The sequence below is a fragment of the Azoarcus olearius genome (genome assembly GCF_001682385.1).
Lineage (GTDB): Bacteria > Pseudomonadota > Gammaproteobacteria > Burkholderiales > Rhodocyclaceae > Azoarcus > Azoarcus olearius.
This window is the reverse complement of sequence record NZ_CP016210.1, coordinates 3,054,053-3,964,043: the sequence shown is the minus strand read 5'-3', so window position 1 is coordinate 3,964,043 and position 909,991 is coordinate 3,054,053. Positions and strand designations below refer to the sequence as shown.

The window sequence follows — 909,991 nt, the reverse complement described above, 5'->3', positions numbered from 1 at the left end:
CGGCCGCGAAGCGGGCGGTTTCGGCGGCGCGGATTTCTTCCACCAGCGAGGGCGGCGCGCCGATCTCGATCGCGGCGCCGGCGATCAGCTCGCGGTCCACCTCTTCGCGCCAGGCGTGGGTCACCGACAGGCCCTGGGCGATCTTGGTGAGCTTGCCGACCATGGCGCCGACGATGATGTGCCGCATGCGTTGCTTCAGTGCGGTGGTGAAGGCGGCCTTGACGAAGTCGCCCATCTGCACGAAGCAGGCTTCGTCCAGTTCGGGGAATTCGCGCATCGCGCACTTCTCGGTGCGCCCGCCGGTGGTGAACACCACGCTGGTCTGGCCCTGGTTGGCGGCGACGTCGACGGCCTGGATCACGCTGGCGCGGAAGGCCGCGGTGGAGTAAGGCCGCACGATGCCGGTGGTGCCGAGGATGGAGATGCCGCCGAGGATGCCGAGGCGCGCGTTGAGCGTCTTCTTCGCCATCTCCTCGCCGCCCGGCACCGAGATCGTCACTTCCAGGCTGTCGCCGGCGGCGAGGATGGCTTTGCCGGCGGCGGCGACGTTGGCGGCGATGTTGCTGCGTGGCACCGGGTTGATCGCCGGACCGCCGACCTCCAGCCCCAGCCCCGGTTTGGTGACCACGCCGACGCCCGGCCCGCCCTTGAGGACGATGGCACCGCCGCCGCCGGGGATGCGGCGCACGTCGGCGGTGAGGTGGGCGCCGTGGGTGGCGTCCGGGTCGTCGCCGGCGTCCTTGATGCTGACCGCGTGGGCGCGGTCGCCGTCCACACAGCCGTCGGCGATGGCGAAGCGCACGATCTGGGTGTTGGGCAGTACGCACTCCACCGTGTCCGGCACCGCGCCGCGCACCAGGCCGAGCGTGGCCGCGGCGGCGGCGGCGGCGGAGTTGGCGCCGGTGGAAAAGCCGCTGCGGTTGCCGCGGTCGCGCTTGGGGTCGCCCTTGCGGATCTTCTCCTGGGACGCCGGCGAAAGCGCGTGGCCAGTGCTCATCGGCTCAGCGCCCCGCGCGCTGGCGTGCTTCGGCCAGCCCGAGCAAAGCGTGGATCGCCGCGACCACCAGCGTCGAGCCGCCCTTGCGGCCGCGGATCACGATCCACGGCACGTCGTCGAGTCCGGCCATCAGGTCCTTGGATTCCGCCGCCGAGACGAAGCCCACCGGCATGCCGACCACCAGCGCCGGGCGCGCGCCTTCCTCGCGGATCAGCCGTACCAGCTCGATCAGCGCGGTGGGGGCGTTGCCGATGCCGACGAGGGCGCCGTTGATCAGTCCCAGCCGGTGCGCCTTGCGCATCGCCTGCACCGCGCGCGTGGTCTCCTCCGCCTTCGCGCGGGCGATGACGTCGGTATCGGAAATGAATTGGTGGGTGCTGATGCCGAAGTGCGCCAGGCGCGAGGCCGACAGGCCGACGCAGATCATCTCGACATCGGCCACCACCCGCGAGCCGCCGCCGAGGATGGCGGCGAGCCCGGCTTCGACCGCCGCGGGGTGGAAGTCGGTGAGGCCGTTGAACTCGAAGTCGGCATTGGCGTGGATCATGCGGCGGACGATCGGCCACTGCTCCGCGCTGTAGGCATGGGCGCCGACCTCGGCATCGATGATGGCGAAGGAGTCGTGCTCGATGGCGCGGCCGGCGGCGGTGAGCTGTTCGGTGACGGTGTTGGCGGTGCTCATGCTTCAGGCGTGGGCGTGATCGCGGTGGTGATGGCCGTCGTGACCGTGGTCATGGCCTTGGTGGGCGTGACCGTGATCGCCATGGTCGTCATGCACATGGGTGTGGCTGTGGTCGTGCAGGTGTTCGGCCTCGGCGGCGAGCCGGTACTTGCAGCCGTCGCACTCCAGCAGCGGGCCTTCGGCGCAGTCGATGCCGCTGACGCGGGCGTCGAGCAGGTCGAAGACACCCTTGTCGAAGCCGAAGTGGCTGCCGAGCGCGAAGGCGATCTGCGGGTACTGGCGCTGCAGGCGCTCCACCTGGGCCTGGATGCGCTCGATCAGCACGCCGGTGAAGAGGTACACCGGCACGATGCAGATCTGCGCCATGCCCAGCTTCACCTGGCGCTGCACCACGGTTTCCAGCCGCGGCCAGGTGATGCTGGTGAAGGCGAGGTCGACCAGTTCGTGGTCGCCCTCTTCGAAGATCCAGCGCGCCATCTTGGCGAGTTCGCCGTTGGCGCCGGCGTCCGACGAGCCGCGGCCGAGCAGGATCACGCCGGTGGTCTGCGGATCGGGCATCGCCAGCGATTTCATCAGGCGTTCGAGCTGGCCCTGCAGCACCGCGAAGATCTCGCGCCCCATGCCGAGGTGGCGCACGCAGGAGAAGCCGACGCCGGGGTGGCGGGCGCGGGCGCGCTCGATCGCGGCCGGCAGCTCCATCTTGACGTGGCCGGCGGCGTTGAGGATGAAGGGGATGGCGACCACGTTGCGGGCGGCGCGGGCAGCGCGGTCCAGGCCTTCGTCGAGCAGCACCTCGGCGTGCTCGATGAAGCAGACCTCGATGCGCCAGGCGGGGTGGCGTTCGCGCCACTGGGCGGCGAAGTGCAGGATCTCCTTGTTGCCTTCGCGGTTGCGCGAACCGTGGCCGATCAGCAGCAGGGTGGTGTCGTTCATTGCGGTGCCTCGCTGGCGGGGGCCGCGTCCGCAGGCGCGACGGCGCGGCGGAAGCGGTGGGTGAAGGCGGGGTCGTAGAGCTTGGAGCGGGCGATCCCGGGCCAGTCGCGGGCGCCGAGCGCCGGGCTGGCGATGATCATGGCCTGGCTGGCGATCTTCTCCGCCTGGCAGCGTTTCTTGATGTCGGCGAGCGTGCCGCGCACCACCTTTTCCTCGCCCGGCCAGCTCGCCTTCTGCACCACCACGATGGGCGCGTCCTCGGGCCAGCCGGCGGCGCGCAGCGCGCGCAGGACTTCGTGCAGCAGGGTGATCGACAGGAACAGGCAGAGCGTCGTGCGGTGGGCGGCGAGGGCTTCGAGCTCCTCGCCCGGCGGCATCGGCGTGCGGCCGGCGACGCGGGTGAGGATCACCGTCTGCGTCACTTCCGGCAGGGTCAGCGTTTCGCCGGCGGCGGCGGCCGAGGCCATCGCCGACGACACGCCCGGCACCACCTTCCAGGCAATGCCGGCGGCGTCGAGCGGGCGCGTCATCTCGACCAGCGCGCCATACAGGCCGGGGTCGCCGGTCTGCAGGCGGACCACCGTCGGATGGCGGCCTGCAGCCTCGACCAGCCAGGCCGTCATCTCTTCCAGCGTCATGTCCTTGGAATCGCGGATGGCGCAGCCGGGCGGCGCGTACTGCGTCGCCGCCTGGTCCACCAGTGAGCCGGCGAACAGGATGGCGCCGGCCTGCTCGAGCAGGCGACGCCCCTTGACGGTGATCAGGTCGGGGTCGCCGGGGCCGGCGCCGACGAACCAGATGGTGCCGGGCATGGCGCTCAGGCAGTGCGCAGCGTGGTGCACAGACGCAGCGCCGGGTGCGCGGCGTGCGGGCGCAGCAGGCCGACCAGCGCGATCGTCACCAGCGGCTCGATCAGCACTACCGGCAGGTAGTGGGCGGCGAAGCCGGCCCAGGCCGCGAACGGCGTGGCGGTGTCGCCCAGGCTGAGCCAGAAGCCGACCATCAGCGCGACGCCGGCGTAGTAGATGGCGTCGAGCTTGAGGATGTTGCGCACACTGAGTCCATCGACGCGCCTGCCGGCGGTGTGATGCAGCACCAGCAGCGGCAGCGCCAGCGACAGGGTGTTCACGCCGAGGTTCACCAGGTCGGTGGGCTCGAACAGGATGCCCTGCGCCAGCAGGCCGGCGGCGAAGCCGACCAGCGTGGGGACGAAGCCGAGGATGAGGTAGATCGGCATCGCGCCGATGAAGTGCAGCTCCGACGGCCCGGCGGGCAGGTGGAAGCTCTGCATGAAGAGCGAGAAGAACAGCGCCGCGAGCAGGCTGCGGACGACGAGTTGCGGCTGACGGACGAATTGCAGCGCGTGTGCGCCGACCAGCGCGACGGCGGCGACGTTGGCGACGGCGACCTTGGCGGCGGAAACCAGACCGGGTTCGATATGCATGATGACTCCCCTCGAGTGCCAGACCATGGCGTGAAGCGGAGCGTGCAGGCGCAGGCGCGGAACATGGCTGTGCGGCCATGAAAAGCGAACGCGGTCATGCAAAACGGATTCGGCTGGACGAGCGGCCGCGTGGTGCTGAAAGCGGAAAAGGACGGCTGCCGTTGAACCAGTCGGATCGAACCCTCACCCCGGGATTCACACCTCTCGTTCGATCGGGCCGGTCTTCTGGCTCGCCTTCTTCCTCGTCCGCCGGCCTTCCCGAGCGCGAGGCTCAGTGGCGTGTGGCGGAGTCGTCAGGCTTACAGCAGCGGGGGCTGCGCCGGACTGGTCGGAAGCTGAACTTCCGACGTCACCGGACTTCCCGTTTCACCCTGTCATGCGGTTGCATTCCAGGGCACCCGGATCGAATGCAGCGCGAGGATAGTCGAGCGCCGCGGCGGCGTGCAAGCTGCCGTTACGTCAACCGGCAGCCATCGCGCATCATTCAGGCGACATCGGGCATCTGCGGCAGCGGCATGCCGATGTGGTAGCCCTGGACGTAGTCGATGCCCATCTCGCGCAGCATCTCGAGGATTTCCTCGGATTCGACGAACTCGGCGACGGTGAGGATGCCGATTTCCTTGCACAGGTTGGTGAGGTTGCGCACCAGCGCGCGGTCGATCGGCGATTCGACGATGCTGCGCACGAAGGCGCCGTCGATCTTGACGAATTCGAAGTGCAGTTCGCGCAGGTAGTGGAAGGAGTTGTAGCCGCTGCCGAAGTCGTCCAGTGCGAACGCGAAGCCCTTCTTGCGCAGGTTCGCGAGGAATTTGCGCATGTTCGTCATGTCGCCGATGGCGTCGCGTTCGAGGATTTCGAACACCACCTGGCTGGGCGGGATGCCGAGTTCGTTGCACAGCTCTTCGGCATAGCCGAGGATGCCGCGGCCCTGGATTTCCTGCGCCGACAGGTTGATGAACACGCGCAGCGGCGGTGCGCCGGTGCGGGCGCGCGCGGCCGCGGCTTCGAGCGTCTGGCGGATGATGACGCGGTCGAGTTCGCGGCCGAGGCCGTATTTCTCGATGGTGTCGATGAAGGCGCCGGCGGCGATGGTTTCGCCGGTCTTCTCCTTCAGGCGGGCGACCGTCTCGCAGGCGAAGGGCACGCCGGTGTGGCAATCGACGATGGGCTGGAAGTACGGAACCATGCGGTTCTCGCGCAGCGCCTCGCGCAGCTTCTCGGCGTAGTCGCGGGTGACGCGGGTGGCCTTCAGCTGGCCGGGCATCGAGGCCAGCGTGCATGCGCTGTCCTTGCCCAACTCCTTGGCGCGGTACATCGCGATGTCCACGCCGGCGAGCAGGTCGTGCTCGGTGCGCGCGTCGCGCGGATAGACCACCACGCCGATCGAGGTGGTGATGTGGAAGCGCTTGCCATTGGGGCTTTCGAAGCTGGTGGCGCGCAGCGCGGCGCCCAGCTTTTCCGCCACCGATACCGCGCCTTCGGTGCCGGTTTCCATCAGCATGATGGCGAACTCGTCGCCTCCGATGCGGGTGGCCAGATCGCCCTTGCGGATGTGGCCGCGCAGGATTTCGGCGACCCGCACCAGCACGCTGTCGCCAGTGGGGTGGCCGTAGGAGTCGTTGACGTCCTTGAAGTCGTCGAGGTCGAGCAGCAGCAGCGCGAATTCGTGCTCGTGGCGTTCCGAGCGGCCGATTTCGTACTCCAGCATGTTGTTGAAGTGGCGCCGGTTGTACAGGCCGGTGAGCGGGTCGTGCATGGAGTAGTACTCCAGCTCGGCCAGCGTGCGCGACAGCACCTTGCTGGAACCGACCACCATCACCATCACCGCGAGGATGGAGCGGATGACGCTTTCCTCGCGCGCGTTCAGCTCCTGCGACGACAGGAAGGTGACGCCGAGCAGGCCGGCGAGCTGCGAGGAGTGCTCCGGCACCCGCACCGTGATCATCTGCTCCGGCCGCACCGGGCGGATGCTCTGGTTGCGCTGGACCTGGAATTCCTCGTAGTCCAGCGGCGAATCCGCCGGCAGGCCGAGGCTTTCGATCATGCTGCGGGCGAGCTGCTGGCGCGTGGCGAGGCGGTAAGCCTCGTCGCATTCGCCGAAGTAATACACGTTGAGCATCAGCCCGTTCTCTTCGGCGAAGGCGACGAAGAAGAGGTCGAACGGGAAGATCGCGTGGAAGTCGCTGAGGATGGCCTGGACGAAGGCCTTCCACTGCCCGATGCGCTCGTGCGACAGGATGATCTGCTCGAGCACCTGGCTCTGGCGTTCGAGCAGTTCGCGCTCGACCAGGGTGTTCGACAACAGCGTGAACATGTCGTCGAACTCGCTGATCAGGTCGCGCAGCCCTTCATGGCTGGCGGCCGACTGGCGGTTGCGCTCGGCCAGCAGCAGGTCGAAGCTGTCGGACAGCCGCCCGCAGATGTCGCGCGCCTGTTCCAGGGTTTCGACGAAGTGCGGGCTGCTGGTCTCGCCGATCGCACTGGTCAGGCGCTCCATCGCTTCGGCGTGCATCGCGCGCGTGGTGCCGACCAGCGCCTCGCTGAAGTAGCGCGTGCGGGTCTGCGATTCGAGCAGGCGCGCGAGTTCGCCGATGACCCGCAGGCGGTGCGGCGTGAGCGTCGAGTCCTGCGAGGTCGGCGGAATGAGCGGTGGCATGCGGCTTAGGCCTTCCGGAAACGCCCGCCGGCTTCGAGCAGGTCGATGCCGCATTCGAGCTTGCCCAGCCAGGCGAGGAAGTCGCCCACCGCCTTGCCGCGGTAGATCGGCCCGTGCTGCGGCGCGATCATGTCGATGTCCAGCCCGGCGATGGTGTCGAGCCAGCAGCGGATCGCGCGGTTGGAGCCCATGTAGCGGCGGTGGAAACCCTCGATGTAGGGCAGATGGGCGGCGAAGTCGTCAACAAAGGCTTCGTCGCGGTCGATCGGCATCATCGCGGCGCCGATGTCGCCGGTGAAGAGGATGCGCGAGGCCGGGTCGTAGACGTTGATCTGGCCCTCGGAGTGCAGGAAGTGCGCCGGCAGGATGCGCAGCTTGAGTCCCGGTGCGAGTTCGCACTCCATGCCTTCGTCGGGCACGCCGCGGAAGCGGCTCATGTCGCGCAGGCCGTAGTGCGGCAGGAAGCGCATCCAGATGCTGGAGACGTAGATTTCGGCCGGGGTGAGTTCCAGCCAGGTCGACAGGCCGCCGACGATGTCCGGGTCCTGGTGCGACAGCACGATCGCCTCGATGCGGTCGGGCTTCACGTAGCGCAGCATTTCGGCCAGCACCTGCGGCATCACGCCGAAGCCGCCCGGGTCGAGCAGCACGCCGGCGCCGTCGCGCACGATCAGGTACTGGTTGGAGCGGATGCCGTCTTCTTCGCCCGGCTCGCTTTCATTCAACAGGATGAACCTGTGGCCCAACGCGCCGAAAAGTTCGACGTTACGCATCCGACATTCTCCAATTCGATTTTGACGCGACAGCACCGGACCGGGTGCCTTGCATCCGTACCAGGAGGCAGACGGAAGGGCGTAATACGGCTGTCACAACGCGGGGGGAAACCTTAGCTTGGAAATGGGATTTTTTCAAACCCCACACTGCCAGCGCCCGCGCAGCTTTCAGGCTGGTGTGACGCAGTAGGCGTCGTGCCGGCGCGACACTCGGGCATATCGCATTCGGAATAGCCGGCGGGCCGCGCAGGGCGGCGATGCACGCATGTCGGGCGCGAGGCGCCGCCGGCTCGGTTATGCTCGCGGGCATGGAGCCGATACCCGACGATCCCGCGTTGCTGTCCCCCGCCAATGACACCGGCGCACCGCTGCCGCTGTACCTGCGGCGGACCTATTCCTGGGCCTACCTGGACCGCCGCAACCTGCGCTGGCTCGATTCGCAGGGGGTGGTCAATGCAATCCTGTGGGGCAATGCGGCGCGGCTGACGGAGGCCGCACTCGCCGCATTCCATCCCGGCGGGCGGGTGCTGCAGGCCGCCTGCGTGTACGGCCGGTTCTCGCGCGGGCTGGCCGCGCGGGTGGGGCCGCAGGGCGCGCTCGACGTGGTGGACGTGGCGCCGCTGCAGGTCGCCAACGCGGCGCGCAAGCTGGCGGACCTGCCGCAGGTGCAGGTGCGTTGCGCCGATCTGTCCACGCCGCTTGCCGCCCGCTACGACGGCGTGTGCTGCTTTTTCCTGCTGCACGAGGTGCCGCCTGCCGTGCGCCGCCGCATCGTCGGCAACCTGCTCGCGGCCGTCCAACCCGGCGGCACGGCGGTGTTCGTCGATTACCACCGGGCGCGGCCGCTGCATCCGCTGCGGCCACTGATGGCGATGGTGTTCCGCGCCTTCGAACCCTACGCGCCCTCGCTGCTGGCGGTGGAAATCCGCGACCTCGCGGGCGCAGCGGGCGATGGCTTCGAGTGGGAGAAGCAGACCTTCTTCGGCGGCCTCTACCAGCGCGTCGTCGCCCGCCGGCGGGCACCGGGCGGCGCGGCTGCGGGCGCCGGCACCTCCGGGTAAACTGCAGGGCCGCATCGTCTGTCGAGCCGCACCGCGCATGTCTACCGCTCCGTCGCACGCCTTCTCCGCCGTCGAAACCGAAGCCGTCTATCGCGCGATCGCCGAGCGCCGCGACATGCGCCACTTCCGCCCGGGCGCGGTGGACCCGGCGGTGCTGCAACGCCTGTTGTGGGCCGCCCACCAGGCGCCGAGCGTGGGCTACATGCAGCCGTGGCGCTTCGTGCGGGTCACCGACGATGCGCTGCGCGGCGCCCTGCGCGCCCTGGTGGAGGAAGAGCGGCTCGCCACCGCGCGCGCGCTCGGCGAGCGCGAGGATGCGTTCATGCGGCTCAAGGTGGAAGGCATGGGCGAAGCGGGCGAGGTGCTGGTGGTGGCGCTGGCCGACGGCCGCGAACGCCACGTCTTCGGCCGCCGCACCTTGCCCGAAATGGACCTCGCGTCGGTGGCCTGCGCCATCCAGAACATGTGGCTGGCGGCGCGCGCCGAAGGATTGGGCATGGGCTGGGTGTCGCTGTTCGACCCCGCGCGCGTGGCCGCGCTGCTCGGGATGCCGGAGGGCGCCAAACCGGTCGCCATTCTGTGTCTCGGCCACGTCGATGCCTTCTATCCAAAGCCGATGCTGGAACTCGAAAGCTGGGCCGAGCGCGTGCCATTGGCCGGCCTGATTGGCGAGAACGGCTGGCCGGCCGCTTGACGCCGCCCGGGTTGGCCGGTTACGTTTCAACCCCATGAACGCGAACCCGGCCGCTCCGGCCCTCTCCTTCGCTCTCCTGCTCGCACCGGCGCTGCTCGCGCTGGGCCTGCTGCTGCGCGCCCCGCGCAGCTAAATCCTTCCCCCCTCCTGTCGTTTTCCTGTGCCGCCTTCCGGGCGAGGTCCGTCTTGTCGACCTGTTCCGGCGGTGGCGATGCCGTGCCCCCTGGAGTTCATCATGATCCTCGCCCTTCTCGACACGCTACGACTGCGACCCGGTTGCCGGACCACGACCTTGCGGCCGTCCGGCAGCCTCCGCGCCCATCACGCGCCGGCCGCCGCCGCTCCGATTTTCGATCCCCGAACACGAAGGAAACGAACATGTTGAAGAACCCGCACACCAAGTACCGTCCCGCCACCCCCTTTGCCGGCGTCGTGCCCGGCGGCCGCGGCCTTACCGACCGCACCTGGCCTGACAACGCGATCACCCGCCCGCCGGTGTGGATGAGCACCGACCTGCGCGACGGCAACCAGGCGCTGTTCGAGCCGATGAACAGCGAGCGCAAGATGCGCATGTTCAAGATGCTGGTGGAGATCGGCCTCAAGGAAATCGAGGTCGCCTTTCCCGCCGCGTCGCAGACCGACTTCGACTTCGTGCGCGAACTCATCGAAGGCGGCCACATTCCCGACGACGTCACCATCGAGGTGCTCACCCAGGCGCGTCCGCACCTCATCGAGCGCACCTTCGAATCGGTGCGCGGCGCCAAGCGCGCCATCGTGCACGTCTATAACGCGGTGGCCCCCAACTTCCGCCGCATCGTGTTCGACACCGACCGCGCCGGCGTCAAGCAGATCGCGGTCGACAGTGCGCGCTACTTCCTCGAGATGGCGGCGCGCCAGCCCGGCACCGACTTCACCTTCCAGTACAGCCCGGAAGTGTTCTCCGGCACCGAACTCGACTTCGCGGTCGAGGTTGCCAACGCGGTGATCGAGGTGTGGCAGCCGACGCCGCAGCAGAAATGCATCATCAACCTGCCGGCGACGGTGGAGATGAGCACCCCCAACGTCTATGCCGACCAGATCGAGTGGATGCACCGCCACCTCGCCCGGCGCGACAGCGTGCTGCTCTCGGTGCATCCGCACAATGACCGCGGCACCGCGGTGGCCGCGGCCGAGCTCGCGGTGATGGCGGGCGCCGACCGCGTCGAGGGCTGCCTGTTCGGTAACGGCGAGCGCACCGGCAACGTCGACCTCGTCACCCTGGCGCTCAATCTTTATAGCCAGGGCGTGCATCCGGGACTGGACTTCTCGCGCATCAACGAGGTGGCGCGCACGGTGGAGCACTGCACCCAGTTGCCGATCCATCCGCGCCACCCCTATGTCGGCGATCTCGTGTTCACCGCGTTTTCCGGATCGCACCAGGATGCGATCAAGAAGGGCTTCGCCGTGCAGCAGCCGGACGCGGTGTGGGAGGTGCCCTATCTGCCAGTGGATCCGGCCGACCTCGGCCGCAGCTACGAATCCATCATCCGGGTGAACAGCCAGTCGGGCAAAGGCGGCATCGCCTACCTGCTCGAAGCCGAATACGGCCTGGTGATGCCGCGCCGCCTGCAGGTGGAGTTCTCGGCGGCGATCCAGCGCATCACCGACGAACGCGGTACTGAACTGAGCGCGGGCGACATCTGGCGTGCGTTCGAGGAAGAGTACCTGGCGGTGGCTGCGCCCTATGCCTACGTCGAGCATCACCTCGCCGAGCATGGCGGCCAGCAAGGTATCAGCCTGACGGTGGAGGAGGCGGGCGTGCGGCGGGTGTTGCGCGGTGTCGGCAACGGCCCCATCGACGCCGCGCTGCATGCGCTCGACGCCGGTGCGGTGTTGCTCGGCTATGAGGAGCGCGCGATCGGCCAGGGCGGCGATGCACGCGCGGTCGCCTACATCGAGCTGGCCGACGGCGAGGGCGGCGGCAGCACCTTCGGCGTCGGCATCCACGCCAACATCGTCACCGCCTCGGTGCTCGCCATCGTGTCGGCGCTCGACCGGCTGGCGCAGCGGCGTGAGCGCGCCGACGGTGTCGGCCGGCAGGTGGCAGCGACCCGCTGATGTGACTGCGGCCCCGTGAGGGGCCGCAGCGTTATTCCGGGCAGGATGTTGCCGGCGGGTGCCGGGAAAGGCTTCAGCGATTGCCGCCCGGCTTGGCGGAGAACAGCGCCGCGCGCTGCTGCGCGGGACGCCCGCCGCGGTTGTTCTGGCCTTGGCGCGGCGCCGGCTGGGCGCGGTTGCCGTTGACCTCGCCGCGGCGCGACGGCGCCGGCATGCGGTTGCCGTCCACATCCGGGCGCGGTGCCGGCATGCGGTTGCCGTCCACCTCGCGCTGCTGCGTCGTCTGGGCGCGATTGCCATTCACCTCGCCGCGCGGCTGGTCCCGGCGCTGGCCGCCGTTGCCCTGGCGGGCCGGCGCGCCCGGGCGTCCTCCCTGTCCGCGGCCGCCGCCATTGCCGCCTTCACCGCCGCGGCGGGCCTGGCCTTGCGGCTGTCCCTGGCTGCGGTTGCTGTCGCGGCCCTGGCCCTGCCGGCCGCGGCCGCGATCCTGGCCGCGGCGTTCGTCGCGGTCGTCGTCGGCGCTGGTGTCCGGCACCGCCGAGGGCACGAAGCCTTCCGCGGTGGCGCGGTCGATCTTGCGCCGGATCAGGCGTTCGATCGCCGTCAGCAGCTTCACTTCCTCGCCATCGACCAGCGAGATCGCGTTGCCGTCAGCGCCGGCACGGCCGGTGCGGCCGATGCGGTGCACGTAATCCTCCGGCACGTTGGGCAGCTCGAAATTGACCACCTGCGGCAGCTGGTCGATGTCGAGGCCGCGCGCAGCGATGTCGGTCGCAACCAGCACCGGCAGCGAACCATCCTTGAACTGCGACAGCGCGCGGGTGCGGGCGCTCTGGCTCTTGTTGCCATGGATCGCGGCGGCCGGGATGTCGTGCTTGGTGAGGTATTCGGCGAGCTTGTTGGCGCCGTGCTTGGTGCGGGTGAACACCAGGGCCTGGAACCACTGCTTTTCCTTGATCAGCCACGCCAGCAATTCGCGCTTCTGCTTCTGGCCGATCATGTAAACCGTCTGCTCGACGCGCTCGGACGCGGTGTTGCGCGGCGCCACCTCGACGCAACCCGGGTTGTGCAGCAGGCCGTTGGCGAGGTCGCGGATCTCGTCGGAGAAGGTCGCCGAGAACAGCAGGTTCTGGCGCTGCTTGGGCAGCAGCGCGAGCACCTTGCGGATGTCGCGGATGAAGCCCATGTCGAGCATGCGGTCGGCTTCGTCCAGCACCAGGATCTCGACGCCGGAGAGGTCCAGGGTCTTCTGGCCGACGTGGTCGAGCAGGCGGCCGGGGGTCGCCACCAGGATGTCGACCCGCTTCTTCAGCGCGCTGATCTGCGGATTGATGTTGACCCCGCCGAACATCACCATCGAGGTGAGCGCGAGGTGCTTGCCGTAGGTCTGCACCGATTCTTCCACCTGGGCCGCGAGTTCGCGGGTGGGGGTCAGGATCAGGCAGCGCGGCTTGCCCGCGGGGTGCGGGTGCACATGGGTGGCGGCGAGCTTGTGCAGCACCGGCAGCGTGAAACCGGCGGTCTTGCCGGTGCCGGTCTGCGCGGCGGCGAGCAGGTCGCCGCCCGCCAGCACCAGCGGGATTGCCTTGGCCTGGATCGGAGTCGGCGTGGTGTAGCCGGTGTCCGAAATGGCGCGCAGCAGGGGTTCGGCCAGCCCGAGGCTGGCGAAGGTGAGTTCGGTGGTCATGCGGCAGTGCTCCGGCGACAGCCTGTCGCTCGAAGCCGAGTGACACCAATCGAGGCGTGCGGAAAGAGGGACCGATACGGTCGGTGGGACAAAATTCCGCGGCCGATTGGCTGGGCGCGCGGCAAGGCGCGGACTATAGACGCATCGCGCGGAGAAAGCGAGCCTTCCACGAAAGCCATAGCCTTTGCAGGGTCTATTCCTTTTGGTCAATATCATCGTGCGGTGCCGCACGTTATAGTCCTGCGGTTCATGGCTGTCGTGGAGCCAAAGCCCGTGAAGCACCCGCGTACTCCGCCCTTAGCCCGCATGTTCCATTTGCGGCCGCGTCTTGCCCGGCGCCTCACCCTGGTGGCCGTGCTTGGCGTGCTGGCGCTGGCGATGCTCGTGTCGGCGGCCTTCGCGCTTGCCGCATTTGCCTTTTCGCACAGTTGGGACGCCTTGACCGACGGTGTGCCGCTCAACGCCGGCGGCTGGAGCCTGCTCGCGGTGGCCAGTGCCATCACCTGCGGCCGGCTGGTGGCGCTGTTCGGCGTTTCGCCTTCGCCGGCCGGCGTGCGGGTGCCGCGCGAGGCGGCGCCTGCCTTCTATCAGCTCACCGACGACCTCGCCCGTCGCCTGTCGGCGGCCCGCATCCACGGCGTCTGGGTCACCGGCGACATGAATGCGATGGTGATGCAGCGGCCGTGCTGGGGCTGGATCGGGCGCATTGAAACCCACCTGATGATCGGTCTGCCGCTGGTGCACAGCGTGTCGCGCAGCCAGCTTGCCGCGGTGCTCGCGCACGAATTTGCCCACCTCGTGTTGCAGCGCGGCGGAGGCAGCGCCCTCGGCGCCCACGTGCGCGCATGGTCGATGCGCATCCTCGACCGGGCCTGCGAGGCCTTTCCGACCATCGGCGGGATGATCGACCGCCGTCTGCGCCGTTTTTATCTGGACATGCTGCGGCTGAAGCGCATCGAGGAGTTCGAGGCCGACCACATCGCCGCGCAGCTGGTAGGGGCCGGTCTGCTCGGAGAAACCCTGGTCGAGGTCAACCTGAAGGAGCGCTTCCTGCGCCAGGATTACTGGCCCAAGGTCATGGCGCGCAGCTCGGGCCGGTCGCGTCCGTCCATCCGGCCGTTCCGCGAAATGGGGCTGGGCGTCGAGGCTGGTTTCTCGCGCCTGTCGATGGCCGCGCTCGACATCGCCGCGTTTGCCGATGACGAAGCGGAGGCCACGCCCTTCCACCCATCGCTGCGCGAACGCTTGCGGGCGCTGCGTGTGCCGCTGCGCGCTTCGCAGGTCGACCGTCCGTCGGCGGCGCGGCATTACTTCGCGCCGCTGCTGCCCAGTCTGGCGCGGGTGTTCGATCGCGTGTGGTGGCTCGAGGCGCGGCAGCACCGCCGCAGTCAGGGGCGTTCGCGCACGCCCTGATGCGGCTTAGCGCGGCGGGCGTTTGGCGCGTGCTTCCTCCAGCTGCTCGCACAAGCGCTGGGCGCCATCCAGGATGCGTGGCGTGTGGCGCTGCACCAGTTCCGGCGGGATGAAGTAGAGGTTGTTTGCGGCGTTCGCGGTCAGTGACGGCCAACGCTTCCATTGTTCCAGCCATTCCGGCCGGGCTTCGCCCATGCCGCTTGCCACGACGACCTCCGGGTTCGCCGCCAGCACCGCTTCCACGCCTATCGTCGGCGCGAGTTGAGGCAAGCCGGCGAACACGTTGTCGCCTCCGCACAGCCGGATCACGTCCGAAATCAGGTGCTCGCCATTGACCGTCATCAGCGGCTGGTTCCAGATCTGGTACAGCATCCGCACCTTCGGCCGCTCGGCGTAGCGGTTCCGCAGTGCGTCGCGCCGCGCGGCAAAGGCGCTGGCGGCGCGTTCGGCCACTTCGTCGGTGCCCGCGAGGCGGCCGAGCGAGCGCAGGCTGCCGGCCACATCGTCCAGGCGGCGCGGTTCATTGATGAATACCGGAATGCCGAGAGCGGTCAGGCGGTCGAGGTGCGTGTTGCGGTTGCCGCTCTTCCACGCGATCACCAGGTCCGGCCGCAGCGCGACGACCGCTTCGAGGTCGACGCTCGCATAGCCGCCCACCTTCGGTAGCTGGCGCGCGGCATCGGGGAAGTCGCTGTAGCTGACCACGCCCACCACGCGCGGCCCGGCGCCGGCGGCAAACAGGAGTTCGGTGACGTGCGGCGCGAGGCTGACGATGCGTTGTGCCGGCCGCGGCAGCACCACCTCCCGTCCGGCATCGTCGGTGATGCGGATGTCCGCGACGGCGGCGGCGGGGAGTCCTGCAAGGGTGCAGGCAAGGGCGGTTGCGGCAAGTCGTCGGTGCATGTTCATCCTTGTCGGATCAGGTCGTGCAGACTGCCCAGCGCGGTGTCGAGCCGGCGCCACTCGGTTTCGGTTGCGGGAAGGCCGAAGCGCAGACTGGCGGGGGCGTCGAAATGGCGTACCAGGATGGCTTGCGCGGCGAGCGCCTGCTGCAGGGCAGCGGCCTGGGGGTGACACAGCCACTTGAACAGCGCCGGGCCCCGGCTGCCAGCGAGACCGTGGGCCGCCAGCAGTGATTGCAGCCGCTCGCCGTCCCGCGCGAGCCGGTGGCGGGTTGCGGCCTGCCACGCGGTGTCGGCAAGCGCAGCCGTGGCGGCGTAGCGCGCCGGGCCGCTGAGCGCCCACGGCCCCAGCCGTTCGGCCAGGGCGTCCCGTAGCCCGCGCGGGGCGAACACGAAGCCCACGCGCGCGCCCGCCAGTCCGAAGAACTTGCCGAGCGAGCGCAACACCACGAGGCCGGCAGCGCCAGCGCGCGGGAGCAGGCTGGCGTCCGGCGCGCAGTCGAGAAAGGCCTCGTCCACCAGCAGCCAGCCGCCGCGGCGCGCCAGGCGCGCGTGCCAGTCGTGCAGGCGGTCGCGCTCGAAGCACAGGCCGGTGGGGTTGTTGGGATGGATCAGCAGCACGATGTCGCTGGTGTCCACCGCGGCCTCCAGGTCCGCGGCGTCGCGGCAGTGCCGTAGCCGGCGGTCGCGCCAGGCGTGCGCGTGTTCGGCATAGCCGGGTTGCAGCAGCGCGACGCGTTCGCCGGGCAGCAACTGCGGCAAGGCCTGGATGGCGGCCTGCGAACCCGCCACGGGCAGCAGCTCGGCGCTGCCGTAGTACGCGGCGGCCGCGGCTTCGAGGCCATCGTCGTCCTCGGGCAGGCGGTGCCACGCGGCGGTGGGCAGCGGCGGGACCGGGTAGGGGTGGGGGTTGATGCCGGTGGACAGGTCCACCCAGTCGGCCAGTGGAATGCGGAACTGCGCGGCGGCGCGGCGCAGGCGGCCGCCGTGCTCAAGCACCCGCCAGCTCCAGCACTGCGGCGACGCAGGCCGCCGCGGCCAGCCACAGCAGCATGCCGCGTCGGACGAGCGCGAGGGCGGCGCGGATGGTGCCGGCATCCGGCGCGCCACCTTCCCCGAGTGCCGGGCGGCTTTCCTCGCGGCCGTGATAGATCGCGCTGCCGCCGAGCGCGACGCCCAGCGCACCGGCGCCGGCCGCCATGACCGGGCCGGCATTGGGGCTATCCCAGGCCGGCGCCTGCCGCCGCCAGCAGTGCAGCGCGCGCCGGGTGCGGCCGAGCAGCGCGTAGGTGAGCGCGGTCAGGCGCGCCGGGGCCGCGTTCAGCACGTCGTCCAGGCGCGCGGCCGCCCAGCCGAAGCGAAGATAGCGCGGGCTGCGGTAGCCCCACATGGCATCCAGCGTGTTGGCGAGCCGGAACAGCAGCGCCCCGGCACCGCCGCCGACCAGAAACCAGAACAGGGTGCCGAACACGGCGTCGTTGCCGTTTTCCAGCACGGATTCCGTGCCCGCGCGGGCGACGCCGGTGCTGTCCAGCGCGCGGGTGTCGCGGCTGACGATCCAGCCGACGCGTTCGCGCGCTTCGTCCAGCCGGCCGTCGGCCAGCGGTGCTGCCACGGCTTCGCCATGTTCAACCAGGCTGCGGGCGCCGAGCGCGAAGTACAGCAGCGCAATGTCGACCACCCAGTGCGCCTGCGGGTGGGCGCTGCGTAGCGCGAATGCAAGCGCCACCCAGGGACCGACCGCGAGCAGCCAGGCAAACAGGCCGCCCGGGCGCGAGGCGCCGACGGCACCCGTCCCGCGCACCAGGCTTTCGACCGCGCGCGCCCAGCGACCGAAGCCCACCAGGGGATGAAAGCGCCGCGGCTCACCGAAGACGCGGTCGCAGGCGATGCCGGCGGCGAGTTTGGCGACGAGCAGGACGGTAGCGGACATGGATGGCAGCGATGAAAAGCCCGGCGGAACCGTGGGGGCGGGAAACAGGGCGGCAGCGGGACGCCGGGCGGCCGGCACTGTGGTGGATAATCACGGCCCCGAACAAGGCGACGGATTTTACGCGATGTCCAAGGCTTCCGCCCTGATGGTGCAGGGCACCACCTCCGATGCCGGCAAGAGCACCCTGGTGGCCGGGCTGGCGCGCGCGCTGGTGCGCCGCGGCGTGCGCGTCGCCCCTTTCAAGCCGCAGAACATGGCGCTGAATTCGGCGGTCACCGCCGACGGCGGCGAGATCGGGCGCGCCCAGGCGCTGCAGGCGGTGGCCGCACGCATCGCGCCGCACACCGACTTCAACCCGGTGCTGCTCAAGCCCTCGTCCGACATCGGCGCCCAGGTCATCATCCACGGCAAGGTCATGGCCAACCTGTCGGCGCGCGATTACCACGCCTACAAGCCGACCGCGATGGCGGCGGTGATGGCCTCCTTCGACCGCCTTTCCGCGCAGTACGAGCACGTGCTGATCGAAGGCGCCGGCAGCCCGGCCGAGATCAACCTGCGCGACCGCGACATCGCCAACATGGGCTTTGCCGAAGCCGCCGACGTGCCGGTGGTGCTGGTCGCCGACATCGACCGCGGCGGCGTGTTTGCCCACCTGGTCGGCACCCTGGAACTGCTGTCACCGTCCGAGCAGGCGCGGGTCAGGGGCTTCGTGATCAACCGCTTCCGCGGCGACATCGCGCTGCTGCAGCCGGGGCTGGACTGGCTGACCGAGCGCACCGGGCGGCCGGTGTTCGGCGTGCTGCCCTATCTCCATGGCCTCTTCCTCGACGCCGAGGATGCGCTGGCCAACGGCCAGGTCGCGGCCGACCGCGACGGCGCGGTGCTGAAGGTGATCGCGCCGGTCTATCCGCGCATCTCCAACCACACCGACCTCGACGCGCTGCGCCTGCATCCGCAGGTGGATTTCCGCTGGGTGGGGCCGGGGCAGGCGATTCCGCCGGCCGATCTGGTAGTGCTGCCGGGCTCCAAGAGCGTGCAGGCCGACCTCGCCTGGCTGCGCGCGCAGGGCTGGGAGCCGGCGCTGCGCCGCCACCTGCGCTACGGCGGCAAGGTGATCGGCATCTGCGGTGGCTTCCAGATGCTGGGCAGGACCCTGGCCGATCCACATGGCCTCGAAGGCGCGCCGAGCACCGTCGCCGGACTGGGCGCGCTCGACATCGACACGGTGCTGGAGCGCGAGAAGCAGCTGGTGAATGTGGCCGGCCGGCTCTGCCTCGACGGCGAGGCGGCGGTCGCTGGCTACGAGATCCACATGGGGGTGAGCCGGGGCGCCGATCTCGACCGCCCGGCGGTGCTGCTGGAAGATGGCCGTGCCGACGGCGCGCTATCGGCCGACGGCCAGGTGCTCGGCACCTATCTGCACGGTCTGTTCGACACCCCGCAGGCGGTGGCGGCGCTGCTCGACTGGGCAGGGCTGAAAGGCGCGGCGGGCGTCGATCTCAACGCCCGCCGCGAGGCCGACCTCGACCGCCTCGCCGATGCGGTCGAGGCGCATGTCGACATGGCGGCGCTGTTCGGCGCCGCGTGGCCGGACGCCGCTTAGCCGCGCAGCCGGCGCGCGATCTCGCTGACGCGTACGCCGTAGAGGCGGGCAGTTTCGAGGTCGCCGGCGGAGATCTCGTCCGCGCTCGCGTCCGACGGGCTTTGCACCAGCACGCCAACCGAGCCGCCAAGGTTGTTGGCGTCGGTGCGGCTCGCGGCCTTGGTGTTGGAGGGCAGCTGGCCAAGACTGACCCAGATGCCGCCATGCTGCGAGGCCAGCGTCTGCAGCGTGATCAGCGTGACCTGCTTGTCGCCGTTGAGGCTGGCACTGTTGGTGAAGCCACCGAAAACCTTGTCCTGCCAGGCGCGGGTGAACCACTTCTTGGAGGTGGCATCGGCGAACTTCTTGAACTGCCAGGGCACGGTGCCCATGTAGGTCGGCGCACCGAACAGGATGGCGTCGGCGGCGTCGAGCGCGTCCCACGCGGCGTCCGGGATGTTGCCTTCGGCGTCGACGGCGATCAGCTGGGCGCGCGCGCCTTCGGCCACGCATTCGGCAACGCGCTTGGTGTGGCCGTAACCCGAGAAATACACAACGACGGACTGGGTCATTTCGAGACTCCTTGAGGATGAGGGGGAGGTGCTGGTAATTCCGCGGCACAAGGTATATTTTTGAAACCTAGGCCACAAGAAGGCACCTTGAAGTCATCTGGTTACCCTGGAGATACCGTGAAGACCGCAGACGCTGTGCTGGACCCGCTCGCCGACGAGGACGGCGGCTTCGATGTTTACGCCAAGGACTGTCCGGCCCGCATGGTGCTGAACCGGCTGGCGGACAAATGGGCGCTGTTGATCGTCAAGCTGCTGAAGGGCGGGCCGCTGCGCTTCAACCAGTTGCGGCGCGAGATCGAGGGGGTGTCGCAGAAGGCGCTGAGCCAGACCCTGCGCCGGCTGGAGCGTGACGGCCTGGTGGACCGGCGGGTGTTTGCGACGGTGCCGGTGACGGTGGAGTACTCGCTGACCGAACTCGGCCGCACGCTGGCCGAGGCCTTCGAACCCCTCGCCGACTGGGCGCACAGCCACATCCGGGAGGTGCTGGCGGCGCAGAGCCGCTATGACGCGGTGAGCGAGGCGGCGTAGGGGGTGTGCGCCTGCCCGCGAGAAGGCGTGGCTTCAGTGCCGCTCTCCTGAAGCGGCGCGGAGCTTGGGGTGGTTCCGGTTCCTCCCCCTTCAAGGGGGGCGTAGCAGGGGTTTCGGTGAGCACTGCTCGCCGCCTGCGGAGCGGCGAGGCGAAGCTGAGACTACTGGCCAGGAGGGGGATGGGGTGGGCGCTCGCATGGAGGTGGCCCCCCATCCCCACCCCAACCCGGTAGCCAGTGCCAAGACGCACTGTCGTTCGGCCGGCGGCGAGCAACGCTCGCCGAAACCCGGTCCTCACCCCCTTGAAGGGGAGGGGAAAAAAGACTCAGACCGGGCGTCGCCGCCCACTTCTCCCGCCTACATCGCCCCATTCGGATTCCGGTGCGCCCACCCCGTGAGCCTGCGCTCGACGAAGGCGAACAGTTCGTACATCACGACCCCCATCACGCCGATCACGATCAGCCCGGCGAACACCAGCGCCATGTCCATGGCCGAACTCGCCGCCATCATCAGGTAGCCGATGCCGAGGTTGGAGGCCACCGTCTCCGAGATTACCGAGCCGACGAAGGCGAGCGTGATCGCCACCTTGAGCGAGGCGAAGAAGTAGGGCATCGCGCGCGGCAGGCCGACCTTCTTCAGGATGTCCAGCCGCGAGGCGCCGAGCGAGCGCAGCACGTCTTCCAGTTCCGGCTCCAGCGTCGCCAGCCCGGTGGCCACATTCACCACCACCGGGAAGAAGGAGATCAGGAAGGCGGTGAGGATGGCCGGGATGGTGCCGATGCCGAACCACACCACCAGCACCGGCACGAAGGCCACCTTGGGAATCGAGTTGAAGCCCACCAGCAGCGGGTAGAGCGCCTTGTACACGACCGGCGACGAACCCACCGCGGCGCCCAGCGCCAGGCCGAACACCACCGCGATGCCGAAGCCGGCCATGGTGGTAAGGAATGTCTGGGTGGCGTGCATCATGATCGGGTCCCAGTGCGTGAGCGTGGCGGTCCACACCGCGCTCAGCGAGGGGAAGAGGAATTCCGGCACCTTGAAGCCGACCACGATCGCTTCCCACAGCACGCCGAGGAAGAGGATGACCAGCCAGGGCGCGAGCCGGATCAGTGTTTTCTGCGACAGCATTGCTCGGACTCCCGGTCAGGACGCGCGCACATGGCCGATGTGCTCGCGCAATTCGTGCACATGGGCGGCGAAGGCTTCGGTGTAGGTGACATCGAGGTCGCGCGGGCGCGGCAGGTCGATTTCGCGCTTGACCAGGATGCGGCCGGGGCGCTTGCTCATCACATATACCGTGTCGGCGAGGAAGACCGCCTCGCGCAGGTCGTGGGTCACCAGCACCACGGTGAAAGGCTCTTCCTGCCACAGGTCGCGCACCATGCACCACAGCTCCTCGCGGGTGAAGGCGTCGAGCGCGCCGAAGGGCTCGTCCAGCATCAGCAGGCGCGGCTTGTGGATCAGTGCGCGGCAGATCGAGGCGCGCTGCTGCATGCCGCCGGAGAGTTCCCACGGGAACTTGTCCTCGAAGCCGGCGAGGCCGACGCGCTTCAGCAGTGCGCGCGCCTGTTCCTCGTATTCGGCGCGCTTGGCCCGCAGCGTCGAGCGGTAAGGCTCGACGATCTCCAGCGGCAGCATCACGTTCTGCAGCGTGCTGCGCCAGGGCAGCAGGTTGGAGGCCTGAAAGGCCATGCCGACGCACTTCTGCGGGCCGCCGACCTCGCGGCCATCGACATACACATAACCCTGCGACGGCGGCTTGAGCCCGGTGACCAGCTTCATCACGGTGGACTTGCCGCAACCCGAGGGCCCCACCAGCGCGACGAACTCGTTCTCGCGGATCGACAGGCTGACGTCCTCGATCGCGAACGGGGCGCCGGCCTGGTAGGCGAGGCTGACATTCTCGAAACGTACGAAATCCATGGCGTGTTCGCGGCGCCGCCCGCCTTGCCGGCAGGCGACGGCCGCATCGTCCTTACTTGATGGCGCGGTCGGCGGCGGGGGGCAGGAAGGCGGTGGAGAACAGCGTGCCGGCCTCCGGGGTCGCCGGCAGCGCGAAGGCAGCGGCGACTTCGCTGACCGAGCGCTTGAGGCGGGCGGCATCCACCGCGCCGAGACCGATCGCCTTCGTTTCCGGCGTGACCACCACGCTGTCGAGCGCGAGCTTGAGGCGGCGGGTTTCCAGCGGCAGATTGATCAGCGGATCACGCTCCTTCACGTAGGCGACCGCCGCTTCGGGGTTGGCGATGGTTTCCTTCAGCGCCTTGTTGAAGGCGCGCACGAAGCCTTCCACCGCCTTGGGCTGCTCGGCCAGCATCTTCGGGCTGGCGATGATGGTGTTGCCGTACAGCTCGACGCCGTGGTCGGGGAACTTGAGTGCGACGATGTCTTCCGGCTTCACGCCGCGTGCCTCCAGGTTGAGCACGCTGGTGAAATAGAAGCCGGTGATGCCGTCCACGTCGCCGCGGGCGAGCAGGGTTTCGCGGATCGCCGGCTCCACCGTCTGCCACTTCACCGCCTCGGCGCCCAGGCCGTTGGCCTTGGCGAAGGCCGGCCAGGCCTTGCGACCGGCGTCGAACACCGGCGCGGCCAGCGTCTTGCCGGCGAGATCGGCCGGCTTGGTCACGCCGGATTTCTTCAGCACGAAGACCGCCGCCGGGGTCGAGTTGTAGACCATGTAGACGCCCTGGATCTTCGAGCCCGGCGTCTTGGCGTCGTATTCCACCAGCGCGTTGAAGTCGGCAAAGCCCATCTCGTAGGCGCCAGTGGCGACGCGGGTGACCGCGCCTGCGGAACCGTTGCCGGCGTCGATCTCCACGTCCAGCCCTTCGGCGGCGAAATAGTTTTTCGCCTTGGCGAGCAGGAAGGGCGCCGCGGGGCCTTCGAAGCGCCAGTCGAGCGTGAACTTGATCTTCACCGGGGCGGCGGCGTGCGCGACCGGCGCGGCGCAGGCCAGCGCGACGGCGGCAGAGAGGAAGAGACGGCGGGACAGCGAGGTCTTGCAGGTCATTGGGAAAGGCTCCGGAACGGATGGTGTCGATGACGATGTCCCGGTATGGCAAGCGACGTGCCATGCGATATGGGGGTGATTCGGGCGATTTTTGCCCGCCACCCGCTTGCGGCCGCCGCCCCTTGGTGCGCGGCTTTTCGCGCATTCCGCCAAGTCACTGTTCCGGCGGTGTTTATGTTTGCCCTGTTGTGGTGCATTGAGTCGCGCGATGCGCCACAACGGTGAATGACATTTCGATATATGCGAGCACGCATCGCCTTTATAAACAAAGGGATGGTGTTTCAAGTAATATATCGAAAGTGTAATGACCGGTATTCGCCAAAGGGCGGTCGTCTCCTGTTAGGTTCGAAAAAGGCGGGCAGAAATCGTGCGCGCAGACCGGTTCAAACCATCATCCCGACAGGAGCAGGACATGAAGCTTTCCCCGCGTTGCAGGACGCTCTTTGCATGCTGTGCGCTCGCGCTGGCCCCGGCCGCGCAGGCCGCCACCTGGAGCGACACCTTCATCGGCTACCGCTACGGCACCGGATTCCGCGAGCCGACCAACCGCGAGGAGGTCGAAAAGCACGTGCTGCAGTTCACCCACGCCAGCGGCTATTCGGTGGGGCAGAACTTCCTCAATCTGGACGTGCTGCAGTCCGACGACAAGGACCCGGCGAGCGGCGGCGATACCGGCGCCACCGAGTTCTACCTGACCTATCGTCACCAGGTGCACCTCGGCAAGCTGTTCGACCAGAGCCTTGCCTTCGGTCCGGTGAAGGAAGTGGCGCTCACCGCCGGCTTCGACCTCAACACCAAGAACACCCGCTTCGCACCGCGCAAGCGCCTGCTCGTCGTCGGGCCGACGTTGAAGTTCGACGTGCCCGGCTTCCTCGACGTCAGCCTGCTGTACGGGCGCGAATGGAACCACTGCGGGCTGGGCTCCCCCGCCTGCCCCAAGAGCGAGATCGCGTTCGATCCCCAGCTGATGCTGAGCGTGGCCTGGGGCATCCCGTTCGAGGCCGGTCCGGTGCCGCTCAAGTTCCAGGGCTTCCTCAACTACAACAGCGAGAAGGGCAAGGACTACGCCGGCGTCAGCACCCGCCCGGAAACCCTGATGCGAACCTCGCTGATGGTGGATGTGGGCCAGATGGTTGCCGGCAAGAAGAACACCTTCCTGATGGGCGTGGGCTACGAGTACTGGCGCAACAAGTTCGGCAACCACAACTACGCCAACGGCAACACCAAGCCCGGTATCGACACCACCACGCCGACCTTCCAGATGGAATTGCATTTCTGACCCCGCCGGGCCGCCGCGGCGGCCCATCCCGGCGGTGTCGGGCGTCTGGCGCCATCGGGTTGCGACCCTATCAGCAACAGGGTTTTCGGTTCGTAAAGCAAGCTGACAGCGCGCGTCCTTCGGCGCTAGACTGCCCCGCTTTTGCGCCTTTCGCGCGGGCGACGACGGCCTTCGGGGCGCGGTCCGTCGCCGATCGAACCGAGGACACCCGATGTCGAGTCTCCGCTACCCGCGCCTGCGCTATCTGCTTGCGGGCGTAGGTGTGTTTTTCGCGTTCTTCGCGCTGTTGCGCGCCGGCTTTTACCTGTGGTCGTCGGAAGTCTCGATCACGGAGGGAGCCGATCCCCATGCGGTACTGAAGACCCTCGGCGTCGGCCTGCGCTTCGACCTGCGGCTGGCGATCCTGTTGATGCTGCCTGCCGCGCTGCTGCTGGTGCTGCCACGCTGGAACGCACTGCGCAGCCGTGTCGCGCGCGCGCTGCTGCGGCTGTGGCTGATCGTCGCCACGCTCGCGGTCACGCTGATCTACATCGTCGATTTCGGCCACTACGCCTATCTTGGCCTGCGGGTGAACGCGAGCATCCTGCGCTTCCTCGGCGACGCGCAGATCTCGGCGGACATGGTGCGCCAGAGCTACCCGGTGGGTTCGATCAGCGCGCTGTGGCTGGTGCTGAGCGCGGCGCTCGTCTTCGTGCTGCTTCGTCTCGAGCGGCGCACGCTCGACCGCGTTGCCGCGCCCGCCGGCTTCCTCCGCGTGGCGGGGGCCCTTGCGGCGACGGTGGTGCTCGGCTTCCTCGGCATCCTCGGCCGGGTGGATAACGTCAATCTCGAAAACCCGGTGCCGCTGCGCTGGAGCGACGCGTTTTTTTCCGGCAGCACCCAGATCGGTGCGCTCGGCCTCAACCCCGTGGTCTTCATCTGGGATACCTGGCGCACACCCACCGAGCACTACGACGCCGAACAGGTACGCCGTCACCAGGCCGACGTTGCGGCCTACCTCGGCGCCGACCTGCCCGCCGCCACCGACGAGATGCCGCAGTTCGAGCGCAGGATCGGGGTGCAGCCGCACCGGCTGGCACTGAAGCGCCAGCCCAACGTCGTCTTCATCATGCTGGAGTCCTTCGGCGGCAGCGTCACCGGCATCCACGGCAATCCGCTCGACCCCACCCCCAGCCTGGACGCGCTCGCGCGCGAGGGCTGGCTGCTGCGCAACTTCTACGTGCCGGTCACCGGCACCGCGAAGACGGTATGGGCCAGCATCACCGGCATCCCGGACGTGTCGCGGGTCGAGAGCGCGACGCGCAACCCCTTCATCGTGCCGCAGCGCACCGTGCTCAATGCCTTCAAGGGCCACGACAAGCACTACGCGATCGGCGGCAGCGCGGGCTGGGCCAACATGAGCGCACTGATCAGCAGCAGCATCGAAGGGGTGCAATTGCACGAGGAAGGCGAATGGACCTCGCCCAACGTCGATGTGTGGGGCGTTTCCGACCTCGACCTGTTCAAGGAAGTGGATGCGATGCTGCGCGCGCAGCCGAAGGACCGCCCGTTCTTCGCGATCGTGCAGACCGCCGGCAACCACCAGCCCTTCACGATTCCGCCCAACAGCGACGGTTTCGAGGTGAAGACGGTGCCCGACGAGCAGTTGCGGCAGGCGGGCTTCCGCAGCAACGCTCAGTACAACGCGGTGCGCCTGCTCGACTACAGCGTCGGCCGCTTCATCGAGATGGCGAAGCAGGGCGGCTATTACGACAACACCCTCTTCGTGCTGTACGGCGACCACAACGGCCGCATTTCGACCTTGCCCTTCATGCCGCCGGCCTACGAGGCGCTGAATCTCGAAAGCCTGCACGTGCCGGCGATCATCCACGCCCCCAAGCTGGTCGGCCAGCGCGTAACCGAGGAGGCGACCAGCCTGCTCGACCTGCTGCCCACGGTGGCTGGCCTGCTTGGCGTCGAGTACCGCAACACCACGATGGGCCGCGACATCCAGACGCCGGCCCCGGAAGGCGAGCGCGCGGTGCCGGTGCTGCTGCGCGAAGGCACCTTCCCGCTGATCGGCGTCGTCACCCGCCACCACCTGCTGCGCATGAATGCCGACGGTAGCGACGCGAGCCTGCACGAGATCGCCTCGAAGACGCCGCTGGAGAATATCGCAGGGCGTGATCCGGCCGAATTCGAGCGCCTCTCGCGGCTCGCGCGCGGGCTGCACGAAACCGCGCGGCTGATGCTCTACAGCAACAAGGTCGATGCCGATTGAGCGCCCCGCGCTGCGGCCCCCAATGCCTGCCATGAACGATACGCAGAACCCGCTCCACGGCGCCGAAGCCTCCCCGCTCGGCAAGCCCGTGGCCTACCGCGACACCTACGCGCCCGAGCTGCTGTTCCCGATCGCCCGCCAGCTCAAGCGCGACGAGATCGGCGTGCGCGCCGACGCCTTGCCCTTCTGCGGCGAAGATCTGTGGAACGCCTACGAACTCTCCTGGCTCAATCCGCGCGGCAAGCCGGTGGTGGCGCTGGCGGAGTTCCGCGTGCCCGCCGATACCCCCCGGCTGGTGGAATCCAAGTCGCTCAAGCTCTACCTCAACAGCTTCAACCAGAGCCGTTTCGATGACGCCGCCGCGGTGCGCACGGCGATCGCGCGCGATCTTTCCGCGGCTGCCGGCGGCGCGGTGGGGGTCGCCGTGTGGCCGCTCGGGGGTCAGGCTGAACGCCGGTTCGCCGCGCCCGAGGGTGTCTGCATCGACGATCTGGACGTCGCGATCGACACCTACCAGCCCGACCCGACGCTGCTTTCCGCCGGCGACGAGGTGGTCAGCGAAACGCTGTACTCGCATCTGCTCAAGTCCAACTGCCTGGTCACCGGCCAGCCCGACTGGGGCATGGTGGCGGTGCGCTACACCGGGCCGCGCATCGACCGCGCCGGCCTGCTGCGCTACATCGTCTCCTTCCGCGAGCACAACGAATTCCACGAACAGTGCGTCGAGCGGGTGTTCTGCGACATCACCGCGCGCTGCCGACCGCAGCGGCTGGCGGTGTGGGCGCGCTACACGCGGCGCGGCGGGCTGGACATCAACCCCTTCCGCGCCAGCGACCGCGACCAGCGCGCGGACGAGGCGATGGAGATCCGCCAGTAAGCGGGCTGCCCCGCCGCGGGCAACGCCCGGGTACGCATGCCCCATCCTGGTGCGATGGGTGGGCGATCGACCCGCCGACGGGCCAAGGTGCCCCGCCGAGCGCGGCGATATCGCTTTCGAATCAACCGTGCGGCATCGTCCACCGGTTCTGGAACAGCGCTTGCTAACGATTTCGACATGAATGCAGTCAGCGATCTGCGCGCCTTGCATGCTGCCCAGCCGGGCTGGCAGGCGGCGCTGTCCCTTGGTTTCGAACGCCGCGGCGCGCGCACCGTGCTCGCCACCCGCCGCCACGTCGGTCCGCTGGTGGTGCAGCGCGCGCTGTACCCGGAGGGCGACGGCGTCTGCCATGCCATCGTGGTGCATCCGCCGGCGGGCATCGTCGGCGGCGACGCGCTGCGCATCGACGTCGGCCTCGGCGCCGGCGCCCATGCGCTGCTCACCACGCCGGGTGCCGGCAAGTGGTATCGCAGCGCCGGCGCGCGCGGCAGTCTGGTCCAGCGCATCGCGGTCGGCGACGGCGCGGTGTGCGAATGGCTGCCGCAGGAAAGCATCGTCTACGACGGCGCTGCCGGCGATCTCGCCACCGAGGTGGACATTGCCGGCGACGGCGTCTTCATCGGCAGCGAGATGACCTGCTTCGGCCGCAGTGGTGCGGGCGAGCGCTACACCCGCGGGGATTTCGCGATGCGCACCCGCATCCGCCGCGACGGCCGCACGCTGTGGCTGGAGCGCGGCCGCGTCGAAGGCGGCGGCGTGCTGCTCGATTCGCCGGTCGGGCTGGCAGGGTGGCCGGTAACGGCCACCCTGCTGGTGGCGGCGAAAACGGTGGACGCAGCGCTGCTCGAAGCCTGCCGTGAGGTCCCGGCGGAGGCCGGCGAGGGCGCGGCGACGCTGCTGCCCGGCCTGCTGGTGGCGCGCTACCGCGGCCCCGCCTGCGAACCCGGGCGCAACTGGTTCAACCGGCTGTGGACGCTGCTGCGTCCGCCGCTCGCCGGCCGCGCGGCGACGCTGCCGCGCATCTGGCACACCTGACCCGGCGCGGGCGGCCGGCCCGCGCGCACAAGAGGAACAACAATGGAACTGACGCCACGCGAGAAGGACAAGCTGCTGATCTTCACCGCCGGCCTGCTGGCCGAGCGCCGCAAGGCCCGCGGCCTCAAGCTCAACTACCCGGAGGCGGTCGCCTTCATCACCTGCGCCATCCTCGAAGGCGCGCGCGATGGCCGCAGCGTTGCCGAGCTGATGAGCTACGGCGCCACCCTCCTGAGCCGCGAGGACGTAATGGACGGCATCGCCGAGATGATTCCCGAGATCCAGGTCGAGGCCACCTTCCCGGACGGCACCAAGCTGGTCACCGTGCATAACCCGATCGTCTGACGCCACCACCGATTTTCCGCACTTGCCGCATCCGACAGGGGAGAACATGAGCGAAATCGAACTCGAAACCGCAAGACTGCTGGCCCGCTTCAAGTTGCAGGTGCGGCGCAGCATCGACATGGCGGTCGATCTGGCCGCGCTGGTCGATGACGCCAGCTACGCCGAAAAGCTGCTGCGCGAAGTCGAGGACCGCGCCGAGGACGAGGACCTGCTGCTGATGGTGATCCGCCTGCGCGAGCGGCTGCGGGCGCTGCAGATGCCGGCACCGGCCGCGGCGCCCGCCAACGACGACGCCAAGCCGCAGCGCGCCGGGCGCGACTACCGCTTTGGCGCCCGTGGCGGCTGACGCCGCGCCAACGAACAACAAGGAAAACGCGATGATTCCAGGTGAAATCCTGCCGGCCGACGGCGACATCGAACTCAATGCCGGCCGCGCCACGCTGACGCTGTCGGTGACCAACACCGGCGACCGCCCGATCCAGGTGGGTTCGCACTACCACTTTGCCGAAACCAACGCCGCGCTCGCCTTCGACCGCGCCGCGGCGCGCGGCTTCCGCCTCAACATCGCCGCCGGCACCGCGGTGCGCTTCGAGCCCGGCCAGGCGCGCACGGTCGAACTGGTCGCGCTCGCCGGCGCGCGCAAGGTGTATGGCTTCAACGGCGATGTCATGGGAGCGCTCTGACATGGCCAAAATCACCCGACGCGCCTATGCGGAAATGTTCGGCCCCACCACCGGCGACAAGCTCCGCCTCGCCGACACCGAGCTGATCATCGAGGTCGAGAAGGACTACACGATCTACGGTGAGGAAGTGAAGTTCGGCGGCGGCAAGGTCATCCGCGACGGCATGGGCCAGGGCCAGCAGCTCGCCGCCGAGATCGCCGACACGATCATCACCAACGCCCTGATCGTCGACGCGGTGGCCGGCATCGTGAAGGCCGACGTCGGCCTCAAGGACGGCCGCATCTGGAAGATTGGCAAGGGCGGCAACCCGGACATCCAGCCGGGCGTCACCATTCCGGTCGGCGCCGGCACCGAGGTCATCGCCGGCGAAGGCATGATCCTCACCGCCGGCGGCATCGACAGCCACATCCACTGGATCTGCCCGCAGCAGATCGACGAGGCGCTGATGAGCGGCGTCACCACCATGCTGGGCGGCGGCACCGGCCCGGCCACCGGCACCTACGCGACCACCTGCACGCCGGGGCCGTGGCACATCCACCGCATGCTGGAAGCGGCGGACGCCTTCCCGATGAACATGGGCTTCTTCGGCAAGGGCAACGCCAGCCTGCCGGGGCCGCTCAAGGAGCAGGTCGAGGCCGGCGTCATCGGCCTCAAGCTGCACGAAGACTGGGGCACCACCCCGGCAGCCATCGACAACTGCCTGACCGTGGCCGACGAGATGGACGTGCAGGTCGCCATCCACACCGACACGCTCAACGAATCCGGCTTCGTCGAGACCACGCTGGCCGCCTTCAAGGGCCGCACCATCCACACCTTCCATACCGAAGGCGCGGGCGGCGGCCACGCGCCGGACATCATCAAGGCGGTGGGACAGGCCAACGTGCTGCCGTCCTCCACCAACCCGACCCGGCCCTACACGGTGAACACCATCGACGAGCATCTCGACATGCTGATGGTGTGCCACCACCTCGACCCCGCGATTGCCGAGGACGTCGCCTTCGCGGAATCGCGCATCCGCCGCGAGACCATCGCCGCCGAGGACATCCTGCACGACACCGGCGCGTTCTCGATGATGTCGTCCGACTCGCAGGCAATGGGCCGCGTCGGCGAAGTCGTCATCCGCACCTGGCAGACCGCGCACAAGATGAAGGTGCAGCGCGGCGCGCTCGCGGAGGATGCCGGCAAGGGCAACGACAACTTCCGCATCAAGCGCTACATCGCCAAATACACCATCAACCCGGCGATCACCCACGGCATTGCGCACGTGGTCGGCTCGATCGAGGAGGGCAAGCTCGCCGACCTGGTGCTGTGGAAGCCGGCGTTCTTCGGCGTCAAGCCCAGCCTCATCCTCAAGGGCGGCATGATCGCCGCCGCGGCGATGGGCGACGCCAACGCCTCCATCCCGACCCCGCAGCCGGTGCACTACCGGCCGATGTTCGGCAGCTACGGCAAGGCGCTCAAGACCTCGGTGACCTTCGTGTCGCAGGCCGCGCTCGCCAACCCGGCGGTGGCCGCGCTGCAGCTGTCCAAGCCGCTGGTGGCGGTGCAGGGCTGCCGCACCGTGCAGAAAGCCGACATGGTGCACAACGGCGCCACCCCGGCGATCGACGTCGACCCCGAAACCTATGTGGTGCGCGCCGACGGCGAACTGCTGGTGTGCGAACCGGCCAGCGAGTTGCCGATGGCGCAGCGCTATTTCCTGTTCTGACGCGGGGGATCATGATGCTCGTGGAACCCTCCGACTCCGCTGCCGCAGACACCCCCATGCTCCTGATCGAATCGTTTTACGAAGGCGTGCGTGCCGCCACCGACCAGCTCGAACTCGACTTCGGCTACCGCACCAAGAGCCGCCTGCGCGCCAAGCTCGCCAGCGGTGACGAAGTCGGCCTCTTCCTGCCGCGCGGCACCGTCCTGCGCGGCGGGCAGAAGCTCCAGGCGCGCGACGGCCGCGTCGTCGAAGTCGTCGCCGCACCGGAAGACCTGCTCGAAGTGCGCTGCGCCGACCCGCTCGAACTCGCCCGCGCCGCCTACCACCTCGGCAACCGCCACGTCGCGGTCGAACTCGGCGACGGCTGGCTGCGCATCCAGGCCGACCATGTGCTCGAAGGCATGCTGATCGGGCTCGGTGCCGAAGTGCTGCCGCTGCGCGCGCCCTTCGAACCCGAAGCCGGCGCCTACGCCCACGGCCACCAGCACCCGGGCGACGGCAGTGGCGCGCGCATCCACATGATGGGCGGCCAGTGAGCGCAGCCGGCGGCGGCCTGCTGCCCCTGATCCGCCTGCTGCAACTCGCCAGCCCCGCGCTGCCCGTCGGCGCCTACACCTATTCACAAGGGCTGGAGTGGGCGGTGGAATGCGGCACGGTGCGTACCGAGGCCGACGCCCGGCGCTGGATCGGCGACGTGCTGGAATGGAGCCTCGCCCGCTTCGAGGCCCCGCTGGTCGCGGGTCTGGTGGCAGCGTGGGCCGACGGCGACGACGCCGAAGTGGCCCGTCTCAACGAGGACTTCCTCGCCAGCCGCGAAACCTCCGAACTGCGCGCCGAGACCGTGCAGATGGGCTATTCGCTGGTCCGCCTGCTCGCCGACCTCGACGCCTTCGCCGGCCTGCCCGGCTGGAAGGCGCGGCTCGTCGCGCTCGACACGCCGGCTTTCCCGGTGGCCTGGACCGCTGCCGCCGCGGCCTGGCAGATTCCCGCAGACCAAGCGCTTTCCGCCTACCTCTGGGCCTGGCTGGAAAACCAGGTGATGGCGGCGGTGAAGGCGGTGCCGCTCGGCCAGAGCGCCGGCCAGCGCCTGCTCGCCGATCTCGGCGCCGCGGTGCCGGCGCTGGTGGAGGCCGCGCAGCGCCTGCCGGAAGCGGAATGGAGCAACTTCACGCCCGGCCTGGCGATCGCCAGCAGCCGGCACGAAACCCAGTACACCCGGCTGTTCAGATCATGAGGCAGGATTCGGACCCGCGCTGAGGTCAAGCCGGACGTGTCGGGTATTCGTGGAGCCGGCGAGGACTGTCCGAGCGAAGCGAGTTCCGCAGCCTGCGGAGGGAATACCCGGCGCGGCCGGCGGTGGTGCGCACCGGTTTCCGGACGCCAGAATCCGCCTTGCCGTGCGAGTCGACGAACCAAACACATAGCCCGGGCGACACTGGCCCGCTTCTAAACCCGACCTATCCCGTATCCGGAGCAAAACCCCGTGACCCAATCCCAAGCCCTGCGTGTCGGCATCGGCGGCCCCGTCGGATCCGGCAAGACCGCGCTCACCCTCGCGCTCTGCCGCGCCCTGCGCGACAAGTACAACATCGCCGTCGTCACCAACGACATCTACACCGCCGAAGACGCCCAGTTCCTCGTCCGCAACGAAGCGCTCGCCCCCGACCGCATCATCGGCGTCGAAACCGGCGGCTGCCCGCACACCGCCATCCGCGAAGACGCCTCGATCAACCTCGAAGCCGTCGACCGCCTCAACCAGCGCTTTCCCGGGCTCGAAATCATCTTCGTCGAATCCGGCGGCGACAACCTCGCCGCCACCTTCTCGCCCGAACTCTCCGACCTCACGCTGTACGTCATCGACGTTTCCGCCGGCGACAAGATCCCGCGCAAGGGCGGCCCGGGCATCACCAAGAGCGACCTGCTCGTCATCAACAAGATCGACCTTGCCCCCATGGTCGGCGCCTCGCTCGAAGTCATGGACCGCGACGCCCGGAAGATGCGCGGCGAGCGCCCCTTCATCTTCTCCAACCTCAAGACCGGACAAGGGCTCGCCGAGATCATCGCCTTCATCGAAACCCAGGGCCTGCTCCGGCCCCACGCCGGCTGAGCTTCGCCCGCCGCGTGCCCGCAACGACACGCCGCGTTACGCATCCTCCGGCGCCGGGGCGCCCCCTCGGTAGGCAAAGCGCCACCCTTGGGGGTAGTATCGCCCGCGTGTAATCACACACAACGAGAGGAAGAGAATATGAAAGTGTTCGTCGCCGCCGCCGTCGCCGCCGGTCTCCTGTCCGCCGCGCCCGCCTTTGCCAATGCCGACCTCGCCAAGGCCAAGAACTGCCTGGCCTGTCACGCGGTGGACAAGAAGCTGGTCGGTCCCGCGTACAAGGAAGTCGCTGCCAAGTACGCCGGCCAGAAGGACGCTGCCGCAATGCTCGCGACCAAGGTGCAGAAGGGCGGTGTTGGCGTCTGGGGCCAGGTTCCGATGCCCCCCAACCCGCAGGTCAATGCCGACGAAGCCAAGAAGCTGGTCGACTGGATCCTGAGCCAGAAGTAAGCAAGTCCCCGCCCGCCAGTGGGGCGAATGTAAAAAGGCCGGCGTAGCATGCCGGCCTTTTTGTTTTTGGTTGGGCGCCATTCCTCGGACGCCCGCGCTCAGGCGTCCTCAACATAAACCGCTTCGAGGCGGAAACGTGCATCCGCACACCCGCCAGGGCCGCGACCCGCGCGCGGGCGGGTTCAGTGCAGCGCCGAGGCGTCCGGTGCGTCGTAGAGCCAGGCGGTCGCCTCGGCCGCGGGCGCCGGGCGTGCATACAGAAAACCCTGCATCACGTCGCAGCCCAGGGTGCGCAGCGTTTCCGCCTGCTCCGAACGCTCCACCCCTTCCGCGATCAACTGCAGGCCGAAACCGCGCGCGATACCGGTGATCGCCGAGATGATCGGGTTGGTATTGGGCCCTTCCAGCTCACGCACGAAACTGCGGTCGATCTTCAGCGTGCTGACGGGAAACTTCTGCAGATACGCCAGCGCCGAATAGCCGGTGCCGAAATCGTCGATCGCCACGCTCAGCCCCGCCTCGCGCAGCCCGCGCACCTTGGCGGCAACGCCGGCGGCGTCCTGCATCATCATGCTCTCGGTGATCTCCAGTTCCAGCTGCGACGGTGGCAGCCGGTGGCGTTCCACGCATTCGGTCACCATCGTCACCACGTCCTGGCTGTCGAAGTCGTGCGGCGACAGGTTCAGCGACATCCGCAAGTCGTTGTGGCCGGCCTCGCGCCAGCGCGCAAGCTGGCCGCAGGCCTCTTCCAGCACCCAGCGGCTGATGTCGCCGATCAGGCCCATCTCCTCGGCCACCGGAATGAAGGTGGCCGGGCTGACCAGCCCGAGGTTGGGGTGGTTCCAGCGCAGCAGCGCTTCCATGCCGACCACCCGGTGCTGGGTCAGGCTGATCTGGGGCTGGTAGTGCAGCTCGAACTCGCGCCGCTCCAGCGCAGTGCGCAGATCGTTCTCCAGCACGATGCGCTCGCGGTAGTGCGAGTTGAGTGCGATGTCGAAGAAGCGGAAACCGTTCTTGCCGGAGCGCTTGACCTGGTACATCGCAATGTCGGCATGGCGGGTCAGATCCTCGGCGCCATCGCCGTCGCGCGGGAACAGCGCGATGCCGATACTGGCCGTGGCACGGAAGTCGCCGTGGCTGAGCGGGAACGGTGCCGACAGCGAGTCGAGAATCTTGCGCGCGATGACCTCGGCGTCCTGCGGGCCGTTGATGTCGGGCAGCAGCACGGTGAATTCGTCCCCGCCCAGGCGCGCCAGCGTGTCGCCCCGCCGCAGCGTGCCCGCGAGGCGGGCAGCGATGCCGCGCAGCAGCATGTCGCCCTCGGCGTGGCCGAAGGTGTCGTTCACCAGCTTGAAGCGGTCGACGTCGATGAACATCACCGCGAGTGCGCCCGTGCGGCGCTGCGCCTGCGCGATCGCGAGTTCGAGGCGGTCCTTGAACAGCACCCGGTTGGGCAGACGGGTGAGCTGGTCGTGGTAGGCCTGGAAGGAGATGATCTCCTCGGCGCGCTTGCGTTCGGAGATGTCGCGCGCCACCCCGTACAGGCCGCCGCCGCGACGCCCGTCCTCGCGCGCCGGCATCGGGATGCCGGTGAGCGCGACGGTGATCCACTCCGGGCTGTCGCCGGCGAGCAGCTCGCGGTTGCGGCGCAGCCGCAGCTCGACGTGGAAGCTCTCGCCCGGGCCGGCGACCGGGGCGTACAGCAGCGTGGCGATGCGATCGACATCCTCCGGCATCACCAGCGTGGTGAACGGGCGCCGCATCAGCACGTTGCGGTCGTAGCCGAGCAGCGCCTTGACGCGTGGATTGAGGTAGCTGAAGCGGCCTTCGGCGTCGAGCGTGAAGATCAGGTCGGGGGAGCTTTCGACCAGGTAGCGATGCAGGCGCTCGGAGGTGCGCAGGCGCTGGCTCATCGCGCGGTTCGCGCGCTCCAGCGCCGCCTTGTGCAGCGCGCTTTCCACCGCGCGCTGCAGCTGCGCCACGTGGTAGGGCTTGCGCAGGTAGTCGTCGGCGCCGCCGCGCAGCGCGCCGATCGCGGCGTCGAGGGCGTCTTCACCGCTGATCATGATCACCGCTTCCTCGCGCTGATGCTGCGCGAGCCAGTCGAGCACCGCGAGTCCTGTGCCGTCGGGCAGGCGATAGTCCAGCAGCACGAGGTCGAACGGCTCGCGTTCGAGCAGCGCGATGGCGCCGGCCACGGTATCGCTTTCGGAAAACTTGCGCCCATTGCGGGCGAGGGCCCGCGGGAGCGATTGCCGCAGCGCAGGATCGTCGTCCACGACGAGGATGCGGCAGACGAGTTCCGGTGCCGGCGAGGTCTGCTCGGAGCGCACCTGGAACGGCTGGTCTGCTGGAATAACCATGAGCCCCCTGGAGGTCGGGTCGCGTTATGGGTCTTGTGAGATGAATATTGCTACAAATCAGGGCCTTTGTTCCAGCGGAACAAAGATCTGGAAGCTCGTTCCGCCGCCGCTCTGGCTCCGACAAAGGATAGAGGCGTTCCATTGCGCGAGAATGTCGCGGACGACGCTGAGCCCCACGCCTTGATGACTGCCTCCCTTGGTGCTGGGGCGCGGCGCGAAGAGGTCGGCGAGCCGGTCCTCCGGCAGCCCGGGGCCATTGTCCACCAGGCGGATTTCCGCACAGCTGCGCCCGTTTGCATTGGCCTGACCCGCTAGCGCCACCGCCAGCCGGCCGCCGGGCTGCAAGGCCTCCGCGGCATTGCGGAACAGGTTCAGCAGCACCTGGCGCAGCGCCGAGGGCGGGATCGCCACGGGTGGTACGCCGCTGGCCGCGCGTAGTTCGAACGTAATGCCCTTCGCGGTGAACAGCGTGTCGGCATACATCGTGCGCATTTCCAGCAGCAGTTCGGTCAGGTTGCAGCGCGCCAGCTCGGTTTCGTCGGCGGGCAGTTCGCCGGCGCCGCGCAACAGCCGGGCGACGCGATCGAGTTCCGTATTCAGCAGCGCCACCTCGCCGTGCAGCGCGCTGCCGGCCGCCTGCTGCTGGCCCAGCATGTCCAGCCGCGTGCGGATGACCGTCAGCGGATTGGCTGCTTCATGCGCAATGCGCCGGGCATGGGCGTGGAAGCGGCCGCGCAGGGCGGCTTCGCGCGCCGCGCTGGCCTCGCGCGCCGCGTGGTGTTCGCGCAGTCGCCTGCTCGCCGCACCGAGCAGCTCGGTGAGCAGCCAGCGCGTGCTGGCGGCACCGTCGGCGTCCGGCTCCATGGCGACCATCGCCACGCCGAAGCGGCCGCCCACCGCCAGCGGCAGGCAGTCGAAACCGCGCCCGCCCAGCCAGCGCGCGACCTGCCAGTCCGCCACGCTGCGTGCCGGCCCCTGGGCGTTGTCGGCAAAGGCGGCGGCGCGCCCGCTGCGGGCGGCGAGCGCAATGCAACTGGCGGGGTCGTCTTCGGCGAGCGCCAGTTCGTTGAAGGCGGTCCGGGTGAGGTCGGGGCCAAGCACCGCCTGAAAGCAGCCGTCCTCGCCCGCGAGTGCGACCAAGGGCAGGTCGCGTCCGGCAAGCAGGCGGGTGGCCAGCGCCGCGCGCGGCGCCACCGCGCTTTCGTCCAGTTCGGCAAAGGCCGCGAGGATCAGGCCGCGCAGCGCCGCCGCGTGAAAGGCATCGGCAGGGTCGGCCGCCACGATGACGGGCAGGGCCTGGCCCTCGGGGCGGACGGCGGCGGGCGGGTAGGCCGCGTGGCCGGCGACGATGTAGCCAACGTCGGTACGCAGGCTGCGCAGCGCCGCGGAGTCCAGCCGGGTCAGCGCCTCGATGGCCGGCAGGTGCCGCGGCCACGATTCGCTCGCCAGCAGGCGCGCGGCGTGCACGATGCGCAGCAGCGGATGCGCCCGGGCAGCTTGCTCGTCCAGCAGTTGGCCCGCCTCCAGCACATCGCGGACCGCGGCCGAAAGCCCGCAGCGCCCGGCGGCCTCGGCGATTGCGGCGTGGAGCACGTGCCGCGCCGCTGCTTGATCGGCCGGCAGCAGGGGGACGTCGGCGTCGGCGGCCTGGGCGGGCAGGCAGAACGTCGAGGGCGTCAGCCACAGGCCGGCGAGGTAGGCTTCGTCGGGGCGGGGGTAACGCGTTTCGAGCGCGAGATGGAGCGCGCATTCGGCCGTCAGCAGCACGGCGGCGTCGGCGCGGCCGCTGGCGCTTTCGGTGTGGCACAGCCACGCGCGCAGGAGATCGGCGCCGAGCGTTTCCAGGCGGGTTTGCAGCGCCGAGTTGAGGCCATCCTCCAGGCCCTTGCCGCCAGCCAGCGGGGAGGCGGACAGCAGCGCAAGGCACAGCGCCGGGTCGCGCGCGGCCACCAGCGCGACCTCGCCCCACGCGGGCAGCCCATGCCCCAGCAGGGCCAGGATGGCGCTGGCGTTGGCGGCGCGCGGACGCGGGCTGAGAACGCGGGGAGGGTTGGAGGTCATCCTGGCGGCCGGCGCCGAAGTCGTTGTTTTGCAGCCGATTCTAGCCGGCGCCGGGCGACAGGGATGTGACCGAAGTCGCGTGCGGTCTCCGCGTGGCGGAAACCGCCGCGCTCAGGCCTGCAGGCTGTCGGCGAAGCCGAGCGCGACGAGCTGGGCGCGGTTGATCTGCTCGTGCGGCAGGTGCAGTTCGTCCGCCGCCTTGGCAAGCGCGGTGCTGTCGAAGTTCTCGCACTGGCGCGCGAGGCGCAGGAAGGGGGCGAACTCGCCCTGGTCGTGCAGCAGCGCGTCGGAGACCGCGGGCGGCAGGTGCATCTCGTCGAGCAGGCTCTGCATCGAGGTGCCGAGCAGCACGTTCAGCAGCGAGAAAGCGCCGGTGATGAAGAGGTTGTCGCGCTCGCTCTTGTCGAAGAACGAAGCGCCCACTTCCTCCATGAAGCGGCCGCGCGCGATCGCGGTCTGCATCATCGCGGGGGCGCCCGGGTCGCGGCTGGCGGTGACGAGCAGCAGCGACAGCCATTTGTTGAGCGCCTGGTAGCCGAGGATGCTGACCGCGTGGCGGAAGGACTGGATTTCGCACATCAGGCCGAAACCGGCGGAGTTGATGTAGCGCAGCAGCTTGTAGGACAGCGCCACGTCCTGCTTCAGCACCGCTTCGATGTCGCGGATTTCGCCGTTGTTGCGCACCAGGTTGAGCAGGCGGACGAGCTGGGCGTGACCCGGCTGCAGTTCTTTCGCGGGCGGGTTGCCGTGCAGGAAGAACCAGCCGGAGGCGCCGTCGTAGCCCGCGCCCACCGCGCTGCGGAAGGCGTTGACGTCGGCCAGTCCCCAGGCCAGCGTCAGCCCCGGGGAGCCGGACGGCGATGGATGCTTGCGCGCATCCATCAGCACGAAGCGCCAGTCGATGCCGGCCGGCAGCGCGGTGCCGGGCACGAACCAGGGCAGGCACACGCTGATGCCGGCTTCCTGCAGCTTGGGCAGCAGCGCCTGGGTCTGCGGGTGGGCCAGCGCCTGCGCGGGGATTTCGATCATCGCGTTCTGCGGCACCTCCCACTCCAGCAGTTCGGGCGTCGGCACCAGGCGGCCGAGGCTGACGAACACGGGATGGTGAGCCGGCCACACGTCGGTAAGCCCGTCCAGCGTCTCCACCACCGCCGCGATGTTGGGGCCGTGGGCCACGATGCGGTTGGCCGTGATGGCCCGGCTCTTGTTGACGACCGGTTCGCGGGTGAGGAGGGCGGTCTGGCTCATGCGTGGCTCGTTTTCTTGTTCAGGTCGGAGTGGCGAAGGTGAACGCGTCGGCGAAGAAGTGCTCGCCCGCCAGGCCGCGCTCTGCAGTGAGGCTGGTGCGCGCGGCCTCGATCATGGCCGGCGCGCCGCAAGCGTACACCGCATGGCCGGAGAGGTCGGCAAAGTCTTCGAGCACCGCGGCGTGGACGAGACCACTGCGACCGCTCCACGCGTCTTCCGCGGTGGCCTCGGACAGCACCGGAATATAGCGGAAGCCCGGCAGCTGCTGTGTCCAGCCGCGCGCGAGTTCGTCCATGTAGAGGCCGGCCCGGTTGCGCGCGCCCCAGTAGAGCGTGATCGGGCGCTGGATGCCGGCTGCAATGCAGTGCTCGATGATGCCCTTCAACGGGGCGAAGCCGGTGCCGCCGCCGACCATGACGATCGGACGGGCGTCGTCCTCGCGCAGCCAGAAGGTGCCGAGCGGGCCTTCGAAGCGCAGGATGTCGCGCACCTTCATGGTCTCGAACACCTGGCCGGTGAAGCGTCCGCCGTCGATGCGGCGCACATGCAGTTCGACGTGGTCCGCGCCCTCGGGCGCGTTGGCGATCGAGAAGCTGCGGCGCTGGCCGTCCGCCAGCAGGATGTCGATGTACTGGCCGGCGCGGAACTGGAAGGGTTCGCTCGCCGGCAGCTTGAGTTCGATCACCATCACGTCGGGCGCGGCGAGTTCCAGCTTCTGCACGCGCGCCGGCAGCTTCTTGACCGGGATGTCACCGGCGCGGCTGACGTTGCGCGCCTCCAGCACCAGGTCGCTGCAGGCGTGGGCGCGGCAGAACAGCGTGAGTCCGGCAGCGGCATCGGCGGCGCTCAGCGCGCCGGGCGAGTGGCTGCCCAGGCGCACCTCGCCGCTCACCACCTTGCCCTTGCAGGCGCCACAGGCGCCATCGCGGCAGCCGTAGGGCAGCAACAGGCCGGCGGCGAGCGCGGCTTCGAGCACGGTCTGGTCTTCTCCGGCGGTAAAGGTCTGGCCACCGGGCTGGAGCGAAATCTGATGCGGCATGGTGCGTGAGATAATGCAGTAATGAAAAGAATACTTGTTGTCGGCAGCGGCGACGTCGCCCGCCGCGCGATTCCGTGGCTGGCGCGCCGCATGCGGGTGTTCGCACTCGCGCGCCGGCCCGAAGCCGCGGCCGAGCTGCGCGCGCTTGGCGCGGTGCCGCTGCGCGGCGACCTCGACGATCGCGCGAGCCTCGACCGCCTCGCCGGCGTGGCCGATGCCGTGCTGCACTTTGCGCCGCCGCCGGCCGAAGGCGATGGAGACCCCCGCACGGCCCGCCTGTTGGCGGCGCTGGCGAAGCGCCGGAGTCTACCACAGCACCTGATATACATAAGTACGACAGGGGTTTACGGCGATTGTGCCGGGGCCGAAGTGGACGAAACCGCGCCTTGCCGGGCCACGACCGCGCGCGCCCTGCGGCGCGTGGATGCGGAGCGCAGGCTGCGCGCTTTCGGTCGTCGCACCGGCGCGGTCGTCGGCGTGCTGCGCGCGCCCGGCATCTACGCCGCCGACCGCCTGCCGCTGGAGCGCCTGCGCCGTGGCGATCCGGTGCTCGCCGCAGCGGACGACGTGTGGACCAACCATATCCACGCCGACGACCTCGCCCGGCTGGCGCTTGCCGCGCTGTTTCGCGGGCGGCCGGGACGGGTCTACAACGCGGTCGATGACGGCCGGCTGAAGATGGCCGACTACTTCGACGCGGTGGCCGATGCCTGCGGCCTGCCGCGTCCGCCGCGCTGCCGCCGGGCCGAGATCGCGTCGCGGCTGTCGCCCTTGACGCTGTCCTTCATGTCCGAATCGCGCCGGCTGGCCAACCGCCGCATCCACACCGAACTGCGCGTGCGTCTGCGCTATCCCACCGTTGCCGATGCGCTGCGTGCGCTGCCGGCGCCCACCGCCTGATCCCCGGAGCATTGCCGATGCTGGTCCTGAAGTCGCTGCACATCGCGTTTGTCGTGAGCTGGTTTGCCGGGCTGTTCTACCTGCCGCGCCTGTTCGTCAATCACGCCATGGTGGAGGACGCCGCCACGCGCGAGCGTCTGGCGCTGATGGAGACCAAGCTCTACCGCTTCATGACCCCGCTCGGCATCCTCGCGGTCGGGCTCGGCCTGTGGCTGGCGCTGGGCTACGGCTTTGCCGGCGGCTGGCTGCACGCCAAGATCGCGCTGACGCTCGGGCTCGTCGCTTATCACCTGTACTGCGGCAAGCTGATGCGTGACTTCGCCGCCGGCCGCAATACGCGCAGCCATGTGTGGTTCCGCGTGTTCAACGAGGTGCCGGTGCTGGTCCTGTTCGCGGTAGTGTTCCTGGTGGTGATGAAACCGTTCTGAGGCTGCGATCGGCAGCACGAGGGCGGGGCGGCAAGGAGACAGCATGCAGCACGAGACTGCAGCGGCGGCAGCCGGCGGCGACAGCGCAGAATTCAACTGGCAGGCCCATTCCATCCTCATCGTCGATGACGAGGAAGGCATGCGCAACTTCCTCGAACGCACGCTGAAACGGCGTTGCGGGCTGGTCGAGGCCGCCGCCGGCGTCGAGCAGGCGGAGGCGCTGATGGCCCGGCTGCACTTCGACCTGCTGGTGCTGGACATCGCGCTGCCGGGCAAATCGGGCGTGCAATGGCTGCACGAACTGCGCGCTCACGGCTTCGCCGGCGACGTGATCCTGATCACCGCTTTTGCCGACATGGACACCGCGATCGGCGCGCTGCGCGCGGGGGCCTCGGACTTCATCCTGAAGCCCTTCCGCGTCGATCAGATCCTCAACTCGATCAAGCGCTGCTTCGAACGCGCCGGGCTGGCGCGCGAGAATTTCGTGCTGCGCCGCGAACTCGCCGAACGCTCCACCGATCTCCTCGGCCTCATCGGCCACTCGCCCGCGATCCAGCAGTTGCGGGGCCTGATCCGGCGCGTCGGGCAGATGCCGAGCACGGTGCTGCTGCTGGGCGAATCCGGCACCGGCAAGGAGGTAGCGGCGCGCGCGCTGCACCAGATGAGCCCGCGCGCGCACCGGCCCTTCGTGCCGCTCAACTGCGCCGCGATCGCGTCCGAGCTGATCGAGTCCGAGCTGTTCGGCCACGTCAAGGGCGCTTTTACCGGGGCCACCGAAACGCGCAACGGGCTGTTCTACTACGCCCATGGCGGCACGCTCTTCCTCGACGAGATCAGCGAACTTCCGCTGGCCATGCAGACCCGCCTGCTGCGGGTGCTGGAAGAGCGCAAGCTGCGGCCGGTGGGCACCGAACGCGAGGTGCCGGTCGATGTGCGCATCATCGCTGCGTCCAATCGCGACCTCGCCGCCGAAGTCGCCGCCGGTGGCTTCCGCCAGGACCTCTATTTCCGCCTCGCGGTGGTGGAAATGCGGGTGCCGGCGCTGCGCGAGCGGGTGGAGGACATCCCGGACCTGGTGAGCCACTTCATGACGCTGCTGTCGATGCAACTCGGGGTGGCGCCGCTCCCGCTGTCGCACGAGCTGGTGACCCGGCTGGCGGCCTATCCGTGGCCGGGCAACGTGCGCGAACTGCGCAACCTGGTCGAGCGTTCGCTGATCCTCGGCGCCTTTCCCGCTGCCACCGGCGCCCCCGCGCGGCGCGAACCGTCGCCTGCGGCACCGGGCGAACTCGAGCTGACGCTGGAAGAGGTGGAGAAGCGCCACATCTTGCGCGTGGTCGAAGCCTGCGCCGGCAACAAGGCAGAGGCCGCGCGCCGGCTGGCGGTGTCGCGCAAGACCCTGGACCGCAAGTTCGCCGAATGGGGTGAGGCCGCAACCCCCGGCAGCGGCGACTGACCCGCCCGATGCGTCTGCCCCGCTTGCTGCGCCCGCTGCTCGACTACTTCCCCGGCTCGGTCCGCGCCAAGCTGCTGTTCCTGGTGCTCGCCCCGTTGATGCTCGGTTTCCCGATCATCATGGGGCTGACCTGGTACTGGAGCCACACCTACTACCACAAGCTGCTGGTCTTCAAGGTCGGCAGCGACCTGGTCAGCGCGCACGAGTACTTCGACCGCGTGGTCGCCGACGTCGGCAACCGGGTCGAGGGCTTCGCCGATTCGCGCCGGCTCGCCGCGGCGCTTGCGCACGAAGCGCCGTCTGCCGACCGCTCCGCCCCCGGCGCGGCGCACCAGGGCGTGCCGGGCGAATTGCAGGTGCTGCTGGAGCAGGTGCGCGGCGAGCGCGGGCTCGACTATCTCAACGTGCTGGATGTGAACGGCCGCGTGCTGCGTTCGTCCGGCACCCTGCCAGCCGGTGCCGAGCGCGCCCACTGGCCGCTGGTGATGCGCGCGATCCGCGAGGGCGCCGCGAGCGGCGTGGAGGTGTTCGAAGCCGCCGAGCTGGGCGCGATCGCTCCCGCCCTGCGCGAACGCGCCCGGCTGGCCTTGCGCGACACGCCGCGTGCGCGCGCCGACGACCGTGAGGAGGAAACGCGCGGCATGGTGATCCAGGCTGCGGCGCCGGTAGTGGATGCGCGCGGCAACCTGGTCGCGGTGGTCGAGGGCGGGCTGTTGCTCAACGGCAATCTCGCGATCGTCGATACGATCAACGCCATCGTCTATCGGGACGGTTCGCTGCCGCTCGGCAGCAAGGGCACCGCCACGCTGTTTCTCGGCGACGCCCGCATCGCCACCAACGTGCGCCTGTTCGCCGGCGAACGCGCGCTCGGCACGCGCGCTTCGGCCGAGGTGCGCGAGCACGTGCTGGAGCAGGGCCACACCTGGCTGGAGACCGCCTTCGTGGTAAACGACTGGTACGTGTCCGGTTACGAGCCGGTGCTCGACAGCGCCGGCGAGCGCGTCGGCATGCTCTACGTCGGCTTTCTCGAGGCGCCATTCCGGGTGGCCAAGACCGTGGCGCTGCTGGTGATCTTCTGCCTGTTCCTGCTGATCAGCCTCGCCGGCGCGGTGTGGTCGCTGCAGTGGGCGCGCAGCATCTTCCGCCCGATCGAGCGCATGCACGGCACCATCGGCCGCATCGAGGCCGGCGAGGGCGCGGCGCGGGTGGGCGAGGTGGGCAGCCGCGACGAACTCGGCCTGCTCGCGCGCGAGTTCGACCGCCTGCTCGATACCCTGGCGGGCAAGCGCGAGCAATTGCAGCAACTGGCCGAGTCGCTGGACCGCAAGGTGGTCGAACGCACGCGCGACCTCGAGGCCGCCAACGCGGAACTGCGCACCGCGCAGCGCCAGCTGGTGATGACCGAGAAGCTTGCCGCGATCGGCGAACTGACCGCGGGCGTCGCGCACGAGATCAGCAACCCCACCGCGGTCATCCAGGGCAACCTCGAATTGCTGCGCGAGGAACTCGGCGAACACGCGACGCCGGTGCTGAACGAGATCCGCCTGATTGACGAACAGGTCAACCGCATCCGCAAGATCGTCACCAAGCTGCTGCAGTTCGCCCGCCCCGGCGAGTTCGCCGGCTATGCCGCCGCGGTGGATGTGAATACGGTGCTGGCGGATTGCCTGGTGCTGACGCGCCAGCATCTGTCGCGCCAGGGCGTGACCGTGCGGCACGAGCCGGGCACGCTGCGGCTGGTCGAGATCAACGAGCAGGAGTTGCAGCAGGTCTTGATCAACCTGATCGTCAACGCGGTGCAGGCGATGCCGGCCGGCGGCACGCTGACGTTGACCACCGCGGACTGGGACGAGCGCGGGCCGGGCGGAATCGTGGCGCGCGGGGTATGCGTCACGGTGCGCGACACCGGGCAGGGTATCCGCGACGAGGATCTCGCGCGTATATTCGACCCCTTTTTCACCACCAAGAAGACGCAGGGCACCGGACTCGGACTGTCGATCAGCTACTCGCTCGTCGAGCGCTATGGCGGCCGCATCACGGTGGAAAGCGTGCCCGGCGCAGGCGCGGCCTTCACCGTCTGGCTGCTGACCGAGCCCGAATATCACGTCGAGCCGGTAGAGCCGGCGCGCAACGGCGGCGCCTGACGCAGCCCACCCCGCACCCACTGCAACGGAACATGAACGTCATCGGATTCGCCGGCTGGTCCGGCAGCGGCAAGACCACTATCGTCGAACAGGTGGTGGCGCTCCTCAGCGCACGCGGACGCGTCGTCTCGCTGATCAAGCACGCCCATCATCGTTTCGACATCGACCACGAGGGCAAGGACTCGTGGCGCCATCGCCACGCCGGCTGCCGCGAGGTGCTGATCAGCTCCGGCGTGCGCTGGTCGCTGATGCACGAACTGCGCGGCGAGGACGAAATGCCGCTGACGGCGCTGCTCGACAAGCTGTCGCCCTGCGACCTGGTGCTGGTCGAAGGCTTCAAGCGCGCCCGTATTCCGAAGATCGAGGTGCGCCGTACGGAGGTGACCGAGCCGGCGTTCTACCCCGACGACGCCGACATCGTCGCGGTCGCGACCGACGTCGCGCTGCCCACCCCGCTGCCGCAACTCGACATCAACGACCCCGCGGCGGTGGCGGACTTCATCGAAGCCTTCTTCGCCCTTCCGGCCGCGCGCTGAAAGCCGCGGCCCTCAGCCCGCCGCGACCAGCCGTCCCAGCGGCGCCAGGTCGTAGCCGCCCAGCCGTCCCGCCAGTGCCTGCATCTCGGCCCCGCCGTAGCGGGTGAGCAGGCGCTGGAACAGGTCGCGGAACAGGATTTCGCGTGGCAGCGCGAGATCGAACGCCTCCCATCCCAGCGCGACGAAGCCGAGGCCGAACTCCGCGGCCGCCGCGCGCGTACCGGGGGCGCAGTCCGCCTCTTCGCGCGCCACGATGCCGGCGGCTTCCCGCTCGGAGCGCGCCTCGGCCACCACGGTGCAGTCCTCGGGCCGGAAGCCGCGGCTGGCGAGGGCGGATTCGAGAAAGTGGCGCGAGCCCGCGCCGTGCTGGCGCATCGCCCAGCGGTAGTCGAATGCCGCCAGCGTTTCGATGCCGTCCACCTCCAGCCCGCGGCGCAGGATCACGCCCTGTTCGCGGTGCGCCAGGCGCAGCAGCGTCCATTGCGGGTGCTGGGCGAAGCGGCGCAGCAGCAGCGCGTGCTGCGTCGCGCTGGTTTCCACGCTGCCCCAGTGCAGCGCGCAGACGTTGGTGCGGCGGCGCGCCAGCAGTTCCAGCCCGGCCAGAGTCCCGGTCGGGCTGTAGGCCACGCAGGCTTCGCTGCCGAGGTCGGCGGCCAGTGCGCCGACGGCCGCGCTCAGCAAGGGGTCGTCGCTGCCGCTGATCAGCAGCCGGTCGGTGAGCACGCCGCCGTGGGCCTGCTCATGCAGCCATTCGAGCAGCAGCGCGCGCGGAAACAGCCACTTGCCACCGATCCGCACCGCGGGAATGTCGCGCTTGTTGGCGAGTTCGTAGAGCTTTTTCTCGTTGAGCTGCAGCCATGCCGCCGCCTCGCGCGCGTTGAGGCAGGGGCCCTCGGCCTCCGCCCCGGGCGCGACTTCCCGCTCAGCGGCCACGCTCGGTCCGGGCCCGGGGCAGTTCCGCGGTGGCCGCGGCCAGCTCGTCGCGGGTGTTGATGTTGCGGAAGGCCGCCTCTTCATCGTCGAAGGCGACTTCCACCACCGCCAGCGTGCCGTACCAGCGGTCGATCTTGCGTCCGCCGCCCTGCAGGAAGGCGAGCAGGTGATCGGCAAGATCGCGCCGGCACAGGCAGAACACCGGGTGCGCCTGGTCGAAGGTCTTGGCCACCGCGAGCTGCGCATCCGCGGCCAGCAGTGCGGCATGCAGGCGGCCGACCAGATCGGCCGGCAGGAAGGGCGAATCGCAGGGCGCCGTCGCCACCAGCGGATGGCTGGCGCGGGCGAGCGCCGCGTGCAGGCCGGCAAGCGGGCCGGCATAGCCGGGAATGTCGTCGCCGAACACCGGGTAGCCGAAGGCCGCCCACGCCTCCGGGTTCTGGTTGGCGTTGATGATGATTTCGTCCACCTGGGGCGCGAGCCGCGCGAGCACGTGGGCGGCCATCGGCTGGCCGGCGAGTTCGACCAGACCCTTGTCGACCCCGCCCATGCGGCTGCCCTGGCCGCCGGCCAGCAGCACCCCGGTGATGCCGGTCTGGCCGGCGGCCGTATTCGCGTTGTGCGTGCTCATCGCGTGAAGTGCTCCTCGCCGGAAAACAGCAGGTAGTGCTTGCCCTGGGCGCGGCCGATCATGGTGATGCCGATGCGGCGCGCGATGTCCCAGCCCATCTGCGTGAGCCCGGAGCGCGACACCAGGAAAGGGATGCCCATCTGCGCGGTCTTGATCACCATCTCGGAGGTCAGCCGCCCGGTGGTGTAGAAGATCTTGTCGCCGCCTTCGAGGCCGTCCAGCCACATCCGCCCGGCGATCGCGTCCACCGCGTTGTGGCGGCCGACATCCTCGACGAACATCAGGATCTCGCAGCCGTCCGGCCGTGCCTGCGCCAGCGCGCAGCCATGCACCGCGCCGGCCTGCTTGTAGATGGATTCGTGGTGGCGCACCGCGTCCATCAGGGCGTACAGCGTCGCCTGTGACAGCGTGCGCGTCGCCGGCAGGCGGATGCTGTCGATCTCGTCCATCAGCCCGCCGAACACCGTGCCCTGCCCGCAGCCGGTGGTCACGGTGCGGCTGCCCAGGCGTTCGTCGGCGTCCTGCAGGCCGTGACGGGTGGTCACCGCCACCGCGTTCACCTCCCAGTCCACCTGCACCGCCACGATGTCCTCCAGCGTGCGCACCAGGCGCTGGTTGCGCAACCAGCCCAGGGTCAGCGCCTCGGGCGCGGCGCCCAGCGTCATCAGCGTGACGATCTCGCGCTTGTCGACGTAGATCGTCAGCGGATGCTCGCCGGCGATCGCGGTGGGCACGCTTTCGCCGTGCTCGTTCACCGCCGGGATGGTGACCGTGAGCGGACGGCTGGCCTGGCTCAGGACGGGACGGTAGGAGGGTGGGGCCATGGTCTGCGGCAGTAGGAGAATGCGGCGGATTGTAGCGGCTTCGGCGCCCCCGGCCATGCGCGCCACCCGCAACGGCCGGGCGGGTTTGCCGACGTGTCGGCGCGGCCAGGGCTGACGTATGCTGTAAACGCAACCCGCCGCCGTCAGGATTTCTCCCATGCAACAGTTCCCCCTCGCCGTGATCATGGAGCGCCGCCGCCTGCAGAACCGCTGGGTGGACGAGGCCTGGGAAGCGGTCGGCGCGGTCCCTGCGTTCGACGGTGCCGGCGCTGCGGCGGCACCGCGCCAGATCCTCGCCGAGACCGACCGCGATCAGTGGCTGGTTGGCGGCTTCGCGCTCGAACTGTTCCGCGACGAGGCCGACAACTATTTCCTCAACATGAGTTCGCCGGTGCCCAAGGTGTTCGTGATGTGGCGCAAGGAAGGCGAGGTCGCGCTGCCGGTGGCGGTGTCGGCCAGCTACGGCGAAGCGGCGCGTTGGCTCGATTCCGGCGAGCAGGTGGATGGCGTACCGATGTCGCGCGAGATCGCCGACTGGGTGGGAGATTTCGTCAATACCCACTACAAGCCCGCGCCGCGCAAGAAGGTGCGGCGCAACGACCCGCTGGCGCAGAACCGTGCCGGCGAGGGAGGGCGGCAATGAGTGGCGGGCGTTTCCTCGCGCGCTGGTCGCGGCTGAAGCGCGGCGAGGGCAGCGTGCCCCCGGCCGCGCCTGCGACGGTGCCCGAGCCCGTACCCGCGGCGACGCCGTCCGCACCCCCCGGGGCAGCCGCTGCCGACGCCGCGCTGCCGCCCACGCTGGCGCCCGGCGAGGCGCTGCCTCCGCCCGAGGCGCTGACGCTCGAATCCGACTTCACCGCCTATCTCAAGGACGAGGTCGGCGAAGCCCTGCGGCGCCAGGCGTTGAAGAAGCTGTTCAGCGATCCGCACTTCAACGTCATGGACGGGCTCGATATCTACATCGACGACTACTCGGTGTCCGCGCCGATTCCGCCGGACGTGCTGGCGCGGCTGCGGCACGCGCAGGAGTTGCTGATGGAGCATGGCGGGGTGGAGGCCGAGGAGGCGTCTGCTGTCGACGTCGGCGCGGCCGCGCCGGTCAGTGTCGAGGCGGCGGATGAGGGAGCGGGAGCGGTTGAGGGCGATGCAGAAGCAGAAGCCGACCCGGACGCGCCGGAGACGCTTGCCGCCCGCGGTCCGGGTTCTCAACGGCCAGGCTGAGTCGGCCTAGAGCCGTAGTGACTCTTGAGGTAGCACGCTCGCTTCGGGGCCCGGCCGGTTGTAGTCCCTCCCCCTTCAAGGGGGAGGTTAGGAGGGGGATGGGGTTGAAGTGCGCGCTGCACCTGACGCCATCCCCACCCCAGCCCGGTAGCCTCCGCTTCGCGTCGTCGCTCAGCTGACGGCAAGCAGTGCTTGCCGAAGCCCCCAGCTTCACCCCCTTGAAGGGGAGGGGGCAAAACGGGCCGGCCTCATAGCGGGTGTCAGGCGGCACCGTCGTTCGGCCGGCGGCGAGCAGTCGCCGCCCAATCCCGTCCTCACCTCTTTGGAGGGAGTGGGTAGACCGCACCCCGCTTCATACCCGTCCGTAGGAAGCGCTTCAGCTGCCGGCTTTCGCCGTCAAACCCCGCCGGTTTTGCGGCAACGCAACATTTTGCGCAGATGAGACATATTGGCGAGTGATAGACATTTTGTCCTCGTTGCCGTCTTGGTTGCGTTTTAGCGCGCCATTTCGGTTTTTATGGGGTCTGATCGTTCCGTAGTTCCTGGCCTGCCTCGTGCTAAGTCTTCTGGGTTACCCAGGACACGGTTAGATGCGCGACTCCGGCAAACAGATCAGGCTCTGCGACTGCAACCACAGCTATTCCCTCGACGAGGCGGCCAGGGCCGCGGCCGGCGGTGACGCCGCGCTGCCGGTGCATCATGCGCTGTGCGGCCGGGAACTGCCTGTGCTGGAAGCCGACCTCGCCGCCGGCTGTGAAGTCGCGGTGTCCTGTACCCAGGAGACCGCGCTGTTCGGCGAACTCGCCGCCGAGGCGGGTGCCACCCGTCCGCTGCGTTTCTTCAACCTGCGCGAAACCGCCGGCTGGTCGGCCGAGTCGGCGCAGGCCGCGCCCAAGCTCGCCGCCCTGATCGCAGCCGCTACCGCGCTGCCGGAGATCGAGCCGGTGCCGGGTGTGCAGATCAAGGCCGGCCGCGGCCTGCTGATCGTCGGCGAAGCCGGCGTCGCCCTTGGCTGGGCAGAACGGCTGGCGGCCAGCTTCGAGGTGTCGGTGCTGATCACCGAACGCGCCGGCGAGGTCGAGCTGCCGGCGCAGAACGCCTACCCGGTGTGGAGCGGACGACCGCATTTGCTCACCGGCCATCTCGGCGCCTTCGAACTCGCCTGGGAGCAGCACAACCCGATCGACCTCGATCTGTGCGTGCGCTGCCATGCCTGCGTCAAGGCCTGTCCGGAAGGCGCGATCGGTTACGACCTGCAGGTCGATCTCGGCCGCTGCGCCGGCCATCGCGCCTGTGTTGCCGCCTGTGGCGAGATCGGTGCGATCGACTTTGCCCGCCGCGACACCGCGCGCCGCGAGCGCTTCGACCTGGTGCTGGACCTTTGCGCCGAGCCGCTGCTGAAGCGCGTCGAATACCCCGACGGCTACGCTGCGCCCGGCCGCGACCCCTTCGATCAGGCGCTGGCGGTGCAGGCGCTCGGCGAATTCGTCGGCGAGTTCGAGAAGCCGCGCTACGTCGCCTTCGAAGCCGGCCTCTGTGCCCACAGCCGCGCGAAGAAGCCAGGCTGCAACAACTGCATCGAGGTCTGTTCCACCGAGGCGATCCGCGCCGACGGCAACGTCATCGCGGTCGATCCCTACCTGTGCAAGGGCTGTGGCACCTGTAGCACGGTGTGCCCGTCGGGCGCGCTCGCCTTCCAGTATCCGCGCGTCGCCGACCTCGGCCTGCAGGTCAAGACCCTGCTTGCCGAATACGCCGCCGCCGGCGGCCGCGATGCCTGCGTGCTGTTCCACTCGGCCGAGGCCGGCGGCAAGCTGATCGAACGCCTTGCCCGCCGTGGCCGCGGTCTGCCGGCGCGGGTGATTCCGGTCGAGGTGTGGAGCGCCGACGCGATCGGGCTGGACCTGCTGCTCGGCAGCGTCGCGCTCGGCGCCTGTCAGGTGGCGGTGCTTGCCGCCGGCAGCCACGACGCCGCACCGCTGAAGGCCCAGGCCGGCCACGGCGCGGCCATCCTCGCCGGCCTCGGCTACAGCGGCGAACACCTGCGCATCATCGAGGCGATGGACGCCGACGACTGGCGCCAGCTCGAAACCGCGCTGTGGGACTGGGTACCGGCTGCCGGGGTGGCGCGCGCGGCGAGCTTCCGCCTGCTGCCGAAGAAGCGCGAAACCCTGGATCTCGCGCTGCGCCACCTGATCGCCGAGGCGCCCGCCGCCCGCGCCGAGGGCGGCCTGCCGGCGCAGATCGAACTCAAGGCCGGCGCGCCTTTCGGCCAGGTGCTCGCCACCGAAGCCTGTACCTTGTGCATGGCCTGTACCGGCGCCTGTCCGGCCGGCGCGTTGCGCGCGGCGGGCGACAGCTACCGGCTCGACTTCATCGAGAAGAACTGCCTGCAGTGCGGGTTGTGCGTCAGCTCCTGTCCGGAAACCGCGCTCAGCCTGCAGCCGCGCCTGCTGCTCGACGACGCCGCGCGGCGCGCCCGGCCGCTGCGCGAGGCGGACATCTTCCACTGCACCAGCTGCGGCAAGCCGATGGGTGCCGCGCCGATGATCCAGGCCATGATCGCCCGCCTCGCCGGCCATTCGATGTTCGCTTCCGATGCCGAGCGCGCCCGCCTGTCGATGTGCGGCGACTGCCGGGTGGTCGATCTGATGAAACACGAGAACAGCCTCAAGGCCTGGGACATGAAGGAATGAGGACGGCCAGCGCATGAATGCCCCGATGACCCAATTGCAATCCCTGCCGACCTGGAGCGAGGAAGACCGCGCCCGCGCCGACCACTACGCGCTGCTCGCGCGCCTGTTCTACGCGCCGGCCGATGCCGCGCTGCTGGGCGCGATCGTGCAGTCGGCGCGCAGTCTCGGTGCTGGCGACGGCGCGTTTCCGCAGGCCTGGGCCGCGCTCGGCGAGGCGGCCGGCCGGCTGGACGCCGCCGCGGTGGGCGACGAGTTCGCCGCGCTCTTCGTCAGCGTCTCCAAGCCGGTAGTGATCGCCAACGCCTCCTGGTACCTGACCGGCTTCCTGCAGGAAGAACCGCTCGCCGAACTGCGCGACGACCTCGCCGAGCTTGGCCTGGGCCGCCGCGGCGGGGTGGCGGAAACCGAGGACCACATCGCCGCGCTCGCCGAGGTGATGCGCCACCTGGTGCTCACCGGGCCGGACGAGGCGGGGCTGGCGCGCCAGCAGCACTTCTTCCATCGCCACCTGGCGCCCTGGTACGAGCGCTTCGTCGATGCGGTGGCGGCGGCCCCGGGGGCGGATTTCTATGCAAGGGCGGGCAGCTTGCTGCGCGCCTTCTTCGACATCGAGCGCCAGGCGTTCGACATGGTGTAGGCCGCGCCGGCGCGCGGAGCGCGCCGACTGCGGCCGGATGATCTGGAATAGGCGGGAGAACAAGGACATGAGCGAAAACAAGACCAAGCTGTCGCGGCGGCATTTCCTGCTGTCGCTGGGTGCGGGCGGCGCGGCCGGTGCCGCGGCGGTGGCCACGGTGGCCAGCGGCGGCGCGGCGCCGGTTGTCGAGCAGGCGGTGAAGGAAGCCGCCACCGACAAGCAGGCGGGCGCCAGCGAGCACGCGCGCAATTACTACCGCACCGCGCGGATCTGAGAGGAAGGACACGATGCTGACCAAGAAGAGTTCGACGGCCGCCGGCAGCGGCCGCCGCCTGCGTAGTTCCGCCGCCCGCAGCCTGGGGCAGACGATGGACCGCCGCACCTTCCTCAAGCGTTCCGGCCTCGGCGTGGGTGCCGGCGCGATCGCCGCGCAACTGCCCTACAACCTGATCGGCAGCGCCGAAGCGGCGGCTTCCGCCGACAACCGCCTGGCGGGCGGCGAGGAAGTGAAGCGCACGGTGTGTACCCACTGCTCGGTGGGCTGCGCGGTGGATGCGGTGGTGAAGAACGGCGTCTGGGTGCGCCAGGAAGCGGTGTTCGATTCGCCGATCAACCTCGGCTCGCACTGCGCCAAGGGCGCCTCGGTGCGCGAGCACGGCCACGGCGAGCACCGCCTGAAGTATCCGATGAAGCTGGTCGACGGCAAGTACCAGAAGATCAGCTGGGAACAGGCGATCAACGAAGTGGGCGACCGCCTGCTGAAGATCCGCGAGGAATCCGGCCCCGACGCGGTGTACTGGATCGGCTCCTCCAAGCACAACAACGAGCAGGCCTACCTGCTGCGCAAGTTCGTGTCCTTCTGGGGCACCAACAACTGCGACCACCAGGCACGCATCTGCCACTCCACCACGGTGGCGGGCGTCGCGAACACCTGGGGTTACGGCGCGATGACCAACTCCTACAACGACATGCAGAACGCCAAGGCGATGCTCTTCATCGGCTCCAACGCCGCCGAAGCGCACCCGGTGTCGCTGCTGCACATCCTGCACGCCAAGGAAAACGGCGCGAAGATGGTCGTGGTCGATCCGCGCTTCACCCGCACTGCGGCCAAGGCCGACTACTACGTGCGCATCCGTTCGGGTACCGACATCCCCTTCATCTGGGGCGTGCTGTACCACATCTTCAAGAACGGCTGGGAAGACAAGCAGTACATCCATGACCGCGTCTTCGGCCTCGAGAAGGTCAAGGAAGAGGTCATGAAATGGACCCCGGACAAGGTCACCGAGGTCACCGGCATTGCCGAGGAGCAGGTGTTCAAGGTCGCCGAGACCATGGCCAAGAACCGGCCCTCGACCGTGGTGTGGTGCATGGGCCAGACGCAGCACACCGTGGGTAACGCCAACGTGCGCGCAATGTGCATCCTGCAACTGGTGCTGGGCAACGTCGGCGTCTCCGGCGGCGGCACCAACATCTTCCGCGGCCACGATAACGTGCAGGGCGCCACCGACGTCGGCCCCAACCCGGATTCGCTGCCGGGCTACTACGGGCTGGCCGCCGGCTCCTGGAAGCACTGGGCGGCGGTGTGGGGCGTGGATTACGAGTGGATCAAGGGCCGCTACGCCTCGCAGGCGATGATGGAGAAATCCGGCATCACCGTGTCGCGCTGGATCGACGGCGTGCTCGAACAGAACGAGCTGATCGACCAGGATTCCAACCTGCGCGCGGTGGTGTACTGGGGCCATGCGCCGAACTCGCAGACCCGTGGCATCGAGATGGTCGAGGCGATGAAGAAGCTCGACACCCTGGTGGTGATCGACCCCTATCCCTCGGCCACCGCGGCGATGGCGGCAATGGTGAGGAAGGACGGCGTCTATCTGTTGCCGGCCGCCACCCAGTTCGAGACCTACGGTTCCTGCACCGCCTCCAACCGCTCCATCCAGTGGCGCGAGAAGGTCATCGAGCCGCTGTTCGAGTCCAAGCCCGACCACACCATCATGTACGCCTTCGCCAAGAAGTTCGGCTGGGCCGAGCAACTGGTGAAGAACATCAAGGTCGCCAAGGACAAGCAGGGCTGGGAAGAGCCGGACATCGAGGACACGCTGCGCGAGATCAACCGCGGCACCTGGACCATCGGCTATTCCGGCCAGTCGCCGGAGCGCCTGCAGGCCCACATGAAGAACATGCACACCTTCGACGTGAAGACGCTGAAGGCGGTGGGCGGCCCCTGCGACGGCGACTACTTCGGCCTGCCGTGGCCCTGCTTCGGCAACCCCGAGATGAAGCACCCCGGCACGCCCAACCTGTACGACACCTCCAAGCACGTCATGGACGGCGGCGGCAACTTCCGCGCCAACTTCGGCGTGGAAAAGGACGGCGTGTCGCTGCTCGCCGAGGACGGCTCCGCCTCCAAGGGTGCCGACCTGCAGATGGGCTACCCCGAGTTCGACCACGTGCTGATGAAGAAGCTCGGCTGGTGGGATGAGCTGACCGAGGACGAAAAGAAGGCGGCCGAAGGCAAGAACTGGAAGACCGACCTGTCGGGCGGGATCATCCGCGTGGTGATGAAGAACCACGGCTGCCACCCCTTCGGCAACGCCAAGGCGCGCGCGGTGGTGTGGAACTTCCCCGACCCGGTGCCGCTGCACCGCGAGCCGATCTATTCGCCGCGCCCGGATCTGGTCGAGAAGTACCCGACCCACGCCGACAGGATGGCCTTCTGGCGTCTGCCCACGCTGTACAAGTCGCTGCAGGACAAGGTCAAGGACATCTCCAGGGACTACCCGCTGGTGATGACTTCCGGCCGTCTGGTCGAGTACGAGGGCGGCGGCGAGGAAACCCGTTCCAACCCCTGGCTGGCCGAACTGCAGCAGGAGATGTTCGCCGAGGTGAACCCGAAGGACGCCAACAACGCCGGCTTCCGCAACGGCGACTACATCTGGGTCGAGACCCCGTCCAAGGCCAAGCTGAAGGTGCGCGCGCAGGTGACCGAGCGCGTCGGCGCCGGCACCGTGTTCCTGCCTTTCCACTTCTCCGGCTGGTGGCAGGGCAAGGACATGCTCGAGCACTACCCGGAAGGCGCCGCGCCGATCGTGCGCGGTGAGGCGGTCAATACCGCGACCACCTACGGCTACGACTCGGTGACGATGATGCAGGAAACCAAGACCACCCTGTGCCGCGTAAGCAAGGCCTGAACAGGTAAAGAGAGAAACCATGGGACGCATGAAATTCCTGTGTGACGCCGAGCGCTGCATCGAGTGCAACGGCTGCGTCACCGCCTGCAAGAACGAAAACGAAGTGCCCTGGGGCGTGAACCGCCGCCGCGTGGTCACCATCAACGACGGCGTGCCGGGCGAACGCTCGATCTCGGTGGCCTGCATGCACTGTTCGGACGCGCCCTGCATGGCGGTGTGCCCGACCGACTGCTTCTACAAGGCCGAAGGCGGCGTGGTGCTGCACGACAAGGACCTGTGCATCGGCTGCGGCTACTGCTTCTTCGCCTGCCCGTTCGGCGCGCCGCAGTTCCCCAACGGGCCGGCCGCGTTCGGCGCGCGCGGCAAGATGGACAAATGCACCTTCTGCGCCGGCGGCCCCGAAGAGACCGGCTCCAAGGAAGAGTTCGAGAAGTACGGCTCCAACCGGCTCGCCGAAGGCAAGCTGCCGGCCTGTGCCGAGATGTGCTCGACCAAGGCCCTGCTCGCCGGCGATTCCGCGGTGGTGTCCGACATCTTCCGCGACCGCGTGGTGCGCCGTGGCAAGGGCCTGGAAGCCTGGGGCTGGATGACCGCCTACGGCAACGATCAGAAGGGGGACGGCAAATGAGGCGTCCTCTGAATGCCGTCCGCGCCGGAATGTGTGCCGCGGTGCTGGCCGTCGTGCTGGCAGGCTGCGGCGAACGCCCGCAGGTGGTGGCCTACGAACAGGGCAAGTACCAGGGCAAGGCCGACGCCCAGCCCTGGGACAACCCCATCTTCAAGGGTGACAAGGCCGAGTGGGAAAAGGCGGTGAAGAACCGCGGCCGCAACCTGAACGAATACAACCGCACCCAGTGAGGAGACAGCCATGATGACGAGCTATGTGCGTCGCGGCGGTGTCCTGGCGCTGGCCGCGTTGTGCTGGCTGGCCGCCTTGCTGGTGGGGCTGGTGCCCGCGCACGCGGTCGAAGTCCCCGCCGACGCGGCCGCCCAGGTTCAGCAGCAACAGGCGCAGCCGCTCAACAACGCCCCGGTGTGGCGCGAGGTGCGCTCCGGCGAGTCGCACTTCACGCTGGCGCGCGGGCCGGAAGCGGGCGTGCTGATCCAGAGCGAAGGCAATACCTGGCGCGCGCTGCGTAACGGGCCGGTGACCCAGATCGGCGGCTGGGCGCTGCTGCTGGTGCCCACCGCCATCCTGCTGTTCTGGAAGCTGAAGGGCACGATGCGGCTGCACGACAAGCCCACCGGGCGGCTGATGAAGCGCTTCTCCGGCTTCGAACGCTTCGCGCACTGGGGCACGGCCATCACCTTCGTGCTGCTGGCTCTGACCGGCGTTGCGATCCTGTTCGGCAAGTACGTGCTGGCGCCGGTGTTCGGCCACGCGTTCCTGTCGTGGGTGCTGACGCTGGGCAAGCTGGTGCACAACTACGTGGGCCCGGTGTTCGGCGTGTTCGTGCTGATCATGATCGGCACCTTCCTGCGCGACAACGTGTGGCAGGCCTGCGACGCGATCTGGATCCGCAAGGCGGGCGGCCTGCTGGGTGGCGACCATGTGCCTTCGAGCCGCTTCAACTTCGGCGAGAAGACCTGGTTCTGGTTCGGCGTCACCTTCCTCGGCCTCACCGTGACCATCTCCGGCCTGTTCATGGACTTCCCCAACCTGGGGTGGACGCGCTCCGACATGCACATCGCCAACCTGGTGCACGCGATCGGCGCGCTGGTGCTGCTGGCTGCCTCGTTCGGCCACATCTACATGGGCACGATCGGCGTGGAAGGCGCCTACCAGTCGATGAAGACCGGCTATGTGGACGAGACCTGGGCCCGGGAGCACCACGAGTACTGGTACGACGACGTCAAGGCCGGCAAGTCCGGTCATCCGCAGGATTCCGTTTCAGGAGCACGTGTATGAAATCCATCGTTCGCGCCGGCCTGGCGGCGCTGGCCCTGGGTCTGGCCCTCGGCGCGCAAGCCAAGCTGCCGGAGCCATCCGAAGAGGCCAAGGTCAAGGCGGCCGAGGCCAAGCTGAAGGCCGACGAGGCCGCCAAGGTGGCCGCCGAGCAGCTCGCCGCCGCACAGGACCGTGTCGCCGCCGCCTGGAAGGCGAAGGCACACAAGTAGTTTTTGCCGGGGTCCGGACCACCCCTCACTCCCTCCCCGGCCCGGATCTCCCGCCCGCCCCGCCCGGCTCCCGCCGCGCGGGGCTTTTTCATCGCCGCCTGCCGGACTGCGTTTACGGGATAGGGCGGGTGCGGCCGGCACAGTACAATGCGCCGTTTTTCGCCCCGCTCCCGGCGCTGCGCCGCGGTGGCGCCCCGTGTCGCCGTCTTCCGCGAGGAGACCGCGCCCAATCCGGTTGTCTGCGGAGTCTCCTATGGCCGAAACGTTTTTTTCCCCCTGTCCGCGCGGTCTCGAAGCGTTGCTGGCCGACGAGTTGCGCGCACTCGGCGCGGCCACGGCCGAGGCCGTCCACGGCGGCGTCAGCTGGTCGGGCGACTGGCAGGCCTGCTACCGCGCCAATCTCGAAAGCCGGCTGGCGACGCGGGTGCTGTGGCGGGTGGGCAGCGGCCGCTATCGCGCCGAGGTGGATATCTACAAGCTGGCCTACAGCGTCACCTGGGCGAAGTGGTTTACGCCCGACGACACCATCCGGGTGTTCGTCACCGCGCAGAAGTCGCCGCTGAAAAGCCTGGAGTTCATCACGCTGCGGATCAAGGACGCGGTGTGCGACCACTTCCGCACCGTGGCCGGCAAGCGGCCGAGCGTGGATACCGCCAATCCCGCGGTGCGCATCCATGCCTTCCTGACCGCCGACACCGCCACGCTCTACATCGATACCTCCGGCGAACCGCTCTACAAGCGCGGTTTCAAGCCGGCCGCGGTGGAGGCGCCGCTGAAGGAGAACCTGGCCGCCGGCATCCTGCTGCTGTCGGGCTGGCGGCCTGATGAAGCCTTTGCCGATCCGATGTGCGGCAGCGGCACCTTCCTGCTCGAAGCCGCCCAGATGGCGCTGGACATCGCGCCCGGGCTGGGCCGGCGCTTCGCCTTCGAGCGCTTCAAGCATCTCGACCGGGCCGCGTGGGCGGCGCTGCGCAAGGCGGCCGAGAACCGCCGTCAGCCCGCGCGGCCGCTGGCGGTGTACGGCTCCGACATCGTTGCCGACCAGGTGCGCCGCAGCCGCAGCAATCTGGAAGCGGCGGGCCTTGCCGAGTGCGTGACGCTGGAGCGCGCCGACCTGCTCGAACGCGTCGCCCCCGCCGCTGCCGGCGTCATGGTCACCAACCCGCCGTACGGGGTGCGGATCGGCGAGGCCGAGGAGCTGGCGGCGCTTTATCCGCGGCTGGGCGACGCCCTCAAGCGCAACTGGGCCGGCTGGCGCTGCCACTTCTTCAGCGCGGACGTGGCGCTGCCGAAGCTGATCGGGCTCAAGGCAAGCCGGCGCACGCCGCTGTTCAATGGCGCGCTGGAATGCCGCCTGTACGAGTACCGCATGGTGGCCGGCAGCGCGCGGCGCGAGAAGGACGGCTCAAGTTCCTGAAAACAGTGCCGAGAATTCCCGCAAAGGGAACAGGGTGAGGAGAACAGCGTGGCGAAGTACAAGGTGACACCGACAGGTGTCGAACGACTGATGCGGGAGAGCGATTTCATCGTCTCCAAGACCGACCTGAAGGGCCGCATCACCTACTGCAACCGGATCTTCATCGAGTTCTCCGGCTACACGGAGCACGAGCTGCTGGGGGCGCCGCACAACATCATCCGCCACCCGGACATGCCGCGCGGCGTGTTCAAGTACCTGTGGGATTGCCTGCAGGCGGAGCGCGAGTGCTTTGCCTACGTGAAGAACATGTCGCGCGATGGCGGCCACTACTGGGTGTTTGCCAACGTCACCCCGTCCTATGACCAGAACGGGCGCGTCGAAGGGTACTTCTCGGTGCGGCGCAAACCCCCTGCCGACGCGGTGAAGGTATTCAGCGACGTGTACCGCGAAATGCTCGCGGCGGAGCAACGGGCCGGTGCCCGCGACGCGGTGGATGCGTCGCTGGCGCTGCTGACCAGTGTGTTGAACAGCAAGGGCACGAGCTATGAAGAATTCGTCCTTTCTTTCTAAGGCGCGCAACCAGATCCTGCTGCTCAACGTGCTGCTGCTGGTCGGCGGGATCACCACCCTGGCACTGTACGGCTGGCAGATCCGCGATCTGGTGTGGGTGGGGCTGCTGCTCGGCGTGGGCTTCGGCACCAGCCATCTCTACATGCGGCACGTTGAAACCACGCTGCGTCCGCTCAACGAGATTTCGCGTGTCGCCCGGCTGATCGCCGCCGGCCACGTGGGCGACCGCATCACCGGCATCGACCGCGTCGATGAACTCGGCCAGGTGTGCTGGGACGTCAATGACATGCTCGACCAGCTCGAAACCTGCTTCCGCGAGCAACGCACCGCGCTGGCCTATGCCGGCGAGGGCAAGTTCTTCCGCCGCGCCCAGCCGGTGGGCCTGCATGGCGTGTTCCGGGTGGCGCTGGAGGGCGCGAACCAGTCGTTCGAATCCATGGCCCACACCTGGCGCGAGGATCGCCGCAATGCATTGCTGTCCCGCACCGGCCAGCTCAACTCGGTGACGCTGCTGCAGAACATGCGCACCAACCAGCAGGACATGATCAACGTCGTCGCCGCCACCGAGGAACTGGAGCGGCTGGCCGCGCAGACCGCCAACGAGGCCGACTCCAGCCGCGAATCCATGCATCAGGTGGCGCAGGATCTGGGCAGCATCGCGCACAAGGTGGAGCGGGTGTCGGGCGAGATCGAGGCACTCAACGCCAAGAGCGGCGAGATCACCCATTCGGTCGAGCTGATCAAGAGCATCGCCGACCAGACCAACCTGCTGGCGCTGAATGCCGCGATCGAGGCCGCGCGCGCCGGTGAGCACGGCCGCGGTTTCGCGGTGGTGGCCGACGAAGTCCGCAAGCTGGCGGAGAACACGATCCGCGCGTCGTCCGAGATCGGCGGCGTGATGGGTGCGCTGCGCGAGGAGGCCGGCAACATGCTGCAGGACGCCAGCGAGATGAAGACAATGGCGACCGCTTCGCTGGCGAGCGTGGCCGAACTGGAGCGCGCTTTCAGCGCGTTTGCCGATTCTGCCCGTCAGTCGCTGGCGCGGATCGACTACGTGCACGACGTCAGCTTCACCTCGCTGGCCAAGGTGGATCACTTCGTCTTCAAGCAGAACGCCTACCTGACGCTGGACCTCGGCGTTGCCTCGGCCGAAGCCCAGGCCGCGCGCGAGGGCGAACACGAATGCCGCTTCGGCGCCTGGCTTACTTCGCCGGCGAGCGCCAGCTTTGCCGGGCTGGACGCATTCCGCCGGTTGGCCGAACCCCATGCCACGGTGCACCGCAAGGTGGCTGAGGCGGTGGGGTTGATGGCGCAGGGCTGGGAGGGTAGCCCCAAAGTGCAGGACAGCATCTTCGCTGCCTTCCAGCAGGCCGAGAAGGCGAGCGATCAGGTGGTGGATTTGCTCGACCGCATGGTCAAGGAAAAACACCGCAACACAGCGAACGCCTGAATCTTTCCGCCGGCCCACGCGTGTAACCGCACCGCCCCGTCGCGGCGAAGCGTGGGCGTCCCTGTCACAAGGCGCCGTTCGGCGCGCTGTTCCTCTGCCGCGGGGTGGTCGCCGTACCGCATCCCTGCGCTTTAATCCGACCACCCCTGCAGGTTGGGTGGCTCCACCCCATGACGGCGTCCCCACCAGGGCAGGTAGGCGTTGCCGTGTCCAGAGGCACGGAACCACTTGCGCTCCGGATCGAACGGCGTGGGATGGGCGGGGGGGCGCACCAGGACCGTCGTGACCGCGGGGGCGTCGCCGTCCCGTTCTCCGTTAAGGGTTTCGCGGGTGCCGGCGACGACGACCGGGGTGTTGCGGTGGTGAGCGTAGGCGATGGCGAGCACGAGGTTGGTGGCGGCGGTGCCGGCGTTGAGATCGCCGAGCAGCGCGGCGGTGTTGAAGCTGTGAGCGGCGATGTCGCGCTCGGGGAAGGTCTCCGTCATTGCCTGGGCCAGCGGCCCGAGGCGCCGTGCAGCGGCATCGTCGCCGCTGCCGGCGTCGTGGATCACGTAGCCGATCTGGGCCGGCTCAATCCGCCCGCGGGCGGCCGCATCCGCGAATCCGGTCTTCCATGCTGACACTGCTTTGCCGTCCTCGATTTCGGTGCGTTGCGGGCGATGGAGCCAGGCAAGCGGTTCGCGTCCGGCGGGGTAGTCCGGATGGGCGAGAATCAGCAGCGCACCAGTTTCGTCCAACTGCTTGTACTTTGGAAAGCTGGGGGCATCGAAGGCGGCGACCCAGACGGTCTTGTCGGGATGGGTTTCGAGGTAATCCAGGGCGGCGTCGAGCGAGCGGAAGCCGGCGGCGGGGCCACCCACGTGCGGGCGGACGTCGGGCGGGAGTTTGGTGCTCGAGTACTTGGGGTCATTGGTGCCGAAGGCCGATGTGATCTCGGCCTGCATGAAGCGCACGCTTTCGGCGGTATCCAGACGACTGGGTAACGCCGTTTCGACCCGGATGGCACCCACTTCGCGGCGGGGGCTGCGCCCCCGCGCCACCGAGTAGAAGTAGTGCTTGTTCATGAAGTAGCGCTCCCAGAGCTTGCCAAACAGGTCTATGACATAGACCTCGTAGTAGCCGGTGAGCGTCTGGTTGCCGGAGAGGTTAAACGCAATTCCTGCGACGGGCAGTACCTGCGAGTACAACTCCGGGTTCTTCCGGACCTGAGCGTCGTCCTTATTGGGCTTGGCAAGGCCGAGGGTCCAGAGCGTGTTCCACTCCGTCGGGTAGTCCATCCACGCCAGTGGGTTAAGCCATTGCAAACCGACCACCTGGGCAGCGAAGTGCCGGTGTTCTTCTGCGGGTTTCCGTGCAGCGGCGGGATCGGGCAAGCCCGCGCACCCGGCGCCGAGCGCTGCCAGCCATGCGAGCAAGACCGCGCGCAGGCCCCATTTGCCTGCGTTGTGAGGCCGATGAGACGCCTTCAATCGGACCACCCCTGCAGGTTGGGCGGCTCCACCCCATGACGGCGTCCCCACCACGGCAGGTAAGCGTTGCCGTGTCCAGAGGCACGGAACCACTTGCGATCCGGATCGAACGGCGTGGGATGGGCGGGTGGCCGCACCAACACGGTCGTGACCGCGGGGCTGTCGCCGTCCCGTTCTCCGTTGAGGGTTTCGCGGGTACCGGCGACCACGACCGGGGTGTTGCGGTGGTGGGAGTAGGCGATGGCGAGCACGAGGTTGGTGGCAGCGGTGCCGGCGTTGAGGTCGCCGAGCAGCGCGGCGGTGTTGAAGCTGTGGGCGGCGATGTCGCGCTCGGGGAAGGTCTCCGTCATTGCCTGGGCCAGCGGCCCGAGGCGCCGTGCAGCAGCATCGTCGCCACTGCCGGCGTCGTGGATCACGTAGCCGATCTGGGCGGGCTCAATCCGTCCGCGGGCGGCCGCATCCGCGAATCCGGTCTTCCATGCTGACACTGCTTTGCCGTCCTCGATCGCGGTGCGCTGCGGGCGGTGAAGCCAGGCAAGCGGTTCGCGTCCGGTAGCGTAATCCGGATGGGCGAGAATCAGCAGCGCACCGGTTTCGTCGAGTTGTTCGTCAAGCGGAAAGGACGGAGCATCGAAGGCGGCGACCCAGACGGTCTTGTCGGGATGGGCTTGGAGATAGTCGAGGGCGGCGTCGAGCGAGCGGAAGCCGGCGGCGGGGCCCCCGACGTGCGCAATGATGTCAGCCGGCTGTAGCGTGCTGGAGTACTTGGGATCATCGGTGCCGAAGTAGCCGACAAAGTGGTCGCGAGCGAGGTCGGTTCCTTCTTTCGTGTCGAGCTGTGGCGGAAGGGCGAATTCGATGCGCATCCCGGAAACTTCACGACGGGGGCTGCGCCCGCGCGCTACCGAGTAGAAGTAATGCTTGTTCATGAAATAGCGCTCCCAGAACTTGCCGAACAGCTTTCGGACATAGGTGTCGTAGTAGCCGGTCCAGGTCTCCCTGCCGGAGAGGTTGAAGGCAATGCCGGCAACAGGACGAACCTGCGAGTAGAGTTCCGGATGCTTCCTGACTTGGGCGTCGTCGCTGTTGGGCTTGACCAGCCCCAAGGCCCAGAGCGTGTTCCACTCGGTCGGATAGTCCTTCCAGACAAGTGGGTTCAGCCATTGGAGACCGACCACCTGGGCAGCGAAGTGCCGGTGTTCTTCTGCGGGTTTCCGTGCAGCGGCGGGATCGGGCAAGCCCGCGCACCCGGCGCCTAGTGCCGCCAGCCACGCGAGCAAAACCGCGCGCAGGCCCCATTTGCCTGTGTTGTAAGGCCGATGAGATGTGTTCAATCGGACCACCCCTGCAGGTTGGGCGGCTCCACCCCATGACGGCGTCCCCACCAGGGCAGGTAGGCATTGCCATGTCCGGAGGCACGGAACCACTTGCGCTCCGGATCGAACGGCGTGGGATGGGCGGGTGGCCGCACCAACACGGTCGTGACCGCGGGGCTGTCGCCGTCCCGTTCTCCGTTCAGGGTTTCGCGGGTGCCGGCGACCACGACCGGGGTGTTGCGGTGGTGGGCGTAGGCGATGGCGAGCACGAGGTTGGTGGCGGCAGTGCCGGCGTTGAGGTCGCCGAGCAGCGCGGCGGTGTTGAAGCTGTGGGCGGCGATGTCGCGCTCGGGGAAGGTCTCCGTCATTGCCTGGGCCAGCGGCCCGAGGCGCCGTGCAGCAGCATCGTCGCCACTGCCGGCGTCGTGGATCACGTAATCGATCTGCGCGGACTCGAGTTGCCCACGCGAAGCGGCATCCGCCAGGCTGGCTTTCCAGGCCGATACCACTTTGCCCTCCTCGATCTCGGTGCGCTGCGGACGGTGGAGCCAGGCAAGCGGTTCGCGCCCGGTGGCGTAGTCTGGGTGGGCGAGGATCAGAAGGGCACCGGTTTCATCGAGCTGTTCGTCAAGCGGAAAGGACGGGGCGTCGAAGGCGGCGACCCAGACGGTTTTTTCGGGATGGGCTTGGAGATAGTCGAGGGCGGCGTCGAGCGAGCGGAAGCCGGCGGCGGGGCCGCCGACGTGCGGGTGGACATCGGGCGGGAGTTTGGTGCTCGAGTACTTGGGGTCATTGGTGCCGAAGGCCGAAGTGATCTCGGCCTGCATGAAGCGCACGCTTTCGGCGGTATCCAGACGACTGGGTAACGCCGTTTCGACCCGGATGGCACCCACTTCGCGGCGGGGGCTGCGCCCGCGTGCCACCGAGTAGAAGTAGTGCTTGTTCATGAAGTAGCGCTCCCAGAGCTTGCTGTAGAGCACGTTGACGTATGTCTTGTAGTAGCCCCGGAAAGTCTGGTTGCCCGAAATGTTGAAGGCAATGCCTGCTACCGGGCCGACCTGGGCATAGAACTCGGGATTCTTTCTGACCTGAGCGTCATCCTCGTTGGGTTTGGCGAGCCTGAGGGCCCAGAGCGCGTTCCACTCGGTCGGGTAGTCCTTCCATACGAGCGGGTTCAGCCATTGCAGGCCGACTACTTGCGCTGCAAAGCGATGCTTTTGATCGTGCGCTTCCTGTAGAGCACGTTCTTGTTGGGAGCGAAGCTCTGCTTCGCGGACCTCCTTTCGATGTTCGATCTGAGTGGCACAACCGTAGGCGCCCCCGACCAGGAGTCCAATCGTCAGCAAGAGAGTTGGTATTTCAGACCAGTTCATCATGAGCAGTTTGTACCGAGATTTTTGAGGAGCGGCTGTGCTAGGTTCGACAAGGAAGCGGCCTGCGCTAGATGTAGCCGTTGGGTGGTGACGGGCTGCGGCTACGTTCGTCCACGATCCCCGGCGGGATTGCCGTTGGGTTGGCATGAGTATTGAAGTCTGGATGGTGGTGCAGGTGCCGTTCGACACCGTTGTCGTTCCACACGCCTTTGTCGAAGTAGAGTCCAAATGCCGCATGAGCGCTGTCCTCCGATAGCCCTAACTGCAACTGCCAATCTGCCGCTATACGAAGGTCTTTCCAGTCCTTTTGCGTAAGCCGACTCACCCCCACGGTAACGTCATACGCGAGCACCTTCTCTATGTTCGCCGCGCAGGTCATGATGGTGCTGTGGTCGGTGGCGTGCTGGTCCAGGCTTTGGTCCAGGAAGGACTTGATCTCTTTGCGGGCCCAGGCGTCCCAGCGCTTGGTCGTCTCTCCCGGTGCCTGGTTGGCGCCTTCGCCGTCGCCGCCGCGGCGGCGGTCGTTCATGCGCAGGCGGGCGCGATGTTCGTATTTGAGGCGGCCTTCGGTGTCGGCGTCAGCCTGAGGCGCAGCCTCGGTCACTTCTGTGGCATCTCGGCGGTAGGCTTGGTATGAATCGTCTGGTTCGCTGCCTCCGTCATTCAACCGGGGCCTTAACCGGTCGTGATCGGGATCGTCGTCCTGGTCGAAGGCGGTCGGCTGACCCAGGCGGCTGCCTTGCGGCAGGTGCGGTTCGGGCAGGACGGGGGCGTTGACCGGTACCCGCCATTCCGGATCCGGCATTGCATTGACACGGGGTGATTTGTCGAACGCGCGGACTGCGAGCACGATGAGCCATATCAGGGGCGTGGACACCACCGTCATGACCTTCCCGATGATGCTCGCCCCGGCCTCGACTCCTTGCTTGAGGCTGTAGCGCGCCTTGCGCGGCGGCGGGTGCCAGAACGCCGATTCGCCATCCCAGTAGCGATATTCGCCATCCGCCGACGCGCCCACGGGATTGCCTTGCGCCCACACGCGCTGAAAGAGCACTCCGTGCGCCTGAGTGGTTTCGAAATCCTCGGCGTTCATCCCGCGCCAGCCGATGCCCTGAACGGTCAGCGAGGAAATGACACGGTCGTGGGGGTTGCAGTACACGGTGACGCGGCCGTTGCGGCATCGAAGGCTGCGGTCCGTCGCGACGTCATATGCCTCGCCGTTGCCGCACACGCGCTGCACTTCGTCCTCTGGCTGGTCGCTGCCGATGCGGGAGCGGATCAGTGCGAAGAAGTTCGCCAGCGTCTGTTCGCGGGCGTTCCGCGTTTGTCGTCCCCACTGCCCTTTGCTGTTGACGCTGTAGCGCTGGGCCCAGTCGTCGGTACCCATACCCTTTTCGACGAGGCTGTAGGGCGCGTTGGCGAGGACATAGTTGTCGGCGATGGCTGGAGCACTCTTGCCTTCGCTATCGGTTACGGTGCCGATACGGGCGCCGTAGAAGGCCGCCGCCAGCCCCACCATGTTGCCCTGGCTGTGGCACACGATCGTGATCGGCACATCGGCCTGCTTCTGCCGGATCGAGCGGACCAGTTCGGCCAGGCGCAGCGCGGCGAAGGCGTAGTAATGCCGCGGCGGACAGGCATACACCTGGCGCCCCGTCTCGGGGTTGAGGTGTTGCACGGTGAACCAGAGGAATAACCGATCATTGACACCCGCACCCCACAGGTCGCCGAGCGAGGTACACCCGTTGGCGAACGGACCGCCGCCCCAGTAGTTGTGCTCGTTGAGCCAGATTCCGCTGCCGTACTCGGCGAGTTCATCCTTGTTGGCCTTGTAGCCCCAGCGGAAGCGGATTACGGGGGAGTGGTTGGGTTGTGCGGTGATAAAGGTCTTGGAAGATCGGCGACGATCGAGAAAACCGTTCTCATCAATCTCTGGCGCGTATGTCGTCGGCACCATCTGTCCGCCGGCAACGCCCTTGATCGCGAGGTCCTCGTCGCGTCGTCCAAGGCGGGTGTTGAGCCCGGCGCACAGCCCCTGTTCGGTGGCCTCATACCACTCGCCGTCGGAATTCACACCGTGGACCAGGATGATCACGCCGGGCAGCGGCAACTGCGCGACGCAGGTGGCGGTGCCCTTGTCGGGCTGCAACACCGCCTCGCGGACGGCGATGAAGTCGGACGTGTTCATGAGGACGCTGTTCCTGCTGCATTGGCGCGGTGGAATTCGACGCGGGCGATGCGGAAGCGGTCGCCTTCGAGCAATTCGGTCTCGCCTTCCGCATTGGTGGTGCCACGCATGACGGTGCCGTCGTCGAGCGTGATGGTGTAGGGGAGGTCGGCCACGCCGCCGCCGTCGGTTGGGCGGACCAGGCGGAAGCGGCGGCCGAGTTCACCCTCGCCGAAGGCGGGCAGCGCCGTGTCCACGGATGCCGGGCCGCTCATGCTGTGGCGCGCGGCCTTTACGCTGAAGGCGCCGGGGCAGACCAGCTCGATGTCGCCGCCGTGCAGTCGCAGCCCTGCGCCGCCACTGACCGCGAGCACGATCTCCTGTTGCGCGAAGCCGACGATGCGTCCCTGGCTGGCGGTGAGCTTGATGCTCTGCTCCGCGGCAAGCTCGGTATCGCCGTGCTGGCTCTGCAGTTCCAGCTTTCCGTGATGGGCGATCGCACGCAGGCCGTCACCATGGGCGAAGAGCGAGATGCCCTTTCCGGCATTGACGTTGAAACCCTGCCCGGCGGTCAGCTGGAGGTGCTGCTGCGCGACGCAGTCGAGGTTGCGTCCCGCATACGCGGCGATTGATTGCGGGGTATTCAGCGCCAGCCCGGCGGGGGCGCTGATGCCAATGATGCCGGCCTTTTCCGTGGCCGCGGCGCCGGGCGCGGTGTTGCTGCCGCTTTCCCAGTTGCGCACCGCCTCGTTCAGCGTCGCGTGGCCCTCGCTGTCGGCCGGAAGCGCATGGTGGCGGGCGGCGTAATCGCCGAACTGCTTGAACAGCGTGAGGCTTTCTTCCATCAGTGCCAGGGTTTCATCCCGCGACAACTGGCGGTCGGTTGCGTTCAGGCGCTGCCACGCGGTCAGCAGCAGGCCGCGTGCGGCCCGCAGGGCACCCGCGGCATCGGTGCGCAGTTCGAAGCCTTCGCCTCGCGGCTCCGCCTTGCCTTGCTGGCGCGGGTGGGTGAGATAGCCTTGGTTGAGTTGCGTCTTTGCGTGTTCGGACGACAGCTTGGTGCGCAGTTGCCCGCTGCTGTCGTCGAACAGCAACTCGTTGTAGCCCTGGCCGCGGTACTCCCGCGACTGGATGCCGGACAGTGTCTTGTTTGCCGGCAACTGCCCGGCACCCGAGAAGGTGGGCGGCGGGTGGCGGCCGTTGTACACCACGCCGGTGACGAGCGGTCGGTCCATATCGCCCTCCAGGAAGCTGACGACGACTTCCTGGCCGACGCGCGGGATGAACTGGTGACCCCATTGCGCGCCCGCACCGGGAAGCGCGACGCGCACCCAGGTGGAGGCGTGTTCGTCGAGGGCGGCGCCGCCGTCCGGATGATCCTGGGGGCGCTGCCAGTGGAACTGGATGCGGATGCGGCCGTGTTCGTCGGTGTGGATTTCCTCGTTCGCCGGACCGACCACGGTGGCGGTGGTGGCGCCGGGCGAGGTGGGGCGCTGGTGGCGTGAGTGACGGAACGCGGGAACCACCGGCACGTGGCGGCGGATGGCCTGGAAGTGATTGCGGTAGGGCGGCACCCCGGCGTTTCCATCGGCGGCGAGGTTGTTGAACGCTTCGAAGCTCAGTTCGGTGACCAGGAACTGCCGTTCTTCTGCCGCCTCCCCGCCGTGCGCCGGGTGGTCGTGCAGTTCGAACCAGGTGCCGGGCTCCAGCCCCGCAGCATTGCCCGCGCCGACGAAGTGCTTGCCGGCGCGGTCGAGCGCGCTCTGGTGCTGGCTGGCGTAGCGCTCAGCTTCGTGCATTCCGGCGGCGTAGTAGAGCGTCTGGGGGTCGTAGTCTTCGAGCGCGCTGGCGACGCCGTCCGCGCCAGCGTCGCCGCTGGCGCGCCCATGGGCGGTGGCGGCGTGCGGGGCGGCCTGCTTGTAGTCGAAGCTGAGCAGGCTCGTCCTGCCGGCCTGCAGGCGCCGCACTGCCTGCCATTTGTCGACAGCATCGACGCTCTCGGGGCCGGCGGTCCGGTGAAAGCGCAGATGCGGCGTGTGGTTGCACGGGTGCGGGTGGTCGGCGCAGAACAGGATCAGCGTGTGGTGTCCGCAGGCGTCATCCGCCGCGTTGCTGCTGACCGATAGTTCCCCGCTGCCGTGGCTGAAGCGGTAGGAAAGGCCTTCCTCTGCTGCGAGGCGTTCGATGAATGCCAGATCGGATTCGCGGTACTGGACGCAGTAGCTGCGCCGGGAAAGCGGGCGTATGACCTCGGAGCGATGCGAGAAGCCCGCCCAGGCAGGGTTGGCCGCGCTGTGTTCGTCGAGCACGGCGGCGATGATTTCGACAACGTCCTTGTCCTGGAATACCCGGCTGTTGTAGCGCTGCGCGAGCATGGCCAACGCGGGTTCGACCACCAGCCGATAGCGCGCAAAGCCGCCGTCGGCGCCGGTCGCTTCCACCTCGGTGATCACGCCGCAAAACAGCCGGGCCGCGCCGTCGGCAAGGCGCAGGCGGATTTCCACGCGGCGCCCGAGCAGCGTCTTCAGTTCGATCGCAGCGTCCGGCGACAGGCAACTGAGTTCGTAGCGATAGCAGCGGGACAGCGCTTCGCGGCCGTCGAGCCGTTGGGGCAGCAGCAGGTGTACGGGAAACGGGGTGTCGCCGACGACGTGGAGTTCGAGCAGGCGGGTGGCTTGGGCGAAGAGGCTGATGCCATTCGCCTGAAGCGCGCCGAGCACGTCGTCTGCGTTCATCGCCTTCCTCGTATCGGGAAAGCCGAGAGTTTATGACAAAGGAGAATTCCGGAGCAATGATATTGGCATTAATAGCCGCCGTCGAAGGGCCGCTGCGTCGGTCCCGCCAACGCCCTGGCGAAAGCGCGGACCAAAAAAAAGCGGCACCTGAGGTGCCGCTGTCGCGGGGCTGCGCTGGCGCGCGGAATTCAGACGATGTCGAGGTTCTGGATACCCGAGACGAGGTCCTTGTCGCCCAGCTTGCTGTTGAGCTTGATCTGCAGCCGCAGGTCATTCACCGAATCGGCATTGCGCAACGCGTCTTCGTAGCTGATCAGCTCGGCTTCGTAGAGGTCGAACAAGGCCTGGTCGAAGGTCTGCATGCCCAGTTCGCGGGAGCGCTTCATGATCTCCTTGATGCCTGGCACCTCGCCCTTGAAGATCAGGTCTGACACCAGCGGGGAGTTGAGCAGCACCTCGACGGCGGGCACGCGGCCCTTGCGCCCCTTGAGCGGCAGCAGGCGCTGCGAAACCATCGCCCGCAGGTTCAATGACAAATCCATCAGCAGTTGCTGGCGGCGGTCTTCCGGGAAGAAGTTGATGATGCGGTCGATCGCCTGGTTGGCGCTGTTGGCGTGCAGCGTGGCAAGGCAGAGGTGGCCGGTTTCGGCGAAGGCGATCGCGTAATCCATGGTTTCGCGGTCACGGATTTCGCCCATCAGGATCACGTCCGGCGCCTGGCGCAGGGTGTTCTTCAGCGCCGCTTCCCAGTTGTCGGTGTCGATGCCGACTTCGCGTTGCGACACGATGCAGTTCTTGTGCGGGTGCACGTACTCGATCGGATCTTCGATCGTGATGATGTGGCCGTAGCTGTTCTCGTTGCGGAAATCGACCATGGCCGCCAGCGAGGTGGTCTTGCCGGTGCCGGTGCCGCCGACGAAGATCACCAGGCCGCGCTTGGTCATGCCGATGTCGCGCAATACCGGCGGCAGGCCGAGTTCGTCGATGGTCGGGATCTTCTGCGCGATCGTGCGCAACACCAGCGCCACGCGGCCTTGCTGGATGTAGGCATTGGCCCGGAAGCGGCCGATGCCCGCGGGCGAGATCGCGAAGTTGCACTCCTTGGTGGCTTCGAATTCGGCCGACTGGCGGTCGTTCATGATCGCGCGCGCAAGTTCCGCAGTGTGCTGCGGCGCCAGCGCCTGGTTGGATTGCGGCACGATACGTCCGTCGACCTTGATCGCCGGGGGAAAGCCGGGATTGATGAAGAGGTCGGAACCGTTCTTCTGCAGCATCAGCCGCAGCAGGTCGTGCATGAATTTCAGGGCCTGGTCGCGTTCCATGGCGGACTCCTGGCGGGGGCGGGCTGCCTTGCGGCGGGCGGTTGATCTTTAGGGGTGCGGGTCGGGCGGCAGATGCCGGACCGCGCTCAGGCGAAGTTGTCCTTGTTCTGCGCACGCACGCGCGCTTCTGCCGCGGAGACGACGTTGCGGCGGACGAGGTCGGCGAGGCACTGGTCCAGCGTCTGCATGCCCAGATTCTGGCCGGTCTGGATCGCCGAGTACATCTGCGCGATCTTGTTCTCGCGGATCAGGTTACGGATGGCGGGCGAGCCGATCATGATCTCGTGGGCGGCCACGCGACCGCTGCCGTCCTTGGTCTTCAGCAGGGTCTGCGAGATGACAGCGCGCAGCGACTCGGAAAGCATCGAGCGCACCATGTCCTTTTCCGCGGCCGGGAACACGTCGACGATACGGTCGATGGTCTTGGCGGCCGACGAGGTGTGCAGGGTGCCGAACACCAGGTGGCCGGTTTCGGCCGCGGTGAGCGCGAGACGGATGGTTTCGAGGTCGCGCATTTCGCCAACCAGGATCACGTCCGGATCTTCGCGCAGGGAAGCGCGCAGCGCGTTGTTGAACGACTGGGTGTCGCGGTGCACCTCGCGCTGGTTGATCAGGCAGCGCTTGGATTCATGGACGAATTCGATCGGGTCCTCGACCGTGAGGATGTGGCCGTATTCGTTCTCGTTGATGTAGTCCACCATCGCCGCGAGCGTGGTTGATTTGCCCGAGCCCGTCGGCCCGGTGACCAGCACGATGCCGCGCGGCTGGTTCGCGATGTCCTTGAAGATCTTCGGGCAGTTCAGTTCTTCGAGCGTCAGCACCTTGGACGGAATGGTCCGGAACACGGCGCCGGCGCCACGGTTCTGGTTGAACGCGTTGACCCGGAAGCGGGCCAGATTGGGCACCGCGAACGAGAAGTCGCACTCCCAGCTTTCCTCGAACTGCTTGCGCTGGCCGTCGTTCATGATGTCGTACACCATGGCGTGCACGTCCTTGTGCTCCATGGGCGGCAGATTGATGCGGCGCACGTCGCCGTGCACCCGGATCATGGGCGGCAGCCCGGCGGAGAGATGCAGGTCGGAAGCCTTGTTCTTGACCGCGAAGGCGAGCAGTTCGGTGATGTCCATGGAGTTCGATCGTGAAGGCAGCGGGGAGGGCTGAGGCGGTGGGAGCAGGGCGCGCCGGGGCGGGCGTGCAGGGGGCCGGTGCTATACTTTCGGCGCAATGCTCCAAGGGACTGAGGCTCCGGCAATATGACATCAATCTCCGCCAACTTGCAAGCCGTGAGCGAGCGCATCCGTGACGCAGCGCGCGCTGCCGGACGCGACCCCGCAGCGGTGCGTCTGCTGGCGGTGAGCAAGACCTGGCCCGCGCAATCGGTGCGCGAAGCCGCCGCCGCCGGACAGCGCGCCTTTGGCGAAAACTACGTGCAGGAGGCGCTTGCCAAGCTGGCCGAAGTGGACGACCCGGCGCTGGAGTGGCACTTCATCGGCCCCCTGCAAAGCAACAAGACCCGCGCCGTCGCGCAGCACTTCGCGTGGGTGCACAGCATCGACCGGCCCAAGCTGGCCGAACGCCTTTCCGCCCAGCGCGACGTCCATCTGCCGCCACTCAATGTCTGCCTTCAGGTCAATGTCAGCGGCGAGGACAGCAAGAGCGGAGTCGCGCCCGACGAGGTGCTGCCCCTGGCGCGCGCGGTGGCGGCACTGCCGCGCCTGGCGCTGCGCGGCCTGATGTGCATTCCCGAACCGACCGACGACGTCACCCTTCAACGGCGCCGTTTCGCCACGCTGCGCGGCCTGCGCGACACCTTGGCCGCCGAGGGCATCGTGCTCGACACCCTTTCGATGGGCATGTCGCACGATCTGGAAGCCGCGGTGGCGGAAGGGGCTACGCTCGTGCGCGTCGGCACCGCGATCTTCGGCGCGCGCCCGCGGTCCGAGTCGGCAGCCGTGGCGGGCGGTTGAGTCCGGCGGTCCGGCGTGGCCCGGCGCGCGTCCTGTCAATAATCAGTTCATCTCATCTGGCGGTGGAACCGACATGAAAATTACCTTCCTCGGCGGCGGCAACATGGCTGCAGCCCTGATCGGTGGTCTGGTGGAACGCGGCTTTGCGGCCGCAGATCTGTGCGCGATCGACCTCGATGGCGCAACCCGCGAGCGCCTCGCCGCACGTTTCGGCGTTCGCACCGCAGATGCGGCGGACGACGCCGCGCTCGCATGCGACGTGCTGGTGCTGGCGGTGAAGCCGCAGCAGATGAAGGCGGCGCTGGCACCGATCGCGGGGCGCCTGTCCGCACAACTGGTGGTCAGTATCGCTGCCGGTCTGCGCGTTGCCGACCTCGGGCGCTGGCTTGGTGAGGCGGGCAAGCCCTATGCGCGGATCGTGCGCTGCATGCCCAACACCCCGGCGCTGATCGGCGCTGGCGTCACCGGTCTGTACGCGGGTACGGCGGTGGATGCGGCGGGACGCGAGGCGGCCGAACGGGTGCTCGCCGCGGTCGGCAGCACCGTATGGGTGCAGGACGAAGCACAGATCGACGCGGTTACCGCGGTTTCCGGCAGCGGTCCGGCCTACGTCTTCCATTTCATCGAGGCGCTGGAGGCGGCCGGGCGTGCGCTCGGCTTCGACGAGGCGATTGCGCGCAAGCTCGCGCTCGACACGACCCTGGGCGCCGCGCGCCTCGCGGCCGGTTCGGACGAGGCGCCGGCGGTGCTGCGCGAGCGCGTGACATCCAAAGGCGGTACCACCGCCGCCGCGCTTGCCAGTCTTGCGACCGCTGGCTGGCATGACGCGCTGGGTGTTGCGGTGGCTGCCGCCGCTGCGCGCGGACGCGAACTGGGCGACGAGTTGGGCCGGGATTGAGCCGCCGGGACCGAACCGATGCTGACCAACATCTTCCTGCTGATCCTCGACACCGCTGTCGGCTTTCTCACGCTGATGCTGCTCGCGCGCTTCTTCATGCAGTGGCAGCGGGTGTCGTTCCGCAACCAGATCGGGCAGTTCGTCGTCCGCACCACCGACTGGATCGTGCGCCCGCTGCGGCGCTTCGTCCCGGGGCTGTTCGGTCTCGACATGGCCAGCCTGCTGCCGGCGTGGGCGCTGCAGACGCTGTTCGTGTTCATCGAACTGACGATCCGCGACGTGCCCTTCGGTGCCAACCCCGGCGCCGTGCTGCTCGGCTTGTGGGGCCTGGGGCTGGTCGAGCTGCTGCGCATGATCACCTACCTGATCTTTGCGGTGGTGCTGGTGTCCGCCGTGATGTCCTGGGTGGCGCCGCATTCGCCCGCTGCGCCGGTGTTCAACGCGCTGGCGGCGCCGTTCCTGCGTCCGTTCCGCCGCGTCGTTCCGGCGATCGCCAACGTCGATCTGTCGCCGCTGGTGCTGTTGCTGGTGCTGCAGATCGTGCTGATGGTGCTGGCCGGCCTGCGCGGCGGCTTCATGCCCCTGTTGTTCGGCGGCTGAAGCGGTGGCGGACTGGGTGCGCGAAGCGGCCGATGGCAGCCTCACGCTGACGCTGCACATCCAGCCCGGCGCGCGCCAGACGGGCTTCGCCGGACTGCATGGTGAGGCGATGAAGATCCGCCTCGCCGCGCCGCCGGTCGATGGCAAGGCCAATGCGGCGCTGTGCGCCTTTCTCGCCGACTTCTGCGAGGTGCCGAAATCGGCGGTGACCCTCGTCAGTGGCGAGACCTCGCGCGCGAAGCGGGTCAGGGTGGAAACGAAAACGCCCGGACTGGCCGGGCGTCTGCGTGCGCTGGGCTGAGGCGGCTCAGTCGGCGCGCGCGAACATCACCTGGCCTTCGACCAGCGTGTAGCGCACCTGCCCCGGGAGTTCGAGCCCGAGGAAGGGCGTGTTCTTGCCCTGGCTGCGCAGGCCTTCGCGGCTGATCTTCACGTAGGCGGCGGGATCGAACACGCAGATGTCGGCGCGCGCGCCCACGCCCAGATGTCCGGCCTTGGTGATGCCGACGATGCGCGCCGCATCGGTCGTGATGCGGCCCAGCGCCAGCGGCAGCGGCACCCCCGCCTCCTGCGCCCATTTCAGCGTCAGCGGCAGCAGCAGTTCCAGCCCGGTGGCGCCGGCCTCGGATTCGCTGAACGGCGTCAGCTTGCCGTCGTCGTCCACCGGCGTGTGGTCCGAACACAGCGCGTTGATGCGGCCGTCCGCCAGGCCGCGGCACAGCGCCTCGCGATCGCGCTGGCTGCGCAGCGGCGGGACCAGATGACAGTTGGCGTTGAAGTAGCCGATGTCGGTGTCGCACAGATGCAGGTGGTTGATCGACACGTCGCAGGTCACGTCCATGCCGTCGGCGCGGGCCTGTTCGATCAGCGCGAGGCCGGCCGCGCTCGATAGGCGGGTGATGTGCAGGCGCGCACCCGTCATGCCCGCCAGCTGCAGGTAGGTGTAGAGCGCCACCGTCTCCGCGGCGACCGGGACGCCCGGCAGGCCGATGCGGCTGGCGAATTCGCCGTCGTGGGCGTAGCCGCCACGCGCGAGGAAGGGCGCGATCGGCTGCAGCCAGACGCGAAACCCGAAGGTGGCGGCGTACTGCATCGCCCGCATCAGCACCGCATTGTCCACGATGGGCACGTTGGCCTGGCTGAAGGCGACGCAGCCGGCTTCGACCAGTTCCGCCATTTCCGACAGGCGTTCGCCCTTCAGCCCGATGGTGAGCGCGCCGACCGGGTACACGTGGGCGCGGTTCAGTTTCTTGGCGCGGTAGCACAGCATTTCGACCAGGCCGGGCTCGTCCAGCGCGGGGTCGGTGTCGGGCGGAATGGCGAGGCTGGTGACGCCGCCCGCCATCGCCGCGTCCATCTCGGATTCCAGCGTGGCGCGGTATTCGAAGCCCGGCTCGCGCAGGCGCGCGGCGAGGTCGATCAGGCCGGGGGCAACCACCAGGCCGCTGGCGTCGATGACGCGGTCGGCCTGGAAGCCCTCGGGAGCACGGCCGAGGCCGGCCACGCGCCCGCCGACGATGTACACGTCCTGCTGCGCGTCGATGTTGTTGGCCGGGTCGATCAGCCGGCCGTTGGTGATCTGAATCTTCATCCGTGATTCCTTGTGAGTGCGCGTGCCCGCCGCCCTGCGCAGACGGCCGGCCTGTGCCCGCGAGGCGCGATCAGTGGCTGCCGAGCATGCTCATCACCGCCATGCGGACGGCGATGCCGAAGGTGACCTGCGGCAGGATCACTGCCTGCGTGCCGTCGGCCACCGCGGAGTCGATCTCCACACCGCGGTTCATCGGCCCCGGGTGCATGACAATGGCGTCGGGTTTGGCGAGCGCGAGCTTTTCGGCGGTGAGGCCCCAGATCTTGTAGTACTCCTGCGGCGTGGGCAGCAGCGCGCCGTTCATGCGTTCGTTCTGCAGCCGCAGCATCATCACCACGTCAACGTCCTTCAGGCCCTCGCGCATGTCGTGGAAGACGCGCACGCCCATGCGCTCGACCTCGGTGGGGAGCAGGGTCTTGGGGCCGATCACACGCACTTCGGGCACGCCCAGCGTGGTCAGCGCGGCGATCTGCGAGCGCGCGACGCGGGAATGCAGCACGTCGCCGACGATCGCCACCACCAGGTTGGTGAAGTCGCCCTTGTAGTGGCGGATGGTGTACATGTCCAGCAGGCCCTGCGTGGGGTGCGCATGGCGGCCGTCGCCGGCATTGACCACGCGGATGTGGTCGCGCCCGGTCGCGAGCAGGTGCTGCGCGATCAGGAAAGGCGCGCCGCTGGCGGCGTGGCGCACCACGAACATGTCGGCCTGCATCGCCGACAGGTTATCGACCGTGTCGAGCAGGCTTTCGCCCTTGTTCGACGAGCTGGTGGCGATGTTGAGGTTCACCACGTCGGCCGAAAGCCGCTTGGCCGCGATCTCGAAGGTGGTGCGGGTGCGCGTGGAGTTCTCGAAGAACAGGTTGAACACGCTCTTGCCGCGCAGCAGCGGCAGCTTCTTCACCTCGCGCTCGGCGACCTCGGTGAAGGGCGCAGCGGTGTCGAGGATGGCGGTAATGATCTGGCGCGGCAGTCCGTCCAGCGTCAGCAGGTGTTGCAGTTCGCCGTGTTCGTTGAGCTGGGGATTACGCATCGATCAGCCTCAGGTCGAGAGCGCCTTCGGGCGAGCGCTCGAGTTGCAGGTTCTGCGAGGCGGGCAGCGCTTCGGGCAGGGTGTGGGCGCAGTAGCGCGCCGCGACCGGCAGCTCGCGCCCGCCGCGGTCGACCAGCACCGCGAGATCGACGCGCGCCGGGCGCCCGAAGTCGAACAGTTCGTTGAGCGCGGCCCGCGTGGTGCGGCCGGTGTAGAGCACGTCGTCCACCAGGATCACCGGCCGCCCTTCCACCGAGAACGCGATTTCGGTGCGCTGCGGCTGCGGGTGCAGGCCGCGCGCGGAGTAGTCGTCGCGGTAGAAGGACACGTCGATGGCGCCCAGCGGCTGACTGATTCCGAGTTCGGCGTGCAGCCGCTCGGCCAGCCACAGGCCGCCGGTGTGGATGCCGACCATCGCGGTGTCGGCAGTGAGCTGCGGGCGGATCTGGTCGGCGAGCTGCCGTACCAGCGCCTCGGCGTCAGGCAGGTGCATGGGCGTTAAGGTCCAGGAAGTGTTGCAGGATGAGTTGCGCCGCCACCGCGTCGAGTACCGGCTTGCGCGCTTGCCAGCCGCTCAGTCCCGCGTCGTGCAGCTGGCGTTCCGCGGCCGCGGAACTCAGTCTTTCGTCCACCAGATGCACCGGGATGCCGAAGCGGCCGTGCAACTGGTTGGCGAACCGGCGGCAGCGCGGCGCGAGTTCGTGTTCGCGGCCATCGAGATGGCCCGGCAGCCCGACGACCAGCGCAACCGGCTTCCATTCGTCCAGCAGGCGGGCGATGACCGCGAAGCGCGCCGCGTTGGCTTCTTCGTGCACCGTAAGCAGCGGGTTGGCGTGACGTGTTTCCAGTTCGCCCACCGCAACGCCGATGCGGGCGAGACCGAAGTCGAACGCGAGAAGGGTGCCGCGCGCCGGCAGTCCGGCGGCCGAAGCCGCCGCGGCTTCAGGCATGCCCGGCGACCTCGCTGAGCTTGGCGAAGTCGACGCCGAGTTTCTGCATGGCCGCGACGAGGCGCTCCTCCGGCGGCAGGTCGAAGATGATGCCGAGGTCGGCGGGGACGGTGAGCCAGGCGTTCTGCGCCAGTTCGTCCTCGAGCTGACCTGCGGTCCACCCGGCGTAGCCCAGGCTGATCAGCACTTCCTGCGGTTCGCCGCTGCTGCCGATGGACTGCAGGATGTCGCGGCTGCTGGTAAGCGCGATGTCGTCGTTGACCCGCAGCGTGGAGTGCCAGTCGCCCGCCGGGCGGTGCAGCACGAAGCCGCGGTCGGTCTGGACCGGCCCGCCGAAATACACCGGCTGGCCGGCAAAGCCGTCGGCTTCCAGCGGCAGTTCCACGCGCTCGAACAGGGTTTCCAGTGTCATGTCCAGCGGGCGGTTGATGATCAGCCCGAGGGCGCCCTGATCGCTGTGTTCGGCGATGTAGGTCAGGGTGCGCGCGAAATGGGGATCGGCCATGTTCGGCATGGCGATCAGGAAGTGATGCGTGAGGTTGGCCGATCCGGTATCCATGGCTGCATTTTACGCGCTGATGCGCCGCCCCGCGAGGCCGCTTTGTCCGCCACGGCCGTTCCGGCCGGTGTCTGCGGCGTGCGTTCTGCCGCTGGGCGATAATCCGCTCCCGTCCCTACCGATCACGCAGTGCCTCATGACCGTTGCCCTTGTCTGGTTTCGCCGCGACCTCCGCTGCGTCGACCACGCCGCGCTGTATCACGCCCTGCGCGAACATGAGCGCGTCTATTGCGCGTTCGTGTTCGACACGGACATTCTCGATGCGCTGCCGACGCGGGCCGACCGGCGGGTCGAGTTCATTCACGCCGCGGTGGTCGAGCTTGACCGCGCGCTCGAGGCCCTGTCGCGCGAAGCCGGCGGCAGTGGTAGCGGGCTGATCGTGCGCCACGGCCGCGCGCAGGAGGCGATCCCGGCGCTCGCGCAGGCGCTCGGCGTGGATGCCGTATACGTGAACCGTGATTACGAGCCGGCCGCCATCGCCCGCGACCGCGCCGTGGCGGAGCGCCTGGCCGAACACGGCCGCACGCTGCGGGACTTCAAGGACCAGGTCATCTTCGACCGCGACGAGGTGCTGACCCAAGCGGGCCAGCCCTTCAGCGTGTTCACGCCGTACAAGAACGCCTGGCTGCGCAAGCTCGATCCGTTCTACCTGCAGGCCTATCCGATTGCGCCCCGTGCGCGCCGGCTGGCGCCGAAGCCCGCAGGGGAGGGGGTGCCGGCGCTGGGCAGGATCGGCTTCGAACCCACGGATCTTCGCGGGCTGGCGCTGCCCACCGGGGCAAGCGGTGCGCGCGCGCTGTTCGGGGATTTCTGCGGCCGCCTCGAAGACTACCGCATCGCGCGCGACTTCCCGGCGGTGAAAGGCGTGTCCTACCTGTCGACGCACCTGCGCTTCGGCACGATCCCGGTGCGTGAACTGGCGGCCTACGCGGTCCACCAGGGCGGTGCCGGTGCGCAGACCTGGCTGTCGGAGCTGATCTGGCGCGACTTCTATCAGATGATCCTGTGGCACCACCCGCGGGTCGTCGATCAGACCTTCAGGCCGGAGTTTGACCGCGTACGCTGGGATGATGCGCCGGCGCTGTTCGATGCCTGGCGCGAGGGCCGCACCGGCTACCCGATCGTCGATGCCGGCATGCGCCAGCTGCTGCGCAGCGGCTACATGCACAACCGCCTGCGCATGATCGTCGCGTCCTTCCTGACCAAGGATCTGGGTGTGGACTGGCGGTTGGGCGAGCGGCATTTCGCCGCCCATCTCAACGACTACGACCTTGCAGCCAACAACGGAGGCTGGCAGTGGGCCGCGTCCACCGGCTGCGATGCCCAGCCCTATTTCCGCATCTTCAATCCGGTGACGCAGTCGCAGAAGTTCGATCCGGAGGGGCGCTTCATCCGCCGCTACGTGCCGGAACTGGCGCGGGTGCCCGACCGCCACATCCACGCCCCGTGGCAGATGGATGCCGCCACCCAGTCCCGCGCTGGCGTACAGATCGGGCGCGATTATCCGGCGCCGGTTGTCGACCACGCCCTGGCCCGCGAGCGCACGCTGGCGCGCTTCGCGGTGACCAAGGGGGGTGAGGCGAGCTGAGCGGCCGAGGGGCGACCCCCGGCCGCTCAGGCGTGCGCGGCTGCGGCGGTGTAGCCCGCGATCAGCGCAAGCAGCTCCTCTTCCTGGTAAGGCTTGCCTAGGTAGTGGTTGGCACCCACTTCCTGCGCGTAGCTGCGGTGTTTGTCCGCCAGCCGCGAGGTGATCATGATCACCGGCACGCCGTGGGTACGGGCATCGGCGCGGATGTTGCGGACCAGATCGAAACCGTCCATGCGCGGCATCTCGATGTCCGACAGCACGACGTCTGGAATCGTGTCGATCAGCTTTTCCAGCGCATCCACGCCATCCTTCGCGGTGATCACGCGATAACCCTCGCGTTCGAGCAGGCGGCCGGTGATCTTGCGCACGGTCAGCGAATCGTCGACCACCATCACCGTGGGAACACGTGCCGGCGCGGGCGCCGCAGCAGTCCCCGGCGGCAGCGCCGCCGTGTCGGGGTGGCCCAGCTGGCGGCTGGCCAGCGCCACCGGGTTCAGGATCAGCACGATCTCGCCGTCGCCCAGCACGGTGGCGCCGGACATGCCGATGATGCGGGCGAGCTGCGGCCCCGCGTTCTTGACCACGATTTCCTGGTTGCCGCGCAGTTCGTCCACGTGCAGGGCCAGCGTCTGCGCACCGGCGCGCAGCAGCAGGATCCAGTTGTAGCGCTGCACCACCGGCTGCGTGACGCCGTCGCCCAGTAGCCGGGGCAGGTAGCTGTAGTCGTAGCGCTGACCCAGCCATTCGCTCCCGCCGTCGGTGATCAGGCGGCCGAGCGCGTCCGGCTTGAGTTCCATGACCTGCGCGACCATGCTCGACGGAATCGCGTAGGTGCGTCCCCCGGCGCGCACCAGCAGCGCCTGGGTTACCGCAAGCGTAAGCGGCAGGTAGATGCGGAATAGCGCGCCCTTGCCGCGTTCGCTGCTGACGTCGATGCGTCCGCCCACCGCGGCCGTTTCCGCTTTCACCACGTCCATGCCGACGCCGCGGCCGGCGACGGCTGAAACGGCGCCCGCGGTGGAGAAGCCGGGGACGAAGATGAGGTTGGTCAGGCGCCGCTCGTCGGGCGCCTCGTCGGCGCCGAGCAGCCCGCTCTCGCGTGCCCGTTGCGCGATGCGGCCGAAGTCCAGGCCGGCGCCGTCGTCGGCCAGTTCGATCGCGATTTCGTTGCCTTCCTGGCTTACGGTCAGCGTGATCTGGCCGAGGTCGGGCTTGCCCGCGGCGCGGCGCGCCTCGGGTGTCTCGATGCCGTGAGCGAGCGAGTTGCGCAGCAGGTGCTCCAGCGGCGCCACCATGTGCTCCAGCACCCCGCGATCGACCTCGATGCGGCCGCCGCGGATGTCGAGGTTGGCACGCTTGCCGAGATCCTTGGCTCCTTGCCGCACAACGCGGTACAGGCGGTCGGCGAGACTGTCGAACGGGAGCATGCGCACCCGCATCAGCGCCTGCTGCAACTCGCGTGACAACCGCGCCTGCCCGTGCAGCGCGATGTCGGCGCCGTCGAGGTTCTTCAGCAGGTTCTGCTGCACGGTGGTGACGTCGTTGACGCTCTCCGCCATCATCCGGGTGAGTTCCTGCAGCCGGGTGTAGCGGTCCATTTCCAGCGGGTCGAAGCTCGCGTGGCGGGTTTCGGCGTGCGCGATGCGCGACTGCATCTGCACTTCGGCCTGGATTTCGACCTCGCGCAGTTGATTGCGCAGGCGGATGACGTTCTCGGTGAGGTCGAGCAGCGAGCGCCGCAGCGTGCGCAGCTCGCCCTCGATACGGGTGCGGGCGATGCCGATTTCGCCGGCCTCGTTCACGAAGCGATCCACCAGATCGGCGCGCACCCGCAGCGTCGCGGAGGTGGCCGCGCCTTCGCTCTCCGCGGCCGTCTCGGCGGCCTCGGGGCCGCCGGCAGCACTTGCTGCGGGCGCCGCCGGCACCTCGACGCGGCCGCCGCTCGCGATCGCGTCGATCATCTGCTCGGCGTGGTCGACCCCGTTGGCCAGCTCTTCCAGCAGGGTCTCGGCCGGGTCCTGGCCGCCCTTCAGCGTGGCTTCGAGACGGGATTCGAGCAGATGGACGTGCTCGCCCAGCGTCATCGCGCCGGTCATGCGCGCGCTGCCCTTGAGGGTGTGCAGCAGGCGTGCGGTGGCCTTCGCCGGTTCGGCCGCGGCGGGGTCGGCTTGCCAGCTACGCAGCGTGGCGTGCAACTGGCTGACGAGTTCGGCCGCTTCCTCGAGGAAGATCGGCAGCAACTGTGCGTCCACGTCGTCGTGGACCGGAGGCGGCGCAGAGGGCGGTTCGGCCGCCAGCGGGGGCAGCGAGGGCAGTTCGGGTTCCGGCGCGGTTTCCGGCTGGGCGCTCAGTTCGACGCGACGGCCGATCTGTTCCAGTTGCTCGACCATCTCCGGCACGGGCAAGGGCATGCGCCGCAGCGTCACCTCCGCGAGCATCGCCTCCAGCGTATCGACCACGCTGCCAAACAAGGCCACCTCGTCTTCGGCGGGGCGCTGACCGAGGTCGGCGAGCCGTTCGAGCGCGTGTTCGAGTGCGCGCGCCAGCACATGGAGCGGGCTGAGCCGTGCGGTACCCGAAATCCCCGCCAGCGTATGCGCGGCGCGCACCGCCGTTTCCGGCGGCAGCAGCGTTGGGTTGGCGGCCAGGCGTGCAAGCTCGCCATGGAGGACGCCGATGTGGTGGCGCGCCTCTGCAAGGTAGAGGTCGAACAGCGGGCGGGAAATGTCGACGTCGCCGATGCGGACCTGGTCGGCCGGGTTGAGCGCCGGCATGGCTGTCTCGTAGACCGGCGCGGGGGCTGGCGGCGGAGGCGCTTCATCGGTCAGCTCGGCGCCCGCGTCGGGCAGGGCAGGGGGTTCCGCTGGCGCGGCGCCCGCTGCTGCGGCTGGCTCGTCCTCCTGGGGCGATGGCGGTGCTAGCGGCGGAATGATGCCAGCATCTGCGAGTTCGCCTGCGTCGGCCTCCGCCGCGGCTTCGGCGGGCGTCGCGTCGAAGGCGGGCAGCAGCGCCGAAGCGGTCGCGTCGTCGAGATCGGGGATCTCGAGCGCAAGGTCCTCCAGCTCGACTTCCTCGATGGCTGCCGCGGCGGCGACCTCCGCCGGCTCCGGCAGTAGTGCTTCGGGGGGCGAGGGCTCGGCTTCCAGGGCGACCGGCTCCGGCAGCAGCAGTTCGTCCTGCGGCGGCAGCGCGGTGGCGCCCGGGAGTTCGTCCACTCCGCCCGCCAAGGGGGTCAGTTCCGGCTCGGGCAGCAGCAGTTCATCCAGCGAGAATTCCGCATCCAGTTCGAGGAGCGGCTCCGCAGCCGGCGGCTCGAGCGCTGCTTCGTCGCGCGCGGGTTCTTCCAGCGCAGGCTCTTCCAGTGCGGGCGCGGAGGGCGCTTCCTCGGCCGTCAGCGGCGTCTCGAAACCGGCGGTCAGCGTCAGCTCTTCCACCTCGACGGCGGGAGGCGGCGCCTCGGTTGCGGCGTCGTCGGGTGCGATGAGTGCCTGGAAATCGAGCGTGGTGCCGGTGACCACGTCGATCTCGTCCTCGAGGTGGTCGAGGCGGCCGTCGAGCAGCGTGTCTTCGGCGTGGAACGCCGGCGTCGTCTCGCGTGGTGCCTCAAAGGGCAGGATTTCGCCGTTGTCGGCGAGGGCGAGATCGGGGAATTCGAGCGCCGTTTCGAGCGAGATTTCTTCGATGGACGGCGCGGAGGGCGCGTCGGCGGGCTGCGACACCGCGGCGGCGGGTTCGGTCACGGGTTCGCCGCTTTCGCGCAGGCGGGCGGCTTCTGCCAGCAGGGCGGTAGCGTCGCGGCCGAGGGGGCCACCGCTTTCCAGTTGGCGGACCCAGTCGGCAAAGAGGTTGCGGCCGGCGTCGATCAGGTGATGCAGCGCCGGGGTCGGCGGCCATTCGAGCTGCAGCCAGCGGTTGAGCGTCTGCTCCAGACCCCAGGCGGCTTCGCCCAGCTCGCGCAGGCCGACCATGCGCCCGCTGCCCTTGAGCGTGTGGAAGCCGCGGCGGATTGCGGTGAGGTTGTCGCGCTCGGTGGGCGCAGTGCGGGACAGTTCGAGATGCTCGCCGATGGTGTCGAGCACCTCGTGGGCTTCCTCGATGAAGATACCCAGCAACTCCGCGTCGATCTCCGCTTCGCTGGCTTCTTCGATGAGTTTGCGCGTTTCGGCCGGCGGGGGCGGAATCGGCACCGCCTCGGGTGTCGTCGCTTCGAAGGCTTCGGCCGTTGCTGCGGGCTCGGCGGCGGGCACCGGTTTCGTCGCCGCTTCCACAACCGGTTCAATCGGCGGGGCGACCGGCACCACCGGGGCTTCCACAACGTCCGCAGCGGGTGTGACGGGCGCCTCGGGCGCCGGAGGAGGCGCTTCGCCGGCCGCTTGCACCGGCGCTTCCGCAGCGCGCGGCGTTTCGGGAACGGCGGGCGCGGCTTCGATTTCAGCGGGCTGCTCGGCGGCGCTCTCGGGGGCGAGGAAGGACTGCAGGCTGCGGCGGCCGCGCTGCAGCGATTCCACGAAGAAACCCAGCGCGGAGAGCTTGTGCGCCAGATCCTGGAATTCCGCCGGGTCGGTTTCGATGGTCTCGTCGGCGAAGCGCGCGATCGTGGCGCCGGCTTCGTGCACCAGCGCGATCGCCTCGTCTTCGCCCAGCAGGGAGAGCAAGCCTTCGAGCTGCTGCAGCGGGGCGGCGAGCTGCTGCAGGGGCGCGCGCTTGGACTGGTCGCGGAAGAAGTCGTCCAGCGCCTGCTCGATATGGGCGAGGCTGCCGAGAATCTCGCGCGAGAGCTGGCCCAGCGCTTCCTTTTCCTGATTGCGGCGGGCCGCGTCGAGCGCGGCACTGGCGTCCGCACCGCTCAAGGTTTCGCCGCGTGCAAGCGCCGAGAGCCGGGCAAGCGCGTTGTCTACCTGCGCGGCGAAGCCGCCATCGGTGGTGCCGCGTTCGAGCGCGGCGTCGGCCAGCAGCAGCGCGGTTGCGAATTCGAGCGCGACCGTGTCGGAAAATCGCAGCGGGTCCTTGCGCAGCCATTGCGCGAAGCTGCTCATGCCGGCGAGCAGGCGGTCGAACGCGGGGTGGCCCAGTTGATGGGCGGGGCCGCGCAATTCGGTCAGGCCGCTGTCGAAGCGGGGCAGCGCGGCCGCGGTGCCGGCGCTGAATTCGTCCCACAGTTCGCGCAACGCGGCGAAACGGCTGCGTAGCTCCTGGCGCAGCGGTGCCAGCGGCGTTTCGCTGATCTCGGTACCGGGCGCGGGGAACAGCGCCTCCAGTTGCCACAGTGCTTTGACCGCGCGCTGGTGTTCGGTGGTGGCCGGCATGGTGGCGATGCGGTAGAGCAGGTCGCGCATCAGCCGGTCCGGCACGACGGTGTTGCCCGCCATCAGGCGCCGCATCTGGGCGTCGAGCTGGGTGCATTGCCGCTTGATGGTGGGATCGACCGGCACGCTGCCGGCGGCGAGCCCGTCGAAGAACGCGATGCTGGCCCACCACAGGGCGCGCGCGGGAGCGCTGGTCTGCAAGGCTTCGATGCCGCTCACCGCTTCGCGCATCGCCTGCGCGCCGCCCGGGTTCTGCGGCGCCTTCAGCCATTCCAGCAGGCCGCGCTCGAAGCGCGCGCGCAGTGCACGGAGCTGGGGCTGTACGTCGAGCCCGATCGCGGGTTCGACGCTGCGCCGCGGCGGGCGCACGGAAAGATCGGGGTAGAAGAGATCGGCGGCGGAGGCGCCGGTGTCGCCGCGCGCCGCGGCGAGTTCGGCATACAGGCGCGCCAGCCGCAGTGGCTGGTCAGGCACCCCGTGCGCGAGTTCTTCCAGATAGTTGCCGAGCGCGGCCAGCGCACGTTTGCACAGCGCCAGCGTATCTGCGCCGAGCGCGCATTCGCCACGCCCCATCGCGCCCAGTAACTGGCCCAGCCCGTCGGCAAACTGGGTGAGGCCGTCGAGGCCGACGATGGACAGCGCCCCGCGGGCCTGGTGCAGATGGGTCTGGGCGAAGGCGAGGCGCGAGGCGTCGTTGTCGGCGCGGGCCGCTTCGTCGAGCGCGGCGGCGGCGCGGCCGAGGGCCGCGTCGATCTCGCTCTTGACCCAGGTGAGCGGACCGAGGTCCGCTTCGGTGGCGTGCGTCATGGCGGCTTTCCTAACTGCTGGTGCGACGGTGGTTTCAGACCTTGAAGCCGGAAACGGAACCCTTCAGTTCGACCGCGAGGTCGGCGAGCTGGCCGATGGAGACCGCGGTCTGCTTGGTGCCGAGCGTGGTCTGTTCGGTAATCGCGAGAATGTCCTTCATCGTGCCGGCCACGCGCACGGCGGTGGAAGCCTGCTGCTGCGTATCGTTCGAAATCTGCTCGATGAGGCGGGCGGTTTCCATCGACACCTCGCCGATCTCGGCCAGCGCCTTGCCGGCGGCATCGGACAGCTGGGCGCCCTCGACCACGTCGCGGGTGGCGTTTTCCATTGCGCCGACGGCGTCCTGGGTGTCGGTCTGAATCGTCTTCACGATCGCCGCGATCTGCTTGGTTGCTTCGGCGGAACGCTCCGCCAGCCGCTGCACTTCTTCCGCAACCACCGTGAAGCCGCGGCCGGCTTCGCCCGCCGAGGCAGCCTGGATGGCGGCGTTGAGCGCGAGCACGTTGGTCTGCTCGGTAATGTCCGAGATCAGTTCCACGATTTCGCCGATCTCCTGCGACGATTCGCCGAGGCGCTTGATGCGCTTGGAGGTCTCCTGGATCTTCTCGCGGATCTCGTTCATGCCCTTGATGGTGTTCTCCACCGCATCCGCCCCCTTGCGCGCCGAATCGAGCGAGCGACGCGCGACCTGCGCGGACTGCAGGGCGCGCTCGGAGGATTCCGCCATCGACTGCGCCATCCGCTCGACGGTGTCGCCGGCTTCCTCGATTTCGCGGGTCTGGCGCTCGGTGGCGCCGAGCAGTTCGTTCGAGGTCTTCTGCGCGGACTGCGTGGCCGCGGTCACCCGCACCGCGGCGTCGTTGATGCGGCGGACCAGCACCGAGAGTTCTTCGATGGTGTAGTTCACCGAGTCGGCGATCGCACCGGTGATGTCTTCGGTCACCGTGGCGCGGATCGTGAGGTCACCGTCCGCGAGGTCGCCCATCTCGTTCATCAGCCGCAGGATGGCCTGCTGGGTCAGGTTGCGTTCGTTCTCGGCGGCCTGGCGCTGGGTTTCGGATTCGGTACGGCGCGAGGCAAGGTCGTCGCTGTAGATCTTGGCCATTTTCGCCAGCACGCCCAGTCCGGCGAGCGCAGTCAGGGCGATCAGCGCGGACAACGGGTTGAAGCCGCGCGAACTGCTGTTGAGCGCGTCGGCAAGTTCGCCGGTGCGGGCGAGCAAGGGCGTGGCGTCGCGGAAGATGCGCGCGCCGGCCTGCTTGGCCTGCACCAGCAGCTGGATGTTGCCCAGCATGTTGGTGACGGCGGTCATCGTCCCCTGGGCCGCTTCCTCCAGCGCGGCGACGCGGTTGCGCAGGTCGGCGTCGCCGGACATGCGGCCGAGCAGTTCGATCTGCTCGCGGAAGGTGTTGGTGTCCTTGCCGAGCACGAACGCGGTTTCCGGGTCGATGGCGTCGGCGACCAGCAGCGCATTGGCGTTCTTGGCGATGCGCTGGGTCAGCATCACCGCGTGGTTGGCGGTGGCGATCTCGCGCGCCGGCGCACCGGCCTGGAGCTTGAGGGAGGCAATCTGCTCGGTGAGGTCGAGCAGGTTGGCGTTGCCGGCATTGATCGCGTCGACTGCCGCGTCGAGGGTGATCAGGTTCTTTTCCTGGGCCAGCAGTTGTTCCGTGTCCTTGGCCGACTTGCTCCAGGTTTCGGCCAGCGCATCGAGCTGGGCGCGGCTGCTGTCGGGAATGGACGGCACGCCCACGCCGTCGATGTCGCCGCCCTGGTCGAGCGCCTGCAGCAGGCTGGTGAAGCGCGCGCTACCGCTGCGCAGTTCGGCGAAGGACGCCGGGCTGCCTTGCAGCGCAAGCTGCGCCGACTTGGCGATCTGCTGCGACAGCATCTGCATTTCGCCGGCGGCCGCCACGTAGGTGGTGGCGTGTGCAGACTGGCGGCCCTGATAGATGACGAGGCCCGCGGTGACGGCAACGAGTCCGGCGAAGAGGGCGCCGAGAACCTTGATCTGGTCACCGACCGGGCGGTTGGAGCGCGGCTTGGCCGCTTTGCCTTTCCGCGGAGGGGTGCCAGGCGCTTCCATGATGGTGGTGTCGGAGACAAGGTCGTCCGCAGCCAGCATTTTCTTGCCGAAGGTGAGCTTGAAAGCCATAACGCGTGCTCCGCCGCAAATGGATGTGAGTGTTTGGAGTCCGGCCGGCACTCAGTCGAGCCCGGCGTCGAGGAAGCCCGGATGGGCAAGCAGTGCCGGCACGTCGAGGCGCAGCCACAGCCGGTTCTGCAGGTCGCGCAGGCGGGCCTTGACCCACGGCCGCTCGTCGCTGGCGCGATCGTCCGGCTCGAAGTCTTCCTGGCTGCGCAGCCCGGCCGTGCGGTTGACCAGCAGCGCGCAATGGACGCCGTGGCGCGCGCCCACCAGCAGCAGACGCGACTGGCCGCCGGGGGCGGTCAGCGCGCCCTGGTGGAAGGCGGATAGGTCCACCACGCCGTACAGCGTGCCGCGCACGTTGGCGAGGCCGCGATACCAGGGGCGGGTGAGTGGAACCGTGGACAGGGGCGGCGGCGGCAGCACCTCGCCGGATTCGGCAAGGTCGATCAGCCAGTTCTCCTCGCCCGCCTGGATGCCCAGCAGGCCGCGGCGCTCGCCGGTGCGGGCCTCGGAGAGGCGGCGCACCAGGTTCTCCTGGAATTCGCGCAGGCTGATCCGCTTCGACATGTCGTGTTCAGCCGATGGACTTGATGCGTGCGAGCAGTTCGTTGTGCTCGACCGGCTTCACCAGGTAGTCGTAAGCGCCCTGGCGCATGCCCCAGATCTTGTCGGTTTCCAGCCCCTTGCTGGTGCACATGATGATCGGGATGTTGCGGGTGGCGTCGTCGCGCGAGATGGTGCGCGTTGCCTGGTAGCCGTTCATGCCCGGCATCACCACGTCCATCAGGATCAGGTCGGGCTTTTCGCTCTTGCTCTTGGTGATCGCCTCTTCACCGCTTTCGGCGGTGGCCACCTGGTAGCCGTGGCGCGTCAGGAGTTCGGTAAGGGCGAGACGTTCGGTCGGCGAGTCGTCGACCACGAGGATCTTGTTGATCGGCATCGTGCGTGTGCTTCCGTACGGGTTCAGGCCGGTGCGCGGCCGGTATAGGTGGCAACCGCCTTGAGCAGGCTGTCCTTCGTGAAGGGCTTGGTGAGGTACTCGTCGGACCCGACCATGCGCCCGCGGGCGCGGTCGAAGAGGCCGTCCTTTGACGACAGCATGATGACCGGGGTGGCTGACAGGCGCGGGTTCTTCTTGATCAGCGCGCAGGTCTGGTAGCCGTCCAGGCGCGGCATCATGATGTCGACGAAGATGACGTCGGGGTGGTGGTCGGTGATCTTGGCGAGTGCGTCAAAGCCGTCTTCCGCAAGCAGGACCTGACACCCGGCCTGGCCCAGGAAGATCTCGGCGCTGCGCCGGATCGTATTGCTGTCATCGATGACCATGACCTTGAGGCCGGTCAGATCCATGGTTCAACCCTCGGTGAGGTGGCCCGGCCCGCGACGCCGACGGGCGGCCTGCCCGGTGCGACGAAAGGCGGACGTAAACGTCATATTTCGACGAGTTCGAAGTCCTCTTTGCGGGCTTCGCACTCGGGGCACGTCCAGTTGGGGGGAATGTCTTCCCAGCGGGTGCCGGGAGGAATGCCTTCATCGGGCAGGCCTGCCGCTTCATCGTAAATAAAGCCGCAGATCAGGCACATGTAGGTCTTGTAGGGCGTGTCGGCCATCGTTCGGGTACGGAATCCGGCATAAATCTGCCGTCGCGATTGACGGTAGAATCCGGGCCATCTTACCCCATTTCGAGGGCGTTCCAGAAGCGTCCCGGCCTCTCGCTTGTCATGCCTATTGCCATACCTGAAACGCCTCCTGTCGTGCTTTGTTTCGCCGCCGGAGATGCGACCGGCGGCGGCGGTCTGCCGTCCGACGTGCTGACCCTCGGCAGCATGGGCTGCCATCCCCTTGCGGTCCAGACCGCCGCCGTGGTGCGCGATACCCGCGGGGCCGATGAAATCTGGCCGCAGGACGCCGACGTAGTGGTGGCCCAGGCCCGCGCTGTGCTCGAGGACATTCCGGTGCATGCGTTTAAGCTCGGCTACTGCGGCAGCGTGGAGAACATCGCCGCGATCGCCGAGATTCTGTCCGACTACCCGGACGTACCGCTCGTCGTCGAGCCTGCGCTGTTTCCGGGCGTGGACGACTCCCCGACCGAGGACGTGATCGCTGCGCTCGCCGAACTCATCCTGCCGCAGACCACCTTGCTGGTTGCGGGGGCGCACGAGGTCCTGCGGCTGGCGGGACTCGATGCCGATGACGAAGACGACACCACCCTGCTGTCGGCCGAGGAGGCTGTGGCGCGGCTGGTGGACCTGGGGGTCGCGCATGTGCTGCTGACCGGCGGCGGAAGCCACGGTCCGCAGGTCGTCAACCTGCTGATCGGCGAGGGCGGCGTGGTGCGGACCGACGCGTGGGAGCGGCTGCCCGGGCGTTTCCTCGGCGCCGGTTCCACGTTGGCGGCGGCGGCTGCGGCCGCCCTGGCGCATGGCATGGACATGGACGAAGCCGTGGCCGAAGCCCAGGATTTCGCCCAGCAGGCGCTCAAGCATGCCTACCGCGCGGGGATGGGGCTGGCGCTGCCCGACCGCTTCTTCTGGGCGCGCGGAAAGGGCGTGGGCGATGGCTGAGCGCATCCGCGGGCTTTATCTGGTGACGCCGGACGCCGCCGACAGCGCGACGCTGCTGGCGAGTGTGGAGCGCGTGCTGCCGGCCAGGCCGGCCTTGCTGCAGTACCGCAACAAGCTTGCCGACCCGCTCCGGCAACTCGACGAGGCGCGCTCGTTGCGGCAGCTGTGCAGCAGCGCCGGCGTACCGCTGATCATCAACGATGACGTCGCGCTCGCCCGCGCGGTGGCCGCCGACGGGGTGCATCTGGGCCGGGATGACGGCAGTCCCGCAGCCGCCAGGGCGGTCCTCGGCGCCGACGCGTTGATCGGCGTCTCCTGCTACGACGAATGGGCGCGGGCGGAGGATGCGGCGGCAGCTGGCGCCGACTATGTGGCTTTTGGCGCAATGTTCCCGTCGTCCACGAAACCCGGCGCGGTACGCGCGCCGCTGACGCTGTTGACCCGCGCCCGCGCGGCGCTCGACTGTCCGGTGGCAGCCATTGGCGGCATCACCCTGGACAATGCACCGGCCCTGATCGAGGCGGGTGCCGATCTGCTTGCCGTCATATCGGATGTATTCGCCGCCGCCGACCCGCTGCAGCGCGCGCTCGCCTATTCGGCCCTGTTCGCCTGAAACTGCCCGCGGTGGACCGGCGCCGGTGGGCGCGCGACAATCCCGCCCTTTCCATAGCAGTCGCGAGTCGCAGCCATGACCAGTCGCAATGAAGCCCTTTTCAGCCGCGCCCAGCGCAGCATTCCCGGCGGGGTGAATTCCCCCGTGCGCGCCTTCCGCTCCGTTGGCGGCACGCCGCGCTTCATCGAGCGCGCGGAAGGGGCGAGGGTCTGGGATGCGGATGGCAAGGCCTACATCGACTACGTGGGGTCCTGGGGTCCGGCGATCGCCGGTCACTCGCACCCGGCGATCGTCGAGGCGGTGCGCGAGGCGGCGCTGCGCGGGTTGTCGTTCGGGGCGCCGACCGAGAGCGAGGTCGAGATGGCCGAACTGCTGTGCGCGCTGCTGCCGTCGATCGAGATGGTGCGGCTGGTGAGTTCGGGCACCGAGGCCACGATGAGCGCGATCCGGCTCGCCCGCGGCTTCACCGGGCGTGACGACATCATCAAGTTCGAGGGCTGCTATCACGGCCACGCCGACAGCCTGCTGGTGAAGGCCGGGTCGGGCCTGCTGACCTTCGGCAATCCGTCGTCCGGCGGCGTGCCGGCCGACTTCGCCCACCATACCGTGGTGCTCGACTACAACGATCTCGATCAGGTCGAGACGGTTTTCAAGGCACGTGGCGATCAGATTGCCGCTGTCATCGTGGAGCCGGTGGCGGGCAACATGAACCTGATAAAGCCGCGCCCGGGCTTTCTCGAAGGGCTGCGCCGCTTGTGTACCGAGTACGGCGCGGTGCTGATCTTCGACGAGGTGATGACCGGCTTTCGCGTCGGCCCCCAGGGGGTGCAGGGGCTGTACGGCATCACGCCCGATCTGACCACGCTGGGCAAGGTGATCGGCGGCGGCATGCCGATGGGGGCGTTCGGCGGGCGGCGCGACATCATGAACTGCATTGCGCCGCTCGGGCCGGTGTACCAGGCGGGCACGCTGTCAGGCAGCCCGGTGGCGGTGGCGGCGGGCCTGGCCTCGCTGCGCCTGACCCAGGCGCCCGGCTTCTACGATGCGCTGGCGGCCCGCGCGCGGTCGCTGGTGGATGGTCTGTCAGGCGTGGCGCGCGAGGCTGGCGTGCCGTTCAGCGCGGATTCGATCGGCGGCATGTTCGGCATCTACTTCAGCCCCTCGGTGCCTGCGTCGTTTGCGGAGGTGATGGCCTCGGATCGCGAGGCCTTCAACCGCTTCTTCCACGCCATGCTCGACGCCGGCCATTACTTCGCCCCGTCGGCGTTCGAGGCGGGTTTCGTGTCGGCCGCGCATGGCGAGGCCGACATTCAGGCTACCGTGGCTGCCGCGCGCGCCTGCCTGCGCTGAGCGCTTGCGTCAGCGCTTGCCGCGGCGGCGCAGGGTGAAGCCCAGCAGGCCGACGGCGGCAAGGGCGAGGCCGCCGGCGGGCGGTTCGGGGACGACCTGAACCGTGGCGAAGCCGCTGTCGCGCACGAGGAAGGCGAATTGCGTGGGCAGGAAGGGCGTGCCGTCGCAGCCCGCGCCGGTGTGACCTGCCATCTCGCAGACGATTTCGCTCACCAGCAGCGGTTCGGGCGCCGCGAACTGGTTGCGCAGGTTCATCGAGAACAGGACCCGCGCGAAACCGGCCAGGTCGTTGCCCGCGGCGTCGAAGAAATAGCCCGCCAGCATGCTGCCGGGAATCACGCCGGCGCTGATCGTCACGGCGCCGGTCGTGGTGTCGGTGTTGCCGCCCACCACGCTCAGCTTCGCGATCAGGGTGCCGTTGTCGGCGCCATAGGTACCGTTGGAGGTGCCGTAGTCGAATGCGGCATCCGAATAGATCTCCACGCTGCCCGAAGAGAAGCCGATGGAGGCCGGATTGAGAAAACTGCCGCTGCCGCTGACGGTGTAGCGGATCGTCAGGTCGTTGCTGCCGTACGGGGTCGTGCCATCGCCCTTGACTGCGCGGTAGGCACCGTATTCCACGAAGGTGAAATTGGCCGGATTGGCGGCGTCCGGCGTCAGTTGCACGAAGCCGACGCCGGCGACGCCCAGCGTCTGCAAAGCGCTCGCCCCCGCTGCTCCGGTGCCCTCTGGGTTGACCATCCAGACCGGCGCCGCCTGCGCTACGGGCGCGATCGCCGTCAGCGCGAGCGCCGCGAGTCCAAACAGGGTCTGTCTTGCCGTCTTCATCGTGCTCATCCTTCCCTTCTCCCTCGTCATCAGCGGAATCCAGCGGGACCCTCGTTTCCCGCTGTCGTGCGACGCAATGCTCGCGTCATCAATGACATTCTAGTATCGAGGGGTGCGGGGTCGCCAGTGAGGGTTGTCCTCGTGCCGCCGGCCCCCGCTCGCCCTTCTGGCCGGAAAGAGTCCGCAAGCCGTTGTAGTTCAAAGAGAAAGTCTCCGGGGCTGGGGGTGCAATAATTGACTACATTCGAAAAACAGTTGCGCAAACATGCCCTGCGAAACTGAGCTTCATCGTCGCTGGCTCTCGGGTCGCGACGTGCGGGCCGGAACACAAAAAACCAGCGGCGCGCGAGGAGACAGGAACAACCGGAGGAGGATAGGGGCATGTCCGAAGTCCATGGACGCTCCCCGCGCTCGGGCGCGGTGGAGAGCGCAATCGAGGTCGGCGGCGAAGGGCGCGACACCTTTCCGCGTCTGCTGATGCATCACGCCCGTGTGCGTCCTGCCCGCGCTGCGATGCGCGAGAAGGAGTACGGCATCTGGCAGACCTACACCTGGGCGCAGGTGGCCGAGAACGTGCGGGCAATCGCCTGCGGCCTGGCCGAACTCGGTTTCAAGCGCGGCGACCGTCTGGCGATCATCGGCGACAACCGGCCGCGGCTGTACTGGTCGGTCGCGGCCTGCCAGTGCCTCGGCGGCATCCCGGTGATGCTGTACCAGGACGCCGTTGCGCAGGAAATGGTCTATGTGCTGCAGGACGCCGAGATTCGCTTTGCCGTGGTCGAAGACCAGGAGCAGGTCGACAAGATGCTCGAAATCCTGCCCGAGGCGCCCTTTCTGGAACACGTCATCTACGACGACCCGCGCGGCCTGCGCCATTACACCCAGACCCTGCTGATGGGCCTGGACGAGTTGCAGGAGATGGGGCGCATCCACGACCGCAACCAGAGCGACTTCCTCGACGGCGAGATCGCCAAGGGTGCGCCGGACGACATCTCGGTGATGCTCTACACCTCGGGCACCACCGGCAAGCCCAAGGGCGTGTGTCAGACGCATCGCGCCTTCATCGCCGCGGCGCAAGGGGCCATGCAGGTCGATGGGCTCACCGACCAGGAGGACATCCTGTCCTACCTGCCGATGGCCTGGGTGGGCGACCACCTGTTCTCCTTCGCCCAGGCGATGGTGGCCGGCTTTACGATCAACTGCCCGGAATCGGGCGAGACGGTGATGACCGACCTGCGCGAGATCGGTCCCACCTACTATTTCGCGCCGCCGCGGGTGTTCGAGAACCTGCTGACCCAGGTGATGATCCGCATGGAGGATGCCGGCGCGATCAAGCGCAAGCTCTTCCACCACTTCCTTGGTGTCGCCCGCCGTTGCGGCGCGGACATCCTCGACGGCAAGCCGGTCTCCGCGGGCGACCGCCTGCAGTACGCGCTCGGCAAGCTGCTGGTGTACGGCCCGCTGAAGAACGTGCTGGGCATGAGCCGCATCCGCGTGGCCTACACCGCCGGTGCCGCGATCGGGCCGGATCTGTTCCGCTTCTATCGCTCGATCGGGGTGAACCTGAAGCAGTTCTACGGCCAGACCGAAACTTGCGCCTACGTCTGCCTGCAGCCCGACGGCCAGATCAAGTTCGACTCGGTCGGCCGCCCGGCGCCCTTCGTCGAGGTCAAGCTCGCCGACAACGGCGAGATCCTGGTGAAGGGACCGATGCTGCTGAAGGCCTACTACAAGCGGCCCGACGCCACCGCGGAGTCGATCAACGCCGACGGTTACTTCATGACCGGCGACGCCGGCTTCTTCGACGAGGACGGCCACCTCAAGATCATCGATCGCGCCAAGGACGTCGGCAAGCTCAACGACGGCTCGATGTTCGCGCCCAACTACATCGAGAACAAGCTCAAGTTCTTCCAGCACATCAAGGAGGCGGTGACCTTCGGCAACGGCCGCGACTATGTCACCGCCTTCATCAACATCGACCTCGAAGCGGTCGGCAACTGGGCCGAGCGGCGCGGCCTGGCCTACGCCGGCTACACCGATCTGGCGGCGCAGGACGCGGTGTACGACCTGATCCGCGAGTGCGTGGAACAGGTCAACGCCGACCTTGCCGCCGACCCCAACATGAGCGGCTCGCAGATCCGGCGTTTCCTGGTGTTGCACAAGGAGCTCGATGCCGACGACGGCGAGCTGACCCGCACCCGCAAGGTGCGCCGCAACTTCGTTGCTGAGAAGTACGCGGTGCTGGTCGAGGGCCTCTATGGCGGCAAGCAGCGCCAGTACATCGAGACCCAGGTGAAGTACGAGGACGGCCGCACCGGCAAGGTGGCCGCCGACCTGCGCATCGAGGAGGCCAGGACCTTCTCGACGCAGGGTGCGAAGAAGGCTGCCTGACGCGCCGTTCGAGCGCGAAGGCTGCAGGAGGAGACCCATGATGATGAACGACATGCCGCAGCAGGCCGCGGGGCAGGCCGGCGGCCGCCGTATCGGCGACGTGATCCTGGATCTGCAGGGCATTTCGCTGTCCTTCGGGGGCGTGAAGGCGCTCACCAACATCAGCTTCGACGTGCGCGAGCACGAGATCCGCTCGATCATCGGCCCCAACGGCGCCGGCAAGAGTTCGATGCTCAACGTGATGAACGGCGTCTATCACCCGCAGGAAGGGAAGATCCTGTTCCGCGGCGAGCAGCGCCAGAAGATGGAGCCGCACATGGCGGCCAAGCAGGGCATCGCCCGCACCTTCCAGAACATCGCGCTGTTCAAGGGCATGAGCGTGCTCGACAACATCATGACAGGGCGCAACCTGAAGATGCGCTGCAACCTCTTCCACCACGCGCTGTTCTGGGGGGCCGCGCAGCGCGAAGAGATCGAGCACCGGCGCAAGGTGGAGGAAGTGATCGACTTCCTCGAGATCCAGAGCATCCGCAAGACCCCGGTGGGGCGCTTGCCCTACGGCCTGCAGAAGCGCGTCGAGCTTGGCCGCGCGCTCGCCGCCGAGCCCAGTCTGCTGCTGCTCGACGAGCCGATGGCGGGCATGAACGTCGAGGAAAAGCAGGACATGTGCCGCTTCATCCTCGATGTGAACGACCAGTTCGGCACCACGATCGTGCTGATCGAGCACGACATGGGCGTGGTGATGGACATCTCCGACCGCGTGGTGGTGCTCGACTACGGCAAGAAGATCGGCGACGGCCCGCCGGACGAAGTCAAGAACAACCCGGATGTGATCGCCGCCTATCTCGGCACGGCGCACTGAACAGGCAGGCGGGAGACAAGCATGAGTTTCTTTTTCGAAGTGCTGATCGGCGGGCTGCTGTCCGGGGTGTTGTACGCCCTGGTCGCACTGGGCTTCGTGCTGATCTACAAGGCCTCGGGCGTGTTCAACTTCGCCCAGGGCGCGATGGTGTTCTTCGCAGCGCTGACCTTCGTCGGCTTCCAGCAGGTGTTGCCCGGCTGGACCGGACTGGAGGCGGGCGGGCGCGCAGTGTTCTGGCTGGCCTTCGTGCTGGCGCTGGCGTCGATGGTGGTACTCGGCATCCTCACCGAGAAGGTGGTGCTGCGGCCGTTGGTGAATCAGCCGCACATCACGCTGTTCATGGCCACGATCGGCCTCACCTTCCTGGTCGAGGGCATCGCCCAGGCGATCTGGGGTGCCAACGTGCACGGTCTGGATCTGGGCATCGCCGACGAGCCGATCGAATGGGTGATGGACAGCGCCGACATCATCGTCTCCAAGTTCGACGTGTTCGCCGCCACGCTGGCGGGCGTGCTGGTCGCCTCGCTCGCGCTGTTCTTCCAATACACCAAGGTCGGGCGCGCGCTGCGGGCGGTGGCTGACGACCACCAGGCGGCGCTTTCGATCGGCATTCCGCTGCAGCACATCTGGGCGATCGTGTGGGCGGTGGCGGGTTTCGTGGCGCTGGTCGCGGGCCTGATCTGGGGCGCGCGCAGCGGCGTGCAGTTCGCGCTCACCTTTACCGCGCTGAAGGCGCTGCCGGTGCTGATCCTGGGCGGCTTCACCTCGGTGCCGGGCGCGATCGTCGGCGGGCTCATCATCGGCGCTTCGGAAAAGCTGGCCGAGGTCTACGTCGGGCCGATGGTCGGCGGCGGCATCGAAGGCTGGTTCCCCTACGTGCTGGCGCTCGGCTTCCTGCTCGTGCGACCCGAAGGTCTGTTTGGCGAACGGCACATCGACAGAGTGTGAGCCCCGCGACCGGGGCGCGGCCCCGACCCTCCTTGCCCCGCAGGCGGGGGCTGGGCGACGCAGCGCGGCGCGCCCGCCGGAACGGAGCGGCAATGCGCAGCCGATCCTTCAGGCCTGCCCCCGGGCAAGGCCAAGGCGCTAGAAAACGATTGGAGACAACCCATGCTTTACCGTGAGGCCGGCCAGTTCAAGGCCAGTTACCAGGAAGACCAGCAGATTTTCCCGATCCGCCAGGACCGGATCGGCTTCGCGGCCATCCTGGTGTTCTTCTTCGGCGTGGTGCCGCTCGTCGCCAACCAGTACTGGCTGCAGGCCATCCTGATCCCGGTGCTGATCTTCTCGCTCGCTGCGATCGGGCTGAACATCCTCACCGGCTACGCCGGCCAGCTGTCGCTCGGGTCGGCCGCCTTCATGGCGGTGGGAGCCTTCGGCGCCTACAACTTCATGTTGCGTATCGACGGCATGCCCTTCCTGGTGGGCATCGTGCTGGGCGGGCTGTGCGCGGCCGCGGTCGGGGTGGCCTTCGGGCTGCCGTCCCTGCGCATCAAGGGCTTCTACCTGGCGGTGGCGACGCTGGCGGCGCAGTTTTTCATCGTCTGGGCGCTGGTCAAGTTTCCGTGGTTCTCCAACCATGCCAGCTCGGGCGTGATCACCGCGCAGCGGGTCGAGATCCTCGGCTATGCCTTCGACAGCCCGGTGAGCAAGTACCTGCTGACGCTCGCGGTGGTGGCGGTGCTGGCGCTGCTCGCCAAGAACCTCGTGCGCAGCACCACCGGCCGCAGCTGGATGGCGGTGCGCGACATGGACGTCGCGGCGGAAGTGATCGGCATCCGCCCGATGCACGCCAAGCTCACGGCCTTCGCGGTGTCGTCCTTCTACTGCGGCGTGGCCGGTGCGCTGTATGCCTACACCTACCTCGGCACCGTGGAGCCGGAAGGCTTCAGCCTCGACCTGTCGTTCAAGATCCTGTTCATGATCATCATCGGCGGCGTTGGTTCGATCATGGGTTCCTTCTTCGGCGCGGCCTTCATCGTGCTGATGCCGATCTTCCTCAACGTCGTCATGCACTCGGTGTTCGGCGGGGCGATGCCCGCCGGCATGGGCTCCAACCTCGAACTGATCATTTTTGGCGGGCTGATCATCTTCTTCCTGATCGTCGAGCCGCACGGCCTCGCCCGCCTGTGGCAGCTCGGCAAGGAAAAGCTGCGGCTGTGGCCCTTCCCGCACTGAGCACGTCCGCACACGCGGCCGCCGTCACGGCGGCGGCCCGGCACCGCGCAACACGCAGCACCACACACACAAGGAGGAGACAAGTCATGCAACTCAAGAAAACCGCACTCATCGGCGCAGCGATCGCCGGGCTGCTGGCCAGCGGCTACGTGGCGGCGCAGGAGCAGTTCATCGGTCTGCCGAGCTACCGCGTCGGCCCCTTTGGCTCCAACGGCGCGTCGCTGTACGGCGGCTGGATCGACTACATGATGATGGTCAACGAGCGCGACGGCGGCGTGAACGGCGTCAAGCTGAGCTGGGAAGAGTGCGAGACCGAATACAACAACGCGCGTGGGGTGGAGTGCTACGAGCGCCTGAAGAACAAGGGCCCCACCGGCAACAGCACCTTCCAGCCGCTGTCGACCGGCATCACCTACTCGGTGCTGGAGAAGGTCGCGCAGGACAAGATTCCGATGGTCACCATCGGCTACGGCCGCACCGACGCCGCCGATGGTCGCGTGTTCCCGTGGGTCTTCCCGATGATCTCGACCTACTGGACGCAGGCCTCCGCGATCGTGAACTACATCGGCCAGAAGGAAGGCGGCATGGCCAAGCTGAAGGGCAAGAAGATCGGCCTGCTGTACCACGATTCGGCGTATGGCAAGGAGTCGCACGCAATCATGGACAAGCTCGCCGAGAAGCACGGTTTCGAGCTGACCAAGGTGGCCGTTGCCAATCCGGGCAATGAGCAGCAGGCGCAATGGCTGCAGATCCGCCAGCTCAAGCCCGACTACGTGGTGCTGTGGGGCTGGGGCGTGATGAACGCCACCGCGCTGCGCACCGCCGCGAAGACCGGCTATCCGCGCGAGAAGGTCGTGGGCGTGTGGTGGTCGGGTTCCGAGGAGGACACCATCCCCGCCGGCGACGCGGCGAAGGGCTACACCGCGGCCGGCTTCAACGTGGCCGGCACCAACTACCCGGTGGTGCAGGACATCCAGAAGCTCGTCTATGCCAAGAACAAGGGCAACATGGAAGACAAGAGCCGGGTCGGTTCGGTGCTCTACAACCGCGGCGTGGTGCACGGGATCATCACCGTGGAAGCCATCCGCAAGGCGCAGGAGAAATTCGGCAAGGGCAAGCCGATGACCGGCGAGCAGATGCGCTGGGGCTTCGAGAACCTGCACATCGACAACAAGCGCCTGGCCGAACTCGGCGCCGCCGGCTTCATGCCCGACCTCAACATCACCTGCGCCGACCACGAAGGCGCCGGCAAGCTCAAGTTCCAGCAGTGGGATGGCGCCAAATGGACCGTCGTCACCGACTGGATCGAAGGTGACCGCCAGCTGGTGCGCGGCATGATCGAGGAGTCCGCGATGGCCTACGCCAAGGAAAAGGGCATCACCCCGCGCGACTGCACCAAGGAGATGTAAGGCGGCAGGCCGCCGGCCTGGCGCCGGCGGCCGCCCGCGTCCGCACGTCGCGGGCGCGCTCCGGCTTTCGAGAAACAGGGCAGAACGATGACGATCAACGCAGCCACCGCAGACGCAACAAGCCGCCCGGCGCCCTACCTCAGCATCAACAACGTCGAGGTCATCTACGACCACGTCATCCTGGTGCTGAAGGGGGTGTCGCTCGAGGTGCCGCAGGGCAGCATCGTTGCCTTGCTCGGCGCCAACGGCGCCGGCAAGTCGACCACGCTGAAGTCCATCTCCAACCTGCTGCGCGCAGAGCGCGGCGACGTTACCAAGGGCAGCATCGAGTTCAAGGGCGCGCGTGTCGACCAGATGACGCCCAACGAACTGGTCAAGCGCGGCGTCATCCAGGTGATGGAAGGGCGCCACTGCTTCGGCCACCTCACCATCGAGGAAAACCTGCTCACCGGCGCCTACACCCGCAGCATCTCGCGCGCCGAGCTGAAGGAAAACCTGGAAAAGGTCTATCACTACTTCCCGCGCCTGAAGACCCGGCGGACCTCGCAGGCGGGTTACACCTCGGGCGGCGAACAGCAGATGTGCGCGATCGGCCGCGCGCTGATGGCCAAGCCCGAGATGATCCTGCTCGACGAACCGTCGATGGGCCTCGCGCCGCAGATCGTCGAGGAGATCTTCGAGATCGTGAAGGACCTCAACAGCAAGGAGCGGGTGAGCTTCCTGCTGGCCGAACAGAACACGATGGTGGCGCTGCGCTATGCGGATTTCGGCTACATCATGGAGAACGGCCGCATCGTCATGGAGGGCGCCGCGAAGGACCTGGCGACTAACGAGGACGTCAAGGAGTTCTACCTGGGGCTGTCCGGCGAAGGCCGCAAGAGCTTCCGCGAGGTCAAGCACTACCGCCGGCGCAAGCGCTGGCTGAGTTGAACGGCCCACAACACAGACGACAGCGCGGGGCGGCGTCTTCCCCCGCGCGGTATCCGGCAGGCTGATCCTGTCACCCGGTACGGGGAACGCTTCGATGAGCTACTACGACGCCCGAGAAACCCGCGATCCCGCCGCGCGCGAGCAGGATTTGTTCGCCCGCCTGCCGGCACAGATCGCCCATGCACGCACGCATGCGCCGGCCTTCGCGCGCCTGCTGGCGGATATCGATCCGGGCGCGGTCACCGGCCGCGAAGCGCTGGCGCGGCTGCCGGTGATCCGCAAGTCCGAACTGCTGGAGGCGCAGAAGGCCGCCCGGCCCTTCGGCGGATTTGCCGCAGTGGGCTGGGGCGCGAGTTGCCGCCGGGTGTTCGCGTCGCCGGGTCCGCTGTACGAGCCGGAGGGCAGCCGGGCCGACTACTACCGTATGGCGCGCGCCTTTCATGCCGCCGGCTTTCGCGCGGGCGACCTGGTGCACAACACCTTCTCGTATCACTTCACGCCGGCCGGTTCGATGATGGAAACCGCTGCGCACGCCCTTGGCTGCACGGTCTTTCCGGCCGGCGTCGGGCAGACCGAGCAACAGGTGGCGGCGATCGCCGACCTGGCCCCCAATGCCTACGCCGGCACGCCGTCCTTTCTGCGCATCCTGCTCGACAAGGCGGCGGAGCTTGGGGTGAAGCCTGCCTTCACCAAGGCCTTCGTCTCCGGCGAGGCCTTCCCGCCCAGCCTGCGCGACGCGTTTGCCGCGCGCGGCGTGGCCGCCTTCCAGGCCTACGCCACCGCCGATATCGGACTCATCGCCTACGAAACCGAGGCGCGTGAAGGGATGGTGGTGGACGAGGACATCATCCTCGAGATCGTGCGGCCCGGCACCGGCGATCCGGTGGCCCCCGGCGAGGTCGGCGAGGTGGTGGTGACCACCTTCAATCCCGACTACCCGCTGATCCGCTTCGGCACCGGGGATCTGTCGGCCTTGCTGCCCGGTGCTTCGCCCTGCGGGCGCACCAACCTGCGCATCAAGGGCTGGATGGGGCGCGCCGACCAGACTGCCAAGGTCAAGGGCATGTTCGTCCATCCCGGCCAGATCGCCGACGTGGTCCGGCGTCATCCGCAACTCGGCCGCGCCCGGCTCGTGGTCGAGAATCCGGATCTGACCGACCGGATGACCTTGCACTGCGAAACCCAGGCGGGCAGCGATGCGCTTGCGGCCGCTGTCGCTACCAGCATTCGCGAACTGACCAAGTTGCGCGGCGAGGTCGTGTTCTGCGCGCCGGGAACGCTGCCCAACGACGGCAAGGTCATCGACGACCGGCGCACCTACGAATGAGCGCCGTGCTTCCCGGGTTCGTTGTGTGTTGGGGATACCGGCCCGGTTCCGGGCCGGTTTTTTTCCGCACCGTATCCCGGCGCCCAAGCAGGGTCCGCCGCTGCCGTGGGTGACAGCGCCCGTTCCAAGCCGCTCGCCGGCGTGCGTGTGCTCGACCTCACACGCCTGCTGCCCGGGCCGCTCGCCACCCAGCATCTGGCCGACTACGGCGCCGACGTCATCAAGGTGGAGGACACCGGGGCCGGCGACTACGCCCGCACGATGGGGCCGGGCAACGCAGCGGGCAGCTACTTCCATCAACTCGTGAATCGCAACAAGCGCAGCCTGCGGCTGGACCTGAAGCAGGCCGAAGGGCGGACGCTGATGCTGCGTCTGGTCGAGCACGCCGACGTGCTGGTGGAGGGGTTCCGGCCGGGCGCGATGGCGCGTCTCGGGCTCGACTACGAAACCCTGGCCGCGCTGAATCCGCGCCTCGTCTATTGCAGCATCAGCGGCTATGGCCAGCAGGGGCCGTACGCGGAGCGGGCCGGGCACGACATCAACTACATCGGCTACGCGGGGGTACTCGATCAGATCGGCTGTCGTGGCAGCGCGCCGGCGCTGCCCAACCTGCAGATCGGCGACCTGTTGGGCGGCACGATGGCCGCCGCGATGGGGATCCTGGTGGCACTGGTCGACGCCCGCAGCACCGGGCGGGGCCGCCACGTCGACGTGGCAATGACCGATGCGGTGCTCGCGCATGCGATCTTTCCGCTCGCCGAGGTGCTCGCCCGCGGCACCGTGCGGGATCGCGGGGATGACCTGCTGACCGGTGGGGTGCCGTGTTACGGCGTTTATGAGACCGCGGATGGCCGCCACATGGCGGTGGGCGCGCTGGAGGAGAAGTTCTGGCACCTGTTGTGCGACACGCTGGGCCGGCCAGATCTCAAACCCGCGCATCTCGCGCGGGATGCTGCCGGCGAGCGCGCCCGCGCCGAGCTTGCCGCGGTCTTCCGCACCCATTCGCAGGCCCACTGGACGGCTCTGTTCGGCACGGTGGACTGCTGCGTCACCCCGGTATTGCGGCTTGAAGAGGCCTTGTCGGACGAGCAGGTCCGGCGCGCCGTGGTCGAGGCCAACGGGCTGCGCCAGTTCGCGCCGCCGGTGGCCATGTCGGAGTTTTCACTCGGCGAGCCCGGTCCGGCACCGGCGCAGGGCGCGCACAGCGCAGAGATCCTGGCCGAACTCGGGCTGGATAGCGGGGAAATCGAAACCTTGCGGGCGCGCGGTGTGATCTGAACGCCCGCCGGGGCGCTCAGCCGCGCGCGGCGTCTTCGCGCGCCGTGGCCGGCGCGGCGCCTGCGGCCGGTTGAGCCCCGGCTTGTGCCGCCTGGGCGTTCATGAAATTCCAGGGCCACATCGCCGCCGCGGCGAACGGGTTGCCCTCGCCTTCGGCTGCGCCTTCCTTGGCGTGCTGGCTCATTGCCTTCACGGCCGCAATGGCGGCGCGCTGGATCTCCAGCCCCTGGGTGGTCATCTGCAGCATGTTGAGGTTCATCTTGAGCCAGCCCTCGACCGCCTTCAGGTCGGCGATCCGCTTGTCGAGTTCGTCGACATCAAGCGTGGGGGTCACCATGCCCGGCAGCGAGAACCCCATGTTGCTCCACATGCTGCGCACGAATTCCAGAGGGTCCTGGGCGGAATGCTCATGAGACATCGAGGTGCTCCGGCTGGCTGGTGGTGTTGGCATCTTAACCGACGAACCGGGCGACCGCACCCGGCCCGTGCGGGTCAATCGTTATGCAGCAGGCGATGCAGCAGCGCCCGCAGCCGGGCCGGCCGTACCGGTTTGTGCAGCAGCGGCACCCCGGCGTCCTGCGCGAGCCGTTGCGCCTCCGGGCCGGTGTCCCCGCTGATCAGCACCGCCGCGAGGCCGGGGCCGACCTGCTGACGCAGCGCCGCGATGATGTCGACTCCGTTGTGCGAGCCGTGCAGGCTGAAGTCGCTGATCACCAGTTGCGGCGGCCGATGGGCAGAAAGAGCAGCCAGGAGATCGGCTGGCGTCTCCGCCGCGATCACTTCGCAGCCCCAGGCGGTAAGCAGCCCTTCCATGCCGCTGCGGGCAAGCGCGTCGTCGTCCACCACCGCGATTACCACGCCACCGAGGTCGCCCGGCGCGCGCGTGCCGTCTTCGGCGGCCAGCGTCGGCTGTGGCGGTGCCAGCGGCACCTCGATCGCGAATACCGAGCCGCGTCCGGGCGCGGAGCGCAGATCGAGACGGTGTCCCATCAGGCTGGCCAGCCGGCGGACGATCGCCAGCCCGAGGCCGAGGCCCTTGTCGCGCGCGCGTTCGTCGTTATCGAGCTGGACGAACTCCTGGAAGATGATCTCCTGCGCTTCCGGTGCAATGCCGATGCCGCTGTCGCGGACTTCCACCCGCAGCCGGTTGCGGCGCCGGCGGCAGGCCACCAGCACGCGGCCTTGGGGGGTATAGCGCAGCGCGTTGCTGACGAGGTTGGTGAGGATGCGCTCGAACAGCACCGGATCGCTTTCGATCCAGGCCGCGCAGGGACGGACCTTGAAGGCGAGGTCGTGTTCGGCCGCTGCGGAACTCATCTGGGTGGCGAGCCGGTCGAGCAGCGGCTCGAGCGCGAACGTGCGGATATTGGGTTGCAGGACGCCGGCGTCGAGCTTGGAAATGTCGAGCAGGCTGTCGAGCAAGTTCTCCATCGCCTCCGCCGACGCAGCAATGCGCTGCACGAGGCGGCGCTCGTGGTGCGAGCTGGATTGCTGCGCGAGTTCCGAGATGAACAGCCCCAACGCATGCATCGGCTGGCGCAGATCGTGGCTGGCGGCGGCGAGAAAGCGCGACTTGGCGAGGTTGGCGCGCTCCGCCTCTTCCTTGCGGGCACGCAGTTCTGCCGTGGCTTCCTCGATCTTGCGCGCCATTTCCTCGTGGGAGGTCGCGAGCCGCCAGGCCATCTCGTTGACGCCTTCCGCCAGCGTGCGCAGGCTGCCGCCGCCGATGACCGGCACACGTTCACCGAGCCGCCCCTGGCCGATGCGGGTGACCGTTTCGGCGACGATGCGGATCGGGCCGCTGACCCCACGGCTGAGGTGGCTGGCGAGCAGCAGGCTGCCCACGAGTACCAGCAGCACCGAGCCCGCGCTGGTCCACAGCAATTCGTCGCGGCGGCTGTTGAGGCGCTTGAGCGATAGCTCCAGTACCACGCTGCCGAGCTGCGCACCGCCGAGCTGGGCGGCCGAATCCGGGCTGATCGAGGTGAAACCATCGTCCAGCTCGAGTCGGCTGGGGCGGATCGGTTCGATCAAGCGCAGTGTCGGTCCCTGGACCAGGCGGGCGGGCGCGGCCACCGCGCTGACCGGCAGCGGCGGCAACTGGGCGTCGAGGATGCCGCTGCGCGCCAGCGCGTCGCCGTTGTGGTCCACGATGCTGACGCCGACGACGTCCTCTTCCGACAGGACGGCGCTCGCGAGTTGCTGCAGCGCTTCGCGGTTGCCGGAGAACACCGCGTACTCGCTCGCGGCAGCGAGCTGGCGTGCATAGGCCTGGCCGCGCGCAGTGAGGGCGGCATCGAGATCGGCCAGCCGGGAATGGGTGAAGGAGACGGTCAGCACCAGCGCAAGCACCAGCATCGGCAGCACCGCGGCCAGCATCACCCGCGCACGCACTCCGGAACGCAGCATCATGGCGTGCCTCCTTCCAGACGCTGGAGTTCGGCCGTGAGCCGCTCTCCGCTTTCCAGCGGAATGCCGAGCGAGCGTGCAACGTTGGTGTTTATCGCGACCTCGAACTGGCGCGGCGGCCGTGGGGGTGGCAACGGTTCACCCCGGACCACGCGGAACACCACGTCGCTTGCCTGGGTGGCGATCTGCGCCGGGGTGGAATAGAGCGCGAACAGCGCGCCCGCGCGCACATAGGACGACGAGAAGCCGACCACCGGCGAGCGCTGGCGGTAAGCCGTGAGCAACACGTTCTGCACGGTATAGCTGTTGAAGACCTGTGGGTCGGGCGTCGCCACCAGTACGGCAGGGTCGCCCAGCACCTGCTGGAGCGCCGTGTAGAGGTCGCGGTCGGCAGCAATGGTGGCCTCTCGCACCTCCATCTGGCGTTCGCGCGCGAGTTCCGCGAGCCGCCGCATGCTGCGGTCGCCGCCGGGACTGCTCAGGATGGCGATGCGTTTCCAGTCGGGCAGCGCGAGGCGGATCAATGCGAGCTGACGCTCGGGGGGCTGATCCAGGTAGATCGCGGAAACCGGCGAACCGCGCGGCGGCGGCAGTTTCTCGAAGCTGGAGGCCGGCAGCAGGATATGCAGCAGGGGCTGGGCGATGCCGAGGTGGGCGACGACCCGCGCCGCCTGCGTGCCGACGGTGACCACGATGCGGGCATCGGTGAAGCTTGCCGCGGAGGCGTTTTCCCAACCCCGCACCTCGACTCCGAGCGAGGGCATGGCGGACTCGATCAGGCTGCGCAGCGTCGCCGCCGCTTCGGCGTGGACCCCTTCGGCGGTCGACGTGACGATCACCACGCGCTGCGCCGCCGCGACCGGCAGCGCCAATGCGACGAGCAGTGCGACCACGCACCAGCGAAGCGGAGCCAGCGCCCGCAGCATCATGTCCGCCGCATTTCCTGCGGCGGGCGTGCGACTGCGCCGCGGGCGAGCTGTTCGGCGCAGCAACAACGGGGCGCAGCAAGGCACCGGAAGGTGTCGGGAGGGGAGGGCATCGGGAGGGAGGCAATGACGACGTGCTTATCGTACCGCCGATTTTCCCCCGTTTTTTCCGCGCTCGATAGGGGGGAGGGGCGCCCCGGCGATCGTGCTATGCTTCACGCATGCGTGGGAAGCCGCGCAATATAAAAGCACGGAGTGAGCAGTGACAAAGATCCTCATCGTTGAAGACCATGCCCTCGTGCGCGAGGCCATGGCGCAAACGCTGTCCCGTCTCGAACCCGGTATCGATTGTGTGGAGGCAAAGGGCGCAGACGATGCGCTGGCCAAGCTGGAGGGCGCGGCCGACTGGGACCTGGCGATCATCGACCTGATGCTGCCGGACATGAACGGGTTTTCGCTGCTGGCGGTACTGGCCAAGCGCTTCCCCGACATCCCGGCCATCGTGGTGTCGGCAATGGATGACGAAGCCTCGGTGCGGCGGGCAATCAAGGGCGGCGCCTCGGGCTTCGTTTCCAAGGCCAGTTCGGGAGATACGCTGCTGCAGGCGGTGCGGGTGGTCCTCGATGGCGGCGTGTGCACGCCTGAGGCCGCGACCCAGTCCGGCCGCCGCAGCGCCGCCCCGGTGTCCGAACGTTTCGGCCTTACCGCCGCGCAGACCCGGGTTCTGGAGTTGCTGGCGCAGGGCAAGACCAACCGGGAGATCGCCGATCTGCTGGGTTTGTCGGAAGGCACGGTCAAGGTGCACATGTCCGCGATCTTCCGCGCGCTTGGCGTCTCCAACCGCGCTCAGGCCCTGGTGGTGATCGCGCGCCACGGCGCGCGTCTGTAGGCGAACCGTTCCCGGCGTCACTACCGGGGCGGTTTTTCCCCTGTTCTGTTTCTAGTGCGAGCGACTCTGTCCCAGCCGCATCGGCATGTCGGCCGGCGACAGCTTTTCTTCCACGTCGATGTAGTCGTCGACCGCGTCGCGGGCGTCGGCAAAATCGATCTCCAGCACTGACAGAACCTGGCGCGCGAGCGAACGGCAAGCGTTCGCAAGCGGCGTGGGCAGTTGTTCCGGCACCTGCTTTTGCAGCAGCATCTTCGAAGATGACAGCGCGCCCACCGGCTTCAGGATGCGGTGGCGGAAAGCGCCCATCAGTTGCGCGACGTTGCGGTCGGCCGCTTCCCGCTGCCATGCGTTGCTGGGCCACTGGGAGGGGACCGCGTATGCGCGTGGAAACATCTCGAGGTCGCGCAGCACCGTCCGGATGTCCTCGTGCGATTCGCGGAAAGGCAGCAGCACGATGTCGGACAGCGCGTAGAGCTTGCGGTCCATTTCGGTCCGGTTGCCGCCGCCGTCGATGACGCCGACCCAGTCTTCTAGCGTGCGCAGCTTGTCCACCACCTTGGTCAGCGCGTCGCGGGTGCGCGCGTCGGCAGTGATGTAGCGCCGACCCTCGGGGGTCAGCGGTTCGCGGGAAGTGTCGGTCAGTACGCAGGCGGAACGCTGGCCCAGCAATCCAAGCCCCTGGCACAGCATGTGCGAAAGGGTCGTCTTGCCGGTGCCGCCCTTGTTGCCGATCACGCAAATGATCTCAGCCATGAATCCTGTCCTCAACGCGCGGTGGTGATACCGCATGAGTGCATTATTGCGCCCGCCGGCTGCCTGCAAGGGGTGGAATAAGGGCGCTTCGTGGCGCTAATTCGCGGCTTCTCGCGGGCGAATCCGATAGCCATAGACGACGGTCCCGCGCGCGTCGCCGATTTCCACCGCGAGGTCTGCCTTTCGCCCTGGCACCGCAAAGCTGTTGCTCAGCAACAGCGCACCGGGGCGCAGCTCGGCGCACGCTTTGCGCCACACCTCGGGCATCGGCGCAGGCGACAGAAACGCGTACACCACATCGTAGTCGCCCCATGGGAGGGCGAAAAGGTCGCCCCGCAGCCATTCCAGATTGTGCAGGCGTGCGCCGAGCAGGCGGCCGAGCAGCCATGGGCCGGGCGCCGTTTCCACCCCGCAGAAGCGGCTGTCCGGGCGCAGGCGGGCGAGCGGCCGCACTAGCGATCCCGTCCCGCTACCGACGTCGAGCAGGCTCAAGGGGGTGGCCGGCAGGATGGCTGCGACTGCCGCGACGGTGCGGCGATTGGTCAGGAACAGCGGCGCCTGGGTGCGAAAGCTCGTCCAGTAGAACGCAAGCAGCACCAGGAACACCGCGAGGTAGAGCCACGGCGGGAGGCCAAGGCCGCGCGCGGCGACGAGCGCAGGCAGGAAGACGAGGTGAATCGGCACCCACCAGCGCGCGCTGTGCAGCATGACCGCGAGCAGCGCGGCACCCGTGGCCTGGCACATGACGAACGACCACAGGCCGGCGGGGAAAACGCCGCTGCGGGCGGCAAGGATGGCGAACACGGCGCCGCCCGCCTGGGCGATCAGCGCCTTGAGCTCGGGGGGGAGGGCTGCGAGCACGGGCAGGAGCGGCAAGTGGGGCGGAGCCGCATCTTAACGTTATCGACCGGGCCCAAGCCGGGGCGAGTTACGCGGCGCTGCGCCCCAGATCTCGTTCAGCCCCGCGCCAAGTGGCGAGGAGCGCGGCACGCCGCCGCGCGGCTTCCTCCATATTGCGGGCCTTGATGGGGCCGAAGCCGCGGATGGCGTCAGGAATGCCGGCGATGTCCACCGCGAGCGCAAGCCGGGGTTCGGAAAGGGATGCCAGCAGTTCGGCGACGTCCGCTTCGTACTGTGTGATCAACGCGCGCTCGGCGCGGCGTTCCGCGGTGTAGCCGAAGATGTCCCAGCGGGTGCCGCGCACCCGGCGCAGACGTGCGAGCCAACGGAACACGTGCAGCATCGCCGCGCCGAACGCCTTCTTGGGGATCCGCCCGGTGCGCGGATCGAGCCGGGCGAGGAACGGCGGCGCGAGGTGGAAGCGAACCTCGTAATCGCCCTCGAAGGTTTCGTCGACCCGGGCCCAGAAGGCCGGATCCACGTAAAGGCGCGCCACCTCGTACTCGTCTTTGTAGGCAAGCAACTTGAAATAGTTGCGCGCAACGGCCTCGGCGAGGCGGGTGCTGGCGGGCGAGACCGCGCGCGCTTCCTGTTCCCGCACCTGACTCACCAGGCGGCGGTAGCGGTCGGCGTAGGCGGCGTCCTGATAGGCGCTGAGGAAGTTCGCCCGGATACTGACGACTTCGTCCAGCGTCGGTGGATGCAGGCGCACGGGCGGCGCGGGATGCGCCAGCGCGAGCACCGCGGCGGGGTCGTGTGCGGCGCGACGCCCCCACAGAAAAGCCTTGCGGTTCAAGGCCAGGGCGACGCCGTTGAGGGTGATCGCCTGCATCAACGCTTCAAGGCGCACCGGCACGAGACCCTTCTGCCACGCGTAGCCCAGCAGGAAAAGATTGGTGGCGATGGCGTCGCCGAGCAGCCGGGTGGCGATGGACTGGGCGTCGATGAAATCCACGCCGCCCGGCCGGGTGGCCTCGCCGATCGCGGTCTTCATCTGGTCGAGCGGAAAACGCCAGTCGGGGTTGCGGGCGAAGTCGGAGGTCGGCGTCTCTGCGAGATTGACGACGGCGCGCGTGCGCTCGGCGGACATCTTGCCCAGGGCCTCCACGCTCGCGCTGACGATGATGTCGCCCCCGATCACGGCGTCGGCTTCGCCGGCGGCGATCCGTACCGCATGTAGGTCTTCGGGGCGCTCGGCGATGCGGATGTGACTGAATACCGAGCCGCCCTTCTGCGCGAGGCCGGTCATGTCGAGCACGGTGACGCCCTTGCCGTCCAGATGCGCTGCCATGCCGATGAGGGCACCGATCGTGACGACGCCGGTGCCGCCCACGCCGGTAACCAGGATGCCGAAGGGTGTTTCAGTGGTGGGTAGCCGCGGCGGCGGCAACTCGCCGAAGCGGCTTTCGTCGGTTTCCAGCGCCTGGCCCTTGCGCGGCCTGCCGCCTTCCACCGTGATGAAGGAGGGGCAGAACCCGTTGAGGCAGGAATAGTCCTTGTTGCAGGACGATTGATCGATTGCCCGCTTGCGGCCGAATTCCGTTTCCACCGGGAGGATGGACATGCAGTTTGACTGTACCCCGCAGTCGCCGCAGCCTTCGCACACGGCCTCGTTGATGAATACCCGCCGGGCCGGGTCGGGGAAGGCGCCGCGCTTGCGGCGGCGGCGCTTTTCCGCTGCGCAGGTCTGGTCGTAGATCAGCGCGGTGACGCCGCCAGACTCGCGCAACTCACGCTGGATTGCATCGAGTTCATCGCGATGGCGGATCGGCACGTGCGGGAGATCGGCCGCCCCGTAGCCGCGTTCGGTGCCGTCGGTGACGACGACGATGTTATGCACCCCCTCGGCCTGCAACTGGCGCACGATCTTCGGTACGGTCAGCCCACCCTCCACCGGCTGGCCTCCGGTCATCGCCACGGCGTCGTTGAACAGGATCTTGTAGGTGATATTGACCCCGGCGGCCACCGCCTGGCGGATCGCCAGCAATCCGGAGTGGAAGTAAGTGCCGTCGCCCAGGTTGGCAAAGATGTGCCGCTCGTGGGTAAAGGGCGCCTGCCCCACCCACGGCACGCCCTCGCCGCCCATCTGGGTGAAGGTGCCGGTGCGCCGGTCGGGCATCCAGGTGACCATGTAGTGACAGCCGATGCCCGCCATTGCGCGGCTGCCTTCCGGCACGCGGGTGGAGGTGTTGTGCGGGCAGCCGGAGCAGAAGGTCGGCACGCGGTCGATCGAGAACACGCGCTGGGCGAGGGTGTGGTCCTTGGCTTCGAGGAAGGCGAGCCGCGCGCGGATGCGCTCGGACACGAAGAAGCGTTCGATGCGACCGGCGATTACCCGGGCGATCAGCGCCGGGTTCAGTTCGCCGGCGGCCGGCAGCAGCCAGTCACCGTGGTCTATGGTGCCGTCGCCGCGTGCGATGCGGGCCCATTCGCCCTTCTCGTCGAACTTGCCGATCACCCGCGGCCGCACGTCCTCGCGCCAGTTGTACAGCTCTTCCTTCAACTGGTATTCGAGCAGTTGGCGCTTTTCCTCCACCACGAGGATTTCGTCGAGGCCTTCGGCGAACTGACGCACCCCGTCGGATTCCAGAGGCCACACCATGCCGACCTTGTAGAGCCGGATGCCGATCTCGGCGGCCAGGGCGTCGTCGATGCCGAGGTCGTCGAAGGCCTGGCGCACGTCGAGATAGCTCTTGCCGGAAGTGATGATGCCCAGTCGCGGCGCCGGCGAATCGATCACCACCCGGTTGAGCCGGTTGGCGCGCGCGTAAGCGAGCGCAGCATAGAGCTTGAAGTGCAGCAGGCGCTTTTCCTGCACCAGCGGCGGATCCGGCCAGCGGATGTTGAGACCGTCCGGGGGCAGCGGGAAGTCTGTTGGGATCGCCACCTGCACGCGCTGCGGATCGACATCGACCGAAGCGGAGGTTTCCACCGTGTCGGCCAGCGCCTTGAAGGCCACCCAGCAACCCGAGTAGCGCGACAGCGCGTAGCCGTGCACGCCGAAATCGATGTACTCCTGCACGCCTGCCGGGGCCAGCACCGGCATCATCATCGACTTGAAGAAGTGATCCGTCTGGTGCGGCAGCGTGGATGACTTAGCGGCGTGGTCGTCGCCTGCGATGACCAGCACGCCGCCGAAGCGGGCGCTGCCGGCGGCGTTGGCGTGGCGGAACACGTCGCCGCAACGGTCAACGCCCGGCCCCTTGCCGTACCACATCGCGAACACGCCGTCGTACCGCGCCTGCGGCGACAGATTGACCTGTTGCGACCCCCACACCGCGGTGGCGGCGAGGTCTTCATTGACTCCCGGCTGAAAAACGATGTCGTGGGCGGCGAGGTGCTGCTTTGCCTTCCACAGCGTCTGATCGAGGCCGCCGAGCGGCGAACCGCGATAGCCGGAAACGAAGCCCGCGGTGTGCAGACCGGCTGCCGCGTCGCGTTCGGACTGGATCATCAGCAAGCGGACCAGCGCCTGGTAGCCCGAGAGGTATACCCGCCCACTCACCAGCGTGTATCTGTCGTCGAGATTGCCGAGCGGCCGCTGCGCCTCAGGAGCGGGATGCGCGCCTCCGGCAGCTGCGGACGTCGGCGCGGGCGGGTACGCCCGGGGATCGGCTTCGGCCATGGATGTCTCCTTGCTCCACAAAAATCGTGTTTTTGGGTGCTACTGCTGCGCCTTGTGGGCGCATCGCGCAGTCCTCGCGCGACGGCTCCGCGGCGAATACGGCGAAGCCGGCAACATCGTGGTCGCCTGCGGGCGACGGCTCAATCCTTGGATACCCTAAGCCAGCGCGGGTTCGTTCAATCCGCAGGCCACGGCACCACCTTGCCTGGATTCAACAAATTGTGCGGGTCGAGCGCCTGCTTGATCAGTCTCATCGTGCGAACCGCGTTTTCGCCGTGCTCCGCGGCAAGGAAGTGCTGCTTGCCCATCCCCACGCCGTGCTCGCCGGTGCAGGTGCCGCCTAGCGCCAGTGCGCGCTCGACGATGCGGTGGTTGAGCGCTTCCGCATGTTCGATCTCGGCCGGGTCGTCCGGATCGACGAGGATGATGGTGTGGAAGTTGCCGTCACCCACATGTCCGACGATGGGCGCGATGAAGCCGGAGGCCGCGATGTCGTCGCGCGTGCCGGCGACGCACTCAGCCAGCCGCGAGATCGGCACGCACACGTCCGAAGTGATGCCGCGGCTGCCGGGGCGAAGATTGAGGCTGGCGAAATAGACGTCGTGGCGGGCCGCCCACAGTCGGCTGCGCTCCTCGGGGCGGCTTGCCCACTCGAAGTCGAGTCCGCCGTGGTCGTGCGCCAGCGTCTGCACGATCCCGGCTTGCTCCTCGACCCCGGTAGGCGAGCCGTGAAACTCGAAGAACAGCATCGGCGCTTCGCGCAGGGTGGTCTTGCTGTAGCGATTGACCGCGCTCACCGTCAGCGCGTCGAGCAGTTCGATCCGCGCGACCGGAACACCGAGCTGGATGGTAGCGATGACGGTACGAACGGCGCTATCCACGTCGGGGAAGGCGCACACGGCGCTGGAAACCGCTTCCGGCAGCGGGTGAAGGCGTACCGTCAGTTCGGTGATGATGCCGAGCGTGCCTTCCGAGCCGATCAGAAGACGTGTGAGGTCGTAACCGGCGGAAGACTTGCGGGCCCGTCCTCCGGTGCGAACGATGCTGCCGTCCGCCATCACCGCCGTGAGGCCCAGCACGTTATCGCGCATCGTGCCGTAGCGGACCGCGTTGGTTCCCGACGCCCGCGTCGCGGCCATGCCGCCAAGGCTGGCATCGGCGCCGGGGTCGATCGGGAAGAACAGGCCGCTGCCGTGAAGCGCGGCATTGAGCTGCTTGCGGGTGACGCCCGGCTGTACGACCACGTCCATGTCCTCGGCGCGAATCGCCAGCACCTTGTTCATTTCGCTGAAGTCGAGGCAGATCCCGCCGCGGATCGCGAGGACGTGTCCCTCCAGCGACGTCCCGGCGCCGTAGGGGATCAGCGGAACGCCGTACTGCGCGCACCGCATTACCACCTCCGCAACCTCCTCGGTGGTGTGGGGAAACAGCACCGCCTGGGGCGGCGCGTCCGGGAAATGCGACTCGTCGTGCCCATGGTGGGCGCGAACACCGCCCGAGGTGGTGTAGCGGCTGCCGAATTTCGTCTGGAGTTCGGTGTCCAGCGCCTCGGGGAGCGCGGCGTTCGCGGGGGCCTGCTGTGTCATCTGTCGTCTCCTGGATATCGTTGTTATCTGGGATGGTGGTGCATTGTGGGCGACCGCCCGCGCGCGGGCCAGCGCCCAAGCGGGCGCTGTTCGCGGGAAATTGCACAAAGTGTTTGACAGCCGTTTGGAACGCCTCTATAGTGCGGCGCTTCTCGCAGGAGGGGTTCCCGAGCGGTCAAAGGGATCAGACTGTAAATCTGACGGCTCTGCCTTCGAAGGTTCGAATCCTTCCCCCTCCACCAAGTTTTTGCGTGTGTGCCTAGCGCGCCACGCGGCGGTAGATGCGAGTCGGCTGCGAGTCGGTGTCAGGTGTTTTGGCATGCGCGGGCGGGTGTAGCTCAATGGTAGAGCAGAAGCCTTCCAAGCTTACGACGAGGGTTCGATTCCCTTCACCCGCTCCAGGTTGCGTTGTTGTGTGCAGTGCCCATGTAGCTCAGTGGTAGAGCACTCCCTTGGTAAGGGAGAGGCCACGTGTTCAATCCACGTCATGGGCACCATTCTTATGCCGCGTCAGGCGTGCGGTTCCGGGTTCGTCCCTGGGATTTCTGATTCTGATTAAAAGGTGTCGATATGGCTAAGGGTAAGTTCGAGCGGACGAAACCGCACGTAAACGTTGGTACGATCGGTCACGTTGACCATGGCAAGACGACGCTGACGGCGGCGATCACCACGATTCTGTCGAAGAAGTTCGGCGGTGAAGCGAAGGCCTACGACCAGATCGACGCGGCGCCGGAAGAAAAGGCGCGTGGCATCACGATCAACACCGCGCACGTCGAGTACGAAACCGCGACCCGTCACTACGCCCACGTCGATTGCCCGGGCCACGCCGACTACGTCAAGAACATGATCACCGGCGCTGCGCAGATGGACGGCGCGATCTTGGTGTGTTCGGCCGCGGACGGCCCGATGCCGCAGACCCGCGAGCACATCCTGCTGGCGCGTCAGGTCGGTGTGCCGTACATCATCGTCTTCCTGAACAAGTGCGACATGGTCGACGACGAAGAGCTGCTCGAGCTGGTCGAAATGGAAGTGCGCGAGCTCCTCTCCAAGTACGACTTCCCGGGCGACGACATCCCCATCGTCAAGGGTTCGGCGCTGAAGGCGCTCGAAGGCGACCAGTCCGACATCGGCGAGCCGGCGATCTTCCGCCTGGCCGACGCGCTGGACAGCTACATCCCGACCCCGGAACGTGCGATCGACAAGCCCTTCCTGCTGCCGATCGAAGACGTGTTCTCGATCTCCGGCCGCGGTACCGTGGTGACCGGTCGTGTCGAGCGCGGCATCGTGAAGGTTGGCGAAGAAATCGAAATCGTCGGCATCAAGCCCACCGTCAAGACCACCTGCACCGGCGTGGAAATGTTCCGCAAGCTGCTGGACCAGGGTCAGGCGGGCGACAACGTCGGCGTGCTGCTGCGCGGCACCAAGCGTGAAGACGTCGAGCGTGGCCAGGTGCTGTGCAAGCCGGGTTCGATCACCCCGCACACCCACTTCACCGGCGAAATCTACGTGCTGTCGAAGGAAGAGGGCGGTCGTCACACCCCGTTCTTCAACAACTACCGTCCGCAGTTCTACTTCCGTACCACCGACGTGACCGGTTCGATCTCGCTGCCCGAAGGCACCGAGATGGTCATGCCGGGCGACAACGTGTCGATCACCGTGAAGCTGATCGCCCCGATCGCCATGGAAGAAGGTCTGCGTTTCGCCATCCGTGAAGGCGGTCGTACCGTCGGCGCCGGCGTCGTTGCCAAGATCATCGAGTAAGGGTGCGCTTTGTAGTCTCTGCCGCAGGGGCATAGCTCAATTGGCAGAGCGTCGGTCTCCAAAACCGAAGGTTGGGGGTTCGATTCCCTCTGCCCCTGCCATACTTTCCGGAAGTCACGACCCAGATGGCCGATAAGTTGAAGGTTGCGCTGGCGATCTTTTTGGTTGCAGCCGGCGTGGTCGGCTTTTACCTGCTGTCCGATCAGGCGCTGGTTCTGCGTGTGCTTTCCGTGCTCGCCGGTCTTGCTGCAGGCGTCACGGTTGCCTGGTTTTCCGAGCCGGGCCGCCGCTTCGCCGAGTTCGCACGCGAGGCCGTGGTCGAGACGAAAAAGGTTGTCTGGCCGAGCCGCAAGGAAACGGTGCAGACCACCGGTATGGTGTTCGCCTTCGTTGTCGTGATGGCGATCTTTCTCTGGCTGACGGACAAGAGCCTGGAGTGGGTGTTGTACGACCTGATTCTGGGCTGGAAATGATCATGACGAAGCGCTGGTATGTCGTGCATGCGTATTCGGGCTTCGAGAAGTCCGTGCAGCGTGCGCTGGTCGACCGCATCAATCGCGCCGGCATGCAGGATGCGTTCGGTCAGATCCTCGTGCCTGTCGAGGAAGTAATCGAGATGAAAGGCGGGCAGAAGAGCATTTCTGAACGCAAGTTCTTCCCCGGCTACGTGCTCGTCGAAATGGAAATGAACGACGAGTCCTGGCACCTCGTCAAATCGACGCCCAAGGTCACCGGTTTTGTCGGCGGTACTGCCAACAAGCCAACTCCGATTTCCGAAAAGGAAGTCGAGAAGATCATGCAGCAGATGCAGGAAGGCGTCGACAAGCCGCGTCCCAAGGTGTTGTTCGAAACCGGCGAAGTGGTGCGCGTGAAGGAAGGCCCTTTCACCGACTTCCATGGTTCGGTTGAAGACGTGAACTACGAAAAGAGCAAGCTGCGGGTGTCGGTGACCATCTTCGGTCGCGCGACGCCGGTAGAACTGGATTTCGCTCAAGTCGAAAAGACTTGAGTGATAGGGCGGGTGCGCTGCACCCGCCTTTGCCCGTTCACGCGGGCATTACGAGGAGCGCCGGATTTCCGGTGCGCTTGTACTCAACTCAGGAGTCAGCCTAAATGGCAAAGAAGATTATCGGTTACATCAAGCTGCAGGTGCCGGCGGGCAAGGCCAACCCCAGCCCCCCGATCGGTCCGGCGCTGGGTCAGCGCGGTCTGAACATCATGGAATTCTGCAAGGCCTTCAATGCCAAGACTCAGGGCTTGGAGCCTGGTCTGCCGATTCCGGTGGTGATCACCGCGTTTGCCGACAAGAGCTTCACCTTCATCATGAAGACGCCGCCGGCGACCATTCTGATCAAGAAGGCGGCTGGCATCCAGAAGGGCTCTCCGAAGCCCCATACCGACAAGGTCGGCTCGATCTCGCGCGCCCAGGTCGAGGAAATCGCCAAGACCAAGATGCCTGACCTCACCGCTGCCGATATGGAAGCCGCCGTGCGTACGATCGCCGGTTCCGCCCGCAGCATGGGCATCACCGTGGAGGGTCTGTAATCATGGCCAAGATTTCCAAGCGTGTTCAGGCGCTCCGCGCCAAGGTCGACCGCAACCGCATCTACCCGGTCGCGGAAGCGCTGGCGCTGGTGAAGGAATGCGCCACTGCCAAGTTTGACGAATCCATCGACGTCGCCGTGAATCTCGGCGTCGACGCGCGTAAGTCCGATCAGGTGGTCCGCGGCTCCGTCGTGCTGCCCGCCGGCACCGGCAAGACCGTTCGCGTGGCGGTGTTCGCCCAGGGCGACAAGGCCGAGGCGGCCCGCGCCGCGGGTGCCGATGTGGTCGGTTTTGACGATCTCGCCGAGCAGGTCAAGGGCGGCACCATCGACTTCGACCTCTGCATCGCCACTCCGGACGCCATGCGCGTTGTCGGTCAGCTCGGCCAGATCCTCGGTCCGCGCGGCCTGATGCCGAACCCGAAGGTCGGTACCGTCACGATGGACGTGACCACCGCGGTGAAGAACGCCAAGGCCGGTCAGGTCCAGTACCGCACCGACAAGGGCGGCCTGGTGCACGCCACCATCGGTCGCGCCTCGTTCGGTGTCGAAGCGCTGCAACAGAACTTGAATGCGTTTATCGAAGCGCTGGTCAAGGCCCGTCCGGCCGCCGCGAAGGGCGTCTATCTGCGCCGCGTCGCGGTCTCCAGCACGATGGGCGCGGGCGTCCGCGTCGAGCCGACCACCGCTTCGGCTTAACGCAAAGCAGGAACTTTGGGACGTCCCTGCGGCTCTCGCTGCAGGGGCGGATCGTCAAAGACCGCAGGTGCGGATGGTCGAGCATCCGTTTAAGCGTCCGTGAGGAAGGCCTGCGCAGACGGTGAGCCCAGAACAGGATTTTGGTCCTCCAGACCGCACTCCTGATCCAGGTCGCCGTGGGTGTGAGGTGCCAATCGGCATCTCGCGTGTGGACTTGAAAGGAGGAAAGACCCGTGGGTCTCAATCTCGATGACAAGAAAGCCGTAGTGGCAGAGGTGTCGGCACAGGTTGCCAACGCCCAGACCATCGCGGTGGCCGAGTATCGCGGCATTGCAGTGGGCGATCTCACTGCGCTGCGTGCCAAGGCCCGCGAATCTGGCGTGTACCTGCGTGTGCTGAAGAACACCCTGGTGCGTCGTGCGATCGCGGAAACCCCGTTTGCCGGCTTGGCCGACCAATTGACCGGTCCGCTGATCTACGGCATCTCCGAGGATCCCGTCGCCGCGGCCAAGGTGCTCAACGACTTCGCCAAGGGTAACGACAAGCTGGTGCTGAAGGCCGGTTCCTATGCGGGCAACGTGCTCGACAAGGCCGGTGTGCAGGCGCTGGCTTCGATCCCGAGCCGCGAGGAACTGCTCGCCAAGCTGCTGGGCGTCATGCAGGCGCCGGTCTCCGGCTTCGCCGGTGCGCTCGCCGCCCTCGCCAAGAAGCGCGAGGAAGAAGGCGCGGCTGCCTGAGCTTCCGCTACTACCGTTTTCAGAATACGTTCGATTTTGGAGTGATTTGATATGGCTATCAGCAAAGACGATATCCTCGAAGCCGTTGGCTCGATGACTGTGATGGAACTGAACGACCTGGTGAAGGCGTTCGAAGAGAAGTTCGGTGTGTCCGCTGCCGCGCTGGCCGTGGCTGCTCCGGGTGCCGGCGGCGCTGCTGCTCCGGCTGCCGAAGAGAAGACCGAGTTCGACGTGATCCTGACCGCCGCCGGCGAGAAGAAGGTCGAAGTCATCAAGGTCGTCCGTGCCGCTACCGGCCTGGGCCTGAAGGAAGCGAAGGACGTCGTCGACGGCGCCCCGAAGGCTGTGAAGGAAGGCATCGCCAAGGCCGACGCCGAAGCGCTGAAGAAGCAACTGGAAGACGCTGGCGCCAAGGTCGAGATCAAGTAATTCTCGCTTTCGCCGCAGGGCTGGCGCTCTCACGAGCGCCAGCCCTTTCGTGCTTTGTATCAAGCGTGAAGCCAGAACCGAGCGCCTTTCGTCATCCGAGGCCCTTCGTTCTGTCTTCCCGACGTTCGACCCCTAGTTCGACCTACTAGCCGGAGCATTCATGGCGTATTCCTACACCGAAAAGAAGCGTATCCGCAAGAGCTTCGCCAAGCGCGCGGCCGTGCTTGATGCGCCTTTCCTGCTCGCCACCCAGATTGAGTCGTTTGCCTCCTTCCTGCAAGCCGAGACTCCGCCGGAGTCGCGTTTCAACCAGGGCCTGCAGGCAGCGTTCACCTCGATCTTTCCGATTTCGAGCCACAGCGGCAACGCCCGGCTCGAGTTCGTCCAGTACATGCTGGGCGAGCCGGCCTTTGACGTGAAGGAATGCCAACAGCGCGGTCTGACGTTTGCTTCGCCGCTGCGCGCCCGCGTGCGGCTGGTGATCATGGATCGCGAGGCGCCGAAGGAGACGATCAAGGAAGTCAAGGAGCAGGAGGTGTACATGGGCGAAATCCCGCTCATGACCACCACCGGATCCTTCGTGATCAACGGGACCGAGCGTGTCATCGTGTCCCAGCTGCACCGTTCGCCCGGCGTGTTCTTCGAGCACGACCGCGGCAAGACGCATTCGTCGGGCAAGCTGCTGTTCTCGGCGCGCATCATCCCCTACCGCGGTTCGTGGCTCGATTTCGAGTTCGATCCCAAGGACTACCTGTATTTCCGCGTCGACCGTCGGCGCAAGATGCCGGTCACCATCCTGCTGCGCGCAATCGGCATGACGCCGGAAGAGATCCTCGAAACCTTCCACGACTTCGATGCCTTCCACCTGTCCGCCGAGGGTGCCCAGTTCGAACTGGTGCCGGATCGCCTGCGTGGTGAGGTTGCGCGCTTCGATATCGTCGACCCCACGGGCAAGGTCATCGTTGCCCGCGACAAGCGCATCACCGCCAAGCACATCCGCGAACTCGATCAGGCCGGCATCAAGATGATCGGCGTTCCGGATGACTTCGTCCTGGGCCGCATCATCGCCCGTAACGTCGTCGACCCCGAAACCGGCGAACTGCTGGCCCGCGCCAACGAGGAGATCACCGAGGACCTGCTCGGCAAGCTGCGCGACGCGGGTGTCCGCGATCTGGTGACGCTGTATGTGAACGACCTCGATCGCGGCGCCTACATCTCGTCCACGCTGCGTATCGACGAAACCGCCGACCAGTGGGCGGCGCGCGTCGCGATCTACCGCATGATGCGTCCGGGCGAGCCGCCCACCGAGGAGGCGGTCGAAGCGCTGTTCCAGGGCCTGTTCTACGCGCCGGAGCGTTACGACCTCTCCACCGTTGGCCGCATGAAGTTCAACCGTCGCGCCTATCCTGAGAAGATCGACGACAAGGCGCCGGGCTGGCTCAAGCGCTTCTACGACAAGGTCGGTCCGCATGGCGAGGAAGGCGAAGGCGTGCTCGCCAACGAGGACATCCTCGCGGTGATCGGCGTGCTGGTCGAGCTGCGCAACGGGCGCGGTGAGATCGACGATATCGACCACCTCGGCAACCGTCGTGTGCGTTCGGTTGGCGAACTCGCCGAGAACCAGTTCCGGGCCGGTCTGGTGCGCGTCGAGCGTGCGGTCAAGGAACGCCTGTCGCAGGCTGAATCCGACAACCTGATGCCCCATGACCTGATCAACGCCAAGCCGATCTCGGCCGCGATCAAGGAGTTCTTCGGCTCGAGCCAGCTCTCCCAGTTCATGGACCAGACCAATCCGCTGTCCGAGATCACCCACAAGCGCCGCGTCTCGGCGCTCGGCCCGGGCGGTCTGACGCGTGAGCGTGCCGGCTTCGAAGTGCGCGACGTGCATCCGACCCACTACGGCCGCGTGTGCCCGATCGAGACCCCGGAAGGTCCGAACATCGGTCTGATCAACTCGCTCGCGGTGTATGCCCGCACCAACCGCCACGGCTTCCTCGAGACGCCGTACCGCAAGGTGACCGACGGCAAGGTCACGGACCAGATCGACTTCCTCTCCGCGATCGAAGAAGGCCAGTACGTGATCGCCCAGGCGAACGCGGAAATCGGCGGCGACGGCGCGCTTGAAGGCGACCTGGTTTCGTGCCGCCACAAGGGTGAGTTCATGCTGGCGACCGCCGATCAGGTCCAGTACATGGACGTGGCGCCGGGCCAGATCGTGTCGGTTGCCGCCTCGCTGATTCCGTTCCTGGAACACGACGATGCGAACCGCGCGCTGATGGGCGCCAACATGCAGCGTCAGGCGGTGCCCTGCCTGCGTCCCGAAAAGCCGCTGGTCGGTACCGGTATCGAACGCACGGTCGCGGTCGACTCCGGCACCGCGGTGCAGGCGATGCGGGGCGGTGTGGTGGACTACGTGGATGCGCAGCGCGTTGTGGTGCGGGTGAACGACAACGAAGCCCTCGCGGGCGAAGTCGGTGTCGACATCTACAACATGATCAAGTACACCCGCTCCAACCAGAACACCAACATCAACCAGCGTCCGGTGGTGCGGGTGGGCGATCTGATCGCCAAGGGTGACGTGATCGCAGACGGCGCTTCGACCGACCTCGGCGAACTTGCCCTCGGCCAGAACATGCTGGTCGCGTTCATGCCGTGGAACGGCTACAACTTCGAAGACTCGATCCTGATCTCCGAGCGCGTGGTGGCGGATGATCGTTTCACCTCGATCCACGTCGAAGAACTCACCGTGGTCGCACGCGACACCAAGCTCGGGCCCGAGGAAATCACCCGCGACATCGCGTCGTTGGGCGAAGCCCAGCTGTCGCGCCTGGACGAATCCGGCATCGTCTACATCGGTGCCGAAGTCGAAGCCGGCGACGTGCTGGTCGGCAAGGTCACGCCGAAGGGCGAGACCCAGCTGACGCCGGAAGAAAAGCTGCTGCGCGCGATCTTCGGCGAGAAGGCGTCGGACGTGAAGGACACCTCGCTGCGCGTGCCGTCCGGCATGACCGGCACCGTGATCGACGTCCAGGTCTTCACCCGTGAAGGCATCGAACGCGACAAGCGCGCGCAGTCGATCATCGACGACCAGCTGCGCAGCTTCAAGACGGACCTCGCCGACCAGATGCGCATCGTCGAGCGCGACGCGTTCGCCCGTATCCAGCGCATGATCGTTGGCCAGAAGGCCAACGGCGGTCCCAAAAAGCTGGCCAAGGGCGCGGCGATCACCGCCGAGTACCTGGAAACCCTCGAGTTCTATCACTGGTTCGACATCCGCATGGCGGATGAAGAGCTGGCGATCCAGCTCGAAGCGGTGCGCGAAGGTCTGGAGAAGACGCGCAAGGACTTCGAGCAGGCCTTCGAGATCAAGAAGAAGAAGCTCACCCAGGGCGACGAACTGCCCCCGGGCGTGCAGAAGATGGTCAAGGTCTATCTGGCGGTGAAGCGTCGTCTGCAGCCGGGCGACAAGATGGCCGGCCGTCACGGTAACAAGGGTGTGGTGTCCAAGATCGTTCCGGTCGAAGACATGCCTTACATGGAAGACGGCACCCCGGTCGATATCGTGCTCAACCCGCTCGGCGTGCCCTCGCGGATGAACATCGGTCAGATTCTCGAAACCCACCTCGGCTGGGCGGCGAAGGGCCTGGGCCAGAAGATCGATCGCCTCCTGCGCGCCAACGCGGCGGCGGGCGAAGTGCGCGGCCTGCTCGAGGAAATCTACAACGGCAGCGGCAAGCCGGAGGATTTCAGCGAATTTACCGACGGCGACGTGATCGAACTGGCTACTAACCTGAAGAAGGGCGTGCCGTTCGCAACCCCGGTGTTCGACGGCGCGAAGGAAGAGGAGATCGCCAAGATGCTCGAACTGGCCGGACTGCCGGTGGGCGGTCAGGTCACGCTGTTCGACGGTCGCACCGGCGAGGCCTTCGAGCGCAAGGTGACGGTGGGCTACAAGCACGTGCTTAAGCTGCACCACCTGGTCGATGACAAGATGCACGCCCGCTCGACCGGCCCGTACTCGCTGGTTACCCAACAGCCGCTGGGTGGCAAGGCGCAGTTCGGCGGCCAGCGTTTCGGGGAAATGGAAGTCTGGGCACTGGAAGCCTACGGCGCGGCTTACACGCTGCAGGAAATGCTGACGGTGAAGTCCGACGACGTGACCGGCCGGACCAAGGTGTACGAAAACATCGTCAAGGGCGAACACAAGATCGATTCCGGCATGCCGGAGTCCTTCAACGTGCTGGTGAAGGAAATCCGCTCGCTCGCGATCGACATCGATCTCGACCGCGAGTGACCCGGAAGCCAAACCTGCCTGCGATTGAATCCCGGGGACGCGGCTTCGCCGCCGCGTCCCGGATGGAGTGATACATGAAGAGCCTGCTCGCTGACCTGTTCAAGCAAACCCTGCCGAACGAGGAAGAGTTCGACGCGATCACCATCGGTCTCGCGTCGCCGGATAAGATCCGCTCGTGGTCCTACGGTGAGGTGAAGAAGCCCGAGACCATCAACTACCGTACCTTCAAGCCGGAACGCGACGGCCTGTTCTGCGCCAAGATTTTCGGCCCGGTGAAGGACTACGAGTGCCTGTGCGGCAAGTACAAGCGCCTCAAGCACCGTGGTGTGATCTGCGAGAAGTGCGGCGTCGAGGTGACCCTCTCCAAGGTGCGCCGCGAGCGCATGGGTCACATCGAACTGGCCAGCCCGGTTGCCCACATCTGGTTCCTGAAGAGCCTGCCGAGCCGCCTCGGCATGGTGCTCGACATGACCCTGCGCGACATCGAGCGCGTGCTGTACTTCGAAGCCTTCGTCGTGGTTGAGCCGGGCATGACCCCGCTCAACCGCGCCCAGCTGCTCACCGAAGACGACTACCTCGCCAAGGTCGAGGAATACGGCGACGACTTCGACGCCGTGATGGGTGCCGAGGGCATCCGCGAGCTGCTGCGCACGCTCGACGTGAACCAGGAGATCGAACGCCTGCGTTCCGACCTGGAGACGACCGGTTCCGAAGCCAAGATCAAGAAGTTCTCCAAGCGCCTGAAGGTGCTTGAGGCCTTCCAGCAATCCGGCATCAAGCCGGAATGGATGATCCTGGAAGTGCTGCCGGTGCTGCCGCCGGATCTGCGCCCGCTGGTGCCGCTGGATGGTGGCCGCTTCGCGACGTCCGACCTGAACGACCTCTACCGCCGCGTCATCAACCGCAACAACCGCCTGAAGCGCCTGCTCGAACTGAAGGCGCCGGACATCATCGTCCGCAACGAAAAGCGCATGCTGCAGGAGTCGGTGGACTCCCTGCTCGACAACGGCCGCCGCGGCAAGGCGATGACCGGTGCCAACAAGCGTCCGCTGAAGTCGCTGGCCGACATGATCAAGGGCAAGGGCGGCCGCTTCCGCCAGAACCTGCTCGGCAAGCGGGTGGACTACTCCGGTCGTTCCGTGATTACCGTGGGCCCGCAGCTCAAGCTGCACCAGTGCGGTCTGCCCAAGCTGATGGCGCTCGAGCTGTTCAAGCCCTTCATCTTCAACAAGCTCGAACTGATGGGGCTGGCGACGACCATCAAGCAGGCCAAGAAGATGGTGGAGTCGCAGGAGCCGGTGGTGTGGGACATCCTCGAAGATGTCATCCGCGAACACCCGGTGATGCTGAACCGCGCGCCCACGCTGCACCGTCTCGGCATCCAGGCTTTTGAGCCGGTGCTGATCGAAGGCAAGGCGATCCAGCTGCATCCGCTGGTCTGCGTGGCGTTCAACGCCGACTTCGACGGTGACCAGATGGCCGTCCACGTGCCGCTGTCGCTGGAAGCGCAAATGGAAGCGCGCACGCTGATGCTGGCCTCCAACAACGTGCTGTCGCCCGCCAACGGCGACCCGATCATCGTTCCGTCGCAGGACATCGTGCTCGGCCTGTACTACGCGACCCGCGAAGGCGTGAACGTGCCGGGCGAAGGCATGCTGTTTACCGACGTGGGTGAAGTGAAGCGCGCCTACGAGTCGGGTCAGATCTCGCTGCACGCCCGCGTGACGGTGCGTCTGAAGGAGTTCGACCGCGGTCCGGAGGGGGAGCGCATCGAGCGCGTGGTGCGTCACAACACCACCGCCGGCCGTGCCATCCTGTCGGAGATCCTGCCGGCAGGCCTGCCTTTCAGCGTGATCGACAAGCCGCTGAAGAAGAAGGAAATCTCGAAGCTGATCAACGCGTCGTTCCGCCGCTGCGGCCTGCGCGCGACGGTGATCTTCGCCGATCAGCTGATGCAATACGGCTACCGTCTCGCGACCCGCGCCGGTATCTCGATCGCGGTCAAGGACATGCTGGTGCCGGATCTGAAGGAAGACCTGATCCGCGCCGCCGAAGCCGAAGTCAAGGAAATCGCACAGCAGTACACGTCGGGTCTGGTGACCGACGGCGAGCGCTACAACAAGGTCGTGGATATCTGGGGGCGCTGCGGCGACCAGGTGGCCAAGGCGATGATGGAGCAGCTCGGCCAGGAGCCGGTGGTCGACCGCAACGGCAATACCGTTAAGCAGGAAGCGTTCAACTCCATCTACATGATGGCCGACTCCGGGGCCCGTGGTTCGGCGGCGCAGATCCGTCAGCTGGCCGGCATGCGCGGCCTGATGGCGAAACCGGACGGCTCGATCATCGAGACGCCGATCACGACCAACTTCCGCGAAGGCCTGAACGTTCTGCAGTACTTCATCTCGACCCACGGCGCCCGTAAGGGTCTGGCGGATACCGCGCTGAAGACCGCGAACTCCGGCTACCTCACCCGCCGTCTGGTCGACGTGACGCAGGATCTGGTCGTCATCGAAGACGATTGCGGCACGCGCGAAGGCTTCAACATGAAGGCCCTGATCGAGGGCGGTGAAGTGGTCGAACCGCTGCGCGAACGCATCCTCGGCCGCGTCTGCGCCGAGGACGTGGTCAATCCGGATACCCAGGAAACCGCCATCGAGGCCGGCACCCTGCTCGACGAGGACATGGTCGACCTGATCGAAAGCCTCGGCGTCGATGAGGTCAAGGTCCGCACCCCGCTGACCTGCGAAACGCGCTACGGCCTGTGCGCCAAGTGCTATGGCCGCGACCTCGGCCGCGGCGCGATGGTCAATGCCGGCGAGGCCGTCGGCGTCATCGCGGCGCAGTCGATCGGCGAGCCGGGCACGCAGCTGACCATGCGTACCTTCCACGTCGGTGGCGCGGCCTCCCGGGCGGCTGCGGCGAGCGGTGTCGAAGCCAAGTCGAGCGGTACGATCCGCTTCGCCGGCAACATGCGCTACGTGGCCAACGCCAAGGGCGAGAAGGTCGTCATTGCACGTTCCGCCGAAGTGGTGGTGGCCGACGACATGGGCCGCGAGCGTGAGCGTCACAAGCTGCCGTACGGCGCGATGCTGCTGGTCGATGACGGCGCCCAGGTCAAGGCAGGCGCCCAACTGGCGTCGTGGGATCCGCACACCCGCCCGATCGTCACCGAGTACTCCGGTACGGTGAAGTTCGAGAACGTCGAAGAAGGCGTGACGGTTGCGAAGCAGATCGACGAGGTCACCGGCCTGTCGACGCTCGTGGTCATCGATTCGAAGCGTCGCTCCAGCTCCGGCGCCGCCAAGGGCGTGCGTCCGCAGGTGAAGCTGCTGGACGAGAACGGCGAAGAGGTGCGGATCGCCGGCACCGACCACGCGGTCGCGATCACCTTCCAGGTCGGCTCGCTGATCACCGTGAAGGACGGCCAGCAGGTCAGCGTCGGCGACATCCTGGCCCGTATCCCGCAGGAATCGGCGAAGACGCGCGACATTACCGGCGGTCTGCCGCGTGTGGCGGAACTGTTCGAAGCGCGTTCGCCGAAGGACGCCGGCCTGCTGGCCGAGTACACCGGTACGGTTTCGTTCGGCAAGGACACCAAGGGCAAGCAGCGTCTCGTGATCACCGAGCCGGACGGCACGGTGCATGAGTTCCTGATCCCGAAGGACAAGCACCTGATGGTCCACGACGGCCAGGTGGTGAACAAGGGTGAGCTGATCGTCGACGGTCCGGCGGATCCGCACGACATCCTGCGTCTGCAGGGCATCAACGAACTTGCGCGCTACATCATCGACGAGGTGCAGGACGTCTATCGTCTGCAAGGCGTGAAGATCAACGACAAGCACATCGAGGTGATCGTCCGCCAGATGCTGCGTCGCGTCGTCATCACCGATCCGGGCGATACCAAGTTCATCCGCGAGGAGCAGGTCGAGCGCTCGGAAGTGCTGGACGAGAACGATCGCATCGAGGCGGAAGGCAAGCTGCCGGCGCAGTACGAAAACGTGCTGCTGGGTATTACCAAGGCGTCGCTGTCCACCGACTCGTTCATCTCGGCGGCCTCGTTCCAGGAAACCACCCGCGTGCTGACCGAAGCGGCGATCATGGGCAAGCGCGACGAACTGCGTGGCCTGAAGGAGAACGTCATCGTCGGTCGCCTGATCCCCGCCGGTACCGGCCTGGCCTACCACCGCAGCCGTCGCTCGCAGTCGGCCGGAGAGGACCTCGGCATCGAGCACGCGTGGGCGCCGATCGAAACGCCCGCCGAGGAGCAGCACGACATTTCCGCGAGTTGACTCCGGCGGGATAATCGGAATAAAATCCGGCCTCTTTTTGTGGACTGACCAATCGTAGTCAGTCGCAGCCGGAATAATCCGCCCGAGGCGGCCCGTGGTGGGCTGCCTCGGTTTTTTGGGAAATTCTTAAGCTATGCCAACAATCAATCAGCTTGTCCGCAAGCCGCGTCAGATGGACGTCGTCAAGAGCAAGGTTCCTGCTCTCGAAGCCTGCCCGCAGAAGCGCGGCGTCTGCACCCGTGTCTATACCACGACCCCGAAGAAGCCGAACTCCGCGCTGCGTAAGGTTGCGAAGGTTCGTCTGACCAATGGTTTCGAGGTCATCTCCTACATCGGCGGCGAAGGTCACAACCTGCAGGAGCACTCGGTTGTCCTGATCCGCGGCGGCCGTGTGAAGGACTTGCCTGGTGTGCGTTATCACATCGTGCGTGGTTCCCTTGACCTTCAAGGCGTCAAGGACCGGAAGCAGTCGCGCTCGAAGTACGGCGCCAAGCGTCCGAAGAAAGCCTGATTGTCGGCACACGAAAATTATTGAGAGGTTGTCATGCCGCGTCGTCGTGAAGTACCGAAGCGTGAAGTTCTCCCGGATCCGAAGTTCGCTTCCCAGGATGTTTCCAAGTTCATCAACGTGATCATGCAGTCCGGCAAGAAGTCGGTTGCGGAGCGCATCGTCTACGGCGCGTTCGATCACATCACCGCGAAGGCGAGCAAGGATCCGCTCGAAGTGTTCGCGGCCGCCGTTGCCAACGTGAAGCCGGTTGTTGAAGTGAAGAGCCGCCGCGTCGGTGGTGCCAACTACCAGGTTCCGGTCGAAGTGCGTCCGTCGCGCCGCATGGCGCTGTCGATGCGCTGGTTGCGCGAAGCTGCGCGCAAGCGTGCCGAAAAGTCGATGGCTCAGCGCCTCGCTGGCGAGCTGCTCGAGGCGGCGGAAGGCCGCGGCGCCGCGATGAAGAAGCGCGAAGAAGTGCACCGGATGGCCGAAGCCAACAAGGCGTTCTCGCACTACCGCTTCTGATCTGTACGGTCGGCGGTAATTCGGGCCCTGTGAAGGGCTCGATTGTTTTGTAACGCAACAATCAGATCATCGCGCTTTTCAACGCGATTACCGGAAGGCAGGAATAACATCGTGGCTCGCAAGACTCCTATTGAGCGCTACCGCAATATCGGTATTTCCGCTCACATCGACGCCGGCAAGACGACTACCACCGAGCGGATCCTTTACTACACCGGTGTGAACCACAAGATCGGTGAAGTGCATGACGGCGCCGCAACCATGGACTGGATGGCGCAGGAGCAGGAGCGCGGGATCACGATCACGTCCGCGGCGACGACCTGCTTCTGGAAGGGCATGGATCTGAACTTCCCCGAGCATCGCTTCAACATCATCGACACCCCGGGGCACGTCGACTTCACCATCGAAGTCGAGCGTTCCATGCGCGTGCTCGACGGCGCCTGCATGGTGTATTGCGCCGTCGGTGGCGTGCAGCCCCAGTCGGAGACCGTGTGGCGCCAGGCGACCAAGTACAAGGTGCCGCGTCTCGCGTTCGTCAACAAGATGGACCGCTCGGGCGCCAACTTCTACAAGGTCGTCGACCAGATGAAGATGCGTCTGAAGGCCAACCCGGTGCCTATCGTGCTGCCGATCGGCGCGGAAGAAGGCTTCAAGGGTGTCGTCGATCTGATCAAGATGAAGGCGATCATCTGGGACGAAGCCTCCCAGGGCATGAAGTTCGAGTATCAGGACATCCCGGCCGAACTCCAGGGCGATGCCGAAACCTGGCGCGAGCAGATGGTTGAAGCGGCCGCCGAGGCCAACGAAGACCTGATGAACGAGTATCTCGAGAACGGCGATCTGTCCGAAGAGAAGATCAAGCTCGGTCTGCGCACCCGTACGATCGCGTGTGAAATCCAGCCGATGCTGTGCGGTACCGCCTTCAAGAACAAGGGCGTGCAGCGCATGCTCGACGCGGTCATCGAGTTCCTGCCGTCGCCGGTCGATATCCCGCCTGTTGCCGGTGTGGACGACAACGAGAAGGAAGTCACCCGCAAGGCGGATGACAAGGAAAAGTTTGCTGCGCTCGCGTTCAAGCTGATGACCGACCCGTTCGTCGGCCAGCTGACCTTCGTTCGCGTCTATTCCGGCGTGCTGAATTCCGGTGAGACCGTGCTGAACTCGGTCAAGAACAAGAAGGAGCGCATCGGCCGCATCCTGCAGATGCACGCGAACGAGCGCGAGGAAATCAAGGAAGTGCTCGCTGGCGACATCGCTGCGTGCGTGGGTCTGAAGGAAGTGACCACCGGCGAGACGCTGTGCGATCCGTCGGCGCCGATCATCCTGGAGCGCATGGTGTTCCCGGATCCGGTGATCCACGTCGCTGTCGAGCCGAAGACCAAGGGCGACCAGGAAAAGATGGGTATCGCGCTGGGCCGCCTGGCTGCGGAGGATCCGTCCTTCCGTGTGCGCACGGACGAAGAGTCTGGCCAGACCATCATTTCCGGTATGGGTGAGCTGCACCTCGAGATCATCGTTGACCGCATGAAGCGCGAGTTCAACGTCGAAGCCAACGTGGGTGCGCCGCAGGTTGCGTACCGCGAGGCGATCCGCAAGGCGGTCGAACAGGAAGGCAAGTTCGTCAAGCAGTCCGGCGGCCGCGGTCAGTACGGTCACGTCTGGATCAAGCTGGAGCCGAACGAAACCGGCAAGGGCTACGAGTTCGTCGACGCGATCAAGGGTGGCGTGGTGCCGCGCGAGTACATCCCGGCGGTCGACAAGGGTCTGCAGGAAACGCTGCCTAATGGCGTTCTGGCCGGCTTCCCGGTGGTTGACGTCAAGGTCACGCTGTTCGACGGCTCCTACCACGACGTCGATTCGAATGAAAACGCGTTCAAGATGGCTGCTTCGATGGCCTTCAAGGACGCGATGCGCAAGGCCAATCCGATCCTGCTCGAGCCGATGATGGCGGTGGTGGTCGAGACGCCGGAAGATTACATGGGCAACGTGATGGGCGACCTGTCCGGTCGTCGGGGCATTGTCCAGGGCATGGACGATCTGCCTGGCGGCATGAAGGAGATCAAGGCCGAGGTTCCGCTGGCCGAGATGTTCGGCTACGCGACCCAGCTGCGTTCGCTGACTCAGGGCCGCGCCACCTACTCCATGGAATTCAAGCACTACTCCGAAGCGCCGAAGAGCGTCGCGGAGGCGGTGATCAGCAATCGCAAGTAATCAACCGAAACCTCACGAGGACAAGCAATGGCTAAGGGTAAGTTCGAGCGGACGAAACCGCACGTAAACGTTGGTACGATCGGTCACGTTGACCACGGCAAGACGACGCTGACGGCGGCGATCACCACGATTCTGTCGAAGAAGTTCGGCGGTGAAGCGAAGGCCTACGACCAGATCGACGCGGCGCCGGAAGAAAAGGCGCGTGGCATCACCATCAACACCGCGCACGTCGAGTACGAAACCGCGACCCGTCACTACGCCCACGTCGATTGCCCGGGCCACGCTGACTACGTCAAGAACATGATCACCGGCGCTGCGCAGATGGACGGCGCGATCCTGGTGTGTTCGGCCGCGGACGGCCCGATGCCGCAGACCCGCGAGCACATCCTGCTGGCGCGTCAGGTCGGTGTGCCGTACATCATCGTCTTCCTGAACAAGTGCGACATGGTCGACGACGAAGAGCTGCTCGAGCTGGTCGAAATGGAAGTGCGCGAACTGCTCTCCAAGTACGACTTCCCGGGCGATGACATTCCCATCGTCAAGGGTTCGGCGCTGAAGGCGCTCGAAGGCGACCAGTCCGACATCGGCGAGCCGGCGATCTTCCGCCTGGCCGACGCGCTGGACAGCTACATCCCGACCCCGGAGCGTGCGATCGACAAGCCCTTCCTGCTGCCGATCGAAGACGTGTTCTCGATCTCCGGCCGCGGTACCGTGGTGACCGGTCGTGTCGAGCGCGGCATCGTGAAGGTTGGCGAAGAAATCGAAATCGTCGGCATCAAGCCCACCGTCAAGACCACCTGCACCGGCGTGGAAATGTTCCGCAAGCTGCTGGACCAGGGTCAGGCGGGCGACAACGTCGGCGTGCTGCTGCGCGGCACCAAGCGTGAAGACGTCGAGCGTGGCCAGGTGCTGTGCAAGCCGGGTTCGATCACCCCGCACACCCACTTCACCGGCGAAATCTACGTGCTGTCGAAGGAAGAGGGCGGTCGTCACACCCCGTTCTTCAACAACTACCGTCCGCAGTTCTACTTCCGTACCACCGACGTGACCGGTTCGATCTCGCTGCCCGAAGGCACCGAGATGGTCATGCCGGGCGACAACGTGTCGATCACCGTGAAGCTGATCGCCCCGATCGCCATGGAAGAAGGCCTGCGTTTCGCCATCCGTGAAGGCGGTCGTACCGTCGGCGCCGGCGTCGTTGCCAAGATCATCGAGTAATATCGTTTCAGGGGCGGGCCATCGTGGCCCGCCCTCTCGCTCTTTGGGAATTTCCTCATGCAAAACCAGAAGATCCGTATCCGCCTGAAGGCTTTCGACTATCGCCTGATCGACCAGTCCGCGCTGGAGATCGTCGATACCGCCAAGCGCACCGGCGCCGTGGTTCGTGGGCCGGTGCCGCTGCCGACTCGTATCGAGCGCTTCAACCTGCTGCGTTCGCCGCACGTCAACAAGACTTCGCGCGACCAGATGGAGATTCGCACCCATCAGCGTCTGATGGACATCATCGACCCGACGGACAAGACCGTCGATGCGCTGATGAAGCTCGATCTGCCGGCGGGCGTGGACGTCGAGATCAAGCTGCAGTAAGCTTCTCCTCTTGCAGTGAAGGTGAAAAGGCCGGTATAATCCGGCCTTTGTGCCTATTGGCGCATTAATTTGTGTTACCCCCGGTCAATCGCAACCGGGACTCAGGAGAAAAAAATGAGTCTAGGCCTTGTTGGTCGCAAGGTCGGCATGACTCGCATCTTTGCGGATGATGGGCGTTCCATCCCCGTGACGGTGCTTGACGTGTCCGATAACAAAGTGACCCAGATCAAGACGCCTGAAGCCGATGGTTATTCCGCGGTTCAGGTCGCCTTTGGCAAGCGCCGCGCAAGTCGCGTCGTGAAGCCGATCGCTGGTCATCTCGCCAAGGCGGGCGTCGAGCCCAGCCGCGTGCTGAAGGAGTTTCGCGTGGAGCCGGAAGGCCTCGCGAGTCTGAAGGCGGGCGATCAAGTCAGCGTCGAAATTTTCTCGGTTGGGCAGAAGGTCGATGTGACCGGTGTGTCGATCGGTAAGGGTTTCTCCGGTCCGATCAAGCGTCACAACTTCTCCTCGAACCGCGCCTCCCACGGTAACTCCGTGTCGCATAACTCGCCGGGTTCGATCGGTATGGCGCAGGATCCGGGTCGCGTCTTCCCGGGTAAGCGCATGGCTGGTCAATACGGTGCGGTTCAGCGCACCACGCTCGGGCTCGAGGTCGTGCGCGTCGATGCCGAGCGTCAGCTGCTTCTCGTCAAGGGTGCCGTTCCGGGTGCCAAGGGCGGCGACGTGGTCGTTCGTCCGGCTATCAAGGCGTAAGGGAGCGAGGCGTAATGGAACTCAAATTGTTGAATGAACAGGGCCAGCCTGCTTCGACGCTCGATGCGTCGGATGTGCTGTTCGCCCGCGAGTACAACGAAGCGCTCGTTCACCAGGTCGTCACTGCCTATCTCGCCAACGCGCGCTCGGGTAATCGCGCCCAGAAGGGGCGTTCCGAGATCGCGAAGTCGACCCGCAAGCCGTTCCGGCAGAAGGGTACCGGCAATGCGCGCGCCGGTATGGCGTCGAGCCCGCTGTGGCGTGGCGGCGGCAAGATCTTCCCGAACAGCCCTGACGAGAACTTCTCGCAGAAGGTGAATCGGAAGATGTATCGCGCCGGTGTTGCCGCAATCCTGTCGCAACTCGCCCGCGAAGACCGTCTCGCCGTGGTCGACAACTTCAGCGTCGAAGCGCCGAAGACTCGTCTGCTGGCCGAGAAGCTGAAGGGTATGGGGCTGGATTCCGTGCTCGTGATCACCGATGGTCTCGACGAGAACCTGTTCCTGTCGTCGCGCAACCTGCACAAGGTGCTGGTGCTCGACGTGCACGAAACTGATCCGGTGTCGCTGGTGCGGTTCCCGAAGGTGCTGGTCACCAAGGGTGCGCTGGCCAAGATGGAGGAAGCGTGGCAATGAGCGCGATCAGCCAGGAACGTCTGCTGCAGGTGCTGCTCGCCCCGCAGATCTCCGAGAAGGCGACCTATGTCGCCGACAAGAACGAGCAGGTGGTCTTCAAGGTCGCCACGAGCGCGACCAAGCCTGAAGTGAAGGCCGCCGTCGAGCTGCTTTTCAAGGTCGAGGTCAAGTCGGTTCAGATCTCGAACGTCAAGGGCAAGTCCAAGCGTTTCGGCAAAATGATGGGTCGCCGCAAGGACTGGAAGAAGGCCTTCGTCTGCCTCAAGCCCGGCCAGGAAATCAACTTTGTGGCTGGGGAGTAATCGATCATGGCACTGGTAAAACTGAAGCCTACCTCGGCCGGCCGTCGCGGCATGGTCAAGGTGGTCAATCCTGATCTGTACAAGGGTCGTCCCCACGACGCACTGACTGAGAAGAAGACCAGCAAGGCCGGTCGGAACAACAGCGGGCGCGTGACTGTTCGCCACCAGGGCGGTGGTCACAAGATGCACTATCGCGTCATCGATTTCCGTCGCAACAAGGACGGCATCGCGGCGAAGGTCGAGCGCATCGAGTACGACCCGAACCGTTCGGCCAACATCGCCCTGCTGTGCTACGCCGACGGCGAGCGTCGCTACATCATCGCTCCGCGCGGTGTTGAGGTCGGGCAGCAGCTGATGTCCGGCGCCGAAGCGCCGATCAAGGCCGGTAACGCACTGCCGATCCGCAACATCCCGGTCGGCTCGACGATCCATTGCGTCGAAATGATGCCCGGCAAGGGTGCGCAGATTGCGCGCGCTGCGGGTACGTCGGTTCAGCTGCTTGCGCGCGAGGGCGCTTACGCCCAGTTGCGCCTGCGGTCCGGCGAAATCCGTCGTGTGCACGTCGAGTGTCGCGCGACGATCGGCGAGGTTGGCAACGAAGAGCACAGTCTGCGCAAGATCGGTAAGGCGGGCGCCAATCGCTGGCGCGGTATCCGCCCGACGGTTCGCGGTGTCGCGATGAACCCGGTGGATCACCCGCACGGCGGCGGCGAAGGCCGTACCGGCGAGGGTCGCGTGCCGGTGAGCCCGTGGGGTACGCCGGCGAAGGGTTACCGCACCCGTCGCAACAAGCGCACCGACAACATGATCGTGCAGCGTCGTCATAAGCGTTAAGGGGTAACAGATGGCACGTTCTATCAAGAAAGGCCCGTTTATCGACGCGCACCTTCTGAAGAAGGTTGACGCCGCGCGGGCGAGCAACGACAAGCGTCCGATCAAGACTTGGTCGCGCCGCTCCACGGTCCTGCCGGACTTCGTGGGTCTTACGATTGCGGTCCACAACGGCCGCCAGCACATCCCGGTGTACGTGTCCGAGAACATGGTCGGTCACAAGCTCGGCGAGTTTGCCCTGACCCGTACGTTCAAGGGTCACGCGGCGAGCAAGAAGGCCAAGAGGTAAGCCGACATCATGGAAACTAAAGCTATTCTCCGTGGCGTCCGCCTGTCCGCTCAGAAGGGTCGGCTGGTTGCAGACCTGGTGCGCGGCAAGTCGGTCGACCAGGCGCTGAACATTCTGGCCTTCTCGCCCAAGAAGGGCGCGAAGATCATTCGCAAGGTGGTCGAGTCTGCGATTGCGAACGCCGAGCACAACGACGGCGCCGACATCGACGCGCTGAAGGTCAAGACCATCTACGTGGAAGAGGGCACTACCCTCAAGCGTTTCACCGCGCGTGCGAAGGGTCGTGGCAACCGCATCCTCAAGCCCACCTGCCACGTCTTCGTGACGGTCGGCGAGTAAGGAGTAGATATGGGTCAGAAAATCCATCCGACTGGCTTCCGCCTCGCTGTCACGCGTGATTGGGGTTCGCGCTGGTTCGCATCCAGCCGCGACTTCTCCAAGATGTTGCACGAGGACCTGAAGGTCCGCGATTACCTGAAGAAGCGTCTTGCTCACGCCTCCGTCGGTCGCGTCGTGATCGAGCGTCCGGCGAAGAACGCCCGCGTCACGCTGTTCAGCGCGCGTCCCGGCGTCGTGATCGGCAAGAAGGGCGAAGACATCGAGGCGCTCAAGCGCGACCTGCAGAAGATCGTTGGCGTGCCGGTGCACGTGAACATCGAAGAGGTCCGCAAGCCCGAGATCGATGCCAAGCTGATTGCCGACTCGATCGCGCAACAACTCGAAAAGCGGATCATGTTCCGTCGTGCGATGAAGCGCGCGATGCAGAATGCCATGCGCCTGGGCGCGCAGGGTATCAAGATCATGAGCTCCGGGCGTCTGAACGGTGCGGAAATTGCCCGTACCGAGTGGTACCGCGAGGGTCGCGTGCCGCTTCATACGCTGCGCGCCAACATCGACTACGGTGTCTCGGAAGCCCAGACCACCTACGGTGTGATCGGCATCAAGGTGTGGGTATTCAAGGGCGAAATGCTGGGTCGCAACGAGCAGCCGGTCGTTGCCGAACCCGAAGCCGACAACCGTCGCGGTCGTCGCGGTGCGCCGCGTAACGACGGTGGCGAGGGTCGTCCGGGTCGTCGTCCCGCTCGCCGCGGTGACGGCCAGGGTCGGCAAGAAGATAGCAGGAGTGAATGATGCTGCAGCCGTCGAGAAGGAAATACCGCAAGGAGCAGAAAGGTCGCAACACCGGCCTGGCGACGCGCGGCACCAAGGTCAGCTTCGGTGATTTCGGTCTGAAGGCGATTGCCCGCGGTCGTCTGACTGCCCGTCAGATTGAATCCGCGCGTCGCGCGATGACTCGCCACATCAAGCGTGGCGGTCGGATCTGGATCCGGATTTTCCCGGACAAGCCGATTTCGAAGAAGCCCGCGGAAGTGCGGATGGGTAACGGTAAGGGTAACCCCGAGTACTGGGTCGCTGAGATCCAGCCCGGCAAGGTGCTCTACGAGATGGACGGCGTGGACGAGGCGCTCGCCCGCGAAGCTTTCCGGCTTGCCGCCGCCAAGCTTCCGCTCGAGACCGTGTTTGTCACTCGTCAGGTGGGGTAAGCATGAAAGCGAGTGAACTTCGCGCCAAGAGCGTGGACGAATTGAACGGAGAGTTGCTTGAGTTGTTGAAGGCGCAGTTTTCGCTGCGCATGCAACTGGCTACCCAGCAACTGAGCAATACCAGTCAGATTGGCAAGGTGCGCCGGGACATCGCCCGGGTGCGCACCCTCCTTCGGGAAAAGGCGGGCCAGAAATGAGCGAGCAAGTTGAAAAGGTTCGCCGCGCCCTGATCGGGCGCGTGGTGAGCGACAAGATGCAGAAGACGGTGACCGTGCTGGTCGAGCGTCGTGTCAAGCACCCGCTTTACGGCAAGATCATTACCCGCTCCGCCAAGTACCACGCCCACGTGGAAGACGGCGGTGCTGGCGAAGGCGATCTGGTCGAGATCGAGGAGTGCCGTCCGATTTCGCGCACCAAGACCTGGCGCGTGACGCGAGTAGTGGAAAAGGCGCGGGTCATCTGATCCGCGGCTGCAGAAATTCTGCAAAGACAGCTTGGCGCCTCGGTGCCAGGCTGTTATACTTTTAAATCTTTGCTCCGGTGCTCGCTCGGGGCATTCCGCCCTGACGGGTTCCAAGACTGACCGCGTAGCGGGATAAGTTGGAGATATATCCATGATTCAAATGCAGTCCAAGTTGGACGTTGCTGACAACACCGGTGCGCGTTCGGTTATGTGCATCAAGGTGCTGGGCGGCTCCAAGCGTCGGTACGCCAGTATCGGCGACATCATCAAGGTCACCGTGAAAGACGCCGCCCCGCGTGGTCGCGTCAAGAAGGGTGACGTCTACAACGCAGTCGTTGTCCGTACTGCCAAGGGTGTTCGTCGTCCGGACGGCTCGCTGGTGAAGTTCGATAACAACGCCGCGGTGCTTCTGAACAACAAGCTCGAGCCGATCGGCACGCGCATCTTTGGGCCGGTGACGCGCGAACTGCGCTCCGAGCGCTTCATGAAGATCGTGTCGCTTGCGCCGGAAGTGCTCTGAGGAGTCTTACTGATGAACAAGATCCGCAAGGGTGATGAGGTTGTTGTCCTGGCCGGCAAGGATCGCGGTCGTCGGGGTGCCGTGTTGCGCCGCGTCGATGACGAGCGTGTCGTTGTGGAGGGTGTGAATCGGGTGAAGAAGCACGTTCGTCCGAATCCGCTCAAGGGTGAAGTGGGTGGCATTGTCGAGAAGGAAATGCCGATCCACGTTTCTAACGTCGCGCTGTTCAATCCCGCTGCGCAGAAGGCTGATCGCGTCGGGATCAAGGTGCTTGAAGATGGTCGCAAGGTGCGCTTCTTCAAGTCGAACGGTGAGCTGGTGGACGCTTAAGGAGTGGCAATGGCTCGCTTGCAACAGTTTTACAAGGACGAAGTTGTTCCGCAGCTGCTGAAGCAGTTCGGTTACAAGTCCGTCATGGAAGTGCCGCGCATCACCAAGATCACCCTCAATATGGGTGTCGGTGAGGCTGTCGGTGACAAGAAGGTGCTGGAGAATGCGATTGGCGACATGACCAAGATCGCAGGTCAGAAGCCGGTTGCCACGAAGGCGCGCAAGTCCATCGCTGGCTTCAAGATCCGTGAAGGCTATCCGATCGGCTGCATGGTTACGCTGCGCGGCCCGCGCATGTTTGAGTTCTTCGATCGTCTCGTGACCGTGGCGCTGCCGCGTGTGCGCGACTTCCGCGGTATCGCCGCGAAGGGTTTCGACGGTCGGGGTAACTACAACCTGGGCGTCAAGGAGCAGATCATTTTCCCCGAAATCGAGTACGACAAGATCGACGCGCTTCGCGGGATGAATATCAGCATTACCACGACGGCGAAGAGCGACGACGAGGCTCGTGCTCTGCTCGCGGCGTTCAAGTTCCCGTTCAAGAATTGAGGTTGAAATGGCGAAACTCGCTCTGATCAATCGCGAAGAGAAGCGTCGCAAGCTGGTGGAGAAGTTTGCTGCCAAGCGTGCCGCCCTGGTCGCCCAGGTCAAGGATACCAAGCTGTCGGAAGAGGAGCGCATGGCTGCTCGCCTGGCGCTGCAGCAGCTCCCGCGCAATGCAAATCCGACTCGCGGCCGCAATCGCTGCAGTCTCACCGGGCGTCCTCGTGGCGTCTTCCGCAAGTTCGGTCTGTGTCGTAACAAGCTGCGCGAAATCGCTTTCCGCGGCGAAGTGCCGGGCATGACCAAGGCGAGCTGGTAAGGAGAATTCGAAGATGAGTATGTCCGATCCTATCGCCGACATGCTGACGCGCATCCGCAACGGCCAGCAGGCCCAGAAGGCGAGCGTCACGATGCCGTCCTCCAAGGTGAAGGTTGCGATCGCGAAGGTGCTGCAAGACGAAGGTTACATCGAAGGTTTTTCCGTTCGCGAAGGCGAAGGCAAGGCCGTTCTCGATGTGGCGCTGAAGTATTACGCCGGCCGTCCGGTGATCGAGCGTATCGAGCGCGTCAGCCGTCCTGGTCTGCGCGTCTATAAGGGTACCGACGATCTGCCGCGTGTCATGAACGGCCTCGGCGTTGCGATCGTTTCCACGCCGAAGGGTGTGATGACCGACCGCGCCGCGCGTGCCAGCCACGTCGGTGGCGAAGTCATCTGCCTCGTTGCCTAAGGGGGAGTCATGTCTCGTGTAGCTAAGAATCCGGTCGTGATTCCGAAGGGTGTCGAGGTGTCGATCTCGGCGGCGGAAATCGCGATCAAGGGGCCGTTGGGCACCTTGGTGCGCTCGCAGCACCCCGCCGTTACCGTGGAGCAAGATGGCGAAGCGCTGGTTTGCAAGGCCCGTGACGGCCAGGTGAATGCGCGTGCCATGTCCGGTACCGTTCGTGCGCTGCTGAACAACATGGTTGTCGGTGTTTCCAAGGGCTTCGAGCGCAAGCTCCTGCTCGTTGGCGTCGGCTATCGTGCGCAGGCACAGGGCGACAAGCTGAATCTCTCGCTGGGTTTCTCCCATCCGGTCGTGCATCAGATGCCTGCCGGTGTGAAGGTGGAAACTCCCTCCCAGACCGAAATCGTGATCAAGGGTGTCGACAAGCAGCAGGTCGGCCAGGTCGCGGCTGAGGTGCGGGCCTACCGCGCTCCCGAACCCTATAAGGGCAAGGGCGTCCGTTATTCGGACGAAGTGGTGGTGCTCAAGGAAACCAAGAAGAAGTAAGGCGGTTCGTCATGAACAAGAAAGAAACTCGTCTTCGCCGTGCGCGCAAAACCCGCGCCAAGCTCGCGGAGCTCAAGGCGGTGCGCCTCGCCGTGTTCCGTACCAATTGCCACATCTACGCCCAGGTGATTTCGGGCTGCGGCTCGCGCGTGCTCGCCGCGGCCTCCACCGTGGAATCCGCGGTGCGGTCCCAGGTTGCGAACGGTGGCAACAAGCAGGCAGCGGAAGTGGTCGGCAAGCTGATTGCCGAGCGCGCCAAGGCTGCCGGGATCGAGACGGTTGCGTTCGACCGCTCGGGCTTCCTGTATCACGGTCGCGTCAAGGCGCTGGCCGAGGCTGCCCGCGAAGGCGGCCTGAAGTTCTAAGCGAGGATACGAATGGCTAAGCAGCAAACGAAGCGCGCACAAGCCTCCGAGGAGCGTGACGACGGCCTGCGCGAGAAGATGGTGGCGATCAACCGCGTCACCAAGGTTGTGAAGGGCGGTCGTATCCTCGGTTTCGCGGCGCTGACGGTGGTCGGCGATGGCGACGGTGGCATCGGGATGGGCAAGGGCAAGTCCCGCGAAGTTCCGGTCGCTGTCCAGAAGGCGATGGACGAAGCGCGTCGCAAGATGGTCAAGGTTTCGCTCAAGGACGGCACCCTGCAGCACACCGTCGTCGGCAAGCACGGTGCCGCGTCGGTGCTGATGCAGCCGGCGCCCGGCGGTACCGGCATCATCGCCGGCGGGCCGATGCGCGCGGTGTTCGAAGTCATGGGCGTTACCGACATCATCTGCAAGTGCATCGGTTCGACCAATCCCTACAACGTCGTGCGTGCAACGCTCAACGGTCTGATGGCGGTGAACACCCCGGCTGAGATCGCGGCTAAGCGTGGCAAGACGATCGAAGAGATCCTGGGGTAAGCCATGTCCGACAAGAAGATCAAGGTCACGCTCGTCAAGAGCGTGATCGGCACTAAGCAATCCCACCGCGCTACTGTGCGTGGTCTGGGTCTGCGTCGCCTGAACCACACCGTCGAGCTGGTTGATACGCCGGCCGTTCGCGGTATGGTCACCAAGGTGGCGTATCTGGTTAAGGTGGAGGCATAAGATGCGCCTGAATACCATCAAGCCCGGTGCGGGTTCCAAGTCCGCCGGCAAGCGTGTCGGTCGTGGCATCGGCAGCGGTCTGGGCAAGACTTGCGGTCGTGGTCACAAGGGTCAGAAGTCCCGTGCCGGCGGTTTCCACAAGGTCGGCTTCGAAGGCGGTCAGATGCCGCTGCAGCGTCGCCTTCCGAAGCGTGGCTTCGTCTCGCTGACGCGCGGCCGTTGTGCCGAAGTTCGCCTTTCCGAACTGGCCCAGTTGCCGGTGGAAGATGTTGATCTGCTGGTTCTGAAGCAGGCCGGCGTCATCGCCGCTGATGCTTTGTCCGCGAAGGTTGTGCTGTCCGGCGCGATCAGCAAGAAGGTCGTGCTGCGCGGCATCGCTGCTACTGCTGGCGCGCGCGCCGCGATCGAAGCTGCCGGCGGCAGCTGCGGCGAGTAAGTCAGGACCGGGTCGTGGCAAATCCGTCAGCCGCTCTCGGGAATCCGGGCAAGTTCGGTGACCTCAAGCGCCGCCTGCTGTTCCTGGTCGGCGCCCTGATCGTCTATCGAATCGGTGCGCATATCCCGGTGCCCGGTATCGACCCTGCCCGTCTTGCGGAGCTGTTCCAGTCGCAGGCGGGTGGGATCCTCGGCGTGTTCAACCTCTTTTCCGGCGGGGCGTTGTCGCGGTTCACGATCTTTGCGCTCGGGATCATGCCGTACATCTCGGCGTCGATCATCATGCAGTTGATGACCGTCGCAGTGCCTCAGCTGGAGGCGCTGAAGAAGGAAGGCGAAGCCGGTCGGCGGAAGATCACGCAGTACACCCGTTACGGGACGCTCGTGTTGGCGGTGGCGCAATCGCTTGGTATCGCAATTGCGCTGGAAGGGCAGGCGGGTCTGGTGCTCGATCCGGGGCTGATGTTCCGCTTCGTTACGCTGGCGACGCTGGTGACCGGAACCATGTTCCTGATGTGGCTGGGCGAGCAGATCACGGAGCGCGGTGTCGGCAACGGGATCTCCATCATCATCTTCGCCGGTATTGCGGCCGGATTGCCCAGTTCCATCGGTGGGCTGTTCGAACTCGTACGCACTGGCGCGATGCATCCTTTCACCGCATTGCTGATCTGCGTATTGGTGGTGTTGGTCACCGGCTTCGTGGTGTTTGTGGAACGGGGGCAGCGGAAGATCCTGGTCAACTACGCCAAGCGCCAGGTCGGCAACAAGATTTATGGTGGCCAAAGCTCCCATCTGCCGTTGAAGCTGAACATGGCTGGTGTGATTCCGCCGATCTTCGCGTCCAGCATCATCCTGTTCCCGGCAACCCTGGGGCAGTGGTTCGGCAGTTCCGAGGGCTTGTACTGGCTGAGGGATCTCGCCTCCACGCTGTCGCCTGGTCAACCGGTGTACGTGTTGTTGTATGCGCTGGCGATTGTCTTCTTCTGCTTCTTCTATACCGCGTTGGTGTTCAACGCGCGGGAGACGGCGGACAACCTGAAGAAGAGCGGGGCGTTCGTGCCCGGGATTCGCCCGGGGGATCAGACGGCGAGGTACATCGACAAGATTCTCGTGCGGCTGACGCTGGCCGGAGCGGTGTACATCACCCTGGTTTGTCTGCTTCCGGAGTTTCTGATCCTCAAGTGGAATGTTCCTTTCTACTTCGGCGGAACTTCGCTGCTGATTATCGTCGTGGTGACGATGGACTTCATGGCCCAGGTTCAGGCCTACGTGATGTCGCACCAGTACGAGAGTCTGCTGAAGAAGGCGAACTTCAAGGGAGCGGGTCTCCCGACCAGGTGATTCATGGCCAAGGAAGACGTAATTGAAATGCAGGGGGAGGTTACCGAGAACCTTCCCAATGCAACCTTCAGGGTAAAGCTCGAGAACGGGCACATGGTTCTGGGGCACATCTCCGGCAAGATGCGCATGCACTACATCCGCATCCTCCCCGGTGACAAGGTGACGGTCCAGCTGACGCCGTACGATCTGACCAAGGGTCGGATCGTCTTCCGGACCAAGTAAGAAACAAGGAAACAGGAGCAAGAAGATGAGAGTCCAGGCTTCCGTGAAGCGGATCTGCCGCAACTGCAAGATCATTCGTCGTAAGGGTGTGGTGCGCGTCATTTGCACCGATCCGCGGCACAAACAACGCCAGGGTTGATGTTGTCGACTCTAGGTACTAGAATTTAATGTTTCGCGTTTTGGGGTAAACGGATGGCCCGTATTGCTGGGGTAAACATTCCCAACCACAAGCATGCCGAGATCGCGCTGACCGCCATCTATGGGATCGGCCGTTCGCGTGCTCAAAAGATTTGTGATGCTGCTGGTGTGGTTCGTTCGGCCAAGATCAAGGATCTGACCGAGTCCGACATGGAAAAGCTTCGTGACGAGGTCGGTCGCTTCGTGGTCGAGGGTGACCTGCGCCGTGAAGTCACGATGAACATCAAGCGCCTGATGGACCTCGGTTGCTACCGTGGCGTCCGTCATCGTCGCGGCTTGCCGCTTCGTGGTCAGCGCACCCGCACGAACGCCCGCACCCGCAAGGGACCGCGCAAGGCGATCGCCGGCAAGAAGTGATAGGAACGGATCATGGCCAAGACTGCAACTAAGGTTCGCAAGAAGATCAAGAAGAACGTTGCCGAGGGTATCGCCCACGTGCACGCGAGCTTCAACAACACGATCATCACGATCACCGATCGCCAGGGCAACGCCCTGTCGTGGGCGACTTCCGGGGGCGCCGGCTTCAAGGGTTCGCGTAAGAGCACCCCGTTCGCCGCTCAGGTCGCCGCCGAGGCGGCCGGCAAGGTGGCGCAGGAGTGCGGCGTCAAGAATCTCGAGGTTCGCATCAAGGGGCCGGGCCCCGGCCGCGAATCCGCCGTTCGCGCGCTGAACGCGCTGGGGATGAAGATTTCCAGCATCACGGATATCACCCCCATTCCGCACAACGGCTGCCGTCCGCCGAAGAAGCGCCGTATCTGACAAGGAGTTGAAACGTGGCTCGTAATCTCGATCCCAAGTGCCGTCAGTGCCGTCGCGAAGGCGAAAAGCTGTTTCTGAAGGGCGAAAAGTGCTTTACCGACAAGTGCGCCATCGAGCGCCGCGCCTACGCGCCGGGTCAGCATGGCCAGCGCTCCGGTCAGCGTCTGTCCGGCTATGGCGTGCAACTGCGTGAAAAGCAGAAGATCCGTCGTCTGTACGGTGTTCTGGAACGTCAGTTCCGCAAGGTCTACGCCGAGGCCGACCGCCGTCGCGGTCAGACTGGCGAGAACCTGCTCCAGCTGCTCGAAGGCCGCCTGGATTCCGTTGCCTACCGCATGGGTTTCGGCGCGTCGCGTGCCGAGGCGCGTCAGGTGGTGCGTCACAACGGCGTGCTGGTCAACGGCAAGCGCGTGAATATCCCGTCGTACACCGTTCGTCCGGGCGATGTCATCGAACTGGCCGAAGGCACCAAGGGTCACCTCCGTGTCAAGGCTGCGCTCGAGGCCGCCGAATCGCGCGGCTTCCCGGAGTGGATCGAAGTCGACGCGAAGGCGGGCAAGGGCGTGTTCAAGGCCTACCCGCAACGTTCCGAGCTGTCGGCGACGATTAACGAAGGCTTGGTGGTCGAACTGTACTCGCGCTAAGCGCGAGCTGGTTCCCACTGGTTCCCGAGGGAATGCTGATGCAAAGCAATGCACTGCTGAAACCGCGCATTATCGACGTCCAGAGCATCTCGCCGGTTCAGGCGCGGGTGACGATGGAGCCGTTCGAGCGTGGTTTCGGCCATACGCTGGGGAACGCGCTGCGGCGCATTCTCCTGTCGTCGCTGCCCGGCCACGCGCCGACCGAAGTGTCGATCGAAGGCGTGCTGCACGAGTACTCCACCCTGGATGGCATGCGGGAAGACATCGTCGACCTGTTGCTGAACCTTAAGGGTGTGGTGCTGAAGCTGCACAACCGCAGCGAGGCGATGCTGACCCTGTCGAAGTCCGGCGAAGGTGTGGTCACGGCGCGCGACATCGAGGGCGGTCATGATGTCGAGATCATCAATCCTGATCACGTCATCGCCCATCTGGCTCCGGGCGGAAAGCTCGAAATGCAGATCAAGGTCGAGCAGGGTCGGGGCTATGTGCCCGGCAATGCACGTCCGGTGTCGGCCGAGAACAAGACCATTGGTCGTATCGTCCTGGACGCTTCGTTCAGCCCGGTGCGCCGTGTCAGCTACCTGGTCGAGAGCGCTCGCGTCGAGCAGCGTACCGACCTCGATCGGCTGGTGATCGACATCGAGACCAATGGTGCGGTCGATCCTGAAGAGGCGATCCGTTACGCCGCGCGCGTGCTGATGGACCAGTTGTCGGTGTTCGCTGACCTCGAAGGTACGCCGGTTGCCGTCGTGCCCGAGAAGACGCCGTCGATCGATCCGGTGCTGCTGCGTCCGGTGGATGATCTCGAGCTGACCGTTCGCTCGGCGAACTGCCTGAAAGCCGAGAACATCTACTACATCGGTGATCTGATCCAGCGCACCGAGACTGAGTTGCTGAAGACGCCGAATCTGGGCCGGAAGTCGCTCAACGAGATCAAGGAAGTGTTGGCCTCCCGCGGGCTGACCCTGGGTATGAAACTGGAAAACTGGCCGCCGGCCGGGCTTGAGAAGCTCGGTTAACGGTAGCAGTGAAGTGAGGAATTGAAATGCGTCACCGTCACGGTCTTCGCAAGCTGAACCGGACCAGCAGCCACCGTCAGGCCATGTTCCGCAACATGGCCAACGCGCTGCTGCGTCACGAGGTCATCAAGACGACTCTTCCGAAGGCGAAGGAACTCCGCCGGGTGGTCGAGCCGATGATCACGCTGGGCAAGAAGCCCAGCCTCGCCAACCGCCGTCTGGCTTTTGACCGGCTGCGCGACCGTGAAATCGTCGTCAAGCTGTTCGACGAGCTGGGTCCGCGTTACGCCACCCGCAACGGTGGTTATCTTCGCATCCTGAAGTTCGGTTTCCGCGACGGCGACAATGCGCCGATGGCGCTGGTCGAACTGCTCGACCGCCCGGAAGCTGAAGTGGCGGAGCAGGAAGCCGTGGCGGCGTAAAGCTGCCCGGGAATGAAAGAAAGGCCGGAGTTTCCGGCCTTTTTTTCGTCTGTCCGATCCGGACATGCAGACGACATCTGAGGACGCGTGATGACAGTGCTGGTGACGGGTGGTGCGGGTTACATCGGGTCGCATACCGTGCTCGAGTTGCTCAACGCAGGCGAGCAGGTTGTGGTGATCGACAACCTTTCCAATGGGTCGGAGGAGGCGTTGCGGCGCGTCGAGGCGCTCGCCGGGCGCCGCCTGGCGGGCTTCGTCAATGCCGACGTGCGTGACGTTCAGGCCCTGGACGCGTTGTTTGCGCGCTACACGGTAAGCGCGGTGATCCACTTTGCGGCGTTGAAGGCGGTCGGGGAATCGGTCGCGAAGCCGCTGGCGTATTACGACAACAACGTCTGCGGGCTACTCGGACTGGTGGATGCCATGCGTCGCGCCGAGGTCCGGCGCCTGGTGTTCAGTTCCTCGGCAACGGTGTATGGCGATCCTGCGAGTGTTCCTATCGTCGAGGATTTTCCGACCAGTGCGACGAACCCGTATGGGCGCACGAAGTTGATGTGCGAACAGATTCTGGCGGATGTGGCGCATGCTGATCCGGCGTGGCGCATTGCGTTATTGCGCTACTTCAACCCGGTCGGCGCCCACCCCAGCGGGCGGCTGGGTGAGGACCCGGCGGGGATACCCAACAACCTGATGCCCTACGTCAGCCAGGTTGCGGTCGGGCGTTTGCCGGCGCTGCAGGTTTTCGGGGGGGATTACCCGACGCCCGATGGCACCGGGGTCCGCGACTACATCCACGTTGTCGATCTTGCGCTGGGTCACCTCAGCGCGCTCAGGCGGCTCGACTCGCTGCCTCCGGTAGATGCGATCAACCTGGGGACCGGGTGCGGGTACAGTGTGCTGGAGGTCGTGGAGGCTTTCCGCAAGGCGAGCGGGCGCGCGGTGCCGTTCCGTATCGTCGACCGTCGTCCCGGCGATGTCGCCGCGTGCTGGGCGGACACCGCGAAGGCGCGGCGCGTGCTGGGGTGGCAGGCCGAGCGGGGCATTGCTGAAATGTGTGCCGACGCATGGCGGTGGCAGTCCGCCAACCCGTCAGGCTACCGCTAGCCGGTGCCTACCATTCGCGCTTGATGCGGTTGCGGTACTGGACGTCGTGCGGCAACAGCGGCTGCATCGCCTCCAGATGCGCGCGCAGGGTCTCGCCGGCGGTGTGTAGGGTGGCGGCATCGAGGTGAGGCAACTCGCTCTGACGCGCGGTGGTACGCACGATCTGTTCGATGGCCTGGCGCCGGGCGCGCTCGTCGGGTGGGAGATAGACACCCAGTCCGCATGTCTGCAGTGTCTTCAGGAAGCGCGCCCGCCGGTCGATCCGCTGCAGGAAGGCTTCTTTCGGGGTGCTGGGTTTATCGGCCATGATCGATGTCCTCCTCGGCGCAATCCGGCATCGTGACGCGCTGCTCCGGTGTCTGCAACGCCGGTCGTAGGCCTCAGCCCTACCGGCTGTCGGCCGCCCGGGCGAGAAGCGGACCCAGGTAGCGACCGGTATAGCCCAGCCCGGATGCGGCCACGGTTTCAGGCGTGCCAGCGCACACGATGGTGCCGCCGCCGGCGCCGCCCTCGGGGCCGAGATCGACGATCCAGTCCGCTGTCTTGATGACATCCAGGTTGTGCTCGATGACGACGATGGTGTTGCCGTGGTCGCGCAGGCGGTGCAGAACCTTCAGCAGCAGCTCGATGTCCTGGAAGTGCAGCCCGGTGGTGGGCTCATCGAGGATGTACAGCGTGCGGCCGGTGTCGCGCTTGGAGAGTTCGAGTGCCAGCTTGACCCGTTGGGCTTCGCCGCCGGAAAGCGTGGTGGCGCTCTGGCCGAGGCGGATGTAGGCCAGCCCGACGTCGATCAGGGTTTCGAGCTTGCGGGCGACCGCGGGAACGGGGCGGAAAAATTCGAAGGCCTGCTCGACCGTCATTTCCAGCACCTCGTAGATCGTCTTGCCCTTGTAGCGGATCTCCAGCGTCTCGCGGTTGTAGCGGCGCCCGTGGCAGATGTCGCACGGCACGTACATGTCGGGCAGGAAGTGCATCTCCACCTTGACCAGCCCGTCGCCCTGACAGGCTTCGCAGCGTCCGCCCTTCACATTGAACGAGAAGCGGCCGGCGCCGTAGCCGCGGGCGCGTGCTTCCGGCACGCCGGCGAAGAGTTCGCGGATCGGCGTCAGGAGTCCGGTGTAGGTGGCCGGGTTGGATCTCGGCGTACGACCGATCGGCGACTGGTCGACATTGATGACCTTGTCGAAGGCGTCCAGGCCTTCCACGCCGTCGAACGGTGCGGGCTCGGTGCTCGCCCCGTACAGGTGGCGGGCCGCGACCGCCGCCAGCGTTTCGTTGATCAAGGTCGACTTGCCCGATCCTGACACGCCGGTGACGCAGGTGAAGAGGCCGAGCGGTAGATCGAGGTCGACCCCGCGCAGATTGTTGCCGCGCGCGCCACGCAGACGCACCCAGCGGTCGGCTGCCGGCGCGCGACGCTCCGCCGGCAGCGGAATCGCCCGCCTGCCGGACAGATAGGCGCCCGTCAGCGAGTTCTCATCCGCAAATACCGCGGCGGGGGAGCCGCTGGCGATCACGTGCCCGCCGTGCTCGCCTGCACCCGGGCCCATGTCGACCAGATAGTCGGCCGCGCGGATCGCGTCCTCATCGTGCTCGACGACGATCACCGTGTTGCCGAGGTCGCGCAGTGTCCGCAAGGTCGCCAGCAGGCGGTCGTTGTCGCGCTGGTGCAGTCCGATCGACGGCTCGTCGAGCACATACATCACGCCGGTCAGGCCCGAACCGATCTGGCTGGCCAGGCGGATACGTTGGGCTTCGCCGCCGGACAGCGTGTCGGCGGAGCGGTCGAGCGAGAGATAGTCGAGGCCGACGTTGATCAGGAAGCTGAGGCGGTCTGCGATCTCCTTGACGATCTTCTCGGCAACCTGCGCGCGCTGTCCGGTCAGGCTCAAGCCGGCAAAGAAATCGCGGCAGCTGCGCAGCGGCATGCGGCTGACCGCTGCGAGGGGCTGGCCGCCGACCAGCACGTGGCGGGCTTCGCTGCGCAGCCGGGTGCCGCCGCAGCCGGGGCAGGCGCGGGTGGCGCGGTACTTCGCCAGTTCTTCGCGCACCGCCAGCGAATCGGTCTCGCGGTAGCGGCGCTCGAGATTGGGGATGATGCCCTCGAACGGGTGTTCCTTCAGCACCGTCTTGCCGTTGTCGCCCAAGTAGCGGAACGCGATCTTGTCGCGTCCGGAGCCGTGCAGGACCGTCTGCTGCACCTTGGGTGGCAGCGCGTCGAAGGGGGTGTCGAGGTCAAAACCGTAGTGGGCGGCCAGACTTGCCAGCATCTGGAAATAGAACTGATTGCGCCGGTCCCAACCACGCACCGCACCCGCCGCGAGCGACAGATCGCGGTGCGCGACGACCCGGTCGGGGTCGAAGAAGTCCACCTTGCCGAGCCCGTCGCACTTGGGGCAGGCACCCGCCGGATTGTTGAAGGAGAACAGACGCGGCTCCAGTTCCCCCAGCGCAAAGCTGCACACGGGGCAGGCAAACCGCGCCGAGAACAGGTGTTCGCGGCCGGAATCCATTTCTACCGCGATCGCGCGGCCGTCGGCGTGCGTCAGCGCGGTTTCGAACGATTCCGCCAGCCGGCCGCGCAGGTCGGGGCGCACCTTGAGGCGGTCGATCACCACCTGGATGTCGTGCCGACGCCCCTTCTCCAGCGGTGTCATCGCGTCGAGTTCCATCACCTGCCCGTCGACCCGGACGCGCACGAAGCCTTGCGCACGCAGTTCGCCGAACAGATCCTGTTGTTCGCCCTTGCGTCCGCTGACAACCGGCGCAAGGATCATCAGCCGGGTGTCCTCCGGCAGCGCCAGTACGTGATCCACCATCTGCGCCACGCTCTGCGCTTCGAGCGCGTGATCCGGGTGGTCGGGGCAGTGGGGCGTGCCGGCGCGCGCATAGAGCAGGCGCAGGTAGTCGTGGATCTCGGTCACCGTGCCGACGGTGGAGCGGGGGTTGTGGCTCGTCGCCTTCTGCTCGATCGAGATCGCCGGAGACAGCCCTTCGATCAGGTCGACATCCGGCTTTTCCATCAACTGCAGGAACTGCCGGGCATAGGCCGACAGGGACTCAACGTAGCGGCGCTGGCCTTCCGCGTACAGCGTGTCGAATGCCAGTGAGGACTTGCCCGAGCCGGAGAGGCCGGTGATGACCGTCAGGCGGTTGCGGGGCAGGTCGAGGCTGACGTTCTTGAGGTTGTGGGTGCGCGCACCGCGGATGCGGATATCGTCCATGTCGGGAAGGTGCCGGAAGCGGGCCAACGCATGACTATAAGAGAGAAGCCTGCGCCGGGCCAATGCTAGAATCCTTCCCCCGCCCGACCCGATATCCCCTGGAAGTCACATCAGCATGTCTGCCCCTTTGCGCGATCCGATGACGCCCGCCGAGCGCCGCGCCGGCGTCAGTCTGGCGGCCATCTTCGCGCTGCGCATGCTTGGCCTGTTCCTGATCCTGCCGGTGTTCGCAGTCCATGCCCACGAGTTGCGCGGCGGCGATAACCTGACCCTGGTCGGCCTTGCGATCGGCGCCTACGGTTTTACCCAGGCCTGTCTGCAGATCGCCTACGGCGCCGCGTCCGACCGCTTCGGGCGCAAGCCGGTGATCGTTTTCGGCCTGTTGCTGTTCGTGTTCGGCAGCGTCGTCGCGGCGCTGGCGGACGACATCTTCGGCGTGATCGCCGGGCGCGTGCTGCAGGGCTCGGGCGCCATCTCGGCCGCGGTCACCGCGCTGGCGGCGGACCTGACCCGCGACCAGCACCGCACCAAGGTGATGGCGATGATCGGATCGAGCATCGGTCTGGTGTTTGCCGGCTCCATGGTGGCCGCGCCGCTGCTCTATGCACGCATCGGGCTGGATGGCCTGTTCTGGCTTACCGCGCTGCTTGCCGCCGCTGCCATCGGCGTGCTGCTCTGGATCGTTCCCGCCGCCCCGCCGGTGCCGCGGGGCAGCCGCGGCAGCCTGGGTGAAGTGCTGCGCAACGGACAGTTGATGCGGCTTAATTTCGGCGTCTTCGTGCTGCACCTCATCCAGACCATGATGTGGGTGGTAGTGCCGTCGGGCCTGGTGGCGGGCGGCCTCGCGGTCGAGGCGCACTGGAAGATCTACCTGCCGGCGGTGCTGCTGTCGTTCTGCGCGATGGTCCCTGCGGTCATCGTGGCGGAGCGGCGCAACCTGGTGAAGCGGGTGTTCGGCGCCGCGGTGCTGCTGCTGCTGCTGGTGCAAGTGGGGCTTTATCTCAGCGTTGGCAGCGTGATCGCACTCGCCACGGTGCTGACGCTGTTCTTCGTCGCCTTCAATGTGCTGGAGGCGACGCAGCCGTCGTGGATTTCGCGGGTGGCACCGCCGCACGCCAAGGGCATGGCGCTCGGGGTGTATAACACGCTGCAGTCGATCGGGCTGTTCCTGGGTGGCGTGCTCGGGGGCTGGCTCGCGCAGCATTTCGGCACCGCCGGCGTCAGCCTGTGTGCGGCGGCGCTGGCGCTGGCATGGCTGCTGGTGGCGGCGACGATGACGCCTCCGCCGCCCCGGCCGCAGGTCGCGACGGCACGAAACTGACCGAAATCAGCGCCGGCCGCGCAGGCCGGCACGCACTCAAAGGAGAACCGGATGGCATCCGTCAACAAAGTCATTCTGATCGGCAACCTCGGCGCCGATCCGGAAAGCCGCTTCGCCCCCTCGGGCGATGCGATCTGCAACATCCGTCTCGCGACGACCGAAAACTGGCGCGACAAGTCCACTGGCGAGCGCCGCGAAGCGACCGAGTGGCACCGGGTGTCGTTCTACGGCAAGCTCGCCGAAATCGCCGGCCAGTACTTGCGCAAGGGGAGCCAGGTCTATATCGAAGGCAGCCTGCGCACGCGCAAGTGGCAGGACCAGAACGGCCAGGAGCGCTACACCACCGAGATCCGGGCCGACGAGATGAAGATGCTCGGCCGCCGCGAAGGTGGCGATGCGCCGATGCGCGGTGGCGACGATGGCTACAGCGCGCCCGCGCCGCGCCAGCAGGCCGCCCCTGCGCCCGCGTCGCGCCCGGCGCCGCAGCGCGACAGCGGCGGTTTCGGCGATTTCGACGACGACATCCCGTTCTGACATCGTTCCGCGGGCCGCGCACTCGCGTTGCGGCCCGGTTGGCAGGTAGCGCGGCCTCGCAGGCCACGGCGCTATGCCGACGTACTCAAGTCGGCGCACAATGTGTCGAAAGGTAAGCGGCGGTCCCGGTCGGTGCGGGCCGTCGTCCTGCCTTAACCGCCTTGGGAGCGAGCGCCGTGAGACGCCGTCGTTTTCTGCAGTCGATGTTGATGCCGGCGCTGCCGGTGGCGCTGGCACAAGGCTGTGCGCTACGCGAGGACCCCTTGCGCATCGGCGCCAACCTGTGGCCCGGCTATTCGCCGCTGCGGCTGGCCGTGGCCACCGGGGCGCTGGCGCCCGAGGTTGCCGTCGTGCTCGACTTTCCCAACTCGTCGATGGTGCTGACCGCCTTTCGCAACGGCGCGGTGGATGCGGCAGCGCTGACGCTGGACGAGGTGGTCCTGCTGGCGGCCAACGACCAGGCGCCGCGCGTCATCCTGGTGTTCGACTTCTCCGACGGCGCGGACGTGGTGATCGCGCGCGGCGAACTGCGCCGGCTCGACGGCCTGCGGGGCAAGCGCATCGGGGTCGAGACTGAAGCGCTGGGCGCCTACCTGGTCGCGCGTGCGCTTGAGCGTGTGGGCCTCACGCTTGCCGAGGTCGACATCGTTCCGCTGCCGGTGGACCGCCACGAAGCCGCATTCGAGAGCGGACAGGTGGATGCGGTGGTGACCTTCGAGCCGGTGCGCTCCCGCCTGCTCGCGATGGGCGGCCGCCAGCTTTTCTCGTCGTCCGAAATTCCCGGCGAGGTTGTCGATGTCCTGGTGGTCCGCGCCGAAACCCTCGCCCGCCGCCGTGCCGACCTGCAAACCGTCGTGAATGGTTACTTCGGCGGGCGTGCCCTCGCGCTATCCCAGCCCGATGAGGCGGTGCGTCTGCTCGGGCCGCGGGCCGGCGCGGAGCCGGAGAGCTACCGCGCCGCGCTTGCGCTGATGAACCTGCCCGACGCCGCAACCAATCGGCGCCTGCTCGCCGGCCGCGGCGAAGGCTTGAGTGCCACCCTCGAGCGCCTGGCGCAGACCATGGTGGCGCTGCGGTCGATCGAACAGGTGCCGCCCCTGGGCCACCTGCTGGTCCCCGATCTGGTCAACGGGGTCCGCGAGTGAGCGGCCATCTGTCCCTGCGCCGGCTGCTGCTCGGCATCCTGATCGGCTTCGGCTTCATGGTTGCGGCCGGCCAGTTCACCTTCATGCTGCGCACCTACCATGCCGACGCCTTGTCCGAGGTGGCGGCGCTGGCGCGGCACTCCGGCGGCACCCTGGCCGCCAATCTCGAGGCCGCGCTGGTGGAGGGCGATTCGCGCTTTGTCGCGCACCTGGTGGCGCAGAAGATCACGCTGCCGCACCTGTACTACGCCGCCTACGTGGGGCCGGACGACCAGGTGGTGGCCGGAAGCCGTCCGGGGCTCGAGCGGGTCGGATTCGCCCGTCTGGGGCTCGAGACGCCGCCGGCGGACCTCGTCACCGCGGCGCGCCGCACGCTTGCTGGCCAGGTGCGCGAGGAGCCCGATCGCGACCGGCTGTGGGCGGTATTCCCCGTCCGCCTGCCCAGCCTGGGAGAAGTCGCGCGTCAGACCGGTTATACGGTGTTGGCAATGGACACGCGGACCTTGCGCCGCAGTGCCCTTCGCCAGGCGCTCGGGCAGAGCCTGATCGTGTTCGTGCCCATCCTGTTGCTCTCGCTGGGTATCGGGGCGCTGGTCAAGTTCCTGCTGACCGACCGCATCGAGCAGCTGCTCGCCTACGCGCGGTCGCAGGCGCGCGGCAGCAGCCTGCCGAGACCGGTAACCGGCGCCGACGAACTCGGTTTGCTCGGCGTGCAGCTGGCCGCGCTGATGAAGGAAGTGGTGGCCTCGCGCGACTACCACATCCGTTTGCTCGACCGTCTGCCCAACCTGATCTGGCGTACCGGCGCCGACGGCCGGGCCGACTACTTCAACCGCGCCTGGCTCGGCTTTACCGGTTGCAGCCTGGAGGACGGCCAGGGCATGGGCTGGCTGGACTGCATCCACCCCGACGATCGCGAACACTTCGCGCGAACCTTTCGCGCCGCACTCGACGAGCGCTCGCCGTTCTCGGTCGAGTACCGGCTTGCCCACCGCAGCGGAGGCCATCGCTGGGTGTCCGACCACGGCGAGCCGGTGTTCGACGCCGAAGGGCGCCTGCAGGCCTATATCGGCAGCGGCTTCGACGTGCAGCAGGAAAAGGACGCCGCGGCGGAAATCGCGGCCAGCGAGCAGCGCTTCCGCAGCCTGGTCGAACGCACGCTGGTGGGCGTCTACCTCATCCGCGGCGGTCACATGGTCTATGCCAACCCCCGCCTCGCGGAGTGGTTCGGCTATACCCCGAAGGAACTCGAAGGCATGCCGGTGGCGGCGCTGGTCCATCCGGACGACCTGCCGTTGGTGGCCGAAAAGCTGCGCCAGCGTGAAAGCGGCGAACTGGAGTGCGTCCAGTACACCTTCCGTGGGCGCCGCCGCGACGGCAGCTACTTCCCGGTGGAGGCCTACGGCACCCGGATCGAGCAGGCCGGCGGTGCCGCGGTCATCGGCACCTTGCTCGACCACACCCAGCGCGCCCGTTACGAGGCGGCGCTGAAGGCCGCCTCCGAGGTGGTCGAGGCCAGCCCCACGGTGCTGTTCCGGTGGCTGCCGCGCCCCGGCTGGCCCGTGGCCTATGTGTCCGAGAACGTGGATCGATGGGGCTACCGCGCGCGTGACATGCTGCAGCCGGCATTCCGCTTCACCGACCTGATCCACCCCGACGAGCGGGACCAGGTGACGCAGATGGTCGACGGCTTCATCGCCGGGGGCCAGGGCGAATACACGCTGGAGTACCGGATCCGGACCAGCGACGGCCACTACATCTGGATCGAGGACCGCACCGTGGTGCAGCGTGACGACGAGGGGGGCGTGCTCCATCTCGCCGGACTCGCCACCGACATCACCGAGCGGCGCTGCGCCGAGGATGAGGTGCGCGCGCTCAACGCCGAACTGGAGGCGCGCGTGGCGCAGCGCACCGCCCAGCTCGCCGCGTTGAATCAGGAACTGGAAACCTTCGCCTACTCGGTGTCGCACGACCTCAAGGCGCCGCTGCGCGGCATCGACGGCTACAGCCACCTGCTGCTGGAGGATCACAGCGACCGGCTGGACGACGAGGGACGGCTCTTCATCTCCCACATCCGCACCGGGGTGCGGCAGATGGCACGGCTGATCGACGACCTGCTCGCGTACTCGCGTGTGGAGCGTCGCACACTGCAGCGTACCGCCGTAAACCTCCAGGACATGGTGCGTGGCATACTCGCCGAGCGTAGGGCGGAACTCGAACAAGGGCCCGCGCAGATCGTGCTGGAGGTGCCGCCGTTGCGTGTGCAGGCCGACCCGGAAGGGCTCTCCCAGGTCTTGCGCAATCTGATCGACAACGCCCTCAAATATTCACGCGACGCTCAACCGCCGCGCATCGTGATTTCGGCGGCCGAGCAGAACGGCGTCTGTCATATCCGCGTCCAGGACAACGGGATCGGCTTCGACATGAAGTTCCACGACCGCATCTTCGAAATCTTCCAGCGCCTGCAGCGTCAGGAAGACTACGCCGGAACCGGCATCGGCCTGGCCATCGTGCGCAAGGCCGTGCAGCGCATGGGTGGCCGCGTGTGGGCCGAAAGCGCCCCGGACGAAGGCGCGTGCTTCCATCTGGAGCTGCCCGCATGACCAGGCCGGCAGCGCCGCGCGTGCAGCGGTCACCCACTCACCCATGCGCTGCCGTGCAGCGGCGGGAGCAGGAACTGTGAGCATGCAGCGTGAACCTTTCGACCCGCCGGTCATGAGCACGGAGCGTTCCATCCTGCTGGTCGAGGACAACCCCGCCGATCTTGACCTGACGCTGCGCGCGTTTCGCCGCCGCCATCTGCTCAACCCCTTGCTGGTCGCGCGCGACGGCCAGGAAGCCCTCGATTTCATTCCCCGCTGGTCGGCCGGCGAGCCGCTGCCGCTGGTGGTGTTGCTCGATCTCAAGCTGCCCAAGGTGCCGGGGCTGGAGGTGCTGCGCACCTTCAAGGCCAACCCCCTGACCCGCCCGGTGCCGGTCGTGGTGTTGACGACCTCCGACGAGGATGCCGACATCGAGTCGGCCTACAGCCTCGGCGCAAATTCCTACATTCTCAAGCCTGTCGATTTCGACAAGTTCACCCAAGTCGCCAGCCAGATCGAACTCTATTGGTGCGCCCTCAACAAGCCGGCCCGACAGTGACCGCCGAGGGCGGGGAGACGATGAAAGCACTGTACGTAGAAGACAATCCCGCCGATGCCGACCTGCTTCGGCGCAGCCTCGCGCGGGGCATGCCCGCGCTCGCGCTGGAGATCGTCACCAGCATCGGCGAGGCGATGGGCAGGCTTGCCGCCAGCAGCGACTTCGACATCGTGCTGGCTGATCTCGCCCTGCCCGACGGCAGCGGCATCGACCTGCTCAATTGGGTGCGCGAACGGCGGATGCCCGGTGCCTTCGTCGTGCTCACCGGCTCGGGCGACCAGGAGGCGGCGGTCGGCGCGCTGAAAGCCGGCGCCGACGACTATCTGGTGAAGGACGGCGACTACCTCGAGCGCCTGCCGCACACCATCGTCGCCGCCATCGAGCGCGGCCAGGCCGAAGTCGCCGGGCGCGGGCGGCCGATCCGCGTGCTCTATGCCGAGCACCACCGTTTCGACATCGACTTGACGCTGCGTCAGCTGGCCCACTCGGCGCCGCATCTGCGCTTCGAAACCGTCAGCAGCGCGGAAGATGTGTTGCGCCGGCTGCCGGCGTCAGGGGCCGAGCCTTGCGCCGTCGACGTGCTGTTGCTCGACTACATGCTGCCGGGGCTGAACGCGCTCGACCTCACCAAAGTGCTGCGCCAGCAGCGCCGGCTCGACATTCCGATCGTGATGGTGACCGGGCAGGGCAGTGAGCAGACCGCGGCCCAGGCGCTGCGGCTGGGTGTGTCGGATTATCTGGTCAAGCACGAAAGCTATCTGCACGAGTTGCCGCTGGTGCTCGACAAGGCGTTTCGCCAGGCCGAACTGGTGCGCGAACGGGCCGCGCTGCGGACGATGACCCAACGCCTAGAGGAGGTGCTGGACTGCAGCCCTTCCGTCAATTACACGCTCACCCGCGGTGAAGAGGGATGGGTGGGCACGTGGATGAGCCACAACCTCACGCGGATGACCGGGTTCAGCGTGGCCGAGGCGCTCGCGCAGGGATGGTGGGCACGCACTGTCCACCCGGACGATCTCGAGCGGGCGTCGCGCGCGGTCCGCGCGGTGGAGGAGGACGGTCACTATGTCCACGAATACCGCATCCGTTGTGCCGACGGCGGGGTGCGCTGGATCCGCGATGAACTGCGCGCGGTGCGCGACGAGGGCGGGCGCGTGGTGCGTGTCGCCGGCGTGTGGATCGACATCACCGAGCAGCGCCAGGCCACTGAACTGCTGCGACTGAACTCCGCGGTCATCGAAAGCACCCACGACGGCGTGGTGCTGACCGATCTCGACGGTGCCATCGTCGCGGTCAACCGCGCGTTTACCGAGGTCACCGGCTACAGCCGTGACGAAGTCGTCGGGCAGAATCCGCGTTTCCTGCAGTCCGGCCGCCACGATCGCGGCTTCTACCTGTCGATGTGGGCCGCGCTCAAGGAGGCAGGCCACTGGCAGGGCGAACTGTGGAACCGGCGCAAGAACGGCGAACTGTTCCCCGAGTGGCTTACGCTCAACGCGGTGCGCAATGAGGTCGGCCACGTCACCCACTACGTGGGCGTGTTCACCGACATCAGCAAGCTCAAGCAGACCGAGGACCGGCTGGACTACCTTGCCCACCACGATCCGCTGACCGACCTGCCCAACCGCCTGCTGGTGCTGTCGCGGCTGGAGCACGCGCTCGACGGCGCGCAGCGGCGGGGATGCCGGGTGGCGGTCATGTTCCTCGATCTCGACCGCTTCAAGACGGTCAACGACAGCCTCGGGCACGCGGCCGGCGACGAACTGCTGCGCGCGGTGGCCGCCCGGCTGCGCGGTGCGCTGCGCGAGGAAGATACCCTCGGCCGGCTCGGCGGCGACGAGTTCATGGTGCTGCTCGAACACGTGGAGGCGCCGGCGGACGCCGCCGTGGTGGCAAAAAACCTCGTGGAGGTGCTGGCGGCGCCGTTTGCGCTATCCAACGGCCACGAGGTATTCATCCGCGCGAGCATCGGCATCAGCTTCTATCCCGACGACGGCGACGACTTCATGACCCTGGTGCGCAACGCCGACGCGGCGATGTATCGCGCCAAGGCCCAGGGCCGCAACACCTACGGCTTCTACACCGAAGACCTGATCCGCTCCGCGACCGAGCGGCTGGCGCTTGAAACACGCCTGCGCCGGGCACTCGAGCACGACGAGTTCGTCGTCTATTACCAGCCTGTGCTGGGCGTGAAGGATGGCCGTCTGCTCGGCGCGGAAGCCCTGGTGCGCTGGAAACCGCAGGGCGAACCAATGGTGTCGCCCGCCGCGTTCATCCCGGTGGCCGAGGAAACCGGCCTGATCGTGGCACTGGGCGAATGGGTGCTGCGCGACGCCTGCAGGCAGGTCCGCGAGTGGATCGACGCCGGTTACGCCTTCGGCCAGGTCGCGGTCAATCTGTCGGCCGAGCAGTTCCGCCGGCAGGACGTCAGCGCGATGCTGGCGACGGTGCTGGCCGAAACCGGCTTGCCGGCAACGCAGCTGGAACTCGAGATCACCGAGAGCAGCCTGCTGGAGGCGGGCGAGCATGCGGTCGGCTTGCTGGAGCGGCTGAAGCAGCAGGGCGTGGGGCTGGCGATCGACGACTTCGGTACCGGGTATTCCTCGCTCGCCTACCTCAAGCGCTTTTCCATCGACAAGCTCAAGATCGACCGCAGCTTCGTGCAGGACATCGCCGACGACAGCAACGACCTGGCGATCGCGTCGGCCATTGTCGCGATGGCGCGGGCGCTCGACATGGCGGTGCAGGCCGAAGGCGTGGAAGGCGAGGCGCAGCTCGAGCTGCTGCGCGGACTGGGCTGTGGCAGCTACCAGGGCTACTTGTGCAGCCCGCCGCTGCCGGCGGACGAGTTCGAGGCGCGCTTCCTGCGGCTGCGCTAAACCCTCAGCGCGCGGTGAGCGCGCGCCGCATGCGTGCCAGCGCTTCGTCCAGCGTCGCCCGGCTGCAGCCGAAGTTGAGCCGCACGAAACCCGGCATGCCGAACGCGCGTCCGTCGGACAGGCCGACGCCGCCGGCTTCGAAGAACGCGGCCGGGTCGTCGAGTCCGGCGTCGCGACAGTCGATCCAGGCCAGATAGGTGGCTTCCGGCCGCGTCGTGCGCAGGCCGGGCATCGTCGCCACCGCGTCGAGCACGCGCTCTCGGTTGTCGCGCAGATAGTCCAGCAGCGCGGCGCGCCAGGGGCCGCCATGGCGGTAGGCCGCCTCGGCGGCGACCAGACCCATCACATTCACGTGCGGCACGATGCCGCGCATCTCGCGCTGGTAGCGGCGCCGCAGACCGGCGTCCGGGATGACCGCGAAAGCACAGTACAGCGCGGGGATGTTCCAGGTCTTGGAGGGCGCCATCAGCGTGATGCTGCGCCGCGCGATGCGCTCGTCGAGCGCGGCGATCGGCAGGTGTGGGCGCGCCGCATCGAGGACCAGGCCGCAGTGGATCTCGTCGCTGCAGACCACCAGGTCGCGGCTTTCCGCGAGATCCGCGATCCAGCGCAGCTCCTCGCGATCGAACGCGCGCCCGACCGGGTTGTGCGGATTGCACAGCATGAAGACGCGGGTGCGCGGCTCGATTGCCGCCTCCACTGCGGCGCGGTCCCATTCCCAGCGCCCGTTGCGCTCCACCAGCGCGCAACTCACCAGGCGGCGACCGCTGTTTTCCGGTGCGGTCAGGAAGGGCGGGTAGACCGGGGTGGCGGTAAACACGCTGTCGCCCGCTTCGCCCACCGCGCGGCAGGCGAGGTTGAACCCGGTAACCACGCCCGGCAGCCACACCAGCCATTCAGCCTGGATGTGCCAGTCGTGGTCGCGCCGCAGGCCCTCGACCACCGCCTCGGCCAGCGACGGGGGAGCATCGGTGTAGCCGAACACGCCGTGGTCGAGACGGCGGCGCAGGGCTTCGAGCACGGGCGGCGGCGCACTGAAATCCATGTCGGCAACCCACAAGGGCAGCACGTCACGGCCCGCGTAGCGGCCCCACTTTTCACCGGGAACCTGGCGCCGGTCGGGGTGTCGGTCAAAGTCGAATTGCATGGCGGCTACGGCAGGTAAGCGAGGCCGGTAGTGTAACGTCGCTTGTGATGGCCCGGGACCGCCGGGTGCGGCAGATATAATTGCGCAAAATCAATCGAACGAGGGAGGAGACCAAGGTGCAAGACGTGATCGCCCATCCGGACGGTATTTACGCGGTGGACTCCGGCTACGGACGGCCACAGCTGGCGGCGATACATCTGATTGTCCACCGCGGGCGGGCCGCGGTGGTCGACACCGGCACGAACGCCTCGGTGCCACGCGTGCTGGCGGTGCTCGCGGCGCTCGGCATTGCCCCGGACAAGGTGGACTGGGTCATTCTCACCCATGTCCATCTCGACCATGCCGGCGGCGCCGGCAGCCTGATGTGCGCCTTCCCTGCCGCACGTCTGCTGGTTCATCCGCGCGGGCTGCGCCACATGGTGGACCCGGCCCGGCTGTGGGAAGGGACGATGGCGGTCTACGGGCCGGAGCGCGCGTTCCAGCTCTATGGCCGGCTTGTACCGGTGGCGGAGGAGCGCATCGTTCCCGCCACCGACGGCCTCACGGTCGAACTGGGCGGACGCGCACTGCACGTCCTCGACGTGCCGGGCCACGCGCGCCACCACATCTGCGTGCACGATGAATTCGCGCAGGCGCTGTTCACCGGCGACGCGTTCGGTATCTCCTACCGCGATCTCGACGTCGATGGGCGCGCCTTCATCCTGCCCACCACCACGCCGACGCAGTTCGACCCGGGTGCGATGCATGCGTCTGTCGACCGCATGCTGGCGTGCGAGCCGCAGGCGCTGTACCTCACGCATTACAGCCGGGTGGGCGAACCCGCCCGGCTGGGTGCGGACATGCACCGCCTGATCGACACTTTCGTCGCGGTAGCGCGCGCTGCGCGCGGCGAGGGCGTCGCGCGCCACGTCGAGATCCTCGCCGGGCTGGAGCAGGTGGTGCGCGAGGAGGCCGCGCGGCAAGGCTGGGCATTGGGGGAGGAGGCGAGCGTCGACCTGATGCAGCTCGATCTGGAACTGAACGCCCAGGGGCTGGGCATCTGGCTGGATAGTCTGCGCGTGCGGGAGGCTGCGGCGGCGTAAGCCGCCGGCTCTAGGCGGGCTGTCCGCCGCGCCGACGTAGCCCGGCGGGGCCGTGCGACGGCTTGCGTTGCACCGGGTGCCGCGGCCCCCGCCCGCCTTGTGCGCCGAGATCGCGCAGCGGTGGCTGGGTCTTTGCGCCCGCGAAGACGTCCTTGCGCAGCACGCGCGTTGGAGAAGCGGCGGACGCGAGTTCAGCCGGCCGTCCCGGCTGCGGTAACATCGCTTCGCCTGTGTTTCCGCTCACCGTCATGTCCGATTCCCCTGCCGAACTCCTTGCCCCGCTCGACGAGGCTGTCGCCGCCGAGGCCGACGGCGGCCGCCGTTTCGGCGGCATCGCGCGTTTGTACGACGATGCCGCCCTTCATCGCCTGAATCTGGCCCACGTCTGTGTGGTCGGAATCGGCGGCGTCGGTTCGTGGGCGGCGGAAGCGCTGGCGCGCAGCGGCGTGGGCCGTCTGACGCTGATCGATCTCGACCACGTGGCCGAATCCAACATCAACCGCCAGGCGCACGCGCTCGATGCCACCCTCGGGCAGGCGAAGGTCCAGGCAATGGCCGAACGCATCCGCGGCATCAATCCGCGCGCCCGCGTCGATACCGTGGAGGATTTTGTCGAGCCGAACAACGTGGCTGCGCTGCTGCGCGAGTTCGACCTCGTCATCGACGCCATCGACAACGTCCGCGCCAAGGTTGCGATGGCGGTCCATTGCCGGCGCGCCCGGTTGCCGCTGCTGATGGCCGGCGGCGCCGGCGGCAAGCGCGACCCGGGCCGCATCCGTGTTGCCGACCTCGTCGCCACCGAGCAGGACCCCCTGCTGGCCAAGGTGCGGGCCACGCTGCGGCGCGACCACGCTTTTCCGCGCGCGGCGGGCAAGAAGTTCGGCATCGAAGTGGTGTACTCCAGCGAGCCGCTACGCTACCCGGCGGCAAGCTGCGAGACCGGCCGCGGGCCGCAGGGGCTCGCCTGCGCGGGCTTTGGTTCCAGCATGGCGGTGACGGCGAGCGTCGGGCTGTTTCTCGCCGCCCGCGCAATCGACCGGCTGGTGGCGAAGCCGGTCGCGGCCGAAGCGGGAGCAAACGTATGAGCGCGACGATGCCAAGCGGGCAGGCGGCAACGCCGGCCGACACCGTGTTGCTGTTCGGCCATGGCGCGCGCGACCCGCAATGGGCCGGGCCGATGCAGCGCATCCGGGCGCGCATGCTGGCCGCGCCCAACCCGCCGCGGGTGGAGCTGGCCTTTCTCGAACTCATGAGCCCCTCGCTGCCGGAAGCGATCGCCGCGGCGGTGGCTGACGGCGCGCGCCACATCCTCGTCGTGCCGGTGTTCCTCGCCCAAGGCGGTCATCTGAAGCGGGATGTTCCGGCGCTGGTCGCCACTGCCGCCGCCGAGCATCCGCGCTGCCGCATCGAACTGGCCGGCGCGGTCGGCGAGGCCGACGCCGTCATCGACGCGATCGCGGCCTACGCGGAGCGCTGCCGGGGCTGAACGCGGCTGTCTTGAAACTTGTGCATATAAGAATATACTTATATGCATGATGATCCCGCGCCCGCTTGCCCTGCTGCTGTCCCTGCTGATTGCCACCTCGTCCGCGCATTCCGCTGATGAGGTAGAGGCCATTCCGACCGTGCGCATCGGCGCGCGTGCGCTCGCCAGCGCAATCGTCGCGGAGGCGAGTATCGAGGCGGTACGGCAGAGCACGCTGGCAGCGCAGGTGCCGGGGCGCGTGGTGCAGCTGGCGGCGGATGCCGGCGATGCGGTTCGCGCCGGCCAGGTGCTGCTGCGCATCGACGCGGCGGAAGCCAGCCAGGCGGTCGCCGCGGCCGACGCCGACGTGGCACGCGCCGAGGCCGGGTTGACCGAGGCGCGCGCCAACCTTGCCCGTAGCCGGAGCCTGTTCGAGCGCAAATTCGTGAGCCAGGCCGTGCTCGACCAGGCCCAGGCGGCCTTCGATGCCGCTGCCGCGCAGCTGCGCGCCGCGCGTGCGGGCCGCGGGCAGGCGGCAAGCGTCCAGGGCCACGCCGTGGTGGCTGCGCCGTTCGCCGGCGTGATCGCCGCGCGCTACATCGAGGCCGGGGAAATGGCCCAGCCCGGGCGCGAATTGCTCACCCTGTACGATCCCGCAGCCTTGCGCGCCGTGGTCGATCTGCCGCAGCAACGCCTCGCCCAGCTCGGCACCGGCCCCGTGAAGGCCCGCATCGAGCTGCCGGGCCAGCAGCGGGTGTTCGAGGCCGCGAGCGTCACCGTGCTGCCGGCGGCAGACGCGCGCACCCACACCGTGCGGGTGCGGGTGGAGCTGCCGCCGGGCAGTAATGACGTGGTCCCGGGCACCTATGCCCGCGTCCATTTCCTCTCGGCTGCAACCCGCCGTCTCACCGTGCCTGCCGCCGCCGTGCTGCGCAGGGGCGAGCTGACCGCGGTGTATGTGGCGGAAGGGCGGGGCGGCTTCAGCCTGCGCCAGCTTCGCCTGGGCGATACGATCAGCGACGACACCGGACGTCCCGCCGTCGAGGTGCTCGCCGGCCTGGGCGAGGGCGATGTCGTGGCGCTCGATCCGGTGCAGGCCGGCATCGTCGCCCGCGCGCGGCAGGGCAAGTGATGGCTGCGGAGCAAGGCCTTGCAGGGCGCCTCGCCGCGGCGTTCCAGCGCAACGCGATCACGCCGCTGATCGCGCTGGTGCTGATGCTGGCCGGCGTGTTCGCCACGCTGGTCACGCCGCGTGAGGAAGAACCGCAGATCGACGTGACGATGGCGAACGTGATGGTGCCTTTCCCCGGGGCCTCCGCGCGCGACGTGGAGGCGCTGGTGGCGCGCCCGGCCGAGCAGGTGCTGTCGCGCATGGCCGGGGTGGAGCATGTGTATTCGGTGTCGCGGCCCGGCATGGCGGTGATCACGGTGCAGTTCGAGGTTGGCGTGCCCAACCAGACCGCGCTGGTGCGGCTGTACGACACCGTGCACTCCAACCGCGACTGGCTGTCGCCGCAGCTCGGCGTGGGCGAACCGGTGGTCAAGCCCAAGGGCATCGACGACGTGCCCATCCTCGCGCTGACGCTGTGGAGCGCGGACGACACGCGCTCCGCGTACGACATGCAGCAGGTGTCGCGCGCGCTCGAACTGGAACTCAAGCGCCTGCCCGGCACCCGCGACGTGCAGACCCTCGGCGGCCCCGACCGGGTCGTGAAGGTCGATATGGACGTTGCGCGGATGAACGCGCACGGCATCAGCGCGCAGGATTTGCGCGGCGCGCTGCAACTTGCCAATGCCTCCCAGCCGGCCGGCAGCCTGGTGGCGGACAACCGCGAAGTGCTGGTGCAGACCGGCGCCTTCATCGAGTCCGCCGAGGACGTGCGCCAGCTCGTCGTCGGCGTCAGCGGTGGCCGCCCGGTGTATCTGCGCGATGTCGCCGAGGTCGGCGATGGACCGGACCAGCCCTCGCGCTACGTGTGGTTCGGCACCGGGGCGGCGGCTGCCGCCAAGGGCATCGACGGCGCGGGGCGTTTCCCGGCGGTGACGCTGGCGCTCTCCAAGAAGCCCGGCGCCAATGCCGCCGACGTTGCCGCCGCGGCGCTGGCGCGGGTGGAAGCCCTGCGCGGCAGCCTGATCCCCGACGGGGTGCAGCTCACCGTCACCCGCAATTACGGTGAAACCGCCAACGACAAGGCGCAGAAGCTGATCGGCAAGCTGGTGTTCGCTACCGCCGCGGTGGTGGCGCTGGTGTTTTTCGCGCTCGGCTGGCGTGAGGCGCTGATCGTCGGCATCGCGGTGTCGCTGACCCTGGCGGCGACGCTGTTCGCGTCATGGGCATGGGGCTTTACGCTCAACCGCGTCAGCCTGTTCGCGTTGATCTTCTCGATCGGCATCCTCGTGGACGATGCCATCGTGGTGGTGGAGAACATCCACCGCTGGCACACGCTGGAGCCGGATACGCCGCTGTGGCGGCTGATTCCGCGGGCGGTGGACGAGGTTGGCGGGCCCACCATCCTGGCCACCTTCACCGTCATCGCGGCGCTGTTGCCGATGGCCTTCGTGACCGGTCTGATGGGGCCCTACATGAGCCCCATCCCGATCAACGCCTCGATGGGCATGTTCATCTCGCTGGTGGTGGCTTTCGTGGTGACGCCGTGGCTCGCGCAGCGCCTGCTGAAGTCGGCGGAGGCCGGTCACCACCCCGGCGACGATGCGCTGACCCGCCGCCTGGATGGAATGTTCCGCCGCGTCATGACGCCGATGCTGGACGCAGCTCACGGTGCCCGGGCGCGGGCGCGGCTGTGGCTGGCGGTGCTGGTGCTGATCGCGGTGTCGCTGGCGCTGCCGGCGATGCAGTGGGTGGTGCTGAAGATGCTGCCGTTCGACAACAAGAGCGAGTTCCAGGTGGTGCTCGACATGCCGGTCGGTACGCCGGTGGAAGAAACCGCGCGGGTGCTGGGCGAAATCGGCGAGCACCTCGGCACCGTGGCCGAAGTCACCGACTGGCAGGCCTACGCCGGCACCGCGGCGCCGATCAACTTCAACGGTCTCGTGCGGCAGTACTACCTGCGCAGCAGTCCGGAGCTGGGCGACATCCAGGTCAATCTGACCGACAAGGCGCAGCGCACGCGCAAGAGTCACGAGATTGCGGTCTCGGTGCGCGAGGCGGTGGCGACGATCGCCCGCCGCAACGGTGGCAATGCGAAGGTGGTCGAGGTGCCGCCGGGGCCGCCGGTGCTGTCGCCCATCGTCGCCGAAATCTACGGCCCGGACTACGCCGGCCAGGCCGAGGTTGCCGCGCGGGTGCGCGCCGTGTTCGAGCGCACGGCGGACATCGTCGGCGTGGACGACACCGTGGACGAGGCCGCGCCCAAGCTGCTGCTACGGGTCGACCAGGCCAAGGCGGCGCGGCTGGGGGTGGCGCAGGCCGACATCGTCGACGTGCTGCGGCTGGGCTTGGCGGGCGAGAACGTCACCCCGCTGCACGGGGGCGACAACAAGTACGAGGTGCCGGTGCGGGTGCAACTGCCGGCCCGGCACCAGTCCGACATCGGCAATCTGCTGGCGATGAAGGTGCGCGCGCGCGGCGCGGAGAGCGGCGGCCGGCTGGTGGCGGTGGGCGAACTGGTCACCGTGCAGGAAACCCGCCGCGAGCAGGTGATTTACCGCAAGGATCTGCTGCCTGTCGTGTATGTCACCGGCGACATGGGCGGCCGGCTGGATTCGCCGCTATACGGCATGTTCGGCATCCGGGCCGAGGTCAAGGACATGGCGCTGGGCGGCGCGCCCGGGCTCGCCGGCACGCTGGACGAATGGTTCATCCGCCCGCCCGCCGATGCCTGGAGCGGCTACAGCCTGAAGTGGGATGGCGAGTGGCAGGTCACCTACGAAACCTTCCGCGACATGGGCGCCGCCTATGCCGTTGGTCTGGTGCTGATCTACCTGCTGGTGGTGGCGCAGTTCCGCTCCTACCTGGTGCCGCTGATCATCATGGCGCCGATTCCGCTGACGCTGATTGGCGTGATGCCCGGCCACGCGCTGCTGGGCGCGCAATTCACCGCCACGTCGATGATCGGCATGATCGCGCTCGCCGGCATCATCGTGCGCAACTCCATCCTGCTGGTGGATTTCATCAACCAGCAGCTTGCCGAAGGCAGCGACTTCGGCGAAGCGGTGATCCGCGCCGCCGCGGTGCGCGCCAAGCCGATCGGGCTGACAGCGCTGGCGGCGATGATCGGCGCGGTGTTCATCCTCGACGACCCGATCTTCAACGGACTCGCGATCAGCCTGATCTTCGGCGTCTTCATCTCCACCGTGCTCACCCTGGTGGTGATCCCGATGCTCTATTTCGCCGCGATGCGCCGCCGCGCCGGCGCGCTGAACGGCCAACCTCAGGGAGAAACCGCATGACCCTCACCACCGAACGCTATGTCCGCATCGTTGCAGGTGCCTTCGTGCTGCTGTCGCTCGCGCTCGGCGTGGCCGCTTCACCGCTGTTCGTCAGCCCGAATTTCCTGTGGTTCACCGCCTTTGTCGGCGCCAACCTGTTCCAGAGCGGCTTCACCGGGTTCTGCCCGCTGGTCAATATCCTGCGCCGGCTCGGCGTGCCCGAGGGCTGCCGCTGAGCCCCGAGGCGGAGCGGCCGTGTGCGGTTCCACGGCCCGCGCACACGAGCACGAGCGGTACCGCGGCGGCGCGCTACAATCGTCGGCCACACTATCGCTTCGGGCATATCCATGAACGATCGCACCGCTCCTCCGGAACGCCGTCTCGACCGCCGCATTCCGCTCGGCTGCTCGGCGTCCATCCTGTTGCGCAGCGGTGAGGCGGTGCCGGCCGAATGCGTGGAACTGAGCGTGAGCGGCATGACGCTGCGCGCGGCTTACGTGCCGGGCGAGCAGGAGGTCATCGAGGTCATGGTGGCCTCGCCGGGCGCCCGGGTGGACCGCCCGCCGCTGGTGACCAAACTGCAGGTCAAGCGCTGTCACGCGCTCGGCGACGGCCGCTACGAGATCGGCGGCGCCATCGTGCGCGTGGTCGGCTGAACCCGCTTCAGCGGACGCGGCGGCCGAACAGCAGCCACAGCGCGAGCAGCGCCGCGGCGCCGAAGTTGAGCAGCGACCAGTTGGCGAGCGACAGGCCGAGGAAGGTCCAGTCGATCGCGCTGCAGTCGCCCGCGCCGCGGAAGATCATCGGCAGCGCCGAAGTCAGCGGAAAGCTCTCCAGCATGTATTCCAGCCCTGGCCCGCACTCCGGAATTTCCGGCGGGTAGAGCTGCATCCACGTCTGGCGCGCGGCGACGCTGCCGCCGGCCAGCGCCGCGAGCAACAGCAGTCCCCCATACACGCGCACGCCCGCGCCGCGCGGTCCGTGCAGGCCGGCGACCAGCGCGATCACGCCCACCAGTGCGAATGCATAGCGCTGCATGATGCACATCGGGCACGGCTCGATGCCCTGGTAGTGCTGCAGGTAGAGCCCGAAGGCGAGCAGCGCCGCGCAGTAGGCGAACACGGCGAGAAAGAGCGGACGGCGGTTGCGGGGGAGGGCGATCATGGGTGAGAGCGGGCGTGGTTGTTCGGGGTGCGGACGCGATTGTAGGTGAGGCGCGCGGGCCGGGCTTCGTCGCCGTGGCGCGGTGAAAGTTCCGCCCTCCCCCGAGCCCGCATCGTCGGCCTGCGTTCAGCGGGGCGAGGGCGCGCGCGGCGCGTCGTCGGGCAGCGCCGCCAGCACCATGTCCAGGAAGGCGCGGGTGCGCGCCGGCATCAGCTTGCGCCCGGGAAATACCGCCCACGCGGTGTTGGCCGGCAGGCTCCACTCGGGCAGCACGCGCAGCAACTCGCCGCGGCGCACGTGGGCCACCGCGAAGTAGTCGGGCACCGCCGCGATGCCCTGTCCGGCGCGGGCGAGCTGGATCAGTGTTTCCGGTGAGTTGGCGGTGATCCGGCCCGGTGGCAGACCTTCCCAGTGCTGCTCGCCGTTGAGCAGACGCCACGGCGTCGGTTCGCCGCTGCGGCCGAACAGGCGCAGCGCCTCGTGCCGCATCAGGTCGTCCGGCACCCGCGGCGTTCCACGTTCGGCGAGGTAGTCGCGCGCGGCATACAGGCTGATCGGAAAGCTGCGGATGCGCCGCGCGGCGAGCGAGGCGTCGTCCGGCAGGTCACCGATGCGGATCGCCAGGTCGAAGTTCTCGCCGATCAGGTCCACCCGCCGGGGCGACAGGTCGAGATCCAGGCTGATGGCCGGGTGCAGCGCGACGAAGGCGGCGAGCATGTCCAGCAGCAGGTGGTTGGCGAAATCGGCCGGCATCGAGACGCGCAGGCGTCCGCTTGGCTGCGCCTGGCGGTGCTGGGCGAGGCTGGCGACGGCATCGACCTCGGCGGCGAGCTGGCGCGCGTGTTCCAGCAGATGCTGGCCGAAGTCGGTGAGCGACAGTCGGCGCGTGGTGCGCAGCATCAGCCGTTCGCCCAGCCGTTCTTCCAGCAGCGTGATCCGGCGCGACACGGTGGACTTGGGCAGACCAAGGCGCTCGGCCGCGCGGCTGAAGCTGCCGCCTTCGGCCACGCGGGCAAAGATCAGCAGATCATTGGCGTCGAATTGTTCCATGGAGGGAACAATGTTATCCGTTTGTCCGGGTTTTTAGCGGTTTTTGATCGGAATAAAGTGCATCCATCGCAGCACCCCGAACCCCGACGACACCGAGAGGCCACCGCCATGAACATCCTCCAGATCAACTCCAGCGCGCGCAGCGAAGGCGCCAACTCCACCCGCGTCGCCAACGACGTCACCACCCGCCTGCTCGCCGCCAACCCCGACGCCACCCTGACGGTGCGCGACCTGGCGAAGAACCCGGTGCCGGTACTCGACGAAGCCGCGCTCGGCGCGCTGTTCGCCCCGGTCGAGAGCCGCAGCGCGGATCAGGCGGCGCGTGTTGCCGCGAGCGACGCGCTGATCGCGGAGGTGCAGGCGGCCGACGTGCTGGTGCTCGGCGTGCCGATGTACAACTTCACCGTCACCGCCCAGTTCAAGAACTGGATCGACGCCATCGCCCGCGCGGGGGTCACCTTCCGCTACACCGCCAACGGTCCCGAAGGCCTGCTGAAGGGCAAGACGGTCTATGTCGCGCTTGCCCGCGGCGGCCAGTACCGCGGTTCGCCGCTCGACACCCAGGTGCCGTACCTGAAGGCGGTGCTGGGCTTCCTCGGCATCACCGACGTGCGCTTCATCTACGCCGAAGGGCTCAACATGGGGCCGGAGGCGGCGGCCAAGGGCTTCGCCCAGGCCGCGGCCGACCTCGACGCCGTGCTCGCCGCCTGATCCATCCACTCACCCGCGCCGGGCCTCCGTGCCCCGGCGCCCAGCGAAGGGAGTCGTGCCATGAACACCAGCGTCCGCCCCAGTGAAACCGTCCTCCGCCCGCGCGCCGTCGAGCGTCTGGTGGCCGGCATGCCGACCTCCGACGGCGCCGGGGTCAAGCTCACCCGCGTGCTCACACAGCCGCTGCAGCGCCGGCTCGACCCCTTCCTGATGCTCGACGCCTTCGGTAGCGCCAATCCGGACGACTACATCGCCGGCTTTCCGGACCATCCGCACCGTGGCTTCGAAACCGTCACCTACATGATCGCCGGGCGCATGCGCCACCGCGACAGCGCCGGCCACGAAGGCCTGCTGGAGAACGGGGGCGTGCAATGGATGACGGCCGGCCGCGGCGTGATCCATTCCGAAATCCCGCAGCAGGAAGACGGCGTGATGGAAGGCTTCCAGTTGTGGCTCAACCTGCCGGCGGCCGAGAAGATGAGCGCGCCCTGGTACCGCGACTTCGGTGCGGCCGAGTTGCCGTCTTTCCTCACCGAGGCGGGTGTCGCGGCGGCGGTGATCGCCGGCAGCAGCCACGGTGTGGAAGGCGCGGTCACCCGCGAAGCCACCGCGCCGCTGTATCTCGACCTCCACCTGCCCGCCGGCGCCCGCTTCAGCCAGACGCTGCCGGCGGCGCACAACGCCTTCGTGTATGTCTATCGCGGTAGCGTGCAGGTGGCGGAAACCCGGGTGCCGGCGCAGCGCATGGCGATCCTGGCCAACGCCGCCGAACGCGACGGCGTGGTGCTGGAAGCGGTGGGCGGCGACGCGCGTGCGCTGCTGATCGCGGGCCGGCCGCTGAACGAGCCGATCGCGCAGTACGGTCCCTTCGTGATGAACACCGAGCAGGAGATCTATCAGGCACTGGCGGATTTCCGCGAGGGCCGGCTGGGCGAGGCGGCGTAACCCGCAGGCTGCGTCACCCTTGTCCTACGCGCAAAAGGCCGTTTGTCGCACACCCGACAAACGGCCTTTTCCAACTCCTTGAAACAACGCGATTTTACCCGTGGCACCCGGCTTGCTTTCCTTGCCATGAACCCAACGCCTGCAAGGAGCGCGTCATGCCGAAGCCAAAAAAACACGTCCTCGTCTGTGTCCAGGGCCGTCCGCCCGGCCATCCCCGCGGTTCCTGTCAGCAAAAGGGCTGTGGCGAGGTCCATCAGGCCTTCCTCGAAGCCTTTCAGGCGCGCAACCTGTGGAATGAATTCGCGGTGACCAACACCGGCTGCCTCGGCCCCTGCATGGCCGGCCCCAGCGTGCTGGTCTATCCCGACGCGGTCATGTACGGCGGCGTCACCGCGGCCGACGTGGGCACCATCATCGACGAGCACCTGATCGGCGGCACGCCGGTCGAGCGGCTGAAGGTTCCGGCCGAAATCTGGGGGTGATCATGGAACAGGGCACCGAACTGCTGCCGGGCGAGATCGTCCGCGCCGCCGAAGACATCTACAACGACGGCGGCGTGCCCGACGTGCCGGAGGGCGCGCTGCTCGCCGCCGAAGGCGCGCGCGGCGTCATCGTCAAGGTCGGCCACGTCGAGGCGATGCAGGACGTCGCGATCTACATCGTGCGTTTCCAGGGCGCAGATGAAGTGCTCGGTCCGCCGATCGGCTGCCTCCGCGAAGAACTGGTGCGCGAGGAGACCGCTCCGGCGGTCGCCAACTGAGCGCGATGCGGATCGCCGTCGCCACGCAGGACTTCAGCCGCGTCTCGGGGCACGCGGGCAAGGCGCGCGAATGGCTGGTGTACGACTGCCAGCCCGGCGCGCCGCTGCCGCAGCCCGAACAGGTGACGCTGGAGAAGTCGCAGCTGTTCCACTATTTCGACGACGTGGGGCCGCATCCGCTCGATGGTGTCGAGCTGATCGTCGCCGGCAGCGCGGGCGACGGCTTTCTGCGCCACATGAGCAAGCGCGGCGCCCAGGTGCTGCTGACCGGCGAGTCCGAGCCGGAGGTGGCCCTGCAGAAGCTGATCGCGGGCGAAACGCTGGCCGACACCCGCTTCGATCCCACCCGCGCGCTGTGCGCGCTGCGCGACCTGTTCTCGCGCCACTGATCACCGGCGCCGCCGTGCTCCGCGCGCGGCGGCCTCCGTTTTTCCGCGCCGGCTGCCTCCGGGCGGCCGGTTCCACAGGGGAAGCCGCATGCCACGCTCCGTCCTAGCCGATCACGAACTGGCCGCGTTGCTGGCCGACGACGTGCCCTGCGGCGATCTCACCACCGACGCGCTGCGCATCGGCCCGCAGCCGGCGCGGCTGAGCTTCATCGCGCGCCAGCCGATGACCGTGTGCGGGGTCGAGGAAGCCGTGCGGATGTTCGAACTCGCCGGCGCCGCGGTGAAGGCCGAACTCGCCTCCGGCGACGTGCTCAGCTTCCAGTCGCCCATCCTGACCGCCGAAGGCGATGCCGACGTGCTGCACCGGGTGTGGAAGACCGCCCAGGTGCTGGTCGAGTGGGCGAGCGGCATCGCCAGCAGCGCTTCCGCCATCGTCGAGGCCGCCCAGCACGACGGCCGCCGCGTGCCGGTGGCCTGCACCCGCAAGACCGTGCCGGGCACCAAGGCGCTGTCGGTCAAGGCGGTGCGCTGCGCCGGCGCCAGCATGCACCGCTTGGGCCTTTCGGAGACCCTGCTCGTGTTCCCCGAGCACCGGCTCTACCTGGATGAGGCCCCGGCGGTCACCATCGCCCGCCTGCGCGCGGCCGAAGCGGAAAAGCGCATCGTCGTCGAGGTGGGCTCGGTGGAGGAGGCGGTGGTGTGGACCGAGGCCGGCGCCGACGTGATCCAGCTGGAGAAATTCCCGCCCGAACGGGTAGCCGAATGCCGCGCCGCGATCGCCCACAGCCGGATGCGCCCCTTGCTGGCGGCCGCCGGCGGCATCAAGGCGGACAACGCCGGCGCCTACGTGGCGGCGGGGGCCGATGTGCTGGTGACGTCGGCGCCATTTACTGCGGCGCCGCGGGATGTGAAGGTGACGTTCTTGCGGGATTGAGGACGGCGAAACGCGCTTTTTTTCGGCGGCGAGGTGATGAGCGCCTCGCTCCCGCTCCTTCAAGGGGTGAGGACGCCGTTTCGGCTAGCATTGCTTGCCGCCTGCTGAACGACGGAGCGAAGCGAAGGCACCCGGGCGGGCCCAATTTGCTCCCTCCCCTTCAAGGGGAGGGCTGGGGTGGGGATGGGGTTAGGCATGGCGCTGAAGCCAACCCCATCCCCCTCCCAACCTCCCCCTTGAAGGGGGAGGGGAAAAACCTTCCAGGTGCGGAGTCTTCGCTTCGCCTCGCAAACAGGAAGGCATCAGGTTGTGCTCGCCGAAATCCTGCTCCGCGCCCTTGAAGGGGGAGCGGAAAAACCTCTCACCCCTCGCGCGCCAACGCCGCCAGCGCTGCCACCTGCGCCGTGATCGGCTCCGGCACCGCCTGCTCGCCCGCCAGCATCGCGCGGATGCAGGCCACGTTGTCTTCAATCGACGGGCTGTCGGGCAGGCCGGCCAGCGGCGGCGCGCCGCCTTCCTCACCCGGCACGCCGATGCTGGCGATGCCGTCGCGGAACACCTGCATTTCCGGCGTGCGCCGCGGATTGGCGTAGATCTCGCCTTCGGTGCCGCGCAGCAGCATCGCGCGGCCGCCGTCCTCGCGCAGGAATTCGCCCATGCGTTCGAGGTATTCCGGGTGCGTCACCGCCACCACGCGCACGCTGTAGCCGCGGCAGGGGTCGATCAGCTTGGCCATGATGTGGCCGCTGCCTCGCAGGCCGAAGCGGGTGCGCAGCGCGAGCAGTTCGGCCATGCCCGGCAGCATCTGCTCGACGCGCAGGCAGGCAAGGCGGCCGGCGGCGAGTTGCGCGGACGCGGCGGCGGCATCGGCGGCAGGATGGATGTCGAGCGCGGCGAGCAGTTCGAACGGGCTGACGCGGGCTTCGAAGTCATGCCGGCCCTGGATCAGCACCGGCACCCCTTCCCGCGCCAGCAACAGCGCGACCAGCGGCATCAAATTGGGCTGGCGGCGCGCGCCGTTGTAGGTGGGCAGCACCACGCAGCGCGGGCCGGGCGGAACGGTCACCTGGGCGGTGCGGGCGTCCATCGCGCGCTTGAAGCCGAGCAATTCGGCGAGCGATTCGCTCTTGACCCGCAGCGCGATCAGGATGGCGCCGAGTTCGAGGTCCGGCACGCGGCCGTCGAGTATGTCGCCGAACAGGCTTTCCGCCTGGGCAACGTCCAGCGGCCGCGCGCCCTTGGCGCCACGGGCGATTTCCTTGATGATTGGGGCGTAGCTCATGCCGGCATTATCCGCGCCTGAGCAGCGCGCTGGAACCCGCGGCCGCCGCCTTTTTCTCCCTTTCCCTGTTTCTCCCGGAGCCCACGATTATGGAAGTCGGATTCATCGGACTCGGCCTGATGGGCCGCCCCATGGTGTTGAACCTGCTGAAGGCCGGCCACACGGTGCACGTGTGGAGCCGCCGGCGCGAATCCATGGTGCCGCTGCTCGAAGCCGGCGCCGGCGACTGTGCGAGCGCCGCCGAGGTGGCGAGCCGCGCCGCGGTGACCTTCAGCATGGTGGCCGATGCCCCCGACGTCGAACAGGTGACGCTGGGCGAGGGCGGCGTCGCCAGCGCGGCGCGTGCGGGGCATATCCATGTGGATATGAGCACGATCGCCCCTGCCGCTGCGCAGGCGATCGCCGCGCGGCTGGCCGAGCGCGGCGTCACCCTGCTGGATGCGCCGGTGTCCGGTGGTGAGGTTGGCGCGATCGCCGGCAGCCTCACCATCATGGTCGGCGGCGACGCCGCGGCCTTCGACACGGTCAAGCCGGCGTTCGAGGCGATGGGCAAGTCGATCAACCGCATCGGCGACTCCGGCGCCGGGCAGGTCGCCAAGGCCTGCAACCAGATCCTCACCGGCGTCGGCGTGGCGGCGGTGGCCGAGGCGCTCAACTTCGCCACCCGCAGCGGCGTCGATGCCACCAAGGTGCGCGAGGCCCTGCTCGGCGGCTTTGCCTACTCGCGCATCCTTGAAAACCACGGCCAGCGCATGCTCGACCGCAACTTCCGCCCCGGCTTCAAGGCCTGGATGCATCAGAAGGACATGCGCATCGTGATGGAAGAGGCTCACCGCCTGGGTCTGGCGCTGCCGTCCTCGGCGGCCACCGCGCAGATGTTCAACGCGATGGTCGGCAGCGGCCTCGGTGAGGACGATTCGATCGCGATGCTGAAGCTGCTCGAACGCATGAGCGGGGGCGCGGGCGAATGAAGGTCGGCTTCGTCGGCCTCGGCGTGATGGGCGTGCCGATGGCCGGCCATCTGCTCAAGGCCGGTCATCAGGTGGCGATCTGGGCGCGGCGGCCCGATGCGGCGCAGGCACTGATTGCCGACGGCACGCTCGCCGGCGCCGAGCTGTGCGCCACGCCGGCGGCGCTGGCGGCGCGCAGCGAGGTCGTGATCAGCATCATCACCGCCAGCGCCGACGTCGAGGCGCTGGCTTTCGGCGACGACGGACTGGCGGCCGGTTTCGCGCCCGGCGCAATCCATGTAGACATGAGCACGATCGCGCCGACCACCGCGCGCGCACTCGCCGCGCGCTATGCGCAGCAGGGCGTGGGCTGGGTGGATGCGCCGGTGTCCGGCGGCGGCACGGGCGCGCGCGAGGCGACGCTGGCGATCATGGCCGGCGGGGAGGCAGAAACCCTGGCTCGCGTGCGGCCGCTGTTCGAGGTGCTGGGCCGCACCGTGGTGCACATCGGCCCGGCCGGGGCGGGGCAGGTGGCCAAGGCCTGCAACCAGATGATCATGGTGGCCGCGATCCAGGCGAGCGCCGAGGCGATGCACCTGGCCAACGCCCACGGCGTCGACCTGGCGGCGGTGCAGCGCGCCTTGATGGGCGGTTCCGCGGCTTCGCGCGTGATGGAGGTGATGGGCGGGCGCATGGTGGCGCGCGACTTCGGCGCCGGCATCGAGGCCCGCCTGCATCACAAGGATTTCGCCATCCTGATGGGCGAGGCGGTGGGGCTCGGGGTGCCGCTGCCGGTGGCTGCGCAGGTGTGGCAGCAGCTGAATGCGCTGATGGCCTCGGGCATGGGGCGCGACGACACCAGCAGCCTGCTGCGCGTGCTCGAAAACATGGCGGCGCGGCCATCGTGAGCGCGCTGCGGATTGCCGCCGCGTTCGTTCTGGTCGTTGCACTGCAGGGGTGTGCGGTGTTCGCGGTGGCCGATGCGGTCATCACCGTGGGTGCCACCGCGGTGAAGGCCGGCGCCGTGGTGGCGGGCGCCGCGGTCGATGTGGTGGGCGCAGGGATCGAGGCGGCAACCTCGGATGACGAGGACGAAAAGGCGCAGCACGCCAAAGAGGGCAGCGAGCGGCGCGAGTAGGGGAATGCTGCCGCGCTGGCCGGCCGTCGGCCGTGGCCCTGTTTCCCGGTGATGGGCGCCGGGCCCGGTCAGCGGCGGGACGCGCCTCCGCCATCGCCCGCAGCGTCTTCCGCGGCGGCGCGCGGCCGCCCGTACCAGCGGAAGCGTTCGATCACCTCATCCATTTCCTCACGCGACAGCAGCACCGGCGCGCCGAGCTGGCAGGTGCGCCAGTACTGCGCGCACAGGGTTTCGAACTCGATGGCCTGCGCCAGCGCGTGCGCCAGGTCGCGTCCGAACACCAGCATGCCGTGGTTGGCGAGCAGGCAGGCGCTGCGGTCCTGCAGCGCGGCGACGGCGGCCTCGGACAGCGCGGGCGTGCCGAAGGTGGCGTAGCGGGCGCAGCGCACGGTGTCCCCGCCGAAGCGCGCGATCATGTAGTGAAACGGCGGAATTTCGATGCGCTGGCAGGCGAGCGCGGTGGCGAACGGCGCGTGCGCATGCAGCACCGCCTGCGCCTGCGGGAAGGCGGCGTAGATGTCGCGATGGATCTGCCATTCGGACGACGGTGCCCAGGCCGGCGCGCCCGCCGCCGGGCGGCCTTCGTCGTCCAGCGGCACCATGTCCTGCGGCGAACAGGCTTCGGCGGGCAGTCCGCTGGGGGTGATCAGCAGGCCGTCGGCGAGCCGCACGCTGGCGTTGCCGGAGGCGCCGACATTGAGGCCGGCTGTGGTCATCGCGCGGGCCGTGGCAAGCAGCGGCTCGCGCAGCGTATCCGGGGCGTTCATTGCGCGTCCTCCGGATACAGCGCCGCCAGCGCGTCGGCGGCGGCGATGCCGCGTTCGGTGATGATGCCGGCGATGAAGCGGGCGGGCGTGACGTCGAAGGCGGGGTTGGCCGCCGCAGTGGCGTCCGGCGCAAGTCGCAGCTCCGCCGGTTCGCCATCCGTGCCGGCGCCGCGCACGTTGCACACCTCGGCCGCGCCGCGGTCTTCGATCGGGATCGCGTCGCCGTCCGGGCAGCCGAAGTCCAGCGTGGAGTGCGGGGCCGCGATGTAGAAGGGCACGCCCGCTTCGCGCGCGGCGAGCGCCTTCAGGTAGGTGCCGACCTTGTTCGCCGTGTCGCCATTGGCGGCGATGCGGTCTGCGCCGGTGATGACCAGGTCGATTTCGCCGCGTGCCAGCAGCAGGCCGGCGGCGTTGTCGGCGATCAACCGGTGCGGCACCCCCGCTTCACGCAGTTCCCACGCCGTCAGCAGCCCTTGGTTGCGGGGCCGGGTCTCGCTGACGGTGACCTCGACCGCCAGCCCGGCAAGATGCGCCGCATACACCGGCGCCAGCGCCGTTCCGGCCCCCATGGTCGCCAGCCAGCCGGCGTTGCAGTGGGTCATCACCCGCACCCGTCCGCGTACCGCGGCGATGGCTTGCAGCAGCGGCAGACCGTGGGCGCCGATCGCAGCGCAGCAGCGCACGTCGTCAGCGCAGATCGCGGCCGCCTCGTCCCACGCGGCGGCGCGGCGCGCGCCGGGTGTCAGCGGGCGCAAGGCCGCGGCCATGCGCGCCAGCGCCCAGTGCAGGTTGACCGCGGTGGGGCGGGTGGCGGCGAGGGTGGCGAGGGCGTATTCGAGCGCGTCGTCGCCCGGGTCCGCCGTCAGCGCGAGTGCCACGCCGTAGGCGGCCGTGCCCCCGATCAGCGGTGCGCCGCGCACCCACATGGCGCGGATCGCTTCCGCCGCTTCGTCCAGCGTGCGCAGGCGGCGCTGCTCGCTACGCCAGGGCAGGCGTGTCTGGTCCAGCACCAGAACGCTATCGCCGTCGCGGCACAGGGTGGGGATGGGCTGGGTGAAGCGGAAGGGTGTCATCGCGGGGCGGTGGCCGGAGGCGGTTGGGGGAGCCGTCGAATGTGCCAGCGCGCGGCAGGGGCCGCAAGCGCGACAGGGCGCCCGCGGGCATGACGGGCGATCGCTACGGGTGCGAGAATGCGGCCCTTGTCCGCCGCCGCGAGGCCGCCATGCCGCACTTTCCCGCTCCGGTCGTTTCCCGCCTGCCGCAGGTGGGCACCACGATCTTCACCGTGATGTCGCGCCTCGCGCAGGAGTGTGGCGCGATCAACCTGTCGCAGGGCTTCCCCGACTTCAATGCCGACGACGCGCTGTTCGAGCGCGTGGCGCACTGGATGCGCAGCGGGCACAACCAGTACGCGCCGATGGCTGGCGTGCCCGCACTGCGCGAGGCGGTGGCGGGCAAGGTGGCGGCGCTGTACGGCACCGCGTACGACGTCGAACACGAGGTAACGATTACCGCCGGCGCCACCCAGGCGCTGTTCACCGCGGTGGCGGCCTTGGTGCATCCGGGCGACGAGGTGATCGTGTTCGAGCCGGTGTACGACTCCTATGGCCCCGCGATCGAGCTGGCCGGGGGGCGCGTGGTGCGCATGCAGTTGGCGGCGCCGGATTACCGACCCGACTGGGCGGCGGTGGCCGCGGCAATCACCCCGCGTACCCGCATGATCATGATCAACTCGCCGCACAACCCCACCGCCACGGTGTGGACCGCGGCGGACTACGACCGCCTCGCGGCGCTGCTGCGCGATACCGGCATCATCGTGGTGTCGGACGAGGTGTATGAACACATCGTGTTCGACGGCCTGCAGCACCGCAGCTGCGCCGCCCATCCGGAACTCGCCGCGCGCAGCATCGTGGTGTCCAGCTTCGGCAAGACCTACCACATCACCGGCTGGAAGGTGGGCTATGTGGTTGCGCCGCGCGAGTTGATGGCGGAGTTCCGCAAGGTGCACCAGTTCAACGTGTTCACGGTGAATACGCCGGTGCAGTACGCGCTGGCCGACTACATGGCGGAGGCCTCGCGCCATCTCGGCCTGGCGGCCTTCTACCAGGCCAAGCGCAACCTGTTCCGCGACGCGCTCGCCGGCTCCCGCTTCGAGCTGCTGGCGTCGCGCGGCACCTATTTCCAGCTGGCGCGCTACAGCGCCATTTCCGACGAGGGCGATGTCGCGTTCTGCAACCGGCTCACGCGGCAAGTGGGGGTCGCCGCGATTCCGGTTTCGGCCTTCTTTGCCGACGGCCGCGACGAGCGCGTGATCCGCTTCTGCTTTGCCAAGAACGACACCACGCTGAACGCTGCCTGCGAGCGTCTGCGGGCCCTGTAAACGCCCGCTGGAAGCGGTGCAGGACAGCAGGCGGATGGGCAGTGGCGCCGGGCGTGCGTGATAAACTGCCGCGGTTTTCCGGTTCGCAATTTTCCGCTTCCTTCCGGCCCCTTCCGTTCCCCTTCGAAGCCCGACTCCGCGTGCGCTACCTGATCCTCTTCCTGCTGATCCTGTTTGCCATCTGGTGGATCCGCCGTGCTGCCGGCGGCGGCGCGCGGGCGCCGCGCAAGGGGCCGCAGGATGACTCCGCCCGGCAGGGCGAACAGATGATCGAATGCGCCCACTGCGGGGTGCACGTGCCGGAGCGCGAAGGCGTGCGCGACGGCGGGCGTTTCTACTGCGGCGAGGCGCATCGCCGCCTGGGGCCGGCCCGGGGGCGCTGAGGTGGTGGGCAGCCTGTCCGCCGACGTCGATCCGTCGCGCCGCCTGTCGCTGCGCTATTTCAATCTCTTCCGGCTCATCGTCGGCGGCCTCTTCGTCGTCGCCGGCCGCGAGATCGACCTCGGTTCCTATCACCAGTTCGTCTATAACGCGGCGTCCTTCGCCTATCTGGGCGCGGTGTTGGCGCTCGGCTTTCCCGACATGCAGCGCCGCTTCGGCATCGACCGCGTCATCCTGGTGCAGGTGGTGGTCGATGTCTGCCTGCTGACGGCCATCATGTGGGCCAGCGGCGGCTACCGCAGCGGCATGCCGGTGCTGATGATGGTGATCCTTGCCGGCGCGGGGCTGGTGGCCGAGGGTCGCACCGTGCTGTTCTTCGCCGCGCTCACCACGGTGCTGGTGCTGGGCGAGAACGTCTGGCGCTATCTCAAGGGCGCGCAGCCGGCGGATTTCTTCCAGGTGGGCATGGCCTGCCTCGGCTTTTTCGGCATCGCCATCGTCGCCCGGCTGCTGGCGCTGCGCGCCAAGGCCAATGCGTCGCTGGCCGCCGAGCGCGGCCAGGCGCTGGCGCGTCAGCAGGCTCTGAACGAACGCATCATCCGCGACATGCAGGACGGCGTGATCGTCATCGGCACCGATGGCCGCGCGCGCCAGGCCAACCCGCGCGCCTGCGCGCTGCTCGGCCTGCAGTCGGTGGAGGGCCTCAACCTGGCCGACGTGGATCCCGCGTTTTGCGAGCTCTTCTCGTGCGGCGCAGTGGATAGCCGCCTGCTCCGTCTCGGCCCCGCCGGGCGGCTGCTGCGCTGTCGCACCGTGTGCGGCGAGCCGGGCAGCGCCGCCGCCGACGCCACCGTGATCTACCTGACGGACTTCGAAGAGGTGCAGCGCCAGATGCAGCAGGTGAAGCTGGCCGCGCTGGGCCGGCTCACCGCCAGCATGGCGCACGAAATCCGCAATCCGCTGTCGGCGGTGACCCAGGCCGCGGAACTGCTGACCGAGGAAAAACGCACCGACATGCAGCTGCGGCTGGCGCGCATCATCAACGACAACGCCCGCCGCATCGAACGCATGATCCGCGACGTGCTGGCGCTGGGGCGGCGCGAGCAGGCCGAGCCGGAGCCGCTGGAACTGGCCGGCTACGTCGCCGAACTGATCGAGGCGCTGGCGCTGCGCAGCGCGGACGAGCGCGCCGTGTTCGCGCAGGACATCCCGCCCGGCCTCACGCTCGCGATCGACCGGGCCCACCTGCACCAGATCCTCGACAACCTGCTCACCAATGCCCGCCGCTACTGCAGCGGACAGCCCGGTTCGGTCCGCATCCGCGCCAGCGCGCTGCCGGGCGGCCGGGTCGCACTGCATGTGCGCGACGACGGCCCCGGCATCGACGAGAGCACCCGTGCCAATCTCTTCGAGCCCTTCTTCACCACGCACCCGAAAGGCACCGGGCTGGGCCTGTATATCGCGCGCGAACTTGCCGAGGCCAACGATGCCACACTCGAACTCGGGCCGGAGCGTCCGGGCGCCCACTTCGTGCTGACCGGAGACAGCCGCGCATGAGCCACACCGAACGCCGCACGCGCCCCGCCACCAGCGAGGTGTTGGTCGTCGATGACGAGGAAGACATCCGCGAGCTGATCGCGCTGTCGCTGCTGCGGCTGGGGCTGGCCTGCGATACCGCCGGCACCGTGGCCGAAGCGCGGCAACTGCTCGATACCCGCCGCTATCGCCTGTGCCTTACCGACATGCGCCTGCCGGACGGCGACGGGCTGGAGATCGTGGAGACCATACAGGCGCGCTGCCCCGGGCTGCCGGTTGCCGTCATCACCGCGTTCGGCAGTATCGACACCGCCATCCGCGCGCTCAAGCTCGGCGCCTTCGACTTCGTCACCAAGCCGGTGGAGCTGAAGGTGCTGCGCGAACTGGTCACCCACGCGCTCAACCTCGATGCCCCCGCCGCGCCCACGGAAGAAACCGGCGGACGCCGCCTGATCGGCAACTCGGCCCCGATGGCCCATCTGCGCGCGCAGATCGCCAAGCTCGCGCGCAATCAGGCGCCGGTGTTCATCCACGGCGAATCGGGCACCGGCAAGGAAGTCATCGCCAACCTGATACACGCCCAGGGCGGCCGCGCCGCCGCGCCCTTCGTGCCGGTCAACTGCGGCGCGATTTCGCCCGAGCTGATGGAGAGCGAGTTCTTCGGCCACCGCAAGGGCAGCTTCACCGGCGCCAGTGCGGACAAGGAGGGCCTGTTCCAGGCGGCCAGCGGCGGCACGCTGTTTCTGGACGAAGTGGGCGAGTTGCCGCTCGCAATGCAGGTGAAGCTGCTGCGCGCCATCCAGGAGCGCGCCGTGCGCCCGGTCGGCGGCCATACCGAGGTGCCGGTGGATGTGCGCATCCTCTCCGCCTCCCACCGCGACCTCGCCCAACTCGTCGCCGAAGGCAAGTTCCGCCAGGACCTGTTCTTCCGCATCAACGTCATCACCTTGCGGGTGCCGCCGCTGCGCGAACGCCCGGAGGACGTCCCGGACCTCGCCGCCCACATCCTGCAGCGCCTCGCCCAGCGCGAGGCCACCGCCCCGCGCCGACTGTCGCCCGCCGCCCTGGCGCGCCTGCAGCAGTACCCCTTTCCCGGCAATGTGCGCGAGCTGGAAAACCTGCTCGAGCGCGCCTGCGCACTATGCGAAGGCGACGAGATCGGCGCGGAGGACGTGGACCTCTACCCCACCGAGTCGCTGACCCACTCGCAATTCAACTTCGACCCCACCCGCGACGCAGCGCCGGACGATACCGACGACGGCAGCGACGACGAGCGCATCCGCGTGCTGCGCGCGCTCGACGAAACCCGCTGGAACCGCTCCGCCGCCGCCCGCAAGCTGGGGATGACGCTGCGGCAACTGCGCTATCGGCTGCAGAAGTGGGGGATGGAGTAGGGGTGATGTTGACGCCGGGCAATGTCAAAAGTGGACATTGGAGGCGTGACAAATGTCATGGGTTGACCGGCTGAACGGCTCCTTCGTGAACAATTCCCTTGTTTCCACAGAGCATTTCTCGCTGGCACGGCTAATGCTCTATGGGTTGCAAGCGTCGCATCCAAGCAGTGGCGCCGGGTCAATCCAGTCGGAGATTTGAAATGAAGAAACTGCAAAAGGGCTTCACCCTGATCGAGCTGATGATCGTCGTCGCGATCATCGGCATCCTGGCGGCCATCGCCATTCCCCAGTTCAGCGAGTACACCAAGAAGGGCGAGGACAAGGCGGCGCAGTCGGATGGCCGCAACATCCTGACCCAATCGGTTGCCAACTCCAACGAGTAATAGACAAGGGGAAGAAAATGGATAAGCGAATTCTTGCTGCTCTGGCCCTGGTGGCCGTTTCGGGTTCGGCCGCTGCTGCTTCTATCTGCACGGGTGTTGCCGCCAACGGTGCGACGATTGACGGTGCTACGGACGGCAGCGCCTTTGTCCGTGTGACGTTCACTCCGAAATGCTCGGCAAACGTCCAGCTCGACTTCACCCAGACCGCTACTGGCGCTGGCGTGTGTGCCAACTCCAAGAAGGGCAAGAACAACTTCAAGGGCACCACCGCGGGCGGCGGCATCGGCGTGGATACGACCTGCACGCTCGATTCCAACTCGCAGTGCACCGCCGTGAGTGGCACGCTAGACGCGACGACCAACGCGATTACCTGCAGCTGATTGATGCTGCTGCACGCCCTTACCGCGTGGAAATCCGGCCTTCGCGGCCGGAGTTTCCACGCGGTTTTTGTTTTTGCACTGCTGTTGTTGGCGGCAGCATGGCTTGCCGCAGCCTTTTCGGCGCGACAGCCGCAGTCTGTCGCCCTTGACGTCGGTTTGTCCGGCGTCCGCCTGAGTCTCACCTTTCTCGTCCTGGTCTGGGTTCAGGAACTCGTGGGCAAGGAACTCGAACGCCGGACGGTATTTTTCGTGCTGGCCTACCCGATTCCCCGCGCTACCTACCTGCTCGGGCGCTATCTCGGCATCCTGATGCTCGCCGCCGCCGCCACGCTGGTGCTGGGGCTGTCCTTGCTGGCCGTGGTCGGGCTGTCGGCCTGGGGTTACGGCTACCCTCATGAACTGCAATTGGGCTGGCCCTATTGGGCGACCTTGCTCGGCTATCTCGTCGATGTCGCGGTTGTCGCCGCATTCACGCTGGCGGTGGCGTCGGTTGCCACGAGCAGCGTGCTGCCCCTGGCTGTGGGCGCGTGTTTTGCCATTGCCGGCCGCATGCTCGGTCCCGTGCTGGATTACCTCGGCCGCGGTGCAGATGGCGACGTTGAACTGACAAGCAGATTCGGCCCGCTCGTGGGAGCGATCCGCTGGCTTCTTCCTGATCTCGACCGTCTCGACTGGCGTCTGTGGCCCCTGTATGGCGCTGCACCCGCCGACGCCGTGGTATTTCCTGCCGCGTTGATGGCGGTGTGTTATTGCGCTTTGCTCTTGGTGGCGGCCACGCTCGCGTTCAACCGTCGCCAATTCGTCTGAGGCCCCGCTGTGCGTTTCGGGCGGCCGCTTTCGGTACTTGTCCTGCTGGCAGGCCTAGGCTATTGGGCGTCGGTCAGCCTGCTTTCCGAGCAGGTCCGGCGGCGCGGCGCCGACGATCTTGCTGTTTACCTCCCGCCGGTTGCGCAACTGGTGGCTGCAGCCGGCGATCGTTATCTGGCCGCCAATGTGGACGTGTTCCGCACCTTCATGATCGGGCCGGGGCCGTTCTCACCCGAGGTCTACGAGATTCTCGCCCGTTTGCATGCCGATGCAGCACTGCTGAATCCGGGGCATGAAGACAATTACTACGTCGCCGCGGCCATCTTGCCGTGGGCCGGGCGGGTGAGCGAGGCGCAGTACGTGTTACGCAGGGCAATGGCGCTGCGGCCCCGGGATTTTCTGCCTCCCTTTCTGTATGCATTTAATCAGCGGCAGTTCCAGAACGACCCCCTGGGGGCGGTCGATACACTGAGGACGGCGGCGCCGAAACTGCAGGACGAGCAGTCCCGGCTGGCGTTCGAGGTTCTGGCTGCGCGCTGGTACGAGAAGGCAGAGGGCGCAAACGCTGCCGAGGTTTTGAGGATCATGGCGAGCCAGACGCGCAACCCGGCCTTTGCTGCCTATCTGGAGCGTCGGGCGGGCCGGCTGGAAGCGATCTCCAGGCTGGAGGCGGCATTGGCAGAGTGGCGTCGAACGCGCGGGGGAAGCCCGCCGGATCTCGATGCCCTGGTTCGCCATCAATATCTCCCGGAACTGCCGCGCGATCCGTTCGGCGGGAGCTTCCGGCTGTCGCCCGAAGGTAATATCTCGGTCATCGAGCGTAAGCAAGGGGCATGAGTTGAGCGCGGCAATCGAACTGAGCGGCTTGAGCAAGCGCTTCTATCCCGGCTGGCGTCGGCAACCCGTCACCGCGCTTGCCGATGTCAGCCTCACCGTCGAGCAAGGTGAGGCGTTCGGTTTCGTGGGCCAGAACGGCGCGGGCAAGAGCACGACGATCAAGATCCTGACCGGGGCGTTGCGTCACGATGGCGGCGTGGCAAAGCTGTTCGGCGTGGACGTTGCGGACCATCGCAGTCGCATCGGTCTTGGCTACGTGCCCGAGAACCCATGGCTGTACGACTATCTGACTCCGCTTGAGATCGTCCGCATGGGTGTTCTCACCCATGGGCACCGTCAGCGGTCGGAGTTGAATGCCCACTGCATGCGGTGGCTGGAGCGCTTCGGGCTGGCCCAGGTTGCAAACCGTCAAGTCCGCGGATTTTCCAAGGGGATGCTGCAGCGCGTGGCGCTCGCGCATGCGCTTGCTTGCGAACCACGTTTGCTCATTCTCGACGAGCCTTTGTCCGGCCTCGACCCACTGGGGCGCCGCGACGTCGTCGACATCCTGCTCGATTACCGCATGAAGGGCGGGACGGTATTCTTCTCGTCCCACGTGCTCCACGACGTGGAACGTCTGGCCGACCGGTTCGGGCTCATCCACCAGGGCGTACTGCAAAGCGTTCAGCATCCGGCCGACGTTTTCGCGCGCTCGAGCGCCGTGTTGGTACGTTCGCTGGGTGCGGCGCCGGTGGAAGGCATGGTTGCGGACGTTGGCGAGCGGTGGTGGGCGGAAGTGAAGCCCGCCGAGTTGTGGGCGCTGCTCGACGCGCTTAGGTCGGCCGGGCACAGCCTGATCGAGGTGAAGCCGGCCATGTCCCTGGAGCGCCTCTTCCTGGACGTCGTGAAGCAGTATTCGAACTGATCGTCTCGCCCCGCCCGGATGCTACCGTCTCCGGGCGATTCAAATTCGCAAGGATCTACATGGTTGCAAGCAGGGGACGGCGCGGCGCATCGGCCAGCGCGTTGGAGCGCGACTTTGCGCAAATTGTCCGGTTGTTCGAGACGGGCCGGTTCGTCGATGCTGAAACTGCAGCACGGGAGTTTCTGCGTCGTAATCCGGGCAATCCGTACGGCAACAAGGTGCTGGGCGCCTGTCTGGTGGCGCAGAAGCGGCCTGGGGACGCGCTGCCGTTCCTGAAGGAGGCGGCCCGTAAACTGACGCGGGACGCTGAGGTGGCGTTGAACCTCGGCGTGGCTGCATGGGATCTGCACGACAGGGGCGGCGCTTCGTACCAGTTCCGGCTGGCCGTCGAGCTTGCCCCGCGCGACCCGGACCTCCGGCAGGCGTTTGCACGGTTCCTCCGCGATGGGGGCGATCTGGGCGGAGCGGCCGAGCAACTGCATGCCGGGTTGAGCGTGAAGCAGGATCATGCCGGATGCCTGATCGAGCTTGGGCGTGTTTCGCAGGACGCCGGCGCGCAGGAAGGGGCCCGCGAACTGTTCGAGCGCGTTCTGGCGGAGATGCCGTCGAATGCCGAAGTCTGGCACGACCTGGGTTCGACCCTGCACCAGTTGAAGCGTTACCGCGAAGCGGGAGTGGCTTTCCGTCGGGCCTACGAACTGGGGGCCTCGTCGCAGTCACTGCTCAGGGCGACCTACGACAATCTGCATTCGGCTGACTGGTCCCGGCTTGCTTCCGATATCGAAATCCTGGTGGATGAACTGGTGGCAGGGCGGGTTGGCGGTTCGTTTGCGTTGCTTGGCTTGCCGGGCCTGCCTCCCGATGCCGTGAGAAACGGGGTTGTTGCGCTGGCGGAGTCAAGTTGTTCCGGCGTGAAGCCGTTGGACGAAGTGTCGTTGCAGTGGGAGGAGGGCAAGCGCCCCTTGCGGATCGGTTATCTGTCCTGCGATTTTCATAATCACGCCACCAGCCATCTGCTCGTCGGTGTAATCGAACAGCACGACCGCGACCGCGTCTGGGTTTTCGGGTACTCCCATGGTCCCGACGACGGCAGCGAAATGACGCGGCGCATCCGGGGGGCGTTTGATGTCTTCCGCGATGTCGGTTCGCTCGACCTACAGCAGACCGCCCAACAGATCCGGGACGACGAGATCGACATCCTCGTTGACCTGAAGGGGTGGACGCATGACAGCAGAACTCGGGCGTTGGCGTGGAGGCCTGCGCCCATACAGGTAAACTGGCTGGGCTATCCGGGTACGATCGGTAGCCGGACTCTGGCGGATTACGTGATCGGAGACCCGTGGGTCACGCCTGTCGACCACGCCGCGCAATACGTCGAGACGTTGGCCATCCTGCCCAATTGCTACCAACCGAACGACGATCGACGTGCCGTCGGGCCGGCTACAACACGAAGCGCCGTCGGACTGCCCGAAGGGGCTTTCGTCTTCTGTTCGTTCAATCAGACCTACAAGATCAATCCGGGCGTGGCGGACCTTTGGGCGAGCGTGCTGAGATCGGCACCCGACAGTGTCTTGTGGTTGCTGGAGCATGGCGAGGACGTGCGGGAGAACCTGCAGCGAGAGTTCTCGGCACGGGGCGTTTCCGCCGACCGCTTGATTTTTGCTCCGCGTGTCGCGGCTGCGGACCATCTCAGCCGTCTGTCCCTGGCCGATCTTGCTCTGGACACCTTTCCTTACGCGTCGCATACCACGGGGAGTGACGCCCTGTGGGTGGGGGTGCCGATGGTGACCTTGCCGGGTGACATGTTTGCCAGTCGGGTAGGTGCCAGCCTCCTTGCTGCTGTTGGCTTGCCCGAACTCATTGCGCAGAGCGGTGACGATTTCGTGCGCAAGGCGCTCCGGCTTTACGAGGATCGCGCTTACCTTCGGACGGTGAAGTCGTATCTGCTCGGAGCGGGGCGACGCTCCCCGTTGTTCGACACGGCAGGCTTTACCCGCGATCTGGAAAACCTGTTCTTCGCGATGGCGGGTGGTCACGAGGCGGACGACAGAAGCCGTGTCCTGGCCGACCCGGCGGCGGGGGCGCCCCGGACGGGCGCGACCGCGGACGTCAGTGACGACGGAGAACGCAGCCGTATTCTGGCGGGGCTGGAGGATGCGTACCGAGAGGGCCGGGTGGCTGAGGTCGTCGAGGGGGCGCGCAGGTATCTCGAATCGCATCCCGCCGACGCGCGGGCACAACGCGTGTTGGGTGTTGCATTGCTGAAGCAGGAGCAATGGGCTGAGGCTCGGACGCTTCTCGCTTCTGCGGTTGCGGCTGCTCCGGGCGATGAACTGGCGGTCTTCAACCTGGGGGTGGTCGAGTTTCATCGCGGGCGCAAGGATACGGCGCGTCGTCATTTTGAAAGGGCGGTCGAACTCGCCCCCGCCAATTCGAAGTTCCGGGTGTCTTTGGCACACGCGCTCAGGGAGCTGGGGCGGGTCGGGGATGCGGAGCACTTGTTGAAGGCCGTGCTCGAAGGCGAACCCGAGCAGTTCGATGCCTTGAAGGAACTGGCGTATCTGGAGCGCGACAGGGGGCGGGTCGCCGATGCGCTTGGTCTGTTCCAGCAACTGGAAGGGTTGAAGCCCGACGACCCGGGTGTCCAGGTTGGCCTGGGAACGGTACTGCGGCACCTGAAGCGCTACGGTGCCGGCGCGGACGCGTTCCGGCACGCCTACCAGGCTACCGGCGAGACGAATTCCCTTGTAGGCGCCGTTCATCTGGAGTTGTACGCCGCCAAGTGGGACAAACTGGCTAGCGCGATCTCCACGATTCGCGCCGCGCTCGCGGCGCCACGTCCGCCGGCCGTGGAACTCTTTCCGTTGCTATCCATGCCCGGTGTCAGCAGGGCGGAGTTGTTCCGCGCCTCCGAGGCCAAGGTGGCCGAGTTCTGTGGGGGCATCGAACCGCTTCCGGCGCCGCCTGCAGCCGTTCTACCTCCCTCCGGGAGGCGGTTGCGTGTCGGGTATCTTTCATGCGACTTCCACGGCCATGCCACGGCGCTGCTACTGGCAGGCGTCATCGAGCATCACGACCGAAGCCGGGTGGAGGTTTTCGGGTACTCCCATGGTCCGGAAGACGACTCCACGTTGTGTCGACGCATACGAGGTGCTTTCGATGTCTTCCGTGACGTAACGGATCTGGACATGGAGCAGACGGCTCGCCGCATCCGGGATGACGGCATCGATATTCTCGTGGACCTGAAAGGCTGGACTTCCGCGAGCCGTACCCGCGTTCTAGCGTGGCGTCCGGCACCCATACAGGTAAGTTGGCTCGGCTATCCGGGTACGCTGGGCGCCCCTTACCTGGCCGATTACGTCATCGGTGATAGGTGGGTGACGCCGGTCGAACACGCCAACGACTACAGCGAGAAGCTCGCGCTGCTGCCCCACAGCTATCAACCAAACGACGATCGTCGCAGTGTCTGCGCACCGATATCCCGCAGCGATGCCGGCTTGCCGGAAGACGCGTTCGTTTTCTGCTCACTGAATCAGTCGTACAAGATCAATCCGGCCGTCGCAGATCTGTGGAGCGAAGTGTTGAGGGCCGTCCCCGGCAGTGTTTTATGGCTCCTCCTGGCCACCGACGAGGTGTCCGACAACATTCGGTGCGAATTTGAAGCGCGCGGAGTTGATCCTCGACGGATATTTTTTGCCCCTTGGGCAAATTGGGAGTTTCATGCCGCGCGGACCGGAGTAGCCGACGTAGCGCTGGACGTATTCCCGTACAACTCGCACACCACGGGCAGCGATGCGCTTTGGCTCGGCGTTCCGCTGGTGACCTTACCCGGCGAAACATTTGCCAGTCGGGTCGGTGCCAGCCTCCTAACGGCGGTTGGGTTGCCCGAACTCATCGCGGATACTCCTGACGCATTTGTGCAGATCGCAACGAGTCTGGCGCAGGAAAGAGGCCGGCTTGAGCGGATAAAGCAATACCTACGGGGGGAGGGCAGGCGTTCAGCGCTGTACGATTCGGCGCGTTTCACCCGCAATCTCGAAGGGCTGTTTTTTGAAATGTGCGATCGACATCGCACAGGAAATAGCGCGCCCATAGAGATGGTGGACCCTGATCCCGCAGTGGTCGGTGATCCAGTGCCGATGTCCAGGAGTCGACAGATCGAACGGATCAGGTCTTGGGTCAGGAACGGCGTTTGGGATGTTGCTGCTGCGGCCGCGCGGGAACTGCTCGCCGCGGATCCCTCTGCCGGCGAGGCTCATGGTCTGCTGGGGCAGGCGTTGCTCGCGCTGGATGATGTACCCGCTGCGTTGGAGTCGCTTCGCGCCGCTGTGAGCAGCATGCCGGACGATCTCGAAACCGTGCAGGCGCTAGCGTTTGCTGCTTGGAACGCGGGTTGTCTCGATGAGTGTCGGGCGCAGTTCGAGCGCGCCGTAAGCCTGGCGCCACAGGATCTACAATTGCGCGTCAATCTGGCCCGTTTGCTGCGGCAGGCCGATGATCTGGGGGCCGCCGCGGAGCACCTGCATGCCGCGCTCGCTATTGATATCTCGCATGTGCCGAGCCTCCGCGAACTTGCTCAGGTCACGCTCGCTGCGGGTGCCGACGACGCGGCACGGGAACTCTTCGAACGCGTTGTAGCCATTGATCGCCACGATGCCGAAGCGTGGTTTGGCCTCGGTGCTGCATTGCGGGGGCTGCGGCGTTATGGCGAGGCCGCCGCCGCCTTTCGTGCGGCGCATGATCTGGACAGTTCTCCAGAGGCGCTTCAGAACGCGATTCACGCAGACCTTTACTGTGCGAACTGGCGTTTTCTGGATCGCGAAATTCCGCTGTTGAAGTCAGCGCTGGCAGTCGATCCTGCGCCTGTCCTCCATGTCTTCCCCCTGCTTTCAATCCCCGGATTGGACGGCGTCAGTATTCGACGTGCAACCGAGGCTCTTGCTGCAGCGAATTGCATGGGGCTCCAGTCCTTGTCGAGACCTGGCGCTTCGACGCCGAACCCGGGCGGACGGCTGAGGGTCGGCTATCTCTCGTGCGATTTCCACGCGCATGCGACCAGCAGCCTTGTCGTGGGCGTGATGGAGCAGCACGATCGGACGCGCATGGAGGTTTTTGCTTATTCGTCCGGTCCGGACGACGGCTCCGACATGTGTCGTCGAGTGCGTGGTGCGTTTGACGTATTCCGGGATGTAAGCGATCTGGATATCCGCCAGACGGCGCAGCAGATTCAAGACGACCGGATCGATATCCTCGTCGACCTCAAGGGTTGGACGCACGATTCGCGCACCCGTGTGCTGGCTTATCGGGCCGCCCCGATTCAAGTGAATTGGCTGGGATTCCCGGGCACTTTAGGCTCGTCTGCGCTTGCGGATTACATCATTGGCGATGCGTGGGTGACCCCTCCGCAGAATGCCGAACAGTTCTGCGAAACGCTGGCATTGCTGCCCGCAAGCTATCAACCGAATGACCGAATGCGAGGAAATGGCAGCGTGCTGACGCGCGCGGCTGCCGGATTGCCAGAGACTGGGTTCGTGTACTGCTCGTTCAATCAGTTCTACAAGATCAATCCGCAAGTGGCCGACCTCTGGGCTGCGGTGCTTGTCGCCGCACCGGATGCGGTCTTGTGGTTGCTCGATCACGGTCCGGAGGCACGCAACAATCTGACGCGAGAGTTTGAGGCCCGGGGTGTCGCGAGCGAGCGTCTGATTTTCGCTCCTGGCGTCGGCTGGGAGGATCATGTTGGGCGTTTGGCGCTCGCCGATGCGGCCTTGGATAGTTTTCCGTATGCCTCGCACACAACCGGCAGCGATGCGCTCTGGGCCGGTGTGCCGATCGTAACGCTGCCCGGCGACACGTTTGCCAGTCGGGTGGGCGCAAGCCTCGTGGCGGCCGTTGGACTTCCCGAATTGATAGCTGACGACGAGCGGGCATTTGTCCGGATCGCCACCTGTCTCTACTCTGACCGAGAGCGTCTCCGGAGCATCAAGCAGTATCTGCTTGCAGAGGGTCGAAGGTCGGCACTTTTTGATACCGAACGGTTTAGCCGGAATCTGGAGGCTCTCTACTTCGAGATGTGGCGCCGTCGTGGTACGGGCGATGATCGCTCGATGATTGTCATGGACTAGCCGACGCGGACTTGCGCGATGGGCCGGACGCCAGCGATTGCACAAGGAAACCGGGAGGTTGCCGTCCCCGGCGCACCTCCGGGACTTGCGCTCCTGGCGGCGTTCCTGAATCCGCTGCTATCCGTATCTGCACGCGCGGGATGCCCCGTCGCAGGGCCCTGTTGTTTGCAGGTCATCCATCTCTCGCCGATTTGCGCGCCCGTGTGGAATGCTAGGTAGTGTGGGGCCGCTTTTTGGACGAAGATCGGAATCGAGTCGGAGGCGCGGTAAGGCGGGTTGCGAAATCGACGGGAAGTTATCCAAAAGAACAGCCGGGGTTTCTGCACCGCCCGGATATCAAAGCATTGCCTGGATTTGGAATGAGACGTTGGGTATGGGGTAGGTTCTTGCGGAGCGGAACGATAGACGAGCTTCCGCTGCACGTTACGTTCGGAGTCGTCTGTTTTCTGTGCTACATCTACCTTGAGCGGATAGAGCTCGAGGGGTATGGATGGGCTTTTGGCGAAGGGCTTCGGGGTCTTTTCGTCGATGTGGGTGTCATGGCCCTGGCCCTTGGGCTTTACAGGTTAATGAGGCCTACTGGTGGCATTCCGCGCTGGCTTTACATCAAGCTTGCTGTGGTCGAACTCTTCATCCCGATCGCGACCGCCTTGGTCGTATTGCTCTCGCATCACCTGTGGATGAAGACCGGTTCATTTCTGAGTCCGGAATTGCTGTCTTACAGTGTGGAGAATCTTCCGCACGTCCTTGCGATCGCCCAGCATGAGGCGGGCGGGCAGTCCACCCTGCCTTTACTGCTGGTTCCAGGGGCTGCGGTGGCGTCTCTTTGTGCTTGGCGCGTGCGCGGATATTGGAAAGGCGTTGTAGGCATTCTTCCTGTTGTTTCGGTCGGCTGGGTTTTGGGACCGGTGCTCGGTAATGAGCCGATCATCCGACCCCAGTACAGTAGTTGGCATAGTGTGGGATATTTCGCCGACTTCCTTTTTGGCACGCCGTTCAATTCCACCTTGAATGAGGCCGCACTGGGTGTGGCGCCCGAGCGTATTTACATCGCGCCCTCCGCTGTGAATGTTAAGCGCCGCCCAAACATACTCTTCATTACGCTGGAGTCGACACGGGCATCCGAGATCAGCCCATGGCGATCAGGAGACGGTGAGGCGACTCCGTTTATCGCCCAGTTGGCCCGTAACGGCGCCTGGGTGCGGCACGCCTATACGACGAATGACCATACGTCCAAGGCATTGGTCGGCATCATTTGTGGCATGTACGCTCACCCCGGGCAGTACATTGTTGAGGCTAACCCGGGTGAGTTGAAGGTCAGGTGCCTGCCGGAAATACTGAAAGATTCGGGTTACCGGTCACTGTTCATACAGTCTGCAATGGGCGGTTTCGAACGGCGGAAAACGCTGGTCGAGAATATGGGGTTTGAGCAATTCATCGCGCTGGAAGATCTCGATGCCGCGGCCTTTCATCGACTGGGCTATTTCGGCATAGACGACAAGGCGATGATTCCCGCGCTGGGGCGCTGGATCAAGGCGGGGCGAGGGCCATTCTTCGCGCATCTGCTTACCGTAGTCACTCATCATCCGTACGCGATACCCGGGGAGGAGGACATACCGGAGGATGCGTTCAGCAATGACTACAGCCTCCCGCAGGCGCCCATGCTTCTTCGCAAGTACAAGCGAACCGTCGCCTACGCAGATACGGTTGTCAGGGATCTGTTCGGAGAACTGGAACGCCTAGGCGTTCTCGATGACACGATCGTGGTGATAACCGGGGATCACGGGGAGGGATTTGGTGAGCACGGTTTGATGGGGCATAACAAGCTGCCCTACGAAGAAGGGGTAAGAGTTCCCCTCTTGATTCACTATCCGAAGCAGATTCAGTCCCAGATCATTGAAGGCGCCCGGCAGCACCTTGATATATTGCCGACGATTCTCGAACTGCTTCAGGCCGACTGGCAGGGCGTGTTGCCCGGGCGCTCGTTGTTTGGTGCCCCGCAAGAAGGCGTGCTTACCCAATGCTGGGCGCAGAATCAGTGCATGACGTGGCGCGAGGGCGACGAAAAGGTGTTGTATTTCTACGGCAAGGAGCCGCTCAAGCGCTTCGATGTCGTGGCCGATCCGTTTGAACGGAACGAGTTGCCGTTGCCGGATGAGGACGAGATGGCGGTGACGATGCGGCGCATGCTGACGAGGGCCGTTTCAGTCCGGGCTTATTGGGAGTCGGCGGGGGATTGAGAGTGGCCGCAAAGGGCCGCCGGCATGAAGGCGGGCTGAAGTCGGGGAAAGAGGACGCGGGTGGCGGAGTCCGTTCAACAATCGGAGGATGCGGTGTCGAGTAGCGATGGATGGGATGCGCGGTGGCTGCCATCGCCCAATTTCGATCCGCGTCCAGGCGGAGAGCCGCCCAGCCTGATCATCATCCACGCCATCAGCCTCCCGCCCGACGAGTTTGGCGGTCCCGGCGTCGAGCAACTCTTCACCAATCGCCTCGACCCCACCGAGCATCCCTACTACGCGACGATCCACGCGTTGCGCGTCTCCGCGCACTTCTTCATTCGCCGCAACGGCGAGGTGGTCCAGTTCGTTTCCACCGACGACCGTGCCTGGCATGCCGGGGTTTCGTGCTGGGAGGGGCGGGAGCGGTGCAACGATTTTTCCATCGGTATCGAGCTGGAAGGCTGTGACACCCAGCCCTTCGAGGAGGTCCAGTATCGGCAGCTTGCCGGGCTGGTGGCGGCCTTGCGGAGCCGCTATCCGATCGACGCGATTGCGGGCCATTCGGACGTCGCGCCGGGTCGCAAGACCGACCCTGGCCCCTGCTTCGACTGGGAGCGGCTGCGTGCGCTGCTGGACGGTGGGGTGGGAATGAAGTGGGCGTGTTTTGACAAAGATCAAAGGAATCAATAAACTCCGACCCGCTTCAACGATTTGTCGCGTTGCAGCATTGCCTTGAAATCAATTTGCACCAGTGCGACGTTGCTTCGACACAGAGGCGGCGCAAGAGTCATGGCTGTTTGCACTGGGGGGTGATGGGTCTGGTTGCGGCCCCTTGCCCGAACACCTACTGACCGGGTTCGACGACCCGGCGGCGGGGCCTACCGGCCCTGGCGCTGACCGGCGGTCGATGCGACAGGCATCGGGCGCGGGGACCGCAGTCCATCCGGCTGCGATGTCGAGGACTCCGGCTACAGCACGGAGGACACCATGAACCACGCAACTCGCACTGCTTTCCCGCTGCGTCGTGCGGGAAAGGTCTTGATTCATCTCACCCACGGCAGTCTGCTGTTTGCCGGTCTGTTTGCCGGCAGCACCATCCTCGGCGGCGTCCTGCCTTCGCTGTCTGCCGTCGATCCGGTTGCCACCGCTGCAGCGCGGAACACCACTCAGGAAGTCGCGGGGTCGATCGCCGTCGCGGAGCACGTGCCTGCGGTCGAGGTCGAAAAGGTGCAGGTACCGCCTGCCGTCGAGCCGACCGGTCTGACACGCGAGATGGTTCGTGTACGCGACTGGATTTCCCGCACCTATCGGGTATCCGGCCTGGTGCTCGAGCCGGTGTTGCTGGCCGCGCAGGATGCGGGCAAGCACTCCGGGATAGACCCGCTGCTGATCGTCGCCGTGATGGCGGTGGAGTCCCGCTTCAATCCGTTTGCGGAGAGCGAGGCGGGCGCGCAGGGGCTGATGCAGGTGATTCCGCGCTACCACATGGACAAGATCGGCAAGTCACGGGGCGAGGATGCGCTGTTCGACCCGAAGCTGAATGTCCGCGTCGGTACCCTGATCCTGCGTGAGGGCTTGCGCCGCTATGGCAGCATCCAGGGGGCCTTGCAGTATTACAGCGGTGCCATTTCGGACCCTGAGGCCGAGTACGCACGCAAGGTGATGGCGGTGAAGCAGCGCCTGCTGTCGGCCGCGGGCCGGGTGGGTGAAGCCGACGTCTGATCGAGCGGTGGCACGGGCCGCCTGTGCGGCCTTGCCGTCACTGCCAATCGGCCGCGGGGGCAGCGAAGCCCTTCTTCCCGGTTAACCGCCTGTACCTGCGCGCGCCAGGATTTCCCGCAACCCGGCGACCAGCGTCTCGCACTGCGCATCCGTGCCCACGGTAATGCGCAGGAACTGGTCGATGCGCGGCTGGCGGAAGTGGCGCACGATGATGGCGCGCTCGCGTAGCGCCGCGGAGAGTTGCCCGGCGTCGTGCGCAGGATGGCGCGCAAAGACGAAGTTGGCGGCTGACGGCAGGACCTGGAAGCCCAGTGCCGCCAGCGCGGCCGTCAGGCGCTCGCGGGTGGCGATCACTTTCGCGCAGCTGTCGGAGAAGTGCGCTTCGTCTTCCACCGAAGCGACCGCGCCGGCGATGGCGAGGCGGTCGAGCGGGTAGGAGTTGAAGCTGTTCTTCACGCGCTCCAGGGCTTCGATCAGTGCCGGGTGGCCGACAGCGAACCCGACGCGCAGCCCGGCGAGCGAACGGCTCTTGGAGAAGGTTTGTACTACCAGCAGGTTGGGGTAGCGGTCCGCCAGCGCGATCGCGCTTTCGCCGCCGAAATCGACATAGGCTTCGTCGACCAGAACCACAGCATCCGGATTGCTGGCGACGATGCGCTCGATATCGGCGAGCGGCAGCAGGCGGCCGGTGGGGGCGTTGGGGTTGGGAAAGATGATCGCGCCAGCGCGGTCTTCGCCCCGGGGAAGGTAGTCGTCGGCGCGGATCGCAAAGTCGGCGTCGAGCGGCACCACGCGCGACGGAACGCCATAGAGGCCGCAATATACCGGGTAGAAGCTGTAACTGATGTCCGGAAACCACAGCGGGCGCTCGTGGCGGAGCAGGGCCATGAAAGCGTGGGCCAGCACTTCGTCCGAGCCGTTGCCGACGAATATCTGCGCTGCCTTCACCCGGTAGCGCGCGGCGAGCGCCTGCTTGAGTGCGTCGGCGTTGGGGTCCGGATACAGCCGCAGCGCATCCGATGTGGCGGCGCGGATAGCCTCCAGCGCGCGCGGCGACGGACCGTACGGATGCTCGTTGGTGTTGAGCTTGACCAGGTTGTCGAGCTTGGGCTGTTCGCCCGGCACATAAGGGGTCAGGCCGTGAACGACGGCGCTCCAGTAGCGGCTCATGCTTGCAGTATCGGCTGGCAACGGGGGGTTTGCGGGGGCGGCGCGGCTTGCGGCCGGATCGTGCGGCGATGGTATCATGGGCCTCGATTTTCTCTGCAGCCTGTCCAGCCATGCGGCACGCCGACGTAACCCGCGACACCCTCGAAACCCGTATTTCGGTCCGCATCGACCTGGATGGCACCGGCAAGTCCGTGCTCGCCACCGGGGTGCCGTTCTTCGATCACATGCTCGACCAGATTGCCCGTCACGGCGCCATCGACCTCGAGGTGCGCGCGGAGGGTGATACCCATATCGACGACCACCATACGGTGGAGGACGTGGGCATCACCCTGGGTCAGGCGTTTGCGAAGGCGCTGGGCGACAAGAAGGGCATCCTGCGCTACGGCCACGCCTACGTGCCGCTCGACGAGGCGCTGTCGCGCGTGGTGGTCGATTTTTCCGGCCGGCCGGGCCTGCATTATTTCGTCGATTACACGCGCGCACGTATCGGCAATTTCGATGTGGATCTGGCGCGCGAGTTCTTCCAGGGCTTTGTCAACCACGCCGGGGTGACGCTGCACGTGGATAACCTGCGCGGCGACAACGCGCACCACCAGTGCGAGACGATCTTCAAGGCCTTTGGCCGCGCGCTCCGCATGGCGGCTACCCGCGACGAACGCCTGGCCGGTGCCATTCCCTCCACGAAGGGTGCGCTTTAACGCGCATCCACCCGCGCCCCTTTCTTCACTCATCTCCTCAGCGAGCGCTCCCAGATGACCGACGTGGCCATCATCGACTACGGAATGGGCAACCTCCGTTCCGTTGCCAAGGCAATCGAGCACGTTGCGGGTGACCGCAGCGTTGTCATTACGTCCGACCCCGCCGTGGTGGCGGCCGCAAAGCGCGTGGTGTTCCCGGGGCAGGGCGCCATGCCCGACTGCATGCGCGAGCTGGATGCGCGCGGGCTGCGTCCCGTGGTGCTGGAGGCTGCGGCCACCAAGCCCTTTCTCGGGATCTGCATCGGCCAGCAGATGCTGTTCGAGCATTCCGCGGAAGGCGATGTGCCGGGGATGTCGATCCTGCCGGGCAAGGTCGTGCGGTTTCCGGATGAGGGCATGGTTGCGGCCGACGGCGCCCGTCTCAAGGTGCCTCACATGGGCTGGAACGAGGTGTGGCAGAAGAAGCCGCACCCGCTGTGGGAAGGCATCCCCGACGGCGAACGCTTTTACTTTGTTCACAGCTACTTCGTCGCACCCGCCGATGCGGCCTTGACCGCGGCGGAAACCGACTACGGGCTGCGCTTTACCAGTGCGGTAGCCCGGGCTAATATCTTCGCCGTTCAGTTTCACCCGGAAAAGAGCGCCCAGGCGGGTCTGCGCTTGCTCGACAATTTCATCCGTTGGGCGCCCTGAGCGGCGGCCAGCATCTCCCTCATCTTCACTGCTTCTGTTCCCGGTATGTTGCTGATCCCCGCTATCGACCTGAAGGATGGTCAATGTGTTCGCCTGAAGCAGGGCGAAATGGACGACGCCACGGTGTTCTCCGAAGATCCTGCCGCGATGGCGCGGCACTGGATCAAGCAGGGGGCCCGCCGGCTGCATCTCGTCGATCTCAACGGCGCGTTCGCCGGCAAGCCCAAGAACGGCGGCGCCATCCGCGCGATCACCGACGAAGTGGGTGACGACATCCCCGTTCAGCTCGGCGGCGGCATTCGTGACCTCGATACCATCGAACACTATCTCGACAACGGCATCTCCTACGTCATCATCGGCACCGCTGCGGTGAAGAACCCCGGTTTCCTGCACGATGCGTGCGGGGCGTTTCCGGGCCACATCATCGTCGGTCTTGATGCGAAGGACGGGAAGGTCGCGGTAGACGGCTGGTCCAAGATGACCGGCCACGATGTCGTCGATCTCGCAAAGAAGTTCGAGGACTACGGGGTCGAAGCCGTGATCTACACCGACATCGGCCGTGACGGCATGCTGTCGGGCGTCAATATCGAAGCCACGGTCAGGCTTGCCCGGGCGCTCCGCATCCCGGTCATTGCCAGCGGTGGCATCGCTTCGCTCACCGACATCGAAGCCCTGTGCGCCGTCGAGGACGAAGGCATCATGGGGGCGATCACTGGACGTGCAATCTACGAAGGCACGCTCGACCTTTCGGCAGCCCAGTCCCGCGCAGACGCTCTCCGCGCGCCGGGCGGAGCCGCCTGATGCTGGCAAAGCGCATCATTCCCTGTCTCGACGTCAGCGCAGGCCGGGTCGTCAAGGGCGTCAATTTCGTCGATCTCCGCGACGCCGGAGATCCGGTCGAGGTGGCGCGACGCTACGATGCGCAAGGGGCCGACGAGATCACCTTTCTCGACATCACGGCCAGCTCCGATGATCGCGACATCATCCTGCACGTGGTCGAGCGGGTTGCGGAACAGGTGTTCATTCCGCTCACTGTCGGCGGCGGCGTGCGCTCGGTGGAGGACGTCCGGCGCCTGCTCAACGCGGGGGCGGACAAAGTGAGCATCAACACCGCTGCGGTCAACAACCCTTCCATCGTTGCCGAAGCCAGTGGCAAGGTCGGCAGCCAGTGCATCGTGGTTGCGGTCGACGCCAAGCAGACCGGCCCGGGTAAGTGGGAGGTGTTCACCCACGGCGGGCGCAATCCTACCGGGCTCGACGCCATCGAATGGGCGCGCAAGGTGGAGTCGCTCGGTGCGGGTGAGATCCTGCTGACGAGCATGGACCGCGACGGTACCAAGATCGGCTTCGACCTCGGTCTGACGCGAGCGGTGTCGGACGCCGTAGGCATTCCGGTCATCGCCAGCGGTGGTGTCGGTTCGCTCGAACACCTGGCGGATGGCGTCAGCGAGGGGCGGGCGGACGCCGTGCTGGCTGCGAGCATCTTCCATTTCGGTCAGCACACGGTACGCGAGGCGAAGGAGTTGATGCGGACGCGCGGGATCGAGGTGCGGCTGTGAGTACGAGCACCAAGTGGCTCAACGAGGTGAAGTGGGACGAAAACGGCCTGGTGCCGGTGATCGCCCAGGAGGCCTCCACGGGCGACGTGCTGATGTTCGCGTGGATGAACCGCGAAGCCCTGCAGCGCACGGCCGAAACCGGCAACGCCATCTACTGGTCACGATCGCGCCGTAAGCTGTGGCACAAGGGCGAAGAGTCGGGGCACGTCCAGAAGGTGGTCGAGCTGCGGATTGACTGCGACAACGACGTGGTGCTGATGAAGGTGGAGCAGGTCGGGGGAATCGCCTGCCATACCGGGCGCCATAGCTGCTTTTTCCAGAAGTATCTTGCCGACGGCCGCTGGGAGACCGTGGAGCCGGTCCTGAAGGATCCCAAGGACATCTATTCATGATCGATATCGAAGTGCTGCACCGCGTGGCCGCCACGTTGGCCGAACGCAAGAAGGCGGATCCGGATTCGTCGTACGTGTCGAGTCTGTACGCCAAGGGTACGGACGCCATCTGCAAGAAGGTGGCGGAAGAGGCGGCGGAAACCATCATGGCCGCCAAGGACAAGGACATGCTGCACATCGTCTGGGAGGTAACCGATCTTTGGTTCCACTCGATGGTGCTGCTGTCGCATTTCGGGCTGTCGGTGGACGATGTGCTGGCGGAGTTCCGCCGCCGCGAGGGGGTTTCCGGGATCGACGAGAAGAAGTCGCGCAAGAATTAGAGGCACGGCGCCAGGAACGCAGGGCGGCCGCCAGCGTCTCAGCAAAGGGCAGTGAGACGACGTTACTTCAGGCCCGAGGGCTTCCAGGAGCAGTGGTAGCGTCGGTGTATCATCTTCATCAACGCGTCTGAACGGTGGCCGCCAGCCCGATTGGTGCCGCCGGATTGCAGTATCAAGGAGAGCAGGATGGGTTCGTTCAGCATCTGGCACTGGTTGATCGTGCTGGTTATCGTCATGCTGGTTTTCGGCACCAAGAAGTTGCGCAACATCGGCCAGGACCTTGGCGGCGCGGTCAAAGGCTTCAAGGATGGAATGAAAGACGCCGACGCGGCAGCCGACGCCTCTACCCAGCAAAAAATCTCCGGCGGGCAGACCCTGGAGGGAGAGGCAAGGGAAAAGGTCGAGAAGACCCATTCCTGAGCCCGCAGCGACGTAGTACCAGGGGCGCCCGCGCGGAGCGCCCCTTTGTTTTGTCAGGCTGGGGAACATGTTCGATTTCGGATTTTCTGAGCTGGTCGTCATCGGGGTCGTCATGCTCATCGTGGTCGGCCCCGAGCGCTTGCCCAAGGTCGCCCGTACCGCAGGGCATCTTCTCGGTCGTCTGCAGCGCTATGTAAGCGACGTCAAGTCCGACATCCAGCGGGAAATGCAGCTCGAGGAGCTGAAGAAGCTCCAGCAGCAGGTCCAGCAGCAGGCACAAGCGCTCGAGAGTTCGGTCCGCACGGAGGTTGCGCAGGTCGAGTCCAGCGTCGATCAGGCCGTCGCCGCTATCAAGGCGGACGCGGCGCCCCCCGACAACACCGCCCCCGCCGAGCCGCAAGCGGCCGCGGATCCGGCCGCTGTGGACAGCAGTCAGCAACTGGAGCTACGGCTCGACACGACCCCGAAGCAGGTCGTTGGCAGCGACAAGGCATGAGCTAGATGAGCGAACAGTCCGAAACCTTCATTGCCCATCTGGTCGAGCTGCGCGACCGGCTGCTGCGGGCGATCGTCGCCGTCGTCATCGTCTTCGTGTGTTTGATGCCGTGGGCTGGAAGCATCTACGACCTGCTCGCGCAGCCGATGATGCGTACCCTGCCCGAGGGCACGCACATGATTGCCACCGGGGTGGTCACGCCGTTCTTCGTGCCGGTCAAGGTCACCATGATGGTGGCTTTCGTACTCGCCTTGCCGGTCGTGCTGTACCAGGCCTGGGCCTTTGTGGCCCCCGGCTTGTACGCTCATGAACGGCGGCTCGCGTTGCCCCTGGTGCTCGGCAGTTCGGTGCTGTTCCTGCTCGGCATGGCGTTCTGTTACTTCTTCGTGTTCGGCACGGTGTTCAAGTTCATTGCCGAATTCGCACCGAAAAGCATTGTTCCGGCACCAGACATCGAGCAGTACCTGTCCTTCGTGATGTCCATGTTCCTTGCCTTCGGGATTACGTTCGAAGTGCCGGTGGCGGTCATCCTGCTGGTAAAGGCGGGCGTCGTGGATATCGCCAAGCTGAAGGACGTGCGGCCCTACGTCATCGTCGGGGCCTTCATCGTTGCCGCGGTGGTGACGCCGCCGGACGTGGTGTCGCAGTTCATGCTGGCGGTGCCGATGTGCCTGCTCTACGAACTCGGCATCGTGCTGGCACGTTTCGTTTCGCGTCCATCGCCGGGCAAGGCGCTGGAGCCGCTAGCATCGTCCGATCCTGACGCGCAGTAGAGCGCGGATCGGGTCAAGGGAACGAGGGCCTCAGGGCCCTCTTTTTCATTGACGTCCGTTCGACTGCGGGGTGGGGCGCCGGCCCACTTCGACGTTGAGTTCGAGTTCGCCGGCGGCCCGCTTGAGGCGGAACTGCGCAGTGCGGCCCGGTGACAGCGCGGCCACTTGTTCCAGCATGTTCTTCGGATCCCGCACCGCGTGCCCATCCACCGCGACCAGCACGTCTCCCGGCCGGATCCCGGCCCGGTCTGCCGGACTGCCGCGCAACACGCCGGAGATGAGCGCGCCGCGGGTGTCGCCAAGGCCGAAGGACTCTGCCAGCTCGGGCGTGATCTCCTGTATCTCCACGCCGACCCAGCCGCGGGTGACTTCGCCCGACGCGACGATCTGCTCCAGCACGCTGCGGGCAAGCGACACCGGAATGGCGAAGCCGATCCCGAGCGAGCCGCCCGAACGCGAATAGATGGCGGTGTTGATGCCGACGAGGTTGCCGTGCGTGTCCACCAGCGCTCCCCCGGAGTTGCCCGGGTTGATCGCGGCATCGGTCTGGATGTAGTTCTCGAACGTGTTGATGCCCAGGTGCGTGCGCCCCAGCGCCGACACGATGCCCATCGTGACGGTCTGCCCGACGCCAAAGGGATTGCCGATTGCAAGCACGACGTCGCCGACTTGCAGGCTGTCGCTTCCGCCCGCGAAGGTGATCGCCGGGAGTTGCGCGTCGGTCTTGAGCTTGAGTACGGCGAGGTCGGTTTCCGGGTCACGGCCCACCAGTTTCGCCGGGAACTTGCGGCCGTCGTTGAGGGCGACCTCGATCTCGTCGGCAGCTTCGATCACATGGTTGTTGGTCAGTACGAAACCGTCGGGGCTGACGATGACGCCGGAGCCCAGGCCCGAGGTGCGCTGGTTGCCGCCGTCCGGCCGTTCGCCGAAGAAATGGCGGAACAAGGGGTCGTCCAGCAGCGGGTGGCGCTGGCTGCGCACCTCCTTGCTCGTATAGACGTGCACCACGGAAGGCAGTGAGCGTTGCGCGGCCGCGGCATAGGAGTTGGGCGCGGTTTCGCCCTCGATGCGTGGGGCCGGGGCTTCGAGGATGGAGACCACCGAACCGGGCGTGCCGGCACGCAGCCACTCCGGTTTGAGCGTATTCAGGACGAAGAGGACCGCGACGCTGACTGTAACGGCCTGCGCGAAGATCAGCCAAAGGCGGCGCATAATGGGACCACTTTGCTATTCGAGTGTCGGCGCGCGGCGCTGGGTAACCAGTGGGTCGCGGAACAATGGCCGCGCGAAACGGAAAAAGTCGGAGTGATATCGGATGCAACTCGTCGAGCTGCAAAACCATCTGGATCGGCTGCTCGAAGCCCTACGGCTGCGGGATTATTGCCCAAACGGTTTGCAAGTGGAAGGCCGCGGGGAGGTCCGCAAGGTGCTGTGCGGGGTGACTGCCAGCTTGTCTCTGGTCGAGGCCGCCGTTGCCGGCGGATACGACGCGCTACTGGTTCACCACGGCTATTTCTGGCGGGGCGAGGACGGCCGCATCAGCGGCATTCGCAAGCGCCGTCTGGCCGCGTTGCTGTCCCACGACATCAGTCTTTTTGCCTATCACCTGCCGCTCGATGTGCACCCTGAACTGGGCAACAACGCCCAGTTGGGCAAGCTGATGGGATGGCGTGAATCCGGTCGCTTTGCCGATCAGGAGCTGGGCTGGCTGGGCGAACTGCCTGCGGCAAACCAGGGCGAACCCGCGGAGCAGGTGGCCAGGGCGCTGGCTGCGCGATTGGGGCGGGACCCGCTGCTGGTTGGCGACGGCGCGCGTCCCGTCCGACGGCTTGCGTGGTGTACCGGCGGGGCCCAGGCCTACTTCGAGCAGGCCATCCTTGCCGGGGCCGATCTTTACGTGTCGGGCGAGATTTCCGAGCAGACGGTACACCTCGCGCGTGAGTCCGGGGTGCCTTACATCGCAGCGGGGCATCACGCCACCGAGCGCTACGGCGTTCGCGCACTAGCGGATTATCTGGCCCGTACGCTGGGCCTGGAGGCCGACTTCCTCGATCTCGACAACCCCGTCTGAGGGCTCAGGCGGCCTTGCGTTCGCCCGCCTCGGGCGGCGGCGCGTCGGGCTCCGCGCGGTAAGGGCCGAGGTGCTGCTCGAGAATGGCGGCGAGCAAGAGCAATTCGTCGATGATCCTGAGCGGGAAACCCTGCCGAGTGCCGTCGCGGTTATCGCGCAGCAGCGTGTGGATGTAACCCTGGCATTCGCGCGTGCCCCACAGTTTCTCCAGATTGGCGACGATGTGCGGCAACAGCTCGATCGAGGCCGGAGCGCTGCGTGCGGCGTCGAAGTTCTCCCACGTCACGGCCAGCACGTTGAAAGTCTTGTTGAGCTGGCGTGCGAGCGCGTCGAATTCGGCCCGCAACCCTGCCGCCCGATACACCTCAAGCAGTTTCAACCACGGCGTAACCGCCTGCTTGGGGTTGTGGCGGATGAACTCCGCGAGCGTTTCGGCGGCACCGTGCACGCGGCCGAAGCTCATCATGATCTCGGCCAGTTCGATGGCGGAGTCGTGTTCTTCCACCTCCTCTTCCAGAACCAGCGCCGGGGCGATCGAACGAGGTTCCTGAGTCAGCGACAGCGCTGGCAGTTCGTCCCGAACCGCGGGTGCCGGGGCCGGCGCGGGGCGGGGGGCGGAAGGGGTGGCAGGGCGTGCCGCGGGCACGGCTGTCGGGATGAAGTCCTCGGTGCCCGCGCTGTCCGCCCCGGCTGGGCGGCGCCGGCGCGCGATGAGCACCCCGGCCAGGGCCAGCGCGAGCGCCGCGAGTCCTCCAACCAGGGCCAGGCTGCGGTAGTCCCGCTCCGGTTCGGCGGGCGGGGGGGCGGACTGTACGGGGGCTGGCGGGGCTGCCGGAGCCACCGGCGCGGGCGCCGGAGCTGCGGCTTCGGGGGCGGCGGCGCTGGGCGCGGCAGGTGCAGCCGGAAGCTGGACGCCGAGCTGCGCTGCGCGGGCTTCCAGCTGGGCCTGCAACTGCTCGAGTTCCTTGATGCGTGAGAGCAGCTCCATCTGCGCGACAATCGTCCGATCCACCGCGACGGCAAGTTCGCGCTCGCGCGCGGTCCAGGTGGGATCGTTCGCTGCGGCGGTGGCACGTGCTGTGGAGGCCGGCTGGCGCGACTCGGGGTCGTTCGCCACCACCAGACGATCGGGTTCGCGTTGCGCAGCAGCTTTCGACCGCGCAGGCGCCCGCGCTTCGCCGGTTGCGGTGCTGGACGCTTCCGCCGTGGCCGGTCGCTCCGCGCTGCGTCGCATGTCGGGAATGATCAGCTCGGTTCCGGCGGGAAGCTCGCGGCCGCGGGCGGCGAGATCGGCGAATAGGGCTGGGTTGGCTTTCGCCGTGGCGGCGGCAAAGCGACGTTGCGCGGTCACGTCATCGGGGTAAAGCGCGGCGGCCAGAGAATCGAGCGATTCGCCCGGCGCGGTAGTCCACCGGTTTGCGCTCGCGGTGGCTGCGCGGCGGGATTGTGACGCGCTGCGGGACGATCTTTCCGGCTGCGGCGCGGAAGCCGGTGCAGGGGCAACGACAGCGCTCGCTGGCGGCGCTACCGGGTACGACAGCAGCAGGTTGTAGTGCCGACGAAGATGCGCGTTGCAGATGTCCTCGATGAAGAGTTGCGCAACGGGTTCGTGAAATGCAACGCCGGTGGTGAGAATGACGCGCGCGTTCGGGCCGCTGCCCGCGGCGCTGATCCGCGCCTTGCCCACGGTGGGGAGGCCGGGGTCGGCATCGGGCGGCGCGCTCACGCGCAAGCAGTTTCCGGCTTCGTCGGTGCGGCCGTCGAGGCTGCGGATTTCGATGCGAAGCGGCTCGCCGACAGCGGAAACGGAGACGATCTCGCCAAGCACGAGGGCGTGAACTTGCGGCGCAGAGGCGAATGTGAGGCCGGCGACGAGGGTGGCGAGCGTGGTGCGTCTGGTTCTCATATTCCGCTTGTCCGGCGGTCGCAGGAGGATGATGTGGTTTGTATCAGACTATGGTGTTGCATTCCAGCAATGTCGAGCAAGTGTGCAGTTGGAATGGCGCGGGTCGTGATGGATTTGACTTTTGGCGTAGCGGGTGGCGATCCGCATCGCATCAACTGGCCGGCGCTTGGCCTCTGCCGCTAAGATTCCACATCCCCGTACTGAGCCGTATGTAACATGTCTCTGCCTCCTCCTGCCGTGTCCCGCCGGCGCCTGCACGTGCGCCGCATCGAAGTCGAGGGCTTCCTGCGCGACGACGGTCTCTACGAGCTGGACGCATCGCTGCGCGACGTCAAGGATGTCGACTACCCGATCGCGTCCGGTCTTCGCCCCGCTGGCGAGCCGGTCCATCTGATGCGGCTTCGCGTCGTCCTGGATGCCGGATTCACGATCCTCGACGCGCACGCCATCTCGGAGCGCGTGCCCTACCCGGGCGGATGCGACACGATTGGACCCGCTTATCGGCGCCTGGTCGGTCTGAATCTGGTCAGGGGGTTCCGCAAAACCGTGGGCGAGATGTTCCGCGACGTGGAAGGGTGTACCCACATCTCCGAGTTGCTGCTGTCTCTCCCTACTGCCGCAATCCAGACCTTCGCCACGTTCCGGCGTGACAACGAGGACGTCGGCGAGAAGCCCTTCCAGCTCGATCGCTGCCATGCGCTCGAAACAACGTCGGAAACGGTTCGGCGCTATTACCCGAAGTGGTACCGCGGACGCGAGCCCGGGGACTGATTCCGCCTCTTGTGCAGTGCGCTAAAGCGGGCTTATAGCGCGGATAAAAACAGTTATAATCCCGCGATCTTGCGGTGACCACGCAGCCTTGCGCGCGTTCCAATAGACGGGGTCGGACAGCAGTCCGGCCGACAGCGGCGAGCGTCGGACGAGGGAGACGGCGCCCGTCGCGGAGCGAAGCTCCGAAGCGTCCCATCAACCTGCTCGCGGCGGCAAGGCACGTCGTGACTTCGATCGAAGGGCAACCATGAAGATTCATGAGTATCAGGCAAAAGAAGTACTGAGAAAGTACGGCGTCGTCACGCCGCGCGGCATTCCGTGTTTTTCCGTCGATGAGGCGGTGAAGGCGGCTGAAGAACTCGGCGGCAAGATCTGGGTGGTGAAGGCCCAGATCCATGCTGGCGGTCGCGGCAAGGGCGGTGGCGTCAAGCTCGGCAAGTCGCTGGACGAAGTTCGCACCCTGGCTGGCCAGATCCTGGGCATGCAGCTGGTCACCCATCAGACCGGCCCGGAAGGCCAGAAGGTTCGCCGCCTCCTGATCGAGGAAGGCGCCGACATCAAGAAGGAATACTACGTTGCCGCGCTGACCGACCGCGCTACCCAGAAGGTTGCCATGATGGCCTCCTCCGAAGGTGGCATGGACATCGAGGAAGTCGCGCACAACACCCCCGAGAAGATCATCAAGGTCTTCGTCGATCCGCTCGCCGGCCTGACCGACGCGCAGGCCATCGAACTGGCCAAGGGTATCGGCGTTCCTGAAGCTTCGATCCCGCAAGCGGTCGACACCTTCAAGAAGCTCTACACCTGCTACATGGAAACCGATGCCTCGCTGGCGGAAATCAACCCGCTGATCCTCGAAGGCAACGGCAACATCAAGGCGCTCGACGCCAAGTTCAACTTCGACTCCAACGCGCTCTTCCGTCACCCGGAAATCGTTGCCTACCGCGACCTGGATGAAGAAGACGCCGACGAAATCGAAGCCTCCAAGTTCGACCTCGCCTACATCAGCCTCGACGGCAACATCGGCTGCCTGGTGAACGGCGCCGGTCTGGCGATGGCCACCATGGACACCATCAAGCTGTTCGGTGCCGAGCCGGCCAACTTCCTCGACGTGGGCGGCGGCGCCACCACCGAGAAGGTCACCGAAGCCTTCAAGATCATGCTCAAGAACCCCAAGGTCAAGGGCATCCTGGTCAACATCTTCGGCGGCATCATGAAGTGCGACACCATCGCCACCGGCGTGGTCGCTGCAGCCAAGGAAGTGAATCTCTCCGTCCCGCTCGTGGTGCGCATGAAGGGCACCAACGAAGACCTCGGCAAGAAGATCCTCGCCGAGTCGGGCCTGCCCATCATCTCCGCCGACACCATGGCGGAAGCCGCGACCAAGATCGTGGCTGAGGTCAAGTAAGGAGAGTTCGAATGTCCATCTACATCAACAAAGACACCAAGGTCATCACCCAGGGCATCACCGGGAAGACCGGCCAGTTCCATACCGAAAAGTGCCAGGAATACGCCAACGGCAAGAACTGCTTCGTTGCCGGCGTGAACCCCAAGAAGGCGGGCGAGCGGATCTTCGACATCCCCATCTACGCCTCGGTCAAGGAAGCCGCTTCTGAAACCGGCGCCACCGTTTCCGTCATCTACGTGCCGCCCGCCGGCGCTGCCGCCGCCATCTGGGAAGCCGTCGAAGCCGATCTCGACCTCGCGATCTGCATCACCGAAGGCATCCCGGTCCGCGACATGCTGGAAGTGCGCAACAAGATGAAGGCCAAGGAAGCCGCGGGTGGCAAGAAGACCCTGCTGCTGGGGCCGAACTGCCCGGGTCTGATCACCCCGGACGAAATCAAGATCGGCATCATGCCGGGCCACATCCACCGCAAGGGCCGCATCGGCGTCGTGTCGCGTTCCGGCACCCTGACGTACGAAGCCGTGGCACAGCTCACCGAGCTGGGTCTGGGCCAGTCGTCCGCGGTCGGTATTGGCGGCGACCCGATCAACGGTCTGAAGCACATCGACGTCATGAAGGCCTTCAATGACGATCCGGACACCGATGCGGTCATCATGATCGGTGAGATCGGCGGCCCGGACGAAGCCGAAGCGGCGCTGTGGTGCAAGGCCAACATGAAGAAGCCGGTGGTCGGCTTCATCGCCGGCGTGACCGCGCCGGCCGGCAAGCGCATGGGCCACGCCGGTGCGCTGATCTCTGGCGGTGCCGATACTGCCGACGCCAAGCTCGCCATCATGGAAGAGTGCGGCTTCAAGGTAACGCGCAACCCGTCGGAAATGGGCAAGCTGCTGAAGTCGCTGCTGTAAGCGTCTTCATCTGTGCCGTGAAAAAGCGCCGGCTTGTCCGGCGCTTTTTTGTCTACCCGCGAAATCGTGCGCGCTAGAATGGTCCGATTCTCCCGCCGCGCGACCGTCTCCGAATGTCCGCATCCGTGCCCCCCTTGCTTCGCTGTGCCAGCCGTTCCGATATCGGTAAGGTGCGGGTGCGTAACGAAGACGCCGTCAAAACCGACGTGGACCACGGCTGGCTGATTCTCGCCGACGGCATGGGGGGGTATGAAGGCGGAGACGTGGCTGCCCAACTCGCAGTAGACGTCGTCGACCGCTGCCTGCAGCGGGACGCGATCGGCCTGGAGGATGCGGGTGGCATGTGCCGGATCGCGCGCCGCGCGGCCGAAGATGCGAATGCCGAGATCCGGCGGGTGGGGATGTTGCGGCCCGAACTCGCCGGCATGGGGGCAACCCTGGTGCTCGCGGTGTTTCTCGCCGACGCGCTGGTATGCGCCCATGTCGGCGATTCGCGCCTGTATGTCGCCGGCCCGGACGGACTGCGCCTGCTGACGCGGGATCACACCTTGTTGCAGGAGCGGGTCGACGCCGGCATGATGCGGCCGGAAGATGCACGTCGGTCGCGCTATCGTGGCATGCTTACGCGCGGCCTGGGCGTGGCGTCACTGGTGGAGGCGGATATTGCAGTCCATCCGCTGGGAGGCGCGGAAACCGTGCTTCTGTGCTCCGACGGTCTCACCGACATGCTGGACGACGGTCAGATCTGCGAGATTCTGGCCGGCGGTGGTCCCCTGGAAACCCTGGCCGACCGGCTGGTCGACGCGGCCAACGCCGGGGGCGGGCGCGACAATGTTTCGGTGATCCTGGCGCGGCGGGAAGCGGCTTGAACGAAGGGCTGCAATGCCGCGGTCCGGATCGATTCTACAGGTGTGGTGATGCCGAAGTTGATACTCAGCATGGACGGTCTGGTGCTCAAGGAGATCATCCTCAACAAGGAGCGCACCTCGATCGGGCGGAAGGCATCCAATGACATCCAGATCGACAACCTCGCCATCAGCGGCCATCACGCTGTCATCACCTGCATCCTCAACGACGCCTTTCTTGAGGATCAGAGCAGTACCAACGGAACCTATGTAAACGGGCAGCCGATCAAGAAGTACGTGCTGCAGAACAATGACGTGGTCGAGCTCGGCAAGTACCGGCTGAAGTACCTCGTGGACACAGGCACGCCCGGTTTGTCTCCGTCCGAGATGGTTGATACCGCAAGCCTGAAGCCCTTCGAGGTTTCGCTGGACATCCAGGCTGAACCGCCTGCGCGGCCCGCGCCGGCCCCGTCCGCCGCGGGCAATCCGCAGCGTACGCAGTTGATCCGGCAGGCCGCCACGGCCACTGCGCCGGCAGAGCAGGCCGAGCCGTCGAACAACCCCGGGGCCGAGCGGCTGGGGGTGATCCAGGTGCTCAACGGCGCCAACGCCGGCAGGGAGCTGGAGCTCTCCAAGTCGCTGACCACGCTGGGAAAACCCGGTCGGCAGGTGGCGGTCATCACGCGCCGTGCGCATGGATACTTCATCACCCATGTCGAGGGCGGCAACTTCCCGCTGGTCAATGGGCGTGCGCTGGATGCCCAGGCGCACCGGCTCAACGATCACGACATCATCGAACTGGCCGGCGTGAAAATGGAGTTTTTTCTCCGCCCGTGAGGCGCCCAAAATCCCGCGTGATTTATCGCACACGGGTCTTTTGCCGCGCGGTGCTAAGGTCCGCCCACTGAGCGCACGGGTGGGCCGGCGCGCCGTTCGGAACAGGTTGCCGGTCAGTAATTCGATATGAAGCTCAGGGTGCTCGGATGTAGCGGAGGGATCGGCGGCAGGACGTCGCGGACAACTTCGTTTCTCGTGGACGATGACATCCTCATCGACTGCGGCACCGGCGTGGGCGATCTGGAATACGGTCAGCTCAAGCGCATCGATCACATCTTCATCACCCACGCGCACCTTGATCACATCGCGATGATTCCGCTGCTGATCGATTCGGTGGGTGAGGCGCGGGGCGTTCCGGTTACCGTGTATGGGTCGGCGGAGACCATCCGGATCCTGCGTTCGCACATCTTCAACTGGTTGATCTGGCCAGACTTTTCCGCAATCCCCGACCGCCATCGGCCCTTCCTGCGTTTCCAGGTGATCAAGGTGGGCGAGACCGTGCGGCTGGCGCGGGGCGCGGTGACGGTGATGCCTGCGCACCACACCGTGCCTGCCGTGGCCTATTGCCTGGACAGCGGCGACGGGCAGTTGGTCTATTCCGGCGACACCGCGTATTGCCCGGAACTCATCGCCGCGATCAACCGGACGCCGCATCTGCGCCACCTGATTGTCGAGACCGCGTTTCCCAACGAGCAGCAAGGTCTCGCGCTCGCATCCCGGCACCTGTGCCCGGCGATGCTGGGGGCGATGCTCGACGAAATCACGGTGACGCCCGAGGTCCACATCAGTCACCTGAAGCCCGGTGTCGACGACCGCATCATGGACCAGTTGTCGAGCTATCGCGGGCCTTTGCGCCCGCGCCGGCTGATGCATGGCCAGGAGCTTACGTTCTGACGCGGACAGCGTTGCCGACGAGCCGTTAGAATGACGGCCCACCTTCGATCGACACGCCACGATCCACCATGAGCGCAACGCCGGGCAAGGCGCCCGCGGGCGGAGACGTCGCCCGCCGGCTGGCCTTCTTCAAGGGCCTGCAGGCCATCACCACGCGAATCCACGCCACCCAGGACATCGACGAGATCATCTTCGAGCTGTCGGCCGACATTTGCGCGCTGTTCGATGTCGAGCGCCTGTCGATCTACGTGGTGGAGGAGAACGGCACCGTCATTGCCACCAAGGTCAAGACGGGACTGCAGAGCGTGCAGAACATCCGGCTGCCGATCGCCGAGAACAGCGTTGCGGGTTATGTCGCCGCTACCGGCAAGCTGCTCAATATCGCGGACGTCTACGACGCCGACGAACTTCACGCGATCTCGCCCAAGCTGGAATTCCGCCGCGAGGTGGATGAGGCGACCGGTTATCGCGCCCGCCAGATGCTGGCGGCGCCCATCACCAACCCCGACAGCGGCAAGCTCGAAGGCGTGATCCAGCTGATCAACCTGGGCGCGGGCGCGGTGTTTTCCGGCTTCGCCGAGGAAGGGCTGCTCGGCCTGGCACAGACGCTCGGCGTTGCCTTTGGCCGTCACCAGGCCCAGGCCACGCTGCAGGCCCGCTCCCGCTTTGACGCACTGGTCGCGGACGGACGCATCACGCCGGAGGAACTGGGCAACGCCACGCGCAAGGGGCGCGAGAGCGGCATCCCGGTGGAGGTGGTGCTGATCACCGACTATCGCCTGACCGAGGCCGAAGTGGGCGAAGCGGCCGCGCGCTTCTACGGCGTGCCTTACGAGCCGTATCGTGCCGACCGCGTGAAGCCGATGGACCTGCTGCGCAACATCAAGCGCGACTACGTCCAGCAAAGTCAGTGGCTGCCGCTGGAGGAAACGACCGAAGGCGTGGTCATCATGACCACCGACCCGGAGCAGGTGCGTGCTTCCCGCATCGCCGAAAATGTCTTCCCCCGCAAGAAGCTCGCGTTCCGTGTCACCACCCGCGGTGAATTCGACCGCACCGTGAACCAGTTCTTCGAAGCCCAACTTGACACCAGCTCGGTCAACGACCTGCTGATGGGCCTGGACGACGACAACGACGAAGGTTCGCTGTCGGACGACGTCAATGCCGCTGCCGACAACGAACTCGTCAAGCTGGTCAACAAGGTCATCATCGACGCCTACAAGCAGGGCGCATCCGACATCCACGTCGAGCCGCGCCCGGGCAAGGAAAAGACGCTGATCCGGTTCCGCAAGGACGGCACCCTGGTGCCCTACATCGAGGTGCCGGCGAGCTACCGCAATCCGTTGATCACGCGCATCAAGATCATGTGCGACCTCGACATCTCCGAGCGTCGCCGCCCGCAGGACGGCAAGATCAAGTTCCGCAAGTATGCCCCGCTGGATATCGAACTGCGGGTGGCTACGGTGCCCACCGCCGGCGGCACCGAGGACGTGGTGATGCGCATCCTCGCGCACAGCGAGCCGCTGCCGCTGGGCGAACTCGCGCTCTCACCGCGCAACCTCGAACGCCTGCGCGAGACCATTACCAAGCCTTACGGCGTGTTCTTCGTCTGCGGCCCCACCGGCTCCGGCAAGACCACCACGCTGCACTCCATCCTCGGCTACATCAACACCCCGGAAACCAAGATCTGGACGATCGAGGATCCGGTCGAAATCACCCAGAAGGGCCTGCGCCAGGTGCAGGTGAACCGCAAGGCCGGGCTGGACTTCGCCACCATGATGCGCGCCTTCCTGCGCGCCGACCCGGACGTGATCATGGTCGGCGAGATGCGTGACGAGGAAACGGTGTCGGTCGGCATCGAGGCGTCGCTCACCGGCCACCTCGTGCTGTCGACGCTGCACACCAACAGCGCGCCGGAGTCGGTCATCCGGCTGCTCGACATGGGGATGGATCCGTTCAATTTCTCGGATGCGCTGCTCGGCGTGCTCGCGCAGCGCCTGGCCAAGCGCTTGTGCCGGCACTGCCGCCAGGCCTATATCGCGGAAGATGCTGAGATCGAGCACCTGCTCGACGAGTACTGCGCCGACATGCACCTCACCGCCGCCTTCCAGGCCGACCCGGAAGGCGCCCGGGCCGAGGTCCTGTCGCAATGGCGGGCGCACCATGCCGATGGCGAAGGGCGGTTTACGCTGTATCGCGCGGTGGGCTGCCCGGAGTGCAATCACGGCTACCGCGGCCGTGTCGGCCTGCATGAGCTGATGGTCGGCACGGAGGCGATCAAGCGCGTGATCCAGGGGCGCGGCCACCTCGCCCAGATGCTGGCGGTTGCGCTGCAGGACGGCATGCGCACCCTGCGCCAGGACGGCATCGAGAAGGTGCTGGGGGGCATCACCGACCTCAAGCAGGTACGCAAGGTCTGCCTGCGCTGATCGCGGGCCAGCGGCGGGGCGGTTAGAATGCCGCCCTTCCGCTTCTGGAGTTCCCCATGTTCCGCATCGCCCCCAGCATCCTATCCGCCAACTTCGCGCGACTCGGCGAGGAAGTGAGCCAGGTCGTGGCGTCCGGCGCGGACTGGATCCACTTCGACGTGATGGACAACCATTACGTCCCCAATCTCACCATCGGCCCGCTGGTGTGCGAGGCCTTGCGCCCGGTCACCACCGCGCCGATCGACGTCCATCTGATGGTGAAGCCGGTCGACCGCATCATTCCCGACTTCGCCAAGGCCGGCGCCAACATCATCACCTTCCATCCCGAGGCTTCCGAGCACATCGACCGCAGTCTCGGCCTGATCCGTGACTCCGGCTGCCAGGCCGGCCTGGTGTTCAACCCAGCCACCCCGCTGCACTACATGGACCACGTCATGGACAAGCTCGACGTGGTGCTGCTGATGAGCGTAAACCCCGGTTTCGGCGGGCAGAAGTTCATTCCCGAAACGCTCAACAAGCTGCGTGCCGCGCGTGCAAGGCTCGACGCCTACGAGGCGCAGAGCGGCCGCCGCATCCTGCTGGAGATCGACGGCGGCGTGAAGGTGGACAACATCGCGGAGATTGCCCGTGCGGGCGCGGACACCTTCGTCGCGGGTTCCGCCGTGTTCGGTGCGGGCAAGGACAGCGACCCCAACCGCTACGACGGCGTGATCGGCGCGCTGCGTGCCGAGCTTGCCGCGGTCGGCGCCCCGGGCTGAGCGAACGCGATGACGCATTTTCCCGCCCGCGCAGTGCTGTTCGACCTCGACGGCACGCTGCTCGACACCATCGGCGACCTCGCCGAAGCAGCCAACCGCATGCTCGCCGAACTCGGTCGGCCGCAACGCCCGTTGGAGGAAATCCACAGCTTCGTCGGCAAAGGCCTGCCCAACCTCGTGCGGCGTTGCCTCACCGAGAACGCGGAAGCGAGCGAAGCCGAGATCGACGCTGCGATCCCGGTCTTCCGGCGCCATTACACCGTGGTCAACGGTCTCGGCACGCGCGCCTATCCGGGGGTCGTCGAAACCCTGGAGGCGATGGCCGCGCGCGGCTTCCGGCTGGCGGTGGTGACCAACAAGGCGGGCGATTTCACCCTGCCGCTGCTCGAACGCATGGACATCGCCCGCTATTTCCAGGCCGTCGTCAGCGGCGACACGCTGCCGGTGAAGAAGCCCGATCCGGCGATGCTGGTCCATGCCTGCGAGCTGCTCGGCGTGAGTCCGCGCGAGGCCGTGATGATCGGCGACTCGGCCAACGACGCGCTCGCGGCCCGCGCTGCGGGCATGCCGGTGCTGCTTGTCAGCTATGGCTACAGCGAGGGCATGCCGGTGGACACTATCGAATGCGATGGGCTACTATCCGACGCACTTCAGGCGCTGGACCATATCATTCCGGCATGAACGCCGGACAGCGCCGCTCCAGCTGCGGTAGCTCACCTCACACAGAAAGCATCGTGACTCTCGAACAGCGGTTCCCGGAAAAGGATTTTGCGACCGTCTCCCCATGCCTCGACTGGCGTGGCGGCTGGCGTTGGCCTCTGGGCCACTAATACGCGAACCCCTCGCGGGTCCCGGCACCTGACTGCGCCTCCTGGCGCGCACCTCCGCCGGCTCCACCCGCCCAGCAGTCTTCCGGATCAACCGTTTTCGTGGAGCACCCATGCTCGAACAGGAATTCAATGCCCTGGCTGAACAGGGCTACAACCGCATCCCGGTCACGCTCGAGACCTTCGCCGATCTCGACACGCCGCTCTCCATCTACCTGAAGCTCGCCAACGAGCCCTACACCTACCTGCTGGAATCGGTGCAGGGCGGCGAGCGCTTCGGCCGTTACTCCTTCATCGGTCTCGCATCGCCGACGCGCATCGAGGTGTATGGCCGTTCGGCGCTGCTGCTCACCGGCAACCGCCTCGTCGAGCGCCGCGACTACGGCGACCCGCTCAACTTCGTCGCCGAGTTCATGAACCGCATCAAGGTGCCGCCCCGCGAGCATCTGCCGCGCTTCGCGGGTGGGTTGGTTGGTTGCTTCGGCTACGACACCGTGCGCTACATCGAGCCCCGCCTCGCCAAGACCGACAAACCCGACGCGATCGGTACGCCGGACATCCTGCTGATGCTGTCGGAGGAGATCGCCATCGTCGACAACCTCACCGGCAAGCTCACGCTGGTGGTGTATGCCGAGCCCGAGGTGCCGGGCGCCTTCAAGCGCGCCAAGAAGCGCCTGCAGGAACTGCTCGCCCGGCTGCGCGCGCCGGTGGCCATCCCGGAGGAGTCGCGCGCCGAGTCCGCGCCGGCGGTCTCCAGCTTCGGCGAGGAGGCCTTCAAGGACGCGGTGCGCCGCGCCAAGCAGTACATCGTCGACGGCGACATCATGCAGGTGGTGTTGTCGCAGCGCATGAGCAAGCCGTTCGCCGCGCATCCGATGGCGCTTTACCGGGCGATCCGCTCGCTGAATCCTTCGCCCTACATGTTCTACTTCAACCTCGAGGACTTTCATGTCGTCGGCGCCTCGCCGGAAATCCTGGTGCGGCTGGAGGACGATACGGTGACAGTGCGGCCGATCGCCGGCACCCGCAAGCGCGGCGCTACCGTCGCCGAGGATGCAGCGCTGGAAGAGGACCTGCTGGCCGACCAGAAGGAGTGCGCGGAGCACCTGCAGTTGCTCGATCTCGGCCGCAACGATGCCGGCCGGGTGTCGGAGACGGGTACGGTGAAGGTCACCGAACGCTTTACCGTCGAGCGCTATTCCCACGTGATGCATATCGTGTCCAACGTCGAAGGACAGTTGAAGGAGGGGCTGGACGCGCTGGCGGTGCTGCGCGCCACTTTCCCGGCCGGCACGGTGTCGGGCGCGCCCAAGCTGCGCGCGATGGAGATCATCGACGAGCTGGAGCCGGTCAAGCGGGGCATCTACGCCGGGTCGGTGGGTTATGTCGGTTTCCACGGCGACATGGACCTGGCAATCGCGATCCGCACCGCGGTGCTGAAGGACGGTCAGATCCACGTGCAGGCGGGGGCGGGCATCGTTGCCGATTCCGACCCGGACGCCGAATGGCAGGAAACGCAGAACAAGGCGCGCGCCATGCTGCGGGCGGCCGAGATGGCCGAGGGCGGGCTGGATACGCAGGTTTGAGGTTTGTGCCGCTGGTGGCTTGGTGAGCTGAAACCGGCGGCACGGGTGGTATTTGTTCCAGTTCTGCGGAACTCGCTCGCTCGGACAGTCCTCGCCCTTCCGCAAACACCACCCCTGTCGCCTCGTGGTGGCGAAGGCTCGAAGGCCGCGAGCGGTGATTCGTGGAGGATGTGGGGTGTTCCTGGAGCCGGCGAGGACTGTCCGAGCCCGAAGGGCGAGTTCCGCAGCCGGCGGAAGGAACTCCGCGCAGCCTCCGCAGCGCCCAAACGGTTCAGCCACTAGCCGCCCAGCGCCCACAGAAATTCCATAGCGTCGCAACCCACACCGGTCGCGACGCAGCGAAAAGGAAAACCGACATGTTGCTGATGATCGACAACTACGACAGCTTCACCTACAACCTGGTGCAGTACTTCGGCGAACTCGGCGCCGAGGTGAAGGTGTTCCGCAACGATGAAATCACCCTCGAGCAGATCGCCCACATGAAGCCCGACCACCTCGTCATCTCGCCCGGGCCGTGCTCGCCGGCGGAGGCGGGTATCTCGGTGGCGGCAATCCGCGAATTTGCAGGCAAACTCCCCATCCTCGGCGTCTGCCTCGGCCACCAGAGCATCGGCGCCGCCTTCGGCGGCCGCATCGTCCATGCGCAGAAACTCATGCATGGCAAGACCTCGCCGGTGCATCACAAGGACCTCGGCGTGTTCCGCGGGCTGCCCAATCCGCTCACCTGCACCCGCTACCATTCGCTCGCGATCGAACGCGCCAGCCTGCCCGACTGTCTTGAAGTAACCGCCTGGACGGACGATGGCGAGATCATGGGCGTGCGCCACAAGACGCTGGACGTCGAAGGCGTGCAGTTCCACCCCGAATCGATCATGACCGAGCGCGGCCATGACCTGCTGAAGAACTTCCTCGACTCGACCCGCAGCCTGCCTGCCGCCGCCTGACCGGAACACGCGACCATGACGATTACCGCCCAGCAAGCGCTCCAGCGCACCATCGAACACCGCGAAATCTTCTTCGACGAAATGCTGTCGCTGATGCGCCAGATCATGGCCGGCGAAGTCTCGCCGGTGATGACCGCCGCCATCCTCACCGGCCTGCGCGTCAAGAAGGAAACCATCGGCGAGATCACCGCCGCCGCCACCGTGATGCGCGAACTCGCCACCAAGGTGGTGGTGCCGCCGCCGCACGACCACTTCATCGACGTCGTCGGCACCGGCGGCGACGGCTCGCACACTTTCAACATCTCCACCGCCACCATCTTCGTCACTGCGGCAGCGGGGGCGCGCGTTGCCAAGCATGGCAACCGCAGCGTGTCGTCCAAGTCCGGCAGTGCGGACGCGCTCGAAGCGCTCGGCGCCAACATCATGCTGACGCCCGAGCAGGTGGCCGAATGCGTGCAGGCCACCGGCATCGGCTTCATGTTCGCACCCAGCCACCACAGCGCGATGAAGAACGTCGCCCCGGTGCGGCGCGAGATGGGCGTGCGCACCATCTTCAACATCCTCGGCCCGCTCACCAACCCGGCCGGCGCGCCCAATACCCTGCTCGGCGTGTTCCACCCGGACCTCGTCGGCATCCTGGTGCGCGTAATGGAACGCCTTGGCGCCAACCACGTGCTGGTGGTGCACGGCCTGGACGGCATGGACGAAGTCAGCCTCGGCGCCGCCACGATGGTGGGCGAACTGAAGGACGGCGAGGTCAGCGAATACGAGATCCACCCGGAAGACTACGGCCTGGCGATGGTCGGCAGCCGCAACCTGCGTGTCGAGGATGCCGACGAATCGCGCCGGGTGCTGGTGGGTGCGCTGGAAAACCAGCCCGGGCCGGCGCGCGAGATCGTCATCTTCAACGCAGGGGTTGCGCTGTATGCGGCCAACCTGGTCGATTCCATCGAGGCCGGCATCGTCCGCGCGCGCGAACTCGTCGCGAGCGGCGCGGCACGGGCCAAGCTGGACGAGTACGTGCAATTCACGCGCAAGTTCGGAGGCGCCTGATGAGCGACATCCTGCAGAAGATCTGCGCGGTCAAGCGCGAGGAAGTCACCGCCGCGCTTGCGGCCAAACCGCTCGCCATCGTGCGGGCAGAGGCCGAGGCGCAGCCCGCGGCGCGCGATTTCGTCGGCGCGATCCGCGGCAGGATCACCGCGGGCCGACCGGCGGTGATCGCCGAGATCAAGAAGGCCAGTCCCTCCAAAGGGGTGATCCGCGAGGACTTCCGGCCCGCCGACATCGCGCCCTCGTACGAGGCCGCGGGCGCGGCCTGCCTGTCGGTGCTGACCGACAAACCCTTCTTCCAGGGCGCGCCGGAATACCTGCAGGCCGCCCGCGCCGCCTGCGCGCTGCCGGCGCTGCGCAAGGATTTCCTCGTCGACGCCTATCAGGTGTACGAAGCGCGCGCGATGGGTGCGGACGCCATCCTGCTGATCGCCGCCTGCCTTTCGCTGACCGAGATGCAGGACATGGAGGCGATCGCCCACGGCCTCGGCATGGGCGTGCTGGTCGAGGTCCATGACGGCGCCGAACTCGAACAGGCCTTGAAGCTGCGCACGCCGCTCGTCGGCATCAACAACCGCAACCTGCGCACGTTCGAAGTCTCGCTGCAGACCACGCTCGGTCTGCTGCCGCGGCTGGCGGCGGAGGCGGACCGCATCGTCGTCACCGAGTCCGGCATTCTCGCGCCGGCCGATGTCGCCTTGATGCGCGAGAACGGCGTGAATGCCTTCCTGGTCGGGGAGGCCTTCATGCGCGTACCCGACCCCGGCGCCGGTTTGCGCGCCTTGTTCGGCTAAGGCATGGACGGGCCGGACGACAGCGCCAACGCGCCCCCGGCCCCGCCCGCGCCCGCACCCCCGCGGGCGCGCCGTCGCCGCTGGCCGCTGCTGCTGGCGGCCGCGCTGCTGGGGCTGCTCGCCGCGCTGGCCTGGAGTGTCTCCACCGAAGCCGGCTTGCAGGCCGTGGGCCGCCTTGCCAGCCGCATCGCCCCCGGCGAGTTGCGCATCGAGCAGGCCGGGGGCCGGCTGCTCGGCCCGCTGCGCATCGGGCGGCTGAGCTTCGTTTCGCCTTCCACCGAACTGACGGTGGATGATTTCGTGCTCGAATGGACGCCGGCCGAACTCCTGCACGGCCGGCTCGAGATCCAGCGCATTGCCGCCCGCAGCGTCGCCTTGCGGCAGCGCCCCGGTCCGCCCGACGGTACGCCGCCGACGCCGCCCGCCTCGCTCGCGCTGCCGGTCGAGCTTTCCGTCAGCCACATCGAAATCGACGCCCTGCGGCTGCAACAGGGCGAGGACGCCACCTCCGCGATCGTCCTGAACACCCTGCGTGGCGGATTCGCCGCCGACGCCGAAGCGCTCGTCCTGCGCGATTTCTCCGTCGCCAGCACCTTTGGCGACCTGCGGGCGGAAGCGCGCATCGCTGCGGTCGCACCGTTCGCGCTGAGCGCCCGCGCCAGCCTGGACGGGCAGCACGCAGGGCAGCTCTTCCAGGCGACGGTCGACGCGGACGGCACCCTGTTCGCGACCCGGCTCCAGGCCAGCCTGCACGGCAACGCGGCCACGGGGAGCGTCACGCTGGAGGCGACCCCGTTCGAGGACCTGCCCTTGCGCGGCGTCCGCCTGCGACTGGAGGGCGTCGACCCGGCGCTCTTCGTCGCTGCCGCACCCAGCGCACGGCTGACGGTCGAGGCCGAACTGGGCGCGCAGGCCTCGCCTGCCGGGGCGCTGATCCTGAGCGGTCCGCTGCGGTTGGCGAATGCCGCGCCCGCGCCGCTCAATCGCGGCGGCATTCCCCTCCGCGGCGTCGCGGGCGTCCTTCAATGGTCTGGCGACGAGGGTGCGCTGGAGCAACTCGCGATCGAATTGGCGGGACGGGCCCGCGCCACCGGCCGGCTCGGGTGGACGCAGCAGGTGGGCGCCGAAGGGCTGCAGTTCGAACTCGGGCTCAGCGAACTCGATCTGCACGCCATGGACGATCGTCTGCCGGCCCATCGTTTGTCCGGCGACCTGAGGGGCGAGGCAGGGCCGACGCGCCAGCACGCGCGCGTGGCGCTGCGCCTCGGCGGCGCCCGCATCGAAGCCGAGGGCGCCCGCGAGGTGGCGGCCACGGGTGACGGCTCGACGGTGACCGGGAAGGCGCTGGTGCGCGACTTCGACCCCGCCGCGCTGTTCCCCGGCGCACCCGGCGGGCGCATCAATCTGCAGCTCGATGTCGACGGCCAGCTCGCGGCGCAGAACGCGCTGGCCCTGCGTTTCGAACTGCCCGAGGGGCGTTTGCAGGGGCGGCCGGTGCGCGGCAAGGGGCGTCTCGACGTGGTGCAGGCGCCCGGCCTGCTGCGGCTGGAGGACGTTGCGGTCGCGCTCGACCTCGCCGGTAACCGCATCGACGCGGACGGCGCCTGGGGGGCCGGCAAGGACCGGCTGCGTTTCGTCATCGACGCGCCGGCGCTGGATGCGCTCGGCTACGGCTTCGGCGGGCGGATGGGCGCGGCCGGCGAACTGACCGGCGGCGCGCAGGGCGCGGCTGGCGAGTTCCAGCTGTTTGCCTCCGCGCTGACCCTGCCTGGCGCGATGCGCATCGACGGCGCCAACGCGAGCGGCCGGCTGAGTGCCGGGCCCAAGGGTACGCTGGTGCTGGCGGCCGGGTTCAGCGGCATCGGTCAGCGCGGCGCTCGCGACAACCAGATCGACGTGCTGCGCATCGCGGTGGATGGCCGGGTGGATGCCCACACCGTGGCGGCCGAAGCGGAGGGCGTCAGCGGCCATCGGGTCGACATCGGACTGGACGGCGGCTGGAACGGCACCACGACGCCGGGACGCTGGGTGGGCCGGCTGGTCCGCCTGCAGACGGAAGGGCGATTCCCGCTGCGGCTGCGGGCGCCGGCCGCGCTGGACCTCGGCAGCGAACAGGTCCGCCTGGGCACGGCGGAACTGACGGCCGGAGAAGCGGGCCGCATCCGCCTCGACGAAACGCGCTGGTCCCCCGCTAGCAGCGCGTTCCGCGGCTCGCTCACCGGACTTGCGCTTGGCCTGACCACGCGGCGCGACGGCACGCCCCGGCGCGGCCCCGGGCCGCTGGTGCTCGGTGCCGAGTGGGACTTGCGGCTGGCCGACAGCGTGGAGGGCGAGGCGCGGGTGTTCCGCGAGTCGGGCGACCTGAGCGTGGAGGGCGAGATCCCGACGCGGCTCGGGCTGGACGGGTTCGAACTGCGGCTGGCGGCGCGCGGAACCCGCCTATCGGGTTCCTTGGCTGCCAGCGGTGCCGAACTCGGCGAGCTGTCGGGCAGCGCGACTGCCGCGCTGAAGCGCGCCGGCGGGGTGTGGACCGTGGACATGGATGCGCCGCTGCTCGGCTCGGCCCGGCTGGCGATGCCGTCCATCGCCTGGTTCGGCCGCCTGCTGCAGGAGCGGGTGGAAACCGGCGGGCGCCTGGACGGCGAATTCACGCTCGCCGGCACCCCGGCGGCACCGTACGCCAGCGGCCGCATCCGCGGCCAGACGCTGCGCCTCGCGCTGGTCGACCAGGGGCTGATCCTGGCCGGCGGCGAATTGCTGGCCGATTTCGACCGCGAACGCCTGCGCATCGAACGCCTGTCCTTCATCTCGCCCAATCGCGTCAATCCGCGCGACAACCGCATTCCGGTCGCGGCGCTCACCGCCACCCCGGGCCGTCTCGATGCGCAGGGGGAGATCGCGCTCGCGAGCGGCGAGGGCGCCTTCCGCTTCACTGCCGATCGCCTGCCCTTGCTGCAGCGCCCCGACCGCTGGCTGATCCTGTCCGGCCGCGGCGAGGCCCACTCCACCTGGACCTCGCTGGCGCTCGACGCGGCGCTGCGGGCCGACGCCGGCTATGTCGAAATCGCCGATACGCCGCCGCCCGCGCTGTCCGACGACGTGGTGATCCTCGGGCGCGAGCAGCCCGCCGGCACGCCCTTCGCCATCTCCGCCGACATCCGCATCGGGCTCGGCGATGCCCTGTACCTGTCCGCGCTGGGGGTGGAGACGCGCCTTGCCGGTGCGTTCTCGCTGCGCCAGCGGCCGGGCCAGGCGCTGGCTGCCGTCGGTACGGTCAATACGGTGGGGGGTACCTACAAGGGCTACGGCCAGCGGCTGGAGATCGAGCGCGGCCTGGTCAGCTTCCAGGGGCCGGTCGACGATCCGGGGCTCAACATCGTCGCGCTGCGCAAGGGGCTCGCGGTCGAGGCCGGGGTGGCGATCACCGGCAGCGCGCGCCGGCCGCAAGTGCGGCTGGTGTCCGAACCCTCGGTGCCGGACCCGGAAAAACTGTCGTGGATCGTGCTCGGCCGCGCGCCGGATGCCGCCGGTGGGGCGGACCTTGCACTGCTGCTGCCGGCTGCGCAGGCGCTGCTCGGCGGACCCGGCGGGGGCATGACCGAGCAGCTCAGCCGCAGTCTGGGCTTCGACACCTTCTCGATCGGCCAGGGCGAACTCAACAGCAGTTCGCGCACCGCGACCAGCAAGGTGGCGGGTGCCGGCACGACTATTGCAAGCGATCCCACTGTAGCGGGCCAGGTGTTGAGCGTGGGCAAGCGCCTGTCGACCGATCTCTTCCTGTCCTTCGAGCAAAGCCTCGGTGGCGCGGAAAGTCTGGTCAAGCTCACTTATCAGCTCGGCCGTCGGGTTTCGGTCGTGGCACGGGGCGGAACCGACAACGCCCTTGATCTTTATTACACGTTCGCGTTCCGCTGAGGGACGTCCCGGCGCCGTCCGTCTCTATGTCTTTCGATATGTGAGGCGGACTGTGAAAAATGGCGCGAATGATGTCGGGCCCCTGCTGTCTGATTTACGGGTGCCCAGTGCGGCACATGAGGAACGATCATGACGAACACGACTGACACGTCGTTGCAGACTGCGCTGCTCGGCGGAGGATGTTTCTGGTGCCTCGAAGCCGTATTCCGCGAAGTGGAAGGGGTGGAGCGGGTGGTTTCGGGCTATAGCGGCGGCCACGTAGAGGCGCCCACTTATCGCCAGGTGTGCGCGGGTGGCACCGGGCATGTGGAGGTGGTGCAGATCCACTTCGACCCGGCGCGGGTGAGCTACCGCGACCTGCTGGAGATTTTCTTCGTGATCCACGACCCGACCACGATGGACCGGCAGGGCAACGACATCGGCCCGCAGTACCGCTCGGTGATCTACGTGAACGGCGACGAGCAGCTGCACACCGCGCTGGCGCTGATCGAGGAGCTGGGCGAGGCGCGCGTCTATCCGCGCGCCATCGCCACGCGGGTCGAACGCGCCGGCACTTTCTGGCCGGCGGAGGTGGAGCACCAGGAGTACTACGCCCACAACAGCGACCAGCCGTATTGCCAGTACGTGGTGGCGCCCAAGGTGGCGAAGTTCCGCGAGAAGTTCGCGGCCCGGCGCAAGGGCGGACGCTGACCGCGGGGCACGGCCGCGAGCGGGTAGAATCCCGGTTTTCAAACCCGGGGCGACCCGATCAGGAGAAGCGCATGACCCAGACCACCACCGCCAGCGGCCTCATCATCGAAGACCTCGAAGTCGGCAGCGGCGATGTCGCGGCGAAGGGCCAGATGGTTTCGGTGCATTACACCGGCTGGCTGACCGATGGCCGCAAGTTCGATTCCAGCAAGGACCGCAACGATCCGTTCAACTTCCCGCTCGGCGCGGGCCACGTCATCCGCGGCTGGGACGAAGGCGTGCAGGGCATGCAGGTGGGCGGCAAGCGCAAGCTGACGATTCCGCCGGAACTCGGCTACGGCGCGCGTGGCGCCGGCGGCGTGATCCCGCCCAACGCGACGCTGGTGTTCGAGGTCGAACTGCTGAAAGTGCTGTAAGCCTGCCGCGCAGGTCGTGCAAAGCGGGGCGCGCCCATCCGGGCCCGCCCCGTTTTTCTTCGGGGGTCGGCTGCCTCAGCCGACCTCGGCCACCAGATCGACGATGGCCTGGCCGTAAGCCTCCAGCTTGCGGTCGCCGATGCCGCTGATGCCGCCGAGTTCGGCCATGCTGGTCGGGCGGGCGATGGCGATTTCGCGCAGCGTGGCGTCGTGGAAGATGACGTAGGCCGGCACGTTGCGTTCCTTGGCGGTGGCGGCGCGCCACGCGCGCAGGCGGTCGAACAGCGTGGTCGGCACGCCGCCGGGGATGTCCATGCGGGCGGCCGAGCGCGACTTGCCGCGGCCCTTGCTGCGTTCGCGCTCCAGGCGCAGGTGGAATTCGGCCTCGCCGCGCAGCAGCGGGCGGGCGAGTTCGGTGAGCGCGAGCGCGTTGTAGCGCTCGTGATCCACTGCGAGGTATTCGCGTGCGATCAGCTGGCGGAACACGGTGCGCCAGCGCTTTTCGTCGAGTTCGCTGCCGATGCCGAAGGTGCTGAGCCCCTCGTGCTGGCGTTCCAGCACTTTCTCGGTGCGTTCGCCGCGCAGCACGTCGATCAGATGGCCGGTGCCGTAGCGCTGGCCGGTGCGATAGACGCAGCTCAAGGCCTTGCGCGCGGCCTCGGTGGCGTCCCAGGTCTGCGGCGGGCTGAGGCAGTTGTCGCAGTTGCCGCAAGGGCCGGACTCCTCGCCGAAGTAGGCGAGCAGATGCTGGCGGCGGCAGGTGGTGGCTTCGACCAGGCCGACGAGCACGTCCAGCCGGTTGCGCGCGAGGCGCTTGAAGTCCTCGCTCGCTTCGGACTCGTCGATCATGCGGCGCTGCTGCACCACGTCCTGCGCGCCCCACGCCATCCACGCCTGCGCCGGCAGGCCGTCGCGGCCGGCGCGGCCGGTTTCCTGGTAGTAGCCCTCGATCGAGCGCGGCAGGTCGAGGTGGGCGACGAAGCGCACGTCGGGCTTGTCGATGCCCATGCCGAAGGCGATGGTCGCCACCATCACGATGCCGTCCTCGCGCAGGAAGCGGGTCTGGTGTTCGGCGCGCACGTCCTGGCCGAGCCCGGCGTGGTAGGGCAGCGCGTTGATGCCCTGTTCCTGCAGCCAGGCGGCGGTTTCCTCCACCTTGCGCCGCGACAGGCAATACACCACGCCGGCCTCGGACGGAAACTCCTCGCGGATGAAGTGCAGCAGCTGGCGGCGCGGATCGTCCTTGTCGACGATGGTGTAGCGGATGTTGGGGCGGTCGAAGCTGGAGATGAAACGGCGCGCATCTTCCAGCCGCAGCCGGGTGGCGATCTCCTCGCGGGTCTGGCGGTCGGCGGTGGCGGTCAGCGCAATGCGCGGGATCGCCGGGTAGCGCTCCGGCAGGATCGACAGCTGCAGGTATTCCGGCCGGAAATCGTGGCCCCACTGCGACACGCAGTGCGCCTCGTCGATCGCGAACAGCGCCAGGCGGTGGGTGTCGCGCAGGTGGTCGAGCTGGTCGAGGAAGCGCGGCGTCATCAGCCGTTCGGGCGCCACGTAGAGCAGGTCGAGTTCGCCGGCATAGAGCGCGCGCTCCACCCTGCGCGCTTCTTCCGCGTCCAGGCTGGAGTTGAGGAAGGCCGCTTTCACGCCCGCTTCCACCAGCGCGCTCACCTGGTCGTGCATCAGCGCGATCAGCGGCGACACCACGATCGCGGTGCCCTCGCGCAGCAGCGCCGGCACCTGGTAGCACAGCGACTTGCCGCCGCCGGTGGGCATCAGCACCAGGGCGTCCCCGCCGGCCGCGACATGCTCGACGATCGCCTGTTGCTCGCCGCGGAACGCGGTGTAGCCGAAGACGTGTTCGAGGACGTGGTGCGGGGAGGTGTGGGTATAGGCGGACATCGGCCGGCATTTTAGCGGCAATCGCTACCCGCCCGGCCGCCGGAGCATCAGCGCGGGCCGGCGCAGATTCTCCTTGTTATTTCATAGACGATCGGTCTAATATTTTTCGCATGGACGGAGGGCGCCCCCGACCGGCTGCCGTACCTCGCGCTCGGCAGGGGCGGCGCCAAGGGCCGGTTCTCCCGAACCGCGCGCCGCACGCACTTCACTGGAGGAGAGACGATGTTCAAGGCCATCCTGATCGACAAGGACGACACCGGCTACCGCGCCACGCTGCAGGACGTCCATGAGGCTCAACTGCCCGCCGGCGAGGTGCGCGTGCGGGTCGCGTGGTCCACGCTCAACTACAAGGACGGGTTGGCGATGACCGGCAAGGTGCCGGTGGTGCGCAGCTTTCCGATGGTGCCGGGCATCGACTTCGCGGGCACGGTCGAGGAGAGCAGCCATCCCGACTACAAGCCCGGTGATGCGGTGGTGCTCAACGGCTGGGGCGTGGGCGAGGTGCATTGGGGCGGGCTGGCACAGCAGGCGCGGGTGAAGGCCGACTGGCTGATTCCGCTGCCGGCGGCGTTTACCCCGCGCCAGGCGATGGCGATCGGCACCGCCGGCTATACCGCGATGCTGTGCGTACTCGCGCTGGAACGCCACGGGGTCACCCCGGCCGCCGGCGACGTGCTGGTGACCGGCGCCGCGGGCGGGGTGGGCAGCGTTGCGGTGGCGCTGCTGGCGCGGCTGGGCTATCGCGTCGTCGCCTCCACCGGGCGCCCCGCGGAGGCCGACTACCTGACCCACCTCGGGGCTGCGGAGATCATCGACCGTGCGCAGTTCTCCGCGCCGGGCAAACCGCTGGCGAAGGAGCGTTGGGCCGCGGCGATCGACACCGTCGGCAGCCATACCCTCGCCAACGTCTGCGCCAGCATGCGCTACCACGGCGTCGTCGCCGCCTGCGGGTTGGCGCAGGGCATGGATCTGCCCGCCACGGTGGCGCCCTTCATCCTGCGCGGCGTCACGCTGGCAGGGGTGGATAGCGTGTATTGCCCGCGGCCGGAACGCCTGCAGGCCTGGCAGCGGCTCGCGACCGACCTCGATCCGGCGCTGCTCGACACCATCACCCACGAGATCGGCCTGGGCGAGGCGATCACCACCGCCGGGCTGCTGCTCGAAGGCAAGGTGCGCGGCCGCGTCATCGTCGACGTCAATCGCTGAGGGCAGACGCGGCCGCAAGGCGGCGGCGCAGTGTGCGCGTCAGCAGGCCGACCCACGGCAGGCGGTCGTACAGTGCCGCCGCGTCCCAGTAGTCGCGATGCAGCGTCACCCGGCCGTCCGCATCGAACTCGAGTTCGCTCAGGCCGTCGATCGCCAGCGGCCGCCCCTCGATCCGCAGGCTGAAGCGCCAGCCGAGCACCGCCGCCGTGGCGTTGGTATAGCGGCGGCCCACGCGGAACTGCGGCGCCTCGGCGACGGCGAACATGTGGTGGAAGATCGCGCTGATCGCCGCAATGCCGCGCACGTCGTTGAAGGGGTCGATGAAGCGCGCGTCGGCGCTGTAGACCGTGTCCAGCTGCGGCAGCGTGAGCGGGCTGAGCGTTTCGTAGAAGTGCGTGACGCGCTCGCAGGCGGCGTCGAGGTCGGGGGCCGCGGCCATCGGATCAGACTCCGGTAATCCGCCGTATCAGCGGGAAGTAGCAGCGCCGCGGCAGCAGCGCCAGGGCCTTCATCACCCGGGTGAAGCGCTTGGGGAAATGGATTTCGAACTCGCCGCGTGCCATGCCGGTGAGGATTTCGCGCGCCGCGGTGTCGGCGTCGATCAGCGCCGGCATGCGGAAGTCGTTGGCGGCGGTGAGCGGGGTCGCGACAAAGCCGGGATCGACCAGATAGACGCCGAGTCCGCGCGGCGCGAGGTCGAGGTACAGCGTTTCGGCGAAGTTGATCAGCGCCGCTTTCGAACTGCCGTAGAGCAGCGCGCGCGGCAGGCCGCGGTAGCCCGCCACGCTGGCCACCAGCACGATCGAACCGGCGCCGCGTGCCAGCATCGGTGGCAGCACGGTGGCGACACCGCACAAGGTGCCGGTCAGGTTCACCGCCATCGTCTCGTAGACCGCGGCTGCGTCCAGCTCCCACGCGCGCAGCGGGCGGTAGGTGCCGGCGACGAACATCACCACATCGATCGCGCCCCACTGCGCCAGCAGGCGTTGATGCACGGCGGCGAACTGGTTTTCGTGGCTCAGGTCGAGCGGCAGCAGCAGCGCGTCCGGGCAGGCCGCGGCCGCTTCGGCCAGCTTGTCCGGATGGCGCGCCGACAGCGCGAGCTGTGCGCCGCGTGCGGCAAGCGCCCGTGCGAGCGCCGCGCCGATGCCGGTGGATGCGCCCACCAGCCACACCCGGCGGCCGCGCCAGTCGGTCAGCGGCGGATTGAGCGGGCGTCCGATCACGATCTCACTCCGCGGGTTTGTAGAAGGACAGCGTGACCTCGCCCAGGCGGAAGCCCCACTTGCTCATCACCGAGCGGTTCAGCATCACGCGCTCGTCCATCAGGAACATCCAGTCATCGAAATCGACGTGATAGACCTTGCCGTCCACCGGCAGCGCCAGCACGTAGCGCCAGCGCAGCGCGTTGCCGGCGATCTCGCCGCGCGCTTCGCCGATCACGTCGTCGGCGCGGCCGATCCAGCCGCCGTCGGGCGCGGGCGTCAGCGTCCACACCCGGCGCTGGGTGGTGCCGTCGGAATAGGTGAAGCGCTCGTCCAGCGTGCCGGTGTCGCCTTGCCAGCTCGCGGTCATCGCCACGTGAAAGCGCTTGACGACCTTGCCGGCGCGGTCCTGGAACATGCCGTGCGCGTCGAGCCGGCCGTTGAAGTAGTGGCGCAGGTCGAGCTGCGGCCGTTCGCTGCGGTAGTCCTGCACGTCGATGCTGCTGCAGCCGGCCAGGCCGAGCGTGGCGCAGCACAGCAGCGCGCCGAGCACACGGCGGCTTCGGGAGAGTGGCGTCATCATGTTTCCTCCGGGGAGCGGGGTTCGGGTGCGGGGCAGGGGTCGAGCCAGCCGCGCCAGCGCCACAGCAGGGCCAGTGCGACGCACTTCAGCGCGACCGGCAGCAAGGCATACACGGCCCGCAGCGCGTCGCGTGCCGCCTCGTCCTGCGCCCCCGGGCTGTAGCCCAGCCAGCCGAGCAGTGGCAGTGCGATGCCGGCGGCGAGCGCGAGGCTCGCTTTGGCCACGAAGTTCCACCAGCCAAAGCAGGCGCCGGCGCCGCTGCGGCCGTCGCGTGCGAGCAGATCGCCGAGCAATGCCGCGGGCAGCGCCAGGTCGGCGCCGAAGGCGAGGCCCGAGAGCACGCACACCGCGGCAAATGCGGCGGCGTCGCCCGGGCCGAGCGCGGCGGCCCAGGCGAACACCAAGACCGCGCCGGCCATCGCCAGCGCCCATGCCCGCAGCTTGCCCAGCCGGCGCGCCAGCGCCACCCACAGCGGCAGGCCGGCGGCGGCCGCGGCGAAGTACAGCAGCAGGAACAGCCCGGCCTGGCGGTCCGCGCCGAGCACGTCGGCGACGAAGAACAGCACGGTGGCGGACGGCACCGCGGCCGCGATCGCATTGGCGGCCACCACGGCCAGCAGCCGCACGAGAACCGGGTCGGCGAGCGTCGCGGGGCGCGCGGCGGTGCCGGCCGCGGGCGAATGATGGCCGGCGCGCTCCGCGGGGCCGAACAGCAGTGTCAGCAGCGCGGCCGCCGCGAGCAGCGGCAGGAAGAGCATCCCGAGTCGGCCAAGCGCCACTGCCGCATCGCGGTCGAGCACCGTCGGCAGCGCGGCGGCGAGCATCACGCCGACCAGCGCGCAGGCTTCGCGGCTTGCCACCGCCACGGTCCGTTCATGCGCGTCCTGCCCGAGTTCGGCGCCCCAGGCGTGATACGCGATGCTGGCGAGCGAGTAGCCGAGCGACACCAGCACCAGCATCGTCGCCAGCCAGCCGAGCCCGGCGTCCGGCGGCGGGGCGAGCAGTGCCGGCAGGCTGGCCGCCAGCAGCGGCAGTGCCAGCACGATCACCGCGCGGCGGCGGAAGCGGTCGCAGGCGCGGCCGATCAGCGGGTCGCTCGCGGCGTCGATGATGCGGGTGAGCAGCAGCACCGCGCCCACCGCCGCCAGCGGCAGGCCGAGCTGGTCGGCATACAGGCGCGGCACATGCACATAGATGGGCAGCGCGGCGAAGGCCAGCGGCAGGCCCAGTGCGCCGTAGGCCAGCACCTGCGCGCGGCGGCGGGTCGCCGCGGGGAGGGCCTCGGCGGCGAGGGTGGTGGCGGGCTCGGCGGCCATCGGCTGCGGTCCGTGTCAGCGCGCTGGCGGCGCGGCGCCGAGGAGCTGCGCACGCAGCGCCGGCTCGCGGCTGCGTGCATCGAGCCAGATGGCGAAGAAGGCCTGCGCCAGCGCGGGGTCGGTGATCGCGCCGAGCGGCCGCTCGCCGTGCCAGAAATGGGCGCCGCGCCCGGGCAGGTGCAGCCCGACCAGGGTGTCGCCGGCGCTGACGTCGGGCAGCACGGCCGCCAGCGCGCTGCGCCACTGGCCGAGGCGGCGTTCATCGTCGTGACCGAGGCGACGGATCTCGTCGATGCTGGTGTCGACCAGCCGCGAGCCACGGATGTCGCGCGCGTAGCGGATCTCCAGCGCATGCGGGCCGTCGGCCATCCAGTACGGGCCGGCGGTCCACAGCGCGGCGTCATACAGCTTGAGCCCGAACCAGCGCAGTTCCGCCTGTCCGCGCGGCGCGAGCCCGCCCGCCAGCGCATCCACCGCGGCCGGCAGCCGCACGCCGGGCGTCGCCAGGCTCGCGGCGGCGCATCCCGCCAGCACGATGCCGGCCAGCGCGCGCCGCAGTGGGCCGGTCGGCGTCAGGCGGAGGCGAACCGCGGGCCACATGGTCAGCCCCGCCGCGAGAAGGTGTAGTGGCGTACGTCGAGGTCGCCGCTGCGAAAGCCGGCTTCGCAGTAGGCGAGATAGAAGCGCCACATGCGCGTGAAGCGCGCCGGAAAGCCGAGCCGTGCCAGGGCTTCGCCCTGCGCGTCAAAGCGCTGCCGCCAGCACGCCAGCGTGCGGGCGTAGTGGTCGCCGAAGCCGAAGTCGTCGGTGATGGCGAGGCCGGCGCGCGCACTGTGGCGGCGGATCTGCGCAGGCGCCGGCAGCATGCCGCCCGGAAAGATGTAGCGCTGGATGAAGTCGGTGCCGCGGCGATAGCGCGCGAACAGCGCGTCGTCGATCGTGATCGCCTGCACCACGCAGCGGCCGCCGGGCGCAAGCAGGCGGGCGATCTGGCGGAAATAGGTGGGCCAGTAAGCCTCGCCGACCGCCTCGATCATCTCGATCGAGGCGATGTGGTCGAAGCGCCCCTCGACGTCGCGATAGTCGCACAGCCGGAATTCCGCCTCGGTGGCGTAACCGCCCGCGGCCGCGCGCGCCTGCGCATAGCCAAGCTGGGCGGGCGACAGCGTGAGGCCGACCACGCGGCAGCCATACTCCTGCACCGCCACCTCGGCGAAGCCGCCCCAGCCGCAGCCGATCTCGAGCACGGTCTGTCCCGCGCGGGCGCCCAGCTGGTCGAGCACGCGGCGGTACTTGCGCCGCTGGGCCTCGGCCAGACGGTCGGCATCGGGCTGGTCGTCGCCGTCGGCGAACAGCGCGGCCGAGTAGGACATCGTGGGGTCCAGCCACAGCCGGTAGAAGCGGTTGCCGAGGTCGTAGTGGGCCTCGATGTTGCGCCGCGCGCCGCTGCGGGTGTTGGCATTGAACAGATGGGCCAGGCGGTGGCCGAGCAGGCGCAGGAAACGACCGCGGATGGCGGTGTCCAGCACCTTGCGGTTGGTGGCGAGCAGGCCGAGCAGCGCGGCCAGTTCGTCGCCATCCGCGCAGTCCCAGTCGCCCTCCATGTAGCCCTCGCCGAAGCCGATGTCGCCGTGGGCCAGCGCGGCGTCGAACATCCCGAGGTCGCGCACCCGCAGGTGGGCGCGTTGCGGCCCGCGGCCGAGGCAGTAGGTGCCGCCGTCGGGCAGGGTCAGCGCCACGCTGCCGCCTTCGATGCGGTCCAGCATGTCCAGCGCGAGGCGCGCGCCACGGGGCAGTGCGGCGTCTTGCCCGGTGAGCCCCGCCGCGCCCGCGGGCGGGCGCTCCAGGACGCCGGGGCGGGGGAGTTGCGATTCGGCGGCATTCATCGGCTGGTCTCCTCGAGTGGGGGCTGGGGCTTGCGGTGGAAGGCGGCGCCTTTGACGACCAGGCGCAGCGCCTGCCAATGGATGCGGGCAAGGACGGCGAAGGTGGCGAGCGGCTGGCGCAGCAGCCAGTGCATGAGGCTGGCGCGGCACAGCGGACGCGCGCTGCCGCTGACGCGGGTGCTCAGCCGGCGCTCGCCGCCTTCCCAGTAGTCGATGGCGACGGTATGCACCGCGCCGTGGGTGCTGAAGCGGAAGCGGTATTCGCCACGCGCCGGGAAGAAGGGCGACACGTGGAAGACCTTGCGCGCGAGCAACTGGTCCGCCGGCAGGATCGGCCGCAGGTCGTCGTGATGGACCAGGTAGTTGTGGCGTTCGCCGAAGGTGTTGTTCACCTCGGCGATGACGGCGCGCAGCGCACCGCTGCGGTCGTGGCAGTAATAGAAGCTGACCGGGTTGAACACGTAGCCGAGCACGCGCGGCATGGTGTGCAGCACCACTTCGCCGTCGCACGCGGGCGCCAGCCCGTGCTGCGCGAGCAGCGACCGCACCCACGGCAGCAAGGGGCTGCCGTCGCGCGCGCCGTGGTCCGCGTTGCGCACCCAGAACAGGTTGGCGCGTTCGGTGCCGAGCAGCGGCACCCGCAGCGTGGGCAGTGCGCTCAGCGGCAGGCGCAGGAAGGCCCCGCGATACACGAAGCGGTTGGCCGCCGCGCCGTGCCGTTCATGCATGACCGCGCCGAAGCAGACGCTGGGGGCGAGGGCGCTCACTGGAGGCCCCGCTTGCCGTCATGCGAGCGGCTTTCGGAGGGAGAGGGCGCGCGCCTGCGCGGCGCGGGTAGGGCGGCGCTCATGTGACGATGCCCGCGCGCGCGCCGGCGGCGGTGGCGGTTTGCCACGGGATGGCGACGTCCAGCCCCCGCGCCACGGCCATCGCCGACTTCAAGCCGTCTTCGTGGAAGCCGTAGCCCGTCCAGGCGCCGGCAAACCAGGTGCGGCGCCGGCCCTGCAGCAGCGGCAGGCGGGCCTGCGCTTCGATCGCGCGCTGGTCGAACACCGGGTGGGCATAGGTGTAGCGGTCGATGACGTGGCGCGGGTCCGGTGCGCGGAAGGGGTTGAGCGACAGCACCAGCGGCGTGGAAAAGGGCAGCGGCTGAAGGCGGTTGAGGAGGTAGCTGACCGACACCGGGCGGTCGTCCGCGCGGCCCTCGCCGGCCAGGTAGTTCCACGCCGACCAGGTGCTGCGGCGGCGCGGTAGCAGCGCGGTGTCGGTATGCAAGACCGCCTCGTTGTCCTGGTAGCGCACGGCGCCGAGCAGGTGACGTTCTTCCGCACTGGCGTCGCGGCCGAGCAGCGCGAGGGCCTGATCGCTGTGGCACGCGAGCACGATCTCGTCGAAGCACTGTGCGCCGCGCGCGCTGAGCACGTGCACTCCGTCTTCCATCCGTTCGATCTGCTTTACCGGCGTGCGCATCTGCAACTGCAGGTCCGGCATCCCTGCGATCAGCTTGTCCACGTACTTGCGCCCGCCACCCCGCACCGACAGCCACTGCGGCCGCCGCAGGATCTGCACCAGGCCGTGGTTGTGGCAGAAGCGGACGAAGGTGGCGAGCGGGTAGCCGAGCATCGCGCGCGTTGGGCAGGACCAGATCGCCGCCGCCATCGGCAACAGATACCAGTCGCGGAAGCCGCGCCCATAGCGCTCGCGGTCCAGGTAGTCGCCCAGGCTCAGGCCCGGCTCGCAGCCGGCGATCGCCATGCGCGTGGCCTCGCGGTTGAAGCGGACGATGTCGGCCACCATGCGGATGAAGGCGGGCCGCATCAGGTTGCGCTTCTGCGCGAACAGCGTCGCCAGGTTGCTGCCCGCCCATTCGAGCGCCGGCCGCTCCAGGCTCACCGCAAAGCTCATGTCGCTGGGCGTGGCCTCGACGCCGAGCAGTTCGAACAGCGCGCACAGATTCGGGTAGGTGCGCCGATTGAAGACGAGGAAGCCGGTATCGACTGCGGCGGGCCGGCCGTCGATCTCGACGTCGACCGTGTGGGTGTGGCCACCCAGATAGTCGCCAGCCTCGAACAGGGTGACCGCATAGCGCTGCGACAGCAGCCAGGCGCTGGCGAGTCCGGCGATGCCCGCGCCGACGACCGCGACGCGGCGGGTCGGGCGGCGGTGATCGGCGATGAAGTCCTCGCGTTGCATGACGGTTCAGCTCCCTGTTCGTACGGTAGGTGTTGCGTTTTTGTCCTGGACAAATAGAGCGAGCATCCTGAATGCCGAACGCCGCGCCAACGATCCTCCTGCACCTGTCCGACATCCCCATCCGCCTGGCGAAGCTACGGAGGAGGCAGCGGCAATCGGGATGATTTCCCGTGATGCTGGTGTTGCGACGTTTGTCCTAGACAGACTCGATTTACGTCCCTAAGATAGGTTTCAAGTGCGGGCTTGTCAATCGAAATGAAGCAGTTTGTCCAAGACAAAATGAAAGAGATGTCCAGGGTCGAAGGGGCGATGGGAATTGCTGCGGTTGAGCGCGACACCGGGCTCGCCAAGGACACGCTGCGGGTCTGGGAGCGCCGCTACGGTTTCCCGGTGCCGGTGCGCGATGCCAAGGGGGAGCGCCTCTATCCGCCGGAGCAGGTGGACAAGCTGCGCTTGATCCGCCGCCTGCTCGACTTCGGCAAACGGCCGGCGGCAATCGTCGCGGCCGACACGGAGACCCTGCTGGCGTTGCTCGACGCGGCGCGCGCGCCCGCCGCCGAGGGCGGCGCAGCGGTGGAGCCGTCGCTGCTGCAGTACGTGTGCCTGCATCGCCGCGCCGAACTCGCGGTCGCCCTGCAACAACTGCTGCTCAAGCAGGGCTTGCAGCGCTTCGTCGCCGAAACCGTCGCGCCGCTCAACGAGGCGGTGGGTGAGGCCTGGCTGCGGGGCGAACTCGATGTGGCCGACGAGCACCTCTACACCGAGCAGGTGCAGAACGTGTTGCGTGGCGCCATCGTGTCCCACCCGCTGGCTGCCGGGCAGCCGCGCGTGCTGCTGACGACGCTGCCCGATGAGTTGCACGTGCTCGGTCTGTTGATGGTCGAGGCGACGCTGGTGCCGGAGGGCGCGAACTGCGTCTCCCTTGGCACACAAACGCCGCTCGCCGACATTCCCGCCGCCGCGCAGGCCGGTGCCTTCGACGTGGTCGGGCTGTCGTTCAGCGCCGCCTATCCGCCGCGCCGTGCGCTGGAGGCCCTGCGCCAGCTGCGCGACGCGCTGCCGCCCGAAGTGGCGCTGTGGGCGGGCGGTTCCGCGCTGCGGGGCCAGCGCCGCCAGCCCGAGGGCGTCCGCCTGTTCGACGGGCTCGACGATGTCGCCGCGGCGGTCCGCGCCTGGCGGGCCGCCCGCCCTGTGCCGCCCCCCCGCTGAGTTTCCCGGGCCGCGGCGCCGCGTCTCCCGCTAATGCCGCGATCAGCTTTTTCCATACGCTACCGAATGGGCGCTTTCTATAATTCCGCGCTTGGCCGGCGCGGTGGATGACGCGCCTGTGCCGCCATCACAACACGGCCAGCAGGCCGGAATCTCCCCTTCCGCGGTCCCGTGCCGCGGACCGACAGCGCAGGGCGGGAGCGAGGAGGCAGAAGTGGCGTTCCTGGAGGGAGCGCCGTGTCAGACCTACAGGCCCAGGCCCATACCAGAATGTCCAACTCGCTTTCCAACCCGAACGCCGACCGCGTCCTCTCGCCGCGTCTGCGCAACAAGATCATGTCCGCCGAGGCCGCCGCCGCCCTCATCCCGTCCGGGGTGAATGTCGGCATGAGCGGCTTCACCGGCGCCGGCTACCCCAAGGCGGTGCCGGCCGCGCTCGCCAAGCGCATCATGGATGCCAACCTCAACGGCAAGAACTTCAAGATCGGCGTATGGACCGGCGCCTCCACCGCGCCCGAACTCGACGGCGCGCTCGCGATGGTCGACGGCGTGGAGCTGCGCCTGCCCTACCAGTCCGACCCCACCTGTCGCAAGCGCATCAATGCCGGCGAGATGGAATACCTCGACATGCACCTGTCGCAGGTCGCGCAGTTCGTGTGGTTCGGCTTCCTCGGCAAGCTCGACGTGGCGGTGGTGGAAGTGGCGGGCATCCTGGAGGACGGCCGCCTGGTGCCGTCGTCCTCGGTGGGCAACAACAAGACCTGGCTGGATCAGGCCGACAAGGTCATCCTGGAAGTGAACAGCTGGCAAAACCCGGCGCTGGAAGGGATGCACGACATCTACTACGGCACCGCGCTGCCGCCGTACCGCAAGCCGATCCCGCTGCTGAAGACCGACGACCGCATCGGCGAACCTTATCTGCGTTGCGACCCGGACAAGATCATCGCGGTGGTCGAAACCCATACCCCGGACCGCAACTCGGCGTTTTCCGCGCCGGACGAGAACTCCCGCCGCATCGCCGGTCACATCCTCGAATTCCTCGAGCACGAGGTGAAGAAGGGCCGCCTGCCGCCCAACCTGCTGCCGCTGCAGTCGGGCGTGGGCAATATTGCCAACGCGGTGATGGCCGGGCTCAACGAGGGCCCGTTCGACAACCTCACCGCCTACACCGAGGTGCTGCAGGACGGCATGCTCGACCTGATCAAGTCGGGCAAGCTCAGCTGCGCTTCCGCCACCGCGTTTTCGCTGTCGCCGGCCGCGCTGTCCGAACTCAATGCCGACCTCGCGCGCTACCGCGAGCGCATCATCCTGCGCCCGCAGGAGATCTCGAACCATCCGGAGCTGATCCGCCGCCTCGGCGTGATCGCAATGAACGGCATGATCGAGGCCGACATCTACGGCAACGTGAACTCCACCCATGTGATGGGCACGCGGATCATGAACGGCATCGGCGGCTCGGGCGATTTCGCGCGCAACGCCTACATCTCGATCTTCATGACGCCGTCGCAGGCCAAGGGCGGCGACATCTCCTGCATCGTGCCGATGGCGTCGCACGTGGACCACACCGAGCACGACGTGCAGGTACTGGTGACCGAGCAGGGCCTGGCCGACCTGCGCGGGCTGTCGCCCAAGCAGCGCGCGCGCGTGATCATCGACAACTGCGCGCACCCGCACTTCCGCCCGGCGCTGATGGATTACTACAAGCGCTCGCTGATGCACTCCGAAGGCAAGCAGACGCCGCACCTGCTGGACGAGGCGCTGTCCTGGCACCTGAAGTACCTGCGCGGCGGCCAGATGTTGTAAGCCGCGCGGCGGTGTAGAGTCGGGGGCAGGCACCCGCCCGGCGCGGCGGGGCCCACCAACAACAAGAGGCCGATCCTGGAGACGACCGCCCCCGCCCTCCTGCCCGCGCTGTCCCTGTCCGCCGCCGCCAGCGGCCTGCTCGGCGGCATCGGGCTCTTCCTGCTCGGCATGCACCTGCTGACCGACGGCCTGAAGCTGGCCGCCGGCCGCGCGCTGGAAGACCTGCTGGAGCGCTCCACCTCCACGCCCGCGCGCGGCCTCGCTGCCGGCGTGTTGATCACCTCGCTGGTGCAGTCCTCCACCGCCGTCACCGTCGCCAGCATCGGCTTCGTCAATACCGGGCTGCTGTCGCTGCGCAACGCGCTGTGGGTCATCTTCGGCTCCAACGTCGGCTCCACGATGAACGTCTGGCTGGTCGCGGCGCTCGGCTTCGGTTTCAAGATCGATGCCTTCGCGCTGCCCATCGTCGGCGTCGGCGCCGCGCTGCTGCTGGCCGGGCGCGCTCTGCGCCTGCGCGCGCTGGGGCAGGCCCTGGCGGGGTTCGGCGTGCTCTTCCTCGGCATCGACGTGCTGAAGGAGAGCTTTTCCGGCGTCGGCGCGCATCTGGACCTGGCCACGTTCATCGCGCCGGGCTGGGGCGGTTACCTGATGCTGGTCGCGGTCGGCACCGTGCTCACGGTACTGATGCAGGCGTCCAGCGCGGTCATCGCCCTCGTCATCACCGCCGCGCAGAGCGGGCTGATGAGCATCGAGGCGGCGTGCGCGATGGTCATCGGCACCAATATCGGCACCACCTTCACCGCCATCGTCGCGGCTATCGGCGCCACCGCCAACGCGCGCCGGCTGGCGGCCTCGCACGTGTTCTTCAACCTCGTCACCGGCGCGGTCGCGCTGATCCTGCTGCCCGGGCTGATCGGGCTGCTGGGCGTGGTGCGCGGCTGGCTGGGGCAGCCGCTGACGCCCGCGCTGACGATCGCGCTGTTCCATTCCGCCTTCAACGTGCTCGGCGTGCTGCTGATGGTGCCCGCGGCCGGACGCCTGCTCGACTGGCTCGGCCGTCATTTCCGTACCCCCGAGGAAGCGCTCGCGCGGCCGCAGTTCCTGGATGCGAGCACGCTTGGCCTGCCGGATCTGGCGCTGCGCGCGCTGCGGATGGAACTGGGGCGCACGCAGGCGCTGGCGCTTGCCTGCCTGCGGAACGCCGCGTCGGCCGCGCCGGATGAAGCGGCGGTGAACCGGGATGCCGCCGCGCTCGGCGCGCTCGCGGGCGCGGTGGGGGGCTACTGCGGCCGCATCAACGCCGCGGTGGTGCCGCTGGTGCTGGCGGACCGCCTGGCGCGCAGCCTGCGGGTGCTGCAATACCAGCAGAACGTGGCGGATTGCTGCCGCTACGCGGTGGCGCTGGCCGCCCAGCTGGGGCCGATGCCGACGCTGCCGCTGGCGACCGCGGCGCGCGCCTTCGCCCACTCGGCCGAACGCCTGTCGGCGGTCGCCGATTGCGGGGCGGCCGATTTCGCCGCGCTGCGGGTCGACGTGGTGCTGGCCGAGATGGAGGCGGAGTACGACCGGTTGAAGGAAGGCCTGCTCGGCGCTGGCGCGCACGCGCAACTCGGCATCCGCGAGATGCAGGAGCGCCTGCGCCTGGCCAGCTTGTTGCGCCGCGCGGTTGAACAGACCGCCAAGGCCGCCCGCCACCTTGCCGCCCTCGACGAGCGTGAAGCGGCGCCTTCCGACCCGCCGGGCGGCGACTACGAGCCGCTGCCGGCGGGCTGACCTTGCCCGCGCCCGGCTAGAATGCCGCCCTCCGCCCGCAGCTCCGGCGGCATCCCGAACGAACCGAAGGCACGCCCTATGACCACGCCCGCCGGCAGCGCCAGCTACTCCCGCCCCGATTTCGAACGCAAGATCTGCCCGCCCGAAGCCCTTGCCGAGCGGGCGTCGGGTCTGCCGCGGCCGCTGGTCTTCACCAATGGCTGCTTCGACATCCTGCACCGCGGCCACGTCACTTACCTCGCCCAGGCGCGCGCGCTCGGTGCGGCGATGGTGGTGGCGCTCAACACCGACGCCTCGGTGCGCCGCCTCGGCAAGGGTGAGGACCGCCCGATGAACCCGCTGGAAGACCGGCTCGCGGTGATGGCGGCGCTGGGCTGCGTGGACCTGGTGACCTGGTTCGACGAGGACACGCCGCTCGCGCGCATCCTCGAGGCACGGCCCGAGGTGCTGGTGAAGGGCGGCGACTGGGCGCCCGAGCGCATCGTCGGCGCGGCCGAGGTGCGGGGCTGGGGCGGCAGTGTTCATTCCATTCCGTTCGAAGTCGAACGATCGACCACCGCCCTGATCGAGCGCATCCGGCGCGGCTGAACGGCCGCTCCGGGGGCGAGGTAGCGATGTTGCGGCGCAATATCGCCGCCTCGGGGAAAACCCTGAGCGTGCCGGTACAGGCGTTGGCAGCGCGGGCTGCCTAGCGTGTTTTGCGGTGCAATATGTTGATCTGAGTCAAAAAACCGTGTTGCGACCGCCAAATTCGCTATGGCATGATCGGTTCGACTGAGCGGCGCGTCCGGCATACGCCAAACGCAAACAACGAAAAGTGCGGCGGCCGCGCCCAGAACCGTTCCGGCCCGGCCGGACCATGGCAGTACAGCGGGTGGAGGAGACATCGATCCGTTGTGGCGCCGGGATGGCAAGGTCATCCATGGCGGTCATGGCCGCAGGCTCATTGGTCGAAGCTGCATTACTCGGGGGTGCCCATGAGTCATGCCGTTCGAATCGCAGCCGCAGCCCCGGCTTTGACGCTGGCCTTGCCGCAGTGCGTCATGGCCGATGTCGGCCCGAGCCGTTTCAACCTGCAGCCGCCGGTCACCGAGATCGCGGCGCACATCTACGACATGCACACGCTGATGCTGCTGCTGTGCCTGTTGATCTTCATCGGCGTGTTCGGCGTGATGTTCTGGGCGGTGATCCACCACCGCAAATCGCGCGGCGCCACCGCCGCCCATTTCCACGAGAACACCGCGGTCGAGATCGCCTGGACGGTTGCGCCGGTGCTGATCCTGCTCGGCATGGCGTGGCCCGCGACCCGCACGGTGATCGCGATGAAGGACACCTCGGAAGCCGACATCACGGTCAAGGTCACCGGCTACCAGTGGAAATGGGGCTACGACTACCTGCAGGGCGAAGGCGAGGGCATCCGCTTCCTGTCCGCGCTGTCCACACCGCGCGATCAGATCGAGGGCAAGGCCCCGAAGGGCGAGAACTATCTGGTCGAGGTCGATAACCCGATGGTGGTGCCCGCGGGCAAGAAGATCCGCGTCATCACCACCGCCAACGATGTGATCCACGCGTGGTGGGTGCCTGCCTTCGGCGCCAAGCAGGACGCCATTCCCGGCTTCATCCGCGACACCTGGTTCCGCACCGACAAGGAAGGCGTCTATCGCGGCAGCTGCGCCGAGCTGTGCGGGCGCGAGCACGCCTTCATGCCGATCGAGGTGCACGTCGTTTCCGCCGAGGCCTACACCGCTTGGGTGGCGAAGCAGCGCGCCGGCGCCGCGGCCCTGAGTGCGGACGACAGCCGCGAATGGGCGCTGGCCGAACTCGTCGCCCGCGGGCAGAAGGTGTTCGCCGCCAACTGCCAGGCCTGCCATCAGGAAAACGGCAAGGGCCTGCCGCCGGCTTTCCCGCCGCTGGATGGCTCCGCCCTGGTGCTGGGCGACAAGAACGGGCAGATCGACGTGGTGCTGCACGGTCGCCCGGGCACGGCGATGGCTGCGTTCGGGCCGCAGCTGTCGGATGCGGATCTCGCCGCGGTGATCACCTACACCCGCAACAGCTGGAGCAATGCCACCGGCGAGGCCGTGCAGCCCGCCGACATCAAGGCCGGTCGCAAGGGCTGAGGCGCCGCGCAGGCGCCGCGCCGCTTCGAGGAGGATTTCCGCAAATGGCTGCCGTCACCCCGGAACAGTTGCATGGTCATCCCCATCCGCCCGCCGGGCTGATGCGGTGGGTGACGACCACCAATCACAAAGACATCGGCACGATGTACCTGCTGTTCAGCTTCGTGATGTTCCTGTCCGGCGGGGTGATGGCGCTGACGATACGCTCCGAGCTGTTCCAGCCGGGCCTGCAGATCGTGCAGCCGGAGTTCTTCAACCAGCTCACCACCATGCACGGGCTGGTGATGGTGTTCGGCGCGATCATGCCGGCCTTCGTCGGCTTTGCGAACTGGATGATTCCGCTGATGATCGGCGCCAGCGACATGGCCTTTGCGCGCATGAACAACTGGAGCTTCTGGCTGCTACCGCCGGCGGCGATCCTGCTGCTCGGCTCCTTTTTCGTGCCGGGCGGCGCCACCGCGGCGGGGTGGACCCTGTACGCGCCGCTGTCGGTGCAGATGGGCATGGGCATGGACATGGCGATCTTCGCCATCCACATCATGGGCCTCAGCTCGATCATGGGCGCGATCAACATCATCGTCACCGTGCTCAACATGCGCGCGCCCGGCATGACGCTGATGAAGATGCCGCTGTTCTGCTGGACCTGGCTGATCACCGCCTACCTGCTGATCGCGGTGATGCCGGTGCTGGCGGGCGCGGTCACCATGATCCTGACCGACCGCCACTTCGGCACCAGCTTCTTCAACGCCGCCGGCGGCGGCGACCCGGTGATGTACCAGCACATCTTCTGGTTCTTCGGCCACCCGGAGGTCTACATCATGATCCTCCCGGCCTTCGGCATCGTCAGCCAGATCATCCCGACCTTCGCGAGGAAGCCGCTGTTCGGCTACGCCTCCATGGTCTATGCCACCGCGTCGATCGCGATCCTGTCCTTCATGGTGTGGGCGCACCACATGTTCTCCACCGGCATGCCGGTGGTGGGGCAGCTCTACTTCATGTACGCGACGATGCTGATCGCCGTGCCGACCGGGGTGAAGGTGTTCAACTGGGTGGCGACGATGTGGCGCGGCGCGCTCAGCTTCGAGACGCCGATGCTGTGGGCGACCGGCTTCATCTTCGTGTTCACCATCGGCGGTTTCACCGGGCTGATCTGCGCGATCGCGCCGATCGACATCCAGATCCACGACACCTACTACGTGGTGGCCCACTTCCACTACGTGCTGGTGGCCGGCAGCCTGTTCGCGCTGTTCGCGGGGGCCTATTTCTGGTTGCCGAAATGGACCGGGCGCATGCCGGACGAGCGGCTGGGCAAGCTGCACTTCTGGAGTTCGATGGTGTTCTTCAACATCACCTTCTTCCCGATGCACTTTCTCGGCCTCGCGGGCATGCCGCGGCGGATTCCCGACTACGCGCTGCAGTTCGCCGATTTCAACGCACTCGCCACGGTGGGCGCCTTCGGCTTCGGTTTGTCACAGCTCATCTTCATCGCGGTCGTGGTGAAGTCGATGCGCGCCGGAGAACGGGCCGCGGCCAAGCCCTGGGAGGGGGCCGAGGGGCTGGAATGGACGGTGCCGTCGCCCGCGCCGCACCACACCTTCGAGCATCCGCCGGTGGTGGCCTGAACCGGGCCGAAAGGAGGAGAACACGTGGACAAGCCGCTGGACCGCCGCCGCGCCAATCGCCGCCTTGCGCTGGCGCATGCGCTGCTGGCCTTGGTCTTCTTCTGCGTGGTGATCGTCAAGTACAGGATGTTCGGGCTATGAAGCAGGCCCACCACCCGCTGCCGCTGACGCTGGAGAACCGCCGCCTGCTGTGGCGCCTGGGTCTGGCCGCGGTGGTGATGTTCGGATTCGGTTTCTCGCTGGTGCCGTTCTACGAAAAGATCTGCGAGGTCACCGGTATCAACAACATCGTCAAGCCCGATGCGCTGCCCGCCAACACGCAGGTGGATCGCAAGCGCAGCGTGCTGGTGCAGTTCGACGCCAACCTGCACGACCTGCCGTGGCAGTTCCGTCCGGCGCAGACCTCGGTCCGCGTCCATCCCGGCGAACTCGTGCGCGTCGACTACGAGGTGGCGAACGTGCGCGCGCAGACGGTGACCGGCCAGGCGGTGCCGAGCTACGGACCACAGCAGGCCGGGCGTTACTTCCGCAAGCTCGACTGCTTCTGCTTCCAGCAGCAGACGCTGGCACCCGGCGAACGGCGCACGATGCCGGTGGTGTTCGTGCTCGATCCGACCCTGCCCGAAGACGTGACGACGGTGACCCTGTCCTACACCTTCTTCGAAATCCAGGGCCGCAAGATGGCAGCGGTAGCGGGCGGCGGTGGTGGATGACAGGCCGCGGGCCGGCTTTTTCGCCACGCTGCGCGCGGTGCTGTGGTCCTTCCTCGGCGTGCGCAAACGGCGCGGTTATGAAGAGGACGCGCGGGCGCTGAACCCGGTCGCGGTGATCGTGGCGGGCATCCTCGCCGGCGCGGTGTTCGTGCTGGGACTGCTGACGCTGGTGTACTGGGTGGTGGGCTAGGGCGCCTTCCCTGTGGGAGGGCTGCGGCAAGGAGGCAACCATGACCGAAGCACTCGAACGTTATTTCGTGCCGGAGCCGTCGAAATTCCCGATCTTCGGCTCGGTGGCGCTGCTGCTGTTCGGCACCGGCGCGGCGCTGTGGGTCAATCACGTGCCGGCCGGGCCGTGGGTGTTCTTCGCCGGCATCGCGATCCTGATCTACATGCTGTTCGGCTGGTTCGGCACCGTCGTGCGCGAATCGGAGTCCGGCAAGTACGGGCACCAGGTGGATACCGCCTTCCGCTGGTCGATGGGCTGGTTCATCTTCTCCGAGGTGATGTTCTTCGCCGCCTTCTTCGGTGCGCTGTTCTACGTGCGCGTGCTGGCGGTGCCGGCGCTGTCGTCGGGCGACAACCTTTCCTTGTTGTGGCAGGGCTACAACGGCGCCTGGCCCAACGCGGGGCCGAACGCGGCGGAAAACTTCACGCCGATGGGCGCGTGGGGCATCCCCGCGATCAACACGCTGATCCTGCTCAGTTCCGGCGCGACCCTCACCTGGGCGCACTACGGCCTGCTGAAGGGCAACCGCGGCCAGCTCAAGCTCGGGCTGCTGGTCACGATCCTGCTGGGCGCGGTGTTTCTTGCGCTGCAAGCCTACGAATACATCCACGCCTATGCCGAACTCAACCTGCGGCTGGACACCGGCATCTACGGCTCGACCTTCTTCATGCTCACCGGCTTTCACGGCATGCATGTGACCGTGGGCGCCATCATGCTGACGGTGATGCTGGCGCGCGCGATGGCCGGCCACTTCACCCCGGATAGCCACTTCGGCTTCGAGGCCGCGGCGTGGTACTGGCACTTCGTGGACGTGGTGTGGCTGTTCCTGTTCGTCGTCGTCTACTGGCTGTAGCGGCGGGGCGGGATCACAGCTTGCTGTCGATCAGGCCCGTGGCAAAGCCCGCCATCAGCAGCGTGAACAGGGTGATCGACAGCCCGACCCGCAGCGCCAGCGCACGCGCGGTGCGCTCGCCGCGGCCGCGGTCGCGGATCAGGAAGGCGAGGGCGGAGCCGAGGCTGGCGACGATCAGGACGAGGAAGGCGATGACGACGATGCGCATGGCGGAACTCCCGGAGATTCAGCTTCAGTTTAGGGGAATCGGCGCGCGATGAAGGGCGCGTTCCAGCTTCTGCTGCCGTTGCTGGCCGGCTTTGCGCTGGCGATGCTGACGCTGCAGCTCGGCAACTGGCAGCTGCGGCGCGCCGCCGAAAAGGCGGCGCTGCAACGGGTAGCCGCCGAACGGGCCGCCGCGGGCGCCCGCGCGCTGCCGGCAACCGCCACCGCCGAGGAGTGGCAGCGTGTGCGCATCACCGGGCGGTGGTTGGCGCACGCCACGGTCTATCTCGACAACCGCAGCTACAACGGGCGCCCGGGTTTCCACGTGCTGACGCCGGTGGAACTGGCGGACGGCTCCGGCAGCGTGCTGGTCAATCGTGGATGGGTTGCGGCGGGTATCGATCGGCGCCAGCTTCCGGCGGTGCCGCCCGCGGGCGAGGATGCGGAACTGGAAGGGGTGGTGCGCTTGCCGCAGCATTCGCCCTTTACGCTGGCCGACTCGCCGGGGCAGGGCCGGCTGTGGCAATACCTTGACCTGGCGCACTACCGCGCACAGACGGGTGTGGCCGTTGCGGAGTGGATCGTGCAGCAAGCGTCGCCCTCGGCAGACGGGCTGGTGCGCGACTGGCCACAGCCGGATGCCGGCATCGAGCGCCACCGCGGCTATGCCCTGCAGTGGTACGGGCTGGCGGCGCTGGCGGCGGGCCTGACGCTGCGTTACGGCTGGCGGATTTTCCGGGGGAGGCACCGTGACGGTCATGCCGCTCGCGTCTGATCCGCTGCGCCCGGCCCCGCAGCCCTCGCCCGACGCGGTGTGGCGCGGCCGCCGCACCCTGTTGCTGCTCGCCGCGGTGTGCGTGCTGCCGGTGATCGCCTCCTACCTGGCGTTCTATCTGTGGCAGCCGGGCGGGCGCGTCAATCACGGCGAGTTGATTTCGCCGGTGGCCCTGGCGGATGTTCCGCTTGCACCGGTGGGCGAGGCCGCCCCGCTGCATCGCGCCGATTTCGAGCGCCGCTGGACGCTGCTGATGGTGGCGCCAGCGGAGTGCGACCGCCTTTGCGCCGACGCGCTCTATGCCATGCGTCAGGCCCGACTGATGCAGGGCAAGGAGCAGGGGCGGGTGGCGCTGGGGTGGCTGGTGGATGGAGAGGGGCGGGCGCTGCCGGCGGTGCTCGATGCGCATCCCGACCTGCGCCTGGCGCGCCTTCCGGACGCATGGCAGCCGCCGCTCGCCGGCACCGACGCCATCCGCATCTATCTGGTCGATCCGCTGGGCAACGCCATGTTGCGTTACCGGGCGCCCCGCTTAGAAGGCGCCGACGCGCTGACCCGGGGGATGGCGAAGGACCTGGAGCGCCTGCTCAAGTACTCGCAGCTCGGCCGCGGAGGCGCATCGCGATGAAAGCCTACCGCCGCCTCGTGCTGGCCGCGCTGTGCCTGACCGCGCTGGTGGTGGTGTTCGGCGCCTACGTGCGGCTGGCCGACGCGGGCCTTGGATGCCCCGATTGGCCGGGCTGCTACGGCCGGCTGACGCCGCACCACGCCGCCGAGGATATCGGCGCGGCGCATGCAGCGGACCCCCACGGGCCGGTGAGTCCGGCGAAGGCGTGGAAGGAGATGGTGCACCGCTATCTGGCGGGCGGGCTCGGCCTGCTCATCGTCGCCATCGCCGTGCTGGCGTGGCGCTTGCGCCGCTTGCCCGAGGTGGCGGCAGGCGCCGCGATCGGGCTGGTCGGGGTGGTGGTGATACAGGCGCTGCTGGGCAAGTGGACAGTGACCTTGCTGCTGAAGCCGGCCATCGTGACCAGTCACCTGCTGGGCGGACTCACGCTGCTCGGGCTGCTGAGCTGGGTGAGCCTGCGCGCCTGGGGGGCGGCACGGGCCAGCCGGGGCTACGGCCCGATCCTGCGCCTGTGCGCACGCGTGGGATTGGCGCTGCTGGCCGTCCAGATTGCACTCGGCGGCTGGACCAGCACCAACTATGCCGCGCTGGCCTGCCCGGATTTTCCCGGTTGCCATGGCAGCGCCTGGCCGGAGGCCGACTACGCCAACGCCTTCCATCTACGCCGCGAGCTGGGCATGACGGCAGACGGCGAGTTGCTGCCGCTCGCCGCGCTGACCGCGATCCACTGGGCGCACCGCGTGGGCGCCGCAGTGGCCGGCGGCTTCCTGCTGCTGCTCGCCGGGCTGCTGCTGCGGCGCGACGCCGTGGCCGGCCGGGTGCTGATGGCTGCGGTGCTGATGCAGCTTGCGCTGGGAGTGGCGAACGTGCTGCTGGCGGTGCCGCTGCCCTTGGCGGCGGCGCACAACGCCGGCGCGGCGCTGTTGGTGGGCGTCATGGTGTGGATCAACTGGCGGGCGGGCGGCGAGGCGGTGTCGCGCCGGTCGCCCGCGCTGCAGTTCGCGCCGCTGCGGCGCGCAGAAAACGGGAGGCCATCATGAAAACCCTGACCCTCGCACATCATGGTCTGGGGCGGCGGGCGCACGCCTTTTATGTGCTCACCAAGCCCCGCGTCAATGCCTTGATCGTGTTCTGCGCGGTCATCGGCATGTTCCTGGCGGTGCCCGATGGCTTGCCCGATCCGCTGCGGGTATTCGCCGCCACGGTCGGCATCGCGTGCGTGGCCGGCGCCGCCGCGGCGATGAACTGCCTGATCGAGCAGCAGCTGGATGCGCGCATGGCGCGTACCCGCAACCGCCCGCTGCCCCGCGGCGAACTGCATTCCGCGGAAGTGCTGGTGTTCGCGGGCGTGCTGGGCGGATTCGGGTTGAGCGTGCTGTACCAGGCGGTGAATGCGCTGACGATGTGGCTGACGCTGGCGACCTTCGTGGGCTATGCGGTGATCTACACCCTGCTGCTGAAGCCGCGGACGCCGCAAAACATCGTGATCGGGGGTGCCTCGGGCGCTATGCCGCCGGTGCTGGGATGGGCGGCGGTGTCGGGCGAGGTCACCGCCGAGGCCTTGCTGCTGTTCCTGATCATCTTTGCGTGGACGCCGCCGCATTTCTGGTCGCTGGCGCTGTATCGCACCGCGGACTACGCCCGCGCCGGACTGCCGATGTTGCCGGTGACCCACGGCGCCGCCTACACGCGCTTGTCGGTGCTGCTGTACACCTGCGCGCTGTTCGGTGTGACGCTGCTGCCCTTCGCGATCCGCATGAGCGGCTGGATTTACCTCGTGGCCGCCGTGGCACTGGGCCTGCGTTTCGTGCACTACGCGTGGCGCCTGTTGCGGGACTACAGTGACGCCTTGGCACGCCGCACTTTCCGCTTCTCCATCGTCTACCTATCATTGCTGTTCGCCGCGCTGCTCGCCGACCACTACCTGCGCTTATAGAAGACCGCCTGACGATGCTCCGAGTCCTGCTTTGCGCGGCCGCACTGGCCGCAACCGTCCTCGCCGGGGGATGTTCAGATCCGGCTCCCGCCTTCCATTCCACCGATATCACCGGGGCAGACTATGGCAAGCAGTTTGCCCTGACCGACCACAGCGGCCAGCCGCGCGCGCTGACGGACTTCCGCGGCAAGGTCGTCACGCTGTTCTTCGGCTACACGCAGTGCCCGGACGTGTGCCCGAGCAATCTCACGTCGATGGCGGAAGTGGTGAAGCGCCTGGGGGCGGACGGCGAGCGCGTACAAGTGCTGTTCGTCACCGTCGACCCGGAACGCGATACGCGGGAACTGCTCGCCCAGTACGTTCCCGCATTTGATCCGCGCTTCGTCGGCCTTTACGGCACGCCTGAGCAGACGGCGGACGTCGCGCGTGAATTCCGCATCTTCTACCGCAAGAGCGGAGATACCGCCGGCGGTGCATACACCATAGACCACTCGGCCGGCACCTATGTGTTCGACCCGCAAGGCCGCCTGCGCCTCTACGTCCGGCATGGCGAGAGCGTCGACAACATCGTTGCCGACCTCAAGCAGTTGCTCGCGGAGCCGACGGCGCGACGGTAAACGCAACGCGGCGACCAAAAGGTCGCCGCGGGTTCTTGCATACGGCTGCGCTGCTTACATTGCCGGCGCCAGCAGACCGCGCATTTTCTGCATTGCCTTCGCCTCGATCTGGCGGATACGTTCTGCCGACACCCCGTACTCCGCCGCCAGCTCGTGCAGCGTGGCGCTGTCGCCGTCGGTAAGCCAGCGGCGTTCCACGATGGTGCGGCTGCGCTCGTCGAGCGCGCCGAGCGCCTGCTTCAGCCCGGTGTCCTGCAGATGGGCCCGCTCCGCGCGCTCCAGCACCTCGGAAGGTTCCGCGGCAGGGGCGGGCAGGTAGGCGATCGGCGCGAAGCGTTCGTCCTCGTCGTCGTTGCCGCCGTCGATCGGAATGTCGCGGCCGCTCAGCCGCGTTTCCATCTCCACCACTTCTTCCGGCTTCACGCCGAGCTGGGTGGCTACCGCCTCCACCTCGTCGCGGTTGAGCGTGCCGGTGTCCTGCTTGAGGCTGCGCAGGTTGAAGAACAACTTGCGCTGCGCCTTGGTGGTGGCGATTTTCACCAACCGCCAGTTCTTCAGGATGTACTCGTGGATCTCGGCCTTGATCCAGTGGATGGCGAACGACACCAGCCGCACCCCACGGGTCGGGTCGAAGCGCTTCACCGCCTTCATCAGGCCGATGTTGCCTTCCTGGATCAAGTCGGCGTGCGGCAGCCCGTAACCGAGATAGCCGCGCGCGATCGCCACGACCACTCTCAGGTGCGACATCACCAACTGGCGTGCGGCATCGACATCGCCGTCGTCACGCAGGCGGGTGGCGAGTTCCACCTCCTGCTGCTCCGTCAGCAGGGGCACGCGATTCACCGCCTGGATGTACTGGTCGATGCTGCCGACAACAGACGGAACAGGGAATGACAAGGCTTGCGACATGGGCTGAAGTCCTCCTCGACGCCAATTTTAGCACTCGGTGTTTGAGAGTGCTAAGGCCTGACGCGAGTTCCTACGCTGCCCCAAGGCTCGCTCGATTCAGTGAAGGCCGGAGCGTTGTTCTCGTGCAACAGCGAGTACCGAAAACAACGGCCCGTCATGTTCTGTAACGAAAGCTCCGTACCTTGCCCGGGCGGTTCGCCGTGGTCATGCGGAACGTTTCCGTAACGGTGAACCTGGCCGTCGCCATGCGAGGGTCCCGTCTTCAATCAAGGGGTATTACATGCAAAAGAAACTGATCGCGCTGGCCGTGGCCGGCGTGATGTCCGCTCCGGCTTTCGCTCAGTCCAACGTCACCATCTATGGCCTGGTCGACTTCGGCTACGTCTATACCGGTGACAGCGCCCGTTCGGGCGTCAAGTCGCGCAACGCGATTGACGCGGGCAACTCCGCCGGCAACCGCCTCGGCTTCAAGGGCACGGAAAACCTCGGAAATGGTCTGACCGCGTCGTTCGTTTATGAGTCTGCCGTCCGTGGCGACGCCAACGACAACGGCCTGTGGGGCAGCACGGGTTCGCGTCAGTCCTACGTCGCGCTGTCCGGCAACTTCGGTACGGTCGCGCTGGGCCGCCAATATGCGCCGCAGTACACGCTGGCGAGCGCCGTTGACGCGTTCAGCCGCGGTACTGTCGCGACCATCGCCAACGTGTACATCCACGAGTCCCGCCTGGACAACCTGGCCGCCTATGTGTCGCCGAACTGGAGCGGCTTCTCGTTCGTGACCGCGTATACCAACAGCGCCGCCGGCGACGAAGGTATCCACAACGACTTCGGCAACCAGTCCACCAGTTCCGATGCGCGCGCCTGGGCGATCAGCCCGAGCTACAAGAACGGTCCGGTCTATGTCGCGCTGAACGTTCACCAGATCCGCGTCAATGCCAGCGACGCCACCACCAAGGTCTGGGACCTCGGCGGCACCTACGATCTGGGCGTGGTCAAGCTCGGTGCCATCTACGGCGTGCGTGATGTCAGCGACTCCGTGAAGCACAAGCAGTGGGGCCTCACCGCCGTTGTGCCGGTGGGTGCTGCGGGCAAGATCCAGGCGTCCTACCTGCATCGCAAGAGCGACTGGGATGCCGCGATCAGCGACGCCAAGGTCAGCCAGTGGGGCATTGGTTACCAGCACGAACTGTCCAAGCGTACCGCTATCTACACGGCCTTCTCCGATATCAACAACAAGGGTTCGGCCAAGGACCTCGGGTCGGGCGCCGGCTACATCGGCACCGCCCAGACCTCGTCGATCAGCGGCAACTACCAGCGCGGCTTCACGGTCGGTCTGCGTCACTCCTTCTGATCGCGCCTGAGCGCGAACATTGCGGTGTGACGAACGGGTGCTCTGGCACCCGTTCCCTTTTCGCGCCGGCGGCGGGTGGAACGCCTCTTTGCCCGCCGTTCGGCCCGTGCCGGTCTCCCCGACATATGAATGTTGCAACCATGCAACAGGAACGGTCCGATGGGTCGCGTTTGCTGTGGTGCGCGCTTGCGTGGTGGCTGCGTGGGTCATCACAATCGCTGCAACTTCTCGTGCGAGAGGTAAGTCGGGCCGGCGCCAAGGCGACGGTCTCAACTTCAAATTGAGGAGAAATACATGCAAAAGAAACTGATCGCGCTGGCTGTGGCTGGCCTGATGTCCGCTCCGGCTTTCGCTCAGTCGAACGTGACGATCTACGGTGTTGTCGACTTCGGCTACAAGTGGACCGGTGACAGCGCCATCAGCGGCGTGGATTCCCGCTCCGCCATCGATTCCGGCATCTCCGCTGGCAACCGCCTCGGCTTCAAGGGCACGGAAGATCTGGGCAACGGCCTGAAGGCTTCCTTCGTGTACGAAACCGGCATCCAGGGCGACACCAACGGCTCCAGCGGCCTGTGGGGCGGCGCTGGCTCCCGCCAGTCCTACGTTGCCCTGTCCGGCAACTTCGGTACCGTGGCCCTGGGTCGTCAGTACACCCCGGCGCACGCCCTGCTGGCTGGCAACATCGACCCGTTCGGCTTCGGCAAGGGTACCGTTGCCTCGCTGGCCAACGTCTACATCAGCCCGGCCCGCCTGGATAACCTCGCTGCCTACGTTTCGCCGACCTTCGGTGGCTTCAGCGTGGTTGCTGCCTACACCAACAGCGCTTCCGGCGACGAAAGCGCCGAGAACGGCTACGGTGTTCCCGGTGGTTCGGATGCTCGCGCTTGGGCGATCGCTCCGACCTACAAGAACGGCCCGATCTACGTCGCTCTGAACGTCCATCAGATCCGTGGCAACGCCACCTCCCTGACGACCGACACCGTGAACAAGACCTGGGACCTCGGTGGTACCTATGACTTCGGCGTCGTCAAGCTGGGTGCGGTCTACGGCGTGAGCGACTCCGAAGACATCGTCAAGCACAAGCAGTGGGCCCTGACCGCCGCTGTGCCGGTTGGCGCTGCTGGCAAGGTCCAGGCCTCCTTCGTTCGCCGCAAGAGCGAAATCGACGGCGGCGACGACGCCCGCGTGAGCCAGTGGGGTATCGGCTACGAGCACGCCCTGTCGAAGCGTACCGCGCTGTACACCGCCTACGCCGACATCAACAACAAGGGTGCTGCGAAGAACGGTTCCTACGCTTCGTACATCGGCGACGCCACCCGCAACAACACCCCGGCTGCCGGTGGTACCGCTGCGGCTACCTCGGGCGCCTACGAGCGTGGCTTCACCGTGGGTATCCGTCACTCCTTCTAATTTCGCCTACCAGCGAAATCAGGGATGACAAAAACGGGCGCTTCGGCGCCCGTTTTTTTGTTCACTCCAAGTGCGTGGAAGTGGTTTCCTGCGCCTGGATTACGGTCAGGGCGTGACGATGCAACGCTCCTCTGTCGCCTTGCGCAGCGCTGCGGTGAGGGCGGCTTTTGCCTCGCTGCTACCGTGAATCAACCGGATTTCGGCGGGAAGGTGGCGCATACGCGTAATGAACCGCACCAGGTCCCGCTGGTCCGCGTGAGCGGAATAGCCGCCTAGCGTATGGATGCCCGCGCGGATGTGGATGCGTTCCCCGTCGAGGTCGACGTAACCACCTCGCGGTCCGAAAGTCTGGATGGCGTGGCCCGGGGTGCCCGCCGCCTGATAACCCACAAAGAGCACGTCGTGCCGCGTGTCGTGCAGCATCGCCTTGAGGTAATTCATCACCCGTCCGCCCGTGCACATGCCGCTCGCAGCGATGACGATGGCGGGTTCGCCGCTACGCGCGAGATGCCGGACGTTGTCGAGATGGTCCTGGTGGTCGTCGATGGCGACGAGTTGGTCGAAACCGAGCGGCTGGCGCCCGCTTCTGACGCGCGCGAGCGCTTCATCGTCCCACCACGGTTGCAGTTCGCGGTAGAGCTGGGTGAACCGGCTCGCCAGCGGGGAGTCGAGATAGATCGGTAGGTGCGCCCAACGTGCCGCGTACCGGTCGGGACGTGCCCTTTCCCTGTGCAGGATGTCCTCGAATTCGTACAGGAGTTCCTGGCTGCGTCCGATGCTGAAGGCGGGGATGATTACCGTGCCCCCGTTATCGAGTGCGTGCTCCACGATCTTCTTCAGCCGCAGGCGGCGGTCGCGCCGACCTTCGTGCAGCCGATCGCCGTAGGTGCTTTCCAGTACGACGACGTCGGCGCGCCAGGGCGGGCGCGGCGCGGGCAGCAGTGGTGCGTGGGGTGCGCCGAGGTCGCCCGAGAACAGGATGCGCTCCGGTTTCTCGCCCGGGCGGCGGAGATCGCATTCGACATAGGCGGAACCGAGAATGTGACCAGCACGCTGGAGGCGGATGCGGCACTCGGTGCCGTCGGCGCTGACGAACCGGAGCCAGCGGCGGTAGGGCAGGGGATGGAGCCGCGCTTCCACCATGTCGATGTAGCGTTGCACCAGTTGCGGATCGCGTGCGATGCCGAGCGCGAAGGCGTCTGCGAGGACCGTCGGCAGCAGCCGTGCGGACGGCTCGCTGCAGATGATCGGCCCCTTGAATCCCGCAGCGAGCAGCCAGGGGATGCGCCCGACGTGGTCGATGTGGACATGGCTGACGACGAGTGCCCGTATCGCTGAAACCGGCATGCGAAACGCAAGGGCATCCTCAGCGCCGCGACCGTCGGCGGCGGTTTCGGCGCCCTGGAACAGGCCGCAATCGATAAGGATGCTGTCGCCGTTGCCAAACAGCAGCTGGTGGCAGGAGCCGGTTACGCCGTCGCGGCCACCGTGGTGGATGATTTCAGAGCGCATGACACGATTCTATTTGTCATGTGCGCAAAATGCCATTTGGATTTCTACTGCAGCCGGCTCATGTATTCACGGGTGAACATCCGTTCCGGGAGGTCCTTCAGGGCCATCGTTTCGTAGGTGAGTTCCGATGTCTCGCCCTTCTTGAGGGCGTCTTCCATGATCAAGCGGGTGGGGCGGACGCGGCCGGCGAGTTCCTTGAAATCGGTATAGCGGCAGGTCTTCAGCAGCCGTCCGGACAGTGCGTAGAACTCTGCCTTCAGCGGCCGGTTGTCTTTCTCGCTGACCCAGTAGCGCACCTTCGCGTAGGTCACGCCCCGGTCCACCGCCGTCAGATCGAGGACGTGGGCCGACTGGCCATCGACGGTTTCCTTGCCTGCACGCACCGGATCGTAGTCGCCACCGAAGTTGGCGCGGGCGAGGTCGCCGTTCGCCACCTGCCCGGTAAGGCGTTGGGCGAGCGAGAGCCGCACCGGTTGGGATACGCTCGGCATGAAGATCCACAGATCGCGGCCCCGCATCAGCAGGGCCTGGCCGCGTTCCACCGCCGGTTCCAAGGTCAGCACGATGGTGTTGTCGTTGCCGCGCGACAGCACGCGATAGCGGCGGGATTCTCCTGCCTCGCCGGCGCTGAAATTGCGCACCAGGATTTCGGTCTGGAAGCTCTCGCGTGGGAAGCGGATTTCGTCGGCGAGCGTGACGATACGCACCGCTTCCTCGTCGGTAGCGCGCGGAGCCGCGTCCTCCGCTGCCCGGCTCAGGGCCGGTGCGGCCAGCGTGCAGGCCAGCGTCGCGAGGAATTTCCGTCTGGATCGAATGTGCTCGGTCATGAATGCTATCCTTATGGCGTTCTCATCACGGTGCAACCGCTGCAATGGCGATCGTCGAGGTCGAAAATGTGAGCAAGCGCTATCGCCTTGGCGACCAGGATGTCCAGGCACTCACGGACGTGTCGCTGGCGATCGAACCCGGGGTCTTCCTGGCGATTGCGGGTCCTTCCGGTAGCGGCAAGTCTACTCTCCTCAATATCATCGGGTGCATCGACACTCCCACCTCCGGACGCGTCGTGGTGGGCGGGCATGATGTCTCGGGGCGAACGCCCGATCAACTCGCCGACCTTCGCGCCCGCACGATCGGTTTCATCTTCCAGACCTTCAACCTCCTCCCCGTGCTGTCGGCGGAGGAGAACGTCGAGTACCCCTTGCTGCAGTTGCGGGAACTGACCCGGGCCGAGCGCCGTGAGCGCGTACGCCATTATCTCGGAATGGTCGGTCTCACCAAATACGCGGACCATCGCCCCAATCAGTTGTCCGGCGGGCAAAGGCAACGGGTCGCGATCGCGCGCGCGTTGGCAACCCACTCGAAGATCGTGCTTGCCGACGAGCCCACCGCCAACTTGGACAGCAAGACCGGAGAAAGCATTCTCCGTCTGATGAAGGACATCAACCGCAGCTCCGGCACGACCTTCGTGTTTTCCACGCACGACCGCAAGGTCATGAGCATGGCGGACCGACTGGTGCGCATCGCCGACGGCCAGATCACCGCGCTCGGGGCGCGCGCGAACCGGCGCTGGACCTTCGTGCAGGACCGGCGCTCCCCACACAACGACAACGAACAGGGTTAGGGAATGACCATCTGCAGGATGCGGGCGCTGCTCGCGATGTCGCTGGCCGCGGCCGGCTGTGCGATGGCGGCGGACGACGACGCCGAACTGGATGCGCTGCTTGATGTAGGGCCCGCCGAGACGGCGCCTGCTCGCCCGGGTAAGCTCGGCGGCTATGTGGAGTTCGGAGGGGCGTATACCCTGCCGGACCCCGGGCATTGGTCGCGTTTGCGAGCCCGCTCGGAATTGACCGCGAGCGGCTCCGGGCCAGGGTTGCGATGGAAGCTGACCGGGCGGGCGGAAGCTGACGGCGCCTATGATCTGGAGGACGCCCACTACAGCGGCGCGGTGCGCCGTGATCAGCGCGCCGACTTCACCGTGCGCGAAGCCTACCTCGACTTTTCATCCGGCGACTGGGAGTTCCGCCTCGGGCGCCAGCACGTCGTATGGGGCGAGATGGTGGGTTTCTTCTTCGCCGACGTCGTCTCGGCGCGTGACATGCGCGAGTTCCTGCTGCCCGAGTTCGAGTCGATGCGGATTGCCCAATGGGCGGCACGCGCCGAGTACTTCATGGGCGACACCCATTTCGAATTGCTGTGGGTTCCGGTCGCCAGCTACGACCGTATCGGCAAGCCGGGAAGCGACTTCTATCCCTATCAGCTACCGGCTGGCACGCATGTCACGGAGAAGAAGCCGGGACAAAGCCTCGACAACGGCAATTGGGGCCTGCGAATGAGCCGGCTCGTCGGCGGCTGGGATCTCTCCGCCTTCTACTACGCAAGCCAGGATGTTTCCCCCACGCTGTATCGCAGCTCGGTTGCCCCGACCTACGAATTGCGTCACGACCGGATCCGTCAGCTCGGGGGTACTTTCAGCAAGGACTTCGGCGAATTCGTGCTGAAGGGTGAAGCCGTGCATACGCGCGGACGCCACTTCAACACCGCAGATCCGCTGGCGCCTGAAGGCGTCAAGGGCTCGGCCACGCTGGACTATGTCGTCGGCGTGGACGTTCCGTTCGCGGATGTCTGGCGGTTCAATGCGCAGTACTTCTCGCGCATCTACTACGGTCACGAGGCGGCGATGGGGGTGGATCGCGATGAGCGTGGTGTGACCTTCCAGGCGGTCAGGGATATCGGCTCACGGTTCACCGTGGAGTTCCTGGCAGCCTCGTCGCTCAATCGTAGCGACTACATGCTGCGGCCCAAACTGATCTGGAAAATCGCGCCGGAGTGGCGGGGCGTGGTCGGCTACGACCACTTCGAGGGGCGGCGCGGCGGCATCTTTGGCCGCTTTGACGATAGCGACCGCCTGTACCTCGAAGTCCGGCGCTGGTTCTGAGTGAAGTTCAGCCCAGCACGAGCTGATTCTGGAGCAGGGTCAGTTCGCTGGGCGGGGCGAACAGCCGGTACAGGCTGCGGATGCCGTCGTCGCGTTGGCCCGCAAACTGATCGACCAGTTCGTCGACATCCTGCTGCGACATGTGCATGAGTACCGCGGGGGCGCCGACCCGCGGACAGATCCGCTCCGGGCCCACCACTTCGTAGCCCAGCATGCGCCGGTAGAAGCCGGCGTGCCGCGGATGGACCTCGATGAACAGATCGGTCATGCGGTAGACCATGCGGGCAAGCACGTAAACGATTTGAAACATCGAAGCCATGACCTCAGGGGAACTATGTTCCGGGTCCATGGCGAGGCGGGTCACTTCACAAGAGCGGCTGCCCGCCCGGCGGAAGCTGTCGATTTCCCGGCCGTACAAGGTGTCCGCCATCAATCCTCGATCCGAGTCGAGGCCGAGCGTAAGCGTCGCGAACAGGTGGTCGCCCTTGCACGCGACGAGCGTCGTCCTGCTGTCGCTTTGCTCGATCTCCGGATGATAGGTGCGGAGACCGCGCGACGAATACATGCGGTCGATCAACTGCCGGATGCCCAGTTTGAGCGATTCGACGCCGTCGCCGATGCGAATGTGGTAACCCTCGCGAATCAGCGCGAAATTGCTGTTCAAGCGGGCCGGTGTTGCATGGCGAGCCACACGGGAAGATGTGTCGCGATGCTGCGCTCTCGGAAGGGAGGCGCGGTCGTGGGCAGCATTGAAAGTCATGCGCGAAGCCATCCTTGTCATTTTTGGGGCCCGGGCGGAGCGCACCCCGAGCGGAACCGGCCGACAGGCGTGCATATATGTTTCGGCCAATGGGTCGGCAATCTATCGCAAGCAGGATGGGCAGCCTGTAAGAGTTTGTGTATTTGTTCCTTCGGCTCTCGCCGATATCTTCGTAGCATGAAAAAATGCGCCGAGGCGTATCATTGCCGTCTTCCAGAAACAGGGGTGTTCTCGATCATGAGCGATAAAGCATCGACGATTTGGGCCGGAGTCCGCGCGTTGGGTTTGGTGTTTGGCGTGCTCGGCGGGCTCGCCGGCTGTGCTTCCTCTTATCCTCCAGCCCCCATGTCGGCGGCGGATTCCGACTACAACTACGTCATCGGGCCGGGTGACAGCGTCAACATCGTGGTGTGGCGCAACCCCGAGCTGTCGATGAATGTTCCGGTGCGCCCGGACGGCAAGATCACCACGCCGCTGGTCGAGGACCTGCCCGCGCTGGGCAAGGATGCCTCCACGCTGGCCCGGGATATCGAGAAGGAACTGTCCAAGTTCATCCGCGAACCGGTGGTCACTGTCATCGTGTCGCAATTCGTCGGCCCGTACAGTGAGCAGATCCGGGTCGTGGGCGAGGCGGGCAAGCCGCAGGTGCTGGCCTACAAGCAGAAGATGACCCTGCTCGACGTGATGATCGCCGTGGGCGGCATGACCGAGTTTGCCGATGGCAACGGTGCCACCATCCTGCGCACGGCCGAAGGCAACAAGCAGTACAGCGTGCGCATCAAGGATCTCGTCAAGCGCGGCGACGTTTCGGCCAACGTCGAGATGCGTCCGGGCGACGTCCTCATCATTCCGCAGAGCTGGTTCTAAGCCGCGTCCCTGGGAGTTTTTACCTTTGCGCCACCAGCGCCAGCGGGTGGGGTGGCGCCGTGTCACCAGGACTGAATCATGGAAGAACTAGTAGGGCAGTTGGTCGGCTACCTGCGCGGCATGTGGCGCTTTCGGTGGTGGGGTCTGGCGTTGGCCTGGGTGGTGGGCATCGGTGGATGCATCGCGATCTACATGATGCCGGACAAGTACGAGTCGACCGCACGCGTGTTCGTGGATACCCAGTCCATCCTGCGTCCCTTGATGTCGGGCATCGCTGTCCAGCCTAACGTCGACCAGCAGGTGGCCATCCTCAGCCGCACGCTGATCAACCGACCCAACGTCGAGAAGCTGATCACGATGGCCGACCTCGACCTCGGCGTCCGTACTCAGGGGCAGCGGGAAGCGCTGATCAGCGAACTCACCAACGGCCTTCGTATCCGCGGAACCGGTCGCGATAACCTCTTTACGCTGGCTTATGCCGATACGCGGCCGGATCGCGCGCAGCGCATCGTGCAGTCGCTGGTGTCGCTGTTCGTGGAGTCGGGACTCGGGACCAAGCGCCAGGATACCGACAGCGCCCGGCGCTTCATCGAGGACCAGATCCGGAACTACGAGGAAAAGCTCACCGAGGCGGAGAACCGCATGAAGGAGTTCCGTCTCAAGAACATCGGGTTGCTGAGCGAGAACGGGCAGGACCACGTCGCGCAGATCTCGCAACTGGCGTCCCAACTCGATCAGGCCCGGCTGGAGCTTCGCGAGGCCGAGAACTCCCGTGACGCGCTGCGCGCCCAACTGGTGGGTGAGGAGCCCGTCCTGTTGCCGCAGACGCCGACGCCCTCGGCGGTATCCATTCCCGAAATCGACGGTCGCATCGACGCGCTCAAGCGCAATCTCGACGACATGATGCAGCGCTACACCGACCAGCATCCGGATGTGATCGGCGCCAAGCGGGTCATCGAGCAGCTTGAGAAGCAGAAGCTCGCCGAGATCGAGATGCGGCGCCAAGCCGGTCCCGGCGCCTTCGGCGCGCTCAACACCAATCCGGTCTTCCAGCAGATGAAGCTTGCGTTGGCCGAGTCGGAAGCCCGGGTGGCGTCCCTGCGCGCCCGCGTCGGCGAGTACGAGAGCCGTCTCGCCCAGGCGCGCGCCGCAAGCCGCCTGGTCCCGGAGCTGGAGGCCGAACTCGCGCAGCTGAACCGCGATTACGCGGTGCACAAGAGCAACTACGACAGCCTGGTTGCACGGCGCGAATCGGCAAATATCGCGGTGGAGATGGATGCGCAGTCGGCGATCGCGGAGTTCCGCCTGATCGACCCGCCCAGCCTGCCGTCCAAGCCCTCCGCGCCCAACCGCCTGCTGTTGATGCCGCTGGCCGGTCTTGCCGGTCTGCTTGCGGGCTTTGCGCTGACCTTCCTGATCAGCCAGTTCCGTCCTGCCTTCAGTGATGCGCGGATGTTGCGCGAGATCACCGGGCTTCCGGTCCTTGGCACCGTCTCCATGCTCGATACGCCGGAACGTGCGCGTACGCGCATGCGGGGGCTGGCGGCCTTTTCGGGGGGCGTGGTCGCCTTCGTCGGGGCCACCGGACTGGCCACGTTTGCGCTTCACCTGATCCAGCGGTAAAGCGGAGAGCACAATGAGCCTCATCGAAAAAGCCGTTGAACGACTCGACAAGCTGAAGCAGGCGGCGGGTGAGCCCGTCACCGCGCCACGCGCGCCTGCGCCCACTGCAGACGCCGCCGCGGAGGTCGACCGGATTCTTGCCGCGGAGGTTGTCGCGCCGGCTGTCGTCCCGGAGCCGGCCGCCCCAGTCGCCGGGCCGGCGTCGCGCACCATCGAGGTCGATCTCGCCCGTCTCGGAATGATGGGCATGGTGACGCCCGACCAGCCTCGTTCTCCCATCGCCGAAGAGTATCGGGTGATCAAGCGCCCCCTGCTGCGCAACGCGACGGCAAAGGGGCAGGCGGAGGTGAAGAACGGCAGCCTGATCATGGTGACGAGTGCAATGCCCGGGGAAGGGAAGTCGTTCACCGCGATCAACCTGGCAATCAGCATGGCCATGGAACTCGACTACACCGTGCTGCTGGTGGATGCCGACGTTTCGCGCCCCTCCGTCCTCAACCGTCTGGGCCTGCCGCCCGAGCGGGGGCTGATGGACGTGCTGACCGGCGAAGTGGCGGACCTTGGCGACGTTCTGCTGCGCACCAACATCGAAAAGCTGTCCATCCTTCCGGCCGGAATGCCGCACCAACGGGCGACCGAGCTGATCGCGTCCGAGAGCATGAATCGCCTGCTCGAGCAGATGGCCAATCGCTACTCGGATCGCATCATCGTGTTCGATTCGCCGCCGCTGCTCGTCACCACCGAAGCCCGCGTCCTTGCCGGCCACATGGGGCAGATCGTGGTCGTGGTGGAGGCGGAGCGGACGACCCGCGCGGTGCTGACCCAGGCGCTTTCCACCATCGAAAACTGCCCCATCAAGCTCATGGTGCTGAACAAGGCGCGCGAACGGGGCGCGGGTGGGTATTACGGCTACGGATACGGTTATGGCGCGGAAGCCCGTTCGGAAGCGGCCTGACGTGACGGCGCCGTGCCTCGTGCTCAGGCCGCTCGCGCTCGTGTTCGCGCTCGGATTTGTCAACGCGGCGCTCGCGCAGAACGTGACCGTCACGCCCTCGCTCGAGGCCCGGCTGAGCTGGACCGACAACGTCAATTCCGAAAGCAGCGGCGGCAAGAGTGACTGGCTCGCAGAAGTGTCGCCGGGTGTCACCATCACGCGTGCTACGGGGCGAATTCACGGCAACCTCACCGCGCGCTGGCGCAACGTCGCGCATACCAACGAGTCGGGCCGGAACGCGTCTTTCCTCACGCTGCAAGGGCAGGGTGAAGTGGAGGCGGTGGATGACCTGCTATTCATCAGCCTCAGTGCCGCCTCAAATCGCAACAATCGCTCGGCCTTTTCCGGGCGCAGCACGAACGACAGCCTGAACACCTCGAGCAACGACGAGACGCGCACCTGGTCCATCGCACCCCGACTCCAGTTCCACCTGGGAGAGGCCCGGGGCTCGGTCGGCTACTCGTCGCGCTGGCTCGACAGTGGCAGCGGAACCGTGGGGCGCCAGCGGCGCGGGGAATGGACTGCGCAGTTGTCCGATCCGTCCGCACTGAGCCTGTTCGGCTGGGGCGTCAACTACAGCCGCAGCGAATCGGACTATGGCAGCGATACCACCAGTTCCGGTGGACGCAAGGCGGGGCAGGAAAACGGCCGCGCCACGCTCTACATCAATGCAAGCCCGCAGTTCCGGCTGCGAGCCATCGGCGGCTACGAGTCCAACGACTACGAAAGCGGCAACGACGAGCGGGGAACCATCTGGGGCGGTGGCTTCGACTGGAACCCCACCGAGCGCACCACGATCTCCGCCACGTCGGAAAAACGGATGTTCGGGCGGGGCTACGACGTCAGCTTCAACCACCGCATGGCCCGGTCGAACTGGCATCTCAGCTTTTCCAAGGACTTGTCCTCCAGTCTGCAGGCCCTGTCGGTGGGTGGCCCGCCGACCCAGGAGGAGCTGTTGTGCGCCCAGTTGGCGAACGTCCTGTCGCAGGACCCGGCCGAGCGTCAGCAGATCTATCTGAGCTGCCTGAACGCCCTTGGCTTCGACCCCATCACGTCGCGGCGTACGGTGCTTACCAATGCCCAGTACGTCGATAAGCGGGCACAGGCCGGTTTTTCGCTCATCGGAACCCGCAACACGCTCGGTTTCACGCTCAGCCGCTCCGACCGTTCGCGCATCGGCGCCGGAGGCAGCTTGTCCAGTGAAGATGATTTCGCCAATACCGACAGGCTGATCACGACTGCGCTGTCCGCAAACCTGAATCACCACCTGTCGGCCCGGACCTCATTGACGGCCTCGGTGACGCGCTCGCGCTCCCAAGGGGCTACTGGAACCGGACTCGATACCCGCCGGCTGCTGGCCTCGGTCGGCTTGAGTACCGAACTCGGGCCGCACACCTATGGCGGCCTCACATATCGCTACCAGCGTTCGCAGGGCAGTACCGCAGGAAGCGATTTCACCGAGAACGCCGTCATCGCCAATATCGGCATGCGATTCTGAACCGGAGGCAGGATGTACGAGGCCTACTTCAAGCTGCGCAGCAAGCCGTTCCAGCTTAACCCGGATCCCGCGTTCTTCTTCGGCAGCCGCGGTCATCGTCGGGCGATGGCGTATCTCGAGTACGGGTTGCACCAAAGCGAGGGCTTCATCGTCATCACCGGCGAGATCGGCGCCGGCAAGACGACCATCGTCCGCAGCCTGCTCGAGCATCTCGACCCCGACAAGGTCATTGCCGCCAATCTCGTCAGCACCCGCATCGATGCCGACGACATCCTGCGCATGGTGGCCGCGGCGTTCGGCATTCCAAACCGCCATCTCGACAAGGCGGGGCTGCTGCTGGCGATCGAAACCTTTCTGGTAACCACGACCGCTGCCGGAAAGCGGGCCTTGCTGATTGTCGACGAAGCTCAGAACCTCAGCCCCGCCGCGGTGGAAGAGTTGCGCATGCTGTCCAACTTCCAGCTCGAAGACCACGCCTTGTTGCAGAGCTTCCTGGTCGGGCAGCCGGAGTTCCGCGACATCATGCAGGGCGCCGAGATGCAGCAATTGCGCCAGCGGGTCATCGCCTCGTATCACCTCGGGCCGCTAGACGCGGAGGAGACGCGCGCTTACGTCGAGCACCGGTTGCGTCACGTCGGCTGGGCCGACGACCCCATCTTCACCGCCGAAGCCTTTGCCCGCATCTATACCCAGTCGGGCGGCATTCCGCGCCGTATCAACAGCCTGTGCGACCGGCTTCTGCTCGCCGCCTACCTGGCGGAGCGCCACCAGATCGGCGAAGCCGATGTGCGCGAGGTGGTCGAAGAGTTGAAGGAAGAGTTCGCGGCGCCATCGCGCGTCCGCCTCGATCCGGATGAGGGCCACAACGGCACGCGACCGGCGATTGACAACGCGGCGCTGCAGCGTCTGTACGCGTCGCCCCAACTCGTGCAGGAGGTGGCTGGAATGGCGGCCTCCTACGATCTGCAACGCATCGAAACCCGTCTTGCAAACCTGGAGCAATCCATGTCGGCGACACTGGGCGTACTGACGCAGCTGTTGCAGGCCGTACAGCGCGAGCCGGTGAATGGAGAGGAAAGCCAATGAATGCGACCGCGACGCCCGTTGCGCCGATTGTCTGCGTGGTCGGCGCGCGGCCGAACTACATGAAGATCGCACCGATCATCCGGGCATTTGCGCAACACGCAACGCCACTGCCGACGCTGCTTGTGCACACCGGCCAGCACTACGACCCGGCGATGAAGGACCGCCTGTTCGCAGATCTCGAACTCCCGGATCCCGACGTCAACCTGGCCGTGGGCTCCGGTTCGCACGCGGTGCAGACCGCCGAAGTGATGAAGCGTTTCGAGCCGGTGCTCGATGAGCACGGCGCACGCGCAGTGCTGGTGGTTGGCGACGTGAATTCCACGCTGGCGTGCGCGCTGGTGGCCGCCAAGCGCCATATTCCTGTCGTCCACGTCGAATCCGGCTTGCGCAGCAACGACAGGAAAATGCCGGAGGAGATCAACCGCATCCTCACCGACCAGTTGTCGGACGTGTTGTACACCACCGAACGCAGCGCGCATGACAACCTGGCACGCGAAGGCATTGCCCCCGAACGGGCAGTGTTTGTCGGCAACGTGATGATCGACAGTCTGCTCGCGAGCAAGGCGAAGGCGGTGCCGCCCGCCGATTTGCTGGCTGCCGCAGGTCTTGATCCGGCCCGTATCCGGGACGGCTACGGCGTGGTCACGCTGCACCGCCCGTCCAATGTGGACCAGCCCGAAACACTGGGTCCCATCGTGGACGCGCTGCGGGAAATCGCAGCTCGCCTGCCTCTGGTGTTCGCGCTGCACCCGCGCACCCGTTCCAACCTGGAGCGCTTCGGTCTGGACAGTCGCCTGGATCATCCCGGCTTCCTGGTGCTGCCGCCCCAGGGTTACCTCGAAATGCTGGGGCTGATGGCCGGGGCCAAGCTGGTGCTGACCGATTCCGGCGGGATTCAGGAGGAGACCACGGCGCTCGGGGTGCCCTGCCTCACGATACGCGACAACACCGAACGTCCGATCACCGTCGAGCAGGGCACCAACACCCTGGTCGGAACCGACCCGAGCGCCATCCTCGACGCGGCCGCCGCCGTGCTGGATGGCGGCGGCAAGGGTGGGCGGGTGCCGGAGTTGTGGGACGGTCATACCGCGGAGCGCATCGCCGCCCACCTGGCGAACTGGCTCGCGGAACGCGAACAACGCGAGGCCAGCTGATGGACGCTGCCGAGGTTTCCCCGCGCGGAGAATTGACCAATGCGCTGACGATCGACGTCGAGGATTACTTCCAGGTGTCGGCGCTGGCGCCGCATTTCCCGCGTGAGCGATGGGATTCCGTGCCCTGCCGGGTGGAACGCAACGTCGACCTGATCCTCGGCCTGCTGGCCGAGCGGGAGGCGCGCGCGACCTTCTTTACCCTGGGCTGGGTCGCCGAGCGCTATCCGCAGCTGGTGCGCCGTATCTGCGCCGCAGGGCACGAACTTGCCAGTCATGGCTACGCTCACGAGCGGGCGAGCGCTCAGACACCGCAGGCTTTTCTTGCGGACATCGCGTTGGCGAAGAGTGTCCTGGAGGATATCGGCGGTGTCGCGGTGACTGGCTACCGTGCGCCAAGCTTCTCCATCGGCCTCGGTAACCCGTGGGCGCACGACGTCATCGCCGAAGCCGGTTATCGCTACAGTTCCAGCGTCTACCCGGTCAAGCACGACCACTACGGCATTCCCGACGCGCCGCGCTTCCCGTATCGACTGTCCAGCGGGTTGGTTGAAATTCCGGTCAGCACCATGCGCTGGCTGGGGCGCAACTGGCCGGCGGGCGGCGGCGGTTATTTCCGTCTGCTGCCGTATGCAGTATCCCGCTGGCAGATCGCGCGCGTGAATCGTGACGACCGCCGTCCGGCGATCTTCTATTTCCATCCTTGGGAGGTCGATCCGGCGCAGCCGCGCGTCAGCGAGGCATCGACCAAGACGCGGTTCCGCCACTACATCAACCTCGAACGTACCGAACACCGCTTGCGGCGCCTGCTGGGCGACTTCAGGTGGGGGCGTGCGGACGAAGTCTTTCGCGACGCCGCGTGAATTCGCGGCCTTTCCGAGTCTCGTCATGGACCGTCTGAGCACCACGATCAAGACCCTGGACGCGGCGGATGCGGCGCGTTGGGATGCGTTCGTCCTGCAGTGCCCGGAAGCCACCTTCTTCCATCTGTCCGCATGGAAGGGCGTGATCGAGGACGTCTTCCGCCACCGGACGTGGTTCCTGTACGCCGAACGGGCTGGGCAGATCGTCGGCGTGCTGCCGCTTGCCGAGGTCAAGAGCGTACTGTTCGGCCATGCCCTCACGTCGCTGCCGTTCTGCGTGTATGGCGGCGTGGCCGTCAGCGAGGGGAGCGGCGAAGCGGCCGCGCTGCTCGAGGCGGAGGCGGAGGCGCTGGCGCTGCGGCTTGGGGTCCAGCATCTCGAGTACCGCAACCTCACGGCGCGACACGAAGACTGGCCACGCCAGACCCTGTATGTCACGTTCCGCAAGCCCATCCTGCCGGGCGTCGAGGACAACATGCTGGCCATTCCGCGCAAGCAACGCGCCATGGTCCGCAAGGGCATCAAGAACGGACTGAGGGCGGATACCGACAGCACGGTGGACCGTTTTTTCGCCCTGTACGCCGATAACGTCTTGCGCCACGGCACGCCGGCGCTGCCCAGGCGCTTCTTCGCGGCGCTCAAGGAACGCTTCGGCGATGCGTGCGAAGTGCTCACCGTCAGCTCGCCCGAGGGGAAACCGCTCTCCAGCGTGCTCAGCTTCTATTTCCGCGACGAGGTGCTGCCGTATTACGCCGGTGACGACCTTGCCGCCCGCGACCTCGCCGCCAATGACTTCAAGTACTGGGAGCTGATGCGTCGCGCGTGCGAACGCGGCTGCAGGCTGTTCGACTACGGCCGCAGCAAGGTCGGCACCGGCCCCTACAGCTTCAAGAAGAACTGGGGTTTCGAGCCCCAGCCGCTGTCCTACGAGTACCGCCTGTACAAGCGCGCGGACGTTCCCCAGAACAACCCCATGAATCCCAAGTACCGTGCGTTCATCGCGCTGTGGAAGCGTCTGCCGCCCGGCGTGGCCAACGCGCTCGGGCCTCACATCGTCCGCAACCTGGGCTGAGCACCATGGGCCGGCGTATGAAGAAGGTGGACGAGGCAAGGATGGGAGCGGGCCTGTGAAACGCGACATCGCTGATCTGGCGGTCGCCACCCCCCCCTCGGGGGGGGCTGCGACCCCGCCCTCGGTAGCCCTGGTGTTCCTCGCCATCCTGGGCACCTTTGCCTGGACGCTCGGCTGGTTCGCGCCAACCGCGCTGGAGATCGGGTCCATCTGGCGCCGCTCCGATACCTATGCGCACGGGCTGATCGTGCTTCCGGTGTTCGTGGGGCTGGTCTGGCGCAACCGCCATCGCCTCGCCGGCCACGCCCTGCAGCCGAGGGCTGTGTGGGCGCTGGCGGCCGCGCTCGCGGGCGCCGGGTGGCTGCTGGGGCAGGTCGCGAGTGTTGCGGCCGCCACGCATTTCTTCCTGGTCGCACTGCTCGTCGCCACCCTTGCGGGCCTGCTCGGGCCGGCGTTGATGCGTCCGCTTCTGTTCCCGGTGCTGTTCCTGTTCTTCGGCGTGCCGATCGGCGACTTCATGTTGCCGACGCTGATGAGCTACACCGCGGACGTGACCGTGTGGGCGCTGCGCGTGAGCGGCATCCCGGTGTACCAGGAAGGCCTGCATTTCGTCGTGCCCAACGGGCGTTGGTCCGTCGTGGAAGCCTGCAGCGGCATTCGTTACCTGATCGCGTCGCTTACCGTCGGGGCGCTCTATGCCTATCTCAGCTACCGCAGCCTGAAACGCCGCCTGATGTTCATGCTGGTGGCGCTGCTGGTACCGATCGTTGCGAACTGGGCGCGGGCCTACATGATCGTGCTGCTGGGCTACCTGTCGGACAACCGCCTCGCCGCCGGCGTCGATCACCTGATCTACGGCTGGGTGTTCTTCGGGGTCGTCATCTTCCTGATGTTCGGTATCGGCAACCGTTGGCACGAGCCGGCCGCAGCGGTCGTCGCCGGGCCGGTCGTGCCCGCGCCGTCCTCCCCGCGGCGTTGGCTGGCACTGCTGCCGTTGCTTGCCGTGGCGCCGCTGTTCCACACAGCCGAAAGCGTTCTGACGCGGCCGGTAGCGCCTTTCGCATTGACCCTGACCCTGCCCCCGGCGGCTGAAGGCTGGTCGTCGGCCGCGGGCCGTGAAGGTGTGATCTACCGTCCCAGCTACAGCGGCCAGCGGGCTGAAGCGGTGGCGACCTATCGTCCGCCGCAGGGTCTGCCGGTGACGCTGTATGTGGCGGTTTTTGCCGATCAGGGCGAGGGGGCGGAGATGGTGACCTGGGGCAACGGGCTTGCGCAGCCCGGCTCGCACCAGGTTTTGGTCATGGAGCGCAGCCCCGCCGAAAGCGGCGGGCGCAGTTACCGCCGCGCTACCGTCAGCGCCGAAGGCGAACGCGTCCGTGTGTGGCAAACCTATCTCTTCGATGGCCGCAGCGTCACGAACGACATCGAACTCAAGCTCCGCCTGGCAGCCGCCCGGCTGTCGGGCCGCGCGGACCTCAGCGCGGTGGTGATCGCGATGGCGCCCGAAGGCGATGACAACGGCGCGGATGAAGCCATTGCGGCGCTGCTCGCGCAGTACCAGGACGGGATTGTCACCGCCATCCGCCAAGCGGAGCGCGCACGATGAACGATCGCCGCCCGCTGATCATGCATGTGGTGTACAGCTTCGATGTCGGCGGGCTCGAGAACGGGGTCGTCAACCTGATCAACCGGCTGCCCGAAGATGATTTCCGTCACAGCGTCGTCGCGCTGACCCGCTGCGCTCCGGCCTTTTGCGAACGCGTTACGCGCCGCGATGTGGACTTCATCTCGCTGCACAAGCCGCAGGGGCACGGCATCCAGCTCTATCCCGCGCTCTACCGGCTGTTCCGCACGCGTCGGCCGGCGGTGGTGCACACCCGCAACCTGGCCGCGCTGGAAGCGGTGGTGCCGGCTTGGGCCGCGCGGGTCCCGGTCCGCATTCATGGTGAGCACGGCTGGGACGCCTCCGATCCCGATGGACGCAGCCGCAAGTTCCAGTGGATGCGTCGGCTCTACACCCCTTTCGTCAGCCGCTACGTGGCCCTGTCCGGCCATCTGGAGCGTTATCTGCACGACGCGGTGGGTATTTCCCCGGCGCGCATCGAACGCATCTGCAACGGCGTCGATACGCGCCGCTTCCAGGTCGCTCGCCCCCGCGCCCTTATCGCCGGCGCACCCGTAGGGGCGGATGGCGAGATCGTGGTTGGCACGGTCGGCCGCCTGCAGACGGTCAAGGACCAGGTCAATCTCGTCCGGGCTTTTGCGCTCGCCTTGCAGCAGGCGCCGGACGTGACGGGAGCGCGCCTGGTGATTGCCGGCGATGGGCCCCAGCGCGCCCAGGTCGAGGCCGAGATCGCACGGAGCGGCATCGGCGAGCGGGTGTGGCTCGCCGGTGAGCGCAAGGATGTCCCGGATGTCATGCGGGGGCTGGACGTCTTCGTGTTACCGTCGCTTGCCGAGGGCATTTCGAACACCATCCTGGAAGCGATGGCCTGCGGGCTGCCGGTGCTGGCCACCGATGTAGGCGGCAATGCGGAGCTGGTCGCGGCCGGGGACACCGGAGAGCTGGTGCCGCCGGCCGACAGCCAGGCGATGGCCACTGCCTTGATCGCCTACCTGCGCGACCCGGCGCTGCGCCGGCGTCACGGCGATGCCGGACGGCGGCGCGCGGAAGCAGTGTTCAGCCTGGACGGCATGATCAACCGTTACCACGCCCTGTACGACAACCTGCTTGCGGCGGCCGGCCAGCCGCGCGAAGCCGTCGGCAACCCGACCTGACGAGAGGAAGACCCTAAGCATGTGCGGAATCGCCGGCCTGTTCGATACCCGGGGCAAACGCGACTTCGACCGCGGCCTGATGTCGCGCATGAACGACATCCAGCATCATCGCGGCCCGGACGAGGGCGGATATCACTTCGAGCCGGGGGTTGCGCTCGCCCACCGGCGCCTGTCCATCATCGACCTTGCCACCGGGCAGCAGCCGCTGTTCAACGAGGACGGCTCGGTCGCGGTGGTGTTCAACGGCGAGATCTACAACTTCCAGGAACTGGTGCCGGAGCTTGAAGCCCTCGGCCACGTGTTTCACACCCGCAGCGACACCGAAGTCATCGTCCATGCGTGGGAGGCCTGGGGCGAAGCCTGCGTGCACCGCTTCCGCGGCATGTTCGCCTTCGTGCTCCACGACCGTCAGCGCGAAACCCTGTTCCTCGCGCGCGACCGTCTCGGGGTCAAGCCGTTGTTCTATGCCCTGCTGGCCGACGGCACGCTGGCCTTCGGCTCCGAACTGAAGGTGCTGATGCAGCACCCGGGGCTCGATCGCCGCATCGATCCGCTGGCGGTGGAGGAGTACTTCGCGCTCGGCTACATCGCAGAGCCGCGCACCATCTTCGAAGGCGCCCGCAAGCTCGGACCGGGCGAAAGCCTTTGCATCCGGCGTGGTCAGCCGGTCGTGGCGCCCACGCGCTACTGGGATGTCCGCTTCACGCTCGACAATCCCCTGTCGCTCGGCGACGCCTGCGCCGAACTCACCGAACGCCTGCGCGAATCGGTGCGGCTGCGCATGATCTCCGAGGTGCCGCTGGGCGCCTTCCTGTCCGGCGGGGTGGATTCGAGCGCGGTGGTGGCCACCATGGCAGCGCTGAGCGACGCCCCGGTAAACACCTGCTCGATCGGCTTCGCGGATCCGCGCTTCAACGAGTCCGAGTTCGCACGCATGGTGGCGGAGCGTTATCGCACCAACCACCATGTGGAGACGGTCGAGTCCGACGACTTCGACCTCATCGACACGCTGGCGGCGCTGTACGACGAGCCCTACGCCGACAGCTCGGCAATTCCGACTTACCGGGTGTGCCAGCTCGCGCGCAAACACGTCACGGTTGCACTGTCCGGCGATGGCGGCGACGAGAGCCTTGGGGGCTACCGCCGCTACCGCTTGCACCTGATGGAGGAGCGGATGCGCTCGGCGCTGCCGCTGGGGGTGCGCCAACCCCTGTTCGGGCTGCTCGGCCGCTTGTACCCCAAGGCCGACTGGGCGCCGCGCGTGTTCCGCGCCAAGACCACCTTCCAGGCCCTCGCGCGCGACGCGGTTGAAGCCTATTTCCACTCGGTTTCCATTCTGCGGCGCGATATGCGCAGCCAGCTGTTCTCCGCGTCCTTCCGGGCCCAGCTCGGCGGTTACGACGCGATCGAGGTCTTCCGCCGCCACGCCGCCGCGGCCGGCACCGACGACCCGCTCGCATTCATCCAGTACCTCGACCTCAAGACCTACCTGGTCGGCGACATCAACACCAAGGTCGACCGCGCCAGCATGGCGCACTCACTGGAAGTGCGCGAGCCGCTGATGGATCATCCGCTGGTGGAGTGGCTTGCAACCTTGCCCTCGGCGCTGAAGATGAAGGGCGGGGAGGGCAAGTACGTGTTCAAGCGCGCGATGGAGCCGATGCTGCCGCACGATGTGCTGTATCGGCCCAAGATGGGCTTTTCGGTACCGCTCGCGCGCTGGTTCCGGGGCCCGCTCAAGCAGCGCGTGCGTGAGGCGGTGCTGGGCGGCACGCTCGCATCCACCGGCATTTTCAACCGGCCCTATCTCGAACACCTGCTCGATGCGCATCAGTCCGGCGCGCGCGATTACTCGGCCCCGCTGTGGACGCTGATGATGTTCGAAGCCTTCGTGCGCAATCTGGACCGCGCAGCGGCGCCGGTTGCTGCCGGCGCCGATCTTGCGCTTGCCTGAGGACATCCCGGTGCGCATCCTCCACATCCTCGACCATTCGCTGCCGCTGCACAGCGGCTACACCTTCCGCACCGCGGCCATCCTGCGCGAACAGCGCGCGCTCGGTTGGGAAACCTTCCATCTCACCACGCCCAAGCAGGGTTTCTCCGCTGCAACCGAAGAGGAAGCGGACGGCCTGCTGTTCCACCGCACGCCGGCCCCGAACGGCGCGGGGCTGGTAAGCCAGATGCGGCTGACTGCCGCGCGCCTGGACGAACTGGTGGGCACGTTGCGGCCGGATGTTGTCCACGCCCACTCGCCGGTGCTCAACGTGCTGCCCGCCCTGTGGGTCGCGCGCCGCCGGGGGCTGCCGGTCGTCTATGAGATGCGGGCCTCGTGGGAGGATGCCGCCGTCGACCACGGCACCACCACCGAAGGCAGCCTGCGCTACCGGGTCTCCCGGGCACTGGAGAGCTTCGCGCTTCACCGTGCAGATCAGGTCACCACCATCTGCGAAGGCCTGCGTGGCGATATCACGGTGCGCGGCGTGGCTGCCGACAAGGTCACGGTGATTCCCAATGCCGTCGATGCCGACAGCTTCCGCTTCGGCGCCCAGGCGGACGCGGCGCTGCGCCAGCAACTGGGCCTGGAAGGTTGCACCGTGATCGGGTTCGCGGGGTCCTTCTACGGCTACGAGGGGCTCTCCCTGCTGGTGTCCGCGCTCGCGCGTCTGGTCGAACGCTTTCCCGCCGTACGTCTGCTGCTGGTCGGCGGCGGGGTGCAGGAGGCCGCGCTGCGCGCCCAGGCGCAGGAGCAGGGCGTGGCCGAGCGGGTTGTGTTCACCGGCCGTGTACCGCACGCCGAAGTGCAGCGCTACTACGAGTTGATCGACGTGCTGGCCTACCCGCGGCTGCCCATCCGCCTCACCGAACTGGTCACCCCGCTCAAGCCGCTGGAGGCGATGGCGCAGGGGCGCATGTTCGTCGCGTCCGACGTGGGCGGTCATCGCGAACTCGTCCGCCACGGCGAAACCGGCTTCCTGTTCGAGGCCGGCAAGGTCGATGCGCTGGCCGACGCGATCACCGCGGTGCTCGAAAATCGCGCGCAGTGGCCCGCGATCCGCGCCCAGGCGCGCGCCTTCGTCGAGCGCGAGCGCACCTGGAAGAACAGCGTCGCCCGCTATCGCGAGGTCTACCGCCGCGCGCTGGCCAGCCGCGGGCGCGACATGACGCTGGCGGAGGCGCGCTGAGATGTGCGGCATCCACGGTTTCTATCGCTTCGATGGCCGCGCGGTCGAGCGTGCGCACCTGTCCGCAATGGGGGATGTCACCCGACACCGCGGGCCCGATGACGAAGGCCAGCACATCGAGCCGGGCGGACGCTGCGGCATCGCGATGCGTCGCCTGTCCATCATCGACCTGGCCGGCGGCCATCAGCCGATCTCCAATGCCGACGACACCTTGTGGGTGGTCTGCAACGGCGAGATCTACAATTTCCGCGAGTTGCGCCAGGAGCTGCAGGCGCGCGGTTACCGCTTCAAGACGGGGTCCGACAGCGAGGTCCTGCTGCACCTCTACGACCAGCACGGGGACGATTTCGTCCATCGACTGGACGGCATGTTCAATTTCGCGCTGTGGGACGCCCGTCGCCAGCGCCTGCTGATCGGCCGCGACCACCTCGGCGTGAAGCCGCTGTACGTGCACCAGTCCGCGAGCCTGCTTGCCTTCGCCACCGAGGCCAAGGCGCTGCTGGCGCTGCCCGGCATGCAGCCCGCGCTCAACCGCGAGGTGCTGGGCGACTACCTCCATCTCGGCTACGTGCCCGCGCCGCATTCGATGTTCGCCGGGATCCGCAAGCTGCCGCCGGCCACGCTGCTGTCGGTGGATGCCCAGGGCGTGCGCGAGTGGCGCTACTGGCGTCTGCCGCAAACCGTGGACCGCACGGTGGGCGAGGCCGAGTGGGTCGAGCGCATCCGCGCCGGCATGGAGGCCGCCGTGCATCGGCAGATGGTGGCGGACGTCCCGATCGGCGCCTTCCTCTCCGGCGGAGTCGATTCCAGCGCGGTGGTCGCCTACATGGCGCGCCATTCCGACCAGCCGATCCGCACCTATGCCATCGGCTTTGAAGGCGGCGAGGCCGAGCAGCTGTACAACGAACTGCCCTACGCGCGCCAGGTGGCGGGGCTTTTCGGCACCGAGCATCGCGAGATCGTCGTCCGTCCGGATGTCGTCGGCCTGCTGCCGCGGCTGCTGTGGCACATGGACGAGCCGGTGGCCGACTCCGCTTTCATCACCACTTACCTGGTGTCCGAGTTCGCCCGTCGCGACGTCAAGGTCATCCTGTCGGGGGTCGGCGGGGACGAACTGTTCGGCGGGTATCGCCGTTATCTCGGCGGCCACTACCTCGACAAGCTCGCCCGCCTCCCACTGTGGTCGCGCCGACTGATGGCACGGACCGCCGGGCTGCTGCCGAGCGATCGCCACTCCAAGGTGCTCAACACCCTGCGGCTCGCGCGCGGCCTCCTGGCTTCGTCCGAACTGGCGCCCGACGACCGCTACCGCCACTACCTGCAGGTGCTGGCGCGCGACGACGTGGCTGCGCTGACGCGCGGGCAGCCGGGCGGCAGCGATGCGCTTGCCGCTGCCTTTGCCGCGGCTGGCAACGACGATGCGCTCAACCGCATGTTCGCGGTGGATGCCGAAACCCAGTTGCCGGACGACCTGCTGCTGCTTACCGACAAGATGAGCATGGCGGTGTCGCTCGAATGCCGCGTGCCGCTGCTCGACCGCGCCCTGGTCGAACTCGCCGCGTCCATTCCGGAAAGCCTCAAGGTCCGCAACGGACGCCTCAAGCACCTGATGAAGTCGGCGCTCGCCGATGTGTTGCCGCCCGACATCCTCGACCGCCGCAAGCGCGGTTTCGGTACGCCGATGGGCGCGTGGCTGAAGCAGCAACTGGCGCCGGTGCTGCGCCGCCTGCTCGCCGCCGATGTCGTGCGCGACCGCGGTCTGTTCGACCCCGCGGTCGTGGCCCGCCTGGTGGCCGACCACGAGGCCGCGCGGATCGACGGTACCGATGCCTTGCTCGCGCTGATGAATCTTGAAATCTGGAGCCGCGTGCATCTCGACCGCCACAGCGTCGACGATGTCACCGCGGAGTTGAAGAGCCTGGTCGCATGAAGATCCTCTACGTCTGCCATCGCTTTCCCTTCCCGCCCAAGCGGGGCGGAAAGATCCGGCCGTTCAACATGATCCGCCACCTGTCGCAGCGGCATCAGGTGACGGTGTGCTCGCTCGCGCGCAGTGAGGCCGAGGCCGAGGAAGGGCGCGGCATCGCGCCGCATTGCGCGGGGTACGAAATGGGGCGGGTGTCCAATCCGGTCCAGGTCATCCGCATGGTGGCGCGGCTGCCGACGCCGGTCCCCTCGTCCATGGGCTTTTTCTACTCGCCTGATCTCGCGCGTCGCATCAAGGCGCTGATCGCGCGCGAAGCCTTCGACCTGATCTTCGTGCATTGCTCGTCGGTGGCACAGTACGTGGCCGACGTGCGCGGCATTCCCAAGATTCTCGACTTTGGCGACATGGATTCGCAAAAGTGGCTCGAGTACGTCCACTACAAGCCTTTTCCGCTCAAGTTCGGCTACTGGCTGGAAGGCATCAAGATGGAGCGCGAGGAGAAACGCCTCGCCGCGCGCTTCGACCTGTGCACCGCCACGACGCGCGCCGAGTGGGAAACGCTGGAAGCCTACGGCACCGGTGTCTCTACGGACTGGTTTCCCAACGGCGTCGACGCCGAGTATTTCAAGCCGGACGGCGGTGGCTACGATGAAGACACCATCAGCTTCATCGGACGCATGGACTATTACCCCAACCAGGAGGCGATGTTCCGCTTCTGCGACACCGTGTGGCCGCTGCTGCGTGAGCGCCGCCCGGGCATGAAGCTGCTCATCGTGGGCGCCGACCCCTCGCCCGCGGTGGCCAAGCTGGGCGAACTGCCGGGCGTGACGGTCACCGGTTCGGTGCCGGACGTGCGGCCTTACGTGCTGCGCTCGGCAGCGATGGTGGCGCCGCTGGCGATTGCCCGTGGCACCCAGAACAAGATCCTCGAAGCGATGGCGATGGGCGTTCCGGTGATTTCCAGCCGCATCGCCGCCGGTGGTGTCGATGCCCTGGAAGGGGAGCATCTCCTCGTCGCCGATACCCCGGTGGAGTATGCTGAGGCGATTTTGCGGGTGCTGCAGGCACCGGCGGAGCGCGAGCGACTGGCGCGTGCCGGACGGGCCCGCATGCTGTCGCATCACGCTTGGCCGCGCTCGATGGAACGCCTGGACGGCATCATCGGGCGCTGCCTGAAGGAATTTCACGGTAACGAGGAAACGACGCAATGAAGATCAGCATTTTCGGCCTGGGCTATGTCGGCGCGGTATCGCTCGCCTGCCTTGCGCGCGACGGCCACCAGGTTGTGGGCGTGGATATCGACGCCACCAAGCTCGAACTCATCCGCTCCGGCACCACGCCGGTGGTTGAAGAAGGCATGGTGGAGCTGATGGCGAACGTCGCCGCCAGCGGCCGTGTGAGCGTCACCACCGATGTGCGCCAGGCGGTCCTCGATACCGAAATCTCGTTGATCTGCGTCGGCACGCCGTCCGCCCCCAATGGCAGCCAGGACCAGGGCGCGGTGCTGCGGCTGGCACGTGACCTCGGCCGCGCGCTGGCCGAGAAGTCTGCACCGCACGTGCTGGTGTTCCGCTCCACGCTGGTGCCCGGCACGGTCGAGGGCAGCCTCAAGCCGATCATCGAAACCGAATCCGGCAAGCGCGACGGCGAGGATTTCCACCTCTGCTTCCAGCCGGAGTTCCTGCGCGAGGGCTCGTCGATCCGCGACTACGACAAGCCGCCGTTTACCGTGGTCGGCGCCAACCACGCCTACCCGGCCGAACGCCTGCGCGAGCTGTTCGGCCATCTGCCGTGCAAGTTCCTCGAAACCTCGGTGCGCGCGGCCGAGATGATGAAGTACTGCTGCAACAACTTCCACGCGCTGAAGATCACCTTCGCCAACGAGACCGCGCGCCTGTGCAGCGCGCTTGGGGTCAATCCGTTCGAGGTCATGGAACTGGTGTGCCAGGACACCCAGCTCAACATCTCGCCGGCCTACCTCAAGCCGGGCTTCGCTTTCGGCGGTTCCTGCCTGCCCAAGGACCTGCGTGCCACCAGCTACCTGGCCAAGACCCACGACGTCGAACTGCCGATGCTGAACGGCATCCTGCAGTCCAACCGTCACCACGTCGAAGAGGCGATCCAGAAGGTGCTTGCGTCCGGCTGCCGGCGGGTGGGCATGCTGGGCCTGTCGTTCAAGACCGGCACCGACGACCTGCGTGAAAGTCCGCTGGTGACGCTGGCCGAGCAACTGATCGGCAAGGGCATGCAGCTCTCGATCTATGACCCGGATGTGCAGCTCTCGCGCCTGCTCGGTGCCAACCGGCGATTCATCGAAACCCAGTTGCCCCACATCGGCGAACTGCTGAAGCCGGAACTCGATGCGGTGATCGGCGAGGCCGAAGTGCTGATCGTGGGCGTCTCCAGCCCCGCCATCTTCGATGCGCTCGCCACCCACAGCCGGCCCGAGCAGAAGGTGCTTGACCTGGTCCGCCTGCCCAACCCGCAGGCGCTGCGGGCCGAGGTTGAAGGGCTGTGCTGGTAAGGCTGGCGCCCGTTGCGCCCCGGCCCCGTCGCGCCGCGGAGGTCTGAGTGCGTCGCGTGCTACTGTTTTCCTCGCTGTTTCCGAACGCCGAGCAGCCGCGCCACGGGATTTTCATCCAGACCCGTGCCGCCAAGCTGCTCGACAGCGGCGACGTAGACCTCCGTGTCGTCGCGCCGGTCCCCTGGTTCCCATCGAAGTCCTCGCGCTGGGGGCGGTTCGCCACCTTTGCGCGTGTGCCCCGTCGAGAACGGCGGGGCGCGCTCGATGTTCTTCATCCGCGCTTCCTGTCCATTCCCGGCAGTCCACCCGGCGCCACCGCGCTGGCGATGGCGGCGGCAGCGCTGCCCGCGGTGCGCCGCCTGATCGCGGACGGCTTCGACTTCGACCTCATCGACGCCCACTTCTACTATCCCGACGGCGTCGCCGCCGCGCTGCTGGCACGCTGGGTCGGCAAGCCCTATACGGTGACCGCCCGCGGTAGCGACATCACCTTCTGGCCCGGCCGCACGCTACCGCGCGCGATGCTGCGCTGGGCGGCGCGGGGCGCCGGGGCCAATGCTGCGGTCAGCGCCGCGCTGGCGGAGGAGATGGCGCGGCTCGGCATCGAAAGGGTGAAGGTGCTGCGAAATGGCGTGGATACCGGACTGTTCTTCGAGGAGCCGCGCGAAGCGACGCGGGCACGCCTTGGGCTGAGCGGTCGGGTGCTTCTCTCGGTGGGCAACCTGATCGAGCTGAAGGGACATCACCTCGCGATCGACACGCTGCAAGCCTTGCCGGACACCTGTCTCGTCATCATCGGCGACGGCCCCGACGCGGCGGCGTTGCGTCAACGCGCGCGCGACGCGGGCGTGGCCGAGCACGTGCGTTTCGTGCCGGTGCTGCCCCAGGCCGAACTCCGTAGCTATTACAGTGCCGCGGACGTGCTGGTGCTCGCGTCCAGCCGCGAGGGCTGGCCCAACGTGCTGCTCGAAGCGATGGCCTGCGGCACGCGTGCCGTGGCGCCGGACGTGTGGGGGATGGCCGAGATCATCACCGAGCCGGCCGCCGGAGAACTCGCAACGTCGCGTAGCGTGCCGGCGCTGGTTGCCGCGATCGGGCGCGTGCTCGCCGGTGGCGTGGAGCGCGCAGCCACGCGCGCCTACGCCTGCCGCTTCGGCTGGGAGGCGACCACCCGCGCGCAGATCGAGATGTTCGACGAGGTGCTGCGGGCATCGCAGCCGGTACGTTCGCGCGCGGGCGCGAGGGTGCCGTTCAGGGAAGGGAGTGCCGACTAGTGCCGTTGCGTGACCTGATGATTGCCGGCCTGCTGGCGATCACGCTGCCCCTGGTCTTCCGCCACGTCTATGTGGGCGTGCTGCTGTGGACATGGATCAGCATGATGTCGCCCCACAAGCTTACGTACGGCTTCATGCACAGTGCGCCGATCGCTGCGGTGGTCGGCGCGGCGACGCTGGTCGGCCTGCTCACGACGCGCGACCGGGTGAAATTCATGTTTCCGCCGCCCTTGCTGTTTGCGGCGCTGTTTCTAACGTGGACTTGCATCACAACCGCGTTCGCTTTCTTTCCGGCAGATTCGATGGGCGATCTGGATCGCTTCTTCAAGATCGTGCTGATGGTGCTGGTTTCCGCCGCGGTGCTCCACACGCGCGAACACATCCGCCTCTTCATCTGGGTGGTCGTGCTGTCGCTCGGCTTGTATGGCGTGAAGGGCGGCATCTACACCATTCTCACCGGCGGGTCGGGGCGGGTGTGGGGGCCGCCGGGGGGCTTCATCGAAGGCAACAACGAACTCGCGCTGGCGCTGATCGTGACCGTGCCGCTGATGAACTTCCTGCGCCTGACCAGCCCCTACAAGCTGGTGCGGCAAGGGTTGGTCGCGATGATGGGGCTGTCCATCATTTCCGCGGCGGGGTCGCAGTCGCGCGGCGCGTTCCTCGCGATGATTGCGATGGCCTTCGTGCTGTGGTGGCGTTCGCCCCGCAAGTTGCCGGGGGCCATCGTGGGTGTGGTTGGCGCGTTCGCGCTGCTCGCCTTCATGCCTCAGTCGTGGCATGAGCGCATGGACACGATCCAGACTTATCAGGAGGATGGCTCGGCGATGGGCCGTATCCACGCCTGGCAGACCGCGATCAATGTGGCGAACGACCGAGTGGTCGGTGCCGGCTATTCGATGTACGTTCCCTTCGTGTTCGCGATCTACTCGCCGAAGGACAGCGACAGCAAGTTCGATGCGGGCATTGCCCGGGCGGCGCACAGCATCTACTTCCAGGTGTTGGGCGAGCACGGCTATATCGGCCTCTTCCTGTTCCTGATGGTCTGGTTGACCGGATGGCGCGCGGCGGCGCGCCTGCGCAAGAATTCGAGGGACAAACCGGATATCGCGTGGCTGTTCCAACTCGGTGGAATGACGCAGGTATCGCTGGTCGGCTTCGCCGTGGGCGGCGCCTTCCTCAGCCTCGCCTATTTCGACCTGCCCTATAACGTGGTGCTGGCGGTGGTGCTGGCGCAGCGCTGGCGCGCCGAGCGCGCCACCCTGGCGGAGAAGCCGGTCGAACCTCTGCCGGTCAAGGTACGGCCGACGTTTGCGCGGCGTCTTGTCTACTGGATACGCACCGCATGAACGCCTTTTCCACGCTCGCTGCGCTGATGTCGCCGTCGGGGCCGCGCGCGCGCCTGTCCATCCTGATCTTTCATCGCGTGGCGCCGCGCCCCGATCCGCTGTTCCCGGGCGAGGTGGACGCGCGCCGCTTCGACGGCATCCTGCGCTGGGTGTCCGGCGCCTTTCGCGTGTTGCCGCTGGGCCAGGCGGTGGAACTGTTGCGGCAGGGGCGGCTGCCGGCGCGGGCAATGGCGATCACCTTCGATGAGGCTATGCCGACAACCACGATGTGGCCCTGCCGATCCTGCAGCGCCACGGGCTGAGTGCCACCTTCTTTGTCGCCACCGACTTTCTCGACGGCGGCCGCATGTGGAACGACACGGTCATCGAAGCCGTGCGCCGCGCGGAGGGCGGGGTGTTCGATCTGCGGGATCTTGCGCTCGGGTGTTTCGATCTCAAAACCCCGGAGGCGCGGCGAGCCGCGATCGACACGGTGCTGACCGCAATCAAGCACCGCCCACCGGAGGAGCGCACGCGGGTTGTGGCCGAAATCGGCGCGAGGGCGGGTGCTGCGTTGCCGGACGATCTGATGATGACCTCGGCCCAGGTTCGGCGTCTGCACGACGCGGGCATGGAAATCGGCGGACACACCTGCAGCCATCCCATTCTCGCGACGGCCCCGTCCGAGCTTGCGCGGCGTGAGATCGAGGACGGCAAGCGGCGTCTGGAGACGATCATCGGCGCTTCGGTCGACCTCTTCGCCTATCCCAACGGCCGCCCCGAGGCGGACTACCGGGCCGAACATGTCGAGATGGTGCGCGCGGCGGGTTTCAAGGCGGCCGTGTCCACCGCTGCGGGGGCGGCTCATGCGGCAACCGACCTGTTCCAGTTGCCGCGCTTCACGCCCTGGGATCGCTCGCCGATGCGCTTCGGCCTGCGCTTGATGAACAACCTGCGTCGCCTTGAACATGCCCAGGTGGGAGCATGAGCGGGGCGAACGCTCAACCGCCATTGGCGGAACGACCAGAAACCAGTTCGGGAGAGACTCCAATGCAGGGGGAAAACGAAACCAAGGCGGCGTTTCCCGTCATGGTGCTGGCGCACAACGAGGAGCGCCACATCGAGGCGTGCCTGGACAGCATTTTCCAGGCCGACCCGGGACGCAGCTTCGACGTCTACGTAATGGCCAACGGCTGCACCGATCGCACCGAGGCGATCGTGCGCGATTACGCGCTGCGCCAGCCGTCGGTGCATCTGGTGTCGATTGCGCTCGGCGACAAGTGCAACGCCTGGAACGTCTTCATCCACGAAACCGTGCAGGCCTGCTGCCCGGGCCGCCCGATCTACTTCTTCGTGGATGGCGACGCCCGCTTCGTGCCGGGTTCGTTCAGCGCAATGGAGAAGGCGCTGGCGGCTGATCCGGTGGCCAATGCCGTGGGGGCGCCGCCCGCCTCGGGCCGCAGCGCGGAGCATGACCGCCGCGAACTGCTGGAGGAGCGCGGCCTGGTGGCCAATCTCTACGCACTGCGCGGTCGCTTTGTCGAACGCCTGATCGCCGCCCGCGCACGCATTCCGCTGGGTCTCGAAGGTGACGATGGCCTGATCGGAGCACTGGTGCGCTGGGATCTGGACCCGCAGCATCCGATGGATTCGCGCTTCATCACGCCTTGCGCCGACGCCGGCTTCATCTTCGAATCCATGACGCCGGCCCGGCTTGCAGACTGGCGCGCCTACTGGAAGCGGATGATCCGCTACGCGCGACGCCGCTACGAGTTCGCCCTGCTGGGCGAGCGCCTGCGCGCGCAGGGGCTGGCGGGCATGCCGCAGCACATCCAGGAGCTTTACGCCGGCGCAAACAAGTTGCGCCTGACCTGGGACGGCATCTATACCCTGACGAGCTGGATTGCGCTGACCCAGATGCGGCGCATCGGCCGCGAGCGCGGGGGCGCACACTGAGGAGAACGCCATGCGATGCGTCGCGATCCGCTGGACCAGGCTAAACGCCCTGCTGGCAGCCCTTGCCGTGTTGCCCAATCCGGTATCCGCCGCCGATGCGCCACCGCCCATCCTCCGGATGGAAGACGGTCCCGGCGGCGCCACCTGTGAAGATTACGATGCCTCGATGCGCTTGTCCTGGGTGCGAAAAGGCGGTGACTGGGTGGATGCCAATGGCACTCTGCATGGTGCCAAACCGTTCGCCTCAGTGCAGGTCATGGGCGTGGGTAGCCGGGCCGTGGAGCTTGATCTGACAGCGCTGCTGAAACGCGCGGCGGACAAGAGCGGCTTTCACGGAGTGCTGATTTCCGGCATCGGCGGGCCTGAAATCGTGCTGGCGACGCGCGAGAACCAGAATCCCGCCCTCCGTCCCAGTCTGGTAGTGAAGACCGCTGACGGACGGGAGCAGCGACTTCCTCCGCGGGCGGATACCTATCTCAACTGCACCTCCAACAAGTCACTCGGCACCATGGAGTCGATGCGCGCGGGCGCCGGGCAGTATGCGGTGCTCGACTTCGACCTGGGCGGGGTAGGGCTGAAGAACATCCGTCAGGCGACGCTGGAACTGTACCCGCTCAACATCTACGGACGCAGCGCCTTGCTGTCCGCGTTTGCGCTCGACGGTCCGGTGCTCCAGCCGGCCCCCGCGCCCGAGTCCGGACTGGCAGCGCAGCTTGGCGAGGCGCGCCTTGCCGACAATCCTGCGGTGCTGTTTACCGAGACCTTCGAGGAGGCAGGGTGGATCAAGCGCTGGAGCATCTTCGGCGAGCAGAGCAAGGCCGAGGCGGTAACCAGTGGCCCGGGTTTTGCGCCGCTGCAGGGCAAGGCGCTCAAAGTGACGGTGCCAGCCGGCGGCAAGCTCGGCCTTGACCTGCGCTACCGTTTCCGTGAAAAGCTGGGCAAGGAGCCGGAAGAGGCCTATCTGCGCTATTACGTGCGTTTCCCTTCGGAATGGAAAACGCCTGTGGACGGCGGCAAGCTGCCCGGGCTGTCGGGAACCTACGGCCGCGCGGGCTGGGGTGGACGCACTCCCGACGGCTACAACGGGTGGAACGCGCGGATGCTGTTCCGGCGCCAGGCGCCCGAAGGCCATTCGATGCACGACAAAGTGGGGGTTGGCACCGAGTTGTCCGTTCCAGAGGTGCCCGGGGTTCAGCGCGAGGGGCACTTCACCTGGGCGGGCGGACACGCCGGCGTGCTCGACAAGAACCGCTGGTACTGCATCGAGCAGTACGTGAAGATGAATACCGTGGGACAGGCGGACGGAATTGTGCGCGGATGGGTGGATGGCCGTCTTGCGTTCGAGCGCACCGGTGTCATCTTCCGCCACACCGACAAGCTGAAGATCGAGGAGGTGTGGATGAACGTCTATCACGGGGGCGGTCAGCCCACGCCCCGCGACATACCGATGTATATCGACAACGTCGTGGCCGCCACCCGCTACATCGGTCCTGCGCGATAGCCGTGGGGGCGGCTAGCTGCCGCCACGGCGGGGACCGCCAGCGGTGTTCTTGTAAAAGAAAACATTGCTGGTGACGGAATTGACCAGGATAAACACGTTGTATTCGGGCAGGTAGCGCCAGCGGCCGTAAGTGCCGTTGCGCGCCTGCGCGGGCGGCGCGCCCGTTGCGCTGCCCGCCTTCCAGGTCTTGGTCGCCAGGTCGAGGATCATCGGCGCGCCGCCTTTCCATGCCACGAACTGGTCTGCCTTGCTGTCGTAATCGAAGCCGGGCGCCTGGGCGTCGTGGATTTCTCCGCCGCCGGCCTCCAACACTTGGTCCGGATAGGGTTTCAAACGGTGGGCATTGGAGTACGGAGCTCCCCCTTGGGTGACCCAGTCGTTGCTGACGACCCGGTTCCGGACGATATCCCATACCAGAAAGTCATTGTTTCCGACCGACCAGAACAGCTGGCGCCGACTATCGATAGCGGCCGTCTTATTGCCACCCACCTCATAGCGGGGCCAAAGGGGGCGGTAACCGAACCCGACCATTTGGGTCCAGGCGTTGTGATCGACGTCGTAGCGCCACAGGCCTCGCGCAGCACGCACGATGACTGAATGGCCCGCCTTATCGTAGGCGGCAGCGAGGCCGTAGCCTCCGGGGCGTGAACCACTGCCCGCGTTGTGCCACGTTTTCTGGGAAGGGTCGAACAGCCACGTGACCGAACTTCCACCCCCGCCGGGAGACACCGCGCCGCCCTGAGCGAACAGCCGCTCCACATGCTCAAGGTAGGCTAGGCCCCCGTAGGTGTGGCGCGAATTGGGCCTGCCGTCCGGTAGCGGGTCTCCGCCTCCTGTCTTGACGACCTCGCCCGGGCTAGGATCGGTCAGTCGCGTCCAGCGGCCCCCACGCAGATCGAACGCATAGATCTCGTTGCCCCAGTAGTCGTTGTGGCCGCCGCCCCAAACGAGCATAAGACGCGGCCCCGGAGCGTAAGCTCCGCCGCCCCATGCTTCGGTAATCCCGATACAGCCCATCGTTGCCCGAACCCCGAAGCTGTCTGGAGCGCAGACCTCCTTCATCTGGGAATTGGGGACCTCCAACCAGGAGTTGGCCGGCATGTCGAGCAAGGCCTTCTCAAAGGCAGTACCCGGCGGAGGGGTGTCTTTGGCTGACGCGACCGTCGTCAGTACGGTCAGTGTCAGCACGGGCAACAGCCGGCAGACGGTAGCGTGGACTCTCTTCACTGACTCTCCCTGGAGGCTCTGGCCCCAAGCTCGTGGGAGCCGACAACCTCCCGATAACAGCGGGCAATTGCGTCGGCCACCGCATCCCAACTGTAGTGGGCAACGGAATCGCGGCAGTGTGCTTCCGGGGGGGGCTTGTCAAAAAAAGCGAGTACTGCCCGCCGTATGCCAGCCTCATCCTGCGGCGACACCTCGCAGACAACACCCCTCATCAAGCTCAGGTCCATGCAATGCTCCCGCGTCATGACCACGGGGGTGCCGGCTGCTAGCGCCTCCATCACTGACAGTGGCATTACCTCGGATAACGCCGGCAGGCAAAACACCGAGGCCGCTGCATAAGCTGATGCGAGCAAGGGGCTTTCGTAATCAAGGGGGCCCACGTAGCGGACATGCGGGTACGCCAACAGAAGGTCGAGGTATCCACTGTCACCGCCGGGTAAAGGACCGATCAGTACGACTTGCTGGCCGGTGCCCTCCAGGGCCTTGACCAACGCAAGTTGATTCTTATGCGGACTGACAGTGGCCACCGACAGTACGTAGCCGGGGGCTACACCAAAGTCGATACAAAACTGGGCGGGATCTGCATTGAAGAAGCGACCGGGGATCCCGTTCGGTACCACTCGCACGCGTTCGGAGGGAATCCCGAAGGCGTCGACGATCGAGGTCTTTTCCATGTCGCCGAGCGCGATTACTGCATCGGCCCCCTGCAGGCAGCTTGCGATGTGGCGGTATTCGGTCTTCACATTCCATTGGGTCAGGCGGCCAACCAGCGCGTCCAGTCGCCGCGCGACCCATCCCAAACGGGCCGTCCAATGGGGGCGGATAAGCGGCGACACGACGACTGGTAGTCCCAAAGCGCGTGCCTGTTCGACTGCGCGGTGGTTGCCATTGATGGCCGAGAAGACGTGAACGATGTCAAAGTTGGCAAGCCGCTCCCGCACGGGGTCGATCAGCCGTGCCTCGATTCCTTGACGTTGGAGCGCAGCCGCGGTCTCGCTAACCTGGACCTGTAAGCCACCGCTGTTCTGGAACAGCATGGGATAGGAAATGATGGCGACTTTCATGCCGCGCATTCCTCGTAAGCCCCGCCGGGCATCGTAGCCTGATAGAAAGATTCGAGATTCCGCCTCCATACGGCGCGTGAGTAGCATTGCTCAGCGCGAGCGCGACCGGCCGCGCCTGCGACACGCGCGCGCACGGAATCCGCGAAATATGTCGCCACTGCAGTTGAGGCCGCTTCCGTATCGCCGAAGGGTACCAGCATGCCGCATTCCCCAACCACAACGTCCCGGCTGCCGGCCACATCCGTAGCGACAACAGGGATGCCACAGGCCATCGCCTCCGCGCTCGCAATCCCGAAACCCTCCTGCCGGCTCAGCAGTAGATGCACGTCTAGCGCCTGGAAAACGTTTTCCACGTCCGGACGGAACCCTAGGATGCGTATGCGGTCTGCCCACGCGCAACGCGACACTTCTGCGCGAACCTTCGCCTCAAGCGGGCCTCGGCCACATAAGATCAGATACGCCTCGGGATATAGCCTCTGCAGTCGGGCGAAAACCTCAAGTACCTGTAAGGGTTGTTTCTGCACGTCGAGGCGGCCAACGGCGCCGACGACTAGGGCCGTTTGTGGGATGGATAGTTTGAATCGAAGTGCTGCGCGCGCCGTCGGATCCGGAACAAACCGTTTGATATCGACAAAATTCGGGACGACGGACACAACCGTATTGTCCCGGATGAACTCGCCGTAGGTAGAAAGGAAGTGATCCAGTGCAGATGAGGACACGGCGTAGAGACCGCGGACGGACTGGAAAGCGTCCCGCATCAAGTCCGCATGCCACGGCGAAAACGCCGCTGGCGGGAAGGCGTTGTGGATACTCAGCACCGTCGGGATACCGAGGCGATGGCAGAGCCACACGCGGCTGCCGCCCTGTTGAGTCCAGGCATAGAACACATGTGCGAAGTCCGCTTTGAGTCGCCGGAGCCGAGGAAGCCAAAAGGTACGACTGAGGAGGTGATTGGCCCGACGCCATTGCCATTGTTCGAAGAAGGGCGGCGGGTTGAAGTCGAAGGTCGAGAACAGCGGATTCTCGTTCGACAGATCGTCCAGCCAAGGATGGCGGTCGGGGAATCGACTGGGAGCGAGTATGCAATGGTGACCGTAATCCGCAAGAAATCGCGCCTCGTCCGCCATCCGCAACTCCATCCCGCCGAGTTGCCCGGAAAGGCTCGTCAGTAATACCCGCTGCTTATTAGTGCCCGTCAATGCATGTGTGGTCATGTTAAGTATTTGAAGCGCGGTTCAACGCAGGCGCAGCGCGCTACCCAGTAGTTGCTGCCAGAGCCGCCAACCGGTGGGATAGCGCCACAGACCCACTGCGCACTCCGTCACTGCGCGACCGAACTTGCCTTCTCCACGCAACCAGCGGGCGTTCTCAATGAGTCCTTGTGGGTAGCGCTGATGGATGGTGGCGGCGATATCCGCTCCGGGCGTTTCCGAGAGGATGAGGTCCAGCATCAGACGTTCATAGTCAAACGGGGCCACCTTGGCGTGGGTCATATTCGAATCGTGCTGGCGATACAAGAATACCGATCGAGGTACCAGAATGAAGTCACTTAATCGCGCCAGTTTGAACCAGAGGTGATGATCTTCCTTGTAGCGCAGCCGTTCATCGAAGCCGCCTGCGTCAAGGAAAAGCGTGCGCCGTATCAATGTCCCGCATACGTGACAGATGGCCGTGCGAAGAACGTCCAGGTAGGGCTGTGGCAGGCTCACGGGCCGTGACGATGTGTAGGCTGGGCCGAAGTATCGGGCTGGTCGCTCGCGATTCTGGAAGAAATTGCTGTCCGTAACTCCTGTCGCCATGTCCAGAAGTTGAAAGTCCCCTGAAATTACCCCTGCGCCCGGGTTGGTCGGAGTCGCTTCCAGGCGAGTAGTGAGGCTAGTTGGCGTCCACACATCGTCGGCGTCCAGAAACGCGAGCCATTCCCCCCCTGCTGAAGCAGCTCCTGCATTGCGGGCGCCAGCGGGCCCCTTCGTACGATTGTTGATCAGGACCCTGACGCCCTCAAACCGACCACAGCGCTCCAGTACTGCGAGGCTCTCCGAGTCGGTGCTGCCATCGTCGACTAGTATGATTTCCAAAATACGAACGTCGCCCTCTTGAGCGCGTACCGACTCAACAGCCTCCTCCAGCAATGGCCCGGAGTTGAAGCACGGAATGATCACAGAAACAGTAGGTTGCATTTCGATGTGTGCAGATTGCATGTCATCGGGTTGAGGTCCCGCCGCGATAGGAGCGGGCTGCAAACGGCAAGAATGCCAGCATGCAGGCCGCCACAACCGCTCGTACGCGACCTTGCGCTGCAGTCGGTTCAAGTTTGAGTTGGCGGTAGAAGCCTTTAGATAGCGACCCCAGAGTCGCCCTTCCTGCAGGCGTATTCGCTAGTGCAAGCAAGGGTAGGAAGGCGTGTGGCTGATCGCTCAGGGCCAGCAGAAAGTACGGGTGGCTGGGTAATGTTTCGATGAAATTGATGTCCTCTGCACTTAATGCCTCAGTACTACAGACACTTGTCGCGCTTTTGAGGTCGCGCACGACTTGCCCGACATCAGCCTTGCTGGCTAGTACCCACGCTCGGCGGATCAGCGCGGCCCTGTGTTCGGCACTGCCTGGGTGTTGCGAGTATTCCGGTTGAAAGCGTTCCAAGGGTAATTGCTTGACGATTAGGTCTCCGATCATGCGGTCGTATTTCATCCACGCGCGCCGTTTGTCCGCGTGGGCGTGCACGGCCGAAGCGGGGCCCCGCGCCCCTTCGTGTTGCCGGAATATATAGGTACGGGAGCCAGTGAAAGCGAAATCTGCGAGCTGGGACAACTCAATCAAGACCGCGTAGTCCTGTGAGCGTAGCAGCGTTTCTCGAAAGCGCAGGCCGTGCTCGAATAGCCGTGTGCGAATTATGCAGCCGGTGAGCATGAACGCGCAGAAGCGCATCAAATTCAATCGTTGCTGTGCTAGGGGCGCTTCGAAAATAGGGGGAGGTGACGGGGGCGTGGTCACTACAATGCGTCCATCGGCGCCGGTCCTGCCTAAGTCGTGAAACCCAAAGGTAAAGCCAAGGTTCGAGTGCGCTGCGAGTAGGGAGAGATGGCTTTCGATGGCCCACGGGTGCGCGACGTCGTCGTCGTCAAAGAACCATACGAACTCCGTGTCTATCATGGGGAGCGCCAAGTTCAAGGCAGACGCCTTGCCGCCATTCTCCTTGCGGAGATACTCCACCCTGTCACCAAAGGTCGCCACGACCTCCGATGTGTTGTCGGTGCTCCCGTCATCGATGACCAGGATCCGGACTGGCGGAACGGTCTGCGCCAGCAGGCTTTCCAGGCATTCAGCAAGGAATGCAGCCCTGTTGTAGGTCGGAACGACGACCGAGACGGCGTTCGACCGCATGTTTCCCTGATTCGTCATCGATGCGATGTCTCTAGCGTGAGTTCTCGAAGCTTGCCAGCTTACCGAAGGGCTGTCCGTGTCATGCTTGTCATAAGCGCCATGATGCCTATCTGGCCGGCCTGGGCCGCTTCTTTGCTAGCTACTTCTGCGAGAACGTGTCTGTCATTCGGCTGTACGCGATTCGTCGGAATTTATCTAGGGCTCTGTTCAACAACTGCTCAGCACGGGCACGAACGGCCCGCGTACGTCGCAAGAGCAGCTCCCTGCGGTTGTAGAAACCATACTCGTCGATCCAGTATTCCTCGGGAATTTTCTTCCAGCGTGGATAGCGAAAGTAAGGCTTCTGCTTCTCGGTAATGAAGTGATAGAACAACCATTCCGAACCCGGTTTGAAGTCACTTTTTCCCGGAAATTGCACAGCAACCCCGTTGGGTGAGTAGTGCAACAGCATGCTCTTTGCGATTGACTCCTTTGCGAATGTCGAGAAGAAGGCGCGGAGTCCGTTGCATTGCTGGCGATGCTTCACCACGTGGGTGAAACTGACGACTTCCGTTTCTAGCGTCGCAATGCTCTGCCCTTTGGCTAGCCGCTGATATACCCCAAGCGGATCCGATCGCGGCAGTCGACTAGCTTCGTCGAAGATAAAATTGCGGTGATCGCTCAAAACGGTTGACCAATCTGGGCTGTGCTGAAAGAGGTGGCATATCTCGGCGGTGTTTCGATAGACGGTGAATGCGCCTGAAATCCATTCTTTCCGCGCCGATATAATATCGTACGCCTGAAGGAGTTCTGAGGTGATGAATTCGGAAATATTGCCGAGTATCAGGTCGATGTCGAGGTGGCCCCAGTGACTGAATGTTCGAATGTGATCTTCGAAGATCAGGCCATAAGCGGGTTTAAAGTCGCAAAGCTTATACGGGGCGCGTATATCAGGTTCTACGCCTGTCTTAGCTAAGATGAGCCGCGACAGTTCCCTCAGTGACAACTTCATTAAGCGTACGTTCGGGGGAAGATCGGCGGGCAGGGCTAGATCGGTTACGAAGCAGAACAGGTAGTCCTCGTTCTTGCGACAAGATTGTAGGAACAAGTCGAGATAGGGGGGTAGGGCCCCATAGTAAGGAATCAGAAAGCAAATCCTATAAGAACTCGTTCGCAATCTGTTGTCCTGATCAAGCAGGTGGAAACCGTCTGGTGTCATGGGGTCTCCGTACCCGGGGGCCGGGGATATTCATTCGTTGCCCATAATTGTACGGCGTTGCGTTGTGCTATCGCGCCGTGTTCCGGCCCTGTAGCACTCAGCGCGGCCGGCGGTCCGGCTCAAGAGTCGGTCCCTACCCCGCTGCACGCTACCTCCCCATCAAGGGGCTTCGCGGCGGCTCTGCAATCCTTCATGAGGGTGCCTCCACACCTGGTTCCAACTAGGGCCATATCTCAAAAGAAACACAAGGGCCGCTGTCACTTCTCGCGCCAAATCGGTCGCGGAGGTTCTTCGGAGACGCCAGTACCACATGCGGGCATACGTGGACCGGCTCGCGGGATTCAAGACATACTTGATCATGCACGAACCGAACCCTCTCCGGTACCCGTTTTCGAGTGCACGCGCCGCCTCCGCCGTCTTCCGCCCGTGGTGGTGATAAACGACGATGTTAGGGTCGTAAAAGCCACACCGGCCGAACAACGCCAGTCGTCGAAGAAGGTCCGTGTCTTCCCCGGATTTGAACCAGGTGCCGGCGCCGAGTCGCTCATCAAATCCGTGGATATCCATGAGTGCTTTTTTCCGGCAAACAAGATTTGCCCCGTGAATCAGCCCCGAAGGTATAAACGCGCGCGCGGCCACAAACTCCGGAACATTCTTCTCCTGGATTGTGACTCTCTGATCGGTCGGGTCGTACAACAACAGTCTGCCACCGCCATAGTCGATTCTGGGGTCCTTGAACATGGACCAAACAGCTTCCAGGTAGTCCTCTCTCGGATAACAGTCGTCGTCCGTGAACGCAACAATCTCGCCTGTTGCATTCTCTATCCCTCGATTTCTTGCCCGTGCAAGTCCGGGAGTCGGTTCGACGACGACCCGCAGCGGAAATGGGCTGGAGACGGCAAATCGTTTCAGAGCCTCGTCGGTGTGATCGGTTGAACCATTGTCGACGACCACCATTTCCCAGTGGCCGGCGAACCGTTGCTCGCAGAAGCTCTGGAGTGTCCGCCGAAGTTGTTCCGCGCGATTTCGAGTGCATATCACGACGGATATGCAGGCATTCTCAGAAACAGTGTTCATCGAGACTCCCTGAAATACCATCCGCTCGGAGTTCTGGGTCGATAAGCATTCCGTAGCCTCGCTTCGCCGTTCGCCGGGTGTTGGCCTCTTCGTTTGGTGCCGGCCACCTTCAGGTGGTCTGTTGACGCCCGCTGATCTGGACCGGGGACTTGGAGGCCGCACGAGTCCTTGCGGGTGGGTCGAGAGCCGAACTTCTGGCTGTCGCCGGCGCGGGCCGTTTGGAAGCGAAACGAGAGTGAACTTCGAGGGGGACGGCAGAAGGTTGTGGGGGACGCCCCCGCTTATTGCTCGACAACCCCGGGCCGGGAGGGCGTAACGTGGCCCTCCTCCCCGGCAAGTTGCCGAGCCCTGTACATCGCCTCAGAAAGATCCGTTGCGTTCCTGCAGAGGTGACTGCCGGTGTTCCACGTCGTCCTCAGGTTGGAGATCTTTCCGTACGAGTTATCGAGAACGACGTGAGGTATTCCCATAAGGCAACACAGGATATGGGCGTGTAGCCGGTCGGTTATGACGACCCGGCCGCTCGCAAGCAGGCGGCTTCCACGCCTTACGCGATCAGTGGCAAGTCGGTTGAAGATCGGGCGGTGTAGGGGCTGAAACGCCGGGCACTTGCGGGGGTAGCGACCGTGGAGCGTTGCCAGGGTTCGATCAATCGTGGTGATCAACGAGGCGGGCTCCGTCCGCCAGTCCTCTACCCGGACGTCCCGATCCTTAGAAAGGGCGCCTTCGTCCGATTTCCTCTCGTGATCTGTACGCAGAAGAGCCACAACCGCATGCTGAGGGGCTGCAGGGCGGGGATACTCTGCGAGATAAAGAGCCATGTCGGGACACAGGTGGGCACTGCCTGGGCGGATCTTTCGGGCTACCTCGAGGCTGACGATATCGCGCACCAAGAGGTGGAAGTCGGGGTGGGGTTGGAGGGCGTCGCACGTTCGCTGAAGTCCACCGTTGGATTGATAGTGGATGGACTGGGGCAGTTGAATGATGCGATTGGTCGGATATCGGGCCGCGATATCTTCCCGGTGGCGCTGGTGATGAGGCCAGAGATCACCGAAATTGCCTCCGCCCTGAATAAGAATGACGCAGTCTTCAGGGAGCTTCGGAAAACCCGCTGCGTGCGTCAGACCGATATCGGCGACAAATACGACCCTGCGCGAAATCCCGTTGTGACGCAGGAAACTGCGTAGACCGAGCCATATCGCGCTGTCGCCAACATTGGCGTAGTTAGGAAAGTCGAATATAGCCACCGGGGCACCCGGTGGAATGAGCGGCAGAAGAGCTTCGTCGATCAGAGTGGAATATCTGCTGTGAGACCTGCCGTCCATGTGCTGCCCCCTGTGGCGTCCTGGGCGGGACGCCACAGGGGCTTACGTACGGTCGCTTAGAGCCCTTGTGTAGCGTCCCCTGATCATCGCGAGAGTTCTTTCAATCTCGTAACGGAGTGGATGTCTGGTTATGAAGATAGCAACTACCCAGGACATGACAAAGAGCAAACCTGTAACACTTATCATCGCTAGATTGGGAAGCGACAACTTCTCCAGTTCATCGGCCGCGCACACGATGGCCGGTCCGATCAACGAGAGGGCGGCGATGCCGTATGCGGGGCGCACGTGCTTCCAAAGCTCGCGCGGAGAGAGCTGGATCGTCTTGCGTAAGACGTAGAGGTCTTGGGGGTACGCGAACAAGATCGATGCAGCGACCAGTGCGAAGACGGTGTAGTCAAGGGGTAGCCAAACCGATAGCAACAACGTTGAGGTTCGGACAATTTGAATGCCGGTCTGAAGGCGAAGGAGATGGCCCACCTGACCGTTGGCGATGAGTATTGGGCTGACCAATGCGAACGGGGCGCCAAGCATGGCGCCGAAACTCAGTGTGGTAGCCAGGAGCGATGAGGGCTTCCATTGCGCACCAAACATCAAGTCGATGACGGGGGCGGCCATCAGTGCGAGGTAGCCGAGCAGCGGGATGGTTATGGCAACGATCAGCGAGATTGACTTCGCATATAGATCGGCAGGTTTTTCCCCTGCTCGAATCCGGGAGGCGAGTATGGGAAAGTATGCACTGTTGATAAGTCGTGCGATCTGCGAATTTATGATGTTCAGCACCGACATGGCGCGGTTGAAGTAAGCTACCGCGGCAAATCCCAACGTGCGTCCGAAAATCAATTCCGGTGCGTTGCTGGAGAATTCCGAGAGGAGTGAGTTGATGCTGGATTTGTAGCCAAATGACACGACGTTGCGCAGTCCGGTCAGCGTCGGGCGCAACAGTGCGAATTCGGGTCGAATCAGGCTGAGGATGATCACATTCGACATCATTCCCGCGATAGATCCCCATGCCGGGCTCATGTAGCCCAGGCCTCCGAAGGCGCACGCGATCGTTGTGAGATGTTGAACGGCATTGTTCGATAAATTGACGAGTGCGACACGGCCAAATCGCATTTCCCGGTTCAGCACCGACATGATGGGGGCACCAAAGGGGATGAGAAGGAAGTTGAATGCGATCAGGCCAAGTACGTCTGCCACGCCCTTCCGCTCATAGAAAATTGCGAGCGGTTCGCGCGCAAGATAGATGCCGAGTGCGATTGCCCACGACGTCAGGAGCATTACGGTGAACGCGGCCCGCATGCGAGGCAGATCGATATCACGCGACTGGATCAGGTACTGTCCGACTCCGAAGTCGCGCAGGATGTGCGCGAAGCCGATCAGTGAGACGGAGACGGAGAAGATGCCGATCTCGTCGGGAGTCAGAAGTCTGGAGACGATGATTACGCTGCCCAGACTGAGTAAAAAGGTGGCGATCTGGGTGGCGCCGTTGATGCTGAGTGCTCTGCGGAGGGCCATGGTGCGGAGGGCGTAAGGTTGTGGCCCGCCTATTATTGGTTGTGAGTTGCCGCTCGCGCCAGTTCTGCAGTGGGTGCATCCTCGTTCAGGTAGGCGGTGAGCGGCTTCAGGACCCGGCGGGCGCCCGCTACGCTGAGGTGGTCATCGTCGAAGTACATCGCTTCATGATCGATGACAGCGCGGCAACGGTCGTTGTCGCAGAGCGCGGTCACCGGGTCGATGCGAATGAGGCGATCGCCCCAGGGAAGGGCTTCCAGGAGCGCAAGAGCATAGCGGTTGCGTGCGTCGAAGTAGGTACGCGGGGTGCCCGTTGCATACGAAGGGTCATCCTTGAATTGGCCTGCCACGATGTTTTGCTGGACGGGTCGGGGTAGCTCTGGAATCGGGCCAAGGACGAACACTCGTTTGCCGGCTTTCTGCAACCGGTCGACTATGGTGGTGAAGCTCTGCCAGATCAGTTCTCTGGATCGAAGGGCGTCCAGGCCCTGGATCTGGGGGATTCTGTCGGGTAATTGTGGATATGCATTGGCGTGGTCTCCGAAGAACGCCGCGCTGTACCGGAAGCCGAGCAACACGTTGCGGATATGCGGGGCGTTCTCGATGTGCTGCAACGCTTCGCGCTGCCAGCTGCTGCAACCGGGGGTCCGGCTCTGGTAAAGGATGGAGGGACCGCAACCCGAAAAGCTCAGGTGAAGCGCGCCTTGCCCCCGGGGCGCCAAGTATTCCGCCAGCGCATAGGCCGGTTCCACCGTGTGGCTGTCGCCAAACACCGCCCAGGTGACGTTGGCGTTGAAATACGTGCAGGCGCGGGATGGGGGCAGGTAGTCCTCGCCTTTGGCATGGCATTCGTCGCGCTTGGGGCTGGGTGTGGCGGTGGCGAGAAGCGCTTGGTGCTCGGCATCCAGGCGTGAGGGGAAGCCGGCGCTGAGCGGGCCGGTGAGGCCGACCAGGAAGAATGCCGCAGTGCCGACCAGCGACAATGCGAAGACGGGGCCACGGGCGATGCGCCGGCGGTTGCGGAAGGGGGCTTCGACGTACCGCCAGGTGACGTAGGCAAGCGCGAAGACGACGATGCTCAGCAGCAGGAAGACCGTTACCGAGGGCCGTTCGGCGCTTCGCAAACGAGCAAATGCGAACAGTGGTTGATGCCACAGATAGGCGCTGTATGACAGCAGTCCGATCATCACCACGCCGCGGCTGGAGAGGAGCCGACCCACCCGGTTGCTCTTGTGCGCGAACGCCAGCACGAGGGCGGTTCCCAGCGTGGGAACAAGCGCATAAGCGCTCGGAAAGCGGACATGCTCGTCGTAGGTGAATACTGCAGCCAGAATCATCAGCGCACCAAGGGTGGCGAGCACGGCGGATGAGCTTGACGTCACGCGATCGTGAAGCGGCCGGTCGGAAGACGCGAACGCCAGTACTGAACCGATGAGCAGTTCCCAAGCACGGGTTGGTGCAAGGTAGAAGGTGGCGTCTGGCGCGATGCGCGAACCCCATTCGCACAGCGCCAGCGAAGCGATGCCGATGCCGGCCAGCATCCACGCCTGGCGCCGCTTGCCGAATCGCCAAGTGAGCATCAGCAGCAGTGGAAACAGCACGTAGTACTGTTCTTCGACGCCGAGGCTCCAGGTGTGCAGGAGGGGCTTCTCCTCCGTCGCGGAGTCGAAGTAGCCGCTGCTGCGCCAGAACAGGATGTTCGAACTGAAGAGCGTGACCGCCACGATGCTCTTGCCGAACGCGGCAAGTTCGTCCGGCGTCATCCAGCGCCACGCGAATGGCAGGCAGCAGGCGATGACGGCAAACAGGGCGGGCAGGATGCGGCGCGCTCTGCGCTCGTAGAACCTGACCAGGCTAAAGCCGTGCCGCGCGTGATCCGAGAGGATGATGGAGGTGATCAGGTAGCCGCTGATCACGAAGAAGACGTCGACTCCGACGAAACCGCCCGAAAAGGACTCGAGCCCGGCATGGAAGAGGATGACCGGGACGACTGCGAGCGCGCGCAGTCCGTCCACCTCTGGCCGGTAGGGGAGCGCATGGAGCTGCGGCGTAGACATGAGAGGCAGCTCCTGAGCAGGGGGACGGGAGCGAAAAGTCTACTTCAAGCGCATTTCAGAATTTGCAACAAAATGCCATTGGGAACCTAGCGCGCCGCGGGTGCTTCCAGGACGAGGCGGGGGCGCCGCTTCATCCCCACATGGAGGAAAGGCGCGGCGCCCAACACCGAAATCTGCACCGGGCCCAGCACGATGAAGGTGGCCGTACTCAGATAGCGGATGCCGAGACGGCGGTGGGCGGCGAGAGAGCCCGGATTGAAAGCGGAGATGCGCGACAGGCTCCAGCGCACGCCGCGCGCCGCGAGATGGATGTTTGCCGCCTCCCATAGCCGGGAGAAGGTGCGGCCGATCCGGAATTCGGGTTCGACATACACGTCGTAGTCCCAGGCGCAGCGCTCGGGCGGACTCAGTTCGTAGCGGCACCGGACCTCGTCTTCCTCGTAGGCGTCACGCGCCAGCCACAGGAAGCCGGCAAAGCGGCCGTCGTTCTCCGCCACGAAGCAGGTTGCGCCGTCGGCAAAACGGCGTGCGATGACGGCGGGCGGGCGCGGAAAACGGGAAACCACGGGGTCGTCCGGTGCAACCCTCCTGATCTGCGACTTGGCGGAAGGGCGCGAGGTGGCGGGTTGTTCCGGTACCGGCTGGGCGAAGAACTGATAGCGGATGATGCACGCCCTGCCGGCGCTCACGCGCTGCAGCAGGCGCCCCGCAAGGTAGAACGCCGCGTTGATGTACCCGAGTTCGGCCACGGCTTGCTTGAGCGGCTGCAGCATGATCAGGCAGCGGCCCTTAACACCGTTGCATCCAGCATGCGGGCAAGTTCGGCCGTGCGGCCTCGCCGGGATGCTCCCGCGATGGCGGCGGCAGTGGCAAGCGTGCCGGCGGCCGGGTCAGTGCAGAAGCGTTCCAGGCAGCCTACGATCGCGGCTTCGTCGTCGAGGCGGGCAATCGCGCTGATTCCCGCGCTGCGGCAGGTAACGGCAGTATCCCCGGCCGGGTCCGTGAGGGCGAGGATGGGGCGTCCGGCGCGGAAATATTCGTACAGCTTGGCGGGAATCTGGGCGTTGCAGTTGGCGGCCTGCAGCACGAGCAGGCCATCCGCCCGCATCATCTCGGCCAGTGCATCGCGATAGTCGATCGAAGGGCAGGTTTCGATGACGTCATCCACACCGTGGCGCTGCGCCAGCGCATGCAGCAGATCGGCATGCACGGGTGCGCGGAAGCGGATACGGAGGCGGCCGTAGATGGCCGGGGCGGAGGCCTTCAGCCGGGCGAGCGCGGCGATGAGGTGCGTGGGATCCCGTTCGCTTGGATAGACGATGCCGCTGTGCAGCAGCGTGAGTTTGCCCGGATGAAGCGGCTCGCCGGCGGCGGCGTTGGTGAAGGTTTCTTCGTCGTACCCGTTCTCCAGCAGCGCAAGGCTGTCGGTCCGGCGCGGGTAGCGTTCGCGATACAGCTCGAGCGCGGAGGGCGTGGTGAATACGCTGAGCGACGCCTGCTCGATGGCGCGGCGCTCTATGCGGGCGAAGCTTTCCCAGGTTGCCGGGTCTTCCGGATAGTCGTCCTGCGCCATGGGGTCGCGGAAGTCGGCAATCCAGGGCAGGCCGCTGCGGGCGTGCAGGGTAGCGGCGATGCTGTGCGCGGTTGCAATGGGGTAGGTGGACCAGATCGCCGCGGGCGCGTACTTGCGGATGAGTCCCAGCCCGGCCGGCACGGCACCAAGCCACCACGTCAGCCAGCGATCCGGCCGCGCGAGAAAGCCCGGATAGCGCCCACCGATCGCCAGGTGGCGCGCGGTATCCCAGGCCGGGGCACGGACCACGACGGTGCCCGCCGGGACGTCGGCAAGCTGGTCCGGCGTGGTGTTCTCGTACGCGCGCGTGTGCGCGGTAAGGATGATCGGCTCCCATCCGAACTCCGGCAGGTAGCGGGCGAAGCGCAGGGTGCGCTGCACGCCGCTGCTGCCTTGAACAGGCGGGAAGTGGTAGGCGATCATCAGGATGCGTTTCATCGGATACGGGACTGCCGCGCGAGGGGATGACGTTGTCGGGGGTGGCCGACCAACTCAGTCATGGTCCGGCCCGAATCGGCGCCTATAATAGCAACCCGATTCAGACGGCATCGACGATTCCGTCATGGAAACAGCGGCAAGATATAGCGGGAGCAAAGAGTTGGATATCAAGAAGGAAGTGTTGGCAATCCTCGACGAGGTGCTGAGCCTGGGCGGCCGCGTGTCCGGATTCGATGACGAAACGCCGCTGCTGGGGGCTGTGCCCGAGCTGGATTCGATGGCAGTGGTCGGGGTAATCAACATGCTCGAAGAACGGTTCGGCTTCATCGTCGAAGATGACGAAATCGACGGCTCCGCCTTTGCCACCGTCGGCTCCCTGGTTGAATTCGTTGCGGCCAAGCTCGGCTGAGCGACCATGCACAGGCCCGCTCGCGAGGCGTTCTTCCTCGAAGCACAGGGCGGTGGCCGTTTTTGTCTAGCGACGCATCCCGTCGGGCCGCCCAAAGGGGCGGTGCTGTTCGTCGGGCCGTTCGCCGAGGAACTGAACAAGTCGCGGCGCATGGTGGCCCTGGCGGCGCGCGCATTCGCGTCGGCGGGCTGGATGGTGCTCCAGCTGGACTGCTATGGATGCGGGGATAGCGCGGGCGAGTTCGGCGAGGCGGATTGGGCGACCTGGGTCGGGGATGTCGGACTCGGGCGGGGCTGGCTGAGCGACTGGCTGCAGATGCAGGGGCGTGACCTCCCGCTCGTGCTCTGGGGCCTTCGAGCCGGCAGCCTGCTCATCGCCGATCATCTCGCTACGGAACCTGGCGCGCGGTTGCTGCTGTGGCAGCCGGTAACCAACGGCAAGCAGCACCTCACACAGTTCCTGCGGCTCAAGGCAGCCAGCGAGATGCTGGCGGAGAGTGATGCGAAGACCGCCATGACCCGCGTGAAAGCGGCCCTGCAGGCGGGGGAGACCGTAGAGGTGGCGGGGTATGCGGTCCGGGCGGCGCTGGCGAGCGGCATGGAGGCGGCGATGCTGCGTCTGCCGTCCGGGGGCACGCCAAGCGTGGAGATTGTGGAGGTCGGTGCGGAAGGCGGGAGCGTTTCTCCTGCCGTGGCGGTCCTCGGGGAGCGCTGGCGCGAAGAAGGCATCCGTGTCGGCATGCAGGCGCACTCCGGCCCGGCGTTCTGGAACACGCAGGAAATCGAAACCGTTCCGGGCGTGATCGAAGCGTCGCTCGCGGCTTTGGAGCGCTTGCGATCATGACGTTCCGCGAATTGGCGCTGTTGTTCGAGTGCGGCGGGGATGAACTCGTCGGCGTTCTCAGCCTTCCCGAGCGGGAGGGGGGCGAAGTGGGCGTGCTCGTCGTGGTGGGAGGGCCGCAGTACCGCGTCGGCAGCCATCGCCAGTTCGTGCTGCTGGCGCGCCATCTGGCCGCGAACGGCATCCCCTGCATGCGCTTCGACTATCGTGGCATGGGCGACGCGACCGGCGAACAGCGTGATTTCGAGCAGGTTCAGGATGATATCCGCTGTGCTGTCGACACCATGATGGAACGCATACCCGGCCTGCGGGGTGTGGTGCTATGGGGCTTGTGCGACGGCGCGAGCGCGTCATGTTTCTACGCCCGGCAAGACGATCGCGTGCTCGGCACAATGCTGCTGAACCCGTGGGTGAGAACCGCCGCTACGGAAGCCCGGACCTACCTGACTCACTATTACTGGCAGCGCCTGCGCGACCCGGCCTTCTGGAAAAAGCTGTTGGGCGGAGGCGTCTTGGTGGGCAAGGCTTTGGGGGGCTTGTTGGGCACCGCACGAAAGGCTGGCGCCGCCCGGCAGGGCGCGGGCCAAGACCCGGTACAGAGCCTCCCCGCGCGGATGGCCTCGGGTTTGGCGAGCGCGGGGAAGCCCTACCGGGTCGTTCTCAGCGGGCGTGATTATGTGGCGAGGGAGTTCGAACAGGTAGCGGCGGGAAAGCCTTGGGCGGCGCTGGAGGCCATCCGGGATGCAGTCCGGCTTGATGAGGCCGACCACACCTTCTCGACAGCCGCATGGCGGGCGGAGGTGGCGCGAGTAACCGCCGAATGGGTGGAAAGTATGGGCAGGGAGGGGGCTCGATGAATCCGGGATTTGTGCGCGTTACGTTTCTTGCGGTGGGGCTGTGTTTGGCGCCGGCAGCGGCAATCGCGGATAACGCGATGGCGACCATGGGCTGCGGTGCGCTCGAGAACGCGTACGGCCCTTTTGACTATCGTACCCATCACCACAAACTAGGAATCGTTGAGAAATTCCATTTCGGAGCAACACAGGAGCAAGCGCTTAGCAACGTCGGTGGTGATTTGGACTACACCCTGCGAGCCTCCCCCAACCATCACCGCGCACTCGCCGCTACCGTCAAGTATGGCGCTCGTACCAAGCAAACAGTGCCGCCGGGGATGCAGTTCTCGGTCGAGTGCTATCTCATCCGCGGGGAAACATTTCGGCCGGACGATGCAATGGTGAAGGTGCTGTTCGGCATGTACCTGTTCAAGGCTGGACGGGGCAAGGAGGCCATTCAGAAGCTTGAAGCCGCGCGAGAGTTGGACCAGGACAACGCGAACGTCAATTACAACCTCGGCCTCGCGTACTTCGATATGCGTGAGTACGACAAGGCGCTCGACAGCGCGCACCGGGCGTATGCGGCGGGGTTTCCGTTGCCCGGCTTGCGCGACAAATTGAAGCGCGCCGGGAAATGGGCCGAGCCGTCGGTCAAGCCGTCAACTGCCGGGCCGGCAGCTGGGGGCGCGAATACGACGGAGCCCGCGTCGCCGGCGGTCGACGCCGAGCCGGCGGCTGCGCCGGCCAGCGCCGAGGCGGGCAAGGAATAGACGCCGGCTCGACCCGGCGGTTAGACGAGCACCTCGGCCACGGCGGGGTGGCCGAGAAAGCGTTGCGGACTGGCCGAGGCGCCGTAGGCACCCGACTGATAGACCACGACCAGATCGCCGGGCGCCGCGGCGGGCAGTGACATCTTGTCTGCGAGCAGGTCCAGTGGCGTGCACAGCGGCCCGACGACCGACACGGTTTCCCGCATGGAGCCCTCGATGCGGTTGCCAATCGCCGCTGGGTAGTTCTTGCGAATGACTTGGCCGAAATTCCCCGACGCCGACAGGTGATGGTGCAGGCCGCCGTCGGTCACCAGGTAGATCTGGCCGCGGGAAACCTTCTTGTCGACGACGCGCGCCACGTAGATGCCGGCCTCGCCCACAAGGTAACGGCCGAGTTCGATCACGATCTCAGCTTCCGGAAGCTGTTGCCTCGCTGCGGCGACGATCGCGCCCAAGTTGTCTCCAATGGGCGCCAGGTCCAGCGGCGTTTCTCCCGGGAAATAGGGTATGCCGAAGCCGCCGCCCAGGTTGAGGAACCTCACCGCGGTGGGCGCATGCTCGGCCAGCCGCACTGCCAGGGCATAGCTTTTCTGCTGCGCCTCCACGATGGCCTCCGGGCGCAGGTTCTGAGAGCCCGCGAAGAGATGGAAACCCTCGAAGGCCAGGCCCGCGTTGCCGATTTCCGCGAGAAGCCGGGGGACGTCCTCTGCGTCGACGCCGAACTGTTTGGGTCCGCCCCCCATCTTCATGCCCGAGGACTTGAGTTCAAAGTCCGGATTGACGCGCACCGCCACACGTGCGGGCAGCCCGAGTGCATCTTGTGCGGCCGCCAGGATGGGCAACTCGCGGAACGACTCCACGTTGATGAGGATGCCGGCGGCAACCGCCTGCAGCAGTTCCTGTTCGCGCTTGCCGGGCCCGGCGAAGCTGATTTCCTTGGGATCCGCCCCGGCGTCGAGCGCCACCTGCAGCTCCCCGGCGGACGCCACGTCGATACCGTCGACCAGTCGGACCATGTGGCCGACCAGTGCGGGCATCGGGTTGGCCTTCATCGCATAGTGCAGCTTGATTTCCGATGGAAGCGCGGCGCGGAGCTGCGCCACGCGGGCCTCGAGCAGGCTGCGATCGTAGGCATAGAAGGGGGTCTGGCCCACCCTCACGGCTAGCCGGGTGAGCGGGACACCATTCACCAGCAACTGGCCTTCCGCGCTGCGGAACTGGGTCATGGGCGTATGGGTGGGCGTCGGTCGGGCTTCGGTCATGGCGGGGCCTTCGGTTTCCGCGAATGGGGGCGTCGTGCGCATCGTCCCCGGGGTCAGAGGGTGCTGCCGTCGTGGGCGCGCAGCCAGAACTCCAGCATCATCAGGATCCATACCATTTCGCCGTAGTAACCGGGGTGCGCTGGCAGGTGAGTGGTGAAGAGTTCGTCGATGAAACGGGGGCGGACGATGCCGCGCGCGGCAAGGCTACGCAGCGCGTCGTGCGCCTGGGCCTTCAGTCCGGTGTGGGCGCATGCCCAGACGCCGAACGGCAGGCCGAACCCGTGCTTCTTCTTCGTGATGATCTGGTCCGGCAGGAAACCGCGCAAGGCCTCCTTGAAAAACCAGCGCAGGGTCAGTCCGCGCAGCTTCCAGTCGGGCGGCAGTGTGAGCGAAAAGTCGAGCAATTCGTCGCTGAGCAGGGGAAAGGCCACATCGACGCCGGCGAGTTGTGTGGTGCCGATGACCTTCGGCAGGTCGTTGTCCGCCAGGGTGTATTTCCAGTCGTACGCCAGCATGCGATTGACCTGGCTGCGCGCCGAGCTTGCCTGCCAGACCTCGCGCTGCTGCTGCTGCGGGCGATCGACGTCAATCCGGGCCAGAAAGTCAGCTTCGAAAACCTCACGGGTGCCGAGTCGCAGCAGCATGTTGTACATGTGCATGCGATCCGGCATCGGCACGCGGGCCTGTTCGACGTAGCTCACCCCCTTCTTCATCAGCGGGATGCGGCCCATGCCGGGCAGGGCGAGCACCGGCTCGAGCATGCCGCGTCGCACCAGCCCGGGAACGCTGTCGTACCACCCGAAAACACGCTGCTTGGCGTAGCGGGTATTGCCGCCGAACAACTCGTCGCCCCCGTCGCCCGCCAGCAGTCGTGCCACGCCTTCGTCTTGCGCGCGGGACGCGCAGATCCAGGCCGGCACCGCGGAGGAGTTGCCGAAGGGCTGGTCGTAATGGACCGCGACGCGGGGAATCCCGTCCAGCAGATCGTCCGGGGTGACGTAGTACTCGTGGTGGTCGGCGCCGAAATGACGGGCGGCGATACGAGCGTATTCCATCTCGTCGTAGCCGCTTGCGTCGAACCCGATGGAGTAGCTGCGCGCGGGCCGGCCGAGGACCTTGCACAGCATGCCGGTGACGGTGGAGCTGTCGGTGCCGCCCGACAGGAAGCAGCCGACCGGGCCTTCCGCGTCGCGCCGCACGGCGTTCTCGACGATGTCCAGGAACTGCCGTTTCGCGGATTCGAAGCTGGGCCGTTCGCGTTCGTCGAAACGTGGTTGCCACCACGCCCGGCACGTTGCGCGGCCGTCTTTCCACTGCAGCACATGCCCGCCGGGCAGTCGCGCGACGCCCTCGAAGATCGTCGTGGGGGCCGGGATCATGTGGAAGAACAGGTACTCGTACACGGCCTGTGCCGACAGCCGGCGCCCGGGGCCGGGCAAGGCGTCGGCGCGGTCGGCGAAATGGAGCGCGCCGTCCTGTTCCGCATAGCACAGGGGCCAGGTGCCGAAACGGTCGGTGGCAAACAGCGCCTCGGCGCCGTCGCGGTCGATGAAGACGACGTTGAAGCGGCCGCGCACGGAAGGAATCACCGATTCGCCCTGGTCGCGCAGGGCCTGAAGCCAGGCCACGGCCGGCCCCTGCTGTGTGGCAATCGCCTGGAGCGCTGGGTCGGCAAAGCGCGGCCGGCCGAGCGCGATGCACAGTCCGGTGCCGTCGCGGGCGACGGCGATGGCGGGGCGGTATGCCACCGTGGCCCTGCCGAGGTCGACGCGTTCCAGCGCCGTGCCGGATGCGGCGCTCGGGTCAGGGTTTGGGCTGCGGCGAAGGATGCCGCTGAACTGCTCGAGCACAATGAACTCCCCCGGTCTGGCGGCCGGCCTAGGTTCTTTGGGGGCGGAATGATGAGTGATTCATGCCGCCTTGTTCGCGTGTATGGACGGCGCGCCTCAGGCCTCGCTTGCGAGGGCCTTGCGGTCGATCTTGCCGTTCGGATTGCGGGGCAGGGGACCGGAACGCACGTCGATCCTGGTCGGCACCATGTAGGCCGGCATGCGTGCACGGCACTCGGCCAGTAGCGTTGCTGCATCCACCGTGCCGCCGGACGGCGGCGTGACGATGACGGTGATGCTTTGTCCGAGGGTGTCGTGCGCCACGCCGAAGGCCGCACACTCGCCCACCAGACGGGTGGCGTAGACGATCTCCTCCACCTCGGTCGGGCTGACCCGGTAGCCCGAGGTCTTGATCATCTCGTCCCGACGGCCGATGAAGTACAGGAAGCCTTCTTCGTCGCGGCGGACGTTGTCGCCGGAGAACACCGCGATTTCGGGCAACACCAGCCCGCTCTGGCGTCCGGGCGCGTGGGCCGGCAGCGGCTTGAAGCGTTCTGCCGTCTTCTCGGGGTCGTTCCAGTAGCCCATCGCCACCAGCGCGCCGCGCTGCACGAGTTCGCCCGGTTCGTTCGGTGCGCATTCCGTGCCGTCCTCACGCAGCACCAGCACCTCGGAATTGGGGATCGACTTGCCGATCGAGTCGGGGCGGCGGTCGACTTCGTCGGGGGGCAGGAAGGTGGCGCGAAATGCTTCGGTCAGCCCGTACATCAGGAAGGGTTTGGTCCGGGGCAGCGCGGCCCGCAGGCGGGTGAGCGTTTCCAGCGGCATCCGTCCGCCCGTATTGGCGATGTAGCGCAGGTGCTCGGTAATCGAAGCCGACCATTCGAGTTGCGACAACTGGATCCACAGCGGTGGCACCGCGGTGAGGCCGGTGACGCGCTCGCGCTCGATCGCCTTCAGCACGTCGCGCGGCATCAGGTAGTTCAACAGCACGACCCTGGCGCCCGAGTGGAACGCGGTGGTGAGCTGGGAGAAGCCCGCGTCGAACGATAAGGGCAGTGCCGCGAGCAGCGTGTCGTGCGCGCCGTTGTCGAGATATTGGGCGACGCTCTTGGCGCCGGCGACCATGTTGCGATGGGACAGCACGACGCCCTTGGGGCGCCCGGTGCTGCCCGAGGTGTAGAGGATGGCGGCCATGTCCGCATCCACCACCCGATGCCCTGCGCGCGGCGCCGCGTCGAGAAGTTCGCTCCAGCGGTGGACCGACGCGCCCGGCAGCGTGGGCAACTCGGCGGCGTTGCCGACGAGCACCACGTGGCGGAGGTCGTGACACGCGGACAGGGTGTCGCGCAGCGCGGCGAAGCGTTCCACCCCGGTGACCAGCACCCGCACGTTGCAGTCCTGCAGGATGTAACCAACCTGTTCGGCTTTCAGGATGGGATTGACGGGTACGAAGACGCCGCCCGCGGCGGTGGCGCCGAAGAAGGTGGTGACGGTTTCGATCCGTTTGTCGAGGTAGATGCCGACGCGTTCGCCGCGGTCCAGGCCGAGTGCGAGCAGGCCGGCGGCGCATTGCGCCACGTCGCGCGCGAGTGCGCTGTAGGCGAGCGTCTCGCCGCCGGCCGTCAGGGCCGCGGCGTCCGAACTGCGCTCGGCGGAAGCTGCAATCAGGTCGTGGAGCAGATGGGTCGCATTCATGACAGTCGAAAATACCGTATGGATGATCAGCGCAAGCCGCGAGTTTAGCGGATCAAGTGCGAATAATTGTGTGGCGTAAGCCCGATCTGCGGCATTCGTGTGGCGCCCGATCCGGGCAGGCGGCGACGGGGCGCCCTGCGCCGCGCGTCATCGAAGCGACTGGAAGGCGCCGGGCGACCATTTCAGCGGTGGCGCAATCGGGCGGGTGCCGATGGGCAGGGTGAACTCGGCGGCGGGCTGGGCCGCAGCGTCGAGTACCGCTGCGTCGGCCCAACCTTCCAGCAGGGTGCCGATGGACAGGCTGAAATCCAGCACCTCGGGGCCGCTCAGAATCGGCGATAGCGCGGGGAAGTTGCCGCGGAAACGCCCCTCGGCGCCCAGCGAGAAGACGCCGGGCCCGACCGTGAGATTGTTGACCGCGACCACTTCGGTGTTTGCGGGCAGGCGTTCGCCGAAGGTGCGCAGGAACCAGGCGCCCTTCCAGCGTTCGCTCACCAGCGTGTTGTGGGCGAGAAGCAGCCGGTTCTCGGGCCAGGGCGAGGTGTCGGCCTCGGCGCCGTAGGCGACCACCACCGGGTTCTCGGTGTCGGCACTCTGGCCGATCACGTTGCCGACGACGGTTGCCAGCCCGCCCATGGGAAACTCCAGCTCGTAGGACGCGTGGCCTTGCGGTCCGTCGTAGATCAGGTTGTAGCGGATGTCGTTGACCCGCGCCCGCGACTTGATCAGGTGACCGTGCGCACCGCGGTGGAAGCGACTGCCGGAAATCTCCAGCCGGGCGATGCGGCCGACGTAGAGGAGGTGTGGATAGGGCAGCTGCTGCGCGACCGCACCGGCAAACACGCTGTCGTGGATGGCCAGGTGGGTGTCAGGGAAGTTGGCAGTGAGGATGCCGTGCTGGTTGTCCTCGAACACGCAGTCGCGGACTTCGAGTTCGCCGCGCTCCAGCCGGATGCCGGCGCCGTTGCCATCGGCGACCCGGGCGCCGCGGAACTCGATGTTCTCCACCTTGACGCGTCCGTTGCGGAACACCCAGATCGCCTTGTCCTCCGCGCTCTTGCCGGCCGCGATCAGCACCGGACGGCCGCCGACGCCGCGGATCTGGATGTCCTTCTGCGACCAGATGGCGACGTCGCCCTCGTAGGTGCCGGCCTTGATCAGGACGATGTCGCCGTCGCGCGCATGGCGGGCCGCGTCGGCGATGCGGAGGAAGGTCTCGCCGGGACCGACGGTGAGCACGGCAGCGTGGGCGGACCCCACCCACGTTGCCAGGAGCGCCGCATGCAGGAAGGTGCAGAGGCGGCGCATGGGCTTACTTGCTCTTGATCATCGTACCGACGCCGTGGTCGGTCAGGATTTCGAGCAGCAGGCAGTGCTCCACCCGTCCGTCGATGATGTGCACCGACTTGACCCCGTTGCGTGCGGCATCGAGCGCCGAGCCGATCTTGGGCAGCATGCCGCCCGAGAGCGTGCCGTCGGCCACGAGGTCGTCGATCTGCCGCGGGGTCAGGCCGGTAAGCAGGTTGCCGGCCTTGTCGAGCACGCCCGGCGTATTGGTGAGCAGCACCAGCTTTTCGGCCTTGAGGATCTCGGCGAGCTTGCCCGCGACCACGTCGGCGTTGATGTTGTAGGTCTCGCCGTTGTCGCCGACGCCGATCGGTGCGATCACCGGGATGAAGTCGCCCTGGTCGAGGAAGGAGATCAGGCTGGGGTCGATGGTGGTGATCTCGCCCACCTGGCCGACATCGATCACGTCGCCTGCGGGCGCATCCAGCTTCTGCATCAGCAGCTTCTTGGCACGGATGAAGCTGGCGTCTTTGCCGGTGAGACCGACCGCCTTGCCGCCCGCCTGGTTGATGAGATTGACGATCTCCTTGTTCACCTGGCCACCGAGCACCATCTCGACCACCTCCATGGTCTCGGCGTCGGTGACGCGCATGCCTTGCACGAATTCGCCCTTCTTGCCGACCTTGGCGAGCAGGGTTTCGATCTGCGGACCGCCGCCGTGCACCACCACCGGGTTGAGGCCGACCAGCTTGAGCAGCACCACGTCGCGCGCGAAGCAGTCCTTGAGGTGCGGGTCGGTCATCGCGTTGCCGCCGTACTTGATGACGATGGTCTTGTCGAAGAAGCGTTTGATGTAGGGCAGGGCCTCGGCGAGGATCTCGGCCTTCAGGGCAGGGGTAACGGATTCGGTGGAACTGGCGGCGGACATCGGGTTTCTCCGGAAACGGTGCGGCGATTGTAGTGGCCTGAGCAGCAAACAAAAAGCGGAAGGCCCGGGAGCCTTCCGCCTGTTTTGCGCGCCGCCGCGGTGCTGTCGGCGATCAGGAGATCGTCAGCCGCTTCGCCTGCGCCTCGGCCTTTTTGGGTAGCGAGAGTTCGAGCACGCCGTCGTTGAACTTGGCGCTCGCGCGGCCTTCGTCGATGTCCTGGCCGAGCTGGAAGCTGCGCGACACCTTGCCAAAGTAGCGTTCGGTCCGCAGTACGCGCTCGCCGTCCTTGACCTCGTTCTCCTGCTTGCGCTCGGCACTGATCGAAACGACCGGACCGTCGATATGGACGTGAATATCCTCCTTCTTCATGCCGGGCAGTTCGGCATGGACGTCATAACCGTCGGCGGTTTCCTTGACATCGACCCGCATCTGCGGCGCATCGCTGTTCATCGCGGTGTTGCCGCCGAATTCGACAGGGCGCACGAAGAAGCCGCGGAAAAAGTCCTCCAGGGGATCACGACGCATCAGGTTGCTCATTTGTCATCTCCTCGTTCAGCTTGAGTCGGGCTGTCTGGCCTCAACTCGAATATAGGATCGAGGCGGACCATTTCAAGGGGCCGGACTGCCCGTAGTGGACGGGCAAACCGATGAGGCGGGTATGACCGGCACGGGCTGACGAGAACGGATCAGCGCGCTTGTACCTTGCCTTCCACCGGCGGGTTGCCGAGGTCAAGGAAGACCCAGAACGGCACCGCATCCTGCGCCCAGCCGCGGCTGGCATCGCGCAGGATGTCGAGCAGCGTGTCGAGCGTTTCCGGCGAACGGGTGCGAAGGCCACTGCCCCCTTGCGCCAGCAGCAGGTAACCCGGGCGTTGGAGCCAGGACAGGTCGGCGAGGCAGTCGGACAGCGCGTCCCAGTTGTGGCCGAACCAGTCGGGCAGGGCGAACGCGGTCTCGAAGGCGCGCAGTACCTCGGCCTTGTCGGCACAGGCGGCGAGGTCGATCTCGGCCGTGTGAAAGCCGAGCTGTAGCGCGGCCGCCTTCAGGTTGGCGGCAGTGCCGGGCGGGAGCGGGCGTACGCCGGCACGGGCGGGGCTGGCGAGCAGGGCGGGGAGCGTGTCGTGCGCGGGCGCGGGCGTCATGGTGCCGGTTCGATCCGTCTGAAGCTGCGGTAGTGGTCCTCGGTGTAGTAGTACACCGCGGGTGGGTCGCCCCCGGTCACGATGCGCCGCGCGCCGCGGTCGCGGGAGCCGGGCGTGGGCACCGTGAACTCCCGGTAGTAGCCCCGCGGTTGGGCAGGCAGGCGTCCCTCGCGGTTCTGGAACACGGTTCCGTCCTTGCGGTAGGGGTAAGGTCCGCCACGGGCGATCAATTGCAGCGTGGCGACCGCTTCGGGCGGCAGCGCATTGCCGCGGGCCTCGCTGTCCGCGTAGCAGCCCGCGAGCGCGAGCGCGATGGCGAGCGCGGCGACGATGCGCTGGAACAGGGCGGTCGTGCGAGTCATCAGGTTCAGCGTGAGGTCAGGCGCGGGCGCGGCGCGCCGCTTCTTGCGTGGCGTCGGGGCGAATGCCGTAATGTTCGATCAGCGTGTGCATGAAGTCGGCGATTGCCGCGAGTTTGGGGTAGCCCGGAGCAAGCTTGGTGGCGCGGGCGATGAGGTTGCGGGCCTGAGCGGCAAAGCGCTCGTTCCAGCCGCGGTGTTCGATATGCCGCAGCAGCGCGAGAGCGGCGTTGAACAGCACGTGCGGATTTCCGGGCATTTTCCGCGCCGCGTTCATCATTTCGCTCACGGCACCGTCGTAGTCGCCGGCGCGGGCCTTTTCGGCGCCGGTGGCGACCAGGCTTTTCACTTCTGCCTGGATGCGCTGCTCGATCTGTTGCGACAGCTCCGCCAGGCCCCGCGACTTCAGTACCGCGCGGGTGGATTCCAGCGTGCGCTCGTCGCCGGCGTTGCGCAGGATGTCGAGCGCGACCTCGCTCGCCGCCTTGCCGAGGTTGTTGTCCACGCAGGCCTTGACCAACTCCTGCTTCAGCGCCACCGATAGCTCGCTGCTGCCAGCGCTGCTCTGGGCGAGCGCAAGCAGCGCTTCCTGCGCGCGCGGGATGTCGCCCTGGCGGGCGCACAGCAGGGCTGTGGAGAGCGATCGGCACAGCACCGCCTTGGGCTGGCGGCCCATGCTTTTGTCGAGGTCGGCGATCGTCGCCACCGCGTCATCCAGCTTGCCTTGCGACAATTGGGACTGAACCAGCCTGACGTGGTCTTCCGGATCGCGAAAGTCCGAATATTTGCCCTTGCGCACGACTTCGGCCATGACTGCCTCGGCCGAACTGGCGTCGCCCAGCTGCAGCGATACCGCGCCGAGATGGCGCAGGCGCGCGAGCCGGTGGGGCGAGCGCGCTGTAGCGGCCTGCAACGCGACGCGGGCAAGTTCCACCTGGCCGGTTTCCTCGCGCAGGCGGGCGAGCAGATCGTAGGCGTCGATATAGTTTTCGTTGTCGGCGATGAGCGCGTCGAGGATGTCGGCCGCGTCGTCGTGGCGCTTGCGCTGGATCAGGATGCGCGCGAGGCCGAGCCGGGCCCACGGGATCGCGCGCGACTCGAGGATCTGGCGGTAGAGCGTCTCGGCCTGTTCGACGTGACCGAGCGCGGCATGCAGTTCCGCTTCGAGGCGGAGGAAGTCGATGATGTATTGCGGGTGAGTGTCCTCGGCCTGCTTGCAGTAATCGATTGCGCCCACGGTGTCGCCGATCTCCATGAGCCGCCAGATCGGCAGGAAGGCGTCGCGCTTCTCGACGGCGCGCAGCAGCCGCACGCGCAGGGTTTCGGAGGTCAGTGGCTTCAGGATGTAGTCGTTGGGGGCGAGTTCTGCCGCGCTCACGACGCGCTCGTAGTTGCGCTCGCCGGTGATCATGATGAACAGCGTCGCCAGCGGGATGATCTCGTTGCTGCGCAGATCCTCCAGCAGATGCTGTCCGTCCTGGCCTTCGCCCAGGTGGTATTCGCACAGGACGAGGTCGTAGCGTTGCTCCCGCAGGCGACGTACCGCCATCCCTGCCGAAACGGCAAAGCTCACATCCTCGATGCCGGCCGAGCTGAGCATGGTGCGCAACTGCGTGCGCATGGTGGGTTGGCTTTCGATGACCAGTACGCGGAGTCTGTCGAGGGTGGCCATGATGGTAGGTCGCAGAGGGCGGATTTGATCCAGCTTACGGCAAGCGGGGCGGAATCCTGAAGCGTTCGGAGGCGATCAAAAAACAAAAGGCGGGACTCTCGTCACCGCCTTCCAGTTCCGGAATGATCCGACATGCAGCGTCAGGCCTTGCCGACTTCCACCTGGGTTTCCACCTTCTGGCGCAGGCGGATGTGCAATTCGCGCAGTTGCTTCTCGTCGACTTCGCCCGGCGCATTGGTCAGCAGGCACTGGGCGCGCTGGGTCTTGGGGAAGGCGATGACGTCGCGGATGGACTCGGCGCCGGCCATCATCGTGACCACGCGGTCGAGACCGAAGGCGAGGCCGCCGTGCGGCGGCGCGCCGAACTTGAGTGCGTCGAGCAGGAAGCCGAACTTGACCTGCTGCTCTTCGGCGCCGATGTTGAGCGCCTCGAACACCGTGGCCTGAACGTCGGCGCGGTGGATACGCACCGAGCCGCCGCCGATTTCCCAGCCGTTGAGCGCGAGGTCGTAGGCCTTGGCGAGGCACTCGCCCGGGTTGGTCTTGAGCAGTTCGACGTGCTCGTCCTTGGGGCTGGTGAAGGGGTGGTGACAGGCGGTCCAGCGCTTGTCGTCCTCGTCGTACTCGAACATCGGGAAGTCGACCACCCACAGCGGACGCCAGGCGTCGCCGGTGACATAACCCTTTTCGTGGCCCAGCTTGATGCGCAGCGCGCCGATGGCGTCATTCACCACCTTGGCCTTGTCGGCGCCGAAGAAGATCAGGTCGCCGGACTGGGCGCCGGTACGCTCGATCACGCCACGCAGCGCCGCTTCGGACAGGTTCTTGACGATGGGCGACTGCAGGCCGGTCTCGTTGGGCTGGCTGGCGTCGTTGACCTTGATGTAGGCCAGGCCCTTGGCACCGTAGATGCCGACGAACTTGGTGTATTCGTCAATCTCGCCGCGGGTCAGGGTGGCACCGCCCGGCACGCGCATCGCGGCGACACGGCCGCCCGAATTGGCCGGGCCGGAGAAGACCTTGAAGGCCACGTCCTTCATCAGGTCGGTGACTTCGGTCAGTTCCAGGGTGACGCGCAGATCGGGCTTGTCAGAGCCGTAGCGGCGCATCGCCTCGGCGTAGGTCATGCGCGGGAAGGGCGAGGGCAGGTCGACGCCGAGCGATTCCTTGAACACGAAGCGGATCATCTCCTCCATCAGGGCGGTGATCTCGGTTTCGTTGAGGAAGGAGGTCTCGATATCGACCTGGGTGAATTCCGGCTGGCGGTCGGCGCGCAGATCCTCGTCGCGGAAGCACTTGGTGATCTGGTAGTAGCGGTCGAAGCCGGCCACCATCAGCAGCTGCTTGAAGAGCTGCGGCGACTGCGGCAGTGCGAAGAACTGGCCCGGATGCACCCGCGACGGCACCAGGTAGTCGCGCGCGCCTTCCGGCGTGCTCTTGGTGAGCATCGGCGTTTCGACGTCGATGAAGCCGGCGCCGTCGAGGAAGCGGCGGAAGGCCATCGCCACCTTGTAGCGCAGCATCAGGTTCTTCTGCATCTGCGGGCGGCGCAGGTCGATGACGCGGTTGGTCAGGCGGACGGTTTCCGACAGGTTCTCGTCGTCGAGCTGGAACGGGGGCGTGGCCGAGGTGTTGAGCACCTCGATCTCGTGGCACAGCACTTCGATTTCGCCGGAGGTGAGGTTGGCGTTTTCGGTGCCGGCCGGGCGGCGGCGCACCTTGCCGGTCATCTTGAGCACGAACTCGTTGCGCACCGATTCGGCGGTCTTGAACATTTCCGCGCGATCCGGATCGCACACCACCTGAACGAGACCTTCACGGTCGCGCAGGTCGATGAAGATCACCCCGCCGTGGTCGCGGCGGCGATGCACCCAGCCGCACAGGGTGACGATCTGGTCGAGGTGGGCGGCGGTGACTTGGCCGCAGTATTGAGTTCGCATGATGAAGATTCCAGCTGTTCGGCTACGGCCCCGGACGGGCCGCAGCGGGACGGGTCTAGTCGTTGAGGAGAGCGGGGCGCTCGACGGGTTTGCGCACGGGTGGCGCGACGACCCCCATCGAGATGATGTACTTGAGGGCTTCGTCCACGCTCATGTCGAGTTCGATGACGTCTGCAGACGGCATCATCAGGAAGAAGCCGGAAGTCGGGTTGGGCGTGGTCGGCACATAAACGCTGACGTAATCGCCCTGCAGGTGATGGGCGGCATCGCCCCCCGGTTTGCCGGTGAGGAAGGCAATGGTCCACGAACCCTGGCGGGGGTATTGCACCAGCAACGCCTTGCGGAAGGCCTGGCCGCTGCTGGAGAACAGCGTGTCGGAAACCTGCTTGACGCTGTAGTAGATCGACTTCACCACCGGGATGCGGGCGAGGATGGCTTCCCACATCTGCACCAGCTTCTGGCCCAGCACGTTGGCCGCGATCAGGCCGGTGACCAGCAGGATCAGGATGCTGAGCAGGACACCGATGCCGGGGATGTTGATGCCGAACACCGACTGCGGTTGCATGCCGTTCGGCAGCCACAGCAGGATCTGGTCGAGGGTGTTGATGATCCAGGCCAGCACCATGAAGGTGATGGCCAGCGGAATCCAGATCAGCAGGCCGGTGATGAAGTACTTCTTCACTGAGCGCGTCCGTCAGGACGGGTGGCAGGCGCAGCTGCCGCCGCAACCGGCGGGCGGGGTGCTTTCGCTGGCGGCCGGCTTGGCGCTACTGCCACCCTTGAAGTCGGTGGCGTACCAGCCGCTACCCTTCAGCTGGAAGCCCGCAGCGGACAGCAACTTGGTATAGCTCTCCTTGCCGCAGGATGGGCAGGTGGAAAGCGGGGCATCGCTCATCTTCTGCAGGTGGTCCTTCTGGAACCCGCAGCTTTCGCAACGATATTCGTAAATGGGCATGACGACCTCCGGCAAGGCAAGTGCGCAAGTCTAACGCAACGCAGCATCGGGAAAAAGCAAGCGCCGGGCCGGCAGTGATGCAGCCGCGGCTCGACGCGGATATGTGGGCGCCGTGCTGGAAAATCAAGACCCCAGGCGCTGGGCGTATCAGAACTGGCCGAGATAGCGCGCGGTGATCTGCTCGCCCCACAACAAGGCGAGGATGCCCGCGGCGGCGAGATAGGGCCCGAATGGAATCGGAACGTTGCGGCCATGGCGGGCGAACAGGATGAGGCTGATGCCGACCGCCGCGCCGACCAGCGAGGACAGCAGGATGGTGAGCGGCAGCACTTGCCAGCCCAGCCACGCGCCGATTGCTGCCAGCAGCTTGAAGTCGCCGTAACCCATTCCCTCCTTGCCGGTGACGAGTTTGAATAGCCAGTAAACCGACCATAGCGACAAGTAACCCAGCATCGCACCGACGACGGCGGCGCTGAGCGGCACATAGGTGGAAGCAAGATTGAACGCGAGGCCGAGCCACAGCAGCGGGAGTGTGATCTGGTCCGGCAGCAGTTGTGTGTCGAGATCGATGAAGGCCAGTGCGATCATTGACCACAGGAAGATCAGGCCGCCGACGGCGGCCAAGCCCGGGCCGAAATGCCACGCGACGTAGGCGGACGCGACAGCGGAGAACGTCTCGATGAGCGGGTAGCGCTTTCCGATCGGCGCGCTGCAGTGGCGGCAGCGACCGCGCAGCACCAGATAGCTGACCACCGGAATGTTCTCGATCGCGCCAATCAGATGCCCGCAGTGGGGGCAGCGCGAACGCGGTGTCGCGAGGTTGAACGGCTCGCCGGCCTCGGGTTCTTCGCCCCGCAGTTCGGCCGCCTGGGCGTGCCACTCCCGTTCCATCATTCGCGGCAGCCGATGGATCACGACGTTGAGGAAGCTGCCGACAAAGAGGCCGAGAAGGGTCGCGACGGCAGCAAAGGCGACAGGGTCGCGAAGGTATTCAGGCATATGCGTAGGCCAGCGCCGGGCCGGCCTAGGGAAAAGTCGCGACGATCAGACGACCGAGCCGAGTTTGAAGATCGGGAGGTACATGGCGACCACCAGGCCACCGATGACGGTGCCGAGGAAGACCATGATCAGCGGCTCGAGCAACTGGGACAGACCGGCGACCGCGTCATCGACCTCCTGCTCATAGAAGTCCGCCACCTTGCCCAGCATCGAGTCGAGCTGGCCGGACTCTTCACCGATCGACACCATCTGGACCACCATCGTGGGGAACACCGCCGCGTTCTGCATGGAGACCGTAAGGCTGGTACCGGTGCTGACTTCGGTCTGGATCTGTTTGGTGGCGGTCAGATAGACATAGTTGCCAGCGGCACCGCCCACGGAGTCGAGCGCTTCGACCAGAGGTACGCCGGCCGAAAACATCGTGGAGAGCGTTCGCGCCCAGCGCGCGACGGTGGCTTTCCGGATCACGTCGCCGATGACCGGCATCTTGAGTACCAGGCGGTCTACCGCGATCTGCATCGCAGCCGAGCGTTTGTAGATAGACGCGATGCCGAGGACGACACCGATAACCGAGCCGAACAGCAGATACCAGTATTCGGTGAAGAAATCGGACATTGCAATCACGATCAGTGTCGGCGCTGGCAGGTCGGCACCGAAGCTGGTGAACACGTTCTTGAATTCGGGAATGACGAACAGCATCATCACCGACACGACCAGAGCTGCGACAACGACCACCGCGATCGGGTAGAACAACGCCGACTTGATCTTGCCCTTGATGGCCAGAATCTTCTCTTTATAGGTCGCGATCCGGTCAAGCAGGCTGTCGAGGATGCCGGCCTGCTCGCCTGCGCCTACCAGGTTGCAGAACAACTTGTCGAAATACATCGGGTGCTTTGCAAACGCCTGCGACAGGCTGGATCCCGTCTCCACATCGGTACGCACTTCGTTTAGCAGGCGGGCGAGGCTGGGATTGCCGGAGCCTTTGATGCCGATGTCGAACGCCTGCAGCAAGGGCACGCCGGCCTTCATCATCGTTGCCAACTGACGTGTGAACAGTGCGATGTCCTTGTCCTTGATCTTGTGTCCGCGCGACAGCTTCTGTTTGCGGATCTTGACGACCTGGATGCCCTGCCGGCGCAGCGTGGCCTGTACGACGGTATCGCCGGTGGCGCGCATTTCCCCGCGCATTACCTTGCCGGTCTTGTCCTTGCCTTCCCAGCTGTAGAGGTCCTCCTTGGGGCCCGTCGTGGTGCGCTGCGGGGCGCGCGTCGCTGTCGCCATGGGTTGTTTTCCGATTTGCCTATTCGTTGGTGGAGGCGAGCACTTCTTCCAGTGACGTCACGCCCTGCTTGACCTTGAGCAGCCCCGATTGGCGGAGATCCTTCACGCCCTCGCGGCGCGCCTGCTCGGCGATGTCCATCGAGTTGCCGTTGGTCATGATGATGTGGGCGATCTCCTCGGACACCGGCATGACCTGGTAGATGCCGACCCGGCCCTTGTAGCCGCTGCCCTTGCAGCGGTCGCAGCCGACCGGCCCATAGGGTTGCCAGCTGCCGTCCAGATCCTCTTCCTTGTAGCCGGCCTGAAGCAAGGCTTCGATCGGGATATCGACGGGCTTCTTGCAGGTGCACAGGCGGCGCGCGAGCCGTTGCGCGGTGATCATGATGACCGAGGATGCGATGTTGAACGGCGCGACCCCCATGTTGCGCAGGCGTTCGAGCGTGGTGGGGGCGTCGTTGGTGTGCAGCGTGGAGAGCACGAGGTGGCCCGTTTGTGCTGCCTTGACGGAGATTTCAGCGGTTTCGAGGTCGCGGATTTCGCCGACCATGATCACGTCCGGATCTTGCCGCAGGAAGGCGCGCAGCGAGGCGGCGAAGGTGAGGCCCGCCTTCTCGTTGACGTTGACCTGGTTGATGCCGGGCAGATTGATTTCGGCCGGGTCCTCCGCGGTGGAAATATTGACGCCGGCCTTGTTGAGCAGGTTGAGGCAGGTGTATAGCGACACCGTCTTGCCCGAGCCCGTGGGACCCGTGACCAGGATCATGCCGTAAGGACGTTCCACCGCATCCAGCAGCGCCTTCTTTTGTTCGGGCTCGTAACCCAGCGCATCGACGCCGAGCATCGCCGAACTGGGGTCGAGAATACGCATGACGATCTTCTCGCCGTGCAGCGTGGGCAGTGTGGATACGCGGAAGTCGATGGCCTTGGTCTTCGACAGGACGAGCTTCATGCGGCCGTCCTGCGGAATCCGCTTCTCGGAGATGTCGAGGCGCGAGATGACCTTGATCCGCGCCGCGATCTTCTCCTTCAGCACCAGGGGGGGCTGGGCGATCTCGCGCAACACGCCGTCGGTACGGACGCGAATGCGGTAGTACTTTTCATAGGGTTCGAAATGGATGTCGGACGCGCCTTCGTTGATCGCGTCGATCAGCACCTTCTGGATGAACTTGACGACCGGCGCGTCGTCGACTTCAGCGGTGCTGTCCTCGGTAGCCTGCTCGGCGGCGCCATCCTGCTGTAGCAGGTCCATGTCGAACTCGTCGCCACCGGAGAGGTCCTTCAGCGTCTGTTCGGTCGATTCGGCGAGGGTGTCGGCGAGTTTGCAGAGCTTGTCGACCTCGACGACGATGAGGTCGACCTGCATGCCGGTCTGGAACCGGATTTCGTCGAGCACCCGCATGTTCGACGGATCGGCGACCGCGAGGGTGAGGCGGTTCTGACGCTTGCCCAGCGCCACCACCTGGTGCTTGCCCATCAGCTTGCGATCGACCGCGTCGCGGGGAATCGCACCGCGGTCAATGGCGGCGATGTCGAACAGCGGATACCCGAAGGTTTCGGCGGCAAAGCGTGCGATGTCGCGGGCAGTCATCAGGCCGCGTTGCACGATCTCAAGCAGGAAGCTGTTGCTCGACCCTGTACTTTTGGGTGAACAGGAGAGAACGTCGGCTTCGGAAAGCCGACCGTGCTGGATTAGTGCGCGGGCAAGCCCGCTCAGCGCGGCCTGGGGGTTTGCTGCCATGTGCCACTCTTAACTGACTGACATGCGATCTTGCACTTGGCTCCCGGCCTTGTAAAGGGAGCGCGGGCAGCGTGAGAAGCAATCGGACGGGATATCACCATCGTCAGGTGCGGTGAAGCAGAACCTCGATGACGAAGCGGCTGCCGACATAGGCGAGCATCAAGGTCACGAAGCCTGCCAGTGTCCACCGCAGCGCCAGCCGGCCGCGCCAGCCGCGGACCTTCCGGCCGACCAGCAGGGCACCGAACAGCAGCCAGGAAATGAAGGCGAAAACGGTCTTGTGGTCGACTTGGAATGCGCGACCGAACAGGTTCTCGGAGAAGACGATGCCGGACAGCAGCGTGAAGGTGAGCAGAACGAATGCAATGCCGATCAGCCGGAAGAGCAGCGCTTCCATCGTCAGCAGTGGCGGCAGGGTTGCAAGCGCCTTCGAGAAGCGGGCGTCGTGCAATCGGCGCTCGGCGAACGCCATCAGCATTGCGTGCAGCGCCGCCAGAGTAAACAGGCTGTACGCAAGCATCGCGACGATGAAGTGGGCGCGAAAGCCTGGCGTTGCCGCGTTGGCGAGCACGTGCTGGCCGGGAAACAGGGCGGGAATCAGGCTGGCGACCGCGCCGGCGGGCATCGCCAGTGCGTGCAGACCGCCGAGCCGTGTGTAGAGCGTCTCCACCCAGTAAAAGCAGATGGCGAGCCAGACCATCAAGGACAGCGCGACGCCAAAACCGAAGCGCATTTCGTCGCCGGGAAAGAGTGCGCCGCGCAGGGCGAGTCCGTGAACGGCGAGCGCCGCGAGCAGCAGCAGCCGTTCCGGTCGGCTCATGCTCTGGCGGGCCTTCGGGTCGGACGCGCTGAGGCAGCTGCGCCAGAACCAGACACCGAGGCCGGCGTAAAGCGAGGCGGGAAGGAGATGAAGTAGAATCGGGGGCATACGTTGCTGCAGTTTACTCCAAGTCATCCCGGCCCGAAGGCTCCCCGCGAACATGCTCGACAATCTCACTCAGCGCCTTTCCAAGGTCGTTAAGACACTGCGCGGTCAGGCCCGCCTGACCGAGGACAACATCCAGGACGCCATGCGCGAGGTGCGCATGGCGCTTCTCGAGGCCGATGTGGCTTTGCCCGTGGTGAAGGATTTCATTGCCAAGGTCAAGCTCAAGGCCGTCGGGCAGGAGGTGGTGGGGTCGCTGACGCCGGGGCAGGCGCTGGTCGGTGTGGTCCACGACGAACTGAAAGCGCTCATGGGCGGGGCCCATGAAGGCCTGAATCTCGCCACCCAGCCGCCGGCCGTCATCCTGATGGCCGGCTTGCAGGGCGCGGGCAAGACCACGACGACCGGCAAGCTCGCCAAGCATCTGAAGGAGTCGCAGAAGAAGAAGGTGCTGGTCGTCTCCACCGACGTCTATCGCCCTGCCGCCATCGAGCAGCTGAAGGCAGTGGCGGCGCAGGCCGGGGTGGAGTTTTTCCCCTCGCAGGTCGATCAACGCCCGGTCGACATCGCGCTCGGGGCGGTGGATTTCGCGCGCAAGCACCATGTCGACGTGCTGCTGGTGGATACGGCCGGCCGCCTCGCGATCGACGAAGCCATGATGGCGGAAATCCAGGCCCTGCACGCCGCTGTCAAGCCGATCGAGACGCTGTTTGTCGTGGATGCGATGTTGGGCCAGGACGCGGTGAACACCGCCCGCGCCTTCAACGATGCACTCCCGCTGACCGGTGTTGTCCTCACCAAGCTGGATGGTGACGCACGCGGCGGCGCCGCGCTGTCGGTGCGTCACGTGACCGGCAAACCGCTCAAGTTCGCGGGTGTCGGGGAGAAGCTCTCCGGCCTCGAACCTTTCCACCCGGACCGGATGGCCAGCCGCATCCTCGGCATGGGCGACATCTTGGGCCTGGTGGAAGAGGCACGACGCGGGGTCGATGAAGAAAAGGCGAAGGCGTTTGCGCACAAGCTGAAGAGTGGCAAGGGTTTCGACCTCAACGACTTCAAGGATCAGATCGCCCAGATGCGCAAGATGGGCGGCATTTCCTCGCTGCTCGACAAACTGCCGGCGCAGTTCGCGCAGGCCGCCGGCCAGCTGCAGGGTGGCGTGGAGGAAAAGGCGATCGGGCGGATCGAAGGCATCATCAATTCGATGACGCCGCTCGAGCGTGCAAAGCCCGAACTGCTCAAGGCCAGTCGAAAGCGCCGGATTGCGGCCGGCGCGGGGGTGACCGTGCAGGAGGTCAACCGACTGCTCAATCAGTTCGAGCAGACGCAGAAGGTCATGAAGCAGTTCTCCAAGGGCGGGCTGCAGAAGATGATGCGCGGCATGAAGGGCATGCTCCCCGGCATGCCCCGCTAGGACGTCCGTGCGCAGCATCCTGCTTGCTTTCGGGCGCACGCTGCGCAGTCTCGCGCGGCGGGAAGTGCTGTGGCATCTGCTGTGGCCGGGCCTCGTCGCCACGGTGCTGTGGATCGCGGTCGGTATCCTGTCCTGGTCGGCGCTCGTCGCTCTGGTGATGAGGTGGCTGGTCGAGTGGTTCGGCGGCTGGCTGGATGCATCGACCGTCGCCGGCGCGGTTACGCTGATCTTCGTCAAGCTCGCGATCGCGCTCGCCTTTGTGCCGCTGATCTACCTGACGGCCGCACTCATCGTCGCAACGGTCGCGCTGCCGATGATGCTGGAGCGCGTTGCGCGGCGCGACTACCCGGATCTGGAACTACGCAGGGGCGGCAGCAACACCGGGAGCGTGGTCAACGCGCTCGGTGCCGGAGGCCTGTTTCTGGTAGGCCTGCTGGTGTCCTTGCCCTTCTGGTTGCTGCCCGGCGTGGGCCTGGTGGTTTCCGTCGTGCTCACCGGCTGGTTGAACCAGCGCGCGTTCGGCTACGACGCCCTGATGCTGCATGCCGATCCCGCCGAGATGAGGCATCTGCGCACGGCGCTGAAGATGCCGATGCTCGTGCTCGGCGGGGGCGCGGCCCTGCTGGCTTATGTTCCGCTGGTCAATATCGTGGCCCCTGCATTCGCGGGGCTCGCTTTCGTTCATTTCCTGCTCGAGGCCTTGAGGCGCGAGCGCGGGGCTGCAGGCGTTACGCTGCTCGACCCGGCGCAGCCCACCCTGCCAAGGACGACTTCATGAAATTCGGCGTGCTCATCATCGGCGACGAGATCCTGTCGGGGCGTCGTGCCGACAAGCATCTTGCAAAAGCCATCGAACTGCTCGGCGCGCGCGGCCTCAAGCTGGCCTGGGCGCGTTACGCGGCTGACGACCGGTCCGGCCTGACCGAGACCTTGCGCCAGACCTTTGCCACGGGCGACGTGGTGTTCAGTTTTGGCGGTATCGGCGCCACACCGGATGACCACACCCGCCAGAGCGCAGCCGCCGCGCTGGAGGTGTCGCTCGCTTTGCACCCGGAGGCCGAGGCGGAGATACGCGCCCGTTTCGGCGCCGAGATCACGCCCGAGCGCCTGCAGATGGGCGTGTTCCCGGTCGGCAGCGCCATCATCCCGAACCCGTACAACCGGATTCCCGGGTTCTCGATGCGCCAGCACTATTTCGTGCCCGGCTTTCCGGTGATGGCGTGGCCCATGGTCGAGTGGGTGCTCGATACCCACTATGCCCATCTGCACCATGCCGACGACTACGTCGAAGCGGCGATCACCGTCTGGGATGCTTACGAGGGGCAGCTCATGGATCTGATGGCCGAGGTGACAACGGCGTTTCCGGACGCGACGCTGTTCAGCCTGCCGACGATTGCGGGTGAGGGCGAGCGGCGCTCGATCGAACTCGGCATGAAGGGCCGCCAGGAGGCTGTCGCTGCCGCGATGGTCCGCATCAAGCGCGCGGTGGGCGAGCGAGGCTTTGCGTGGGACGACAAACCCTGACGAGGCCGCGTACGCCGGCGGTGGAGGCGGCTCACGTCGTGTGGGTGGACGGGCGGCGCGTCGACCTCGTCGTGCGGCATTCCGCCCGCCGCACGCTGGCCTTGCAGGTGGATCAACGCGGTGCCCGCGTGGCCGTACCTCACGGCACACCGATGCCGGCCGTCGAGCGCTTCGTGGCTGGTCATGGGCAGTGGTTGCTGGATCGACTGGATGCGCGCTCGCACACGTACGGGGCGCCGTTGGCGATTGAAAGCGGTGCACAGATTCCGGTGTTGGGACACCTTGTCCGGCTGCAGGTCGGCGCTGCTTTTCGCCGGGTTCAATGGTGCCATGATGTAGGCGGCGAGGTCCTGCAGGTACCGGAAGGGCCGCGCCGCGCGGCATCGGTCGTGCGGGCCCTGCGGGTACGGGCGCTCGCCTGGTTCGGTGGCCGGGTGGAAGAGTACTGCCACCGCCTGGCGGTACCGGTGCCGCCGGTCAGGCTGTCCTCGGCGCGGACGCGGTGGGGCAGTTGCAGCCGCGCCAGCGGTATCCGGCTGCATTGGCGGCTGATCCATCTCGAGCCCGCGCTGATCGACTACGTGGTGGCCCATGAGGTCGCGCATCTGCTGGAGATGAACCACTCCCCGCGCTTCTGGTCGGTCGTGGAGCGCATCTACCCCGGCTGGCGCGCGGCGCGCGGGCTGTTGAAGAAGGCGGCCGCTACGCTGCCGCATATCGAACCGGGTGAGCTGCTTCCCCAACCTGTCGAGGACTGAAGAATGAGGCTATTGCACACGATGTTGCGTGTCGGCGATCTTGATCGGTCGCTGGCGTTTTATACCGAGGTGCTCGGGATGCGTCTGCTGCGTCGTAACGACTATCCGGACGGCAAGTTCACGCTGGCCTTTGTCGGCTATCAGGACGAGGCGGACGGCGCGGTGCTGGAACTGACCCACAACTGGGGCGTGGAGCGCTATGAACTCGGCACCGCGTACGGTCATATTGCGCTCGAGGTGCCGGATGCGGCCAAGGCATGCGACGAGATCCGGGCCCGTGGAGGCAAGGTGGTGCGCGAGGCCGGGCCGATGAAACACGGTTCGACCGTGATCGCCTTTGTCGAGGACCCGGATGGCTACAAGGTGGAACTGATCGAAAGGCGCGCTTAATCGCTGCCGTCCGCCGTGGCCGTAAAGGCCGGCGCAAAAGACAAGAGCCAACCCCTGCGGGTTGGCTCTTGTCTTTGGATTGGTGGGCCCCCTGGGAGTCGAACCCAGCACCAACGGATTCCGGTTTGTGTGACTTTCGCCACTCCCTGGACTATGCCTTCACCATAGCGTTTGCCTTAGGTGGGTGCCGTCTAGTCTCTACACCTTCATCGGCGCAGGCGCCGAAGCTTGGCTCGGCGTTGCCATACGCCCGGGCGGGCGCTTAGGTTTCGCCGAATTTGACACCATCCCTTGCGTGGTTTCCCGGCGCAAGGCACATCGAAATATGAGTCCGCTGCTCTAACCAAGCATGAGCTAGAGGCCCGAGGGCGCAATGGTACAGGCATTCTTGCGCCCGGAAGAAGCATCCCGTCATTTCCGCCGCTGCCGTATGGCCCACGCGGGCTGCACGGCGACGGCGGAGCGGGCCGGGGTCAGGCGTCGCTGTCGAGGAAGCTGCGCAGCTTTTCGGAGCGGCTCGGATGACGCAGCTTGCGCAGCGCCTTGGCTTCGATCTGGCGGATGCGCTCGCGCGTGACGTCGAACTGCTTGCCGACCTCTTCCAGCGTATGGTCGGTGTTCATCTCGATGCCGAAGCGCATGCGCAACACCTTGGCTTCGCGCGGGGTCAGCGAGTCAAGCACCTCCGCGGTGGCGTCGCGCAGGCCGGAGTACATGGCAGCCTCCGCCGGTGCCAGCGTTGCGGTGTCTTCGATGAAGTCGCCCAGGTGGGAGTCGTCGTCGTCGCCGATCGGTGTCTCCATGGAGATCGGCTCCTTGGAGATCTTCATGATCTTGCGGATCTTCTCCTCGGGCATCTCCATCTTCTCGGCCAGCGTCGCGGGGTCCGGTTCGGCGCCGGTTTCCTGCAGGATCTGGCGGCTGATGCGGTTCATCTTGTTGATCGTTTCGATCATGTGCACCGGGATGCGGATGGTGCGCGCCTGGTCGGCGATCGACCGCGTGATGGCCTGCCGGATCCACCAGGTTGCATAGGTGGAGAATTTGTAGCCACGGCGGTATTCGAACTTGTCGACCGCCTTCATCAGGCCGATGTTGCCTTCCTGGATCAGGTCGAGGAACTGCAGGCCGCGGTTGGTGTACTTCTTCGCGATCGAGATCACCAGGCGCAGGTTGGCCTCGGTCATCTCGCGCTTGGCGCGGCGCATCTTGGCTTCGCCAGTCGACATCTGGCGGTTGATGTCCTTGAGTTCCTTCAGCGGAATGCCGATGCGATCCTGCAGATCGATCAGCTTCTGCTGCACTTCGAGCACGGCAGGATGAATCCGCATCAGACCTTCGGCGTAGCTCTTGCCCGAGGCGATTTCGTCCTTCAGCCAGTCGATGCTGGTTTCCTGTCCGGGGAACACCTTGATGAAGTGCTGCCGCGGCATGCCGGCCCGATCCACGCACAGTTGCAGGATCTGACGCTCATGGGTACGGACCTGCTCGACCATGTGGCGCACCGAGTCGCACAGGCGTTCGATAGCCTTCGCGGTGAAGCGGATGTTGAGCAGTTCGTCGGAAATCTGCTGCTGCGCGGCAAGGTAGGCGATGTCCTGCGACCCGCTCTTGGCCAGCGCCGCCATCATCCGCTCGTAATGCTCGCGGATCACCGCGAAACGCGCCAGCGCGTCGGTCTTCAGTTGCAGCAGAGACGCGGCATTGGCGCTTTCGCCGCCATCGCCGTCGCCATCAGCTTCCTCTTCATCGTCACCGTCGGCGTCTTCATCGGCGGCTGCGGCCACCTCTTCATCGGCCTCCGACAGCGCGGCTTCGTCCGATGCGGCGTTGGGGTCGATCAGGCCATCCACCAACTCGTCGATCCGGACCTCGTCGCGCGCCACGCGGTCGGCGGTGTCGAGCATTTCGGTGATGGTCGTGGGGCAGGCCGAGATCGCTTGCACCATGTGCTTGAGGCCGTCCTCGATACGCTTCGCGATCTCGATTTCGCCTTCGCGCGTCAGAAGTTCCACGGTGCCCATCTCGCGCATGTACATGCGCACGGGGTCCGTGGTGCGGCCGAACTCCGAGTCCACCGACGACAGGGCCTGCTCGGCTTCTTCCTCGGCGACGTCTTCGTCCACCGAGGTGGCCACGTTGTCGGACATCAGCAGGTCTTCGGCGGCCGGAGCCTCGTCGAAGACCTGGATGCCCATGTTGTTGAAGGTGGCGATGATCCCTTCGATCTGCTCCGCATCCGCCACATCGTCGGGGAGGTGGTCGCTGATCTCGGCATAGGTCAGGTAACCCCGTTCCTTGCCGAGCGTGATCAGCGTTTTCAGGCGGGTGCGACGTACCTCGGCATCGAGCGGAGCCACTTCGGGGCTATCGACCACCTGGGCGGCCTTGTCCTTGGCCTTGGAGGCTCGTCCTTTGGGGGTGTCCTTGCGCGAATCTTTGGCGGCTTTTTCGCGTGCCATGGCGCTCCTCGAATCTGGGGCAGATGAGAATGGGAAACAGGAAATTGTACTATAAATCTGAGACTTTGCCTACATTGGCGAGGTTCCGGCGCTCCAGGATGAGTTCGCTGAGGCGATGCCGTTCGGCGGTCGAGAGGCCTTGCTCACGCTCCAGGGCGAGCAGCGCGTCGATTTCTCTCGTTACAGCATCCGCGCCCAGTTTGCGCAAGGCGTCTTCGAAAAGCGTTTCGATCGCGCTGTCGTCAAACTCGGTGTCGATCAGTTCGGCGGCAACCCGCGAGAGTGTCTCCGCGTGCGGGGTGTCGCGAAAGCGTTCGATAAGTCCTCCGACGCCGCCTGCGGGCAGGGGTTCGCCCAGGCTTACGAGATCCACGATGGCGACCAGTGCGCGGCTTTCTGGGGTTTCGGCCGGCAGTAGATCGGCCGGCAGGCGCGCTGCCAACGCCGGGTGGTGAACCACGAGACGGAGAAGCGTTGCGGTGGTCGAGGGTGCGCGGCGGCCGGGGCCGCGCGGCGGACGGCTGAGGCCCGATGGGCGCCGCGGTCCCGGGCGGGGTGAGTCGGCGCGGGGCGGGCTCGTTCCCGCCTGGGGGCCAGCCAGGCCGAACGCATGTTCCACTTCGGCCTGCGTAAGCTGGCTGGCCTCCGCAACGGCTTTGATCAACTGCAGTTTCAGCAGTGGCGCCGGGATCCGGGTGACCAGCGGACGGGCGTCGTGGACCAGGCGCGCCCGGCCTTCGGCGGTCGCGAGGTCGAGGTCCTCCTGAAGCTGGTCGAGCAGGGTCCGGGCGAGCGGCGTGGCTTCAGCTGCGGCTTGGCGGAATGCGGCGGCTCCTTCACTGCGTACGAAAGAATCCGGATCGTGCTCAGTGGGCAGAAACAGGAAGGCGAGGGTGACGTCGTCGCGCAGGGCGTCGAGGGCATTCTCCAGCGCGCGTCGCGCTGCGCGGCGGCCGGCGTTATCGCCGTCAAAGCAGAACACCACGCGGTCGGTGTGACGCAGCAGCGCCTGGATGTGATGCGTCGTGGTGGCCGTGCCGAGCGTGGCGACGGCATTCTCGATGCCGAACTGCGCGAGCGCGACGACGTCCATGTAGCCTTCCACCACCAACGCAAAGCCGGCGTCGCGGATGGCCTTCTGCGCCAGAAACAGGCCGTAGAGTTCGCGCCCCTTCTCGAACAGCGGGGTCTCGGGCGAGTTCAGGTATTTGGGTTCGCCCTGATCCAGTACGCGCCCGCCGAAGGCAATGATGCGTCCGCGGCGGTCGTGGATCGGGAACATCACCCTGCCGCGGAAGCGGTCATAACGCCGACCCTGGTCGTTGTCGATGACCAGTCCGGCGTCGGCGAGGGTCTTTGCCTGGTAGTCCGGAAAGACCTTCTGCAGCGCCTGCCAGTCGTCCGGCGCATAACCGATGCCGAAGCGGGCGGCGACTTCACCGCTGAGTCCGCGTCGCTTCAGATAATCGATGGCAATGGGTGCGGCCTTGAGCGCGTCGCGGTAGAAACGGGCCGCGGCGGCTACCGCGTCGAACAGCCTGTCGTGTTCCCCGCTTTGCGCGGCGTTTACCCGTTGGTCGTCGTCAGGTACCTGCATGCCGGCCTGGTTGGCCAGTTCCTTCACGGCGTCGACGAAGCCGAGCCCGCTGTATTCCATGAGAAAGCCGATCGCGCTGCCGTGTGCGCCGCAGCCGAAGCAATGGTAAAACTGCTTGGTCGGGCTGACCGAGAACGAGGCGGATTTCTCCCCGTGAAAGGGGCAGCAGGCGAAGTAGTTCGCGCCGCCCTTCTTGAGGGGCAGGTAGCGTTCGATGACGTCGACGATGTCGATCCTGGACAACAGGTCCTGGACGAAAGCTTGTGGAATCATCGAGTAAAAAGCGATACGCCGGACGGAGGCCCGAGGGGCTTCCGTCCGGCGTGCAGACGACCGAGTGGCGGCTGAATCAGTAGAGCTTCGGCGGCAGCATCTGGCTGCGCAGGCGCTTGTGATTGCGCTTCACTGCCGCGGCCAGCTTGCGCTTGCGCTCGGCGGTGGGCTTCTCATAGAACTCGCGGGAGCGAAGCTCGGTCAGCACACCGGTCTTCTCGATAGTGCGCTTGAAGCGGCGGATCGCAACTTCAAACGGCTCGTTTTCCTTGACGCGAATACCGGGCATTGCGTACTTCCTTGGGTGTCTGGTGAGCGGAAAGTTCGCGAGTCTACCCGTTGCGCGCCGCGGGTGCAAGATCGCACCGGAAAATTCGCCCGACCCGCCGTAGAATGGCGAACTCGCAATCGGGCGCTGTCATGAAAGTACTGGGTATCGAAACGTCGTGCGACGAAACAGGGGTCGCCATCTACGATGGAAGCGTGCGGCGCTTGCTGGGGCACTGCCTGCACTCCCAGATCGATCTGCACGCCGCGTACGGGGGCGTGGTCCCGGAACTCGCGTCGCGCGACCACATCCGGCGCTTGCCGCTCCTGCTGAAACAGCTCTTTGGCGAAACGGGACTTTCCCGCCGCGATATCGACGCAGTGGCCTACACCGCGGGGCCGGGGCTTGCCGGTGCGCTGCTCACGGGAGCCAGCTTCGCGGAGGCGTTTGCCCTCGCGGCTGGCGTGCCGGCACTGCCAATTCATCACCTGGAGGGGCACCTGTTGTCGCCGCTGCTGGCGGATGACGCGCCCCGCTTCCCTTTTGTCGCGCTGCTGGTATCCGGCGGCCATACCCAGCTGATGCATGTCGCCGGGGTCGGGCGCTACGAGCTGCTCGGCGAGTCGCTCGACGATGCGGCGGGCGAAGCCTTCGACAAGACCGCGAAACTGTTGGGCCTGGGCTATCCCGGCGGGCCGCAACTGTCCGCGCTTGCTGCGCAGGGCTGCGCCGGTCGTTTCAAGTTGCCCCGTCCCATGCTGCATTCGGGCGATTTCGATTTCAGCTTCAGCGGGCTGAAGACCGCCGTGTTGAACCGGGTGAGCAGCGACGACTGGGAGCCGGGGCTGGCAGCGGATCTGGCGGCTGACTTCCAGGAGGCGGTGGTCGAGGTGCTGTGTGCCAAGGCGCTGGCGGCCCTCAAGCACACCGGGCTCGACACCCTGGTTGTCGCCGGCGGAGTAGGGGCCAACCGACGCTTGCGCGAACGCCTTGATCATCTCGCCGCACGACGGCGGTATCGGGTGTGTTATCCGGAGCCCGCGCTGTGTACCGACAACGGCGCAATGATTGCGTTTGCGGGCGCGTTGCGGCTGGAGGCCGGCGAGCGCCGAGCGGCCGCGCCGGCGGTGCGGGTGCGGCCGCGCTGGCCGCTGGTCGAACTGGACGCCCCCGGCTGCCCCTGATCAGCCCTTCTTGGCGCCGATGCGACCTTCGGTGCCGGCGAGCAGGCGGCGGATGTTGCCGTGATGTCGCCAGATGAGAACCGCCGACATTGCGGCCATGACAGCAACGACGGCCTGAGGGCCGAAAAGGTAATAAGCGGCAAGCGGCGACGCGATTGCCGCCGCGAGCGCTGCTGCCGACGAGTAGCGGGTCAGGACGGCGACGAGCATCCAGACGCCGAGCGCGGCGAGCGCGAGTGCTACATGGACGCCGCCCAGTACGCCGAGCGCCGTGGCAACACCTTTACCGCCGTTGAAGCGCAGGAACACCGAGTAGACATGACCCAGGAAGGCCGCGAGGCCGGCGAGCGCCGCCTCGAGTGGGGTGAAGCCCAGTGTGTGCGCCAGCCACACCGCAAGCCAGCCCTTCAGGCAGTCGCCGAGGAGGGTGGTCGCGGCGGCCGCCTTGTTGCCACTGCGAAGCACGTTGGTGGCGCCCGGGTTCCCGGAGCCATAGCGGCGCGGGTCTTCGATGCCGAAGAGGCGGCTCGATACGATGGCGAACGGAATGGAGCCCAGCAGGTAGGCGGCGGTCAGTAGGGCGGCGAGAGACGTCATGGCGTGTAAGCGGAAAGGCGGGGCGTGGAGTCCCGGTGTGGCGCGTGTTGCGTAATCTGCGGACAGCGCGTCATCCGGGATAAAATCCGTCCGATTCTAATCGGGAACCTGCATGGATTTCATCTTCATCGAGGAGTTGCGGGTGCAGGCGTGGGTGGGAATCTACGCCCGTGAAAAAGCTGCGCCGCAAACCGTCGAACTCAACCTCACCTTCGGTGTTCCCGACGCGGCGGCGGAGCACGACGACATCGCCGACACCATCAACTATGCCGAAGTGATAGAGCGCATCCGTGCCGAATTGGCGGGGCGGCATTTCAATTTGATCGAGACGCTGGGCGAGTTCGTCGTGGCGTTACTGTTCGACGAATTCGGCGCGCCCTGGGTGAAAATACGGATTGCCAAAATCGGCGTAATGAAAGGCGTCCGCCGCGTGGGGGTGTTCATACAGCGCGGGCGGGAGGGCGTTTCGCTTCCGGCTGGTCCGCTGTGATGCCGGCCCGGTGAAAAACACAATGCCGCCTTTAGGGCGGCATTGTGTTTCACTTCGGGCGCGGTGCCCGTCGCAGTAATGCGGCGAATATCAAACCGCCAATTCCTCGATCGACTTGCCTTGCGCGATCCAGTCGAGCGCCCACTGCGGCTTGCGACCGCGGCCGCTCCAGCCCACGCCCGGCGTTTCCGGATGCCGGTATTTCACCGTCGGCGCTTCCTTCTTCTTGCCGGCCGCGGCTCGACCGCGCTTTGCCGCGGGCTTTTTCTCCGTCGCCGGGACCGGTGCCGATCCGATCAGGTCGCTCAGTGAAAGGCCTTCGTCGGCCGCCATTTTCTGCATCTTCTTGAGGAGGTCGCGGCGGGCGGAATCGCTGCGCCGGCGGATTTCTGCTTCAACCCGCGACTGGAGGCGACGCAGCTGGGTCAGCGACAGAGTCCCTAGTTCCATTATTGCTCCTGGTGAAAATCCGCCACACGGGAGGAGGGTGGCATTTCAAAAGAGGTGGATACGGCGCAGTAAATCGAAACCAACAGACAGATTTCGTAGCGCGACGTTACCCTAAATGAAATCGAGGCGCAAATTGCTAATCCAGCGCGACCTCGACGAGTTGCGGTTTAAGGCAGCGAATCACATCCGTCGGGTTGATTTGCACCAGAAATCCGCGCCGGCCGCCATTGATGAAGATCGACGGGAGGTCGGCAATCGACCGCTCCATGAAAACCGGCATTGGCTTTCGCGTCGCAAACGGCGAAGTGCCACCGACGAGGTAGCCGGAATGGCGGTTTGCGACGTCCGGTTTGCAGGGTTCGATGCGCTTGCGCCCCGCCTGGCGCGCCAGTTCCTTGGTCGATACGGTGCGGTCGCCGTGCATCAGGACGATCAGCGGCTGGGCCTTTTCGTCCTCCATGATCAGGGTCTTAACGACCGCGTGTTCCGGAACGCCCAACTCCCGCGCGGATACTGCGGTGCCTCCGTGCTCCTCGTAAGCGTAGAGGTGGCCGGTGAATTGCACCGCGTTGCGGCGGAGATATTGGGTGGCGGGTGTCTCTGGCGTGTTGGACGATTGCTTCGACATGGGCTCGCGTGACGGGTCGGTGTATTAGCTGCGCGGATGGTGTCTGGCGTGGAGCTGCTTCAAGCGTTCCCGCGCCACATGCGTGTAGATTTGCGTCGTCGAGATATCGGCGTGGCCCAGCAGCAATTGCACGACGCGGAGGTCTGCGCCGTGATTGATCAGGTGCGTGGCAAATGCGTGTCGCAGCGTGTGGGGCGAGATCCGTTGTGCTGGAATTCCTGCCTTGGGTGCGTATTGCTTGATGATGCGCCAGAACATCTGGCGCGTCATTCCGGCGCCGCGCTGGGAAACGAAAACCTCGTCGCATGTCCGCCCGCGCAACAGGGCTGGCCGTGCCTCGCGCAGGTAGCGGCCGAGCCACTCGAGCGCGATGTCACCGGTGGGAACGAGGCGTTCCTTGCTACCTTTGCCGAACACCCGGATTACGCCTTCGCCGGTGCTGATCGCAAAGAGTTTCAATTCCACCAGCTCGGAAACACGAAGCCCGCTCGCATACAGCAATTCAAGCATGCTGCGGTCCCGCAGGCCATGAATCGTGTCGACGTCGGGCGCTGCCAGCAGCGATTCCACCTGTGCTTCGCTGAGGGTGCGGGGAAAGCGTTCGCCGGTCACCGGGGCGTCGAGCTGGACGGTCGGATCCTGAGCGATACGGCGCTGGCCGAGCAGCCCACGGTAAAAGCGGCGCCAGGCCGACATCAGGCGGCGCTGGCTGGCGGGTTTGGCGCGGCGGCTGAATTCGGCGAGATACGCGGTGAGCTGGCTCTCGTCCGCTTCGATCAATTGAGTTCCGCGACCGGCCAGCCAGGCGCCGAATTGCGCGAGATCGCTCCGATAACCGGCAATGGTATTGGCTGCCAGGCCGAATTCCAGCCACAGTGCGTCGCAGAACAGATCGAGTTCGGCGCGCGTCTCCGCCGAGAGCTGTTGTTCGAATGCGGTCACGGACGGGGGGGGGCGTGGTGATCACGAGGTGGGTGCGGCGAGGCCCGAGGGCCTCGCCGACCCGCTTGCTCTACCCCAGAGCAATATCGGCTGGAATCGTGGATTCCCTTGCGGCGATTATGCCACGAACGTCGGATTCCGACGTCTGCCTCGTCTACGTAGAAACCCTTAAGGGCGGGGATTTTCTCACGCCTCGCGTTGATCCCCATCCTGACTTTCGGCTTATCGGCGGATCTCGCCATTGCCGAACACGATCCATTTCTGGCTGGTGAGCCCTTCCAGCCCCACCGGGCCGCGGGCGTGGATCTTGTCCGTGGAAATCCCGATTTCGGCACCGAGGCCGTATTCGAAGCCGTCGGCGAAGCGCGTGGAGGCGTTCACCATGACGGATGCCGAATCCACCTCGCGCAGGAAACGCATCGCATGGGTGTAGTGCTCGGTGAGGATCGCCTCGGTGTGGCCCGAGCTGTAGGTGTTGATATGCGCGATCGCTTCATCCAGGCCCGCCACGACGCGGATCGCGATGATCGGCGCGAGATATTCCTCGTGCCAGTCCTGCTCGGTGGCGGGGCTGAGCCGGGCACCTTCGATGCCGGCTTCGCGCAGCAGCACGAGCGCTTCCGGGCACGCTCGCATCTCGACGTTCCTCGCCGCCAGCATCCGTCCGATGTCGGGCAGGAAACGCGGGGCGACGGCACGGGCCACGAGCAGCGATTCCGTGGTGTTGCAGGTGCCGTAACGCTGGGTCTTGGCGTTCTCTACGATGGGCAGCACCTTCGCCGGGTCGGCATGGTCGTCGACGTACACATGGCAGTTGCCGTCGAGGTGTTTGATGACGGGGACGCGTGCCTCGCTGGAGACTCGCTCGATCAGCCCTTTGCCGCCGCGCGGCACGATCACGTCGACGAATTCGGGCATCGTGATGAGCGCGCCAACCGCAGCCCGGTCCGTCGTTTCCAGCACCTGCACGGCCGTTTGCGGCAGGCCGGCGGCGGCAAGCCCGGTGCGCACGCAGCTTGCAATCGCCTGATTCGAGCGCAGCGCTTCCTTGCCGCCGCGAAGGATCGCGGCGTTGCCGGATTTGAGGCACAGCGCCGCCGCGTCGGCGGTGACGTTGGGCCGCGCCTCGTAGATGATGCCGACCACGCCGAGCGGCACACGCATCTTGCCGACCTGGATGCCGGAAGGGCGGCGCTTGACGTCGGTGATTTCCCCCACCGGGTCGGGGAGTGCCGCAACCTGTTCAAGCCCGGCGGCCATGCCTTCCACGCCCTTGGCGCTCAGCGTCAGGCGGTCGATCAGGGCCTCGTCCAGCCCGGCCGCGCGGGCTTCGGCGAGGTCGGCCGCGTTGGCCGCCAGCAGCGCGTCGCGACTGTCGCGGATGGCTTGCGCCATCGCCACCAGGGCGGAATTCTTGGCATCGGTGGAGGCTGCCGCAAGCGTGCGGGAGGCGGCGCGCGCTTCGCGGCCGACGGTCTGCATGTAGTGCTGGATATCCATCATCGTCACAGGCGGAAAAGCCAAAAAGGGATTAAAGCACTGATCGCGGCGCCCGTGGGCCACGCGCTACATCCGCCGCGGAACGGGTCAGTGACGGCAGAGCCGCAGCGCAAGCTGCAGGAATTCGTCCCACACGTCGCCGTCCGCCAGCCCCTTGATCATCCGGTCGATGCGGGCCGCGTGCATCAGCGCGGCGCGCAGGCGCCCGCCGCCCAGGCGGGCAAGGGCGCGGGTAAGGAGTTGCTTGCGTCGTTCGTCGAAGACGCGTTCGGCCTTGAACAGCGCGGCGAGTGGCTGGCCGGCGTCCTGTCCGGCGCGCAGCAGCGCGAGGCTGCGGGTTTCGTTGGCCAGCGCCCACAGCACCAGCGGAGGCGCCGCGCCCTCGCCGTGCAGGCCTTCGAGCAGACGGGCGCAGCGCGCCGGGTCGCCTTCCAGTACGGCCTGTCGAAGGGTATCGATGTCGTAGCGCGCGACGTTGAGTACGGCTTGCTGGACGTCATCAAGGGTCAGTTGCGCGCCGTGCGGAAACAACAGCCCGAGCTTGAGGATTTCCTGATGTGCCGCGAGCAGGTTGCCTTCCACGTGGTCGGCAATGAAAGCCAGCGCTTCCGCCGGGGCGGTGAGGTGTTGCGCGGCCAGCCGCTGCGCCAGCCACTGAGGAAGGCGTTCGCGTTCCGGCGCGTTTAGCTCGATGACCGTGCCGGCGTCGCCCAATGCCTTGAACCAGCTGGTTTTGCGTGCCTGCCAGTCGAGTTCCGGCAGCGTCACCAGGGTGAGCGTGGCAGCGGGCAGTTGCGCGACATAGCGCTGCAACGCGTCGCCGCCATCGCGCCCCGGCTTGCCGGTGGGAATGCGCAGATCGATGAGCTTGGCGCCGCCAAACAAGGACATGTTGCCGGCGGCGAGTGTCAACGAATCCCAGCGGAAGCCCTGGCCCACCACCAGCGTTTCTCGTTCCGAATAGCCCTGGCGGCGCGCTGCCGCGCGGATTGCGTCGGCGGCTTCGAGCACCAGCAGCGGCTCGTTGCCGTGCAGCACCCAGAGCGGTGCGAGCGGCTTGTCGAGCTGGGCCGCGAGCTGGTCGGGGCGCAAATTCACTGCGGGCGGCGGACCACCGCGAGGCGACGCATCAACTGTTGCACGAGGTCGCTCTGCATGTCGCGGAACAGCAGGTTTTCCTCCTGTTCCTTACCCAGGATCAGCGCGTCGTCGAAGGTGTATTCGCGCCGTGCCAGGATGGCCGTGGGCGGAATCAGCGCGCTGCCGTTCTTGTCCAGCAGCTGGAAGCGCATGCGCTGGGTAAGCTGGTATTCGCGCACCTTGCCGGCGCCGGTCAGGCTCAGGATTTCGCGCTCGCGTTCATTGGCGAGCACCTGCAGCCTGACGTCGGCTTTCGCCGCGTCCTCCACCACGGTCGTGGTGCCGCTGGTGGCGATCTGGCGGCGCAGCAGCGCGCCGAGTTCGGAGAATTCGCTGACGCCGACATGGATGGTGGCGAAGTCGAGCGGTTGCGGGCCGCGCAGGCGGAATCCGCAGCCGGCGAGTGCCGCCGTGGCGCCGGCCGCGGCCAGCAGGGTGAGGGCGCGGCGGCGGGTGAAGGGGGTGGGCATGCGTGCAGTCCTCAAACCACGATATTGACGAGCCGGCCGGGCACGACCACCACCTTCTTCGGCGGCTTGCCTTCCATGAACTTCTGCGCCGCCTCGGAGGCGAGCGCCAGGGCTTCGATGTCGCTCTTGCCGGCGTCCGCGGCGACCTTGACCGAGCCACGCAGCTTGCCGTTGACCTGCAGCATCAGCTCGATCTCGTCCTGCTTGAGCGCGGCTTCCAGGGGTTCCGGCCACGCGGCCTGGACGATGTCGCCGCCGAAGCCGCAGTCCTGCCACAGCGCGTGGGCGATGTGCGGAGTGATCGGCGACAGCAGGCGGACGAGGATGGAGAAGCCTTCCTCGGCGACTTCGGCGTGGGCGGCAGCATCGTCGCGCGGCGCTTTCTCGAGGGCGTTGAGGATCTTCATCGCCGCCGACACCACGGTGTTGAACTGGTGCTTGCCGAAGTCGTAGTTGGCCTGCTTCAGATGGGTGTGGATCTCGCGGCGCACATCGGCGAGCGCGGCCGGCAGCGTGCCGGCGGCGAGCGCGCGGGCAGCCGGCAGTGCCGCACGGAATTCGCTGGCGAAAGCGTGGCCGAAATTCCACACCCGGCGCAGGAAGCGCGAGGCACCTTCAACGCCGGAGTCGGACCATTCCAGCTGCTGGTCGGGCGGCGCGGCGAAGATGATGAACAGGCGCGCGGTGTCGGCGCCGTACTGGTCGACCAGCGCCTGCGGATCGACGCCGTTGTTCTTCGACTTCGACATCTTCTCGGTGCCGCCGATGACTACCGGCAGGCCGTCGCTGGCGAGCTTCGCCGCGGTGATGCGGCCGCGTTCGTCGCGTTCGACCTGGACGTCGGCCGGATTGAGCCATTGCTTCTTGCCGCCGTCGAGTTCGCGGTAATAGGTTTCGGCGACCACCATGCCCTGGGTCAGCAGGTTGGTGAAGGGTTCGGACACATTCACCAGGCCGCAGTCGCGCATCGCGCGGGTGAAGAAACGCGAGTACAGCAGGTGCAGGATGGCGTGCTCGATGCCGCCGATGTACTGGTCGACCGGCGCCCAGTAATTGACCCGCTCATCGACCATCGCGGTGGTGCTGTCGGGCGAGGCGTAGCGCAGGAAGTACCAGGAGGACTCGACGAAGGTGTCCATGGTGTCGGTTTCGCGCCGGGCGGGTTTGCCGCACTTGGGGCAGCTGCACTGGTAGAACTCGGGCATCTTGGCCAGCGGCGAGCCGCGGCCGGTGATCTCGACGTTCTCGGGCAGCACCACCGGCAACTGCTCGTCCGGTACCGGCACGTCGCCGCAGTCGTCGCAGCGCACCATCGGGATCGGGCAGCCCCAGTAGCGCTGGCGCGAGATGCCCCAGTCGCGCAGGCGGTACTGCACGCGCTTGTTGCCGAGGCCCTTGGCGGCGAGGTCGGCGGCGATGGCGTCCACCGCGTCCTGGAAGTGCAGGTTGTCGTACTTGCCGGAATTCACCAGCTTGCCGTGCTCGGCGTAGGCGTCGATCCACGGCGCCGCCACGTTTTCATAGGCGTCGTGGGTGGAGCGCACCACCATCTTGATCGGCAGCTTGTACTTGGTGGCGAAGGCGAAATCGCGTTCGTCGTGGGCGGGCACCGCCATCACCGCGCCTTCGCCGTAGCCCATCAGCACGTAGTTGGCGACCCACACCGGCAGGTATTCGCCCGTGATCGGATGCACCACGCGCAGGCCCGTCGGCATGCCCTTCTTTTCCATCGTCGCGAGATCGGCCTCGGCGACGCCGCCCTGCTTGCATTCGTCGATGAAGGCGGCGAGTTCGGGGTTGCCGGCGGCGGCCTGGGTGGCGAGCGGGTGCTCGGCGGCCACCGCGACGTAGGTGGCGCCCATCAGGGTGTCGCCGCGGGTGGTGAACACCTTGAGCACGCCCGAGCTGCCGATGGTGGAGAGGTCGTAGGGGAAGTGCACTTCCACGCCTTCGGAGCGGCCGATCCAGTTCTTCTGCATCAGCTTGACCTGTTCCGGCCAGCCGGGCAGCCCGTCCAGCGCCTCCAGCAGCTCGTCGGCGTAGGCGGTGATCTTCATGTAGTACATCGGGATTTCGCGCTTTTCCACCAGCGCGCCCGAACGCCAGCCGCGACCGTCGATCACCTGCTCGTTGGCGAGCACGGTTTCATCGACCGGGTCCCAGTTCACCGTGCCCAGCTTCTTGTAGATCAGCCCCTTCTCGAACAGGCGGGTGAACAGCCATTGCTCCCAGCGGTAGTACTCCGGCGTGCAGGTGGCGACCTCGCGCGACCAGTCGATGGCGAAGCCGAGGCGCTTCAACTGGCCCTTCATGTAGTCGATGTTGGCGTAGGTCCACTTGGCCGGCGGCACGTTGTTCTGGATCGCCGCGTTCTCCGCCGGCATGCCGAAGGCGTCCCAGCCCATCGGCTGCAGCACGTTGTAGCCGCGCATACGGTGGAAGCGCGCCAGCACGTCGCCGATGGTGTAGTTGCGCACGTGGCCCATGTGCAGCTTGCCCGACGGGTAGGGGAACATCGACAGGCAGTAGTACTTGGGGCGGGTCGCATCTTCGGTGACGCGGAACGCCGCGGTGGATTCCCAGTGCTGCTGGGCGGCGGTTTCTACGGCTGCCGGTTGGTATTTGTCCTGCATGGGCGGGGGCGCGAAGTCAAGGCGTTGAAAACACGCGAGTATATCGCGAAGCCGTGTCGCGACGGGCTGCGCCCCGCGGGCATGAGTGCGTGCAGGCAAAAAAAATGGCACCCGGCGAGGGGCCGGATGCCATAACTCCAATGAAGGAGAGGAGGGAGACGGTTAGTCCGGCTGCATGGGCAGCCGGATGAATTCAAGATGCGGGCGGGCGACGGCGAACTCAGGCCGCTTCGCGCACATGGGCGGCCACGCGCTGCCAGTTGGCGGAGACGGCAGAGAACACGTCTTCCATCGCAATCAGCGGCAGCAGCCACATGCGGTTCTGGCTGCGCACCAGCGGGGTGACCTGCGGCGTGCACAGGGTGGTCTTTTCCTCATCGAGCAGGCGGAGGAAGTTGTCCATCGCCGAGCCCCAGTATTCCGAGGTGCCGACCCAGCCGGTTTCTGCGGTTGCGGTGCGCACAGCCTTGCGCCACAGGGCTTCGGCGCGTTCGACCGGGATGCCGACGCGGCGTGCATGCCAGGGGAGGGATTTCGGTGTCTGCATTGCGGTTCTCCATTTGGCCGGGTAGGGCCGTCGCACCGGGCAGTGGTTTCGTGGACCACGCCTTCGGGTGCATTTTGCTGTGCTGCAAAAACAATTGCTTTCGATTCTGGTCGTGTAACGACAGGAGGTGCCTCCCTGTCGATGAACGGCGCCTAGCTCATTTGCTGCTATGCACAATCAAAAGATAATGCACTTCGCCCGCTTCTTCAAGGCGGCTTTGTTGCGGATCGGCGACAAGGTGTTGCAGGCGTGACTCACGTCACGTCCCGCGCCTTGGGCGGGATGTCCCGGAGCGCCCGGGTAGAATGGCGGCACCACGAGGAAGCCCCATGTCCAACCTGCTTGCCAACCTTAACGAACAGCAACATCAGGCAGTCACCCTGCCATCCCAGCACGCCCTGATCCTCGCCGGTGCCGGCTCTGGCAAGACCCGCGTGTTGACCACCCGCATCGCCTGGCTGGTGCAGTCGGGCCAGGCCAGCCCGGCGGAAATCCTCGCCGTCACCTTCACTAACAAGGCGGCCAAGGAAATGCATGCCCGCCTCGCCGCGATGCTGCCGATCAACACCCGCAGCATGTGGATCGGCACCTTCCACGGCCTCTGCAACCGGCTGTTGCGGGCCCACCATCGCGATGCTGGCTTGCCGCAGCTGTTCCAGATCCTCGATTCCGGCGATCAGCTCGCTGCGATCAAGCGGCTGCTGAAGACGCTCAACGTCGACGACGAGAAATTCCCGCCGCGCGAGTTGCAGCACTTCATCAATGGCCAGAAGGAAGCCGGCTTCCGCCCCCACGCGGTGGAGGCCTGGGACGACTTCACGCGCCAGCGTGTACAGCTCTACCAGGAGTATGAAGCGCAGTGCCAGCGCGAGTCAGTTGTGGATTTTGCGGAGTTGCTGCTGCGCACCTATGAGCTGCTGGAGCGCAACGAGCCGATCCGGCGCCACTACCAGCGGCGCTTCCGCCACATCCTCGTCGATGAGTTCCAGGACACCAACGTGTTGCAGTACCGCTGGCTGAAGTTGCTCGCCGACGAAGGTCGGGAGGGGGGCGCGTCGCTGTTCTGCGTCGGCGACGACGACCAGTCGATCTACCGCTTCCGCGGCGCAGAGGTCGGCAACATGCGTGACTTCGAGCGAGAGTTCCGGGTGCAGAACGTGATCCGGCTGGAGCAGAACTACCGTTCCCGCGGCAACATCCTCGACGCCGCCAACGCGATCATCCGGAACAACTCCGACCGCCTCGGCAAGAACCTGTGGACCGACCAGGGCGCGGGCGAGCCGATCCGTGTGTTCGAGGCCTTTTCCGATGCCGACGAGGCGCGCTGGCTCGTCGACGAGGTCCGCGGGCTGGTGCGCGACGGCGCGCTGCGCAGCGAGATCGCACTGCTGTACCGCTCCAACGCCCAGTCCCGCGTGCTGGAGCATCAACTGTTTACAGCCGGTGTGCCCTACCGGGTGTATGGCGGCCTGCGCTTCTTCGAACGGCAGGAGATCAAGCACGCGCTCGCCTACCTGCGCCTGATCGCCAATCCCGACGACGACACGGCGTTCGCGCGCGTGGTCAACTTCCCCACGCGCGGCATCGGCGCGCGGTCGCTGGAAGCGCTGCAGGATGCCGCGCGCACCTACAACACCAGCCTGTACGCCACGGTGCCGCACCTGTCGGGCAAGGCCGGCACGGTGCTCGCGCAGTTCGTCCGCCTGGTGGAAGACCTGCGCCGGGACACCGCCCGTCTGCCGTTGCCCGAGCTGATCGACCACGTGCTCGACGCGAGCGGGCTGCGGGCGCACTACAAATCCGAAAAGGAAGGGCAGGAGCGGCTGGAGAACCTGGACGAACTGCTGGGCGCAGGCAGCAATTTCGTCGCCGAGGCGCAAGCGGATGCAGAGGTGCTGGCCGGCGACCACGCCCTGCTCGCGGACTTCCTTGCCCACGCCTCGCTCGAAGCGGGCGACCATCAGGCAGACCAGGGGGCCGACGCGGTGCAGTTGATGACCGTGCATTCGGCCAAGGGGCTGGAGTTCAACGTGGTCTTCGTCTCGGGGCTGGAGGAAGGCCTGTTTCCGCACGAGAACAGCATCCTCGAAGCCGAAGGGCTGGAAGAGGAGCGCCGCCTGATGTACGTGGCGGTGACGCGGGCACGCGAGCGTCTTTACCTCTCCTTCGCGCAGAGCCGCATGCTGCACGGCCAGACGCGCTACAACCTGCGCTCGCGTTTCCTTGAGGAAATCCCGGCCGGGCTCGTCAAGTGGCTGACGCCGCCGAATCCGCGTTCGATGGCGGGCGGCGCGCTCGCCGGCATGGGCGGCGGCTACTTCAAGCCGGGCGCCAGCGTGGCTCCGGTGGCGGCGCGGCAAGCGCGGGGCACGTCGGCGCATCTGCCCAACGGGCTGCGCATCGGCCAGTCGGTGGCGCACGCGAAGTTCGGGCAGGGGGTCATCGTCGCTGCTGAGGGCAGCGGGTCGGACGCGAAGGTGCAGATCAACTTCGGCCCCGCGGGCGTCAAATGGCTGCTGCTGGCGGTGGCGAAGCTGGAGCCGGTGTAAGGCCGGGCGGGTACGGCGCTCAGGCGCCGTACTTGCGTGCCAGCGTGTCGTGCAGGGCGACGAACTCCTGCGACAGCTTGTGCTTGGGTTCAAGGTGGATCATCGGGCGCGCCTGTTCATGCGACTCCTTGATCTTCACCGAGGCCGACAGGTAGGGCGACAGCACCGGCAGGCCCTCGTCGATCAGCTCCTGCACCACTTTCTGCGGCAGGCTCGCGCGCGGCTGGTACTGATTGACCACGATGCCTTCGACCGCGAGGTCGCGGTTGTGGTCGGCGCGGATCTCGTCGACATTTTCCAGCAGCGCGTAGAGCGCGCGGCGCGAGAAGTCGTCACAGTCGAACGGAATCAGGCAGGCGTTGGCGGCGATCAGCGCCGAGCGGGTGTAGAAGTTCAGTGCCGGCGGGGTGTCGATATAGACGCGGTCGTAGCTGTCGGCGAGTTCGTCCAGCGCGTCGCGCAACTTGTAGATCTTGTAGCGCGACTCCAGCTTGCTTTGCAGTTCCTCCAGCTGCGGATGGGACGGCATCAGGTCCAGCCGGTCGAAGGGCGTGGCGACCACGAAGTCTGCGGTGCGGCGCGGGTTGAGCTTGAAGTTGAGGGTCTGGTCGAAGAAGCCCGCCAGTGTCGCGTCCACTTCTTCGGCGCTGTCGCCCAGCAGGTAATGGGTGGAATTGCCCTGCGGGTCGAGGTCGATCACCAGCGTGCGCAAGCCCTGCTGGGCGCTGATCGCGGCCAGGTTGCAGGTGATGGTGGATTTGCCGACCCCGCCTTTCTGATTGAACACCACGCGCCGCATCGCTACCCCTGTTTGCCCTGTCCGAAGGTGCGGGCATTGTGCCAAAAAACCGGGCACCGGCCCTAATCCCCGCCAATATGCGGAAATCCGGGGGGCTTTGCGCGGGCGCCGTAATGCAAAGGCCGCGGGCCTTGCGTTAAACTCGACACTCGTCATCTTTCATGACCGCACCGGCCCACTCCCCGAAGCCGGACGGCATGCGGGCCCCCGGAGGCCCGGTTCGCGGCACGGCGCACGGCGCCGACCCACATTCCAACACGCTGCGAATGGTCTCAGTTGGCGAGGCGACGGCGCGCGCCTGCAGTTCGCCCGACGCTCATACCCACACCGTTCCGAGAGGAAAAAGAATGGATCAGGATTTCATCGCCGCGGCGCTGGATTATCACCGTGCACCGACGCGCGGCAAGATTTCGGTCGTCCCCACCAAAGGCCTCACCAACCAGCGCGATCTGGCGCTGGCCTATTCGCCCGGCGTGGCCGCCGCGTGTGACGCCATCGTTGCCGACCCGGCTGAAGCACGCGAACTCACCAGCCGCGGCAACCTCGTCGCCGTGGTCACCAACGGCACCGCGGTGCTCGGCCTGGGCAACATCGGCCCGCTGGCCGCCAAGCCGGTGATGGAAGGCAAGGGCTGCCTGTTCAAGAAGTTCGCCAACATCGACGTGTTCGACATCGAACTCGCCGAGAACGACCCCGACAAGCTGATCGACATCATCGCCTCGCTGGAGCCCACGCTGGGCGGTATCAACCTCGAGGACATCAAGGCGCCCGAGTGCTTCTACATCGAGAAGAAGCTGCGCGAGCGCATGAAGATTCCGGTCTTCCACGACGACCAGCACGGCACCGCGATCATCTCTGCGGCCGGCCTGATCAACGGCCTCAAGGTCATCGGCAAGAACATCGCCGAGGTCAAGCTGGTGTGTTCCGGCGCCGGCGCGGCCGCGATCGCCTGCCTCGACCTGATGGTCAGCGTGGGCCTGAAGCGCGAGAACGTCTACGTCTGCGACTCCAAGGGCGTGATCTACCAGGGTCGCGAAGAGAACATGGAGCCGACCAAGGCGCGCTATGCGCAGATCACCGATGCCCGCACGCTGGGCGACGTGATCGCCGGCGCCGACGTTTTCCTCGGCTTGTCCACCGCCGGCGTGCTGAAGCCGGAAATGGTGGCGAAGATGGCCGACAAGCCGCTGATCTTCGCGCTCGCCAACCCCAATCCGGAAATCCTGCCGGCCGACGCCAAGGCGGTGCGCCCGGACTGCATCATCGCCACCGGCCGTTCGGACTTCCCGAACCAGGTGAACAACGTGCTGTGCTTCCCCTTCATCTTCCGTGGTGCGCTTGACGTCGGCGCCACCACGATCAATGAAGAGATGAAGCTCGCCTGCGTGAAGGCGATCGCCGAACTGGCCCAGGCCGAGCAGAGCGACGTGGTGGCCTCCGCTTACGGCGGCGCCGAACTCAGCTTTGGCCCGGAATACATCATTCCGAAGCCCTTCGATCCGCGCCTGATCGTCAAGGTGGCCCCGGCGGTCGCCAAGGCGGCGATGGAATCCGGTGTCGCCACGCGCCCGATCGAGGATTTCGAAGCCTACATCGCCAGCCTCACCGATCTGGTTTACACCTCCGGCATGGTCATGAAGCCGGTGTTCTCCGCCGCCAAGCGTGTGCCGCTGGAGCAAAAGCGCGTGGTGTACGCGGAAGGCGAGGACGAGCGCGTGCTGCACGCGACCCGCGTCGTGATCGATGAAGGCCTGGCGCGCCCGATCCTGGTGGGCCGCCCGAGCGTGATCGAGATGCGGATCAAGAAGATCGGCCTCAACCTGGTGCCGGGCCGCGACTTCGACGTCGTCAATCCCGAGTCCGACCCGCGCTACCGCGACCTGTGGAACGAGTACTACCGCCTCAAGGGCCGCGACGGCGTCACCCCCGACATCGCCAAGGCCAAGATGCGCCGCGACACCACGCTGATCGGCGCGATGCTGCTGCGCACCGGCGACGCCGACGCACTGGTGTGCGGTACCTTCGGCACCTACGAGTACCACTTCCAGCATGTGCAGGACGTCATCGGGCTGCGCGCCGGCGCCAAGCAGTTCGCCGCGATGAACCTGTTGATGCTGCCCAAGCGCACGCTGGCGATCACCGACACTTACGTGAACGAGGATCCGAGCGCGGAGGAAGTCGCCGAGATCGCCCGCATGGCGGCCGAGGAACTGCGCCGCTTCGGCATCGAGCCGCGCGTCGCGCTGCTGTCGCACTCCAACTTCGGCAGCTCGCGTTCGGCTTCCGCGCGCAAGATGCGCGAAGCCAGCGAACTGCTGCGCCAGCTCGCGCCGGAACTCGAATGCGACGGCGAAATGCACGGCGACGCCGCGCTGTCGGTCGAGATCCGCAACAAGGTCCATCCGGATTCCAGCCTGGTCGGCGAAGCCAACCTGCTGGTGATGCCCAACCTGGATGCTGCCAACATCTCGTTCAACCTGATGAAGATCGCCAACGGCGACGGCGTGTCGGTGGGGCCGATCCTGCTCGGCGCGGCCAAGCCGGTGCACATCCTGACGCCGTCGGCCACCGTGCGCCGGCTGGTGAACATCACCGCGCTCGCCGTGGTCGATGCGCAGGAGTCGCGCCGCGCCTGAATCCGGCGGCGTTGAAAACGAAGGGGGCGCCGCAAGGCGCCCTTTTTGTTTGCGCCATCGAAAACTTTGCTGACGCCCCGGCTGGGCGCTGCTCGCTAGAATCGCGCTGTTGTCCGTTCGGGGAGTCCGAATTGAGCCTACGGCCCTGCTTGTCCTTGTTGTGTCTGCTGGTGGGCGGCGCGGCGGTTGCGGCGCCGGCCGCCGCGCCGGATGCGTGGTTGCTGGCAAGTCCCGAGCCGCGCGTAGTTCCGGGGCAACCCTTCGAGGTGATCGTGATCGCCCCGTCCGCGCTGGTCGAATGGCCGGCGACACTGCCGGCGCAGATCGAGCTTGCGGCGCCCGGCCCGCGGATTGCCATCGACCTGGTGCCGGCCAACGTGCCGGCGCAGGGCGGCCAGCGCCGCTACATCGGCCACTGGCCGCGCGAGGTGGTGGGCGTGGCGACGCTGTCGCTGCGCGAGGCGGCCTCTGCGCGGCTGCTGATGGACGCCGCGGCGGCGAGCCGCAGTCCGGTTGAGGTCGCGCGCTCGGTGCCGGTCGACGCGGCAGCCGATGTCGCCGCGCAGGCGCCGGGCGCGGAGCCGGCCCAGCCGGCCGCGCTCGGCTTTCACGAGCCGATGTACTTCGTCGCCGGGGGGCGCAATCCGCGCTCGGCGCGCTACCAGCTCAGCTTCCGCTACCGCATCTTCGACCAGCAGGGCGTGGTTGCCGAGGCGCTGCCGGTCACGCGCGGGCTGTACTTCGGCTTCACCCAGACCTCGGTGTGGGACCTGGAGTCCGATTCCAAGCCCTTCCGTGACACCAGCTTCCGCCCCTCCCTGTTCTACCAGTGGAAGCTGCTCGACCCGAGCGATGGCGCCTCGCTGACGCTCGCCGGCGGCTACGAGCATGAATCGAACGGCCGCAGCGGACTGGAGTCGCGCAGCATCGACACCTTCTTCGTGCGCGGCGACGCGCGCTACTACTTCGGCGACGGTCAAACCTACTTCGCGGTGGCGCCCAAGGCGTGGCACTACATCGACAAGGACGACAACCCGGACATCACACGCTACCGCGGTTACGCGGAACTCGGCCTGCGCTTCGGGCGCGACGACGGCCTGCTGCTCGCCGCCCAGCTGCGCCGCGGCACCGCCGGAGTTGGCAGCACGCAGCTCGATCTCTCCTATCCGCTGCGCCGCAGCGTGTTCTCGGGCGTCGGCGCCTTCCTGCACCTGCAGTACTTCAACGGCTATGGCGAAACCCTGCTCGACTACAACGAGGCGCGTTCGCCGCAGATTAGAATCGGCCTTTCCCTCGTCAGATGAGCGCCGCGGGCGCAAGGAGACCCCATGACCCATGCCATCCGCTTCCACCAGACGGGCGGTCCAGAAGTGCTGCAGTGGGAGGAGGTCGAGCCGGGTGCGCCGGCAGCTGGTGAGGCCCGCATCCGCCAACATGCGGTGGGGCTCAATTTCATCGACACCTACCACCGCTCCGGCCTGTACCCGGTGCCGCTGCCCTCCGGGCTGGGCAGCGAGGGCGCCGGCGTGGTCGAGGCCGTGGGCGAGGGGGTGACCGACCTCGCCGTGGGCGACCGCGTGGCCTACGCCACCGGGCCGCTCGGCGCCTATGCCGAGGGGCGCAACCTGCCGGCCGACCGCCTGGTGAAGCTGCCGGACGCGATCAGCTTCGAGCAGGGCGCGGCGGCGATGCTGCAGGGGCTGACCGCGCAGTACCTGCTGCGCCGCACCTACCGCGTGCAGACGGGCGACACCATCCTGATCCATGCCGCGGCCGGCGGCGTGGGCACCATCGTGTGCCAGTGGGCGAAGGCGCTCGGTGCCACGGTCATCGGCACCGTGGGGTCGGACGAGAAGGCCGCGCTCGCGCGTGCCCACGGCTGCGACCATCCTATCGTCTATACCCGCGACAACTTCGCCGCCCGGGTGCGCGAGATCACCGGCGGAGAGGGGCTGCCGGTGGTGTACGACTCGATCGGCAAGGACACCTTCATGGACTCGCTGTCCTGCCTGCGACCGCTCGGCATGATGGTGCTGTTCGGCGCCTCGTCCGGCCCGGTGCCGCCGTTCGACTGCGGCGTGCTCGCCAAGATGGGCTCGCTGTTCCTGACCCGGCCGTCGCTCTTCACCTACGCGGCCAAACGCGCCGACCTGCTGGCGATGGCGGACGAGTTGTTCGAGGCGATCATCAGCGGCAAGGTGAAGATCGAGATCAACCAGCGTTACGCGCTCAAGGACGCCGCACAGGCGCACCGCGACCTGGAAGCGCGCCGGACCACCGGCTCCACCGTTCTGCTGCCCTGATCGCCGTGCCGGGCAGTCGTCCGCGCCGGGCGGGCGGCTGCCTCGGGTAAAATCCTCGGATGAACGCCGCACATCCTGCTCCTCACGAGCCCCGCTTCATCCATCTCCGCCTGCACACCGAATACTCGATCACCGACGGTATCGTCCAGATCGATCAGGCGATCGCGCAGGCTGCCGCCGACGGCATGCCGGCGCTGGGCATTTCCGACCTTGCCAACCTCTTCGGCATGGTCAAGTTCTACAAGGGCGCGCGCGGCAAGGGCGTCAAGCCCATCATTGGCGTCGACGCCTGGATCCAGAACGAGGCCGAGCGCGACAAGCCCTATCGTGTGCTGCTGATCTGCAAGAGCCGCAAGGGCTACGGCCAGCTGTGCGAACTGCTGACCCAGGCCTATCTCGAGAACAAGTACCGCGGCCGCGCCGAGATGCGCCGCGAATGGTTCGAGAACGGCGCTGCCGACGAATTGCTGTGCCTGTCCGGTGCCTTCTTCGGTGACGTCGGCCAGGCCATCGTCAACGGCAACATCGACCTCGCAGAACGGCTGGCCGCCGACTGGTCGCGGCTGTTTCCCGGCGCCTTCTACATCGAGATCCAGCGCGCCGGCCATCCCGGCACCGAGACCTACATCCGCCACGCGCTGCAGATCGCCAACAAGCTCGATCTGCCCGTGGTGGCCACCCATCCGGTGCAGTTCCTGACACCGGACGACTTCCAGGCCCACGAGGCGCGTGTCTGCATCGCCCAAGGCTATGTACTGGCCGACAAACGCCGCCCGCGCGACTTCACCGAGCAGCAATACCTCAAGAGCCAGGACGAGATGTGCGCGCTGTTCGCCGACATCCCGGATGCGCTGGAAAACGCGGTCGAGATCGCCAAGCGCTGCTCGGTGACCGTGCAACTCGGCAAGAACTTCCTGCCGCTGTTCCCCACGCCCGACGGCATGACGCTGGACGACTTCCTGGTCCAGGAGGCGAAGAAGGGGCTGGAGGAGCGTCTGGTCCAGCTCTATCCGCATCCGGAAGAGCGCGAAAAGCAGCGCCCGCGCTACGAGGAGCGGCTCAAGTTCGAGACCGACACCATCATCCAGATGGGCTTCCCCGGCTACTTCCTGATCGTGGCCGACTTCATCCAGTGGGGGAAGAACAACGGCGTGCCGGTCGGCCCTGGCCGCGGTTCCGGCGCCGGCTCGCTGGTGGCCTATTCGCTGAAGATCACCGACCTCGATCCGCTGGAGTACGCGCTGCTGTTCGAGCGCTTCCTCAACCCGGAGCGGGTGTCGATGCCCGACTTCGACATCGACTTCTGCCAGGACAACCGCTACCGCGTCATCGAATACGTGCGCGAGCGCTACGGCAAGGACGCGGTGAGCCAGATCGCCACCTTCGGCACGCTGGCCTCCAAGGCGGTGGTGCGTGACGTGGGCCGCGTGCTCGACATGCCTTACGGCCTGTGCGACCGCCTCTCCAAGCTGGTCCCGATCGAAGGCGCCAAGCCGGTGTCGCTGGCGCGCGCCTACGAGATGGAGCCGCAGATCGGGGAGATGATGAAGGACGGCAACGACGGCGAGGCGGTGCAGACCCTGTGGGATCTGGCCCAGCCGCTCGAAGGCCTGACCCGCGGTGTCGGCATGCACGCCGGCGGCGTGCTGATCGCGCCGGGCAAGCTCACCGACTTCTGCCCGCTCTACATCGCCGACGGCGACGACGCCACGCCGGTGTCGCAGTTCGACAAGGACGACGTCGAAGCGGTCGGCCTGGTGAAGTTCGACTTCCTCGGCCTGCGCAACCTGACGATTATCGAACTCGCGCTCGACTACGTGGAGCGCCTGACCGGTGAGCGCGTCGACCTGATGAGCCTGGGCTTCCAGGACCCCGCCGCCTACCAGATCCTGAAGGACGCCAACACCACGGCGATCTTCCAGGTGGAATCGGACGGGATGAAGAAGCTCTTGAAGAAGCTCGCACCCGACCGGTTCGAAGACATCATCGCGGTGCTCGCGCTCTACCGCCCCGGCCCGCTCGGTTCCGGGATGGTGGACGACTTCATCCTGCGCAAGAAGGGCCAGCAGGAGATCGACTACTTCCACCCCGACCTCAAAGCCTGCCTGGAGCCGACCTACGGCGTCATCGTGTACCAGGAACAGGTGATGCAGATCAGCCAGATCATCGGCGGCTACACCCTGGGCGGCGCCGACATGCTGCGCCGGGCGATGGGCAAGAAGAAGCCGGAGGAGATGGCCAAGCACCGCGCCACCATCGCCGACGGCGCCAAGCAGAAGGGCTATGACCCGGCGCTGGCGGAGCAACTGTTCGACCTGATGACCAAGTTCGCGGAGTACGGCTTCAACAAGTCGCACACCGCCGCCTACGCGGTCGTCACCTACCACACCGCCTGGCTGAAGGCCCACCACTGTGCGGCTTTCATGGCGGCGACGATGTCGTCCGACCTGGACAACACCGACACCGTCAAGATCTTCTTCGAGGACACCCTCGCCAACAAGATCGCCATCCTGCCGCCGGATGTGAACGAATCCGACTACCGCTTCGTGCCGGTGGACCGCAAGACCATCCGCTACGGCCTGGGCGCGGTGAAGGGCGTCGGCGAGCCGGCGGTGCGCGCGATCATCGCGGCGCGCGCGAGCGGCGGCGCGGTCAAGCCCTACCGCGATCTGTTCGACTTCTGCGAGCGCGTGGATCGCCGCCTGGTGAACCGGCGCGTGGTCGAGGCGCTGATCCGCGCCGGCGCCATGGATACCCTCGAAGGTCACCGCGGGCGCGATCGTGCCCAGGTGCTCGCCACCGTGCCGCTTGCGATGGAGGCGGCGGAGCAAGCTGCGGCCAACGCCCTGCAGGGCGGCCTGTTCGATCTGGTGCCGGAGGCCGCGGGCGCGGCACTCGAATTTGCCGACGTGCGGCCCTGGACCGAGCGCGAGCGGCTCAAGGAAGAAAAGACCGCGATCGGCTTCTTCCTGTCCGGCCACCCGTTCAACGCCTTCAAGCCCGAGGTGCGGCGTTTCGTGCGGCGCACGCTGGCCCAGCTCGAACCCTCGCGCGACCTCGTGATGATGGCCGGCGTGGTGATGGAGGCGCGGGTCAAGATGGGCAACCGCGGCAAGATGATGTTCGTGCAGATCGACGACGGCACCACGCCGCGCGAAGTGGCGGTGTATTCCGAGGTGCTCGACGCCAACCGCGGCAAGATCGTGACCGACGAGGTGCTGGTGGTCGAAGGCAAGGTCAGCCGCGACGACTTCGCCGGCGAGAACGGCCTGCGCATCATCGCCGACCGCCTGATGACGCTGGGCGAGGCGCGCAGCCGTTTCGCCCGCAGCCTCACCTTGCGCGTGAACGGCGAAGCGAAGAACGCCCCGGCCGCGGCCGACCGCTTGCAGGCGCTGCTGGCGCCCTTCCGCGAGGACGGCGGCGGCTGCCCGGTGCGGGTGTGCTACGGCAACGGCGTGGCCGAGGGCGAACTGCCGCTCGGCGAGCGCTGGCGCGTGCGCCTGGAAGAGGCGCTGCTCGATGGTCTGCGCGGCTGGCTGCCGGCCAACGCGGTCGAGGTGCAGTACCCGAACTGAGCGGGTGATCGGCCCGGTTCCACGAATTTTTCACAATCCCTGCGGCAAAGTCCGCCGTCTCGCAGGCAGCCGCGTCGCGGCTGCGTCAAGCAGGAGACGCAAGACAGATGGCGGGGATTTCGCGACGCAAGGCGGGCACACATCGCCGGCGGGTGCTGGCGGCCGTACTGGTGGCCGCAGCGGGCTTCGGTTTTCTTGGCTGGCAGCACTTCTGGCCGGTGGCGGCGGCGGCCGAATGGCAATACCGGGTGCTTGCCGATGATCTGCCGGTCGTCAGCGCATTGGCCGCCGATGGGCAGGGCGGCCTCTACGCCAGCCTGGAACTCAAGAACGGCGAAGGACGCATCGTGCAGATCGCCGCCGACGGCGGCCGGCGCACGGTGAAGGGCGGCTTCTCCAAGCTCGACGGCATGGTCCGTTACCGCGGCGGCATTGCGTACAGCCAGGAAGAAGACCACACCCCGGTGCGCTGGTGGCATGGCGATCGCGACGACGTTCTGTTCGACGGACGCGACGTCGAGGAACTCGCGACCGACGGCCATTACCTGTACGCAATCGAAGACCGACCGCAGGATGCCCGCCTGCTGCGCTATGACCCCGACAGCGGTGAAGTAACGACCCTTCGCGATGGGCTGGAGGTGGCCGAGGGCGTTGCGGTGTGCCCGGACGGACGGCTCTTCTATCTCGAGAAGAAGAAGGGCTGGGTCAAGCGCCTGCAGCCGGACGGCCACGACACCACCGTGGCTGAAGGATTGAACGCCCCCGGTTTCCTGATGTGCGACGGCGCCGGGCTGTGGGTCTCGGAAGACGCGACCCATCGCGCCCGGCTGCTGCTGCTCGACGACAGCGGCCGCGTGCAGGTGGTGCTCAGCCATCTGCGGTCCGCCCAAACCGTGCTGCCCGTCGGCCCCGGCCGCTATGTGCTGGCCGAGCAGGGCCGCAACCGCGTGCTCGAAATCACCCGCTGAGCCTCTTCTCTGGAATCGTCCTGATGACTGAACTCGCAGCGCCGGCCCGCCCGGTGCCGGCCACCGTCTCCGCGCCGGTGCGCGCCCACCTGATGTTCACCGCTGCGGCGGGCGGCGCCTTGCTGCTGATGTACAGCCTGCTGCGGCTCGCGCTGTTCGGCTACAACCACGCGCAGATCGGCGCCACGCCGGCGGCGGTCTTCGTGGAAGCCTTCATCACCGGCGTGCGCTTCGACCTGCGGCTGGTCGTCTATCTCTGCGTCCCGCTGCTGCTCGCGCTAGCGAGTCCGCGGGCGCTCGCTGCGCGACGAGCGATGTGCGTGTGGCTGAGCGTGATGGCGAGCGTGACGTTGTTTCTCGGGCTGATCGAACTCGATTTCTACCGTGAATTCCATCAGCGTCTGAACAGCCTGGTCTTCCAGTACGTTCAGGAAGACGCCAGGACCGTCATGAGCATGCTGTGGTACGGCTTTCCGGTGCTGCGCTATCTGCTCGCGTGGGCGCTCGGCAGTGTCGCGATGGGCGCGCTGTTCTTCGCGCTCGAACGGCGCACCCGTGCCGCGCCGGAAGCCGTCGCACTGCCACCCCCGGCAAAGGTGCGCTGGCTCGCGCTGCTGCTGTGCGTGCCGCTGGCGGTGCTTGCCGCGCGCGGCACGCTGAGGCACGGCCCGCCGATGCGCTGGGGCGATGCCTACACCACCGATTCGATGTTCGCCAACCAGCTCGGCCTCAACGGCAGCCTGACCCTCCTTGCCGCCGCGAAGGCACGCTATCTGGAGTCCGGCGACAAGATCTGGAAGGCGACGCTGCCGGAGGAAGAGGCGACCCGCGTGGTGCGCGATATGCTGCTGACCCCGGCCGACCATCTGGTCGACGCGGACACCGCCGCGCTGCGCCGCGATTTCACGCCGCCGCCGGCGCAGACGCTGCCGGTGCGCAACGTGGTGGTGATCCTGCTCGAGAGCTTCGCCGGCCATTACGTCGGCGCGCTCGGCAATCGCGACGGGATCACGCCCAACTTCGACCGGCTGGCGCAGGAAGGGCTGTTGTTCACGCGCTTCTTCTCCAATGGCACCCACACCCATCAGGGCATGTTTGCCACGATGGCCTGCTTCCCCAACCTGCCGGGGTTTGAGTACCTGATGCAGATGCCGGAGGGCGGCCACCGCTTTTCCGGCCTGCCGCAGTTGCTGAGCGCGCGCGAGTATGAGGACGTCTACGTCTATAACGGCGACTTCACCTGGGACAACCAGTCCGGCTTTTTCAGCAACCAGGGAATGACGCGCTTCATCGGCCGCGCCGACTTCCGCAACCCGGCGTTCTCGGACCCGACCTGGGGCGTCTCGGACCAAGACATGTTCGCGCGCGGCGCAGAGGAGCTGGCCAAGGGGTTTGACGGCAAACCCTTCTACGCGCTGCTGCAATCGCTCTCCAACCACACCCCGTACGCACTGCCCGACGTACTGCCGGTGGAGCGCGTGACCGGCCATGGTTCGCTGGACGAACACCTGACCGCGATGCGCTATTCGGACTGGGCGCTGGGGCAGTTCTTCGAGCAGGCGCGCAAGTCGCCGTACTTCAAGGACACGCTGTTCGTCGTCGTCGGCGACCATGGCTTCGGCGCCGAGGAGCAACTGACCGAGATGGACCTGCACCGCTTCAACGTGCCGCTGCTGATGATCGCGCCGGGCATCCAGCAAGCCTTCGGCGCCCGTCGCGATACCGTCGGCACCCAGATCGATGTCGTGCCGACGATCATGGGACGGCTCGGCGGCGCGGTGCGCCACCAGTGCTGGGGCCGTGATCTGCTCGACCTGCCGGCCGGCGATGCGGGGCGGGGGGTGATCAAGCCTTCGGGCAGCGACCAGACCGTCGCGATCGTCGAGGGCAGCCGGATCCTGGTGCAACCCAAGGACATGGATGCGCGCCTGTACGCGTATCAGCTGGGCGCCGAGCCGCGCAGCGAACGCATTCACGACGCTGCGGCCGAAGCCGCGCTCGGCCGGCGTCTTCAGGCCTTCCTGCAGGTGGCCACGCGCAGCCTGCTGGACAACACCGCCGGCGTCGAACCCGCGCGCTGAGCGCGACGCTCAGCAGGTCGGCAGGCAGTCGAAGCCGGCGCCGTCGGTCGGCGCTGCGTCGCCGACCTCGATCGCGCTGACGGAGGCGGCCGGCGGGCCCACGTGCGCCCAGGCGATGAAGCGCTCCACCGTATCCGCGGGGCCGCACACCAGCGCTTCGACGCTGCCGTCGTGCCGGTTGCGCACCCAGCCGGACAGGCCCAGGCGCTGCGCCTCGCGCTGGGCGCTTGCGCGGTAGCTGACGCCCTGCACGCGGCCGCGGATACGCAGCAGGCGTGCTGCCAGCGTGGAGTCCGGATCAGGCATAGGACACCTCCGTTTGCTTGCCGCTGAGCCACTGCGCCCGCAGCAGGGCGTCGGTGATGTTGGCGGCGAGGTTCTCGCGCCCCACGCGCTCGCCGAAGCCGGAGCGCATCAACAGCGATTCGGGTTGCGCATTGAGCCCGCACAGGATCAGGTGCGCGCCGCGCTTTTGCAGATTGCGGTGCAGCGTCTGCAGGATGTCGAGCCCGGTGGTGTCGATGTTGATGACCTTGGCGAGATCGAGGATGACGACGTCCGGATGGCCGTCCTGCATCAGCAGCAAATTCTCCAGCTTGTTGGCGGCACCGAAGAACAGGCTGCCGAACATGCTGTAGGCGAGGATGCGCGGCGTTCCGTCCGCCCGCGCCAGCGCGGCCACGCCGTAGTGGTCCTCGAGCGCAATGCGCTCCACGCGGGTCAGGTCCGACATCCGGTAGATGAAGAACAGACTCGCCAGCACCATGCCGAGTTCGACCGCCAGCGTCAGGTCGAAGACCACGGTGACGACGAAGGTGCCGAGCAGGATGGTGCGGTACTGCAGCGAGTAGCGGCCGAGTTCGGCCGGCGCGAAGGCATGCCATTCGCCCATGTTCACCGCGACCACCACCACGATGGCCGACAGCGTGGCGAGCGGAATGGCGCTCGCCAGCGGCGCCAGCGCCAGCACCACGGCCAGCAGTACCAGCGCGTGGATCATTCCCGCCACCGGGGTGCGGCCGCCGGTGCGGATGTTGGTGGCGGTGCGCGCGATCGCACCCGTGGCCGCGAAGCCGCCGACCAGCGGCGCGGCGACGTTGGCGAGGCCCTGCGCCATCAGCTCCTGGTTGGGGTCGTGGCGGTCGTCGATCTGGCTGTCGGCCACCCGCGCCGACAGCAGCGATTCGATCGCGCCGAGCAGCGCGATGGTCAGCGCGGGCACGATCAGCTTGCCGAGGGTGCCGAGCGAGAGTTCCGGCAGACCGAAGGGCGGCATTTCCTGCGGGATGCCGCCAAAGCGGCTGCCGATGGTTTCCACCGGCAGAGCGAGCAGGGCATTGGCCGCGGTGGCGAGGATCAGCACCGCGAGCGGCCCCGGCAGGCGGCGCATCCAGGGCGTGCGGGTGGCCTGGCGGTTCCACAGCAGCAGCACCGCGAGCGAGGCTACCGCCACCAGCACGGTGGGCAGGTGGAGCGTCGGTAGCGCTGCGCCGAGCGCCTTCATCTTGGCGAAGAACTCACCGGGCAGGTGCTCGATGCGCAGGCCGAGGAAATCCTTCACCTGCGAAAGGAAGATCACCACCGCGATGCCGTTGGTGAAGCCGATGACGACCGACAGCGGGATGAAGCGGATCATGCTGCCGAGGCGGAAGGCGCCCATGGCGAACAGCATGACGCCGGACATCATCGTGGCGATCAGCAGGTTCTGCACGCCGTAGTCGGCGACGATGGCGTAGATGATCGGAATGAAGGCGCCGGTGGGGCCGCCGATCTGCACCCGCGAACCGCCGAGCGCGGCGATCAGGAAACCGGCGACGATCGCGGTCCAGATGCCGGCGCTGGGCGACAGCCCGGAGGCGATCGCGAAGGCCATCGCGAGCGGGAGCGCGAGCACGCCGACAGTGATGCCCGCCGAGAGGTCGGCGGTGAAGCCCGCGCGGTCGTAGCCGCGCAGTGTGTCAAGAAGCTTGGGGCGAAACGGGATGGTCATGGTGTCTCCGCAGTTGTTGTGGTTCTGCTGGCAGCCCGCCGGTTACGGCGTGGTGCGGAGACGCCCGTCCCGGGGCGGTGCGCCGTCGAACGATCCAGCGTTTCGATTGCGTCAGTGGCATGGCGGGGACGGGTGGGAAGGTGCTGCTATTTTTCGGCCAGCGGGCGGACTTTGTCCACCCGCGGCACGTAGAACTTTGGTTAAAGCGCGACGGACGGCTTACTTGACCCGCATGCCGGCCTGCGCGCCCTCGTCGGGCGCGAGGATGTAGAGCCCGCCCGTCTTGCCGTCCGGATCGGAGGCGGCGAGCACCATGCCTTCGCTCATGCCGAACTTCATCTTGCGCGGGGCGAGGTTGGCCACCATCACGGTCAGCCGGCCGACAAGCGCGGCAGGGTCGTAGGCGGACTTGATGCCGGCGAAGACCTGGCGCGGCTTCGGATTGCCCGCTTCGTCGGTTTCACCGATGTCGAGCTGCAGCCGGATGAGTTTGTCGGCGCCTTCGACGTGCTGCGCATCCACGATCTTCGCGATGCGCAGATCGACCTTGGTGAAGTCGTCGATCGAGATGTGCGGCGACGCGGTTTCGCTGACGCCGGCCGCGTGCTGCTGCTTTTCGGCGTGGCGCTGTTGCGAACCCGCTTCCTTGGCCGGCTTGGCGTCCTTCGCGGGCGCCGTGGCCGAAGCCGGTGCGAGGGATTCGCGGTTGGCTTCCAGCAGGGCGTCGATCTGTTTGCGTTCGACGCGCGTCATCAGGTGCTGGTACGCGGTGATCGCGTGCCCGGCCGGCAGCGGCTTCCAGCTGTCGTTCCACTGCAGCGGCGGCAGCGCGAGAAAGGCTTCCACCTTGGCGGCCAGCCCCGGCAGCACCGGCTTGAGGTACAGCGTCAGGTCGCGGAACAGCGTCAGCGCGGTGCTGCAGACCACGTGAAGCTGCGCGTCCTGGCCGTCCTGCTTGGCGAGTTCCCACGGCTTGTGGTCGTTGACGTACTGGTTGGCCAGGTCGGCCAGCCGCATGATCTCGCGCAGCGCGCGGCCGTAGTCGCGTTCCTCGTAAGCCTGGGCGATCTGCGCGGATTCGTAGGCGGATTCGAAGTCGGCGGTGGCCTTCGGGTCACTCGCGCCGAGCTTGCCGTCGAAGCGCTTGGCGATGAAGCCCGCGCAGCGGCTGGCGATGTTCACGTACTTGCCGACCAGGTCGGAATTGACCTTGGCGATCATGTCGTCGAGGTTGAGATCGACGTCTTCCATGGTGCCGTTGGACTTGCTGGCGAAGTAGTAGCGCAGCCATTCCGGGTTGAGGCCCTGCACGATGTAGGAGCGCGCGGTGATGAAGGTGCCGCGGCTCTTGGACATCTTGGCGCCGTCCACCGTCAGGAAACCGTTCACGCAAAGCTGGGTGGGCGTGCGGTAGCCGGCGAATTTCAGCATCGCCGGCCAGAACAGCGCGTGGAAGTAGAGGATGTCCTTGCCGATGAAGTGCACCAGCTCGGTGCCCTGGCTTTCCGCGCGCGCGGCGTCGGTGTAGTCCGCCACGGCGATGTCGCCGCGGCGCTCGGCATAGTGGCGGAAGCTGGCGAGGTAGCCGATCGGGGCGTCCAGCCAGACGTAGAAATACTTGCCGGGCGCGCCGGGAATCTCGAAGCCGAAGTAGGGCGCGTCGCGCGAGATGTCCCAGTCCGAGAGCTTGTTCTCGCCCGCCTCGCCGAGCCATTCCTTCATCTTGTTGGCCGCTTCGGCCTGCAGGCGGCGTTCGCCGCCGGCGTTGGTGCCGCGCGTCCAGTCGCGCAGGAACTCGACCGCGCGCGGGTCGGACAGGCGGAAGAAGTAGTGCTCGCTGGTGCGCAGCACCGGCTTTGCGCCGGACACCGCGGAGTAGGGATTCTTCAGCTCGGTGGGCGCGTAGGCGGCGCCACAGACCTCGCAGTTGTCGCCGTACTGGTCGCCGGCCCCGCACTTGGGGCATTCGCCCTTGATGAAGCGGTCCGGCAGGAACATTTCCTTGACCGGGTCGTAGAACTGCTCGATCGAGCGCGTTTCGATGAAGCCCGCACCGAGCAGCTTGCCGTAGATCTCTTCGGCGTAAGCGCGGTTTTCGGCGCTGTGGGTGGAGTGGTAGTGATCGAAGCCGACGCCGAAGTCGGTGAAGTCGCGCAGGTGCTCGCCATGCACCCGGTCGATCAGCTGTTCGGGGGTGATGCCTTCCTTCTCCGCGCGCAGCATGATCGGCGTGCCGTGGGTATCGTCGGCGCACACGTAGTGCACCGAGTTGCCGCGCATGCGCTGGAATCGCACCCAGATGTCGCCCTGGATGTAGCCGACGAGGTGGCCGAGGTGGATGTCGCCGTTGGCGTAGGGCAGGGCGTTGGTGACGAGGATCTTGCGGGACATGGCGGGAGGCGGGCTGGAATCAAAGCCGCGAGTTTAACAAAGCGCGCCATGCTTCCCGCGCCCATCCTCGCCTCCCGTGGTGGATCAGATCGCGCGCAGCACGATCTCGACGCGCCGGTTGCGGGCGCGGGTGGCCTCCTTGGCGTTGTCGGCGATCGGCTCGGTCTCGCCCTTGCCGTCGGCCGACAGCCGGTCGAACGCGATACCGCGGCTACGCAGGTATTCCATCACCGCTTCGGCGCGCTGGATGGAGAGCTTGAGGTTGTACATCTCGCTGCCGAGGCCGTCGGTATGGCCGATGACCTTGATTCCGACGCCGGGCCGCGCGGCGAGCGGGGCGACCAGCGAATCGAGCACCTTGGTCAGTGCCGGTCGCGGCTCGCTGCCGCCGGAGGCAAAGCCGTTGCTGACCGGGATGCGCAGATGGATACCGTCGGCGGTGGCTTCGCCGACCTCGGCGTCCTGGACGCCGCGCAGCGCGCCGCTCAGTTCTTTCTGAAGCGCGGCCCAGTCGATCTTCGCGGTGCTGGCGGCGCGCTTCTCGGCGGCCGGGGGCGTGCTGCCGCCTTCGCTCGGACGGGTGGCGTCGCCGGTGGCGCAGGCGCTGATCAGCAGCGCGGCGGAGGCCGCGGTCAGGGCGGAGAGCAGGGATTGTGGATTACGCATGGTGGTGGAGGATGTACGTCGTCAAAGAGGATCGGTCCGGTCGTTGCCGTCGGCATTTTCTCACGGGTGCCGGCAGGGACGCGATGATGCCGCGTCCGACGCCCGCCGTTAAGACCGCCTGGCGTGGCGGTGGGGTTTTGGTGTGAGCGCCGGCTGGCGCTCCGGTATCATCCCGATGTTCCCGCCCTTGCGCTCGGGCGGCGCGATCATTGAGGACCCCCAACATGAGTTTGACCCCGGAAACCGTCAGCGAAGCACTGAAGGCCGTCATCGACCCCAACACCGGCAAGGATCTCATCACCACCCGCTGTGTCCGCAACCTCAAGGTCAGCGGCGGCGATGTGAGCTTCGAGGTCGAGCTGGGCTATCCCGCACGCAGCCAGCACGAGCCGATCCGGGCCATGCTGGCCGGCGCGCTCGCCGCGCTGCCCGGCATCGGCAAGGTGGACATCAAGGTCACCAGCCGCGTGGTGGCGCATGCCGTTCAGCACGGCGTGAAGCTGCTGCCCGGCGTACGCAACATCATCGCCGTGGCCTCCGGCAAGGGGGGCGTCGGCAAGAGCACCACCGCGGCCAACCTGGCGCTCGCGCTTGCGGCCGAGGGCGCGCAGGTCGGCATCCTGGATGCCGACATCTACGGCCCGTCGCAACCGCAGATGCTTGGCATCGGCGATCGTCGCCCGGAGTCGCTGGACGGCAAGACCATGGAGCCGCTGGAGGCCTACGGCATCCAGACGATGTCGATCGGCTTCCTGATCGACCAGGACACCCCGATGGTGTGGCGCGGCCCGATGGCCACGCAGGCGCTCAACCAGTTGCTGAAGGAAACCCACTGGAAGGATCTCGACTACCTCGTCATCGACATGCCGCCGGGCACCGGCGACATCCAGCTGACGCTGTCGCAGAGCGTGCCGGTGACGGGGTCGGTGATCGTGACCACGCCGCAGGACATCGCGCTGCTCGACGCGCGCAAGGGCATCAAGATGTTCGAGAAGGTGGGCGTGCCCATCCTCGGCGTGGTCGAGAACATGAGCATCCACATCTGTTCGAACTGCGGCCACGAGGAGCACATCTTCGGTACCGGCGGCGGGCAGAAGCTGTGTGCCGACTACGACATTCCCTTCCTCGGCGCGCTGCCGCTCGATCTGCAGATCCGCAAGGAGGCGGACAGCGGGGCGCCCACCGTGGTGTCCGACCCGGACGGCCGTATCGCGGCCATCTACAAGGAAATCGCGCGCAAGGTGGCGGTGCACATCGCCGAGAAGGCGAAGGACATGACGCACAAGTTCCCCAACATCGTGATCCAGAACACCTGATCGGCGCCGCCGCCGCAGCTTGCTTTTCCTGCGGCGGCGCATGCCCTACACTTGCCGATTTTTCGCACCCGGTCCTCGGGGCCGCACAGGAAGCCGCGCCAGATGTCCATCAAGTCCGACAAGTGGATCCGCCGCATGGCGGAGCAGCAAGGGATGATCGCGCCGTTCGCGCCCGAGCTGGTCCGCAGCAACGAAGGCGGCAAGATCGTGTCCTACGGCACCTCCAGCTACGGCTACGATGTGCGGTGCGCGAACGAATTCAAGATCTTCACCAACATCAACTCGACCATCGTCGATCCGAAGGACTTCGATGCGCGTAACTTCGTCGATTTCGTTGGTGACGTCTGCATCATCCCGCCCAACTCCTTCGCGCTTGCCCGCACGGTGGAGTTTTTCCGCATCCCGCGCAACGTGCTCACGGTCTGTCTGGGAAAGAGTACCTATGCGCGCTGCGGCATCATCGTCAACGTGACCCCGCTGGAGCCGGAATGGGAGGGCCACGTGACGCTTGAGTTTTCCAACACCACGCCGCTGCCGGCGAAGATCTACGCCAATGAAGGCGTCGCGCAGATGCTCTTCTTCGAATCCGATGAAGAGTGCGAAACCTCCTACAAGGATCGTGGGGGCAAGTATTTCGGGCAAACGGGTGTCACGCTGCCCAAGATCTGATCATGGAACACCCCGCGCCGCATTGGGTGCGAAGCGGGGTTGTTGCACGGGAAATACGCCGGGGGCCGTCAGTCGGCCCTTTTCTACTTCTGCCGACGTCGCGTAAACAACACGCGTTTAAGATGCACGGCAGTCCCGCACGGGACGGCTGCTGGAGAGACCAAGGATGCGATTCCATTTTCCGATCATCATCATCGACGAGGACTTCCGCTCCGAGAACACCTCGGGGCTGGGCATCCGCGCGCTCGCCACAGCCATCGAGGAAGAGGGCATGGAGGTGCTCGGGGTCACGAGCTATGGCGACCTGACCTCTTTCGCCCAGCAGCAGAGCCGCGGTTCGGGCTTCATCCTGTCGATCGACGATGAAGAGTTTTCCTCGCCAGAGGCCTCAGCCAAGGCAATTGCCGACCTGCGCAGCTTCGTCGAGGAGATCCGCCTGCGCAACGCCGACATCCCGATCTTCCTGCACGGGGAGACGCGCACCAGCCGTCATATTCCGAACGACGTGCTGCGCGAGATGCACGGCTTCATCCACATGTTCGAGGACACGCCGGAGTTCATCGCGCGCTACGTCGTGCGCGAGGCGCGCAACTACCTCGAGTCGCTGCCGCCGCCGTTCTTCCGCGCGCTGACGCACTACGCGGCGGACGGCTCGTATTCCTGGCACTGCCCGGGCCACTCCGGGGGCGTCGCGTTCCTGAAGAGTCCGGTCGGGCAGATGTTCCACCAGTTCTTCGGCGAGAACATGCTGCGGGCGGACGTCTGCAACGCGGTGGATGAACTCGGCCAGTTGCTCGACCACACCGGCCCGGTGGCTGCGTCCGAGCGTAACGCGGCGCGCATCTTCAACTGCGATCACCTGTACTTCGTCACCAACGGCACTTCGACCTCGAACAAGATGGTGTGGCACACCACGGTGGCGCCCGGCGACATCGTCGTCGTCGACCGCAACTGCCACAAGTCCATCCTGCACTCCATCATCATGACCGGCGCGGTGCCGGTGTTCCTGACGCCGACCCGCAACCACTACGGCATCATCGGCCCGATCCCGCTCGAAGAGTTCTCGATGGAGAACATCCAGAAGAAGATCGAGGCCAACCCGTTCGCACGCGAAGCGAAGAGCAAGAAGCCGCGCATCCTCACCATCACCCAGTCGACTTACGACGGCGTGGTGTACAACGTCGAGACCATCAAGGAGATGCTCGACGGCAAGATCGACACGCTGCACTTCGATGAAGCCTGGCTGCCGCACGCGGCCTTCCACGACTTCTACGGCGACTACCACGCGATCGGCGAGGATCGTCCGCGCTGCCGCGAGTCGATGATCTTCTCGACGCAATCGACCCACAAGCTGCTCGCCGGCCTCAGCCAGGCGTCGCAAATCCTGGTGCAGGACTCGCAGACCCGCAAGCTCGACCGCGACATCTTCAACGAGGCCTATCTGATGCACACCTCCACCTCGCCGCAGTACGCGATCATCGCGTCCTGCGACGTGGCGGCGGCGATGATGGAGCCGCCGGGCGGTGCCGCGCTGGTGGATGAATCACTGGCGGAGGCGGTCGAGTTCCGCCGTGCGATGCGCAAGGTGGATGCCGAGTTCGGCGAATCCGACTGGTGGTTCCGGGTGTGGGGCCCGGAGTATCTCGCCGAGGAAGGTCTGGGCGAGCGTGACGACTGGATGCTGAAGAACGGCGAACGCTGGCACGGCTTCGGCGACTTGGCGCCGGGCTTCAACATGCTCGACCCGATCAAGGCCACCGTGATCACCCCCGGGCTCGACGTCGACGGCGACTTTGCCGACTGGGGGATCCCGGCGGGCATTCTGACGCGCTACCTCGCCGAGCACGGGATCATCGTCGAGAAGACCGGGCTGTATTCGTTCTTCATCATGTTCACGATCGGCATCACCAAGGGGCGCTGGAACACGTTGGTGACCGAACTCCAGCAGTTCAAGGACGACTACGATCGCAACCAGCCCTTGTGGCGCGTGATGCCGGACTTCATTGCCAAGCATCCGCGCTACGAGAAAGTGGGGTTGAAGGACCTGTGCGCGCAGATCCACAGCTTCTACAAGGCTCACGACGTGGCACGGCTGACCACCGAGATGTACCTGTCGGACATGGTGCCCGCGATGAAACCGGCCGACGCCTTCGCCAAGATGGCGCACCGTGAAATCGAACGGGTTCTGATCGACGAACTGGAGGATCGCGTCACCGCGATGCTGGTAACGCCGTATCCGCCGGGTATTCCCCTGCTGATTCCGGGCGAGCGCTTCAATCCGACGATCGTGCGCTATCTGCAGTTCGCACGCGATTTCAACGCCCGCTTCCCCGGGTTCGAAACCGACATCCACGGGCTGGTGAAGGGAGACGACGGCCGTTACTACGTGGATTGCGTAGCGTCGGACTAGATCGGTATCGGTGCAGCTGACACTACGGCCCCCTAGGGGCCGTAGTCGTTTAGCGGCGGCGGTAGTCGACGATGTCGAACGCGAATTGGTTGTCGGCATCCGCGGGGTGGTGTTCGCGGCTGCATTCGCGGAATGCTTCGAGGTTGAAGGGCGGAAAGTAGGCATCGCCTTCTACGTCGGCGAGGACTTCGGTGATCAGCAGCCGGTCAGCCATCGGCAGCAGTTCCTTGTACAACTGGGCGCCTCCGATCACGAACAGGGGGCCCTCCGCCACCGCATTAACCGCGGCCTCCGGCGTGGCAAAGACCTCCGCGCCGATCGCCCGGTAATCCGCGTTGCGCGTGACCACCATGTTGCGCCGACCCGGCAATGGGCGGCCGAGCGATTCCCAGGTCTTGCGACCCATCACGATCGGGTGACCCAGGGTGACAGCCTTGAAGTGCGCCAGGTCGGCCTTCAGCCGCCAGGGCAGCGCGTTGTTTCGGCCGATCACGCCGTTGGAAGCGATCGCGACGACGAAGGTGAGGGAGCGTGGAGTCGTCATACAGCGACAGGCGCCTTGATGTGCGGATGGGCGGTGTAGCCCTCCAGCGTGAAGTCTTCGAAGCGGAATGCGAACAGGTCGCGCACCTCGGGGTTCAGGATCATCCGCGGCAAGGGGTAGGGCGTGCGCTGAAGCTGCTCCTCGGCTTGCTGCAAATGGTTGAGATAGAGATGGCAATCTCCGCCCGTCCACACGAAGTCGCCAGGCTCAAGGTCGCACACCTGCGCCACCATCATTGTGAGCAGGGCGTAGGACGCAATATTGAAGGGCACGCCGAGGAAGATGTCGGCACTGCGCTGATAGAGCTGGCAGGACAGCCGGCCGCCGGCAACGTAGAACTGGAACAGCGCGTGGCACGGCGGCAGGGCCATGCTGCCGACTTCGCCCGGGTTCCATGCGGACACGATGTGCCGGCGCGAGTCGGGGTTGCGCTTGATGCCGTCGACCAGTTGCGCGAGCTGGTCCACGCTCCGCCCGTCGGCGGTCTCCCAGCGACGCCACTGCTTTCCGTAAACAGGTCCGAGATCCCCGTTCTCGTCGGCCCATTCGTCCCAGATCGAAACGCCGTGGTCCTTCAGGTACCGGATGTTCGTATCGCCCCGAATGAACCACAGCAATTCGTGGATGATCGAGCGGGTGTGGAGTTTCTTGGTGGTGAGTAGCGGAAAGCCTTCGGCAAGGCGGAACCGCATCTGCCAGCCGAACACCGACACCGTTCCCGTGCCTGTCCGGTCCGTCTTGCGGTCCCCGTGCTCAAGGACATGCCGCATGAGGTCGAGGTATTGCTGCATGAGGCGCTCCAAAAGCCCTTGATTCTAACTGCGGAAGGCGTGGAAATCGCGAGGTCGCTGCCGCGGCCCGCCGTACCCGGGCGGTGCTTTATGACTTAAACATTGTGCTAATGTGCACCGGTTGAGGGTCGTGCCCCTACATGGAACTTTGCGCCGGCCTCATCCGTGGAGCGGGACTAGCTATGGCACATTCAGGGGCTGCATTCGATTTCACCGGCGGCGACGCGTCCATGGTAGCGGCGGGCTCCGCGCTACGCGAGGCGATAGCCGTGATCAACGAGCAAGCCAGCGGCGGAGCCGAGGTTCGGCTCGATGTCCTTGATCGTCTTCATGGCGCCCTGCGTAGCGCCCTTGCCGGGGACGTCGGCCTGTCCTGGCCCTCGGAGGCGGACGAAGCGGTCCTCCTGTGTGCCGAGGTTCGCCAGGCGTTTCTTCACCTGTTCGACAGTTATGCTTCCGTGGGTGCGGAAGGTGCAGAGGAACGATCGGCGTGCGCCGTGGAGTTCGTGCTGTGGAGTCGTCTTGCTCGGCGCGCCGTTCCAGACGCGGTCTGGTACCTGCTGGGCGCGAACTTCGAACGGGCCGCGGCGATCCGCTCAGTAGTGGCCGGCGACGAGGCGGGACCTGCTCGCCTCTTGCTCCGGGCGTGCGCTTTCTACGCGGCAGGGCTGGATCAGCTTCATCCGCGCGACGGATACGACGTCTCCAGGCTGATCGATGTATGTCTTCCGTTTCTAGCTTTGGACCGTGAGGCATCGGCTAGTCAATACAGCCTCGACCCCGAGCGTGGGTTCAGTCCAACCCGTTTTGCTGCAGGAGCTTCTGCGCGGGTCTGGTATTTCGCGACCGAGGCGGCGGCTCGCTATCTCGCCGGGCTGTCCGGTCGTCTCGAGCGCGGAGAGCGGCGCCTGCTGCCGATCCAGCCGCTGGCCGACCTGCAAGAAGGCTTGCGGCACCTGTTGGCGCATTGGTCGCCCGCGCCACCCTTGCGCCGGTTTCGGCGACACGTTGTCAGTGGTTCGTTATCGGTGGTACGAGGATTGGCCGAGATCGGCGGCCTGCTAAAGTCGGGCAGCGATTCAGCAACCCCGGTCGAATGGACGCTTCGCGATCTCAGCCGAGGCGGCGTCGGTGCTTTCGCGCAGGGGCAGGATGTTGCTGCTACGCCTCTTCGCGGAGAACTCGTCAGCTTTCGACCCAACGACGGGCTTCAGTGGCACGTCGGGATTGTTCGACGGGTGCTTCAGATGGACAAGGGCGCCGAGGTCGGTATCGAAACCTTATCGACGCGCCCGGCCACCGTTGAAGTGGACGACGGCAGTCAGCCTCACCAGGCGATCCTCTTTGATCCAGTGATAAAGGGTGAAGCGGTTCGCCTCGCGGTGCCGAAGAGCGCACTCAGGGCTGGCGTGCCTGTTTTTGTCACCGTCGACAAGAAGCTCCAGAAACTGAAACCGATCGACCTCCGTGCGGAAGAAGGTGGGGTGGAACTCCGGGTGTATCAGGTGCTGTAAGCTCGGTCGCGTCACCGGGAAGCAGGGCGGGAGAGTGTCTCGTGCGAAATTTTTTGGATTTTCTTCATTTCCCGGTTGACGACTTTGCTGTTGGTGTCCATAATCTCGTTTCTCTGCTGCAGCGATTGCAGCGCTCTTTAAAAAGTTGAACAACCGATAAGTGTGGGTGCTTGGTTGTTGTGTGGCGAGCCGCTTCGGCGGTTTTGTTTCGCAATGATTAGGTGCTCATGTCAGTAATGACTTTGAGTGCTTTGTATGGATTGAACTTAAGAGTTTGATCCTGGCTCAGATTGAACGCTGGCGGCATGCTTTACACATGCAAGTCGAACGGCAGCGGGGGCTTCGGCCCGCCGGCGAGTGGCGAACGGGTGAGTAATGCATCGGAACGTGCCCAGTCATGGGGGATAACTACGCGAAAGCGTAGCTAATACCGCATACGCCCTGAGGGGGAAAGTGGGGGATCGCAAGACCTCACGTGATTGGAGCGGCCGATGTCAGATTAGCTAGTTGGTGAGGTAAAGGCTCACCAAGGCGACGATCTGTAGCGGGTCTGAGAGGATGATCCGCCACACTGGGACTGAGACACGGCCCAGACTCCTACGGGAGGCAGCAGTGGGGAATTTTGGACAATGGGCGAAAGCCTGATCCAGCCATGCCGCGTGAGTGAAGAAGGCCTTCGGGTTGTAAAGCTCTTTCGGACGGAAAGAAATCGCGCGGGCTAATATCCCGCGTGGATGACGGTACCGTAAGAAGAAGCACCGGCTAACTACGTGCCAGCAGCCGCGGTAATACGTAGGGTGCGAGCGTTAATCGGAATTACTGGGCGTAAAGCGTGCGCAGGCGGTTTTGTAAGACAGGTGTGAAATCCCCGGGCTTAACCTGGGAACTGCGCTTGTGACTGCAAGGCTAGAGTACGGCAGAGGGGGGTGGAATTCCACGTGTAGCAGTGAAATGCGTAGAGATGTGGAGGAACACCGATGGCGAAGGCAGCCCCCTGGGCCTGTACTGACGCTCATGCACGAAAGCGTGGGGAGCAAACAGGATTAGATACCCTGGTAGTCCACGCCCTAAACGATGTCAACTAGTTGTTCGTAGAGGTAACTCTGTGAGTAACGCAGCTAACGCGTGAAGTTGACCGCCTGGGGAGTACGGCCGCAAGGTTAAAACTCAAAGGAATTGACGGGGACCCGCACAAGCGGTGGATGATGTGGATTAATTCGATGCAACGCGAAAAACCTTACCTACCCTTGACATGCCTGGAACCTTGGTGAGAGCCGAGGGTGCCTTCGGGAACCAGGACACAGGTGCTGCATGGCTGTCGTCAGCTCGTGTCGTGAGATGTTGGGTTAAGTCCCGCAACGAGCGCAACCCTTGTCATTAATTGCCATCATTCAGTTGGGCACTTTAATGAGACTGCCGGTGACAAACCGGAGGAAGGTGGGGATGACGTCAAGTCCTCATGGCCCTTATGGGTAGGGCTTCACACGTCATACAATGGTCGGTACAGAGGGTTGCCAAACCGCGAGGTGGAGCTAATCCCTTAAAGCCGATCGTAGTCCGGATCGTAGTCTGCAACTCGACTGCGTGAAGTCGGAATCGCTAGTAATCGCAGATCAGCATGCTGCGGTGAATACGTTCCCGGGTCTTGTACACACCGCCCGTCACACCATGGGAGTGGGTTTCACCAGAAGTAGGTAGCTTAACCTTCGGGAGGGCGCTTACCACGGTGAGATTCATGACTGGGGTGAAGTCGTAACAAGGTAGCCGTATCGGAAGGTGCGGCTGGATCACCTCCTTTCAAGAGAAAAGCCATCTTCGGCCAAGTATCCACACCTTATCGGTTGTTCAAGCGAAGAGCCTCGAAGCACGAGGGTCTGTAGCTCAGCTGGTTAGAGCACCGTCTTGATAAGGCGGGGGTCGTTGGTTCGAACCCAACCAGACCCACCAGTCCTTGTCCAGGCACAAGTCAGACAAGGGGCTGTAGCTCAGCTGGGAGAGCGGCGGCTTTGCAAGCCGTAGGTCGTCGGTTCGATCCCGACCAGCTCCACCAGTCGCCCGCAGTACCGTGCTTCATCCGAGACGTCAGTCATGCGCATCGAACGCGTGAGCATGCCTGACCTCTTGGCCAACGCCAGAGGTTCGCTCTTTAACAAATTGGAAGAAGTTAGTGCAGCACATCAACGATGTGTTGCACGGGTTGTGTGATTGCATTGATCAGGGCTGCGTAGTCAGCACAGTCCTGATCGCACAAACGAGTTCGACCTGTGACCGGATCTTCAGCTCACGCCAGTGAGTCGAGGGTCCAAGGTTATAGGATCAAGCGACTAAGTGCATGTGGTGGATGCCTTGGCGATCACAGGCGATGAAGGACGTGCAAGCCTGCGAAAAGCGGGGGGGAGCTGGCAATGGAGCTTTGATCCCCCGATATCCGAATGGGGAAACCCGGCCCGCAAGGGTCATCCCGTACTGAATCCATAGGTACGTGGAAGCGAACGCGGCGAACTGAAACATCTAAGTAGCCGTAGGAAAAGAAATCAACCGAGATTCCCCAAGTAGTGGCGAGCGAACGGGGAAGAGCCTGCACGACTAAACCATCAGCTTAGCAAAACGGTCTGGAAAGTCCGACGATACAGGGTGATAGTCCCGTATGCGAAAAGCCGGTGGCGGGTCTGAGCGTGCGACAAGTAGGGCGGGACACGTGTAATCCTGTCTGAAGATGGGGGGACCATCCTCCAAGGCTAAATACTCGTGATCGACCGATAGTGAACCAGTACCGTGAGGGAAAGGCGAAAAGAACCCCGGGAGGGGAGTGAAATAGATCCTGAAACCGCATGCATACAAACAGTGGGAGCCTGGAAACGGGTGACTGCGTACCTTTTGTATAATGGGTCAGCGACTTACGTTCAGTGGCGAGCTTAACCGAATAGGGGAGGCGTAGCGAAAGCGAGTCTGATAAGGGCGACATAGTCGCTGGGCGTAGACCCGAAACCGGATGATCTATCCATGGCCAGGATGAAGGTGCGGTAACACGCACTGGAGGTCCGAACCCACTAGTGTTGAAAAACTAGGGGATGAGCTGTGGATAGGGGTGAAAGGCTAAACAAATCCGGAAATAGCTGGTTCTCCCCGAAAACTATTTAGGTAGTGCGTCGTACGGACACTTGCGGGGGTAGAGCACTGTAATCGTTGGGGGGGTCACTGCGATCTACCCCGCGATAGCAAACTCCGAATACCGCAAAGTGATATACGGCAGACAGACATCGGGTGCTAACGTCCGGTGTCAAGAGGGAAACAACCCAGACCGCCAGCTAAGGTCCCAAATGCATGGCTAAGTGGCAAACGAGGTGGGAAGGCATAGACAGCTAGGAGGTTGGCTTAGAAGCAGCCACCCTTTAAAGAAAGCGTAATAGCTCACTAGTCGAGTCGTCCTGCGCGGAAGATGTAACGGGGCTCAAGCCATGAACCGAAGCTGCGGATGTGTCTTTGACACGTGGTAGGGGAGCGTTCCGTAAGCCTGCGAAGGTGTCTCGTAAGGGATGCTGGAGGTATCGGAAGTGCGAATGCTGACATGAGTAGCGATAAAGGGTGTGAAAAGCACCCTCGCCGAAAGCCCAAGGTTTCCTGCGCAACGTTCATCGGCGCAGGGTGAGTCGGCCCCTAAGGCGAGGCAGAAATGCGTAGTCGATGGGAAACAGGTCAATATTCCTGTACCGGTTCTAGATGCGATGGGGGGACGGAGAAGGTTAGGCCGGCCGGGTGTTGGACGTCCCGGTTTAAGCGTGTAGGCGTGCTCTCTAGGCAAATCCGGAGAGCTGAGCTGAGGCGTGATGACGAGCGAACTTGTTCGCGAAGTGGTTGATACCCTGCTTCCAGGAAAAGCCTCTAAGCTTCAGTCTAGAATCGACCGTACCGCAAACCGACACAGGTGGGCAGGTTGAAAATACCAAGGCGCTTGAGAGAACTCAGGAGAAGGAACTCGGCAAATTGATACCGTAACTTCGGGAGAAGGTATGCCCCATTAGCTTGTAGGAGTACATCCGAAGGGCGAAGGGGCCGCAGAGAATCGGTGGCTGCGACTGTTTATTAAAAACACAGCACTCTGCAAACACGAAAGTGGACGTATAGGGTGTGACGCCTGCCCGGTGCCGGAAGGTTAAGTGATGGGGTGCAAGCTCTTGATCGAAGCCCCGGTAAACGGCGGCCGTAACTATAACGGTCCTAAGGTAGCGAAATTCCTTGTCGGGTAAGTTCCGACCTGCACGAATGGCGTAACGATGGCCACACTGTCTCCTCCTGAGACTCAGCGAAGTTGAAATGTTTGTGAAGATGCAATCTCCCCGCGGCTAGACGGAAAGACCCCATGAACCTTTACTGTAGCTTTGCATTGGACTTTGACGGGACTTGTGTAGGATAGGTGGGAGGCTTTGAAGCCAGGACGCTAGTTCTGGTGGAGCCGTCCTTGAAATACCACCCTGGTGTCGTTGAGGTTCTAACCCAGGCCCGTGAATCCGGGTCGGGAACAGTGCATGGTAGGCAGTTTGACTGGGGCGGTCTCCTCCCAAAAGGTAACGGAGGAGTTCGAAGGTCTCCTAGGTACGGTCGGACATCGTACTGATAGTGCAATGGCAAAAGGAGGCTTGACTGCGAGACCGACAAGTCGAGCAGGTGCGAAAGCAGGACATAGTGATCCGGTGGTTCTGTATGGAAGGGCCATCGCTCAACGGATAAAAGGTACTCTGGGGATAACAGGCTGATTCCGCCCAAGAGTTCACATCGACGGCGGAGTTTGGCACCTCGATGTCGGCTCATCACATCCTGGGGCTGTAGCCGGTCCCAAGGGTATGGCTGTTCGCCATTTAAAGTGGTACGTGAGCTGGGTTTAAAACGTCGTGAGACAGTTTGGTCCCTATCTGCCGTGGGCGCTGGAAGTTTGAGGGGACCTGCTCCTAGTACGAGAGGACCGGAGTGGACGCACCTCTGGTGTACCGGTTGTGACGCCAGTCGCATCGCCGGGTAGCTAAGTGCGGAAGAGATAACCGCTGAAAGCATCTAAGCGGGAAACTCGCCTCAAGATGAGACTTCCCTGGGGACTCGATCCCCCTGAAGGGTCGTGGAAGACCACCACGTTGATAGGTCGGGTGTGGAAGCGCAGTAATGCGTTAAGCTAACCGATACTAATTGCCCGTGAGGCTTGATCCTATAACCTTGATACACAGCGTCAAACTCGACGACGCAGTCACGCAACCATAACGCTTCTTCCCAATTTGGCCAGGCAGACCACCCCCTGCCAGGCAACAAGTCAAAGTCTGACGACCATAGCGTCTTGGTACCACCCCTTCCCATCCCGAACAGGACCGTGAAACAAGACCGCGCCGATGATAGTGAGCCCGCGCTCGTGAAAGTAGGTCATCGTCAGACTAACTACAAAAAAAAGCCCGCACGATCTATCGTGCGGGCTTTTTTTATTGGAGAAAAGACCGCTCCACGAGCAGCGCGCGCTCCTTGCTCGATAGCCTGAACGCGGAGTTTTCGGCCCGCAGCCGAAATAGGGATGAACGGCGACAACCGGGGGTCGATATGACGCAGGGAGTCTTCGGTTAATCTCCCTGCGTGGATTGAAACGGCGGGTGTTCGAGCGCGTCCGACGATGCAGGAGCCTTCCCCGTCTCCCCTTAACGGGCGGGTATAAGAAGCTCTGCCTCGCCTTCAACGACGACCTGGCCTCCTGCCGTACATACTGTGGTGAATACGGCCCGGCGCCGTTCGGGCTTCAGTTCTTTCACTTGCACTCGCGCCACCACCGTATCGCCGACCTTCACCGGAGCACGAAACTTGAGTTGCTGACTCAGGTAGATGCATCCAGGGCCTGGGAGCTTGGTGCCGAATACCGCAGAAATATAGGCTCCGGCGAGCATTCCGTGGGCGATCCGCCCGCCAAACATGGTGCTCGCGGCAAACTCCGCGTCCAGGTGCACCGGATTGGTGTCTCCTGACAGTCCCGCAAACCCCCCAATATCCGCCTCCGTGACAGTGCGGGACAAGGAAGCCTCCATTCCCACCGCAAGGTCCTCGAACCGGAGTCCATAAAGAGCACTGAAGTCACGCGTGTTTTCGGTCATGGCTACCTCGTAGGAGAGTGTGATACAGGCGATGCATCTGTACTGGATGTGTGATAGCGATAATACAAAGATATAATAAAATCTATGTTAAACAGTATGTTGCGCCGTTTATCTAAAGTTCAATCGATTCCAGATGGGTGTTGTTCGTGAAGAGTTTAACGCTCGCTGTAACCCCGTTGGGGTAAGGTTGAAAGCCTCCCGGGGGAGCCTGATGCTCCTTCGGTAGTCCATCGGAGTATCGGGGATTCCCATGTTGAAGGTCTTCAGCCATTACCTGCCGTCCCATACGGTACAGCAGATTCTGTTCGACGCGCTGCTCTTGTTCGTGGCTGTGCTGTTGGCCGTCTTCATGCAGTTGCAGACCGAGATTATTGAATGGCGGGTGCTGGTTCCATCCGCGATGTTCTTTGCTCTGTCCATGGTAGTGCTCAACACCGCGATGGGGCTTTATCGCTCCGCGGTGCGCGAGTCGCAGCGGGGCGCTGTGGCCCGAGTCGTGCTCTCGGTCGTTGTCAGTGTCCCGGTGGCCTACGGGGTGTTCAGCGTGCTGCCGTGGGTCGAGCCGTCAAATGTTTCGGTGCAGATATCCGTCCTGGTTCTGCTCGGGTTCGTCTTGGTGATGCGTGGGCTGGTTAACCGCAGGCAAGCGTCGGCGCTGTTTGCACCCCGTGTATTGATCATCGGAACGGGCGGTGAGGCAGCTGCGGTCCAGCAGGCGCTTACCCACCCTGTTCAGAGCGGCATGGAGATTGTGGGTTTCTATTCGCCGGAGAAGGAGGGCGAGGTCTGCGTTGATTCGGGGCGACTGCTGCGGGGGAGCAACCTTCTGGACGTTGTCCGCCGCCACCGTGTTAGCGAGATCATCGTCGCGGTCAAGGAGCGTCGGGGGGGCGTCCTGCCGCTGAGGGAACTGTTGGATTGCAAGGTAGCGGGCGTCAGGATTCTCGACCTTTCGTCCTTCTTCGAGCGGGTGCAAGGGCAGGTTCGAATCGACTCGCTCCGGGCCAGTTGGCTTATCTACGGCGACGGTTTTCGGCAGGGTTTGGCCCGTACGGTGGTCAAGCGTTTCTTTGACATCGTGGTGGCCGTCGTCCTGCTGGCGCTGGCGCTGCCGCTGATGCTCTGCACCGCTATCCTGATTTTGCTGGAGGACGGCGCCCCGATCTTCTACCGGCAGGAACGCGTGGGGCTCGGGGGGCGGGTTTTCAAGGTCATCAAGTTCCGCAGCATGCGGCGGGACGCTGAAAAGGACGGTAAGCCACGCTGGGCGAGTTCCAACGACGATCGCGCGACGCGAATCGGCAGGCTCATCCGTAAGCTCCGGATCGATGAGCTTCCTCAACTGCTCAATGTCTTGGTTGGCGACATGAGCCTGGTCGGGCCGCGTCCCGAGCGTCCTTTCTTTGTCGATCAGTTGGCGGCACAGATCCCGTTCTACGGTGTGCGCCATTGCGTAAAGCCGGGGGTGACCGGCTGGGCTCAGGTTCGCTATCAGTACGGCGCGTCGATCGACGACGCCGTGCAGAAGTTGCAATACGACCTTTACTACGTGAAGAACCACACGCTGGTCTTGGATACTCTGGTGCTGTTTGAGACCGTGCGGGTAGTCCTCACGGGTGAGGGCGCGCACTGAAGGCCGGAGGGCGGCCTTTCAGCGCCAACGATGCCGATCCAGCCGCGGTGGCGCCTTGGGCGCCGCTTGCGCTTTAGATGAGGTTGTTGAGTGGACGTCGCCAGTTGGGGCTACGGGGCCGCATCGCTCGCGTATTGCCTGTTCGGACTCTACTTCTTCGTTGCTTGGCAAGGAGGGCGAGCGGGAGGGGCGCTGCTCTTTGTGATCGGCGTGTCGTTCGGCTGGGCGATTGCATGCGTCGCGGCCGCGCGGGTGCCCCATCCCGGGCTCCAGTTGCTTGCCGCGCTGATGGACGTCGCGCGCGGCGGCGGTTGGTTTGTCTTCCTCGTCGTCCTGCTGCAACCGCTGGGTGGTGGGCGGATCATCTGGCCTCGGGTGGCGGCGACGTCGGTGGTCATCGCCCAGACTGCGTCGCTACTGATGTTGGCGTTTGGTTCAGACGAGGGAAGCGCTACCCGCGCTGTCATCGCGGCGTCGCTTGCCAATGCGGTGCTGGGTCTTGTTCTCGTCGAACAGCTCTACCGAGGGATTCCGGCCGTCTCGAGATGGGCGTTGAAGCCGCTGTGTCTCGCGCTCGGGGCAAGCTACATCTTTGAACTTTACCTGTTTGCAGACGGCTTCCTGTTCGGGCGGCTGGATCAGGACCTCTGGTCGGTGCGGGGTGTCGCGCACGCATTGGTGCTTCCACTGGTGGCGCTCTCCGCCACGCGCAATCCCGCGTGGACCTTGCGGATGGCGGTGTCCCGGGAAATGGCGTTCCATTCCACCGCGTTGGCGGTCTCCGGCATGTATCTGCTCGTCATTGCCGCGGCGGGATACTACGTTCGCTATTTCGGAGGCGACTGGGGGCGCGCGCTTCAGCTCACCCTGTTCTTTGCCGGTTTGCTGCTGCTGGGCGTGCTGCTTTTTTCCGGCGCCCAGCGTGCCCGGCTTCGGGTTTTTCTCAGCAAGCACCTGTTCTCCTACCGCTACGATTACCGCATCGAGTGGCTGCGGTTCACGCAGGCGCTGGCCACCGTCGAAGGGCAACTGGATCTGGGGCAGTCGGTGATCCGTGCGCTGGGTGACCTTGTCGAAAGTCCGGGTGGCAGCCTGTGGTTGCGGGATAGCGAAGACCGCTTCGTGATGCGTTCCCACTTCAATCACGCCCAGTGCGATGCCGCGGAGCCGGCCGGTTCCACGCTTTGCCAGTTCCTCGACGAGCGGGAGTGGGTCATCAATCTCGAGGAGTACCGCAGCAGCCCTACGCTCTACCGCGGCCTGCAGTTGCCCGAGTGGCTTTCGGTGCTTCCCGATGCTTGGCTGATCATTCCGTTGAAGAGCGCGAATCACCTCGTGGGTTTTGTCGTTCTCGCATCACCGCGCGCACGTTTCGATATCGACTGGGAGGTCCTGGACCTGCTGAAAACGGCGCAGAGACAGGCGGCGAGCTACCTCGCCCGTATGCTGACGGCGGAGGCCTTGCTCGAGGCGCGGAAGTTCGAGTCCTTCAATCGGATGTCGGCCTTCGTCGTACATGATCTGAAAAATCTGGTTGCACAATTGTCGCTGATGATCAAGAACGCCGAACGGCACGGGCACAAGCCGGAATTTCAGGCCGATATGCTGGAAACCGTGAAGCACGTCGAGGGCCGGATGCGCGGCCTGATGACGCAACTTCAGGAAAAGCGGTCTATTGATCCAGCAAAATCGGTCAATGTGCCCAGTCTTCTGGCTTCCGTTGCTCGTCTCGGGCAGGTGGCAGGTTGCGAAGTGACGATTGCCGACGATACTTCCGGAACGAGTACGGTGCAGGCCCATCCGGAGCGGCTCGAGCGGGTGTTGGGGCACCTCGTGCAGAACGCTGTTGATGCAATGCCAGACGGTGGTAAGGTGGCAATACAAATACATAGACCGCGCCCGGGAAAGGTCGCGGTTTCAATCGTCGACAATGGCTGTGGCATGCCGGCCGACTTCATTCGCGACCGCCTGTCCAAGCCGTTTCAGTCAACGAAGAAGAGCGGAATGGGGATCGGCGTGTATGAGGCACGCCAGTATCTAAGGGAGATCGGCGGCTCCTTGAGTTATGACAGCGAGGTCGGACGGGGAACCCGTGCAGAGATAGAGCTGCCGGAAACCGTCAGGGGCTCGGTTTCGGGGGGTGCCGAAGTGGAGTTTGATGATGTCTGAGAAGCAACGGCTCCTGCTGATCGTCGAGGACGATCCCGCGCTGCAGAAACAGATGCGGTGGGCATTCGACGGTTTTGAAACCGTGGTGGCCGACGATCGGGAGTCAGCAATCGCCCAGTTGAGGCGATACGAACCCGCGGTTGTGACGATGGACCTCGGCTTGCCGCCTGAGCCCGACGCTACGACCGAGGGCTTCAACCTGTTGGGGGAAATGCTCGCGCTCGCGCCTGACACCAAGGTGATTGTCCTTACGGGGCAGCACGACCGAGAAAACGCTGTCCGGGCCGTGGGCATGGGGGCCTACGACTTCTTCGCGAAACCGTTCGAGCCGGAACTGCTCGCGTTGACGATAGATCGCGCGTTCCGACTTCACGACCTGCAACTCGAGAACGCCCGTTTGAGGGCCTCCCAGGGTACGGCCCTCGCCGGCCTGGTGACGCGCGACGTGGTGATGCTGAAGGTGTGCCGTACGGTAGAGAAGGTTGCCAACGCGGCGGTGACGGTTGCGTTGCTCGGCGAAAGCGGTACCGGCAAGGAGGTTCTCGCCCGTGGGCTGCACGCCTTGTCCCCTCGCGCCAAGGAGCGTTTCGTTGCCATCAACTGCGCCGCGATTCCCGACAACCTGCTGGAGAGCGAACTCTTCGGCTACGAAAAGGGGGCTTTCACCGGTGCGGTGAAGCAGACCCTGGGCAAAATCGAAACCGCCCATAAGGGAACACTGTTCCTCGACGAAATCGGCGACCTGCCGATGCCGCTTCAGGCGAAGCTGCTCCGCTTCCTGCAGGAACGGGTGATCGAACGGATTGGCGGGCGCGAGGAAATTCCGGTGGACGTCCGCATCGTATGTGCCACTCACCGGGACCTGAAGGCGCAGATCCGGGAAGGGCTCTTTCGCGAAGACCTGTACTACCGCTTGGCAGAGATCGTCATCGACATTCCACCGCTGCGCGACCGCGAAGGCGACGCAGTCCTGCTTGCGCATGCGTTCGTCCAACGTTTCGCACGCGAAAACGGCCGGGGGTCGATGGCTCTTACCGAAGATGCCATCGCCGCGATCGAGGCCCACCCCTGGCCCGGCAACGTGCGGGAACTCGAGAACTGCCTGAAGCGCGCCGTGATCATGGCCGATGGCAACCGGATTACAGCGGAGGACCTGGGGCTCAGTTCCGCCGAAGACGACGCGGAGCATCTGAACCTGCGGCAGATCCGGGACGAGGCGGAACGCAAGGCAGTCGTCCGCGTGCTTGCCAGGACGAATGGAAATATCGCGCGCGCTGCCGAAGTCCTCGGCATCAGCCGACCCTCCCTGTACGACCTCATGAATCGCTTTGGCCTCAAGAAGGAGAACTGATGTTGCCAAAACCGCGTTTCCGTCCCGAAGGCCTCGGCGCCGGCGGCAAGCGAGCCCTCGCGGCAATCGGCGCTGCGCTGCTGGTTTCAGCCTGCAGCCCCAGTCCCGAGTCGATGATCGACTCGGCGAAGTCTTATCTGGCCAAGAACGATCTCAATGCCGCCAGCATCCAGCTGAAGAACGCCCTGCAGGATAACGGCAACCTCGCCGAGGCCCGGTTTCTGTTGGGTCAGGTGAATCTTCGGCAGGGCAACGTCGCCGGGGCCGTGAAGGAGTTGCAGCGCGCGGCCGAACTGGGCTATCCCGCCGTCGAAACCACACCCCTTCTGGCGCGCGCCCTCGTGCTCTCCGGCGAGCACGACCGCGTCATCAAATCCTATGCATCGGCTCAACTCGACTCACCGCAGGCGCAGGCCAAGCTGGCCGCTGCGTTGGGCGGCGCCTATCTTGGCAAGGGTGATCTTGCCGCCGCGCGACGTGCGTTCGAGGCCGCGCTGAACCTGGATGCGGAAGAGTCGGATGCGCGGGTCGGACTGGCCCGCACCAAACTGGCCGGCGGCGCTGTGGCAGAAGCTCGGGCGGATGCCGAGGCGGCGCTCGCCCGCGATGCGAAGAGCGCTGAAGCCTATATCGTTCTCGCCGACGCCGCGCTGATGGAAGGACGGCCCGCCGACGCTGCGAAGGCGCTTGAGTCCGCGCTCCAGCAGCGGCCTGACAACGTCGGTTATCACTTCGCGCTGATCTCGCTGCTTTTCCGGCAGGACGACGGCGACGCCGCGGCGGCCAAACTTGCCCGTATGGCCGAGGTGGCGCCGAACCATCCGTTCACCCGTTACCTGCAGGCGTTCCACAAGTACCGCAAAAACCAGCTCAAGGAAGCGCGCGATGACGTAATGCTGGCCCTGAAGAGTGCGCCGGACTTCCTGCCAGCGCACCTTCTGGCCGGTACCGTCCTGATGCGACTCAACGACAACGAGCAGGCCCGCTCGCACCTCAACAAAGTGCTCGAACGCGCACCCAACCAGGCCCTCGCCCGCCGGCTGCTGGTCGCGTCCTATCTGTCTTCCGGCCAGGCGGCCAGGGCGATGGAGGCTTTGCAGCCCCTGCTGAGCGAAGCCAACCCGGACGCCGGGCTGCTGTCGCTCGCGGGGCAGGTGTATATGGCAAGCGGCGATGCCGACAAAGCGGAGACCTTCTTCGCCCGGCTCACGACGCTTGCGCCTGAGAGCGCCCAGGCGCGCGCCCAGCTTGGGGCCGCCCGTTTTGCCACCGGCGCTGCCGATCGGGCATTCGACGACCTCGAGGCCGCATCGGCGCTCGATCCGGCGAATGCGCGCGCGGACGTGGCCCTGGTGCTCGCCTACCTGGGGCGGCGGCAGTTCGCGGAAGCCCTCGCCGCACACGCGAAGCTGGAAGCGAAGCAACCGGACAACCCCCAGACCCACAACCTGAAAGGTGTTGTGCTGGCGGGTGCGAACGACCCTGCCAAGGCCCGGGCGGCGTTTGAAAAGGCACTCGAACTGAAGCCCGATTTCCTTCCGGCGGTGGCCAACCTGATTCGTCTCGACCTTGCCGACAAGAAGCCGGACGCCGCGCGGGCGCGTATGGAGAAGGCCATGCAGGCGGCGCCGAAGAACGCCGACGTGCTTCTCGCCTACGCCGAATTGCAGAACACGCTGGGCGACCCGTCCGAGGCTGTTGCGGCGACGATCGAGCAGGCGATCAAGATCGACCCCAATGCGCTGGCGCCTCAACTCGCACTGGTCCGCTATCACCTTCAGAAGCGCGAGGCGGCGACGGCGCTCCCGTTGGTGCAGAAGCTGGCGGCTGCCCACCCCAATAATCCCCAGGTTCTCGATGTCCTTGGCCGCAGTCTGGTTGCCACCGGTGACCTGCAGCAGGCGGTAAATGTCTTCACCCGGCTGATCGCACAGCAACCGCAGGCTGCGGGGCCGCTGGTAACGCTTGCCGATGCGCATCGCCTGCGCAAGGACAACACCTCGGCCGAGCAGGCGCTGCGTAAGGCGCTCGACATTCAACCCAACCTGCTGGAGGCGCAGCAGCGTCTCATCGCGCTGCTGGTCGAGCGCAAGGCCGGCAGGGAAGCATTGGCCCTGGCCAAAACGGTGCAGAAGCAGCGCGCGAGCTCGTCGATCGGCTATGTCCTCGAGGGCGACATCCAGTACGCCGGCGAGAAATGGAACGATGCGGTGCTTGCCTACAAGCATGGGTTGGAGCGTGAAAAGACCGGCGAAGGCGTGCGCAAGGTCCATACCGCGTTGCTGAAAGCCGGCAAGCGCGGAGAGGCGGACAAGCTCGCCGCCGACTGGCTGCGTGGGGAGCCCAAGGACACGGTCATGCGGGGCTATCTGTCCGAGTTCGCGCTGTCCGAAAAGCGTTATCAGGACGCCTTGGGGCACTTGCAGGTCCTGCACGAGCAAATGCCCAAGAATCCCTTGGTCATGAACAACCTGGCCTGGACCGCCAGTCAGGTGGATGGTGCGCTGGCCTTGAAGTACGCCGACGAAGCCCTCGCGCTTGCGCCGGATAACGCCGCCGTTCTCGACACGGTCGGGATGATCCAGGTGGAGCACGGCCAACCCGACAAGGGACTTCCGTATCTCGTCCGCGCGGTCGGACTCGCCCCCGACGCTGCCCCGCTGCGATTCAACCTCGCGCGAGCGTATGTAAAGGTCGGGCGCAAGGATGACGCGCGCAAGGAACTCGACATCCTGATGCCGAAGTTGCAGCAGGGGACGCCGCTGTACGGTGAGGCGACCACGTTGATGAAGAGTCTCTAACTACACCGGATTTTGTTTCGATCAAGGAAGCGTCTCATGACAACCATTGCTGTCATCGGCCTGGGCTATGTAGGGCTGCCGCTTGCGGTAGCGTTCGGCAAACAGTTCCGGACGATCGGGTTCGACCTCTCCGCCGAGAAGGTCGCCGCGTACAAGGATTTCATCGATCCCACCGGTGAAGTGTCCAGTGAAGAACTCAAGGCCGCGGAGCATCTCAGCTGCCATACCGACCCGGCTGTCCTGCGCGAGGCGGATTTCGTCATCGTCGCGGTGCCCACTCCGGTCGACGAGGCCCACAACCCCGATTTCACACCGCTGGTGAAGTCTTCCGAGACGGTCGGCCGCAACCTCAAGCCGGGTGCGATCGTCGTCTACGAATCCACGGTTTACCCCGGGGCGACCGAGGAGGTCTGCATTCCCATCCTCGAGCGGGAATCCGGCCTCAAGTGGAAGGAAGGTTTCTTCGTGGGCTACTCGCCCGAACGGATCAACCCGGGCGACAAGGAACGCACCGTCACCAAGATCGTGAAGGTCGTATCGGGCGATACGCCCGAGACCCTGGCGACGGTGGAACGGGTGTATGGCGCCGTAATCACCGCAGGGGTGTATCCGGCAAGCTCGATCAAGGTGGCCGAAGCCGCTAAGGTTATCGAGAACACCCAGCGCGACCTCAACATCGCGCTGATGAATGAACTGGCGGTCATCTTCCACAAGATCGGCATCGACACCCTTGAAGTGCTGAAGGCAGCTGGCACGAAGTGGAACTTCCTGCCCTTCCGCCCCGGTCTGGTCGGCGGTCATTGCATCGGCGTCGATCCTTACTATCTGACCTACAAGGCCGACATGCTCGGCTATCACCCGCAGGTCATCCTTGCCGGACGTCGGATCAATGACGGGATGGGCAAGTATGTGGCCGAGCAGACGGTGAAGCAGATGATCGCCGCGGGCTCCAGCATCAAGGGGGCGAAGGTGGTCGTTCTCGGCCTGACCTTCAAGGAAAACTGCCCTGACCTGCGCAACAGCAAGGTCATCGATGTCATCCGCGAATTGCAGAGCTATGGCTGCGACGTGATCGTCCACGACCCGGTCGCCGCTGCCGCCGAGGCGGTGCACGAATACGGCGTCGACCTCGTCGCATGGGACGCGCTGCCGACCGCGGAAGCCGTTGTGGCGGCTGTCTCGCATCGCGAGTACCTGGACATGCCGCTTGCGCAGATGCTGGGCAAGCTGAAGCCGGGAGGCGTGTTTGTCGACGTGAAGTCGGCCTACGACCCTGCCCAACTCACAGCCGCAGGCGCGCGGCTGTGGCGTCTGTAAGACGGCCGCGCTGATGAAACCGCGCCCGCCTCTGCCGCTTGCCCGCCGGCATGCGCTGGCGGGCCTGATCGTCGCGTGTACAGCCGCCGCACAGCCGGCGGCTGGCGCGGAAACCGGCCCCGCAGCCTCCGCCCGCCAAGGGCGCTACCTCGTCGAACAGGCACTGGCCTACGAGCACGGCGAAGGGGTGAGGCGCGACCCGGAGCACGCGGCGGTGTTGTATTGCGAAGCCGCCCGCCTCGGCGACGCAGAAGCGATGTACTCGCTGGGCTGGATGTACGCCAATGGGCGCGGCTTGGCGCGAAACGACGGCTACGCAGGGACGCTGTTCGCGATGGCCGCGTTTCTCGGCAACGAGCACGCGGGCAAGTTGATGCGTTACACCGGCTACAGCGGGGCGGTACCCGATTGTCTCCATCCGCCGCGTGACAGCATGCTGGATGACTGGCGTGCCGACGAGGCCATCGCCGCGATGTCGCCAGAACGGCAAAGGGTGGCACGCTTGCTGGTTGAGCATGCGCCACGGTTCGGCATCCGACCGCGCTTCGCGCTCGCGATCGCGCTGGCCGAGTCCAATCTCAACCCCAATGCGGTGTCGCCGAAGAACGCGATGGGCGTGATGCAGCTCATTCCGGAAACGGCGGAACGCTTCCAGGTGCGCAAGCCCTTCGACGCCGAAGAAAACATCAAAGGCGGCCTGGCCTATCTCCGCTGGCTGCTGGCTTACTTTCGTGGCGACATCGCGCTCGCCGCCGCCGCCTATAACGCCGGCGAGGGCAATGTCGACAAGTACCGCGGCGTTCCACCGTTCCGCGAGACCCAGCGTTATGTGGAGCGCATTCTCGCGTTTGTCCGCACGCGCCAACACCCGTTTGATACCCGCGTTGTCGACGCCAGCCCGATGATCCAGGCGGTGCCGCCGCTGCCGGGGCGCGGCTCATGATGCCGCTGCACATCGGAACGGTCAGGCGCTTTCTCACCTCGGCGCTGGCGGTCCTGCTCTGCGCACTCACTGTCGCACCGGTCGCACATGCCGATCTGGCAGACCTGCTTCCGCGGATCAAGCCATCGGTGGTGGCGATCGGAACGTACCAGCGCACCCGCAGCCCTGCTTTTCGTTTCCTTGGCACCGGCTTCGTCGTGGGCAACGGCCGCACGGTGGCGACCAATGCTCACGTGATACCCGACACGCTCGCGACGGACCAGCTGGAAGCCCTGGTGGTGGTATTGCCGGGTCAGGAGCCCGGCCAGACTGCCCGCCAGGCCACCCGGATCGCGACCGACCGCAATCATGACCTCGCGTTGTTGCGCCTAGAGGGCGAGCAGCGATTGCCGGCATTGCCGTTGGGCGAGGCGGAAGTGCGGGAGGGGCAGCAGATCGCCTTCACCGGCTTTCCCATCGGCAACGCGCTGGGTGTCACGCCGGTCACACACCGCGGCATCATCGCCGCCATCACGCCGATCGGCATTCCGCAGGGCAACGCGCGGGATCTCAACCCCACCCTCGTACGCCGGCTGGGCGGAGGCGCATTTCTGGTCTACCAACTGGACGCCACCGCCTATCCCGGCAACAGCGGAAGCCCGCTGTTCGATCCGAACACCGGGACGGTCATCGGCATCGTCAATATGGTGTTCGTCAAATCGACCAAGGAAAGCGTGTTGAGCGATCCCTCGGGGATCAGCTATGCGATTCCGGTGGAACACTTGCGGGCGCTGCTGGCGGGCGCGCCCTGAGGGCTGGGGCATGCGGGGGAGTGGCCTCGCCAGCAGGAATCGAACCTGCATCTCAGACTTAGGAGGTCCGTGTTCTATCCATTGAACTATGGCGAGGACGCGGGGCGCATTCTAGCCGCTCGGCAGCGCATGACCAAGCGCAAGCGCGCGGCTAGTGCTGCGGGCGGGGCGGGTCGCTGGCGGGGGGCGGATCGCCGGTTGTACCCGCGGTGCTGCCATGGACGATGCCGGCTTCCGGTGGCGGAAGGAAGAAGTCGCGCGGCCGGGTCCGGAGGTGTTTCAGCAGGACGCGAACGAGGTCGCGGCCCTGGGCAAAACTGATTCCGCGCGCACGCAAGGCTACGTAGAGCGTCAGCGAGAAGCTGACGGCCAGGTTCACCAGTCCGATCAGCGCAACGCCAAACAGTGCATAGGCGATCGTTGCCCACGGCAGCGAGAAGTCCGTGGCCGCGGTGGCGTAGCCGACGTAGGCCGACGAGAAGGCGATATGCCGGATGTCCAGCGGCAGGCCGAACAGCACGCCGAGGGCGCTCGCGCCCCCCAGCAGGAATCCGAAGAAGAAGTTGCCGGCGAGGGCGCCCAGATTGTTCTCGACATAGTTGGCGACGCGCTGCAGGCGTTGCGGACCCAGCCAGCGCCCGGCCCAGCGCAATTGGGCGAGACGCTGGGGGATGCGGTTGTAGGCCGACAGATTGTCGTAGTACCCGGCGATCAGTCCCGCCAGAAACAGGCAGACCCCGGCGATACCGGCGAAGAACAGCGCGCCGCTGCGCGGATCGACCTCTTCGAGCAGGTGGGCAGCTTTGCCGGCGTCGACGAACGGCGCGCCGGACACGGTCTGGATCGCCAGGGCGAGCGCGATCGCCGTTGGAATCGCCACGCCCACATTGCCGAGAATCGCCGCCAGCTGGCTACGCACGGTGCGGGCGATCAGGCTCGCCAGCCCTTCGAGGTCGCGGGGTTTGCCACCCGCCTCACCCACCGACGCTGCGATCGCGTTGGCGGTCATTGCGGGCTGCTTCGTCGCCACGGTGCCGCCGAGAATGTGGATCAGCACGAAGCCCAGGCCGTAGTTGAGGCAAAACGACAGCGCCTCGTTCAGCGGCGCGAAATGCTGGCGTGCCAGTAGCACCTTCAGCGCCGCCATCAGCGCGATGATGACCCCGCCCAGCGCCGCCGAGCCGAGGATGCCGAGGTACTCTTTGCGGGTAGTGGTGATGTAGCGTTCGCCGGTCTTGCTGGCGCTCTCCGTCATGCGCAGCGACAGCAGTTCGACGTTCTGGCTCCAGTAGTCGGAGAGCCGGTTCTTGCGGCATTCGGCATGTACCAGTTGCTTGAACAGCGTGACCGCCGGCGCGGTGAGCCGGCGCACATCGCGCTCCGGTCCGAGACGGTCGAGCAGGGCCAGCAGGTCGGTCAGGCGCTCGAGATGCTGACGCAGGCGCTCCAGCTTGAATGTCAGGGTCAGGCTGGTGCCGATGCGGGTCGCCCGCTTGCGCACCCTCTGCAGTACCTCCCGGCATTGCTGCAGCATCACTTCGAGGTGTTTGTCGTCGGGGGGCAACTCGTCGCCCGACTGCCACCAGGTTTCGAACGCGGCTAGCCAGGCAAGGACCTCGGCGTTCTGGGCGAGGAAAGGCGATTCGTACTCCTCGAGGCCCGGGGCCACCCGCACAAGCTCCGGGTCGAGGCCGATCGCGGAGATGTGGTAAGAGAGCACGCGCACCGCCTCCAGCAGCTCGCCGATGCCCCGGGGCAGCAATTGCGGTGAGCGGGGCGGGGGCGGGCTGTCGTCGAGAACGGTGTCCAGCAGCGCCTGCCAGCAGTCGTCGGGAATCGCGCGAACCCACACCTCGTCGTCGCCCCGGTGAAACACCGCCGACAGCAGATCCTTCATGTAGGCCGGGTCGATGACATCCGGCAGCAGGCGGTCGGACAAGCGGCGTGCGGTTTCCGAGAAGAAACCGGTGGAAGGCAACAGGCCGGAGGCGACGTAGAGCGACACCTGCTTGCGCTCCTCGAACAGGCGCCCGAGCGCGGCCCGCAGCGCGGCACGCAGATCGGGGTGGGTGCGCAGCAGGGCGGCGAGGTCGTTCAGCCGCGCAACCGCGGTTTCGGTCTGGTCGGCACGGGGCGGACGCAGCCGGTCGACGAGCGCGATCCACAGCGCGGTGTCGTCGTCCCCGGGCAGGCCGAAGCGGGCGAGCAGGTTGTCCATGCGCTCCTTTTCGTTTCTCTGTGGGGTGGCCGGCCATTATCCGCATGATGGCGATAGGCGCGCGCACCGTTAAAATTCGTTTTCCTTTGCTTGCCGAGCTGCCCATGCCCCTGCTTTCCGTAGAAAACGCCTGTCTCGCCTTCGGGCACGTCGACCTGCTGGACCACGCTGAATTTCAGCTGGACGCGGGCGAGCGCGTCGCCCTGATCGGCCGCAACGGGTCGGGCAAGTCCAGCCTGTTGCGGGCGCTCGCCGGGCAGTCCGCGCTGGACGACGGCAGCGTCTGGCGTCAGTCGGCGCTGGTGACCGCGTATGTCCCGCAGGAGGCCGATTTCGAGCTGGAGCGCGACGTCTTTTCCACCGTCGCCGACGGCCTGGGCGACGCTGCACGCCTGCTGGTGGCGTATCACGCAGCGATGCTGGCGGTGGCGGAGGACGCCAGTGCGGACAATCTCGCGCAGCTCGACCAGCTTCAGCACGATGTTGAAGCGGCCGACGGCTGGCGGCTCAACCAGCGCGTGGAGCAGATGCTGGCCCGCCTCGGACTGCCGGGCGCGGCAAAGGTTTCCAGTCTGTCCGGCGGCGGCGTGAAACGCGTGGCGCTGGCCCGTGCGCTGGTGGCCGAGCCGGACCTGCTGTTGCTCGACGAACCCACCAACCATCTGGACCTCGACGGCATCCTCTGGCTTGAAGGCCTGATCCGCGATTTTCGCGGCGCGGTGGTCGTGATCACCCACGACCGGGTGTTTCTCGACAACGTCGCCACCCGCATCGTGGAACTCGATCGCGGCCGCCTCGCCAGCTATCCCGGCCGTTTCTCCGACTACCAGCGCCGCAAGGCGGAGGAGCTCGACGCCGAAGAGAAGGCCAACGCGCGTTTCGACAAACTGCTGGCGCAGGAAGAGGTTTGGATACGCAAGGGGGTGGAGGCGCGGCGGACCCGCAACGAAGGACGCGTCCGCCGGCTGGAATCGCTGCGCCGCGAGCGCGCCGCGCGCCGTGACCGCCTGGGCAACGTCAACCTGGCCATGGACCGCGGCGAAAAGAGCGGGCAGATGGTGGCGGAGCTGACGGGCGTCGGCAAACGCTATGGCGATCGCTACGTGGTGCGCGATTTCTCCACGCGCATCATGCGCGGCGACCGCGTTGGCCTCATCGGTCCCAATGGTGCCGGCAAGACCACGCTGCTCAAGCTCATCCTCGGCGAGCTTGCGCCCGATGAAGGCACGATCCGTCGCGGAACGCGGCAGACCGTCGCCTACTTCGACCAGTTGCGCGCGCAGCTCGACCCCGAATTGACACTGACCGAGGTCATCAGCCCGGGCTCCGACTACGTCGAGATCGGGGGCGAGCGCAAGCACGTCATCGGCTACCTCGGCGATTTCCTGTTCGCGCCGCAGCGCGCCCGCTCGCCGGTCAAGTCACTCTCCGGCGGTGAGCGCAACCGCCTGCTGCTGGCCCGGCTGTTCGCGCGTCCGGCCAATGTGCTGGTGCTGGACGAACCCACCAACGACCTCGACATCGAGACCCTGGATCTGCTCGAGGAACTGCTCGCGGGGTATGACGGCACGCTGTTCCTCGTCAGCCACGACCGTGCCTTCCTCGACAACGTCGTCACCCAGGTCATCGCCGCCGAGGGAGATGGCCGCTGGGGTGAGTACGCGGGCGGCTACGCCGACTGGCTGCGCGTGCGTGAAACGCGGGAGAGCCGCGCACCGGCGGCGCCCAAAGCCGAGCCGGCGCCCAAACCCGCTCAAGCGCCCAAACCGGCGGCCTCGCGCCCGGCGCGCCTGTCCTTTAACGAGAAGCGGGAACTGGAAGGGCTGCCGGACCGTATCAGTGCGCTGGAGGCGGAACAGTCCAGCCTGCACGCGCGCATGGCGGACCCTGCGCTCTACCAGCAAGCGCCTCAGGAGGTCGCCAGCATCAAGGCACGGCTGGATGCGCTCGAGGGGGAGATCGAAGCGGCGCTGCTGCGTTGGGAAGCCCTCGAAAGCCGGGCAGAGGGCGGCTGACGCCTTAGCGGAGCGGTGCGCTGGAGAACCAGGCCAGCGCCGCGGCCGAAGCCAGGAAGGCCGCCAGATGAAAAGCCGCCCATAACCGGTAACGGCGGCCGATCCGGGCCGGGTCCAGGTCCGAGATCAGGAACAGCCGGCCGTCGGCCGGAGCGCGAAGCAGATGGGCTTCCGGCGCCGCGAGCACTTCGCGCACCCGGGCATCGACCTCGCGGCGCGCCTGCGCGCGGGCAAGCTCCCACTCCCGCAGGTCGATCTGTCCGTCGCCATCGGTGTCGAAGCGCTGGAGCAGGGTCTTGTGGTCGCGCTTCCAGTCCGCAAGCAGGTCACGCACCTGCGCTGCGCTGTCGAAGTCCGGCGCGACACTTCCCAGCGTGGTGAACTCGCCCAGCACGTAAAGGCGGTCGTGGGGCAGCAGACACCACTGGACGTAGCGGGTGTCGCCCCGCTCGACCACGTCACGGCGACCGATGAGCATCTCCGCGCCTTCCGGATCGACCGCGCAACTGCCCGAGCCGTCCTCCAGCAGAAACGAAGCCTCGCTTTCGTCGGTCCGTTCGTGGCGCCACTTGCCGTCGCTTTGCTTGTGGAAGGTCTGCAGCCGATACCACAGCACCGGCAGGCCGTTCAGCGGGGACAGCACGGGCAGGCCGGCCAGGGGCTGGCCGCGGCCGCGCAGTTCCACGTAGCCCTGGGCGGCAGAGGCGACGCGGGAGGTGGGGGTGTCGAGGATCAGGCGTGCGTGGCGGATCGAGCGCCACCAGCCGAAGAGCGCGGTGAGTAACAGCAGCGCCAGCGTGCCCAGGGTTTCCCAGCGGCTGGTGCCGCGTAGCGAGAACGCGAGCAGGCCGGCCTGGATCGCCGGCAGGCTGAGGTTGAAGCGGTCGCGCCGCAGACTGACCAGCATCGCGCGCGCGGTACGGCGCTCAGGCGTTGAACAGGGCTTTCAGGTCGACGTCGGCCTTCTCGGCCGTGGCGAATTCGAGCAGGGGCTGGCTGGGGAACTGGAACAGGCGTGCCACCAGCAGGTCGGGAAACTGCTCGATCCGCACGTTGTGCACATTGACCGCTTCGTTGTACCACTCGCGGCGGTCCGCGATCGCGTTCTCGAGCGCGGTGATGCGCGACTGCAATTGCATGAAGTGTTCGTTCGCACGCAGTTCGGGATAGGCCTCGGCCACCGCGAAGATCTGCCCCAGCCCGCTGCGCAGCATGCCTTCCGCCGCGCCGAGTGCCGCCACGTCGTGTTGCTCGCGCGCGGAGGCGACGCGTGCCCGGGCCTCGGTCACGCGGGCGAGGGTTTCCTGCTCGAACTGCTTGTACTGGCGACAGACCTCGACCAGCTTGGGCAATTCGTCGTGGCGCTGCTTGAGCAGCACGTCGATGTTGGCCCAGGCTTTGGCGACATTGTGCTTTAGCTGTACGAGGCCGTTGTAGATCACCACCGCGTACAGCGCGGAGATCACGATAACGGCGAGGAATACGGCGAAGGACATACTCATGCGCGGCTCCTGATGGTGCCGGCATCATATACGCAAAATGGCTGACGGCGGATGACGTCAGACCCGGGCCGCTCAACCCTGTGCGGGTGCTTCCGGCGGCAGAAATCGGGGCACGACCTCATCCGGTGCGCCGAGCCGGCGCAGCAGGGTTTCGCGGTTGATCCGCAGCAGCGCCTGGATGGCGTCGATGTCGTCCGGCAGCGCGGCGTCATCCCATCCACGGGCGAGATGGCGGGCGAAATTTGCGGCGAGGGTGATGGTGCGCACTCGCGGATGCTCGGCCTGCGTTTCGTCGAGCAACTGCACCAGCAGGCCGGGCAGATGCCAGGCCTGGATCAGCGCCAGCTGGATGTCGTGTGCGGTGGTGCCGAACACCCCGCGCTGCGCGGTGACGCTGCGCAGGCTGCGGTCCGCGAGCTGAAGGGCATAGACCTGCTGGGTCAGCACCGGCGCGAACACCCAGCACACGATTTCCGCTGCCTCGCTGAGCAGCGCGGCCACCGTGACCTCCTCGACGTCGAGGTCGTGGCGGATGATCGCCCAGTCGCGCGCGAAGGCCGCCGCCCGCCGTGCACGCGTCATCACCTTGAGGACGCCGAGCAAGGCCTTGGGATGGGCGGCGAGGGTGTCCTCCACGGTGGGCATGTTGGCGAACACCGAGAAGAACGGGCCCAGGCCGAGCATCATCACGGCGCGGTCGATGGTGGTGATGTCGTGGTTCTGCGCCGATCCCCGGTGGGTTTCGAGATAAGTGAGCAGCTTCATCGTCATCAGCGGGTCCCCGAGCACGACGGCGGCGATCTTCTTGCTGCTGACGGTATCGATTTCGGCGCGCAGCGCATCGATCGCGCGCGCAGTACGCCTGAGCACCGGCAGGGTCTGCGTCGAGAAGTGCGCGACGTAGGCGTCAACCGTTGGCAGGGGGCGGGTCAGCAGGCTCATGGGGACGTCGTCGCTTCTCTTGGGCTGTCAGGATTATCGGCTGCGGCGGGGCGGAACTGAAGCCCGCGCAGCCGGAGCGGCGGGGTGTTTTCGCTATAATCGTCCCTCCGGCCGCAACGCTTGTGGCCGCGCCTTCGGAAAGCGGTGCATCAACCAGGAGATTTACGTGGCGACATCCTTCAGGGCTTTCGTGATCGACCAGGACGAAAACAAGAAGGTGGGCGGCAGCCTGACGACTCTGAGCACCGATGCGCTGGACGCCGGGGAGGTGCTGATCCGCGTTCATTACTCCAGCATCAACTACAAGGATGCGCTGGCCGCGACGGGCGCGGGCAAGATCATCCGCCGGTTTCCCTGCGTGGGCGGCATCGACCTTGCCGGCGAGGTGGTGGAGAGCGGCGCTGCCGGCTTTCGTCCCGGCGACAAGGTCATCGCCACCAGTTTCGACATCGGCGTCGCTCATCATGGCGGCTATGCCGAGTACGCCCGGGTGCCCGCGCAGTGGGTGTTGCGCTTGCCGCCCGGGCTGAGCCTGTTCGAGTCGATGGCGCTGGGCACCGCGGGGTTCACCGCCGCGCTCGGGATCGTGCGGATGGAAGACAACGGCCTGGCGCCCGCCAATGGTCCGGTCATCGTCACCGGGGCAACCGGCGGCGTGGGCGGGTTGGCGATCGACATGCTGGCCAGCCTCGGGTACCACGTTGTCGCGCTGACCGGAAAGGAAGCGGAAGCCGGGTATCTGAAGATGCTTGGGGCGAGCGAGATCAAGCTGCGCAGCAGCATCGACTTCGACGCCGCCCGGCCGCTGGAGGCCGCGCAGTGGGCCGGCGCGGTCGACAACGTCGGCGGGCAGGTGTTGCACTGGGTGCTGGCGACCATGAAGCAGGCCGGCACCGTCGCCAGCATCGGCAACGCCGCCAGCTTCAACATCAGCACCACCGTGTTCCCGTTCATCCTGCGCGGCGTCAGCCTGCTCGGGGTCGATTCCGGCTACATGGGCTTTCCGATGCGGCAGCGGGTTTGGGACCGGCTCGCCACCGACCTCAAGCCCCGCCATCTCGCGGCCGTTACCCGGACTATCGCGTTCGATGACCTGCCGGGCGCGTTCGAGGCCTTCATCCGGGGGCAGGTCAAGGGCCGGACGGTCGTCCGGATCGGCGCCTGAGTGCAGCCGGGTTGTGGAGAGCGTTTCGATGAGCACTGAGGACGGCACGACCGCCATGAGCAAGGTGCTCGTCGTGGACGATTCGCGCATGGTGCGCGCATCGCTGATCAAGCATCTGCGTGGCCGTTTCGAGGTCCGCGAAGAGGCCGACGGCGAGGCTGGCTGGGAAAGCCTCCTGGTGGACCCGTCGATCCAGCTGGTGCTCACCGACATCGGCATGCCGAGGCTGGACGGCTTCGGCCTGCTGGAGCGCATCCGCGGCTCCAAGGTGGCGCGTGTCCACGAGGTGCCGGTCATCATCATCTCGGGTGACGAGGACGATGCGGCGCGCGAACGCGCGTTGAAGCTGGGGGCCAACGACTTCATCACCAAGGGCATCGGCGGCGTCGAACTGATCGCGCGGCTGGAGTCGCTGTCGCGGCTGGTCGAAACCCGGCGCGAGCTGGAGGCCAGCCGCGCCGCGCTCGCCACCCAAAGCCCGGTGGACCCGGTTTCCGGCCTGAGCACCGAGGCCTACATGAACTGGCACGGCGAGCAGGAGATCGCGCTCGCCCGGCGCCACCAGGGCGACATCTCGGCGATGGTCATCGAGATCGATCATTACGAGCAACTGATCGAATGGCACGGTGCCCACGTCGCGCAGCTGATCACCCGCAAGCTGTCGAAGATCCTGTCGAGCAAGGTGCGCAAGGAAGACACCGTGGCCCAGCTTGCCCCCGCGCAGTTTGCGGTGCTGTCGCCGAGCACCGACCCGATGGGATGCTGCGCCTTCGCGCTGCGTATGCAGCGCGCGATGGAAAAGCTGGTGATGACCTACCGCGAGGAGCGGATCCGCATCAGCGTCACCATCGGTGTGGCCAGTTCTTCGATCGACGGCATGCAGACCGTCAATCACCTGATCGGCGTGGCGGCCAGCCGTGTCGATACAGGCAAGGCCGCAGGCGGCAATCGCGTGGTCAATGACCAGGGCGAAGTCGACCAGGCGGTCGTCGACCGTTACATGAAGCAGGTAATCAGCATCGACCATGCCCTGCTTCAGCTCCGGCTGGGAGCCGCCGACGAGGTGGCCGAACGCCTGCCGGAGGTCATCCACACCCTGTTCCCGTTGCTCGAGTTGCTAGAATCCCGGCTTCATTGCGGGATCCCGCTCGGGGAGCTTAAAAAACACGATAAGGGCGCAGGGGCCGGCGATGACGAAGCGGGGGCAACCCATACCCCCGAATAGCAGCAATAGCAAACGTGGCGGGCGGCCGCGCTGGGGAGCGCCGGGCGCCGTTGCGTCAATCAAAAATGTAGGGAATCTGGAAGGGAGAGGATTTGATGAGCAACTACAAGGAGTTCCACCGTAGGTCCATCGACCAGCGCGACGAGTTCTGGGCCGAGCAGGCCCAACTTGTGGACTGGCACAAGCCGGCCGAGCAGATCTGCGACTTTTCGAAGCCGCCGTTCGTCAAGTGGTTCAAGGGCGGCGAAACCAACCTCTGCTACAACGCGGTGGACCGTCACGCGGCGAAACGTCCCGACGACCGCGCCCTGGTCTACATCTCCACCGAAACCAACGAGGAGAAGGTTTATTCCTTCGCCGAGTTGCAGCGCGAAGTCGAGCGCATGGCGGCGATCTACCAGGATCTCGGGGTCAAGCGCGGCGACCGTGTGCTGATCTACATGCCGATGATCGCCGAGGCCGCTTTCGCGATGCTGGCCTGCGCGCGCATCGGCGCGATCCACTCGGTGGTGTTCGGCGGTTTCGCAGCTGGTTCGCTCGCCACCCGTATCGACGATGCCAAGCCGGTGCTGATGGTCAGCTCCGACGCCGGCATGCGCAACGGCAAGCCGGTGCCCTACAAGCACCTGGTGGACGAGGCCTGCAAGGTGGCGGAATTCCCGCCGGCCAAGGTGCTGATCGTCGACCGCGGCCTCGACAAGGGCTTCCCCAAGGTGGAAGGCCGTGACGTCGATTACGCCGAACTGCGCGCCAAGCACATCGACGCCCAGGTGCCGGTGACCTGGCTAGAGTCCTCCGAGCCGAGCTACATCCTGTACACCTCCGGCACCACCGGCAAGCCCAAGGGCGTGCAGCGCGATACCGGCGGCTACACCGTGGCGTTGGCGGCCTCGATGAAGCACATCTTCACCGGCGGCAGCGGCGAAACCATGTTCTCCACCTCGGACATCGGCTGGGTGGTGGGCCACAGCTACATCATCTACGGCCCGCTGATCGCCGGCATGGCCACCATCATGTACGAAGGCACGCCGCTGCGTCCGGATGCCGGCATCTGGTGGCAGATCGTCGAGAAGTACAAGGTCAGCGTGATGTTCTCGGCGCCGACCGCGGTGCGCGTGCTGAAGAAGCAGGACCCCGCCTTCCTCAAGAAGTACGACCTGTCCTCGCTCAAGCACCTGTTCCTGGCCGGCGAACCGCTGGACGAGACCTCCCACCAGTGGATCATGAGCGAACTCGGCATTCCGGTGATCGACAACTACTGGCAGACCGAGACCGGCTGGCCGATGCTCGCGATCGTGCGCGGCGTGGAAGACAGCAAGATCAAGCTCGGTTCGCCCGCCTTCCCGGTGTATGGCTACGACCTCCGCATCTTCCGTGAGGACGGCAGCGAATGCGGTCCGAACGAGAAGGGTATCGTCGGCATCGTGCCGCCGCTGCCGCCGGGCTGCCTGTCCACGGTGTGGGGTCAGGACGAGCGCTTCGTCTCCACTTACTTCAGCCTGTTCACCGATCCAGTGGTGTATTCGTCGTCCGACTGGGGCATCAAGGACGAAAACGGCTACCACACCATCCTCGGCCGCATGGACGACGTCATCAACGTCGCCGGACACCGTCTCGGCACCCGCGAGATCGAGGAAGCGGTGCAGACCCACCCGGCGATCGCCGAAGTGGCGGTGGTCGGCGTGCACGACGAGCTGAAGGGCCAGATGCCGATGGCTTTCGCGGTGGTGAAGGACGCGAGCACCGTCGACACCGCCGAGAAGCGCGCCGCGCTCGAGAAGGAAGTGATGAAGAAGGTGGACGAAAGCCTTGGCGCGATCGCGCGCCCGGCCCGCGTGCACTTCATCAACGGCCTGCCGAAGACGCGTTCGGGCAAGATGCTGCGCCGCTCGATCCAGGCGCTGGCCGAAGGCCGTGACGCCGGTGATCTGACCACGATCGATGATCCGACCACGCTGGATCAGATCAAGGCCGCCTTGGCGGGCTGAGGTCAGACAGCAAAGAAAAAGCCCGCGCAAGCGGGCTTTTTTTTATTGTGTGCCCATGGGGCAGGGCTAGCGCGCCGGGCCCGACAGGGAGCGGCCACCTGCTCCGGCTTCAAAACCGCGTTCGATCTCTTCCTGAACGACGCGCCAGATCGGTTTCACGATGAAGCGCATCCCCTTGATGATGCTCTGCACGTCCATCATCGATGGCACCCGTGTGCCGCGATGCTCCACCGGACCGCCAATCTGGCGGATCTCCACGCCCAGCTTGCTGAAATGCGAAGCCAGCCGGGGCTCGGTGAGTACGAACAGCGTGTCGATGCCGCTGCGTGCGGCGAGGGCCACCGCGCCAAGGTAGAGGCCGATCGGGATGTACGGGAAGCGCGGCCGTTCGGCATTGCCGAAGTCTTCGTCATGAATGGCCACCGGCGTCTGTGTTTCGCCCTTGCGGCGGCGGTACGTGGCGCGGACCGCCAGGCGGGACACCTCCGCGATACGCTCGCGTGGCAGTTTTTCAGGGTCGATGATGGACCGGTCCAGCGTGTGCGCGCAGGTCTGCTCGAAGGGGAGCGGTGCATTCGGGTCCGAAGGGTCGGCAAGCACGAGGCGCGTACAGCCCACGAGCTGGGTCGGCTCGGTAGAGGTGCGGATCAGGCAATGCAGGCTGTGGTGGTCGAACCGATCCGTTTCGCGGCGATCGGGCCGCTCCGGTTCGAAGTGGAGTTCTTCGCAGTACACCTCGTGGCGAATCCGGAAAACGTCGTTACGCAGATCGTCGTTCGTCGCTGCGGCGATCTCGAAGTATTTGCGAAAACCGTGACCGAGGTTGAAGCGTTCGAAAAGTTGCATGGTCCTGCCGTGGAGTAGGGTTGTGCGCCGACAGCTGTCGTGATCCTATCACCCTCACCCGAGCCACGGCGACACGACCACGTCACACCTTTCGTCGTGGGCGGGGGCTCCTGATGTTATTGGTATAGCAGAACTGCCTCGCATCTTGCCAATGCCGGATGCGTTTGCCGGCGGACGGTCAGATGCTTTCGCGCAGCGCGTCGACGATGTGGGTGCGGGCGATGCGGCGGGCCGGGAACAGCGCGGCCACGACCGTGGCGGTAAGCCCGATCAGCATTGCCCACGCAATGGCGGAGGGCACGACGCGGATGTAGGCGGTGTAGCCGATGTTGGCATTGGGTGCAGGCGGCATCGGGATGCCCACCCACGAAATTCCGACCGCAGCCAGTACCCCGACCACGGCCCCCAGCAGCGCGCCCAGCAGCCCGATGATCAGGCTTTCGACCAGGATTTGCCGGATCAGGTCGGACGACCGGCTGCCCAGTGCGCGGGCGGTGCCGAACTCGCTCATCCGCTCCATCAGGGTCATGTTCAGGCTGTTGACGACCGACAGCGCGACCATGAACAGGATGATCAGCTTGAGCACCCCGAACTGACGTTCGTACAAGGCGACGGTCTTTTCATAGAAGTCCGACAGCTCCTTCCATGTGCGTGCCTCCAGTGCGGAAGGGTCGATCTGCTTCTGCACATCGGCGTGAGCCGCCGACGTCGCGGCTGTGTCGCCGAGGACGACGACAAGCAGGTTGGCGCCGTCCACGTCCACCAGTTGGTGGGCCGCATCAAGCGGTATCCGCACCGCGCGGGCATCGAAATCCTTCGAATAGCTCTGGAAGATGCCGACGACTTCGAAGTCCAGGCTGTTCACCGCCCCTTGGGGCGTATTGGCGAGCAGATCGATGCGATCGCCCGGTTTCAGGTTGAGCGAGTGCGCCACGCCTTCGCCGAGCAGGATGCCGTATTGGTCGCTGCCCTTGAGTGCGCGCCCCTCGATGATCCGCAGGTAGCTCCCCAGCCGCGTTTCCAGATCCTGCTCGACGCCTTCCCCGGTGATCGCGAGATCACGCTTGCCGTTGTTGAGCAGCCCGGAGAAGTTGAGGCGTTGGGCGACGAAGTCGACGCCCGCCACGCTCTTCAGTCGCGTCGCGAGTTCGTCCGGGCGCTCGATCAGGAAGCGCTCGGGTTGTCGCGCTCCACGTTCCAGGAAGTCGCGGCGGAAGACCTGGATATGGCCGGTCTGCGAGTGGATGATGGATTCGCCGAACTGGATGAACACGTCTTCGACAAAGCCGCCGCCGACGATCAGGCTGGCAACGCCCATGACGATCGCGAGCAGGGTCATGGCGGTGCGCCAGGCGTGCCGGAACACGTTGCGAAGGGCGATCGTGGCAAGCATCAGCGGGCATGCCTCAGCGCATCGACAATGTTCATGCGCGCAGCGTGCATGGCCGGCACGATGCTGGCAATCGTCGTGGTGGCCGCGGCCAGGAGCAGGGCCTGCAGGCCGAGGGCGGGGGTGATGAGGATTTCGCCCGTATACCCTTCGGTCATGCCCGGCGCCGCGGGCATCGGAATGCCGATCGCCGAAATGATGGCGGCCAGGATGGCCCCTAGGATGAGGCCCAGGATGCCGCCGAACAGCCCCAGCAGGGCGCCTTCGCACACGAACAGGCTCAGTACCTCGCGGCGCCGCGAACCGGTTGCCAGAATGGTGCCGATCTCCCCGGTGCGTTCGCGTACCGCCATCGCCAGCGTATTCGTGATCGTCAATACCACGATCAATCCGATCAGGGTCTGGACAACGCCCAACTGCCGCGAGAACAGGCCGACCGTCTTGTTGTAGAAGTCGGCCATGTCGTACCAGGGCGTGACCTCCACGTCGCGAGCCTCCCGTTTGAGACGGTTTGCCTCCACCGTGGTGTGCGCATGGTCGTCCAGGAGCAGCACCCAGCTTGTTGCACCGTCCACCCGCAACAACTTGCGTGCAATATCCACCGGCACCCGCAGCGCGCTGTCGTCATAGGCCTTGATCATCGACGAAAAGACGCCGGCGACTTCCAGCTCTACCGCATTGACGCCGCCCGCCGCCGCGTTGACCAGCAGCACCACGCGATCGCCCGCCTTTACACCGAGCGCGCTGGCAAGGCCGCGGCCGAGTACGGCGGCCTGGTCGCCGTTATCGCGGAGGTCGCGGCCACTGACGATCTTGAGGGCGCGTGTGATCTGCCGTTCCCGTACCGGATCGATGCCCTCGCCGATGAAGGAGACGGACGACTCTCCCGTCCCGAGCAGCCCGCTGAAGGCAAGGCGGGGCGCCACCGAGACGATGTGGCCACGTCCTTCCTGAACCTCGGGCGCGATCTCTGCCGGAAGCAGGTAGTTGTAGGGGTCGGCGATGCCCTGGCGGAAGTACCCTGGCCGGGTGACCTGGATGTGCCCGAGTTGCGAATGGATGGTGGAGTCGCGAAGCGCCGAGAACACCCATTCCACGAACCCCCCTGCGAGCAGGATCGCGACCACGCCCCCGCAGACCGTCAGCAGCGCCATGGCCGAGCGTCGTCTCTGCCGCACGATGTTCCGCGCGGCCATGCGGAAGTGCCGGGCCAGGGTGAGTGTGGGGAACTGCAGCGCAAGGCGGTGAGCCATCTCTTCGCAGGGTAATTTAGTCCTGCTCCGATCATACCCTTGCGGCATCCGTGAAGGATGCCGAACCTTGCGCGTCCGGTTCTGGGGGCTTCACCCTTAGGCGTGTCGGAAAAGTTTACAGCGCGAATTTCCGCGTCCGCTGAAATTCAATCAAGTGTTTGATATAGAAAAGAAAAAAATATGTGGCCCGGGTTTTGCTAAATGGGATGCGAGACGTGACGATGTAAATACCAGGTCGTCTCCAGATTCTTACCGAAACCGTAGATTCCAAACGGAGATATGAAATGAAAACCATGCTTAAGAACTTCGCCGCCGGAGCCCTCGTTGCGGGCGTGGTCGGATTCGGGGCTCCTGCCTACGCTGCGCCGACTTTCGGCATCGACCTCACCGTCCTGCCCACCGTCACCGACGCCTACACCGGCGACGGCAAGACCCAAGGCATCGACGAACTGCAGTACGCGGTTTCGAACAACACGGTCAACCTGACCTTCACCAGCGGCAACCTCGTTACCGCCGGCTCGACCTTCAACTTCACCGACGTCGGCACCATCCTCGGCACCGCGCTGCTGCCGCCGGGGCTGGGCAAGGACTACGAGGGTTTCGGTAACACCTGGACGCTGAACGGCACGTTCAACCTGAGCGGCTCGGGTTTCGTGAGCGGCTTCACTGCTGCTGGCAACCCGATCCTGTCCTTCACGTTCAACACCGGCGGCAGCCTGGTGCTCGACTATGTCGATCTGGATGAAACCATCCGCGTGCTCGAGGCGAGCTCCACTGGCGGTACCGGTACGGTTGAAGTGAGCGGCACGGGTGGCAACCTGGGCGGCAACCTGTCCGGTTCCGGCTTCCAGTTCACCGCGGACGTCAACAACCTGTTCGCCGGTTTCTGGCTCCATCCGGACCTGATCACCGAATACCTGGCCGGTCTGACGCTCGCTTTTGCTGACGGCAACATCAACAACACCATCACCACGCTCAACGCGGATGGCACCGTCACCATCGTTGCCACCACCGATGGTTCCGCCAGCCTCGCCTTCGTGACCGTGCCGGAACCCGGCAGCCTGGCCCTTGTGGCGCTCAGCCTGCTCGGCATTGGCACCATTGCCCGTCGCCGCAACCAAGGCTGATCTCCGCCGCTTCAGGCGAGTATGATCGAAAGCCCGCAGCGCAAGCTGCGGGCTTTTTCCATTGGTTCCACGCTAAATCCATGCGACCTACTGATATTGCGATTGCGCTTTTTCGCGAACTGACGCAAACCCAGCCCCTCGAGCGTTTGCCCGAACCCGAGATGCTGATGGAAGAGCAGGAGCAGGTGGCCGCGTATGCCGAGAGCGGTCGCACGCAGGACGGGGTGATGGCCGCGGCGAATCTCTTTCACAGTGCCCGGGCGTCGATGGTGATCGCACGGTCCCGCCGTGTGCTCGACCTTGGCTGCGGTCCTGCAACCCAGCTTGCCCGTATCGCCCGGCTGAATCCGGACATCTCCTTTGTCGGCGCAGAGCTTTCGGCGGCGATGCTGGAGAACGGCCGCCAGCACATCGCGGAACTTGGCCTTGGCAACGTGGAACTGGTGGAGGACGACATCACCCGGCTCGAAACCGTGGGTGACGGTTCGGTCGATGCAGTAATCAGCACCATGACCTTGCATCACCTGCCGACGCTTGATCACTTGCGGGAGTGCTTCAGACAGATCCGTCGCGTGCTCCGTCCGGGAGGGGCCGTGTATCTGGCGGACTTCGGCCGTCTGCGCAGCAAGGAGGCCGTGCATCTCTTCGCGCATATGCACGAAAACAGCCTGCCGCCGGTTGTCGTGACGGATTACGAGAACTCCCTGCGGGCGGCCTTCAGTCTGGACGAGTACCGGGCGCTCACCGCGGAGACCTTCGAGCCCGCGGTCACGGTCCGTTCCACCGCCGTGGTTCCCGTGATGGTCCTCGTCAAGACCCAGGATCTTCCCCTGGCGCCAGACGTGGTGGCACAACTACACCGCGAGCGCGCGCGTCTGTCACCCGCCTATCGGGGCGAACTGGATAGCCTGCGGCGCTTCTTCCGCCTGGGTGGCCTGCGCAACGATCCGTTCTGACCGCTTGGCCGCGTCAGCGGGCTTTGCGCTGTTGCAGATAGGTGCGTAGCACGGGATCGATATAGTCGCGCCAAAAGGGAAAGCGCTCACCCTGGCTTTCGCGCCATTGGCGGTGTCTGGTGTTCTCGAAACCCTGGCGGTCGGCGAGGTAGTCGAGGTAGATCGGAAGCGTCAGCAGTGCCCGCCGCTTGTCCGGGGGGGCGAACAGGCCCGCGAGCCTCGGCAGTAGCGCGAAGATCCCGCGAGGCAGGCGCACGCCCAGCGGGACATCCAGGCCGGCGGCGGCATAGGCGGCGCGCACGACCGCTTTAAGCTCCTCGAGCCGCGGTGCTTGTTCCGGGCCGGAGCACAAATGGAAGATGCGACCAGCGGTCGTGGGGTCCAGGCTCGCGGCTACGATGCTGTCGGCGACCCAGTCCACCGGAATCACGTCGAGTTTTACCTCGCCGAAATCGGGGTACAGACCCTTGGTTTTCCGTCCCGACAGGAATTCGCAGATGAAATAGAAGATCTGGAAGTGGATGATCTTCCCGGTGCGCGAGTCGCCGATGACCATGCTCGGACGATGCACCGTGATCGGCAGCTTCTCGTCTTCGATCGCCTTGCGTACGAGCACTTCGGCCTCGGCCTTGGACTGCTCGTAGGTGTTGTGAAACTCGCGGGGCTCGTCGATCCAGCGCTCCGGGAGTGCGCCGGGCCGCTTTCCTGCGATGCCGACGGTGCTGACGAAATCGATTTTCTGCAGCGTTCCGGCAGCGGCGAGCTGGCGCGCGAAGGCGAGCACCGCATTGGCTGAGCCCACCGCGGAATGCCGGGCTTCGTCCAGCGTCTCGTTCATCCGCACGGTCGCGGCGCAGTGGATGACATGGGTGGTGTCGGCGCACAGGCGCGCGTAGGCGCTTTCGTCGAGCCCGAAGCGGGGTTCTGCGGCATCGCCGCGCAAGGCCTCGATCTGGTCCCGCGCGGGATGACCGGGCGCGAACGCCCAGAACCGGAACAGCTCTTCGAGACGTTCCACCAGGTGGGCGTCGGATTTGGCGCGCAGCAGGAGGCGCACGCGGGTTTCGGCGTCCTTGCAAAGCAGCGGGACGATGGCGCTGCCGACGGCGCCGGAGGCGCCGGTCACGAAGTAGGTCTTGGTCATGGCGCGATGATCACGGCGGAGCGGGAAGAGGCGTCGGTGGCTGGACGGGAATACGCCTGCGCAAGCACGTCGGCAAAGCGTTCCTCGATGGCCTTGCGGCGGATCTTGAGGTTGGCGGTCAATTCGCCGTCGGCAATCGTGAACGGCTTTGCCGCGACGACGATGGCACCCGGGCGCTGGTACTCGTTGAAGTCGCGGACTGCGGCGGCGACGTCGGCGGTGATGCGTTGCTGGGCGGCGGGGTCGTGCACGGTACTGCTCAATGGATGGTCGGGGCGCAGCGCGAGGATGGCGACGGTATAGGGTCGCTGACTGCCGGTAAGCACGGCATGGTCGACATACTCGATCTGCTTCAACGCCGCTTCGATCGGGGCGGGGGCGATGCGCCGCCCGGTCGAGCTCTTGAAGACTTCGCTCTTCCGGCCTTCGAGCCAGACGAATCCATCTTCATCGAGTCGGGCGTAGTCACCCGTATGGAGGAAGCCCTCGGCGTCGATGGGCGAGCTTCCGTCGCCGCCGACATACCCCGAGAACACGCCCGCGCCACGCACGAGCAACTCGCGATCCTCGGCGATCTTCACTTCATTGCCCGGCAACGGATGCCCGACGCTCCCGAAGCGGTACGCGTCGAGCGTGTTGAGCGCGACTGGCATCACGTTCTCGCTGATGCCATAGGCTTCCAGCACGAGCCAGCCGAGGGCATGGAACCGCTCCATCAGCCAGCCCGGCAAGGGCGCCGACCCGCTGACCATGAACTGCAGGTTGCGTCCCATGACTGCCCGCAGGCGCACCAGCACCGCATCGGCCAGCGGTTGCAGCATGCGCCAGGCGAGCGCCGGTTCGCGGCCGGCGCGCCGTGCACGCGCAATCCGTTCACCGACCGACCAGGAGGCGGCGACGAGCAGGCGCACCAGCCGCGGTTGCCGGGCGAGTTCCGCCCTGATGCCGGCATAGAGCTTTTCGAAGAAGCGCGGCACGCCGATGAAGAGCGTCGGCTCGATTTCCGGCAGCAGGCGGGCGATCTGGTCCGGCTTGTCGACCATGTAGGAGCGTGCGCCGCAGGTGAGTGCGCAGAAGTTGATCATGCGCTGGAAGAGGTTGGACAGGGGTAGCCAGCACACCAGCCGTGCGTCGTCCCGGATTGCCGGGAAACGGTCGAGGATGGTGTCGCAGGCGAGCAGTATCTGACGGTGGCTGTAGGCAATGCCCTTGGGTTTGCCGGTGCTGCCCGACGTGAAGACCAGGGTCGCGATGTCGTCGGCAGCGGGTTCCGGGAGTAAGGCCTCGCATGGCGTGGTGAGCTGTGAGAGGCAGGGTAGGCCGGAGTCGGACGGAGCCTCCGCCTGCACGATGGCGTGCCAGTCGCCCGGGTGGAGCGAGCGGAGTTGTTCGAGCCGTTCCGCGTCGGGTGCGACCACGAGCGCGGGGCTCGCGATTGCGAGGATGTGGCGCAGGTTCTGCGGCGCGTCGTGGGCGTCGATGCCAACCACCGCGGCACCGGCGAGAAGCGCCGCGTACTGGCAGCACTCCCAGTCGGGACCAGTCGGCAGCATGATCGCGACGCGGTCTCCCGGGCGGACGCCAAGGCGTACGAAGTGGGTGGCAAGGTGCTCGGCCCGTTCCAGCAGCGCGCTCCACGGCACGGGCTGCCAGTCGCCGTCCGCGTTGCGCAACAGGAACGCCGGCGCTGACGGGGTGGCGGAGACGCGCTGGCGAAGCCGGCCGGGCAGCGTCTGGGGCGGGGTGGCAACACTCACGGCATCCGGCCCTGCACCAGCGGGGGATCGTAGGCGCCGCGGGGTAGCGTGATGCGGAGGTCTTCGTCCTTCAGGTCCAGCCATGCCATGCTGCGCCGGACTTCCTTGCCCAGCCCGATCTTGTTGCGGATCATGAAGTCGACCACCGGCGCCATCACGCGCCAGTAGTTGCGGTTGGCCTTGCCTTCGCGGATCAGCGCGGCGAATTCCGGAGCGTAGGGGTTGTAGCCGAAGTGCTTGAGGTCCGAATACATCATCAGCCAGTTGATCGGATAGTTGCTGACGATGGGGCTGGCGTGGGCGCTGCGCTTGACCAGCCCGAGTTCGGCCACTTTGCGGATGACTTCCGCCTGATCGTATTCCCACGCATGGTAAGGCGCCAGGTAGCGCGGAAAACGCGTGCCCTCGGGAAGCCGGGCCGGGTTGTAGAAGGCTGAAAGTTCCTGCGCCGAGAACGCGCCGCTTTCCTTGAGATGCGGTGGCGTCCAGTCTTCTGCCCGGATCAGCTCCGGGGAAAACTCGTAGAGCATGCGTTCCGGCTCGGGCTGGCCTGGCGAATAGCCAGCGAGGACGAGGGGAATGTTCTTCTCGATCGCGAGCCGGATTGCCGCGCCTTCGAACAGCGGAGCGTAAACGTACGAAACCGAATAGACCGCGCCGCGCGCCTCCTGATTACACAGCAGGTAGCGGAAGAGCTTGGTCAGGAAGTCGTGCGCGGGCGTGAATACGAGGTGGTCGATGTTGAGCTTGCGCAGCGCCAGGCGGATGTTGTTCCACGCGACGTCGGGCAGGTCGATGTTGCAGGTGTAGGCGAGCACCCGCAATCCGTACTCCACCTTCAGCTTGTGCAGCAGCCACAGACTGTCCTTGCCACCGCTCAGCGGGACGATGCAGTCGTAGTCCGAGCCCTGATGGTTGCGTGCCGCGCGCAGCGTTTCTTCGAGGTCGGGGAGAAAGTTTGCGGCGACGGTGGCGATTGGCGCGCGACTGGAGGGCGCGCGGCAGGCGGCGCAGACCCCGCTGGCGTCGATGTCGGCTCCGGGGACTGCTTCGGGCAGAAGACACTTCCTGCACTTCTTCACGACGGCTTCCTTCCAGGGGAGGGGCGTTGCCCTGGATGCAGGCAACGGCGGGCAGGGCGGCGGTTTTGGAAGGATTGTACTGCGCCGGCATGCCAGATGGCATGTCGGCAGCAGGGCAATTGCCGACTGCCAGCAGCAGAAGGAAGGGCGTCGGACGGGCGCCGCGTGCCTGGGCCGCCTAGCGGACGACCAGGTTGTCGCGATGGATGAGTTCGGGCTCGTCGATGTAGCCGAGCAGTTGCTCGATCTCGCTGGTCGGGCGGCGCAGGATGCGACGGCATTCCGCGCTGCTGTAATTGACCAGGCCGCGCGCGAGTTCGGTGCCGTGTTCGTCGCGACAGGCGACCGCGGCCCCGCGTTTGAACTCGCCCTGCACCTCGACGACGCCGACCGGCAGCAGGCTACGGCCGTCGTCGAGTGCGCGCGCGGCGCCGGCATCGACGATCAGGCTGCCCGCGAGTTGCAGGTGGTCGGCCAGCCACTGCTTGCGGGCCTGCAGCGGCGTGCTGTCGGCATAGAGCAGCGTGCCCACCGCTTCACCGTCGGCCAGACGCAGCAGCGGGTCGGTTTCACGCCCGCTGGCAATGCAGGTGTGCGCGCCGCTGCGGGCGGCACGCTGCGCCGCGCGGATCTTGGTGATCATGCCGCCCTTGCTGATGCCGCTGCCAGCGCCGCCCGCCATGGCTTCGTACTGCCTGTCCTCAGCGCGTCCCTCGCTGATCAGCGTCGCATCCGGGTCACGCCTCGGGTCGGCGGTGTACAGGCCGCGCTGGTCGGTGAGGATGATCAGCGTGTCGGCTTCCACCAGATTCGCGACCAGGGCGCCGAGGGTGTCATTGTCGCCGAACTTGATCTCGTCGGTGACGACCGTGTCGTTCTCGTTGATGATCGGGACGACGCCCAATTCCAGCAGCGTGACGAGCGTGGAGCGCGCATTCAGATAGCGCGTGCGGTCGGCGAGGTCCTCGTGGGTGAGCAGGATCTGAGCAGTCTGCAGGCCGTGGCGCGAGAACGCCTTTTCATAAGCCTCCACAAGCCCCATCTGACCCACGGCGGCGGCGGCCTGCAGCCGGTGCATCTCGTGCGGCCGCTTGACCCACCCCAGGCGCTGCATGCCGGCGGCGATCGCGCCCGAGGACACCAGCACGATCTCGCGACCCCGCGCACGCAGCGCGGCGATCTGTCGCGCCCAGTCGTCGAGTGCGGCAGGATCCAGCCCCGCGCCGTTGTTGGTCACGAGGGCGCTGCCGACTTTCACGATAAGCCGGCGCGCATTCTTGATCTTGTCTCTCATGATGTCGATTCGGCGCAGGTGTTCAGCGGGCGTTCGGGTCGGCGTCCTCGCCGTCGGCGTCGTCGTCCAGCGCGTCCTCGGCCAGATCGGCCTCCAGCGCTTCTGCCTCCGCGGCGCTACGGGCGGACTGCGCGGCAGCCAGCCGCTGGCGCTCTTCTGCCTCGCGGGCGGCCTGCTGGGCGTGGATGTTCGCCCGTTCGCTGTCGAGGAAGTCCTGCAGCGCGAAGATCAGCCCGCGGCAGCCCTCACCCTGCAACGCCGATATCTCGAAGTGGCGCTCGACTTCGCCATACGCTTCGAGGAAAGCCGCCACGCGCGGCGCCCGGTCTTCGGGTTCGAGCAGGTCGAGCTTGTTCAGCACCAGCCAGCGCGGCTTGTTGTAGAGGCTTTCGTCGTACTTGCGCAGTTCTTCGACGATGGCGAGCGCGTCACGCACCGGGTCGACTTCGGGGTCGAAAGGCGCGAGGTCCACCAGGTGCAGCAGCACGTGGGTGCGTTGCAGGTGGCGCAGGAACTGATGGCCGAGACCGGCACCCTCCGCCGCGCCCTCGATCAGGCCGGGGATGTCGGCGATGACGAAGCTGCGGTTCTCGTCGGTACGAACGACGCCGAGATTGGGCTGCAGGGTCGTGAACGGGTAATCGCCCACCTTGGGCCGCGCCGCGGACACCGCGCGGATGAACGTCGACTTGCCTGCGTTCGGCATGCCGAGCAGGCCGACGTCGGCAAGCACCTTCAGTTCGAGGTGCAGATTGCGGCGCTCGCCTTCCTGCCCCATCGTGCGCTTGCGCGGGGCGCGGTTCACGCTGGACTTGAAGTGCAGATTGCCAAGCCCGCCGCGGCCGCCCTGCGCGAGCAGGACGCGCTTGCCATCGACGTCGAGGTCGGCGATCGGCTCGCCGCTGTCGAGATCGCTGATCACCGTGCCCACCGGGAAGTGCAGCGTGATGTCCTCGCCACCCTTGCCGTAGCAGTCCTTGCTGCCGCCGTTCTCGCCGCGTTCGGCGCGGAAGCTGCGTTTGAAGCGGTATTCGACCAGCGTGTTCAGATTGCGGTCGGCCACTGCATAGACGCTGCCGCCCCGTCCGCCGTCGCCCCCGTCGGGGCCGCCACGGGGAATGAACTTTTCGCGGCGGAAGGTGGCTGCGCCGTTTCCGCCGTCGCCGGCGACGACCTCGATGCGGGCTTCGTCAAAGAATTTCATGTTCGTTTGCCTGTGGGCATAAACAAAAAAGCCCTACCGCAAGGATAGGGCTTTTTCTTGCACGACGCGGGGATCAGGCGGCGGCAGCTTCCTGCGCGGCTTCGATCACCACGGTGCGGCGCTTCGCGGCGCCCTTGACCAGGAACTTGACCGTGCCGTCCTTGAGGGCGAACAGGGTGTGGTCCTTGCCGATGCCGACGTTTTCGCCCGGGTGGTATTCGGTGCCGCGCTGGCGCACGATGATGTTGCCCGCGAGCACGAACTGGCCGCCGTAGCGCTTGACGCCGAGTCGTTTCGATTCCGAGTCGCGGCCGTTACGGGAACTACCGCCAGCTTTTTTGTGTGCCATGTCGCTACCTCCTGCTTACGCCGAGATCGCTTCGATGCGAAGCTCGGTGTAGTTCTGACGATGCCCCTGGTGCTTCTGGTAGTGCTTGCGGCGGCGCATCTTGAAAATCTTGACCTTGTCGTGACGGCCGTGGGAAACCACGGTCGCCTTGACGGCGGCGCCGGAAACCACCGGGGTGCCGATCTTCACCGACTCGCCCTCGCCGACCATGAGAACCTGGTCGATGGTGATTTCGGAACCCACGTCGGCCGGTATCTGTTCTACCTTGATCTTTTCGCCGGCGGCCACGCGATACTGCTTGCCACCGGTTTTTATCACCGCGTACATGGTGTTGCTCCGTTGATGGTTTTGCAAAGAATCGCGCACTCTAGCGATGAGGCGAGGAAATGTCAATGTTAATCGGCACTTAGTCGCGGCAACGGGCAGGGCGCGGCGGGTGCCCCCGCACCCGCTGGCGCGCCGGCGGGCCAGCGCGCGGCTGCACCGCGATAGTGCAAAAGGCGAATAGAATGGGGCTCCCGTTTCTTCGCTCCAGCCGATGTCCGATCCCAATCGCATCGCCGATCCTGCCGAGGCCATGTTCGCCTGGCTTGCTGCCGAGCCGGCCGACGATCCGATCGTCGACCTGGTGGCGCTGCGCACCCATCTCGTCGCGCTCAACGAGGGGGCGGTGTCGTCCGCCCGGCTGCAGGGCTGTGCCGACCAGTTCGACATCCGCGTCCGCGACCTCAGCAACCGTCTCCGTCCGCGTCTGCTGACGGCGACGCTGCCGTTGCCGCGCGACCTGCACCAGGCGATCGGCGATCTCGTTGCGGCGCTGCTCGATCTCGCCGCGGTATTTCGCCGTCTGGTGGAAGACCTGCGCCAGCGCTGGCTGCGCACCCAGATCGTGGAGGCGGCGACGCTGGTGGCGCAGGCGCTTCAGCTGCTGAGCGAGGCCGGTTTCAATGCCGTCATGGCGGGCAGCACCCTGCCGTTCGGCCTTTGGCAGCATGCTCACGCGCTCGCCGTTGGCGCGGCGCGCCAGGAAGGCGGCAGGGACGGCGAGATCGGCGCGCAGGCCCGCTGGGCATTCCACTACAAACGGCTGTTGTGTCTCGCGGTGGTGCAGCCCGAAAGCCTCACGCCGCGCGAGTTGTCCTGGCTGTTCGAGTATCTGGAAGGGGCTGCCGGACGGGCGCGTCTGGAGCGCGCGCCGGCTCTGCTGGACAGCGCCGCCTACTGGATAGACCCGGCGCAGGATAGCCCGCCCGTGGCCGTCGCGCGGCGTGCGGCCCCGGACGTCGATGGCCTGTGGTGTTTCGACCCGGCGCCGTTGGCGCGCCGCGTGGCCGAGCAGATCGAGTGGCTGGAGAACCGCATTCTCGAAGCGGAGGTGGTGGGGCTGGAGCGCGACGGCGAGCTGCTGGCGTCCGACCTCTCCGGTCTGCCCGAAGGGCTCACGCCGGTGGAGGTGCTGTCGCTGTTGCGCCGCCTGCGCGACCGCTGGAGTGCGCCGCTGCTGCGCGAGCAACCGCGCCGGCGCCACCAGTACACCGTGCAGGTGTGCGCGGGCCTGCGGGCGATCTGGGACCTGGGGCGGCACGGCGAGTCGTCGGCCCGGCTGGCCGAGTGGTTGGTACTGAACGAGAGCCCGGGCGGTTACGCGATCATGTGCGTGGCCGGCATCGAGGGCGTGCTGTCGGCGGGGATGGCGCTGGCCTTGCGCCGCGGCGCCGGGCAGCCGTGGACGATCTGCATCGTGCGCTGGATCCGCAGCGACAATCCCGACCAGGTGGAACTGGGGCTGCAGGTGGTGGCGCAGGACTTCACTGCGGTGCAGATCGCCTTCCGCAACGCCGATACGCCACACACCGTGCCGGCCTTGATCCTGCCGCAGCTGGACTCGGTGCGTCGCGCGGAGGCGCTTCTTGCGCCGGCCGGCAGCTACGTGTCGCGACGTTTTGTGCTGATGCAGGAGGGCGAGCGCCTGTACGTGGCGCAATGCCGCGCGCTCGGCCTCGATCTGCAGACGGCGAACATCGAACTTTTCCAGTACGAGATCGACCCCTATCCGACCTGAACGGCGCCGGCGGAGGTGTTCGCCGCGGCAAGTTCGGCGAGGCTGAGGTCCGCCGCCTGCAGCCCTTCGCGCAGCCGCTCGGCGACGATGCGGCCCCCGCGCCCGGGGCTCAGGGCGCTCCACGCCGTGAGATCGAGCGCGAAGCGCTGCAGTACCGCGCTGAGACGGATATCGGAGGCGGCCCGGGTGAGCACCCAGTCGCCGCCCTCGGTGCGGCTGGCGATGCCGCATTCGCGCAGGCTCTCCAGCAGGGCCTCGGCGGCGTGCTCGGCGAGATTGGTGCGTCGGCGGAGCGCCGCGAAGCCGACCGGGCGGCCGTCGTATTGCGCTTCGGCCAGTGCCGCGAGCATTTCCACCGCGGCCCACGCGCGATCGCCCGGAAACGCGGGCAGCATGCGCTGTCGCTCCAGAAAGGCGGGCAGCGTGGCGGTGATCAGCGCGCCGAGCAGGATCACGGTCCAGGACAGGTAGAGCCACAGCAGGAAGATCGGCAGCGCCGCGAAGGTGCCGTAGATCAGCGTGTAGGTCGGAAAACCGGCGATGAAGAGTCCCAGGCCGCGTTGCATCAGCAGGAACACCAGCGCGGCGCAGAGCCCCCCCGCCAGCGCGTGCAGCAGCCGCACCGGGTGGTTGGGCACGGCGTAGTACAGGAAGCTGAACAGCGCGCCCAGCAGCAGCGGCGGCAGCGTTGCCGCGGCGATCTCGCCGATCCACGGCAGCCGGTCCGACCATTCGGCCGAGGTGCTGACGAGGTAGCCGGTCGCCACCACGCTGCCGCCCAGGATCACCGGGCCCAGCGTCAGCATGAACCAAGAGACGGTGATCCGCATCAGCAGCGGGCGGCGGTGCCGTACCCCCCAGATCTGGTTGAACACGCGCTCGATCGTCGCGAGCAGCATCAGCGCGGTCACCGCCAGCATCGCGGTGCCGATGAGCGTCAGGCGCGCAGCCTTCTGCGAAAACTGCAGTGCGTAGGTGGTGATGATGCGGCCCGCGCGATCCGGCAGCAGGTTTTCGAGCAGGAAGTCCTTCAGCGAGGCGCCGAGTTTGTCCATGCCGGGCAGATTGCCGAAGACGCCGATCGCGACCGTGAGCAGCGGCACCAGGGCGAGCAGGGTGGTGAATGCGAGGCTGCCGGCCACCTGGGGGCAGCGGGTTGCGGAGAAGCGTTCGCCGAGCAGGCGAAGGAAGTCGCGGGTGGGGTGTAAGTGCATCGAAGGTGCCCCGGGGGCGGCGGCGGTGCGCGCAAGGCGCGTGGTTATAATGCCGCCCATTCTATCGGCTCGCCCTCCCCATGCAGGAAATCCTCGTGCTGTACTACAGCCACCGCGGTTCTGTCCGCGCACTGGCCGAAGCGCTCGCGCTCGGCGTTCATCAGGTGCCGGGCATGGCCGCGCGGGTGCGCACGGTGCCGCGCGTGTCCACCGTCTGCGAAGCGGTGGAAAGCGACGTCCCGGCGGACGGACCGCCCTACGTTGAGCCGGCGGACCTGCAGGAGTGCGTGGGTCTCGCGCTCGGCAGCCCGACGCGATTCGGCAACATGGCCGCCCCGGTGAAGTACTTTCTGGATGGTCTTGCCGGCCCGTGGGTGAATGGCACGCTCACCGGCAAGCCCGCCTGCGTCTTTACGTCCACCGCCAGCCAGCACGGCGGCCAGGAGTCGACGCTGTTGTCGATGATGGTGCCGCTGCTGCATCACGGCATGCTGCTGCTCGGCCTGCCGTATTCTGAACCGGCGCTCAATGCCACGCGCAGTGGCGGCACGCCCTACGGTGCCAGTCACGTTGCCGGGGTCGATGGCAGTGCGGCGCTCACCGAAGACGAGCGCACGCTGGCGGTGGCGCTCGGGCGTCGCCTGGCGGAAACCGCCCGTCGCCTTGGAGGTGCGCGATGAGTACGCGCGCGTGGTCCATCGTTGCCAGCGCGGCGCTGCTCGCGCTGATCGTGCTGTGCGTGCTCTGGGAAGGCTGGCTGGCGCCGCTGCGCCCGGGCGGTTCGTGGATGGTGCTGAAGGCGCTGCCCTTGCTGCCGGCCGTGTTCGGCATCTTGCGCGGGCGTCGCTACACCTACCAGTGGATGTCGATGCTCAGCCTGCTCTACCTGACGGAGGGGGTACTGCGGGCCCACGACCCGGGTCTCATCGGCTGGCTCGCGCGCGCGGAGTTCGTCCTCGCACTGCTGCTGTTCTTCTCGACCATGCTGTACGCGCGCGCCAGCGCGCCGTCGCGGCAGCCGCGCTGATCACTCGCGGCAAATGAAGAAGGGGGCAGGCGCCCGTTGGCGTCTGCCCCCTTCTTCGTGCGCGTGGTGCTGGTTCAGACTTGCGGGTTGAGTTTTTCCGAGCCGCCGCAGAGCTTGTTGAGCGCGTTGAGGTAGGCCTTCGCCGAGGCGACGATGATGTCGGTGTCGGCGCCCTGGCCATTCACCACGCGGCCGTCCTTGGCGAGGCGCACGGTCACCTCGCCCTGCGCATCGGTGCCGGTGGTGATTGCGTTGACCGAATAGAGCAGCAGTTCGCTGCCGCTGCCGGCCACCGACTCGATCGCTTTGAACGCCGCATCGACCGGTCCGGAACCTTCCGCCTGGCTGCGCGTTTCCTGGCCGCCGATCGCGAGCGTGACTTCGGCGCGCGGCGTTTCGCCGGTTTCCGAATGGAAGCGGGTGGCCACCAGACGGAAATGCTCCTGCTCGGGCGTCACCGCCTCATCGCTCATCAGCGCGTGGAGATCCTCGTCGAAGATCTCGTGCTTCTTGTCGGCAAGTTCCTTGAAGCGGGCGAAGGCATGGTTGAGCTGTTCTTCGGAGCCGATCTCGATACCCAGTTCCTGCAGGCGCGCGCGGAACGCGTTGCGCCCCGAGTGCTTGCCGAGCACGAGCTTGTTCGCGCCCCAGCCCACGTCTTCGGCGCGCATGATCTCGTAGGTTTCACGATGCTTGAGCACGCCATCCTGGTGGATGCCGGATTCGTGCGCGAAGGCGTTGGCGCCGACGATGGCCTTGTTCGGCTGCACCGGGTAGCCGGTGATCTGCGACACCAGCTTGGATGCCGGGACGATCTGCGTGGTGTCGATGTTGGTGCTGACCGGGAACACGTCGGCCCGGGTACGCACCGCCATGACGATCTCTTCGAGCGACGCGTTGCCGGCGCGTTCGCCCAGGCCGTTGATCGTGCATTCCACCTGACGCGCGCCCGCCATCACGGCGGCGAGGGAATTCGATACCGCGAGGCCGAGGTCGTTGTGGCAGTGCACCGACCAGATCACCTTGTCCGCGTTCGGCACGCGCTCGATCAGGGTGCGCAGGGTCGCGGCGTACTGCTCCGGGACGTTGTAGCCCACGGTGTCGGGTACGTTGATCGTCTTTGCACCGGCCTTGATCACCGCGTCGAAGATGCGGCACAGGAAGTCGATCTCGGAGCGGCCCGCGTCCTCGGCCGAGAACTCGATGTCATCGGTGTATTCGCGCGCCCAGCCGATCGCCTTCACCGCTTGTTCCACCACCTGGTCCGGCGTCATCCGCAGCTTCTTCTCCATGTGGATCGGGCTGGTCGCGATGAAGGTGTGGATGCGGCCGCGGGCGGCGGGGCGGATCGCCTCGCCGGCGCGGCGGATGTCGTTCTCGTTGGCGCGCGCCAACGAACAGACGGTGGATTCCTTGATTGCCTCGGCGATCGAGCGCACCGACTCGAAGTCGCCGTTGGAGGCCGCCGCAAAGCCGGCCTCGATCACGTCGACCCGCATGCGTTCGAGTTGGCGCGCGATGCGCAGCTTCTCGTCGCGGGTCATCGAGGCGCCCGGGCTCTGTTCGCCGTCGCGCAAGGTGGTATCGAAGATGATCAATGCGTCTTTCATGGGAGGCTCCTGGGCATTCGGGGTGGCAGCGCGCGAGCGCCCCGGGCGGGGTGCGTCGGCTGCGGGGAAGGCTTCACGAAGAGGGGTATGAGTATTAGCGCGCGGGGCGCAGCAGCGGGCCGAGCGGCAACAGGCCCGCCGGGAGGCGGGGAAGCGACGGGAAAGGGAGGGGGTCGCGTCCGGAATTCATGCGCCCGACTATAAAACACCGGTTTGCGCGTGTGAACCCCTGCTCCGGCGATGGGCGCGATAGCGGATTTTGATGGAAACGCGGCCGCCGGCGGGGGATGTCGCCGGGCGGCTGAAAGCAGTGACGGACGTTTGGGCGCTGGAAGGGGTTTCCCCGTCGGCGTGCGCGGGGAACCCGGGGGTTCAGCCGCGGGCCAGGCGCGCGGCGTGGGCCTCTTCCAGCATCCGCCACTCGGCGTCATTCCACAGCTGCTGATGCCGGCGCAACTGGCTCAGGTCCCGTTCCGCGGCGGCGCGACGGGTGATCCGGTAGCGCATCTTCTCCAGGTCCAGCAGCGCCAGTTCGGGCTGCCCGCCGTTCAGACGGACCATGATGTGCTTGTCGTAGAGGCAGCCGTGCTGCAGGCGTGCGCGGTGCATGCGGCCGAGCAGGTCGCCGAGATCGATGGCGAGCCGGCGTCGTGTCGCGGCGTCGAGCCGGCCGATCGAGGGCAGCGGCACGAAGCCGGTCAGGGCCTTGGTGGCCAGCACCGCATCGATGCCGCCGAAGTCGCGGCGGACGCCGTGATACAGCACTTCCGGCACCGCGATTCCGAGCGCTTTCACCCGGCGGAGATAGAAATGTTCGCGACTGGCGGTGGGCCAACCGAAAGGATGGAGGGCGCCGCGGCACTGGTGGTTGCGTTGCCGCTTCACATAGCACTGTTCGCCCTGCCATTGGCTGCGCACCACGCCGCTCCAGCCGCCGCGACGCTCGTTGGGCGGTTCGACGAACTCTCCCGGCAGGGCCCACCACGCTTCGAAGTCCGAACGCGTCGGGGCGACGTAGGTGTAGGACGTCGTCAGCGTGCCGCTCATTTGTCCACCCGCCGCAGGACGTAGACGCGCCACATTGCATACAGCGGCAGGAAGTCGAAGTGCCCCAGGATGTCGAAGCCGGCGCTGGCGAACTCCGCTTCTATCGTCCGCGCCGGCGTCACGAAACGGTTCTGCAGGTCGCGGGCGCCGGCCAGCGCGCGGCGACGTTCCAGGCGGGCACGTTTCCAGGCCTTGTAGTTGCCGTCCACCCACAGCGACACGATCACGGTGTCGCGGGTGACCCGATGGAATTCGCGCAACATGGCCACGCGGTGCGCGGGTTCGCCGATGTGGTGCAACAGGCGCATGCAGAAGATGGAATCGACCGCGCGCTCTGACAGATCGATGTCGAAGGCCGAAGTCTGGAAGGTCTGGACCCGTGCGACGACCTCGGGCGCCTGCGAGCGCCGCGCGACCGCGAGCATGTCGGCCGAATTGTCGCCGGCGAGGATCACGCGGTTGGGTTGCTCGGCGAGCAGCGGCCAGAAGCGGCCGGCGCCGCACGGCAGATCGAGCACGAGCGTAGGATCGCCGGCGAGCTGCAAGGCCTTGCGGGCAAGCTGCTCGTCGCGCAGGTGGGACAGCCGGCGCGCAATGCCGTCGCGGTGCTTGTCGAAATACGCGGCGGCGTGGTGGTGGTCGTACTTGTCGGAAAAAGGCAGCCGGATCGGCTGCGGGCCGGACGCGCGCATGGAGGGCTCCGTAGGGGACATGGAGCCGCAGCTTAGGTCGGGCGGCGTGAGCGGCCCGTCAGCGGGGTGTCAAATTTCCGTGAGGCCGGGCGGGGCCAGACCGACCCGGAAGTGACAGCCGCCGCCCTCCGCTTCGGCGAGCGTGATCGACCAGCCCTGCTGTTGGCAGATCCGCTGCACCAGCGACAGGCCGAGTCCGATGCCGTCGCCGCGGCTGTGGCCGCCCCGGACAAAGGGCTGGAAGATGCTCAGCCGTTCGGACTCCGGGATGCCGGCGCCGCTGTCCACCACGCTGAAGGCGCCGTCCTCGAGGATCAGGCGGACGCCGCCCTGGTCGGTGTAGTGCAGTGCGTTGCGCAGCAGGTTGGACATTACCGCGCGCAGCAAGGGAGCGGGATAGGCGCCGTCGGTGGTCAGCTGGTCCTCGAGCCGCAGCGTGAGGCCGCGCAAGCGCGCCTCCTCCTGCCAGCGCCCAGCCTGCTCCTCGGCGATCGTGCGCAGCCCGGCGTGCGCGACCCCTGCACCTTTCCTGCCGTTGCCGCGGGCAAGGCACAGGAAGGTTTCGACGAGTTCGCGCATTTCCTCGCAACCGTGCTGCAGGCGGCGCAACTGCTCGTGGGCGCGGGTGCCCGCGGGCAGTTCTTCGAGCAGCAGCTCGCAGGTGCTGGCGATGGCCATCAAGGGCGTGCGCAACTCGTGGCTGACGTCGCTGGTGAACAGCGTTTCGCGCTGCAGCGCCTGGCGCAGCTGGCCCAGCGTGTTGTCGAAAGCGCGCGCAAGCTGGCCGACCTCGTCGTCCGCGTAGTCGGGCGCGAGCGGCGGCGCGAGCGGCAGCAGCTGGTCGCGGTGCTGCACCTGTCCGGCGAGCCGGATTACCGGGGCGATGACGCGGCGCGCGGTGGTCACGCCGATCGCGAAGGCGGCCGCCACGCTCAGCGCAAAGCCTGCCCACACGGTGGTGAAGGTGGTGCGTTCGCGGCTTTCGAAATCCTCCTGGTCGAGCAGCAGTACGTAGCGCAGCCCGTCCTGGTCACGCACCAGGGTCTCGTATTCGACGTCATCGCGGATGACTTCGTGAAAGCCCGGCTCCAGGTCCCGCAGCCATTCCGGCAGGGGCGGATCGGTCGGCGCGCCGCTGCGGTAGAGGTAGAGCCCGGCGCTGAGCCGCAGCGACGCCGCGCCTTCACCGCTCTCGATCACGAAGTCCAGCTGCCTGTCCATCGCTTCGGTGACGAGCTGGTCTTCGGCAAGGCTGATCGCGGTGACGACGCCGGCGGAAAAGAGTCCGGCGACGACGCAGGTCATCAGCGTGAACGCGACGACGATGCGGCGCGCGAGGCTGCGCTCAACCCTCATGCGCGGCAAGGCGGAAGCCAACGCCATGCACCGTATGGAGCAGGGGGGTCGGGAAGGGCTTGTCGATCTGTTGCCGCAGGGCGTGGATGTGGCTGCGCAGGCTGTCGCTGTCGGGCGGCTCATCGCCCCACAACGCGGTTTCGAGCGCTTCGCGGCGCACCACCGCAGGGCTCTTCTGCATCAGTACCGCGAGCAGCTTGAGGCCGATCGGGCCCAGATGCAGCGCTTGTCCGGCGCGGGTCACTTCGAGCGTATCGAGATCGTAGTCGAGGTCACCCACGCGCAGCCGCCGCCGGCCGCCACCGCGGCTGCGCTTGAGCACGGCCTCGATGCGCGCGACCAGTTCGGACAGCGCGAACGGCTTGGTCAGGTAGTCGTCGGCCCCGGCGGAGAAACCGATCAGGCGGTCGTCGAGCGCATCGCGCGCCGTCAGCATGATGATGGGCGTGTCGCTGCGTTCGCCTTCGCGCAGGCGCTTGCACAGCGTGAAGCCATCCATGCCGGGCAGCATCACGTCGAGCACGATCAGGTCGAAATGGTGGGTGGCGGCGAGGTGCAGGCCGGTCAGCCCATCCTGCGCGCAATCCACCTCATAGCCTTTCAGCGTCAGGTAATCGGCCAGGTTGGCGAGGATGTCGCGGTTGTCCTCGACGATCAGCAGGCGCGTGTTCATGCGGCAGCGAGCAGGTGGGGGCGCTGCTCAGTGGCCCGCGGCATCGGTGCCGCTGCGGCCGCGAATGACTGCCTGACGGCGGCGGCGACTGCTCCAGCGCCACGCCCACATGACGTAGCCCGAGGCCGCATACACCAGGAACAGCGCGAACAGCACCACCGGCGGGTTGCTCGACACCAGGGCGAAGGCCATGACCGGCGCGATGACGACGATGAAGGGCACGCTCTTGCGCAGGTTGAGGTCCTTGCCGCTCCAGAACAGCACGTTGCTGACCATGGAAACGCCGGCGATGATCGTCAGGATGCAGGCGTACCAGCGGACGTCGTCGCCGGTGACGCCGTTGTCGATCGAAACCCACACCAGGCCGGCGATCAGCGCGGCCGCCGCCGGGCTGGGCAGTCCCTGGAAGTAGCGTTTGTCGACCACGCCGATGTTGGTGTTGAAGCGCGCCAGGCGCAGCGCGGCACCGGCGCAATAGATGAACGCGGCGATCCAGCCGAGCTTGCCCATGTCCTTCAGCGCCCACTCGTACACGACCAGCGCCGGAGCGGCGCCGAACGACACCATGTCGGACAGCGAGTCGTACTCGGCGCCGAACGCACTCTGGGTGTGGGTGAGGCGGGCGACGCGGCCGTCCAGGCTGTCGAGCACCATGGCGACGAAGATCGCGACCGCTGCCACCTCGTAACGCTGGTTCATCGCCTGCACGATGGCGAAGAAGCCGGCGAAGAGCGCGGCAGTGGTGAACAGGTTGGGCAGGATGTAGATGCCGCGGCGACGCTTCTCGAGCGCGATCAGGGGTGGTTGATCAGGTTGGTCCACGAGGTCGGGTCGGGCTGGGATGGAACACTCATTCTAGCGCATCGTGCGCGGACCGGCCGCCGGGGGTGTAAACGCAGCGCGGGCCGGTCGCCGCTGACAGCGGCGCCGGCCCGCGCGGAACCAGGCGTGAAGCTTAGTTCTTGGACTTGTCGACCAGGGCCTTGGCCTTGATCCACGGCATCATGTCACGCAGCTGGCCGCCGACCTGCTCGATCGGGTGCTCGGCATTGAGGCGACGACGCGCGGTCATGCTCGGGTAGTTGGTCTTGCCTTCCTGGATGAACATCTTGGCGTATTCGCCAGTCTGGATGCGCTTGAGCGCGTTGCGCATCGCTTCACGCGACTGGGCGTTGATGACTTCGGGGCCGGTCACGTACTCGCCATACTCCGCGTTGTTGGAGATGGAGTAGTTCATGTTGGCAATGCCGCCTTCGTACATCAGGTCGACGATCAGCTTGAGTTCGTGCAGGCACTCGAAGTAGGCCATTTCCGGCGCGTAGCCGGCTTCGGTCAGGGTTTCGAAGCCCATCTTGACCAGTTCCACCGCGCCACCGCACAGCACGGCCTGTTCGCCGAAGAGGTCGGTCTCGGTCTCTTCCTTGAAGTTGGTCTCGATCACGCCGCCCTTGGTGCCGCCGTTGGCCGCCGCGTACGACAGCGCGATGTCCTTGGCCTTGCCGGACTTGTCCTGGTAGACCGCGATCAGCGACGGCACGCCGCCTCCGCGCAGGTACTCCGAGCGCACGGTGTGGCCGGGGCCCTTCGGGGCGACCATGATCACGTCCAGATCTTCACGCGGCACGACCTGGTTGTAATGCACGTTGAAGCCGTGGGCGAAGGCCAGGGTGGCGCCCTTCTTGATGTTGGGCTCGACTTCTTCCTTGTAGACCTGCGGGATGTTCTCGTCCGGCAGCAGGATCATGACCAGGTCGGCGGTCTTCACGGCCTTGGCGATTTCCTCGACCTTGAGGCCGGCGGCCTTGGCCTTGTCCCACGACGCGCCACCCTTGCGCACGGCGACGGTGACCTTGACGCCGGAGTCGTTCAGGTTCTGCGCGTGGGCGTGGCCCTGCGAGCCGTAGCCGACGATGGTGACCTTCTTGCCCTTGATCAGGGAGAGATCGGCGTCCTTGTCGTAATAGACTTTCATGTTTTTCCTTTCAGCTTTCTAGGGCGGGGAGTGCCGGCGGCGGCCAGGATGGGAGCGCGGCCGCCAGCCGCAAAACGGGAGGCGGTGAATCAGAGCTTGAGCACGCGGTCGCCGCGGCCGATGCCGCATACGCCCGAACGTACGGTTTCGAGGATCAGCGCCGGGTCGATCGCGCCGATGAAGGCGTCGAGCTTGGACTGATTGCCGGTCAGCTCGATGACGTAGGACGCGTCGGTCACGTCGATGATGCGGGCGCGGAAGATGTCGGCGGTGCGCTTCATCTCCTCGCGGTCCTTGCCGGTGGCGCGGACCTTGATCAGCATCAGCTCGCGCTCGATGTGGGCGGCTTCCGAGATGTCGACCACCTTGACTACCTCGACGAGCTTGTTCAGCTGCTTGGTGATCTGCTCGATGATGTCGTCGGAGCCGGTGGTGACGATGGTCATGCGCGACATCGAGGCGTCTTCGGTCGGCGCCACCGTGAGCGACTCGATGTTGTAGCCGCGCGCGGAGAACAGGCCGGAGACGCGCGACAGCGCGCCGGATTCGTTTTCGATCAGCAGGGAAATGACGTGACGCATGGTGGTTTCGGTCCGGGGCGGGTTAGGCGAGGTACGGGCTGAACGGGTGACGGCTTACAGGTCTTCGGCCGAGAGGATCATCTCGGTCAGGCCCTTGCCACCCTGCACCATCGGATAGACGTTCTCGGTCGGATCCACCTGGAAATCGAGGAAGACGAGGTCGTTCTTGTGCGTCGTGAAGGCTTCGCGCAGCGCGCCTTCCACGTCCGCGGGCTTGTCCACGCGGATGCCGACGTGGCCGTAGGCCGAGGCCAGCTTGGCGAAGTCCGGCAGCGAATCCATGTAGGACTCGGAGTAGCGACCGCCGTGGAAGAGCTGCTGCCACTGCCGGACCATGCCGAGGTAGCGGTTGTTGAGGTTGCAGATCTTGATCGGCAGGCGGAACTGCTTGCAGGTGGACAGTTCCTGGATGCACATCTGGATCGAGGCCTCGCCGGTGACGCAGGCAACCGGCATGTCCGGATGGGCGAACTGGGCGCCCATGGCATAGGGCAGGCCGACGCCCATGGTGCCGAGGCCGCCGGAGTTGAGCCAGCGGCGCGGCTTGTCGAAGCGGTAGTACTGCGAGGCCCACATCTGGTGCTGGCCGACGTCGGAGGTGACGATGGCGTCGCCGCCGGTCACTTCCCACAGCTTCTGGACCACGAACTGCGGCTTGATGATCTCGTCCGAGTTCTTGTATTCCATGCACTTGCGGCTGCGCCAGTCCTCGACCTGCTTCCACCACGCGGCGAGATTGCTCGCGTCCGGGCGGGTGGGCGCAGCTTCGAGCTGGCGGATCATCTCGTCGAGCACGTCCTTGAGGTCGCCGACGATGGGCACGTCCACCTTGACGCGCTTGGAGATCGACGAGGGGTCGATGTCGATGTGGATGATCTTGCGCGGCTCTTCGGCGAAATTGGCCGGGTTGCCGATCACGCGGTCGTCGAAGCGGGCGCCGACGGCGAGCAGCACGTCGCTGTAGTGCATCGCCATGTTGGCTTCGTAGGTGCCGTGCATGCCCGGCATGCCGAGGTACTGGCGATCGGAGGCGGGATAGCCGCCCAGGCCCATCAGCGTGTTGGTGACCGGGAACCCGAGCAGGCGGGTGAGCTTGGTGAGTTGTTCGGCCGCATTGGCCAGCACCACGCCGCCGCCGGTATAGATCATCGGGCGCTTGGCTTCGAGCAGCAGCTGCACCGCCTTCTTGATCTGGCCCTGGTGGCCCTTGACCACCGGGCTGTACGAGCGCATCGAGATTTCCTTCGGATACTCGAAGTCGCACTTGGCGATGGTGATGTCCTTGGGGATGTCGACCAGCACCGGACCGGGACGGCCGGTCTTGGCGAGGTAGAAGGCCTTCTTGATGGTGGCGGCGATGTCGCGCACGTCCTTCACCAGGAAGTTGTGCTTCACACAGGGGCGGGTGATGCCGACGGTGTCCACTTCCTGGAAGGCATCCTGGCCGATTGCCGCCGTGGGCACCTGGCCGGAGATGATGACCATCGGGATCGAGTCGCAGAACGCGGTTGCGATGCCGGTGACGGCATTGGTGGCACCCGGACCGGAGGTGACCAGCGCGACGCCGACCTTTTCGGTGCTGCGCGCGAAGCCGTCGGCGGCGTGCACAGCGGCCTGTTCGTGGCGGACGAGAACGTGGCGGACCTGTTCCTGCTGGAAGAGCGCGTCGTAGATGTAGAGCACGGCGCCGCCGGGGTAGCCGAACACGTATTCGACCTTTTCTTCCTGCAGACACCTGATTACAATTTCTGCTCCGGTCAGCACCATCGAAAACTCGCTCAGTATCACGTTCAAGGAAACGACGAACGTTACCGTCCGCGGGGGGATTGGTCAAGGCTGCGGCGCGCCGCGGCAGCGCGCCAGATGACCGGCCTTCTCAAGGACTTACCGCTGGCTTCCCGGGTCGAACTCTCCGCGTTTCTCGCAGGCGTTGAAAAGCGCGCGTTCAAGCAGGCCGTGTGGTCCTTGCGCGACGAGGAGGCCGCCCTCGATGCGGTCCAGGATGCAATGCTCAAGCTGTCGTCGCGCTACGGCGATCGACCGGCCGACGAGCTGCCGATGCTGTTCCAGCGCATTCTCCAGAACGTCGTGCTGGACATGCACCGTCGACTGCGCGTCCGTCGCACCTGGGTGTCCCCGCTCTCTTCGCTGCAACTTGAGGCCGAGGAGGATAACGATCCGCTCGACACGCTCGCGGCCGACTGCGCGCGTACCGACCGGGAGACGCCCCACGCGCAGTTCGAGCGCAAGCATCTGCTGGGTTTGCTCGAACGGGAAATCGCGCGCCTGCCGAACCGTCAACGGGAGGCTTTCCTGTTGCGTTACTGGGAGGAGATGGACATCGCCGAGACTGCTGCGGCGATGGGGTGTTCCGAAGGGAGCGTGAAGACGCACTGCTCGCGCGCCACGCACACGCTGGCGGCGGCATTGAAGGCAAGGGGGGTGGGGCTATGAGCCTGCGGCAGCATGCCGATGACCGATTGACGGACGAAGATGCCACGGCGCGACGCATCGCAGCCTGCCTCGACCCGCTCGCCCAAGAGATCGATCCCGCCATCGCGCGCCGCCTCGCGGCTGCCCGCAACCGCGCGCTGGCGGGGCATCGGCCGCATGCCGGCCCGGCGCGGCGCTTGGTCGCGGCGCTCGCGCTCGACGGCATCTTCCAGCCCCGGGTGCGGCAGATGTTCGTGCTCTTTGCGCTGGTGTGCGCGGCACTCGTGCTGGGCGGCCGGCACGGCGGACAGGCGGAGGGCGGCGAGTTCGACGAGATCGACGCGGCGCTGCTGTCGGATGAGCTGCCGATTGACGCTTACCTCGATACCGACTTTTCGCGATGGCTGGAACAAGATCCGCGCTCCTGATCGTGCTCCTCGGTGCGGCGCTCCAGGTCGGCCAGGCAGTGGCCGCAGCCGACGACTGGGGCTCGCTGCCGCGCCGCCAGCGCGTCATCCTGGCGCCGCTCGCCGATGACTGGAGCGACATGAAGCCCGAGCAGCGCCGCGAATGGCTGGGGATCGCCGCCCGCTACGGCCGCTTGTCGCCCGAAGAGCAGCAGCGCATGCAGGGGCGCATGCAAGCCTGGGCCCGGCTGCATCCGCAGGAACGAGATCAGGTCCGCGATCGCTACCGCACCCTGCGCGGGATGCCGGCCGAAGCGCGCGGACAGGTGTATGCCGAGTGGGAGCGCTACCGCAGCCTGCCACCCGAAGCCCGCACGCCGCAGGGAGGCGCTGGCGGCGGGGTGACCGAAACCGGCGGGCGTTGAGAGGATAGATGGTCAAGCAGTCGAAGAAGCACGGTGCGGCGCTCGCCGCAACCGCAGAGAGCACGCGTGTCGTCGTCGAGGTCGCGGGTCTGCGCCGCAGGCTCGCGAGCATGTTGTACGAATCCATGTTGTTGCTGGGCGTGCTCGCACTCACGTTCATGGTTCCCTACTTGGTCATCGGCGCCCTGTTCCAGGTGGCGCCGCCGGGATGGCTGGGCTGGCTGCATCTGTTCGTCGTGCTAGGGTGCTATTTCGTCTGGTACTGGCGGCGCAACGGCCAGACCTTGGCGATGCAGACCTGGCGGCTGAAGATCGTTACCGCGGACGGACAGCCGCTGGCGCTGGGGCGTTGCTGGCTGCGATATGCACTGGCGTGGCCCTCGGTGCTGCTGTTCGGGGTCGGCCTGCTGTGGGCGTTGATCGACCGCGATCGCCAGTTCCTTCACGACCGCCTTGCCGGCAGCCACGTGGTGTTGCTGCCGCCCGCGCAGAAGGCCTGACCGGCGCTGCCGCGGAGCCTCGCGGGGTCGATCAGCCGCACAGAATGGCGGCGGCGTAGAACTTTCGCGCGGCGCCGCGGTTTAACCGGTCGATATATGTCCCGGTTGCCGTCATGGATAGAACTTCCCCCGCCGCTGAAGCGGCTGCGTTTGCCCACGCCGAATCGATCACGCACGCGCTGGAGGCCGGCCGTGTAGATCGGCGCGAAGGCTTGTCTGCCGACGAGGCCGCGCGCCGCCTGAAAGCGCTCGGCCCCAACGAACTGCCGCCGCCCCGCCGCCGTCCGGCGCTGCTGCGCTTCCTGCTCCAGTTCCACAACGTCCTCATCTATGCGCTGCTGGTCGCGGGCGCGGTCACGCTGGTGCTTGGCCATCTCGTCGATGCCGGGGTGATCTTCGGCGTGGTCCTGATCAACGCCGTGATCGGCTTTCTGCAGGAGGGCAAGGCCGAGCGCGCGCTGGACGCGATTCGCGGCATGTTGTCGCCGCGGGCGCAGGTGCTGCGCGACGGCACGCGCCACGAGTTGCCGGCGAGCGAGCTGGTGCCGGGCGACATCGTGTTCCTGGCCGCGGGCGACCGCGTGCCCGCCGATGTGCGTTTGATCGAAGTGCGCAGCCTGCGGGTCGAAGAGGCCGCGCTGACGGGCGAGTCGCTCCCGGTGGACAAGGTGATCGAGCCTGTGGCCCGCGACGCACCGCTGGGCGACCGGCGCTGCATGGCCTATTCGGGCACGCTCGTCACCTATGGGCAGGGGGTCGGGGTGGTGATTGCCACCGGCGCGGCCACCGAGATCGGCCGCATCAGCACGCTGCTGGGCGAAGTCGAAGGCATGACGACGCCGTTGCTGCGCCATATCGCCGCCTTCAGCCGGATGCTCACCTGGGCCATCCTCGCGATCGCGGCGGCGGCGTTCGCATTCGGCATCGTGTTGCGCGGCTACCAGCCGGGCGAGATGTTTCTCGCCGCGGTGGGGCTTGCCGTGGCGGCCATCCCGGAAGGCCTGCCGGCGATCATGACGATCACGCTCGCGATCGGCGTGCAGCGCATGGCGCGGCGGCGCGCGATCGTGCGGCGGCTGCCGGCGGTGGAGGCGCTCGGGTCGGTTACGGTGATCTGCACCGACAAGACCGGGACGCTGACCCGTAACGAGATGACCGTGCAGCGCGTGATCACCGGCGACGGCGTGGTCGCGGTGTCGGGCGTGGGCTACGGGCCGGCGGGCGGGTTCGAGCGCGACGGGCGCGAACTGGAGCTGGCCGAGGCGCCGCTGCTTGAACTCATCGGCCGCACCGCCCTGCTGTGCAACGACGCTGCCTTGCGCAACGAGGGCGGGGAGTGGAAGGTCGTCGGCGACCCCACCGACGGCGCGCTTCTGACGCTGGCGGCCAAGGCCGGCGTCGACCTCGACTTCGAACGCGAGGCGCGGCCGCGCACCGACGTCATCCCGTTCGAGTCCGAGCACTGCTTCATGGCCACGCTGCACCATGACCACCACGGCGCCGGCGTGGTGCTGCTCAAGGGCGCGCCCGAGCGCGTGCTGTCCCTGTGCTCCCAGCAATCGGCGGCCGATCCGCAAGCGCAGCAGCCCTTGGCGCCGGAGCACTGGCATGCGCAGATCGAAGCCGCGGCGGCCGATGGCATGCGGCTGCTGGCTGTGGCGATGCGCCGCGGCGAAGACGGGCTTACCGCGCTGACCTTCGCCGATATCGAACGCGGCGGCTTCACGCTGCTCGGCGTGCTGGCGCTCAGCGATCCGCCACGCGCCGAGGCGGTGGAGGCGGTGGCGAACTGCCGTTCGGCCGGCATCCGGGTCAAGATGATCACCGGCGACCATGCCGTCACCGCACGCGCGATCGGCGCCGCACTCGCCCTCGCGCCCGAAGTGCGGGTGATGACCGGCGCCGAGATCGAGGCGCTGGATGATGACGCGCTCGCAGCGCGCGTGGTGGATACCGAGATATTCGCCCGCGCTAGCCCAGAGCACAAACTGCGGCTGGTGCGTGCGCTGCAGGCGCGCGGCGAGGTGGTCGCGATGACCGGCGACGGGGTCAACGACGCACCGGCGCTCAAGCGCGCCGACGTCGGCGTGGCGATGGGGCGCAACGGCACCGAGGCGGCCAAGGAGGCGGCAGAAATGGTGCTGGCCGACGACAACTTCGCTTCCGTCGCCGCGGCGGTGGAGGAGGGGCGCACCGTCTACGACAACATCCGCAAAGCCATCGCCTACATCCTGCCGACCAACATCGGCCAGGCCGGCATGGTGTTCTTCGCGGTGGTGTTCGGGCTGACGATGCCGATCACGCCGGCGCAGATCCTGTGGGTCAACATGATCACCGCGGTCACGCTCGCGCTCGCGCTCGCGTTCGAGGCACCCGAGCCGGACATCATGCGGCGCCCGCCGCGCGACCCCGCCGAGCCGCTGCTGACCGCCTTCCTCGGCTGGCGCATCGTTTTCGTCGGGCTGCTGCTGGTCGGCGGCGGCATGGGGCTGTTCCTGTGGGAGTCCGCGCGCGGCGCGGGGCTGGAGGCTGCGCGCACGGCGGCGGTGAATGCGCTGCTGATCGGCGAGGTGTTCTACCTCTTCAATGTCCGCAGCTTCTCCGCGTCGATCCTCAATCGCGCGGGCTTCTTCGGCAACCGTTACGTGCTGCTCGCGATCGCGCTGCTGCTCGCGTGCCAGTTGCCATTCACCTATCTGCCGGCGATGCAGGCCTTGTTCAGCACCGCGGCCATCGGCCTCGATGCATGGCTGCGCATCCTCGCCTTCGGTCTGCTGGTGCTGTTCGCGGTGGAGGTCGAAAAAGCCTTGCTGCGCCGCCGCCTCACCCATCGCGCCCGTCAACTCGAGGAGGCCAACCCTTGACCCCGCAACCCATTCCTCATCTGCTCGCGGCAACCGACCTTTCCGCCCCGGCGCGCCACGCGGTCGCGCGCGCCGCCCTGCTGTCCGCCGAAACCGGCGCCCGGCTGGGGCTGTTGCATGTTGTCAGCCTGGGGGCGCTCGATGCGCTGCGCGGCTTGCTGACGAGCGACGCCGATGCGGTCACCACCCGCCTGCTCGACGAAGCCCGGGATGAGGTCGGTAGGCTGGCCACAGAGCTTGCCGAGCGTTACGGCGCGGCGCCGGAAACGCATCTCGCGGTGGGCGCCGTGGTGCCCGAGATCGCCGCCTGCGCCGACGCCTGCGACGCCGGCCTGCTGGTGATGGGGGTTCGCGGCGCGGGCTTCATGCGTGACCTGCTGGTCGGCTCGACCACCGACCGGGTGTTGCGCAAGCTCACCCGGCCGCTGCTGGCGGTGCGGCAGATTCCGCACGAGCCCTACCGCAGGGTGCTGGTGCCGGTGGATTTCTCGCCGCGTTCGCTGGCGGCCCTGCAACTCGCGCGCAGGGTCGCGCCTCGCGCCGATCTGGTCCTGCTCCACGCCTTCGAGGTGCCCTTCGAGGGCAAGCTGCGGCTCGCCGGCGTGGAGGACGAAACCCTGCACAGCCTGCGCGTGGCGGCCAAACGCCATGCCGTCGAGCGGCTCAACGCACTCGTCACCGCGGCCGGGCTCGAGGATGCCGGGGTGCGCCGCATCGTGCTGCACGCGGACCCGACCACGCTCATCCTCGAGCAGGAGCAGGAGCAGGATTGCGACCTCATCGTCATCGGCAAGCACGGCCAGAGCGCGCTGGAGGACATGCTGCTCGGCAGCGTCACCAAGCATGTGCTGGCCCGCGCCAGCGCCGACGTGCTGGTCGCGGACCGTACGCCCGTCTGAGCCGGGCTCAGGTTCTGCTGGCGTGCCGGCGGGGCTACACTCCGGGTTTGGCCGCGCGCTCGTCGCGGCAGCCGGAGTCCCCATGAAAACAGAACACGCCCCAACCATCGCGCGCGCCGATTACCGGCCGCTTTCCTGGACGGTCGAACGCATCGACCTTCACTTCCAGCTCGATCCCACCGCCACCGTGGTGACCAACCGCATGGTCTGCGTGCGGAATCCGGCGGCGGAGCCGGGCCCGATCCGGCTGTGGGGCGAGGCCCAGGAGCGCCTTGCGCTGACGGTGGATGGCGCGGTCCCGCAGGGGTTGCGCGAGAACGCCACGCTGCTCGAAATCGACGTCGAAGGCGAACGCGCGGTGGTCGAGATCCGCAGCCGGATCGACCCCAAGGCCAACACCACCTTGTCCGGCCTGTACCTGTCGAGCGGCGGCTTCTTCACGCAGTGCGAGGCCGAGGGCTTCCGCCGGATCACCTGGTTTCCGGACCGTCCGGACGTCATGGCGCGCTATACCGTGACGCTGGAGGCGGACCGCGCCAGCTGCCCGGTGCTGCTGTCGAACGGAAACCTGCTGGAGACCGGCGAATTGCCGGGCGGACGGCATTACGCGCGCTGGGAAGACCCCTTTCCCAAGCCCTCTTACCTGTTCGCGCTGGTGGCGGCCGACCTGGTGGCGCTGGAGCGCGAAGTGGAGACGGCATCCGGGCGCAAGGTGCTGCTGCAGGTGTGGGTGGCGGCGGCCGACATCGATCGCGTCGAGCATGCGATGGACTCGCTGGTGCATTCGATGCGCTGGGACGAGGAAACCTTCGGCCTGGAACTCGACCTCGACCGCTTCATGATCGTCGCCGTGGCCGATTTCAACATGGGGGCAATGGAGAACAAGGGCCTCAACATCTTCAACACCAAGTTCGTGCTGGCCAAGCCCGACACCGCCACCGACATCGACTACGAGAACGTCGAGAGCGTGGTGGCGCACGAGTACTTCCACAACTGGACCGGCAACCGCGTCACCTGCCGCGACTGGTTCCAGCTGACGCTGAAGGAAGGCCTGACGGTATTCCGCGACCAGCAGTTCTCCGCCGACATGCTGGCGCGTGCGGCCGGCCCGGAAGGCGCGGCCTCGGCACGCGCGGTCAAGCGCATCGACGATGTGCGCGTGCTGCGCGCGGCGCAGTTCCCGGAAGATGCCGGGCCGATGGCGCACCCGATCCGCCCTGACAGCTACCAGGAGATCAACAACTTCTACACCGCCACGGTGTACGAGAAGGGCGCCGAAGTCATCCGCATGCTGCACACCCTGCTGGGGCCGGAGGGCTTTCGCAACGGCATGGACCTCTACTTCAGCTACCACGACGGCCAGGCTGTCACCTGCGACGACTTCGTGGAGGCGATGTCGGAGGCCAACAATGGCTTCGACCTCGACCAGTTCATGCGCTGGTACAGCCAGGCCGGCACGCCGCGCGTGGGCGCGCGCGGCGAGTGGAACGCGGCCGACGCCAGCTACACGCTGACGCTGACCCAGCACACCCCGCCCACGCCGGGCCAGGACGACAAGCTGCCGCTGGTGATCCCGGTCGCGGTCGGCCTGATCGGCCCCGACGGCAAGGACATGCCGCTGCAATTCGATGGCGAGAAGCAGGCCGGGCCCACCACCCGGCTGCTGACGCTGACCGAAGCCGAACAACGCTTCCGCTTCATCGGACTGGCGGCGGAACCGGTTCCTTCGCTGCTGCGCGGGTTCTCGGCGCCGGTGATCCTGGACGTGGAGGAGAACGACGCACGCCTGGGCTTCCGCATGGCGCACGACGCCGACCCCTGCAATCGCTGGGATGCGGCGCAGCGCTACGCCGAGCGCGTCATCCTGGCGCTGGCTCGCGCCCACGCCGAAGGACGCGTCGAGCAGGCCCCGGCCGCCTTTGTCGCCGCCTTCCGTGCACTGCTGACCGATGCCACGCTTGACCCGGCGTTCCGCGCCCAGGCGGCAGCCCTGCCGGGCGAAGCCTATCTGCTCGAACGCATGGCCCCGGCCGATCCGGCGGCGCTGCGGGCCGCGCTCATCGGTCTGATGCGCGAGCTGGGCGAATCGCTGGCAGCGGACTGGCTCGCGCTGTTCGAGTCGATGCAGGTTCCCGGCCCCTACCGCTATCACCCCGCCGACGCCGGCCGGCGCGCACTCGCCAACCTCGCGCTGCGCTACCTTGCCGCGGCGGGCGACGCCGCGGGCCTCGGCCACGCCCAGGCCGCCTTCGAGCGCGCCGGCAACATGACCGAACGCTTCGGCGCGCTGGCGGCACTGGTGCAGAGCACGAGCCCGGCGCGCGACGCGGCGCTGGCGGCCTTCCAGGCCCGTTACCGCGACGATGCGCTGGTGCTGGACAAGTGGTTCGCGCTGCAGGCCGGCGCATGGCGCTGGCAAGCCGACAGCGCGCCGACGCTGGAGCGGGTGCGTGCGCTGATGACTGACGCAGCCTTCAGCCTCGCCAACCCGAACAAGGTCTATGCGCTGCTTGGCACCTTCTTCCGGGCCAACGCCGCGGAGTTCCATGCGGCGGACGGCAGCGGCCACGCGTTCTGGGCCGATCAGGTGATCGCGCTCAACGCGAAGAATCCCCAGGTGGCGGCCCGCATGGCGCGCGCGCTGGAGAACTGGAAGCGCTATACGCCCGCGCTGCAGGCCAGCATCCGGCCGCAGCTCGAGCGCGTGCTCGCCGCGGCGGGGCTGTCGCCCGACGTCGAAGAAGTGGTGGGCAAGGCGCTGGGATGAAGCGCCCGCCCGGTCCGCGCCCGCCCGGTCGGCGCGCGCGGACCGGAGCGGCACGGCCGCGGGCAGTGCCCGCGGCCTGCCGTCAATTCACCGCGATGTCGCCGGCGATGTAGCTGGACAGGTGGCGGATCGTCGCCTGCTGCTGGCTGACCACCGACTTCACCATGTCGCCGATCGTCACCATGCCGACGATGCGGCCGTGGTCGACCACCGGCAGGTGGCGGAAGCGGTTCTCGGTCATGATCGCCATGACCTCGTCTACCGTGTGGGTCGGCGTTACCGTGCAGGGGTTGGGCGTCATCAGCTCGCTGACGCTGACGTCGCGCGAGCCGAGGCCCTTCAGCACCACCTTGCGGGCGTAGTCGCGCTCCGTGAAGATCCCCACGAGGCGCTCGTTGTCGACCACGATCACCGAGCCGATGTCGAACTCGGCCATCACCCCAAGCGCTTCGAATACCGAGCAGTCGGGCCGCACGGAGTAGGTCCGGCTACCCTTTTCTTCCAGGATCTGTCTGACGGTCACGGTCATCTGCATCTCCCTTGCAAGCGTGGTGGTGGCGTGCTGCCGCACAGCAGCACGTTTCCAGCATAGCTTGGGCCGAGGAATTTGCAGTGGCAACGCGGGCGAACCCTGATCCCGGAATGGGCAGGGGCGTGGCGTCAGATTTCGAGATTGTCGATCAGGCGGGTGCGGCCGAGGCGGGCGGCGGCCAGCACCACGAGCGGATCGTCGGCATGCACCGGCGGCTGGAGGTCGGCCTGGCGGCGGATGGCGATGTAGTCGGGCGCCCAGCCGTGGGCTTCCAGCTGCGCCATTGCCTCGGTTTCGAGCTTGAGGAAGTCGTGGTCGCCCGCGCGCACCGCGTCGCGGATGCGGCAGAGCAGCGCGTAGAGGCGCGGCGCCTCGGCGCGTTCTGCGGCGGAGAGGTAGCCGTTGCGCGAGGACAGCGCGAGGCCGTCGTCGGCACGCACGGTGTCGCCGGGCAGCACTTCGATCGGCAGCGCGAACTCGCGCACCATGTTGCTCAGCACCATCAGCTGCTGGTAGTCCTTCTTGCCGAACAGCGCGACGTCCGGCTGGACGATGTTGAGCAGCTTCAGTACCACGGTGGCGACGCCGCGGAAGTGGCCGGGGCGGAATTCGCCGTCGAGAATGGAAACCTGCGCCGGCGCCGGATCGACGTGGTAGCGCTGCGGCTGCGGGTACATCTCGGATTCGTCAGGCGCGAACAGATGGGCGACGCCGGCTGCCTCCAGGCGCTCGATGTCGGCCTGCAGCGTGCGCGGGTACTTGTCGAAATCTTCGTTGGGGCCGAACTGCAGCCGGTTTACGAAGATGCTGGCGATCACGCAATCCGCCCGGCCGGCAGCCTGGCGCATCAGCGCGATGTGGCCATCGTGCAGGTTGCCCATGGTGGGGACGAGGGCGACGCGGCCGGCGCGGGCGCGGGCTGCACGCAGGCTGGCGACGGTGGTGTGGATTTGCATGGCGGCGTCCGCGGGATCAGTAGCAGTGTTCGGCGGCGGGGAAGCTGCCGTCCTTCACGGCGGCGACATAGGCCGCGACCGCCGCGTCGATGCTGGCGGCACCTTCCATGAAATTCTTGACGAAGCGGGCCTTCTTGCCGGGATAGACGCCGATCATGTCGTGCAGCACCAGCACCTGGCCGCTGCAGTCGGCACCGGCGCCGATGCCGATCGTTGCCATCGTGGACAGGCTGCGGGTGATGTCGCTGGCGACTGCCGCGGGCACCATCTCGAGCACGGCCAGCGCGGCGCCGGCCTGTTCCAGCGCCAGCGCGTCGGCCTTCAGCCGGGCTGCGCCTTCTTCACTGCGGCCCTGCACGCGATAGCCGCCGAGTTGATGCACCGATTGCGGCGTGAGCCCGATGTGGGCGCAGACCGGCACGCCGCGCTCGACCAGGAAGCGCACGGTCTCGGCCATGAAGGCACCGCCTTCGAGCTTGACCATCTCGGCACCGGCCGCCATCAGCCGGGCGGCGTTGCGCATCGCCTGCTCGGGGCTTTCCTGGTAGCTGCCGAAGGGCATGTCGGTGACGACGAAGGGGCGCGAGCTGCCGCGCACCACGCATTCGGTGTGATAGGCCATCTGCTCCAGCGTGACCGGCAGCGTGGATTTCTGGCCCTGCAACACGTTGCCGAGCGAATCGCCCACCAGCAGCACGTCGACGCCATTGCGTTCGAGCAGCGCGGCGAAGCTCGCGTCGTAACAGGTGAGCATGGCGATCTTGCGGCCTTCGGCGCGCATCTTGCCGAGTTCGAAGAGCGTGACGGGCTTGTCGTCCTGAAGATAGCTCATGGCAGACTCCGTAGGGAGGCGGGAGTTTTCCGCAAACTGATGCGGCGCACAAGTGGGCGCGGCGGGCGGGAGGCGGAGGAGGGATCAGCCGGCGTAGCCGAAAAATTCCCGATAACTACGCATATTGCGTAGGCGGTCGAGCAGCAGCTCGAAGTCCTCGTCGTGGTCGACCGGGTTGAGCACGCCGGCGTCGACGACGAAGAGCGGCGCTGCGTCGTATTCGTAGAAGAAGCGCGCGTAACGCTCGGCAACGCGTTCCAGATAGGCCTCGGTGATGCGCCGCTCGGCATCCATGCCGCGCTTGCGCACGCGTTCGGCCAGGGTCTCCGGCTTGGCCTGCAGGTAGATCACGAGGTCGGGCACCGGCGGCGCGGGCGGCTTCATTGCGTCGAAGATGCGGTGGTACAGGGCCAGCTCGTCGTCGGCGAGGTTGAGCGCCGCGAACAGCGGGTCCTTGTCGAGCACGAAGTCGGATACCACGCGGCGGCCTTCGGCCTGGTCGGCGGCGTGGGCCGCGAGCTGGTCGAAACGCTGGAACAGGAAGGAGAGCTGGGTGGCCAGCGCCCAGCGGTCGGAACCCTGGTAGAAGCGGCCGAGAAAGGGATTGGTTTCGGGCTGCTCGAACAGCGTGTCGGCCGGCAGGCGGGCCGCGAGGCGGCGCGCGAGCGAGGTCTTGCCAGCCCCGATCGGGCCTTCGACGACGATGTAGCGGGCCTTGTCGAGCATGGTGTGCCTAGTTGCGGAAGATGAAATAGACCGCGCCCAGCATACACAAGCCCGCCCACAGATAGTCAAGCTTGAGCGGCTGCTTCATGTACAGCACGGCAAAGGGGATGAACACCAGCAGCGTGATCACCTCCTGCATGATCTTGAGCTGGCCGATGTTGAGTTCGGTGGCGCCGATGCGGTTGGCGGGTACCTGCAGCAGGTATTCGAACAGCGCGATTCCCCAGCTTGCCAGCGCCGCCACGTACCACGCCTTGCTGTGCATGTTCTTCAGGTGGCCGTACCACGCGAAGGTCATGAACACGTTGGCGACGGTGAGCAGGCCGGCGGTCTGCAGCCATACCGGCAGGGCCTGGAGCGGCGTTGCCGCGGCTTGGAGCAGGGGAGGCATCGGGGGTCAGAGGCGTTGGATGGCTTGGCCGGAAACTCCGGCGAGGAGGTCGGCAACGGCGCCGTGGCCCGGCACGACCGCGGTCGGTGCGATCTCGGCGAGCGGCTGCAGCACGAAGGCGCGCTGGTGCATGCGCGGGTGGGGCAGCACCAGGCCGGGGTCGTCCAGCGCCGTGTCGCCGTGCAGCAGCAGGTCGAGGTCCATGGTGCGCGGCGCCTGGTGGTAGTCGCGGGTGCGGCCGCCCTCGTGCTCGATCGCCAGCAGCGCATCGAGCAGCGCATGCGGTGCGAGCGTGGTGTCGAGCGCGATCACCGCATTGATGTAGTCGGGCTGGCCGCTCAGATCAACACCCACACCGACCGGCGCGGTGCGATAGAGCGCCGAGCGGGCGGCGATGCGGGTGCCGGGCAGGGCGGCGATGCGTTCTAGTGCCAAGGCAAAGGCTGCAGCCGGATCGCCGAGGTTGGCCCCGAACGCCACGTAGGCGCGCGTCGGGGCGGTCATCACGAGGCTTCGGCGGGCAGTGCGGCGCTGTCGGCGCCGCCGGGTTTGCGCCGCCGCCGGCGGCGCTTCTTGGCGGGTGCCTCGGCCTGCGGCGCGTCGCGCAGCAGGGCGTCGCGCTCGTCGTGGCCGGCGTGGGCGAAGCGGTCCCACCACTCGGGGACGTCCAGCGGGATTTCGCCCGATTGCGCGCGCAGGCGCAGGAAGTCCCACCCTGCGCGGTAGCGCGGCTGTTCGATCAGGCGGTAGGGCATCTTGCCGCTGCGCTTGTCGAAGCGCGGCTGCAGCGCCCAGATGTCCTTGATGTCGCCGACGATGCGGCGCGTGATCGCGAGTTTGCCGGCCTGGGCGTCGAGTACGTCGTCCATCGCCTGGAACAGCGCGGGCTGGGCGTGCTCGCCGGCGCGCTTCTTGGTTTCCCAGTTGGCCAGCACTTCGTGCCACAGCAGCGTGGCGAACAGGAAGCCGGGCGAGACCGGCTTGTCCTGGCGCACCCGCTCGTCGGTGTTTTCCAGCGACAGCCAGACGAAGCGCTCGCCCATCGGTTGTTCAAGGATGACGTCGAGCAGTGGCAGCAGGCCGTGGTGCAGGCCTTCCTCGCGCAACTGGCGCAGGCACTTCACCGCGTAGCCGGACAGCAGCAGCTTGAGCATCTCGTCAAACAGGCGCGCCGCCGGCACGTTTTCCAGCAGCGACGCCATCTCGCGGATCGGTCCACGCGCGGCGGGGTCGATGCTGAGGCCGAGTTTGGCGCCGAGCCGCACCGCACGCAGCATGCGCACCGGGTCTTCGCGGTAGCGCGTGCGCGGGTCGCCGATCATGCGCAGGGTTTTCTGCTGCACGTCGGCGACGCCGTGGTGGTAGTCGACGATGGTTTCGGTGCCCGGGTCGTAGTACAGCGCATTGACGGTGAAGTCGCGCCGGGTGGCGTCTTCGGCCTGCGAGCCATAGACGTTGTCGCGCAGCACGCGGCCGTGTTCGTCGGTTTCGGCCGATTCGGCGTCCTGCAGCGCGCGGAAGGTGGAAACCTCGATCGTCTCCGGCCCGCTCATCACGTGCACGATCTTGAAGCGGCGGCCGATGATGCGGGCGCGGCGGAACAGCGCGCGCACTTCCTCCGGCGTGGCGCTGGTGGCGACGTCGTAGTCCTTGGGCGGATGGCCGATCAGCAGGTCGCGCACCGCGCCGCCGACGACAAAGGCCTTGTAGCCGTGTTCCTGCAGGACCGAACACACCTTGCGTGCGGCGGGCGACAACTGCTCGCGGCGTATGCCGTGCTGGTCGACCGGGATCAGGGCGGGTTCGGGGGCGGCTGGCGGCGCCTGGCGGGTAAAGACCTTGCGCAGCAGTTTGCGGATCATCGGCGGGTCGGTGTGGAGGGCGTCAAGAGCCCGCAATCATAACTGATGGGAGCGCGCCGCGGCGGCGCGGCGGTGTCCGTGGGTGTGGCGTCAGCGCAGCGAGATCACCGGCCAGCCGTGGTTCTGGGCATGGGCGCGCAGGGTGTCGTCGGGATCGACCGCCACCGGGTTGGAGACGCGCGACATCAACGGCAGGTCGTTGTGCGAGTCGCTGTAGAACCAGCTGCGCTCGAAGCTGCCGAGGTAGAGCCCGAGCGACTCCAGCCAGGTTTCCACGCGCTCGATCTTGCCCGCCTTGAACGCCGGCAGGCCGCGCGGCTTGCCGGTGAAGGCGCCGTTCTCCTGCGCGGGAATGGTCGCCACCAGGTGCGGGATGCCGAATTCGCGCACGATGGGGCCGGTGACGAAGCTGTTGGTGGCGGTGACCACGGCCACCAGCGCGCCGCGGTCGAGATGCTCGGCCACAAGCTGGCGCGCGCGGGTGGTGATCATCGGCCGGATCGTGCCATCGAGGAATTCGCGGTGCCAGGCGTCGAGCTGCGCGCGCGGGTGGCGCGCGAGCGGGGCGAGCTGGAAGTCGAGGAATTCGAAGATGTCGAGCGTGCCGGTCTTGTACTGCTCGTAGAACTGCACGTTCTTCGCTTCCTGCACCTCGCGGTCGAGCACGCCCTTGGCGATCAGGAACTGGGCCCAGGCGAAGTCGGAGTCGCCGGCGAGCAGGGTGTTGTCGAGGTCGAAGAGTACGAGATCCACGAAGCGGTTTCCGTTGAGGGTAAAGGGGGCTGCGGGCTCAGATCGCCAGGCCCTGCTGCATCATCTCGCGCAGCAGCGGCAGGGTGACCGCGCGCTTGCGTTCGAGCGAGGCGGCGTCGAGCGCTTCGAGTACCGCCAGCAGGCTGGGCAGGTCGCGGCGGCCGTGGCGCAGCAGGAAGTCGATCACCTCGTCCGCCAGCCGCAGCCCGCGGCGCTCGGCGAGCGCGACCAGGATGGCGGCGCGCGAATCGTCGTCGAGCGGCTGCACCTCGTAGATCAGGCTCTGGCCGATGCGGGTGCGCAGGTCCTCGCGCAGCGTGAGTTCCAGCGGCGCGCACGGGCCTGCCAGCAGCAGCGCCTGGCCATTGGTGCGCGCACGGTTGAAAGCGTTGAAAAGCGCGATCTGCGCGGCGTCGCCGAGTTGGTCGATGTCGTCGATGGCGACCAGCGCGTCGGCGGTGTCCGGCAGGGTGTCGCCGATCGTCGCGGCGTCGAGCAGGTGCACCGGGCGCTGCCCGCCGGCCGCGGCGGTGGCGGCGCGCAGCAGGTGGCTGCGGCCGCTGCCGCGGGCACCCCACAGGTAGAGGTGGCGGGCGGGAAGTGCGGCGGCCTGTTCCGCCGAGCCGAGCAGCGACAGCGCGGCGAGCAGTTCGGCGTTGGCGCCGGCGACGAAGTTGTCGAGCGACGGCGGCGCGTCGGGGCGGATGTCGAGTACGAGTTGCTTCACCGCGGCGCGTCCATGTCCTGGATTTCGGCGCCGGTGGCGATGTGCGGCCCGGTGCCGAGGTAGAGCCGGCTGCTGAACCATGCGCTGCGCACTTCGCGCAGTGCGACCAGCAGCGCCGCGCTGACCGGCAGCGCAACCAGCACGCCGACGAAGCCGAACAACTGGCCGAAGGCCATCAGCGCGAAGATCACCGCGAGCGGGTGCAGGCCGATGCGCTCGCCCACCAGATAGGGCGTCAGCGCGAAGCTTTCGATGAGCTGGCCGAGGCCGTAGACCACGCCTACACCGATCAGGGTCGACCAGCCGTCGCCTTGCAGCAGCGCGGCGAGGATGGCCAGCACCAGCCCGCCGCCGAAGCCGACGTAGGGAATGAAGACCAGCAGGCCGGTGATGACCCCGACCGGCAATGCGAAGTTGAGCCCCGCCAGCCACAGCCCGACGCTGTAGAACACCGCGAGCAGCAGCATCACCGACAGCTGCCCGCGCAGGAACTCGGACAGCACCGAATCGATGTCGCGGATGATGCGCATCGTCCGCTCCAGCCAGGGCCGCGGCACCGAGCGCTGCAGCGCGGCGAGCAGGCGCGGCCAGTCCTGCAGCAGGTAGAACATCACCACCGGCACCAGGAAGAGGTTGGCGACCAGGGCGATCAGCGCGAGGCCGCCGGTCTTGATGTGGCCGAGCAGGATCGGGATCACGTCCTGCGCGGTGTCGGCGTTCTGCGCCAGCCACTTGCGCGCCTGGCCGGCGTCGAGCTGCAGGCGGATGCCGAGGTGCTCGCGCAGCAGCGGGGCGGCGCGCTGGTTGAAGACTTCGACCAGATCGGGCAGGCGCTGGATCAGCGTCACTGCTTCGCGGTACAGCATCGGCACCAGGATCAGCGTCAGCGCGACCAGGATCAGGGCCAGGCCGGTGATGACCAGCAGCACCGCGGCCGGGCGCGGCACCCGCCGCACGACCATCCAGTTGACGGCGGGGTCGCAGATGTAGGCGAACACCGCGGCCACCGCGAACGGCGCGAGGATGGGCGACAGCAGCCAGAACAGCCCGACCAGCGCGAGCGCGACCAGGGCCCAGGCGGCGGTCTGCAGGCGGTCGGCGCGGGCGGAGGTCATGGGCGAAGAGGGCTGGGCCGGTACGGCGGTGTCGTTACGAGTGGACGGGGCGAGCGAGAAAGCGGGTGTCACCGGGGGTATTTCAAGTAAAATCGCGCACTTGGCGTGGGGCCCGGTGGCCCTGCGGACCCGTAACTGTAGCCAGTTGGCGTTGCAGCCTCAAGCCTTATGCATCCGGGCTGGCGCCGACCCCGCATCCTGCTAGTCAGAGGACCGATCTTGAGCGTCTCCAATTCCGCTTCCCCCAGCTCCCTTTCCTATCGCGACGCCGGTGTCGACATCGAGGCGGGCGACGCCCTCGTCGACCGCATCAAGCCGTTTGCCAAGCGCACGATGCGGCCGGAAGTGCTCGGCGGCATCGGCGGCTTCGGCGCGCTGTTCGAGCTGTCGAAGAAGTTCAAGGAGCCGGTGCTGGTGTCGGGTACCGACGGCGTCGGCACCAAGCTCAAGCTCGCCTTCCAGCTGAACAAGCACGACACGGTCGGTCAGGATCTGGTGGCGATGAGCGTCAATGACATCCTGGTGCAGGGCGCCGAGCCGCTGTTCTTCCTCGACTACTTCGCCTGCGGCAAGCTCGATGTGGATACCGCGGCCGACGTGGTCAAGGGCATTGCTCACGGCTGCGAACTCGCCGGCTGCGCGCTGATCGGCGGCGAAACCGCCGAGATGCCGAGCATGTACCCGGAAGGCGAATACGATCTCGCCGGCTTCGCCGTCGGCGCGGTTGAAAAGGCGGACATCATCGACGGCTCGAAGATCGTGCCGGGCGACGTGGTGCTCGGGCTGGCTTCCAGCGGCGCGCATTCCAACGGCTATTCGCTGGTGCGCAAGATCATCGAAGTCGCCAAGCCCGACCTCGACGCCGACTTCCACGGCCGCACGTTCCGCGACGTGGTGATGGAACCCACCCGCATCTACGTGAAGCCGCTGCTCGCGCTGATGCAGGCGATGCCGGGCGTGGTGAAGGGCATGGCCCACATCACCGGCGGCGGCATCACCGAGAACGTGCCGCGCATCCTGCGCGACGAACTCACCGCCCGCATCGACGCCGCGAGCTGGACGCTGCCGCCGCTGTTCCAGTGGCTGCAGCAGGCCGGCAACGTCGATACCCAGGAAATGTACCGGGTGTTCAACTGCGGCATCGGCATGGCCGTGGTGGTCGCCGCCGACGTTGCCGACGCGGTGGCGGCCCAGATGGCCGCCGCCGGCGAGACGGTGTACCGCATCGGCCGCATCGACAGCCGCAAGGACGGCGAGGCGCAGACCATCGTCGCCTGAGGGCGCAGTCCCGCCCGCGCGGTGCAACTTGCGCCGTGGCGGGCTGTCTCGGCTTGAGTGCCGGCGACGCGCGCACCGCGCGCCGGCTTTCCGTTTCCGCGGCGCCGTCGTGGCGCCGGCCCACCGACCCCGCCCATGACCCGTCGCCGCCCGCTTGTCCTTGTTCTCTGTGCGATCGGCCTGCTCGCGCTCGGCGGCTTCGCCTGGCAGGCCAACCGTGGCGCCGGCAGCCCTGCCGCTGTGGCCACCCCTGCGGCGCCGGCCGCGGTGGATGTGGAAGCGGCGGCGGTGGCGACGCGCAGCATGCCCGACGACGTCAGCGCGGTGGGCACGCTGGTCTCCAACGAATCGGTCATCCTGCGGCCCGAAGTGGCCGGCCGCATCGCCCGCATCCACTTCCGCGAAGGCATGCCGGTGGCGCGCGGCACCGTGCTGGTCGAACTGGACGCTGCATTGCAGTCGGCCGAACTGCAGCAGGCCAATGCCGCGCTGCAACTGGCTGAAGCCGATCACCGCCGCGCGGAGGACCTGTTCGCGCGCAAGTTCGTCAGCCAGAGCGCGCGCGACGAGGCTGCGTCCAGGTTGGAGGTGGCGCGCGCCGGGCGTGCGCTGGCCCAGGCCCGCTTCGAGCGCACCCGCATCCGCGCGCCCTTCGACGGCGTGCTCGGCATCCGCCGGGTCAGCGTGGGCGACTACATCAAGGAGGGCGAGGTCCTGGTCAATATCGAGGACATCGACACCCTCAAGGTCGATTTCCGCCTGCCCGAAACCTACCTGCAGCGCATCCGCCCGGCGCAGACACTGGAGGTGAGCAGCGACGCGCTGCCGGGCGAGCGCTTCAGCGCACGCGTCGACGCGATCGACCCGCTGGTCGACGCGCAGGGGCGCGCGGTGGTGATGCGCGCCCGCCTGCCCAATGCCGAAGGCCGGCTGCGGCCCGGCATGTTCGCCCGGGTGCGGCTGATCCTGCAGGAGCGCCCCGCGGTGCCGGTGCTGCCGGAAGAGGCACTGGTGCCCGCGCCGGGCGACACCCAGTACGTCTATCGGGTGCGCGACGGCGTGGCGCGGCGGGTGGAGGTCAAGACCGGCGCGCGCCGCGAGGCCGTGGTGGAAGTGGTGGACGGCGTCGCCGTCGGCGACCTGGTCGTCACTGCCGGCCACCTCAAGCTGCGCGATGGCGCGCCGGTGCGGGTGGTTCCGCCGGTCGCCGCGGCAGCGGCTGTCGCGGACTGAGCCACCGCCATGGTGCTGTCCGACATCTGCATCAAGCGCCCGGTGTTCGCCACCGTGCTGTCGCTGATGGTGCTGCTGGTCGGACTGATGTCGTACTCGCGCCTCACGGTGCGCGAATATCCCAACATCGACGAACCGGTGGTGACGGTCGAAACCCTCTACACCGGGGCCAGCGCCGAAATCGTCGAATCGCAGGTCACCAAGCCGCTGGAGGACTCGCTGGCCGGCATCGAGGGCGTGGATGTGCTGTCCTCGATCAGCCGCCAGGAGCGCAGCCAGATCACCGTGCGCTTCCGCATCGAGCGCGACGCCGACAGCGCCGCCGCCGACGTGCGTGACCGCGTGTCGCGCGTGCGCCGGCGGCTGCCGGACGACGTCGAGGAGCCGGTGATCGCCAAGGTGGAGGCCGACGCCAGCCCGATCATCTGGGTGGCGTTCGCGTCCGACCGCCATTCCGCGCTGGAGATGAGCGATGTCGCCAGCCGCATCATCAAGCCGCGCCTGCAAACGCTGCCGGGCGCGGCGGACGCGCGCGTGTTCGGCGAGCGCCGCTACGCGATGCGGATCTGGCTCGACCGCGACCGCCTTGCCGCGTTCGGCCTCACGCCGCAGGACGTGGAGGACGCGATCCGGCGTCAGAACATCGAGCTGCCCGCCGGCCGCATCGAAAGCCGCGAGCGCGAGTTCGCCGTGGTGGCGCGCACCGATCTTGCCGAGCCGGCGCAGTTCGAGGCGGTGGTGGTGCGGCAGGCGGGCACGCCGGGCGGCTACCCGGTGCGGATCCGCGACATCGGCCGCGTCGAGGTGGCGCCGGCGGATGAACGCACCAGCGTGCGCTTCATGGGCAAGCCGGCGATCTCGCTCGGGCTGATCAAGCAATCCACCGCCAACCCGCTCGACCTCAAGCGCGGGCTGATGGAACTGCTGCCACGGCTGGAGGAGGAACTGCCGGCCGGCATGACCATGAGCATCGCCAACGACTCCACGGTATTCATCGAGCGCTCGATCGCCTCGGTGTTCTCGACGATCTGGGAAGCGGTGGTGCTGGTGGCGCTGGTGTGCCTGTTCTTCCTGCGCAACTGGCGCGCGATGCTGGTGCCGCTGGTGACGATCCCGGTGTCGCTGGTCGGCGCCTTTGCGCTGATGCTGGTGTTCGGCTTCTCGATCAACACGCTGACGCTGCTCGCGCTGGTGCTGGCGATCGGCCTGGTGGTGGACGACGCGATCGTGGTGCTGGAGAACATCTACCGCCACATCGAGGACGGCATGGCACCGCTCGCCGCCGCCTTCCGCGGGGCGAAGGAGATCGGCTTCGCGGTGGTGGCGATGACGATCACGCTGGCCGCGGTGTATGCGCCGGTCGCCTTCATGACCGGGCGCACCGGCAAGCTGTTCACCGAGTTCGCACTGACGCTGGCGGGCGCGGTGATCGTTTCCGGTTTTGTCGCGCTGACGCTGTCGCCGATGATGTGCTCCAGACTGCTGCGCCACGAGCCCCGCCACGGCCGGGTGTACAACGCGATCGAAGGTTTTCTGGAATGGCTCACCGCGGGCTACCGGCGCGCGCTGGAAGCGATGCTGGGGCTGCGCTGGGTGGTGATGCTGGCGTTCGTGGCCGTCGCCGCGTTCGCGGGGCTGCTGCTGACGCAGATGAAGTCCGAGTTGTCGCCGATCGAGGACCGCGGCCGCGTGATGGCGATCTTCAACGGCCCCGAGGGCGCCACGATCGACTACATGACGCGCTACGCCGGCCAGATCGAAGACATCTTCAGCCGCACCGGCGATGTCGACCGCTACTTCGTCGTCGCCGGCAATCCGACCGTGTCACAGGGCATTTCCTTCATCGGCTTCAACGACTGGTCGCAGCGCAAGCGCAGCGCGCAAGAGATCGCCGCCGAACTGCAGCCGCAGCTGCGCGCCATTCCCGGCCTCAACGCCTTTCCGGTGTTGCCGGCGGCCTTCGGCCAGAGTCCGCGTACCCGCCCGGTCAGCTTCGTCATCGTCACGTCGGCCTCGTACGACGAACTGGCGGCCTACACCGAGCGCATGCTGGACGAAATGCACCGCCATCCGGGCTTCGTGTCGCCGGACACCGATCTGAAACTGACCAAGCCGGAGCTGGCGGTGGAGGTGGACCGCGACCGCGCAGCCGACCTCGGCGTGTCGGTGGAGGTCATCGGCCGCACGCTGGAAACCATGCTCGGCGGACGCCAGGTGACGCGCTACAAGAAGGATGCCGAGCAATACGACGTGCTGGTGCAGGTGGCGGCGGGCGAGCGCGCGGGTCCGCGCGACATCCGCGACATCTTCGTGCGCGCGCGCAGCGGCGACATGGTGCCGCTGGCCAGCCTGGTGCGGGTGCAGGAGACGGTCAGCCCGCGCGAACTCAACCACTTCGGCCAGCGCCGCGCGGTCACGATCAGCGCCAACCTCGCACCGGGCTTCGCCCTCGGCGAGGCGCTCGACTTCCTCGATGCCGCCGCCGCGCGCATCCTGCCGCCGGGCTACACCACCGATTACGACGGCATGTCGCGCGAGTTCAAGACCAGTTCGGCCAGCCTCGCGCTTGCCTTCGTGCTCGCGCTGGCCTTCATCTACCTGGTGCTGGCGGCCCAGTTCGAGAGCTTCCGCGATCCGCTGATCATCATGCTGACCGTGCCGCTGTCGATGGCCGGCGCGCTGGCCGCGCTGCGTCTGACCGGCGGCACACTCAATGTCTACAGCCAGATCGGGCTGGTGACGCTGGTGGGCCTGATCACCAAGCACGGCATCCTGATCGTCGAGTTCGCCAACCAGTTGCGCGAACAGGGCCGCGCGCTGCGCGAGGCGGTGGTCGAAGCCGCGGTGCTGCGCCTGCGCCCTATCCTGATGACCACCGGGGCGATGGTGCTGGGCGCGATCCCGCTCGCACTCGCCACCGGCGCCGGGGCCGAGAGCCGCCAGCAGATCGGCTGGGTGATCGTCGGCGGCTTGTCGCTCGGTACTTTCTTCACCTTGTTCGTGGTGCCGACGGTCTATACTTTGCTCGCTCGCCGTGAACGCGAGCACGACAGCGATACCGTCGAATCGGTCTCCGCCGGCATGGCCGGCTGAACCAGCGCGGGACATTTCAACATGGACACTTCGATGCGTCTGCCCTCCACCGACAGCGCCGCCCTCAGCGCCAGCCGCCTGCAGCAGCCGGCGGTGGAGCGCTCGCGTGCGGGCGAAAGCGCTCCCGCGCCGACCGGCGCCGCCGCGCCGTCGGCAACCCAGGTCAGCATCAGCCCCGAGGCGCGTGCGGCCGCGGCTGCCGACGCCGCGCCGGCAGCCGACAGCGCCAGCCGCCCCGAGGCGGTGATGACCACCGCGGCCCCCGCCCAAACGCAGCGCGCTCCGCGCGCGGACGGCGATGGCGACAGCGCGGCCGACGCCGTGGCGCGCGGCTTGCCGACGACGCGCCCGGAGCAGCAGCCGGACGCCGCCAGTGCGGCGGGCAATCAGGCGGTGCAGCGCTATCTGGAAAACGCTGAACGGCCGCCCGCGCAGGCCGCCCCGGCGGTGGTCCGCACCGCTGCCTGAGCACGCGGACAGCACCAAAGAAAACGCCGGGCTGTCCCGGCGTTTTTTTTTTTACCTTCAGCCGAACAGGTAGGGGAAGAGGCGCTGCTTGTCCTCGTCCGACAGCACCTTCATGCGGGCGATGTTGTGTTCCGGAATCTGGTCGACGTCCGGGAAGTGCGCCAGCACCGCTTCGAGGCTCTCTTCGCGGATCAGGTGCAGCAGCGGCCACGGCGAGCGGTTGGTGAGATTGCCGGCGTCGTCCGGCTCGGTCTCGGCGAACTGGTAGTCGGGGTGGAAACTCGCCACCTGCAGTTCGCCCTCCCAGCCGAATTGCTCCAGCCACAGGTCGACCAGGTCGAGAAACTGGTTGTAGTCGTCGAAGTTCTCCAGCAGATGCGGAATCGCGATCACCGTGGTTTCCAGCTCTGCCGCCGGGGTGTCGGACAGGCGCTCGAGTTCGCTCTGCAGGTCGTTGAGCAGTGCCTCTTCGTCGGTTGCCGCGCTGACGTGGATGCGCACGCGGCGCTCGGCGAAGGGTTTGGCGGCGAAGGGGCAGAGGTTGAGGCCGATGACGACCTTCTCCAGCCATTGGCGGACGTCTTCGCGGACTTGTTCTTCCATGGTCGTTGTTCCGGAAAAGAAGGGGTTGCAGGTCAGGCGCCGAGCAGGCGCAGGGCGGTGTCGCGCACGTGCTGCGGCAGATCGGGCGCGAGGCAGTCGAGTTCGACCAGCTCCGGCCATTGGTCGCGGAACTGGCGCTGCCAGGTGAGCTGGCGCTTGGCCAGCTGGCGGGTGGCGGCAATGCCCTTGAAGCGCAGCGTGGCGCGGTCGATCTCGCCGTCGAGGAATTCCCACGCCTGCCGGTAACCGACGCAGCGCATCGAGGCCATTTGCGGCTGCAGGACGTAGCGCTCGCGCAGCGCGGCGACTTCATCGACCAGGCCCGCAGCCAGCATCTGGTCGAAACGCTGTTCGATGCGGGCGTGCAGCACCCCACGGTCCGACGGTGCGAGCGCGATCGGCAGCAGCCGGCAGGGCAGGGGTGCATCTTCGCGGCGTGCGTAACTGGCCGCCAGCGGCGCGCCGCTGAGCGTGACGATTTCGAGCGCCCGCTGGATGCGTTGGGCGTCGGTGGGTTCGAGACGTGCGGCCGCGTCCGGGTCCAGCCGGGCAAGCTCGGCGTGCAGTGCCGGCCAGCCCGCTGCGGCGGCGCGTTCCTCGATGGCCCGGCGCAGCACGGGGTCGGCGGGCGGCAGGTCGGACAGGCCGTCGCGCAACGCCTTGAAGTACAGCATGGTGCCGCCCGCCAGCAGCGGAATGCGGCCGCGCGCGCTGATGTCGCGCATCAGCACGCTTGCTTCCGCGCAGAAGCGGGCCGCCGAATACGCTTCTTCGGGGCTCACGACGTCGATCAGGTGATGCGGGCAGACCGCCTGTTCGGCGGCGCTCGGCTTGGCGGTGCCGATGTCCATGTCGCGGTACACCAGGGCCGAATCCACGCTGATGATCTCCACCGGCAGCGTGGCGGCGAGCGCGAGCGCGCTGGCGGTCTTGCCGCTGGCGGTGGGGCCGAGCAGCAGCAGGGCGGGGGGCAGGGCGGATTCGGGGCTCGACACGATCGGGCAGGCGCAGGCGGGCGGCCATTATCCGCCGACAGCGAGGCGGCGGCGAGTGCCGCGTGCGCGGGGCGGCGCGCTTGCTGGCGGATGGTCGTCGCTGCGCGCCGGGGGCACGCGTGAGGCGGAGAAGGATGTGTTCCGGTGGATGCAAATGGCATTATTGCGGGTCGCAACTCGCTCGCGCCGCCATTCACCCAGGAGTCCGCCTTGAACTCACGCCCGCCTTTCGCGCTTAGCCTGCTCGCCGCCGCCTGTGTGGCACTCGCCCTGCTGTCGGTCTTGCCGGCAAATGCGATCGAACCCGCGGCTGCGGAGCGCGCGCCGGCTGTCGTTCCGCCGGCGCTGATGCTGGCGGGGCGCTATCGCGACGACATCGATCCGGCCGCCTATCTGGTCAGCGAAAAGCTGGATGGTGTGCGCGCCTACTGGGACGGCACCGAACTGCGCTTTCGCAGCGGACAGCGGATCGAGGCGCCCGGCTGGTTTGTCGCCGCGCTGCCGCGCCGTCCGCTCGACGGCGAACTGTGGCTGGGGCGCGGACGTTTCGAGGCGCTCTCCGGCCTCGTGCGGCGCCAGCAGCCGGACGACGCGGGCTGGCGGGCGGTGCGCTACATGGTGTTCGAGCTGCCGGCAGCGGCGGGGCCGTTTGCTGCCCGCGAGGCCGAGCTGCGCCGCATCGTCGCAGCTGCCGGGGTGCCCTGGCTGCAGGCCGTCGCACAATCCCGCGTGCGGGACCGGGCCGAACTGCAGGCACGTCTGGCTGCAACCGTGAAGGCGGGCGGTGAGGGTCTGATGCTGCACCGGGCCGATGCGGCCTGGCGCCCCGGGCGGGTCGATACCCTGCTCAAGCTGACGCCCTGGCTGGACGACGAGGCGCGGGTGGTGGGGTATGTCGCCGGCAAGGGGCGGCTCGCCGGCGTCGTCGGCGCGCTGGAGGTCGAGGCCGCAGACGGCCGCCGCTTCCGCCTCGGCAGCGGGCTCGACGACGCGCAGCGCCGCGCGCCTCCGCCCGTCGGCAGCCTCGTCACCTATCGCTACCGCGAACTCACCGGCAAGGGGCTGCCGCGCTTTCCGCGCTTCCTGCGGGTGCGCGAACTCCCCTAGCGCTGTCCGCTCAGCGGCGGACGATTTCCATCTGGTGACGCTCCAGGCCGACGCTGGTGGTGGCGTTGCCGTCGCCGCAGCTCCACCACATGGTGACCCATGCGCGTCCCTGGTCGTCTACCCGTTCGACCTCGCAGATCGCGCCGATCATGAATTCGAACATCTCGCGCTCGTCGTCTTCCATGTCGCTGTCCAGCGTGACGGACAGCACGCGTACTTCGTCGCCAACGGCGATCGGGGTGCCGTGCTTGTCGGTGAGTGTCGCAAGTTCCTGCATGGCCTGCTCCGTTGTGGTTGGGGTGGTCCTTGTGCGTGGACCTGCGGAGCACCGATGCAAGCCTCGTGCCGTCTTCGGGGCGAGGCGTGCAAGCCCGTCAATTCAAGCGCTTGCGGTAGTCGTCGGCCGCGGGTGGGGGCGCGCTGTCGCAGATGCGACGTCGCGTTGTCGGCGAACCCGATCAGCGCCGCGGGCGGTAGTGGAAGTGGCCGGGGCCGTGCGGATGGCTGTGATCGTGGCCGTGCGCGTGCTGCGGGTGGGCGAGGTCCACCGAGATCAGGTTGAGCTGGCCGTGGCGCACGCCGCTTTGCGCCATGATCGAATCGGCAAAGCGCCGCACCGCTTCGGTGGGCCCGCGCAGAATCGTCGATTCGATGCAGTTGTCGTGATCGAGATGGGCGTGCAGCGTGGATACCGTGAGGTCGTGGTGGTCGTGCTGGATGCCGGTCAGGCGTTCGCCGAGATCGCGCTCGTGATGGTTGAAGACGTAGCTGAGGCTGGCGATGCAGTGGCCTCCGTCGCCGCGGCGCTGGCGGGCGGCTTCCAGTTCGCGCCGCAGCATGTCGCGCACGGCTTCGGACCGGCTGGCGTAGCCGCGTTCGGCGATCAGGGCGTCGAAATCGCGCGCGAGTTCGTCCTCGAGCGAAATGGTGAAGCGTTCCATGGCGGCTCCGCGCGGGCAGGGGGCTTCATCTTAGCCGCTTGCCCAAAAGCTGGGCAGCGCCGCGAGGCCCCGCCGCCGCTCGCGGCGGCCGCCTTATCCACAGCTTTTCCAGCGCGCTGTGCACCGTCGCTGGGGATAAGACCGGTCGCGCCGCGGGCGCGCTAAACTGCAGCCGGATGCCCAGGTCGGGCCGAGGGGATGAGCAGATGAGACCGTTGCCGATGTTGGGACTGCTGATGGCGCTGGTGGCCGCTGGCGATGCCGCGGCGCAGACGGTCTATCGCTGGCGCGACGCGAACGGACAGCTGAGCTACGGCACCGAGCCGCCGCCCGGCGTGAAGGCGGAGCCGATCGGCGGCCGCGGCAGCGTCAGCGTGATGCCGCCTCCGCCGGTCGAACGCAATGGGCCTCCGGCCGCAGGCGCCGACGCAGAGCGGCTGGAGCGGCTGGAGCGGGAACTGGAAGAGGAGCGCCGCCAACGGCGTGAAGATGCGCTGCGCGCCGAGCGCGAGGAGAGCCGGCGCGTGGCCCTGCGCGAGCGTTGCGAGCGGGAGTACCGCGAACCCTGCGACGACGAGGGGCGGCCGCTCGGCGCGTCGCGTTACGTGCCGGTTCCGGTACCGGTGCCGGTGCGCCCCTATCCGTCCGCGTATCCGCCTCATCCTCCCCATCCTCCCTCCCACCCCCCGGGCAAGCCCGACCGCGATCCGCCGCGCAGCGATCCGCCGCCGCGCCCGGGGGCGTCGATCCGGCTGGGGCCGGTCGGCGGGGAAGAGCCCGGCCCGCGCCGCTGACGGCGCCCGCCAGCGCAGGGCCCGCCTGGCCTACTGGCCGCGCATGAAGAAGCGGTCGAGATCGGCCATCGTGAGCTGCGTCCAGGTCGGCCGGCCGTGATTGCACTGGTCCGCGCGCTCGGTGGCTTCCATGTCGCGCAGCAGCGCGTTCATCTCGGGCAGCGTCAGCGTCCGGTTGGCGCGCACTGCGCCGTGGCAGGCCATCGTGGCAAGCAGTTCGTTGCGGCGCGCGGTGATCACCTCGGTGGCGGGGAATTCGCGCAGTTCTTCGAGCAGCTTGCGCATCAGTTCTGCCACCGGTGCGCTCGCGAGCAGGGCCGGCACCGTCCGCACGGCGAGTTCCTGCGGGCCGGCGACGCCGACTTCGAAACCCATCCGCGCCAGCACCTCGCCGCACTCTTCCGCCACCGCGAGGTCGCGCGCGCTGACCGAGAACACCGCCGGGATCAGCAGGCGCTGGATGGACGGCGTGCCGTCCAGCACGACCTTGAGCTTCTCGTACAGGATGCGTTCGTGCGCGGCATGCATGTCCACCAGCACCAGGCCGGATTCGTTCTGGGCCAGCACGTAGATGCCGTGCAACTGCGCGAGCGCGTAACCGAGCGGGGGCGCCTTGTCGGCGCTCGGCAGTGGCGCGCGGGCGTAGCCGGAGGGTCTTGCCGCGGCATCCATCCGCGGCGGCGCGGCGACCAGGCCGGCGGCGCCTGCTGCGCCGCCCGTGCCGTCCGGCCGGGCCGCGGCGACGAAGTCGTAATAGCGGTGGCTGGCCGCGCCGGAATCCATTGCCAGGCGGCCCTGCACCGCCTGCGCGGACGGCCACTGTCCGGCACCGGCGGCGGGCGGGGAGGCGGCGACGCGCTGCACCGAGGAGGGCAGCGGGGCCGGCTCGCCCGCGCCGTTGCCGCCGGCGAGCGCCGCGCCCGACTCGGCCAGGGCGCGGCTGACGGCATGGAACACGAACTGGTGCACCGCGCGCGAGTCGCGGAAGCGGACCTCGATCTTGGCCGGATGCACGTTCACATCGACGCCGGCCGGGTCGAGTTCGAGGAACAGCACGTAGGCCGGGTGGCGGGCACCGTGCAGGATGTCGGCGTAGGCCTGCCGCAGCGCGTGGGTCAGCAGCTTGTCGCGCACGAAGCGGCCGTTCACGAAGAAATACTGCGCGTCGCGGCTCGCGCGGGAATAGGCGGGCAGCGAAGCGTAGCCGGTCAGGCGCAGCGGGCCGCCTTCGGCCACCACGGCGCGCGCCTGCGCAAGGAAGTCGTCCCCCATCAGCGCGGCGATGCGGCGCACCGGCTCGCCCACCGGCAGGCGGTGGGCCACCCGGCCGTTGTGCGACAGCTGCAGTGCGATGTCCGGCCGCGCCAGCGCGACGCGGCGGAAGACCTCGTCGCAGTGGGCGTACTCGGTGCCTTCCGACTTGAGGAATTTCCGCCGCGCGGGGGTGTTGTAGTAGAGGTCGGCCACGTCCACCACGGTGCCCTGGTTGAGCGCCGCCGGCGCCAGGCTGCGGTCGCTGCCGTCGATGCGCCAGGCGTGCGCCGCGCCTTCGGCACGGCTGGTGATGACGGTGCGGGCCACGCCGGCGATCGCGGCGAGCGCCTCGCCGCGAAAGCCCATGGTGCCGACGCGTTCGAGATCGTCGAGCGTGGCGATCTTGCTGGTGGCGTGCCGTTCGAGCGCGAGCGCGAGTTCGTCCCGGGCGATGCCGCAGCCGTCGTCGGTAATCCGGATGCGGCGTACGCCGCCTTGTTCGAGCTGAACCTCGACGGCGCGCGCCCCGGCGTCCACCGCGTTTTCCAGCACTTCCTTGAGTACCGAGGCGGGGCGTTCGACGACCTCGCCGGCGGCGATCTGGTTCACGAGGAGGTCGGGCAGGCGCTGGATCTGGGGCATGGGGGCGGGCGTGGCGTGGCGGGTGTCACGGGCGGTGGATTATACGGCGCGGGCCCCGCCGGCCGGCCGCTGCGTCCGGAAGGCGGGCGCTATCATGTTGGTCGAAAAATAATGGCGGCTCGCGGTGCCAGGGGCCACCGGCGGACGGGTCGGAGATGGAGGTGCGATGGAGCGCAGGCGTGCAGTGCTCGGGCTCGCGCTGGCATGGGTGTTTGCCACGGCGGGATGCTCGACACGCGGAACCAGCCCGAAGCAGGGGCGGCTGCCGGGCTATGCCCCGCAGCACCTGATCAAGACCGACGTCAATCGCTATGCCGAGGCGACCCAGCAGCGGATCTTCACCAGCCTGCGCCGGCTGGCCGAGAAGCTCTACCGGCGCAACCCGCGCGAATGGCGCAAGGGCGGCGCGGCCAGCATGGAGGCGGCCGTCGGCGCCATCTTCGATGCGCCGCATGGCTGGCGCTTCGACAACCTGGGCCACCGGCGCGACCTCGAGGCGCTGCAGGTGGCGCTGCACCCCGAGTTCCGCGGCGACCGCGTCCAGGCTTATGTCGTCGGTCTGGCAAGCATGGTGCAGACCGCGTTCGGTGATCGCGAGGAGTTGTACTTACTGGATGATCTGGACGCGCAGCACCTTTACAATGCCGCCCGTAACGTAGAGATCGCCGCATGGAAGCTCGCCTCCGCGCGCGATGCCGAGGGCCAGCTCCTGCTGCTGTCCAACGAACTCGGCGCGGTGAACAACCTCAGCTTCGAACGCGATTTCGGCCGCATCATCGGCATGCTCGAAGTGCTCTCCGACGTAATCGAGGAGAAGACCGAACGCACGGTCACCCGCGTGGTCCAGAACATGGCCACGGCGGTCTTTCTGCCGGTGCGCTGAAGCGCGCCGCATCCGCAACAGCTTCCCGTCCATAGGCTCATGAAGTCCATCGTCATCCTCATTTCCGGCCGCGGTAGCAATATGGAGGCCATCGTCCGCGCCGGCCTCGACGGCGTCCGCGTCGCCGCGGTGATCAGCAACCGCCCGGACGCGGCGGGGCTGGCATTCGCCCGCGCGCACGGGATTCCGGTCGCCGTCGTCGACCACAAGGCCTACCCGGACCGCGCGGCGTTCGATGCCGCGCTCGCCGAAGTCATCGACGCGCACACGCCCGACCTGGTGGTGCTCGCGGGCTTCATGCGGGTGCTCACCGAGACCTTCGTGCGCCGCTACGAGGGTCGCCTGCTCAACATCCATCCTTCGCTGCTGCCCGCCTTCCCCGGGCTGCACACGCATCGCCGGGCGCTGGAGGCGGGGGTGAAGGTCCATGGCGCCACGGTGCATTTCGTCACCGCCGATCTCGATTGCGGCCCCATCGTCGTTCAGGCGGTGGTGCCGGTGCTGGCCGACGACGACGAGGCGGCGCTCGCCGCCCGCGTGCTGGCGCAGGAACACCGCATCTACCCGCAAGCCCTGCGTTGGTTCGCCGCCGGCCGCTTGAGCCTGGAGGCAGGCCGGGTGCGGCTGCGCGACGAACCGGCGACGAGCGCGGGCTGCGTCGTGCCGCCGGTGGAAGGCTAGGCGGACATGAGCAAGCGCGCGATGGCCGCTGCACTGACGGTGTCGGTGCTCGCCCATGCGCTGGTGCTCGGCGGCGCCGAATGGCGCTGGCCGAGCGCGCCCGGCGGCGACGCGCTGCCGGTGATCCAGGCCCGGCTGGTAACACCGCCGGCCCCGTTGGTGGCGGTGCAGCCGGTCCCCGCGCCCGTGGCGCAGCCCGCGCCTCAGCCCAGGCCGGCGCCGCGCCCTCGGCCAGTGACTGTGGCGAAGACGGCCGTGAGCGCGCCGGTGGTCGACGTTCCGGATGAGCCGCTGGCATTGCCCGCCGCGCCCGAAACCGTCGACCCGGCGAGCGCGCTGGCTTCCGCGGCCTTGGCGGCGGCTGCCGAACCGCCGCCCCCCGCCGCCACGCCGGCCACGGACAACGCCGACAGCTACAACATCGAGGGTTGGCCTACGCATGGGGCGATCCTGTTCCGCGTGGCGATGGGCGAGGGCAACTTCGTCGTCGGCGAGGCCGAGCACGAGTGGTGGCACGACGACACCCGCTACCGCATGCAGGTGACGCTGCAGACCACCGGCCTGGTCGGCATGGTGCGCGGTTTTCACTACGTGCAACGCAGCGAGGGCGAAGTGGGTGCGCAGGGCCTGAAGCCGCAACGCTTTCAGGTCGAGCAGCGCGGCAAGGCGCCGGAAAGCGCCGAATTCGATTGGGCCGCGGGCCGCGTCAGCATCCGTCGCGGCGAGCGCGAACGGCGCTCGGCTGCGGTGCGCGCGGGCGACCAGGACGTGCTCAGCCTGTGGCACCAGATCGGCATCGTCGGCGCGGCCGGCCTGCCGACCACGCTGACGGTGGCCAGCAACAAGGACGCCAAGGTGGCCCTGCTGGAGAAGGTGGGCGAGGAGACGCTGCGGTTGCCGATCGGCCGCCTCGACACCCTGCGCCTGCGCGCGCAGTCGGAGGACGGCAAGCTCACGATCGACATCTGGCTGGCGCGCAACTACGGCATGTTGCCGGTGCGCATCCGCATCGTCGACGACAAGGGCGAGATGCTCGACCAGCAGGCGGTGCGGCTGAGGCTGGCTCCGCCGGAGGGCGAGGGCGACAAGACGCCCGGGGCCCCCGCAGACGGGACGGCGCCGCGCGCCGGGGGCGAGCCCGAAATGATTGAACTGAAGGAGGAGGTCGACCCCTTGGCCGGTCTCCAGCAAAACTGAACGGATCCATGCAAAAAAAGACAACCGCTCCCGACGCGCCTTCGCGCGCGCTGCTCATCCAGGCTACCCAGGCGCTCGGCGCCGTACTGGCCTTCGATCACCCCGCCGATGCGGTGCTGTCGCGCTACTTCCGCGACAACCGTGACCTCGGTCATCGCGACCGCGGCTTCATCGCCGAAAACATCTACGGCATCGTCCGCCGCCTGCGCTGGCTGCGCCGCCTGGTGGGCGAGAACGCCAGCCCGCGCCAGCTGCTGCTGGCGTGGCTCGCCCGGGGCGAGGGCTGGCCGATGCGTCAGTTCGAAGGCCTGGTGTCACCCACGGAGCGCGACTGGGTGGCGGGCATCAAGGCCGCGACGCTGGAAGGGGGCTCGCTGGCCGAACGCGCCGACCTGCCCGACTGGCTGGCCGAGCGCCTGCTGCGCACCCACGACGAGGCTGCGCTGCTCGCGCTCGCCCACAGCCTCAATCGCCCGGCGCCGCTCGACCTGCGGGTGAATGTGGCGAAGGCGGACCGCGACCGCGTGGTCGCCGCGCTGCGTGAAGCCGGCTTTGGCTGCGAGCCGGGCTGGTGGTCGCCGCAGGCGGTGCGGCTGGCCGGCAAGCCTGCGCTGCAGAAGCATCCGCTGTTCCTCGACGGCAGCATCGAGGTGCAGGATGAGGGCAGCCAGCTGCTCGGCCTGCTGGTGCAGCCCAAGCGCGGCGAGCTGGTGGTCGATTTTTGTGCCGGGGCTGGCGGCAAGACGCTGCAACTGGGCGCGATGATGCGTTCGACAGGGCGGCTCTATGCCTTCGACGTGTCGGAGAAGCGGCTTGCCAAGCTCAAGCCGCGGATGGCGCGCGCAGGGCTGTCGAACGTCCATCCGGTGCTGATTGCGCACGAGAACGACGCCAAGGTGAAACGCCTCGCAGGCAAGGCCGACCGCGTGCTGGTCGATGCGCCCTGCAGCGGGCTCGGCACGCTGCGGCGCAATCCGGACCTCAAGTGGCGCCAGAGCGCCGCCGCCGTGGATGAGATGGTGGCCAAGCAGGGCGCCATCCTCGCCGCCGCCGCGCGTCTGGTGAAGCCGGGCGGGCGCCTGGTCTATGCCACCTGCAGCCTGCTGGCCGAAGAGAACGACGAGATCGTCGATGCCTTCGTGGCCGCCCACCCCGAGTTTCGCCCGGTGGACGCCGAGGCGGTGCTGGCCAGGCAGGGCGTGGCGCTCGCGACCGGCGCGCGCCTGCGCCTGTCGCCCGCCGAGCACGATACCGACGGCTTCTTCGCCGCGGTGCTCGAACGGACGGGCGATGCCGGCTGAGCGTCGCCGCGCCCTGGGCGCGGTAGCGGCGCTGGCGCTGCTGATCGTGTCCGCGCCGGCGGCCGGTGTCGAAGCCTTTGCTGCGCGCGGCGAGGTCGAACTGGCGTTCTCCCCGTGGGACGATGCCGAGCAGTTGCTGCTGCGGGTGATCGGCGCCGCGCGCCGTTCGGTGCAGGTGCAGGCCTACGCCTTTACCAGCCGCCGCGTGGCCGACGCGCTGGTGGCGGCGCGCCGCCGCGGGGTCGCGGTCGAAGTGCTGGCGGACGCGCGGATGAACCGGCGCGAGCGCGGCAACGCGCTGCCGCAGCTGCTGGCCGGCGGCGTGCCGGTGGCGCTGGAGACGCGCTACGCCGCCGCGCACAACAAGGTCGTGATCGTCGATGCCGACGGTCCCGGCTGCGCGCTCGTGACCGGCTCGTACAACTTCACCTGGTCGGCGCGCCGGCGCAATGCCGAGAACATGATGGTGCTGCGCGACAACTGCCCGGTTGCCCGCGCCTACCGCGACAACTGGCTGCGTCATCGCGCCCAGGCCGAACCCCTTACCCGTTTGCCGTGGAAGCCCTGACCATGCAGGACAACGCCCGCCCCGTCGAATTTGCCCGTTTGTTGCAGGACATCTGGGGTGACCTGCAGAACCCCGCAGTGCTGTGGCAGATCGGCGCCCTGGTGGGCTGCCTGCTGCTCGGCTGGCTGATCCAGCGCCGCGCGCTGCGCCGCGCCGCGGCAGCGCAGGGCGACGAGGGGCAGGCCTACAGCGCCGCGCGCCGCTTCGGCGAGCATGGCATGAAGCGGGTGATCTTTCCGCTCTCGGCGCTGCTGCTGGTGGTGATGACGCGCGCGGTGCTGGTGCGTTACCACAACGCGTCGCTGCTGGATCTGGCGGTGCCGCTGCTGGCCTCGCTGGCGCTGATCCGTTTCGTGGTGTTCACGTTGCGCCAGGCCGTCGGGCGTTCGAGCTGGCTGGGGGCGTTCGAACGCGTGTTCGCGTCGCTCGCCTGGCTGGTGGTGGCGCTCCACATCGTCGGCTGGTTGCCGGAAGTCATCGAAGGCCTGGAGTCGGTGTCGGTGACGCTGGGCAGCCAGAAGCTGTCGCTCTGGACGCTGCTGCTCGGCACGGCGATGGTGATGCTGACCGTGCTGGTGGCGATGTGGGCGGGTGGCGCGCTGGAGCGGCGGCTGGCCGCCGCGGCGGGGCTGGATTCCAATGTGCGCGTCGTGCTCACGCGGGTGCTGCGCGCGCTGCTGCTGGTGATCGCGGTGCTGATCGCGCTGCCGATGGTGGGTATCAACCTGACCACGCTGTCGGTGTTCGGCGGCGCGCTCGGTGTCGGCCTCGGCTTCGGCCTGCAGAAGATCGCGGCGAACTATGTCTCCGGCTTCATCCTGCTGCTCGACCGCTCGCTGCGGATCGGCAACCTGATCCGCGTCGGCAACGAGCGCGGCGTGGTCAAGGAGATCAACACCCGCTACACGGTGATCCGCGCCGCCAACGGGGTGGAGTCGATCGTGCCGAACGAGACCCTGGTCGCCTCGGTCGTGCAGAACGAGACCTTCACCGACAGCCTCGTTTCGCTGCCCCTGAACTTCCAGGTCGCCTACGACGCCGACGTGGAGCAGGCGATGCGGATTCTGGAGACCGTGGCGCAGCTGCAGCCGCGCGTGCTGCAAACGCCCGCGCCGCAGGCTTTCCTGGTCGACTTCGGCGACAACGGCATCAACCTGCGGCTGAGCTGCTGGATCGGCGATCCGGCCGCCGGCACGCTCGGCATCACCTCGGCGATCAACATCGAGGTCTGGCGCCGCTTCAAGGCCGAAGGCATCGGTATCCCGTTTCCCCAGCGCGAGGTCAGGCTGTTGCCGCCGCTGCCGGAACTGCCGCTGTCGGCGCCGGTCACAACAGCCACGCCGCCATCTTCGGCCGGCGACGCGCAAGAGGTCCGAAAAGGCGGTTTGGCCGCCCCCGGCGGCTTCGCGTAGAATCGGCAAGCTTTTCTTCTGCAAGGAAATTTCAGCGCATGATCTCCGGGTTGTTCGATCTCCCGTGGTGGGGCTACATCGTCGTCGCCCTCGTCCTGACTCACATCACCATCGCCTCGGTGACCATTTTTCTGCACCGTCACCAGGCCCACCGTGCGCTGGAACTGCATCCCATCCCCAGTCACTTCTTCCGCTTCTGGCTGTGGCTGACCACCGGCATGGTGACCAAGGAGTGGGCGGCCATCCACCGCAAGCATCATGCGAAATGCGAGACGGTGGATGACCCGCATAGCCCGCAGACGCGCGGCATCAGGAAGGTGATGCTCGAAGGCGCCGAGCTCTACCGCGCCGAGGCGAAGAACCAGGAAACCCTGCAGCGCTACGGTCACGGCACGCCCGACGACTGGCTGGAGCGCAATGTGTATCGCCACAACGTCGTGGGCATCTCGCTGATGCTGGTGATCAACGTGATCTGCTTCGGTCCGATCGGTCTGACGATCTGGGCGGTGCAGATGGCGTGGATTCCGTTCTGGGCCGCGGGCGTGGTCAACGGCCTCGGCCATTACTGGGGCTATCGCAATTTCGACTGCTCCGACGCGTCAACCAACCTCTTCCCGTGGGGCATCCTGATCGGCGGGGAGGAACTCCACAACAATCACCACAGCTTCGCCACCTCGGCCAAGCTGTCGGCGAAGTGGTATGAGTTCGACATCGGCTGGATGTACATCCGCAGCATGGAAATCCTGCGGCTGGCGAAGGCGCGCAAGACGATTCCGCAACCGCGCTTCGGCGAGGCCAAGCGCATCGTCGATTTCGACACGCTGCAGGCCGTCATCACCCATCGCTACGACGTGATGACGCGCTACGTGGCCAGCCTGAAGCACACCTGCAGCGAGGAAATCGAGAAGCTGAAGCTGACGCACGGCAGCAAGTTCGACGCCAAGGCCTTCCGCCGTTGGGTGCTGTCGGGCGAGGAGCGCCATCTCGAAGCGGGTGAGAAGCAGCAGCTGGAGATCATGCTGAAGGACAGCAAGGCCTTGTCCACCGTGGTAGCGATGCGCGAGGAACTGGCTGCGCTGTGGGCGCGCTCGAACGCCACGCGCGAACAGCTGCTGGGGCAACTGCACGACTGGATCGCGCGCGCCGAACAAAGCGGCATCCAGCAACTGCAGGACTTCTCGTTGCGGCTGCGGCGCTACGCGGTTTGAGCCGGATCGACGGGGCGTCGTGGGGAGGCATCAGCCTCCCTCCGTCGCTCCGTTTTCAGTCGGGCAGTTCGCTGCGGATTGCGTCGGCCCAGCAGTTGGGCGTTTCGTACAGTCGAATCCGCTCCAGCCGCAGCTGGTTGCCGTAGCTGTCGGCATACACCGGATCGAGGATGCGGAAGGCGAGTGCGGCGAGGTTTTCGGCGGTCGGCACCACGTCGAGCACCACCGTCTTGTGGCCCGGCATCGAGGCAAGAAAGTCCGCAACCTGGGTGTCGCCGCGGTAGACCAGGAAAGCGTGGTCCCACACGCTGACGATGTGCTCGGCCGCCAGCCGCTTCACTTCGCCGAAGTCCATCACCATGCCATTGACCGGCTGGCCCGCGGCGTCGATGATCTCACCCGACAGCGTGACCTCGATGGCGTAACGGTGGCCGTGCAAGTGCCGGCACTGGCTCGCGTGATCCGGAATGCGATGGCCGGCGTCGAATTCCAGCCGACGGGTGATGCGCATGATGCTGCCTCGTCATGACGGGCGGCGAGTATAACACCGCGCTGTCCGCGTTCCGCCGCCATTTCCTCCAAGTCCCTGATGTCACGATGGATTCCAACGCCCAGCCGCTCATTCGCAGCTTAACGACCCGCAATCATGACCGTGACCTGGCGGGGCTGACCTATGTCTATCCCGTCCTGTCGCGTCGCGCTGGTGGTGTGTCGGTCGGGATCAACCTGAATCCCAACAATGCCTGCAACTGGCATTGCGCCTATTGTCAGGTGCCGGGCCTGACGCGAGGCAAGGCGCCGGCCATCGACCTGGCGGTGCTCGAGGCGGAACTGCGCGGCTTTCTCGCGGCGCTGGTGGAGGGTGACTGGATGGTCCGGCACGTGCCGGCCGAAATGCGGGTGATCCGCGACATCGCGTTTTCCGGCAATGGCGAGCCGACCAGTGCGGATGAATTCCCGGAAGCGGTCGCGCTGGTGGCGCGTTTGCGCGACGAATTCGGCCTCGGCTCAGGTGGCCGGGCGCCGGGCGCGCCGGTGCCGCTTCGTTTGATCACGAACGGAAGCCTCGCGGGACAGGCGCGTGTCCAGCACGGGCTGCGCATGCTGGCCGCAGCAGGCGGTGAAGTGTGGTTCAAGGTTGACGCCGGAACGCCGGAGGCGATCGAACGGATCAACGGCGTTCGCCTGGAACCCGCGAGTATCGCGAAGCACCTTGCGGCGAGCGCGACGTGCTGTCCCACCTGGGTCCAGACCTGCATGTTCCGCTGGGATGGCCAGGCACCAGACGAGGCGGCTCTCGCCTCATACCTTGCGCTGCTGTCCGCGGCGGGTATCGACAGGCTGCAGGGCGTTCTGCTCTACGGCATCGCCCGGCCCTCGATGCAGCAGGAGGCCGGCCACTTGTCGCCGCTCACGGCGGAAGAACTGGAAACGATAGGCGAGCGGCTGCGGCGCGCGGGTCTGACGGTGCGCGTCAGCCCCTGACGCCGCAGCAGCCGCGGCGCGTCAGGGGCGTTCCTTGCGCTTGGCCTTCGCTTCCTTCTTCAGGCTCTTGTAGAGGTCGGGGTTGGTGGCCTTCAGGTATTCCGCCACTTCCACGTCGTCCTTCTTGACCTTGTTGATGTCGATCTGCTCGATGTGGACCAGGCGCAGCAGGGCCTGGACGGGGCGCGGAATGTTACGCCCGCTTTCATAGCGGGAGCCGCCGCTCTGGGTCACGCCGATCTTGGACCAGAACTGCGACTGGTTCATGCCGAGCTTGCGGCGGATCTCTCGAACGTCGAAGTTTTCCGAGTTTTTCATGATTTCGTCCTGTGTTGGGCAAGTGTGCGGCAGTCGCAATCCATATGCAGTCTGCAGCGCCTGCTTGATGGCATACCTACGACTTAAGTTGTAGGATGGACAAAGTATAGATCACTATTCGCTCTACATACAACGGCGATATTTGTGCGATTGTTTCGATGCCGCCAAACTTTTCACATCGTGGACGCCGTGCGGTAGTCCTGCAAAAACCGGCTGCTTTCGCTAGAATCCCAGCCCTTTATCCACAAGCACTTGGATACGACGATGGCACTGATAGTTCAGAAGTATGGCGGCACCTCGGTCGGCAGCCCTGAGCGCATCAAGAACGTCGCCAGCAAGGTGGCGAAGTTCCGCGCGGAGGGCCACCAGGTGGTCGTCGTGGTATCGGCGATGAGCGGTGAAACAAACCGCCTGATCGCACTGGCCAAGGATGTTGCGGCGAAGCCCGATCCGCGCGAACTCGACGTGGTCGTGTCCACCGGCGAGCAGGTCACGATCGGTCTGCTGTGCATGGCGCTGCAGGACATCGGCGTGCCGGCGAAAAGCTACACCGGCGCTCAGGTGAAGATCCTGACCGACAGCGCGCACACCAAGGCGCGCATCCTGAACATCGACGAAGCGCCGATCCGCAAGGACCTCGACGCCGGCGCGGTGGTCGTCGTGGCCGGTTTCCAGGGCGTGGACGAACACGGCAACATCACCACGCTGGGCCGTGGCGGCTCCGACACCACCGGCGTCGCCCTCGCCGCCGCACTCAAGGCGGACGAGTGCCAGATCTACACCGACGTCGACGGGGTCTACACCACCGATCCGCGCATCGTCCCCGAAGCCCGCAAGCTCGACACCATCACGTTCGAGGAAATGCTGGAAATGGCCAGCCTCGGTTCGAAGGTGCTGCAGATCCGCTCGGTCGAGTTCGCCGGCAAGTACAAGGTCAAGCTGCGCGTGCTGTCGAGCTTCCAGGAAGGAGGCCAAGGCACGCTCATCACCGTTGAGGAAGACAAGAACATGGAACAGCCCGTCATCTCCGGCATCGCCTTCAACCGCGACGAAGCCAAGGTCACCGTGCTCGGCGTGCCCGACAAGCCCGGCATCGCCTACCAGATCCTCGGCCCGGTCGCCGACGCCAACCTCGACGTCGACATGATCATCCAGAACGTCGGCCACGATGGCACCACCGACTTCTCGTTCACGCTCGCGCGCGGCGACCTGGAAAAGGCGGTCGCGATCCTGGAAGGGGTCAAGACGCATATCGGCGCGCGCGCGATCGAAGGCGACAAGACCATGTGCAAGGTCTCCATCGTTGGCGTCGGCATGCGTTCGCATCCGGGCGTGGCGTCCAAGATGTTCCGCACGCTGGCCGAAGAGGGCATCAACATCCAGATGATCTCGACCTCCGAAATCAAGATTTCCGTCGCGATCGACGAGAAGTATCTGGAACTGGCCGTGCGCGTGCTGCACAAGGCATTCGGCCTCGACCAGCCCGTCTGATGACGCTTGCGCATCGCGCGCAAGCTTAAATTGACCATGGATGGCGGAATCTATATAGTGCCGCCTTCGTGTTGGAGACGTGGCCGAGAGGTCGAAGGCACTCCCCTGCTAAGGGAGCATGCGGGCTAAAACTCGCATCGAGGGTTCGAATCCCTCCGTCTCCGCCAAGCAACACAAAAAAGCGCCTCCCGGGGCGCTTTTTTCATGGCTGCTTGCTGTGTCTATGGTCGGGAAAGCTTCGGCATAAAGACCACATTGACGGTGTGGTTGTAGCGAATGGCACAGCGCGCGCGTGCGCATGGCTAACACAAAGCGCCGTTCTACGGCGAGATCGTGCTGTGAATAATGATTATTCGGTCGGGCATATAACTTGCGATTCCCGGGCGTCGGACGCGCCTCCCGCGACACGCCCCAGTGTGCGCAACGGAAAGCGTCCGCAGTCATTCCGCCTGATCACCATTCACTAGAAGAGCTGCCCATGTTTTCCAAGATGCTTTCCGGCCTGACGGCCATCGTCCTCAGCCTTGCTGCTGCCTCCGCCTTTGCCGGTCCCGATTGGGCGGCGATCGAGCGCGCGCGTGCCGAACGCAAGGCGCAGACTGCGGCGCCGGCCACGGCTACGGCTGCAGCCGAGGCCGGCGAGCAGAAGGTGGTGCCGGTCAATCACGGCCCCCGCGCCGAGTTCCGCCCGAGCCTGGGCAGCCCCGCTGCCGACGCCGCGATCATGGCGCCGACCAACGTCGCACGCCAGTAAGCACGACGACGTCACCGCGGCCGACCGGCCCCGGCCACGAAAAGGCGACCCGCGCGGTCGCCTTTTTCATTCCGCCCTGCAGCGGATTCCGGTTTTTGCGCTGAATCAAGGATTCACCCCGCCCCGGGCTCCGAGAATGGCTCCGTCACTGAGGTCATCCCTTTAGAACGGAGTCACGAAACATGAGCCGAGAACAAGACCTGGCGCCGGAAGCCCAGCCGGATCCGAGCCGTCGCAGGTTCCTGAATACCGCGGCGGTTGCCGGGCTGGCCGGCGCCTCGATGAGCGTCGGCCTGTCCGCCTGCAACCAGGGCAACAAGGCTGCTACGGTCGCCGCACCCGCCGCCGCTGCGGTGGAAGAGGGGCACAGCCCTCACCTCAAGCCGGGCGAACTCGACACCTACTACGGGTTCTGGAGCGGCGGCCACACCGGCGACTTCCGCGTCCTCGGCCTGCCGTCCGGGCGCGAGCTGCACCGCGTGCCCTGCTTTGTGCCGGACGCGCTGGTGGGCTGGGGCATCACCAACGAATCGAAAGCCGTCATGGGCACCAAGCCCGACGGCAGCCTGAAGTACACGGTGGGCGACACTCACCACACCCATGCCTCCTACAAGGACGGCAACTACGACGGCCGCTATGCCTGGATCAACGACAAGATCAACAGCCGCATCGCCCGCATCCGGCTCGACTACTTCGTCTGCGACAAGATCACCGAACTGCCCAACGTGCAGGGCTTCCACGGCATCTTCCCGGACAAGCGCGATCCGGTGGATCCGGCGATCAACTACACCACGCGCGTGTTCTGCGGCGCCGAATTCCATATCCCGCTGCCCAATGACGGCCGCGACATGGACACGCCGGAGAAGTACCGCACGCTGTTCTCCTGCGTCGATGCGGAGAGCATGGAGGTGCGCTGGCAGGTGCTGATCGATGGCAACTGCGACCTCGTCGCCACCTCGTACGACGGCAAGCTGGCGGCCACCAACCAGTACAACACCGAAGGCGGCTTCCATTACGAAGGCATGATGTCGGCCGAGCGCGACGCCTGCCTGTTCTTCAACATCGCCCGCATCGAGGCCGCGGTGAAGGCGGGCAAGTTCACCACCTACGGCAACTCCAAGGTGCCGGTGGTGGATGGCACCCGTGCCGCCAATGCCGATCCCAAGACTGCGCTCACCGCCTACGTGTCGGTGCCCAAGAACCCGCACGGGGTGAATGCCAGCCCGGACGGCAAGTACTTCATCTGCGCCGGCAAGCTGTCGCCCACCGGCACCGTCATCGAACTCGCCAAGGTGCTCGACTGGTTCGACGGCACGCTTCCCGAACTCGACAAGGCCATCGTCGCGGAAGTCGAACTCGGCCTCGGCCCGCTGCACACCGCCTTCGACGGCCGCGGCAACGCCTACACCACGCTCTTCCTCGACAGCCAGATCGTGAAGTGGAACGTGGAGGCGGCGATCAAGTTCCACGCCGGCGACAAGACCGCCAACTACGTGGTCGACCGGCTCGACGTCACCTACCAGCCGGGCCACATCAACGCCTCGCAGTCCGAAACCATGTTTGCGGACGGCAAGTGGCTGGCGGTGGGTTGCAAGTTCTCCAAGGACCGCTTCCTGCCGGTTGGCCCGCTGCACGCCGAGACCGAGCAACTGGTCGACATCTCCGGCGAGAAGATGAAGCTGGTGGCCGATCACCCGGTGCGCCCCGAGCCGCACGACTTCATCATCTTCAAGCGCGAATTGCTGCGCCCGAAGCAGATCTACGACATGGCGGAGTTCCCGCTCGCGGTGAAGGATCAGAAGGAAGCGGGGGTGTTCCGCGACGGCAAGAAGGTCACGGTCAAGATCGCCTCGCTGGCGCCGGCCTTCGACCCGCGCGAGTTCAAGGTCAAGCTCGGCGACGAGGTCACCATCATCCTCACCAACCTCGACAAGGTCGAGGACCTGACGCACGGCTTCGCGATCCCGAAGTACAACGTCAATTTCATCGTCAATCCGCAGGAAACCAAGTCCGTCACCTTCAAGGCCGACAAGCTCGGGGTGTACTGGTGCTACTGCACCCACTTCTGCCACGCGCTGCACCTCGAGATGCGCGCGCGGATGATCGTGGAAGCCTGATCCTGCATTTACTGCGTTGTTTGGGGTGCTTTTTCGAGGGGCTGCGTGCCCCTCTTTTTTTCACCCCGCGCACCCTGCCGGCCGGAATTGACCGGCAACAAGTACAGCGGGGGCCGCGCTTCCTAGACTGCGGCCATGCCGTTGTCCGACGGATTCTGACCATGTCGATATCCCACGCCCTGAGGATGCTGGCGATCCTCGCCATCTGTGTGCTGGCCGCCCCGCTGGCCCGCGCCGACGCCTACGACGCCAAGCTGCCCGCCGAACTCAATACCGCGCCGCGGCTGTGCGACTACGCGCCGTGCGCCGAAGTGCTGCCGGGCGCCAGCGCGTTTTCGGAACGCAAGGGCCGCCCCTTCTACGTCGAGGGCTATGCGGAGGAGGGCGGCGAGCGCCGCCTCGTCGGCTACGTGATGCTCTCTACCGATATCACCGACATTCCCGCCTATTCGGGCAAGCCGGTGGTCACGCTGATCGGCATGGACGCCGCCGGCCGCTTTACCGGCAGCCGCATCCTCAAGCACTCCGAGCCCATCCTGCTGCTCGGCATCCCGGAATCCGCGCTGGTGCGCTTCAACCAGCAGTACCTCGGCAAGTTCGTCGGCGACAACATCGAGATCGGTCAGTCGCGGCCCGAAGAGGAGATCATCGGTCTGGATGCGATCTCCGGCGCCACCGTCACGGTGATCGCGCAGAACCAGGTGATGATGACCTCCGGCGCCGCGGTGGCGCGTCAGGTCGGCATCCTGGAACGCACCGTGCGGCCGCAGGCGCGCTTCCGCGAAACCGGCGCCCGGCCCGACTGGGCGGCGCTGGTGCAAGAAGGCAGCGTGAAAAAGCTGACCGTGAAGCCGGAGCAGGTCGGCCTCGCGCGGGGCGACGAACCCTTCATCGAACTCTGGTTCGGGCACCTCAACCAGCCCGACGTCGGCCGCGCGCTGCTCGGTGACGCCGGCTGGAACAACCTGATGGCGCAGTTGAAGCCGGGCGAGCAGGCGATCTTCGTGATCCGCAGCGCCGGCAAGGAATCCTTCAAGGGCTCGGGCTTCGTGCGCGGCGGCCTGTACGACCGGGTGCAGGTGCGCCAGGGCCAGGACGCCTTCACCTTCCGCGACCTCGACTACCTCAACCTCTACGGTCTCGCGGCGCCGGGCGCGCCCGCCTTCAACGAGTCGGCGATCTTCATCATCCGCTCCGACGCGTTTTCCGCCGCCTACCCGTGGAAGTTCATCTTCCTCGGCAACCGGGTCGATCGCGAAACCGGCGCGCGCAGCTTCGCCAATTTCGACAGCGAATACTGGCTGCCGGCGCACTACCTGGAAGGCGGCCGCCCCGAGGTGAAGAAGCCGGCGCCGCCCTGGCTACGGGTGTGGCAGACGCGCACCGTGGAGATCGTCGCCTTCGTCGCGCTGCTGCTGGCGGTCGGCGTGGTCTATGCCCAGCGCGACCGCCTCACGCGTGCCTCCACGCGCACCAACAAGTGGCCGGTCAACGCCTTCAAATACACCGCTTGGGTGATCAGCATCGGCTTCGTCGGCTTCCACCTGATGGCGCAGCCCTCGATCACCCAGGTGCTCACCTGGTTCCACGCATTGCTGTTCCAGTGGCAGTGGGAGCTGTTCCTCACCGACCCCTTCATCTTCCTGTTCTGGATCTTCATCATCGTCACCGTCTTCCTGTGGGGGCGGGGACTGTTCTGCGGCTGGCTGTGCCCGTTCGGCTCGCTCTCCGAACTGCTGTACAAGGTCGGCGGCGCGGTCGGGTTGAAGCGCTTCCAGTTCAAGCTGCCCAAGCGCTGGCACCACCGGCTGAAGTGGGTGAAGTACGGCGTGTTCGCCGGCCTGCTGGCGGTGTCGGTGTTCTCGATGCAGCAGGCGGAAATGCTGGCCGAGGTCGAACCCTTCAAGACCACCTTCCTGGTCGGCCTGCTCAACCGCAGCTGGCCCTACACCCTGTTCGCCGCCGGCCTGCTCGGGTTGTCCATCTTCACGGAGCGGCCGTTCTGCAAATACCTGTGCCCGCTCGGCGCCTCGCTGGCGATGCCGACCACCTTCCGCTGGTTCGGCCTCAAGCGCAAACAGGAATGCACCAGTTGCAAGGCCTGCGCGGTCGGCTGCGGCTCGCAGGCGATCGACGACGACGGCCGCATCGACCAGCGCGAATGCCTGCACTGCCTCGACTGCATGGTGCTCTACACCGACGACCACGCCTGTCCGCCGCTGGTGCACGAGCGCAAGCGCCGCAGCAAGGCCGGGCTGGCGATCACTCCGATCGGCGCCGACGGTTACTACATTCCGATCAAACCGGTGCCGGCCACCCGGGCCGCGGACTGAAGGAGAGCGCGAACATGGTCGATCCGAAAATGCTGACCGAGCCGGTGCAGCCGCCCTATGCCGGCGACGACAAGGGCGTGGCCGCGCGGCTGATGGCGGAGGTCTGGGACCACCTGTGGCCGTGGAGCCGCAGCGGCTTCCAGCACCAGCGCGCACTGCAGGGCGCCGGGCTGGCGCTCGCGCTGGCCGCCAGCGTGGTCTGGGTGCTGGCGGCGATGGGCCGGCTGGAGGCCGGCGCCGTCATCGGCTGGTGGTTTGGCTGGAGCGTGTTCGAGGTGGTGGTGCGGCTGGGCGCCAAGCCTTACGTCAAGGAAGGGCCGTGGTGGGGCCGGCGCTACCGCGCGGCCTCGCTGATGGACATGCTCTGCTACGTCGGCTTCAAGAACCTGCTGATCGGCGCCGCGCTGTTCCTGGCGCTGAAGTCGCTCGGCCTGCTGGTGGTGTGAGTCCGTCATGCGCCACGCCGTCGCCCGCCTGCTGATCCTCGCCGCCTGCGCCGCACTCGCGCAGGGCGCCGCCGCGGCCACGCTGCGGGTGGCGCCCGGCGAATCCATCCAGGCGGTGCTGGATCGCGCCGAAGCCGGCGACGTGGTGGAGGTGGCGCGCGCCCGTTACGAGGAAAACCTGCGCATCGCCAAACCGCTGACGCTGCGCGGCATCGACCGCCCGACCATATCCGGCGGCGAGCGCGGCGACACCATCCGCGTCACCGCCACCGACGTGGTCATCGAGGGCCTGATCGTCGCCGATTCCGGTGGCAGCCTGCGAGAGCAGAACGCCGGCATCTACCTGCAGCCCGGCGCGCACCGCGCGGTGGTGCGCCGCTGCGACCTCACCTACAACCTGTTTGGCCTGTGGGTGGAGCAGGCCGACGACGTGCTGATCGAAGGCAACGTCATCACCGGCAAGCGCGACTACCAATCGTCCCAGCGCGGCAACGGCGTGCAGCTCTACAACACCCGGCGCGCGAAGGTGATCGGCAACCAGGTCAGCTTCGTGCGCGACGCGCTCTATGTGGACGTCACCCACGACGCGGTCTTCCGCGGCAACAAGCTGCACCACAGCCGCTACGGCACCCACTACATGAACTCCTACCGCAATCTGTGGGAGGACAACGACGTGTGGATGAACCGCGGCGGGCTGGCGCTGATGGAGGTGCGCGACCAGGTCGTGCGCAACAACCGCGTCTGGGCCAATTCCGACCACGGCATCATGCTGCGCACCATCCAGGACGCGGTGGTGGAGAACAACATCGTCGCCGGCAACTCGCGCGGCTTCTTCATCTACGACGCCGAATACAACACCCTGCGCGGCAACCTGCTGGTGGACAACATCGTCGGCGTGCACCTGTGGGCCGGCTCCAAGAACAACCAGGTCGAGCGCAACGACTTCGTCGCCAACCGCGAGCAGGTGCGCTACGTCGGCGCCCGGGACGAATTGTGGGGGATCAAGGAAGGCAACCACTGGAGCAACTATCTTGGCTGGGACCGCAACGGCGATGGCGTGGGCGATGTGCGTTACGAAGCCAACGACCTGGTCGATCGCCTGAGCTGGAAGCACCCGCTGATGAAGCTGCTGCTCGCCAGCCCGGCGGTGCAGACCCTGCGTCTGGTCGGCCAGCAGTTTCCGCTGCTGCGCGCCCCCAGCGTGGTCGACCCCAAGCCGCGCATGCGGCCCGACAAGGACAACTGGAGAGACTGGCGTGGCAAGACCTTCCCTGGCGTACGCTGAGCCGTCCGCCACCGAGCCGCCCCGAGCCATGACGCAGACGGCAACGCAGGCCGCGGGCGATGCGGCCGACGCAGTAATCACCGCCCGGGGCGTGCGCCGCCACTACGGTCCGGTGCGCGCGGTCGACGGCGTCGATCTCGACATCCGCCGCGGCGAACTCTTCGGCCTCATCGGTCACAACGGCGCGGGCAAGAGCACGCTGTTCAAGATGATGCTGGGCCTGGTGCCGCCCACCGCCGGCGAAATCCGCATCGCCGGTGTTGCGGTCGGTGGGCCGGACTTCCGCGCGGTGCGCCGCAGCGTGGGCTACCTGCCGGAAAACGTGGTGCTGTACGACAACCTCACCGGGCTGGAGACGCTGCAGTTCTTCGCCCGCCTCAAGGGCGCGCCGACCGCCGACTGCGCGCCGGCGCTGGAGCGCGTCGGCCTCGCCCATGCGGCGCGGCGGCGGGTGCGCGAGTACTCCAAGGGCATGCGCCAGCGCCTCGGCTTCGCCCAGGCCCTGCTCGGCAAGCCGCAGATCCTCTTTCTCGACGAACCCACCACCGGGCTGGACCCGGAGGCGATCCGCGAGTTCTACGCCATCCTGCGCGGGCTGCGCGCCGAGGGCGTCACCATGGTGCTCACCTCCCACATCCTCGCGGAGATCCAGGAACGGGTGGACCGCCTCGCCATCATGGCCGCCGGCAAGGTGCAGGCGCTCGGCACCGTGCAGGGCCTGCGCGAGCAGATGGACCTGCCGCTGTGGTTCGAGGTGCAGGTGGACGAGGCCGATTTCGGCGCGGTGCGCGCCGCGCTCGGCCACCTGCCGGTGAGCGCCATCGAGGCGCGCGACGGCCACGTCGCGGTGCAGTGCCGGCGCGAATCGAAGATGGCGGTGCTCGAAGCGCTCGCCGTGCTCGACGGCAAGGTGCGCGACATCCATGTGCGCGAACCCTCGCTCGAAGACGTGTTCTTCGGCTTTTCGGACTGAGGCACGCATGGAAATCCGTCAGGTCGCAACCCTCGCCGGCAAGGAGTTCTGGGACCGCATCCGCAACCGCTGGGTGCTGGCGGTGGCGCTGGTGTTTACCGCCTTCGCGCTGGTCATCGCCTATTTCGGCGCGGCGCAGCAGGGCGCGGTCGGCTTCCGCTCGATCGAGGTCACCATCGCCAGCCTGGTCAGCCTGGTGATCTACCTGATCCCGCTGATCGCGCTGATGCTGGGCTTCGACGCCATCGTCGGCGAGCGCGAGCGCGGCTCGCTCGACCTGCTGCTGACCATGCCGATCAGCCGCTTCGAACTGATCCTGGGCAAGTACCTGGGCCTCGCCGGCGCGCTCGCGTTCTCCACCGTGGCGGGCTTCGGCCTCGTGGCGCTGGTGCTGGCGCGCCAGCTCGATGTCGCCGCGCTGTTCCACTACTTCGGCTTCATGGCCAGTTCGGTGCTGCTCGGCATGGCCTTCCTCAGCCTGGCGGTGATGCTGTCGGTGTTCGCCACCGACCGCACCCGCGCCTCCGGGCTGGCGATCGCGCTGTGGTTCTTCTTCGTGCTGGTGTTCGACCTGCTGCTGCTCGGCGCGCTGGTGCTCAGCGGCGACAGCTACGGCGGCGACCTCTATCCCTACCTGCTGCTCGCCAACCCGGCGGACGTATTCCGCATCCTCAACATCTTCAGCCTGGACGACGTGCGCACGCTGTACGGCCTGGCCACCGTGTTTCCGCCCGCGCTCGCCCAGCCTTGGCTGCTCGGCGCGGTCATGGCCGGCTGGATCGCCGCGCCGCTCGGCATCGCCGCCTGGCGCTTCCGCAAGTGAGAACGACCATGACACCCACGCCCCTACGCCGCCTGCTGCTCGCCACCTTCGCCGCCGGGATGCTCGCCGGCTGCGGCCCCTCCGCCGACAAGGCGCCGGCATCGCTGGTGGTGGAAATCGACCACAGCACCGCCTGCGCGCTCGACGGCATGCTGCTCGCCGACTATCCGGGCCCCAAGGCGCAGATCCATTACGACGGCCGCAGCGAGCCGGACTTCTTTTGCGACACGGTGGAGATGTTCTCGCTCTACCTCAAGCCGGAGCAGGTGCGCGGCGTGCGCGCGCTCTATGTGCAGGACATGGGCAAGGCGGACTGGACCACACCGCGCGGCCACTGGATCGACGCCAGGGCTGCCTGGTATGTGCATGGCTCCACGCGCAAGGGCTCGATGGGGCCGACCATCGCCAGCTTCGGCAGTGAAGCCGACGCGCAGAAGTTCGCCGCGGAGTACGGCGGCAAGCTCTATCGCTTCGAGGCGATCACGCCGGACATGGTGACGCTGGACGGCGGCGCGCTGCACGACCAGCGGATGTAGCCATGTGCCCGCACTGCCTGCCCGCGCCGCTGCGCCGCGCCCTGCTGCTCACGGTGGGCGTCGCCGTGCTGCTGGCCGGCGCCGCCTACGCCTGGAGCGCGCGTGACGCCACGGCGACGACGAACGCCGCGGCCGAACTGCCGCCGGACGTCTGCATCGTCCGCCCCGGCGCGCCTTTCCCCGGCGCGGTGCATGCCTACGATCCGGCTTCGGGCCGGCCGATGCTCGCCGCGCGGCCGGTGCCGGCCCACGCCCGCTGCGCGGTGTGCGGCATGTTTCCGGCGCGCCATCCGCAGTGGGCGGCGCAGCTCATCACCGACAGCGGCGACGCCTGGTTCTTCGATTCGCCGGTAGATCTGCTGCTGTTCCTCGCCGACAGCGCGCGCTACACCCGCGGCATCGCCATCGGCACGATCGCCGCGCGCTACGTCAGCGACCACGCCGGTGGCGGCTGGGTAGCGGCGGACGACGCCTGGTTCGTGCACGGCGCCGCGGTCAGCGGCCCGATGCGCGGGCCGGATCTCCCGGCTTTCGCCAGCCGCACCGCGGCGGAAGCACTGGCCGCGGCGCAGGGCGGCCGCGTGCTGCGCTTCGCCGAACTCGACGGCGCCCTCGTCGCCAGCCTGCGCCAGACCTATCCCGCGCACTGAGCCGGGCGCCGCGCTGCTAAGCTGCGCGCCTTTCCCCACCGGCAGGCCCGCGACATGGAGCAGCGCATCGTCGGCTATCACCTCGACGACGAAAACCACTGGGTGGCCGAACTCGAATGCGGCCACTTCCAGCACGTGCGTCACGACCCGCCGTGGCAGAACCGCCCCTGGGTGGCGACCCCTGCCGGGCGCGAGGCGATGCTCGGCCATCGCCTGGCCTGCAAGAAGTGCGATGCCGGGGCACCGCCGGATACGCTGGCAACCGCCTGCTAAGCTGGAAAGCCGGCGCCGCGCGATCGGCGCGTCATGGGAGGGCAGCCATGCTGACGATGGACACGCTCGATGCCTACGCGCACTTCGGTGGCGACATCGACGCCAAGGCGCGGATGCGCGGGGGCGGGGTGGTGGCGGTGAGCGATGAGGACTGGTATCTCATCGACGATCTGATCCAGCGCCTTGGGCTGGTGCAGGCAGGGCTGGCGTCGCCCGCCTTTGCGGCGAAGACCGAGCAGCACCTGCAGGCGGTGACGGCCGACGAGCCGACCCGCGACCGCCTGCGGCAGATGGCCGCGCGCGCCCGCGCAGGCGGCTGACGCCCCCCGCGCGGGGGAGCGCGCGGCGGCCGTCAGCCCGGCGGGCAGACAAAAGCGGCTTACTGCGACTTGGCCACCATGTGGTCCACCGCCGCCTTCACCTCGTCGTCGGTCAGCGTGGCCGCGCCGCCGCGCGCCGGCATCATGCCTTTCTGGCCGGTAAAGCCGTCCAGCGCGTGCTTGTACAGCGTGTCGGCGCCCTGCGCGATGCGCGGGCCCCAGTCGGCCTTGTCGCCGGGCTTGGGCGCGCCCGCCACACCGGCGGCGTGGCACATCGCGCACACCTTCTTGTAGACGCCTTCGCCCGCGGTGTTCTGGGCGACGGGGGCCGGCGCGGGCGCGGGGGCGGCAACCGGGGCGCTGGGCGCGGCGGGGGCGCTCTCCTGCTTGCTGCAGGCGCCGAGCAGGCCGGCGAGAAGGGCGGCGGCGATGAGGCTGTGTTTCATGACGGACTCCAGGGGTTCTGTGGCGGGGATCGCGCCGGCCATTGAAGGCGCGGTCGGCGTCGAGTGGAGCCCATGCTACGAAGCCGCGTGCGAAAAGTGCTTGATTCGAGTCAAAATCCGCAATCCGTCCCGCGCGAGCGCGCGGACGGGGCTTGACCGGTGTCATATCCACCCCGCGCGGGGCGTGTTCGAATCCGCGCGCAGGCTTTTCCGGTCCTGCACCCGGGCGCAAGGGCGCGCCCACCCCGATGGCTGCAACGGCGCGGCCGGCGTTCCTTCCGTTTCCATGCTCGCCAGGCTCATCGTTGAAGACACCCGCCTCCTTGCTCGCCTTCCTTTCCGGCTTTCTGCCCGACCAGCAGCGCGTCAATGGCGTCGAGCGCCTGCGCGCCGGTTTCGGCGCACTGCTCGGCATCCTCGCCACCGCGCTGCTCGGGCGCCTGTTCGTCGATGCCGACGCGGCCCTGCCGTGGATCATCGCGCCGATGGGTGCGTCCGCGGTGCTGCTGTTCGCGGTGCCGGCCAGCCCGCTCGCGCAGCCGTGGGCCATGCTGGGCGGCAACCTGGTCGCCGCTGCCGTCGGTGTCAGCTGCGCACACGGCTTTCCGGCCCCGGCGGTGGCCGCCGCCGCGGCGGTGTCGGTGGCGATCGGGCTGATGTTCGTGCTGCGCTGCATCCACCCGCCGGCCGGCGCGGTGGCGCTGACCGCGGTGGTCGGCGGCCCGGCGATCCACGACATGGGTTACGGCTTCATCGTCTATCCGGTGCTGCTGAATTCGCTCTGCCTGCTGCTGCTGGCGATGCTGTACAACCGCGCCACCGGCCGCGAATACCCGCAGCGCAAGGCGGTGATCGCCGCCACCGCGCCGGCGCCGGCGGCGCCCGCGCCACGGCAGGGCGTGTCGGAACAGGACCTGGACGCGGTGCTGGACGAATACAACCAGGTGCTCGACATCAGCCGCGAGGACCTGCGCGACCTCTTCATGCGCGCCGAGGCGCACGCCTACCGCCGCCGCTTCGGCACCGTGCGCTGCCACGAAGTGATGACGCGCGAGGTGGTGGCGGTGGAATACGGAACGCTGCTGGAGGACGCCTGGGCGCTGATGCGCGCCCACCACGTCAAGGCGCTGCCGGTGGTGAACCGCGCGCGCCGGGTGATCGGCATCCTCACCCTGGCCGACTTCATGCGCCAGGCCGACCTCACGGTGTACCGCGGCTTCGACGACCGCCTGCGCGACTTCATCCGCAGGAGCGGCCGCAGCCACGCCGACAAGGCCGAGGTGGCGGGGCAGATCATGAGCGCGCCGGCGCAGACCGCCAACGAGAACACCCCGGTGGTGGAACTCATCGCGCTGCTCGGCGGTGCCGGCCACAGCCACGTGCCCATCGTGGATGACGACGGCCGCCTCACCGGCATCGTTGCGCCGCGCGACCTGATCGCCGAGTTCTACCAGGGCCGGCTCGCGGCCGCGGCCTGAATCAGCCGATGCGCCCGCCGCCCGCCGCGCGCGGCGCGAAGGCGAGCACACGGGTGCTGCCGTCCGGGCGCTGCAGCAGGTCGGCCAGGGTGTAGCCGTCGAGCACGCGGAACATCGCCCCCAGCGCCTCGCCCAGCACCGCCTGCAGCTGGCAGGCGCCCTCCATGTAGCAGTGCGGTTCGTCGCCGAAGCACTCCACCAGCGCGAAGTCGGTCTCGGTCTGGCGCAGCACCTCGCCCAGCACGATCTCGCGCGGCGCGCGCGCCAGCCGCATGCCGCCGCCCTTGCCGCGCAGCGTATCCACGTAGCCGCTGCGGCCGAGCTGGTGCACCACCTTGGTCAGGTGGCTTTCGGAGATGTCGTGCGCACGCGCGATCTCGGCCACGGTGCTGAGCCGGTCGGCCTGCTCGCCGAGGTACATCAACACCCGCAGGCAGTAGTCGGAAAAGGTACTGAGGCGCATGGCTGTTAAAGCTGCATGGAAGATGTTGATTATGGTCCCGGGCGCTGGTAGTCTCAAAGCTGCATAGGAAATGCAGCTTATGCGCGCTGGCAACGCCGCCGGCAACGGTCCGTCTTTCCTTACCGTGCCATGCGGCGCCTCTCCATGTCCGAGCCCACCAAAAGCCAGCGCGTCATCAACATCCAACCCCTGTTTGCTTCAGAACCCAAGGTCTATCCGCGTTCGATCAGTGGCGTGTTCCAGCGCTGGCGCTGGGTCTTCGCCTGGCTGACGCAAATCGTCTTCTACGGCCTGTGCTGGCTGCCCTGGAACGGCCGCCAGGCGGTGCTGTTCGACCTCGACGCGCGCCGCTTCTACGTCTTCGACTTCGTGCTGTGGCCGCAGGACACCATCTACCTCGCGGTGCTGCTGGTGATTTCGGCGCTGGCGCTGTTCCTGTTCACCACGGTGGCGGGGCGCGTGTGGTGCGGCTACACCTGTCCGCAGACGGTCTATACCGAACTCTTCCTGTGGATAGAGAAGACCATCGAGGGCGACCGCGCGAAGCGCATGAAGCTGGATGCCGCGGCGTGGACGCCGCGCAAGGTCGGGCTGAAGACCGCCAAGCACGCGGTCTGGCTGCTGGTGGCGCTGTGGACCGGCTTCACCTTCGTCGGCTATTTCACGCCGATCCGCGAACTCGCGGCCGAGGCGATGACGCTGTCGCTGTCCGGCTGGGAAACCTTCTGGGTGCTGTTCTACGGCGCCGCCACCTATGGCAACGCCGGCTTCATGCGCGAGCAGATGTGCAAGTACATCTGCCCCTACGCCCAGTTCCAGTTCGTGATGTTCGACCCCGACACCCTGATCGTGGCCTACGACGAGGAACGCGGCGAGCCGCGCGGCGGGCGTTCGAAGAAGGTGGATGCGCGCGAAAAAGGGCTGGGCGACTGCATCGACTGCAGCATGTGCGTGCAGGTCTGCCCCACCGGCATCGACATCCGCAACGGCTTGCAACTGGAGTGCATCGGCTGCGCCGCCTGCATCGACGCCTGCGATCAGGTGATGGACAAGATGAACTACCCGCGCGGGCTGATCCGCTACTCCACCGAGAACGCGGTGAAGCAGCACAGCACGCGCGCCACCATCCTGCGTCGTGCCGTGCGGCCGCGGGTGCTGGTCTATAGCGCGGTGTTCGTGGCGCTGCTCGGCGGCACCGTGTGGTCGCTTGCCACCCGCATGCCGCTCAAGCTCGACATCCAGCGCGACCGCGCCACGCTGGCGAGCGAGGCGGCCGACGGCTCCATTGAAAATACTTTCCGTCTGCAACTCATCAACGCGAGCGAGCAGCCGCGCACCTATGCTGTAACCGTGGACGGGCTGGAAGGCATCCACCTCGCGGAGCGCATGGAGGTGCAGGTCGCGCCGGCGTCCACCGCCGCCGCCACCGCGCAGGTGCGGGTGGAGGCGGGCGCGGCGGCGCCGGGTGCGCACCCGATCCGCTTCACCGTGACGGACACCGCCAACGCCGGCGTCCGCGTCAGCGAAACCGCCAGGTTCTGGATGCCCTAGCCGCGGCGAGCAACGCAGCAAGGAGGACGGCCCGATGAATCAGCGCCTTTCGGTGCAGAAGGACAAGCTCAACGTGGTGCTGTTCGAAGGCATCCACGCCTCCGCGGTGGAAGCCTTCCGCGCCGACGGCTACGGCAGCGTCACCGCCGTCGCCAAGGCGCTGGCGGGTGAGGAGCTGGCGCAGGCGCTGGCCCACGCCCACTTCGTCGGCATCCGCTCGCGCACCCGCCTCACCGCCGAGGTGCTGGCGCAGGCGCCCAAGCTGGTCGCCGTCGGCTGCTTCTGCATCGGCACCAACCAGGTGGACCTGGGCGCCGCCGCGGCGCGCGGCGTGCCGGTGTTCAACGCGCCTTTCTCCAACACCCGCAGCGTGGCCGAGCTGGTGATCGCCGAAACCATCATGCTGATGCGCGGCATCCCGGCGCGCAACGCGCTGCAGCACCGCGGCGGCTGGATGAAGAGCGCCGCCAACGCCTGGGAGGTGCGCGGCAAGACGCTGGGTATCGTCGGCTACGGTCATATCGGCACCCAGGTGGGCGTGCTCGCCGAACAGCTCGGCATGAGCGTGGTGTTCCACGACATCGAGACCCGGCTGCCGCTCGGCAACGCCCGCCAGCTCGGCTCGCTCGACGCGCTGCTGGCGGTGGCCGACGTGGTGAGCCTGCACGTGCCGGAAACCCCGGCGACGATGAACATGATCGCCGCGCCGCAGCTGGCCGCGATGAAGGCCGGCAGCTTCCTCATCAACGCCTCGCGCGGCACCGTGGTGGACATCGACGCGCTCGCCCAGGCGCTGGAGACGGGCCACCTGCTCGGCGCCGCGATCGACGTCTTCCCGGTGGAGCCGGAAGGCAACGACGACCCCTTCGTGTCGCCGCTCACCCGCTTCGACAACGTCATCCTGACGCCCCACATCGGCGGCTCCACCGCCGAAGCGCAGGCCAACATCGGCCGCGAGGTCGCCGCCAAGCTGATCCGCTACAGCAACAACGGCTCCACCGTCACCGCGGTGAATTTCCCCGAGGTGTCGCTGCCCGAGCACGCCGGCAAGTGCCGCGTGCTGCACATCCACCGCAACGTGCCCGGCATGCTCGCGCGCATCAACGAGCGCTTCTCGCGGGCCGGCATCAACATCGCCGGCCAGTACCTGCAGACCACGCCGGACCTCGGCTACGTGGTGATCGACGTGGATGCCGCCGCCAGCCAGGTGGCCTTCGACGAGCTGTGCTCGATCGAAGGCACCATCCGCTGCCGGGTGCTGTACTAGCGGCGGGCATCGCTCCCGCCGCGCCCTCAGTCCAGGCTGGCGCGCAGGCGGGCCAGGTCCGGAATGCGGATCGTGCGCCCGGCGACCTCGATCAGCCCGGCCTCGATCAGGTCGTGCAGGATGCGCGAGAAGTGTTCCTGGGTGAGGTTGAGGCGCGACGCGATCGTCGCCTTGCTGGTGCGCAGCCGTATCGCTACGCGGCTGCCGGCGGGGTTGTCGTCGTCGACCTCGCGCAGCAGGTAGCCCACGATGCGGTCGCGCCCGGAGCGCAGCGAATAGTTCTCGACGTCGGCGATCAGGTGGTGCAGCCGGCGCGACAGGCCGGCAATCAGCTTGCGGCAGAACACCGGGTCGCGCTCCATCTCGTCGAACACCACCTGCTTGGCGATATGCAGCAGCGTGCTGTCGGCCAGCGCCTGCGCCATCACCACGTAGGGCGTGTCCATGAACATCACCGCCTCGCCGAAGGTCTGGCCGGGGTGCAGGATCTCCACCACCTTCTCGTTGCCGGCCGCCGAGACGAAGGCGAGCTTGATCTGGCCGGTGAGGATCAGGTGGAAGCCGCTGCAGGCGTCGCCGCGGTGGAACAGGATCTCGCCGCGCGCGGCCTTGATCTCGCGCACGCCGCGCGCAAACCGCGCGATCTCGCCTTGGGCGAGGCCGTCGAACAGCGGCGCGGTGGCGAGCAGCTGGCAGATGCGCTCGGTGGGGATGTCGAGCGTGCGCGCGGCGGCGGGCAGGGGCGTGGCGGCGTCCGCGGGCGACAGGCAGGGAGGGCACTCGTGGCGCATCGTCACCTCGTGAGCTGGGCGTAGAACATCGGCAGCCGGGCGGGCAGTTCCTCCGGCTTGCGGATCACCGCGTAGCCGGCCGGGCCGAACAGATGGGGCAGGTAGTCGGCGCCTTCGCGGTCGATGGTGACGCAGAAGGGCAGTACGCCGCGGCGGCGCGCTTCCGCCACCGCCATGCGGGTGTCCTCGATGCCGTAGCGGCCGTCGTACAGATCGAGGTCGTTGGGCTTGCCGTCGGACAGGATCAGCAGCACCCGGCGCTGCACCGGCTGCGGTTCGAGCAGCGCGGTGGCGTGGCGGATGGCGGCGCCCAGCCGGGTGTAGTAACCGGGCTTGATCGCCATCACCCGGCCGCGGATGCGGTCGTCGAAGCGCTCGTCGAAGTCCTTCAGGCGGTGGAAGCGCACCTGGCTGCGCTTCACCGACGAGAAGCCGCACAGCGCGAAGCGGTCGCCGGTGGCGGCCAGCGCCTCGCCGAACAGCAGCAGGCTGTCGCGGATCACGTCGATCACGCGCGCCTCGCTCGACACCCAGCTGTCGGTCGACAGCGACAGGTCGGCCAGCGCCAGGCAGGCGAGGTCGCGCTCGCGCCGCTCCAGCGACAGCCACAGCTGATCCGAAGGATGGCGGCCGCAGGCGCGGTCGGTGGCGGCGCGCACCGCGGCGTCCACATCGAGTTCGCTGCCGTCGGCCTGCGCCTTGATCCAGCGCCGCGCCGGCTGCAGCGCGGCAAACTGCTGCTGCAGCCGGCGCGCCCCGCGACGCAAGCGCGGCGGCAGCGGCGCCGGCGCGGCGCGCGGATCGGCCGGGTTGGCGGCGAGTTCGAGCAGGCGCACGTGGTCCTCGCGCAGCAGGTTCTTGCGGTAGTCCCATTCCGGCAGCGCGATGCCGTCGCCCAGCACCACGTCGTCCTCGGCCGCGGAGGGCAGGTCGAGGTCGAAGCGCACCTTGGAGGCGACGCGCTCGCCATCGCGCGCGAGCGACAGGTGATCGAGCCCGGCCGCGGCAGAGGCGGCGTCGGGGTCGGGATCGTCGTCGGTGCTGCGGTCGAGCTTGATGAACTCCGCCACCGACAACAGGCTTTCCGCGCGGAACAGCATCAGCAGGCCGTGCTTCTGCTGCGGGGTGTCGACGCGCTCGGCGCGATGGGCGCGGCGTTCTTCGTCGTTGTTGGCGGTGGCTGAGGCGGCGTGGTCGGTGTGCTGGCGGGTGGGAGCCGGGCTGTCGGCGCTGGCGGCCGGGGGCGGCGCCAGCCACAGCAGCACCGGGCAGGCGGCCAGGGTGCCGGGCGGCACGTCGGGCAGGAGGTCGATGCTGCCGGGCTGGATCAGGGCGCGTCGCAGCGCGCGCTCACGCTCGGCCTCGGCAGGCGGAAGCCTGGCCGGGTCGGGGCGGAGTGCGAGGGTGGCGACGAGGAGGCGCCGGTAACTGGCGGCGAGGCCGGGCCAGCGGGTGAGCAGGTGGAGGGTGGCGAGTTGGTTGAGGTGGAGTTCGGGGTTGAGTTGGGACAGGGACGGAGTTCGATCTGCTGCGGACGGCTCTCCACCGATGGGGGCGCGATTACGCTCGATTACCGCGCGGTCTTGCCCCCTCCCCTTCAAGGGGAGGGGTGGGGTGGGGATGGGGTTAAGCGACAGTGCAAGCTCCAACCCCATCCCCCTCCTCACCTCCCCCTTGAAGGGGGAGGGACAGTACCGCGCGGCTCTATCGTTGTGGGGCTTCGGGGCTTCTCCGGTATCCGGAGCGCCTGCGCGGCGCTTCCCCACCTCCACCCAAGCCCCCGCCAGCGCCCCCAGCCACACATACAAATCCCGATTCAGCCCCGCATCCGCGAACACCTCGATCTTCGGTGGCAGCCGCAGCGTGTTCTCGTCCAGCCGCGCGCGCGCGATCTTCTCGCCGCTGCCGGCGACGCGCGCCAGCCAGCTCCGTCGCGCGCCATGCTCGTCCTCGGTTGCCGCGGCCACCCGCAGGCCGCCGTCGCCGCCGAGCGCGCGGAACACCACGCCGACGCGCCGTTCGACCGCCTTCAGCGTCACTGCCGCTTCCGGATGGCTGCCGCCGGCGGCGCGGGTGACGAGGCGGTGCCAGAGCTTGCCGACCGCTTCTTCCATGGCCTAGCGCTCCCGCCTGGCGCGGAAGCCGGCTTCGTTCTGGCGCGCGGCTTCGCCGCTCACCCACTGCAGCAGCGGACCCTGCGGGTTGTCGGCCTGGGTCTGGCCGCAGGCGTCGATGCATTGCGCGCACTGGGTGCAGGTGAACATGTGGCGCTTGATGTTGCGCGGGGTCAGCCGCATCGGGCACACCGCGTCGCAGGCCGACTGCTTTTCCGGCAGGCAGCTCGCGCAGTCGGCGGCGCGCACGCGGGCGAAGCCGACCACCATCGCCTTACGGTTGCCCATCCACGCCAGGCTCTGGAACAGGCCGACCGCGCAGGCGTAGCGGCAGAACAGGTGGCGGGCGAAGAGGAATTCCAGCGACAGCACGGTGGTTGCCGCGGCGAGGAAGATGCCCGGGTTGCGGCCGAGTTGGCCGTGCAGCAGCGCCGGATAGACCTCGGCCGGCGGCAGCAGGTAGGTGAGGAAGACCACCGCCCAGGTGAAGGCGAAGCCGATCGCGGCCGGCATCACCACCAGCCACCAGCGCGCGTCGATGCGGCGCTGGGTGCCGTCCGGCAGCCAGGGCGTCACCGCCTTGCGTTCCCACACGCTGTGCTTGCCGCTGGCGCGCAGCATCAGCGCATTGATGGTTTCCACCACCGAGAAGTGCGGGCACAGCCAGCCGCAGTACAGCCGGCCCCATTTCCACGCCACCCACAGGAAGACCGCGGCGCCGCCGAACAGCGGCAGGAAGAGGCGCAGCAGCACGTTGGCCGCGGCCTGCCCGGCGCCGATGTGCCCGACGAGAAAGTCGTCCAGCCCCAGCCGCCATTCGAAACCGAGCAGCCAGGCATGGCCGGCGGCGAGGTCGTAGCGGAACAGGTCGAACACCGGCGCCAGCACGAAGAGCAGGAAGAAGCCGGCCTGGAAGGCGAGGCGGCGGCGCTGCAGTCCGCGCGGCTTCCCGGCGTCGCCATTGGCGATCGGGATCACCCGGCGCGGCGGCGTAAGGGTGGGGGAGGTGGGGTCAGTCATCGCAAGGGCCGCAACGGCCGATCGCTGGCAGCAGGCAGTCCGCGCGGCGGGCAGTGGGGCCGGCAATGGTGTGGGTGGGGGAGGCGGCGCATCGTGGGCGATCCGGCGGGCGGCGCGGGTCAGCGGCCGAAGCTCGCGGCGACCACGTCCATCAGCGCGGCGGCCACCTCGATATCGTCGGTCAGGCTTTCGACGATGGCGACGCGGCAGGCCTCCACCGGGTCCATGCCGTCCTTTACCAGCAGCGCGGCATACACCAGCAGCCGGGTGCTGGCGGCCTCTTCCAGGTCGCGGTCCTTCAGTGCGCGCAGCGCGCCGGCGATGCTAACCAAGCGGCGGGCCAGGTCGGGGGCGCAGCCGGTCTCGGCGAGCAGCACCGCCTCTTCGCGCTCCGGCGTCGGAAAGTCGAAGCGCAGGCTGACGAAGCGCTGGCGGGTGGAGGGCTTCATGCCCTTCATCAGGTTCTGGTAGCCGGGGTTGTAGGACACCACCAGCATGAAGCCGGGCGGCGCCTGCAGCAGCTCGCCGGTGCGGTCGATCGGCAGCAGGCGGCGGTCGTCCGCCAGGGGGTGCAGCACCACCGTGGTGTCCTTGCGCGCCTCCACCACCTCGTCGAGGTAGCAGATGCCGCCCTCGCGCACCGCGCGCGTCAGCGGGCCATCGCACCACACGGTGCCGCCCTCGACGATCAGGTGGCGGCCGACCAGGTCGGCGGCGGTGAGGTCGTCGTGGCAGGCCACGGTGTAGAGCGGCAGCCCGAGGCGCGCCGCCATGTGGGCGACGAAGCGCGTCTTGCCGCAGCCCGTGGGGCCCTTGATCAGCAGCGGCAGGCGGTTCTTCCAGGCGTGCTCGAACACCGCCACTTCGTTGCCGGCGGGCTGGTAATGGGGCAGGGCGGAGTCGGGGAGATCGTTCTTCATGGCCCCGAGTCTAGGAAGCGCGGCGCGGCGGAGCCTTGATTCGGGACAAGTCGCGCCGGTCGGTGCGTGTTGATGCCCGGCCCAAGGGGCGCCCCGGACGGGGAGGCCGACGCAAGGGCGCAGCGCCCTCGCTGGAGGGACGGGCTTCAGGGCGCGGGCGGCGCTGCCGGCGGCTCGGCTTCGGGGACGTCGAGGCCCCAGTCGCCGTACAGATACCAGTCGTCGCCGAGCAGTTCGGCGGGATGCTGGGTGCGGCCGGAGCCGTTGCCGCAGGCCAGCGAATCCGCTGCGCAGTACTTGTCGCAGCCCCAGCAGATGCGCTCCGGGTGGGCGGGGTGGAGCGGAAATTTCCTCGCCATGGTCGTGGCCTCTGAACGAAAAAGGGGCGGCCGTCGCCGCCCCTTCCGGTGTTGGCGATGGCCGTTCGGGATCAGGCCGCGACCGCCTTCTTGTCGCCCTTCACGAAGAAGCTCGCGAGGTAGATCAGCAAGCCGATCAGGAAGATCACGCCGGAGGCTTCACGCATCCAGTAGAACAGCGAGATCTGGTCCTGCGTCGCCATGAAGGACAGCGGCGTGTCGGAAACGCGCTGCAGCCACACCTGCAGGATGCCGGCGGCGGTGAGGAACAGCGTGATGAACACCATCGCGATCGTCATCAGCCAGAACGCCCACATCTCCATCACCTGCGCCTTGTTGGAGTTGGCGGCGCGGCCGCGCAGGATGGGCATCGCATAGCTGATGATGCACAGCACCACCATCACGTAGGCGCCGTAGAAGGCCATGTGGCCGTGCGCGGCGGTGATCTGGCTGCCGTGGGTGTAGAAGTTCACCGGCGCGAGCGTGTGCAGGAAGCCCCACACCCCGGCGCCGAGGAAGGCCATCACCCCGGTGCCCAGCGCCCACAGCGTGGCCGCACGGTTGGGATGTTCGCGGCGGCGGCGGTTGACCATGTTGAAGGCGAACACCGTCATCGCGAAGAAGGGAATCGGCTCCAGCGCGGAGAAAATCGAACCCCACCACTGCCAGTATTCCGGCGCGCCGATCCAGTAGTAGTGGTGGCCGGTGCCGATGATGCCGGTGACCAGCGTCAGCGTGATGATGACGTACAGCCACTTCTCGATGACCTCACGGTCCACCCCGGTGACCTTGATCAGCACGAAGGCCAGCAGCGCGCCGAGGATCAGTTCCCACACGCCTTCCACCCACAGGTGCACCACCCACCACCAGTAGAACTTGTCGCGCACCAGGTTGTGCGGATTGACGAAGGAGAACAGGAAGAAGATCGCCAGCCCCCACAGCCCGAGCAGCAGCACCATGCTGATTGCCGTCTTGCGCCCGCGCAGCATGGTCATGGTGATGTTGAACAGGAAGGCGAGCGCCACCACCACGATGCCGATCTTGGTGATCAGCGGCTGCTCCAGGAACTCGCGGCCCATGGTCGCCAGGATGTCGTTGCCGGTCATCTCGGCGAGCCTGGCGTAGGGCACGAACAGGTAGCCGAGGATGGTGAGCGCGCCGGCGGCGAGGAAGACCCAGAACAGCACCAGCGCCAGCCTGGGGCTCCACAGCTCGGTTTCGGATTCCTCCGGCACCATGTAGTAGGCCGCGCCCATGAAGCCGAACAGCAGCCAGACGATCAGCAGGTTGGTGTGCACCATGCGGGCGACGTTGAAGGGCAGCGCGGGGAAGAGGAAATCCCCCACCACGTACTGCAGGCCCATGATCAGGCCGAACAGGATCTGCCCGACGAAGAGGCCGATGGCCGCCACGAAGTAGGGCTTGGCGACCGCTTGTGATGTGTATTGCATTGAGTGTTCTCCTTGCGGACGCGGGCGGTCAGCCTTCGATGTTGGGCGGCCACTTGGCCGAGTTGATCTCGGAGGCGTACTTCAGGAAGGCGACGAGGTCGTCCAGCTCCTGCTCGGTGAGGTTGAACTGCGGCATCTGGCGGCGACCCGGCGTGCCGGTGGGCTGGGCCTTGATCCACGCCTTGATGAAGTCCGGCCCGCGGCGCACATAGACGTTGCCGAGTTCGGGCGCGAAATAGGCGCCTTCGCCCAGCAGCGTGTGGCAGCCGATGCAGTTGCGCGTCTCCCAGATCTTCTTGCCGGCGATCACCGCGGGGGTCAGGTTCTCGCGGTTGTCGCGCTTGGGCAGTTCCTTTTCGGTATGGAAGGTGAGCGCAAGGAACAGCAGGAAGAAGAACATCGATCCGCCGTAGAAAATGTTGCGCGCCATCGACTTGGTCATGATGCCGCTCATGTCGTTATCCTCATTTCGGGTCTCTGGTGTGGGTGGGGGGAAGGCCGGTAGTGGGGCGGATTCTCGTTTCCGCGCCTGCGCGCCCACCATGATCTGAATCAAGAACCGCCAGGCGCCGCGAGGCCCGGAATCCGGCGGTTTTTGCGACTTGACCCGGGTCAAGGAGCCGCTGCGCTGCAGCGCAAACAATCGGCTCCATTCCCCGATGGAGTCACCCCCGATGGACCGCCTGACCCGACTGATGCATCAGCACCACGGCCACTGCGACGAGGTTTTTGCCGCGGCCGAAACCGCCGCCCGCGTGGGCGACTGGGCCGCCTGCGCCACCGCGCTGCAGCGCTTCCGCGCCGACCTGCTGGAGCATCTGGACGTGGAGGAGGCGCGCATCTTCCCGGCCTTCGAGGCCCACACCGGCAACACCACCGGGCCCACCCGCGTGATGCGCGGCGAGCACGAGCAGATGCGCGAGATCGTGGGCTGGCTGGGGGAGGCGCTGGAGGCGCGCGATGCCGAGGCCTTCCTGGATGCGGTGGAAACCTTGCTGATCCTGATGCAGCAGCACAACATGAAGGAAGAGAACATCCTCTATCCGATGTGCGATCGCGTACTGGGCGCGGACGCGGCCGCCTTCGACGCGCTGCTCGACAGCGTGGAGACCGCGCTCTCCGAGGTGAGCCATGGCTGATACCCCTGTTTCGCGCATCATCGACGCCCGCGAGCTGGCGCCGCCCGAGCCGATGGAACTGACGCTGGAAGCGCTCGACACCCTGCCGCGCGGCGAGGAGTTGCAGCTGTGGCTGCTGCGCGAGCCTTTCCCGCTCTACAACATCCTGAAGAACAACGGCTTCGCCCACCGCGTCGAGTATTGCGACGACGGCCGCTTCATCGTGCATATCCGGCACGCGGGCGCCTGAGGCGCGGCGGATGGCGGCGGAACTCTCGTTCGAACAGGCGCCGCCGCTGTCGGTGCCGCTGCGCTTCTTCTTCACCGCGCCGCTGTTCGCGCTGGCGGCGGGCCTGCTGCTGGTGCTGCGCGGGGATGCCGTGTTCGCCAGCCGGTGGACGCCCGAAGCGCTGGCGCTCACCCACCTGCTCACTGTCGGCATGATGTTGCAGGTGATGGTGGGCGCGCTGTTCCAGGTGCTGCCGGTGGCCGCCGGCGCCAACCTGTGGCGGCCGCGCGTGCTCGCCGCGCTGGTGCATCCGGCGCTGACGCTGGGCGGCATTGCGCTTGCCGCCGGCTTTCTGGGCGCGGGTGCGCTCGCCTTCCATGCCGCAATCGCGCTGCTCGGCACCGCGCTGGTGGCCGTGTTTGCCTGCGCCTCGGCCGGCTTGTGGCACACCCCGGCGCTGGGCCCCACGGTGTGGGGGCTGCGGGCCGCGGTGGTGGCGCTGGCGGTGGCGGCGGCGCTCGGCTTTGCGCTGGCGCTGGCGCGTAACGGCGTGCTCGAACCCGCCTGGCTGGCGCTGTCGGCGCTGCATCAGGGCTGGGCGCTGGGTGGCTGGGCGGGCTTGCTGCTGGCCGCGGTGGCGTGGCTGGTGGTGCCGATGTTCCTGCTGACGCCGTCTTATCCCGCGTGGTTTGCGCGCGCGTTGTCGATCGGCGTGGCGGTGCTGATGGTGGCAGGCTCGGCCCTGTGGCTGTCCGGCTGGCAGTCCGCCGAGGCCGCGCTGGCGATCGGCCTTGCGCTCGCCGCCGCGGCCTTCGCCGCCGCCACGCTGGCGCTGCAGCGTCGCCGCCGGCGCAAGGTGGCCGATGCCTGCCTGCGCTTCTGGCAACTGGCGATGGCATCGCTCGCGGCGCTGGCGCCGCTGCTGGCGTGGGATGTGGCCGCCGGCGACCCCACCGGCGGCGCGCTGCCGGTGCTGGTGGGCGTGCTCGCGCTGGCGGGCGGCTTTCTGTCGGTAATGCTGGGCATGCTCTACAAGATCGTGCCCTTCATCCTGTGGCTGCACCTGCGTCGCCGCATCAGCCGCCCGCCGGCCATGACCAGGCTGGTGACCGAAGGCCGCCAGCTGCTGCATTTCCGCCTCCACCTGGCCGGCGTCGCGGCGCTGCTGGTGGCGGTGTGGCTGCCGCTCGCGGCAATTGCCGCCGGCGTGCTGCTGGCACTGTCGGGCGGGCTGCTCGCCGCCAACCTGGGCGGCGCGCTGAAGGTGTATCTGGCCGCCGGGGCGGGTGCCGAACCGGCCCGCCAGCCCGGCTGAACCCGCGCGCGGCGCGGATCAGCCTTCGTGCGCGCGCAGGCGGCGGATGTCGTGCAGCGTGATGCGCTTGCCCGCCACGGTGATCAGCCGCGCCTCGGCAAGGTCGTGAAAGATGCGCGACAGGGTTTCGGGCGTGAGGTTGAGGCGCGAGGCGATCACCTGCTTGCTGGTCGGCAGGTCGATGCGGCATTCCCCGGCGTCGAGGTCTTCCGGCGTCTGCTGCAGCAGGTAGCCGATGACGCGCTGCATGCTGGAGCGCAGCGTGTAGGTCTCCACGTCGCGCACCAGGCTGTGCAGCCGGATCGACAGCCCCGCCAGCAGCTTGCGCGCAAAGCGCGGGTTGTCGTCGAGCTGGCCGAGCAGCACCTCCTGGCCGATCGCCAGCAGCGTGCTGTCCATCAGCGCCTCGGCGAACACCGGGTAGGGCCGCTCCATGAACATCACCGCCTCGCCAAAGCTCTGCCCGGCACCGATCACCTCGACCACCTTCTCGTTGCCGGCGGCCGAAGAAAACGCCAGCTTGATCTGGCCGCGCAGCACGCAGAAGAAGCCGCGCGGCGTGTCGCCGCGCTGGAACAGCATCTCGCCGCGCGCCACGCTGCGCTCGCGGCTGTGGCGGGCGATGCTTGCGATATCCTCGTCGGCGAGTTCGGAAAACAGCGGCACCTGGCGCAGCTGCGCAATCAGGGCGGGGGAAGGTTGGGGAAGGTCTCCGGCCATCGGGGCAAGCCTGTTGTGGGTATGTCTGGATTCTAGCCCATCGCCCCTGGCACCCGCCCGCGGCACCGCCGCATCCCCCCGGAGAACGATCGAATGTACATGGCAATCAAGCACATCCACCTCCTCTGCGTCGCCCTGAGCGGCCTCGGGTTCTTGCTGCGCGGGCTATGGGTACTCGCCCGCGGCGGCCTGCCGCGCTGGCTGCCCGTCCGGGTGCTGCCGCACGTGGTGGACACCCTGCTGCTGGCCAGCGCAATCGCGCTGGCGGTGATGAGCAGCCAGTACCCGCCGCACTCCACCTGGATAACGGCAAAGATCGTCGGGCTGCTGGCGTACATCGGGCTGGGCACGGTGGCGCTGAAGCGCGGGCGCACGCAGGGCGTGAGGGCGGTGGCGTTTGTGGGCGCGCTGGCGGTGTTTGCGTGGATCGTGTCGGTGGCGCTGACGCGGAATCCGGCGGGGTATCTGGCGGGGGTGGCGGGGTAGGACACGCGGTTCTATTCCCTCCCCTTCAAGGGGGCGTAGGCGGGGTGTCGCAGAGCACTGCTCTGCGCCGCCGGAGCGGCGAAGCGAAGCGGAGACTCCGGGGGCGGCCGATTTGCTCCCTCCCCTTCAAGGGGAGGGTAGGGGTGGGGATGGGGTTGAATTCAGCGCTCACTACGCCCGACTCCTCCCTTACCAGTGGCCGGTCCGGGAGAGGCGCCATAGTCCGCCCGGCGCTGACCCCATCCCCACCCTAACCCTCCCCTTGAAGGGGAGGGGACAAAACCTACGTCCCCCCAACGCCTTGAAGGGTGGGAACAAACCTCACTCCCCCGCCCGTCTCCCCCGAAACCCGCTCGGCGATTCCCCCGTCCACTCCCGGAACGCCCGCGCAAAGCTCTTCTCATTGCGAAACCCCACCGCCAGCGCGATCTGCTTCACCGGGCGGTTGCTGCGGTTGAGCAGTTCGATGGCGCGTTCGCGGCGCGCTTCGTCCTTCAACTGCTGTAGCGCCGCGCCCTCTTCCTGCAGTTGCCGGTGCAGGGTGCGGGCGGACAGGTGCAGGTGCGCGGCGACGCTGTCGGCGGTGAGCGATTCGCCGCCGCCGTCGCGGGTGAGCGTGCGCAGCAGCTCGCGCACCCGCTGCACCAGCAGGCGGTCGCGGCGGTACTGCAGCACGGTGAGCGGCAGCGCGCGTTGCAGCATGGTGCGCAGTGCGCGTTCGTCGCGCCGGATGGGTAGCGTCAGGTATTGCGGGTCGAAGCGGATGCCGGCGCAGTCGGCGTCAAACTCCACCGGCCCGGCGAACAGCAGCGGATACACCGCGTGGTGCCCCGGCCGCGGATACGGGAAGTGCGCAGCCTGCAGCGGAATGCGCGAATCCACCGCCCAGCAGGCGTAGCCGAGCAGGTAGCGCAGCAGGGTGACGCAGCAGAATTCGCGCATGCCGGCGGTGAGTGCGGGCGGCTCCAGTCGCCGTTCCAGCGTGATCGTCGCGGCGCTTTTGGTGACCTTGAGGTGCAGCAGCACGTCATCGGTCAGCAGGCGGTGGTGGCGGCACCAGCGCTTGATCGCCACGCCCAGGTCGGGCGCGCCGAGCGAGGCGCGGCACAGCATGCCGTAGCTGCCCCAGGGCAGGCGGCGCGAGAACCAGCCCAGGGCTTCGTCGTCGAGTTCCTGCATCGCCACCGCGGACATGATCTCCAGCTGCAGCGCGGTGACGTGGGCGCCGTCGTCGGCCAGCCGCTGCGGCGTAATCTGTGCCAGCCGCAGCGCGTTGGCCGGATCGGTGCCGTAGCCGCGATAGGCATCCACGATGGCGCGGATGAAGGCGATGGGCGTGGCAGCGGCGCCGCGCGTCGGATCGACACCGGGGCCGACCGGCAATGCGAGGGTAGGGGCGAGGGCGGTTTTCATGCTGCGGGCGATGCTAGCCGAGGCGGCAGGATTTGCAACCATCTTGGCGCCCGTTGCGCCAAGGGCTGGATTACGCTCGGGCCATCCGTCCCGCCGTGCCTTCGCCGCGGCGGGCACCCTACAGAACGAGGAGACACGCGATGAACATTCCCAGCCTGGACTTCAACCTCGGCGAAACCATCGAAGCCCTGCGCGACACCGTGAAGCGCTTTGCCGACGAGGAAATCGCGCCGCGCGCCGCCGCCATCGACCAGAACAACGAATTCCCCGCCGACCTGTGGAAGAAGCTGGGCGACCTCGGCCTGCACGGCATGACGGTGGAAGAGGAATACGGCGGCAGCGCCATGGGCTACCTCGCCCACATCATCGCGCTCGAAGAAGTGTCGCGTGCCTCGGCCTCGGTGGGCCTCTCGTACGGCGCGCATTCCAACCTGTGCGTCAATCAGATCCGCCGCAACGGCAACGCCACGCAGAAGCAGAAATACCTGCCCAAGCTGATCTCCGGCGAGCACGTGGGCGCGCTGGCGATGAGCGAGCCCAACGCCGGCTCCGACGTGGTCAGCATGAAGCTGCGCGCCGACAAGAAGGGCGACCGCTACGTGCTCAACGGCAGCAAGATGTGGATCACCAACGGCGGCGACGCCGACACCCTGGTGGTCTATGCCAAGACCGACATCAACGCCGGCCCGAAGGGCATGACGGCCTTCATCATCGAGAAGGGGATGAAGGGCTTCAGCCACGGCACCCACCTCGACAAGCTCGGCATGCGCGGCTCCAACACCTTCCCGCTGTTCTTCGACGACGTCGAGGTGCCGGAAGAGAACGTGCTGGGCGGCGTTGGCAACGGCGCCAGAGTGCTGATGAGCGGGCTGGACTACGAACGCGCGGTGCTGTGCGGCGGCCCGCTGGGCATCATGGCCGCCTGCATGGACGTGGTGGTGCCCTACCTGCACGAGCGCAAGCAGTTCGGCCAGAGCATCGGCGAATTCCAGCTGATGCAGGGCAAGCTTGCCGACATGTACTCCACCTGGATGGCGACCCGCGCCTATGTGTACGCGGTGGGCCAGGCCTGCGACCGCACCGACCACGCCCGCACGCTGCGCAAGGACGCCGCCGGCGCGATCCTGTATTCGGCGGAAAAGGCCACCTGGATGGCGGGCGAAGCAATCCAGACGCTGGGCGGCGTCGGCTATACCAATGAATATTCCACCGGCCGGCTGTGGCGCGATGCCAAGCTGTATGAAATTGGCGCGGGCACGAGCGAAATCCGCCGGATGCTGATCGGGCGGGAATTGTTTGCCGAAACGGCTTGATGACGTAACAGCGAGCGGGCAACGGGTCGATCAACGAATTGTTGATCGACCCGCCGCAAACCAATACGGGCGCAGCAATGCGCCCGTATTTTTCGTCAGCCCGCCATGCACACCGGACAGGGCGCAGAAGCCGAATACCAGTAATGCGCAGCCTCCCGCAGCGGCGCGGAGCTGTTATTGCGCACGCCGATGAAATGCAGCTTGCTCATTTCCGGCAGGGACGGGCAGTTGCCCTTATGGACCACATGCGCATCGTTTTCATTGGCACGCTTTTCAACATAGAACTCATTCATGTCAGTCTCACCTGTTGGATGAAGGAATGTCATCTATTGCAGCCACGGCCGCGATGATCGAGGTGTTTGTCATTTGTCGTGCGCGTGTTGGCTTTTTTGTGCTGCACACGACAGCAGAACTGCCTGGGGTTCCTCGTTAAATCGCGGTCAGTTGGAATAGGCGCAAGAAGTGTTCCCGAATATCCAAGGTCAATATGAATGAAATTTCATTGAATTGACTGGGCGGGCAGGGCGCTATTGGTTTTTCTGCGTAAAGACGAACAAGAAATGATCGTCCGCGGCGACGCTCCGGCCGGCGCTGGCTTGCCCCTTCGAAGCGAAGGCTCCCGAGCAGACCTGTCTTTCCCCCTCCCCTTCAAGGGGGCGTAGGCGGAGTTTCGCAGAGCACCGCTCTGCGCCGCCGGAGCGGCGGAGCGAAGCGGAGACTACCGGGCTGGCCTGTCTTTCTCCCTCCCCTTCAAGGGGGCGTAGGTGGAGTTTCGCAGAGCACCGCTCTGCGCCGCCGGAGCGGCGGAGCGAAGCGGAGACTACCGGGCTGGCCTGTCTTTCTCCCTCCCCTTCAAGGGGGCGTAGGTGGAGTTTCGCAGAGCACCGCTCTGCGCCGCCGGAGCGGCGGAGCGAAGCGGAGACTCCCGGGTTGGCCTGTCTTTCTCCCTCCCCTTCAAGGGGAGGGTTGGGGTGGGGATGGGGTTCGCCCCCCCAAACAAAACTCCTCAGTGCCTCGAATACACCCCCACCCGATTCCCCTCACTATCCATGAACAACGCAATAAACCCGATCTCCTCCCCGATCGAGGTCTTCTCCATCGCCACCTCGCCGCCCGCCGCCTTCACCCGCTCCAGCACCAGGTTCAGGTCCTCTCCGCCATTCAGATACACCAGCGTGCCGTTGTCGCGCGGCGCCAGCTGCGGCATCTGCACCAGCGCGCCGGACGGCTGCGGATCGGCATACGGAAAGATCGCCATCGGGTGCCCACCGCACACCTCGCGGCGCAGCGTCACCGCAAACACGCTTTCGTAAAAGCGCACCGCGCGCTCGATATCCACGGTGGGCAGCTCGAACCAGCAAATCGGGTTGTTCATGTCAGGGCTCCTGAAAAGTCTCCGCCGCGAAATGCAGCAGACAGGCGCATTGTCGGCACCCCCTCCTGACAACGTGGTGTCAGCAGACCCGGCGGCCACACCACGCCAGCGTGCTAAGGTGAGCCGTCCGTCATCCTCTCCGCACCGACACCGCCCATGCGTCCCGCCGACCGCCTGTTCCAGATCATCCTCATGCTGCGCAACGGCCGCGTCATCACCGCGCGGGCGCTGGCCGAAGCGCTGGAAGTCTCCGAACGCACCATCTACCGCGACATCGCCGACCTCATCGGCTCCGGCGCGCCCATCGATGGCGAAGCCGGCGTCGGCTACCGCCTGCGCCGCGGCTACCAGGTGCCGCCGCTGATGTTCACCGGCGACGAACTCGAAGCCCTCGTCATCGGCGCCAAGCTCGTCCAGTCCTACGCAGACCCCGCCCTCGGCAAAGCCGCCGCTCAAGCCATGGCGCGCATCGAAGCCGTGCTGCCGCGCGCGCTGGAAGAACGCATCGCCGGCAGCGAAATGCGCTTCTGCGCCCCCGCCTTCATGCAACCGGAACCGCTGCGCGAACCGATGACGCTGCTGCGCACCGGCATGGAAAAAGGCCAGAAGGTGCAGGTGCGCTACCGTCGGGAAGACGGCGAGGTGTCTGAGCGCACGCTATGGCCGCTGGGGCTGGTGTTCTGGGGGCACTGCTGGACGCTGGGCGCGTGGTGCGAACTGCGGCAGGGGTTCCGGACGTTTCGGGTGGATAGGATCGAAGCGGTGGAGTTAGGCGAGGAGCGCTTCGATGACCGGTATGGGCATCTGTGGGGGAAGTATCTGGCGGAGGCGCGGGGGGATTGCTGAGGCGGTGGTTGAACCTATCGCTCGAAGCCGGCTTCCCGCTGGCTGCGCACGGCCAGTACGAATACCGTATCGATCCCCGCCACATAGCGATACAGGGCCAGGTAGCCGTGCGATCTGCGTCCGATTACCAACTCACGGTTGTCGTTATCGGTCGGACGGCCGATAAGGGGATTGCTCGCTAGCACGCCAATGGCATCGATGATCTCGCGTATCCGTGCGGCGGGATCGTTCGCTCGATAGTGATCCAGATGGTCGAGTATCCGCTCGAAATCGTCGGCGACTTCGGGCGCCAGTTCGATACGCGTCACCGATCTTGCGCCAGCTTTCGCGCGGTGGGCCGCTGCGCCGACGTGCCTGCGGCGCGGCCTTCCAGATATCGCCGCATCTCGTCCCACGGAATCGTCTGCCCGGATTCGACGATACGGGCGTAGCGCTGTTCAGCTTCTGCATCCAGCCCGGCGCGAGCTTCGGCCTGCTCGGCCTTTTCCGCAATCGCCTCCAGGATGAAATTGTGGGAGGTCGTTCCCGCACGCTTGGCTGCCTCGGCGACACGGGCCTTGAGTTCATCTGGCAGTCGTATGGTCGTGGTGCTCATGAAGGTCGCTCCGGTCGTTTAGCCTGAGATCAATGTAGCACAGGTGTGATACATGCGAGGGTGTGGGCAGGTGTGGGTACAGTCAGGCTATCCGTTCATCTGGCTCCCAAGCGAGGCGATTCGCTACCGCCGGGAAGACGGCGAGGTTTCCGAACGGCTGAGGCGCGGGGGGATTCGTGAGGCGGGCGGGGCTTTCCCGAGCGCTCGCCTCCAGCAAGAAATTGTGCGAGATCGTTCCCGGGTGCTGCCTCCGCGACCGGGGCTTTGAATTCATCATGAAGGCGGATGGTGGCGGCGTTCATGGAGGACGCGTCGGCCCTTTGGTCTGCGTCCACGAGGCACCCGTGTGCCACGTGGAGATGTTCCATCAGGCAGGGTGTAGGGGCGAGCCGTGTAGTTATTGATTGCTACGCGAGGCGATGTAGCCGTTGATGCCTGGCCCAAAGGTTCGTCATCTGACGTGTTTGCCAGATCAGCGAGTGTGGAATATGCGTCAAGGGTGGGCGGCTTTTCGCGCGCAGCGTGGCTTTTGCTATGCAGTGTGAAGTTTCTTATACGTCATGCTTCGGGTTTATACGTCAGACTTGACGTCTACAACACGTTAGCCCTTACGATGAACCTTACCGAGTACTTGGCCAAATGTGAATTCTCGAAGCAAACCGAGCTTCGGCGCACAGTACTTCTTGCCTTCTATCAGTTGAGAAATCACGACGAGGCATCATTCACGGTAACCGGCATAGCAGACAGTCTAGTCAAGCTGGGTTATTCACGTCCAAACACGAGCCGCCTCGCGGCCGCACTGAAGAAGTCCCGCATGTTTGTTTCGGCTGGTGCCCCTCAGTCATTTAAGGTTCATCCTTCGACAGTGGAAACGCTAGATGCCGAGTTTCCAGATATCCGAAAGAAGTCCGAAGAGGTGATGTCGCATGACTCCGTTATTCCTGAGCTATTGCTCCAGAAGGAACGAGCGTTCATCAAATCTCTCATAAGGCAAGTAAATGCCTCCTACGAAAACAACATTTTCGACGGCTGCGCCGTACTAATGCGGCGACTTCTTGAGATTCTGCTTATCCTCTCGTATCAAGAATTGAAGATTGAATCGGTGATTCAGGACGCAACTGGTCAGTTCAAGCAATTGAACTCAATCATCGACGATGCTGAAACAAATAAAACACTCGCGCTGTCACGCAACACGCGCGAGAGCCTCGAGACTTTCAGGAAGATCGGCAACTTCTCTGCGCACAAAATCTACTACAACGCCAGCAGGAAGAGCATCGAAGGAATTATCTTGGACTATCGGGCAACAATAGAAGAACTTCTCTACAAATCTAACCTGAGGACATAAGTATGAGTGAGACCGCGAAATTCAAATTAAATCTCAAAACAGGCGAAGTCGAAATCGAGGGTTCCGAAGCATTTGTAGAGAGACAGATACAGCAGCTTGAGACACTTATTGAAACTGTGGGACTTCGCACGCAACAGCGGGAGGAAGGGTCAGAGGGTGCCCCGGCTGAAACCGGCGAATCCCCCGCTTCTCAACAATTGACCAGCAAAGAAGAGCAACCACCCGCCAGCTTCGGCGAATGGATGCATAACTTTCGCGCAGACATTACCGACTTAGACAAAGCTCTCATTACCGCTCGTTATGTTCAGTCCCAGTCGCCGGAGAATGACTTTAAGACATCGGAAGTTAATAACTCCCTCAAGGACCATGGCATTAAGCTGTCTAACCCATCTTTATGCCTCAAGCGACTTGGCGAAAAGAAGCTCATGTTCCAAACCAGGAAGGTTGGTTCATTGAGGTTCATGCGGGTGTCCGTCGATGGCCAGAAGCACCTTGAAACCCTCAAGCGACAGGGCTAACCCGCCGCTCAACCCTGACGCTCCGCCTTATCGGCGGCGCGCCGGTTAGCTATCACGTTAGCCATACACGAGGCACGCATGAAATACGAACCTCCCGAATTCAAGAAAGCAGCCTTTACCTGCCCGCATTGCGACGTGTACGCGAGCTTCTGGTGGAAAGAAGCAAAAGAGGCTGTGCGTATGAGCAACGGCGCTCATGGCTACAAAGACAATGACTTGCACATTGCGACATGCACTCACTGCCAAGGTCGAGTTGTCTGGTTTGTTAACGAATACAACTCATACATGCTTTGGCCTTTTGGAATGGCTAACGCACCACTGCCGCATGAAGACATGCCTGATGACGTAAAGGCGGACTATCTTGAAGCACGGAACATCTGCAAATTGTCCCCTCGTGGGGCGGCGGCTCTATTGCGTCTAGCGATCCAAAAATTGTGCAAACATCTTGGTGAACCGGGCGAAAACATCAATGCTGATATAGGCGCTCTGGTAAAGAAGGGCCTGCCTATTCAGATTCAACAGGCATTGGATGTTGTCCGCGTGACAGGCAATAACGCGGTTCATCCAGGAGAGCTGCTAGTCGATGACAATCCCGAGATCGTTTCTGCACTCTTCGGCCTTACGAATCTCATTATCGATAATCGAATCGCCGAACCGAAGCGCATTGCAGCTCTTTACGGGGCGTTGCCAGAAGGTGCATTGCGTGGCATCGAGAAGCGCGATGGCTAACCCATCAATCCACCGGACGCTGCGCGATGAAGCCGCGCAGCGCCTGTGATTTCGGACGTTAGCCGTCGCCCCCCCTGCCCAAGGTAACAGTGTCAATGAGCCACGCTCACATTGCGGTCGCATCACCGCTGGGACTCAACGTTCAGGCTTCTGGCAGAGTCATCGCGAGTTTCGCCTGGCAACACATGAAGGCCGCCACTACGTTTCGAGACCAAGTAGCAAGTCTGGAGGCAGCAAATTTCGGAAGAGAGTTTGGCCCGTTCTTCGAAGACATTCGATCTTACGGCAGTGGTTGCATTATGTCCGCAGCTGCGTCAATTGAAGCCCATATTAATGAATGCTTCATTGATCCACATGGTCCATTGAGGAAAAAACTCCCCGACTTCGAATCACAGTTCTGGGGACGCCGTGGTATCGAATGGAAGCCTCCACTTGAGAAGTACCAGATTGCCCTCGAGATGCTTGGGCAACCGAAACTAGACGAGCAAGCGCAACCCTTCAAAGACGCCTGGGCTCTCGTCGAGTTGAGAAACGCCCTTGTTCACTATAAACCCACTTGGGACCCAGACCGCCAGCGAACGGTCGACATGATCGAGGTTCTGTCGGGGAAGTACGAACTTAGCCCATTCCCCGACGCCGGCGCTGACTTTGTCACAATGAGAAGCATGAGTGCGGCCGCCACGCGTTGGGTGGTCGTGACCGCGTTACGATTCATGAAAGAGTTTCACCAACGTACATGTCAATATGAAAGCAAGTTCGCCGGCTTCTCGTGCCTCGACGCCTAACCCGTCAATCAACCCCGCTCCCTTCGGTCGCTGGACGGGAAAAAGCTGCGCTTTTCCCCGCCGGTTATTTCTACGTTAGGGGTCAGTGCGGCATGGCCGACGTAATCACTCCTGAAGAAAGCTTCGAATACAGTCTGCACAACTTTTTGCAGTGGCTCGAAGTCATGACTATGGAACCCGTCGAGCTATGCAATGCATGGGGCAATTACAACGTCGCCTGGGAATTGGTCTCTGATCTGAACACAGATGGCAACGCGGCGATCACTAGCTCCTGCAGCTATCTGAGTGAAGATCAAAAACAAGAGATTCAAAGCTTCCTTGCCACTCTCAACAACATCCCTAAATCGGTGCTTGCTGGAGCAACCTCAGTGTCTGCGAATCAAGAAGCCATGAGTCATCCGTGTTGGTTGCCTTTCAAGAAAAGCGCTTCCGCTTTACTCAAAACGCTTGAGCCAGCAGCTATAAAAAACAGAGCCTATTTCTCCAGCCTATGACCCCTAGCCCTGCGGTCAAGGGGATCTGCCGAACACCCGCCTTGGCTTTTTCTCTGCAGCCCGTCGCGGCAGTCCGCTTACCTCCACGTTAGCCGTTTACCTAGAGCTCTCACCGCTCTTTTTGTCCTTGCTAGCCCTTTCTGGCTGCGGCGGCGGACACCTTCGCGGTGACGCCTCTCCTTCGCCAGATGGGAAAACATACTTCGCGGTCGTAGATGACAACGGCGGTCAATGCGGTGCGATCAAACGCGACGGGAAGGTCTGTCGTCATCCCGTAGGGCAGGTCGCTCCGATCGAACCAGGTCTGCACACGTTGGAATTCGGGGGGAAGGTTTCCTTCAGCGAGACTCGAGCCCCTCGTCTTTTCGGCCAAAACAATGAAGTCACCCAGACACCATGATCCTGAGGTTCAGGCGGAAGCCAATCGTTTGCTTGAGGCCGCGGGCTATGGTTTGGAGCGGACACTCGACGACCGCTTCCCAAGTCTGAGTATCAAGCGACGCCTGATCCTGATTCTGTTGGTGCTAAGCGGCTTGTTCGTTTTGCGCTCGTTGCACGGGCGCCTGCTTGAGATTGCACCGCTCGCGTTTGCGTTGCCCACACTAAAGTTGATGCTGAGGGATGGCCCGGTCTTGCTATGTACGGCCTACGTCGTTTTGACGAAGGTCGCATTGAAGAGCGAGCGGACCGAGTGGCTGAATCGTCTACTGCAAATGGCGGATACGCTAGGAACCATTTGTCTAACAAGCATTATTGGCTTCTACTTTTTGTTCCTGCTTTTCCCGTAGTCGGGTTACACATCCCGGGACGATAGGTCGCAAGGGCGCTAGACGGGAGTGACGCCGGGCGGGTTGTAAAGATCGCTCGGTATCACTTGGCTTCCTCAGCAGTCGTGGCGCATTTTGCAACCCCCTTGTCCCCCCTTATCCCCCCCAAAGGTCTAGTCTTCCCCCATCCGTAAGCGGACGCGCCCACGCGCATCCGCCAGCGGCGGTTCCCGCACCCTCACGCAGGTTCCGCCGCGCAAACCAACAAGGGACGGGGAGACATGAGCACCATCAAGTCCAGCATCAACACCCGCGCGGCGGACTTCCAGGCCAATGCCGCCAGCCTGCGCGGGCTGGTCGAGGATCTGCGCGCCAAGGCGGCCGAGGTGTCGCTTGGCGGCGGCGAGTCGGCGCGGGCCAAGCACACCGCGCGCGGCAAGCTGCTGCCGCGCGACCGTGTCGATCATCTGCTCGATCCGGGCACGCCTTTCCTCGAAGTCGGCCAGCTTGCCGCGCACGGCATGTACGACAACGAGGCGCCGTCGGCCGGGGTGATTACCGGCATCGGCCGGGTGCAGGGCGTGGAGTGCATGATCGTGGCGAACGACGCCACGGTGAAGGGCGGCACCTATTACCCGATGACGGTGAAGAAGCACCTGCGCGCGCAGGAGATCGCCGAGCAGAACAACCTGCCTTGCGTCTATCTGGTGGATTCGGGCGGCGCCTTCCTGCCGCGCCAGGACGAGGTGTTTCCGGACCGCGACCACTTCGGCCGCATCTTCTACAACCAGGCCAACATGTCGGCCAAGGGCATTCCGCAGATCGCGGTGGTGATGGGTTCCTGCACCGCCGGTGGCGCCTACGTGCCGGCGATGTCGGACGAAACCGTCATCGTCAAGAACCAGGGCACCATCTTTCTCGGCGGCCCGCCGCTGGTGAAGGCGGCCACCGGCGAGGTGGTGAGCGCGGAAGACCTGGGCGGCGGCGACGTGCATACGCGGCTCTCGGGCGTGGCCGATCACCTGGCGGAAAATGATGCCCACGCGCTGTATCTGGCGCGCCGCATCGTCTCCAATCTGAATCGCAGCAAACCCGTGAATCTGGCGCTGGGGCAGGGCGAAGAGCCGCTGTACGACCCGGAAGAGATCTACGGGATCATCCCCACCGACACCCGCAAGCCCTTCGACGTGCGCGAGATCATCGCCCGCGTGGTCGATGGCTCGCGCTTCGACGAATTCAAGGCGCGCTACGGCACCACCCTGGTGTGCGGCTTCGCCCAGCTCTACGGCTACCCGGTGGGCATCGTCGCCAACAACGGCATCCTGTTCGGCGAATCGGCGCAGAAGGGCGCGCACTTCATCGAGCTGTGCGGCCAGCGCGGCATTCCGCTGCTGTTCCTCCAGAACATCACCGGCTTCATGGTCGGCCGCAAGTACGAGAACGGCGGCATCGCCAAGGATGGCGCCAAGATGGTGACGGCGGTCGCCACCGTGCAGGTGCCCAAGATCACCACGCTGATCGGTGGCAGCTTCGGCGCCGGCAACTACGGCATGTGCGGTCGCGCCTATTCGCCGCGCTTCTTGTGGATGTGGCCCAACGCGCGCATTTCGGTGATGGGCGGCGAACAGGCCGCCAGCGTGCTCGCCACCGTGCGCCGCGACGGCATCGAGGCCAAGGGCGGCAGCTGGAGCAAGGAGGAGGAAGACGCCTTCAAGTCGCCGATTCGCGACCAGTACGAAGTGCAGGGCCATCCCTACTACGCCACCGCGCGCATGTGGGACGACGGCGTGGTCGACCCGGCGCAGACGCGCCGCATCCTTGGCTTGAGCCTGTCCGCGGCCTTGAACGCGCCGATCCAGCCGACCAAGTTCGGCGTGTTCCGGATGTAAGGGGAGGCGACATGTACGAAACCCTGGAAATCCTGCGCGACGGCGGCGTCGCCACGGTATGGATGAATCGCCCCGAGGTGCACAACGCCTTCAATGCGCAGCTCATCGCCGACCTCACCGCCGCTTTTCGCGCGCTGGATGCGGACGACAGCGTGCGCGCGGTGGTACTGGCCGGGCGTGGCAAGAGCTTTTCCGCCGGCGCCGACCTCAACTGGATGAAGGCCGCCGGCGCGGCCAGCTTGGAAGACAACCTCGCCGACGCGCGCAAGCTCGCCGGCATGCTGCGGGTGATCGCCGAGCTGACCAAGCCGACCATCGCCCGCGTGCACGGCGCGGCGCTGGGCGGCGGCATGGGGTTGGCATCGGCCTGCGACATCTGCGTGGCGGGTGACAAGGCGGTGTTTGCGACCTCGGAAGTGCGTTTCGGCATCATCCCCTCGGCAATCAGTCCCTATGTGCTCCGCGCCATCGGCGAACGCCAGGCGTATCGCTACTTCCAGACGGCGGAGCGGATTTCCGCTGCGCGCGCGGTGGAGCTGGGGCTGGCGCACGAGCTGGCGGAAGGTGACGCGCTGGATGCCAAGGTGGAAGAGATCGTGGGGGCGCTGCTGCAGGGCGGGCCGAAGTCGCAGGCCGCGGCGAAGGCGCTGATCCGCGCGGTCGCGAATCGGCCGGTGGGGGATGAGGTGGTGGAGGACACGGCGCGGCGGATCGCGGAGTTGAGAGCGACGCCGGAGGCGCGGGAAGGGCTGGATGCGTTTTTGGGCAAGCGGCCGGCGGAGTGGGTGCCGGGGGGGTGAGAGCGACAGCGCGGCGGTGGAGCGCGCGGGGTTTTGTTCCTCCCCTTTCAAGGGGGAGGAGGCAAAACGCCTCGCAGCCGGTTGAGCGCGCGCGACGCGGGTTAGAAGGTCCCTCCCCTTTCAAGGGGAAGGACAGGATGGGGATGGGGTTGGGTTGAGCGCCAAACTGCCTTTAGTGTCGCGCTAACCCCATCCCCACCCCAACCCTCCCCTTGAAGGGGAGGGGGCCAGAAACCCAACCCGGGAGCCTCCGCTGCGCTCCGTCGTTCGACAGGCGGCAAGCAGTGCTTGCCGAAACCCCTGCTTCACCCCCGTGAAGGGGAGGGGGTAAACAGCATCGGCCCAATCTCGCTGAGTCGGCAGCGCTCCCCCGAAAAGCTGTCCCTCACGGAAGGGTGAAGAGCCGCCCGCTGCCCCACACGAAACAAAAGAACTGGCTGGAGACAAACCAATGTTCAACAAGATCCTGATCGCCAACCGCGGTGAAATCGCCTGCCGCGTCATCAAGACCGCCCGCCGCATGGGCATCAAGACGGTCGCCGTCTATTCCGAGGCGGACGCCAACGCCCGCCACGTACGCCTGGCCGACGAGGCGGTGCTGATCGGGCCGGCGGCGGCGCGCGAGAGCTATCTCGTCATCGACCGCATCATCGCCGCGGCCAAGGCCACCGGCGCGCAGGCCATCCATCCGGGCTACGGCTTCCTGTCGGAAAACGAGGATTTCTGCGAAGCCTGCGAGCGTGAGGGCATCGTCTTTATCGGCCCGCCGGTGTCGGCGATCCGCGCGATGGGCTCCAAGTCCGAGGCCAAGAAGCTGATGGAGGCGGCGCGCGTGCCGCTCACCCCGGGCTACCACGGCGACAACCAGGAACCCGCCTTCCTGCACCGGCAGGCCGACGGCATCGGCTACCCGGTGCTGATCAAGGCCGCGGCGGGCGGCGGCGGCAAGGGCATGCGGCTGGTGGAGAAGAGCGAGGACTTCATCGACGCGCTGGCCTCGTGCAAGCGCGAGGCGATCTCCAGCTTCGGCGACGACCATGTGCTGGTCGAGAAGTACATCACCCGCCCGCGCCACATCGAGATCCAGGTGTTCGGTGACAGCCACGGCAACTGCGTGTACCTCTTCGAGCGCGACTGCTCGGTGCAGCGCCGCCACCAGAAGGTGCTGGAAGAAGCGCCGGCGCCGGGCATGACGGCGGAGCGCCGCGCGGCGATGGGCAAGGCGGCGGTGGAGGCGGCGCGGGCGGTCGGTTACGTCGGCGCCGGCACGGTGGAGTTCATCGCCAACCAGGACGGCAGCTTCTACTTCATGGAGATGAACACCCGGCTGCAGGTGGAGCATCCGGTCACCGAGATGATCACCGGGCTGGACCTGGTCGAGTGGCAGCTGCGCGTGGCCTCCGGCGAAAAGCTGCCGCTGGCGCAGGAGCAGCTGCAGATCCGCGGCCATGCGCTGGAAGCGCGCATCTACGCCGAAGACCCCGCCAAGGGCTTTTTGCCTTCCACCGGCAAGCTGGTGCATCTGGCGCCGCCGGCGGAGGGCCTGCATGTGCGGGTGGATACCGGCGTGGAGGAGGGCGACGAGATCAGCCCGCACTACGACCCGATGATCGCCAAGCTCATCGTCTGGGATATCAACCGCGACCGCGCCTTGGCCCGCATGCTGCAGGCGCTGGCGGATTACCGGGTGGTGGGCGTCGCCAACAACATCGAATTCCTGTCGCGCCTCACCGCCTGCCCCGCCTTCGCCACCGCCGACCTCGACACCGGCCTGATCGAGCGCGAACGCGCCTATCTCTTCCCCGAAGGCGACGCGATTCCCGCGGAAGTCTGGCAGGTCGCCGCGCTCGCCGAACTGCTGCGCGACCGCCGCTATGGTGAAGAAAAGGCGCAGCGCGGCCGCGATCCGCTGTCGCCCTGGCATGCGCGCGACGGCTGGCGGATGAACGCCTCGGCGCGCCGCAACCTGGTGTTCCGCGCCGGCGAAGCGCAGCAGACGGTGAGCGTGTCCTACCGCGCCAACGGCTTTGCGCTGACGGTGGACGGCAACACGGTGTCCGCCCGCGGCGAACTCAACCCGCGCGGCCTGCTGCACGTCGATTTCGATGGCGCCCGCATGGACGCCACCGTGATCGCCGCCGGCGAAAAGCGCCACATCTTCCTGCACGGCCGCAGCTGGCAGCTCGCCAGCGTCGATCCGCTGCACCACGCGGGTGAAGGCGGCGGCGCCGAAGGCGGCCTGCTGGCACCGATGCCGGGCAAGGTGATCGCGCTGCTCGCCGAAGCCGGCGCCAAGGTGGAGAAGGGCGCCCCGCTGCTGATCCTGGAGGCGATGAAGATGGAACACACGATCACCGCGCCGGCGACGGGGACGGTGAAGGCCTTCCGATTTGTGGTGGGGGATCAGGTGGGGGATGGGGCGGAGTTGGTGGAGTTTGAGGTGGCGGGGTGAGTTACCGGATTCGGTGAGAGAGGGTTTGCTCCCTCCCCTTCAAGGGGAGGGCTGGGGTGGGGATGGGTCAGTCACGGCGATTCGGCATTGCACGCCGGTCTTCAATGACCAGCCTGATTCGCTCCAGCACCGCTTCCGGCTCCTGAAACACCTCATGGTTCCAGAACCGGATCACCTGGAAGCCCGCTTCCTGAAGCACTTTGCTGCGGGCATCGTCGTAGTCGGTTCGCTCCATATGCTGCCCGCCGTCCAGTTCAATCACCAGCTTCGCCTCGAACGACACAAAGTCCAACACAAAGCCGGAGAACGGATGCTGGCGACGGAATTTGACGCCGAGTTGGGTGCCTCGGAGGCACCGCCAGAGTGTGCGTTCGGCGTCGGTTGCCGCGTCGGTGCGCAGGTGGCGGGCGAAGGCAGTGGAATCGGAGGATTGGCCGTGCATCGGGTGGGCTGTTACTGAAAATGACATTGGCAATTTTACCTGCGACCCTGCCTCAAGCGGCGCACGACCCATCCCCACCCCAACCCTCCCCTTGAAGGGGAGGGGGTTCAGGTCGGCGAATCTCTGAAAGGCCGGCGGCAAGACCGGCTGCAGCAAACACACACGACACACGAGAAGAGGAGACCACATGACCACCCCGAGCTACGTCCACGGCGCGTCCGAAAAGCCCCTCATCGGCCAGACCATAGGCCGTTACTTCGACGAAGCCTGCGCTCGCCATGCCGAGCGTGAAGCGCTTGTCGTCCGCCACCAGAACGTCCGCCTCACCTACGCCGAACTCAAGCACAAGGTCGATGCGCTGGCCTGCGGGCTGATGCGGCTCGGGCTGCAGCCGGGCGAGCGCATCGGCATCTGGTCGCAGAACCGCCTGGAATGGACGCTGACGCAGTTCGCCAGCGCCAAGGCGGGGCTGGTGCTGGTCAATATCAACCCGGCCTATCGCCGCAGCGAGCTGGAATACGCGCTGAACAAGGTGGGCTGCCGCGCGCTGATCCTGTCGCCGGCGTTCAAGAGCAGTGATTACCTGGAAATGCTCGCCGACCTCGCGCCCGAACTTGGCCACTGCGAACCCGGCCTGCTGCGTGCCCACAAGTTGCCGACGCTGGAGATGGTGATCCGCATGGGCGCGGAAAAAACGCCCGGCATGCTCAATTTTGACGACCTGCTCGCGCCGCCCACGCGCGACGAACTCACCGCGCTGGCGCTGCTCGGCGAGAAGCTGCAGTTCGACGAAGCGATCAACATCCAGTTCACCTCCGGCACCACCGGCAATCCCAAGGGCGCCACGCTGTCGCACCACAACATCCTCAACAACGGCTTCTTCGTCGGCGAGGCGATCCGGCTGGTGGCGGGGGACCGCGTCTGCATTCCGGTGCCGCTCTACCACTGCTTCGGCATGGTGATGGGCAATCTCGGCTGCCTCACCCACGGCGCTACGATGGTGTATCCGGCCGAGGCCTTCGAGCCGCAGGCGGTGCTGAAGACGCTGGCGGAGGAGCGCTGCACCGCCGCCTACGGCGTGCCGACCATGTTCATCGCGGTACTGGACCACCCCGACTTCGCCGCGGCGGATCTGTCCGCGCTGCGCACCGGCATCATGGCCGGCAGCCCCTGCCCGATCGAGGTGATGAAGCGGGTGGTCGACAAGATGCACATGAAGGAAGTGACCATCGCCTACGGCATGACCGAGACCTCGCCGGTGAGCTTCCAGAGCGGCACCGACGACCCGCTGGAGCGGCGCGTGTCCACCGTCGGCCGCATCCAGCCGCACTGCGAGGTCAAGATCATCGACAACGACGGCCGCATCGTGCCGCGCGGCATGCCGGGAGAACTGTGCACCCGCGGCTATTCGGTGATGCTCGGCTACTGGGACGACGAGGCGAAGACGAAGGAAGCGCTCGACGCCGCCGGCTGGATGCACACCGGCGACCTCGCGGTGATCGACGACGAGGGCTACTGCAACATCGTCGGCCGCATCAAGGACATGGTGATCCGCGGCGGCGAGAACATCTACCCGCGCGAGATCGAGGAATTCCTCTACCGCCATCCACAGATCCTCGACGTGCAGGTGGTCGGCGTGCCCGACCAGAAATACGGCGAGGAGCTGTGCGCCTGGATCATCCTGCGCGAAGGCGCGGAACTCTCCGCCAACGACGTGCGCGCCTATTGCCAGGGCCAGATCGCGCACTACAAGATCCCGCGCTACATCAAGTTCGTGGACAGCTTCCCGATGACCGTGACCGGCAAGATCCAGAAATTCCAGATCCGCGAGCAGATGAAGCGCGAGCTGGCGCTGGACGAAGCGAAGACCGCGTGAGGAGCGAGCGATGACCCTGCCCAATGCCGTGCGCATCGTCGAGGTCGGCCCGCGCGACGGGCTGCAGAACGAGAAGCAGCTGGTGAGCGCCGACACCAAGGTGGAACTCATCCGCCGGCTGGAAGCCGCCGGCCTGAAGGCGATCGAGACCACCTCCTTCGTGTCGCCCAAGTGGGTGCCGCAGATGGGCGACAACACCGAGGTGCTAACGCGCGTGCTCGCCGCGGCGAAGCCGGGCGTCGCCTACCCGGTGCTCACCCCCAACCTCAAGGGCTTCGAAGCCGCGCTCGCCGCCGGCGCCATCGAGGTGGCGGTGTTCGGCGCGGCGAGCGAGTCCTTCAGCCAGAAGAACATCAACTGCTCGATCGCCGAATCGCTGGAACGCTTCCGCCCGGTCACCGAGGCGGCGCGCGCGGCCGGGGTGAAGGTGCGCGGCTATGTCTCCTGCGTCGCCGGCTGCCCCTACGAGGGCCCGATCGCACCGCAGGCGGTGGCGGACGTGGCCGCCACGCTGCTGGAGATGGGCTGCTACGAGATCTCGCTCGGCGACACCATCGGCAGCGGCAACCCGGCGAGCATCGCCCGCATGCTGGAAGCGGTGATGAAACGGGTGCCGGTGGCGCAACTCGCCGGCCACTACCACGACACCTACGGCATGGCGATCGCCAACATCCACGCCTCGCTGCAGATGGGGGTGGCGGTGTTCGATGCGTCGGTCGGCGGGCTGGGCGGCTGCCCGTATGCCGCCGGGGCGTCAGGCAATGTCGCAACCGAGGATGTGGTGTGGCTGCTGGATGGGCTGGGGGTGGAGACGGGCGTCGGGCTGGCGGCGCTGGTGGATACCGCCGCCTGGATCAGCGCGCACCTGGGGCGCGAGCCGGCGTCGAGGGTGGCGCGGGCGGTGCTGGCGAAGCGCGGGGCAGTGTCCTGAGCTTTTCCCCCTCCCCTTCAAGGGGGCGTAGGCGGGGTTTCGCAGAGCGCCGCTCTGCGCCGCCGGAGCGGCGGAGCGAAGCGGAGACTCCCGGGCTGGGGTGGGGATGGGGTTGGTAGGCGCTGACCGTAACCCCATCCCCCTCCCAACCGGTAGTCTCGGCTTCGCCTCGCCGCTACACCGGCGGCAAGCATGCTTGCCGAAACCCCGGTTCCGCCCCCCTTGAAGGGGGAGGGGCAAAACCGTTCTCCGCCGATCGAACTCCCTCCCTACGGCACCACCGAATGCGCCCGCTTCAAGCACCGCAGTGCAAATGTCGACCGGCTGTGCCGTATCCCGCGGATTTTGTACAGCTTCTGGCGCAGGAAGCGCTCATAACCCTCGGTGCCTGACACCGCCACCTTGATCAGGTAGTCGTACTCGCCGGTCACCAGGTAGGCCTCCATCACCTCCGGCAATTCCACCAGCGCGTCGCCGAAGGCCTGGAACACCGCGTCGTCGTGGCGTTCCAGCTGTACTTCGATGATCACCGTGTCCGGCATGCCGAGCGCGCGCTGGTCCAGCACCGCAACGTACTCGGTGATGATGCCCGCCGCTTCCAGCGCGCGCACCCGGTTCCAGCACGGCGTGGGCGACAGGCCGACGCGTTCGGCGAGCTTCTGGTTGCTGATGCGGCCGTCGCTGCGCAGCTCGCGCAGGATCTTGCGGTCGATCTCGTCGAGGCGGTCTTCCTTCATCGCAGGTTTTCCACGGGAGTCTGATGGCGAGGAAGACTATTCCTCATTTTGAGAAAAATAAAAACAAATATTCTCTACAGCGGCGAAATCCATAAAGAAACAGGAAGCACTTTCTGCGCTTCCGGCGGTAGCATTTTCCGGTGCCCACAAGGCGCGCAACAGGCCTCGGCAAACCGCCTTCCCCGATCCGGGAAGGCGGTGCTGCCCCGGCTTTCCCGGATCACCCGCCGAGGAGGGCAGCATGCCCCTGACCTTTACCCGCAGCGTCGCCGGCCACCGCGGCCGCGCACCCCTGGCCGACCTGCCGCTGATGCTGGTGGCGCCCGCGCTGTTCGCCGCCAACATGGTGGCGGCGCGCTGGGCCGAAAGCGCCGCCATCCCGCCGGTCTTCCTGGCGTTCGGGCGCTGGGCGCTGGCGTTCGCGATCTTCTTTCCCTTCGTCGCTGCGCGCGTGCGCGCCCATCGTGCGCTGTTGCGCGCGCATGCGCCGGACCTGGCGCTGCTCGCCGTGCTCGGCATGGGGCTGACGGTGGCGCCGCAGTACATCGGCGCGCAGGAAACCAGCGCCACCAATGTCGCGCTGATCTTCGCCGCGTGTCCGGCGCTGGTCGCGCTGATCGAGGCGCTGGTGTGGCGCGCGCCGGTGGGCAGCCTGCGCGCGGCGGGCATGTCGCTGGCGATCTGGGGTGTGTTGCTGGTGCTGACGCGGGGCGACCTCGCCGCGCTCGGCCGGCTGGCCTTCGGCCGTGGCGACCTGTGGGTGCTCGGCGCCGCGTGCGCGTGGTCGCTGTACACCGTGCTCGGCCGCCGCCGTGCGCTCGGTGCGCTGCCGGGCGAGGTGAAGCTGGCGGCGCTGATCGCGGGCGGGGCGCTGGCGCTGGCGCCCTTCGCCGCGCTGGAACTGGCGAGCGGCGCGGTACCCGATTTCGGCGACGGCCGGCTGTACGCGGCGTTGGTGTTCCTCGCCATCGTGCCCAGCCTCGGCGCCTATTTCTGCTACGACCGCCTGGTGGAGCGGGTGGGCGCGGCCGGCGCCAGCATGTCGATGTACCTGATTCCGCTCTACGCGGCGCTGGCGGCGTGGCCGCTGCTGGGCGAAGTGCCTGCCTTCTTCCACGTCGCCGGCTTCGCGCTGATCCTCGGCGGCGTTGCGCTCGCGGGGCTGCAGAAGCGCCGCTGATCCTGCGCCGGGGCGACCCGGCGCATTCTTTCCGCATGTTTCGCCACTGTCGCCGGGGCCGGCCGCGGTCCTAGAATCGAGCCACGGACATGCTGCGGAGAGCGCAATGGAAAGGCGGGCGGCAAGCAGGACGCGGGCGTGGCCCGGGGCGGACCGGGAGGGCGCGCGATGAAGACGGCGCTGCGTTACTGGAGCGGGGTGGCCAAGACGACCGTGCGGCTGTGGCTGGACGCGCAGGTCTTCGTGCATGCGGCGGCGCTCGCCTTCTTCACGGTGTTTTCGGTGGCGCCGGTGGTGATCGTGGTGGTCTCCATCGTCGGCACCGTGTTGGGCGAGCGCGCGGCGCAGGGCGAGATCGCCGAGCAGCTGCAGTCGGTGATCGGGGCCGAGGCGGCGGCGGCGGTGCAGACCGCGGTGGAGGGCAGCCGGATCGAGCGCAGCGGCATCCTGCCCACGCTCGCCGGCATCGGCGCGCTGCTGCTCGGCGCCACCAGCGTGTTCGGCCAGATGCAGACCGCGCTCAACGCGATCTGGGGCGTGGCGCCCAAGCCCACGCGCAGCAGCGTGTGGTTGTTGATCAAGGCGCGCCTGCTGTCGCTGACGGTGGTGCTGGCGATCGGTTTCGTGCTGCTGGTGTCGCTGCTGCTCAGCGTGGCGGTGCAGGCGGTGGTGACGTTCGCGCAGGACTGGCTGCCGATACCCGGCGGGCTGCTCGTCGGGCTGGACAGCGTGGTGTCGCTGGTGGTGGTGACGCTGCTGTTCGCCACCATCTTCCGCGTGCTGCCGGACGTGGTGCTGGGCTGGCGCGACGTGCTGCTTGGCGCCTTCGCTACCGCGCTGCTGTTTTCGCTCGGCCGCGGGCTGATCGCCACCTATCTGTCGACCACCGCCACCGCGTCCACCTACGGCGCCGCCGGTTCGCTGGTGCTGCTGCTGATGTGGGTGAACTACTCCTCGCTGATCCTGCTGTTCGGCGCGGCCTTCACGCGTGCGCACGTGGAGGCGCGCGGCCGCACGGTGCAGCCGCGCGCCACGGCCGTGGTGGTGCACCGCGAGCTGGTCGAGGCCGGCGGCGCGGTGCCGGCGGTGGCCGATTCGTCCACCGCGCGCTGAGCCGGCGCGGCAGGCGGCGTGTCGAAGCCCGCTCCCCGCGCGGCCCGTCGACAGGCGCAGGGCGAACGGCACTTTGACCGGGGCGCCGGGGGGCGGTAATTGAGGCCGTGTGTGACGCCGGTAGCGTGCCGTGGCACCGCGGCAACCACTTTGCAGCGCGCAGGCGTTACAGTTGCACACAAATGGCGGACGACGTCTTCGCGCTCCAGAACACGCCATCCTGCAAATCTCCAGAGAGAGGGGGACTATGAACTCGCGTGGCGGCTCCGGCCGGCGCCACGCGCCCGGTTTGGCGCGCTCCGCGCCGGCGCGGGTGCGGGCGCTGGCATCTGCACTCTCGCTGGCGTTCGTGCTCGGCACGGCGTCTGCGCCCGTCTGCGCGCTGCCCCCCGCGGTCTTCCAGACGCATCTCGACCCCGGCGGCGACTGGTCCGGCAAGGGCCATCCGGATGAGGGCGGCCTGCTCGGCGCACTTGCGCACGTGGTGGGCCATGACGCCGCCCACGCGCTGTTCTCGCCGGTGGCGCGCAACACGCTGCTCGGGCTGGCGGGCACCGGGGCGCTGCTCTTCGGCGGCGTGCTGCTGCTGCGCGCTCGCGTGCGCGCCCGCACGCGCGAGCTGGAGGGGGTCAACCGCCAGCTCGGCGCCACGCTGGACGCCATTCCCGACCTGCTGTTCGAGATGGATGGCGAAGGCCGCTATCTCGCGGTGCATGCCAATCGCGAAGCGCAACTGCAGCGGCCGGTGGAGGCGCTGCTCGGCCGGCGGGTGGACGAAGTGCTGCCGGCGCCCGCGGCGCAGACCTGCCTGGCGGCGCTGGCCGAGGCGGGGCGTCATGGCTGGTCCAGCGGGCAGCAGATCGAGATCACGATCGACAACCAGCCGCAGTGGTTCGAACTGTCGGTGGCGCGCAAGGCCGACGACGGCGGACCCGCCCATTTCATCGTGCTGTCGCGCGACATCACCGCGCGCCGGCGCGCCGAGGCCAGCGTGCAACGCCTGAGCCGGCTGTACGCGACGCTGAGTCAATGCAACCAGGCCATCGTGCGCTGCGCCAGCCAGGACGACCTGCTGCGCCAGATCTGCCACGACGCGGTGGTGTTCGGCGAGATGAAGATGGTCTGGATCGGCCTGCTCGACGAACGCGACGGCATGGTGCACCCGGCGGCGGCCTACGGCGACGGCACCGAATACCTGGACGGCATCCGCATCGCGTTCGACAGTGCCAGCCCCTTCGGCCGTGGCCCCAGCGGCTCGGCCCTGCGGCTGGACAAGCCGGTGTGGTGCCAGGACTTCGCCAACGATCCCGCTACCTCGGCCTGGCACGAGCGCGGTGCCCGCCACGGTTACCGGGCCTCGGCGGCGCTGCCGCTGCACCGCGGCGGCAAGGTGTTCGGCGTGCTCAACCTGTACGCGGGCGAGTGCCACGCCTTCGACGAGGCGGCGCAGCGGCTGCTGGTGGAGATGGCGATGGACATCGACTTCGCGCTCGACCGCTTCGAGCAGGATGCCGAGCGCGCACGTCTGGCCGCCGCCATCGTCGACAGCGAGGAGAAATACCGCGAGCTGACCGAGAGCATCAACGACGTGATCTGGACGGTGGACCCGGAGACGCGCTGCTTCAGCTATGTCAGCCCGGCGATGCGGCGGCTGAGCGGTTACGCGCCGCACGAACTGATCGACGCGCCGATCGAACGCCTGCTCAAGCCGGAGTACGTGGCCGAGATGCGCGAGCGCATGGCCCTGCACCTGGCGGAATTCCACGTCGGCAAGCGCAAGAGCGAGGACTACTCGGTCGAAGAGGTGGAACTGGGGCGGCGCGACGGCGGCACGGTGTGGGCTGAGGTGGTGACCACGCTGGGCCTCAACCGCCGCAGCGGGCGCGTGGAATTCCGCGCCGTGGCGCGCGACATCTCGGAGCGGCGCGCTGCCGAGGCCGAGATCCAGCGCCTGGCGCATTACGACCAGCTGACCGGCCTGCCCAACCGCAGCCTGGTCAAGGACCGCTTCCGCTACGCCGCCAGCCTGACCCAGCGCCGCCGCGGCCAGCTGGCGGTGATGTTCTTCGACCTCGACCATTTCAAGAACATCAACGACACGCTCGGCCACGATTTCGGCGACCGCCTGCTGGTGGAAGTGGCGCGCCGGCTGGAGTCGGTGCTGCGCGGTGGCGACACCGTGTGCCGCCTCGGCGGCGACGAGTTCGTCTTCCTGCTGCCGGATACCGACGCGGAAGGCGCGGCCCGTGTGGCCGCGAAGCTGCTCGAGGCGGTGGCGCAGCCGCTGGTGCTGGACCACCAGGAGCTGACGGTCACGCCCTCCATCGGCATCGCGATGTACCCGGACGACGGCACCGATTTCGACACCCTGTCGCGCAACGCCGACGCCGCGATGTACCAGGCCAAGCGCGAGGGACGCAACGGCTTCCGCTTCTTCACCGAGGCGATGCAGGCGCGCTCCACGCGCACGCTGCTGCTCGCCAACGCGCTGCGCCACGCGCTCGACCGCGGCCAGTTCTCGCTGCACTACCAGCCGCAGGTGTCGCTCGCCGATGGCCGCGTGGTCGGCGCCGAGGCGCTGCTGCGGTGGACGCATCCCGAATTCGGTCCGGTGTCGCCCGGCGAGTTCGTGCCCATCGCCGAGAGCAATGGCCTGATCGCGCAGATCGGCGAATGGGTGCTGCGCGAGGCGGTGGCGCAGTCGCGGCGCTGGCTGGATGAAGGACTGCCTCCGCTGGTGATGGCGGTGAACCTCTCGGCGGCGCAGTTCCGCAATCCCAACCTGCCGGAGCTGGTGACCCAGGTGATCGAGGAAGCCGGGCTGCCGCCCCACCAGGTGGAACTGGAACTGACCGAAGCGGTGGCGATGGACGACCCGCAAAGCGCGGTGCGGGTGATGGACGCGCTGTTCGCGCGCGGCATCCGGATGTCGATCGACGACTTCGGCACCGGCTATTCATCGCTGGGCTATCTCAAGCGCTTCAAGGTGGGCAAGCTGAAGATCGACCAGTCCTTCGTGCGCGACATCGGCGACGATCCGGACGACAAGGCGATCGTCAGCGCGATCATCCACCTGGCCGGCAGCCTGGGCATGCTGACGGTGGCCGAGGGCGTGGAAACGCTCGATCAGCTCGACTTCCTGCGTCAGCAGGGTTGCGACACCGTGCAGGGCTATTACTTCAGCCGGCCGCTGCCGGCCGAGGCGTTTGTCGGGTATTTGCGGGAGAGCGGGGCGCTGACCCCATCCCCACCCCAGCCCTCCCCTTGAAGGGGAGGGGGCAAAACGAGGCCAGCCCGACAGCCGGTGCCGGTAGGCTCCGTCGTTCGCCCGGCAGCGAGCGATGCTCGCTGAAACCCCTGCCTCACCCCCTTGAAGGGGAGGGGGCAAATCGGCCAAACAGGGGCCTTCGTTTCGCTAGGTGGGTTGGCAGGCAGCAAGGAGTTTCTTCAGACATTGAAACGGGCCGCCGCCCTTGGGTTCGGGATGGTTTGGGTCCCTCCCCTTTCAAGGGGGCGGAACAGCGGTTTCGATGAGCATTGCTCGGCGCCTGTGTAGCGGCGGGGCCCAGCCGAGACTCCCGGTCAGGAGGGGGATGGGGTTCGAGTACGCGAGGCGCGGATCCCATCCCCACCCCACCCCCACCGCAACCCGGTAGCCTTCGCTTCGCTCCCTCGTTCGACTGGTGGTAAGCCGTGCGTACCGAAACCCCGCACTCACCCGTTGAAGGGGGGCGGAGCAAAACAGGCCGGCCGTGAAAAAAGGAACGGGGCCGCCCTCTCGGGTGGCCCCGTTCCTTTTGCGGCTAGCGAGGCGCCGGTCAGCTGGCTGGCCCCAGCCCGATCGGCGCCGGTGCCAGCGCGAGGATCTTCTGGTACAGCGCTTCCGCCTCTTCCTTGGGCTTGATACCGAACAGCGGGTTGTCGTTCTCGCGGAAGGCGGCGTCTATTTCGGCCCAGTCCTCGGCGGTCAGCACCCGTTCGGCGATCGGCAGCAGCTGTTCTTCCTCGGTCTGCAGGTGGCTCCATTCCAGTTCGGCGTAATGCTCGGCGGCTTCGAAGAAGCGTTCGCGCGCGCCGGCGTCGCCGTTGGTGAAGCCGATCAGCTGCTGCTTGATGTCGTCCATCATCGGGTGGCCGAGCACGTGTTCGCGCTCCAGCTTGGCGATCAGCGCGTCAGCGTCGTGGGTACGGCGCTTGACCGCGGCGAACAGGAACTTGTCTTCCTTGGGGTGATGCCAGCGGTCCGGATAGGACACGATGTAGTCGAGGATGGCCTTGAGCACCGGGAAATTGGGCGGCGCGCCGTTGCGCATCTGGCGGATCAGGAAGCGCAGCGAATACAGCACGGCGCTGATGGCGAGGTGTTCGTCCTTGATGATCTGGATCGCTTCGGGTCTCACGATGTTCTCCTCCTTGTGCGGTTCTTGGTTGTCGTGCTTGCCGCAGGGCGCGACGCCGTTCTGCGCTGCGTGTCCCCGCCTGCCGCAGTGTGCGCCCCGGGCAAGCCGGGCAACCGGCGCGGGGCGGTCCCGCGACGATTGCTCAGGGCCAAAGGTGGCGCCGATGGCCGGCGCGATCAATGACCCAGGTCAACTTAAATCCGTTCGATCGCGAGCGCGATGCCCTGGCCGACGCCGATGCACATCGTCGCCAGGCCGTAGCGCCCGCCGCTGGTTTCGAGCTGGTTGAGCGCGGTGGTCACCAGGCGCGCGCCCGAGGCCCCCAGCGGGTGGCCGATGGAGATGGCGCCGCCGTTGGGATTGACCCGCGCGTCGTCGTCCGCCAGCCCCAGCCGGCGGGTGACCGCCAGCGCTTGCGCGGCGAAGGCCTCGTTGAGTTCGATGACGTCGAACCGGGCGATGCCCATGCCCAGGCGCGCCAGCAGTTTCTCGCTCGCCGGGGCCGGGCCGATGCCCATGATGCGCGGCGCCACGCCGGCTGCGGCCGAACCGAGGATGCGCGCGCGCGGCGTCAGGCCGTGGCGCTTCACCGCGGCTTCGGAGGCGAGCAGCACCGCGGCGGCGCCGTCGTTCACGCCCGAGGCGTTGCCGGCGGTCACGGTGCCGTCGGGGCGCACCACGCCTTTCAGCTTGGCGAGCATGTCCAGCGTGGTGTCGGGGCGGGGGTGTTCGTCCGTGGTCATGCGCACCGGATCGCCCTTCTTCCTCGGGATGTCGACTGGCACGATCTCGCGCGCGAAGAAGCCGCGTTCGTTGGCGCTCGCCCAGCGCTGCTGGCTGCGCAGCGCGAGCGCATCCTGGTCGGCGCGGCTCACGTTGAAGTCGGTGGCGACGTTCTCGGCGGTTTCGGGCATGGAATCCACGCCGTACTGCGCCTTCATCAGCGGATTGACGAAGCGCCAGCCGATGGTGGTGTCCTCGATCTTCGCGCTGCGCGAAAAGGCGCTGTCGGCCTTGCCCAGGACGAAGGGCGCGCGGCTCATGCTCTCGACCCCGCCGGCGATCATCAGCTCGGCCTCGCCGGCGGCGATCGCGCGCGCGGCGCTGCCGATGGCGTCCAGGCTGGAGCCGCACAGGCGGTTGACCGTGCTGCCCGGCACTTCCACCGGCAGCCCGGCCAGCAGCGCCGCCATGCGGGCGACATTGCGGTTGTCCTCGCCCGCCTGGTTGGCGCAGCCGTAGATGACGTCGTCGACCAGGTTCCAGTCGACGCCGGGGTTGCGCGCGATCAAGGCCTTGATCGGCAGCGCCGCGAGGTCGTCGGCACGCACGGAGGAAAGCAGCCCGCCGTAGCGGCCGAAGGGGGTGCGGATGGCGTCGCAGAGATAGACGGTGTGGGTCATGGTGTCCTGCCGTGCGCGATAGGTCGGTAAAAAAAGGGGGCGTGTCGCCACGCCCACCCAAGAGAAGAGAGTTGGAGACAACCCTCTGGAGAAACTGGTGAGACGTAAGGGCTTTGCCTTTGGAGCGCAGCGGGGACCGCTTGCCTACGGCAGGCTACGGCGGTTCGGAAGAGAGGGTTCCAGTCCCTCCCCTTTCAAGGGGGAGGTTAGGAGGGGGATGGGGTTGAGTTCAGTGCTCGTCCACTCTCTGACCCCATCCCCACCCTAGCCCTCCCCTTGAAGGGGAGGGGATAAAGCGCGCCTCCTGTCACCCTGCTCCAGCAACCCCCTCAATACGTCTCGATATGGAACCGGCCCTTCGCCAGCAGCTGCGGCCGCAGCGTGTCCCAGTCCGCGCCGCGGGCGCGGCAGATGTCGCGGAAGGCTTCGACGACGCCGGCTTCCATGCCCTTGAGGCCGCAGATGTAGATGTAGGCGTTGTCGTCCATCAGCATCGCGAACACCTTGTCGGCGCGTTCGCGGATGCGGTCCTGCACGTACATCTTGGGTTCGCCGGGCACGCGCGAGAAGGCGAAGTTGATGTCGATGAAGTCCTTCGGCAGCTTCTGCAGCGGGCCGAAGTAGGGCAGTTCGCCGGGCGAGCGGGCGCCGAAGAACAGGATCAGGTCGCCGCCTTCCTTCAGCTCCATGCGACGGCGGCGGCGTTCGGTCATCGCGCGCATCGGCGCCGAGCCGGTGCCGGTGCAGATCATCATGATCGACGAACCCGGATTGTTCGGCATCAGGAAGGTCGAACCGTAGGGGCCGGTGACCTGCACCTTGTCGCCCTTCTTGAGGTCGCACACGTAGCTGGAGGCGACGCCGCGGGCCGGCTTGCCTTCGTGGTCCTCGGTGACGCGCTTGACCGTGAGCGACAGGTTGTTGTGGTGCGGGCGCTCGCCTTCGCGCGGGCTCGCCACCGAATACATGCGCAGCAGGTGCGGCTTGCCCTTCTCATCCACGCCCGGCGGGATGATGCCGATCGACTGGCCTTCGAGCACCGGGAAAGGCGTGCTGCCGAAATCCAGCACCACGTGGTGGATGTCGGAGGACGCATCCGCGTCGGTCAGCCGGTAGTTGCCGGTGACGGTGGCGGTGACCGGGTTGGTGGGGCCGTACAGGTTGATGTAGGGGTGCGAGGCCGACCACGGCGCGAGCGCCGGGCCGCCATGGCCGGCGGTGGCGACGTCGGTGATCTGCTGCACCTCGGCCGGGGTTTCTCCGGCCGGGCCGCTGACGATGCCCGCCTCGAACTGGTCCAGTTCGCGGGTGTCGGGCAGCACGTCCCAGGTGAATTGTTCTTCCAGCGTGTAGGGAACGGCTTTTTCCACGTTGCGCCAGGAGTCGATCGCGCCGGTGGGACAGGGCGAGATGCAGGCCAGGCAACCGTTGCAGACGTCGAACTTGACGACGTAGTTGAGGTTGTCGTGGGTAATGGCGTCGACCGGGCAGATCTCCTCGCAGGTGTTGCAGCGGATGCAGATCTCCGGATCGATCAGGTGCTGACGGGCGATGTTGGCGTGCTCTGCTGGCGCGTTCATGGTGTCTCCTTTCTCCGTGGGCTGGGCGGCGGAACTCCCTCCCCTTCAAGGGGAGGGCTGGGGTGGGGATGGGGTTCGCCTGGCGTTCTCGTCGCGCCTGCAACCCCATCCCCCTCCTAACCTCCCCCTTGAAGGGGGAGGGACAGGAAACGCTCTCCCTGGAAGGGGAGGGACCCCTGTTCCAGCCGTGCTCTCGTTTTTAGTTGAAACGAACGTACTCGAAATTCACCGGCTGGTTGTTGATGCCGCGGCTCGGGGGGGCGATCCAGTTGGCGAACTTGCCCGGCTCGAGGCAGCGGCCCATCAGCGAATGCACGTACAGGCGGTCTTCGTCGCTCGGCAGCCAGTTCAGGTGCTGGTGGGTCCATTCCGCTTCCGACAGCATGCGGCCGTCCGGCGACACATGGACGTCGGTGAACATGCCGATGGCGCGGTGGAAACCCTTGTGCGGCAGCGTGAACTTGAAGTCGATGCCGAACTTGGCCGGGATGCGGTTCCAGCGGTCGACACCGGCCTGCACGTCGGCGATCCAGTCGTCGCGCAGGCGCTCGTTCAGCGCGGAGAGCGCGCCCACCTTGCGGGTGCCGAGCGTGTCGCCGGCGACTTCCGGCACTTCGTACTCGGCGTTCTGCAGCTTGTGGTCGTCGTCGATCTTGGTTTCTTCGAAACGACCCTTCAGGCCGGTGGTGTAGTAGGTCGCGGCGTTGGACGACACTTCGTTGCCGTACAGGTCGCTGGTCACGCTGAAGTGGAAGTTCAGGTACTTCTGCAGCGTCGGCAGGTCGATGACGCCGGCGGCGCGCAGCTTGGCCTTGTCGTCGGTCTTCAGCTGCTGCATCACTTCGCAGGTACGCTGGATGACGCGGGCGATGCCGGATTCGCCGACGAAGAGGTGGTGCGCTTCTTCGGTCAGCATGAACTTGCAGGTGCGCGCCAGCGGGTCGAAGGCGGATTCGGCCAGCGAGGCGAGCTGGTACTTGCCGTCGCGGTCGGTGATGAAGGTGAACATGAAGAAGGACAGCCAGTCCGGGGTCTTCTCGTTGAACGCCGTGAGGATGCGGGGGTTGTCCTCGTCACCCGAACGGCGCTCGAGCAGGGCTTCGCCTTCTTCGCGGCCGTCGCGGCCGAAGTGGGCGTGCAGCAGATACACCATCGCCCACAGGTGACGGCCTTCTTCCACGTTCACCTGGAACAGGTTGCGCAGGTCGTACAGCGACGGCGCGGTGAGGCCAAGGTGGCGCTGCTGTTCGACCGAGGCCGGCTCGGTGTCACCCTGGGTGACGATGATGCGGCGCAGGGTGGAGCGGTATTCGCCCGGCACTTCCTGCCACACGTCTTCGCCCTTGTGGTCGCCGAAGGTGATCTTCTTGCCGGCTTCCTGCGGGGTCAGGAAGATGCCCCAGCGGTAGTCCGGCATCTTGACGTGTTCGAAGTGCGCCCAGCCGGTCGGGTCCACGCTGATCGCGGTGCGCAGGTAGACGTCGTAGTTGGTCGAGCCGTCCGGACCCATGTCGTCCCACCACTGCAGGAAGGCGGGCTGCCAGTGTTCCAGGGCGCGCTGCAGGGTCTTGTTTTCCGACAGGTTGACGTTGTTCGGGATGCGTTCGCTGTAGTTGATGCTCATGTCTGTCTGCTCCTCCAGATTCTCGATGATGCGGGCCGCGCTTCGGGGCGACGGTCCCGCCCGGATTTCACCTGTGTGCTACTGACCTCCTGAACCACGCCAAGGCGCCGCCTGCTACGGCAGGGGGACGGCTTGCCACGCGGTTGACCGAGGGATGCGGTTGCCGGGCGCCCGGGACTGATGGGCGCCCGGCGTGTGCCTTACACCCGGTTCCAGTCGAACTGGGCCTTCTTGCCGGAACCGAAGAGCTTCAGCGCGCCGTTTTCGCCGACGGCGTTGGGGCGGATGAAGATCCAGTTCTGCCAGGCCGAGAGGCGGCCGAAGATGCGGGTGTTCATGGTTTCGGTGATGCCGAAGCGCAGGTTGGCTTCGAGGCCGGTGAGCGCGTCCGGCGACAGCGCGGCGCGTTCCTCGACCGCGATGCGCACTTCGTCGGCCCAGTCGAGGTCGTCCGGGATCGCGGTGACCAGGCCCAGCTCGTAGGCTTCGGCGGCGGTCAGCAGGCTGCCTTCCTTCGCCTTCACCGCGGCGACCGGCGCCTCTTCCTGGTAGAAGCGGGCGGCGATGCGCGACAGGCCGTTCACCATCGGCAGCGGGCCGAAGTTCATCGCCGACAGGCCGATGGCGTTGGGCGCGGTGGTGGTGTCGAGCATGTAGGAACGGTCGGCGGCGAGCGCCACTTCCAGCAGGGTGCCGGCGAAGCAGGAGCCCGGCTCGATCAGCGCGTACAGGCTGCGCGAGGACACATCGATGCGGGCCAGCGTGCGGCGCAGCATGCCCAGCGTTTCGCGCACGAACCAGTTGCCCTGGTTGGCAACGATGGTGGCGTCGATGTCGAGCACGACCTGGGCGTTGCCTTCGGTGCGCAGCTGCCACAGGCCGATGTCGAGGTGGTTGGTGCGCAGGTTGAGGATGGCGTCGTCGAGTTCGCGCGCCATCTTCAGCGGCCACCAGTTGGCGCCCTGGGCTTCGATCTCGGCGGCGGTCTTCGCGCTGACGGCGGACGGCGCGCGCACGGTCAGCGTGACCGTGCGACCGGCGGCGTCGATCACCGCATCGACGAACTCATAGTGGTAGCCGCTGGCATCCACGGTGCGCTCCAGCGTCGGCAGCGCCACGCCCTTGGCACCGCTCGGGCGGTCGGACAGCTTGGCCAGTTCGGCGGCGCGCTTGGCGATGTGCTCGCCGAACTGCTGGGCCTTGACCACGTCGTCGACCAGGCGCCAGTCCTTCGCACGCTGGCCGCGCACGCCTTCGGAGATGGTGCAGAAGATGTCGGCGTGGTCGCGGCGCACCTTGCGCTTGTCGGTGACGCGGGTGAGGCCGCCGGTGCCGGGCAGCACGCCCAGCAGCGGGACTTCCGGCAGCGACACGGAGGAGTTGCGGTCGTCGACCAGCACGATCTCGTCGCAGGCCAGCGCCAGCTCGTAGCCGCCGCCGGCGGTGGTGCCGTTGCACGCGGCGATGAACTTGAGGCCGGAGTACTGGCTGGCGTCCTCGATGCCGTTACGGGTTTCGTTGGTGAACTTGCAGAAGTTCACCTTCCAGGCGTGGGTGGAGACGCCCAGCATGTAGATGTTGGCGCCGGAACAGAAGATCTTCGGCTTGCCGGAGGTGAACACCACGGTCTTGACGCCGGGGTTTTCGAAGCGGATGCGCTGCAGCGCGTCGTGCAGCTCGATGTCGACGCCGAGGTCGTACGAGTTCAACTTCAGCTTGTAGCCGGGGCGGATGCCGCCGTCTTCGTCGATGTTGAGCGTCAGCGTGGCGACTTCACCGTTCACGTCGAGCTTCCAGTGCTTGTAGCGCGACGGTTCGGTGCGGTAATCGACGGGTTCGATCTTGTTGGCGCTTGCAGCTTCCACTTTCTGTCTCCTCTTCTTTGGGGTTCAGCTCATGACGAGCTGTCTTAACTTCATGAAACTCTCGTCCACCGTCTCGCCCGAGGTGTCGATCACGGTGTCCGCCTTGGCGTAGAGCGGCTCGCGCGCTTCGAGAATGCGCTTGAGGTCTTCCATCGCCTCGTCGTTGCCCGCCATCGGCCGCAGGTCGCCCTGGGCCATCACGCGGGCCATGTGTTCTTCCGGCTGCGCCTTCACCCACACGGTCAGGCAGTTCGACAGCAGCATGTCGTAGGTTTCCTGCTGGGCGACGACGCCGCCGCCCACCGAGATGACGCCGCGTTCGTTGTCGCGGATCACCCGTTCCAGCGTGCGCTGCTCGATCCGGCGGTAGCCCGCCTGGCCGTACAGCGCGAACAGTTCGCTCGCCGGCATGCCGGTCTCGCGCTCGATCTCGCGGTCGAGTTCGATGAAGCCGACGCCCATTTCCTTGGCCAGGCGGTTGCCCAGCGTGGATTTGCCCGCGCCGCGCAGGCCGATCAGCGCCACGCGCTTCCTGCGCACCGCCTCTTCATGGCCGAAGTCGCGCATCAGGCGGAACACCACTTCTTCCAGGCGGTGCTGCGGCAGCCGTTCGAGGAAGCGGCGGATCAGCCGCTTTTCCACCGTGTCTTCCGCTTCCGGCGCCAGCAGCTCGATCAGCGAGACATCCAGCGCGCGGGTGATGTGGCGCAGCAGCACGATCGAGACGTTGCCTTCGCCGGCTTCCAGGTGGGCGAGGTGGCGTTCGGAAACGCCTGCCTCGCGGGCCACCAGCTTGCGCGTCATGCCGCGGCGGTCGCGGATCTCGCGCACCCGCTTGCCGAGCGACATCAGGAACTCGCCGTCGTCGCGTTCGTCGCGGGCTTCGGCGGTCTGGTCGGCGTCGTTGGGGCTGGTCGGGGTCTCGGTCCTGGTGTTCATCTGGTTAGCGTCCTGTGCGAGCTGCAGCACGTGTTGGTTGAACAATAGTGCAGCTAAAAAATGGAGTCAAGAGGTAAAGTGCAGTTTAGTTCCATCGAAAGCGCACTGCATTGCATCTTGTGTAGTCCGGTGCTCGTCAATTTCCAAGTTATGATGCGGTATATTGCGTTGCAGCATGGAATTGAGTGCGGAAAGATGAACTAAAGTGCTTGACGACGGGTTTTCGGGGTGTATTCTATATCCAGCAACTGACGAAGCCGATGCAATCCGCTTCAGGTCATAGATAGAAGACGCGGCGCAGACCGCAGCACAGGTCAACAGGAGGAGCAGGTGAAGCTTGCCAATTACGTATACGGGCAATGGGTGGAAGGCAGCGGCGAGGGGATCGCGCTGCTCGATCCGGTCAATGGCGAGCACCTGGTCTCGGTGTCCTCGGAGGGCGTGGATGTCGGCCGTGCGCTGAGCTTCGCCCGCGACAGCGGCGGCACTGCGCTGCGTGCGCTGGGCTACGAGGCCCGCGCCGGCCTGCTCGGCAAGATCGCCGAAGTGCTCACCGCCAACCGCGACGCCTATTACGACATCTCGCTGCGCAACTCCGGCTCCACCGCCGGCGACATCGCCTTCGATGTCGATGGCGCGATCTTCACCCTCAAGGCCTACGCCCGCGCCGGCAAGGCCCTTGGCGACGCCCGCCTGCTGAAGGAAGGCGGCCGGGTGGCGCTGGCCAAGACCGATGCCTTCCAGGGCCAGCACTTCCTCACCCCGCTGTCGGGCGTCGCGGTGTTCATCAACGCCTTCAATTTCCCGGCCTGGGGCTTGTGGGAAAAGGCCGCGCCCGCGCTGCTCGCCGGCGTGCCGGTGCTGGTGAAGCCGGCCACCCCCACCGCCTGGCTGACCCAGCGCATGGTGGCCGACGTGGTCGCCGCCGGCATCCTGCCGCCGGGCGCGCTCAACATCGTCTGTGGCTCCGCACGCGACCTGCTCGACCACGTCGGCGAATGCGACGTGGTGTCCTTCACCGGCTCGGCGGACACCGCCGCCCGCATCCGCACCCATCCGGCGGTGGTCGCCAGGGCGGTGCGGGTGAATGTGGAGGCCGACAGCGTCAATTCCGCCATCCTCGGCCCCGACGCCCAGCCGGGCAGCGCCGAGTTCGATCTGGCGGTGAAGGAGATCGTGCGCGAACTCACCGTCAAGGCCGGGCAGAAATGCACCGCCATTCGCCGCATCTTCGCGCCCGCCGCGGTGGCACGCGCGCTGGCGGACGCCGTCGCCGCCAAGCTGGCCGGCATGACGGTCGGCAATCCGCGCAGCGAAGGCGTGCGTGTCGGCCCGCTGGTGAGCAAGGCCCAGCAGGCCGCGGCCTTCGAAGGTCTGGCCCGGCTGCGCCAGGACGCCGAGCTGGTGTTCGGCGGCGGCGAGGGCTTCGTGCCGGTCGATGCCGATCCGGCCGTCTCCGCCTTCGTCCAGCCCACGCTGCTGTTCTGCGACAAGGGCCTGGCCGCGCAGCATGTGCACGACGTCGAGGTGTTCGGCCCGGTGGCCACCGTGCTGCCTTATGCCGATACTGCCGAAGTGATCGCGCTCGCCCGCCGCGGCGGCGGTTCGCTGGTGGCCTCGGTGTATTCCGCCGACGCCGGCTTCCTCGCCGAGCTGGTGCCGGGCATCGCCGAACTGCACGGCCGGGTGATGGTGGTGGATGCCGCAGTCGGCGGCCAGCACACCGGCCACGGCAACGTGATGCCGACCTGCTTGCACGGCGGGCCGGGCCGGGCCGGCGGCGGCGAAGAACTGGGCGGCCTGCGCGCGCTCGCGATGTATCACCGGCGTTATGTGGTGCAGGGCGGGCCGGGCTTGCTGGATGCGCTGTCGGCGGGCGCCGCGGACGCGGCGCTGCTGGGGGCTTGAGTTCGTTTTCCCTGGGTGGTGCAGCCCGCTCAGGCCGCACCGCCTTGCTCCCTCCCCTTCTAGGGGGTGAGAGAGGGGTTTCGGCAAGCATCGCTTGCCGCCTCTCGAACGACGGAGCGAAGCGGAGGCTTCTGGACTGGCCCGATTTGCTCCCTCCCCTTCAAGGGGAGGGTTGGGGTGGGGATGGGGTTGATGGCGACGCTGAGCGCAACCCCATCCCCCTCCTAGCCTCCCCCTTGAAGGGGGAGGGACAGAAACCGCCTCGACTGAACCGCATGCGCGCCTTCTACGGCAGGTGCTTCAGGCAACACAAAAAAACCAACTTCGACAGGAGAGACCCATGACGCCCGATGTCTTCCAGGCGCTGATCGCCAAGGTCACCGCGACCATCGCCAGCAAGCCGGTCGATGCTTCGCTGGCCGCCTTCCTCAACGAGCGCTTCCCGCCGGGCAGCGCCGAGTTCGACGACATTGCCGCGGCCTGCAAGCAGGCCGTCGCCGACGGCTGGATGTGCGAGCGCGAGCATGGCGGCATCAAGTACGGCCGTGTCATCAAGCCCTGTGACGCCATCCACGGCTTCAGCGTGGACGTGGTCGAGATGGGCGACGTGGTCGGGCCGCAGCATGCACATCCCAATGGCGAGATCGACATGATCATGCCGCTCGACGGCGCGCCCAAGTTCGATGGTCACGGCGCCGGCTGGTTCGTCTACGGCCCGGGCACGGTGCACAAGCCCACCGTTGCCGGCGGCCGCGCTTACGTGCTCTATCTGCTGCCACAGGGCGCGATCGAGTTCACCCGCTAGCAGCGGTCAGCGCAGCGGACGGGATGCAGCACCGGCACAAGATCGGGCGCATCCGCGGTCCTGCAGGGAATCAACAAACGGAGGAGACAAACGATGCCCACCCTGAGTGCGGCGGACCACGCCACCAGTCCGCCCAGTATCGAGATCCCGCGGCAGTACAACGCCGCCGACGATCTCATCGGCCGCAACCTCGCCGCCGGCCGCGGCGCCAAGCTCGCCTACATCGACGATCTCGGTAGCTACAGCTACGACGAACTCGCGCGCCGGGTGAATCGCTGCGCCAGCGCGCTGCGCGGCAGCCTGGCGCTGCGCCAGGAAGACCGCATCCTGATGTGCGTGCATGACACGGTGGAATTCCCCACCGTGTTCCTCGGCGCGATCAAGGCCGGGGTGATCCCGGTCGCGGTCAATACGCTGCTCACCGCGCACGATTACGAATACATGCTGACCGACAGCCGCGCCCGCGTCGCGGTGGTGTCGGCCGCGCTGCTGCCGCTGTTCCAGCCGCTGCTGGGCAAGGTGCCGACGCTGGAGCGCATCGTCGTCGCCGGCACCGCCAACCCCGGCCCGGACAGCCTCGCCGCCTTGCTGGACACTGGCAGCGACCAGTTCGACGCGGCGCCGACGCTCGCCGACGACGCCTGCTTCTGGCTGTATTCCTCCGGTTCCACCGGCGCGCCCAAGGGCACGGTGCACATCCACTCCAGCCTGATCCAGACCGCCGAGCTGTATGCCCGCCCGGTGATCGGCATCAACGAGCACGACGTGGTGTTCTCGGCGGCCAAGCTGTTCTTCGCCTATGGCCTCGGCAACGGCCTCACCTTCCCGCTGGCGGTGGGTGCCACCGCGGTGCTGATGGCCGAACGGCCGACGCCGGCGGCGGTGTTCGAGCGTTTGCGCCGCCACACGCCCACCATCTTCTACGGCGTGCCCACGCTCTACGCCTCGATGCTGGCAAGCCCCGACTGCCCGACCCGTGCCGAGATGCGGCTGCGCGCCTGTACCTCGGCCGGCGAAGCGCTGCCGGAGGAAATCGGCAAGCGCTGGACCGAGCGCTTCGGCGTCGACATCCTCGACGGCATCGGCTCCACCGAGATGCTGCACATCTTCCTGTCCAACCGCGCTGGCAACGTGCGCTACGGCACCACCGGTAAGCCGGTGCCGGGCTACGCGGTGCGCCTGATCGACGACGAGGGCAAGGAAATCTCCACCCCCGGCGAACCCGGCGAGCTGCAGATCAGCGGCCCGACCGCGGCTGCCTACTACTGGAACAACCGCGAGAAGACGCGCAACACCTTCCAGGGACCGTGGACCCGCAGCGGCGACAAGTACCAGATGGACGCCGACGGCTACTACGTCTATGCCGGCCGCAGCGACGACATGCTGAAGGTGTCCGGCATCTACGTGTCGCCGATCGAGGTCGAGTCCGCGCTGATCGCGCACGAGGCCGTGCTGGAGGCCGCGGTCGTCGGCTGCGAAGACGAGGACAAGCTGATCAAGCCCAAGGCCTACATCGTGCTCAAGCCCGGCATCGCCATCACCGACGCGCTGCGCGACGAACTCAAGGCCCACGTCAAGAGCCTGCTCGCGCCCTACAAATACCCGCGCTGGATGGAGTTCGTGGAGGAACTGCCGAAGACCGCCACCGGCAAGATCCAGCGCTTCAAGCTGCGCGTCGCGGCGTCGCGCTGAGGGAGACAGAAAAATGACTGCGATGCAGCAGGCGATTGCCATCATCAAGGACGAGCACCAGTCGATGGGCGCGGTGCTCAAGGGCCTGCAGGCCCACGTCGAGGCGGTGCGCGAAGGGCGGGACAAACCCGATTTCCCGCTGTTCCAGGCGATGTTCGACTATATCGAGACCATCCCCGACCGCGTCCATCACCCCAAGGAGGACGAATACCTGTTCCGCCTGCTGCGCCTGCGCAGCGACGAGGCCAACGTCATCCTCGACGAACTGGAAGGGCAGCACGACGTCTGTGCGACCCTGCTCAGCTCGGTGCGCAAGGCGATGGCAAGCTACCGCGAAACCGGCGAACTCGCCGGCTTCGAGCGCAGCCTGCAGGCCTACGCCACCTTCCTGTGGGAACACATGCGAAAAGAAGAAGAACTCGTCCTGCCGCTGGCCGAGAAGCACCTGACCGGCGAGGACTGGGAAGCGATCCACGCGGCCTTTCAGGCCAACCGGAGCCAGGCCTGGTAAGGGTCTGGAAAGCAGGGCCACGGGCGGCGGCAACAGCCGCCCGTTCATCAAAAACGAGGAGACAACGATGGAAAAGCAGAATCGCAAGGCAACGCGCGTGGTGGCCGTCCTGGCCGGTCTGGGTCTGGCCACGCTGATGCCGCTGGCCGCCCATGCCGCCGAGAAGGTGAAGGTCGGCCTGATGCTGCCCTACACCGGCACCTACGCCGCGCTCGGCAACGCGATCACCAACGGCTTCAAGCAGTACGTGGCCGAGCAGGGCGGCACGCTCGCCGGCCGCGAGGTCGAGTACTTCGTGGTGGATGACGAATCCGATCCCGCCAAGGCCACCGAGAACACCAACAAGCTGGTCAAGCGCGACGAGGTGGATGTGCTGGTCGGCACGGTGCACTCGGGCGTTGCGCTGGCGATGGCCAAGGTCGCGCGCGACACCAAGACGCTGATGATCATCCCCAACGCCGGCGCCGACGAACTCACCGGCCCGCTGTGTGCGCCCAACGTGTTCCGCACCTCCTTCACCAACTGGCAGCCGGCCTACGCCATGGGCAAGGTCGCCGCGGAGAAGGGCCACAAGACCGCGGTCACGCTGACCTGGAAGTACGCCGCGGGCGAACAGGCGGTGGAAGGCTTCGCCAAGGCCTTCGAGGCGGGCGGCGGCAAGGTCGTCAAGCAGCTCACGCTGCCCTTCCCGAACGTGGAGTTCCAGGCCCTGCTGACCGAGGTCGCCTCGCTCAAGCCGGACGCGGTGTACGTGTTCTTTGCCGGCGGCGGCGCCGCAAAGTTCGTCAAGGACTACGACGCGGCCGGGCTGAAGAAGAGCATTCCGCTGTACTCCAGCGGCTTCCTCACCGACGGCACGCTGGAGGCCATGGGCGGTGCCGGCGAAGGTCTGCTGACCGCGCTGCACTACGCCGACGGCCTGGAAATCCCGAAGGACAAGGACTTCCGCACCAAGTACGCGATGACCTACAAGATGCAGCCCGACGTCTATGCGGTGCAGGGCTATGACGCGGCGCAGTTGCTGAAGTCGGGCCTGGACGCGGTCAAGGGCGGCAAGCTCGACCAGGCGACCATGGTCAAGGCCATGGAAGCGGCCACCATCGACAGCCCGCGCGGCGCCTTCACGCTGTCCAAGGCCCACAACCCGGTGCAGGACATCTACCTGCGCAAGGCCGAAGGCAAGGACAACAAGCTGGTGAACGTCGCGGTCAAGAAGCTGGCCGACCCGGCGCGCGGCTGCCGCATGTAAGAACGGCGGTCCGCCGCGTCCTTCGACGCGGTGATCCGGTGCCAGCACCGTTCGCCCCGAGCCCGTCGAAGGGCAGCCCGGCTCCCGGGCTTCGACAGGCGGGGCCCGGACGCTGCGCCGGACACGCTGCCCGGGCGATGACGCAGCACGTCATCCCATCGCATCAAACCAACCGTATCCGGGCGCCGTCCGCGGCGCCCGGAGGGGAAGGCTCATGGATTTCACGACGTTCCTGATACAGATACTGAACTCGCTGCAGTACGGCCTGCTGCTGTTCCTGGTGGCAAGCGGGCTGACGCTGGTGTTCGGCATCATGGGCATCATCAACCTGGCGCACGGCAGCTTCTACATGGTCGGCGCCTACCTCGCGTTCGCGCTCACCAGCCTCACCGGCAACCTGATGCTCAGCATCGCGCTCGGCATTCCGCTCGCCTTCGTGTTCGGCGCGCTGCTCGAGTGGCTGCTGTTCGCCCACCTCTACAAGCGTGACCACCTCGAACAGGTGCTGCTCACCTACGGCCTCATCCTGATCTTCGAGGAACTGCGCAGCCTCGCGGTCGGCGACGACGTGCACGGTGTCGACATCCCGGCGCTGTTCTCCGCCTCCATCCCGCTGTCGGACACGCTGTCCTATCCGGTGTACCGCATCCTCATCTCGGTGGTGTGCCTGGTGCTGGCCGGCGCGCTGTGGTGGCTGATGCAGCGCACCCGGCTGGGCATGATGATCCGCGCCGGCAGCCACGACCGCGACATGGTCCAGGCGCTCGGCATCGACATCAACCTGCTCTACCGCACGGTGTTCGCGCTCGGCGTGGTGCTGGCGGCGCTGGCCGGCATGCTGGCGGCGCCGATCTCTTCGGTGTATCCGGGCATGGGCTCCAGCGTGCTCATCATCTCCTTCGTCATCGTCGTCATCGGCGGCATCGGCTCGGTGTGGGGCGCGCTCGTCGCCGCGCTGCTGATCGGCTTTGCCGACACCTTCGGCAAGGTGCTGCTGCCCGATCTCGCCGGGCTGGCGGTGTACCTGGTCATGGCGGTGGTGCTGTTGTGGCGCCCCGAAGGCATCTTCAAGAAGGGGTAAGGCGCAATGAATCCGCAAACCAATTCGCGCGGCTTGATGGTCGCCAAGGTGGTGGTGCTCGCCGCGCTGCTCGCCTTTCCGCTGGTGGGCTCCGCCTTCTATACCGAGATGGTGGCCAAGGTGCTGGTGATGGCGATCTTCGCCATGAGCCTGGACCTGCTGGTCGGCTTCACCGGGCTGGTCAGCCTGGGGCACGCCGCCTATTTCGGCATCGCCGCCTACGCGGTGGCGCTGCTGACGCCGAAGTACGACCCCGCCAACCTGTGGATCGCGCTGCCGGCGTCGGTGCTGGGCGCGGCGCTGGCGGCCTTCGTGATCGGCCTCTTCGTGCTGAGGACCAAGGGCATCTACTTCATCATGGTGACGCTCGCCTTCGCCCAGATGGCGTACTACGTCTTCCACGACACCGCGCTCGGCGGCGGGTCGGACGGCATCTACATCAACTTCAAGCCGGATGCGGCGATCGCCGGCTGGGCGCCGTTCGACCTCAACGAGCCGATGCACATGTACTACTTCATCGTCGGCATGCTGGTGCTGGTGTTCGCCTTCCTCACGCTGCTGCTGCGCTCGCCCTTCGGCAAGGTGCTGGTCGGCATCCGCAGCAACGAGCACCGCATGCAGTCGCTGGGCTACGCCACCTTCCGCTACAAGCTGGCCGCCTTCACCGTGGCCGGCGCGCTGGCCGGCGTGGCGGGCTTCCTGTACGGCGTGCTGTTCGGTTTCGTGACGCCGGAATACCTGTCGTGGCACCAGTCCGGCAACGTGCTGATGATGGTGATCCTGGGCGGTATGGGCAACCTGGTTGGGGCGGTGCTCGGCGCCTTCGCCTTCATCGGCCTGCAGGAGGTCTTCTCCGGCTGGACCAAGCACTGGCAGCTGCTGATGGGCGGCGTCATCGTCGCCGCGGTGCTGTTCATGCCGGGCGGCCTGTCGGCGCTGCCGCGCAGGCTCTACAAGAAGTTCAAGGAGGAGCGCATCCATGGGTGAGATGACCGCAGAAATCAAGGCCGCGGTGCAGCCCCACCTGACCGGCGAGGCGCTGCTGGTGGCCGACAAGCTGACCCGCCGCTTCGGCGGGCTGGCCGCCAACCAGGGCGTGTGCATCACGCTGGAGCGCGGCAAGCTGCATGCGCTGCTCGGCCCCAACGGCGCCGGCAAGTCGACCTGCATCAACATGCTGTCGGGTGACCTGCCGCCGTCCGAAGGCCGCATCCTGCTGAAGGGCAAGGACATCACCGGCCTCACCAACGCCCAGCGCTCGCGCATCGGCATCGGCCGCAGCTACCAGCGTACCAACATCTTTCCGCAATTCACCGTGCTGGAGAACTGCCGCCTGGCGGCGCAGTCGCGCAACCCGCGGCCGTGGAAGATCTTCACCGACGCGCTGCGCCTGACCGACACCCTGGAGCGCGCCCGCGCCGCCATCGTCGAGGCCGGGCTGGCCGGCCGCGAAGACCGCATCGCCGGGATCATGTCGCACGGCGAACAGCGCCAGCTGGAGATCGCGATGGTGCTCGCCACCGACGCCGAGGTGCTGCTGCTCGACGAACCGCTCGCCGGCATGGGCTCGGAGGAATCCGCGCAGATGGTCGGGCTGCTCAACAAGCTGAAGCAGAACCGCGCCATCCTGCTGGTGGAGCACGACATGGACGCGGTGTTCGCGGTGGCGGACACCATCACCGTGATGGTCAACGGCGTGGTGCTGGAATCCGGCACGCCGGAGCAGATCCGCAACAGCCCGGACGTGCAGCAGGCCTACCTTGGACACGAGGCGGAACATGAGTGAGATGACGATGGACAGCGGGCGCGCCACCGCCGCCCAGCCGCTGGTGGAGGGCGCCCAGACCGCCGCGGCCGAGGACGGCCGCGAACTGCTGATCGAGGCGATCGGCCTGCACACCTACTACGGCGCCAGCCACATCCTGCACGGGGTGAACTTCCACATCCGCAAGGGCGAGGCGCTGGGCCTGATGGGCCGCAACGGCATGGGCAAGACCACGCTGATCCGCACCATGCTCGGCTTCGTCAATCCGCGCGCCGGCGGCGTGCTGGTGCGCGGCCAGCGCATGACCGGCGGCCCCACCTACAAGATCGCCCGCCTCGGCATCGCCTACGTGCCCGAAGGCCGCGGCATCTTCCCCAACCTGTCGGTGCGCGAAAACCTCAACATGGCGGCGCGCGCCGGGGTGGAAGGCCAGCGCGACTGGACCTTCGACCGGGTGATGCACACCTTCCCGCGGCTGGCCGAGCGCATCAACAACGGCGGCGGCCAGCTCTCCGGCGGCGAGCAGCAGATGCTCACCATCGGCCGCGCGCTGATGACCAACCCCGACCTGCTGATCCTCGACGAGGCCACCGAGGGCCTGGCGCCGCTGATCGTGCGCGAGATCTGGCGGGTGATCCGCGAGATCCGCGACAGCGGCATCGCCACCGTGGTGGTGGACAAGAACCACGCCGCGGTCACCGCGATCACCGACCGCTCGATGATCCTGGTGAAAGGGCAGGTGGTGTTCGACGGCCCCAGCGAGGAGGTGCGCAACAACCCCGAGCTGATCCAGAAGCACCTTGGCGTGTGAGCGGGCACTGAGATGAAAACGGTCACCATCAATGGCACCCGCCTCGAATACGTCCGCCTCCCCTCGGCCCATCCGCGCGAGGGCGCGCCGGCCATCGTCTTCCTGCACGAAGGCCTCGGCTCGGTGTCGATGTGGCGCGACTTCCCGCAGAAGGTGGCCGACGCCACCGGCTGCGAGGCGGTGGTCTATTCGCGCGCCGGCTACGGCCGCTCCGACCCCGCGGTGCTGCCGCGCGCGGTGGGCTACATGCACGACGAAGGCCTGGCGGTGCTGCCGGCGCTGCTGGCCGAACTCGACCTCGAGCGGCCCATCCTGTTCGGCCATTCCGACGGCGGCTCGATCGCGCTGATCTGCGCCGGCGGCACCGACACCCCGCTCGCCGGCGTGATCGCGATGGCGCCGCACGTGCTGGTGGAAGACATCTCGGTCAGCAGCATCGCCCAGGCGAAGGTCGCCTGGACCACCACCGACCTGCCGGCCCGGCTGGGCAAGTACCACAACGACGTAGATGCGGTGTTCCGCGGCTGGAACGACATCTGGCTGCACCCGGACTTCCGCGCCTGGAACATCGAGGAATACCTGCCGCGCATCGCGGTGCCGGTGATGGCGATCCAGGGCGAGGACGACGAGTACGGCACGATGGACCAGATCGACCGCATCGCCCGCGGGGCCAAGGATGTGGAGCTGGTGAAGCTGGCCGACTGCCGGCATTCCCCGCACAAGGACCAGCCCCAGGCGGTGATCGATGCAGTGGTGGAGTTTGTGGAGAGGGTGGTGGAGTGAATGCGGTTCAGCTCCTGGGGGCTGTACTCCCTCCCCTTCAAGGGGGTGAGGCTGGGGTTTCGGCGAGCATGCTCGCCGCCGGCCGAACGACGGAGCGCAGCGAAGGCTCCCGGGCGGGCCTGTTTTTACTCCCTCCCCTTCAAGGGGAGGGCGGGGGTGGGGATGGGGTTTAGACGGTGCTCGCTGAACCCGACCCCATCCCCACCCTAACCCTCCCCTTGAAGGGGAGGGGACAAGAACCGTCTCTTAACCGTACGAGTTGAGTCGACCGAACAAAGAACCATGACCTACGACCGCCCCAAACGCATCCGCTTCGCCCACTGTGATCCTGCCGGCATCGTGTTCTACCCGCGCTACGTCGAACTCTTCAACGAGGTCGTCGAGGACTGGTTCGCCGACGGCCTCGGGGTGTCCTTCCACACCCTGCACGAAGACATGCGCCTCGGCATCCCGATGGTGAAGCTCGAGGTCGAGTACCTCGCGCCCTCGCGCTACGGCGACCTGCTGACCTTCCGCCTGCAGGTGGTGGAGATCGGCAACGCCTCGCTGCAGCTGGAGATCGGCGCCTTCGCCGGCGAGCAGCTGCGGGTGCGCGGGCGGCTCAAGATCGTGCTCGCCGACATCGACAAGCTGCGCCCGGTGCCGATCACCGAAGAATTCTGGCGGCCGAAGTTCGTCGCCTACCTGAAACAACCGGAACAGAAGTGAGCGCCCGCATGGACTACAGCCGCTACACCAGCCTCGAAATCGTCCGCCACGAACGCGGCGTCGTCGAACTCGTCATGGGCCGCGATGGCAAATTGCCGGCGGCCGACCACGCCGGGCACGGCGAACTCGCCGACATCTGGCGCGACATCGACCGCGACCCGGACATCTCGGTGGTGATCGTGCGCGGCCAGGCCAAGGGCTTTTCCGCTGGCGGCACGCTGGAACTGGTCGGCGACATGGTGGAGAGCTTCGAGCACCGCGCCCGCGTCTGGAAGGAGGCGCGCGACATCGTGTACAACATGATCAACTGCTCCAAGATCATCGTCTCCGCGATCAACGGTCCGGCAGTCGGCGGCGGCCTCGCGGTGGCGCTGATGGCGGACATCTCCATCGCCGCCAAGAACGCCCGCCTGATCGACGGCCACACCCGCCTCGGCGTCGCCGCGGGTGATCACGCCGCGATGATCTGGCCGCTCTTGTGCGGCATGGCCAAGGCCAAGCTGCACCTGCTGCTCTCCAATGAAATCTCCGGCGAGGAAGCCGAGCGCATCGGCCTGGTGTCGATGGCGGTGGAGGCCGACGCGCTGATGGACAGCGCGCTGGAGATCGCCAACAAGCTCGCCGCCGGGCCGCAGAGCGCGCTGCGCTGGACCAAGCACAGCCTCAACAACTGGCTGCGCCAGGCCGGGCCGATCTTCGACAACTCGGTGGCGCTGGAAATGCTCGGCTTCACCGGCCCCGAAGTGCGCGAAGGCCTCGCCGCCGTGCGCGAGCGCCGGCCGGCGGTGTTTCCGCCCAACGCGCCGTTCTGAACCCGGGAGATCGACCATGCGCGCACTCGTCTGCCAGGAATTCGCCCCGCTCGACGCCCTGCAGGTCGGCGAACTGCCCGACCCCCGGCCCGCGGCCGGCGAAGTCGTCATCCGCGTCTCCGCGGCCGGCATCAACTTCTACGACACCCTGATCGTGCAGGGTAAATACCAGGTGAAGCCGGCGGCGCCGTTTTCGCCCGGCGGCGAAGTGGCCGGCAGGGTCGCGGCGGTGGGCGAGGGCGTCAGCCATGTGCGGCCGGGCGACCGCGTGTGCGCCTTCACCTCTTACGGCGGCTATGCCGAACTGTGCCGCGCCAAGGCCAGCCAGACCTGGCCGTTGCCGGATGCGGTGGGCTTCGAGGCCGCCGCCGCCGGGCTGGTGACCTACGGCACCGCCTGGTTCGGCCTGCACGACCGCGCCCGCATCCAGGCCGGCGAAAACGTGCTGGTGCTCGGCGCCGCCGGCGGCGTCGGGCTGGCCGCGGTACAGATCGCCAAGGCTGCCGGCGCGCGGGTGATCGCCGCCGCCGGCAGCGCGGAACGCCTGGCGCTGTGCCGCGAACACGGCGCCGACGTGCTCATCGATTACACCGCCGCCGACCTCAAGGACGCGGTCAAGGCCGCCACCGGCGGACAGGGTGCCGACATCGTCGTCGACGTGGTGGGCGGCGCCTACACCGAGGCCGCGCTGCGCGCCACCGCCTGGCGCGGCCGGGTGCTGATCATCGGCTTCGCCGCCGGCGAGATCCCGCGCATTCCCGCCAACCTGCTGCTGCTGAAGGGCTGCGAGGCATTGGGCGTGTTCTGGGACGAGCTGATGCGGCGCGAGCCGCAGGAGGCCGCGCGCCAGGTGGCGGCGGTGCTCGACTGTTTTGCCGACGGCCGCTTGCGGCCGCCGGTCACCGCCGCCTGCGGTCTGGGCGGCGCGGTGGATGCGATGCGCGCGCTCGCCGGCCGCCAGGTCGCGGGCAAGCTCATCGTGCTGCCGCAGCAATAGCTTTACCTCACTACAACACCGATACACACGGCCCCCCGGCCCAACGGAGAACGACCATGGCTCAATACCAGTGCAGCGCCTGCTATTTCCCCTACAACGAAGAGACCGGCCTGCCCGACGAAGGCATCGCTGCCGGCACGGCGTGGGAAGACGTGCCGGAGAATTTCGTCTGCCCGGAATGCGGCACGCCGAAGTCCAACTGGATGCAATACAACCCGGAATAAATTGGCGGCGGCGCACTCCGGTGCGCGCTTCCGATCGATCCGAACCGCATAAGGAATCTTCCGCATGGCCGCACTCGCTCACTCCATCAAGGTCGCCGTGGTCGGCGCCGGCGCCATGGGTAGCGGCATCGCCCACGTCGCCGCGCGCGCCGGGCACACCGTCTATCTGTACGACATGAACGCCGAGGCGGTTGCGCGCGGCAAGGCCGGCATCGAGAAGGACCTGCGCTTTCTCGTCGGCAAGGGCAAGCTCTCCGAGGCCGATTGCGAGGCGACGCTGGCCCGGGTGCAGCCGACCAGCCGCATCGAGGACCTGGCCGACGCCGGCCTGCTGATCGAGGCCATCGTCGAGAACCTCGAAATCAAGCAGAAGCTGTTCCGCCAGCTGGAGGAAATGGTCGGCAGCGGCGCCATCCTCGCCACCAACACCTCGTCGCTGTCGATCACCGCGATGGGTTCGGTGCTGGCGCGGCCCCAGCAACTGGCCGGCCTGCACTTCTTCAACCCGGCGCCGCGCATGGCGCTGGTGGAGATCGTCTCCGGGCTGGCCACCGATCCGGCGGTCGCCGCCACGCTGTACGACACCGCCAAGTCCTGGGGCAAGGTACCGGTGCACGCCACCTCCACCCCCGGCTTCATCGTCAATCGCGTCGCGCGGCCCTACTACGCCGAAGCGCTGCGGGTGCTGGCCGAACGCGCCGCCACCCCGGCGACGCTGGACGCAATCATGCGCGAAGCCTGCAACTTCCCGATGGGCCCGTTCGAGCTGATGGACCTGATCGGCCACGACGTGAATTACGCGGTGACGCGCTCGGTGTTCGACGCCTATTTCGGCGACAAGCGCTTCACCCCCAGCCTGATCCAGCAGGAACTGACCCTGGCCGGCCGCCTCGGCCGCAAGAGCGGGCAGGGCTTCTACGACTACCACGATGGCGCAGACAAGCCGCAGCCGCTGGTGGAGCCGCACGCCGCGCCGGCGAAGGCGGTGTCGGTGAGCGGCGACCTCGGCGTCGCCGCGCCGCTGCTGGCCCGGCTGGAAGCCGCCGGCATTCCGATCGAACACTGCGCCGGCGCGCCCTCGCACGGCGGCGAACTGCTGATCGGCGATGCCCGCCTGCTGATGTCCGACGGCCGCACCGCGACCCACCGCGCCGCCGAGGAAGGCACGCCCGACCTGGTGCTGTTCGACCTCGCCCGCGACTACGCCACCACGCCGCGCATCGCCTTGGCGCGCGCCGACCAGTGCGGCGAGGAAGCCTGGCAACTGGTCGTCGGCACGCTGCAGGCGGCCGGCATCGCCGTCAGCCGGCTGGACGACGTCGCCGGCCTGGTGGCGCTGCGCACCGTCTGCATGCTGGCCAACGAAGCGGCGGACGGCGTGGTGCAGGGCATCGGCAGCGCGGCCGACATCGACACCGCGATGCGCTACGGCACCAATTACCCGGAAGGCCCGCTGGCCTGGGCGGACCGGCTGGGTGTGGATTTCGTGGCGCGGGTGCTGACGAATCTGCGCGCGCACTATGGCGAGGAACGATATCGGCTGTCGCCGCTGATTCAGCGGCGGGCTTACGGGAGGCGGGGGTTGCTTTGAGGGGGTTAGGGGCTTGCTGTAGCTGGGGCGGGGAGAAAGACGTGGCTGGTGCGGATGCAATTGCGTAGGAGCACAGCCCGTTGTTTTTGTCCCTCCCCCTTCAAGGGGGGCGTAGCCGGGGTTTCATCGAGCACTGCTCGATGCCGGCGGAGCGGCGAGGCGAAGCCGAGACTACTGGTTAGGAGGGGGATGGGTGTGGGTTCAGCTTGCACCAAGACCCATCCCCACCCCAGCCCTCCCCTTGAAGGGGAGGGGGCAAAATCAGGCGTGCTCCGGCGCCTTCGCTTCGCTGTTCAGCAGGTGGCAGCGACGCTTGCCGGGACCCCCTGCTTCACCCCCTTGAATGTTTTGCGGTTCCGGCGGCACAGCGCTATCTGCTCTCAGACCCTCAAAGCCCCGTTCCCGCTGAAGCACCGCCCATCCCGCAACAACGGACCAAAAGCATGACCGAAGCAAACCGAGCGATCTCCCCCAGCCGCGGCCGTGGCCGGCCGCCCTTGCCCGAGGCGGCGCGCGCCGCAGCAAACGCCGCGCTGGTCGGCGAAACCCCGCGTGCCGACCGCCTGATCGAATACCTGCACCGCCTGCAGGATGCCCACGGCGCGCTCTACGCCGACCACCTCGCGGCACTCGCCGAGGCGATGAAGCTGGCGCAGGCCGAGGTCTATGAGGTGGCCACCTTCTACCACCACTTCGACGTGGTGCCCGCCGGCGAAACGCCGCCGCCGCTGCTGACGGTGCGGGTGTGCGATTCGCTGACCTGCGCGCTCTACGGCGGGCCGGAACTCGCCGTCGAACTCGAAGGCCGGCTGGGCGCGGAGGTGCGGGTGCAGCGCGTGCCCTGTGTCGGCCGCTGCGACTGCGCGCCGGTGGCGGTGGTGGGGCAGAACCCGGTGATGCACGCCGATGCCGACAAGGTGGCCGCGGCGGTGGCGGCCGGCGAGCGCGAGGAGGCCGCGCCGGAGATCATCGACTTCGACGCCTACCGTGCCGATGGCGGCTACAGGCTGTATGAGTCTGTGGTACGCGGCGAGCACGACGCGGAGGAGGTGCTTGGCGTGCTCGACACCGCCATCCTGCGCGGCCTCGGCGGCGCGGGTTTTCCGGCGGCGCGCAAGTGGCGCACGGTGAGGGCGCAGCCGGCGCCGCGCAACATGGCGGTGAACATCGACGAAGGCGAACCCGGCACCTTCAAGGACCGCCACTACCTCGGCCGCGACCCGCACCGCTTCCTCGAAGGCATGCTGATCGCCGCCCGCGTGGTCGGCATCTCGGCGATCTGGATCTACATCCGCGACGAATACCCGGCGCTGCGCCGCATGCTGCTCGCCGAACTCGACAAGCTGCGCGCGGCGTGGCCGGATCTGCCGCCGATCGAGCTGCGCCGCGGCGCCGGCGCCTACATCTGCGGCGAAGAGTCGGCGATGATCGAATCCATCGAAGGCAAGCGCGGCGTGCCGCGGCTGCGCCCGCCCTATGTGGCGGAGGTGGGCCTGTTCGGCCGGCCGACCCTGGTGCACAACCCGGAAACCCTGTGGTGGGTGCGCGACATCGTCACCGCCGGCCTGGTGCAGGGGGCGCAGTGGCTGGAAGGCCGCGGCCGCAACGGCCGCCGCGGGCTGCGCAGCTTTTCGGTGAGCGGGCGGGTGGCGAAGCCCGGCGTGGTCGTCACCGACGCCGGCATCACCCTGCGCCAGCTGGTCGATGAGCACTGCGGCGGCATGCTGCCGGGGCACGAGCTGTACGGCTATTTTCCCGGCGGCGCCTCGGGCGGCATCCTGCCCGCCCGCCTCGCAGACGTGCCGTTGGACTTCGACACGCTGGCGCCCTATGGCTGCTTCATCGGCTCGGCGGCGATCGTGGTGTTCTCGCAGCACGACAAGGCCCGCGTGCTGGCGGAGAACGCGATGCACTTCTTCGCCCATGAGTCCTGCGGCCAATGCACGCCCTGCCGCGTCGGTACCGCCAAGGCCGCCGACCTGATGGCCGCGCCCAAGTGGGACGCCGGCCTGCTCGACGAACTCGGCAGCGCGATGATGGACGCCTCGATCTGCGGCCTCGGTCAGGCCGCGCCCAACCCGATGCGCTCGGTGCTGCGCTACTTCCCGCAGGAAGTCGGCGCAGTGGGCGCAAGCGAACAGAAGGAGGGCGCGGCATGAACGCCCCCGACACCATTACCTTCGAACTCGACGGCCGCGCGGTGGACGCCGCCCCCGGCGAATCCATCCTGCTCGCCGCCCGCCGCGCCGGCGTGGACATCCCCCACCTGTGCTACACCGACGGCCTGCGCGCCGACGGCAACTGCCGCGCCTGCGTGGTCGAGATCGACGGCGAGCGCGTGCTGGCGCCGTCCTGCTGCCGCGCGCCCAAGCCCGGCATGAAGGTGCAGAGCGCCAGCAGTCGGGCGCGCGCCTCGCAGCGCATGGTGCTGGAGCTGCTGCGCGCCGATGTGCCGGTTGAAGCCGAAAAGGCGGATTCGGAACTGGCCTACTGGTGCGAGCAGCTCGGTGTCGGCGACAGCCGCTTCGCGCCGCGCGAACAGCCAGTGGCCGACACCAGCCACCCCGGCATCGCGGTGAACCTCGCCGCCTGCATCCAGTGCAACCGCTGCCTGCGCGCCTGCCGCGAGATCCAGGTGAACGACGTGATCGGCTATGCGCATCGCGGGGCGGAATCGAAGATCGTGTTCGATCTGGACGTGGGGATGGGGACCTCGACCTGCGTGGGCTGCGGAGAGTGCGTGCAGGCCTGTCCGACGGGGGCGCTGGCGCCGGCGTTGTCGTTGAGCCTGTTCCATGCGGTGGACGGTGGAGATGCGAGTGCGCCTAACCCCATCCCCACCCCAACCCTCCCCTTGAAGGGGAGGGAGAATATCGGTCCATCCCTACAGTCTTTGCCTTCTCGCTCCCATTTGAAGGAAAGAGAGCAGGCCACCTACACCCCCACCCGCCAGATCCACTCCCTCTGCCCCTACTGCGGCGTCGGTTGCCAGGTCACCTACCACGTTGCCGGCGAGGGCGCTTCCCAGAAGATCGTCTTCGCCGAAGGCCGCGACGGCCCCGCCAATGCCGGGCGGCTGTGCGTCAAGGGCCGCTACGGTTTCAGCTACAGCCGCAACCGCGAACGCCTCACCGTGCCGCTGATCCGCAAGCCCGGCATCCCCAAGGGCGTGAACCTCGACCCCGCCAATCCGCTCGCCGCCTTCCGCGAGGCGAGCTGGGAAGAGGCGCTGGACTTCGCCGCCGGCGGGCTGGCGCGCATCAAGCGTGAGCATGGGCCGCAGGCGCTGGCCGGGTTCGGCTCGGCCAAGGGCAGCAACGAGGAGGCCTATCTGTTCCAGAAGCTGGTGCGCACCGGCTTCGGCACCCACAACGTCGACCACTGCACCCGGCTGTGCCACGCCTCGTCGGTGGCGGCGCTGCTGGAAGGCATCGGCTCGGGCGCGGTTTCCAACCCGGTGCGCGATGTCGAGATCGCCGACCTCGCCATCGTCATCGGCGCCAACCCGGCGGCCAACCATCCGGTGGCGGCGAGCTTCATCAAGAACGCCGCCGAGCGCGGCATGAAGCTGGTGATGATGGACCCGCGCCAGACGCCGCTCGCCCGCCACGCCTGGCGGGTGCTGCAGTTCCGCCCGGATGCGGACGTCGCGCTGCTGCTGTCCATGGCCTGCGTGATCATCGAGGAAGGGCTGATCGATGCCGACTTCATCGCCCGCCGCACCGAGGGCTTCGACGCCTTCCGCGAGGCGGCGCTGCAATACCCGCCGGAGCGGATGGCGACCATCACCGGCATCGCGGCCGACACCGTGCGCGAGGTCGCGCGCGCCTACGCCCGTGGGCCGAACTCGATCATCTTCTGGGGCATGGGCGTGTCGCAGCACACCCACGGCACCGACAACGTGCGCTGCCTGATCGCGCTCGCGCTGATGACCGGCCAGATCGGCCGCGCCGGCACCGGCCTGCATCCGCTGCGCGGCCAGAACAACGTGCAGGGGGCGTCCGACGCCGGGCTCATCCCGATGATGCTGCCCGACTACCAGAAGGTGGCCGACCCCGCAGTGCGCGCCCGCTTCGAGGCGCTGTGGGGCCAGCCGCTGCCGACCGAGCCGGGCCTCACCGTGGTCGAGATCATGGATGCCGCCTGCGCAGGGCGCATCCGCGGCATGTACATCGAGGGCGAGAACCCGGCGATGTCCGACCCCGACCTCGGCCATGCGCGCGAGGGCCTGGCCAACCTGGAACATCTGGTGGTGCAGGACATCTTCCTGACCGAAACCGCGATGCTGGCCGACGTGGTGCTGCCGGCGTCCTCGCAGTACGAGAAGACCGGCAGCTTCACCAATACCGACCGCCTGGTGCAACTCGCGCGGCCGGCGCTGCCGCTGCCGGGCGAGGCGCGCCAGGACTGGTGGATCATCCAGCAGATGGCGCAGCGCCTCGGCCTGGCCTGGGACTACGCCGGCCCGCATGAGGTGTTCGCCGAACTGACGCGGGCGATGCCGAGCTATGCCGGCATCACCTGGGCGGCGCTGGAGGACGCGGGCGCGGTAGTGGCGCCCAAGGCGGCGGTGGACCAGCCCTCGCAGCCGGTGCTGTTCCAGGCGGATTTCCCCACCGCCAGCGGCCGCGGCCGCTTCGTGCCGGCGACGCCGCTGCCAGCGGCCGAGCTGCCGGATTCCGAGTTTCCGATGGTGCTGATCACCGGGCGCGTGCTGGAGCACTGGCACACCGGCTCGATGACGCGCCGCGCCGATGTGCTCGACGCCCTCGACCCGGTGCCCTGGTGCGGCATGCATCCGGCCGATCTCGCCCGCCTCGGCGTCGCTTCCGGCGGCCGCGTGGTGCTGGAGACGCGGCGCGGCCACATCGAACTGGAAGCGCGCGCCGACGAGGGCGTGCAGCCGGGCTCGGTGTTCATGGCCTTCTGCTACGTGGAAGCCGCAGCCAACCTGCTGACCCAGCCAGCGCTGGACCCCTTCGGCAAGATTCCGGAGTTCAAGTACTGCGCGTTGCGGGTGGGGGTGCCGGTGGGCGCGTGAGGGGCGAAGGGTGGCGGAGTTGCCTTGGGGCTTTGAGGCCCTGGGGCGACTGGGCGGCTCCGAGTTCCTCCCCCTTCAAGGGGAGGGGGCAGTCTATCCCGCACGGCAGGTGGTGCCGAAAGCCGCCATCGGTCGGCACGCCCCGAGCAATGATCGCTGAATTCCCGCTTCGCTCCCCGCAAGGTGGAACAAGGTTCTGTTCCCTGTTCAATGCTAACGCGGCAGGCAAGGAACACGGGGCGAGCCGGATCGCTCCCTCCCCGTCAAGGAGGTGAGGACGGGGTTTCGGCGAGCATCGCTCGCCGCCGCCCGAACGACGGTGCCTCCCGGCACCGGCTACCGGGTTAGGAGGGGATGGGGTCGCCCCGACGCAGCCCCTCAACAGCGCACTATGCGACCATCGTCGCCGTTCCGTTATGCCACAGCGCTGCCCACCCTGCTGCCCCGCGCCGTTCCGCTTTGAAACACCCTCTGTTTTGCTGTCCAGCAGCAGCCGTGCACCGCCCTGCGCGCTGGCCTGCAAGCATTTCACGATGATCGCCCGATGCTGCGCTGCGTAATGCCGCCACGCTGTGCATCTGGCATGCGCGTTGCCCGGTCGGCGGATCGAAATCACGCAAGGGTGGCGACATGACGGATGCGCGGGCGGTGCTTGGACATCTGCTGGGGCTGGAGGAACCGTGGGCGGTGCGCGGGGTGGACCTTTCCGCGCGCATCCGTGAAATGGTGGTCCATGTCGGCGTCGAGCAGCCGCGCGGCTGGTTTGGCCGCGCGCGCCGCGCGCCGGTGGGGCACGAGCGCGAGATGGACTGGCGTCATGTCAATGTCGGCGACTGGCGGGTGCAGTTGAAGGTGGCGGTGCCGGAGGGCGCGGACCTGTCGCGCTTCGGCTGGGCGGGGGAGGACGAGTTGCCATTCACCCGCGCGCTGACCCGCCAGATCTTCGCACTGTTCCGCGAGGGCGTGAGCCTGGAGCACATCTGCAAGCTGCTGAACCTGCCGCTGACCGAGGTCTGGCGCTACCGTTTCGCGCTCGACACCGGCAAGCAAGGCGGCAGCGGCGAGGGCGAGGCGCTGCCTGCGGCCAGTGCGGCCGGTGATTCCGCGGTGCCGCCGCCGGAGCATCCGGTGTGGCTGGCGCTGCTTGAAGGGCGGCAGGAGATCGACGTGCGCGTGCTGGCGCTGAAGCTGCTGCTCGGCCGCAGCCGCGGGCAGTTCGAGCTGATTACCGATGACGAGGTGCGGGCGCTGAAGGTGCGCGAACTGCACCGCTATTTCGTCCGCAACGAGCGCGCGCTGGCGCATGAGCTGGCTCAGCTCCGGGAGATGGCATGAGCGCCGTCGCCCGGCCGCCGAAGGGCGCGCGTTCTCACTCACCGAAAACTTCACCCAGGGACAGGAGGGTAGTGCGGTGAGCGCTGCTGACAAAATCATCTCGGCCGGCCACGGCGGCTGCCTGCTTACCGTGGCCGAAGCTGCCGACCGCATCGGCAGCGGCGCGCTGCTGTCGATCGCCGGCGACGAAGCCTGCCTGCGCGCGCTGCCGCGCGGCAACTGGATCGGCGGGACGATTCCCTATTTCATGGATGAGGCGGGCGGGCAGGTGAGCCGCGACCGGGTGTTCGTGACCGAGCTGCCGGGCATCGCCGCCGACATCCGGCTGTACGACACCGTGGGTATCGCCGGCCTGTGCATGGACGCGCCGGCCAACGGCTACACCCTGCTGATCATCCCGGCGTTCTCGGCGGTGCATTCGCTGTACGCGCGGCGCGCGCCGGATTTCGAGGACATGTTCGTCAAGCCGGTGGCGGGCTGGGTGGCCGGCGTGCATCTGGACGACCTCGGCCGGGTGGAGCCGCTGGTGGTCGATGGGCGCAGCGGCCGCTTCTCGCCGGAGCACGCGGCGGCGATCCATGTGACGCTGGCCGATGAGGACTACGCCACGGTCGAGATCGTCAACGTGATGCAGCCGGCGGCCGGCGCGGAGCTGCGCTTTCCCGAAACCGGCTTTTCCGCATCGCGCTGCCGGGTGGACGGCGTCGAGCAGGATTTCGCCGAGTGGCTGCAACGCAGCGGCGCCGACCTGCGCCTGCCGCTGGTGGCGGACTACTGCGGCGCGCGGGTGAATGTGTCGTTCAAGGGCATCAACGCCGCCGAGGGGCGGGTGGAGTTCTATGCGCCGGTGTTCGACGACGTAGCCTACCGCCTGGCCGCGCCGGTGGCGGATTACCCGGCGGCGCTGCAAGTGGCGTTGCCGGCCGGCGAGCGCGCGGATTTCGCCTGCAACTGCATCCTCAACTACCTGCACGGCGGGCTGGAAGGGCGGCGCGCCGGCAACTTCTTCGGGCCGATCACGTTTGGCGAAGTGGCCTACCAGCTGCTGAACCAGACCCTGGTGTATCTGAAGGTGGCCCGCGCCTGATGCAAGGCGGCGCCGGGTGCGCGGCAGGCGTTGGGCAAGGGCGCGCGGCCGCATGCCGCGGGCTGGCTCGTGACCACCGCGCAGCGTGCTTGTCGGGGCGGGGAGAGGCGTGAATGAGGTGGCCGGTGCCCCGCCGCGTCAGCCGGTCAGCCAGCGCATCCAGCGCGGCGCGCTGACCAGCGTGGGCTGCCAGCGCCAGCCGGCCGCCGTGACGCGGTCGATGGCGGGCTGCTTGAGCAGGCGCGAATCGAAACGGGTGGCGTGCACCAGTTCGCCGCTCGGGCGGCCGGCGGCGTCGAGCTGGATGCCGTAGTGGCGTTCTTCCTCCACGCGGAACAGCTCGATGCCGCTGGAGTGCTGCCACGCGAGGCGCAGGCCGCTATAGCCGGCGGAGGTATCGATCCGGCTCCAGTATTCGCGCACCCGCACCGTGCGCTCGGCCTCGTCGAAGTTGAGCACCAGCCTTTGCGTGCGTTGCAGGCGGTGCAGGTGCATCAGGTCGAACCAGCGCGCGTCGGCGTAGTTCCAGTCGAGCAGGATGCTGCCGTCGGGCGCGGCATCGGCCTGCACCGGCCCGCCGCCGGCATACGCGGCGAGTACCTGCAGCCGCAGCACCGAGGCCGGCATCGGGTGCGCGTCCGGGCCGGGATCGGTGCGCGCCGCCCACGCCGCGCCCCAGAAGAACCAGGCCACCACGGCGGCCAGGTTGAGCGCCGCGAAACCGAGCATGGCCGGCCCGCTCAGGCTGCCGCTGACCAGCCGCGCCTCGTGCGCGCGTTGCGGCGGTGTGGGCGGCGGCGGCTGCCAGCTGCCCAGCACGCGTTCGCGGCGAGCGATCACCGCCTCGCGGCTTGGGCCGGTCCAGGCATAGAGTTCGTTGCCCGCCACCACCACGTGGTTCCATTCGCCTCCGCCGCCGTAGCGGCGCGCGGTCCAGCCGGCGCGGTCGCTGCCGCGGGCGAGCGCGAACTGGAAGAAGTTGCCGTAGGCGTCCAGCGCCCGCGTCGCCGCGCGGGCGTCGGCAAAGCGCGCGGCGAGCGCGGATTCGCCCTCTGCCGTGAAGGAGAGCACCGCGATCGCGGCCTCGCCCAGCACCGGCGCCAGCGCCGCGCGCGGATCGGTCATCAGGCTGGGGTCGGCGTTGTGGCCGAAGACCAGCTCCCACGGCACCGGCTGCAGCACGGCGGCTGCCTGGGCGGGTTGTGCATCGGCGCGCTGTTGCTCGAAACGGATGACGTCGAGCACATGAACGGCGGCTTGGGGCAGGCCGATCAGCCCGATCAGCACGAAGATCCACACCAGCGGTTTCAGCGAAACCCCGGCCCGATGCATGGTGACGGCGAGCACTGCGGCCACCAGCAGCGTGATGGCGGCGGCCGCGGCGAGGCCGACGAGAACGGGGTATTCGGCGAACCAGTGATGTAGGCGATGCATGGTCGGATTCAGCGCGGCCAGTTGCCGAAGCGCATGGCGAGGCTGCACAGGATGAAGAGCAGGGTGCCGACGATGGCGCCGAACACCCACACCCCGGCGACGCCGGCGTTGCGGCTGTCGCCGTAGTCGATGGCGCCGGCGAGGATGATCAGGCAGGCGTTGAGCCCGATCGCGGTGGCAAGCGCGAGTCGCAGCCACAGCCAGACGGTGGAGGTGGGCTCGGGCAGCATGCCGAATATCAGCCAGAACGCGAGCGGTACCGCGAGCAGCGGCAACAGCCACACGCCCAGCCTTTCCATCCACGCGTTGCCCAGCTCGGACGCGGGAAGGTTCAGCCGCGCAAGCAGGCGCGTGCCGCCATAGACGCAGGCCCAGTAAAGCTCGGGGCCGACCAGCAGGTTCGCAAGCTTGCCCATCGAAACCTCCTCAGCGGGGGCCGGCAGCCGGTGCCGGCGGATCGTGACAGGCGGCGCGCGCGAGCGGCGGCGTTGCCCGCGACGACGCAGCCGGCGCGCTGCGGTGCCGCATGCCTTCCGGGTAGCGTCGTGCGGCGGTTGTCATTGCGCGTCCTCGCCGTCGGCGCCGAACCCGGCGAGCAGCCAGCGTCCACCATCGACGCGGAAATAGAAGGAATACGGCGGGCAGTGCACCGTCTTGTCGCTGCCTTCGGTGGCGACCGGCGCGGCAGCCAGACAGTGGCGCAGGGCCGGCGTGAACACGACCGGGTAGGTGCGCACGAAGGCGTCGCGATCGAGCTGGCGCCCTTCGAGCAGGAAGGGCAGCCGGGTCAACTCGGCAAGGCCGGCGGCGTCGTTGCGGACGATGGCGGCGCGAAAGCGGTTGTGGAAGGCGCGGAAATCCTCGGCGGCGCCGGCGGGCAGGCAGGCAAGGCCGAGTACGAACGGGATCGCATGGGCGAGGGCGCGTTGGGCAGCGTTCATGGTTATCTCTTCTGGAATACGTCGCCGGGCGTGTGGGAGGTCACGCGGCCCGATCCGGGGACGGGCGCCGCATCTCGGATTCCGGCGGCGCCAAGGGAATTAAAGCAAGGAATATGCCGATGAGTTATGGCAAGGCTTCCGGCGCCGCCGGGCGGCGAGGTGTAAGCAATGCCGACACTCGTGGCGGACGATCCGGGCGCCATACCCGACGCCCGCCGCCCTATCCCGACGGATTCAGCCGGACGTCGATATGTAACTGAATGCATGGAAAAATCCGCAATCTCGCGGAAAGCGTGACGTGCTTCCCGCCTGGCATACCGCGAAGGGTAAAAAGGCTTTGCGCGCTGCGGCGGAACTGTTCTATAAGTGAACACGCACGCAGGCGGCGACGGGCCGCAGAACCCGCAACCCGCATGCCGTGCAGATGGAGGGGCCTTCCCTGTTGGTTGAATGCAGCGCGCTGTGCCGCTTGTCCGGCCACGCGTCGCGGGCGTTCGCCGGCACTCCTCCTGGTTCGATACAGGTGGCATGTTTTCGGCCAGGGGCAGGTATTGATGGCGGTCCGCAGGGGTGTATTGCTTGATCATGGGGGAGAGGTCGCGCAGGCGCTCGCCCGTCTCCAGCTGACGGGTTGGGAGTTCCAGCCGGTGTCTTCGCTGGAGGCGGCCCGCAAGCTGCTGGCCGCCGAGGCGCCGCCCGTCGGCGTGGTCGTGTTCGACGGCGAGGACGCCTGGCCCGCGCGTGATCTCGAGGCGCTGCTCGCGCGCTTTAATGTGGAATGGATCGCGGTGCTGCACCGCGAGCTGTTCGACAGCGAACGCCTGGTGCCGCTGCTGCGGCGCAATTTCTACGATTTCCATTCCTTGCCGCTCGACCGCGAGCGGCTGCTGGTTACGCTCGGCCATGCCTACGGCAAGGCGATGCTGGGGCCGAAGCCGGTGCCGCACCTGGGCGCCGAAGGCGCGTTCGGCATGACCGGGCGCAGCCCGCGGATGCTGCAGCTGTTCCGCCAGATCGAGAAGGTGATCACGGTGGATGCGCCGGTGCTGATCGGCGGCGCCTCGGGCACCGGCAAGGAGCTGGTGGCGCACGCGATCCACCAGCATTCGGCGCGGGCCAAGGGCCCCTTCATCGCGATGAACTGCGGCGCCATTCCGGCCAACCTGATCCATTCCGAGCTGTTCGGCTACGAGCGCGGCGCCTTCACCGGGGCGGTGCAGCGCAAGTTCGGCAATATCGAGGCCGCCAACAACGGCGTGCTCTTCCTCGACGAGATCGGCGACCTGCCGCTCGACCTGCAGGCCAGCCTGCTGCGCTTCCTGCAGGAGAAGACCATCGTCCGCGTCGGCGGCACCGAGCGGCTGCGGATGAACGTGCGGGTGATCGCCGCGACCCATGTGGACCTCAAGCGCGCGGTCGCCGAGGGCCGCTTCCGCGAGGACCTCTACTACCGGCTCAATGTGCTGCACCTTCCGGTGCCGGCGCTGCGCGAACGGCGCGAGGACATCAGCCTGCTGGCGCAGGCGGTGTACGCCGCGCATGAAGACCAGCGCAGCCCGCAGGTGCGCGGCTTCAGCGCCGAGGCCACGCTGGCGATGGAGGCTTACGACTGGCCGGGCAACGTGCGCGAGCTGATCAACCGGGTGCAGCAGGCCATGATCATGAGCGAGAACCGCTTCATCTCCGCGGCGGACCTCGGCCTGCCGATGCCGGAGGGTGCCGCGCCGACCACGCTGGACGAGGCGCGCGCCTCGGTGGAGCGCGAGATGATCGAAACCCGGTTGCGCAAATGCCAGAACAATGTCTCCGAAACGGCGCGCCAGCTCGGCATCTCGCGGGTGACGCTGTACCGGATGATCGACCGGTTGAAGATCGTGTTGTAGCGGCAGGGGACGCGGCGCGAGGGGGCGCCGCTTTTCATTTGGGGGAGGAGACTCATGAAGCACAGGCAGAGGCTTGCCGCGCGCGCCCTTGGGAGGGGGCTCGCCGGCTGCATCGTGGTTGCCGGCTTGCCGGCGATCGCGGTGGCGGAAGAGGGGGGTGAGGCGCCGCTGACCAGCATGCGCCAACAGATCGAGGCGCAGAACCGCCAGATCGACGCGCTGAAGGCGGACCTTGCGCGCCAGGAGGCAGCGCTGGCGGAACTGCGCAGTGCATTGGGCATGCGCGGGCGCGGGCCGGCACCGGCGGAGGCGGCGGCGCCTGCTGCTGCGCCTGCTGCTGCGCCGGGGCCGGCGGCGCGCCCCGCGGTGGTGGCGCAGCAGGGTCAGCCGGCGCAGGGCGGCGAGCAGACGGTGGGGCAGGCGCCGGCCGGCGACAACCGCCCGCAGCGCGACGTGGTGACGATCTTCGAGACGCCCGGCGTGCTCACCCCGCCCGGCAAGTGGATCGTCGAGCCGTCGCTGCAGTACGCCTATTCGTCCAGCAACCGGGTGGCGCTGGTGGGCTACACGGTGATTCCGGCGATCCTGATCGGGCTGATCGACGTGCGCGAGGTCAAGCGCAACACCTTCACCGCCGCGCTCACCGTGCGGCGCGGCATCACCAACCGCTTCGAGCTGGAGGCCAAGGTGCCCTGGGTGTACCGCTCGGACACCAGCGTGAGCCGCGAATACCTGGTGCCGCAGGCCACCGAGTCGGTGTTCGATGCCGATGGCAAGGGCATCGGCGACATCGAACTCACCGGCCGCTACCAGCTCAACGACGGCGGCGGCGAGAACCCGTACTACATCGCCTCGCTGCGTTTCAAGACCCGCACCGGCAAGGACCCGTTCGAGGTCGAGACCAACTACACGCTGCCGGGCGGACGCGGCACCGGGCTGCAGACGGAGCTGCCCACCGGCTCCGGCTTCTACACGCTGACGCCGGGCCTGACGGTGCTGATTCCGTCCGATCCGGCGGTGTTCTTCGGCGGCCTCAGCTACCAGTACAGCTTCAAGCGCGACAACGTGAAGGCCAACACCGTGGGCGGACCGAGTGACGGCGGGCGCATCGGCGACGTCGAGCCGGGCGGCGTGATCGGCTTCAACTTCGGCATGGGGCTGGCGCTCAACGAACGTTCGTCGTTCAGCCTGGGTTACGACCACCAGTCGGTCGGCAAGGTGAAGATCGACGGCCGGACCGCGCCGGGTTCGGTGCGGGTGCAACTCGGGACGCTGCTGATGGGCTACTCGTACCGGCTCAACTCGGGCAACTACATGAACCTCTCGCTCGGAGTCGGCGTCACCCGCGACACGCCGGACCTGCAACTGACGCTGCGGATGCCGATGTCGCTGTAGCGTGTCCGCGCTGGCGTCCGCCGCGCGCGGGCGTCAGCGCATCAGCGAATGCACCATCGCGTCGCGCACCGATTGCTGCATCTGGCCGCTGCGCAGCATCTCCATGCTGTTCACCGTGGCGTTGATCGTGGTGATCGCGCGCATGCTCTGGTTGTCGAGCGAGTTCTGGATCACCGTCGCGAGCGCGCCGTTCGCCAGCCCGGTGCTGGAGAGCAGGCCGTTGGGGCCGTTCTGGATCACCGCCACCGTCGCGCCTTCGTTCAGCGCCACACCGCGCCCGACGAGGTTGCCGAGTTCGGCGAGGTTCACCGTGGTGACGCTGGCGAGCACGCCGTTCACATACACCGCGCGTTCGATGCCGAACGACACCCGCAGCCCGGAAGGCGTTTCGAAGCCGCCGCGCAGGGTGTCGAGCGTGGCCTCGTCCACCGCCGCCGCCATCAGCGTGGGGCGCAGCGGGCGGCCGGCTGCCGGCGGGCGCACCACGTGCGGCACAGGGCGCAATTCGCCTGCGTGCAGCGTGCCGGCATCGCCATACGGTGCTTCGGCCTCGGCCGTCGCGGTATCAGCGAGGGCGCCGTGTTCGCCATAGTCGTGGCCGCGCGCAGCCACGGTGGGGCCGGCATCGCCGTAGCTGTCCAGGATGTCCTGCGGGCGGCGGAACTCGGCTTCGATCACTTCGACGACGGCGCGGATCGGCGCCACGGTCTCGAGCGCCGCGACATCCGCGCCGGTCTTCGCCCGCGTGCAGGTTCCGGCCCGGTCCAGCGGCCAGTCCGCCAGCGCCAGCAATTCGGCCGGCGGGCTTTCCGCCGGCGCGCACGCGGCGGCGTCGAAGCCGGCAAAGGCGGCGGCCGCCACGGTGTTCATCACGCTGTGCGCGCCGTCGCCGGCGGACCCCGGCGGCGGCGGCTCGGCGTGCTCCACCAGGGCGCGTGCGGCGCCCACGCCCAGTCCGCCGAGTGCGGCCAGCAGCAGCGCGATGCGGGCGGTCTGCATGGCGATCGTCCTTTCAATGGTCCGATGGGGCGCGCTGCAGCAACTGCACGTCCGCCGTGTTGTTGTCCAGTCCGCGCGCCAGCGGGGCGCGCGGGCGCACCCGCCAGTCGACCTCCTGGTTGAAGCGGGCGCGGTCCACGTTGTTGTTCACCACCAGCAGGATGCCGCTGCGCCAGTTGCGCTCGAAATCCGTCCGGCTGACGACGCGGGTGCCCATCGCCGGGTCGCCGAGCAGCACGCTCGCGTTGCGCAGCCCCTTCACCACCACGAAATGCGCGTAGCCGTGCTCCTGGATCAACGCGATCGCCGGCACGCCCACCGCGGCGAGCTGGTCCAGCGTGGCCTCCACGCCCTCGGTGATGAAGCCGAGCTGGTCGAGGTAGCGCTTCATGTCCAGCATCGAGAAGCCTTCGCGGCGGATCTTGGCCTGGTCGCCGCTGGCGTACATCACCTGGAACACCTGCGCTTCGTTCACCGGGTGGCCGTAGTGATGGGTCAGCAGCGTCGCCACCGCGGCCGACCCGCAGGAGAAGTCGTACTGCTGGCGCAGCGTGGTGACGAAGCGCGCTTCGCGCAGGCTCACGGTCGGCACGCTCAGGCTGCCCCCCAGCGGCGCCACCATCCGCAGGTCGGCCGCCAGCGCGGTGGCGGCGCCGGCACACGCCAGCGCCGCCGCGGCGCGGCGCAGGCGGCCGCATTGCGCGGGCCGCGTCTGCGCCATCTACTTCACCTCCACGTTCAGGATCACCGCGTTCTGGATCAGCACACCGTTGCCGGTGTTCTGGATCAGCATCGGCATGCCGGACGAGCCCGCCAGCGCGCCGTCGGACACGTTGTTGAAGCCCGTCATCGCGTCCTGCACCTGCACCTCGCGCACCGCGCCGGCGGCGTGGATGTCGCTCAGGTGGGTGTCGGCACCGCCGCGCTGGTCCGCCAGCGCCTCCAGCGCCACCACCCGGCCGCCGAGCACGCCGGCCGCGCCGCCTTCCTCCGCATGCACGCTCGCCGGCGAGCCGCAGGTGGCGGCGAGCGCGATGCCGAGGGCGATCATGGACACTCCGGTTCTCATGGTCTGCCTCCTGCCCACTGTTGCTGCCTGCGGGGCGGGCCAGCGCCCGCCCCGCGCCGGAGGCTTACCTGACCGTCAGGTTGGCCTGCACGTTGGCGCTTTGCTGCACCAGGGCGCCAATGCCGGTGTTCTGGGCATTGATGATGATGCCGGCGCCGTTGGTGAAGCTGCCGCTGATGCTGTTGGACATGTTGAAGGTGCCGGCATTGAGCGAGATCTGCCCGCCTGCGCCACCCGCGCCTCCGCTGCCGCCGTTGCCGTTGCCGGCGACCGCGTCACCCGCGGTGGCCGCGCCGCCTGCGCCGCCCGTGCCGCCGGTGCCGCCCTGGCCGGAACCGCCCGTGCCCGCACCCGCCGTGGCCGTGCCGCCCGCGCCGCCGGCGCCGCCGGTGCCGCCCTGCCCGGCACCGGCCGCACCACCGCTACCGCCGGTGGCGGTACCCGCCGTCGCCGCGCCGCTGCTGGCCGTGCCGCCCGCCGCGCCGCTGCCCGATCCGCCGGTCGCCGCACCGCTGGTCGCCGCGCCGCCGGTGGCCCCGGTGCCGGCCACGTTGCTGGCCGATCCGCCGGTGCCGCTGCTCGCCGTGGGGGCGCCGGAGGCCGGGGTGCCGCTGGCGGTGGCCGCGCCGCCGGAGCCGCTGGCGGTGCCGCCGGTGCCGCTGGAGGTGCCCGCCGAGGCGGTGGTGGCGCCGCCGGTCGAGCTGCCGCCGGTGGAGCTGGTGGCGCCGCTGCTGGCCGCGCCGCCGGTGCCGCCGTCACCGTCGCCGAGCGCGGTGCTGGCGCCGCCGCCGGCCGCCGTCACGCCGCCGGCAGAGGCCGAACCGCTGGAACTCGCATCGCCGCTGGAGGCCGAGGTGCCGCCCACGCTGCTGGAGCCGGCGCCGCCCGATGCGGTGGTGGTGGAGGTGGCGGCCCCGCTGCTCGCAGTGGCGTTGCCGCCGTTGCCGCCGGACGGGTTCTGCGCCGCGCCGCCGTTGCCGCCGTCGCCGCCGCGCACGCCGCTGGAGTTGGCGCTGGCGCCGGTGCCGTCGCCGCCGCGGCCGCCGGTGGCGCCGCCCGTCGTCGCACTGCCGGCGGTGGCCGCCGCGCCGTTGCCGCCATTGCCGCCGTTGCCGCCGGAGGCGGTGCCGCCATTACCGGCCATGCCGCCCATCGCCTGCCCGCCGGAGCCGGCGCCGCCGTCACCGCCGGAGGCGGAACCGCCATTGCCGCCGTTGCCGGAGAAGGCCGAGCTGCCGGTTGCGCCGCCGCCCGTGCCGCCGTGGCCGGTGCCGCCATTGCCGCCGTTGGCATTGCCCAGGTTGCTGACCACGTTGCCCAGCCCCTGCACGGTGATGCCCGACACCGTACCGTTGAGCCGCGACACCGCCGCCACGCGGGTGGTGTTGAAGGCGTTGGACAGGTTGGAGGTGGCGGTGGAGCCGTTGTTGGCGGCCGCGGTGCCGTAGTCGCGGGCGTTTACGTCGCCCGAGTTGTTGCGCGTGTTGCCAGCGCTCTTGTCGTTGTTCTGATCGGAGTTGTTGCGGTTGTCGGAGTTGTCGCTGTTGTCCTGGGTCGCGCTGGAATAGCCGTTGGCCGCGGCCCCCGAGCCGCCCTGCGTGGATGTTTCACTCGCGGTGGCGCCACCGGCGTCGCGCCCGGCACTCACCGTCGGATCGGCCCATGCGGGGCCGGCGAGACCGAAGGCGAGGGCGAGTGCAGCGCTTAACACACTGATTTTCATGACTTTCTCCTTTGGGCTGACGTGACGGCGGAGCAGCCTGCCCCGCTCAACCGGGCGGAATCGCAACTCCCGTACCATCGCCGCGGGAGCCGCGAGGACAAAGGCATTTGCGGCCGGCGGCCGACGGGCGCGGGGGGCGGTGGCGGGAAATCTGTTCAGCGCCGTTACAGCCGGATCGCGGAGGTCGTGCGGATGAACGCGGGCGGCGTGGGAAAAGTCGTTGGGAATCAGTGGTGTGCTGGCGGCCGCAGGGTTGCGGCCGGTGTATCGCAAACGATACGGTGGAAAGCGCCCGGCGGCGGCCGCGCGGGCGCGAAGGGCTCAGCCGGGCAGGTCGATCGCTTCGACCTTGTCCACCAGCTGGCGGGCAAAGAAGCTCTGCGTATAGGGCAGTTGCAGGTGCAGCTTAAGTGCGGCCTCGTCGGTGAAATGTTCGATCAGCACGAAGCTGTCCTCGGCCGAGATGGCCTGGTAGAAGCGGAACTCGCGGCAGCCGGGTTCGGTGACCGTGGCCAGTTCCAGTTCCTTCAGGGCGGCGCGTAGTTCGGCGGCACGGCCGGGTTTGCCGGTAATGCGGGCGAGCTTGCGGACGGGGTTGGATGCCATGTTGTTCTTCCTCTCTCTTTTATGGTTTGCGCGCCGGCGGCAGGCCGGCCCGCCCTACGATACGCCATTCCGTAAGCATGATCCGAGCCCGTCGGCATGAAATTTTTTCGTGCGCGGGCTTTCGGCGGAGAGGGGGCGGCGACGGCGGAAGGGGTGGAAAGGTGATCAGGGCGCGACGCCGGGCAGGGACCGACCCAGTTCCGCCGCGCTGCGGTTGAGGATGGCTTCGAGCAGGGTTTCGGCGGCGCGGCCGGCCGCGGTGGGGGCGCTGCGGCGGTAACCGAGATAGACCGCGCCGGCATCGTCGGGCAGCCGGTACACCGCGATCTGCAGCGGGCAGTAGAGCAGCTGGTGGGGCGATTCGGCGGCCATGCGGGCGGCCAGCGGGCTGCTGCAGAAGTTGATCAGGCGCGCTTCGGCATAGAAATCGGCGCGGTGGCCGAGATCGGGCGCGGTGCGTGCGAGCATGCCGCCGAAGTCGCTTTCGGTGGGCGGGGCGATGCCTTCGGCCGCGATTGCGTCCAGCACCGCCTCGTGTGCGGCGGCGAAGGTGACCGCCTGCAGGCGGCGCACGACGAGTTCCTGCGCGCCGGCCGGCGCGGCAAGCGCGAGCGCGGCGGCGAACAGGGCCGCGCGCGGCAGCAGGCGGACAAACGCGGCGCGCGGCCAGGAAGGCCGCGGCGCCGCGCGTTGGGCAAGGGGCATGCGTATTAGAACTGGTAGCTCACACGCACGCCACCATACAGGCTGCGGCCCGGTCCGGGTTCGTAGTAGCGGCCATTGCGGTCGCCGACGATGACCGACGCGATGTGCTCGCGGTCGAACAGGTTGTCCAGCCGCAGCAATTCGCTGAAGGTCCAGGGGCCGGATTTCTGCTCGGCGGCCAGGCGCAGGTTGACCAGCGTGTAGGCCGGTGCGGCGTGGTCGGCGTTGGCGTCGTCCACATAGACCTTGCTGCGGTGGATGGCCTCGACCGCGGTGGTGAGGCCGGCGAGCGGCTTCCACGCGAGTTCGCCGTAGGCGGTGACCGCCGGGATGCCGGGGATGCGCTTGCCGTCTTCCACCGTGGCGGTGGTTTCGTCATACACCGCGCGCATCACGGTGAGCGCGCCGCGGGCCGACAGGCTGTGGGTGAAGTTGGTCTCGGCGGCCAGTTCCAGACCGCGGCGCAGCGTGGTGCCGGCGTTGGTGTAGCTGGTGCGGCCGCCCACCGACGAGGCGACGACGATCTCGTCCTCGGTGCGGATCTGGAACACCGCCGCGTTCAGCCGGGTGTGCTCGCCGACATAGGCCTTGATGCCGACTTCCGCCTGGCGGCTGCGCGCCGGCTTGAGGTCGAAGTTGAAACCGCCTGAGGCCGAGTAGGAGAGTTCGTTCAGCGTCGGCGTCTCGAAGCCGCGGCCGTAGCTGGCGTAGAGGTTGAGCACCGGCGTCAGCCGCCACAGCACGCCCACGGCCGGCGAGGTCTGGTGGTAGCTCACCGAGCCGCTGTCGTCGCGGTTGGCGCCGACGATGAACTTGTCATCGACGTCGAACTTCACCTCGCTGTGGCGCACGCCCAGCGTCCAGTCGAAATCGCCCTGGCGCCACACCGCCTGCACATAGGGGTCGGTGCTGGTGACGGTGTCGATCTCGTCGCGGCGCAGCGCGCCCTTGACCCCGAGCACGGTGCCGATGAAGTTCTGGTAGCCCTGGCGGTCGTCCTCGGAGCGGTCGTAGTCGATGCCCGCGGTCAGCGTGAGGCGGCCGGGGCCGATCTCGCGGTCGGCGATATAGCGCGCGCCGACGCCGTAGAACTCGCGGTCGAAGTCGATCACGCCGCCGGCGTGGGTGATCGGCGTCTGCGCCGCGCGCGGGATGGACTGGTACTGGGTCACGCTGCGCTCGCCGGCGTAGGCCTGCACCTGCAGGCGATCACTGCCGAAGCGGCGCTCGTAGGTGGCGCCGCCCTGCACGTGGTCGATCTCCTTGCGCGTGCGGTACTGCAGCGCAACGTTTTCCACCGCGGTTTCGTCGCGCTTCCAGGTGGCCCAGGTGAGGCCCAGCGGGTCTTCGGTTTCGGGCTGGCGCAGGCTGCTGAAGATGAGGTTGAGCTTGCTGTCCTCGTCCGGCCGGAAGGTGAGCTTGGCATACGCCTGGTTGCGTTCCGCGGCGCTGTAGCGGCGTTCGCCGTCGGTCTCGAAGTGCGAGGCGTCGAGCACGTAGCCGATGCCGTTCTTCTCGCCCTCGGCGCCGATATCCACCTTGACCGTGCCGTGGTCGCCGCCGAACACCCCGGCCGACACCCGCGGCGCGCCCTGGCCCTCGCGCGAGAACAGCTGGATGACGCCGCCGGCGTGGTTGCCGTAGATCGTGGCCATCGGCCCGCGCAGCACCTCGATGCGCTCGGCGGTGTCGAGGTTGAAGGTGGCCGCCTGGCCCTGGCCGTCCGGGTTGGTGGCGGGAATGCCGTCGGCGATCAGCTTGACGCCGCGCACGCCGAAGGCAGCACGCGCGCCGAAGCCGCGCACCGAAATCTGCAGGTCCTGCGCGTAGTTCTGGCGGTTCTGCACCACCACGCCGGGCACCGCGTTCATCACCTCGGACACATTCACCCGCAACCCGGCGGCGCTGTCGGCGCCGAGGCTGACGCTATCCACCGAATACGGCAGGTCGAAGCTGGAGGCTTCCACCCGGCTGCCAGTGATGACCGTGGGCGCCAGCACCTGCGTCGGCGCGGTTTCCTGTGCCATGGCGGGCAGGCTGGCGAGGGCGCCGAGCAGGGCCGCGGCAAGCGGCGCGAGGGTGTGCGGGCGGGCGCCGCGGATGCGGCGGGCAGGGCGGGTCATGATGGCCTCTCGTCTCCAGTCTTGTGATGGGCCGCCGCACTCGCGGCAGCGTTTGGCCGCAGTCTAATGCGGCGCCCCGAGACGGGCATCGGTCAAAGCGCGGTGCCCGCCTCATGAAAATCATGAGATGCGGGCGGGATGGTTGCTTGCTCCCGAAGCGACGGTCTCCGGGGCTGGGCGGTTTGCTCCCTCCTCTGCAATAGGGTGAGAGCGGGGTTTCGGCAAGCATCACTTGGTCGCCGGCGGAGTGGCGAGGCGAAGCCGAGACTACTGGTTAGGAGGGGGATGGGGTTAGGCTCCGCGCCGCGCCAACCCCATCCCCACCCCAACCCGGTAGCCTTGGCTTCGCTTCGTCGTTCAGCAGGCGGCAAGCAATGCTTGCCGAAACCCCTGCTTCACCCCCTTGAAGGGGAGGGAGCAAGATGGGCCAACCCGGGAGTCTTCGCTCCGCCGCTCAGCGGCACAGAGCGGTGCTCTGCGAAACCCCGGCTACGCCCCCCTGAAAGGGGAGGAGTACCCCCGTCCCCATACTCCTTACTGCTTCCCGGCTGCCTTCACCGCCTCCAGTTCCCCCTTCAGATCGTTCGCCCGCTTCACGATGTACTGGTGAATCATCTCCATGTGCTCGGGCAGCAGCGCGCTGGCGAGCGAGGGCATGCCGCGCTCGGCGCGCGCGCCGGCGACGATGGCGTTGAACTGCGCGTGCTTGTCGGCGGTGAGGTAGCGCAGGTCGGGCACCACGCCGCCGCTCACCGCGTTGAGGCCGTGGCAGTTGGCGCAGAAGCCGTTGAACAGCATGCGGGCCATCGGCATCTTGTCGGCTTCCAGCGTCACCGGCGGGGGCGGCGGCAGCGGCACGGTGTCGAACTTTGCCGCCGGCAGCGTGGCCTTGCCGCCGAGCTTGTAGGTGAGGATGCGCGACTCCGGCTTCACCTTGGCCGCCAGCGACAGCGGGCCGAGGATGCGCGGGAAGGTGCCGCCCCAACCGGCCATGAAGCTGACGTACTGCTCACCCTTCACTTCGAAGGTGACCGGACCGGCCATCACGCCGGTGTTGGCCGGCGACTGCCACAGCAGTTTGCCGCTGTCGGCGGCGTAGGCCACCACGCGGCCGTCGGCGGTGCCCTGGAACACCAGGTTGCCGGCGGTGGCGAGCGTGCCGCCGTTGTAGATGGTGCGGTATTCCTGGCTCCAGCGCGCCTCCTGCTTCACCGGGTCCCACGCGACCAGGCGGCCGCGCCAGGACTGGCTGATCTTGTCGACGATGGCCGGGTCTTCCGGCAGGTCGGGCACGTTGAGGCCGATGTTCACCACCGCTTTGCTGGGGATGAACAGCGGTTCCTTCTGCGCTTCCAGCGCGGCGGCGGTTTCCTGCGCCGGGATGTAGACCAGGCCGGTGTCCGGGCTGTAGGACATCGGATGCCAGTTGTGGCCGCCGATGATCGCCGGCGCGATCAGCTTGGCGCCGTCGGCGTAGTCGGCGTCCGGCAGCAGCACCGGGCGTCCGGTGGCGAGGTCGATGTGGCTGGCCCAGTTCACCGGCACGATGTTCTTCGCCGAAATCAGCTGGCCATTGGTCCGGTCGAGCACGTAGAAGAAGCCGTTTTTCGGCGCCTGCATCAGCACCTTGCGGACCTTGCCGTCGATCTCGATGTCGGCCAGCGTCATCTGCTGCGCGGCGGTGAAGTCCCAGCGGTCGGCGGGCGTGGTCTGGTAGTGCCAGATGTATTTGCCGGTGTCCGGGTCTAGCGCCACCACCGAGGACAGGAACAGGTTGTCGCCCTTGCCCTTGCTGCGGAACTGGTAGTTGAAGGGCGAGCCGTTGCCGACGCCGATGTAGAGCTGGTTCAGCTCCGGGTCGTAGGACATCGAATCCCACACGGTGCCGCCGCCGCCCCACTTGATCCAGCCGTCGCCGTACCAGGTCTTCAGCGCCATCGCCATGGCGTCGTCTTCCGGCGGCAGCTTGGGGTCGCCCGGCACGGTGAAGAAGCGCCAGGCCTGCTTGCCGGTTTCCGCGTCATACGCGGTGACGTAGCCGCGCACGCCGAACTCGGCGCCGCCGTTGCCGATCAGCACCTTGCCTTTGACGATGCGCGGCGCGCCGGTGATGGTGTAGCTCTTCGCATGGTCGAGCACGGTATCCACCGACCACACCTGCTTGCCGCTGGCGGCGTCGAGCGCCACCAGCCGGCCGTCGAAGGTGCCGACATAGACCCTGCCCTTCCACACCGCGACGCCGCGGTTGACCGGACCGCAACAGCCTTCGCCGGCCATCGCCTTGGGCACCTTGGGGTCGTGCTTCCACAGCAGCTTGCCGCTCACCGCGTCGAGCGCATAGACGATGCTGTAGGGGCCGGTGGTGTACATCACGCCATCGACCACGATGGGGGTGGCCTCCACGCCCATGTCGATGTCCAGCTTGTGAGTCCAGGCGAGGCCGAGCTTGCCGACGTTGGCGTCGTTGATCTTCTTCAGCGGGGAATAGCGTTTCTCGTCGTAGCCGCGGCCGTGGGACAGCCAGTTGGCGGCTTCGCCGCCGGTGGCGATTCTGGCGATGCGTTGCCCGTCGACGTTGGCGGGTGGGGCGGCGAGGGTGGGGGTGGTGGTGAGGAGCAGGGTGAGGGCTAGCGTTGTGCGGGTCATGGATTTGTTTTCCGTTGGGGATGAGGTCTGCTGGAGGCGGTTGCGTTCGGTCGGTCTTGTTCCTCCCCCTTCAAGGGGGAGGCTAGGAGGGGGATGGGGTTGGTCTCCGCGCGCACTTACCCCATCCCCACCCCAACCCTCCCCTTGAAGGGGAGGGGGCAGGTGGGTGCCGGCTCGGGCGTCTTCGCTCGCCCCGCCACGCCAGCGGGGCCGCGCGACTCCTCGATCATCCCCGCTGCAACGTCGGAGGGGCGGGAGGGAGCCAGTCCCTCACATCACCACCGACACCGCCTTCTCTTCCGTATAAGCATCCAGCGCGGTACGCGACAGATCGCGCCCCACGCCGGAGTCCTTGTAGCCGCCCCACGGCAGGCGCGCGTCGAGCGGGCTCCAGCCGTTGATGGCGACCGCGCCGACGCGCAGCTTGGGCGCCAGCGTGTGTGCGCGGGCGATGTCCTGCGTCCACAGCGAGGCGGAAAGGCCGAAGGGGGTGTCGTTGGCGAGTTGCACGGCTTCCTCGTCGCTGTCGAAGGGCACCACCACGCCGACCGGGCCGAAGATTTCCTCGCGCATGATGCGCATCTGCGGCGTGCCGCCGGCGAACACCGTGGGGCGGACGAAGAAGCCGTTCTCGGGCAGCGCTTCGCCGCCGGCCACCAGCGCGGCGCCTTCGGCGATGCCGCTCTGGATCAGGGCGGTGACGCGGTCGCGGTGGCGGGCGTTGATCAGCGCGCCCATGCGGGTGTTGGCGTCCAGCGGGTCGCCCAGCGTCACCGACTTGGCCGCGCCGGCAAGCGCGCCGACCACGTCGTCGTAGCGGCTGCGATGCACCAGGATGCGGGTGCCGGCAGCGCAGGTCTGGCCCTGGTTCACGAACAGGCCCATGGCCACGCCCATGATGGCGGCGTCCAGGTTGGCGTCGGCGCAGATGATCTGCGGCGCCTTGCCGCCCAGTTCCAGCGTCAGTCGCTTGAACAGCGGCGCCGCCTCGCGGGCGATGATGCGGCCCACTTCGGTGCTGCCGGTGAAACTGATCTTGTCCACGCCGGGGTGCTTCACCAGCGTGGCGCCGGCCTCCGGGCCCATGCCATTCACCAGGTTGAACACGCCGGCCGGGAAACCGGCCTCTGCGACCAGCCCTGCCAGCGCGGTGAGCGCCAGCGGCGCGTCTTCCGAAGGCTTGAGCACCACGGTGCAGCCGGCGGCCAGCGCCGGGGCCAGCTTCCAGATGCCGATCATCAGCGGCGCGTTCCACGGCACGATCAGCGCGGCCACGCCGATGGCTTCGCGAATGGTGTAGTTGAGCGTCGGCCGGCCCATGAAGCCGGCGGTGGGGATCTGGCGGCCTTCCAGCTTGTCCGCCCAGCCGGCGAAGTAGCGCAGGGTGTCGATGGACATCGGCAGGTCCAGCATGCGCATTTCCATCAGCGGCCGGCCCTGTTCCAGCGCCAGGATGTGGGCGAAGCGTTCGGCGTCGCGCGCCAGCAGGTCGGCCAGCTTGTTGAGCAGGCGGCCGCGTTCGGCGCCCGGCAGGCGTGACCACTCGCCACCGTCGAACTGAGCGCGGGCGGCGGCCACCGCCGCATCCACATCGGCGGCGCCGGAGTTGGCAACCTCGGCCAGCACCGCGCCGGAGGCGGGGGCGAGCTTGGCGAAGGTGGCGCCGGAGGTGGCGGCGCGCCACTCGCCGGCGATGAAGTTGCGGCTGGGGTAGGAGGTGGGTGCGGACATCGCGATTTCCTCGTCGTGGGATGGCTTGGCGGCTAAAGGCGGCCGGCCCGCGCGCCGGCGGGCGGCGCGCGGGCCGGCGTCTTACTTGAAGTGATGGACGTAGCGGATCACGTAGCGCTCGCCTTCCGGCCGGTTGCGCACGTGGCTTTCCTTGTAGGCGTTGAAGAACAGGTGGTCCTGCTGGGAGAAGCTGTAGAGCACGCCGGGGCCGATGCCGAAGACCTGTTCCTTGCTGCCGGACACCGCGTGGCCGTTCACCTCGGTCTCGGTGATCTGCTTCAGCCAGTAGCCATTGATGCCCACGCGCAGCTGCGGCGTCACCGCGTACTCGGTGGCGAAGTTCATGTGGAAGGCTTCGCCGGGGCGCATGTCGCGGGCGTTGGCGACGCCGTAGCCGGCATAGCCGTTGGGATTGGGATCGGTGTTCTTGCCGCTCCACAGGTACCAGAGGCGGGTGGACACGGTCCAGTCGGGCGTCACCCAGTAGGTGCCGGACCAGTAGGGGTTGATGGTCCAGTGGTTGGCGCCGGGATTGACGCTGCGCTCGTTGTCGTACTCGCCGGTGGGGAAGGAGACGTCGATCTCGAAGCGGTGGGCGAAGATGGGGCCGTTGGCGCCCATCACCGGCATCCACTGCAGGAAGGGGCCGACGATGAGGTCGCCGACGCCGGTGTTGCCCTTGGGCAGCGCCGCGTTGCCCAGGCCGTCGTCGGTGCGGGCGTCCAGCACCGCCGGCAGCAGCAGGGTGACGCCGTAGTGGGCGCCCCACAGGGTGTCGGCGGACATCCAGATCGCCTGCGACACCAGCGAGGTGACCTCGATGTCCTGCCTGGGCAGCGGTGCGGCCTTGCCGTCCTTGTCGCGCAGCTTGTCGGCGCTGTAGTACTGCAGGTACTCGGATACATACCAGCCGGGGCCGGCCGGCGGCGCGCCGTCGATGAAGGTGGTGAGGCCGAGGTTCACCGCCGGCAGGTCGTTGGCGGCGGCCGGTGCGGCGGCGCCTGCGGCGAGCAGGGCCAGCGCGGCGGCCAGGCGCGCGCGGCGGGGGGAGCGGGTGGTCATGGTGAGCTTCTCCGGGGAGGTGTCGCTGTGGTCTTGTCGTGGGCGCGGCATGCCGCGTGGGACAGACCTTAGGGCGGGCATCGGCCCGGCGCTTGCCATGGCGTGCAGGACGCATGTCTGGCCGTGCACCGGCTGCACGGCGGCGAAACTCTGCCGGGTGGTCGCGCGGACGGGCGGGTGTTCAGCCGCCCCGGCCGCGGTAGGCGCTCGGGCTGACGCCGAAGCGTTCGCGGAAGCTGCGGCTGAAGTGGGCGGCGTCGGTGAAGCCGTGGTCGAGCGCGATCGTGGTGATGCTGTCGCCAGCGGGGCGGGCGAGTGCCTCGCAGGCTTTTTCCAGGCGCAGGTTGCGGACGAACTCGCGCGGGCGCAGGCCGGCTTCGGCGAAGAGGTTGTAGAGGCTGCGGCGCGACACATGCAGCGCGCGGGCGATGTCGTCGGGGCCGAGTTCGGCGTTGGCAAGGTGCTGCAGCACGAACCGGCGGGCTTCCACCAGCCGCAGCGCGTCGCGCTGGCGGCCGCCCTGTTCGGGCAGGGCCGTGCGCAGCGCGCTTTCGGTCAGCGCCAGCACCGATTCGAGCAGGGCGCGCTGGGCGAGCCCGTCCAGCCCGTCGCGTTCGCGCATCGCGCCGCGCAGCGCCAGCAGGGCGATGCGGGCCGGGCCGGTGGTCTGGCGCGGTGCGCTGCCGAGGTCGCGCGCCAGCCGCATCCAGCGCTCGGCGCTGTCGCCGGTGTAAAGCAGGGAGATGAAGCGGGCGTCTTCGGACAGCTGCAGCGAGTAGGGGTGGATGGCGTCGTAGAACAGCCAGCGCTCGGCCTGCAGCGAACACTCGCCGCCGTTCTGCTGCAGCCGGCCGCTGCCGCTGAGCAGCCACAGCAGCTTCACCGCCGGGCCGTCGGCGGCGGCGAGGTGGCTGCGCTGGCGGGTGACGCGGTGCTCGCACATGCGGATTTCGGCGGCGCGCGCCTGGTCCACCTGCGCCCACAGCGCGCGGCCATGGAAGCGGGTGCTGCGCGCCACCTCGAAGTCCAGCGGCAGGAACTGCGATGCCACCGCCTCCCGCCAGCTGTCGTGGCGGGTCTCCTGCATGCGGAGGATGGGGCTGCGACCTGCGTCCATTGGCGGTCTCTCGGTTGGGAAGTGACGGCAGCGGGGTTGGCGGTTCCCGCCGCCGCGGACTCTCCCGGTGCCGGTCGGCACTTCTCCTCCGATGGACTGCCTGCCGGCGGCTGGCCCTGATCGTGGAACAGGGATGCCGCCTGTCGATGCAAAAAGTTTAGTTAAATGTTTTTTACAAGTAAATTACTTTGATTTGATGCCCTTGTTCTAAGGCTCAGGGGGCGACGCCGCCCGGGCGACACCGCCGGGTGCTGCCGGCGAAGTGCGGCGCTGTCCGTTTCATCCTGGTGCAGGTGTATAAAAACGTTACGGTCCACCCTGCGCAGATCGTGATCAAACGGGGGCTGAATCCGAATGGCATGAATTGTTAAATTTTTGTTTTATATGGGTTTGTCTTCCTGGCGTGCTGCTTGATGGCACAGGCGCGGTAGTTGCCATGCACTGCCCACCGCGCCATTCCCGCAATGGCATTGGGGGGCGCTGCCGGACTGGAGATGTCCGGCAGCAGACATCAAGTAAAAAAACCTGGAGACGATCCATGACGAAGAAAATCATCGCGATGGCGATTGCTGCCATTGCTTCCAGCGCTGCATTTGCCCAGACCAACGTCACCATCTACGGCAACATGGACATGGGTTACATGCATCGCAGCGGCGGCAGCGGCGCGGTGACCGGCGCGAACAGCAAGAAGCAGAGCGCGCTCGAAAGCGCTGCCTCGGAAAGCTACATCGGCTTCAAGGGTGCGGAAGACCTGGGCAACGGCATGAAGGCCGTGTTCGATCTGCAAATGCTGGTGGATCCGGACGTGAGCAGCACGTTCAGCACCGGCCGCTCGTATCTGGGCCTGGCGGGCGGCTTCGGTACCGTCGTGGCGGGCTACCTCGACGGTCTGCGCTACGGCATCTACGGCAAGTACAACCCGTTCGGCAACTACTCGGTCGGCAACTTCGCGTCGATGACCACGCAGTACGACCGCGCCGCCAACGCGCTGGCCTACATCTCCCCCAGCTTCAGCGGCTTCACCCTGATCCTGGCGACCTCGACCAACACCCAGACCGAAGAAGGCGCGCTCAACGGCGTGCACGTGCCGGCCAAGACCCCGGGCGGCAACAAGGGCGACGACCGCCTGTTCTCCGCCAACCTGATCTACGCCAACGGCCCGCTGAGCGTCGATCTCGACTACGAAACCACCCAGGCCGTCGGCTATTCCAGCGGCCGCCTGTTCGTGCTGACGACCGGCGCCTCCTACGACTTCGGCGTGGTCAAGGTTTCCGGTGTGTATGACGTGATCAAGGGTGACAAGAATTCGCTGATCGGCGGCAACATCGACCTCGGCGGCTTCAACCTGGGCGGCCTGGGTACCGACGAGAAGTACGATCGCCGCAACTGGTTCGTCGGCGTGCAGGTTCCGCTGAACGAGCGCGCCCGCCTGCTGGCGAGCTATGGCCAGGTCAAGGACAAGACGCTGTCGGATGCCGACGCCAGCAAGTGGGCGATCGGCGCCCGCTACGCGCTGTCGAAGCGCACCGAGCTGTATGCCGACTACGCCCAGATCCGCAACGAGTCCAACGCTGCCTTCACCATCAACCCCAAGGGCAACTCGCAGGGCCTGAGCGGTGTGGGTACGCGTGGTATCGCCGTGGGCATGAAGCACAGCTTCTAAGCCGGCATGGTTTGATCGACCCTGGCAGGGGTGGGCGGGCCGCAGCCTTCGGGTTGCGGCCCGTTTTTTCTTGCGACGGCCGGGCGTTTCGCAGCCGCCGATTGTTGGTGTTTTCCGAATAGTCTCCTTGGTCGCGCCGGGTTTATCGGATGCCCGTGCCGGTCCAGAATCTTTTTCGCGGCGCTGCGTCATAAGCCCGTCACCTCGGGCGCGCGGCGCCTCATCGCGGAGAAGATCGGAACATGGGATACGGAAAATGGCTGGGTCGGGGCGTGCTGCTGGCGCTCGTGCTGCCGTTCGGCCTCAGCCTCGCGCAGCATCCGCCGGGCGCCGACGGCGAGCCTCGCAGCTGGCGCACCGCGCCCCGGCATTCGGCGGGCATCGCGCCGGACCCCGCGGCCAACGCCGGCACCGCGATCGTGCAGGTGTATGCGGCGCAGACCTACGGCTGGCGCGGCTACTTCGCGGTGCATCCGTGGGTCATCTACAAGCGCAGCGGCGACACCGCCTTCACCCGCTATGACGTCATCGGCTGGGGCGGCAACAACGTGGTGCGGCGCAACCACGCGCTGCCCGACGGCCTGTGGTTCGGCGCCACCCCGCAGGTGCTGGCCGACCACCGCGGCGCGGGCGTGGACGCGATGATCGACCAGATCGAGGCCGCCATCGCCAGCTACCCGTGGCCCGACGAATACCGCGCCTACCCCGGCCCCAACAGCAACACCTTCGTCGCCCACATCGGCCGCGAGGTACCGGCGCTCAACCTCGACATGCCTGCCAATGCGATCGGCAAGGACTACCGGCCGCTGACCAACCCGGTGGGGCTGTCCGCTTCCGGCCACGGCGTGCAGGCCTCGCTGTTCGGCCTGCTCGGCTTCACCGCCGGCGTGGAGGAGGGGCTGGAGTTCAACGTGCTGGGGCTGGGCTTCGGCATCGACCTCAACCGCCCGGCGCTGCGCCTGCCGTCGATCGGCCGGCTGGGCATGGACAACCAGGCCGCGGTGGTGGCGGTGGCGGCGGAGCCGGCGCCGGCGCGGTAAGCGCGGCGGCCGGCGCGGTTCGCCCCCTGTGCTGCCGGGGGCGAACCGCGAGCGCGCTCAGACGTTGTAGGCGCGCTCGTTGTGCTGGCTCTGGTCCAGCCCTTCCTGCTCGTCGTCCGCGCTCACCCGCAGGCCACGGGTGACCAGCCCGGTGAGCTTCAGCAGCACCCAGGTGACGATCGCGCAGTACAGCACCGTGAAGAGCACGCTCTGGGCCTGGATCTGCACCTGGCTGGCGATCTCGATGTCCTGGAAGCCGCCCAGGCTCTTCGACGCGAAGACCCCGGTCAGCAGCGAGCCGACGATGCCGCCGATGCCGTGCAGGCCGAAGGCGTCCAGGCTGTCGTCATAGCCCAGCTTGCGCTTGAGCCAGCCGATGGCGAAGAAGCAGACGGCGCCGGTGATCAGCCCCATGTACAGCGCGCCGGACGGACCGACGAAGCCGCAGGCCGGGGTGATCGCCACCAGGCCGGCGAGGGCGCCGGAGGCCGCGCCCAGCGAGCTCGGCTTGCCCGCCTTGAGCCATTCCACCACCAGCCAGCCGACCACGCCGGCGCAGGCGGCGATCTGGGTGGTGAGCATCGCCATGCCGGCGTTCTCGTTGGCGGCGACCGCCGAGCCGACGTTGAAGCCGAACCAGCCCACCCACAGCAGCGCCGCGCCGGCCAGCGCGAAGCCGAGGTTGTGCGGCGGCATGGCGACATGCGGATAGCCGCGGCGACGGCCCAGCACCAGGGCCGCGACCAGCCCGGCGACGCCGGCGTTGATGTGCACCACGGTGCCGCCGGCGAATTCCAGGATGCCCCAGTCCCACAGCAGGCCGCCCGGGCCGCTCCACGCCATGTGCGCCAAGGGCGCGTAGCAGAAGGTGAACCACAGCGCGGTGAACAGCAGCACCGCGCTGAACTTCATGCGCTCGGCGAAGGAGCCGGCGATGATCACCGGGGTGATCAGCGCGAAGGTCATCTGGAAGGTGGCGAACACGCTCTCCGGGATGCTGGCGGTGAGGCTGGCGCGGTCGATGTTGGCGAGCATGGCCTGCTTGAAGCCGCCGATGAAGCTGTGCAGGTTGACGACGCCCGCCTCCATGCCGGTGGTGTCGGAAAAGATGCTGTAGCCATAGATGACCCACAGCATGCCGATCACGCCGGCAACGCCGAAACACTGGGTGAACACCGACAGTACGTTCTTGGCGCGCACCATGCCGCCGTAGAAGAGGGCGAGGCCGGGCACCAGCATCATCAGCACCAGCACGCTGGAGATCATCATCCAGGCGGTATCGCCGCTGTTGAGCGTGGCCGGCGCGGCCTCCTGTGCCAGTGCGGTGCCGGACAGGCCGAGCATCAGCAGCGCCGCCGTTGCGGCCGTGCCGCGTGGGTGTGGTCGGGCCGTGGCTGCGGTCGGGAATTGCACATCGTTCATGAAGAGGCTCCTTGGCATCAGAGGGCGTCGGCACCGGACTCGCCGGTGCGGATGCGGATGGTCTGGTCGACGGTGGTCACGAACATCTTGCCGTCGCCGATCTTGCCGGTATGGGCAGCGGCCTGTATGGCTTCCAGCGTCGCCTCCAGGCGCTCGTCGGCCACCACCGTTTCGAGCTTCACCTTGGGGACGAAATCGACGACGTACTCGGCGCCGCGGTACAGCTCGGCATGGCCTTTCTGTCGGCCGAAGCCCTTGATCTCGGTGACGGTGAGCCCGGTGACGCCGACGTGCGCCAGCGCCTCGCGGACCTCGTCGAGCTTGAAGGGGCGGATGATTGCGGTGATCAGTTTCATCTGGACGGTCTCGTTGGGGATGGGGGCGGCACCGGCCGCGCGCGGCAGCCGGCGCCGGAAGGGGAGGGTCAGAACGTCTTCCCCGGAATCCAGCCGGTACCCGCGAGCGGCACCTGGGCCATGGCGGCGGCCTCCAGCGTCAGCGCGGTCAGGTCCTCCGGCTCCAGGTTGTGCAGATGGGACTTGCCGCAGGCGCGGGCGATGACCTGCGCCTCCATCGTCATCACCGACAGGTAGTTGGCCAGCCGGCGCCCGGCCTGCACCGGGTCCAGGCGCGCGGCGAGCGCGGGGTCCTGGGTGGTGATGCCGGCCGGGTCGCGGCCTTCGTGCCAGTCGTCGTAGGCGCCGGCGGTGGTGCCGAGCTTGCGGTATTCCTCTTCATGACGCGGGTCGTTGTCGCCCAGCGCCACCAGCGCGGCGGTGCCGATCGCCACCGCGTCCGCGCCCAGCGCCAGCGCCTTGGCCACGTCGGCGCCGTTGCGGATGCCGCCCGAGACGATGAGCTGGACCTTGCGGTGCATGCCCAGGTCCTGCAGCGCCTGCACCGCGGGGCGGATGGCGGCGAGGATGGGGATGCCGACGTGCTCGATGAAGACTTCCTGGGTGGCGGCGGTGCCGCCCTGCATGCCGTCGAGCACCACCACGTCGGCGCCGGCCTTCACCGCCAGCGCCACGTCGTAGTAGGGGCGGGTGGCGCCCACCTTCACGTAGATCGGCTTCTCCCAGTCGGTGATCTCGCGCAGTTCGAGGATCTTGATCTCCAGATCGTCGGGGCCGGTCCAGTCCGGGTGGCGGCAGGCCGAGCGCTGGTCGATACCCTGCGGCAGGCAGCGCATCGCGGCGACGCGCGGGCTGATCTTCTGGCCCAGCAGCATGCCGCCGCCGCCCGGCTTGGCGCCCTGGCCGATCACCACCTCGATGGCGTCGGCCTTGCGCAGGTCGTCGGGGTTCATGCCGTAGCGCGAGGGCAGGTACTGGTAGATCAGCGTCTGCGACTGGCCGCGCTCTTCCGGCGTCATGCCGCCGTCGCCGGTGGTGGTGCTGGTGCCGGCGATGCTGGCGCCACGGCCCAGCGCCTCCTTGGCGTTGGCGGACAGCGCGCCGAAGCTCATGCCGGCGATGGTCACCGGAATCTTCAGGTGGATCGGCTTCTTGGCGAAGCGGGTGCCGAGCACCACGTCGGTGCCGCACTTCTCGCGATAGCCTTCGAGCGGGTAGCGGCTGATCGAGGCGCCGAGGAACAGGAGGTCGTCGAAATGGGGCAGCTTGCGCTTGGTGCCGCCGCCGCGGATGTCATAGATCCCGGTGGCCGCGGCGCGGCGGATTTCGGACAGGGTGTAGGCGTCGAAGGTGCTGGAAAACTGCGGCACGGTCTGCGGGATCTGGCCGGCAGGCGTATTCGTCGTGGTCATGTCAGTAGGCTCCTGCATTGTCGACGTGGAAGTTGTAGAGGGTGCGGGCCGAGCCGTAGAGCTTGAACGACGCCGGATCGACGTCGGCGTGGCCGGCCTGCTGCAGCAGGTCGGCGAGGATGGCGCGTTCGGCCTCGCCCATCGGCTTTTCCTCGCAGTCCGCGCCCAGGCTCTTGACCGTGCCGCGCACGAAGATGCGGGCTTCGTAGAGCGAATCGCCCAGCGCTTCGCCGGCGTCGCCGAGCACCACCAGGTTGCCGGCCTGCGCCATGAAGGCCGAGAAGCTGCCGACCGAGCCGCCGACCACCACGTTGGCGCCCTTCAGCGAGATGGCGCAGCGCAGGCCCGCGTCGCCGTCGATGAGCAGCAGGCCGCCGTGGGCGGTGGCGCCCGCGGCGTTGGAGGCGAAGCCCTTCACGTGCACCTTGCCGCTCATCATGTTCTCGGCCACGCCGGTGCCGGCGCTGCCGTTGATGGTGACGGTGGCATGCTGGTTCATGCCGGCGGCGTAGTAGCCGGCGTGGCCCTCGATGACGACGTCGAGCGGCGCGTTGAGGCCCGCGGCGATCGCATGGGCGCCATTGGGGTTGTCGATGCGCACCTGCTGGCCGGCGCGGGCCGGGGCCTGGTGGTGCAGGTAGTGGTTGACCTCACGCAGCGGCGTGGCGGCGAGGTCGAAGTTCACGCTTTCCATACGTACATTTCCTCGGGTGCGGGTTCAAAGACATGGGCGTGATTGACGCCGGGCAGGTGGGCCAGCGAGCGGAACTCGGAGGCGATGGCGACGTAGTCGTCGGTCTCGGCGACCACCGCCGGCTTGCAGGCGAAGGGGTCGCGGATCAGCGCCAGTTCGGTCGGCGTGCCCATCAGGAAGGTGTAGAAGCCGTCCAGCACCTCGAAGCCCTTCTGCAGCGCCTCCTTCAGTTCGTCGCCTTCGCGCAGGCGCCATTCCAGAAAGCGGGTGGCGGCCTCGGTATCGTTGTCGGTGTCGAAGCGGATGCCGTGCGGCGCCAGCATGCGGCGGATGCCGTTGGGATTGGACAGCGAGCCGTTATGCACCAGGCAGAAGTCCTCGCCCGCGGTGAAGGGATGGGCGCGGTCCGGGGTCACCGCGGATTCGGTGGCCATGCGGGTGTGGCCGACCAGGTGGGTGCCCTTGAAGCCGGCAAAGCCGTAGCGCGCGGCGACCTCGGCCGGGGTGCCGATGTCCTTGTAGAGATCGATGCTGCGGCCGGTGGAGAAGACCTTGAGCAGCGGCTGGTAGTCGGCGATCCAGTTGCGCACCGCGTCGGCGGCGATGGCGAAGGACACGATGGCGTGGCGGCCGCGGGCGGCGACTTCGGCGTGGGCATCGAGGTCGCGGTTGAGCGCATCGACCAGCGCCTGCCAGTCGTAGCGGTCAGCGTCCTCGAGATAGCCGGCGAACACGCTGATCTTGCGCCGGCCGGCCGGCAGCGGCGCGGTGAACACGGCCAGCCCGGCCGAGTCGGGGCCGCGCTCGGTCATCCCGATCATCATCGGGACCATGAGTTCGCCGAGCTGCTCGCGCAGCGCGGGGGTTTTGACGAGAAGTCCGACGATTCCACACATGAGCTTGCTTCCTTTTCAGTAAAACTCCAGGTACTGCTTGATTTCCCATTCCGAGACGTGGCGCTGGTATTCCACCCACTCCATGCGCTTGAGCTTGAGGAACTCCTTGGCCACCGGGCCGAGCGCGTCGCAGATCACGCTGTCCGCTTCCAGGCTGTCGAGGGCCAGGATCAGGCTCTGCGGCAGCAGGCCGATGCCCGCGTCGGCGAGCTGCTGCGGGCTCCACTCGTACAGGTTGACGTTGTGCGGATCGCCCGGATCGAGGCGGCGCTCGATGCCGTCCAGGCCGGCGGCGATCACCGCGGCGGTGGCGAGATAGGGGTTGGCGGAGCCATCGGGCAGGCGCAGCTCCAGCCGGCCCTTGGGCACGCGGATCATGCTGGAGCGGTTGTTGTCGCCATAGCTGACATAGGCCGGCGCCCAGGTGGCGCCGGTCAGCGAACGCCCCACCACCAGCCGCTTGTAGGAATTGACCGAGGGCGCGCATAGCGCGGTCAGCGCCGGTGCGTGGGCGAGCAGGCCGCCGAGGAAGTGGTAGGCGAGCTGCGACAGGTTCAGCCCGCGCGGATCGGACTTGTCCTCGAACAGGTTGCGCTGGCCGTCACCGATCGAGACGTGCATGTGCATGCCGTTGCCGGGCCGGTTGGCAAAGGGCTTGGGCATGAAGGAGCAGATGTAGCCCAGCTCGTTGGCGATCTCGCTCGCCGCCATCTTGAAGAACACGAAATGGTCGGCCGAGGTCAGGCAGTCGGCGTAGGTGAAGTTCAGCTCGAACTGGCCGTTCGCGTCCTCGTGGTCGATCTGATAGACGTCGATGCCGCTGGCGCGCATGTCGTTGGACAGGCGCTCGAGGAATTCCCGCGTGCGCGACAGGCTCTTGTAGTCGTAGCAGGGCTTGTCCAGCGTGTCGCTGGGGTCCGCCGGCAGCAGGCTGCCGTCTTCACCGCGGCGCAGCAGCGAGAACTCCGGCTCCAGGCCGGTGAACAGCGTCCACCCGCGCTCCGCCAGCCGCGCCACCTGCTTCCTCAGCGTCACCCGGCTGTCGTAGTCCCAGGCTTTTCCGTCGACATGGCCTTCGCAGACGATGCGCGCCAGCCCCGGCTGCCAGGGCACCACGCTCAGCGTGGACAGATCCCCCACCGCCATGAAGTCCGGGCCGTGCGGTTCGATGCCGACGCCCCAGATGGCGAAGCCGGCAAAGCCGGCGCCGCTGCTCACCACCGAAGGCAGGTGGGATACCGGGACGGACTTGGCCTTGGCGACACCGTGAATATCGACGAACTGGGCCAGGACGTAGCTCACGCCGCGCGCGCGCAGGTACTCCTGCGCCTGCTCCACGCTGGTGAAGCGCGGCGGCGCGACGAGGTCGCCAGGCGGCGATTGAACCAGCTGCGAGGTCAGGTCGGGTTTCACAATACAAGCTCCTCAAGGGTCTTGATGCATGGGTTGAACAAGGTCGATGGACGACGGTGCGGGGAGCGCGAAGGACGTCGCCTTGTTTCTTGTAATGCAACATGTGTGCCTGTGAGGAATCATGCTCGATATGAAAAGCGGACGCCAGCGCTTAAACTCGGGACATGGAAAACCTCACTGAAAAAAGCGCCCCCGTACTGGAAGAATCGGTCGGTGCCGTGATCCGCGAACTGCGCCTGAAAGAAGGCCTGACCATTGCGCAAGTGGCTGAATTGGCAGGGATAAGCCGCGGCATGCTGTCGAAGATCGAGACCGGCAGCACGATGGCGGGCATGGATACGCTGGCGCGCATCGCGCGTTCGCTCGGGGTGGCGATGTCGGCGCTGTTCAGCCGCTACGACGCGACCACGGCGTCGGCGCAGCACGTGAAGGGCGGGGCAGGCATGGAAGTGGTGCGCCGTGGCACCAAAAGCGGGCATACCTACCACCTGCTGGCCTATGGTCAGGGGCCGGTGAAGGCCTTCGAACCCTTCCTGATCACCATGGAAGACGACAGCCAGACCTATCCCACCTTCCAGCATCCGGGCATGGAATTCCTCTACATGCTGGAAGGCCAGCTGGAATACCGCTGCGGCCAGCAGACCTATCTGCTGGAGCCGGGCGATTCGCTGAGCTTCGACGGCGAGGTGCCGCACGGCCCGGCGAGGCTGACCCAGTGCCCGATCAAGTTCCTGTCGATCATCGTGTATCCGCGCGGCGCGGAGTGACAAAAGGTCCCCACGCTCCGCCTGCGTGCGGTCGCAAGCGGGCCGGCTTTGCACCGCCGGCCCGTTCCGCAGGCAGGGAGCAGGGCTGCGCGAAATCCCTGCTTCACCCCATAGGGGGGCTTCATGGGACGGCCCGGCAATGAAAAACGGCAGCGCGGCGGCGGTTGCCGCGGCGCTGCCGCTGGAAGGGGCGGGGCTTACAGGCCGGTGTAGTTCGGGCCGCCACCGCCTTCGGGGGCGCACCACACGATGTTCTGCGTGGGGTCCTTGATGTCGCAGGTCTTGCAGTGCACGCAGTTCTGCGCGTTGATCTGCAGGCGTTCGCGGCCGGCGTCGTCTGCCACGAATTCATACACCCCGGCGGGGCAGTAGCGCGCTTCCGGTCCGGCGTAGCGGGCCCGGTTGATCGCCAGCGGCACGTCCGCATCCTTCAGCGTCAGGTGCGCCGGCTGGTTCTCGGCATGGTTGGTGTTGGAGAGGAACACCGAGGACAGCCGGTCGAAGCTGATCCTGCCGTCGGGTTTGGGGTAGTCGATCTTCGGACAGTCCGCCGCCGCGGCGAGGAAGCTGTGATCGGGGGCCGGATTGCGCAGCGTCCATGGCGGTGTCGCGATGCCGAGCCGCGGCAGCAGCCAGTGTTCGATGCCGGCCATCAGCATGCCGACGGTGCGTCCCTTCTTGAACCATGGCTTGAAGTTGCTCGCCGCGCGCAGTTCGCGGTACAGCCAGCTGCGCTCGAAGGCTGCGGGGTAGGCGGCGAGTTCGTCGTGGCTGCGGCCGGCGGCCAGTGCTTCATGGATGGCCTCGGCCGCCAGCATGCCGCTCTTGATCGCGGCGTGGCTGCCCTTGATGCGGCTGGCATTCAGGTAGCCGGCGTCGCAGCCGACCAGCGCCCCGCCCGGAAACACCGTCTTCGGCAGGCTGGGGATGCCGCCGTTGTTGATGGCGCGCGCGCCGTAGCCCAGCCGCCGGCTGCCTTCGATGTGGCGCCGGATGGCCGGATGCTGCTTCCAGCGCTGCATCTCCTCGAACGGGCTGAGCCAGGGGTTGCGGTAATCCAGCCCGACGACGAAGCCGAGCGCGACCTGGTTGTTCTCCAGGTGGTAGAGGAAGCCGCCGCCGAAGGTGTGCGTGTCCATCGGCCAGCCGGCGGTGTGCACCACCAGGCCGGGGCGGGCGCGCTCGGCCGGGATTTCCCACAGTTCCTTGATGCCGATGCCGAAGCTCTGCGGCGCCTTGCCGTCCTGCAGCCGGAAGCGCTCCAGCAGCTGGCGCCCGAGCTGGCCGCGCGCGCCTTCGGCGAACACGGTGTAGCCGGCGTGCAGCTCCATGCCCAGCTGGAAGTCGGCGCCCGGCGCTCCGTCCCTGCCGATGCCCATGTTGCCGGTGGCCACGCCCTTGACTGCGCCATCCTCGTTGTAGAGGACTTCGGCGGCGGCGAAGCCGGGGAAGATGTCGACGCCCAGGGCTTCGGCCTGCGCGGCCAGCCAGCGCACCACCTTGCCGAGGCTGACGACGTAGTTGCCCGCGTTGTGGAAGTTGTGCGGCACCAGCGCGGCAGGCGTCCGCCACGCGCCGGTTTCCGAGAGCAGCAGCACTTCGTCGGCGGTGACCGGCTGATGCAGCGGCGCGCCGCGTTCCTTCCAGTCGGGAATCAGCTCGTCGAGCGCGCGCGGGTCCATGACGGCGCCGCTGAGGATGTGGGCGCCGGGTTCGGAGCCCTTTTCGAGAACGACGACGGAGATTTCGCCGCCGCGTTCGGCGGCCAGCTGCTTGAGGCGGATGGCGGTGGCGAGGCCGGCCGGGCCGGCACCGACGATGGCGACGTCGTAGGTGGTGGATTCGCGCGGGCCGTAGTGGTCGAGGAGGTCTTGCGGGGTCATGGCGATGTCGGTGGCGTCAGTGCCGGTGGAAGGAGACCTGGATCAGGCTGGCATCCGGCTGCAGCGCCTGCAGGCAGGCGTGCCGCACGCGCTGCGCGGAGTCGCCGTCGAGGCACAGGCCGTGGCCGGCTTGCAGGCGGTAGCCGGCCGCGGCGTCGAGGGTCAGGGCGAAGCAGCCGCGAGTGACGAACAGCACCGTGGCGACCGCGTCACCCAGATCCAGCGCGCCGTCGCCCGTGTGTGTGCCGAGCACGGCGCTGGCCCGGCTGCGGCGGGTCATCACGTTGAAGAGCCGCGCCGGTCCGCCGCCGAGGCGGGCGGCGAGCGCGGTTTCGCCGGCAAAGCGGTGCACGCAGCCGGCTGCGGCGAACACCAGCGGCGGTTGCGGCGCGCTGCCGTGCAGGGCCAGCCCGGCGCCGTCGAGCAGCAGCGCCGTGCGGTCCACCCCGGCGAACACCGAGAAGGCGCCGGGCTGCTCGATCTCGGCCACGCTCACCCGCCAGTCCCAGCCCTCGCCGTCCGCCGAGGGCGCGCACAGGATCTCGCGGGTGGCGCCGCCGCCGTTGCGCCACGGTTGCGGCGCGATGGCGGCGAGCACGAAGGGGCGCGCTGCGGCGGCAGTCATCGCCGGCCGGCTCAGGCGGCCGCGGCCGCGAGCTGCGCCTGCAGCACCGGCAGCGCTTCGAACAGATCGCCGACGATGCCGTAGTCGGCGATCTGGAAGATCGGCGCGTCCGGGTCCTTGTTGATGGCGACGATGCACTTGGCGTCCTTGATGCCGGCCAGGTGCTGGATGGCGCCGGAGATGCCCAGCGCCAGATACAGGTCGGGCGCGACCACCTTGCCGGTCTGGCCGATCTGTACCGCGTTGGGGGCGAAGCCGGCATCGACCGCCGCGCGCGACGCGCCCACCGCGGCGCCCAGATGGTCGGCCAGCGCTTCGACCTTCGCCATGTTCTCCGCCGAGCCCACGCCGCGCCCGCCCGCCACCACGATGCGCGCGCGGCTCAGGTCGGGGCGGGTGCTGGCGCCGCCCTCGCTGCCGAGGATGCGGGTGCGGGCATCCGCCTCGACGGCGGCGACTGCTTCGATCGGGGCTGCTGCCGATGCGGCCGCGGCGGCGGGAAAGGCGCTGGCGCGCACGGTGAGGAAGGTGGCGGCGGCGAGCGGCCGGACCCGCGTCACCACCGCGCCGGCATAGGCCGGGCGTTCGAGCGCGTCGGCGGCGGTGCGCACCACGTCGCTCAGGTAGGCGGCGCCGGCCAGCGCCGCCGCGCGCGGCAGCGCGGCGCGGGCCTGCAGGTTGTGCGCGGCCACCACCCAGGCATAGCCGGCGGCCACCGCGGTGATCTGGCGCGCCAGGGTTTCGGCATTGGGCGCGCCCAGCGCCGGGGAATCGGCCACCCGCACGCTGGCGACGCCGACCAGCGCCGCGGCCTGGGCGGCGACGGCCGCGGTGTCGTGGCCGACGACGAGGATGTCGATGCGGCCGTTGGCGGCCAGGGGCCGGGCTGCGGTGACCGCGCAGGCGGTGGCGGGGTCGAGCTGCTGGCCGTCGTGGGCGGCGATGATGAGGGCGTTCATGGCGGGGCTCCGGGGATCAGGATTGCAGGGCGGGCAGGGCGCGCAGGCGTTCGATCAGCGCGGCCAGGCTGTCCAGCTTGATGCCGGGCGCGCGCGCGGCGGGTTCGGCGACCTGGAGCTGGCGCACGGTGGCCGGGGCGGCGTCGCCCAGTTCGGCCGCGGCCAGGGTGGTGATCGGCGCTTTCTTGGCGCGCATCATCGCCGGCAGGGTGATGTTGCGCGGGTCGCACAGGCGCAGATCGACGCCGAGCACGGCCGGCAGATCCACCGCAAGTTGCTGGCTGCCGGCGTCGGCATCGCACCACAACTGCAGCTCCCCGGCTGCCGCCTGCAGGCGGTTGACCGAGACCGCCTGCGGCCAGTCGAGCAGCGCCGCCAGCATCGGCGCGGTGGCGCCGAGGTCGTCGTCGATGTCCTGCTTGCCGCACAGCACCAGGTCGGCGCCGTCACGGGCGATCAACGCGCGCAGCAGACGGGCGGTGGCCTGCGGCTCCAGCGCGTCGCCGGTCTCGATCAGCACCGCGGCGTCGGCGCCCATCGCCAGCGCGGCGCGCAGCACGTCCTGGCTGGTGGCGCTGCCGCAGGCAACCGCGGTGACCTTGCTGGCGACGCCCTGTTCCTTCAGCCGCACCGCCTGTTCCACGGCGACTTCGTCGAAGGGGTTGATGGACATCTTGACCCCGGCCGTTTCCACGCCGGAGCCGTCGCTTTTGACGCGCACCTTGACGTTGTGGTCGATCACCCGTTTGACGGGAACGAGAATGTGCATGGCATGCCTCGGTAGATTTGGGGATGGAGTCGGGAAGGCGCGGCGGGGCGGCGCTCAGGACACCGCGCCGAGGCCGTACTTGCCGGTCAGCAGCTGGCCGGCGCGGAAGCGTTCGAGCGCGTAGGGGGCGATGTCCACCGCCGTGGGCAGGCCGAGCGCGCACTGCGCCAGCACCAGCCCGACGGCGGGGGAGAGCTTGAAGCCGTGGCCGGAGAAGCCGTAGCCGACGACCAGCCCGTCGATGTCCGGCAGGCGCCCCAGCACCGGGTTCCAGTCCGGGGTTACGTCATAGACGCCGGTCCAGGCCGAGGCCACGCCGGCCTCGCCGAAGCTCGGGAAACGCTCGGCGACCTGCTCGCCCACTTCCAGCATGTAGTCCATGCTGATGTCGCCCTGCTCGTTGTCCGGCGCCGGCAGCGCCTCGCCGACGATGCCTTCGCTGACCAGCATCTGCTTGCCGCCGTAGCTGCGGCAATACAGCATCCCGGACGAGCCGAGGTCCTTGTACACCGGCATCTGGAAGGTGTAGGCGGACGGCCCTTCGAGCGCGAGCACGCTGTGGCGCTCGGCCACCACCGGGCTGGCGATGCCGGTCCAGCGTTCGATGTCGCGCGCCCAGATGTTCTGGGTGCTGATCACGGTGTCGGCGAGGAAGCGGCCCACCGAGGTATCGACGCCGGTGACCTTGCCGTCTTCGACCAGCAGCTTTTCCACCTCGACGCCTTCCCTGATCTTCACCCCCAGGCGGCGGGCGGCGCGGGCGAAGCCGGTGGCAACCAGGTAGGCATCGGCAAAGCCGGCTTCGGGTTCGAAGCCGATCAGCGCGGCGTCGTCGAAGCGCGATATCGGCAGCAGGCTGCTGGCTTCCGCCTGGTCGAGGAAGCGCACCTCGATGCCCTGCGCCTGCTGCGCCTTCAGCGCCGCGTCCAGCGCCGCCAGCCGCGGGCCTTCGGGCGCGGCGATCAGGTAGCCGCACTTCACCAGTCCCGAGGCCGCATCCTCGTCCCCGAGGTAGTTGGCGAAATCGTTGAACACCGCCCAAGACGCCTGCGCCAGCCGCACGTTCTCGATCACCGAGTAGTGCGTGCGCAGGATGCCGCTCGACTGCGAGGTGGTGCCGGCGCCGATCTGGGTGCGGTCGAGCACCAGCACGCGGGTGCAGCCCAGGCGGGCGAGGTGGTAGGCCACCGAGGTGCCGATGACACCGGCACCGATGACGATTGCGTCAAATCTTTCCATGTCGACTCCAGGCGGTAAGGGGGTGCGAAAACATGGACGCCACTGTAGTCAGCGTGCTGGAGCCGTCACGCTGCTTAAGCAAATCTTATGGACAGTATTATTTTTCGTGGCCCTGCGGATAATGGCGGCGACCTCCACGAACATGCGCCGCACACCATGCCCAGACCTTCCACCTCCCGGTCCGCCGTCCAGGACCCCGCCCCCCAGGCCCAGCCCGATCGCCGCGTGCTGCCGGACCTGCACGCGCTCGATACCTTCATGACGGTGTGCGAGTCGGGCTCGATGTCGCTCGCGGCGCAGCGCCTGGGGGTGAGCCAGAGCGCGGTCAGCCAGCTGGTCAAGGCGCTGGAGCAGACCTACGGCGTGCAGCTGCTCGACCGCGACGTGCGCCCGGCGCGGCCCACGCGCGCCGGCAACATCCTGCTGGAGATGGCCGAGGGCCTGCTGAGCGATGCGCGCAGCATCGCCGAGCGCCTGCGCCAGAGCGTGCGCCAGGACCACGCGCAGATCCGCCTCGGCTGCGTGGATTCCTTCGCCGCCACGGTGGGGCCGTCGCTGATCCGCGCGCTGTCCGGCTCGGCCCGCGAGCTGCAGCTGTGGTCCGGCCTGACCCCCGGGCTGAATGCGCAACTGCTGGCGCGCGACCTCGACCTGGCGGTGTGCACCGAAATCCCCGCCGATCCGCGGCTGATGCAGCACCTGCTGTTTGCCGAAGCCTGGGTGGCGGTGTTTCCGCGCAACGTGGAGTGCCCGCCGCTCGACGAAGCGCGCGACCTCAAGCGCCGGCTGCCGCCGCTGCCGCTGATCCGCTATACCCAGCGCTCGGTCATCGGCCAGCAGATCGAACGCTTCCTGCGCCACCTGGGGCTGGAGCTGCCGCGGCGCTTCGCCTTCGACGCCACCGACCCGCTGCTCAGCGTGGTGGCGGCGGGCCTGGGCTGGGCGATCAGCACGCCGCTGTGCCTGTGGCAGTCGCGCGCCTGGCTGGACCAGGTGCAGGTCGTGCCGCTGCCGCCGTCCAGGCTGGGCCAGCGCGAATTCCACCTGCTGTGCCGCGATGCGCAGTGGGCGCCGACCGCCGCCGAGATCGCCCGCCTGACCCGTACCGCCCTGCTGCAGGACGTCGCGCCGGCGCTGCGCCGCGTGATGCCGGCGCTGGCGACCGGAGCCGACCCCGGCCCGGCCCCTTTTCACATTCCCGACCACCTCCCCGACCCGAGTCTGCCGCCATGACCCCACCCGTCTTCGAGCTTCACCAAGGCACGCAGCCGCTGCTGCTCTCCATCCCCCATCTGGGCACCCACCTGCCCGCCGAGATCACGCCGGCGCTCGCCGAGGAGGCTTTCGTCCTCCGCGACACCGACTGGCATCTCGACCGCCTCTACGGCTTTGCCATCGAGCAGGGCTACTCGGTGCTGCGCGCCCGCGTCTCGCGCTACGCCATCGACCTGAACCGCCCGCCGGGCGGCGAAAGCCTCTACCCCGGCCAAGCCACCACCGGCCTGTGCCCCACCGAAACCTTCAAGGGCGTGCCGCTGCACAAACCCGGCCAGGCGCCTGACGACGACGAGATCGCCCGCCGCCGGCAGCGCTACTGGCAGCCCTACCACGACGCCCTGCGCGGCGAACTGGATCGCCTGCAGGCGGAGCACGGCCAGGTGCTGCTGTGGGAGGCGCACTCGATCGCCAGCCTGCTGCCGCGCCTGTTCGACGGCCGCTTGCCGGGCCTCAACTTCGGCACCAACAGCGGCGCATCGTGCGCCGATGCGGTGTTGCAGGCCGCGCTGCGGCCGCTGGCATCGCTGCCAGGCGCTGCGGTGCCCACGCACGTGGTCAATGGCCGTTTCAAGGGCGGCTACATCACCCGCCACTACGGCGAGCCGGCCCGCGGCGTGCACGCCATCCAGCTGGAGATGGCGCAATCCCTGTACATGGACGAGGAGGCGCCGTTCTCCTACCGGCCGGAGCGGGCGGCGCGGATCCAGCCGCTGCTGCAGGCGATGCTGGCCGGCGCCGTGCAGCAGCTGCGCCAGCCCGCCGCCGCAGCCTGAGCCCGTTGCCGCGACTTCCCGCGGGCGCCCGCCGGCGATCAGCAGGGCGGTCGGCAGGGCGATCGGCCGAGGGAAGCAACGGCCGGGGCGCGGTGGCGGCGCTATAGTGTCCGCACCGCCGCCCTTGCCCGTTTTCCATGGACATCGACCTCGACCAGCTTCGCCAGACCCTGCAGCGTGATGCCGTGTGGGTGGTGTTCGCCAACGTGCTGATGCAGCAGCTCGGCCTGCCGCTGCCGGTGGTGCCGACCCTGCTGGTGGCCGGCAGCCTGGCCGCGGGCGGCGGGCAGGGCGCGGCGCTGCTGCTGGCCGCGGTGCTGGCGTCGGTGATTGCCGACTGGGGCTGGTATCTCGCCGGGCGCGGCTTTGGCTACCGGGTGCTGTCCGGCCTGTGCCGGCTGTCGATCAACCCCGGCTCCTGCGTGTCGCAGACCGAGGCCCGCTTCGTGCGCTGGGGGCCGTGGTCGCTGGTCGTCGCCAAGTTCGTGCCGGGGTTTTCCACCGTGGCGCCGCCGATCGCCGGCGCGCTGCGGATGCCGCCTGCGCGCTTCGTGCTCGCGGCGGCGGCGGGCGCCGCACTGTGGGCGGGTTCGGCGCTGCTCACCGGCTGGCTGCTGCGGGCGCAGCTGCAGGGTGCGCTCGCCGCCATCTCGCGCCACGGCGCCACGCTGGTGCTCGCGCTGGCGGCAGTGTTCGGGCTGTGGCTGGGCTGGAAGCTGTGGCGGCGCCACCGTTTCCGCCAGAGTGCCGCGATCCGCCACATCGACGCCGCGGCACTGCTGGCCGCGCTGGAAGGCGAGGCGCCGCCGCTGCTGCTCGACCTGCGCGGCCCGGCGATGCTGGCGGCGACCGGCGTTGCCCCGCGCGCGCTGGCCGCGGATCTGGATGGCCTGGCGGCGGCGGTGGCGCACTGGCCGCGGACCGCCCCGGTGGTGACGATGTGCGCCTGCCCCGAAGACGCCACCGCGGTGAAGGCGGCGCATCTGCTGGTGGAGATGGGCTACCCGGGCGCGCTGCCGCTGCGGGGCGGCTACGACGCATGGCTGGCGGTGCAGGCGCAATCCGCACCGCAGCCGGCCCACGCCTGAAGGCCCGCAGCGCCGCGGCGGCACGGAACTGTTCGGCGCCCCCGCGGACTAGTCCTGGTATGAAAGCTCCCGCCTTGTCCGTGCGCGCCCCCCGCGCGCTTCGCCGCGTGTTCGCCGCCTGGCTGTGCGGCGTTGCGCTGCTCGCCAGCGCGCAGGCGCAGACTGCCGCCGCGCCGGAGGAGGGCGTGGCGCCGTCGTGGTTCGCGCACGGCCGGCCCGTGCCCGCCGCGCGGCAGGCGGTGGACATCCTCGCCGCCGCCGCGGCCGAAGGGCTGGACCCCGCGGACTACGACGCCGGGGCGCTGCGCGCGCAACTGGACGCGCTGGGGCGGGGCACTGCGCCGGAAACCCAGGCCGCGTTCGACGCCGCGCTCAGCGCCGCGATGGCGCGCTATCTGGGTGATGTGCACCGCGGCCGCATCGACCCGCGCAGCGTCCATGCGGCGTACGCCGGCCCGGCGCCGGAGGCCTTCGACGCCGACGCCTACCTGCGCGCCGCGCTGGCGGAGGACCGGGTGGAAGAGGCCGCGCGCGCGGCGGTGCCGCCCTTGCCGCTGTATGGCGCGCTGCGCACGGCGCTGGCGCACTACCGGACGCTGGCCGCGGGGGCGGACGCGCAGGCGGCGTGGTCGCTGCCGCTGCCCTTGCCGCCGCGGCGCAAGCTCGAACCCGGCCAGCCCTATGCCGGCCTCGCCTTGCTGGCGCGCCGGCTGACGCTGCTCGGCGATCTCGTTGCCGACGTGCCGCTGCCGCCGCGCTACGAAGGCGCGCTGGTCGATGCGGTCAAGCGCTTCCAGCTGCGCCACGGCCTGGCGGCGGACGGCGTGGTCGGGCGCGGCACGCTGGCCGAGCTGGAGGTGGCGCCGGCGGCGCGCGTGCGCCAGATCGAGCTGACCATGGAGCGCCTGCGGTGGACGCCGCTGCTGCAAGCGCCACGCATGATCGTGGTGAACGTGCCGGAGTTCATGCTGCGCGCCTACGAGGTGCGCGACGGCCGCATCGAGGTCGCGGCGCGCATGAAGGTCATCGTCGGCAAGGCGCTCGATACCCGCACGCCGCTGTTCGCCGAGGACATGCGCTTCATCGAGTTCAGCCCCTACTGGAACGTGCCGCCGTCGATCGCGCGCGCCGAGCTGGTGCCGCGCCTGCGCCGCGAACCCGGCTACTGGAACGCGCAGGGCTTCGAGTTCGTGGCCGGCGACGGCACCGCCAACCCGACGCTGAGCACCGCCGGGCTGGACGCCGTGCTGCGCGGCGCGCTGCGCATCCGCCAGCGCCCTGGGCCGCACAACGCGCTCGGCGACATCAAGTTCGTGTTCCCCAACAACGACAACATCTACCTGCACCACACGCCGACGCCGCAGCTCTTCGCGCGCGACCGGCGCGACTTCAGCCACGGCTGCATCCGCGTGGAGGCGCCGGTGGAACTCGCGCGCTTCGTGCTGCGCGACCAACCCGAATGGGACGAGGCGCGCATCCGCGAGGCGATGAGCGCGGGCAGCTCGAAGACCATCCGGGTGGCGACGCCGCTGCCGGTGCTGATCGCCTACGGCACGGCAATGGTCGACGCGGAAGGCCACGCCCATTTCTTCCGCGACATCTATGGCCACGACCAGTTGCTGCACGACACCCTGTTGCGGCGCAGTCGTGGAAATTCCCCTGTTGCGGTCGAAGGCGGGCGGGCACAATAGCGCCTGCTTTTCCTACCCCGGCAGCACAACATCTTGAATTCCTTCGCTTCTTCCCGCCGCAGCATGCTGCGCGCCGGGGCCCGGCTTGCCCTTGCGGCGGTCGCGCTGCCGCTGGCCCGGCCTGCCGCCGCCGAGGCGCCGGACGCCGCCGCGCCCGATGCGCTCGCGCGCCGCCTCGCCTTCGACCACACCCACACCGGCGAGCAGCTCGCGCTCACCTACGCGGTCGGTCCGCGCTACCTGCCGGCGGCGCTCGGCGATCTCAACCACTTCCTGCGCGACCACTACTCCGGCGAGGTCGGCAACATGGACCCGCAGCTGTTCGACCTGCTGCACACGCTGCGTCACACGCTGGGCTGCAGCGCGCCGTTCCAGGTGATCTCCGCCTACCGCTGCCCCGCCACCAACGACCGCCTGCGCACCAGCCGCGACGGCGGCGTCGCGCGCCGCAGCCTGCACATGGACGGCAAGGCGATGGACGTCCGCATCGAGGGCGTGGCGCTCGCCGACCTGCGCGACGCGGCGCTGTCGCTCCAACTGGGCGGGGTCGGCTATTACCCGCGCGAACAGTTCGTGCACGTGGATACCGGCCGCGTGCGCAGCTGGGCCGGCTGAGGTTTCGCTACAGGCGCAGCCCGGCGCATAGCGGCCCCGCAATGCCGGCCGCAAGCGGCAGGTTGTGGCCGGCGGCGAGCCGCGTCCAGGGCGCGCGGTAGCGGCGCGCGGTGGCGCGCATCCACGGCACCGGCATCACCCGGTCGCGGTCGCCGCTGATCAGGCTGACCGGCGTGGCGATGCGCTCCGCGCTCACGGCTTCCGCATCGCCCAGCACGCGCTCCACCACCTCGCGCGTACGCTGGCCCGCCAACCCGGCGAGCAGGCTGGCGAGGTCCTGATCGCGCGGTACCTCGGGCGGCACCGGCGCCAGCAGCACCGCGGCCGGACGGTCCGCCCGCGCCAGTTCGCGCTGCACCAGGTAGCCGCCCATCGAATGCCCCACCAGCCGTGTAGCCGCGGGCAGGTCGGCGAGCACGCTCGCCAGGTCTTCCGCATAGCGGGCGAGCGACGGCGCCGCCGCGGCGCTGGCGCCATGACCGCTCAGCGACAGCGCGTGCGCGCGGTAGCCGCGGGCCGCGATCTCCGCCATCAGCCCGCGCCACTGCCAGCCATCGCCGCCGGCGCCGTGCACCAGCAGCACGTCGCCGCGCGCGGGTTGGCGGGGCAGGTGCTTGAAGATCTCCAGCCGCCCGTCGGGACCGCCACGATGGATCTCGGTGCGCACGCTGTGATCGCGCGGCAGCACCTCGACACAGGCGCGCGCCTCGTCGCCGTCGTAATCGACGCGGCCGCCAAAGCGGCGCATCAGCCGCGCCATGGCCAGGTTGCGGCGCATGTAGTGCACGTACATGCGCGTCAGGCGGTAGCGCCGCGCGCGCGCCAGCGCCCGCTGCACCAGCCGGCTGCCCAGCTGGTGGCCGCGGTAGCCTTCGCTCACCGACAGGCCGAGTTCGCCCACCGGATAGCCGTCTTCGGGATGGACCGCGAGGTGGGCGAGGCCGATCAGGCGGCCGCCGTCCCATACGCCTTCCACCACGTCGCGGTTGAAGTTGAGCCCTCGGGCATAGCCCACCAGGGTTGCGTCGGCGGCGCGCGCGCCGAAGCGCAGCGCGCGGTCTTCGTCGCCGAGCAACAGCAGGTGCAGGACGATCGCGGCTTCGTCGTCCGGCGTCAGCGAGGCGTAGCGGTAGCTCATCGGAGCGATTCCTCAGGAGAATATAGTTCCAATCTAAAGTAGTTGCTGCGACGCAGCAAAAGAACATTCCTCATCTCCGCCTGAAAAAATCTCATCGACCGCCGGCGCCGGCAGGTTTACAGCCGCCCCGATTTCTCGTGATAATAAGAACGGTTCTTGTTATCGCGGGCTCGCGCCGGGAACCGACACCAGCCAGCCAGGCGCCCCCCGCGGGCCGCCAGCCAGCCAGCGACTTCTTGCTGAGCAGGTGCCCAGATGCCTTCCAGAATGTCCCCGTTCGTCACCGCGCCTATCGCCGCGGTGCGCGCTGCTTCCACTTCCGGCCTGACCGTCAGTTCCTGTTGCCGCCCGCGCGGGCGGGTCTGAACCGCGTTGCTTCGCCCCGGCCAATCGCCGGGCGCTGACGTGGCTTGACCGCCGGCGCGGGCTTTGTGCTGTTGCACCCCAACCGACGAACAGGCATGAACACATTCGACCTTCCATTGCCCGCGCGGCAGGCGGCGCCGTACGCGCGCGGCCGCCTGACGGCGCTCATCCTGGCCGCGCTGGCACCCGGCCTGGCCCACGCCCAGCAGACCACCCCGACCCTCCCGGCGGTGACCGTCACCGAAGGCACGCCCGGCGAGACCGCGACCGGCCCGGTGCAGGGCTATGTCGCGCGCCGTAGCGCCACCGCCACCAAGACCGACACCGCGCTGGCCGATACGCCGCAGTCGGTCTCGGTGATCACCGCCGAACGCATGCGCGACCAGGGCGCGCAGACCGTGCAGGACGCGCTGCGCTACACCGCCGGCATGCGCGGCGAAACCTACGGGCTGGATAGCCGCGGCGACTGGTCCACGGTGCGCGGCAGCGACCCGGTGGTGTTCCTCGACGGCATGCAGCAGACCTTCGGCTACTACGCCAGCGCGCGCCCCGATCCGTTCTCGCTCGAACGCATCGAGGTGCTGAAGGGGCCGGCCTCGGTGCTGTACGGCCAGGGCACGGTGGGCGGCATCGTCAATCTGGTCAGCAAGCGCCCGCAGGAAGAGCAGCAGGGCGAGCTGCAGTTGCAGTACGGCAGCTTCGACCGCAAGCAGCTTGCGGTGGATGTCACCGGCCCGCTCAACGAGGACCGCACGCTGCTCTACCGCGTGGTGGCGATCGGCCGCGACAGCGACACCCAGGTGAAGAAGGTGGAGGACGACCGCTACGTGCTCGCGCCCTCGCTGACCTGGCGGCCGGATTCCACGCTGGAATGGACGGTGCTCGCCAACGTCCAGAAAGACGAGACCGGCTCCACCACGCAGTTCCTGCCGCACGCCGGCACCGTGCTGCCGGCGCCCGGCGGGCTGGGGCGGATTCCGGTGGATGTGTTCATGAGCGAGCCCGGCTTCGACGAGTACAACACCGAGCAGAAGTCGCTCACCTCGCTGTTCACCTACCGCCCGAACGACACCTGGACCTTCCGCCAGAACCTGCGCTATTCGGAAAGCGAGGTCAGCTACCAGACCATCTACCCGGCCTTTCCGCCGGTGCTGCAGCCCGATGGCGACATCGACCGGGTGTACTGGGTGGCCAAGCCCGAGCTGAAGTACTGGACGGTGGATAACCAGCTGCAGGCCAACTTGCAGCACGGGCGCCTGCGCCAGACCGTGCTTGCCGGGCTGGACTACCAGTACGCGCTGACCAAGCGGCGCTGGGCTTACGGTGCGGCCGGCACGCTCAATCTCTACAACCCGGTGTATGGCAACTTCACGCCGCCGGGGGCAGGGGATTTCTACGACGACCCCGACAACACCGTGCGCCAGACCGGCGTCTATGTGCAGGACCAGCTCACGTGGGACGAGCGCTGGATCGCGGTGATCGGCCTGCGCCACGACCGCGCGGTCAATGAAACCGAAGGCGGCGAAACGCAGAAGGACAGCGCCGTCACCAAGCGGCTGGCGCTGATGTACAAGGCGGACGGCGGCTTTTCGCCCTACGTCAGCTACACCGAATCCTTCAAGCCGGAGATCGGGCTGGACGGCTACGGCAAGGCCTTCAAGCCGCTGCGCGGCAAGCAGTACGAGCTGGGGGTGAAGTACGAACCGGCCGGCGGCGCGGGCCTCGTCAGCGCGGCGGTCTACGACCTGCGCGAGCAGAACCGCAAGTCGCCCGACCCGATCAATCCGCTCAACCAGCTGCAAAGCGGCGAAACCCGCGTGCGCGGGCTGGAGCTGGAGGCGCAGCTGCGCATCACGCGCGACTGGGACCTGATCGGCACCTATTCCTACACCGACTCCGAAGTGCTGGAAGGGACAAACGAAGGCAAGCGCCTGCCCAGCGTGCCCGAGCAGATGGCCTCGCTGTGGTCGCAGCACCGCTTCTCGATTGCCGGCTTCAGCGGCTTTCGCGCCGGCTTCGGCATCCGCTACATCGGCGACAGCCGGGACGGCACCGACAGCCTGACCACGCCCGGCTACACCCTGTACGACGCGATGCTCGGTTACGACGTCGGGCGCTGGAGCCTTGCCCTCAACGTGAACAACATCGGGGACAAGACCTACTACACCACCTGCCTCTCGCGCGGCGACTGCTTCGTCGGCACCCGTCGCACCGTGCTCGCCACCGCCAGTTACAGGTTCTGATCATGGCCCTCAATCGAAAACGCTGGTTCCAGGTCCACGGCTGGCTGTCGCTGCCGGTGTGGGCGGTGTTCTGCTTCGTCTGCATCACCGGCACCATCGCGGTGATCAGCCACGAACTCACCTGGCTCACCAACCGCGATGCCCGCGCCGAGAACCCGCGCGGCCTGCCGCCCCAGCCGCTGCCGGCACTGGTGGAGGCGGTGGAGCGGGTGGTGCCGGGCGCCGAGATTCGCCAGGTGATGGTGTTCGAGCCCTATCTGGTCACCGCGGTCGGCTTTGCGATGCCGGGCAAACCGCCGGCCATCGCCTACGTGAATCCCTACACCGCCGAGGTGCAGGCGATCAACCACGGCCTCACCTTCATCGGCTTCATGCGCGCGCTGCACGGCTGGCTGCTGTTCCCCTGGCATCACAGCTGGAGCGTCGGCTACTACCTGGTGGCGGCGATGTCCATCGTCACGCTCGGCGCGCTGGTGACCGGCGTCGTCATCTACAAGCGCTTCTGGCGCGCCTACATGCGGCCGCAACTGCGCCCCGCGGCGGGCACGCGGGTGCTGCTGGGCGACCTGCACCGCCTGGCCGGCGCGTGGTCGCTGTGGTTTCTGCTGGTGATCGGCGCCACCGGGCTGTGGTACCTGGTGCAGGCGGTGCTGTGGCACAGCGGCACCCATGTGTGGGAAGACCCCGCGCCGGTCGCGCTGCACGAGCTGCCGCTGACCAGTGGCGAACCGCCCGCCAGGATCGCGCTGGTGCAGGCGCTGGGCGCGGCGCAGCGCGCACTGCCCGAGATGCAGCCGCGCTGGGTGTCCTTCCCCGAACACAACCGCGCGCACTACGGCATCGCCGGCAGCGGCGACAACATCCTGTACGACGCGCAGTCGTGGCGCGCGCTGGTCAATCCATGGACCGGCGAAGTGGATGCGGTGCGCACGCCGGCCGCGATGAACGCGCTGCAAACCGTCGCCCACATTGCCGACCCCTTGCACTACGGCACCTTCGGCGGCCTCTGGACGAAGGCGATCTGGTTCGTGTTCGGCCTGCTGCTGAGCGCGATGTCGGTCACCGGCTTCCTGATCTGGCGCAAGCGCACCTTCGGTGCCGTGCGCAAGCCGGCCCCGCGCCACGCTGCAGCGCGCGTGGCTCCCGCCGAAGGAGCCCGGCCATGATCGCCGCCTTGCGCACCCGCTGGCCCCGCGCCCGGTTCTGGCTCAACGCCTTCGTGCTGGTGGCGCCGGGGTGGTTTCTGTACGCCTCGCTGACGCCGACCTTTCCGCCCGCGTGGCCCACCCAGGCCGCCGGCCCTTTCGAGGTGACACCGACGCCGCACGACGACGCCGGGCCTTACCCGCACGACGGCGCGCACGTGAAGGATTTCAGCTTCCGCTTCTGCGACGACTGCGTGGCCCGCATCCGCATGGCCTACGCCAACGCCGGCCCCGAGCCGATCGCGGTGCTCGACGGCGAAGACGGCGTGGTGCACGGCCACGGCGCGCTGCAGGAAGCGCACGTGCCCTATCCGTCGCACCCGGGTCCGGAAGACCGGCTGTGGCTGACGGTGCAGGAGTGGAACGGCACGCTGCATCGGTTGGCGTGGCCGCTGCCGCGACCGACCGACTGAGCCGGCGTCCGCCGCGCCCACCGACCGACTGAGCTGGCGTCCGCCGCGCCCATCCGCTGTCCCTTGCTGCTTCCGCCGCTGGCGCCTGCGCCGGGGGCGGCGCTCCTTCGTCTTTCACCGTCCTGAGTAGCGATGAGTTTCAAGCCCGCGATCCCCTGGCCCCCTCCCCTTCAAGGGGAGGGTTGGGGTGGGGATGGGGTTTGCGCGGCGCTGAACCGAACCCCATCCCCATCCCTGCCTTCCCCTTGAAGGGGAAGGAGAAAACCGCCGCTTGGCCCCGTCGCTATGCAGGCTCCCTCCCGGAGAACTCTCCCATGCCTCGTTTCGTCCCGCCCCCCAACCCAATCCCCAACCCAATCCCCAACCCAGCCCTGACCCCGCTGGCGCTCGTCCTCACCCTGATCTGCACCCCCATCCTCGCCACCCCCGCGCTCGCCCAATCCACCACCCCCGAAGCCCCCCGCATCCTGCAGCCCGTCACCGTCTCCGCCGACACCGCCCCCGACCCCGCCACCGAGGGCACCGGCTCCTACACCACCCGCGTCACCCGCAGCGCCACGCGGCTGGATCTGTCGATCCGCGACACGCCGCAGTCGGTCAGCGTGGTCACGCGCGAGCGCATCGACGACCAGGGGCTGCAGTCCATCACCGACGTGGTGGCGGCCACCACCGGCGTTTCCACCAAGGTGAACGACAGCTCGCGTTCCAGCTTTTCGGCGCGCGGCTTCGCCATCGACAACCTGCAGATCGACGGCATTCCCACCACCTGGAGCACCGGCTGGAGTGCGGGCGAAACGCTGACCGACACCGCCATCTACGACCGCGTCGAGATCGTGCGCGGCGCCACCGGGCTGATGACGGGGGCGGGCAACCCGTCGGCGGCGATCAACCTGGTGCGCAAGCATGCCGACAGCACCGTGTTCACCGGCGCGGTCACGCTCGGCGCTGGTTCGTGGGACAACTACTTCGGCACGGTGGATCTCACCACGCCGCTCAGTGCCAGCGGCAGCGTGCGTGCCCGCGTGGTCGGCAGCCTGCAGAACCAGGATTCCTACGTCGATCTCTACCACAACCGCCGCGAGACGCTGTACGGCGTGGTCGATGCCGACCTCGGCGAGCGCACCCGGCTGTCGGTGGGCGCCAGCCGGCAGGAGAACGATCCCGACGCCTCGCAGTGGGGCGGGCTGCCCACCTGGCATGCCGACGGCACGCGCACCGACTGGCGCCGTTCCGCCACCACTGCGGCGAAGTGGGCGTCGTGGGCGTCCTCCCATCGCACCCATTTCGTCCGGCTGGAGCACCAGTTCGACAACGGCTGGAAGGCCGAGCTGATGCTCAACCACGGCGAGAACGAGGGCGATCTGAAACTGCTCTACCTGTACGGAACGCCGGACCGGAGCACCGGCCTCGGCATGGGCGCCTCGCCGGCGCGCTACGCGGTCAGCCGCAAGCAGGACGACATCGGCGTGCACGCCAGCGGCCCCTTCGAACTGCTGGGCCGCAGGCACGAACTCGCCTTCGGCCTGATGCGCAGCGAGCAGGATTTCGACGCCACCCGGCGCGCCGCGGCGGGCGTCAGCCCGGTGGGCAACTTCAACCTGTGGGACGGCAATTACCCGGAGCCGGCGTGGGGGCCGGAGTCCCTCTCCGAAGCCTATGAAACGGTGCAGGAAGCCGCCTACGCGGTGGCGCGCCTCAGCCTGGCCGATCCGCTCAAGCTCATCGTCGGCGCCCGCGTCAGCAACTGGACGCGCGATGGCCAGACCCCCACCGCGCGCTACGAATTCGACCACAAGGGCGTGGTCACGCCCTACGCCGGGCTGATCTACGACATCGACGCCCAGCACTCCGCCTACGCCAGCTACACCGACATCTTCAACCCGCAGAACTACCGCGACCGCAATGGCGACTACCTCGATCCGCTCACCGGCAAGAGCTACGAGGTGGGGGTCAAGGGCGAGTACTTCGGCGGCCGCCTCAATGCCTCGCTGGCGGTGTTCCGCATCGAGCAGGACAACCTCGCCCAGACCGATGCCGGCTACCTGGTGCCGGGCACCAGCAACCAGGCCTACTACGCGGCCCAGGGCACCACCAGCGAAGGCTACGAGATCGAGGTCGCCGGCGAACCCGCACCGGGCTGGAAGATTGCCGCCGGCTGGACCCAGTTCGAAGCGAAGGACGAGGAGGGCGACAAGGTGAACACCAACCACCCGCGCCGCATGCTGAAGCTGTTCACCACCTGGCAGCTGCCCGGCGCCTGGGAAAAGCTCACCGTCGGCGGCGGCATCAACTGGGAAGGCGAGAACTACACCGCGGTCACCAACCCGGTGACCGGCGCCGCGGAAAAGCTGAAGCAGCGCCCGTATGCGCTGGTGAACCTGATGGCGCGCTACCAGATCAGCAAGGCGGTTTCGGCCCAGCTCAACGTCAACAACCTGTTCGACAAGACCTATTACAGCCAGATCGGCTTCTACAACCAGCTCGCCTACGGCGCCCCCCGCAACGCCCAGCTGACGCTGAAGTACCAGTTCTGATCCGGCTGGCGGTCAGGCGCCCGTGCGCTGTATCAGCAGGTGGCCGGCCTTCTCCGAGGCGCTGAAGGCGGTGCACTCGTAGCCGAGCGCCGGCAGGTCCAGCCCGGCGAACAGCGCTTCGCCGCGCCCCAGCAGCACCGGGGAGAGGGCGATGTGCAACTCGTCGATCAGCCCGGCGCGAAGGTACTGGCGGATGGTCGCCGGGCCGCCGCCGATGCGCACGTCCTGCCCTGCGGCGGCGGCGCGCGCCTGGGCCAGCGCGTCGTGGATGTCGCCGACGAAGTGGAAGACGGTTCCGCCCTGCATCTGCAGCGGCGGGCGCGGATGGTGGGTGAGCACGAACACCGGCACATGGTAGGGCGGCTCGTCGCCCCACCAGCCTTTCCAGTCCAGGTCTGGCCACGGCCCGCGCACCGGGCCGAACATGTTGCGCCCGAGTATCCAGGCGCCGACGTTGTCGAAGCCGCGTGCGGCGAAGTCGTCGTCGATGCCGGTGGTGCCGCCTTCCTGGCCCAACACCTTGCGCTGGAAGGTGCGCGTGGGCAGCACCCACTCATGCAGCGCCATGCCGCCCACGCCCAGCGGATTGTCCAGGCTCTGGTCGGGACCGGCGCCAAAGCCGTCGATGGAAACGGCGAAGCTCTCGACTCTCACGCGGGTCATGGCGCGGCTCCTGGGACGGGATTTCTTCAGGATGGCAGGGCGCGGGCGGGTTCGCCAGCCGCCTCGCCTCAGTCCTCGTCCAGTGCCCCGAACGCGGCGGCGAGGTGGTCGATCAAGGCCCGCACCGCCGGCAGCAGGCCGCGGCGCGAGGGATAGACCACGTGGATGATCTCGCGCCGCGGCGCCCACTGCGGCAGCAGGCGCACCAGGCTGCCGGCGGCGAGTTCGTCGCACACCATCAAGGTCGGCAGCTGCACCACGCCGACACCTGCCAGCGCCGCGCGCTTGAGCGCCACCATGTCGCTGGTGATCAGCCGCGGCCGGTGGTGCAGCGTGGCCTGCGCGGCGTCCGGGCCGTACAGCGTCCACAGGTGGTCGTCCTGCGGCGGTCCGAGCGCAAGGCTGGGATAGCGGTCGAGGTCGGCCGGCGCGGCGGGGGCGCCGAGCGCGCCGATCAGCGCGGGGCTGGCCACCAGGCACTGGCTGCGGTCGGACAGCACGCGCAGCACCAGCTCGCTGTCGGCCAGCGGTGGCGGGCGCACCCGCAGCGCGAGGTCGAAGCCCTCGTTGAGTGGCGACACCCGGCGGTTGGTCGCTTCCAGATGCAGCTCCACCTGCGGATGCGCGGCCAGGAACTCCGCCAGCATGCGGCCGACGTGGGCGTGCAGGATCGCGATCGGGCAGCTCATCCGCACCACCCCGCGCGGCTCGGCGCGGGTGCGCTCGATGGCCTCCTGCGCCGCTTCGGCCTCCACCAGCATCGCGCGGCAATGCTCGTAGTAGGTCTGGCCGATTTCGGTGACCGAGAAGTGGCGGGTGGAGCGCTGGATCAGGCGCACGCCCAGGCGTTCCTCCAGCAGCGCGATGCGCCGGCTAAGCTTGGATTTAGCGAGCCCGAGCGCGCGCCCGGCGGCCGCGAAGCCGCCGTTGTCGACCACCCGGACGTAGTAGTAGAGGTCGTTCAGATCCTCCATCGCGCTTGCCTCACTGTTCCATTGATAGGACGCTGAGAGCGAATTTTGCCGTCTTATCGCACCGGCGGTGCATCTTTATAGTGATTTCCAGGCTGTTACCCAGCCATCAGTCAGGAGATGAAGATGAAGCGCATCCTCGGTGTCTACGCTGCCCCGCGGTCCCATTGGGTGGGCGACGGCTTTCCGGTGCGTAGCCTGTTCGACTACCGCAGCCACGGCCGCCAGCTCAGCCCCTTCCTGCTGCTCGATCACGCCGGCCCGGCCGTCTTCGAACCGACCGCCGCGCAGCGCGGGGTCGGCGCGCATCCGCACCGCGGTTTCGAGACCGTGACGCTGGTCTATCACGGCGAGGTCGCGCACCGCGACTCCACCGGCCAGGGCGGCCTGATCAGCCCCGGCGACGTGCAGTGGATGACCGCCGGCGCCGGCATCCTGCACGAGGAATTCCACGGCCGTGCCTTTGCCCGCAGGGGCGGCGAACTGGAGATGGTGCAGCTGTGGGTGAACCTGCCGGCGCGCGACAAGATGACCGCGCCCGGCTACCAGGCGATCACCGCCGCGCAGATTCCGGTGGTGGAGCTGGCCAATGGCGCCGGCAGCGCCCGCATCGTGGCCGGCGAGCTGGACGGCCGGCGCGGGCCGGCGCACACCTTCACCCCGCTGGCGGTGTGGGACCTGCGTCTGAACGCCGGCGGCTACGTCGAACTGCCCGTGCCGGAAGGCTGGACCGGCGCCGTGGTGGTGTTGCGCGGCACGCTGCAGGTGAATGGCAAGGCCATCGTGCGCGACGGCCAGATGGCGGTGCTCGACCGCAAGGGCGAGGGCGTGGCGCTGGAGGCCAACAACGACGCGCTGGTGCTGCTGCTCGCCGGCGAGCCGATCGACGAACCCATCGCCGGCCACGGTCCCTTCGTGATGAACGACGCCGACGAAATCAACCAGGCGATCGACGACTACACCGCGGGCCGCTTCGGCCGGCTCGACCCCCAACCCGCGCCGGCAGCCGAACCGGCGGCATGAGGAACCGGCGTGCGGCAATTCCGCCGCACGCCCCATCCGCCGCGCCGTCCGCTTCGCCCACGGGGCAGGGCGGCGCGGCATCCCCCAGAGAGCAAAGGAGCAAAACCATGGCCCAACCCTACGTCCGTCTCGACAAGAACAACGCCGCCGTGCTGCTGGTCGATCACCAGGCCGGCCTGCTGTCCCTGGTGCGCGACATCGAGCCCGACCGCTTCAAGAACAACGTCCTGGCGCTGGCCGACCTCGCCAAGTACTTCAAGCTGCCGACCATCCTCACCACCAGCTTCGAGGACGGCCCCAACGGGCCGCTGGTGCCGGAGTTGAAGGAGATATTTCCCGAGGCGCCGTACATCGCCCGTCCCGGCCAGATCAACGCCTGGGACAACGCCGACTTCGTGCAGGCGGTGAAGGCCACCGGCAAGAAGCAGCTGATCATCGCCGGCGTGGTGACCGAAGTGTGCGTGGCCTTTCCGGCGCTGTCCGCGCTGGAGGAGGGCTACGAGGTGTTCGTGGTGACGGATGCCTCCGGCACCTTCAACGAACTCACCCGCGATTCCGCCTGGGACCGCATGTCCGCCGCGGGCGCGCAGCTGATGACCTGGTTCGGCGCGGCGTGCGAACTGCACCGCGACTGGCGCAATGACATCGAGGGCCTGGGCACGCTGTTCTCCAACCACATCCCGGACTACCGCAACCTCATCACCAGCTACACCACGCTGAAGGGCGGCAAGTAAACGGCAGCGCCCCGCCACCTTGCGGGTGGCGGGGCGCTTGTGCCGCTTCTTACTTCACATCGAAGCGGTCGAGGTTCATCACCTTGTTCCAGGCGGCGACGAAGTCACGCACGAACTTCTCCTTCGCGTCGTCCTGCGCATACACCTCGGCCAGCGCGCGCAACTGCGAGTTGGAGCCGAAGACGAGGTCCACCCGGGTCGCCGTCCATTTCAGCTCGCCGGACTTGCGGTCGCGGCCTTCGAAGCTGTCGCCGGCCGGCTTCCACGCCGTGCCCATGTCGAGCAGATTGACGAAGAAGTCGTTGCTGAGCGTCTGCGGGCGCCGGGTGAACACGCCGTGCGGCGAGCCGCCGGCGTTGGCGCCGAGCACGCGCAGGCCGCCGACCAGCACCGTCATCTCGGGCGCGGAGAGCGTCAGCAACTGCGCCTTGTCGACCAGCAATTCCTCGGCCGACACCGCATACACCTGCTTCTGGTAATTGCGGAAGCCGTCGGCGATCGGTTCCAGCACCGCGAAGGATTCGACGTCGGTCTGCTCCTGCGACGCATCCATGCGGCCGGGGGTGAAGGGCACCTCGACCACGTGGCCGGCCGCCCTGGCTGCCGCCTCCACCGCGGCGCAGCCGCCGAGCACGATCAGGTCGGCCAGCGACACCTTCTTGCCGCCGGGCGCGGCGGCGTTGAAGCCGGCCTGGATGTCGCCGAGCACGCTCAACACCTTCGCCAGCTGCGCCGGCTGGTTGACGTCCCAGTCCTTCTGCGGCGCGAGACGGATGCGCGCACCGTTGGCGCCGCCGCGCATGTCGGAGCCGCGGAAGGTGGAGGCCGACGCCCACGCGGTCGAAACCAGCTCGGCAATCGACACCCCGGAGGCGAGCACCATCGCCTTCAGCGTGGCGATGTCGGCGGCGTCGATCAGCGGATGGTCGAGCCTGGGTATCGGGTCCTGCCAGATCAGGTCTTCGGCCGGCACTTCGGGGCCGAGGTAGCGCGATTTCGGCCCCATGTCGCGGTGGGTGAGCTTGAACCAGGCGCGCGCGAAGGCGTCGGCGAAGTCCGCCGGGTTCTTGTGGAAGCGGCGCGCGATCGGCTCGTAGATCGGGTCGAAGCGCAGCGACAGGTCGGCGGTGGTCATCATCGGCGGGTGTTTCTTCGACGGGTCGTGCGCGTCGGGAATCATGTCCTCCGGTTTGACGTTCTGCGCCACCCACTGGTGGGCGCCGGCCGGGCTCCTGGTGAGCGCCCATTCGTAGCCGAACAGCATGTCGAAGTAGCCGTTGTCCCACTTGGTCGGGTTGGGCTTCCACGCGCCTTCGATGCCGCTGGTGGTGGTGTGCACGCCGTGGCCGGTGCCGAAGCTGTTGATCCAGCCCAGCCCCTGCGCCTCGATCGGCGCGCCTTCCGGTTCCGGTCCGACGAGCTTGGGATCGCCGGCGCCGTGGGCCTTGCCGAAGGTGTGGCCGCCGGCCACGAGCGCCACCGTTTCCTCGTCGTTCATCGCCATGCGGGCGAAGGTTTCGCGCACGTCGCGGCCGGAGGCCACCGGGTCGGGATTGCCGTCCGGGCCTTCGGGATTGACGTAGATGAGGCCCATCTGCACCGCGGCCAGCGGGTTTTCGAGCTGGCGCTCGCCGCTGTAGCGGCTGTCGGGCTTGTCGCTGGTGGCGAGCCATTCCTTCTCGGCGCCCCAGTAGATGTCCTCTTCCGGCTGCCAGATGTCGGCGCGACCGCCGCCGAAGCCGAAGGTCTTGAAGCCCATGGATTCGAGCGCGCAATTGCCGGCGAGGATCATCAAATCGGCCCAGGAGATCTTGTTGCCGTACTTCTGCTTGATCGGCCACAACAGGCGGCGCGCCTTGTCGAGGTTGCCGTTGTCGGGCCAGCTGTTGAGCGGCGCGAAGCGCTGGTTGCCGGTGCCGCCGCCGCCGCGGCCGTCCGCGGTGCGATAGGTGCCGGCGCTGTGCCAGGCCATGCGGATGAAGAGGCCGCCGTAGTGACCCCAGTCCGCCGGCCACCAGTCCTGCGACATCGTCATCAGCGCGTAGAGGTCCTGCTTGAGGGCGGCGAGGTCGAGCGTGTTGAACTCGGCCGCGTAGTCGAAGTCCTCACCGAGCGGGTTGGAGGCGGGCGCGTGCTGGTGAAGGATGTTCAGGTTCAGCTGGTTCGGCCACCAGTCGCGGTTGGCGCGGGCCGTGGCGGGGCTGCGGACGCCGTGGGCGGCGGCAAACGGGCATTTGCTTTCGTTGTTCATGGAGGAACCTCCTTGCTGTCGTGATTTATGGGTTCTGCGTGCTCCCCGTAATCACAATAGCCGCGCCGCCTGCTGCCTTCTAACGAGTTGTTCGCATGAGATGAATAGCCGAAATTTATCGCTACCAGGGAGGTGTGATCGAATTGTGCTATGCAGCGAAACGGCCTTTCGCTGACTGCCCGCCCGACATCGCATCGCGAACGCCCCGGCGGCGGTGCCTTGCCCGCTTCGGCTGAAACCGCCTCCATCCCTGTTGCATGCCGGCCCCACGCCACCGGCCGGGACCCCACAACCAACCCCAGTGGAGAAACGCATGAGCGACACCCAGCAGATCAAGGTACTCGGCATTTCCGGCAGCCTGCGCAAAGGCTCGTACAACAGCGCCGCGCTGCGGGAAGCGCAACGCGTGGCCCCCGCGGGCATCCAGATCGAAATCGCCGACATCGCGCAGATTCCGCTCTACAACGACGACGTCCGCGTGGCGGGTTTCCCGGCGCCGGTCGAACACCTGATCGCGCAGATCCGCGCCGCCGACGCGGTGCTGTTCGTGACGCCGGAATACAACTACTCGGTGCCCGGCGTGCTGAAGAACGCGATCGACTGGGTCTCCCGCGCCCCCGAGCAACCGCTGGCCGGCAAACCCGCCGCCGTCATGGGCGTCAGCCCCGGCCGCCTCGGCACCGCCCGCGCCCAGTACCACCTGCGCCAGATCATGGTGTTCCTGGACGCCCACCTGCTCAACAAACCCGAAGTCATGATCGGCAACGCCGGCCAGTTGTTCGATGCCGATGGCGCGCTGACCGACGAAGCCACGCGCGGCTACATCGTGCGTTTGCTGGAGGCGCTACGGGAGTGGACGATCAAGCTGCGCTGACGGGGGCTTCGCCTCGGCGACTGGGTGAGTAGTGGCCCCAGGCTGGATTGATTTCCTCAGTGAACGTAAAGCAGGGGAAAGCGCTTTCCGCTGACTGCGCTTGCCACCTCTCACCCGGCGGAGCAAAGCAAACGCCTTGGAGCGGCAGCCGGTTTGCTCCCTCCCCTTCAAGGGGAGGGCAGGGGTGGGGATGGGTTAAGCCCGCGTTACCAATCCCCCTGCGTCCTCTTGAAAGGAAGGAACAAACCCCATCTCTCCCAGCCCAATGACGCCTCCACCCTCTCATCATTTCCCCATGCCCCTCACCGCCTCCGTCTTCATCGCCACCAGCCTCGATGGCTACATCTCCCGCGCCGACGGCGCCATCGACTGGCTGGAAACCGCCAACGCCACCATCCCGCCCGGTGAGGACTGCGGCTATGCGGATTTCATTGAATCGGTAGACGTACTGGTCATGGGCCGCAACACCTTCGACCTGGTAATCGGCTTCCCCGAATGGCCCTACGGCGGCAAGCCGGTCATCGTGCTCACCAGCCGGCCACTGCAACTACCCGCCGCGCCGCCAGTCACCGTGTCGGTGTCGAGCGAAACCCCGGCGGCGCTAACGAAACGGCTGGAGGATGAGGGCGTGCGCCGCATCTATGTAGACGGCGGCATCACCATCCAGCGCTTCCTCGCCGCAGGGCTGATCGACGACCTCACCGTCACCACCATCCCGGTGCTGCTCGGCAGCGGCCGCCGGCTGTTCGGCGCGCTCGATGCCGACGTGTGGCTGGAACGTGTCGCGACTCGCGCCTTTCCGTTCGGCTTCGTCCAATCCACCTACCGCGTGCGCCGATGAACCGCGCTTCCTACAACGCCATCGCGCCGCGCTGGGACGAAGCGCGGCGCAGCTTCTACGGCCGCGAACAGTTCTATCTCGACACCCTGCTGGCCGGCGTGCCGTCCGGCGCCACGGTGCTGGATGCCGGCTGCGGCACCGGCCGGCCAATGGCGGAATACGTGATCGCGCGCGGCATGCGGGTAGTGGGCTACGACCAGTCGGAAGGCATGCTGGCGTTGGCGCGGCAGCGCTTTCCCGAACAAAGGTGGATATGCGCCGCGCTGGAGAATTGCGAGTTCGACGGTGGTGAGGCGGCGGGCGCCAAAAGGGAGGATGCGGAAACCGGCGGCGCGCGCTACGCCGCCGCCATCTGCTGGGATGCGCTGTTCCACATCGAGCGCCACCACCACCAGAACATCCTGCGCCGCATCCGCGACCGCCTGCACCCCGGCGCCCGGCTGATGCTCACCTGCGGCGGCTCCGCACATCCCGCCTTCACCGACACGATGTTCGGCGAAACCTTCTTCTACGACTCGCACACGCCGGAAGAGACGCTGGCGCTGCTGGCCGGGCTCGGCTTCCGGCCGCTGGTCGCCGAGTTCATGAACCCACCCACCGGCGGCCGCGACAAGGGGCGTTACGCGGTCGTCGCGCAGCTTGGGTGATCGCTACTGGTCGCGCTTGGGCCACAGCGGAGGCCCCGCCCCAGGCCCGCGATGCCAGGTCGAACCGTCCCGTACGAGGCCGGCGCCACGGCGGTCGCACGCGCGGTAGCCGGCGCCCGGGTCATCGCGTGGCGCACCGGCTGCAGGCGAATCGTCCCGCCTATTGGGGCTTGGGCGGACTGGCGGGGGCCGCCGCGTCTGCCTTGACGCCCTTGCTTGCCAACAGCGCGAGGATTTCGGCGCGTTGCGCTTCAGCGGCGATCTGCCCCGCCAGCGACAGGACCGTTTCACCCTTGCGTGTTCTGGCGCCCACATCCGCCCCGTGCTCGATCAGCAGCTTGGCGACGTCGGGCGCGCCGCCGGCCAGGGCGAGCAGCAAGGGCGTGTTCCCCAGCGCATCGCGCACATTCACGAAGGCGCCTTTCTTGATCAGGCGCTCGGCGATGAGTTGATAGCCTTGCGTCGTGCTGCCGCACGCCACCAGCAGCGGCGTCAGACCCAGCCTGTCCTTCGCGTTGGGGTCGGCACCCGCATCAAGCAGAATCTTGGCCACGATCGTGTAGCCGCTCTTCAACGCGATCAGCAACGGCGGCGTTCCGTCCTCATCCGGCAGATTGACGCCGAAGTTCGATCGAACGAAGAGATCGATGATTTCCGGGTCGCCCTCCCGAACCGCATGGAGGAAGTCTTCGCTCTTGAGCGCGATGCCGCGCCGCGCCAATTCATGAATCGCCTGTTCTTTCCGTTCCGCCGCGCGGAACGTCGCCACCTCCCTGTACTCACGCAGGAAGATGATTTCGTTGAGCACCTCGAGCGGAAATCCCTTGCGCCCGCCACGCTTGTCGATCAGCAGGTCGCTGAAGTAATCGTGGATCTGCGGCGTATCCCACAACTGCTCCATCTTGACCAGGATGCGGTCGAACTGCGCTTCAAGATGGAAGGGGTAGTTGTCCCCGAGGCTCTCAAAAATCGGATGTTTCATGCTCAGCGGCTTGATGGTGTGAACTCGGCGCAGCGACGCCCGGGAACGAGGCGGCGCGGCAGATGCGGCCGCGCAGGCGTACCACAAACGGAATAGTGCGCGAGCGGCGCGGATATCACCTGCGCCAGAAGTCACAGCCTAAAGCGGGGAGTCGCATCCGGTTGCCCGGTCGCGTCGGGAAGCGTCGCTGAAAACGGCCTTGACGCCGTGCAATGGACGGTAGATGTGCAGACTTGGGCGGCGCTCACCAAGCCCGCGCCGGCTGCCGCCGCCCATCATCCTGCGGGCGATTTCGCGGTCGGCGGCCGGGATGACGCGTGCTACGCGGCCGGCGCAACTCGCCGACGCCGCAGCCCGAGCCCAGCAAGGCCAAGACAAGCCAGCACGAGCGAAGCGGGCTCCGGCACCGCCGTGGGGGGGCGTGCTGAAGCTGATGCGCCAGTCGGCAATGTCCAGCCGCGACACCTTCTGAGTAAGCGCCTCGGTACTGCTGATGAGATTGCCGTCGGCGTCGTAGCTGTAGGTAATGCGCTGTGCCATCCACAACTGGTCGATCTGGCCCCAATCGAGGCTGCCGATCGCAACGGGCAGCAACTGACCGTCGACCAGATCGAGCGTGACGTCACCCGCCAGCAACACCCGGTTCATCGTCAGTAGATTCTCAAACGAGGTCACGCGCCCCGCGTCGTCATACGTGTAGGTCGGCGCCAGATAAGCAACCTGATCGAACAGGCTAAGTGCCCCGGTATTGCCGCTGTAGGCCGAGGTGTAAGCGGTGAGGCCGCTGGCGATATCGCCGAACGACGCCAGCGCAAGCGACATCAGCGGGCTGGCCGCACTGGAACTGCTGCTGAGCCACGCCGGCGACGGCAGCGTCTGGAAACCCGAGGTCGTGTATCCCGCGGCGCCGCCAATGTTCTTGTAGCGGCTGGCATCGACAACGAAGCTCATGCTGCCGGCGACGTTGTCGGACGTGGCCCCCGTAAGTCGGCGAGTAGGCGTAGCCGGTGGCGCTGTCGTAGGTGTAGGACTGGTCGGACTGATATGAGCCAGCGGTGGCGCCGGTGAAGCTCTAGGTGATGAAGGTGGCGTTGGCGGCGCTGCTGCCGAGGGTGAGGGTGAGGGCGGCGAGCAGGTGGAATCGGGTGGGTTTGTTCACGGGTAGATGGGGGTGCGCCTCAAAGGCGCGAAAACCCCTGTGTCATTTCTAGGTACGCCTATCGTATTGATAAGGCATGCCCTCGGTCGTGCGGTTCTTCACACGTAGGACGGATGGCTGCAACGACAATTCACCGATTGGCTTCGTGGGATGAGGGGCAGCTATTCGGCCTTTGCCGCCGTTCACTCAGCTGGTCGTAGGGGTCCGCAATGCTTTGGACACCGCCGCTCTGGGTCAAAAGCAGTAAGCTTCTCTACAGCCACTGGGAATAGTGCATTGCTCGGTGATAAAGACCAGGTTTCCGAGTCTCTTTCCGGCGCGCGCTCAATTCTACGCACGAGAGGAAACCCCGCAGCGGCAAGAAGCCCTACCACACGTTCTTCCGTGGTGCCGCCGGTTGCTTCGTATGTCTCCGCCACAAACTCCACCCACTCGTGCCAAGGCGCGTCACAAATTTTTTGCTTCACTAGACGAGCAAAGAATTCCCATTTTCTCACCAGCTTCATTGTGCTTGGACTTGAGCACCTTAACTACCGCATCAAGATGGACTTTTGGAAGGTGAGGAGCTTGCCAGTCAATAAACTTAGTGTTGCCGAGCTGCAACGTATAGACGTAGAGAGCGGGCGGGAAAGAAATGCCGTTGCAGACAAAATCGGCTTCTGAAAGATCGCCTCTTTTTATCCTTAATTCTGTATGGCGCTTTGCATTCCACGCTGCTAATTCAGCAACACTGTATATGAATGAGTGAGCTTGCGAAGCCTCACCGAACGGCCGATCTTGAATTTTAAGTCCACTCTGCATAAGCCATCCAATAGAGGTACCGTGGTAGAGCGTTGGAATCGTTGGCATCGTCGCTTATGTGTTGTGTGGGCTTATTGGTTATGGACCGACAGCTGGCTTTCTGCTGGCAGATGACCATTCAGTGCAGTGTTCACCGGCTCTCCGATACCGAGAGGCTTGGACTTCATCTCGCGAACTGCTTACCGAACTGACTGATCTCGCGAAAGGCTAGTATCCGTGGGTTCTTGGTTGCAACGGGGAACTTGCTCAGTACGACGTGCTTGACTACCCCCAAACCAAACCGTTGCTTTAGCAGTCCCTCCCGCTCTTCCTCTTTGCGCAGAGCATCGGCGTAGTAGCGGTCAAGTCGCCGGTTGTAGCGCGCGAACAGGCTCGGATTTTCTTCCATGCGTGTAAGGTCGACGAGATTGTTTTTGCATTGGACGTTGTAGATGACGCAGTCCTTCGTCGCAACGACATCAAACTCCTTCCGCTCGATGCGCTTGACGTCGGAGACAAAAAAACCCTGCTTCTCAAGAGCGTCCTTTACCTGTTGCTCGAACATGAACCCAGACCGAACTTGGAACCTCTTGATCTTGTTCAGGCAGATCGTCTTCCAGCTGTATGCAAATCGGCTAAGCAGGGTTACCGTCGTCACGTAGTTTCGGCCGACGAGGATGAACGGAGCAAACGAATTGATAGCGTCAGCATAGCCCGTCCCGGCATACACGAGGCGTCGCTGTGCCGCGTTCGAAAGCCCGCAAAGGGCCATGAGGCTCTTGAGCGTGCTTGCTTCGAGCTCGATATGGTATTGATCACGTGCGTCTCGGGAGCAGGCCACGATAAATTGCGCCATCGCACCGAACGCGGTATCGCCGAGCTTGAACTCGGCATATGCGGCTTCCATCGCCAAAAGGTCATTGCACAGTTCTGGCACCGAAAACACCCGACCGGAATCGACCTTCATCCGATGCTTTAACACAGCCCCGTCAACCCGGTCGCGAGGCACCTCCGTGATGCCAACACGCTCCGGCTCAAGGAATGACTCGTCGAGTATGTCGAACGAATAGTTTCCTTTGAACGACTGCGGGCCCACAGTCAGCCCGTAGTCATCGTGAATTCTCAGCAGTACCAGGTGGCGGTAGAGGCTCGTAAGGCCGACGCAGCTATGTTCAACGATAGGCAGGAAGACATTCAGCGCGTCCAACGAATCAACGGGTTCTGTGCCACTGCACGCCGTGGGCATGCAGTACAGCAGGCCCACCATTTGACGTCGCCTCGACTGAAAGTAGGTGATAGCGCCGCCCAGGGTTCGAAACTCCTCCCCACCCTCCATTCCATGCATTCGAAAGGCTAAGCCGATTGCGGCCGACCTGCGCACTGTCTGAACAAACCGCCTAGCGACACCGGCTTCGAACTGGTCAGCCAGCATTGCGTGCAGGTTTGCGACCTGCGAATGAGAGAGGTGGTCGAGTCGCAGGCTAACCAGCGCCAGAACCGCCTGCTCATCCTCGAGTTCAAACAGAGGCAGGTTGATGAGTTCTTCAACGCCTCGCAGCGCCTCAAGCCACGCCGCGACGGCACTTCTGGCATTGAAAATTGAAAGCGAATTTTGTATGCCTGCGGAGTGCTGGCGAATCTGCTCCTGAACCAACGCCTCGGCTTCCGCACCAACAAGTTCTCGGGTGGCCATGGTAGCCGTCATTCCTTGCACAGCACTGGCCACCCGTACAAGGCGCGCCATGCAGACTCGACGGCACATCGTCCGGATTTCGAATTCATGAGACGTGTGACACGAGCACGATCTGTATCCGAGAGATTAGCCAAGCAAGGTGAGGCAAATACTCTCACTTCCCATGTTCGATCGTGGAGAAGGAAATGCCGGAGGCCCAAGGCACCGGTGCGGTCATTGTTTAACGCGAAATGAGCTCTGACCCGAGAGCAAACGCTGTCCTCATGGCCGTTGTACACCACGAGGCGGCCGTCCTCACTCGATTTGCAAAGAAGTTCTGGACCGAACGTTTCCCAATTGGCTCGAGAAGTTTCACCCACGTTGCAGCCCTTTAGCGGGAGCGTATTTGGGCGATCAAGGGCTTGCAATTCATCAATGCTCAAGTCGGCTAGAAACCAGTACCAGCCTTTGCCGTAGGACCTCCAAGGAATCTTGGGCTGGTACGATGCCCCCCAAGTCGCAGTGAATAGTTTGTCATCCCACGAATCGGCGTCTCCAAACTTTATGGAGTGACCATTCCTCCAAACCAAACGAGCAATGTCCGTGATATTCATACCAAGACCATGATGGCTAACCGTTTTATTTCACCGGCCAACGCAGATTTTCGCGCAGCTCTCGTGGAATGGCGGGATGGGCGTATGCGTTTAGTTGCCACAATCAATGACTTGCGCAGTTCGAAGCACGGCGAGGCTTGCAATGGTATCCACCTCCCCCTCCCTCCCACATCGAGACGATCTGCAAAATGTCCTTCACCATCTCTACCTCAAGGCACAGAATTATATGTCAAAAAAATAAAACCTCCTTCGGCTCCATCAGCAATTTGCGGAAAAATCGGATAAATCAGCCAAACCTTGCGTACTTCCGGTTGGCAATTGATAGCAGCCGTTGGCATCGCTCATGCGTAATGACCGCTTCGGCCGACTTGCCGCCACTGCCGGCCTCCGCCCCGCACCTACCCGCAGTTAATCCACCCCCGCATGCGTCAGCGTCCGCAGCGTATCCGCCACGCTCCGAGTATGCCCCGCCGATTCCGCCGTCTGCCCGCTGAACGCCTGGATCGCCTCCAGCATCCCCGACAGATTCGCCACGTCCGCAGACTGCCCTTCGATCGACTGCGCCACCCGGCCGATATCGCCTGCCAAGGTGGAAATGCTGGTGCCGATTTCGCCTGCGCTGGTGCGCGACTTTTCCGCGAGCTTGCGCACTTCGTCGGCCACCACCGCGAAGCCGCGGCCGGCTTCGCCGGCGCGGGCCGCTTCGATGGCGGCGTTGAGGGCGAGCAGGTTGGTCTGGTCGGCGATCTGCTGGATGATCTGGACCACGCCCTGGATGCGGCCGCTGGCGTCGGCCAGGGCGCGGGCGCTGGCGGCGACGCTGCCGGCCTGGCGGGTGAGGTCGCCGACGGTGGCGCCGGCGTTGGCGATGACGCCTTCCTGTTCCCCAAGCTGGCGGGTGAGGCCGTCCACCGAGGCGTAGAGGTCGGTAGCGCAGGCTTCCAGTTGCTGGGATGTGGCCTGGCGCAGCGCGTGGCTGTGCTGCAGGGTGGCGCCGAGGTCGTTGAGGCCGCGCACCACCGGGGCGTAGCTGCCGTCGAAGTCGGCGGCGTCGAGGGCTTCGTCGAAGCGTTCGGCCTTGTAGCCTTCGATCTGCTGCAGCATCACCCGCGACAGGCCGGCCAGCTTGCCGATCTGGCGGCGCAGGAAGAAGGCCTTGAACTCGCCGTAGTGGGCGACGAAGTTGTCCACGTATTCGTCAGCGAAGCGTTCGCCCGCGGCCACCTTGAAGAAGAACACCGCGGTCAGCGTCTGGTTGAGGTTGAGGCCGAGGATTTCGCCGAAGGTGGAGAAGCCGGCGATCTGGGTGCCCGCCACCAGGCGGTCGATGCCGGCGAGTTCGCGGTCGTTGTAGAGCCGGCGCAGGATGCAGTCGTTCATGATGCCGGCCACCGGCAGCCCCGGCTTGCCCTGCATGAAGCGGCGCAGGTCGCGGTCGGTGCTGTCGACGAAGCCGGTGCGGCGCACCAGCACGATCTCTTCGCCGGAGGCGATGTCGCAGTAGAAATGCACCAGCCGGGTCTGCAGGTCGATCTTGGAGATCGAGCGCACGAACAGTTCCTGGCCGACGCGGATGGCGAAGGAGTAGTCGCCGAGCTTCTGGTCGAGTTCTTCGGCGCGGCATTTCAGCGCCTCGCACAGCGCATCCACCATCGACAGGATGCGGCCGCTGGCGGTGATCACCTGGCCGACGTGGCGGCGTTCCAGCGAGGCGTGCAGCACGTGGAAGGAAAGCCCGGCGGGCTCGAAGTTCTGGCTCTTGAACACGCCAAAGCGCGCGCCCGGTGCAGTCTTGAGGAACACGACGAGGGCGTGGTTCTGCAACTGGCGGCGGCCGTCGTGCAGCGCGGTGCGCACGAAATCCAGCTTGCCGCCGGCCGAGCCGCCGACGAACAGACAGGGGAAGCGGCCGGATTCGTAGAGCGCTTCCATGAAGAAGGATTCGGACGCGGACAGCCCGTCGAACAGCACGTAGGCGAGGGTGTCGCGGTGGTCGATGTCCATCTCGACCCGGGTGTTGGCGATGCTGCTGGTAAGCCGCGCGATGCGTTCGTGCAGCTCGGCGGGCTTGCCGCCGCTGCGCAGGTCTTCACTGCCGAGCGGAATCGAGACGACCTCGGCGCGCGCGATGATGCTGGCGTCGAAGCACTGGATGACGACGCGGTCCCAGTGGTTGCCGGTGTCGCAGTAGAGCCGGCTGCCGCCTTCGCTGCAGAGTTCGCCCGCGGTGGTGGTCAGCGCCAGCGCTGCGCCGGGGAAGCGGCTGGAGAGGGTGGCGGCGACACGGTCGATGTCCACATGCGGCGACACGAAGGCGGCGACGAAGGTCGGCTTGATCACCGCGCGCGCGAGGACGGTGTCGAGATCGGCGGCGCGCGCCTGAAGGGTGACGACGCCGCTACCGGTGTTGCCATTGCGTTTTGTGAACAGTCCCATGTGCATTCTCCTGCGCTGCGGTCGGGGGCCGCGGCGGTGTTACGCCCGTTTGTGGTTTATCGGCAAGGTGAGGGCGGGCTTGATGGTTGTTGCGGGGGGCTTGGGGAGAAGGTTTTTCTCCTTCCCCTTCAAGGGGAAGGCAGGGATGGGGATGGGGTTTGGTCTGCTGCCGCGCTATCCAACCCCATCCTCACCCCATCCCGGGAGCCTCCGCTTCGCTCCGTCGCTTCGGCGGTGCAGAGCGATGCTCTGCGAAACCCCGCCTGCGCCCCCTTGAAGGGGAGGGGGCGAAGCCGGTCTGCTCAGGCGTTTCCGCTTTGTTCCGTCGCTCGACGGGAGGTAGCCGTGTTTGAAAGTTCCTGTCTTGACCGTTGGAACGGGAGCGATTGGTTTGACGCTGACGTTATGCCAACCGTGTTTCACCCCCGTCCCTCAAGCCTCCACCAACCCCGCCCGTACCGCGATCAAGGCCAGTTCCGCGGCGTTGCCCGCGTTGAGCTTCTGCTTGATGTGATACAGGTGGGTGCCCACCGTGCTGGTGCTCAGGTTCAGCGTTTCCGCCACCTCGGCCACGGAGCGGCCGCGGGCGAGTTGCAGGAAGACGTTGAATTCCTTGCCGGTCAGCGCGTCCGCCGGGTGCTCGCTGCCGCCCAGCCGCGCCAGGGCCAGGCGCGGGGCGATTTCGGGGTCGAGGTAGCGGCGGCCGTGGGCGACTTCGCCGATCGCACGCAGCAGTTCGCTGGGATGGGCGCGCTTGGAGAGGTAGCCGGTGGCGCCGGCCTGCAGCGCGCGCGCCGGGATCTGGGTGTCGTCGTGGGCAGAGAGCATCAGCACCCGCGCATGCGGGTAGCGCGCGCGCAGGCGTTCGAGCGCGGCAAGGCCGCCGATGCCGGGCATGGAAACGTCCATCACCAGCGCGTCGGGCTGGTGTTCGGCATAGGCGGTGATCGCCGCTTCGCCGCTGTCGGCCTCGCCGACGACGACAGCACCGGCGCCCTCGATCAGCAGGCGGAAACCCATGCGGACGACGGCATGGTCGTCGGCGAGCAGGATGCGGAGGTCGGCGAGGGAGGTCATGGTGGAATTCCGGTGGAGAGGGGAACGCGATGTGGTGCTGGGGGGGTGTTCACTCCCTCCCCTTCAAGGGGAGGGTGGGGGTGGGGATGGGGTTAGCAGCGGATGAAATAGCGATTTCTACGCGTGCGATGAAAAGGCCAACCGCTCAAAACAGCCTGCAAGCCGCTTCCATCACAAAGGGAAGCGTTGGACTGCACTCGGAAGTCGTCATACTCATACTCTCGGAGAGTTTTGCATCTGGTTCAGTGCTGCGGCCGACCCCATCCCCCTCCCAACCTCCCCCTTGAAGGGGGAGGGGCAAACCTTCTCTTCCCCGCCAAGCGGCAGCCGCGCCCGCACGCACAGCCCACCCCCTGCGGCGGTCTCGAAGTGCAGTTCCCCGCCCAGGTCCAGCACGCGCTCCTGCATGCCGGTCAGGCCGAAGCGGGGCTTGTCGCCTTCCGCGCCGGCCAAACCGCAGCCGTTGTCGGCGATCGAAAGCTCGATCGCATCCGCGCTGCAAGCCAGGCTTACCGACACGGTGCTGGCGCCGGCGTGGCGGGCGACATTCGTGAGGCCTTCCTGCAGCAGGCGCTGCACGGTCAGGGCGACTTCGTCGGTGACTTCGCCTTGCGGCGCCTCGGTGCGGCAATCCACCTGGATCTGCGGATAGAGCGCGCCCCATTGCGCGCACCAGGCGGCCACTGCTTCGTCGATGCGGGCGCCGGTGGCCACCGTGGGCGGGCGCAGGCGGTGGAGGATGGCGCGCACGCCGTCCTGCATCTGGCCGGTCATGGCGACGATGGTCTGGGCGCTGCCGTGGATGCCGGGCTGGTCTGCGCTGCGCTGGCCGATGGCGCCGGCGATGGCGCGCACGGCGGTGATGCCTTGCGCGAGTTCGTCGTGCAGTTCGCGGGCGATGATGCGGCGTTCTTCCTCCAGCCGGGCCTGCAGCGCGCGGGCGAAGCGCTGGTCTTCTTCCAGGCGCTGGTTGTCGGCCAGGGTGTCGTCCAGGCGTTCGGCAAGGCGGTTGTAGCTCTGCGCCAGGCGGTCGAGTTCGGGTGCGGCGAGCGCGGGCAGGCGGCGGTCGAAGAGGCCGTCGGCGCCACGGGCCAACGCGGCGTCGATCGAGTGCAGCGGCGCCAGCGCGCGGCGCAGCGCGTGGTGGCAGGCGAAGGCGATCAACGCCAGCGCGGCGAGCGCCCAGCCGGACATCGCCACCAGCTCATCCCAGGCGTCGAGCACCGAGCGCGAGCTGTCGGGCCGCAGCACCAGTTGCTGCTCGCCCGCGTCGAAGCGGCGCTCCAGCGGCAGCGGCGCCAGCCAGTTGGCGAACCAGGCGGGCGCGTCGCGGCCGGCCTTGTAGGCCGATGCCGGCGACTGGTAGACGGTGCTGCCGTCCGCGCCGATCACTTCGAGCACGTTGGAGCGCAGGCGGCCGACTTCGCGCAGGTTGGTCATCAGCCGCTCGGCGCCGTGCGCCGGGTCGCGGTCGGTTTCGCGCGCCAGCACCGTCAACCACTGCCCGGCAACGCGGCCGGCGGCCTCGGTTTCCTCGCGGATGGCGTTGCGCGTCTCGCTCACCCAGGCAAAGCCCGCGGCCAGCAGCAGCGCGGCCACCAGCGCGCACAGCACCAGGCTGACGCGCGCGTGAAGGCTGAGTGCGGCGCGGCGGGGGGACGGAGACGAGGCGGCGGCTTTCATGGCGATCAGGCTCCCCAGCGGTAACGCAGGCCGATCCAGCCGGCGCGCGGGGCGCCGGGGGCGTAGAAGGTTTCGCGCGCCCAATCGCCCGAATTGGTCTGGAAGGCGCCGCCGGCATCGAAGGGGTTTTCCGCGAGCGCGCCGCCGGTGGCGTACTTGCGATCGAACACGTTATTGACGCGGCCGAAGAGTGTCCAGCCCCCGCCCAGCTTGTAGTCGGCGTTGAGGTTGAGCACACCGTAGCCGGCGATCTTGCCGCTGCCTTCGAACGTGCGGGTTTCGCCGAAGGCGTCGGTGGCGTCGCCGGAGCGGTGGCGGTTGTTCTCGTTGCCGCGGGCGTACTGCGAGGAGAAGGCGACGAAGTCGGCGCCCACGCGCAGCGCCTCGGTGGCCTGCCAGGACAGCATCAGCTTGAGGCTGTGGCGCGGGATGCCGGGCAGCGTGTCGCCCTTCTTCACCAGGATTTCGTCGTCCTGGCCGTCGGCGGTGCATTCGGCCGACTGCCCGCGCGAGCTGTTGTTCTCCGCCAGGATGCAGGCCGAGGACTGGAAGCTGGCATCCACGTAGTTGTAGTTCAGCGCCCAGTCCAGCCCGCGGTGCTTGCCGGCCAGGCCCAGTTCGGCGCCCTGGCGGCGGGTGCGGCCGAAGTTGGTGAAGTAGCCGGCGCTGGTGGAGGTGCCGACGAACAGGATGTCGTCGTGGTTAACGCTGCGGTACAGGCCGGCGTTCCAGCGCAGGCTGTCGCCGAGCAGGCCGGGCACGGTGCCGCGCACGCCGAGTTCCAGCGTGCGGGTGACCACCTGCTTGAGGAAGGGGTCGGCGGCAAGCGCGTTGGGCAGCGTGCAGGGATTTTCCGGGTCGGCGCAGCCGAGTTCGATCGGCGAGGGCGCGCGGTTGCCCTGCGAGTAGCCGCCATACACCGTGAGCTGCTCGCTGGCCTGCCAGGTGAGGCCGAGCGCCGGGTTGAGCTTGCGGTAGGTGAAGTCGCCGTCGAGGTTGGGCGGGGTCGGGTCGAGGCGGTCGTGGTTGATGACGCGGGTGTGGTTGTAGCGCGCCGAGGCGGTCAGGTGCAGCGCGGGCGTCAGCGCGTAGGTGTCGGTCAGGTAGATGCTGCTGGTGCGGGTTTCGCCGTCCAGGCTGTTCTCCAGTTCGACGTCGTCGGTGGGCACCACGCCGCGGCTGGCGTCGAGCAGGCCGAGCTGGCTGGTCTGGCTGAAGCGGCTCTTGCTGCGGTCGTGGCTGACGCCGACCGCCAGCTGGTGGGTGTCCGCGGTGTGGCTCCACTGCAGGGCCACTCCGCGGGCGCGCTGGATGTTGCGGGTGCGGTTGTTGGCGCCGGTTTCCGCGTTGAAGCCGCCGGCGCCGTTGGCCGCCGCGCACTGCGCCTCTTCGGGCGAGCCGCTGGCGAAGTCGGCCGGGTCGCAGTCGCCGTCGTTGGGGCCTTCCTCGAAGTCGTCGTTGGCGTCGCCGTTGAGCGTGCGGGTGCGGGTTTCGCGGTGGTAGATCGACGCCGACAGCGTGTTGCGGTCGTCCAGCCAGTAGCGCCCCGAGAGCGCCACCATGGTCATGTCGTTGCGGGTGTTGTCCGGGTGGGTGAACACCGCGCGGCGGCGCTGGTCGAGCATGGATTCCGGCGCGAGGCCGTTGCCGGTGAGGTCGGTGTCGGCGCGCAGCAGCGTCAGGTCGATCTCGCCGCTGTCGATGCGCTGGGTGAGCTTGCCGAAGAACTGGCGCACCTCGGACGGCGAACGGTCGCGCCAGCCCTCTTCCTTGAACAGGTTGGCGGCCACGTAATAGCCGGTGTCTCCGTGGCTGCCGCCGTGTTCCACTTCCAGGCTGCGGCGCTGGAACGAGCCCCACAACACCTGTGCTTCGCCGCCGGGGTGGTCGAAGCCGTTCTTGGTGCGCAGCGCGAGCGCGCCGCCCAGCGTGTTGAGGCCGTACAGCGGATTGGAGCCGGGCAGCAGGGTGACGGTGTCGAGCGCCATCTGCGGGATCAGATCCCAGTTCACCGTGTCGCCGAAGGGCTCGTTCACCCGCACGCCGTCCAGATACACCGACAGCCCCTGCGGCGTGCCGAGCAGCGGCGAGGCGGCGAAGCCGCGGTAGTTCACGTCCGGCTGGAAAGGGTTGCCCTGGATTTCGTTGATGTTCACGCCGGGCAGGCGGTCGCCGAGGAAGTCCGGCAGCGCCACGCTCTGCTTGGCGCGCAGCGCGGCGCTGGTGACGGTCTGCACATTGGACGGCACCTGCTCGCGCGGCAGGTCGAGGCCGGGCAGCGGCGCGACGGCCACCACTTCGACGGCGCCGAGCGCAAGTTCCTGCGCAAGGAGCGGGGCGGGGGCGAACAGCGTGGCGAGCGCGGCGGCGATCGGCGTGAGCGGGGCAGCGCGCAGGCGGCGGGGGGAGGGTGTCTTCATTGTCGTGTTCCAGCGGGGCAGGTCAGCGCCGGCCCTGGGTTTCGAGCGCGGCCTGTTCGGCGCGCGGGAAAAGGTGGGCGACGCTGCGGCGGTACTCGGTTTCCGCGAGCGCAATCGTGCGGAAGCGCGCCGGCAGCGGACGTCCCAGCATCTCGGTCATGTCCAGCCCGTTCTCCGCGCCTTCGCGGATTGCCGCCTGCAGCCAGCGCAGGTAGTCGCGGGTCTGGCGGATCGGACCGGCATCCGCCGCGGTGTCGCCATGGCCGGGCACCAGCACGCGGAAATCCAGCCGCTCCAGCCGGTCCAGCGCGGACAGCCAGGCCGGGATGTCGGCGTGCGGGGTGGTCGGCGCGCGATCGTGGAAGACGAGGTCGCCGGCAAACAGCACGCCGCTGCCCACGTCCAGCACCGCAAGGTCGGCGCCGGTGTGGCCGTCGGCGGCGATCAGCTCCAGTTCGCGCCCGGCCACGGCGAGGCGGCCGGGCGCGAGCGCGCGCTGGGGCGCCACCGGCTCGGTGTCGCGCATCCAGTCGCCGTTCAGGCGGTACATGTTGTCGGTGAAGGCGCCGCCTTCGGTGGCGATGCCGGTGCTGGTGGCCGGCAGCGCGGCGAGCGTGGCCGGGGCAAAGGCCTGGTTGCCGAGGAAGTGGTCGGGGTGGTGATGGGTGTTGATCACCAGCACCACCGGCAGCGGCGTCACCCGCGCGATCGCCGCGCGCAACTGCTCGCCGTAGCGTTTCGACACGCCGGTGTCGATCACGACGACGCCGTCCTTGCCGACGATGAAGCCGGTGTTCACCACATTGCCGCCGTTGGCGAAGGAGAAGTCCTCGCGCCGGCCGATCAGCGCATACACCCCGTCGGCCACACGCTGCGGCTGCAGACGATAGTCGAAGCTGACGCTGCGCTGCGGCGCTTCGGCCACCGCCTGCAGCGCGTAGCCGGCGCCGGCACCGGCGGCGATCACCACGGTGGCGCCGACCACGGCGCGGCGCAGGCTGGCGAGGCCGCTCATTGCGCCACCTCGCGCAGCGTGGCGGGCGTCAGGGCCGTTTCGCGCGCGACCTCGGCGCGGATGCGGTTGCCGTTGTTGTCGCGCCCGCTGACCTGCAGCGCACCGTCGCCCGGCGTGGGCAGGTCGAGCGTGAAGATGGGGTTTTCGGCGACGGGCGCGCCGGGCTCGATGCGCATCAGCATGCGGGTGCCTTCGCGCAACTCCAGTTCTTCGATGTGGAACAGCGGCACGCTCGCGGCAAGCCCGGTATCCATCGGGTGGATCACGCGCAGCCGCACGCGTTCGCCCCCGCGCACCAGCGGCCATACCCGCGCCGACACTTCGTTGAGCCGTTGCTGCCATTCCGGCGAGGCCGAGCCGGTGGAGGGCAGCGTACAGCCGCCGCCGGTGGTGGTGACCCAGGTGCCGCCGACATGCCAGACGCCGTCGGCGGTACGCGCCGCGGCCCGCACCGGGGTGGATTGCTGCAGCTTGAGGCGGAAGCCGAGCGTGGCCGCGGCCGCCTCCGGCATGAAGCGCAGCGCCTGCACGATGGGATTGAAATCGGCGAACACCAGCACCTCGCGCACGTCCGGCAGCGCGGAGGCATCCACGCTGACCGGTACGTTGAGCGGGTCCTCGGCCACCGGGGGCGCGACCACGCGCACGCGGCGGTCGAACTCCACCCGGGCGTCACGGAAGAACTCGCGCCGCATGTCGGTCCAGCGCGCGGAGTCGAGGGGGTCGGTGGCGGGTGATGGTGCCGCGGCCGCCGCCAGCGGCGGGGCGAGCAGACCGAATACCGCGGCGAGTGCGGCGAGCAGGTGCATTCTTGTTGTCTCCTCTTGCGCGGTCATTGCCGCGCATCTATATGGTCAACCGTAACGCAAAGGACGTGCCACCGGTTGTAACGCTGCTGTCACGCTGCGCAGCGTGGGCGGTTGTTCAGTTTTGGAGCAGGTGGCGACATTTGATACAGCGAGGGCCATGCTACAGAGGGTGGCCGCAGTTCCGATTCCGCGTTGCCGCCACGCTGTGCGGCCGCCGGGCCCGCGTGGCATGCCGCTTGCAGAAGCGGGTGGGGGACCCGGTATGGGCAGCCGCCGAAGCGGGATCACCAGCACAGCAAACGACGACCAAAGAAATCAAGGAGGAATAATGGAGAAGACTCGACAGCCCGCCCGCCGCGTGGCTCTCACTGCCGTGGCCGCGGCGCTCTTCGCGCTGGGCGCACCGGGCGCCGGTGCGGCCAACGTGACCGACGCGGACGTGCTGAACGACGCCACCAACACCAAGCAGGTCGTGACTTTCGGCATGGGTACGCAAGGCCAGCGCTTCAGCCCGCTGACCGCCATCAATACCGATACGGTCAAGAACCTGGTGCCGGTGTGGTCGTTCTCCTTCGGCGGCGAGAAGCAGCGCGGCCAGGAATCGCAACCGCTGATCCAGGACGGCAAGATGTACGTCACCGCCTCCTACAGCCGCATCTTTGCGCTCGACGTGAAGACCGGCAAGAAGCTGTGGAAGTACGAGCACCGCCTGCCGGACGGCATCATGCCGTGTTGCGACGTGGTTAACCGCGGCGCCGCGCTCTACGACAACCTGGTGATCTTCGGCACCCTGGATGCGCAGCTGGTTGCGCTGAACAAGGACACCGGCAAGGTGGTGTGGAAGGAGAAGGTCGACGACTACGCCGCCGGCTACTCGATGACCGCCGCCCCGATCATCGTCAAGGGCATGGTCATCTCCGGCGTGTCCGGCGGCGAATTCGGTGTGGTCGGCCGCATGGAAGCCCGCGACGCCAAGACCGGCAAGAAGATCTGGGTGCGTCCGGTGGTCGAAGGCCACATGGGCTACAAGTACGACGCCGAAGGCAAGGCCATCGAAAACGGCATCTCCGGCACCACCAACAAGACCTGGCCGGGCGACCTGTGGAAGACCGGCGGCGCGGCGACCTGGAACGGCGCGACCTACGATCCGGAAACCAACCTGATCTTCGCCGGCACCGGCAACCCCTCGCCGTGGAACAGCCACCTGCGCCCGGGCGACAACCTGTTCTCGTCCGCCACCGTCGCGATCGACCCCGATACCGGCAAGATCGCCTGGCACTACCAGACCACGCCGCATGACGGCTGGGACTTCGACGGTGTGAACGAATTCGTTTCGTTCGACTACAAGGGCAAGGACGGCAAGGTCGTCAAGGCCGGCGGCAAGGCCGACCGCAACGGCTTCTTCTTCGTGCTCGACCGTACCAACGGCAAGCTGCTCAATGCCTTCCCCTTCGTGAACAAGATCACCTGGGCGAAGAGCATCGACCTGAAGACCGGCCGTCCGGTGTATGACGACTCCAACCGTCCGGGCGATCCGTCCAAGTCGGCCGATGGCAAGAAGGGCGAGGTGGTGTTCGCGGCGCCTTCCTTCCTGGGCGGCAAGAACCAGCAGCAGATCGCCTACAACCCGCAGACCGGCCTGTTCTACGTGCCCGCCAACGAGTGGGGCATGGACATCTGGAACGAGCCGATCTCCTACAAGAAGGGCGCGGCCTACCTGGGCGCCGGCTTCACCATCAAGCCGCTCAACGAGGACTACATCGGCGCGCTGCGCGCGGTCGATCCGGTCTCCGGCAAGATCGTCTGGGAAGCCAAGAACAACGCGCCGCTGTGGGGCGGGGCGATGAGCACCGCCGGCGGGCTGACCTTCTACGGCACCCCGGAAGGCTACCTGAAGGCGCTCGACGCCAAGACCGGCAAGGAACTCTGGTCCTTCCAGACCGGCTCCGGCGTGGTTGCGCCCCCGGTTACCTGGGAACAGGACGGCGAGCAGTACATCGCCGTGGTGTCCGGCTGGGGCGGCGCGGTGCCGCTGTGGGGCGGCGACGTCGCCCAGCGCGTGAACTTCCTGGAGCAGGGTGGCTCCGTGTGGGTGTTCAAGCTGCACAAGTCCTGATGTTCGATCGGGCGACCGTCCTCCACGGTCGCTTTTCACGGCACGGCTGCTTCGGCAGCCGTGCCGTTTTTGTTTGTGGAGCCGGCCACCGGCGTCCATCGGGGCGGGACGGGTCGACGCCCGGTTCGCGCGCGGGCCCTTCGCCGGGCGCAGGGAAAGCGGCAGTGCGTCCGTCCGCTCGCGCCTGCGATCTGCAACCGCTCGGGCCGAGCGTGTCGAAGCCCGGTTGGCGGCGAGGCCCCTGGGCGAACGCAAGGCGAATGTTGTCGCGTGCCTCATCGCCGGCTCAGTCGCCCTTCGGCGTGCCGCTGCTTTCGACGAAGCTGCGCAGCGCCCACACCAGCTCGGGCTCGAGCACGCCGTCCCAGGCCGGCATGTGCACCACGCCCACCTTCACCTTGCCCTTCAGCACCGAGCTGACGAAGTAGTGATCGACGTCGCGCTGGCAGCGCTGGCGCAGCGCGTCGTCGGCGATGCGCGTGCAGCTGCGGCCGAGGCGGCGCAGGTCGGGCGCGGGCGCGGCGTGACCGTCGGCATCCGCGCCATGGCAGGGCGCGCAGGCCTGGTTGAAGGCGCTGCGGCCGATCTCCGCGGCGCGCGGATCGCCACGGTAGGGATTGTCGGCCTGCCACTGGCCGTGCTGCGGCGCCAGCGCGGAGGCATCCACCTGCGGGCGCTGGGCGTCGAGGGCGAGGGCGGGCAGCGCGGCGGCGAGCAGGGCGGCACCGAGCAGCCGGCGCCATGCAGTGGGCGAGGGATGCGGCTTCATGCGGGTCACCATCCGGTGGGGCAGCCGCGACAGCCTTCGAACGAGCCGTCGGGGAAGATCGTGTAGCGCAGCACATTGCCCTCCATCACTGCGTCCTGCAGGTTCACGGTGACGAACTTGGCCTCCTGCAGGTCGGCGCTGACCAGCCGCGCGCCCTTGAACCAGGAGAAGTTGAGCCGCGCCATCTCCAGGTTGGCGGCGGTCAGGTCGGCGCCGGAGAAGTCCGCACGCATCAAGCGCGCGAATTCCAGATCCGCCGCGACAAGCCGCGCATTGCGGAAGGTGGCGGCAGGGGCGCTCGCCTTCGCCAGCCGCGCGGCGGTGAGGTTGGCGCCGTCGAAATTGGCGCCGGCCAGATTGGCGCCGCGCAGGTCCGCACGGGTGAGGTCGGCACCGGAAAAGTCGGCCCCGGCGAGGTTCTTGCCCGCGAGGTCGGCATGGCGCAGGTCGGCACCGGCGCAGCGGGTGTAGGGCCAGATCGGGCAGTCGCCGATCACCAGCGGCTCTTCCGGCGTGCCGGCGGCGTGGGCGCCGTTGCAGGCCGCGGCGGTGGCGAGGACGGCCATCAGGTTGCGCAAGCGTGGACTGGGCATGGTGGTTCGGGTGTGAGTGCCCGCGGCGGGGAGGCGCCGCGGGCGGTTGGCGGAGTGCGGCCCGGCGTTGCCGCCGGACCGCCTTGGGCCTGCCTGCTGGGGCTTACTTGCTGGCCACCTGCCTCGGCAGCTTGAACACCCACATCGACCCGCCCTGGGTGACCTGCTTGGTGAGGTCGGCCATGTCGCCGCCCCACAGCGGCACCGCGCCACCGTAGCCCGACTGGATGCCGATGTACTGCTCGCCGTCCATCTCCCAGGTCACCGGCACCGAGACCACGCCGGAACCGGTCTGGAAGGACCACAGCTCCTTGCCGTTCTTCGCGTCGAAGGCCTTCACGTAGCCGTCCGAGGTGCCGGTGAAGATCAGCCCGCCGGCGGTGGTCAGCGTGCCGGCCCACAGCGGGAACTTCTCCTTGTGCTCCCAGGCGATCTTGCCGCTCTTGGGGTCGATCGCGCGCAGCACGCCGACGTGGTCGTCGAACAGGCGCTTGATGCGGAAGCCCTGGCCGAGATAGGCGGAACCGGCCTTGTAGCTCAGGTGCTCGGTCCAGTAGTCCATCGCCCAGTGGTTGGCCGGGATGTAGAACAGGCCGGTGTCCGGGCTGTACGACATCGGATGCCAGTTGGTGCCGCCGAGGAAGGGCGGCGAGACGAACACCGAATCGCCCTTGTCGGCGCCTTCCTTGGGCGCCGGCGGCCGGTTGCCCTTCTCGATCGGCTTGCCGGTCTTGAGGTCGAAGCCCGACGCCCAGGTGATGCCATCGACGAAGGGCCAGGCGCCGATCAGCGAGGTCGGCTTGTTGGGGTAGCCGGCGCCGTTGGCGAGCTTGTCGCGGTCGGTGACGAAGAAGAAGCCGTTGCGGTCGGCATGCGCCGAGGCTTTCACCTGCTTGCCGGTCTTCGGGTCCTTGTATTCGAACAGGATGATGGAGTTGTTGCCGGAGAAGTCCCAGGCGTCGTTCGGGGTGTGCTGGTAGAAGCCCTTCAGCTCGCCGGTGCTGGCATCCACGTAAGCCTGGCCGGAGGTGAACAGGTTGTCCCAGTTCTGCGGGTCGTCGCCCTGCGCGGTGCGCTTCCAGGTGTTCCACGGCGCGGGGTTGCCGGCGCCGATGACGATGGTGTTGTTCTCGGCATCGAAGCTGGCGGTCTGCCAGGGCGCGCCGCCGCCGTGGCTCCAGGCCTCGACCTTGCCGGTGGGGGAGTTCGGGTCGTTGGGCCACGACGGCGCCTTGGCGTCGCCGGTGGGCGTGCTGTCCTTGCCGTTGAGTCGGCCCACGTGGCCCTCGACCAGCGGCCGCGCCCACACTTCCTCGCCGGTGTCCGGGTCGCGCGCATACAGCCAGCCGACCACGCCGAACTCGTCGCCGGAGGAGCCGTGCACCAGCAGGATCTTGCCGCTCTTCTGGTCCTTCACGATGAAGGGCGCGCCGGTCATGGTGTAGCCCACCTTGTGGTCGGCGAACTTCTTCTTCCACGCCACCTTGCCGGTGTTCTTGTCGAGCGCGACGATGGAGGCGTCCAGCGTGCCGAAGAACACCTTGTCGCCGTAGATCGCCGGGCCGCGGTTGACCACGTCGCAGCAGGGGCGGATGTCGTCGGGCAGGCGGTGCTCGTATTCCCACAGGCGCTTGCCGCTGCGGGCGTCGATGGCGAAGAAGCGCGAGTACGACGCGGTGGCGTAGATCACCCCGTCATGCACCAGCACCTGGCCTTCCTGGCCGCGCTGCTTCTCGCCGCCGAAGGAGAAGGTCCAGGCCGGCACCAAGCCGGCGACGTTCTTCGTGTTCACCTGCTTCAGGGTGCTGTGGCGCTGCGCCTTGAGGCCGAGGCCGTAGGACAGCACGTCGCCGGTGGTCTTGTCGTCGTTGGCGATGTCGTCCCACGTGACGTTGCTGGCGGCTGCGACGGGCAGCGCAAGCGCGGCGGCGAGCGCGGCGACGGTCATGCGCAGCCGGGGCGCGGGTTGCTTGGTTCTCATTGTGGCTCCTTGCCTCCTGTGTGATGGGCATCGGAGGCGGGTGGGCCCGGCTCCGGATGGCGGCCGCAGTATGTCGGCCGGCGGCGGCGGCGGTCGCGGGAGCGCGGAACCGCAAAACCGGGAAAATTTCCCGATGCGGGTAATGGCACGTGCCTTGCGTAATGAAGGGCAAACAAGACCGAAAACGATGGAGGCTGGCGTGGATCTGCGGGTGCGCTTGGTCGTGCGGCTGTCGGGCTTTGCCCTGGCGCTGCTGGCGGGAGCCTGCCTGGTGGTGGGGCTCAATCTCAGGCAGGACGTGGCGGAGGAGATGGCGGCCTCGGCGCGTCTGGCCGACCTGATGCTGGCGATCGGGCAGACCCAGCCGGCGGAATCGATCGCCGGACTGATCGCCGCGGGCGAACTGCGCCATGTGCAGGTGACGCTCGATCGTTCAGTTTTGGAGCAGTCGCCGGCGCAGCCCCCTGTGCCGGCGCCGACCAGCGGTGCCGACGCGGTGCTGCTGGCGCTGTTCGGCTGGCTGCTGCCCTCGCAGGCGGACGCCGCAGTGCGCCGCATCGAGCTGGCCGGCGGCGACGGCGCCGCGCTGCTGATCCGGGCCGAACCCTTGTCCGAACTGCGCGAGATCCTGCGCGATGCCGCCCGCCTGCTCGGCCTGCTGCTGCTGTTCGCCGCCGGCACCGTGCTGGCCGCGTGGCATGCCGCCGACCGCGCGCTGCGCCCGGTGCGCGCGCTGGAGGACAGCCTCGCCCGGCTTGCCCGCGGTGACACGCAGACCGCGCTGCCGTCCTTCCAGCTCAAGGAGTTCCGCCGCATCGCCGGCGCCATCGAACGGCTGGCCGACAGCCTCGCGCAGTCGCGCGCGGCAGAACGCCGGCTCGGCCGCTGCCTGATGGAGGTGCAGGAAACCGAGCGGCGCGAACTCGCGCGCGAACTGCACGACGAGTTCGGCCAGTCGCTCACCGCCATCGGCGCCGCCGCCGCCTTTGTCGAACGCCATGCCGCCGCCGCCGAGCCGGCGCAGCTCGCCGAATGCGCGCGCGACATCCGCGGCGAATCGGGGCGCATGTCGGCCCAGGTTCGCGGCCTGCTGCGCCAGCTGCGGCCGCACGGCCTGGAGGGGCTGGGCATGCTCGATGCGCTGCGCGAACTCATCGCCGGCTGGCACCAGCGCCTGCCCGGCGTCGCGCTGGAGGTGGCGCTGCCGGCGCGGCTGCCGGCGCTGTCGGCGGAAGCGGGCCTCGCGCTCTACCGTACCGTGCAGGAGGCGCTCACCAACGTGCTGCGCCATGCCGCCGCCAGCCGGGTGGACATCGCGCTCGCCGCCGATGGCAATGGACTGCTGCTAAGGGTGGCCGACGACGGCTGCGGCCGCGCCGCCGAGGTGATGCGGCGCGCCGGCGGCGGTCTGCTCGGCATGCGCGAACGCGCCGCAATGGCGGGCGGCGAGTTCCGCCTGGAAGACCGCCCCGGCGGCGGATTGGTGACCCTGCTGCGCCTGACTACGATGAACGGGAAGGAGGCCCCGCGATGATCCGCATCCTGCTGCTCGACGACCATGCCGTGGTGCGTACCGGTTACCGCCGCCTGATCGACGCCGAGCCCGGCCTGCAGGTGGTGGCCGAGGCCGCCACCGCCGACGAGGCCTATGCGTGCGTGGTGGGCGGCGGCATCGACGTCGCGGTGGTGGATCTCAGCCTGCGGGGCGCCAGCGGCATCGAGGCCATCCGCCGCATGCTGGCGCGCGACCCCGGCCTGCGCGTGCTGGTGCTGTCGATGCACGACAGCCCGGGCTACGCCACCCAGGCGATGCGCGCCGGCGCGCTCGGCTATCTCACCAAGAACAGCGAACCGGACGAGATGCTGGACGCGATCCGCGCGGTGGCGGCGGGCCGGCGCGTGCTGTCGGCGGAGATTGCGCAGGCGCTGGCCGGCGCCGCGCTCGACGGCGAACAACTGCTGACGCGGCTGACCCCGCGCGAATTCGAGGTGCTGCGCATGGCCGCCAGCGGCGAACCCGCCGCCTGCATCGCCGACCGCATGCACCTCAGCCAGAAGACGGTGCTCAACCACCTCTCGGCGATCCGGCAGAAGCTGGATGCCGACAACGATTTCAAATTGCTCAGGCTGGCTGCGCGCCACGGCCTGGTAGACCTGGGGGCCGAAGCCATGTGCTGAGGCGACCCGAATGCGCGCGTGTTGCTGTTCCGATCCGTAACGCTGGAGATGAGAAAAATGAGTCACACGATCCGCTACCGCATGCTCCTCGCTGCGCTGTGTACCGCCGGCCTGGCGCTGAACGCCGCCGCCGCCGACCGCAGCACCCCGCGCGAGGCCCGCGCGCTGTTCGACCAGGCGGTGAAGTACATGGAAGCCAATGGCCCCGAGCGCGCGTTCGCCGCGTTCAACAACCAGAAGGGCCAGTTCGTGCGCAAGGACCTGTACGTGTTCGCGCTCGACGACAAGGGCACCTACCACGCCAGCGGCGCCGCGCCGGAATCGCTGGTGGGGCTGAACGTGATCGACACCGTGGATGCCGCGGGCAAACCGCTGTTCCGCGAGATGATCGACAGCGTCAAGAGCGCGCCCGAAGGCAGCGTGCGCTATGTCTGGCTGAACCGCGCCACCAACAAGGTCGAACCCAAGGTGAGCTACGTGCGCAAGGTGGGCGATTACGTGGTCGGCGTGGGTTACTCCGTGCCGCGCTCCACCGCCGATGATGCCCGCCGCATGCTCGACGAAGCGGTCAAACTGGTGCGCGACGAAGGCCACACCAAGGCCGCCACCGCCTTCAACGACCGGGGCGGCAAGTTCGTGCATGACGATCTCTACGTGTTCATGGTCGATCTCGCCAGCGGCCGCTTCGAGGCGATGGGCATGAACCCCCAACTCGCCGGCTCCGACGCCAAGAGCCTCACCGACGCCGAAGGCCACGCCATCGTGTCCGACATGATCACCAAGTCCAAGGCGCGCGGCAGCGCCACGGTGGACTACGTGTGGCGCAACCCGGTGACCAACGCCGTGGAGAAGAAGCGCAGCTACGTGAAGCGCGAAGGCGGCGTGCTGGTGGGGGTGGGGCACTATCTGGAGTGAGGGTCGGGTAGGCTCGGACTCGTTGCGAGATACTGACTTGCTCCCTCCCCCTTGAAGGGGGCGCAGGCGGGGTTTCGCAGAGCATCGCTCTGCGCCGCCAAAAAGCGACGAAGCGAAGCGGAGGCTCCCGGGTTGGGGTGGGGATGGGGTCAGCGCCGTGCGTGCTTCAACCCCATCCCCCTCCTAGCCTCCCCCTTGAAGGGGGAGGGACAAAACACGTCCTCCCAAGCGGTCTCGCCGCTCCGCCTCTCGAAGGGCTGAGGCCGCCCGGGCTGCCTCGCTTTTGCTCCCTCCCCTTCAAGGGGGTGAAGCAGGGGTTTCGGCAAGCACTGCTTGCCGCCTGCTGAACGACGAAGCGAAGCGGAGGCTCCCGGGTTGGGGTGGGGATGGGGTCAGGCGCCTCGCGTGCTTCAACCCCATCCCCCTCCTGACCTCCCCCTTGAAGGGGGAGGGACCAACCCTTCGGTTTCCGAAGCATCCTTGCTTCAGGAATCGCTCTCGTCCCTTCACCCCGCCAGCTTCGCCGCGATCTTCGCCACATGCCCGCCCTGGAAGCGGGCCATCGCCAGTTCGTTTTCGCTCGGCTGGCGCGTGCCGTCGCCCTTGGCGAGGGTGGTGGCGCCGTACGGGCTGCCGCCGGTGATCTCGTCCATGTTCATCTGCCGCGCTTCGGTATACGGCAGGCCGACGATCACCATGCCGTGGTGCAGCAGCGTGGTGTGGAAGCTGGTGATGGTGGTCTCCTGCCCGCCGTGCTGGGTGGCGGTGCTGGCGAAGACGCTGCCGACCTTGCCGACGAGCTTGCCGCTCATCCACAGGCCGCCGGTCTGGTCGAGGAAGTTGCGCATCTGCGAGGCCATGTTGCCGAAGCGGGTGGGGGTGCCGAAGATGATCGCATCGTAGTCCGGCAGCTCGCCCACGGTGGCGACCGGCGCCGGCTGGTCGAGCTTCATGCCGGACTTGCGCGCCACCTCCTCGGGTACCAGTTCCGGCACGCGCTTGATCGTCACTTCCGCGCCGGCGTCGCGCGCGCCTGCGGCGACCGCTTCGGCCATCTTTTCGATGTGTCCGTAGGACGAGTAGTAGAGAACCAGCACCTTGGCCATGTCGTTTCCTCCACGAGTGGGTAAGGGACGAAGGCCGGTGCGCTGCGGTGCGCGCGGGCGGCACCGGCGTGGCTTCAGCCTAGACCACCGCGACGGACCGCGACACGCGGCGTATTTCAGCCCGAAACCGGCACCAGGCCGGCGCGGCTGTCGAAGCGGAGCGCGGCCAGACGGTCGAGGAACCAGCGCAGCGCCTTGCCGCGCGCGGCGCTGCGCCAGGCGACCGACAGCGCTTGCGGCGGATGGGCCTTTTCCAGGCTGAGTTCGCACAGCGTGCCGGCCGCCAGCTCGGCGCCGATGCGGTGGCGCGGCAGATAGCCCACCCCGAGGCCAAGGCATTGGGCTTCGATCTTGCGGGCGATCGACGGCACCACCACGCGGCTGCGGCCGTCCAGCAGGCCGGTGGAGCGCGCCGGCAGGTAGCGCGAGCTGTCGGCCACCACCACGGTGGGAAAGTCGAGCAGCGCCTCGGTCGCAAGCGGCTGCGCCAGCGCGCACAGCGGATGCCCCGCGGCCACCGCGAAGACGAATTCCACCTCGCCGAGCGCGCGCGTGGCGATGCCGCCCGCAATCGCCTCGCCGGCGGCGCCGATGACGAGATCGCAGCGCCCGGTGTTGAGCGCGTCCCAGCTGCCGCCCAGCACTTCCTCGCTCAGCAGCAGCTCGGTGCGGTGCTGCAGCGTCTGGAACTCCGCGACCAGCGCGTAGATCGGCGCGAAGTTGAGCACGCTGTCCACCGCGATGCGCAGCTCCACCTCCCAGCCGTCGCCCACCGCCTGCACCAGCCGTGTGAGTTCCTCGGTGGCGGTGAGGATGTGGCGGCCCTGTTCCAGTACCAGCCGGCCCGCGGGCGTCAGCACCGCGCGGCGCTTGCTGCGGTCGAACAACTGCACGCCCAGGTCTTCCTCCAGCTTGCTCACCGTGTAGGACAGCGCGGAAGGCACGCGGAACAAGGCTTCGGCCGCGGCGGCAAAGCTCTGCTTGCGGTAGATGGCGTCGAGCACGCGCAGGGCATCGAGGGTGATCGGTGAGGCCATTGTTCAAACGGTTTGAACTGAATGGTCGATATTGTCCGTTATTTTTTTCGGATGCCGCTACCTATCATTCGCTCACCAGTCACCGAGACTGATCAAAAAACCCGAACCCCAGGAGAAAGACAATGCGTACCCAACTCATCCACCGCCTTACCGCCACCCACGCCGGCCTGGCCGCGCTCGCGCTGCGGGTGCCCGTGGGCATCATCTTCATGGCGCACGGCGCGCAAAAGCTGTTCGGCTGGTTCGGCGGCTACGGGCTGGAAGGCACCGGTCAGTGGATGGCCTCGATCGGCCTCGGCCCGGGCTACCTGATGGCGCTGCTCGCCGGCTCGGCGGAGTTCTTCGGCGGCCTCGCGCTGGTGCTCGGCCTGCTGGCGCGGCCCGCGGCGCTGGCGCTGGCGGGAACGATGGTGGTCGCGATCCTCAGCGTTCATATCGGCAACGGCCTGTTCATGAGCAACAACGGCTACGAATTCGGCCTCGCGCTGCTCGCCGCCACGGTGTCGCTCGCGATCAGCGGGGCCGGCAGCCTCTCGGCAGACCGCGCGATTGCCGCGGCGACCGCGACCGGCGGCCGGCAGGGTGCCGCGCACGCCGCCACGGTCCGCCACGCCTGACCCCCACCGACATTCGCCGCGGGGCAATGCCGCCCCGCGGCCAGCCTTATCAGGAGATTGCGATGATCCAGGTCCGTCCCGCCGCCAGCCGTGGCCACGCCCATTTCGGCTGGCTCGACAGCCGCCACACCTTTTCCTTCGGCAGCTACCACGATCCGCAGCACATGGGCGTCTCCGCGCTGCGGGTGATCAACGACGACCGCGTCGAACCGGGCGCCGGCTTTTCCGCCCACCCGCACCGCGACATGGAAATCATCAGCTACGTGCTCGAAGGCACCATCGAGCACAAGGACAGCCTCGGCTCGCACAGCCGGCTGAAGGCGGGCGAACTGCAGGTGATGAGCGCAGGCACCGGCATCGTGCATAGCGAATACAACCCGTCGGCCAGCGACGGCCTGCACTTCCTGCAGATCTGGATCCAGCCCGACACCCGCGGCGTAACGCCGCGCTACGAGCAGCACGACATCTCCGCGCTGCGCGGGCTGCAACTCGTGGTGTCGCCGGACGGGCAGGGCGGTTCGCTGCGCATCCACCAGGACGCCCGGGTGTGGCTGGCCCGCTTCGACGGCGCGCCGCTCGGCTTCGCGCCAGTGGCCGGGCGCAGCTACTACCTGCAGGTGGCGCGCGGCGAGGTCACGGTGAATGGAATCGCGCTCGCGGCCGGCGATGGCGCCACCATCACCGCAGAGGCTGAGCTGCAGCTGAGCGGCGCGGCCGGGGCGGAGGCGCTGCTGTTCGATCTGCCGTGAGTTGGGGGCCAGCCGGCGTGAAGACACGCCGGGCATCCTGGCCCCCGTTTCAATAGCAGAATATGTGTGTAGAGCTTGTTGCATTAATGCACTAATCTCTACACATGATTTGGCTCACGCTGATCCTCTCCCTGCCTTCGGACAACGCCAACGCCCGCATGCGGGCCTGGCGCGCGTTGCGCGCCTGCGGCGCGGCGGTGCTGCGCGACGGCGTGTATCTGCTGCCGCAGCGCGATGCCACCCGCGAGACGCTGGCGCGGATCGCCGACGAGGTGCGCGAGCAGGGCGGTTCCGCCCATTTGCTGAGCAGCGAAGGCGACGGCGATTTCATCCCGCTGTTCGATCGCAGCGCCGAGTACGGCGCGCTGCTCGGCGAGATCGCCGCCTGCCACGCGGCGCTTGCCACGGCCGCCGACGGCGCCCGCCAGTTGCGCAAGCTGCGCAAGCGGTTCGATCAGCTCGCCGCGATCGACTTCTTCCCCGGCGAGGCCCGCCGCCAGGCGGAAGCCGCGCTCGCCGAACTCGATGCCGAACTGCGGCGGCTGCAGTCTCCCGGCGAACCGCAGGCTGCCTCCGGCACCATTCCCCGCCTTCCGCTCGCCGACTACCGCGGCCGCGTCTGGGCCACGCGCGCCCGCCCGTGGGTGGATCGCCTCGCCTGCGCGTGGCTGATCCGCCGCCACATCGACCCCGATGCCTGCCTGTTATGGCTGGACGATCCCGCCGACTGCCCGCCGGAGGCGCTCGGTTTCGACTTCGACGGTGCCGACTTCAGCCATGTCGGCGCGCGCGTCAGTTTCGAAACCCTGCTCGCCAGCTTCGGGCTCGAAACGCCGGCGCTGCTGCGGCTGGGCGCGCTGGTGCATTTCCTCGACGTCGGCGGCGTGCAGCCGCCGGAGGCGAGCGGTGTCGAGCGCGTGCTGGCCGGATTGCGTGCAACCGTCGAGGACGACACTGCGCTGTGTGCCGCCGCCGCCACCGTGTTCGACGGTCTGGCGGCGGCTTTCCAATCGGATGCAAGCTGAGATGAACGACATCGCCACCCCCGCCGCCCACGAACTGGCTTCATCGCAGCCTCCCGCCGCGGTCAGCCGCTGGGAAGCTTTCCTGTTCTGGCTCAAGCTCGGCTTCATCAGCTTCGGCGGCCCAGCCGGGCAGATCGCGATCATGCACACCGAGCTGGTCGAGCGCCGGCGCTGGATCAGCGAACGCCGCTTCCTGCATGCGCTCAACTACTGCATGGTGCTGCCGGGGCCGGAGGCGCAGCAGCTGGCCACCTATCTCGGCTGGCTGCTGCACCGCAGCTGGGGCGGCATCGTGGCCGGGGCGCTGTTCGTGCTGCCCTCATTGCTGATCCTGATCGCGCTCTCGTGGATCTACATCGCCTACGGCAACGTGCCGCTGGTGGCCGGGCTGTTCTACGGCATCAAGCCGGCGGTCACGGCGATCGTGGTGCACGCCGCGCACCGGATCGGCTCGCGCACGCTGAAGAACGGCGCGCTGTGGGCCATCGCGGCGGCGGCCTTCGTGGCGATCTTCGCGCTGCAGGTGCCTTTCCCGGCGATCGTGCTGGGCGCGGCGGTGATCGGCTTCGTCGGCGGACGCATCGCGCCGGCGCGCTTCCAGGCTGGCGGCGGACATGGCGGCGCGCACAAGTCCTACGGCGCCGCGCTGATCGACGACGATACGCCGACGCCCGAACACGCACGCTTCCGCTGGTCGCGGCTCGCGCGGGTGGCCGTGGTGGGCGCCTTGCTGTGGCTGGTGCCGATGGCGTTGCTCACCGCCACGCTCGGCTGGGGCGACACCTTCACCCAGATGGGCTGGTTCTTCACCAAGGCGGCGCTGCTCACCTTCGGTGGCGCCTACGCGGTGCTGCCCTATGTGTACCAGGGCGCGGTCGGCCACTACGGCTGGCTGACCCCGACCCAGATGATCGACGGCCTCGCGCTCGGCGAGACCACGCCGGGGCCGCTGATCATGGTGGTCGCCTTCGTCGGTTTCATCGGCGGCTATGTGCAGGCCGCCTTCGGGCCGGATGCACCCTTTCTCGCCGGCGCCGCGGCGGCCGCGCTGGTCACCTGGTTCACCTTCCTGCCGTCCTTCGTGTTCATCCTCGCCGGCGGTCCGCTGGTGGAGGCCACCCACGGCGACCTCAAATTCACCGCGCCGCTCACCGCGATCACCGCCGCGGTGGTCGGCGTCATCGTCAACCTCGCGCTGTTCTTCGGCTACCACGTGCTGTGGCCGGCGGGCTTCGGCGGCGCCTTCGACTGGCCCTCGGCGCTGATCGCGCTCGGCGCGGCGCTGGCGCTGTTCCGCTTCAAGGCCAACGTCATCCACGTGATCGGCGGGTGCGCGCTGGTGGGGCTGGCGGTGAAGCTGCTCGGCTAGCGGCGCGTCAGGCCGGGGTGTTGCGGTCGCAGCGATAGACGCCCTGGTCGTCGTGGTAGAAGGCGCACTGCCTGCCCAGCGCCTCGCGCAGGCGGTGGCGGGCACGGTGGATGCGGATCTTGGCGGTGGCCAGCGTGCACTCGCAGATCAGCGCGGTCTGCTCGATCGACAGGCCTTCCAGGTCGTGCAGGATCAGCGCCGCGCGGTAGGTGTCGGGCAGGCTGTCGATGACCTGCCGCACGCAGCGGTTCATCTCCTCTTCGACCAGCCGGGTGTCGATCGCCGCCTCGCCGCTGGCGACTTCTTCCGCCTCGTCCAGATCGACGATCTGCATGCGGTGGGCCGGCGCGCGGTAGTAGTCGGCCGCCACCCGGTTGGCGATCGCGAAGGCCCAGGTCTTGACCGACGAGCGGGCGCCGAAGCTGTCGTAGCCGCGCGCGATGCGGATCAGGGTTTCCTGCTGCAGGTCGCGCGCAATCGCGGCGTCGCCGACGAAGCGTTGCAGGTAGCGCAGCACGGGTTGGGCCATTTCGGCCAGCACGGTGTCGACCGCGCCCGGAGAAGTCGGGGACATGGATGCGCCTCGAGTGGATGCGGACCTCAGCATAAGCCGAGACCGGAATAAAGGATCGCTTCGCGCAGGCCGGGCTGGCGATACGCCAGGGCGATGACGCCGAGCGCGGCGAGCACGGCCGCCCAGCCTGCCGCGCGCCACAGCAGCGGGGCCGCGGCGCGCGGGGGCCGCTTCATCAGGCCTGCCCCGCGAGCGGGCGCAGCCGCGGCAGCGCCGCTTCGTCCGCCAGCAGATTGGCCGCCGCCGCGGCAAGGCTGAGCCCGACCGCCAGCAGCCACACCGGCAGGTAGGCGCCGGTCTGGTCGTAGACAAGGCCGCCGATCCAGCCGCCGAGGAAGGCACCGATCTGGTGGCCCAGATAGACCACCCCGAACAGCATCGACAGGTACTGCACGCCGAAGATCTGCGCGACGATGCCGCTGGTCAGCGGCACGGTACCCAGCCACACCAGCCCGAGCGCGATCGAGAATGCATACACCGACCATGGGCTGGGCGGCGCGGCGAGGAAGGCGATGATGATGAGCGCGCGCGCCAGGTAGATGCCGGCGAGCAGACGCCGCTTGGAATAGCGCGCGCCGAGGTAGCCCGCGAGAAAGGCGCCGGGGATGTTGGCCAGCCCGATCAGCGCCAGCGCGATCATGCCGGTATCGACCGACATCCCCTGGTCGAGCAGGTAGGCGGGGAAATGCGTCGCGACGAACACGATCTGGAAGCCGCACACGAAGAAGCCCAGCGTCACCAGCCAGAAGCCGCGATGGCGGAAGGCTTCGCCCAGCGCCTCGGCAATGCTCTGGCCGCTGCCGGCGAGCCCGGCCGGATGCCCTTTCGCCCGCGCCAACGGCAGTGCCAGCGGCAGCATCAGCGCCGCGTTGAGCGCCAGCACCAGCAGCGCCCACCACCAGCCGACGGCGGAGATCAGCGACTGGCCGTAGGGCAGCATGGCGAACTGGCCGAACGAGGCCAGCGCGCCGAGCACGCCCAGCGCCACGCTGCGCCGTTCCGGCGGAAAGGCGCGGCCGACCACGCCGATGACGATGGTGTAGGTGCCGCTGAGCCCGAGGCCGATCAGCACGCCCGCCGACAGCGCCAGCTGGGTGGCGGTGGTCGACTGCGCCATCAGCGCCAGCCCGACGGCGTAGCACGCGGTGCCGAGCGCCAGGATGCGGCCGGCGCCATGGCGGTCGGCGAGCATGCCGGCGAAGGGCTGGGACAGGCCCCACACCAGGTTCTGCAGTGCGATCGCGAAGGCGAAGGTTTCGCGCGTCCATTGCAGGTCCAGCGTCATCGGCCGCAGGAAGATGCCGAAGCCGTGGCGGATGCCGAGCGACAGCATGATGATGGCGCCGCCGCAGAGCAGCAGGATGCGGGCATCGCGCCCGGGTGATGGATGCATGGAGGTCTCCGGGTTCAGCGTTGGCGCCGGGTGTCGTCGGACGTGAACAACCCGGCGGCGAGGGCTTGAAGGTCGGCGGGCCGCAGGCCGAGGTCGGCAAGCTCGCGCGCGCCCAGGGTCGCGATGGCTTGCCGCCGGGCCTGGCGGCGGGCGGCGAGCCGGCACCGCAGGCGGTGCCACGCTGCCGCCACGATGCCGCGGCAACGGTCCGCGTCAGCAGCAGCGCGGAGCATGGCGTTCGAGCTGGGCGCAGGCTTCGCCGGGCGCAGCCGCCGCGCCGGCGGGCGCGGCGGTGGCCGCCTGCAGCGCATTGCGGGCGGATACGGTGCGCACCGCATCGGCGAGCTCGACCGCCTCGCGGATCTGCGCCTCGCTGAGGCCGGCGGCGCGCGCCTCCGGCAGGTGGAATTCGATGCAGCTGGCGCAGTTGCTGCCCAGTGCGGCCCCGATCGCGACCAGTTCGCGCTCGCGTTTCGTCAGTTCGTTCATGGCGACTCCATCCGGAAGGGAAGCGAAGGCCGGGATTGGCCTCCTGTTCGCTTGGACGGAGCGGCGCGCGCAATGGATACACCCTTGTGCGGTGCGGATCGGCGCGGGCGCGTTTGGCACCGAAACTGCTTTATTCCCCCTGACGCGACCCGCGGCCGCCTTCTGCGCGGCGTTTGTCGCGCACTGCCCCCGCCCTTGTCGCAATCGAAACCATGGAGAGCGCCGTGCCCGTACTGGCCGAGAACACGACTTTCATCGATCTGAAACCCGGCAAACCCACCGGCCTGGGCATGACCCAGCTCGGCATTCCGGTGCTCGACGGCACCGTGGTGAAGAAGGGCAAGCTGCATGAGTTCATCCAGCTCACCCACGACGGCAAGCCCGGCCGTCGCTACCAGAACATCCGCGTCACCGCGGTGAAGACCAGCGAAGGCGGCATCGAGGCGGCCAAGGTGTTCGTGCAGTTCGAAGTCTTCGGCGACGACAACGTGCCGGAGGCGCCGGGTAGCGCTACGTGTGCGGTGGCGCTGTTCGACGCCGCGGACTGTTTGCTGGCGCTGCCGGCGAGCGCGCTGTTCCTGCCCTACGGCCGCGCCTGGTACGAGAACCAGTTCGTCTTCGAACTGCCGCTGGCGGTATTCGACAAGGCCGAGCGGCTGCAGCTGATCGTCAAGGCCGACCAGGTCCGCGCGATCTGATCCCGCCGGACGGCGCCGCGCCTCAGGCGGGCGCTGCCGCGGCAGGACCTCCGTCGCGCAGGCGCTGCGCCAGCACGTCGGCCGCGGCGGCGATGTCCGTCGCGCGCCGGCGCATCAGCGCCAGCATTTCGTCCAGCAGTACCGCGGGCGGTGCTTCCAGCACGCCTTCGCCCAGCACCCAGCGCGCCAGCGCCGCTTCCTCGCGGCCGAGCGCACGCGCGGTTTCGCGCTGCCAGTCGCTGCCGTAGAGCAGCCGCGCGCTGTCCACGAACCACTTGCGCGCCAGCGCTTCGGCGTCGGCGCCGGCCGGTTCCGCCGCCGGCGCCACCGGCGTCTCCTGCATCGCCTCGGCCAGCCGGCTGAGTTCCGGCAGCACCGAGCGCACCAGTTCCAGCCCGGTCAGCGGCACGATCCAGCAGCGGTGTTTCGCGCTCCAGCGTGTCTTCGGCACCCAGCGCAGCATGCGCTCGATGGTGTCGGTGTAGTCCGCCTTGATGATGACCGCGTGCTCGTTGGCATACACCCAGGGGTTGGGCGGCAGCGGGTGGGTGGCGAGGCGGGCGCGGGCTTCGTCTTCGGTCAGCATCGGGAACTCCGTGGCGGGCTTGCCGTTCGTAATGGCCCTCCTCGAAGCAGGGACGATGCCAGACGGACTAGACCCGCGCGTTGCGCAAGCGCAGCGCGTTGCCGACCACCGACACCGAGCTGAAGCTCATCGCCAGCGCGGCGATCATCGGCGACAGCAACAGGCCGAAGGCCGGGTAGAGCAGGCCGGCGGCGATCGGCACGCCGAGCGCGTTGTAGAGCAGCGCGAACAGCAGGTTCTGGCGCATGTTGGCGACGGTGGCGAGCGAGATGTTGCGCGCGGTGGCGATGCCGCGCAGGTCGCCCTTCACCAGCGTCAGGTGGGCGCTGTTCATCGCCACGTCGGTGCCGGTGCCCATGGCGATGCCGACGTTGGCGCGCGCCAGCGCCGGGGCGTCGTTGATGCCGTCGCCCGCCATCGCGACCACGCGGCCTTCGCCCTGCAGCCTGGCGACCAGCGCATCCTTGTCTGCCGGCTTGACCTCGCCGTGCACCGCGTCGATGCCCAGCCGGCCGCCGACCGCGCGCGCGGTGGTGAGGCCGTCGCCGGTGGCCATGACGACGCGCATGCCGCTGTCGCGCAGCGTGCGCAGCGCGTCGGCGGTGGAAGCCTTGATCGGATCGGCCACCGCGATCAGCCCGGCAAGCGCGCCGTCGACGGCGAGGTGCATCACGCTGGCGCCCTCGTGGCGCAGCGCTTCGGCGCGTGCGGCGAGCGGCTGCCAGGCGATGCCTTCGTCGTCCATCAGCGCGGTGTTGCCGAGCACCACGCGGCGGCCTTCCAACGTGCCACGCACGCCGATACCGGATGAGGATTCGAAGCGGTCGGGTGTCGTCAGCTTCAGTCCGCGCTCCCGGGCCGCGGCAACGATGGCGTGGGCGAGCGGGTGTTCGCTGCCCTGGTCGAGGCTGGCGGCGATGCGCAGCACCGCGTCCTCGGTCCAGCCTTCGGCGGCGGCAAGGGCATGGAAGGCGGGGCGGCCTTCGGTGAGGGTGCCCGTCTTGTCCACGATCAGGGTGTCGACCTGGCGCAACGCCTCGATCGCCGCGGCGTCGCGGAACAGCACGCCGTGGGTGGCGGCCTTGCCGGTGGCGACCATCACCGACATCGGTGTGGCCAAACCGAGCGCGCACGGGCAGGCGATGATGAGCACCGCCACGGCATTGATCAGGCCGTAGGCCCAGCTCGGCTGCGGGCCGAACAGCCCCCACGCGAAGAAGCTGGCGAGCGCGATCAGCACCACCACGACCACGAACCAGCCGGCGACCACGTCCGCCATGCGCTGCATCGGCGCGCGCGAGCGTTGTGCCTGCGCCACCATCTGCACGATCTGCGACAGCACCGTCTGGCTGCCGATCTTCTCGGCCACCATCACCAGCGCCCCGCTGGTGTTCAGCGTGGCACCGATCAGCGCATCACCCGGCCGCTTGGTCACCGGAATGGGTTCGCCGGTGAGCATGGATTCGTCCACCGCGCTTTCGCCCTCGACCACGCCGCCATCCACCGGCACCTTCTCGCCGGGGCGCACCCGCAGGCGGTCGCCCGGATGCACATGGGCGAGCGGGATGTCTTCCTCGCCGCCGTCGGCGCGGATGCGGCGCGCGGTCCTGGGGGCGAGGCCGAGCAGCGCCTTGATCGCGGCGCCGGTCTCGGCGCGCGCCTTCAGTTCCATCAGCTGGCCGAGCAGCGTCAACGAGATGATCACCGCGGCGGCCTCGAAATACACCGCGACGTGCTCGCCCATGCGGAAGGAATGCGGGAAGAGTCCGGGCGCGACGGTGGCGATCGCGCTGTAGAGGTAGGCCGCGCCGGTGCCCAACCCGATCAGCGTCCACATGTTGGGGCTGCGGCGGGCGATGGACTGCGCGCAGCGCACGAAGAAGGGCGCGCCCGCCCACAGCACTACCGGCGTGGCGAGCGCGAGTTCCACCCATGGCCGCGCGGCGCCGAGCAGCGGATCGAACAGGCCGCCGGACATCGCGATGGCGAAGGCCGCGAGCGTGAGCGGCAACGTCCACCAGAAGCGGCGGCGAAAGTCGGCCAGTTCCGGGTTGGCTTCGGCCCCCGCCGCCGGCAGCACCGGCTCCAGCGCCATGCCGCACTTGGGGCAGGTGCCGGGGCCGCGCTGACGGATCTCCGGGTGCATCGGGCAGGTGTATTCCGCACGCTCGTCCGGCGCTGCGTCTGCTGCGGACCGGGGGTGGTGAGGATGCGGCGCGCCCGCAGCGGTATAGCGCGCGGGGTCGGCTTCGAAGCGCGCCTGGCAGTGGGCGCTGCAGAAGCGGTAGCGATGGCCCTGGTGGCAGGCGGCGTAGGGAGAGTCGGCCGCCACCGTCATGCCGCAGACCGGGTCGCGGTCGGTGGCCGGGTGCTCGTCGGCGAGCGCGGCCAGCGCCTGCTCGCCGTCTTCGCCGGCCGGCACCGGGGCACCGGGTTCGCCGTGCAGATGGCTGTATTCGTGGTGATGTTCGTGGCGCATGGCTTCATCTCCCCCGCGCGTATCCACAGTTGCAGCATAGTCGCGGCAGCTTGGGCGCCCGCCTCCTGCATGGGCTGGCGCGGGTGGTCGCCAGCTCGCCGGCGGATGGCGTCGCGCTCATCCGCCGCGCCGCGTCCGGCTCAGGCTGCCGATGTCGCCGGCGCGCTCGCGGTCTCCGCGCGGCGCAGGCGGCGCGTCTTCACCACCGCATACAGCGCCGGGATCACTGCCAGCGTCAGCACCGTGGAGGAAATCATGCCGCCCACCATCGGCGCCGCGATGCGGCTCATCACCTCCGCCCCGGTGCCGCTGCTCCACATGATCGGCAAGAGGCCCGCCATGATCGCCACCACCGTCATCATCTTCGGCCGCACCCGCTCCACCGCGCCTTCCATGATCGCTTCGTAGAGATCGGCCACCGTCGGCGCGCGGCCTTCGGCGGCGCGGCGGGCGCGGATCGCTTCCCAGGCGTGGTCGAGGTAGATCAGCATGATCACGCCGGTCTCGGCGGCGACGCCGGCCAGCGCGATGAAGCCGACCGCCACCGCCACGCTCATCTGGTAGCCCAGCCACCACATCAGCCACACCCCGCCGACCAGCGCGAAGGGCACCGACAGCATCACGATCAGGGTCTCCGTCAGCCGGCGGAAGTTGAGGTAGAGCAGCACGAAGATCAGCGCCAGCGTCAGCGGCAGCACGATCTTCATCTTTTCCTTGGCGCGCTCCATGTTCTCGAACTGGCCGCTCCAGGTGGCGTAGTAGCCGGCCGGGAAGCTCACCTGTTCCGCCACCGCCTGCTGCGCGCGCTTCACGAAGGCGCCGATGTCGGCCTCGCGGGTGTCGACATAGACGTAGGCGGCGAGCAGCGCGTTTTCGGTGCGGATGGCCGGCGCGCCGCGCTGGATGCTGACGGTGGCGAGCTGGCCGAGCGGGATCGGGCCGCTCATGGTCGGCACATACACCTCTGCGGCGATGCGCTGCGGGCTGTCGCGCAGCGCGCGCGGGTAGCGCACCGCCACGTTGTAGCGCTCCAGGCCTTCCACCGTGGTGGTGACCATGTCGCCGCCGAGCGCGGTGGCGACCACCTCCTGCACCATGTCCACCGAGAGCCCGTAGCGCGCGAGCTGCTCGCGTTTCGGCTCGATATCCACGTAGTAGCCGCCGGCCACGCGCTCGGCGTAGGCGCTGGCGGTGCCCGGCACGGTGCGCACCGCGGCCTCCACCTGGCGGGCGACGGTTTCCAGCGTTTCCAGATCCTTGCCGAACACCTTGACGCCCACCGGCGTGCGGATGCCGGTGCTGAGCATGTCGATGCGGGCCTTGATCGGCATGGTCCACGAGTTGGCGAGGCCGGGGAACTTGAGCGCAGCGTCCATCTCGGCAACCAGCTTGTCGGTGGTCATGCCCGGCCGCCATTCGCTGTGCGGCTTGAGGTTGATGACGGTCTCGAACATCTCCAGCGGCGCCGGGTCGGTGGCGGTATTGGCGCGGCCGGCCTTGCCATACACCGATTCGACCTCAGGGAAGGTCTTGATGATGCGGTTGGTGGTGGCGAGCAGCCGTCCGGCCTCGGTCACCGACATCCCCGGCAGCGCCGCCGGCATGTAGAACAGCGTGCCCTCGTTGAGCGTGGGCATGAACTCCGAGCCGATCTGGCGTGCCGGCAGCAGCGTCGCCACCATCGCCAGCAGCGCCAGCGCGATGGTGACCCACTTGAAGCGCAGCACGGCGCGGATGATGGGGCGGTAGAGCCAGATCAGCAGCCGGTTCACCGGGTTCTTCGACTCCGGCAGGATGCGGCCGCGCACGAAGAACAGCATCAGCACCGGCACCAGCGTCACCGACAGCAGGGCCGCACCGGCCATAGCGAAGGTCTTGGTGAAGGCGAGCGGGGAAAACAGCCGCCCTTCCTGGCCTTCGAGGGTGAAGACCGGGAGGAAGGAGACGGTGATGATGAGCAGCGAGAAGAAGAGCGCGGGGCCGACTTCCTTGCAGGCGGCGAGGATGGCGGCCGCGCGGGCTGCCTCAGGTGTGGCAGCGGCGCGCACTGTTTTTGTCCCCTCTCCGTCAAGGGAAGGGTCAGGGTGGGGATGGGGCAGGGGGCCGCCGTCGAACCCCATCCCCACCCCCGCCCTCCCCTTGAAGGGGATGGAGTTGGACGGCGAGTCGGCACGGACATCGCTCGTGCCATCCAACCCCATCTCCCTCCCGGCCTCCCCCTTGGAGGGGGAGGAGTAAAGCGGGGCGTCGGTCGCCGTTTCTCCCTCCCCTTCAAGGGGAGGGGTGGGGTGGGGATGGGGCAGGGTGCCGTCGTCGAACCCCATCTCCCTCCCGGCCTCCCCCTCGAAGGGGGCGGAGTGCACAGCCAGCCTCTCCAGATGCTTGTGCGCGTTCTCGATCATCACGATCGCCGCATCCACCATCGCGCCGATCGCGATCGCGATGCCGCCCAGGCTCATGATGTCCGCGCCCATTCCGAGCGCGCGCATCGCAACGAACGCGATCAGGATGCCGAGCGGCAGCGTGATGATCGCCACCAGCGCGCTGCGCACATGCAGCAGGAAGATCACGCACACGGCGGCGACGATCAGGCTTTCCTCCAGCAGCGTCCATTGCAGGTTGGCGATGGCGCGCTCGATCAGCGTGGAGCGGTCGTACACCGGCACGATCTCGGCGCCGGCCGGCAGGCCGGGGGCGATCTCGGCGATCTTGGCCTTGACGTTGGCGATCACGTCGAGCGCGTTCTGGCCGAAGCGGGCCATGACGATGCCGGAGGCGACCTCGCCTTCGCCGTTCAGCTCGGCGATGCCGCGGCGCTCGGCCGGCACCAGCTCTACGCGGCCGATGTCGGCCACCCGCACCGGCGTGCCGTTCTCGCTCTTCAGCACCAGTCCGGCGATGTCCTCGACGCCGCGCAGGTAGCCGCGGCCGCGCACCATGTATTCCTTTTCCGCCATCTCCACCACGCGGCCGCCGACGTCGCGGTTGGCGTTGCGGATGGCGCGGCTCACCTCGTCCAGCGCGATGCCGTAGCTCGCCAGCCGGTGCGGATCGACGGTGACCTGGTACTCGCGCACGAAGCCGCCCACGCTCGCCACCTCCGACACGCCGGCGGCCTTGGTGAGCTGGTAGCGCACGTACCAGTCCTGCAGGCTGCGGGTGTCGGCCAGCGACATGTCGCGGCCCAGCACCGCGTACTGATAGACCCAGCCCACCCCGGTGGCGTCCGGCCCGATCTGCGGCGCCACGCCCTGCGGCAAGCGCCCGGCGGCGGTGCTGAGGTATTCCAGCACCCGCGAGCGCGCCCAGTAGATGTCGGTGCCGTCCTCGAAAATCACATACACGTAGGACGCGCCGAACATCGAGAAGCCGCGCACCACCCGCGCCCGCGGCACCGCCAGCATCGCGGTGGTGAGCGGGTAGGTGACCTGGTCCTCCACCACCTGCGGCCCCTGGCCGGGGTAGTCGGTATAGACGATGACCTGCACGTCGGAGAGGTCGGGCAGGGCGTCCAGCGGCGTGTGCTTGACCGCGTACAGCCCGCCGCCGATGAGGAAAAGCGTGCCGAGCAGGACGAGGAAGACGTTGCGGGCGGACCAGTCGATCAGGCGGGAGAGCATGTCGGTAAGTTTGGATCCGGATGGATGAAGCTGTTTTCCACTGTGCCCTCTTCCCTTCACTGGGAGAGGGCGCGCCTGTGAGTGTTGCCCGCTGCCCGCTGCCCGCTGCCCGCCGAACGACATTGACTTGTGGGCGCCAGCAGTTGAGCTGGCCTGCTTTGCTCCCTCCCCTTCAAGGGGGTGAGGGCGGGGTTTCGGCGAGCACTGCTCGCCGCCGACCGAACGACGGTGCCTCCTGGCGCCGGCTATCGGGCTGGCCTGTCTGCTCCCTCCCCTTCAAGGGGAGGGCTGGGGTGGGGATGGGGTTATCGCGGCGCTGAGCCTGACCCCATCCCCCTCCTAGCCTCCCCCTTGAAGGGGGAGGAACTAGAACCGCCTCGTCAGCGTTTGCCGTGACCGCTGTGGTCCGCTTCCGCGGCAGCTCCAACCCGCTCAACCTTCGTCACCACAAACTCCCCCGGCGCCCGTTGTTCGAAACTGAACCGGATCGCCGTCCCCGGTGCCATCCCGGCCACCACCTCCGCCGACGCGATACCGAAATCCATCGTCATCTCCGGCCACTGCAGCGCGGGGATCGGCTCGTGGGTGACGGTGATCGAGTTCATCGCCAGGTCGATGCCATCGAGCACGCCGACCGCTTCGAAACCCTTCGCTGCCGCGGGTTTGGACGTATCGGCGGTCGCTTCGGTCAGGTTGGAGAGCGCCGCCTTCAGCTGGCTTTCCGAGTCGATCAGGAAGTTGGCCGATACCACCACGCGCTCGCCCGCCTGCAGGCCTTCCGTCACCTCGACGTAGTCCTGCCCGCGCGTGCCCAGCTTCACCGGCTGCGGCTTGTAGCGGCCTTCGTCGAGCGCGATCAGCACCACCTGGCGATGGCCGTCGTCGATCACTGCCGACGCGGGCACCGTCACCCGCGGCGCGGCGGGGCCGGCGGCGAGTTCGACGTGGGCGAACATGCCGGGGCGCAGCAGGCGTTCGCGGTTGTCGAGTTCGAGCCGCACCGGCGTGCTGCGGGTGGCGGCGTTCAGCGTCGGGTAGAGGTAGGCCACCTTCGCGTCGAAGCGGCGGCCGGGGAAAGCGTCGAGGCTGACGCTCGCCGGCTGGCCCACCTTGATGCGGGCGAGGTCCTGCTCGTAGAGATCGGCGATCACCCACACGCGGGAAAGGTCGGCGATGCGGTAGATCGCCTCGCCGGGCATGAAGCGCGCGCCCTGCACCGCGTTCTTCTCCAGCACGATGCCGTCGGCGGGGGCGTGGAAGGTGTGTCGCGTGGACGCCTGGGACGGTGCGCCCACCCCCGCGGCGGGCGGCGTCGTCCGTGGGGCCGCGCCGGGGGCCGCGACCTCCCAATTCTTCAGGCGCTCGCGGGTTGCATCGGCAAGCCGGGCGGCCGACGCGGCAGCGGTCGGGTCGGTGGCGGCTGCGTCGCGCTGCAGTTTTTCGGCGATGCGCAATTCTTCGCCGGCCGATTGCAGTTCCGGGCTGTAGACGGTGAACAAGGGTTGGCCCTTGCGTACCGGGTCGCCGACCGCGCTGACGTGGAGGCGCTCGATCCAGCCTTCGAAGCGCGGCGCCACCGCCACCACCGAGCGCTCGTCGAGTTCGACGCGGCCGACCGCGCGCACCGCGGCGTCGACCATGCGTTCCTCGGCGAGCGCGGTCTTGACGCCGAGCAGCTGCACCCGCGCCGGACTGACGCGGACCACGCCGGCGTCGTCGGGCGTGTCGTCGGCATAGACCGGGATGTAGTCCATGCCCATCGAGTCCTTCTTCGGCACCGGCGAGGTGTCGGGCAGGCCCATCGGGTTGCGGTAGTAGAGCGGCTTGCGCTCGCCGCTGCCGGCAGCCGGTGCTGCGCTGTCGCCTGTGGGAGCTGCGGCGGGATGGCCGCCGTTGCGGCTGCCGGCCCAGTAGCCGGCGCCGAGTGCGACGGCCACCGCGAGCGCGGCAAGGGAAAGTTGCACGGCGGGTTTCACTGCACCTCTCCTGCGAGTTTTTCCAGCTCGGCGAGCGCGGAGCGGGTTTCCACCTCGGTTTCCAGCGCGCGCATGCGGATGTCGATCAACTGGCGTTCCGCCTCGATCACGGTATCGAAATCGACGCGGCCGTTGGCGAAGGCGCTGCGGGTGGCGTCGCGGGTGGCCTCGGCCTGCGGCAGCAGGCTGCCCTTGAGCAGCCGCAGGGTTTCGCGACCGGCGGCGTAGGCGGCATGGCTGCGGCCGAGTTCGCCCTGCAGGCGCTGCTCCGCGGCGCTGCGGCGCATGTCGGCGGCGGTCACCATCTGCTCGGCTTCGCGCTCGCGCGCGCGGCGGGCGGACTGCTGCAGCGGGATCATCACCTCCACCATCAGATCCCAGGAGTTTTCGCCGTCGCGCGGGCGGTTGTTGGTGAGGCCGACGCTCCAGTCCGGGTAGCGGTCGCGCCAGGCGCGGTCGCGTTCCAGGCGGGCGACGTCGGTGCCGAGGGCTTCGGCGGCGAGTTCCGGGTTGGCGGCGCGCACGCGCTCCAGCAGCGTGGCGAACTGCGGCGTCTCCGGCAGCGGTGTGGGGTCCAGCGGGGCCGCGAGGGCATCGGTCGCCGGCCGCGCCAGCAGCGCGTTCAGGGCCGCGGCGGCGGCGCTGCGCTTCTGCTCCACCGCCACCTGCGTCAGCCGCTGCGCGGTGATTTCGCGCTGGGCGCGCAGCACCGCCTGCTGCGGCAGCAGGCCGAGCCTGTAGCGGCTGAGCGTGGTTTCTTCCAGGCCCTGAAGCAGCGCCAGCGCGTCGCGGTTCAGCCGGGCTTCGCGGTCGGAGGCGTAGTAGCGCAGCCAGGCCATCTTGATGTCGGCGGCGAGCGTCACCCAGGCCGCGTCGCGCGCGGCGTCCGCCTTGCCGGCGCGCGCCTCGGCGGCGCGGCTGTCGAGTTCGCGCTTGCCCCAGGCGGGCAGCGGCTGGATCACCCGGTAACGCGTCTCGCCGACCTGACCCGGCACCAGCGTGGTCTTGCCGCCATTCATGCGATTGGTGAAGTCCATCAGCTCGACCTGGAAGCTCGGGTCGGGCAAGGCGCCGGCGGATTCGATGCGCTCGCGCGCGGCCTGAGCTTCGGCGCGCTCGGCCGCGAAGGCCGGGTTATTGAGGCGGGCGTGTTCGAGCAGCCCCGGGACGGAGGCGCCGAGTGCGGGGGCGTCGGCGAACGCCGGGCCGCCGCCTGCCAATGCAAGCAGTAGCAGCGCGGCCAAGCGCTTGATGGAGGTTGCCCCGAAGCGGTACTTCATGACTGACTCCGGCTCTTCTTCTTGAAGGTGTCTTGCCGCCGTATCGAACCACAGGCCGGGCCGACCTGGGGGTGTTTGGGGAGCGGGCGAGGACTGCCCGAGCCCGGAGGGCGAGTTCCGCAGCCCGCGGAGCACATTCCCGCGCGGCGTCCCAACAGCATCACAAGCGCTCCAGCCGAGCAGCTCGTCCAGCCAGACTGAACCCGGCTTACTGCGCCACTTCCAGCGCAGTCACCGTAAACACCCCGCCCACCCGCTCGGCCACGAAGCGGATCTTGTCGCCGGCCTTGACCTTGTCGAGCATCGCCGGCTGCGCCGTGGCAAAAGCCATCGTCATCGGCGGCATGTCCAGGTTGGCCAGCGGGCCGTGGCTGATGGTGATCTTGCCGGCGGCCTTGTCCACCTTCTTCACCGTGCCTTCCGAATAGGCCGCCGGCGCCGCCTTGGCCGGCGCGGCGTGGTGGCCCTCGTGGTCATCCGCCGCCAGCGCGGGGGCAGCGCCAAAGGAAGCAAGGGCGGCGAGGGTGGCAAGCGAAAGCACGAACTTCATGGTCGGTTCCTCGGGCAGCGTCGATATGCCTGCACTATGCGCACGCCCACCCGACCGCAAGCTGACCGCGAGATTACATCTCTGTAATCTTGCCCGCCGCGAGGGCGGGCAGAGGCACAATGCGGCCGCACTCCACCGAGAACCGCCATCGTGAAGATCCTGATCGTCGAGGACGAACCCAAGACCGGCGACTACCTGCGCCAGGGGCTGGCCGAGGCCGGGTTCAATGTCGACCTCGCGCGCGACGGCCTCGACGGCCTGCACCTGGCGCTCGGCGGCGACTACGACCTGATCGTGCTCGACGTGATGCTGCCCTCGCTCGACGGCTGGGGCGTGCTGCAGACCGTGCGCCGGGCCGGCCATCAGATGCCGGTGTTGTTCCTCACCGCGCGCGACCAGGTGGAAGACCGTGTGCGCGGGCTGGAACTGGGCGCCGACGACTATCTCGTCAAACCCTTCGCTTTCTCCGAACTGCTCGCCCGCGTGCGCACGCTGCTGCGGCGGGGCAAGGCCAAGGAGGCCGAAGTGCTGCGCGCGGCCGACCTGGAACTGGACCTGCTGCGCCGGCGGGTAGTCCGCGGCGGTCAGCGCATCGACCTCACCGCCAAGGAATTCGCCCTGCTCGAACTGCTGCTGCGCCGCCAGGGCGAGGTGCTGCCGCGCTCGCTGATCGCTTCGCAGGTGTGGGACATGAATTTCGACAGCGACACCAACGTCATCGAAGTGGCGGTGCGCCGGCTGCGCGCCAAGGTGGACGACGGCTTCGAGCCCAGGCTGATCCGTACCGTGCGCGGTATGGGCTATGTGCTGGAAGCGCCGGGCCCGGCATGAGCGTGCGCGCACCGCTTTCGCTTACCGCGCGGCTGGCGCTGCTGTTCGCCGCGCTTGCCGCCAGCCTGCTGATCGTTGTCGGCCTGGTGATGGGGCGCGCGGTCGAGGCGCACTTCCGCGAACTCGATGACCATGAACTGTCCGGCAAGCTGATGCTGATCGAAAGCCTGCTGCAGCGCGCCGACGATGCCGCGGCGCTGGCTGGCGTGCGCCAGCGCCTGGACGAAGCCTTCGTCGGCCACGACACCGTGGCGGTGCTGATGCGCGATGCCGGTGACGCGGTGGTCTATGCACTGCATGCCGACCACTTCGCCGCCGCCCAGCGCGACGGCGCGCCGCTTGCGGGGGCCGGAATGTGGACCGAAGGCGGCCGCCATTACATCGGCCGCGAGGCGGACATTGCGCTGCCGGCGGGCAGCGGCGCGGCGGCCGGGCCGCTGCGGGTGCTGCTCGGGCTGGACATTTCGCATCACGTGCATTTCCTCGACGACGTCCGCAACCGGTTGTGGGCCGGCATATCGCTATCGGCGGTCGCGGCGGCGCTGCTTGGCTGGCTGGCGGCGCACAAGGGTCTGGCCCCGCTGCGCCGGGTGACGGCGGCGGCCGAGCGGCTGTCGGCCGAACGCCTGGGCGAGCGGCTGGCCGAGGGTGCGGCGCCCGCCGAGGTGCGCGAACTGGTCGAGGCCTTCAACGGCATGCTCGAACGGCTGGAATCGTCGTTCCGCCGGCTGTCGGACTTTTCTGCGGACATCGCCCACGAGCTGCGCACGCCGGTGTCCAACCTGATGACGCAGACCGAAGTGGCGCTGTCGCACGCGCGCAGCCCGGACGAATACCGCGAGGTGCTAGCCTCCAACCTGGAAGAGTACGAACGCATCGCCCGCATGGTGAGCGACATGCTGTTCCTGGCCCAGGCCGAAAACGGCCGCCTGCCGCGCCCCGAGGAGCGGGTGGCGCTGCAGGATGAGGCGCGGGCGCTGGCCGAGTTCTACGAGGCGCTGGCGGAGGAGCAGGGCGTGACGATCACCGTGCAGGGCGCGGCGGAGGTCACCGGCGATCGCCTGATGCTGCGCCGCGCGCTGGCCAACCTGTTGTCCAACGCGCTGCGCCACACGCCGCGCGGCGGCACGGTCGAGATCGTCATCGATGCCGGTCAGGCCACGGTGACGCTGGCGGTGCGCAATCCGGGCGAGACGATTGCGCCCGAGGAGTTGCCGCGCATCTTCGAGCGCTTCCACCGCGCCAGCCGCGAACGCGAGCGTCATGGCGAAGGCGCCGGGCTGGGGCTGGCGATCACCTGCTCCATCGTGGAGGTGCATGGCGGCCGGGTGACGGCGGAGTCCGCCGCAGGGCTGACCACCTTCCGGATCGAGCTTCCACTGGCCGCGGCGTGAACGGTCACGTCGGCCGCAGCCGAATCAAATCGAGAGGATTCATCATGAAAATGCGCATTCCGGACCGCTGCAGCCTGATGCTGGTGGCACTGCTGGCGGGCGCCGGTGTGGCGGTGCCGGTGCTCGCAGCCGGCGAGGCGGTGACGATGTACAAGGACCCCAACTGCGGCTGCTGCGGCAAATGGGCAGAGCACATGCGCAGCCACGGCTTCAGCGTCAAGGAGATCGCCACCCCGCGCATGGGTGAGGTCAAACGCGAGGCCGGCGTGCCGCAGGTGCTCGGCTCCTGCCACACCGCCAAGGTGGGTGGCTACGTGGTGGAAGGCCACGTGCCTGCCGCCGACGTGAAACGCATGCTGGCCGACAAGCCGCAGATCCTCGGCATTTCGGCGCCCGGCATGCCGCAGGGCTCGCCGGGCATGGAAGGACCGTACCCGGCGGACCGCTACGACGTGGTGAGCTTCGACCGCGACGGCAAGCAGGCGGTGTTCGCCCGCCACTGACTGTCGTCGTGGTTCAGAAGCGGGGCGCGTTGGGGTTGAAGAAGGGGTCGGGCTGGCGCGGATTGGCGGCTTTCTGTGCTTCGCTCGGCGGACTCACCATGATGATGCTGGCACGCGCGTCCTCGCGCAGATTGACGGTGGCGCTCGGGCCGCCTTGGTGGTAGCTGCGCATCAGCGCAAGAGCGAGCTGCACGAAGGGCGAGCTGACGCCGGTATCCGCGACGCGGCGGGTGAGGTCGTAGCTGTTGGCCGGGTCGTCGATCGCGAGCGGATTCGGCGTGGCCTCCGCGCCCATCGCCAGCGCGAGGGGAATCAGGCGGCGGCCTTCGCCGGCGGTGTCATAGAACAAGCGGCGCGGCGCGCTGCCTTCGGGCAGCGTGGCCAGCGCCTGTTTCCAGCCCTCGGCCATCGCTGCGGCCCGGGCACGATCGCCCTGCGGACCGGCCGGCGCGTCCAGCGGCACTTCGACCGGGCGGTGGAGGTAGCCGAGCAGCGGGGCGTTGTCATATTCGCGGAGTTGCCACTCCGTCCACCGCACCGGCACCCAGGCACTGGGCTTGAAGCCGGTCTTGCGCTTCCAGAAGGCGAGCAGCGGGCCCTGGTTGCCGTTGGGATCGATCCGCGCGATGAGTTTTTGCTGGTGTTCGTGCCAGAACTGCCAGGACATGAACGGATAGCTGTCGGGCTGCTTGCGGTAGAGGGTGGTCGCGTCCCAGTAATCGTTCCACAGCTGGATGACGTCGTACTGGGTGTCGAGCATGTTGATGTCGTAGGGGACATCGACCACGTAGGGGCGGATGTCGCGGTCTACCCGGTCGCTGCGGGTGACGAGGAGGGCGACGATGGAGTCGGGGATGGTCGGGACGAAATGGCCGTCCTTGCGTTTGCCGGGACGCCGGTACTGGCTGTCGAAGCCGAGCACGACAGCTCCGGGCAGGTCGGGGTTACGATCGAAGAAGTCGAAGAGCTGGGCGATCAGCTGATCGCTGCCTTCACCGGCACGCTGGTCGAGCACGGTGAACAGGTGAATGGCCATGCCGCCATTTTGACGGCCACGGCTTAGGCGCAAAGCAGGTGCATCTAAGCTGACTGGGCCGGCCACTAGAAACGGAATTGGCCAGCGCTCGACCCATCCGTCAAGGGCCGACTCAAAAGCGTCAGCCTCGCGTTTGTCGTAGTCCTGCCCGCGCCCCATGGCGGACCATTCGTAGTCCCGTGGGTCTTGGGAGAGGGCGCTTTGAAAGGCGTCATTCTTCTTGTCGATGGCTTCCCACAAGCGGCCCTGGCGGAAGCGGTTGATGGTCAAGCCGACCCCCCGAACCTCGAGCTGGAATCGTCGGCTGTCATTCCTCTGCTCGGTTTCACGTTGCACCTCCGCCTGGCGCGTCAGCTGTTGTTGCTGCTCGCCAGCTGTTGCGCGAGTGCTGCCTAGCCCCCAGAGCAGGAAGAACACCACAGCTGTGGAAACGAGAGGGGGTGTGAATAGTGTCATCAGTCTGGAGTGCATGGGCAGGGGGAAGGTAGGCCGAATGTGGTCGGCGGTCGCTGTGAGGAGAAGAAGCCATACAGCTGTCGCGGTGCATGCAAGGGAGAGCGTTGCAGCAACAGTCGGCCTCGCGTCAGGTCGAAAATGTCGGCTCCTCATGCTTGTTCGCGGGCGGTGGAGCGCTCAGCCCGGGTTTCACTGACGATCTCGGTCGGCAGTGGTCCGTCGAGAATGTGCGTTGGAAAGTCCCCGACGTCGTAGTAGCGCCATGTTGCATCGATCAGACTTTGGGTTTCGGCCGGCAGCTGACCGAAGCAACGGAGGTCCTCCTTGTCCTCCGCTTCGAATGGTCTTCGCCAGTCCGCCATCGCGATCAGCAGCGCCCGCCAGTTGTCGTCCTCCAGCGATTTCGCTTGTCCTACCGCCACGTCCATCGCGGTGACCCAGCGATGGTGCTCGGGGTTGCCGACGATGGACGAGTGATATGAGTTCTCCATTCCCCGGGTGTCGTCCTGGTAGCGGCGACGCGCCTCGAAAGGCGTCTCGGTGCGGTTCACCTCGACGATGCCGTCAGTGCCGCGACCGACCTTAAGAACGACAGTCCGGTCGCCGTCAGGTCTGCCGTTGTTATAGGCGGCTTCGAGTTCGGCGTGGCTGGGCAAGGGGCCGTGGCGAGGAAGATCGAGACGCTTGTCGGTCTTGACCTCGAGGCAGGTGCTGGCGACGGCAATCGAAGCATCGATGGGGTCGTAGCCGATGTGGCCTTGGTAACGCGGGTCGGCCGGCCGGCTGTCGCCCAGTTCGCCGTGGTGCAGGTCAGGCTTGAACTTAGGGTTCAGGGCCTCGCCCGTGATCCGGCGCCTTTCATCGATACAGGCACCGCTGCGGCCCACGGTGATTCCGCTTCGGTCGTACTTGGGCTCGTCCTTCAGCCGCAAGGTGTGGTGGTAGGGCGCTGCAAGGCCGATCTCGCCGGTATTGTCCTCACGCTGGCGCCAGGTCCACACCCGTTGCAGGAAGCGGGCACCGAGGCGGTCCAGTACGGGATGTTCGACCGTGACCCCTTCACGGTTGGGGTAGCTGAGGCTGTCCGGCACGCCGAAGGTGCCGATACCCTGCACGTTGGCGAGGCCGACGGTGAGGTCGTGCGGGCAGAAGTAGAGGTACACCTTGCCGCGGTTGTCGCGCTCGGCAAATACCAGTTGCTCGTCCGGCGCGGTGGGATGGGGGCGCTGCCCCTGCTGCGGCGTCCATGCGGACCCCGCGCAGCCGGTTGAGCAGATGCCGTTGTTGAGGCTCTCCAGCGCCGGCGTGGGGTGGGGTGCGCGACAGACCTTGTCTACCAGCCGTACCAGGGTTTCGACCCGGGCGCGGGTGGTCTGCTGCTCGCTGCCGCTCTGCGCCATATAGTCCAGGAAGGGTTCGTGCAGACCGTACGGGGGATGGTTGAGGACGAGGCAGTCGGCCGCGCGGCTGGCCCACGCCTGGGCGAGCAGGGCGACCAGGCAGCCCTGGCTGTGGCCGATCACGGTAACGGTGTCGTCCGGATCGGCCAGCCGGATGGTGTCGATCAGGGCGGCGAGGCGTTTGGCCGCGAGCGCCATGTAGCGGCGGTCGGGTGCGGTCTTGAGGCGATGTGCATCGTCGGCGGTGAGATCGGCGATCAGCACCCAGATGTTCCTGTTGAAGTTGCCGCCGAACATGTCGGGAATGGTGCTGGTGGCATTGGCAAACATGCCGCCGCCCTTGGCGAAGTCGCGGTCGAGGCGGTTGCCGTGGATGTCCACGACTTCGTTGTTGACCAGCTCTTTGCCCGTTTCTCGTTCGCTCGCCCGATAGCCCCAGTAGAAGGGAATCACCGGGCTGTAGGTGTTGGTGTTGGCGCGCAGACGGTAATAGACCTTGTCGGGGTCGGGCACGACCGGCTCGTCGTTCACCGGCAGGGTGTAGTCGTTGGGGTAGAGGTCGGCGCGAGACAACCGCTCGTTGAGACCTGCGCACAAGCCGTTGTCGAAGGCGTGGTAGGTGGTGCCGACGTCGTTGACGCCGTGGACCAGGATGATGACGCCCGGCTGCCCGCGGCGCACCCAGACGGGGTGGTCGCGGAAGCGGTTGGGGAGCAGCGGCGCGCTGCTGCGGCCGATCTCGCGCGGTGGCGTCATGTCCATGGTAGGGGGCGGTTCGAACCGCCGGGGCGGGCTTCACGAAGGCCGGATTATGCATTACGGATTTTGCATTTGTCATTTAAAGGTGACGTGGAGCAGCCGCCGCATACGGTGTCGCTCCGGCCCCCCCACGATGATGGCGGAAGGGCGCGTAGCGCCCGCGGCAGGCGTCGATTCCGGCTGGGAGGTCGGCTGTGTAAGATTGGCGAAAAGCCTTGCTGGAGAAAGACGATGCCCGGTTGTAGTTGCGGTTCGAGTTGCGCGCCGCAGACCTCGGTGAGCCCGCGTTTTCGGCGCGCGCTGTGGGTGGCCCTGGTGATCAACGCGCTGATGTTCGGGATAGAACTGGTCGCCGGGCTGCACGCCGGTTCGGTGTCGCTGCTGGCGGATGCGGTGGATTTTGCCGGCGACGCGGCCAACTACGGCATCTCGCTGGCGGTGCTGTCGCTGGGGCTGGCGTGGCGGTCGCGTGCGGCGCTGGTCAAAGGGTTTTCGATGGCCGGCTACGGCGTGTTCGTGCTGGGCAAGTCGGTGTGGGCGGCGTTCGGCGGCGTGCCCCCGGAGGCGATGACCATGGGCGCGGTGGCGCTGCTTGCGCTGGTGGCCAACGCGGGGGTCGCGTTGATGCTCTACGCCTTTCGCGAAGGCGACGCCAATATGCGTTCGGTGTGGCTGTGCAGCCGCAATGATGCGATCGGCAATGTTGCTGTCATTCTCGCCGCGGCGGGTGTCTTCGGCACCGGACAGGGATGGCCGGACATCGTGGTGGCCGGGGTCATGGCGGCGCTGGCGCTGTCTTCCGGACTGGCGGTGATCCGTCTCGCGCGGAAGGAGCTTGCGGAGCAGGCTGTGCCGGCCGGTTCGGCGGTACTGGTGACGTTGGGCACGCCGTCCCGTTCGGACCGCGCCGGCTAAGCGCGGGCCGCCTCAAGCCGGGCTGACGGCGCGCCGCGCAGCGGGGCGTCCGTTGTACGGCGGCTGCTCAGCCCGCCACCGGCTCCAGCAGTTCTTCGGGAATGTCCTCGGGGCACAGCTGCCCAGCGTCGTCCCCCATCAGCGCGAGGATGAGGCGCAGGCGGTTGTTCAGTTCGCTCAGGTTGCCGGGCCAGCGATGACGGCGCAGCAGGGCGAGCGCATCCGGGCAGACGTACACCGGCCGGTCCGGGCAGGCGTCGCGCACGAAGCGGCGGACCAGCGCATCGAAGTCGCTGCGTTCGCGCAGGGGCGGGAGTTCGATCCGGCGGCCGCCGCATGCGTCGAAGGTGCCGAAGGGGATGCGTTGCTGCTCGTGGAGCTGCACCAGCGGGACACGCGTGGCGGCGATGATCCGCGTGCTTGAAGAGGCCGCGCGGAACAGGAAAACCTGCTCCGCATAAGGCAGCGCTTCGCTGTCGATCAGGTACAGGATGCCGCTTTCGGCCTGACGCAGTGCATGCTCGGTTTCCGCCCGCAGTTGGGGGCCGGCGGCGACCGCCGCGCAGTCCAGCGTCACCAGCGGCCGTTGCTCGGCGTGGTCGTGGTGGAAGGCATGGACCAGATGGCGTTTGCCGGTGCCGGTTTCGCCGGCGATCAACAAGGGACCGCTTTCCTGCGCCCACGTGGCGAGGGTGGCGAGCGCCGTTGCCACGCGTTCGTCACCGAGGTTGATGGCGTCCACCACGGTGGATCGGGGCGGCGCGGGCGTTTCGGCGGCGGGCGAATGCCTGCGTTGTCCCCGCAGGGTTGCGCGCGCCACGCAGGTGCCCGCAACCGCGGTGCGAAGCGGGAAGGGCGTGGCGTGGCCGAGTGCCGCCCAGTCGATCAGGCGGCGCCAGTCGGTGGCGAAGCACTCCGCGAAGCTGGTGTCGGGAAACTCGCGGTACAGCCTCAGCTGCGATCGGGCCGCACGGTTGCAGGCCAGCAGCCGGCCGCTTTCGTCGAACACCGCGAGGCCCTCGAAGGGCGTGCCGATCAGGTCCTGGCGGGAATGGAAGCGCAGCGTCAGGAAGCCGTCGTCCAGTGACTCCACCAGCCTGTGCTCGATCAGTTCCGCGGTGGTGCGCAGCAGGGCGTCGGCGTGCGACAGGTCGGCGCGCGCGTCGGTGGAGATGTCGAGGATGCCGGCGATGCCGCCGGTGGGGGCGAGGATGGGCGTGGCAACGCAGGTGAGCACCCGGTTGCGCGTGAAGAAGTGCTCGTCGCCCTGCACCGTCACCACCTCGCCCAGTTGCAGCGCGGTGCCGATCGCGTTGGTGCCCATGGCCGCTTCGGTCCATTCCACCCCGGGGCTGAGCGCGACGCGCGCGGCGCGATCGAGAAAGGCCGTGTCACCGAGCGCAGAAAGGATCAGCCCCTGGCTGTCGGTCAGCAGCACGGTGGAGGCGGGGCAGTCGATCTGGCGGTACAGGTTCTCGATCACCGGGCGCGAGAAGGTCAGTAGCCGCGCGTTGGCTTCCAGGCGGTCGGCGAGGTCCGCCCGCGCCAACGCGTGGGTGGGCAGCGGCTCATCCGGATCGAGGCCATGGCGATGGCAACGCGCCCACGATTCGCGCAACGCGGCAGAAAGCGGGATCGGAGGTGTTGCGGAGTCCATGTGCTGCACGAGCAAAACTCATGCCGCTTGGCTTTCATTTGGCGTGTTCCAGCTGCGTCGGCGATGGCGCCAGCGTGTGCGGCACCCCCGCGCGGGACGGCCCGAGCGTCGTCATCGGCTGCATATGCTGAATAGTGAAGCACGTGTTTCGGAATGGAGCAGCGCAGTTTGTGCAGCGCGGCGTCCGGTTTCCGGCCCTTACTTCTTGTAACGAGCAAACTGCTTATTAATCAATAAGAAGAATAAATCCGAGGGTCACTTCTCCGCGGCTGGCACGCACCCTGCACAGGGGGTGGCACGCAAAGCAGCGTTCACTCACAGCAATAGGAAGGAGACCCCAATGATTTACGAGATGCCCGGCAAGGCAGGCGCCAAAGTCCAGTTCAAGAGCCGCTACGACAACTTCATCGGCGGCAAGTGGGTTGCGCCGGTCCGTGGCCAGTACATGGACAACATCACGCCGATTACCGGCAAGCCCTTCTGCCAGGTGGCCCGTTCGACCGAGGAAGACATCAACCTCGCGCTCGATGCCGCCCACGCCGCCGCCGACAAGTGGGGCCGCACCTCGGTCATCGAGCGCGCCAACACGCTGTGCCGCATCGCCGACCGCCTGGAGCAGAACCTCGAACTGATCGCCTACGCCGAGACCGTCGATAACGGCAAGCCGATCCGCGAGACCATGGCCGCCGACATCCCGCTGGCCATCGATCACTTCCGCTACTTCGCCGGCTGCATCCGCGCCCAGGAAGGCTCGCTCGCCGAACTCGACGAGAACACCGTCGCCTACCACTTCCACGAGCCGCTGGGCGTTGTCGGCCAGATCATTCCGTGGAACTTCCCGATCCTGATGGCGGCATGGAAGCTGGCGCCGGCGTTGGCCGCGGGCAACGTGGTGGTGCTGAAGCCCGCCGAATCGACCCCGGTCGGCATCCTGGTGATCGCAGAACTGATCGCCGACCTGCTGCCCGCCGGCGTGCTCAACATCGTCAATGGCCTCGGCCGCGAAGCCGGTGTGCCGCTGGCCACCAGCAGCCGCATCGCCAAGATCGCCTTCACCGGCTCCACCACGACCGGCCGCCTGATCATGCAGGCCGCGTCGCAGAACATCATCCCGGTGACGCTGGAACTGGGCGGCAAGTCGCCCAACATCTTCTTCCAGGACGTGGCCGCGGCCGACGACGAGTTTTTCGACAAGGCGGTGGAAGGCTTCGTGCTGTTCGCGCTCAACCAGGGTGAAGTGTGCACCTGCCCGTCGCGCGCGCTGATCCACGAATCCATCTACGACCGTTTCATGGACCGCGCGCTGGCCCGCGTCAAGGCGATCAAGCAGGGCAACCCGCTCGACACCGAGACCATGATCGGCGCCCAGGCCTCCACCGAGCAGATGAAGAAGATCCTGTCCTACATCGAACTCGGCAAGGAAGAAGGCGCGCAGCTGCTGGCCGGTGGCGGCGAAGCCAAGTTCGGCGGCGAACTCGCCGAGGGCTACTACGTCCAGCCGACGGTGTTCAAGGGCCACAACAAGATGCGCATCTTCCAGGAGGAAATCTTCGGGCCGGTGCTGTCGGTGACCACCTTCAAGGACGAGGCCGAGGCGCTCTCCATCGCCAACGACACGCTGTACGGCCTGGGCGCCGGCGTGTGGTCGCGCGACGGCTCCACCGCCTACCGCATGGGCCGCAACATCAAGGCCGGCCGCGTGTGGACCAACTGCTACCACCTCTACCCGGCGCACGCCGCGTTCGGTGGCTACAAGCAGTCCGGCATCGGCCGCGAAACCCACAAGATGATGCTCGACCACTACCAGCAGACCAAGAACCTGCTGGTGAGCTACAGCCCGAAGGCGCTCGGCTTCTTCTGAGCCTGAAGGCGCGGTCTGCCCGCTCCGCTCTCACCGGCGGATGGACGGACCGCAAACTGACTCGCGGCCGGCGCGTGCTTGCGCCGGTTGCCGGGTGGTGTTTCAACTGCTGTTCTCCTCTCTCCCTCGCCCGCTTGCGGATGAGTTACGGGCGGCTCCGGCCGCCCGATTTTTTTGCCGGCCGGGTGTGCGCCCGATCGGTGAGGAGTGGACCATGATTTCCAGGGTGATTGCGACGCCCGAGGCGCAGGCTTTCATCGAACTGTTGATCGCCAAGCACGGGCCGGTGATGTTCCATCAGTCCGGTGGATGCTGCGACGGCAGCGCGCCGATGTGCTATCCGCGCGGCGAGTTCCTGGTCGGCAGCGCTGACGTGCTGCTGGGCGAAATCTGCGACAGCCCGTTCTACATCGGGCGCCAGCAGTACGAGTACTGGAAGCACACGCAGTTGATCATCGACGTGGTCGATGGGCAGGGTGGCATGTTCTCGCTGGAAGGCGGCGAAGGGCGTTGCTTTCTCACCCGCTCGCGCCTGTTTACCGATAATGAGTGGGCCGAACTCGTCGCCGCCGGCGTCGTGTGAGCGCACCACACCGCTCTTTACCCCAACCCTCCATCAATCCAAGGAAAGTCACCATGAAGAAGGGATTCCTCGTTTTCGCCGCCATCGCTGCGGCGGGCTTCGTCCAACCGGCTGCCGCGTCGATCGATCTGGCCAAGAAGGCGCGTTGCGTCGCCTGTCACGCCGTCGACAAGAAGATGGTGGGGCCGGCCTACCGCGACGTCGCTGCAAAGTACCAGGGTCAGGCCGATGCGCCGGCGAAACTGTTCGCCAAGGTGCGCGAAGGTGGCGCGGGCGTGTGGGGTCAGATTCCGATGACGCCGAACGATCCGGAAAAGATCAGCGATGCCGACCTGAAGGCGGTAATTGCGTGGATCCTGAGCGGCGCGCCGAACTGATCGCTGCCCCGTAAAGGGCGATACAGGTGTTCAGGAATGGAACACCTGTATCGCAGTGGTACAGGTGTTCAGCCCGGTCTGTTGCGCGCCGGCAGCATGCGCACCAGCACCGGCTGGCCCCGCAGCGCGTGGATGACCACCGCCGCCACATGGCCAACCAGCAGCACCAGCAGCGTCCACGCGAAGAGTTTGTGGGCGCCGTTGAAGAAGGCGTTGAGCGCCTCGTCCGGCCAGCCCGCCTTGGGAATCGCGAGGCCGAACACCTTCATCGGATACTGCGTGAAGCTGCTCGACAGATAGCCCGCGAGCGGCGTCGCCACCAGCAGCACGTACAAGGCAATGTGCCCGGCGCCGGCCAGGCGCTGCTCCAGGGCACCCAGGCGCGGGTCCGGTGCCACCGGGTGCGCCAGCCGCCACCACAGCCGCAGCGCCACCACCAGCAACGCCACCACGCCAAAGGACTTGTGCAGTCCGATCGCGAAGCTGCGCTCGGGCCCCTTCGGCAGGTCGCTCATGTAGAGCCCCCAGCCCAGCAAGCCCACCACCAGGATGGCGTGCAGCCAGTGCAGCGCGATCGCACCGCGGTCGTAGCGCGGAATGTTCATCGTATCGCCACCCCCCAGGGCAGTTCGCCGACGCTGACTTCGCCAATGCGCTTGAGCTGCACTGTGTCGATCACGCTGACCGAGCCGGAACGGCCGTTGGCGACGTAGAGCTTGGCGCCGTCGGGCGTGATCGCCATGTTCCACGGCCGTTGTCCGACCGGAATCGTCGCGATCATCTTGTTGCTTGCGGTATCGATCGCCATCACCGTGCCGTCGCGGCCGTTGGAGACGAACACGCGCTTGCCGTCCGGGGTGATCGCGATGCCGTTGGAGAAGTTGCCGGCGGGAATCGACGCCACTACCTTGTGGGTCGCGACGTCGATCGCATACACCGTGCTGGCGAGTTCGCAGGCCACGTAGGCGCGCTTGCCGTCCGGCGTGAAGCCGATGCCGCGCGGCCGCTTGCCGACGGGAATCTGCGCCACCTGGCGGCGGCTGGATACCTCGATCACATCGACCTGCTCCGCGTCCTCGGCACTGGCGTACAGCCAGCGCCCGTCGGGGCTGAACACCGCGTGTTCGGGGTTCTCGCCCTTTACGGGGATCTTGGCCAGAATCTGGCCGCTGGCGGCGTCGAGCAAGGCGACCTTGTCCTCTTCCTCGACGGCCACCGAGATCAGTTTGCCATCGTCGGACACATGGGCCCCTTCGGGCGAGTCGCCGACTTTCCAGTTCGCCACCGTGCGGCCGCTTTCGGTATCGACTACGACGAGCGCCGCGGTAGGCTCATCGGTCAGGTACAGGCGCTTGCCGTCCGGCGCGATGGCGATGCCGCGCGGGCGCTGGCTGGGTTGCAGGGTGCGGACGACGGTGTCGGTGCTCGTGTCGATGACGCTGACGGTGCCGGACTTTTCGTTGGCGACGTAGGCCAGGGGAGCGGAAACGCCGACGGCGGGCATGAAAAGCCCGCCGATCAGCGCCGCAATCAGGCGTGGACTGTGGCGCATGCTGCCTCCGTTGTGTGATGCCCGGTTCGTGGGCCGGGCTGGGGTGTTACCGGTTCTGGGAGCGGCAGTTCCGCAAATGGTTTCGCCGCGCGCCGCATTGGGGGTGCGGAGCGCGGCGAAACGCGGGTCAGGGCGTCTGGTGGGTGACGCCGTGTTCGGCAAAGATGCGCACCAGCGTGCCGTCACGCTGCACATCCATCATCGCCTTCCCGAGCGCGTCGGCCAACGCCTCGTGCTCGGCCTTCACGGCCATGCCGAGCGCCCAGCCCTTGATACGCAGTTCGGGCATCGACACCGGCGTCAGCTCGAAGCGGCCGGCGCCTTGCTGCCCGAGCGCGGCCTCGATTTCGGCGCGGGTTGCCATCACCGCGACCACGTCGCCGCGCTGAAGCCCCGCAACCGCCTCGGCCACCGTGGGGAAGTGGGTGACGTTGCTGCGCAGGCGGCCGTTGAGTGCGCCGAGCAGGAAGTCGTCGGCCAGCGAAGCGACCTCCACGCCGACCTTCTCGCGCGTGAAGACTTCCAGCGCCTTCGCGGCCGAGCCGGTCACAGGCGGCACGCGCTTGGGATCGCGCACGATCGCGAGCGATTCGAGGTGGTAGGGGCCGAAGATCTTCACCTGCTCGTTGGCGTCGGCAAGCCGCTTGTCCACCGGCACATGCAGCATCACGTCGGCCGGCCGCGTCCCCAGGTAGTGGCCCTTCCACACCATGTTGCGCAGGTCGTCGTTCATGTCCTCGTCGGCCTTGAACTCGACCACTTCCGGCTCCAGTCCAACGCGCCGCGCGAGTTCGCGCCCGAGCGCGATGTCGATGCCGCGGCCCTTGGCCGAGTAGGGCGGAAAGCTGTCGTAGACGGCGATCCGCAGGCGCCCGGGCTGCTGGACTTCGAGCGCGGACGCCGCCTGCGCGTCGGCGGCGCAGGCGGTGTGGGCGCTTCCGAGCAGCAGGCCGCAGGCCAGTACCAGTGCGCGCAGTGAATCAGTCTTCATGTACGGTCTCCAGCCAGGCACGGATCGCCCACATGGCTTCCTGCGGCAGGATACCTTCGAACGGAGGCATGTAGACGCGGCCGCCGCGGGTGGAGCCGTGGCGGATGCGCTGCATGAAGATCTCGTCACCCTCGTCACCCTTGGGCAGGAAGCGCAGGTCGGGCGCGATGCCGCCGGACACCGCACCCAGGCCGTGGCAGCGCGCACAGTTCTGGTTGAACGCGGAGTCGCCGATGCGGACGGCTTCCTTCTCGCCGCGGTAGGGGTTGGTCGCGCGCCAGTCGGCGCCCAGCGCCTTCAGCGAACTCACGTCCACGGCTTGCGGCGTGACGTCGCCGTGTGCGCCGGCCAGGCCGGCTGCACCGCTCAACAGGGCCGCCATCACGGCGTTGCGCAGCTTGCGGGTGATCGTCTCCTGGGTGTTCATGTCTTCCACTTCCTTTGCTTTGGCTGTTTGTCGAGGCCCGTCCCCGGGGCCGTCCCGGTCGAGGCCGGAATGCCTCCCTTACTGCAAACGCTGTGCCAAGTCGAGCGCGGCGCTCCGGTGGGGCACGTTGAGGGCGCCGCCCGGCACGGAAAGGGCGGGTTCGCGGGGTGGCCTTTTCATGCATAGTGGCAAGGAACTTGCTGACAACCGGGTCTGACCATGTTTGCGGCCTCGTTGCTGCGAAACGTGGCAAGTGCTAAGTTTTGTGACACCCGCCAAAAACAAAAAACGAGGCGGGGGACGAGAAGAAGGAGGAGGAGGGATGAAAGGTCTGGCTACGGCCGAGGACACCCACGTCCTGCGGGTGCAGGAAGCGCGTCGGCGCTTCTTCGACCTCGGCGACGATCCCGACGGTGATCTGCCTGCCGAGGTACTGCGCTCCTGGCAGCGCTGCCGCGACGGCGGGGTGTCGGCGCAATCCACGGTTGCCGGTGATCCGGCCGGCCGCTCGCGGCTGGCGGAGGTGCGCGAGCGCAGCGAGCACCTGCTGACCCAGGCGGCGGGCATCATGGAGCACGTCTTCGAGCAGATCCGGGCCAGCGGCAGCATGGTGCTGCTCGCCGACGTCGACGGCGTCATCCTGCACAGCCTCGGCGACCCCGACTTCATCGCCCGCGCCCAGCGCGTCGCGCTGCAGCCCGGTGCCTCGTGGGACGAGGCCGCGCGCGGCACCAACGCGGTGGGCATCGCGCTGATCGAACAGCGCCCGGCCGAAGTGCTCGGCGCGGAGCACTTCCTCGAGCGCAACGGCATCCTCACCTGCAGCGCGGCGCCGGTGTTCAAGCCCTGCGGCATGCTCGCCGGGGTGCTCGACATTTCCGGCGACTATCGCAGCAACCAGCGCCACACCATGGGGCTGGTGAGGCTGGCCGCGCAGCTGCTGGAGAAGCGGCTGTTCGAGGTCGATTTCGCGCGCCAGGTGCTGATCGCGGTGCACGCGCGGCCGGAATGCGTGGGCAGCCTGCAGGAGGGCTTGCTCGCGGTGTCGGCCGATGGCTGCATCGTCGGCGCCAACCCGGCTGCGCGCGAGGCGCTCGGCATTACCGACATCGGCCCGGGCGGGCTCGCCTTCAGCAGCGTGTTCCGCGTCTCGCTCGACGTCTTCTTCGACCGCTCCCGGCGTGATCCGGCTTCGCTGCAGATGCTGGAGGCACGGCGCGGCGAGCGTATCTACACCCGGCTCAAGAGCAGCCTGCCGCCGCGCACCGAGCCGGTCGGCGGCAGCGCTCCGGCGCGTCCTGCCGTGACGGCAAAGGCCGATGCGACCGAAGCCATACCGCGCGACGGCCGGGTAACCCTGGCCTGCCTTGCCACCGGCGACAGCCGCCTGCAGCTGGCGCTAGACCGCGCCGGGAAGGTCATCGGCAAGGACATTCCGCTGCTGATCCAGGGCGAGTCCGGCGTGGGCAAGGAACTCTTCGCGCGCGCTTTCCACTTCAGCGGCCCGCGCCGCGATGGCCCCTTCGTTGCGCTCAACTGTGCGGCGATTCCCGAAAACCTGATCGAGTCCGAACTGTTCGGCTATGTCGGCGGGGCCTTCACGGGCGCACGGCGCGAAGGTGCGGTCGGCAAGATCCAGCAGGCGCACGGCGGCACCCTGTTCCTCGACGAGATCGGCGACATGCCGCTGGGCATGCAGGCGCGGCTGCTGCGCGTGCTGCAGGAGCGCAGCGTCACGCCGATCGGCTCGGTGCGGCAGGTGCCGGTGGATATCTCGCTGGTGTGCGCCACCCACCGCCTGTTGCGCGAGGCGGTGCAGAAGGGCAGCTTCCGCGAGGATCTCTACTACCGGGTGAACGGGCTGACGGTCACCCTGCCGCCGCTGCGCGAGCGGGGCGACATCGGGCGGATCGTCAACAACATCCTCGCCGCGGAGGCCGGCGACGGGCGCCGGATACGCATCGGCGCCGAGGTGATGGACTTCTTCGAGCGCTACCCGTGGCCGGGCAACGTGCGCCAGCTGCAGAACGTCATCCGCGTGGCGGTGGCGCTGCTCGACGACGACGAGGACGAGATCCGTCCGCTGCACCTGCCCGAGGAGCTGTTCGGCGCCGACACCATGACCGAAGGCGACCGCCACCGTCCGGACGAGCGTCCCTCGTCGGTGGTGACGCCGCTTGGCCAGCCGGCGGCCGGTATCGCCACCGGGGGCCGCAGTCTGGACGAGATCGAGCTGGAAGCGATCGCCGTGGTGATGCGCGAGGTGGGCGGCAACGTCTCCGCCGCGGCGCGCCGCCTCGGCATCAGCCGCAACACCCTGTACCGCAAGATCGGCCGCATCGGCTGATCGGCGCCACCCCTTTCACTCCCCGGGATTTTTACGCAGGCCGGCCCTTGGAGATGAAGTTCGCAGACCGGTATGAAGTGTGCTTCATAGGTGCTGCTACACCAACGCAACAATGAAAGGACGAGGAGAATTCGATGTGGAAATCACTGCACATTGACCCTGCCAAGTGCACCGGCTGCCTCCAATGCGAGATGGCCTGTTCCTACGAGCACACCGGGGTCATCAATCCGAGCAAGTCGCGGATCAAGGTCTTCAGCTTCGAGCACGAAGGGCGCAAGGTGCCTTACACGTGCACCCAGTGCACCGAGGCGTGGTGCATGCACTCCTGCCCGGTCGACGCAATCCGCCTCGACCTGACGACCGGCGCCAAGATGGTGTTCGACGACACCTGTGTCGGCTGCAAGGTCTGCACGATCTCCTGTCCGTTCGGCACGATCAACTACAACCAGGCCACCGGCAAGGTGCAGAAGTGCGACCTGTGCGAGGGCGACCCCGCTTGTGCCAAGGCCTGCCCCACCGGTGCCATCACCTACGTGGATGCCGACTGGACCGGGCTGGACAAGATGCGCGCCTGGGCCGCCAAGGCCAACACCCCCGCCACCGCCGCCTGAGGAGAGCAATATGGGCTGGAACCGTAAAGTCCTGCGGGTGAACCTGACCGCGGGCACCTGCACCGAAGAACCGCTGAACATGGAATGGGCGCAGGAATACCTGGGCTCGCGCGGTCTGGCGACCAAGTACCTGGTGGAAGAGATCGATCCCAAGGTCGATCCGCTGTCCCCCGAAAACAAGATGATCATGGCCACCGGGCCGCTGACCGGCACCATGGCCTCCACCGGCGGCCGCTACACCGTGGTGACCAAGGGTGCGCTCACCGGTGCGATCGCGTGCTCCAACTCGGGCGGCTTCTTTGGCGCGGAGCTGAAGTTCGCCGGCTGGGACATGGTGATTTTCGAAGGCAAGTCGCCGAAGCCGGTGTACCTGTACATCGAAAACGACAAGGCCGAACTGCGCGACGCCGGCCACCTGTGGGGCAAGAGCTGCTGGGAAACCGAGGAAACGATCAAGCACGAGCTGCAGGATCCGCTGGTGCGCGTGTCCTCGATCGGCAGCGCGGGTGAAAACCAGGTGCTGTTCGCCTGCGTGGTGAACGATCTCCACCGTGCCGCCGGCCGCTCCGGCGTGGGCGCGGTGATGGGCTCGAAGAACCTCAAGGCGGTCGCGCTGCGCGGCACCCAGGGCGTCTCCGGCATCAAGGACTTCGGCGCCTTCCTGCAGGCGACCACCGCGGCCAAGAAAGTGCTCGCCGACAACGCGGTCACCGGCGAAGGTCTACCCAAGTACGGCACCCAGGTGCTGATGAACGTCATCAACGAGATGGGTGCGCTGCCCACGCGCAACCACCGCGACGTGCAGTTCGAGGACGCGGGCAAGATCTCCGCCGAGGCGATGCACGAGAAGCGGCCGACCGACGGCAAGGCCCACCTCGTCACCAATGCCGCCTGCTTCGGCTGCACCATCGCCTGCGGCCGCATCTCCGAGATCGACAAGGGTCACTTCACGGTCAAGAACAGCCCGAAGTACTGGGGCGCCTCCGGCGGCCTGGAGTACGAGGCCGCGTGGGCGCTGGGCGCCGCCAACGGCGTGGGCGATCTGGAGGCGCTGCAGTACGCCAACCTGATCTGCAACGAGCAGGGCATGGACCCGATCTCCTTCGGCGCCACCATCGGTGCGGTGATGGAGCTGTATGAGATGGGCGTGCTGACGAAGGAGCAGATCGGCATCGACGCGCCCTTCGGCTCGGCGGAAGCGCTGGCGCGACTGGTGGAGATGACCGCCAACGGCGAAGGCTTCGGCAAGGAGATCGGCCTCGGCTCGAAGCGGCTGTGCGCCAAGTACGGCCATCCGGAACTGTCGATGAGCGTGAAGGGCCAGGAGTTTCCGGCTTACGACTCGCGCGGCGTGCAGGGCATCGGCCTCGCCTATGCCACTTCCAACCGCGGCGCCTGCCACCTGCGCGGCTACACGATTGCCTCCGAAGTGCTCGGCATTCCGGTGAAGACCGACCCGCACGCCACCGAAGGCAAGCCGGAACTGGTCAAGGCCTTCCAGGACGCCACCGCGGTGTTCGATGCCGCCGGCATCTGCGTGTTCACCAGCTTCGCGTGGACGCTGGCCGACGTGCAGCCGCAACTCGCCGCCGCGTGCGAAGGCGACTGGAGCATGGAGAAGCTCAACGAAGTGGGCGAGCGGATCTGGAACATGGAGCGCCGCTTCAACAACGCCGCCGGCTTCACCGCCGCCGACGACAACCTGCCGCCGCGCCTGACCAGCGAGCCCGCCAAGTCCGGTCCCGCCAAGGGCATGGTGAACGAGCTGTCCAAGATGCTGCCCGAGTACTACAAGGTGCGCGGGTGGACCCCCGAGGGTGCCCCCACCGCCGAAACGCTCGCGCGGCTGGGGCTGTAAGGGCGCGCGGACGGGCCGCTGCGCCCGTCCGCGCCGACGATCGCCGGTCGCGCCCGCAAGGGCGCGGCCGGCCTGCCATCGAGGACTAGCAATGAAACACCTGATACTCGGCAACGGCCCGGCCGGCGTGGTCGCGGCCGAAACCCTGCGCCGTGCCGCGCCGCAGGACGAAATCGTCATGGTCGGCAGCGAGGATGCCCCGCCGTACTCGCGCATGGCCATTCCCTACCTGCTCGAAGAGAACATCGACGAACGCGGCACCTGGCTGCGCAAGGACCCCGGCCATTTCGACCGCCTGCGCATCCGCGAGCTGCGCGGGCGCGCGGTGTCGCTCGACACCGACCAGCGGCGCGTGCTGTTCGCCGACGGCCATTTCGAAGACTACGACCGCCTGCTGATCGCCACCGGCTCGCATCCGGTCCGCCCGCCGATTCCCGGCGTCGATCTGCCCGAAGTGCAGACCTGCTGGACGCTGGCGGACGCGCGCGCGATCGCGGCCCACGCCCGTCCTGGCGCGCGCGTGCTGCAACTCGGCGCCGGCTTCATCGGCTGCATCATCATGGAAGCGCTCGCCAAGCGCGGCGTGGAGCTGACCGTCGTGGAGATGGGCGACCGCATGGTGCCGCGCATGATGACGCCGCAGGCCGGCGGCATGATCAAGCGCTGGGTCGAGAACAAGGGCATCCGCGTCGTCACCAACGCGGGCGTCAGCCGCATCGACCGCGGTACGGAGGGCGCGCCGCTGCAGGTCACGCTGACCACCGGGGCCACGCTGGCGTGCGACCTCGTCATTGTCGCCGCGGGCGTCGCGCCCAACGTGGCCTTCCTCGAAGGCACCGGCGTGCACGTGGCCAAGGGCGTGCTGGTGGATGCGCGGCTCGAAACCAGCGTGCCCGGCATCTTCTCGGCCGGCGACGTCGCCGAGGCGCCGGACCTCTTCACCGGCGCCCACCTGGTAGCCGCGATCCAGCCCAATGCGGCCGACCAGGCGCGCGTCGCAGCGCTCAACATGGCGGGCCGCGAAACCACGCTCAACGGCGTGCTCGCGATCAACGTGCTCGACACGCTCGGGCTGATCTCGACCTCGTTCGGCCAGTGGTGGGGCGAAGCCGCGGACAAGGGCGGCAGCGGGGTGGAGCATGTAGACGAGGCGCGCAGCCGCTACCTCAGCCTGCAGTTCAAGGACGACGTGATGATCGGCGCCACCTCGATCGGGCTGACCGAGCACGTGGGCGCGCTGCGCGGCCTGATCCACGGCCGCGTGCAACTGGGCGAGTGGAAGGCGCGGTTGCTGCAGAACCCGCTGGCCTTCGTCGATGCCTACATCGCACGCTCGCAGCCGGTGGCACTGACGCATTGAGGGCGCGGTGGTGAAAATCGCGTTCAAGCTCTTTGCCTCGCTGGCGGACTACCTGCCTGCGGAGCGCAAGGGCAACCGTGTCGATCTCGAGGTGTCGTCCGGCACCACGGTGGGCGAACTCGTGCGCCGCTTCCAGGTGCCGGAGCGCAGCGCCCACCTGGTGCTGGTCAACGGCGTCTTCGTGCCGCCGGCGGAACGCGACCGCCGCACGCTCGCCGACGGGGATGAACTGGCGGTGTGGCCACCGATCGCCGGCGGTTGAGCGGGGCGCGGTGGCGTTCATCCACGGCCCGGTGCCGGAAGTCTTCGAGCGCCTCGTCAGCGCCACGCCCGCGCAGTTCGAGCGCGACCTGCGCGCGGCGTGGCCGGCGGCCACCGGCTGTGTGGGCGAAGGGCTGCAGGTGAGCGACGGCGGGGCGGACCTGTTCCTCACGATGGAGGTACTGCCGGTGCGCCGCATCGGCCTCTTCGCGTTGCCGCAGCTATGCGTGCGCTATCGCTTCGTAGCGGGCGATGCGGCCGCGCGCGGGCGATTGCTCGCGCGGCTGGATCTGGGCATGCAGAAGGGCGGCGGCTAGGCGTCGCAGCGGGCGGTTCAGCGCACGGTATAGCCGCGTGCTTCCAGGCAGGCGCTCATCGCGCGCAGGTAGTCGCCACGCCGTGTGGGGGAGTAACCGCTGCCGCCGCCGGCCACGGTGGGGTCGTAGCCGGTCTGCTCGGCCGCCCATTCGTGGCATTCGAAGCGGTCGTTGCGCTGCTGGCGCTCGCTCTGGCCCCGACCCGGATAGATGTAGAGATCGTCGCTCGTCTGCGGGAGTGGGCCGCGGCGCTCGCTGGCGCTGTCGGCGTCGTAGCCGATGTCAGGCGCGTCGACCACCACGTAGCCGTCTCCGCGCCGTACGTAATAGACCTCGCCGTGGCGGTAGTAGCGCTGTCCGCCGGCATACACGGTGACGACGCCGCGCGGCAGCACCGGCACCGCGATGCCGACCGGCGGCGCGATCAGCACAAAGCTCCCTTGCCATGGCCGGTACCACAAGCCCTGGTCGTAGTAATAAGGCATGCCGCCGTAGACGATGGTGCGATGGCGGTGCGACAGCCGGGGCACCACGTGCCCGTGCGGTTCGCGGTATTCGACCCACGACCGATGGTCGCGATAGGGGTCGGCGTGGCTCGCAGCCGGCAGCAGCGCGAGCACGCCGGCCACGAGCAGGAGGCCGCCGGCGCGGCGCAGGGCGGGGTGGTTCATGTCTATGCTCCTTGTTCTGTGTCAGCGCACCGCGTAGCCGCGGCCTTCGAGGCAGGCGGAGAGTGCGCGGCGATAGGCTTCGGCCTTGCCCCAGTTGCCGTAGTCCGCGCGGGCCGCGCGTTCGGCGTAGGCGTCTTCGATGCGCTGGGCGCGTTCCTCGCGCGCGGCGTCGGATGCAGCGCCGGCCACCGCTCCCACCGCTGCGCCAATCGCCGCGCCTTGTCCAACGTGGTGCGGGCTGGATACCGCGGCGCCGACCACCGCCCCCGCGATCGCGCCCGCAGCGGTGTCGTGTCCGGCAGGCGGGTCCGGCAGCACCCGGGGTGCCGCTGGTGCGGCCGTCGGGCGCATCCGCGCCGGGTCATAGCCGCTCGCGCGCACCGCCCACAGATAGCATTCGTAGCGGTCCTGGCGGATTTCGCGGTCGCTCTTCTTGCCTTGCGGATAGGCCACCACTTCGGTCACCGGCGGTTGCGGGGGCGGGGCCCGGTACACCACCGGGCGCTGCGGCGTGGCGCAGCCGGCCAATGCGGCGGCGGCAACGCCGATCGCCAGAACACGCTGCAGCCGGTGCATGCGGCCGGGGTTTCGCCGCGTTTCCGCGGCCGTGCGCGAAGGGGTCAGCATGGTGGGACTCCGTGGGGCGGCCTTCCGAAAGCGGTATTGTGGCGCGATCGCGTAGCGTGTGCTCGGCACGGGTGTAAGACGCAGTAAGCCGCCCGCGCGACAGAGCACGGCCGGCCGGCGGCTTTCCGGTATCCTCCCGCCGATGTCCGCATTTACTACCACCTTCGGCGAGGCCGGCGCGCTGCTTGCGACCCTGGATGCACGGGTGGCCGAGATCGTCTGGCTGTCGCTCCAGGTGAGCGGCGGCGCCGTGGTGCTCGGCACGCTGATCGGCCTGCCGCTCGGCGCCTGCCTCGCCGTCGGGCGCTTTCCCGGCAAGCATGCGGCGTCGGTGCTGATGAACGGGCTGATGGGGCTGCCGTCGGTGGTGGTCGGCGTTGTTGTCTATCTGTTGCTGTCGCGCTCCGGCCCCTTCGGCGCCGCTGGGCTGTTGTACACCCCGGCCGCGATGGTGATTGCGCAGACCGTGCTGGTGGTGCCGCTGATGGCGGCGATCACCCGCCAGGTGGTCGAGGATGTCTGGCTGCGCTACGCGGAGGAATTGCAGGTGATGCGCTTCACCTGGTGGCACAGCGTCACCACGCTGCTGTTCGACTGCCGCCATTCGCTGCTGGTCGCGGTGCTGGCCGGCCTGGGGCGGGCGATGAGCGAGGTCGGAGCGGTGATGATCGTCGGCGGCAACATCGACCGCGCCACCCGCGTGATGACCACCGCGATCGCGCTGGAGACGAGTAAGGGCGACCTTGCGCTGGCGATCGCGCTCGGGTTGGTGCTGGTCGTCATCATCATCGCCTTGAATGCGCTTGCCTTCGGCATGCGCCGGTGGGCGATGCGGCGGTATGGCTAGGCCCGGCGCGATGTTCCCGCTACGCATCCAGGGGCTGGAAGTGGCGCCCGGCGGCCGCAAGCTGCTTCACGGCGTGGAGCTGGAGCTGGGAGGCGAGGGGATCACGCTGGTGCTCGGCCCCAACGGTGCCGGCAAGAGCGTACTGCTGCGCACGCTGTGCGGCCTGGTGCAGCCGAGTGCGGGCCGCATCGAATGGGACGGCCGCAGCAGCCCGGGCGACGGCGTGATGATGGTGTTCCAGCAGCCGATGATGCTGCGCGCCTCCGTGCTCGACAACGTGGCGCTCGGCCTCAAGCCGCAAGGGCTGGGGCGGCGCGAGCGGCGGCTGCGGGCACAGGCGGTGCTGGAGCGGATCGGTCTGGGTGAGCGCGCTGGCGACAGCGCGCGCCGGCTGTCCGGGGGGGAACAGCAGCGCGTGGCACTTGCGCGCGCCTGGCTGACCAAGCCGCGCCTGCTGCTGCTGGACGAACCCACGGCCAGCCTCGATCCGTCCGCCACTGCGGAGGTGGAGCGGATCATCCGCGAGATCCGTACCGATGGCACCCGTATCGTGATGGTGACCCATAACCTCGGGCAGGCGACCCGCCTGGGTGACGACATCGTGTTTCTGGCGGGAGGCCGGGTGTGCGAACACGCGCCGGCGCAACGCTTTTTTGCCCGCCCCCGGTCGACGGAGGCAAAGCTGTTCATCCAGGGCGAACTGCCGTGGACGATGGCGTTTTGAGAGTGCGGTAAAGGCGGAGTTAAGGCGCTGGAGCAGGGGGCTGGACCGCGCCTGCCCGCCTGGCGAGGCGGAGCAGGCGCGAGGCGGCCTTGGCGCGGATCAGACGCGCAGCAGGGCCTTGCAGAGGCGCTCGGAGAGCTGGTCCTCGGTGAATTGCGGCTCGTTGGGCGGATACAGTTCGACTTCGTCGAGCGGGAAACCGCTGTCGCGCGCCAGCGCGAGCAGTTCCTTCAGCTTCTGACACGCCTTCAGTTGTTCGCCGAGGGCAGCGTCGCTGCGGGCCTTGTCGGAGAAGGCCTTGATGTCCTTGATTGCCATAATTCCAAGCTCATTGGTTCTGTTCGAGAACGAGGCGGGAGGCGGGTCCGCACCTCACCCATGCCGGGTTGCGGCAGGAGGGATGAATGCAAGACCAGTGCCGATTCCTGGTTGCGTTCTAATAGAGCTTAGAAATCAGTGGCTTGGGGTTGATTCTCAGCATAAGGGGGCGCGCAGGATTGTCGGATTCCTGCCCACCGCCGCGAATTTGGAAGTTTTGTACCTCGACTGCGCGGGACAACGGTCAGGCCGGCGCCACCCAGTGCCCGGACTTTCCGCCGAGCTTTTCGAGGAGCTGGATACCGTCCATGCGCATGCCGCGATCGACCGCCTTGCACATGTCGTAGATCGTCAGCAGCGCAACGTTGAGGGCCGTCAGGGCTTCCATTTCCACGCCCGTGCGACCGACGGTTTCGGCGGTGACGGTGCACTGGATCGCGCAGGCGTCCGCATCCGTTTCGAACTCCACCGCGACCCGCGTCAGCGGAATCGGGTGGCACAGCGGAATCAGCTCAGCGGTGCGCTTGGAGGCCTGGATGGCGGCGATGCGGGCGATGCCGAGCACGTCGCCCTTCTTTGCGGTGCCCGCCTGGACCATCGCGAAGGTGGCGGGAAGCATCGTGATACGGCCAGTGGCGCGCGCGACGCGGCGGGTTTCGGCCTTGTCGCCCACGTCCACCATGTGGGCCTGGCCCTCGGCGTCGAAGTGGGTAAGGGCCTGCGCCGGCGCGGCGGCGGGGTGTCGGGATTGGCTCATCGGGGAAGGACCGGAAGGAGGCTACACGCCGATACAGCGAGGCGGGAACGCTGCTGCACGGGCGGTTATCATAGCACCCGATGATGCGCCGACCTCTTGCCCTGCTGCTCAGCCTTGCGCTGGCCTTCCCTGTCCCTGCGGCCGACCTGCCCGACCTGGGGGACGTCACCGCGTCCGACCTGTCGCCCGCGACGGAGCGCCGCATCGGCGAACAGGTCATCCGCGAGATCCGCCAGGATCCGGCGTATCTGGACGACCCCGAGGTCGAGGAGTACGTCAATCGGCTGGGACGCAGGCTCGCCGGCGCGAGCCAGAATCCCCAGCACGACTTCGAGTTCTTCGTGGTCAAGGATTCCACCCTCAACGCCTTCGCGCTGCCGGGCGGGTACATCGGCGTGCACACCGGGCTGCTGCTGGCCGCCGAGAGCGAATCCGAACTGGCCTCGGTGCTTGGCCACGAAATCGCCCACGTCACCCAGCGCCACATTGCCCAACTGGTGGGCAAGCAGAGCCAGAGCAGCATGATGATGCTGGCCTCGCTGCTGGTGGCGGTGCTTGCCGCGAAGAGCAATTCGCAGGTGAGCGAGGCCGCGATCGCGGCCGGGCAGGCGGGTGCGCTGCAGTCGCAGCTCGGTTATTCGCGCGATTTCGAACGCGATGCGGACCGCGTCGGGCTGCAGACGCTGGAGGCCGCCGGGTTCGATGTCCGCGGCATGCCGAGCTTCTTCGAGCGCCTGCAGCGCAACGGCAGGCTCTACGAGAACAACGCCCCGGCTTATCTGCGCACCCATCCGCTGACCACCGAGCGCATTGCCGACATGGAAAACCGCGCGACGTCGATGCGTTACCGGCAGGTGCCCGATTCGCCCGATTTCGGTTATGTGCGCGCCCGACTGCGCGCCGATGCCGGGCTGCCGACCGATGCGGTACGCGAGCTTGAGGGCCGTGTCGCGCAGTTCCCCAACGACACCGCGGCGCTGTACGGCCTGGCGCGGGCCCAGTTGCGTGCCGGCCGGCTGGCCGAGGCGGCGACCCATCTCGAGCGGCTGCGCAAGCTGGCCGAACCCTCGCCCTTCATCGAAACCCTGACGGCCGAGCTTGCGCTGGCGCGCAAGGATGGCGCGGGTGCCGTCCGGACGCTGGAGAACGCTCAGGCCCGCTTCCCCACCAGCAGCAGCCTGCGCTACGCGATCGCCGACGCGCGCATCCGGGCGGGGCAGGCGCCCGCCGCGGCGGCCGGATTGCGGCAGGCCCTGCTGGGGCGCGGCGACGATCCGCGGCTGTGGGGCCTGCTGTCGCGTGCAAACGCCGAGATGGGCAAGCGCACCGCGCAGCATCGCGCCCAAGCCGAGGTTTATGCGCTGCGCGGTACCTTGCCGGCGGCGATCGAACAGTTGGAGATCGCGCGCAAGGCAGCCGATGGCGATTTCTACGAACTGTCCGCGGTGGATGCCCGCCTGCGCGAACTCAAGGCGCGCTGGCAGGAGGAGCGCCGCGAGCGCCAGGGCGAGCGCAACTAGCACCGGCGCGGCTTCCGGGCCCGCGCCCTTTCCTTTACCATCGCTGCGTTTGCCGGCAACGGTTGAAGGATGACGTGATGGAATACGACAAGGAAGTGGATGCGCGCGGCTTGAATTGTCCGTTGCCCATCCTGCGTACCAAGAAGGCGCTGGCCGAGATGCAGCCGGGACAGGTGATCCGCGTGCTGGCGACCGACCCCGGGTCGGTACGGGATTTCCAGGCCTTCGCCAAGCAGACCGGCAACGATCTGCTGCAGCAGGGCGAAGGGCCGGACAAGACGTTCGAGTTCTTCCTCAAGCGCAAGTAAGTCCGGACGCTGCAAGCAAAACGGGGCCATCGGCCCCGTTTTGCTTTATGAACAGCGCGGGCTTACCAGCACGCGGTGACCCCCGCCGATCCGCTCGCCGAGCGGGCGCCGGACTGGTTGATCCCGAGCGTGCCGCAGTGGCTGTCGGCCGTCTGCGCCCCTTGCGGTACCGCCTCCAGCGCATAGGTTGTGGCCGTGAGGTCCTGCGAATAGCCGAAGGTATAAAAACCGCCCAGCTCCGTTCGGCAGGCCGTTTCGGGCAATACCGCGTCGGTGTAGCTCATGTGGGTGGTGTAGTGGCGCTCGAGGAACTGCGCGAGTTCCATCAGGCATCCGGTGGCGGTAGCCCGGCGCGCCTTGATCAGATAGTCCTGATAGTTGGGATACGCGATTGCGGCGAGGATGCCGATAACCGCGACGACGATCATCAGCTCGACGAGGCTGAACGCGCGTTGGGTGCTTTTCATGCTTAATCCTTGATGATCTCGCGCCAGGAGAGCCGGCCGGTGCGCTTGACGCCGGTATTGACGCGCATGTCCGCGATCCTGCCGCTGGAGCCGCCGACGATCAGCCGGTCGCCGACGATGGTGGCCTCGCCGGGCATGCCGACGGACGGATCGAAGGAGCCGATGACCACGTTGTCGAGCTTGTCCGCGGCGTCGAAGCGGCCGTCGCCGTTGAGGTCGAAGGGCGGATACAGCAGACGGGCACCGTTGAACGGGTTGATCGCGTTGATGTAGCCGCTGCCACCCGCCTGGCAGGGGTCGGGGTCCGGGATCAGGCTGGAGGCGATCAGCACCGGTTCCACGAAGCGGTAGAGGTTGGAGCGGGTGACGATGCGCTCGCCACGCGCGGTCGGGTCCTTGAGGTCGACGAACCAGCCCTGCATGCCATCCATGTCGCCAGTGGTGGCGGCCGAGAAGGCGCGCACCGGAAAGCCCGCGACCACGCCCAGCACCTCGATCGATCGCTGCCGGAGCGCTCCGCGGCCGCTGATCGGGGCGCCATCGTCGATGAGCCCGTACCAGCTCTGCACGCTCATGTTGTTGGGATCGCTGGAATAAACGTAGCTGCCGGTGCCGAAGAAGACGAAGGTCTTGCCGTAGTTGGCGTCGCTGGTCACGGTGTTCTGCGCGACGGTGAGCTGCGCCGTGATCGGCTGCGCGTTGTTGCTGGCGTCGCGTGCGGAGAACAGCGGTAGCGGCGTGCTGCCGCTCCGGTAGGCGGATTTCCAGGTGGCGGGGGCGTTGCCGCTGAAGTCGAACTTCCACACGTTGCCCTTGATGTCTCCGGCATAGACCCAGTCGGTATAGCCGTCGCCGTCGGTGTCCACCGCAGTGGGCGTGGACATGGCGTTGTCGCCGCCGACTTCGGTATCGAGCTTCTTTAGCAGCGCACCGCTGGCGAGGTCGAAGACGTAGAGCACCGCACGGCCATTGACGCTGTTGTAGCCGTTGCCGACCAGCGCGACCGTGTGGCCGGTGCGCAGCTTGGCCAGTTGCGGCCGCCCGATCATGTAGCCGAGGTCGTCGTCGGTCGTGGCGCCGTACTCCCACAGCACTGCGGTGGGCGCCATGCTGCCCGGCGACGTCACGTCGAGCGCGAAGAGCCCCTTGGCGCCGCGGCCGGCGGTGGCCACCAGCAGATTCCTGCCCGGAGTCAGCGTGCGCGAGGACACCGCGATATCGCCATCCACGAAATAGGTGTGCGCATACCCGGGCGAACTGAGGCTGGCGAGCTTGCCGAACACCAGGTTGGGGATGTAGGCGAACAGCTCGACGCCGCTTGCGGCGTTGAAGGCGTGCAGCATGCCGTCGTTGGCGCCGATGTAGACCGTGTCGGTGTCCTTCACGTAGTAGGGCGAGGAATGAACCATGTCGCCGAGGAGCTTGGTGCGGGTGCGCAGGGTGCCGGCGTTCTGCACTTCCTGCGACTGGTTGCCGCGCAGGTAGTCGAGCACCGACTCGCTGCCGAGCAGCGTCTGCTGGGTCGCGGACAGCTGGTTCCACTCGAAGCGGATGCCCCGCGTGACGGCGTTCTTCCAGGTCAGGATGTTGCGGGTGCCGGACGAGGGCAGTTCGGCCGAGGCGCGCCAGGACGGCGTTGCGCCCACCCCCGACGCGGTGATCGGGTACGCGAGCAGTTCGCCGTCCCAGGTGCCGCTGTTGAACTGGGACTGGAAGACCCGGCTGGTGGTCTGCAACTGCTGGCCGTTGGAGGTGACGTTGCCGGCGCTGGCGCTGCGCTCGACGATGGAGTCGAAGCTGCGCTTGAGCGACTCCCGCAGCTTCAGCGGGTTCTGCACGAGGAAGTAGGTGTCGGGCACGCCGTCGCCGTCCGCATCCCATTCCAGCGGAAGGTCGGGGCGGTTGTTGCCGTTGCGGTCGATGAAGCCGCCCCACTTGGCGGCGTACCACAGCGGATCCTTCAGCAGGCTGGCCGTGGAGGCCCCGGGGCTGAAGAGGCGTTCGCTATAGCCCATGGCTCCGGTGCCGCCGGTGTAGGGCAGCTTGCTGCACGCGGCCGGCGGCGAGTCGGTGTCGCAGTAGCCCGGGGCCTGCCCCGGCGGCACATTGAGATAGTAGGTGCGGTCGATGTTTTCATCCTGCACGACCAGGTAAACGCCGTCGCTGTCGCTGCCGGAAATCACGTAGCCCATGCTGTGCTGGATGCCGCCGGCCTGGTATTCCGGCGTCAGCTTGACGCGCAGCTGGCCGTTGGCTTCGGCGGCGACTTCGTAGACGACGATGGCGTCCATGTCGTGGTCCGCGCCTTGTTCCACGTCCTCGAAGTTGATGCGGAAGCGGGCGAAGTAGCGACCGCCGTTCACCGAGGGCGCGGCGTCGTGCGGGGAGGAATTGACGATGGTGTCGACGTAGAAGTCGACGATCTGGTTGGTGGGCTGGAAGGCGCCCTTGGTATTGGAGATGCTGCTGCCGCCGACCGACTTGGCGAACGGCACCAGCGTGATCGTCTTGCCGCTGGTGGTTTTTGCCTCGATGCGCGGCAGCGGCGAGCTGAGCACCACCGCGTAGGTGTCCACCGTCTGCGAGCCGTTGAGGTCGGAGCGCACGCTGTGAGACTTGCCGTAGTGGGCCACCGAGGCGGAGTAGTAGCTGCCCTGCTTGGTCGGCTCATCCGGGGCGAGGCCGCGGATATTGCCCAGCGTCGTCACCGTCTTTGCGGTGGGGGCACCGTCGTAGGTGGTGCCGACCTGGCCGATGAAGCGTTGCCCGGCAATGCCGGCCTCGTGCGCGGTGATCTCCTGCGCAATGTCGGCCACGTTGAGGCTGCCGAGGGTGCCGGAAAACGCACTGAAGGCGGAGCCCGGCACCTGGTCGGAGTCGAACGAGGGATTGATGCCGGACACCACCAGCATGCTCGGGCGCGCGCACCAGCGCGCGCTGGCCGCGCTGCCGGCTTCGTAGGGGTCGTCCCAGCTGGCCACGTCCAGTCCCACCTGGGCGTCGTAGCCACCACTGGTGGCGAAGGCGGAGGTGGCGCTCTTCTTGCCTGCGAAGTAACGCAGGGTCTCGTACATCATCTCGCCCACCGGGTTACCCCAATCGACAAACTCGCCCTCGTTCATTGCCCGCGTCGTGACCCAGCCGGAACGGTAAGTGTCGTCGCTGCGCCCGTTGTTGAAGTCGCGGATGCGCAGGCTGTCGAGCGCCCGCACGATGGTGGCATTGCTGCGGAAAACCCCGTTGTTGCCGTCGATTTCGCTCTTGAACGACGACACCGCCTTGCGCAGCACGCCGCCCGAGGTGTTCTTGTTGTAGCTGCCGGTGAGCAGGCCGAAGAACATCGCGTCGCCTTCGCCGTATTCATGCAGCAGTCCGGTGGGCTTCAGGTTGCCGGCCGGGTAGCGCTTGCAGCCGGTGGGGAAGTCCTCGGTGCAGACCTTGACGCGGACGGTGTAGTCGGTGCGTGACTGGCCGCCGTGCGATGTGGCATGCAGCACCGGACGTTCGGTCGAGGCCCAGGCCCAGACCCGGCGGTCGCTGTTCTTGATGAAGCGCAGCAGCGGCGGCAGGTCGCTGCAGGAGGACAGCGTGGCGCAGTTGACGCCGACGGTGGCGGTGAGGTTGCCGAAGAAGTGCCGGCGCGAGGCAGTGGGTTCGTCGAGCGGCGTGTAGTCGCTGATCTTGTAGCCATCCACGGCTTCGCTGGTGTACTCCTTGGCCCAGGAGTGCGCGTCCTGCGGGATGTAGGCGCGGCGCAGGATGGTTTCGGTGGCGGTGTCGACCTCGCGATAGCCGCCGTAGAACACCTTGCGCAGCGCGTCGATGCGGCTGGTGGTGACATAGTTCAGCCAGTTGCCCGACCAGCGCTTGTGCTTGCAGCGGCCCAGGCTGTCCGCCGCGGCCTGGGGTTCGAAGACCGCGCTCGCGCCGTTGCCGCTGTAGCTGTAGCACACCTGGGAGTCGAACAGGCCGTAGTAGGTGATCGCCGGCTTGAAGCGGGTATCGAGCGTGCCGTCGCCGTCGATGTCGCTGGCGTCGTTGTAGGCCTCGTAGTAGAGCGTGTGGTCACGCCCCACGACCAGCATGCTGAGCGGCGTTGCGGCCTGGCTGGTGATCAGCGGCGCTTCGGGCAGCGCGATGCCGGCGCTGGCGGGCAGCGTGGCCGCGGCGAGCGTCAGGGCGAGCGCGGCGAGGGGGCGGGGGAAGTTCATGCGCGCCTCATTCTGTGGCGTAGATCGATTGCAGGATCACGATGGCGCGGTCGTCGTCGCCATGGCTGCGTGCCGTGACCCGGTAGCGGTTGCAATCCGTTGCCCCAGCGGTCGGGTCGTCGATGTCGCAGGGGAAGTTGCCGCCGAGGAACTCGACGAAATACTGCGGGCTGGTTCCGAGCGGGCCGAGGTCGAGTTCGCCGGCATCCACCCAGCCGTCGAAGCCGTCGTCCAGCCAGCGTGCGGGGCAGTCCTTGTCCGGCTGGGCGCAAAGGCCATTGGCGCAGGGGGACGCCGCGCAGTTGTCGTCACTGTCCGACCATTCGCCGCCATCGGGAAAGAGCAGGTTCGGGGGAATCGCGGCCGCCTGCGATTGGGCCACCGCTTCGCCCACGCGCAGCGCCGCTTCTGCCGCCTGGAACGCCAGGCCGCGGTCGTGGGCGTTGGCGGTCATGCGCTCTTCGAGCATGACCATGCGCACCCCGGACAGCCCCAGCAGCGTCATGACCACCAGAAGCAACAGCGCGACGATCAGCGCGGCGCCGCGTTGGGGCGCGAAGGCAGAGGGCGTTTTCATTGCACGATTTCCCGGTGGCGCAGGCTGACGGCGTGTACCAGCGGACGGTTCAGCCGCTCCGCATCGACGCCGACCCGCTCGCGCGATTCAACCTGGAGGACGACGCGCACACCGATGACCTGTGCGGAGGCGTCGTTCTCCCAGCCGTCGATCGCATCCGCATCGACATAGTCGTCCGCAGGGACGCTGCCGGTGCGGGTGAGGTAGCTCAGTTGCAGGTCGGCCACGCCCTCGGCGATTTCCTGCGGCGCGCCGCCGTTGACGATGCGGTACAGCGAACGCCCGCCGCGCGCGTTGTTGCCGACGTACCAGGCCGTCACCGTGAGGCGGTTCATGAACCCGTTGCCTTCGAAGCTGTATTCGTTGCCGATCACCGATCCGCAGTCGGTGGGGAAGCCGAGGCCCTTGCTGCAGTTGCCCGGCGTGCCAGCGCCCGTGTTGTGGACGATGGTGCGGCTGCTTGCGTTGGCATTGGTGATCTGCAGGATGGCCGCCTGGCGGTAGTCGCACACCATCACGATGTCGCCCGGAATGAAGCCGTGCGCCGTGGTGTTGACCTTGAACTGCGCGGAGGTGGTGTGGTGGTCGGTGATGATCACGCCTTCGTGGAGCGAGGCGCTGCGCAGGATCAGCGCGTCGGTGCCGCTCACGCGCTCTTCGGTGCCGGTGCCGGTGGTCAGGCCGGGCAGCACGGTCTCGCCGTCGAAGCCCTCGACGCCGCCACGCTCCCAGTCGTGCCAGACCGAGCCGTCGGCATCGTTGAGGACGTTGGCGACGAGCCGCGTGCCGCAGGCATTGCCCCCGGCCTCGCGAATTTCGCGGGCCATCAGTTCGAAGGCTACCCGGGTGCTGTCCTGCATGTGGGCCAGCCCTTCATTGACCCGGTAGGCCTGGCGCTGCGACAGGAAGATGGTGGTGACGGCGAGCAGCAGCAGCAAGCCGAGCGCCATTGCGATCATCAGCTCGATCAGGGTCAGACCCGCCTGGGAATTGACGCGCTTGTTTGTCATCGCAGTCACAGCCGGCTGGAGGTTTCGAATACCTGCGCGTCACTGCCGCCGGCGGCGCGGCTGTCGTCCCAATAGACGCGTACCGTGCAGTTCATGCCGTCGCAGTCGATTTCGCCGCAGGTGGTGTCCGCGTCGCCGAGCGACTCCTTGAGGCGTCCGAGCCAGTAACGCTGGTCGTTGGAGACGAGCGTGGAGCCGGGCGCCGGGATGTTGCAGGTCTTGGCAAGGTTGTAGTTGCCGTTTTCGACGTCGGCACGGTTGGCGCGCATGGCGTCGAACATGAAGTAGCTGAGCACGACCGCCTGCATGCGGTAGGCACTGCTCTGGTTGTTCTTCAGCGCGTTCATCTGCAGCGAGGCCATGCCGAGCAGCCCGATCGAGAACACGACGATGCCGATCAGCACCTCGAGCAGGCTGAAACCGCCTTCGCGGTCGCGCACACGGCGGGGAAGACGCGAAACCCTAGCCGACATAAGTGCCTCCGGTCCGGACATTGACCACCCGGCTGCTGGTGCCGAGGGTGAGGGTGATTTCGCCGTTGGTCATCAGCACGCTGCCGGCGCCGTATGCGAGGCCGTCGGGGCGATACCGCACGCAGGCGAAGTCCGCGAGCAGTCCGGTATCGAGATTGTTGGTGTCGGCCGTAATGGAGGGCGGGAGCGCGCCTTCGCGGATCTCGTCTCCGGCGACCTGATGGACGCTCCAGCGTCCGCCGGCATCGGCGAGGCAGAAGTACACCGTGGCATTGCGGCGCACCGCCTCGCTGCGGGCGACGTTGAGGCCGAGCAGGACGTCGTTGGCCGCGGTGGAGAGCCGGGTGCGGGCAATGATGGAATCGAAGGCCGGCACCGCGATGCCCGCCAGGATGCCGATCAGTGCGAGCACGACGATCATCTCGACCAGCGTGAACCCGCGGCCCCCGGTTCTCGCCGCAATACCTGAGTGATAAGACTTTGGGCGCATTGGGAGGAATCGCCTCGAATAATGACGGGAAATTATCTTTGCATACCAGCTATATGGAAAGACATAACAGTGAAATATGTCACGCGAAAGAGAAGATATGGCGGGGCGAGGTCTTGCCTACCACTCAGGCGGCAACGTCAGCCGCTCTCCTTGTCAAGGCCCCGGGGGGGGCGCCGCGGCCGTGGCGAGGCTTTCCTATGGGTTAATGCCGACCGGCCGGCGGTCGCGTCGTGGGGGCGCTGCGGCGGCTCCTTGCGCCGTCTTCAGGGCACGTCGGGCTGCTAGCGCGTTTGGGCACTGCTCCGATCGGGCAGGGGGCAAATTGTCGTTTCCCAACAGGTGTTGGATAATTCAGGCGTACTGTCGATCGCAAGTGGTAGCGTCCCATGAGCGTATGCGGATACCCGCGGTGGAGCAGGTTGCGGCCCTGGTTGCGTCCGGTGGTCTTCGGTCTCGCGCTGACAGGCGTTGCTGCCTGCTCGCTTGCGCCGCCCTATGAGCTTCCGGCCCTGCCGGTGGAAAGCCGCTATCCGGCCGACGCCCCGGTGGCGCCGGCCGCGCAGCGTGCGGCCGACACCGGCTGGCAGGACTACTTCGCCGACCCTGCGCTACGCCGCCTGATCGGCCAGGCGCTGGATAACAGCCGTGATCTGCGCGCCGCGGTGCTGCGGGTCGAGGAGGCGCGTGCCGCCTTCGGCATCCGGCGTGCCGACCGCTTTCCCACCGTGGGGCTCGGTTTCGAAGGCGTGCGCGGGCGCACGCCAGCCGACCTCAGCATCACCGGCGAGGCGGTGACCAGCGGCCAGTACCAGATGGGCATCAGCCTGGCGAGTTGGGAACTCGACCTGTGGGGGCGGGTGCGCAGTCTCGAAGGCGCGGCGCTGGAGGAGTTCCTTGCCACCGAGGCGGCGCGTCGCGCCGTCACCGTCAGCGTGGTGGCCCAGGTTGCCGATGCCTACCTCACGCTGCGCGAACTGGACGAGCGCATCGTGCTGGCGCAGCGCACCATCGACACCCGCCAGGAATCGTTCCGCATCTTCAGCCGCCGCGTGGAGGTCGGGGCGACCTCTCGACTGGATCTCGCCCAGGTCGAAACGCTGTTGACGCAGGCCCAGGCGCTGGGCGCGCAGCTCGAACAGGCGCGCGCGCTGCAGGCACATGCGCTGGCGGTGCTGGTGGGGGCGCCGCTCGACCTGCCCGCCGCGGCAACCCGCCTCGACGACGACCTCATCCTCCACGAACTCGATGCGGGGCTGCCGTCCGAACTGCTGACGGGACGCCCGGACATCGTCGCCGCCGAGCACCGCCTGAAGGCGGCCCACGCCAGTATCGGCGCGGCGCGGGCTGCGTTTTTCCCCCGCATCGCGTTGACCGCGTCGGCCGGCAGCGCGAGCGCCGCGCTCGACGGGCTGTTCGAACCCGGCAGCGGCGCATGGCGCTTCGCGCCGACGATCTCGCTGCCGATCTTCGATGCCGGCCGCAACCGCGCCGGGCTCGATCTCGCCGAGGTGCGGCGCGATCTTGCCGTCGCCAGTTACGAGAAGACGGTGCAGCAGGCCTTCCGCGAGGTGGCCGACGCGCTTGCCGCGCGGCACTGGCTGGAGGCGCAGCTCGGCATCCAGCGTGCTGCGCTCGCCACCCAGGTCGAACGCGCGCGCCTCGCCAAGTTGCGCTACGACAACGGCGCGGCGCGTTATCTCGAAGTGCTCGACGCCCAGCGCGACCTGCTTGCCGCGGAGCAGCAGGTGGTGCAGACGCGTCGCGCGCTGCTGTCCAGCCGGGTCGCGTTGTATGCAGCACTGGGCGGCGGCGCCCAGGAGTCGGAACGGACGCCCAGATAAGGAGCTGTGCGGATCATGAAATCTGCATTCAGGAAGACGTGGATTGTCCCGGCAGCGCTGGCGGCGGTGGCGGTGGTCGGCGTGGTGACCTGGTATTCGATGCGGCAGGAGGGGCCGGGCGAGGGCTTCGCCAGCGGCAACGGCCGCATCGAAGCGACCGAGATCGACGTTGCCACGAAACTTGCCGGTCGCATCGTGGACATCCGTGCGCGCGAGGGCGATTTCGTCAAGGCGGGCGACGTGCTGGCGCAGATGCAGGTCGATGGCCTCAATGCGCAGCGCGACGAAGCGGCGGCGCGCCATCAGCAGGCGATCAACGCGGTCGGCAGTGCCGAAGCCCAGGTGGCGGTGCGCGAAAGCGACCTCGCGGCTGCCGAAGCCGTGGTCCGGCAGCGTGAAAGCGAGGTCGATGCCGCCGCACGCCGGCTGGCGCGTTCGCAGACCTTGTCCGGTGAAGGCGCCGCATCCATCCAGGAGCTGGATGACGACCGCGCCCGTTTGCGCAGCACCGAGGCCGCGCTGGGGGCGGCGCGGGCGCAGGTCACCGCCGCGCGCGCCGCGATCGCCGCCGCGCGGGCGCAACTGGTCGGCGCGCGATCCACCGTGGATGCCGCCGCAGCCACCGTGGCCCGCATCGACACCGACATCGCGGACAGCCAGCTGAAGGCGCCGCGCGACGGCCGCGTGCAGTTTCGCGTCGCGCAGCCGGGCGAGGTGTTGGGCGCGGGCGGCAAGGTGCTCAACCTGGTCGATCTGGCCGACGTCTACATGACCTTCTTCCTGCCCGAGACCGTTGCCGGCCGGGTGGCGCTCGGCGGTGAGGCGCGCATCGTGCTGGACGCCGCCCCCGCCCTGGTGATCCCCGCCAGCATCTCCTTCGTCGCCAGCACGGCGCAGTTCACGCCGAAGACAGTCGAAACCGCGAGCGAGCGGCAGAAGCTGATGTTCCGCGTCAAGGCGCAGATTCCGCCCGAACTGCTGCGCAAGCACCTGACGCAGGTGAAGACCGGGCTGCCCGGGGTCGCATGGGTCAAGCTCGACCCCGCCGCCAGCTGGCCCGCTGAACTGGCGATACGGGTTCCGGAATGAGCACGACTGCCGGCTCCGACCGCGGCGCGCCGGTGGTGCGCCTGGCCGGGGTCGGCCTGCGCTATGGCAGCACGTTGGCGCTGGACGGCATCGACCTCGAGATTCCCGCGGGTTGCATGGTGGGCCTGATCGGCCCGGACGGCGTCGGCAAGTCCAGCCTGATGTCTTTGGTGGCGGGCGCGCGGGCCCTGCAGGCGGGTGCGGTGGAGGTGCTGGGCGGCAGCATGGCCGACGCCGGTCACCGCGCCCGGGTCTGCCCGCATATCGCCTACATGCCGCAGGGCCTGGGCAAGAACCTCTACCCGACGCTGTCGGTGGAGGAGAACCTGCAGTTCTTCGGCCGCCTCTTCGGCCACGACGCCGGCGAGCGTCGCCGGCGCATTGACGACCTGACGCGCGCGACCGGCCTCGATCCCTTCCTCGACCGCCCGGCCGGCAAGCTCTCGGGCGGCATGAAGCAGAAGCTCGGGCTGTGCTGCGCGCTGATCCACGATCCGGCGCTGCTGATTCTCGACGAGCCCACCACCGGGGTCGATCCGCTGGCGCGCAGCCAGTTCTGGACGCTGATCGCGCGCATCCGTCGCGGCCGTCCGGGCATGAGCGTCATCGTCGCCACCGCCTACATGGACGAGGCGGAGCGTTTCGACTGGCTGGTCGCGATGAATGCGGGGCGTGTGCTTGCCACGGGCTCACCGCGCGAACTGCATGAACGCACCGGCACGGCGACGCTGGAGGCGGCCTTCATCGCGCTGCTGCCGGAGTCGGCCCGGCGGGGGCACCGCGCGGTGGTGGTGCCGCCGCTGGCCGAAGGCGAGCGCGACGAGATCGCGATCGAAGCGCGCGGGCTGACGATGCGTTTCGGCGACTTCACCGCGGTCGACCACGTCAGCTTCCGCATCCGCCGCGGCGAGATTTTCGGTTTTCTCGGCTCCAACGGCTGCGGCAAATCGACCACGATGAAGATGCTGACCGGCCTGCTGCCGGCGAGCGAGGGCGAGGCCTGGCTGTTCGGGCGCAAGGTCGATGCAGCGGATATCGACACCCGCCGCCGGGTGGGCTACATGTCGCAGTCGTTCTCGCTCTATTCCGAACTTACCGTCGCCCAGAACCTGGTGCTGCACGCGCGCCTCTTCGACGTGCCGGAGGCGGCGATCGCCGCGCGGGTGGCCGAGATGAGCGCGCGCTTCGACCTCGGCGCGGTGCTCGACAGCCTGCCCGAGCAACTGCCGCTGGGTCTGCGCCAACGCCTGTCGCTGGCGGTGGCGATGGTGCACAAGCCGGACCTGCTCATCCTCGACGAGCCGACTTCCGGCGTCGATCCGGTCGCCCGCGACAGCTTCTGGCGCCTGATGATCGGCCTCGCGCGCGAGGACAAGGTCACGATCTTCATCTCTACCCACTTCATGAACGAGGCCGAGCGCTGCGACCGCATCTCGCTGATGCATGCCGGCCGCGTGCTGGTCAGCGACGCACCCGCGGCGCTGGTGAAGGCGCGCGGCGCGGCGACGCTGGAGGCGGCGTTCATCGCATGGCTGGAAGACGCAGGCGCGCAGGCCGGGCAGGCGGCAGGCAACGAAGCGGCGGCCGCGCCGGCCGATGCCGCGCCGGCTGCTCCAACGCTCGCCGCGCCCCGGCGCGCCTTCAGTCCCGCGCGGGCGCTCAGCTACTCGCGGCGGGAGGCGCTGGAGCTGACGCGCGATCCGGTGCGCGGCACGCTGGCGCTGCTCGGCAGCCTGCTCCTGCTGCTGATCATGGGCTACGGCATCACGCTCGATGTCGAAAACCTCAACTTCGCGGTGCTCGACCGCGACCAGTCCGGCATCAGCCAGAACTACACGCTGAATCTCGCCGGGTCGCGCTATTTCACCGAACGCCCGCCGATTGCCGACCATGCGGAACTCGATCGGCGCATGCGCAGCGGCGAGCTGTCGGTCGCAATCGAAATTCCCCCGGGCTTCGGCCGCGACCTGCTGCGTGGCAAGACGGTGCAGATCGCCGCGTGGATCGATGGCGCCATGCCCCAGCGCGCCGAGACGGCCAAGGGCTACGTGGCCGGCATGCACCAGGCGTGGCTGCTGGAGATGGCGCGGACGCGCTTCGGCAGCACGCTCGGCATCGCCGCCGCGACGATCGAGACCCGCTACCGCTACAACCCGGACGTGCGCAGCCTGCCGGCCATCGTGCCGGCGGTGATTCCGCTGTTGCTGCTGATGATCCCCGCCATGCTGACCGCGCTGGCGGTGGTGCGCGAGAAGGAGCTGGGTTCCATCCTCAACCTGTACGTCACGCCGGTCACGCGCGCCGAATTCCTGATCGGCAAGCAACTGCCCTACGTGGCGCTCGGCATGCTCAACTTCCTGCTGATGACGCTGCTGGCCGTGACGCTGTTCGGCGTGCCGGTGAAGGGCGACTTCGCCACGCTGGCCCTGGCGGCGCTGGTGTTCGTGCTGTTTTCCACCGGCTTCGGGCTGTTCGCCTCGACCTTCACCCGCAGCCAGATCGCGGCGATCTTCGTCGCCATCATCGGCACCATCCTGCCCGCGGTGCAGTTCGCCGGCCTGCTCAACCCGGTGTCCTCGCTGGAGGGCGTGGGACGGGCGATCGGCGAGATCTACCCCGCCACACATCTGCTCACCATCAGCCGCGGGGTGTTCACCAAGGCGCTGGGGCTGGGCGATCTGCAGGACGCGTTTCTCGCGATGGCCGTCGCCGCGCCCGTGATCATCGGGCTGTCGATCGCGCTGCTGAAGAAGCAGGAGCGCTGAGATGAACCGATGCTGCCGGGAACCCCAGCCATGACAGCGCACACGCCCGACTCACCGGACGCCGCCGCCCTCGCTCGCCCGGCGGCGTGGCGACGTCGTGCCGCCAACATCTACCGCCTCGGCATCAAGGAACTCTGGAGCCTGCGGCGCGACCCGATGATGCTGGTGCTGATCGCCTACACCTTCACCATCGCCATCTACGCCGCCGCCACCGCGATGCCGGAAACGCTGCACAACGCCTCGATCGCGGTCGTCGATGAGGACGGTTCGCCGCTGTCGGCCCGCATCCTCTCGGCCTTCTATCCGCCGCACTTCACTCCGCCCGAGCGGGTGTCGCTGGAGGCAATGGATGCCGGCATGGACGCGGGCCGCTACACCTTCGTGCTCGACATCCCGCCCGACTTCCAGCGCGACGTGCTGGCCGGCCGCGCACCGGCGCTGCAGCTCAACGTCGATGCGACGCGCATGAGCCAGGCCTTCACCGGCGCCGGTTACATCCAGCAGATCGTGCTCGGCGAGGTGAACGAGTTCGTGCAGCGCTACCGCAGCGCCGGCACGCTGCCGGTGGATCTGGTGCTGCGCGCACGCTTCAACCCCGACCTGACGCGCGCCTGGTTCGGCTCGCTGATGGAAATCATCAACCAGGTCACGATGCTCTCCATCATCCTCACCGGCGCCGCGCTGATCCGCGAGCGCGAACACGGCACCATCGAACACCTGCTGGTGATGCCGGTAACGCCGGCCGAGATCATGCTGGCCAAGGTGTGGGCGATGGGGCTGGTGGTGCTGGTGGCCACCGCCATCTCGCTGAAGACGGTGGTGGAGGGCGCGCTGCAGGTGCCGATCGAGGGCTCGGTGGCGCTGTTCCTGGCCTGCGTCACGCTGCACCTGTTCGCCACCAGCTCCATGGGCATCTTCATGGCGACGCTGGCGCGCTCGATGCCGCAGTTCGGCCTGCTGATGCTGCTGGTGTTGCTGCCGCTGCAACTGCTGTCGGGCGGTTCCACCCCGCGCGAGAGCATGCCCGAGCTGGCGCAGCAGATCATGCTGGCGGCACCCACCACACACTTTGTGGCAGCCGCGCAGGCCATCCTCTATCGCGGGGCCGGGCTGGACGTCGTGTGGCCGCAGTTCCTCGCGATCCTGGCGATCGGGGCGGTGTTTTTCGGCGTCGCGCTGGCCCGCTTCCGCAAATCCCTCAGCCAGATGGCCTGACCCTCATGTCCCCGACCACGGTGCCGCGCAGTCCAGGCCGTCCCCGCGGCGGCGGTGGCGACTGTCGTGAGCGGCTGCTTGCCGCCGCCCTGCAGGCCTTCACCCGGCTCGGCTTCGACGGCGCGGGTTTACGCCTGATCGCGGCGGAGGCGGGGTGCGACGCGTCCATGGTGGCCCACCATTTCGGCTCCAAGGCCGGGTTGTGGCGGGCGGTGGCGGAGCAGGTGGTGCTGCGCCACCAAAGCTGGCTGGTCGAGGCGCGCAGCGTGATCGCAGCGCCGTTGCCGGCGGCCGAGCGTGTCGGGCGGCTGACCGACTGCATGATGGATCACCTCGCCGATTCTCCGGCACAACTGGGTTTCGTGACGCGGGAGTTCGCGGAACCGGGGGAGCGGCTCGACTACCTCGTCGAGCGCCTGATCCGGCCGGGTGTGGAAGCCTGCGGGCCGCTGTGGCGCGAGGCGATGGCAGCCGGCGTGCTGGCCGAGGCCGATCCGGTGGTGTTGCAGATTGCGCTGGTGGGCGCCTACTCGCTGGTGATGTCGTCGCGGGCCGTGCAGGCGCGGCTGGCGGGGCGCGAAATCCCGCTGGACGAACTCAAGCGCGAACTGCGGCGCGCGGTGCTGGGCAACCTCGCCCGCGGCTGAAGCGCCGCAGGCGAGGCCGGCCGGACGCCGGTTCAGCGGCCGGCGAGCTTGGCGAGCTGCGGACGCAGCTGTTCCAGCGTGGCCTTGAAGCCGGCGAGGCGGTCGCGTTCCTGCTGCACGACTGCGGCGGGGGCGCGGTCGACGAAGCTGGCGTTGCCGAGCTTGCCTTCGGCCTTGGCGACCTCGCCCTCGAGGCGGGCGATTTCCTTGGTCAGGCGCTCGCGCTCGGCTGCGATGTCGATTTCCACCTTCAGCATCAGCCGGGTTTCGCCGGCGACGGCCACCGGGGCGAGTTCGTCGGCGCCGATCTCGGCCACGATCTCGACCTCGGACAACTTCGCCAGGCCGGCGAGGTAGGGCGCGTAGCGGCCGAGCAGTTCGGCGTTGCCGGCGGCCACCAGCGGCAGGCGCTGCGCGGGCGAGATGTTCATCTCGCCGCGCAGGTTGCGGCAGGCATAGATCAGCGCCTTGAGTTCGGCCACCTGCGCCTCCGAGGCCTCGTCGATGCGGCCCATGTCCGCCTGCGGATAGCGCGCCAGCATGATGCTGTCGGCGTCCTTGCGGCCGGCGAGCGGGGCCACGGTTTCCCACAGTTCCTCGGTGATGAAGGGGATCAGCGGGTGGGCGAGGCGCAGCACGGTTTCGAGCACGCGCAGCAGGGTGCGGCGGGTGGCGCGCTGCTGCTCCGGTGTGCCGGTCTGGATCTGTACCTTGGCGAGTTCGAGGTACCAGTCGCAGTACTCGTCCCAGACGAACTCATAGACCGCGCGCGCCACCAGGTCGAAGCGGTAGGCCTCGAACTGCGCGGCCACTTCCGCCTCGGTGCGCTGCAGGCGGGAGACGATCCAGCGGTCGGCGAAGGAGAAGTCGAGGTAGCCGCCGGGCACGCAGGTGCCGGGCTCGTGCGGGTCCATGCCGCAGTCCTGGCCTTCGCAGTTCATCAGCACGAAGCGGGTGGCGTTCCACAGCTTGTTGCAGAAGTTGCGGTAGCCCTCGCAGCGGGCGAGGTCGAACTTGATGTCGCGGCCCGGGCTGGCGAGCGAGGCGAAGGTGAAGCGCAGCGCGTCGGTGCCGAAGGCCGGGATGCCTTCGGGGAATTCCTTGCGTGTCTTCTTCTCGATGCTCTGGGCCTGCTTCGGGTTCATCAGGCCGAAGGTGCGCTTTTGCACCAGTTCGTCGATGCCGATGCCGTCGATCAGGTCGATCGGGTCGAGCACGTTGCCCTTGGACTTCGACATCTTCTGGCCTTCCGCATCGCGGATGAGGCCGTGCACATAGACGTGCTTGAACGGAATCTTGCCGGTGATGTGCTTGGTCATCATCACCATCCGGGCGACCCAGAAGAAGATGATGTCGAAGCCGGTGACCAGCACGGTGGAGGGCAGGTAGAGGTCGAGCGCGGGGTTGCTCTTTTGCGGCCACTCGGGCGTCCAGTCCAGCGTCGAGAACGGCCACAGCGCGGACGAGTACCAGGTGTCGAGCACGTCCTCTTCCTGGCGCAGCGTGCCCTCTTCATAGCGCGCGTGCAGCACCGACAGGCGCTCGGCGAGGTCGGGGTACTGCTCGGCGGTCTGGCCTTGCGACTGGCGCGACTGCACCTCGGCCTGCAGGCGGGCGATCTCGGCTTCGAGGTCGGCCTTCCAGGCGTGGAGGGCGGCTTCCTCGTTGGCGGCGACGTAGATGCGGCCTTCGTCGTCGTACCAGGCGGGGATGCGGTGACCCCACCACAGCTGGCGCGAGATGCACCAGTCCTGGATGTTGTTGAGCCACTGGTTGTAGGTGTTCACCCAGTTTTCCGGGTAGAACTTGATCTCACCGGAGGCGACCACTTCCAGCGCCTTCGCGGTGATGCTCTTGCCGTCCGCGCCCGGCTTGCTCATCGCGACGAACCACTGGTCGGTGAGCATCGGCTCGATCACGACATTGGTACGGTCGCCGCGCGGCACCTGCAGCTTGTGCGCCTTGATCTCCAGCATCAGGCCGAGCGTTTCGAGTTCGGCGACGACCTTGTCGCGCGCCGGCACGCGGTCGAGTCCGGCAATGCCGGCGGGCATCGCCACGCCTTCGCGCGGCTGGCCGTCGGTGGTGTAGCGCTCGGCCACGGCGGGCACGCTGCCGTCGAGCTTGAGCACCACGATCATGTCGAGCTGGTGGCGCTGGCCGACGGCGTAGTCGTTGAAGTCGTGCGCCGGGGTGACCTTGACGCAGCCGGTGCCGAACTCGCGGTCGACATAGTCGTCGGCGATGATCGGGATGTGGCGGCCGGTGAGCGGCAGCGCCACGGTCTTGCCGATCAGGTGGGCGTAGCGCTCATCTTCCGGATGCACCATCACTGCGACGTCGCCGAGCAGCGTTTCGGGGCGGGTGGTGGCGACGGTGAGACCGCGCAAGTCGCCGACGGGACCGTCGGAGAAGGGGTAGAGGATGTGGTAGAGCTTGCCGTCCTCTTCTTCCGACACCACTTCGAGGTCGGACACTGCGGTGCCGAGCTTCGGGTCCCAGTTCACCAGGCGCTTGCCGCGGTAGATCAGGCCCTCGTTGTAGAGGCGCACGAAGGTTTCGGTGACGGTCTTGGACAGGCCCTCGTCCATCGTGAAGCGCTCGCGCTTCCAGTCCGGGCTGGTGCCCAGGCGGCGCATCTGGCGGGTGATGGTGCCGCCGGAGTACTCCTTCCATTCCCACACCTTTTCCAGGAACTTCTCGCGGCCGAGGTCGTGGCGGCTGACGCCCTGGGCGTCCAGCTGGCGCTCGACGACGATCTGGGTGGCGATGCCGGCGTGGTCGGTGCCCGGTTGCCACAGGGTGTTGTCGCCCCGCATGCGGTGGTAGCGGGTGAGCGCGTCCATGATGGTCTGGTTGAAGCCGTGCCCCATGTGCAGCGTGCCGGTGACGTTGGGCGGCGGCAGCAGGATGCAGAATGCGTTGGGGTTCGACGTGTCGAGGCCGGCGTCGAAGTAGCCGCGGGATTCCCATTCGGGGTAGCGACGGGCCTCGATGGCCGCCGGCTCGAAACTCTTGGCCAATTCCATGATGGTGTTCGGGCGCTTTAAGGAAAGGGGCGGATTATAGCGGATGGGCGCCGCCCGGCCCGGGTGGCGGACGGTGTACGCGGCGAGGCCGGCGTCAGCCGTCGTCGCGGTCGAGCCGGCGCGCGATGCGTTCGGAGATGCTGGGCAGCAGGGTGGCACGCAGTTGGGCGAGGGCTTCGCTGCGCACCTTCTCGGCGAGCGCGTCGAGTTCGCGCGACAGGATCTGCGGTAACTCGTTGGCGAGCCAGGCCTCGACCTCGCGCCCGATCTCGGTGTCGAGTTCGATCAGCTGTTCGGCGACATGGGCCGCCTGTTGTTGCCGTCGGGTGTCCACGGCCGGCGCGGCGGCGGCAATGTCGGGCGCGGACGGCGCGACCGGCGGTGGTTCAGTGGCGGCCTGGCGTTCCAGCGCGCTCAGCTCGTCTTCGTCGACGACCTCGGTCAGGATAGGCAGGTCGTCGTCCAGATCGTCGAGTGGAATCGTCAGCTCGTCGTCGAGACGCTCGGACTCCGACTCGGTCCCCCGGTGGCGGCGCAGCAGCGCGTCGGCCTTGCCCAGCAGGTCGTCGGCGCGCTCCAGCTCGGCCTCGGTTTCCCGCCGCATCGAAGACCAGTCCTTCACAACGCCACCCGCCGTTCCGCATCGAAGGCCTTGAGCGGGAGGCCGCGCGTCTTGTATTGGGTCCAGCGCGCACGCGCGGGCGCTTTCTCTGCTTCGCTGCGGCCGACGATCTCGACCACGGTGCGAAAACCTTCGAAGCCGGGTGCGAGGTCGGCCGCAAGGTTGAACAGGATATCGGCATGCGGCCAGCGCGCGTCGCTGCCAGGGGCGCCGATCTGCACCGGGGTTTCATCGGCGAGCGGGCCGCCGTTCATCACGTGCGGTACGAAGGCGAGCGGTTCGACCGTCCACAGCATCAGGTCCAGCTTGCGCGCCATCGCCGGGTCCGCAGCGCGAACCGCGACCTGGCGTCCGCCCGCCTGCGCCTTGGCGACCAGCTCGCAGGCGAGCGCGAGCTGGTCGGGGGCGTTGTGATAGAACTGGACCTTGGTCACGACCGTCAGTCTGCCTTGGCCGCGGCGCGGCCGACGAGGAACTCCGCCAGCAAGGGCACCGGACGTCCGGTGGCGCCCTTCGCGTCGCCCGACACCCAGGCGGTGCCGGCGATGTCGAGGTGGGCCCACTTGTAGGCCTTGGTGAAGCGCGCCAGGAAGCACGCCGCGGTGATGGTGCCGCCATAGCGGCCGCCGATGTTGGCCATGTCGGCGAAATTGCTCTTCAGCAGATCCTGGTACTCGTCCCACAGCGGCAGCTGCCAGGCGCGGTCGCCGGATTCGGTGCCGCGCTTGAGCAGCTCGGCGGCGAGGTCGTCGTCGTTGGCGAGCAGGCCGCTGGGAATCTTGCCCAGCGCAACCACGCAGGCCCCGGTGAGCGTGGCGATGTCGATCACGCACGCGGGCTTGAAGCGCTCGGCGTAGGTGAGCGCGTCGCACAGGATCAGGCGGCCCTCGGCGTCGGTGTTGAGGATCTCGATGGTCTGGCCGGACATCGAGGTGACCACGTCGCCCGGCCGCGTGGCGTTGCCGCCCGGCATGTTCTCGGTCGCCGGGACGATGCCGACGACATTGAGCGGCAGCGCCATGCGCGCGATCGCCTTGAAGGTGCCGAGCACGCTGGCGGCGCCGCACATGTCGTACTTCATCTCGTCCATTTCGGCGCCGGGCTTCAGCGAGATGCCGCCGGTGTCGAAGGTGATGCCCTTGCCGACCAGCACCACCGGCTTGGCCTTGGACTTGCCGCCCTTGTAGTGCATGACGATGAACTTGGGCGGGATGTGCGAGCCCTTGGCCACCGACAGCAGCGAGCCCATGCCGAGCTTTTCCATGTCGGCGCGTTCGAGCACCTCGACGTCGAACTTGAACTGCTTGCCGAGCGCTTCCGCGGTGTCGGCGAGGTAGGCGGGCGTGCACACATTGCCGGGCAGGTTGCCGAGATCCTTGGCGAGCGCCATCCCTTCGGCGACGGCCTGGCCGCGCCGCACCGCCGCTTCCAGCTCGTCGCTGACCTTGTCACCGATCAGCAGCGTGATCTTGCGTGCGCCGCGTTCCTTCTTCGCGTCCTTCGCGCCGGCCTTGGGCGCGTCGAAGCGGTAGGCGCCGTCGGCGATCTGGCGCGTGGCCTGCTGCAGGCGCCAGGCGAGCGCGCGGCCGTCCAGCTCGGCGTCCGCAATCGCGACGACGGCGTCTTTGGCGACGCCGCTCGCGAGCGCTTTGGCAACGCTGTTGAGCGCGTCGCGATAGGCCTTGTCGGAGAACTCGGCGGATTTACCCAGGCTGACCACCAGCACGCGCTCCGCGGCAATGCCGGCTAGGTCGTGCAGCATCACGGCGGCGCCGGCTTTCTCGTCGAGATCGCCGCGCTTCACGAGCTGCGCGAGCTTGCCCTTGGAGGCCTTGTCGACCGCGTGCGCGGCGGGGGGCAGGATGCCGTCGGCAAAGAGACCGACGACCAGAACGCCGGTCCGGACCTTCTCCGGGGTGGCGGTCTTTATGGTAAATTCCACGGGCTTGCTCCTGGGGAAAGACGGGTGTTTTGGGCTTTCGGCCGATTATGGACCGTAGCCGTCAACGCCGTCAAAAACGCCCCCGGCAGCGGCCGGGCCAACGGCTTCCTTCCCCCTTGCATAACGGTTTTCCCCTCGCGCGATGATCTTCCGCCGCGCCTTGCTGCGCGAATTCAGCCAGACCGCTGCGGCGGTGTTCGTCGCCCTGTTCGCGATCCTGGTCACCATTGTCCTGATCCGGCTGCTCGGCCAGGCGGCCGGCGGCGGCGTTCCGTCCGACGCGGTGCTGGCGCTGATCGGATTCGGCGCGCTGACCGAGATGCCGGTGGTGCTCACCCTGACCCTGTTCGTCGCGGTGCTGTTGACGCTGTCGCGCAGCTACCGCGATTCCGAAATGGTGGTGTGGTTCGCCTCCGGCGTGCCGCTGACGGCGTGGATCGGGCCGGTGCTGCGCTTCGCGCTGCCGGTCGTGGCGGTCATCGCCGGCATGACCCTGTTCCTGTCACCGTGGGCGCACATGAAGAATGCGGAATACCGCGAACGCCTCGAAAGCCGTGATGACACCCAGCGCGTGGCGCCGGGCGTGTTCCGCGAATCCGCGGGCTCGCGCCGGGTGTTCTTCGTCGAGGTGGGCGCGGGCGAGGACGGGCGGGTGCGCAACGTCTTCGTCAGCGACGAGAACGGCGACCGGCTCAGCGTCATCGCCGCCGCGGAGGGCTATCTGAAGACCGACGAAGAGGGCAACCGCTTCGTCGTGCTCGAGAAGGGGCGGCGCTACGACGGCAAGCCGGGTACGCCCGAGTACCGGGTGATGAGCTTCGAACGCTACTCGGTGCAGATCGAGGCCAAGCAGGCGGCCGCCCAGCCGCAGCGCAGCCGCGCGCGGCCTACCGAAGAGCTGTTGCGCAGCCCCGACGACCGCAACCTGGGCGAGCTCGCGGGCCGTGTGGGCACGCCGCTGGCGGCGCTGCTGCTGGCCCTGCTGGCGATCCCGCTGTCCTTCGTCAATCCGCGTGCGGGCCGTACCAACAACCTGCTGGTGGCCATCCTCACCTACCTGATCTACAGCAACGCGATCACGATCGGCCAAGCCTGGGTGGCACAGGGCCGGCTGCGCTTCGAACTGGCGGTGCTGCTGCCGCATCTGGTGGTGCTGGGCCTGCTCGCGTTGATGTTCTACAAGCGTCTGGCGGTGTCGCCGATCTGGCGGGTGCGCGCATGAGCAAGATCCTGTCGCGTTACCTCGCCAAGGAAATCTTCGGCGCCACGGCAACGGTGCTGGTCGCCTTCCTCGGGCTGTTCGCGTTCTTCGACTTCATCAACGAACTCGACAGCGTCGGCAAGGACGGCTACCAGTTGTACCAGGCGGTCATCTACGTGGCGATGATCGTGCCGGGGCGCGTCTATGAGCTGTTGCCGATCGCGGTGCTGATCGGTTCGCTGTACGCCCTGACGACGCTGGCGCGACATTCGGAGATCACCGTGATGCGTGCCTCCGGGTTGTCGACCTGGCGCATGCTGCGCATCCTCGGCCTCATCGGCAGCGTGTTCGTCGTGCTGACTTTCGTGTTCGGTGAATACATCGCGCCGCCGGCCGAAAGCGCCGCGCAGCAGTGGCGGTTGGTGGCGACGAACTCGGCGGTGTCGCAGCAGTTGCGTTCCGGCTTGTGGGTCAAGGACGGCGCGCAGGTGATCAACGTGCGCACGCTGCGGCCCGACCGCTCGATGGAGCACGTCCGCATCTATGCCTTCAACGAGCATTACGGCCTGGAGTCGATCAGCGAGGCGGCCACCGGGGTGTATGACGGTGAAGGGCAGTGGCGCCTGAACGGAATCCAGCGCACCCGCTTTACCGACGAGCGCACCGTGCTGGAGCACGAAGACAGCATCATCTGGCGCTCGGAACTCACGCCCGAAGTGCTGAGCGTGCTGATGGTGGTGCCGGAGCGCATGTCCGTCGCCAACCTGTGGGCCTATGTGCGCCACCTGCGGGAGAACCGGCAGAACGCCGACCGCTACGAAATCGCGCTGTGGAAGAAGCTGGTGTATCCCTTTGCGGTGCTGGTGATGCTGGCGCTGGCCTTGCCGTTCGCCTTTACCCACGACCGCATGGGCGGCGTCAGCGTCAAGGTGTTCCTCGGTGTGATGCTCGGCATCGGTTTTCACCTGCTCAACGGGCTGGCGTCCAATCTCGGGGTGATCAATGCGTGGCCGCCGGTGCTCGCCGCGCTGACGCCCAGCCTGGTCTTCCTCGCAACCGCCGCGGTCATGCTCTACTCGGTGGAGCGCCGCTGACGCGCGTTCGCCGCAGCTGCGAGGCCGGCGCCCGCCGATGTCGGCGCCGGTGCGCCGAGGTGGAATGAAAAACGGGCCCTTGCGGGCCCGTTTCGTTCTGCTTGCGCCGGAGCGCCAGTCTTACGCCTTCTTGCCGGCGGCCGACTTGTAGTCCAGCTTTTCCTTGATGCGAGCCGACTTGCCCGAGCGCTGGCGCAGGTAGTACAGCTTGGCGCGACGGACATCGCCGCGACGCTTGACTTCGATCGTCGCGACCAGCGGCGAGTAGGTCTGGAACGTACGCTCCACGCCTTCGCCCGAGGAGATCTTGCGGACGATGAAGGACGAGTTAAGACCGCGGTTACGCTTCGCGATCACGACGCCTTCGTACGCCTGCAGACGTTCGCGGTTGCCTTCCTTGACCTTGACCTGCACCACCACGGTGTCGCCGGGGGCGAACGCGGGGATGGTCTTGCCAGCGGTCAGGCGGGCGATTTCTTCCTGTTCGAGCAGCTGAATCAGGTTCATTTCGTTGACTCCAGTATGGTCAATGGCACTTGGCCTTGCGGCAGAGCAGGTCGCCACCTGATGCACGCGGTTTGTGATCGAGCGTTCAGACGGTGTTGCCATCCTCGGCTCCAGCTTGTTCCCGCTTGAATTCCTCAAGCAGGTTCAATTCTTCCTTGCTCAGCCGACGCGCGGCGAGCAGATCGGGGCGGCGCAGCGCGGTACGCCCCAGCGCCTGCTTCAGGCGCCAGCGCCGGATCAGCGCATGGTTGCCCGAGAGCAGGACTTCCGGCACCCGTTCGCCCTCGTAAATCTCAGGGCGGGTGTAGTGCTGGCAATCCAGCAGGCCGTCGACGAAGGAATCCTCCACCGCCGAATCGGCATCATTCAAGGCCCCCGGCAGTTGCCGGATCACTGCGTCGAGCAACACCATCGCCGGCAGTTCGCCGCCGGAGAGGACGAAGTCGCCGAGCGAGATTTCCTCATCCACGCAGCGGTCTATCAGCCGCTGGTCGATGCCTTCGTAGCGGCCGCACAGCAGGATCATTCCTGGCGCGGCGGCAAGTTCCTGCACCCGGCCGTGATCCAGCGTACGGCCCTGCGGCGACAGGTAGATCACCGGGCCGCTCGTGCCCAGTGCCGCCTGCTGTGCCGCGCGCGCCTGGCCGATGGATTTCTCCAGCGGTTCGGCCAGCATGACCATGCCGGGACCGCCGCCGTAGGGCCGGTCATCGACCGTGCGGTGCGCATCGGTGGCAAAGTCGCGCGGGTTGTGGAAACCGATGTCGTACAAGCCACGATCGCGCGCGCGCCGGGTGATGCCGCTTGCGGTGAGCGCGGCGAACATCTCCGGAAACAGCGTCACCACGTCGAAGCGGCGTTTTCCGCCGGTTGTTGCGGTCACCAGTCTTTCTGCCACGCCACCCGGATGCGCCGGGCCGCGAGGTCTACATCAAGTACATAGGCCGCCACGAAGGGAATGAGCCGCTCCGTCTCGCCGTCTTCGACCTGCAGTACATCGTGTGCGCCGGTGGAAATCAGGCCGCTGACGCGACCCAGGGTTTCGTCCGTCTCGTTCACGACATCGAGCCCGACCAGGTCGCCCCAGTAGTACTCGTCCTTCTCGGGGGCGGGCATCGCATCGCGCGGCGCGCCCACGTAGCGGCCTTCGATCGCTTCGGCGGCGTTGCGGTCGGGAACGCCTTCGAGCAGCGCCACCAGACCTTTTCCATGCGGCCGGCAACTTGCCAGCTTGTACTGAACCCAGGCGCTCTCGGGGCCGTCCGGATCTTCTGCCAGCCACCAGTGCGTCATCTTGCGCCAGGCGGCGGGGTCGTCACCGAAGGGGTGGATCTTGAGCCAGCCCTGAACGCCAAAAGGGGCGACGATGCGCCCCAGTACCATCATTGGCGATGATCCGTCGGGATCAGGCAGCGGCCTTGGCGGCCTGCTTGACCAGACGGGCCACGGTGGGCGACAGCTGGGCGCCGTTCTGTTCCCAGTAAGCCAGACGCTCGGTGTTCACCACGAGGCCCTTTTCGGCGCCAGAGGCGACGGGGTTGTAGTAGCCGACGCGCTCGATGAAGCGGCCGTCACGACGATTGCGGGAATCGGCGGCAACGATGTTGAAGAACGGGCGCTTTTTGGCGCCGCCACGGGCAAGGCGAATGACGACCATTCTGTGTGTCCTGTATTCGGTAGATGCGAAAAGCCGTGCATGATAAGCCAAAAACCCCGACGTCACAAGCCACGGGCGCGTGTCAAGCGCTGGGCGCGGAGGCGGGGCCGCTACTGCCGCGCGTGGGCGCCGCAAGCGAGGGCAGCAGCGCGTCGATGGCCTGCTGCTCGGTGCGGTAGCCGGCATGCGGCGCAAGCGCGGGCCACAGCGGATCGCGCTGCATGGTGTCCAGCACCTGCTTCTTCAATCCGCAGAACGCGATCTGCTGCAGTTGGGCGCCGAAGCGATCCAGCAGCCCGCCCAGCACGTGAAGACCGGTGGCGTCGATCGCGTTGATGCCGGCTGCCGAGACTACCACCGCGCGCACATCCGGCTGTGCACGCGCGGCGCGCAGCATCGCGTCCTCAAAGGTGGCGGCGGTGACGAAGGTGAGCGGACTGTCGAAGCGCAGGATCACAAGCTGGGGATGCGGGTGCGAGAGGCCGAAGCGTTCGAGGTCCCGATAGGTGCCGTCCGGGTGCAGGCCGAGCAGGGCCACGCGCGGACTCATGCTGCGATACACCATCAGCGCCAGCGACAGCAGCAGTCCGGTGAGGATGCCGTTCTGGATGTTGGGGGCGAAGGCGAGGGTGGCGAAGAAGGTGATCAGGCCGGCGAGTCCGTCATCCCGCTGCGTGCGCCACGCCCGGCGCAGGGCGCCGAAGTCGAGCAGGTTGGCGACCGCGAGCAGGATCACCGCGGCGAGGGCCGGCTTGGGCAGGTGCCACAGCAGGGGCGTGAGGTAGAGCAGCGTCAGCAGCACCACGGCGGCAGACACCAGCGACGACAGCCCGCTGCGCGCGCCGGCGGCGTAGTTGAGCGCAGCGCGCGAGAACGAAGAACTGACCGGCAGGCCGCCGGTGAAGGCTGCGGCCAGCTTGGCCAGGCCCTGGCCGATCAGTTCCTGGTTCTGGTCCCATGCTTGCCGTGTGCGGCCGGCGATGACCTTCGCGCTCGATGCGGCTTCCATGAAGCTGACGAGCGCGATGACAAAGGCCGTCGGCAGCAGCGTCACGATGGCGGGAAAGTCGAACGAAGGCAGCGCGAAAGCCGGCAGTCCGCTCGGCACTGCCCCGACGACCGGCCCCCCGCTGGCGGCAAAGCCGCTCCATGCCGACAGGGCCGTGGCGGCGGCGACGACGACGAGCACGCCAGGCAGGCGGGGCGCCGCGCGGCGCAGCACCAGCAGGGCGGCCAGCGCGCCGATGCCGAACAGCGCGGGCGCAAGTTGGGGCAGATGTGGCGGGCTGAAGGCGGCGGCGATGTCGGCGAGGAAGCGCCCGCTTTGCGGGAGTGACAGACCGAGCAGCGGCGGTAGCTGTGACAGGCAGATCACCAGTGCCGCGGCGTTGAGAAAGCCCATCAGCACGGGATGCGACAGCAGGTTGAGCAGCCAGCCCAGGCGCAGTGCGCCGAGCGCGAGCTGGATGAGGCCCGACATCAGCGCCAGCAGTACGGCGAGCGCCAGAAAGCGCGGGCTGTCGGGCGAGGCCAGTGGCAACAGGCTGGCGCCGGTGAGCAGGGAGGTCAGCGCGACCGGTCCGGTGGAGAGTTGGCCGCAGGAGCCGAACAAGGCGCCCACCACCGCGGGCAGCAGCGCCGCATAGAGACCGACATGGGGCGGAAGCGAGCCGAGCTGGGCGTAGGCCAGCGACTGCGGCACCATGACCAGCGCCACGGTGATGCCGGCGATCACGTCACCGCGCACGCTGGCGGCGCTCCACCGCTTCGGCCAGGCGAGAAAGGGGAACAGGCGTTCGACAGGCGCGGACATGCGGCGTGGCGGCGAGGGGCGGGCCGCCATGTTAGCAAACGCTTCTATTTGATGCCCGTGCTTGCGGGCGGTCGAGTCAGGCCCAGTCGCGCGGGACGAGGAATTGTTCGTACAGCGCTGCTTCGGCGGAGCCCGGCTCGGGCTGCCAGTCGTAGCGCCACTTCACGATGGGCGGCATCGACATCAGGATGGACTCGGTACGCCCGCCCGATTGCAGGCCGAACAGGGTGCCGCGGTCGAACACCAGGTTGAACTCGACGTAGCGGCCGCGCCGGTAGGCCTGGAAGTCGCGTTCGCGCTCGCCGTAGCCGTAGTCGCGACGGCGTTCGACGATGGGGATGTAGGCGTCGAGGAAGGCGTTGCCGACCGAGCGGGTGAGGCCGAAGGCGGTGTCGAAATCGGTTTCGCCGTCGGCGCCGAGATCGTCGAAGAACAGTCCGCCAACGCCGCGCGGCTCATTGCGGTGCTTGAGGAAGAAGTAGCGGTCGCACCAGGCCTTGTAGCGCTGGTACTCGGCTTCGCCGCCGAAGGGCAGCACCGCTTCCTTGCAGGTGGCGTGGAAGTGGCGAACGTCGTCTTCGAAGCCGTAATAGGGTGTCAGATCCATGCCGCCACCGAACCACCACACCGGCGGCTTGCCGTCGGCGAGCGCGACGAAGCAGCGCACGTTCATGTGCACGGTGGGGCAGTAGGGGTTGCGCGGATGCAATACGAGCGACACGCCCATCGCCTCGAAGCGGCGCCCCGCGAGTTCGGGCCGGTGCGCGCTGGCCGACGCCGGCAGGCCGTCGCCCATCACGTGCGAAAAATTCACCCCGCCGCGCTCGAAGAAGTTGCCTTCCTCGATCACACGGGTCAGGCCGCCGCCACCGCCCGGGCGCTCCCAGCCGTCGCTGCGGAAGGTCTGGCCGTCGAAGGCTTCGAGCCCGGCGACGATGCGGCCCTGCAGGCCGGTGAAATACTGCTTGATGGCGGTGAGATCGACGACCATGGCGGATCAGCTCTTGCGGGCGACGGCGCGGTGGCCGATGTCGCGGCGGAACTGGCGGCCTTCGAACTGGATCGCGTCGGCGAGTTCGTAGGCACGCTTCTGCGCCGCCTTGACGTTGTCGCCGAGCGCGGTCACGCACAGCACGCGCCCACCGGCCGTGACGATGGCGCCGTCCTGCTCGGCGGTGCCGGCATGGAAGACATGCGCGTCATCCAGCGCTGCCGCAGGCAGACCGCTGATGGCGTCGCCCTTCTTCGGGCTGTCGGGATAGCCGCCGGCGGCGAGCACCACGCCGAGCGCGATGCGGCGGTCCCACTCGGTTTCGGCCTGGTCGAGCTTGCCGGCGATGGCGGCTTCCACCAGGTCGGCGAGGTCGGTCTTGAGCCGCATCATGATCGGCTGGGTTTCGGGGTCGCCCATGCGGCAGTTGAATTCGACCACGCGCGGCTTGCCGGCGTCGTCGATCATCAGCCCGGCGTACAGGAAGCCGGTGTAGGGCAGGCCGTCGGCGGCCATGCCGGCGAGCGTCGGCTGGATGATCTCGCGCATCACCCGCGCGTGGACCTCCGGCGTGACCACCGGCGCGGGCGAATAGGCGCCCATGCCGCCGGTGTTGGGGCCGGCGTCGCCGTCGAGCAGGCGTTTGTGGTCCTGGCTGGTGGCCAGTGGCAGCGCATGCTTGCCATCGGCCATGACGATGAAGCTCGCCTCCTCGCCCTGCATGAACTCCTCGATGACGACGCGAGCGCCCGCGTCCCCCATCTTGTTGTCGAGCAGCATCATGTCGATCGCGCCGTGGGCTTCGTCCAGCGTCATCGCCACCACCACGCCCTTGCCGGCAGCCAGGCCGTCGGCCTTGATCACGATCGGCGCGCCCTCGGCTTCGATGTAGGCGTGGGCTTCGGCGGCGTCGGAGAAGGTCTGGTACTTGGCCGTAGGGATGTTGTGGCGGACCAGGAAGCGCTTGGCGAAGTCCTTGGAGCTTTCGAGCTGGGCGGCGTTCTTCGTCGGCCCGAAGATCGGCAGGCCGGCGGCGCGGAAGGCATCGACCACGCCGGCCGCGAGCGGGGCTTCCGGCCCGACGACGGTGAAGCCGACCTGCTCGTCGCGGGCGAGCGTCACCAGCGCATCGATCGCAGTGACGGGCACGTTCTGGAGCTTGGGTTCGCGCGCGGTGCCGGGGTTGCCCGGAGCGACCAGCACGCGGGTCACACGCGGAGACTGCGCGAGCTTCCAGGCCAGCGCGTGTTCGCGTCCGCCCGAGCCGATGACGAGGACTTTCATGTGCGGACTCCGATCAGTGGCGGAAGTGGCGGAAGCCGGTGAAGACCATCGCGATGTTCTGCTCGTCGGCGGCGGCGATCACCTCGGCGTCGCGCATCGACCCGCCCGGCTGGATCACCGCGGTGGCGCCCGCCTGGGCGAGCACGTCGAGGCCGTCGCGGAACGGGAAGAAGGCATCCGACGCGACCACGCAGCCGGGGATGGCGAGGCCGGCGTTCTCGGCCTTGATCTTGGCGATGCGGGCGGAGTCCACGCGGCTCATCTGGCCGGCGCCGACGCCGATGGTCATGCCGTCCTTGCAATAGACGATGGCGTTGGACTTGACGTACTTGGCCACGCGCCAGGCGAACAGCATGTCTCGCAGTTCGGTGTCGGACGGCGCGCGCTTGGTGACGACCTTGAGGTCGGCGAGCTGGATGCGGGCCTCGTCGGCGCTCTGCACCAGCAGGCCGCCGCCGACGCGCTTGTAGTCGAGCGCACCGGAAGGCTTGCCGAGCGGGCAGGTGAGCACGCGCACGTTCTGCTTGGCGCGCAGCAGCTCCAGCGCGTCGGCGGTGTAGGAGGGCGCGATCAGCACTTCGAGGAACTGGGCGGACACCGCTTCGGCCGCGGCGCGGTCGACTTCGCCATTGAAGGCGATGATGCCGCCGAAGGCGGAAGTCGGGTCGGTGGAGAAGGCCTTCTTGTAGGCTTCCAGCGGGGTCGCGCCGAGTGCGACGCCACAGGGGTTGGCGTGCTTGACGATGACGCACGCGCCGGTGTCGAAGGCCTTCACGCATTCCCACGCCGCGTCGGCGTCGGCGATGTTGTTGTACGACAGTTCCTTGCCTTGCAGTTGGGTGTAGCTGGCGATGCCGCCTTCGGCCGCGCCCGGTTCCTTGTAGAACGCGGCGCTCTGGTGCGGGTTCTCGCCGTAGCGCAGGTTCTGCACCTTGTCGAAGGCGAGCTGGAAGCGCTCCGGATAGGCCTGCTTGGAGACGTCGCCGGCGTCGTTGGTGACCAGCGCGGTGAGGTGGTTGGAGATCGCCGAGTCGTAGCGCGCGGTGTCGGTGAAGGCCTTCACCGCCAGCGCGAAGCGGGTCTTGTAGCTGAGCATGTTGGCGTTGGCCTTGAGCTCGGCGACGATGCCGGCGTAGTCCTCCGGATCGGTGACGATGCCGACGCCGCCGGCTTCGGTGCCGTGGTTCTTGGCCGCGGCGCGCACCATGGTGGGGCCGCCGATGTCGATGTTCTCGATCGCGTCTTCCAGCGTGCAGTCGGGGCGGGCCACGGTGGCCTGGAAGGGGTAGAGGTTCACCACCACGAGATCGATGCGGCTGATGTCGTGGGCGGCGATGGTGTCCATGTGCTCGGCGAGGTCGCGGCGGGCAAGGATGCCGCCGTGCACCTTCGGGTGCAGGGTCTTCACCCGGCCGTCCAGCATTTCCGGGAAGCCGGTGTGCTCGGACACGTCGGTGACCGGCAGGCCGGCGTCGCGCAGCAAGGCGGCGGTGCCGCCGGTCGACAGCAGCTTGATGCCGAGGCCGGCGAGTTCGCGGGCGAAGTCGAGCACGCCGCGTTTGTCGGAAACACTGATCAGGGCTTGGGTGACGTTCATCTTCAGAGGCTGCACAAGGTGGAAAGCGGGGAAAGGCGGAAACTGCAGCGCGGCCCGGTGGCCGGCGCGGGGCAAACAGGCGGCGCGCTGCGCCGCGGCCTTACAACAGGTCGTAGTCGGTGAGCTTGCGGCGCAGGGTGTTGCGGTTGATGCCGAGCATGTCGGCGGCCACGGTCTGGTTACCCTTGGCCTGCTGCAGCACGAACTCCAGCATCGGCCGCTCGACATTGCGGATCACCATGTCGTAGATCGCCGACGGCTTCTCGCCGTCGAGATCGCGGAAATACTGGTCGAGGGTCCGGAAGACGGAGTCGGCGATCTCGTTGCTGCGGCTCATGCTGCAAGTTCCTGAGGCTGTTCGTCGCCAAAATCGGCTTGGCCGGTCTGATAACTCAAACGGCTGTCCGCCTCGGCAAGCTGACCGAAGAATTCGTCTACCGCAGCGAGCTGGGCGGGGATGTCGGGCAGCTGGTTCATCGTGCGCCGGAAGGCGGCGGAGCCGACCAGACCCTTGGTGTACCAGGAGATGTGCTTGCGCGCGACCTTCACGCCGGTGTCTTCGCCGTAAAAGGCGTAGAGGTCGGCGAGGTGCTCACGGCACACCTGGTGGATGTCGGAAACCAGCGGCGGGGGCAGTTCCTCGCCGGTCGCGAGGAAATGTTCGATCTCGCGGAAGATCCACGGCCGGCCCTGGGCGGCGCGGCCGATCATCACGCCGTCAGCGCCGGTGTAGTCGAGCACATGTTTGGCCTTCTGCGGCGTGGTGATGTCGCCGTTTGCGATCACCGGGATCTTCACCAGCGTCTTCACCAGCGCGATGGTGTCGTATTCGGCATCGCCCATGTACTGGTCGGCGCGGGTGCGGCCGTGGATGGCGATGCCCTGGATGCCGGACTCTTCGGCAATGCGGGCGATGATCGGGGCGTTCTTGTTCTGGCGGTTCCAGCCGGTGCGGAACTTGAGCGTGACCGGGGTATCCGGCACCGCCTTGACCACGGCTTCGAGGATGCGCGCCACCAGCGGCTCGTCCTGCATCAGCGCCGAGCCGGCCATTACGTTGCACACCTTCTTGGCCGGGCAGCCCATGTTGATGTCGATGATCTGCGCGCCGCGGTCGGCGTTGTGGCGCGCGGCCTCCGCCATCATCGCCGGGTCGGCGCCGGCGATCTGCACCGAGATCGGATCGACCTCGCCGTCGTGGTTGGCGCGCCGCTGCGTCTTGGCGCTGCCGTACAGCAGCGAGTTGGAGGTGACCATCTCCGACACCGCGAGGCCGGCGCCCAATTTCTTGCACAACTGGCGGAAAGGGCGATCCGTCACACCGGCCATCGGTGCGACGAAGAGATTGTTGCGCAAGGAGAATCCGGCAAACTGCATGGGAGGGCGCGGGCGGGAAAAGGCCGGCATTTTACCCCATGCAGGCGGGGGTGGGCGAGCGCAGCGCCCGCGACGGGCGCCGCGCCGTGATCCCGGTTACGGCCAGGCGCGCGCGCCGAACATCATCCGCCGGGCGACGAAATGGCGCAGCGGGGGGCACACATCGAGCAGGAAGAGGCCAGCGCCGCGGGCGTGGCGGAGCGGGGCGAGGTCGTTGCTGAAGAGCCTCACCAGGCCGTCGGTGAAGCGGATGGTGCCGAAGCGATCGAGCCGGCGGCGGCGTGCGTGCTCGGCGAGCAGCGCCGGGGCGCCGGGGTCGAAACCGGGCTGGCGCGCGGCGTCGAGCAGGGTGTCGGCCAGCCCGCAGACGTCGCGCAGGGCGAGGTTGAAGCCCTGGCCGGCGACCGGGTGCAGGGTCTGGGCCGCATTGCCGAGCCAGACGGTCCGCTCGCCCACGGGGTTGCGGCGGTAGCGCAGCAGTAGCGGGTAGCGCAGGCGCTCGCCCACGGCGGCGAGGTGGACGCGGTCGCCGATCCTGTCCTGCAACACCTGGCGGTAGGCAGCGGTGTCGAGCGCGAGCAGCGCGTCCGCACGCGCCGGCGGGGTGACGTGGACCACGGCGTAGTCGCGGCCGTAGGGCAGCAGCGCAAGCGGACCATCGGCGGTGAAGCGTTCGAACGCCAGTTGGCGATGCGGCGCGGCCGGGGTTGCGACCGAGATCAGCGCGTGCTGGCCGTAGTCGTGCTCGACCACGTCGCCGGCGTCGGACTGCAGGTTGCCTTCGGCGCAGGCTGCCAGGCGCGCGTCCAGCCTGCCTTCGGTGGCGCCGACGAGCGTGGCGGTGATGCCGTCGGCGGTGGGCGTCAGCGCGCCGACCTGCGTGCTGTCGAACACCGGGATGCCGGCGGCGTCCACCGCTGCACGCATCACGCCCGCCAGCGCGCCGGCTGACGCGACGTAGCCGAGCGCCGGCAGCTCGTAGTCGGTGGCGCGCAGCATGCTGCGGCCGAAGCCGCCCTGTTGCGAGACATGGATGGTTTCGATCGGCGTTGCGGTGAGCGCCTTCCATACGCCGAGCCGCTCGAGGCCGAGCCGGGTGCCGTGGGCAAGCGCCAGCACGCGCGGGTCGGCGGCAACCGCTTCGCGCGGGCGGGCGTCCGCCAGGGCGATCCGCAAGCCGCTGTCGCGCAGCGCCAGCGCCAGCGCCAGCCCCACCGGGCCGGCGCCGACGATCAGCAGGTCGACCCGGTCAGGCTGCATGGGCGTCGCGCATCAGGGCTTCGATGTCGGCTGCCTCGCGTGGTACGCCTTCGGTGAGGTATTCGCAGCCGTCGGCGGTGACCAGGGCGTCGTCCTCGATGCGGATGCCGATGTTCCAGAAGGTTTCCGGCACGTCGGCGGCGGGGCGGATGTAACAGCCCGGCTCGACGGTGAGCACCATGCCAGGTTCGAGCGGGCGCCACTCGCCGCCCAGCTTGTACTCGCCGGCGTCGTGCACATCCATGCCCAGCCAGTGGCCGGTGCGGTGCATATAGAAGCGGCGGTAGTCGCCGTTCTCCAGGACCGCATCGAGCGAACCGTTGAGCAGCTTGAGGTCGAGCATGCCCTGCGCGAGCACCTTGACTGCCGCCTCGTGCGGCGCGTTCCAGTGGGCGCCGGGGCGGATGGTTGCGCGCGCCGCGTGCTGCGCCGCCAGCACCAGTTCGTACACCGCGCGTTGCGGGCCGCTGAAGCGGCCGTTTGCCGGGAAGCTGCGGGTGATGTCGGAGGCGTAGCCGTCGAGTTCGCAGCCGGCGTCGATCAGCACCAGATCGCCGTCGGCGATCCGCTGGTCATTCTCGACGTAGTGCAGGATGCAGGCGTTGGCGCCGGCGGCGACGATGGAGGTGTAGGCGGGAAACTGGCTGCCGTTGCGGCGGAAATGATGCAGCAGCTCGGCCTCGATCTCGTATTCGTGGCAACCCGGGCGGGTCGCGCGCATCGCGCGGCAGTGGGCCTCGGCCGAAATGCGCCCGGCGCGCCGCATGATGTCGATCTCGTAGGCGTCCTTGACCAGCCGCATTTCGTCGAGTTCGGCGCGCAGGTCACGCACCGAATGCGGCGGCACGATGCCGGTGCGGGCATTGGCGCGCACCGCGTTGAGGCCGCGGGTGATGCGGGCATCCCAGTCGGCGTCGTGGCCGAGGCTGAACCACATCAGCGGCTGGTTGGCGAGCAGTTCGGCCAGCCGGCGGTCGAATTCGCCCAGCGTCCAGGCTTCGTCGAAGCCGAATACCTCGCGGGCAGCGTCGGGACCGTAGCGGAAACCGTCCCAGATCTCGCGTTCCTCGTCCTTCTCGCGGCAGAACAGGATCTGCTTCGGCGTCTCGCCGGCCACCAGCACCAGTACCGCGCCCGGCTCGCGGAAACCGCTGAGGTAATAGAAGTAGCTGTCGTGGCGGTAGGGGTAGTGGGTGTCGCGGTTGCGCGCGACTTCCGGCGCGGTGGGCAGGATCGCGACGCCGCCGCCGGCTTCGGCCATGCGCGTGAGCAGGCGCTGGCGGCGGGCGGCGAAGGGCGTGATGTCGAGCAGGCTGGAAGCGGTGGGCGCGTTCATGGCGGAATTATCTCATGGCCGGGGGAGCCTGTTCGACCGCGAGGCTGCGGTCGAGTGCGGCCAACTGGGCGGGGGTGCCGACGTTTTCCCAGCGGCCGTCGAAGCGTTCGCCGCTGGCGTGGCCGGCCGCGATGGCGGCGCGGTAGTAGGGTGTCATCGCCACTTTGTCGCCGACGCGGATGTCGGCGAAGAGCCGGGTGTCGTAGAGGCCGATGTTGCCGAAGGTGAGGCGCGCGGGGCCGTCGAGCGCGAGGCGGCCGTCTGCGCCGAGCGCGAAGTCGCCCCCGGGATGGAAGGGCGGGTTCGGTACCATCACCAGGTGCATCAGCGGCGCCGGGCTGGTCGCCATCGCTGCGGCGCGCGGCAGCAGGCGGCGGTAGTCGTAGTCGCAGTAGATGTCGCCGGAGACGGCGAGGAAGACCTCGCCTGCGGCGTCCGGCCGGTCACGGAGCAGCGGCAGCGCCTGGGCGATGCCGCCGGCGGTTTCCAGCGCCGCGCCCTCAGCCGAGTAATGCAGGCGCACGCCGAAGCGGCCGCCGTCGCCGAGGGTGGCTTCGATCTGCTCGCCCAGCCAGGCGTGGTTGATGACGATGTCGGCGATGCCGGCGCGCGCCAGCGCCTCGATCTGCCACGCGATCAGCGGCTTGCCGCCGACCGCGAGCAGCGGCTTGGGACAGGTGTCGGTCAGCGGCCGCATGCGTTCGCCGCGGCCGGCGGCGAAGATCATCGCGCGCATCGGGTCGTCCTGGTGCGAGGGTGGGTCAGAAGGTGTAACCGAACTCGACCTGCTCCGGGTCGAGGCGGTCGAGCAGCTTCAGCAGCGGCCCGAGTTCGCCGTAGCGTTTGCACGCGCGGCGCAGGTAGTCCATCACCAGCGGCATGTCCTTCAGATAGCCTTCCTTGCCGTCGCGGTGGTAGAGGCGGGCGAAGATGCCGAGCACCTTGAGGTGGCGCTGCACGCCCATCCATTCGAAGTCGCGGTGGAAGTCGTCGAAGGCCTCCCGTACCGGCAGCTTCAACGTACGCGCCATCTCCCAGTAGCGGATCAGCAGGTCGAGGATGAATTCCTCGTCCCAGCGGATGTAGGCGTCCTTGAACAGCGACACCAGATCGTAGGTGATCGGGCCGTACACCGCGTCCTGGAAGTCGATCACGCCGGGGTTGCGGCCGCCGGGGATGTGCATCAGATTGCGCGAGTGGTAGTCGCGGTGGACGAAGACCCGCGGTTCGGCGAGGTTCACCGCGAGGATGCGCTCGAACACGGTGTCGAGCGTCGCCCGTTCCTTGTCGGTGAGGGTGACGCCCTTGTGGCGCGCGATGTACCACTCGGGGAACAGCATCAGCTCGCGGTGCAGCAGCGCGCGGTCGTATTCGGGCAGCACGCCGGGCTGGCTCGCGGCCTGGATCGCGGCCAGCGTGCCGAGCGCGTCGGCATAGAGGTGGGCGTCGCGCAGCGGATCCGCGGCGGGCGTCTGCAGCGTCGCGAGGTAGGTGGTGCTGCCAAGGTCGGACAGCAGCAGGAAGCCCAGGTCGAGATCCTGCGCGAGCACGTCGGGCACATGCGCGCCAGCAGCACGGAAAATGTCGCCTACCTTCAGCCACGGCCGGCAGTCCTCGTGGGCCGGCGGCGCGTCCATGACGATCAGGCTGTTGGCGCCATCATCGAAGCTGACGCGGAAATAACGGCGGAAGCTCGCGTCGGCCGAAGCCGGCGCCAGCGAGAAGGCGCGCCCCGGCAGTTGTGCGGCAAGCCAGGACTGGAGCTGTTCGAGACGTTGCAAACGGGTTCTCCGCGATCGATCGTGTAGAATCCGCGAGTTTATCAACACGGCCGTCCGCAGGGGCGGCCCATGACCATGGCGCTATTGGAGCGGCGCCGCGGGCCGCCTGGGGGATTGCTTTGCCGGACAAGGGTTTGAATACGCGGATGCGTTTGATTCCGCTGCTGTTGTGCTGGATGTCGGGCTCCGCGTTTGCGGCCGGCATGCCCGCCCTGGTGGTGTCGCCCGACCTCGTGCGCGGGGCGGCCGGTGCCAGTGCCGCTCCGACGCCGGCGCCTGCCGCCGCCACGCCGGGGCGCACCGTGCGCGACGTAACCTCGCCGGTGGAGGTCCGCCCGGTCGAACCGTCCTCGCCCGCCGCGCAGGTGCCGATGGCGCCGGCCCGGCCGGCCGCGGCTACCGGTCAGGCATCGCCCGCCGCGGCGGCGCCCGCTTCCGCCGCCCCGGCTGGGTCCGCAAGCCCGGCCGACGCGACGGCGCGCAAGCCCGGCTCCACCGAGGTTCGCGCACTGCGCATCCGTGGCACCCGGTCGGTGGAACTGGTCGCCGAGGGCGATGCCGAGCTGCAGCGCGACGACATCCTGCTGACCGCCGACGCGCTGACCTACCGCGAACCCACGGACGAGGCGCTGGCCGAGGGCAATGTGCGCCTGCGCCAGGGGCCGGACGTGATCTCAGGCCCGTCCGCCAGCCTCGTCGTGGGTGAGCGCACCGGCGACTTCCAGTCGCCGCGCTACGAGATCACCCGCACCAAGGCGGGGCTGGAACCCGGAGACCCGCCGCGCCAGGTATCTGGCGGCGGTCACGCGGACGTGCTCCATTTCGAAGGCGAGAACCAGTACCGGCTGGAGAACGCCACCTGGAGCACCTGTTCGGTGGACGATCCCGACTGGTACATCAAGGCGCGCGACCTGCAGCTCGATTACGATCGCGAGATCGGCGTCGCCAAGGGCGGCACCGTGGTGTTCAAGGATGTGCCGTTCTTCTGGATGCCGTGGGCCGAGTTCCCGCTGGTGGGCCAGCGCCAGTCGGGCGTGCTGCCGCCCACGATCGGTTCGTCCAACAAGACCGGTCTTGACCTCACCGTCCCGTATTACTGGAACATCGCGCCGAACTACGACGCCACCATCACCCCGCGCTACATGGGGCGCCGTGGCCTGCAGTTGGGCGGTGAATTCCGCTATCTGGGCGACTCCTACGCCGGCGAAGTGCGGGCCGAATGGCTGGGCCGCGATCGCATCACCGGCGAGCAGCGCACGCTGGGCTCCTTGCAGCACCGCCAGCAGATCACCTCTTCGCTGTATGGCTCGCTCGACATCAACGGCGTGTCCGACGACGACTACTTCGAGGATCTGAGTTCGCGCGTGTCGGTTGCCTCCCGCGTCAATCTGCTGCGCGAAGGGCGTCTGGTGTATGTCGGCAGCCCGTGGTGGAGCGCCTCGGCACTGGTCCAGAGCTACCAGACGCTGAACTCTGATCCGGACAATCCGGTGACCACGCCCTACCGTCGCGTGCCGCAACTGCTGACCACCGCCAGCCGCCCCGATCTGCCCGCCGGTCTCACGTTCAACTGGCACGGCGAATACGTGCAGTTCGCCCACCCGGACGAGGATCATCCGGAGGGCAACCGCTTCACCGCCTATCCGCAGCTGTCGCTGCCGATGCAGCGCGCCGGGTTTTACGTGACGCCCAAGGTCGGCGTCCACTACACCCGCTACGACCTCGACGAACCGGTCGCGGGCCTCACCGATGCGCGCACCTCGATCACGCGTACCGTGCCGATCTTCTCGGTCGATTCGGGCGTCACCTTCGAGCGCGACACGCAGTTCTTCGGCACCGCCTTCACGCAGACCCTGGAGCCGCGGCTGTACTACCTGAACGTGCCCTACCGCCGCCAGGACGACATCCCGCTGTTCGACACCAGCCGCTACGACTTCGGCTTCGCGCAGATCTTTGCCGAGAACCGCTACACCGGGGGCGACCGCATCGGCGACGCGAACCAGCTCACCGCCGCAGTCACCACCCGGCTGATCGACCCCGAAACCGGTTCCGAGCGCATGCGCGCGCTGGTCGGCCAGCGCTACTACTTCGAGGACCAGCGCGTCACCGCCGGCGAGGCCCTGCGCACCAGCCGCCGCACCGACGTGCTCGGCGGTTTCAGCGGACGCATCACGCGCTACAGCACCGTCGATACGCTGCTGCAGTACAACCCGGAAGACAACGAGACCGAACGCTTCAACTTCACCTTCCGCTACCAGCCCGAGTTCGCCAAGGCGCTCAACCTGGGTTACCGCTACGCCCGCAGCCTGGTCAGCCCGGACGGCACGATCGGTCTGCGCGACGTGAACGTCTCCGGCCAGTGGCCGCTGGGCGGCGGCTGGTACGGCGTCGGCCGGCTGACGCATTCGCTTAAGGACGACCGCCTGACCGAGGCGATTGCCGGCATCGAGTACGACGGCGGCTGCTGGGTTGCGCGCGTGGCGATGCACCGCTTCGCGACCGACCCCAACGATGTCACCAAGGCGGTGTTCATCCAGCTCGAACTCAACGACCTCGCCAGCATCGGCTCCAGCCCGGTCAACCTGATCAAGCGCAGCGTGCCGGGCTATGGCAAGATCAACGACCCCGCCGCCAACCGCGTGTTCGGCATCGAATGACGCAGCACGCGCCTCCATCTGCCTGACCAAGCTCATGAATCGATTCCCGCTTCGCCCGCGTTCCCTTTTCGTCGCCCTGGTTGCCTGCAGCGCGCTCGCGCTGCCGGTGCGGGCCGCGGTCCAGCCGGTTGCAGTCGACCGCATCATCGCGGTGGTCAACAACGAAGTGATCACCGCGGTGCAACTGCGCGACCGCGTCGACCAGACCACCCGCCAGCTGCAGCGCCAGGGCGTCCAGCTGCCGCCCGCCGACGTGCTCGAACGCCAGCTTCTCGAGCGCCTGATCGTCGAGCGCGCGCAACTGCAGCTCGCGCGCGACAGCTCGCTGCGGGTGGACGACGCCACGCTCGAGCGGGCGATCGGCCGTATCGCCGAAAACAACAAGATGAACACCATCCAGCTGCGCGCAGCGCTCGAGCGCGACGGCGTGGCCTGGGACCGCTTCCGCAACGAGATCCGCACCGAAATCCTGCTGTCCCGCCTGCGCGAACGCGAAGTCGACGCCAAGATCGTCGTGACCGACGCCGAGGTCGACAACTTCCTGACGTCCAACCCCGACGCCTTTTCGGGTGAGGAATTCCACGTCGCCCACATCCTGCTGCGGGCGCCCGAAGGGGCCACGCCGGAGCAGATCGACCGCCTGCGCCAGCGCGCCGACACCGTGATCAACCGGCTGCGCAATGGCGAGGACTTCGCGCGTGTGGCGGCCGATTCGTCGGATGCGCCGGACGGCATCAGCGGCGGCGACCTCGGCTGGCGCCAGCGCGACCGCCTGCCCGCGCTGTATTCCGACGCGGTGCGCGACCTCCGTCCGGGTGAGCTGTCGCCGCTGATGCGCAGCGCCGCCGGCCTGCACCTGGTCAAGCTGGTCGACCGCCGCGGTGGCGCCGCGGCCGGACCGCAGCGCCTGGAGCAGACCCGCGCCCGCCACATCCTGATCAAGACCTCCGCGGTGCTGTCCGACGCCGAGGCCGAAGCGCGCCTGCTCGGGTTGCGCGAACGGGTCGTCGCCGGCGGGGCCGACTTCGGCGAGCTGGCGAAGGCCAGTTCCGCCGATCTCTCCGCGGCCAAGGGCGGCGACCTGGGCTGGGTCAATCCGGGCGATACGGTGCCCGAGTTCGAGCGCGCGATGAACGTGCTGAAGCCGGGCGAGGTCAGCCCTCCGGTGCGTTCGCCGTTCGGCTGGCATCTGATCCAGGTGCTCGAACGGCGCCAGCAGGACGTCACCGACGAGCGCAAGCGCATGGCAGCCCGCAACATCCTGCGCGAACGCAAGGCCGAAGAGGCTTACGAAGACTGGGTGCGCCAGCTGCGCGACAGCACCTACGTCGAATACCGCCTCGAAAACGACTGATCCCATGGCCGCGCTTCCGGTCCTGGCCGTCACCAGCGGCGAACCCGCCGGCGTCGGGCCCGAACTGTGTGCGCGGCTGCTTGCGCGCGACTGGCCGGCGCGACTGGTCGTGCTGGGCGACGCCGACCTCATCGCCGCGCGCGCTGCGGCGGCGGGCAGCCCGATAGCGGTCCGGCACTACAGCCGCGGCCAGGCCCCGGCCGCCGGCGCGCTCGAGGTGCTCCACATTCCACTCGCCGAACGGAGCGATGCGGGTCACCTGGCGGTGGGCAACGCACGCTACGTGCTGGCGCTGCTCGACCGTGCGCTCGCCGGCTGCGTCGGCGGCGAGTTTGCCGGCATGGTCACCGCGCCGGTGCACAAGGGCGTGATCTGCGAGTCCGGTATCGCGTTCTCCGGTCATACCGAATATCTCGCCGAACATACCGCGACGCCGCTGGTCGTGATGATGCTGGTCGGCGGCGGCATGCGCGTCGCGCTCGCCACCACGCATCTGCCACTGGCCGCGGTGCCGGCGGCGATCACGCGGCCGGTGGTCGAACAGACGCTGCGCATCCTTCACGCCGACCTGGTGCAACGCTTCGGCATCGCCGCGCCGCGCATCCTGGTGGCGGGCCTCAACCCGCACGCGGGCGAGGGCGGTCACATGGGGCGCGAGGAAATCGAGGTCATCACCCCGGTACTGGACCGCCTGCGCGCCGAAGGCCTGCAACTCGTCGGCCCGCTGCCGGCCGACACCCTGTTCGTGCCGCACACGCTGGCGCACGGCGACGCGGTGCTGGCGATGTATCACGACCAGGGCCTGCCGGTGCTCAAGCACGCCAGCTTTGGCGGCGGCGTCAACGTCACGCTCGGTCTGCCGGTGATCCGCACTTCGGTCGACCACGGCACGGCGCTCGACCTTGCCGGCAGCGGTCGCGCCGACCCCGGCAGCCTGTACGCCGCGGTCGAGCTGGCCGTGTCGATGGCCGAGGCCCGTGCCCGCCAGCCGCGCTGAGCGGCGTTCGAGGAATTTCATGCAAGACCGCGAAACCGACGGCCACCGCGCCAGAAAGCGCTTCGGCCAGAACTTCCTGTCCGACCCCAACATCATCCGCCGCATCATCGACGCGATCCGCCCAAGGGAGGGCGACATCATGGTCGAGATCGGCCCGGGTCTCGGCGCGATGACCACGCCGCTGATCGAGCGCCTCGGGCATCTCAACGTGGTCGAGATCGACCGCGACCTGATCGCCCGCCTGCGCGAAACCTGGACGCCGGAGCAGCTCACGATCCACGAGGGCGACGCGCTGAAGTTTGATTTCGGCAGCCTCGGCAGCCCGCTGCGCGTGGTCGGCAACCTGCCCTACAACATCTCCACGCCCATCCTGTTCCACCTGTCCACGTTCGCCGACCGGGTGAAGGACATGACCTTCATGCTGCAGAAGGAGGTGGTGATGCGCATGGTGGCGGAGCCCGGCACCGAGGAATACGGCCGCCTGTCGGTGATGCTGCAATACCGCTTCCGGATGGCGCGGGTGTTCGACGTGCCGCCCGGTGCGTTCCGGCCGGCGCCCAAGGTGATGTCGAGTATCGTGCGGATGGCCCCCTTGCCGCCCGAAGAGCTGGGCGCGCGCGACGAGGCGCTGCTGGGTCAGATCGTCACTGCCGCGTTCGGCCAGCGCCGCAAGACGCTGCGCAATACGCTGAAGGATTTCCTCGGCGAAGCCGACTTTGCCGCGCTCGGGCTGGACCCCGGTCTGCGCGGCGAGCGGCTGTCGGTGGCGGAGTTTGTCGCCATCGCCAACCACGTCGCCGCCGCGCGCGCCGGCTGATGAACGCGCGGCCGGCAGCCGCTTGCGCGGGTGCCGGCCGTGTTGCTGCGGGTAAGGCTCAGGACTTCTTCAGCGGGCAGGTGCTGATGCCCAGCAGCGGATACAGCGGGCACCACCCCATCAACCCGGTGGCGAGCGGAACGATGCCGATCCACGCCCACACCGGACCACCGAGCGCGGCCCAGGCGACGAGTGCGAGGCCTGCGAGGATGCGCAGGATCTTGTCGATACCACCGACGTTGGCTTTCATGGCGTTCTCCTTCGATAACAGGTGGCGCCATTGCAGCAGGGACGACGGGGCGGCGTCTGTAACCTCGGTTACACAGCGGGCGGTGTGGGGCCGCCGCGCTCCTCGCCGGCCGCCAGTTGGCGCAGGCGCGCCGGGTCCAGAACCTCGATCTGTTCGCGCGCCAGCCTCACCAGCCCCTGCGCGGCGAAGCCCTTCAGCAGGCGGCTGACGATCTCGCGCACGCTGCCCAGTTCGTCCGCGAGGTGCTGGTGCGTCACATGCAGCGTGCGGCCCTTGCCCAGCAACAGCGCGGCAAGGCGCTGGTCGAGCCGATGGAAGGCCACTTCCTCGATCAACTGCATCAGGTCGGCGATCCGCTCGGCGAACAGATGGAACACGAAATGCCGGAAGGCCGGGTCGGCGAGCAGTTCGTCGAATACCGGCTTCGGCAGCAGCATCAGGCGGGTCGGGGTTTCCGCGACGCCGCGCGCGTTGTAGTCCTCGTGCCCGAGCAGGCAGGAGGACGAGATGATGCAGGTTTCGCCCGCACTGACCCGATACAGCGGCAGCTCGCGTCCGTTGGGGGCGCATTTCACCACCCGCACCGAACCCTCGATGACAAAGGGAAAGCCTTCGCAGGCCTGACGTTCGTCGAACAGCACCGCGCCGGCGGGCACGTCCATCCAGCGCGCGGACGCCGCCAGCCGGGCGTGCGCAGCAGGTGAGAGGGCAGCGATCACCGGGTAGCGGGCTTCGAGTCTGGGGCTGTCGTTCATCGCGGTCGCCGTCTTAGTGAAAGTGGCGCTGCAGCCATTCGAGCACGAGCGGGGCGGCTGCGGCGGGGGTGCCGATGTGGTCGGCGCCGATCTCCACATAGCGGCTGAGGGGATGACGGGGCGCACGATCGTAGGCGTAGGCCGGGCCGAGGGTGGCGTGGGGATCGGCGCGCCCCACCATCCACAGCACTGGCATTTCCGGCAGCCGCGCGCAGTTCGCCGGCAGTACCGCCGCGCCGGCGGGGTCGAAGTAAGTCAGGTAGTGGGCCGGGTCGATGCGCAGCCGGCGCGGCACGCCCTGGAAACTGTCGACAAGCACGCGACGGCTGCGCTCGCCCGCGGCCAGTGCCGCACGCGCGTCCTGCAGCGCGGCGGTGGTGACCCCTTCCGCGTGCAGCCGTTCGGGCAGATGGCCGGGCGCCAGCACCACCAGCCCGTCGATCCGCGCGCCGCGTGCGGCGCAGGCCACGGCCGCGTTCGCCCCCAGGCTGTGGCCGACCAGCAGCACACGGTTGCATCCCGCATCGCGCAGGCCCGCAACGGCGGCGTGGAGTTCGTCGAGCGCGGTGTCGAAGGAGGCGTCGTACAGCCTGCGCAGCGACCACGGCAATTCCGGCGTGGCGCTGGCGTAGCCCGCCGTTGCAAGCGGTGTCGCGAGGGCGTCGATGGCGAACGGGCGCCGGTCCCACTTACCGTGGGCGAGCACGACGCCGGTGTCCGCCTGTCGCACGCGGCTCAGACTTCCAGGTCGAGCACGACCGGGGCATGGTCGGACGGGCGCTCCAGCTTGCGCGGGGCCTTGTCCACCGTGCAGGCCCGGCACGCCGGCTGCAGCGCGGGCGATACCAGCAGGTGGTCGATGCGCAGGCCGAAATTGCGCCGGAATGCGCCCATGCGGTAGTCCCACCACGAGAACGCCCGCTCCGGCTGGTCGTAGAGGCGGAACGCATCGACCAGTCCGAGCGCGGTCAGCGCGGTGAAGGCGGCGCGCTCCGGCGCCGAGACGTGGATCTCGTCCTTCCAGTCGGGGTGCGCGTCGCGGTCTTCCGGGGCGATGTTGAAGTCGCCCCCCAGCACCAGCCGCGGATGCGCCGTGAGTTCCGCGCGCAGCCATTCGGTCAGCGCCCCCAGCCAGCGCAGCTTGTATTCGAACTTGTCCGAGCCCACCGCCTGGCCGTTGGGAAAGTAGCCGCAGACGATGCGCACGCCGTTCACCGTGGCCGCGATGATGCGCTTCTGTTCGTCCGAAAAGCCGGGGATGTCGCGCACCACGTCTTCCAGCGGGTGCGGGCTGAGGATGGCGACGCCGTTATAGGTCTTCTGGCCGTTGAAGACGGCGTTGTAGCCCGCGGTCTGCAGTTCGGCGACCGGAAAGCCCTTGTCTTCGAGCTTCAGCTCCTGCAGGCAGAGCGCATCGGGCTGGTTCGCCGCCAGCCAGTCGAGGACGTGGGGCAGGCGGACCTTGAGGGAGTTGACGTTCCAGGTAGCGATTTTCATCAGGGGTTCCGATCGAGGGCGGGCCGCCGCGCCTGGGCGGGCGGCCCCGGGCGGCGGATTCCGGAATGGCCCGGATAGTAGCGCAACCCGCGGCCGCTCCGTGCGCCGGGCAGCGACCGGGCGGGTGCCGTGAAGTGGCGGGCAGGAACCCGCCGCGGCTGGAGTCCGACCGGGGTTCGCTGCGCTGCAGCAAAGTGGCGCCGATCTTGCTTCCCATCCTTGCATCTGCGCGGAACGCCCGATTTGCGCCGACGATGCACGCTGCTGGTGCGATGCGTCGTGCGGGCGCTTCCGCTTTGGGGCGGAAGGCGCCGCCGCCGGATTGACGGGTCGTCGCATGCACGCAGCCGATATCGACATCCTCTGGGTCGTCCTGTGTTCAGGGCTGGTGTTCCTGATGCAGGCGGGCTTCCTGTGCCTGGAGTCGGGCCTGACCCGCAGCAAGAACGCGGTGAACGTGGCGCTCAAGAACCTGGTCGACTTCGCCGTCGCCGTGGCGCTGTACTGGCTGTTCGGCTTCGGGCTGATGTTCGGGGCTTCCGCCGCGGGCCTGATCGGCACTGATCGTTTCATGGCCCCGGTCGGGCAGGGCGCGCCGGGCGCGCTCGCGGCCTTCTTCCTGTTCCAGGCGGTGTTCTGCTCCACCGCGGCCACGATCGTCTCGGGCGCGGTGGCGGAGCGCATGCGCTTCGCCGCCTATCTCGCGGTGGCGGCGCTGGTCGGCGGGCTGATCTACCCGGTGTTCGGCCACTGGGCCTGGGGCGGAGGCCTCGGCGGTGCGCCGGGCTGGCTGGCCGCGATAGGCTTCGTCGATTTTGCCGGCTCGACCGCGGTGCACAGCGTGGGCGGCTGGGTGTCGCTCGCCGCGGTGCTGATCATCGGGCCGCGCCGGGGGCGTTTCGATGCAGGCGGGGTGCAGCCGATTTCGGGCGGCAACCTGCCGCTGTCGATGCTGGGGGCGATGCTGCTGCTGTTCGGCTGGTTCGGTTTCAACGGCGGCAGCACGCTCGCGCTGGATGCGCGTGTGCCGGGGGTGCTGGTCAATACCTTGCTGGGGGCGGTGGCGGGCGTGCTTGCCGCACTGGCCGCAAGCTGGTGGATGCGCGGCTACGCCGACGTGGTGCAGACGCTCAACGGCACCATCGCCGGCCTGGTCGCGGTCACCGCGGGCGCCCATGCCTTCAGCGCGGCCGAAGCGCTGCTGGTCGGCGGGGGCGGTGCGCTGGTGATGATCCTGTGCAACGAGTGGCTGCTGCACCGGCGCATCGACGACGCGGTGGGGGCGATCCCGGCCCACCTGGCCGCGGGGGTGTGGGGCACGCTGGCGGTGGCCCTGTTCGGCGATCCGGCGGCCTTGGGGACCGGGCTGGGCGCGGGCGAGCAGTTCTTCGTCCAGTTCGTCGGTGTCGTCGCCTGCGGCACCTGGTCGTTCGGCGTGGCCTGGCTGCTGCTGAAATGCCTCGACCGCCTGTTGCCGCTGCGGGTGACGCCGGAGCACGAGACGCTCGGGCTCAACGTGTCCGAGCACGGTGCCCGCACCGAGCTGCTCGACCTGCTGGAGGCGATGGAGGTGCAGGAGCGCACCGGCCAGCTCGCGGTGCGGGTGCCGGTCGAACCCTTCACCGAAGTCGGCCAGATCGCTGCCAGCTACAACCGGGTGATGGATGCGCTGGAGCGCGCGGTGGCGCAGACCCGCAACATCATCCGTGACGTGCGCGACGGCATCATCACCTTCAACCGCGAAGGACTGCTGCGCAGCCTCAATCCCGGCGCCGAGAAGCTCTTCGGCGTGGCGGCGGGGCAGGCGATCGGGCTGCCGATTTCACGCCTGCTTGGCGACGGCCAGGTGGTGCCCGAGCACCAGCTGCGCAGACTGATGGTGGCGGGCGACAAGACCGAACTGCGCCTGCACCGGCGCGGCGCGCCGCCCCGCGTGCTGGAGGTCTCGGTGAGCGAGAGCGCGCACGCCGGGGAGTTGCTGTTTACCGGGCTGGTGCGCGATGTGACCGATCGCCGCTCGATGGAAGAGCAGTTGCAGCGCGAGCGCGATCTGGCGCAGGTGACGCTGGCCTCGATCGGCGACGGCGTGATCACCACGGACGAGGCCGGGCTGGTGCAATACCTCAATCCCACCGCGGAGCAGCTGACCGGCTGGACCAGCGAGGAGGCGCGCGGCCACAACATCGCGGCGATCTACCGGCTCGAAGACGAGGGCACCGGCGCGGTGCTGGAGAACCCGGTGCGCACGGTACTGGCGCACGGCCGCGAGATCCGCCGCAGCGAACACGGCCTGCTGCTGCGGCGCGACGGCGAGCGCGTGCCGGTGCAGGACACCGCGGCGCCGATCCGCAACCGGCTGGGCTACCTGATGGGCGTGGTGCTGGTGTTCCACGACGTCACGGTGACGCTGCAGCTCACCCGCGAGCTGACGCTGCAGGCCAGCCAGGACGCACTCACCGGCGTGCCCAACCGGCGCGAGTTCGAGCGCCGGCTGGGCGAGCTTATCGAGCGGCCCCCTGCGCGCGGCGTCAGTCATGTGCTGTGCTATCTCGACCTCGACCAGTTCAAGGTGGTCAACGACACCTGCGGCCATGTCGCCGGCGACGAGCTGTTGCGCCAGGTCACCGCGCTGCTGTCGGGGCGCTTGCGCAGCGCAGACCTGCTCGCGCGGCTGGGCGGCGACGAGTTCGGCGTGATCTTCTTCAACTGCCCGGTGGAGAAGGCGACCGAGATGGCCGAAGGCCTGCGCGAGGCGATCCGTGACTTCCGCTTCGCGTGGGAGGGCAAGGTGTTCGCGATCGGCGTCAGCATCGGCCTGGTGCCGGTTGCGGGCAACGACCTGCACATGGGCCGCTTGCTGTCCGCGGCGGATGCGGCTTGCTACGCGGCCAAGGAGGGCGGCCGCAACCGGGTGCACGTCTATCGCCCCGACGACGACCTGCTGATGGAGCAGCATGGCCAGATGCAGTGGGTGTCCCGTCTGCACGATGCGCTCGAAGGCGACCGCCTGCGCCTCTACGCGCAGCCCATCGTGCCGCTGGAGCCGGGGCGGGCGATCCATTACGAGATCCTGGTGCGGCTGGAAGAGGAGGGCCGCATCGTCAGCCCGGGCAGTTTCATCCCGGCCGCCGAGCGCTACAACCTGATGCCGCGCATCGACGATTGGGTGTTCCGCAACGTGCTCGCGTGGGTCAGCGACACCTATCGTCAGTGCGGCCGCGTGGACGCGACCTGGTGCATCAACCTGTCCGGCAACTCGCTCAACGACGAGCGCCTGCTGGAGGACATCCGGGCGCGGCTGGCGCGCGCGGCGCTGCCGGCGGGGGCGATCTGCTTCGAGATCACCGAGAGTTCGGCGGTCGCCAACCTGTCGCGGGTGGTGAGCTTCATCGGCGAGGTGAAGCGGTTGGGCTGTGCGTTTGCGCTCGACGACTTCGGCAGCGGGCTGTCGTCGTTTGCCTACCTCAAGAACCTGCCGGTGGATTACCTGAAGATCGACGGCAGCTTCATCCGCGACATCGTCAGCGATCCGTCGGACCGCGCGATGGTGGAGGCGATCAACACCATCGGCCACACGATGGGGCTGGCCACGGTGGCGGAGTTCGTGGAGGACGAGGCCATCCTGCGTGCGCTGGAGGAAATCGGCATCGACTATGCCCAGGGTTACCACGTGGGCATGCCGCGGCCGCTGGCCGAGCTGGGCCGGGTGCGGATGATGCCGCGCTGACCGGCCCCGCGGCGGCGGCTTACTGTCGCGGCATCGGCGTTTTGGGGTAGCCGGCGTTGTCGAGCGCGCGCGTCCATCCGCCGGGTTCGAAACGCTTGATCGCGACTGCGCCGACGGTGATCGCCGGCACTTCGTCCGGGGTGCCGAAGCGGTCGCGGTAGGCGTTGATGTCCGCCTCGGTGGCGATCTTCATCTCGGTATAGGGCACGCCGCGCTCGGCCAGGAAGGCGCGCGCCCGGGCGCAGAGGTCGGTGCAGTTGTCCGAGGTGTAGAGCGTGACCGGAAAGGACTCGGCCGCCCTGCGTACGCCGTAGGAGTCCACCGTCTGCGCCGCGTCGCTGCGAAAACGCTTTTCGTCGACCCGCTTGACCGAGGGCGGGGGCGGCTGGTCGGAGTACTGCACCCGGCCGTGCTCGTCCACCCAGCGGTAGGTGGTCTGTGCCTGCGCGCCGGCCGTCAGGCCGAGCGCGAGCAGGGCAAGGGCGACGGCGCGCCGCGTCATGCGCTCACCATGCCGTTGTGGCGCAGCAGCGCGTCGACCCGGGGCTCACGGCCGCGGAAGGCCTTGAAGGATTCGATCGCCGGGCGGCTGCCGCCGACCGCGAGGATCTCGCGCCAGAAGCGCGCGCCGGTTTCCGGGTCGAGCAGGCTGCCCTTGCCGGCGCCGGCTTCCTCGAAGGCTTCGAAGGCGTCGGCCGACAGCACCTCCGCCCACTTGTAGCTGTAATAGCCCGCCGCGTAGCCGCCGGCGAAGATGTGCGAGAAGCTGTTGGGGAAGCGGTGCCAGGCGGGCGGAATCAGCACCGCCACCTCGCGCCGCACTTCGCCGAGCAGGTCGAGCACGCGCTCCATGCTGACCGGCTGGCCATTGGCTTCCACCTCGCCGTGCAGGCGCAGGTCGAACATCGAGAACTCCAGCTGGCGCACCATCTGCATGCCGCTCTGGAAGTTCTTGGCGGCGATCATCTTGTCGTAGAGCGCGCGCGGCAGCGGTTCGCCGGTTTCGGCATGAGCGGTCATGCCCTGCAGCACGTCCCATTCCCAGCAGAAGTTCTCCATGAACTGGCTGGGCAGTTCCACCGCATCCCATTCGACGCCGTGGATGCCGGACACCGCGAGTTCGTCCACCCGGGTGAGCAGGTGGTGCAGGCCGTGGCCGGTCTCGTGGAACAGCGTGAGCACGTCGTCATGGGTGAAGGTAGCGGGCTTGCCGTTGACCGGGCCGGGGAAGTTGCACACCAGGTAGGCCACCGGGGTTTCGGTGCCGCTGACGGTGACATGGCGGCTGCGCGCGGAGTCCATCCAGGCACCGCCGCGCTTGGTTTCGCGCGCGTGCAGGTCGAGGTAGAAGTGGCCGACGACGTCGCCTTCCTTCTCGATGCGGAAGAAGCGCACGTCCGCGTCCCAGCGCGGCGCCTCGTCGGGCAGGATGTCCACGCCGTAGAGCCGGCGCACCACGCCGAACAGGCCGTCGAGCACCTTGGGTTCGGGAAAGTATTGCTTCACCTCCTGGTCGGAATAGTCGTAGCGCTTCTGGCGCAGCTTTTCCGACACCCACGACGCGTCCCACGGCTGCAGGTCATCCAGGCCGAGTTCTTCGGCAGCAAAGGCCTTGAGTTCGGCGAGGTCGCGTTCGGCAAAAGGCTTGGCCTTGGCGGCGAGTTCGCGCAGGAAACCGAGCACCTGCGCCGGCGTGTCGGCCATCTTGGGTACCAGCGACACCTCGGCGAAGCTGTTGTAGCCGAGCAGGCGGGATTCCTCCTCGCGCAGCGCGAGGATCTTGCCGATCAGCGGACCGTTGTCCCATTCGGGCTTGCCCTGTTCGGACGCGCGGGTGGCATAGGCGCGGTACATGCGTTCGCGCAGTTCGCGGTTGTCGGCGTATTGCAGCACCGGCAGGTAGGACGGCATGTGCAGCGTGAATTTCCAGCCCGGCTTGCCGTCCTTCTCGGCGGCGGCGCGTGCCGCAGCGCGCGCATCTTCCGGAATGCCGGCCAGTGCGGCCTCGTCGGTGATCCACTCCGCGTGGGCATTGGTGGAGTCGAGCAGGTTCTCGGAGAACTTGGCGCCCAGCTGCGAGAGTTCTTCCTGGATGGCCTGGAAGCGCGGCTTGACCTCGTCCGGCAGTTCCGCGCCGGACAGGCGGAAGTCGCGCACTTCGTTGTCCAGGATGCGGCGGCGCGCCGGCGACAGCGTGGCGTATTCGGCGCTGTCGCGCAGTGCCTTGTATTTGTGGAACAGCGCCAGGTTCTGGCCGACCTCGGCGTAGAAGCGCGAGACCTCCGGCAGCATCGCGTTGTAGGCCTCGCGCCACTCCGGCACGTCCATCACGCTGTGCAGGTGGCCGACCACGCCCCAAGCGCGCCCCATGCGTTCGCCGGTTTCGGTCATCGGCGCGACAAAGCTGTCCCAGGTGGGTGCGGCGGGGTCGGCGGTCAGGCGCTCGATCAGCGCGCGGTATTCGTCGAGCAGGCTGCGAATGGCGGGCGCGACGTGTTCGGGACGGACGGCATCGAAGCGGGGCAGGCCTGAGAAGTCCAGCAGCGGATTGGCGGCAGCGGTCATGATGGCGGTATGGCGTCGGCGACGCGTCGGATGGCAAGTGATGGCGGCTATTGTGCCGAAAAAGTACAAAGGGCGCCGCTATGGGCGCCCCGGTCAAAAGCAATCGCGGCGACGTGCGCCGGTGCGGTCACTCGACCATGTCGCGGTAGGCGTGCCAGGTGGCGTGGCCGACCAGCGGCAGCAGCACGACCATCGCAATCATCATCGTGGCAAAGCCGATCGCCATCAGCACCACGATCATCGCCGCCCAGACGATCATCGCCGCGGGGTTGATGCCCACCGTCTTGGCGCTGGTCATCGCGGCGGTCACGGTGTCGGTCTCACGGTCGATCAGCATCGGGATCGCCATCGCCGACAGTGCGAACACGGTCGCCGCCAGTGCGCCGCCGACGACCAGATAGGCGATCACGAAGCGGGTGTATTCGCCGGACAGGAACACCGTGCTGGCGAAGTTGCCGAGGTCGGGCACATTGCCGTCGTAGAACAGCGCGAACAGGATTGCCGAGATGCGCTCCCAGCCGATCAGCGCAACCGCCAGCACCAGTCCGAAGTAGAGCAGCGTGTCGCCGTGGCGGCCGAGGCCCATCAGCGAGTCGCGCAGGCCGGTGCGCAGCCCGCGTTCGCGCCGCCGCGACATCTCGTACAGCCCCGCGGCGGCAATCGGTCCGACCAGGAAGAAGCCGGAAATCGCCGCGGTGAACAGATACGGCAGGTTGGAGGCGTAGGCCAGGATCAGGTAACCGAGTACGGCCAGCGCGGCCCCGTAGCTGAGACTGGGCACCGGGTTGTCGCGCAGGTCGGCCCAGCCCATGCGCAGCCAGTACAGCGGCCGCGAGGCGCCGACCTCACGGATGTGGGGAAGGTGGAAGTGGTGGTCCAGAGCCGGATAGGACTTGTTCATGGCGACCTCCTGCGGGGAAAAATACGCCGCGCTCCTCTGGCGGGAGCGCTCCGGGTTGCTACTCAATCTAGAACAGCCGACAGGGATTCGCGACCGGGTTTACCCACGGGCTGGCCGCAGCTGGACGGCCGGCGGCGTCGAAACGCCGGCAACGGGCGCACAGGTATGCTATAGAATGAATGTGTGGCTACAAATTCGGAGGATGTGATGCTTCAGCAGGCACCCGCCGTTTCGGCGGAGCGCTCGGCGGTGCTGACCCAGGCGGTGGCCGAAGCGGCCGCGCGGCTGCGGATCGGGCCGACCGAGATGGGACAGATCGTCGGCGTCAGCCAGTCCACGGCATCGCGGCTGTTGCGCGGCGCCTACCAGTTGCGCGAGGCCGCGAAGGAGTGGGAGCTGTCGGTCCATCTGGTGCGGCTCTACCGCTCGCTGTTCTCGCTGGTCGGCGGCGACGACGAACTGGCGCGCGGCTGGCTGCGCTCGGCCAACGCGGCATTCGCGGGGCGTACGCCAATCGAACTGATGAAGCGCATCGACGGCTTGCTGCATGTCTGCGAATACCTGGACGCCCACCGCGCTCGCGTCTGAACTGCGGCCCTGGGCGGGCTCGGGCTGGCGTGCGGTGGAGGCGCAGCACCGCGTTGCCACCATGGGGCTGGCCGGTGGCGACCTGGCGCGCCAGACCCTGCTCGAAGACATCCTGGAAGCGCACAAGCCGCAACTGCCGCCCGCCGCGGAAGGCCTGCACTGGCTGCTCGCCACGCCGTTCCGCTACTGGCCGCTGCCCGGCGGATCGCGCTTTCGCCGGCGCGAGGACCCAGGTGTGTTCTATGGAGCGGAAAGCCGCGAAACGGCCTGCGCCGAAAGCGGCTACTGGCGGCTGCGTTTCTGGCGCGACAGCAGCTTCCTGAGCGAACGTCCGCGCGCGGTGCCGATCACGCTGTTCGAATTCTGGGCCGCGACCAACGCGGCGCTCGATCTGACGCAGCCGCCGCTCGCGGCCGGGCGTGCGGCATGGACCCATCCGGACGACTACAGCGCGACGCAGGCGCTGGCGCTCGCCGCGCGCGAAGGCGGGGCGCAGGCAATCCGCTACGAGTCGGTGCGACACCCGGGCGGCTTGTGTGTGGCGCTGCTGGGCCCGGAGGTGTTCCGCGCCGTCGCCGAGCCCTATCGCAACAACCAGCAGGGATGGACGCTGCTGATCCAGCCGCCTCACCTCACCGTATGGCAGCGCGACCTCAGCGCCGAGCGCTGGACCTTCGCCTTTCACGACTGAGCGCCACGCCGAAATGAAAAACGCCGCCGGCGCACAGGGCGCGGGCGGCGTGGCCGGGCGGTGCGCCGGCTCAGGCCAGCGTCAGGCCGGTGAGCTTTTCGTAGGCTTCGCGGTACTTCGCCGCGGTGCGCTCGACGACGTCGGCGGGCAGGTTGGGGCCCGGCGCCTTCTTGTTCCAGTCCAGCGTTTCCAGATAGTCGCGCACGTACTGCTTGTCGTAGGACGGCGGGCTGATGCCCTCGCGGTAGCTGTCGGCCGGCCAGAAACGGGACGAATCCGGCGTCAGCGCCTCGTCGATCAGGTGCAGGGTGCCGGCGCCATCGATGCCGAACTCGAACTTGGTGTCGGCGATGATGATGCCGCGGCCGGCGGCATAGTCGGCTGCCTGGCTGTACAGCGCGATCGCGGCCTGGCGGGCTTCCTCGGCCAGCCCGGCGCCAGTCTTGCCGGTGCCGGCGAGCGCTTCGGCGAGCACCGCGTCGCAGTTGGCCTGTGCCTGGGCGAAGGAGATGTTCTCGTCGTGATCGCCGACTTCTGCCTTGGAGGCCGGGGTGAAGATGGGCGCCGGCAGCTTGGCTGCCTGCTTGAGCCCCGCGGGCAAGGCGATGCCGCAGATCGCGCCGGTGTCCTGGTAGTCCTTCCAGCCGGAGCCAATGACGTAGCCGCGCACCACCGCTTCGATCGGCAGCGGCTTGAGGCGCTTGACCACCAGCGCGCGGCCCTTGACCTGCTCGCGCTCGTCGGCGGCGACCACCGATTCCGGATCGATGCCGGTGAGCTGGTTGGGGACGATGTGGCCGAGCTTGGCGAACCAGAAGTTGGCCATCGCGGTGAGCACGCGGCCCTTGTCGGGGATCGGGTTAGGCAGGATCACGTCGAAGGCGGACAGCCGGTCGCTGGTGACGATCAGCAGCTTGTCGGCGTCGACGGCGTAGATATCGCGGACCTTGCCGCGCCCGAGCAGCGGCAGACTCTTGATGGTGGATTCGAAAAGCGGGGTGGCCACGGAAGGGGTCTCTGAGAGCAAAACGCGATTATAGGTGAGCGCGCTGCTTTTACTCCTCTCCCTTCAAGGGGGTTTGGCCGGGGTTTCGGCAAGCCCTGCTCGATGCCGGTGGAGCGGCGACGCGAATCCGAGACGACTGCCCAGGAGATTCACGTTCCTCCCCCTTCAAGGGGGGCGGAGCAGGGGTTTCATCGAGCACTGCTCGATGCCGGCGGAGCGGCGAGGCGCAGCCGAGACTACTGGCTAGGTGGGGGATGGGGTCAGGCGCAGCGCCGCGATATCCCATCCCCACCCCAGCCCGGTAGCCAGTGCCAGGAGGCGCTGTCGTTCGGCCGGCGGCGAGCGATGCTCGCCGAAACCCCGTCCTCACCGCCTTGAAGAGTGAGAAGCAAGCTGCGTCAATGCCCGCCGCCGTCCTCGGCCGCCAGCGCCTTGCGCATCCGCCGCAGGCCGAGCGCGACCAGCATGGCGATGACCGGGATGGAGGCGGCGGTGATCAGTTCCGGCGTGGCCGGCTCGATCAGGTGCTTGGCGCCCTTGGCCATGTAGTTGACCAGCTGCGAGGCGTAGTAGGTGATCGCCACCACCGACAGGCCTTCCACGGTTTCCTGCAGGTGGAGCTGGATCTTGGCGCGCCGGTTCATCTGCGCCAGCAGTTCCTGGTTCTGGCGCTCCAGCTCGATATCCACCCGCGTGCGCAGCAGTTGCGAGTTGCGTGCGATGCGGCTGGAGAGGTCTTCCTGGCGGCGGGCGATCGAGGCGCAGGTGTTGATCGCCGGGGTCAGGCGGCGCTCCATGAACTCGCGCACCGTCGGCATGCCCGCCAGGCGCTCCTCGCGCAGTTCGTCGATGCGCTGGCGCACCAGCTGGTAATAGGCGCCGGCAGCGCCGAAGCGGAAGGTGGTGCGCGCGACCGAGCGCTCGACCTCGGCGGCGAGGCGGGTCAGGCGGCCGAGCACCTGGCGGTCGTCTTCCGCGTTGCGCGCTTCGCCCATGCGGTCCATCAGGTCGGCCAGTTCGTCTTCGGCGCGCGACAGCAGCCGGCCGACCTCCTTGGCCACCGGGAACGCGAGCAGGGCCATCACGCGATAGGTTTCGATCTCGACCAGGCGCTGCACGGTGCGGCCGGCCTGGCGCGGTGTGAGGCCTTCGTCCAGCACCAGGAAGCGCGAGAAGCCCTCATGCAGGTGGAAATCGGTGAACACCCAGCCGGCACCGTCGGCGATGCGCGAGCCGACGACCGTCTTGCCGCGCGGCGAAACCTGCACCATCACCGTGTCCGGCGGCACGTCCCTGGCGCTGCGCAGTTCGATATGGGTGGCAGTGATCAGCTGACCCGGGATGTCCTTGCGCCAGGCCGCGGGCACCGCCAGCAGCGCGTGTTCGTCGCCCACGTCCGCAGGCGAGATGCGGCGGAAGAAGGTGTAGCTGGAGAACTCGTTGTGGCGCTCCCACTTCAGGCGGAAGCCGCCGCAGTCGAGCGACAGGTGGCCGCTGTCGGTGGCGGGCAGTGGCAGCCCGAACTGCTCGGCCAGCGACTGGATGTGGGCGCCTTCGCGTTCGGCGCTGCCCTCGTGATGCAGGAAGGCGAGATAGCTGATGAACTCCGGCGTATCGAGCGGAAGGTGGGGGCGGGCGTGGACTTCGTCGCTGAGCGTCTGCCGCAGCGGATGCTGGGTGAAGAAGGGCATTGTTGTTATGGAGAACGCGCCGAGGGGTAGCGCAACGGCGCATTCTTGCCCAGCGTCTTCGCCGCTGACAAGGCGCGGCGGGCAAAAAGGCCCGCCGCGGGTGTGGATTGCTGCGAGAGGGGCGGAAATCAGCCCTTGATCGCTTCGACGGCGATGTCCAGCGTCACTTCATCGCCCACGTGGGGGGCGTACTTGCCGGCGTTGAATTCGCTGCGCTTGATAACGGTGGTGGCGTTGGCGCCGATCGCGTCCTTGTTCAGCATCGGATGCGGCATGTTGAGGAAGGACGTGACCTGCAGCGTGACCGGGCGGGTGATGCCCTTGATCGTCAGCTCGCCGTCGATCGAGACCGGCTTGTCGCCTTCGAAGCGCACCTTGGTGGACTTGAAGCGCGCGGTCGGATGGCTGGCGGTATCGAGAAAATCCGCGCCCTGGATGTGCTCGTCGAACAGCGCAAAGCCGGTGTCGACCGACTTCATGTCGATCGTGACATCGACCGAGCCGGTTTTCGCGGCCTTGTCGAGCACGATGGTGCCGCTGGTCTTGTTGAAGCGCGACAACTGCTTGGACAGGCCGAAGTGGCTGTAAGAGAAGCGCGGGAAGGTGTGGCTGTTGTCGATCACATAGCTTTCCGGCGCGGCCGCGGCGCTGCCGGCAAAACCGGCGAACAGGGTGGCGAGGGCGAGGGTCTTGAGGGTGTTCTTCATGTCGTCTCCGTAGGAAGGATGGGGCTGGGGAAAAGGGGAATGCGGGGCCGGCGGGGGCTCAGCGAGCCGCCGCCTGCACGTGGAATTTCACGAGGATTTCGTTGGCGACGATGCTGGGGTCGGCCCATTCGCCCTCGCCGATGCCGAAGTCGCTGCGCCGGAGCACGAAGCTGCCGTCGAACACGCCGGCGTTGCCCTGCGCATTGAAGGTGAAGGGTGCGGTGACTTCCTGGCTGCGGCCCTTGATCGTCAGCGTGCCGGCGGCTTCGAAGCGGTTGCCGCCGAGCGCCTTCACCCGGGTGGCGCGAAAGCTGGCGCGCGGATGGCGCGCGGTGTCGAACCAGGCCTTGGCGGCCGATTCCGCGTTCGCCTCGGCCGAGCCGGTGTCGATGCTGGCTAGGTCGATGTCGATCGCGGCGCGGCCCGCTTCCGGCCGCGCGGGATCGAAGGCGAGCTGGAAATCCGCCTTGCCGAAGCGGCCGTCCATGCCGACGCCCATCTGCTTGTAGCTGAAGTCCACCCGGCTCGCGGCGGCATTCACCTGGGTGAATTCGACCGCGTATGCAGCCGTTGAAAGGGCGAGGCTGGCGGCGAGCAGGCCGAGGGCGGCGGGGCGGGAGCGGGGCATGATCTTCTTCCTGATGGGTTGTCGGGGCAGCGCGTGATTCGGCGTTCAGGCCTTGTGCGGCAGCATCCGCGTCAGCACGTCATCGCGGTCGATGAAGTGGTGTTTGAGTGCGGCACCGACATGGCCCAGCACCAGACCGGCCAGCACCATGTTGAGCGCGAAGTGCAGCGTCTGCAGGCGGTCACCGAGCGTGGCGTCCTTGGCGACGAGGTCGGGCAGCGGCAGCACGCCGAACCACACCGTCTGGAAGCCCTTGGCCGAACTCATCAGCCAGCCGCTGATCGGGATCAGCAGCATCAGCACGTAGAGCAGCACGTGGATCGCCCCGGCCGCGGCGCGCTGGTAGGCCGGCATTGCGGCCGGCAGCGCCGGCGCCGGGTGGGTGGCGCGCCAGCCCAGCCGCAGCAGCACCAGCGCGAACACCGTCACCCCCGCCCACTTGTGCCAGGAGTAGAGCTTGAGCTTGGTCGGCGATAGCGGCAGATCGTGCATGTAGAGGCCCAGCGCGAAGATCGCGAACAGCGCGAGCGCGATCAGCCAGTGCAGCGCGATGGCGGTGCCGGTGTAGCGGGCGGCGGGATGGGCGGGCGGGGTGTGCATGCGGTCGTCCTCCTGATCAGGCCGTGGCGTCGCCGAACGCGAAGCTGTCCATCGCCAGCACGCCGTCGGTGACGCCGCCGGGCAGCCGGGTTGCCCGGGTCCAGTCCGCGCCCGCGGCGCCGAGTGCGAAGTACAGCGGCAACAGGTGCTCGTCGGTGGGGTGGGCGCGCACCGCGTGCGGCGCCCGGGTGCGGTAGTCGAGCAAGGCTTCGAGGTCACCGGCCGCGATCGTGTTCCACATCCAGTCGGTGAATTCGCTCGCGTAGTGGTCGTCGGGATCGCGCGGCGCGCGGAATTCGTACAGGTTGTGGGTGATGCTGCCCGAACCCATCAACAGGATGCCCTGCTCGCGCAGCGGCGCCAGCGCGCGGCCCAGTTCCAGCAGCACCACCGGCGAGCGCGTGGCCGGCTGCGAGAGCTGGATCACCGGCACGTCGGCGTCCGGATACAGGTGCATCAGCGGCACCCAGGTGCCGTGGTCGCGCCCGGCCAGTTCGTTGGCTTGCACCGTCACGCCGTGGCCGGCGAGCAGCGCGATGACTTCGGCGGCGACACCGGGCGCGCCGGGCGCCGGGTAGTCCAGCGCATACAGTTCGCGCGGAAAGCCGCCGAAGTCGTGCACCGTGGCCGGCTGCGCGCTCGCGAGCACTTCGGGCGAGCGCGTCATCCAGTGCGGCGACACCGCCACCACTGCGCGCGGACGCGGCACGCGGGCGGCAAAGGCAGCCAGCACCGGGCCGGCTTCGCCCGGATTGAGGGCGAACATCGGCGAGCCGTGGGAAACGAACAGCGTGGGCAGCGGGGCGGGATGCGTGGTCGTCATGGTGAGCGTCCTCGCCGGCATCGGGCCGGCGTCGATGAAGGCACTTTATTGAAACCCAGGATGGCGATAAATCCGTCTTCAATTGACAGACTGTCAAACGGGTGAGAACAATCTTTCATGGATCGGTTTCGTGAACTCAGCGTCTTCGTGGCCGTCGTCGATGCCGGCAGCTTCGTCGGCGCCGGCGACGCGCTGCGGATTTCCAAGGCCGCGGTGTCGCGCTGCGTGCAGGACCTGGAAGCCCGGCTCGGCGCGCGCCTGCTCCAGCGCACCACGCGGCGCCTGTCGCTGACCGAGGCGGGGCGCGCGTACTACGCCCGCGCGCGCCAGCTGCTGGCGGATCTGGACGAAGCCGACGGCGCGGTCGGCGCGGTGACCGGGCAGCCGGTCGGCCGCCTGCAGGTGAATGCGCCGCTGTCCTTCGGCGTGCGCTACCTGGCGCCGCTGTGGGGCGACTTCCTCGCCCGCTATCCCGGCATCGAACTCGACGTGTCCCTGTCGGACCGCATGGTGGATCTGGTGGATGAGGGTTACGACCTCGCGCTGCGCATCACCCGGCTGCAGGATTCGTCGCTGGTGTCGCGCCAGCTCGCCACCACCCGCATCGTCATGTGCGCCGCGCCGGCCTACCTTGCGCAGCATCCCGCCCCGCAGCGCCTCGCCGACATCGCCCACCACGCCGTCATCGCCTACAGCTATGCGCAGAGCGGCGATGTGTGGCGCTTCGTCGGGCCGCAGGGGGTGGAGGAGGAGGTGCAGACCCGGCCGCGTTTCCGCGCCAACAACGGCGACACCTGCCGCGCGGCGGCGCTGGCCGGGCAGGGCATCGTGATGCAGCCGACCTTCCTGGTGGGCGACGACCTGGCCGCGGGGCGGCTGCTGCGGGTGCTGCCGGAATACGGCGGCGTGGAGGTCGGCATCCACGCGGTGTATCCGTCGCGCAAGCACCTGTCGCTGAAGGTGAGGGTGCTGCTGGATTACCTGGCGGCGGCTTTCGCCACCGTGCCGTGGGCGGAGTGTGAGGCGGTGGAGCGCGCGCGCGGGGCCGGTTGAGGCCCTAGGCGGCCGAGGCCGCGCTGTCTTCGCCAGCCACCGCGACGCGGCCCTTGCCGCTGCGCTTCGCCGCGTACATCGCACGGTCAGCCGCGGTGAGCAGGCTGCGGCGGCTGCGCCCGTGCTGCGGCCCGAGCGCGACGCCGATGCTGGCGCCCAGCTGGCACTGCGCGCCGCCTTCGATGACGATGGGCGCGGCCAGCGCCGCGATCAGGTTTTCGCCCACCGCGCACGCGGCGGCGCGGTCGGTATGCGGCAGTACCGCGACGAACTCGTCGCCGCCCAGGCGGCCGACGAAGCACTCGGCCGGCAGCGCCTCGCGCAGGCGCTGCGCCACCGTGACCAGCACGAGGTCGCCGCTGTCGTGGCCGAGGGTGTCATTGACCGGCTTGAAGCCGTCGAGGTCGATGAACAGCACGCCGAAGCAGCCCGGCAGCGCCAGCATTTCGTCCAGTACCTGGCGCAGCTGGGTGCGGTTGGGCAGGCCGGTCAGCGGGTCGTGCAGCGCCAGGTGTTCGACGCGGGCGCGGCTCGCTTCGAGCTTGGCCACCGCGTCGCTCAACTCGCGGTTGCGCTCGGCCAGTTCGGCGGTCCGCGCGGCCACCAGGTGTTCCAGATCGGCGTTGAGTTCCTGCAGGCGGTGCTCGCTGTCGCGCAGGCGGTCGATGGTGTCGTACAGCGCGGTGACGTCGGCCAGCGCGGTGACCACCCGCGTGCTGCCGTCGGGCGCCTGCAGCGGGCGGAAGCTGGAGCGCACCGTCAGCGTGCCGCCGTCGCGCGTGCGCACCTGCCATTCGTTGGGTGCGCTGCGGTCGTGCGACAGCGCCATGCGCAGGATGTCGGCCTCCAGGTGCCGGTCCTCGGGGCGCAGGATCAGGCGGAAGCTCTGCCCGATCAGTTCCTCGCGCGCGTAGCCGAACATCCTGCAGTAGGTCGGATTCACATCGACGTAATGCCCGCGCTCGTCGGCAATGGCAATGCCGACGGGGGTGACGTCGAATACGGCGGCGAAATACTCGTCCTGGCTGGGCATGGCGGTCCGGCGGCCCCGGCTGAAACGCGGAAGCGGCGATTGTAGTGGCATCGCCGCGCCCGGGGTGAGCCGCTTACAGCGGTGCGCGCGTGATCGCCGACAGCGGGCCGTTGACTTCGAACACTTCCGCGCGGATGTCGACAATGCCGAAACCGGCCAGACGGGCGCGGTGCTTTTCGAGATAGCGCGTGCAGGCGGCTTCGTCGTCGAACAGATAGATGCCGCCTGCGCGTCCGCGCTCGCGGTTCTCGGTCCAGATCTTCCAGCGCAGGCCGGATTCGCCGGCGATGTCGTGCGCAAGCGGGTCGCAGGCGCTCGCCAGCGCCTCGCCCCAGGGGCCGTCGTAGGGAAAGTCGATCTGCAGCAGGCGGGTCGTCATCTCAATCTCCTTGTCGTGGCGGCAGGGAATCTCCGCAGAAGAATGATAGATGCTTGGCCGGGTTCCGACTTTGCCGGGTTGATTGCCCCTCGTTCTGCCTCTGGTCAGGCGTAGCGGTTGTTGCGGAGCAGGGAGAGCATTGCGGCGAGGGTGGCGAACAGCGCGGCCAGTGCCGCGAACAGCGCGGTCAGCTCGGTGCCGCGGCGTTCGAGCACATAGCGCGCGTTGAGGTCGTGGTAGATCTGCTGCAGCTCGGCGGCGGTGCCGGCGTGAAAGTACTTGGCCTGGGTCAGGTCGGCAATGGCGCGCAGCGTGCCCTCGTCGAAGCGCATGAACACCGACCAGCCCTCGTTCTGGATGGTGGCGCCCTCGGCGGTGCCGAAGCCGACGGTGAAGACGCGGATGCCGCGCGCGGCGGCCATGCGCGCCGCGTCCACCGGCTCCGGCCCGCTGGTGCGGCGGCCGTCGGTCAGCAGGATCACCGCGGCCGAACCGTTGGAGCCGGGCGCGACTTCCTCACGCGGGGCGTTCGGCGCGCGGCCGGGCTCGGCGCTGCTCATCATCGTGGGATCGGGGTCGAAGCTCTCCTCGGGAAACAAGGCCGACAGCGCGACGATGATGCCGCTGCCGATCGCGGTATGGCGCGCGAGCTGCAGGCGGTCGATCGCGCCGAGCAGGTCCTCGCGGTTGTCGGTGGGGGCCTGCACCACGGTGGCGGTGCCGGCAAAGGAGACGATGCCGATGCGCACATCGGGCGGCTGGTTGCGGACGAAGTCGCGCGCCGCGGCCTGCGCCGCGCTCAGGCGGTCGGGCGGCACGTCGGGTGCGCTCATGCTCAGCGAGACGTCGATCGCGAGGATGATGGTGCGCTGTTCGGACGGCAGCGTGATCACCGCGCTCGGCCGCGCCAGCGCGAACGCGGTGGCGGCCAGCGCCAGCAGCAGCAGGGCCGCGGGCACATGGCGCCGCCAGCGCTGGCCCGGGCCCAGCGCCGGACGCAGCAGCGCGAGGCTGGCAAAGCGCACCGGCTCGCGCCGGCGCCGCCGCAGCAGCCAGACGTAGGCGGCCACCAGCGCCGGCAGTACGGGCAGCAACCACAGCGTTTCCGGCCACAGCAGGTTCATTGGAGGTCTCCCTCGCCAACGCTCGTTCATTCACTGTAGCACCCGCGCCGGCGGACGAAACCGGCGCTGCCCAGGCGCGCGGCAGCGATGGAATTTCTGCGGGAGTGCGCAGTCACACCCGAAGCTTTCGCCTGCGCGGCAATCGCGGGCGGGCCCCACCGGACGGGAGCGCCTATGCCCAAGGTTCCGCTCTACAGCAGTTCCGACCCCGCACGCGGTCCCCGGCGCCGGGCGCCGCAGCCCGCCCGCGGGCGCGCGGGTGCTGGGGCGCCGCCCGCACCGGCCGCCCCCTCGGCTGAACCCTCGGCTGCCGCGGTGGCCGCCCCCGCGGCGGCGCAACCCGGCCCACCCTTGGCCGCTTCAACGCCTCCGCCTGCGGCGCAAAAGCCGCTCCGCCCGCCCTGGCGGCGTCATCCCCATCTGACCACGCTGATTGCGTGCGCGCTGCTGCTCGCGTTCGGGCTCGGCACCTACCACGCGTTGCTGCCGCCCCCGCCGGCGCTGAGTCCGGCCCAGGTGGAGGCGGTGGTGGACAAGGTCATCGTGCACAAGTCGCTCACCGCCCCGGCGGCGCGCGCGTTTCGCGCGATCGGTCCGTCGGTGGTGCGGGTGCGCGGCTACGGCCATCCGCACAAGGGTAAGGGCAAGGACAAGGGCGACGACGAGGCGCTCAGCATCGGTTCGGGCGTGGTGGTGGTCGACCGCGGCGTGATCCTGACCAGCCTGCATGTGGTGGCGGGTTCGCCGCGGCTGAAGGTGACCTTTGCCAGCGGACTGGAATCCGAGGCCGAGCTGGTGGGCGCGCGCCCGGACCAGGACCTGGCGGTGATCCAGGCGGCGCGCATTCCCGACGACCTGGTCGCCGCGACCATGCGTTCCAGCAACGACCTCGCGCTCGGGCAGCCGGTGGTGGCGGTCGGCTTTCCGTTCGATGTCGGCCTGACCGTGACCGAGGGCGTGGTTTCCGGCCTCGGGCGCGAATTCCGCACGCCCGGCGGGCGCATGCCGCTGCGCGATCTCATCCAGTTCGACGCCGCGGTCAATCCCGGCAGCTCCGGCGGGCCGCTGGTCACCATTGACGGCGAGGTGGTCGGCATTGTCACCGGCATTCTCAATCCCACCGACGAGGGCTTCTTCGTCGGCATCGGCTTTGCAGTGCCCATCGAAAGCGCCGCCGGCGCCGCCGGCATCTCGCCGTTCTAGCCGCATCCATCACCGACAGGGGGACGCATGAGCACCAACAACAGGGATAGCGATCACGTGGAAGTGGCGGCCTTGATGGAGCGGGTGCTCTACGAGGTCAAGCGCGTCGTCGTCGGCCAGGACCACTTCCTCGAACGCGTGCTGGTGGCGGTGCTGGCACAGGGCCATCTGCTGGTGGAAGGGGTGCCCGGCCTGGCCAAGACGCTGACGGTGAAGACGCTGGCGGCCACGGTGCGTGGCAGCTTCCGCCGCATCCAGTTCACCCCCGACCTGGTGCCGGCGGACCTGGTCGGCACCCGCATCTACAACCAGAAGAGCGGCGAATTCACCACCACGCTGGGGCCGGTGTTCACCCACCTGCTGCTCGCCGACGAGATCAACCGCGCCCCCGCCAAGGTGCAGAGCGCACTGCTCGAGGTGATGCAGGAGTACCAGGTGACGATCGCCGGCGAAACCCATCTGGTGCCGCAGCCCTTCCTGGTGCTGGCCACGCAGAACCCCATCGAGACCGAGGGCACCTATCCGCTGCCCGAGGCCCAGGTGGACCGCTTCATGATGAAGGTACTGGTCGGCTACCCGAGCGAGGAAGAGGAGTGCGCGATCGTCGAGCGCGTGACCGGCCCCGCCACCAGCGTGGCGCCGATGGCGAGCACCGAGGAGCTGGCCGCGCTGCAGCGCGAATGCCGCAGCGCCTATGTAGACCCGGCGCTGATCCAGTACGCGGTGCGGCTGGTCGCGGCCACGCGCGAACCGGAGCGATACGGCGTGGACGACGTCGCGCCCTATCTCACCTGGGGCGCCAGCCCGCGCGCCTCCATCCACCTGATCGAAGGCGCGCGCGCGCTCGCCTTCCTGCGCGGGCGCAGCTACGTGCTGCCGGAGGATGTCGCCGACCTGGTGCCCGACGTGCTGCGCCACCGTCTGGTGCTGAGCTACGAGGCCCTGGCCGAGGGCATCAGCGCGGACGAACTCATCGCCCGCATCAGCAGCCGGCTGCCGGCCCCCGAGAAGCCGCTGGAAAGCCATGTCCGCGCCGGCGCACGACCCTGAGCGCCTGCTGCGCAGGCTGGAGTGGCGGGTGATCCGCCGCCTCGACGGCCTGCTGCAGGGCGACTACCGCACGCTGTTCCGCGGCTTCGGGCTGGACCTCGCCGACCTGCGCGAGTACCAGTACCACGACGACGTGCGCCATATCGACTGGAACGTCACCGCCCGCCTGCAGACGCCCTACCTGCGCGAGTACAACGAGGATCGCGAGGTCTCGGCCTGGTTCGTGCTGGATCTCAGCGGCTCGCTCGATTTCGGCTCGGCCGACAAGAAGCGCAGCGTCGCCACCGAGTTCGTCGGCGTGCTCGCGCGCCTGCTCAGCCGCCACGGCAATCGCGTCGGCGCGCTGTGCTACGGCGAGCGCGTCGATGCGGTGATTCCCGCGCGCGGCGGTCGCCGCCACGTTCTCCATCTGCTCCACACCCTGCTGCGCCGCGCCCCCGGCGGCCACGCGGGGCACGAGACCGACCTGGGCGAACTGCTGCGCGCGGCCGAACGCAGCGTGCCGCGGCGCGCGCTGATGTTCGTGCTGTCGGACTTCATCAGCACGCCGGGCTGGAATGCCGCGCTCGCCCGCCTCGCGCAGCGCCACGAGGTGATTGCGGTGCGGCTGCACGACCCGTTGGAAACCGAGCTGCCCGACCTCGGCACGCTGGTGTTCGAGGACGTGGAGACCGGCGAGCAACTGCAGGTGGATACCCACGATGCCGACTTCCGGCGCCGCTTCCACGACGCCGCCGAAGCGCGCGAAGCCGCCCTGCGCAAGGGCTTTGCCGAGGCGGGCGTGGATGCGCTGGAGCTGTCCACCGCCGACGATCTGGTCGATACCCTGCTGCGCTTTGCCGAACTGCGGCGTTGGCGCAGCCGGTTGTCGGGGGCGGCGCTGCCCGCTCATCTGGGAGGCGGCACGCGATGATCGGCTTCGCCTGGCCCGAGCTGCTGTGGCTGCTGCTGATCCTGCCGCTGCTGGTGGTGTTCTACCTTGTGCTGTGGCGGCGCCACCGCGCCGAAGTGATGCGTTACGCCGGGCTGGACATGGTGCGCGCGGCACTGGCGGCACGGCGCCCGCTGCGCCGCCACGTGCCGCCGCTGATCTACCTGCTCGGGCTGGCGGCCATGCTGGTGGCCGTGGCGCGGCCGAGCGCACTGGTGACGCTGCCGGTGACCGACCAGACCATCCTGCTGGCGATGGACATCTCCGGCAGCATGCGCGCCACCGACATCGCGCCCAACCGCCTGGCCGCGGCGCAGGCGGCAGCGCGCAGCTTCGTCGAGGTGCTGCCGTCCGACACCCGCGTCGGCGTGGTCGCCTTTGCCGCCACCGCCGCGCTGATCCAAGCGCCCACCCGCAACCACGATGACGTGCTGGCGGCGATCGACCGGGTGCAGCTGCAGCGCGGCACTGCGATCGGCAGCGGCATGGTGCTGTCGCTCGCCACGCTGCTGCCCGAGGCCGGCATCGACCTGCGCCTGCTGGCGGGCGATGGCTCGCCGCCCGCGGACAAGCCGCCGCCGGGCGAGCCCACGCACGCGCCGGTGCCACCCGGTTCGCACGCCTACGGCGCGATCGTGCTGCTGACCGACGGCGAACGCACCACCGGGCCGCCGCTGGATTTCGCGACCCGGCTCGCGGCCGATCACGGTGTGCGCGTCTATACCGTGGGGGTCGGCACTGCCGAGGGCGGCGTGGTCGGTTACGAGGGCTGGTCGATGCGGGTGCGGCTGGATGAAGCGGCGCTGAAGAGCATCGCCGACGAAACGCGCGGCGAGTATTTCCACGCCCAGAGCGCCGAAGCGCTGCGCACCATCTACCGCAAGCTCGGCACCCGGTTGACGCTGCAGGAGCGCAAGACCGAGGTCAGCGCGCTGTTCGCCGCCGCCGGGGCGGCGCTGATGGTGCTGGCGGCGGGGCTGTCGATGGTGTGGTTCCGCCGCATCCTGTAGCGGCCTCAGCCCGCCGGGGCCAGCACCCGCCGCAGCCAGGCGTCGAGGTCGCGGATCTCGTCGGCCGACACCGTGTGGTCCACCGGGTAGTTGTGCCATTCCAGCGGATAGCCGCTTGCCTGCAACAACTCCGCCGAGCGGCGCGCGAAGGCGTGCGGGATCACGGTGTCGGCCTCGCCGTGGGCCATGAAGATCGGCAGGTCGCGGTTGACCGGGTCGGCTTCGGCCGCCAGCGTTTCGGCCAGCGGCAGATAGGTGGAGAGCGCCAGGATGCCTGCCAGCCGGCGGCGGTGGCGCAGCCCGGTGTGCAGCGCCACCGCGCCGCCCTGCGAAAAACCCGCCAGCACGATGTTCGCATCGCTGACGCCGCGCTCGTTCTCGCGCGCGATCAGGTTTTCGAGCTGCTGTGCCGATTCGCGCACGCCGCGCGGGTCTTCCCGCCGCTGCGAGAAGTCGGAAGAGATGATGTCGTACCAAGCCCGCATCGCGTAGCCGCCATTGATGGTGACGGTGCGGATGGGGGCATGCGGGAACAGGAGGCGGGTGGGCGGGAGCCGCGCGGTGTCGAGTTCGCCCACGATGGGCTCGAAGTCGTGGCCGTCCGCGCCGAGTCCGTGCAGCCAGATCACCGAGTGCGTGGGTTGCGCACCGGTCTCGATCTCGATGGCGGGCAGGATCCTGTTCGGCATGGCGGGCTCCTCGGCGGGGTCGATCGTAATCCGTATCGCATGTGTGCTTGGTGGCGATTGTACGGCGCAATCGCCGTTGCGTTCCGGGTGCACAACGTGTGCACGCGGAACAACACGGCGACGCAGGCGACGGCAGCCCGTGCTGTGGCCCTAGTCGTCTTCCTTGGCGCCGTTGCGGAAGCGCTGGCTGGCACTGCGCAGGAAGTCGAGCTGGCGCCGGAAGGCCCGGCAACCGCTGCACAGTGCGAGGTGGGCGCGCAGTTTCAGGCGCTCGCGCCACGACAGCGGGCGATCGAGCGCGTCGGAGATGAGGTGGGTGGCTTCCTTGCACGTCAGCATGCGCTGCGGACCTCCGGGTTGAACCAGCCGCGTTCCAGGCACTGTCTCAGGCCGGCGCGGGCGCGGTGCAGGATGACATGGCAGTTGCTGGTGGAGATGTCGAGGTTGCGGCAGATCTCCGGGGTTTCGAAACCGAGGAACTCCCGCATCATGAACACCCTGGCGGTATTCGCCGGCAGCAGCTCCAGGCAGGTTTCGAACACCTGCCAGAACTGGCGCTGGGCCAGCGTTTCTTCCGGGTCGCCCCAGTCGCGCGGGCGGCTGGCGGGATGCCAGTGGGCGTTGGCAGCAAACAGCGCATCGAAGGCTTCGTCCATGTCGGCCTCGTCCTTTTCCAGGCTGGAAATCTGCACGGTGCGGCCGCGCTCGCGCAGGGCGTCCACGATCTTGTGGCGAAGAATCGCGAAGATCCAGGTCTTGAGCGCGGCGCGGCCGGAAAAGCGGCTGACCCCTTCAAGCGCGGCGCTGATGGCGTCATGCACCACGTCTTCTGCCGCGGCGCCGTCCTGCAGCTGCAGGCGGGCGAACTTCAGCATCTGCGGGCGGAATTCGCCCAGCAACAGGTCGGGCACCGGCTGGTTCATGACGGCTCTAGGGACGAAGTGGATGTCATTCTAGGGCCGGCAGCCTGCGGCAAGTGGCTGAAACGGCGGCGTATCGCCGCATCCACGCTCAGCCGGCCCGGGCCGAGCAGTACCAGCGGCAGCAGCATGCCGATGAAGAGCACCGGCAGCTTGAAGTTGCCATGACCGCGGTCCGTGAAGACGTAGCCCTGCATCAACTCGGTGAAGCTCGACCATTCGGCCGGCCAATGCACCGCGGCGGTGGCGACCACGGTGAGCACGATCAGCGAGACGCTGAAGAAGCGTGTCGCCAGGCCGAGCACCAGTGCAATGCCGCCGGTAAGCTCGAACCCGGTGGCAAGCTGCCAGCTCAGCTCGACCGGGATCGAATCGAACGGAAACGGGAAGGCCTCGCGGATGTCGCCAAACCAGTTGCTGCCATGCAGTTTCTCCAGCCCGGATTCGAAGTAGTCCCAGCCCAGCAGCAGCCGCAGGCTGAGGAAGCCGATCCACAGCCCGGCGGTGTCGAGGATGTGCAGTGCCCGCGCGGCAGGGGCGAGCGGGTTGGCGGGGCGCATCAGGGATGTCATGTCCGTACTCCAAGGATGAGGCCGAGGCTGCGCAGTTCGTCCAGGCTGGCGCGGCCGTGGGCGAGGTAGGCGGCGTTGGCCGCGTAGCCGAGTTCGGCGGCCAGGGCGACCAGCGCCGCCTCGCCGCTTGGCGCGGCCTGCTGCTGCAGCAGTGCAAGCAGGCGGGCGGTGGCGGGACGCAGCTCGGCGAAGCGCACGGCGTCGTCGAGGTCGCGAAAGATCGCCAGATGCGCAGGCTGAGGCCGCCGCGGCCGGTAAGCAGGGCCAATGCGCTGAACCGGCCACGGCGATGCGACGAGCATGCATGCTGGGTTGGCCAGCGGCCGGCCGGCATAAAGATCGCCGTCCGGGGCGTGCCCGGGTATCGAGACCGCCATCAGCTCGACCGCCAGTTCGGCCCACTCGTAGCGCGCAAGATCGGGCAGCCAGGCCGGCAGCGGCAGGTGGCAGCCGCTGTCGAGAAAATCGACGAACTCGCGCGGAATCGCCCGGAACCACGGCGTGCTGCAGCGCCAGTCGCGCACGAAGGCACGGCACAGCCGGCGCCAGCGGGCTTCACCCAGGGTGGCGCGGGCCACCGGAAAACAGCGGTCGATGACGCCGCAGAGCTTGTCGAACAGCAGCGTTTCGTACGCCGCGGTGCGCCGCCGGTCCAAGCCGGCGGGCAAGGGCGCGTGGCCGGGGTCGCGCAGGCGGCGGCCGAAGTCGTGCTGGAACTGGCGCAGGGCAGCGGGGGCGTTCATGCCGGCACCGCTGCGTGCTGGCGCGATCGGGCCTGAAGCGCCGCAATTCGGCCGACCTCAGCCGCCAGATCGGAGAGCGGCGGAAAGTTGAAGTCGCGCTCCAGGCAGGTCGGAAGCGGGCCGGTGTGCCGGTACGCGGCCTCCAGCAAGCCCCACACGGGGTCGATCACCGCGGCGCCGTGGGTGTCGATCACCAGGCCGTCGGGCTCGATGTGATGACCGGCCACATGGATGTAGCAGACGCGCTCCAGCGGCAGGCGGCGCAGGAAGTCGTGCGCGTCGAAGCCGAGATTGCAGGCGTTCACGTGGACGTTGTTCACGTCCAGATGGAGCAGGCAGTCCGCTTCTTCCACCACCGCGCGGATGAAGTCGGCCTCGTCCATCTCGGCGCCGGGGGGCGCCAGATAGCAGGAGGCGTTCTCGATGCCGATGCGCATGCCGAGTACGTCCTGCGCCTGGCGGATGCGGCCGGCGGTCCACCGCACCGCCTCCCCGGTGCAGGGGAGCGGCAGCAGGTCGTAGAGGTGGCCGTCGTCGCCGGTCCACGCCAGGTGCTCGGTATAGAGTCGGATTCCGTGCGTCTCCATGAAGCGGCGGATCTCGCGCAGCAGGTCGGTATCGAGCGGCATGGTGCCCCCCAGCGACAGCGACAGCCCGTGGCAGACGAAGGGATGGCGCTCGGTCCAGGCGCGCAGCTGGCGGGCGTGCCGGCCGCCGCTGCTCGCCCAGTTCTCCGGGGCGATCTCGAAGAAGGAAATCGGTGCCGGAACCTCGCGTTCGAGTTCCTGCATCAGTTCCCGGCGAAAGCCGAGACCGGCGCCGTGGAGAGAAGGTGTCGTCATGGGAAGCCCCCTTGCGGATGAGCGGAAAGCCGGCGGACCGGGTACGCGCGTGCGTCCGGTCCGCCCCACGGGCTTACTTCTTGTCGCTGCCGCACTTGGCCTCGCCGCACTTGCCGTCGGCTTGCTTGCCGCCGGCGGGCATCGCGGTGCCTTGCGCGTCCTTGCCGCGGGTTTCGCGCGCCTTGTCCGCACCGCACTTGGCCTCGCCGCATTTGCCGTCCGTTTTCTTGTCCGCTTGGGCGATCTGGTAGCCGGTGCCGAGCACCGTGGCGCCAAAGGGGTTGTCGGCAGCCTGGGCGAGCGGGGCAAGGATGGCGGTGGCGGCGACGGCGGCGCTGAGGGTGATGTGCTTCTTCATGGTCGTGCTCCTCGTAAGGTGGATGGGCAGCCCGGCGGGGCGGAGGGCCCGCGGTTTTCCGGGTGCTGGCGATTGGTCGGACGAAGGGGCCGCGGTCTTACAGGCCGCAATGAAAAAGGTTGGTGCCGTGGCCTGGGTGCAGGGCAGGCGGGGGATGCCTCGCCGACTACAATTGACTGTTCCGCACCCTGAGGGAGACGACCGTCATGACCCTGATACGCAATCAGCTTTTCATCGGTGGGCGCTGGGTGGCGCCCGCCGGAACGGGTTTCATCGACGTGATGGACCCGAGCACCGACACGGTCTTCGCGCGCATTCCCGAAGGCGCCGCCGCCGATGCCGAGGCGGCGGTGGCGGCGGCCCATGCGGCCTTCGACGCCTGGTCGCGCACGCCGCTGGCCGAGCGGGCCGGCTGCATCGAGCGCATTGCCGCCGGGCTGAAGGCGCGCAGCGACGAACTGGCACACGTCATCGCCTGCGAGGTGGGCATGCCGAAGAAGCTGGCGGCGCGCGTGCAGGTGGGCGGGCCGCTGTGGCACTGGAACAACTACGAGGCGCTGGCGCGCAGCTTCGAGTGGGAACGCCGCGTCGGCAATTCGCTGGTAGTGCGCGAGCCGATCGGCGTGGTCGGCGCGATCACGCCGTGGAACTTCCCGCTCAACCAGATCACGCTGAAGGTGGCGCCGGCGCTGCTGGCCGGCTGCACTGTGGTGCTCAAGCCCTCGGAAGTGGCGCCGATCAACGCCTTCATCCTCGCCGAGATCATCGAGGCGGCGGGCGTGCCGGCGGGCGTGTTCAACCTCGTCACCGGCTACGGCCCGGTGGTGGGCGAGGTGCTGGCGTCCGATCCGCGGGTCGACATGGTGTCCTTCACCGGCTCCACCCGCGCCGGCCGGCGGGTGGCGGAACTGGCCGCGGCGACGGTGAAGAAGGTGGCGCTGGAACTCGGTGGCAAGTCGGCCTCGGTGGTGCTGGATGACGCCGATCTGGCCGCGGCGGTGAAGGGCACGGTGTCGAGCTGCCTGCTCAATTCCGGCCAGACCTGCTCGGCGCACACCCGGCTGCTGGTGCCGCGGGCGCGCCTGGACGAGGCGGCCCAACTGGCGGCGACGGCCGCCTCGGCAATGAAACCCGGCCCCGCGCTGGCCGAGGACAGCCGCCTAGGGCCGCTGGTGTCCGCCGCGCAGCGCGAGCGCGTGCGCGACTACATCCGCCGCGGCGTGGCGGAAGGCGCGCGGCTGGCGTGCGGTGGCGCGGAGCCGCCGGCCGGGCTGGAGCAGGGCTATTTCGTCCAGCCCACCGTGCTGGTATGCGAGGACAGCCGCGCCACGGTGGCGCAGGAAGAGATCTTCGGCCCGGTGCTGGTGGTGCTGCCGCACGACGGCGACGAGGACGCGATCCGCATCGCCAACGACAGCCCCTACGGCCTGGCGGGCGCGGTGTGGGCGGGCAACGAGGAGCGCGCGCTGGCAGTGGCGCGGCGGCTGCGCACCGGGCAGGTGGATATCAACGGTGCGGCCTGGAACCCGCGCGCGCCCTTCGGCGGCTACAAGCAGTCCGGCCTGGGGCGTGAGAACGGCGAGTACGGGCTGGAGGAGTTCCTGCAGTACAAGGCGATCCAGTTGCGCCAGCCGGGTTGAGCCGTCGGCGTGCCGGGCGCAGCTTGCCGGGGGCCGTTGCAGCACGCTTCGCGCTCGGGACGCGCGGCGCCCCGGCCGGGAAGAACGGCCGGGCGGGGCGCCCGGCCGCGACGCCGGATCAGTGCAGGCGCATGCAGTTGGCGTAGTAGGTGGTGGTGGCCGGCCAGTCGGAGAAGATCGCGCGCACGCCGATCTCGCGCGCCATCACGTCCACCGCCGTGTAGATGTCACCTTCGCGCTTGATCGCGGCGTCGAAGGTCTGGAGATAGAAGCCGTTGTTGCCGTCGGCGAGCACGCCCGAGCGCTCCAGCGACCAGGCGATGATGTCTAGCCCGGCGGCCCGGGCGTCGCGCGCGTATTGCGAGGGCACGATCTCGCCCGCGCTGTTGAGCGTCAGCAGCGCGAAGATCGGCGGCGCGACGATGTTGATGCCCTGCGCCTTGTAGGCGGCCAGTTCGGCCGCGGTGGGCAGGTCGGCCACGGTTTCCGCGTCGTCCAGATACACCGCCTGGCGGCCGAAGGCCGGCTCGTGCTTGATCCAGTACAGCACGTCCGCCTTGTCGAAGGACTGCGGGAACACCTTGCTCGCCGGCACGCCCGCGGCCTTGTATTCGTCGATTAGCTTCTGCGCGTAGGCCTGCTGGGTGAAGCCGTCGAAGGGCATCGCCACGCTCGGCGTCTTCAGTTCCGGCGTCATCTTCACGCCCAGCTGCTTGAACAGCTCGATGCTCTCCTTGTGCGTCATCAGCTCGCCGCTGTCCGGCCCGGCGTAGAGATCGGTGCGGAAGTTGGCGGTGCCCGCCATGTATTCGGCCACGGTGGTGGCGCGCGGGTTGGCGGCGTCCATCTTGCCCTTCAGCGTCTTGAATTCCGCCAGCGTGATGTCGCTGGTGCGGCATTCCGCGCTGGCCGGCGTCAGCAGCTTGCCGGCGGCGTCGAAGGTGGCCGGGGTGAAGGGCTTGGTGCACTTGGCCGCGAGCGCCGGCACCGCAAGGATGTTGGTGGTGGTGTGGAGGTCGTTCTGTGCGTGGCGGCAGACCAGTTCCTTGTCCTTGGTGAAGGCCACGTCGCACTCCACCACGCCCGCGCCCATGCGCGCCGCGGCGGTGTAGGACTCGCGCGTGTGCTCGGGGAACTGCAGCGGCGCGCCGCGGTGGCCGATCGAGAAGTCGCTGCGCTTGAACGGGCCTTCGCCGCAGCTTTCCAGCTCGGCCTTCAGCGCGCTGTCCTGCATGTGGTCGACCAGAAAGAACGGGCGCGGGCCGAGCTGCACGCTGTCGCCGCGGCCCTGGTTGTAATGTTGGCCGGACTCCGCGCCGCGGCCGGCGGCATGGACGAGGCTGGGGGCGGAGACGGCGAGCGCGGTCAGCGCCGTCAGGGTGGTGAGCGTCATGCGGTTCACTGGAAAGCTCCTGTAGGGCCTGCGCGGCAGGCCGGGGCAGATGGGCAAGGGCGTGTCGCGGCGCATCCACCGCGATCCGCCCCGCACGCTACCGACGGGCTGTTGCCTGACCATGACGGAGGGATTAGTCCGGCGGCGGACGGTTCCCGCGCCGGTGTCCGCCGCGTAGCACGCGCGTTTTCGCCCGACCGGCGCGCCCTTTCCGGGATAATGCGGGCCCCTCGTCCCGTGCCGCTGCGGCGCTTCGTCCGATGACCCGTCCGATGCCTTCCCCTCCCGAATCCACCGCGTCCGCAGTGCCCGCCGGCTCCGACGGTCATTCCGCCCCGGACATGCCTGGCGCCAGGCAGGTGCAGCGCAAGGTGGCGGTCGCGGCCTGCTTCGGCACCTTCCTCGAGTGGTACGACTTCCTCACCTTCGCGTCGCTCGCCACCTACTTCGGCACGCTGTTCTTTCCGCCGGATGACCCGGTCACCGCGCTGCTGGCGAGCCTGGGCACATTCGGCGTCGGCATGGTGGTGCGGCCGCTGGGGGCGGCGCTGTTCGGGTCGCTGGGCGACCGTTACGGGCGGCGCGCCATCTTTCTCGCCACCATCGTGCTGATGGGCGGTTCCACCTTCCTGGTCGGCCTGCTGCCCACCTACGCCAGCATCGGGCTTTTCGCGCCCTTGCTGCTGTTGGTGCTGCGCATGCTGCAGGGGCTGTCGGTGGGCGGGGAGATCGGCGGCGCGGCGGTGTATCTCACCGAGCACGCGCCGGCCACCCGGCGCGGCGCCTACACCAGCGTGCTGCAGTTGATGGGGCCGCTCGGCATGCTCGCGTCCACCCTGCAGATCGTGGCGCTGCAGGCGGTGCTGAGCGAGGCGGAGTTCCGCGACTGGGGCTGGCGGGTGCCGTTCCTGATCTCGATCGTGCTGCTGGCGGTGTCGATCAAGAGCCGGCTGAGCCTGCACGAGTCGCCGGTGTTCCGCCGCCTGCGCGAGCAGAACGCGCTCGCAAAGACGCCGCTGCGCGAGTGCTTCCGTGATCGCCAGACGCTGGGGCGCATGGCGCTGCTGTTCTTCTGCATCTCGTCGGGCGGCTCGCTGCTGTTCTTCTCGTCGCAGGTCTATACGGCGGTGTTCCTGAAGAACGTGGTCAAGCTCGACGCCGCTACCGCGAGCGGGCTGGTGATGGTCGCCACGGTCGTGCTGTTTCCCCTCACCGTGCTGTGCGGCTGGCTGTCGGACCGCATCGGCCGCCGCCCGGTGTTGCTGGCCGGGCTGGTGCTGGGGGCGCTCACCGTGCTGCCGGTGTTCCACGGCCTGCTCGAACACGGCAACCCCGCGCTGGCGCGCTTCAACGCCTCGGTAGCGGTGGAACTGGCCGGCGAGCAGTGCCGCTACGACCCCTTTGCCGGCGTGCGCAACGACTGCGAGCGCTACCAGGAACTGTTCGCCCGGCTCGGCGTGGTGCATCAGCAGCGCGAGGGCGCGCTGGCGGTGAAGGTGGGCGCGCAGACCATCGCCGGCTACCAGCCGGAGGCCGTCACCCGCGCACTGGTGGAGGCGGGACGCCCGGCGCAGGCGGATCCGGCGCAGGTGAACCGCCCGGCCCTGATCGCGCTGTTGCTGGTGCTGGTGGTGGCGCTCGCCTGCATCACCGGGCCGCAGACGGCCACGCTCGCCGAACTCTTTCCGGCCCGCACGCGCTACTCCGCGGTGGCCTTGCCGCACAACCTCGCGGCGGGCTGGATCGGCGGCCTGTCGCCGTTCATGGTTACCTGGCTCAGCGTGCGCGCGGGCGATGCGCTGGCCGGGCTGTGGTACCTGGTTGCGCTGCTCGGCCTGGCCGCGGTGGTCGGACTGGTGTTTCTGCCGGAGGTGCGCAACCGCGCGCTGGAGCGCTGAGCCGCCTCGCTTTGGGCGTGATTTCCGTCACGCTGCCCGCGGTAAACACGAGTAAGCCGAAAGTACTAAAAGAAAGATAATCGGCGCTTGCGGGCAGAGGTGGCTTCATGAACTTGAATCGGAAGATAACGGCGCTGTTTTCGGCCGTGGCGGTGGGCATCCTGGTGATGCTGGTGGCGATCAGCCTGTACGCCTTCCGCAGTTATTCCATCGCCTCCTCGACCGCGCATGTGCGCACCGCCGCCGAGATGGTGCGGGTGCATCTGACCGAGGCGATGATCCACGGGGTCATCGACAAGCGCGAGCAGTTTCTCGACCGCCTGATGGAGGTCCAGGGCCTGCGCGCGGCGCGGGTGCTGCGGTCCACCCATGTCAACGAACAGTTCGGCGCCGGCATGGCGCGCGAGATGGAGCCTGACGAAGTCGAGAAGCAGGTGCTGGCCGACGGTCACGCGCGCTATCTGCTGGAAAACGAACTGGGCGATGCGGTGTTCCGCGGCACGATTCCGTTTGCCGCCTCCGCGCGTGGCCGCCCCAACTGCCTGCAGTGTCACCGCGTCAGCGAGGGCACCGTGCTGGGCGCGGTGACGATCGAGCTGTCGCTGCAGGAGCTCAAGCGCAGCGCACTGTTTACCGTGGCGGTCATCATCGTCACCGTCGCGCTGTTCTCGCTGCTGGCGATCTTTGCCGTGCGACGCCTGATCATGCCGGTGGGTGACACCGCGCAGGCGGTGGAGCGGGCGGTGCAGCGTGCGCTGCGCGGCGACTTCAAGGGCCGGGTGGAAAAGCGCACCGACGACGAAATCGGCAAGATCGCTACCGAAACCAACAGCCTGCTCGGCTTCCTCGACGAAGGCCTGTCGCGCATCACCCAGCGCGTCACCCAGCTCACCGGGCGCACCCCGCAGCACGACGAGAACCAGCTCGAAGCCACCATCGACATGGTCAACAGCCTGGCCGACGCGGCCGGCTTCAAGCAGGCGATCGAGGAGGACGAGAGCAAGACCGAGATCTACGACCGCTTCAGCCGCGTGCTGCTGGAGCGCTTCGACGTGCGCGAGTTCTCCATCTACGAGGCCGAGGGCAGCAAGCAGCTGCAGCCGATCGCGGTGGATGGCGTGCAGGGCGCGCCTTGCCGCTGGTGCGATCCGCAGATTCTGGTGCGCAGCGACATGTGCCGCGCGCGCCGCACCGGCCATGCGGTCAACGGCCTGATCGAGCCGGGCATCTGCTACGCCTTCCATCCCCCCGCCGAGGGCGGGGCGCGGCGCCACTACTGCGTGCCCATCATCCAGTCGGGCACCGTCGGCAGTGTCATCCAGCTGGTGGTGGCGGAGGAGCGCGCGCCGGCGCTGGTCGAGCAGGCGCCCTACATCCACGTCTATCTGCGCGAGATGGCGCCGGTGCTCGAAGCCAAGCGCCTCACCGAAACCCTGCGCGACTCCTCGTTGCGCGACGCAATGACCGGGCTTAACAACCGGCGCTTCCTCGAGGAGTACATGGACACGCTGGTGGCCAGCGCGCGGCGGCGGCGGATTCCGCTGGCGGTGCTGGTGCTGGACCTCGACTACTTCAAGGTGGTGAACGACAGCTACGGCCACGACGCGGGCGACGCGGTGCTGAAGGCGCTGGCCGGCGTGCTCAAGCGCACGGTGCGCGCGTCCGACATGGTGATCCGCTTCGGCGGCGAGGAATTCCTGATCGTGCTGCAGGAGGCCGATGCCGAGGCGGCGCTGAAGGTGGCCGAGAACATCCGCTCCGCCGTGGAGCAAATGCGGGTGCAGGTGGCCGGCGCGGTGCTGCAGAAGACGATCTCGATCGGGCTGTCGATGTTCCCCGACGACAGCGACACCTTCTGGCAGGCGATCAAGTTCGCCGACGTGGCGCTTTACCGCGCCAAGGAAAACGGTCGCAACCAGGTGGTGCGGTTCACGCCCGACATGTGGAGCGGGCAGGGCGAGTCGTACTGAAGTGGAAGACCGCCTCAGCGGCAGTGGCTGTTCATGTACTGGTGCTGGAAGCGCGCCTTGCCCTCGCGCAGGAAGCGGTCGAAATCCCACTCGCCCGGCAGCAGTTCGTCAGCATGTTCGGGGCGGAACATGTAGGTATCCGCCTCCACTGCTGCACCGTCGGGCAGCCGGACACGAACCGTGACGCGGACGTACTGCGGACCTTCGAAGGCGTCCAGCCGGGCCAGCGCGTCGGGCGGAAGGTGGCGGTACAGCACGCCGGACACCTCGGCGCCGGCGGCCGGCACCATGCCGGGATAGGCTTCGCCGCGCACCGGATGGCGGCGGTGATCCGCCAGCGTGGCGGGCTCGCCGGCCGGTTCCACGCCGCACACCGCGGCCATGATGTCCGCGCACATCAGCGAGCCGTAGGTGAAGCAGTGGCGGCGCACCGGATCAGCTTCCCTGGCGCTGCCAGTCCTCGATCAGCGCATCGCGGTTGCGCGCGAGTTCGGCCAGGGCGACCTCGATGACCGGACCGCTGAGCGTGTGGCCGGCGCAGTTGGCGAGCATGCTGGCGGCACCGCCGCCCGCCACCACCACGATCGCGCCCTGGTTGGCTTGAAGGCGGCTCTGGCGGTCGCGTTCGCCGAGCATCACCGAACCGTTGGTCAAGTTGAGCTTGCCTTCGAGCCGCGCCTGCGCGCCGCTGGTGAGCCGGGCTTCGACCTCGCACGCCACCATGCGGTATTCATTGACCAGCGCCAGCGCCTGGCGGCGCAGGAAGCGCAGCAGTTCGTCGGCGCTGCTCGGTGCCTTGGCGGCCGCGCGGCGCGACAACTGGTCGAGTTCGTCGTCGGTCAGGTGGGGGGCGGCGGCCACCAGGGCATCGCGTGCGATGGCGGCCGCGCTGAGGTTGGCCGCATCGAGGTGGTGGTGATGGCCGAGTACGGTGACACCGGCCTTGCCCAGCTGCTTGGCGGTGACCGTGGGCATGCCCTGGAAAACCATCGCGCCCAGCGCTTCGTGCAACTGCCGGCACAGGGCGTCGTGATCGCTTTGGAGCAGGGCGGGCGGTGCCGCGAGTTCGAAATCGAAGCTGATGCTCAGTTTGATATTGGCCTTGGACATCGCGCGGGTATTCCTCCTCGGCCCGGATTATGCGGCAAAGGGCCGGTGCCCGGGGCGTGGGCGCACGTTGCGGAGGCCGCCTCGTGCGCCCACGCCCCGGCTAGCGGGTTGTCAGTCCGCGCAGCCGTAACGGCGCAGCTTGCGGTACAGCGTGGCGCGGGCAATGCCGAGTTCGCGCGCGGTGGCGGAGACGTTGCCGCGATTGCGCGCGTAGGCTGCCTGCACCGCGTCGCATTCGGCGCTCTGCAGCGTGGTAGCGGTGCCCGGCGTCCGTTTAAGCGGGGCTTGAGTCGCCAGGCTGGCCGGTAGCTGGTCGAGGTCGATGCGGCCGTGTTCGGCCAGTGCGATCCCGAGGCGGAGCACCTGCTGCAGTTCGCGAATGTTGCCCGGCCAGCGGTGGCGCCGCAGGGCTTCGCGGGCGCGCTCGGCCAGACGGGGCGGGGCGCCACGCGCGTGGGTGGCGAGCAGGTGATCCACCAGTTCGTCGAAGTCCTCGCGCTCGCGTAGCGGCGGCAGATCCACCCGCAGGCCGGCGATGCGGTAATAGAGGTCCTCGCGGAATCCGCCGCTGGCGCAGTGCGCGGAAAGATCGCGGTGGGTGGCGCAGATCAGCGAGCAGTCGAAGGCGCGGGCGCGGGTGCTGCCCAGCCGCGTGACCGTGCGCTCCTGCAGCACGCGCAGCAGCCGGGCCTGCAGTTCCAGCGGCATGTCGCCGATCTCGTCGAGGAACAGCGTGCCGCCATCGGCCTGTTCCAGCTTGCCGGCCATGCCGCCGCGGCGCGCGCCGGTGAAGGCGCCGTCCTCGTAGCCGAAGAGTTCCGATTCGATCAGACCGACCGGGATCGCGGAGCAATTGACCGCGACGAAGGCGCCGTCGCGGCGCGGACCGCTGGCGTGCAGATGGCGCGCGAGGACTTCCTTGCCGGTGCCGGTTTCACCGTTGATCAGCACCGGCAGGTCGTGGGCGAAGGCACGCTCGGCCTGGCGTACGTCCTTCTGCAGCCGGCTGTCGAGGCGCATCCGGGCGGCGTGCTGATCGCCGCGCGTGGCCTCAGTGCCGATGCGCCGCGCGGGCCGCGGTCTCGCTTCGGCGTCGAGGCGGAGATGGACCTGCACGCCGTTGTTGCAGCGGACCGTCACCGGCCCGTCCGCGCCCCGGCGCAACAGGTCGACCAGCTCGCCGAACGAGGTGGAGAACACCGCCGCAGCCGGAATCTCGCCGCCGTCCTGCTCCAGTCCGAGCAACTGGCGGGCGCAGGAGCTGGCGCCGAGGATGAGGCCGTCGGCAGAGCACGCCAGCCGGCCCGCCATCACCGAGTCCACCAGTTCCGGCGTGCTATGCACGCGCATCCTGATCGGTGCCGCAAGCTCGGACAGCAAGCGGTTTTCGATTGCCCGTGCCGCCAGCGCGAGGGGTTCGAGGATGCCGGCGCGGCGACCGTCGTGCCGACGCGAGGCATTGAGCGCGCCGATCAAGCGGCCGGAGGGATGGAAGATCGGCACCGCGACGCAGGTGAAGCCGCGGATCTCTTCGAGAAAGTGCTCGCCGCCGTGGATGATCGCCGGGCGCTGTTCGGCGAGCACGCAGCCCGGGCCGTTGGTGCCGGCGACCTGTTCGCTGAGGTTCACCCCCGGACGCAGCGCGGTGGCAATGTCGCCCAGCTCGGCCGTGTTGCCGCCGCAGGACTTGAGCACCGCGCCACCGGCTTCCAGGCAGGCGACGACCCAGCTCGACGCGTCGAGTGTACCGAACAGGCTCAGCATCTCCGGCTCGGCGTGGGCCAGCAGCGCGCGGTGTTCGTCCGCGAGACGGCGCAGCGCGCTCCTGCCGAGCGGATCGAAGACGACGCGCGCGCTCTCGCTCACGCCGTACTCGCGTGAGCGCGACCACGAGCGGCGCACGCGGTCGGCGAGCAGTTGGGGGGGAATCTCGCGCCCTTCCTGCATCAGGCGGCGGGCGTGCTGCACCCTGTGGTCGAAGTCGGTCTCGGGGCGGGACATGTCTCCTCCTGCACGGTTGACTCATATCGATCCAGTTCGGTGGCGAATCCGGCCCGGATCGATCCAGTGTTGCGCCAGCGAGCACTGACAGCCTGCCGCGAACACCATTCAACCTGTTGTTTTTGTGGATTTATTTTTACGTTGGCACGGTGCCTGCACTGGCGTGGCGGCCTGCGCTGTCGCAGGCGGCGAGCCGACCACCATGACCAGAAGGCCGCCGAATCATACAACGACCGGAGACACGTACATGAAGCAAGCAGGGAAGGCGGCCGCGCGCCGCCAACAGAAGATTCCCGCGATCCGCGCATCCCGTTTCCTCGCCGCGGCGGTGCTGGCGGCCAGCGCGTTCGGCAGCGGCAATGCCGTTGCGGTGGATGTGGATGCCGGCGACTACACGGCGCTGCCGGCCGGCACCAACCTCGCGCTGGTGTATTACCAGCACGCTACCCGCGACGCCCTCTATGCACGCGGCCACAAGGCCCCGATCGACGCCGGTCTGGTGTCGGACGTGGGCATCCTGCGCGGCGTGCATTACACCGAGATCGGTGGCTACATCGTCGATCCGCAGTTCCTGCTGCCCTTCGGCCGCTTGCAGGGCAAGGACGACCTCTCCGGCCTGGGCAGTGCGCGCGGCGTGGGTGATCTGATCCTGGCGGCCACGGTGTGGCTGGTGAATCGCCCGGAAACCGGCACCTACTTCGGCATCACCCCGTTCCTGTTCGCGCCTACCGGCAGCTATGACCGCGACGACGCGCTGAACCTCGGCGAAAACCGGTGGAAGTTCGCGCTGCAGGCGGGCTTCATCACCAAGCTCGCGCCCAAGGTGTCGCTGGACCTGATCGGCGACGTGACCGTGTATGGCAAGAACGACGCCTACGGCGCGACCAGCGCCACGCTGAAGCAGGACCCGAGCGTCCAGCTGCAGGGTTTCCTGCGCTACCACCTGAGCGATGCGTGGGACCTGCGGGCCGGCGTGTCCCACACCTTCGGCGGTGAAACCCGCGTCAACGGCGTCGACCAGAACGACCGAATGGAAACCACCAAGGCGATGCTCGGCACCGCCTGGTTCGTGACGCCCTCGGTGCAGCTGATGGCCAACTACGGCCGCGATCTGTCGGTGCGCAGCGGCCTGCGCGAGGACAACCGTATCAACCTGCGTCTGCTCAAGGTGTTCTGATGGGCGCCCGCGAGAACAGCCGGTTCGGCGCCGCTGCAAGCCCGTGTGGCCTGGAAGGAGAAGAGATGAGTGCGGTCGGTATGGCGCGACGCAGTGCGCGCCGGGAATCCCTTGCCGGCGCGGCCCGGCAGACGCTGTCGGCCATGCTGCTGGCGCTGGGCGCGAGCGCGGCGCTGGCGGCATCGCCGGGCGCGGAATGGCGCAGCCACGGCTTCGACGATGCCGGCACCCGCTTCAGTCCGCTGAAGCAGATCACCCCGGCCAATGTGAAGGACCTCGGCCTGGTGTGGTCCTACGACCTGGAATCGACCCGCGGCGTGGAGGCCACGCCCATCGTGGTGGACGGCGTGATGTACGTGACCGCGCCGTGGAGCGTGGTGCACGCCATCGACGTGCGCAGCGGCCGCCGCCTGTGGACCTACGACCCGGAGGTGCCGCGCGCCCACGCCAAGAACGCCTGTTGCGATGTGGTGAACCGCGGCGTCGCGGTACACAAGGGCGTGGTCTATGTGGCCTCGCTCGACGGGCGCCTGGTGGCGATCGACGCTGCCAGCGGCAAGCGTCGCTGGGAGCAGGACACGATCATCGACCGCGCGCGCCCTTACACGGTGACCGGCGCGCCGCGGGTGTTCAAGGACAAGGTGATCATCGGCAACGGCGGCGCCGAATACGGCGTGCGCGGCTATATCACCGCCTACGACGCCGACAGCGGCCGCCAGGCCTGGCGCTGGTTCGCGGTGCCGGGCGATCCCTCGCAGCCGTTCGAGGACGAGTCGATGGCGAAGGCGGCGAAGACCTGGGACCCGAGCGGCCGCTACTGGGAAGCCGGCGGCGGCGGCACGATGTGGAACTCGATGGTGTTCGATCCCGAGCTGAACCTGATGTACGTCGGCACCGGCAATGCCTCGCCGTGGTCGCATCGCCAGCGCAGCCCCGGCGGCGGTGACAACCTCTACACCGCGTCCATCGTCGCGCTCGACCCCGACACCGGCAAGTACGTCTGGCACTACCAGGAAACGCCGGGCGACAACTGGGACTACACCTCGACCCAGGACCTGATCCTGGCCGACCTCCGGATCGACGGCAAACTGCGCAAGGTGGTGATGCATGCGCCGAAGAACGGCTTCTTCTTCGTGGTCGACCGCACCAACGGTGCCTTCATCTCGGCGAAGAACTTCGTGCCGGTGAATTGGGCCAAGGGCTACGACAGGAACGGCCGTCCGATCGAGATGCCGGGCGCCCGGGCGGTCGAGGAGCCGTTCGACGCGGTGCCGGGGCCGTTCGGGGCGCACAACTGGCATTCCATGTCGTTCAGCCCGCAGACCGGTCTGGCCTATTTCCCCGCGCAGAACGTGCCGCTGGTGTTGGCCGAGGACAAGACCTGGCGCCACAACCAGGCCCAGGCCGGGCAGCCGATGGCCGGCATCGGCTGGAATCTGGGCATGCAGGTGAACAGCCGGGCGCCGACCAGCCAGCCCTTTGGCCGCCTGATCGCGTGGGACCCGGTGAAGCAGAAGGAGGTGTGGCGCAAGGAGCATGTGTCGCCGTGGAACGGCGGCACCCTGGTGACCGCCGGCAACCTGGTGTTCCAGGGCACCGCCGACGCCCGCCTGATCGCCTACGACGCGCGAGACGGCAAGGAGCTGTGGAGTTCGCCGATGGGCACCGGGGTGATCGCCGCGCCGGTCAGCTACGAAGTGGACGGGCGCCAGTACGTGTCGATCGCGGTGGGCTGGGGCGGGGTGTATGGCCAGACCCAGCGCGCCACCGAGCGCAACATCCCGGGTACGGTCTATACCTTCGCGCTCGGCGGCAAGGCGCCGCTGCCGGAGTTCGCCCACCGCCAGCTCAACGCACTGGTGGGCGGCGTGGCCTACGACCCGGCGGATGTCGCTGCCGGCACCGCGCTCTACGTCAGCAACTGCGTGTTCTGCCACGGCGTGCCCGGGGTCGACAAGGGCGGCAACCTGCCCAACCTCGGCTATTCGGCGCCGGAGACGATCGAGCATCTGGAGCGCTTCGTCTTCAAGGGCCCGTACATGGCGCGCGGCATGCCGGACTTCAGCGGCCATCTGAGCGAGGAGGACGTACGCAAGATCAAGGCCTTCATCCTCGGCACTGCCGACGCCGTGCGGCCGAAGAAATAGCGGCCTCCGGAAACGAAAAACGCGCCCTCGGGCGCGTTTTTCGTTGCTGCGGACGGGGTGCGGGTTCAGCGCACGACCTGGGTCAGCTCGCCGGCCTTGTAGCGCGCGGCGATCTTGTCGAGCGCCACCGGCTTGATCTTGCTCGCCTGGCCGGCGCTGCCGAAGGCTTCGAAGCGGGCCTTGCAGATCAGCTTCGCGGCTTCGCGCGCGGGCTTGAGGAATTCGCGCGGGTCGAACTTGGACGGGTTCTCGACGAAGAACTTGCGGATCGCGCCGGTCATCGCCAGGCGGATGTCCGTGTCGATGTTGATCTTGCGCACGCCGTACTTGATGCCCTCGACGATTTCCTCGACCGGCACGCCGTAGGTTTCCTTCATGTCGCCGCCGTACTGGCGGATGATTTCCAGCAGGTCCTGCGGCACCGAGCTGGAGCCGTGCATGACCAGGTGGGTGTTCGGCAGGCGGGCGTGGATCGCCTTGATGCGGTCGATCGCGAGGATGTCGCCGGTGGGCTTGCGGGTGAACTTGTAGGCGCCGTGGCTGGTGCCGATGGCGATCGCGAGCGCGTCGCAGTCGGTCTGCTTGACGAAGTCGGCGGCCTGGTCGGGATCGGTCAGCAGCGCGCTGTGGTCGAGCTTGCCTTCGGCGCCAATGCCGTCTTCCTCGCCGGCCATGCCGGTTTCCAGCGAGCCGAGGCAGCCGAGTTCGGCTTCCACGGTGACGCCGATGGCGTGCGAGAACTTCACCACTTCGCGGGTGACGGCGACGTTGTATTCGTAGGAGGAGGGCGTCTTGCCGTCTTCCATCAGCGAGCCGTCCATCATCACGCTGGAGAAGCCCGAGCGGATGGCGGCCATGCAGACTGCGGGGCTCTGGCCGTGGTCCTGGTGCATCACCACCGGGATGTGCGGATAGGCTTCGACCGCGGCGTCGATGAGGTGGCGCAGGAAGGCTTCGCCCGCGTACTTACGCGCCCCGGCGGAGGCCTGCATGATCACGGGGCTGTCGGTTTCGGCCGCGGCTTCCATGATGGCCTGGACCTGTTCCAGGTTGTTCACGTTGAACGCCGGCAGACCGTAGCTGTTCTCGGCGGCGTGGTCGAGCAGCTGGCGCATGGAAACGAGGGGCATGGTAATTCTCCGGGTGGGCGGCGCAGGCCGCCGCCTGTGTTGGTCGATACGGAAACCGGCATTTTATCCGGGCGCGGTGCGGGGCGGTAAGCGCGTTTGCGCTTTGAGACATACGCGGCGCTTACTGCACGCCGGGTGCCTTGTGTTCGCCCACGCGCACGATCTTGAGGGTGTTGGTGCCGCCCGAGGCGCCGATTGGCTCGCCGATGGTGAGCACGATGAGGTCGCCGTATTCCACCACGCCCTGGTCGAGCAGCACCTGCTCGGCTTCCCACAGCAGCACGTCGCGGTCGAAGTGGGTCTGGCTCATCAGCAGCGGATAGACCTCGCGGTAGAGCGTCATCTGGTTGCGCGCGCCGATTTCGGGCGTCAGCGCGTAGATCGGCACGCCGCAGTTGAGCCGGCTCATCCACAGCGCGGTGGAGCCGGTCTGGGTGAGCGAGGCGACCGCCTTCACCTTCAGGTGCCAGGCGGTCCAGATCGCTGCCATCGCGATCGACTGGTCGATGCGGGTGAACACCCGGTCGAGCACCTCGCGGTCGAGGCTGACTTCGGCCGACTTCTCGGCTTCCAGGCAGACGCGGCTCATCGCCTCGACGACTTCCACCGGAAAGCTGCCGGCGGCGGTCTCGGCCGACAGCATCACCGCATCGGTGCCGTCGAGCACCGCGTTGGCGACGTCCGACACTTCGGCGCGGGTCGGCACCGGGCTGGTGATCATCGACTCCATCATCTGGGTCGCGGTGATCGTCAGCTTGTTGTGGTCGCGCGCGGCGCGGATCATCTTCTTCTGCAGCGCCGGCACCGCGGCGTCGCCCACCTCCACCGCGAGGTCGCCGCGCGCCACCATGATGCCGTCGGAGGCGGCGAGGATTTCCTCCAGGTTGGCCACGGCCTCGGTGCGCTCGATCTTGGCGATCAGCAGCGCGTCGCCGCCAGCCGCACGCATCAGCTGGCGGGCCATGTACATATCGGCCGCGCTCTTGGGGAAGGACACCGCGAGGAAATCGACGCCGATCTGCGCCGCGGTCTTGATGTCGTCCATGTCCTTGGCGGTGAGGGCCGGCGCGGTGAGGCCGCCGCCCTGGCGGTTGATGCCCTTGTTGTTGGACAACTCGCCCCCGACCCGCACCCGGGTGTGGATCTCGGCGCCGAGCACGCGCTCCACCTGCAGCTTGAGGCGGCCGTCGTCGAGCAGCAGGATGTCGCCGGCGCGCACGTCCTTGGGCAAGTCCTTGTAGTCCAGCCCCACGCGCTGGCCGTTGCCGAGGTTGCAGTGGGCGTCGAGGATGAACTCGGCGTCGCGGGTCAGCGTCACCCGGCCGTTCTCGAACTTGCCGACGCGGATCTTCGGCCCTTGCAGGTCGGCGAGGATGCCGACCGGCCGTCCGGCACGCGCCGACGCCTCGCGGATCGCCGCGGCGCGGGCGACATGGTCTTCCGCCTTGCCGTGGGAGAAGTTCATCCGCACCACGTCCACGCCGGCGTGGACCATGCGTTCGAGTACCTGCGGGTCGGAGGAGGCCGGGCCGAGGGTGGCGACGATCTTGGTGTGGCGGGGCATGCTGTCTCCTGTCTGGTTTTTGCTCCGCGACCGGCAGGGCGGCGGAAAGGTGCGCTTACGTCCCGGGCCCGGATTCTAGCGCGAGCCTGATCTATCCTTGAGTAGAGCAAGGGAGGTGAGGACACGATGGAAGAGTCCGCGGTATTGGGTCTGGTGGCGGCGGTTGCGCTTGGGACGGCCGTCATCATGCGCCGCCGGCGCGAGATGCGGGACGAGGCGCGGCTGCGGCGGGAACGGCTGGCATACCACGCGGTGACCATACGCCCGCGCGGGAGCGGGTGTGCGGCAGTGATGCGGATCAAGGGCCTGCGTTTCCTGGGACGCGAGGCGCCGCTGTTGCCCCTGCGCACCTGCAGCGCGGCCGAATGTAACTGCGTATATGTGCATTACGAAGATCGCCGCGCCCACAGCCGGCGCGATGTGTATATGAGCGAGATCTACCGCCGCCCGGCGGTGGCGGTCGAGCGCCGCAGCGCGCGCGGGCGCCGGCTTTCCGATCGCCTGGAGGGGCTGCCCGCGCCACAAACGCCGTGACCGATGCGACTGGCAGCGGCTGCGCGGTCGATGTATACCTGAGCAGGGTCGCGGCGCGTCATGGGGGACGGGCCGCGGGCCGGCCCGCCGCTGCGGGCCTTCGTTTTCCCCTGCCGGATTCCCATCATGTGCCCACGTCTGCTCATCCTGCCCGCCGCAACCTTGCTCATGGCGGCTTGCGCGACCACGCCTGGCGGCAGCGCCGACGCCGATAGCGCCGGCGTGCTTGCCACCGACGACCCTGCACCAGTCCAGATGGCCTTTACATTGGCGAGCGGCACCTACCGCTGCGAACAGGGCTTGCGGGTGGACGTGCAGCGTGCGCCCGGCGCGGGAAACAGCCTCGAGGTGTCGTGGAAGGGGCGCCGCTACCACATGGTGCGCAACCTGTCCCATTCGGGCCTGCCGCGCTTCGAGGACCCGGCGAGCGGGCTGGTATGGATAGACCTGCCGTGGAAGAGCGTCCTGCTCGACGGCGGCAGCGGCAAGCCGCTCGCCAGCGAATGCCGCGGCACCGCGGTCAGCCAGCGCGGCTGATCTGCAACCCGGTGCCGATCGCGGCAAAAACAAACGGCGGCCCGTGGGCCGCCGCTTTTCTGTGAAGCGCGAAACCGCTCAGCCCTCGTAGCGCGCTTCCAGCGCGGCGATGGCGGGCAGCTTCTTGCCTTCCAGGAACTCGAGGAAGGCGCCGCCGCCGGTCGAGATGTAGCCCACGTCGTCAGCGATGTGGAACTTCGCGATCGCGGCCAGGGTGTCGCCGCCACCGGCGATGGAGAACGCCTCGGAGTGCGCGATGGCCGAGGCCATCATCTTGGTGCCACCGGCGAACTGGGCGTGCTCGAACACGCCGACCGGACCGTTCCAGACGATGGTGCCGGCGTGCGCGATGATGTCGGCGAGCTTGGCCGAGGTCTTGGGGCCGAAGTCGAGGATGCGGTCGTGCGGGCCGACTTCATCCACGGAAATCCGGTTGGCGCGCGCCAGGGCCGATACCTCGTCCGCCACCACGACGTCGATCGGCAGCGGCACTTCGGCGCCGCGCGACTTCATGATGTCCATCACCTGCTGGGCTTCACGCACCATTTCCGGCTCGGCCAGCGATTCGCCGATGCGCTTGCCGGCTGCCAGCAGGAAGGTGTTGGCGATGCCGCCGCCGACGATGAGCTGGTCGACCTTGTCGGCCAGCGTCTTGAGGATGGTCAGCTTGGTCGACACCTTGGCGCCGCCGACGATGGCCACCAGCGGGCGGGCCGGCTGGTGCAGCGCCTTCGACAGCGCGTCGATCTCGGCCCCCATCAGGATGCCGGCGCAGGACACCGGGGCGAAGCGGGCGATGCCGTGGGTGGTGGCCTCGGCGCGGTGGGCGGTGCCGAAGGCGTCGTTGACATAGACGTCGCACAGCGCCGCCATCTTCTTCGCCAGCTCTTCGTTGTCCTTCTTCTCGCCCTTGTTGCAGCGGCAGTTTTCCAGCAGGACGACTTCGCCCGGCTTGACTTCAAAACCACCCTCGACCCAGTTGGCGATCAGCTTGACCGGCTTGTGCAGCAGCTGGCCGAGGCGCACGGCGACCGGCGCCAGGGTGTCGTCGGGGCCGACTTCGCCTTCGGTCGGACGGCCGAGGTGGGAGGTGACCATCACCGCGGCGCCGTTGTCCAGGCAGTACTGGATGGACGGGATGGAGGCGCGGATGCGGGTGTCTTCGGTGATGTTGCCGGCTTCGTCCTGCGGCACGTTGAGGTCGGCGCGGATGAAGACCTTCTTGCCACGGACGTCGAGGTCGGTGAGTTTCTTGACTTGCATGGACGTGATCGGATCCGGATGTAAGAAGAGCCGGGTTCAGGCGGCGCCCGGAACCCGGCTCGTGGTTGCGCTGTTACTGGTAACCGTCTTCGCTGGCGTCGTGGTTGATGCCGACCAGCTGGCCGCGCCCGCCGCCGATGCCGCCGCCGGTGTAGATCAGGCTGCCCTGGCCCTTGTAGAAGGTCTCGAAGCGGTGCCCGTCGTTGCCGAAGTAGAACGGGATCCATGCCTTGCCAGTGACATAGCTCTTCATGTCCGACGGGCGGCCGATCTTGTCTTCCACCTCGGCCTGCGACATGCCGATCTGCAGGCTGGTGAACTTGCTGTTCTTGGCCGGCGTGCCCCAGATTTCACCCTCGAAGCTGCCGTCGCGCGACTTCACGTAACGGTGGGGGCGGCCATCGGAGGTGGTGGTCGTCTTCGCACTGGTGTCCGCGCTGCTGCTGGTGCTGCTTTGCGCGGCGGGGCGGCTCTGGTTGGAGGTGCAGCCCGCGGCGAACAGGGCGCCGGTGGCGAGCAGGGCGATCAGGAGACGGTTCATCGTGGGTCCTCGGTGGGTTACTTGGCCTGGGCCAGCGCCTTGGCCGCGTCGAGCATGCGGCAGGAATAGCCCCACTCATTGTCGTACCAGGCGAGAACCTTGACCAGATTGCCGTCCATGACGCGGGTCTGGGTGGCATCGAACACCGAGGAGTGCGGGTCGTGGTTGAAGTCCATCGACACCAGCGGCGCCTCGTTTACCGCGAGCACGCCCTTGAGCGCGCCCTTGGAGGCTTCGATCATCAGGCTGTTGATCTCTTCCTTGCTGGTGGCGCGGCTGGCGGTGAAGGTGAGGTCGACCAGCGACACGTTCATGGTCGGCACGCGCAGCGCGAAACCGTCGAACTTGCCCTTGAGCGCCGGCAGCACCAGGCCGACGGCCTTGGCGGCGCCGGTCTTGGTGGGGATGATGTTCTGCGCGGCGGCACGGGCGCGGCGCAGGTCCTTGTGGCGCACATCCACCAGCACCTGGTCGTTGGTGTAGGCGTGGATGGTGGTCATCAGGCCCTTTTCGATGCCGATGTTGTCCTGCAGCACCTTGGCGACCGGGGCCAGGCAGTTGGTGGTGCACGAGGCGTTGGAGACCACGGTCATCGCGGCGGTCAGCACGTCGTGGTTCACACCATAGACGATGGTGGCATCCACATCGTCGCCACCCGGGGCGGAGATCAGGATCTTCTTGGCGCCCTGCTTGAGGTGCACTTCGGCCTTGGCCTTGGCGGTGTAGGCGCCGGTGCATTCGAGCAGCACGTCCACGCCGAGGTCGCCCCAGTTGATCGCCAGCGGATCCTTGGTGGAGAAGAACGGGATGCGGTCGCCATTGACGATCATCACGTTGTCGCCTTCGGTTTCCACCGGGAAGGCGAAGCGGCCGTGGGTGGTGTCGTACTTGGTCAGGTGGGCGTTGGTGGCCAGGTCGCCGGAGGCGTTGATCGCCACGACTTCGAACTGGTCGCGCAGGCCGAGTTCGTAGAGGGCGCGCAGCGTGCAGCGGCCGATGCGGCCGTAACCGTTGATGGCGATTTTGATGGTCATCGAGGAGTCTCCAGGAGCGTGGGCAACACAGGCATCAGAACTGGTTGGCGGCGCGATGGCGGGGCGTCTGATCGGGTCCCTGCCATCGCCGTGCGAATTACCGGACGAGCTTGCGGACGGCTTCGACGACCGCGTCGGCGGTAATGCCGAAGTACTTGAACAGCTCGCCCGCGGGGGCGGATTCACCGAAGCGGTCGAGGCCGATCACCTCGCCTTCGAGGCCGACATACTTGCGCCAGCCGTCGGTGACGCCGGCTTCGACCGCAATGCGCGGCAGGCCGGCGGGCAGGACGGCGGCCTTGTAGGCGGCATCCTGACGGTCGAATACGTTGGTGCTCGGCATCGACACCACGCGCACCGCGATGCCGGCCTCGGCCAGCGTCTTCTGCGCGGCCATCGCGAGCGCGACTTCCGAGCCGGTGGCGAGGATGACCGCTTTGGGCGTGCCGCCCGCGGCTTCCGACAGCACGTAGCCGCCGCGGCGGATGGCGTCGATCTGCTCGGCGCTGCGGGTCTGGAAGGGCAGGTTCTGGCGCGAGAACAGCAGGCAGGACGGGCCGTCCTTACGCTCGATCGCGTGCGCCCAGGCCACCGCGGACTCCATCGTGTCGCACGGGCGCCAGACGTCCATGTTGGGAATCAGGCGCAGCGTGGCGGTCTGTTCCACCGGCTGGTGGGTGGGGCCGTCTTCGCCAAGGCCGATGGAGTCGTGGGTGAACACGAAGATCTGGCGCAGCTTCATCAGCGCCGCCATGCGCAGGGCATTGCGGGCGTATTCGCTGAACATCAGGAAGGTGGCGGTGTAGGGAATCAGGCCGCCATGCAGCGCGATGCCGTTGGCGATGGCCGCCATGCCGAATTCGCGCACGCCGTAGTAGATGTAGTTGCCGCCGGTGTCGCGGCTGACGCCCTTGGCGCCCGACCACAGCGTGAGGTTGGAGCCGGCGAGGTCGGCCGAGCCGCCGATGAGTTCGGGCAGCTTGGGCGCGAAGGCCTCGATGCTGTTCTGGCTGGCCTTGCGGGTGGCGATGGTTTCGCCCTTGTCGTTGATCTTGCCGAGCACGGTGGCGACGTGCGCCGCCCAGTCGGCCGGCAGCGCCTGCTGCTGCACGCGGCGCTTGAACTCGGCCGCGAGTTCGGGGAAGGCGGCGGCGTAGGCGGCGAACTTGTCGTTCCAGCCGGCTTCGGCGCTGGCGCCGGCCGGGCGCGCGTCCCACGCAGCATAGACGTCGGCCGGGATTTCGAACGGAGCGTGCGTCCAGCCGATGTGGGCGCGGCAGGCGTCGATTTCGGTGGTGCCGAGCGGCGCGCCGTGCACGTCGTGGCCGCCCTGCTTGTTAGGGGCGCCGGCGCCGATGACGGTTTTGCAGCAGATCAGCGTGGGCTGGGTGGTGTTGGCCCGCGCCTGCTGGATGGCGGCTTCGATTTCGGCCGGGTCGTGGCCCTGCACGTCACGGATCACCTGCCAGCCGTAGGCTTCGAAGCGCTTGGGGGTGTCGTCGGTGAACCAGCCTTCGACGTGGCCGTCGATGGAGATGTTGTTGTCGTCGTAGAACGCGACCAGCTTGCCCAGGCCGAGCGTGCCGGCAAGCGAACAGGCTTCGTGGCTGATGCCTTCCATCAGGCAGCCGTCGCCCAGGAAGACCCAGGTGCGGTGGTCGACGATTTCATGGCCGGCGCGGTTGAATTCGGCAGCCAGCACCTTTTCGGCGATGGCCATGCCGACCGCGTTGGTGATGCCCTGGCCGAGCGGACCGGTGGTGGTTTCCACGCCCGGGGTGTAGCCGTATTCCGGATGGCCCGGCGTCTTGCTGTGCAGCTGGCGGAAGCGCTTGATTTCCTCGATCGGCAGGTCGTAGCCGGTGAGGTGCAGCAGCGCGTAGATCAGCATCGAGCCATGGCCGTTGGACAGCACGAAGCGGTCGCGGTCGGCCCACTGCGGGTTGGCCGGATTGTGCTTGAGGTGGTGGCGCCACAGCACCTCGGCGATTTCCGCCATGCCCATCGGCGCACCCGGATGGCCCGAGTTGGCCTGCTGCACTGCATCCATCGCAAGTGCGCGGATGGCGCCAGTGACGGGGTTGAAGACCGGGGGCTTGACGTTTCTCGACTGCGACATGGTTTCCTCGAAGCCGGAGGGCCGGCCTGAAAAAACCGGCATTATCGCCGATAACCCGGTCCGATTGGTAGTTCGGCTTGGTGACAGGATGTGGTAAGTGTCTGGTCCGGCGCGTGAATTTTCGCCCTGGAAGGGGCTGTCCAGACCGGTGGGCGGAGGCCGGGGCGTGCCCTTACACCCACTGGCGCCGGCGTTCCATCAGCTTCCAGATCAGGGGCGTCAGGATCAGCTGCATCGCCAGGTCGAGCTTGCCGCCCGGAATCACGATGGTGTTGGCCCGGCTCATGAAGGCGTCGTGGATCATGCGCAGCAGGTAGGGGAAATCCACCCCGCGCGGGTCCTTGAAGCGGATCACCACCATGGATTCGTCCAGCGTCGGCACGTCGCGCGCAATGAAGGGGTTGGAGGTGTCCACCACCGGCACGCGCTGGAAGTTGATATGGGTGCGGGAGAACTGCGGCACGATGTAATGCACGTAGTCGTGCATGCGGCGCAGGATGGTGTCCTGCACGGCGTCGGCCGAGTAGCCGCGCACCCGGGTGTCGCGGTGCAGTTTCTGGATCCATTCCAGGTTGATCGTCGGCACCACGCCGATCAGCAGGTCCACATGGCGCGCGACGTCGATGCGGTCACAGGTGACGGCGCCGTGCAGGCCTTCGTAGAACAGGCAGTCGGTGCCCACCGGCAGGTCTTCCCATTCGGTGAAGCTGCCCATCGGCAGGTTCCAGCGCATCGACTGCGCTTCGTTGTGGATGTAATAGCGCCGCCGCCCGGTGGCGGATTCGCCGTAGGCGCGGAACAGGTTCTCCAGATCCTCGAAGAGGTTGGCTTCCGGTCCGAAGTGGCTGATGCCCCGCTGCCCGGCCTGTTCCGCTTCCTCGATCAGCGCCTTCATCTCGTCGCGCGTGTAGCGGTGAAAGCTGTCGCCTTCGATGACCGCCGCGTTCACGTTCTCGCGGTGGAAGATCGCCTCGAAGGTGTGCTTGACCGTGGTGGTGCCGGCGCCGGAAGAGCCGGTGACGGCGATGATCGGGTGCTTCATGGACATGGCGTGCTCCAGGCGTCGTGTCGCGGGGCTTCCCGGGGGCGGGCGCTTCAGCCGGCCTGTCCGGGCGTGTCGAGGTCGGTGCACACGCGGCGGGTTGCCACGACCAGCACATGGACCTCCTCGAAGTTGAGTTCGGGGTAGTGGTCGCGCAGCACGCGGTAGGCGAGGTGATCCAGCGTGACGTTGGCCCAGCGGTTCTCTGGCGCGAAAAAAGGCGCGATCAGGGCGTGGGCCTCGGCGAAGATTTCGCGGACGCGATGATGGCGGCGGCGCTCGCCGTCTTCGGTTTCGGGGCTGGGTGTTGCCATCAGGATGTTCCGGGTGAGCGGTCGGACCGCATGATAACGTGCGCTTGTGCGCTGCAGCGAGCGCGCGCCGGGTCAGGAGTGGGCGAGCACCCAGGCGCGCCATTCGGCGAACAGCGACGGACTGGCGGCGGCGATCACGCCGCGCTTGACCGCCGGACCGGCCATCAGCGACCCGCCGTCGAGCGCCGCGGCCTCGCCGCCGGCTTCGGCGAGGATCAGCCGCCCGGCCGCGTAGTCCCACAGCATCTGGCCGCCGTGCAGGTAAACATCCAGACGGCCAGCGGCAACGAAGCACCATTCGAGCGCGCTGGAGCCGAAGTTGCGCTGCGAATAGAACGGCGGGCGCACCGCCAGCTCGTCGCCCAGGTGATGGCTGATGCGCTTGAAATCCACGCCCGCCACCGCGTCGGCCAACCGCGGTGCCGACGCCCGCAGCGGCAGCTCGGTGCCATTGAGAAAGGCGCCGGCGCCTTGGGCGGCGTAGAAGGATTCGTCCGTGATCGGGTTATAGACCACGCCGAAGCGCGGTTCGTGATCCACCAGGTAGGCGATCGACACCGCGAAGAACGGGATGCCGTTGGCGAAGTTGGTGGTGCCGTCGATCGGGTCGATGCACCACAATCCGCCACGGCCCTTGGCCCACAGGCGCGCCTGTTCCTCGGCGCTCATTTCCTCGCCCAGCACGGGGCCGGGCAGCAGCGTGGGCAGGGCCTGGCTGAAGCGGCGCTGCGACTCGATGTCGGCCTCGGTGAACAGCGTGCCGTCGGCCTTGCGGCTGCGGGCAGACTTCAGGTAACGCGGCAGGATCTCCTCGCGCGCGATGTCGCGGACGAGGGATTCGAGCGCCCGGGCGCGGGCGAGACGTTGGGCTGCATTCGGCATGGGTGGTCCGCGGGCTGATCGGCCTAGGGCTATGCCTATAATCTTACGATGATTTCACGATTCCATTTTCCGGGCGTGCTGCCCCGGCACGGCGAGACGGCGTTGCCCGACGCAGTCGCCCACCACGCAACGCGGGTGTTGAGGATGCGCGATGGCGAACCCATCGTGCTGTTTGACGGGAGTGGGGCGGAGGCGGAGGCCACGCTGGTGCTGCGCGGCAAGTCCGCCGCGGCGCTGATTTCCGCCTATCGCGAGGTGGATCGCGAGTCGCCGCTGGACCTGGTGCTGGTGCAGGCGCTGGCGACCGGCGACAAGATGGACTGGATCGTGCAGAAAGCGGTGGAACTCGGCGCCCGTGCGGTTCAGCCCATCCAGGCCGAGCGTTCGGTGCTGCGGCTGGCGGGCGAGCGCGCGACGCGGCGGCGCGAGCACTGGCAGCAGGTTGCCGTGGGTGCCTGCGAACAAAGCGGGCGCAACCGCATTCCCGAAGTCGGCGAAATCCTTTCGCTGCAGGCTTATCTCGCCGCCGCGCGCGAGGACCGCGCGACGGTTCGCTGCGTGCTCGACCCGGCCGCCGCACAGGGGCTGTCCGCGCTACCGCGCCCGGCGGGTGCGCTGCATCTGCTGGTGGGGCCCGAAGGCGGCTGGAGCGACGATGAACTCGCCGCCTGCGCCGCGGCACACTGCACCCCGGTCGGCCTCGGTCCGCGTGTGCTGCGCACCGAAACCGCCGGGCTCGCGATGCTGGCGGCGCTGCAGGCGCGCTGGGGTGACTTCTGACACCTTTCCCTCAATCACCTTATTAATCAGGAATCGCAGCGGCATGTTCGAGTCGGCGGAACTCGGTCACAAGACCACCAAGGAAGACTACGAGGCGGCCGAGCCGGCCTTGCGCGCAGCGCTGCTGGAGGCGCAGTACGACTTGCTCGACCTGCGCGAATTCGCCGTCGTGGTGCTGATCAACGGCATCGACGGTGCCGGCAAGGGCGAGACGGTCAACCTGCTCAACGAATGGATGGACCCGCGCCACATCCAGACCTGGGCCTTCGACGACCCCACCGGCGAAGAGGCCGAGCGCCCCTTCATGTGGAGGTTCTGGCGCGCGCTGCCGGCCAAGGGCAAGATCGGCGTGCTGTTCAACAACTGGTACACCGAACCGATCCGGGGCAGGGTGGATCGCAGCGCGAAACGGGCGGAGTTCGAGCAGCAGGTGGACGCGATCCGCCGCTTCGAGGCGATGCTGGTGCGCGAAGGCGTGCTGCTGGTGAAGTTCTGGTTCCACCTGTCGAAGGCCGGGCAGAAGAAGCGCCTGAAAGAGCTGGAAAAGGACGAGCGCACGCGCTGGCGGGTGACCGAGCGCGACTGGCGTTTCTTCGAGAAGTACGAGCGCTATCGCGATGTCGCCGCCTACGCGCTGCGCCAGACCAGCACCGGCGACGCGCCGTGGACCATCGTGGACGGCAGTGACCCGCGCTATCGCGCGCTGTTCGTCGGCCGCAGCCTGCTCGATGCCCTGCAACGGCGGCTGGCGGTGTGCGGCAGCAAATGGGCGCCGCGCCAGACCGCGGCGCCCTTGCCGGTGCAGGTCGACCGCCTGACGCTGCTCAACAGCCTGACGCTGCGGCAGCCCGTGGAGCGCAAGCACTACGAGGATGAACTGGAGCGCTGGCAGGGCCGCCTCGCGCTGCTGACCCGCAGCGAGGCGTTTCGCCAGCGCGCGTTGATACTGGTGTTCGAAGGCGCCGACGCCGCGGGCAAGGGCGGCGCCATCCGCCGTGTGACGGCGGCGCTGGATGCCCGCCAGTACCGCATCGTGCCGATTGCCGCGCCCACCGAGGAAGAGCGCGCGCAGCCCTATTTGTGGCGCTTCTGGCGCCACCTGCCGCGCCAGGGCAAGGTGCTGGTGTTCGACCGCTCGTGGTACGGGCGGGTGCTGGTGGAGCGGGTGGAGGGTTACTGCGCCGAGGCCGACTGGATGCGGGCCTACGCCGAGATCAACGACTTCGAGGATCAGCTCGTGGCTGCCGGGGCGGTTGTCGTGAAGTTCTGGCTCGCGATCAGCAAGGATGAGCAGCTCACCCGCTTCAAGGCGCGCGAGGCGGAGCCGCACAAACGCTTCAAGATCACCGAGGAAGACTGGCGCAACCGCGACAAGTGGGATCACTACGCCCAGGCGGTGTGTGACATGGTCGACCGCACCAGCACCGAGATCGCGCCGTGGACCCTGGTGGAGGCGGACAACAAGTATTTCGCCCGCCTCAAGGTGTTGCGCACGGTGTGCGCGGCGCTTTCCGCGGCGCTGGAGCCGGGCCGCGAACGCGGGCGGGCATAGCACAGCGGAATGATTTGTTGCATGCCCGAATCGGGTAACCCTGCCAAGTGGCAGGGCTTCGGCTAGAATCCGGGAACACTATACCGACGGCCTCCACCGCCTACGCGGCGGCGCCGCAATCCACACCGGTGCACGATTGAACGCCGAATCCCCAACCGCCCAGGCTGCACTTCCCGTTGCTGCAGACTCCACCGCTCAGTTCGTTGCCTGGGTGCGGGGTGCTGCGCCCTACATCCACGCTTTTCGCGGCAAGACCTTCGTGGTGGCGTTTGGCGGCGAGGTGGCGGGCGGTGAGCGGGCGCAAAGCCTCGCCTACGATTGCAACCTGCTGGCGGCGCTCGGAATCCGCCTGGTGCTGGTTCACGGTGCGCGTCCGCAGATCGACGCCGAAGTCGCCCGGCGCGGACTGGAACCGCGCTTTCACAACGGCCTGAGGGTCACGGATGCCGCGGCACTCGAGTGCGTCAAGGCGGCGATGGCGGTTACCCGGTTCGAGGTCGAGGCACTGTTGTCCCAGGGCTTGCCGAATACGCCGATGGCCGGCAGCTACATGCGGGTCACGGGCGGCAACTTCATCACCGCGCGGCCGTTCGGCGTGGTCGATGGCGTCGACTTCCAATACACCGGTGCCGTGCGACGCATCATCGCCGACGAAATCAACGCCGACCTCGACCAGCAGAACGTGGTGCTGATCACACCGCTGGGCGTGTCTCCGGCGGGCGAAATCTTCAATCTCTGCATGGAAGAGGTGGCCGAGGCGGTGGCGGTTGCGCTGAAGGCCGAAAAGCTGATCTACCTGTGCGATGCGCCGGGCCTGCTCGATCCCGAGGGCAAGCTGGTGGAGTCGGTCACCGCGGACGAGGCCGCGCGCAAGCTGGAGGCGGGAGAAGGCCTGACCGAGGACCTCCATCTCTATCTGCCGTGCGCGATCCGCGCCGTCCGCAAGGGCGTGTCGCGCTGCCACCTGATCGACCGCGACAAGGACGGCGGGCTGCTGCTGGAGTTCTTTACCCACGCGGGCGTCGGCACCGTCGTCTCGCGCGATCCGCTTTTCCGCCTGCGCGAAGCGACCATCGACGACGTCGGTGCGCTGGTGTCGCTGATCTCGCCGATGGAAGCCGACGGCACCCTGGTACGGCGCGGGCGCGAATTGCTGGAACAGGAAGTCGACCGCTTCAGCGTCGTCGAGCACGACGGCGTGCTGGTGGGCTGCGCGGCGCTGTACCCGTTCAGCGACGAGAGCGCGGCCGAACTGGCCTGCCTCGCGGTGATGCCGGAATACCGCCGCGCCGGGTTGGGCGACCAGCTCTTGCGTCGTATCGAACGCCGCGCGCGCATGCAGCGGCTGGAACGTCTGTTCGTGCTTACCACGCGCACCGCGCACTGGTTCCGCGAGCGTGGCTTCAGCGAGGTCAGTCCCGAGGCACTGCCACGGCAAAAGCGCGAGCTGTACAACTTCCAGCGCCGGTCCAAGGTATTCGCCAAGCCGCTATGACCCCAGTCGATCTCCATCTCGAGCGGGCGCGGCCCCTGATGGAGGGGGCGGGGGAGTGGCGAGCCGGAGGGGCGCACGATGCCTGATTTCGGCGGAACGCCTCGCGCCATTCCCCGCTGGCACGTCCTGATGGCGGCGCTTGGCGGCGCGCTGGTGGTGGCGCTGGTGATTGTGCTCGCGCCATGGCTTGCAGGTGCAGGATGGGCGCCCGGCGTGGTCGCGGTGGTCGTTGCGGGGGCGCTTGCCGCGCTCGGAGCGTATTGCCAGCAGCGCCGCATGCTGGGCTTGTTGCGGCGCGACGAGTCCGAACTGCACAGCCGCATCGACGCTTGGCACGAGGCGGGCAGCCTGCCGGCAAGCGAACTGGCGTGTCCGCTCGAGCGGATTGACCGCGCCGCCGGCCAGACCCTGTTCCTGCGCCAGATCGCCGAAGGCGTGCATGGCCTGGAGGCACTGTTCGACGACGGCGGACGGCTGCTGTGGATCAGCCCCTCGATCGAGCGCTTGACCGGGTGGACGCCGCAGGAGTGCGTGGCGGCGAACGACCCGATCGAAACGCTGGCGCATGAATCGGACCGCCGCTACTGCAAGCGGGCGGCGGAGCAGGTGCTGGCCGACGGCGTCCAGCAGGAGTTCGAGATGCGCCTGGCGCACAAGGACGGCCGCTACGGCTGGGTCGCGTGCCGCTGGCGCGCGCTGGTGGACGGCAGCGGGCGCCGCGTGGGCTTGCGGATGTCGGCGGAAGACATCCAGGCCCGCAAGGAAACAGAGTACAAGCTGCTGGAAACCGTGGCCGAACTGCGCCGCGCCCAGGCGCTGCGCGAGCACTACCTGGCACGCAGCAACGACGAGCGCCAGCGCCTCGCTGCGCTGCTGAACGTCATCGGCCTCGGGATCATCTTCATCGACCATGACCATCGCGTGCTGTACTTCAACCGCGCGATGCTGAAGATCTGGGGCTTCCCCCCCGATGAAAACCTGATCGGCACACGCGATGTGGTACTGCAGCGGACGATCGCGCCGCTGCTCGCCGATCCCGAGTCCTATTTCGCCCACATCGAGGAGGTGCTCGCGGATCGCCGGTCGGTCAGCGAGCAGTTCGAGGTCCGCATGAAGGACGGGCGCATCGTCACCGACATTTCGTCGGTGGTCGAAAGCGGCAAGGGCGCACGGGGCATCGGCCGGGTCTGGATTTACGAGGACGTCACCGAGCAGCGCCGGGTGGCCGACCAGCTGATCGCGCTGGCCGAGCGCGATCCGCTGACCAACCTCTATAACCGCCGCCGCTTCCATGAAGAACTCGAGCGCATGCTGGCCGAGGCGACCCGGCGCGACCTGGAGGTGGGCTTGGTCGCGATCGACCTCGACGGCTTCAAGCCGATCAACGACCGCTTCGGCCACCAGGCGGGAGACGAGGTTCTGGTTGGGGTCGCGGAAGGGGTCGCCCGCATCATCCGGCGCAACGAAATGTTCTTCCGCCTCGGCGGTGACGAGTTCGCGATGCTGGTGCCCGATACCTCGGAAGCCGAGCTGTCCGAACTGGCAGCGCGCCTGGTCGAGGCGATCGACGCCCTGCATTTCACATTTGCGGGTGAGTCGGCGGGTGTGACGGCGAGCATCGGCATCGCGCTGTTCCCGCATCACGGCGAGGGTGGAGAAGCGTTGATGGTGGCCGCGGATCAGGCGATGTACCGGTCCAAGAGCGACGGTCGCAACCGCTGGATGGTCTCGGGCGGCAAGCATGGCGGGAACGGGGAATCCGATAGAATGGCGGCACGTAATCGCATCCCCGATGAACCCCCCCGTGAAAAGGATTGAACGATGGCGCGTATGGTGAACTGCATCAAACTGGGCCGGGAGGCCGAAGGGCTCGACCTTCCGCCCGTGCCCGGCGAACTGGGCAAGCGGATTTATGAAAGCGTCTCGAAGGAGGCGTGGCAGCAGTGGGTGAAGTACCAGACCATGCTGATCAACGAGAACCGCCTCAACCTGATGGATCCGCGGGCACGCAAGTACCTGTCCGAGCAGATGGAAAAGCATTTCTTCGAGGGCGGCGCCGATGCGATCGGCGGCTTTGTGCCCCCGGCGCAGTAAGCGGCACATGCTCGCCGCGAGCTGGCGAAATAAAAAAAGGGATGGCCGCGGCCATCCCTTTTTTGTTCGGCGCGAGGCCGTTCAGGGCGTGTTCTTGCTCTCCGCGGCTGCGGCGGCGGACTTCGCGTAGCGCACGTCCCGTCCCTGGACGAGGAAAACCACGTATTCGGCGATGTTCTTCGCGTGGTCGCCGATGCGCTCGATCGACTTGGCGATGAACAGCACATCGAGGCTGCTGGTGATCGTGCGCGGGTCTTCCATCATGAAGGTGATCAGCTGACGCATCACGCCCTTGAAGTAGGCGTCGACTTCAGCGTCCTGGTCCTTCACCGAGGCCACTGCAGAAACGTCGGCGCGCGCGAAGCTGTCGAGCGAACTGCGCAGCATGTCCAGCGCCAGTCCGGCGCCGTAGCCGAGTTCCACGCGCGGTGCGAACGGAACGTCACCGGCGTGCAGGCGCTTCGCCGCCTTGGCGATCTTCTTGGCCTCGTCGCCGATGCGTTCGAGGTCGGCAATCGACTTGATCACCGTCATGATCAGCCGCAGATCGATCGCGGTGGGCTGGCGCTTGGCGATGATCTGGGTGCAAGTATCGGCCAGTTCGACTTCGAGCAGGTTGATGCTGTGGTCGCCCTCGATGACGCGGTCGAGCAGGCCGAGGTTGCCGGTCTTGAGCCCTTCGAGGGCGTTGGCGACCTGGGTTTCGACCAGACCGCCCATTTGCAGCACCCCGGTGCGGATTGCCTCCAGTTCGGCATCGAACTGTCTGTACGTGTGTTCGCTCATTTTTGCCATGGCACTATCCAGAAGTGGGGCAGGCTAGCAGGCCCGGGTTACGGTTATGTTGCGGAACGCTCGAACCGGCGCACGCCTTGGGCGCTGGCCAGCAGCAGGGTGTCGGCACCGCGCGCCGCGAACAGGCCGTTGGTGACCACGCCCACGACCGCGTTCAGGGCCTGCTCGGTTGCGCACGGGTCGGTGATCGACAGGCCATGGAGGTCGATGATCAGGTTGCCGTTGTCGGTCACGAAGCCCTCGCGCAGCCGCGGGGTCGCGCCCAGCGCTGCCGCCGCACGCATCACCTGGCTGCGCGCCATCGGGATGACCTCGATCGGCAGCGGAAAGCGGCCCAGTACGTCCACCCGCTTGGATTCGTCGCAGATGCAGACAAAGCGGCGTGCGACCGCAGCGACGATCTTCTCGCGCGTGAGCGCGCCGCCGCCGCCCTTGATCATCGCGAAGCCGTGGTCGATTTCGTCCGCGCCGTCGATATACACCGGCAGTTCGTCGACGTCGTTGAGGTCGAGCAGCGCAATGCCATGCGCGGCAAGGCGTTTGGAGCTGGCCTCGGAACTGGAGACGGCGCCGCGGATGCGGTGCTTGATGCCGGCCAGCCCGTCGATGAAGTGGTTCACCGTCGAGCCGGTGCCGACGCCGACGATCATTCCGTCCTCCACATAGTCGAGTGCGGCGAGGGCGGCGGCTTTCTTGAGTTCGTCCTGGGTCATGTGTTCGCTCGGAAAAGTGGCATACGAGAGGGGTGTGCGGTGGCCGGTCAGACGAGACCGTCGAAAGGCTGCACCAGAACGAGATCGCCGGCAGCGACGCCCGCATTGTCTTCCGGCAGCACGATGAAGCAGTTGGCCTCGGACATCGAGCGCAGGATGCCCGAGCCCTGGGCGCCCGCTGGTGTCACCGTAAGTCCGTCGGCCTGCCGTTGCAGGGTGCCGCGCAGGAATTCCCGGCGTCCCGGCTGCTTGCGAAGCGCGGCCGTGCTGCGGGCTTCGAACATCAGGTTCTCGGGCAACGGGCTGACGCCCATCAGCGCCAGCAGGGCGTCGCGAACAAACTGGTAGTAGGTCACCATCACCGCCACCGGATTGCCCGGAAGGCCGAACAGGCACGCGTTGCCGATGCGGCCGTAGGCCATCGGCCGGCCCGGCTTGATTGCGAGCTTCCAGAAGGCGACTTCGCCCAGCCGATCCATCATCTGGCGGATGAAATCCGCCTCGCCGACCGAAACGCCGCCGCTGGTGATTACCACGTCGGCGGCCTGCGAGGCTGCGCGGAAGGCGGCTTCGAGCGCCTCCGGCTGGTCCTCGATCACGCCCATGTCGAGCAGTTCGCAGCCCAGCCGCGTCAGTGCGCCATACAAGGTGTAGCGGTTGCTGTCGTAGACCTCGCCCGGCGACAGCGGGCGGCCGATGGAGGCGATCTCGTCGCCGGTGGAAAAGAAGGCGACCCGCAGACGGCGCCGCACAGCCACTTCGGCGATGCCGAGCGAGGCAATCAGCCCCAGCTCCGCCGGTCCGCACAGGGTCCCGCAGGCAAGCGCCACGCCTCCTGCGGCCAGGTCTTCCCCGGCCCGGCGCAGGTTCTGTCCCGCGCGCTGCCCGGGCGGGATGCGGACCTGGTCGCCGTCGCGCTGGGTCACCTCCTGCACCACGATGGTGTCGGCGCCCGCGGGGATGGCGGCACCGGTCATGATGCGGACCGCCTGGCCCGCACCGACAGCGCCCGAGAACGGATGTCCTGCGTAAGCGGTGCCCACCACCGCGAGCGTCGCTTCGCCGGCCGCAAGGTCGGCCGCGCGTACCGCATAGCCATCCATCGCGGAGTTGTCGTGGGCGGGCACGTTGTAGGGCGCGACCACGTCCTCCGCCAGTACGCGGCCCAGCGCCGCGCGCACGGCTACGCGCTCCCAGCCGGTGACAGGAGTGAGGGTGTCGAGGATGGCGGCACGCGCTTCGGCGACCGTGAGATGGTTGCGGACTTCGCCACTGCCGTTGGAAGAGGGCATCTGAGGTTCCGGTAGAGGGTCGGGCGGACGATCGGCATTATCCCGCAATGCTCCGCGCCGTGCAGCGTTCGCCGCCGGCGTGTCCGGTACACTCGCCAGGATGAACGCTTCCGTACATGAGGCCGCCAGCGCCGCGCTGATGCTGGCCGATCCCGAGTCCAAATGCACCGCGGCCCGGCGCCTGTGGGAGGATTTCCAGGCCGGCCGGCTCGTGGTCGTCTCAGGCGAGGACGCCGCCGCGCCGCTGCCGGTGCCGGGGCGACCCGAGCGACCGCTGCTGGTGGCCCCGCACGAACTCCATACGCGGCGGGTGGGCTCGCGCGAAGGTCATGCAGCCCTGCTGCATGCGATCGCCCATATCGAATTCAATGCCATCAACCTTGCGCTCGATTGCGTGTGCCGCTTCCGGAACATGCCCGCAGACTTTCATCGCGACTGGGCCTGCGTGGCGGCCGAGGAGGCGCTGCACTTCGGTCTGGTGCGCGACCGATTGGCGACGCTCGGTGGCAGCTACGGTGATTTTCCCGCCCATGACGGCCTGTGGGACATGGCGCGCAAGACCGCGCACGATCCGCTCGCGCGCATGGCGCTGGTGCCGCGCGTCCTCGAGGCAAGGGGGCTGGATGCGACGCCGGTGATCATGCGCAAGCTCGCCGCCATCGGCGACCGGGCAAGCATCGGGGTGCTCGAGGTGATCCTGCGCGACGAGGTGGGGCATGTGGCGATCGGCGACCGCTGGTTCCGCCATCTTTGCGCCGCGCGCGGGCTGGATGCGGAGGCCACCTATGCCGGGCTGCTGGACGCTTTCGATGCGCCGCGTCCGCAGCCCCCCTTGAACGAGGCCGCCCGGCTGGCGGCCGGGTTTTCCCGGAGCGAACTGGATGCGCTGAGCCGGCGCGTCCCGCCGGAGGCCTGAACGGGCGGGGCGGAAATGAAAAAGGCGGCCGGAAGGCCGCCTTTCGATTCGAGGCTGGAGCGCTTTAGCGCAGGCCAGCCGCGTAGTCCGCCACCGCCTTGATTTCGGGGTCGGTCATCTTGAGCGCGATCATGCGCATCATGCGGTTGGGGTCGTTGGCACGGACGCCATCGCGGAAACCCTTGAGCTGGGCTTCGGTGTATTCGGCGAACTGGCCGGACAGACGCGGGTACTGCGCGGGCAGGCCGGCACCAGCGGGGCCGTGGCAGGCCGCACAGGCGGGCACGCCCTTGGCCGGGATGCCGGCACGCCAGATCTTCTGACCCAGTTCGATGGTGGCCAGGCTCTTCGCCGGCTCCGGCTTCTGGGTCTGGCTTCCGAAGTGCTGGGCCAGCGCCTTCATGTCGGCTTCTTCGAGGCCGGCCACCATGGCGCTCATCACGGCGTTGTCGCGCGCGGCCTTGCCACCGTTCCAGGCCTTGAAATCGTGCAGTTGCTTGTAGAGGTAATCAGGATGCTGGCCCGCCAGCTTGGGGTTCGCGGGGAGCTGGCTATTGCCGTCGGCCATGTGACAGCCGGCGCAGATCGTCTCGGCGGTCTGTTTCGCCTTGGCGAGGTCCGGAGCCTGGTCCTGGGCCTGGAGGCCGCCCGCGACCAGCAGCAGCGAAAGCAGCAGGGAACGCTTGATCATGATTTCCTCGGTAAAGCCGTGAATGGATGTCTCAAAACGCGCTATTCTATAACACTAAGCTTGATTTGCGCGACGCGATCAGGGTTTTTCCCCGCCCCCGTCGGGGTTGTTGCCGTATTTTTCCATGCCGCTTTTCCGCAACGCACAATTCGAGATTTCCATCGCCAAGCCGTCGGGCCTGCCTCCGCCCAACGGCGCCGAAATCGCCTTCGCCGGGCGTTCCAATGCCGGCAAATCGAGCGCGATCAACACCCTTGCCGGGCACGTGAGGCTGGCCTACGTCTCCAAGACGCCGGGCCGCACCCAGTTGATCAACTTCTTCCGCCTCAACTGCGGCGCCTTGCTGGTGGACCTTCCGGGGTATGGCTATGCGGCCGTGCCGGAGAAGATCCGGCGCCAGTGGCAGGGTTTGATCGAAACCTACCTGCGTACGCGGGAAAGCCTGATCGGGCTGGTGTTGATGATGGATTCGCGCCACCCGATGACCGACCTCGACCGCCAGATGATCGACTGGTTTGCGCCCTCGGGTAAGCCGATCCACGTGCTGCTGACCAAGTCGGACAAGCTCTCGCGCGGCCCCGCCAATGCCACGCTGCTCGCCGTGCGGGCCGAACTGACCGCCCGCTATGGCGATCAGGTCAGCGTGCAGCTGTTTTCCAGCCTCAAGAAAACCGGCGTGGAAGAGGTCGAAAAGGTCGTCGCCGGCTGGCTTGTGCCCGCCGCGGCCGAGGGCGAGGCGCCCGCCGGCGCGTAAATACAAAAACCCCCGGCCAAAGGGGATGAAGCCGGGGGTGAAATGCCTTGACAGGGGGTCAAGGCACCCGCTCAGGGAGGTGAAGCGGGAGACGGCTCAGCACCATCTGCCTGTTATGAGGGTGCTGGATTTTTGAAGTTCCCGGCCGCGGGCGTTTCGGAATGTGTCCCGCGCGGCCTCAGGGTTGCACCTCAGGGTCGCAAACGCTGGCGGGCGGGGCGGACCTCGACTCAAACAGGACATCTATGCGACCCACCAGCCCTTTCCCAGCCGCCCGCATGCGCAGGATGCGCCGCGACGAGTTCTCGCGCCGACTGATGCGCGAGAACGTGTTGACGACCGACGATCTGATCTACCCGGTGTTCGTTCACGAAAAGGCGGGGCGTGAGCCGGTCGCTTCCATGCCGGGCGTGGAGCGTCTCTCCATCGACGAGTTGCTGCGGGTGGCGGAGCAGGCGCTGGAACTGGGCGTTCCCGCGCTCGATCTCTTCGGCGTGCCGCACGCGGACGCCAAGACCGCCGACGGGGCGATCGCATGGCGCGAGGACGGCATCATCCAGCGCGCCATCCGTGCGCTGAAGGCCCGCTTTCCGGAATTGGGCGTCATCACCGACGTCGCGCTGGACCCCTACACGACCCATGGCCAGGACGGGCTGATCGACGAAACCGGCTACATCCTCAACGACGAGACGGTCGAGGCGCTGGTCAAGCAGTCCCTGTCCCACGCCGCGGCCGGCGCCGACATCGTTTCGCCGAGCGACATGATGGACGGCCGTATCGGCACCATCCGTGGGGCGCTGGAGGAGGCGGGCTTCATCAACACCCGCATCCTCGCCTACAGCGCGAAGTATGCGAGCAGTTTCTACGGGCCTTTCCGGAGCGCGGTCGGTTCGGCCGCCAACCTGGGCAAGGGCAACAAGTACTCATACCAGATGGATCCGGCCAACAGCGATGAGGCGATCCGCGAGGTGGCGCTCGACATCGACGAGGGCGCCGACATGTTCATGGTGAAGCCGGGCATGCCCTACCTCGACATCGTGCGCCGGGTGAAGCACGAGTTGCAGGTGCCGACCTACGTCTATCAGGTCAGCGGTGAGTACGCGATGATCAAGGCCGCGGTCGCGAATGGCTGGCTGGTCGAAGAGGCGTGTGCGCTGGAAGCGCTGCTGGCCTTCAAGCGCGCGGGCGCGGACGGCATCCTGACCTATTACGCGCTGGATGCGGCGCGCTGGCTCAAGGGCCGGTGTTGAGCGCTGGGTTGGCGCAGGCATCGCCGGTGCGAGTCCGGCCGATGCTTGAAACCGATCTGCCGGCGGTGCTTGCGGTGCAGCGTCTGGCCTACGGTGACGGCTACCAGGAGTCGGCGGCGGTGCTTGGCGCCAAGCTGCGCCTGGCGCCGGCCGCGTGCTGGGTGGCCGACGACGGTGAGGGCGCGCTCGGCTACGTGTTCTCGCATCCCTGGGGCGCAATGCCGCCGCCGCTGCACACGGCCCTGTCAGATGTTCCCGCCGATGCGTGTGCGATGTTCCTGCACGACCTTGCAGTGGTCCCCGCCGGACGGGGAGGCGGCATCGCTGCGCGCCTGTTCGATCGGGTACGGGCGCGGGCGGTCGCGTCCGGGCTGGAACGGATCTGTCTGGTGGCGCTTGCTGACGCCCGCGGGTTCTGGGCGCGCCGCGGATTCGTGAGTGCGAGGGGCAGGGGTGGGGACGCGCGCCTGCCGGCGGGCTATGGCGCGGGGGCCGAGTTCATGGAGCTGGCGCTCCCGTCAGGCCTTTCAGGCTAGCAGGGCCGCGCTGGCGCGGCGCAGGTCGAGAATCGAGGCGATCTTCACGTCCACATACGCAGGCTTGCCCAGCCCGCGACCCACCAGCACCGTACGCATGCCGAGGCGGCGCGCGGTACGCAGGTTTGCCGCCGTATCCTCGATCATCACGCAGCGCCGCGGGTCGAGCCGATAGTCGTGCAGCAGGGTGCGGTAGGCGCGGATGCCGGGCTTGGGGTGGAAGTGCAGTTGCTCGATGCCGGCCACGCCGCTGAAGCAGCGGCGGATGCCCATCAGTTCCAGCACGGCCTCGGCGTATTCCTGCGGCGCGTTGGAGAACACGATCTTCCGTCCTGGCAGGCGCCGCAGCATGTTCGAGAGCGCGCGGTCGAACACCATCATCTTGTGCAGGCGCTCGAAGCGGTGCGTTTCGCGCAGGAAGTGGCGCGGATCGGTGCCGTGGTGCTTGACGAGGCCGAGCAGCGTGGCGCCATAGCGCTGCCAGTAGTGCATCCGCAGCCGGTTCGCCTCCTCGGTGGTCAGCGCCAGGTAGCGCTCCAGGTAGGCGGTCATGCTGCGGTTGATGTGCGGAAAGATGTGCGGGCTGGCGTTGTGCAGCGTGTTGTCGAGGTCGAACAGCCAGGTCGGCGCACCGGTGCGAAGCGTCATTGTCCGCTCAGCTTCCGGTGCGCGGCGGGCGGGGCTGGAAGCGCACGATGCTGCGCCCGTCCTCGGTCGTCTTCGGTGCCGCTTTCCACGCGTGGCCCTGGATGACCTCGAAGGTGGCGGGCAGGCGGCCGTCGCGGCGCAGGCTTTCGTAGGCCGCGCGCGCTTCGTCCCAGCCCTGCCGCCCGGTCAGACCGCGGGGACGGGCCGTGCTTGCGTTGCCCCCAGCGGCGGTGCGCAGGTCGGTGAACAGGTCGTCGAGCCGGGTGTAGGTCATGGTCAGCATCTCCATATCCATGACCGGGTCGGAAAACCCGGCCTTCACCAGCGCATCGCCGATGTCATGCATGTCGATGAAACGATGCACGCGCTCGCCGGCCGCGGTGGGCAGGCAGGCGCGCAGTTCCTTCAGGCTGTCGGGCCCGAGCGTGGAGAACATCAGCATGCCACCGACTTCCAGTACGCGGTGGGCTTCCTGCAGGACCGGGAGCGGATCGTCGAGCGCGGGCAGCAGCAGGTTGGACCACACCAGATCGACGCTGGCGCGGGCGAACGGAAGGGCGCCGGCCTCGGCGACCAGTGCGCTTTGGCGCGGCATGCTGCCAAGCAGGCGCCGCAGCAAGCCGCCGGGGCGCACTGTCCCGGCCTGGCGGCGCAGCGCGTGCGAGGCCATGGGGGCAGCGAAATCGGCGGCGACGAGATGGGCGTCAGGGTAGCGTTCAGCCAGGCGCGGCAGGTCGGCGCCGGTGCCGCAGCCCAGGTCGACGATACGGCGCGGGCTGTGGCGGATGTAGTCGAGGCGCTCGTCCATGCGGCGCGCGATTTCGCGCGCCAGGACGTCGGCCTCGTCGTAGCGCCCTGCTGCGGCCGCGAAGCGCCGCCGCAGCAGGGCGCGGTCGAGGTGGAAGTCGGTGTCGGCCGCGGCCATCACACCGAACGCAGGCCGAGGCGTGCGAACAGCACGTCGTCGCGGTCGGATTCCGGATTGTCGGTGGTCAGCAGGCGTTCGCCGTAGAAGATCGAGTTGGCGCCGGCCATGAAGCACAGCGCCTGCATCTCGTCGCTCATCTGCTGGCGCCCGGCGGAGAGCCGCACGTAGCTGGTGGGCATGGTGATGCGGGCCGCGGCGATGGTGCGGACGAAGTCGAAGCCGTCGATCTTGCCGCCGTCGGCGAGCGGCGTGCCGGGGATCGCGACCAGGTTGTTGATCGGCACCGAGTCGGGCGGCGGGGTCATGTTGGCCAGCTGGGCGATCAGGCCGGCGCGGCTGGTCTGGGTTTCACCCATCCCGACGATGCCGCCGCAGCACACGTTGATGCCGGCATCGCGGACCTTGTCGAGCGTGTCGAGGCGGTCCTGCAGCGTATGGGTGGTGACGATCTGGCCGTAGAACTCGGGCGCGGTGTCGATGTTGTGGTTGTAATAGTCCAGTCCGGCTTCCGCGAGCTGCTCGGCCTGTCCCTCCTTCAACATGCCGAGCGTGACGCAGGTTTCCAGCCCCAGCTTCTTGACTTCGCGCACCATCTCCAGCACCGGCGCCATGTCCTTGTCCTTGGGACCACGCCACGCGGCACCCATGCAGAAGCGGGACGAGCCCTTGGCCTTGGCCGCGCGCGCGTGCTCGAGCACCTCGTCCAGCGGCAGCAGACGTTCGCGTTCCAGGCCGGTGTCGTAGCGTGCCGACTGCGAACAGTAGCCGCAGTCTTCCGAGCAGCCACCCGTCTTGATCGACAGCAACGTGGAGCGCTGCACCTCGTTGGCGGCGAAGTGCGCGCGGTGAACCTGCTGGGCCTGGAACACCAAGTCGAGGAAGGGCAGGTCGAACAGCGCCTGCACCTCGGCCACCGTCCATTTCTTGCGGGGCGCCTCCGCGGCGGCGGGGGTGGGGGCGGTCAAGGTCGTTGTCATAACTCGGTTTCCGGACTCTAATGCGAAGCCCGACATGTTCATTCATCGCTCGAAAGCTTGTCAAATCAACCCAAGACCTTGTTGCGGCTGCTGGATTTCGTCGTCGATGCGCTGATCCCGCAGGACTGCTTCCTGTGCGGGGCGCCCGCTGCCGGGCGGGCCATCTGCACGGCATGCGAGGCCGAACTGCCCGGCGCGCCCGCGCAGGCCTGCCCGTGCTGCGCGGTGCCGGTCGCTAGTGGAGGGCGCTGCGGCGAGTGTCTTCAGCACCCGCCCGCGTTCGATTCGACGGTGGCGCTGTTCGCGTTCGCGTTTCCAGTCGATCGGATGGTGCACGCTCTCAAGTACCGGCACCGCCTCGGGTTGGCGGACTACTTCGCGGCGGTGGCGTTGCGGCGGGGTTTGCCGCCGGATATCGACATGGTGCTACCGATGCCGCTGCATCCGGCCCGGCTGGCCGAGCGGGGTTTCAATCAGTCGGTGGAGATCGCACGGCCGCTGGCGCGGGCGCTCGGCGTGGGGCTGGAACTGTCGGCACTCAAACGGGTGCGGAACATTCCCACGCAGTCGGGGCTGAGCCGTGAGGAGCGGCAGCGCAACGTGCGTGGCGCATTCGATTCTGCGACCGACCTGCGCGGACGGTGCGTGCTGGTGCTCGACGACGTGATGACCACCGGCGCCACGCTGAGCGAAGCGGCGCGCATTCTCAAGCGGCGGGGTGCGGAGCGGGTCGACAATCTCGTCATCGCCCGCACACCCCCGCCGGGCTGAGCTACAGTGCGCGCTTTCCGCGCCGCGGAAGCACGACAGCGCGCCATGTTCCACATCATCCTGTTCGAACCCGAAATTCCGCCGAACACCGGCAACATCATCCGCCTGGCGGCCAATACCGGATGCCACCTTCACCTGGTGGAGCCGCTCGGTTTTGTGCTGACCGACAAGGCGCTCGCCCGCGCCGGGCTGGACTACCACGACCTCGCCCGCGTGACCGTGCACGCGGACTGGCCGGCGTGCCGCGCCTTCCTCGGCGAGCGTCGCGTCTTTGCACTGACCACGCGCGCGCAGCGCCGCCACGACACGGTGGATTTCCGGCCGGGTGACGCTTTCCTGTTCGGTCCCGAGAGCCGCGGGCTGCCGCCGGAACTGCGCGAAAGCCTGCCGCCCGAGCAGCGCCTGCGACTGCCGATGGTTCCGTCCAACCGCAGCATGAACCTGTCTAACGCAGTGGCGGTGATGGTGTTCGAAGCGTGGCGGCAGCAGGACTTCGTCGGCGCAGGCGACGGGCCGCAAAGCCTGCCCGTCGAACTCTGAAGGGGGCGCGCGCTTATTCCCGCTTGGGGTCGCGTGCGAGCAGGCGCTCGACCGCGTCGCGCGCGGCCAGGCCGCCATGCAGCAGCGCATCCACGGCTTCGCAGATCGGCATTTCCACACCGTGGCGGCGGGCGAGACGGACAGCCTCGTGCGCGGTGGAGACGCCTTCGGCGACATGACCGAGGTCGCGCAGGATGTCGGACAGCGTGTTTCCGGCGGCCAGTGCCAAACCCACCCGCCGGTTGCGTGAGAGGTCGCCGGTGCAGGTGAGGATCAGGTCGCCCATGCCGGCCAGTCCCATCAGGGTCTCGGCGTGTCCGCCCATGGCGGTGGCGAGACGGGCGATTTCCGCCAGGCCGCGGGTGATCAGGGCCGCGCGTGCGTTGAGGCCGAAGCCCATGCCGTCCGAAACGCCGGCAGCAATCGCCATGACATTCTTGAGCGCACCGCCGATTTCGCATCCGACCACGTCGGCGTTGGCGTACAGCCGCAGGCGCGGACGGTGCAGCGCATGCACCCAGTGGCGCGCGAACTCGACGTCGCTGGCGGCAAGCGTGATCGCGGCCGGCAGGCCACGGGCCACTTCGGCTGCGAAACTCGGACCGGTGAGGACGCCGCAGGGCGTGGCGCCCAGCTCGTCGGCGACGATTTCGTGCGGGAGCTTGCCGCTGCCCGCTTCGAGGCCCTTGCAGGCCCAGATGACCGGGGTATCCGGCTGGATGTCGTTGAGCAGCCGCAGCGTGTCGCGCAGGCCGGCCAGCGGCGTGACCACCAGGTGTAGGTCGGCACCGAGCGCCGCCGCGGGCAATTCGGCGGTGAGGGCGAGTTGCGGATGCAGCGCGACACCGGGCAGGTAGCGGGTGTTTTCCGCCGCATGCCGGGTGGCGTCGATATGCGCCTCGTCACGCCCCCACAGCACCACCTCGTGCGTATCGGCGAAGGCCTGGGCGAGTGCCGTGCCCCAGGCGCCGGCGCCAAGGACCGCGATCTTCAGCCGCTTCAAAGGCCCCAGACCTCGGTGACGCGCACGAAACCGCTGGCGCCATCGGGGTGGCGGACCCTGACCCAGCCGTCGGCCGGGGCAGCCGCGTGTTCGAGCACGACGTCCTTCGCTGCTTCGAACACGACCGGCGCGTCGCCCGCCGGTTGCTGGCGGACAGCGGCCCGCGCCGCGGTGACGATGACGGTGCGCCGCTCGGCGAGGGCGCGCCGTTCGATCCAGGTGAGGGCGCCGCCGGGGTCGCGGACCTTGACCCATTTGTCCAGCGACACCACGACCTCCACCGGCGTGCCCGCACCGATCACGTAGAGCTTGTGGCCCTTGTCGGACGGCGTGTCGTAGAGGATTGCGGGCTCGGCGACCGAGCGATACTCGATCGCGTGGGCGGCCCCGCACGCGCCGGCGAGCGCGATCGAGAGGGCAAGGCGAAGACTGGACGTGAGCATGGGCTTACTGGATGGCGACGTCGCCGCCTTCCTTGGCAGCTTGTTGTTGCTGGTAGAGCGCTTCGAAGTTTACCGGCGCGAGCACGATCGGCTGGAAGCCGGCACGGCTGACCGCCGCGGAAACGGCTTCGCGGGCGTACGGGAACAGGATGTTGGGGCAGCCGATCATCATCACCGGCTCGAGTTCGGCGGGCGGCACGTTGCGGATCTGGAACACGCCCGCCTGGGCAACCTCGACCAGGAACACCGAGCGGTCTTCGCCAAGCGTGGCCGACACGGTCACGGTCAGCGTCACTTCGTACAGGCCTTCGTCCACCGTGTTGCCCTCGGTGCGCAGTTGCACGCTGATCTGCGGCGTGTCGCGCTCCAGGAAGATCTTCGGTGCGTTGGGGACTTCGAGCGAAAGATCCTTGATGTAGATCTTTTCGATGGAGAACATCGGCTGGGCGTTTTCGGTCATGGGATGGCCTGTGGGATACGGCTGGGTTAAGGAAATGCGGGTGGAGGTTGCGGGGTGGGGCGGCGGGACTCAGCCCGCCAGCTTGGCAAGCAGCGGGTCAAGGCCGCCGCTGCGGTCCAGCTCGTAAAGGTCGTCGCATCCGCCGACGTGGAGATCGCCGATGAAAATCTGCGGCACCGTGCGGCGGCCGGTCAGCTCCATCATCTCATCGCGGCGCGCCGGATCGAGGTCGATGCGGATCTTGTCGATCGCGGTGACGCCCTTGCGGCGCAGCAACTGTTCGGCGCGAACGCAGTAGGGACAGACGGCCGTCGCGTACATGCGGATGGACGAGGTGCTCATTTCTTCTTCCTGGTAATCGGCTGGCCGGCCTTTTCCCACTCCATCATGCCGCCGCGCAGATTATGGAGCTTGTCGAAGCCGGCCTTCTTCAGTTGGGCAAGGGCGCTGGCGGAGCGGCTGCCGCTGGCGCAATACAGAATGATGGGACGGCCCTTGAACTTTTCGAGTTCCGCGCTGCGCCGGGTGAGGTCGTTCAGCGGCAGGTGGCGCGCATTGGGGATGTGGCCGCGGGTAAATTCGGCCTCGTCGCGCACGTCGACCACCACCGCGTCCTCGCGATTGATCAGCAGCGTGGCTTCTACCGGGGAGATCTGGGTGCGGTCACCCTTGTTGCGGACGAGGTCCACCAGCAGCCAGGCGCCGCTTGCGGCGGCAAGCGCGGCCCAGTGCCAGTTCTGTTGCAGGAATTCCAAGGAAAAGCTCCGGTTGGGTTGATCGATGGGCGCGTTCAGTCGATGCCGGGCGCGACGCCGCAGAAGACTTCGCGCATCAGCACGATGAGCTGCAGCGTGCGCTGGTCGCCCACGCGGTAATAAACGCGGTTGGCGTCCTTGCGGGTCTGCAGCACGCCCTTGTCGCGAAGGATGGCCAGATGCTGGGAGATATTGCTCTGCGAGGTGCCCACCGCCTCGACGATATCCTGCACGCAGGCTTCGCCTTCGCCGAGCACGCACAGGATCTTAAGCCGCAGCGGGTGTGCGATGGCCTTCAGCGCGCGCGCCGCGGTTTCGATGTGCTCATGCTTGTCGATCAGCGTGAGGATGTTGTCTTTGTTCACGGGAAGGCCCGGAGAGCGAAAGTCGTTAGTATAAAATATCGGCCCTGTCTCTTGCTCGCCTTGGGCAGGCGCATGATTTTGCCATGCGCGCGGCAGCGTGCTGTGCCCAGGCCTTCGTTCATCATTCAACCGGATCCGATTTCCCATGTACAAGATCGTCCTGCTTCGCCACGGTGAATCCACCTGGAACAAGGAAAACCGCTTCACCGGCTGGACCGACGTCGACCTCACCGAACTCGGGGTGGGCGAGGCCCGCGCGGCGGGCCAGTTGCTCAAGCGCGAAGGCTACAGCTTCGATCTCGCCTTCACGTCGGTGCTCAAGCGCGCCAACAAGACGCTGAACATCGTGCTCGAGGAACTCGACGCGCTGTGGCTGCCGGTCGAGCATTCGTGGCGCCTGAACGAACGTCACTACGGCGCGCTGCAGGGCCTGAACAAGGCCGAGACGGCAGCCAAGTTCGGCGACGACCAGGTGCTGGTGTGGCGCCGTTCCTACGACATCCCGCCGCCGGCGCTGGAAGAAGGCGACGAGCGTCTGAACTATGACGATCCGCGCTACGGTTCGCTGCCGCGCGCGCGCTTCCCGCGCACCGAATGCCTGGCCGACACCGTGGCTCGCGTCGTGCCGTACTGGGAAACCGTGATCGTGCCGCAGATCCTCTCCGGCCGCCGGATCCTGATCGCGGCGCACGGCAACAGCCTGCGCGCCCTCATCAAGTACCTCGATGGCATTTCCGACGGCGACATCGTCGGGCTCAATATTCCCACGGCGCAGCCGCTGGTCTATGAACTTGATGTGAACCTCAAGCCGGTCAAGAGCTACTACCTCGCCGACGAGGACACCATCCGCGCGGCTCAGGCCGCCGTGGCCGGGCAGGGCAAGGCAAAGGGCTGACGCGGACCGGAACCTTCCTCCCATGTTGCACCTGCGGCGCTCCGCCGCGCTCGGCCTGGCGGCGCTGCTGGTGGTGGCGTCGCCCCAGCAGCCCGTGCGGGCCAACGAACCGGCGTCCGACATCGCCGAGCGTCGCTCCGACCTCGACGACCTCAAGCGCAAGATTCGCGATCTGCAGAAGGAAATGAGCCAGACCGAGGCCTCGCGTTCGGCCTCGGCCAACGCGCTTGCCGAGGCCGAGCGCGAGGTGTCGCGGGTTCAGCGCAGCCTGCGCGAGCTGGCGGCGCAGAAGCAGGATGCCGAGCGCAAGCTGGCGCTGCTGGAGGCCGAACAGCGCGAGGTCGAGGCGCGCATCGCGTCGCGCCAGGGCGAACTGGCGGAGTGGCTGCGCCGGCATTACATGTACGGTGGCGCTGACGGGGTGGCGCCGCTGCTGTCCACCCGCGACCCCAACCAGCTCGCGCGCGACGCCTACTATCTGGAGCATCTCGGCAAGGCGCGCCTCGGGCTGATCGAAAGCCTGCGCACCGACCTGCGCGAGAAGGCAAACCGCGCGGGTGAAATCGCGATGCGGCGCGAGAACCTGCTGGCCGTCGAGCGCACCCAGCAATCACGGCACGGCGAACTCGCGGCCCTGCAGGAGGTGCGGCGGGAAGCGCTGGCGGCGGTTTCGGATCAGCTCAAGAACCAGCAACGCGAGGTCAGCGCGCTCCGGCAGGATGAGCAGCGGCTCTCCAAGCTGATCGACACGCTGGTGCAGCGTGCGCGCGAACAGGCCGCGCGCCAGGCTGCGGCCCGTCTCGCCGCGGAGCGGCAGGCCGCGGCCGCTGCGGCGGCGGCGCGGGCGCGCGAGAGCGCTTCGAGCGGCAGCACGACGCCACAGGCGCCGCGCGGACGGCGCTCAGAACCCGTAGTGGGCGAAGTGAGGCAGCACGCCGCGGCCACGCCCGCCGGGGTCGCGTTCTCGCAGCTGCGCGGGCAATTGCGCTTTCCGGTGCGAGGCGAACTGATCGGACGCTTCGGCGCTCCAAGGGCCGACGGCGGAACCACCTGGAAGGGCGTTTTCATCCGTGCGGGCAACGGCACCGAAGTTCGCGCGGTGGCGGCTGGCGAGGTGGTTTTTTCCGATTGGCTGCGCGGTTATGGCAATCTGTTGATCGTCGATCACGGCGGCGACTACCTCTCGGTGTACGGCAACAACGATGCCTTGCTGAAGGTCGTTGGCGATACTGTTGCCGGCGGCGAGGCGTTGGCCAGCGTCGGCGCGAGCGGAGGCGGTCCGGAGGCCGGACTGTATTTCGAGATTCGCCACCAGGGGCGGCCGGTCGATCCCCTGCAGTGGGTGCGCTTGAACTAGCAAGTGCGGCAGACCGGCCCCGCCGGGACGCCGCGAACGTATTTTCTCCGTTGGAGTTTTCATGGGCAGCAAGCTGAAACAGTTCGGCCTCGTCATGACTGGCGTCGTGGCCGGCGTGATGATCAGTCTCAATTTCTCGGCCAATGCCGACAAGGCCGCGCTCGCGCCGCTGCCCGTGGAGGAATTGCGCGCCTTCGCAGACGTCTTCAACGCCATCAAGCAGGGCTATGTCGAGCCGGTCGAGGACAAGAAACTCGTCACTCACGCGATCAGCGGCATGCTCAGCGGGCTCGATCCGCATTCCGCCTATCTCGATGCCGAAGCCTTCAAGGACCTGCAGGTCGGCACCCAGGGCGAGTTTGGCGGCCTCGGCATCGAGGTCGGCATGGAGGACGGCTTCGTCAAGGTGGTGTCGCCGATCGAGGACACGCCGGCTTACCGCGCCGGAGTCAAGGCGGGCGACCTGATCGTCAAGCTCGACGACACGCCGGTAAAGGGCATGAACCTCAACGACGCCGTCAAGCGCATGCGCGGCAAGCCCAAGACCGACATCACCCTCACCATCATGCGCAAGGGCGAGTCGCGTCCCATCGTGCTGACGCTGACGCGCGAAGTCATCAAGGTGCAGAGCGTCAAGTCCAAGGTCATCGAACCCGGCTATGGTTATGTGCGGGTCGCCCAGTTCCAGGAAAACACCGGGGCCTCGCTGGTGCAGCACCTCGACAAGCTGAGCAAGGAAGGGCAGCTCAAGGGGCTGGTGCTCGACCTGCGCAACGATCCGGGCGGGTTGTTGAATGGCGCGGTCGGCGTGGCGGCGGCCTTCCTGCCGCCGGAGGCCCAGGTGGTCTCTACCGACGGCCGTACCGAGGATGCCAAGCGCCAGTACCGCGCCACCCCGGAGGACTATCTCCGCGGCTCGCGTGACGACTACCTGAAGGCGCTGCCGCGCGGCATCAAGGACGTGCCGATGGTGGTGCTGGTCAACGGTGGTTCGGCGTCCGCGTCGGAGATCGTTGCCGGCGCGCTGCAGGATCACAAGCGCGCCGTCGTGATGGGCACCCAGACTTTCGGCAAGGGGTCGGTGCAGACCATCCTGCCGCTCAACAGCAACACCGCGATCAAGCTGACCACCGCACGCTACTACACGCCCAGTGGCCGCTCCATCCAGGCCAAGGGTATCGAGCCCGACATCGTGGTCGAGGAAGGCGCCAACGGTTCTGCGCGCCGCGTGCGCGAGGCGGACCTCCAGGGCCACCTCGGCAACGACCGCGACCCGGAGGCCGAGCGCAAGCTGCAGGCCACCAAGAACGGCGAGCACAAGCCGGGCGAGGACGACGACGAGGCGCAGCCGCGCTTCGAGATCGCGGGCAAGGACGACAACCAGCTCGCGCAGGCGATCAACCTGCTCAAGGGACTGCAGATCGTCCAGAATAAGAAATAAGACATTCGGGGGAGGTCGTCATGCGTCCTGAAACGGCATACCGCCTGGCGGGCAGGCATCACGATCATCCCCCGGTGGCCGGGGCGAATGCAGGCATCTACAAGTGTCGGGAAATCCGCTTCAAGAAGCTGCCCCCGGGCCAGGTCGAGCAGGCGCGGCGCGCGCTGGCGGCAGTGGCGGGCGTCGAAGTCGAACCGTTGCCGCCGCGCCCCGCGCTGAGGGTGCGGTACTCGGTGCTCGAGCACAGTCTGGAGATGCTGGAAACCGCGCTCGCCAATGCCGGCTTCGTGCTGGACGGCAGCCTGTATTCGCGTCTCACCCGCGCCCTGGTGTATTTCTGTGAAGAGACGCAGCGTCACAACCTGCTGTCGCCCGAGCGCCTGCTCAAGCAGTCGAACGCGGTCTATGTGCAGGCGTGGAGCCACCATCCGCACGGTGACCATGACGACGCTCCGCCCGAACTGCGCGAGTACCGCTGACCCCTTTGCAGCCGTGCCCATCGCGCGGCTGAGCATTCCACCGCTTTTCGCCATCCTCCGGCCCGCCCTGCGTGCCGCCGCTTTCCGGACCTTGCCATGAACGACGACCAGTTGCTGCGCTACAGCCGCCACATCCTGCTGCCGGAGATCGGGGTGGAAGGGCAGGAGGCGATCCTGGCGGCGCGGGTGCTGGTCGTGGGGGCGGGCGGGCTGGGGTCGCCCGCCGCGATGTATCTGGCGGCCGCCGGCGTCGGCACCCTGGTGCTGGCCGATGGCGACACGGTGGACCTGACCAACCTGCAGCGCCAGATCCTGCACAGCGAAACCGGGATTGGGAGGCCGAAGGTGGAATCGGGGCGGGACACGCTGGCGCGCCTCAATCCCCTGACCCGGGTGGAGGCACTCGCCCAGCGCCTGGAGGGCGCTGCACTCGACGAGCAGGTGGCGCTCGCGGACGTCGTCCTCGACTGTTCTGACAACTTTGTCACCCGGCATGCAATCAACCGCGCCTGCGTGAAGCATCGCAAGCCGCTGGTGTCCGGCGCCGCGATCCGCTTCGACGGACAGGTATCGGTGTTCGATCTGCGCAAGCCCGGCAGTCCGTGCTACCACTGCCTGTTTCCCGAGGGTGAGGACGTGGAGGAAGTGCGCTGTGCGGTGATGGGGGTGTTTGCGCCGCTCACCGGCATCATCGGCGCCACCCAGGCGGCGGAGGCGCTGAAGCTGCTCGCAGGCTGCGGGGAGACCTTGAATGGTCGCTTGCTGCTGCTCGATGGCCTGGCGATGGAGTGGCGCAGCGTGTCGCTCGGGCAGGATGCCGCTTGCGCGGTGTGCGGGCAGCGCTGACCGGGGTGCCGGCCTAAGCGCGCAGGCGGGCTAGGACGCGGAAGTCTTCGCCGATCCGGCGCATATCCCGGACGTCGAGCCGCAGGGCCTGATCCAGCGAAGTCAGTGCGCTCAGGTTGAACATGCCCTGCGCACTGTCCCCGACCAGCATCGGCGCCATATACAGCAACAGTTCGTCCACGCACCCTTCGCGCAGCAACGAGCCGTTGAGTTTGAAGCCGGCCTCGACGTGCAGTTCGTTGATGCCGCGTGCTGCCAGCGCCTGCAGCAGTGCGGGCAGCGCAACCTTGCCTGCCTCGTTGGCGAGCGACAGCACTTCGTGGCCGGCGGCGCGCAGTTCCGCCGCGCGCTCGCCTTCTTCGATGGCCGTGGCAATGAGGACGGGCGCGCCCTGCAGGATGCGCGCTTCGCGCCCGATCTCGAGCCGTGCATCCACCACGACGCGTAGCGGCTGGCGTTCGCACGGAACCCCGCGCACCGTGAGTTGGGGATCGTCTTCGCGTACGGTGCCGATCCCGGTCAGGATGGCGCAGGCGCGCGCGCGCCAGCGATGGCCGTCGCTGCGCGCGGCTTCTCCGGTAATCCACTGGCTGACCCCATTGGCGAGTGCGGTCTTGCCGTCGAGCGTCGCCGCCGCTTTCAGCCGCACCCAGGGACGACCGCGGGTCATGCGCGAGATGAAGCCGATGTTGAGTTCGCGCGCCTCGCTTTCGAGCAGGCCGTGGGCGGTGTCGATGCCGGCTGCGCGCAGTCGCGCGAGGCCGCTGCCGGCGACCAGCGGGTTGGGGTCTTCCATGGCCGCGACGACGCGGCGGACGCCGGCTGCGACCAGCGCCTCGCAGCACGGCGGGGTGCGGCCGAAGTGGGAGCAGGGTTCGAGCGTGACGTAGGCCGTGGCGCCTGCCGCACGCTCGCCGGCGGCGCGCAGGGCATGGACCTCGGCATGGGCTTCGCCGGCGCGCTGATGCCAGCCTTCGCCGACGATCTCACCGTCGCGTACCAGCACACAGCCGACGCGCGGATTGGGGGTGGTGGTACAGAGGCCGTTGGCAGCGAGCGCGAGCGCGCGCGCCATGGCGGCGTGGTCAGCCGCCGAAAAGGTCATGTTCAGGGCCGGAGGGCTGGGGATTGGCAGGCCGGCCGCGCTTGGGCCGTGTCTGTACTTCGCGCACGAGTTCGGAGAATTCGTCCACGTCGGCGAAGTTGCGATAGACCGAAGCGAAGCGGATGTAGGCCACCTTGTCGAGCTTCTTCAGCTCCTTCATGACCAGCTCGCCGACCTTCTCGCTGGCCACTTCGTTTTCGCCGAGCGACAGCAGCTTGGCCTCGATGCGGTCCACCGCGGCTTCCAGCGCTTCGGTGGTGACCGGGCGCTTGCGCAGCGCGAGGGACATGCTGCCAACCAGCTTGCTGTGGTCGAATTCGCTGCGGTTGCCGTTGCGTTTGACGATGTGCGGCATCTTCAGGTCGACCCGCTCGTAGGTGGTGAAGCGCTTGTCGCACTTCATGCAGCGGCGGCGGCGACGCACCACGTCACCGTCCTCGTTCTCACGGGTGTCGGTGACCTGGGTGTTGGGGTCGTCGCAGAAGGGGCACTTCATGTCGGCGGGTCGGGCCGGCGCCTGGGCCGGCCCTCGTTGCCTTAGCTACCGTAGACCGGGAACTTGGCGCACAGCTCGCCAACCTTGCCGCGCACGCGTTCGAGGACCGCCGCGTCCTGCGGGGCGTCGAGCACGTCAGCGATCAGGTGGGCGATCTGCTCGGCTTCGATCTCGGTGAAGCCGCGGGTGGTCATCGCCGGCGAACCGATGCGGATGCCGGAAGTGACGAAGGGCTTCTGCGGATCGTTGGGGATCGAGTTCTTGTTGACCGTGATGTGGGCGCTGCCCAGCACCGCTTCGGCTTCCTTGCCGGTGATGTTCTTGGAGCGCAGGTCGACCAGGAAGACGTGGGACTCGGTGCGGCCGGAGACGATGCGCAGGCCGCGTTCTTCGCCAAGCACGCGCGCCATCACGCGGGCGTTGGCGATGACCTGTTCCTGGTAGTCGCGGAACGCCGGGGTGGCGGCTTCCTTGAAGGCCACCGCCTTGGCGGCGATGACGTGCTCCAGCGGGCCGCCCTGCAGGCCGGGGAAGATGGCGGAGTTGATCGCCTTCTCGTGCTCGGCCTTCATCAGGATGATGCCGCCGCGCGGGCCGCGCAGGGTCTTGTGGGTGGTGGAGGTGACCACGTCGGCGTGCGGCACCGGGTTGGGGTAGTAGCCCGCGGCGATCAGGCCGGCGTAGTGGGCCATGTCCACCCAGAAGATGGCGCCCACTTCACGCGCGATGCGCGCGAAGCGCTCGAAGTCGATGCGCAGGGCATAGGCGGAGGCGCCGGCGATGATGATCTTCGGCTTGTGCTCGCGGGCGAGCGCTTCCATCGCCGCGTAGTCGATCTCTTCCTTCTCGTCGAGGCCGTAGGCGACGACGTTGAACCATTTGCCCGACATGTTGAGCGGCATGCCGTGGGTGAGGTGGCCGCCTTCGGCCAGGCTCATGCCCATGATGGTGTCGCCCGGCTTGGCGAAGGCCATCAGCACCGCCTGGTTGGCCTGGGAGCCGGAGTTCGGCTGCACGTTGGCGGCGTCGGCGCCGAAGAGCTTCTTCAGACGGTCGATCGCGAGCTGCTCGACCACGTCCACATGTTCACAGCCGCCGTAATAGCGCTTGCCCGGATAGCCTTCCGCGTACTTGTTGGTGAGCTGGGAGCCTTGGGCTTCCATCACCGCGTGGGAGACGTAGTTTTCGGAGGCGATCAGCTCGATGTGATCTTCCTGGCGGCGGTTCTCCGCCTGGATGGCGGACCAGAGTTCGGGATCGACCTTGGCGAGAGTGTCTTGCGAGGAGAACATGGACGCGGGCTCGGTAACGAGTGGTTTTTAAAAGCGGATGTTACCACGCACACCGCGTGAAACCGCCCATGACGATGCGCGGGGCGCGTGTTGGCCCCGCGTTCGCCACCGTTCGCCGTACGTTGCCGGCGGCCCACCCCGTCCGGAGTTCAGCCGAACTTGAACTGGATGCCGTAGCCGCCGCGTGGATACTCCCATTCGACGTTGCGGTGGGTGGTGCAGATCACCCGGCAGGTGCCACATTCGAGGCAGCCGTCGGTGGTCAGCACCACCGGGCCTTCCCCGTCCTCATAACAGCCGGCGGGGCAACAGACGGTGCATTGACGGGTGGCGCAGCGGGCGCAGACCGCCTCGTCCTTGATCTGGATGTGCGGCCGCCCGGCATCGACCAGGTAGCGGTTCTGGTACAGCTTGTCTTCGACCTTGATGCTGACCGCCTTGGCGTTCATCGGAATGCCCTCCACAGTTTGTAGGCGTCGCCGAGCAGGCCCATCAGGCCGCGTTCGGCGCGGAAGCCGCGATAGATGTCCTTCTGCTTGCTGCGTTTGTCCTCCCCGTCCACCTTGAGCATGTCGTAGGCGGAGCGGTTGAGCAGGCTGGGGTAGGTGGTGAGGAACTGCTTGTTGGCGTCGAAGATCTCCGGCAGGTCCTTGTACTTCTTCAGATCTTTCATGACGAAGCTGTCGTCCAGACGGGCACGGTAGCGGGCGAGATTGGCCGCGCTCATCGCCTTGCCTTCCCGATTCAACTCGATGACGGTCTCGGCGGCGATGCGGCCGGTCGTCATCGCCAGATTGGAGCCTTCGCGGTGCACTGCATTCACGAACATGCCGGAGTCGCCGACGATCATCCAGCCGTCGCCGTAGATTTGCGGGATGGCGTGGTAGCCGCCTTCGGGAATCAGGTGGGCGGCATACTCCTTCATCTCGCCGCCTTCCAGCATGGGCGCCACCGAGGAATGCGCCTTCAACTGTTCCAGCAGCTGGTAGGGGGTGATCTTCTGTGCCATGAAGTCCGACAGCAGGCAGCCGACGCCGACGCTGATGGAATCGCTGTTGGTGTAGAGGAAGCCGGTGCCCATCATGCCGTGGGTGATCTTGCCCATCATCTCGATCACCACGCCTTCCTCGTCCTGGATGTTGAAGCGCGATTCGATGACATCCTTGGGCAGGAAGTGGATTTCCTTCACCGCCAGCGCGACATGCCTGGGGTCCAGTTCCGGGCGGAAGCCGGCCTTGCGCGCCAGGGTGGAGTTCACCCCGTCGGCGAGGATCACCAGGTTGGCGTAAATCCTGCCGTCGGTGCGATCCACCTCGACGCCGATGACCTTGCCGGCGTCATCGCGCAGCAGCTCCTTCACCGTGGTTTCGCAGATCACCAGCGCACCGGCTTCCTTTACCTTGTCGGAGAACCACTTGTCGAACCTGGCGCGGATGATGGTGTAGCGGTTGTAGGGCGGCTTGTTGAAGTCGTCGGAGCGGAAGTGGGTGCCGACGTAGGAGCGCTCGTCCATCACCCACATGCGCTGCTCGATGATGTGGCGTTCCAGCGGGGCTTCCTCGCGGAAATCGGGAATGATGCGCTCCAGCGCATCGGAATAGAGGATGGCGCCCTGCACGTTCTTGGCGCCCGGGCTTTCGCCGCGTTCGATCTGCAGCACCTTGAGGCCGGACCTGGCCAGGGTGTAGGCGGCGGCGTTGCCGGAGGCGCCCGCGCCGACCACGATGACATCGAATTTTTCGGACATGGTCGCTTTCCTCAGCCTGCACGGCGGGTGGTGGCCAGCTTCTGCCGAAAGGCTTCGGTGAGCGCCGGCAGGATCTGCAGCGCGTCGCCGACGATGCCGTAGTGGGCGAAGTCGAAGATGGGCGCGTTGGGGTCGTTGTTGATGGCGATGATGCAGTCCGCGCCTTCCATGCCGACGCGGTGCTGGATGGCGCCGGAGATGCCGGCGGCGATGTAGAGCTTGGGCCGCACCGTCTTGCCGGACTGGCCGACCTGGCGGTCCAGCTCTGCCCAGCCCGCCTGTACCACCGGCCGCGAGGCGCCGACTTCGGCGCCCAGCACCCGGGCCAGATCCCACACCAGCTGGAAGTTCTCCTGCTTGGCCAGGCCCTTGCCACCGGACACGATGATGTCGGCGAAGGGTAGCTGCGGCTTGTCACGGCTGTCGTCGGGGATGTAGTCCAGCACCTTGGTGATGATGGATTCCTCCGCCATCGCCAGCGGATGCTCGATGATCGTGCCGCCTCTGCCTTCCTGGCGTTCCGGCATCGCCATCACCCGCGGCCGCACGGTCGCCATCTGCGGCCGGTAGTTCAGGGTGACGATGGTGCAAAGCAGGCTGCCGCCGAAGGTCGGGCGGGTGGCGGCGAGGCTGCGGTTGTCCATGTCGATGGTGAGGCTGGTGCAGTCGGCGGTGAGGCCGGTGAGCAGGGTGGTGGCCACCGAGCCGGCGAGGTCGCGGCCCTGGGTGGTGGCGCCCAGAAGCAGCACTTCCGGCTGATAGGTGTTGACCAGCTCGGTCATGCCGCGGGTGAAGGGGTCGTTGCGGTAGTCCTTCAGCGTCGGGCTTTCCATCAGGTAGCAGAGGTCGGCGCCGTAGGCGAAGGCGTCGTGGCAGAAGCGCTGGCCATCGTCGCCGGGGGCGGCGAGGACGACGCCGGCCAGCTCCACGCCCAGCATGTCGGCCAGCTTGCGGCCTTCACCCAGCAGTTCCCAGGACACCGGATGAACCTGGCCGCGCTCATGCTCGATGAAGACCCATACCCCCTTGTAGGTGGCCAGCCGCGGATCGAGTTCGAATTTGCGCTTCTTCTTTACGGGTGCGTCGTTGCTCATGTTCGTCTCCTTAGGCGGCGCGCCGGGCGAGTTCGGCTTCCACCACCGGGAAGCGCTGGCCCAGGCGGGCAATGAGTTCGATGGCGAGGTCCGCCGGGCGGCCGCTGGCCACCGTCACCATTTCCGCCTTCTCGGCGCGCGGACTGGGGGTGAAAACCTTGTTCACCACCGTTGGAGAGCCTTTCAGGCCGATCTTGGTGACGTCCTCGATGCCGGCGGCGACGCGGTCCCAGCGGGTGAGTTCGTGGCGGGCGGCGCGCAGCTGGTCGGGCAGGTTGCCGCGGCGCATCTCGTTGGTGCCTTCGAGCATGGTCACCAGGCAGGGCAGGGCGGTCTTCAGCAACTGGACGCCGCCTTCGGCGCGGCGCTCCACCGTGATCCTGCCGGCGGCCTCATCCAACTCGTTGATGCGCGAGACGTAGGTGAGCAACTGTAGTTCCATGCGCGTGGCAATGCCGGGGCCAACCTGGGCGGTGTCGCCGTCTATGGTCTGCTTGCCGGTGAACACCAGGGTGACCGGGTGGCTCTCGTGGATCTTGCGGATGGCCGAGGCCAGGGCGAAGCTGGTCGCCAGCGTGTCGGCGCCGGCGAAGGCCTTGTCGGTGACGAGGATGATCTCGTCGGCCCCGTAGGACAGTGCCTTGCGTAGCGCGGCTTCGGCCTGCGGCGGGCCCATCGTGATCACGGTGACGCGGCCGCCGTGCTTGTCCTTCAGCCGCAAGGCCTCTTCCAGGGCGAAGAGGTCGTAGGGGTTGATGATGGCGGGCACGCCCTGCCGCATGATGGTGTTGGTGACCGGATGCACCCGGATCTGGGCGCTGTCGGGCACCTGCTTGATGCAGACGACGCTGTGCATGGACGGCTCCTCAGGCGTAGGTGATACAGCCGTCCACCGGGCAGTTGCTCATGCACTCGGGTTCGCCACCATCGCATTCCGTACAGCTCGCGGCGTCGATTCTGTAGACGCCTTTTTTTTCTGCAATGGAACTGGTGGGGCAGACGGAATCGCACATTCCGCAGCTGGTGCACTGCACCGGATCGATCTTGAGGGCCATGCTTTCGCTCCTGGAAGGTTCAAATCGAGAACAGTTCCAGCTTAGGGAGCGAGGCCGATAAATGCGGTAAAGAACGGATGTTGCACTGCAAAAAAATCATAAACGCCGGCAGTGCGGGAGGGGTCCTCCGAGGGCGCGCCGCGATCCGGCACCCGCGGGCAGCGCGCTAGATCAGGGCTCGAAGCGGTAGCCCACCCCGGTTTCGGTCAGGAAGTGCACAGGCTGGGCGGGGTCGGCCTCCAGCTTTTGGCGCAAGCGCCCAACGTAGATGCGAAGGTAATGGTTGCTGTCGACGTAGGCCGGCCCCCATACCTCGCGCATCAGGTGGTTGTGGGTCAGCACCTTGCCGGCGTTGGCGGCCAGTACGGTGAGCAGCCGGTATTCGATCTTGGTGAGGTGTACCGCCTCGCCGTTGCGGACCACCGTGCGGCGCACGAAGTCCGCCTCGACCTCGCCGAAATTCAGCCGGCCGGAGCTGTCCTCGTGCTTGACGTGGCGGCGTACCAGCGCCCGTACGCGGGCGAGCAGTTCGCCTACGCCGAAGGGTTTGGCGAGGTAGTCGTCGGCGCCTTCGTCGAGTGCGCGGATCTTGTCGTCTTCCTCGCCGCGAGCCGACAGGATCAGCACCGGCACATGGCTCCACGCACGGATGCCGCGCAGGACCTCCATGCCGTCCAGGTCGGGCAGGCCGAGGTCGAGCACGATCAGGTCGGCCTTGCGGGTGCCAGCCTCGATCAGGCTGCGCTTGCCGCTATCCACCGTAAAGACGCGGTAGTTCTCGCCTTCGAGGGCGTTGCGCACCAAGCGGCGGATTTGCGGTTCGTCCTCGACCACCAGCACGGTGATGTCCATGATCGCTGTCACTCTTCGTAGATGATCGGAGGCGTGCCGAGTGGCAGCCGCAACTGGACGCAGGCGCCGCGCTCGCGGTTGCGCACCGCGATGCTGCCGCCGTGGGCCGCCATGATGCGCTGGCAGATGGACAATCCGAGTCCCATGCCGGGTACGCTCGACTCCGCGTTTCCGCGTTCGAACAGTTCGAACAGGCGGTCGATGTTGCCTGGCGGGAAGCCTGCGCCTTGGTCGCAGACCTCGATGCAGGCCTGGTTGTCCGTGGTGTCGACGAAGGCGGCGATCTCGATGGGCGCGCCGGCCGGGGAATACTTGGCGGCGTTGTCGATCAGATTGCACACCACCCGTTCAAGCAGCGTCGCGTCGAATTCCACCAACGGCAGGTCGGGCTCCAGCCGCACACGGATCGGATGGTCTGACAGCTGCGGCTTTAACAGGCGCACGCTGGCCGCGATGACATCGTCGAGCAGGTGCCATTCGCGCCGCGGCCGTATCGTGCCGCTGTGCAGGCGGGCCATGTCGAGCACATTGTTGAGAATGCCGCCGAGGGCGCGGGCCTGATGCAGCAGCGAAGTGGCCGTCTGGTGGGCTTCCGGGGGCAGCGGGTCGCGCGACATCACCAGGCTGTCGGCCAGCCCGATCAGTACGGTCATCGGCGTGCGCAGGTCGTGGGACAGCGCCGCTAGCACCGAGGTACGCAAGCGCTCGGACGATATCGCCACAGCGTGGCTTTCGGCGAGTTCCACGTAACGCACGCGTTCGATCGCGGTCGCCAGCAGCGAGGCAACGGTACGGAAACGTTCGGAGTCCGGCGGCGGCAGTTGCGTTTCCTGCGGGGCGAGGCCGACATGCAGCTCGCCGCGACGGGTTTCGGCGCCCTGCAGCGCAAACACCGCGGCGGGGGGCGCTGCGGCGGGCGGGTCATCCGGCAGCACCAGTCGGGCTATCCGGTCCTGGCGTGCGAGATAGCCGTCGAGCGCGCGCCTGATCTGATCTATCGTGATGCAACCCGCCAGTTCGTGCGCCAGTTCGTAGAGGGCTGCAGTATCGCGCTCCTGGGACGCGCTGAGGCGGGTCTGGCGGCCCAGGCCGGTGCTCAGCTGCGCGGTGATCAGGCCCACCGTCAGCATCACCACCAGGGTGACGAGGTACTGAAGATCGGTGGGAATGAAGGCGAAGTGGGGCGGGACGATGACGTAGTCGAGCAACACCGTGTTGGCGAAGGCTACCGTCACCGCCGGCCCACGACCCAGCCGCAGGGCGGCCAGAAAGACCGCCAGCAGGAACAGCATGGCAATGTTGGCCGGATCGAGCAGGTGGCGCAGCGGGGCCGCGCAGGCCGTCACCAGCAGGCTGCCGCCGACCGCCATCAGGTAGGGGCGGGCGCGCTGCAAGGGGGTGAGCGGCACGATCGGAGGGGCGGTCACGTCTGGCGGCGGAAGAAGCGACGGGAGCCGGAACGATAGCGGAGCCCGTCGCACGCGCTGTAAAAAAGCCGTTAATTCCTGCACCGACGCGCCCCCGCGCTCAGGCGTTCGGCAACTCGTCGCGGGCGCTCGCCAGATGGTCTTGCACGCCCCAGGCGACCAGGTGCCAGTCCGGCCCGTCGCCGTCGTACTCCAGCCAGTTCAGTGCGGCATTGAGGATGGGGAAGTCGCGCGGCGCTTCCAGCGGCAGTTTGCTGGCGAGGCGATGGGCGATGTCGAGCACGCCGCCGTGGGTGACGACCAGGATCTGTTCGCCGAGGTGGCGATGTGCGAGCGCCTTCAGCGCGGCACCGATGCGCGCGGCGAAATCCGCCAGACTTTCGCCGCCGTCGGGGAAGGCGAACGTGGCCTCGCGCGCGCGAAAGCGGGCGTAGGCGTCCGGATGGCGTTCGGCGGCTTCGTCATAGGTGAGCCCCTGGAAGAGGCCGTAGTGACGTTCGCGCAGCGCCGCGCTGGGCTGGGTCTCGAGGCCCAGGTCGCGTGCGGCGGGGGCCGCGGTCTGCAGCGCGCGAGTGAGGTCGCTGGCGTAGATGGCAGCGAAGCGCCCGCCTTGCAAGCTGCGCGCCGTGGCTTCCGCCTGGCCAAGGCCGACCTCGTTCAGTGGAACGTCGAGATGGCCCTGCAGGCGGCGTTCGGCGTTCCACCGCGTCTCACCGTGGCGCACAAGGCAAATCCTGCAACGGCGCGGGTTCTGGGGGTGTTGGAGCGTGTTCATCGATAGTGGAATACCCTAGCTTTAAGCCCTTGGCCTCTATGGAATAATCCGGCCACCGCAAGGGCCGGCGGACAATAAGCCGGACCGGCGTCCCGCATTTAGTCGTCCTCCAAAGGAGTCCTTCGTGTCCTTCCTGCTGAGTCTTTCCCGGTTGATCGACTGGATCAACGAACGGGTAGGACGTAGCGTGATGTGGCTCGTGCTGATCGCCGTGGTGATCAGCGCGGGAAACGCGCTCGTCCGCAAGCTGTTTAACACAAGTTCCAACGCGCTTCTCGAAATTCAGTGGTACCTGTTCGCGGCCATCTTCATGCTCGCCGCGGGTTACACCTTCCTGCGCAACGAGCACGTGCGCATCGATGTGCTCACCGGACGACTGTCGCCCCGCGGGCAGAACATCGTCGACATCATCGGCATCGCGCTCTTCATGCTGCCGATGGCCGTGCTGCTGTTGTGGCTGTCGCTGCCGATCGTGAAGCTCTCGATCGTGTCCGGCGAGATGTCCGCCAATCCCGGGGGGCTGATCCGCTGGCCGGTCAAGCTGATGCTGCCGCTGGGCATGTTCTTCCTGATCCTGCAGGCACTGTCCGAACTCATCAAGCGCATCGCCTTCCTCACCGGGCACGGCCCCAACGCGCTGGTCAAGCATGGCGCGCCTTCCGCTGAAGAAGAACTGGCCGCCGCGATCAAGCAGCAGGCCACCGGAGGTGCGCAATGACCCAGTTCCTGATTGCCAACATGGCGCCGGTGATGTTCGTGGCGCTGGTGTTCTTCCTGCTGATGGGCTTTCCGGTCGCGTTCGCGCTCGCGGCCAACGGCATCGTGTTCGGCCTCATCGGCATCGAACTCGGCCTGCTCAGCCCCGCGCTGTTCCAGGCGCTGCCGGAACGCATCTTCGGCATCATGGCCAACGACACGCTGCTGGCCATTCCCTTCTTCACCTTCATGGGCCTGGTCCTCGAGCGCAGCGGCATGGCGGAGGATCTGCTGGATACCATCGGCCAGCTGTTCGGCCCGATCCGTGGGGGTCTCGCCTACGCGGTGATCTTCGTCGGCGCACTGCTGGCGGCCACCACAGGCGTGGTCGCGGCTTCGGTCATCTCGATGGGACTGATCTCGCTGCCCATCATGCTGCGCTACGGTTACGACCACCGCCTGGCCTCGGGCGTGATCGCGGCGTCCGGCACCCTGGCCCAGATCATCCCGCCATCGCTGGTGCTGATCATCATGGCCGACCAGCTCGGCCGCTCCGTGGGCGACATGTACCAGGGCGCGCTGCTGCCGGGGCTGGTGCTTACTGGCCTGTATGTGGGCTATGTGTTCCTGATCACGCTGTTCCGCCCGAAATTCGCGCCCGCGATGCCGGTCGAGGCCCGTACCATCCGGGAGGAGGACGGCAGTTCGGGCCTGCGTTCGCTGGCGGTACTGTTCGTGATCTCGGTGGCCGCTGCGGTGGCCTTCGCCAAGACCTGGGGTGTGGGCAAGCCGACCGACGAGGTGGTGGTGATTTCCTCGCTGGTGGCGATCGGCGTCGCCTTCATCGCATCGGTGATCAACCGCCTGTTCAAGCTCGGCCTGCTGTCGAAGATGGCCGAACGCGTCACCTTCGTGCTGATTCCGCCGCTCGGGCTGATCTTCCTCGTGCTCGGCACCATTTTCCTCGGCATCGCCACCCCCACCGAAGGCGGCGCCATGGGTGCCGTGGGCGCGGTGCTGATGGCGATGTCGCGCGGGCGCTTGAGCTTTGCGCTGACCAAGCAGGCGATGGACGTCACCACCAAGCTGTCGTGCTTCGTGGTCTTCATCCTGATCGGTTCCACGGTGTTCGGCCTCACCTTCCGCGGCGTCAATGGCGACTTGTGGGTGGAACACCTGCTGACCGCGCTCCCCGGCGGCCAGACCGGCTTCCTGATCGCGGTGAACATCCTGGTGTTCGTGCTGGCGTTCTTCCTCGACTTCTTCGAACTTGCTTTCATCATCGTGCCGCTGCTGGCGCCGGTGGCGGACAAGCTGGGCATCGACCTGATCTGGTTCGGTGTGCTGCTGGCGGTGAACATGCAGACCTCGTTCATGCACCCGCCGTTCGGCTTCGCGTTGTTCTACCTGCGCTCTGTCGCGCCGCCGAAGATCAAGACCACCGAGATCTACTGGGGCGCGGTGCCGTTCGTCTGCATCCAGATCCTTATGGTGGCGCTGGTGATCATGTTCCCGAACATCGTCTCGTACGACCACGGCAAGGCCCAGTCGGCGCCGACAGAGCTGCAGCTGCAGTTGCCTGCCGCGGGGGGTGATACACCGAGCGGCGCCGCCGAGGGTGCGGGCTCGGGTGGCAGCAGCGGCGGTCCGAGCCTCGATCTGCTGCAGCAACTCCAGCAGCAGGGCGGCGGCAGCCGCTGATATCCGAGCGGTTCCAGCGAACAGGGCCCTTCGGGGCCCTTTTTTTGGAGCGCCGGGCCCACCGCAGCGCCAGCACCGACTTGGGCTGGCGCGACGGACGAAAAAAAGCCCGCAGCGCGCTGCGGGCTTTTGGATGCCGGGGTAGGTCGGTCAGCGGGCCGCTTGGAGGAAGCGGTCCATCGTCGCCTCCGCCACACTGAACCACGCATTCTGCGAACGGCGGTACTTGTCCCACTCGGTGAAGATCTTCTTCCATGCGGGGTTCTTGCCGGCTTCTTCGTTGTACAGCTCGAATGCGGCCTTGTAAGCACCCTTCATGATCTCGTCCGAATAGGCTTCCAGCTTCACGCCATTCGACAGCAGACGCGCCAGCGCCTGCGGGTTCTTGTCGTCGTACGAGGCCATCATCGTGATGTTGGCTTCATGCGCGGCTGCGCGCAGGGCTTCCTGGTAGAACTTCGGCAGCTTGGCCCAGGCGTCACGGTTGATGAAGAAATGCACGACCGGACCCGGCTCCCACCAGCCCGGGTAGTAGTAGTTCGGCGCAACCTTGTAGAAGCCGAGCTTCTCGTCATCGTAGGGGCCGACCCACTCCGCGGCATCGATGGTGCCCTTTTCCAGTGAGGGGTAGATGTCGCCGCCTGCGATCTGCTGCGGAATCGCGCCCAGACGCGAGAACACCTCGCCACCCAGGCCGGCGATGCGGATCTTCAGACCCTGCAGGTCGGCCACGGTCTTGACCGGCTTGCGGTACCAGCCGCCCATCTGGGTGCCGGTGTTGCCGCCCATCAGCGACAGGACGTTGTAGTTGGCATAGAACTCGTCGAGCAGCTGCTGGCCGCCGCCGAACATGATCCACGCGTTCATCTGGCGCGCGTTCATGCCGAAGGGCACCGAGGTGCCGAAGCCGAAGGTCTTGTCCTTGCCGACGTAGTAGTAGGAGCAGGTGTGGCACAGCTCGACGGTACCCTGCTGCACCGCGTCCAGCGCCTGCAGGCCCGGCACGATTTCGCCCGCGGGAAAGACGCGGATGTCGAACTTGCCGTCGGTGATCGCGCGCAGGCGGTTGGCCATGACTTCCGCGCCGCCGTAGATCGTGTCCAGGCTCTTGGGGAAGCTGGACGTCAGGCGCCACTTGATTTCCGGCAGTCCGGTCTGGACGGCAGGCGCGCCGCCAGCGGCACCCGTGGGGGCAGCAGCAGGTGCGGCTTCTTCTTTCTTGCCGCAGGCGGTAAGGCCCACGGCGGCGCCGGCGACCAGGCCGGCACCTGCTTTCTGCAGGAATGAACGACGTTCCACGATCTCTCCTCTTTGACTGTGAACAGTAGTTTTACGACTTATGCCACGGGCCGATTATAGGCCGCTGCCTTGCCCCCAAAACCGGAGGAAAACCCTAATCGGCGCGGGGCTTGCGGGCGTGGGGAAGGCGCGCGGACATGCGCCGGAAGGCGTAGTGGCGGCGGATGTGGAACGGCCCGCCACCGCCCCGGATGGGGGCGGTCGGGCGGGCCGGGAAGGTGCGGAGACGGGGAAGGTGCCGGCCGCTCAGCGGCCCGCGATCTTCATGCGTTCGATCAGCAGCGAGCCGCAGTGCTTGGCGCCGCGCGGCAGTGCGTCGTTGCCCACCGCGACGATGTTGCGGAACATGTCGCGCAGGTTGCCGGCGATGGTGACTTCCTCGACCGCGTGCTTGATCTTGCCCTTTTCCACCCAGTAGCCGGCCGCGCCGCGGGAGTAGTCGCCGGTGACGTAGTTGACCCCGTGGCCGAGCAGCTCGGTGACGATCAGGCCGCGCTCCATGCGCTTGATGAGGCCGGCGAAGTCGTCGGTGCCCGGCGTGACCGTGAGGTTGTGCGAACCGCCGGCGTTACCGGTCGTCTGCATGCCCAGCTTGCGCGCGGAGTAGGTCGACAGGAAGTAGCCCTGCAGCACGCCGTCCACCACCACGTCGCGGTCGCGCGTGGCGACGCCGTCGCTGTCGAACCAGCTGGTGCCGAAGGCCTTCTTCAGGTGCGGCCGTTCGGCGATGGTGACCACCGGCGAAAACACCTGCTGGCCGAGGCTGTCGAGCAGGAAGCTGGACTTGCGGTAGAGCGAACCGCCGGACACCGCCTGCACGAAGTTGCCGAGCAGGGCGATCGCAAGCGGCGCTTCGAAGATGACCGGCACCTCGCAGGTGCGGATCTTCTTGGCGCCCAGGCGGCTGATCGCGCGTTCGCCGGCGATGCGGCCGACTTCTTCGGGGCTGATCAGGTCCGCCGCGTCGCGGCGCGAGTCGTACCAGTATTCGCGCTGCATGCCATCGCCTTCGCCCGCGATGACGGAGCACGACAGGCCGTGCCGCGTGGTGGCGTAGCCGCCCATGAAGCCGTGGCTGTTGGCCGACACGAACTGCGACTGCTGGATGGAAACGTTGGCGCCTTCGGAGTTGGTGATCTTGGGCGACACCGCGAACGCGGCCTCTTCGCAGCGCCGTGCGAGGCCGATCGCATCATCGACGCCGATCTTCCACGGATGGAAGAGGTCGAGGTCCGGCATGTCCTGCGCCATCAGGCTGGCGTCGGCCAGGCCGGCGCAGGGGTCGGGCGCGGTGAAACCGGCGATCGACACCGCGGCATCCACGGTGGCCTTCAGCGCCGCCTTGGAAAAGTCGGAGGTACTGGCATAGCCGCGCTGCTGGCCCAGGTAGATGGTGACGCCGATGCCTTTGTCGCGGTTGTACTCGATGGTATCGACTTCGCCCTTGCGCACCGCGACCGATTGGCCGAACCCTTCCGACACGTCGGTTTCGCAGGCTGTCGCACCGCGCTTCCGGGCGTACTTGAGGATGTCGGCGGCGATTTCGCGCAGCTGCGCCTGGGAGAAGGAGAAGCCTTGAGCGGACATGGGCGGAACACCGGGAGGCAAAGGCTATAATCTTACCCCGATCCCGCCTGACGCTTGACCCACAATGGTTTCCCGCCCTGAATATCACGACCCCGCCGACGAAGACGGCATGGAGCCGCCGAGCAAGAGCAGCCGCAAGCGGGCGATGCACGCGCTGCAGGATCTTGGCCAGCAACTCGTCGATCTCTCGGTCGAACGGCTGCGCAAGGTGCCGATGCCCGAAGAGCTGTTCGACGCGGTGCGCGACGCCCAGCGCTTCACCTCCCACGAGGCGCGCCGGCGCCAGATGCAGTACATCGGCAAGCTGATGCGCAACGTCGATCCGGAGCCGATCCAGGCCCAGCTCGACGTGTTCAACGGCGTCTCCGCCGCCGAAGTGGCGCGCCAGCACCGCCTGGAAAAGCTGCGCGCCGACTTCATCGAAGACGAGAAGGTGCTGGAGCACATCGCCAACACCTGGCCGCAGGCCGATCTGCAGCATCTGCGCACCCTGCGCCGCAATGCGCTGAAAGAGCGCGACAACAACAAGCCGCCCAAGTCCTTCCGCGAAATCTTCCGCGTGCTGCGCGACCTGGAAGCCGCGGGCGCGGATGACGACACCCCCGACGACTCCCCGGAGCAAGCATGAGCGACAGCATCACCATCGGCCTGGTTTCAATCAGCGACCGTGCCTCGGACGGCACCTACGAAGACCAGGGCATCCCGTCGCTGAAGGAGTGGCTGGGGCGCGCGCTGACCTCGCCGTGGACCGCGGTGACGCGGCTGATTCCCGACGACCAGCCCACGATCGAGCGCACGCTGGTCGAACTGGCCGACACCGCGGGCTGCTCCCTCATCCTCACCACCGGCGGCACCGGCCCGGCGCCGCGCGATGTCACGCCCGAGGCCACGCTGGCGGTGGGCGACAAGGTGATGCCTGGGTTCGGCGAGGAGATGCGCCGCATCAGCCTCAACTTCGTGCCCACGGCGATCCTGTCGCGCCAGGTGGCGGTGATCCGTGGCAGCAGCCTGATCGTGAACCTGCCGGGCCAGCCGAAGTCGATCCGCGAAACCCTCGAAGGCCTGCGCGGCGCCGACGGCAGCGTCGAACATGTCGGCATCTTCGCGGCGATCCCCTACTGCATCGACCTGATCGGCGGCCCCTACGTGGAGACCGACGAGACGGTGATCAAGGCCTGGCGGCCCAAGCACGCCATCCGCCCGAAGCCTGCCGTCTGAGCACTTGCCGCCGCCTCCGGGCGGCGGTCTTCATTTCGGCACCAGCGGGATGACCTTGCCGCGCGGCACCCGGGCCGGCAACGCGGCCGCGAGTTGCCGGCGGCGCTCCTGCTCACGCCACCACGCCCGCACCCCCAGCAGCGCTGCCAGCAGCAGCGCATACACCGCCGGCGCCAGCACGTCGGCCTTCACCAGCCACCAGTAATGCACCACGCCGAGGATGGCGATGCCATACACCGAGCGGTGCAGCGATTGCCAGCGGCGTCCGCCCAGGCGACGGATCGAGAACGCGTTGGAGGTCAGCGCCAGTGGCAGCATCAGCACCAATGCGGCAAAGCCCACCGTGATGAAGGGGCGCTTCAGGATGTCGAGCGCGATCGCCATCCAGTCGAAGAACTGGTCCAGCCACAGGTAGGTGAACAGGTGGGCGACGCCGTAGGCAAATGCGAACAGTCCCAGCATCCGCCGCAGCCGCAGCAGCCAGTGCAGGCGGGTGGCGCGCCGCAGCGGCGTGACGGTGAGCGTGATCAGCAGGAAGCGCAGCGTCCATTCGCCGCTGGCGTGCGTGATCGCCTCGACCGGATTGGCGCCGAGCGTGTCCCGGTAGGCGCCGAGCGCCAGTTGCACCGCGGGCAGCAGGCACAGCAGAAACAGCGCGGCCTTGATGACCGCGATCTGGAACGAGGTAGGGTGACGCAGGATCGCCATCGTGAGGTCCGGATTCAGAAGTTGCGCTGCAAGTCCATGCCCTGGTACAGCCGCGCCACCTGGTCGGCGTAGCCGTTGAACATCAGCGTCGGCCGCTTGCGGAATTCGCCGATGCGGCGCTCCGTCGCCTGGCTCCAGCGCGGGTGCGACACCTCGGGATTGACGTTGGAATAGAAGCCGTATTCGTCGGGCGCCGCGCGGTTCCATGCCGTGGCTGGCTGCTTGTCGACAAGGCGGATCGCGACGATGGACTTCGCGCTCTTGAAGCCGTATTTCCACGGCACCACCAGCCGCAGCGGGGCGCCGTTCTGGTTCGGCAGCACCTCGCCATACAGGCCCACCGCCAGGATGGTCAGCGGGTGCAGCGCTTCGTCCATGCGCAGGCCTTCCGCATAGGGCCACTCCAGCACCGGGCGGCGGGTCATGATCTTGGGATCGTAGTGGCTGACGAACTCCACGTACTTCGCGCTGCCCTGGGGCTCCACCTGCTTGAGCAGCGCGGCGAGCGGAAAGCCCACCCACGGGATCACCATCGACCACGCCTCCACGCAGCGCAGCCGGTAGATGCGTTCTTCCAGCGGGGCGAGCCGCAGCAGTTCGTCGATGTCGAAGGTGCGGGGCTTGTTGGCGAGGCCCTCCACCCGCAGCGTCCACGGCCGCAGCGCCATCTTGCCGGCGTTCTCCGCGGGGTCGGCCTTGTCGGTGCCGAATTCGTAGAAGTTGTTGTAGGTGGTCACGGACTTGTAGCTGGTCTTTTCCTCCGTCGTGCTCAATGGCGAGGGCGCCAGCGGCGACAGCGCGGTGCGCCCCGGGCCCGGGGCGGGCGCGGCGTGTGCAGACAGCAGGCCAGGGCCGAGCAGCGCGCCGGCAAGCCCGGCGCCGGCGGTGGCAATGAAGCGGCGGCGGTCTTCGAACAGCGCGCGCGGGGTGATTTCGGAGGGGGGGATATCGGCAGGACGCTTGATCAACATGGTTGGGCTCCGGGCGGCGTGGGCGAGGGCTGCGGCACGCTGCCACACTGACAATCCATCCTTGGGCGACGTTCAAAACCGCACCGTCGCCCTGGGGCTCACCCGCGGCCCGGCTCAGGAACCGTTGCGCGGACAGTCCGCGGGTTCCAGCGCCGGCGCGGCCGCGCGCGGCAGGCACAGGCGGTAGAGCGGGCCGGTCAGCGTGGTCGACAGCACCGCCAGCGTCACCAGCGCGGCGTAGGCGTACTCCGAGAGTAGACCCTGATCGCGCAGGATGGTGGCAGCGACGATCTCCATCAGCCCCTTGCACTGGAGCAGGGCGCCCACTGCCAGCGCCTGGCGGCGCGACAGCATGGGCGAGGGCGGGTAGGCGAGCACCGCCGCCAGTTTGGAAACCACCGCCAGGGCCAGCAGGCCGAGCGAGGCGGTAAGCGAGGACCACGACAGCGCGTTGCCGTCGATGCCGAGGCCGCTATGGCCGAAGAACAGCGGCGCGAGGCCCACCAGCGCGAACTTGCCGATGCCTTCCACCGGCAGCCGCGCGGCCCAGTTCGGCGCCATCATGGCGCCGGCAAAGTAGGCGCCGAGCAGGGCGTGCAGGCCGATGCTGGAACTCGCCCACGCACCCACCGTCAGGTAGAGCGCGGCAACCGGCCACAGCATCCACGCTGGCGCTACCCAGCCGGTGCGCGATGCCACCACGCCCAGCAGCCCCAGCACGCCAAGCGCCCCCACCGCGAGCAGTTCGCTGCCGTCCCAGGTGGCAAAGGCGGTGCCCCCGTTGGCGAACAGCAGCAGCACCGCGAGCCCGATCCACAGCACCGCGTCATCGATCACGGCGACGCCGAGCGCGATCTGGCCGAGCGGGCGTTCGGGCGGCGCAAGTTCGCGCACCAGGCCGATCAGCACCGGCAGCGCGCTGACCGCCACGCACAGCCCGATCGCCAGCGCGCCGATCCAGCCGTCGCCGCGCGGGGCGGCCCAGCCGGGCAGGCCAAGAAAGTGATAGTGCGCGGCGACCGTGCCGACGATGAACGGCAGCGCGAGCGCGGCCGCGGCGCTGCTGGCCAGGCGCGATACCGACAGCCGCTGTGCGGGCAGCGCGTGAACCGTCTCGGTGCTGTCGGGTGTCTGGCGCATTTCCAGCCCGGCGGCGAACGCGAGCAGCAGCACGCCGACAAAGCCGATCTGGTGGCCGATCAACGAGGGAATGCCGATCGCGACCGCCGGCAGGTGGGCGGCGGCGAGGCCGAGGCCCACCAGAATCGGTAACACCGCCAGCGGCAGGCGGCGGCCCAGTCCGCGCCAGATCAGCCACGGCAGCAGTACGAACACGAGCGCGTCGAAGACAAGCGCGAGCAAGGGCGGCATGGCGTTCTCCCTTGGCTGGAGGAAAGGAGGCTCACCTTAATCCTGTTCTTTTTGCGCCGCAACATGCTGGAGCCGGCGCGGACAGGCACAAAAGTTCGCTAGAATCGTCCGCTTTACCGCTTTCGGCCAGGTTTCGTCATGTCCGCCTCAATGAAGATCCATATCGACGACGTCCGCATCAAGGAGATCAAGGAACTGGTGCCGCCCGCCCATGTGCTGCGCGAGTTTCCGGCGACCGCCAAGTCCGCGGAAACGGCGTACGAGGCGCGCCAGGCGATCCACCGCATCCTCTACGGCGCCGACGACCGCCTGCTGGTGGTGGTGGGGCCGTGCTCCATCCACGATGCTGACGCGGCGATGGAATATGCCCGCCGCCTGAAGGTCGAGGCTGAGCGGCTGAAGAACGACCTGCTGGTGGTGATGCGGGTGTATTTCGAGAAGCCGCGCACCACGGTGGGCTGGAAGGGCCTGATCAATGACCCCCACCTGGACGGCAGCTTCGCGATCAACGAAGGCGTACGGCTCGCGCGCAAGCTGCTGTGGGAAATCAACGAACTCGGCCTGCCCGCCGGCACCGAGTTCCTCGACATGATCACGCCGCAGTACATCGCCGACCTGATCAGCTGGGGCGCGATCGGCGCCCGCACCACCGAGAGCCAGGTGCACCGCGAACTGGCCTCCGGCCTGTCGTGCCCGGTGGGCTTCAAGAACGGCACCGACGGCAACGTCCGCATCGCGGTCGATGCGATCAAGGCGGCGCAGTCGCCGCATCATTTCCTCAGCGTCACCAAGGCCGGCCACTCGGCCATCGTCTCCACCCGCGGCAACGAGGACTGCCACGCCATCCTGCGCGGCGGCAAGAGCACCAACTACGATGCCGCCAGCGTGGATGCCGCGTGCAAGGAACTCGCGGCCTCCGGCGTGCCGGGCAAGGTCATGATCGACTTCTCGCACGCCAACAGCCGCAAGCAGCACCGCCTGCAGATCGAGGTGGCGCACGACGTCGCGGCCCAGCTGGCGCGCGGCGAGGACCGCATCATCGGGGTGATGGTGGAGTCCCACCTGAAGGAAGGCCGTCAGGACCTCAAGCCGGGCTGCACGCTGGAATACGGCATGAGCATCACCGACGCCTGCATCGGCTGGGAAGACTCGGTCGGCGTGCTCGACACGCTGGCCGGCGCCGTGCGCCAGCGCCGCGTGGAGCGCGCGGCCGAGACGGAGTAAGGCCCGGCCTTGCCCGCGCCGCGTAGCGCAATCACCGACGCCCGCCGCCAGCAATGCCGGCGGGCGTTGCGTTTGTTGCCGCCGGCCGGCGGGGCGGAACCGATGGTGGCGGCATGATCGACATCCCCTTGCAGATGACCCTGGCGGCACTCGCTGGGTTGGGCGCGGGCTTCGTGCTCGCCTGGCTGCTGCAGCGCGGGCGCGGTGCCCAGGCGCTGGAACGCGCGCGGCTGGAGGCGGAGGCGGCGCTCGCCCCGCTGCGCGAACGGGCGCGCCTGCTGGAGGCGGAGCGCGAGGCGTTGCGCGTGGAGCGGGCGGACGTGCTGGCGCGCGCGGAGGGCTGGCGCGAGGCGCTGGAGAAGACCCGCGCCGAACGCGCCGTGCTGGCCGAGCGCCTGCTTGCCGAGCGGCGCAATGCGGAAGAGAAGATCGCCCTGCTGCAGCAGGCGCGCGAGGCGCTGAGCGACCAGTTCAAGGCGCTCGCGGCCGACATCCTCGAAGAGAAATCGAAGCGCTTCACCGAGCAGAACCAGACCAACATCGGCCAGTTGCTCGAGCCGCTGCGGGAGCGTCTGCAGGCGTTCCAGGGCACCGTCGAGCAGGTCTACGTGCAGGAAGGCAAGGACCGCAGCGCGCTGGCCGAGCAGGTGCGGCAGCTGATGGAACTCAACCGCGCGCTCGGCGAGGACGCGAAGAACCTGACCCGGGCGCTCAAGGGGTCGGTGAAGGCGCAGGGCAACTGGGGCGAGCTGGTGCTGGAGCGCGTGCTGGAAGCCTCCGGCCTGCGCAAGGGGGTGGAGTACGACACCCAGCAGAGCCATGCGCGCGAGGACGGCAGCCGGGCGCAGCCGGACGTGGTGATCCACCTGCCTGAAGACCGCCACCTGGTGGTGGATGCCAAGGTCTCGCTGACCGCCTACGAAGCCTGCGTGGTGGCCGAGGACGAGGCCGCGCGCCAGCTGGCGGTGCGGCGCCATCTGGAATCGGTGCGGGCCCACATCAAGGGGCTGGCGGAGCGCAATTACCAGCAGATCCACGGCGTCGGCTCGCTCGATTTCGTGCTGATGTTCGTCCCGATCGAGCCCGCCTTCATGCTCGCGGTGACGCACGACGACGCGCTGTTCATGGATGCGTGGCAGAAGAACGTGCTGCTGGTCGGGCCGTCGACGCTGCTGTTCGTGGTCCGCACGGTCGCCCACCTGTGGCGGCAGGAGGCGCAGGGCCGCAATGCGCAGGAGATCGCCCGCCGCGGCGGCGAGTTGTACGACAAGCTGGTCGGCTTCGTCGACGACATGGATGCGCTCGGCAACCGCCTGGCCCAGGCGCAGAAATCCTTCGACGCCGCCTACGGCAAGTTCGCGCGCGGCCGTGGCAACCTGGTGCGGCAGGCCGAGATGCTGCGCGAACTCGGCGTAACGCCGGCCAAGGCGTTGTCGCCCGCGCTGGTCGAGCGCGCGCTGGAAGACGACGCGGCGGATGCGGCGCCGGTGCGCCCGGCGCTGCGCGTGGCGGGCGACGAGGCGGGCTGACGCGGCCGGTCCCCGAGCGGCTGGCGGCACGTCCCGGTTCGTCCTGCACACAGCATGCGCAAGATCATCCACTGCGACTGCGATTGCTTCTACGCTGCGGTCGAGGTCCGCGACAACCCCGCGCTCGCCGGCAAGCCGGTAGCGGTGGGCGGGCGGGCGGAAACCCGCGGCGTAATCGCCACCTGCAGCTACGAGGCGCGCGCCTTCGGCGTCCATTCGGCGATGTCCACCGCGCGTGCGCTGCAGCGCTGCCCGCAGTTGATCCTGCTGCCGCCCGACTTCGAACGCTACCGCGCCGCCTCGCGCCAGATTCTCGCGATCTACCGCGACTACACCGCGCTGGTGGAGCCGCTGTCGCTCGACGAGGCCTATCTGGACGTCAGCGGGGTGGATCGCTGCAAGGGCTCGGCGACCTTGATGGCGCAGGAGATCCGCGCCCGCATCCGCGCCGAGGTGGGCATCACCGCGTCGGCCGGCATCGCACCCAACAAGTTTCTGGCCAAGGTGGCGAGCGACTGGAACAAGCCGGACGGGCAGTTCGTGGTGCGGCCGGACGAGGTGGATGCCTTTGTCGCCGCGCTGCCGGTGAAGAAGATTTTCGGCGTCGGCAAGGTCACCGCGGCCAGGCTCAACCGCCTCGGCGTGCACACCTGCGGCGATCTGCGGCCCTGGACGCTGGCCGCGCTGACGCGCGAGTTCGGCAGCTTCGGCGCCAGCCTGCACCGGCTGTGCCGCGGCATCGACGAGCGTGAGGTCAAGCCCGACCGGGTCCGCAAGTCCTTGTCGGTCGAAACCACCTACGTCACCGACCTGCCCGATCTCGCCGCCTGCGCGGCGGCGCTGCCGGCATTGATCGAGGAGTTCGGCCGCCGTTTCGGCAGGGCGCGCGACCTGCGGCCGGTGCACAAGGCGGTGGTGAAGATCAAGTTTGCGGATTTCTCGCAGACCACGGTGGAGTGCGTCGCGAGCGCGCCGGACACCGCGGTCTGGCAGGCGCTGCTGGCCGAAGGCCATGCCCGTCGCGGGCTGCCGGTGCGCCTGCTCGGCGTGGGGGTACGCTTCGCCGAAGAAGGCCGCGACGCAGCGGTGGCGCGCCAGATCGGCCTGTTCGGCGAATCCGCGGGCTGAGCGCTGCGCAGCGGAGGGCAGGCTCCGGGCGATAATCGGCTGTTTGCCAACCCCCGCCGAGATGTCCATGAGTGATCCGCAGTCCATTGCGCTGGAAACCCCCGATCCGGGACCGGAGGGCAGCGACCGCCCGGTCAGCCTCGCCGGCCTCTACCGCGCGCTGTGGCGCCACGCGGCCGGCGTTCGTCACCTGATCCTGTGGGGCTTTTTGCTGCTGCTGGCGTCGCAGTTGTTCAAGCTGGCGGTGCCGTGGCTGGCGGGGCGGGCGATCGATACGATCCAGCACGGCGGCATCGACGGGCTGGCGGGGGCGGGGCGCTGGCTGGCGCTGGTGTTCGCGGCGATCGCGGCCAGCTGGCTGCTGCACGGGCCGGGCCGCATCCTGGAGCGCAACGTCGCGCTGCGCGTGCGCGAGCGGCTCTCGGCGCTGCTGGTGGGGCGGCTGATGGCGGCGCCGCTGGCCTGGCACGAGCGACACCACTCGGGTGAAACCACGCATCGGGTGCAGCAGAGCACCCACGCGCTCTACGACTTCGCGCAGAGTCAGTTCATCTACCTGCAGAACACGGTGCGGCTAGTGGGGCCGATCGTGGCGCTATGTCTGATCTCGCCGCTGGTGGGGGCGGTGGCGGTGGTGGGCTACGGTCTCATCGGCCTGCTCATCACCCGCTTCGACCGCCGCATGATGCGGCTTGCGGTGGATGAGAACCACGCCGAGCGCCGCTATGCGGCCACCGTGGTCGATGTGCTCGGCAACGTGTTCTCGGTGCTCGCGCTGCGGCGCGGTGGTGGTGCGGCGCGCCTGGTGGCGGCGCGGCTGGCGGCCGCGTTCGGCCCCTTGCGGCGGAGCATCGTGCTCAACGAGATCAAGTGGTGCTCGGTCGATCTGCTCGCGAGCCTGCTGTGGTGCGTGCTGGTCGGCGTCTATGCGGCCGAGGCGGGCGGCCTCATCGGCGGCGCCGCGGTGGCGGGCGGCGTGGCGCTGGGCAAGGTCTTCATGGTCTATGAGTACGCCCAGCAGGCGGGCGGGGTGATCACCGCGATCGCCGCGCACTTCCAGTCGCTGTCGCGCCAGCGGGCGGACTACGCGGCGGCGCGGCCCTTGCTCGAAGCGCCCCAGGTGAAACCGGTCACCGCGGCGAGCGCGCCGGAAGGGTGGCACCGGCTGCTGGTGAGCGGGCTGCGCCTCACTCACGCAGGCGGGCGCGGCGGGCTGGCGATCGACCGCCTAGGGTTCGTGCGTGGCCGCCGCTATGCCCTGGTGGGGCCGAGCGGCGCCGGCAAGACCACGTTGCTGCGGGTGCTGGCCGGTCTGGACGCGGCGGGGGCCGAGCTTCGGGTGGAGGGCGATGGCCGCGAGCCGGCGGTGGTGGCCGGCGACGAGGCGGTGATGGCCTTGCGCGGCTGGGCGACGCTGATTCCGCAGCAGGCGGAGATGTTCGACGGCACGCTGCGCGAGAACCTGGCGGTGGGCGAGGAGGTGGCGGCGGCGCGGGTGCGGGAAGCGCTGCACGCCACCTGCGCGGAGGCGCTGGTGGAGGCGTTGCCCGAGGGGCTGGGGACGCGGGTCGCGGAGGGCGGTGCGAACTGGTCCGGCGGCCAGCGTCAGCGGCTGGCGCTGGCGCGCGGCGTGCTGGCGGCCGAGGGGTCGGCACTCGTGCTGCTTGACGAGCCGACCAGCAGCCTCGATCCCGAATCCGAAACGCGCGTCTACGAAGGCCTGTTCAGCCGCTTCGGGGAAGCCGCGGTGGTGTCGTCGGTGCATCGCCTGCACCTGCTCGACCGCTTCGACGAAGTGATCCTGATGCGCGACGGCCGTGTCGAGGCGGTGGGTAGCGCGTGGGCGCTCGCGCAGGGCTCCCCGCTGTTCCGCGAACTGCTGGCGGCGCAGGGCGGCCACCAGGCGGCCGCTGTCGTGCCGGAGCAGGGCGGCGGCGCTACGTAGTACGCGCCGGGCCGACCGCGCTGCGGTGCGCGGCCGGCCCGGCGTGGTCGTCCCTCAGGCGGCCTCGGCCCAGTCGAGCGCAAGGTCGCGCTGGATGCGACCCGCGGCCTCCAGCGCACCTTCCATGTAGCCCGCTCCATACGCGGCGGTTTCGGTGCCGCCGAAGTACAGCTTGTCGCGCCAGTGCGACAGGCGCAGGTCGCGGTTGGCGTAGTCGGGGTGCAGCAGCGGCGGCGTCTGGTCCAGCGTGCTGCAGGTGTGGGGCTCTTGCGCCCAGTCCTGGTACAGGCTGTCGCCGCCCTGCGCGGCGGGGCCGAACAACTGGGCGAGGTGGCTGGCGGTGAGCATCGGCAGGCCGGCGCCGAAGCTGTCGCGCAGGGCTGCCGGCAGCGCGAGGAAGGCACCGAGCACCCCGGCCTCGTCGGCTTCGCTGGCGTCCCAGGTCTCGGCGAGAACGGCGCCCGGGTAGCGCGTGAACGCGGTGCCGGACAGGCCTTGCTCGCGCCAGAACGCGCGTGTGTAGCGGGTGACGAGCTTGGCCTGGGCCGCCATCCAGGTGGGCGCGTCGCGCATCGCCTCGCGCACCCGAGGCGCCAACGGCGGGTCGAAGCGCACATGCTCTTCCACCAGTCGCGGCGGCAGCGCCAGCACCACCCGGCGCGCGAGTACGAAGCGCTCGCCATTGGGCTCGCTGAAGTGCAGTTCGACGTGGGTGCCGCGGTCGCGCAGCGCGGTGAGCGCATGGGTGAGGTGGACGCCTGCCGCGGGGAGGCGCGCGGCGAGCGCTTGCACGAGTCCGTCCATGCCGCCCGCCACGCGTCGCGCGCCGCCGTGAAAGTCGGGCTGCGACAGCGGGCTCGGCTTGCCGCCCGGCTCGACCTGCATCAGGTGCGTGCCGTCTTCCTGCTGGGCGCGGGTTTCGAGGCCCAGGTCGGCGATCAGGCGCGCAATGCGCGGTTGGGTGTCGGGCCAGAACCAGGTGGGGCCAAGGTCGACCGGCGTACCGGCGGCATCCTTGCGGGTGAGGATGCGGCCGCCGAGGCGGTCGCGGGCTTCGAACAGCGCGAACGAGCGGTTCGCGTGCTGCAGCGTGTTGGCGAGAGCGAGTCCGCACAGACCGCCGCCGACGATTGCAACTTCCAGCATGGTGCCACCTCGCATCGGAAAAATGATCGGGACGCGGGGAGGTCTGCAAGCTTCGGGCCACGCAACCCATCGCTGCGCAGCCCGCCGGCCGCGCGGGATGCGGCGCGACGGCCGCGGCGAGGCCTCGTCGGGTTGCCTGCAGTGGGCGCGGGGATGTGGGCTTTGCTGCAGAACGCGGGGCGCCGTTCAGGCCGGCGCCACCACGTTGCGGAAGGTGAGGTTGAGGCGCGCGCCCCGGACCGCGGGCTCGGCCGGCACAGCGTGTTCCCACTGTTGCTGGAAGGGCGCGCGCATCAGCAGCAGCGTGCCCGCGGGCAGGGGGAGCGCGTCCGCCTCTCCGACAACGCCAGGCTTGGGTCGCCAGTGGAAACGCCGGGTGGCACCGAGGCTGAGCGAGGCGATGTGCGGCGCGGGGCCGAGGTCATCCTCGTCGTCGGCATGCCAGCCCACCGCATCCTCGCCGTCGCGGTAGAGGTTGGCGAGCACGGCGTTGAAGCGGACGCCGCTGACGGCTTCCACCCGCGCCCGCAATGCGGCCAGCGTCGGCGTCCACGGGTGGGAGTTCATCAGGTTGTCGGCGTAGCGGTAGGTGGCGCCCGGATCGGAAAACCAGCACTGCAGGCGCGGCAGCCGGAAACGCCGCCCGGCCGCGGTGTAGTCGCCATCGTTCCACGGGATTTCGGCGCACAGGGTATCGAACAGCGCCTGCGCGGCGGTGGCGTCGTACAGCGGGGTGAGGGCGAGCAGCGGATGTCGGGCGAGCGGTGTCATCAGGGTCTGCAGCGGCGCGGCTCTTGCTTCCGGAAAGGTTCGTCAAGCATAGCGCCGGGAGGAACCGTGCAGGAACAAGCGAGAGTGGCGGTGGCCACCAAGGACGGGCTGGCCGTCAGCGAACACTTCGGCCACGCCAAGGTATTCCATGTGTACGACGTGGATGCGGCGGGTGCGCGGCCGGTGGAGAAACGCGAGGTGGCGCACTACTGCCTGGGCGGCAGTTCGGACCAGGGGGCGCTGGCGGGCATCCTGGCCGCTGTGGCCGATTGCGAGGCGGTGCTGGTGGCGAAGATCGGCGATGGTCCCACCGAAAAGCTGAAGGCGAAAGGCATCGCCGGCGTGGGCGACTATGCCTGGGAAGCGATCGACGAAGCCCTGGCGCACTACTACGCCGCGCGGGCAGCGCACCGCGCGGCGCTGCGGGCCGGCTGAGGGCGAGGGCCCTTGCCGGCGCGGTGGTATCAGGCGTTCTTGCGCTTCTGCCACAGCACGTCGCCGCGGCCCCCGGCACGGTTGAGCACGCGGCCGAGCACGAACAGCAGGTCCGACAGCCGGTTGAGGTACTGGCGCGGGCCGTCGTTGACCGCTTCTTCCAGCGCCAGCGCCACCAGCGCGCGTTCGGCGCGGCGGCAGACCGTGCGGGCGTGGTGGGCGAGTGCGGCGGCGCGCGTGCCGCCGGGCAGGATGAAATCCTTGAGCGGTTCGAGGGGCTCGTTGAGGCGGTCGAGTTCGGTTTCGAGGTGGTCGACCTGCTTGCCGGTGATCATGCTCATGCCCGGGATGCAGACCTCGCCACCGAGGTCGAAGAGGTCGTGCTGCACATTGGTGAGCAGCGCGCGCACGTCTTCCGGCAGTTCTTCGCACAGCAGCACGCCGATGATCGCGTTCACCTCATCCACCTCGCCCAGGCTGTGGATGCGCAGGCTGTTCTTCGATACGCGCTTGCCGTCGCCCAGGCCGGTGGTGCCGGCGTCGCCGGTGCGGGTGTAGATCTTCGAAAGGCGGTGTCCCATCTGTCTCTCTCTGTGTGGTTGACGTGCACGTCAATTATACGGTCTGGGCCGGGCAGGGCCGCGGGCAGTGGCGTCGAAGGCTCATGATAAACTCGCGCATTCGCCCGCTGGCCGGGCCCCATGTCTCGTGTGTACCCAAACATCCATGAAATCTGCCGAAATTCGCGCCAAGTTTCTCAAGTTCTTCGAGTCGAAGGGCCACCAGATCGTGGCGTCCTCGTCGCTGGTGCCGCACGAGGACCCGACCCTGCTGTTCACCAACGCGGGCATGAACCAGTTCAAGGACGTGTTCCTGGGCTTCGACAAGCGCCCCTACAGCCGCGCCACCACCTCGCAGAAGTGCGTGCGCGCCGGCGGCAAGCACAACGACCTCGAGAACGTGGGCTACACCGCGCGCCACCACACCTTCTTCGAGATGCTGGGCAACTTCAGCTTCGGCGACTACTTCAAGCGCGACGCCATCACCTACGCCTGGGAGCTGCTGACCGAGGTCTTCAAGCTGCCCAAGGACAAGCTGTGGGTCACGGTGTATGCGGAAGACGACGAGGCCTACGACATCTGGACCAAGGAAGTCGGCGTGCCGGCCGAGCGCGTGATCCGCATCGGTGACAACAAGGGCGCGCGCTACGCCTCCGACAACTTCTGGATGATGGGCGACACCGGTCCCTGCGGCCCGTGCACCGAGATCTTCTACGACCACGGCCCGCACATCTGGGGCGGCCCTCCGGGATCGCCCGAGGAGGACGGCGACCGCTACATCGAGATCTGGAACAACGTGTTCATGCAGTTCAACCGCGACGAGCAGGGCGTGATGCATCCGCTGCCCAAGCCCTCCGTTGATACCGGCATGGGCCTGGAGCGAATCTCTGCCGTGTTGCAGGGCGTGCATGCCAACTATGAGATCGACCTGTTCAAGAGCCTAATTAGCTCCGCAATGCGGGCAGTTGGTACGGCGGAGGCGCTTGTCGAGCGGGCCCGGGACAGTATGACCAACACGATCAGTCCGTCGTATAAGGTGCTGGCCGACCACATCCGCGCCTGTTCCTTCCTGATCGCCGATGGTGTCATCCCCGGCAACGAAGGCCGCGGCTACGTGCTCCGCCGCATCATCCGCCGCGCCATCCGCCATGGCTACAAGCTGGGCGCGCGTGCCGCCTTCTTCCACAAGATGGTGCCCGACCTCGTCGCCGAAATGGGCGAGGCCTATCCCGAACTCAAGGCCGGCGAGCGTCGCGTCGCCGATGTGCTGCGTCAGGAAGAAGAGCGCTTCTTCGCCACCATCGAAAACGGCATGGCGATCGTCGAGGGCGAACTCGCGGCGATGGCGACGGCCGGCAACACCGTGTTCAACGGCGACACTGCCTTCAAGCTGCACGACACCTACGGCTTTCCGCTCGATCTCACCGCCGACATCTGCCGCGAGCGCGAGGTGACGGTGGATGCCGCCGCCTTCGACGCCGCGATGGCGCGCCAGAAGGAGCAGGCCCGTGCCGCCGGCAAGTTCAAGATGGCGGCCAACCTCGACTACGACGGCCCGGCGACCACCTTCCACGGCTACGACAAGCTGGAGGCCAAGGGCAACATCCTGGCGCTCTACAAGGACGGCGTGGCGGTCAATGAGCTGGTCGAGGGCGACCTTGGCGTGGTGGTGCTGGACCACACCCCGTTCTACGCCGAATCCGGCGGCCAGGCGGGTGATCGCGGCGAACTCAAAGGCGCGGCCGGCATCTTCGGCGTCGAAGACACGCTGAAGATCCAGGCCAGCGTGTTCGGCCACCACGGCGTGGTCAAGACCGGCAAGCTGGCGGTCGGCCAGGGCGTTGCAGCGCGCGTCGACACCGCCGCGCGCGCCGCCACCGCACGCAACCACTCAGTCACCCACCTGATGCACAAGGCCTTGCGCGAAGTGCTCGGGCCGCACGTGCAGCAGAAGGGCTCGCTGGTCGATCCGGACAAGACCCGCTTCGACTTCGCCCACACTGCGCCGATGAGCGCGGAGGAAATCCGCGAGGTCGAGGAGATCGTCAACCGCGAGATCCTCGCCAACGCCGCGACCGAAGCCGCGGTGATGGCGCTGGACGATGCGCAGAAGTCGGGCGCGATGATGCTGTTCGGCGAGAAGTACGGCGACGAGGTGCGGGTGCTCAGCATCGGCTCTTCGAAGGAGTTGTGCGGCGGCACCCACGTGGCCCGCACCGGCGACATCGGCCTGTTCAAGATCGTGGTCGAAGGGGGCGTGGCGGCGGGTGTGCGCCGCGTCGAAGCGGTGACCGGCGAGAACGCGCTGCGCTACACGCAGGAACAGGAGCGCCGCGTGCAGGGCGTTTCCGCGCTGCTCAAGGTGCAACCGGATGAAGTCGCGGAACGCGTGGCCGGCATCCTCGACAACGTGCGGGCGCTGGAAAAGGAACTGGCGCGGCTGAAGTCCAAGCTGGCGGCGAGCCAGGGTGAGGATCTGGTCGCGCAGGCGGTGGATGTCGGTGGCGCCAAGCTGCTGGCCGCGACGCTGGAAGGCGCCGACGTGCCGACGCTGCGCGAGACCATGGACAAGCTCAAGGACAAGCTGAAGTCGGCGGCGATCGTGCTGGCCTCGGTGGCCGACGGCAAGGTAAGCCTGATCGCCGGCGTCACCGCCGACCTCACCGGCAAGGTCAAGGCCGGCGAACTGGTGAACTTCGTCGCCCAGCAGGTGGGCGGCAAGGGCGGCGGCCGTCCCGACATGGCCCAGGCGGGTGGCACCGAGCCGGACAAACTGCCGGCCGCGCTGGCGGCGGTGCAGGCCTGGGTCAGCGCCAAGCTGTAAGCCAGAGGCTTAAAGGCGGGGCGGGTGCCCCGCCGAAACAAGAATGGCCGACTCATCGAGTCGGCCATTTTCTTGTCCGCGCGCGGCGCCGCTCAGCTTTCCTGGTTGCGGCGCTCGTCCAACTGGTAAAGCAGGTCTTCGGCAAGGTCCTCCAGATCGGCCAGCGGCATGCCGAAGTAGGCGGCCACCCGCTCGCCGGCCTTGATCCACTCCATGTCCTGGCGCACCCGCAGGTAGTGGCTGACGATGTGCTCGGCGAGCACGTTGAGCGCGATCAGCGAGCGCGACGCGCTGTCGAGCCCCGCCGGGTCTTCCAGCAGGCTGTAGTCGTGGTGACAGAGGATGCCCTGCGAGACCACGTCGGTGAGGCCCCACGAGCGGGCGAGGAAATAGCCCAGCACCGCGTGGTTGGTCGACAGGGCTTCGTCTTCGATGGCGGTAAACACCTGGTCCGTTTTTTCGTTGGCCGTCCCCAGCACCTTCTTGTAGCCCGGGAAACGCTGCACCAGCAGCGGAATGCCGCAGTCGCGGAACAGGCCGAAGGTGTAGGCGGTGTCGCGCGGTGCGCCGCCGAGCCGCCCGGCGAGTTCGGCCATGACCGAAGCAGTGTGCACCGAACTGTCCCAGAAGCGCTCCAGCGAGGCGTCCTGGGTGCCGATGGTGCTTCGCAGCAGGCCTTCGCAGACGAGGTTGGAAACCGTGCTGAACCCGAGCAGCTTGATCGCGTCGGCCACGGATGCGATCTGACGCGCGCTGCCGAACAGCGGGGAATTGGCGGACTTCACCACCATTGCGGCCAAGCCGACGTCCTGGCTGATGAGTTGTGCGACACGTTTGCCATTGGCCTGAGGCTTGCGCAGTTCAGCCAGCAGTTCGGTCAGGATGGCGGGGCAGGAGGGGATGGAGACGCCCTTCAGGGCTTCTTCGAGTCGGGATTCGTCGATGGTCCGCATGCGTCCGGAGGGGCGTGAACAAATGAAAAGGGGATCCGTGCGAGGCTAGCACGAACCCCCGGTCTTGACATGGTCTCCGCGTGCGGAGGCGGGCGGTCAGAAGGGCAGCTTGACCCCCGGCCACACCGAAGTGATGGCGGTACGGAAGGCGTCCTGGATGCGCGCGAGCGCGGCCGCGTCATTGGCCTCGAAACGCAGCACCACCACCGGCGTGGTGTTGGACGGCCGCGCCAGGCCGAAACCGTCGGCGTATTCCACGCGCACGCCGTCGAGCGTGATGCGCTCGACCGCGCTGTCGAACTGAGCCTGTTCCTTGAGGCGCTTCACCAGTTCGAAGGGTTCGCCTTCGTTCATCTTGATGTTGAGTTCGGGCGTGCTCACCGCGTCCGGCAGGCCCTTCAGCACCGCGTTGGCGTCGCCCGAGCGCGACAGGATCTCGAGCAGGCGGGCGCCGGCGTAGAGGCCGTCGTCGAAGCCGTACCAGCGTTCCTTGAAGAACATGTGGCCGCTCATCTCGCCAGCGAGCGGGGCGCCGGTTTCCTTGAGCTTGGCCTTGACCAGTGCGTGGCCGGTGTTCCACATGGTCGCCTTGCCGCCGCGCTGCTTGATCCAGCCCGCGAGGTTACGGGTGCATTTGACGTCGTAGATGATCTCGCCGCCGGGCACGCGCGAGAGCACGTCCTCGGCGAACAGCATCAGCTGGCGGTCGGGGAAGATGATCTCGCCGTCCTTCGTCACCACGCCCAGGCGGTCGCCGTCGCCGTCGAAGGCCAGCCCGAGTTCGGCATCGGTTTCCTTCAGCGCGCGCACCACGTCTTCCAGGTTTTCCGGCTTGGACGGATCCGGATGGTGGTTGGGGAAGTTGCCGTCGACCTCGCAGAAGAGTTCCACCAGTTCGCAGCCGAGCTGCTTGAACAGCGCCGGGGCGATTGCGCCGGCGACGCCGTTGCCGCAGTCCATGACGATCTTCATGGGGCGGGAGAGCTTGACGTCAGAGGTGACGCGTTCCAGATAGGCCGCGTTGACGTCCGCCGTGCGCAGCTCCCCGGCGCCTTCGGTGAGGTCGCCCTCGATCAGGCGGCGGCGCAGGTCGAGGATCTGTTCGCCGTACAGCGTCTGGCCGCCGAGCACCATCTTGAGGCCGTTGTAGTCCGGCGGGTTGTGGCTGCCGGTGACCGACACGCAGGAGTCGGTGCCGAGGTGGTAGGCGGCGAAGTAGGTGAGCGGGGTGGGTACGCAGCCGATGTCGACCACGTCCACGCCGGCGGCGCGGATGCCGTCGGCCAGTGCGCCGGCGAGTGCCGGGCCGGACAGGCGGCCGTCGCGGCCGACCGCGATCGCCTTCTGGCCGCGGGCGCGGGCCTCGGAGCCGAGGGCCTGGCCGATGGCGCGCACCGCCTCGACCGTCAGCGTCTTGTCGACGATGCCGCGGATGTCGTAGGCCTTGAAGATTTCAGGGGCGGGAACAAAGGGCTTGGACTGGGTCATGGAGGGCTTCCGATGCGATCAGGATGGGTAGCGGGGAAGGATAGTATGTCAGTGCGCTGCTAGATGTTTGGGTTTGCAAGCCGGCCGCTGCCGTTGCGTCCGGCGAGGAAGTCGAGCGTGCGGGCGGGCAGCCAGTCCTGGCCGCCGGGCCAGGGTGTGCCCAGAAAGCCGACGTGGCCGCCGTGGCGGCTGCATTCGAAGCGCACGGCGGGCGCAAGCTCCGCGGCCGACGGCAGGGCCGCCGCCGGCACGAAGGGGTCGTTGGCGGCGCTCAGCAGCAGCGTGGGGCAGGCAATGCCGCGCAGCCAGGGCTTGCTGGAGGCGCGCCGCCAGTAGTCGTCCGCCCCGGCGAAACCGTGGGCCGGCGCGGTGTAGGCGTCGTCGAAGTCGAACAGGGTGAGGGCGCTGCGCACTTTTGCCGGATTGCAGCAGCCCGGGTGACGGGCGGCCTTCTGCAGCGCCTTGGCCTTGAGCGTGGCGAGAAAGTGGCGGGTATAGACGCGGTTGAAGCCGCGCGCCAGCGCGTGGCCCGACAGCGTGAGGTCCAGCGGCGGGCAGATCGCAACGGCCGCATCCACTACCTGCAATGCCGCCTGGCCGCGCTCCCCGAGCCACTTGAGCAAGGCGTTGCCACCCAGCGACACGCCGGCTGCGAGCACCGGGCGCTTGCGGTTCAGGGCGGCGAGACGCTGGAGTATCCAGTCGACCTCGTCGCTGTCACCGGAATGGTAGGCGCGGGCCAGGTTGTTCGGCTCACCGGAGCAGCCGCGAAAGTGCGGCACCACCGCGGTCCAGCCTCGCGCCGCAGCGGCCGTGGTCAGTGCGCGGGCGTAATGGGAGCGGCTGGACCCTTCCAGGCCGTGAAACAGCACCAGCAGCGGCGCGTGTGACGCGGGCTTCGCCGGACCGTGCCAGTCGAGGTCGATGAAGTCGCCGTCAGGCGTTGTCCAGCGTTCGCGGCGGTAGTCCGGGCAGCGGATGCGGCGGGCGAGCGGCCAGATGGTCTGCAGGTGAGCGCCCGGTAGCCACCAGGGCGCTTCATACGAAGCAAGCGGAGCGCGTGCCGGAGAAAGGGGCAAGATCGGGGTGACAGCGTGGGGCGGAAATGCAGGAACGCAGGCGCACGGCCTGCGGCTCGATGCCGCGCGGGGGCTCCCGTGTGGAAGCCCCCGGCAGGGGTCAGTGATGACCCTTGGGGGCTTCGCCGGTGAATTCGTACTGCGCGCTGCAATACGGGCACACGGCCTTGCCTTCGGTCAGCACGTCGAGGAACACGCGCGGGTGGCGCGCCCACAGCGGCGCGTCCGGCTGCGGACAGTACAGCGGCAGGTCGTGCGCGCTGACGGCGATGGGTTGCGACTTGTCTTTGTTTTCGGGCATCTCGGATTCCTCAGACCAGGGACAGCCAGTTTTCGTACTCGGGGGCGCGGCCATTGACGATGTCGAAGAAGCGCGCCTGCACCTTGGTGGTGATCGGGCCGCGGCGGCCTTCGCCGATGGTACGGTTGTCGAGTTCGCGGATCGGCGTCACTTCCGCCGCGGTGCCGGTGAAGAAGGCTTCGTCGGCGATGTAGATGTCGTCGCGGGTCATGCGGCGCGACTGCACTTCGTAGCCGAGTTCGCGCGCGACGCGGATGACGGAGTCGCGGGTGATGCCGGTCAGCGCGGAGGCGATCTCGGGTTCGTAGATCACGCCGTCCTTGATGACGAAGAGGTTCTCGCCGGAGCCTTCGGCGACGAAGCCCTGGGTGTCGAGCAGCAGCGCCTCGTCGTAGCCGTCCTGGGTGGCCTCGAGGTTGGCGAGGATGGAGTTGGCGTAGGTGCTGGCGAGCTTGGCGCGCGCCATGGTCACGTTGACGTGCTGGCGGGCGAAGGACGAGGTCTTGACGCGGATGCCCTTCTCCAGGCCGTCTTCGCCCAGGTAGGCGCCCCAGGGCCAGGCCGCGATGGCGACGTGCACCGTGGCACCGCGGGTGGAGATGCCCATCTTTTCCGAGCCGTAGAAGGCGATCGGGCGCAGGTAGCAGGATTCCAGCTTGTTGGCGCGCACGACTTCCTTCTGCGCTTCCATCAGGACTTCCTTGGAGTAGGGGATGTCCATCATGTAGATCTTGCCGGAGTTGAGCAGACGCTGGGTGTGCTCGGCGAGGCGGAAGATCGCGGTGCCCTTGGCGGTCTTGTAGGCGCGCACGCCCTCGAACACCGACAGCCCGTAGTGCAGGGAGTGGGTGAGGACGTGGGTGGTTGCGTCGCGCCACGGTACGAGCTTGCCGTCGTACCAGATGAAACCGTCGCGGTCGGCCATGGACATGGTGGGAATCTCCAGCGGAAATGAGTTCGAATCTGCCCGGCGGCCGGGCTTAACTGCCGAATTCTATCGCAAAGGAAAGGGCCGGTCGCGGCCTGCAAACGATTCCGCGCGTCGGCGGGTAAAATGGCGGACTTTGGGCGGGCGCAGGCAAAGATGGACAACAGATGGAAACCCAACGTCACCGTTGCCGCGGTGATCGAGCGCGACGGGCGCTTCCTCGTCGTTGAGGAGGAAACCCCCGAAGGGCTGCGCTTCAACCAGCCGGCCGGCCACCTCGACGAGGGGGAATCGCTGCTGGCCGCCGCCGCGCGCGAGGCGCTGGAGGAAACCGCGTACCGCTTCAGCCCGGAATACCTCGTCGGCATCTACCAGTGGCCGCGGCCGCAGAAGGACATCACCTATCTGCGCTTCGCTTTCGGCGGCTCCGTTGCCGCGGCGCCGGAAGTGCGGACGCTGGACGCGGGCATCGTGCGCGCGGTGTGGATGACGCGGGCCGAGCTGGCCGCGTCCGCCGATCGTCATCGCAGCCCGCTGATCCTGCAGTGCGTGGATGACTGGATCGCCGGCCGCCGCTATCCGCTCGAACTGATCCGCCACTACGGCTGATGAGTCGCGCCCTCGCCTGGATGGCCGCCTGCTGCGTCCTGCTGGCGTGGGGCGGCGAAGCGGCTGCGCAGGAAGCGTGGGTCAGCATCTGCCACGGCTACGGATGCGCGGCCGAATCCGTGGTGCACTACGACAGTGAGCTGCTGCAGGCCGTCGTGCATCGCCTGCAGGGCGCGGATTCTGCGGCCGCGGAACGCGCCATCCTCGCCGGCGCGATCGGTGGCCTGTACCGGGTGGCGGGCGAGCAGACCGTGGTGGCCGCCGATCGCGGCGGGAATTTTGCCGACGAGGAGGGAAGCGGGCGGATGGACTGCATCGATCACTCGACCTCCACCACGCGGCTGTTGCAGTTGCTTGAATCGAGAGGGGCGCTGCGCTTTCACCGGGTGCTCGAGCGCGAGCGGCGCGGACGCTTTTTCCAGCATTATTCGGCGGTGATCGAAGAACTTGAGATGTCGGCTTCCGGCGGGGCGCCCGCTGTGACCCATTCGGAGGCCGGCGAGGATTGCGCGTGCGACGCGCAGGCGCCGCTTGCGGACGCGGCTGCGACCTCGCTGGCGCGCCGCTATGTCGTCGACAGCTGGTTCGTCGACAATGGCGAGCCGGCCGTGGTGCTGCCGCTCGCGGACTGGCTAGATGGAGAAGGACCGAATGTCCAGTAAGCAAGACCCGCAAGGGATGAAGGTGGTCGTCGGCATGTCCGGCGGCGTCGATTCGTCGGTGACCGCGCTGCTGCTCAAGCAGCAGGGCTACGAGGTCACCGGCCTGTTCATGAAGAACTGGGAGGACGACGACGACGACGAGTACTGCTCGACGCGGCAGGATCTGGTCGATGTTGCCTCGGTGTGCGACGTGATCGGCATCGACCTGGAAGTGGTGAACTTCAGTGTCGAATACAAGGACCGCGTGTTCGCCGACTTCCTGCGCGAATACGAGGCCGGCCGCACGCCCAACCCGGACATCCTGTGCAATTCAGAGATCAAGTTCCGCTGCTTCCTCGACCACGCGATGCAGCTCGGCGCCGAGCGCATCGCCACCGGCCATTACGCCCAGGTGCGCGAATGGATCAATGACGGCCGCAGCGAATTCCAGCTGCTGAAGGCCGAGGATGGCACCAAGGACCAGAGCTATTTCCTGTACCGGCTGAACCAGGCCCAGCTCGCCAAGACGCTGTTCCCGCTGGGTGGCCTGTACAAGCGCGAAGTGCGCAAGATCGCCGAGGCGGCCGGGTTGCACGTGGCGACCAAGAAGGATTCGACCGGCATCTGCTTCATCGGCGAGCGTCCGTTCCGCGAGTTCCTGATGCGCTACCTGCCGACCAAGCCGGGCGAGATCCGCTGCCTGGACGACGACCGTGTGCTCGGCGAGCACCAGGGGCTGATGTACCACACCATCGGCCAGCGCAAGGGTCTGCACATCGGCGGCATCAAGGGCAACCAGGACGAGGCGGGCGAGCACGAGGCCTGGTACGTCGCAAAGAAGGACGTGAAGGCCAATGTGCTTTACGTCGTGCAGGGGCACGACCACCCCGCACTGCTGAAGGACCGTCTGCTCGCCACCGATCTCAACTGGATCGCCGGGCGCGACCCGCGCACCCACTGGGTATACACCGCAAAGCCGCGCTACCGCACCGCCGACATGCCATGCGAAATCGACGCGCTGGGCGAAGGCCGCGCGGAGATCGCGTTTGCCACCCCGCAATGGGCGCTGACCCCGGGACAGAGCGTGGTGGTGTACGAGTCCAAGGTCTGCCTGGGCGGGGGCGTCATCGTTTGACGCCGCAGCGCGCCGGCCTTCAGAACAGCGACAGCTGAGGCGTGTCCGCGGCCGGCGGGCGGAACGCCGCGGTGTTGAGCGTGCGCCGGGACTCGTTCAAGCCCAGCCGGCGGCAGATGCGCCGCAGGCGCTGGCTGTAGAGGTCCGCGATGACGCCGGTGCCGCGCATGCGGTGGCCGAAGCGGCTGTCGTAGCTGCGCCCGCCGCGCAGTTGCTCCACCAGGCTCATGACGTGGGCGGCGCGGTCGGGCCGGTGGCGTGCCAGCCAGTCGGTAAAGATCTGGCGCAGTTCGTGTGGCAGGCGCAGCACCACATAGCCGGCGGTATCCGCGCCCGCAGCATGCGCCGCGGTGAGCACCGCTTCCAGTTCGTGATCATTCAAGGCGGGTATCAGCGGCGCGCACAGCACGCCGACCGGCACGCCGGCGGCGCGCAGCCGGCTCAGGGTTTCCAGCCGCCGCGCCGGCCGGGCTGCGCGAGGCTCCAGCACTCGCGCCAGGTCGTCGTCGAGCGTGGTGATCGACAGCATGACCTGGACCAGATCATCGCGCGCCAGATCGGCCAGCAGGTCGAGATCGCGCTCGATCAAGGACGACTTGGTGATGAGACTGACCGGGTGGCGGGTTTCGGCCAGCACCTGCAGGATCTGCCGGGTCAGCCCGGTGTGACGTTCCACGGGCTGCCAGGCGTCGGTATTCACCCCCAGCGCGATGGTCGCGCAGCGGTAGCGGGGGTTTGCCAGTTCGCGTCGCAACACCGTGGCTGCATCGGGCTTCCAGAACAGCTTGGTCTCGAAATCGAGCCCGGGAGAGAGGTCGAGGTAGGCGTGGCTCGGGCGCGCAAAGCAATACACGCAGCCGTGTTCGCAACCGCGATAGGGGTTGATCGAACGGTCGAAGGGAATGTCCGGCGACTGGTTGTAGGTGATGACGGTCTTGGCGCTGTCGATCCGCAATTCGGTGGCGAGCCGGGTGTCGTCCTCGTCGCCCGCGGTGGGCCAGCCGTCGTCGAAACCCTCGCGCTGCCACTGGAGAAAGCGGCCGTCCGGGCGCACGGCGCTGCCGCGGCCGCGTGGCCCGGCAGCGACGGCACTGTTGAGAGGGCTGTGTTTTTGTACAGTCATGCGCCGAGTTTCCTCCTCCTCGGCGCGGTGGGTCAAGCGCCGTCGTCAGCGGATTCGCGCGGCGATGCGGGGCCGCGGAACAGCGCCGGATCCAGGCCGTGGCGCTGGATGAGGCGGTAGAACTCGGTGCGGTTGCGTTGCGCCAGGCGGGCAGCATCGGCAACGCGGCCCTCGGTGAGCTTGAGCAACTGGACGAGATAGCCGCGTTCGAAACGCTGCTTGGCCTCGGCATAGCTCAGTGCCGCGGGCGGCGTTGCGCGCAGCGCGCGTTTGACCAGCGCGAGCGGAATCAGTGGCGTGGTGGCGAGGGCGCAGGTCTGTTCCACCACGTTCTGCAACTGGCGGATGTTGCCCGGCCAGCTGGCGGTGACCAGCGCTTCCAGTGCGCCGGGGGCGAAGCCGCGCAGGGGTTTCCCGTAGCGCGCCGCCTGTTCGCGCAGGAAGTGCTCGGCAAGCAGAGGAATGTCCTCGCGCCGTTCGCTCAGCGTCGGCAGGTTGAGGTTGACCACGTTGATCCGGTAATACAGGTCTTCACGAAACCGGCCGGCGGTGAGTTCGCTGTCGAGATCGCGGTGGGTGGCCGAGACGATGCGGACGTCGATCGGCTCGCTGCGCGTCGAGCCCACGGGGCGGACCGCGCGCTCCTGCAGCACGCGCAGCAGTTTCACCTGCAGCGTCAGCGGCATGTCGCCGATCTCGTCCAGGAACAAGGTGCCGCCATGGGCCGCCTGGAAGAGGCCGCGGCGATTGGTCACCGCGCCGGTGAAGGCGCCGCGGACGTGACCGAACAGTTCCGATTCGAGCAGCGCTTCCGGGATCGCGCCGCAATTGACCGCAATGAAGGGCGCCGCGGCGCGCGGGCTGGCGGCATGGATGGCGTGCGCGAGCACTTCCTTGCCGGTGCCGCTCTCGCCGCGGATCAGCACGCTGGCGTCGGAGGCCGCGACCAGCCGGGTTTCGTCGAACAGCGCGTGCATGCGCGTGCTGCGGCTGAGCATGCCTTCGAATGCGTAGGCCTCGGTGGTGGTGCCGCTGCCCGTATCGCCGGCCGGCGCGGCCAGATGCAGCGCGCGCTCCACGTTGTCCAGCAGGTCCTGGCTGTCGTAGGGCTTGGTCAGGTAGCCGGCGACGCCACGCGAGGTCGCATCGATCGCGTCCGGGATGGTGCCGTGCGCCGTGAGCAGGATCACCGGCAGCGCGGGATACAGGCGCCGTACCTCTTCGAACAGAGCCAGGCCGTCGCGGTCGGGCAGGCGGACATCGCTCAACACCAGGTCCACCCGTTCCACCGCAAGACGTGCGAGTGCTGCTTCGGCGGTGCCCACCGGGCTGACGCGATAGCCGTTGGCCTGCAGCCGCATCGCCAGCAGGCGCAGCAGGTCGGGGTCGTCATCGACCACCAGCAGATGGCGGTGCTCGGTCGGCGTCATCGGGGGCGGTCCGGTTCCGGTACGGGGGGCCGCGTTGCGCCGCCGGACAGGCTGCGCTCGATTTCGCTGAGCGCGTCGAGCTTGCCCTGCAGCTCGCTATTGAGCTGCTGCAGTTCCCGCAGTTGCTGGCTGCTGCGCTCGGCTTGCTGGAGCTGGCGCTGGGCGAGGCCGTCGAGCCGCTGCCGTTCCGCGACTTGTTCGAGCAACACGCGTGCGAGCGGCTGGAGTTCGCGCGCCTCCGCCGCCGGGTTGGCGAGCAGGCCTTCGAGCAGGCTGCGGGCGCGGGCGAGCGCAGGCGCGGCGGGGTGCAGCGCGAGCAGCGCCTGGCGTGCCTGCACTTCGGGGTCGGTCGCGCGGTCCGCGTACTGGCGCCGCAAGCGGGCGAGTTCCTGCGCATCCACGTCGCCCAGTCCGTGATACCAGTCCAGCACGCGGGCGGGCGTCGCACGGGTGTCCGCGCTGGGGGCGGCACGGTGTGGTGGTGGCGGTTCGGCCGGCGGCGCGGTAACGCAGCCCTGCAGCGCAAGGGCGAGCACGAGGGCGAGGCAGATGGGGCGCAGGTCAGGCATAAGGCAGCTCGATGTGAAAGCACGCGCCGCGCGAGGCCGGACGCAAGCCGATGATGCCGCCATGGGCCCGGACGAATTCACGCGCGATGGCGAGGCCCAGGCCGCTGCCCTTGCCCGCGGCGGTCGGTCCGCGCACGAAGGGCTCGAAGATGCGCTCCGCATCCTCGGGCGCGACGCCGGGCCCGTCGTCCGTGCAGTCGAGGCTGACGCCGTCGCGCTGCTGCGACAGGCTCAGCCTGATCCCGCCGCCGGCAGGGCTGACGGCAATCGCATTGGTGATGAGGTTGGAGAGCACGACACGCATCTTGTCCGCGTCCAGAGCCAGCGCCGGCACTTCGCCTTCGAGGGACAGCTTCAGCCCCTTGCTTTCGGCAGGCAGGCGCAGCTCGTCGAGGACCGCGGCGGCCAGCTCGCGTAGCGAAACCGGGCGGCGGTTGAGCTGGGCGGCATTGAACTGGCTTGCGTTGTAGTCGAGCAACTGTTCGATACGTTCCTGCAGGCTGCGGGCATTGGCTGCGAGGATGCCGGTGACTTCGCGCTGGGCCGCGTTGAGCGGGCCGGGCACGCCGTCGGTGAGTAGTGCGATGCCTTCGCGCAGCGATGCGAGCGGCGTCTTCAGCTCGTGCGAAACGTGGCGCAGCACGCGGTTGCGGTTGGCTTCGAGGTCGGCCAGGCGTTGGCGCAACCAGTCCAGCCGTGTGCCCAGTTCACGCAGATCCGCCGGCCCGCCCACCGCAACCCGTGCCGCCAAGCGGTCCTCGCCCAAGGCTGCGATCGCGTGGCTGAGCTGGCGCAGTGGTCGCAGGATCCACCATGCGATCAGCAGCGCGAACAGGGCCGCCAGCACGACACCCGCGCCAAGTTCGGCGGCCAGCTGCTCGCGGCGCTGGTCGAGCGCGTCGAGTTCGGTTGCCTTCTGGCTTTCGAGCAGATCGTTGAGACGGCGCGCGAGCGTGGCGTTGATTTCGCGCAGGCGTTGCAGCGCGGCGGCGGCCTCGCTGGCACTGTGTGGAAGCACGGTTTCGGGGGCGAGGGCGGAGGGTTCGGAGAGCCGCCGCCACTCATCGCTGAGGCCTCGCAACACCGGGTGCGCGGCATCGAGGCGGTCGAGCGCTGCGGTGGCTTCCGCGCGCGCGGACTGGATCCGCTCCAGCAAGGCCGGATCGCGCAGCACCAGGAATTGACGCAGCGCGCGCTCCAGATCGATCGTCCGCTCGCCCAGTTGCTGCAGTGCTGCCGACATCGCGATGGCCTCGGTTGCTTGCGCGCGGGTGCGCGCGGCGAAGTCGGCGAGGCCCAGCCAAGCGCTCGCGGCGATGGCGCCGAGCACGCCCGCGACGAGCAGAAAACCGGCCAGCAAGGTGAAGCGGAACGAGGGATGGCGCATCGGCGGGTGGGGAGGTACGGGGGCCGCGAGGATGCGACGGACAGCCGAGTGTACGAGCCGCAGCGGCGCTCGCCACGTAAGGAAGTGCAACCGGATGCGCTCCGCTGTCGTTCGCTGGCGACATAAAAAGCGATGTTATTTCAACAGCTTGAAAGAACGGGCCGGTGTGGCGTCGGGTACTCACGACAGATTTGGCCGCATGTTTCTCAGTTCTGAAGCCTGTTTCTCAGAAATGCCGTTCAAGCAATTGAAAAATAAAGAAGTGGCGTTTTCTGGCACGGTGTTTGCCCTAGTCGGACTCAAGCCGCAATTCACGGCTTTCCCAGACTTCGAGGAGAGAACATGTTCAACAAGCCCGCTCTGTTTCCCAAGAACGCCGATTCCCTGCCGCCGCGCACCGTGCGTCCGGCGGGCACGGGCCTGAACGGCGGTCCGGTCGGTCAGGCGACCGGCGTACAGGCGCCTCCCAAGGAGACGCCGTCGGTCGCGGAGCCCACCGTGCCCGAGAACGAGACCCAGGAGGCGCAACGTCCGGCCGCCGATCACGCGGGCAGCAGTCTCATCGTCGGTCCGGACGTCAAGCTGAAGGGTGCCGAGATCCTGGATTGCGACACCCTGGTGGTGGAAGGTCGGGTCGAAGCCACGATGGACAGCCGGGTGATCCGCATCGCCGAGCGCGGCGCTTTTTCGGGCACCGTCTGCATCGACGTCGCGGAAATCCACGGCAGCTTCGAGGGGGAACTGACCGCGCGCGAGCAGTTGATCATCCACGCTACGGGCCGGGTGAGCGGCAAGATCCGTTACGGCAAGATCCTGATCGAGGCGGGTGGCGAAGTGTCGGGCGACGTGCAGTCGTGCAACAGCAAGAAGCCTGCGGTGCTGCGCGACGAGAAGCCGGTGTTCAGCGAGCCCAAGCCGCTGACTGCGGTCAACGGCTGAGCGAAGGGAGCGGGCCCGGCTCCGCCGCGGCGGTGGTCAGGCGGGCCGGCTTCCAGGACCAGTCGCGTTCCCACGCGGTGCGCACGAGGTTCGGGTACTCCGGCTTGCCGAGACTGCCGTTGTAGCGCCCCAGCGCGCGGTAGAGGTCGCCCCGTTCGATGTCCAGATAGTGGCGCAGGATGGTGCAGCCGTAGCGCAGGTTGGTCCGCAGATGAAAGAGGTTGTCGTCCGGACGGCCGATCACCTGGATCCAGAACGGCATCACCTGCATGAAGCCGCGGGCGCCGGCGGTGGAAATGGCGTACTTGCGGAAGTTGCTCTCGACCTGAACGAGGCCAAGCACCAACTGCGGGTCGAGGCCCGCCCGGGTGGCCTCGTAGTGGATGCTGGTAAGCAGTTCGGTGCGGTAGTCCGCGTCGGGGATACGCTTCTGCAGGCGGCGCGACATCTCCGCCAGCCATTGCGCCCGTTCCCCGGCATCCGCAATGGGCAGTTCGGGCGCGCGGGCATCGCTTACCGCGGCGTGCAGCGCGGCGCGCACGCTGGCGGCGAGCGGTTCGTACTGCTGCGCGCCGCCCCAGGCGGCGCCACAGCCTGCGGCCAGTACGGCCGCCACGGCAAACCGGCGCAGCCGTGGAGGCGGGAGCAGGGCGCGGGGCATGTGGGGCGATTCCCGGCGTACAGGCTCAGGGGCGCAGCCGGGAAATCAAATGCGGCGCGATGTCCGCGACCGCGACGCGGCTGGCTTCGGGATCACGGCGGCCCTGGTACTCGGCGACGCCTTCCTTCAGGCCACGGTCGCCGATGGTCACGCGGTGGGGCACGCCGATCAGCTCCCAGTCGGCAAACATGACCCCGGGACGTTCGTCACGATCGTCCAGGATCACATCGACACCCGCAGCCAGGAGCGCGTCGTAGAGCTTCTGCGCTTCTTCGCGCACCGCTTCCGACTTGCTCCAGCCCACCGGGCAGATCACCACTTCGAACGGCGCGATGGAGGCGGGCCAGATGATGCCGCGCTCGTCGTGGTTCTGCTCGATGGCGGCGCCGAGGATGCGGGTGACGCCGATGCCGTAGCAGCCCATCTCGAAGTGCTTGGGCTTGCCGTCGACGTCGAGGAAGGTGGCGTTCATCGCCTTCGAGTACTTGGTGCCGAGGTAGAACACATGCCCGACCTCGATGCCGCGCTGGATCGCCAGCTTGCCCTTGCCGTCCGGGCTGGGATCGCCTTCGACCACGTTGCGGATGTCGGCCACGAGGTCCGGTTCCGGCAGGTCGCGGCCCCAGTTGGCGCCGGTGTAGTGGAAGTCCTCGGCGTTGGCCCCGCACACGAAGTCGGCCATGTTGGCGACGGTGCGGTCGGCGATCACCTTGACCGGTTTGGCGAGGCCGATCGGACCGAGGTAGCCCGGCTTGCAGCCGAAATGGTCGAGGATTTCCGCCTCGGTCGCGAAGCGGAACCCGGCCTTCAGTCCTTCGATCTTCCCTGCCTTCACTTCGTTGAGTTCGTGGTCGCCACGCACCAGCAGCAGCCACACGGTGCTCTTCACCACCTTGCCGCTCTCGTCCTCGTCGTCGGTGGCGAGCACCAGCGATTTCACCGTGGTGGCAAGCGGCACGCTGAGCAGCGCGGCGACATCCTCGCAGGTCGACTTGCCCGGCGTCGGCGTCTTTGCCAGCGGGGCGGACGCGCCCGCGCGCGCCGGAAGCAGCGACAGCGCTTCGGCGAGTTCGATGTTGGCCGCGTAGCTGGAATCGGGGCAGTAGACGATGGCGTCCTCGCCAGTGTCGGCGATGACCTGGAATTCGTGCGAACGGTCGCCGCCGATGGCGCCGGTGTCGGCCGCGACCGCCCGGTAGGTGAGGCCGAGGCGATCGAAGATGCGGCTGTAGGCGGCATACATCGCGTCGTAGCTTTCACCGGCCGCTTCCGCGCTGCGGTCGAAGGAGTAGGCGTCCTTCATGGTGAATTCACGTCCGCGCATCACGCCAAAGCGCGGCCGGCGCTCGTCGCGGAACTTGGTCTGGATCTGGTAGAAGTTCTTGGGCAGCTGGCGGTAGCTCTTCAGCTCCTGGCGGGCGATGTCGGTGACGACTTCCTCGGAGGTGGGCTGCAGTGCGAAATCGCGCTCGTGGCGATCCTTGAAACGCAGCATCTCGGGGCCCATCTTGTCCCAGCGGCCGGTTTCCTGCCACAGCTCCGACGGCTGCACCAGCGGCATGGTGAGTTCGAGCGCGCCGGCGCGGTTCATTTCCTCGCGGATGATGTTTTCCACCTTGCGGATGCTCTTCAGGCCCATCGGCAGGTAGTTGTAGATGCCGGCGGCGACCTTGCGGATCATGCCCGCGCGGAGCATCAGTTTCTGGCTGACGACTTCCGCGTCCGCGGGGGCTTCCTTGAGGGTGGAGATGAAGAATTGACGTGCGCGCATGCTGTCCGGGTGTTGCGTTGAAATAGCCGCCGATTCTAGCGCACCGCCGGCGCCAACGGCCGCTGCGGCGCGGAACCGCCCTCCCGGCGCGCTTTCCAACCACGGGCAAGTGTGAAAAAATCCGACACAGTCAAAGAAATCTGAAGGTTCATCATGCTCGACCGCGAAGGCTATCGCCCGAACGTCGGCATCATTCTGGTGAACGCGCGCAACGAGGTGTTCTGGGGCAAACGGATCCGCGAACATTCCTGGCAGTTTCCGCAAGGCGGCATCAAGCACGGCGAGTCGCCGGAGCAGGCCATGTACCGGGAACTGTACGAAGAAGTCGGATTGCGTCCCGAGCACGTGAAGATTCTCGGTCGCACGCGTGGCTGGTTGAGGTACGACGTTCCCAAGCACTGGATCAGGCGGGAGTGGCGCAACACGTATCGCGGGCAGAAGCAGATCTGGTATCTGCTCCGCCTCGTCGGTCGCGATACCGACGTTTGCCTTCGGGCCAGCACGCATCCGGAATTCGATGCCTGGCGCTGGAGCGAATACTGGGTGCCACTGGAAGCGGTGATCGAGTTCAAGCGGCAGGTGTATCAGCAGGCGCTGACCGAGTTGTCGCGTCTGCTGTTCCGCAGCAAGCCGGCCGAATTGCCGGAAGGCTATCGCCAAGGCACTGCCTCGCAGGCGTGATGCCGAGCGGGGCGCCGCGGTCCGCGGGCTGGCCCCGCCTGTTCCTACTCTTGGAGCATTCCCTTGAAGCGTTGCATTACTGGTGTGCTGACCCTCGCGCTGCTGGGCGGCGGCGTGGGCCGGGCCCTTGCCGCCGAAGAACTGGTCGATCTGGAGCCCGAGTGGAAGGAGGCGGAACTCGTCCTGCCGGCGCCGCCCCGTGAGTCCTCGCTGCGTCCGTTTTCGATCGGAACGCCTTCGCCCAACGTCTTCCTGATCGACGTCGATACGCTCACCGTTGGCACCGACGGTGTCGTCCGCTACGTCATGGTGGTGCGTACGCCCGGTGGCGCGGAGAACGTGACCTTCGAGGGCATACGGTGCGGCACGACGGAACGGCGGATTTACGCCGCCGCGGGCAAGGGCGGGGAGTGGTCGATGATGAAGCGTAGCGAGTGGACGCGGATCGTGGACAACACCTACAACCGGCCGCGTGCCGCGCTCGCGCTGGACTACTTCTGCGATGGTCCCGCGCCTCCGCGCACCCGTCAGCATGTGCTGGACCGGTTGCGGGGCCAGCGGGAATACGCCGATCCACTCAAGCGCGGGGTGTAATCATGTTCGACAAGGCCATCATCGAGTTCGACAAGGCGCTGCGCACCGTTTTCGCGCCGGCGCGAAGTGTCCGCCCCGTACCGGGAGACGACGTGCCCGACGCGCCGCTGGACGACGAACAGAAGCGGCATGCGGCGGCGCTGATGCGCGTCAATCACGTCGGCGAAATCTGCGCCCAGGCGCTGTACCAGGGGCAGGCCATCATGTCCGCTGACGAGCGGGTGCGCGAAGAACTGCAACGCGCTTCCCATGAGGAAACCGAGCACCTCGCGTGGACCGAGCAGCGCATCGCCGAACTCGGCGGACGCAAGAGCCTGCTCAATCCCTTGTGGTACAGCGGCGCGCTCGCCATCGGCATGCTGGCGGGTCGTTTCGGCGATCGCTGGAACCTCGGCTTTCTAGCGGAGACGGAGCGGCAGGTCGAGGCCCATCTCACGAGCCACCTCGAACGTCTGCCGGCCGACGATCGCAAGTCGCGCGCGATCGTGGAGCAGATGCGGACCGACGAAGTCGAGCATGCCGAAACCGCGCTCAAGCTGGGCGGGCGGGAACTCCCGTTGCCAGTGCGCAGCGCCATGAAACTGGCGTCGCGGGTCATGACGACAGCCGCTTATCGCGTCTGAGGTATTGCGTCTCTCGGTGGATTGACTTGGTCGGGGAGGGCGCCGTGAACGATCGCGCCGTCCTTGCTGCATCCATTGCTGGGCCATGCCCTTCGCTTTCGGCGCGAAGGGTTCTTCTTCACGAAAGGCCGGGTCAGCCGGCCGCCTCGACGATTTCCCACTCGTGGGAGATTTCCGCGGTCTTCCCGAGCATGATCGAGGCCGAACAGTACTTTTCGGCCGAGAGATGGATTGCCCGCTCGACGGATTCCGGCTTCAGGTTCTTCCCGGTGACGGTGTAGAAGAAGCGGATGCGGGTAAACACCTTCGGGTCAGTCTCGGCGCGGTCCGCTTCTACGCGTACGGTACAGTCACGAATGTCCTGCCGGCCCCGCTTCAGGATCAGCACCGTGTCGAAGGCCGTGCAGCCGCCGGCGCCGGCGAGCAGGAGTTCCATCGGGCGAGGGGCGAGGTTGCGGCCGCCCGCTTCGGGCGCGCCGTCCATGGCAACCAGGTGACCGGTGCCGGTTTCGGCCAGGAAGGCCATCCCGCCTACCCACTTGACAGTGCATTCCATTGCTTCGGTTCTCCTTATGTATGGCGCTGAGCCGGACGGGGTTTCGATTCTACCGAAGCAGGCCGCGGATGGCCCGGAGTTTCCCCTTGCGCTGCAATATGCGGCAGCCGCGGAGCGCGTGCTGAGGAGGATGGGGGCGGCTCCCGCCTTAGCGCCAGCAGGGTCTTACGGTGGATAAGTGCAGTTAATCGCGCAATCAAAAGATTTATAGTGCAATGCACAAAATCTCCTTGCTGCGGGCTTGGCGTTTCCGGATAATTCGCCTCAGTCGGATCGAAAGACGCGCTGCGGAAGCAGCGGACGATCCAAACGGTGTCTCCTCCACCCTCCTCCTTTGGTGTGGATTTAACGCAGTCCCAAACGGACTGCGTTTTTTTTTCTGCAGCTGCACGCCTCGCGATGATTTGACACGCGGGTAGTCTGCCATTACTATTGCGAGCTTTCCGTTTGGTGGCCGGCTCGCCAGGCCTGACAAAGATCGAGGTTCGAATGAAGACGTTTTCTGCCAAGCCGCACGAGGTTCAGCGCGACTGGTTCGTGGTTGATGGCACGGACAAAGTGCTTGGCCGCCTGGCTGCCGAAGTTGCGCGTCGCCTGCGCGGCAAGCACAAGGCTATCTATACCCCGCACGTCGATACGGGCGATTACATCGTCGTCGTCAATGTCGACAAGCTGCGCGTGACCGGTAACAAGGCCCTGGACAAGAAGTACTACCGTCACTCGGGTTATCCTGGCGGTATCTACGAGACCAACTTCACCAAGCTGCAGCAGCGCTTCCCGGAGCGTGTGCTGGAAAAGGCGGTGAAGGGCATGCTGCCGAAGGGCCCGCTGGGCTACGCCATGCTGAAGAAGCTGAAGTGCTACGCCGGTGCCGAGCACCCGCATGCCGCCCAGCAGCCCAAAGTTCTCGAGATCTGACAGGAGCCGATAAATGGCCGTGACTTACAACTACGGTACGGGCCGTCGCAAGACCGCGGTTGCCCGTGTTTTCATCAAGCCGGGCTCCGGCAACATCGTCGTCAACGGCAAGCCGGTCGACGAGTTCTTCTCGCGTGAAACCGGCCGCATGATCGTTCGTCAGCCGCTGGTGCTGACGGGCAACGAAGGCCGCTTCGACATCATGGTCAACGTCACCGGTGGTGGCGAGTCCGGTCAAGCCGGTGCGGTGCGTCACGGTATCACCCGCGCGCTGATCGACTACAGTGCCGAACTGAAGTCCGAACTGCGTGCCGCCGGCTTCGTCACGCGTGATGCGCGTGAAGTCGAGCGTAAGAAGGTCGGTCTGCGCAAGGCCCGCCGCGCCAAGCAGTTCTCGAAGCGTTAATCGCTCGTATCTGCCGAAGAAGCCGTCCCGTGGGACGGCTTTTTGCATTGGGGTTGTTCGCTTTTGCCGGCCGGGTGGGGTGCTTCGTGTGCGCGGTGCTGGGTGGTGCGATGCCCCGCCGGGCCGCAAATACGCTGCTGCCGATAACGGTAGGGAACTTGTCCGGCGCCTGATGATCGGATTTTGACGTGTGCGGATGGTTGGCGCATCATCCATTCGTTCCCTGACAGAGGAAAACATATGAACGCAGCAGTTGAAACCCCCGAAATTCTCGTCTTCACCGACAACGCCGCCAACAAGGTGCGCGAACTCATCGATGAGGAAGGCAATCCGGCGCTGAAGCTCCGCGTGTTCGTCACTGGGGGCGGCTGTTCCGGCTTCCAGTACGGCTTCACCTTCGATGAGGAAGTGAACGAAGACGACACCGCTTTCGAAAAGAACGGCGTCACCCTGCTGATCGATCCGATGAGCTATCAGTACCTTGTCGGCGCTGAAATCGATTACACCGAAGGGCTTGAGGGCTCGCAGTTCGTGATTCGCAACCCCAATGCAACCAGCACGTGCGGGTGCGGCTCATCGTTCTCCGCGTGAGTCCGATCTTGCGGCATCAATGAAAACGGGGCGCCTGGCGCCCCGTTTTCATTTGGTCTTCCTGCGCGTTACTGGGTCGCGCTCGCCATCTGCGTGTTGTTGTTAAGCAGCCCGAGTTGCCGAAGAACCGGGGCGGTAGCCGTCTTGAAAGACGCGACCTCCCGCGGCGACAGCGGCTCGGCGGTGGGAAGTGCGATCTTGAGGGGGTCCTGGGGTACGTCGTTCACCCGGATTTCGTAATGCAGGTGCGGCCCGGTGGCCCAGCCGGTAGAGCCGACGTAGCCGATGACATCACCTTGCTCGACGGTTGCGCCCTTGCGCAGGCGCGCGGCGAACGCGTTGAGGTGCCCGTAGGCGGTGTCGTACTTGCCGCGGTGACGCAGCACGATGATGTTGCCGTAGCCCCGCTGGGTGCCGACGAATTCAACCACGCCGTCCGATGTTGCCTTGACCGGGGTGCCGGTGGGGGCGCCGAAGTCCACCCCGTTGTGGCTGCGCCAGTTGTTATGGATGGGGTGGAGGCGGCGACCAAAGCCGGAGGTCACGCGGGAGAATTCGAGCGGCGAGCGCAGGAAAGCCTGCTTGAGGCTGCGGCCGTCTTCGGTGTAGTACTGCTCTTTGCCGCTTGCTCCCGCATACAGGACCACCGCGTGCCGCTTGCCCTGGTTGACGAATTCCGCCGCCAGGATGCGCCCGGTGCGGACCGGCACGCCCTGGTCGTAGATCGACTCGTAGACGACGCCGAAGCGGTCGCCCTTGCGCAGGTCGGTGTGGAAGTCGATCTCGGTGCCGAAGAGGTCGGCGAGTTTCGTTGCAATGCTGTCGGGCAGGCCGATAGCGTCGGTTGTTGCGAACAGCGAGTGGCGGATGGTGCCGGAACGCATTTCCACCACGGTGGAAAGGGCCGCTGTCTGGGTGCGGAAGCGCAGGCCCTCGTCCGCGCGTTCGAGGGTAATCCGGTCGCCGTTGGCTCCGGTGGGCAGGCTGAGCGATGTCAGCACGCCGTCGGACCGGATCGTGGCCGTGACCGAACGCCCGGCGCGCAACTGACGCAGCGCGTTGCGGCCGTCATCGGACTCGAGCAGGAAGGCCAGCGCTTCGTCGTCGCGGATACCGAGCCGGCGGAAAATGGAGTTCACCGTATCGCCGGGCTGGACCCTGTCGTCATGCACGAAAGGCAGGTCGGACTCCACCGCCGTGCTGCTGGCGAGTGGTTTGGGGAGTCGCTCGATGACGGCCTGGGTGGCGATCGCCTCGGGCGCGTCCGGCACCACCGCGGTGGCCGCAACCACGCCGAGCAGCGAAGAGCCGAGGACGCCGGCGACCAGCCAGCTGCGCTTACGAGAGAGGAGATGGGCCGGGAGATCGGCTAGAATCCTGCTTTTCCTGACCAGCATTGGCTTTTTCGGGCAAAAAACTCCCGCGAGTCTATCAAAAATCGCGGGTGATTCGCGTTTGAATTGGAGAGATTTTGATGACTGACGTCCAGGCCGCGATCGAGCTGATCAAGCGTGGCGCAGACGAGCTGCTGATCGAGGCCGAACTCGTCGAGAAACTGAAGTCCGGCCGTCCGCTGAGGATCAAGGCGGGCTTCGACCCCACCGCTCCCGACCTCCACCTCGGTCATACGGTCCTGATCAACAAGCTGCGCCATTTCCAGGAGCTGGGGCATCAGGTCCTGTTCCTCATCGGCGACTTCACCGGCATGATCGGCGACCCGAGCGGCAAGAATGCAACCCGCCCGCCGCTGTCGCGCGAGCAGATTCTCGAGAACGCGAAGACGTATCAGGATCAGGTGTTCAAGATCCTCGACCCGGCAAAGACCGAAATCTGCTTCAACTCCGCATGGATGGAAGGGCTCGGTTCGGCCGGGATGATCCGCCTGGCCGCGCAGCAGACGGTGGCACGCATGCTGGAACGCGACGACTTTTCCAAGCGGTACGCCAACAACCAGTCGATCGCCATCCACGAGTTCCTGTATCCGCTGTGCCAGGGCTACGACTCGGTGGCCATGAAGGCCGATGTCGAACTCGGCGGCACCGACCAGCGCTTCAACCTGCTGATGGGGCGCGAGCTGCAGAAGCACTACGGGCAGGCACCGCAGTGCGTGCTGATGATGCCGCTGCTGGAGGGGCTGGACGGCGTCAACAAGATGTCGAAGTCGCTCGGCAACTACATCGGCATTGCCGAGGCGCCGAAGGAGATCTTCGGCAAGACGATGTCGGTGTCGGACCAGCTGATGTGGCGTTACTACGATCTGCTGTCCTTCCGGTCGACGGCTGAGATCGCGCGGCTGCGCAGTGAGGTCGAAGGCGGTCGCAACCCGCGCGACGTCAAGGTGATGCTCGCGCTCGAACTCGTCGCGCGCTTTCATGGTCAGTTGGCGGCCGACGAGGCGCTGGCCGATTTCGAGGCGCGTTTCCAGCGCAATGCCATCCCCGATGACCTGCCCGAGGTAAGGGTGAGCGTTGGCGCCGAAGGCTTGCCGGTGTTCCAGGTCGTCAAGCAGGCAGGGCTGACCGGCACCACTTCCGAGGCGATCCGCATGATCGACCAGGGCGCGGTGCGCCTCAACGGCGACCGTGTGGAGGACAAGGGGCTGGTGCTGGCAGCGGGCGATACCGTCGTGCTGCAGGTGGGCAAGCGCAAGTTCGCGGCGGTCGTGCTCGAATGACCGCAGACGCCCGGGCCTCCCGCTCGATCGGCGTGTTCGATTCGGGCATCGGCGGCCTTACCGTGGTGCGGGCGCTGATGGAGCGCCTGCCCTTCGAGAACATCATCTACTTCGGCGATACCGCGCGTGTGCCCTACGGGGTGAAGTCGGTCGCCACCATCGAGCAGTTCACCGCGCAGATCACCGACTTCCTGCTCCAGCAGGACGTGAAGATGCTGATCGTGGCGTGCAACACGATGGCTGCGGTTGCTGCGCACATCGTGGCGGCGCGCGCCGGCGGCATCCCCGTGCTCGACGTGATCGAGGCGGGCGCCCGGGCGGCGGTGGCGGCTTCGCCCGGCGGGCGCATCGGCGTGATCGGCACGCCAACCACGGTCAACAGCAATGCGTACGCACGCCGCATCCACGAGCTGGACGCCGGCGCCCGCGTCTATTCGCAGGCCTGTCCTTTGTTCGTGCCACTGGTGGAAGAGGGCTGGCTGGATCACCCGGTGACGCGGATGACGGCGCAGGAATACCTGCGTCCGGTGCTGGCGGAAGAGGTGGATAGCCTGGTGCTGGGCTGTACCCACTACCCCTTGCTCAAACCCCTGCTGCGCGACGTGGCCGGGCCGGGGGTGAAGCTGATCGACTCAGCGCTTACCACTGCGGAACTGGCCGCGGAACGGCTCAACGACTGCGGCCTTGCCCAAGGCGGAAGCGCGCCGGCCAATTACCGCTACTACGTCACCGACGTGCCGCTGCGCTTCCAGACCATCGGCGAGCGCTTTCTGGGACGCTCCCTGGGCAGGGTCGAACGGGTCGACTGGTAGCGGGAATCTGCCGGGCCGGTAAAGGCCGGACCGGTCATGCGGCGCCGGTCGCCACCGGCCGCGCCGGGTCAGAACACCATTCGCTCCACGAGCCGGCATACAGTTGCGCACCCGGCAGACCCGCGGTTTCCATTGCAAGCAGGTTGTGGCAGGCGGTGACGGCCGATCCGCATTGCATCACCACCCGATGCGGATCGCGGCCTTTCAGCAGCGTGCCGTACTCCTCGCGCAGCAGCGAGGCCTGCTTGAAACATCCATCGGGCGCGAGGTTGTCACGGAAGAAGCGGTTGCTTGCGCCCGGAATGTGGCCGCCGACCGGGTCGAGCGTTTCATTCTCGCCGCGGAAGCGGTCGGGGCTGCGCGCGTCGATCAGCATCATGTCGGGCTTGCCGAGGTGGGCGAGCACGTAGTCGGCGTCCACGCGACCGGGCTGCAACGCGAGCGTGAAGGTGGCAGGACGCGCTTGTGGCTCTTCCGTGCTCAAGGTCTGTCCCGAACGGCACCACGCCTGCAGGCCGCCGTCGAGCACCGCGACGCGGTGGTGGCCCAGCCAGCGCAGCAGCCACCACAGCCGGGCGGCAAACATGCCTGCGGCGTCGTCGTAGGCCACCACCTGGGTCTGGTTGCCCACGCCGCACGCCGCGAGGCGCGCCGCGAGTTTCGCGGGGTCCGGCAGCGGGTGGCGCCCGTTTCGTCCGGTCTTGGGGCCGGACAGGTCGTCTTCCAGATCGAGGTAGAAAGCGCCGGGAAGGTGACCGCGGCTGTAGGCGTCGGCGCCAAAGCTGCGGTTTGCGAGGTCGAAGCGGCAATCGAAGATGACCCAGTCCGGATCCTTCAGGTGCTGGGCCAGTTCGAGGGCACCGATCAGCGTCGCGTAGGAAGCATTCACTGGGCGGTCTCCGCGACGTCCGCCAGCCACTGGCGGGCGTCGTTCTCGTCAGCGAACACCTGGACTTCGGCATCCACGAAAAGCTGGGAGACCCACGCACTCCAGGTCAGCCACTGGTCGTCGGTCAACACTGCGATACGGCGGAAGTCGTCCGCGTGCTGGCGCGAAAACTTGATCTCCTCCCACGCCACGTCCAGCGTGAAGCCCACCATCTCGCGCAGGTCGAAGAGCAGGTCCACCTGTCCCTGGAAGCGGATCTTGTAGTTCACCAACTCCTCGAACTCCTTGTAGTCCGCAAGGGTGAACTCGCCGAATACGCTTACCGCAACGAGCCTGTCGCTGTGTTCGGTGCTGATCATGGCTGCCTCCGCTTGGCTAAGGTGTGGCGTAACTATAGTCCTCGCCCCTCGTGCGCTCAACGCGGGCAGGGCGGTGGCGATGACGGAACGCTAGCCCGGGCGGCGCGCGGTGGCGAGGGACACCATGACCCCGCTCGCCACGATCAACGCGATCGCGCCCCAGGCTTCGGCAGGCAGCATTTCGCCCCACAGCGCCACGCCGAACAGGCTGGAGAACACCACGGTCGAGTAGCTGAGGTTGGCGGAAACCACCGTGCGCCCGTAGCGGTAGGAGCGCGTCATCGCCAGCTGCGCGGCGCCGCCAAACAGCCCGATGCCAAGCAGCGCGAGGGCGCCGTGCACGTCCGGCATGCGCATGCCTTCGAACAGCGCCCACGGCAGCGCGAGTGCCGCGGTGATCACGGAAAACCAGAATACGGTTCTCACCTCGGGTTCGCCCGCGCGCCCGAGTTCCCTCACGCTCAAGTACGCGAGGCTGGCGAGCAGGCCGCCGGCCAGTCCGGCGACGGCGCCTTTCCACTGGCTGGGTTCCAGCGTGGGATGCAGCAGCAGGGCGATGCCGCCGAAGCCGATCAGGATCGCGGCGAAGGCACTGCGGCGGACGCGCTCGCCGAACCACAGCACCAGCAGCAGGGCAACGAAGATCGGCGAGGTGTAGCTCAGCGTGACCGCGGTGGCGAGCGGCAGGATGCCGAGTGCGAAGAAGTAGCACATCAGCGCGATCGATCCCGATATGCCGCGCGACAGCTGCAGGCGCCAGTACGGGGTGGCCAGCGGGGTGGGGCGCAGGCGCGAGACGGCGGCCATCAGCACCACGCCGATCGCGCCGCGATAGAACACCAATTCGGCGGTGGAAAAGTCGGCGGAGCCCAGCTTCACGCACACACCCATGCAGGCGAACAGGAAACTGGCGACGATCATCCACAACGAGGGCATGGCGGCAGGGGCGGCGGCGGGCAACCCGGCATTGAACCACAGGGCGGGTGCGGCAGCGAATCCGGACGATGCGGACGGCGTGGGGATGACAGCCGGGCGCGGCCGAGGCTAGGCTAGGCGGAACACCGTATGCAGGGAGGCGGGAGATGAGCTACGTGCTGGCCCTCGACCAAGGCACGACGAGTTCGCGCGCGATGGTCTTCGACGCTGCGGGCAGGGTACGCAGCGTCGCCCGGCGCGACTTCACCCAGTCCTTCCCGCAGCCCGGCTGGGTGGAGCACGACCCGGCGGAAATCCTGCGCAGCCAGTTCGACTGCGCGCGCGATGCGTTGGCGGATGCCGGGCTGCGTGCGGGCCAGCTGGCCGCCATCGGCATCGCCAACCAGCGCGAAACCACCGTGCTGTGGGAGCGCGCCAGCGGTCGCGCGCTGGCGCCGGCCATCGTGTGGCAGGACCGGCGCACCGCCGCCAAGTGCGCCGAACTGCGCACACGCGGGGTCTGGTCCGAGGCGCTGCGCGAGCGCACCGGGCTGGAGCTGGACCCGTATTTCTCCGCCACCAAGCTTGCGTGGCTGCTCGATCATGTGCCTGACGCGCGGCGGCGCGCCGAGGCCGGCGAGCTGGCCTTCGGTACGGTCGACAGCTGGCTGGTGTGGCACCTCAGCGGGGGCCGGCTGCACGTCACCGACCACGGCAACGCCGCCCGCACGCTGTTGCTCGACATCCACCGGCGCGACTGGGACGACGCCTTGCTCGCGCTGTTCGACATCCCGCGCGCGGTCCTGCCGCGTCTGGTCGACAGCATCGGCGTCTGCGGCGAGAGCGATCCGGCCGTGCTCGGCGCCGCAGTGCCGATTGCCGGCATCGCCGGCGACCAGCAGGCGGCGACCTTCGGCCAGCACTGCTTTGTGCCCGGCATGGCCAAGAACACCTACGGCACCGGCTGCTTCCTGCTGATGAACACGGGAGCGACGCCGGTGAAGTCCAGCCACCGCCTGCTTTCCACCGTTGGCTGGACGCAGGGCGCCGCGCACACCTATGCGCTGGAGGGCAGCATCTTCATGGGCGGGGCAACCGTGCAGTGGCTGCGGGACGGACTTGGCCTCATCCGCGAAGCGGCCGAGGTAGAGGCGCTGGCGGCGCGGGTTCCCGACAGCAGCGGCGTGGTGCTGGTGCCGGCTTTCACCGGGCTGGGGGCACCGTACTGGGATGCGGCGGCACGCGGCGCGCTGTTCGGCCTTACCCGCGGCAGCGGCCCCGCCCACATTGCACGCGCCGCGCTGGACGCGATTGCGCTGCAGACCGACGACCTGGTCCGCGCGATGACGGCCGATGGCGCCGGCCCCTTGCACGAGCTGCGGGTCGATGGCGGCGCCGCCGCCAACAACCTGTTGATGCAGTTGCAGGCCGACGTGCTGGGCGTTGCGGTCGTGCGGCCGCGCATGCTCGAGACCACCGCGCTCGGCGCGGCCTGTCTGGCGGGCATCGGTGCCGGCGTATGGCGGGACACCGACGCGCTCGCGCCACACTGGCAGATCGACCGCGTCTTCACGCCGGCCTGGAGCGAGGACCAGCGTGGGGCAGTGCGCGCACGCTGGGCAGACGCAGTCGCGCGTTCCCGCGCCTGGGCTGCATGAGCGGGCCACCCGGGCAGTCCCGCGCCGCCTTGCTGGCGCGGCTGCGCGCAGACCCCGTCTGGGACGTGCTCGTGGTCGGCGGCGGCGCAAGCGGCTTGGGGTGCGCGGTGGATGCGGCCGCGCGCGGCTACCAGGTTGCGCTGGTCGAGGCGCGCGATTTCGCCCAGGGAACGAGTTCGCGCTCCACCAAGCTCATTCACGGCGGCGTGCGTTATCTCGCCCAGGGAAGGCTGGGGCTGGTGCGCGAGGCGCTGCATGAACGTGCGCGGCTGCTGGAGAACGCCCCGCATCTGGTGCGTCCGCTGCGCTTCGTCGTTCCGGCACGGCGCTGGTCGGAGCTGGCGACCGTGGGCGCCGGTCTTGGCCTTTACGACCTGCTCGCCGGGCGCGGCGGCATCGGGCGCAGCCGTCTGCTCGGTGCGGCGGAAACCCGCGCCGCGCTGCCCGGCGTGAAAGCCGACGGGTTGTGCGGCGGCGTGGCCTACTGGGACGCGCAGTTCGATGACGCCCGCCTCGCGCTCGCCTTGGCGCGCACCCTTGCCGATCTGGGCGGCGTGCCGCTCAACCACTGTGCGCTCGAACGCTTGCTGATCGAGGACGGCGTGATCCGGGGCGCCGTGGTGCGCGACACGGAGCGCGCGGAAACCTTTGCGCTGCGCGCGCGGGTGGTGATCAACGCCACCGGCGTGTGGAGCGACCAGGTGCGCCGGCTCGCCAACCCCGCGGCACCGGCCACGCTGCGTCCCAGCCAGGGCGTGCATCTGGTGGTGGATCGCGCCTTCCTGCCTGGCCGGCAGGCGCTGCTGGTGCCGCGCACCGAGGATGGCCGCGTGCTGTTCATGATTCCCTGGCAGGACCGGCTGCTGCTCGGCACCACCGACACCGCGCGGGCCGACCTTCCGCTCGAACCAGAGGCGCTGCCCGGGGAGGTGGATTTCATCCTGTCGACCGCGGCGCGCTATCTCGAACGTCCCCCCGGGCGTGCCGACGTGCTCAGCGTGTTCGCCGGCCTGCGCCCCTTGCTTGAAAGCGCCGCCGCGCGCAACAGCGGCGAGCTGTCGCGCGAGCACGTCGTGGAGGTCTCTGCGCAGGGGCTGGTGAGCATGCTGGGCGGCAAGTGGACGACGTACCGCAGCATGGCGGCAGACGCGGTGGATGCGGCGATCGAGTGGGCGGGTTTGCCGGCGCGGCCGTGCGCTACCGCCAGCCTGCGTCTGCACGGGGCAGCGGCGCCGCGCGGGGATCGGCTGGATGCGTATGGAAGCGACCTGAGCGGGCTCGAATCACTGCCGGGCGCGGGCCGAGTGCTGGTCGAAGGGCTGGACCTGACCGAAGCCGAGGTCCGCCATGCCGCCCGTGCGGAGTGGGCGCGCGGCGTGGAGGACGTGCTCGCGCGGCGCCACCGCGCCTTGTTCCTGGATGCGACGCTGGCCGCGTGCGCCGCGCCGGCGGTGGCGCAGATACTTGCCGCCGAACTGGGCCGGGATGAGGGCTGGGTGGCTGCGCAGACCGACGCATTTCACGCGTTGGCCAGCGCCTACGGCGCGTCCCTCAGCCGAGCTTGTGCTGCAGCACGTAGCGGGTGATCTCGGCGTTTGACGCGAGGTCCAGCTTTTCGAGGATGCGGGCGCGGTAGGTGCTGATGGTCTTCACGCTGAGGTGGAGCTGCTCGCCGATGCGGGTGAGCGGAACGCCCTTGCTCAATAGCAGCAGCACCGCCATTTCGCGCGGCGACAGGTTCTCGTGCGGCAGCCGCTTGCCGGGCGACATCGTGCCGGCCAGCAGGCGTTCGGCGAGCGAGGGGCTGACGTAGCGCGCACCGGCCACCACGGTGTGCAGCGCGGCCAGGATCTGGGCCGGCGGACTGTCCTTGTTGAGATAGCCGGAGGCGCCCGCGTTCAGCGCCGGCAACGCAAACTCGTCTTCCGAGAACATGCTGAAGATCAGCACCGGCAGGTCGGGCTTGCTGCGTTTGATGCGTTTGAGCACTTCCAGGCCGTTCAGGTCCGGCAGCGTGATGTCGAGCAGCACGACGTCGCACCCGCTGGTGCGCACCAGTTCCAGCGCGGTCTGGCCGTTGGCGGCCTCGGCGACGATGTCGAACTCTTCGGTGGAGGACAGGAACTGGCGCAGCCCGCCGCGCACGACGGCGTGATCGTCGGCAATGAGCACTTTCACCATGATGGGGTTTTCTCCGGGCTGTGCGCGGCGCCCGCGTCCAGCGGAATGGTCAGCGTGAGCCGGGTGCCGGTTTGCGGCGCGCCGCTCAGCGTGAGGCGCCCGCCGAGGTGCTGGGCGCGTTCGTGCATGCCGATGACGCCGAAGGAATTGCGCTTGCTGAGGCTGTCGGAGGTCAGGCCGACGCCGTTGTCGCTGATGCGGACGACGAGCTGTCCCGACTGCTTCTGCAGGGTCAGGTCCACCCGATTGGCGCCGGCGTGCTTGGCGACGTTGGTGAGACCTTCCTGGATGATGCGGAACACCGCGGTGTTGGCGGCCGGCGTCAGCCGCACGTATTCGGGCATCTGCAGCGCGACGTCGATGCCGGTCATGCTGGAGAACTGGCGGGCGTACCAGCTGATGGTCGCGATCAGGCCGAGCGTGTCCAGCGTGGCCGGACGCAGGCTGGTCGAGATGCGCTTCACCGTCTGCAGCGCGGCATCGATCTGCTCCAGCATGCCGGCGAACTTGTTGCGGATCCTGGGGGGCGTGGTTTCGTCGTCGGCCACCGTGGCGAGGCCAAGCTTGAGCATCGTCAGCGTGCTGCCGAGTTCGTCATGCACTTCGCGGGCGATCTTGGTGCTTTGCTCCTCGCGCACCATGTCGAGGTGGGCGGCCAGACGCTTGAAGCGCGCCGCGGTTTCCACCTGCTCTTCCTGCAGGTGGCGGCGCTCGGTCATGTCGTCGTGCTTGACCAGCAGGCGGACCGGCCCGTGGTCGGGGAAGGGGCTGACTTCGAAGCTGAACCAACGCCGGTCCTCGCCGAGCAGGCCTTCGTACTCGAATGCGTAGCTGTCGAGTTCTCCGGTGAGGATGCCGCGCACCGCCATGGTCGCGTTCGTCAGCGCGGCATCGTTCATCCGCGTGGCGGGCTGGCAGGCGGCGAGGTAGCTGGCGCCTTCGCACATGGTTTCGATGTCGCCGCCGTTGGTGATCACCAACGCCCGCCACGACTTGTTGACCGCCACGATGACGCCGCTGCCGTCCAGCACGCACAGGGCGCAGGGCAGGGCGTCGATGGTGGCGCGCGAGAAACGTTCGGATTCCCACAGCGCGCGGGCGCGCGCTTCGGCTTCCGCGGTGCGCAGCGCCACCTGTTCCTCCAGCGTGTCCTTCAAGCGCAGCAACGCCCCTTCGGCGTCCTTGCGCTCGGTCACGTCGCGTGCGAAGCCCACGGTGCCGACGATGCGGCCGTCGTCGTCGAACACCGGCGCCTTGTAGGTCTCGAACCAGCGGCGGCCACCGTGGTACGGAATCTCCTCTTCGATGCTCAGCTGATGGCCCTCGCGCAGCACCTTGCGGTCGCCGGCGCGGTAACTTTCAGCGAGCGCCGGGGGCACGATGTCGAAGTCGGTGCCGTTGATGAGGTCGTCCGGGCTGGCAATGTCGAATGCTTGCGTGAAGGCGGCATTGACCGCCAGGAAGCGGCTTTCGGTGTCCTTCAGCCAGACGAGAAACGGAAAGTTGTCGAGCAGCGCGCGCTGGTAGCGGGCTTTCAGTCTCAGTCCGTCCTCGGCTTCGCGGCGCTCGGTGATGTCGACGCAGCAGCCGACGAAACCCAGGAAGCGGCCCTTGCCGTCGTAGCGCGGCTGGGCCGAATCGAGCAGCCAGCGGTACACGCCGTCCACCCTGCGCAGGCGGTATTCGATGCTGAACGGGGTGCGCGCCTCGAAGGCGGCTGTGTGGGCCGCGATGCAGCGCGCGGTGTCGTCCGGATGCAGGTTCTGCGTCCAGTTGCCGCCGCGCTCTTCGTCCGCGCTGCGGCCGGTGAAACGTTGCCAGGCCTGGTTGACGAAGACGCACTCCGAGTCCGCCCCGGTCATCCAGATCATCACCGGCGCCGCGTCCGCCAGCATGGCGAAGCGCGCCTCGCTTTCGGCGTGTTGCTGGCGCGCGCGCTGCAAGGCGTCCTCGTGCTCGCGCAGCGCGTCGTAACAGGCAGCCAGTTGTGTCTGCAAGCCGCCGCTGGCGTCATCGCTGCGGGCGGACGCCGTCTTTCCTGTCGGGTGTTCGCCCATGCCAATGTTCTCCTGTCGCTGAGTCGGGCGCCCGTGACTTCGGGGCGCAGACGCGCGCGAACGCGCAACCGCAGGTCCGCATATTTACACCACTTGCGCCCCGCCGCCTGTCAGAAAAATCCTACGCGATTAGCGGAGAGTTCCGACGCATGGCGGCCGCCAGTCCGACAGACCGTGCCCCGGCGGATGAGGAGAATGCGCATCAGGGAGGAGGGGCTGCAAGCGGGAAGCGTGATGGGGGGAGACACCCTCGCCGATGCGCCACCAGTCGCAAGACGCCATCGCACCCGGGCGTTCGTTCATGAGTAGCGGACGCGGGGTGCGGTGGTTGCGGTGGAACAGCGGGTACGCGCTACCAGGAGCGAGCAAAGTGATGTGCAGACTTCCCGTTGCCGGGGCTGTTCCCGATGGATCGGCAAGCAGGGTGAATTGGCGACAAGGCGGCATGCAGCAGATGGCCGCCTTGCCGAAGCGGGTGTTGTTGCCACTGGCAGGAATGCAATCAACTTTCCAGGAGGAAGTCTTATGAGTTCGTATTTTTCGCTGCAAAAGCTGACTGACGCTGCCAACGCGAACGGCAACGCCCTGAAGTCGGCCTTCGATATCGGCCTTGATGCCAGCGAGCGTTTCGTGGCGCTCAACTTCGCCACGCTGCGTTCCCTGTCCGCCGGCTACAAGCCGCTCGGCGAGGACGTCTTCGAGCAGTTTTCCGGGCAGTTCAAGACCCCGGTGCAGGGCATCGAGCAGGCGACCGACTACCTTCGCAACGTCAGCGACATCTATGTGAAGGCGCAGGCGGACATCGCCCGCCTCAATTCCGAGCGCCTCAATGGCGTATCGCAGCAGGTCAACGAACTGCTCGACGACGTCGCCAGGACGGGGCCGGCCGGCACCGCCGAAGTGGTGGGCAAGGTCAAGACCGCGCTCAACAGCGTCACCGAGGCTTACGAGAACATCCTTCGCACCACCCGCGAGGCGACTGAACACCAGTTCGCCGCCGCGAGCAACGCGCTGCAGCCCATCGTGGCGAGCGCGAAGGCGTCGAAGAAGGCTGCTTGACCCGGCGGGAGGGCCGGGTTTTGTCGCTTGCCCCCGGCTTGTCCGGGGGCCTTTTTACACCGAAGTCCCGCCACGGCTGTTTTGCCGTGTGCGGGCTTCATCATTTTCAGGCCCGGCGCGCATGGGTCGGGGCACGCGGCAGCGTCACCCGCGCTTCCAGCCCGCCGCCCGGCAGGTTGCGCAGCGCGACCTCGCCGCGCTGAGTGCGCAGCAGGTTGCGCGCGATTGCCAGCCCCAGCCCGGTGCCGCCGGTTTCGCGATTGCGCGAGGCTTCGGTACGGTAGAAGGGTTCGAACACCTTCTCCAGCTCGGCGGCGTCGAGTCCGGGGCCGTGGTCGCGGACGCGGATTTCATGGCGGTCCGGATATTCCGTCAGGCTCAGCTCGACCCGTTCGCCGAACTTCACCCCGTTCTCGATCAGATTCCATAGCGCGCGCCGCAAGGCCGTGGGGCGGCCAAGGCTGGGGCGGGCGGCGTGGCCTTCGACCGACACTGACCAGCCGAGGTCGGCCGCATCGTCGTGCAGCGCAGCGAGCAAGCCATTGAGGTCGATCGGCTGAGCGGGCGTGTCGGTGTCCATGCTGCGGGCGTAGGCCAGTCCTTCCTTCACCAGCGCCTGCATCGCATCCAGGTCGGACTGGATGCGCCCCCGCAGGGTGTCGTCATCCACCATTTCGGCGCGCAGGCGCAGCCGGGTGATCGGGGTTTGCAGATCGTGCGAGATCGCGGCCAGGATGCGGGTGCGCTCGCTCACGTGCTCGCGGATGCGTTGCTGCATCTGGTTGAACGCCGCCGCGGCCTGGGCGACTTCAGTCGGCCCGCGGGTTTCCATCGGCGCGCGGTCGGGGTCCTCGCCGAGCGCGCGCGCCGCGGCCGCCATGCGCGACAGCGGCCGGGTCGCAAGGCGCACGGCAAGCCAGGTGAGCAAGGTGATGCCGACCACCAACGCGCTCAGTGCCGCTAGCAGTCTGCCGGGTGGCGGAGGCGGCGGATGCGGCACCGGCGCGACGCCCGGCAGGCGCACGGTCAGCGGCGTGCCGTCACCCAGCGTGATGGCTGCGAGCAGGATCGCGTGGCCGCCTTCGTGGCGATGGAAGGCGTGCAGCGTGACCGCGCGCCCCGGCAGGGCCTGGCGCAGCGCGACCAGCAGCGGATGATCGTCCGGCAGGTTGCGTGCCTCGTCCGGAAGCGGGCGCAGGCTGGGGCGCAGGCGGCGGCGGCCGAATTCGTCGATCCAGCGCGCGCGCTCGTCGGGCGCCAGGCGGTCGAGCACGTCGACCGCGGCGGCAATCTCCTGCGCGATGCCTTCGAACAGCGCGTCACGTCCCACGCGGTCGCGCTCGCCGACGAACAGCAGCACGCTCACGGTCAGCACCGCGGCGATGCCGACCAGCCAGATCAGCATCAGGCGCGCGAACAGGCTTCGGGGCAGGAGCTTCACTGGCTCAGGCTCCCGTCGCCGGCAACGACCTCGGCGCTGAGCACATAGCCCTCGTTGCGCACGGTCTTGATGATGGCGGGTTCGCGCGCGTTATCCCCCAGGCGCTGGCGCAGGCGGCTCACCATCAGGTCGATCGAGCGGTCGAACACGTCGGCTTCGCGGCCCTGGGTCAGCTCCATCAACTGATCGCGCGACAGCACGCGCTGCGGATGGGCGAGGAACACGCCGAGCATGCGGTATTCGGCGCCCGACAGCGGTACCACCGTGCCCTGCGCATCGATGAGGTGGCGGTTGACGGTGTCGAGCCGCCACTGCGCGAAGCGCAGCTCGCGCGCCTGCGCCTGCGGCTGGGTGTCGAGGTTGGGGGGCAACGCGCGCGCGCGGCGCAGGATGGCGCGTACGCGGGCATAGAGTTCGCGCGGCACGAAGGGCTTGGGCAGGTAGTCGTCGGCTCCCATCTCCAGACCGATGATGCGGTCCATGTCCTCGCCGCGCGCGGTCAGCATCAGGATCGGCGTGTTGGCGTGGCTGCCGCCGGCGCGCAGGTTGCGACACAGCGTCAGGCCGTCTTCGCCCGGCAGCATCAGGTCGAGCACGATCAGGTCGACACGGTGGCGTTCCAGCGCCGCCTTCATCTCGCGGCCGTCCGCCGCGGTGGTGCAGCGCAGGCCCTGCTTCTCCAGGTAATCGGCGAGCAGGCTGCGGATGTCGCGATCGTCATCGACGATGAGGATGTGATCTGGCTGGTTGGTCATGCGTGGGTCTCCATGCCCGCATCTTAGGGAGGCAGCGGGGCCGGTATGTATCCCAGCGTATCAAACCGGCCGCGGCTGACACGCCCATGCAAATCGGCCGCCGGCAGACAAATGGGGCTTACATCGCGCTGCTCAAATGGCTCCGTCGCCCGCAGCGCCGGGCATTATCACAGGAGCAGGATCATGAAGACCCCCATCAAGCGCACCGCCATCGTCCTCTTCGCGGCCCTCGGCGTGCTGGGTTCCGGCCTCGCCGCCGCCCGCGGCGGCGACGGCATGCCGCGCGATTGCGGTTGGCATGCGATGTCCGCCGAGCGCGTCAAGGACAAGGCCGATCTCGGCCTCGCGCGGCTGGAACTCGCGCTGGCAATCAAACCCGAACAGAAGGGCGCGTGGGATCAGTTCAAGACGGCGATGCTGCGTCGCGCCGAACGCATGGGCGCCGACTTCGAAGCGCGTGCCAAGGAGGCAGCCCCCAAGACGGCGCTCGAACGCATGGAGCGGATGGAAGTCCGCGGCAAGGCGCATCTGGCGGAACTCGCGGAGACGCGCAACGACGTCGAGGCGCTGTACGGCAAGCTGAGCGATGCGCAGAAGAAGGTGTTCGACGCGGAGTTCCGTCATGGCTTCGGCGGCGACGGACCGCGTCATGCCGGCATGCGGGGGGAGCACCGCCCGCGGCACGAAGGCATGCACGGTGGCCGCGCTGTCGAACCGCGTTGAGCTACGAGGCGCCGCCTCCTGAGGCGGCATCGACGAGCCGCATCGTGAGGTGCGGCTTTTTTCTGGATGCGGCGCGCGTCAGGCGCTGCCGAGGATGCGGCCGCCGCCGGTGGGGCGGGTCTGGCCGGCGGCGTCGTACAGCTGGGGATGGTTGGCGGCGGACAGCAGCACCGACAGCGCGGCCTGGTTGTGCTGCATGCGCTCGGTGATCAGCTTGCCGTTGAGCGTATTGCGCTCACGGGCGTTGCGGGCGAGTTCCAGCACTTCGTCCCAGCGCGCCAGCACGCGCGGCAGGCCGGCGCACAGTTCGCGGATGGACGCGTCGGCATTGCTGCGCCCGAGGCGGCCGAGATGCAGGGCCTTGTCGTCGGCCAGCCGCTGCAATTGGCGGTAGCGGTCGGTCTTGTCCTTCGTCAGCGTGAGCAGCGCATCCGTGTCGCCGGCAACGAGCAGGGCTTCCTCGTGTTCGAGCAGCGCGACGAATTCGCGCAACTGGATGGCCTCGGCTTCGATCAGCAGGGCGAGGCGCTGGAGGTCGGCGGGAGAGGGTGCTCGCATCGGCGGGGAAGACTCAGCTCTTGTCGCCCAGCAGGTCGCGCACGCTGTTGATCAGGCCGTCGGCAATCTTGCTGGAGTCGATCTTGAACCGACCCTCGGCGATCGCCTGGCGAATCTCGGCGACGCGGGAGGAATCGACCGCAGGGGTGTTTTCCATTGCCGCCTCCGCCTTCTGCAGCGTGGACGACAGCGACGACAGCTGGACCTTGTCGCTGCTGGCCGGGGTTTCGGTTTTAGGGGTGTTGACGCGGCCGCGGTTCTCGGCGACCGACACGCCCGCCACGGGCTTGCCTGAGCTTTCGATTTTCATGGCAGTGCTCCCAATAAAGGTTCTCTACCCGGTATGTCGGCAGCGCGGCGGAAAACTTTAGCGATTTAATCACAGGCCCTGCGAGAGGCGTTACTTCAAGGCGTAACTTCGACCACGCCGCCGGCGCGCGCCGCGCCGGTGACGACCTGGCCGCCGCCCAGCCGCACGCGCACCGGATCGCCGGGCGCGCCGTTGTTGAGGGCCACGCCCTCGCTGGAAACGCGGAAGCCGCTGCCGACGGTGACGACCTGCACCGTCTGGCCCTGTCTCACCGCGGGAGGAATCCTCAACATATCGGCACGCAGCGGGCTGCCTTGAGCGATCGCGAACCGCGTGTATTGGCCGCTCGCCTGGGCCACGTCGGTCAGCGTGTTGTCGGGCAGGGTCGCGAGGTCGCCGTCGCGGCGCACGAGATCGGCGGGGCCGATGATCTGCCCCGCGCGCAGCGGTTGCGCGGTGACGAGGTATTCCCCCAGCACGCTCACCCGCGCCTGCAGGTAGGCGGTCCATTCCACCGGCGAGTCGCAGCGCACGCCGACGCTGATCTGTCCCCAGGCGCGGGTGCCGGCGGGCAGGAAGGGCACGAGGCTCATGCACGGCGGCAACTGGTTGCGGGCATCGAGCGGCGTGACCGACACCGCCACCCGGCCGGGCAGTCCGCGCGCCTCCTGTTCGAGAAAGCGGGTAACCGCGGCCGTCACCGGCGCGGCCGGTTGCTGGGCGCTGACGTTGCCCGCCAGGAGCGCGCCCGCTGCAGCCAGCAGCGTGAAGGGCAGGCGGGCGAAGGCGGCGGGACGGAGGAAGGCGGAGAGGGCGGCGGGGCCGCGGCGGCGGGGCGGGCGCGCCGGGAGGCGGGTTCGGTTCATGGCCGGATTGCATCACGCCCACCGCGCGGAGGCAACCGCGGGCGGCAGCGCCGGCAGCCGGCGCCGGCAATTCTTGCCCCGCCCGGCTGCCGCAGGCCCTGGCAAGCGGCGAAATTGGCCGGGCTTTACCGGTCTTATCGCGCCAAGGGCGGGGAGGGGCGCTGGCTAAGATGCGTGGCATGAATGCTGCGATGGAGGGGGTGCCTGCCGAACCGCCCCACGGTCACGGCAGCCCGACCCCGAGGTGACGCCATGAAGACACAACTCGACCAACAACTGCAGTTCCATCAGACCGCGCTGAACCTGCAGGCTCACCGCCAGCAATTGCTCGCGTCCAACATCGCCAACGCCGATACGCCGCACTACAAGGCGCGCGACATCGATTTCCGCGAGGCCCTGCAGGGGGCGCTCGGCAAGCAGAGCAACCTCGCGCTCGCGACCACGCAGAGCCGGCACATCGCCGGTGGCGGGGGCGACGTGCTGGAAGGCGCCACCAAGTACCGCACCGAGCTGCAGTCCGCGGTGGACGGCAACACGGTGAACATGGACGTGGAACGCGCGGCTTTCGCCGAGAACGCCATCCATTACGAGGCCAGCATCACCTTCATCAATGGCCTGCTGCGCGGCATGCAAACCGCGATCAGCGGCCAGTAAGGCTTAGGGGAGTAGGCGCTCATGAGCATGCTCAACGTCTTCCAGATCGCCGGTTCGGCGCTCAACGCGCAGTCGCTGCGCCTGAATACCACCGCCTCCAACCTGGCCAATGCCGACAGCGTGATCGCCGAGGACGGCCAGCCCTACCGCGCCAAGCAGGTGGTGTTTGCCGCCAAGCCCGTGGGCGCCACGCCGCCGGTGGGCGGCGTGCGCGACAAGGGCGCCGCGGCATCGGTGGGCGTGCAGGTTACCCAGGTGGTGGAGAGCGCGGCGCCGATGCGGCTGGTGTACGAGCCGCACAACCCCGCGGCGAACGCCGAGGGCTATGTCGAGATGCCCAACGTGAATGTCGTCGAAGAGATGGTGAACATGATCTCGGCATCGCGCTCGTACCAGAACAACGCCGAAGTGATGAACACGGCACAGACCTTGCTGCAGCGGACCTTGCAGATCGGTCAATAAGCACGACCGGCAACCGTTGCCGCCGCCGGCAGGAGAAAGAAATGAGCACCGTGACATCCGCAACGCAGACCGCGCAGGACATCCTCGCCAGTCTCGCGCGCAAGGACACCACCACCACCAGCACCACGCAGCAGAGCAAGAACCAGTTCCTGACCCTGCTGACGACCCAGCTGCAGAACCAGGACCCGATGAACCCGATGGAGAACGCCGAGCTGACCTCCCAGCTCGCCCAGCTTTCCACGGTGGAGGGCATCGAGAAGCTCAATTCGATGATGACGCAGCTGCTCCAGTCGCAGGCCTCCGCGGAGGGCCTGCAGGCCGCAGCGCTGGTGGGCCGCGGCGTGCTCGTCGAAGGCAAGAACCTCACCCTGACCGACGCCGGCGCCATCGGCGGTTTCGAACTCGACGGCCCTGCCGACGAAGTGAAGCTGTCGATCAAGGACGCCGCCGGCATCGAAGTGGCGTCGATGACGATGACCGACGTCGAGGCCGGCAGCCAGAACTACATGTGGGACGGCACCGCCTCGGGCGGCGGCAAGGCAGCCAACGGCACCTACACCGTGTCGGTGACCGCGGTGCAGGGCGACAAGACCGTGGTGTCGCGTCCGCTGCAGTTCGCGGCCGTCACCAGCGTGATCCGCGGCGCCTCCAGCACGGACCTCCAGGTCGGCGATCTGGGCATCTTCAAAATGAGCGAAATCAAGCAGATTCTCTGATCCGGAGCGGCGATCATGGCATTCCAACAAGGTTTGAGCGGGCTGAATTCGTCGTCCAAGGCGCTCGACGTCATTTCCAACAACGTCGCCAACGCGAGTACGGTCGGCTTCAAGGCCAGCAACACCATCTTTGCCGACATGTACGCATCGGCGATGACCGGTGGCACCTCCTCGCTGCAGGTCGGCATCGGCAGCAAGGTTGCGGCGGTCACCCAGTCCTTCACGCAGGGCAACCTCACCGCCACCAACAACCCGCTCGACATGGCGATCAACGGCAACGGCTTCTTCCGTCTGTCGCGCAGCGACGGCAGCATCGCCTACTCGCGCAACGGCCAGTTCGACGTCGATCGCAACGGCAACATCGTCAATGCCACGGGTGAAAAGCTCACCGGCTTCCAGGCGCTGGACACCTCCGGCACGCAGACGGTGTTCTCCGGCGAGCCGTCGGTGATCTACATCGACACCACCAACATCGCCCCGCGTGAAACCGGCACGGCGTCGGTCGGTGTGAACCTGGACTCGAGCGAGAAGAACCCGCTCAACAAGAACCCGGTCGGCAGCGACATCAACAACTTCCTCAATTACACCGCGATCCCGGTCGAGAGCTACAACTACACCACCTCGATGACGGTGTATGACAGTCTCGGCAACGCCTCGCTGATGAACCTGTACTTCGTCCGCGATCCCGACGTGGCGGGCGTGTCGCCCAATACCTGGACGGTGTATGGCCGCTTGTCGAACGACGTGGTGCCCGACCCCGCGGACCCTGCGCTCTCCACCGGCGCGCCGCTCGAGAACCTCGGCACGATCACGTTTACCAACCTGGGCGTGCCCGATAGCACGATTGCCGGCAATGGCGTGTTCAACGTCACCCGCACCGGGGCCCAGCTCGGTACCGGCGCGGACGACCTCAACTTCACGCTCGACCTGTCGCGCTCCACGCAGTGGAACACCGATTCGGGCGTGACCACCTCGCCGCGCCAGGATGGCTACACCACCGGCCGCCTTACCGGGCTGTCCGTCAGCAATACCGGCGTCGTGCAGGGCACCTTCTCCAACGGCCAGGTGCGCGACATCGCCCGCCTGGCGCTGGCCAACTTCTCCAGCCCGCAGGGCCTCACCTCGCTTGGCGACAACCTGTGGGCAGAGTCCTTCGAATCCGGCCAGCCGACCGTGGGCGCGCCGGGCACCGGCGTGCTCGGTTCGGTCACCGCGGGCCAGATCGAGGAATCCAACGTGGATCTGACGCAGGAACTGGTGTCGATGATCGTGCAGCAGCGCAACTACCAGGCCAACGCGCAATCGATCCGCACCCAGGACCAGATTCTCCAGACCCTGGTGAACCTGCGTTAAACGCTGAAGGCGCAAGGAGAGCGACATGGATCGGCTGATCTACACCGCGATGACCGGGGCCAAGGGCACGCTCGACCAGCAGGCAGCGGTCTCGCACAACCTCGCCAACGCCACCTCCACCGGCTTTCGCACCGAGATGCACAAGCTGCGCGCGGTGGAGGTCCAGACCGAGGCGATGCATACGCGCGCCTTCACCGTGGATGCCAGCGTTGCCACCGACTACAGCGCCGGCCCGCTGCAATTCACCGGCCGCCCGTACGACGTCGCGGTGGAAGGCAAGGGCTGGCTGACCGTGCAGATGCCCGACGGCACCGAGGCCTACACCCGCGACGGCAGCCTGGAGCTGAGCGCCAACGGCGTGCTGCAGACGCGCAGCGGGCTGCCGGTGCTCGGGGCCAGCGGCGCGCCGATCGCGCTGCCGCCCGATACCGAGATCGTGATCGGCGCCGACGGCACCATCTCCTCGCTGCAGGCCGGCCAGAACGTGGTGAACGTGGTCGATCAGCTCAAGCTGGTCAATCCGCCCGAAGCCACACTGGTGCGGGGCGACGACGGTCTGTTCCGCACCGGCGACGGGGCGGCACAGGCTGCCGATCCGGCGGTAAAAGTTGCCGGCGGTTACCTCGAAGGCAGCAACGTGAACGTGGTCGACCAGATGGTCACGATGATTTCGCTGGCCCGCCAGTTCGAGATGCAGACCCGCATGCTGCAGACCGCCGAGCAGAACGACCGCGCCGCCGCCCAGGTGCTGTCGCTGAGCTGATCCCCGTCGCGGATTAGCACGGATTTTGCCTAGTTAATCGCAGGATGGCCGGCAGCCTTGCCGGCCTAGACTGGCAACCAGGCTACCCGACCACCGCGCGGCGACCTCCGCCGCCGGCCAAGCAAACAAGGAATCATCATGATCCGCTCCCTGTGGACCGCCCGTACCGGGCTGGATGCCCAGCAAACCTCGCTGGACGTGATCTCCAACAACCTCGCCAACGTCTCGACCAACGGCTTCAAGCGCCAGCGTGCGGTGTTCGAGGATCTGCTGTACCAGACCATGCGGCAGCCGGGCGCGCAGTCCACCCAGCAGACCCAGGTCGGCTCGGGCCTGCAGATCGGTACCGGCGTGCGGCCGGTGGCCACCGAGCGCATCTTCACCCAGGGCAACCTGCAGCAGACCGGCGGCTCGCTCGACATCGCCATCCAGGGCAACGGCTTCTTCCAGATCGCGCTGCCGGACGGCACCACCGCCTATACCCGCGACGGCGCCTTCCAGCTCGACAACCAGGGCAACGTGGTCACCGCCAGCGGCTATCCGCTGGCCGACAACATCAACATTCCGGCCGATACGCTCACCGTCACCGTCGCCAAGGACGGCACCGTCAGCGTGCTGCAGGCGGGGCAGACCACGCCGACCCAGATTGGCGCGATCCAGCTCGCCACCTTCATCAACTCGGGCGGCCTGCAGAGCGCCGGCGAGAACCTGTTCCTGGAAAGCGCCTCCAGCGGCGTCGCCACGCCCAACCAGCCGGGCACCAACGGCACCGGCGTGCTCAACCAGGGCTATGTCGAAACCTCCAACGTCAACGTGGCCGAAGAACTGGTGAACATGATCGTGACCCAGCGCGCCTACGAGATGAATTCGCGCGCAATCCAGACGTCGGACTCGATGCTCGGCCGGCTGACCCAGCTTTGATCGCCGCGCCGGGAGTTTCGCCATGAAAGCGCTCGCCCTCCTTGCCGTCCTGCTGCTGTCGGGCTGCGCGTCGATCTATTCGACGCCGCCCACCGCGATCCACCAGCCGATGAGCGCGCGCCCCGACATGCGCGCCCAGGCGGTGCCCGCCACCGGCAGCATCTACCAACCCAGCCAGGCCCGGCCCTTGTTCGAGGACCGGCGCGCGCGCAACGTCGGCGACATCATCACGATCAACCTCGTGGAGCGGAACACCGCGCAGAAGAGCGCCAACGCCTCGGCCACCCGCGGCTCGGCGATCACCGGCGGCATCAGCCTGACCGCGCCCAACATCGCCTCGCTCGCCAACGCCAAGCTCAACGGCCTGCAGGCGGATGTGGGCCTGGATTCCGACTTCTCCGGCGAGGGTGCGGCGGCGGCCAACAACGTCTTCAACGGCACGATCTCGGTCACCGTCATCGACGTCTATCCCAACGGCAACCTGCTGGTGTCGGGCGAGAAGATGGTCGCGATCAACCAGGGCAACGAGTTCATCCGCTTCTCGGGCGTGATCAACCCGACCACCGTCACCGCCGCCAACACCGTGCAATCCACCCAGGTGGCCGACGCCCGCATCGAATACCGCGGCAGCGGCTTCATCGACGAGTCCAACACCATGGGCTGGCTGCAACGCTTCTTCGTCGCCATCGCGCCGTTCTGATCCGCACTACGGAGTCCCCATGAAACGCCCGGCCCAGTTTCTCCTTGCCCTGCTCGCCGCCGTCGGCATGGCGGTGGCGGCCCCCGCGAGCGCCGAGCGCATCAAGGAACTGGCTTCGGTAGCCGGCGTGCGCGACAACCAGCTCGTCGGCTACGGCCTGGTGGTGGGGCTGGACGGCAGCGGCGACCAGACCACGCAGACGCCCTTCACGGTGCAGAGCGTCATCAACATGCTGGGCAACATGGGCGTGACCCTGCCGCCCGGCACCAACCTTCAGCTCAAGAACGTGGCCGCGGTGATGGTCACCGCCACGCTGCCGCCGTTCGCCCGGCCCGGCCAGGCGGTCGATGTCACCGTGTCGTCGATGGGCAATGCCAAGAGCCTGCGCGGCGGCACGCTGGTGATGACGCCGCTGAAGGGGGCCGACGGCCAGATCTACGCGATCGCCCAGGGCAACATGGTGGTCGGTGGCGCCGGTGCTTCGGGCGGCGGCGCCTCGCAGACCATCAACCATCTGTCCGCGGGCCGCATTCCCGGTGGCGCCACCGTGGAACGCGCGGTGCCGACCATGCTGGGGCAGGGCGATCACATCCTGTTCGAACTCAACGACACCGACTTCGGCACCGCTCGCCGCGTGGTCGATGCGATCAACCAGTCCGCCGGCCACGGCAGCGCCGAGGCGCTGGACGGGCGGACCATCCGTGTGCGCGCCCCGGCCGATTCCTCCGCCCGCGTCGCCTTCCTCGGCCAGCTCGAAAACCTGGAAGTGACGCCGGTGCAGCAGGCCGCCAAGGTCATCGTCAATTCGCGCACCGGCTCGGTGGTGATGAACCAGCGCGTCACCGTGCAGAACTGTGCGGTCGCCCACGGCAACCTCACCGTGTCGGTCAACACCGACACCCGCGTCAGCCAGCCGGCGCCGCTGTCGGGCGGGCAGACGGTCACGACGCAGAGCGGACAGGTCGCGATCGAGCAGGGCGCCGGCACGCTGTTCAACGTCAAGGCGGGCGCCAACCTGGCCGACGTGGTGAAGGCGCTCAACAGCCTCGGCGCCAAGCCGATGGATCTGGTCAGCATCCTGCAGGCGATGAAGGCTGCTGGAGCGCTGCGCGCGGAGCTGGAGGTGATCTGAATGAGCACGTCTCGAACCGCGCGGCATCCGAGCTTTTCCCGGCAGGCGCAGGCCTGCCTTTGCGCATTGGGGGAGGTCTGAGATGACCGCGGCGAACACCGGCTTCCAGCTCAACGCGCTCGATCCGAATTCGCTCGGCGACCTCAAGCGGCTCGCCCGCAACAACCCGGATTCGCCCGAAACCCTGCGCGCGGCCTCCAAGCAGTTCGAGGCCCTGTTCCTGCAGATGGCGCTCAAGTCGATGCGCGAGGCGACGCCGGGCTCCACGCTGTTCGACAACGAGCAGACCAAGAGCTATCAGTCGCTGCTCGACCAGCAGCTCGCGCTCAACATGGCGCACAGCCGCAACAACGGCATGAGCGAGGCGCTGTTCCGCCAGCTCGGCGGCATCAACGGCAAGGGGGCCGCCACCCCGGCGGTGGCGGAAGGTCTGCCGCTGCCCGGCGCGGCCGGCGCGAACCCGGGATTCGACATCTCCAACGCGATCCGCCAGTCGTCCAGCCCGGCGGCACTGATGCGGCAGGCGCAGGCGATCGCGGCCGGCGCGGAAAGCCGCGGCGGGGCGGACGGCGACAGCATCGGCGCGCTGATCTCGCGGCTGGAGAATGCGGTGCGCGCCACCCGCGACAAGGCGGCCGCGGGGGCGACCGCGCCCGCGGACGGTAACGATGGCGTGGCCGACGACGTGCGTGAGTTCGTCAACGCGGTGTGGCCGCACGCGCAGAGCGCCAGCCGGCAGACCGGCATTCCGGCGCAGTTCATCGTCGCCCAGGCGGCGCTCGAAACCGGCTGGGGCGACAAGGTGCTGCGCCATGCCGACGGCCGCAACAGCTACAACCTCTTCAACATCAAGGCCGGTGCGGGCTGGACGGGCGACACGGTGACGCGCAAGGTCACCGAGTACAGCGGCGGCAGCGCCTACACCGAACAGGCCCGTTTCCGCAGCTACGGCTCGTACGCGGAAGCCTTCCAGGACTACGCGCGCCTGCTCGCCAACAGCAGCCGCTATTCCGAGGTGCTGGGCCAGACCAGCGCCAGCGGCTTCGCCCGCAGCCTGCAGCAGGCCGGCTACGCCACCGACCCGATGTACGCCGACAAGCTCACCCGCATCATCGGCGGCAGCACCCTGCGCGGCGCGCTTTCGGGCTGAGCGGCAAAGGGTGGCGGCAAGCGGCCGATTTTGCCGGTCGCCGCCGCTGCCACGGTGCCGAAAGCGCCCCTTGTTGCCGCTTCGCACTGGTTTTTCACCCTGGCAAGCATCTTGCAGTAGGAGGGTTGGAAACCTAGCGAATCAGGGGAAACATCATGGCGGGCTTGCTGAACATCGGACTCACGGGTCTGAACGCCGCCCAGGCACAACTGCTCACCACCGGCCACAACATCACCAACGCCGGTGTCGAGGGCTATCACCGCCAGACGGTCATCCAGACCAGCAACACGCCGCAATTCACCGGCGTCGGCTTCTTTGGCCAGGGCACGCAGGTTTCCGCCGTCACCCGCAGCTACAGCCAGTACCTCGAAAACCAGGTGCTGACCAGCAGTGCGCGGCTGTCCGAATTCACGGCCTACAACAGCCAGATCAGCCAGATCAACAACCTGCTGGCCGACTCCACCTCCGGCCTGTCGCCGGTCATGGAGGGTTTCTTTGCCGGCGTGCAGGAAATGGCTTCCAACCCCACCAGCGTGGCCGCGCGCCAGTCCTTGATTTCGTCCGCGCAGGCGCTGGTGTCGCGCTTCCAGACCATGGATGCGCGCCTCGCCGAAATCCGCCAGGGCACCGAAGGCGAGATCGCGTCCACGGTGACGCAGATCAACATGTTCGCCGGCGCCATCGCCGAGATGAACCAGCGCATCGCCCAGGCCCAGGTGGCCGGCCCGAGCGTGGCCGCCAACGACCTGCTCGACCAGCGCGACCAGCTCGTGGCCGAGCTGAACAAGCTGGTGAAGGTGAATACCGTCACCGAGAACGATGGCTCGATGAGCGTCTTCATGGGCTCGGGCCAAGGGCTGGTGGTGGGGGGCACGGTCAACCAGCTCGCCGCGGTGCGCGACGCCAACGACCCGCAGCGCAGCGCGATTGCGCTGATGGCCGAAAACGGCGCGCCCACCGTGTTGCCGGAAAACCTGCTCAGCGGTGGCACCTTGGGAGGGCTGCTCGGCTTCCGGCGCGAATCGCTCGACGTTGCCCAGAACACGCTGGGGCTGATCGCGGTGGGCATTGCCGAAGCCTTCAACGCGCAGCACCAGCTCGGCGTGGATCTGGACGGCGTGCTCGGCGGCCAGTTCTTCAGCCTGCCGGACCCGGCGCTCAAGCCCGCGATCACCTCGGCCACCGTCAGCATCGAGAACTACGCCCAGCTCACCGCGGCCGACTACATGCTCGAATGGGACGGCGCCGCTTACTCGATGCGCGCGGTGGGCGGCGCCAGCATTCCGCTGACCCTGCAGGTGGATGGCAGCTATTCCGGCGGCGGCATCAACATCGCCATCAGCACGCCGCCACCGGCCGATTTCCCCACCACCGGCCTGTTGATCCAGCCGACCCGTAACGCCGCCGCCAACATCGGCGTGGCCATCACCGATCCGCGCAAGATCGCGGCCGGCGATCCGGTCAGCGTTGCGCCCGGCAACTACACCGGCGCGGTCACCGACCGCATCAAAGGGCTCAAGACGCTGTCGGTCGATGGCATCGACGCCAACGCCGACGGCAAGGCGGACTTCTCGCCGATCACGCTCAGCTTCGCGGCCAACACCTTCACCGCCTCGGCCGGCACCATCGAGCGCTACGACACCGCCACCGGCACCTGGGTGGCGGGCGGCGCCTACAACCCGGCGACGGACTCCACCGGGGTGCGCTTCCGCGTGACCGACGGCACCGCGCCCAACGAATACGCCTTCGAATTCACCGCGGTGGGCGCGTGGGCGAGCGGCGAGTCGATGGTCTTCAGCCCGACCGCCGCGGGCGTGGCCGACAACCGCAACGCCGTGGCGCTGGGCGCGCTGCAGACCGCCAAGACCATGCTCAACGGCGGCTCCGGCGCCACCGCCACCTTCCAGTCGGTGTATGCGCAGATGGTGACCCAGGTGGGCAACAAGACGCGCGAAGTGCAGGTGAACCAGGCCGCGCAGGAGTCCCTGCTGACCCAGGCCACCGACGCGCGCGACGCCTTGTCCGGGGTGAATCTCGACGAGGAAGCCGCCAACCTCGTGCGCTACCAGATGGCCTACCAGAGTGCCGCCAGGGTCATGAACGTGGCCCAGACCCTGTTCGACGAATTGCTGGCGATCGGCCGATAAGGAGAACGATCATGCGTATCTCGACCAACATGATCTACGACAAGGGCGTGGGCTCCATGCAGCAGCAATGGAGTTCGCTGCTCCACACCCAGCAGCAGCTCTCCACCGGCCGCCGCGTGCTGACGCCGGCGGACGATCCGATCGCCTCCGCGCGCGCGCTCGAGGTCGGCCAGTCCAAGGGCGTGAACAGCCAGTTCATGACCAACACCGGCTACGCCGACGATCGCCTGAACCTGCTCGAGAACAAGCTCACCGGCGTCGGCGACACGCTCCAGTACATCCGCGAAAAGACGGTGTCGGCGGGCAATGCCGGCTACAGCGCCGAAGACCTGAAGTACATCGCCACCGACCTGCGCGCGCAGTTCGACGGCCTGCTGGCGCTCGCCAACAGCCAGGATGGCACCGGCGACTATCTGTTCTCCGGCTACCGTGCCAATGCCCAGCCGTTTTCCGGCGGGCTGGCGGGGGTCAGCTACCAGGGCGACTACGGTACCCAGACCATCCAGGTGTCGGCCTCGCGCTACATGCCGGTGAGCCTGCCGGGAACGGACGTTTTTGCCGCCACCCGGCAAATCGACGACACCTTGGTGCAGCCTTCCACCGGCACCCATGTGGACGGCTCCGCCAACACTGGCGGCACCACGCTTAGCGGCACGCTGGCCCCGCTCGCCAGCGGCGCGGTCGATACCAGCACGCTCGCCCGCCGCTACGAGATCACGTACAACGCCGCCACCGGCTACGACGTCTACGAATACGTGCCGGGCAACCCGAGCAAGGTCGCGATTGCCACCGGGCTGGCGGACCTCAGCAGCCTGGGCGACCCGGCCTCGCCCAACTACGTCGGCGTCAATCTGCAGATGAACGACGCCGCGGGCAACCCGGCGGTGCCGGGCGACGGCGACCGCTTCGAGCTGTTCGTGGGCTCGCCCAACATGTTCGACAACCTCGGCGTGCTGATCGACGCGATGGAGCGCCCGGGGCCGTCCGGCATGGCCGGCGGTGCGGTGGCCTTCGGGCTCACCAACCTCGACGGTGCGCTCGAGAACGTGCTGAAGGTGCGGGCCCAGATCGGCTCCCAGCTGACCGAAACCGAAAGCCTGCTCAACATCGGCAGCGACCTCGACGTGCAGTACGCCGAGACCATCTCCAATCTGGTCGATGTGGATTACGTCTCGGCGATCTCCAACCTCACCCAGCAGCAGACCTATCTGCAGGCGGCCCAGCAGTCCTTCATGAAGGTGACCGGGCTGTCGCTGTTCAACTACCTGAGCTGAGGCCGCAACGATGCGTACGCTGCTGATCGCACTGCCGGCCGCGCTGCTGTTGGGCGCCGGTTGCTCCACGCTGGACGAGTACCGGCCGATGGCGGTGGCCCACGGCGGCACCGCGGCGGGACTGGGCGGCGGCGCACTGCTGACGATGAAGACCATGAAGGAGATCGGCATCTCCAACCCGGTCTTCCTCAGCGGTGCGCTGGTGGCCTACGGCATCTACGACCCGCTGGCACCCACCTGGGAGCTGGATGCGAGCCTGGCCGGCGAGGAAACCTGGCGGCTGGAGATGCGCATGAAGCGGCTCGCCACCGGCGGCGAGGGCGAGGCGCGCCAGGTGTTCATGCGCAACGCGCGGCGCATGGCGGAGGAGGGCGGCTACGCCGGATTCGACGTGCTGCGTTACGAAGAGGGCATCAGCAACGAACGCCCGTTCGCGCGCCGCACCGCGAGCGGCGAAATCCGCCTGGTGAAGTCGCGCCAGTTCCCGTCGCTCTGAAGTTCAGCGCGGCGGCGTGGGCGCGGGAGGCAGCGGCGCGAGCGCTTCGAGCATCGCCGAGATGGTGTCGAAGCCGTGTTCGAACAGGCTGACCACCACCGGGCCGAAGTTGGTCATGATCAGGATCAGCCCCATGAAGCCCATCGCCAGCGTGACCGGAAAACCGATGGCGAACAGGTTGAGCTGGGGCGCGGCGCGGGTGAGGATGCCGAGCGCGATGTTGGCCACCAGCAGCACCGCGACGATGGGCAGCGACAGCAGCAGGCCGGTGGCAAACACCGCCGCGCCGGCGCGCGCGATGTAGGCCCAGCCCGACGCGCTGACCACGTTGAGCCCGATCGGCAGCCATTCGAAGCTGCGTATCAGCGCTGCCACCAGCATCAGGTGGCCGTTGATCGACAGGAACAGCAGCGTGGCGACGAGGCTGAGGAAATCGGACAGCACCGCGGTCTGACCGCCGGCGTCGGGGTCGAAGAACACCGCGAACGACAGGCCCATCTGCATCCCGATCAGCGAACCGGCCATGTCGATCGCCGCGAACACGATGCGGATCATGAAGCCGATCGCGATGCCGATGAACATCTGCTGCACCATGACCAGCAGGCCGATGCCGCCGCCCGGCGGCGTCTGCGGCATCGCGGGCAGGACGGGCAACAGCGCAAGCGCGATGCCCAGCGCCATCGTCAGCCGGATGCGGACCGGAATCGCGCGGTTGGAGAACACCGGCGCGGTGGCAAAAAGCCCCAGCAGGCGCGCGAGCGGAAACATCAGCGCCGCGAGCCAGGCGTCGAGCTGGGCCGAAGTGACGCTGATCATGCGGAGCGGCGGCGCGCCACGCTCATCCGATCATCGTCGGAATGGATTCGAACAGCCGGCGCATGAAGTCGGTGAGCATCGTGATCATCCACGGCCCCGCGAGCACCAGGGTGACGAACATCACCACGATCTTCGGCACGAACGAGAGCGTCATCTCGTTGATCTGGGTGGCGGCCTGGAAGATGCTGATGATGAGACCGGTGACCAGCGCGGCGAGGAACAGCGGCGCGGACACCAGCAGCGTGACTTCGATGGCCTGGCGGCCGAGTTCGATGACGGCGGTGGGTGTCATGGGCGAGGGTCTCCTAGACGGCGAAGCTCTGCACCAGCGAGCCGATCAGCAGCGTCCAGCCATCGACCAGCACGAACAGCATGATCTTGAACGGCAGCGAAACAATGACCGGCGACATCATCATCATCCCCATCGACATCAGCACCGAGGCCACCACCATGTCGATGATGATGAAGGGGATGAAGACGATGAAGCCGATCTGGAACGCGGTCTTCAGCTCCGAGGTGACGAAGGCGGGCACCACCACGCGCATCGGCAGGTCTTCGGCTTTCTCCACCGGCGGATGCTTGGCCAGCCCGGTGAACAGGCTGAGGTCGGGCTCGCGCACCTGCTTCAGCATGAAGGCCTTGACCGGCACGGTGGCGCGCTCGAGCGCCTGCTCGAAGCTGATCCGGCCTTCGGACATCGGCTGGTAGGCTTCCAGGTAAACCTTGTCCGCCACCGGCGCCATGATGAAGAAGGTGAGGAACAGCGCCAGCCCGAGCAGCACCTGGTTGGGCGGCGAGGTCTGGGTGCCGATCGCCTGCCGCAGCAGCGAGAACACGATGATGATGCGCGTGAAGCTGGTCATCATCAGCACCAGCGCCGGGATGAAGCTCAGCAGCGTCAGCAGCGCCAGCGTCTGCACCGGCAGGCTGTAATTGGTGCTGCCGCCCGGCCCCGGCGTGCTGTTGAGCGCCGGCAGGCCCTGGGCGGCGGCCGCGAAGGGCGCCAGCAGCAGCGCCAGCGGCAGGATCAGGCGGAAAAAGGCGCGCGCGCCCGACGGCGCGCGGTGGAACTCAGGGTGCATCCTTGCGGCGCTCCAGGGATTGCTTGAGCCAGCTGGAAAAATCGGCGCCGCCTTTCAGCGGCCCGTTCTGGGCGGGCGGGGGCGGCAGTTCGGCGAGGGGAATGACGTGCAGCGTGCGCACATTGCCGGGCGCGACGCCCAGCACCAGCACGTCCTTGCCCACTTCGACCAGCACCACGCGCTCGCGCGGGCCGACGGCGGCGGCGCCGAGCACCTTCACCGCGGCGGCCGCACCACGCGGCGTTGCCAGCCGCTTGAGCACCCACAGGCAACCGAACAGCAGCGCGATGACGACCGCGAGGCCGCCGAGCATCTGGCCGATGCTGCCCGCGAGTTCCGGGGGGGCGGCGGCTGCGCTGTCCGCCGCTGCAACGGCGCCGCCATACAGCGCGAGCACGGCCGCGCATGAGCGGACGCCCCGCCGCGCGGAGGCGCGGGCGGGGCGTGCGAGGGTGGCGGGGCGGGCGGTCAGGCTCAGTGTCGTATCTTCCGCATGCGTTCGGCGGGCGTGATGATGTCGGTCAGGCGGATGCCGAACTTGTCGTTCACCACCACGACCTCGCCCTGCGCGATCAGGGTACCGTTCACCAGCACGTCCATCGGCTCGCCGGCGAGGCCGTCGAGTTCCACCACCGAGCCGTGGGCCAGCTGCAGCAGGTTGCGGATGGACAGCTTGGTACGGCCGAGTTCGACGGTGAGCTGGACCGGGATGTCCAGGATCATGTCGAAGTCGTTGAGCGCCCCCGGCTTGGCGCCGGACGAGCCGAAGTCCTCGAAGATCTGGCTCGCCGGCTTGGCCTGATAGGGCGATTCGTCGAAGGCGGCCGCTGCGGCCAGGTCGGCCGCGACGCGCGCGGATTCTGCGTCCATGCCCGCCTCGGCGCTGGCCTGCTCCTGCATCGCGGCAGCCCAATCGTCTTCGGAGATCTGGTTTTCGTCGTCGTTGTCAGCCATTTGTGGCTCCAGGAATCTTGGGGGCGTCGGTCTCGTCCGGGCTCAGGAAGCGATCCACCTTGAAGGCGAACTGGCCGTTCTGGGTGCCGTAGCGGCACTCCAGCACCGGCACGCCATCCACGGTGGCCTGCAGCAGTTCGGAAACCTGCAGCGGAATCACGTCGCCCACCCGCATGTTGACGATGTCGCGCAGCGTGACGCGCGCGGTGCCGAGGTTGCACGTGAGTTCCACCTCTGCCGTCTGCAGCTGGCGCGACAGCAGCGTGATCCAGCGCCGGTCCTGGGTGAGGTGGTCGCTCTGCATCGTCGAGTAGAGCAGGTCGCGGATCGGCTCCACCATCGAGTAGGGGAAGCAGATGTGCATCTCCGCCTGCGCGCCGCCCAGCTCCAGCGAAAAGCTGGTGGACACCACGATTTCCGACGGCGTGGCGATGTTGGCGAACTGCGAGTTCATCTCCGAGCGCACATATTCCAGCTCGAGCTTGAACACCGGCGCCCAGGCCTTGGCGTACTCGGTGAACACCACGTTGAGCATGCCCTGGATGATGCGCTGCTCGGTGGGCGTGAAGTCGCGCCCTTCCACCCGGGTGTGGAAGCGGCCGTCGCCGCCGAACATGTTGTCCACCACCAGGAACACCAGGTTGGGGTCGAACACCACCAGGCCGGTGCCGCGCAAGGGTTTGCCCAGCACCAGGTTGAGGTTGGTCGGCACCACCAGGTTGCGCACGAACTCGGCGTACTTCTGCACCTTGATCGGCCCCACCGACACCTCGGCGTTGCGGTGCATGTAGTTGAACAGGCCGATGCGCAGGTAGCGCGCGAACCGCTCGTTGATCAGCTCCATCGTGGGCATGCGCCCACGGACGATGCGTTCCTGCGTGGCGAGGTTGTAGGGGCGTACGCCCCCTTGCTCGACCTCGGCGCCGCCGCCGTCATCGCTCTCCCCGTTGACGCCGCGCAGCAGGGCGTCGACTTCTTCCTGGGAGAGAAAATCCGAAGACATGGCGGCGTCTCCGCTTACTGGATGATGAAGGAGTTGAACAGCACCGCCTGGATCGGCCCGGTCGGCGGTGCGCGGCGGTTGGCTTCACGCGGGGGCGGGAAGCCGAGCGCGTCGTTGGACTGGTCGACGATCTCGATCGCGAGCGTCTCCCGCCCATCGATGGTGGACAGTTGCGACGGCAGTTTGCTCGACAGCAGCAGGTTGATGCGGTGGCGGATCTCCGGCATGAAGCCCTTCAGGCTTTCCGCGGTCTTGGCATCGGCCACGCGCAGCACCACCACGGCCTGCAGGTAGTGGTCGCCCTCGTCGCGCTGCAGGTTGACCGTGAAGGGTTCGAGCGTGACGAAGGAGGGCGGCTTGGACAGATCCACCGCGGTCGCCGCCGGCGGGGGCGGCGCGGGCGCGTGCTGGGCTTCGGGCGCATGGCTGTCGCCGCCACCGCCCTTGCCCTTGAGCAGGACGAGCACGCCGACACCGACGGCCACGATGATGAGCACCACCACCAGCAGGATGAGGATGATGAGCAAGAGCTTGCCGCTCTTCCTGGGGGCGGGGGCCTCGGTGGCCGCTTCGGGTTTGGCTGGCGCCTTCGCCATGCGATTCTCCTGTGGTTACGTTGCCATTATCCCGGATCATCGCACGCGCCAAGCACGGAAAAGTGGGGCAGACGTGCCCCAATTCCGCCCTCAGACGAAAGTGTCGACCATCCCGTCGGACTGTCTGATCCAGCGTTGCGCGGCGGCGCCCTCGGCAGCCTCGATGCCGCCACCGCCGCCGCTGCGGCCGCGCTGACCGCCTTCGTTGCCGCCCGCCTGCTGTTCGCCCGAAGTGCCGACACTGGTCTGGCCGAGGCTGATGCCGGACTGCTGCAGGATTTCGCGCAGCTTGGGCAGGGCCTGTTCGAGCGCATCGCGGGCGGCTTGCGACGACACCACGAACTGCGCGGTGGTCTGGTCGCCGCTGAGGTTGATCGTCACTTCCACCTTGCCCAGCGTCGGCGGCGTCAGCACCAGCTCGGCCTTGCTTTCCGCGCGGCCCAGCATCCACATCACGCGGTCGCCCACGTCATCAGCGAACGCGGCCTGGCCGGCGGGGGTGTTGACCGGCAGCTGCGGCACCGCCGGTTGCTGTGCGGCGGTGCTGCGATGGTTGACCGCCGCCGCGAAGTGCAGCCCGTTCGGCAGCTCGCCCGCCTGGGTGATGCCGGCCGGGCGCTCGTTGCCGGGCAGCGTTTCGGTTTTGCCCTGGGTCTGGGCCGCCAGTTGCGCCGCGCGTGCGGCTTCGGCTTCCGCGCCGAAGCGGGCGGCGTTGCCGGCCGGGTTCTGCAGCGCGGTGTCCAGTGCGTCGCCGCTGATGTCGGCCGGCAGCAACCCGCTCGTCTCGTCGCCGGGAGGCTCGGCGGCGGCGTCCTGGGTGCCGGCGAGCAGGGCGGCAATCGCTGCCGGCAGGCCGGCAAGTTCGGTGGCGCCTTCTGCCGGCGCGGCCGGCTGCTGCGTTGCCGGCTGGGCGGCCGCGTCGGCCGCGGCGGCGGTGGCTTCGGCAGTGGGCGCGGTGCGCTCGCCGGCTTCCAGGGCGCTGTCGCGCACCTGTTCGGCACCGGCTTCGGCTGCAGCGTCGGGCTGGTCGGGACGGCGGTTTTCGGCGGCGCGCTCGGTCTTCTGGCGCGGCCGTTCGGGCTCGCGGGCGCGTTCGGAGGCCGCGGCGCGGCTGGCGTTCTCGGTGTGGGCGGCATAGGCGCCGCGGCTCGCCTGCTGGTTGGCGCGGTTGCTCATCTGCCCTTGCAGCATCTGGGCGAAGCCTTGGTCGGTGCGGCCGGACTTGGTGTCGGCCGCAGCGGGCAGGAAGGGGAACTTGGTGCCGGTCTGAGTGACGGTGGCGGTCATGGTCGGGGACCTTTAGCGGACTGTCTTGCCTGCTACTACGCAAGGCCTGTGCCAGGCCCGGTTTCGCTCAGACCTCGTCCGAACCGCTGCCCGAGTAGCGGCGCGCGGTGTGCTCGTCGCTGAGCTTCTGCTCGCGCTTCGCTTCCTGGCGGGCGACGCCGGCCTGGTGGCGCTGGGAGAGGGTATCGAAGGCCTTGACCCGGTTGCGCTGCGCGAGCCAGATCTCCTGGCCCTGCGCGGTGCGGTCGCGCGACTGCTCGACGATCTTGCGCTGGGTCGCGATCGCATCGTCGAGCTTGCCGATGAAGGCGCTGAAATTGCGCCAGGCGTCGGGGCCGATGCCGTTGCGCACCGCTTCCATGAAGCGGCCGTGGTATTCGTCGCGATAGCCCTGCAGCATCTCGAGCTTTTTCTGTCCGTCACGCTCGGAGGCGATCAGCTCGCCCAGGCGGCGGGCGGCCTCGTCCATGCGCGTGTTGGCGAGGTCGAGCAGGGGCTGGAGGGGAAATTTCCCGGTCATGAGGCGAGGAGGGTTACGGGAACGGCCGGATTTTACGCCTCGCTTCGGGCAGTGTCAGGGGCATATGTCACCTCCTTGTGCCGTCGGCCGCCACGTCAGCCCGGCGTGCCGGCGAACAACTGCGCCAGCTTCATCACGGCGCCGTCGTAGGGTTCGCGCTCGTCCACCCGCTGCTGCAGGAAGGCTTCCAGCCGCGGGTAGAGCGCCACCGCCATGTCGAGCAGCGGTTCGGCGCCGGGCTGGTAGGCTCCCACCGCAATGAGGTCGCGCGAGCGCTGGTAGCGCGAGAAGAGCTGCTTGAAGCGGCGGACGAGGTCGAAGTGGGCGTTATCCACCAGGGTGTGCATCGCGCGCGAGATCGATTGCTCGATGTCGATCGCGGGGTAGTGGCCCTGGTCGGCCAAGTTGCGCGACAGCACGAAGTGGCCGTCGAGAATGGCACGCGCCGAGTCGGCAATCGGGTCCTGCTGGTCGTCGCCCTCGGCGAGCACGGTGTAGAAGGCGGTGATCGAGCCGCCGCCGTCGGGGCCGTTGCCGGCGCGCTCCACCAGCGCCGGCAGGCGCGCGAACACCGACGGCGGGTAGCCGCGGGTGACCGGGGGCTCGCCGATCGCGAGCGCGATCTCGCGTTGCGCCATCGCGTAACGGGTCAGCGAATCCATGATCAGCAGCACCTGCTTGCCCTGGTCGCGGAAATACTCGGCGATGGTGGTGGCGTAGGCGGCACCCTGCAGCCGCATCAGCGGACTGTTGTCGGCTGGCGCGGCGACGACCACCGAGCGCTTGCGGCCCTCGGCGCCGAGGTTGTGCTCGATGAATTCCTTCACCTCGCGGCCCCGTTCGCCGATCAGGCCGACGACGATGATGTCCGCGGAGGTGAAGCGCGCCATCATGCCGATCAGCACCGACTTGCCGACGCCGGAACCGGCGAAGAGGCCGAGGCGCTGGCCGCGGCCGACGGTGAGCAGGCTGTTGATCGCGCGGATGCCGACATCCAGCGGCTGCGCGATCGGGGCGCGGTTGAGCGGGTTGACCGGGCGCCCCTGCAACGAGCGCGTCTCCACCGTGTTGAGCGGGCCGAGGCCGTCGAGCGGGCGGCCGGCGCCATCCACCACGCGGCCCAGCATCGCATCGCCCACCGGCAGATGTTTGGCGCGGTCGGACGCGCGCCGGCGGGGGCCGAGGCGCTTGCCGGGCACCAGCCGCGGCACGCTGTTCTCCATCGGCAGCACCTGGGCGCCCGGGGCGAGGCCGAAGACGTCGTCGGTCGGCATCATGTAGAGCTTTTCGCCGTTGAAGCCGACCACTTCCGCCTCTACCGCGCCGCTGCCGGGCACCACGATCTGGCAGCCGGAGCCGAGCGGCAGCTTGAGCCCCGCGGCTTCCATCACCAGGCCGTTGATGCGCGTGAGGCGCCCCGCGTACTGGAAGGGGTTGGCGCCTTCGACAAGGCTGCGGTTGTCCTGCAGGAAGGCGCGCCAGAGCGCTCCGTAGCGGTCCATCAGCGGTCTCCGCTCATTCCCCGGGCTGCCATTCGGCGTGCTGGCGGCCCATGTTCTCGAGCACGCGGCGCCAGCGGGTTTCCATGGTGGCGTCGATCTGCGCACCCGCCGATTCGATGCGGCAGCCGCCCGGCGTGATCGCGCTGTCTTCGACGATGCGCTGGCCGGCGTGGGCGAGTTGTTCGCCCAAGTGTTCGCGCACCAGGGCGGCGTCGTCGGGGTGGATGCGGATCTGCGCATGCGCCTGGGGCAACTGGCCGAGCGCGGCGCGCACGGTTTCCACCACGCCCTGGGGGTGCTGCAGCAGGCTGTGCTGGACCATCTGGCGCGCAATCTCGATCGCCAGCGCCAGCAGGTCTTCCGCCACCTCGGCATCCACCGCGCTGATCGCCTGGTCGAAGCCGTCGGCCAATGCGCCCAGCCGGGCGGCCTGCTGTTCCGCCAGTGCCTTGCCCTCGGCGTAGCCCTTCGCGAAGCCTTCTTCGTGCCCGCTGCGCAGGCCTTCCTCGCGTCCGGCGGCAAGGCCTTCGGCGTGGCCGCTGGCGCGCGCTTCGTCGTGCATGCGCTCCAGGTCTTCGGCGGTGGGCAGGTTGAGTGCGGCGAGCAGGGCAGGGTCGAGCGTTGCCGGTTCGGGCACCGGTTCCGGCTCGGCCGGGGCGGGCGGCGGGGCCTCGGGGGGCGCCGCCTCCGGCGCGCCGTCAAAGGCGGGCGGCGCCCACGGGCGGTAGGCGCCGACGGCCTGGTGGCGCGAGATGCTCATCGACCGCTCCCAGCCGCGGCAGCGCCGGCGGAATTACACGAAGCCATCGTCGCCTCCCTTGCCGGCGAGCATCACCTGGCCTTCTTCCGCCAGACGGCGCACGACCTTGAGGATTTCCTTCTGCTCGGCCTCGACCTCGGACAGGCGCACCGGACCCTTGGCTTCGAGGTCTTCGCGCATCATCTCGGCCGCGCGGCTGGACATGTTCTTGAACACCTTCTCGCGCAGTTCCGGCGAGGCGCCCTTCAGCGCGACGATCAGCGAATCGGACTGCACCTCGCGCAGGATGGTCTGGATGCCGCGGTCGTCGATGTCCATCAGGTTCTCGAACACGAACATCTCGTCGAGAATCTTCTGCGCCAGGTCCGGATCGTATTCGCGCACGTTGTCGATCACCGCGGTTTCCACCGCCGAGCCGACGAAGTTGAGGATTTCGGCCGCGTGGCGCACGCCGCCCATCGCCGCCTTCTTCACCGTGGAGGCACCGGCCAGCATGCGGGTCAGCGCGTCGTTCAGTTCCTTCAGCGCGGTCGGCTGCACGCCGTCCAGCGTGGCGATGCGCAGGATCACGTCGTTGCGCAGGCGCTCGGGGAAGTACTTGAGGATTTCGCCGGCCTGGTCGGTTTCGAGGTGCACCAGGATGGTGGCGATGATCTGCGGGTGCTCGTTCTTGATCAGGTCCGCCGCGGTGGCGGAATCCATCCACTTCAGGCTCTCGATGCCCGCGGTGTCCGAGCCCTGCAGCACGCGCGAGATCAGGTGCGCCGCGCGCTCGTCGCCCAGCGCCTTGGTCAGCATCTGGCGGATCTGCTCCTCGTCGGCGTGGATCGGCGACCCCTTGCCGAAGTGCGATTCCAGCTCCTCGAGCAGCGGCTCCACGCGGCTGCGCGGCTGCGCCGGCATCGTGGCCATCTTCATGCCCAGCTTCTGCACTTCGCGCGGGCCCAGGTGCTTGAGCACCTCCGAGGCTTCGTCCGCGCCCAGCGTCAGCAGCAGCAGGGCGGAATTCTCCAGTCCTTCTTCGGGGGTCATGACTTGCGGCCCTCTTCGTTGAGGCCCATCCATTCACGGATGAGGTTGGCGACCATCTTCGGGTCTTCCTTCGCCAGCTCGCGCGCCCGCGCCAGCTTGGCTTCGTAGGTGTTGGCCTGGGCCGCGCCCGACAGCGTGACTTCCACGTCTTCTTCTCCTTCGAAGCCCGGTTCGCCGGGTTCGCCCGCTTCGGCCACCTCGGGTTCGGGCGGCGGCGGCATCACCGTACGCATCAGCGGCCGGATGATCGCAAAGTAGGCGAACAGCACCGCCAGCGCCACCAGCAGGTACTTGAAGCCCTCCTTGCCCAGTTCGATCATCTCCGGGTCTTTCCACAGCGGCACCGCGGGTTCGGGGCCGATGCCGGCGAACGGGCTGGAGGCGACGTTGATGGTGTCGCCGCGCGCGGGGTTGTAGCCCACCGCCTCGCGCACCAGGTTGTTGATGCGGGCGACTTCCTCGTCGGTCAGCGGCACCGTCTGGGTCTGTCCGTTGGGCAGGGTTTCGGTGCGATGGTTCACCACCACCGCCACCGACAGCCGCTTCAACTGGCCGAGCGACTGTTTGACGTGCTGGATGGTGCGGTCGACCTCGTAGTTGAGCACCGCGCTGCGGCTGGTGGTGCCGGTCTGCGCCGCGCCGGCCTGGTTGGGGCCCACCGGCGGCGTGGTGATCGGCGCGGTGGCCGGCACCGGCGGCTGGTTGCTGAGCGCGCCCGGCACGCCTTGCGGACCCGGCTGGCGGTTGGTTTCCTCGGTGGTCTGCTGGCTGCGGATGGCCTGGTCCGGCGAGGGATTGGGCTTGAAGGTTTCCGCGGTCTGCTCGACCTGGTTGAAGTCCACGTCCGCCGCCACCTGGGCGCGGAAATTGTTCTTGCCCACCATGGGCTGCAGGATGTTCTCGATGCGGCGGATGAAGCCCGCTTCGACCTCCTTCACGTATTCGAGCTGGGTGGCGTCCAGCCCGGTCTGGCGCAGCGGGTCGTTCTTGGTGGTCAGCAGCTCGCCGTTCTGGTCGATGATGTTGACGCCGGATTCCACCATGCGCGGCACGCTGGACGACACCAGATGCACGATGCCGGCGACCTGGTTGGCGTCGAGCACGCGGCCGGGCCGCAGCGTCACCATCACCGAAGCGGTGGGCTTCTGGTCGTCGCGCAGGAAGGCGGTCTGCTTGGGCATCGCCAGATGCACCCGCGCCGCCGCCACCGCGGCGATCGACTGGATGGTGCGCGACAGCTCGCCCTCGAGCGCGCGCTGGTAGTTCACCTGCTCGTTGAACTGCGACACGCCCAGCTTCTGGGTGTCCATCAGCTCGAAGCCGACCAGGCCCCCACGCGGCAGGCCCGCGGCAGCCAGCCGCAGCCGCAGTTCGTGCACCTGTTCCTGCGGCACCAGGATGGACAGGCCGTTGGGCGACATGCGGTAGGGCACGTTCTGCTGCTGCAGGGCCGCGATCACCTGGCCGCCGTCGCGTTCGTCCAGATTGGAGAACAGCACGCCGTAGTCGGGCTGGCGGTTCCACATCAGCGCGCCCACGATCAGCGCGACGGCGAGCGCGAGCGCGGCCGCGCCCGCGATCTTCTGCCGCATCGACAGCGCATTGATGTTCTGCACCACCTGCTGCAGACGCGCGGCAAGCGCGGCGTTCGGTACGGCGGCGGCGATGTTGTCTGCGGTGGCCATTGCAACCCCTGAGGCAAACCCTTTTTCGGATGGCGGCATTGTCGGGCGCGGGCGGCAAGCGCGGTCGCACGAAAAGCGGCATTTTTTGCCGCCTGTTTGCCGGCTAACATTCAAGGGCGTGCAGCTAAAGTGCCAGCCGTGAAACTGGAGCCAGCGCCGATGCCACCCCAGATGCCGCCGATCACCCCCGCCGATGCCTCGCCCGCCGCGCCGCTCGATGCCGCGCAGCTGGCCGAGGCTTTTGCGCTGTTCAGCCGTGCATCGGAAGAACTCTCCACCGCCTACAACGCGCTGCAGGGCCAGGTGGTGCAGCTCACCGAGCGCCTGACGGTGCTGATGGGCGCGCTGCCCGCCGGCGTGGTGGTGGTGGATCGGGCCGGCAGCGTGGTGCAGGTGAACCGCGCCGCCGAATCCCTGCTGGGGGCCGGCCTCGCGGGGCAACGGTGGCCGACGATCGCGCGCGCGCTGCAGGGCACCGGCACCCCCGGCGAGTTCACGCTGGAACATGCCGACGGCCAGCGCCGGCTGTCGGTCTCGGAAACCGCGCTGGAGTCGGGCGAGGAGCGCATCCTGCTGCTGCACGACGTGACCGAAACCCACCGCATGCGGCTGGCGGCCGAGCGCAACGAACGCCTCGCGGCGATGGGCGAAATGGTGGCGGGGCTGGCGCACCAGCTGCGTACGCCGCTTGCCGCCGCGCTGCTCTACACCGGCAATCTGCGTCAGCCGGAACTCGGCGCGCCCGAGCGCGCCAAGGTGGCCGACCGCGCGATCGAACGCCTGCGCTATCTCGAACGCCTGATCCGCGACATGCTGCTGTTCGCGCGCGGCGACAGCCTCGGCCGCCAGCATTTCGGCGTGTGCGACCTCGTCGCCGAACTCACCCACACCCTCGAACCGCTGGCACGGGCGCGCCAGATCGAATTTTCCAGTGCCTGCAGCTGCGGCGAGCTGAGCCTGTACGGCGACCGCAAGGCGCTCGGCGGCGCGCTCACCAACCTGCTGGAAAACGCCATCCAGGCCACCGAGGCCGGCGGCACGGTGAGCTGCAGCGCGAGTTGCGCGCAGGGCGCCGACGGCGAGCAGGTGCGCTTCGTCGTCAGCGACAGCGGACGCGGCATCCCGGCCGAGCTGCAGGAGCGCCTGTTCGAACCCTTCTTCACCACCCGCGCCGAAGGCACCGGCCTCGGCCTCGCCATCGCGCGCGGCGTCGCGCGCGGCCACGGCGGCGACATCTCCCTGAGTTCCGCCCCGGGCCAGGGTTCCACCTTCACCCTCAACCTGCCCTTGTGGAGCGCCGCCCCGGCAGACGCGGCGGACAGCGGAGCGCACGCCTCATGATCGAACACCTGAACATCCTCGTCGTGGAGGACGATGCCGCGCTGCGCGACGCGGTGTGCCTGACCCTGGAAATGGCGGGGCACGGCGTGACCGGCGTGGATGGCGGGCCGAGCGCGCTCGCAGAACTCGAACGGCAGTCCTTCAACCTGGTGGTGTCGGACCTGCGCATGCAGCCGATGGACGGCCTGCAACTGCTCGGCGAGATCCGCGCCCGCCTGCCGCAGTTGCCGGTGCTGCTGATGACCGCCTACGGCGATGTCGACAAGGCGGTGGCGGCGATGCGCGGCGGGGCCTGCGACTTCCTGATGAAGCCGTTCGAGCCCGAGGTGCTGCTGGAAAACGTGCGGCGTTACGCCGCGGTGCAGCCGAGTGCCGAGGACACGATCGCCGAGGATCCGCACACCCGCAACCTGCTGGCGCTGGCGGCGCGCGTGGCCGAAACCGACGCCACCGTGCTGCTCACCGGCGAATCCGGCACCGGCAAAGAGGTCTTCGCGCGCTACATCCATCACCATTCGCTGCGCCGCAAGGGGCCCTTCGTCGCGATCAACTGCGCGGCGATTCCGGAGAACCTGCTCGAAGCGACCCTGTTCGGCTACGAGAAGGGCGCCTTCACCGGCGCGCAGACCGCGCAGCCCGGCAAGTTCGAGCAGGCGCAGGACGGCACCATCCTGCTCGACGAAATCTCCGAGATGCCGCTTGGCCTGCAGGCCAAGATGCTGCGCGTGCTGCAGGAACGCGAGGTCGAGCGCGTGGGCGGCAAGAAGCCGGTCAGTCTCGATATCCGCGTGCTCGCCACCAGCAACCGCGACATGGTCAAGGAGGTCGCCGCCGGGCGCTTCCGCGAGGACTTGTACTACCGCCTCAACGTCTTCCCGCTCGCGATTCCGTCGCTGCGCGAACGCCCGGGCGACATCCTGCCGCTGGCACGCCATTTCCTCGGCCGCCACGGCGACCGCCTGAAGCGCCACGCCCGCTTCTCGCCCGAGGCGGAATTCCTGCTGGCGCGCTACCACTGGCCGGGCAATGTGCGCGAACTCGAAAACACCATGCATCGCGCGCTGATCCTCACCGTGGGCGACACCGTCAGCGCCGAAACCGTCCGCCTGTGCCTGCCGCACTGGACGGGCGAGGCAATGGCAAGCCCCATTCCGCAGCCCGCGGCAACGCCGGTCCCGGCCGCCGCATGGACACCGCCACCCGCAGCGCCGGCGGCAAATCCTGCCGCCACTTTTGCCGCTTCCAGCGTGGCAGCGGCAAACATTGCCGGCGGTTTCGCGCTGCCGCCGATCCAGGCAGCCGACGCGGGTGGCGCGCGCCCGTCCAACATGAAGGACCTGGAGCGCGAACACATTCTCGGCACGCTGCGCGAGGTGGGCGGCTCGCGCAAGAAAGCCGTTGAAAAGCTTGGTATTTCCGAACGCACGCTGCGCTACAAGCTGCAGCAGTATCGTGAGGAAGGTTACGACGTCTGAACCCGCGCACCGCGCGGCCCGCTTCTTGCATTGGTTCTGGTAAAGCCGCATTGCGGCCCGAGGTCCGGCAAAACCGTGTGTCACGTGGTGGCACGTGGTTTGCTCTGCTAGACTCCAGAACAAGTGCAACCCGAGGCCGGGGGAAGGCGTAATGGATACCCGCGGAATAGATCAGATGTTGAGCGAACTGCGTTCGGTGACGCAGGCCGCGCAGAACAAACCGGCGCAGAACACGCAGGGTGCGGAGGGCGTCGACTTCGCCCAGGTGCTGCAGACGGCCATGGCCGACGTAAGCGCCGCGCAGAAGGAAGCGCGCTCGATGGCGCAGGATTTCTCTGCCGGCGATCCCAATGTGAATCTGCAGGACGTGATGGTGAACCTGCAAAAGGCCAACCTGTCCTTCCAGCAGATGGTGCAGGTGCGCAACCGGCTGGTTACCGCGTATCAGGACATCATGAACATGCCGGTGTAAGTCTCCGCGCAGGTTCGCCACAAACAATCGGCCCCGGTTCTCTGGAACCGGGGCCGATTGTTTTTGCGCGCCTGCCGGTCAGTTGGCGTTGTGAAGGTCGGCGGCCGTCCTGTGGTCCAGCCCGGTGCCCGCGTGAGCGTGGCCCGCGCGGGCGTGGTGCCACTGGTAGCAGTTCTTGCCGCGCTGCTTGGCCAGATACATCGCCTGGTCGGCGTGGCGCAGCAGCACTTCGGGCTCGTCGTCGTCGTCCGGGAACAGTGCGATGCCGATGCTGGCCGACACGCTGCGGTATTCGCCGGCGATGGTCACCGGCCGGGCGATGGCGGCGAGCACACGGCTGACTGCCTGGATGCATTCCTCTTGGCCGGCGACGTCGAGTAGCAACAGCACGAATTCGTCGCCGCCCAGGCGTGCCACGGTGTCGCCGGCCCGCACGCAGTCCTTCAGCCGGCGCCCGATCTCCACCAGCAGCAGGTCGCCGGCCTGGTGGCCGAGTTCGTCGTTGACGGCCTTGAAGCCGTCGAGATCGAGATAGCACACCGCAACCGCGCTTTCCTCGCGTCGCGCCTGCGCCAGCGCGAGTTGCAGCCGGTCGGCGAGCAGGCTGCGGTTCGGCAGCCCGGTCAGGGGGTCGTAGTGCGCCAGGTGTTCGAGCTGTTCCTGCTGGCGTTTGACGAAGGTGATGTCGGAGAAGGTGCCGATGTAATGGGTGGGCGTCCCGCCGGCGTCATACACCGCGGAGATCGTCAGCCGCTGCGCGTATTCGGTGCCGTCCTTGCGCAGGTTCCACAGCTCGCCTTCCCAGTGTCCGCGGCGCGCCACCGTCTGCCACATGTCGGGCGACAGCGCCTGACGGTCCTCGCCGCTGTTCAACAAGGCCAGGCTTGCGCCAATCGCTTCCTGCCTGCTGTAGCCGGTGATCTCGCAGAAAGTGGGATTGACGTCGACGATCCGCCGCTCGGCGTCGCAGATCGCGATGCCTTCGTGGGCGTGGGTGAAGACGGTGGCGGCGAGCCGCAGCTGCGCTTCGCTATCGCGCCGCTGGGTGACGTCGCGGGCCACGCTGAGGATGGCGGTGACTTCACCGGACGCGTCGCGCAAAGCCGTGGCGTGCGCGTCGATCCAGCGCCGGCTGCCGCGCAGTCCGACGATCTCGAACTCCAGCGTGGCCGATTCGCCGGCGCTGACCCGGCGGCCGAGGGCGGCAAAGGCCTCGCGGTACGCCGGCGCCACAAGCTGCGGCAGGCCGACCGCGTTCAGTGCTTCCACCGAGTCCGCCTCGACCAGCGCCAGACCGGCCGCATTCATTTCCAGCACCCTGCCGTCCGGCGTGCGCAGGCTCACGCATTCCGGCTCGGTGTCGATGATGGTCTGCAGCCGTGCCTCGCTGGCAGCGAGCTGGCGGCGGGCAATATCTGCTTCGATCGCCGACCCCACCCAGCGCGCAAGCAGTTCGACGAACTCGCGATCAGCGTCATCGAACTCGCGCGCATAGGCTTGGGCCGCGCTGAAATTCACCGTGCCGTAAACGGCGCCGCCCACATGGACGACGGCGCCGATGTAGGCCTCCAGGCCGAAGTTGCGGTAGCACGGGTGGCTGAGGTAGCGCGACTCGCCCATGTTGGCGATCGCGACGACGCGGTGTTCGCGCAGCGTGATGTCGCAATAGGTGTCGCCGAGCAGGAAGGTCTGGCCGTCGCGCAGGTCTTCGCCCGGCGCCACGTGGGCCTGCACGGTGTAGGTGCCTTCCTGCACCCGGCTGACGATGCCGCACGGCAATTCGAGCTGGGCTGCGACGATGGCGAGCGCGCGCCGCAGCTGTTCGTCCAGCGGCAGGTGGGAGAGCGCGCTGACTTCGTTGAGGCGCGCCAGGCTCTCGCGCTGGCGGCGCTCGGCGGCTTCGATGCGCTTGCGGTCGGTGATGTCGCGCGCGGTCGCGAAGCGCAGCCGTTCGCCCTGGAATTCGACGCTGGTCAGTGTGATCTCGACCGGAATCGTCCGCCCGTCACGGCAGCGGTGGAGCGTTTCGAAGGGGGCGGGGCGGTCGCCCGGACGCTGTGTCCAGGGCCGCGAACAGGGCGTGCCGTAGGTCGGGTCGATGTCCGGCACCGACATCTGCAGCAGTTCGGCCTCGCTGTAGCCCAGCCGTTCGCACGCCAGCGCGTTGACGTAGAGGAAGCGGCCGTCGGGGTTGAGGAGGAAGTTGGCGTCGTTGGCGTTGTCGCTGATGAATCGGAACTTGCGCAGCTCATTTTCGACCCGCTTGCGCAGCGTGATGTCCCGCGCGGCGGTGAAGGCCATCCACCGTCCATCGACCTGAAGCGCGGTGGAAGTCACCTCCACCGGGAAACGGCTCCCGTCGCGGCGCTGGTGCTCGCTTTCGAACGGCGGCACGCGCCCCTGCTTGGCGCTATTGAAATGCGCCCGGACCCGGGCCACGTCGTAGTGCGGGTCGATGTCCGGAATCGTCAGCTGCAGCAGCTCGGCCTCGGTGTAGCCCAACAGGTCGCAGGTGGCACGGTTGACGTAGTGGATGCGGGCGTCCTCGTCGATCAGGATGTAGGCGTCGCTCGCGTTGTCGTTGAAGAACTTGAACTTGCGCAGTTCCTGTTCGGCGAGGCTGCGCTCGGTGATGTCGTGCACGATGGCGTAGATGCGCAGGTCGGCGCCGCTGCCGACGGGCCCGGCATAGACCTCGACGTCGCGCACTTCACCCGAGGCCAGCCGGTGGCGGGTGCGCAGGTGCCAGCCGCTCTCGCTCTCCAGCCGGGCAAGCACATCGGCGCCGAAGGGCTGCGGTTCGGTGGCGATGTCGTCGATGCGCAGCGTGCGCAAGCGCGCAAGCGAATGCCCGTAGAACGCGCTCGCCGCCTCGTTGGCGTCGACGATCCGGTGGTCCCCCGGGCGCACGATCAGCTTGATCGCGTGGTTGGTCTCGAAGATCTGCCGCAGGCGGCGTTCGTTGGCGCTGGTCTCTCCGATCAGCACGGTGATCAGCACCGTGATGATGGTGGCGGTGGCCATGTAGCCCCACAGCGTGGCGAGGCTCTGGTGCAGGTCGCTCGCCTGGAAGGGGCCGATGCCCTGCGCGGTAGCCCACACCGCCTCGGCCGACAGCAGCAGTGCCGCCGTGGAGGCGAGCCCGGCGCTGCCGCGGATGGCCAGCCAGCACAGCAGCAGGAAGGGAAGATAGAGCAGCGGTGTGGTGCTATGGATGGCGTTGCCTTCGAACACCACGGCCCCCGCCGTCAGCGTCAGCCCGAGCACTGACAGCAGCTCGACCCGGCGACGACCGCTGAACAGCGGCTGCCAGTTGCCTCGCCGGGCGGTCAGCAACGGTATGCCGAGCACCAGGGCGCCCATGGCGTCGCCCAGCCACCAGGTAAGCCAGGCCGCCGGCACCGCGTTGCCCGGGACGATGCCCGCGAGCCACAACTGGGTGATGCCGTTGGTGGCATTGACGGCCATGCCGCCCAGCACGCCCACCGCGAGGTAGCGGACCAGATCGTACCGGCGCGCGATCCCGGAATCGACCTGATGCGCCCGCAGCCAGCGCGCTGCCAGCCAGGGGCCGAGCGTATTCCCGCAGGCCAGTGCGAAGGCCAGTTCAGGGCTGCTGCCGATGGTGAGATTGACCGCGAAGGCGCCCACCCACACCGCCGGCCACAGCGACAGTTCCCACCGCAGCAGGGCGGCGAGCGCGATGCCCGTGGGGGGCCAGATCAGCGTGATGTGGGAGCCGACGTAAGGGACCGACAGGCCGATGCGCCCGCCCGCGAAATAGGCGAGCGCCACGAGCACGAAACGCAGCAGCCAGATGCGGTGGTGGGAGGACAGGGTCGGCATGCGCGTGCGGTCGAGTCCGTGGTGTTGATCTCGTGGTCGACCGTACGGCGCGTGCCGCGGGCGGTCGAACCCGTGACACCGACTCCAGTCCGCGGAGTCAGGGGCCGCTTTCCTGACGTGCGGTGTTGTCGTTGAGCCTCTCGGCGCGCGGGGGCGCCAGAAGGCTGTCTTCCGGTAAAGGAATAATACCTTAGATGTATAACTAAGGTTGTATGAAAAAGCGCACGGAGGCGCTACGGCGCGCTTTAGAGGCGGCCGCGTTCGCGTGCGCTGCGGTCGCGCTCGACCTTGAAGATGTAGCGCTGGATCGCGTTGTCGGCGCTGCGCGGCAGATCGACGAACTCGCAGCCGGCACGCAGCATCTCGACGCCGTTGCGGTTGGTGAGGCGGAACAGGTTGCGGACCTTGAGCCGGACCGGGATGGTGCCGAGTTCGGGCAAGGTGAGCTTGCAGTTCTCGAACTCCATGTCCGCGCCGAACGGAACGTTGTCCGGCGGCACCACCACGGCGATGCCGCCGCCGCTGATGTCGATGACCCTGGTTTCGAGTTCCAGCGTACGTCCGTCGGGCTGGGGCAGCGGAATGCGGCAGGTGACGGTGTGCGTGACCGGGGTCTGCAGGCGGTAGAACTCACGCCGTTGCAGGCGCAGCAACTGCGCAGGGACCGGGGCGCGGAACGCAGGCCGGTTTTCGTAGCGGGTGAGCGCCGGCGCTGACAGGTCGAACTGGATGCGGATCTTGTCGAGCTGGCTCATGCACACCAGGCGTTCGGCGTTGCCCACGCGCTGGTTGATGTGCTCGTCCGGCCCGGCGTCGATGATGATCGAGGCGCCATCGTCCGGAAGCGCGACGACCGTGGTCAGGAAGGACTGATGACCGGGCACCGTCTGCGCCGTGATCAGGGCATGGTGATCGATCAGGCCCTGCAGGATCTGGCGGATTTCGCGGCTGCCGTAGAGCAGATATTTCTCGAAATCGTCGGAGCCGAGGAGATCGACCCGGGTATCGTCGTTCTGGTTGGACATGCCGTGAATCTGCAGAGATGGAGCCTGGGTTTAAGGCGCTGGCGTTTATAGCACGAGGGCTGCCTTCGGGGCCATGCCCCTGGTGAAGACAGGGTGGCTCAGCCGGTGGCAGGCGGGGGGCGCTGGCTCTCCGGCAGGGCTTCGATCAGGGCTTTCAGCGAGCCGGTTGATTCCGGCGCCGGGCCGGCTTCAACCCCGGACTCGATACGGTACAGCCACGCCAGCAGCTCCGCGACCACCACGTAGAGCTGGGGCGGAATGTGGCTATCGAGATCGACCTGCATCAACAGCGCGACCAGCTCGCGCGATTGGTGCACATAGATGCCGGCGTCGCGCGCGCGCTCGATGATCTCCTGCGCGATCAGGCCGCGCCCCTTTGCCACCACGCGCGGCGCCGCCTCGCCGCTGGCGTAGGTCAGCGCAACCGCTTCGCCACGCGGCAGCGCGTCGCCTTCGGCGGTGTTGTCATCCGCCATTGTTCGGCTCCACCACCATGCCGGTCAGCGGCAGTCCGGCTGCGGCCAGCGATTCTTCCAGCGTCGCGCGGCCGGATTCGAGCGCCGCGCGGCTGCCGGCATCGTCGCTTCGCAGCCGCAGCGCGACGCCCGCAGGTGTGAGATGCAGCTGGGCCTCGACGCCGCCCAGGCGGGGCAGGCTGAGGCGCAGCGTGGTGTTCCATTCCTGCGGCGGCTCGTCGTCGCCGTTGTCGCGCCCGCCGCGCGGATCCTCGATGATCCACTCGATCGGCTGGCCCGGCCACGCCTGGCCCTGCCACACGTACTGGTTGGTTGCGAGCGCATCGAGTTGCTGGTGCACCACCGGCAGCAGTCGTTCCGCCACCGGGGTCGTGCGCAGCGCGGTGGCTTCGTCCCCGGCGGCTTCGGCCAGCACTGCGTCGTTGGCGGCGGCACCGAGTTGGGCTGCCGCATTGGCCGAGGCGGCGCTGGGGGGGGGTGAGGCTGCCGCCGCGCCGGGCGTGCCTGCCGCCGCGGGGCTGGCGCTGGCCTGCGGTTCGCGCAGCAGCGCGGTCAGGTCGAGCTTGCCCGAAATCCACTGGGCCTGATGCGCTTCGTAGAACATGCCGCTCTGCCCGAGCGCCTGGCGCAGCATGGGTGCAAGCTGCGCGGCCGACGTGGGCGGCGCGGCGAGCAAGGGTTGGTTGTTGGCGAGCATGCTCGGCCGGACCTCGGGCTGGCCGGTCAGCAGGAAGCTGATCAGGCGCCCCGTCTGGCTGAGCGCGGGCTGGGCCGACGAGGTGCTGGCGGCGGTCGCCTCGGGCGCGGCGAGGCGGGCAAAGACGGCCTTGGGCGAGGTTTCGGTGACGACGAGTTCGAGCGTGTCGCCGGGTTTGGCGGTGGTGTTGAGCGCCAGCGTGACCTGCCGGCCGGCGACAATGGCGCGGAAGGTGCCGTCGGGCAGCGTGCGCTGCAGCGTTGCCATGAAGCGTTCGCCCGGCACCAGCTCCGGCAGCTGCGCCTGGATTTCACGCGCGCGCTGCAGACCCGCGACCGGCGGGTCGGTGTTGAAGAAGCTCGCCTCGGTGATCATCCGCAGCCGGGCGGCGAGGTCGGCGGGGATCATGGCTGTGTTCCTGTGTCAGCGCCGCGTGCGCCTAGCCGCCGAGGCTTCCGTAGGCGTTGCGCACGTTGCGGTGCTGTACGGCGCCGGAAAGCAGCTTGCGTGTGCTTTCGTACGCTGGCTCGGCGTGGGTGCGGATTTCACCGTCGAGTTCGAGGATGCGGCGGATGGTGGCGGCGAGATCGACTTCTTCGCCGGGCGCCGGGGTGCCCTGGCTGGCCGCCGCCTGGCGGCGCAGTTCGTCTCCCTGCCTGCCCAGTTCCCCGAGCCGGTCCCAGTCGTTCGCACGGGCGGCGTCGGCCATGGCCTGGTAGATCGCGAGCAGGCGGCGGCTGTTCTCAAGGCTCAGCATGACGTGTCCTCCTCAGGCCGGGGTGACCTGGTCCGCAATCGCCTGCCAGGCTTCGCGCAGGCTGGCCAGCAGCGTGCAGACTTCGTCCAGCGCCGGCTGATTGTTGTGCAGGTTGGCGTACAGCAGGCGGTCGCCCATGTACTCGTACAGCGCGTCCAGGCGGGCGGCGAGTTCGCCGCCGGCGTTCAGGTCGAGGCTGACCTTGAGGCCGTTGCTGATGATGTCGATCGCCTTCGAGATCGCCATGCCTTTGGCGGGAATGTCCTTGTTCTGCATCGCCACGCTGGCGCTGCGCAGCGACAGCAGCGCCCCGTCGTACAGCATCAGGATCAACTTGTGCGGGGAGGCGGCCTCCACGCTGGTTTCGGTGCCCACGCGCGCATACGCGGCGGCGCGATTGGCATAGGAAGTGGATCCGAACATGCCGGTGCTCCTTATTTCCGCGAAGTGGACGGCAGATTGGCCAACTGCTGAGACAGATAGGTGCTGGTCTGGCTCATGCCGGACAGCAGCGTGTCCAGCGACGAGAACTGGCTGCGGTAGCGCGCTTCCATCGCCTCGAGCCGGGTTTCCATCGCGTCATACTGCTTGGTGATCGACTTGATCGTCGAGTTGATGCCGTCGGTACGGCTGGCGATGACGCCGCCGCTGTCGATCATGCTGGACAGCTTCTTCGAGAACACGTCGGCGAAGCCGTCGATCTTGTCGGTGCCGGCGAACAGGGCGCCGACGTTCATCGCCGGATCGCTCATCGCCTTGTTGAACTTGGTGCTGTCGACGCTGAGCGTGCCGTCTTTGGCGAAGGTGATGCCGATCTGCGACAGCGAGCTGGCATTGCCCAGCCCGCTGAAACTCTGCGCCAGCGCGCTGCGCAACTGGCCCTGGATGCTGCGGGCGGTCGCGTCGCCGGTGAGCGTCGCCGCGGTGTCGGTTTCGGTGTTGTAGGCGGTCAGCGACTTGAGCGTGCTCTGCACCTCGTTGTACGCCTTCACGAAGGCATCGACCGCGGTCTTGGCCGCGCTCTGGTCGGCGGCGACAGTGACCGTGCCCGAGAGCGAGGTCGCGGTGCCGCTCGGCTCCTTGTTCAGCGTCAGCGTCACGCCGTCGATGACGTCCGAAATGGTGTTGCTGCTCCGGGTAACGCTGATGCCGTCGACCTTCAGCAGCGCGTCCTGCGCGGCTTGCACCGAGTACATCTTGTCGCCGGCCGCGGCGGTGGCGGAGGGGTCGAAGCTGAGGTCGGCCAGACCCGATTCCCCGGTGAGCTTGAACGCCATGTTGGCGCCGGTCTTGGTGCCGCTGAGCACCAGCTGGCTGGTGGTGCCGTTGTTCACGATGCTGGCCTTGAGGCCGAGCGTGGTGTCCTTGTTGATCGCATCGCGCAGTTGTTCCAGCGTGCCGCCTTCGAAATCGAGGGTGGCGGTGCGCGGTGGAGAGTCGCTGGCGAAGCTCTTGGTGCCGTCGGTGGTCTTGACCGTGCCGTACTCGATGGTCAGCTTGCCCGCCGCGGGCACGAAGGTGCTGGACGTGGCGGTGGACACGCGCTGGATCTTGGCCATCTGCGTCACGTCGATGCTGTAGCTGCCTGCGGCGGCCTTCGCGTCCGAAGTGGCGGTGAAGCCGTCGCCGGCAACTGTTGCCTTGGTGGCGGCAAATTTGTCCGTGCTGTTGAGTGCGGTTGTTGCCGTCTGCAGGGAGGTCAGGGCGCTCTTGATCTGCCCGAAGGCAGAAAGCTTGGCCTGGTAGCTGGCTTCCTTGGTGGCGAGCAGGCTGAGCGGCCGGCTTTCGACCGACATCAGGCCCTTGACCAGCGAGTCGATGTCGAGAATCGAGCCGCTGCTGGTGATCGCTGCCATGGTGGGGTCCTCCTTGCGCTGAACGGTCAGGCCTTCTGTTGGACCAGCAGGCCTTGCAGTTTGTCGATCGCCTTCGCGATCGAGATGATCTCCTCGGACGGAATCTGGCGGATGACTTCGTCCGTGCTGGCGTCGACAACCTTGACGATCGTCTTGCCGGTGTCTTCGTCAATGGAAAAAAGCAAATCCTGTGCCACAGGGGTGATGGCCTTGCGGACCTCGTCCATCGCCTGTTGCACCTGTTCCATCGTGGTCGGTTGCTCAGCCTGCGCCGCTGTTGCGGAGGCGGCGGCCGGGGCGCTGACCGCCTTTGCCGTTTCAGTGCCGACGGAGCCCTCTACCGAGGATTGCGCGGGGGGTGCTTTCGGCATTGCCACGGCGGGCTGCAGGCGCGTGTCGCCGGCAACCGTCGTCATCGAGGTGATGCTCATGATGTGGCTCCCTCATGGGCTAACGGCGCGGGGCCCTTGCGAGCCCCGCGCCGTACGATCAACGCTAGGCTACCTTGCTTAGCCGAGCAGCGAAAGCACGTTTTGCGGCAGTGCGTTGGCTTGCGACAGCATCGCGGTACCAGCCTGCTGCAGGATCTGCGCGCGGGTCAGGTTGGCGGTTTCGGCCGCGAAGTCGGTATCGCGGATCCGGCTGCGGGAGGCCGACATGTTTTCCGACGTGGTCTGCAGGTTGGCGATCGTGTTTTCGAACCGCGACTGCAGGGCGCCGAACTTCGCACGCTGACCATTCACCGCTGCCAGGGCCGAATCGACCATCGCGATCGAGCGCTGCGCAGCATCCACCGAACTCACGTCCAGGTTACTCACCTTCTGCAACTGCCCCGCCGCTGTGGTCGCACCGAAGAAGTCGGTGGTGTTGGCTGCGGCGATGCTGAAGGACTTTTCGGAGTCGAGGACCAGCTGGCCGGTGGCCTTGGCGGTTGCGCCGGCGGCGGTCGCGGTGCTGCCGACGTTCACCGAAGCGGAGCCGGAGGCCGCGTTCGCCAGCGAGATGTTCTCGCCGTTGGCATTCAGCAGGGTGATGCCGGTGCCGGCGTCATTGACGCGGGCGGTCACGCCGGTCTTGGCGGACACGTCGTTGAAGGCATTCACCGCCGAGGCCAGGCCGTCCTTGTCGTTCGCGCCGGTCGTGAAGGAGATCGTCACGGCGGTCGAGTTGTCGGAGGCGATATCGAACTTGTACGAGGTGTTAGCCGCGCTGAAGGTGACGTCGATTTCGGTCTTCGCGGACGCGGTCACGCCGGTCTTGCCGGTTTCGGCGTTGATCTGCTCGGCGGCCTTCTTGGCCGAGGCACCGGCGGCGATGGTCACCGTCGAAGAGCCAGCGGAACCGTTGATGGTGATCGCGCCGCCAGCGACACGGCTGGTGGTGAGCGCAGCGGTGGAGCCGAGGGCGTTCGCCGTGCTGCCCATGGTCAGGTCGCCCTTGCCGCCGGTGGTGGTCGCCGCGGCCGAGCCGATACGGTAGTTGCCGTACTGGGTGGTCGAGAAGTTGGCAGTGGTGGCGGAGATGGTCTGACCGGCGTTGGCACCGACCTGGAAGGTGGCGGTGGTGAAGGAGCCGTCGAGTAGCTTCTTGCCGTTGAATTCAGTGGTGGAGGCGATGCGGTTCAGTTCCGAGGTCAGCGCGTTCACTTCGTCGTTCAGGGCCTGACGGTCCGACGCGGAGTTGGTGGCGTTGGAGGACTGCACCGCAAGTTCGCGGATACGCTGGAGGATGTCGCCCGAGGACTGCAGCGCGCCTTCGGCGGTCTGCGCCAGCGAGATGCCGTCGTTGGCGTTGCGGCGGGCCTGGTCGAGGCCGCGGATCTGGGCGGTGAAGCGCTCGGAAATCGCGAGGCCGGCGGCGTCGTCCTTGGCGCTGTTGATGCGCAGGCCGGAAGACAGGCGTTGCAGCGAGGTCGCGAGCGAGCCAGCGGACGTGTTCAAATTGCGCTGAGCGGTCAGCGATTGAACGTTGGTGTTGATGACTTGTGCCATGATCGTCTCCCGAAGAGAAGAAAAATACGTCGATGAACCGGCCGTTTCGCGCTTCTGACTAAGGTTTGCTGCGTGATCCGTGTGCCGTTGAGTCCATTAACGGGCGCGTCCCGGAAAGCTTTAGGCATTTTTTGCCGGTTGCGGCGAAATCCTTTCCGCCCCCCGCGCCGCGCCCGCCGCGGAGGGCGTTCCGCCGCAGGCGGGTCACCCATATGAATCCGATGTCCCCTTTGCCCCCGGCCGACATGCAGCGCCTCCAGGACGCTGTCGAACATTTCCGCGCCGGCCGCGCGGAAGCCGCGCTTCCCCTCGCCCGTGCGCTGGCGGGGCGCCACCCTGGCGTCGGCGTGGTGTCCAAGCTGCTTGGCAGCGTGCTGCACGCGCTGGGCGAGCACGCCGAAGCGGCTGCGGTGCTCGGGCGCGCCGCGGCCGAACTGCCGGGTGACGCCCAGGCCCATTCCAACCTCGGTAACGCGCTCGCGGTACTGGGCCGCATCGACGAAGCCATCGATGCCCATCGCCGCGCGATCCGCCTGCAGCCGGAGCAAGCGACCCTCCACTACAACCTGGGCTGCGTGCTGCTGCAGGCGGGGCGCAGAAGTGAGGCCGCCGATGCCTGGGCCGAGGCGCAGACGCGCGCGCCGGACGATGCGGAACTGGCCGCGCTCTACCGCGAGTTGCTGCTTGAGTTGGGAGATAACGGCAGGCTGATGGATTTCTGCAGGGCGCAGATTGCGCGCGGACGGGAGGATGGCGGCGTTCTTGCCTTGGCGGGCGCGTTGGCGTTGGCCGACCCCGCGGGCGACATCGACGAAGCGGAGCGCTGGCTGGTTGCCGCACTGCGTCTGACGCGCGACGACGCTTCCAGCTGGTCGAACCTGTGCGTGTTGCGCTGCCGGCAAGGACGCTTCGCCGACGCGGTCGACGCCGGCCGGCAGGCGGTGGCCGCAGCGCCGGAATGGGCGCAGGGACACAGCAACCTGGCCCTCGCGTTGCGCGAAGCGGGCGCGCGCGAAGAGGCCAGAACCCACTGTCTGGAAGCCTTGCAGCTGGACGGGGAGTGCGTGGATGCCTATTACAACCTCGGCTGCATTGCCGCCGATCTCGGCGAGCACGAGCTGGCGCGGGAGGCTGGCATCGAAGCAGTGAAGCGCATGCCGCGGCCGGGCTGGCTGCTGCAGGCTGCGCACGCCTGCCGTCATGTGGCGGACTGGGAGGCTGCCGAACTGCTGGAGGCCGAACTCGCGCGGGTGTGCGACGACCCATCGGGGCTGCCGACCGGGGGCGACGCGCTGGCACCGTTTGCCTTTCTCACCGTGCCGGGTACGGATGCCGCCGCCCAGGCAGCGGTTGCACGCGCTTTTGCCGCCCAGTTCGAGCGTGTGCCGGCGGTGCGGCGCGCTGCGTCCGCGCCGGGCGCGCGTCCGTTGCGGGTCGGTCTGCTGTCGGCCGATTTCCGCGATCACGCGACCGCGCACCTGATGACCGGGGTGCTCGAAGCGATCGACCCCGGCCGTGTCCGGCTGATCGCTTACGACTACGGTCCGCAGCATGACGACGACTATCGCCGCCGGCTGCAGCGGGCCATCCCCGAATGGGTGATGCTGGCGGGCCTGTCCGATGCGGAGGCCGCGGGCAGGATTGCCGCGGATGCCGTCGATATCGTGATCGACCTCAAGGGCTGGACCCAGGGTTTTCGCGCACCCATCCTGGCGTATCGGCCGGCGCCGCTGCAGATGCAGTGGCTCGGCTTCCCGGGGACCATGGGCGCAGCCTGGCTGGACTACATCATCGCGGACGGCATCGTCGTGCCGGCAGGCGCTGAGGCCGGCTACAGCGAGCGCGTCCTGCGCCTGCCGGGCTGCTACCAGCCCAACGACGGCCAGCGCCCGCCGGTGACACCGCTGTCGCGAGCGGAGGCGGGGCTGCCCGACGATGCCCTGGTGCTGGCCGCTTTCCACCAGCACTACAAGATCACGCGGGTAAGCTTTGCGCTGTGGATGCGCTTGCTCCGCGGGTTGCCCGATGCGCTGCTGTGGTTGCTTGAAGGAGCGCCTTCGGCCATGGCCCGGCTGTCAAAGGAAGCGCGGGCGCACGGCGTTGATCCCGCACGCCTGTGCTGGGCGCCGCGGGTGCCGGTGGCGCATCACCTGAACCGTCTCGCGGTGGCGGACATCGCGCTCGACGCGTTTCCGGTCAACGCCCACACCACGGCCAGCGACGCCCTGTGGGCAGGGGTGCCGCAAGTGGCACGGCGCGGCGACACTTTCGTCTCGCGGGTTTCGGCCAGCATCCTTGACGCAGCGGGTTTGCCCGAGCTGATCGCGGCTGACGACGCCAGCTACGAGGCCCTGGTGCTGGCGCTGGGTACCGACGCGGGACGGCGGCAGGCCGTCCGCCAACGCGTCGCCGATGCCGGCAAACATGCCGGGCTGTTCAACAGCGCGGCCTTTGCCCGCCACCTGGAGGACGCGCTGGAGTGGGCATGGACGCGGCACTGCGCGGGGCTGCCGCCGGCGTCCACGCCCGTACCCTGATCAGCGCGCCCAGGCCGCCTGCCATTCGTCGAGGTGGTCCTCCAGCATCCAGTGCTGGCGAACGTGGGCCTGCAGCGCGGCGCCTTCGCGGCGGGCGGCCTTGAGGTCGTGGATGCGTTCGCGGATGGCGGCAATCCACGCTTTCGAGGTGTTGTTGACCCTTTTCACCGGAAACCCCTGGCGATACGGCCCGACGTTGGAGCACACCACCGGATAGCCGAGAATGCCGTACTCCAGCAGCTTGAGATTGCTCTTGGCTTCGTTGAAGGCGTTGCTTTCGAGCGGCGCGAGCGCGAGGTCCAGCCCCAGGCTGGCGAGGGCGGCGGGGTACTGCTCGAACGGCACGCCGCCGTAGAACTCCTTGACGTAGGGGCGCAGGTCGGCCGGGCATGTGCCGAAGAAGATCCAGTCGACGTCCCGCGCCAAGGCCGGGACCACGTCGCGGAGCAGGCCGAGGTCGCCCAGGTGGGAGTCGCTGCCGGCCCAGCCGACCCGCGGTTTCTGTCGCGGGTGTTGGGCCGGATTCAGGTTTTCCCACTGCGTGGCCACCAGGTAGTTGCGGCTGACCACCACTTCCGGCGCGGCGTTGGCGAACGCGGCGGCCAGCGCGTCGGTGGTCACCACCAGGCGGTCGGCGATGCGCATCGAGCGTTGCAGGTAGTCGCGCGCGGCTTCGCCAAACACCTTGTGAAGCGGGCTGGAAGGCGGAATGGCGGTGATGAGGTCATCGACCTCGACGATGCACTTCGCGCCCGAGTACTGGCGGTAGCTCTCCAGCGCGCGCAGATGGCGGGCCGTGCCGGGTAGCTGCACCACGATCGTGTCCATCTCCGCCTTGGCGATTTCCACCGGGCTGAAGAAACGCTGGCTGGCATAACCCCGGCAGCGGTTGGCGTCGTGCAGCCCGCGTAGCGGATTCAGCATGCGGTACTGGCCGCTGCCGTGCTGGTTGACCGGGTGCGCCAGCACACGCGGAAGCGGGTTCCAGGGCGTGGGATTCCACGATAGCGCGGCCTCGGGCTCCGGCTCCAGCTCGGCGTCCTGCAGGCTGAGGTTGGGGTTGGCGCCGGGGTCGCGGACCAGCTCGGCCATCCAGCGGCGGTGGAGCGCCGCGGTCTCTTCCTTGGGGGCCGGGTCGGGCGCTCCCGAATGCAGCAGGGTTGCAAACGGCGTCCACAGCACCCGCAACCCCTGTGCACGAAGTCTGAGGCACAGGTCCACATCGGCGTACGCGCGGGGGAACTGTTCGGCATCCAGCCCGCCGAGCGCAAGGTAGGTGTCCTGACGGATCAGCAGGCAGGCGCTGCTGACGGCCTGCACTGCATGGGCGACCAGGTTGCGGCCCAGCGGATCGGCCTCCTCGGCGGGGTGGCCGGCCAAGGGACTGCCCGCCGTGTCCTCCAGCCCCAGCAGATAGCCGCCGTGCCGCAGGGTGCCGTCGGCGTGAAGCAGCCGGGCCCCGACCGCGCCGACCTCGGCTTGCTGGATCAGCGCGACCATCTCGCCCAGCCAGTCCCTGTGCAGGGCGGCCACGCCGGGTTCGAGCAACAGCAGCAGGCTGCCGGTGGCGGCTTGCGCCCCCGGGTTGAAGAGGGCCGCAGCGCAAGGCGAGGGCGCTTCGCAATGAAGGACCTTGAGCCGGTTGTCGCCGAGTTGCTGCAGCGCGGCCAGAAAGTCCTGCGCGGCCGGATCCAGCCCCTGATGGCCGATCACCAGCAGCTCGAAGTCCGGGTAGTCCGTCTGTTCGAACAGGCTTTCGATGCAGCGCTGCAGGTGGGCGAGCGGACCGGTGGCCGGAATCAGCACGGAGACGCGCGGCGTGGCGGGCAGCGGATGGACGATGCGGGAGGTCCCCGGAATCAGGCCGGGGCCTGCCAGCGTGTCCGGTGCGCAGCGCGCGAGGTGTTGCTGCAGATGGGGAAGCTGGGGCTGGTCCGCAACCTCCGCCCGCGTCCGCGCGGGGTGTTGCGCGCCGCGGTGGTAGAGCACGTCCGGAAGATGGCCGAACGCGGCGGCGGGAAGGTGTTCGGCCAGACGCAGCGCGAGGTCGAATTCATCCTCGTGGTCAGGAAAGTGTTGCCAGCCGCCGGCGGCGCGCCAGACCGGCGTTTTCGCCAGCAACAGGCCGCCCACGTAGGCGCTGCCGCGCAGCCACTCCAGATCGAAGTCGGGTTTGAAACGGGGCGAATGGCGGCGGCCGTCCGCCTCGATCACGTCCTCGTCGGTGTAGACCGCCTGTAGTTGCGGACGCGCGTTGAGGTATTCGGCCAGCACCAGCAGCCCATGCGGTGCGACCACGTCGCCTGCACGGACCAGACCCACCCAGTCGTCCGCGCCGGCATCGTGCAGCGCGGCGGCGGCAGCCTCCCAGCTTTGCGCGCTCTGGAACCATTCCAGCCGGCCAGCGTTGAGACCTTCCGGCGCGGGCAAGGGGGTGAACACCGAAACGGCGACGCCCGGGTAGTACTGGCGGGCGAGCGACTGCAGGCTGCGCGCCAGCGCTTGAGCGTCGGCCGCGTCGTCATGCACGACGGCGATGCGGAAATGCGGGGGCTGCGTCCATTGGGCAATCCGGCGTTCGTATTCGCGCGCGTCGCTGGCCTGGAATTGGTGCGTGGCGATCCAGTCCTGGTACAGCGCGTCCGGCAGCGACACGGGCGGGCGGGCGCGCGCCACCTCCTCGGCCTTGTGCTGGGTCTTCTGCACGAAGACCGCAAGCTCCTGGAGGAAGGCCTGTTCGACGTTGGCGACGCCTTTCCTCACCGCCTCCAGCCCGCGCCGCGCCGCGGCCAGGGCTTCTTCGCTGTCGGTGAAGGCGTAGCCCTTGCCGTTGTAGATGGAGAGCGATTGCTTGGTGAACCCGAGGTGTTCGAAGCCGGGCAGCGTCATCACCACCACCGGACAGTCGCACAGCATGGCCAGCGTGCAGGTGGCCGAGCTTTCATACGAGTACAGCACCGTCGCCGATTGCAGCTTTGCGGCGAGATCGGGCAGGCTCAACGGGGTCTGGTTGGACAGCACCTCGATGTCCTTCGGCAGCGTCGCAAAATTGACGGCGGAAGGGGGGATGCGGTTCAGGTACAGCAGCGGGCCGCGCTTTGCCTTTTGGGGGTCCGGCTTGAACGTTTCGAGGTCGTTGGTGTTGAGCCTGAGATAGTCGAACTTCTCCGCGGTATTCGGGGTGAAGGCCCGGGAGTAGTAGAAGAACAGGTCGTCCGCGCCGGCATTGAGGGGATTTCCTTCGATCACCCCCTCCTTGTTCAGCATGTAGCGCACGCACACCGGGGCGTTGAGCGGATTGCCGGTGATGATGTCCGGATAGACGGCGATCGGGACGCGGTTCTCCCGCCGGTGCCTGATCGAGGTCTTGCTGTCGAGGCAAGGCGTGAGCAGCTGCGGATGGACGACTTCGGCGCCGACGACATACGCCTCGAGCCCCTGCGTGTTCAACATGTGGCACAGGCGGTGCATGACCCGCACGCCGGCCGAGCTTTCCCGGTAATCGGGCGCCGCGATGTAGTAGGGGTGCGTGGCCCCATCCTCGTAGTTCATTCTTTCTTGATCTCCGTGCAAGGCCCGGGCCGTCGGGCTACAGGCGCTTCAGCACTTCTTCCTTGACGCGGTGGGCGTTTCTCGCGTCGCTGTGTTTGAAGAATATTCTCCGCGCGGTTGCCTGCTCGCGCGCAATCGTGGCGGGGTCGAAACGCAGCCTCGACTCGACGGCGTCCATCAGCTCGTCGAAGTGCTGCACCACCGGCCCCGGAAACACCAGGTCCATGTCGTACAGCAGGCCGTCCTCGTGCGTCTTGTAGTGGTCGATGTCGTAGCCGAAGCAGATGACCGGTTTGCCCAGGTACAGCGTCTCGATATAGACGCTGGAATAGTCGGTGATCAGCAGGTCGCATTCACGGGCAAGCGCGGAGAACTCCGGGACCGCTTCCTGCGACATGTCGAAGATCAGCTCGTCGTCGATGTACTGGTCCAGATTGAAATGCTGTTTGCTGTTCTTGAAGTAGTGCGGACGGTAACCGAGGATGGCGCCGCTGGCCCGCAGCAGGTTCTTCAGCCGGGCGATCTCCGCATCGGAAAACTGATAGTAATGGGCCGTGTCGCAGACGTGGGTCTGGCGATAGGTGGGCGCATAGACGACGAGCTTCCGCCCCCGGCTCATGCCCCGCAGACGCTCCAGCGAACTGCGGATATAGCGCGGAAGCGCGTTTTCCGGCTGGGTCAGAAAGTCATTGCGCGGCAGCCCGGTAATCCACACCTGGCGATAGTTCAACGGATAGAACATCGCGCTCATCGCGTAGCTGTCGATGTCCGACGAGGCGATGAGGCCGGCGTACCCCAGTCTTTCCTGGGTGCGGTAACTCACCCGCGCGGTGTGCTTGCTGATCTCTTCGTTGGCGACGTACAGCAGCTTCTTCACCGAAATGCTGTGCCACAGATTGACTACCACCCGCTTTCGCAGCGCCAGCTTGAGCACGCTGAAGCCCTTCCCTGGCCAGCGCAGCGAGTAGTCCATGGCGATGGAGTGGGTGAGAAAGACCACCTTGCAGCGCGCGAGCAGGATCAGGCCCCGAAGCGTGCCGTGCTTGACGGTTTCGCAGTTCACCGCGTTTTCGATCTGGAAGTCGCCGCCCGCGTTGCGGTAGAAGACGAGCTTGCGGATGGCGGGATCGGCCTTGACGTGCTCGAAGACGGCGCGCTGGTTTTCGATGAAGCGGTCGGTGTGCAGGTGGTGGGTGGTAAACGCCCAGTGGTCTGCCCGCTTCGGGGCGATCAGGTCGTAGAGGCGCCACAGCGGATGCAGGATTGCGAAAAGGGTCTTCTCGAGCATGTCTTGCCGTGCTTGCTAGTCCTTGCCCGTCTGCGCGAGGGCGGAATCGATGATCTCGGCCACGTCGGCGAACGGAACCCCGTTGTAGTTGTTGCTGCGCTCGGCGGTAAACATTTCGCCATGCAGCCGCCGCACGTCATCGCGCTGCAGATACTGGAGCAGGCGCTGGCCCAGGCCGAAGGTGTCGAGCATCGCCAGCACCGCTTCCAGCAGCAGGCGTTCCGACGGGTTGTGCGCAATGCGGTCGAGGTTGGTGCGCAGGAGCGTGGGCAGCGTGAAGCTGCAGGCGAGCCCGTGGGGAACGCCGTGGTGGAGGGTCAGGGGGTAGGAAATCGCATGGGCGACCGCGGTCCTCGTCTGACTGATCGCCATGCCGGCAAGGAGGCTGGCGTGTTGCATGTCTGCCCGGCGCGCGAGATTGCCCGGCTGCGCAAGCACCTCGGGTAGCGCGCGGCCGGCCAGCGCCAGGGCCTGAAGGGCCAGCCCGCGGCTGACCGGCGTCGCGCTGCGGTTCCACAGCGACTCCAGTGCGTGGGACAGGGCGTCCAGCGCCGGGTACAAGGTGTGCTCCGGCGGAAGCGTCAGCGTCAGCGCTGCGTCCAGCACCGCAAGGTCAGGATAGGCGAAGGGGGTGGCGAGCGAGTGCTTGGCGCTGCGTTCGTGATCCCACACCGTCGCGAACGGCGTCACTTCGGCACCGGTGCCCGCCGTGGTCGGAATGGCGACCAAGGGCAGCCGCTCGGTCCACGCGACATCGCGCCTGTTGCGGAAGCACTGCGTGAGCAGATCGGGTTCCGGACGGCGCAGGAGGAGGGCGAGCACCTTGCCCGCGTCGAGAACGCTGCCGCCGCCGAGCGCGATCACCAGATCGATTTCCGTACCCCGCAGGCGGGCAGCCGTTTCGTCCAGGTAGCGGAGGTCGGGGTTGGGGACGACATCATCCAGTAGCGCGACCGTCCGGCCGGGCAGCGCCGCTTCGAGCTGACGGGCGATTCCCCGCTCCGCGGCGCCGCGGCTGGTCACCAGCAATACACGCCTTCCGTGCGGCAACTGCGGGGCCAGCGTCGACAGGCCGGCGCCGACGACCCTGACCGGGTTGTGGTAGCTCCAGGCGGTAAGCGGCACGGTGTCAGTCACCGGCGGCTTCCATGAAGGCCTGCTTGTTGTCCCAGGTGCTCGTGGTCGGCCGTCCGAGATCCTTGCGCGAGCCGCAGCGCAGCTTCAATTCCAGCAACACCGGCCCGTTTGCCTCGGCGACCTGCGCCCACGCGGTGCTCAGGCTGTCGAGCGTGTCGGCGCACGCATAGCCGGCGTATCCGACCGCGTCCGACAGTTTCCCGAAATCGACCCGCGGGGCGGCGGTGGCCTGGCCGCCAACGGATTCGTGGGCGCCGTTGTTCAGCAGGACGTGGACGAAACGCGCGGGTTTCTGTTGCGCGATCACGGCCATCGCCCCCATGTGCATCAGCAGCGAGCCGTCGCCATCGAGGCAGATCACCCGCCGCCCCGCTTGACGCATCGCGACGCCGAGCGCGATGGAAGCGGTGTGTCCCATGCCGCCCACGGTCAGGAAGTCCTGCTGCGCCTCGCCCCGCGCGACGCGGAGGTCGAACAGTTCGCGCGACGTCTTGCCGGTGGTCGAGACAATGAGGTCGTCGGGCGCTGCCAGTTCGAGGATGCGGCGCAGCGCGTCTTCACGCAGCAGGGCGGAGAGCGGCGCCGACTTCCGCTGGCCTTGATAGTCGCCGAACGCGTCCTTGCGCACCACGAGCGCCACCGGGGCGCCGGTGTTCGCCATCGCGCGGAACGCCTCGTCGAGGATCGCCTCGATGTCGCTGTCGCCCTGCACGACCCAGTGGGGAATTTCCAGCACGTCCAGTTGCGGGCGCGTGATCCGGCCCTGCTTGCGATGCTGGGGTTCGTCCTTGATGCCGGGTTCTCCCCGCCATCCGACGATGAGCAGCATCGGCACGCGATACACCTCGCCGTCGGCGAGGGAGGTCAAGGGATTGACGGCGTTGCCGAGGCCCGAGTTCTGCATATAGACGGCCGCGGTGCTGCCGGTTGCCAGGTGGTGGCCAAGCGCCATCGCCACCGCATTGCCTTCATTGGCCGCGATCACGTGCTGGCCGTCCGCGCAGTGATCGTCCACATAGGCGCAGAAACTCGCCAGCAGCGAATCGGGAACGCCGGTAAAGAAGTCGACGCCGCGACGGCGCAGGGAATCGAGGAAATGGCCGGGATCGATCATCATCGGGTGCCTGGAATGAGTGCCAATATATCGTTGATCGGAAGCAGCCGGGCGTCGCACTCGGAGGAGCGGTGATGCTCCAGGATGCACCTGGCGGTCTCGACCATGGCCGGGTACGCGCTGCGCAACAGGTGGTTGGCGTAGATGACGATGTTCACGCCGCGTTGCTGCAGTTCTTCTTCGGTGACGGTGTTGTAGGTGGACGGCACCGCCACCAGGTACTTGCGGTTTTCGAGCTGGCGGTAGCGCTCGCAGAACGCGAAGATTTCGTCGGGCGTGGTCTTGCGGCTGTGGATCATGATGCCGTCCGCGCCCGCGGCCAGATAGGCTTGCGCACGTTCGATCGCATCATCGACGCCCTTGTCCAGGATGAGGCTTTCGATGCGGGCGATGATCATGAACTCGTCGGTCGCCTGCGCGCGCTTGCCGGTGCGGATCTTGTTGCAGAAGTTCTCGATGCTCTCCTGCGTTTGCGGCACGTCGTTGCCGAACAGCGAATTGCGCTTCAGCCCGGTCTTGTCCTCGATGACGATCGCCGAGATGCCCAGGCGCTCCAGCGTGCGGACCGTGAAGTTGAAATGTTCGGGCTGACCGCCGGTATCGCCGTCGTAGATGATGGGCTTGGTGGTGACTTCCAGGACTTCGTTGAGCGTCTGCACCCGGGCGGAAACGTCGACCGCCTCGATGTCCGGTTTTCCCTTCGCGGTCGAGTCGGTCAGGCTGCTGCCCCACATGCCGTCGAACTCGCGTCGTCCGCTGGGCGTATCCACCGCGGTGTGCTCGATGATCAGCCCCGAGAGGGCGTTATGGATATCGAGAAAGCGGATCAGCGGCTTGACCTGCAGCAGGCGGCGCAGGGCGCTGCGCCGGATGTCGGGCGTGGTGCCGATTTCCTTGATCGCGGCCTGCAGACGGGTGGATGAAATGCCGGCGGTGTAAGGAATCTCCACCAGTTCGCCGCCCCATTGCTTGAGCGTGTCGATGACTTTCTGCCGCGTTTCGCGCTGGACGCCTTCGCGCCAGTCATCGCCGTGCACCACGTAGTCGGGTTTGAGCAATTCGAGATTCGGCGTGTAGTCGAGCGTCGTCTGGGGCACCACGCGCGAGACGCCCTTGATATTCTCGACCACCGCCATCCTTTGCTCGAAGGGCATGTACGGAATGCGCTTGTAACTTGCAATGGCCTTGTCGGTCAGCAGTCCGATCACGACTTCGCCCAGGCTTGCGGCGTGGCGGATGATGTTCAGGTGGCCTGAGTGGACGAGGTCGGCGCTCATGCCGACATACACGATCTTCGTTTTCATGTCGTTTCTCGCTCCCGATGTTTGATTGAGTGGCGCACGAGCGCTTCAGCAGGTGGTTGAAGAAACGGTGCGGGTTTCGTTTCTCGGCCACCACCCGGGCGGGCGCTGGCCCGAAAAGTCGTAAGGCAGGTCGTGCGCTTCCCGCGACAGCAGGTTCATATCGATGGCCTCGACGAGGTCGTCGAAGAAATAATGAATGCGTTCGGGTTTCACCCCGTGGCGGGCCGCCAGCCGTTCAATGGCGCGCTTGTCGGGGGCAAGCGTGCTGACGATCAGGTTGCAGTCGGGGAATTTCGCGATTTCGTCCGCGGAGACGATGGGCTTCTCGAAAATCTCTTCGCCGATCCATTTCCCGTCGCGATCCACGATGCAACTGACCTTGGCCTGATCAATCTTCTTCATGATCATCGTGCAGCCTGAGCCGCACCCGTAAATGACGTGGTTGCGCGGGCTCTCGTTCAATTCGACTGCTTTGCGGTGAATGGCGCGCTTGATCTTGAGGAATTCCCGCATCAGCGCATCCAGATTGAGCGAACGGATGATCTGCGGCGGAACGGGTTCCCGATTGAACAGCCACAGGATCCGCTGGAAGATCAGGGTCTTCAGCTCGCGCGACAAGCTGCCGCCGGTTTCGCGGTTGATCTCCAGGTAGGCACGGATGACCGCCGCCTGATGATTGGCCAGTTTCTCGATTTCGTCCCGCATGCCTCGCGTCAGCGAGTGCCTGGTCTGGAAGCGATAGATGGACATCGGCTTGGCGTGGTACAGCGCGCCATCACCCATCGCACCGAACATCTGCAGGAAGACGTCGCCGCCGCGGATATAGCCGCGCGTTTTCATGAACTCGGCGAGCTTTTGCTTGACGCTCCAGCGCACCATGCACGATGCCGTCGGAATCAGCCCCTGGGGCCGGTAGATCGCCTCGTGGAAAGACACGATCCGGTCGCTGTCGGCGTAGTCGCCGATCAGATAGGGTTTGACGCACTTCTGCCCGTAGTGCACCAGGACCGCCTGGTGAAACGAAAGATTGATCGAGGGGTGGCGGCGCAGTCCGTCGACCTGGAGCGCCAGCTTGAGCGGGTCGGTCCACATGTCGTCGCCTTCGCACCAGGTCACGAATTCGGCGTTGGCCCGCGGGTAGTTGTACGTGATCGAAGGATTGACCCCCTGGGACCATTGATTCTCGGTTTGGAGGATCGGCTTGATCACCGTCGGGTAGCGAAGCTGGTATTCCCTGATGATGTCCTGCGTACCGTCCGTCGAAGCGTCGTCGTGAATCAGGATTTCAAAGCCGAAGTCGGTTTGCTGGCCGAGAATGCCGTCCAGCGCCTTGCGCAGATAGGGCGCGTGGTTGTAGGTGAGCATGCAGATGCTGACCACGCAGGGCGCGTCCGCCCGCCAGCGGCCGACCAGTTCGGCTTCGCTGGCAGGGGGCGAGATGCTTTCGAGTTGAGAAAGGTCGATCGTGGGTCTGTCGGCGCGCCTTAGCAGCGACGCTTTCAGCTTGTACATGCGACTCATGGTATTCAGGCCATGGAAGGCGATTCCGCCGGTGGAAAACGGTGGCGACGGGCGCCGGGGGCTCAGTGCGCAGCGCCGGCCCTCGTCAGATCTTCGCTGGGTGCGCTAACCGCAGGTCTATTCGCCGAAAACGGCCCAGGCGCCGAACGGGTGGTGCGGGCTTCGGTACAGGCGAAGGTTGTTGAGGCCGATCGCTTCGTCCAGGGCGGTCGTTTCACCGGGAAAGTAGCGGCAGTTCAGTTCGTCGAATGCAAGTACCGATCCTTTGACCAGCCGCGGGCGGATTTTTTCCAGCACGGTTTTCGTCGGCGCGTAGAGATCCATGTCGAAGATGGCGAGCGAGATGATCGCGTGCGGATTGCTCTCCAGCCATTCATCGATGGTGTGGCTGGCGTCGCCCTTGATCAGCGCGTGCTTCTTGAGGTGGGGAAGCGGCGGGAACTGCTCCATCAGATGGAGAATCCGCTCCAGCGTCTGTTCATGCCCTGCGGCGGTCGACAGGTCGCGCGAACGGACGAGGTTTCCATCCTGCGGATGAACCGCGGGGAAGCCCTCGAAGGTGTCGAAACCGTAGATGGTGCGGCTGTGATTGAAAGGTTCGTAGACGCTGCGCAGATTGATCAATTGCGTCATCGTGGCGCCCCATTGCACGCCGAATTCGCAAATCACCCCGGGCACGTCCAGGATCTTGAGATACAGGTTGTTCAGGTAAAGGACGCGGGACAGCGCAGCGACGTTCATCGTCACCATGCTGTGCTTGTTCCACACCTCGTCGCCGAACTGGGGCAGCAGGTCTTCGGTGATTTCACGCAGTTCGCCCAAGGCTGCACGGATCGGGTCCGTGCCGCTGAAGGCGATCTGCTTGCGTGGAGAAGGCGTGTCCTCTGCGGCGGGGGCTTCGGGGGCGTTTCGCGGTGTATCCATGTCTGATTCCGGGGCAATGTCGGCGGCGGATGGTGGGCGTTGCCGTGACGCCTGGGCCGATCCTAAAGCAGGCACTCGACCATGTCTGGCGAGAATGTCGGGACGCGATGCCGGTGGGCAACCTCGCGCCGCTCGGCGAACGAATCGTCGATGAAGATCGCGCGCTCCTCGTCGATATGAGCGGACTTGGGGCTGCCGTCGGTGATGTGGATGACGCGGTCGAACAGTTCGCGGATGCGCAGGGCGCGCAGGGTTTCGTCCGGGGCGCGTCGGTGTCGGGTCAATAGCGTCAGGTGTTTCCCGGCAGAAACGGCCTTGTACAGGAATCCGACGAGTTGATGATTCAGCCGCCCGTGTATCAGCAGGCAGTCGTCGAGGTCCACGAACACGTGGGTGTAATCCACCCCGATGCGATAGCGGTTGTCGAGTGCGCGGTCGAGTTCGATCGCGTACGCATTGCGCTCGATGTCGACATCGTGGCCGAACGCGTCGAACGCGCTCAGCAAGGCGAAATTGACGCCCTGGCAGCGGAACAGCCCGGAAGAGCCGCCCAGGCGGGCGGCGACTTCCAGCAGTTTGGGCTGGCCGGCGGCATCCTCGCGGGCC

At 67.3% G+C, this 909,991-nt stretch carries 835 protein-coding genes, 8 tRNA genes, 3 rRNA genes, 1 pseudogene and 1 riboswitch (2 of these 848 cut by a window edge); of the genes and pseudogenes, 449 read left to right on the top strand and 398 right to left on the bottom strand.

Features of this window, described 5'->3' with window-relative positions:
• The 7 genes from dqs_RS18125 to dqs_RS18095 all read right to left on the bottom strand — a co-directional run.
• Positions 1-997, bottom strand: the 5' portion of a protein-coding gene (locus dqs_RS18125; RefSeq protein WP_065341325.1) for a cobalt-precorrin-5B (C(1))-methyltransferase. The gene continues 212 nt to the left of window position 1, outside the view; only the first 997 of its 1,209 coding nucleotides appear in the window; it begins with the start codon at positions 995-997; its stop codon lies off the left edge, out of view.
• Positions 998-1,001: 4 nt separating this feature from the next.
• On the bottom strand, positions 1,002-1,679 hold the full coding sequence (locus dqs_RS18120; RefSeq protein WP_065341324.1) for a precorrin-8X methylmutase: 678 nt from the start codon (positions 1,677-1,679) through the stop codon (positions 1,002-1,004).
• A 3-nt stretch (positions 1,680-1,682) separates the two neighbouring features.
• Positions 1,683-2,612, bottom strand: a complete 930-nt coding sequence (locus dqs_RS18115) for a sirohydrochlorin chelatase (protein ID WP_065341323.1) — start codon at positions 2,610-2,612, stop codon at positions 1,683-1,685.
• Positions 2,609-3,424 carry a precorrin-4 C(11)-methyltransferase gene (cobM, locus tag dqs_RS18110; protein WP_179947999.1) on the bottom strand — a complete coding sequence of 272 codons (816 nt, stop codon included), beginning with the start codon at positions 3,422-3,424 and terminating at the stop codon, positions 2,609-2,611. Before cobM ends, dqs_RS18115 begins: the two co-directional genes overlap by 4 nt.
• A gap of 5 nt (positions 3,425-3,429) precedes the next feature.
• On the bottom strand, positions 3,430-4,056 hold the full coding sequence (locus dqs_RS18105; RefSeq protein ID WP_065341322.1) for an energy-coupling factor ABC transporter permease: 627 nt from the start codon (positions 4,054-4,056) through the stop codon (positions 3,430-3,432).
• Positions 4,057-4,254: 198 nt separating this feature from the next.
• Positions 4,255-4,474, bottom strand: a riboswitch (cobalamin riboswitch).
• 66 nt (positions 4,475-4,540) lie between these two features.
• Positions 4,541-6,712 (bottom strand): putative bifunctional diguanylate cyclase/phosphodiesterase, encoded by a 2,172-nt coding sequence (locus dqs_RS18100; protein WP_011767249.1) that lies wholly within the window; start codon positions 6,710-6,712, stop codon positions 4,541-4,543.
• A 5-nt stretch (positions 6,713-6,717) separates the two neighbouring features.
• The gene (locus dqs_RS18095; RefSeq protein WP_065341321.1) at positions 6,718-7,485 is read right to left on the bottom strand and encodes an oxygen-binding di-iron domain-containing protein; all 768 of its coding nucleotides are present in this window, start codon (positions 7,483-7,485) and stop codon (positions 6,718-6,720) included.
• Between the two features lie 308 nt (positions 7,486-7,793).
• Between dqs_RS18095 and rquA the strand changes: the two genes are divergently transcribed.
• The 3 genes from rquA to leuA all read left to right on the top strand — a co-directional run bounded on the left by rquA (position 7,794) and on the right by leuA (position 11,337).
• Positions 7,794-8,546: a rhodoquinone biosynthesis methyltransferase RquA gene (gene rquA / locus dqs_RS18090; protein ID WP_050976224.1), complete on the top strand. Its 753-nt coding sequence runs from the start codon at positions 7,794-7,796 to the stop codon at positions 8,544-8,546.
• A gap of 37 nt (positions 8,547-8,583) precedes the next feature.
• On the top strand, positions 8,584-9,240 hold the full coding sequence (gene bluB / locus dqs_RS18085; protein ID WP_011767246.1) for a 5,6-dimethylbenzimidazole synthase: 657 nt from the start codon (positions 8,584-8,586) through the stop codon (positions 9,238-9,240).
• A gap of 378 nt (positions 9,241-9,618) precedes the next feature.
• On the top strand, positions 9,619-11,337 hold the full coding sequence (leuA, locus tag dqs_RS18080) for a 2-isopropylmalate synthase (protein ID WP_065341320.1): 1,719 nt from the start codon (positions 9,619-9,621) through the stop codon (positions 11,335-11,337).
• A gap of 73 nt (positions 11,338-11,410) precedes the next feature.
• Here the strand turns inward: leuA and dqs_RS18075 are convergent, their stop codons facing one another.
• Positions 11,411-13,024, bottom strand: coding sequence for a DEAD/DEAH box helicase (locus tag dqs_RS18075; protein WP_065341319.1), 1,614 nt, complete (start codon positions 13,022-13,024; stop codon positions 11,411-11,413).
• 306 nt (positions 13,025-13,330) lie between these two features.
• On the opposite strand from dqs_RS18075, the gene dqs_RS18070 reads away from it, so the two are divergent.
• Positions 13,331-14,437, top strand: a complete 1,107-nt coding sequence (locus tag dqs_RS18070; RefSeq protein ID WP_065341318.1) for a M48 family metallopeptidase — start codon at positions 13,331-13,333, stop codon at positions 14,435-14,437.
• Between the two features lie 6 nt (positions 14,438-14,443).
• On the opposite strand, the gene dqs_RS18065 is transcribed toward dqs_RS18070, so the two are convergent.
• The 3 genes from dqs_RS18065 to cbiB are packed head-to-tail and all read right to left on the bottom strand — an operon-like array spanning position 14,444 to position 17,272.
• Positions 14,444-15,340: a cobalamin-binding protein gene (locus tag dqs_RS18065; protein ID WP_065341317.1), complete on the bottom strand. Its 897-nt coding sequence runs from the start codon at positions 15,338-15,340 to the stop codon at positions 14,444-14,446.
• A 2-nt stretch (positions 15,341-15,342) separates the two neighbouring features.
• Positions 15,343-16,338 carry a threonine-phosphate decarboxylase CobD gene (gene cobD, locus dqs_RS18060; RefSeq protein ID WP_065341316.1) on the bottom strand — a complete coding sequence of 332 codons (996 nt, stop codon included), beginning with the start codon at positions 16,336-16,338 and terminating at the stop codon, positions 15,343-15,345.
• Positions 16,331-17,272, bottom strand: a complete 942-nt coding sequence (gene cbiB, locus dqs_RS18055; RefSeq protein WP_173364480.1) for an adenosylcobinamide-phosphate synthase CbiB — start codon at positions 17,270-17,272, stop codon at positions 16,331-16,333. Before cbiB ends, cobD begins: the two co-directional genes overlap by 8 nt.
• 124 nt (positions 17,273-17,396) lie before the next feature.
• Between cbiB and dqs_RS18050 the strand changes: the two genes are divergently transcribed.
• Positions 17,397-18,875: a cobyric acid synthase gene (locus dqs_RS18050; RefSeq protein WP_065341778.1), complete on the top strand. Its 1,479-nt coding sequence runs from the start codon at positions 17,397-17,399 to the stop codon at positions 18,873-18,875.
• Here dqs_RS18050 and dqs_RS18045 read toward each other — a convergent pair.
• Positions 18,872-19,426 (bottom strand): flavodoxin family protein, encoded by a 555-nt coding sequence (locus dqs_RS18045; RefSeq protein WP_011767238.1) that lies wholly within the window; start codon positions 19,424-19,426, stop codon positions 18,872-18,874. The two genes, dqs_RS18050 and dqs_RS18045, sit on opposite strands and share 4 nt — an antisense overlap.
• 117 nt (positions 19,427-19,543) lie before the next feature.
• Here dqs_RS18045 and dqs_RS18040 point away from each other — a divergent pair, with 117 nt between their 5' ends.
• Positions 19,544-19,954, top strand: coding sequence for a winged helix-turn-helix transcriptional regulator (locus dqs_RS18040; RefSeq protein WP_011767237.1), 411 nt, complete (start codon positions 19,544-19,546; stop codon positions 19,952-19,954).
• Between the two features lie 357 nt (positions 19,955-20,311).
• On the opposite strand, the gene dqs_RS18035 is transcribed toward dqs_RS18040, so the two are convergent.
• The 3 genes from dqs_RS18035 to dqs_RS18025 are packed head-to-tail and all read right to left on the bottom strand — an operon-like array spanning position 20,312 to position 22,967.
• Positions 20,312-21,085, bottom strand: a complete 774-nt coding sequence (locus dqs_RS18035; RefSeq protein WP_011767236.1) for an ABC transporter permease — start codon at positions 21,083-21,085, stop codon at positions 20,312-20,314.
• Positions 21,086-21,100: 15 nt separating this feature from the next.
• On the bottom strand, positions 21,101-21,880 hold the full coding sequence (locus dqs_RS18030; RefSeq protein WP_011767235.1) for an ABC transporter ATP-binding protein: 780 nt from the start codon (positions 21,878-21,880) through the stop codon (positions 21,101-21,103).
• Between the two features lie 52 nt (positions 21,881-21,932).
• Positions 21,933-22,967 carry an ABC transporter substrate-binding protein gene (locus tag dqs_RS18025; RefSeq protein WP_011767234.1) on the bottom strand — a complete coding sequence of 345 codons (1,035 nt, stop codon included), beginning with the start codon at positions 22,965-22,967 and terminating at the stop codon, positions 21,933-21,935.
• A gap of 412 nt (positions 22,968-23,379) precedes the next feature.
• Here dqs_RS18025 and dqs_RS18020 point away from each other — a divergent pair, with 412 nt between their 5' ends.
• The 12 genes from dqs_RS18020 (at position 23,380) to dqs_RS17965 (ending at position 33,708) form a co-directional block, all read left to right on the top strand.
• Entirely contained in the window at positions 23,380-24,246 is an 867-nt protein-coding gene (locus dqs_RS18020; protein ID WP_011767233.1) for a hypothetical protein, read from the top strand.
• Positions 24,247-24,457: 211 nt separating this feature from the next.
• A complete protein-coding gene (locus dqs_RS18015) occupies positions 24,458-26,506 on the top strand; it encodes an LTA synthase family protein (RefSeq protein ID WP_065341315.1) in 2,049 nt (682 codons plus the stop codon).
• Between the two features lie 31 nt (positions 26,507-26,537).
• Positions 26,538-27,383: an NADPH-dependent 7-cyano-7-deazaguanine reductase QueF gene (gene queF / locus dqs_RS18010; protein WP_065341314.1), complete on the top strand. Its 846-nt coding sequence runs from the start codon at positions 26,538-26,540 to the stop codon at positions 27,381-27,383.
• 177 nt (positions 27,384-27,560) lie between these two features.
• A complete protein-coding gene (locus tag dqs_RS18005) occupies positions 27,561-28,418 on the top strand; it encodes an urease accessory protein UreD (RefSeq protein ID WP_065341313.1) in 858 nt (285 codons plus the stop codon).
• A 42-nt stretch (positions 28,419-28,460) separates the two neighbouring features.
• Entirely contained in the window at positions 28,461-28,763 is a 303-nt protein-coding gene (ureA, locus tag dqs_RS18000; protein ID WP_011767229.1) for an urease subunit gamma, read from the top strand.
• 46 nt (positions 28,764-28,809) lie between these two features.
• Positions 28,810-29,109: a hypothetical protein gene (locus dqs_RS17995; protein WP_011767228.1), complete on the top strand. Its 300-nt coding sequence runs from the start codon at positions 28,810-28,812 to the stop codon at positions 29,107-29,109.
• A 31-nt stretch (positions 29,110-29,140) separates the two neighbouring features.
• Entirely contained in the window at positions 29,141-29,446 is a 306-nt protein-coding gene (locus tag dqs_RS17990) for an urease subunit beta (RefSeq protein WP_011767227.1), read from the top strand.
• Between the two features lies 1 nt (position 29,447).
• A complete protein-coding gene (ureC, locus tag dqs_RS17985; RefSeq protein WP_011767226.1) occupies positions 29,448-31,154 on the top strand; it encodes an urease subunit alpha in 1,707 nt (568 codons plus the stop codon).
• Positions 31,155-31,210: 56 nt separating this feature from the next.
• Complete coding sequence (gene ureE, locus dqs_RS17980) at positions 31,211-31,690, top strand: urease accessory protein UreE (RefSeq protein WP_065341776.1); 480 nt, start codon at positions 31,211-31,213, stop codon at positions 31,688-31,690.
• Positions 31,687-32,388, top strand: a complete 702-nt coding sequence (locus tag dqs_RS17975) for an urease accessory protein UreF (protein ID WP_236778703.1) — start codon at positions 31,687-31,689, stop codon at positions 32,386-32,388. Before ureE ends, dqs_RS17975 begins: the two co-directional genes overlap by 4 nt.
• A 249-nt stretch (positions 32,389-32,637) precedes the next feature.
• Entirely contained in the window at positions 32,638-33,261 is a 624-nt protein-coding gene (ureG, locus tag dqs_RS17970; protein WP_011767223.1) for an urease accessory protein UreG, read from the top strand.
• A gap of 138 nt (positions 33,262-33,399) precedes the next feature.
• The gene (locus dqs_RS17965; protein ID WP_011767222.1) at positions 33,400-33,708 is read left to right on the top strand and encodes a c-type cytochrome; all 309 of its coding nucleotides are present in this window, start codon (positions 33,400-33,402) and stop codon (positions 33,706-33,708) included.
• A gap of 182 nt (positions 33,709-33,890) precedes the next feature.
• On the opposite strand, the gene dqs_RS17960 is transcribed toward dqs_RS17965, so the two are convergent.
• The 4 genes from dqs_RS17960 to dqs_RS17945 all read right to left on the bottom strand — a co-directional run bounded on the left by dqs_RS17960 (position 33,891) and on the right by dqs_RS17945 (position 40,419).
• Positions 33,891-36,071, bottom strand: a complete 2,181-nt coding sequence (locus tag dqs_RS17960; RefSeq protein WP_011767221.1) for a putative bifunctional diguanylate cyclase/phosphodiesterase — start codon at positions 36,069-36,071, stop codon at positions 33,891-33,893.
• 57 nt (positions 36,072-36,128) lie between these two features.
• Positions 36,129-38,132, bottom strand: coding sequence for an ATP-binding protein (locus tag dqs_RS17955; protein ID WP_065341312.1), 2,004 nt, complete (start codon positions 38,130-38,132; stop codon positions 36,129-36,131).
• Between the two features lie 111 nt (positions 38,133-38,243).
• Positions 38,244-39,380, bottom strand: a complete 1,137-nt coding sequence (locus tag dqs_RS17950) for an EAL and HDOD domain-containing protein (RefSeq protein WP_011767219.1) — start codon at positions 39,378-39,380, stop codon at positions 38,244-38,246.
• A 19-nt stretch (positions 39,381-39,399) separates the two neighbouring features.
• Positions 39,400-40,419: a CDP-6-deoxy-delta-3,4-glucoseen reductase gene (locus dqs_RS17945; protein ID WP_065341311.1), complete on the bottom strand. Its 1,020-nt coding sequence runs from the start codon at positions 40,417-40,419 to the stop codon at positions 39,400-39,402.
• Between the two features lie 21 nt (positions 40,420-40,440).
• Here dqs_RS17945 and dqs_RS17940 point away from each other — a divergent pair, with 21 nt between their 5' ends.
• The 5 genes from dqs_RS17940 to mobB are packed head-to-tail and all read left to right on the top strand — an operon-like array spanning position 40,441 to position 45,883.
• Positions 40,441-41,319: an NAD-dependent epimerase/dehydratase family protein gene (locus dqs_RS17940; protein WP_065341310.1), complete on the top strand. Its 879-nt coding sequence runs from the start codon at positions 40,441-40,443 to the stop codon at positions 41,317-41,319.
• 17 nt (positions 41,320-41,336) lie between these two features.
• The gene (locus tag dqs_RS17935; protein WP_011767216.1) at positions 41,337-41,747 is read left to right on the top strand and encodes a CopD family protein; all 411 of its coding nucleotides are present in this window, start codon (positions 41,337-41,339) and stop codon (positions 41,745-41,747) included.
• 43 nt (positions 41,748-41,790) lie between these two features.
• A complete protein-coding gene (locus tag dqs_RS17930; RefSeq protein WP_065341309.1) occupies positions 41,791-43,203 on the top strand; it encodes a sigma-54-dependent transcriptional regulator in 1,413 nt (470 codons plus the stop codon).
• Between the two features lie 8 nt (positions 43,204-43,211).
• Positions 43,212-45,347 carry a sensor histidine kinase gene (locus dqs_RS17925; RefSeq protein WP_065341308.1) on the top strand — a complete coding sequence of 712 codons (2,136 nt, stop codon included), beginning with the start codon at positions 43,212-43,214 and terminating at the stop codon, positions 45,345-45,347.
• A gap of 32 nt (positions 45,348-45,379) precedes the next feature.
• Positions 45,380-45,883, top strand: coding sequence for a molybdopterin-guanine dinucleotide biosynthesis protein B (gene mobB / locus dqs_RS17920; protein WP_065341307.1), 504 nt, complete (start codon positions 45,380-45,382; stop codon positions 45,881-45,883).
• Between the two features lie 12 nt (positions 45,884-45,895).
• Here mobB and dqs_RS17915 read toward each other — a convergent pair whose 3' ends face one another.
• Genes dqs_RS17915 through dqs_RS17905 form a run of 3 tightly spaced genes read right to left on the bottom strand, consistent with a single transcriptional unit; the run spans position 45,896 to position 48,271 of the window.
• Complete coding sequence (locus tag dqs_RS17915) at positions 45,896-46,816, bottom strand: helix-turn-helix transcriptional regulator (protein ID WP_065341306.1); 921 nt, start codon at positions 46,814-46,816, stop codon at positions 45,896-45,898.
• The gene (gene mobA / locus dqs_RS17910; RefSeq protein ID WP_065341305.1) at positions 46,806-47,447 is read right to left on the bottom strand and encodes a molybdenum cofactor guanylyltransferase MobA; all 642 of its coding nucleotides are present in this window, start codon (positions 47,445-47,447) and stop codon (positions 46,806-46,808) included. The genes dqs_RS17915 and mobA overlap by 11 nt, the downstream gene beginning before the upstream one ends.
• On the bottom strand, positions 47,444-48,271 hold the full coding sequence (locus dqs_RS17905; RefSeq protein ID WP_041643982.1) for a formate dehydrogenase accessory sulfurtransferase FdhD: 828 nt from the start codon (positions 48,269-48,271) through the stop codon (positions 47,444-47,446). The genes mobA and dqs_RS17905 overlap by 4 nt, the downstream gene beginning before the upstream one ends.
• A 157-nt stretch (positions 48,272-48,428) precedes the next feature.
• Between dqs_RS17905 and dqs_RS17900 the strand changes: the two genes are divergently transcribed.
• The 13 genes from dqs_RS17900 (at position 48,429) to dqs_RS21340 (ending at position 61,571) form a co-directional block, all read left to right on the top strand.
• Positions 48,429-48,914, top strand: coding sequence for a DUF3305 domain-containing protein (locus tag dqs_RS17900; RefSeq protein WP_065341304.1), 486 nt, complete (start codon positions 48,429-48,431; stop codon positions 48,912-48,914).
• Complete coding sequence (locus tag dqs_RS17895; protein WP_065341303.1) at positions 48,911-49,492, top strand: DUF3306 domain-containing protein; 582 nt, start codon at positions 48,911-48,913, stop codon at positions 49,490-49,492. Before dqs_RS17900 ends, dqs_RS17895 begins: the two co-directional genes overlap by 4 nt.
• A 590-nt stretch (positions 49,493-50,082) precedes the next feature.
• Positions 50,083-52,188 carry a 4Fe-4S binding protein gene (locus tag dqs_RS17890; protein WP_065341302.1) on the top strand — a complete coding sequence of 702 codons (2,106 nt, stop codon included), beginning with the start codon at positions 50,083-50,085 and terminating at the stop codon, positions 52,186-52,188.
• A gap of 13 nt (positions 52,189-52,201) precedes the next feature.
• Positions 52,202-52,825 (top strand): TorD/DmsD family molecular chaperone, encoded by a 624-nt coding sequence (locus dqs_RS17885; protein ID WP_011767206.1) that lies wholly within the window; start codon positions 52,202-52,204, stop codon positions 52,823-52,825.
• A gap of 67 nt (positions 52,826-52,892) precedes the next feature.
• Entirely contained in the window at positions 52,893-53,099 is a 207-nt protein-coding gene (locus dqs_RS17880; RefSeq protein WP_041642822.1) for a hypothetical protein, read from the top strand.
• Between the two features lie 13 nt (positions 53,100-53,112).
• Complete coding sequence (locus tag dqs_RS17875; RefSeq protein WP_065341301.1) at positions 53,113-56,016, top strand: formate dehydrogenase subunit alpha; 2,904 nt, start codon at positions 53,113-53,115, stop codon at positions 56,014-56,016.
• Between the two features lie 19 nt (positions 56,017-56,035).
• A complete protein-coding gene (fdh3B, locus tag dqs_RS17870; RefSeq protein ID WP_011767203.1) occupies positions 56,036-56,644 on the top strand; it encodes a formate dehydrogenase FDH3 subunit beta in 609 nt (202 codons plus the stop codon).
• Positions 56,641-56,874, top strand: coding sequence for a hypothetical protein (locus dqs_RS17865; RefSeq protein ID WP_011767202.1), 234 nt, complete (start codon positions 56,641-56,643; stop codon positions 56,872-56,874). The genes fdh3B and dqs_RS17865 overlap by 4 nt, the downstream gene beginning before the upstream one ends.
• Positions 56,875-56,887: 13 nt before the next feature.
• Positions 56,888-57,925 carry a formate dehydrogenase subunit gamma gene (locus tag dqs_RS17860; RefSeq protein WP_041643979.1) on the top strand — a complete coding sequence of 346 codons (1,038 nt, stop codon included), beginning with the start codon at positions 56,888-56,890 and terminating at the stop codon, positions 57,923-57,925.
• Positions 57,922-58,134, top strand: a complete 213-nt coding sequence (locus tag dqs_RS21040) for a hypothetical protein (protein ID WP_221405613.1) — start codon at positions 57,922-57,924, stop codon at positions 58,132-58,134. Before dqs_RS17860 ends, dqs_RS21040 begins: the two co-directional genes overlap by 4 nt.
• A gap of 253 nt (positions 58,135-58,387) precedes the next feature.
• On the top strand, positions 58,388-59,551 hold the full coding sequence (locus dqs_RS17850; protein WP_011767199.1) for a THUMP domain-containing class I SAM-dependent RNA methyltransferase: 1,164 nt from the start codon (positions 58,388-58,390) through the stop codon (positions 59,549-59,551).
• Positions 59,552-59,599: 48 nt separating this feature from the next.
• Positions 59,600-60,121: a PAS domain-containing protein gene (locus tag dqs_RS17845; protein ID WP_011767198.1), complete on the top strand. Its 522-nt coding sequence runs from the start codon at positions 59,600-59,602 to the stop codon at positions 60,119-60,121.
• A complete protein-coding gene (locus dqs_RS21340; protein ID WP_011767197.1) occupies positions 60,096-61,571 on the top strand; it encodes a methyl-accepting chemotaxis protein in 1,476 nt (491 codons plus the stop codon). Before dqs_RS17845 ends, dqs_RS21340 begins: the two co-directional genes overlap by 26 nt.
• A gap of 131 nt (positions 61,572-61,702) precedes the next feature.
• Here the strand turns inward: dqs_RS21340 and dqs_RS17835 are convergent, their stop codons facing one another.
• The 7 genes from dqs_RS17835 to dqs_RS17805 form a co-directional block, all read right to left on the bottom strand.
• Positions 61,703-62,884, bottom strand: a complete 1,182-nt coding sequence (locus dqs_RS17835) for a hypothetical protein (RefSeq protein ID WP_236778770.1) — start codon at positions 62,882-62,884, stop codon at positions 61,703-61,705.
• Positions 62,885-63,036: 152 nt separating this feature from the next.
• The gene (locus dqs_RS17830; protein WP_065341299.1) at positions 63,037-64,278 is read right to left on the bottom strand and encodes a hypothetical protein; all 1,242 of its coding nucleotides are present in this window, start codon (positions 64,276-64,278) and stop codon (positions 63,037-63,039) included.
• 92 nt (positions 64,279-64,370) lie between these two features.
• Positions 64,371-65,732 (bottom strand): hypothetical protein, encoded by a 1,362-nt coding sequence (locus tag dqs_RS17825; protein WP_084018654.1) that lies wholly within the window; start codon positions 65,730-65,732, stop codon positions 64,371-64,373.
• 64 nt (positions 65,733-65,796) lie between these two features.
• Positions 65,797-67,917 (bottom strand): T6SS effector phospholipase Tle3 domain-containing protein, encoded by a 2,121-nt coding sequence (locus dqs_RS17820; protein WP_065341297.1) that lies wholly within the window; start codon positions 67,915-67,917, stop codon positions 65,797-65,799.
• Positions 67,914-70,631 (bottom strand): type VI secretion system Vgr family protein, encoded by a 2,718-nt coding sequence (locus dqs_RS17815; RefSeq protein WP_065341296.1) that lies wholly within the window; start codon positions 70,629-70,631, stop codon positions 67,914-67,916. The genes dqs_RS17820 and dqs_RS17815 overlap by 4 nt, the downstream gene beginning before the upstream one ends.
• A 188-nt stretch (positions 70,632-70,819) precedes the next feature.
• Positions 70,820-71,953: a PilT/PilU family type 4a pilus ATPase gene (locus dqs_RS17810; protein ID WP_011767191.1), complete on the bottom strand. Its 1,134-nt coding sequence runs from the start codon at positions 71,951-71,953 to the stop codon at positions 70,820-70,822.
• An 86-nt stretch (positions 71,954-72,039) separates the two neighbouring features.
• A complete protein-coding gene (locus tag dqs_RS17805; RefSeq protein WP_011767190.1) occupies positions 72,040-73,080 on the bottom strand; it encodes a type IV pilus twitching motility protein PilT in 1,041 nt (346 codons plus the stop codon).
• A 126-nt stretch (positions 73,081-73,206) separates the two neighbouring features.
• On the opposite strand from dqs_RS17805, the gene dqs_RS17800 reads away from it, so the two are divergent.
• From dqs_RS17800 to dqs_RS17785, 4 genes are all read left to right on the top strand, one after another.
• Complete coding sequence (locus dqs_RS17800; RefSeq protein WP_065341295.1) at positions 73,207-73,920, top strand: YggS family pyridoxal phosphate-dependent enzyme; 714 nt, start codon at positions 73,207-73,209, stop codon at positions 73,918-73,920.
• A 73-nt stretch (positions 73,921-73,993) separates the two neighbouring features.
• Entirely contained in the window at positions 73,994-74,818 is an 825-nt protein-coding gene (proC, locus tag dqs_RS17795) for a pyrroline-5-carboxylate reductase (protein WP_065341294.1), read from the top strand.
• A gap of 18 nt (positions 74,819-74,836) precedes the next feature.
• Positions 74,837-75,418, top strand: coding sequence for a YggT family protein (locus dqs_RS17790; protein ID WP_011767187.1), 582 nt, complete (start codon positions 74,837-74,839; stop codon positions 75,416-75,418).
• A 4-nt stretch (positions 75,419-75,422) separates the two neighbouring features.
• A complete protein-coding gene (locus tag dqs_RS17785; protein ID WP_011767186.1) occupies positions 75,423-75,719 on the top strand; it encodes a DUF167 domain-containing protein in 297 nt (98 codons plus the stop codon).
• 6 nt (positions 75,720-75,725) lie between these two features.
• Here the strand turns inward: dqs_RS17785 and dqs_RS17780 are convergent, their stop codons facing one another.
• From dqs_RS17780 to dqs_RS17760, 5 genes are all read right to left on the bottom strand, one after another.
• Entirely contained in the window at positions 75,726-77,009 is a 1,284-nt protein-coding gene (locus dqs_RS17780; RefSeq protein WP_065341293.1) for a dihydroorotase, read from the bottom strand.
• Positions 77,010-77,079: 70 nt separating this feature from the next.
• Positions 77,080-78,039, bottom strand: coding sequence for an aspartate carbamoyltransferase catalytic subunit (locus tag dqs_RS17775; RefSeq protein ID WP_011767184.1), 960 nt, complete (start codon positions 78,037-78,039; stop codon positions 77,080-77,082).
• The gene (pyrR, locus tag dqs_RS17770) at positions 78,032-78,532 is read right to left on the bottom strand and encodes a bifunctional pyr operon transcriptional regulator/uracil phosphoribosyltransferase PyrR (protein WP_065341292.1); all 501 of its coding nucleotides are present in this window, start codon (positions 78,530-78,532) and stop codon (positions 78,032-78,034) included. Before pyrR ends, dqs_RS17775 begins: the two co-directional genes overlap by 8 nt.
• The gene (gene ruvX / locus dqs_RS17765) at positions 78,519-78,989 is read right to left on the bottom strand and encodes a Holliday junction resolvase RuvX (protein WP_065341291.1); all 471 of its coding nucleotides are present in this window, start codon (positions 78,987-78,989) and stop codon (positions 78,519-78,521) included. Before ruvX ends, pyrR begins: the two co-directional genes overlap by 14 nt.
• Positions 78,982-79,548 (bottom strand): YqgE/AlgH family protein, encoded by a 567-nt coding sequence (locus tag dqs_RS17760; protein ID WP_011767181.1) that lies wholly within the window; start codon positions 79,546-79,548, stop codon positions 78,982-78,984. The genes ruvX and dqs_RS17760 overlap by 8 nt, the downstream gene beginning before the upstream one ends.
• Positions 79,549-79,684: 136 nt before the next feature.
• Here dqs_RS17760 and dqs_RS17755 point away from each other — a divergent pair, with 136 nt between their 5' ends.
• The gene (locus dqs_RS17755; RefSeq protein WP_065341290.1) at positions 79,685-81,136 is read left to right on the top strand and encodes a cryptochrome/photolyase family protein; all 1,452 of its coding nucleotides are present in this window, start codon (positions 79,685-79,687) and stop codon (positions 81,134-81,136) included.
• Positions 81,137-81,162: 26 nt separating this feature from the next.
• Here the strand turns inward: dqs_RS17755 and dqs_RS17750 are convergent, their stop codons facing one another.
• From dqs_RS17750 to dqs_RS17725, 6 genes are all read right to left on the bottom strand, one after another.
• Positions 81,163-87,249 carry a hybrid sensor histidine kinase/response regulator gene (locus tag dqs_RS17750; protein ID WP_065341289.1) on the bottom strand — a complete coding sequence of 2,029 codons (6,087 nt, stop codon included), beginning with the start codon at positions 87,247-87,249 and terminating at the stop codon, positions 81,163-81,165.
• A 34-nt stretch (positions 87,250-87,283) separates the two neighbouring features.
• Positions 87,284-89,404, bottom strand: coding sequence for a methyl-accepting chemotaxis protein (locus dqs_RS17745; RefSeq protein ID WP_011767178.1), 2,121 nt, complete (start codon positions 89,402-89,404; stop codon positions 87,284-87,286).
• Between the two features lie 51 nt (positions 89,405-89,455).
• Entirely contained in the window at positions 89,456-89,968 is a 513-nt protein-coding gene (locus dqs_RS17740) for a chemotaxis protein CheW (protein ID WP_065341288.1), read from the bottom strand.
• Positions 89,969-89,975: 7 nt separating this feature from the next.
• A complete protein-coding gene (locus tag dqs_RS17735) occupies positions 89,976-90,341 on the bottom strand; it encodes a response regulator (protein ID WP_011767176.1) in 366 nt (121 codons plus the stop codon).
• A gap of 23 nt (positions 90,342-90,364) precedes the next feature.
• A complete protein-coding gene (gene pilG, locus dqs_RS17730) occupies positions 90,365-90,751 on the bottom strand; it encodes a twitching motility response regulator PilG (protein ID WP_011767175.1) in 387 nt (128 codons plus the stop codon).
• Between the two features lie 80 nt (positions 90,752-90,831).
• Positions 90,832-90,984 carry a rubredoxin gene (locus dqs_RS17725; protein WP_269147345.1) on the bottom strand — a complete coding sequence of 51 codons (153 nt, stop codon included), beginning with the start codon at positions 90,982-90,984 and terminating at the stop codon, positions 90,832-90,834.
• 138 nt (positions 90,985-91,122) lie between these two features.
• Here dqs_RS17725 and thiD point away from each other — a divergent pair, with 138 nt between their 5' ends.
• From thiD to hemL, 3 genes are all read left to right on the top strand, one after another.
• Positions 91,123-91,965: a bifunctional hydroxymethylpyrimidine kinase/phosphomethylpyrimidine kinase gene (gene thiD, locus dqs_RS17720; protein ID WP_011767173.1), complete on the top strand. Its 843-nt coding sequence runs from the start codon at positions 91,123-91,125 to the stop codon at positions 91,963-91,965.
• Positions 91,958-92,578 carry a thiamine phosphate synthase gene (gene thiE / locus dqs_RS17715; RefSeq protein ID WP_065341287.1) on the top strand — a complete coding sequence of 207 codons (621 nt, stop codon included), beginning with the start codon at positions 91,958-91,960 and terminating at the stop codon, positions 92,576-92,578. Before thiD ends, thiE begins: the two co-directional genes overlap by 8 nt.
• A 75-nt stretch (positions 92,579-92,653) precedes the next feature.
• Positions 92,654-93,928, top strand: coding sequence for a glutamate-1-semialdehyde 2,1-aminomutase (hemL, locus tag dqs_RS17710; RefSeq protein WP_065341286.1), 1,275 nt, complete (start codon positions 92,654-92,656; stop codon positions 93,926-93,928).
• Between the two features lie 9 nt (positions 93,929-93,937).
• Here the strand turns inward: hemL and pepA are convergent, their stop codons facing one another.
• Positions 93,938-94,756 (bottom strand): flocculation-associated PEP-CTERM protein PepA, encoded by an 819-nt coding sequence (gene pepA / locus dqs_RS17705; RefSeq protein ID WP_169823527.1) that lies wholly within the window; start codon positions 94,754-94,756, stop codon positions 93,938-93,940.
• Between the two features lie 381 nt (positions 94,757-95,137).
• On the opposite strand from pepA, the gene dqs_RS17700 reads away from it, so the two are divergent.
• The 8 genes from dqs_RS17700 to dqs_RS17665 all read left to right on the top strand — a co-directional run bounded on the left by dqs_RS17700 (position 95,138) and on the right by dqs_RS17665 (position 105,131).
• The gene (locus dqs_RS17700) at positions 95,138-97,147 is read left to right on the top strand and encodes an AMP-dependent synthetase/ligase (protein WP_011767169.1); all 2,010 of its coding nucleotides are present in this window, start codon (positions 95,138-95,140) and stop codon (positions 97,145-97,147) included.
• Between the two features lie 37 nt (positions 97,148-97,184).
• Complete coding sequence (locus dqs_RS17695) at positions 97,185-98,009, top strand: ABC transporter ATP-binding protein (protein WP_065341284.1); 825 nt, start codon at positions 97,185-97,187, stop codon at positions 98,007-98,009.
• 21 nt (positions 98,010-98,030) lie between these two features.
• Positions 98,031-98,957 (top strand): branched-chain amino acid ABC transporter permease, encoded by a 927-nt coding sequence (locus tag dqs_RS17690; protein WP_011767167.1) that lies wholly within the window; start codon positions 98,031-98,033, stop codon positions 98,955-98,957.
• A 162-nt stretch (positions 98,958-99,119) separates the two neighbouring features.
• The gene (locus tag dqs_RS17685) at positions 99,120-100,187 is read left to right on the top strand and encodes a branched-chain amino acid ABC transporter permease (protein ID WP_011767166.1); all 1,068 of its coding nucleotides are present in this window, start codon (positions 99,120-99,122) and stop codon (positions 100,185-100,187) included.
• 86 nt (positions 100,188-100,273) lie between these two features.
• The gene (locus dqs_RS17680) at positions 100,274-101,596 is read left to right on the top strand and encodes an ABC transporter substrate-binding protein (RefSeq protein WP_011767165.1); all 1,323 of its coding nucleotides are present in this window, start codon (positions 100,274-100,276) and stop codon (positions 101,594-101,596) included.
• Between the two features lie 87 nt (positions 101,597-101,683).
• On the top strand, positions 101,684-102,526 hold the full coding sequence (locus tag dqs_RS17675; protein WP_065341283.1) for an ABC transporter ATP-binding protein: 843 nt from the start codon (positions 101,684-101,686) through the stop codon (positions 102,524-102,526).
• Between the two features lie 94 nt (positions 102,527-102,620).
• On the top strand, positions 102,621-103,853 hold the full coding sequence (locus dqs_RS17670; protein WP_011767163.1) for a phenylacetate--CoA ligase family protein: 1,233 nt from the start codon (positions 102,621-102,623) through the stop codon (positions 103,851-103,853).
• A gap of 105 nt (positions 103,854-103,958) precedes the next feature.
• Positions 103,959-105,131 (top strand): CaiB/BaiF CoA transferase family protein, encoded by a 1,173-nt coding sequence (locus dqs_RS17665; RefSeq protein WP_065341282.1) that lies wholly within the window; start codon positions 103,959-103,961, stop codon positions 105,129-105,131.
• A gap of 16 nt (positions 105,132-105,147) precedes the next feature.
• Here the strand turns inward: dqs_RS17665 and dqs_RS17660 are convergent, their stop codons facing one another.
• The 3 genes from dqs_RS17660 to dqs_RS17650 form a co-directional block, all read right to left on the bottom strand.
• Complete coding sequence (locus tag dqs_RS17660) at positions 105,148-105,549, bottom strand: PhaM family polyhydroxyalkanoate granule multifunctional regulatory protein (RefSeq protein ID WP_011767161.1); 402 nt, start codon at positions 105,547-105,549, stop codon at positions 105,148-105,150.
• A 74-nt stretch (positions 105,550-105,623) separates the two neighbouring features.
• Positions 105,624-107,543 (bottom strand): hybrid sensor histidine kinase/response regulator, encoded by a 1,920-nt coding sequence (locus dqs_RS17655; RefSeq protein ID WP_011767160.1) that lies wholly within the window; start codon positions 107,541-107,543, stop codon positions 105,624-105,626.
• A complete protein-coding gene (locus dqs_RS17650) occupies positions 107,540-108,469 on the bottom strand; it encodes an ABC transporter substrate-binding protein (RefSeq protein ID WP_084018649.1) in 930 nt (309 codons plus the stop codon). Before dqs_RS17650 ends, dqs_RS17655 begins: the two co-directional genes overlap by 4 nt.
• 259 nt (positions 108,470-108,728) lie before the next feature.
• On the opposite strand from dqs_RS17650, the gene dqs_RS17645 reads away from it, so the two are divergent.
• Positions 108,729-109,355 (top strand): response regulator transcription factor, encoded by a 627-nt coding sequence (locus dqs_RS17645; protein WP_011767158.1) that lies wholly within the window; start codon positions 108,729-108,731, stop codon positions 109,353-109,355.
• A 51-nt stretch (positions 109,356-109,406) separates the two neighbouring features.
• On the opposite strand, the gene dqs_RS17640 is transcribed toward dqs_RS17645, so the two are convergent.
• From dqs_RS17640 to dqs_RS17625, 4 genes are all read right to left on the bottom strand, one after another.
• Entirely contained in the window at positions 109,407-110,111 is a 705-nt protein-coding gene (locus dqs_RS17640; RefSeq protein WP_065341281.1) for a P-loop NTPase family protein, read from the bottom strand.
• Positions 110,112-110,207: 96 nt separating this feature from the next.
• On the bottom strand, positions 110,208-110,987 hold the full coding sequence (locus dqs_RS17635; RefSeq protein ID WP_236778702.1) for a class I SAM-dependent methyltransferase: 780 nt from the start codon (positions 110,985-110,987) through the stop codon (positions 110,208-110,210).
• A 52-nt stretch (positions 110,988-111,039) separates the two neighbouring features.
• Positions 111,040-114,636 (bottom strand): indolepyruvate ferredoxin oxidoreductase family protein, encoded by a 3,597-nt coding sequence (locus dqs_RS17630; RefSeq protein ID WP_065341280.1) that lies wholly within the window; start codon positions 114,634-114,636, stop codon positions 111,040-111,042.
• A 176-nt stretch (positions 114,637-114,812) separates the two neighbouring features.
• Entirely contained in the window at positions 114,813-116,222 is a 1,410-nt protein-coding gene (locus dqs_RS17625) for an FAD-binding oxidoreductase (RefSeq protein WP_065341279.1), read from the bottom strand.
• A gap of 157 nt (positions 116,223-116,379) precedes the next feature.
• Between dqs_RS17625 and dqs_RS17620 the strand changes: the two genes are divergently transcribed.
• From dqs_RS17620 to galE, 47 genes are all read left to right on the top strand, one after another.
• A tRNA-Tyr gene (locus dqs_RS17620) sits at positions 116,380-116,464 on the top strand.
• A gap of 85 nt (positions 116,465-116,549) precedes the next feature.
• Positions 116,550-116,623: transfer RNA gene (locus dqs_RS17615), tRNA-Gly, on the top strand.
• A 21-nt stretch (positions 116,624-116,644) separates the two neighbouring features.
• Positions 116,645-116,719, top strand: a tRNA-Thr gene (locus dqs_RS17610).
• 73 nt (positions 116,720-116,792) lie between these two features.
• Positions 116,793-117,983, top strand: a complete 1,191-nt coding sequence (gene tuf, locus dqs_RS17605; protein WP_011767142.1) for an elongation factor Tu — start codon at positions 116,793-116,795, stop codon at positions 117,981-117,983.
• A gap of 25 nt (positions 117,984-118,008) precedes the next feature.
• A tRNA-Trp gene (locus dqs_RS17600) sits at positions 118,009-118,084 on the top strand.
• A gap of 24 nt (positions 118,085-118,108) precedes the next feature.
• Positions 118,109-118,456, top strand: a complete 348-nt coding sequence (secE, locus tag dqs_RS17595; protein ID WP_011767153.1) for a preprotein translocase subunit SecE — start codon at positions 118,109-118,111, stop codon at positions 118,454-118,456.
• A 2-nt stretch (positions 118,457-118,458) separates the two neighbouring features.
• Positions 118,459-118,992: a transcription termination/antitermination protein NusG gene (gene nusG / locus dqs_RS17590; RefSeq protein ID WP_065341278.1), complete on the top strand. Its 534-nt coding sequence runs from the start codon at positions 118,459-118,461 to the stop codon at positions 118,990-118,992.
• A gap of 104 nt (positions 118,993-119,096) precedes the next feature.
• On the top strand, positions 119,097-119,528 hold the full coding sequence (gene rplK / locus dqs_RS17585) for a 50S ribosomal protein L11 (RefSeq protein WP_011767151.1): 432 nt from the start codon (positions 119,097-119,099) through the stop codon (positions 119,526-119,528).
• A 2-nt stretch (positions 119,529-119,530) separates the two neighbouring features.
• On the top strand, positions 119,531-120,226 hold the full coding sequence (gene rplA / locus dqs_RS17580; protein WP_011767150.1) for a 50S ribosomal protein L1: 696 nt from the start codon (positions 119,531-119,533) through the stop codon (positions 120,224-120,226).
• Positions 120,227-120,459: 233 nt separating this feature from the next.
• Positions 120,460-120,963 (top strand): 50S ribosomal protein L10, encoded by a 504-nt coding sequence (gene rplJ, locus dqs_RS17575; protein WP_011767149.1) that lies wholly within the window; start codon positions 120,460-120,462, stop codon positions 120,961-120,963.
• Positions 120,964-121,014: 51 nt separating this feature from the next.
• Complete coding sequence (rplL, locus tag dqs_RS17570; RefSeq protein ID WP_011767148.1) at positions 121,015-121,392, top strand: 50S ribosomal protein L7/L12; 378 nt, start codon at positions 121,015-121,017, stop codon at positions 121,390-121,392.
• 160 nt (positions 121,393-121,552) lie between these two features.
• Positions 121,553-125,686: a DNA-directed RNA polymerase subunit beta gene (gene rpoB / locus dqs_RS17565; RefSeq protein ID WP_065341277.1), complete on the top strand. Its 4,134-nt coding sequence runs from the start codon at positions 121,553-121,555 to the stop codon at positions 125,684-125,686.
• Between the two features lie 74 nt (positions 125,687-125,760).
• Entirely contained in the window at positions 125,761-129,975 is a 4,215-nt protein-coding gene (gene rpoC / locus dqs_RS17560) for a DNA-directed RNA polymerase subunit beta' (RefSeq protein WP_011767146.1), read from the top strand.
• Positions 129,976-130,108: 133 nt separating this feature from the next.
• The gene (gene rpsL / locus dqs_RS17555) at positions 130,109-130,486 is read left to right on the top strand and encodes a 30S ribosomal protein S12 (RefSeq protein WP_011767145.1); all 378 of its coding nucleotides are present in this window, start codon (positions 130,109-130,111) and stop codon (positions 130,484-130,486) included.
• A gap of 33 nt (positions 130,487-130,519) precedes the next feature.
• Positions 130,520-130,990, top strand: a complete 471-nt coding sequence (rpsG, locus tag dqs_RS17550; RefSeq protein ID WP_011767144.1) for a 30S ribosomal protein S7 — start codon at positions 130,520-130,522, stop codon at positions 130,988-130,990.
• 111 nt (positions 130,991-131,101) lie between these two features.
• A complete protein-coding gene (fusA, locus tag dqs_RS17545; protein WP_011767143.1) occupies positions 131,102-133,198 on the top strand; it encodes an elongation factor G in 2,097 nt (698 codons plus the stop codon).
• A 27-nt stretch (positions 133,199-133,225) separates the two neighbouring features.
• On the top strand, positions 133,226-134,416 hold the full coding sequence (gene tuf, locus dqs_RS17540) for an elongation factor Tu (RefSeq protein ID WP_011767142.1): 1,191 nt from the start codon (positions 133,226-133,228) through the stop codon (positions 134,414-134,416).
• A 57-nt stretch (positions 134,417-134,473) separates the two neighbouring features.
• Entirely contained in the window at positions 134,474-134,785 is a 312-nt protein-coding gene (gene rpsJ, locus dqs_RS17535; protein ID WP_011767141.1) for a 30S ribosomal protein S10, read from the top strand.
• A gap of 114 nt (positions 134,786-134,899) precedes the next feature.
• Positions 134,900-135,538, top strand: coding sequence for a 50S ribosomal protein L3 (rplC, locus tag dqs_RS17530; protein WP_011767140.1), 639 nt, complete (start codon positions 134,900-134,902; stop codon positions 135,536-135,538).
• A 14-nt stretch (positions 135,539-135,552) separates the two neighbouring features.
• Entirely contained in the window at positions 135,553-136,173 is a 621-nt protein-coding gene (rplD, locus tag dqs_RS17525) for a 50S ribosomal protein L4 (RefSeq protein WP_011767139.1), read from the top strand.
• On the top strand, positions 136,170-136,475 hold the full coding sequence (gene rplW, locus dqs_RS17520; RefSeq protein WP_011767138.1) for a 50S ribosomal protein L23: 306 nt from the start codon (positions 136,170-136,172) through the stop codon (positions 136,473-136,475). The genes rplD and rplW overlap by 4 nt, the downstream gene beginning before the upstream one ends.
• Positions 136,476-136,481: 6 nt before the next feature.
• Positions 136,482-137,309 carry a 50S ribosomal protein L2 gene (gene rplB, locus dqs_RS17515; RefSeq protein WP_011767137.1) on the top strand — a complete coding sequence of 276 codons (828 nt, stop codon included), beginning with the start codon at positions 136,482-136,484 and terminating at the stop codon, positions 137,307-137,309.
• A 10-nt stretch (positions 137,310-137,319) separates the two neighbouring features.
• Entirely contained in the window at positions 137,320-137,595 is a 276-nt protein-coding gene (gene rpsS / locus dqs_RS17510) for a 30S ribosomal protein S19 (protein ID WP_011767136.1), read from the top strand.
• A gap of 9 nt (positions 137,596-137,604) precedes the next feature.
• The gene (gene rplV, locus dqs_RS17505) at positions 137,605-137,934 is read left to right on the top strand and encodes a 50S ribosomal protein L22 (protein WP_011767135.1); all 330 of its coding nucleotides are present in this window, start codon (positions 137,605-137,607) and stop codon (positions 137,932-137,934) included.
• Positions 137,935-137,943: 9 nt separating this feature from the next.
• Complete coding sequence (gene rpsC, locus dqs_RS17500; RefSeq protein ID WP_011767134.1) at positions 137,944-138,726, top strand: 30S ribosomal protein S3; 783 nt, start codon at positions 137,944-137,946, stop codon at positions 138,724-138,726.
• The gene (gene rplP, locus dqs_RS17495) at positions 138,726-139,139 is read left to right on the top strand and encodes a 50S ribosomal protein L16 (RefSeq protein ID WP_011767133.1); all 414 of its coding nucleotides are present in this window, start codon (positions 138,726-138,728) and stop codon (positions 139,137-139,139) included. Before rpsC ends, rplP begins: the two co-directional genes overlap by 1 nt.
• Before the next feature lie 2 nt (positions 139,140-139,141).
• The gene (gene rpmC, locus dqs_RS17490; protein WP_011767132.1) at positions 139,142-139,336 is read left to right on the top strand and encodes a 50S ribosomal protein L29; all 195 of its coding nucleotides are present in this window, start codon (positions 139,142-139,144) and stop codon (positions 139,334-139,336) included.
• Positions 139,333-139,602, top strand: a complete 270-nt coding sequence (rpsQ, locus tag dqs_RS17485) for a 30S ribosomal protein S17 (protein WP_011767131.1) — start codon at positions 139,333-139,335, stop codon at positions 139,600-139,602. Before rpmC ends, rpsQ begins: the two co-directional genes overlap by 4 nt.
• Positions 139,603-139,753: 151 nt before the next feature.
• The gene (gene rplN / locus dqs_RS17480; protein WP_011767130.1) at positions 139,754-140,122 is read left to right on the top strand and encodes a 50S ribosomal protein L14; all 369 of its coding nucleotides are present in this window, start codon (positions 139,754-139,756) and stop codon (positions 140,120-140,122) included.
• Positions 140,123-140,134: 12 nt separating this feature from the next.
• Entirely contained in the window at positions 140,135-140,452 is a 318-nt protein-coding gene (gene rplX, locus dqs_RS17475; protein WP_011767129.1) for a 50S ribosomal protein L24, read from the top strand.
• A 9-nt stretch (positions 140,453-140,461) separates the two neighbouring features.
• Complete coding sequence (gene rplE / locus dqs_RS17470) at positions 140,462-141,001, top strand: 50S ribosomal protein L5 (RefSeq protein WP_011767128.1); 540 nt, start codon at positions 140,462-140,464, stop codon at positions 140,999-141,001.
• Positions 141,002-141,008: 7 nt separating this feature from the next.
• Positions 141,009-141,314: a 30S ribosomal protein S14 gene (rpsN, locus tag dqs_RS17465; protein ID WP_011767127.1), complete on the top strand. Its 306-nt coding sequence runs from the start codon at positions 141,009-141,011 to the stop codon at positions 141,312-141,314.
• Positions 141,315-141,327: 13 nt separating this feature from the next.
• Positions 141,328-141,723, top strand: a complete 396-nt coding sequence (rpsH, locus tag dqs_RS17460; protein ID WP_011767126.1) for a 30S ribosomal protein S8 — start codon at positions 141,328-141,330, stop codon at positions 141,721-141,723.
• A 9-nt stretch (positions 141,724-141,732) separates the two neighbouring features.
• Positions 141,733-142,266, top strand: a complete 534-nt coding sequence (gene rplF / locus dqs_RS17455) for a 50S ribosomal protein L6 (protein ID WP_065341276.1) — start codon at positions 141,733-141,735, stop codon at positions 142,264-142,266.
• 11 nt (positions 142,267-142,277) lie between these two features.
• Complete coding sequence (gene rplR / locus dqs_RS17450; RefSeq protein WP_011767124.1) at positions 142,278-142,631, top strand: 50S ribosomal protein L18; 354 nt, start codon at positions 142,278-142,280, stop codon at positions 142,629-142,631.
• 12 nt (positions 142,632-142,643) lie between these two features.
• Positions 142,644-143,168 carry a 30S ribosomal protein S5 gene (rpsE, locus tag dqs_RS17445; RefSeq protein ID WP_011767123.1) on the top strand — a complete coding sequence of 175 codons (525 nt, stop codon included), beginning with the start codon at positions 142,644-142,646 and terminating at the stop codon, positions 143,166-143,168.
• A 3-nt stretch (positions 143,169-143,171) separates the two neighbouring features.
• Entirely contained in the window at positions 143,172-143,354 is a 183-nt protein-coding gene (gene rpmD, locus dqs_RS17440) for a 50S ribosomal protein L30 (RefSeq protein ID WP_011767122.1), read from the top strand.
• A gap of 1 nt (position 143,355) precedes the next feature.
• Entirely contained in the window at positions 143,356-143,790 is a 435-nt protein-coding gene (gene rplO / locus dqs_RS17435) for a 50S ribosomal protein L15 (protein ID WP_011767121.1), read from the top strand.
• Positions 143,791-143,804: 14 nt separating this feature from the next.
• The gene (secY, locus tag dqs_RS17430; RefSeq protein ID WP_011767120.1) at positions 143,805-145,130 is read left to right on the top strand and encodes a preprotein translocase subunit SecY; all 1,326 of its coding nucleotides are present in this window, start codon (positions 143,805-143,807) and stop codon (positions 145,128-145,130) included.
• Between the two features lie 3 nt (positions 145,131-145,133).
• Entirely contained in the window at positions 145,134-145,352 is a 219-nt protein-coding gene (gene infA / locus dqs_RS17425) for a translation initiation factor IF-1 (RefSeq protein WP_011767119.1), read from the top strand.
• A 25-nt stretch (positions 145,353-145,377) separates the two neighbouring features.
• Complete coding sequence (gene rpmJ / locus dqs_RS20570; protein WP_011767118.1) at positions 145,378-145,491, top strand: 50S ribosomal protein L36; 114 nt, start codon at positions 145,378-145,380, stop codon at positions 145,489-145,491.
• A gap of 53 nt (positions 145,492-145,544) precedes the next feature.
• The gene (gene rpsM / locus dqs_RS17420) at positions 145,545-145,907 is read left to right on the top strand and encodes a 30S ribosomal protein S13 (protein WP_011767117.1); all 363 of its coding nucleotides are present in this window, start codon (positions 145,545-145,547) and stop codon (positions 145,905-145,907) included.
• A 12-nt stretch (positions 145,908-145,919) separates the two neighbouring features.
• Positions 145,920-146,309: a 30S ribosomal protein S11 gene (rpsK, locus tag dqs_RS17415; RefSeq protein ID WP_011767116.1), complete on the top strand. Its 390-nt coding sequence runs from the start codon at positions 145,920-145,922 to the stop codon at positions 146,307-146,309.
• Between the two features lie 14 nt (positions 146,310-146,323).
• The gene (gene rpsD / locus dqs_RS17410; RefSeq protein ID WP_011767115.1) at positions 146,324-146,953 is read left to right on the top strand and encodes a 30S ribosomal protein S4; all 630 of its coding nucleotides are present in this window, start codon (positions 146,324-146,326) and stop codon (positions 146,951-146,953) included.
• A gap of 38 nt (positions 146,954-146,991) precedes the next feature.
• Positions 146,992-147,972 carry a DNA-directed RNA polymerase subunit alpha gene (locus tag dqs_RS17405; RefSeq protein WP_011767114.1) on the top strand — a complete coding sequence of 327 codons (981 nt, stop codon included), beginning with the start codon at positions 146,992-146,994 and terminating at the stop codon, positions 147,970-147,972.
• Between the two features lie 26 nt (positions 147,973-147,998).
• A complete protein-coding gene (gene rplQ / locus dqs_RS17400; RefSeq protein WP_011767113.1) occupies positions 147,999-148,394 on the top strand; it encodes a 50S ribosomal protein L17 in 396 nt (131 codons plus the stop codon).
• An 87-nt stretch (positions 148,395-148,481) separates the two neighbouring features.
• Positions 148,482-149,498, top strand: coding sequence for a UDP-glucose 4-epimerase GalE (gene galE / locus dqs_RS17395; RefSeq protein WP_085931120.1), 1,017 nt, complete (start codon positions 148,482-148,484; stop codon positions 149,496-149,498).
• A gap of 7 nt (positions 149,499-149,505) precedes the next feature.
• Here the strand turns inward: galE and dqs_RS17390 are convergent, their stop codons facing one another.
• Both dqs_RS17390 and uvrA read right to left on the bottom strand, forming a co-directional pair.
• Positions 149,506-149,805: a hypothetical protein gene (locus tag dqs_RS17390; RefSeq protein WP_065341275.1), complete on the bottom strand. Its 300-nt coding sequence runs from the start codon at positions 149,803-149,805 to the stop codon at positions 149,506-149,508.
• Between the two features lie 79 nt (positions 149,806-149,884).
• Positions 149,885-152,722: an excinuclease ABC subunit UvrA gene (gene uvrA, locus dqs_RS17385; protein WP_065341274.1), complete on the bottom strand. Its 2,838-nt coding sequence runs from the start codon at positions 152,720-152,722 to the stop codon at positions 149,885-149,887.
• 115 nt (positions 152,723-152,837) lie between these two features.
• Between uvrA and dqs_RS17380 the strand changes: the two genes are divergently transcribed.
• From dqs_RS17380 to dqs_RS17355, 6 genes are all read left to right on the top strand, one after another.
• Complete coding sequence (locus dqs_RS17380) at positions 152,838-154,043, top strand: MFS transporter (protein WP_179947998.1); 1,206 nt, start codon at positions 152,838-152,840, stop codon at positions 154,041-154,043.
• A 51-nt stretch (positions 154,044-154,094) separates the two neighbouring features.
• Positions 154,095-154,577: a single-stranded DNA-binding protein gene (gene ssb, locus dqs_RS17375; RefSeq protein WP_011767108.1), complete on the top strand. Its 483-nt coding sequence runs from the start codon at positions 154,095-154,097 to the stop codon at positions 154,575-154,577.
• Between the two features lie 176 nt (positions 154,578-154,753).
• Positions 154,754-155,722, top strand: a complete 969-nt coding sequence (locus tag dqs_RS17370) for an ABC transporter substrate-binding protein (RefSeq protein WP_011767107.1) — start codon at positions 154,754-154,756, stop codon at positions 155,720-155,722.
• Positions 155,719-158,325 (top strand): PAS domain-containing protein, encoded by a 2,607-nt coding sequence (locus tag dqs_RS17365; protein ID WP_065341273.1) that lies wholly within the window; start codon positions 155,719-155,721, stop codon positions 158,323-158,325. The genes dqs_RS17370 and dqs_RS17365 overlap by 4 nt, the downstream gene beginning before the upstream one ends.
• An 82-nt stretch (positions 158,326-158,407) precedes the next feature.
• Complete coding sequence (locus dqs_RS17360; RefSeq protein WP_011767105.1) at positions 158,408-158,863, top strand: response regulator; 456 nt, start codon at positions 158,408-158,410, stop codon at positions 158,861-158,863.
• A gap of 20 nt (positions 158,864-158,883) precedes the next feature.
• On the top strand, positions 158,884-161,742 hold the full coding sequence (locus dqs_RS17355) for an EAL domain-containing protein (protein WP_065341272.1): 2,859 nt from the start codon (positions 158,884-158,886) through the stop codon (positions 161,740-161,742).
• A gap of 4 nt (positions 161,743-161,746) precedes the next feature.
• On the opposite strand, the gene dqs_RS17350 is transcribed toward dqs_RS17355, so the two are convergent.
• Entirely contained in the window at positions 161,747-162,889 is a 1,143-nt protein-coding gene (locus tag dqs_RS17350; protein ID WP_065341271.1) for a MalY/PatB family protein, read from the bottom strand.
• A gap of 116 nt (positions 162,890-163,005) precedes the next feature.
• Between dqs_RS17350 and dqs_RS17345 the strand changes: the two genes are divergently transcribed.
• From dqs_RS17345 to dqs_RS17315, 7 genes are all read left to right on the top strand, one after another.
• Complete coding sequence (locus tag dqs_RS17345) at positions 163,006-163,971, top strand: MBL fold metallo-hydrolase (RefSeq protein ID WP_065341270.1); 966 nt, start codon at positions 163,006-163,008, stop codon at positions 163,969-163,971.
• Between the two features lie 248 nt (positions 163,972-164,219).
• Positions 164,220-165,056, top strand: coding sequence for a tRNA threonylcarbamoyladenosine dehydratase (locus dqs_RS17340; RefSeq protein WP_065341773.1), 837 nt, complete (start codon positions 164,220-164,222; stop codon positions 165,054-165,056).
• On the top strand, positions 165,053-165,457 hold the full coding sequence (locus dqs_RS17335; RefSeq protein WP_065341269.1) for a sirohydrochlorin chelatase: 405 nt from the start codon (positions 165,053-165,055) through the stop codon (positions 165,455-165,457). The genes dqs_RS17340 and dqs_RS17335 overlap by 4 nt, the downstream gene beginning before the upstream one ends.
• A gap of 46 nt (positions 165,458-165,503) precedes the next feature.
• Positions 165,504-166,568, top strand: coding sequence for an efflux RND transporter periplasmic adaptor subunit (locus dqs_RS17330; RefSeq protein WP_065341268.1), 1,065 nt, complete (start codon positions 165,504-165,506; stop codon positions 166,566-166,568).
• The gene (locus tag dqs_RS17325; protein WP_065341267.1) at positions 166,568-169,846 is read left to right on the top strand and encodes an efflux RND transporter permease subunit; all 3,279 of its coding nucleotides are present in this window, start codon (positions 166,568-166,570) and stop codon (positions 169,844-169,846) included. Before dqs_RS17330 ends, dqs_RS17325 begins: the two co-directional genes overlap by 1 nt.
• Positions 169,843-170,061 (top strand): YgaP family membrane protein, encoded by a 219-nt coding sequence (locus dqs_RS17320; protein ID WP_011767097.1) that lies wholly within the window; start codon positions 169,843-169,845, stop codon positions 170,059-170,061. Before dqs_RS17325 ends, dqs_RS17320 begins: the two co-directional genes overlap by 4 nt.
• 111 nt (positions 170,062-170,172) lie before the next feature.
• Positions 170,173-170,481 carry a hypothetical protein gene (locus dqs_RS17315; protein WP_011767096.1) on the top strand — a complete coding sequence of 103 codons (309 nt, stop codon included), beginning with the start codon at positions 170,173-170,175 and terminating at the stop codon, positions 170,479-170,481.
• A gap of 7 nt (positions 170,482-170,488) precedes the next feature.
• Here dqs_RS17315 and dqs_RS17310 read toward each other — a convergent pair whose 3' ends face one another.
• The gene (locus dqs_RS17310; protein WP_065341266.1) at positions 170,489-170,989 is read right to left on the bottom strand and encodes a disulfide bond formation protein B; all 501 of its coding nucleotides are present in this window, start codon (positions 170,987-170,989) and stop codon (positions 170,489-170,491) included.
• 126 nt (positions 170,990-171,115) lie between these two features.
• A complete protein-coding gene (locus tag dqs_RS17305) occupies positions 171,116-172,039 on the bottom strand; it encodes a LysR family transcriptional regulator (protein ID WP_065341265.1) in 924 nt (307 codons plus the stop codon).
• A 108-nt stretch (positions 172,040-172,147) separates the two neighbouring features.
• On the opposite strand from dqs_RS17305, the gene dqs_RS17300 reads away from it, so the two are divergent.
• From dqs_RS17300 to modD, 6 genes are all read left to right on the top strand, one after another.
• Positions 172,148-172,750, top strand: a complete 603-nt coding sequence (locus dqs_RS17300; protein WP_065341264.1) for an FMN-dependent NADH-azoreductase — start codon at positions 172,148-172,150, stop codon at positions 172,748-172,750.
• Between the two features lie 60 nt (positions 172,751-172,810).
• A complete protein-coding gene (locus tag dqs_RS17295; protein WP_065341263.1) occupies positions 172,811-173,695 on the top strand; it encodes a pirin family protein in 885 nt (294 codons plus the stop codon).
• 155 nt (positions 173,696-173,850) lie between these two features.
• The gene (locus tag dqs_RS17290; RefSeq protein WP_011767091.1) at positions 173,851-174,177 is read left to right on the top strand and encodes a (2Fe-2S) ferredoxin domain-containing protein; all 327 of its coding nucleotides are present in this window, start codon (positions 173,851-173,853) and stop codon (positions 174,175-174,177) included.
• Positions 174,178-174,179: 2 nt separating this feature from the next.
• Positions 174,180-174,455, top strand: a complete 276-nt coding sequence (locus dqs_RS17285) for a nitrogen fixation protein NifZ (RefSeq protein ID WP_065341262.1) — start codon at positions 174,180-174,182, stop codon at positions 174,453-174,455.
• 5 nt (positions 174,456-174,460) lie between these two features.
• Positions 174,461-174,844, top strand: a complete 384-nt coding sequence (locus dqs_RS17280; protein WP_011767089.1) for a NifB/NifX family molybdenum-iron cluster-binding protein — start codon at positions 174,461-174,463, stop codon at positions 174,842-174,844.
• 88 nt (positions 174,845-174,932) lie between these two features.
• Positions 174,933-175,778 carry a ModD protein gene (modD, locus tag dqs_RS17275; RefSeq protein WP_011767088.1) on the top strand — a complete coding sequence of 282 codons (846 nt, stop codon included), beginning with the start codon at positions 174,933-174,935 and terminating at the stop codon, positions 175,776-175,778.
• A gap of 361 nt (positions 175,779-176,139) precedes the next feature.
• Here the strand turns inward: modD and ybiB are convergent, their stop codons facing one another.
• Positions 176,140-177,060 (bottom strand): DNA-binding protein YbiB, encoded by a 921-nt coding sequence (gene ybiB, locus dqs_RS17270; RefSeq protein ID WP_065341261.1) that lies wholly within the window; start codon positions 177,058-177,060, stop codon positions 176,140-176,142.
• An 89-nt stretch (positions 177,061-177,149) separates the two neighbouring features.
• Between ybiB and dqs_RS17265 the strand changes: the two genes are divergently transcribed.
• From dqs_RS17265 to dqs_RS17255, 3 genes are read left to right on the top strand one after another with little or no spacing between them, the layout of a single operon-like run.
• Positions 177,150-178,031 carry an NAD(P)-dependent oxidoreductase gene (locus tag dqs_RS17265; protein WP_065341260.1) on the top strand — a complete coding sequence of 294 codons (882 nt, stop codon included), beginning with the start codon at positions 177,150-177,152 and terminating at the stop codon, positions 178,029-178,031.
• Complete coding sequence (locus tag dqs_RS17260; protein ID WP_065341259.1) at positions 178,028-178,918, top strand: NAD(P)-dependent oxidoreductase; 891 nt, start codon at positions 178,028-178,030, stop codon at positions 178,916-178,918. The genes dqs_RS17265 and dqs_RS17260 overlap by 4 nt, the downstream gene beginning before the upstream one ends.
• The gene (locus dqs_RS17255; RefSeq protein ID WP_065341258.1) at positions 178,915-179,148 is read left to right on the top strand and encodes a hypothetical protein; all 234 of its coding nucleotides are present in this window, start codon (positions 178,915-178,917) and stop codon (positions 179,146-179,148) included. The genes dqs_RS17260 and dqs_RS17255 overlap by 4 nt, the downstream gene beginning before the upstream one ends.
• Before the next feature lie 68 nt (positions 179,149-179,216).
• Here the strand turns inward: dqs_RS17255 and dqs_RS17250 are convergent, their stop codons facing one another.
• Positions 179,217-179,915 carry a class II aldolase/adducin family protein gene (locus dqs_RS17250; protein ID WP_065341257.1) on the bottom strand — a complete coding sequence of 233 codons (699 nt, stop codon included), beginning with the start codon at positions 179,913-179,915 and terminating at the stop codon, positions 179,217-179,219.
• Complete coding sequence (gene mtnA, locus dqs_RS17245; RefSeq protein ID WP_065341256.1) at positions 179,912-180,988, bottom strand: S-methyl-5-thioribose-1-phosphate isomerase; 1,077 nt, start codon at positions 180,986-180,988, stop codon at positions 179,912-179,914. The genes dqs_RS17250 and mtnA overlap by 4 nt, the downstream gene beginning before the upstream one ends.
• Before the next feature lie 149 nt (positions 180,989-181,137).
• Between mtnA and dqs_RS17240 the strand changes: the two genes are divergently transcribed.
• The 13 genes from dqs_RS17240 (at position 181,138) to dqs_RS17185 (ending at position 198,986) form a co-directional block, all read left to right on the top strand.
• Positions 181,138-182,295, top strand: coding sequence for a pyridoxal phosphate-dependent aminotransferase (locus tag dqs_RS17240; protein ID WP_065341772.1), 1,158 nt, complete (start codon positions 181,138-181,140; stop codon positions 182,293-182,295).
• Positions 182,296-182,435: 140 nt separating this feature from the next.
• On the top strand, positions 182,436-182,678 hold the full coding sequence (locus tag dqs_RS17235; protein WP_041643950.1) for a PP0621 family protein: 243 nt from the start codon (positions 182,436-182,438) through the stop codon (positions 182,676-182,678).
• Position 182,679: 1 nt separating this feature from the next.
• The gene (locus dqs_RS17230) at positions 182,680-184,233 is read left to right on the top strand and encodes a two-component system sensor histidine kinase NtrB (protein ID WP_011767080.1); all 1,554 of its coding nucleotides are present in this window, start codon (positions 182,680-182,682) and stop codon (positions 184,231-184,233) included.
• Positions 184,230-185,606: a sigma-54-dependent transcriptional regulator gene (locus dqs_RS17225; RefSeq protein WP_065341255.1), complete on the top strand. Its 1,377-nt coding sequence runs from the start codon at positions 184,230-184,232 to the stop codon at positions 185,604-185,606. Before dqs_RS17230 ends, dqs_RS17225 begins: the two co-directional genes overlap by 4 nt.
• Before the next feature lie 200 nt (positions 185,607-185,806).
• Positions 185,807-185,989, top strand: coding sequence for a prepilin-type N-terminal cleavage/methylation domain-containing protein (locus tag dqs_RS21305; RefSeq protein WP_065341254.1), 183 nt, complete (start codon positions 185,807-185,809; stop codon positions 185,987-185,989).
• Between the two features lie 17 nt (positions 185,990-186,006).
• A complete protein-coding gene (locus tag dqs_RS20855) occupies positions 186,007-186,369 on the top strand; it encodes a hypothetical protein (RefSeq protein ID WP_157108211.1) in 363 nt (120 codons plus the stop codon).
• Positions 186,370-186,372: 3 nt separating this feature from the next.
• Complete coding sequence (locus tag dqs_RS17215; RefSeq protein WP_065341253.1) at positions 186,373-187,176, top strand: ABC transporter permease; 804 nt, start codon at positions 186,373-186,375, stop codon at positions 187,174-187,176.
• A gap of 9 nt (positions 187,177-187,185) precedes the next feature.
• Positions 187,186-188,013, top strand: coding sequence for a tetratricopeptide repeat protein (locus tag dqs_RS17210; protein ID WP_065341252.1), 828 nt, complete (start codon positions 187,186-187,188; stop codon positions 188,011-188,013).
• Between the two features lies 1 nt (position 188,014).
• A complete protein-coding gene (locus tag dqs_RS17205; RefSeq protein ID WP_065341251.1) occupies positions 188,015-188,917 on the top strand; it encodes an ABC transporter ATP-binding protein in 903 nt (300 codons plus the stop codon).
• 101 nt (positions 188,918-189,018) lie between these two features.
• Positions 189,019-195,042: an O-linked N-acetylglucosamine transferase family protein gene (locus dqs_RS17200; RefSeq protein WP_169823526.1), complete on the top strand. Its 6,024-nt coding sequence runs from the start codon at positions 189,019-189,021 to the stop codon at positions 195,040-195,042.
• Between the two features lie 539 nt (positions 195,043-195,581).
• On the top strand, positions 195,582-197,282 hold the full coding sequence (locus dqs_RS17195; RefSeq protein ID WP_169823525.1) for an LTA synthase family protein: 1,701 nt from the start codon (positions 195,582-195,584) through the stop codon (positions 197,280-197,282).
• Between the two features lie 93 nt (positions 197,283-197,375).
• Entirely contained in the window at positions 197,376-197,954 is a 579-nt protein-coding gene (gene ampD, locus dqs_RS17190; protein WP_065341248.1) for a 1,6-anhydro-N-acetylmuramyl-L-alanine amidase AmpD, read from the top strand.
• Between the two features lie 297 nt (positions 197,955-198,251).
• Positions 198,252-198,986, top strand: a complete 735-nt coding sequence (locus dqs_RS17185) for a lytic transglycosylase domain-containing protein (protein WP_065341247.1) — start codon at positions 198,252-198,254, stop codon at positions 198,984-198,986.
• Between the two features lie 81 nt (positions 198,987-199,067).
• Here dqs_RS17185 and hisC read toward each other — a convergent pair whose 3' ends face one another.
• Positions 199,068-200,156 carry a histidinol-phosphate transaminase gene (gene hisC / locus dqs_RS17180; protein WP_065341246.1) on the bottom strand — a complete coding sequence of 363 codons (1,089 nt, stop codon included), beginning with the start codon at positions 200,154-200,156 and terminating at the stop codon, positions 199,068-199,070.
• Positions 200,157-200,266: 110 nt separating this feature from the next.
• On the opposite strand from hisC, the gene hisB reads away from it, so the two are divergent.
• From hisB to tatC, 9 genes are all read left to right on the top strand, one after another.
• Positions 200,267-200,854 carry an imidazoleglycerol-phosphate dehydratase HisB gene (gene hisB, locus dqs_RS17175; protein WP_041642796.1) on the top strand — a complete coding sequence of 196 codons (588 nt, stop codon included), beginning with the start codon at positions 200,267-200,269 and terminating at the stop codon, positions 200,852-200,854.
• Positions 200,855-200,908: 54 nt separating this feature from the next.
• Positions 200,909-201,547, top strand: coding sequence for an imidazole glycerol phosphate synthase subunit HisH (gene hisH / locus dqs_RS17170; RefSeq protein ID WP_065341245.1), 639 nt, complete (start codon positions 200,909-200,911; stop codon positions 201,545-201,547).
• Positions 201,548-201,592: 45 nt separating this feature from the next.
• The gene (gene hisA, locus dqs_RS17165) at positions 201,593-202,348 is read left to right on the top strand and encodes a 1-(5-phosphoribosyl)-5-[(5-phosphoribosylamino)methylideneamino]imidazole-4-carboxamide isomerase (RefSeq protein WP_011767068.1); all 756 of its coding nucleotides are present in this window, start codon (positions 201,593-201,595) and stop codon (positions 202,346-202,348) included.
• Positions 202,348-203,106: an imidazole glycerol phosphate synthase subunit HisF gene (hisF, locus tag dqs_RS17160; protein ID WP_011767067.1), complete on the top strand. Its 759-nt coding sequence runs from the start codon at positions 202,348-202,350 to the stop codon at positions 203,104-203,106. The genes hisA and hisF overlap by 1 nt, the downstream gene beginning before the upstream one ends.
• A complete protein-coding gene (hisI, locus tag dqs_RS17155) occupies positions 203,103-203,498 on the top strand; it encodes a phosphoribosyl-AMP cyclohydrolase (protein ID WP_011767066.1) in 396 nt (131 codons plus the stop codon). Before hisF ends, hisI begins: the two co-directional genes overlap by 4 nt.
• Positions 203,495-203,818 carry a phosphoribosyl-ATP diphosphatase gene (locus tag dqs_RS17150; RefSeq protein ID WP_011767065.1) on the top strand — a complete coding sequence of 108 codons (324 nt, stop codon included), beginning with the start codon at positions 203,495-203,497 and terminating at the stop codon, positions 203,816-203,818. The genes hisI and dqs_RS17150 overlap by 4 nt, the downstream gene beginning before the upstream one ends.
• A gap of 186 nt (positions 203,819-204,004) precedes the next feature.
• Positions 204,005-204,238, top strand: coding sequence for a Sec-independent protein translocase subunit TatA (gene tatA, locus dqs_RS17145; RefSeq protein WP_011767063.1), 234 nt, complete (start codon positions 204,005-204,007; stop codon positions 204,236-204,238).
• Positions 204,239-204,305: 67 nt separating this feature from the next.
• The gene (tatB, locus tag dqs_RS17140) at positions 204,306-204,734 is read left to right on the top strand and encodes a Sec-independent protein translocase protein TatB (RefSeq protein ID WP_065341244.1); all 429 of its coding nucleotides are present in this window, start codon (positions 204,306-204,308) and stop codon (positions 204,732-204,734) included.
• Between the two features lie 5 nt (positions 204,735-204,739).
• Positions 204,740-205,507: a twin-arginine translocase subunit TatC gene (gene tatC / locus dqs_RS17135; RefSeq protein WP_011767061.1), complete on the top strand. Its 768-nt coding sequence runs from the start codon at positions 204,740-204,742 to the stop codon at positions 205,505-205,507.
• Between the two features lie 45 nt (positions 205,508-205,552).
• Here tatC and dqs_RS17130 read toward each other — a convergent pair whose 3' ends face one another.
• Positions 205,553-206,719 (bottom strand): Do family serine endopeptidase, encoded by a 1,167-nt coding sequence (locus dqs_RS17130; RefSeq protein WP_065341243.1) that lies wholly within the window; start codon positions 206,717-206,719, stop codon positions 205,553-205,555.
• A 103-nt stretch (positions 206,720-206,822) separates the two neighbouring features.
• On the opposite strand from dqs_RS17130, the gene dqs_RS17125 reads away from it, so the two are divergent.
• Positions 206,823-207,578: a Nif3-like dinuclear metal center hexameric protein gene (locus tag dqs_RS17125; RefSeq protein ID WP_065341242.1), complete on the top strand. Its 756-nt coding sequence runs from the start codon at positions 206,823-206,825 to the stop codon at positions 207,576-207,578.
• A gap of 4 nt (positions 207,579-207,582) precedes the next feature.
• On the opposite strand, the gene dqs_RS17120 is transcribed toward dqs_RS17125, so the two are convergent.
• Positions 207,583-209,484 (bottom strand): type IV pilus assembly protein FimV, encoded by a 1,902-nt coding sequence (locus dqs_RS17120; RefSeq protein ID WP_065341241.1) that lies wholly within the window; start codon positions 209,482-209,484, stop codon positions 207,583-207,585.
• A 216-nt stretch (positions 209,485-209,700) separates the two neighbouring features.
• Here dqs_RS17120 and dqs_RS17115 point away from each other — a divergent pair, with 216 nt between their 5' ends.
• The 16 genes from dqs_RS17115 (at position 209,701) to dqs_RS17040 (ending at position 228,556) form a co-directional block, all read left to right on the top strand.
• Positions 209,701-210,255, top strand: coding sequence for a DUF2889 domain-containing protein (locus dqs_RS17115; RefSeq protein WP_065341240.1), 555 nt, complete (start codon positions 209,701-209,703; stop codon positions 210,253-210,255).
• A gap of 247 nt (positions 210,256-210,502) precedes the next feature.
• Positions 210,503-211,663: an ADP-forming succinate--CoA ligase subunit beta gene (gene sucC / locus dqs_RS17110; protein WP_011767056.1), complete on the top strand. Its 1,161-nt coding sequence runs from the start codon at positions 210,503-210,505 to the stop codon at positions 211,661-211,663.
• An 11-nt stretch (positions 211,664-211,674) separates the two neighbouring features.
• A complete protein-coding gene (sucD, locus tag dqs_RS17105) occupies positions 211,675-212,568 on the top strand; it encodes a succinate--CoA ligase subunit alpha (protein ID WP_011767055.1) in 894 nt (297 codons plus the stop codon).
• 113 nt (positions 212,569-212,681) lie between these two features.
• On the top strand, positions 212,682-213,437 hold the full coding sequence (locus dqs_RS17100; RefSeq protein WP_065341239.1) for a PP2C family protein-serine/threonine phosphatase: 756 nt from the start codon (positions 212,682-212,684) through the stop codon (positions 213,435-213,437).
• Positions 213,438-213,485: 48 nt separating this feature from the next.
• Entirely contained in the window at positions 213,486-214,250 is a 765-nt protein-coding gene (locus dqs_RS17095; RefSeq protein ID WP_011767053.1) for an FHA domain-containing protein, read from the top strand.
• Between the two features lie 126 nt (positions 214,251-214,376).
• A complete protein-coding gene (locus dqs_RS17090) occupies positions 214,377-215,144 on the top strand; it encodes a 3',5'-cyclic-nucleotide phosphodiesterase (protein WP_041642792.1) in 768 nt (255 codons plus the stop codon).
• Positions 215,145-215,212: 68 nt separating this feature from the next.
• Entirely contained in the window at positions 215,213-217,573 is a 2,361-nt protein-coding gene (locus dqs_RS17085) for a GspE/PulE family protein (RefSeq protein WP_011767051.1), read from the top strand.
• Positions 217,574-217,629: 56 nt separating this feature from the next.
• On the top strand, positions 217,630-218,331 hold the full coding sequence (gene rpe, locus dqs_RS17080) for a ribulose-phosphate 3-epimerase (protein ID WP_065341238.1): 702 nt from the start codon (positions 217,630-217,632) through the stop codon (positions 218,329-218,331).
• A gap of 9 nt (positions 218,332-218,340) precedes the next feature.
• On the top strand, positions 218,341-219,012 hold the full coding sequence (locus tag dqs_RS17075; protein ID WP_065341237.1) for a phosphoglycolate phosphatase: 672 nt from the start codon (positions 218,341-218,343) through the stop codon (positions 219,010-219,012).
• Positions 219,013-219,271: 259 nt separating this feature from the next.
• Complete coding sequence (gene trpE, locus dqs_RS17070) at positions 219,272-220,744, top strand: anthranilate synthase component I (RefSeq protein WP_011767048.1); 1,473 nt, start codon at positions 219,272-219,274, stop codon at positions 220,742-220,744.
• A gap of 356 nt (positions 220,745-221,100) precedes the next feature.
• Positions 221,101-221,688, top strand: coding sequence for an aminodeoxychorismate/anthranilate synthase component II (locus dqs_RS17065; protein ID WP_011767047.1), 588 nt, complete (start codon positions 221,101-221,103; stop codon positions 221,686-221,688).
• A 15-nt stretch (positions 221,689-221,703) separates the two neighbouring features.
• A complete protein-coding gene (gene trpD / locus dqs_RS17060) occupies positions 221,704-222,741 on the top strand; it encodes an anthranilate phosphoribosyltransferase (RefSeq protein ID WP_011767046.1) in 1,038 nt (345 codons plus the stop codon).
• Positions 222,741-223,535 (top strand): indole-3-glycerol phosphate synthase TrpC, encoded by a 795-nt coding sequence (gene trpC, locus dqs_RS17055; protein ID WP_065341236.1) that lies wholly within the window; start codon positions 222,741-222,743, stop codon positions 223,533-223,535. Before trpD ends, trpC begins: the two co-directional genes overlap by 1 nt.
• Positions 223,536-223,538: 3 nt before the next feature.
• Positions 223,539-227,450, top strand: coding sequence for a translocation/assembly module TamB domain-containing protein (locus tag dqs_RS17050; protein WP_065341235.1), 3,912 nt, complete (start codon positions 223,539-223,541; stop codon positions 227,448-227,450).
• A 129-nt stretch (positions 227,451-227,579) separates the two neighbouring features.
• A complete protein-coding gene (gene msrA, locus dqs_RS17045; protein ID WP_011767043.1) occupies positions 227,580-228,140 on the top strand; it encodes a peptide-methionine (S)-S-oxide reductase MsrA in 561 nt (186 codons plus the stop codon).
• A 71-nt stretch (positions 228,141-228,211) separates the two neighbouring features.
• Positions 228,212-228,556, top strand: coding sequence for an FKBP-type peptidyl-prolyl cis-trans isomerase (locus tag dqs_RS17040; protein WP_011767042.1), 345 nt, complete (start codon positions 228,212-228,214; stop codon positions 228,554-228,556).
• 75 nt (positions 228,557-228,631) lie between these two features.
• Here the strand turns inward: dqs_RS17040 and recQ are convergent, their stop codons facing one another.
• Positions 228,632-230,458, bottom strand: coding sequence for a DNA helicase RecQ (gene recQ / locus dqs_RS17035; RefSeq protein ID WP_041642789.1), 1,827 nt, complete (start codon positions 230,456-230,458; stop codon positions 228,632-228,634).
• A 222-nt stretch (positions 230,459-230,680) separates the two neighbouring features.
• Here recQ and acuI point away from each other — a divergent pair, with 222 nt between their 5' ends.
• Complete coding sequence (acuI, locus tag dqs_RS17030; RefSeq protein ID WP_065341234.1) at positions 230,681-231,664, top strand: acrylyl-CoA reductase (NADPH); 984 nt, start codon at positions 230,681-230,683, stop codon at positions 231,662-231,664.
• On the opposite strand, the gene dqs_RS17025 is transcribed toward acuI, so the two are convergent.
• From dqs_RS17025 to dqs_RS16990, 8 genes are all read right to left on the bottom strand, one after another.
• Entirely contained in the window at positions 231,654-232,103 is a 450-nt protein-coding gene (locus dqs_RS17025; RefSeq protein ID WP_065341233.1) for a nuclear transport factor 2 family protein, read from the bottom strand. The genes acuI and dqs_RS17025 overlap by 11 nt on opposite strands.
• 4 nt (positions 232,104-232,107) lie before the next feature.
• Positions 232,108-232,890 (bottom strand): SDR family NAD(P)-dependent oxidoreductase, encoded by a 783-nt coding sequence (locus dqs_RS17020; RefSeq protein WP_065341232.1) that lies wholly within the window; start codon positions 232,888-232,890, stop codon positions 232,108-232,110.
• A 4-nt stretch (positions 232,891-232,894) separates the two neighbouring features.
• Complete coding sequence (locus dqs_RS17015; RefSeq protein WP_084018645.1) at positions 232,895-233,452, bottom strand: DUF3833 domain-containing protein; 558 nt, start codon at positions 233,450-233,452, stop codon at positions 232,895-232,897.
• Entirely contained in the window at positions 233,449-234,768 is a 1,320-nt protein-coding gene (locus dqs_RS17010) for an MFS transporter (RefSeq protein WP_065341230.1), read from the bottom strand. Before dqs_RS17010 ends, dqs_RS17015 begins: the two co-directional genes overlap by 4 nt.
• 15 nt (positions 234,769-234,783) lie before the next feature.
• Positions 234,784-235,368 carry a chalcone isomerase family protein gene (locus dqs_RS17005; protein ID WP_065341229.1) on the bottom strand — a complete coding sequence of 195 codons (585 nt, stop codon included), beginning with the start codon at positions 235,366-235,368 and terminating at the stop codon, positions 234,784-234,786.
• A 2-nt stretch (positions 235,369-235,370) separates the two neighbouring features.
• On the bottom strand, positions 235,371-236,654 hold the full coding sequence (locus dqs_RS17000) for an SAM-dependent methyltransferase (protein WP_084018642.1): 1,284 nt from the start codon (positions 236,652-236,654) through the stop codon (positions 235,371-235,373).
• A complete protein-coding gene (locus tag dqs_RS16995; RefSeq protein WP_179947997.1) occupies positions 236,651-237,421 on the bottom strand; it encodes a DUF1365 domain-containing protein in 771 nt (256 codons plus the stop codon). The genes dqs_RS17000 and dqs_RS16995 overlap by 4 nt, the downstream gene beginning before the upstream one ends.
• A 79-nt stretch (positions 237,422-237,500) precedes the next feature.
• Positions 237,501-238,847 carry an NAD(P)/FAD-dependent oxidoreductase gene (locus dqs_RS16990; protein WP_065341227.1) on the bottom strand — a complete coding sequence of 449 codons (1,347 nt, stop codon included), beginning with the start codon at positions 238,845-238,847 and terminating at the stop codon, positions 237,501-237,503.
• 279 nt (positions 238,848-239,126) lie between these two features.
• On the opposite strand from dqs_RS16990, the gene dqs_RS16985 reads away from it, so the two are divergent.
• From dqs_RS16985 to dqs_RS16945, 9 genes are all read left to right on the top strand, one after another.
• Positions 239,127-240,056 carry a MerR family transcriptional regulator gene (locus tag dqs_RS16985; protein ID WP_065341226.1) on the top strand — a complete coding sequence of 310 codons (930 nt, stop codon included), beginning with the start codon at positions 239,127-239,129 and terminating at the stop codon, positions 240,054-240,056.
• 270 nt (positions 240,057-240,326) lie between these two features.
• Entirely contained in the window at positions 240,327-241,859 is a 1,533-nt protein-coding gene (locus tag dqs_RS16980; RefSeq protein WP_011767030.1) for an acetyl-CoA hydrolase/transferase family protein, read from the top strand.
• Between the two features lie 168 nt (positions 241,860-242,027).
• Positions 242,028-243,632 carry a Na/Pi cotransporter family protein gene (locus dqs_RS16975; protein WP_065341225.1) on the top strand — a complete coding sequence of 535 codons (1,605 nt, stop codon included), beginning with the start codon at positions 242,028-242,030 and terminating at the stop codon, positions 243,630-243,632.
• Between the two features lie 78 nt (positions 243,633-243,710).
• Complete coding sequence (gene rfaE2 / locus dqs_RS16970) at positions 243,711-244,220, top strand: D-glycero-beta-D-manno-heptose 1-phosphate adenylyltransferase (protein ID WP_011767028.1); 510 nt, start codon at positions 243,711-243,713, stop codon at positions 244,218-244,220.
• Positions 244,221-244,675: 455 nt separating this feature from the next.
• A complete protein-coding gene (gene coxB / locus dqs_RS16965; protein ID WP_169823524.1) occupies positions 244,676-245,752 on the top strand; it encodes a cytochrome c oxidase subunit II in 1,077 nt (358 codons plus the stop codon).
• 44 nt (positions 245,753-245,796) lie between these two features.
• Complete coding sequence (gene ctaD / locus dqs_RS16960; protein WP_011767026.1) at positions 245,797-247,374, top strand: cytochrome c oxidase subunit I; 1,578 nt, start codon at positions 245,797-245,799, stop codon at positions 247,372-247,374.
• A gap of 137 nt (positions 247,375-247,511) precedes the next feature.
• A complete protein-coding gene (locus tag dqs_RS16955) occupies positions 247,512-248,087 on the top strand; it encodes a cytochrome c oxidase assembly protein (RefSeq protein ID WP_065341223.1) in 576 nt (191 codons plus the stop codon).
• Positions 248,080-248,277, top strand: a complete 198-nt coding sequence (locus tag dqs_RS16950; protein ID WP_232502193.1) for a DUF2970 domain-containing protein — start codon at positions 248,080-248,082, stop codon at positions 248,275-248,277. Before dqs_RS16955 ends, dqs_RS16950 begins: the two co-directional genes overlap by 8 nt.
• 40 nt (positions 248,278-248,317) lie before the next feature.
• The gene (locus dqs_RS16945) at positions 248,318-249,169 is read left to right on the top strand and encodes a cytochrome c oxidase subunit 3 (protein ID WP_011767022.1); all 852 of its coding nucleotides are present in this window, start codon (positions 248,318-248,320) and stop codon (positions 249,167-249,169) included.
• 13 nt (positions 249,170-249,182) lie between these two features.
• Here the strand turns inward: dqs_RS16945 and dqs_RS16940 are convergent, their stop codons facing one another.
• A complete protein-coding gene (locus dqs_RS16940) occupies positions 249,183-249,377 on the bottom strand; it encodes a twin transmembrane helix small protein (protein WP_011767021.1) in 195 nt (64 codons plus the stop codon).
• Between the two features lie 48 nt (positions 249,378-249,425).
• Between dqs_RS16940 and dqs_RS16935 the strand changes: the two genes are divergently transcribed.
• Genes dqs_RS16935 through dqs_RS16915 form a run of 5 tightly spaced genes read left to right on the top strand, consistent with a single transcriptional unit; the run spans position 249,426 to position 253,329 of the window.
• A complete protein-coding gene (locus dqs_RS16935) occupies positions 249,426-250,148 on the top strand; it encodes an SURF1 family protein (RefSeq protein WP_065341222.1) in 723 nt (240 codons plus the stop codon).
• Positions 250,132-250,776, top strand: a complete 645-nt coding sequence (locus dqs_RS16930; protein WP_236778701.1) for a hypothetical protein — start codon at positions 250,132-250,134, stop codon at positions 250,774-250,776. Before dqs_RS16935 ends, dqs_RS16930 begins: the two co-directional genes overlap by 17 nt.
• Complete coding sequence (locus tag dqs_RS16925) at positions 250,773-251,816, top strand: COX15/CtaA family protein (RefSeq protein ID WP_065341221.1); 1,044 nt, start codon at positions 250,773-250,775, stop codon at positions 251,814-251,816. The genes dqs_RS16930 and dqs_RS16925 overlap by 4 nt, the downstream gene beginning before the upstream one ends.
• Positions 251,813-252,712: a heme o synthase gene (gene cyoE, locus dqs_RS16920; RefSeq protein ID WP_065341220.1), complete on the top strand. Its 900-nt coding sequence runs from the start codon at positions 251,813-251,815 to the stop codon at positions 252,710-252,712. The genes dqs_RS16925 and cyoE overlap by 4 nt, the downstream gene beginning before the upstream one ends.
• 14 nt (positions 252,713-252,726) lie before the next feature.
• A complete protein-coding gene (locus tag dqs_RS16915) occupies positions 252,727-253,329 on the top strand; it encodes an SCO family protein (protein WP_065341219.1) in 603 nt (200 codons plus the stop codon).
• 54 nt (positions 253,330-253,383) lie between these two features.
• On the opposite strand, the gene rpoH is transcribed toward dqs_RS16915, so the two are convergent.
• Complete coding sequence (gene rpoH, locus dqs_RS16910) at positions 253,384-254,238, bottom strand: RNA polymerase sigma factor RpoH (RefSeq protein WP_011767015.1); 855 nt, start codon at positions 254,236-254,238, stop codon at positions 253,384-253,386.
• Between the two features lie 280 nt (positions 254,239-254,518).
• Here rpoH and dqs_RS16905 point away from each other — a divergent pair, with 280 nt between their 5' ends.
• Both dqs_RS16905 and dqs_RS16900 read left to right on the top strand, forming a co-directional pair.
• Positions 254,519-255,589, top strand: a complete 1,071-nt coding sequence (locus dqs_RS16905; protein ID WP_065341218.1) for a porin — start codon at positions 254,519-254,521, stop codon at positions 255,587-255,589.
• Positions 255,590-255,883: 294 nt separating this feature from the next.
• Complete coding sequence (locus dqs_RS16900) at positions 255,884-256,999, top strand: porin (RefSeq protein ID WP_065341217.1); 1,116 nt, start codon at positions 255,884-255,886, stop codon at positions 256,997-256,999.
• Between the two features lie 105 nt (positions 257,000-257,104).
• On the opposite strand, the gene dqs_RS16895 is transcribed toward dqs_RS16900, so the two are convergent.
• Entirely contained in the window at positions 257,105-258,511 is a 1,407-nt protein-coding gene (locus tag dqs_RS16895; protein WP_065341216.1) for an MBL fold metallo-hydrolase, read from the bottom strand.
• Between the two features lie 44 nt (positions 258,512-258,555).
• Entirely contained in the window at positions 258,556-259,338 is a 783-nt protein-coding gene (locus dqs_RS16890) for an outer membrane lipoprotein-sorting protein (protein ID WP_065341215.1), read from the bottom strand.
• A gap of 44 nt (positions 259,339-259,382) precedes the next feature.
• Here dqs_RS16890 and dqs_RS16885 point away from each other — a divergent pair, with 44 nt between their 5' ends.
• Both dqs_RS16885 and dqs_RS16880 read left to right on the top strand, forming a co-directional pair.
• On the top strand, positions 259,383-260,132 hold the full coding sequence (locus tag dqs_RS16885; RefSeq protein ID WP_011767009.1) for an ABC transporter ATP-binding protein: 750 nt from the start codon (positions 259,383-259,385) through the stop codon (positions 260,130-260,132).
• 3 nt (positions 260,133-260,135) lie between these two features.
• The gene (locus dqs_RS16880) at positions 260,136-261,449 is read left to right on the top strand and encodes a DUF1302 family protein (RefSeq protein WP_065341214.1); all 1,314 of its coding nucleotides are present in this window, start codon (positions 260,136-260,138) and stop codon (positions 261,447-261,449) included.
• A 7-nt stretch (positions 261,450-261,456) separates the two neighbouring features.
• Here the strand turns inward: dqs_RS16880 and dqs_RS16875 are convergent, their stop codons facing one another.
• Entirely contained in the window at positions 261,457-262,209 is a 753-nt protein-coding gene (locus dqs_RS16875; protein ID WP_011767007.1) for an N-acyl amino acid synthase FeeM domain-containing protein, read from the bottom strand.
• Positions 262,210-262,554: 345 nt separating this feature from the next.
• On the opposite strand from dqs_RS16875, the gene dqs_RS16870 reads away from it, so the two are divergent.
• The 21 genes from dqs_RS16870 to dqs_RS16775 all read left to right on the top strand — a co-directional run bounded on the left by dqs_RS16870 (position 262,555) and on the right by dqs_RS16775 (position 287,830).
• On the top strand, positions 262,555-263,076 hold the full coding sequence (locus tag dqs_RS16870) for an XrtA/PEP-CTERM system exopolysaccharide export protein (protein WP_050976151.1): 522 nt from the start codon (positions 262,555-262,557) through the stop codon (positions 263,074-263,076).
• A 78-nt stretch (positions 263,077-263,154) separates the two neighbouring features.
• Positions 263,155-264,699 carry an XrtA system polysaccharide chain length determinant gene (locus dqs_RS16865; protein ID WP_065341213.1) on the top strand — a complete coding sequence of 515 codons (1,545 nt, stop codon included), beginning with the start codon at positions 263,155-263,157 and terminating at the stop codon, positions 264,697-264,699.
• Between the two features lie 13 nt (positions 264,700-264,712).
• Positions 264,713-265,654 carry an XrtA-associated tyrosine autokinase gene (locus dqs_RS16860; protein WP_011767004.1) on the top strand — a complete coding sequence of 314 codons (942 nt, stop codon included), beginning with the start codon at positions 264,713-264,715 and terminating at the stop codon, positions 265,652-265,654.
• A 19-nt stretch (positions 265,655-265,673) separates the two neighbouring features.
• Positions 265,674-267,191 carry a TIGR03016 family PEP-CTERM system-associated outer membrane protein gene (locus dqs_RS16855; RefSeq protein WP_169823523.1) on the top strand — a complete coding sequence of 506 codons (1,518 nt, stop codon included), beginning with the start codon at positions 265,674-265,676 and terminating at the stop codon, positions 267,189-267,191.
• 12 nt (positions 267,192-267,203) lie between these two features.
• On the top strand, positions 267,204-268,277 hold the full coding sequence (locus tag dqs_RS16850) for an XrtA/PEP-CTERM system-associated ATPase (protein ID WP_011767002.1): 1,074 nt from the start codon (positions 267,204-267,206) through the stop codon (positions 268,275-268,277).
• Complete coding sequence (wecB, locus tag dqs_RS16845) at positions 268,274-269,431, top strand: non-hydrolyzing UDP-N-acetylglucosamine 2-epimerase (RefSeq protein ID WP_065341211.1); 1,158 nt, start codon at positions 268,274-268,276, stop codon at positions 269,429-269,431. Before dqs_RS16850 ends, wecB begins: the two co-directional genes overlap by 4 nt.
• The gene (locus dqs_RS16840) at positions 269,431-270,291 is read left to right on the top strand and encodes an XrtA system polysaccharide deacetylase (protein ID WP_011767000.1); all 861 of its coding nucleotides are present in this window, start codon (positions 269,431-269,433) and stop codon (positions 270,289-270,291) included. The genes wecB and dqs_RS16840 overlap by 1 nt, the downstream gene beginning before the upstream one ends.
• 25 nt (positions 270,292-270,316) lie before the next feature.
• Positions 270,317-271,363: a FemAB family XrtA/PEP-CTERM system-associated protein gene (locus dqs_RS16835; RefSeq protein WP_065341210.1), complete on the top strand. Its 1,047-nt coding sequence runs from the start codon at positions 270,317-270,319 to the stop codon at positions 271,361-271,363.
• 55 nt (positions 271,364-271,418) lie between these two features.
• A complete protein-coding gene (gene xrtA / locus dqs_RS16830; protein WP_157108210.1) occupies positions 271,419-272,969 on the top strand; it encodes an exosortase A in 1,551 nt (516 codons plus the stop codon).
• Positions 272,966-274,141, top strand: coding sequence for a TIGR03088 family PEP-CTERM/XrtA system glycosyltransferase (locus tag dqs_RS16825; protein ID WP_065341208.1), 1,176 nt, complete (start codon positions 272,966-272,968; stop codon positions 274,139-274,141). The genes xrtA and dqs_RS16825 overlap by 4 nt, the downstream gene beginning before the upstream one ends.
• 19 nt (positions 274,142-274,160) lie before the next feature.
• Positions 274,161-276,095 carry an XrtA/PEP-CTERM system amidotransferase gene (locus dqs_RS16820; RefSeq protein WP_065341207.1) on the top strand — a complete coding sequence of 645 codons (1,935 nt, stop codon included), beginning with the start codon at positions 274,161-274,163 and terminating at the stop codon, positions 276,093-276,095.
• 10 nt (positions 276,096-276,105) lie between these two features.
• Complete coding sequence (locus dqs_RS16815) at positions 276,106-277,323, top strand: TIGR04063 family PEP-CTERM/XrtA system glycosyltransferase (protein ID WP_041643928.1); 1,218 nt, start codon at positions 276,106-276,108, stop codon at positions 277,321-277,323.
• Position 277,324: 1 nt separating this feature from the next.
• On the top strand, positions 277,325-279,253 hold the full coding sequence (gene asnB, locus dqs_RS16810; RefSeq protein WP_065341206.1) for an asparagine synthase (glutamine-hydrolyzing): 1,929 nt from the start codon (positions 277,325-277,327) through the stop codon (positions 279,251-279,253).
• Positions 279,250-280,461, top strand: coding sequence for a TIGR03087 family PEP-CTERM/XrtA system glycosyltransferase (locus tag dqs_RS16805; protein ID WP_065341205.1), 1,212 nt, complete (start codon positions 279,250-279,252; stop codon positions 280,459-280,461). The genes asnB and dqs_RS16805 overlap by 4 nt, the downstream gene beginning before the upstream one ends.
• Positions 280,458-281,774, top strand: a complete 1,317-nt coding sequence (locus tag dqs_RS16800; protein WP_065341204.1) for a nucleotide sugar dehydrogenase — start codon at positions 280,458-280,460, stop codon at positions 281,772-281,774. The genes dqs_RS16805 and dqs_RS16800 overlap by 4 nt, the downstream gene beginning before the upstream one ends.
• Before the next feature lie 47 nt (positions 281,775-281,821).
• On the top strand, positions 281,822-283,048 hold the full coding sequence (locus dqs_RS16795) for a glycosyltransferase (protein ID WP_065341203.1): 1,227 nt from the start codon (positions 281,822-281,824) through the stop codon (positions 283,046-283,048).
• Entirely contained in the window at positions 283,048-284,394 is a 1,347-nt protein-coding gene (locus dqs_RS16790) for a putative O-glycosylation ligase, exosortase A system-associated (protein ID WP_065341202.1), read from the top strand. Before dqs_RS16795 ends, dqs_RS16790 begins: the two co-directional genes overlap by 1 nt.
• Positions 284,391-284,696, top strand: coding sequence for a hypothetical protein (locus dqs_RS21145; protein WP_236778700.1), 306 nt, complete (start codon positions 284,391-284,393; stop codon positions 284,694-284,696). Before dqs_RS16790 ends, dqs_RS21145 begins: the two co-directional genes overlap by 4 nt.
• The gene (locus dqs_RS16785; RefSeq protein ID WP_236778699.1) at positions 284,663-285,361 is read left to right on the top strand and encodes a polysaccharide deacetylase family protein; all 699 of its coding nucleotides are present in this window, start codon (positions 284,663-284,665) and stop codon (positions 285,359-285,361) included. Before dqs_RS21145 ends, dqs_RS16785 begins: the two co-directional genes overlap by 34 nt.
• 62 nt (positions 285,362-285,423) lie before the next feature.
• A complete protein-coding gene (locus tag dqs_RS16780; RefSeq protein ID WP_011766988.1) occupies positions 285,424-286,329 on the top strand; it encodes a glycosyltransferase family A protein in 906 nt (301 codons plus the stop codon).
• A gap of 10 nt (positions 286,330-286,339) precedes the next feature.
• Positions 286,340-287,830 (top strand): polysaccharide lyase, encoded by a 1,491-nt coding sequence (locus dqs_RS16775; RefSeq protein WP_065341201.1) that lies wholly within the window; start codon positions 286,340-286,342, stop codon positions 287,828-287,830.
• A 12-nt stretch (positions 287,831-287,842) separates the two neighbouring features.
• Here dqs_RS16775 and dqs_RS20850 read toward each other — a convergent pair whose 3' ends face one another.
• The 12 genes from dqs_RS20850 to dqs_RS16720 form a co-directional block, all read right to left on the bottom strand.
• Positions 287,843-289,018 (bottom strand): hypothetical protein, encoded by a 1,176-nt coding sequence (locus dqs_RS20850; RefSeq protein WP_157108209.1) that lies wholly within the window; start codon positions 289,016-289,018, stop codon positions 287,843-287,845.
• Positions 289,019-289,053: 35 nt separating this feature from the next.
• Positions 289,054-290,121 (bottom strand): glycosyltransferase family 4 protein, encoded by a 1,068-nt coding sequence (locus dqs_RS16765; RefSeq protein ID WP_065341769.1) that lies wholly within the window; start codon positions 290,119-290,121, stop codon positions 289,054-289,056.
• A complete protein-coding gene (locus tag dqs_RS16760) occupies positions 290,118-291,335 on the bottom strand; it encodes a glycosyltransferase family 4 protein (protein WP_084018633.1) in 1,218 nt (405 codons plus the stop codon). The genes dqs_RS16765 and dqs_RS16760 overlap by 4 nt, the downstream gene beginning before the upstream one ends.
• A 21-nt stretch (positions 291,336-291,356) precedes the next feature.
• Entirely contained in the window at positions 291,357-292,322 is a 966-nt protein-coding gene (locus tag dqs_RS20565; RefSeq protein ID WP_084018630.1) for a glycosyltransferase family 2 protein, read from the bottom strand.
• 1 nt (position 292,323) lies between these two features.
• Complete coding sequence (locus dqs_RS16750) at positions 292,324-293,520, bottom strand: glycosyltransferase family A protein (RefSeq protein ID WP_084018627.1); 1,197 nt, start codon at positions 293,518-293,520, stop codon at positions 292,324-292,326.
• 121 nt (positions 293,521-293,641) lie between these two features.
• Entirely contained in the window at positions 293,642-294,700 is a 1,059-nt protein-coding gene (locus dqs_RS16745; protein WP_065341196.1) for a DUF6625 family protein, read from the bottom strand.
• Positions 294,701-294,859: 159 nt separating this feature from the next.
• Entirely contained in the window at positions 294,860-295,777 is a 918-nt protein-coding gene (locus dqs_RS20560) for a glycosyltransferase family 2 protein (RefSeq protein ID WP_169823522.1), read from the bottom strand.
• Between the two features lie 281 nt (positions 295,778-296,058).
• Positions 296,059-297,102, bottom strand: coding sequence for a polysaccharide pyruvyl transferase family protein (locus dqs_RS21300; protein WP_084018620.1), 1,044 nt, complete (start codon positions 297,100-297,102; stop codon positions 296,059-296,061).
• A 42-nt stretch (positions 297,103-297,144) separates the two neighbouring features.
• Positions 297,145-298,617, bottom strand: a complete 1,473-nt coding sequence (locus dqs_RS16735; protein WP_065341194.1) for an oligosaccharide flippase family protein — start codon at positions 298,615-298,617, stop codon at positions 297,145-297,147.
• 32 nt (positions 298,618-298,649) lie between these two features.
• Positions 298,650-300,671: an acyltransferase family protein gene (locus tag dqs_RS16730; RefSeq protein ID WP_065341193.1), complete on the bottom strand. Its 2,022-nt coding sequence runs from the start codon at positions 300,669-300,671 to the stop codon at positions 298,650-298,652.
• Positions 300,672-300,757: 86 nt separating this feature from the next.
• Positions 300,758-301,444: a GNAT family N-acetyltransferase gene (locus tag dqs_RS16725; RefSeq protein ID WP_065341192.1), complete on the bottom strand. Its 687-nt coding sequence runs from the start codon at positions 301,442-301,444 to the stop codon at positions 300,758-300,760.
• Between the two features lie 2 nt (positions 301,445-301,446).
• A complete protein-coding gene (locus dqs_RS16720) occupies positions 301,447-302,682 on the bottom strand; it encodes a glycosyltransferase (protein ID WP_065341191.1) in 1,236 nt (411 codons plus the stop codon).
• Between the two features lie 160 nt (positions 302,683-302,842).
• Here dqs_RS16720 and dqs_RS16715 point away from each other — a divergent pair, with 160 nt between their 5' ends.
• The 4 genes from dqs_RS16715 to dqs_RS16700 are packed head-to-tail and all read left to right on the top strand — an operon-like array spanning position 302,843 to position 305,534.
• Positions 302,843-303,091, top strand: coding sequence for an acyl carrier protein (locus tag dqs_RS16715; protein WP_041642766.1), 249 nt, complete (start codon positions 302,843-302,845; stop codon positions 303,089-303,091).
• Between the two features lie 6 nt (positions 303,092-303,097).
• Positions 303,098-303,934 (top strand): hydrolase 2, exosortase A system-associated, encoded by an 837-nt coding sequence (locus dqs_RS16710; RefSeq protein ID WP_065341190.1) that lies wholly within the window; start codon positions 303,098-303,100, stop codon positions 303,932-303,934.
• Entirely contained in the window at positions 303,931-304,788 is an 858-nt protein-coding gene (locus dqs_RS16705; protein WP_065341189.1) for a hydrolase 1, exosortase A system-associated, read from the top strand. The genes dqs_RS16710 and dqs_RS16705 overlap by 4 nt, the downstream gene beginning before the upstream one ends.
• Positions 304,785-305,534, top strand: a complete 750-nt coding sequence (locus dqs_RS16700; protein WP_065341188.1) for a tetratricopeptide repeat protein — start codon at positions 304,785-304,787, stop codon at positions 305,532-305,534. Before dqs_RS16705 ends, dqs_RS16700 begins: the two co-directional genes overlap by 4 nt.
• Positions 305,535-305,554: 20 nt before the next feature.
• Here dqs_RS16700 and dqs_RS16695 read toward each other — a convergent pair whose 3' ends face one another.
• From dqs_RS16695 to dqs_RS16620, 16 genes are all read right to left on the bottom strand, one after another.
• A complete protein-coding gene (locus dqs_RS16695) occupies positions 305,555-306,796 on the bottom strand; it encodes a pyridoxal-dependent decarboxylase, exosortase A system-associated (protein WP_157108208.1) in 1,242 nt (413 codons plus the stop codon).
• Between the two features lie 53 nt (positions 306,797-306,849).
• Positions 306,850-308,646, bottom strand: coding sequence for an asparagine synthetase B family protein (locus dqs_RS16690; RefSeq protein WP_084018617.1), 1,797 nt, complete (start codon positions 308,644-308,646; stop codon positions 306,850-306,852).
• 96 nt (positions 308,647-308,742) lie between these two features.
• Positions 308,743-310,323 (bottom strand): acyl-CoA ligase (AMP-forming), exosortase A system-associated, encoded by a 1,581-nt coding sequence (locus tag dqs_RS16685; RefSeq protein WP_065341186.1) that lies wholly within the window; start codon positions 310,321-310,323, stop codon positions 308,743-308,745.
• Between the two features lie 147 nt (positions 310,324-310,470).
• Complete coding sequence (locus dqs_RS16680) at positions 310,471-311,631, bottom strand: right-handed parallel beta-helix repeat-containing protein (protein WP_065341185.1); 1,161 nt, start codon at positions 311,629-311,631, stop codon at positions 310,471-310,473.
• Between the two features lie 4 nt (positions 311,632-311,635).
• Positions 311,636-312,538, bottom strand: a complete 903-nt coding sequence (gene argB / locus dqs_RS16675; RefSeq protein WP_011766967.1) for an acetylglutamate kinase — start codon at positions 312,536-312,538, stop codon at positions 311,636-311,638.
• Between the two features lie 112 nt (positions 312,539-312,650).
• Positions 312,651-313,076, bottom strand: coding sequence for an Hsp20/alpha crystallin family protein (locus dqs_RS16670; RefSeq protein WP_011766966.1), 426 nt, complete (start codon positions 313,074-313,076; stop codon positions 312,651-312,653).
• A 149-nt stretch (positions 313,077-313,225) separates the two neighbouring features.
• A complete protein-coding gene (locus dqs_RS16665) occupies positions 313,226-313,681 on the bottom strand; it encodes a barstar family protein (RefSeq protein WP_084018614.1) in 456 nt (151 codons plus the stop codon).
• Positions 313,678-314,043: a guanyl-specific ribonuclease gene (locus tag dqs_RS16660; protein ID WP_065341184.1), complete on the bottom strand. Its 366-nt coding sequence runs from the start codon at positions 314,041-314,043 to the stop codon at positions 313,678-313,680. Before dqs_RS16660 ends, dqs_RS16665 begins: the two co-directional genes overlap by 4 nt.
• A gap of 16 nt (positions 314,044-314,059) precedes the next feature.
• The gene (locus dqs_RS16655) at positions 314,060-315,712 is read right to left on the bottom strand and encodes a tetratricopeptide repeat-containing response regulator (protein WP_011766963.1); all 1,653 of its coding nucleotides are present in this window, start codon (positions 315,710-315,712) and stop codon (positions 314,060-314,062) included.
• A 140-nt stretch (positions 315,713-315,852) separates the two neighbouring features.
• Positions 315,853-317,652 (bottom strand): aspartate--tRNA ligase, encoded by a 1,800-nt coding sequence (gene aspS / locus dqs_RS16650; protein ID WP_011766962.1) that lies wholly within the window; start codon positions 317,650-317,652, stop codon positions 315,853-315,855.
• 55 nt (positions 317,653-317,707) lie between these two features.
• The gene (locus tag dqs_RS16645; protein ID WP_011766961.1) at positions 317,708-318,334 is read right to left on the bottom strand and encodes a DUF502 domain-containing protein; all 627 of its coding nucleotides are present in this window, start codon (positions 318,332-318,334) and stop codon (positions 317,708-317,710) included.
• Positions 318,335-318,346: 12 nt separating this feature from the next.
• A complete protein-coding gene (locus tag dqs_RS16640; protein WP_011766960.1) occupies positions 318,347-318,607 on the bottom strand; it encodes an FmdB family zinc ribbon protein in 261 nt (86 codons plus the stop codon).
• Between the two features lie 147 nt (positions 318,608-318,754).
• Positions 318,755-319,606 carry a prepilin peptidase gene (locus tag dqs_RS16635; RefSeq protein WP_011766959.1) on the bottom strand — a complete coding sequence of 284 codons (852 nt, stop codon included), beginning with the start codon at positions 319,604-319,606 and terminating at the stop codon, positions 318,755-318,757.
• A 45-nt stretch (positions 319,607-319,651) separates the two neighbouring features.
• Entirely contained in the window at positions 319,652-320,887 is a 1,236-nt protein-coding gene (locus tag dqs_RS16630; protein WP_065341183.1) for a type II secretion system F family protein, read from the bottom strand.
• A 19-nt stretch (positions 320,888-320,906) separates the two neighbouring features.
• Complete coding sequence (pilB, locus tag dqs_RS16625) at positions 320,907-322,625, bottom strand: type IV-A pilus assembly ATPase PilB (RefSeq protein WP_065341182.1); 1,719 nt, start codon at positions 322,623-322,625, stop codon at positions 320,907-320,909.
• A 103-nt stretch (positions 322,626-322,728) separates the two neighbouring features.
• Positions 322,729-323,553 (bottom strand): cytochrome C assembly family protein, encoded by an 825-nt coding sequence (locus dqs_RS16620; protein WP_011766956.1) that lies wholly within the window; start codon positions 323,551-323,553, stop codon positions 322,729-322,731.
• A gap of 52 nt (positions 323,554-323,605) precedes the next feature.
• Here dqs_RS16620 and ffh point away from each other — a divergent pair, with 52 nt between their 5' ends.
• Genes ffh through gloA form a run of 5 tightly spaced genes read left to right on the top strand, consistent with a single transcriptional unit; the run spans position 323,606 to position 327,636 of the window.
• Positions 323,606-324,964, top strand: a complete 1,359-nt coding sequence (ffh, locus tag dqs_RS16615; protein WP_011766955.1) for a signal recognition particle protein — start codon at positions 323,606-323,608, stop codon at positions 324,962-324,964.
• Positions 324,965-324,971: 7 nt separating this feature from the next.
• Positions 324,972-325,742, top strand: coding sequence for an EI24 domain-containing protein (locus dqs_RS16610; protein WP_065341181.1), 771 nt, complete (start codon positions 324,972-324,974; stop codon positions 325,740-325,742).
• Positions 325,739-326,488, top strand: a complete 750-nt coding sequence (locus tag dqs_RS16605; protein WP_065341180.1) for a competence/damage-inducible protein A — start codon at positions 325,739-325,741, stop codon at positions 326,486-326,488. Before dqs_RS16610 ends, dqs_RS16605 begins: the two co-directional genes overlap by 4 nt.
• Complete coding sequence (locus tag dqs_RS16600; RefSeq protein WP_232502190.1) at positions 326,470-327,246, top strand: M48 family metallopeptidase; 777 nt, start codon at positions 326,470-326,472, stop codon at positions 327,244-327,246. The genes dqs_RS16605 and dqs_RS16600 overlap by 19 nt, the downstream gene beginning before the upstream one ends.
• 3 nt (positions 327,247-327,249) lie before the next feature.
• Positions 327,250-327,636, top strand: coding sequence for a lactoylglutathione lyase (gloA, locus tag dqs_RS16595; protein WP_041642762.1), 387 nt, complete (start codon positions 327,250-327,252; stop codon positions 327,634-327,636).
• Positions 327,637-328,109: 473 nt separating this feature from the next.
• Here the strand turns inward: gloA and rpoD are convergent, their stop codons facing one another.
• From rpoD to rpsU, 3 genes are all read right to left on the bottom strand, one after another.
• Positions 328,110-330,098, bottom strand: coding sequence for an RNA polymerase sigma factor RpoD (rpoD, locus tag dqs_RS16590; protein WP_065341179.1), 1,989 nt, complete (start codon positions 330,096-330,098; stop codon positions 328,110-328,112).
• A 49-nt stretch (positions 330,099-330,147) separates the two neighbouring features.
• Complete coding sequence (gene dnaG, locus dqs_RS16585; RefSeq protein WP_065341178.1) at positions 330,148-331,968, bottom strand: DNA primase; 1,821 nt, start codon at positions 331,966-331,968, stop codon at positions 330,148-330,150.
• Positions 331,969-332,044: 76 nt separating this feature from the next.
• On the bottom strand, positions 332,045-332,257 hold the full coding sequence (gene rpsU / locus dqs_RS16580) for a 30S ribosomal protein S21 (protein ID WP_004260978.1): 213 nt from the start codon (positions 332,255-332,257) through the stop codon (positions 332,045-332,047).
• A gap of 131 nt (positions 332,258-332,388) precedes the next feature.
• Here rpsU and tsaD point away from each other — a divergent pair, with 131 nt between their 5' ends.
• Positions 332,389-333,420: a tRNA (adenosine(37)-N6)-threonylcarbamoyltransferase complex transferase subunit TsaD gene (gene tsaD, locus dqs_RS16575; protein WP_065341766.1), complete on the top strand. Its 1,032-nt coding sequence runs from the start codon at positions 332,389-332,391 to the stop codon at positions 333,418-333,420.
• Here tsaD and plsY read toward each other — a convergent pair whose 3' ends face one another.
• A complete protein-coding gene (gene plsY, locus dqs_RS16570) occupies positions 333,421-334,017 on the bottom strand; it encodes a glycerol-3-phosphate 1-O-acyltransferase PlsY (protein ID WP_011766947.1) in 597 nt (198 codons plus the stop codon).
• A 112-nt stretch (positions 334,018-334,129) separates the two neighbouring features.
• Here plsY and dqs_RS16565 point away from each other — a divergent pair, with 112 nt between their 5' ends.
• Positions 334,130-334,507, top strand: coding sequence for a dihydroneopterin aldolase (locus tag dqs_RS16565; protein ID WP_011766946.1), 378 nt, complete (start codon positions 334,130-334,132; stop codon positions 334,505-334,507).
• Between the two features lie 90 nt (positions 334,508-334,597).
• On the opposite strand, the gene dqs_RS16560 is transcribed toward dqs_RS16565, so the two are convergent.
• The 8 genes from dqs_RS16560 to dqs_RS16525 all read right to left on the bottom strand — a co-directional run bounded on the left by dqs_RS16560 (position 334,598) and on the right by dqs_RS16525 (position 342,817).
• The gene (locus tag dqs_RS16560; RefSeq protein WP_414135099.1) at positions 334,598-334,840 is read right to left on the bottom strand and encodes an H-NS histone family protein; all 243 of its coding nucleotides are present in this window, start codon (positions 334,838-334,840) and stop codon (positions 334,598-334,600) included.
• Between the two features lie 253 nt (positions 334,841-335,093).
• Positions 335,094-335,585, bottom strand: a complete 492-nt coding sequence (gene ybaK / locus dqs_RS16555; RefSeq protein WP_011766944.1) for a Cys-tRNA(Pro) deacylase — start codon at positions 335,583-335,585, stop codon at positions 335,094-335,096.
• A gap of 24 nt (positions 335,586-335,609) precedes the next feature.
• Entirely contained in the window at positions 335,610-336,527 is a 918-nt protein-coding gene (gene xerD / locus dqs_RS16550) for a site-specific tyrosine recombinase XerD (protein ID WP_065341176.1), read from the bottom strand.
• A gap of 222 nt (positions 336,528-336,749) precedes the next feature.
• Positions 336,750-338,027, bottom strand: a complete 1,278-nt coding sequence (locus dqs_RS16545; RefSeq protein ID WP_065341765.1) for a glutamate-5-semialdehyde dehydrogenase — start codon at positions 338,025-338,027, stop codon at positions 336,750-336,752.
• An 87-nt stretch (positions 338,028-338,114) separates the two neighbouring features.
• Positions 338,115-339,125 carry a DNA polymerase III subunit delta gene (holA, locus tag dqs_RS16540; protein WP_011766941.1) on the bottom strand — a complete coding sequence of 337 codons (1,011 nt, stop codon included), beginning with the start codon at positions 339,123-339,125 and terminating at the stop codon, positions 338,115-338,117.
• Complete coding sequence (locus dqs_RS16535) at positions 339,122-339,637, bottom strand: LPS-assembly lipoprotein LptE (RefSeq protein ID WP_011766940.1); 516 nt, start codon at positions 339,635-339,637, stop codon at positions 339,122-339,124. Before dqs_RS16535 ends, holA begins: the two co-directional genes overlap by 4 nt.
• Before the next feature lie 11 nt (positions 339,638-339,648).
• Positions 339,649-342,270, bottom strand: coding sequence for a leucine--tRNA ligase (gene leuS / locus dqs_RS16530; RefSeq protein WP_011766939.1), 2,622 nt, complete (start codon positions 342,268-342,270; stop codon positions 339,649-339,651).
• A gap of 220 nt (positions 342,271-342,490) precedes the next feature.
• The gene (locus dqs_RS16525; RefSeq protein WP_011766938.1) at positions 342,491-342,817 is read right to left on the bottom strand and encodes a hypothetical protein; all 327 of its coding nucleotides are present in this window, start codon (positions 342,815-342,817) and stop codon (positions 342,491-342,493) included.
• A 329-nt stretch (positions 342,818-343,146) separates the two neighbouring features.
• On the opposite strand from dqs_RS16525, the gene dqs_RS16520 reads away from it, so the two are divergent.
• Positions 343,147-345,366, top strand: a complete 2,220-nt coding sequence (locus dqs_RS16520) for a UvrD-helicase domain-containing protein (RefSeq protein WP_065341175.1) — start codon at positions 343,147-343,149, stop codon at positions 345,364-345,366.
• Between the two features lie 19 nt (positions 345,367-345,385).
• On the opposite strand, the gene dqs_RS16515 is transcribed toward dqs_RS16520, so the two are convergent.
• Complete coding sequence (locus dqs_RS16515) at positions 345,386-346,165, bottom strand: ParA family protein (RefSeq protein ID WP_011766936.1); 780 nt, start codon at positions 346,163-346,165, stop codon at positions 345,386-345,388.
• A gap of 347 nt (positions 346,166-346,512) precedes the next feature.
• On the opposite strand from dqs_RS16515, the gene dqs_RS16510 reads away from it, so the two are divergent.
• The 6 genes from dqs_RS16510 (at position 346,513) to dqs_RS16485 (ending at position 357,731) form a co-directional block, all read left to right on the top strand.
• Complete coding sequence (locus dqs_RS16510; protein WP_065341174.1) at positions 346,513-348,801, top strand: NADP-dependent malic enzyme; 2,289 nt, start codon at positions 346,513-346,515, stop codon at positions 348,799-348,801.
• Positions 348,802-348,932: 131 nt separating this feature from the next.
• Positions 348,933-350,105 carry a phospholipase A gene (locus dqs_RS16505; RefSeq protein ID WP_065341173.1) on the top strand — a complete coding sequence of 391 codons (1,173 nt, stop codon included), beginning with the start codon at positions 348,933-348,935 and terminating at the stop codon, positions 350,103-350,105.
• A gap of 24 nt (positions 350,106-350,129) precedes the next feature.
• A complete protein-coding gene (locus tag dqs_RS16500) occupies positions 350,130-351,104 on the top strand; it encodes a quinone oxidoreductase family protein (protein WP_065341172.1) in 975 nt (324 codons plus the stop codon).
• A 59-nt stretch (positions 351,105-351,163) separates the two neighbouring features.
• The gene (gene dnaE / locus dqs_RS16495; RefSeq protein WP_065341171.1) at positions 351,164-354,682 is read left to right on the top strand and encodes a DNA polymerase III subunit alpha; all 3,519 of its coding nucleotides are present in this window, start codon (positions 351,164-351,166) and stop codon (positions 354,680-354,682) included.
• Between the two features lie 107 nt (positions 354,683-354,789).
• Positions 354,790-355,650 carry an SMP-30/gluconolactonase/LRE family protein gene (locus tag dqs_RS16490; protein ID WP_011766931.1) on the top strand — a complete coding sequence of 287 codons (861 nt, stop codon included), beginning with the start codon at positions 354,790-354,792 and terminating at the stop codon, positions 355,648-355,650.
• Between the two features lie 23 nt (positions 355,651-355,673).
• Positions 355,674-357,731 carry an LTA synthase family protein gene (locus dqs_RS16485; protein ID WP_011766930.1) on the top strand — a complete coding sequence of 686 codons (2,058 nt, stop codon included), beginning with the start codon at positions 355,674-355,676 and terminating at the stop codon, positions 357,729-357,731.
• 9 nt (positions 357,732-357,740) lie between these two features.
• Here the strand turns inward: dqs_RS16485 and dqs_RS16480 are convergent, their stop codons facing one another.
• From dqs_RS16480 to dqs_RS16465, 4 genes are all read right to left on the bottom strand, one after another.
• The gene (locus dqs_RS16480; protein ID WP_011766929.1) at positions 357,741-358,037 is read right to left on the bottom strand and encodes an acylphosphatase; all 297 of its coding nucleotides are present in this window, start codon (positions 358,035-358,037) and stop codon (positions 357,741-357,743) included.
• A complete protein-coding gene (locus tag dqs_RS16475; RefSeq protein ID WP_065341170.1) occupies positions 358,030-359,721 on the bottom strand; it encodes a SulP family inorganic anion transporter in 1,692 nt (563 codons plus the stop codon). Before dqs_RS16475 ends, dqs_RS16480 begins: the two co-directional genes overlap by 8 nt.
• A 219-nt stretch (positions 359,722-359,940) precedes the next feature.
• Positions 359,941-362,112, bottom strand: coding sequence for a methionine--tRNA ligase (gene metG / locus dqs_RS16470; protein ID WP_065341169.1), 2,172 nt, complete (start codon positions 362,110-362,112; stop codon positions 359,941-359,943).
• Positions 362,113-362,196: 84 nt separating this feature from the next.
• Positions 362,197-362,778, bottom strand: a complete 582-nt coding sequence (locus dqs_RS16465; protein WP_065341168.1) for an OmpA family protein — start codon at positions 362,776-362,778, stop codon at positions 362,197-362,199.
• Between the two features lie 224 nt (positions 362,779-363,002).
• Here dqs_RS16465 and apbC point away from each other — a divergent pair, with 224 nt between their 5' ends.
• The 3 genes from apbC to dqs_RS16450 all read left to right on the top strand — a co-directional run bounded on the left by apbC (position 363,003) and on the right by dqs_RS16450 (position 367,173).
• Positions 363,003-364,094 carry an iron-sulfur cluster carrier protein ApbC gene (gene apbC / locus dqs_RS16460; RefSeq protein WP_065341167.1) on the top strand — a complete coding sequence of 364 codons (1,092 nt, stop codon included), beginning with the start codon at positions 363,003-363,005 and terminating at the stop codon, positions 364,092-364,094.
• A gap of 102 nt (positions 364,095-364,196) precedes the next feature.
• Complete coding sequence (gene dcd, locus dqs_RS16455) at positions 364,197-364,763, top strand: dCTP deaminase (protein WP_011766924.1); 567 nt, start codon at positions 364,197-364,199, stop codon at positions 364,761-364,763.
• A gap of 166 nt (positions 364,764-364,929) precedes the next feature.
• Positions 364,930-367,173, top strand: coding sequence for an arginine/lysine/ornithine decarboxylase (locus dqs_RS16450; RefSeq protein WP_065341166.1), 2,244 nt, complete (start codon positions 364,930-364,932; stop codon positions 367,171-367,173).
• 49 nt (positions 367,174-367,222) lie between these two features.
• On the opposite strand, the gene dqs_RS16445 is transcribed toward dqs_RS16450, so the two are convergent.
• Together dqs_RS16445 and dqs_RS16440 are read right to left on the bottom strand one after the other, a co-directional pair.
• On the bottom strand, positions 367,223-367,717 hold the full coding sequence (locus tag dqs_RS16445) for a dihydrofolate reductase (protein ID WP_065341165.1): 495 nt from the start codon (positions 367,715-367,717) through the stop codon (positions 367,223-367,225).
• Positions 367,714-368,508: a thymidylate synthase gene (locus dqs_RS16440; RefSeq protein ID WP_065341164.1), complete on the bottom strand. Its 795-nt coding sequence runs from the start codon at positions 368,506-368,508 to the stop codon at positions 367,714-367,716. The genes dqs_RS16445 and dqs_RS16440 overlap by 4 nt, the downstream gene beginning before the upstream one ends.
• Before the next feature lie 269 nt (positions 368,509-368,777).
• Between dqs_RS16440 and dqs_RS16435 the strand changes: the two genes are divergently transcribed.
• The 6 genes from dqs_RS16435 to rrf all read left to right on the top strand — a co-directional run bounded on the left by dqs_RS16435 (position 368,778) and on the right by rrf (position 375,440).
• Positions 368,778-370,022: a hypothetical protein gene (locus tag dqs_RS16435; protein WP_157108207.1), complete on the top strand. Its 1,245-nt coding sequence runs from the start codon at positions 368,778-368,780 to the stop codon at positions 370,020-370,022.
• Positions 370,023-370,284: 262 nt separating this feature from the next.
• A 16S ribosomal RNA gene (locus dqs_RS16430) occupies positions 370,285-371,820 on the top strand.
• A 72-nt stretch (positions 371,821-371,892) separates the two neighbouring features.
• Positions 371,893-371,969 (top strand) — tRNA-Ile (locus dqs_RS16425).
• Positions 371,970-371,996: 27 nt separating this feature from the next.
• Positions 371,997-372,072 (top strand) — tRNA-Ala (locus tag dqs_RS16420).
• Between the two features lie 264 nt (positions 372,073-372,336).
• Positions 372,337-375,221: ribosomal RNA gene (locus tag dqs_RS16415) — 23S ribosomal RNA — on the top strand.
• A gap of 106 nt (positions 375,222-375,327) precedes the next feature.
• A 5S ribosomal RNA gene (gene rrf / locus dqs_RS16410) occupies positions 375,328-375,440 on the top strand.
• Together the 16S, 23S and 5S rRNA genes with 2 tRNA genes alongside form the textbook arrangement of a ribosomal RNA operon.
• 254 nt (positions 375,441-375,694) lie before the next feature.
• Here the strand turns inward: rrf and dqs_RS16405 are convergent.
• Positions 375,695-376,141, bottom strand: coding sequence for a MaoC family dehydratase (locus dqs_RS16405; protein ID WP_011766919.1), 447 nt, complete (start codon positions 376,139-376,141; stop codon positions 375,695-375,697).
• A gap of 250 nt (positions 376,142-376,391) precedes the next feature.
• Between dqs_RS16405 and dqs_RS16400 the strand changes: the two genes are divergently transcribed.
• The 7 genes from dqs_RS16400 to dqs_RS16370 all read left to right on the top strand — a co-directional run bounded on the left by dqs_RS16400 (position 376,392) and on the right by dqs_RS16370 (position 387,146).
• Entirely contained in the window at positions 376,392-377,774 is a 1,383-nt protein-coding gene (locus tag dqs_RS16400; protein ID WP_065341162.1) for a TIGR03013 family XrtA/PEP-CTERM system glycosyltransferase, read from the top strand.
• A 90-nt stretch (positions 377,775-377,864) separates the two neighbouring features.
• Positions 377,865-379,943 (top strand): XrtA/PEP-CTERM system histidine kinase PrsK, encoded by a 2,079-nt coding sequence (prsK, locus tag dqs_RS16395; protein ID WP_065341161.1) that lies wholly within the window; start codon positions 377,865-377,867, stop codon positions 379,941-379,943.
• The gene (gene prsR / locus dqs_RS16390; protein ID WP_041642750.1) at positions 379,936-381,294 is read left to right on the top strand and encodes a PEP-CTERM-box response regulator transcription factor; all 1,359 of its coding nucleotides are present in this window, start codon (positions 379,936-379,938) and stop codon (positions 381,292-381,294) included. The genes prsK and prsR overlap by 8 nt, the downstream gene beginning before the upstream one ends.
• Positions 381,294-384,095, top strand: coding sequence for an XrtA/PEP-CTERM system TPR-repeat protein PrsT (gene prsT, locus dqs_RS16385; RefSeq protein ID WP_065341160.1), 2,802 nt, complete (start codon positions 381,294-381,296; stop codon positions 384,093-384,095). The genes prsR and prsT overlap by 1 nt, the downstream gene beginning before the upstream one ends.
• A 36-nt stretch (positions 384,096-384,131) precedes the next feature.
• The gene (locus dqs_RS16380) at positions 384,132-385,412 is read left to right on the top strand and encodes a nucleotide sugar dehydrogenase (RefSeq protein ID WP_065341159.1); all 1,281 of its coding nucleotides are present in this window, start codon (positions 384,132-384,134) and stop codon (positions 385,410-385,412) included.
• Between the two features lie 13 nt (positions 385,413-385,425).
• On the top strand, positions 385,426-386,355 hold the full coding sequence (locus dqs_RS16375) for a transglycosylase SLT domain-containing protein (protein ID WP_157108206.1): 930 nt from the start codon (positions 385,426-385,428) through the stop codon (positions 386,353-386,355).
• On the top strand, positions 386,352-387,146 hold the full coding sequence (locus dqs_RS16370; protein WP_065341158.1) for a S1C family serine protease: 795 nt from the start codon (positions 386,352-386,354) through the stop codon (positions 387,144-387,146). Before dqs_RS16375 ends, dqs_RS16370 begins: the two co-directional genes overlap by 4 nt.
• A 21-nt stretch (positions 387,147-387,167) precedes the next feature.
• Here dqs_RS16370 and dqs_RS16365 read toward each other — a convergent pair.
• Positions 387,168-387,242 (bottom strand) — tRNA-Arg (locus tag dqs_RS16365).
• A gap of 55 nt (positions 387,243-387,297) precedes the next feature.
• On the bottom strand, positions 387,298-389,364 hold the full coding sequence (locus dqs_RS16360; protein WP_065341157.1) for a site-specific recombinase: 2,067 nt from the start codon (positions 389,362-389,364) through the stop codon (positions 387,298-387,300).
• 104 nt (positions 389,365-389,468) lie between these two features.
• On the opposite strand from dqs_RS16360, the gene dqs_RS16355 reads away from it, so the two are divergent.
• On the top strand, positions 389,469-391,379 hold the full coding sequence (locus tag dqs_RS16355) for an ATP-binding cassette domain-containing protein (protein WP_065341763.1): 1,911 nt from the start codon (positions 389,469-389,471) through the stop codon (positions 391,377-391,379).
• Positions 391,380-391,383: 4 nt separating this feature from the next.
• On the opposite strand, the gene dqs_RS16350 is transcribed toward dqs_RS16355, so the two are convergent.
• From dqs_RS16350 to dqs_RS16340, 3 genes are all read right to left on the bottom strand, one after another.
• Entirely contained in the window at positions 391,384-392,286 is a 903-nt protein-coding gene (locus tag dqs_RS16350) for a hypothetical protein (protein WP_065341156.1), read from the bottom strand.
• Between the two features lie 19 nt (positions 392,287-392,305).
• On the bottom strand, positions 392,306-392,881 hold the full coding sequence (locus tag dqs_RS16345; protein WP_011766908.1) for a LemA family protein: 576 nt from the start codon (positions 392,879-392,881) through the stop codon (positions 392,306-392,308).
• A 72-nt stretch (positions 392,882-392,953) separates the two neighbouring features.
• Positions 392,954-393,823 carry an HDOD domain-containing protein gene (locus tag dqs_RS16340; protein ID WP_011766907.1) on the bottom strand — a complete coding sequence of 290 codons (870 nt, stop codon included), beginning with the start codon at positions 393,821-393,823 and terminating at the stop codon, positions 392,954-392,956.
• 166 nt (positions 393,824-393,989) lie between these two features.
• On the opposite strand from dqs_RS16340, the gene dqs_RS16335 reads away from it, so the two are divergent.
• From dqs_RS16335 to dqs_RS16325, 3 genes are all read left to right on the top strand, one after another.
• On the top strand, positions 393,990-394,988 hold the full coding sequence (locus dqs_RS16335; protein WP_065341155.1) for an oxidoreductase: 999 nt from the start codon (positions 393,990-393,992) through the stop codon (positions 394,986-394,988).
• A 28-nt stretch (positions 394,989-395,016) separates the two neighbouring features.
• On the top strand, positions 395,017-396,213 hold the full coding sequence (locus dqs_RS16330; RefSeq protein WP_011766905.1) for a GGDEF domain-containing response regulator: 1,197 nt from the start codon (positions 395,017-395,019) through the stop codon (positions 396,211-396,213).
• Positions 396,214-396,308: 95 nt separating this feature from the next.
• A complete protein-coding gene (locus dqs_RS16325) occupies positions 396,309-398,201 on the top strand; it encodes a propionate--CoA ligase (protein WP_065341154.1) in 1,893 nt (630 codons plus the stop codon).
• Positions 398,202-398,267: 66 nt separating this feature from the next.
• On the opposite strand, the gene dqs_RS16320 is transcribed toward dqs_RS16325, so the two are convergent.
• From dqs_RS16320 to dqs_RS16310, 3 genes are all read right to left on the bottom strand, one after another.
• Positions 398,268-399,047, bottom strand: coding sequence for a PEP-CTERM/exosortase system-associated acyltransferase (locus dqs_RS16320; RefSeq protein WP_011766903.1), 780 nt, complete (start codon positions 399,045-399,047; stop codon positions 398,268-398,270).
• Positions 399,048-399,225: 178 nt separating this feature from the next.
• Complete coding sequence (locus dqs_RS16315; protein WP_065341153.1) at positions 399,226-400,440, bottom strand: ABC transporter permease; 1,215 nt, start codon at positions 400,438-400,440, stop codon at positions 399,226-399,228.
• On the bottom strand, positions 400,440-401,690 hold the full coding sequence (locus dqs_RS16310; protein WP_065341152.1) for an ABC transporter permease: 1,251 nt from the start codon (positions 401,688-401,690) through the stop codon (positions 400,440-400,442). The genes dqs_RS16315 and dqs_RS16310 overlap by 1 nt, the downstream gene beginning before the upstream one ends.
• A gap of 284 nt (positions 401,691-401,974) precedes the next feature.
• Here dqs_RS16310 and dqs_RS16305 point away from each other — a divergent pair, with 284 nt between their 5' ends.
• Both dqs_RS16305 and dqs_RS16300 read left to right on the top strand, forming a co-directional pair.
• On the top strand, positions 401,975-402,817 hold the full coding sequence (locus dqs_RS16305; protein WP_065341151.1) for a PEP-CTERM sorting domain-containing protein: 843 nt from the start codon (positions 401,975-401,977) through the stop codon (positions 402,815-402,817).
• An 80-nt stretch (positions 402,818-402,897) separates the two neighbouring features.
• Entirely contained in the window at positions 402,898-403,773 is an 876-nt protein-coding gene (locus tag dqs_RS16300; protein ID WP_065341150.1) for a class I SAM-dependent methyltransferase, read from the top strand.
• 13 nt (positions 403,774-403,786) lie between these two features.
• Here the strand turns inward: dqs_RS16300 and dqs_RS16295 are convergent, their stop codons facing one another.
• The 7 genes from dqs_RS16295 to rplU all read right to left on the bottom strand — a co-directional run bounded on the left by dqs_RS16295 (position 403,787) and on the right by rplU (position 410,930).
• On the bottom strand, positions 403,787-404,917 hold the full coding sequence (locus tag dqs_RS16295; RefSeq protein ID WP_065341149.1) for an SDR family oxidoreductase: 1,131 nt from the start codon (positions 404,915-404,917) through the stop codon (positions 403,787-403,789).
• Positions 404,914-406,674, bottom strand: coding sequence for an AMP-dependent synthetase/ligase (locus dqs_RS16290; protein ID WP_065341148.1), 1,761 nt, complete (start codon positions 406,672-406,674; stop codon positions 404,914-404,916). Before dqs_RS16290 ends, dqs_RS16295 begins: the two co-directional genes overlap by 4 nt.
• Entirely contained in the window at positions 406,671-407,756 is a 1,086-nt protein-coding gene (locus dqs_RS16285; protein ID WP_011766896.1) for an adenine nucleotide alpha hydrolase family protein, read from the bottom strand. The genes dqs_RS16290 and dqs_RS16285 overlap by 4 nt, the downstream gene beginning before the upstream one ends.
• 178 nt (positions 407,757-407,934) lie before the next feature.
• Positions 407,935-409,050, bottom strand: a complete 1,116-nt coding sequence (gene proB / locus dqs_RS16280) for a glutamate 5-kinase (protein ID WP_065341147.1) — start codon at positions 409,048-409,050, stop codon at positions 407,935-407,937.
• Between the two features lie 22 nt (positions 409,051-409,072).
• Positions 409,073-410,254 carry an Obg family GTPase CgtA gene (cgtA, locus tag dqs_RS16275; protein ID WP_065341146.1) on the bottom strand — a complete coding sequence of 394 codons (1,182 nt, stop codon included), beginning with the start codon at positions 410,252-410,254 and terminating at the stop codon, positions 409,073-409,075.
• Between the two features lie 73 nt (positions 410,255-410,327).
• Positions 410,328-410,603, bottom strand: a complete 276-nt coding sequence (rpmA, locus tag dqs_RS16270) for a 50S ribosomal protein L27 (RefSeq protein WP_011766893.1) — start codon at positions 410,601-410,603, stop codon at positions 410,328-410,330.
• Positions 410,604-410,618: 15 nt separating this feature from the next.
• Positions 410,619-410,930 (bottom strand): 50S ribosomal protein L21, encoded by a 312-nt coding sequence (gene rplU, locus dqs_RS16265; protein WP_011766892.1) that lies wholly within the window; start codon positions 410,928-410,930, stop codon positions 410,619-410,621.
• Between the two features lie 211 nt (positions 410,931-411,141).
• On the opposite strand from rplU, the gene dqs_RS16260 reads away from it, so the two are divergent.
• On the top strand, positions 411,142-412,665 hold the full coding sequence (locus dqs_RS16260) for a hypothetical protein (protein WP_065341145.1): 1,524 nt from the start codon (positions 411,142-411,144) through the stop codon (positions 412,663-412,665).
• Here dqs_RS16260 and dqs_RS16255 read toward each other — a convergent pair.
• The gene (locus tag dqs_RS16255; RefSeq protein WP_011766890.1) at positions 412,653-413,879 is read right to left on the bottom strand and encodes a YihY family inner membrane protein; all 1,227 of its coding nucleotides are present in this window, start codon (positions 413,877-413,879) and stop codon (positions 412,653-412,655) included. The two genes, dqs_RS16260 and dqs_RS16255, sit on opposite strands and share 13 nt — an antisense overlap.
• A gap of 80 nt (positions 413,880-413,959) precedes the next feature.
• Between dqs_RS16255 and wrbA (dqs_RS16250) the strand changes: the two genes are divergently transcribed.
• Together wrbA (dqs_RS16250) and dqs_RS16245 are read left to right on the top strand one after the other, a co-directional pair.
• A complete protein-coding gene (gene wrbA / locus dqs_RS16250; RefSeq protein ID WP_065341144.1) occupies positions 413,960-414,559 on the top strand; it encodes an NAD(P)H:quinone oxidoreductase in 600 nt (199 codons plus the stop codon).
• Positions 414,556-414,906 carry a DUF2069 domain-containing protein gene (locus dqs_RS16245; RefSeq protein WP_011766888.1) on the top strand — a complete coding sequence of 117 codons (351 nt, stop codon included), beginning with the start codon at positions 414,556-414,558 and terminating at the stop codon, positions 414,904-414,906. Before wrbA (dqs_RS16250) ends, dqs_RS16245 begins: the two co-directional genes overlap by 4 nt.
• Positions 414,907-414,980: 74 nt before the next feature.
• On the opposite strand, the gene dqs_RS16240 is transcribed toward dqs_RS16245, so the two are convergent.
• The 9 genes from dqs_RS16240 to dqs_RS16200 form a co-directional block, all read right to left on the bottom strand.
• Positions 414,981-416,516 (bottom strand): 2-isopropylmalate synthase, encoded by a 1,536-nt coding sequence (locus tag dqs_RS16240; RefSeq protein ID WP_011766887.1) that lies wholly within the window; start codon positions 416,514-416,516, stop codon positions 414,981-414,983.
• A gap of 372 nt (positions 416,517-416,888) precedes the next feature.
• Positions 416,889-417,563 carry a lipopolysaccharide kinase InaA family protein gene (locus tag dqs_RS16235; RefSeq protein WP_065341143.1) on the bottom strand — a complete coding sequence of 225 codons (675 nt, stop codon included), beginning with the start codon at positions 417,561-417,563 and terminating at the stop codon, positions 416,889-416,891.
• Positions 417,560-418,255 (bottom strand): class I SAM-dependent methyltransferase, encoded by a 696-nt coding sequence (locus tag dqs_RS16230; RefSeq protein WP_065341142.1) that lies wholly within the window; start codon positions 418,253-418,255, stop codon positions 417,560-417,562. The genes dqs_RS16235 and dqs_RS16230 overlap by 4 nt, the downstream gene beginning before the upstream one ends.
• Positions 418,256-418,324: 69 nt before the next feature.
• Positions 418,325-419,611 (bottom strand): sensor histidine kinase, encoded by a 1,287-nt coding sequence (locus dqs_RS16225; protein ID WP_065341141.1) that lies wholly within the window; start codon positions 419,609-419,611, stop codon positions 418,325-418,327.
• The gene (locus dqs_RS16220; RefSeq protein WP_011766883.1) at positions 419,601-420,284 is read right to left on the bottom strand and encodes a response regulator transcription factor; all 684 of its coding nucleotides are present in this window, start codon (positions 420,282-420,284) and stop codon (positions 419,601-419,603) included. Before dqs_RS16220 ends, dqs_RS16225 begins: the two co-directional genes overlap by 11 nt.
• Positions 420,285-420,311: 27 nt before the next feature.
• The gene (gene pssA / locus dqs_RS16215) at positions 420,312-421,106 is read right to left on the bottom strand and encodes a CDP-diacylglycerol--serine O-phosphatidyltransferase (RefSeq protein ID WP_179947996.1); all 795 of its coding nucleotides are present in this window, start codon (positions 421,104-421,106) and stop codon (positions 420,312-420,314) included.
• 133 nt (positions 421,107-421,239) lie between these two features.
• Positions 421,240-422,256, bottom strand: a complete 1,017-nt coding sequence (ilvC, locus tag dqs_RS16210) for a ketol-acid reductoisomerase (RefSeq protein WP_011766881.1) — start codon at positions 422,254-422,256, stop codon at positions 421,240-421,242.
• An 89-nt stretch (positions 422,257-422,345) separates the two neighbouring features.
• Positions 422,346-422,837 (bottom strand): acetolactate synthase small subunit, encoded by a 492-nt coding sequence (ilvN, locus tag dqs_RS16205; protein WP_011766880.1) that lies wholly within the window; start codon positions 422,835-422,837, stop codon positions 422,346-422,348.
• A gap of 54 nt (positions 422,838-422,891) precedes the next feature.
• On the bottom strand, positions 422,892-424,604 hold the full coding sequence (locus tag dqs_RS16200; RefSeq protein WP_065341140.1) for an acetolactate synthase 3 catalytic subunit: 1,713 nt from the start codon (positions 424,602-424,604) through the stop codon (positions 422,892-422,894).
• A 96-nt stretch (positions 424,605-424,700) separates the two neighbouring features.
• Here dqs_RS16200 and dqs_RS16195 point away from each other — a divergent pair, with 96 nt between their 5' ends.
• The 7 genes from dqs_RS16195 (at position 424,701) to pepN (ending at position 433,132) form a co-directional block, all read left to right on the top strand.
• Positions 424,701-425,291 (top strand): RNA polymerase sigma factor, encoded by a 591-nt coding sequence (locus tag dqs_RS16195; RefSeq protein WP_011766878.1) that lies wholly within the window; start codon positions 424,701-424,703, stop codon positions 425,289-425,291.
• Positions 425,288-425,698, top strand: a complete 411-nt coding sequence (locus tag dqs_RS16190; protein ID WP_065341139.1) for a DUF3619 family protein — start codon at positions 425,288-425,290, stop codon at positions 425,696-425,698. Before dqs_RS16195 ends, dqs_RS16190 begins: the two co-directional genes overlap by 4 nt.
• Positions 425,671-426,102: a DUF3106 domain-containing protein gene (locus tag dqs_RS16185; RefSeq protein WP_065341138.1), complete on the top strand. Its 432-nt coding sequence runs from the start codon at positions 425,671-425,673 to the stop codon at positions 426,100-426,102. Before dqs_RS16190 ends, dqs_RS16185 begins: the two co-directional genes overlap by 28 nt.
• A gap of 8 nt (positions 426,103-426,110) precedes the next feature.
• Positions 426,111-426,602, top strand: coding sequence for an RDD family protein (locus dqs_RS16180; RefSeq protein ID WP_084018611.1), 492 nt, complete (start codon positions 426,111-426,113; stop codon positions 426,600-426,602).
• A gap of 113 nt (positions 426,603-426,715) precedes the next feature.
• Complete coding sequence (locus dqs_RS16175) at positions 426,716-429,466, top strand: cation-transporting P-type ATPase (RefSeq protein WP_065341137.1); 2,751 nt, start codon at positions 426,716-426,718, stop codon at positions 429,464-429,466.
• Positions 429,463-430,365: a universal stress protein gene (locus tag dqs_RS16170; protein ID WP_065341136.1), complete on the top strand. Its 903-nt coding sequence runs from the start codon at positions 429,463-429,465 to the stop codon at positions 430,363-430,365. The genes dqs_RS16175 and dqs_RS16170 overlap by 4 nt, the downstream gene beginning before the upstream one ends.
• 82 nt (positions 430,366-430,447) lie before the next feature.
• Positions 430,448-433,132, top strand: a complete 2,685-nt coding sequence (pepN, locus tag dqs_RS16165; RefSeq protein ID WP_065341135.1) for an aminopeptidase N — start codon at positions 430,448-430,450, stop codon at positions 433,130-433,132.
• Positions 433,133-433,214: 82 nt separating this feature from the next.
• Here pepN and dqs_RS16160 read toward each other — a convergent pair whose 3' ends face one another.
• The 10 genes from dqs_RS16160 to dqs_RS16115 all read right to left on the bottom strand — a co-directional run bounded on the left by dqs_RS16160 (position 433,215) and on the right by dqs_RS16115 (position 441,026).
• Positions 433,215-433,661, bottom strand: coding sequence for a CBS domain-containing protein (locus dqs_RS16160; protein WP_041642742.1), 447 nt, complete (start codon positions 433,659-433,661; stop codon positions 433,215-433,217).
• A 131-nt stretch (positions 433,662-433,792) separates the two neighbouring features.
• Complete coding sequence (panC, locus tag dqs_RS16155; protein WP_011766870.1) at positions 433,793-434,620, bottom strand: pantoate--beta-alanine ligase; 828 nt, start codon at positions 434,618-434,620, stop codon at positions 433,793-433,795.
• A gap of 16 nt (positions 434,621-434,636) precedes the next feature.
• Entirely contained in the window at positions 434,637-435,452 is an 816-nt protein-coding gene (gene panB, locus dqs_RS16150; protein WP_065341134.1) for a 3-methyl-2-oxobutanoate hydroxymethyltransferase, read from the bottom strand.
• An 84-nt stretch (positions 435,453-435,536) separates the two neighbouring features.
• Positions 435,537-436,178, bottom strand: coding sequence for a deoxynucleoside kinase (locus dqs_RS16145; protein ID WP_011766868.1), 642 nt, complete (start codon positions 436,176-436,178; stop codon positions 435,537-435,539).
• Between the two features lie 7 nt (positions 436,179-436,185).
• The gene (locus tag dqs_RS16140; protein ID WP_011766867.1) at positions 436,186-436,569 is read right to left on the bottom strand and encodes a DMT family protein; all 384 of its coding nucleotides are present in this window, start codon (positions 436,567-436,569) and stop codon (positions 436,186-436,188) included.
• Between the two features lie 6 nt (positions 436,570-436,575).
• Positions 436,576-437,073 carry a 2-amino-4-hydroxy-6-hydroxymethyldihydropteridine diphosphokinase gene (gene folK / locus dqs_RS16135; RefSeq protein ID WP_065341133.1) on the bottom strand — a complete coding sequence of 166 codons (498 nt, stop codon included), beginning with the start codon at positions 437,071-437,073 and terminating at the stop codon, positions 436,576-436,578.
• Positions 437,073-438,431: a polynucleotide adenylyltransferase PcnB gene (gene pcnB, locus dqs_RS16130; protein WP_065341132.1), complete on the bottom strand. Its 1,359-nt coding sequence runs from the start codon at positions 438,429-438,431 to the stop codon at positions 437,073-437,075. Before pcnB ends, folK begins: the two co-directional genes overlap by 1 nt.
• Before the next feature lie 90 nt (positions 438,432-438,521).
• Positions 438,522-439,184 (bottom strand): histidinol-phosphatase, encoded by a 663-nt coding sequence (locus tag dqs_RS16125; protein WP_065341131.1) that lies wholly within the window; start codon positions 439,182-439,184, stop codon positions 438,522-438,524.
• Positions 439,185-439,221: 37 nt separating this feature from the next.
• Positions 439,222-439,911, bottom strand: a complete 690-nt coding sequence (hda, locus tag dqs_RS16120; RefSeq protein WP_065341130.1) for a DnaA regulatory inactivator Hda — start codon at positions 439,909-439,911, stop codon at positions 439,222-439,224.
• The gene (locus dqs_RS16115) at positions 439,908-441,026 is read right to left on the bottom strand and encodes an AI-2E family transporter (protein WP_011766862.1); all 1,119 of its coding nucleotides are present in this window, start codon (positions 441,024-441,026) and stop codon (positions 439,908-439,910) included. Before dqs_RS16115 ends, hda begins: the two co-directional genes overlap by 4 nt.
• Before the next feature lie 219 nt (positions 441,027-441,245).
• Between dqs_RS16115 and purM the strand changes: the two genes are divergently transcribed.
• The 4 genes from purM to dqs_RS16095 all read left to right on the top strand — a co-directional run bounded on the left by purM (position 441,246) and on the right by dqs_RS16095 (position 447,098).
• Positions 441,246-442,304 (top strand): phosphoribosylformylglycinamidine cyclo-ligase, encoded by a 1,059-nt coding sequence (gene purM / locus dqs_RS16110; protein WP_065341129.1) that lies wholly within the window; start codon positions 441,246-441,248, stop codon positions 442,302-442,304.
• 135 nt (positions 442,305-442,439) lie between these two features.
• Entirely contained in the window at positions 442,440-443,537 is a 1,098-nt protein-coding gene (locus tag dqs_RS16105; protein WP_065341128.1) for an efflux RND transporter periplasmic adaptor subunit, read from the top strand.
• A 9-nt stretch (positions 443,538-443,546) separates the two neighbouring features.
• Complete coding sequence (locus tag dqs_RS16100) at positions 443,547-446,630, top strand: efflux RND transporter permease subunit (protein WP_065341127.1); 3,084 nt, start codon at positions 443,547-443,549, stop codon at positions 446,628-446,630.
• Between the two features lie 21 nt (positions 446,631-446,651).
• Positions 446,652-447,098, top strand: coding sequence for a hypothetical protein (locus tag dqs_RS16095; RefSeq protein ID WP_065341126.1), 447 nt, complete (start codon positions 446,652-446,654; stop codon positions 447,096-447,098).
• Positions 447,099-447,155: 57 nt separating this feature from the next.
• Here the strand turns inward: dqs_RS16095 and dqs_RS16090 are convergent, their stop codons facing one another.
• Together dqs_RS16090 and miaA are read right to left on the bottom strand one after the other, a co-directional pair.
• Complete coding sequence (locus dqs_RS16090; protein ID WP_065341125.1) at positions 447,156-447,701, bottom strand: DUF1415 domain-containing protein; 546 nt, start codon at positions 447,699-447,701, stop codon at positions 447,156-447,158.
• A gap of 32 nt (positions 447,702-447,733) precedes the next feature.
• On the bottom strand, positions 447,734-448,696 hold the full coding sequence (gene miaA / locus dqs_RS16085) for a tRNA (adenosine(37)-N6)-dimethylallyltransferase MiaA (protein ID WP_065341124.1): 963 nt from the start codon (positions 448,694-448,696) through the stop codon (positions 447,734-447,736).
• Positions 448,697-448,906: 210 nt separating this feature from the next.
• Here miaA and dqs_RS16080 point away from each other — a divergent pair, with 210 nt between their 5' ends.
• Complete coding sequence (locus dqs_RS16080) at positions 448,907-449,803, top strand: DNA ligase (RefSeq protein WP_084018608.1); 897 nt, start codon at positions 448,907-448,909, stop codon at positions 449,801-449,803.
• Positions 449,804-449,813: 10 nt separating this feature from the next.
• Here the strand turns inward: dqs_RS16080 and dqs_RS16075 are convergent, their stop codons facing one another.
• Positions 449,814-450,080, bottom strand: coding sequence for a hypothetical protein (locus tag dqs_RS16075; RefSeq protein ID WP_011766854.1), 267 nt, complete (start codon positions 450,078-450,080; stop codon positions 449,814-449,816).
• Between the two features lie 181 nt (positions 450,081-450,261).
• Positions 450,262-450,744, bottom strand: a complete 483-nt coding sequence (nikR, locus tag dqs_RS16070) for a nickel-responsive transcriptional regulator NikR (protein WP_011766853.1) — start codon at positions 450,742-450,744, stop codon at positions 450,262-450,264.
• A gap of 221 nt (positions 450,745-450,965) precedes the next feature.
• On the opposite strand from nikR, the gene dqs_RS16065 reads away from it, so the two are divergent.
• Positions 450,966-451,538 (top strand): DUF4124 domain-containing protein, encoded by a 573-nt coding sequence (locus tag dqs_RS16065; protein ID WP_065341123.1) that lies wholly within the window; start codon positions 450,966-450,968, stop codon positions 451,536-451,538.
• A 30-nt stretch (positions 451,539-451,568) separates the two neighbouring features.
• Here dqs_RS16065 and mutL read toward each other — a convergent pair whose 3' ends face one another.
• The gene (gene mutL / locus dqs_RS16060; RefSeq protein ID WP_065341122.1) at positions 451,569-453,434 is read right to left on the bottom strand and encodes a DNA mismatch repair endonuclease MutL; all 1,866 of its coding nucleotides are present in this window, start codon (positions 453,432-453,434) and stop codon (positions 451,569-451,571) included.
• Between the two features lie 166 nt (positions 453,435-453,600).
• Between mutL and dqs_RS16055 the strand changes: the two genes are divergently transcribed.
• From dqs_RS16055 to dqs_RS16025, 7 genes are read left to right on the top strand one after another with little or no spacing between them, the layout of a single operon-like run.
• Positions 453,601-454,317: a hypothetical protein gene (locus tag dqs_RS16055; RefSeq protein WP_084018602.1), complete on the top strand. Its 717-nt coding sequence runs from the start codon at positions 453,601-453,603 to the stop codon at positions 454,315-454,317.
• Between the two features lie 39 nt (positions 454,318-454,356).
• Positions 454,357-454,998 carry a phosphoribosylglycinamide formyltransferase gene (gene purN / locus dqs_RS16050; RefSeq protein WP_011766849.1) on the top strand — a complete coding sequence of 214 codons (642 nt, stop codon included), beginning with the start codon at positions 454,357-454,359 and terminating at the stop codon, positions 454,996-454,998.
• A 6-nt stretch (positions 454,999-455,004) separates the two neighbouring features.
• Positions 455,005-456,195: a DUF3108 domain-containing protein gene (locus dqs_RS16045; protein WP_065341121.1), complete on the top strand. Its 1,191-nt coding sequence runs from the start codon at positions 455,005-455,007 to the stop codon at positions 456,193-456,195.
• A gap of 8 nt (positions 456,196-456,203) precedes the next feature.
• Positions 456,204-457,496 carry an RsmB/NOP family class I SAM-dependent RNA methyltransferase gene (locus dqs_RS16040; protein ID WP_065341120.1) on the top strand — a complete coding sequence of 431 codons (1,293 nt, stop codon included), beginning with the start codon at positions 456,204-456,206 and terminating at the stop codon, positions 457,494-457,496.
• Entirely contained in the window at positions 457,486-458,064 is a 579-nt protein-coding gene (locus dqs_RS16035; protein WP_011766846.1) for a phospholipase D family nuclease, read from the top strand. The genes dqs_RS16040 and dqs_RS16035 overlap by 11 nt, the downstream gene beginning before the upstream one ends.
• Positions 458,052-459,476 carry a mechanosensitive ion channel family protein gene (locus tag dqs_RS16030; protein WP_236778697.1) on the top strand — a complete coding sequence of 475 codons (1,425 nt, stop codon included), beginning with the start codon at positions 458,052-458,054 and terminating at the stop codon, positions 459,474-459,476. Before dqs_RS16035 ends, dqs_RS16030 begins: the two co-directional genes overlap by 13 nt.
• Before the next feature lie 38 nt (positions 459,477-459,514).
• Positions 459,515-460,684, top strand: a complete 1,170-nt coding sequence (locus tag dqs_RS16025; RefSeq protein WP_065341118.1) for a DesA family fatty acid desaturase — start codon at positions 459,515-459,517, stop codon at positions 460,682-460,684.
• A 55-nt stretch (positions 460,685-460,739) separates the two neighbouring features.
• Here dqs_RS16025 and queD read toward each other — a convergent pair whose 3' ends face one another.
• Positions 460,740-461,195, bottom strand: a complete 456-nt coding sequence (gene queD, locus dqs_RS16020) for a 6-carboxytetrahydropterin synthase QueD (RefSeq protein ID WP_065341117.1) — start codon at positions 461,193-461,195, stop codon at positions 460,740-460,742.
• A gap of 86 nt (positions 461,196-461,281) precedes the next feature.
• Between queD and dqs_RS16015 the strand changes: the two genes are divergently transcribed.
• Positions 461,282-462,169, top strand: a complete 888-nt coding sequence (locus dqs_RS16015; RefSeq protein WP_065341758.1) for a radical SAM protein — start codon at positions 461,282-461,284, stop codon at positions 462,167-462,169.
• A 21-nt stretch (positions 462,170-462,190) separates the two neighbouring features.
• Here dqs_RS16015 and dqs_RS16010 read toward each other — a convergent pair whose 3' ends face one another.
• Positions 462,191-462,487 (bottom strand): helix-turn-helix domain-containing protein, encoded by a 297-nt coding sequence (locus dqs_RS16010; protein ID WP_011766841.1) that lies wholly within the window; start codon positions 462,485-462,487, stop codon positions 462,191-462,193.
• Between the two features lie 264 nt (positions 462,488-462,751).
• Here dqs_RS16010 and dqs_RS16005 point away from each other — a divergent pair, with 264 nt between their 5' ends.
• The 13 genes from dqs_RS16005 (at position 462,752) to dqs_RS15945 (ending at position 474,488) form a co-directional block, all read left to right on the top strand.
• On the top strand, positions 462,752-463,978 hold the full coding sequence (locus dqs_RS16005) for an aspartate kinase (RefSeq protein WP_011766840.1): 1,227 nt from the start codon (positions 462,752-462,754) through the stop codon (positions 463,976-463,978).
• Positions 463,979-464,051: 73 nt separating this feature from the next.
• A tRNA-Ser gene (locus dqs_RS16000) sits at positions 464,052-464,145 on the top strand.
• A 311-nt stretch (positions 464,146-464,456) separates the two neighbouring features.
• Positions 464,457-464,732, top strand: coding sequence for a hypothetical protein (locus dqs_RS15995; RefSeq protein WP_065341116.1), 276 nt, complete (start codon positions 464,457-464,459; stop codon positions 464,730-464,732).
• 182 nt (positions 464,733-464,914) lie between these two features.
• A complete protein-coding gene (gene nosZ / locus dqs_RS15990; protein WP_011766838.1) occupies positions 464,915-466,849 on the top strand; it encodes a TAT-dependent nitrous-oxide reductase in 1,935 nt (644 codons plus the stop codon).
• Between the two features lie 161 nt (positions 466,850-467,010).
• Positions 467,011-469,182 carry a 4Fe-4S binding protein gene (locus dqs_RS15985; protein ID WP_065341115.1) on the top strand — a complete coding sequence of 724 codons (2,172 nt, stop codon included), beginning with the start codon at positions 467,011-467,013 and terminating at the stop codon, positions 469,180-469,182.
• 14 nt (positions 469,183-469,196) lie between these two features.
• The gene (locus tag dqs_RS15980; RefSeq protein ID WP_065341114.1) at positions 469,197-469,628 is read left to right on the top strand and encodes a transcription regulator; all 432 of its coding nucleotides are present in this window, start codon (positions 469,197-469,199) and stop codon (positions 469,626-469,628) included.
• A gap of 7 nt (positions 469,629-469,635) precedes the next feature.
• Entirely contained in the window at positions 469,636-470,913 is a 1,278-nt protein-coding gene (locus tag dqs_RS15975; RefSeq protein ID WP_065341113.1) for a nitrous oxide reductase family maturation protein NosD, read from the top strand.
• 28 nt (positions 470,914-470,941) lie between these two features.
• Complete coding sequence (locus tag dqs_RS15970; protein WP_065341112.1) at positions 470,942-471,886, top strand: ABC transporter ATP-binding protein; 945 nt, start codon at positions 470,942-470,944, stop codon at positions 471,884-471,886.
• Positions 471,887-471,893: 7 nt separating this feature from the next.
• Positions 471,894-472,709 (top strand): ABC transporter permease, encoded by an 816-nt coding sequence (locus dqs_RS15965; RefSeq protein WP_065341111.1) that lies wholly within the window; start codon positions 471,894-471,896, stop codon positions 472,707-472,709.
• Positions 472,710-472,717: 8 nt separating this feature from the next.
• Positions 472,718-473,245, top strand: coding sequence for a nitrous oxide reductase accessory protein NosL (locus dqs_RS15960; RefSeq protein WP_011766832.1), 528 nt, complete (start codon positions 472,718-472,720; stop codon positions 473,243-473,245).
• A 2-nt stretch (positions 473,246-473,247) separates the two neighbouring features.
• Positions 473,248-473,895 (top strand): nitrous oxide reductase accessory protein NosL, encoded by a 648-nt coding sequence (locus dqs_RS15955; protein ID WP_065341110.1) that lies wholly within the window; start codon positions 473,248-473,250, stop codon positions 473,893-473,895.
• Between the two features lie 54 nt (positions 473,896-473,949).
• Positions 473,950-474,168 (top strand): DUF3565 domain-containing protein, encoded by a 219-nt coding sequence (locus tag dqs_RS15950; RefSeq protein ID WP_011766830.1) that lies wholly within the window; start codon positions 473,950-473,952, stop codon positions 474,166-474,168.
• Between the two features lie 47 nt (positions 474,169-474,215).
• Positions 474,216-474,488, top strand: coding sequence for a hypothetical protein (locus tag dqs_RS15945; RefSeq protein WP_011766829.1), 273 nt, complete (start codon positions 474,216-474,218; stop codon positions 474,486-474,488).
• Positions 474,489-474,547: 59 nt separating this feature from the next.
• On the opposite strand, the gene dqs_RS15940 is transcribed toward dqs_RS15945, so the two are convergent.
• Positions 474,548-474,934 carry a c-type cytochrome gene (locus dqs_RS15940; protein ID WP_065341109.1) on the bottom strand — a complete coding sequence of 129 codons (387 nt, stop codon included), beginning with the start codon at positions 474,932-474,934 and terminating at the stop codon, positions 474,548-474,550.
• Between the two features lie 305 nt (positions 474,935-475,239).
• On the opposite strand from dqs_RS15940, the gene dqs_RS15935 reads away from it, so the two are divergent.
• Entirely contained in the window at positions 475,240-476,412 is a 1,173-nt protein-coding gene (locus dqs_RS15935) for an HPP family protein (RefSeq protein WP_065341108.1), read from the top strand.
• A 1-nt stretch (position 476,413) separates the two neighbouring features.
• Here the strand turns inward: dqs_RS15935 and dqs_RS15930 are convergent, their stop codons facing one another.
• Positions 476,414-476,875, bottom strand: a complete 462-nt coding sequence (locus tag dqs_RS15930; RefSeq protein ID WP_065341107.1) for an RrF2 family transcriptional regulator — start codon at positions 476,873-476,875, stop codon at positions 476,414-476,416.
• A 144-nt stretch (positions 476,876-477,019) separates the two neighbouring features.
• Here dqs_RS15930 and ccoG point away from each other — a divergent pair, with 144 nt between their 5' ends.
• Positions 477,020-478,426 (top strand): cytochrome c oxidase accessory protein CcoG, encoded by a 1,407-nt coding sequence (gene ccoG / locus dqs_RS15925; RefSeq protein ID WP_065341106.1) that lies wholly within the window; start codon positions 477,020-477,022, stop codon positions 478,424-478,426.
• A gap of 34 nt (positions 478,427-478,460) precedes the next feature.
• The gene (gene serA, locus dqs_RS15920) at positions 478,461-479,693 is read left to right on the top strand and encodes a phosphoglycerate dehydrogenase (RefSeq protein ID WP_065341105.1); all 1,233 of its coding nucleotides are present in this window, start codon (positions 478,461-478,463) and stop codon (positions 479,691-479,693) included.
• A 26-nt stretch (positions 479,694-479,719) separates the two neighbouring features.
• Here serA and dqs_RS15915 read toward each other — a convergent pair whose 3' ends face one another.
• From dqs_RS15915 to dqs_RS15885, 7 genes are all read right to left on the bottom strand, one after another.
• On the bottom strand, positions 479,720-480,484 hold the full coding sequence (locus dqs_RS15915) for a Crp/Fnr family transcriptional regulator (RefSeq protein ID WP_065341104.1): 765 nt from the start codon (positions 480,482-480,484) through the stop codon (positions 479,720-479,722).
• A 2-nt stretch (positions 480,485-480,486) separates the two neighbouring features.
• Complete coding sequence (locus dqs_RS15910) at positions 480,487-482,598, bottom strand: nitric oxide reductase activation protein NorD (protein ID WP_065341103.1); 2,112 nt, start codon at positions 482,596-482,598, stop codon at positions 480,487-480,489.
• Between the two features lie 3 nt (positions 482,599-482,601).
• A complete protein-coding gene (locus tag dqs_RS15905; protein WP_065341102.1) occupies positions 482,602-483,618 on the bottom strand; it encodes a 4Fe-4S binding protein in 1,017 nt (338 codons plus the stop codon).
• 119 nt (positions 483,619-483,737) lie between these two features.
• Complete coding sequence (locus dqs_RS15900; protein WP_065341101.1) at positions 483,738-484,538, bottom strand: CbbQ/NirQ/NorQ/GpvN family protein; 801 nt, start codon at positions 484,536-484,538, stop codon at positions 483,738-483,740.
• A gap of 146 nt (positions 484,539-484,684) precedes the next feature.
• Positions 484,685-484,897 (bottom strand): DUF3079 domain-containing protein, encoded by a 213-nt coding sequence (locus dqs_RS15895; RefSeq protein WP_065341100.1) that lies wholly within the window; start codon positions 484,895-484,897, stop codon positions 484,685-484,687.
• A 71-nt stretch (positions 484,898-484,968) separates the two neighbouring features.
• Complete coding sequence (locus tag dqs_RS15890; RefSeq protein WP_011766814.1) at positions 484,969-486,348, bottom strand: cbb3-type cytochrome c oxidase subunit I; 1,380 nt, start codon at positions 486,346-486,348, stop codon at positions 484,969-484,971.
• Between the two features lie 28 nt (positions 486,349-486,376).
• On the bottom strand, positions 486,377-486,802 hold the full coding sequence (locus dqs_RS15885) for a c-type cytochrome (protein ID WP_011766813.1): 426 nt from the start codon (positions 486,800-486,802) through the stop codon (positions 486,377-486,379).
• Positions 486,803-487,022: 220 nt separating this feature from the next.
• Here dqs_RS15885 and dqs_RS15880 point away from each other — a divergent pair, with 220 nt between their 5' ends.
• From dqs_RS15880 to dqs_RS15870, 3 genes are read left to right on the top strand one after another with little or no spacing between them, the layout of a single operon-like run.
• Positions 487,023-487,487 (top strand): hemerythrin domain-containing protein, encoded by a 465-nt coding sequence (locus dqs_RS15880; protein WP_065341099.1) that lies wholly within the window; start codon positions 487,023-487,025, stop codon positions 487,485-487,487.
• Positions 487,480-487,716 carry a DUF2249 domain-containing protein gene (locus tag dqs_RS15875; protein ID WP_065341098.1) on the top strand — a complete coding sequence of 79 codons (237 nt, stop codon included), beginning with the start codon at positions 487,480-487,482 and terminating at the stop codon, positions 487,714-487,716. Before dqs_RS15880 ends, dqs_RS15875 begins: the two co-directional genes overlap by 8 nt.
• A gap of 10 nt (positions 487,717-487,726) precedes the next feature.
• Positions 487,727-489,010 (top strand): hypothetical protein, encoded by a 1,284-nt coding sequence (locus dqs_RS15870; protein ID WP_065341097.1) that lies wholly within the window; start codon positions 487,727-487,729, stop codon positions 489,008-489,010.
• 18 nt (positions 489,011-489,028) lie between these two features.
• Here dqs_RS15870 and dqs_RS15865 read toward each other — a convergent pair whose 3' ends face one another.
• Positions 489,029-489,730, bottom strand: coding sequence for a Crp/Fnr family transcriptional regulator (locus dqs_RS15865; RefSeq protein WP_011766809.1), 702 nt, complete (start codon positions 489,728-489,730; stop codon positions 489,029-489,031).
• Positions 489,731-489,823: 93 nt separating this feature from the next.
• Here dqs_RS15865 and dqs_RS15860 point away from each other — a divergent pair, with 93 nt between their 5' ends.
• Entirely contained in the window at positions 489,824-490,216 is a 393-nt protein-coding gene (locus tag dqs_RS15860; RefSeq protein WP_065341096.1) for a SirB2 family protein, read from the top strand.
• A gap of 321 nt (positions 490,217-490,537) precedes the next feature.
• On the opposite strand, the gene dqs_RS15855 is transcribed toward dqs_RS15860, so the two are convergent.
• Complete coding sequence (locus tag dqs_RS15855; protein WP_065341095.1) at positions 490,538-491,629, bottom strand: AraC family transcriptional regulator; 1,092 nt, start codon at positions 491,627-491,629, stop codon at positions 490,538-490,540.
• Positions 491,630-491,769: 140 nt separating this feature from the next.
• On the opposite strand from dqs_RS15855, the gene dqs_RS15850 reads away from it, so the two are divergent.
• Positions 491,770-492,942: an isovaleryl-CoA dehydrogenase gene (locus dqs_RS15850; RefSeq protein WP_065341094.1), complete on the top strand. Its 1,173-nt coding sequence runs from the start codon at positions 491,770-491,772 to the stop codon at positions 492,940-492,942.
• Between the two features lie 95 nt (positions 492,943-493,037).
• Here dqs_RS15850 and dqs_RS15845 read toward each other — a convergent pair whose 3' ends face one another.
• Together dqs_RS15845 and dqs_RS15840 are read right to left on the bottom strand one after the other, a co-directional pair.
• Entirely contained in the window at positions 493,038-493,235 is a 198-nt protein-coding gene (locus tag dqs_RS15845) for a hypothetical protein (protein WP_011766805.1), read from the bottom strand.
• Positions 493,236-493,948: 713 nt separating this feature from the next.
• Positions 493,949-494,317 (bottom strand): VOC family protein, encoded by a 369-nt coding sequence (locus dqs_RS15840; protein ID WP_065341093.1) that lies wholly within the window; start codon positions 494,315-494,317, stop codon positions 493,949-493,951.
• A 156-nt stretch (positions 494,318-494,473) separates the two neighbouring features.
• Between dqs_RS15840 and dqs_RS15835 the strand changes: the two genes are divergently transcribed.
• Positions 494,474-495,163: a helix-turn-helix transcriptional regulator gene (locus dqs_RS15835; protein WP_065341092.1), complete on the top strand. Its 690-nt coding sequence runs from the start codon at positions 494,474-494,476 to the stop codon at positions 495,161-495,163.
• A 14-nt stretch (positions 495,164-495,177) separates the two neighbouring features.
• On the opposite strand, the gene dqs_RS15830 is transcribed toward dqs_RS15835, so the two are convergent.
• Both dqs_RS15830 and dqs_RS15825 read right to left on the bottom strand, forming a co-directional pair.
• The gene (locus dqs_RS15830) at positions 495,178-495,471 is read right to left on the bottom strand and encodes a type II toxin-antitoxin system RelE/ParE family toxin (RefSeq protein WP_065341091.1); all 294 of its coding nucleotides are present in this window, start codon (positions 495,469-495,471) and stop codon (positions 495,178-495,180) included.
• On the bottom strand, positions 495,468-495,758 hold the full coding sequence (locus dqs_RS15825; RefSeq protein ID WP_065341090.1) for a ribbon-helix-helix protein, CopG family: 291 nt from the start codon (positions 495,756-495,758) through the stop codon (positions 495,468-495,470). The genes dqs_RS15830 and dqs_RS15825 overlap by 4 nt, the downstream gene beginning before the upstream one ends.
• Positions 495,759-496,371: 613 nt before the next feature.
• On the opposite strand from dqs_RS15825, the gene dqs_RS20845 reads away from it, so the two are divergent.
• From dqs_RS20845 to dqs_RS15790, 9 genes are all read left to right on the top strand, one after another.
• Complete coding sequence (locus dqs_RS20845) at positions 496,372-497,103, top strand: hypothetical protein (RefSeq protein WP_157108205.1); 732 nt, start codon at positions 496,372-496,374, stop codon at positions 497,101-497,103.
• A gap of 2 nt (positions 497,104-497,105) precedes the next feature.
• On the top strand, positions 497,106-497,621 hold the full coding sequence (locus tag dqs_RS20840; protein WP_157108204.1) for a hypothetical protein: 516 nt from the start codon (positions 497,106-497,108) through the stop codon (positions 497,619-497,621).
• Between the two features lie 78 nt (positions 497,622-497,699).
• The gene (locus tag dqs_RS20550; RefSeq protein WP_084018593.1) at positions 497,700-498,350 is read left to right on the top strand and encodes a DUF4145 domain-containing protein; all 651 of its coding nucleotides are present in this window, start codon (positions 497,700-497,702) and stop codon (positions 498,348-498,350) included.
• A gap of 95 nt (positions 498,351-498,445) precedes the next feature.
• Positions 498,446-499,135 carry a hypothetical protein gene (locus tag dqs_RS20835; protein ID WP_157108203.1) on the top strand — a complete coding sequence of 230 codons (690 nt, stop codon included), beginning with the start codon at positions 498,446-498,448 and terminating at the stop codon, positions 499,133-499,135.
• Positions 499,136-499,227: 92 nt separating this feature from the next.
• On the top strand, positions 499,228-499,629 hold the full coding sequence (locus dqs_RS20830) for a hypothetical protein (protein ID WP_157108202.1): 402 nt from the start codon (positions 499,228-499,230) through the stop codon (positions 499,627-499,629).
• Positions 499,630-500,006: 377 nt separating this feature from the next.
• On the top strand, positions 500,007-500,417 hold the full coding sequence (locus dqs_RS15805; protein WP_157108201.1) for a hypothetical protein: 411 nt from the start codon (positions 500,007-500,009) through the stop codon (positions 500,415-500,417).
• A gap of 260 nt (positions 500,418-500,677) precedes the next feature.
• Complete coding sequence (locus dqs_RS15800) at positions 500,678-502,285, top strand: carboxyl transferase domain-containing protein (protein WP_065341085.1); 1,608 nt, start codon at positions 500,678-500,680, stop codon at positions 502,283-502,285.
• Positions 502,286-502,296: 11 nt separating this feature from the next.
• The gene (locus dqs_RS15795; protein WP_065341084.1) at positions 502,297-503,085 is read left to right on the top strand and encodes an enoyl-CoA hydratase/isomerase family protein; all 789 of its coding nucleotides are present in this window, start codon (positions 502,297-502,299) and stop codon (positions 503,083-503,085) included.
• Between the two features lie 451 nt (positions 503,086-503,536).
• Positions 503,537-505,537 carry an acetyl/propionyl/methylcrotonyl-CoA carboxylase subunit alpha gene (locus tag dqs_RS15790; protein ID WP_065341083.1) on the top strand — a complete coding sequence of 667 codons (2,001 nt, stop codon included), beginning with the start codon at positions 503,537-503,539 and terminating at the stop codon, positions 505,535-505,537.
• A 67-nt stretch (positions 505,538-505,604) separates the two neighbouring features.
• On the opposite strand, the gene dqs_RS15785 is transcribed toward dqs_RS15790, so the two are convergent.
• Positions 505,605-505,979 (bottom strand): endonuclease domain-containing protein, encoded by a 375-nt coding sequence (locus tag dqs_RS15785; protein ID WP_065341082.1) that lies wholly within the window; start codon positions 505,977-505,979, stop codon positions 505,605-505,607.
• A 187-nt stretch (positions 505,980-506,166) separates the two neighbouring features.
• Here dqs_RS15785 and dqs_RS15780 point away from each other — a divergent pair, with 187 nt between their 5' ends.
• Both dqs_RS15780 and dqs_RS15775 read left to right on the top strand, forming a co-directional pair.
• Positions 506,167-507,855 carry an AMP-binding protein gene (locus tag dqs_RS15780; protein ID WP_065341081.1) on the top strand — a complete coding sequence of 563 codons (1,689 nt, stop codon included), beginning with the start codon at positions 506,167-506,169 and terminating at the stop codon, positions 507,853-507,855.
• A 10-nt stretch (positions 507,856-507,865) separates the two neighbouring features.
• Positions 507,866-508,786: a hydroxymethylglutaryl-CoA lyase gene (locus dqs_RS15775; RefSeq protein WP_065341080.1), complete on the top strand. Its 921-nt coding sequence runs from the start codon at positions 507,866-507,868 to the stop codon at positions 508,784-508,786.
• A 269-nt stretch (positions 508,787-509,055) separates the two neighbouring features.
• Here dqs_RS15775 and dqs_RS15770 read toward each other — a convergent pair whose 3' ends face one another.
• A complete protein-coding gene (locus dqs_RS15770) occupies positions 509,056-509,523 on the bottom strand; it encodes an Lrp/AsnC family transcriptional regulator (RefSeq protein ID WP_065341079.1) in 468 nt (155 codons plus the stop codon).
• 241 nt (positions 509,524-509,764) lie between these two features.
• Between dqs_RS15770 and dqs_RS15765 the strand changes: the two genes are divergently transcribed.
• The 3 genes from dqs_RS15765 (at position 509,765) to dqs_RS15755 (ending at position 515,084) form a co-directional block, all read left to right on the top strand.
• Positions 509,765-510,703: a DMT family transporter gene (locus dqs_RS15765; RefSeq protein WP_065341078.1), complete on the top strand. Its 939-nt coding sequence runs from the start codon at positions 509,765-509,767 to the stop codon at positions 510,701-510,703.
• Between the two features lie 168 nt (positions 510,704-510,871).
• The gene (locus dqs_RS15760) at positions 510,872-511,816 is read left to right on the top strand and encodes a YihY/virulence factor BrkB family protein (RefSeq protein ID WP_011766787.1); all 945 of its coding nucleotides are present in this window, start codon (positions 510,872-510,874) and stop codon (positions 511,814-511,816) included.
• A gap of 247 nt (positions 511,817-512,063) precedes the next feature.
• Positions 512,064-515,084: an EAL domain-containing protein gene (locus dqs_RS15755; protein ID WP_065341077.1), complete on the top strand. Its 3,021-nt coding sequence runs from the start codon at positions 512,064-512,066 to the stop codon at positions 515,082-515,084.
• Between the two features lie 550 nt (positions 515,085-515,634).
• Here the strand turns inward: dqs_RS15755 and dqs_RS15750 are convergent.
• From dqs_RS15750 to dqs_RS15725, 6 genes are all read right to left on the bottom strand, one after another.
• The gene (locus tag dqs_RS15750) at positions 515,635-516,216 is read right to left on the bottom strand and encodes a hemerythrin domain-containing protein (RefSeq protein ID WP_065341076.1); all 582 of its coding nucleotides are present in this window, start codon (positions 516,214-516,216) and stop codon (positions 515,635-515,637) included.
• 194 nt (positions 516,217-516,410) lie between these two features.
• Positions 516,411-517,619: a 3-oxoadipyl-CoA thiolase gene (gene pcaF, locus dqs_RS15745; protein WP_065341075.1), complete on the bottom strand. Its 1,209-nt coding sequence runs from the start codon at positions 517,617-517,619 to the stop codon at positions 516,411-516,413.
• Positions 517,620-517,948: 329 nt separating this feature from the next.
• Positions 517,949-519,199, bottom strand: a complete 1,251-nt coding sequence (gene boxA / locus dqs_RS15740) for a benzoyl-CoA 2,3-epoxidase subunit BoxA (RefSeq protein ID WP_065341074.1) — start codon at positions 519,197-519,199, stop codon at positions 517,949-517,951.
• A 199-nt stretch (positions 519,200-519,398) separates the two neighbouring features.
• Positions 519,399-520,823 (bottom strand): benzoyl-CoA 2,3-epoxidase subunit BoxB, encoded by a 1,425-nt coding sequence (gene boxB, locus dqs_RS15735; protein WP_011766782.1) that lies wholly within the window; start codon positions 520,821-520,823, stop codon positions 519,399-519,401.
• Positions 520,824-521,023: 200 nt separating this feature from the next.
• The gene (gene boxC, locus dqs_RS15730) at positions 521,024-522,688 is read right to left on the bottom strand and encodes a 2,3-epoxybenzoyl-CoA dihydrolase (protein WP_011766781.1); all 1,665 of its coding nucleotides are present in this window, start codon (positions 522,686-522,688) and stop codon (positions 521,024-521,026) included.
• A gap of 24 nt (positions 522,689-522,712) precedes the next feature.
• Entirely contained in the window at positions 522,713-523,627 is a 915-nt protein-coding gene (locus dqs_RS15725) for a helix-turn-helix transcriptional regulator (protein ID WP_011766780.1), read from the bottom strand.
• Positions 523,628-523,957: 330 nt separating this feature from the next.
• Between dqs_RS15725 and dqs_RS15720 the strand changes: the two genes are divergently transcribed.
• From dqs_RS15720 to dqs_RS15630, 19 genes are all read left to right on the top strand, one after another.
• Positions 523,958-525,535 carry a 3,4-dehydroadipyl-CoA semialdehyde dehydrogenase gene (locus dqs_RS15720; protein ID WP_065341073.1) on the top strand — a complete coding sequence of 526 codons (1,578 nt, stop codon included), beginning with the start codon at positions 523,958-523,960 and terminating at the stop codon, positions 525,533-525,535.
• A 340-nt stretch (positions 525,536-525,875) separates the two neighbouring features.
• On the top strand, positions 525,876-526,340 hold the full coding sequence (locus dqs_RS15715; protein ID WP_065341072.1) for a DUF4863 family protein: 465 nt from the start codon (positions 525,876-525,878) through the stop codon (positions 526,338-526,340).
• Positions 526,341-526,433: 93 nt separating this feature from the next.
• Positions 526,434-528,032, top strand: a complete 1,599-nt coding sequence (locus tag dqs_RS15710; RefSeq protein WP_065341071.1) for a benzoate-CoA ligase family protein — start codon at positions 526,434-526,436, stop codon at positions 528,030-528,032.
• A gap of 13 nt (positions 528,033-528,045) precedes the next feature.
• Positions 528,046-528,543: a hemerythrin domain-containing protein gene (locus tag dqs_RS15705; RefSeq protein WP_011766776.1), complete on the top strand. Its 498-nt coding sequence runs from the start codon at positions 528,046-528,048 to the stop codon at positions 528,541-528,543.
• Positions 528,544-528,610: 67 nt separating this feature from the next.
• Positions 528,611-529,792 carry an ABC transporter substrate-binding protein gene (locus tag dqs_RS15700; protein WP_011766775.1) on the top strand — a complete coding sequence of 394 codons (1,182 nt, stop codon included), beginning with the start codon at positions 528,611-528,613 and terminating at the stop codon, positions 529,790-529,792.
• A gap of 214 nt (positions 529,793-530,006) precedes the next feature.
• On the top strand, positions 530,007-530,873 hold the full coding sequence (locus dqs_RS15695) for a branched-chain amino acid ABC transporter permease (RefSeq protein WP_011766774.1): 867 nt from the start codon (positions 530,007-530,009) through the stop codon (positions 530,871-530,873).
• Between the two features lie 6 nt (positions 530,874-530,879).
• Entirely contained in the window at positions 530,880-531,860 is a 981-nt protein-coding gene (locus dqs_RS15690; protein WP_065341070.1) for a branched-chain amino acid ABC transporter permease, read from the top strand.
• Complete coding sequence (locus dqs_RS15685; protein ID WP_179947995.1) at positions 531,853-532,659, top strand: ABC transporter ATP-binding protein; 807 nt, start codon at positions 531,853-531,855, stop codon at positions 532,657-532,659. Before dqs_RS15690 ends, dqs_RS15685 begins: the two co-directional genes overlap by 8 nt.
• Positions 532,652-533,449, top strand: coding sequence for an ABC transporter ATP-binding protein (locus dqs_RS15680; RefSeq protein WP_236778696.1), 798 nt, complete (start codon positions 532,652-532,654; stop codon positions 533,447-533,449). Before dqs_RS15685 ends, dqs_RS15680 begins: the two co-directional genes overlap by 8 nt.
• 12 nt (positions 533,450-533,461) lie before the next feature.
• Positions 533,462-534,232, top strand: coding sequence for an alpha/beta fold hydrolase (locus tag dqs_RS15675; protein WP_065341068.1), 771 nt, complete (start codon positions 533,462-533,464; stop codon positions 534,230-534,232).
• A gap of 282 nt (positions 534,233-534,514) precedes the next feature.
• Positions 534,515-534,940 (top strand): acyl-CoA thioesterase, encoded by a 426-nt coding sequence (locus dqs_RS15670; protein WP_065341067.1) that lies wholly within the window; start codon positions 534,515-534,517, stop codon positions 534,938-534,940.
• Complete coding sequence (locus dqs_RS15665) at positions 534,937-535,752, top strand: enoyl-CoA hydratase/isomerase family protein (protein WP_236778695.1); 816 nt, start codon at positions 534,937-534,939, stop codon at positions 535,750-535,752. The genes dqs_RS15670 and dqs_RS15665 overlap by 4 nt, the downstream gene beginning before the upstream one ends.
• A gap of 16 nt (positions 535,753-535,768) precedes the next feature.
• Positions 535,769-536,749, top strand: a complete 981-nt coding sequence (locus tag dqs_RS15660) for an NADPH:quinone oxidoreductase family protein (protein ID WP_065341066.1) — start codon at positions 535,769-535,771, stop codon at positions 536,747-536,749.
• A gap of 56 nt (positions 536,750-536,805) precedes the next feature.
• Positions 536,806-536,973 (top strand): rubredoxin, encoded by a 168-nt coding sequence (locus dqs_RS15655; RefSeq protein WP_011766766.1) that lies wholly within the window; start codon positions 536,806-536,808, stop codon positions 536,971-536,973.
• Between the two features lie 64 nt (positions 536,974-537,037).
• Positions 537,038-538,564: a 3-hydroxyacyl-CoA dehydrogenase PaaH gene (paaH, locus tag dqs_RS15650; RefSeq protein ID WP_065341065.1), complete on the top strand. Its 1,527-nt coding sequence runs from the start codon at positions 537,038-537,040 to the stop codon at positions 538,562-538,564.
• Between the two features lie 443 nt (positions 538,565-539,007).
• Entirely contained in the window at positions 539,008-540,723 is a 1,716-nt protein-coding gene (locus dqs_RS15645; protein WP_065341064.1) for an NAD(P)H-dependent oxidoreductase subunit E, read from the top strand.
• Positions 540,720-543,605, top strand: a complete 2,886-nt coding sequence (gene fdhF / locus dqs_RS15640; RefSeq protein ID WP_065341063.1) for a formate dehydrogenase subunit alpha — start codon at positions 540,720-540,722, stop codon at positions 543,603-543,605. The genes dqs_RS15645 and fdhF overlap by 4 nt, the downstream gene beginning before the upstream one ends.
• A gap of 630 nt (positions 543,606-544,235) precedes the next feature.
• On the top strand, positions 544,236-544,940 hold the full coding sequence (locus dqs_RS15635; RefSeq protein ID WP_065341062.1) for a hypothetical protein: 705 nt from the start codon (positions 544,236-544,238) through the stop codon (positions 544,938-544,940).
• A gap of 76 nt (positions 544,941-545,016) precedes the next feature.
• The gene (locus tag dqs_RS15630) at positions 545,017-546,027 is read left to right on the top strand and encodes a DUF6976 family protein (protein ID WP_065341061.1); all 1,011 of its coding nucleotides are present in this window, start codon (positions 545,017-545,019) and stop codon (positions 546,025-546,027) included.
• Between the two features lie 138 nt (positions 546,028-546,165).
• On the opposite strand, the gene dqs_RS15625 is transcribed toward dqs_RS15630, so the two are convergent.
• From dqs_RS15625 to dqs_RS15615, 3 genes are all read right to left on the bottom strand, one after another.
• Positions 546,166-547,461 (bottom strand): hypothetical protein, encoded by a 1,296-nt coding sequence (locus tag dqs_RS15625; protein ID WP_065341060.1) that lies wholly within the window; start codon positions 547,459-547,461, stop codon positions 546,166-546,168.
• An 8-nt stretch (positions 547,462-547,469) separates the two neighbouring features.
• Positions 547,470-547,877, bottom strand: coding sequence for a hypothetical protein (locus dqs_RS15620; RefSeq protein WP_011766759.1), 408 nt, complete (start codon positions 547,875-547,877; stop codon positions 547,470-547,472).
• Between the two features lie 141 nt (positions 547,878-548,018).
• The gene (locus tag dqs_RS15615; protein WP_065341059.1) at positions 548,019-548,402 is read right to left on the bottom strand and encodes a hypothetical protein; all 384 of its coding nucleotides are present in this window, start codon (positions 548,400-548,402) and stop codon (positions 548,019-548,021) included.
• Positions 548,403-548,956: 554 nt separating this feature from the next.
• Between dqs_RS15615 and dqs_RS15610 the strand changes: the two genes are divergently transcribed.
• Both dqs_RS15610 and dqs_RS15605 read left to right on the top strand, forming a co-directional pair.
• On the top strand, positions 548,957-550,285 hold the full coding sequence (locus dqs_RS15610) for a sigma-54 dependent transcriptional regulator (protein WP_065341058.1): 1,329 nt from the start codon (positions 548,957-548,959) through the stop codon (positions 550,283-550,285).
• A gap of 54 nt (positions 550,286-550,339) precedes the next feature.
• Entirely contained in the window at positions 550,340-551,680 is a 1,341-nt protein-coding gene (locus dqs_RS15605) for an acetate kinase (RefSeq protein ID WP_065341057.1), read from the top strand.
• A gap of 33 nt (positions 551,681-551,713) precedes the next feature.
• On the opposite strand, the gene dqs_RS15600 is transcribed toward dqs_RS15605, so the two are convergent.
• The 11 genes from dqs_RS15600 to dqs_RS15550 all read right to left on the bottom strand — a co-directional run bounded on the left by dqs_RS15600 (position 551,714) and on the right by dqs_RS15550 (position 565,461).
• Positions 551,714-552,679, bottom strand: a complete 966-nt coding sequence (locus dqs_RS15600; protein WP_065341056.1) for a hypothetical protein — start codon at positions 552,677-552,679, stop codon at positions 551,714-551,716.
• Between the two features lie 13 nt (positions 552,680-552,692).
• Positions 552,693-553,400: a C39 family peptidase gene (locus tag dqs_RS15595; protein ID WP_065341055.1), complete on the bottom strand. Its 708-nt coding sequence runs from the start codon at positions 553,398-553,400 to the stop codon at positions 552,693-552,695.
• Positions 553,401-553,730, bottom strand: a complete 330-nt coding sequence (locus dqs_RS15590; RefSeq protein WP_084018584.1) for a hypothetical protein — start codon at positions 553,728-553,730, stop codon at positions 553,401-553,403.
• 82 nt (positions 553,731-553,812) lie between these two features.
• Positions 553,813-555,471: a hypothetical protein gene (locus dqs_RS15585; RefSeq protein ID WP_065341053.1), complete on the bottom strand. Its 1,659-nt coding sequence runs from the start codon at positions 555,469-555,471 to the stop codon at positions 553,813-553,815.
• 321 nt (positions 555,472-555,792) lie between these two features.
• Positions 555,793-556,077, bottom strand: a complete 285-nt coding sequence (locus tag dqs_RS15580; RefSeq protein WP_011766750.1) for a putative quinol monooxygenase — start codon at positions 556,075-556,077, stop codon at positions 555,793-555,795.
• A gap of 165 nt (positions 556,078-556,242) precedes the next feature.
• Entirely contained in the window at positions 556,243-556,782 is a 540-nt protein-coding gene (locus dqs_RS15575) for a DUF302 domain-containing protein (protein WP_011766749.1), read from the bottom strand.
• Positions 556,783-556,787: 5 nt separating this feature from the next.
• Positions 556,788-558,905: a TonB-dependent receptor family protein gene (locus dqs_RS15570; protein WP_065341052.1), complete on the bottom strand. Its 2,118-nt coding sequence runs from the start codon at positions 558,903-558,905 to the stop codon at positions 556,788-556,790.
• Between the two features lie 534 nt (positions 558,906-559,439).
• On the bottom strand, positions 559,440-561,551 hold the full coding sequence (locus dqs_RS15565) for a PQQ-dependent dehydrogenase, methanol/ethanol family (RefSeq protein ID WP_065341051.1): 2,112 nt from the start codon (positions 561,549-561,551) through the stop codon (positions 559,440-559,442).
• 270 nt (positions 561,552-561,821) lie between these two features.
• Positions 561,822-563,282 (bottom strand): aldehyde dehydrogenase family protein, encoded by a 1,461-nt coding sequence (locus dqs_RS15560; protein ID WP_065341050.1) that lies wholly within the window; start codon positions 563,280-563,282, stop codon positions 561,822-561,824.
• A gap of 81 nt (positions 563,283-563,363) precedes the next feature.
• Positions 563,364-564,344 (bottom strand): SphA family protein, encoded by a 981-nt coding sequence (locus dqs_RS15555; RefSeq protein ID WP_065341049.1) that lies wholly within the window; start codon positions 564,342-564,344, stop codon positions 563,364-563,366.
• 181 nt (positions 564,345-564,525) lie between these two features.
• Entirely contained in the window at positions 564,526-565,461 is a 936-nt protein-coding gene (locus tag dqs_RS15550; protein WP_065341048.1) for an AraC-like ligand-binding domain-containing protein, read from the bottom strand.
• Between the two features lie 538 nt (positions 565,462-565,999).
• On the opposite strand from dqs_RS15550, the gene dqs_RS15545 reads away from it, so the two are divergent.
• Entirely contained in the window at positions 566,000-567,124 is a 1,125-nt protein-coding gene (locus dqs_RS15545) for a porin (protein WP_011766742.1), read from the top strand.
• Between the two features lie 242 nt (positions 567,125-567,366).
• A complete protein-coding gene (locus dqs_RS15540; protein WP_011766741.1) occupies positions 567,367-568,164 on the top strand; it encodes a DUF3750 domain-containing protein in 798 nt (265 codons plus the stop codon).
• Positions 568,165-568,221: 57 nt separating this feature from the next.
• Here the strand turns inward: dqs_RS15540 and dqs_RS15535 are convergent, their stop codons facing one another.
• The 6 genes from dqs_RS15535 to glnT form a co-directional block, all read right to left on the bottom strand.
• On the bottom strand, positions 568,222-569,586 hold the full coding sequence (locus dqs_RS15535) for an ammonium transporter (protein WP_157108200.1): 1,365 nt from the start codon (positions 569,584-569,586) through the stop codon (positions 568,222-568,224).
• A gap of 17 nt (positions 569,587-569,603) precedes the next feature.
• On the bottom strand, positions 569,604-569,942 hold the full coding sequence (locus dqs_RS15530) for a P-II family nitrogen regulator (protein ID WP_011766739.1): 339 nt from the start codon (positions 569,940-569,942) through the stop codon (positions 569,604-569,606).
• Between the two features lie 68 nt (positions 569,943-570,010).
• Complete coding sequence (locus tag dqs_RS15525; RefSeq protein WP_011766738.1) at positions 570,011-571,354, bottom strand: FMN-binding glutamate synthase family protein; 1,344 nt, start codon at positions 571,352-571,354, stop codon at positions 570,011-570,013.
• Position 571,355: 1 nt separating this feature from the next.
• Complete coding sequence (locus tag dqs_RS15520) at positions 571,356-572,048, bottom strand: GltB/FmdC/FwdC-like GXGXG domain-containing protein (protein WP_011766737.1); 693 nt, start codon at positions 572,046-572,048, stop codon at positions 571,356-571,358.
• Positions 572,036-572,944, bottom strand: coding sequence for a class II glutamine amidotransferase domain-containing protein (locus dqs_RS15515; RefSeq protein ID WP_011766736.1), 909 nt, complete (start codon positions 572,942-572,944; stop codon positions 572,036-572,038). Before dqs_RS15515 ends, dqs_RS15520 begins: the two co-directional genes overlap by 13 nt.
• Before the next feature lie 15 nt (positions 572,945-572,959).
• Positions 572,960-574,357, bottom strand: coding sequence for a type III glutamate--ammonia ligase (gene glnT, locus dqs_RS15510; RefSeq protein WP_011766735.1), 1,398 nt, complete (start codon positions 574,355-574,357; stop codon positions 572,960-572,962).
• 164 nt (positions 574,358-574,521) lie between these two features.
• On the opposite strand from glnT, the gene dqs_RS15505 reads away from it, so the two are divergent.
• Positions 574,522-575,124, top strand: a complete 603-nt coding sequence (locus dqs_RS15505; protein WP_065341047.1) for a helix-turn-helix domain-containing protein — start codon at positions 574,522-574,524, stop codon at positions 575,122-575,124.
• Positions 575,125-575,321: 197 nt separating this feature from the next.
• Here the strand turns inward: dqs_RS15505 and dqs_RS15500 are convergent, their stop codons facing one another.
• Genes dqs_RS15500 through dqs_RS15480 form a run of 5 tightly spaced genes read right to left on the bottom strand, consistent with a single transcriptional unit; the run spans position 575,322 to position 580,599 of the window.
• Positions 575,322-577,007 carry an electron transfer flavoprotein-ubiquinone oxidoreductase gene (locus dqs_RS15500; protein ID WP_065341046.1) on the bottom strand — a complete coding sequence of 562 codons (1,686 nt, stop codon included), beginning with the start codon at positions 577,005-577,007 and terminating at the stop codon, positions 575,322-575,324.
• 16 nt (positions 577,008-577,023) lie between these two features.
• Entirely contained in the window at positions 577,024-577,632 is a 609-nt protein-coding gene (locus tag dqs_RS15495) for a HutD family protein (protein WP_065341045.1), read from the bottom strand.
• A gap of 11 nt (positions 577,633-577,643) precedes the next feature.
• On the bottom strand, positions 577,644-578,591 hold the full coding sequence (locus dqs_RS15490) for an electron transfer flavoprotein subunit alpha/FixB family protein (protein ID WP_065341044.1): 948 nt from the start codon (positions 578,589-578,591) through the stop codon (positions 577,644-577,646).
• Between the two features lie 16 nt (positions 578,592-578,607).
• Positions 578,608-579,360: an electron transfer flavoprotein subunit beta/FixA family protein gene (locus dqs_RS15485; protein WP_011766730.1), complete on the bottom strand. Its 753-nt coding sequence runs from the start codon at positions 579,358-579,360 to the stop codon at positions 578,608-578,610.
• 54 nt (positions 579,361-579,414) lie between these two features.
• Positions 579,415-580,599, bottom strand: coding sequence for an NAD(P)/FAD-dependent oxidoreductase (locus tag dqs_RS15480; protein WP_065341043.1), 1,185 nt, complete (start codon positions 580,597-580,599; stop codon positions 579,415-579,417).
• A gap of 156 nt (positions 580,600-580,755) precedes the next feature.
• Between dqs_RS15480 and dqs_RS15475 the strand changes: the two genes are divergently transcribed.
• The 5 genes from dqs_RS15475 to mepK all read left to right on the top strand — a co-directional run bounded on the left by dqs_RS15475 (position 580,756) and on the right by mepK (position 586,044).
• Positions 580,756-581,832, top strand: coding sequence for a LysR family transcriptional regulator (locus dqs_RS15475; protein ID WP_148268765.1), 1,077 nt, complete (start codon positions 580,756-580,758; stop codon positions 581,830-581,832).
• Positions 581,829-582,650, top strand: coding sequence for an N-formylglutamate deformylase (gene hutG / locus dqs_RS15470; protein WP_065341041.1), 822 nt, complete (start codon positions 581,829-581,831; stop codon positions 582,648-582,650). Before dqs_RS15475 ends, hutG begins: the two co-directional genes overlap by 4 nt.
• Positions 582,651-582,787: 137 nt before the next feature.
• Positions 582,788-583,738 (top strand): VTT domain-containing protein, encoded by a 951-nt coding sequence (locus dqs_RS15465; protein ID WP_065341040.1) that lies wholly within the window; start codon positions 582,788-582,790, stop codon positions 583,736-583,738.
• Between the two features lie 59 nt (positions 583,739-583,797).
• Entirely contained in the window at positions 583,798-585,429 is a 1,632-nt protein-coding gene (locus tag dqs_RS15460) for a L,D-transpeptidase family protein (RefSeq protein ID WP_065341039.1), read from the top strand.
• Between the two features lie 33 nt (positions 585,430-585,462).
• Complete coding sequence (gene mepK / locus dqs_RS15455) at positions 585,463-586,044, top strand: peptidoglycan L,D-endopeptidase MepK (RefSeq protein WP_157108199.1); 582 nt, start codon at positions 585,463-585,465, stop codon at positions 586,042-586,044.
• Between the two features lie 7 nt (positions 586,045-586,051).
• Here the strand turns inward: mepK and dqs_RS15450 are convergent, their stop codons facing one another.
• A complete protein-coding gene (locus tag dqs_RS15450; RefSeq protein WP_065341038.1) occupies positions 586,052-587,182 on the bottom strand; it encodes an alpha/beta fold hydrolase in 1,131 nt (376 codons plus the stop codon).
• A 461-nt stretch (positions 587,183-587,643) separates the two neighbouring features.
• Between dqs_RS15450 and dqs_RS15445 the strand changes: the two genes are divergently transcribed.
• The 4 genes from dqs_RS15445 to fhuE all read left to right on the top strand — a co-directional run bounded on the left by dqs_RS15445 (position 587,644) and on the right by fhuE (position 593,943).
• A complete protein-coding gene (locus dqs_RS15445; protein WP_065341037.1) occupies positions 587,644-589,791 on the top strand; it encodes a TonB-dependent siderophore receptor in 2,148 nt (715 codons plus the stop codon).
• A gap of 2 nt (positions 589,792-589,793) precedes the next feature.
• Positions 589,794-590,957, top strand: coding sequence for a PepSY-associated TM helix domain-containing protein (locus tag dqs_RS15440; protein ID WP_065341036.1), 1,164 nt, complete (start codon positions 589,794-589,796; stop codon positions 590,955-590,957).
• Complete coding sequence (locus dqs_RS15435; protein WP_065341035.1) at positions 590,954-591,409, top strand: hypothetical protein; 456 nt, start codon at positions 590,954-590,956, stop codon at positions 591,407-591,409. Before dqs_RS15440 ends, dqs_RS15435 begins: the two co-directional genes overlap by 4 nt.
• Before the next feature lie 314 nt (positions 591,410-591,723).
• Positions 591,724-593,943 carry a ferric-rhodotorulic acid/ferric-coprogen receptor FhuE gene (gene fhuE, locus dqs_RS15430; protein ID WP_065341034.1) on the top strand — a complete coding sequence of 740 codons (2,220 nt, stop codon included), beginning with the start codon at positions 591,724-591,726 and terminating at the stop codon, positions 593,941-593,943.
• A gap of 12 nt (positions 593,944-593,955) precedes the next feature.
• Here fhuE and dqs_RS15425 read toward each other — a convergent pair whose 3' ends face one another.
• Together dqs_RS15425 and dqs_RS15420 are read right to left on the bottom strand one after the other, a co-directional pair.
• Positions 593,956-594,606, bottom strand: coding sequence for a dihydrofolate reductase family protein (locus dqs_RS15425; protein WP_065341033.1), 651 nt, complete (start codon positions 594,604-594,606; stop codon positions 593,956-593,958).
• 68 nt (positions 594,607-594,674) lie between these two features.
• Positions 594,675-595,580 carry a LysR family transcriptional regulator gene (locus dqs_RS15420; RefSeq protein ID WP_065341032.1) on the bottom strand — a complete coding sequence of 302 codons (906 nt, stop codon included), beginning with the start codon at positions 595,578-595,580 and terminating at the stop codon, positions 594,675-594,677.
• A gap of 123 nt (positions 595,581-595,703) precedes the next feature.
• Here dqs_RS15420 and dqs_RS15415 point away from each other — a divergent pair, with 123 nt between their 5' ends.
• Together dqs_RS15415 and ycaC are read left to right on the top strand one after the other, a co-directional pair.
• Positions 595,704-596,600: a pirin family protein gene (locus dqs_RS15415; RefSeq protein ID WP_065341031.1), complete on the top strand. Its 897-nt coding sequence runs from the start codon at positions 595,704-595,706 to the stop codon at positions 596,598-596,600.
• Positions 596,601-596,707: 107 nt separating this feature from the next.
• Positions 596,708-597,334 carry an isochorismate family cysteine hydrolase YcaC gene (ycaC, locus tag dqs_RS15410; protein ID WP_065341030.1) on the top strand — a complete coding sequence of 209 codons (627 nt, stop codon included), beginning with the start codon at positions 596,708-596,710 and terminating at the stop codon, positions 597,332-597,334.
• 49 nt (positions 597,335-597,383) lie between these two features.
• Here the strand turns inward: ycaC and katG are convergent, their stop codons facing one another.
• Positions 597,384-599,585, bottom strand: a complete 2,202-nt coding sequence (gene katG / locus dqs_RS15405) for a catalase/peroxidase HPI (protein ID WP_065341029.1) — start codon at positions 599,583-599,585, stop codon at positions 597,384-597,386.
• A gap of 313 nt (positions 599,586-599,898) precedes the next feature.
• Here katG and dqs_RS15400 point away from each other — a divergent pair, with 313 nt between their 5' ends.
• The 3 genes from dqs_RS15400 to dqs_RS15390 all read left to right on the top strand — a co-directional run bounded on the left by dqs_RS15400 (position 599,899) and on the right by dqs_RS15390 (position 601,947).
• Positions 599,899-600,459, top strand: coding sequence for an NADPH-dependent FMN reductase (locus dqs_RS15400; protein WP_065341028.1), 561 nt, complete (start codon positions 599,899-599,901; stop codon positions 600,457-600,459).
• A 295-nt stretch (positions 600,460-600,754) separates the two neighbouring features.
• The gene (locus tag dqs_RS15395) at positions 600,755-601,300 is read left to right on the top strand and encodes a dihydrofolate reductase family protein (protein ID WP_065341027.1); all 546 of its coding nucleotides are present in this window, start codon (positions 600,755-600,757) and stop codon (positions 601,298-601,300) included.
• Positions 601,297-601,947: a class I SAM-dependent DNA methyltransferase gene (locus tag dqs_RS15390; protein WP_065341026.1), complete on the top strand. Its 651-nt coding sequence runs from the start codon at positions 601,297-601,299 to the stop codon at positions 601,945-601,947. The genes dqs_RS15395 and dqs_RS15390 overlap by 4 nt, the downstream gene beginning before the upstream one ends.
• A gap of 160 nt (positions 601,948-602,107) precedes the next feature.
• Here dqs_RS15390 and dqs_RS15385 read toward each other — a convergent pair whose 3' ends face one another.
• From dqs_RS15385 to dqs_RS15345, 11 genes and pseudogenes are all read right to left on the bottom strand, one after another.
• Positions 602,108-602,929 carry an ankyrin repeat domain-containing protein gene (locus tag dqs_RS15385; RefSeq protein ID WP_065341025.1) on the bottom strand — a complete coding sequence of 274 codons (822 nt, stop codon included), beginning with the start codon at positions 602,927-602,929 and terminating at the stop codon, positions 602,108-602,110.
• A gap of 138 nt (positions 602,930-603,067) precedes the next feature.
• Positions 603,068-603,880: a hypothetical protein gene (locus dqs_RS21335; RefSeq protein ID WP_065341024.1), complete on the bottom strand. Its 813-nt coding sequence runs from the start codon at positions 603,878-603,880 to the stop codon at positions 603,068-603,070.
• Positions 603,881-604,535: 655 nt separating this feature from the next.
• A complete protein-coding gene (locus dqs_RS20825) occupies positions 604,536-604,937 on the bottom strand; it encodes a hypothetical protein (RefSeq protein WP_157108198.1) in 402 nt (133 codons plus the stop codon).
• Between the two features lie 115 nt (positions 604,938-605,052).
• Positions 605,053-606,561, bottom strand: coding sequence for a hypothetical protein (locus dqs_RS15375; RefSeq protein WP_157108197.1), 1,509 nt, complete (start codon positions 606,559-606,561; stop codon positions 605,053-605,055).
• Positions 606,562-607,562: 1,001 nt separating this feature from the next.
• Complete coding sequence (locus dqs_RS21295) at positions 607,563-608,258, bottom strand: methyl-accepting chemotaxis protein (RefSeq protein ID WP_257737101.1); 696 nt, start codon at positions 608,256-608,258, stop codon at positions 607,563-607,565.
• Between the two features lie 180 nt (positions 608,259-608,438).
• Positions 608,439-609,590: pseudogene (locus tag dqs_RS21290) on the bottom strand (FIST signal transduction protein); the annotation flags it as partial.
• A gap of 432 nt (positions 609,591-610,022) precedes the next feature.
• Positions 610,023-610,667, bottom strand: a complete 645-nt coding sequence (locus tag dqs_RS15365; protein ID WP_011766706.1) for a response regulator — start codon at positions 610,665-610,667, stop codon at positions 610,023-610,025.
• Between the two features lie 213 nt (positions 610,668-610,880).
• Positions 610,881-612,350 carry a sensor histidine kinase gene (locus dqs_RS15360; RefSeq protein WP_065341021.1) on the bottom strand — a complete coding sequence of 490 codons (1,470 nt, stop codon included), beginning with the start codon at positions 612,348-612,350 and terminating at the stop codon, positions 610,881-610,883.
• A gap of 5 nt (positions 612,351-612,355) precedes the next feature.
• Positions 612,356-614,770: a TonB-dependent receptor gene (locus dqs_RS15355; RefSeq protein ID WP_065341020.1), complete on the bottom strand. Its 2,415-nt coding sequence runs from the start codon at positions 614,768-614,770 to the stop codon at positions 612,356-612,358.
• Positions 614,771-614,792: 22 nt separating this feature from the next.
• Positions 614,793-615,785, bottom strand: a complete 993-nt coding sequence (locus dqs_RS15350) for a quinoprotein relay system zinc metallohydrolase 1 (RefSeq protein ID WP_065341019.1) — start codon at positions 615,783-615,785, stop codon at positions 614,793-614,795.
• Positions 615,782-616,594: a quinoprotein dehydrogenase-associated SoxYZ-like carrier gene (locus dqs_RS15345; RefSeq protein WP_065341018.1), complete on the bottom strand. Its 813-nt coding sequence runs from the start codon at positions 616,592-616,594 to the stop codon at positions 615,782-615,784. Before dqs_RS15345 ends, dqs_RS15350 begins: the two co-directional genes overlap by 4 nt.
• A 328-nt stretch (positions 616,595-616,922) precedes the next feature.
• Here dqs_RS15345 and dqs_RS15340 point away from each other — a divergent pair, with 328 nt between their 5' ends.
• The gene (locus dqs_RS15340; protein ID WP_011766701.1) at positions 616,923-618,710 is read left to right on the top strand and encodes a PQQ-dependent methanol/ethanol family dehydrogenase; all 1,788 of its coding nucleotides are present in this window, start codon (positions 616,923-616,925) and stop codon (positions 618,708-618,710) included.
• Positions 618,711-618,996: 286 nt separating this feature from the next.
• Here the strand turns inward: dqs_RS15340 and dqs_RS15335 are convergent, their stop codons facing one another.
• The 3 genes from dqs_RS15335 to dqs_RS15325 form a co-directional block, all read right to left on the bottom strand.
• Positions 618,997-619,479 carry a c-type cytochrome gene (locus dqs_RS15335; RefSeq protein WP_065341753.1) on the bottom strand — a complete coding sequence of 161 codons (483 nt, stop codon included), beginning with the start codon at positions 619,477-619,479 and terminating at the stop codon, positions 618,997-618,999.
• A gap of 5 nt (positions 619,480-619,484) precedes the next feature.
• Positions 619,485-620,072 carry a pentapeptide repeat-containing protein gene (locus tag dqs_RS15330; protein WP_148268764.1) on the bottom strand — a complete coding sequence of 196 codons (588 nt, stop codon included), beginning with the start codon at positions 620,070-620,072 and terminating at the stop codon, positions 619,485-619,487.
• A gap of 103 nt (positions 620,073-620,175) precedes the next feature.
• Positions 620,176-622,053 (bottom strand): methanol/ethanol family PQQ-dependent dehydrogenase, encoded by a 1,878-nt coding sequence (locus tag dqs_RS15325; protein ID WP_065341017.1) that lies wholly within the window; start codon positions 622,051-622,053, stop codon positions 620,176-620,178.
• Positions 622,054-622,252: 199 nt separating this feature from the next.
• On the opposite strand from dqs_RS15325, the gene dqs_RS15320 reads away from it, so the two are divergent.
• Genes dqs_RS15320 through dqs_RS15310 form a run of 3 tightly spaced genes read left to right on the top strand, consistent with a single transcriptional unit; the run spans position 622,253 to position 625,146 of the window.
• Positions 622,253-623,587 (top strand): histidine kinase, encoded by a 1,335-nt coding sequence (locus dqs_RS15320; RefSeq protein ID WP_041643833.1) that lies wholly within the window; start codon positions 622,253-622,255, stop codon positions 623,585-623,587.
• Entirely contained in the window at positions 623,584-624,231 is a 648-nt protein-coding gene (locus dqs_RS15315; protein WP_011766696.1) for a response regulator, read from the top strand. The genes dqs_RS15320 and dqs_RS15315 overlap by 4 nt, the downstream gene beginning before the upstream one ends.
• Before the next feature lie 57 nt (positions 624,232-624,288).
• Entirely contained in the window at positions 624,289-625,146 is an 858-nt protein-coding gene (locus dqs_RS15310; protein ID WP_065341016.1) for a cache domain-containing protein, read from the top strand.
• A gap of 506 nt (positions 625,147-625,652) precedes the next feature.
• On the opposite strand, the gene wrbA (dqs_RS15305) is transcribed toward dqs_RS15310, so the two are convergent.
• Both wrbA (dqs_RS15305) and dqs_RS15300 read right to left on the bottom strand, forming a co-directional pair.
• Positions 625,653-626,252, bottom strand: a complete 600-nt coding sequence (gene wrbA / locus dqs_RS15305) for an NAD(P)H:quinone oxidoreductase (RefSeq protein ID WP_011766694.1) — start codon at positions 626,250-626,252, stop codon at positions 625,653-625,655.
• Between the two features lie 116 nt (positions 626,253-626,368).
• On the bottom strand, positions 626,369-627,289 hold the full coding sequence (locus tag dqs_RS15300) for a LysR family transcriptional regulator (RefSeq protein ID WP_065341015.1): 921 nt from the start codon (positions 627,287-627,289) through the stop codon (positions 626,369-626,371).
• Between the two features lie 122 nt (positions 627,290-627,411).
• On the opposite strand from dqs_RS15300, the gene dqs_RS15295 reads away from it, so the two are divergent.
• The 4 genes from dqs_RS15295 (at position 627,412) to chrA (ending at position 631,049) form a co-directional block, all read left to right on the top strand.
• A complete protein-coding gene (locus dqs_RS15295) occupies positions 627,412-627,906 on the top strand; it encodes a DoxX family protein (RefSeq protein WP_065341014.1) in 495 nt (164 codons plus the stop codon).
• Between the two features lie 62 nt (positions 627,907-627,968).
• Positions 627,969-628,655 (top strand): pirin family protein, encoded by a 687-nt coding sequence (locus dqs_RS15290; protein WP_065341013.1) that lies wholly within the window; start codon positions 627,969-627,971, stop codon positions 628,653-628,655.
• 104 nt (positions 628,656-628,759) lie between these two features.
• Positions 628,760-629,680 carry a chromate resistance protein ChrB domain-containing protein gene (locus tag dqs_RS15285; RefSeq protein WP_065341012.1) on the top strand — a complete coding sequence of 307 codons (921 nt, stop codon included), beginning with the start codon at positions 628,760-628,762 and terminating at the stop codon, positions 629,678-629,680.
• 1 nt (position 629,681) lies between these two features.
• Positions 629,682-631,049, top strand: coding sequence for a chromate efflux transporter (gene chrA, locus dqs_RS15280; RefSeq protein ID WP_065341011.1), 1,368 nt, complete (start codon positions 629,682-629,684; stop codon positions 631,047-631,049).
• A 7-nt stretch (positions 631,050-631,056) separates the two neighbouring features.
• Here chrA and dqs_RS15275 read toward each other — a convergent pair whose 3' ends face one another.
• From dqs_RS15275 to dqs_RS15260, 5 genes are read right to left on the bottom strand one after another with little or no spacing between them, the layout of a single operon-like run.
• The gene (locus tag dqs_RS15275) at positions 631,057-631,623 is read right to left on the bottom strand and encodes an RNA polymerase sigma factor (RefSeq protein WP_011766688.1); all 567 of its coding nucleotides are present in this window, start codon (positions 631,621-631,623) and stop codon (positions 631,057-631,059) included.
• 26 nt (positions 631,624-631,649) lie between these two features.
• Positions 631,650-631,799, bottom strand: coding sequence for a hypothetical protein (locus dqs_RS20820; protein WP_011766687.1), 150 nt, complete (start codon positions 631,797-631,799; stop codon positions 631,650-631,652).
• Complete coding sequence (locus tag dqs_RS15270; protein ID WP_065341010.1) at positions 631,799-633,016, bottom strand: MFS transporter; 1,218 nt, start codon at positions 633,014-633,016, stop codon at positions 631,799-631,801. Before dqs_RS15270 ends, dqs_RS20820 begins: the two co-directional genes overlap by 1 nt.
• A gap of 14 nt (positions 633,017-633,030) precedes the next feature.
• Positions 633,031-633,249, bottom strand: coding sequence for a hypothetical protein (locus dqs_RS15265; RefSeq protein ID WP_065341009.1), 219 nt, complete (start codon positions 633,247-633,249; stop codon positions 633,031-633,033).
• Complete coding sequence (locus tag dqs_RS15260) at positions 633,230-633,505, bottom strand: carboxymuconolactone decarboxylase family protein (RefSeq protein WP_065341008.1); 276 nt, start codon at positions 633,503-633,505, stop codon at positions 633,230-633,232. The genes dqs_RS15265 and dqs_RS15260 overlap by 20 nt, the downstream gene beginning before the upstream one ends.
• A gap of 224 nt (positions 633,506-633,729) precedes the next feature.
• Between dqs_RS15260 and dqs_RS15255 the strand changes: the two genes are divergently transcribed.
• Positions 633,730-634,203 (top strand): hypothetical protein, encoded by a 474-nt coding sequence (locus tag dqs_RS15255; protein ID WP_236778694.1) that lies wholly within the window; start codon positions 633,730-633,732, stop codon positions 634,201-634,203.
• A gap of 22 nt (positions 634,204-634,225) precedes the next feature.
• On the opposite strand, the gene dqs_RS15250 is transcribed toward dqs_RS15255, so the two are convergent.
• From dqs_RS15250 to dqs_RS15220, 6 genes are all read right to left on the bottom strand, one after another.
• Positions 634,226-634,789 (bottom strand): hypothetical protein, encoded by a 564-nt coding sequence (locus dqs_RS15250; protein ID WP_065341006.1) that lies wholly within the window; start codon positions 634,787-634,789, stop codon positions 634,226-634,228.
• A 67-nt stretch (positions 634,790-634,856) separates the two neighbouring features.
• Complete coding sequence (locus tag dqs_RS15245; protein ID WP_157108196.1) at positions 634,857-637,268, bottom strand: heavy metal translocating P-type ATPase; 2,412 nt, start codon at positions 637,266-637,268, stop codon at positions 634,857-634,859.
• Between the two features lie 140 nt (positions 637,269-637,408).
• Entirely contained in the window at positions 637,409-640,888 is a 3,480-nt protein-coding gene (locus tag dqs_RS21130) for an efflux RND transporter permease subunit (protein WP_236778693.1), read from the bottom strand.
• 380 nt (positions 640,889-641,268) lie between these two features.
• On the bottom strand, positions 641,269-642,864 hold the full coding sequence (locus dqs_RS15230; protein ID WP_065341005.1) for an efflux RND transporter periplasmic adaptor subunit: 1,596 nt from the start codon (positions 642,862-642,864) through the stop codon (positions 641,269-641,271).
• Entirely contained in the window at positions 642,861-644,144 is a 1,284-nt protein-coding gene (locus tag dqs_RS15225; RefSeq protein ID WP_065341004.1) for a TolC family protein, read from the bottom strand. The genes dqs_RS15230 and dqs_RS15225 overlap by 4 nt, the downstream gene beginning before the upstream one ends.
• A 208-nt stretch (positions 644,145-644,352) precedes the next feature.
• Positions 644,353-644,694: a copper-binding protein gene (locus dqs_RS15220; RefSeq protein ID WP_065341003.1), complete on the bottom strand. Its 342-nt coding sequence runs from the start codon at positions 644,692-644,694 to the stop codon at positions 644,353-644,355.
• Between the two features lie 150 nt (positions 644,695-644,844).
• On the opposite strand from dqs_RS15220, the gene dqs_RS15215 reads away from it, so the two are divergent.
• From dqs_RS15215 to dqs_RS15205, 3 genes are read left to right on the top strand one after another with little or no spacing between them, the layout of a single operon-like run.
• Positions 644,845-645,525, top strand: coding sequence for a heavy metal response regulator transcription factor (locus dqs_RS15215; protein ID WP_065341002.1), 681 nt, complete (start codon positions 644,845-644,847; stop codon positions 645,523-645,525).
• Entirely contained in the window at positions 645,522-646,919 is a 1,398-nt protein-coding gene (locus dqs_RS15210; RefSeq protein WP_065341001.1) for a heavy metal sensor histidine kinase, read from the top strand. The genes dqs_RS15215 and dqs_RS15210 overlap by 4 nt, the downstream gene beginning before the upstream one ends.
• A gap of 44 nt (positions 646,920-646,963) precedes the next feature.
• The gene (locus dqs_RS15205; protein WP_011766670.1) at positions 646,964-647,422 is read left to right on the top strand and encodes a DUF411 domain-containing protein; all 459 of its coding nucleotides are present in this window, start codon (positions 646,964-646,966) and stop codon (positions 647,420-647,422) included.
• Positions 647,423-647,435: 13 nt separating this feature from the next.
• Here dqs_RS15205 and dqs_RS15200 read toward each other — a convergent pair whose 3' ends face one another.
• Entirely contained in the window at positions 647,436-648,914 is a 1,479-nt protein-coding gene (locus dqs_RS15200; RefSeq protein WP_236778692.1) for a type VI lipase adapter Tla3 domain-containing protein, read from the bottom strand.
• A gap of 149 nt (positions 648,915-649,063) precedes the next feature.
• Positions 649,064-651,076, bottom strand: coding sequence for a DUF3274 domain-containing protein (locus dqs_RS15195; RefSeq protein WP_065340999.1), 2,013 nt, complete (start codon positions 651,074-651,076; stop codon positions 649,064-649,066).
• 273 nt (positions 651,077-651,349) lie between these two features.
• Between dqs_RS15195 and dqs_RS15190 the strand changes: the two genes are divergently transcribed.
• Positions 651,350-651,988 carry a cation efflux transmembrane domain-containing protein gene (locus dqs_RS15190; RefSeq protein ID WP_236778691.1) on the top strand — a complete coding sequence of 213 codons (639 nt, stop codon included), beginning with the start codon at positions 651,350-651,352 and terminating at the stop codon, positions 651,986-651,988.
• A 67-nt stretch (positions 651,989-652,055) separates the two neighbouring features.
• On the opposite strand, the gene dqs_RS15185 is transcribed toward dqs_RS15190, so the two are convergent.
• Positions 652,056-653,645 carry a sigma-54-dependent Fis family transcriptional regulator gene (locus dqs_RS15185; protein WP_011766666.1) on the bottom strand — a complete coding sequence of 530 codons (1,590 nt, stop codon included), beginning with the start codon at positions 653,643-653,645 and terminating at the stop codon, positions 652,056-652,058.
• A 340-nt stretch (positions 653,646-653,985) separates the two neighbouring features.
• Here dqs_RS15185 and adh point away from each other — a divergent pair, with 340 nt between their 5' ends.
• The 3 genes from adh to dqs_RS15170 all read left to right on the top strand — a co-directional run bounded on the left by adh (position 653,986) and on the right by dqs_RS15170 (position 656,466).
• Positions 653,986-655,506 (top strand): aldehyde dehydrogenase, encoded by a 1,521-nt coding sequence (gene adh / locus dqs_RS15180; RefSeq protein ID WP_011766665.1) that lies wholly within the window; start codon positions 653,986-653,988, stop codon positions 655,504-655,506.
• 214 nt (positions 655,507-655,720) lie between these two features.
• Positions 655,721-656,089, top strand: a complete 369-nt coding sequence (locus tag dqs_RS15175) for a DUF779 domain-containing protein (protein WP_011766664.1) — start codon at positions 655,721-655,723, stop codon at positions 656,087-656,089.
• Positions 656,090-656,142: 53 nt separating this feature from the next.
• Entirely contained in the window at positions 656,143-656,466 is a 324-nt protein-coding gene (locus tag dqs_RS15170) for a c-type cytochrome (protein ID WP_011766663.1), read from the top strand.
• 68 nt (positions 656,467-656,534) lie between these two features.
• Here the strand turns inward: dqs_RS15170 and dqs_RS15165 are convergent, their stop codons facing one another.
• The 4 genes from dqs_RS15165 to pedF form a co-directional block, all read right to left on the bottom strand.
• Positions 656,535-657,071, bottom strand: coding sequence for a cytochrome b (locus dqs_RS15165; protein WP_011766662.1), 537 nt, complete (start codon positions 657,069-657,071; stop codon positions 656,535-656,537).
• Positions 657,068-658,018 carry a beta-propeller fold lactonase family protein gene (locus tag dqs_RS15160; protein ID WP_065340997.1) on the bottom strand — a complete coding sequence of 317 codons (951 nt, stop codon included), beginning with the start codon at positions 658,016-658,018 and terminating at the stop codon, positions 657,068-657,070. Before dqs_RS15160 ends, dqs_RS15165 begins: the two co-directional genes overlap by 4 nt.
• A 127-nt stretch (positions 658,019-658,145) precedes the next feature.
• On the bottom strand, positions 658,146-659,009 hold the full coding sequence (locus dqs_RS15155; RefSeq protein ID WP_011766660.1) for a substrate-binding periplasmic protein: 864 nt from the start codon (positions 659,007-659,009) through the stop codon (positions 658,146-658,148).
• On the bottom strand, positions 658,999-659,436 hold the full coding sequence (gene pedF, locus dqs_RS15150; protein WP_011766659.1) for a cytochrome c-550 PedF: 438 nt from the start codon (positions 659,434-659,436) through the stop codon (positions 658,999-659,001). Before pedF ends, dqs_RS15155 begins: the two co-directional genes overlap by 11 nt.
• 322 nt (positions 659,437-659,758) lie before the next feature.
• On the opposite strand from pedF, the gene dqs_RS15145 reads away from it, so the two are divergent.
• From dqs_RS15145 to dqs_RS15120, 6 genes are all read left to right on the top strand, one after another.
• Positions 659,759-661,783: a sigma-54-dependent Fis family transcriptional regulator gene (locus dqs_RS15145; RefSeq protein WP_065340996.1), complete on the top strand. Its 2,025-nt coding sequence runs from the start codon at positions 659,759-659,761 to the stop codon at positions 661,781-661,783.
• 134 nt (positions 661,784-661,917) lie between these two features.
• Positions 661,918-662,394: a 4Fe-4S dicluster domain-containing protein gene (locus dqs_RS15140; RefSeq protein ID WP_011766657.1), complete on the top strand. Its 477-nt coding sequence runs from the start codon at positions 661,918-661,920 to the stop codon at positions 662,392-662,394.
• 10 nt (positions 662,395-662,404) lie between these two features.
• Positions 662,405-664,252, top strand: coding sequence for an aldehyde ferredoxin oxidoreductase family protein (locus dqs_RS15135; protein ID WP_011766656.1), 1,848 nt, complete (start codon positions 662,405-662,407; stop codon positions 664,250-664,252).
• Between the two features lie 91 nt (positions 664,253-664,343).
• The gene (locus tag dqs_RS15130) at positions 664,344-665,612 is read left to right on the top strand and encodes an NAD(P)/FAD-dependent oxidoreductase (RefSeq protein WP_065340995.1); all 1,269 of its coding nucleotides are present in this window, start codon (positions 664,344-664,346) and stop codon (positions 665,610-665,612) included.
• A 10-nt stretch (positions 665,613-665,622) separates the two neighbouring features.
• Positions 665,623-665,874: a sulfur carrier protein ThiS gene (gene thiS / locus dqs_RS15125; RefSeq protein ID WP_065341751.1), complete on the top strand. Its 252-nt coding sequence runs from the start codon at positions 665,623-665,625 to the stop codon at positions 665,872-665,874.
• Positions 665,875-665,884: 10 nt separating this feature from the next.
• Positions 665,885-666,190, top strand: a complete 306-nt coding sequence (locus tag dqs_RS15120; protein WP_065340994.1) for a hypothetical protein — start codon at positions 665,885-665,887, stop codon at positions 666,188-666,190.
• Positions 666,191-666,207: 17 nt separating this feature from the next.
• Here the strand turns inward: dqs_RS15120 and dqs_RS15115 are convergent, their stop codons facing one another.
• Positions 666,208-666,861 carry a DUF6515 family protein gene (locus dqs_RS15115; RefSeq protein WP_065340993.1) on the bottom strand — a complete coding sequence of 218 codons (654 nt, stop codon included), beginning with the start codon at positions 666,859-666,861 and terminating at the stop codon, positions 666,208-666,210.
• Positions 666,862-666,882: 21 nt separating this feature from the next.
• Positions 666,883-667,488: a glycine zipper 2TM domain-containing protein gene (locus tag dqs_RS15110; protein WP_011766651.1), complete on the bottom strand. Its 606-nt coding sequence runs from the start codon at positions 667,486-667,488 to the stop codon at positions 666,883-666,885.
• 142 nt (positions 667,489-667,630) lie between these two features.
• Here dqs_RS15110 and dqs_RS15105 point away from each other — a divergent pair, with 142 nt between their 5' ends.
• Together dqs_RS15105 and dqs_RS15100 are read left to right on the top strand one after the other, a co-directional pair.
• A complete protein-coding gene (locus dqs_RS15105; protein ID WP_065340992.1) occupies positions 667,631-668,335 on the top strand; it encodes an ABC transporter permease in 705 nt (234 codons plus the stop codon).
• On the top strand, positions 668,328-669,059 hold the full coding sequence (locus dqs_RS15100; RefSeq protein ID WP_041642706.1) for an ABC transporter ATP-binding protein: 732 nt from the start codon (positions 668,328-668,330) through the stop codon (positions 669,057-669,059). Before dqs_RS15105 ends, dqs_RS15100 begins: the two co-directional genes overlap by 8 nt.
• A 99-nt stretch (positions 669,060-669,158) precedes the next feature.
• On the opposite strand, the gene dqs_RS15095 is transcribed toward dqs_RS15100, so the two are convergent.
• Positions 669,159-669,377, bottom strand: coding sequence for a Nif11-like leader peptide family natural product precursor (locus dqs_RS15095; protein WP_011766648.1), 219 nt, complete (start codon positions 669,375-669,377; stop codon positions 669,159-669,161).
• A gap of 244 nt (positions 669,378-669,621) precedes the next feature.
• A complete protein-coding gene (gene moaC / locus dqs_RS15090) occupies positions 669,622-670,134 on the bottom strand; it encodes a cyclic pyranopterin monophosphate synthase MoaC (RefSeq protein WP_011766647.1) in 513 nt (170 codons plus the stop codon).
• 80 nt (positions 670,135-670,214) lie between these two features.
• On the opposite strand from moaC, the gene dqs_RS15085 reads away from it, so the two are divergent.
• Positions 670,215-671,654 (top strand): M48 family metalloprotease, encoded by a 1,440-nt coding sequence (locus tag dqs_RS15085; RefSeq protein ID WP_065340991.1) that lies wholly within the window; start codon positions 670,215-670,217, stop codon positions 671,652-671,654.
• Between the two features lie 77 nt (positions 671,655-671,731).
• The gene (locus dqs_RS15080) at positions 671,732-671,962 is read left to right on the top strand and encodes a sulfurtransferase TusA family protein (protein WP_011766645.1); all 231 of its coding nucleotides are present in this window, start codon (positions 671,732-671,734) and stop codon (positions 671,960-671,962) included.
• 62 nt (positions 671,963-672,024) lie between these two features.
• Here the strand turns inward: dqs_RS15080 and dqs_RS15075 are convergent, their stop codons facing one another.
• The 6 genes from dqs_RS15075 to dqs_RS15050 are packed head-to-tail and all read right to left on the bottom strand — an operon-like array spanning position 672,025 to position 679,190.
• A complete protein-coding gene (locus tag dqs_RS15075) occupies positions 672,025-672,429 on the bottom strand; it encodes a type IV pilin protein (RefSeq protein ID WP_065340990.1) in 405 nt (134 codons plus the stop codon).
• Between the two features lie 2 nt (positions 672,430-672,431).
• On the bottom strand, positions 672,432-676,640 hold the full coding sequence (locus dqs_RS15070; RefSeq protein ID WP_065340989.1) for a pilus assembly protein: 4,209 nt from the start codon (positions 676,638-676,640) through the stop codon (positions 672,432-672,434).
• A 7-nt stretch (positions 676,641-676,647) separates the two neighbouring features.
• Entirely contained in the window at positions 676,648-677,217 is a 570-nt protein-coding gene (locus dqs_RS15065) for a pilus assembly PilX family protein (protein ID WP_065340988.1), read from the bottom strand.
• The gene (locus tag dqs_RS15060) at positions 677,214-678,227 is read right to left on the bottom strand and encodes a PilW family protein (RefSeq protein ID WP_011766641.1); all 1,014 of its coding nucleotides are present in this window, start codon (positions 678,225-678,227) and stop codon (positions 677,214-677,216) included. The genes dqs_RS15065 and dqs_RS15060 overlap by 4 nt, the downstream gene beginning before the upstream one ends.
• A gap of 5 nt (positions 678,228-678,232) precedes the next feature.
• On the bottom strand, positions 678,233-678,700 hold the full coding sequence (pilV, locus tag dqs_RS15055; RefSeq protein WP_011766640.1) for a type IV pilus modification protein PilV: 468 nt from the start codon (positions 678,698-678,700) through the stop codon (positions 678,233-678,235).
• On the bottom strand, positions 678,690-679,190 hold the full coding sequence (locus dqs_RS15050) for a GspH/FimT family pseudopilin (protein WP_083831958.1): 501 nt from the start codon (positions 679,188-679,190) through the stop codon (positions 678,690-678,692). The genes pilV and dqs_RS15050 overlap by 11 nt, the downstream gene beginning before the upstream one ends.
• Positions 679,191-679,609: 419 nt before the next feature.
• Here dqs_RS15050 and adeC point away from each other — a divergent pair, with 419 nt between their 5' ends.
• The 5 genes from adeC to dqs_RS15025 are packed head-to-tail and all read left to right on the top strand — an operon-like array spanning position 679,610 to position 686,747.
• On the top strand, positions 679,610-681,031 hold the full coding sequence (gene adeC / locus dqs_RS15045) for an AdeC/AdeK/OprM family multidrug efflux complex outer membrane factor (protein ID WP_236778690.1): 1,422 nt from the start codon (positions 679,610-679,612) through the stop codon (positions 681,029-681,031).
• 15 nt (positions 681,032-681,046) lie between these two features.
• Positions 681,047-682,120: an HlyD family secretion protein gene (locus dqs_RS15040; protein ID WP_011766637.1), complete on the top strand. Its 1,074-nt coding sequence runs from the start codon at positions 681,047-681,049 to the stop codon at positions 682,118-682,120.
• Entirely contained in the window at positions 682,117-684,885 is a 2,769-nt protein-coding gene (rbbA, locus tag dqs_RS15035) for a ribosome-associated ATPase/putative transporter RbbA (protein ID WP_011766636.1), read from the top strand. The genes dqs_RS15040 and rbbA overlap by 4 nt, the downstream gene beginning before the upstream one ends.
• 30 nt (positions 684,886-684,915) lie before the next feature.
• Complete coding sequence (locus tag dqs_RS15030; RefSeq protein WP_011766635.1) at positions 684,916-686,100, top strand: ABC transporter permease; 1,185 nt, start codon at positions 684,916-684,918, stop codon at positions 686,098-686,100.
• 5 nt (positions 686,101-686,105) lie between these two features.
• Positions 686,106-686,747 carry a TetR/AcrR family transcriptional regulator gene (locus dqs_RS15025; RefSeq protein ID WP_011766634.1) on the top strand — a complete coding sequence of 214 codons (642 nt, stop codon included), beginning with the start codon at positions 686,106-686,108 and terminating at the stop codon, positions 686,745-686,747.
• A gap of 32 nt (positions 686,748-686,779) precedes the next feature.
• Here dqs_RS15025 and dqs_RS15020 read toward each other — a convergent pair whose 3' ends face one another.
• From dqs_RS15020 to dqs_RS15005, 4 genes are all read right to left on the bottom strand, one after another.
• Positions 686,780-689,776 (bottom strand): valine--tRNA ligase, encoded by a 2,997-nt coding sequence (locus tag dqs_RS15020; protein ID WP_065340986.1) that lies wholly within the window; start codon positions 689,774-689,776, stop codon positions 686,780-686,782.
• 94 nt (positions 689,777-689,870) lie between these two features.
• A complete protein-coding gene (locus dqs_RS15015; protein ID WP_065340985.1) occupies positions 689,871-690,380 on the bottom strand; it encodes a hypothetical protein in 510 nt (169 codons plus the stop codon).
• Between the two features lie 14 nt (positions 690,381-690,394).
• Entirely contained in the window at positions 690,395-690,832 is a 438-nt protein-coding gene (locus dqs_RS15010; RefSeq protein WP_011766631.1) for a DNA polymerase III subunit chi, read from the bottom strand.
• Between the two features lie 5 nt (positions 690,833-690,837).
• Positions 690,838-692,340: a leucyl aminopeptidase gene (locus dqs_RS15005; protein WP_065340984.1), complete on the bottom strand. Its 1,503-nt coding sequence runs from the start codon at positions 692,338-692,340 to the stop codon at positions 690,838-690,840.
• A gap of 142 nt (positions 692,341-692,482) precedes the next feature.
• Here dqs_RS15005 and lptF point away from each other — a divergent pair, with 142 nt between their 5' ends.
• Both lptF and lptG read left to right on the top strand, forming a co-directional pair.
• A complete protein-coding gene (lptF, locus tag dqs_RS15000; RefSeq protein WP_011766629.1) occupies positions 692,483-693,562 on the top strand; it encodes an LPS export ABC transporter permease LptF in 1,080 nt (359 codons plus the stop codon).
• Entirely contained in the window at positions 693,559-694,635 is a 1,077-nt protein-coding gene (lptG, locus tag dqs_RS14995; RefSeq protein WP_011766628.1) for an LPS export ABC transporter permease LptG, read from the top strand. Before lptF ends, lptG begins: the two co-directional genes overlap by 4 nt.
• A gap of 120 nt (positions 694,636-694,755) precedes the next feature.
• Here lptG and rplS read toward each other — a convergent pair whose 3' ends face one another.
• From rplS to dqs_RS14925, 14 genes are all read right to left on the bottom strand, one after another.
• Positions 694,756-695,142: a 50S ribosomal protein L19 gene (gene rplS / locus dqs_RS14990; RefSeq protein WP_011766627.1), complete on the bottom strand. Its 387-nt coding sequence runs from the start codon at positions 695,140-695,142 to the stop codon at positions 694,756-694,758.
• Positions 695,143-695,227: 85 nt separating this feature from the next.
• Positions 695,228-695,968, bottom strand: a complete 741-nt coding sequence (gene trmD, locus dqs_RS14985) for a tRNA (guanosine(37)-N1)-methyltransferase TrmD (protein ID WP_236778765.1) — start codon at positions 695,966-695,968, stop codon at positions 695,228-695,230.
• 53 nt (positions 695,969-696,021) lie between these two features.
• On the bottom strand, positions 696,022-696,528 hold the full coding sequence (rimM, locus tag dqs_RS14980) for a ribosome maturation factor RimM (RefSeq protein ID WP_011766625.1): 507 nt from the start codon (positions 696,526-696,528) through the stop codon (positions 696,022-696,024).
• A gap of 19 nt (positions 696,529-696,547) precedes the next feature.
• Positions 696,548-696,799 (bottom strand): 30S ribosomal protein S16, encoded by a 252-nt coding sequence (gene rpsP / locus dqs_RS14975; RefSeq protein ID WP_011766624.1) that lies wholly within the window; start codon positions 696,797-696,799, stop codon positions 696,548-696,550.
• Between the two features lie 82 nt (positions 696,800-696,881).
• Positions 696,882-698,612: a SulP family inorganic anion transporter gene (locus dqs_RS14970; protein WP_041642700.1), complete on the bottom strand. Its 1,731-nt coding sequence runs from the start codon at positions 698,610-698,612 to the stop codon at positions 696,882-696,884.
• Between the two features lie 76 nt (positions 698,613-698,688).
• Positions 698,689-699,603, bottom strand: coding sequence for an oxygen-dependent coproporphyrinogen oxidase (hemF, locus tag dqs_RS14965; RefSeq protein ID WP_011766622.1), 915 nt, complete (start codon positions 699,601-699,603; stop codon positions 698,689-698,691).
• A gap of 6 nt (positions 699,604-699,609) precedes the next feature.
• A complete protein-coding gene (purD, locus tag dqs_RS14960; protein WP_065340982.1) occupies positions 699,610-700,887 on the bottom strand; it encodes a phosphoribosylamine--glycine ligase in 1,278 nt (425 codons plus the stop codon).
• 13 nt (positions 700,888-700,900) lie between these two features.
• Positions 700,901-702,484, bottom strand: a complete 1,584-nt coding sequence (gene purH / locus dqs_RS14955; RefSeq protein ID WP_065340981.1) for a bifunctional phosphoribosylaminoimidazolecarboxamide formyltransferase/IMP cyclohydrolase — start codon at positions 702,482-702,484, stop codon at positions 700,901-700,903.
• 100 nt (positions 702,485-702,584) lie between these two features.
• A complete protein-coding gene (locus dqs_RS14950; RefSeq protein ID WP_011766619.1) occupies positions 702,585-702,821 on the bottom strand; it encodes a helix-turn-helix domain-containing protein in 237 nt (78 codons plus the stop codon).
• Positions 702,818-703,861 carry a tRNA dihydrouridine synthase DusB gene (gene dusB / locus dqs_RS14945; protein ID WP_065340980.1) on the bottom strand — a complete coding sequence of 348 codons (1,044 nt, stop codon included), beginning with the start codon at positions 703,859-703,861 and terminating at the stop codon, positions 702,818-702,820. The genes dqs_RS14950 and dusB overlap by 4 nt, the downstream gene beginning before the upstream one ends.
• 96 nt (positions 703,862-703,957) lie before the next feature.
• The gene (locus dqs_RS14940) at positions 703,958-705,121 is read right to left on the bottom strand and encodes an FAD-dependent monooxygenase (protein WP_065340979.1); all 1,164 of its coding nucleotides are present in this window, start codon (positions 705,119-705,121) and stop codon (positions 703,958-703,960) included.
• A complete protein-coding gene (gene pepP / locus dqs_RS14935) occupies positions 705,111-706,457 on the bottom strand; it encodes a Xaa-Pro aminopeptidase (RefSeq protein ID WP_011766616.1) in 1,347 nt (448 codons plus the stop codon). Before pepP ends, dqs_RS14940 begins: the two co-directional genes overlap by 11 nt.
• Positions 706,458-706,464: 7 nt before the next feature.
• Positions 706,465-707,193 carry an N-acetylmuramate alpha-1-phosphate uridylyltransferase MurU gene (gene murU, locus dqs_RS14930; protein WP_011766615.1) on the bottom strand — a complete coding sequence of 243 codons (729 nt, stop codon included), beginning with the start codon at positions 707,191-707,193 and terminating at the stop codon, positions 706,465-706,467.
• Between the two features lie 25 nt (positions 707,194-707,218).
• Positions 707,219-708,238 (bottom strand): aminoglycoside phosphotransferase family protein, encoded by a 1,020-nt coding sequence (locus tag dqs_RS14925; RefSeq protein WP_011766614.1) that lies wholly within the window; start codon positions 708,236-708,238, stop codon positions 707,219-707,221.
• Positions 708,239-708,384: 146 nt separating this feature from the next.
• On the opposite strand from dqs_RS14925, the gene dqs_RS14920 reads away from it, so the two are divergent.
• Genes dqs_RS14920 through rsmA form a run of 4 tightly spaced genes read left to right on the top strand, consistent with a single transcriptional unit; the run spans position 708,385 to position 714,063 of the window.
• The gene (locus dqs_RS14920; RefSeq protein ID WP_236778689.1) at positions 708,385-710,895 is read left to right on the top strand and encodes an LPS-assembly protein LptD; all 2,511 of its coding nucleotides are present in this window, start codon (positions 708,385-708,387) and stop codon (positions 710,893-710,895) included.
• A gap of 34 nt (positions 710,896-710,929) precedes the next feature.
• Complete coding sequence (locus dqs_RS14915) at positions 710,930-712,249, top strand: peptidylprolyl isomerase (RefSeq protein WP_065340978.1); 1,320 nt, start codon at positions 710,930-710,932, stop codon at positions 712,247-712,249.
• A gap of 4 nt (positions 712,250-712,253) precedes the next feature.
• Positions 712,254-713,246, top strand: coding sequence for a 4-hydroxythreonine-4-phosphate dehydrogenase PdxA (gene pdxA, locus dqs_RS14910; RefSeq protein WP_065340977.1), 993 nt, complete (start codon positions 712,254-712,256; stop codon positions 713,244-713,246).
• A gap of 19 nt (positions 713,247-713,265) precedes the next feature.
• Entirely contained in the window at positions 713,266-714,063 is a 798-nt protein-coding gene (gene rsmA / locus dqs_RS14905; protein WP_065340976.1) for a 16S rRNA (adenine(1518)-N(6)/adenine(1519)-N(6))-dimethyltransferase RsmA, read from the top strand.
• A 58-nt stretch (positions 714,064-714,121) separates the two neighbouring features.
• On the opposite strand, the gene dqs_RS14900 is transcribed toward rsmA, so the two are convergent.
• The 4 genes from dqs_RS14900 to xth all read right to left on the bottom strand — a co-directional run bounded on the left by dqs_RS14900 (position 714,122) and on the right by xth (position 716,565).
• The gene (locus dqs_RS14900; RefSeq protein ID WP_011766609.1) at positions 714,122-714,313 is read right to left on the bottom strand and encodes a YgaP family membrane protein; all 192 of its coding nucleotides are present in this window, start codon (positions 714,311-714,313) and stop codon (positions 714,122-714,124) included.
• A gap of 68 nt (positions 714,314-714,381) precedes the next feature.
• Entirely contained in the window at positions 714,382-715,068 is a 687-nt protein-coding gene (locus tag dqs_RS14895) for a Crp/Fnr family transcriptional regulator (protein WP_011766608.1), read from the bottom strand.
• Between the two features lie 13 nt (positions 715,069-715,081).
• On the bottom strand, positions 715,082-715,798 hold the full coding sequence (locus tag dqs_RS14890) for an alpha/beta fold hydrolase (protein WP_065340975.1): 717 nt from the start codon (positions 715,796-715,798) through the stop codon (positions 715,082-715,084).
• Positions 715,799-715,803: 5 nt separating this feature from the next.
• Complete coding sequence (gene xth / locus dqs_RS14885; protein ID WP_065340974.1) at positions 715,804-716,565, bottom strand: exodeoxyribonuclease III; 762 nt, start codon at positions 716,563-716,565, stop codon at positions 715,804-715,806.
• 337 nt (positions 716,566-716,902) lie between these two features.
• Here xth and amt point away from each other — a divergent pair, with 337 nt between their 5' ends.
• Positions 716,903-720,292, top strand: a complete 3,390-nt coding sequence (amt, locus tag dqs_RS14880) for an ammonium transporter (protein WP_065340973.1) — start codon at positions 716,903-716,905, stop codon at positions 720,290-720,292.
• A 19-nt stretch (positions 720,293-720,311) separates the two neighbouring features.
• Here the strand turns inward: amt and dqs_RS14875 are convergent, their stop codons facing one another.
• The 3 genes from dqs_RS14875 to dqs_RS14865 all read right to left on the bottom strand — a co-directional run bounded on the left by dqs_RS14875 (position 720,312) and on the right by dqs_RS14865 (position 723,758).
• On the bottom strand, positions 720,312-720,794 hold the full coding sequence (locus dqs_RS14875) for a glutaredoxin family protein (RefSeq protein ID WP_011766604.1): 483 nt from the start codon (positions 720,792-720,794) through the stop codon (positions 720,312-720,314).
• Complete coding sequence (locus dqs_RS14870) at positions 720,791-722,857, bottom strand: M3 family metallopeptidase (protein WP_065340972.1); 2,067 nt, start codon at positions 722,855-722,857, stop codon at positions 720,791-720,793. The genes dqs_RS14875 and dqs_RS14870 overlap by 4 nt, the downstream gene beginning before the upstream one ends.
• Before the next feature lie 127 nt (positions 722,858-722,984).
• Positions 722,985-723,758, bottom strand: a complete 774-nt coding sequence (locus tag dqs_RS14865) for a DUF2189 domain-containing protein (protein WP_011766602.1) — start codon at positions 723,756-723,758, stop codon at positions 722,985-722,987.
• A 207-nt stretch (positions 723,759-723,965) separates the two neighbouring features.
• Here dqs_RS14865 and dqs_RS14860 point away from each other — a divergent pair, with 207 nt between their 5' ends.
• Positions 723,966-724,346: an MbcA/ParS/Xre antitoxin family protein gene (locus dqs_RS14860; RefSeq protein WP_065340971.1), complete on the top strand. Its 381-nt coding sequence runs from the start codon at positions 723,966-723,968 to the stop codon at positions 724,344-724,346.
• Positions 724,306-725,037, top strand: a complete 732-nt coding sequence (locus tag dqs_RS14855) for an RES family NAD+ phosphorylase (RefSeq protein ID WP_065340970.1) — start codon at positions 724,306-724,308, stop codon at positions 725,035-725,037. Before dqs_RS14860 ends, dqs_RS14855 begins: the two co-directional genes overlap by 41 nt.
• Positions 725,038-725,107: 70 nt before the next feature.
• Here dqs_RS14855 and dqs_RS14850 read toward each other — a convergent pair whose 3' ends face one another.
• The 6 genes from dqs_RS14850 to dqs_RS14825 all read right to left on the bottom strand — a co-directional run bounded on the left by dqs_RS14850 (position 725,108) and on the right by dqs_RS14825 (position 730,492).
• Positions 725,108-726,043 (bottom strand): phosphoribosylaminoimidazolesuccinocarboxamide synthase, encoded by a 936-nt coding sequence (locus dqs_RS14850; RefSeq protein ID WP_065340969.1) that lies wholly within the window; start codon positions 726,041-726,043, stop codon positions 725,108-725,110.
• A gap of 398 nt (positions 726,044-726,441) precedes the next feature.
• Positions 726,442-727,734, bottom strand: a complete 1,293-nt coding sequence (locus tag dqs_RS14845) for a DUF3422 family protein (protein WP_065340968.1) — start codon at positions 727,732-727,734, stop codon at positions 726,442-726,444.
• Positions 727,735-727,862: 128 nt separating this feature from the next.
• Positions 727,863-728,441 (bottom strand): YceI family protein, encoded by a 579-nt coding sequence (locus tag dqs_RS14840; protein ID WP_065340967.1) that lies wholly within the window; start codon positions 728,439-728,441, stop codon positions 727,863-727,865.
• Positions 728,442-728,499: 58 nt separating this feature from the next.
• A complete protein-coding gene (locus dqs_RS14835) occupies positions 728,500-729,069 on the bottom strand; it encodes a YceI family protein (protein ID WP_011766596.1) in 570 nt (189 codons plus the stop codon).
• Between the two features lie 45 nt (positions 729,070-729,114).
• Positions 729,115-729,669: a cytochrome b gene (locus tag dqs_RS14830; RefSeq protein WP_011766595.1), complete on the bottom strand. Its 555-nt coding sequence runs from the start codon at positions 729,667-729,669 to the stop codon at positions 729,115-729,117.
• A gap of 16 nt (positions 729,670-729,685) precedes the next feature.
• Positions 729,686-730,492, bottom strand: coding sequence for a DODA-type extradiol aromatic ring-opening family dioxygenase (locus dqs_RS14825; RefSeq protein WP_065340966.1), 807 nt, complete (start codon positions 730,490-730,492; stop codon positions 729,686-729,688).
• A 117-nt stretch (positions 730,493-730,609) separates the two neighbouring features.
• On the opposite strand from dqs_RS14825, the gene dqs_RS14820 reads away from it, so the two are divergent.
• Positions 730,610-731,545 carry a LysR family transcriptional regulator gene (locus dqs_RS14820; RefSeq protein WP_065340965.1) on the top strand — a complete coding sequence of 312 codons (936 nt, stop codon included), beginning with the start codon at positions 730,610-730,612 and terminating at the stop codon, positions 731,543-731,545.
• A gap of 4 nt (positions 731,546-731,549) precedes the next feature.
• Here the strand turns inward: dqs_RS14820 and dqs_RS14815 are convergent, their stop codons facing one another.
• The 3 genes from dqs_RS14815 to dqs_RS14805 form a co-directional block, all read right to left on the bottom strand.
• The gene (locus dqs_RS14815; RefSeq protein WP_065340964.1) at positions 731,550-732,578 is read right to left on the bottom strand and encodes a sensor domain-containing protein; all 1,029 of its coding nucleotides are present in this window, start codon (positions 732,576-732,578) and stop codon (positions 731,550-731,552) included.
• A 73-nt stretch (positions 732,579-732,651) separates the two neighbouring features.
• Entirely contained in the window at positions 732,652-732,957 is a 306-nt protein-coding gene (locus dqs_RS14810; protein ID WP_011766591.1) for a monooxygenase, read from the bottom strand.
• A 104-nt stretch (positions 732,958-733,061) separates the two neighbouring features.
• The gene (locus tag dqs_RS14805) at positions 733,062-734,081 is read right to left on the bottom strand and encodes a VWA domain-containing protein (RefSeq protein ID WP_065340963.1); all 1,020 of its coding nucleotides are present in this window, start codon (positions 734,079-734,081) and stop codon (positions 733,062-733,064) included.
• 351 nt (positions 734,082-734,432) lie between these two features.
• Here dqs_RS14805 and dqs_RS14800 point away from each other — a divergent pair, with 351 nt between their 5' ends.
• Genes dqs_RS14800 through dqs_RS14785 form a run of 4 tightly spaced genes read left to right on the top strand, consistent with a single transcriptional unit; the run spans position 734,433 to position 738,275 of the window.
• Complete coding sequence (locus dqs_RS14800) at positions 734,433-735,284, top strand: S1C family serine protease (protein WP_236778688.1); 852 nt, start codon at positions 734,433-734,435, stop codon at positions 735,282-735,284.
• Positions 735,285-735,311: 27 nt separating this feature from the next.
• Positions 735,312-736,334, top strand: a complete 1,023-nt coding sequence (locus dqs_RS14795; RefSeq protein WP_011766588.1) for an AAA family ATPase — start codon at positions 735,312-735,314, stop codon at positions 736,332-736,334.
• Positions 736,309-737,247: a DUF58 domain-containing protein gene (locus dqs_RS14790; protein ID WP_065340961.1), complete on the top strand. Its 939-nt coding sequence runs from the start codon at positions 736,309-736,311 to the stop codon at positions 737,245-737,247. Before dqs_RS14795 ends, dqs_RS14790 begins: the two co-directional genes overlap by 26 nt.
• The gene (locus dqs_RS14785) at positions 737,244-738,275 is read left to right on the top strand and encodes a VWA domain-containing protein (RefSeq protein WP_011766586.1); all 1,032 of its coding nucleotides are present in this window, start codon (positions 737,244-737,246) and stop codon (positions 738,273-738,275) included. Before dqs_RS14790 ends, dqs_RS14785 begins: the two co-directional genes overlap by 4 nt.
• A 5-nt stretch (positions 738,276-738,280) precedes the next feature.
• Here the strand turns inward: dqs_RS14785 and dqs_RS14780 are convergent, their stop codons facing one another.
• From dqs_RS14780 to dqs_RS14750, 7 genes are all read right to left on the bottom strand, one after another.
• The gene (locus dqs_RS14780; protein WP_065340960.1) at positions 738,281-738,964 is read right to left on the bottom strand and encodes an alpha/beta hydrolase; all 684 of its coding nucleotides are present in this window, start codon (positions 738,962-738,964) and stop codon (positions 738,281-738,283) included.
• 150 nt (positions 738,965-739,114) lie between these two features.
• A complete protein-coding gene (locus tag dqs_RS14775; protein ID WP_011766584.1) occupies positions 739,115-739,303 on the bottom strand; it encodes a zf-HC2 domain-containing protein in 189 nt (62 codons plus the stop codon).
• Positions 739,297-739,887, bottom strand: coding sequence for a sigma-70 family RNA polymerase sigma factor (locus dqs_RS14770; protein ID WP_065340959.1), 591 nt, complete (start codon positions 739,885-739,887; stop codon positions 739,297-739,299). Before dqs_RS14770 ends, dqs_RS14775 begins: the two co-directional genes overlap by 7 nt.
• Entirely contained in the window at positions 739,884-740,456 is a 573-nt protein-coding gene (locus dqs_RS14765) for an HvfX family Cu-binding RiPP maturation protein (RefSeq protein ID WP_065340958.1), read from the bottom strand. The genes dqs_RS14770 and dqs_RS14765 overlap by 4 nt, the downstream gene beginning before the upstream one ends.
• Positions 740,453-741,199 carry an HvfC family RiPP maturation protein gene (locus dqs_RS14760; protein ID WP_065340957.1) on the bottom strand — a complete coding sequence of 249 codons (747 nt, stop codon included), beginning with the start codon at positions 741,197-741,199 and terminating at the stop codon, positions 740,453-740,455. Before dqs_RS14760 ends, dqs_RS14765 begins: the two co-directional genes overlap by 4 nt.
• On the bottom strand, positions 741,196-742,041 hold the full coding sequence (locus tag dqs_RS14755; RefSeq protein ID WP_065340956.1) for an HvfB family MNIO-type RiPP peptide maturase: 846 nt from the start codon (positions 742,039-742,041) through the stop codon (positions 741,196-741,198). Before dqs_RS14755 ends, dqs_RS14760 begins: the two co-directional genes overlap by 4 nt.
• A gap of 73 nt (positions 742,042-742,114) precedes the next feature.
• Positions 742,115-742,399 carry an HvfA family oxazolone/thioamide-modified RiPP metallophore gene (locus dqs_RS14750; protein ID WP_011766579.1) on the bottom strand — a complete coding sequence of 95 codons (285 nt, stop codon included), beginning with the start codon at positions 742,397-742,399 and terminating at the stop codon, positions 742,115-742,117.
• A 206-nt stretch (positions 742,400-742,605) separates the two neighbouring features.
• Here dqs_RS14750 and dqs_RS14745 point away from each other — a divergent pair, with 206 nt between their 5' ends.
• Entirely contained in the window at positions 742,606-744,039 is a 1,434-nt protein-coding gene (locus dqs_RS14745; RefSeq protein ID WP_065340955.1) for an aldehyde dehydrogenase family protein, read from the top strand.
• A 118-nt stretch (positions 744,040-744,157) separates the two neighbouring features.
• Here the strand turns inward: dqs_RS14745 and dqs_RS14740 are convergent, their stop codons facing one another.
• Positions 744,158-745,432, bottom strand: coding sequence for a glycerophosphodiester phosphodiesterase family protein (locus dqs_RS14740; protein WP_065341749.1), 1,275 nt, complete (start codon positions 745,430-745,432; stop codon positions 744,158-744,160).
• Positions 745,433-745,704: 272 nt separating this feature from the next.
• Between dqs_RS14740 and dqs_RS14735 the strand changes: the two genes are divergently transcribed.
• Entirely contained in the window at positions 745,705-747,330 is a 1,626-nt protein-coding gene (locus tag dqs_RS14735; protein WP_236778687.1) for an MFS transporter, read from the top strand.
• Positions 747,331-747,437: 107 nt separating this feature from the next.
• Positions 747,438-749,300 (top strand): GGDEF domain-containing protein, encoded by a 1,863-nt coding sequence (locus dqs_RS14730; RefSeq protein ID WP_065340953.1) that lies wholly within the window; start codon positions 747,438-747,440, stop codon positions 749,298-749,300.
• Positions 749,301-749,314: 14 nt separating this feature from the next.
• Here dqs_RS14730 and dqs_RS14725 read toward each other — a convergent pair whose 3' ends face one another.
• The 3 genes from dqs_RS14725 to dqs_RS14715 form a co-directional block, all read right to left on the bottom strand.
• The gene (locus dqs_RS14725; protein ID WP_065340952.1) at positions 749,315-749,731 is read right to left on the bottom strand and encodes a gamma-glutamylcyclotransferase family protein; all 417 of its coding nucleotides are present in this window, start codon (positions 749,729-749,731) and stop codon (positions 749,315-749,317) included.
• Positions 749,732-749,735: 4 nt separating this feature from the next.
• Positions 749,736-750,410, bottom strand: a complete 675-nt coding sequence (locus dqs_RS14720; protein ID WP_011766573.1) for a hypothetical protein — start codon at positions 750,408-750,410, stop codon at positions 749,736-749,738.
• A gap of 111 nt (positions 750,411-750,521) precedes the next feature.
• Positions 750,522-752,411, bottom strand: coding sequence for a sigma-54-dependent Fis family transcriptional regulator (locus dqs_RS14715; RefSeq protein ID WP_065340951.1), 1,890 nt, complete (start codon positions 752,409-752,411; stop codon positions 750,522-750,524).
• Between the two features lie 247 nt (positions 752,412-752,658).
• Between dqs_RS14715 and dqs_RS14710 the strand changes: the two genes are divergently transcribed.
• Both dqs_RS14710 and dqs_RS14705 read left to right on the top strand, forming a co-directional pair.
• The gene (locus tag dqs_RS14710) at positions 752,659-753,588 is read left to right on the top strand and encodes a transporter (protein WP_065340950.1); all 930 of its coding nucleotides are present in this window, start codon (positions 752,659-752,661) and stop codon (positions 753,586-753,588) included.
• Positions 753,589-753,653: 65 nt separating this feature from the next.
• Positions 753,654-755,735: a PQQ-dependent dehydrogenase, methanol/ethanol family gene (locus dqs_RS14705; RefSeq protein ID WP_236778686.1), complete on the top strand. Its 2,082-nt coding sequence runs from the start codon at positions 753,654-753,656 to the stop codon at positions 755,733-755,735.
• A 65-nt stretch (positions 755,736-755,800) separates the two neighbouring features.
• On the opposite strand, the gene fba is transcribed toward dqs_RS14705, so the two are convergent.
• Positions 755,801-756,865 (bottom strand): class II fructose-bisphosphate aldolase, encoded by a 1,065-nt coding sequence (gene fba / locus dqs_RS14700; RefSeq protein ID WP_011766569.1) that lies wholly within the window; start codon positions 756,863-756,865, stop codon positions 755,801-755,803.
• A gap of 121 nt (positions 756,866-756,986) precedes the next feature.
• Positions 756,987-758,429 (bottom strand): pyruvate kinase, encoded by a 1,443-nt coding sequence (gene pyk / locus dqs_RS14695; protein WP_011766568.1) that lies wholly within the window; start codon positions 758,427-758,429, stop codon positions 756,987-756,989.
• A gap of 126 nt (positions 758,430-758,555) precedes the next feature.
• On the opposite strand from pyk, the gene dqs_RS14690 reads away from it, so the two are divergent.
• Both dqs_RS14690 and dqs_RS14685 read left to right on the top strand, forming a co-directional pair.
• Positions 758,556-758,963 (top strand): hypothetical protein, encoded by a 408-nt coding sequence (locus dqs_RS14690; RefSeq protein ID WP_065340949.1) that lies wholly within the window; start codon positions 758,556-758,558, stop codon positions 758,961-758,963.
• Positions 758,964-759,089: 126 nt separating this feature from the next.
• On the top strand, positions 759,090-759,500 hold the full coding sequence (locus tag dqs_RS14685) for an MliC family protein (RefSeq protein WP_011766566.1): 411 nt from the start codon (positions 759,090-759,092) through the stop codon (positions 759,498-759,500).
• Between the two features lie 78 nt (positions 759,501-759,578).
• On the opposite strand, the gene dqs_RS14680 is transcribed toward dqs_RS14685, so the two are convergent.
• The 7 genes from dqs_RS14680 to dqs_RS14650 all read right to left on the bottom strand — a co-directional run bounded on the left by dqs_RS14680 (position 759,579) and on the right by dqs_RS14650 (position 766,695).
• Positions 759,579-760,763, bottom strand: coding sequence for a phosphoglycerate kinase (locus tag dqs_RS14680; RefSeq protein WP_011766565.1), 1,185 nt, complete (start codon positions 760,761-760,763; stop codon positions 759,579-759,581).
• Positions 760,764-760,836: 73 nt separating this feature from the next.
• Positions 760,837-761,304 (bottom strand): hypothetical protein, encoded by a 468-nt coding sequence (locus dqs_RS14675; protein ID WP_011766564.1) that lies wholly within the window; start codon positions 761,302-761,304, stop codon positions 760,837-760,839.
• A gap of 17 nt (positions 761,305-761,321) precedes the next feature.
• Positions 761,322-762,338 (bottom strand): type I glyceraldehyde-3-phosphate dehydrogenase, encoded by a 1,017-nt coding sequence (gene gap / locus dqs_RS14670; protein ID WP_011766563.1) that lies wholly within the window; start codon positions 762,336-762,338, stop codon positions 761,322-761,324.
• A 97-nt stretch (positions 762,339-762,435) separates the two neighbouring features.
• Positions 762,436-764,457, bottom strand: coding sequence for a transketolase (tkt, locus tag dqs_RS14665; protein WP_065341747.1), 2,022 nt, complete (start codon positions 764,455-764,457; stop codon positions 762,436-762,438).
• A 172-nt stretch (positions 764,458-764,629) separates the two neighbouring features.
• Positions 764,630-765,505 (bottom strand): phosphoribulokinase, encoded by an 876-nt coding sequence (locus dqs_RS14660; RefSeq protein ID WP_041642684.1) that lies wholly within the window; start codon positions 765,503-765,505, stop codon positions 764,630-764,632.
• A 47-nt stretch (positions 765,506-765,552) separates the two neighbouring features.
• Positions 765,553-765,813 (bottom strand): hypothetical protein, encoded by a 261-nt coding sequence (locus tag dqs_RS14655; protein ID WP_011766560.1) that lies wholly within the window; start codon positions 765,811-765,813, stop codon positions 765,553-765,555.
• Between the two features lie 72 nt (positions 765,814-765,885).
• A complete protein-coding gene (locus tag dqs_RS14650; protein WP_011766559.1) occupies positions 765,886-766,695 on the bottom strand; it encodes an inositol monophosphatase family protein in 810 nt (269 codons plus the stop codon).
• A gap of 48 nt (positions 766,696-766,743) precedes the next feature.
• Here dqs_RS14650 and dqs_RS14645 point away from each other — a divergent pair, with 48 nt between their 5' ends.
• From dqs_RS14645 to dqs_RS14625, 5 genes are all read left to right on the top strand, one after another.
• On the top strand, positions 766,744-767,475 hold the full coding sequence (locus dqs_RS14645; protein ID WP_011766558.1) for a 16S rRNA (uracil(1498)-N(3))-methyltransferase: 732 nt from the start codon (positions 766,744-766,746) through the stop codon (positions 767,473-767,475).
• A gap of 43 nt (positions 767,476-767,518) precedes the next feature.
• Complete coding sequence (gene pap / locus dqs_RS14640) at positions 767,519-769,027, top strand: polyphosphate:AMP phosphotransferase (protein WP_065340948.1); 1,509 nt, start codon at positions 767,519-767,521, stop codon at positions 769,025-769,027.
• A gap of 136 nt (positions 769,028-769,163) precedes the next feature.
• Positions 769,164-770,522 (top strand): amino-acid N-acetyltransferase, encoded by a 1,359-nt coding sequence (gene argA, locus dqs_RS14635; RefSeq protein WP_011766556.1) that lies wholly within the window; start codon positions 769,164-769,166, stop codon positions 770,520-770,522.
• 78 nt (positions 770,523-770,600) lie between these two features.
• On the top strand, positions 770,601-772,340 hold the full coding sequence (locus dqs_RS14630) for a sensor domain-containing diguanylate cyclase (protein WP_011766555.1): 1,740 nt from the start codon (positions 770,601-770,603) through the stop codon (positions 772,338-772,340).
• Positions 772,341-772,343: 3 nt separating this feature from the next.
• Positions 772,344-772,616 carry an oxidative damage protection protein gene (locus dqs_RS14625; RefSeq protein WP_011766554.1) on the top strand — a complete coding sequence of 91 codons (273 nt, stop codon included), beginning with the start codon at positions 772,344-772,346 and terminating at the stop codon, positions 772,614-772,616.
• An 81-nt stretch (positions 772,617-772,697) separates the two neighbouring features.
• On the opposite strand, the gene phoU is transcribed toward dqs_RS14625, so the two are convergent.
• Genes phoU through moeA form a run of 3 tightly spaced genes read right to left on the bottom strand, consistent with a single transcriptional unit; the run spans position 772,698 to position 775,416 of the window.
• Positions 772,698-773,402 carry a phosphate signaling complex protein PhoU gene (phoU, locus tag dqs_RS14620; protein WP_065341746.1) on the bottom strand — a complete coding sequence of 235 codons (705 nt, stop codon included), beginning with the start codon at positions 773,400-773,402 and terminating at the stop codon, positions 772,698-772,700.
• 53 nt (positions 773,403-773,455) lie between these two features.
• Entirely contained in the window at positions 773,456-774,124 is a 669-nt protein-coding gene (gene rpiA, locus dqs_RS14615) for a ribose-5-phosphate isomerase RpiA (protein ID WP_011766552.1), read from the bottom strand.
• 47 nt (positions 774,125-774,171) lie between these two features.
• Positions 774,172-775,416 (bottom strand): molybdopterin molybdotransferase MoeA, encoded by a 1,245-nt coding sequence (moeA, locus tag dqs_RS14610; RefSeq protein ID WP_065340947.1) that lies wholly within the window; start codon positions 775,414-775,416, stop codon positions 774,172-774,174.
• Between the two features lie 100 nt (positions 775,417-775,516).
• Between moeA and dqs_RS14605 the strand changes: the two genes are divergently transcribed.
• Entirely contained in the window at positions 775,517-776,332 is an 816-nt protein-coding gene (locus tag dqs_RS14605; protein WP_065340946.1) for a ferritin-like domain-containing protein, read from the top strand.
• 64 nt (positions 776,333-776,396) lie between these two features.
• Here dqs_RS14605 and dqs_RS14600 read toward each other — a convergent pair whose 3' ends face one another.
• The gene (locus tag dqs_RS14600) at positions 776,397-777,023 is read right to left on the bottom strand and encodes a c-type cytochrome (RefSeq protein ID WP_011766549.1); all 627 of its coding nucleotides are present in this window, start codon (positions 777,021-777,023) and stop codon (positions 776,397-776,399) included.
• A 124-nt stretch (positions 777,024-777,147) separates the two neighbouring features.
• Here dqs_RS14600 and yihA point away from each other — a divergent pair, with 124 nt between their 5' ends.
• From yihA to dqs_RS14585, 3 genes are all read left to right on the top strand, one after another.
• Positions 777,148-777,777, top strand: coding sequence for a ribosome biogenesis GTP-binding protein YihA/YsxC (gene yihA, locus dqs_RS14595; RefSeq protein ID WP_011766548.1), 630 nt, complete (start codon positions 777,148-777,150; stop codon positions 777,775-777,777).
• A 245-nt stretch (positions 777,778-778,022) separates the two neighbouring features.
• Positions 778,023-779,027, top strand: coding sequence for a porphobilinogen synthase (gene hemB, locus dqs_RS14590; protein ID WP_011766547.1), 1,005 nt, complete (start codon positions 778,023-778,025; stop codon positions 779,025-779,027).
• A gap of 41 nt (positions 779,028-779,068) precedes the next feature.
• On the top strand, positions 779,069-779,563 hold the full coding sequence (locus tag dqs_RS14585; protein WP_065340945.1) for a GNAT family N-acetyltransferase: 495 nt from the start codon (positions 779,069-779,071) through the stop codon (positions 779,561-779,563).
• On the opposite strand, the gene dqs_RS14580 is transcribed toward dqs_RS14585, so the two are convergent.
• From dqs_RS14580 to bioB, 3 genes are read right to left on the bottom strand one after another with little or no spacing between them, the layout of a single operon-like run.
• The gene (locus tag dqs_RS14580; RefSeq protein WP_065340944.1) at positions 779,555-780,211 is read right to left on the bottom strand and encodes a pyrimidine 5'-nucleotidase; all 657 of its coding nucleotides are present in this window, start codon (positions 780,209-780,211) and stop codon (positions 779,555-779,557) included. The genes dqs_RS14585 and dqs_RS14580 overlap by 9 nt on opposite strands.
• 7 nt (positions 780,212-780,218) lie before the next feature.
• Complete coding sequence (locus dqs_RS14575; RefSeq protein ID WP_065340943.1) at positions 780,219-781,136, bottom strand: methyltransferase domain-containing protein; 918 nt, start codon at positions 781,134-781,136, stop codon at positions 780,219-780,221.
• On the bottom strand, positions 781,136-782,116 hold the full coding sequence (bioB, locus tag dqs_RS14570) for a biotin synthase BioB (protein ID WP_065340942.1): 981 nt from the start codon (positions 782,114-782,116) through the stop codon (positions 781,136-781,138). Before bioB ends, dqs_RS14575 begins: the two co-directional genes overlap by 1 nt.
• A gap of 81 nt (positions 782,117-782,197) precedes the next feature.
• Between bioB and dqs_RS14565 the strand changes: the two genes are divergently transcribed.
• Together dqs_RS14565 and dqs_RS14560 are read left to right on the top strand one after the other, a co-directional pair.
• A complete protein-coding gene (locus tag dqs_RS14565; RefSeq protein WP_335622063.1) occupies positions 782,198-782,887 on the top strand; it encodes a ComF family protein in 690 nt (229 codons plus the stop codon).
• 45 nt (positions 782,888-782,932) lie between these two features.
• Positions 782,933-783,427, top strand: a complete 495-nt coding sequence (locus dqs_RS14560) for a tRNA (cytidine(34)-2'-O)-methyltransferase (RefSeq protein WP_065340940.1) — start codon at positions 782,933-782,935, stop codon at positions 783,425-783,427.
• A 13-nt stretch (positions 783,428-783,440) separates the two neighbouring features.
• On the opposite strand, the gene dqs_RS14555 is transcribed toward dqs_RS14560, so the two are convergent.
• The 6 genes from dqs_RS14555 to dqs_RS14530 all read right to left on the bottom strand — a co-directional run bounded on the left by dqs_RS14555 (position 783,441) and on the right by dqs_RS14530 (position 786,453).
• Entirely contained in the window at positions 783,441-784,430 is a 990-nt protein-coding gene (locus dqs_RS14555) for an NAD(P)H-dependent glycerol-3-phosphate dehydrogenase (RefSeq protein WP_065340939.1), read from the bottom strand.
• Positions 784,427-784,873, bottom strand: coding sequence for an SH3 domain-containing protein (locus dqs_RS14550; RefSeq protein ID WP_011766539.1), 447 nt, complete (start codon positions 784,871-784,873; stop codon positions 784,427-784,429). Before dqs_RS14550 ends, dqs_RS14555 begins: the two co-directional genes overlap by 4 nt.
• A 4-nt stretch (positions 784,874-784,877) precedes the next feature.
• Positions 784,878-785,333 carry a protein-export chaperone SecB gene (gene secB, locus dqs_RS14545; protein ID WP_011766538.1) on the bottom strand — a complete coding sequence of 152 codons (456 nt, stop codon included), beginning with the start codon at positions 785,331-785,333 and terminating at the stop codon, positions 784,878-784,880.
• A 69-nt stretch (positions 785,334-785,402) separates the two neighbouring features.
• Positions 785,403-785,675, bottom strand: a complete 273-nt coding sequence (gene grxC, locus dqs_RS14540; protein WP_011766537.1) for a glutaredoxin 3 — start codon at positions 785,673-785,675, stop codon at positions 785,403-785,405.
• Complete coding sequence (locus dqs_RS14535; RefSeq protein ID WP_065340938.1) at positions 785,672-786,088, bottom strand: rhodanese-like domain-containing protein; 417 nt, start codon at positions 786,086-786,088, stop codon at positions 785,672-785,674. Before dqs_RS14535 ends, grxC begins: the two co-directional genes overlap by 4 nt.
• A gap of 35 nt (positions 786,089-786,123) precedes the next feature.
• Positions 786,124-786,453: an ArsR/SmtB family transcription factor gene (locus dqs_RS14530; RefSeq protein WP_041642672.1), complete on the bottom strand. Its 330-nt coding sequence runs from the start codon at positions 786,451-786,453 to the stop codon at positions 786,124-786,126.
• Between the two features lie 145 nt (positions 786,454-786,598).
• Between dqs_RS14530 and gpmA the strand changes: the two genes are divergently transcribed.
• From gpmA to dqs_RS14505, 5 genes are all read left to right on the top strand, one after another.
• Positions 786,599-787,348, top strand: coding sequence for a 2,3-diphosphoglycerate-dependent phosphoglycerate mutase (gene gpmA, locus dqs_RS14525; RefSeq protein WP_011766534.1), 750 nt, complete (start codon positions 786,599-786,601; stop codon positions 787,346-787,348).
• Positions 787,349-787,370: 22 nt separating this feature from the next.
• Positions 787,371-788,705, top strand: coding sequence for a murein hydrolase activator EnvC family protein (locus dqs_RS14520; RefSeq protein ID WP_011766533.1), 1,335 nt, complete (start codon positions 787,371-787,373; stop codon positions 788,703-788,705).
• Positions 788,706-788,766: 61 nt separating this feature from the next.
• Positions 788,767-790,146 (top strand): S41 family peptidase, encoded by a 1,380-nt coding sequence (locus tag dqs_RS14515; protein WP_065340937.1) that lies wholly within the window; start codon positions 788,767-788,769, stop codon positions 790,144-790,146.
• A 20-nt stretch (positions 790,147-790,166) separates the two neighbouring features.
• Positions 790,167-790,625, top strand: coding sequence for a hypothetical protein (locus dqs_RS14510; protein ID WP_065340936.1), 459 nt, complete (start codon positions 790,167-790,169; stop codon positions 790,623-790,625).
• A gap of 96 nt (positions 790,626-790,721) precedes the next feature.
• Complete coding sequence (locus tag dqs_RS14505) at positions 790,722-791,471, top strand: HesA/MoeB/ThiF family protein (protein WP_065340935.1); 750 nt, start codon at positions 790,722-790,724, stop codon at positions 791,469-791,471.
• Positions 791,472-791,484: 13 nt separating this feature from the next.
• On the opposite strand, the gene ribD is transcribed toward dqs_RS14505, so the two are convergent.
• The 11 genes from ribD to dqs_RS14450 all read right to left on the bottom strand — a co-directional run bounded on the left by ribD (position 791,485) and on the right by dqs_RS14450 (position 801,314).
• Entirely contained in the window at positions 791,485-792,576 is a 1,092-nt protein-coding gene (gene ribD, locus dqs_RS14500) for a bifunctional diaminohydroxyphosphoribosylaminopyrimidine deaminase/5-amino-6-(5-phosphoribosylamino)uracil reductase RibD (RefSeq protein ID WP_065340934.1), read from the bottom strand.
• Entirely contained in the window at positions 792,557-793,072 is a 516-nt protein-coding gene (nrdR, locus tag dqs_RS14495) for a transcriptional regulator NrdR (protein ID WP_065340933.1), read from the bottom strand. The genes ribD and nrdR overlap by 20 nt, the downstream gene beginning before the upstream one ends.
• A 41-nt stretch (positions 793,073-793,113) precedes the next feature.
• A complete protein-coding gene (gene glyA / locus dqs_RS14490; RefSeq protein WP_065340932.1) occupies positions 793,114-794,364 on the bottom strand; it encodes a serine hydroxymethyltransferase in 1,251 nt (416 codons plus the stop codon).
• A 149-nt stretch (positions 794,365-794,513) separates the two neighbouring features.
• Positions 794,514-794,813 carry a ferredoxin family protein gene (locus tag dqs_RS14485; RefSeq protein WP_065340931.1) on the bottom strand — a complete coding sequence of 100 codons (300 nt, stop codon included), beginning with the start codon at positions 794,811-794,813 and terminating at the stop codon, positions 794,514-794,516.
• Complete coding sequence (locus dqs_RS14480; protein ID WP_065340930.1) at positions 794,810-796,111, bottom strand: FAD-dependent oxidoreductase; 1,302 nt, start codon at positions 796,109-796,111, stop codon at positions 794,810-794,812. Before dqs_RS14480 ends, dqs_RS14485 begins: the two co-directional genes overlap by 4 nt.
• Before the next feature lie 11 nt (positions 796,112-796,122).
• Complete coding sequence (locus tag dqs_RS14475; protein ID WP_065340929.1) at positions 796,123-797,205, bottom strand: electron transfer flavoprotein subunit alpha/FixB family protein; 1,083 nt, start codon at positions 797,203-797,205, stop codon at positions 796,123-796,125.
• Positions 797,206-797,215: 10 nt separating this feature from the next.
• Positions 797,216-798,061 (bottom strand): electron transfer flavoprotein subunit beta/FixA family protein, encoded by an 846-nt coding sequence (locus dqs_RS14470; RefSeq protein ID WP_065340928.1) that lies wholly within the window; start codon positions 798,059-798,061, stop codon positions 797,216-797,218.
• Positions 798,062-798,071: 10 nt separating this feature from the next.
• Positions 798,072-798,260, bottom strand: coding sequence for a 4Fe-4S dicluster domain-containing protein (locus dqs_RS14465; RefSeq protein WP_065340927.1), 189 nt, complete (start codon positions 798,258-798,260; stop codon positions 798,072-798,074).
• A gap of 171 nt (positions 798,261-798,431) precedes the next feature.
• The gene (locus dqs_RS14460; RefSeq protein WP_065340926.1) at positions 798,432-799,112 is read right to left on the bottom strand and encodes a response regulator; all 681 of its coding nucleotides are present in this window, start codon (positions 799,110-799,112) and stop codon (positions 798,432-798,434) included.
• Positions 799,113-799,120: 8 nt separating this feature from the next.
• Positions 799,121-800,539, bottom strand: a complete 1,419-nt coding sequence (locus dqs_RS14455) for a DUF4118 domain-containing protein (RefSeq protein ID WP_065340925.1) — start codon at positions 800,537-800,539, stop codon at positions 799,121-799,123.
• 100 nt (positions 800,540-800,639) lie between these two features.
• Positions 800,640-801,314, bottom strand: coding sequence for a histidine phosphatase family protein (locus tag dqs_RS14450; RefSeq protein ID WP_065340924.1), 675 nt, complete (start codon positions 801,312-801,314; stop codon positions 800,640-800,642).
• Between the two features lie 124 nt (positions 801,315-801,438).
• Here dqs_RS14450 and dqs_RS14445 point away from each other — a divergent pair, with 124 nt between their 5' ends.
• A complete protein-coding gene (locus tag dqs_RS14445) occupies positions 801,439-802,032 on the top strand; it encodes a TRAP transporter small permease subunit (RefSeq protein WP_065340923.1) in 594 nt (197 codons plus the stop codon).
• A complete protein-coding gene (locus dqs_RS14440) occupies positions 802,029-803,711 on the top strand; it encodes a TRAP transporter large permease (RefSeq protein WP_065340922.1) in 1,683 nt (560 codons plus the stop codon). Before dqs_RS14445 ends, dqs_RS14440 begins: the two co-directional genes overlap by 4 nt.
• Positions 803,712-803,861: 150 nt before the next feature.
• On the opposite strand, the gene dqs_RS14435 is transcribed toward dqs_RS14440, so the two are convergent.
• Together dqs_RS14435 and pmbA are read right to left on the bottom strand one after the other, a co-directional pair.
• The gene (locus dqs_RS14435) at positions 803,862-805,010 is read right to left on the bottom strand and encodes a TRAP transporter substrate-binding protein (RefSeq protein WP_065340921.1); all 1,149 of its coding nucleotides are present in this window, start codon (positions 805,008-805,010) and stop codon (positions 803,862-803,864) included.
• A gap of 246 nt (positions 805,011-805,256) precedes the next feature.
• Positions 805,257-806,597 (bottom strand): metalloprotease PmbA, encoded by a 1,341-nt coding sequence (gene pmbA, locus dqs_RS14430; protein ID WP_011766520.1) that lies wholly within the window; start codon positions 806,595-806,597, stop codon positions 805,257-805,259.
• A gap of 64 nt (positions 806,598-806,661) precedes the next feature.
• Here pmbA and yjgA point away from each other — a divergent pair, with 64 nt between their 5' ends.
• Both yjgA and mog read left to right on the top strand, forming a co-directional pair.
• Positions 806,662-807,225 (top strand): ribosome biogenesis factor YjgA, encoded by a 564-nt coding sequence (yjgA, locus tag dqs_RS14425; RefSeq protein WP_011766519.1) that lies wholly within the window; start codon positions 806,662-806,664, stop codon positions 807,223-807,225.
• On the top strand, positions 807,222-807,815 hold the full coding sequence (gene mog, locus dqs_RS14420) for a molybdopterin adenylyltransferase (protein ID WP_011766518.1): 594 nt from the start codon (positions 807,222-807,224) through the stop codon (positions 807,813-807,815). Before yjgA ends, mog begins: the two co-directional genes overlap by 4 nt.
• A gap of 30 nt (positions 807,816-807,845) precedes the next feature.
• On the opposite strand, the gene dqs_RS14415 is transcribed toward mog, so the two are convergent.
• The 3 genes from dqs_RS14415 to dqs_RS14405 all read right to left on the bottom strand — a co-directional run bounded on the left by dqs_RS14415 (position 807,846) and on the right by dqs_RS14405 (position 810,865).
• Positions 807,846-808,523, bottom strand: coding sequence for a protein-methionine-sulfoxide reductase heme-binding subunit MsrQ (locus tag dqs_RS14415; RefSeq protein WP_065340920.1), 678 nt, complete (start codon positions 808,521-808,523; stop codon positions 807,846-807,848).
• A 14-nt stretch (positions 808,524-808,537) separates the two neighbouring features.
• On the bottom strand, positions 808,538-809,494 hold the full coding sequence (gene msrP / locus dqs_RS14410) for a protein-methionine-sulfoxide reductase catalytic subunit MsrP (RefSeq protein ID WP_065340919.1): 957 nt from the start codon (positions 809,492-809,494) through the stop codon (positions 808,538-808,540).
• Between the two features lie 114 nt (positions 809,495-809,608).
• Positions 809,609-810,865: a cation:proton antiporter gene (locus dqs_RS14405; protein WP_065340918.1), complete on the bottom strand. Its 1,257-nt coding sequence runs from the start codon at positions 810,863-810,865 to the stop codon at positions 809,609-809,611.
• A gap of 138 nt (positions 810,866-811,003) precedes the next feature.
• Here dqs_RS14405 and aroG point away from each other — a divergent pair, with 138 nt between their 5' ends.
• From aroG to dqs_RS14385, 4 genes are all read left to right on the top strand, one after another.
• On the top strand, positions 811,004-812,089 hold the full coding sequence (aroG, locus tag dqs_RS14400) for a 3-deoxy-7-phosphoheptulonate synthase AroG (RefSeq protein WP_011766514.1): 1,086 nt from the start codon (positions 811,004-811,006) through the stop codon (positions 812,087-812,089).
• Positions 812,090-812,202: 113 nt separating this feature from the next.
• Positions 812,203-813,618: a DNA recombination protein RmuC gene (locus dqs_RS14395; RefSeq protein ID WP_065340917.1), complete on the top strand. Its 1,416-nt coding sequence runs from the start codon at positions 812,203-812,205 to the stop codon at positions 813,616-813,618.
• 54 nt (positions 813,619-813,672) lie between these two features.
• The gene (gene dinB, locus dqs_RS14390) at positions 813,673-814,746 is read left to right on the top strand and encodes a DNA polymerase IV (protein ID WP_065340916.1); all 1,074 of its coding nucleotides are present in this window, start codon (positions 813,673-813,675) and stop codon (positions 814,744-814,746) included.
• Positions 814,747-814,813: 67 nt separating this feature from the next.
• Positions 814,814-816,691 carry an ATP-binding cassette domain-containing protein gene (locus dqs_RS14385; protein WP_065340915.1) on the top strand — a complete coding sequence of 626 codons (1,878 nt, stop codon included), beginning with the start codon at positions 814,814-814,816 and terminating at the stop codon, positions 816,689-816,691.
• 54 nt (positions 816,692-816,745) lie between these two features.
• Here dqs_RS14385 and dqs_RS14380 read toward each other — a convergent pair whose 3' ends face one another.
• Complete coding sequence (locus tag dqs_RS14380; protein WP_065340914.1) at positions 816,746-817,837, bottom strand: flavin monoamine oxidase family protein; 1,092 nt, start codon at positions 817,835-817,837, stop codon at positions 816,746-816,748.
• Between the two features lie 186 nt (positions 817,838-818,023).
• Complete coding sequence (locus dqs_RS14375; protein ID WP_011766509.1) at positions 818,024-818,608, bottom strand: alpha-ketoglutarate-dependent dioxygenase AlkB family protein; 585 nt, start codon at positions 818,606-818,608, stop codon at positions 818,024-818,026.
• 90 nt (positions 818,609-818,698) lie between these two features.
• Between dqs_RS14375 and dqs_RS14370 the strand changes: the two genes are divergently transcribed.
• The gene (locus dqs_RS14370; RefSeq protein WP_236778685.1) at positions 818,699-819,043 is read left to right on the top strand and encodes a NifB/NifX family molybdenum-iron cluster-binding protein; all 345 of its coding nucleotides are present in this window, start codon (positions 818,699-818,701) and stop codon (positions 819,041-819,043) included.
• A 29-nt stretch (positions 819,044-819,072) separates the two neighbouring features.
• Here dqs_RS14370 and dqs_RS14365 read toward each other — a convergent pair whose 3' ends face one another.
• Complete coding sequence (locus dqs_RS14365; protein WP_011766507.1) at positions 819,073-819,624, bottom strand: cob(I)yrinic acid a,c-diamide adenosyltransferase; 552 nt, start codon at positions 819,622-819,624, stop codon at positions 819,073-819,075.
• A gap of 145 nt (positions 819,625-819,769) precedes the next feature.
• Here dqs_RS14365 and alaS point away from each other — a divergent pair, with 145 nt between their 5' ends.
• Positions 819,770-822,427, top strand: a complete 2,658-nt coding sequence (alaS, locus tag dqs_RS14360; RefSeq protein ID WP_011766506.1) for an alanine--tRNA ligase — start codon at positions 819,770-819,772, stop codon at positions 822,425-822,427.
• Positions 822,428-822,519: 92 nt separating this feature from the next.
• Here the strand turns inward: alaS and dqs_RS14355 are convergent, their stop codons facing one another.
• The 5 genes from dqs_RS14355 to dqs_RS14335 form a co-directional block, all read right to left on the bottom strand.
• A complete protein-coding gene (locus tag dqs_RS14355) occupies positions 822,520-823,380 on the bottom strand; it encodes an HDOD domain-containing protein (RefSeq protein ID WP_011766505.1) in 861 nt (286 codons plus the stop codon).
• A gap of 96 nt (positions 823,381-823,476) precedes the next feature.
• Complete coding sequence (locus dqs_RS14350; RefSeq protein ID WP_065340912.1) at positions 823,477-824,868, bottom strand: phosphomannomutase/phosphoglucomutase; 1,392 nt, start codon at positions 824,866-824,868, stop codon at positions 823,477-823,479.
• A gap of 59 nt (positions 824,869-824,927) precedes the next feature.
• Positions 824,928-825,947 (bottom strand): hydrolase, encoded by a 1,020-nt coding sequence (locus dqs_RS14345; RefSeq protein WP_065340911.1) that lies wholly within the window; start codon positions 825,945-825,947, stop codon positions 824,928-824,930.
• Positions 825,948-826,047: 100 nt separating this feature from the next.
• Entirely contained in the window at positions 826,048-826,248 is a 201-nt protein-coding gene (locus dqs_RS14340) for a zinc-finger domain-containing protein (protein ID WP_011766502.1), read from the bottom strand.
• A 10-nt stretch (positions 826,249-826,258) separates the two neighbouring features.
• Positions 826,259-827,179 (bottom strand): branched-chain amino acid transaminase, encoded by a 921-nt coding sequence (locus dqs_RS14335; protein WP_011766501.1) that lies wholly within the window; start codon positions 827,177-827,179, stop codon positions 826,259-826,261.
• Between the two features lie 153 nt (positions 827,180-827,332).
• Between dqs_RS14335 and dqs_RS14330 the strand changes: the two genes are divergently transcribed.
• From dqs_RS14330 to mnmA, 3 genes are read left to right on the top strand one after another with little or no spacing between them, the layout of a single operon-like run.
• Entirely contained in the window at positions 827,333-827,785 is a 453-nt protein-coding gene (locus dqs_RS14330; RefSeq protein WP_041643773.1) for an NUDIX hydrolase, read from the top strand.
• Positions 827,785-828,447, top strand: a complete 663-nt coding sequence (locus dqs_RS14325; protein WP_179947992.1) for a hypothetical protein — start codon at positions 827,785-827,787, stop codon at positions 828,445-828,447. The genes dqs_RS14330 and dqs_RS14325 overlap by 1 nt, the downstream gene beginning before the upstream one ends.
• A 16-nt stretch (positions 828,448-828,463) precedes the next feature.
• On the top strand, positions 828,464-829,561 hold the full coding sequence (mnmA, locus tag dqs_RS14320) for a tRNA 2-thiouridine(34) synthase MnmA (RefSeq protein WP_065340909.1): 1,098 nt from the start codon (positions 828,464-828,466) through the stop codon (positions 829,559-829,561).
• 19 nt (positions 829,562-829,580) lie between these two features.
• Here mnmA and dqs_RS14315 read toward each other — a convergent pair whose 3' ends face one another.
• From dqs_RS14315 to dqs_RS14300, 4 genes are read right to left on the bottom strand one after another with little or no spacing between them, the layout of a single operon-like run.
• The gene (locus dqs_RS14315; RefSeq protein ID WP_065340908.1) at positions 829,581-830,684 is read right to left on the bottom strand and encodes a PA0069 family radical SAM protein; all 1,104 of its coding nucleotides are present in this window, start codon (positions 830,682-830,684) and stop codon (positions 829,581-829,583) included.
• A gap of 32 nt (positions 830,685-830,716) precedes the next feature.
• Positions 830,717-832,114, bottom strand: a complete 1,398-nt coding sequence (locus tag dqs_RS14310) for a sigma 54-interacting transcriptional regulator (protein ID WP_065340907.1) — start codon at positions 832,112-832,114, stop codon at positions 830,717-830,719.
• Positions 832,111-832,683: a hypothetical protein gene (locus tag dqs_RS14305; protein WP_065340906.1), complete on the bottom strand. Its 573-nt coding sequence runs from the start codon at positions 832,681-832,683 to the stop codon at positions 832,111-832,113. The genes dqs_RS14310 and dqs_RS14305 overlap by 4 nt, the downstream gene beginning before the upstream one ends.
• Positions 832,676-834,070, bottom strand: a complete 1,395-nt coding sequence (locus dqs_RS14300) for a sensor histidine kinase (RefSeq protein ID WP_065340905.1) — start codon at positions 834,068-834,070, stop codon at positions 832,676-832,678. Before dqs_RS14300 ends, dqs_RS14305 begins: the two co-directional genes overlap by 8 nt.
• Before the next feature lie 342 nt (positions 834,071-834,412).
• Here dqs_RS14300 and dqs_RS14295 point away from each other — a divergent pair, with 342 nt between their 5' ends.
• Positions 834,413-835,009 carry a bactofilin family protein gene (locus tag dqs_RS14295; RefSeq protein WP_011766493.1) on the top strand — a complete coding sequence of 199 codons (597 nt, stop codon included), beginning with the start codon at positions 834,413-834,415 and terminating at the stop codon, positions 835,007-835,009.
• Here dqs_RS14295 and dqs_RS14290 read toward each other — a convergent pair.
• The gene (locus dqs_RS14290) at positions 834,999-835,670 is read right to left on the bottom strand and encodes a lytic transglycosylase domain-containing protein (RefSeq protein ID WP_065340904.1); all 672 of its coding nucleotides are present in this window, start codon (positions 835,668-835,670) and stop codon (positions 834,999-835,001) included. The two genes, dqs_RS14295 and dqs_RS14290, sit on opposite strands and share 11 nt — an antisense overlap.
• Positions 835,671-835,695: 25 nt before the next feature.
• Positions 835,696-837,441, bottom strand: coding sequence for a proline--tRNA ligase (locus dqs_RS14285; protein WP_065340903.1), 1,746 nt, complete (start codon positions 837,439-837,441; stop codon positions 835,696-835,698).
• Positions 837,442-837,594: 153 nt separating this feature from the next.
• Between dqs_RS14285 and dqs_RS14280 the strand changes: the two genes are divergently transcribed.
• The 3 genes from dqs_RS14280 to coq7 all read left to right on the top strand — a co-directional run bounded on the left by dqs_RS14280 (position 837,595) and on the right by coq7 (position 839,339).
• A complete protein-coding gene (locus dqs_RS14280; RefSeq protein WP_011766490.1) occupies positions 837,595-838,122 on the top strand; it encodes an RNA pyrophosphohydrolase in 528 nt (175 codons plus the stop codon).
• 63 nt (positions 838,123-838,185) lie between these two features.
• Positions 838,186-838,716, top strand: a complete 531-nt coding sequence (locus tag dqs_RS14275) for a CNP1-like family protein (RefSeq protein WP_011766489.1) — start codon at positions 838,186-838,188, stop codon at positions 838,714-838,716.
• Between the two features lie 2 nt (positions 838,717-838,718).
• Complete coding sequence (gene coq7, locus dqs_RS14270) at positions 838,719-839,339, top strand: 2-polyprenyl-3-methyl-6-methoxy-1,4-benzoquinone monooxygenase (protein ID WP_065340902.1); 621 nt, start codon at positions 838,719-838,721, stop codon at positions 839,337-839,339.
• A gap of 133 nt (positions 839,340-839,472) precedes the next feature.
• Here coq7 and dqs_RS14265 read toward each other — a convergent pair whose 3' ends face one another.
• Positions 839,473-839,895 (bottom strand): OsmC family protein, encoded by a 423-nt coding sequence (locus dqs_RS14265; RefSeq protein WP_041642663.1) that lies wholly within the window; start codon positions 839,893-839,895, stop codon positions 839,473-839,475.
• A gap of 489 nt (positions 839,896-840,384) precedes the next feature.
• On the opposite strand from dqs_RS14265, the gene rplM reads away from it, so the two are divergent.
• The 3 genes from rplM (at position 840,385) to erpA (ending at position 841,810) form a co-directional block, all read left to right on the top strand.
• A complete protein-coding gene (gene rplM, locus dqs_RS14260) occupies positions 840,385-840,813 on the top strand; it encodes a 50S ribosomal protein L13 (RefSeq protein ID WP_011766486.1) in 429 nt (142 codons plus the stop codon).
• Positions 840,814-840,826: 13 nt separating this feature from the next.
• Positions 840,827-841,219 (top strand): 30S ribosomal protein S9, encoded by a 393-nt coding sequence (gene rpsI, locus dqs_RS14255; RefSeq protein ID WP_011766485.1) that lies wholly within the window; start codon positions 840,827-840,829, stop codon positions 841,217-841,219.
• A 240-nt stretch (positions 841,220-841,459) separates the two neighbouring features.
• Positions 841,460-841,810 (top strand): iron-sulfur cluster insertion protein ErpA, encoded by a 351-nt coding sequence (gene erpA, locus dqs_RS14250; protein WP_011766484.1) that lies wholly within the window; start codon positions 841,460-841,462, stop codon positions 841,808-841,810.
• A gap of 68 nt (positions 841,811-841,878) precedes the next feature.
• On the opposite strand, the gene dqs_RS14245 is transcribed toward erpA, so the two are convergent.
• Positions 841,879-843,207: a M23 family metallopeptidase gene (locus tag dqs_RS14245; RefSeq protein ID WP_065340901.1), complete on the bottom strand. Its 1,329-nt coding sequence runs from the start codon at positions 843,205-843,207 to the stop codon at positions 841,879-841,881.
• Between the two features lie 77 nt (positions 843,208-843,284).
• Between dqs_RS14245 and tyrS the strand changes: the two genes are divergently transcribed.
• Together tyrS and murI are read left to right on the top strand one after the other, a co-directional pair.
• Complete coding sequence (gene tyrS, locus dqs_RS14240) at positions 843,285-844,484, top strand: tyrosine--tRNA ligase (RefSeq protein ID WP_011766482.1); 1,200 nt, start codon at positions 843,285-843,287, stop codon at positions 844,482-844,484.
• Positions 844,481-845,296, top strand: coding sequence for a glutamate racemase (gene murI, locus dqs_RS14235; protein WP_011766481.1), 816 nt, complete (start codon positions 844,481-844,483; stop codon positions 845,294-845,296). The genes tyrS and murI overlap by 4 nt, the downstream gene beginning before the upstream one ends.
• Before the next feature lie 34 nt (positions 845,297-845,330).
• Here murI and dqs_RS14230 read toward each other — a convergent pair whose 3' ends face one another.
• The 3 genes from dqs_RS14230 to dqs_RS14220 all read right to left on the bottom strand — a co-directional run bounded on the left by dqs_RS14230 (position 845,331) and on the right by dqs_RS14220 (position 847,480).
• Complete coding sequence (locus dqs_RS14230) at positions 845,331-846,185, bottom strand: sulfurtransferase (protein ID WP_011766480.1); 855 nt, start codon at positions 846,183-846,185, stop codon at positions 845,331-845,333.
• Positions 846,182-846,544, bottom strand: a complete 363-nt coding sequence (locus dqs_RS14225; protein WP_011766479.1) for a SpoIIAA family protein — start codon at positions 846,542-846,544, stop codon at positions 846,182-846,184. The genes dqs_RS14230 and dqs_RS14225 overlap by 4 nt, the downstream gene beginning before the upstream one ends.
• A gap of 90 nt (positions 846,545-846,634) precedes the next feature.
• Positions 846,635-847,480, bottom strand: coding sequence for a DMT family transporter (locus tag dqs_RS14220; RefSeq protein WP_041643767.1), 846 nt, complete (start codon positions 847,478-847,480; stop codon positions 846,635-846,637).
• 146 nt (positions 847,481-847,626) lie between these two features.
• On the opposite strand from dqs_RS14220, the gene glpK reads away from it, so the two are divergent.
• Together glpK and dqs_RS14210 are read left to right on the top strand one after the other, a co-directional pair.
• On the top strand, positions 847,627-849,117 hold the full coding sequence (glpK, locus tag dqs_RS14215) for a glycerol kinase GlpK (RefSeq protein ID WP_065340900.1): 1,491 nt from the start codon (positions 847,627-847,629) through the stop codon (positions 849,115-849,117).
• A complete protein-coding gene (locus dqs_RS14210) occupies positions 849,114-850,703 on the top strand; it encodes a glycerol-3-phosphate dehydrogenase/oxidase (RefSeq protein ID WP_065340899.1) in 1,590 nt (529 codons plus the stop codon). The genes glpK and dqs_RS14210 overlap by 4 nt, the downstream gene beginning before the upstream one ends.
• Here the strand turns inward: dqs_RS14210 and dqs_RS14205 are convergent.
• The gene (locus dqs_RS14205) at positions 850,669-851,298 is read right to left on the bottom strand and encodes a response regulator (protein ID WP_065340898.1); all 630 of its coding nucleotides are present in this window, start codon (positions 851,296-851,298) and stop codon (positions 850,669-850,671) included. The genes dqs_RS14210 and dqs_RS14205 overlap by 35 nt on opposite strands.
• A complete protein-coding gene (locus dqs_RS14200; protein ID WP_065340897.1) occupies positions 851,292-853,355 on the bottom strand; it encodes a sensor histidine kinase in 2,064 nt (687 codons plus the stop codon). Before dqs_RS14200 ends, dqs_RS14205 begins: the two co-directional genes overlap by 7 nt.
• Before the next feature lie 525 nt (positions 853,356-853,880).
• Here dqs_RS14200 and dqs_RS14195 point away from each other — a divergent pair.
• Positions 853,881-854,414, top strand: a complete 534-nt coding sequence (locus dqs_RS14195) for a phasin family protein (protein ID WP_011766473.1) — start codon at positions 853,881-853,883, stop codon at positions 854,412-854,414.
• 106 nt (positions 854,415-854,520) lie between these two features.
• On the opposite strand, the gene dqs_RS14190 is transcribed toward dqs_RS14195, so the two are convergent.
• Both dqs_RS14190 and dqs_RS14185 read right to left on the bottom strand, forming a co-directional pair.
• Positions 854,521-855,819 (bottom strand): ATP-binding protein, encoded by a 1,299-nt coding sequence (locus dqs_RS14190; RefSeq protein WP_418202065.1) that lies wholly within the window; start codon positions 855,817-855,819, stop codon positions 854,521-854,523.
• Between the two features lie 32 nt (positions 855,820-855,851).
• Positions 855,852-856,610: a response regulator gene (locus dqs_RS14185; RefSeq protein WP_011766471.1), complete on the bottom strand. Its 759-nt coding sequence runs from the start codon at positions 856,608-856,610 to the stop codon at positions 855,852-855,854.
• Between the two features lie 183 nt (positions 856,611-856,793).
• Between dqs_RS14185 and dqs_RS14180 the strand changes: the two genes are divergently transcribed.
• On the top strand, positions 856,794-857,333 hold the full coding sequence (locus dqs_RS14180; protein ID WP_065340895.1) for a Spy/CpxP family protein refolding chaperone: 540 nt from the start codon (positions 856,794-856,796) through the stop codon (positions 857,331-857,333).
• A gap of 78 nt (positions 857,334-857,411) precedes the next feature.
• On the opposite strand, the gene dqs_RS14175 is transcribed toward dqs_RS14180, so the two are convergent.
• The 3 genes from dqs_RS14175 to flgA all read right to left on the bottom strand — a co-directional run bounded on the left by dqs_RS14175 (position 857,412) and on the right by flgA (position 859,067).
• Complete coding sequence (locus tag dqs_RS14175; RefSeq protein ID WP_065340894.1) at positions 857,412-857,891, bottom strand: flagella synthesis protein FlgN; 480 nt, start codon at positions 857,889-857,891, stop codon at positions 857,412-857,414.
• A 13-nt stretch (positions 857,892-857,904) separates the two neighbouring features.
• Complete coding sequence (flgM, locus tag dqs_RS14170) at positions 857,905-858,201, bottom strand: flagellar biosynthesis anti-sigma factor FlgM (RefSeq protein ID WP_011766468.1); 297 nt, start codon at positions 858,199-858,201, stop codon at positions 857,905-857,907.
• 95 nt (positions 858,202-858,296) lie between these two features.
• Positions 858,297-859,067 (bottom strand): flagellar basal body P-ring formation chaperone FlgA, encoded by a 771-nt coding sequence (gene flgA / locus dqs_RS14165; protein WP_084018545.1) that lies wholly within the window; start codon positions 859,065-859,067, stop codon positions 858,297-858,299.
• Between the two features lie 252 nt (positions 859,068-859,319).
• On the opposite strand from flgA, the gene flgB reads away from it, so the two are divergent.
• From flgB to dqs_RS14105, 12 genes are all read left to right on the top strand, one after another.
• Positions 859,320-859,721 carry a flagellar basal body rod protein FlgB gene (gene flgB, locus dqs_RS14160; RefSeq protein WP_011766466.1) on the top strand — a complete coding sequence of 134 codons (402 nt, stop codon included), beginning with the start codon at positions 859,320-859,322 and terminating at the stop codon, positions 859,719-859,721.
• Between the two features lie 21 nt (positions 859,722-859,742).
• A complete protein-coding gene (flgC, locus tag dqs_RS14155) occupies positions 859,743-860,183 on the top strand; it encodes a flagellar basal body rod protein FlgC (protein WP_011766465.1) in 441 nt (146 codons plus the stop codon).
• Between the two features lie 41 nt (positions 860,184-860,224).
• Complete coding sequence (locus tag dqs_RS14150; RefSeq protein WP_011766464.1) at positions 860,225-860,899, top strand: flagellar hook assembly protein FlgD; 675 nt, start codon at positions 860,225-860,227, stop codon at positions 860,897-860,899.
• 15 nt (positions 860,900-860,914) lie between these two features.
• Positions 860,915-862,252 (top strand): flagellar hook protein FlgE, encoded by a 1,338-nt coding sequence (flgE, locus tag dqs_RS14145; protein ID WP_011766463.1) that lies wholly within the window; start codon positions 860,915-860,917, stop codon positions 862,250-862,252.
• Between the two features lie 25 nt (positions 862,253-862,277).
• On the top strand, positions 862,278-863,015 hold the full coding sequence (gene flgF, locus dqs_RS14140; protein ID WP_011766462.1) for a flagellar basal-body rod protein FlgF: 738 nt from the start codon (positions 862,278-862,280) through the stop codon (positions 863,013-863,015).
• 138 nt (positions 863,016-863,153) lie between these two features.
• Positions 863,154-863,936: a flagellar basal-body rod protein FlgG gene (gene flgG, locus dqs_RS14135; protein ID WP_011766461.1), complete on the top strand. Its 783-nt coding sequence runs from the start codon at positions 863,154-863,156 to the stop codon at positions 863,934-863,936.
• Positions 863,937-863,958: 22 nt separating this feature from the next.
• Complete coding sequence (locus dqs_RS14130) at positions 863,959-864,636, top strand: flagellar basal body L-ring protein FlgH (protein ID WP_011766460.1); 678 nt, start codon at positions 863,959-863,961, stop codon at positions 864,634-864,636.
• Between the two features lie 19 nt (positions 864,637-864,655).
• The gene (locus dqs_RS14125; RefSeq protein WP_011766459.1) at positions 864,656-865,768 is read left to right on the top strand and encodes a flagellar basal body P-ring protein FlgI; all 1,113 of its coding nucleotides are present in this window, start codon (positions 864,656-864,658) and stop codon (positions 865,766-865,768) included.
• Positions 865,769-865,850: 82 nt separating this feature from the next.
• The gene (gene flgJ, locus dqs_RS14120; RefSeq protein WP_011766458.1) at positions 865,851-866,918 is read left to right on the top strand and encodes a flagellar assembly peptidoglycan hydrolase FlgJ; all 1,068 of its coding nucleotides are present in this window, start codon (positions 865,851-865,853) and stop codon (positions 866,916-866,918) included.
• A 155-nt stretch (positions 866,919-867,073) separates the two neighbouring features.
• On the top strand, positions 867,074-869,065 hold the full coding sequence (gene flgK, locus dqs_RS14115) for a flagellar hook-associated protein FlgK (protein WP_065340893.1): 1,992 nt from the start codon (positions 867,074-867,076) through the stop codon (positions 869,063-869,065).
• 11 nt (positions 869,066-869,076) lie between these two features.
• The gene (gene flgL / locus dqs_RS14110) at positions 869,077-870,339 is read left to right on the top strand and encodes a flagellar hook-associated protein FlgL (protein WP_011766456.1); all 1,263 of its coding nucleotides are present in this window, start codon (positions 869,077-869,079) and stop codon (positions 870,337-870,339) included.
• A gap of 10 nt (positions 870,340-870,349) precedes the next feature.
• On the top strand, positions 870,350-870,835 hold the full coding sequence (locus dqs_RS14105) for a hypothetical protein (protein WP_065340892.1): 486 nt from the start codon (positions 870,350-870,352) through the stop codon (positions 870,833-870,835).
• A gap of 3 nt (positions 870,836-870,838) precedes the next feature.
• Here the strand turns inward: dqs_RS14105 and fliR are convergent, their stop codons facing one another.
• From fliR to fliF, 13 genes are all read right to left on the bottom strand, one after another.
• A complete protein-coding gene (fliR, locus tag dqs_RS14100; protein ID WP_065340891.1) occupies positions 870,839-871,651 on the bottom strand; it encodes a flagellar biosynthetic protein FliR in 813 nt (270 codons plus the stop codon).
• Positions 871,652-871,673: 22 nt separating this feature from the next.
• Complete coding sequence (gene fliQ / locus dqs_RS14095; protein ID WP_011766453.1) at positions 871,674-871,943, bottom strand: flagellar biosynthesis protein FliQ; 270 nt, start codon at positions 871,941-871,943, stop codon at positions 871,674-871,676.
• A gap of 13 nt (positions 871,944-871,956) precedes the next feature.
• Positions 871,957-872,733 (bottom strand): flagellar type III secretion system pore protein FliP, encoded by a 777-nt coding sequence (gene fliP, locus dqs_RS14090; RefSeq protein ID WP_065340890.1) that lies wholly within the window; start codon positions 872,731-872,733, stop codon positions 871,957-871,959.
• Complete coding sequence (gene fliO / locus dqs_RS14085; protein WP_335622061.1) at positions 872,723-873,130, bottom strand: flagellar biosynthetic protein FliO; 408 nt, start codon at positions 873,128-873,130, stop codon at positions 872,723-872,725. The genes fliP and fliO overlap by 11 nt, the downstream gene beginning before the upstream one ends.
• A gap of 77 nt (positions 873,131-873,207) precedes the next feature.
• Complete coding sequence (gene fliN / locus dqs_RS14080) at positions 873,208-873,687, bottom strand: flagellar motor switch protein FliN (RefSeq protein ID WP_011766450.1); 480 nt, start codon at positions 873,685-873,687, stop codon at positions 873,208-873,210.
• Positions 873,680-874,690: a flagellar motor switch protein FliM gene (gene fliM, locus dqs_RS14075; RefSeq protein WP_065340889.1), complete on the bottom strand. Its 1,011-nt coding sequence runs from the start codon at positions 874,688-874,690 to the stop codon at positions 873,680-873,682. Before fliM ends, fliN begins: the two co-directional genes overlap by 8 nt.
• 14 nt (positions 874,691-874,704) lie before the next feature.
• Positions 874,705-875,286, bottom strand: coding sequence for a flagellar basal body-associated FliL family protein (locus dqs_RS14070; RefSeq protein WP_011766448.1), 582 nt, complete (start codon positions 875,284-875,286; stop codon positions 874,705-874,707).
• A 90-nt stretch (positions 875,287-875,376) separates the two neighbouring features.
• A complete protein-coding gene (locus dqs_RS14065) occupies positions 875,377-876,573 on the bottom strand; it encodes a flagellar hook-length control protein FliK (RefSeq protein ID WP_065340888.1) in 1,197 nt (398 codons plus the stop codon).
• A gap of 67 nt (positions 876,574-876,640) precedes the next feature.
• A complete protein-coding gene (gene fliJ / locus dqs_RS14060; RefSeq protein ID WP_065340887.1) occupies positions 876,641-877,093 on the bottom strand; it encodes a flagellar export protein FliJ in 453 nt (150 codons plus the stop codon).
• A 95-nt stretch (positions 877,094-877,188) separates the two neighbouring features.
• On the bottom strand, positions 877,189-878,595 hold the full coding sequence (gene fliI / locus dqs_RS14055) for a flagellar protein export ATPase FliI (RefSeq protein ID WP_065340886.1): 1,407 nt from the start codon (positions 878,593-878,595) through the stop codon (positions 877,189-877,191).
• Between the two features lie 13 nt (positions 878,596-878,608).
• Positions 878,609-879,355: a flagellar assembly protein FliH gene (gene fliH, locus dqs_RS14050; RefSeq protein ID WP_065340885.1), complete on the bottom strand. Its 747-nt coding sequence runs from the start codon at positions 879,353-879,355 to the stop codon at positions 878,609-878,611.
• Positions 879,356-879,388: 33 nt separating this feature from the next.
• Complete coding sequence (fliG, locus tag dqs_RS14045; RefSeq protein WP_011766443.1) at positions 879,389-880,387, bottom strand: flagellar motor switch protein FliG; 999 nt, start codon at positions 880,385-880,387, stop codon at positions 879,389-879,391.
• Complete coding sequence (fliF, locus tag dqs_RS14040; protein ID WP_011766442.1) at positions 880,384-882,072, bottom strand: flagellar basal-body MS-ring/collar protein FliF; 1,689 nt, start codon at positions 882,070-882,072, stop codon at positions 880,384-880,386. Before fliF ends, fliG begins: the two co-directional genes overlap by 4 nt.
• Positions 882,073-882,231: 159 nt before the next feature.
• Here fliF and dqs_RS14035 point away from each other — a divergent pair, with 159 nt between their 5' ends.
• The 3 genes from dqs_RS14035 to fliE all read left to right on the top strand — a co-directional run bounded on the left by dqs_RS14035 (position 882,232) and on the right by fliE (position 885,360).
• Positions 882,232-883,413 carry a sensor histidine kinase gene (locus tag dqs_RS14035; RefSeq protein ID WP_011766441.1) on the top strand — a complete coding sequence of 394 codons (1,182 nt, stop codon included), beginning with the start codon at positions 882,232-882,234 and terminating at the stop codon, positions 883,411-883,413.
• Entirely contained in the window at positions 883,410-884,888 is a 1,479-nt protein-coding gene (locus tag dqs_RS14030) for a sigma-54-dependent transcriptional regulator (protein ID WP_065340884.1), read from the top strand. The genes dqs_RS14035 and dqs_RS14030 overlap by 4 nt, the downstream gene beginning before the upstream one ends.
• A gap of 151 nt (positions 884,889-885,039) precedes the next feature.
• Positions 885,040-885,360, top strand: a complete 321-nt coding sequence (fliE, locus tag dqs_RS14025; protein WP_041642659.1) for a flagellar hook-basal body complex protein FliE — start codon at positions 885,040-885,042, stop codon at positions 885,358-885,360.
• Positions 885,361-885,438: 78 nt separating this feature from the next.
• Here the strand turns inward: fliE and dqs_RS14020 are convergent, their stop codons facing one another.
• The 9 genes from dqs_RS14020 to dqs_RS13980 form a co-directional block, all read right to left on the bottom strand.
• On the bottom strand, positions 885,439-889,206 hold the full coding sequence (locus tag dqs_RS14020) for a PAS domain S-box protein (protein WP_065340883.1): 3,768 nt from the start codon (positions 889,204-889,206) through the stop codon (positions 885,439-885,441).
• A 245-nt stretch (positions 889,207-889,451) separates the two neighbouring features.
• Positions 889,452-890,231 carry a flagellar brake protein gene (locus dqs_RS14015; protein ID WP_011766437.1) on the bottom strand — a complete coding sequence of 260 codons (780 nt, stop codon included), beginning with the start codon at positions 890,229-890,231 and terminating at the stop codon, positions 889,452-889,454.
• 98 nt (positions 890,232-890,329) lie between these two features.
• Entirely contained in the window at positions 890,330-890,707 is a 378-nt protein-coding gene (locus dqs_RS14010) for an EscU/YscU/HrcU family type III secretion system export apparatus switch protein (protein WP_011766436.1), read from the bottom strand.
• The gene (gene fliK / locus dqs_RS14005; RefSeq protein ID WP_065340882.1) at positions 890,697-891,812 is read right to left on the bottom strand and encodes a flagellar hook-length control protein FliK; all 1,116 of its coding nucleotides are present in this window, start codon (positions 891,810-891,812) and stop codon (positions 890,697-890,699) included. The genes dqs_RS14010 and fliK overlap by 11 nt, the downstream gene beginning before the upstream one ends.
• Before the next feature lie 31 nt (positions 891,813-891,843).
• Positions 891,844-892,161: a flagellar protein FliT gene (locus dqs_RS14000; protein WP_011766434.1), complete on the bottom strand. Its 318-nt coding sequence runs from the start codon at positions 892,159-892,161 to the stop codon at positions 891,844-891,846.
• A gap of 12 nt (positions 892,162-892,173) precedes the next feature.
• Entirely contained in the window at positions 892,174-892,584 is a 411-nt protein-coding gene (gene fliS, locus dqs_RS13995) for a flagellar export chaperone FliS (protein ID WP_011766433.1), read from the bottom strand.
• 11 nt (positions 892,585-892,595) lie between these two features.
• Positions 892,596-894,017, bottom strand: a complete 1,422-nt coding sequence (fliD, locus tag dqs_RS13990) for a flagellar filament capping protein FliD (RefSeq protein WP_065340881.1) — start codon at positions 894,015-894,017, stop codon at positions 892,596-892,598.
• A gap of 26 nt (positions 894,018-894,043) precedes the next feature.
• A complete protein-coding gene (locus tag dqs_RS13985) occupies positions 894,044-894,448 on the bottom strand; it encodes a flagellar protein FlaG (protein WP_011766431.1) in 405 nt (134 codons plus the stop codon).
• A gap of 78 nt (positions 894,449-894,526) precedes the next feature.
• Positions 894,527-896,008: a flagellin N-terminal helical domain-containing protein gene (locus dqs_RS13980; RefSeq protein WP_011766430.1), complete on the bottom strand. Its 1,482-nt coding sequence runs from the start codon at positions 896,006-896,008 to the stop codon at positions 894,527-894,529.
• 221 nt (positions 896,009-896,229) lie between these two features.
• Between dqs_RS13980 and dqs_RS13975 the strand changes: the two genes are divergently transcribed.
• Positions 896,230-898,545 carry a tetratricopeptide repeat protein gene (locus tag dqs_RS13975; protein ID WP_169823520.1) on the top strand — a complete coding sequence of 772 codons (2,316 nt, stop codon included), beginning with the start codon at positions 896,230-896,232 and terminating at the stop codon, positions 898,543-898,545.
• Here the strand turns inward: dqs_RS13975 and dqs_RS13970 are convergent, their stop codons facing one another.
• The 8 genes from dqs_RS13970 to dqs_RS13935 all read right to left on the bottom strand — a co-directional run.
• The gene (locus dqs_RS13970; RefSeq protein ID WP_084018539.1) at positions 898,546-902,097 is read right to left on the bottom strand and encodes a glycosyltransferase; all 3,552 of its coding nucleotides are present in this window, start codon (positions 902,095-902,097) and stop codon (positions 898,546-898,548) included.
• 37 nt (positions 902,098-902,134) lie between these two features.
• Positions 902,135-903,385 carry a CDP-glycerol glycerophosphotransferase family protein gene (locus dqs_RS13965; RefSeq protein WP_065340880.1) on the bottom strand — a complete coding sequence of 417 codons (1,251 nt, stop codon included), beginning with the start codon at positions 903,383-903,385 and terminating at the stop codon, positions 902,135-902,137.
• A 15-nt stretch (positions 903,386-903,400) separates the two neighbouring features.
• Entirely contained in the window at positions 903,401-904,522 is a 1,122-nt protein-coding gene (gene psrA / locus dqs_RS13960) for an iron-containing alcohol dehydrogenase PsrA (protein WP_169823519.1), read from the bottom strand.
• Positions 904,515-905,639, bottom strand: coding sequence for a phosphonopyruvate decarboxylase (gene aepY, locus dqs_RS13955; protein WP_157108195.1), 1,125 nt, complete (start codon positions 905,637-905,639; stop codon positions 904,515-904,517). The genes psrA and aepY overlap by 8 nt, the downstream gene beginning before the upstream one ends.
• Positions 905,636-906,940, bottom strand: a complete 1,305-nt coding sequence (gene aepX, locus dqs_RS13950) for a phosphoenolpyruvate mutase (protein WP_011766424.1) — start codon at positions 906,938-906,940, stop codon at positions 905,636-905,638. The genes aepY and aepX overlap by 4 nt, the downstream gene beginning before the upstream one ends.
• 45 nt (positions 906,941-906,985) lie before the next feature.
• A complete protein-coding gene (locus dqs_RS13945) occupies positions 906,986-908,452 on the bottom strand; it encodes a glycosyltransferase (RefSeq protein WP_065340878.1) in 1,467 nt (488 codons plus the stop codon).
• A gap of 126 nt (positions 908,453-908,578) precedes the next feature.
• Entirely contained in the window at positions 908,579-909,385 is an 807-nt protein-coding gene (locus tag dqs_RS13940; protein ID WP_065340877.1) for a TylF/MycF/NovP-related O-methyltransferase, read from the bottom strand.
• Positions 909,386-909,447: 62 nt separating this feature from the next.
• A protein-coding gene (locus tag dqs_RS13935) for an ATP-grasp domain-containing protein (RefSeq protein ID WP_157108194.1) crosses the window boundary here: on the bottom strand, positions 909,448-909,991 show its end. The gene runs 671 nt beyond the window's last position; only the last 544 of its 1,215 coding nucleotides appear in the window; its start codon lies beyond the right edge, outside the window — the gene reads right to left on this strand; the stop codon is at positions 909,448-909,450.

Coding starts and splice junctions, on each gene's coding strand:
- dqs_RS18120 (WP_065341324.1), bottom strand. CDS start 1,679: ATGAGCACCGCCAACACCGTCACCGAACAGCTCACCGCCGCCGGCCGC.
- dqs_RS18115 (WP_065341323.1), bottom strand. CDS start 2,612: ATGAACGACACCACCCTGCTGCTGATCGGCCACGGTTCGCGCAACCGC.
- cobM (WP_179947999.1), bottom strand. CDS start 3,424: ATGCCCGGCACCATCTGGTTCGTCGGCGCCGGCCCCGGCGACCCCGAC.
- dqs_RS18105 (WP_065341322.1), bottom strand. CDS start 4,056: ATGCATATCGAACCCGGTCTGGTTTCCGCCGCCAAGGTCGCCGTCGCC.
- dqs_RS18100 (WP_011767249.1), bottom strand. CDS start 6,712: ATGCCACCGCTCATTCCGCCGACCTCGCAGGACTCGACGCTCACGCCG.
- dqs_RS18095 (WP_065341321.1), bottom strand. CDS start 7,485: ATGCGTAACGTCGAACTTTTCGGCGCGTTGGGCCACAGGTTCATCCTG.
- rquA (WP_050976224.1), top strand. CDS start 7,794: ATGGAGCCGATACCCGACGATCCCGCGTTGCTGTCCCCCGCCAATGAC.
- bluB (WP_011767246.1), top strand. CDS start 8,584: ATGTCTACCGCTCCGTCGCACGCCTTCTCCGCCGTCGAAACCGAAGCC.
- leuA (WP_065341320.1), top strand. CDS start 9,619: ATGTTGAAGAACCCGCACACCAAGTACCGTCCCGCCACCCCCTTTGCC.
- dqs_RS18075 (WP_065341319.1), bottom strand. CDS start 13,024: ATGACCACCGAACTCACCTTCGCCAGCCTCGGGCTGGCCGAACCCCTG.
- dqs_RS18070 (WP_065341318.1), top strand. CDS start 13,331: ATGTTCCATTTGCGGCCGCGTCTTGCCCGGCGCCTCACCCTGGTGGCC.
- dqs_RS18065 (WP_065341317.1), bottom strand. CDS start 15,340: ATGCACCGACGACTTGCCGCAACCGCCCTTGCCTGCACCCTTGCAGGA.
- cbiB (WP_173364480.1), bottom strand. CDS start 17,272: ATGTCCGCTACCGTCCTGCTCGTCGCCAAACTCGCCGCCGGCATCGCC.
- dqs_RS18050 (WP_065341778.1), top strand. CDS start 17,397: ATGTCCAAGGCTTCCGCCCTGATGGTGCAGGGCACCACCTCCGATGCC.
- dqs_RS18045 (WP_011767238.1), bottom strand. CDS start 19,426: ATGACCCAGTCCGTCGTTGTGTATTTCTCGGGTTACGGCCACACCAAG.
- dqs_RS18035 (WP_011767236.1), bottom strand. CDS start 21,085: ATGCTGTCGCAGAAAACACTGATCCGGCTCGCGCCCTGGCTGGTCATC.
- dqs_RS18030 (WP_011767235.1), bottom strand. CDS start 21,880: ATGGATTTCGTACGTTTCGAGAATGTCAGCCTCGCCTACCAGGCCGGC.
- dqs_RS18025 (WP_011767234.1), bottom strand. CDS start 22,967: ATGACCTGCAAGACCTCGCTGTCCCGCCGTCTCTTCCTCTCTGCCGCC.
- dqs_RS18020 (WP_011767233.1), top strand. CDS start 23,380: ATGAAGCTTTCCCCGCGTTGCAGGACGCTCTTTGCATGCTGTGCGCTC.
- dqs_RS18015 (WP_065341315.1), top strand. CDS start 24,458: ATGTCGAGTCTCCGCTACCCGCGCCTGCGCTATCTGCTTGCGGGCGTA.
- queF (WP_065341314.1), top strand. CDS start 26,538: ATGAACGATACGCAGAACCCGCTCCACGGCGCCGAAGCCTCCCCGCTC.
- dqs_RS18005 (WP_065341313.1), top strand. CDS start 27,561: ATGAATGCAGTCAGCGATCTGCGCGCCTTGCATGCTGCCCAGCCGGGC.
- ureA (WP_011767229.1), top strand. CDS start 28,461: ATGGAACTGACGCCACGCGAGAAGGACAAGCTGCTGATCTTCACCGCC.
- dqs_RS17995 (WP_011767228.1), top strand. CDS start 28,810: ATGAGCGAAATCGAACTCGAAACCGCAAGACTGCTGGCCCGCTTCAAG.
- dqs_RS17990 (WP_011767227.1), top strand. CDS start 29,141: ATGATTCCAGGTGAAATCCTGCCGGCCGACGGCGACATCGAACTCAAT.
- ureC (WP_011767226.1), top strand. CDS start 29,448: ATGGCCAAAATCACCCGACGCGCCTATGCGGAAATGTTCGGCCCCACC.
- ureE (WP_065341776.1), top strand. CDS start 31,211: ATGCTCCTGATCGAATCGTTTTACGAAGGCGTGCGTGCCGCCACCGAC.
- dqs_RS17965 (WP_011767222.1), top strand. CDS start 33,400: ATGAAAGTGTTCGTCGCCGCCGCCGTCGCCGCCGGTCTCCTGTCCGCC.
- dqs_RS17960 (WP_011767221.1), bottom strand. CDS start 36,071: ATGGTTATTCCAGCAGACCAGCCGTTCCAGGTGCGCTCCGAGCAGACC.
- dqs_RS17955 (WP_065341312.1), bottom strand. CDS start 38,132: ATGACCTCCAACCCTCCCCGCGTTCTCAGCCCGCGTCCGCGCGCCGCC.
- dqs_RS17950 (WP_011767219.1), bottom strand. CDS start 39,380: ATGAGCCAGACCGCCCTCCTCACCCGCGAACCGGTCGTCAACAAGAGC.
- dqs_RS17945 (WP_065341311.1), bottom strand. CDS start 40,419: ATGCCGCATCAGATTTCGCTCCAGCCCGGTGGCCAGACCTTTACCGCC.
- dqs_RS17940 (WP_065341310.1), top strand. CDS start 40,441: ATGAAAAGAATACTTGTTGTCGGCAGCGGCGACGTCGCCCGCCGCGCG.
- dqs_RS17935 (WP_011767216.1), top strand. CDS start 41,337: ATGCTGGTCCTGAAGTCGCTGCACATCGCGTTTGTCGTGAGCTGGTTT.
- dqs_RS17930 (WP_065341309.1), top strand. CDS start 41,791: ATGCAGCACGAGACTGCAGCGGCGGCAGCCGGCGGCGACAGCGCAGAA.
- dqs_RS17925 (WP_065341308.1), top strand. CDS start 43,212: ATGCGTCTGCCCCGCTTGCTGCGCCCGCTGCTCGACTACTTCCCCGGC.
- mobB (WP_065341307.1), top strand. CDS start 45,380: ATGAACGTCATCGGATTCGCCGGCTGGTCCGGCAGCGGCAAGACCACT.
- mobA (WP_065341305.1), bottom strand. CDS start 47,447: ATGAGCACGCACAACGCGAATACGGCCGCCGGCCAGACCGGCATCACC.
- dqs_RS17905 (WP_041643982.1), bottom strand. CDS start 48,271: ATGGCCCCACCCTCCTACCGTCCCGTCCTGAGCCAGGCCAGCCGTCCG.
- dqs_RS17900 (WP_065341304.1), top strand. CDS start 48,429: ATGCAACAGTTCCCCCTCGCCGTGATCATGGAGCGCCGCCGCCTGCAG.
- dqs_RS17895 (WP_065341303.1), top strand. CDS start 48,911: ATGAGTGGCGGGCGTTTCCTCGCGCGCTGGTCGCGGCTGAAGCGCGGC.
- dqs_RS17890 (WP_065341302.1), top strand. CDS start 50,083: ATGCGCGACTCCGGCAAACAGATCAGGCTCTGCGACTGCAACCACAGC.
- dqs_RS17885 (WP_011767206.1), top strand. CDS start 52,202: ATGAATGCCCCGATGACCCAATTGCAATCCCTGCCGACCTGGAGCGAG.
- dqs_RS17880 (WP_041642822.1), top strand. CDS start 52,893: ATGAGCGAAAACAAGACCAAGCTGTCGCGGCGGCATTTCCTGCTGTCG.
- dqs_RS17875 (WP_065341301.1), top strand. CDS start 53,113: ATGCTGACCAAGAAGAGTTCGACGGCCGCCGGCAGCGGCCGCCGCCTG.
- fdh3B (WP_011767203.1), top strand. CDS start 56,036: ATGGGACGCATGAAATTCCTGTGTGACGCCGAGCGCTGCATCGAGTGC.
- dqs_RS17865 (WP_011767202.1), top strand. CDS start 56,641: ATGAGGCGTCCTCTGAATGCCGTCCGCGCCGGAATGTGTGCCGCGGTG.
- dqs_RS17860 (WP_041643979.1), top strand. CDS start 56,888: ATGACGAGCTATGTGCGTCGCGGCGGTGTCCTGGCGCTGGCCGCGTTG.
- dqs_RS21040 (WP_221405613.1), top strand. CDS start 57,922: ATGAAATCCATCGTTCGCGCCGGCCTGGCGGCGCTGGCCCTGGGTCTG.
- dqs_RS17850 (WP_011767199.1), top strand. CDS start 58,388: ATGGCCGAAACGTTTTTTTCCCCCTGTCCGCGCGGTCTCGAAGCGTTG.
- dqs_RS21340 (WP_011767197.1), top strand. CDS start 60,096: ATGAAGAATTCGTCCTTTCTTTCTAAGGCGCGCAACCAGATCCTGCTG.
- dqs_RS17825 (WP_084018654.1), bottom strand. CDS start 65,732: ATGATGAACTGGTCTGAAATACCAACTCTCTTGCTGACGATTGGACTC.
- dqs_RS17820 (WP_065341297.1), bottom strand. CDS start 67,917: ATGAACACGTCCGACTTCATCGCCGTCCGCGAGGCGGTGTTGCAGCCC.
- dqs_RS17815 (WP_065341296.1), bottom strand. CDS start 70,631: ATGAACGCAGACGACGTGCTCGGCGCGCTTCAGGCGAATGGCATCAGC.
- dqs_RS17810 (WP_011767191.1), bottom strand. CDS start 71,953: ATGGAACGCGACCAGGCCCTGAAATTCATGCACGACCTGCTGCGGCTG.
- dqs_RS17805 (WP_011767190.1), bottom strand. CDS start 73,080: ATGGACATCACCGAACTGCTCGCCTTCGCGGTCAAGAACAAGGCTTCC.
- dqs_RS17800 (WP_065341295.1), top strand. CDS start 73,207: ATGACATCAATCTCCGCCAACTTGCAAGCCGTGAGCGAGCGCATCCGT.
- proC (WP_065341294.1), top strand. CDS start 73,994: ATGAAAATTACCTTCCTCGGCGGCGGCAACATGGCTGCAGCCCTGATC.
- dqs_RS17790 (WP_011767187.1), top strand. CDS start 74,837: ATGCTGACCAACATCTTCCTGCTGATCCTCGACACCGCTGTCGGCTTT.
- dqs_RS17780 (WP_065341293.1), bottom strand. CDS start 77,009: ATGAAGATTCAGATCACCAACGGCCGGCTGATCGACCCGGCCAACAAC.
- dqs_RS17775 (WP_011767184.1), bottom strand. CDS start 78,039: ATGCGTAATCCCCAGCTCAACGAACACGGCGAACTGCAACACCTGCTG.
- pyrR (WP_065341292.1), bottom strand. CDS start 78,532: ATGCACCTGCCTGACGCCGAGGCGCTGGTACGGCAGCTCGCCGACCAG.
- ruvX (WP_065341291.1), bottom strand. CDS start 78,989: ATGCCTGAAGCCGCGGCGGCTTCGGCCGCCGGACTGCCGGCGCGCGGC.
- dqs_RS17760 (WP_011767181.1), bottom strand. CDS start 79,548: ATGGATACCGGATCGGCCAACCTCACGCATCACTTCCTGATCGCCATG.
- dqs_RS17755 (WP_065341290.1), top strand. CDS start 79,685: ATGACCGTTGCCCTTGTCTGGTTTCGCCGCGACCTCCGCTGCGTCGAC.
- dqs_RS17750 (WP_065341289.1), bottom strand. CDS start 87,249: ATGACGCACGCCACCGAAGCGGACCTCGGTCCGCTCACCTGGGTCAAG.
- dqs_RS17745 (WP_011767178.1), bottom strand. CDS start 89,404: ATGGCTTTCAAGCTCACCTTCGGCAAGAAAATGCTGGCTGCGGACGAC.
- dqs_RS17740 (WP_065341288.1), bottom strand. CDS start 89,968: ATGTCGAAGCGGATCAGCCTGCGCGAATTCCAGGAGAACCTGGTGCGC.
- dqs_RS17735 (WP_011767176.1), bottom strand. CDS start 90,341: ATGCCGATCAACAAGATCCTCGTGGTCGACGACTCGCCGACCGAACGT.
- pilG (WP_011767175.1), bottom strand. CDS start 90,751: ATGGATCTGACCGGCCTCAAGGTCATGGTCATCGATGACAGCAATACG.
- dqs_RS17725 (WP_269147345.1), bottom strand. CDS start 90,984: ATGTGCCTGATCTGCGGCTTTATTTACGATGAAGCGGCAGGCCTGCCC.
- thiD (WP_011767173.1), top strand. CDS start 91,123: ATGCCTATTGCCATACCTGAAACGCCTCCTGTCGTGCTTTGTTTCGCC.
- thiE (WP_065341287.1), top strand. CDS start 91,958: ATGGCTGAGCGCATCCGCGGGCTTTATCTGGTGACGCCGGACGCCGCC.
- hemL (WP_065341286.1), top strand. CDS start 92,654: ATGACCAGTCGCAATGAAGCCCTTTTCAGCCGCGCCCAGCGCAGCATT.
- pepA (WP_169823527.1), bottom strand. CDS start 94,756: ATGAAGACGGCAAGACAGACCCTGTTTGGACTCGCGGCGCTCGCGCTG.
- dqs_RS17700 (WP_011767169.1), top strand. CDS start 95,138: ATGTCCGAAGTCCATGGACGCTCCCCGCGCTCGGGCGCGGTGGAGAGC.
- dqs_RS17695 (WP_065341284.1), top strand. CDS start 97,185: ATGATGATGAACGACATGCCGCAGCAGGCCGCGGGGCAGGCCGGCGGC.
- dqs_RS17690 (WP_011767167.1), top strand. CDS start 98,031: ATGAGTTTCTTTTTCGAAGTGCTGATCGGCGGGCTGCTGTCCGGGGTG.
- dqs_RS17685 (WP_011767166.1), top strand. CDS start 99,120: ATGCTTTACCGTGAGGCCGGCCAGTTCAAGGCCAGTTACCAGGAAGAC.
- dqs_RS17680 (WP_011767165.1), top strand. CDS start 100,274: ATGCAACTCAAGAAAACCGCACTCATCGGCGCAGCGATCGCCGGGCTG.
- dqs_RS17675 (WP_065341283.1), top strand. CDS start 101,684: ATGACGATCAACGCAGCCACCGCAGACGCAACAAGCCGCCCGGCGCCC.
- dqs_RS17670 (WP_011767163.1), top strand. CDS start 102,621: ATGAGCTACTACGACGCCCGAGAAACCCGCGATCCCGCCGCGCGCGAG.
- dqs_RS17660 (WP_011767161.1), bottom strand. CDS start 105,549: ATGTCTCATGAGCATTCCGCCCAGGACCCTCTGGAATTCGTGCGCAGC.
- dqs_RS17655 (WP_011767160.1), bottom strand. CDS start 107,543: ATGATGCTGCGTTCCGGAGTGCGTGCGCGGGTGATGCTGGCCGCGGTG.
- dqs_RS17650 (WP_084018649.1), bottom strand. CDS start 108,469: ATGATGCTGCGGGCGCTGGCTCCGCTTCGCTGGTGCGTGGTCGCACTG.
- dqs_RS17640 (WP_065341281.1), bottom strand. CDS start 110,111: ATGGCTGAGATCATTTGCGTGATCGGCAACAAGGGCGGCACCGGCAAG.
- dqs_RS17630 (WP_065341280.1), bottom strand. CDS start 114,636: ATGGCCGAAGCCGATCCCCGGGCGTACCCGCCCGCGCCGACGTCCGCA.
- dqs_RS17625 (WP_065341279.1), bottom strand. CDS start 116,222: ATGACACAGCAGGCCCCCGCGAACGCCGCGCTCCCCGAGGCGCTGGAC.
- tuf (WP_011767142.1), top strand. CDS start 116,793: ATGGCTAAGGGTAAGTTCGAGCGGACGAAACCGCACGTAAACGTTGGT.
- secE (WP_011767153.1), top strand. CDS start 118,109: ATGGCCGATAAGTTGAAGGTTGCGCTGGCGATCTTTTTGGTTGCAGCC.
- nusG (WP_065341278.1), top strand. CDS start 118,459: ATGACGAAGCGCTGGTATGTCGTGCATGCGTATTCGGGCTTCGAGAAG.
- rplK (WP_011767151.1), top strand. CDS start 119,097: ATGGCAAAGAAGATTATCGGTTACATCAAGCTGCAGGTGCCGGCGGGC.
- rplA (WP_011767150.1), top strand. CDS start 119,531: ATGGCCAAGATTTCCAAGCGTGTTCAGGCGCTCCGCGCCAAGGTCGAC.
- rplL (WP_011767148.1), top strand. CDS start 121,015: ATGGCTATCAGCAAAGACGATATCCTCGAAGCCGTTGGCTCGATGACT.
- rpoB (WP_065341277.1), top strand. CDS start 121,553: ATGGCGTATTCCTACACCGAAAAGAAGCGTATCCGCAAGAGCTTCGCC.
- rpoC (WP_011767146.1), top strand. CDS start 125,761: ATGAAGAGCCTGCTCGCTGACCTGTTCAAGCAAACCCTGCCGAACGAG.
- rpsL (WP_011767145.1), top strand. CDS start 130,109: ATGCCAACAATCAATCAGCTTGTCCGCAAGCCGCGTCAGATGGACGTC.
- rpsG (WP_011767144.1), top strand. CDS start 130,520: ATGCCGCGTCGTCGTGAAGTACCGAAGCGTGAAGTTCTCCCGGATCCG.
- tuf (WP_011767142.1), top strand. CDS start 133,226: ATGGCTAAGGGTAAGTTCGAGCGGACGAAACCGCACGTAAACGTTGGT.
- rpsJ (WP_011767141.1), top strand. CDS start 134,474: ATGCAAAACCAGAAGATCCGTATCCGCCTGAAGGCTTTCGACTATCGC.
- rplC (WP_011767140.1), top strand. CDS start 134,900: ATGAGTCTAGGCCTTGTTGGTCGCAAGGTCGGCATGACTCGCATCTTT.
- rplD (WP_011767139.1), top strand. CDS start 135,553: ATGGAACTCAAATTGTTGAATGAACAGGGCCAGCCTGCTTCGACGCTC.
- rplW (WP_011767138.1), top strand. CDS start 136,170: ATGAGCGCGATCAGCCAGGAACGTCTGCTGCAGGTGCTGCTCGCCCCG.
- rplB (WP_011767137.1), top strand. CDS start 136,482: ATGGCACTGGTAAAACTGAAGCCTACCTCGGCCGGCCGTCGCGGCATG.
- rpsS (WP_011767136.1), top strand. CDS start 137,320: ATGGCACGTTCTATCAAGAAAGGCCCGTTTATCGACGCGCACCTTCTG.
- rplV (WP_011767135.1), top strand. CDS start 137,605: ATGGAAACTAAAGCTATTCTCCGTGGCGTCCGCCTGTCCGCTCAGAAG.
- rpsC (WP_011767134.1), top strand. CDS start 137,944: ATGGGTCAGAAAATCCATCCGACTGGCTTCCGCCTCGCTGTCACGCGT.
- rplP (WP_011767133.1), top strand. CDS start 138,726: ATGCTGCAGCCGTCGAGAAGGAAATACCGCAAGGAGCAGAAAGGTCGC.
- rpmC (WP_011767132.1), top strand. CDS start 139,142: ATGAAAGCGAGTGAACTTCGCGCCAAGAGCGTGGACGAATTGAACGGA.
- rpsQ (WP_011767131.1), top strand. CDS start 139,333: ATGAGCGAGCAAGTTGAAAAGGTTCGCCGCGCCCTGATCGGGCGCGTG.
- rplN (WP_011767130.1), top strand. CDS start 139,754: ATGATTCAAATGCAGTCCAAGTTGGACGTTGCTGACAACACCGGTGCG.
- rplX (WP_011767129.1), top strand. CDS start 140,135: ATGAACAAGATCCGCAAGGGTGATGAGGTTGTTGTCCTGGCCGGCAAG.
- rplE (WP_011767128.1), top strand. CDS start 140,462: ATGGCTCGCTTGCAACAGTTTTACAAGGACGAAGTTGTTCCGCAGCTG.
- rpsN (WP_011767127.1), top strand. CDS start 141,009: ATGGCGAAACTCGCTCTGATCAATCGCGAAGAGAAGCGTCGCAAGCTG.
- rpsH (WP_011767126.1), top strand. CDS start 141,328: ATGAGTATGTCCGATCCTATCGCCGACATGCTGACGCGCATCCGCAAC.
- rplF (WP_065341276.1), top strand. CDS start 141,733: ATGTCTCGTGTAGCTAAGAATCCGGTCGTGATTCCGAAGGGTGTCGAG.
- rplR (WP_011767124.1), top strand. CDS start 142,278: ATGAACAAGAAAGAAACTCGTCTTCGCCGTGCGCGCAAAACCCGCGCC.
- rpsE (WP_011767123.1), top strand. CDS start 142,644: ATGGCTAAGCAGCAAACGAAGCGCGCACAAGCCTCCGAGGAGCGTGAC.
- rpmD (WP_011767122.1), top strand. CDS start 143,172: ATGTCCGACAAGAAGATCAAGGTCACGCTCGTCAAGAGCGTGATCGGC.
- rplO (WP_011767121.1), top strand. CDS start 143,356: ATGCGCCTGAATACCATCAAGCCCGGTGCGGGTTCCAAGTCCGCCGGC.
- infA (WP_011767119.1), top strand. CDS start 145,134: ATGGCCAAGGAAGACGTAATTGAAATGCAGGGGGAGGTTACCGAGAAC.
- rpmJ (WP_011767118.1), top strand. CDS start 145,378: ATGAGAGTCCAGGCTTCCGTGAAGCGGATCTGCCGCAACTGCAAGATC.
- rpsM (WP_011767117.1), top strand. CDS start 145,545: ATGGCCCGTATTGCTGGGGTAAACATTCCCAACCACAAGCATGCCGAG.
- rpsK (WP_011767116.1), top strand. CDS start 145,920: ATGGCCAAGACTGCAACTAAGGTTCGCAAGAAGATCAAGAAGAACGTT.
- dqs_RS17405 (WP_011767114.1), top strand. CDS start 146,992: ATGCAAAGCAATGCACTGCTGAAACCGCGCATTATCGACGTCCAGAGC.
- rplQ (WP_011767113.1), top strand. CDS start 147,999: ATGCGTCACCGTCACGGTCTTCGCAAGCTGAACCGGACCAGCAGCCAC.
- dqs_RS17390 (WP_065341275.1), bottom strand. CDS start 149,805: ATGGCCGATAAACCCAGCACCCCGAAAGAAGCCTTCCTGCAGCGGATC.
- uvrA (WP_065341274.1), bottom strand. CDS start 152,722: ATGGACGATATCCGCATCCGCGGTGCGCGCACCCACAACCTCAAGAAC.
- dqs_RS17380 (WP_179947998.1), top strand. CDS start 152,838: ATGTCTGCCCCTTTGCGCGATCCGATGACGCCCGCCGAGCGCCGCGCC.
- ssb (WP_011767108.1), top strand. CDS start 154,095: ATGGCATCCGTCAACAAAGTCATTCTGATCGGCAACCTCGGCGCCGAT.
- dqs_RS17360 (WP_011767105.1), top strand. CDS start 158,408: ATGCAGCGTGAACCTTTCGACCCGCCGGTCATGAGCACGGAGCGTTCC.
- dqs_RS17355 (WP_065341272.1), top strand. CDS start 158,884: ATGAAAGCACTGTACGTAGAAGACAATCCCGCCGATGCCGACCTGCTT.
- dqs_RS17350 (WP_065341271.1), bottom strand. CDS start 162,889: ATGCAATTCGACTTTGACCGACACCCCGACCGGCGCCAGGTTCCCGGT.
- dqs_RS17340 (WP_065341773.1), top strand. CDS start 164,220: ATGTCCGATTCCCCTGCCGAACTCCTTGCCCCGCTCGACGAGGCTGTC.
- dqs_RS17335 (WP_065341269.1), top strand. CDS start 165,053: ATGAGCGCGACGATGCCAAGCGGGCAGGCGGCAACGCCGGCCGACACC.
- dqs_RS17330 (WP_065341268.1), top strand. CDS start 165,504: ATGATGATCCCGCGCCCGCTTGCCCTGCTGCTGTCCCTGCTGATTGCC.
- dqs_RS17325 (WP_065341267.1), top strand. CDS start 166,568: ATGGCTGCGGAGCAAGGCCTTGCAGGGCGCCTCGCCGCGGCGTTCCAG.
- dqs_RS17320 (WP_011767097.1), top strand. CDS start 169,843: ATGACCCTCACCACCGAACGCTATGTCCGCATCGTTGCAGGTGCCTTC.
- dqs_RS17315 (WP_011767096.1), top strand. CDS start 170,173: ATGAACGATCGCACCGCTCCTCCGGAACGCCGTCTCGACCGCCGCATT.
- dqs_RS17310 (WP_065341266.1), bottom strand. CDS start 170,989: ATGATCGCCCTCCCCCGCAACCGCCGTCCGCTCTTTCTCGCCGTGTTC.
- dqs_RS17305 (WP_065341265.1), bottom strand. CDS start 172,039: ATGGAACAATTCGACGCCAATGATCTGCTGATCTTTGCCCGCGTGGCC.
- dqs_RS17300 (WP_065341264.1), top strand. CDS start 172,148: ATGAACATCCTCCAGATCAACTCCAGCGCGCGCAGCGAAGGCGCCAAC.
- dqs_RS17295 (WP_065341263.1), top strand. CDS start 172,811: ATGAACACCAGCGTCCGCCCCAGTGAAACCGTCCTCCGCCCGCGCGCC.
- dqs_RS17290 (WP_011767091.1), top strand. CDS start 173,851: ATGCCGAAGCCAAAAAAACACGTCCTCGTCTGTGTCCAGGGCCGTCCG.
- dqs_RS17285 (WP_065341262.1), top strand. CDS start 174,180: ATGGAACAGGGCACCGAACTGCTGCCGGGCGAGATCGTCCGCGCCGCC.
- dqs_RS17280 (WP_011767089.1), top strand. CDS start 174,461: ATGCGGATCGCCGTCGCCACGCAGGACTTCAGCCGCGTCTCGGGGCAC.
- modD (WP_011767088.1), top strand. CDS start 174,933: ATGCCACGCTCCGTCCTAGCCGATCACGAACTGGCCGCGTTGCTGGCC.
- ybiB (WP_065341261.1), bottom strand. CDS start 177,060: ATGAGCTACGCCCCAATCATCAAGGAAATCGCCCGTGGCGCCAAGGGC.
- dqs_RS17265 (WP_065341260.1), top strand. CDS start 177,150: ATGGAAGTCGGATTCATCGGACTCGGCCTGATGGGCCGCCCCATGGTG.
- dqs_RS17260 (WP_065341259.1), top strand. CDS start 178,028: ATGAAGGTCGGCTTCGTCGGCCTCGGCGTGATGGGCGTGCCGATGGCC.
- dqs_RS17250 (WP_065341257.1), bottom strand. CDS start 179,915: ATGAACGCCCCGGATACGCTGCGCGAGCCGCTGCTTGCCACGGCCCGC.
- mtnA (WP_065341256.1), bottom strand. CDS start 180,988: ATGACACCCTTCCGCTTCACCCAGCCCATCCCCACCCTGTGCCGCGAC.
- dqs_RS17240 (WP_065341772.1), top strand. CDS start 181,138: ATGCCGCACTTTCCCGCTCCGGTCGTTTCCCGCCTGCCGCAGGTGGGC.
- dqs_RS17225 (WP_065341255.1), top strand. CDS start 184,230: ATGAGCCACACCGAACGCCGCACGCGCCCCGCCACCAGCGAGGTGTTG.
- dqs_RS21305 (WP_065341254.1), top strand. CDS start 185,807: ATGAAGAAACTGCAAAAGGGCTTCACCCTGATCGAGCTGATGATCGTC.
- dqs_RS20855 (WP_157108211.1), top strand. CDS start 186,007: ATGGATAAGCGAATTCTTGCTGCTCTGGCCCTGGTGGCCGTTTCGGGT.
- dqs_RS17215 (WP_065341253.1), top strand. CDS start 186,373: ATGCTGCTGCACGCCCTTACCGCGTGGAAATCCGGCCTTCGCGGCCGG.
- dqs_RS17195 (WP_169823525.1), top strand. CDS start 195,582: ATGGCCCTGGCCCTTGGGCTTTACAGGTTAATGAGGCCTACTGGTGGC.
- dqs_RS17185 (WP_065341247.1), top strand. CDS start 198,252: ATGAACCACGCAACTCGCACTGCTTTCCCGCTGCGTCGTGCGGGAAAG.
- hisC (WP_065341246.1), bottom strand. CDS start 200,156: ATGAGCCGCTACTGGAGCGCCGTCGTTCACGGCCTGACCCCTTATGTG.
- hisB (WP_041642796.1), top strand. CDS start 200,267: ATGCGGCACGCCGACGTAACCCGCGACACCCTCGAAACCCGTATTTCG.
- hisH (WP_065341245.1), top strand. CDS start 200,909: ATGACCGACGTGGCCATCATCGACTACGGAATGGGCAACCTCCGTTCC.
- hisA (WP_011767068.1), top strand. CDS start 201,593: ATGTTGCTGATCCCCGCTATCGACCTGAAGGATGGTCAATGTGTTCGC.
- hisF (WP_011767067.1), top strand. CDS start 202,348: ATGCTGGCAAAGCGCATCATTCCCTGTCTCGACGTCAGCGCAGGCCGG.
- dqs_RS17150 (WP_011767065.1), top strand. CDS start 203,495: ATGATCGATATCGAAGTGCTGCACCGCGTGGCCGCCACGTTGGCCGAA.
- tatA (WP_011767063.1), top strand. CDS start 204,005: ATGGGTTCGTTCAGCATCTGGCACTGGTTGATCGTGCTGGTTATCGTC.
- tatB (WP_065341244.1), top strand. CDS start 204,306: ATGTTCGATTTCGGATTTTCTGAGCTGGTCGTCATCGGGGTCGTCATG.
- tatC (WP_011767061.1), top strand. CDS start 204,740: ATGAGCGAACAGTCCGAAACCTTCATTGCCCATCTGGTCGAGCTGCGC.
- dqs_RS17130 (WP_065341243.1), bottom strand. CDS start 206,719: ATGCGCCGCCTTTGGCTGATCTTCGCGCAGGCCGTTACAGTCAGCGTC.
- dqs_RS17125 (WP_065341242.1), top strand. CDS start 206,823: ATGCAACTCGTCGAGCTGCAAAACCATCTGGATCGGCTGCTCGAAGCC.
- dqs_RS17120 (WP_065341241.1), bottom strand. CDS start 209,484: ATGAGAACCAGACGCACCACGCTCGCCACCCTCGTCGCCGGCCTCACA.
- dqs_RS17115 (WP_065341240.1), top strand. CDS start 209,701: ATGTCTCTGCCTCCTCCTGCCGTGTCCCGCCGGCGCCTGCACGTGCGC.
- sucC (WP_011767056.1), top strand. CDS start 210,503: ATGAAGATTCATGAGTATCAGGCAAAAGAAGTACTGAGAAAGTACGGC.
- sucD (WP_011767055.1), top strand. CDS start 211,675: ATGTCCATCTACATCAACAAAGACACCAAGGTCATCACCCAGGGCATC.
- dqs_RS17100 (WP_065341239.1), top strand. CDS start 212,682: ATGTCCGCATCCGTGCCCCCCTTGCTTCGCTGTGCCAGCCGTTCCGAT.
- dqs_RS17095 (WP_011767053.1), top strand. CDS start 213,486: ATGCCGAAGTTGATACTCAGCATGGACGGTCTGGTGCTCAAGGAGATC.
- dqs_RS17090 (WP_041642792.1), top strand. CDS start 214,377: ATGAAGCTCAGGGTGCTCGGATGTAGCGGAGGGATCGGCGGCAGGACG.
- dqs_RS17085 (WP_011767051.1), top strand. CDS start 215,213: ATGAGCGCAACGCCGGGCAAGGCGCCCGCGGGCGGAGACGTCGCCCGC.
- rpe (WP_065341238.1), top strand. CDS start 217,630: ATGTTCCGCATCGCCCCCAGCATCCTATCCGCCAACTTCGCGCGACTC.
- dqs_RS17075 (WP_065341237.1), top strand. CDS start 218,341: ATGACGCATTTTCCCGCCCGCGCAGTGCTGTTCGACCTCGACGGCACG.
- trpE (WP_011767048.1), top strand. CDS start 219,272: ATGCTCGAACAGGAATTCAATGCCCTGGCTGAACAGGGCTACAACCGC.
- dqs_RS17065 (WP_011767047.1), top strand. CDS start 221,101: ATGTTGCTGATGATCGACAACTACGACAGCTTCACCTACAACCTGGTG.
- trpD (WP_011767046.1), top strand. CDS start 221,704: ATGACGATTACCGCCCAGCAAGCGCTCCAGCGCACCATCGAACACCGC.
- trpC (WP_065341236.1), top strand. CDS start 222,741: ATGAGCGACATCCTGCAGAAGATCTGCGCGGTCAAGCGCGAGGAAGTC.
- dqs_RS17050 (WP_065341235.1), top strand. CDS start 223,539: ATGGACGGGCCGGACGACAGCGCCAACGCGCCCCCGGCCCCGCCCGCG.
- msrA (WP_011767043.1), top strand. CDS start 227,580: ATGACGAACACGACTGACACGTCGTTGCAGACTGCGCTGCTCGGCGGA.
- dqs_RS17040 (WP_011767042.1), top strand. CDS start 228,212: ATGACCCAGACCACCACCGCCAGCGGCCTCATCATCGAAGACCTCGAA.
- recQ (WP_041642789.1), bottom strand. CDS start 230,458: ATGTCCGCCTATACCCACACCTCCCCGCACCACGTCCTCGAACACGTC.
- acuI (WP_065341234.1), top strand. CDS start 230,681: ATGTTCAAGGCCATCCTGATCGACAAGGACGACACCGGCTACCGCGCC.
- dqs_RS17025 (WP_065341233.1), bottom strand. CDS start 232,103: ATGGCCGCGGCCCCCGACCTCGACGCCGCCTGCGAGCGCGTCACGCAC.
- dqs_RS17015 (WP_084018645.1), bottom strand. CDS start 233,452: ATGATGACGCCACTCTCCCGAAGCCGCCGTGTGCTCGGCGCGCTGCTG.
- dqs_RS17010 (WP_065341230.1), bottom strand. CDS start 234,768: ATGGCCGCCGAGCCCGCCACCACCCTCGCCGCCGAGGCCCTCCCCGCG.
- dqs_RS17005 (WP_065341229.1), bottom strand. CDS start 235,368: ATGTGGCCCGCGGTTCGCCTCCGCCTGACGCCGACCGGCCCACTGCGG.
- dqs_RS17000 (WP_084018642.1), bottom strand. CDS start 236,654: ATGAATGCCGCCGAATCGCAACTCCCCCGCCCCGGCGTCCTGGAGCGC.
- dqs_RS16990 (WP_065341227.1), bottom strand. CDS start 238,847: ATGCAACGCGAGGACTTCATCGCCGATCACCGCCGCCCGACCCGCCGC.
- dqs_RS16985 (WP_065341226.1), top strand. CDS start 239,127: ATGAAAGAGATGTCCAGGGTCGAAGGGGCGATGGGAATTGCTGCGGTT.
- dqs_RS16980 (WP_011767030.1), top strand. CDS start 240,327: ATGTCCAACTCGCTTTCCAACCCGAACGCCGACCGCGTCCTCTCGCCG.
- dqs_RS16975 (WP_065341225.1), top strand. CDS start 242,028: ATGCACCTGCTGACCGACGGCCTGAAGCTGGCCGCCGGCCGCGCGCTG.
- rfaE2 (WP_011767028.1), top strand. CDS start 243,711: ATGACCACGCCCGCCGGCAGCGCCAGCTACTCCCGCCCCGATTTCGAA.
- coxB (WP_169823524.1), top strand. CDS start 244,676: ATGGCCGATGTCGGCCCGAGCCGTTTCAACCTGCAGCCGCCGGTCACC.
- ctaD (WP_011767026.1), top strand. CDS start 245,797: ATGGCTGCCGTCACCCCGGAACAGTTGCATGGTCATCCCCATCCGCCC.
- dqs_RS16955 (WP_065341223.1), top strand. CDS start 247,512: ATGAAGCAGGCCCACCACCCGCTGCCGCTGACGCTGGAGAACCGCCGC.
- dqs_RS16945 (WP_011767022.1), top strand. CDS start 248,318: ATGACCGAAGCACTCGAACGTTATTTCGTGCCGGAGCCGTCGAAATTC.
- dqs_RS16940 (WP_011767021.1), bottom strand. CDS start 249,377: ATGCGCATCGTCGTCATCGCCTTCCTCGTCCTGATCGTCGCCAGCCTC.
- dqs_RS16935 (WP_065341222.1), top strand. CDS start 249,426: ATGAAGGGCGCGTTCCAGCTTCTGCTGCCGTTGCTGGCCGGCTTTGCG.
- dqs_RS16930 (WP_236778701.1), top strand. CDS start 250,132: ATGCCGCTCGCGTCTGATCCGCTGCGCCCGGCCCCGCAGCCCTCGCCC.
- dqs_RS16925 (WP_065341221.1), top strand. CDS start 250,773: ATGAAAGCCTACCGCCGCCTCGTGCTGGCCGCGCTGTGCCTGACCGCG.
- cyoE (WP_065341220.1), top strand. CDS start 251,813: ATGAAAACCCTGACCCTCGCACATCATGGTCTGGGGCGGCGGGCGCAC.
- dqs_RS16915 (WP_065341219.1), top strand. CDS start 252,727: ATGCTCCGAGTCCTGCTTTGCGCGGCCGCACTGGCCGCAACCGTCCTC.
- rpoH (WP_011767015.1), bottom strand. CDS start 254,238: ATGTCGCAAGCCTTGTCATTCCCTGTTCCGTCTGTTGTCGGCAGCATC.
- dqs_RS16905 (WP_065341218.1), top strand. CDS start 254,519: ATGCAAAAGAAACTGATCGCGCTGGCCGTGGCCGGCGTGATGTCCGCT.
- dqs_RS16900 (WP_065341217.1), top strand. CDS start 255,884: ATGCAAAAGAAACTGATCGCGCTGGCTGTGGCTGGCCTGATGTCCGCT.
- dqs_RS16895 (WP_065341216.1), bottom strand. CDS start 258,511: ATGCGCTCTGAAATCATCCACCACGGTGGCCGCGACGGCGTAACCGGC.
- dqs_RS16890 (WP_065341215.1), bottom strand. CDS start 259,338: ATGACCGAGCACATTCGATCCAGACGGAAATTCCTCGCGACGCTGGCC.
- dqs_RS16885 (WP_011767009.1), top strand. CDS start 259,383: ATGGCGATCGTCGAGGTCGAAAATGTGAGCAAGCGCTATCGCCTTGGC.
- dqs_RS16880 (WP_065341214.1), top strand. CDS start 260,136: ATGACCATCTGCAGGATGCGGGCGCTGCTCGCGATGTCGCTGGCCGCG.
- dqs_RS16875 (WP_011767007.1), bottom strand. CDS start 262,209: ATGACTTTCAATGCTGCCCACGACCGCGCCTCCCTTCCGAGAGCGCAG.
- dqs_RS16870 (WP_050976151.1), top strand. CDS start 262,555: ATGTCGGCGGCGGATTCCGACTACAACTACGTCATCGGGCCGGGTGAC.
- dqs_RS16865 (WP_065341213.1), top strand. CDS start 263,155: ATGGAAGAACTAGTAGGGCAGTTGGTCGGCTACCTGCGCGGCATGTGG.
- dqs_RS16860 (WP_011767004.1), top strand. CDS start 264,713: ATGAGCCTCATCGAAAAAGCCGTTGAACGACTCGACAAGCTGAAGCAG.
- dqs_RS16850 (WP_011767002.1), top strand. CDS start 267,204: ATGTACGAGGCCTACTTCAAGCTGCGCAGCAAGCCGTTCCAGCTTAAC.
- wecB (WP_065341211.1), top strand. CDS start 268,274: ATGAATGCGACCGCGACGCCCGTTGCGCCGATTGTCTGCGTGGTCGGC.
- dqs_RS16840 (WP_011767000.1), top strand. CDS start 269,431: ATGGACGCTGCCGAGGTTTCCCCGCGCGGAGAATTGACCAATGCGCTG.
- dqs_RS16835 (WP_065341210.1), top strand. CDS start 270,317: ATGGACCGTCTGAGCACCACGATCAAGACCCTGGACGCGGCGGATGCG.
- dqs_RS16825 (WP_065341208.1), top strand. CDS start 272,966: ATGAACGATCGCCGCCCGCTGATCATGCATGTGGTGTACAGCTTCGAT.
- dqs_RS16820 (WP_065341207.1), top strand. CDS start 274,161: ATGTGCGGAATCGCCGGCCTGTTCGATACCCGGGGCAAACGCGACTTC.
- asnB (WP_065341206.1), top strand. CDS start 277,325: ATGTGCGGCATCCACGGTTTCTATCGCTTCGATGGCCGCGCGGTCGAG.
- dqs_RS16805 (WP_065341205.1), top strand. CDS start 279,250: ATGAAGATCCTCTACGTCTGCCATCGCTTTCCCTTCCCGCCCAAGCGG.
- dqs_RS16800 (WP_065341204.1), top strand. CDS start 280,458: ATGAAGATCAGCATTTTCGGCCTGGGCTATGTCGGCGCGGTATCGCTC.
- dqs_RS21145 (WP_236778700.1), top strand. CDS start 284,391: ATGAACGCCTTTTCCACGCTCGCTGCGCTGATGTCGCCGTCGGGGCCG.
- dqs_RS16780 (WP_011766988.1), top strand. CDS start 285,424: ATGCAGGGGGAAAACGAAACCAAGGCGGCGTTTCCCGTCATGGTGCTG.
- dqs_RS16775 (WP_065341201.1), top strand. CDS start 286,340: ATGCGATGCGTCGCGATCCGCTGGACCAGGCTAAACGCCCTGCTGGCA.
- dqs_RS16765 (WP_065341769.1), bottom strand. CDS start 290,121: ATGAAAGTCGCCATCATTTCCTATCCCATGCTGTTCCAGAACAGCGGT.
- dqs_RS16760 (WP_084018633.1), bottom strand. CDS start 291,335: ATGACCACACATGCATTGACGGGCACTAATAAGCAGCGGGTATTACTG.
- dqs_RS20565 (WP_084018630.1), bottom strand. CDS start 292,322: ATGCAATCTGCACACATCGAAATGCAACCTACTGTTTCTGTGATCATT.
- dqs_RS16750 (WP_084018627.1), bottom strand. CDS start 293,520: ATGACGAATCAGGGAAACATGCGGTCGAACGCCGTCTCGGTCGTCGTT.
- dqs_RS16745 (WP_065341196.1), bottom strand. CDS start 294,700: ATGACACCAGACGGTTTCCACCTGCTTGATCAGGACAACAGATTGCGA.
- dqs_RS20560 (WP_169823522.1), bottom strand. CDS start 295,777: ATGAACACTGTTTCTGAGAATGCCTGCATATCCGTCGTGATATGCACT.
- dqs_RS21300 (WP_084018620.1), bottom strand. CDS start 297,102: ATGGACGGCAGGTCTCACAGCAGATATTCCACTCTGATCGACGAAGCT.
- dqs_RS16735 (WP_065341194.1), bottom strand. CDS start 298,617: ATGGCCCTCCGCAGAGCACTCAGCATCAACGGCGCCACCCAGATCGCC.
- dqs_RS16730 (WP_065341193.1), bottom strand. CDS start 300,671: ATGTCTACGCCGCAGCTCCATGCGCTCCCCTACCGGCCAGAGGTGGAC.
- dqs_RS16725 (WP_065341192.1), bottom strand. CDS start 301,444: ATGCTGCAGCCGCTCAAGCAAGCCGTGGCCGAACTCGGGTACATCAAC.
- dqs_RS16720 (WP_065341191.1), bottom strand. CDS start 302,682: ATGAAACGCATCCTGATGATCGCCTACCACTTCCCGCCTGTTCAAGGC.
- dqs_RS16710 (WP_065341190.1), top strand. CDS start 303,098: ATGCACAGGCCCGCTCGCGAGGCGTTCTTCCTCGAAGCACAGGGCGGT.
- dqs_RS16705 (WP_065341189.1), top strand. CDS start 303,931: ATGACGTTCCGCGAATTGGCGCTGTTGTTCGAGTGCGGCGGGGATGAA.
- dqs_RS16700 (WP_065341188.1), top strand. CDS start 304,785: ATGAATCCGGGATTTGTGCGCGTTACGTTTCTTGCGGTGGGGCTGTGT.
- dqs_RS16695 (WP_157108208.1), bottom strand. CDS start 306,796: ATGACCGAAGCCCGACCGACGCCCACCCATACGCCCATGACCCAGTTC.
- dqs_RS16685 (WP_065341186.1), bottom strand. CDS start 310,323: ATGAATGCGACCCATCTGCTCCACGACCTGATTGCAGCTTCCGCCGAG.
- dqs_RS16680 (WP_065341185.1), bottom strand. CDS start 311,631: ATGCGCCGCCTCTGCACCTTCCTGCATGCGGCGCTCCTGGCAACGTGG.
- argB (WP_011766967.1), bottom strand. CDS start 312,538: ATGTCCGCCGCCAGTTCCACCGAATCCGTTACCCCTGCCCTGAAGGCC.
- dqs_RS16670 (WP_011766966.1), bottom strand. CDS start 313,076: ATGAGCAACCTGATGCGTCGTGATCCCCTGGAGGACTTTTTCCGCGGC.
- dqs_RS16665 (WP_084018614.1), bottom strand. CDS start 313,681: ATGACGCCCGCGCCCGCGCACGACACGCTCCCCGCCCTGCTCGCCAGC.
- dqs_RS16660 (WP_065341184.1), bottom strand. CDS start 314,043: ATGACTCGCACGACCGCCCTGTTCCAGCGCATCGTCGCCGCGCTCGCC.
- dqs_RS16655 (WP_011766963.1), bottom strand. CDS start 315,712: ATGGCCACCCTCGACAGACTCCGCGTACTGGTCATCGAAAGCCAACCC.
- aspS (WP_011766962.1), bottom strand. CDS start 317,652: ATGCGAACTCAATACTGCGGCCAAGTCACCGCCGCCCACCTCGACCAG.
- dqs_RS16640 (WP_011766960.1), bottom strand. CDS start 318,607: ATGCCCATTTACGAATATCGTTGCGAAAGCTGCGGGTTCCAGAAGGAC.
- dqs_RS16635 (WP_011766959.1), bottom strand. CDS start 319,606: ATGCCTGAATACCTTCGCGACCCTGTCGCCTTTGCTGCCGTCGCGACC.
- dqs_RS16630 (WP_065341183.1), bottom strand. CDS start 320,887: ATGGCGACAGCGACGCGCGCCCCGCAGCGCACCACGACGGGCCCCAAG.
- pilB (WP_065341182.1), bottom strand. CDS start 322,625: ATGGCAGCAAACCCCCAGGCCGCGCTGAGCGGGCTTGCCCGCGCACTA.
- dqs_RS16620 (WP_011766956.1), bottom strand. CDS start 323,553: ATGCCCCCGATTCTACTTCATCTCCTTCCCGCCTCGCTTTACGCCGGC.
- ffh (WP_011766955.1), top strand. CDS start 323,606: ATGCTCGACAATCTCACTCAGCGCCTTTCCAAGGTCGTTAAGACACTG.
- dqs_RS16605 (WP_065341180.1), top strand. CDS start 325,739: ATGAAATTCGGCGTGCTCATCATCGGCGACGAGATCCTGTCGGGGCGT.
- gloA (WP_041642762.1), top strand. CDS start 327,250: ATGAGGCTATTGCACACGATGTTGCGTGTCGGCGATCTTGATCGGTCG.
- rpoD (WP_065341179.1), bottom strand. CDS start 330,098: ATGGCACGCGAAAAAGCCGCCAAAGATTCGCGCAAGGACACCCCCAAA.
- dnaG (WP_065341178.1), bottom strand. CDS start 331,968: ATGATTCCACAAGCTTTCGTCCAGGACCTGTTGTCCAGGATCGACATC.
- rpsU (WP_004260978.1), bottom strand. CDS start 332,257: ATGCCCGGTATTCGCGTCAAGGAAAACGAGCCGTTTGAAGTTGCGATC.
- tsaD (WP_065341766.1), top strand. CDS start 332,389: ATGAAAGTACTGGGTATCGAAACGTCGTGCGACGAAACAGGGGTCGCC.
- plsY (WP_011766947.1), bottom strand. CDS start 334,017: ATGACGTCTCTCGCCGCCCTACTGACCGCCGCCTACCTGCTGGGCTCC.
- dqs_RS16565 (WP_011766946.1), top strand. CDS start 334,130: ATGGATTTCATCTTCATCGAGGAGTTGCGGGTGCAGGCGTGGGTGGGA.
- dqs_RS16560 (WP_414135099.1), bottom strand. CDS start 334,840: ATGGCGGCCGACGAAGGCCTTTCACTGAGCGACCTGATCGGATCGGCA.
- ybaK (WP_011766944.1), bottom strand. CDS start 335,585: ATGTCGAAGCAATCGTCCAACACGCCAGAGACACCCGCCACCCAATAT.
- dqs_RS16545 (WP_065341765.1), bottom strand. CDS start 338,027: ATGGATATCCAGCACTACATGCAGACCGTCGGCCGCGAAGCGCGCGCC.
- dqs_RS16535 (WP_011766940.1), bottom strand. CDS start 339,637: ATGCCCACCCCCTTCACCCGCCGCCGCGCCCTCACCCTGCTGGCCGCG.
- leuS (WP_011766939.1), bottom strand. CDS start 342,270: ATGCAGGACAAATACCAACCGGCAGCCGTAGAAACCGCCGCCCAGCAG.
- dqs_RS16525 (WP_011766938.1), bottom strand. CDS start 342,817: ATGCAGACACCGAAATCCCTCCCCTGGCATGCACGCCGCGTCGGCATC.
- dqs_RS16520 (WP_065341175.1), top strand. CDS start 343,147: ATGTCCAACCTGCTTGCCAACCTTAACGAACAGCAACATCAGGCAGTC.
- dqs_RS16515 (WP_011766936.1), bottom strand. CDS start 346,165: ATGCGGCGCGTGGTGTTCAATCAGAAAGGCGGGGTCGGCAAATCCACC.
- dqs_RS16510 (WP_065341174.1), top strand. CDS start 346,513: ATGGATCAGGATTTCATCGCCGCGGCGCTGGATTATCACCGTGCACCG.
- dqs_RS16500 (WP_065341172.1), top strand. CDS start 350,130: ATGACCCATGCCATCCGCTTCCACCAGACGGGCGGTCCAGAAGTGCTG.
- dnaE (WP_065341171.1), top strand. CDS start 351,164: ATGAACGCCGCACATCCTGCTCCTCACGAGCCCCGCTTCATCCATCTC.
- dqs_RS16490 (WP_011766931.1), top strand. CDS start 354,790: ATGGCGGGGATTTCGCGACGCAAGGCGGGCACACATCGCCGGCGGGTG.
- dqs_RS16485 (WP_011766930.1), top strand. CDS start 355,674: ATGACTGAACTCGCAGCGCCGGCCCGCCCGGTGCCGGCCACCGTCTCC.
- dqs_RS16480 (WP_011766929.1), bottom strand. CDS start 358,037: ATGCCTGATCCGGACTCCACGCTGGCAGCACGCCTGCTGCGTATCCGC.
- dqs_RS16475 (WP_065341170.1), bottom strand. CDS start 359,721: ATGACCATCCCGTTTCGCCCCAAGCTTCTTGACACACTGCGCGGCTAC.
- metG (WP_065341169.1), bottom strand. CDS start 362,112: ATGTCCCGCAAGATCCTCGTCACCAACGCCCTGCCCTACGCCAACGGC.
- dqs_RS16465 (WP_065341168.1), bottom strand. CDS start 362,778: ATGCGTAATCCACAATCCCTGCTCTCCGCCCTGACCGCGGCCTCCGCC.
- apbC (WP_065341167.1), top strand. CDS start 363,003: ATGAGTTTGACCCCGGAAACCGTCAGCGAAGCACTGAAGGCCGTCATC.
- dcd (WP_011766924.1), top strand. CDS start 364,197: ATGTCCATCAAGTCCGACAAGTGGATCCGCCGCATGGCGGAGCAGCAA.
- dqs_RS16450 (WP_065341166.1), top strand. CDS start 364,930: ATGCGATTCCATTTTCCGATCATCATCATCGACGAGGACTTCCGCTCC.
- dqs_RS16445 (WP_065341165.1), bottom strand. CDS start 367,717: ATGACGACTCCACGCTCCCTCACCTTCGTCGTCGCGATCGCTTCCAAC.
- dqs_RS16440 (WP_065341164.1), bottom strand. CDS start 368,508: ATGCAGCAATACCTCGACCTCATGCGGCATGTCCTTGAGCACGGGGAC.
- dqs_RS16405 (WP_011766919.1), bottom strand. CDS start 376,141: ATGACCGAAAACACGCGTGACTTCAGTGCTCTTTATGGACTCCGGTTC.
- dqs_RS16400 (WP_065341162.1), top strand. CDS start 376,392: ATGTTGAAGGTCTTCAGCCATTACCTGCCGTCCCATACGGTACAGCAG.
- prsR (WP_041642750.1), top strand. CDS start 379,936: ATGTCTGAGAAGCAACGGCTCCTGCTGATCGTCGAGGACGATCCCGCG.
- prsT (WP_065341160.1), top strand. CDS start 381,294: ATGTTGCCAAAACCGCGTTTCCGTCCCGAAGGCCTCGGCGCCGGCGGC.
- dqs_RS16380 (WP_065341159.1), top strand. CDS start 384,132: ATGACAACCATTGCTGTCATCGGCCTGGGCTATGTAGGGCTGCCGCTT.
- dqs_RS16375 (WP_157108206.1), top strand. CDS start 385,426: ATGAAACCGCGCCCGCCTCTGCCGCTTGCCCGCCGGCATGCGCTGGCG.
- dqs_RS16370 (WP_065341158.1), top strand. CDS start 386,352: ATGATGCCGCTGCACATCGGAACGGTCAGGCGCTTTCTCACCTCGGCG.
- dqs_RS16360 (WP_065341157.1), bottom strand. CDS start 389,364: ATGGACAACCTGCTCGCCCGCTTCGGCCTGCCCGGGGACGACGACACC.
- dqs_RS16355 (WP_065341763.1), top strand. CDS start 389,469: ATGCCCCTGCTTTCCGTAGAAAACGCCTGTCTCGCCTTCGGGCACGTC.
- dqs_RS16350 (WP_065341156.1), bottom strand. CDS start 392,286: ATGCTGGTCAGTCTGCGGCGCGACCGCTTCAACCTCAGCCTGCCGGCG.
- dqs_RS16345 (WP_011766908.1), bottom strand. CDS start 392,881: ATGAGTATGTCCTTCGCCGTATTCCTCGCCGTTATCGTGATCTCCGCG.
- dqs_RS16340 (WP_011766907.1), bottom strand. CDS start 393,823: ATGAGCCTGCTGACCCGCCCCCTGCCAACGGTTGACGCCTACGTCGCG.
- dqs_RS16330 (WP_011766905.1), top strand. CDS start 395,017: ATGAGCACTGAGGACGGCACGACCGCCATGAGCAAGGTGCTCGTCGTG.
- dqs_RS16325 (WP_065341154.1), top strand. CDS start 396,309: ATGAGCAACTACAAGGAGTTCCACCGTAGGTCCATCGACCAGCGCGAC.
- dqs_RS16320 (WP_011766903.1), bottom strand. CDS start 399,047: ATGCAACTTTTCGAACGCTTCAACCTCGGTCACGGTTTTCGCAAATAC.
- dqs_RS16315 (WP_065341153.1), bottom strand. CDS start 400,440: ATGCTTGCCACGATCGCCCTTCGCAACGTGTTCCGGCACGCCTGGCGC.
- dqs_RS16310 (WP_065341152.1), bottom strand. CDS start 401,690: ATGGCTCACCGCCTTGCGCTGCAGTTCCCCACACTCACCCTGGCCCGG.
- dqs_RS16305 (WP_065341151.1), top strand. CDS start 401,975: ATGAAAACCATGCTTAAGAACTTCGCCGCCGGAGCCCTCGTTGCGGGC.
- dqs_RS16300 (WP_065341150.1), top strand. CDS start 402,898: ATGCGACCTACTGATATTGCGATTGCGCTTTTTCGCGAACTGACGCAA.
- dqs_RS16295 (WP_065341149.1), bottom strand. CDS start 404,917: ATGACCAAGACCTACTTCGTGACCGGCGCCTCCGGCGCCGTCGGCAGC.
- proB (WP_065341147.1), bottom strand. CDS start 409,050: ATGAGAGACAAGATCAAGAATGCGCGCCGGCTTATCGTGAAAGTCGGC.
- cgtA (WP_065341146.1), bottom strand. CDS start 410,254: ATGAAATTCTTTGACGAAGCCCGCATCGAGGTCGTCGCCGGCGACGGC.
- rpmA (WP_011766893.1), bottom strand. CDS start 410,603: ATGGCACACAAAAAAGCTGGCGGTAGTTCCCGTAACGGCCGCGACTCG.
- rplU (WP_011766892.1), bottom strand. CDS start 410,930: ATGTACGCGGTGATAAAAACCGGTGGCAAGCAGTATCGCGTGGCCGCC.
- dqs_RS16260 (WP_065341145.1), top strand. CDS start 411,142: ATGTCCGATCCCAATCGCATCGCCGATCCTGCCGAGGCCATGTTCGCC.
- dqs_RS16255 (WP_011766890.1), bottom strand. CDS start 413,879: ATGCACTTACACCCCACCCGCGACTTCCTTCGCCTGCTCGGCGAACGC.
- wrbA (WP_065341144.1), top strand. CDS start 413,960: ATGCAGGAAATCCTCGTGCTGTACTACAGCCACCGCGGTTCTGTCCGC.
- dqs_RS16245 (WP_011766888.1), top strand. CDS start 414,556: ATGAGTACGCGCGCGTGGTCCATCGTTGCCAGCGCGGCGCTGCTCGCG.
- dqs_RS16240 (WP_011766887.1), bottom strand. CDS start 416,516: ATGAAAGACGCATTGATCATCTTCGATACCACCTTGCGCGACGGCGAA.
- dqs_RS16235 (WP_065341143.1), bottom strand. CDS start 417,563: ATGAGCGGCACGCTGACGACGTCCTACACCTACGTCGCCCCGACGCGT.
- dqs_RS16230 (WP_065341142.1), bottom strand. CDS start 418,255: ATGCGCGCGTCCGGCCCGCAGCCGATCCGGCTGCCTTTTTCCGACAAG.
- dqs_RS16225 (WP_065341141.1), bottom strand. CDS start 419,611: ATGAGGGTTGAGCGCAGCCTCGCGCGCCGCATCGTCGTCGCGTTCACG.
- dqs_RS16220 (WP_011766883.1), bottom strand. CDS start 420,284: ATGAACACGCGCCTGCTGATCGTCGAGGACAACCGCGACATCCTCGCC.
- ilvC (WP_011766881.1), bottom strand. CDS start 422,256: ATGAAAGTCTATTACGACAAGGACGCCGATCTCTCCCTGATCAAGGGC.
- ilvN (WP_011766880.1), bottom strand. CDS start 422,837: ATGCGTCACGTCATTTCCCTGCTGATCGAAAACGAATCCGGCGCGCTG.
- dqs_RS16200 (WP_065341140.1), bottom strand. CDS start 424,604: ATGGTGCTGACCGGAGCAGAAATTGTAATCAGGTGTCTGCAGGAAGAA.
- dqs_RS16195 (WP_011766878.1), top strand. CDS start 424,701: ATGACCGGCCTTCTCAAGGACTTACCGCTGGCTTCCCGGGTCGAACTC.
- dqs_RS16190 (WP_065341139.1), top strand. CDS start 425,288: ATGAGCCTGCGGCAGCATGCCGATGACCGATTGACGGACGAAGATGCC.
- dqs_RS16185 (WP_065341138.1), top strand. CDS start 425,671: ATGGCTGGAACAAGATCCGCGCTCCTGATCGTGCTCCTCGGTGCGGCG.
- dqs_RS16180 (WP_084018611.1), top strand. CDS start 426,111: ATGGTCAAGCAGTCGAAGAAGCACGGTGCGGCGCTCGCCGCAACCGCA.
- dqs_RS16175 (WP_065341137.1), top strand. CDS start 426,716: ATGGATAGAACTTCCCCCGCCGCTGAAGCGGCTGCGTTTGCCCACGCC.
- pepN (WP_065341135.1), top strand. CDS start 430,448: ATGAAAACAGAACACGCCCCAACCATCGCGCGCGCCGATTACCGGCCG.
- dqs_RS16160 (WP_041642742.1), bottom strand. CDS start 433,661: ATGACCGTGACCGTCAGACAGATCCTGGAAGAAAAGGGTAGCCGGACC.
- panC (WP_011766870.1), bottom strand. CDS start 434,620: ATGCAAATCCACACCACCGTCGCCAGCCTGCGTGCAGCCCGCGCCCGC.
- panB (WP_065341134.1), bottom strand. CDS start 435,452: ATGAGCTATCTTCAGGACGACAAGCCCGTCACGCTCTTCGAACTCGGC.
- dqs_RS16145 (WP_011766868.1), bottom strand. CDS start 436,178: ATGCTCGACAAGGCCCGCTACATCGTCGTCGAAGGCCCGATCGGGGCT.
- dqs_RS16140 (WP_011766867.1), bottom strand. CDS start 436,569: ATGCCTCCCCTGCTCCAAGCCGCGGCAACGCCGCTCCAGGCCCTGCCG.
- folK (WP_065341133.1), bottom strand. CDS start 437,073: ATGACCGCCCCGACGCGCGCCTACGTGGCGTTCGGGGCCAACCTCGGC.
- pcnB (WP_065341132.1), bottom strand. CDS start 438,431: ATGATCCGCAAACTGCTGCGCAAGGTCTTTACCCGCCAGGCGCCGCCA.
- dqs_RS16115 (WP_011766862.1), bottom strand. CDS start 441,026: ATGACCTCCGCCCGCGCCGACCGCCTGCAGACCGCCGCCTGGGCCCTG.
- dqs_RS16105 (WP_065341128.1), top strand. CDS start 442,440: ATGACCCGTCGCCGCCCGCTTGTCCTTGTTCTCTGTGCGATCGGCCTG.
- dqs_RS16100 (WP_065341127.1), top strand. CDS start 443,547: ATGGTGCTGTCCGACATCTGCATCAAGCGCCCGGTGTTCGCCACCGTG.
- dqs_RS16095 (WP_065341126.1), top strand. CDS start 446,652: ATGGACACTTCGATGCGTCTGCCCTCCACCGACAGCGCCGCCCTCAGC.
- dqs_RS16090 (WP_065341125.1), bottom strand. CDS start 447,701: ATGGAAGAACAAGTCCGCGAAGACGTCCGCCAATGGCTGGAGAAGGTC.
- dqs_RS16075 (WP_011766854.1), bottom strand. CDS start 450,080: ATGCAGGAACTTGCGACACTCACCGACAAGCACGGCACCCCGATCGCC.
- nikR (WP_011766853.1), bottom strand. CDS start 450,744: ATGGAACGCTTCACCATTTCGCTCGAGGACGAACTCGCGCGCGATTTC.
- dqs_RS16065 (WP_065341123.1), top strand. CDS start 450,966: ATGTTGGGACTGCTGATGGCGCTGGTGGCCGCTGGCGATGCCGCGGCG.
- mutL (WP_065341122.1), bottom strand. CDS start 453,434: ATGCCCCAGATCCAGCGCCTGCCCGACCTCCTCGTGAACCAGATCGCC.
- dqs_RS16055 (WP_084018602.1), top strand. CDS start 453,601: ATGGAGCGCAGGCGTGCAGTGCTCGGGCTCGCGCTGGCATGGGTGTTT.
- purN (WP_011766849.1), top strand. CDS start 454,357: ATGAAGTCCATCGTCATCCTCATTTCCGGCCGCGGTAGCAATATGGAG.
- dqs_RS16045 (WP_065341121.1), top strand. CDS start 455,005: ATGAGCAAGCGCGCGATGGCCGCTGCACTGACGGTGTCGGTGCTCGCC.
- dqs_RS16040 (WP_065341120.1), top strand. CDS start 456,204: ATGCAAAAAAAGACAACCGCTCCCGACGCGCCTTCGCGCGCGCTGCTC.
- dqs_RS16035 (WP_011766846.1), top strand. CDS start 457,486: ATGCCGGCTGAGCGTCGCCGCGCCCTGGGCGCGGTAGCGGCGCTGGCG.
- dqs_RS16025 (WP_065341118.1), top strand. CDS start 459,515: ATGATCTCCGGGTTGTTCGATCTCCCGTGGTGGGGCTACATCGTCGTC.
- queD (WP_065341117.1), bottom strand. CDS start 461,195: ATGCGCATCACCCGTCGGCTGGAATTCGACGCCGGCCATCGCATTCCG.
- dqs_RS16015 (WP_065341758.1), top strand. CDS start 461,282: ATGGATTCCAACGCCCAGCCGCTCATTCGCAGCTTAACGACCCGCAAT.
- dqs_RS16010 (WP_011766841.1), bottom strand. CDS start 462,487: ATGAAAAACTCGGAAAACTTCGACGTTCGAGAGATCCGCCGCAAGCTC.
- dqs_RS16005 (WP_011766840.1), top strand. CDS start 462,752: ATGGCACTGATAGTTCAGAAGTATGGCGGCACCTCGGTCGGCAGCCCT.
- dqs_RS15995 (WP_065341116.1), top strand. CDS start 464,457: ATGTTTTCCAAGATGCTTTCCGGCCTGACGGCCATCGTCCTCAGCCTT.
- nosZ (WP_011766838.1), top strand. CDS start 464,915: ATGAGCCGAGAACAAGACCTGGCGCCGGAAGCCCAGCCGGATCCGAGC.
- dqs_RS15985 (WP_065341115.1), top strand. CDS start 467,011: ATGTCGATATCCCACGCCCTGAGGATGCTGGCGATCCTCGCCATCTGT.
- dqs_RS15980 (WP_065341114.1), top strand. CDS start 469,197: ATGGTCGATCCGAAAATGCTGACCGAGCCGGTGCAGCCGCCCTATGCC.
- dqs_RS15975 (WP_065341113.1), top strand. CDS start 469,636: ATGCGCCACGCCGTCGCCCGCCTGCTGATCCTCGCCGCCTGCGCCGCA.
- dqs_RS15970 (WP_065341112.1), top strand. CDS start 470,942: ATGACGCAGACGGCAACGCAGGCCGCGGGCGATGCGGCCGACGCAGTA.
- dqs_RS15965 (WP_065341111.1), top strand. CDS start 471,894: ATGGAAATCCGTCAGGTCGCAACCCTCGCCGGCAAGGAGTTCTGGGAC.
- dqs_RS15960 (WP_011766832.1), top strand. CDS start 472,718: ATGACACCCACGCCCCTACGCCGCCTGCTGCTCGCCACCTTCGCCGCC.
- dqs_RS15955 (WP_065341110.1), top strand. CDS start 473,248: ATGTGCCCGCACTGCCTGCCCGCGCCGCTGCGCCGCGCCCTGCTGCTC.
- dqs_RS15950 (WP_011766830.1), top strand. CDS start 473,950: ATGGAGCAGCGCATCGTCGGCTATCACCTCGACGACGAAAACCACTGG.
- dqs_RS15945 (WP_011766829.1), top strand. CDS start 474,216: ATGCTGACGATGGACACGCTCGATGCCTACGCGCACTTCGGTGGCGAC.
- dqs_RS15940 (WP_065341109.1), bottom strand. CDS start 474,934: ATGAAACACAGCCTCATCGCCGCCGCCCTTCTCGCCGGCCTGCTCGGC.
- dqs_RS15930 (WP_065341107.1), bottom strand. CDS start 476,875: ATGCGCCTCAGTACCTTTTCCGACTACTGCCTGCGGGTGTTGATGTAC.
- ccoG (WP_065341106.1), top strand. CDS start 477,020: ATGTCCGAGCCCACCAAAAGCCAGCGCGTCATCAACATCCAACCCCTG.
- serA (WP_065341105.1), top strand. CDS start 478,461: ATGAATCAGCGCCTTTCGGTGCAGAAGGACAAGCTCAACGTGGTGCTG.
- dqs_RS15915 (WP_065341104.1), bottom strand. CDS start 480,484: ATGCGCCACGAGTGCCCTCCCTGCCTGTCGCCCGCGGACGCCGCCACG.
- dqs_RS15910 (WP_065341103.1), bottom strand. CDS start 482,598: ATGGAAGAAGCGGTCGGCAAGCTCTGGCACCGCCTCGTCACCCGCGCC.
- dqs_RS15905 (WP_065341102.1), bottom strand. CDS start 483,618: ATGACTGACCCCACCTCCCCCACCCTTACGCCGCCGCGCCGGGTGATC.
- dqs_RS15900 (WP_065341101.1), bottom strand. CDS start 484,538: ATGAAGAACGATCTCCCCGACTCCGCCCTGCCCCATTACCAGCCCGCC.
- dqs_RS15895 (WP_065341100.1), bottom strand. CDS start 484,897: ATGGCGAGGAAATTTCCGCTCCACCCCGCCCACCCGGAGCGCATCTGC.
- dqs_RS15890 (WP_011766814.1), bottom strand. CDS start 486,348: ATGCAATACACATCACAAGCGGTCGCCAAGCCCTACTTCGTGGCGGCC.
- dqs_RS15885 (WP_011766813.1), bottom strand. CDS start 486,802: ATGAGCGGCATCATGACCAAGTCGATGGCGCGCAACATTTTCTACGGC.
- dqs_RS15880 (WP_065341099.1), top strand. CDS start 487,023: ATGGACCGCCTGACCCGACTGATGCATCAGCACCACGGCCACTGCGAC.
- dqs_RS15875 (WP_065341098.1), top strand. CDS start 487,480: ATGGCTGATACCCCTGTTTCGCGCATCATCGACGCCCGCGAGCTGGCG.
- dqs_RS15870 (WP_065341097.1), top strand. CDS start 487,727: ATGGCGGCGGAACTCTCGTTCGAACAGGCGCCGCCGCTGTCGGTGCCG.
- dqs_RS15865 (WP_011766809.1), bottom strand. CDS start 489,730: ATGGCCGGAGACCTTCCCCAACCTTCCCCCGCCCTGATTGCGCAGCTG.
- dqs_RS15860 (WP_065341096.1), top strand. CDS start 489,824: ATGTACATGGCAATCAAGCACATCCACCTCCTCTGCGTCGCCCTGAGC.
- dqs_RS15855 (WP_065341095.1), bottom strand. CDS start 491,629: ATGAAAACCGCCCTCGCCCCTACCCTCGCATTGCCGGTCGGCCCCGGT.
- dqs_RS15850 (WP_065341094.1), top strand. CDS start 491,770: ATGAACATTCCCAGCCTGGACTTCAACCTCGGCGAAACCATCGAAGCC.
- dqs_RS15845 (WP_011766805.1), bottom strand. CDS start 493,235: ATGAATGAGTTCTATGTTGAAAAGCGTGCCAATGAAAACGATGCGCAT.
- dqs_RS15840 (WP_065341093.1), bottom strand. CDS start 494,317: ATGAACAACCCGATTTGCTGGTTCGAGCTGCCCACCGTGGATATCGAG.
- dqs_RS15835 (WP_065341092.1), top strand. CDS start 494,474: ATGCGTCCCGCCGACCGCCTGTTCCAGATCATCCTCATGCTGCGCAAC.
- dqs_RS15825 (WP_065341090.1), bottom strand. CDS start 495,758: ATGAGCACCACGACCATACGACTGCCAGATGAACTCAAGGCCCGTGTC.
- dqs_RS20845 (WP_157108205.1), top strand. CDS start 496,372: ATGAACCTTACCGAGTACTTGGCCAAATGTGAATTCTCGAAGCAAACC.
- dqs_RS20840 (WP_157108204.1), top strand. CDS start 497,106: ATGAGTGAGACCGCGAAATTCAAATTAAATCTCAAAACAGGCGAAGTC.
- dqs_RS20550 (WP_084018593.1), top strand. CDS start 497,700: ATGAAATACGAACCTCCCGAATTCAAGAAAGCAGCCTTTACCTGCCCG.
- dqs_RS20835 (WP_157108203.1), top strand. CDS start 498,446: ATGAGCCACGCTCACATTGCGGTCGCATCACCGCTGGGACTCAACGTT.
- dqs_RS20830 (WP_157108202.1), top strand. CDS start 499,228: ATGGCCGACGTAATCACTCCTGAAGAAAGCTTCGAATACAGTCTGCAC.
- dqs_RS15805 (WP_157108201.1), top strand. CDS start 500,007: ATGAAGTCACCCAGACACCATGATCCTGAGGTTCAGGCGGAAGCCAAT.
- dqs_RS15800 (WP_065341085.1), top strand. CDS start 500,678: ATGAGCACCATCAAGTCCAGCATCAACACCCGCGCGGCGGACTTCCAG.
- dqs_RS15795 (WP_065341084.1), top strand. CDS start 502,297: ATGTACGAAACCCTGGAAATCCTGCGCGACGGCGGCGTCGCCACGGTA.
- dqs_RS15790 (WP_065341083.1), top strand. CDS start 503,537: ATGTTCAACAAGATCCTGATCGCCAACCGCGGTGAAATCGCCTGCCGC.
- dqs_RS15785 (WP_065341082.1), bottom strand. CDS start 505,979: ATGCACGGCCAATCCTCCGATTCCACTGCCTTCGCCCGCCACCTGCGC.
- dqs_RS15780 (WP_065341081.1), top strand. CDS start 506,167: ATGACCACCCCGAGCTACGTCCACGGCGCGTCCGAAAAGCCCCTCATC.
- dqs_RS15775 (WP_065341080.1), top strand. CDS start 507,866: ATGACCCTGCCCAATGCCGTGCGCATCGTCGAGGTCGGCCCGCGCGAC.
- dqs_RS15770 (WP_065341079.1), bottom strand. CDS start 509,523: ATGAAGGAAGACCGCCTCGACGAGATCGACCGCAAGATCCTGCGCGAG.
- dqs_RS15765 (WP_065341078.1), top strand. CDS start 509,765: ATGCCCCTGACCTTTACCCGCAGCGTCGCCGGCCACCGCGGCCGCGCA.
- dqs_RS15760 (WP_011766787.1), top strand. CDS start 510,872: ATGAAGACGGCGCTGCGTTACTGGAGCGGGGTGGCCAAGACGACCGTG.
- dqs_RS15755 (WP_065341077.1), top strand. CDS start 512,064: ATGAACTCGCGTGGCGGCTCCGGCCGGCGCCACGCGCCCGGTTTGGCG.
- pcaF (WP_065341075.1), bottom strand. CDS start 517,619: ATGACCCACACCGTCTATCTCTGCGACGCCATCCGCACCCCCTTCGGC.
- boxA (WP_065341074.1), bottom strand. CDS start 519,199: ATGAACGCGCCAGCAGAGCACGCCAACATCGCCCGTCAGCACCTGATC.
- boxB (WP_011766782.1), bottom strand. CDS start 520,823: ATGAGCATCAACTACAGCGAACGCATCCCGAACAACGTCAACCTGTCG.
- dqs_RS15725 (WP_011766780.1), bottom strand. CDS start 523,627: ATGAACACCAGGACCGAGACCCCGACCAGCCCCAACGACGCCGACCAG.
- dqs_RS15715 (WP_065341072.1), top strand. CDS start 525,876: ATGACGCCCGATGTCTTCCAGGCGCTGATCGCCAAGGTCACCGCGACC.
- dqs_RS15710 (WP_065341071.1), top strand. CDS start 526,434: ATGCCCACCCTGAGTGCGGCGGACCACGCCACCAGTCCGCCCAGTATC.
- dqs_RS15705 (WP_011766776.1), top strand. CDS start 528,046: ATGACTGCGATGCAGCAGGCGATTGCCATCATCAAGGACGAGCACCAG.
- dqs_RS15700 (WP_011766775.1), top strand. CDS start 528,611: ATGGAAAAGCAGAATCGCAAGGCAACGCGCGTGGTGGCCGTCCTGGCC.
- dqs_RS15695 (WP_011766774.1), top strand. CDS start 530,007: ATGGATTTCACGACGTTCCTGATACAGATACTGAACTCGCTGCAGTAC.
- dqs_RS15690 (WP_065341070.1), top strand. CDS start 530,880: ATGAATCCGCAAACCAATTCGCGCGGCTTGATGGTCGCCAAGGTGGTG.
- dqs_RS15685 (WP_179947995.1), top strand. CDS start 531,853: ATGGGTGAGATGACCGCAGAAATCAAGGCCGCGGTGCAGCCCCACCTG.
- dqs_RS15680 (WP_236778696.1), top strand. CDS start 532,652: ATGAGTGAGATGACGATGGACAGCGGGCGCGCCACCGCCGCCCAGCCG.
- dqs_RS15675 (WP_065341068.1), top strand. CDS start 533,462: ATGAAAACGGTCACCATCAATGGCACCCGCCTCGAATACGTCCGCCTC.
- dqs_RS15670 (WP_065341067.1), top strand. CDS start 534,515: ATGACCTACGACCGCCCCAAACGCATCCGCTTCGCCCACTGTGATCCT.
- dqs_RS15660 (WP_065341066.1), top strand. CDS start 535,769: ATGCGCGCACTCGTCTGCCAGGAATTCGCCCCGCTCGACGCCCTGCAG.
- dqs_RS15655 (WP_011766766.1), top strand. CDS start 536,806: ATGGCTCAATACCAGTGCAGCGCCTGCTATTTCCCCTACAACGAAGAG.
- paaH (WP_065341065.1), top strand. CDS start 537,038: ATGGCCGCACTCGCTCACTCCATCAAGGTCGCCGTGGTCGGCGCCGGC.
- dqs_RS15645 (WP_065341064.1), top strand. CDS start 539,008: ATGACCGAAGCAAACCGAGCGATCTCCCCCAGCCGCGGCCGTGGCCGG.
- fdhF (WP_065341063.1), top strand. CDS start 540,720: ATGAACGCCCCCGACACCATTACCTTCGAACTCGACGGCCGCGCGGTG.
- dqs_RS15635 (WP_065341062.1), top strand. CDS start 544,236: ATGACGGATGCGCGGGCGGTGCTTGGACATCTGCTGGGGCTGGAGGAA.
- dqs_RS15625 (WP_065341060.1), bottom strand. CDS start 547,461: ATGCATCGCCTACATCACTGGTTCGCCGAATACCCCGTTCTCGTCGGC.
- dqs_RS15620 (WP_011766759.1), bottom strand. CDS start 547,877: ATGGGCAAGCTTGCGAACCTGCTGGTCGGCCCCGAGCTTTACTGGGCC.
- dqs_RS15615 (WP_065341059.1), bottom strand. CDS start 548,402: ATGAACGCTGCCCAACGCGCCCTCGCCCATGCGATCCCGTTCGTACTC.
- dqs_RS15610 (WP_065341058.1), top strand. CDS start 548,957: ATGGCGGTCCGCAGGGGTGTATTGCTTGATCATGGGGGAGAGGTCGCG.
- dqs_RS15605 (WP_065341057.1), top strand. CDS start 550,340: ATGAAGCACAGGCAGAGGCTTGCCGCGCGCGCCCTTGGGAGGGGGCTC.
- dqs_RS15600 (WP_065341056.1), bottom strand. CDS start 552,679: ATGCAGACCGCCCGCATCGCGCTGCTGCTGGCCGCACTCGGCGGACTG.
- dqs_RS15595 (WP_065341055.1), bottom strand. CDS start 553,400: ATGGCGCAGACGCGGCCCGCGCAATGCGGCCGCCTGCGCCGCGCCGCG.
- dqs_RS15590 (WP_084018584.1), bottom strand. CDS start 553,730: ATGATCGCCCTCGGCATCGCGCTCGCCGCCACCTGCGGCTCGCCGGCG.
- dqs_RS15585 (WP_065341053.1), bottom strand. CDS start 555,471: ATGAAAATCAGTGTGTTAAGCGCTGCACTCGCCCTCGCCTTCGGTCTC.
- dqs_RS15580 (WP_011766750.1), bottom strand. CDS start 556,077: ATGGCATCCAACCCCGTCCGCAAGCTCGCCCGCATTACCGGCAAACCC.
- dqs_RS15575 (WP_011766749.1), bottom strand. CDS start 556,782: ATGCCCCTTGCCCAACGCGCGGCGCCGCGGCCTTCCTGGCCGCGCGCC.
- dqs_RS15570 (WP_065341052.1), bottom strand. CDS start 558,905: ATGACCCGCCCTGCCCGCCGCATCCGCGGCGCCCGCCCGCACACCCTC.
- dqs_RS15565 (WP_065341051.1), bottom strand. CDS start 561,551: ATGACCCGCACAACGCTAGCCCTCACCCTGCTCCTCACCACCACCCCC.
- dqs_RS15560 (WP_065341050.1), bottom strand. CDS start 563,282: ATGTCCGCACCCACCTCCTACCCCAGCCGCAACTTCATCGCCGGCGAG.
- dqs_RS15555 (WP_065341049.1), bottom strand. CDS start 564,344: ATGACCACCCGCTCCCCCCGCCGCGCGCGCCTGGCCGCCGCGCTGGCC.
- dqs_RS15550 (WP_065341048.1), bottom strand. CDS start 565,461: ATGGACGCAGGTCGCAGCCCCATCCTCCGCATGCAGGAGACCCGCCAC.
- dqs_RS15545 (WP_011766742.1), top strand. CDS start 566,000: ATGACGAAGAAAATCATCGCGATGGCGATTGCTGCCATTGCTTCCAGC.
- dqs_RS15540 (WP_011766741.1), top strand. CDS start 567,367: ATGGGATACGGAAAATGGCTGGGTCGGGGCGTGCTGCTGGCGCTCGTG.
- dqs_RS15535 (WP_157108200.1), bottom strand. CDS start 569,586: ATGAACGATGTGCAATTCCCGACCGCAGCCACGGCCCGACCACACCCA.
- dqs_RS15530 (WP_011766739.1), bottom strand. CDS start 569,942: ATGAAACTGATCACCGCAATCATCCGCCCCTTCAAGCTCGACGAGGTC.
- dqs_RS15525 (WP_011766738.1), bottom strand. CDS start 571,354: ATGACCACGACGAATACGCCTGCCGGCCAGATCCCGCAGACCGTGCCG.
- dqs_RS15520 (WP_011766737.1), bottom strand. CDS start 572,048: ATGGAAAGCGTGAACTTCGACCTCGCCGCCACGCCGCTGCGTGAGGTC.
- dqs_RS15515 (WP_011766736.1), bottom strand. CDS start 572,944: ATGTGTGGAATCGTCGGACTTCTCGTCAAAACCCCCGCGCTGCGCGAG.
- dqs_RS15505 (WP_065341047.1), top strand. CDS start 574,522: ATGGAAAACCTCACTGAAAAAAGCGCCCCCGTACTGGAAGAATCGGTC.
- dqs_RS15500 (WP_065341046.1), bottom strand. CDS start 577,007: ATGACCCCGCAAGACCTCCTCGACCACTACGGCCCGCGCGAATCCACC.
- dqs_RS15495 (WP_065341045.1), bottom strand. CDS start 577,632: ATGACTGCCGCCGCAGCGCGCCCCTTCGTGCTCGCCGCCATCGCGCCG.
- dqs_RS15490 (WP_065341044.1), bottom strand. CDS start 578,591: ATGAACGCCCTCATCATCGCCGCCCACGACGGCCAGCAGCTCGACCCC.
- dqs_RS15485 (WP_011766730.1), bottom strand. CDS start 579,360: ATGCACATTCTCGTTCCCGTCAAACGGGTGATCGACCACAACGTCAAG.
- dqs_RS15480 (WP_065341043.1), bottom strand. CDS start 580,599: ATGGAAAGATTTGACGCAATCGTCATCGGTGCCGGTGTCATCGGCACC.
- dqs_RS15475 (WP_148268765.1), top strand. CDS start 580,756: ATGCCCAGACCTTCCACCTCCCGGTCCGCCGTCCAGGACCCCGCCCCC.
- hutG (WP_065341041.1), top strand. CDS start 581,829: ATGACCCCACCCGTCTTCGAGCTTCACCAAGGCACGCAGCCGCTGCTG.
- dqs_RS15465 (WP_065341040.1), top strand. CDS start 582,788: ATGGACATCGACCTCGACCAGCTTCGCCAGACCCTGCAGCGTGATGCC.
- dqs_RS15460 (WP_065341039.1), top strand. CDS start 583,798: ATGAAAGCTCCCGCCTTGTCCGTGCGCGCCCCCCGCGCGCTTCGCCGC.
- dqs_RS15450 (WP_065341038.1), bottom strand. CDS start 587,182: ATGAGCTACCGCTACGCCTCGCTGACGCCGGACGACGAAGCCGCGATC.
- dqs_RS15445 (WP_065341037.1), top strand. CDS start 587,644: ATGAACACATTCGACCTTCCATTGCCCGCGCGGCAGGCGGCGCCGTAC.
- dqs_RS15440 (WP_065341036.1), top strand. CDS start 589,794: ATGGCCCTCAATCGAAAACGCTGGTTCCAGGTCCACGGCTGGCTGTCG.
- dqs_RS15435 (WP_065341035.1), top strand. CDS start 590,954: ATGATCGCCGCCTTGCGCACCCGCTGGCCCCGCGCCCGGTTCTGGCTC.
- fhuE (WP_065341034.1), top strand. CDS start 591,724: ATGCCTCGTTTCGTCCCGCCCCCCAACCCAATCCCCAACCCAATCCCC.
- dqs_RS15425 (WP_065341033.1), bottom strand. CDS start 594,606: ATGACCCGCGTGAGAGTCGAGAGCTTCGCCGTTTCCATCGACGGCTTT.
- dqs_RS15420 (WP_065341032.1), bottom strand. CDS start 595,580: ATGGAGGATCTGAACGACCTCTACTACTACGTCCGGGTGGTCGACAAC.
- dqs_RS15415 (WP_065341031.1), top strand. CDS start 595,704: ATGAAGCGCATCCTCGGTGTCTACGCTGCCCCGCGGTCCCATTGGGTG.
- ycaC (WP_065341030.1), top strand. CDS start 596,708: ATGGCCCAACCCTACGTCCGTCTCGACAAGAACAACGCCGCCGTGCTG.
- katG (WP_065341029.1), bottom strand. CDS start 599,585: ATGAACAACGAAAGCAAATGCCCGTTTGCCGCCGCCCACGGCGTCCGC.
- dqs_RS15400 (WP_065341028.1), top strand. CDS start 599,899: ATGAGCGACACCCAGCAGATCAAGGTACTCGGCATTTCCGGCAGCCTG.
- dqs_RS15395 (WP_065341027.1), top strand. CDS start 600,755: ATGCCCCTCACCGCCTCCGTCTTCATCGCCACCAGCCTCGATGGCTAC.
- dqs_RS15390 (WP_065341026.1), top strand. CDS start 601,297: ATGAACCGCGCTTCCTACAACGCCATCGCGCCGCGCTGGGACGAAGCG.
- dqs_RS15385 (WP_065341025.1), bottom strand. CDS start 602,929: ATGAAACATCCGATTTTTGAGAGCCTCGGGGACAACTACCCCTTCCAT.
- dqs_RS21335 (WP_065341024.1), bottom strand. CDS start 603,880: ATGAGCTTCGTTGTCGATGCCAGCCGCTACAAGAACATTGGCGGCGCC.
- dqs_RS20825 (WP_157108198.1), bottom strand. CDS start 604,937: ATGCCAACGATTCCAACGCTCTACCACGGTACCTCTATTGGATGGCTT.
- dqs_RS15375 (WP_157108197.1), bottom strand. CDS start 606,561: ATGGCCACCCGAGAACTTGTTGGTGCGGAAGCCGAGGCGTTGGTTCAG.
- dqs_RS21295 (WP_257737101.1), bottom strand. CDS start 608,258: ATGCTGCAGCAGATCGAAGGCTACAAGGCCGAACGCTTCGACGAAGCC.
- dqs_RS15365 (WP_011766706.1), bottom strand. CDS start 610,667: ATGACCTCCCTCGCCGACCTCCGCATCCTGCTCGCCGACGACCATGCC.
- dqs_RS15360 (WP_065341021.1), bottom strand. CDS start 612,350: ATGAAAGCCGCCGCCTCGTCTCCGTCCCCCCGCCGCGCCGCACTCAGC.
- dqs_RS15355 (WP_065341020.1), bottom strand. CDS start 614,770: ATGAAGACACCCTCCCCCCGCCGCCTGCGCGCTGCCCCGCTCACGCCG.
- dqs_RS15350 (WP_065341019.1), bottom strand. CDS start 615,785: ATGAGCGGCCTCGCCAGCCTGCGCCGCGCCGTGGTCGGCGCCACCGTG.
- dqs_RS15345 (WP_065341018.1), bottom strand. CDS start 616,594: ATGCACCTGCTCGCCGCACTCGCCGCGGTATTCGGTCTGCTCGCCCCG.
- dqs_RS15340 (WP_011766701.1), top strand. CDS start 616,923: ATGGAGAAGACTCGACAGCCCGCCCGCCGCGTGGCTCTCACTGCCGTG.
- dqs_RS15335 (WP_065341753.1), bottom strand. CDS start 619,479: ATGAAGCCGCATCCCTCGCCCACTGCATGGCGCCGGCTGCTCGGTGCC.
- dqs_RS15330 (WP_148268764.1), bottom strand. CDS start 620,072: ATGCCCAGTCCACGCTTGCGCAACCTGATGGCCGTCCTCGCCACCGCC.
- dqs_RS15325 (WP_065341017.1), bottom strand. CDS start 622,053: ATGAGAACCAAGCAACCCGCGCCCCGGCTGCGCATGACCGTCGCCGCG.
- dqs_RS15315 (WP_011766696.1), top strand. CDS start 623,584: ATGATCCGCATCCTGCTGCTCGACGACCATGCCGTGGTGCGTACCGGT.
- dqs_RS15310 (WP_065341016.1), top strand. CDS start 624,289: ATGAGTCACACGATCCGCTACCGCATGCTCCTCGCTGCGCTGTGTACC.
- wrbA (WP_011766694.1), bottom strand. CDS start 626,252: ATGGCCAAGGTGCTGGTTCTCTACTACTCGTCCTACGGACACATCGAA.
- dqs_RS15300 (WP_065341015.1), bottom strand. CDS start 627,289: ATGGCCTCACCGATCACCCTCGATGCCCTGCGCGTGCTCGACGCCATC.
- dqs_RS15295 (WP_065341014.1), top strand. CDS start 627,412: ATGCGTACCCAACTCATCCACCGCCTTACCGCCACCCACGCCGGCCTG.
- dqs_RS15290 (WP_065341013.1), top strand. CDS start 627,969: ATGATCCAGGTCCGTCCCGCCGCCAGCCGTGGCCACGCCCATTTCGGC.
- dqs_RS15285 (WP_065341012.1), top strand. CDS start 628,760: ATGATTTGGCTCACGCTGATCCTCTCCCTGCCTTCGGACAACGCCAAC.
- chrA (WP_065341011.1), top strand. CDS start 629,682: ATGAACGACATCGCCACCCCCGCCGCCCACGAACTGGCTTCATCGCAG.
- dqs_RS15275 (WP_011766688.1), bottom strand. CDS start 631,623: ATGTCCCCGACTTCTCCGGGCGCGGTCGACACCGTGCTGGCCGAAATG.
- dqs_RS20820 (WP_011766687.1), bottom strand. CDS start 631,799: ATGAAGCGGCCCCCGCGCGCCGCGGCCCCGCTGCTGTGGCGCGCGGCA.
- dqs_RS15270 (WP_065341010.1), bottom strand. CDS start 633,016: ATGCATCCATCACCCGGGCGCGATGCCCGCATCCTGCTGCTCTGCGGC.
- dqs_RS15265 (WP_065341009.1), bottom strand. CDS start 633,249: ATGCTCCGCGCTGCTGCTGACGCGGACCGTTGCCGCGGCATCGTGGCG.
- dqs_RS15260 (WP_065341008.1), bottom strand. CDS start 633,505: ATGAACGAACTGACGAAACGCGAGCGCGAACTGGTCGCGATCGGGGCC.
- dqs_RS15250 (WP_065341006.1), bottom strand. CDS start 634,789: ATGCTGACCGAAGACGAAGCCCGCGCCCGCCTCGCCACCCACCCGCTG.
- dqs_RS15245 (WP_157108196.1), bottom strand. CDS start 637,268: ATGCGCCACGAACATCACCACGAATACAGCCATCTGCACGGCGAACCC.
- dqs_RS21130 (WP_236778693.1), bottom strand. CDS start 640,888: ATGCTCTCCCGCCTGATCGACTGGTCCGCCCGCAACGTCTTCCTCGTC.
- dqs_RS15225 (WP_065341004.1), bottom strand. CDS start 644,144: ATGAAGTACCGCTTCGGGGCAACCTCCATCAAGCGCTTGGCCGCGCTG.
- dqs_RS15220 (WP_065341003.1), bottom strand. CDS start 644,694: ATGAAGTTCGTGCTTTCGCTTGCCACCCTCGCCGCCCTTGCTTCCTTT.
- dqs_RS15210 (WP_065341001.1), top strand. CDS start 645,522: ATGAGCGTGCGCGCACCGCTTTCGCTTACCGCGCGGCTGGCGCTGCTG.
- dqs_RS15205 (WP_011766670.1), top strand. CDS start 646,964: ATGAAAATGCGCATTCCGGACCGCTGCAGCCTGATGCTGGTGGCACTG.
- dqs_RS15200 (WP_236778692.1), bottom strand. CDS start 648,914: ATGACACTATTCACACCCCCTCTCGTTTCCACAGCTGTGGTGTTCTTC.
- dqs_RS15195 (WP_065340999.1), bottom strand. CDS start 651,076: ATGGACATGACGCCACCGCGCGAGATCGGCCGCAGCAGCGCGCCGCTG.
- dqs_RS15185 (WP_011766666.1), bottom strand. CDS start 653,645: ATGGACTCCGCAACACCTCCGATCCCGCTTTCTGCCGCGTTGCGCGAA.
- adh (WP_011766665.1), top strand. CDS start 653,986: ATGATTTACGAGATGCCCGGCAAGGCAGGCGCCAAAGTCCAGTTCAAG.
- dqs_RS15175 (WP_011766664.1), top strand. CDS start 655,721: ATGATTTCCAGGGTGATTGCGACGCCCGAGGCGCAGGCTTTCATCGAA.
- dqs_RS15170 (WP_011766663.1), top strand. CDS start 656,143: ATGAAGAAGGGATTCCTCGTTTTCGCCGCCATCGCTGCGGCGGGCTTC.
- dqs_RS15165 (WP_011766662.1), bottom strand. CDS start 657,071: ATGAACATTCCGCGCTACGACCGCGGTGCGATCGCGCTGCACTGGCTG.
- dqs_RS15160 (WP_065340997.1), bottom strand. CDS start 658,018: ATGCGCCACAGTCCACGCCTGATTGCGGCGCTGATCGGCGGGCTTTTC.
- dqs_RS15155 (WP_011766660.1), bottom strand. CDS start 659,009: ATGAAGACTGATTCACTGCGCGCACTGGTACTGGCCTGCGGCCTGCTG.
- pedF (WP_011766659.1), bottom strand. CDS start 659,436: ATGAACACCCAGGAGACGATCACCCGCAAGCTGCGCAACGCCGTGATG.
- dqs_RS15145 (WP_065340996.1), top strand. CDS start 659,759: ATGAAAGGTCTGGCTACGGCCGAGGACACCCACGTCCTGCGGGTGCAG.
- dqs_RS15140 (WP_011766657.1), top strand. CDS start 661,918: ATGTGGAAATCACTGCACATTGACCCTGCCAAGTGCACCGGCTGCCTC.
- dqs_RS15135 (WP_011766656.1), top strand. CDS start 662,405: ATGGGCTGGAACCGTAAAGTCCTGCGGGTGAACCTGACCGCGGGCACC.
- dqs_RS15130 (WP_065340995.1), top strand. CDS start 664,344: ATGAAACACCTGATACTCGGCAACGGCCCGGCCGGCGTGGTCGCGGCC.
- dqs_RS15115 (WP_065340993.1), bottom strand. CDS start 666,861: ATGAACCACCCCGCCCTGCGCCGCGCCGGCGGCCTCCTGCTCGTGGCC.
- dqs_RS15110 (WP_011766651.1), bottom strand. CDS start 667,488: ATGCTGACCCCTTCGCGCACGGCCGCGGAAACGCGGCGAAACCCCGGC.
- dqs_RS15105 (WP_065340992.1), top strand. CDS start 667,631: ATGTCCGCATTTACTACCACCTTCGGCGAGGCCGGCGCGCTGCTTGCG.
- dqs_RS15100 (WP_041642706.1), top strand. CDS start 668,328: ATGGCTAGGCCCGGCGCGATGTTCCCGCTACGCATCCAGGGGCTGGAA.
- dqs_RS15095 (WP_011766648.1), bottom strand. CDS start 669,377: ATGGCAATCAAGGACATCAAGGCCTTCTCCGACAAGGCCCGCAGCGAC.
- moaC (WP_011766647.1), bottom strand. CDS start 670,134: ATGAGCCAATCCCGACACCCCGCCGCCGCGCCGGCGCAGGCCCTTACC.
- dqs_RS15085 (WP_065340991.1), top strand. CDS start 670,215: ATGATGCGCCGACCTCTTGCCCTGCTGCTCAGCCTTGCGCTGGCCTTC.
- dqs_RS15080 (WP_011766645.1), top strand. CDS start 671,732: ATGGAATACGACAAGGAAGTGGATGCGCGCGGCTTGAATTGTCCGTTG.
- dqs_RS15075 (WP_065340990.1), bottom strand. CDS start 672,429: ATGAAAAGCACCCAACGCGCGTTCAGCCTCGTCGAGCTGATGATCGTC.
- dqs_RS15070 (WP_065340989.1), bottom strand. CDS start 676,640: ATGAACTTCCCCCGCCCCCTCGCCGCGCTCGCCCTGACGCTCGCCGCG.
- dqs_RS15065 (WP_065340988.1), bottom strand. CDS start 677,217: ATGAAAACGCCCTCTGCCTTCGCGCCCCAACGCGGCGCCGCGCTGATC.
- dqs_RS15060 (WP_011766641.1), bottom strand. CDS start 678,227: ATGACAAACAAGCGCGTCAATTCCCAGGCGGGTCTGACCCTGATCGAG.
- pilV (WP_011766640.1), bottom strand. CDS start 678,700: ATGTCGGCTAGGGTTTCGCGTCTTCCCCGCCGTGTGCGCGACCGCGAA.
- dqs_RS15050 (WP_083831958.1), bottom strand. CDS start 679,190: ATGCGCCCAAAGTCTTATCACTCAGGTATTGCGGCGAGAACCGGGGGC.
- dqs_RS15040 (WP_011766637.1), top strand. CDS start 681,047: ATGAAATCTGCATTCAGGAAGACGTGGATTGTCCCGGCAGCGCTGGCG.
- rbbA (WP_011766636.1), top strand. CDS start 682,117: ATGAGCACGACTGCCGGCTCCGACCGCGGCGCGCCGGTGGTGCGCCTG.
- dqs_RS15030 (WP_011766635.1), top strand. CDS start 684,916: ATGACAGCGCACACGCCCGACTCACCGGACGCCGCCGCCCTCGCTCGC.
- dqs_RS15025 (WP_011766634.1), top strand. CDS start 686,106: ATGTCCCCGACCACGGTGCCGCGCAGTCCAGGCCGTCCCCGCGGCGGC.
- dqs_RS15020 (WP_065340986.1), bottom strand. CDS start 689,776: ATGGAATTGGCCAAGAGTTTCGAGCCGGCGGCCATCGAGGCCCGTCGC.
- dqs_RS15015 (WP_065340985.1), bottom strand. CDS start 690,380: ATGCGGCGGGAAACCGAGGCCGAGCTGGAGCGCGCCGACGACCTGCTG.
- lptF (WP_011766629.1), top strand. CDS start 692,483: ATGATCTTCCGCCGCGCCTTGCTGCGCGAATTCAGCCAGACCGCTGCG.
- lptG (WP_011766628.1), top strand. CDS start 693,559: ATGAGCAAGATCCTGTCGCGTTACCTCGCCAAGGAAATCTTCGGCGCC.
- rplS (WP_011766627.1), bottom strand. CDS start 695,142: ATGAACCTGATTCAGCTGCTCGAACAGGAAGAAATCGCCCGCCTGACC.
- trmD (WP_236778765.1), bottom strand. CDS start 695,968: ATGTTCGCCGCGCTCACCGCAAGCGGCATCACCCGGCGCGCGCGCGAT.
- rimM (WP_011766625.1), bottom strand. CDS start 696,528: ATGATGGTACTGGGGCGCATCGTCGCCCCTTTTGGCGTTCAGGGCTGG.
- rpsP (WP_011766624.1), bottom strand. CDS start 696,799: ATGGTCGTCATTCGCCTTGCCCGTGGCGGCGCCAAAAAGCGCCCGTTC.
- dqs_RS14970 (WP_041642700.1), bottom strand. CDS start 698,612: ATGTCCGCGCCTGTCGAACGCCTGTTCCCCTTTCTCGCCTGGCCGAAG.
- hemF (WP_011766622.1), bottom strand. CDS start 699,603: ATGGTCGTCGATCTCACCGCCATCAAGCAGTATTTCACCGGCCTGCAG.
- purD (WP_065340982.1), bottom strand. CDS start 700,887: ATGAAAGTCCTCGTCATCGGCTCGGGCGGACGCGAACACGCGCTGGCC.
- purH (WP_065340981.1), bottom strand. CDS start 702,484: ATGAACGTCACCCAAGCCCTGATCAGTGTTTCCGACAAACGCGGCGTG.
- dqs_RS14950 (WP_011766619.1), bottom strand. CDS start 702,821: ATGAGCCGCAGCAACGAGATCGCCGACTCCGTCTTCCGGACCCTCGAC.
- dusB (WP_065340980.1), bottom strand. CDS start 703,861: ATGCAGTTTGCCGGATTCTCCTTGCGCAACAATCTCTTCGTCGCACCG.
- dqs_RS14940 (WP_065340979.1), bottom strand. CDS start 705,121: ATGCAGCCTGACCGGGTCGACCTGCTGATCGTCGGCGCCGGCCCGGTG.
- pepP (WP_011766616.1), bottom strand. CDS start 706,457: ATGAACGCGCCCACCGCTTCCAGCCTGCTCGACATCACGCCCTTCGCC.
- murU (WP_011766615.1), bottom strand. CDS start 707,193: ATGCGCGCGATGATCTTCGCCGCCGGCCGCGGCGAACGCATGCGGCCG.
- dqs_RS14920 (WP_236778689.1), top strand. CDS start 708,385: ATGCGTTTGATTCCGCTGCTGTTGTGCTGGATGTCGGGCTCCGCGTTT.
- dqs_RS14915 (WP_065340978.1), top strand. CDS start 710,930: ATGAATCGATTCCCGCTTCGCCCGCGTTCCCTTTTCGTCGCCCTGGTT.
- pdxA (WP_065340977.1), top strand. CDS start 712,254: ATGGCCGCGCTTCCGGTCCTGGCCGTCACCAGCGGCGAACCCGCCGGC.
- rsmA (WP_065340976.1), top strand. CDS start 713,266: ATGCAAGACCGCGAAACCGACGGCCACCGCGCCAGAAAGCGCTTCGGC.
- dqs_RS14900 (WP_011766609.1), bottom strand. CDS start 714,313: ATGAAAGCCAACGTCGGTGGTATCGACAAGATCCTGCGCATCCTCGCA.
- dqs_RS14895 (WP_011766608.1), bottom strand. CDS start 715,068: ATGAACGACAGCCCCAGACTCGAAGCCCGCTACCCGGTGATCGCTGCC.
- xth (WP_065340974.1), bottom strand. CDS start 716,565: ATGAAAATCGCTACCTGGAACGTCAACTCCCTCAAGGTCCGCCTGCCC.
- amt (WP_065340973.1), top strand. CDS start 716,903: ATGCACGCAGCCGATATCGACATCCTCTGGGTCGTCCTGTGTTCAGGG.
- dqs_RS14875 (WP_011766604.1), bottom strand. CDS start 720,794: ATGACGCGGCGCGCCGTCGCCCTTGCCCTGCTCGCGCTCGGCCTGACG.
- dqs_RS14870 (WP_065340972.1), bottom strand. CDS start 722,857: ATGACCGCTGCCGCCAATCCGCTGCTGGACTTCTCAGGCCTGCCCCGC.
- dqs_RS14865 (WP_011766602.1), bottom strand. CDS start 723,758: ATGAACAAGTCCTATCCGGCTCTGGACCACCACTTCCACCTTCCCCAC.
- dqs_RS14860 (WP_065340971.1), top strand. CDS start 723,966: ATGCTTCAGCAGGCACCCGCCGTTTCGGCGGAGCGCTCGGCGGTGCTG.
- dqs_RS14855 (WP_065340970.1), top strand. CDS start 724,306: ATGTCTGCGAATACCTGGACGCCCACCGCGCTCGCGTCTGAACTGCGG.
- dqs_RS14845 (WP_065340968.1), bottom strand. CDS start 727,734: ATGCCCTTCTTCACCCAGCATCCGCTGCGGCAGACGCTCAGCGACGAA.
- dqs_RS14840 (WP_065340967.1), bottom strand. CDS start 728,441: ATGAAGAACACCCTCAAGACCCTCGCCCTCGCCACCCTGTTCGCCGGT.
- dqs_RS14835 (WP_011766596.1), bottom strand. CDS start 729,069: ATGCCCCGCTCCCGCCCCGCCGCCCTCGGCCTGCTCGCCGCCAGCCTC.
- dqs_RS14830 (WP_011766595.1), bottom strand. CDS start 729,669: ATGCACACCCCGCCCGCCCATCCCGCCGCCCGCTACACCGGCACCGCC.
- dqs_RS14825 (WP_065340966.1), bottom strand. CDS start 730,492: ATGACGACCACGCATCCCGCCCCGCTGCCCACGCTGTTCGTTTCCCAC.
- dqs_RS14820 (WP_065340965.1), top strand. CDS start 730,610: ATGGATCGGTTTCGTGAACTCAGCGTCTTCGTGGCCGTCGTCGATGCC.
- dqs_RS14815 (WP_065340964.1), bottom strand. CDS start 732,578: ATGCCCAGCCAGGACGAGTATTTCGCCGCCGTATTCGACGTCACCCCC.
- dqs_RS14810 (WP_011766591.1), bottom strand. CDS start 732,957: ATGACGACCCGCCTGCTGCAGATCGACTTTCCCTACGACGGCCCCTGG.
- dqs_RS14805 (WP_065340963.1), bottom strand. CDS start 734,081: ATGAACCTGCTGTGGCCGGAAACGCTGTGGTTGCTGCCCGTACTGCCG.
- dqs_RS14795 (WP_011766588.1), top strand. CDS start 735,312: ATGAGCACCAACAACAGGGATAGCGATCACGTGGAAGTGGCGGCCTTG.
- dqs_RS14790 (WP_065340961.1), top strand. CDS start 736,309: ATGTCCGCGCCGGCGCACGACCCTGAGCGCCTGCTGCGCAGGCTGGAG.
- dqs_RS14785 (WP_011766586.1), top strand. CDS start 737,244: ATGATCGGCTTCGCCTGGCCCGAGCTGCTGTGGCTGCTGCTGATCCTG.
- dqs_RS14780 (WP_065340960.1), bottom strand. CDS start 738,964: ATGCCGAACAGGATCCTGCCCGCCATCGAGATCGAGACCGGTGCGCAA.
- dqs_RS14775 (WP_011766584.1), bottom strand. CDS start 739,303: ATGCTGACGTGCAAGGAAGCCACCCACCTCATCTCCGACGCGCTCGAT.
- dqs_RS14770 (WP_065340959.1), bottom strand. CDS start 739,887: ATGAACCAGCCGGTGCCCGACCTGTTGCTGGGCGAATTCCGCCCGCAG.
- dqs_RS14765 (WP_065340958.1), bottom strand. CDS start 740,456: ATGACATCCCTGATGCGCCCCGCCAACCCGCTCGCCCCTGCCGCGCGG.
- dqs_RS14760 (WP_065340957.1), bottom strand. CDS start 741,199: ATGAACGCCCCCGCTGCCCTGCGCCAGTTCCAGCACGACTTCGGCCGC.
- dqs_RS14755 (WP_065340956.1), bottom strand. CDS start 742,041: ATGACGACACCTTCTCTCCACGGCGCCGGTCTCGGCTTTCGCCGGGAA.
- dqs_RS14750 (WP_011766579.1), bottom strand. CDS start 742,399: ATGAAGAAGCACATCACCCTCAGCGCCGCCGTCGCCGCCACCGCCATC.
- dqs_RS14745 (WP_065340955.1), top strand. CDS start 742,606: ATGACCCTGATACGCAATCAGCTTTTCATCGGTGGGCGCTGGGTGGCG.
- dqs_RS14740 (WP_065341749.1), bottom strand. CDS start 745,432: ATGACGCTCACCACCCTGACGGCGCTGACCGCGCTCGCCGTCTCCGCC.
- dqs_RS14735 (WP_236778687.1), top strand. CDS start 745,705: ATGCCTTCCCCTCCCGAATCCACCGCGTCCGCAGTGCCCGCCGGCTCC.
- dqs_RS14730 (WP_065340953.1), top strand. CDS start 747,438: ATGAACTTGAATCGGAAGATAACGGCGCTGTTTTCGGCCGTGGCGGTG.
- dqs_RS14720 (WP_011766573.1), bottom strand. CDS start 750,410: ATGTCCAAGGCCAATATCAAACTGAGCATCAGCTTCGATTTCGAACTC.
- dqs_RS14715 (WP_065340951.1), bottom strand. CDS start 752,411: ATGTCCCGCCCCGAGACCGACTTCGACCACAGGGTGCAGCACGCCCGC.
- dqs_RS14710 (WP_065340950.1), top strand. CDS start 752,659: ATGAAGCAAGCAGGGAAGGCGGCCGCGCGCCGCCAACAGAAGATTCCC.
- dqs_RS14705 (WP_236778686.1), top strand. CDS start 753,654: ATGAGTGCGGTCGGTATGGCGCGACGCAGTGCGCGCCGGGAATCCCTT.
- fba (WP_011766569.1), bottom strand. CDS start 756,865: ATGCCCCTCGTTTCCATGCGCCAGCTGCTCGACCACGCCGCCGAGAAC.
- pyk (WP_011766568.1), bottom strand. CDS start 758,429: ATGCCCCGCCACACCAAGATCGTCGCCACCCTCGGCCCGGCCTCCTCC.
- dqs_RS14690 (WP_065340949.1), top strand. CDS start 758,556: ATGGAAGAGTCCGCGGTATTGGGTCTGGTGGCGGCGGTTGCGCTTGGG.
- dqs_RS14685 (WP_011766566.1), top strand. CDS start 759,090: ATGTGCCCACGTCTGCTCATCCTGCCCGCCGCAACCTTGCTCATGGCG.
- dqs_RS14680 (WP_011766565.1), bottom strand. CDS start 760,763: ATGCAAGTCAAGAAACTCACCGACCTCGACGTCCGTGGCAAGAAGGTC.
- dqs_RS14675 (WP_011766564.1), bottom strand. CDS start 761,304: ATGAACCGTCTCCTGATCGCCCTGCTCGCCACCGGCGCCCTGTTCGCC.
- gap (WP_011766563.1), bottom strand. CDS start 762,338: ATGACCATCAAAATCGCCATCAACGGTTACGGCCGCATCGGCCGCTGC.
- tkt (WP_065341747.1), bottom strand. CDS start 764,457: ATGTCGCAGTCGAGAAACGTCAAGCCCCCGGTCTTCAACCCCGTCACT.
- dqs_RS14660 (WP_041642684.1), bottom strand. CDS start 765,505: ATGTCCATGAAGCACCCGATCATCGCCGTCACCGGCTCTTCCGGCGCC.
- dqs_RS14655 (WP_011766560.1), bottom strand. CDS start 765,813: ATGGCAACACCCAGCCCCGAAACCGAAGACGGCGAGCGCCGCCGCCAT.
- dqs_RS14650 (WP_011766559.1), bottom strand. CDS start 766,695: ATGCCGAATGCAGCCCAACGTCTCGCCCGCGCCCGGGCGCTCGAATCC.
- dqs_RS14645 (WP_011766558.1), top strand. CDS start 766,744: ATGATTTCACGATTCCATTTTCCGGGCGTGCTGCCCCGGCACGGCGAG.
- pap (WP_065340948.1), top strand. CDS start 767,519: ATGTTCGAGTCGGCGGAACTCGGTCACAAGACCACCAAGGAAGACTAC.
- dqs_RS14630 (WP_011766555.1), top strand. CDS start 770,601: ATGCCTGATTTCGGCGGAACGCCTCGCGCCATTCCCCGCTGGCACGTC.
- dqs_RS14625 (WP_011766554.1), top strand. CDS start 772,344: ATGGCGCGTATGGTGAACTGCATCAAACTGGGCCGGGAGGCCGAAGGG.
- phoU (WP_065341746.1), bottom strand. CDS start 773,402: ATGAGCGAACACACGTACAGACAGTTCGATGCCGAACTGGAGGCAATC.
- rpiA (WP_011766552.1), bottom strand. CDS start 774,124: ATGACCCAGGACGAACTCAAGAAAGCCGCCGCCCTCGCCGCACTCGAC.
- moeA (WP_065340947.1), bottom strand. CDS start 775,416: ATGCCCTCTTCCAACGGCAGTGGCGAAGTCCGCAACCATCTCACGGTC.
- dqs_RS14605 (WP_065340946.1), top strand. CDS start 775,517: ATGAACGCTTCCGTACATGAGGCCGCCAGCGCCGCGCTGATGCTGGCC.
- dqs_RS14600 (WP_011766549.1), bottom strand. CDS start 777,023: ATGATCAAGCGTTCCCTGCTGCTTTCGCTGCTGCTGGTCGCGGGCGGC.
- yihA (WP_011766548.1), top strand. CDS start 777,148: ATGCCGCTTTTCCGCAACGCACAATTCGAGATTTCCATCGCCAAGCCG.
- hemB (WP_011766547.1), top strand. CDS start 778,023: ATGCGACCCACCAGCCCTTTCCCAGCCGCCCGCATGCGCAGGATGCGC.
- dqs_RS14585 (WP_065340945.1), top strand. CDS start 779,069: ATGCTTGAAACCGATCTGCCGGCGGTGCTTGCGGTGCAGCGTCTGGCC.
- dqs_RS14580 (WP_065340944.1), bottom strand. CDS start 780,211: ATGACGCTTCGCACCGGTGCGCCGACCTGGCTGTTCGACCTCGACAAC.
- dqs_RS14575 (WP_065340943.1), bottom strand. CDS start 781,136: ATGGCCGCGGCCGACACCGACTTCCACCTCGACCGCGCCCTGCTGCGG.
- bioB (WP_065340942.1), bottom strand. CDS start 782,116: ATGACAACGACCTTGACCGCCCCCACCCCCGCCGCCGCGGAGGCGCCC.
- dqs_RS14560 (WP_065340940.1), top strand. CDS start 782,933: ATGTTCCACATCATCCTGTTCGAACCCGAAATTCCGCCGAACACCGGC.
- dqs_RS14550 (WP_011766539.1), bottom strand. CDS start 784,873: ATGCTCACGTCCAGTCTTCGCCTTGCCCTCTCGATCGCGCTCGCCGGC.
- secB (WP_011766538.1), bottom strand. CDS start 785,333: ATGACCGAAAACGCCCAGCCGATGTTCTCCATCGAAAAGATCTACATC.
- grxC (WP_011766537.1), bottom strand. CDS start 785,675: ATGAGCACCTCGTCCATCCGCATGTACGCGACGGCCGTCTGTCCCTAC.
- gpmA (WP_011766534.1), top strand. CDS start 786,599: ATGTACAAGATCGTCCTGCTTCGCCACGGTGAATCCACCTGGAACAAG.
- dqs_RS14520 (WP_011766533.1), top strand. CDS start 787,371: ATGTTGCACCTGCGGCGCTCCGCCGCGCTCGGCCTGGCGGCGCTGCTG.
- dqs_RS14515 (WP_065340937.1), top strand. CDS start 788,767: ATGGGCAGCAAGCTGAAACAGTTCGGCCTCGTCATGACTGGCGTCGTG.
- dqs_RS14510 (WP_065340936.1), top strand. CDS start 790,167: ATGCGTCCTGAAACGGCATACCGCCTGGCGGGCAGGCATCACGATCAT.
- dqs_RS14505 (WP_065340935.1), top strand. CDS start 790,722: ATGAACGACGACCAGTTGCTGCGCTACAGCCGCCACATCCTGCTGCCG.
- ribD (WP_065340934.1), bottom strand. CDS start 792,576: ATGACCTTTTCGGCGGCTGACCACGCCGCCATGGCGCGCGCGCTCGCG.
- nrdR (WP_065340933.1), bottom strand. CDS start 793,072: ATGAAGTGCCCCTTCTGCGACGACCCCAACACCCAGGTCACCGACACC.
- glyA (WP_065340932.1), bottom strand. CDS start 794,364: ATGTTCTCCTCGCAAGACACTCTCGCCAAGGTCGATCCCGAACTCTGG.
- dqs_RS14485 (WP_065340931.1), bottom strand. CDS start 794,813: ATGAACGCCAAGGCGGTCAGCATCAAGGTCGAAGACAAGCTGTACCAG.
- dqs_RS14480 (WP_065340930.1), bottom strand. CDS start 796,111: ATGTCCGAAAAATTCGATGTCATCGTGGTCGGCGCGGGCGCCTCCGGC.
- dqs_RS14475 (WP_065340929.1), bottom strand. CDS start 797,205: ATGAGCAACGACGCACCCGTAAAGAAGAAGCGCAAATTCGAACTCGAT.
- dqs_RS14470 (WP_065340928.1), bottom strand. CDS start 798,061: ATGCACAGCGTCGTCTGCATCAAGCAGGTGCCCGACAGCGCCCAGATC.
- dqs_RS14465 (WP_065340927.1), bottom strand. CDS start 798,260: ATGGCCCTCAAGATCGATCCGGTGCAGTGCACCAGCTGCGGAATGTGC.
- dqs_RS14460 (WP_065340926.1), bottom strand. CDS start 799,112: ATGGACATCACCGTGCTGGTGGTCGAGGACGAACCGCAAATCCGCCGC.
- dqs_RS14450 (WP_065340924.1), bottom strand. CDS start 801,314: ATGAACACGCTCCAACACCCCCAGAACCCGCGCCGTTGCAGGATTTGC.
- dqs_RS14440 (WP_065340922.1), top strand. CDS start 802,029: ATGACCCAGTTCCTGATTGCCAACATGGCGCCGGTGATGTTCGTGGCG.
- pmbA (WP_011766520.1), bottom strand. CDS start 806,597: ATGTCCGCTCAAGGCTTCTCCTTCTCCCAGGCGCAGCTGCGCGAAATC.
- yjgA (WP_011766519.1), top strand. CDS start 806,662: ATGGTTTCCCGCCCTGAATATCACGACCCCGCCGACGAAGACGGCATG.
- mog (WP_011766518.1), top strand. CDS start 807,222: ATGAGCGACAGCATCACCATCGGCCTGGTTTCAATCAGCGACCGTGCC.
- dqs_RS14415 (WP_065340920.1), bottom strand. CDS start 808,523: ATGGCGATCCTGCGTCACCCTACCTCGTTCCAGATCGCGGTCATCAAG.
- msrP (WP_065340919.1), bottom strand. CDS start 809,494: ATGTTGATCAAGCGTCCTGCCGATATCCCCCCCTCCGAAATCACCCCG.
- dqs_RS14405 (WP_065340918.1), bottom strand. CDS start 810,865: ATGCCGCCCTTGCTCGCGCTTGTCTTCGACGCGCTCGTGTTCGTACTG.
- aroG (WP_011766514.1), top strand. CDS start 811,004: ATGTCCGCCTCAATGAAGATCCATATCGACGACGTCCGCATCAAGGAG.
- dqs_RS14395 (WP_065340917.1), top strand. CDS start 812,203: ATGATCGACATCCCCTTGCAGATGACCCTGGCGGCACTCGCTGGGTTG.
- dinB (WP_065340916.1), top strand. CDS start 813,673: ATGCGCAAGATCATCCACTGCGACTGCGATTGCTTCTACGCTGCGGTC.
- dqs_RS14385 (WP_065340915.1), top strand. CDS start 814,814: ATGAGTGATCCGCAGTCCATTGCGCTGGAAACCCCCGATCCGGGACCG.
- dqs_RS14380 (WP_065340914.1), bottom strand. CDS start 817,837: ATGCTGGAAGTTGCAATCGTCGGCGGCGGTCTGTGCGGACTCGCTCTC.
- dqs_RS14375 (WP_011766509.1), bottom strand. CDS start 818,608: ATGACACCGCTCGCCCGACATCCGCTGCTCGCCCTCACCCCGCTGTAC.
- dqs_RS14365 (WP_011766507.1), bottom strand. CDS start 819,624: ATGGGACACCGCCTTTCGAAGATCTACACCCGCACCGGCGACGCCGGC.
- alaS (WP_011766506.1), top strand. CDS start 819,770: ATGAAATCTGCCGAAATTCGCGCCAAGTTTCTCAAGTTCTTCGAGTCG.
- dqs_RS14355 (WP_011766505.1), bottom strand. CDS start 823,380: ATGCGGACCATCGACGAATCCCGACTCGAAGAAGCCCTGAAGGGCGTC.
- dqs_RS14350 (WP_065340912.1), bottom strand. CDS start 824,868: ATGACCCAGTCCAAGCCCTTTGTTCCCGCCCCTGAAATCTTCAAGGCC.
- dqs_RS14340 (WP_011766502.1), bottom strand. CDS start 826,248: ATGCCCGAAAACAAAGACAAGTCGCAACCCATCGCCGTCAGCGCGCAC.
- dqs_RS14335 (WP_011766501.1), bottom strand. CDS start 827,179: ATGTCCATGGCCGACCGCGACGGTTTCATCTGGTACGACGGCAAGCTC.
- dqs_RS14330 (WP_041643773.1), top strand. CDS start 827,333: ATGGACAACAGATGGAAACCCAACGTCACCGTTGCCGCGGTGATCGAG.
- dqs_RS14325 (WP_179947992.1), top strand. CDS start 827,785: ATGAGTCGCGCCCTCGCCTGGATGGCCGCCTGCTGCGTCCTGCTGGCG.
- mnmA (WP_065340909.1), top strand. CDS start 828,464: ATGAAGGTGGTCGTCGGCATGTCCGGCGGCGTCGATTCGTCGGTGACC.
- dqs_RS14315 (WP_065340908.1), bottom strand. CDS start 830,684: ATGACTGTACAAAAACACAGCCCTCTCAACAGTGCCGTCGCTGCCGGG.
- dqs_RS14310 (WP_065340907.1), bottom strand. CDS start 832,114: ATGACGCCGACCGAGCACCGCCATCTGCTGGTGGTCGATGACGACCCC.
- dqs_RS14305 (WP_065340906.1), bottom strand. CDS start 832,683: ATGCCTGACCTGCGCCCCATCTGCCTCGCCCTCGTGCTCGCCCTTGCG.
- dqs_RS14300 (WP_065340905.1), bottom strand. CDS start 834,070: ATGCGCCATCCCTCGTTCCGCTTCACCTTGCTGGCCGGTTTTCTGCTC.
- dqs_RS14295 (WP_011766493.1), top strand. CDS start 834,413: ATGTTCAACAAGCCCGCTCTGTTTCCCAAGAACGCCGATTCCCTGCCG.
- dqs_RS14290 (WP_065340904.1), bottom strand. CDS start 835,670: ATGCCCCGCGCCCTGCTCCCGCCTCCACGGCTGCGCCGGTTTGCCGTG.
- dqs_RS14285 (WP_065340903.1), bottom strand. CDS start 837,441: ATGCGCGCACGTCAATTCTTCATCTCCACCCTCAAGGAAGCCCCCGCG.
- dqs_RS14280 (WP_011766490.1), top strand. CDS start 837,595: ATGCTCGACCGCGAAGGCTATCGCCCGAACGTCGGCATCATTCTGGTG.
- coq7 (WP_065340902.1), top strand. CDS start 838,719: ATGTTCGACAAGGCCATCATCGAGTTCGACAAGGCGCTGCGCACCGTT.
- dqs_RS14265 (WP_041642663.1), bottom strand. CDS start 839,895: ATGGAATGCACTGTCAAGTGGGTAGGCGGGATGGCCTTCCTGGCCGAA.
- rplM (WP_011766486.1), top strand. CDS start 840,385: ATGAAGACGTTTTCTGCCAAGCCGCACGAGGTTCAGCGCGACTGGTTC.
- rpsI (WP_011766485.1), top strand. CDS start 840,827: ATGGCCGTGACTTACAACTACGGTACGGGCCGTCGCAAGACCGCGGTT.
- erpA (WP_011766484.1), top strand. CDS start 841,460: ATGAACGCAGCAGTTGAAACCCCCGAAATTCTCGTCTTCACCGACAAC.
- dqs_RS14245 (WP_065340901.1), bottom strand. CDS start 843,207: ATGCTGGTCAGGAAAAGCAGGATTCTAGCCGATCTCCCGGCCCATCTC.
- tyrS (WP_011766482.1), top strand. CDS start 843,285: ATGACTGACGTCCAGGCCGCGATCGAGCTGATCAAGCGTGGCGCAGAC.
- murI (WP_011766481.1), top strand. CDS start 844,481: ATGACCGCAGACGCCCGGGCCTCCCGCTCGATCGGCGTGTTCGATTCG.
- dqs_RS14225 (WP_011766479.1), bottom strand. CDS start 846,544: ATGATCAGCACCGAACACAGCGACAGGCTCGTTGCGGTAAGCGTATTC.
- dqs_RS14220 (WP_041643767.1), bottom strand. CDS start 847,480: ATGCCCTCGTTGTGGATGATCGTCGCCAGTTTCCTGTTCGCCTGCATG.
- glpK (WP_065340900.1), top strand. CDS start 847,627: ATGAGCTACGTGCTGGCCCTCGACCAAGGCACGACGAGTTCGCGCGCG.
- dqs_RS14210 (WP_065340899.1), top strand. CDS start 849,114: ATGAGCGGGCCACCCGGGCAGTCCCGCGCCGCCTTGCTGGCGCGGCTG.
- dqs_RS14205 (WP_065340898.1), bottom strand. CDS start 851,298: ATGGTGAAAGTGCTCATTGCCGACGATCACGCCGTCGTGCGCGGCGGG.
- dqs_RS14200 (WP_065340897.1), bottom strand. CDS start 853,355: ATGGGCGAACACCCGACAGGAAAGACGGCGTCCGCCCGCAGCGATGAC.
- dqs_RS14195 (WP_011766473.1), top strand. CDS start 853,881: ATGAGTTCGTATTTTTCGCTGCAAAAGCTGACTGACGCTGCCAACGCG.
- dqs_RS14190 (WP_418202065.1), bottom strand. CDS start 855,819: ATGCTGATCTGGCTGGTCGGCATCGCCGCGGTGCTGACCGTGAGCGTG.
- dqs_RS14185 (WP_011766471.1), bottom strand. CDS start 856,610: ATGACCAACCAGCCAGATCACATCCTCATCGTCGATGACGATCGCGAC.
- dqs_RS14180 (WP_065340895.1), top strand. CDS start 856,794: ATGAAGACCCCCATCAAGCGCACCGCCATCGTCCTCTTCGCGGCCCTC.
- dqs_RS14175 (WP_065340894.1), bottom strand. CDS start 857,891: ATGCGAGCACCCTCTCCCGCCGACCTCCAGCGCCTCGCCCTGCTGATC.
- flgM (WP_011766468.1), bottom strand. CDS start 858,201: ATGAAAATCGAAAGCTCAGGCAAGCCCGTGGCGGGCGTGTCGGTCGCC.
- flgA (WP_084018545.1), bottom strand. CDS start 859,067: ATGAACCGAACCCGCCTCCCGGCGCGCCCGCCCCGCCGCCGCGGCCCC.
- flgB (WP_011766466.1), top strand. CDS start 859,320: ATGAAGACACAACTCGACCAACAACTGCAGTTCCATCAGACCGCGCTG.
- flgC (WP_011766465.1), top strand. CDS start 859,743: ATGAGCATGCTCAACGTCTTCCAGATCGCCGGTTCGGCGCTCAACGCG.
- dqs_RS14150 (WP_011766464.1), top strand. CDS start 860,225: ATGAGCACCGTGACATCCGCAACGCAGACCGCGCAGGACATCCTCGCC.
- flgE (WP_011766463.1), top strand. CDS start 860,915: ATGGCATTCCAACAAGGTTTGAGCGGGCTGAATTCGTCGTCCAAGGCG.
- flgF (WP_011766462.1), top strand. CDS start 862,278: ATGGATCGGCTGATCTACACCGCGATGACCGGGGCCAAGGGCACGCTC.
- flgG (WP_011766461.1), top strand. CDS start 863,154: ATGATCCGCTCCCTGTGGACCGCCCGTACCGGGCTGGATGCCCAGCAA.
- dqs_RS14130 (WP_011766460.1), top strand. CDS start 863,959: ATGAAAGCGCTCGCCCTCCTTGCCGTCCTGCTGCTGTCGGGCTGCGCG.
- dqs_RS14125 (WP_011766459.1), top strand. CDS start 864,656: ATGAAACGCCCGGCCCAGTTTCTCCTTGCCCTGCTCGCCGCCGTCGGC.
- flgJ (WP_011766458.1), top strand. CDS start 865,851: ATGACCGCGGCGAACACCGGCTTCCAGCTCAACGCGCTCGATCCGAAT.
- flgK (WP_065340893.1), top strand. CDS start 867,074: ATGGCGGGCTTGCTGAACATCGGACTCACGGGTCTGAACGCCGCCCAG.
- flgL (WP_011766456.1), top strand. CDS start 869,077: ATGCGTATCTCGACCAACATGATCTACGACAAGGGCGTGGGCTCCATG.
- dqs_RS14105 (WP_065340892.1), top strand. CDS start 870,350: ATGCGTACGCTGCTGATCGCACTGCCGGCCGCGCTGCTGTTGGGCGCC.
- fliR (WP_065340891.1), bottom strand. CDS start 871,651: ATGATCAGCGTCACTTCGGCCCAGCTCGACGCCTGGCTCGCGGCGCTG.
- fliQ (WP_011766453.1), bottom strand. CDS start 871,943: ATGACACCCACCGCCGTCATCGAACTCGGCCGCCAGGCCATCGAAGTC.
- fliP (WP_065340890.1), bottom strand. CDS start 872,733: ATGCACCCTGAGTTCCACCGCGCGCCGTCGGGCGCGCGCGCCTTTTTC.
- fliN (WP_011766450.1), bottom strand. CDS start 873,687: ATGGCTGACAACGACGACGAAAACCAGATCTCCGAAGACGATTGGGCT.
- fliM (WP_065340889.1), bottom strand. CDS start 874,690: ATGTCTTCGGATTTTCTCTCCCAGGAAGAAGTCGACGCCCTGCTGCGC.
- dqs_RS14070 (WP_011766448.1), bottom strand. CDS start 875,286: ATGGCGAAGGCGCCAGCCAAACCCGAAGCGGCCACCGAGGCCCCCGCC.
- dqs_RS14065 (WP_065340888.1), bottom strand. CDS start 876,573: ATGACCGCCACCGTCACTCAGACCGGCACCAAGTTCCCCTTCCTGCCC.
- fliJ (WP_065340887.1), bottom strand. CDS start 877,093: ATGACCGGGAAATTTCCCCTCCAGCCCCTGCTCGACCTCGCCAACACG.
- fliI (WP_065340886.1), bottom strand. CDS start 878,595: ATGGACCGCTACGGAGCGCTCTGGCGCGCCTTCCTGCAGGACAACCGC.
- fliH (WP_065340885.1), bottom strand. CDS start 879,355: ATGAGCATCTCGCGCCACCAGGCCGTCGGCGCCTACCGCCCGTGGGCG.
- fliG (WP_011766443.1), bottom strand. CDS start 880,387: ATGACCCCCGAAGAAGGACTGGAGAATTCCGCCCTGCTGCTGCTGACG.
- fliF (WP_011766442.1), bottom strand. CDS start 882,072: ATGGCCACCGCAGACAACATCGCCGCCGCCGTACCGAACGCCGCGCTT.
- dqs_RS14035 (WP_011766441.1), top strand. CDS start 882,232: ATGCCACCCCAGATGCCGCCGATCACCCCCGCCGATGCCTCGCCCGCC.
- dqs_RS14030 (WP_065340884.1), top strand. CDS start 883,410: ATGATCGAACACCTGAACATCCTCGTCGTGGAGGACGATGCCGCGCTG.
- fliE (WP_041642659.1), top strand. CDS start 885,040: ATGGATACCCGCGGAATAGATCAGATGTTGAGCGAACTGCGTTCGGTG.
- dqs_RS14020 (WP_065340883.1), bottom strand. CDS start 889,206: ATGCCGACCCTGTCCTCCCACCACCGCATCTGGCTGCTGCGTTTCGTG.
- dqs_RS14015 (WP_011766437.1), bottom strand. CDS start 890,231: ATGTCCAACCAGAACGACGATACCCGGGTCGATCTCCTCGGCTCCGAC.
- dqs_RS14010 (WP_011766436.1), bottom strand. CDS start 890,707: ATGGCGGATGACAACACCGCCGAAGGCGACGCGCTGCCGCGTGGCGAA.
- fliK (WP_065340882.1), bottom strand. CDS start 891,812: ATGATCCCCGCCGACCTCGCCGCCCGGCTGCGGATGATCACCGAGGCG.
- dqs_RS14000 (WP_011766434.1), bottom strand. CDS start 892,161: ATGCTGAGCCTTGAGAACAGCCGCCGCCTGCTCGCGATCTACCAGGCC.
- fliS (WP_011766433.1), bottom strand. CDS start 892,584: ATGTTCGGATCCACTTCCTATGCCAATCGCGCCGCCGCGTATGCGCGC.
- fliD (WP_065340881.1), bottom strand. CDS start 894,017: ATGGCAGCGATCACCAGCAGCGGCTCGATTCTCGACATCGACTCGCTG.
- dqs_RS13985 (WP_011766431.1), bottom strand. CDS start 894,448: ATGAGCATCACCTCGATGACGACGGTTGCCGGCGACACGCGCCTGCAG.
- dqs_RS13980 (WP_011766430.1), bottom strand. CDS start 896,008: ATGGCACAAGTCATCAACACCAACGTTCAATCGCTGACCGCTCAGCGC.
- dqs_RS13975 (WP_169823520.1), top strand. CDS start 896,230: ATGTCCCCTTTGCCCCCGGCCGACATGCAGCGCCTCCAGGACGCTGTC.
- dqs_RS13970 (WP_084018539.1), bottom strand. CDS start 902,097: ATGAACTACGAGGATGGGGCCACGCACCCCTACTACATCGCGGCGCCC.
- dqs_RS13965 (WP_065340880.1), bottom strand. CDS start 903,385: ATGCTCGAGAAGACCCTTTTCGCAATCCTGCATCCGCTGTGGCGCCTC.
- aepY (WP_157108195.1), bottom strand. CDS start 905,639: ATGATGATCGATCCCGGCCATTTCCTCGATTCCCTGCGCCGTCGCGGC.
- aepX (WP_011766424.1), bottom strand. CDS start 906,940: ATGAAAACGAAGATCGTGTATGTCGGCATGAGCGCCGACCTCGTCCAC.
- dqs_RS13945 (WP_065340878.1), bottom strand. CDS start 908,452: ATGTACAAGCTGAAAGCGTCGCTGCTAAGGCGCGCCGACAGACCCACG.
- dqs_RS13940 (WP_065340877.1), bottom strand. CDS start 909,385: ATGGATACACCGCGAAACGCCCCCGAAGCCCCCGCCGCAGAGGACACG.